This window comes from Streptomyces clavuligerus, from assembly GCF_005519465.1.
GTDB lineage: Bacteria > Actinomycetota > Actinomycetes > Streptomycetales > Streptomycetaceae > Streptomyces > Streptomyces clavuligerus.
The window spans coordinates 688,956-1,611,701 of sequence record NZ_CP027858.1 but is presented as its reverse complement, the minus strand read 5'-3'; the positions used below and the strand labels follow the sequence as shown (position 1 = coordinate 1,611,701).

The 922,746-nt window shown below is 72.9% G+C and carries 705 protein-coding genes, 7 tRNA genes, 3 rRNA genes, 12 pseudogenes and 1 riboswitch (2 of these 728 running past the window's edge); of the genes and pseudogenes, 450 read left to right on the top strand and 277 right to left on the bottom strand.

Features of this window, described 5'->3' with window-relative positions; genetic code table 11:
* Positions 1-54: the beginning of a PQQ-dependent sugar dehydrogenase gene (locus CRV15_RS06410; protein ID WP_003961943.1), read on the bottom strand. The gene continues 1,086 nt to the left of window position 1, outside the view; 54 of the gene's 1,140 nt are visible here — the first part of the coding sequence; the start codon lies at positions 52-54; the stop codon falls past the left edge of the window.
* Positions 55-302: 248 nt separating this feature from the next.
* The gene (locus CRV15_RS06405; protein ID WP_003961944.1) at positions 303-1,400 is read right to left on the bottom strand and encodes an aldo/keto reductase; all 1,098 of its coding nucleotides are present in this window, start codon (positions 1,398-1,400) and stop codon (positions 303-305) included.
* A gap of 124 nt (positions 1,401-1,524) precedes the next feature.
* On the opposite strand from CRV15_RS06405, the gene CRV15_RS06400 reads away from it, so the two are divergent.
* The 6 genes and pseudogenes from CRV15_RS06400 to serA all read left to right on the top strand — a co-directional run bounded on the left by CRV15_RS06400 (position 1,525) and on the right by serA (position 11,686).
* The gene (locus CRV15_RS06400; RefSeq protein WP_003957833.1) at positions 1,525-2,475 is read left to right on the top strand and encodes a 2-hydroxyacid dehydrogenase; all 951 of its coding nucleotides are present in this window, start codon (positions 1,525-1,527) and stop codon (positions 2,473-2,475) included.
* 544 nt (positions 2,476-3,019) lie between these two features.
* Positions 3,020-5,825, top strand: a pseudogene (locus tag CRV15_RS06395) (putative bifunctional diguanylate cyclase/phosphodiesterase).
* A gap of 343 nt (positions 5,826-6,168) precedes the next feature.
* On the top strand, positions 6,169-8,031 hold the full coding sequence (locus CRV15_RS06390; protein ID WP_003961947.1) for an acetolactate synthase large subunit: 1,863 nt from the start codon (positions 6,169-6,171) through the stop codon (positions 8,029-8,031).
* Between the two features lie 34 nt (positions 8,032-8,065).
* Positions 8,066-8,593, top strand: a complete 528-nt coding sequence (ilvN, locus tag CRV15_RS06385; protein WP_003957828.1) for an acetolactate synthase small subunit — start codon at positions 8,066-8,068, stop codon at positions 8,591-8,593.
* Positions 8,594-8,711: 118 nt separating this feature from the next.
* Positions 8,712-9,713 carry a ketol-acid reductoisomerase gene (ilvC, locus tag CRV15_RS06380; RefSeq protein WP_003957827.1) on the top strand — a complete coding sequence of 334 codons (1,002 nt, stop codon included), beginning with the start codon at positions 8,712-8,714 and terminating at the stop codon, positions 9,711-9,713.
* A 374-nt stretch (positions 9,714-10,087) separates the two neighbouring features.
* A complete protein-coding gene (gene serA, locus CRV15_RS06375) occupies positions 10,088-11,686 on the top strand; it encodes a phosphoglycerate dehydrogenase (protein ID WP_003957826.1) in 1,599 nt (532 codons plus the stop codon).
* Between the two features lie 146 nt (positions 11,687-11,832).
* On the opposite strand, the gene CRV15_RS06370 is transcribed toward serA, so the two are convergent.
* A complete protein-coding gene (locus CRV15_RS06370; protein ID WP_003961951.1) occupies positions 11,833-13,131 on the bottom strand; it encodes a PucR family transcriptional regulator in 1,299 nt (432 codons plus the stop codon).
* Positions 13,132-13,320: 189 nt separating this feature from the next.
* On the opposite strand from CRV15_RS06370, the gene CRV15_RS06365 reads away from it, so the two are divergent.
* A complete protein-coding gene (locus CRV15_RS06365) occupies positions 13,321-14,247 on the top strand; it encodes a proline dehydrogenase family protein (protein WP_003957823.1) in 927 nt (308 codons plus the stop codon).
* A 20-nt stretch (positions 14,248-14,267) separates the two neighbouring features.
* Positions 14,268-15,908: an L-glutamate gamma-semialdehyde dehydrogenase gene (gene pruA / locus CRV15_RS06360; RefSeq protein ID WP_003957822.1), complete on the top strand. Its 1,641-nt coding sequence runs from the start codon at positions 14,268-14,270 to the stop codon at positions 15,906-15,908.
* Between the two features lie 93 nt (positions 15,909-16,001).
* Here pruA and CRV15_RS06355 read toward each other — a convergent pair whose 3' ends face one another.
* Both CRV15_RS06355 and CRV15_RS06350 read right to left on the bottom strand, forming a co-directional pair.
* Positions 16,002-16,352, bottom strand: coding sequence for an ArsR/SmtB family transcription factor (locus CRV15_RS06355; RefSeq protein WP_003957821.1), 351 nt, complete (start codon positions 16,350-16,352; stop codon positions 16,002-16,004).
* A complete protein-coding gene (locus CRV15_RS06350) occupies positions 16,349-16,807 on the bottom strand; it encodes an SRPBCC family protein (protein ID WP_003957820.1) in 459 nt (152 codons plus the stop codon). The genes CRV15_RS06355 and CRV15_RS06350 overlap by 4 nt, the downstream gene beginning before the upstream one ends.
* Before the next feature lie 251 nt (positions 16,808-17,058).
* Between CRV15_RS06350 and CRV15_RS06345 the strand changes: the two genes are divergently transcribed.
* Together CRV15_RS06345 and CRV15_RS06340 are read left to right on the top strand one after the other, a co-directional pair.
* Positions 17,059-17,880 (top strand): helix-turn-helix domain-containing protein, encoded by an 822-nt coding sequence (locus CRV15_RS06345; RefSeq protein ID WP_009997631.1) that lies wholly within the window; start codon positions 17,059-17,061, stop codon positions 17,878-17,880.
* The gene (locus CRV15_RS06340; protein ID WP_003957818.1) at positions 17,877-18,095 is read left to right on the top strand and encodes a DUF397 domain-containing protein; all 219 of its coding nucleotides are present in this window, start codon (positions 17,877-17,879) and stop codon (positions 18,093-18,095) included. The genes CRV15_RS06345 and CRV15_RS06340 overlap by 4 nt, the downstream gene beginning before the upstream one ends.
* Before the next feature lie 48 nt (positions 18,096-18,143).
* On the opposite strand, the gene CRV15_RS06335 is transcribed toward CRV15_RS06340, so the two are convergent.
* From CRV15_RS06335 to CRV15_RS06315, 5 genes are all read right to left on the bottom strand, one after another.
* Positions 18,144-18,620 carry a hypothetical protein gene (locus CRV15_RS06335; RefSeq protein ID WP_003957817.1) on the bottom strand — a complete coding sequence of 159 codons (477 nt, stop codon included), beginning with the start codon at positions 18,618-18,620 and terminating at the stop codon, positions 18,144-18,146.
* Positions 18,621-18,630: 10 nt separating this feature from the next.
* Positions 18,631-18,855 (bottom strand): DUF397 domain-containing protein, encoded by a 225-nt coding sequence (locus CRV15_RS06330; protein WP_003957815.1) that lies wholly within the window; start codon positions 18,853-18,855, stop codon positions 18,631-18,633.
* A gap of 89 nt (positions 18,856-18,944) precedes the next feature.
* Positions 18,945-19,775, bottom strand: coding sequence for a helix-turn-helix domain-containing protein (locus tag CRV15_RS06325; RefSeq protein WP_003957814.1), 831 nt, complete (start codon positions 19,773-19,775; stop codon positions 18,945-18,947).
* Positions 19,772-20,299: a DUF6879 family protein gene (locus tag CRV15_RS06320; protein WP_003957812.1), complete on the bottom strand. Its 528-nt coding sequence runs from the start codon at positions 20,297-20,299 to the stop codon at positions 19,772-19,774. Before CRV15_RS06320 ends, CRV15_RS06325 begins: the two co-directional genes overlap by 4 nt.
* Positions 20,283-20,474: a hypothetical protein gene (locus tag CRV15_RS06315; protein WP_003957810.1), complete on the bottom strand. Its 192-nt coding sequence runs from the start codon at positions 20,472-20,474 to the stop codon at positions 20,283-20,285. The genes CRV15_RS06320 and CRV15_RS06315 overlap by 17 nt, the downstream gene beginning before the upstream one ends.
* 212 nt (positions 20,475-20,686) lie before the next feature.
* Between CRV15_RS06315 and CRV15_RS06310 the strand changes: the two genes are divergently transcribed.
* The 3 genes and pseudogenes from CRV15_RS06310 to CRV15_RS06295 all read left to right on the top strand — a co-directional run bounded on the left by CRV15_RS06310 (position 20,687) and on the right by CRV15_RS06295 (position 24,234).
* A complete protein-coding gene (locus CRV15_RS06310; protein WP_044955856.1) occupies positions 20,687-21,292 on the top strand; it encodes a beta-lactamase inhibitory protein BLIP in 606 nt (201 codons plus the stop codon).
* A 67-nt stretch (positions 21,293-21,359) separates the two neighbouring features.
* Positions 21,360-21,949 (top strand): annotated as a pseudogene (locus CRV15_RS06305) (ABC transporter ATP-binding protein).
* A complete protein-coding gene (locus CRV15_RS06295; RefSeq protein ID WP_003957807.1) occupies positions 21,946-24,234 on the top strand; it encodes an FtsX-like permease family protein in 2,289 nt (762 codons plus the stop codon). The pseudogene CRV15_RS06305 and the gene CRV15_RS06295 overlap by 4 nt, the downstream one beginning before the upstream one ends.
* A 61-nt stretch (positions 24,235-24,295) precedes the next feature.
* Here the strand turns inward: CRV15_RS06295 and CRV15_RS06290 are convergent, their stop codons facing one another.
* On the bottom strand, positions 24,296-26,194 hold the full coding sequence (locus tag CRV15_RS06290) for a glycoside hydrolase family 97 protein (RefSeq protein ID WP_009997638.1): 1,899 nt from the start codon (positions 26,192-26,194) through the stop codon (positions 24,296-24,298).
* A 220-nt stretch (positions 26,195-26,414) separates the two neighbouring features.
* On the opposite strand from CRV15_RS06290, the gene CRV15_RS06285 reads away from it, so the two are divergent.
* The 5 genes from CRV15_RS06285 (at position 26,415) to CRV15_RS06270 (ending at position 31,164) form a co-directional block, all read left to right on the top strand.
* Positions 26,415-26,948: a GNAT family N-acetyltransferase gene (locus CRV15_RS06285; protein WP_003961955.1), complete on the top strand. Its 534-nt coding sequence runs from the start codon at positions 26,415-26,417 to the stop codon at positions 26,946-26,948.
* A gap of 470 nt (positions 26,949-27,418) precedes the next feature.
* Positions 27,419-27,556 (top strand): hypothetical protein, encoded by a 138-nt coding sequence (locus CRV15_RS35845; protein ID WP_162925183.1) that lies wholly within the window; start codon positions 27,419-27,421, stop codon positions 27,554-27,556.
* Positions 27,557-27,691: 135 nt separating this feature from the next.
* A complete protein-coding gene (locus CRV15_RS06280) occupies positions 27,692-28,732 on the top strand; it encodes a 3-isopropylmalate dehydrogenase (RefSeq protein ID WP_003957803.1) in 1,041 nt (346 codons plus the stop codon).
* A gap of 237 nt (positions 28,733-28,969) precedes the next feature.
* Entirely contained in the window at positions 28,970-30,058 is a 1,089-nt protein-coding gene (locus CRV15_RS06275) for a branched-chain amino acid aminotransferase (RefSeq protein WP_003957802.1), read from the top strand.
* Between the two features lie 320 nt (positions 30,059-30,378).
* Entirely contained in the window at positions 30,379-31,164 is a 786-nt protein-coding gene (locus CRV15_RS06270) for a helix-turn-helix transcriptional regulator (protein WP_003957801.1), read from the top strand.
* A 66-nt stretch (positions 31,165-31,230) separates the two neighbouring features.
* On the opposite strand, the gene CRV15_RS06265 is transcribed toward CRV15_RS06270, so the two are convergent.
* Positions 31,231-32,808, bottom strand: coding sequence for a cytochrome P450 (locus tag CRV15_RS06265; protein ID WP_003961957.1), 1,578 nt, complete (start codon positions 32,806-32,808; stop codon positions 31,231-31,233).
* A 103-nt stretch (positions 32,809-32,911) separates the two neighbouring features.
* Between CRV15_RS06265 and CRV15_RS36265 the strand changes: the two genes are divergently transcribed.
* From CRV15_RS36265 to cimA, 14 genes are all read left to right on the top strand, one after another.
* Complete coding sequence (locus CRV15_RS36265) at positions 32,912-48,076, top strand: hybrid non-ribosomal peptide synthetase/type I polyketide synthase (protein ID WP_003961958.1); 15,165 nt, start codon at positions 32,912-32,914, stop codon at positions 48,074-48,076.
* Positions 48,073-49,677 (top strand): phthiocerol/phthiodiolone dimycocerosyl transferase family protein, encoded by a 1,605-nt coding sequence (locus CRV15_RS06245; protein WP_003961959.1) that lies wholly within the window; start codon positions 48,073-48,075, stop codon positions 49,675-49,677. Before CRV15_RS36265 ends, CRV15_RS06245 begins: the two co-directional genes overlap by 4 nt.
* A gap of 2 nt (positions 49,678-49,679) precedes the next feature.
* The gene (locus CRV15_RS06240) at positions 49,680-50,609 is read left to right on the top strand and encodes an SDR family oxidoreductase (RefSeq protein ID WP_003961960.1); all 930 of its coding nucleotides are present in this window, start codon (positions 49,680-49,682) and stop codon (positions 50,607-50,609) included.
* Positions 50,606-51,799 (top strand): FAD-dependent monooxygenase, encoded by a 1,194-nt coding sequence (locus CRV15_RS06235; protein ID WP_003961961.1) that lies wholly within the window; start codon positions 50,606-50,608, stop codon positions 51,797-51,799. Before CRV15_RS06240 ends, CRV15_RS06235 begins: the two co-directional genes overlap by 4 nt.
* A 105-nt stretch (positions 51,800-51,904) precedes the next feature.
* Positions 51,905-52,816, top strand: a complete 912-nt coding sequence (locus CRV15_RS06230) for an esterase/lipase family protein (RefSeq protein WP_003961962.1) — start codon at positions 51,905-51,907, stop codon at positions 52,814-52,816.
* A gap of 126 nt (positions 52,817-52,942) precedes the next feature.
* A complete protein-coding gene (locus tag CRV15_RS06225; protein ID WP_003961963.1) occupies positions 52,943-53,950 on the top strand; it encodes a hypothetical protein in 1,008 nt (335 codons plus the stop codon).
* Positions 53,951-53,966: 16 nt separating this feature from the next.
* A complete protein-coding gene (locus CRV15_RS06220; RefSeq protein WP_003961964.1) occupies positions 53,967-55,400 on the top strand; it encodes an amidase in 1,434 nt (477 codons plus the stop codon).
* A 338-nt stretch (positions 55,401-55,738) separates the two neighbouring features.
* Positions 55,739-56,422 (top strand): urease subunit gamma, encoded by a 684-nt coding sequence (ureA, locus tag CRV15_RS06215; protein ID WP_003961965.1) that lies wholly within the window; start codon positions 55,739-55,741, stop codon positions 56,420-56,422.
* The gene (locus CRV15_RS06210) at positions 56,419-56,781 is read left to right on the top strand and encodes a hypothetical protein (protein ID WP_009997642.1); all 363 of its coding nucleotides are present in this window, start codon (positions 56,419-56,421) and stop codon (positions 56,779-56,781) included. Before ureA ends, CRV15_RS06210 begins: the two co-directional genes overlap by 4 nt.
* A complete protein-coding gene (locus CRV15_RS06205) occupies positions 56,778-58,469 on the top strand; it encodes an urease subunit alpha (protein WP_003961966.1) in 1,692 nt (563 codons plus the stop codon). The genes CRV15_RS06210 and CRV15_RS06205 overlap by 4 nt, the downstream gene beginning before the upstream one ends.
* A 29-nt stretch (positions 58,470-58,498) precedes the next feature.
* Positions 58,499-59,500 (top strand): agmatine deiminase family protein, encoded by a 1,002-nt coding sequence (locus CRV15_RS06200; RefSeq protein WP_003961967.1) that lies wholly within the window; start codon positions 58,499-58,501, stop codon positions 59,498-59,500.
* 124 nt (positions 59,501-59,624) lie between these two features.
* Complete coding sequence (locus CRV15_RS06195) at positions 59,625-60,236, top strand: TetR/AcrR family transcriptional regulator (RefSeq protein WP_003958900.1); 612 nt, start codon at positions 59,625-59,627, stop codon at positions 60,234-60,236.
* A 197-nt stretch (positions 60,237-60,433) separates the two neighbouring features.
* Positions 60,434-61,747 (top strand): MFS transporter, encoded by a 1,314-nt coding sequence (locus tag CRV15_RS06190; RefSeq protein ID WP_003958901.1) that lies wholly within the window; start codon positions 60,434-60,436, stop codon positions 61,745-61,747.
* Between the two features lie 546 nt (positions 61,748-62,293).
* Complete coding sequence (gene cimA, locus CRV15_RS06185) at positions 62,294-63,913, top strand: citramalate synthase (protein ID WP_003958902.1); 1,620 nt, start codon at positions 62,294-62,296, stop codon at positions 63,911-63,913.
* Positions 63,914-64,100: 187 nt separating this feature from the next.
* Here cimA and CRV15_RS06180 read toward each other — a convergent pair whose 3' ends face one another.
* Positions 64,101-64,724, bottom strand: coding sequence for a YceI family protein (locus tag CRV15_RS06180; protein ID WP_003958904.1), 624 nt, complete (start codon positions 64,722-64,724; stop codon positions 64,101-64,103).
* Positions 64,725-64,978: 254 nt separating this feature from the next.
* On the opposite strand from CRV15_RS06180, the gene CRV15_RS06175 reads away from it, so the two are divergent.
* From CRV15_RS06175 to CRV15_RS06150, 6 genes are all read left to right on the top strand, one after another.
* Positions 64,979-66,214, top strand: a complete 1,236-nt coding sequence (locus CRV15_RS06175; protein WP_003961968.1) for a threonine synthase — start codon at positions 64,979-64,981, stop codon at positions 66,212-66,214.
* A complete protein-coding gene (locus tag CRV15_RS06170) occupies positions 66,211-66,891 on the top strand; it encodes a helix-turn-helix transcriptional regulator (RefSeq protein ID WP_003961969.1) in 681 nt (226 codons plus the stop codon). The genes CRV15_RS06175 and CRV15_RS06170 overlap by 4 nt, the downstream gene beginning before the upstream one ends.
* 154 nt (positions 66,892-67,045) lie before the next feature.
* A complete protein-coding gene (locus tag CRV15_RS06165) occupies positions 67,046-67,603 on the top strand; it encodes an EF-hand domain-containing protein (protein ID WP_003961970.1) in 558 nt (185 codons plus the stop codon).
* 747 nt (positions 67,604-68,350) lie between these two features.
* Positions 68,351-70,714: a polysaccharide lyase 8 family protein gene (locus CRV15_RS06160; protein WP_003961971.1), complete on the top strand. Its 2,364-nt coding sequence runs from the start codon at positions 68,351-68,353 to the stop codon at positions 70,712-70,714.
* Between the two features lie 154 nt (positions 70,715-70,868).
* Entirely contained in the window at positions 70,869-72,452 is a 1,584-nt protein-coding gene (locus tag CRV15_RS06155; RefSeq protein ID WP_003961972.1) for an acyl-CoA carboxylase subunit beta, read from the top strand.
* A 96-nt stretch (positions 72,453-72,548) separates the two neighbouring features.
* Positions 72,549-72,755: an acyl-CoA carboxylase subunit epsilon gene (locus CRV15_RS06150; RefSeq protein ID WP_003961973.1), complete on the top strand. Its 207-nt coding sequence runs from the start codon at positions 72,549-72,551 to the stop codon at positions 72,753-72,755.
* Between the two features lie 208 nt (positions 72,756-72,963).
* Here the strand turns inward: CRV15_RS06150 and CRV15_RS06145 are convergent, their stop codons facing one another.
* From CRV15_RS06145 to CRV15_RS06110, 8 genes are all read right to left on the bottom strand, one after another.
* Positions 72,964-73,545, bottom strand: a complete 582-nt coding sequence (locus CRV15_RS06145; RefSeq protein ID WP_029183061.1) for a GTP-binding protein — start codon at positions 73,543-73,545, stop codon at positions 72,964-72,966.
* Positions 73,526-74,170, bottom strand: coding sequence for a DUF742 domain-containing protein (locus CRV15_RS06140; RefSeq protein WP_174391390.1), 645 nt, complete (start codon positions 74,168-74,170; stop codon positions 73,526-73,528). The genes CRV15_RS06145 and CRV15_RS06140 overlap by 20 nt, the downstream gene beginning before the upstream one ends.
* A gap of 96 nt (positions 74,171-74,266) precedes the next feature.
* Positions 74,267-74,680 (bottom strand): roadblock/LC7 domain-containing protein, encoded by a 414-nt coding sequence (locus CRV15_RS06135; protein WP_009997645.1) that lies wholly within the window; start codon positions 74,678-74,680, stop codon positions 74,267-74,269.
* A 10-nt stretch (positions 74,681-74,690) separates the two neighbouring features.
* A complete protein-coding gene (locus CRV15_RS06130) occupies positions 74,691-78,110 on the bottom strand; it encodes a sensor histidine kinase (RefSeq protein WP_009997646.1) in 3,420 nt (1,139 codons plus the stop codon).
* A gap of 350 nt (positions 78,111-78,460) precedes the next feature.
* Complete coding sequence (locus tag CRV15_RS06125; protein WP_029183063.1) at positions 78,461-79,051, bottom strand: GTP-binding protein; 591 nt, start codon at positions 79,049-79,051, stop codon at positions 78,461-78,463.
* Complete coding sequence (locus CRV15_RS06120) at positions 79,032-79,433, bottom strand: DUF742 domain-containing protein (RefSeq protein ID WP_003961979.1); 402 nt, start codon at positions 79,431-79,433, stop codon at positions 79,032-79,034. Before CRV15_RS06120 ends, CRV15_RS06125 begins: the two co-directional genes overlap by 20 nt.
* A gap of 130 nt (positions 79,434-79,563) precedes the next feature.
* Positions 79,564-79,977: a roadblock/LC7 domain-containing protein gene (locus CRV15_RS06115; protein ID WP_003957641.1), complete on the bottom strand. Its 414-nt coding sequence runs from the start codon at positions 79,975-79,977 to the stop codon at positions 79,564-79,566.
* A gap of 9 nt (positions 79,978-79,986) precedes the next feature.
* Positions 79,987-84,051, bottom strand: a complete 4,065-nt coding sequence (locus CRV15_RS06110; protein WP_079133004.1) for a nitrate- and nitrite sensing domain-containing protein — start codon at positions 84,049-84,051, stop codon at positions 79,987-79,989.
* A 591-nt stretch (positions 84,052-84,642) separates the two neighbouring features.
* Here CRV15_RS06110 and CRV15_RS35840 point away from each other — a divergent pair.
* From CRV15_RS35840 to CRV15_RS06070, 9 genes are all read left to right on the top strand, one after another.
* On the top strand, positions 84,643-84,807 hold the full coding sequence (locus tag CRV15_RS35840; protein WP_009997650.1) for a hypothetical protein: 165 nt from the start codon (positions 84,643-84,645) through the stop codon (positions 84,805-84,807).
* A gap of 97 nt (positions 84,808-84,904) precedes the next feature.
* On the top strand, positions 84,905-85,681 hold the full coding sequence (locus CRV15_RS06105; RefSeq protein WP_003957637.1) for a fumarylacetoacetate hydrolase family protein: 777 nt from the start codon (positions 84,905-84,907) through the stop codon (positions 85,679-85,681).
* Positions 85,674-87,149, top strand: coding sequence for a glutamate--tRNA ligase (gene gltX, locus CRV15_RS06100; RefSeq protein ID WP_003957636.1), 1,476 nt, complete (start codon positions 85,674-85,676; stop codon positions 87,147-87,149). Before CRV15_RS06105 ends, gltX begins: the two co-directional genes overlap by 8 nt.
* Positions 87,150-87,255: 106 nt before the next feature.
* Positions 87,256-87,972, top strand: coding sequence for an HAD family hydrolase (locus CRV15_RS06095; RefSeq protein ID WP_009997651.1), 717 nt, complete (start codon positions 87,256-87,258; stop codon positions 87,970-87,972).
* 87 nt (positions 87,973-88,059) lie between these two features.
* Positions 88,060-88,131: transfer RNA gene (locus tag CRV15_RS06090), tRNA-Gln, on the top strand.
* Positions 88,132-88,152: 21 nt separating this feature from the next.
* Positions 88,153-88,225, top strand: a tRNA-Glu gene (locus CRV15_RS06085).
* An 85-nt stretch (positions 88,226-88,310) separates the two neighbouring features.
* A tRNA-Glu gene (locus CRV15_RS06080) sits at positions 88,311-88,383 on the top strand.
* Positions 88,384-88,398: 15 nt separating this feature from the next.
* Positions 88,399-88,470: transfer RNA gene (locus tag CRV15_RS06075), tRNA-Gln, on the top strand.
* A 24-nt stretch (positions 88,471-88,494) separates the two neighbouring features.
* Positions 88,495-88,567: transfer RNA gene (locus CRV15_RS06070), tRNA-Glu, on the top strand.
* A 168-nt stretch (positions 88,568-88,735) separates the two neighbouring features.
* Here the strand turns inward: CRV15_RS06070 and ndgR are convergent.
* Positions 88,736-89,455, bottom strand: coding sequence for an IclR family transcriptional regulator NdgR (gene ndgR / locus CRV15_RS06065; protein WP_003961984.1), 720 nt, complete (start codon positions 89,453-89,455; stop codon positions 88,736-88,738).
* Between the two features lie 142 nt (positions 89,456-89,597).
* Between ndgR and leuC the strand changes: the two genes are divergently transcribed.
* The 4 genes from leuC to CRV15_RS06045 all read left to right on the top strand — a co-directional run bounded on the left by leuC (position 89,598) and on the right by CRV15_RS06045 (position 92,780).
* A complete protein-coding gene (gene leuC, locus CRV15_RS06060) occupies positions 89,598-91,025 on the top strand; it encodes a 3-isopropylmalate dehydratase large subunit (protein WP_003957632.1) in 1,428 nt (475 codons plus the stop codon).
* 6 nt (positions 91,026-91,031) lie between these two features.
* The gene (gene leuD, locus CRV15_RS06055; RefSeq protein WP_003957631.1) at positions 91,032-91,625 is read left to right on the top strand and encodes a 3-isopropylmalate dehydratase small subunit; all 594 of its coding nucleotides are present in this window, start codon (positions 91,032-91,034) and stop codon (positions 91,623-91,625) included.
* Between the two features lie 104 nt (positions 91,626-91,729).
* On the top strand, positions 91,730-91,957 hold the full coding sequence (locus CRV15_RS06050; protein ID WP_003957629.1) for an SCO5555 family protein: 228 nt from the start codon (positions 91,730-91,732) through the stop codon (positions 91,955-91,957).
* Positions 91,958-92,111: 154 nt separating this feature from the next.
* Positions 92,112-92,780, top strand: coding sequence for an HU family DNA-binding protein (locus CRV15_RS06045; RefSeq protein WP_003957628.1), 669 nt, complete (start codon positions 92,112-92,114; stop codon positions 92,778-92,780).
* A gap of 209 nt (positions 92,781-92,989) precedes the next feature.
* Here CRV15_RS06045 and CRV15_RS06040 read toward each other — a convergent pair whose 3' ends face one another.
* A complete protein-coding gene (locus CRV15_RS06040) occupies positions 92,990-93,193 on the bottom strand; it encodes a hypothetical protein (protein WP_009997653.1) in 204 nt (67 codons plus the stop codon).
* A gap of 190 nt (positions 93,194-93,383) precedes the next feature.
* Positions 93,384-94,085, bottom strand: a complete 702-nt coding sequence (gene cofC / locus CRV15_RS06035) for a 2-phospho-L-lactate guanylyltransferase (protein WP_003961987.1) — start codon at positions 94,083-94,085, stop codon at positions 93,384-93,386.
* A 151-nt stretch (positions 94,086-94,236) separates the two neighbouring features.
* Between cofC and CRV15_RS06030 the strand changes: the two genes are divergently transcribed.
* From CRV15_RS06030 to CRV15_RS06020, 3 genes are all read left to right on the top strand, one after another.
* Positions 94,237-94,989 (top strand): lysophospholipid acyltransferase family protein, encoded by a 753-nt coding sequence (locus tag CRV15_RS06030; protein WP_003957625.1) that lies wholly within the window; start codon positions 94,237-94,239, stop codon positions 94,987-94,989.
* The gene (locus tag CRV15_RS06025; protein WP_003961989.1) at positions 94,986-95,996 is read left to right on the top strand and encodes an NAD(P)H-dependent glycerol-3-phosphate dehydrogenase; all 1,011 of its coding nucleotides are present in this window, start codon (positions 94,986-94,988) and stop codon (positions 95,994-95,996) included. Before CRV15_RS06030 ends, CRV15_RS06025 begins: the two co-directional genes overlap by 4 nt.
* 206 nt (positions 95,997-96,202) lie before the next feature.
* Entirely contained in the window at positions 96,203-97,375 is a 1,173-nt protein-coding gene (locus CRV15_RS06020; protein ID WP_003957621.1) for a D-alanine--D-alanine ligase family protein, read from the top strand.
* Between the two features lie 196 nt (positions 97,376-97,571).
* On the opposite strand, the gene CRV15_RS06015 is transcribed toward CRV15_RS06020, so the two are convergent.
* The gene (locus CRV15_RS06015; RefSeq protein WP_003957620.1) at positions 97,572-97,805 is read right to left on the bottom strand and encodes an Lrp/AsnC family transcriptional regulator; all 234 of its coding nucleotides are present in this window, start codon (positions 97,803-97,805) and stop codon (positions 97,572-97,574) included.
* 310 nt (positions 97,806-98,115) lie between these two features.
* Here CRV15_RS06015 and CRV15_RS06010 point away from each other — a divergent pair, with 310 nt between their 5' ends.
* Both CRV15_RS06010 and thiD read left to right on the top strand, forming a co-directional pair.
* Complete coding sequence (locus tag CRV15_RS06010; protein ID WP_003961990.1) at positions 98,116-99,084, top strand: thiamine-phosphate kinase; 969 nt, start codon at positions 98,116-98,118, stop codon at positions 99,082-99,084.
* Positions 99,081-99,878 carry a bifunctional hydroxymethylpyrimidine kinase/phosphomethylpyrimidine kinase gene (gene thiD / locus CRV15_RS06005; protein ID WP_003957618.1) on the top strand — a complete coding sequence of 266 codons (798 nt, stop codon included), beginning with the start codon at positions 99,081-99,083 and terminating at the stop codon, positions 99,876-99,878. Before CRV15_RS06010 ends, thiD begins: the two co-directional genes overlap by 4 nt.
* A gap of 199 nt (positions 99,879-100,077) precedes the next feature.
* Here thiD and rpmB read toward each other — a convergent pair whose 3' ends face one another.
* The gene (gene rpmB / locus CRV15_RS06000; RefSeq protein WP_003957616.1) at positions 100,078-100,263 is read right to left on the bottom strand and encodes a 50S ribosomal protein L28; all 186 of its coding nucleotides are present in this window, start codon (positions 100,261-100,263) and stop codon (positions 100,078-100,080) included.
* A gap of 255 nt (positions 100,264-100,518) precedes the next feature.
* On the opposite strand from rpmB, the gene CRV15_RS05995 reads away from it, so the two are divergent.
* The 9 genes from CRV15_RS05995 to mutM all read left to right on the top strand — a co-directional run bounded on the left by CRV15_RS05995 (position 100,519) and on the right by mutM (position 110,184).
* Positions 100,519-102,165: a DAK2 domain-containing protein gene (locus CRV15_RS05995; RefSeq protein ID WP_003961992.1), complete on the top strand. Its 1,647-nt coding sequence runs from the start codon at positions 100,519-100,521 to the stop codon at positions 102,163-102,165.
* Between the two features lie 71 nt (positions 102,166-102,236).
* Positions 102,237-104,591: an ATP-dependent DNA helicase RecG gene (gene recG, locus CRV15_RS05990; protein WP_003961993.1), complete on the top strand. Its 2,355-nt coding sequence runs from the start codon at positions 102,237-102,239 to the stop codon at positions 104,589-104,591.
* 86 nt (positions 104,592-104,677) lie between these two features.
* The gene (gene rsmD, locus CRV15_RS05985; RefSeq protein ID WP_003961994.1) at positions 104,678-105,280 is read left to right on the top strand and encodes a 16S rRNA (guanine(966)-N(2))-methyltransferase RsmD; all 603 of its coding nucleotides are present in this window, start codon (positions 104,678-104,680) and stop codon (positions 105,278-105,280) included.
* A gap of 26 nt (positions 105,281-105,306) precedes the next feature.
* Positions 105,307-105,789, top strand: coding sequence for a pantetheine-phosphate adenylyltransferase (gene coaD, locus CRV15_RS05980; protein ID WP_009997656.1), 483 nt, complete (start codon positions 105,307-105,309; stop codon positions 105,787-105,789).
* Positions 105,790-105,928: 139 nt separating this feature from the next.
* Entirely contained in the window at positions 105,929-107,176 is a 1,248-nt protein-coding gene (locus tag CRV15_RS05975) for an ATP synthase F0 subunit B (protein ID WP_003961995.1), read from the top strand.
* Between the two features lie 213 nt (positions 107,177-107,389).
* Complete coding sequence (locus CRV15_RS05970; RefSeq protein ID WP_003961996.1) at positions 107,390-107,989, top strand: YceD family protein; 600 nt, start codon at positions 107,390-107,392, stop codon at positions 107,987-107,989.
* 2 nt (positions 107,990-107,991) lie between these two features.
* Complete coding sequence (gene rpmF / locus CRV15_RS05965; protein WP_003957604.1) at positions 107,992-108,165, top strand: 50S ribosomal protein L32; 174 nt, start codon at positions 107,992-107,994, stop codon at positions 108,163-108,165.
* A gap of 19 nt (positions 108,166-108,184) precedes the next feature.
* On the top strand, positions 108,185-109,096 hold the full coding sequence (rnc, locus tag CRV15_RS05960) for a ribonuclease III (RefSeq protein ID WP_003961997.1): 912 nt from the start codon (positions 108,185-108,187) through the stop codon (positions 109,094-109,096).
* Between the two features lie 218 nt (positions 109,097-109,314).
* The gene (gene mutM, locus CRV15_RS05955) at positions 109,315-110,184 is read left to right on the top strand and encodes a bifunctional DNA-formamidopyrimidine glycosylase/DNA-(apurinic or apyrimidinic site) lyase (protein WP_003961998.1); all 870 of its coding nucleotides are present in this window, start codon (positions 109,315-109,317) and stop codon (positions 110,182-110,184) included.
* Between the two features lie 40 nt (positions 110,185-110,224).
* On the opposite strand, the gene CRV15_RS05950 is transcribed toward mutM, so the two are convergent.
* A complete protein-coding gene (locus CRV15_RS05950) occupies positions 110,225-111,148 on the bottom strand; it encodes a CAP domain-containing protein (RefSeq protein ID WP_029183066.1) in 924 nt (307 codons plus the stop codon).
* 192 nt (positions 111,149-111,340) lie between these two features.
* Here CRV15_RS05950 and CRV15_RS05945 point away from each other — a divergent pair, with 192 nt between their 5' ends.
* The 5 genes from CRV15_RS05945 to CRV15_RS05925 all read left to right on the top strand — a co-directional run bounded on the left by CRV15_RS05945 (position 111,341) and on the right by CRV15_RS05925 (position 118,200).
* Positions 111,341-111,622 carry an acylphosphatase gene (locus tag CRV15_RS05945; protein ID WP_003957597.1) on the top strand — a complete coding sequence of 94 codons (282 nt, stop codon included), beginning with the start codon at positions 111,341-111,343 and terminating at the stop codon, positions 111,620-111,622.
* Between the two features lie 77 nt (positions 111,623-111,699).
* The gene (locus CRV15_RS05940) at positions 111,700-111,900 is read left to right on the top strand and encodes a hypothetical protein (protein ID WP_003957594.1); all 201 of its coding nucleotides are present in this window, start codon (positions 111,700-111,702) and stop codon (positions 111,898-111,900) included.
* Between the two features lie 114 nt (positions 111,901-112,014).
* A complete protein-coding gene (locus CRV15_RS05935) occupies positions 112,015-112,233 on the top strand; it encodes a hypothetical protein (RefSeq protein ID WP_003957593.1) in 219 nt (72 codons plus the stop codon).
* A 247-nt stretch (positions 112,234-112,480) separates the two neighbouring features.
* On the top strand, positions 112,481-116,611 hold the full coding sequence (locus CRV15_RS05930; RefSeq protein WP_009997662.1) for an AAA family ATPase: 4,131 nt from the start codon (positions 112,481-112,483) through the stop codon (positions 116,609-116,611).
* A gap of 161 nt (positions 116,612-116,772) precedes the next feature.
* Positions 116,773-118,200, top strand: coding sequence for a sugar porter family MFS transporter (locus CRV15_RS05925; RefSeq protein WP_003962003.1), 1,428 nt, complete (start codon positions 116,773-116,775; stop codon positions 118,198-118,200).
* Between the two features lie 55 nt (positions 118,201-118,255).
* Here CRV15_RS05925 and CRV15_RS05920 read toward each other — a convergent pair whose 3' ends face one another.
* Positions 118,256-119,500: a GNAT family N-acetyltransferase gene (locus tag CRV15_RS05920; protein ID WP_003962004.1), complete on the bottom strand. Its 1,245-nt coding sequence runs from the start codon at positions 119,498-119,500 to the stop codon at positions 118,256-118,258.
* Between the two features lie 231 nt (positions 119,501-119,731).
* On the opposite strand from CRV15_RS05920, the gene ftsY reads away from it, so the two are divergent.
* Complete coding sequence (gene ftsY, locus CRV15_RS05915; protein WP_003962005.1) at positions 119,732-120,961, top strand: signal recognition particle-docking protein FtsY; 1,230 nt, start codon at positions 119,732-119,734, stop codon at positions 120,959-120,961.
* Positions 120,962-121,165: 204 nt separating this feature from the next.
* Here ftsY and CRV15_RS05910 read toward each other — a convergent pair whose 3' ends face one another.
* Entirely contained in the window at positions 121,166-121,828 is a 663-nt protein-coding gene (locus CRV15_RS05910; protein ID WP_003962006.1) for a bifunctional DNA primase/polymerase, read from the bottom strand.
* Between the two features lie 643 nt (positions 121,829-122,471).
* Between CRV15_RS05910 and nsdA the strand changes: the two genes are divergently transcribed.
* The 22 genes and pseudogenes from nsdA (at position 122,472) to CRV15_RS05790 (ending at position 146,730) form a co-directional block, all read left to right on the top strand.
* Positions 122,472-123,953 carry a transcriptional repressor NsdA gene (nsdA, locus tag CRV15_RS05905; protein WP_009997664.1) on the top strand — a complete coding sequence of 494 codons (1,482 nt, stop codon included), beginning with the start codon at positions 122,472-122,474 and terminating at the stop codon, positions 123,951-123,953.
* A gap of 368 nt (positions 123,954-124,321) precedes the next feature.
* Entirely contained in the window at positions 124,322-125,761 is a 1,440-nt protein-coding gene (locus CRV15_RS05900) for an ammonium transporter (RefSeq protein ID WP_003962008.1), read from the top strand.
* A complete protein-coding gene (locus CRV15_RS05895; protein WP_003962009.1) occupies positions 125,758-126,096 on the top strand; it encodes a P-II family nitrogen regulator in 339 nt (112 codons plus the stop codon). The genes CRV15_RS05900 and CRV15_RS05895 overlap by 4 nt, the downstream gene beginning before the upstream one ends.
* A 26-nt stretch (positions 126,097-126,122) precedes the next feature.
* Positions 126,123-129,170: a [protein-PII] uridylyltransferase gene (locus CRV15_RS05890; protein ID WP_003962010.1), complete on the top strand. Its 3,048-nt coding sequence runs from the start codon at positions 126,123-126,125 to the stop codon at positions 129,168-129,170.
* Positions 129,171-129,370: 200 nt separating this feature from the next.
* Positions 129,371-130,921, top strand: coding sequence for a signal recognition particle protein (ffh, locus tag CRV15_RS05885; RefSeq protein WP_003962011.1), 1,551 nt, complete (start codon positions 129,371-129,373; stop codon positions 130,919-130,921).
* Between the two features lie 336 nt (positions 130,922-131,257).
* Positions 131,258-133,090, top strand: a complete 1,833-nt coding sequence (gene ftsH / locus CRV15_RS05880) for an ATP-dependent zinc metalloprotease FtsH (protein ID WP_197357340.1) — start codon at positions 131,258-131,260, stop codon at positions 133,088-133,090.
* A 489-nt stretch (positions 133,091-133,579) separates the two neighbouring features.
* A complete protein-coding gene (locus tag CRV15_RS05870) occupies positions 133,580-134,173 on the top strand; it encodes a hypothetical protein (RefSeq protein ID WP_003958960.1) in 594 nt (197 codons plus the stop codon).
* 215 nt (positions 134,174-134,388) lie between these two features.
* The gene (gene rpsP / locus CRV15_RS05865; protein WP_003958959.1) at positions 134,389-134,826 is read left to right on the top strand and encodes a 30S ribosomal protein S16; all 438 of its coding nucleotides are present in this window, start codon (positions 134,389-134,391) and stop codon (positions 134,824-134,826) included.
* Between the two features lie 2 nt (positions 134,827-134,828).
* Complete coding sequence (locus tag CRV15_RS05860; RefSeq protein ID WP_003958958.1) at positions 134,829-135,068, top strand: RNA-binding protein; 240 nt, start codon at positions 134,829-134,831, stop codon at positions 135,066-135,068.
* A 169-nt stretch (positions 135,069-135,237) separates the two neighbouring features.
* Positions 135,238-135,897 carry a ribosome maturation factor RimM gene (gene rimM, locus CRV15_RS05855; protein ID WP_003958957.1) on the top strand — a complete coding sequence of 220 codons (660 nt, stop codon included), beginning with the start codon at positions 135,238-135,240 and terminating at the stop codon, positions 135,895-135,897.
* Positions 135,897-136,718, top strand: a complete 822-nt coding sequence (gene trmD / locus CRV15_RS05850; protein WP_003962015.1) for a tRNA (guanosine(37)-N1)-methyltransferase TrmD — start codon at positions 135,897-135,899, stop codon at positions 136,716-136,718. Before rimM ends, trmD begins: the two co-directional genes overlap by 1 nt.
* A 130-nt stretch (positions 136,719-136,848) precedes the next feature.
* The gene (rplS, locus tag CRV15_RS05845; RefSeq protein WP_003958955.1) at positions 136,849-137,199 is read left to right on the top strand and encodes a 50S ribosomal protein L19; all 351 of its coding nucleotides are present in this window, start codon (positions 136,849-136,851) and stop codon (positions 137,197-137,199) included.
* A gap of 261 nt (positions 137,200-137,460) precedes the next feature.
* Positions 137,461-138,333 carry a signal peptidase I gene (lepB, locus tag CRV15_RS05840; protein WP_044972247.1) on the top strand — a complete coding sequence of 291 codons (873 nt, stop codon included), beginning with the start codon at positions 137,461-137,463 and terminating at the stop codon, positions 138,331-138,333.
* Positions 138,326-139,412: pseudogene (gene lepB, locus CRV15_RS05835) on the top strand (signal peptidase I). Before lepB (CRV15_RS05840) ends, lepB (CRV15_RS05835) begins: the two are co-directional and overlap by 8 nt.
* Positions 139,321-140,271, top strand: a complete 951-nt coding sequence (gene lepB / locus CRV15_RS05830) for a signal peptidase I (protein WP_003962018.1) — start codon at positions 139,321-139,323, stop codon at positions 140,269-140,271. The pseudogene lepB (CRV15_RS05835) and the gene lepB (CRV15_RS05830) overlap by 92 nt, the downstream one beginning before the upstream one ends.
* Before the next feature lie 82 nt (positions 140,272-140,353).
* Positions 140,354-141,103 carry a signal peptidase I gene (lepB, locus tag CRV15_RS05825; RefSeq protein WP_003962019.1) on the top strand — a complete coding sequence of 250 codons (750 nt, stop codon included), beginning with the start codon at positions 140,354-140,356 and terminating at the stop codon, positions 141,101-141,103.
* A gap of 210 nt (positions 141,104-141,313) precedes the next feature.
* Positions 141,314-141,622, top strand: a complete 309-nt coding sequence (locus tag CRV15_RS05815; RefSeq protein ID WP_003962020.1) for a DUF2469 domain-containing protein — start codon at positions 141,314-141,316, stop codon at positions 141,620-141,622.
* Between the two features lie 94 nt (positions 141,623-141,716).
* Positions 141,717-142,079 (top strand): YraN family protein, encoded by a 363-nt coding sequence (locus CRV15_RS05810; protein WP_003962021.1) that lies wholly within the window; start codon positions 141,717-141,719, stop codon positions 142,077-142,079.
* Positions 142,079-143,692 carry a YifB family Mg chelatase-like AAA ATPase gene (locus CRV15_RS05805; protein WP_003962022.1) on the top strand — a complete coding sequence of 538 codons (1,614 nt, stop codon included), beginning with the start codon at positions 142,079-142,081 and terminating at the stop codon, positions 143,690-143,692. The genes CRV15_RS05810 and CRV15_RS05805 overlap by 1 nt, the downstream gene beginning before the upstream one ends.
* 170 nt (positions 143,693-143,862) lie before the next feature.
* On the top strand, positions 143,863-145,017 hold the full coding sequence (gene dprA / locus CRV15_RS05800; protein ID WP_003962023.1) for a DNA-processing protein DprA: 1,155 nt from the start codon (positions 143,863-143,865) through the stop codon (positions 145,015-145,017).
* 254 nt (positions 145,018-145,271) lie between these two features.
* The gene (whiG, locus tag CRV15_RS05795; RefSeq protein ID WP_003962024.1) at positions 145,272-146,108 is read left to right on the top strand and encodes an RNA polymerase sigma factor WhiG; all 837 of its coding nucleotides are present in this window, start codon (positions 145,272-145,274) and stop codon (positions 146,106-146,108) included.
* Positions 146,109-146,178: 70 nt separating this feature from the next.
* The gene (locus CRV15_RS05790; RefSeq protein WP_009997674.1) at positions 146,179-146,730 is read left to right on the top strand and encodes a TetR/AcrR family transcriptional regulator; all 552 of its coding nucleotides are present in this window, start codon (positions 146,179-146,181) and stop codon (positions 146,728-146,730) included.
* A gap of 474 nt (positions 146,731-147,204) precedes the next feature.
* Here the strand turns inward: CRV15_RS05790 and CRV15_RS05785 are convergent, their stop codons facing one another.
* A complete protein-coding gene (locus tag CRV15_RS05785; RefSeq protein WP_003962026.1) occupies positions 147,205-147,927 on the bottom strand; it encodes a M23 family metallopeptidase in 723 nt (240 codons plus the stop codon).
* Between the two features lie 261 nt (positions 147,928-148,188).
* Between CRV15_RS05785 and rpsB the strand changes: the two genes are divergently transcribed.
* From rpsB to CRV15_RS05740, 9 genes are all read left to right on the top strand, one after another.
* Complete coding sequence (gene rpsB, locus CRV15_RS05780; RefSeq protein WP_003957191.1) at positions 148,189-149,097, top strand: 30S ribosomal protein S2; 909 nt, start codon at positions 148,189-148,191, stop codon at positions 149,095-149,097.
* Positions 149,098-149,266: 169 nt separating this feature from the next.
* Positions 149,267-150,112 carry a translation elongation factor Ts gene (gene tsf, locus CRV15_RS05775; protein WP_003957192.1) on the top strand — a complete coding sequence of 282 codons (846 nt, stop codon included), beginning with the start codon at positions 149,267-149,269 and terminating at the stop codon, positions 150,110-150,112.
* A 194-nt stretch (positions 150,113-150,306) separates the two neighbouring features.
* Positions 150,307-151,101 carry a UMP kinase gene (pyrH, locus tag CRV15_RS05770; RefSeq protein WP_003957193.1) on the top strand — a complete coding sequence of 265 codons (795 nt, stop codon included), beginning with the start codon at positions 150,307-150,309 and terminating at the stop codon, positions 151,099-151,101.
* Positions 151,102-151,273: 172 nt separating this feature from the next.
* Positions 151,274-151,831 (top strand): ribosome recycling factor, encoded by a 558-nt coding sequence (gene frr / locus CRV15_RS05765; protein WP_003957194.1) that lies wholly within the window; start codon positions 151,274-151,276, stop codon positions 151,829-151,831.
* Positions 151,831-153,015: a phosphatidate cytidylyltransferase gene (locus CRV15_RS05760; RefSeq protein WP_003957195.1), complete on the top strand. Its 1,185-nt coding sequence runs from the start codon at positions 151,831-151,833 to the stop codon at positions 153,013-153,015. Before frr ends, CRV15_RS05760 begins: the two co-directional genes overlap by 1 nt.
* A 242-nt stretch (positions 153,016-153,257) precedes the next feature.
* Entirely contained in the window at positions 153,258-154,364 is a 1,107-nt protein-coding gene (gene rlmN, locus CRV15_RS05755; RefSeq protein ID WP_003957196.1) for a dual-specificity RNA methyltransferase RlmN, read from the top strand.
* Positions 154,365-154,667: 303 nt separating this feature from the next.
* Positions 154,668-155,780, top strand: coding sequence for a thiamine ABC transporter substrate-binding protein (locus tag CRV15_RS05750; protein WP_003957197.1), 1,113 nt, complete (start codon positions 154,668-154,670; stop codon positions 155,778-155,780).
* 107 nt (positions 155,781-155,887) lie between these two features.
* Positions 155,888-157,549: an ABC transporter permease gene (locus CRV15_RS05745; protein WP_003957198.1), complete on the top strand. Its 1,662-nt coding sequence runs from the start codon at positions 155,888-155,890 to the stop codon at positions 157,547-157,549.
* Positions 157,549-158,571 (top strand): ABC transporter ATP-binding protein, encoded by a 1,023-nt coding sequence (locus CRV15_RS05740; RefSeq protein WP_003957199.1) that lies wholly within the window; start codon positions 157,549-157,551, stop codon positions 158,569-158,571. The genes CRV15_RS05745 and CRV15_RS05740 overlap by 1 nt, the downstream gene beginning before the upstream one ends.
* 122 nt (positions 158,572-158,693) lie before the next feature.
* On the opposite strand, the gene CRV15_RS05735 is transcribed toward CRV15_RS05740, so the two are convergent.
* The 5 genes from CRV15_RS05735 to CRV15_RS05715 form a co-directional block, all read right to left on the bottom strand.
* Positions 158,694-159,149, bottom strand: coding sequence for a nuclear transport factor 2 family protein (locus CRV15_RS05735; protein ID WP_003962029.1), 456 nt, complete (start codon positions 159,147-159,149; stop codon positions 158,694-158,696).
* A 104-nt stretch (positions 159,150-159,253) separates the two neighbouring features.
* On the bottom strand, positions 159,254-160,408 hold the full coding sequence (locus tag CRV15_RS05730) for a hypothetical protein (protein WP_009997679.1): 1,155 nt from the start codon (positions 160,406-160,408) through the stop codon (positions 159,254-159,256).
* Positions 160,390-161,118 (bottom strand): ABC transporter ATP-binding protein, encoded by a 729-nt coding sequence (locus CRV15_RS05725; protein WP_003962031.1) that lies wholly within the window; start codon positions 161,116-161,118, stop codon positions 160,390-160,392. The genes CRV15_RS05730 and CRV15_RS05725 overlap by 19 nt, the downstream gene beginning before the upstream one ends.
* Before the next feature lie 270 nt (positions 161,119-161,388).
* The gene (locus CRV15_RS05720; RefSeq protein ID WP_003957205.1) at positions 161,389-162,768 is read right to left on the bottom strand and encodes an aspartate aminotransferase family protein; all 1,380 of its coding nucleotides are present in this window, start codon (positions 162,766-162,768) and stop codon (positions 161,389-161,391) included.
* A complete protein-coding gene (locus CRV15_RS05715; RefSeq protein WP_003957206.1) occupies positions 162,753-163,268 on the bottom strand; it encodes an Lrp/AsnC family transcriptional regulator in 516 nt (171 codons plus the stop codon). Before CRV15_RS05715 ends, CRV15_RS05720 begins: the two co-directional genes overlap by 16 nt.
* A 179-nt stretch (positions 163,269-163,447) precedes the next feature.
* On the opposite strand from CRV15_RS05715, the gene CRV15_RS05710 reads away from it, so the two are divergent.
* Positions 163,448-164,887 (top strand): gamma-aminobutyraldehyde dehydrogenase, encoded by a 1,440-nt coding sequence (locus CRV15_RS05710; RefSeq protein ID WP_003957207.1) that lies wholly within the window; start codon positions 163,448-163,450, stop codon positions 164,885-164,887.
* Positions 164,888-165,011: 124 nt separating this feature from the next.
* Here CRV15_RS05710 and CRV15_RS05705 read toward each other — a convergent pair whose 3' ends face one another.
* The 3 genes from CRV15_RS05705 to CRV15_RS05695 all read right to left on the bottom strand — a co-directional run bounded on the left by CRV15_RS05705 (position 165,012) and on the right by CRV15_RS05695 (position 167,813).
* Complete coding sequence (locus CRV15_RS05705) at positions 165,012-165,797, bottom strand: SAM-dependent methyltransferase (RefSeq protein WP_009997684.1); 786 nt, start codon at positions 165,795-165,797, stop codon at positions 165,012-165,014.
* 108 nt (positions 165,798-165,905) lie between these two features.
* On the bottom strand, positions 165,906-166,667 hold the full coding sequence (locus tag CRV15_RS05700) for a glycerophosphodiester phosphodiesterase (RefSeq protein ID WP_003957209.1): 762 nt from the start codon (positions 166,665-166,667) through the stop codon (positions 165,906-165,908).
* Between the two features lie 114 nt (positions 166,668-166,781).
* Positions 166,782-167,813, bottom strand: a complete 1,032-nt coding sequence (locus CRV15_RS05695; protein WP_009997685.1) for an adenosine deaminase — start codon at positions 167,811-167,813, stop codon at positions 166,782-166,784.
* 522 nt (positions 167,814-168,335) lie between these two features.
* Between CRV15_RS05695 and CRV15_RS05690 the strand changes: the two genes are divergently transcribed.
* Entirely contained in the window at positions 168,336-168,758 is a 423-nt protein-coding gene (locus CRV15_RS05690) for a hypothetical protein (protein WP_003957211.1), read from the top strand.
* Here the strand turns inward: CRV15_RS05690 and ybiA are convergent.
* Positions 168,694-169,269, bottom strand: coding sequence for a riboflavin biosynthesis intermediates N-glycosidase (ybiA, locus tag CRV15_RS05685; protein WP_003962034.1), 576 nt, complete (start codon positions 169,267-169,269; stop codon positions 168,694-168,696). The two genes, CRV15_RS05690 and ybiA, sit on opposite strands and share 65 nt — an antisense overlap.
* A 295-nt stretch (positions 169,270-169,564) precedes the next feature.
* On the opposite strand from ybiA, the gene CRV15_RS05680 reads away from it, so the two are divergent.
* From CRV15_RS05680 to CRV15_RS05645, 8 genes are all read left to right on the top strand, one after another.
* A complete protein-coding gene (locus CRV15_RS05680) occupies positions 169,565-171,076 on the top strand; it encodes a gamma-aminobutyraldehyde dehydrogenase (protein ID WP_003957213.1) in 1,512 nt (503 codons plus the stop codon).
* 261 nt (positions 171,077-171,337) lie between these two features.
* Entirely contained in the window at positions 171,338-172,597 is a 1,260-nt protein-coding gene (locus CRV15_RS05675; protein ID WP_003962035.1) for a polyamine ABC transporter substrate-binding protein, read from the top strand.
* A 196-nt stretch (positions 172,598-172,793) separates the two neighbouring features.
* On the top strand, positions 172,794-174,014 hold the full coding sequence (locus CRV15_RS05670) for an ABC transporter ATP-binding protein (protein ID WP_003962036.1): 1,221 nt from the start codon (positions 172,794-172,796) through the stop codon (positions 174,012-174,014).
* Entirely contained in the window at positions 174,011-174,946 is a 936-nt protein-coding gene (locus CRV15_RS05665; RefSeq protein WP_003957217.1) for an ABC transporter permease, read from the top strand. The genes CRV15_RS05670 and CRV15_RS05665 overlap by 4 nt, the downstream gene beginning before the upstream one ends.
* Entirely contained in the window at positions 174,946-175,761 is an 816-nt protein-coding gene (locus CRV15_RS05660) for an ABC transporter permease (protein ID WP_003957218.1), read from the top strand. The genes CRV15_RS05665 and CRV15_RS05660 overlap by 1 nt, the downstream gene beginning before the upstream one ends.
* A gap of 49 nt (positions 175,762-175,810) precedes the next feature.
* On the top strand, positions 175,811-177,226 hold the full coding sequence (locus CRV15_RS05655; protein ID WP_003962037.1) for an NAD(P)/FAD-dependent oxidoreductase: 1,416 nt from the start codon (positions 175,811-175,813) through the stop codon (positions 177,224-177,226).
* A gap of 164 nt (positions 177,227-177,390) precedes the next feature.
* Entirely contained in the window at positions 177,391-177,891 is a 501-nt protein-coding gene (locus tag CRV15_RS05650; protein ID WP_003957220.1) for a hypothetical protein, read from the top strand.
* 591 nt (positions 177,892-178,482) lie between these two features.
* Positions 178,483-180,327: a chitinase gene (locus tag CRV15_RS05645; RefSeq protein ID WP_003962038.1), complete on the top strand. Its 1,845-nt coding sequence runs from the start codon at positions 178,483-178,485 to the stop codon at positions 180,325-180,327.
* Here CRV15_RS05645 and CRV15_RS05640 read toward each other — a convergent pair.
* Both CRV15_RS05640 and gabT read right to left on the bottom strand, forming a co-directional pair.
* The gene (locus CRV15_RS05640) at positions 180,278-181,123 is read right to left on the bottom strand and encodes a phosphatase PAP2 family protein (protein WP_078564570.1); all 846 of its coding nucleotides are present in this window, start codon (positions 181,121-181,123) and stop codon (positions 180,278-180,280) included. The genes CRV15_RS05645 and CRV15_RS05640 overlap by 50 nt on opposite strands.
* Before the next feature lie 328 nt (positions 181,124-181,451).
* Positions 181,452-182,786: a 4-aminobutyrate--2-oxoglutarate transaminase gene (gabT, locus tag CRV15_RS05635; RefSeq protein ID WP_003962040.1), complete on the bottom strand. Its 1,335-nt coding sequence runs from the start codon at positions 182,784-182,786 to the stop codon at positions 181,452-181,454.
* A 381-nt stretch (positions 182,787-183,167) separates the two neighbouring features.
* On the opposite strand from gabT, the gene CRV15_RS05630 reads away from it, so the two are divergent.
* From CRV15_RS05630 to CRV15_RS05585, 10 genes are all read left to right on the top strand, one after another.
* Entirely contained in the window at positions 183,168-185,408 is a 2,241-nt protein-coding gene (locus CRV15_RS05630; RefSeq protein ID WP_009997691.1) for a type IV secretory system conjugative DNA transfer family protein, read from the top strand.
* Positions 185,409-186,395: 987 nt separating this feature from the next.
* Entirely contained in the window at positions 186,396-187,985 is a 1,590-nt protein-coding gene (locus CRV15_RS05625; RefSeq protein ID WP_009997693.1) for a PucR family transcriptional regulator, read from the top strand.
* Between the two features lie 113 nt (positions 187,986-188,098).
* Positions 188,099-189,544: an aldehyde dehydrogenase family protein gene (locus CRV15_RS05620; RefSeq protein ID WP_003957224.1), complete on the top strand. Its 1,446-nt coding sequence runs from the start codon at positions 188,099-188,101 to the stop codon at positions 189,542-189,544.
* A gap of 282 nt (positions 189,545-189,826) precedes the next feature.
* Positions 189,827-191,782, top strand: a complete 1,956-nt coding sequence (locus CRV15_RS05615; protein ID WP_009997695.1) for an acyl-CoA dehydrogenase family protein — start codon at positions 189,827-189,829, stop codon at positions 191,780-191,782.
* A 193-nt stretch (positions 191,783-191,975) separates the two neighbouring features.
* Positions 191,976-193,226, top strand: coding sequence for a 1-deoxy-D-xylulose-5-phosphate reductoisomerase (dxr, locus tag CRV15_RS05610; protein WP_003962044.1), 1,251 nt, complete (start codon positions 191,976-191,978; stop codon positions 193,224-193,226).
* Positions 193,223-194,524 carry a M50 family metallopeptidase gene (locus CRV15_RS05605; protein ID WP_003962045.1) on the top strand — a complete coding sequence of 434 codons (1,302 nt, stop codon included), beginning with the start codon at positions 193,223-193,225 and terminating at the stop codon, positions 194,522-194,524. The genes dxr and CRV15_RS05605 overlap by 4 nt, the downstream gene beginning before the upstream one ends.
* A gap of 165 nt (positions 194,525-194,689) precedes the next feature.
* Complete coding sequence (gene ispG / locus CRV15_RS05600; protein ID WP_003957229.1) at positions 194,690-195,844, top strand: flavodoxin-dependent (E)-4-hydroxy-3-methylbut-2-enyl-diphosphate synthase; 1,155 nt, start codon at positions 194,690-194,692, stop codon at positions 195,842-195,844.
* A 197-nt stretch (positions 195,845-196,041) separates the two neighbouring features.
* Positions 196,042-196,887: a GNAT family N-acetyltransferase gene (locus CRV15_RS05595; RefSeq protein ID WP_003957230.1), complete on the top strand. Its 846-nt coding sequence runs from the start codon at positions 196,042-196,044 to the stop codon at positions 196,885-196,887.
* A gap of 128 nt (positions 196,888-197,015) precedes the next feature.
* Positions 197,016-197,564 (top strand): GNAT family N-acetyltransferase, encoded by a 549-nt coding sequence (locus CRV15_RS05590; protein WP_003957231.1) that lies wholly within the window; start codon positions 197,016-197,018, stop codon positions 197,562-197,564.
* A 68-nt stretch (positions 197,565-197,632) separates the two neighbouring features.
* Complete coding sequence (locus CRV15_RS05585; protein WP_003957232.1) at positions 197,633-199,333, top strand: proline--tRNA ligase; 1,701 nt, start codon at positions 197,633-197,635, stop codon at positions 199,331-199,333.
* Between the two features lie 999 nt (positions 199,334-200,332).
* Here the strand turns inward: CRV15_RS05585 and CRV15_RS05580 are convergent.
* From CRV15_RS05580 to CRV15_RS05570, 3 genes are all read right to left on the bottom strand, one after another.
* Complete coding sequence (locus CRV15_RS05580) at positions 200,333-201,229, bottom strand: aminoglycoside phosphotransferase family protein (RefSeq protein WP_003962046.1); 897 nt, start codon at positions 201,227-201,229, stop codon at positions 200,333-200,335.
* A gap of 250 nt (positions 201,230-201,479) precedes the next feature.
* Positions 201,480-201,899 carry a ferritin-like domain-containing protein gene (locus CRV15_RS05575; RefSeq protein ID WP_009997698.1) on the bottom strand — a complete coding sequence of 140 codons (420 nt, stop codon included), beginning with the start codon at positions 201,897-201,899 and terminating at the stop codon, positions 201,480-201,482.
* Between the two features lie 86 nt (positions 201,900-201,985).
* The gene (locus CRV15_RS05570; RefSeq protein WP_009997699.1) at positions 201,986-202,516 is read right to left on the bottom strand and encodes a hypothetical protein; all 531 of its coding nucleotides are present in this window, start codon (positions 202,514-202,516) and stop codon (positions 201,986-201,988) included.
* 153 nt (positions 202,517-202,669) lie between these two features.
* On the opposite strand from CRV15_RS05570, the gene rimP reads away from it, so the two are divergent.
* The 8 genes from rimP to CRV15_RS05530 all read left to right on the top strand — a co-directional run bounded on the left by rimP (position 202,670) and on the right by CRV15_RS05530 (position 212,168).
* Positions 202,670-203,167, top strand: a complete 498-nt coding sequence (gene rimP, locus CRV15_RS05565; RefSeq protein WP_003962048.1) for a ribosome maturation factor RimP — start codon at positions 202,670-202,672, stop codon at positions 203,165-203,167.
* 2 nt (positions 203,168-203,169) lie between these two features.
* Entirely contained in the window at positions 203,170-204,177 is a 1,008-nt protein-coding gene (gene nusA, locus CRV15_RS05560) for a transcription termination factor NusA (RefSeq protein WP_003962049.1), read from the top strand.
* 314 nt (positions 204,178-204,491) lie between these two features.
* Positions 204,492-204,776 (top strand): YlxR family protein, encoded by a 285-nt coding sequence (locus CRV15_RS05555; protein WP_003962050.1) that lies wholly within the window; start codon positions 204,492-204,494, stop codon positions 204,774-204,776.
* 146 nt (positions 204,777-204,922) lie between these two features.
* Positions 204,923-208,018, top strand: coding sequence for a translation initiation factor IF-2 (gene infB, locus CRV15_RS05550; RefSeq protein WP_078566370.1), 3,096 nt, complete (start codon positions 204,923-204,925; stop codon positions 208,016-208,018).
* 194 nt (positions 208,019-208,212) lie between these two features.
* Positions 208,213-208,506, top strand: a complete 294-nt coding sequence (locus CRV15_RS05545; RefSeq protein WP_003962053.1) for a DUF503 domain-containing protein — start codon at positions 208,213-208,215, stop codon at positions 208,504-208,506.
* A gap of 37 nt (positions 208,507-208,543) precedes the next feature.
* On the top strand, positions 208,544-208,987 hold the full coding sequence (rbfA, locus tag CRV15_RS05540; protein WP_003962054.1) for a 30S ribosome-binding factor RbfA: 444 nt from the start codon (positions 208,544-208,546) through the stop codon (positions 208,985-208,987).
* Positions 208,984-209,883: a tRNA pseudouridine(55) synthase TruB gene (truB, locus tag CRV15_RS05535; protein WP_003962055.1), complete on the top strand. Its 900-nt coding sequence runs from the start codon at positions 208,984-208,986 to the stop codon at positions 209,881-209,883. The genes rbfA and truB overlap by 4 nt, the downstream gene beginning before the upstream one ends.
* Before the next feature lie 1,340 nt (positions 209,884-211,223).
* Complete coding sequence (locus tag CRV15_RS05530) at positions 211,224-212,168, top strand: bifunctional riboflavin kinase/FAD synthetase (RefSeq protein WP_009997702.1); 945 nt, start codon at positions 211,224-211,226, stop codon at positions 212,166-212,168.
* Between the two features lie 315 nt (positions 212,169-212,483).
* Here CRV15_RS05530 and CRV15_RS05525 read toward each other — a convergent pair whose 3' ends face one another.
* From CRV15_RS05525 to eccE, 9 genes and pseudogenes are all read right to left on the bottom strand, one after another.
* Positions 212,484-213,464, bottom strand: a complete 981-nt coding sequence (locus CRV15_RS05525; protein ID WP_003962057.1) for an ABC transporter ATP-binding protein — start codon at positions 213,462-213,464, stop codon at positions 212,484-212,486.
* A 416-nt stretch (positions 213,465-213,880) separates the two neighbouring features.
* Positions 213,881-214,828 (bottom strand): annotated as a pseudogene (locus CRV15_RS05520) (ABC transporter ATP-binding protein); the annotation flags it as partial.
* Entirely contained in the window at positions 214,825-215,712 is an 888-nt protein-coding gene (locus CRV15_RS05515) for an ABC transporter permease (RefSeq protein ID WP_003962059.1), read from the bottom strand. The pseudogene CRV15_RS05520 and the gene CRV15_RS05515, both read right to left, overlap by 4 nt.
* A complete protein-coding gene (locus CRV15_RS05510) occupies positions 215,709-216,695 on the bottom strand; it encodes an ABC transporter permease (RefSeq protein ID WP_003962060.1) in 987 nt (328 codons plus the stop codon). Before CRV15_RS05510 ends, CRV15_RS05515 begins: the two co-directional genes overlap by 4 nt.
* A 171-nt stretch (positions 216,696-216,866) precedes the next feature.
* Positions 216,867-218,684, bottom strand: a complete 1,818-nt coding sequence (locus tag CRV15_RS05500; protein WP_003962061.1) for an ABC transporter substrate-binding protein — start codon at positions 218,682-218,684, stop codon at positions 216,867-216,869.
* Positions 218,685-218,892: 208 nt separating this feature from the next.
* Complete coding sequence (locus tag CRV15_RS05495) at positions 218,893-221,457, bottom strand: SCO5717 family growth-regulating ATPase (RefSeq protein WP_009997705.1); 2,565 nt, start codon at positions 221,455-221,457, stop codon at positions 218,893-218,895.
* Positions 221,458-221,841: 384 nt separating this feature from the next.
* Positions 221,842-222,075 carry a DUF397 domain-containing protein gene (locus CRV15_RS05490; protein WP_009997707.1) on the bottom strand — a complete coding sequence of 78 codons (234 nt, stop codon included), beginning with the start codon at positions 222,073-222,075 and terminating at the stop codon, positions 221,842-221,844.
* Positions 222,076-222,333: 258 nt separating this feature from the next.
* Entirely contained in the window at positions 222,334-223,014 is a 681-nt protein-coding gene (locus CRV15_RS05485; protein WP_009997708.1) for a hypothetical protein, read from the bottom strand.
* Positions 223,015-223,031: 17 nt separating this feature from the next.
* Positions 223,032-224,417, bottom strand: a complete 1,386-nt coding sequence (gene eccE / locus CRV15_RS05480; protein WP_003962065.1) for a type VII secretion protein EccE — start codon at positions 224,415-224,417, stop codon at positions 223,032-223,034.
* Positions 224,418-224,586: 169 nt separating this feature from the next.
* Between eccE and CRV15_RS05475 the strand changes: the two genes are divergently transcribed.
* From CRV15_RS05475 to CRV15_RS05445, 7 genes are all read left to right on the top strand, one after another.
* Complete coding sequence (locus CRV15_RS05475; RefSeq protein ID WP_029183073.1) at positions 224,587-225,801, top strand: type VII secretion protein EccB; 1,215 nt, start codon at positions 224,587-224,589, stop codon at positions 225,799-225,801.
* Complete coding sequence (gene mycP, locus CRV15_RS05470; RefSeq protein ID WP_003958238.1) at positions 225,798-227,066, top strand: type VII secretion-associated serine protease mycosin; 1,269 nt, start codon at positions 225,798-225,800, stop codon at positions 227,064-227,066. Before CRV15_RS05475 ends, mycP begins: the two co-directional genes overlap by 4 nt.
* A 59-nt stretch (positions 227,067-227,125) precedes the next feature.
* Positions 227,126-227,653: a DUF2563 family protein gene (locus CRV15_RS05465; RefSeq protein ID WP_003958237.1), complete on the top strand. Its 528-nt coding sequence runs from the start codon at positions 227,126-227,128 to the stop codon at positions 227,651-227,653.
* Positions 227,654-227,658: 5 nt separating this feature from the next.
* Positions 227,659-229,227 carry a WXG100 family type VII secretion target gene (locus CRV15_RS05460; RefSeq protein ID WP_003958236.1) on the top strand — a complete coding sequence of 523 codons (1,569 nt, stop codon included), beginning with the start codon at positions 227,659-227,661 and terminating at the stop codon, positions 229,225-229,227.
* A 26-nt stretch (positions 229,228-229,253) separates the two neighbouring features.
* Positions 229,254-230,516, top strand: coding sequence for a S8 family serine peptidase (locus tag CRV15_RS05455; RefSeq protein ID WP_003962066.1), 1,263 nt, complete (start codon positions 229,254-229,256; stop codon positions 230,514-230,516).
* A gap of 73 nt (positions 230,517-230,589) precedes the next feature.
* Positions 230,590-230,952 (top strand): WXG100 family type VII secretion target, encoded by a 363-nt coding sequence (locus tag CRV15_RS05450; protein ID WP_003962067.1) that lies wholly within the window; start codon positions 230,590-230,592, stop codon positions 230,950-230,952.
* A gap of 96 nt (positions 230,953-231,048) precedes the next feature.
* On the top strand, positions 231,049-231,345 hold the full coding sequence (locus CRV15_RS05445) for a WXG100 family type VII secretion target (RefSeq protein WP_003958233.1): 297 nt from the start codon (positions 231,049-231,051) through the stop codon (positions 231,343-231,345).
* A gap of 91 nt (positions 231,346-231,436) precedes the next feature.
* On the opposite strand, the gene CRV15_RS05440 is transcribed toward CRV15_RS05445, so the two are convergent.
* Positions 231,437-235,414: a type VII secretion protein EccC gene (locus tag CRV15_RS05440; protein ID WP_003958232.1), complete on the bottom strand. Its 3,978-nt coding sequence runs from the start codon at positions 235,412-235,414 to the stop codon at positions 231,437-231,439.
* Positions 235,415-236,078: 664 nt separating this feature from the next.
* Here CRV15_RS05440 and eccD point away from each other — a divergent pair.
* From eccD to CRV15_RS05410, 6 genes are all read left to right on the top strand, one after another.
* Positions 236,079-237,551, top strand: coding sequence for a type VII secretion integral membrane protein EccD (gene eccD, locus CRV15_RS05435; protein WP_003962068.1), 1,473 nt, complete (start codon positions 236,079-236,081; stop codon positions 237,549-237,551).
* A gap of 236 nt (positions 237,552-237,787) precedes the next feature.
* The gene (gene rpsO / locus CRV15_RS05430; RefSeq protein ID WP_003958228.1) at positions 237,788-238,078 is read left to right on the top strand and encodes a 30S ribosomal protein S15; all 291 of its coding nucleotides are present in this window, start codon (positions 237,788-237,790) and stop codon (positions 238,076-238,078) included.
* A 365-nt stretch (positions 238,079-238,443) separates the two neighbouring features.
* The gene (locus CRV15_RS05425) at positions 238,444-240,663 is read left to right on the top strand and encodes a polyribonucleotide nucleotidyltransferase (RefSeq protein WP_003958227.1); all 2,220 of its coding nucleotides are present in this window, start codon (positions 238,444-238,446) and stop codon (positions 240,661-240,663) included.
* Positions 240,660-242,039, top strand: coding sequence for a M16 family metallopeptidase (locus CRV15_RS05420; protein WP_003958226.1), 1,380 nt, complete (start codon positions 240,660-240,662; stop codon positions 242,037-242,039). The genes CRV15_RS05425 and CRV15_RS05420 overlap by 4 nt, the downstream gene beginning before the upstream one ends.
* Positions 242,040-242,131: 92 nt before the next feature.
* Entirely contained in the window at positions 242,132-242,884 is a 753-nt protein-coding gene (gene dapB / locus CRV15_RS05415) for a 4-hydroxy-tetrahydrodipicolinate reductase (protein ID WP_003958225.1), read from the top strand.
* 4 nt (positions 242,885-242,888) lie between these two features.
* Positions 242,889-243,332 (top strand): tetratricopeptide repeat protein, encoded by a 444-nt coding sequence (locus CRV15_RS05410; protein WP_003958224.1) that lies wholly within the window; start codon positions 242,889-242,891, stop codon positions 243,330-243,332.
* Between the two features lie 91 nt (positions 243,333-243,423).
* Here CRV15_RS05410 and CRV15_RS05405 read toward each other — a convergent pair whose 3' ends face one another.
* Positions 243,424-243,993, bottom strand: a complete 570-nt coding sequence (locus CRV15_RS05405) for a hypothetical protein (RefSeq protein ID WP_003962072.1) — start codon at positions 243,991-243,993, stop codon at positions 243,424-243,426.
* 98 nt (positions 243,994-244,091) lie between these two features.
* Positions 244,092-244,337, bottom strand: coding sequence for a hypothetical protein (locus tag CRV15_RS05400; protein WP_003958222.1), 246 nt, complete (start codon positions 244,335-244,337; stop codon positions 244,092-244,094).
* 197 nt (positions 244,338-244,534) lie between these two features.
* On the opposite strand from CRV15_RS05400, the gene thyX reads away from it, so the two are divergent.
* The 7 genes from thyX (at position 244,535) to CRV15_RS05365 (ending at position 254,279) form a co-directional block, all read left to right on the top strand.
* Entirely contained in the window at positions 244,535-245,275 is a 741-nt protein-coding gene (thyX, locus tag CRV15_RS05395) for an FAD-dependent thymidylate synthase (RefSeq protein ID WP_003958221.1), read from the top strand.
* A 216-nt stretch (positions 245,276-245,491) separates the two neighbouring features.
* Positions 245,492-246,391 (top strand): 4-hydroxy-tetrahydrodipicolinate synthase, encoded by a 900-nt coding sequence (dapA, locus tag CRV15_RS05390; RefSeq protein WP_003958220.1) that lies wholly within the window; start codon positions 245,492-245,494, stop codon positions 246,389-246,391.
* A 175-nt stretch (positions 246,392-246,566) separates the two neighbouring features.
* A complete protein-coding gene (locus tag CRV15_RS05385) occupies positions 246,567-248,252 on the top strand; it encodes a ribonuclease J (RefSeq protein ID WP_003958219.1) in 1,686 nt (561 codons plus the stop codon).
* A 577-nt stretch (positions 248,253-248,829) separates the two neighbouring features.
* Positions 248,830-250,357 (top strand): 16S ribosomal RNA (locus CRV15_RS05380).
* Positions 250,358-250,643: 286 nt separating this feature from the next.
* A 23S ribosomal RNA gene (locus CRV15_RS05375) occupies positions 250,644-253,769 on the top strand.
* A 75-nt stretch (positions 253,770-253,844) separates the two neighbouring features.
* Positions 253,845-253,961: ribosomal RNA gene (gene rrf, locus CRV15_RS05370) — 5S ribosomal RNA — on the top strand.
* The 16S, 23S and 5S rRNA genes sit together here with 1 tRNA gene alongside, the layout of an rRNA operon.
* 245 nt (positions 253,962-254,206) lie before the next feature.
* A tRNA-Thr gene (locus CRV15_RS05365) sits at positions 254,207-254,279 on the top strand.
* A 48-nt stretch (positions 254,280-254,327) separates the two neighbouring features.
* On the opposite strand, the gene CRV15_RS05360 is transcribed toward CRV15_RS05365, so the two are convergent.
* Positions 254,328-256,988, bottom strand: a complete 2,661-nt coding sequence (locus CRV15_RS05360) for a SpoIIE family protein phosphatase (protein ID WP_003962075.1) — start codon at positions 256,986-256,988, stop codon at positions 254,328-254,330.
* Positions 256,989-257,258: 270 nt separating this feature from the next.
* Between CRV15_RS05360 and CRV15_RS05355 the strand changes: the two genes are divergently transcribed.
* The 9 genes from CRV15_RS05355 (at position 257,259) to CRV15_RS05315 (ending at position 272,026) form a co-directional block, all read left to right on the top strand.
* Positions 257,259-262,673 carry a HAMP domain-containing protein gene (locus CRV15_RS05355; protein ID WP_003956948.1) on the top strand — a complete coding sequence of 1,805 codons (5,415 nt, stop codon included), beginning with the start codon at positions 257,259-257,261 and terminating at the stop codon, positions 262,671-262,673.
* A 264-nt stretch (positions 262,674-262,937) separates the two neighbouring features.
* Positions 262,938-263,621: a response regulator gene (locus CRV15_RS05350; protein WP_003956947.1), complete on the top strand. Its 684-nt coding sequence runs from the start codon at positions 262,938-262,940 to the stop codon at positions 263,619-263,621.
* A 262-nt stretch (positions 263,622-263,883) separates the two neighbouring features.
* A complete protein-coding gene (locus CRV15_RS05345; RefSeq protein WP_003956946.1) occupies positions 263,884-266,733 on the top strand; it encodes a DNA translocase FtsK in 2,850 nt (949 codons plus the stop codon).
* Between the two features lie 241 nt (positions 266,734-266,974).
* Positions 266,975-267,799 (top strand): helix-turn-helix domain-containing protein, encoded by an 825-nt coding sequence (locus tag CRV15_RS05340; RefSeq protein ID WP_009997722.1) that lies wholly within the window; start codon positions 266,975-266,977, stop codon positions 267,797-267,799.
* A gap of 158 nt (positions 267,800-267,957) precedes the next feature.
* Positions 267,958-269,457 carry a 30S ribosomal protein S12 methylthiotransferase RimO gene (gene rimO, locus CRV15_RS05335; RefSeq protein ID WP_003956940.1) on the top strand — a complete coding sequence of 500 codons (1,500 nt, stop codon included), beginning with the start codon at positions 267,958-267,960 and terminating at the stop codon, positions 269,455-269,457.
* A complete protein-coding gene (gene pgsA / locus CRV15_RS05330; RefSeq protein ID WP_003962078.1) occupies positions 269,454-270,119 on the top strand; it encodes a CDP-diacylglycerol--glycerol-3-phosphate 3-phosphatidyltransferase in 666 nt (221 codons plus the stop codon). The genes rimO and pgsA overlap by 4 nt, the downstream gene beginning before the upstream one ends.
* Positions 270,116-270,625 (top strand): CinA family protein, encoded by a 510-nt coding sequence (locus CRV15_RS05325; RefSeq protein WP_003956937.1) that lies wholly within the window; start codon positions 270,116-270,118, stop codon positions 270,623-270,625. Before pgsA ends, CRV15_RS05325 begins: the two co-directional genes overlap by 4 nt.
* A 109-nt stretch (positions 270,626-270,734) precedes the next feature.
* Complete coding sequence (locus CRV15_RS05320; RefSeq protein ID WP_003962079.1) at positions 270,735-271,118, top strand: helix-turn-helix domain-containing protein; 384 nt, start codon at positions 270,735-270,737, stop codon at positions 271,116-271,118.
* A gap of 437 nt (positions 271,119-271,555) precedes the next feature.
* The gene (locus tag CRV15_RS05315) at positions 271,556-272,026 is read left to right on the top strand and encodes a Dps family protein (protein WP_003956935.1); all 471 of its coding nucleotides are present in this window, start codon (positions 271,556-271,558) and stop codon (positions 272,024-272,026) included.
* 599 nt (positions 272,027-272,625) lie between these two features.
* On the opposite strand, the gene CRV15_RS05305 is transcribed toward CRV15_RS05315, so the two are convergent.
* The 3 genes from CRV15_RS05305 to CRV15_RS05295 all read right to left on the bottom strand — a co-directional run bounded on the left by CRV15_RS05305 (position 272,626) and on the right by CRV15_RS05295 (position 279,369).
* On the bottom strand, positions 272,626-273,420 hold the full coding sequence (locus tag CRV15_RS05305; RefSeq protein ID WP_003956933.1) for an SDR family NAD(P)-dependent oxidoreductase: 795 nt from the start codon (positions 273,418-273,420) through the stop codon (positions 272,626-272,628).
* Between the two features lie 32 nt (positions 273,421-273,452).
* Positions 273,453-274,256, bottom strand: coding sequence for an Fpg/Nei family DNA glycosylase (locus CRV15_RS05300; protein ID WP_003962081.1), 804 nt, complete (start codon positions 274,254-274,256; stop codon positions 273,453-273,455).
* A 436-nt stretch (positions 274,257-274,692) separates the two neighbouring features.
* A complete protein-coding gene (locus CRV15_RS05295) occupies positions 274,693-279,369 on the bottom strand; it encodes an ATP-dependent helicase (RefSeq protein ID WP_029183077.1) in 4,677 nt (1,558 codons plus the stop codon).
* A 222-nt stretch (positions 279,370-279,591) separates the two neighbouring features.
* Here CRV15_RS05295 and CRV15_RS05290 point away from each other — a divergent pair, with 222 nt between their 5' ends.
* The 3 genes from CRV15_RS05290 (at position 279,592) to CRV15_RS05280 (ending at position 282,345) form a co-directional block, all read left to right on the top strand.
* Entirely contained in the window at positions 279,592-280,548 is a 957-nt protein-coding gene (locus tag CRV15_RS05290; RefSeq protein WP_003962083.1) for a helix-turn-helix transcriptional regulator, read from the top strand.
* Positions 280,549-281,173: 625 nt separating this feature from the next.
* The gene (locus tag CRV15_RS05285; protein ID WP_372461400.1) at positions 281,174-282,040 is read left to right on the top strand and encodes an AzlC family ABC transporter permease; all 867 of its coding nucleotides are present in this window, start codon (positions 281,174-281,176) and stop codon (positions 282,038-282,040) included.
* Entirely contained in the window at positions 282,037-282,345 is a 309-nt protein-coding gene (locus CRV15_RS05280) for an AzlD domain-containing protein (protein ID WP_003956926.1), read from the top strand. Before CRV15_RS05285 ends, CRV15_RS05280 begins: the two co-directional genes overlap by 4 nt.
* Before the next feature lie 46 nt (positions 282,346-282,391).
* Here the strand turns inward: CRV15_RS05280 and CRV15_RS05275 are convergent, their stop codons facing one another.
* Entirely contained in the window at positions 282,392-283,342 is a 951-nt protein-coding gene (locus CRV15_RS05275) for a hypothetical protein (RefSeq protein ID WP_003956925.1), read from the bottom strand.
* 78 nt (positions 283,343-283,420) lie between these two features.
* Here CRV15_RS05275 and CRV15_RS05270 point away from each other — a divergent pair, with 78 nt between their 5' ends.
* The 4 genes from CRV15_RS05270 (at position 283,421) to recX (ending at position 287,076) form a co-directional block, all read left to right on the top strand.
* Positions 283,421-283,615, top strand: coding sequence for a DUF3046 domain-containing protein (locus CRV15_RS05270; RefSeq protein WP_003956924.1), 195 nt, complete (start codon positions 283,421-283,423; stop codon positions 283,613-283,615).
* Between the two features lie 333 nt (positions 283,616-283,948).
* Positions 283,949-285,118 (top strand): AI-2E family transporter, encoded by a 1,170-nt coding sequence (locus CRV15_RS05265; RefSeq protein ID WP_231629326.1) that lies wholly within the window; start codon positions 283,949-283,951, stop codon positions 285,116-285,118.
* Positions 285,119-285,357: 239 nt separating this feature from the next.
* The gene (gene recA, locus CRV15_RS05260; RefSeq protein WP_009997732.1) at positions 285,358-286,482 is read left to right on the top strand and encodes a recombinase RecA; all 1,125 of its coding nucleotides are present in this window, start codon (positions 285,358-285,360) and stop codon (positions 286,480-286,482) included.
* A gap of 6 nt (positions 286,483-286,488) precedes the next feature.
* Positions 286,489-287,076 (top strand): recombination regulator RecX, encoded by a 588-nt coding sequence (gene recX / locus CRV15_RS05255; RefSeq protein ID WP_003956922.1) that lies wholly within the window; start codon positions 286,489-286,491, stop codon positions 287,074-287,076.
* A gap of 187 nt (positions 287,077-287,263) precedes the next feature.
* On the opposite strand, the gene CRV15_RS05250 is transcribed toward recX, so the two are convergent.
* From CRV15_RS05250 to CRV15_RS05220, 8 genes are all read right to left on the bottom strand, one after another.
* Positions 287,264-287,713, bottom strand: a complete 450-nt coding sequence (locus CRV15_RS05250; RefSeq protein ID WP_003956921.1) for a rhodanese-like domain-containing protein — start codon at positions 287,711-287,713, stop codon at positions 287,264-287,266.
* Positions 287,710-288,348 carry a cupin domain-containing protein gene (locus CRV15_RS05245; RefSeq protein WP_003962086.1) on the bottom strand — a complete coding sequence of 213 codons (639 nt, stop codon included), beginning with the start codon at positions 288,346-288,348 and terminating at the stop codon, positions 287,710-287,712. The genes CRV15_RS05250 and CRV15_RS05245 overlap by 4 nt, the downstream gene beginning before the upstream one ends.
* A 77-nt stretch (positions 288,349-288,425) precedes the next feature.
* Positions 288,426-288,473, bottom strand: a complete 48-nt coding sequence (locus CRV15_RS37845; RefSeq protein WP_311314449.1) for a hypothetical protein — start codon at positions 288,471-288,473, stop codon at positions 288,426-288,428.
* Positions 288,474-288,543: 70 nt separating this feature from the next.
* The gene (locus CRV15_RS05240; RefSeq protein WP_003956919.1) at positions 288,544-290,196 is read right to left on the bottom strand and encodes an FAD-dependent monooxygenase; all 1,653 of its coding nucleotides are present in this window, start codon (positions 290,194-290,196) and stop codon (positions 288,544-288,546) included.
* A 270-nt stretch (positions 290,197-290,466) separates the two neighbouring features.
* Positions 290,467-291,345 carry an amino acid ABC transporter permease gene (locus tag CRV15_RS05235; protein ID WP_003962088.1) on the bottom strand — a complete coding sequence of 293 codons (879 nt, stop codon included), beginning with the start codon at positions 291,343-291,345 and terminating at the stop codon, positions 290,467-290,469.
* On the bottom strand, positions 291,342-292,016 hold the full coding sequence (locus tag CRV15_RS05230; RefSeq protein WP_003956917.1) for an amino acid ABC transporter permease: 675 nt from the start codon (positions 292,014-292,016) through the stop codon (positions 291,342-291,344). Before CRV15_RS05230 ends, CRV15_RS05235 begins: the two co-directional genes overlap by 4 nt.
* 75 nt (positions 292,017-292,091) lie before the next feature.
* Entirely contained in the window at positions 292,092-292,913 is an 822-nt protein-coding gene (locus CRV15_RS05225) for a glutamate ABC transporter substrate-binding protein (protein ID WP_029183078.1), read from the bottom strand.
* Positions 292,914-292,947: 34 nt separating this feature from the next.
* Positions 292,948-293,733, bottom strand: a complete 786-nt coding sequence (locus CRV15_RS05220; RefSeq protein ID WP_009997733.1) for an amino acid ABC transporter ATP-binding protein — start codon at positions 293,731-293,733, stop codon at positions 292,948-292,950.
* A 443-nt stretch (positions 293,734-294,176) separates the two neighbouring features.
* Here CRV15_RS05220 and CRV15_RS05215 point away from each other — a divergent pair, with 443 nt between their 5' ends.
* Together CRV15_RS05215 and CRV15_RS05210 are read left to right on the top strand one after the other, a co-directional pair.
* Positions 294,177-294,878 (top strand): response regulator transcription factor, encoded by a 702-nt coding sequence (locus CRV15_RS05215; RefSeq protein ID WP_003956914.1) that lies wholly within the window; start codon positions 294,177-294,179, stop codon positions 294,876-294,878.
* Positions 294,879-294,884: 6 nt separating this feature from the next.
* A complete protein-coding gene (locus CRV15_RS05210) occupies positions 294,885-296,291 on the top strand; it encodes a sensor histidine kinase (RefSeq protein WP_003956913.1) in 1,407 nt (468 codons plus the stop codon).
* A 10-nt stretch (positions 296,292-296,301) separates the two neighbouring features.
* Here CRV15_RS05210 and CRV15_RS05205 read toward each other — a convergent pair whose 3' ends face one another.
* Positions 296,302-297,312 (bottom strand): TAXI family TRAP transporter solute-binding subunit, encoded by a 1,011-nt coding sequence (locus CRV15_RS05205; RefSeq protein WP_003956912.1) that lies wholly within the window; start codon positions 297,310-297,312, stop codon positions 296,302-296,304.
* Between the two features lie 160 nt (positions 297,313-297,472).
* Between CRV15_RS05205 and miaB the strand changes: the two genes are divergently transcribed.
* Positions 297,473-298,993, top strand: a complete 1,521-nt coding sequence (gene miaB / locus CRV15_RS05200; RefSeq protein WP_003956911.1) for a tRNA (N6-isopentenyl adenosine(37)-C2)-methylthiotransferase MiaB — start codon at positions 297,473-297,475, stop codon at positions 298,991-298,993.
* A 226-nt stretch (positions 298,994-299,219) separates the two neighbouring features.
* Positions 299,220-299,957 (top strand): class III extradiol dioxygenase subunit B-like domain-containing protein, encoded by a 738-nt coding sequence (locus tag CRV15_RS05195; RefSeq protein WP_009997737.1) that lies wholly within the window; start codon positions 299,220-299,222, stop codon positions 299,955-299,957.
* A 251-nt stretch (positions 299,958-300,208) separates the two neighbouring features.
* On the opposite strand, the gene CRV15_RS05190 is transcribed toward CRV15_RS05195, so the two are convergent.
* Positions 300,209-300,460 (bottom strand): antitoxin, encoded by a 252-nt coding sequence (locus CRV15_RS05190; RefSeq protein ID WP_003956909.1) that lies wholly within the window; start codon positions 300,458-300,460, stop codon positions 300,209-300,211.
* Positions 300,461-300,481: 21 nt separating this feature from the next.
* Positions 300,482-300,775, bottom strand: a complete 294-nt coding sequence (locus tag CRV15_RS05185) for a hypothetical protein (protein ID WP_009997738.1) — start codon at positions 300,773-300,775, stop codon at positions 300,482-300,484.
* Between the two features lie 176 nt (positions 300,776-300,951).
* On the opposite strand from CRV15_RS05185, the gene miaA reads away from it, so the two are divergent.
* From miaA to hflX, 6 genes are all read left to right on the top strand, one after another.
* Positions 300,952-301,890, top strand: coding sequence for a tRNA (adenosine(37)-N6)-dimethylallyltransferase MiaA (gene miaA, locus CRV15_RS05180; RefSeq protein WP_003962092.1), 939 nt, complete (start codon positions 300,952-300,954; stop codon positions 301,888-301,890).
* A 133-nt stretch (positions 301,891-302,023) separates the two neighbouring features.
* Complete coding sequence (locus tag CRV15_RS05175; protein WP_009997739.1) at positions 302,024-302,479, top strand: hypothetical protein; 456 nt, start codon at positions 302,024-302,026, stop codon at positions 302,477-302,479.
* Between the two features lie 166 nt (positions 302,480-302,645).
* Positions 302,646-303,611 (top strand): diaminopimelate epimerase, encoded by a 966-nt coding sequence (gene dapF / locus CRV15_RS05170; RefSeq protein WP_003962094.1) that lies wholly within the window; start codon positions 302,646-302,648, stop codon positions 303,609-303,611.
* A gap of 143 nt (positions 303,612-303,754) precedes the next feature.
* Complete coding sequence (locus tag CRV15_RS05160) at positions 303,755-305,971, top strand: RelA/SpoT family protein (RefSeq protein ID WP_009997741.1); 2,217 nt, start codon at positions 303,755-303,757, stop codon at positions 305,969-305,971.
* A 65-nt stretch (positions 305,972-306,036) separates the two neighbouring features.
* A complete protein-coding gene (locus CRV15_RS05155; protein WP_003962096.1) occupies positions 306,037-307,671 on the top strand; it encodes a M1 family metallopeptidase in 1,635 nt (544 codons plus the stop codon).
* 283 nt (positions 307,672-307,954) lie between these two features.
* Positions 307,955-309,445, top strand: a complete 1,491-nt coding sequence (gene hflX / locus CRV15_RS05150) for a GTPase HflX (protein ID WP_003962097.1) — start codon at positions 307,955-307,957, stop codon at positions 309,443-309,445.
* Positions 309,446-309,709: 264 nt separating this feature from the next.
* On the opposite strand, the gene CRV15_RS05145 is transcribed toward hflX, so the two are convergent.
* Positions 309,710-310,885 carry a trypsin-like serine peptidase gene (locus CRV15_RS05145; RefSeq protein WP_003962098.1) on the bottom strand — a complete coding sequence of 392 codons (1,176 nt, stop codon included), beginning with the start codon at positions 310,883-310,885 and terminating at the stop codon, positions 309,710-309,712.
* Positions 310,886-311,621: 736 nt separating this feature from the next.
* On the opposite strand from CRV15_RS05145, the gene CRV15_RS05140 reads away from it, so the two are divergent.
* The 4 genes from CRV15_RS05140 to CRV15_RS05125 all read left to right on the top strand — a co-directional run bounded on the left by CRV15_RS05140 (position 311,622) and on the right by CRV15_RS05125 (position 318,471).
* Positions 311,622-313,088: a diaminobutyrate--2-oxoglutarate transaminase family protein gene (locus tag CRV15_RS05140; protein WP_003962099.1), complete on the top strand. Its 1,467-nt coding sequence runs from the start codon at positions 311,622-311,624 to the stop codon at positions 313,086-313,088.
* A 430-nt stretch (positions 313,089-313,518) separates the two neighbouring features.
* A complete protein-coding gene (locus tag CRV15_RS05135) occupies positions 313,519-315,570 on the top strand; it encodes an IucA/IucC family protein (protein WP_003962100.1) in 2,052 nt (683 codons plus the stop codon).
* Between the two features lie 29 nt (positions 315,571-315,599).
* Positions 315,600-316,415, top strand: coding sequence for a GNAT family N-acetyltransferase (locus CRV15_RS05130; protein ID WP_003956099.1), 816 nt, complete (start codon positions 315,600-315,602; stop codon positions 316,413-316,415).
* Between the two features lie 85 nt (positions 316,416-316,500).
* Positions 316,501-318,471, top strand: coding sequence for an ATP-dependent DNA helicase (locus CRV15_RS05125; protein ID WP_003956100.1), 1,971 nt, complete (start codon positions 316,501-316,503; stop codon positions 318,469-318,471).
* Positions 318,472-318,609: 138 nt separating this feature from the next.
* On the opposite strand, the gene lexA is transcribed toward CRV15_RS05125, so the two are convergent.
* A complete protein-coding gene (lexA, locus tag CRV15_RS05120; RefSeq protein ID WP_003962101.1) occupies positions 318,610-319,404 on the bottom strand; it encodes a transcriptional repressor LexA in 795 nt (264 codons plus the stop codon).
* Positions 319,405-320,231: 827 nt separating this feature from the next.
* Between lexA and nrdR the strand changes: the two genes are divergently transcribed.
* Positions 320,232-320,750: a transcriptional regulator NrdR gene (nrdR, locus tag CRV15_RS05115; RefSeq protein ID WP_003956102.1), complete on the top strand. Its 519-nt coding sequence runs from the start codon at positions 320,232-320,234 to the stop codon at positions 320,748-320,750.
* A 222-nt stretch (positions 320,751-320,972) separates the two neighbouring features.
* The gene (locus CRV15_RS05110) at positions 320,973-323,858 is read left to right on the top strand and encodes a vitamin B12-dependent ribonucleotide reductase (RefSeq protein ID WP_003962102.1); all 2,886 of its coding nucleotides are present in this window, start codon (positions 320,973-320,975) and stop codon (positions 323,856-323,858) included.
* Positions 323,859-323,985: 127 nt separating this feature from the next.
* On the opposite strand, the gene CRV15_RS05105 is transcribed toward CRV15_RS05110, so the two are convergent.
* Positions 323,986-324,513 carry a TerD family protein gene (locus CRV15_RS05105; RefSeq protein WP_009997743.1) on the bottom strand — a complete coding sequence of 176 codons (528 nt, stop codon included), beginning with the start codon at positions 324,511-324,513 and terminating at the stop codon, positions 323,986-323,988.
* Between the two features lie 226 nt (positions 324,514-324,739).
* Here CRV15_RS05105 and CRV15_RS05100 point away from each other — a divergent pair, with 226 nt between their 5' ends.
* From CRV15_RS05100 to CRV15_RS05080, 5 genes are all read left to right on the top strand, one after another.
* Positions 324,740-325,345, top strand: a complete 606-nt coding sequence (locus CRV15_RS05100; RefSeq protein ID WP_003956105.1) for a YdbC family protein — start codon at positions 324,740-324,742, stop codon at positions 325,343-325,345.
* Positions 325,346-325,483: 138 nt separating this feature from the next.
* On the top strand, positions 325,484-326,143 hold the full coding sequence (locus CRV15_RS05095; RefSeq protein WP_003956106.1) for a histidine phosphatase family protein: 660 nt from the start codon (positions 325,484-325,486) through the stop codon (positions 326,141-326,143).
* A 13-nt stretch (positions 326,144-326,156) separates the two neighbouring features.
* Positions 326,157-327,074, top strand: a complete 918-nt coding sequence (locus CRV15_RS05090; RefSeq protein WP_003962104.1) for an ADP-ribosylglycohydrolase family protein — start codon at positions 326,157-326,159, stop codon at positions 327,072-327,074.
* Between the two features lie 686 nt (positions 327,075-327,760).
* Positions 327,761-328,468 carry a ribonuclease HII gene (locus tag CRV15_RS05085; RefSeq protein ID WP_003956108.1) on the top strand — a complete coding sequence of 236 codons (708 nt, stop codon included), beginning with the start codon at positions 327,761-327,763 and terminating at the stop codon, positions 328,466-328,468.
* Positions 328,469-328,559: 91 nt separating this feature from the next.
* Complete coding sequence (locus CRV15_RS05080) at positions 328,560-329,174, top strand: hypothetical protein (RefSeq protein WP_003956110.1); 615 nt, start codon at positions 328,560-328,562, stop codon at positions 329,172-329,174.
* Positions 329,175-329,505: 331 nt separating this feature from the next.
* Here CRV15_RS05080 and CRV15_RS05075 read toward each other — a convergent pair whose 3' ends face one another.
* Positions 329,506-330,129 carry a hypothetical protein gene (locus CRV15_RS05075; RefSeq protein ID WP_003956111.1) on the bottom strand — a complete coding sequence of 208 codons (624 nt, stop codon included), beginning with the start codon at positions 330,127-330,129 and terminating at the stop codon, positions 329,506-329,508.
* 234 nt (positions 330,130-330,363) lie between these two features.
* Positions 330,364-332,580: a RecQ family ATP-dependent DNA helicase gene (locus CRV15_RS05070; protein ID WP_003962106.1), complete on the bottom strand. Its 2,217-nt coding sequence runs from the start codon at positions 332,578-332,580 to the stop codon at positions 330,364-330,366.
* A 152-nt stretch (positions 332,581-332,732) separates the two neighbouring features.
* Here CRV15_RS05070 and CRV15_RS05065 point away from each other — a divergent pair, with 152 nt between their 5' ends.
* From CRV15_RS05065 to CRV15_RS05040, 6 genes are all read left to right on the top strand, one after another.
* Positions 332,733-334,079 carry a DUF4192 domain-containing protein gene (locus CRV15_RS05065; protein WP_003962107.1) on the top strand — a complete coding sequence of 449 codons (1,347 nt, stop codon included), beginning with the start codon at positions 332,733-332,735 and terminating at the stop codon, positions 334,077-334,079.
* A gap of 41 nt (positions 334,080-334,120) precedes the next feature.
* Complete coding sequence (locus tag CRV15_RS05060; RefSeq protein ID WP_029183079.1) at positions 334,121-334,885, top strand: NUDIX hydrolase; 765 nt, start codon at positions 334,121-334,123, stop codon at positions 334,883-334,885.
* 217 nt (positions 334,886-335,102) lie between these two features.
* Positions 335,103-337,274 carry an ATP-binding cassette domain-containing protein gene (locus tag CRV15_RS05055; protein ID WP_003962108.1) on the top strand — a complete coding sequence of 724 codons (2,172 nt, stop codon included), beginning with the start codon at positions 335,103-335,105 and terminating at the stop codon, positions 337,272-337,274.
* Positions 337,275-337,427: 153 nt separating this feature from the next.
* Positions 337,428-338,315, top strand: a complete 888-nt coding sequence (locus CRV15_RS05050; RefSeq protein ID WP_003956116.1) for a FadR/GntR family transcriptional regulator — start codon at positions 337,428-337,430, stop codon at positions 338,313-338,315.
* 362 nt (positions 338,316-338,677) lie between these two features.
* Positions 338,678-340,222, top strand: a complete 1,545-nt coding sequence (locus CRV15_RS05045) for an RNA polymerase sigma factor (RefSeq protein ID WP_003956117.1) — start codon at positions 338,678-338,680, stop codon at positions 340,220-340,222.
* 159 nt (positions 340,223-340,381) lie between these two features.
* Complete coding sequence (locus CRV15_RS05040) at positions 340,382-341,236, top strand: S1 family serine peptidase (protein WP_003962111.1); 855 nt, start codon at positions 340,382-340,384, stop codon at positions 341,234-341,236.
* Between the two features lie 226 nt (positions 341,237-341,462).
* On the opposite strand, the gene CRV15_RS05035 is transcribed toward CRV15_RS05040, so the two are convergent.
* Entirely contained in the window at positions 341,463-341,693 is a 231-nt protein-coding gene (locus CRV15_RS05035) for a DUF7455 domain-containing protein (RefSeq protein ID WP_003956119.1), read from the bottom strand.
* A 437-nt stretch (positions 341,694-342,130) separates the two neighbouring features.
* Here CRV15_RS05035 and CRV15_RS05030 point away from each other — a divergent pair, with 437 nt between their 5' ends.
* On the top strand, positions 342,131-344,248 hold the full coding sequence (locus CRV15_RS05030; RefSeq protein ID WP_003956120.1) for a DNA gyrase/topoisomerase IV subunit B: 2,118 nt from the start codon (positions 342,131-342,133) through the stop codon (positions 344,246-344,248).
* Between the two features lie 85 nt (positions 344,249-344,333).
* On the opposite strand, the gene CRV15_RS05025 is transcribed toward CRV15_RS05030, so the two are convergent.
* From CRV15_RS05025 to CRV15_RS05015, 3 genes are all read right to left on the bottom strand, one after another.
* Complete coding sequence (locus CRV15_RS05025) at positions 344,334-345,014, bottom strand: DUF7342 family protein (RefSeq protein WP_003956121.1); 681 nt, start codon at positions 345,012-345,014, stop codon at positions 344,334-344,336.
* A gap of 95 nt (positions 345,015-345,109) precedes the next feature.
* A complete protein-coding gene (locus CRV15_RS05020; RefSeq protein WP_003962114.1) occupies positions 345,110-346,825 on the bottom strand; it encodes a sensor histidine kinase in 1,716 nt (571 codons plus the stop codon).
* A 607-nt stretch (positions 346,826-347,432) separates the two neighbouring features.
* Positions 347,433-348,731 (bottom strand): citrate synthase, encoded by a 1,299-nt coding sequence (locus CRV15_RS05015; RefSeq protein ID WP_029183080.1) that lies wholly within the window; start codon positions 348,729-348,731, stop codon positions 347,433-347,435.
* Between the two features lie 103 nt (positions 348,732-348,834).
* Here CRV15_RS05015 and CRV15_RS05010 point away from each other — a divergent pair, with 103 nt between their 5' ends.
* Both CRV15_RS05010 and CRV15_RS05005 read left to right on the top strand, forming a co-directional pair.
* Positions 348,835-350,043 carry a citrate synthase/methylcitrate synthase gene (locus CRV15_RS05010; protein WP_003956124.1) on the top strand — a complete coding sequence of 403 codons (1,209 nt, stop codon included), beginning with the start codon at positions 348,835-348,837 and terminating at the stop codon, positions 350,041-350,043.
* A gap of 12 nt (positions 350,044-350,055) precedes the next feature.
* The gene (locus tag CRV15_RS05005; protein ID WP_003956125.1) at positions 350,056-351,276 is read left to right on the top strand and encodes a CobW family GTP-binding protein; all 1,221 of its coding nucleotides are present in this window, start codon (positions 350,056-350,058) and stop codon (positions 351,274-351,276) included.
* 118 nt (positions 351,277-351,394) lie between these two features.
* On the opposite strand, the gene CRV15_RS05000 is transcribed toward CRV15_RS05005, so the two are convergent.
* Entirely contained in the window at positions 351,395-353,842 is a 2,448-nt protein-coding gene (locus CRV15_RS05000; protein WP_009997751.1) for a DNA gyrase/topoisomerase IV subunit A, read from the bottom strand.
* A 302-nt stretch (positions 353,843-354,144) separates the two neighbouring features.
* Between CRV15_RS05000 and CRV15_RS04995 the strand changes: the two genes are divergently transcribed.
* The 4 genes from CRV15_RS04995 (at position 354,145) to CRV15_RS04980 (ending at position 359,163) form a co-directional block, all read left to right on the top strand.
* Positions 354,145-355,500, top strand: coding sequence for a M16 family metallopeptidase (locus tag CRV15_RS04995; RefSeq protein WP_003962117.1), 1,356 nt, complete (start codon positions 354,145-354,147; stop codon positions 355,498-355,500).
* 23 nt (positions 355,501-355,523) lie between these two features.
* Positions 355,524-356,891, top strand: a complete 1,368-nt coding sequence (locus CRV15_RS04990) for a M16 family metallopeptidase (RefSeq protein ID WP_003962118.1) — start codon at positions 355,524-355,526, stop codon at positions 356,889-356,891.
* Positions 356,892-357,221: 330 nt separating this feature from the next.
* Positions 357,222-357,382, top strand: a riboswitch (cyclic di-AMP (ydaO/yuaA leader).
* A 13-nt stretch (positions 357,383-357,395) separates the two neighbouring features.
* Positions 357,396-358,175 (top strand): M23 family metallopeptidase, encoded by a 780-nt coding sequence (locus tag CRV15_RS04985; protein WP_003962119.1) that lies wholly within the window; start codon positions 357,396-357,398, stop codon positions 358,173-358,175.
* A gap of 316 nt (positions 358,176-358,491) precedes the next feature.
* Positions 358,492-359,163 (top strand): GntR family transcriptional regulator, encoded by a 672-nt coding sequence (locus CRV15_RS04980; RefSeq protein WP_003962120.1) that lies wholly within the window; start codon positions 358,492-358,494, stop codon positions 359,161-359,163.
* Between the two features lie 239 nt (positions 359,164-359,402).
* Here the strand turns inward: CRV15_RS04980 and CRV15_RS04975 are convergent, their stop codons facing one another.
* A complete protein-coding gene (locus CRV15_RS04975) occupies positions 359,403-359,684 on the bottom strand; it encodes an HPr family phosphocarrier protein (RefSeq protein ID WP_003956131.1) in 282 nt (93 codons plus the stop codon).
* 208 nt (positions 359,685-359,892) lie between these two features.
* Here CRV15_RS04975 and CRV15_RS04970 point away from each other — a divergent pair, with 208 nt between their 5' ends.
* The 4 genes from CRV15_RS04970 (at position 359,893) to CRV15_RS04955 (ending at position 366,236) form a co-directional block, all read left to right on the top strand.
* Positions 359,893-363,504 (top strand): bifunctional GNAT family N-acetyltransferase/acetate--CoA ligase family protein, encoded by a 3,612-nt coding sequence (locus CRV15_RS04970; protein ID WP_003962121.1) that lies wholly within the window; start codon positions 359,893-359,895, stop codon positions 363,502-363,504.
* Between the two features lie 47 nt (positions 363,505-363,551).
* Positions 363,552-364,166, top strand: a complete 615-nt coding sequence (locus tag CRV15_RS04965) for a DUF5998 family protein (RefSeq protein ID WP_003962122.1) — start codon at positions 363,552-363,554, stop codon at positions 364,164-364,166.
* Entirely contained in the window at positions 364,166-365,371 is a 1,206-nt protein-coding gene (locus tag CRV15_RS04960) for an alkaline phosphatase family protein (RefSeq protein ID WP_003962123.1), read from the top strand. The genes CRV15_RS04965 and CRV15_RS04960 overlap by 1 nt, the downstream gene beginning before the upstream one ends.
* A gap of 124 nt (positions 365,372-365,495) precedes the next feature.
* A complete protein-coding gene (locus tag CRV15_RS04955; protein ID WP_003962124.1) occupies positions 365,496-366,236 on the top strand; it encodes a thymidine kinase in 741 nt (246 codons plus the stop codon).
* Here CRV15_RS04955 and CRV15_RS04950 read toward each other — a convergent pair.
* Positions 366,211-366,990 carry a VOC family protein gene (locus CRV15_RS04950; protein ID WP_003962125.1) on the bottom strand — a complete coding sequence of 260 codons (780 nt, stop codon included), beginning with the start codon at positions 366,988-366,990 and terminating at the stop codon, positions 366,211-366,213. The two genes, CRV15_RS04955 and CRV15_RS04950, sit on opposite strands and share 26 nt — an antisense overlap.
* A 359-nt stretch (positions 366,991-367,349) precedes the next feature.
* Between CRV15_RS04950 and CRV15_RS04945 the strand changes: the two genes are divergently transcribed.
* A complete protein-coding gene (locus CRV15_RS04945; protein WP_003962126.1) occupies positions 367,350-368,186 on the top strand; it encodes a sulfurtransferase in 837 nt (278 codons plus the stop codon).
* A 485-nt stretch (positions 368,187-368,671) separates the two neighbouring features.
* On the top strand, positions 368,672-370,195 hold the full coding sequence (locus CRV15_RS04940) for an SDR family oxidoreductase (protein ID WP_003956137.1): 1,524 nt from the start codon (positions 368,672-368,674) through the stop codon (positions 370,193-370,195).
* Between the two features lie 40 nt (positions 370,196-370,235).
* Here the strand turns inward: CRV15_RS04940 and CRV15_RS04935 are convergent, their stop codons facing one another.
* From CRV15_RS04935 to CRV15_RS04925, 3 genes are all read right to left on the bottom strand, one after another.
* Complete coding sequence (locus CRV15_RS04935) at positions 370,236-370,691, bottom strand: ATP-binding protein (RefSeq protein WP_003962127.1); 456 nt, start codon at positions 370,689-370,691, stop codon at positions 370,236-370,238.
* A gap of 203 nt (positions 370,692-370,894) precedes the next feature.
* Entirely contained in the window at positions 370,895-371,434 is a 540-nt protein-coding gene (locus tag CRV15_RS04930) for an RNA methyltransferase (RefSeq protein ID WP_003962128.1), read from the bottom strand.
* Positions 371,435-371,439: 5 nt separating this feature from the next.
* On the bottom strand, positions 371,440-372,069 hold the full coding sequence (locus tag CRV15_RS04925) for a class I SAM-dependent methyltransferase (RefSeq protein ID WP_003956140.1): 630 nt from the start codon (positions 372,067-372,069) through the stop codon (positions 371,440-371,442).
* A 346-nt stretch (positions 372,070-372,415) separates the two neighbouring features.
* Here CRV15_RS04925 and CRV15_RS04920 point away from each other — a divergent pair, with 346 nt between their 5' ends.
* The 5 genes from CRV15_RS04920 (at position 372,416) to CRV15_RS04900 (ending at position 377,404) form a co-directional block, all read left to right on the top strand.
* Positions 372,416-372,994, top strand: a complete 579-nt coding sequence (locus CRV15_RS04920) for a BLIP family protein (RefSeq protein ID WP_003962129.1) — start codon at positions 372,416-372,418, stop codon at positions 372,992-372,994.
* 212 nt (positions 372,995-373,206) lie between these two features.
* Positions 373,207-374,289, top strand: a complete 1,083-nt coding sequence (locus tag CRV15_RS04915) for a pyridoxal-phosphate dependent enzyme (RefSeq protein ID WP_003956143.1) — start codon at positions 373,207-373,209, stop codon at positions 374,287-374,289.
* 12 nt (positions 374,290-374,301) lie between these two features.
* Positions 374,302-375,492: a FecCD family ABC transporter permease gene (locus CRV15_RS04910; protein ID WP_003956144.1), complete on the top strand. Its 1,191-nt coding sequence runs from the start codon at positions 374,302-374,304 to the stop codon at positions 375,490-375,492.
* Between the two features lies 1 nt (position 375,493).
* Positions 375,494-376,330: an ABC transporter ATP-binding protein gene (locus CRV15_RS04905; RefSeq protein WP_003962131.1), complete on the top strand. Its 837-nt coding sequence runs from the start codon at positions 375,494-375,496 to the stop codon at positions 376,328-376,330.
* 33 nt (positions 376,331-376,363) lie between these two features.
* A complete protein-coding gene (locus CRV15_RS04900) occupies positions 376,364-377,404 on the top strand; it encodes an ABC transporter substrate-binding protein (RefSeq protein WP_003956146.1) in 1,041 nt (346 codons plus the stop codon).
* A 429-nt stretch (positions 377,405-377,833) separates the two neighbouring features.
* Here CRV15_RS04900 and CRV15_RS35835 read toward each other — a convergent pair whose 3' ends face one another.
* The 3 genes from CRV15_RS35835 to CRV15_RS04890 all read right to left on the bottom strand — a co-directional run bounded on the left by CRV15_RS35835 (position 377,834) and on the right by CRV15_RS04890 (position 379,390).
* The gene (locus tag CRV15_RS35835) at positions 377,834-378,007 is read right to left on the bottom strand and encodes a hypothetical protein (protein WP_009997757.1); all 174 of its coding nucleotides are present in this window, start codon (positions 378,005-378,007) and stop codon (positions 377,834-377,836) included.
* A 171-nt stretch (positions 378,008-378,178) separates the two neighbouring features.
* Positions 378,179-378,418 carry a hypothetical protein gene (locus CRV15_RS04895; protein ID WP_003956148.1) on the bottom strand — a complete coding sequence of 80 codons (240 nt, stop codon included), beginning with the start codon at positions 378,416-378,418 and terminating at the stop codon, positions 378,179-378,181.
* Between the two features lie 561 nt (positions 378,419-378,979).
* Positions 378,980-379,390: a hypothetical protein gene (locus CRV15_RS04890; RefSeq protein ID WP_003956150.1), complete on the bottom strand. Its 411-nt coding sequence runs from the start codon at positions 379,388-379,390 to the stop codon at positions 378,980-378,982.
* 104 nt (positions 379,391-379,494) lie between these two features.
* Here CRV15_RS04890 and CRV15_RS04885 point away from each other — a divergent pair, with 104 nt between their 5' ends.
* Together CRV15_RS04885 and CRV15_RS04880 are read left to right on the top strand one after the other, a co-directional pair.
* A complete protein-coding gene (locus tag CRV15_RS04885; protein WP_003962132.1) occupies positions 379,495-380,325 on the top strand; it encodes a helix-turn-helix domain-containing protein in 831 nt (276 codons plus the stop codon).
* Entirely contained in the window at positions 380,322-380,528 is a 207-nt protein-coding gene (locus tag CRV15_RS04880) for a DUF397 domain-containing protein (RefSeq protein WP_003956152.1), read from the top strand. Before CRV15_RS04885 ends, CRV15_RS04880 begins: the two co-directional genes overlap by 4 nt.
* A 59-nt stretch (positions 380,529-380,587) precedes the next feature.
* Here the strand turns inward: CRV15_RS04880 and CRV15_RS04875 are convergent, their stop codons facing one another.
* Both CRV15_RS04875 and CRV15_RS37840 read right to left on the bottom strand, forming a co-directional pair.
* Positions 380,588-380,932: a hypothetical protein gene (locus CRV15_RS04875; RefSeq protein WP_003956153.1), complete on the bottom strand. Its 345-nt coding sequence runs from the start codon at positions 380,930-380,932 to the stop codon at positions 380,588-380,590.
* Positions 380,898-381,179: a hypothetical protein gene (locus CRV15_RS37840; RefSeq protein WP_003956154.1), complete on the bottom strand. Its 282-nt coding sequence runs from the start codon at positions 381,177-381,179 to the stop codon at positions 380,898-380,900. The genes CRV15_RS04875 and CRV15_RS37840 overlap by 35 nt, the downstream gene beginning before the upstream one ends.
* Positions 381,180-381,264: 85 nt before the next feature.
* Between CRV15_RS37840 and CRV15_RS36590 the strand changes: the two genes are divergently transcribed.
* The gene (locus tag CRV15_RS36590) at positions 381,265-381,417 is read left to right on the top strand and encodes a DUF397 domain-containing protein (RefSeq protein ID WP_063646047.1); all 153 of its coding nucleotides are present in this window, start codon (positions 381,265-381,267) and stop codon (positions 381,415-381,417) included.
* Between the two features lie 58 nt (positions 381,418-381,475).
* On the opposite strand, the gene CRV15_RS36260 is transcribed toward CRV15_RS36590, so the two are convergent.
* The 5 genes from CRV15_RS36260 to CRV15_RS04840 all read right to left on the bottom strand — a co-directional run bounded on the left by CRV15_RS36260 (position 381,476) and on the right by CRV15_RS04840 (position 384,796).
* Positions 381,476-381,820 (bottom strand): hypothetical protein, encoded by a 345-nt coding sequence (locus tag CRV15_RS36260; protein WP_003962134.1) that lies wholly within the window; start codon positions 381,818-381,820, stop codon positions 381,476-381,478.
* Positions 381,786-382,067, bottom strand: a complete 282-nt coding sequence (locus CRV15_RS36585; protein ID WP_003956157.1) for a hypothetical protein — start codon at positions 382,065-382,067, stop codon at positions 381,786-381,788. The genes CRV15_RS36260 and CRV15_RS36585 overlap by 35 nt, the downstream gene beginning before the upstream one ends.
* A 133-nt stretch (positions 382,068-382,200) precedes the next feature.
* Positions 382,201-383,190, bottom strand: coding sequence for a GHMP family kinase ATP-binding protein (locus CRV15_RS04850; protein ID WP_003962135.1), 990 nt, complete (start codon positions 383,188-383,190; stop codon positions 382,201-382,203).
* Positions 383,187-384,062, bottom strand: coding sequence for a Rossmann-like domain-containing protein (locus tag CRV15_RS04845; protein ID WP_003956159.1), 876 nt, complete (start codon positions 384,060-384,062; stop codon positions 383,187-383,189). The genes CRV15_RS04850 and CRV15_RS04845 overlap by 4 nt, the downstream gene beginning before the upstream one ends.
* Complete coding sequence (locus CRV15_RS04840; RefSeq protein WP_003956160.1) at positions 384,059-384,796, bottom strand: methyltransferase; 738 nt, start codon at positions 384,794-384,796, stop codon at positions 384,059-384,061. The genes CRV15_RS04845 and CRV15_RS04840 overlap by 4 nt, the downstream gene beginning before the upstream one ends.
* Positions 384,797-385,289: 493 nt before the next feature.
* Here CRV15_RS04840 and CRV15_RS04835 point away from each other — a divergent pair, with 493 nt between their 5' ends.
* Complete coding sequence (locus tag CRV15_RS04835) at positions 385,290-386,591, top strand: MFS transporter (protein WP_003956161.1); 1,302 nt, start codon at positions 385,290-385,292, stop codon at positions 386,589-386,591.
* 43 nt (positions 386,592-386,634) lie between these two features.
* Here CRV15_RS04835 and CRV15_RS04830 read toward each other — a convergent pair whose 3' ends face one another.
* From CRV15_RS04830 to CRV15_RS04760, 14 genes are all read right to left on the bottom strand, one after another.
* Positions 386,635-388,470 carry an AfsR/SARP family transcriptional regulator gene (locus CRV15_RS04830; protein ID WP_003962136.1) on the bottom strand — a complete coding sequence of 612 codons (1,836 nt, stop codon included), beginning with the start codon at positions 388,468-388,470 and terminating at the stop codon, positions 386,635-386,637.
* Positions 388,471-389,151: 681 nt separating this feature from the next.
* Positions 389,152-395,181, bottom strand: coding sequence for a non-ribosomal peptide synthetase (locus tag CRV15_RS04820; protein WP_003962137.1), 6,030 nt, complete (start codon positions 395,179-395,181; stop codon positions 389,152-389,154).
* Positions 395,182-395,218: 37 nt separating this feature from the next.
* Complete coding sequence (locus CRV15_RS04815; RefSeq protein ID WP_003962138.1) at positions 395,219-396,001, bottom strand: thioesterase II family protein; 783 nt, start codon at positions 395,999-396,001, stop codon at positions 395,219-395,221.
* 213 nt (positions 396,002-396,214) lie between these two features.
* Positions 396,215-396,946, bottom strand: a complete 732-nt coding sequence (locus tag CRV15_RS04810) for a DUF4097 family beta strand repeat-containing protein (RefSeq protein WP_003962139.1) — start codon at positions 396,944-396,946, stop codon at positions 396,215-396,217.
* Positions 396,947-396,977: 31 nt separating this feature from the next.
* The gene (locus tag CRV15_RS04805) at positions 396,978-399,278 is read right to left on the bottom strand and encodes an MMPL family transporter (RefSeq protein ID WP_003962140.1); all 2,301 of its coding nucleotides are present in this window, start codon (positions 399,276-399,278) and stop codon (positions 396,978-396,980) included.
* A 359-nt stretch (positions 399,279-399,637) separates the two neighbouring features.
* A complete protein-coding gene (locus tag CRV15_RS04800) occupies positions 399,638-399,925 on the bottom strand; it encodes a hypothetical protein (protein ID WP_003962141.1) in 288 nt (95 codons plus the stop codon).
* A complete protein-coding gene (locus tag CRV15_RS04795; RefSeq protein WP_372461399.1) occupies positions 399,922-400,383 on the bottom strand; it encodes an ArsR/SmtB family transcription factor in 462 nt (153 codons plus the stop codon). Before CRV15_RS04795 ends, CRV15_RS04800 begins: the two co-directional genes overlap by 4 nt.
* 80 nt (positions 400,384-400,463) lie before the next feature.
* Positions 400,464-401,702, bottom strand: coding sequence for an MFS transporter (locus CRV15_RS04790; protein ID WP_009997768.1), 1,239 nt, complete (start codon positions 401,700-401,702; stop codon positions 400,464-400,466).
* Positions 401,703-401,925: 223 nt separating this feature from the next.
* On the bottom strand, positions 401,926-422,454 hold the full coding sequence (locus CRV15_RS04785) for a non-ribosomal peptide synthetase (RefSeq protein ID WP_003962144.1): 20,529 nt from the start codon (positions 422,452-422,454) through the stop codon (positions 401,926-401,928).
* Positions 422,451-427,910 (bottom strand): non-ribosomal peptide synthetase, encoded by a 5,460-nt coding sequence (locus tag CRV15_RS04780; RefSeq protein ID WP_003962145.1) that lies wholly within the window; start codon positions 427,908-427,910, stop codon positions 422,451-422,453. The genes CRV15_RS04785 and CRV15_RS04780 overlap by 4 nt, the downstream gene beginning before the upstream one ends.
* Positions 427,911-427,957: 47 nt before the next feature.
* Positions 427,958-428,185 carry an MbtH family protein gene (locus CRV15_RS04775; RefSeq protein ID WP_044955797.1) on the bottom strand — a complete coding sequence of 76 codons (228 nt, stop codon included), beginning with the start codon at positions 428,183-428,185 and terminating at the stop codon, positions 427,958-427,960.
* Between the two features lie 417 nt (positions 428,186-428,602).
* Complete coding sequence (locus CRV15_RS04770) at positions 428,603-429,547, bottom strand: TauD/TfdA family dioxygenase (protein ID WP_003962147.1); 945 nt, start codon at positions 429,545-429,547, stop codon at positions 428,603-428,605.
* Positions 429,548-429,667: 120 nt separating this feature from the next.
* A complete protein-coding gene (locus CRV15_RS04765; RefSeq protein WP_009997773.1) occupies positions 429,668-430,603 on the bottom strand; it encodes a TauD/TfdA family dioxygenase in 936 nt (311 codons plus the stop codon).
* Between the two features lie 162 nt (positions 430,604-430,765).
* On the bottom strand, positions 430,766-431,803 hold the full coding sequence (locus CRV15_RS04760) for an AraC family transcriptional regulator (RefSeq protein WP_003962148.1): 1,038 nt from the start codon (positions 431,801-431,803) through the stop codon (positions 430,766-430,768).
* A gap of 313 nt (positions 431,804-432,116) precedes the next feature.
* Between CRV15_RS04760 and CRV15_RS04755 the strand changes: the two genes are divergently transcribed.
* The 3 genes from CRV15_RS04755 to CRV15_RS04745 all read left to right on the top strand — a co-directional run bounded on the left by CRV15_RS04755 (position 432,117) and on the right by CRV15_RS04745 (position 435,098).
* Entirely contained in the window at positions 432,117-432,464 is a 348-nt protein-coding gene (locus CRV15_RS04755) for a hypothetical protein (protein ID WP_003957327.1), read from the top strand.
* Between the two features lie 5 nt (positions 432,465-432,469).
* On the top strand, positions 432,470-433,789 hold the full coding sequence (locus CRV15_RS04750) for a polyprenyl synthetase family protein (protein ID WP_003957329.1): 1,320 nt from the start codon (positions 432,470-432,472) through the stop codon (positions 433,787-433,789).
* Between the two features lie 94 nt (positions 433,790-433,883).
* Complete coding sequence (locus tag CRV15_RS04745) at positions 433,884-435,098, top strand: oxygenase MpaB family protein (RefSeq protein ID WP_003957330.1); 1,215 nt, start codon at positions 433,884-433,886, stop codon at positions 435,096-435,098.
* Positions 435,099-435,244: 146 nt separating this feature from the next.
* On the opposite strand, the gene CRV15_RS04740 is transcribed toward CRV15_RS04745, so the two are convergent.
* Both CRV15_RS04740 and CRV15_RS04735 read right to left on the bottom strand, forming a co-directional pair.
* Positions 435,245-439,102, bottom strand: coding sequence for a caspase, EACC1-associated type (locus CRV15_RS04740; RefSeq protein ID WP_009997774.1), 3,858 nt, complete (start codon positions 439,100-439,102; stop codon positions 435,245-435,247).
* Complete coding sequence (locus CRV15_RS04735; RefSeq protein ID WP_003962152.1) at positions 439,099-439,524, bottom strand: effector-associated constant component EACC1; 426 nt, start codon at positions 439,522-439,524, stop codon at positions 439,099-439,101. The genes CRV15_RS04740 and CRV15_RS04735 overlap by 4 nt, the downstream gene beginning before the upstream one ends.
* A 562-nt stretch (positions 439,525-440,086) precedes the next feature.
* Here CRV15_RS04735 and CRV15_RS04730 point away from each other — a divergent pair.
* From CRV15_RS04730 to CRV15_RS36580, 9 genes and pseudogenes are all read left to right on the top strand, one after another.
* A complete protein-coding gene (locus CRV15_RS04730) occupies positions 440,087-440,287 on the top strand; it encodes a hypothetical protein (RefSeq protein ID WP_230864174.1) in 201 nt (66 codons plus the stop codon).
* A gap of 26 nt (positions 440,288-440,313) precedes the next feature.
* A complete protein-coding gene (locus tag CRV15_RS04725) occupies positions 440,314-441,165 on the top strand; it encodes an SAM-dependent methyltransferase (RefSeq protein ID WP_003957335.1) in 852 nt (283 codons plus the stop codon).
* Between the two features lie 586 nt (positions 441,166-441,751).
* Positions 441,752-442,234, top strand: coding sequence for an NUDIX hydrolase (locus CRV15_RS04720; protein ID WP_003957336.1), 483 nt, complete (start codon positions 441,752-441,754; stop codon positions 442,232-442,234).
* A gap of 93 nt (positions 442,235-442,327) precedes the next feature.
* On the top strand, positions 442,328-443,350 hold the full coding sequence (locus tag CRV15_RS04715) for a Gfo/Idh/MocA family protein (protein WP_003962153.1): 1,023 nt from the start codon (positions 442,328-442,330) through the stop codon (positions 443,348-443,350).
* Between the two features lie 35 nt (positions 443,351-443,385).
* Entirely contained in the window at positions 443,386-444,693 is a 1,308-nt protein-coding gene (locus tag CRV15_RS04710) for a DegT/DnrJ/EryC1/StrS aminotransferase family protein (RefSeq protein ID WP_003957338.1), read from the top strand.
* Positions 444,694-444,719: 26 nt separating this feature from the next.
* Entirely contained in the window at positions 444,720-445,409 is a 690-nt protein-coding gene (locus CRV15_RS04705) for a methyltransferase (RefSeq protein ID WP_003957340.1), read from the top strand.
* An 83-nt stretch (positions 445,410-445,492) separates the two neighbouring features.
* A complete protein-coding gene (gene hisN, locus CRV15_RS04700) occupies positions 445,493-446,323 on the top strand; it encodes a histidinol-phosphatase (protein ID WP_003957341.1) in 831 nt (276 codons plus the stop codon).
* A 52-nt stretch (positions 446,324-446,375) separates the two neighbouring features.
* Positions 446,376-447,941: a carbamoyltransferase C-terminal domain-containing protein gene (locus CRV15_RS04695; RefSeq protein ID WP_003957342.1), complete on the top strand. Its 1,566-nt coding sequence runs from the start codon at positions 446,376-446,378 to the stop codon at positions 447,939-447,941.
* A gap of 23 nt (positions 447,942-447,964) precedes the next feature.
* Positions 447,965-448,202: pseudogene (locus tag CRV15_RS36580) on the top strand (helix-turn-helix domain-containing protein); the annotation flags it as partial.
* A gap of 28 nt (positions 448,203-448,230) precedes the next feature.
* Here CRV15_RS36580 and CRV15_RS04685 read toward each other — a convergent pair.
* Together CRV15_RS04685 and CRV15_RS04680 are read right to left on the bottom strand one after the other, a co-directional pair.
* Positions 448,231-449,577: a class I SAM-dependent RNA methyltransferase gene (locus tag CRV15_RS04685; RefSeq protein ID WP_003957345.1), complete on the bottom strand. Its 1,347-nt coding sequence runs from the start codon at positions 449,575-449,577 to the stop codon at positions 448,231-448,233.
* 159 nt (positions 449,578-449,736) lie between these two features.
* Positions 449,737-451,788: an APC family permease gene (locus CRV15_RS04680; protein WP_003957346.1), complete on the bottom strand. Its 2,052-nt coding sequence runs from the start codon at positions 451,786-451,788 to the stop codon at positions 449,737-449,739.
* A 201-nt stretch (positions 451,789-451,989) separates the two neighbouring features.
* On the opposite strand from CRV15_RS04680, the gene CRV15_RS04675 reads away from it, so the two are divergent.
* Positions 451,990-452,658, top strand: a complete 669-nt coding sequence (locus tag CRV15_RS04675; RefSeq protein ID WP_003957347.1) for a potassium channel family protein — start codon at positions 451,990-451,992, stop codon at positions 452,656-452,658.
* Complete coding sequence (locus CRV15_RS04670) at positions 452,658-453,323, top strand: potassium channel family protein (RefSeq protein ID WP_003962158.1); 666 nt, start codon at positions 452,658-452,660, stop codon at positions 453,321-453,323. The genes CRV15_RS04675 and CRV15_RS04670 overlap by 1 nt, the downstream gene beginning before the upstream one ends.
* Before the next feature lie 170 nt (positions 453,324-453,493).
* On the opposite strand, the gene CRV15_RS04665 is transcribed toward CRV15_RS04670, so the two are convergent.
* The 11 genes from CRV15_RS04665 to CRV15_RS04615 form a co-directional block, all read right to left on the bottom strand.
* Complete coding sequence (locus tag CRV15_RS04665; protein ID WP_003957351.1) at positions 453,494-454,477, bottom strand: ATP-binding cassette domain-containing protein; 984 nt, start codon at positions 454,475-454,477, stop codon at positions 453,494-453,496.
* Positions 454,474-457,188, bottom strand: coding sequence for an FtsX-like permease family protein (locus CRV15_RS04660; protein WP_009997778.1), 2,715 nt, complete (start codon positions 457,186-457,188; stop codon positions 454,474-454,476). The genes CRV15_RS04665 and CRV15_RS04660 overlap by 4 nt, the downstream gene beginning before the upstream one ends.
* A gap of 966 nt (positions 457,189-458,154) precedes the next feature.
* The gene (locus CRV15_RS04655; protein ID WP_003962161.1) at positions 458,155-461,487 is read right to left on the bottom strand and encodes an FtsX-like permease family protein; all 3,333 of its coding nucleotides are present in this window, start codon (positions 461,485-461,487) and stop codon (positions 458,155-458,157) included.
* A 433-nt stretch (positions 461,488-461,920) separates the two neighbouring features.
* Positions 461,921-462,694 carry a DUF3159 domain-containing protein gene (locus CRV15_RS04650; RefSeq protein ID WP_003955548.1) on the bottom strand — a complete coding sequence of 258 codons (774 nt, stop codon included), beginning with the start codon at positions 462,692-462,694 and terminating at the stop codon, positions 461,921-461,923.
* Positions 462,695-462,697: 3 nt separating this feature from the next.
* The gene (locus tag CRV15_RS04645; protein ID WP_003955549.1) at positions 462,698-463,126 is read right to left on the bottom strand and encodes an OB-fold nucleic acid binding domain-containing protein; all 429 of its coding nucleotides are present in this window, start codon (positions 463,124-463,126) and stop codon (positions 462,698-462,700) included.
* Positions 463,127-463,214: 88 nt separating this feature from the next.
* Positions 463,215-463,904 carry a response regulator gene (locus CRV15_RS04640; protein ID WP_009997782.1) on the bottom strand — a complete coding sequence of 230 codons (690 nt, stop codon included), beginning with the start codon at positions 463,902-463,904 and terminating at the stop codon, positions 463,215-463,217.
* Positions 463,905-464,043: 139 nt separating this feature from the next.
* The gene (locus CRV15_RS04635; RefSeq protein ID WP_003955552.1) at positions 464,044-466,587 is read right to left on the bottom strand and encodes a sensor histidine kinase; all 2,544 of its coding nucleotides are present in this window, start codon (positions 466,585-466,587) and stop codon (positions 464,044-464,046) included.
* Positions 466,588-466,805: 218 nt separating this feature from the next.
* Complete coding sequence (locus CRV15_RS04630) at positions 466,806-467,537, bottom strand: ABC transporter ATP-binding protein (RefSeq protein ID WP_009997783.1); 732 nt, start codon at positions 467,535-467,537, stop codon at positions 466,806-466,808.
* Positions 467,538-467,749: 212 nt separating this feature from the next.
* A complete protein-coding gene (locus tag CRV15_RS04625) occupies positions 467,750-468,541 on the bottom strand; it encodes a DUF3710 domain-containing protein (RefSeq protein WP_003955554.1) in 792 nt (263 codons plus the stop codon).
* A 1-nt stretch (position 468,542) separates the two neighbouring features.
* The gene (gene dut, locus CRV15_RS04620; protein WP_003962164.1) at positions 468,543-469,064 is read right to left on the bottom strand and encodes a dUTP diphosphatase; all 522 of its coding nucleotides are present in this window, start codon (positions 469,062-469,064) and stop codon (positions 468,543-468,545) included.
* Positions 469,064-469,675 (bottom strand): PaaI family thioesterase, encoded by a 612-nt coding sequence (locus CRV15_RS04615; RefSeq protein WP_009997785.1) that lies wholly within the window; start codon positions 469,673-469,675, stop codon positions 469,064-469,066. The genes dut and CRV15_RS04615 overlap by 1 nt, the downstream gene beginning before the upstream one ends.
* A gap of 146 nt (positions 469,676-469,821) precedes the next feature.
* Between CRV15_RS04615 and CRV15_RS04610 the strand changes: the two genes are divergently transcribed.
* Positions 469,822-470,268, top strand: a complete 447-nt coding sequence (locus CRV15_RS04610; RefSeq protein WP_003962166.1) for a DUF3093 domain-containing protein — start codon at positions 469,822-469,824, stop codon at positions 470,266-470,268.
* A gap of 93 nt (positions 470,269-470,361) precedes the next feature.
* Here CRV15_RS04610 and CRV15_RS04605 read toward each other — a convergent pair whose 3' ends face one another.
* The 4 genes from CRV15_RS04605 to CRV15_RS04590 all read right to left on the bottom strand — a co-directional run bounded on the left by CRV15_RS04605 (position 470,362) and on the right by CRV15_RS04590 (position 474,018).
* Positions 470,362-471,408 carry a hypothetical protein gene (locus tag CRV15_RS04605; RefSeq protein WP_003955559.1) on the bottom strand — a complete coding sequence of 349 codons (1,047 nt, stop codon included), beginning with the start codon at positions 471,406-471,408 and terminating at the stop codon, positions 470,362-470,364.
* A gap of 12 nt (positions 471,409-471,420) precedes the next feature.
* Positions 471,421-471,717: a DUF4193 domain-containing protein gene (locus CRV15_RS04600; protein WP_003955561.1), complete on the bottom strand. Its 297-nt coding sequence runs from the start codon at positions 471,715-471,717 to the stop codon at positions 471,421-471,423.
* Between the two features lie 397 nt (positions 471,718-472,114).
* Positions 472,115-473,359: a sensor histidine kinase gene (locus CRV15_RS04595; RefSeq protein ID WP_003955562.1), complete on the bottom strand. Its 1,245-nt coding sequence runs from the start codon at positions 473,357-473,359 to the stop codon at positions 472,115-472,117.
* A gap of 5 nt (positions 473,360-473,364) precedes the next feature.
* The gene (locus CRV15_RS04590) at positions 473,365-474,018 is read right to left on the bottom strand and encodes a response regulator transcription factor (protein WP_003955563.1); all 654 of its coding nucleotides are present in this window, start codon (positions 474,016-474,018) and stop codon (positions 473,365-473,367) included.
* Between the two features lie 343 nt (positions 474,019-474,361).
* Between CRV15_RS04590 and CRV15_RS35830 the strand changes: the two genes are divergently transcribed.
* The gene (locus CRV15_RS35830) at positions 474,362-474,523 is read left to right on the top strand and encodes a hypothetical protein (protein ID WP_009997787.1); all 162 of its coding nucleotides are present in this window, start codon (positions 474,362-474,364) and stop codon (positions 474,521-474,523) included.
* A 130-nt stretch (positions 474,524-474,653) separates the two neighbouring features.
* Here CRV15_RS35830 and CRV15_RS04585 read toward each other — a convergent pair whose 3' ends face one another.
* Positions 474,654-475,475, bottom strand: a complete 822-nt coding sequence (locus CRV15_RS04585) for an inositol monophosphatase family protein (protein WP_003962168.1) — start codon at positions 475,473-475,475, stop codon at positions 474,654-474,656.
* Positions 475,476-475,567: 92 nt separating this feature from the next.
* Positions 475,568-476,695 (bottom strand): ferrochelatase, encoded by a 1,128-nt coding sequence (locus CRV15_RS04580; protein WP_003955566.1) that lies wholly within the window; start codon positions 476,693-476,695, stop codon positions 475,568-475,570.
* Positions 476,696-476,869: 174 nt separating this feature from the next.
* Between CRV15_RS04580 and CRV15_RS04575 the strand changes: the two genes are divergently transcribed.
* From CRV15_RS04575 to sepH, 3 genes are all read left to right on the top strand, one after another.
* A complete protein-coding gene (locus tag CRV15_RS04575; protein WP_003955567.1) occupies positions 476,870-478,126 on the top strand; it encodes an MFS transporter in 1,257 nt (418 codons plus the stop codon).
* Positions 478,080-479,405 carry a D-arabinono-1,4-lactone oxidase gene (locus CRV15_RS04570; RefSeq protein WP_003955568.1) on the top strand — a complete coding sequence of 442 codons (1,326 nt, stop codon included), beginning with the start codon at positions 478,080-478,082 and terminating at the stop codon, positions 479,403-479,405. The genes CRV15_RS04575 and CRV15_RS04570 overlap by 47 nt, the downstream gene beginning before the upstream one ends.
* 480 nt (positions 479,406-479,885) lie before the next feature.
* The gene (sepH, locus tag CRV15_RS04565) at positions 479,886-480,923 is read left to right on the top strand and encodes a septation protein SepH (RefSeq protein WP_003955569.1); all 1,038 of its coding nucleotides are present in this window, start codon (positions 479,886-479,888) and stop codon (positions 480,921-480,923) included.
* 87 nt (positions 480,924-481,010) lie between these two features.
* Here sepH and CRV15_RS04560 read toward each other — a convergent pair whose 3' ends face one another.
* Together CRV15_RS04560 and CRV15_RS04555 are read right to left on the bottom strand one after the other, a co-directional pair.
* On the bottom strand, positions 481,011-482,375 hold the full coding sequence (locus tag CRV15_RS04560; protein WP_003955570.1) for a pyridoxal phosphate-dependent decarboxylase family protein: 1,365 nt from the start codon (positions 482,373-482,375) through the stop codon (positions 481,011-481,013).
* 63 nt (positions 482,376-482,438) lie between these two features.
* Positions 482,439-483,821: a glutamine synthetase family protein gene (locus CRV15_RS04555; RefSeq protein ID WP_003962170.1), complete on the bottom strand. Its 1,383-nt coding sequence runs from the start codon at positions 483,819-483,821 to the stop codon at positions 482,439-482,441.
* Between the two features lie 391 nt (positions 483,822-484,212).
* On the opposite strand from CRV15_RS04555, the gene CRV15_RS04550 reads away from it, so the two are divergent.
* From CRV15_RS04550 to CRV15_RS04535, 4 genes are all read left to right on the top strand, one after another.
* Positions 484,213-485,022, top strand: coding sequence for an acetoacetate decarboxylase family protein (locus CRV15_RS04550; RefSeq protein ID WP_003955573.1), 810 nt, complete (start codon positions 484,213-484,215; stop codon positions 485,020-485,022).
* A 163-nt stretch (positions 485,023-485,185) separates the two neighbouring features.
* A complete protein-coding gene (locus CRV15_RS04545) occupies positions 485,186-486,658 on the top strand; it encodes an aldehyde dehydrogenase family protein (protein WP_003955574.1) in 1,473 nt (490 codons plus the stop codon).
* Positions 486,651-487,652, top strand: a complete 1,002-nt coding sequence (locus CRV15_RS04540; RefSeq protein WP_003955575.1) for a DODA-type extradiol aromatic ring-opening family dioxygenase — start codon at positions 486,651-486,653, stop codon at positions 487,650-487,652. The genes CRV15_RS04545 and CRV15_RS04540 overlap by 8 nt, the downstream gene beginning before the upstream one ends.
* A gap of 1 nt (position 487,653) precedes the next feature.
* A complete protein-coding gene (locus tag CRV15_RS04535) occupies positions 487,654-488,478 on the top strand; it encodes a fumarylacetoacetate hydrolase family protein (RefSeq protein ID WP_003955576.1) in 825 nt (274 codons plus the stop codon).
* 36 nt (positions 488,479-488,514) lie between these two features.
* On the opposite strand, the gene CRV15_RS04530 is transcribed toward CRV15_RS04535, so the two are convergent.
* From CRV15_RS04530 to CRV15_RS04520, 3 genes are all read right to left on the bottom strand, one after another.
* Positions 488,515-489,225: a gamma-glutamyl-gamma-aminobutyrate hydrolase family protein gene (locus CRV15_RS04530; RefSeq protein WP_003955577.1), complete on the bottom strand. Its 711-nt coding sequence runs from the start codon at positions 489,223-489,225 to the stop codon at positions 488,515-488,517.
* Positions 489,226-489,320: 95 nt separating this feature from the next.
* Complete coding sequence (locus CRV15_RS04525) at positions 489,321-489,902, bottom strand: MarR family winged helix-turn-helix transcriptional regulator (RefSeq protein WP_003955578.1); 582 nt, start codon at positions 489,900-489,902, stop codon at positions 489,321-489,323.
* Positions 489,903-490,109: 207 nt separating this feature from the next.
* Positions 490,110-490,970, bottom strand: a complete 861-nt coding sequence (locus CRV15_RS04520) for a ParB/RepB/Spo0J family partition protein (protein WP_230864175.1) — start codon at positions 490,968-490,970, stop codon at positions 490,110-490,112.
* Between the two features lie 162 nt (positions 490,971-491,132).
* Here CRV15_RS04520 and CRV15_RS04515 point away from each other — a divergent pair, with 162 nt between their 5' ends.
* The 6 genes and pseudogenes from CRV15_RS04515 (at position 491,133) to mmuM (ending at position 498,605) form a co-directional block, all read left to right on the top strand.
* Positions 491,133-494,636: an AfsR/SARP family transcriptional regulator gene (locus tag CRV15_RS04515; RefSeq protein ID WP_003962173.1), complete on the top strand. Its 3,504-nt coding sequence runs from the start codon at positions 491,133-491,135 to the stop codon at positions 494,634-494,636.
* Positions 494,637-494,713: 77 nt separating this feature from the next.
* Positions 494,714-495,130: a cell division protein SepF gene (locus CRV15_RS04510; protein WP_003955583.1), complete on the top strand. Its 417-nt coding sequence runs from the start codon at positions 494,714-494,716 to the stop codon at positions 495,128-495,130.
* Between the two features lie 284 nt (positions 495,131-495,414).
* Positions 495,415-495,741: a nucleotide pyrophosphohydrolase gene (locus CRV15_RS04505; protein ID WP_003955584.1), complete on the top strand. Its 327-nt coding sequence runs from the start codon at positions 495,415-495,417 to the stop codon at positions 495,739-495,741.
* A gap of 195 nt (positions 495,742-495,936) precedes the next feature.
* Positions 495,937-496,440: pseudogene (locus CRV15_RS04500) on the top strand (DUF6099 family protein); the annotation flags it as partial.
* Between the two features lie 315 nt (positions 496,441-496,755).
* Positions 496,756-497,679: an LLM class F420-dependent oxidoreductase gene (locus CRV15_RS04495; RefSeq protein WP_003955586.1), complete on the top strand. Its 924-nt coding sequence runs from the start codon at positions 496,756-496,758 to the stop codon at positions 497,677-497,679.
* A gap of 5 nt (positions 497,680-497,684) precedes the next feature.
* Positions 497,685-498,605 (top strand): homocysteine S-methyltransferase, encoded by a 921-nt coding sequence (gene mmuM / locus CRV15_RS04490; RefSeq protein WP_003955587.1) that lies wholly within the window; start codon positions 497,685-497,687, stop codon positions 498,603-498,605.
* Positions 498,606-498,985: 380 nt separating this feature from the next.
* On the opposite strand, the gene CRV15_RS04485 is transcribed toward mmuM, so the two are convergent.
* Together CRV15_RS04485 and CRV15_RS04480 are read right to left on the bottom strand one after the other, a co-directional pair.
* Positions 498,986-499,336 carry a hypothetical protein gene (locus tag CRV15_RS04485; RefSeq protein WP_003962177.1) on the bottom strand — a complete coding sequence of 117 codons (351 nt, stop codon included), beginning with the start codon at positions 499,334-499,336 and terminating at the stop codon, positions 498,986-498,988.
* Between the two features lie 44 nt (positions 499,337-499,380).
* Entirely contained in the window at positions 499,381-499,665 is a 285-nt protein-coding gene (locus CRV15_RS04480; RefSeq protein ID WP_003955589.1) for a hypothetical protein, read from the bottom strand.
* A 120-nt stretch (positions 499,666-499,785) separates the two neighbouring features.
* Between CRV15_RS04480 and CRV15_RS04475 the strand changes: the two genes are divergently transcribed.
* The 6 genes from CRV15_RS04475 to CRV15_RS04450 all read left to right on the top strand — a co-directional run bounded on the left by CRV15_RS04475 (position 499,786) and on the right by CRV15_RS04450 (position 509,910).
* Positions 499,786-501,351 carry a 3' terminal RNA ribose 2'-O-methyltransferase Hen1 gene (locus CRV15_RS04475; protein WP_003955590.1) on the top strand — a complete coding sequence of 522 codons (1,566 nt, stop codon included), beginning with the start codon at positions 499,786-499,788 and terminating at the stop codon, positions 501,349-501,351.
* On the top strand, positions 501,348-503,930 hold the full coding sequence (locus tag CRV15_RS04470; RefSeq protein ID WP_003962179.1) for a polynucleotide kinase-phosphatase: 2,583 nt from the start codon (positions 501,348-501,350) through the stop codon (positions 503,928-503,930). The genes CRV15_RS04475 and CRV15_RS04470 overlap by 4 nt, the downstream gene beginning before the upstream one ends.
* 210 nt (positions 503,931-504,140) lie before the next feature.
* The gene (locus CRV15_RS04465) at positions 504,141-505,373 is read left to right on the top strand and encodes an arginine deiminase (protein WP_003962180.1); all 1,233 of its coding nucleotides are present in this window, start codon (positions 504,141-504,143) and stop codon (positions 505,371-505,373) included.
* Between the two features lie 218 nt (positions 505,374-505,591).
* On the top strand, positions 505,592-506,641 hold the full coding sequence (argF, locus tag CRV15_RS04460) for an ornithine carbamoyltransferase (RefSeq protein ID WP_003962181.1): 1,050 nt from the start codon (positions 505,592-505,594) through the stop codon (positions 506,639-506,641).
* 141 nt (positions 506,642-506,782) lie between these two features.
* Complete coding sequence (locus tag CRV15_RS04455) at positions 506,783-507,610, top strand: enoyl-CoA hydratase family protein (RefSeq protein ID WP_003962182.1); 828 nt, start codon at positions 506,783-506,785, stop codon at positions 507,608-507,610.
* Entirely contained in the window at positions 507,607-509,910 is a 2,304-nt protein-coding gene (locus CRV15_RS04450) for a bifunctional salicylyl-CoA 5-hydroxylase/oxidoreductase (RefSeq protein WP_003955595.1), read from the top strand. Before CRV15_RS04455 ends, CRV15_RS04450 begins: the two co-directional genes overlap by 4 nt.
* A 324-nt stretch (positions 509,911-510,234) precedes the next feature.
* Here the strand turns inward: CRV15_RS04450 and CRV15_RS04445 are convergent, their stop codons facing one another.
* Together CRV15_RS04445 and CRV15_RS04440 are read right to left on the bottom strand one after the other, a co-directional pair.
* Positions 510,235-511,098, bottom strand: a complete 864-nt coding sequence (locus CRV15_RS04445) for a PaaX family transcriptional regulator (RefSeq protein WP_003962183.1) — start codon at positions 511,096-511,098, stop codon at positions 510,235-510,237.
* Positions 511,099-511,221: 123 nt separating this feature from the next.
* On the bottom strand, positions 511,222-512,829 hold the full coding sequence (locus CRV15_RS04440) for an AMP-binding protein (protein ID WP_003955597.1): 1,608 nt from the start codon (positions 512,827-512,829) through the stop codon (positions 511,222-511,224).
* A gap of 154 nt (positions 512,830-512,983) precedes the next feature.
* Here CRV15_RS04440 and CRV15_RS04435 point away from each other — a divergent pair, with 154 nt between their 5' ends.
* Positions 512,984-514,156: an acyl-CoA dehydrogenase family protein gene (locus tag CRV15_RS04435; RefSeq protein ID WP_003955598.1), complete on the top strand. Its 1,173-nt coding sequence runs from the start codon at positions 512,984-512,986 to the stop codon at positions 514,154-514,156.
* 416 nt (positions 514,157-514,572) lie between these two features.
* Positions 514,573-514,959 (top strand): annotated as a pseudogene (locus tag CRV15_RS36575) (RidA family protein); the annotation flags it as partial.
* Positions 514,960-515,156: 197 nt separating this feature from the next.
* Here the strand turns inward: CRV15_RS36575 and CRV15_RS04425 are convergent.
* On the bottom strand, positions 515,157-516,344 hold the full coding sequence (locus CRV15_RS04425; protein WP_003955600.1) for a serine hydrolase domain-containing protein: 1,188 nt from the start codon (positions 516,342-516,344) through the stop codon (positions 515,157-515,159).
* A gap of 337 nt (positions 516,345-516,681) precedes the next feature.
* Between CRV15_RS04425 and CRV15_RS04420 the strand changes: the two genes are divergently transcribed.
* Together CRV15_RS04420 and CRV15_RS04415 are read left to right on the top strand one after the other, a co-directional pair.
* Positions 516,682-518,223 (top strand): MFS transporter, encoded by a 1,542-nt coding sequence (locus CRV15_RS04420; RefSeq protein WP_003955601.1) that lies wholly within the window; start codon positions 516,682-516,684, stop codon positions 518,221-518,223.
* A gap of 110 nt (positions 518,224-518,333) precedes the next feature.
* A complete protein-coding gene (locus CRV15_RS04415; RefSeq protein ID WP_009997794.1) occupies positions 518,334-519,857 on the top strand; it encodes a PP2C family protein-serine/threonine phosphatase in 1,524 nt (507 codons plus the stop codon).
* A gap of 13 nt (positions 519,858-519,870) precedes the next feature.
* On the opposite strand, the gene CRV15_RS04410 is transcribed toward CRV15_RS04415, so the two are convergent.
* Together CRV15_RS04410 and CRV15_RS04405 are read right to left on the bottom strand one after the other, a co-directional pair.
* Entirely contained in the window at positions 519,871-521,400 is a 1,530-nt protein-coding gene (locus CRV15_RS04410; RefSeq protein ID WP_003955603.1) for a helix-turn-helix domain-containing protein, read from the bottom strand.
* Positions 521,401-521,675: 275 nt separating this feature from the next.
* Complete coding sequence (locus CRV15_RS04405) at positions 521,676-521,948, bottom strand: hypothetical protein (protein WP_230864176.1); 273 nt, start codon at positions 521,946-521,948, stop codon at positions 521,676-521,678.
* Positions 521,949-522,237: 289 nt separating this feature from the next.
* Between CRV15_RS04405 and CRV15_RS37365 the strand changes: the two genes are divergently transcribed.
* Complete coding sequence (locus tag CRV15_RS37365) at positions 522,238-523,977, top strand: protein kinase domain-containing protein (protein ID WP_009997798.1); 1,740 nt, start codon at positions 522,238-522,240, stop codon at positions 523,975-523,977.
* 22 nt (positions 523,978-523,999) lie between these two features.
* Here the strand turns inward: CRV15_RS37365 and CRV15_RS04395 are convergent, their stop codons facing one another.
* Entirely contained in the window at positions 524,000-524,479 is a 480-nt protein-coding gene (locus CRV15_RS04395; protein ID WP_009997800.1) for a rhodanese-like domain-containing protein, read from the bottom strand.
* Between the two features lie 214 nt (positions 524,480-524,693).
* Between CRV15_RS04395 and CRV15_RS04390 the strand changes: the two genes are divergently transcribed.
* Both CRV15_RS04390 and acnA read left to right on the top strand, forming a co-directional pair.
* Positions 524,694-525,140 carry an Lrp/AsnC family transcriptional regulator gene (locus CRV15_RS04390; protein WP_003955608.1) on the top strand — a complete coding sequence of 149 codons (447 nt, stop codon included), beginning with the start codon at positions 524,694-524,696 and terminating at the stop codon, positions 525,138-525,140.
* 208 nt (positions 525,141-525,348) lie between these two features.
* Positions 525,349-528,075 (top strand): aconitate hydratase AcnA, encoded by a 2,727-nt coding sequence (gene acnA / locus CRV15_RS04385; protein WP_003955609.1) that lies wholly within the window; start codon positions 525,349-525,351, stop codon positions 528,073-528,075.
* 158 nt (positions 528,076-528,233) lie between these two features.
* On the opposite strand, the gene CRV15_RS04380 is transcribed toward acnA, so the two are convergent.
* Positions 528,234-532,100: a GH92 family glycosyl hydrolase gene (locus CRV15_RS04380; RefSeq protein ID WP_003962189.1), complete on the bottom strand. Its 3,867-nt coding sequence runs from the start codon at positions 532,098-532,100 to the stop codon at positions 528,234-528,236.
* Between the two features lie 498 nt (positions 532,101-532,598).
* Between CRV15_RS04380 and ngcE the strand changes: the two genes are divergently transcribed.
* From ngcE to CRV15_RS04325, 9 genes are all read left to right on the top strand, one after another.
* Positions 532,599-534,047 (top strand): N-acetylglucosamine/diacetylchitobiose ABC transporter substrate-binding protein, encoded by a 1,449-nt coding sequence (ngcE, locus tag CRV15_RS04370; RefSeq protein WP_003955612.1) that lies wholly within the window; start codon positions 532,599-532,601, stop codon positions 534,045-534,047.
* 67 nt (positions 534,048-534,114) lie between these two features.
* Positions 534,115-535,038 carry a carbohydrate ABC transporter permease gene (locus CRV15_RS04365; protein ID WP_003955613.1) on the top strand — a complete coding sequence of 308 codons (924 nt, stop codon included), beginning with the start codon at positions 534,115-534,117 and terminating at the stop codon, positions 535,036-535,038.
* 11 nt (positions 535,039-535,049) lie between these two features.
* Positions 535,050-535,973 carry a carbohydrate ABC transporter permease gene (locus CRV15_RS04360; RefSeq protein WP_003962190.1) on the top strand — a complete coding sequence of 308 codons (924 nt, stop codon included), beginning with the start codon at positions 535,050-535,052 and terminating at the stop codon, positions 535,971-535,973.
* A gap of 291 nt (positions 535,974-536,264) precedes the next feature.
* The gene (locus tag CRV15_RS04350; RefSeq protein WP_003955615.1) at positions 536,265-537,569 is read left to right on the top strand and encodes an ROK family transcriptional regulator; all 1,305 of its coding nucleotides are present in this window, start codon (positions 536,265-536,267) and stop codon (positions 537,567-537,569) included.
* A 92-nt stretch (positions 537,570-537,661) separates the two neighbouring features.
* Complete coding sequence (locus CRV15_RS04345) at positions 537,662-538,777, top strand: substrate-binding domain-containing protein (protein ID WP_003962191.1); 1,116 nt, start codon at positions 537,662-537,664, stop codon at positions 538,775-538,777.
* Positions 538,778-538,940: 163 nt separating this feature from the next.
* Positions 538,941-539,720, top strand: coding sequence for an ATP-binding cassette domain-containing protein (locus CRV15_RS04340; protein ID WP_003955618.1), 780 nt, complete (start codon positions 538,941-538,943; stop codon positions 539,718-539,720).
* Positions 539,717-541,009 (top strand): sugar ABC transporter permease, encoded by a 1,293-nt coding sequence (locus tag CRV15_RS04335; protein ID WP_003955619.1) that lies wholly within the window; start codon positions 539,717-539,719, stop codon positions 541,007-541,009. Before CRV15_RS04340 ends, CRV15_RS04335 begins: the two co-directional genes overlap by 4 nt.
* 231 nt (positions 541,010-541,240) lie before the next feature.
* Positions 541,241-543,220: a 1-deoxy-D-xylulose-5-phosphate synthase gene (gene dxs / locus CRV15_RS04330; protein WP_086012155.1), complete on the top strand. Its 1,980-nt coding sequence runs from the start codon at positions 541,241-541,243 to the stop codon at positions 543,218-543,220.
* A gap of 652 nt (positions 543,221-543,872) precedes the next feature.
* Positions 543,873-545,393 carry an amino acid permease gene (locus tag CRV15_RS04325; RefSeq protein ID WP_009997803.1) on the top strand — a complete coding sequence of 507 codons (1,521 nt, stop codon included), beginning with the start codon at positions 543,873-543,875 and terminating at the stop codon, positions 545,391-545,393.
* Positions 545,394-545,408: 15 nt separating this feature from the next.
* On the opposite strand, the gene CRV15_RS04320 is transcribed toward CRV15_RS04325, so the two are convergent.
* The 6 genes from CRV15_RS04320 to CRV15_RS04295 all read right to left on the bottom strand — a co-directional run bounded on the left by CRV15_RS04320 (position 545,409) and on the right by CRV15_RS04295 (position 552,686).
* Positions 545,409-545,804, bottom strand: a complete 396-nt coding sequence (locus tag CRV15_RS04320; RefSeq protein ID WP_003962194.1) for a PIN domain-containing protein — start codon at positions 545,802-545,804, stop codon at positions 545,409-545,411.
* A 110-nt stretch (positions 545,805-545,914) separates the two neighbouring features.
* The gene (locus CRV15_RS04315) at positions 545,915-548,044 is read right to left on the bottom strand and encodes a 3-hydroxyacyl-CoA dehydrogenase NAD-binding domain-containing protein (RefSeq protein WP_003962195.1); all 2,130 of its coding nucleotides are present in this window, start codon (positions 548,042-548,044) and stop codon (positions 545,915-545,917) included.
* Positions 548,041-549,261: a thiolase family protein gene (locus tag CRV15_RS04310; protein ID WP_003962196.1), complete on the bottom strand. Its 1,221-nt coding sequence runs from the start codon at positions 549,259-549,261 to the stop codon at positions 548,041-548,043. Before CRV15_RS04310 ends, CRV15_RS04315 begins: the two co-directional genes overlap by 4 nt.
* Before the next feature lie 279 nt (positions 549,262-549,540).
* Positions 549,541-550,827, bottom strand: a complete 1,287-nt coding sequence (locus tag CRV15_RS04305; protein WP_003962197.1) for an HRDC domain-containing protein — start codon at positions 550,825-550,827, stop codon at positions 549,541-549,543.
* 77 nt (positions 550,828-550,904) lie between these two features.
* A complete protein-coding gene (locus CRV15_RS04300) occupies positions 550,905-551,567 on the bottom strand; it encodes a helix-turn-helix transcriptional regulator (RefSeq protein ID WP_029183089.1) in 663 nt (220 codons plus the stop codon).
* Between the two features lie 417 nt (positions 551,568-551,984).
* Positions 551,985-552,686 carry a DUF3000 domain-containing protein gene (locus CRV15_RS04295; RefSeq protein ID WP_003962199.1) on the bottom strand — a complete coding sequence of 234 codons (702 nt, stop codon included), beginning with the start codon at positions 552,684-552,686 and terminating at the stop codon, positions 551,985-551,987.
* 91 nt (positions 552,687-552,777) lie between these two features.
* Between CRV15_RS04295 and hemE the strand changes: the two genes are divergently transcribed.
* Positions 552,778-553,893, top strand: coding sequence for a uroporphyrinogen decarboxylase (gene hemE / locus CRV15_RS04290; protein ID WP_009997805.1), 1,116 nt, complete (start codon positions 552,778-552,780; stop codon positions 553,891-553,893).
* Between the two features lie 681 nt (positions 553,894-554,574).
* Here hemE and CRV15_RS04285 read toward each other — a convergent pair.
* Together CRV15_RS04285 and CRV15_RS04280 are read right to left on the bottom strand one after the other, a co-directional pair.
* A complete protein-coding gene (locus tag CRV15_RS04285) occupies positions 554,575-555,951 on the bottom strand; it encodes an FAD-dependent oxidoreductase (protein ID WP_003962201.1) in 1,377 nt (458 codons plus the stop codon).
* Between the two features lie 52 nt (positions 555,952-556,003).
* Complete coding sequence (locus CRV15_RS04280) at positions 556,004-556,960, bottom strand: DUF4349 domain-containing protein (protein WP_003962202.1); 957 nt, start codon at positions 556,958-556,960, stop codon at positions 556,004-556,006.
* 132 nt (positions 556,961-557,092) lie between these two features.
* Here CRV15_RS04280 and hemG point away from each other — a divergent pair, with 132 nt between their 5' ends.
* Positions 557,093-558,607, top strand: a complete 1,515-nt coding sequence (gene hemG / locus CRV15_RS04275; protein ID WP_003962203.1) for a protoporphyrinogen oxidase — start codon at positions 557,093-557,095, stop codon at positions 558,605-558,607.
* A 4-nt stretch (positions 558,608-558,611) separates the two neighbouring features.
* The gene (gene hemQ, locus CRV15_RS04270) at positions 558,612-559,325 is read left to right on the top strand and encodes a hydrogen peroxide-dependent heme synthase (protein WP_003962204.1); all 714 of its coding nucleotides are present in this window, start codon (positions 558,612-558,614) and stop codon (positions 559,323-559,325) included.
* A gap of 241 nt (positions 559,326-559,566) precedes the next feature.
* On the opposite strand, the gene CRV15_RS04265 is transcribed toward hemQ, so the two are convergent.
* From CRV15_RS04265 to CRV15_RS04245, 5 genes are all read right to left on the bottom strand, one after another.
* A complete protein-coding gene (locus CRV15_RS04265) occupies positions 559,567-560,958 on the bottom strand; it encodes an alpha/beta hydrolase (RefSeq protein ID WP_009997806.1) in 1,392 nt (463 codons plus the stop codon).
* Positions 560,959-561,490: 532 nt separating this feature from the next.
* Positions 561,491-563,023: a phytoene desaturase family protein gene (locus tag CRV15_RS04260; RefSeq protein ID WP_003958299.1), complete on the bottom strand. Its 1,533-nt coding sequence runs from the start codon at positions 563,021-563,023 to the stop codon at positions 561,491-561,493.
* A gap of 68 nt (positions 563,024-563,091) precedes the next feature.
* Positions 563,092-564,060: a TIGR04222 domain-containing membrane protein gene (locus CRV15_RS04255; RefSeq protein ID WP_003962206.1), complete on the bottom strand. Its 969-nt coding sequence runs from the start codon at positions 564,058-564,060 to the stop codon at positions 563,092-563,094.
* A 5-nt stretch (positions 564,061-564,065) separates the two neighbouring features.
* Positions 564,066-565,439, bottom strand: a complete 1,374-nt coding sequence (locus CRV15_RS04250) for an MbnB/TglH/ChrH family RiPP precursor modification enzyme (protein ID WP_003958301.1) — start codon at positions 565,437-565,439, stop codon at positions 564,066-564,068.
* 227 nt (positions 565,440-565,666) lie between these two features.
* Positions 565,667-566,434 (bottom strand): aminoacyl-tRNA hydrolase, encoded by a 768-nt coding sequence (locus CRV15_RS04245; RefSeq protein WP_003962207.1) that lies wholly within the window; start codon positions 566,432-566,434, stop codon positions 565,667-565,669.
* A 49-nt stretch (positions 566,435-566,483) separates the two neighbouring features.
* On the opposite strand from CRV15_RS04245, the gene CRV15_RS04240 reads away from it, so the two are divergent.
* Positions 566,484-567,158 carry an AIM24 family protein gene (locus CRV15_RS04240; protein ID WP_003958303.1) on the top strand — a complete coding sequence of 225 codons (675 nt, stop codon included), beginning with the start codon at positions 566,484-566,486 and terminating at the stop codon, positions 567,156-567,158.
* Positions 567,159-567,239: 81 nt separating this feature from the next.
* Here CRV15_RS04240 and CRV15_RS04235 read toward each other — a convergent pair whose 3' ends face one another.
* Together CRV15_RS04235 and CRV15_RS04230 are read right to left on the bottom strand one after the other, a co-directional pair.
* Positions 567,240-568,121 (bottom strand): polysaccharide deacetylase family protein, encoded by an 882-nt coding sequence (locus CRV15_RS04235; RefSeq protein ID WP_003962209.1) that lies wholly within the window; start codon positions 568,119-568,121, stop codon positions 567,240-567,242.
* 156 nt (positions 568,122-568,277) lie between these two features.
* Entirely contained in the window at positions 568,278-568,724 is a 447-nt protein-coding gene (locus CRV15_RS04230) for a MarR family winged helix-turn-helix transcriptional regulator (protein WP_009997810.1), read from the bottom strand.
* A 140-nt stretch (positions 568,725-568,864) separates the two neighbouring features.
* Here CRV15_RS04230 and CRV15_RS04225 point away from each other — a divergent pair, with 140 nt between their 5' ends.
* Positions 568,865-569,281, top strand: a complete 417-nt coding sequence (locus CRV15_RS04225; RefSeq protein WP_003958307.1) for an organic hydroperoxide resistance protein — start codon at positions 568,865-568,867, stop codon at positions 569,279-569,281.
* Positions 569,282-569,380: 99 nt separating this feature from the next.
* Here CRV15_RS04225 and CRV15_RS04220 read toward each other — a convergent pair whose 3' ends face one another.
* Positions 569,381-569,806: an OsmC family protein gene (locus CRV15_RS04220; RefSeq protein ID WP_003958308.1), complete on the bottom strand. Its 426-nt coding sequence runs from the start codon at positions 569,804-569,806 to the stop codon at positions 569,381-569,383.
* 75 nt (positions 569,807-569,881) lie between these two features.
* Positions 569,882-571,093: a cell division protein ZapE gene (gene zapE / locus CRV15_RS04215; RefSeq protein WP_003962211.1), complete on the bottom strand. Its 1,212-nt coding sequence runs from the start codon at positions 571,091-571,093 to the stop codon at positions 569,882-569,884.
* Positions 571,094-571,172: 79 nt separating this feature from the next.
* On the opposite strand from zapE, the gene CRV15_RS04210 reads away from it, so the two are divergent.
* From CRV15_RS04210 to CRV15_RS04180, 7 genes are all read left to right on the top strand, one after another.
* The gene (locus CRV15_RS04210; protein ID WP_003962212.1) at positions 571,173-572,018 is read left to right on the top strand and encodes a pyrimidine reductase family protein; all 846 of its coding nucleotides are present in this window, start codon (positions 571,173-571,175) and stop codon (positions 572,016-572,018) included.
* 106 nt (positions 572,019-572,124) lie between these two features.
* Positions 572,125-572,595, top strand: a complete 471-nt coding sequence (locus CRV15_RS04205; protein ID WP_003958311.1) for a hypothetical protein — start codon at positions 572,125-572,127, stop codon at positions 572,593-572,595.
* 178 nt (positions 572,596-572,773) lie between these two features.
* Positions 572,774-574,186: a UDP-N-acetylmuramate--L-alanine ligase gene (murC, locus tag CRV15_RS04200; RefSeq protein WP_003958312.1), complete on the top strand. Its 1,413-nt coding sequence runs from the start codon at positions 572,774-572,776 to the stop codon at positions 574,184-574,186.
* Between the two features lie 13 nt (positions 574,187-574,199).
* Complete coding sequence (gene msrB / locus CRV15_RS04195; RefSeq protein ID WP_003958313.1) at positions 574,200-574,604, top strand: peptide-methionine (R)-S-oxide reductase MsrB; 405 nt, start codon at positions 574,200-574,202, stop codon at positions 574,602-574,604.
* 67 nt (positions 574,605-574,671) lie between these two features.
* The gene (locus tag CRV15_RS04190) at positions 574,672-575,427 is read left to right on the top strand and encodes a nucleoside/nucleotide kinase family protein (protein WP_003962215.1); all 756 of its coding nucleotides are present in this window, start codon (positions 574,672-574,674) and stop codon (positions 575,425-575,427) included.
* A 69-nt stretch (positions 575,428-575,496) separates the two neighbouring features.
* Positions 575,497-576,444 carry a DUF1444 domain-containing protein gene (locus CRV15_RS04185; protein ID WP_029183092.1) on the top strand — a complete coding sequence of 316 codons (948 nt, stop codon included), beginning with the start codon at positions 575,497-575,499 and terminating at the stop codon, positions 576,442-576,444.
* Between the two features lie 105 nt (positions 576,445-576,549).
* A complete protein-coding gene (locus CRV15_RS04180) occupies positions 576,550-577,680 on the top strand; it encodes an aminopeptidase P family protein (protein ID WP_003962217.1) in 1,131 nt (376 codons plus the stop codon).
* Positions 577,681-577,777: 97 nt separating this feature from the next.
* On the opposite strand, the gene treZ is transcribed toward CRV15_RS04180, so the two are convergent.
* On the bottom strand, positions 577,778-579,535 hold the full coding sequence (treZ, locus tag CRV15_RS04175; protein WP_009997815.1) for a malto-oligosyltrehalose trehalohydrolase: 1,758 nt from the start codon (positions 579,533-579,535) through the stop codon (positions 577,778-577,780).
* Between the two features lie 161 nt (positions 579,536-579,696).
* Here treZ and CRV15_RS04170 point away from each other — a divergent pair, with 161 nt between their 5' ends.
* A complete protein-coding gene (locus tag CRV15_RS04170; RefSeq protein WP_003962219.1) occupies positions 579,697-581,115 on the top strand; it encodes a glycoside hydrolase family 1 protein in 1,419 nt (472 codons plus the stop codon).
* A 125-nt stretch (positions 581,116-581,240) separates the two neighbouring features.
* Positions 581,241-581,393 (top strand): DUF2191 domain-containing protein, encoded by a 153-nt coding sequence (locus tag CRV15_RS04165; RefSeq protein WP_162925205.1) that lies wholly within the window; start codon positions 581,241-581,243, stop codon positions 581,391-581,393.
* 108 nt (positions 581,394-581,501) lie between these two features.
* On the opposite strand, the gene CRV15_RS04160 is transcribed toward CRV15_RS04165, so the two are convergent.
* Both CRV15_RS04160 and CRV15_RS04155 read right to left on the bottom strand, forming a co-directional pair.
* Positions 581,502-582,743 carry an MFS transporter gene (locus tag CRV15_RS04160; protein ID WP_009997816.1) on the bottom strand — a complete coding sequence of 414 codons (1,242 nt, stop codon included), beginning with the start codon at positions 582,741-582,743 and terminating at the stop codon, positions 581,502-581,504.
* A gap of 163 nt (positions 582,744-582,906) precedes the next feature.
* Positions 582,907-583,815 (bottom strand): GNAT family N-acetyltransferase, encoded by a 909-nt coding sequence (locus tag CRV15_RS04155; protein ID WP_003962222.1) that lies wholly within the window; start codon positions 583,813-583,815, stop codon positions 582,907-582,909.
* Between the two features lie 296 nt (positions 583,816-584,111).
* Between CRV15_RS04155 and CRV15_RS04150 the strand changes: the two genes are divergently transcribed.
* Positions 584,112-584,672, top strand: a complete 561-nt coding sequence (locus CRV15_RS04150; RefSeq protein WP_009997818.1) for an FHA domain-containing protein — start codon at positions 584,112-584,114, stop codon at positions 584,670-584,672.
* Positions 584,673-584,719: 47 nt separating this feature from the next.
* Here the strand turns inward: CRV15_RS04150 and treY are convergent, their stop codons facing one another.
* On the bottom strand, positions 584,720-587,062 hold the full coding sequence (gene treY, locus CRV15_RS04145) for a malto-oligosyltrehalose synthase (protein ID WP_003962224.1): 2,343 nt from the start codon (positions 587,060-587,062) through the stop codon (positions 584,720-584,722).
* Between the two features lie 114 nt (positions 587,063-587,176).
* On the bottom strand, positions 587,177-589,537 hold the full coding sequence (gene glgX / locus CRV15_RS04140) for a glycogen debranching protein GlgX (protein WP_029183093.1): 2,361 nt from the start codon (positions 589,535-589,537) through the stop codon (positions 587,177-587,179).
* 312 nt (positions 589,538-589,849) lie between these two features.
* Between glgX and CRV15_RS04135 the strand changes: the two genes are divergently transcribed.
* Together CRV15_RS04135 and CRV15_RS04130 are read left to right on the top strand one after the other, a co-directional pair.
* Entirely contained in the window at positions 589,850-591,076 is a 1,227-nt protein-coding gene (locus CRV15_RS04135; protein ID WP_003958137.1) for a DUF5919 domain-containing protein, read from the top strand.
* Positions 591,077-591,183: 107 nt separating this feature from the next.
* The gene (locus tag CRV15_RS04130) at positions 591,184-591,906 is read left to right on the top strand and encodes a 3'-5' exonuclease (protein WP_003958139.1); all 723 of its coding nucleotides are present in this window, start codon (positions 591,184-591,186) and stop codon (positions 591,904-591,906) included.
* Positions 591,907-592,750: 844 nt separating this feature from the next.
* Here the strand turns inward: CRV15_RS04130 and CRV15_RS04125 are convergent.
* Complete coding sequence (locus tag CRV15_RS04125; RefSeq protein ID WP_009997821.1) at positions 592,751-593,602, bottom strand: phosphotransferase enzyme family protein; 852 nt, start codon at positions 593,600-593,602, stop codon at positions 592,751-592,753.
* A 381-nt stretch (positions 593,603-593,983) separates the two neighbouring features.
* On the opposite strand from CRV15_RS04125, the gene CRV15_RS04120 reads away from it, so the two are divergent.
* The 5 genes and pseudogenes from CRV15_RS04120 (at position 593,984) to CRV15_RS04100 (ending at position 599,282) form a co-directional block, all read left to right on the top strand.
* Positions 593,984-594,949: a carbohydrate ABC transporter permease gene (locus CRV15_RS04120; protein WP_003958141.1), complete on the top strand. Its 966-nt coding sequence runs from the start codon at positions 593,984-593,986 to the stop codon at positions 594,947-594,949.
* The gene (locus tag CRV15_RS04115; protein WP_003958142.1) at positions 594,949-595,782 is read left to right on the top strand and encodes a carbohydrate ABC transporter permease; all 834 of its coding nucleotides are present in this window, start codon (positions 594,949-594,951) and stop codon (positions 595,780-595,782) included. Before CRV15_RS04120 ends, CRV15_RS04115 begins: the two co-directional genes overlap by 1 nt.
* The gene (locus CRV15_RS04110) at positions 595,782-597,083 is read left to right on the top strand and encodes an ABC transporter substrate-binding protein (RefSeq protein WP_003962228.1); all 1,302 of its coding nucleotides are present in this window, start codon (positions 595,782-595,784) and stop codon (positions 597,081-597,083) included. The genes CRV15_RS04115 and CRV15_RS04110 overlap by 1 nt, the downstream gene beginning before the upstream one ends.
* A 101-nt stretch (positions 597,084-597,184) precedes the next feature.
* A pseudogene (gene mgt, locus CRV15_RS04105) lies at positions 597,185-598,430 on the top strand (macrolide-inactivating glycosyltransferase).
* 303 nt (positions 598,431-598,733) lie between these two features.
* On the top strand, positions 598,734-599,282 hold the full coding sequence (locus CRV15_RS04100) for a DUF1697 domain-containing protein (RefSeq protein WP_003958146.1): 549 nt from the start codon (positions 598,734-598,736) through the stop codon (positions 599,280-599,282).
* Between the two features lie 55 nt (positions 599,283-599,337).
* Here CRV15_RS04100 and CRV15_RS04095 read toward each other — a convergent pair whose 3' ends face one another.
* The 15 genes from CRV15_RS04095 to CRV15_RS04030 form a co-directional block, all read right to left on the bottom strand.
* Entirely contained in the window at positions 599,338-599,532 is a 195-nt protein-coding gene (locus CRV15_RS04095) for a DUF4236 domain-containing protein (RefSeq protein ID WP_003958147.1), read from the bottom strand.
* A 177-nt stretch (positions 599,533-599,709) separates the two neighbouring features.
* The gene (locus CRV15_RS04090) at positions 599,710-600,465 is read right to left on the bottom strand and encodes a sirohydrochlorin chelatase (protein ID WP_003958149.1); all 756 of its coding nucleotides are present in this window, start codon (positions 600,463-600,465) and stop codon (positions 599,710-599,712) included.
* Positions 600,466-600,630: 165 nt separating this feature from the next.
* Positions 600,631-601,539 (bottom strand): ABC transporter permease, encoded by a 909-nt coding sequence (locus tag CRV15_RS04085; RefSeq protein WP_003958150.1) that lies wholly within the window; start codon positions 601,537-601,539, stop codon positions 600,631-600,633.
* Positions 601,526-602,314, bottom strand: a complete 789-nt coding sequence (locus CRV15_RS04080; protein ID WP_003962230.1) for an ABC transporter ATP-binding protein — start codon at positions 602,312-602,314, stop codon at positions 601,526-601,528. The genes CRV15_RS04085 and CRV15_RS04080 overlap by 14 nt, the downstream gene beginning before the upstream one ends.
* 126 nt (positions 602,315-602,440) lie before the next feature.
* The gene (locus tag CRV15_RS04075) at positions 602,441-603,547 is read right to left on the bottom strand and encodes an aliphatic sulfonate ABC transporter substrate-binding protein (RefSeq protein ID WP_003958152.1); all 1,107 of its coding nucleotides are present in this window, start codon (positions 603,545-603,547) and stop codon (positions 602,441-602,443) included.
* A 207-nt stretch (positions 603,548-603,754) separates the two neighbouring features.
* The gene (locus tag CRV15_RS04070; protein WP_003958154.1) at positions 603,755-605,089 is read right to left on the bottom strand and encodes a sulfate adenylyltransferase subunit 1; all 1,335 of its coding nucleotides are present in this window, start codon (positions 605,087-605,089) and stop codon (positions 603,755-603,757) included.
* A gap of 2 nt (positions 605,090-605,091) precedes the next feature.
* On the bottom strand, positions 605,092-606,045 hold the full coding sequence (cysD, locus tag CRV15_RS04065; RefSeq protein WP_003958155.1) for a sulfate adenylyltransferase subunit CysD: 954 nt from the start codon (positions 606,043-606,045) through the stop codon (positions 605,092-605,094).
* Between the two features lie 26 nt (positions 606,046-606,071).
* The gene (gene cysC, locus CRV15_RS04060; RefSeq protein WP_003962233.1) at positions 606,072-606,650 is read right to left on the bottom strand and encodes an adenylyl-sulfate kinase; all 579 of its coding nucleotides are present in this window, start codon (positions 606,648-606,650) and stop codon (positions 606,072-606,074) included.
* Complete coding sequence (locus CRV15_RS04055; protein ID WP_003958158.1) at positions 606,647-607,345, bottom strand: phosphoadenylyl-sulfate reductase; 699 nt, start codon at positions 607,343-607,345, stop codon at positions 606,647-606,649. Before CRV15_RS04055 ends, cysC begins: the two co-directional genes overlap by 4 nt.
* Complete coding sequence (locus tag CRV15_RS04050; RefSeq protein ID WP_003958159.1) at positions 607,342-607,521, bottom strand: hypothetical protein; 180 nt, start codon at positions 607,519-607,521, stop codon at positions 607,342-607,344. The genes CRV15_RS04055 and CRV15_RS04050 overlap by 4 nt, the downstream gene beginning before the upstream one ends.
* Before the next feature lie 169 nt (positions 607,522-607,690).
* Positions 607,691-609,388 carry a nitrite/sulfite reductase gene (locus CRV15_RS04045; protein WP_003958161.1) on the bottom strand — a complete coding sequence of 566 codons (1,698 nt, stop codon included), beginning with the start codon at positions 609,386-609,388 and terminating at the stop codon, positions 607,691-607,693.
* A 191-nt stretch (positions 609,389-609,579) separates the two neighbouring features.
* Entirely contained in the window at positions 609,580-609,663 is an 84-nt protein-coding gene (locus CRV15_RS37670) for a putative leader peptide (RefSeq protein WP_321167512.1), read from the bottom strand.
* 224 nt (positions 609,664-609,887) lie between these two features.
* On the bottom strand, positions 609,888-610,469 hold the full coding sequence (locus CRV15_RS04040) for a GNAT family N-acetyltransferase (RefSeq protein WP_003962235.1): 582 nt from the start codon (positions 610,467-610,469) through the stop codon (positions 609,888-609,890).
* A 5-nt stretch (positions 610,470-610,474) separates the two neighbouring features.
* On the bottom strand, positions 610,475-611,872 hold the full coding sequence (locus tag CRV15_RS04035) for a GAF domain-containing protein (protein ID WP_003962236.1): 1,398 nt from the start codon (positions 611,870-611,872) through the stop codon (positions 610,475-610,477).
* Positions 611,873-613,056: 1,184 nt separating this feature from the next.
* The gene (locus tag CRV15_RS04030) at positions 613,057-614,691 is read right to left on the bottom strand and encodes an acyl-CoA dehydrogenase family protein (RefSeq protein ID WP_003962237.1); all 1,635 of its coding nucleotides are present in this window, start codon (positions 614,689-614,691) and stop codon (positions 613,057-613,059) included.
* Positions 614,692-614,709: 18 nt separating this feature from the next.
* Between CRV15_RS04030 and CRV15_RS04025 the strand changes: the two genes are divergently transcribed.
* On the top strand, positions 614,710-615,927 hold the full coding sequence (locus CRV15_RS04025; RefSeq protein WP_193789241.1) for a YihY/virulence factor BrkB family protein: 1,218 nt from the start codon (positions 614,710-614,712) through the stop codon (positions 615,925-615,927).
* Positions 615,928-616,057: 130 nt separating this feature from the next.
* A complete protein-coding gene (locus CRV15_RS04020; RefSeq protein WP_003962239.1) occupies positions 616,058-616,756 on the top strand; it encodes a helix-turn-helix domain-containing protein in 699 nt (232 codons plus the stop codon).
* 523 nt (positions 616,757-617,279) lie between these two features.
* Here CRV15_RS04020 and CRV15_RS04015 read toward each other — a convergent pair.
* The 3 genes from CRV15_RS04015 to CRV15_RS04005 form a co-directional block, all read right to left on the bottom strand.
* On the bottom strand, positions 617,280-617,675 hold the full coding sequence (locus tag CRV15_RS04015; RefSeq protein WP_003962240.1) for a VOC family protein: 396 nt from the start codon (positions 617,673-617,675) through the stop codon (positions 617,280-617,282).
* Positions 617,676-617,805: 130 nt separating this feature from the next.
* The gene (locus CRV15_RS04010) at positions 617,806-618,573 is read right to left on the bottom strand and encodes a CbtA family protein (protein ID WP_003962241.1); all 768 of its coding nucleotides are present in this window, start codon (positions 618,571-618,573) and stop codon (positions 617,806-617,808) included.
* Between the two features lie 21 nt (positions 618,574-618,594).
* Complete coding sequence (locus CRV15_RS04005) at positions 618,595-618,813, bottom strand: CbtB domain-containing protein (RefSeq protein WP_003962242.1); 219 nt, start codon at positions 618,811-618,813, stop codon at positions 618,595-618,597.
* Between the two features lie 238 nt (positions 618,814-619,051).
* Between CRV15_RS04005 and CRV15_RS04000 the strand changes: the two genes are divergently transcribed.
* Positions 619,052-619,642 (top strand): histidine phosphatase family protein, encoded by a 591-nt coding sequence (locus CRV15_RS04000; protein ID WP_003962243.1) that lies wholly within the window; start codon positions 619,052-619,054, stop codon positions 619,640-619,642.
* Positions 619,643-619,660: 18 nt separating this feature from the next.
* Here the strand turns inward: CRV15_RS04000 and CRV15_RS03995 are convergent, their stop codons facing one another.
* The 3 genes from CRV15_RS03995 to CRV15_RS03985 all read right to left on the bottom strand — a co-directional run bounded on the left by CRV15_RS03995 (position 619,661) and on the right by CRV15_RS03985 (position 625,238).
* Positions 619,661-620,674, bottom strand: a complete 1,014-nt coding sequence (locus tag CRV15_RS03995; RefSeq protein ID WP_230864177.1) for a hypothetical protein — start codon at positions 620,672-620,674, stop codon at positions 619,661-619,663.
* Positions 620,675-620,714: 40 nt separating this feature from the next.
* Positions 620,715-623,441, bottom strand: coding sequence for a SpoIIE family protein phosphatase (locus CRV15_RS03990; protein ID WP_003962245.1), 2,727 nt, complete (start codon positions 623,439-623,441; stop codon positions 620,715-620,717).
* A 141-nt stretch (positions 623,442-623,582) separates the two neighbouring features.
* Positions 623,583-625,238, bottom strand: a complete 1,656-nt coding sequence (locus tag CRV15_RS03985; protein ID WP_009997832.1) for an FAD-dependent oxidoreductase — start codon at positions 625,236-625,238, stop codon at positions 623,583-623,585.
* A gap of 237 nt (positions 625,239-625,475) precedes the next feature.
* On the opposite strand from CRV15_RS03985, the gene CRV15_RS03980 reads away from it, so the two are divergent.
* Genes CRV15_RS03980 through CRV15_RS03950 form a run of 7 tightly spaced genes read left to right on the top strand, consistent with a single transcriptional unit; the run spans position 625,476 to position 630,808 of the window.
* On the top strand, positions 625,476-626,618 hold the full coding sequence (locus CRV15_RS03980; protein WP_003962247.1) for a SchA/CurD-like domain-containing protein: 1,143 nt from the start codon (positions 625,476-625,478) through the stop codon (positions 626,616-626,618).
* A 37-nt stretch (positions 626,619-626,655) separates the two neighbouring features.
* The gene (locus CRV15_RS03975; RefSeq protein ID WP_003962248.1) at positions 626,656-627,135 is read left to right on the top strand and encodes a cupin domain-containing protein; all 480 of its coding nucleotides are present in this window, start codon (positions 626,656-626,658) and stop codon (positions 627,133-627,135) included.
* Positions 627,132-628,400 (top strand): beta-ketoacyl-[acyl-carrier-protein] synthase family protein, encoded by a 1,269-nt coding sequence (locus tag CRV15_RS03970; RefSeq protein WP_003962249.1) that lies wholly within the window; start codon positions 627,132-627,134, stop codon positions 628,398-628,400. The genes CRV15_RS03975 and CRV15_RS03970 overlap by 4 nt, the downstream gene beginning before the upstream one ends.
* Positions 628,397-629,698: a beta-ketoacyl synthase N-terminal-like domain-containing protein gene (locus tag CRV15_RS03965; RefSeq protein ID WP_003962250.1), complete on the top strand. Its 1,302-nt coding sequence runs from the start codon at positions 628,397-628,399 to the stop codon at positions 629,696-629,698. The genes CRV15_RS03970 and CRV15_RS03965 overlap by 4 nt, the downstream gene beginning before the upstream one ends.
* 4 nt (positions 629,699-629,702) lie before the next feature.
* On the top strand, positions 629,703-629,963 hold the full coding sequence (locus CRV15_RS03960; protein ID WP_003962251.1) for an acyl carrier protein: 261 nt from the start codon (positions 629,703-629,705) through the stop codon (positions 629,961-629,963).
* A gap of 1 nt (position 629,964) precedes the next feature.
* A complete protein-coding gene (locus CRV15_RS03955) occupies positions 629,965-630,450 on the top strand; it encodes an SRPBCC family protein (protein WP_003962252.1) in 486 nt (161 codons plus the stop codon).
* Positions 630,451-630,463: 13 nt separating this feature from the next.
* Complete coding sequence (locus CRV15_RS03950) at positions 630,464-630,808, top strand: TcmI family type II polyketide cyclase (RefSeq protein WP_003962253.1); 345 nt, start codon at positions 630,464-630,466, stop codon at positions 630,806-630,808.
* A 65-nt stretch (positions 630,809-630,873) separates the two neighbouring features.
* Here the strand turns inward: CRV15_RS03950 and CRV15_RS03945 are convergent, their stop codons facing one another.
* The gene (locus CRV15_RS03945; RefSeq protein ID WP_003962254.1) at positions 630,874-631,965 is read right to left on the bottom strand and encodes a methyltransferase; all 1,092 of its coding nucleotides are present in this window, start codon (positions 631,963-631,965) and stop codon (positions 630,874-630,876) included.
* Between the two features lie 73 nt (positions 631,966-632,038).
* Positions 632,039-633,124, bottom strand: coding sequence for a right-handed parallel beta-helix repeat-containing protein (locus CRV15_RS03940; RefSeq protein WP_003962255.1), 1,086 nt, complete (start codon positions 633,122-633,124; stop codon positions 632,039-632,041).
* Positions 633,125-633,502: 378 nt separating this feature from the next.
* On the opposite strand from CRV15_RS03940, the gene rsgA reads away from it, so the two are divergent.
* Both rsgA and CRV15_RS03930 read left to right on the top strand, forming a co-directional pair.
* Positions 633,503-634,627, top strand: a complete 1,125-nt coding sequence (rsgA, locus tag CRV15_RS03935) for a ribosome small subunit-dependent GTPase A (RefSeq protein ID WP_029183096.1) — start codon at positions 633,503-633,505, stop codon at positions 634,625-634,627.
* Positions 634,628-634,811: 184 nt separating this feature from the next.
* Complete coding sequence (locus CRV15_RS03930) at positions 634,812-636,110, top strand: SGNH/GDSL hydrolase family protein (protein WP_003958750.1); 1,299 nt, start codon at positions 634,812-634,814, stop codon at positions 636,108-636,110.
* Between the two features lie 164 nt (positions 636,111-636,274).
* On the opposite strand, the gene CRV15_RS03925 is transcribed toward CRV15_RS03930, so the two are convergent.
* The 3 genes from CRV15_RS03925 to CRV15_RS03915 form a co-directional block, all read right to left on the bottom strand.
* Positions 636,275-638,683 carry a glycosyl hydrolase family 95 catalytic domain-containing protein gene (locus tag CRV15_RS03925; protein ID WP_003962257.1) on the bottom strand — a complete coding sequence of 803 codons (2,409 nt, stop codon included), beginning with the start codon at positions 638,681-638,683 and terminating at the stop codon, positions 636,275-636,277.
* A gap of 254 nt (positions 638,684-638,937) precedes the next feature.
* Complete coding sequence (locus tag CRV15_RS03920) at positions 638,938-639,420, bottom strand: DUF456 domain-containing protein (protein ID WP_003958753.1); 483 nt, start codon at positions 639,418-639,420, stop codon at positions 638,938-638,940.
* Between the two features lie 141 nt (positions 639,421-639,561).
* The gene (locus CRV15_RS03915) at positions 639,562-640,563 is read right to left on the bottom strand and encodes a helix-turn-helix domain-containing protein (protein ID WP_003958754.1); all 1,002 of its coding nucleotides are present in this window, start codon (positions 640,561-640,563) and stop codon (positions 639,562-639,564) included.
* Between the two features lie 394 nt (positions 640,564-640,957).
* On the opposite strand from CRV15_RS03915, the gene CRV15_RS03910 reads away from it, so the two are divergent.
* The 3 genes from CRV15_RS03910 to CRV15_RS36565 all read left to right on the top strand — a co-directional run bounded on the left by CRV15_RS03910 (position 640,958) and on the right by CRV15_RS36565 (position 645,725).
* A complete protein-coding gene (locus CRV15_RS03910) occupies positions 640,958-642,805 on the top strand; it encodes a protein phosphatase 2C domain-containing protein (RefSeq protein WP_009997842.1) in 1,848 nt (615 codons plus the stop codon).
* 134 nt (positions 642,806-642,939) lie between these two features.
* Entirely contained in the window at positions 642,940-644,682 is a 1,743-nt protein-coding gene (locus CRV15_RS03905) for a pyruvate dehydrogenase (RefSeq protein WP_003958758.1), read from the top strand.
* Between the two features lie 413 nt (positions 644,683-645,095).
* Complete coding sequence (locus CRV15_RS36565) at positions 645,096-645,725, top strand: ATP-binding protein (RefSeq protein WP_372461398.1); 630 nt, start codon at positions 645,096-645,098, stop codon at positions 645,723-645,725.
* Between the two features lie 103 nt (positions 645,726-645,828).
* Here the strand turns inward: CRV15_RS36565 and CRV15_RS03895 are convergent, their stop codons facing one another.
* The gene (locus CRV15_RS03895; RefSeq protein WP_003958761.1) at positions 645,829-646,947 is read right to left on the bottom strand and encodes a DUF2637 domain-containing protein; all 1,119 of its coding nucleotides are present in this window, start codon (positions 646,945-646,947) and stop codon (positions 645,829-645,831) included.
* A 234-nt stretch (positions 646,948-647,181) separates the two neighbouring features.
* Positions 647,182-648,027, bottom strand: a complete 846-nt coding sequence (locus CRV15_RS03890) for a (2Fe-2S)-binding protein (RefSeq protein WP_003962262.1) — start codon at positions 648,025-648,027, stop codon at positions 647,182-647,184.
* A gap of 170 nt (positions 648,028-648,197) precedes the next feature.
* Here CRV15_RS03890 and CRV15_RS03885 point away from each other — a divergent pair, with 170 nt between their 5' ends.
* Positions 648,198-649,031 (top strand): GntR family transcriptional regulator, encoded by an 834-nt coding sequence (locus tag CRV15_RS03885; protein WP_009997844.1) that lies wholly within the window; start codon positions 648,198-648,200, stop codon positions 649,029-649,031.
* 693 nt (positions 649,032-649,724) lie between these two features.
* On the opposite strand, the gene CRV15_RS03880 is transcribed toward CRV15_RS03885, so the two are convergent.
* The 6 genes from CRV15_RS03880 to CRV15_RS03860 all read right to left on the bottom strand — a co-directional run bounded on the left by CRV15_RS03880 (position 649,725) and on the right by CRV15_RS03860 (position 656,872).
* Positions 649,725-650,501 (bottom strand): hypothetical protein, encoded by a 777-nt coding sequence (locus CRV15_RS03880; RefSeq protein WP_044972471.1) that lies wholly within the window; start codon positions 650,499-650,501, stop codon positions 649,725-649,727.
* A 315-nt stretch (positions 650,502-650,816) separates the two neighbouring features.
* On the bottom strand, positions 650,817-650,957 hold the full coding sequence (locus CRV15_RS35825) for an HGGxSTG domain-containing protein (protein ID WP_162925180.1): 141 nt from the start codon (positions 650,955-650,957) through the stop codon (positions 650,817-650,819).
* A gap of 172 nt (positions 650,958-651,129) precedes the next feature.
* Positions 651,130-652,236, bottom strand: coding sequence for an ABC transporter ATP-binding protein (locus CRV15_RS03875; RefSeq protein ID WP_003962265.1), 1,107 nt, complete (start codon positions 652,234-652,236; stop codon positions 651,130-651,132).
* A complete protein-coding gene (locus CRV15_RS03870) occupies positions 652,233-653,795 on the bottom strand; it encodes an ABC transporter permease (RefSeq protein WP_003962266.1) in 1,563 nt (520 codons plus the stop codon). Before CRV15_RS03870 ends, CRV15_RS03875 begins: the two co-directional genes overlap by 4 nt.
* Positions 653,796-653,815: 20 nt before the next feature.
* The gene (locus tag CRV15_RS03865) at positions 653,816-654,874 is read right to left on the bottom strand and encodes an iron ABC transporter substrate-binding protein (RefSeq protein ID WP_009997848.1); all 1,059 of its coding nucleotides are present in this window, start codon (positions 654,872-654,874) and stop codon (positions 653,816-653,818) included.
* A 240-nt stretch (positions 654,875-655,114) separates the two neighbouring features.
* Entirely contained in the window at positions 655,115-656,872 is a 1,758-nt protein-coding gene (locus CRV15_RS03860) for a PucR family transcriptional regulator (protein ID WP_003962268.1), read from the bottom strand.
* A gap of 407 nt (positions 656,873-657,279) precedes the next feature.
* Here CRV15_RS03860 and CRV15_RS03855 point away from each other — a divergent pair, with 407 nt between their 5' ends.
* From CRV15_RS03855 to CRV15_RS03805, 11 genes and pseudogenes are all read left to right on the top strand, one after another.
* On the top strand, positions 657,280-658,164 hold the full coding sequence (locus CRV15_RS03855; protein WP_003962270.1) for an FAD binding domain-containing protein: 885 nt from the start codon (positions 657,280-657,282) through the stop codon (positions 658,162-658,164).
* Complete coding sequence (locus tag CRV15_RS03850) at positions 658,155-658,727, top strand: (2Fe-2S)-binding protein (protein ID WP_009997850.1); 573 nt, start codon at positions 658,155-658,157, stop codon at positions 658,725-658,727. The genes CRV15_RS03855 and CRV15_RS03850 overlap by 10 nt, the downstream gene beginning before the upstream one ends.
* Entirely contained in the window at positions 658,724-661,120 is a 2,397-nt protein-coding gene (locus tag CRV15_RS03845; RefSeq protein ID WP_003962272.1) for a xanthine dehydrogenase family protein molybdopterin-binding subunit, read from the top strand. Before CRV15_RS03850 ends, CRV15_RS03845 begins: the two co-directional genes overlap by 4 nt.
* 45 nt (positions 661,121-661,165) lie before the next feature.
* A pseudogene (locus CRV15_RS36560) lies at positions 661,166-661,384 on the top strand (XdhC family protein); the annotation flags it as partial.
* 441 nt (positions 661,385-661,825) lie between these two features.
* A pseudogene (locus tag CRV15_RS36555) lies at positions 661,826-662,905 on the top strand (XdhC family protein); the annotation flags it as partial.
* A 327-nt stretch (positions 662,906-663,232) separates the two neighbouring features.
* Positions 663,233-663,607 carry an RNHCP domain-containing protein gene (locus CRV15_RS03835; RefSeq protein ID WP_003962274.1) on the top strand — a complete coding sequence of 125 codons (375 nt, stop codon included), beginning with the start codon at positions 663,233-663,235 and terminating at the stop codon, positions 663,605-663,607.
* 1,204 nt (positions 663,608-664,811) lie between these two features.
* On the top strand, positions 664,812-665,510 hold the full coding sequence (locus CRV15_RS03830; RefSeq protein WP_003962275.1) for a hypothetical protein: 699 nt from the start codon (positions 664,812-664,814) through the stop codon (positions 665,508-665,510).
* 106 nt (positions 665,511-665,616) lie between these two features.
* Positions 665,617-666,858: a hypothetical protein gene (locus CRV15_RS03825; RefSeq protein WP_003962276.1), complete on the top strand. Its 1,242-nt coding sequence runs from the start codon at positions 665,617-665,619 to the stop codon at positions 666,856-666,858.
* A 143-nt stretch (positions 666,859-667,001) separates the two neighbouring features.
* Positions 667,002-668,561 (top strand): vWA domain-containing protein, encoded by a 1,560-nt coding sequence (locus CRV15_RS36250; RefSeq protein ID WP_009997854.1) that lies wholly within the window; start codon positions 667,002-667,004, stop codon positions 668,559-668,561.
* Positions 668,545-669,321, top strand: coding sequence for a hypothetical protein (locus CRV15_RS03810; protein WP_029183097.1), 777 nt, complete (start codon positions 668,545-668,547; stop codon positions 669,319-669,321). The genes CRV15_RS36250 and CRV15_RS03810 overlap by 17 nt, the downstream gene beginning before the upstream one ends.
* A 317-nt stretch (positions 669,322-669,638) precedes the next feature.
* Positions 669,639-670,166, top strand: coding sequence for a GNAT family N-acetyltransferase (locus CRV15_RS03805; protein ID WP_003962280.1), 528 nt, complete (start codon positions 669,639-669,641; stop codon positions 670,164-670,166).
* A gap of 105 nt (positions 670,167-670,271) precedes the next feature.
* Here the strand turns inward: CRV15_RS03805 and CRV15_RS03800 are convergent, their stop codons facing one another.
* Entirely contained in the window at positions 670,272-671,339 is a 1,068-nt protein-coding gene (locus tag CRV15_RS03800) for a LacI family DNA-binding transcriptional regulator (protein WP_009997857.1), read from the bottom strand.
* A gap of 420 nt (positions 671,340-671,759) precedes the next feature.
* On the opposite strand from CRV15_RS03800, the gene CRV15_RS03795 reads away from it, so the two are divergent.
* From CRV15_RS03795 to CRV15_RS03775, 5 genes are all read left to right on the top strand, one after another.
* Positions 671,760-672,626, top strand: coding sequence for a type 1 glutamine amidotransferase (locus tag CRV15_RS03795; RefSeq protein WP_003962283.1), 867 nt, complete (start codon positions 671,760-671,762; stop codon positions 672,624-672,626).
* Positions 672,627-672,869: 243 nt separating this feature from the next.
* Positions 672,870-675,656: a class III lanthionine synthetase LanKC gene (gene lanKC / locus CRV15_RS03790; RefSeq protein WP_003962284.1), complete on the top strand. Its 2,787-nt coding sequence runs from the start codon at positions 672,870-672,872 to the stop codon at positions 675,654-675,656.
* Positions 675,643-675,774, top strand: coding sequence for a SapB/AmfS family lanthipeptide (locus tag CRV15_RS03785; protein ID WP_009997859.1), 132 nt, complete (start codon positions 675,643-675,645; stop codon positions 675,772-675,774). The genes lanKC and CRV15_RS03785 overlap by 14 nt, the downstream gene beginning before the upstream one ends.
* Positions 675,775-675,898: 124 nt before the next feature.
* Positions 675,899-678,556 carry an ABC transporter ATP-binding protein gene (locus CRV15_RS37665; protein ID WP_003962285.1) on the top strand — a complete coding sequence of 886 codons (2,658 nt, stop codon included), beginning with the start codon at positions 675,899-675,901 and terminating at the stop codon, positions 678,554-678,556.
* On the top strand, positions 678,553-680,310 hold the full coding sequence (locus tag CRV15_RS03775) for an ATP-binding cassette domain-containing protein (RefSeq protein ID WP_003962286.1): 1,758 nt from the start codon (positions 678,553-678,555) through the stop codon (positions 680,308-680,310). Before CRV15_RS37665 ends, CRV15_RS03775 begins: the two co-directional genes overlap by 4 nt.
* A gap of 59 nt (positions 680,311-680,369) precedes the next feature.
* On the opposite strand, the gene CRV15_RS03770 is transcribed toward CRV15_RS03775, so the two are convergent.
* Positions 680,370-680,975 (bottom strand): response regulator transcription factor, encoded by a 606-nt coding sequence (locus CRV15_RS03770; protein WP_009997861.1) that lies wholly within the window; start codon positions 680,973-680,975, stop codon positions 680,370-680,372.
* Positions 680,976-681,722: 747 nt separating this feature from the next.
* Positions 681,723-683,132 (bottom strand): NsdA family TPR-like regulatory protein, encoded by a 1,410-nt coding sequence (locus tag CRV15_RS03765; RefSeq protein ID WP_003962290.1) that lies wholly within the window; start codon positions 683,130-683,132, stop codon positions 681,723-681,725.
* A 352-nt stretch (positions 683,133-683,484) separates the two neighbouring features.
* On the opposite strand from CRV15_RS03765, the gene CRV15_RS36245 reads away from it, so the two are divergent.
* The 15 genes from CRV15_RS36245 to CRV15_RS03690 all read left to right on the top strand — a co-directional run bounded on the left by CRV15_RS36245 (position 683,485) and on the right by CRV15_RS03690 (position 703,850).
* Positions 683,485-685,224, top strand: coding sequence for a phosphotransferase (locus CRV15_RS36245; protein WP_009997862.1), 1,740 nt, complete (start codon positions 683,485-683,487; stop codon positions 685,222-685,224).
* A gap of 205 nt (positions 685,225-685,429) precedes the next feature.
* Positions 685,430-686,761 (top strand): aminotransferase family protein, encoded by a 1,332-nt coding sequence (locus CRV15_RS03755; protein WP_003962292.1) that lies wholly within the window; start codon positions 685,430-685,432, stop codon positions 686,759-686,761.
* On the top strand, positions 686,758-688,704 hold the full coding sequence (locus CRV15_RS03750) for a 1-deoxy-D-xylulose-5-phosphate synthase N-terminal domain-containing protein (RefSeq protein WP_003962293.1): 1,947 nt from the start codon (positions 686,758-686,760) through the stop codon (positions 688,702-688,704). Before CRV15_RS03755 ends, CRV15_RS03750 begins: the two co-directional genes overlap by 4 nt.
* A gap of 130 nt (positions 688,705-688,834) precedes the next feature.
* Complete coding sequence (locus CRV15_RS03745) at positions 688,835-690,181, top strand: glycosyltransferase (RefSeq protein WP_230864178.1); 1,347 nt, start codon at positions 688,835-688,837, stop codon at positions 690,179-690,181.
* Between the two features lie 28 nt (positions 690,182-690,209).
* Positions 690,210-691,148 carry an SDR family NAD(P)-dependent oxidoreductase gene (locus CRV15_RS03740; RefSeq protein WP_230864179.1) on the top strand — a complete coding sequence of 313 codons (939 nt, stop codon included), beginning with the start codon at positions 690,210-690,212 and terminating at the stop codon, positions 691,146-691,148.
* A 232-nt stretch (positions 691,149-691,380) separates the two neighbouring features.
* Positions 691,381-692,376, top strand: a complete 996-nt coding sequence (locus CRV15_RS03735) for a methyltransferase (protein ID WP_009997868.1) — start codon at positions 691,381-691,383, stop codon at positions 692,374-692,376.
* Complete coding sequence (locus tag CRV15_RS03730) at positions 692,373-693,419, top strand: endonuclease/exonuclease/phosphatase family protein (RefSeq protein ID WP_003954424.1); 1,047 nt, start codon at positions 692,373-692,375, stop codon at positions 693,417-693,419. The genes CRV15_RS03735 and CRV15_RS03730 overlap by 4 nt, the downstream gene beginning before the upstream one ends.
* Positions 693,416-694,045 (top strand): sugar O-acetyltransferase, encoded by a 630-nt coding sequence (locus CRV15_RS03725; protein ID WP_003962295.1) that lies wholly within the window; start codon positions 693,416-693,418, stop codon positions 694,043-694,045. Before CRV15_RS03730 ends, CRV15_RS03725 begins: the two co-directional genes overlap by 4 nt.
* Before the next feature lie 34 nt (positions 694,046-694,079).
* Entirely contained in the window at positions 694,080-694,757 is a 678-nt protein-coding gene (locus CRV15_RS03720) for an HAD family hydrolase (RefSeq protein WP_003954427.1), read from the top strand.
* An 84-nt stretch (positions 694,758-694,841) separates the two neighbouring features.
* Positions 694,842-695,744, top strand: coding sequence for a DUF4231 domain-containing protein (locus CRV15_RS03715; RefSeq protein WP_009997870.1), 903 nt, complete (start codon positions 694,842-694,844; stop codon positions 695,742-695,744).
* Positions 695,717-697,633 (top strand): NACHT domain-containing protein, encoded by a 1,917-nt coding sequence (locus CRV15_RS03710; RefSeq protein ID WP_009997871.1) that lies wholly within the window; start codon positions 695,717-695,719, stop codon positions 697,631-697,633. Before CRV15_RS03715 ends, CRV15_RS03710 begins: the two co-directional genes overlap by 28 nt.
* 70 nt (positions 697,634-697,703) lie before the next feature.
* On the top strand, positions 697,704-698,588 hold the full coding sequence (locus CRV15_RS03705; protein WP_003954431.1) for an AAA family ATPase: 885 nt from the start codon (positions 697,704-697,706) through the stop codon (positions 698,586-698,588).
* Positions 698,585-699,646: a hypothetical protein gene (locus CRV15_RS03700; RefSeq protein ID WP_003962299.1), complete on the top strand. Its 1,062-nt coding sequence runs from the start codon at positions 698,585-698,587 to the stop codon at positions 699,644-699,646. Before CRV15_RS03705 ends, CRV15_RS03700 begins: the two co-directional genes overlap by 4 nt.
* Entirely contained in the window at positions 699,643-702,606 is a 2,964-nt protein-coding gene (locus CRV15_RS03695; RefSeq protein ID WP_003962300.1) for a DUF3459 domain-containing protein, read from the top strand. The genes CRV15_RS03700 and CRV15_RS03695 overlap by 4 nt, the downstream gene beginning before the upstream one ends.
* On the top strand, positions 702,603-703,850 hold the full coding sequence (locus tag CRV15_RS03690) for a toll/interleukin-1 receptor domain-containing protein (RefSeq protein WP_003954434.1): 1,248 nt from the start codon (positions 702,603-702,605) through the stop codon (positions 703,848-703,850). The genes CRV15_RS03695 and CRV15_RS03690 overlap by 4 nt, the downstream gene beginning before the upstream one ends.
* A 13-nt stretch (positions 703,851-703,863) precedes the next feature.
* Here the strand turns inward: CRV15_RS03690 and CRV15_RS03685 are convergent, their stop codons facing one another.
* Both CRV15_RS03685 and CRV15_RS03680 read right to left on the bottom strand, forming a co-directional pair.
* Positions 703,864-706,362: a molybdopterin-containing oxidoreductase family protein gene (locus CRV15_RS03685; RefSeq protein ID WP_003954435.1), complete on the bottom strand. Its 2,499-nt coding sequence runs from the start codon at positions 706,360-706,362 to the stop codon at positions 703,864-703,866.
* Between the two features lie 3 nt (positions 706,363-706,365).
* Positions 706,366-707,037, bottom strand: a complete 672-nt coding sequence (locus CRV15_RS03680) for a hypothetical protein (RefSeq protein WP_003954436.1) — start codon at positions 707,035-707,037, stop codon at positions 706,366-706,368.
* Between the two features lie 372 nt (positions 707,038-707,409).
* Between CRV15_RS03680 and CRV15_RS03675 the strand changes: the two genes are divergently transcribed.
* Both CRV15_RS03675 and CRV15_RS03670 read left to right on the top strand, forming a co-directional pair.
* Positions 707,410-709,266 carry a serine/threonine-protein kinase gene (locus CRV15_RS03675; protein ID WP_029183098.1) on the top strand — a complete coding sequence of 619 codons (1,857 nt, stop codon included), beginning with the start codon at positions 707,410-707,412 and terminating at the stop codon, positions 709,264-709,266.
* Between the two features lie 460 nt (positions 709,267-709,726).
* Entirely contained in the window at positions 709,727-712,981 is a 3,255-nt protein-coding gene (locus tag CRV15_RS03670) for a S8 family peptidase (protein WP_078564574.1), read from the top strand.
* A gap of 118 nt (positions 712,982-713,099) precedes the next feature.
* Here CRV15_RS03670 and CRV15_RS03665 read toward each other — a convergent pair whose 3' ends face one another.
* From CRV15_RS03665 to CRV15_RS03635, 7 genes are all read right to left on the bottom strand, one after another.
* Entirely contained in the window at positions 713,100-713,540 is a 441-nt protein-coding gene (locus CRV15_RS03665; RefSeq protein ID WP_003954441.1) for an MmpS family transport accessory protein, read from the bottom strand.
* A gap of 128 nt (positions 713,541-713,668) precedes the next feature.
* A complete protein-coding gene (locus CRV15_RS03660) occupies positions 713,669-714,439 on the bottom strand; it encodes a hypothetical protein (protein WP_003962303.1) in 771 nt (256 codons plus the stop codon).
* Positions 714,436-714,912 (bottom strand): hypothetical protein, encoded by a 477-nt coding sequence (locus tag CRV15_RS03655; protein WP_003954443.1) that lies wholly within the window; start codon positions 714,910-714,912, stop codon positions 714,436-714,438. The genes CRV15_RS03660 and CRV15_RS03655 overlap by 4 nt, the downstream gene beginning before the upstream one ends.
* A gap of 5 nt (positions 714,913-714,917) precedes the next feature.
* Entirely contained in the window at positions 714,918-717,170 is a 2,253-nt protein-coding gene (locus CRV15_RS03650) for a glycoside hydrolase domain-containing protein (protein WP_003954444.1), read from the bottom strand.
* A gap of 704 nt (positions 717,171-717,874) precedes the next feature.
* Entirely contained in the window at positions 717,875-719,215 is a 1,341-nt protein-coding gene (gene lysA / locus CRV15_RS03645; RefSeq protein WP_003954446.1) for a diaminopimelate decarboxylase, read from the bottom strand.
* Positions 719,216-719,335: 120 nt separating this feature from the next.
* Positions 719,336-719,755: an SAV_915 family protein gene (locus CRV15_RS03640; protein ID WP_009997876.1), complete on the bottom strand. Its 420-nt coding sequence runs from the start codon at positions 719,753-719,755 to the stop codon at positions 719,336-719,338.
* Positions 719,756-720,655: 900 nt separating this feature from the next.
* Positions 720,656-721,504: a helix-turn-helix domain-containing protein gene (locus CRV15_RS03635; RefSeq protein ID WP_009997879.1), complete on the bottom strand. Its 849-nt coding sequence runs from the start codon at positions 721,502-721,504 to the stop codon at positions 720,656-720,658.
* Positions 721,505-721,628: 124 nt separating this feature from the next.
* Here CRV15_RS03635 and CRV15_RS03630 point away from each other — a divergent pair, with 124 nt between their 5' ends.
* Together CRV15_RS03630 and CRV15_RS03625 are read left to right on the top strand one after the other, a co-directional pair.
* Complete coding sequence (locus CRV15_RS03630; protein WP_003954449.1) at positions 721,629-723,326, top strand: AMP-binding protein; 1,698 nt, start codon at positions 721,629-721,631, stop codon at positions 723,324-723,326.
* Positions 723,323-725,014: an AMP-binding protein gene (locus CRV15_RS03625; RefSeq protein ID WP_003954450.1), complete on the top strand. Its 1,692-nt coding sequence runs from the start codon at positions 723,323-723,325 to the stop codon at positions 725,012-725,014. Before CRV15_RS03630 ends, CRV15_RS03625 begins: the two co-directional genes overlap by 4 nt.
* Before the next feature lie 48 nt (positions 725,015-725,062).
* Here the strand turns inward: CRV15_RS03625 and CRV15_RS03620 are convergent, their stop codons facing one another.
* Together CRV15_RS03620 and CRV15_RS03615 are read right to left on the bottom strand one after the other, a co-directional pair.
* A complete protein-coding gene (locus tag CRV15_RS03620; protein ID WP_003954451.1) occupies positions 725,063-725,569 on the bottom strand; it encodes a GNAT family N-acetyltransferase in 507 nt (168 codons plus the stop codon).
* Positions 725,570-725,670: 101 nt separating this feature from the next.
* Positions 725,671-726,540 carry a hypothetical protein gene (locus CRV15_RS03615; protein WP_003954452.1) on the bottom strand — a complete coding sequence of 290 codons (870 nt, stop codon included), beginning with the start codon at positions 726,538-726,540 and terminating at the stop codon, positions 725,671-725,673.
* A 256-nt stretch (positions 726,541-726,796) separates the two neighbouring features.
* On the opposite strand from CRV15_RS03615, the gene CRV15_RS03610 reads away from it, so the two are divergent.
* The 6 genes from CRV15_RS03610 (at position 726,797) to CRV15_RS03585 (ending at position 732,587) form a co-directional block, all read left to right on the top strand.
* Positions 726,797-727,048 (top strand): hypothetical protein, encoded by a 252-nt coding sequence (locus CRV15_RS03610; RefSeq protein ID WP_003954453.1) that lies wholly within the window; start codon positions 726,797-726,799, stop codon positions 727,046-727,048.
* A complete protein-coding gene (locus CRV15_RS03605; RefSeq protein WP_003954454.1) occupies positions 727,045-727,413 on the top strand; it encodes a helix-turn-helix domain-containing protein in 369 nt (122 codons plus the stop codon). Before CRV15_RS03610 ends, CRV15_RS03605 begins: the two co-directional genes overlap by 4 nt.
* A 282-nt stretch (positions 727,414-727,695) precedes the next feature.
* A complete protein-coding gene (gene uraD / locus CRV15_RS03600) occupies positions 727,696-728,586 on the top strand; it encodes a 2-oxo-4-hydroxy-4-carboxy-5-ureidoimidazoline decarboxylase (RefSeq protein ID WP_003962307.1) in 891 nt (296 codons plus the stop codon).
* A gap of 9 nt (positions 728,587-728,595) precedes the next feature.
* Positions 728,596-729,501 carry a factor-independent urate hydroxylase gene (pucL, locus tag CRV15_RS03595; protein WP_003954456.1) on the top strand — a complete coding sequence of 302 codons (906 nt, stop codon included), beginning with the start codon at positions 728,596-728,598 and terminating at the stop codon, positions 729,499-729,501.
* Between the two features lie 91 nt (positions 729,502-729,592).
* Positions 729,593-730,969 (top strand): 8-oxoguanine deaminase, encoded by a 1,377-nt coding sequence (locus tag CRV15_RS03590; RefSeq protein ID WP_003962308.1) that lies wholly within the window; start codon positions 729,593-729,595, stop codon positions 730,967-730,969.
* A 142-nt stretch (positions 730,970-731,111) separates the two neighbouring features.
* Entirely contained in the window at positions 731,112-732,587 is a 1,476-nt protein-coding gene (locus CRV15_RS03585; RefSeq protein WP_003954458.1) for a nucleobase:cation symporter-2 family protein, read from the top strand.
* A 62-nt stretch (positions 732,588-732,649) separates the two neighbouring features.
* Here the strand turns inward: CRV15_RS03585 and CRV15_RS03580 are convergent, their stop codons facing one another.
* Together CRV15_RS03580 and CRV15_RS03575 are read right to left on the bottom strand one after the other, a co-directional pair.
* Positions 732,650-733,537, bottom strand: a complete 888-nt coding sequence (locus tag CRV15_RS03580; RefSeq protein ID WP_009997884.1) for a chitosanase — start codon at positions 733,535-733,537, stop codon at positions 732,650-732,652.
* A 143-nt stretch (positions 733,538-733,680) separates the two neighbouring features.
* Entirely contained in the window at positions 733,681-734,169 is a 489-nt protein-coding gene (locus CRV15_RS03575) for a beta-class carbonic anhydrase (protein ID WP_003954460.1), read from the bottom strand.
* 226 nt (positions 734,170-734,395) lie between these two features.
* Between CRV15_RS03575 and CRV15_RS03570 the strand changes: the two genes are divergently transcribed.
* Positions 734,396-735,931, top strand: a complete 1,536-nt coding sequence (locus tag CRV15_RS03570; protein ID WP_078504768.1) for a YfcC family protein — start codon at positions 734,396-734,398, stop codon at positions 735,929-735,931.
* 167 nt (positions 735,932-736,098) lie between these two features.
* Complete coding sequence (locus tag CRV15_RS03565; RefSeq protein WP_009997886.1) at positions 736,099-737,070, top strand: fibronectin type III domain-containing protein; 972 nt, start codon at positions 736,099-736,101, stop codon at positions 737,068-737,070.
* A 122-nt stretch (positions 737,071-737,192) separates the two neighbouring features.
* On the opposite strand, the gene CRV15_RS03560 is transcribed toward CRV15_RS03565, so the two are convergent.
* From CRV15_RS03560 to CRV15_RS03545, 4 genes are all read right to left on the bottom strand, one after another.
* Positions 737,193-738,392 carry a Rossmann-fold NAD(P)-binding domain-containing protein gene (locus CRV15_RS03560; protein WP_003954463.1) on the bottom strand — a complete coding sequence of 400 codons (1,200 nt, stop codon included), beginning with the start codon at positions 738,390-738,392 and terminating at the stop codon, positions 737,193-737,195.
* A gap of 56 nt (positions 738,393-738,448) precedes the next feature.
* The gene (gene aceB / locus CRV15_RS03555) at positions 738,449-740,074 is read right to left on the bottom strand and encodes a malate synthase A (RefSeq protein WP_003954464.1); all 1,626 of its coding nucleotides are present in this window, start codon (positions 740,072-740,074) and stop codon (positions 738,449-738,451) included.
* Positions 740,075-740,361: 287 nt separating this feature from the next.
* The gene (locus CRV15_RS03550) at positions 740,362-742,083 is read right to left on the bottom strand and encodes an FAD-binding oxidoreductase (protein WP_003962313.1); all 1,722 of its coding nucleotides are present in this window, start codon (positions 742,081-742,083) and stop codon (positions 740,362-740,364) included.
* A gap of 471 nt (positions 742,084-742,554) precedes the next feature.
* Entirely contained in the window at positions 742,555-743,127 is a 573-nt protein-coding gene (locus CRV15_RS03545) for a nucleotidyltransferase family protein (protein WP_044972476.1), read from the bottom strand.
* A gap of 761 nt (positions 743,128-743,888) precedes the next feature.
* On the opposite strand from CRV15_RS03545, the gene CRV15_RS03540 reads away from it, so the two are divergent.
* Positions 743,889-744,227, top strand: a complete 339-nt coding sequence (locus tag CRV15_RS03540) for a DUF5955 family protein (protein WP_003954468.1) — start codon at positions 743,889-743,891, stop codon at positions 744,225-744,227.
* Between the two features lie 107 nt (positions 744,228-744,334).
* Positions 744,335-745,021, top strand: coding sequence for an alpha/beta hydrolase (locus CRV15_RS03535; RefSeq protein WP_003954469.1), 687 nt, complete (start codon positions 744,335-744,337; stop codon positions 745,019-745,021).
* A gap of 84 nt (positions 745,022-745,105) precedes the next feature.
* Here CRV15_RS03535 and CRV15_RS03530 read toward each other — a convergent pair whose 3' ends face one another.
* The gene (locus tag CRV15_RS03530; RefSeq protein ID WP_003954470.1) at positions 745,106-745,909 is read right to left on the bottom strand and encodes an IclR family transcriptional regulator; all 804 of its coding nucleotides are present in this window, start codon (positions 745,907-745,909) and stop codon (positions 745,106-745,108) included.
* A gap of 206 nt (positions 745,910-746,115) precedes the next feature.
* On the opposite strand from CRV15_RS03530, the gene allB reads away from it, so the two are divergent.
* The 3 genes from allB to CRV15_RS03515 all read left to right on the top strand — a co-directional run bounded on the left by allB (position 746,116) and on the right by CRV15_RS03515 (position 749,406).
* Positions 746,116-747,453 (top strand): allantoinase AllB, encoded by a 1,338-nt coding sequence (gene allB / locus CRV15_RS03525; protein ID WP_003954471.1) that lies wholly within the window; start codon positions 746,116-746,118, stop codon positions 747,451-747,453.
* Positions 747,454-747,455: 2 nt separating this feature from the next.
* Positions 747,456-748,634: an allantoicase gene (gene alc / locus CRV15_RS03520; protein WP_003954472.1), complete on the top strand. Its 1,179-nt coding sequence runs from the start codon at positions 747,456-747,458 to the stop codon at positions 748,632-748,634.
* Between the two features lie 154 nt (positions 748,635-748,788).
* Positions 748,789-749,406, top strand: a complete 618-nt coding sequence (locus CRV15_RS03515) for a dihydrofolate reductase family protein (protein WP_003962318.1) — start codon at positions 748,789-748,791, stop codon at positions 749,404-749,406.
* 39 nt (positions 749,407-749,445) lie between these two features.
* Here CRV15_RS03515 and CRV15_RS03510 read toward each other — a convergent pair whose 3' ends face one another.
* Positions 749,446-749,661, bottom strand: coding sequence for a hypothetical protein (locus CRV15_RS03510; protein WP_003962319.1), 216 nt, complete (start codon positions 749,659-749,661; stop codon positions 749,446-749,448).
* 156 nt (positions 749,662-749,817) lie between these two features.
* On the opposite strand from CRV15_RS03510, the gene CRV15_RS03505 reads away from it, so the two are divergent.
* The 3 genes from CRV15_RS03505 to CRV15_RS03495 are packed head-to-tail and all read left to right on the top strand — an operon-like array spanning position 749,818 to position 752,915.
* On the top strand, positions 749,818-751,059 hold the full coding sequence (locus CRV15_RS03505) for a sensor histidine kinase (protein ID WP_003962320.1): 1,242 nt from the start codon (positions 749,818-749,820) through the stop codon (positions 751,057-751,059).
* Positions 751,056-751,733 (top strand): response regulator transcription factor, encoded by a 678-nt coding sequence (locus CRV15_RS03500; protein WP_003962321.1) that lies wholly within the window; start codon positions 751,056-751,058, stop codon positions 751,731-751,733. The genes CRV15_RS03505 and CRV15_RS03500 overlap by 4 nt, the downstream gene beginning before the upstream one ends.
* A 9-nt stretch (positions 751,734-751,742) precedes the next feature.
* The gene (locus CRV15_RS03495) at positions 751,743-752,915 is read left to right on the top strand and encodes a cytochrome P450 family protein (RefSeq protein WP_003954476.1); all 1,173 of its coding nucleotides are present in this window, start codon (positions 751,743-751,745) and stop codon (positions 752,913-752,915) included.
* A gap of 48 nt (positions 752,916-752,963) precedes the next feature.
* Here CRV15_RS03495 and CRV15_RS03490 read toward each other — a convergent pair whose 3' ends face one another.
* On the bottom strand, positions 752,964-753,983 hold the full coding sequence (locus tag CRV15_RS03490; RefSeq protein WP_003962323.1) for a Gfo/Idh/MocA family protein: 1,020 nt from the start codon (positions 753,981-753,983) through the stop codon (positions 752,964-752,966).
* Positions 753,984-754,084: 101 nt separating this feature from the next.
* On the opposite strand from CRV15_RS03490, the gene CRV15_RS03485 reads away from it, so the two are divergent.
* The 14 genes from CRV15_RS03485 to CRV15_RS03420 all read left to right on the top strand — a co-directional run bounded on the left by CRV15_RS03485 (position 754,085) and on the right by CRV15_RS03420 (position 767,376).
* On the top strand, positions 754,085-754,858 hold the full coding sequence (locus tag CRV15_RS03485) for a GntR family transcriptional regulator (protein WP_003962324.1): 774 nt from the start codon (positions 754,085-754,087) through the stop codon (positions 754,856-754,858).
* Between the two features lie 528 nt (positions 754,859-755,386).
* Entirely contained in the window at positions 755,387-756,400 is a 1,014-nt protein-coding gene (locus CRV15_RS03480) for a sugar ABC transporter substrate-binding protein (RefSeq protein WP_003954479.1), read from the top strand.
* Positions 756,397-757,461, top strand: a complete 1,065-nt coding sequence (locus CRV15_RS03475; protein ID WP_003954480.1) for an ABC transporter permease — start codon at positions 756,397-756,399, stop codon at positions 757,459-757,461. Before CRV15_RS03480 ends, CRV15_RS03475 begins: the two co-directional genes overlap by 4 nt.
* A complete protein-coding gene (locus tag CRV15_RS03470; protein WP_003954481.1) occupies positions 757,458-758,261 on the top strand; it encodes an ATP-binding cassette domain-containing protein in 804 nt (267 codons plus the stop codon). Before CRV15_RS03475 ends, CRV15_RS03470 begins: the two co-directional genes overlap by 4 nt.
* A 285-nt stretch (positions 758,262-758,546) precedes the next feature.
* The gene (locus CRV15_RS03465; RefSeq protein ID WP_003954482.1) at positions 758,547-759,707 is read left to right on the top strand and encodes an ROK family glucokinase; all 1,161 of its coding nucleotides are present in this window, start codon (positions 758,547-758,549) and stop codon (positions 759,705-759,707) included.
* Between the two features lie 404 nt (positions 759,708-760,111).
* A complete protein-coding gene (locus tag CRV15_RS03460) occupies positions 760,112-760,687 on the top strand; it encodes a hypothetical protein (protein WP_003954483.1) in 576 nt (191 codons plus the stop codon).
* A 60-nt stretch (positions 760,688-760,747) separates the two neighbouring features.
* A complete protein-coding gene (gene pcaDC, locus CRV15_RS03455; RefSeq protein ID WP_003962326.1) occupies positions 760,748-762,052 on the top strand; it encodes a bifunctional 3-oxoadipate enol-lactonase/4-carboxymuconolactone decarboxylase PcaDC in 1,305 nt (434 codons plus the stop codon).
* A gap of 12 nt (positions 762,053-762,064) precedes the next feature.
* Positions 762,065-762,691: an MBL fold metallo-hydrolase gene (locus CRV15_RS03450; protein ID WP_003954485.1), complete on the top strand. Its 627-nt coding sequence runs from the start codon at positions 762,065-762,067 to the stop codon at positions 762,689-762,691.
* A gap of 29 nt (positions 762,692-762,720) precedes the next feature.
* Positions 762,721-763,500, top strand: coding sequence for an exodeoxyribonuclease III (locus tag CRV15_RS03445; RefSeq protein ID WP_003954486.1), 780 nt, complete (start codon positions 762,721-762,723; stop codon positions 763,498-763,500).
* A gap of 100 nt (positions 763,501-763,600) precedes the next feature.
* On the top strand, positions 763,601-764,053 hold the full coding sequence (locus CRV15_RS03440; protein WP_003962328.1) for a DUF6278 family protein: 453 nt from the start codon (positions 763,601-763,603) through the stop codon (positions 764,051-764,053).
* 131 nt (positions 764,054-764,184) lie between these two features.
* Positions 764,185-764,931, top strand: coding sequence for an amino acid ABC transporter ATP-binding protein (locus tag CRV15_RS03435; protein ID WP_003954488.1), 747 nt, complete (start codon positions 764,185-764,187; stop codon positions 764,929-764,931).
* Positions 764,932-764,945: 14 nt separating this feature from the next.
* Positions 764,946-765,851 (top strand): glutamate ABC transporter substrate-binding protein, encoded by a 906-nt coding sequence (locus CRV15_RS03430; RefSeq protein ID WP_003954489.1) that lies wholly within the window; start codon positions 764,946-764,948, stop codon positions 765,849-765,851.
* A gap of 8 nt (positions 765,852-765,859) precedes the next feature.
* Complete coding sequence (locus CRV15_RS03425) at positions 765,860-766,504, top strand: amino acid ABC transporter permease (protein ID WP_003954490.1); 645 nt, start codon at positions 765,860-765,862, stop codon at positions 766,502-766,504.
* Positions 766,501-767,376 carry an amino acid ABC transporter permease gene (locus tag CRV15_RS03420; protein WP_003954491.1) on the top strand — a complete coding sequence of 292 codons (876 nt, stop codon included), beginning with the start codon at positions 766,501-766,503 and terminating at the stop codon, positions 767,374-767,376. The genes CRV15_RS03425 and CRV15_RS03420 overlap by 4 nt, the downstream gene beginning before the upstream one ends.
* Positions 767,377-767,430: 54 nt before the next feature.
* On the opposite strand, the gene CRV15_RS03415 is transcribed toward CRV15_RS03420, so the two are convergent.
* Complete coding sequence (locus CRV15_RS03415) at positions 767,431-769,014, bottom strand: alpha/beta fold hydrolase (RefSeq protein ID WP_003954492.1); 1,584 nt, start codon at positions 769,012-769,014, stop codon at positions 767,431-767,433.
* Between the two features lie 931 nt (positions 769,015-769,945).
* Between CRV15_RS03415 and ggt the strand changes: the two genes are divergently transcribed.
* Positions 769,946-771,769 carry a gamma-glutamyltransferase gene (ggt, locus tag CRV15_RS03410; RefSeq protein WP_003962329.1) on the top strand — a complete coding sequence of 608 codons (1,824 nt, stop codon included), beginning with the start codon at positions 769,946-769,948 and terminating at the stop codon, positions 771,767-771,769.
* A 186-nt stretch (positions 771,770-771,955) separates the two neighbouring features.
* Positions 771,956-772,702: a glycoside hydrolase family 75 protein gene (locus CRV15_RS03405; RefSeq protein ID WP_009997905.1), complete on the top strand. Its 747-nt coding sequence runs from the start codon at positions 771,956-771,958 to the stop codon at positions 772,700-772,702.
* Positions 772,703-772,817: 115 nt separating this feature from the next.
* Here CRV15_RS03405 and map read toward each other — a convergent pair whose 3' ends face one another.
* Entirely contained in the window at positions 772,818-773,585 is a 768-nt protein-coding gene (map, locus tag CRV15_RS03400; RefSeq protein ID WP_003954496.1) for a type I methionyl aminopeptidase, read from the bottom strand.
* A 32-nt stretch (positions 773,586-773,617) separates the two neighbouring features.
* Here map and CRV15_RS03395 point away from each other — a divergent pair, with 32 nt between their 5' ends.
* The 6 genes from CRV15_RS03395 to CRV15_RS03370 all read left to right on the top strand — a co-directional run bounded on the left by CRV15_RS03395 (position 773,618) and on the right by CRV15_RS03370 (position 779,321).
* The gene (locus CRV15_RS03395; RefSeq protein WP_003954497.1) at positions 773,618-773,872 is read left to right on the top strand and encodes a helix-turn-helix domain-containing protein; all 255 of its coding nucleotides are present in this window, start codon (positions 773,618-773,620) and stop codon (positions 773,870-773,872) included.
* A gap of 127 nt (positions 773,873-773,999) precedes the next feature.
* On the top strand, positions 774,000-774,392 hold the full coding sequence (locus CRV15_RS03390) for a PPOX class F420-dependent oxidoreductase (protein ID WP_003954498.1): 393 nt from the start codon (positions 774,000-774,002) through the stop codon (positions 774,390-774,392).
* 217 nt (positions 774,393-774,609) lie between these two features.
* Positions 774,610-775,452 carry a nitrilase-related carbon-nitrogen hydrolase gene (locus CRV15_RS03385; protein WP_003954499.1) on the top strand — a complete coding sequence of 281 codons (843 nt, stop codon included), beginning with the start codon at positions 774,610-774,612 and terminating at the stop codon, positions 775,450-775,452.
* A complete protein-coding gene (locus tag CRV15_RS03380) occupies positions 775,449-776,726 on the top strand; it encodes an aspartate aminotransferase family protein (protein ID WP_003954500.1) in 1,278 nt (425 codons plus the stop codon). Before CRV15_RS03385 ends, CRV15_RS03380 begins: the two co-directional genes overlap by 4 nt.
* A gap of 81 nt (positions 776,727-776,807) precedes the next feature.
* Positions 776,808-778,199, top strand: a complete 1,392-nt coding sequence (hydA, locus tag CRV15_RS03375; RefSeq protein WP_003954501.1) for a dihydropyrimidinase — start codon at positions 776,808-776,810, stop codon at positions 778,197-778,199.
* A 120-nt stretch (positions 778,200-778,319) separates the two neighbouring features.
* Complete coding sequence (locus tag CRV15_RS03370; RefSeq protein ID WP_003954502.1) at positions 778,320-779,321, top strand: TIGR03842 family LLM class F420-dependent oxidoreductase; 1,002 nt, start codon at positions 778,320-778,322, stop codon at positions 779,319-779,321.
* Positions 779,322-779,429: 108 nt separating this feature from the next.
* Here the strand turns inward: CRV15_RS03370 and lplAB are convergent, their stop codons facing one another.
* Positions 779,430-780,488, bottom strand: coding sequence for a lipoate-protein ligase LplAB (gene lplAB, locus CRV15_RS03365; protein WP_009997908.1), 1,059 nt, complete (start codon positions 780,486-780,488; stop codon positions 779,430-779,432).
* A gap of 184 nt (positions 780,489-780,672) precedes the next feature.
* Between lplAB and CRV15_RS03360 the strand changes: the two genes are divergently transcribed.
* A complete protein-coding gene (locus CRV15_RS03360) occupies positions 780,673-781,497 on the top strand; it encodes an inositol monophosphatase family protein (RefSeq protein WP_003954504.1) in 825 nt (274 codons plus the stop codon).
* A 51-nt stretch (positions 781,498-781,548) separates the two neighbouring features.
* On the opposite strand, the gene CRV15_RS03355 is transcribed toward CRV15_RS03360, so the two are convergent.
* Positions 781,549-782,370 carry a nucleotidyltransferase domain-containing protein gene (locus CRV15_RS03355; RefSeq protein WP_003962333.1) on the bottom strand — a complete coding sequence of 274 codons (822 nt, stop codon included), beginning with the start codon at positions 782,368-782,370 and terminating at the stop codon, positions 781,549-781,551.
* A 107-nt stretch (positions 782,371-782,477) separates the two neighbouring features.
* Between CRV15_RS03355 and CRV15_RS03350 the strand changes: the two genes are divergently transcribed.
* The 4 genes from CRV15_RS03350 (at position 782,478) to CRV15_RS03335 (ending at position 786,603) form a co-directional block, all read left to right on the top strand.
* Positions 782,478-783,893: a phytoene desaturase family protein gene (locus CRV15_RS03350; protein ID WP_003954506.1), complete on the top strand. Its 1,416-nt coding sequence runs from the start codon at positions 782,478-782,480 to the stop codon at positions 783,891-783,893.
* 109 nt (positions 783,894-784,002) lie between these two features.
* Positions 784,003-784,518: an O-acetyl-ADP-ribose deacetylase gene (locus tag CRV15_RS03345; protein WP_003954507.1), complete on the top strand. Its 516-nt coding sequence runs from the start codon at positions 784,003-784,005 to the stop codon at positions 784,516-784,518.
* A 93-nt stretch (positions 784,519-784,611) separates the two neighbouring features.
* Positions 784,612-786,087: a DNA-3-methyladenine glycosylase 2 family protein gene (locus CRV15_RS03340; protein ID WP_003954508.1), complete on the top strand. Its 1,476-nt coding sequence runs from the start codon at positions 784,612-784,614 to the stop codon at positions 786,085-786,087.
* Positions 786,088-786,099: 12 nt separating this feature from the next.
* Positions 786,100-786,603, top strand: a complete 504-nt coding sequence (locus tag CRV15_RS03335; RefSeq protein WP_003954509.1) for a methylated-DNA--[protein]-cysteine S-methyltransferase — start codon at positions 786,100-786,102, stop codon at positions 786,601-786,603.
* A gap of 118 nt (positions 786,604-786,721) precedes the next feature.
* Here the strand turns inward: CRV15_RS03335 and CRV15_RS03330 are convergent, their stop codons facing one another.
* The 3 genes from CRV15_RS03330 to CRV15_RS03320 all read right to left on the bottom strand — a co-directional run bounded on the left by CRV15_RS03330 (position 786,722) and on the right by CRV15_RS03320 (position 789,393).
* A complete protein-coding gene (locus CRV15_RS03330; RefSeq protein ID WP_003954510.1) occupies positions 786,722-787,444 on the bottom strand; it encodes an SIR2 family NAD-dependent protein deacylase in 723 nt (240 codons plus the stop codon).
* Between the two features lie 286 nt (positions 787,445-787,730).
* Complete coding sequence (locus CRV15_RS03325; RefSeq protein WP_003954511.1) at positions 787,731-788,237, bottom strand: NUDIX domain-containing protein; 507 nt, start codon at positions 788,235-788,237, stop codon at positions 787,731-787,733.
* A gap of 28 nt (positions 788,238-788,265) precedes the next feature.
* The gene (locus tag CRV15_RS03320) at positions 788,266-789,393 is read right to left on the bottom strand and encodes an ADP-ribosylglycohydrolase family protein (RefSeq protein ID WP_003954512.1); all 1,128 of its coding nucleotides are present in this window, start codon (positions 789,391-789,393) and stop codon (positions 788,266-788,268) included.
* Between the two features lie 92 nt (positions 789,394-789,485).
* Between CRV15_RS03320 and CRV15_RS03315 the strand changes: the two genes are divergently transcribed.
* A complete protein-coding gene (locus tag CRV15_RS03315; RefSeq protein WP_003962334.1) occupies positions 789,486-790,640 on the top strand; it encodes a glycerate kinase in 1,155 nt (384 codons plus the stop codon).
* Between the two features lie 236 nt (positions 790,641-790,876).
* Here CRV15_RS03315 and pssA read toward each other — a convergent pair whose 3' ends face one another.
* The 10 genes from pssA to CRV15_RS03265 form a co-directional block, all read right to left on the bottom strand.
* A complete protein-coding gene (pssA, locus tag CRV15_RS03310) occupies positions 790,877-791,737 on the bottom strand; it encodes a CDP-diacylglycerol--serine O-phosphatidyltransferase (protein ID WP_174391391.1) in 861 nt (286 codons plus the stop codon).
* Positions 791,724-792,380 carry a phosphatidylserine decarboxylase gene (locus tag CRV15_RS03305; RefSeq protein WP_003954516.1) on the bottom strand — a complete coding sequence of 219 codons (657 nt, stop codon included), beginning with the start codon at positions 792,378-792,380 and terminating at the stop codon, positions 791,724-791,726. The genes pssA and CRV15_RS03305 overlap by 14 nt, the downstream gene beginning before the upstream one ends.
* Positions 792,381-792,548: 168 nt before the next feature.
* Positions 792,549-793,754 carry an acyl-CoA dehydrogenase family protein gene (locus CRV15_RS03300; protein WP_003954517.1) on the bottom strand — a complete coding sequence of 402 codons (1,206 nt, stop codon included), beginning with the start codon at positions 793,752-793,754 and terminating at the stop codon, positions 792,549-792,551.
* Between the two features lie 2 nt (positions 793,755-793,756).
* Complete coding sequence (locus CRV15_RS03295) at positions 793,757-794,338, bottom strand: MaoC family dehydratase (RefSeq protein ID WP_003954518.1); 582 nt, start codon at positions 794,336-794,338, stop codon at positions 793,757-793,759.
* 5 nt (positions 794,339-794,343) lie between these two features.
* On the bottom strand, positions 794,344-795,312 hold the full coding sequence (locus CRV15_RS03290) for an HpcH/HpaI aldolase/citrate lyase family protein (protein WP_003954519.1): 969 nt from the start codon (positions 795,310-795,312) through the stop codon (positions 794,344-794,346).
* On the bottom strand, positions 795,309-797,360 hold the full coding sequence (locus CRV15_RS03285) for a protein meaA (protein WP_003954520.1): 2,052 nt from the start codon (positions 797,358-797,360) through the stop codon (positions 795,309-795,311). Before CRV15_RS03285 ends, CRV15_RS03290 begins: the two co-directional genes overlap by 4 nt.
* A gap of 11 nt (positions 797,361-797,371) precedes the next feature.
* A complete protein-coding gene (gene ccrA / locus CRV15_RS03280; protein ID WP_003954521.1) occupies positions 797,372-798,709 on the bottom strand; it encodes a crotonyl-CoA carboxylase/reductase in 1,338 nt (445 codons plus the stop codon).
* 520 nt (positions 798,710-799,229) lie between these two features.
* Positions 799,230-802,064 (bottom strand): glycosyl hydrolase family 95 catalytic domain-containing protein, encoded by a 2,835-nt coding sequence (locus tag CRV15_RS03275; protein WP_003962338.1) that lies wholly within the window; start codon positions 802,062-802,064, stop codon positions 799,230-799,232.
* A gap of 439 nt (positions 802,065-802,503) precedes the next feature.
* Positions 802,504-803,388: a TetR family transcriptional regulator gene (locus CRV15_RS03270; RefSeq protein WP_003962339.1), complete on the bottom strand. Its 885-nt coding sequence runs from the start codon at positions 803,386-803,388 to the stop codon at positions 802,504-802,506.
* 268 nt (positions 803,389-803,656) lie between these two features.
* Entirely contained in the window at positions 803,657-805,438 is a 1,782-nt protein-coding gene (locus tag CRV15_RS03265; RefSeq protein WP_003962340.1) for a 3-hydroxyacyl-CoA dehydrogenase family protein, read from the bottom strand.
* Between the two features lie 455 nt (positions 805,439-805,893).
* On the opposite strand from CRV15_RS03265, the gene CRV15_RS03260 reads away from it, so the two are divergent.
* Positions 805,894-806,460, top strand: coding sequence for a HEAT repeat domain-containing protein (locus CRV15_RS03260; protein ID WP_029183104.1), 567 nt, complete (start codon positions 805,894-805,896; stop codon positions 806,458-806,460).
* A gap of 50 nt (positions 806,461-806,510) precedes the next feature.
* Here CRV15_RS03260 and CRV15_RS03255 read toward each other — a convergent pair whose 3' ends face one another.
* Positions 806,511-807,119, bottom strand: a complete 609-nt coding sequence (locus tag CRV15_RS03255; RefSeq protein ID WP_003962342.1) for a hypothetical protein — start codon at positions 807,117-807,119, stop codon at positions 806,511-806,513.
* 180 nt (positions 807,120-807,299) lie between these two features.
* Here CRV15_RS03255 and CRV15_RS37360 point away from each other — a divergent pair, with 180 nt between their 5' ends.
* Positions 807,300-808,943 (top strand): transcriptional regulator, encoded by a 1,644-nt coding sequence (locus CRV15_RS37360; RefSeq protein ID WP_049887392.1) that lies wholly within the window; start codon positions 807,300-807,302, stop codon positions 808,941-808,943.
* 30 nt (positions 808,944-808,973) lie between these two features.
* Here CRV15_RS37360 and CRV15_RS03245 read toward each other — a convergent pair whose 3' ends face one another.
* On the bottom strand, positions 808,974-810,020 hold the full coding sequence (locus tag CRV15_RS03245) for an Rv2578c family radical SAM protein (RefSeq protein WP_009997917.1): 1,047 nt from the start codon (positions 810,018-810,020) through the stop codon (positions 808,974-808,976).
* A 169-nt stretch (positions 810,021-810,189) separates the two neighbouring features.
* Between CRV15_RS03245 and CRV15_RS03240 the strand changes: the two genes are divergently transcribed.
* The 7 genes from CRV15_RS03240 to CRV15_RS03210 all read left to right on the top strand — a co-directional run bounded on the left by CRV15_RS03240 (position 810,190) and on the right by CRV15_RS03210 (position 818,828).
* Positions 810,190-810,645 (top strand): SRPBCC family protein, encoded by a 456-nt coding sequence (locus CRV15_RS03240; protein ID WP_003962346.1) that lies wholly within the window; start codon positions 810,190-810,192, stop codon positions 810,643-810,645.
* A gap of 641 nt (positions 810,646-811,286) precedes the next feature.
* Positions 811,287-812,021: a class I SAM-dependent methyltransferase gene (locus tag CRV15_RS03235; protein WP_003962347.1), complete on the top strand. Its 735-nt coding sequence runs from the start codon at positions 811,287-811,289 to the stop codon at positions 812,019-812,021.
* A gap of 470 nt (positions 812,022-812,491) precedes the next feature.
* Entirely contained in the window at positions 812,492-813,598 is a 1,107-nt protein-coding gene (locus CRV15_RS03230) for a response regulator (RefSeq protein ID WP_003962349.1), read from the top strand.
* Between the two features lie 75 nt (positions 813,599-813,673).
* Positions 813,674-814,507: a M55 family metallopeptidase gene (locus CRV15_RS03225; protein WP_003962350.1), complete on the top strand. Its 834-nt coding sequence runs from the start codon at positions 813,674-813,676 to the stop codon at positions 814,505-814,507.
* A complete protein-coding gene (locus tag CRV15_RS03220) occupies positions 814,500-815,849 on the top strand; it encodes a M20/M25/M40 family metallo-hydrolase (RefSeq protein ID WP_003962351.1) in 1,350 nt (449 codons plus the stop codon). The genes CRV15_RS03225 and CRV15_RS03220 overlap by 8 nt, the downstream gene beginning before the upstream one ends.
* 13 nt (positions 815,850-815,862) lie before the next feature.
* Positions 815,863-817,896 (top strand): S9 family peptidase, encoded by a 2,034-nt coding sequence (locus tag CRV15_RS03215; RefSeq protein ID WP_003962352.1) that lies wholly within the window; start codon positions 815,863-815,865, stop codon positions 817,894-817,896.
* The gene (locus CRV15_RS03210) at positions 817,893-818,828 is read left to right on the top strand and encodes a S66 peptidase family protein (RefSeq protein ID WP_003962353.1); all 936 of its coding nucleotides are present in this window, start codon (positions 817,893-817,895) and stop codon (positions 818,826-818,828) included. Before CRV15_RS03215 ends, CRV15_RS03210 begins: the two co-directional genes overlap by 4 nt.
* Before the next feature lie 183 nt (positions 818,829-819,011).
* On the opposite strand, the gene CRV15_RS03205 is transcribed toward CRV15_RS03210, so the two are convergent.
* Entirely contained in the window at positions 819,012-820,082 is a 1,071-nt protein-coding gene (locus CRV15_RS03205) for an adenosine deaminase (protein WP_003962354.1), read from the bottom strand.
* Between the two features lie 125 nt (positions 820,083-820,207).
* Positions 820,208-820,954, bottom strand: coding sequence for a GntR family transcriptional regulator (locus tag CRV15_RS03200; RefSeq protein ID WP_009997920.1), 747 nt, complete (start codon positions 820,952-820,954; stop codon positions 820,208-820,210).
* Between the two features lie 199 nt (positions 820,955-821,153).
* On the opposite strand from CRV15_RS03200, the gene CRV15_RS03195 reads away from it, so the two are divergent.
* The 3 genes and pseudogenes from CRV15_RS03195 (at position 821,154) to CRV15_RS03185 (ending at position 824,455) form a co-directional block, all read left to right on the top strand.
* Positions 821,154-821,411, top strand: coding sequence for a LapA family protein (locus CRV15_RS03195; protein ID WP_003962356.1), 258 nt, complete (start codon positions 821,154-821,156; stop codon positions 821,409-821,411).
* Positions 821,412-821,563: 152 nt separating this feature from the next.
* Positions 821,564-822,154: pseudogene (locus tag CRV15_RS03190) on the top strand (GNAT family N-acetyltransferase); the annotation flags it as partial.
* Between the two features lie 264 nt (positions 822,155-822,418).
* The gene (locus tag CRV15_RS03185) at positions 822,419-824,455 is read left to right on the top strand and encodes a DUF5107 domain-containing protein (protein WP_003962359.1); all 2,037 of its coding nucleotides are present in this window, start codon (positions 822,419-822,421) and stop codon (positions 824,453-824,455) included.
* Here the strand turns inward: CRV15_RS03185 and CRV15_RS03180 are convergent.
* The 4 genes from CRV15_RS03180 to CRV15_RS35815 all read right to left on the bottom strand — a co-directional run bounded on the left by CRV15_RS03180 (position 824,419) and on the right by CRV15_RS35815 (position 828,845).
* On the bottom strand, positions 824,419-824,805 hold the full coding sequence (locus CRV15_RS03180; protein ID WP_003962360.1) for a VOC family protein: 387 nt from the start codon (positions 824,803-824,805) through the stop codon (positions 824,419-824,421). The genes CRV15_RS03185 and CRV15_RS03180 overlap by 37 nt on opposite strands.
* Before the next feature lie 192 nt (positions 824,806-824,997).
* On the bottom strand, positions 824,998-825,816 hold the full coding sequence (locus CRV15_RS03175) for a methyltransferase domain-containing protein (protein WP_009997923.1): 819 nt from the start codon (positions 825,814-825,816) through the stop codon (positions 824,998-825,000).
* Between the two features lie 93 nt (positions 825,817-825,909).
* On the bottom strand, positions 825,910-827,421 hold the full coding sequence (locus CRV15_RS03170) for a bifunctional phosphatase PAP2/diacylglycerol kinase family protein (RefSeq protein ID WP_003962362.1): 1,512 nt from the start codon (positions 827,419-827,421) through the stop codon (positions 825,910-825,912).
* A gap of 1,250 nt (positions 827,422-828,671) precedes the next feature.
* Positions 828,672-828,845, bottom strand: coding sequence for a hypothetical protein (locus CRV15_RS35815; RefSeq protein WP_157849184.1), 174 nt, complete (start codon positions 828,843-828,845; stop codon positions 828,672-828,674).
* Between CRV15_RS35815 and CRV15_RS03165 the strand changes: the two genes are divergently transcribed.
* Complete coding sequence (locus tag CRV15_RS03165; protein ID WP_003962363.1) at positions 828,844-830,040, top strand: sulfite oxidase; 1,197 nt, start codon at positions 828,844-828,846, stop codon at positions 830,038-830,040. The genes CRV15_RS35815 and CRV15_RS03165 overlap by 2 nt on opposite strands.
* 123 nt (positions 830,041-830,163) lie before the next feature.
* Here CRV15_RS03165 and CRV15_RS03160 read toward each other — a convergent pair whose 3' ends face one another.
* Both CRV15_RS03160 and CRV15_RS03155 read right to left on the bottom strand, forming a co-directional pair.
* Entirely contained in the window at positions 830,164-830,874 is a 711-nt protein-coding gene (locus CRV15_RS03160; protein WP_003962364.1) for a DedA family protein, read from the bottom strand.
* Positions 830,871-831,641: an MBL fold metallo-hydrolase gene (locus CRV15_RS03155; protein WP_009997925.1), complete on the bottom strand. Its 771-nt coding sequence runs from the start codon at positions 831,639-831,641 to the stop codon at positions 830,871-830,873. The genes CRV15_RS03160 and CRV15_RS03155 overlap by 4 nt, the downstream gene beginning before the upstream one ends.
* Before the next feature lie 201 nt (positions 831,642-831,842).
* Between CRV15_RS03155 and CRV15_RS03150 the strand changes: the two genes are divergently transcribed.
* The 6 genes from CRV15_RS03150 to CRV15_RS03130 all read left to right on the top strand — a co-directional run bounded on the left by CRV15_RS03150 (position 831,843) and on the right by CRV15_RS03130 (position 837,147).
* A complete protein-coding gene (locus CRV15_RS03150) occupies positions 831,843-832,247 on the top strand; it encodes a recombinase family protein (protein WP_003962366.1) in 405 nt (134 codons plus the stop codon).
* A gap of 134 nt (positions 832,248-832,381) precedes the next feature.
* On the top strand, positions 832,382-834,559 hold the full coding sequence (locus CRV15_RS03145; protein WP_003962367.1) for a phage holin family protein: 2,178 nt from the start codon (positions 832,382-832,384) through the stop codon (positions 834,557-834,559).
* Between the two features lie 216 nt (positions 834,560-834,775).
* Complete coding sequence (locus CRV15_RS03140; RefSeq protein WP_003962368.1) at positions 834,776-835,816, top strand: zinc-dependent alcohol dehydrogenase family protein; 1,041 nt, start codon at positions 834,776-834,778, stop codon at positions 835,814-835,816.
* A 154-nt stretch (positions 835,817-835,970) separates the two neighbouring features.
* On the top strand, positions 835,971-836,321 hold the full coding sequence (locus CRV15_RS03135; RefSeq protein WP_009997928.1) for a hypothetical protein: 351 nt from the start codon (positions 835,971-835,973) through the stop codon (positions 836,319-836,321).
* Between the two features lie 54 nt (positions 836,322-836,375).
* Positions 836,376-836,534, top strand: a complete 159-nt coding sequence (locus CRV15_RS35810; protein ID WP_009997929.1) for a hypothetical protein — start codon at positions 836,376-836,378, stop codon at positions 836,532-836,534.
* 196 nt (positions 836,535-836,730) lie between these two features.
* Positions 836,731-837,147 carry a hypothetical protein gene (locus CRV15_RS03130; protein WP_003962370.1) on the top strand — a complete coding sequence of 139 codons (417 nt, stop codon included), beginning with the start codon at positions 836,731-836,733 and terminating at the stop codon, positions 837,145-837,147.
* 55 nt (positions 837,148-837,202) lie between these two features.
* On the opposite strand, the gene CRV15_RS03125 is transcribed toward CRV15_RS03130, so the two are convergent.
* The 6 genes from CRV15_RS03125 to CRV15_RS03100 form a co-directional block, all read right to left on the bottom strand.
* On the bottom strand, positions 837,203-838,027 hold the full coding sequence (locus tag CRV15_RS03125; protein ID WP_003962371.1) for a helix-turn-helix domain-containing protein: 825 nt from the start codon (positions 838,025-838,027) through the stop codon (positions 837,203-837,205).
* Positions 838,028-838,053: 26 nt separating this feature from the next.
* Positions 838,054-838,485 carry an SsgA family sporulation/cell division regulator gene (locus tag CRV15_RS03120; RefSeq protein WP_009997930.1) on the bottom strand — a complete coding sequence of 144 codons (432 nt, stop codon included), beginning with the start codon at positions 838,483-838,485 and terminating at the stop codon, positions 838,054-838,056.
* A gap of 112 nt (positions 838,486-838,597) precedes the next feature.
* Entirely contained in the window at positions 838,598-840,028 is a 1,431-nt protein-coding gene (locus tag CRV15_RS03115) for an FAD-dependent oxidoreductase (protein WP_003962373.1), read from the bottom strand.
* A 40-nt stretch (positions 840,029-840,068) separates the two neighbouring features.
* Positions 840,069-841,403 (bottom strand): MAB_1171c family putative transporter, encoded by a 1,335-nt coding sequence (locus CRV15_RS03110; protein ID WP_003962374.1) that lies wholly within the window; start codon positions 841,401-841,403, stop codon positions 840,069-840,071.
* Between the two features lie 6 nt (positions 841,404-841,409).
* Complete coding sequence (locus CRV15_RS03105; RefSeq protein WP_009997933.1) at positions 841,410-842,018, bottom strand: hypothetical protein; 609 nt, start codon at positions 842,016-842,018, stop codon at positions 841,410-841,412.
* A 347-nt stretch (positions 842,019-842,365) separates the two neighbouring features.
* A complete protein-coding gene (locus CRV15_RS03100; protein WP_003962376.1) occupies positions 842,366-843,538 on the bottom strand; it encodes a DUF6545 domain-containing protein in 1,173 nt (390 codons plus the stop codon).
* 643 nt (positions 843,539-844,181) lie between these two features.
* Here CRV15_RS03100 and CRV15_RS03095 point away from each other — a divergent pair.
* Positions 844,182-845,726 carry an ATP-dependent DNA ligase gene (locus tag CRV15_RS03095; RefSeq protein ID WP_029183106.1) on the top strand — a complete coding sequence of 515 codons (1,545 nt, stop codon included), beginning with the start codon at positions 844,182-844,184 and terminating at the stop codon, positions 845,724-845,726.
* Between the two features lie 49 nt (positions 845,727-845,775).
* Here the strand turns inward: CRV15_RS03095 and CRV15_RS03090 are convergent, their stop codons facing one another.
* Positions 845,776-846,231 carry an RICIN domain-containing protein gene (locus CRV15_RS03090; RefSeq protein WP_003962378.1) on the bottom strand — a complete coding sequence of 152 codons (456 nt, stop codon included), beginning with the start codon at positions 846,229-846,231 and terminating at the stop codon, positions 845,776-845,778.
* 106 nt (positions 846,232-846,337) lie between these two features.
* Positions 846,338-847,174, bottom strand: a complete 837-nt coding sequence (locus CRV15_RS03085) for an aldo/keto reductase (RefSeq protein WP_003962379.1) — start codon at positions 847,172-847,174, stop codon at positions 846,338-846,340.
* Positions 847,175-847,714: 540 nt separating this feature from the next.
* Between CRV15_RS03085 and pqqA the strand changes: the two genes are divergently transcribed.
* The 11 genes from pqqA (at position 847,715) to CRV15_RS03030 (ending at position 858,705) form a co-directional block, all read left to right on the top strand.
* Positions 847,715-847,816 carry a pyrroloquinoline quinone precursor peptide PqqA gene (pqqA, locus tag CRV15_RS03080; RefSeq protein ID WP_009997934.1) on the top strand — a complete coding sequence of 34 codons (102 nt, stop codon included), beginning with the start codon at positions 847,715-847,717 and terminating at the stop codon, positions 847,814-847,816.
* Between the two features lie 10 nt (positions 847,817-847,826).
* Positions 847,827-848,732 carry a pyrroloquinoline quinone biosynthesis protein PqqB gene (pqqB, locus tag CRV15_RS03075; RefSeq protein ID WP_003962380.1) on the top strand — a complete coding sequence of 302 codons (906 nt, stop codon included), beginning with the start codon at positions 847,827-847,829 and terminating at the stop codon, positions 848,730-848,732.
* The gene (pqqC, locus tag CRV15_RS03070) at positions 848,729-849,490 is read left to right on the top strand and encodes a pyrroloquinoline-quinone synthase PqqC (RefSeq protein WP_003962381.1); all 762 of its coding nucleotides are present in this window, start codon (positions 848,729-848,731) and stop codon (positions 849,488-849,490) included. The genes pqqB and pqqC overlap by 4 nt, the downstream gene beginning before the upstream one ends.
* Entirely contained in the window at positions 849,487-849,801 is a 315-nt protein-coding gene (pqqD, locus tag CRV15_RS03065) for a pyrroloquinoline quinone biosynthesis peptide chaperone PqqD (protein ID WP_003962382.1), read from the top strand. The genes pqqC and pqqD overlap by 4 nt, the downstream gene beginning before the upstream one ends.
* Positions 849,798-851,099 (top strand): pyrroloquinoline quinone biosynthesis protein PqqE, encoded by a 1,302-nt coding sequence (gene pqqE / locus CRV15_RS03060; protein WP_003962383.1) that lies wholly within the window; start codon positions 849,798-849,800, stop codon positions 851,097-851,099. Before pqqD ends, pqqE begins: the two co-directional genes overlap by 4 nt.
* On the top strand, positions 851,096-852,700 hold the full coding sequence (locus CRV15_RS03055; protein ID WP_003962384.1) for a glycoside hydrolase family 88 protein: 1,605 nt from the start codon (positions 851,096-851,098) through the stop codon (positions 852,698-852,700). Before pqqE ends, CRV15_RS03055 begins: the two co-directional genes overlap by 4 nt.
* A gap of 6 nt (positions 852,701-852,706) precedes the next feature.
* Positions 852,707-853,504 carry a hypothetical protein gene (locus tag CRV15_RS03050; RefSeq protein ID WP_003962385.1) on the top strand — a complete coding sequence of 266 codons (798 nt, stop codon included), beginning with the start codon at positions 852,707-852,709 and terminating at the stop codon, positions 853,502-853,504.
* 10 nt (positions 853,505-853,514) lie between these two features.
* Positions 853,515-855,641, top strand: a complete 2,127-nt coding sequence (locus CRV15_RS03045; RefSeq protein WP_003962386.1) for a glycosyl hydrolase family 28 protein — start codon at positions 853,515-853,517, stop codon at positions 855,639-855,641.
* Positions 855,642-855,673: 32 nt separating this feature from the next.
* Positions 855,674-856,789, top strand: a complete 1,116-nt coding sequence (locus tag CRV15_RS03040; protein WP_003962387.1) for a PQQ-dependent sugar dehydrogenase — start codon at positions 855,674-855,676, stop codon at positions 856,787-856,789.
* Positions 856,790-856,946: 157 nt separating this feature from the next.
* Entirely contained in the window at positions 856,947-857,483 is a 537-nt protein-coding gene (locus CRV15_RS03035; protein WP_003962388.1) for an RNA polymerase sigma factor, read from the top strand.
* Between the two features lie 7 nt (positions 857,484-857,490).
* Entirely contained in the window at positions 857,491-858,705 is a 1,215-nt protein-coding gene (locus CRV15_RS03030; RefSeq protein ID WP_003962389.1) for a CU044_5270 family protein, read from the top strand.
* A gap of 128 nt (positions 858,706-858,833) precedes the next feature.
* Here the strand turns inward: CRV15_RS03030 and CRV15_RS03025 are convergent, their stop codons facing one another.
* Entirely contained in the window at positions 858,834-860,657 is a 1,824-nt protein-coding gene (locus CRV15_RS03025; RefSeq protein WP_044972261.1) for an AMP-dependent synthetase/ligase, read from the bottom strand.
* Between the two features lie 301 nt (positions 860,658-860,958).
* Here CRV15_RS03025 and CRV15_RS03020 point away from each other — a divergent pair, with 301 nt between their 5' ends.
* Entirely contained in the window at positions 860,959-861,354 is a 396-nt protein-coding gene (locus CRV15_RS03020) for a (2Fe-2S) ferredoxin domain-containing protein (RefSeq protein ID WP_003962391.1), read from the top strand.
* A 47-nt stretch (positions 861,355-861,401) separates the two neighbouring features.
* On the opposite strand, the gene fdhD is transcribed toward CRV15_RS03020, so the two are convergent.
* Positions 861,402-862,238: a formate dehydrogenase accessory sulfurtransferase FdhD gene (gene fdhD / locus CRV15_RS03015; RefSeq protein ID WP_009997939.1), complete on the bottom strand. Its 837-nt coding sequence runs from the start codon at positions 862,236-862,238 to the stop codon at positions 861,402-861,404.
* A 326-nt stretch (positions 862,239-862,564) separates the two neighbouring features.
* On the opposite strand from fdhD, the gene CRV15_RS03010 reads away from it, so the two are divergent.
* The 18 genes from CRV15_RS03010 (at position 862,565) to CRV15_RS02925 (ending at position 885,374) form a co-directional block, all read left to right on the top strand.
* Positions 862,565-863,512, top strand: a complete 948-nt coding sequence (locus CRV15_RS03010) for a beta-ketoacyl-ACP synthase III (protein WP_003962393.1) — start codon at positions 862,565-862,567, stop codon at positions 863,510-863,512.
* A gap of 90 nt (positions 863,513-863,602) precedes the next feature.
* Entirely contained in the window at positions 863,603-864,112 is a 510-nt protein-coding gene (locus CRV15_RS03005; RefSeq protein WP_003962394.1) for an NUDIX hydrolase, read from the top strand.
* A gap of 278 nt (positions 864,113-864,390) precedes the next feature.
* Positions 864,391-865,572, top strand: a complete 1,182-nt coding sequence (locus CRV15_RS03000) for an ROK family transcriptional regulator (protein ID WP_009997941.1) — start codon at positions 864,391-864,393, stop codon at positions 865,570-865,572.
* Positions 865,573-865,896: 324 nt separating this feature from the next.
* The gene (locus CRV15_RS02995; RefSeq protein WP_003962396.1) at positions 865,897-867,426 is read left to right on the top strand and encodes a sugar ABC transporter ATP-binding protein; all 1,530 of its coding nucleotides are present in this window, start codon (positions 865,897-865,899) and stop codon (positions 867,424-867,426) included.
* Positions 867,423-868,466 carry an ABC transporter permease gene (locus tag CRV15_RS02990; RefSeq protein ID WP_003962398.1) on the top strand — a complete coding sequence of 348 codons (1,044 nt, stop codon included), beginning with the start codon at positions 867,423-867,425 and terminating at the stop codon, positions 868,464-868,466. Before CRV15_RS02995 ends, CRV15_RS02990 begins: the two co-directional genes overlap by 4 nt.
* A gap of 148 nt (positions 868,467-868,614) precedes the next feature.
* Positions 868,615-869,667 (top strand): substrate-binding domain-containing protein, encoded by a 1,053-nt coding sequence (locus CRV15_RS02985; protein ID WP_003962399.1) that lies wholly within the window; start codon positions 868,615-868,617, stop codon positions 869,665-869,667.
* A 137-nt stretch (positions 869,668-869,804) separates the two neighbouring features.
* Positions 869,805-871,043, top strand: coding sequence for a Gfo/Idh/MocA family protein (locus tag CRV15_RS02980; RefSeq protein ID WP_003962400.1), 1,239 nt, complete (start codon positions 869,805-869,807; stop codon positions 871,041-871,043).
* A 101-nt stretch (positions 871,044-871,144) separates the two neighbouring features.
* Positions 871,145-872,158 carry a sugar phosphate isomerase/epimerase family protein gene (locus CRV15_RS02975; RefSeq protein WP_009997943.1) on the top strand — a complete coding sequence of 338 codons (1,014 nt, stop codon included), beginning with the start codon at positions 871,145-871,147 and terminating at the stop codon, positions 872,156-872,158.
* 362 nt (positions 872,159-872,520) lie between these two features.
* The gene (locus CRV15_RS02970) at positions 872,521-876,231 is read left to right on the top strand and encodes a ThuA domain-containing protein (protein WP_174391444.1); all 3,711 of its coding nucleotides are present in this window, start codon (positions 872,521-872,523) and stop codon (positions 876,229-876,231) included.
* A gap of 192 nt (positions 876,232-876,423) precedes the next feature.
* Positions 876,424-877,635 carry an inositol-3-phosphate synthase gene (locus CRV15_RS02965; protein ID WP_003962403.1) on the top strand — a complete coding sequence of 404 codons (1,212 nt, stop codon included), beginning with the start codon at positions 876,424-876,426 and terminating at the stop codon, positions 877,633-877,635.
* Positions 877,636-877,952: 317 nt separating this feature from the next.
* Complete coding sequence (locus CRV15_RS02960) at positions 877,953-878,951, top strand: SCO3242 family prenyltransferase (protein WP_003962404.1); 999 nt, start codon at positions 877,953-877,955, stop codon at positions 878,949-878,951.
* A complete protein-coding gene (locus tag CRV15_RS02955) occupies positions 878,948-879,868 on the top strand; it encodes a sugar phosphate isomerase/epimerase family protein (RefSeq protein ID WP_003962405.1) in 921 nt (306 codons plus the stop codon). The genes CRV15_RS02960 and CRV15_RS02955 overlap by 4 nt, the downstream gene beginning before the upstream one ends.
* Entirely contained in the window at positions 879,865-880,485 is a 621-nt protein-coding gene (locus CRV15_RS02950) for an EboA domain-containing protein (protein WP_003962406.1), read from the top strand. Before CRV15_RS02955 ends, CRV15_RS02950 begins: the two co-directional genes overlap by 4 nt.
* Entirely contained in the window at positions 880,485-881,345 is an 861-nt protein-coding gene (locus CRV15_RS02945; RefSeq protein ID WP_003962407.1) for a TatD family hydrolase, read from the top strand. The genes CRV15_RS02950 and CRV15_RS02945 overlap by 1 nt, the downstream gene beginning before the upstream one ends.
* Before the next feature lie 11 nt (positions 881,346-881,356).
* The gene (gene eboE / locus CRV15_RS02940) at positions 881,357-882,526 is read left to right on the top strand and encodes a metabolite traffic protein EboE (RefSeq protein ID WP_009997946.1); all 1,170 of its coding nucleotides are present in this window, start codon (positions 881,357-881,359) and stop codon (positions 882,524-882,526) included.
* The gene (locus tag CRV15_RS02935; RefSeq protein WP_003962409.1) at positions 882,523-883,956 is read left to right on the top strand and encodes an alkaline phosphatase family protein; all 1,434 of its coding nucleotides are present in this window, start codon (positions 882,523-882,525) and stop codon (positions 883,954-883,956) included. Before eboE ends, CRV15_RS02935 begins: the two co-directional genes overlap by 4 nt.
* Before the next feature lie 34 nt (positions 883,957-883,990).
* Positions 883,991-885,109 (top strand): sugar phosphate isomerase/epimerase family protein, encoded by a 1,119-nt coding sequence (locus tag CRV15_RS02930; RefSeq protein ID WP_003962410.1) that lies wholly within the window; start codon positions 883,991-883,993, stop codon positions 885,107-885,109.
* 177 nt (positions 885,110-885,286) lie between these two features.
* Positions 885,287-885,374 (top strand) — tRNA-Leu (locus CRV15_RS02925).
* Between the two features lie 270 nt (positions 885,375-885,644).
* Here the strand turns inward: CRV15_RS02925 and CRV15_RS02920 are convergent.
* Together CRV15_RS02920 and CRV15_RS02915 are read right to left on the bottom strand one after the other, a co-directional pair.
* On the bottom strand, positions 885,645-887,384 hold the full coding sequence (locus CRV15_RS02920) for a hypothetical protein (RefSeq protein WP_009997950.1): 1,740 nt from the start codon (positions 887,382-887,384) through the stop codon (positions 885,645-885,647).
* A gap of 20 nt (positions 887,385-887,404) precedes the next feature.
* Positions 887,405-888,373, bottom strand: a complete 969-nt coding sequence (locus CRV15_RS02915; protein ID WP_003962412.1) for a hypothetical protein — start codon at positions 888,371-888,373, stop codon at positions 887,405-887,407.
* A 116-nt stretch (positions 888,374-888,489) separates the two neighbouring features.
* On the opposite strand from CRV15_RS02915, the gene CRV15_RS02910 reads away from it, so the two are divergent.
* Entirely contained in the window at positions 888,490-888,810 is a 321-nt protein-coding gene (locus tag CRV15_RS02910) for a transcriptional regulator (protein ID WP_230864182.1), read from the top strand.
* A 197-nt stretch (positions 888,811-889,007) separates the two neighbouring features.
* Here CRV15_RS02910 and CRV15_RS02905 read toward each other — a convergent pair whose 3' ends face one another.
* The 3 genes from CRV15_RS02905 to CRV15_RS02895 all read right to left on the bottom strand — a co-directional run bounded on the left by CRV15_RS02905 (position 889,008) and on the right by CRV15_RS02895 (position 892,504).
* Complete coding sequence (locus CRV15_RS02905; RefSeq protein ID WP_009997952.1) at positions 889,008-889,496, bottom strand: hypothetical protein; 489 nt, start codon at positions 889,494-889,496, stop codon at positions 889,008-889,010.
* Positions 889,497-890,056: 560 nt separating this feature from the next.
* Positions 890,057-891,385: a hypothetical protein gene (locus CRV15_RS02900; protein ID WP_003962415.1), complete on the bottom strand. Its 1,329-nt coding sequence runs from the start codon at positions 891,383-891,385 to the stop codon at positions 890,057-890,059.
* Positions 891,386-891,478: 93 nt separating this feature from the next.
* A complete protein-coding gene (locus CRV15_RS02895) occupies positions 891,479-892,504 on the bottom strand; it encodes a helix-turn-helix transcriptional regulator (RefSeq protein ID WP_230864183.1) in 1,026 nt (341 codons plus the stop codon).
* A gap of 439 nt (positions 892,505-892,943) precedes the next feature.
* Here CRV15_RS02895 and CRV15_RS37355 point away from each other — a divergent pair.
* From CRV15_RS37355 to CRV15_RS02885, 3 genes and pseudogenes are all read left to right on the top strand, one after another.
* Positions 892,944-893,300 (top strand): annotated as a pseudogene (locus CRV15_RS37355) (radical SAM protein); the annotation flags it as partial.
* Between the two features lie 24 nt (positions 893,301-893,324).
* Entirely contained in the window at positions 893,325-893,777 is a 453-nt protein-coding gene (locus CRV15_RS37350; protein WP_257785509.1) for a radical SAM/SPASM domain-containing protein, read from the top strand.
* 26 nt (positions 893,778-893,803) lie between these two features.
* Positions 893,804-894,145: a hypothetical protein gene (locus tag CRV15_RS02885; RefSeq protein ID WP_003958838.1), complete on the top strand. Its 342-nt coding sequence runs from the start codon at positions 893,804-893,806 to the stop codon at positions 894,143-894,145.
* Positions 894,146-894,993: 848 nt separating this feature from the next.
* Here CRV15_RS02885 and CRV15_RS02880 read toward each other — a convergent pair.
* Positions 894,994-896,922 carry an APC family permease gene (locus CRV15_RS02880; protein ID WP_003958841.1) on the bottom strand — a complete coding sequence of 643 codons (1,929 nt, stop codon included), beginning with the start codon at positions 896,920-896,922 and terminating at the stop codon, positions 894,994-894,996.
* A gap of 209 nt (positions 896,923-897,131) precedes the next feature.
* Here CRV15_RS02880 and CRV15_RS02875 point away from each other — a divergent pair, with 209 nt between their 5' ends.
* The 7 genes from CRV15_RS02875 (at position 897,132) to CRV15_RS02845 (ending at position 907,491) form a co-directional block, all read left to right on the top strand.
* Positions 897,132-897,431, top strand: a complete 300-nt coding sequence (locus tag CRV15_RS02875) for a hypothetical protein (RefSeq protein WP_003958843.1) — start codon at positions 897,132-897,134, stop codon at positions 897,429-897,431.
* A complete protein-coding gene (gene kdpF / locus CRV15_RS02870; RefSeq protein ID WP_044956010.1) occupies positions 897,428-897,517 on the top strand; it encodes a K(+)-transporting ATPase subunit F in 90 nt (29 codons plus the stop codon). Before CRV15_RS02875 ends, kdpF begins: the two co-directional genes overlap by 4 nt.
* A gap of 5 nt (positions 897,518-897,522) precedes the next feature.
* Positions 897,523-899,187 (top strand): potassium-transporting ATPase subunit KdpA, encoded by a 1,665-nt coding sequence (gene kdpA, locus CRV15_RS02865; protein WP_003958844.1) that lies wholly within the window; start codon positions 897,523-897,525, stop codon positions 899,185-899,187.
* The gene (gene kdpB / locus CRV15_RS02860) at positions 899,184-901,289 is read left to right on the top strand and encodes a potassium-transporting ATPase subunit KdpB (RefSeq protein WP_003962417.1); all 2,106 of its coding nucleotides are present in this window, start codon (positions 899,184-899,186) and stop codon (positions 901,287-901,289) included. The genes kdpA and kdpB overlap by 4 nt, the downstream gene beginning before the upstream one ends.
* Positions 901,290-901,294: 5 nt before the next feature.
* Positions 901,295-901,975: a potassium-transporting ATPase subunit C gene (locus CRV15_RS02855; protein WP_003958846.1), complete on the top strand. Its 681-nt coding sequence runs from the start codon at positions 901,295-901,297 to the stop codon at positions 901,973-901,975.
* Between the two features lie 420 nt (positions 901,976-902,395).
* The gene (locus tag CRV15_RS02850; protein WP_009997957.1) at positions 902,396-904,153 is read left to right on the top strand and encodes an AMP-binding protein; all 1,758 of its coding nucleotides are present in this window, start codon (positions 902,396-902,398) and stop codon (positions 904,151-904,153) included.
* Positions 904,150-907,491 carry an AMP-binding protein gene (locus CRV15_RS02845; RefSeq protein WP_065757076.1) on the top strand — a complete coding sequence of 1,114 codons (3,342 nt, stop codon included), beginning with the start codon at positions 904,150-904,152 and terminating at the stop codon, positions 907,489-907,491. Before CRV15_RS02850 ends, CRV15_RS02845 begins: the two co-directional genes overlap by 4 nt.
* Positions 907,492-908,330: 839 nt before the next feature.
* On the opposite strand, the gene CRV15_RS02840 is transcribed toward CRV15_RS02845, so the two are convergent.
* From CRV15_RS02840 to CRV15_RS02820, 5 genes are all read right to left on the bottom strand, one after another.
* A complete protein-coding gene (locus CRV15_RS02840) occupies positions 908,331-909,635 on the bottom strand; it encodes a cation:proton antiporter (protein ID WP_003962421.1) in 1,305 nt (434 codons plus the stop codon).
* A gap of 1 nt (position 909,636) precedes the next feature.
* A complete protein-coding gene (locus CRV15_RS02835) occupies positions 909,637-910,107 on the bottom strand; it encodes a cation:proton antiporter regulatory subunit (protein ID WP_003962422.1) in 471 nt (156 codons plus the stop codon).
* Positions 910,108-910,449: 342 nt separating this feature from the next.
* The gene (locus tag CRV15_RS02830; RefSeq protein WP_003962423.1) at positions 910,450-911,739 is read right to left on the bottom strand and encodes an ROK family transcriptional regulator; all 1,290 of its coding nucleotides are present in this window, start codon (positions 911,737-911,739) and stop codon (positions 910,450-910,452) included.
* Between the two features lie 4 nt (positions 911,740-911,743).
* Positions 911,744-912,274, bottom strand: a complete 531-nt coding sequence (locus tag CRV15_RS02825) for a hypothetical protein (protein WP_003962424.1) — start codon at positions 912,272-912,274, stop codon at positions 911,744-911,746.
* Between the two features lie 94 nt (positions 912,275-912,368).
* The gene (locus CRV15_RS02820; RefSeq protein WP_009997963.1) at positions 912,369-913,037 is read right to left on the bottom strand and encodes a helix-turn-helix domain-containing protein; all 669 of its coding nucleotides are present in this window, start codon (positions 913,035-913,037) and stop codon (positions 912,369-912,371) included.
* A gap of 375 nt (positions 913,038-913,412) precedes the next feature.
* Between CRV15_RS02820 and CRV15_RS02815 the strand changes: the two genes are divergently transcribed.
* On the top strand, positions 913,413-914,345 hold the full coding sequence (locus tag CRV15_RS02815; RefSeq protein WP_009997964.1) for an MmyB family transcriptional regulator: 933 nt from the start codon (positions 913,413-913,415) through the stop codon (positions 914,343-914,345).
* Positions 914,346-915,331: 986 nt separating this feature from the next.
* On the opposite strand, the gene CRV15_RS02810 is transcribed toward CRV15_RS02815, so the two are convergent.
* A complete protein-coding gene (locus CRV15_RS02810) occupies positions 915,332-915,751 on the bottom strand; it encodes a hypothetical protein (RefSeq protein WP_003962427.1) in 420 nt (139 codons plus the stop codon).
* An 8-nt stretch (positions 915,752-915,759) separates the two neighbouring features.
* The gene (locus CRV15_RS02805; RefSeq protein WP_009997965.1) at positions 915,760-916,335 is read right to left on the bottom strand and encodes an ATP-binding protein; all 576 of its coding nucleotides are present in this window, start codon (positions 916,333-916,335) and stop codon (positions 915,760-915,762) included.
* Positions 916,336-916,461: 126 nt separating this feature from the next.
* Here CRV15_RS02805 and CRV15_RS02800 point away from each other — a divergent pair, with 126 nt between their 5' ends.
* Positions 916,462-917,322 (top strand): helix-turn-helix domain-containing protein, encoded by an 861-nt coding sequence (locus tag CRV15_RS02800; RefSeq protein WP_009997966.1) that lies wholly within the window; start codon positions 916,462-916,464, stop codon positions 917,320-917,322.
* A complete protein-coding gene (locus tag CRV15_RS02795; RefSeq protein ID WP_003962430.1) occupies positions 917,323-917,559 on the top strand; it encodes a DUF397 domain-containing protein in 237 nt (78 codons plus the stop codon).
* Between the two features lie 105 nt (positions 917,560-917,664).
* Here CRV15_RS02795 and CRV15_RS02790 read toward each other — a convergent pair whose 3' ends face one another.
* On the bottom strand, positions 917,665-919,581 hold the full coding sequence (locus CRV15_RS02790; protein ID WP_009997968.1) for a M64 family metallopeptidase: 1,917 nt from the start codon (positions 919,579-919,581) through the stop codon (positions 917,665-917,667).
* A gap of 175 nt (positions 919,582-919,756) precedes the next feature.
* Here CRV15_RS02790 and CRV15_RS02785 point away from each other — a divergent pair, with 175 nt between their 5' ends.
* From CRV15_RS02785 to CRV15_RS02775, 3 genes are all read left to right on the top strand, one after another.
* On the top strand, positions 919,757-920,419 hold the full coding sequence (locus CRV15_RS02785; protein WP_009997969.1) for an isochorismatase family protein: 663 nt from the start codon (positions 919,757-919,759) through the stop codon (positions 920,417-920,419).
* Positions 920,420-920,830: 411 nt separating this feature from the next.
* On the top strand, positions 920,831-921,400 hold the full coding sequence (locus CRV15_RS02780; protein ID WP_003962433.1) for a hypothetical protein: 570 nt from the start codon (positions 920,831-920,833) through the stop codon (positions 921,398-921,400).
* A gap of 203 nt (positions 921,401-921,603) precedes the next feature.
* A protein-coding gene (locus CRV15_RS02775; RefSeq protein WP_003957686.1) for a GDSL-type esterase/lipase family protein crosses the window boundary here: on the top strand, positions 921,604-922,746 show its 5' end (the start). 2,889 nt of this gene lie beyond the right edge of the window; the window shows 1,143 of its 4,032 coding nt (coding positions 1-1,143); its start codon is at positions 921,604-921,606; its stop codon lies beyond the right edge, outside the window.

Here is a 922,746-nt window from a genome sequence, read left to right as displayed (position 1 = left end):
GGCCAGCAGCGTCACCAGCGCGGCCAGTGCGGCCGTCCCGCCAAGTCGTCGCATCGTCCCGGTCCTTTCCCGGCCGTCGCCGGTGGTCGGTCGTCGTTCCCGGCCCGCAGCCCGCAGCCCGCAGCCCGCAGCCCGCAGCCCGCAGCCCGTGGCCCGCAGCCCGTGGCCCGTGGCCTGCGGCCCGTGGCGCTCGGCCCGTGGGCCGCCGGGGCGGTCCCCGTTCGCGCTACTCCTCCTACTCCGCGCGACCCTCTGAGGTTCCCGTTTCCCCTGGGGTTCCTGTTCCCGTGGCTCCGGCGCCCTCAGTCCCAGGAGCCCCGGGCCTCCGGCAGCCCCTCGATCTCCCACACATCACGCGGTGAGAGCCCCAGCCGCGCCGCCGCCGCGTTCTCCACCGCCCACTCCACCCGTTTGGCCCCCGGCACCGCGACCACGTTCCGGCCGCGCCCCAGCACCCACGCGAGCGCCACCTGCGCCGGGGTCCACTGCGGGCCGTGCCGCCCGGCGATCCGCCGCAACCCCGCCACCAGCGGCTGGTTCGCCGCCATCATCTCGGCGGTGAACCGGGGGTGCCGCGCCCGGATGTCGTCCGGTTCGAAACCCTGCCCCGGGGTCAGCGTCCCCGTGAGGAACCCGCTGCCCAGCGGCATCCCCGCCAGAAATCCCACGCCGCGCGCCTCGCACCACGGCAGCAGCCGCTCCAGCGCCCGCGCGGACCACACCGACAGCTCCGCCTGCACCGCGCTCACGGGGAACACCTGCTGGAGCCGGTCCAGTTGCCGGATCGTTCCCTCGTACAGATCAACGGTTTCACCCGGACGGCCGCCGCCGCCCGCCCGGAGGCGCCGTGGCGTCCACGTCCCGTCCTGCCGCGCCGCCCGTACGCCGCTCCGGCGCGCGCCTCCCGAGCGCGCCCCCGCCGGGCGCGCGCCCATCGCGCACACCCCGAGCGCCCGTACCTTCCCGGCGCCCACCAGCTCCGCCATGGCGCCCCAGGTCTCCTCCACCGGTACCTCGGGGTCGGCGCGGTGCAGTTGATAGAGGTCGATCACATCGGTCTGGAGCCGCCGCAGCGAGGCGTCGCACGCCCGGCGGACATAGCCGGGGCGGCCGTTGGCGACCACATGCCCGTCGCCGACGAGCAGCCCGACCTTGGTCGACACGAACGCGTCGCGCCGCCGCTCCCGCAGCACCCGCCCGATGAGCAGTTCATTGGTGAACGGCCCGTACATGTCGGCGGTGTCCAGCAGGGTGGTGCCCGCGTCCAGCGCCGCGTGAACCGTGCGCACCGAGCGTTCCCCGCGTTGCTGGGAGCCGGTGTACGCCCAGCTCATCGGCATACAGCCGAGCCCGACCGCGCCCACCTCCAGAGCCGACGCACCGAGTGTCCTGCGCTCCAACTGCCCGTACCCCTCCCTTGGCCGCCCACCAAACTAACCAATGCGGAGCACCCCTCTCCGCACGGCCCGGCCCTGGACGCCCGCCTCCGCCGCGGCTTCGACCGCAGGCCCTAGCCTCGTGGTCATGACGACAGACATATGGCTCCCGTTCCCGGCCGACGAGATCCCGGGGCTGCCCTCGCCCGCCGATTCCGGCTTCACCTACCGGCTCTGGGACGGCGAGCCGGAGTACCCGGCCGATCCCGAGGACTGTGTCTTCTACACCGTCCCGTACCTCGAAAGGGTGGAGACGGTGATCCGTCCGCTCTCCCGGATGCGCTCCCTGCGGGTGGTACAGACACTCTCCGCAGGCACGGACAGTGTCGAAGCGGCGATCGGAGGGCTGCACTCCGGCGTACGCCTCTGCAACGCCCGAGGGGTGCATGAGGCTTCGACGGCCGAACTGGCGATCGCGCTCGTCCTCGCCTCCCTGCGCGGGCTGCCGCGCTTCGTCCGGGGCCAGGACGCGGAGGAGTGGCACGCAGGTTTCTACCCCGCGCTCGCCGACAAGTCGGTGCTGATCGTGGGGTACGGGGCGATCGGCGGGGCCATCGCGGAACGACTGGCTCCGTTCGAGTGTGCGCGGGTTGTGCGCGTCGCGCGCTCCGCCCGCACCACGGCGCACGGGGAGGTGCGCGCGCTGAGTGAAATGCCCTCTCTGCTCCCGGAAGCCGACATCGTGATCCTTTCGACCCCGCTGACCGACGGGACGAGGGGGCTGGTCGACGCCGGATTCCTGGCCCGGATGAAGGACGGGGCCCTTCTGGTCAATGTGGCACGGGGTGCCGTGGTGGACACCGCCGCGCTGCTCGCCGAGGTGAACCGTGGCCGGATCACTGCGGCGCTCGATGTCACCGACCCCGAACCGCTGCCTTCCGGTCACCCGCTGTGGCACGCCCCTGGAGTGCTGATCAGTCCCCATGTCGGCGGCTCCACTTCGGCGTTCCTCCCGAGGGCCAAGAGACTCCTGGCGGCCCAGTTGCAGCGGCTCGCGGCGGGCGATTCACCCGACCATGTCGTACTCACCACCGAATGACTCCAGCCTCCGGGACCCCGGGGGACCCAGACGCCATGACGGTGGCACATGAGCGGCACCTCGCCCCAATGTCGTCACATCCGAAAACTCTGCGAAGTCATCCGATCGCTCCGTGTGCCGTCGCGGCACAGGGCAGTCACTGAGAGTAGAGGAGCTATGTCCCTGAGTGACGGTCCTGGTGTATCGTCCCGACCTGGGGGCCGCGCCGGGGTTTGAGGCGGCGCGGAACACGACCTGACTGCCGATCAGATTTTCGAGGGGGGCGACGGGTGATGTACGGCCGAGGGACCAAAGATCCGACCTGGTGGGGATGTCGGCGACGACCGTCGGCCCCCGGGGCCACGGCGGATCGGCCAAGCGCCACACCGGCATATGCGGCGGTGACCCGCGCCGCGCACACGACCACGGCACACGCGACCACGGCCCGCCCGGCCGGTGCCGACCCGGCGGCCGACGCCCGCACGGCCGCGGTCCGCACGGCCGGGTGCGCCGGCGAGCGTCCGCGCGCCACGGCGGAGCCCCCGCGTCCGTGGGGAGCGGGGCGGTGAGCGCGCCCGGGGCGCTGCTGGCCCGGGGACCGGTCCCCAGCGCCACCGGACTCCTCGCCCAACTGGTGCTCGCCCTGATCTGCTCGGCCTACGCGGTCGGCGCGGCCGTCGGCTGGGGCTCCCGCGAACTCGCCGTGATCATGGGAGACTTCGGCCTCAGCATCGGTGCGCTGGTCGCCTCGATCTCCTGTTTCCTCTACGCCCGTAGCAGCCCGCCCCGCCACCGGCCCGCCTGGCTGCTCTTCGCGCTCTCCTCGGCCATGGCCAGCGCGGGGAACGCCGTCTGGGGCTGGTACGAGGTCGTCCTCGACCGCAGGGTGCCGGGGCTGTCCCTCGCGGATCTCTTCTTCCTCTGCTTCGCCCCGCCCGCGATCATCGGGCTGCTCGTCCTCGCCAAGCGCCCCGTGACCCGGGCCGGCTGGGTCTGCCTCGCCCTGGACGCCTGGCTGATCGGCGGCTCGCTGCTGACCCTCTCCTGGAGCCTCGCGCTCGCCCACACCACCCGTGTCCAGGGGGAGAGCGTGGCTCCCGCCGCCCTCTCACTTGCCTATCCGCTGCTGGACATCGTGCTGGTCAGCATGGTCCTGGCACTGCACTTCCGGCGCTCCGCCGCCAATCGCTCCGCCGTCAACACGGCCATCGGCGCGCTCGCGCTGACCGTGCTGTGCGACGCGCTCTTCACCTCGCCGCTGCTGCGGGAGAGCTACCGCTCGGGGCAGCTCCTGGACGCGGGCTGGTTCGCCGGGTCGCTGCTGCTGGCGTACGCGCCGTGGGGCGCGCGCCGCTCCGCCGAGCTCGCCGGGCCGGTGCGCGGGGCCCGCCCCACCCGCCCGGTCGGGGGCTCACTGGCCGCGCTCACCCCGTACCTCGCCGCGGCGGTCTGCACGCTCGGGATTCTCTACAACGTCGTCCAGGGCCGCGCCGTCGACCGGGTCGTCGTCCTCACCGGCTGCGGGGTCGTGCTCGCCCTCGTCGTCCGCCAGGGGATCATGCTCCTGGACAACATCGCGCTCACCCAGGAGCTGGCCCAGAAGGAGAACCACTTCCGCTCCCTGGTGCAGGGCTCCAGCGATGTGATCATGATCGCCGCGCCCGGCGGGACGCTGCGCTATGTGAGCCCGGCCGCCAGCGGGGTCTACGGCCGGGACGCCGAGGACATGATCGGCACCCCGCTCTCCTCCCTGATCCACCCCGACGACCTCGGCCGGGTCCTGCACGAGGTCCGCAGATTCCTGGCCTCGTCCTCCTCGTCCGAGCCCACCGCCCGGGTCGAGTGCCGCTTCCGGTCGGGGCGGGGCGACTGGCTCAATGTGGAGTCCACCGTCAACCGCCACCAGGGCGGGCTGATCTTCAACAGCCGCGATGTCACCGAGCGGGTCCGGCTCCAGGCCCAGCTCCAGCACAGCGCCGAGCACGACCCGCTCACGGATCTGCCCAACCGCGCGCTGTTCACCGAGCGGGTCGGCCAGGCCCTCACCGGCCGCCGGGCGGGGGACCCGGGCACCGCCGTGCTCTTCATCGACCTCGACGGCTTCAAGGGCGTCAACGACCGCCTGGGCCACCAGGCCGGGGACGAGCTGCTGATCCAGGCCGCCCAGCGGCTCGGCGACTCGGTGCGCTCCGGCGACACCGCCGCCCGGCTCGGCGGGGACGAGTTCGCCGCCCTCATCCTCGGCGACGGCATCCGCGACCAGGCGTCCCGGGAGAGCCAGGTGGTGGAGATCGCCGAGCGGCTGCGGCTCACCCTCTCCCAGCCGTACCGCATCGACGGCCAGGACGTCCGGGTCGCCGCCTCCATCGGGGTCGCCTTCGCCGAGAAGGGCATCGCCCCCAGCGTCCTCATGCGCAACGCCGATCTGGCGATGTACCGCGCCAAGGCGGGCGGCAAGGACCGGGTGGAGCTGTACGCGCCCCAGATGCAGGCCGAGGTGGTCCGCCGCACCGAGCTGGCGGCCCGGCTGCGCAGCGCCCTGCACGAGGGCGAGTTCGCGCTGCTGCACCAGCCCGTGGTCAGTCTCACCACCGGCCGGATCGAGGCGATCACCGCCCAGGCGCGCTGGCGCTCGGCCCAGGGCATCCTCTTCACCCCGGCCGAGTTCCTGCGGGTCTCCGGCGACACCGACCGCACCGCCGAGCTGGGCCGCTGGCTGCTGGAGGAGGCCGTGGAACAGGCGGCCGAGCGGGACCGGCTCGGCCATCGCGTCCCCGTCTCCGTCCGTATCCCCGCCCGCCGTCTCCTCGACCGCTCCATGCCGCTCACCACGGTGGAGGCGCTGCTCAACCGGTACGGGCTGGCCTCCGGCGCGCTGATCGTCGAGCTGTCCGAGTACGACCCGCGCATCCCGTTCGACGAGCTGGAACAGCGGCTGGTGGGGCTGCGCAGGCTCGGGGTCCGGGTCGCCCTCGACGGCTTCGGCAGCGGCCACGCCGCCTTCACCGCGCTGCGCCGGCTCCCGGTGGACATGCTGAAGCTCGACCGTGAGCTGGTCGAGGGGATCGTCGAGTCGGCCCGGCTGCACAAGATCACCAGCGGGCTGCTCAGGATCGCCTGTGATCTCGGTCTCCAGTCCGTCGCCGACGGGGTGGACGCCCCGGAGCAGATCATCGCGCTGCGCGCCATGGGCTGCACCCATGGCCAGGGCATGGCCTTCGCCGGGCTCCTGGACGAGTACCGACTCCGCCGGGCCCTGGTCCGGGACGACTTCGCGGTGCCCGGCGGACTCGCCGTCCCGATCGCCCACCGCTGGCGGGTCGAGCACCCCCAGTGGACCAAATAGTGAGACCCGTATCCCACCCACTTGACAGGGACCTTGCGTCAGGGGGAGGGTCGGAGCCATGCGCACCGGAATTCTCGTACTTGGCAAGCGCGTCGGCTGAGCGGGGACCTGATCCAGGCCCCCGCTGTCCCACTCCGACGCGCTCCCCTCGCTTGCCTCACGGCACGGGGGGTTTTTTGTTGCACCGGCACCCCCGGGCAAGCGCCGACACGTGCGAGAAATCCGGTGAAAAGACCCAGTAAGCACCATCAGTACCCCCGCAGCACCACCGGCACCACCACAGACGTCAGTACCCACAGCACCCCACAGCACCCCACAGCACAGCCACCAGCTTCACCCTCAGCTTCAGCCCTCAGTGTGAGAAGAGAATGCCGATGACCGAGCAGGCCACCGGGGCCCACCATCCGCAGCCGCGGGCCCGTACCGGAGGACACCCCACCGTTCCCGCCGTCGAGCACGTCACGGGCGCGCAGTCGCTCATCCGTTCTCTTGAGGAAGTGGGCGCCGACACGGTCTTCGGCATCCCCGGCGGCGCGATCCTCCCGGCCTACGACCCGATGATGGACTCCACCCGGGTGCGCCACATCCTGGTCCGGCACGAGCAGGGCGCGGGCCACGCGGCCACCGGCTACGCCCAGGCCACCGGGAAGGTCGGCGTCTGCATGGCCACCTCGGGCCCCGGCGCGACCAACCTGGTCACACCGATCGCCGACGCCCACATGGACTCGGTCCCGATCGTCGCGATCACCGGCCAGGTCGCCTCCAAGGCGATCGGCACGGACGCCTTCCAGGAGGCGGACATCGTCGGCATCACCATGCCGATCACCAAGCACAACTTCCTGGTCACCAAGGCCGAGGACATCCCCAGGACCATCGCCGAGGCGTTCCACATCGCCGCCACCGGCCGCCCGGGCCCGGTCCTCGTCGACATCGCGAAGGACGCGCTCCAGGCGCGGACCACCTTCAGCTGGCCGCCCGTCCTCGACCTGCCCGGCTACCGCCCCGTCACCAAGCCGCACGCCAAGCAGATCCGCGAGGCCGCGAAGCTGATCGTCCAGGCCAAGCGCCCCGTCCTCTATGTCGGCGGCGGCGTCATCAAGGCCCGTGCCACCGCCGAGCTGAAGGTGCTCGCGGAGCTGACCGGAGCCCCGGTCACCACCACCCTGATGGCCCTGGGCGCCTTCCCCGACAGCCACCCGCAGCATGTCGGCATGCCCGGTATGCACGGCTCCGTCACCGCCGTCACCGCGCTCCAGAAGGCCGATCTGATCGTCGCCCTCGGCGCCCGCTTCGACGACCGCGTCACCGGCAAGCTGGACAGCTTCGCCCCCCACGCCAAGATCGTCCACGCCGACATCGACCCGGCCGAGATCGGCAAGAACCGCGCCGCCGACGTCCCCATCGTCGGGGACGCCCGCGAGGTCATCGCCGACCTGGTCCAGGCCGTCCAGGCCGAGCACAGCGAGGGCCGCATCGGGGACTACGGCCTGTGGTGGACCGACCTCAACCGCTGGCGCGAGACCTACCCCCTCGGCTACGAGCAGCCGGAGAACGGCACGCTCTCCCCGCAGCAGGTCATCCAGCGGATCGGCCGGCTCGCCCCCGAGGGCACCATCTACTCCGCCGGAGTGGGCCAGCACCAGATGTGGGCCGCCCACTTCATCGAGTACGAGACCCCCGCCACCTGGCTGAACTCCGGCGGCGCCGGGACCATGGGGTACGCGGTCCCCGCCGCCATGGGCGCCAAGGCCGGAGCCCCCGACCGCACCGTCTGGGCCATCGACGGCGACGGCTGCTTCCAGATGACCAATCAGGAACTGACCACCTGCGCCCTCAACAACATCCCGATCAAGGTCGCCATCATCAACAACGGCGCCCTGGGTATGGTCCGGCAGTGGCAGACCCTCTTCTACAACCAGCGGTACTCCAACACCGTGCTGCACTCCGGCCCCGGCGACGCGGGCAAGGGCCCCGGCTCCGGCACCCGCGTCCCCGACTTCGTCAAGCTGTCGGAGGCCATGGGCTGCTACGCGCTGCGCTGTGAGTCCCCGGAGGACCTGGACAAGGTCATCGCCGAGGCCAACGCGATCAACGACCGTCCCGTCGTGATCGACTTCATCGTCCACGAGGACGCCATGGTCTGGCCGATGGTCGCCGCCGGAACCTCCAACGACGAGGTCATGGCCGCCCGGGGCGTCCGCCCCGACTTCGGCGACAGCGAAGACGACTGAGCCCCGCGAGAGCAGCAGAAAGAGGTACGACCGCATGTCCACCAAGCACACGCTCTCCGTCCTGGTCGAGAACACGCCCGGCATCCTGGCCCGGATCGCCGCCCTGTTCTCCCGGCGGGGCTTCAACATCGACTCGCTCGCCGTCGGCGTGACCGAGCACCCCGACATCTCCCGTATCACCATCGTGGTCAATGTCGCCGACCTGCCACTGGAGCAGGTCACCAAGCAGCTCAACAAGCTGGTCAATGTGCTGAAGATCGTCGAGCTGGAACCCAGCGCCGCGATCCAGCGCGAACTCGTCCTGGTGAAGGTCCGTGCCGACAACGAGACCCGCTCCCAGATCGTGGAGATCGTTCAGCTCTTCCGGGCCAAGACGGTCGACGTCTCACCCGACGCGGTCACCATCGAGGCCACCGGCTCCAGCGACAAGCTGGAGGCGATGCTCAAGATGCTGGAGCAGTTCGGTATCAAGGAGCTGGTCCAGTCCGGCACCATCGCCATAGGGCGGGGGGCCCGCTCCATCACCGACCGGTCGCTGCGCGCACTCGACCGCAGCGCCTGATCCGCGCGGCACCGTCCCGGTGAGCGGACCGAGCAGGCCGGGACAGAGCCCGAAGAACGTCCTCAACCAGCCCCGCCGTACGGTGGGACGCACACCTGTACACCAAGGAGACAAACCAGTGGCCGAGCTGTTCTACGACGCCGACGCCGACCTGTCCATCATCCAGAACCGCAAGGTCGCGGTCATCGGCTACGGCAGTCAGGGCCACGCCCACGCGCTGTCGCTGCGGGACTCGGGCGTCGATGTCCGCGTCGGTCTGCACGAGGGCTCGAAGTCCAAGACCAAGGCCGAGGAGCAGGGCCTTCGGGTCGTCACCCCCGCCGAGGCCGCCGCCGAGGCCGACGTCATCATGATCCTCGTCCCGGACCCGATCCAGGCCCAGGTCTACGAGGAGTCCATCGCCCCCCATCTGAAGGACGGCGACGCGCTGTTCTTCGGCCACGGCCTGAACATCCGCTTCGGCTTCATCAAGCCCCCGGCGGGTGTCGACGTCGCCATGGTCGCCCCCAAGGGCCCGGGCCACCTGGTCCGCCGTCAGTACGAGGAGGGCCGCGGCGTTCCCTGCATCGCCGCCGTCGAGCAGGACGCCACGGGCAAGGCGTTCGAGCTGGCGCTGTCGTACGCCAAGGGCATCGGCGGCACCCGCGCCGGCGTCATCAAGACCACGTTCACCGAGGAGACCGAGACCGACCTCTTCGGCGAGCAGGCCGTGCTCTGCGGCGGTACCGCCGCCCTGGTCAAGGCCGGTTTCGAGACCCTGGTCGAGGCGGGCTACCAGCCGGAGATCGCGTACTTCGAGTGCCTCCACGAGCTGAAGCTGATCGTGGACCTGATGTACGAGGGCGGCCTGGAGAAGATGCGCTGGTCGGTCTCCGAGACCGCTGAGTGGGGCGACTACGTCACCGGTCCGCGCATCATCACCGACCAGACCAAGGCCGAGATGAAGAAGGTCCTCGCCGAGATCCAGGACGGCACCTTCGCCCGGACCTGGATGGACGAGTACCACGGCGGTCTGAAGAAGTACAACGAGTACAAGACGCAGGACGAGAACCACCTGCTGGAGAGCACGGGCAAGGAGCTGCGCAAGCTCATGAGCTGGGTCGACGACACCGACCAGTAAGCGGTGAACGGCGGAGGGCCGGGGCGGACACGCCCCGGCCCTCCGCCGTCGCGCCCGCCCGCCCGGGGCCTCCTGCCGCCCCTTCGCCGCCCCTTCCCTGCCTTCCTTTTCCCCCTCTTCCCGCCCCTCCTCTTCTCCGTCCGGTCTTCGTCCAGTTCGTCCAGCCACGGACGGGTGATCCTGCCGCACCGGCGCAAGACCCGACCCCGATCACCACTACACTGCTCAACAACACGCGTCAGGCCCACAGTGTCGTGCGTCTTCCACGCGGCTTGCCCCTCCACCGCCTGCGGCCGTCGGGACGGCCGTGCCTCCCCCCGTGACTGCGGGAGCACGGGCGGGGCCCCCATGGACATGTGAGGACTCACGTGAGCTTGAACCCCAGCCAGAAGCCAGTGGTACTCATCGCGGAAGAGCTGTCGCCCGCCACGGTGGACGCGCTCGGCCCGGACTTCGAGATCCGTCACTGCAACGGCGCCGACCGTGCCGAGCTGATCCCGGCCATCGCCGACGTGGACGCGATCCTGGTGCGCTCCGCCACCAAGGTGGACGCCGAGGCCGTCGCCGCGGCCCGCCGGCTGAGGGTGGTCGCCCGCGCCGGAGTCGGCCTGGACAACGTGGACGTCTCCGCCGCCACCAAGGCCGGTGTGATGGTCGTGAACGCCCCGACCTCCAACATCGTCACCGCCGCCGAGCTGGCCTGCGGCCTCCTGGTCGCCACCGCGCGCAATATCCCGCAGGCCAACACCGCGCTGAAGAACGGCGAGTGGAAGCGGTCCAAGTACACGGGTGTCGAGCTGAGCGAGAAGGTCCTCGGCGTCGTCGGGCTCGGCCGTATCGGGGTGCTGGTGGCCCAGCGGATGTCCGCGTTCGGCATGAAGATCGTGGCGTACGACCCCTATGTACAGCCCGCGCGCGCCGCGCAGATGGGCGTCAAGCTGGTCACGCTGGACGAGCTGCTCGCCGCGTCCGACTTCATCACCGTCCACCTCCCGAAGACCCCCGAGACGCTGGGGCTCATCGGCGACGAGGCGCTGCACAAGGTCAAGCCGACCGTCCGGATCGTGAACGCCGCGCGCGGCGGGATCGTCGACGAGGACGCGCTGTACTCCGCGCTCAAGGAGGGCCGGGTCGCCGGGGCGGGCCTCGACGTGTACGCCAAGGAGCCGTGCACCGACTCCCCGCTCTTCCAGTTCGACCAGGTCGTCTGCACCCCGCACCTGGGTGCCTCCACCGACGAGGCCCAGGAGAAGGCCGGTATCGCGGTCGCCCGCTCGGTGCGTCTCGCCCTCGCCGGCGAGCTGGTGCCGGACGCGGTCAACGTCCAGGGCGGTGTGATCGCCGAGGACGTCAAGCCGGGGCTGCCGCTCGCCGAGCGCCTGGGCCGGATCTTCACCGCGCTCGCGGGCGAGGTCGCCGTCCGGCTCGATGTCGAGGTGTACGGGGAGATCACCCAGCACGATGTCAAGGTGCTGGAACTCTCCGCGCTGAAGGGCGTGTTCGAGGATGTCGTCGACGAGACCGTGTCCTATGTGAACGCCCCGCTCTTCGCCCAGGAGCGCGGTGTCGAGGTACGGCTGACGACCAGCTCGGAGTCCCCGGACTACCGCAATGTCGTCACCGTGCGCGGCACCCTCTCCGGCGGCGAGGAGGTCTCGGTCTCCGGCACCCTGGCCGGTCCCAAGAACGTTCAGAAGATCGTCGCCATCGGTGACCACGATGTGGATCTGGCCCTCGCCGACCACATGCTGGTGCTCCGTTACGAGGACCGCCCCGGTGTCGTCGGCACCGTCGGCCGCATCCTGGGCGAGGCCGGGCTGAACATCGCCGGGATGCAGGTCTCCCGCCACGAGGAGGGCGGCGAGGCGCTCGTCGTCCTGACCGTGGACGACACGGTGCCCGTGCCGGTGATCGCCGAGATCTCCGCCGAGATCGGCGCGGCCTCGGCCCGCTCGGTGAACCTCGTCGACTGAGCGTCCGCCCGGTCCACAGCGACAGGAAGGGGCCCCGCCGCGCACACACCGTGCGCGGCGGGGCCCCTTTCCTTCGTGGGACGGGTCGTCCCCGGCGGTGCGCCGCCGGGCTTCAGCGCCGGGCGGCCTTCAGCGCCGGGTCGCCTTCAGAGCCGGGCGGCCTTCAGCGCCATATGGAGGAGGAGCCGGTCTTCGCCCTCGCTCAGCGTCAGACCGGTGAGCTGTTCCACCCGCGAGAGCCGGTAGTAGAGGGTCTGCCGGTGGATGCCGAGCGCCGCCGCCGTCCGCCCCGCCTGCCCCGCGCAGTCCAGGAAGACCTCGGCCGTCCGCGCCAGCTCCGTATGGGCGGGGTCGAGCAGGGTCCGCACGGCGGGGTCCTGCGCCCGCTCCGGGGGCAGCGCGGCCAGCATCCGGTACGGCCCGATCTCCGCCCAGCGCGCCACCGGCTCCGCGCCCGGCCGCGCCCGGGCCGCCCGCGCGGCGGCGGACGCCTCCCGCCAGGCCGTGTTCAGCCCGGTCAGCCCCTGCCGGGGGGCGCCGACGCCCACCGTGACCCCGGTGCCCGCCGCGGTGCGCAGCCGCTCGGCGACCGCGAGGGCGGGTGTCTGGGTGTCGGCCGCCCGCAGCCGCACCAGGACCGCGAGGGCCCGCGGGCCGTCCGCCTCCCGGTCCGGCCCGGTCCGCCGCTCGCGTCCCCCCGCCGCCGCCGATGGGGGTGCCCCACTGCCGGAACGGGCCCCTCCGGGGCCACCGCCCCCGCCTTCGCCGCCGTCCCCATTTCCGTTTCCGTTCCCCCGTCCGGGCGACCAGGGCGAGGACATCGTGCAGACGGCCGCGACCCCGGGCAGCGACCGGGCCGACGGCGGATCGGCGGGGGACCAGGGGACGACACAGAGGACGGCGTGCGGCCCGGCCGGTGCCCGCCCGTCCCCGCCCAGCGCGGTCCGCAGGGCCGCCACGGCCATGTCGTACTGCCAGCCGCGCTCCGCCGTCAGGACCGCCCGCAGCTCCCGGGAGAGGTCCGCGCCCGCCCGTTCCTCGTCCGCGAGCAGCGCCCCGATCCGGCCCGCCACCTCCATCGCGGCGTCGAGCTGGGCCCGGGTGGGACCCGGGGTGGAGTCCAGCAGCCAGACATAGCCGAGGACGACCCCCCGATGGCGTACGGGCAGACAGATCCGGTCACGGACGACGCCCGCCTCCGGGGCGGCGGGGATGCGCACCGGACCGGTCGCGCGGGCGATCCCGAACCCCTCGAACAGGGCCCGGACCGCCGGGGCGGAGGTTCTGGTGAGGATCGAACGGGTGCGGACCGGGTCCATCGCGCTGTCGTCGTCGCTGTCGTGCGCGCCGAAGGCGATCAGCCCGAAATCGCGGTTCTCCAGCGTGGCCGGGGCCGCCAGCAGCGTCGAGATCTCATCGACCAGATCCTGGTAATCACCCTTCATCAGGACATTCTGCCACGCCTTTCAGACAACTGTCTGAGATCCCGAACACGAATGCGTGACAGCTGTCGATGGCTGAGGATCGTAGGCGTTCCTTAGGTTTCACGGTGGTTCTCCGTGCCGTGACCGAAAGTGTTCCTTCCGGTCCTGCGCACCCGTCTCGTTCCTGAGTTCTTTCCGTGGAGGTGCCCAGTGCTGGGTCCCGTGATCCTCGCCGCGTCGCGCAGCGACAAGATGCGCAAAATCGTCTCCGCCGCGCCGGTGACCAAGCCTGTGGTGAATCGATTCATCCCCGGTGAGACCGTCGACCAGGTCGTCCCGATCGTCCGTGAGCTGGCGGACAAGGGCCTGGAGATCACCCTCGATGTGGTGGGCGAGGACATCACCGAGGTGGAGCAGTCCTACGCGGCCCGTGACGCCTACCTCGAACTGATCGGACGGCTGAAGGAGCTGAAGCTCGGCGAGCGCGCCGAGATGTCCGTCAAGCTGTCGATGTTCGGCCAGGCGCTGGAGAACGGCCATGAGCTGGCCCTCGCCAACGTCCGTCCGGTCGTCGAGGCCGCCGCCGCCATCGGCACCACGGTTACCCTGGACGCCGAGGACCACACCACCCTCGACTCGATGTTCGCCATCCACGAGGAGCTGCGGAAGGACTTTCCGCAGACCGGATGCGTCATCCAGGCGTACCTCTTCCGCACCGAGGACGACGCCCGCCGCCTGGCCGCCAATGGCAGCCGGGTCCGGATCGTGAAGGGCGCGTACAAGGAGCCGGCCGAGGTCGCCTACCAGAACAAGGCGGAGATCGACCAGGCGTATGTCCGGATTCTGAAGATCCTGATGGAGGGCTCGGGGTACCCGATGATCGGGTCCCACGACCCGCGCCTGATCGCCATCACCCAGGAGCTGGCCCGCCGCGCCGGGCGCAAGCTGGACGAGTACGAGTTCCAGATGCTCTACGGCATCCGCAGCGAGGAGCACGTCCGGCTGGCCGCCGAGGGCCACCGGATGCGCGTCTACACGGCGTACGGCACCGACTGGTACGGCTACTTCATGCGCCGTCTCGCGGAGAAGCCGGCGAACCTGCTCTTCTTCGTCCGCTCGATGATCACCAAGAACTAGGCCAAGGAGTTACCAGACCCATGGACGCAGTGACCACGGTTCCCGCGCCGGTCAACGAGCCGGTGCACGGCTACGCCCCGGGCAGCCCGGAGCGCGCCCGTCTGGAGGCGAAGCTCAAGGAACTGGCCGAGAACCCGATCGAGCTGCCGATGACCATCGGCGGCGTGCGGCGCATGGGCGGCGGCGAGCGCGTCGACGTCGTGCAGCCGCACAACCACAAGGCCGTCATCGGCACCTTCGCGGGCGCCACCCAGCAGGACGCCCAGGACGCGATCGACGCCGCCCTGGCCGCCGCCCCCGCCTGGCGCGCGATGTCCTTCGACGACCGCGCCGCGATCATCCTGCGCGCCGCCGAGCTGCTGGCGGGCCCCTGGCGCGAGACGCTGGCCGCCTCCACCATGCTGGGCCAGTCCAAGACCGCGCAGCAGGCCGAGATCGACACGCCCTGCGAGCTGGTCGACTTCTGGCGCTTCAATGTCGCCTACGCCCGCCAGATCCTCGCCGAGCAGCCCCCGGCGAACGCCCCGGGCGTGTGGAACCGGATGGACCACCGTCCGCTGGAGGGCTTCGTCTACGCGATCACGCCCTTCAACTTCACCGCGATCGCGGGCAACCTGCCGACCGCCCCGGCCCTCATGGGCAATGTGGTCGTGTGGAAGCCGTCCCCGACCCAGACCCACTCCGCGGTGCTGCTGATGCAGCTCCTGGAGGAGGCCGGTCTCCCCAAGGGTGTCATCAACCTGGTGACCGGTGACGGCATCGCCGTCTCCGAGGTGGCCCTGAACCACCGGGACCTGGCCGGTATCCACTTCACCGGTTCCACCCGCACCTTCCAGCACCTGTGGAAGACGGTCGGCACCAACATCGAGAAGTACCGCTCGTACCCGCGGATCGTCGGCGAGACCGGCGGCAAGGACTTCGTCGTCGCGCACCCGAGCGCCGACCGCGCCGTCCTGAAGACCGCGCTGACCCGCGGCTCCTTCGAGTTCCAGGGCCAGAAGTGCTCGGCCTCCTCCCGCGCGTACATCCCGGCGTCCATCTGGAACGACGGGTTCAAGGAGGAGTTCGCGGCCGAGGTCGACGGCATCACCATGGGTGACGTCACCGATCTGTCGAACTTCATCGGCGCCGTGATCGACGAGCGTTCCTTCGCGAAGAACAAGGCGGCGATCGACCGCGCCGCCGCCGACCCGAGCTGCACGATCGTCGCGGGCGGCACGTACGACGACTCGGTGGGCTACTTCGTCCGCCCGACGGTCATCGCGTGCACGGACCCGGAGAACGAGGTCTTCAAGGCCGAGTACTTCGGTCCGATCCTCGCGGTGTACGTGTACGAGGACGAGTCGGCCGACGGGTACGACGCGATGCTGACCCAGATGGAGTCGGTGTCGGACTACGCGCTGACGGGCGCGGTCATCTCGAACGACCGCGCCGCCGCCGCGTACACGATGGAGAAGCTGCGGTTCGCCGCGGGCAACTTCTACATCAACGACAAGTCGACCGGTGCGGTCGTCGGCCAGCAGCCGTTCGGCGGCGGCCGTGCCTCCGGCACCAACGACAAGGCGGGCGCGCCGCAGAACCTGATGCGCTGGACGCTGACCCGCGCGATCAAGGAGACGCTGGTCCCGCCGACGGACTACGCGTACCCGCACATGGGCTGATCACAGCCTGCCCGGGCCGATCCCGGCCCCACGAACCCGCCCCCGCTCCGGCCCCCACGCCGGAGACGGGGGCGGCTCCATCTCTCTTGATGGTCATCGACCATGATCGGTTGCCTGCCGTTCGGCGGCTTCCGAGATTTTTCTGATCGCCGCGAGCCGGGAGCCCCACACGGCGGCGGTCCGCTCCATCCACGCGGCGGTCGCGTCCATGGTCCCCGGCACCACCCGGTACCGGGCCTCCCGCCCCTGCCGCCACACCTCCACCAGCCCGGCGCGGTCCAGCACCCCGAGGTGTTTGACGATCGCCTGCCGGGTGACGGGCAGCTCCTGCGCCAGCACCGTGGCCGTGGAACTGCCCTGCCGTACGAGCGCGTCGAGTATCCGCCGCCGGGTGGGGTCCGCGAGCGCGGACAGCACCCGGGACACCGTCTCGTCGTCCGTCATCCGGAGAGTTTCTCGGTGTAGTCGCGAATATTCTCGACCTGCCCGGCCCAGCCGCCGTCATGACTCTCGTACGAGGCGGTCTCCCGCCGTTCCTCGGGAATCTCCAGCGCGGTGAATCCGGATTCCGTGACCCGTAGCCGGGTTCCTTCGCCTTCGGGGGTGAGGGTGAATTCCACAAGGGTGGAATTCCCGGGCACGGCTTGTTCACCGGGGTGGGCGGAGGCCCAGCGGTAGGAGAACCGATGCGGTGGTTCGACCTCCACGACAGTGGTGGGGAACTGCCCGTACTCCCCGTGATCGAGGAGCATCGTCCCCCCGGCCCGCAGCTCGACGGGGGTCGGCTCCCCCTGCCCGAACCACGCCCCGACATGCTCGGGCTCGGTGAGCACGGCCCACACCCGCTCGGGGGGTGCGGCGATGACGATCTCCTTCTCGATTCTGTCCGGAGTACTCATGGCGGTGCCTCCTTCTTCGGCTTCGGTGTGCTGTATCCATGTGCTATTTCACGGTTGCACGGCATGGTGAATACCGAAACTGGGAGGTTGCGGTGTGGGTGGGGTTAATTTGTTCGGGCGGGTCGTTCGCGGGTGTTCTTTTCTCCGATTCGGCTTGTGATCCAGACTTGGTCCCCTAGAGTCTCCACCAGTCCGTTGGACAGTCAGAGATATTCCAGTCCCAGGATGGATTTTGGGAGGGGTGGTTGAAAGTGGGGCGACCGAAGAAGGCTGCGCCCAGTGCCCGACAGCTGTTCGGTACGAAGCTCCGGCGCTACCGCGAGGACGCTGGGCTGACACAGGAAGCCCTGGGCTTGAAGGTGCAGATCAGCAAGAGTCATCTGTCGCGGATCGAGAACGCGGAGTACATGCCGCCGCCGGAGCTGCCGAAGGCTCTGGACGACTACTTCCAGACCGGGGGCATTTTCGCCGAGCTGTACGAGGTGTGCGTACTGGAGGTGTACCCGAATCAGTTCCGGCGCTCACTGGAGTTGGAGTCCCGAGCCCTTGTGATCAAGCAGTACTGCGGCCAACTGATCCCGGGGCTGCTCCAGACCGAGGCATACGCGCGGGCGCTCTTCGACGAGTTCAACCCTTACTTGAGCCCTGAAGAGATCGACGAATATGCGTCGGGCCGCATGGCACGGCAGGCTCGGCTGCGCGGCAAGGACGCCCCGGATTGCTCCTTCATCGTGGACGAGGCGGCCCTGATGCGCCGGGTCGGCGGTCCGGATGTCTGGCGGGAGCAGCTTGTCCGGCTGGCCGAGGAGACCGAAACCAAGGGCAGGATCGTGCAGATACTTCCGCTCGCGGCGGGCTGCCATGGGCTCATGGGCGGTTCGCTGGTGCTCATGGCTCTGGAGGAGGGCGTATGGACGGCTTACGAGGAATCCATTTCCACGGGGACGGTCCTGGAGGAGTACCGTGCCGTCTTGCGACGTGAGCAAGCCTACGGCCGGTTGATGGCCCGTGCGTGGTCGCCGGCGAGGACAGCGGAGCACATCCGGTCCCTTATCGAGGAGCATGCGACATGAGCCGTATCTCTGTCTCGTCCACCGAGCACACATGGGTCAAGTCCAGTTACTCCGGTGCGGGTGGCCACGACTGCGTGGAGTGGGCTCCGTCCATGGCCGCGATATCGGGCCGCGTCCCGGTCCGCGACAGCAAGTCCCCGCACCGTCCGGCGCTGGTCTTTCCGGCCGCCGGGTGGTCCTGTTTCGTGGACTTCGCCAAGGGGCGGTCCGTCTGACGCCGATGGCCCTCCGCCCGTGGGGAAGGAGGGCCGTCGGCGTTTTTGTCAGGCGCGGGACCGGGCCACCGGGCAGGAGAGCCCAGGGGCGGCCCGGTTCGGGGAGCATGTCACGAGGGCGACCGCGTGGAAGGCCGTCCCGTTCAGATAGTGGCCGAGGGAGACGTCCCCGCCCCAGGTGAGCCGTCCGACCACGGCTCGCTCCAGGAGGGCGAGCCGGTCGGGCTCCCGCTCGTCCGCCGAGGCGAACCGGGAAGCGAATCCGGCGAGCTGGAGCCGCAGCCAGGCACCGGCTTCCTTGGGCTCCTCCCAGGTGCCCCGGATGATCGACGGCGGCTTCAGGAGCCAGTGCGCCGTCTGGATCGGGGGAACCCCGGACACGGGGAACTCGGCCACGGCCTCCCGGTAGCGGTCGAAGACCTCCTTCTCACTGTTCGCGGTCGGGGCCTCGCCGGGCGGCCTGCGGATGCTCTCGCGGTCGAAGGTCTTCTTCTCGCCGACCCAGGTGTATCCGTGGTGGTGCACGGCGGGCGGGTCAGGCGGAGAGACCGAAGCGGCCCGGGTCGATGCCCGCCGCGTCCAGCTCCGCCGTGGTGAAGCGCAGCGGCTCGGCGCCGGGGCGCTTGGTGTCTCCCAGGGCCCAGGCGTCCGGTCCGATCCGCGCGAGGGTCACGCATGCCTCGCCGTCGGGGTGGGTGTTGCCGCCGCAGGCTTTCGAGAACACCACTGTGGCGAGGGAGAGTTCGTACAGCTCGGTCATGACCGTACCTTCCTGGTGTCCGACGGCTGTTGAACGCTGCCGTCATTCCGTGATGGAAGGCCCATGGTGTGTCCGCTCGGGTGGCCGGGCTAGCCGGTTTCCTGTTCGCGCAAGAAATCGTCCCGGATGGTCTCGACCAGGGACCGCATGGCGTCACCCGAAAGGGCGGATTCGCTGAAGCGCTCGAATTTATGCGCGTAGAGAGCGACGTCCTTGGGGTCGGTCACCATTATTTCTGCGTGAGCGGTTTCGATGGCCACTATGCGGTCATCCGTGATGCAGAACGAGTGGCTGGGAAAGTCGGTCTGCTGTGTGGCCAGTGCCACAACCCGGATGTCCACACCGGGCAATCGGGATGCCGAGATCAGCCGATCCAGTTGGCTTGCCATCATCAAGGGTGGAAGGACACGCCACCGGAGGACCGACTCCGTGATGACAAAACGAAACGTCTTCTCCCTTGAGTACAGCACTCGCTGGCGTGCGAGCCTCGCGCCGATGGTGCGTTCCAGTTCCACTTCCCCGAGGCTCTCGCGGGTGAAGACCGCCCTTACATACTCAGGTGTCTGAAGCAGACCGGGAATGAGTGCGGGCTGGAACAGGCGCAGCAGGGCGGTCTGCGCTTCGAGGGCCTGTACCTGCTGCTGTTTGCGGCTGTAGCCGAGGCGCCGCACGAGCCGCCATGCTGTGACCTCCGTGGCGGCTTCCCTCGCGACGGCCATGAACTCGGCCTTGGCCTCGTTGGACACCCCTATGGCCGTGAGGATGCAGTCGACGTCGGTGACGCTGGGGGCTGTGTTCCCGTTTTCGATCTTGGACAGCTTGGAAGAGGACATGGCAGCGCCGCGGGCGACTGCCTTGGCCTCCAGTCCGGAGGACTTCCGCAGCTCCCGCAGCGCTGAACCGAGGGTGGATCTGTTCACTCGCCGTGCTGCGCCCACCATTCGGGGAACGGCACCGCATGGGCCAGGGCGGTGTCCCGGTACGCCAGGAACCGGGCCAACTGGTCCTCGCCGAGGAAGTCGGAGCCCAGATACTTGCCGTTGCCGTCGTAGCTCATGGCGCTGATGACACTCTCGTCGAAGAGCCAGAAGTCCGGGGCTTCCGGGATCGGGTTCTCCCGGTTCGTGGTGTCCAGGATGAAGAACTCTTCCCCTGCCGTCATGTTGCGGTGGTAGCCCCAGGAGAGTTCGAACCGCAGATAGTCGGTGAGCGGCCGGGACAGGATATGTACCCGGTACATGCGCCTGCCCGACCCGGTGGCGTTTCCGACCGTCGTCACCCAGTCGTCCGTCGCGTACCCCTCGGGCTGAGGCTTACCAGCGATGAAAGCCTGGTACGCGGCGACGCCGCCCGACTTGCTGTAGTCGTCCAGGGTCTCCAGCCGGAAGGCTTCCCGCTCGAAGTCGGTGAACCAGTCTCCCAGCGTCCTAGATGAGGTTGTCACGAATGGCCTTTCGGATGATGTCGATGGGGACCTCCACCAGGGCTTCGTGGGGAGGAATCTTCAACCCGTGATCGGTCAGGATGTTCCCCTGGAAGGCGAGCGTTGCCCGGTCCGTGGCGTAGATCGCCGGACACTCGCCGTCTTCGCACTCTCCCACCAGCCGTGTCAGTGCCACAACGTGCCCCCTCAGTGTCGGGTTTCAGGTCTGATGTTCGTGGCTTCAGCCGTGCGGAAACAAGAGGTTCGGGTTTCCGTTACTGGAAATCGTTTGCAGGAACGATTGCCCGGGCGTCCGCCGTGATGAGGAGTGCGCGGAGATCCATCGATGCCAGGGTTGAGCAGGCCCTCAGCGAGGGCGGAGGCTTGGTCGACGGAAGGGGACGGGCGATGAGGACAGTGGGGATCGGCGCGGGGGTTCGGAGGCTGGGGCGGGCCGTGGTCATGGCGGCGGCCGTGGGTGGGCTGGTGCTCGGGTCGGCGGGGGCTTCGAACGCGGCGGGGGTGATGACCGGGGCGAAGTTCACGCAGATCCAGTTCGGGATGACACGTCAGCAGGTCCTCGACATAGCCGGTGCGGAGAACTGTGAGACCGGCGGGTCGTTCGGGGACAGCATCCACTGCCGGGGGCACGCGGCAGGGGACTACTACGCCTACGCCACCTTCGGCTTCACCAGCGCCGCCGCCGACGCGAAGGTGGACTCGAAGAGCCAGGAGAAGCTGCTGGCCCCGAGCGCCCCGACGCTCACCCTCGCCAAGTTCAACCAGGTCACCGTGGGGATGACCAGGGCCCAGGTACTGGCGACCGTCGGGCAGGGGTCCTGCACCACCTGGAGTGAGTACTACCCGGCCTATCCGTCGACGGCCGGGGTGACCCTCAGCCTGTCCTGCTTCGATGTGGACGGTTACTCGTCGACGGGGTTCTACCGAGGCTCGGCGCACCTCTGGTTCACGGACGGGGTGCTTCAGGGCAAGCGGCAGTGGGACCTTGTATAAGGACGCGGTTTCACTGTGCGGGGCGGATCACCCGGTGATCCGCCCCGCACGGCCATGAACCAGGGGGATGGGAAACATCAGTACGTCAGAAATTCTCGTCGCCGAAGGAGTCGACCTCTCCTACGGCGATCAGCCCGCCGTGCGGGATGCCCGGATCTCGGTGGTACCGGGGGAGGTCGTCGCGATCACCGGGCAGAGCGGGTCCGGGAAGTCGTCGCTCCTCTACTGCCTGGCGGGGGTGGTGCCCGTCAGCCGGGGGCGGGTGCGGTTCGAGGGGCGCGTCATCGGGGGGATGTCCGACGACGAGGTCAGCGCGCTGCGGCGGGAACGGTTCGGATTTGTCTTCCAGTACGGGGAGTTGCTTCCCGAGCTGACCATCGAGGAGAACACCGCGCTGCCGCTGCGCCTGGCGGGCAGAGTCAGCGGGTCGCGGTGGCGCGGGCGCTGGTGCACCGGCCCGCCGTGGTCTTCGCCGACGAGCCGACCGGCTCACTGGACAGCGCCAACGCCACCGCCGTGCTGAAGGAGTTCCTCGGGCTGGCCCGTTCGCAGCGCACGGCGGTGATCCTGGTGACCCACGACGGCGCGGTGGCGGAGCAGGCGGACACCCGTTACACGATGACCGACGGCGTCCTCTCCCCCTGGGGGGAGCGGTGACCGAGTTCCTGCTCGGACTGCGGCTGCTCGCCGGTTCGGGGCGGGGCAACCGCGTCCGCTTCCTGCTGATGGCGGTCGGCGGGTCGGTCGGGGTCTGCTGCCTGGCCCTCGTCCTCACCCTTCCCGCGATCCTCGACGCGCACAACGGACGGGCCGCGGCCCGGCAGCCGGTGACCGCGGCGAAGGGACCGGCGGACGGCACCCTCGTGCTCCCGCGTTCGGACGCGTACGGCTCCCACTCGTTCACCCGGGTCTTCGTGGCCCGAGGCCCGGGGCAGGACACCCCCGCCCCGCCCGGTCTGCGGGAACTGCCCCGCCCCGGAGAGGTGTTCGTCTCCCCGCGCGTCCGTGAGCTGCTACGGGAGGCGCCCGCCGTCAAGGGACTGCTTCCCGGTGATGAGAAGGGGACGATCGGCCCCGGCGGTCTGGCCCACCCCGACGAGCTGTACGCGTACATCGGCACCACCCGCGACCGGCTGGACGGCGAAGGACGGCACCTCAAGGGCTTCGGCTACCGCTACGCCCCGAACCCGGTGGTCGACCCGTCCACCCTGACGGACGTACGGTTCGCGCTGGCGACCCTGGTCCTGCTGCCGCTGGGCATCTTCCTCTCCGTCTGCGCCCGGCTGTCCGCGGCCAGCCGCACCCGCAGACTGGCCTCGCTGCGGCTGCTGGGCCTGAGCAAGAAGGGCACCCAGCGGGTGAACGCCGCCGAGACCACCGCCGCCGCGCTGACCGGGGCGGCCCTCGGCCTGGGCGAGTACACGCTGCTCAACCAGGTGATGTCCCGGACCGGGCTGCCCTCCCTGCGGTGGTACCCCGAGGACGGCGCGCTCTCCGCGACCACCGTCGCCGTCTGTCTGATCGGCTGCCCGGCCCTCGCCTGGCTCGTCGGCCGCCGCAGCGCGCGGGACGCCACCGCCGACCCGCTGGCCGTCCGGCGCACCGCCGTCGCGCGCCCGCCGACCAAGTGGTTCGGCCTGCTGCTGCTCGCGGGCCTGGGAATCGTCTGCGGCTACTGCCTCACGGGCCTGCTGGGACGTCCCGCGTCCAGCGTCGGGGTGAACGCGCTCCTCGTGGTCGCGGGTGTGCTGCTCACCGGGGTCGGGCTGGTGCTCACCCTGCCCTATCTGTCGTACGCGCTCGCCCGCGCGCTCGCGGGGTCGACCCGTTCCCTCACCCTCAATCTGGCCATGCGGCGCAACGAGGCCGAGCCCGGCAGCACCCTGCGGGTGGTCACGGGGCTGGTCCTGCTGGTGTACGCCGCGTCCCTCGCTCAGGGGGTGCTCATCCAGCTCGACCAGGTCAGCCGGCCCTCCGGCCCCGTTCAGGACTACTCCCTGGCCCTGCACGAGCTGACCGAGCGGCAGCGGCAGGAGCTGGGCGGACTGGACGGGGTCCGCACCCGGGCCGTGATGATGAACTCCTGGGTGGATCTGCGGGCGGAGAGCCCCGACGCGGCGTTCGCCTCGTCGGCGACCGCCCTGGTCGCCACCTGCGATGAGCTGGAACGGATGGTCCGTACCGCAGAGGGGTGTGTGGACGGCAGGGTGATGCGGCTCGACGACCCCAACTCCAGCCTGGGGAGCCGGATCGCCACCGGCACGGTCTTCCGTTTCCGCCACACCGGGGGGAAGGACGGGAAGCTGGACATCGCCTACCCGGCCGAACGCGTCGTCTACAGCGGATACGGAACCTCCTCCGTCGGCAACGCGCTGCTGCTCGTCCCGCCCTCCGCGCTGCCCGGCGGGGTGAGCCCCCGGGACGCGCAGTACGTGCTCACCAGCGGGTCGGCGCCGGACCAGGTCCGCGCGGTGCTCGACGGTATCGGGGCGGTGGCCCCGATCGCCGAGGTCGAGCTGGTGGGGCTGAACATCCAGGGGCTGGAACAGATATCGGTGGTCGAGACCCTGCTCGCACTCGGTATGGCCATGGGCCTGCTGATCGGGGTGGCCGCCTTCCTGGTCTCCGCGACCGACCGGGCGGTGGAGCGCAGATCGCAGATCACGGCCGTCACCCTGATCGGGGCACGGGCGCGGACCCTGCGCACGGTGCAGTGTCTTCAGGTGGTGCTGCCCCTCGGGCTGGGGCTGGTCCTCGCGGTGATCACCGGCAAGCTCGCCGAGTCGAGCTATCTGATCACCGGTGGCTCCGCGGTGAGCTGGGACGTCGAGGGGCTGCCGCCGCTGCTCCTCGCCGCGGCCGGTGTGGTCCTGGTGGCCGCGGCCGGGTCGTTGCCGCTGGTGGGCCGCCGGATCGACCCGGAGCTGATCCGCCGCGACTGAGGGCTGAAGGACCGAAGGACCGGTACGACGGGAGGCGGGTTCACGGCGGTGTCCCCGGCGCTCAGCAGCTCGTACGGCCCGGGTGCCAGCGGCACGCCGTCGCCGCGAAGCCGCCGTCGGCGACCACCGGGAGGGTGAGGGTGGCGCCGCCGTGCGCGGGGCGGGTCTCGCGGCGGAGGCCGGACGGGCCGTCCGTCACCGTCTCGACCAGCCAGCGGCCCCGGCCGATCCGCAGCGGGACCTCCACCGTCCGCGCCGGGCCCGCCTGGATGGCGCCGAGGAACCAGCGCGGTCCGGCGCGGCGGGCGAGCACCGCGAGGGTGCCGGGAGCGCCTGTCAGCAGCCGGGTCTCGTCCCAGGCCGCGGGGAGGCGCTCCAGGAAGCGCCGGGCCTCGGGGCGGGCGTCGTACGACTCGGGGGTGCCGGAGAGGTTCTGGACGCCGGACTCGTACAGCACCGCGAGCCCCAGTTCACCGGCGTCGGAGGCGGCGTTGGGGCGGGCGGGGCGGTGGAAGGAGCCCGGGGTGAAGTCCATCGAGCCGATGACGTTCCGGGTGAAGGGCAGGATGGTCAGGTGCTCGGCGGTGTTGACGCGCTTCTCCTCGCCGTTGACGCCCTCCAGGGTCATGACATGCGGCCAGGTGCGCTGCATGCCCTTGGGGATCGTGGAGCCGTGGAAGTTGACCAGGAGCCGGTGCTCCGCCGTGGCCGGGAGGATCTCGTCGTACCAGCGCAGCCGGTCCTGTGACTCCGAGTCCATGAAGTCGATCTTCACGCCCTTGACGCCCCAGCGGTGGAGCACCGGCAGCCAGCGCTCCCGCTCCTGCGCGGTGTCCAGATCGCGGTAGTGAATCCATACATGGACGCCGACCCCGCGCGCCGCGCCGTACCGCACCAACTCCGGTATCCAGCTGTTCCGTTCCCACTCCGGGTCGGTGACGTCCCACTGCCGGGGGTCGAAGTACCAGCCCGCGTCGACGACGGTGTACGGCCAGCCGCGCGCCGCCGCGTAGTCGGCGTACGCCTTCTGCATCGGCAGGCTCTGGCCCGCGGGACGGCCCCCGGCGAGCCAGGTCCACAGGGCGGGTCCTGGGCGGACCCAGGAGGTGTCGCGGACCCGGGAGGCTGGGGCGAGGTCGTCGATGAGGGTGGAGCGGGTGATCCGGGCCGGGTCGCCGGTGATCACGGCGCGCCAGGGGGTGTCGAGGCGTCCGCCGTCGACGGCGATCCGCGCGTCCCAGAGCCGGACCCCGTACACCGGCGATCCGGCGGTATGCGTGAGCCGGGCACCCGCGTAGGCGCCGGTGAGGCCGGACTCGGCGATCAGGGCGTGGCCGCCGGGGGTGCGGAAGAGCGACTGCATCATGTACTCGCCCGTGGGCGCCGCTGCGGCGGGGTACGCGGTGAACAGGTTCTCGTTGTCGGCGCGGTAGCGCCCCAGCCAGGAGTCCGAGCCCGCCGGGAGGACGAAGGCGGAGGACTCGCCCGTGACCGTGCCGGTCGCGCCGGTGTCGGGGAGGGTGTAGCGGTAGGCCACGCCGTCGGGGGCGACCCGGACCGTCAGATCCAGCCGGGTGCCGTCGGCGGTACGGAAGCCCCAGCGGGTCTCGGCCAGCCGCGTTCGGCGGTCGCGGCTCTTGCCTGTGGTGGTGCGATAGCGCTCCACCACGGTCCGGCTGCTCCGGCTCACCGGCCGTAAACCACGGGAGAGATCGGCTCTTTCGGTGAGAAGCCCCAGGGGTGAAGGCTCCAGGACGGTGCGTCCGTGTCGTTCGACGGCCAGAGTGAGGGAGCCGGGACCCGGTGCCAGGGCGACCCGCGCGACCAGCCCGTCCGTCCCATGTATCCGCCAGACCTGCTCGTCGGGGAGGGAGTGGGCCGGGGGAGCGAGCAGCAGGGCGGTGGTGAGCGCGCCGCAGAGCGGCAGGACGAGCGTGCGGAGCGGGCGTCGTAACGGCATGGGACCTCCCGGGCCGGTCATCCGATGACTCGGAGGATGGAGGCAGGGGAGACGGCCGTCAAGGGCGTGGCCCCGGCGACCCGGGTGCCGTGCCGGTGCCCTTCCGTTCCGCCGGGCCCGGCGTCGCGGACGCGGCCCTGCGGCACCCGGGCGGGGGCGGGGGCGCGGCGGGGCCGGTAAATCGGTGCGTGCGCGGCGGGGGGCCTGGAAGGCTCGGTCCATGACCGACGCGCTGCGCACCCTCCACACCAGTTCCCTCACCCCCGCCGAACTCACCGATATCCGCGCCCTCCTGGACGGCTGCTTCCGGGGCGATCTCGACGACGACGACTTCGATCACCTGCTCGGCGGGATGCACACTCTGGTGCGGGACGCCGAGGGCCGGATGGTCGCCCACGGCAGTGTGATCATGCGCCGGGTGCGGCACGGCGACCGGTTCCACCGGGTCGGCTATGTGGAGGCGATGGCCGTCCGCGAGGACCGGCGCCGCGAGGGGCTCGGCTCCCGGGTGATGGACGAGCTGGAGGGGATCATCGACCGTGCCTACGACTTCGGCGCGCTGTCCGCGTCCGCCCTGGGCGAGCTGCTCTACCGTTCGCGCGGCTGGTGGGCCTGGCCGGGGCGGATCGAGGGGATCGGGCCGCAGGGGCTGGTGCACCTCCCGGACGAGGAGGGCACCGTTCTCGTCCGTGGCGCGGTGCCCGGGGACAGGGGCGCGCTGGCCTTCGACTGGCGCGACGGCGATGTGCTCTGACATGTCGGCGGGCTCCGGCGTACCGGCGGGGGCTCCGGCATGCCGGCGTGCCCCGATATGCCGGTGTGCTCCGGCATACCGGCCTGCCGTGAGTCCGGGCGGGCTGTGAATCCTGGCCTGGGGTGAGTCCGGGCGGGCCGTGAGTCCGGGCCTGCGGTGAGTCCGGGCGGGGCCGTGCACCCGGGCGGGGGGCCGCGTATCCGGGCGGGGGCCGCGAATCCACCGCTCCCACCAGCGGCTTCCATGATTTCCGTCTCAGATAGTAGGAAGTCCGACTAGTTGTGGAGACAGCGGCGCCCGGCTGGCTTAGCGTGGAAACCAGCCGAACGTCTCGCTCGATCCAGCGAAGGGCGATGTCGGCCGTGCGCCACGCAGGTCACCCCTGCCGCACGGCCCCCGCCCCCTCCGGCGCCTTCGAAATCCCGTGATCGTGTGATTTCCGTCGTGTGATCTTCAAGGAGTCGATCCTCATGCCTGCCGAGACCGTCCGCCGCGCCCGCCGCTCCGCCGCCCGTGCCGTCCGCACCACCGAGTCCGACCGCAGGAACGCCGCGGCGGCCCTCCAGCGCGCACTCGACCGCCGGGACAACGGGGGCGCCGCCGGATGAACAGGCCCCGTTGGGACCGCGGTCGGGCCCTGACCAGGGTCTGACCAGGCCCTGGGGCACTTCGTCCAGACCGGGCTTCGTCCATATGGTGGACGACGTCTGCTCATGGTCTGGGACGGGGAGTAGGGTGCGGGCATGTCTCGCAGCCTCAACATCGCAGTGATCCCCGGTGACGGCATCGGCCAGGAGGTCGTGGCCCAGGGCCTGAAGGTCCTCTCGGCCGTCCTTCCGCAGGATGTGAAGGTGGAGACCACCCCCTACGACCTCGGCGCCCAGCGCTGGCACCGCACGGGGGAGACCCTTCCCGACGCGGACCTCGACGCCCTGAAGGGCCACGACGCCATCCTCCTCGGCGCCATCGGCGACCCGTCGGTGCCCTCCGGAGTGCTGGAGCGCGGGCTGCTGCTCAAGCTCCGCTTCGCCTTCGACCACTACATCAACCTGCGGCCCTCGAAGCTCTTCCCGAACACCGCGACCCCGCTGGCGGGACAGCCCGAGATCGACTTCGTCGTCGTCCGCGAGGGCACCGAGGGCCCCTACACGGGCAACGGCGGCTCGCTGCGCACCGGTACCCCCGCCGAGGTGGCCACCGAGGTCAGCGTGAACACCGCGTACGGCGTGGAGCGCGTGGTCCGGGACGCCTTCGAGCGGGCCGCGGCCCGGCCCCGCAAGAAGCTGACGCTGGTCCACAAGAACAATGTGCTCGTGTACGCGGGCCATCTGTGGAAGAACACCTTCGACCGGGTTGCCGCCGAGTACCCCCAGGTCACCACCGACTATCTGCATGTCGACGCGGCGACGATCTTCTTCGTCACCCAGCCCGAGCGCTTCGACGTCATCGTCACCGACAACCTCTTCGGCGACATCCTGACCGACCTCGCCGCCGCCGTGACCGGCGGTATCGGCCTGGCGGCCTCCGGCAACATCAACCCGACGGGCGCCTTCCCGTCGATGTTCGAGCCGGTGCACGGCTCCGCGCCCGACATCGCGGGCACCGGCAAGGCCGACCCCACCGCCACGATCCTCTCCGTCGCCCTCCTCCTGCGGCACCTCGGCTTCGAGGCCGAGGCCGCCCGGATCGAGGAGGCCGTCTCCGCCGACCTCGCGGAACGGGACGGCACGTTCCGCACCACGGACGAGATCGGCGACGCGCTCGCGGTACGCGTAGCGAGCTGACCCGACGATTCCTCGAAGCCGCCGGGTCGCCAAGCGCCCGGCGGCTTCGCTCTGCGCGGCCCCGGGTGCCACCATCCAACCGGGACCGCTTTCACCCCTTCCACCCTGTTTCTTGCGCCGAGGCATTCGAGCGATAATCGAACCGGGCCGTGGCATGCGGGAATGTCCGGACGTCCGAGATTCAGTAGCGGCGTGAGCGCGGTCCGTCACAACCAACGGTGAAGGACAGAAGCACTCATGACGACGCCCACGATCGAGCTGAAGCCCTCCTCGCACCCGCTCTCCGACGCGGAGCGGGAGGCGATCCTGGCCAACCCCGGGTTCGGCCGCCACTTCACCGATCACATGGTGACCATCAAGTGGACGGAGGGTCTGGGCTGGCACGACGCCCAGCTCACGCCGTACGCCCCGCTCTCGCTCGACCCCGCGAACATGACCCTGCACTACGCGCAGGAGATCTTCGAGGGGCTGAAGGCCTACCGCCGCCCCGACGGCTCCGTCGCCACCTTCCGCCCCGAGGCCAACGCCGAGCGCTTCCGCCGCTCCGCCCGCCGGCTTGCCATGGCCGAGCTGCCCGTGGACCTCTTCATCGCCGCCTGCGACGCGCTGGTCCGCCAGGACAAGGCATGGGTCCCCGCCCACGGTGGCGAGTCCTCGCTCTATCTGCGTCCCTTCATGATCGCGACCGAGGTCGGCCTCGGGGTGCGCCCCGCGAACGAGTACCTGTTCATCGTGATCGCCTCCCCGGCCGCCGCGTACTTCCCCGGCGGCGTCGAGCCGGTCTCCGTCTGGCTCTCCGAGAACTATGTCCGCGCCGTCCCCGGCGGCATGGGCTTCGCCAAGACCGGCGGCAACTACGCCGCCTCGCTGCTGGCCCAGGCCGAGGCCGCCGAGAAGGGCTGCGACCAGGTCGTCTGGCTGGACGCGGTGGAGCACCGCTGGGTCGAGGAGATGGGCGGGATGAACCTGTACTTCGTGTACGGGGACCGCATCGTCACCCCCGAGCTGACGGGCTCCCTGCTCGCCGGTGTCACCCGTGACTCGCTGCTCACGGTCGCCCGGGACCTCGGCTACACGGCCGAGGAGGGCCGGATCTCCACCGACCAGTGGCGGCGCGACACCGAGAACGGCACCCTCACCGAGGTGTTCGCCTGCGGCACCGCGGCCGTGATCACCCCGGTCGGCTCGGTGAAGTCGGCGGGCGGCGAGTGGACCCAGGGCGACGGACGGCCCGGCGAGGTGACGATGAAGCTGCGCGAGGCGCTGCTGAACATCCAGACCGGTGTCGCCGCCGACCGGCACGACTGGATGCACGACCTGGGCTGACGCCCCCGCCCCGCCCCGACCCGCCACCGCGCCGCCCGGACCCGTTCGGACCGCGGCGCCCGGGCCGGACCCGACGAACCCGGTGAGGACAAGCCCCGGATGGCCGTTTCAGGCCGTCCGGGGCTTTGCTGTCCGGATGTCGGACCTCTTCCTTGCCCAGGAGGAAACCCGTCCACCCAGGTCAGCGCGGATCCACCGGGGCGGAATCCCCCTTCGTAATGTTCACGGCAAGAAAGTCAAGAGAACGCTGAGACGAGCGATGGGGAGATCTCAGGGGGTATTCGCAGACCGAGGGGGAGGCGAAGAGATGAGGAGAGACTGTGGCTCCTGTTCGACTGACGACCGGACTGATGGCGAAGGCCGGGTCGTCCGGCGACCGCCAGGGGGGTGCGGGCGCGGGTTCGCGCCGCCCGCGCGGCGGGGGCGGCGGCGCGGCGCGCACGGCGGAGGAGGGCCGGACGGTCCTCGTCGACGTGCTGGTCGGTTCCCCGGTCTATTTGAGCGGTCTGGCACAGGTGCTCGGCGACGCCGCCGGGATCAGGGTGGTGGGGACCCGGACCTCCCCCGGAGAGCCCCCGTCGCCACTCGCCGATGTCCTGCTGACCGACGCGGACGCGCTGCCCGTGCCGGACGGGCCCGCCCGGGTCGGTGACATGGCCGAGCACACCCCCGTTCTCGTGGTCAACGTCGAGACGGCGTCGGCCGCGAGCCCCTGGCTGTGGGCGGGCGCGTCGGCGGTGCTGTGCCGACGGGAGCCCGGCGCCTGCATCGTCAGCGCGCTCCGGGCGGTCGCGACGGGGACCGGGGTGCAGCCGTGCGAGTGCGCGATGGCGTCGCCCGGCGTCCCGGCACAGCTCTCGGCGCCGACCCTGTCGCTGCGGGAGAGCCAGGTGCTGGGGCAGATATCCCAGGGGCTGACCCATGGGCAGATCGCCACCCGGCTGGGCATCAGCAGGCACACCGTCGACACCTATGTGAAGCGCATCCGCACCAAGTTCGGGGTGGGCAACAAGGCCGAACTCACCCGGGTGGCCTTACAGATGTGCAGACTCGGCGGCCCGGCGGGACCGGTGGCGCAGGACGCCGCGCCGTCCGTCCCGCTGTAGGCGCGGCGGGCCGCCGTACGGGCCGGAGCCCCCGGCCCGTACGGCGCGGCCCGGGGGCTCCTTCGGTCAGGGAGTGCGCGGGGTGAGGACCACCGGCATGCCGTCGGACGGCGCGGGCAGGGAGCTGAACCGCCACGCCGCCTCGTACCCGGCGGGGAACTCCCAGTGGAACCGGCGCACCATCGCGTCCAGCGTCGCCTTCACCTTCAACATGCCGACGTGCAGACCGATGCACTTGTGCGCGCCGGAGCCGAAGGGCGCCCAGGCCAGCCGGTGGACGCGGTCCTCGTTCCGGTCCGGGGCGAAGCGGTCCGGGTCGAAGCGCTGCGGCTCGTGCCACAGCTCCGGCATGAGCTGGTTCACGCCCGTGCACACCGAGACGAGCTGACCGGCGGGGATGAAGTGGCCCAGCACCTCGGTGTCCTTGACCGCGACCCGCATGTTGATGGGGGACGGCGACACCAGCCGCATGCTCTCCTTGACCACCCGTTCCAGGACGTCCAGGCCGCCCAGCGCCTCGACGGTCGGCGGTCCCCCGGGGCGCGCCAGCGACTGGGCGCGGGCCCTGGCCTGCCACTCGGGGTTGCGGCCGAGGAAGTAGAAGGAGGCGAGTGTCGCCACCACCGTCGTGTCGTGCGAGGCGATGAGCGTGAACAGCGCGTGCTCGGCGAGCTGCCGGGTGCTGAACCTGTCCCCGTCCGGCCCGCCGATCCGGGACAGGACGGAGAGGAAGTCGTCCCCCGCGCGCTCGCGTGCCGCGGGCACGGCCCGGGTGAGTCCGGCGAGGAGCAGTCGGCGGGCCCGGTGCGCCCGGTACCAGCTCGTACCGGGAATCCGCAGCCGTACCGCGGCGGTCTCCGCGTGGATGCACTCCTCGACGGCGCGCATGATCCGCCGCCCCGCGGGCTCGTACGCCACTCCGAGGATCGCCCTCGGGGTGACCTCGGAGGACAGCTCCCTGATCGCGGGCACGGCGGTGAAGGCGCGGCCCAGCGGCCAGCGGGCCAGGGCCGCTTCGGCGTCCTCGGCCATCCGCAGGACGTAGCCCGCGATGGCCTCCTCGCCGTACGCGGTCTGCATGACCCTGCGGTCGGCGAGATGGGCGGGCGCGTCCATCGCGAGCAGACCGCCGTCGAACCAGGGGCCGATGACGGCGGGCCACCCCGTCGCGAACGCCTTGTCCTTGTTGACGAGGACCGCCTGCACGGCGTCGGGCCCGGACACGGCCACGATCCGGCGGCCGAACGCCTGCCACCAGGACACCGGACCGTGCCGGCGCAGCAGCTGGAGCTGGAAGGCGGGGCCATAGCGCAGAGTGTGGACGCCGAGGCCGAGGAAGGGCAGGCCCTTGTCCCCGGGGACCGGTTCGAGGCCGCTGCCCGGGGGCGGCGGTGCGAGCGGGCCCGTCCTCAGGGGTACGCGCTGGAGTGCCGCGTCGAGCCAGTGCGTGGTGTCCACATCGACGAGTCCGGGGTTCTCGGCGAGCCCCGGACTCCCGGCGGGTCCCGGATTCCCGGCGGAACCGGGGTTCTTGGCGGGACCGGGGTTCTTGTCGGGGCCCGCGCCATTGGAGCCTCTGGAGTGTCCCGTGTTGTCAACGGGGCCCGTGTTCTCGGCGAGTGGGCCGTGTGCTCCTGCCGTCATATGAGCGACCTCCCGGCAGCCGTTCTACCCCGAATCCGCCGTCGCCGCTGTCCCGCCTTCTAGGGACATCACGGGCCTGATCTCCGTGGTTACTGTCGGTGCCATGTCGACACGTCGTTCGTCACTGCCGCACCACCGGAAGCCGACTGCGTCGTCCAGCCTTCCCGAGCTGCCGTGGGCACGTGGCGCGTCGGAGCAGTCGACGCCGGGCACGCCGGGGAGTTCCGGCACCGGGGACCCCATCGCGATCGTCGGCATGGGCTGCCGCTTCCCCTCCGCCTCCTCCCCCGGTGAGCTGTGGGACTTCACCGCGCGCGGCGGGAACGCCGCCGCCCCCGGCTTCCCCGCCGACCGGGGCTGGGACCTGGCCGCGCTCACCGACCCGGACCCCGAGGCCGCGGGCTCGACCTATGTCCAGGGCGGCTCCTTCATCGACGGCGTCGGCGACTTCGACGCGTCCTTCTTCGGCATCAGCCCCCGTGAGGCCCTGGCCATGGACCCCCAGCAGCGCCTGCTGCTGGAGGTCTCCTGGGAGGCCCTGGAACACGCCGGGATCGACCCGACGCGGCTCGCGGACACCCCCGCCGGGGTCTACTTCGGTGTCGTCGCGCAGGAGTACGGCCCCCGGGTGTACGCGGGGGACAAGGAGCACGCCGGACATCTGACGACGGGGACGACCCCGAGTGTGGCCTCCGGCCGGGTCTCCTACGTCCTGGGGCTCGAAGGCCCCGCCGTCACCGTGGACACCGCCTGCTCGTCCTCCCTCGCCGCCGTCCACATCGCCGCCCGCGCGCTGCGGGCGGGCGACTGCTCCCTCGCGCTCGCGGGCGGCGCCAACGTGGTCTGCGCGCCGAGCATCTTCGTCGGCTTCGGGCATCTCGGCGCGCTCGCGCCGAACGGTATGAGCAAACCTTTCTCCGCCGACGCCGACGGCTTCGGGGTCTCGGAGGGCGCCGGAGTCCTCGTGCTGGAACGGCTCTCCGACGCACGCCGCAACGGCCACACCGTTCTCGCGCTGCTGCGCGGCACCGCGATCGCGCAGGACGGCGCGTCCGAGGGGCTCTCCGCGCCCAGCGAGGACGGTCAGCGGCGGGTCATCGGGGAAGCGCTCGCGGACGCCGGGCTGACCGCCGCCGATGTCGACGTCGTCGAGGCCCACGGCACGGGCACCCGGGTCGGCGACCCGATCGAGGCCCGCGCCCTCATCGCGACCTACGGGGCCGCGCACCGCCCGGACGACCCGCTGCTCGTGGGGTCGGTCAAGTCGAACATCGGACACGCCCAGGCCGCGTCCGGCGTCGCCGGGATCATCAAGATGGTGGAGGCGATCCGCCACGGCGAGGTGCCCGGCACCCTCCATCTGACGCGGCAGACCGACGCCGTCGACTGGTCGGCGGGCACCGTCCGCGTGGTGGGGGAGACCCGCCCCTGGCCGACCCGCCCGGCCGGGGTGCCGCGCCGGGCGGCCGTGTCGTCCTTCGGCATCAGCGGGACGAACGCGCATGTGATCGTGGAGCAGGCGCCGACGGCGGGTGCCGTGGGGTCTGTGGTGGACGTGCCGTCCATGGCCGCGGTGCCTGCTGGGGCTGATGGGGATGGCGGGCAGCCCCTGGCCTTTGTGGTCCCGGATTCTGCTGCCGCTGGTGTGCTGTCCGTGTCTGCCGGGGGCGGGACGCGGCACGAGGCCGCTGCGTCCGCTGTGACCCCGGTCGTTTCTGATCCCGCCGCCGAGCGGTCTGCGGCTGTCGTGGCTGCCACGACCTCCGAGTCCGTGGCCGCTGGTGGGCTGTCCGCGTCTGCTGGGGCCGGTGTGTCTGCCATGGCCGCTGCGCCGTCGGTGGCCGCTGTCTCCTCAGCGCTGCCCGTGGGCGCTGAGTACGCCGCCTCCGGTGAGCCGTCCATGGCCGCTGCTGTCCCCGCTGCGGCTGCCGTGCTGTCCGTATCCGCCACGACCCCTGGGGCCGTGGCACCCGGTGGGCTGTCCGCGCCTGCCGCGCCCGGTGTGGCCGCCGCGCAGGACGAGGGGGCCGTGTCCGCTGTGACTCCGGTCTCCTCTGACCCCGCCGCCTCCGGTGGGCCGTCCGTGGCCGCGGTGTCCGCCACGGTGTCGGTGAGTGCCGCTTCTGCCGCGTCCACCGAGCAGCCTGAGGCCACCGCGTCCACCGGGGCCGCCGGTTCTGCTGGGCCTGCCGGGTCCGCTGTGCACTCCGGGGCTGCCGGTCCCGCCGGTCCCGTCGGGGCCGCCCTGTCCGGCCGGCCGGCTGTGGCTGCCGTGGCCTTGGGGCCGGGCGGGAGTCCCGCCGTCCCCGGTCCCGCCGCCCCCGGTCCCGCCCGGCCCGGGGGCGGTGACGCGACGGCGCGCCCCGTGCCGCTGGTGCTCTCCGCGAAGTCCGAGGCCGCCCTCCGCGAGCAGGCGGCCCGGCTGTCGGCGTGGCTCGGTGAGCGGGCCGGGCTGCCGCTGCCGGATGTCGCCCACACCCTGGCCACGGGCCGCGCCCGGTTCGACCACCGGGCCGTGGTGGTCGCGGACGGCCACCCGGAGGCCGTCGCCGCCCTCGCCGCCCTCGCCGGGGACCGGCCGCACGACGCCGTCGTCACCGGCCGGGCCGCCCTCGCGAGCGGCCCCGTCCTCGTCTTCCCCGGCCAGGGCTCGCAGTGGGCGGACATGGCCGTCGAACTCCTCGACACCCACCCCGTCTTCGCCGCCGCGATCGAGGACTGCCACCGCGCCTTCGCCGAGTTCACCGACTGGTCGCTCCTGGACGTGCTCCGCTCCCGGCCCGGCGCGCCGGGACTGGACCGCGTGGACGTGGTCCAGCCCGCGCTGTTCGCCGTCATGGTCTCCCTCGCGCGCTGCTGGCAGGCGTACGGGGTCACCCCCGCCGCCGTCATCGGCCACTCCCAGGGCGAGATCGCCGCCGCGCACATCGCCGGGGCGCTCTCGCTGCGGGACGCCGCCAAGGTCGTCACCCTGCGCAGCAAGGCCATCACCGCCCTCGCGGGCACCGGCGGCATGGCCTCGCTCGCGCTGCCCGCCGCCGACGTGGAACGGCTGCTCGCCCCCCGGCCGGGCCGGATCGGGATCGCCGCCGTCAACGGACCCCGTTCGACCGTGGTCTCCGGCGACGCCGCCGCCCTCGACGCACTCGAACGGGACTGCGCGGAGCAGGACATCCGCATCCGCCGCATCCCCGTGGACTACGCCTCCCACTCCGCCCATGTCGAGGAGCTGGACGAGACCCTGCACCGGGTGCTCGACGGCATCGCGCCGATGGACACCGCCACCGGGTTCATCTCCACCGTCACCGGGGAGCCCGTCGCGACGACCGGTCTCGGCACCGGGTACTGGTACCGCAACCTCCGCCGCACGGTCCGCTTCGAGCAGGCCGTGCGGACCGCGTACGAGCGGGGGCACCGGATCTTCATCGAGGTCAGCCCGCATCCCGTGCTCACGGCCGGGATCGAGGACACCCTCCAGGAGACGGCGGGCGCCACCGACGAGCCGTATCTCGTCACCGGCACTCTGCGGCGCGAGGAGGGCGGTCCGCGGCGGCTGCTGACCTCGGTCGCCGAGGTGCACACGGCGGGCGGGGCGGCGGATCTCGTACCGCACCCGGACGCGGACTGCCCCGGGCCGGTGGACCTGCCGACCTATGCCTTCCAGCGCAGAAACTTCTGGCTGGCGCCCGACACGGGGGCGCGGAACGCCGCGGCGGCCGGGGCCGGGGGCGGCGGGCTCGACCACCCCTTCCTCGCCGCCGCGCACGACCACCCCGAGAACGACGAGTTCCAGTTCACCGGGCGGCTCTCGCTCGCCACCCACCCCTGGCTCGCCGACCACGCCGTCAACGGCGTCGTCCTGCTGCCCGGTACCGCCCTGACCGAACTGGCGCTCACCGCGGGACAGCACAGCGGCTGCCCCGCCCTCACGGAGCTGGTGCTCCACGAACCGCTCGTCATCACCGAGCACACCGCCGTCGACCTCCGGGTCACGGTCGGAGCCCCGGGCGAGGACGGCGCCGACGGCGCGGACGGCGGTGACGGACGCGGGGTGCGGATCTACTCCCGCCCGGCGTCCGCGCAGCCGCCCGGCCCCGGGGCCTTCGGGGCGTCCGGCGCCCCCTGGACCAAGCACGCCGAGGGCGCCCTCGCCCCGGCGCCCGCCGCCACCGACGAGCCCGCCGCCGGTGCCGCCTGGCCGCCGCCGGGCGCCGAGCCCGTCGACATCTCCGACAGCTACGAGCGGCTGGCCGCCCGCGGCTACGAGTACGGGCCCGCCTTCCGGGGGCTGCGCGCGCTCTGGCGCCGGGACGGCGAGGTCCACGCCGAGATCGCGCTGCCCGACGGGGTCGCCGCCGGGCAGTTCGGCGTCCACCCCGCCCTCCTCGACGCCGCCCTGCACACACTGGAGTACGTCGACTCCGGGCGCGAGGACGACCCGGAGCGGGTGTGGCTGCCGTTCGCGCTCGCCGGGGTGCGCCTGCACGCCGTCGGCGCCTCCACCCTGCGGGTACGGATCGCCGCGCTCACCCCCGACACCTGCACGCTCACGCTCACCGACCCCGACGGACAGCCCGTGTGCACCGTCGGCACGGTGACGCTGCGGCCCATCGCCCGCGACCGCATCCGCACCGTCGGACAGGGCACGCGCGACTCCCTCTTCGGCCTCGACTGGCCGGTGGTGCCGCAGCCCGCCGCGGTGCCGGTGGAGTGGGCCGAGTGGGCCCGGGTCGCGGAGGGGGGCACCGCGGGCGCCGCCGTCCTGCGCTGTGTCACCGACAGCGGACCCGCCGGAACGGACGCGTCCCCCGGGTCCCTTCCGCGGCGGGCCCGGCAGGCGCTGGCCACCGTGCTGGACGCCGCCCGGCGCTGGCTGACCGACCCCGCGTTCGACCGGGCCACGACCCTCGTCGTCGTCACCCGGGGCGCCGTGTCCACCGGCCCAGGGGAGGACGTCACCGACCTGGCACACGCCCCCGTGTGGGGGCTGCTGCGCACCGCGCAGACCGAGCACCCCGGCCGGATCGTCCTCGTCGACGTCGACGACTGGACCGGCTGGCACGAACGGATACCCCAGGTCCTGGCCACCGGTGAACCCCAGCTCGCCGTCCGCGGGGGCGTGGCCCACGCGCCCCGGGTCTCCCGGGTCACCGGCACCCCGATCGGCGGGCTCGAACGGCTCCCGGAGCCGGACTGGCAGCTCCGCACCCTCGGCGGCGGCACGCTCGACGCGGGCAACATGGCGCTCAAGCCCTGGCCCGAGGCCACCCGGCCGCTCGCGCCCGGCGAGGTCCGGGTCGCGGTCCGCGCCCACGGGCTCAACTTCCGCGATGTCATGATCGCGTACGGGCTCTACCCGGACCCCGGCGTCGACCTCGGCAACGAGGGCGCGGGCGTGGTCGTGGAGACCGCCGCCGATGTCACGGCGCTGCGGCCCGGCGACCGCGTGATGGGCATGTTCTACGGCGTCGGCCCGCGGGTCGTCCGCGACCACCGCTACTTCGCCCGCTTCCCCGCCGGATGGTCCTTCGAACAGGCCGCGTCCACCCCGGCGGTCTTCCTCACCGCCTACTGCTCGCTGCGCACCCTGGCCCCGGTCGCCCCCGGGCAGCGGGTCCTCGTGCACGCCGCGACCGGCGGTGTGGGCATGGCGGCGATCCAGCTCGCACGCCACTGGGGCGCCGAGGTCTTCGCCACCGCGAGCCGCCCCAAGTGGGGCACCCTGCGGGCGCTGGGCGTCGACGAGGCGCACACCGCCGACTCGCGCGCCCTGGACTTCGCCGAGGAGTTCCTGCGGGCGACCGGGGGCGCCGGGGTCGACATCGTCCTCAACTCGCTCGCGGGCGAGTTCGTCGACGCCGGGCTGCGGCTGCTGCCGCGCGGCGGGCACTTCGTCGAACTGGGCAAGACCGACATCCGCGCGGCCGAGGGGATCACCCGGGACCACCCGGGCGTGCGCTACCAGCACTTCGACCTCACCAAGGTGGGACCCGCCGAGACCGGGGAGATGCTGTCCGCGCTCGGCGCGCTGTTCGAACGGGGGGTGCTGCGTCCGCTGCCAGTGTCCGTGCGCGATGTGCGGCACCTGCCGCAGGCGCTGACGCTCCTCGGCAAGGCCCGGCACACGGGGAAGCTCGCCGTCACCCTGCCGAGGGCCCTCGACCCCGGGGGCACCGTGCTCATCACCGGCGGTACGGGGGTGCTCGGCGGTCTGTTCGCCCGCCATCTGGTGACCCGCCACGGCGTACGGCACCTGCTGCTGCTCAGCCGCGGCGGACCGGACACGCCCGCGGCGCGGGAACTCGGCGCGGAGCTGCGCGCGCTCGGCGCGGAGGTGCGGATCGCCGCCTGCGACACCGCCGAGCGGCCCGCCCTCGACGCCGTCCTCGCGGACGTGGCGCCCGCCCATCCGCTGACGGCGGTCGTGCACGCGGCCGGTGTGCTGGACGACGGCGTGTTCAGCGCGATGACCGCGGACCAGGTCGACCGGGTGCTCCGGCCGAAGCTGGATGCCGCGTGGCATCTGCACGAGGCGACACGGGACGCGGATCTCGCCGCGTTCGTGCTCTTCTCCTCGGCGGCGGGCATCCTCGGCTCCGCCGGACAGGCCAACTACGCCGCCGCGAACACGTTCCTCGACGCGCTCGCCGAGCACCGGCGGCAGCGCGGACTGGCGGCGACGTCCCTGGCGTGGGGCGTGTGGGCGCAGGAGACCGGGATGACCGGCCACCTCGACGAACGCGACCACGCCCGGTTGCGGCGCCTGGGCTTCCTGCCGATCTCCTCGGACGAGGGGCTCGCCCTCTTCGACGCGGCGCTCGACACCGGGCGTTCACTGCTCGTCCCGGCCCGGCTGACCCCGCCGACGACCGGGCGCGCCGAACTGCCCGCCGTCCTCAGCGGATTCGCCCGCCCCGGACTCCGCACGGCGAGCACCGGACGGGCCGCGGACACGGGCCCGGCGGCCACGCTCGGCGACGACCTGGCGCGGATGTCCGACGACGAACGGCGCACGGCGCTGCTCGCGGCGGTCCGCACGGTCGCGGCGGCGGTACTCGGCCACGAGACGGCCGAAGCCGTCGGCCACGACGTCCACTTCAAGGACCTCGGCTTCGACTCGCTGGGGGCGGTGGCCTTCCGCAACCGGCTGAAGAAGGCGGTGGGCCTCCCCGTCTCGACGAACGCGGTCTTCGACTTCAAGACCCCGACGGCCCTGGTGGGCCACCTCCTCACCCTCCTCCCCGCCCCCGCCGGACCCGCCACGGCCCACCCCCTGCCCCCGGCCGCTCCGGCGGACTCACGGGCCACGGCCTCCGCACCCCTGCCCGTGCCTAGGCCCTCGACCTCGGCCGGGACGGAGAGCGCGGCTGTGTCTCCGCAGCCCGTGCCGGTGGGCCCGGCCCTGGACGGTGCTGGTGCGTGGGCGGGTGCTGCCCAGCCGCAGGGCCCGGCTGCGGCCGTATCTGCGGCCCCCGCTTCCGCGTCCGCGCCGCCTGCTGTGGCTCAGCCGCAGGCTCCGTCCGCGTCCGCCCTGCCCGCAGGTGCCGTCGCCGGGCCGGAGAGTACGGCTGTGCCTCTCTCGTCCGTGCCGGACGGCTCGGCCCCGGTGGTGCCCGGTGATGCGCGGGCTCCGGGCTCGGGCGCTGCTGCCCTGTCCGTGCCGGGGGCTCCGGCCTCCGCCGCGCAGGCCGTTCCGGGTGCCCAGGCCCCGGCCTCGCCGCAGGGCCCGGCCCCGGGCGCTGTCGCCGGGTCGGAGGGCACGGCCGTGGCCTCCCCGCCCCCGCAGGCGGAACCGGGCCCGCGCGGCAGCGCGCCGTTGAGCCAGTACCAGCAGGACGTCGTGACCGTCGCGCTGACCTACCGGGATCGGGCCGTCGCGCAGCCCAGCGGCTATCTCCGGCTCACGGGGGCCCACGACGTCGAGCGGATGAGGGCGGCGATCCGGCGGGTCGCGCTCCGGCACGACGCCATGCGGCTGCGGCTGGTGGCGGACGGTGAGACCTGGCGGCAGTGGGTGCCGGACGCGTACCCGGACGTCGAGGTCGTGTCGTTCCTGGACGCGGCCGATCCGCGGGCGGCGTGCCAGGAGTGGATCGCGCGGACGACCGGGGCGGTGATCCCGCTCGACGGGCCGCTCGCACAGGCGACGATCCTCGTCGACGACGCGGACTCGCTGATCGTGTACTGCCGTTTCCACCATGTCGCGGCCGACGCCTGGGGCATCAACCTCATGCTGCGGGAGGTCTGTGGCCACTACGAGTCCCCGCTGCCCGGCCAGGGCCCCGCCGAACCCGCGCCGAGCTGCCTCGACACCGTCGCCGCCGACGAGGCGTACCGCGCCTCGGCGGACTGGGCGGCCGACCGGGACGCCCTGGCCGCCACCGTCAGCGGGCTGGACCCCGCCCTGTTCGCGCGGACCGCGACCGTCGCGGGCCACCGCAGACTCCGGCGGTCCGTCCATGTCGACGCCCCCACCGCCGACCGGATCAGGGCCACCGGGCGCTCCGTGTTCTCGGTCACGGCCGCCGCGCTCGCGGCCTGTCTGCGCCGGGTGCACCGCGACGGCGACATCGTCCTCGGCATCCCGCTGCTCAACCGGCGGACCCCCGAGGAACTGACGACGATGTCGAACGTCGCGAACATCCTGCCCCTGCACATCCCCGTCGGCGAACAGGACACCCTGCTCGACCTGGCCGACCGCGTGCGCTCCGGCGTCTGGGACCTCACGGCCCACCAGCGGCTCCCGCTGAGCGATCTGCTCGCCGCGCTGCGGGCGGAGTCGGGCCGCCGCACCCCGGCCCTGTTCGACGTCACGTACTCGTACATCACCGTCCCCGACAACCCGTTCGACCGCCGGTCCGACGTCGATCTGACCGTGCTCTCCTCCGGCTACTCGCTCGACGCGGTCAACGTCGTCGTCCGGGAGCACGAGAGCGACGGCTCGCTCGACGTGGACGTCTTCTACGCGGACGACGTCTTCGACGCGTCGTTCTCCCTCGACGCGGCCATGGGGCACCTCGTCCGGCTGCTCGACGGGGGGCTGCGCGACCCCGCCGCGCCGCTGCTCGCGCTGGAGCTGCTCGACGCCGCCGAGACGGCCCGCGTCCAGGGCTTCGAACGTCCGCACACGGCCCCGCTCGACGAGACCGCCACCCTGGACCGCCTCTTCCTGGAGCAGGCGGCGCGGACCCCGGACCGCACGGCCGTCGTCGCCTGCGACACCGAGGGACGGCGGCACCGGCTGACGTACGAGGAGTTCCACGGCCGTGTCGCCGCCCTGGCGCGGCGGCTGCGGGAGGCCGGAATCCGGCCGGAGGAGTGCGTACCGGTGCTGCTGCCGCGCTCCGTGGACTTCCTGGTCGCGGTGCACGCCGTGCACGCGGCGGGCGGCGCCTACGTCCCCGTCGACCCGGGGCACCCGCGCGAGCGCGTCCGCACCCTGCTGACGGACTGCGGGGCGCGCCTCGCGATCCGCGCGCCACAGGCGGACGGGCTGCTCGACGGGCTGCTCGACGGGCTGGGCATCCGGGCGCTGGACCCGGCCGCACCGGGCGGCGCCACCGCCCCGGCGGACCCGCCGCCCGCCACCACCCGGCCCACGGACCTGGCGTACGTCATCTACACCTCGGGCTCCACCGGCACCCCCAAGGGGGTGATGATCGAGCACCGTTCCGTCGTCAACCGTCTCGCGTGGATGCAGCGGCAGTACCCGCTGCGCGACGACGACGTCATCCTGCACAAGACCCCGACCACGTTCGACGTGTCGGTGTGGGAGCTGATGTGGTGGGCGCAGACCGGGGCCAGGGTCGCCGTCGCGCCCTCGGGGGCGGAGCGCGACCCGAGGGAGCTGGCGGCGGCCGTCGCCCGCCACGGGGTGACGGTGCTGCACTTCGTCCCGTCGATGCTCGGCCCGTTCCTCGACCATCTGGAGCAGCGGCCGGAGGCGGCCGAGCAGATCCGCACCATCCGCCGGGTCTTCGCCAGCGGCGAGGCCCTTCCGCCCGCGCTCGCGGAACGTTTCCGCACGGTGTTCGCGGCGGCCGGGAACACCGGTGCCCGGCTGGTCAACCTCTACGGCCCCACGGAGGCGGCCGTCGACGTCTCGTTCCACGAGATACCGGCCGACGGCCCGCTCGACCGGGTGCCCATCGGCCGCCCCATCGACAACATCGCCCTGATGGTCCTCGACGGGTCGGGCCGCCGCTGCCCGGTCGGGGTGGCCGGCGAGCTGAACATCGCGGGCGTCGGCGTGGGCCGCGGCTATCTCGGCCGCCCCGATCTGACCGACGAGGTCTTCGTCCGTGACGCCGCGCTGCCCGAGCGCCGCCGCTACCGCACCGGGGACCTCGCCCGCTGGCTCGCGGACGGCTCCCTCGACTACCTCGGCCGCGTCGACGACCAGGTCAAGGTGCGCGGCAACCGGGTCACCCTGGGCGAGATCGAGAACGCGCTGACGCGCTGCCCGGGGGTCGCGGCGGCGGCGGTCGCCGACGAGCGGACGGGGGACGGGACCCGGCTCCTCGCCTTCCTCGTCCCCGGCGAACCGCGGGACGCGGCCCAGGCCACCGCTCCGGGCACGACCCCGGGCACAGCCCCGGGCACAGCCCCGGGCACGACCCCGGGCTCCGCACGCACCGCCGCCCTCGTCGACGCCCTCGCCGCGCTGCTGCCCCCGTACATGATCCCGGCCGAGTTCGTCTGGCTGGACCGGCTGCCGCTGACCCGCAGCGGCAAGACGGACCGGCGGGCGCTGCTCGCGCGGGAACGCCCCGGGCGCGCCGGGGAGCCGGAGGGCGCCGGGACCCCCGCCGAGCGGGAGCTGACCGAGATCTGGCGGAGCGTCCTCGGAACCCGCGCCTTCGGTGTCCACGACGACTTCTTCACCGTCGGCGGGGACTCGATCCTGGCGCTGCGGCTGCGGACCGAGGCCGAGAAACGCGGATTCCGCTTCGACCTCGACCAGTTCTACGCCCGGCCCACCGTCGCGGGCCTCGCCGCCCGGGTGGAGTCCGCGGCGGAGTCCATGGCGGAGTCCGCGCGGTCCGGCGGCCCGGCGGCACCCGGAACCGGCCGGGGCCCGGACCCCGCGGTCACCGCCCCGTTCGACCTCGTCCCGCTCATCGACCGGGCCTCGCTGCACGGCGTGGAGGACGCCTTCCCCGCCTCCCAGCTCCAGCTCGGCATGGTCTACCACAGCCTGGAGAGCGCCGAGTCCCCGCTGTACAAGGACGTGTTCCGGTACCGGCTGCGGATGCCGTGGGACGAGGACGCCTTCCGCCGTGCCTACCGGCGGATGGTGCGGCGGCAGCCCGCGCTGCGCTCCGGCTTCGATGTGACGGGCCGGTCCACACCGCTCCAGATCGTCTTCCCGGACATGCCGGACACATCAGATGTGCCGGACGGGCCGGACACGGCGCACGCAGGGGATGCGCCGGACGCACCCGGCGCACCGGACGCGCTGGAGATCACGGCGCCGGAGGCCACCGGCCCCGGTGAGCCCGCCGCGTACGCCCACCGGATGCACCGGGCCGCGTATCCGCTGCTCGACGCGGCGGCGCAGCGGGTGACACCGCTGTACCGCATGCGGGTGTTCGTCCGGCCGGACGGCGCCGACCTGGTGTTCAGCTTCCACCACGCGCTGCTGGACGGCTGGAGCGTGGCCCAGCTCATGAGCGGACTCCTCCGCGACTACCTCGCGTACGCCGACGGCCGCGACCCGGCGGACGACCCGGCGGCCGGGTCCGTACCGCTGACGTATCTGCTCGCCGAGCACGCCCGCGCCGAACGGGCCGCGCGCGGCGACGCCCAGGCACGGCGGTTCTGGGAGCGGGTGCTCGACGGCTCCACCGCCACCACTGTCGAGTCGCAGCGCGCCCATGTCGTGCGGACCGCCGCCGACGGGGCGCCGGACGGCCCGTCCGCCGCCGACGGACGGCTGCGTCCGCTGCCCGCGTGGCTGGACCGGGCCGTCAGGGACTTCGCGCGGCGCGGCGGCCTGCCGGTCAAGTCCGTGCTGCTGGCGGCGCACTGCCTGGCGCTGGGCGCGATGACGGCGACGGACGACGTCACCACCGGGTGCGTCACCCACACCCGGCCCGAGCGGCCCGGCGCCGAGGAGGTCGCCGGACTCTTCCTCAACACCGTCCCGGTCCGGCTCGACAGCCACGGGCGCACCTGGCGCGAGGCCGTCGAGCACGTGGCCCGCTGGGAGCGGGACGCCTTCCCGTACCGGCGGCTCCCCGTCGGCACGCTCATCGCGGAGCGCGGCGGGCCCGTCTTCGACACCGCGTTCAACTTCGTCAACTACCACGGGCTGAACGAACTCCTCGGCGACGGACGGATCGCGCTCACGGATGTCGAGGTGCTGGAGCGAACCAACTTCGGACTGCTGACGACCGCGCTGGTCGACCCGCGCGACGGGCGGCTCGCGCTGCGCGTCAGTACCGGGGAGGACGGGCTCACCCCGGCCCAGTGCGCGGAGTTCGCCCGGCTCCTCACCGCCGTCCTCGCCGAGCTGGTGCGCGGACCCGACGAAGCCGTGGACCCGGCGGTGCTGCGGCACCGTGAGGTGACGGAGCTGTTCGCCGGGACCGCCATGGAGCACCCGGCGCACACCGCCGTCGTCGGCGGCGGCCCGGACCGGGCCGAGCGCTGGACGTACCGCGAACTCACCGACACCGCCGACACGGTGGCCCAGGCCCTGCTGGCCCGGGGCCTGCCGCACGGGGCCCGGGTCGCGGTCCGGATGCGGCGCTCGGTCGAACTGCTCGCGGTGGTGCTCGGCGTGCTGCGCGCCGGGGCGGCCGTCGTCCCGCTCGACCCGGACTACCCGGACGCCCGTATCCGCGCCATGCTGGCCGTCGCCGAGCCGTGGCTCACCGTCGCGGAGAGCGGCCCCGGCGGTCCGGTCCCCGGGACGGACGGGGTGTGCGCCCCGGAGGAACTGCTCGGCGCGCCCGACGGGACCACCGACGGCGCCGGGGGCGCGCCCCCGCTGCCCCGGCCGGCCCCCGAGGACGCCGCCTATGTGCTCTTCACCTCGGGCTCCACCGGTGAACCCAAGGGCGTCGTGATGCCGCACCGCGCGCTCACCAACCTGATCGACTGGCAGAACCGGCGCGCCACCGGCGGGGTGGGCGTCACCACCCTCCAGTTCGCCCCGCTCAGCTTCGACGTCTTCTTCCAGGAGGTCTTCTCCACGCTCTGCGGCGGCGGCACCCTGCATCTGCTCACCGAGGGCACCCGGCACGACATGGCCGCCGTGCTCAAGACCATCGCCGACGGCGGCGTCCAGCGGGTCTTCCTGCCGTATGTCGCCCTCCAGGCGCTGGCCGAGGTGGCGGAGGCCACCGGCACCTATCCGCCCTCGCTGCGGGTGATCGCGTCCTCGGGCGAACAGCTCCGGATCACCCCCGAGATCCGCGCGCTGTGCGCCGCCCTCCCGGAGCTGGTCCTGGAGAACCAGTACGGGCCGACCGAGACCCATGTCGTCCTCGCGCACCGGCTCCTGGGCGCCCCCGGCGACCTGCCCGCGCTGCCGCCCGTGGGGACGCCCGTGACCGGAGCGGTCGTCACCCTGCTCGACGCGCGGAAGCGCCCCGTCCCGCAGGGGACCCCGGGCGAGATCCACGTCGAGGGCCCGTGCGTCGCCCTCGGGTACGAGAAGCGGCCGGAGCTGACCTCCGAGAGGTTCGACACCGGCCCCACGGGGCAGACCCGTTACCGCACCGGGGACATCGGGATCGCCCTCGCGGACGGGGACATCGTCTGCCTGGGCCGGGCGGACGGGCAGGTCAAGGTGCGGGGCTATCGCGTCGAGTGCGCCGAGGTCGAACTGGCCGTCCTCGACCACGCGGCCAACCGCCCGGGCATCGGCCAGGTGGCCGTCGTCCCGCGCTCCCTCGGCGGCTCCGACGCCGTGCTCCAGGCGTTCCTGACCGGGGACCCCGGACAGGCCGACACCGAGGCGCTGCGCACCGCCCTCCGCTCCGCCCTGCCGTCGCACATGGTGCCCGCGCAGTACCGGTGGATCGACGCCATGCCGCTCACACCGAGCGGCAAGCGCGACGACGCGGCGCTGCGGGCCCTGGCCGCGTCCGGGACCTCCGCCGCCGACGCGGTCGGCGGCGGACGGCCCGGGGAACCGGGGGACGACCTGGAGAGCGACCTCGCGGCCGTGCTCGCGGAGTTCGCCGGGGTCGACCGGCTCGGCCCGGACCGGAGCTTCTTCGACGCGGGCGGCACCTCCATCGGGGCGGTGCGGGTGTCGATGACGATCGCCCGGCGCTGGGGCGTCGAACTGCCGCTCCCCGCCTTCCTGGCGGCGCCGACGGCGCGGGACCTCGCCGCCGTCGTCCGCTCCCAGGACACGCGCTCCGTGTTCGACCCGGTGGTGCCGCTGCGCACGGAGGGCGACGGCGAGCCGCTGTTCCTCGTCCACCCGATCGGCGGCAGCGTCCTGTGCTACCACGACCTGGTCCGGCACCTGCCGCCCGGCAGACCCGTGTACGGGCTCCAGGCGGCGGGCGCCGAGCCCGGACACCAGCCGCTGCGCTCGATGGAGGCGCTGGCCGCCGCGTACATCGAGGCGATACGGCGGGTGCGGCCGAGCGGCCCCGTCCACCTCGCGGGCTGGTCCTTCGGCGGCTATGTGGCCGTCGAGATGGCCCGCCGCCTCGGCGAGGACGCGGTGCCGACGCTGACGCTGCTCGACACCATGGCGCTCGGTGAGGGGCCCCGGCGGGGCTTCGGCGAGGAGGAGCTGATCGTCATGTTCTTCCGGGAGCTGCTGTGGTACGCGGTCGGGGAGACCGACTCCGACGACGGCCTGGAGACCGCCGGACGCGGTCCGGACGAACTCTTCGACGCGGTCTTCCGGCGGACGGTACGGCTGGGCATCCTGCCCGAGGACGGCTCACCGCGGCTGCTGCGCAGGCTGTACGAGGTGTTCCGGGCGAACTACCGGGCGACGATGGAGTACCGGGTCGCGCCGATCCGGCGACCGCTGCTGGTGCTGCGGGCCGCCGACGCCCTGCCGAACGCGTTCGAGGTCGCCCACCGGACCCTCGGCAGCATGGTCGGCAGCCCCGACAACGGATGGGGGCACTGGGCGCCGGGCGCGGTCGAGACGGTGACCGTGCCGGGCAACCATCTGACGATGATGGCCGATCCGCAGGTGGCCGCGGTCGCCGCCCGGCTCGGCGCGGCGCTGGCGGCCCCGCGCGACGGCCGCACGGGCGGTACCGGCCGGACGGAGGAGGGCCGGTGAACGCGGCCGCGGACACCCCGACCGCCGGTGAGATCAGGCGGCCCCTGAGCCCCATGGAGCGGTGGTACTGGATCTGCGACCAGATCTCGCCGCTCAACGTCGTCGCCCGGGTACGGGTCCAGGGCACCGTGCCCGAGGGGGCCCTCGCCCGGGCGGGCGAACGCCTCGTCGCGGAGCACCCGCTGCTGCGGGTCGCCGTCACCGCCGGGCCGGACGGCGGCGATCCGCGCTTCGTCGGGGCGCGCGACCCCCGGCTGCCGGTGCGCACCGTCCGCTGCGGGGAATCCGCGCCACGGCGGTGGGAGGAGGAGGTCGACGCGATCGAACTGGCGACCCCGGTCGACTGGCGCACCGGCCCGCTCGCCCGCCTCACCGACATCGCCCAGGGCACCCCCGGCTCCCCCGACGCCTGCCACGACCTGGTCCTGACGGTCTCCCACGTCATCGCCGACGGCACCACCGCCCTCGAACTCCTCCGCCGCGTGGTCGACCTGGCGGCCGCCGAAGCGGGCCCCCGGGCCCCCGGCCCCGCCGAGCCCTCGGCCGTACCACCGGGGACCGCCGCACCCGCGCAGGGCGCCGAGGGCTCGGCCCCCGCGGTCTCCGCCGCTGCGCCACCGGGGACCGCTGCACCCGTCGGCGGAACCCCGGACGCGGGTGAGGGAGCGGGCCCCGGCCCCGGGCGGCCGCGGCCGGTGCTGCCCGCGCCCGAGGAGATGCTGCCGCGGCGGGTCGCCGGGCTGCCGAGGGTGCTGCACTGCGCCGCCTGGACCGTCGCGGATCAGTTCGCGGCGGTGCGGGCCAGGCCCCGGCGGCTGCGGCCGAGCACCCCCGTACCGCCGGAGCTGCGCCGGACCCGGCTCATCCGGCGCGAGCTGTCCGGGGAACAGCTCGACCTGCTGGTGCGCCGGTGCCGGGAGGAGGGCGTGACCGTGCACAGCGCCCTCGCCGCCGCGATGGCGCTCGCGGTGGCCGACGCCGAGGCGGAGGCGGACGGGTCGCGCCGACGCGCGGCGAGCGTCACCGTCGGGTCGCCCGTGGACTTCCGCGGGGCGCTCACACCCCGCGTCGAGAAGGAGGACGCGGGCGCCTACGTCGCCACCGTCCCCTCCCACGTCCCCGTCGGCCCCGGCGCCGACCTGTGGAGCGCCGCCCGCGGCGCCCTCCGGTCCCTGCGCCGCAGCAGACGCTTCCAGCACGCCCTCGCCCTGGTCTCCCTGTTGCGCGCCATCTGCCCGCGCTCGGTCGCGGACAGCGCCCGCACCATCGCCATGATCGACGGCTCCGGCCCCGGCAATGTCTGCCTCTCCAACATCGGGCGGTACGACTTCCCCGCCCGCGCGGGCTCCTGGCGGCTGAGCGGCGCCCAGTTCATCGCCGGGATCTCGGTCAGCGGCTGTCTCGTCGCCGCGGTCAACACCACCCACGGCACGCTCCACTGGAACGTCACCCATATCGACGGCGCCCTGCCCCGGGACCGGGCCGAGCGGATCACGGACCAGGCGGTCCATCTCCTCCTCCAGGGCATCCGCCCCGGCGGGCAGCCGGAAACCGCCCCCGGCCGCGCCTTCGCGCCGGGCACCACGAGAACGAAAGGTTGATCATGGCGAACAGTCGAGGCGCGGTCCTCGTCACCGGTGCGTCGTCGGGGCTCGGCCACGCGACCGCGCGGGCCCTCGCCGACACCGGATTCACGGTGTACGCCGGGGTCCGGTCCACGCAGACCGCGGAGCGGCTCACCCGTGAGATCCCGGGGGTCCGCCCGCTGATCCTGGACGTCACCTCGTCCGACGCGGTCTCCGTCGCCTGCAAGGAGGTACGCGAGCAGACCGGCCCGGCGGGCCTGCACGGCCTGGTGAACAACGCCGGGATCTGTGTCTCGGCGCCGCTGGAGTGCGTGTCGCCCGACGCGCTGCGGGCGGAGCTGGAGGTCAACCTCGTCGGCACCGTCGCCGTGATCCAGGCGTTCCTGCCGCTGCTGCGGCTCCGCTCCGCCGGGACGCCCTCCGCGGTCCCCGCGGGCCGGATCGTCAACGTCAGCTCCGGCATCGGCCGGGTCGCGGCCCCCTTCCTCGGCCCGTACGCCGCCTCCCAGTTCGCCAAGGAGGGCATATCGGACGCCCTGCGCCGGGAGCTGGACCCGCGGTCGGTGAGTGTCTCCGTCGTCGAGCCCGGCGCCGTCATGACCCCGATCTGGTCCAAGGTCTCGGACGGCGCCCGCCGGGTCCTCGAAGCCGCCCCGGCCGACATCGCCGAGGTCTACCGGGCCCGTTTCGAGGACTTCGTCCGCCAGAATGAGGAGCGCGCCCGCACCAGCAGGACCCGCCCCGAGCAGGTCGCCGCCGCGATCACGCACGCCATGACGGCCCAGCGGCCCCGCACCCGCTACCGCGTCGGCCCCGACGCCTGGGTGGCCTCGGTCGCGGCCCGGCTGCTGCCGGACCGGGCGCTGGACTCGGTGATCCGCAGCCAGTTCCGCACCGCGGACACCGCCGCGCCCTCCCGGAGCGCGGCCCGGGAGGAGAGCCGATGAAGGTCCTCGTGGCCGGTTCGGGCGTGGGCGGGCTGACGACCGCCGTGGCCCTGCGCTCACGGGGCATCGAGGCCGAGATCTTCGAGGCCGCCCCGGGGCCCGTGGTCTCCGGCGGCGGCCTCGGCATCACCAGCAACGCCACCCGGGTCCTCGGTGAACTCGGCCTCGGCCTGCCCGAGGCCGGTGTGGGACGGGTCTGCGAGCATTTCCGCGTCTGCGCCGCCGACGGCACCCTGATGCGGGAGATCCCCATCCGGTCGATCTCCGAGGAACTGGGCTCCCCGGTCGTCAACGTCCGCCGCAGCGAACTGGCCGCCCTGCTCCGGGACGGCCTCGGGGACACCCCCGTCCACTACGGTTTCGAGCTGACGGACTACCACAACACCGACAACACCGACAACACCGGCGGCACCGGCACCGGCACCGGCACCGGCGTCACGATCCGCGCCGCCGACGGCCGGACCGCCACCGGTGACGTCCTCGTCGGCGCGGACGGCATCCGCTCCGCCGTCCGCGCCCGGATGACCGGGCCCGGCCCCGAGCCGATCCACGAGCACGGCTATGTCTGCTGGATCGCGACCGTGCCCTTCGCCCACCCCCGGCTGCCGCGCGGCGCCGCGGCCCACTTCTGGGGCCGGGGACAGCGGTTCGGGCTGATGGACATCGGCGACGGCCGCGCCTACTGGTGGGGGACGAAGAACACCCCCGGCCGCCGCAGACTGCGCTGGGCCGGTACCAAGGAGGACATCCTCCGCTGCTTCGACGGCTGGGCCGAGGAGGTCCGGGCGGCCATCGCGGCGACCCCCGGATCCGACATCGTCTGTGTGCCCGCCCAGGACCGCACCTTCCTGACCACCTGGGGCACCGGCCCCGTCACCCTCGTCGGGGACGCGGCCCACCCCATGCTCACCAGCCTCAGCCAGGGCGCCGGTACGGCGATCGAGGACGGCCACGCCCTCGCCCGCCACCTCGCGACCGCGCCCCACCCCGTCACGGCCCTGCGCCAGTACGAGGCGGAGCGCCGTGAGCGCACCCGCTGGCTCGTCTCCGCCTCACGGCGGCTGAGCCATCTGGAACAGCTCCAGAACCCGATCGCCGTCCTCCTGCGCGACCTGGTCATCAGATACGCGCCCGACGAGGCGGTCCGCAGCCGGAACATCGAGCCCATGCGGCACGGCCTGACGGCGTGACCCGGGCCGCGCCCGGGACATCCGCCCCGCACCACCCGCACCACCCGCACCACCCGCACGCCCCTGTTGCCACGAACACCACGAACGCCACGAGGAGGCCCCACCATGCCCGCAGGAACGGACACCGAGCCCGTACCCGCCGAGGTCCCCGAGGACGGCCCGCTGCCCGTGCCGTGGGACATGCGCGCCGGAGTACGCGCCTATCTCACCCCCGACGTGCCTCCGCCGGGCGCCAACGACCCCGACTTCCGGCCCACGGAGGAGCACCCGCGGCCGGTGCTGCTGCTGCACGCCTTCATGTCGAACCAGTCGTTCAACTTCCAGGCCGGCGCCCCGTTCCTGCGCAACCACGGCTACTGCGTGTACACCATGAACTGGGGCAAGCCGAAGTGGGCGGAGAAGTTCAACGTCCCGTTCCACGGCTGTTCGGATCTGCGTGTCGCGGGCCGGGAGCTGGCGGCCGAGGTCGAGCGGATCAAGGAGCTGACCGGGGTTCCCAAGATCGACCTGGTGGGCCACTCCGGCGGCGGCGGTCTGCTGATGCAGTACTACCTGAACGTCCTGGAGGGCTACCCGAATGTCGAGAAGGCGGTGTCCATAGCCCCGTCCAACCACGGCGTCTCGTTCAGCACCCTCACCTATGTCATGCGGAACGCCACCCCCCGGATGTATGACCTGATGGCCCGCAAGGTCTTCCCGCTCTGCGACCAGGGCGCCCCGGACTCCGACATGGTCGAGCTGATCTACGGCAAGGGCGACACCCGGCCCGGACCGCAGTACACCGTGATCATGACCGAGCACGACCAGATCGTGACGCCCTACCGCAAGGCGTTCCTGGACGGTGACAACGTCACCAACATCCTGCTCCAGGACGGCTGCCCGGAGGACCTGTGCGAGCACGCCGGGATCATCTACAACAAGCGTGCCTGGCTGCACGTCCTCAACGCGCTCGACCCGGAGAACGCCAAGCCGGTGCCCGCCTTCCGGGTGGACCCCTACTTCCCCGGCTGGAAGTGACCGATGACGGCGGACACCGGGACCACCGGGCCCGGTCCGGCGTAGGAGCGGAATGAACCACACGCACTCGGCAGGACCCCCCGAGGGCGGCGCCCCGCGCCGGGCGCCCCGGCGGAGAGGGCGGCCATGATCCCGTCCGACCGCCGGGCCGCCCTCGTGGGCCCGCTGTTCGTCCTCGGCTACTGCGTCATCAACTCGCTGAAGTCGGTGCTCGAAGGGTCCCTGGTCCAGAGCCTGTCCCCGGAGTTCATCGTGGTGAACTCCTTCGCGCTCGCCCAGGCGTTCTATCTGCTGACCCTGCCGGACAAACGGGGGCTCCTCGCCGATGTGCGGCGGTGCCTGTCCGACGTCGTGATGCTCAACATCTCCACCGCCGTCTGCTGGCTGGCCTTCCTGTACGCGTTCACGGTGCTGGAGCCCGCCGTGGTCAACGCGCTGATCAACGGGCTGGTCCCGGCGATCACCATCCTGCTGGGCTTCCGGCTGCGGCCCGGCGTCAAGGCGCTGCCGCTGGAGATCGCCGCGGCCGCGGGGATGCTGGCGGCCATGGGCTTCCTGCTGCTCGCGGCCTTCCGGGGCTCCTCCGCCATCGGCGAGATCTCCGGCGGTGCGCTGGTCTTCGGCGTCGTGGTGTGCGTGTTCGCGTCCACCTCGCTCTCCGGGATCACGTACTACACGAAGCGTCTGGGCGAGGCGGGCATGACCGTACGGCAGATCCTGGCCACCCGCTTCGTCCTGCTGCTCGTCTCGACGCCCGTCCTGCTGGTCGCCCGGGAGGGGTACGAGACCTACACCCCGAGGAACGTCCTGGCGATCCTCGCGATCAGCCTCGTCGGTGTGATCGTCTCGATCTACCTCCTCCAGCAGGGGATCATGCGGACCGAGCCGATCACCGTCTCGATGCTCTTCGGGACCAATCTGCTGATCACCTATATCGCCCAGTTCCTCGATCCGCGGCTGCACCAGTCGGGGGAGACCCTGGTGGGTGTCCTGGTGCTGTCCGCCGCGATGTGTCTGGGCACCTGGGGCCGCTGGCGTGCCGGAGCCGCCGGACCCGCGGCCCCCGCGACCACCCCACCACCCCCCACGGAACCCCTGCCGGAGCGGGACGCGCCTGCCAGGACCGATCCGTGACCGACCAGGGAGGACCATGGCCGAGCTGCATGATCTGACAGCCCTCGAACAGGCGGGCGCGATCCGGAGCGGAACCGTCTCGCCCGTCGAGCTGACCGAGCACTATCTGACCCGCATCGACCGGTTGAACGACACCGTCGGCGCGTATCTCACCTGCACTCCCGAACTCGCCCGGGAACAGGCCAAGGAGGCCGAGGGCGAGGCCCTGTCCGCACGGCGGGAGGGGCGGGAACTGGGCCCGCTGCACGGGGTCCCGGTCCCGGTGAAGGACCTCAACCAGGTGGCCGGGGTGCGCTGCACCCTGGGCTCCGCCGTGTACGCGGGCCATGTGTCGGAGCGGGACGACCATGTGGTCACCCGGCTGCGCGCGGCCGGGACGGTGCTGCTGGGCAAGACCAACATCCCCGAGTTCTGTCTGCCGAACCACACCGAGAACCGGCTGGCGCCGCCCGCGCGCACCCCCTGGGACCTGGAGCGTTCGGCCGGCGGGTCGAGCGGGGGAGCGGGGACAGCGGTGGCCGCGGGACTCGCCCCGGTCGCCCAGGCCACGGACGGCGGGGGCTCCATCCGCATCCCCGCGTCGGTCTGCGGTCTCTTCGGCATCAAGCCGAGCCGGGGCCGGGTCAGCGGCGGTCCGCTCCTGCACGACGTGAGCGGGCTCGCCACCCACGGCCCCCTCGCCCGGACGGTGGGGGACGCCGCAGCCCTGCTCGACATCCTGTCCGGGCTGATGCCGGGCGCCCCGTACGACGCGCCCGCGCTGCCGCCGGGGGAGACCTTCTCCGCGTACGCGCGGCGGGACCCGGGCACCCTGCGGGTGGCCGTGCTGGTGGAGCCGCCCATACCGGGGGTGCCGGTGCACGCCGACTGCCGGGCCGCCTGCGAGGACGCGGCGGAACTGCTGCGCGGGCTGGGACACCGGGTGGAGGAGCTGGAACTCCCCGCCGACGAGGCGCTGCTGGACTCCTTCGTCGCGGTGTGGGAGGTGATGGCCGCGACCTTCCCCGTGCCGCCCGGGCAGGAGGAGGAGCTGATGCCGCTCACCCGCCATCTGCGCGAGCGCGGCGCGCGGGTGCCGGGCCTGCGGTACGTGACCGCCATGGCGCACTTCCGCGCGGTGGGGCAGTTCCTCGCGGACCAGGTCTTCTCCTCGTACGACGTGATCCTCTCGCCGACCCTGGCCCAGCCGCCCGCGCCGGTCGGAGGGTTGCGGAACGACGAGGACCCGGAGGCCGAGTTCGCGGCGGTGATGGCGTTCAGCCCGTACACCTCGCTCCAGAACGCCACCGGCCAGCCGTCGGTGGGGGTGCCGCTGCACCATACGGAGGAGGGGCTGCCGATCGGCGTGATGCTGAGCGGGCGCTACGGCGACGACGCGCTGCTCGTCTCCCTCTCGGCCCAGTTGGAGGCCGCCCGGCCGTGGCACACCCGGCACCCCGCGATCTGGTGACCCGCCGGCCCGCTGTGCGGTGACCCGCCGCCGTCCCCCGCCCGGGGTACGGCGGCGGTCGCGTCGGTACGGGCCCCTGCCCCGCGCGGGCTCTCCGCACGCGTCCTTGCCCCGCAGGCGGTCCCTCCGTACGGGCCCCTGCCCCGTGCGCGGTCCTTCCGGTATGGGCCCCAGCCCCCGCGCTCTGCCCCGCGCCGCGGCCCTGACCGGCACCGTTTTCGAGCAGCGTTCCATATTTCGGCGCAAAACCTTCCCCTCCCCTTGCCTCCCCGTTAGAGTGCTGCTCTAAATGCGGCACCGCTCCTGCGGACGGCCGCCCGGGAAGGAGGTGCGGTGGGATGCGACTGACCCCCACCGAACGGGACCGGCTGCTGCTCTTCGGCGCCGCCGAGCTGGCACGGGCCCGCCGGGCCCGGGGGCTGAGACTCAATGTCCCGGAGGCGACCGCGCTGATCGCCGACACCGTCTGCGAGGCGGCCCGTGACGGGCTGCGGCTCGCCGACGCCATCGCGGCGGGGCGCTCCGTGCTCGGCCCGGACGACGTCCTGCCCGGCGTCGCCGACGTGGTCACCGAGGTCCAGGTGGAGGCGGTCTTCGACGACGGGACCCGGCTCGCCGTCGTCCCCGACCCCATCGGCGGGGGCGGCCTCGGCGACACGGCCCCCGGCGCCGTCCTGCCCGGCCCGGCCGGACCCGCGTCCGTACCCGTCCTCAGCCTGACCGTGCGCAACACCGCGTCCGTCCCGGTGAGTGTCACCTCCCACTTCCACTTCTTCGAGGCCAACCCCCGGCTGGACTTCGACCGCTCCGCCGCCTACGGCATGCGGCTGTGCGTCCCCGCGGGCTCCTCCGTCCGCTTCGACCCCGGTGCCGTGACCGAGGTCGGCCTCGTCCCCGTCGGCGGCGCCCGGGTCATGATCGGCTTCGCCGGTCTGGTGGACGGCCCGCTGGACGCCCCCGGGGCGAAGGAGGAGGCCCTGCGCCGCGCCGCGGCCTGCGGCTATCTGGGGGCGGACCGATGATCGGGGTGATCGCCGTCGTCGCCGTCACCACCCGCCCCCAGGTCGGCGACCGGCCCGCGCAGCAGCAGTCCCTGCCCGTGCTCTCGCTGCTGGTGATCGTGCTCGTGGTGGCCGCGGCGACCGCCGCCACCGGACTGCTCTCCCGCCGCGCCGGGACCCAGGCCCGCAGACCCACCCCGTTCCGCCCAGAGGCCCGCGCGGGCACATCGCCGGGCCGGGGAAGCCGGACCGGCACCCCGCCCCGTCCGGAGGACCGCGCCGAGGACCGCGCAGGGAACCCCGCCGGGAACCCCGCCCGGCCCGTCCGCGCCGAGGACCCCGCACCCGCCCCCGCCCCCGCCCCCCGGAGCCCCCGATGACCGCGATCGACCCCCGCGAGTACGCCGCCGTCCACGGCCCCCGGGCCGGTGACCGGGTCGTCCTCGGCGACACCGGACTCGTCGTCCGGGTCGAGTCCGACGCCCAGCTCCCCGGGGACGAATTCCTCGCGGGCTTCGGCAAGACCGCCCGCGACGGACTCCACCTCAAGGCCGCCGCCGTCCGCGACACCTGCGACGTCGTCATCAGCAACGTCCTCGTCATCGACGCCGTCCAGGGCATCCGCAAGGTCTCCATCGGCATCCGCGAGGGCCGGATCGCGGGCATCGGCCGGGCGGGCAACCCCGACACCCTCGACGGCGTGGACGTCGTCACCGGCACCGGCACCACCATCGTCTCCGGCGAGGGCCTGATCGCCACCGCGGGCGCCGTCGACACCCATGTCCATCTGCTCTCGCCCCGGGTCCTGGAGGCGTCCCTCGCCTCCGGGGTCACCACCGTCATCGGCCAGGAGTTCGGCCCGGTCTGGGGCGTGGGCGTCAACTCCCCCTGGGCGCTGCGCCACGCCTTCAGCGCCTTCGACGCCTGGCCCGTGAACATCGGCTTCCTCGCCCGGGGCTCCTCGTCCGACCCGGCCCCGCTGATCGAGGCGCTGGCCGAGGGCGGGGCGAGCGGCTTCAAGGTGCACGAGGACATGGGCGCCCACACCCGGGCCCTGGACACCGCGCTCCGGGTCGCCGAGGAGCACGATGTCCAGGTCGCCCTGCACAGCGACGGACTGAACGAGTGCCTGTCGGTCGAGGACACCCTGAGCGTCCTGGACGGCCGGACCATCCACGCCTTCCACATCGAGGGCTGCGGCGGCGGCCATGTCCCCAACGTCCTCAAGATGGCCGGGGTCCCCAACGTCATCGGGTCCTCCACCAACCCCACGCTCCCCTTCGGCCGGGACGCCGTCGCCGAGCACTACGGGATGATCGTCGCCGTCCACGACCTGAAGACCGATCTGCCCGGCGAGGCCGCCATGGCCCGGGACCGCATCCGCGCCGGGACGATGGGCGCCGAGGACGTCCTGCACGACCTGGGCGCGATCGGCATCACCTCGTCCGACGCCCAGGGCATGGGCCGGGCGGGCGAGACCGTGCGCCGCACCTTCGCCATGGCCGGGAAGATGAAGGCCGAGCTGGGCCCGCTGCCGGGCGACGGCCCGCACGACGACAACGCCCGGGTGCTGCGCTACATCGCCAAGCTGACGGTCAACCCCGCCGTCGCCCATGGCCTCGCCCATGAGGTCGGCTCCATCGAGCCCGGCAAACTGGCCGACATCGTGCTCTGGCACCCGGCCTGGTTCGGCGCCAAACCGCAGCTCGTCCTGAAGGCGGGCTTCCCCGCCTACGGAGTCACCGGCGACCCCAACGCGAGCACCGACACCAGCCAGCCGCTGGTGCTCGGGCCGCAGTTCGGCGCGCACGGCGCCACCCCCGCCGAGATCTCCGTCGCCTTCGTCGCCGGGGCGGCCCTCGCCGGCGGCGCCGACCGGATGCCCACCCGCCGCCGCCGGGTCGCCGTCCGCGGCACCCGCGGCATCGGCCCCGCCGACCTGCTGCTCAACTCCCGTGTCGGCGCCGTGGGCGTGGACCCCCGGACCGGTCTGGTCACCCTCGACGGCGACCCGATCCGCTCCGGGCCCGCCGACTCGATCTCCCTCAACCGCCTCTACTTCCTCTAGGACCTCAGGAGTTGCCGACCGTGTTCCGTATGCCGCCCGAGTGGGCCCCGCACGAGCGCACCTGGATGGCCTGGCCGCGCCCCAACACCACGTTCACCCCCGGCTTCCTGCCCGTCGCCCGCCGGGCCTGGGCGGACGTGGCCCGCGCGGTCCGCCGTTTCGAGCCGGTCACCGTGGTGGTGCCGCCGGGCGGCGCCGAGGAGGCCCGGGAACTGCTCGGACCGGGGATCGACCTCGTCGAACGGGAGCTGGACGACGCCTGGATGCGCGACACCGGCCCCACCTTCGTCAGCGACGGCGCCCGGCTCGCCGCCGTGGACTGGGTCTTCAACGGCTGGGGCGGACAGGAGTGGGCCCGCTGGGAGCACGACTCCGCCCTCGCCCGCGAGATCGCCGCCCTCGCCAAGGTCCCCGTCCACCCCTCCCCGCTCACCAACGAGGGCGGCGGCATCCATGTCGACGGCGAGGGCACCGTCCTCCTCACCGAGACCGTGCAGCTCGGCCCCGAGCGCAACCCCGGCTGGACCCGGCAGGAGGTCGAGACCGAGATCCACGCCCGGCTCGGCACCACCAAGGCCATCTGGCTGAAGCGCGGACTGACCGCCGACTACGACGGCTACGGCACCCTCGGCCATGTCGACATCGTCGCCGCCTTCGCGGGCCCGGGTGTGATCGTGGCCCACACCCAGCCCGACCCCGACCACCCCGACCACGCGCTGTGCGCGGAGAACGTGGCGTTCCTGCGCGGCCAGACCGACGCCCGGGGCCGCGCCGTCGAGGTCGTCGAGATCCCCGCGCCCACCGCCGTCCGCGACGAGGAGGGCGGCTGGGCCGACTACTCGTACATCAACCACTACGTGTGCAACGGGGGAGTGGTCCTCTGCGCCTTCGACGACCCCCGGGACGCCGACGCCGCGAAGATCCTGGGCGGCCTCTACCCGGACCGCGAGGTCGTCCTCGTCGACGCCCGGCCCGTCTTCGCGGGCGGCGGCGGCGTCCACTGCATCACCCAGCAGCAGCCCCGCGTCTGAGAGCGCGGCCCCGCGAACGGCCCCAGGGGCGGAAACCGGCCTCCGGCGGGCCGGGGATCAGGTAGAACTGACGGATGATCGAGCTGACGGGCGCGGCCCGGAGCACCAGCGAGGAGAGCGCCGGATGACCCCGCCCGCCCGCCGCCGCAATGTCGCCCCGCCCCGCGAGTCCGTGCTCGCCGCCGCCATGGCCACGATCGCCGAACGCGGACTCGACGGGCTGACCATGGCCGGGCTCGGCCGCGAGGTCGGCATGAGCAGCGGCCACCTCCTCTACTACTTCCGCACCAAGGACGAGCTGCTGCTGCGCACCCTGGAGTGGAGCGAGGGCCGCCTCGGCGCCGAGCGCGCCGCCCTGCTCTCCGGCCCCGAGCCCGCGGCCGAACGGCTCACCGCCTATGTGGAGCTGTATCTCCCGCGCGGCCCCCGGGACCCCCACTGGACGCTCTGGCTCGAAGTGTGGAACCGCTCCCAGAACGCCGGGGACGAGGCCCGCGTCCGCCAGGCGGCCATCGAGGGCGCCTGGCACCGGGATCTGGCCGCGCTGCTCGCCGAGGGCGTCTCCCGGGGCGAGTTCCGCTCCGTGGACCCCGACCGGTACGCCACCCGGCTGCGCGCCCTCCTCGACGGCTTCAGCGTCCATGTGGCGGTGGGACTGCCCGGCGCCGGACGGGAACGGGCCCTCGCCCACGTGGCCGAATTCCTCGTCACCACCCTGCTCGAACAGGACATCTGAACGCGCCCCACCGCCGGCCGGACCCCGCCCCCGACCGCGTCGACTCCCTTGCCGCACACGGTAGTTGACGCCCGACGGCCCAGGTGGAGGCCGTGCGCACACCCGCGCGCGGACGGCGAACAGAAGGCACGCAAGTACTCCTGATCGTTGCCGGTGCACTCCTTGTCGGCCCCCGACCCCTCCGGCACCGTTCCCCCATGGGACGAGAGCACTGGAAAAAGATCTGGGTCGGCTCGGCCGGCAACATGGTCGAGTGGTTCGACTGGTTCGTCTACGCGAGCTTCGCGACCTACTTCGCGGGCGCGTTCTTCCCCGAGGGCAACGACACCGCCAAGCTCATGAACACGGCCGGTATCTTCGCCGTCGGCTTCTTCATGCGTCCCGTCGGCGGCTGGCTGCTGGGCCGGGTCGGCGACCGCAAGGGCCGCAAGGCGGCGCTGACCCTCACCGTCACCCTGATGTCCGCGTCCGCCGTCCTCATCGCCGTCGCGCCGACCTACGAGGTCGCGGGCTACGGCGGCGCCGCCGTGCTGCTCGTCGCCCGGCTGCTCCAGGGCCTCTCCGTCGGCGGCGAGTACGCCGCCAGCGCCACCTACCTCACCGAGGCGTCCCACCCCCGGCACCGGGGCTTCGCCTCCAGCTTCCAGTACGTCTCGATGACCGCGGGCCAGATCCTCGGCCTCGGCCTGCTGATCGTGCTCCAGCGCACCCTGTCCGACGCGGCCCTGCACGACTGGGGCTGGCGCATCCCCTTCGTCGTCGGCGCCCTCGGCGCGGCCGTCGTCTTCTATCTGCGCCGCAACATGCTGGAGACGGAGGTGTACGAGGAGTCCGGCGACGACACCCCCGAGGGCGACAAGGGCACCATCAGGGCGCTGCTCGCCCACAAGCGCGAGGCGGTCCTCGTCATCGCGCTCACCATGGGCGGGACCGTGGCGTACTACACGTACACCACCTATCTGACGAAGTACCTCTCCAACACCGCCGGACTGCCCAAGGAGACGGCGACGCTCGTCTCCTTCTGCGCGCTGATCGTCTTCGCCTGCCTCCAGCCGTTCGCCGGGGCCCTCTCCGACCGCATCGGCCGCCGCCCGCTGCTCATCACCTTCGCCCTGGGGTCGACCTTCCTGACCGTGCCGATCATGACCCTGCTCCAGCACGCGGGCTCGTTCTGGCCCGCCTTCGGCCTCTCACTGCTCGCCCTGGTGGTGATCACCGGCTACACCTCCATCAACGCCTGTGTGAAGGCGGAACTGTTCCCGACCGGCGTACGGGCCCTGGGCGTCGCCCTCCCGTACGCGATCGCCAACGCCCTCTTCGGCGGCACGGCGGAGTACGTCGCCCTGTGGTTCAAGGACGCGGGGATCGAGTCCGGCTTCTACTGGTACGTCGCGGGCTGCGCCGCCGTCTCGCTGATCGTCTATCTCACGATGCGGGAGACCAGGGACATCGACCTCAACCGCGTCGGGTCTTCTTCTTCGAAGCTCGGTTCGCCTTCGCCCCGTGCGTGAGCGGATGATCCCCTTGGCCCTGCGGCGGGTGAGCCGCAGGGCCGCCGCGGGTGCCGGGAGCGGGGAGCGGGCCCCTGTGTCTCGGGCCGGGCGTTTGCCTTCGCCCTGCGGCGAGTGAGCTGAAGGGGTGCCGCGGGTGCCGAAAGTGGAGAGCGCGCGCAGGCCGTGAGGAACGAGCGGCCGAGCACGGTCGACCGTCGGCGCACGCTTCAGCACCCCGGAGGCGAACCGAGCCACAAAAAAAGGGGGGGTATCCGCATCGTGAGACCCCCGTCCCGTTTCTTTCGGATGTGTGGAACACTGCGACCGTGCCCGCGTTCGTCATGATTATCGACAGCAGGCGCGCCGGTCCGCAGTGACCGCCCCGTACGACCCCGTACGCCGCGGCCACCGTGCCCCAGACCCGCGCGCAGACCTCTCGCACCCGCGAGGGGTTTTTTCGTTTTCCCGGCCCGACCCCGGCCGGTGCAGGGCGGCACGCGAAGATGGGGGCAAGTGGAACCAGATATTCCGGGAGCCACTCACCCGACAGGAGTCAACAGAGTCATGACCAGACAGCCCACGGACCAGGGCCCGGCGACCGACGACGGTTTCCATGTCTTCGATACGACCCTCCGTGACGGCGCCCAGCGCGAGGGCATCAACCTCACCGTCGCGGACAAGCTGACCATCGCCCGTCACCTCGACGACTTCGGGGTCTCCTTCATCGAGGGCGGCTGGCCGGGTGCCAACCCCCGGGACACGGAGTTCTTCGCCCGCGCCCGCGAGGAGATCACCTTCCGCAACGCCCAGCTCGTCGCCTTCGGCGCCACCCGCCGCGCGGGCGCGAAGGCTGCTGAGGACCCGCAGGTCAGGGCGCTGCTCGACTCCGGAGCCCCGGTCATCACGCTGGTCGCCAAGGCCCATGACCGCCATGTGGAACTGGCCCTGCGCACCACCCTGGACGAAAACCTGGAGATGGTCCGCGACACCGTCTCCCATCTGCGCGAGCAGGGCCGCCGGGTCTTCGTCGACTGCGAGCACTTCTTCGACGGCTACCGCGCCAACCCCGCCTACGCCAAGGCCGTCGTCCGCGCCGCCGCCGAGGCGGGCGCCGACGTCGTCGTCCTGTGCGACACCAACGGGGGGATGCTCCCGGCCCAGATCCAGGCCGTCGTCTCCACCGTCCTCGCCGAGACCGGGGCCCGGCTCGGCATCCACGCTCAGGACGACACCGGCTGCGCCGTCGCCAACACCCTCGCCGCCGTCGACGCGGGCGCCACCCATGTCCAGTGCACCGCCAACGGCTACGGCGAGCGGGTGGGCAACGCCAACCTCTTCCCGGTGGTCGCCGCACTGGAGCTGAAGTACGACAAGCGGGTGCTGCCCGTCGGCGCGCTCGCCGAGATGACCCGGATCTCGCACGCCATCGCCGAGGTCGTCAATCTGACGCCCTCCACCCACCAGCCCTATGTGGGTGTCTCCGCCTTCGCCCACAAGGCGGGCCTCCACGCCTCCGCGATCAAGGTCGACCCCGACCTCTACCAGCACATCGACCCCGAGTCGGTCGGCAACACCATGCGGATGCTCGTCTCCGACATGGCCGGGCGCGCCTCCGTGGAGCTGAAGGGCAAGGAGCTGGGGATCGACCTCGGCGGCGACCGCGAGCTGATCGGCCGGGTGGTCGACCGGGTCAAGGAACGCGAGCTGAAGGGCTACTCGTACGAGGCCGCCGACGCCTCCTTCGAACTGCTGCTGCGCGCCGAGGTCCAGGGCCGGGTACCGGGCTACTTCCGCACCGAGTCCTGGCGGGCGATCGTCGAGGACCGCCCCGACGGCAGCCACGCCAACGAGGCCACCGTGAAGCTCTGGGTCAAGGGGGAGCGGATCGTCGCCACCGCCGAGGGCAACGGCCCCGTCAACGCCCTGGACCGGGCGATGCGGGTGGCGCTCGAACGCTTCTACCCGGCGCTCGCCAAACTGGAGCTGGTGGACTACAAGGTCCGCATCCTGGAAGGCCGGCACGGCACCGAGTCCACCACCCGGGTACTGATCACCACGGGCGACGGCCGGGGCGAGTGGTCGACGGTGGGGGTCGCCGACAACGTCATCGCGGCCTCCTGGCAGGCGCTGGAGGACGCGTACACCTACGGGCTGATCCGCGCCGGGGTCGAGCCCACGGAGTGAGAGCCGGGGCGCACCCGCGGCCGGTCGGCGGGTGCTCGAAACGGCCGAGCGCCCGCCCCCGCCGTCGAGGGACGGCGGGGCGGGCGCGCTCGGGGCCGGGTCCCCGGGGCGGCCGGGTCGCGGCCGGTCGCCGCGGTTCAGCCGGATGCCGCCGACTCGGGCGGGCTCGGCGGACCGGCGGTCGGCCTCAGGCGGACTCACCGGCCGGGGCGGACTTGATCGCGGAGATGTCGAAGACCAGCTTGACCTTGTCGCTGACCATGACGCCGCCGGCCTCCAGCGCCGCGTTCCAGGTCAGACCCCAGTCGGAGCGCAGGATCTCGGCCGTGCCCTCGAAGCCGACCCGCTCGTTCCCGAAGGCGTCGGTGGCCGCGCCGTTGAACTCCAGGTCGATCGAGAGCGGACGGGTGACGTCCTTGATGGTGAGGTCGCCGGTGACCCGGTAGGTGTCGCCGCCCCGCTGCTCGGTGCCGGTGGAGCGGAAGGTCATCAGCGGGAACTGCGCGGTGTCGAAGAAGTCGCCGCCGCGCAGATGGGTGTCGCGGTCCGCGATCCCGGTGTCGATGGACGCGATCGTCACATCGATGGTCGCCGTGGACGCCGACGGGTCCGCGCCGTTGAGGTTCAGGGTGCCCTCGTGCTCGGTGAAGCTGCCCCGCACATTGGTGACCATGGCGTGACGGACCGTGAAGCCGATGTTGCTGTGGGCCGCGTCGATGGCGTATTCGCCGGTCAGCGCCGCGAGCGCCGGGTCGACCGAGGTCGGGGCGGCGGCGTCGGCGGTGCTGGCCTTGCGGTTGAAGAGACCCATGGTGACGTACTCCTTGCGGGCGGGGCTGCCGCCCGTTGTAGTTGAAGATTCAACGAGATCCAACGGAGAAGACCGTAGACCTATTCCGTCCAATTTTCAACCTCTTCGGAGAAGTGTCCATCCCCCCGATGGGTCATCGGGGGATCATTTAGGGGACCAGGACATTGACAGGCCGTCCAGAGTTGGAAATTTTGACTAGGTACAGACTCCGGGCGGACGACCGAGATCCGGGGCCGACGGCAGGGGGGACACGCATGGCGGAGCCCAGCGGCGACGCACGGGACGCGGGCGCACGGGACACGAGCGACACGAGCGACGCAAGGGGGGTGCGGGACGGCGGGCCCCGGTATCTCGACGAGCGCACCGGCACCGGCTACCCGATCGGCGCCGATCTGCGCTGGCGCGCCGAGAGCGGCGCGCCCCTGTCGGTGAGCCCGCTGCCCGGTATCACCCGCGCCGACGTGGACACCGCCCGGCGCTCCCTCTGGCGCTACCGCGCCGCCCTCCCCGTCGACCTCCCCCGCCCCGTGTCGCTCGGCGAGGGCTGCACCCCGCTGGTCGACGGGGAGTGGGACGGCGTCCCCGTCTCGTTCAAGCTGGAGTGGTTCAGCCCCACCGGCAGCTTCAAGGACCGGGGCACCAGCGTGATGATCTCCTTCCTCGCCGCCCACGGGGCCACCGAGGTCATCGAGGACAGCTCCGGCAACGGCGGGGCGTCCGTCGCCGCCTACTGCGCCGCGGCCGGTATCCGCGCCCGGATCCTCGTCCCCGCCGCGACCTCGCCCGCCAAGGTGCTCCAGGCCCGCGCCTACGGGGCCGAGGTCCAGCTCGTCCCCGGCGATCGCGAGGCCACCGCGGCCGAGGCCCTGCGGCAGTCCGCCACCACCCCCTACGCGGGCCACAACTGGCATCCGTTCTTCCTCCAGGGCGTCAAGACACTCGCGTACGAGATCTGGGAGGACCTGGGCTTCACCGCCCCGGACACCGTCGTCACCGTCGCGGGCGCGGGCAGCACCGTCCTCGGTCTCCACCTCGGCTTCACCGAGCTGCTGACCGCCGGTCAGATCGACCGGCTGCCCCGGCTGCTGGTCGCCCAGCCCGCCCACTGCGCCCCGCTGTACGCGAGTTTCCGCGCCGGGACCGCGGCGCCCGTCCCCTTCACCTGCGCGCCCACCGTCGCCGAGGGCGCCGCCATCCAGCGGCCCGTCCGGCTGCCCGAGGTGCTGCGGGCCGTACGCCGCTCCGGCGGCGACATGGCGGCCGTCCCCGAGGACGCGATCGAGGACGCCGTGCGCGCGCTCGCCGCCCGGGGGCTGTACGCCGAACCGACCAGCGCCACCGCCGCGGCGGCCGTCGGGCTCTTCGCCGCGCGCGGCGCCCTCGTACCGGGGGAGCGCACCGTGGTCGTCCTCACCGGCTCCGGCCTCAAGGCGGCCGGGGCGATGGGACGCGTCGTGAACGGCGCCGACGACCGCGGGAGCGATCGATGAGCGACGGCGGTACGGAGGCGGCCGGGACGCCGTCCGAGGACGAGACGCTGCTGCGGGAGGCCGAGAAGATCGCCCAGGCCGTCGGACGGATGTTCCCCGGGCTCTGCGAGGTCGTCCTGCACGATCTGCGCGACCCCGGGCACGCCGTCCGGGCCATCGAGAACAACCTCTCCGGCCGACGGGGCGGCGAGCCCGCGACCGAGCTGGGTCTGGCCCGGATCGCGGACCCCGACTACCCGGGCGTGGTCCAGAACTACCCGGGGCGGCTGCCCGACGGCCGCCCCGTGAAGAGCACCTCCATCGGCATCAGGAACAGCCGGGGCGTCTACGTCGGCGCGCTCTGCCTCAACCTCGACACGGCCCCGCTGACGTCCCTCGCCGACGGCATCGCCCGGCTCGTCCGCACCGACGAGCACGAGAGCCCGCCCGTCGAGACCTTGCGCGCCCGCACCGTGGACACCCTGCGGGAGGCCGTCCGCGCCTACGCGGCGGAGCGCGGCCGAGGCCCGCGCGAACTGCGCCCGGCCGAGCGCCGGGAACTGCTCCGCGCCCTTCAGGACCAGGGACATCTGGAGGTCCGGCACGCGGTACGGGTGCTCACCGCGCTGCTCGGCGTCTCCCGGGCCACCGTCTACAACCACCTCCGCCCGCAGGGCCACGACCCGGGCGCACCCTGAGCGGCCCGGCCGCCCGAAGCGCGCGGATCACGCCGATCGTGTCGTCCCCGCGCCCCGTGGCCCCCGAACGGGTGACGCCCATAGTGGCGTTCACCGCCCCAAACCAGCCCATGATGCGATATCCCTGTACAGGGTTCCGGGTATCTTCCCGGCCATGAGTGAACGTGAACGCACCGTTCTGGACGAGAAGTTGGACCGTTCCTTCGGGATGCTCGACACCGACGGCGACGGCCGCATCCGCGAGCGGGACCTCGTCTGTCTGGCGGAGAAGCTGAACGCGGCCTTCTCCGGCGGGGCACCCGAGGCCGTCGCCCGGCTGGAGCGGGCGTTCACGGTGCTGTGGACCACCGATCTGCGGCCCATGGACGCCGACGGCGACGAGGCCATCGACCGCGCGGAGTGGTCCATGGGCGTGCGCCGGGCCGTGGCGGACGACCGGGCGGGCTTTCTGCGCCGGATGGGCACCGTGCTCCAGGCGTGGCTGGCCCTCTGCGACCGCGACGCCGACGGCCGCATCGACCGGCGGGCCTTCACCACCATGTACGGCCGCACCCTCGGAGTGCCCGACGCGGCGCTGACGGAGGCGTTCACCACGCTCGACATCGACGGGGACGGATACGTCGGCCACGACGAGGTCCGCGCCGCCGCCGAGGAGTACTGCACCAGCGAGAGCAGGGACACCCCGGGCAACTGGCTGCTGGGCCCACTGTGACCGCCGGGGCAGCCCCGCCGCCCGCGCCCGTCTTCTCCCGGCGGGCCCGGCCCGGGACGGGCCCGCCGATGAGCCCGGCCCCTTGAGGGAGCGCGGCCCCGTTCGTGTCCGGCGTGTCGGCGGTTTCCGTCCCCCGGCCCTCCGGGTGGCGTGTCCGGGGCGGCGGGCCCGGCCCCTCGGCCCTGCCCGTGAGTCCGGTCCCGCCGTCCCCCGCCCCTTGAGGAAGCGCGGACCCCGTGGGCCGGGAGCACCGGAGCCGCCCGTATCCGGTGTAACGGGTGTCTCCGTGGCCCGTGGCCCGTGGCCCGTGGCCCGGCCGTCCGCCGGGTCCCGCCGTGCGGGGCTGCCCGGGGCGGCGGACCCGGTCGCTTGAGTCCCGGCCCCTTGAGGAAGCGTGGACCCCGTGGCGGGCAGGAGCAGCAGTACGGGTCCCGTTCGTGTCCGGGGCGGTTGGGCCCGGTCCCGTTGTCCCGGCCCCCTGAGGGAGCGCGGGCCCTGCGGTGGGCCGGGAGCACCGGCGCCACCCGTGTCCGGCGTACGGTCTTTCCCGGGATCCGGCCGTCCGCCGGGTCCCGGGACGCGGGGCTGTCCGGGCGGCGGGCCCGGCTCCTCGGCCTCCGGCCCGTGAGCCCGGTCCCTTGGGTGCAGTCCCTTGAGGAAGCTGAGTACAGCCCCTTAAGGAAGCGCGGACCCCGTGGTAGACCAGGGTCACCGGCCCCGCCCGTATCCGCCGTATCGGAGGATTCCGTGCCCCAGCCGTCCGCCTGGTCCCGACGTGCCTTCCTCGCCGGCCTCACCGCCACCGGTGCCACCACGGCCGCCGCCCCGCCCGCGGCCGCGGACACCCGCCCGCCCGGCGCGTCGGGCGGGTCCGAACCCGGCGACCCCTACGAGGGTCTGCGCCGCCGCTGGCTGGAAATCGCCCTCGGCGGCGGCTACGACCCCGCCGCCGAGCCCTACGCCTCCCGTATCGCCCGCACCGTCCGGCTCGCGGCGGACCACCTCGCCGCCATGGCGCCCACCCCCACCTCGCTCTGGCCCGGCCACCCCTACGACCCGCCCGCCGGGATCACCCGCAGCTGCGCCCGGCTGTGGACCATGGCCCAGGGCTGGCACCACACCGGCGACCCCGCGCTGCTCGCGGGCGTCGTCCGCGGCCTCGACCATCTGGCCGCCACCGTCTACCACCCCGGCACCACCCGTTACGGCAACTGGTGGGAGTGGCAGATCGGCAGCCCCCGGCTGCTGCTCGACACCGTCGCGGCCCTGGGCGACCGGCTCACCCCCGACCGGCGCGAGGCCGTCTGCGCCGCCGTGGACCACTTCATCCCCGACGCCCTCCTCGGCAGCTACACCGGCACCTCCACCGGGGCCAACCGGGTGGACCTCGCCCGCTCCGTCGCCCTGCGCGGCATCCTCGGCCGCCGCCCCGCGAAGATCGCCCTCGCCCGGGACGCCCTGACACCCGTCTTCCCCCATGTGACGGCGGGCGACGGCCTCTACGCCGACGGCTCCTTCGTCCAGCACACCTGGGTGGCCTACTCCGGCACCTACGGACAGGTGCTCCTCGACGGCCTCGCCCGCCTCCTCGCCCTGCTCACCGGCTCGCCCTGGGCGGTCACCGACCCCCGCCGCCAGCTCGTCCTCGACAGCGTCGAACACGCCTTCGCGCCCCTGATCCACAACGGTCTGATGATGGACGTCGTCAACGGCCGGGCCGTCAGCCGGGGACGGCTCGCCGGTGACGAGGGGACCGTCCCGCGCGGCGACCACTTCCACGGCCACGCCATGATCGCCGCCATCGCGCTGCTCGCCGAGAGCGCGAGCCCCGCCGAGCGGGACCGCTGGCACGCCCGGATCCGCGGCTGGACGTACCGCGACACCACGGAACCGGTCCTGACCTCGCCCCAGTTCGGCGTCGCCGCCCTCGCCCGGCTGCACACGATCGCGGCGGCCCCAGGACCCGTCGCCCCCGAACCCACCGGCCACCGCCTCTTCGCCGCCATGGACCGGGCCGTGCACCGCCGCCCCGGCTGGGCCGCCGCCGTCGCGATGGCCTCCGAACGGATCGCGCACTACGAGTGCGGCAACGGCGAGCACCCGCGCGGCTGGCACACCGGCGCGGGCATGGTGCTGTGGTGGCCCGCCGACACCCAGGGCGGCCAGTACACCGACGCTTTCTGGCCGACCGTCGACCCCTACCGCATGCCCGGCACCACCGTGTCCACCCGGCGGCTGCCCGACCGGGCTGGAGGCGAGTGGGGAGAGCCCAGGCCCCCCGTCCGCTGGGTCGGCGGCGCCACCGACGGGGAGTACGCGGCCGTCGGCCAGCAGCTCGCCGGGCTGGGCTCCACGCTCACCGCCCGCAAGTCCTGGATCTGCGCCGACGACGCGATCATCTGCCTGGGCTCTGCGATCGGCTGCCGGGACGGCGTCCCCGTCGAGACCGTGATCGACAACCGCAACCTCGGCGCCCCCGGCTCCCCGGCCGCGTCCCCCGCCCTCGCCACCGGCCCCGGCTGGGCCCACCTCCCCGGCCACGGCGGCTGGGTCGTCCCCGGCGGACAGCGGCTGCGCACCCTGCGCGAGGACCGCACCGGGGCCTGGCGCGACATCAACAGCGGCGGTTCACCCGAACGGATCACCCGCCGCTATCAGACACTCTGGCTGGATCATGGCAGTGACCCGACGGCCGCCGCCTACCGCTATCTCCTGATGCCGGGCGCGAACCGGCGCGCCGTCGCCGCACGCGCCCAGGACCCGGGCTGGCTGACCGTGCACGCCCTGGACGCCGCCCGCCACGCCGTGTCGGTACGCTCCCTCGGGCTGCTCGCCGCGAACTTCTGGGAACCCGGCCGGGCGGGCCCGCTGACGGCGAGCGCGCCCGTGAGCGTGCTCGTCCGCCGCCGCCCGGGGCGCCGCGCCGCCCTGTGGCTGGCCGAGCCGCCCCGGACCGGCGCCCCGGTGGAGATCGTCTGGCACCGGCCGGTCCGCCGGGTCACCGCCCACGACCCCGGGATCGAGGTACGGTCCACCGGCCGGGCGCTGCGGCTGCGGCTGAACGGTGCGACGGCGTGCGCGAGCCATGGCTGTGAGGTCGCTCTTGACTGAGCGGGTTGTGAGGTTTCCATAAACAACACCCGCTCCCGGCTGGTGGGTGGGCCTCTCCGTGGTTCAGTTCTGTCAAGGGCCGACAGGAGATCGGCCGGGAGACTGTACGGTGTCGACGGGACGATTTTCTTGGAACGATCCGTAGGGTCGTTACATGACCGTTGTGGACGAGACCCCCAGCGAGCCGACGGACGCGCGCGGCCGTGTGGCGGAGCTGCGTGAGCTGCGTGAGCGGGCGGTACGCGGCCCGAGCGACCGAGCGACCGAGGCGCAGCACGCCAAGGGGAAGCTGACCGCGCGCGAGCGGATCGACCTGCTGGTGGACGCGGGCTCCTTCCGCGAGGTGGAGCAGTTGCGGCGGCACCGGGCCACGGGGTTCGGCCTGGAGGCCAGAAAGCCCTACACGGACGGTGTGATCACCGGCTGGGGGACGGTCGAGGGCCGGACGGTCTTCGTGTACGCCCATGACTTCCGGATCTTCGGCGGCGCGCTGGGCGAGGCCCACGCCACCAAGATCCACAAGATCATGGACATGGCCATCGCGGCCGGCGCCCCCCTGGTCTCGCTGAACGACGGCGCGGGCGCCCGTATCCAGGAGGGCGTCTCGGCGCTCGCCGGATACGGCGGGATCTTCCAGCGCAACACCCGTGCCTCCGGGGTGATCCCGCAGATCTCGGTGATGCTCGGCCCGTGCGCGGGCGGCGCGGCCTACAGCCCCGCCCTCACCGACTTCGTCTTCATGGTCCGCGAGACCTCGCAGATGTTCATCACGGGCCCGGACGTGGTCAAGGCCGTGACCGGCGAGGAGATCACCCAGAACGGCCTCGGCGGTGCGGATGTGCACGCCGAGACCTCCGGCGTGGCGCACTTCGCCTACGACGACGAGGAGACCTGCATCGCGGAGGTGCGCTACCTCCTGTCGATGCTGCCGCAGAACAACCGTGAGAATCCGCCCACCGTCGCCACCGACGACCCGGCGGACCGCCGCTCCGACGTCCTGCTCGACCTGGTGCCCGCCGACGGCAACCGGCCGTACGACATGCACCAGGTGATCGAGGAGCTGGTGGACGAGGGCGACTATCTGGAGGTCCACGAGCGCTGGGCGCGGAACATCATCTGCGCCCTGGCCCGGCTGGACGGCCGGGTGGTCGGCATCGTGGCCAACCAGCCGCAGACCCTCGCCGGGGTCCTCGATATCGAGGCTTCGGAAAAGGGTGCGCGCTTTGTCCAGATGTGCGACGCTTTCAATATTCCGATCATCACGTTTCTGGATGTCCCCGGCTTCCTTCCGGGTGTCGACCAGGAGCACGGTGGGATCATCCGGCACGGCGCGAAGCTGCTCTACGCGTACTGCAACGCGACGGTGCCGCGGATCTCGCTGATCCTGCGCAAGGCGTACGGCGGCGCGTACATCGTGATGGACTCCCAGTCCATCGGCGCCGACCTGACCTACGCCTGGCCGACCAACGAGATCGCGGTCATGGGCGCCGAGGGTGCCGCCAATGTGATCTTCCGTCGGCAGATCGCCGAGGCGGAGGACCCCGAGGTCATGCGGACCCGCATGGTCAAGGAGTACAAGTCCGAGCTGATGCACCCGTACTACGCCGCGGAGCGGGGGCTCGTGGACGACGTCATCGACCCCTCGGAGACCCGCGAGGTGCTGATCGCCGCGCTCGCCATGCTCCGCACCAAACACGCCGACCTGCCGTCCCGCAAGCACGGCAACCCGCCGCAGTAGGACCGCACCGGGTCCGGCGGCGGACCGCTTCAGCACCCGTAGTGAGCAGCAGTGCCGCAGTAGCCCAGTAGCCCTGTGGAGAACGGAGCCCGACCGATGAGCACACCCACCACCGAGTCCTCCCTGCTGCGTGTGGAGAAGGGCGCGTGCGAGCCCGAGGAACTGGCGGCGATCACCGCGGTCCTGCTGGCCCGCGCCGCGGCCAAGCCCGGCGAGCCGGACCAGGTCACCCCCTCCGCCGCCGGCTGGCGCCGGCTGGAGCGGCAGCGCGGCTTCCAGCCCTCCCACAGCTGGCAGGGCTGACCCGCCGCGCACCGAGCGTGCGCCGAAGGGCCCGTGGCACCCACCGTGCCACGGGCCCTTCGGCGTCCTGGGACCACCGCGGCCGACGGCCCGATCCGGCCACCGCCCGTACGAGCCGCCGCACACGGAAGGCCCCCCGCGCCCGTACGGCTCGGGGGGCCTTCTCGCCGGTGTGTTCTCGCCGGTCTGTGCCGATGTACCGATTCGGCTAGCGCAGCCGGGCCATGAGGGCGTGTTCGACGAGGGTGATGAGGGCGCTTTTGGCGTCGGCGCGGTGGCGTGCGTCGGTGGTGATGATGGGGGTGTCGGGGCCGATCTGGAGGGCTTCGCGGACTTCTTCGGGGCTGTAGGGCTGGTGTCCGTCGAAGCCGTTGAGGGCGATGACGAAGGGGAGGCCGCTGTTTTCGAAGTAGTCGACGGCGGGGAAGCAGTCGGCGAGGCGGCGGGTGTCGACGAGGACGACGGCGCCGATGGCGCCGCGGACGAGGTCGTCCCACATGAACCAGAAGCGGTCCTGTCCGGGGGTGCCGAAGAGGTAGAGGATGAGGTCCTGGTCGAGGGTGATGCGTCCGAAGTCCATGGCCACGGTGGTGGTGGTCTTGTCTCCGGTGTGGGTGAGGTCGTCGATGCCGGCGGAGGCCGATGTCATGACGGCCTCGGTGCGCAGCGGGTTGATCTCCGAGACGGCGCCGACGAACGTGGTCTTGCCCACGCCGAAGCCGCCCGCCACCACGATTTTCGCGCTGGTGGTTGAGCGGGCAGCACCGCCGCTAGAGCTTGCGAAGTCCACTGAGCACCCTTTCGAGCAGTGTCACATCTGGCTGACCACCGGCGGCCTCGTCGCCGCCCGGCTGGTGGATGGCGACGAGGCCCGCCTCCGCCAGGTCGGCGACGAGGATTCGGGCCACGCCGAGGGGGATATGGAGCAGCGCCGAGATCTCGGCGACCGACTTGATTTCGATGCACAGCCGGCAGATCCGCTGGTGCTCGGGCAGTTGCCCGTGCAGGCTCGACGGATCGGCCGTGGTGCTGACCAGCGCCTCGATGGCGAGCTGGTAGCGGGGCCGGGTCCGGCCGCCGGTCATGGCGTACGGACGCACCAGCGGATTGTGTGTGTTCTGCGGCGGCGGCTCCGGGGCTGCCCGCTGCTGCCGCTGCTGGTAGGGCCGTTCATAGGGCCGTTGCTCATACGGTGAGGCATACGGCTGGTGCGGCTGCCCGGGGTACGGGGGAAGGCCGCCGCCCTGGGGCTGCCCCTGGCCGTGGCCCGGGAACTGCCCCTGACCCTGGCCGTGGCCCGGTCCCATGCCCTGTCCCTCCGGTGCCGGAGTGAATCCGTAGCGGTGGCGGGATCGCTCCTCGGCCGTCCGGTGAGCATCGCCGTCGTAGGGGCGTCCGCCCGGGGGTGTTGCCACGTTTCCTCCTCCGATCGCGAGTAGCCGGTTCCCGTACCTGTGGAGCCGCGCCACCGCACCCTATGGTGCGGTGGCGTGAAACGCACTGTCTGCCGGTTAGTTGAGAAGACTCCCCTGAAGTTCCGCGCGGAGGTCGGGAGTCAGGACATTTCCGGCACGGTCCACCAGGAGGGCCATCTCATAGCCGACCAGGCCGATGTCGGCCTCCGGGTGGGCGAGGACGGCCAGTGAGGACCCGTCCGAGATGGACATGATGAAGAGGAAGCCGCGCTCCATCTCCACGACCGTCTGGTTGACGGCCCCGCCCTCGAAGATGCGGGAGGCCCCCGCGGTCAGCGAGGTCAGTCCGGAGGCGACGGCCGCGAGCTGGTCGGCACGGTCGCGCGGGAATCCTTCGGACATCGCCAGCAGGAGTCCGTCGGCGGAGACCACCACCGTGTGGGACACCCCGGGGGTGTTGTCCACGAAGTTGGTGATCAACCAGTTCAGATTCTGCGCTGCCTGGCTCATCGGGCTCACACTAACGCTCCTGGTTGTAGGTGCTACCCGGGTCGAAACCCGGTCCGTTCGTGTCCACTCCCGCACTGCGTCCCCGCTGGACGCCGCGGCGGAGATTGCTCAGTCTGCCGCGTACGTCCTCCGGAGCGCGGGAGACCTGAGGGCCCCGCTGCGCGGTCTGCTCCGCGGCGCCCTCGATGAGGTTGGCCTTGGGCACCCGCCGCGGCAGCCCGGACGAGGTCACCCCGCCTGCCTTCGGCTCACGGAGCTTCTCCGCCCGCTGCCAGCGCTCGTCGTTGGCAGCGCGCTCGGCCGAGGACTCGGCGGAGCTCCGCGTGTCGCCCAGCGCCTCGGACCGATCGCTCCGCGGGGCTTCCTCCACGGGCTGCCGCCACTGCTCCCGGGGCTGCTGCGGCGCCTTGGGGGAGCCACGGCGCGGCAGACCGGCCCCGGTCAGCTCGTGACCGCTGCCCGGGGACTGACCCGGACGGTCGAAGCCTACGCGCTCGGGACCGTTCCCGGGACCGTCCAGGTGGGTAGGAGCGGCCTCCGGTTCTGGCTGGAAAATCGGCTCAAACGCACTGGGATAGGAGGTCTGCTCCGTCCAGTCCCCCTGGTGGGGCTGGTGGACATAGGCATCCCCATAGGGCGATCCGCCCGGCTGCACGGCCTGGAACGAATCCTCCGTATAGCCGTCCGTACCGGGCAGCCCCACAGCGGCGGACGGGCCCGCGGGCAGGACACCGGCACCGGCAGGACCGAACGGCGCCCGGCCCTCGGGACCCGTCGGATACCCCGTGTACCCGTCGGCCGCCGTGTGCGCGGTGTACGCGTCGGCACCGGGGTGCGCCGGGCCCTGCGCGTACCCGCCCTGAGGGCCGGGGTACGGCTGCTGCCCACTCGGGCCGGGGAAGCCCTGCCCGGCGGGGAACTGCTCGCCGAACGGGGCGCCCTGACCGGGCTGCCCGTATCCCGGGGCACCCGGGCCGCTCTGGACACTCTGACCACTCGGGACACCCTGGCCGCTCCCGACGCTCGGGAAGCCCTGGGTGTCCTGCCCGCCGGGGCCGCCCTGCCCGCCCTGGCCCGCGGGGCCCTGCGGGGCGGGCCCGGGGCGCGCGCCGTGGTGCGTCTGCGCCTCCAGTGCCGCACGTCGCTCACCGCGCTTCAACGAGCGGTTGACGGCGCCGGGCCGGGGTGATCCCTGATGGGCCTCGTAGCGGGAGTCGTCGAAGCCCAGTTCGGCGGCGGTCCGTACCGGACCCGCGCTGAAGGACTCCTGCTCCGGGATGATCTGCGACACGGTGAAGTCGCTGAGGCCGCCGTCGGCCTGCCCCTCGCCGCCGCCCCCGCGGGTGATCGGCTCGGGGAGCATGACCAGCGAGGTCGTGCCCGCCTGCTCGCCCGAGGGGCGGAGCTGGACCCGGATCCCGTGCCGGTCGGCCAGCCGGCCGACCACGAAGAGCCCCATGCGCTGGGAGACGGCCGCGTCCACCACCGGCGGGTTGGCCAGCTTGTGGTTGATGTCGGCGAAGTCCTCGGGGGTCAGACCGATGCCCTTGTCATGGATCTCGACCATCACCCGGCCGTCGGGCAGCCGGGTGGCCGTCACCCGCACCTTGGTCTGCGGCGAGGAGAACGTGGTGGCGTTCTCCAGCAGCTCCGCCAGCAGATGGACGAGGTCGGTGACCGCGCGGCCGTGGATATCGGTCTCGGGGACGCCGGACAGCTCGATCCGCTCGTACGACTCCACCTCGGAGGAGGCCGCGCGGAGCACGTCCACCAGCGGGATGGGCTGGTCCCAGCGGCTGCCGGGGTCCTCACCCGCGAGGATGAGCAGGTTCTCGCCGTTGCGGCGCATCCGGGTGGCGAGGTGGTCCAGCCGGAAGAGGGAGGCGAGCTGGTCCGGGTCGGCCTCGCTGTTCTCCAGCTCGGTGATCAGCGTGAGCTGGCCCTCGATCAGCGACTGGTTGCGCCGGGAGAGATTGGTGAAGATCGCGTTGACGTTGCCCCGCAGCATCGCCTGCTCGGCGGCGAGCCGGACGGCCTCCCGGTGGACCTGGTCGAAGGCGCGGGCGACCTCGCCGATCTCGTCCCGGCTGTCGATCGGGATCGGTTCCACCCGGGTGTCGACCCGGCCGGGCTCGGTCCGGGAGAGCTGGTCGACCAGCATCGGCAGCCGCTGCTCGGCGACACCGAAGGCGGCGGTGCGCAGCCGCTGCATCGAGCGGCTCATCTGACGGGCCGCGGCCCCGCCCAGAACAAAGGCCACCAGCAGGGCGACCACGGTGATCGCGCCGTTGACGAAGGCGTCCCGGCGGGCGTCGGACGCGATGGCGGACGCCTCCCGCACGGCCCCGTCCATCAGCTCCTGCTCGACCTGCCGGTACCCCTCGAACCTGTTGGTGGCCACCGCCATCCAGGTCTCGGGGGTGATGTCCTGCTTGGCCAGGTCCTTCGGCGCGGTGCCGGTGCCGATGCGGCGGGCCATGCCGGTGAAGACGGACTCGTTCTCCTTGGGCGGGTTCGCCCCGGTCTCCTGGAGCTTCTTCTCGTCCTCGGCGGCCCGCACGTTCATGACCGACTGGAGCCGGTCCACATCCGCCTGGGTGCCGCCGGAGGCGAACTCGGCGATCGCGATCTGTTCCAGGTAGTTGTAGGAATTGAAGGCGATGGTCTGCTTCTGGAAGACGTCCGGCTTGTCACTCGGACGCACCAGCAGGTGCATACCAATGGAACGCTGAAGGGATTCGGCGGCCTTGGCGAGCTGAATGGCGTAGACCATGCGCCCGTAACTCGTCACATTTCCGGTGCCGAGCCCCAGCTCGTTCCCGAACTCCATGAGGGAGTGCTGCACCTGGACATAGCCCTCTTCGGTGCGGACCGGGTCGAGGCTGGTGGTGTAGGCGGCCTCGCGCAGCTCCTTGAGCCGCGGCTCCTCACTGCGGAAAAGCGTCAGCCGCCGCTCGAGCCCCTGTCCGGACGGCATGTCCTTGACGGTCCTGTCGAACGCGGCTTTCGCGGCGTCCGTCGCCGCGTAGGCCCGCTTCACCTCGTCCGAGCGGCGTTCCTCGGGTGTGGTGGCGGTGAGGAGCGGTCGCGCGGTGAGGTCGCGCTCGTTGAGGAGGGCGGCGCCGTACTGGGCGGCGGCGCGCACCACGCGCGCGGTCCGCTCGGCGTCCTGGGCCTCGCCCCAGGTGTCGATGGACGACTTCACCTGGAGCCCGCCCATCACCAGTCCGACCAGGACGGGGAGGAGGAGGATCGCGTTCAGCCGGGTGGGCACCCGCCAGTTGCGCGGGGCGAGCCGGGCGGCGAGGCCGCCGGAGGCGGCGGGAGGATCGGCCGCGGGCACGTCGACGGGCTCAGCGACCGCGCGCTGGGGCGGGGTGAAGTTGCCCCGCGCCTGTTGCTCCGCGGAGCTGTTCTTGCTTCGCCTCACTCGACCAAAACCTCTCGGCGCCGGCACCGGGTTGATGTGCCGTTGTTCTGTTCAGAGCCGTACTACTCAGAAGTCCGTCGAATTTCAGCATGTGGAGCGGGTGGGCTCCAAACAGTTGGAACCAGCCATTCCGAGTGATCACGCCGCCAGATAAAACGGGCATAAAGAGCGAGATGCTTCAAAAGGCAAGGGGTATGTGAGCACAGCGGCACCGAGTGGATGCGCCGGGTGGTCGATCCCGGGTAATTCTCTGTCGAAATGTTATGAACACGGGGGCGGACCGTGTCAAAGGACACAGTCCGCCCATCGGTGGCTTCTGGGCCACTACGACAACTTCCGTATACCCATGTCTACTTGAGCCGGGCCATGAGGGCGTGTTCGACGAGGGTGATGAGGGCGCTTTTGGCGTCGGCGCGGTGGCGTGCGTCGGTGGTGATGATGGGGGTGTCGGGGCCGATCTGGAGGGCTTCGCGGACTTCTTCGGGGCTGTAGGGCTGGTGTCCGTCGAAGCCGTTGAGGGCGATGACGAAGGGGAGGCCGCTGTTTTCGAAGTAGTCGACGGCGGGGAAGCAGTCGGCGAGGCGGCGGGTGTCGACGAGGACGACGGCGCCGATGGCGCCGCGGACGAGGTCGTCCCACATGAACCAGAAGCGGTCCTGTCCGGGGGTGCCGAAGAGGTAGAGGATGAGGTCCTGGTCGAGGGTGATGCGTCCGAAGTCCATGGCCACGGTGGTGGTGGTCTTGTCTCCGGTGTGGGTGAGGTCGTCGATGCCGGCGGAGGCCGATGTCATGACGGCCTCGGTGCGCAGCGGGTTGATCTCCGAGACGGCGCCGACGAACGTGGTCTTGCCCACGCCGAAGCCGCCCGCCACCACGATTTTCGCGCTGGTCGTCGACCGGCTCTGCCCTCCGGCGTCGCCGCTAGAGCTTCCGAAGTCCACTGAGCACCCTTTCGAGCAGTGTCACATCCGGCGTGCCGCCGGCATCTCCGTTGCCCGGCTGGTGGATCGCCACCATGCCCGCCTCCGCCAGGTCGGCGACGAGGATGCGGGCCACGCCGAGCGGCATCGACAGCAGCGCCGACACCTCCGCCACCGACTTGACCTCACGGCACAGATGGCAGATCCGCTGGTGCTCGGGGAGCAGCCCGGCGAGCAGCGCGGGGTCGGCCGTGGTGCTGACCAGCGCCTCGATGGCGAGCTGGTAGCGGGGCCGGGTCCGGCCGCCGGTCATGGCGTACGGACGCACCAGCGGCTGGTCACCCTCGAAGCCGTAGTCGCTTTGAGCACCGTACGGATCGTGAGAGGCGGTTGGCGGGGTCATGAGTCCTCCGGGCGGGACAGCAGGTGGTCGACGTGCCGTCGGAACGGGCCGGTGGGGGCCGATCGGGCGACCTGACGGTGACGGCGCGAGGCGCGCTATCTGGATGAATGGGCGGTATCGGGTGCGGCGGTCAATGCAGCAGACTTCCCTGAAGCTCGGCGCGGAGGTCGGGGGTGAGCACCCCGCCCGTGCGGTCGACCAGAAGAGCCATCTCGTAGCCCACGAGGCCGATGTCGCACTCGGGGTGGGCGAGGACGGCCAGCGAGGACCCGTCCGAGATGGACATCAGGAAGAGGAAGCCGCGCTCCATCTCCACGACCGTCTGGCTCACCGGGCCGCCCTCGAAGATGCGGGAGGCCCCCGCGGTCAGCGAGGTCAGTCCGGAGGCGACGGCCGCGAGCTGGTCGGCACGGTCGCGCGGGAATCCTTCGGACATCGCCAGCAGGAGTCCGTCGGCGGAGACCACCACCGTGTGGGACACCCCGGGGGTGTTGTCCACGAAGTTGGTGATCAACCAGTTCAGATTCTGCGCCGCCTGGCTCATCGGGCTCAACTAACGCTCCTGCGGGTGTGTGGGGCCGAGGTTGAAGCTGTCGGTCGTCGAGCTGTTCTGCTGACGGCCCTGCTGAATGCCACGGCGGAGGTTGGTGAGCCGGCCGCGCACGTCGTCCGGCGCTCGCGAGACCTGGGGGCCGCTGTGAGCGCTCTGCTCCTGAGCCGTGCCCGCGACCAGGTTGGCGCGCGGTACCCGGCGAGGAAGACCTGAGGTGGTGACGCCGCCGGAGGAGGGCTTGCGGGCACGTTCCGCCTGCCGTCCCAGCTCGTCGTTGGGGGAGTCGTGCCAGCCGGCCTCCGGCTGGTCCTGCTGGACGGGCCGCTCGGCGTGGACGTCCTGGCCGGAGGCGCCGGAGCCCTGCTCCTGCGAGCGGAACCAGTCCGTCTCCAGGGTGTCGTACAGCGGGGTACGGCCGTCGACCGGGCCGGGGGGCGCGGGCGGCAGCGCTTCGGGCTGCGGCCGGTCCGGCAGCGCGGCCGGCCGGTGGCCGTCCAGGGCGTTCCCCGGCTGCTCGAAGCCGCGCGGAGCGGGCGCCTGGCCCGGCGCGGGCGGCTGCGGGGCCCCGAGGTCGGGGCGCGGGAACTGTCCGGTGTCCGTCTGGCCGGGGTAGCCGGGGAGGCTGTTCTGTCCGGTGTCCTGCCCCGGGTAGCCGGGCCGGGTGTAGGAGCCGGTGGTGGCCGGGTCCTGGTAGCCGGGCTGGGGGAGCTGTCCGGAGTTCTGGTCCTGGTAGCCGGGGCGGGGGAGGTTGCCGGACGCCGGGTCCTGGAAGTCGGGGCGCGGGAACTGTCCGGTGTCCGTCTGGCCGGGGTAGCCGGGGAGGCTGTTCTGTCCGGTGTCCTGCCCCGGGAAGTCGGGCCGGGTGTAGGAGCCGGTGGTGGCCGGGTCCTGGTAGCCGGGCTGGGGGAGCTGTCCGGAGTTCTGGTCCTGGTAGCCGGGGCGGGGGAGGTTGCCGGACGCCGGGTCCTGGAAGTCGGCGCGCGGGAACTGCCCGGTGGCCGCCGGGTCCTGGCCCATGCCCGCGGGGCGCGGCGCCCCGGGGTCGATCCGGGGCATCGGGGCGGTCGCGGTCGGGTCCTGCTCCGCACCGGGGTTCCGGGACGCGAAGGGGCCACCGGGTGGGTTGCCGCCCGCCCGACCGCCGACCGGGCCCTGCTGCGGGGAGCCGAAGACATCGGGACGGACGAACGGACCGCCGGGCCCGCCCTGCTGCGGGGAGCCGCCGGGGCCGCGCAGGCCGCCGTTCTCCTCATGGCCGCGCGGCGCGTCGGCCGCCGGGCCGCCGAACGGGCCGGGGGCCTGGTTCGGTCCGCGCTGCGGAGCACCGGGGCCGCCGGGCAGCTCGGGGCGCGGCCCGCCCGCCGCGGGGGTGGGGAGCTGCCGTCCGCGGTCGCCCGCGTTCGGGCCGCCGGGGCCGCCCTGCTGCGGACCGGTGCCCCGGCCGGAGCCGTTCTTCGGGGGACGGTTGCCGAAGGCGCCGGCGAGGCCGGTGCCCTGACGGCCCTGGCCGGGACCGCCGTCCCGGCTCGGCAGCGCGGTGCGCCCGCCCGGTCCGCCCGGTCCGGCGCCGACCTGGCCGCGCTGCGGACCGCCCGCGACGGGCGCGCCGGGACCACCGGGGCCGCCGGGTCCACCACCGAGACCGCCGGGACCGCCGAGACCGCCGCCGGGTCCGCCCGGGGGCATCCCGCCGGGCACACCGGCGCCGGGGGCGCCGGGCGCCTTCCGGCCGCCCTGTGCCAGGTCGACGGGGAGCATGACCAGCGCGGTCGTACCGCCCGAGTCGGAGGGACGGAGCTGAATCCGGATGCCGTGACGCAGCGACAGCCGACCGACCACGAAGAGGCCCATGCGGCGGGAGACGGAGACGTCCACGGTGGGCGGCGAGGCCAGCCGCTCGTTGATCGCGGCGAGGTCCTCGGGGGAGAGGCCGATACCGGTGTCGTGGATCTCGACCAGCACCCGCCCGTCGGGGAGGGCGTGACCGGTGACCTTGACCTTGGTCTGGGGGGAGGAGAACGAGGTGGCGTTCTCCAGCAGCTCGGCGAGGAGGTGCACGAGGTCGTTGACCACGCGCCCGGCGACCTGGGTCGCGGGGACGGCGGCCAGTTCGATCCGCTCGTACTGCTCCACCTCGGACGCGGCGGCGCGGAGCACGTCGACCAGCGGGACCGGGCGGGTCCAGCGGCGGCCGGGCTCCTCGCCCGCGAGGACGAGGAGGTTCTCACCGTTACGGCGCATACGGGTCGCGAGGTGGTCCAGCTTGAAGAGCGAGGAGAGCTGGTCCGGGTCGGCCTCGCGGGACTCCAGCTCGGAGATGAGCGAGAGCTGGCGCTGGATGAGGCCCTGGGAGCGCCGGGAGAGGTTGGTGAACATCGCGTTGACGTTGCCCCGCAGCAGCGCCTGCTCGGCGGCGAGGCGGACCGCCTCGCGGTGCACGTCGTCGAAGGCCGCGGCCACCTTGCCGATCTCGTCGCGGGAGTGGACGCCGACGGACTCGACGGAGGTGTCCACGTCCTGCGGGTCGGACTCGGAGAGCTGCTTGACCAGCTCGGGCAGCCGCTCCTGGGCGACCTTCGTGGCCGTGTCCTGGAGCCGCCGCAGCGAGCGGATCATGGAGCGGGCCACGACGAAGGCGCCGACGAGCGAGACACCGAGGACGACGACGATCAGCGCGCCGTTGATGATGGCCTCGCGCTGGGACTCCTCGCGGAGCTGGCGCGCCTTGGTCTCCATCTCGCCGAGAAGCGTGGTCTCGATCTGCTTCATGGCCTCGATGCGGACGCCGTAGTCGTCGATCCAGTCGAGGTACGAGCGCTGCTGCCGGTCCTCCAGCGCGTCGGCCCGGCTCAGCACCCGCTGGGCGTACTCCTGGGCCTCGCCGATGATCGGGTTGCCGTTGTCGAGCTGCTCGGTCAGATCCTGCGGGTCCCCGCCGGAGGCGGCGTAGATCTGCTCGAACTGCTCCAGCTCGTCCTCGCCGTTCTGGAGGGCGGCCTCGCCGTACTCGCGGTCGGTGTCGCTGAGACCGGGGCCCTCGGCGCCCGCGCCGCCGGGCAGCGCGGCGGCGATGATCCCGCGCTGCATGGACGCGTACTCCTTGGCGGAGGAGAACGCCGCCAGCGCCCGGGTGCGCTTGATCATCTCCGGGTTGGAGGTGGCCTGCGCCATGTCCTGGGAGAGGCCGAGCAGCGACTGGATGAGCCGGTGGTACTTCTCGACCGTGAGCGACTTCGGCAGATTGTCCGCGTAGGCGTTCTTCCGCAGCGTGTTCAGCTCGGCGAGCTGGCGGGCGATCTGGTTGGCGTTGGCCCGGATGCTCTCCAGCGCGTCGTTGTCCCCGGTGTTGGGGATGTCGCGGGTGGTCTCCAGGAAGCTCTTGCGGGCGCGGTCGGTGGACTCGCGCGGCTCGGTGATCTTGAAGTCGGTCTTCTTGACCTTGTTGGAGAGCGGACCGGCCGTCTCGTCGCGCTCCTCCTGGAGGGCGACGGCGAGCTTGGTCGCCTCCTGGGTCATGTCGGTGAGCAGCTGCATGTGGTCGAGCTGCTCCATGCGCTCCATGGACTCGTTGATCCGCAGCCCGCCCAGGGCGGTCGCCGCGACAACGGGGAGGGTCAGCAGGGAGATGAGACGGGTACTGATGCGCCAGTTGCGCAGGGCGAGCCGGGAACCGGTGTCGACCGGGCCCGTGCCCTTGGGAGCGCTGGGGGAGTTGTCGCCCGCCGGGACGGGTCCGCCGCCGGGTCCGCCGGGGCCACCCGCGCCGCCGGGTCCGCCCGGTCCACCGGGCACCCCCGGTCCGGGCGGCGGTCCGGCCATCCCGGGCACCGTGACACCCGCGCGCGCGGCTGCGGAGCGGGGGCCTCCGGGAAGCGGGGCGGGCCCGGAACGGGCGCCGCGGTCACCGCCGTCGGCGCCCGGCCCGGCCGGTCCCTGGTTCCGGGTGTGCTGGGGAGAGGGGCCGCGGTCGGTCCCGCCGCGCGGCTCCTGTCCCGCTACAGCTTCCCCTCGGCTCTGGCGGGTCGGGGGAGATCCCGCGCCATCCCTCTTGAAACGTCCCTGCACTAGCGTCGCAACCTCTTGACCAGGCGTCCCACCGCGATCCGCGGCAGAACTGTTGTCGGCGTCGGTGAGGCGCGGCAAGCGCCCCGGTGGTGGTCGTGAGTGACCGGCGCTCTCCCCCTTTCCCGCCGCCGCTCGGCGCTGCGTTGCGCCTTCCTGCGCGCCGGCCTTGATAACCGCGGCGGTGCGGGAATTCCAGCACAGCCCCGGATCTCCAACAAGAGCGGCGGGGGCCGTCCCCCATTCCATGACGCAAAGTGATGCACATGTCACAGTTCGTAGAGGAAGTGGGGGGATGAAAGGGGCATTTCCCTGCGATTTCGTGAGGCGTGAAGGGTGCCCCAGTCGCCATGATCGGGAGCGGAATGGCAGCTTCAGCTACCAATGTCCGTTTCTGACCCTCTCGCATCCGGTCTGAAATGACCGAATTGCCGGGCAAGTGGTGAGCAAACTCACATGGATCTCACCGTCTCTCCCCACATTCGCGGGGAATCCGATGTTTAGCCTGGCGCTTTACATGTACGACTTTCTGTCGATCGCCGTTCACCGAACGGCCCCACACCAAGGGTCGGAAAGCAGCCGATGAAGTCAACGATGACGCTCCGCAACATAGCGAATCCCCGGCGCACCACGCTCGCCCATCTGGCGAAGGGCGAGTCGTTCCCGGCGCCGGAGCGCCCCGAGCACGCGGCCGAGCTGCCGACGCAGACCGCCAACCCCCGCCGCACCGTGCTGATGGTCGCCCCCGTCCAGGGCTGAGGCGCTGCGGCGCGCACGGGAGGGCGGGCCCGGCCGCGTTAGCCTGGAGCGTCAGACTCCAGCAGCGTCAGCAGTAGTAGAGGGGCATCCGCATCCCGTGCGCATCGCCAGGTTCTCCATCGACGGCAATGTCGCCTTCGGCGCGGTCGAGGGCGAGGGCCCGGACGGGCTCGTCCTCGACATCATCAAGGGCATTCCGTTCGCGGACTTCGAACTCTCCGGTACGAAGGTTCCGCTGAGCAAGGTCAGGCTGCTGCCTCCCGTGCTCCCGAACAAGGTCGTCGCGTTCGGCCGGAATTACGCGGAGCACGCGGCGGAGCTGGGCCACGAGGTCCCCGACGCCCCCTTCGCCTTCTTCAAGCCGTCCACGTCGGTCATCGGCCCCGGCGACGCCATCGCCTACCCCTCCTTCTCCCAGGAGCTGCACCACGAGGCCGAGCTGGCCGTGGTCATCGGCCGGATGTGCCGGGAGGTCCCGCGCGAGCGCGTCAAGGACGTCATCCTCGGCTACACCTGCGCCAACGACGTGACCGCCCGCGATGTGCAGCGCCGCGAGAAGCAGTGGGCCCGGGCCAAGGGCTTCGACACCTCCTGCCCGCTGGGTCCCTGGGTGGAGACGGACCTCGATCCGTCCGACCTCGCCATCCAGTGCACGGTCAACGGCGAGCAGCGACAGCTCGGCCGGACCAGCGAGATGATCCACTCCATCGAGGAGCTGATCGTCAACATCTCCGAGGCGATGACCCTGCTCCCGGGCGACGTGATCCTCACGGGCACCCCCGCCGGAGTCGGTCCCCTCTCCGTCGGCGACGAGGTCGCCGTCACCGTCCAAGGCATCGGCACTCTCACCAACAAGGTGATCAAGCGTGGCTAACGCGACCGTCCGCGTACGTTTCTGTCCCTCGCCGACCGGCAACCCCCATGTGGGTCTGGTCCGCACCGCCCTGTTCAACTGGGCCTTCGCCCGGCACCACGGCGGCACCATGGTCTTCCGCATCGAGGACACCGACGCGGCGCGCGACTCCGAGGAGTCGTACCAGCAGCTCCTGGACTCGATGCGCTGGCTCGGCCTGGACTGGGACGAGGGCCCCGAGATCGGCGGCCCCCACGCCCCCTACCGGCAGTCGCAGCGCATGGACCTCTACGCGGACATCGCGAAGAGGCTGCTGGAGGGCGGCTACGCCTACCCCTGCTACTGCACCGCGGAGGAGCTGGACGAGCGCCGCGAGCTGGCCCGCCGCGAGGGCCGCCCGTCCGGCTACGACGGACACTGCCGGGACCTGACCGAGACGGAGAAGGCCGCCTACGAGGCCGAGGGCCGGGTGTCGATCGTCCGCTTCCGGATGCCCGACGAGCCGATCACCTTCACCGACCTGGTCCGCGGCGAGCTGACCTTCACCCCGGAGAACGTGCCGGACTACGGCATCGTCCGCGCCAACGGCGCCCCGCTCTACACCCTGGTGAACCCGGTCGACGACGCGCTCATGGAGATCACCCATGTGCTGCGCGGCGAGGACCTGCTCTCCTCCACCCCCCGGCAGATCGCGCTCTACAAGGCGCTGATCGAGCTGGGCGTGGCCCAGGAGATCCCCGCCTTCGGCCATCTGCCGTACGTCATGGGCGAGGGGAACAAGAAGCTCTCCAAGCGCGACCCGCAGGCTTCGCTCAACCTCTACCGCGAGCGCGGCTTCCTCCCCGAGGGCCTGCTCAACTACCTCTCCCTCCTCGGCTGGTCCTTCTCCGCCGACCAGGACGTGTTCTCGGTCGCCGAGTTGGTCGAGAAGTTCGACATCGCGGACGTCAACGCCAACCCGGCCCGCTTCGACCTCAAGAAGGCCGAGGCGATCAACGCCGACCACATCCGCCGGCTGGACGTGAAGGCGTTCGCCGCCGCCTGCGAGCCCTGGCTCACCGCCCCGTTCGCCACCTGGGAGCCCGCGGACTTCGACCGGGCCGCCTGGGAGGCCATCGCCCCCTACGCCCAGACCCGGCTCACGGTGCTCTCCGACATCACGGCCAACGTCGACTTCCTCTTCCGTGAGACGCCCGTCGAGGACGAGGCGTCCTGGGCGAAGGCGATGAAGGAGGGTTCGGACGCCCTGCTGGTCACCGCCCGGGAGAAGCTGGCGGCGGCGGACTGGAGCTCCGCGGACTCCCTCAAGGAGGCCGTCCTCGCGGCGGGCGAGGCCCATGGCCTCAAGCTGGGCAAGGCCCAGGCCCCGGTGCGGGTCGCGGTCACCGGCCGCACGGTGGGCCTGCCGCTCTTCGAGTCGCTGGAGATCCTGGGCCGGGAGCGGACCCTCGCCCGGATCGACGCCGCGCTCGCGAAGCTCGCCGTCTGACCCGGCGCGGACCGAGCCGCACCCCGGCCCGTCCCGGTCCCGAACGCCCCGATCCGGGCGGCCGGGACCGGGACGGGCCGCGCCGTTCCCGGTTACTGTGAGGATCATGACGATCCGCGCGGTCCTCTGGGACATCGACGACACGATCTTCGACTACGGACGCGCCGACCATCTGGGCATGGAACGGCATCTGCGCACCGAGGGCCTGGCCGGCGGATTCACCTCCGTCGCCCAGGCCCTCGCCCGTTGGAAGGAGCTGACCGCGATCCACTGGGCCCGGCTCTCCGCCGGGGAGGTGGACTTCCCGGGACAGCGCCGCGACCGGGTACGGGCGTTCACCGGCACGGCCCTGAGCGACCCGGAGGCGGACGACTGGTTCGCCCGCTACCTCGTCCACTTCAGGACCGCCTGGAGCCTCTTCCCGGACGTCGTACCGGCCCTGGACGCCCTCGGGGGATACCGGCACGCCGTGCTCTCCAACTCCACCCTGGAGGTCCAGCGGCCGAGGCTGGCCGCCCTCGGGGTGGCCGACCGCTTCGAGACCGTCGTCTGCGCCGTGGAGCTGGGCAGCTCCAAGCCGGACCCGGAGGCGTTCCACGCCGCCTGCCGCTCGCTGGGACTCCCGCCGGAGCAGGTGGCGTACGTCGGCGACGAGCCCGACATCGACGCCCGGGGGGCCGGTGAAGCGGGGCTCCTGGGCATCTGGCTCGACCGCCCGGGCCGGGGCGGCCGACCCGAACTGACCCGGATCACGGGCCTCGACCAGCTCCCCGCGCTGCTGCGGGGGGATACCCGTTTTGGAGCGCCGGACACCTTCGGGTAATGTTCTTTCTGCGCCGCCCGGGAAGGCAAAAAGCCGGAACGGACAGCGTAAACCGAGCAAGGCCCCCGTAAGGGGGTTGCGCCTTGGTGGCCTATGGTGTAATTGGCAGCACGACTGATTCTGGTTCAGTTAGTCTTGGTTCGAGTCCAGGTAGGCCAGCTCGCAGAGCTCATCTGCAAAGCCCCCGTTGTGTAGCGGCCTAGCACGCTGCCCTCTCAAGGCAGTAGCGCCGGTTCGAATCCGGTCGGGGGTACAGATCCATCCCGTTGATCATCAGGTCGCTCCTGGTGACCGCACGGTGACAGTGACCCGGATCACACCGGGTCGGGATCGCTAGGGCCCCCGTTGTGTAGCGGCCTAGCACGCCGCCCTCTCAAGGCGGTAGCGCCGGTTCGAATCCGGTCGGGGGTACGGTCTGAACCACCATGGCCTATGGTGTAATTGGCAGCACGACTGATTCTGGTTCAGTTAGTCTTGGTTCGAGTCCAGGTAGGCCAGCAGATCCTTGGATCTCATAGACTTGCCCCCGTTGTGTAGCGGCCTAGCACGCCGCCCTCTCAAGGCGGTAGCGCCGGTTCGAATCCGGTCGGGGGTACAGAGGGAAAGCCCCTTCGCGATCATCGCGGAGGGGCTTTCCGTTGTCTGCGGCCAGGGGCCGCGAAAGCCGGGGATCTCGGGTCGGCGCCGTCCCGTCTCCGCAGCTCAGCGAGGGTGGGACGGCGCCTGACGGTGATGCGCGGGGCGGCCGTCGGGGCCGGGAGGCTCAGCCGCCGCTGCGGCGCAGCGCCTCCGACAGCCGGGCGGCCGAGTCGATGACCGCCTGGGCGTGCATCCGGCCCGGGTGGCGGGTCAGCCGCTCGATCGGCCCGGAGACCGACACGGCAGCCACCACGCGGTTGGAGGGCCCCCGTACGGGAGCGGAGACCGAGGCCACGCCCGGCTCGCGCTCGCCGATCGACTGGGCCCAGCCGCGCCGCCGTACGCCCGACAGCGCCGTCGCCGTGAAACGCGCCCCCTGGAGCCCCCGGTGCAGCCGCTCGGGCTCCTCCCAGGCCATCAGGATCTGCGCGGAGGAGCCCGCCTTCATCGTGAGCGTGGAGCCCACCGGGACGGTGTCCCGCAGTCCGGACAGCCGTTCCGCCGCCGCGACACAGATCCGCATGTCCCCCTGGCGGCGATAGAGCTGCGCGCTCTCGCCCGTCACGTCCCGCAGATGGGTGAGGACCGGTCCGGCGGTGGCCAGCAGCCGGTCCTCACCGGCCGCCGCGGCCAGCTCGGACAGCCGGGGACCGAGGATGAACCGGCCCTGCATGTCCCTCGCCACCATCCGGTGGTGTTCCAGTGCCACGGCCAGCCGATGGGCCGTGGGGCGGGCGAGCCCGGTGGCCGCGACCAGCCCGGCGAGGGTGGCCGGACCGGACTCCAGTGCGCTCAGAACCAGAGCCGCCTTGTCGAGTACGCCGACGCCGCTAGAGTTGTCCATGCAACGATACTTGCGTCTCACAGTGTGAAACGCAAGTTCAAAGTTCCGGAGAACCCGCCAGTCTGTAATGGCGGCGCCGTTGCACCAGGGCCCGCACAGGTCTCTACATGTGCCGGCAGTGCGGCCGGCCGGAGGGAAAGCGATGGGTAGGACACTCGCGGAGAAGGTCTGGGACGACCATGTCGTCCGGCGCGCCGAAGGCGAGCCCGACCTCCTCTACATCGATCTGCACCTGCTGCACGAGGTGACCAGCCCCCAGGCGTTCGACGGCCTGCGGATGAGCGGTCGTACCGTGCGGCGGCTCGACCTGACCATCGCCACCGAGGACCACAACACCCCCACCCTCGACATCGACAAGCCGATCGCGGACCCGGTCTCCCGCGCCCAGTTGGAGACCCTGCGCAAGAACTGCGCCGAGTTCGGCGTCCGGCTGCACCCGCTGGGCGATGTCGAGCAGGGGGTCGTCCATGTCGTGGGCCCCCAGCTCGGACTGACCCAGCCCGGCACCACCGTGGTCTGCGGCGACTCGCACACCTCCACCCACGGCGCCTTCGGCGCGCTGGCCTTCGGCATCGGCACCTCCCAGGTGGAGCATGTGCTGGCCACCCAGACGCTGCCGCTGGCCCGGCCCAGGACCATGGCGATCACCGTCGAGGGCGAGCTGCCCGACGGGGTCACCGCCAAGGACCTCATCCTGGCGATCATCGCGAGGATCGGCACCGGCGGCGGCCAGGGCTACATCCTGGAGTACCGCGGCCCGGCCATCGAGAAGCTCTCGATGGAGTCCCGGATGACCATCTGCAACATGTCCATCGAGGCCGGTGCACGCGCGGGCATGATCGCCCCCGACGAGACCACCTTCGCCTACCTCAAGGACCGCGACCACGCCCCCCGGGACGAGGAGTGGGACGCCGCCGTCGCGTACTGGAAGACCCTGCGCAGCGACGACGACGCCGTCTTCGACGCCGAGGTGGTCATCGACGCCGCCGCGCTCTCCCCGTTCGTCACCTGGGGCACCAACCCGGGCCAGGGCGCCCCGCTCTCCGCGAGCGTCCCCGATCCGGCTTCGTACGAGGACGCTTCGGAGCGCCTGGCCGCCGAAAAGGCCCTGGAGTACATGGGGTTGGCCGCGGGGCAGCCGCTGCGGGACATCACCGTGGACACCGTCTTCGTAGGCTCGTGCACCAACGGCCGGATCGAGGACCTGCGCTCGGCCGCCACCGTGCTGGAGGGCCGCAAAGTCGCCGACGGCGTACGGATGCTGGTCGTCCCCGGCTCCGTCCGGGTCTCCCTCCAGGCCGTCGCCGAGGGCCTGGACAAGGTGTTCACCGCCGCCGGCGCCGAATGGCGGCACGCGGGCTGCTCGATGTGTCTGGGCATGAACCCCGACCAACTCGCTCCCGGCGAGCGTTCCGCGTCCACCTCCAACCGCAACTTCGAGGGCCGCCAGGGCAAGGGCGGACGCACCCACCTGGTCTCGCCCCCGGTCGCCGCCGCCACCGCCGTCCTCGGACATCTGGCCTCCCCGGCCGACCTCGCCGACGCCGCCCGTACGCCCGCTGGAGTCTGATCAGCCATGGAAGCTTTCACCGCACACACCGGCCGGGCCGTCCCGCTGCGCCGCAGCAACGTCGACACCGACCAGATCATCCCCGCCCACTGGCTGAAGAAGGTCACCCGCGACGGCTTCGAGGACGGGCTCTTCGAGGCATGGCGCAAGGACCCCGGCTTCGTGTTCAACCGGCCGGAGCGACAGGGCGCGACGGTGCTGGTCGCGGGCCCCGACTTCGGTACGGGCTCCTCCCGGGAGCACGCCGTCTGGGCGCTTCAGAACTATGGCTTCAAGACCGTGATCTCGGCCCGGTTCGCCGATATCTTCCGGGGCAACTCGCTCAAGAACGGTCTGCTGACCGTCGTTCTGCCGCAGGAGACCGTGGACCGGCTCTGGGAGCTGACCGAGGCCGACCCCACCGCCGAGATCACCGTCGACCTGGAGGCCCGCGAGGTCCGGGCCGAGGGGATCACGGCCCCCTTCGAGCTGGACGAGAACGCCCGCTGGCGGCTGCTGAACGGGCTGGACGACATCTCCCTCACCCTCCAGCACGAATCGGACATCGCGGCTTACGAAGGGGCCCGCCCGGCCCACAAACCGCGCACACTTCAGGTCTGATCAGCGGCTTTCCCCGACTGTGCCCTCCACCGTCCGGTGGGGGGCGCAGTCGTCTGTTGAGACCCCGCCGGGCGACAACTCGCCCCAGATGGCACAATCGGTGCATGGAACGCGACAGTCAACTCAAGCTCTATGCGACTGTCGCCACCCGATTGAAGGAAGCGCACCGCCTGGTGCGCGAACTGCAAGTCCCGGAGGGCGTAAGGAAGGCGCTCGCCCGGAAGCTGCTGGTCATCACGGCTGCGGCGAAGCACGATCTCCCGGATGCCGCACGGCGTCTGGACCGCTTGATGAAGGACCTCTCCGAAGGTCGATTCCCTGAAGGCGACTGACACCTGAACTCCCGCGAAGACGACTTCGGTAGTCGACTTCGTTGCGGCACTAGGGTGATTAGACCGTTTCGTGTTTGATTTGCGGTATATATCTGCCTAACGTGCGAAAAAGCCTGGACGGTTTCGTTCAGGCAATGTCTCCGAAGGGGAAGACGTGAACAAGGCGCAGCTAGTAGAAGCGATTGCCGACAAGCTCGGCGGCCGACAGCAGGCCGCGGACGCCGTCGACTCGGTGCTGGACGCGATCGTCCGCGCGGTGGTCGCCGGGGACCGGGTCTCGGTCACCGGATTCGGCTCGTTCGAGAAGGTCGAGCGTCCCGCCCGTTACGCCCGCAACCCGCAGACGGGTGAGCGGGTGCGGGTCAAGAAGACCTCCGTGCCCCGCTTCCGCGCGGGCCAGGGCTTCAAGGACCTGGTCAGCGGTGCGAAGAAGCTCCCGCGCGGCGGTGAGGTCTCGGTGAAGAAGGCGCCCAAGGGCAGCCTGACCGGCGGCGCTTCGGCGACCGTGAAGAAGGCCGCGGCCAAGAAGGCCACCACCGCCAAGAAGGCCACGACGGCGAAGAAGGCCGTGGCGAAGAAGGCGACGACCGCCAAGAAGGCGGCTCCCGCGAAGAAGGCCACCACCGCCAAGAAGGCGACCACGGCCAAGAAGGCCACCACCGCCAAGAAGGCGGCACCGGCGAAGAAGGCCACGACGGCGAAGAAGACCGTGGCGAAGAAGACCGCCCCGGCGAAGAAGGCCACCGCCAAGAAGGCCCCGGCCAAGAAGACGACGGCGCGCAAGACCGCCGCCAAGAAGACGGCGACTGCCAGGAAGAGGTAGGCGGACCCACCACCGGGCCGCTCATGCGCCGGGCCGGGCTCCTTCCGGGGAGCCCGGCCCGCGGTGTTCCCCGCGCCCGCCCCCGTTCTCCCGTTCCTTGTCCGGCCTCGCTGACCTGTGGGGACGCGGGAGGCGCCGGGGATGCGGCACAGCCGTCGAGAGGTCCGGAACGGCCGTGGCGGGGCCGTGCCCGGGGCCGCGCGGGCCCGTCAGAAGGTCTGGAGGGTCACCAGGGTGATCCGCAGCTCCGCGCCCGCGCCCTCCGTCTCGATCCGCACCCGCTGCCCGGGACGGAGCAGCCGCAGCCCCCCGGCGTCGAAGGCCGCCGTGCCGAACTCCACGGGGGTCCCGTCGTCGAGCAGCACGCTCCCGCTGCGGGTCTCGGGGTCGTAGGTGTACGAGGTCGCCTGCATGCCCGCCAGCTTAGGGCTTCCCGCCCTGCCGGGCGCGCCCGTCCGGTCCGTGGGAGCCGCAGGTCCGGGTCCGAGAGAGGGCCGGGCCGATGGGAGCCGCGGGCCCGCGGGGGTCCCGATCCGCAGGGGTCCCGATCCGCAGGAGTCCCGGTCCGTGGAAGCCCGGGACATTCCGCCGGAATCCGGTGTCTCAGTGGTCCCCGACGGGGATTCCCGGCTCCAGCCGGGCCGCCGTGCACGGCCCCACCCCCAGGGCCAGAGCCGCCGCCAGGTCGATTCCGGTGTCCACGTCCTGGCGCACCGAATCCACCCCGTCAAGCGGAATTTCCACCGCACCGGAAGCCGAATGCCTGCTCCGCGAGGAGCCGCCGAAACCCGGGCGCAATTCCACTCCACCGGCCGCGGAGAGCAAAGTCGTCCCGATACCGGCCGCATCGGCGAGAAAAGCTCGTGGAAATCCGCCCGCATAGGCGAGTACCCGGGCCAATTCCAGGGGCCGCAGCGCGGGCAGATCCGCGTTGAGCGCGGCGACCGCCGCGCCGGGCCGGCCCTGGCGGACCGCCAGCACGCCGTGGGACAGCGCCGCGTTGAGCCCCCCGCCCGGGACGTCCGGCACGATCCGTGCCCCGAGCGCCGCGAGCGCCCCGCCCGCCGTGTGATCGTCCGTGACGACCGCCACATCCCGAACGGCGGGGCAGGCCAGCGCCGCGGCCACGGTGTCCTGCGCAAACGCCAGCGCCAGCCGGGGTCTCAAGGAGTCCCCCGCCGTGGGCGCGAGCCTGCTCTTCGCCAGGACGAGGGGTTTCAGGGGGATCACCAGGGACCAGCCCGCCAGGGGCGTGGCGCGGCTCCCGGTGCCGGTCGGGGTGTCCAGCTCTCCGTCCATGTGCATCGGGCCCCATTGTGGCCCGGCGCCGGACCGGACGGCGGGCCGGGCCCGTGCGCGGAGCGTACGGTGTCCTCGACAGACCAGGTGCCTGGGGCGACACTTGACCCCCGGCCACCGGGCAAAGGCCCGGTCGTCCACGAGGAAGGGTATCCGAGTGTTCCGCCGTAAAATCGGCTTCTGGTACCGCCTGGCAGCGGCCATCGCCAAACCTCCGCTGCTGGTTCTGTTCAAACGGGACTGGCGGGGAATGGAACACATTCCGGCCGAGGGCGGATTCATCACGGCGGTGAACCACAACTCGTATCTGGACCCCCTGTCCTACGCCCACTACCAGTACAACACCGGACGGGTGCCGCGCTTTCTGGCGAAGGCGGGCCTCTTCAGCGCCCCGTTCGTGGGCGTGGTGTTCCGGCGGACCGGGCAGATCCCCGTCTACCGCGAGAGCACCGACGCGATGGACGCCTTCCGGACCGCCGTCGACGCCATCGAGCACGGTGAGTGCGTGGTCTTCTACCCCGAGGGCACCATCACCCGCGACCCGGAGATGTGGCCCATGGCGGGCAAGACCGGAGCGGCCCGGATCGCCCTGCGCACCCGTGCCCCCGTCATCCCCGTCGCCCAGTGGGGCGCCAACCTCGCGATGCCTCCGTACGCCAGGGTCAACCGGTTCCGGCTCTTCCCCCGGAAGACCCTGATCGTGCAGGCCGGGCCGCCCGTCGACCTCAGCCGGTTCTACGATCGGGAGCCGACCCCGGAGCTCCTGCGCGAGGCGACCGAGGCCATCATGGCCGAGATCACCGCGCTGCTGGAGGACGTACGCGGGGAGAAAGCACCGCCCGAGCCGTACGACAACCGCTCGGCGAGGGCAGAACAGCGGCGCAAGGCCGCAGGGGAAGGAATGCTGTGACACACCCCGCCAGGGCGGCCGTCTTCGGGACCGGCTCATGGGGAACGGCCTTCGGGACGGTGCTCGCCGACGCGGGCTGCGAGGTGACCCTCTGGGGCCGCCGCGCCGAACTCGCCGAGGCCGTCAACACCACCCGGACCAATCCCGACTATCTCCCGGGGATCGAGCTGCCCGAGGGCGTGCGGGCCACCACCGACCCGGCCGAGGCGCTGGACGGCGCCGACTTCACCGTGCTCGCCGTCCCCTCCCAGACCCTGCGCGCCAACCTCGCCGCCTGGGCCCCCCTGCTGCCGCCGGACACCCTGCTCGTCTCGTTGATGAAGGGCGTCGAACTCGGCACCGCCAAGCGGATGAGCGAGGTGATCGAGGAGGTCGCCGGGGTGCCCGCCGAGCGGGTCGCCGTCGTCACCGGGCCCAACCTCGCCCGGGAGATCGCCCAGCGGCGGCCCGCCGCCGCCGTGGTCGCCTGCCGGGACGAGTCCGCCGCCCAGCGGCTCCAGTCCCACTGCCACACTCCGTACTTCCGCCCGTACACCAACACCGATGTGGTCGGCTGCGAACTCGGCGGCGCGGTCAAGAACGTCATCGGGCTGGCGGTCGGCATCGCCGACGGCATGGGCCTCGGCGACAACGCCAAGGGCTCGCTGATCACCCGGGGACTGGCCGAGACCACCCGGCTCGGGCTCGCCATGGGCGCCGACCCGCTGACCTTCTCCGGTCTCGCGGGCCTCGGCGACCTGGTGGCCACCTGCTCCTCGCCGCTCTCCCGGAACCACACCTTCGGCACCAACCTCGGCAAGGGCATGACCCTCCAGGAGACCATCGCCGTCACCCGGCAGACCGCCGAGGGCGTCAAGTCCTGTGAGTCGGTGCTCGATCTGGCCCGCCGCCACGGCGTCGACATGCCGATCACCGAGACCGTCGTCGGCATCGTCCACGACGGCAAGCCGCCCGCCGTCGCGCTCAAGGAGCTGATGGGGCGCAGCGCCAAGCCCGAGCGCCGCTGAGCCGCGAGGCCCCCCGGGCCGCCCGCCGGTCCGCCGGTCCGTGCGGCTTCCCGCCACCCGTCCCCGCCGGCGGCCCTGTTCGAGTCCGGCGGGGACGCCGGCCCCGCCCGCGACCAGGCCCCGGTGTCCCGCGCGGCCCCGGGACACCCGTCTGGCCTGTGCCAACCCTGCTGTACGTGGCAGGTGCACGGTAGTCTCATGGCGATATGAGCACCGAGAATCTCCCCCAGAGTCCCGAACAGCCGGGTTTCGAGCAGCCGATCCGCAAGCCGCGTGTGGCCGTCGTCTTCGGCGGGCGCAGCTCCGAGCACGAGATCTCCGTGGTCACCGCCGGTGCCGTGCTGCGCGCCATCGACCGGTCCGTGTACGACGTGCTGCCCATCGGCATCACGGTGGACGGCCGCTGGGCGCTGACCGCCGACGAGCCCGACCGGATGGCCATCACCGACCGGCGGCTGCCCAGCGTCGACCAGCTCGCGGAGTCCACGGAGGGCGATGTCGTGCTCTCCGTCCACCCGGGCAGCCGTGAGGTCGTCTACACCGAGCCCGGCTCCGTGCCGAAGGCGCTCGGCGAGGTCGACGTGGTCTTCCCGGTGCTCCACGGCCCCTACGGCGAGGACGGCACCCTCCAGGGGCTGCTGGAGCTGGCCGGGGTGCCCTATGTCGGCGCCGGTGTGCTCTCCTCGGCCGTGGGCCAGGACAAGGAGTACATGAAGCGGGTCTTCACCTCCTTCGGGCTGCCCGTCGGCCCGTATACGGTGATCCGCCCGCGCGAGTGGGAGCAGGACGCCTCCGCCGCCCGCAAGAAGATCGTGGACTTCACCGGTGACCACGGCTGGCCGGTCTTCGTGAAGCCCGCGCGCGCCGGTTCCTCCATCGGCATCACCAAGGTCGACGACCTCTCCGGTCTGGACGAGGCCATCGAGGAGGCGCGGCGCCACGACCCGAAGATCCTGGTGGAGGCGCTGCTCCGGGGCCGGGAGATCGAGTGCGGGGTGCTGGAGTTCGAGGACGGGCCGCGCGCGAGCGTCCCGGCCGAGATCCCGCCGGTGCAGTCGCACGACTTCTACGACTTCGAGGCCAAGTACATCGACTCGGCGTCCGGGATCGTGCCCGCCCCGCTGACCGAGGAGCAGACCGCCGAGGTGCGGCGGCTCGCGGTCGCCGCCTTCGACGCCGCGTCCTGCGAGGGGCTCGTCCGCGCGGACTTCTTCCTCACCGAGGACGGCGAGTTCGTCATCAACGAGATCAACACCATGCCGGGCTTCACCCCGATCTCCATGTACCCGCGGATGTGGCAGGAGACCGGTGTGGGCTACGCCGAGCTGGTGGACCGGCTGATCCAGGCGGCGCTGCGGCGGAGCACCGGGCTGCGCTGACCCCGGGGGAAGGACCGGCCCCCGTACGGCACAGTACGATCACGGCGTCACCCGGGCCGCCCGCCGCCGGGCGGCCCCGGCCCCGCGCCGTCCGCACCCCCGTGCGGCCACGCGGCGCGCCGACGGACGCGGCGACAGGGCCGAGGACGGTGGGCGGAGCGGTCGGCGGGCGGCGCCGGCCCGGCGCGGACGGGGGCTACAGATGCACGACCGGGCAGGTCAGTGTGCGTGTGATTCCCTCCACCTGCTGCACCTTGGCGACCACCAGACGGCCCAGGGCGTCGACCGTGTCGGCCTGGGCGCGGACGATCACGTCATAGGGGCCGGTCACGTCCTCGGCCTGCATCACTCCCGGAATCTTCCCGATGATGTCGGCGACGGTCGACGCCTTGCCCACCTCGGTCTGAATCAGGATGTACGCCTGTACCACGGAACCTCCAGGGCGACCCGAGGAAGATGTCCCCTACCGTCGGTGGACAGACCCCGGGGGAGAGAAAGGGACGCCACGGTATCGCGTCGCCCGTCGCCACGGGGAGACCCGCGCGCCGGGCGGGGTACCGGGTGTGGCGCACGGAGGACACGGCGGGCGCCGGGGGCCCCGTACGGCGCATACGGAACGCAGGCAACAGGGACGACGGGCCGGTGCCACCGGACCCCGCAGGACAAGGGTTGCCGCCGGACCCCCGGCGGTACGAGGGTTGCGCCGGACGGTCGGCGGGCGATGGAGAGGTGGGACTTCGGTGAAGGGCACTGTGGGCGAGCTGGGGGAGTTCGGGCTCATCAGAGAGCTGACCTCCCGGCTCACCGCCACCCCCGCGGTCCGGATCGGACCCGGTGACGACGCCGCCGTCGTGGCCGCGCCCGACCGCAGGGTCGTGGCGAGCACGGACATCCTCCTGGAGGGCCGCCACTTCAGACGGGACTGGTCCACGGCGTACGACGTGGGCCGCAAGGCCGCCGCCCAGAACCTCGCCGACATCGCCGCCATGGGCGCCGTCCCCACCTCGCTCCTGCTCGGGCTGGTCGTCCCGGCCGAGCTGCCCGTCACCTGGGCCACCGAGCTGATGGACGGCATCCGCGACGAATGCCAGGTCGCGGGCGCCGCCGTGGTCGGCGGCGATGTCGTCCGCGGCGAACTGATCACCCTCGCCATCACCGCGCTCGGGGATCTGCGCAGCCAGGAGCCGGTCACCCGGGCGGGCGCCCAGCCCGGCGACGTGGTCGCGTACACCGGCTGGCTCGGCTGGTCCGCCGCCGGGCACGCGGTGCTCTCCCGGGGCTTCCGCTCCCCGCGCGCCTTCGTCGAGGCGCACCGCCGCCCCGAGCCCCCGTACCACGCGGGCCCCGCGGCGGCCGGTCTCGGCGCGACCGCCATGTGCGACGTCAGCGACGGACTCATCGCCGACCTGGGACACATCGCCGAATCGAGCAAGGTCCGCATCGATCTGCGCTCGGCGGCCATCGACGTCCCCACCCAGATGAACGACATCGGCCAGGCCGTCGGTGTCGACCCGCTCCAGTGGGTGCTCACCGGAGGAGAGGACCACGCCATCGTGGCCACCTTCCCCCGTGACACCAAGCTGCCCGCCCGCTGGAAGGTCATCGGAGAGGTGCTGCACCCCTCCGCGCTGCCACAGGTCACCGTGGACGGTGCGCCCTGGCACAGCAAGGGCGGCTGGGACCACTTCGGAACCTCGGAGGGATCGTGAGACTGCCCCTCGTCCTGACCGTCGCCGGATCGGACTCCGGCGGCGGGGCCGGCATCCAGGCCGACCTCAAGACCATGCTGGCGCTCGGCACCCACGGCATGAGCGTGATCGCCGCCGTCACCGCCCAGAACTCCCGAGGGGTCCAGGGCTACTGGGAGCTGCCGCCCGAGGCGGTCCGCGCCCAGTACCGCAGCGTCGTCGACGACATCGGCGTCCAGGCGGTGAAGACCGGGATGCTGGCGTCCGCCTCGCTCGTCGAGACCGTCGCCGAACTGATCGCCGGTACGGACGCGCCCGTCGTGGTCGACCCCGTCGGCGTCTCCAAACACGGCGATCCGCTGCTCGCCCGCTCCGCGCTGGACTCGGTCCGCGGGCTGCTGCTGCCCGCCGCCACCCTGGCCACCCCGAACCTGGACGAGGTGACCCAGCTCACGGGCGTCGAGGTCGTCGACGAGCGGGGCCTGCGCGAGGCGGCCCACGCGATCCTGGCCCTGGGGCCGCGCTGGGTGCTGATCAAGGGCGGACATCTGCCCGGGGACGCCGTCGACCTGCTCACCGACGGAACGGACGAGCACTGGCTGCGGGCCCCCCGGCTCGACAACCGGCACACCCACGGCACCGGCTGCACCCTGGCCTCCGCGATCGCCGCCGGGCTCGCCAAGGGGCTCACCGTGCCCGAGGCGGTCCGGGCGGCGAAGGAGTACATCACCGGAGCCATCGCGGCCGGGTTCCCGCTCGGCGGGGGCATCGGCCCGGTCGACCACGGCTGGCGCTTCCGGCAGCCGCTCTCCTGAGCCGTTTCCCGCCCGTGCGCGAAGGCCCGTCCCCCGATCCTCAGGACCGGGGGACGGGCCTTGTCGCGTTCAGCGGGCCCGGGGGCTGCATCGCGGCCGTCCGGATACGGAAAAAAAGCATGGCAAAAAGCCGGTTCACCGAGGTGAACCGGCTTTTCAAGGCAACCGCAGGGGCTGCGCTACGACGTCGAGGTCGGTATTAGCGCGAGACCTTGCCGGCCTTGATGCACGAGGTGCAGACGTTGAGCCGCTTCGGCGTCCGACCGACCACGGCACGCACACGCTGGATGTTCGGGTTCCAGCGACGAGACGTACGGCGGTGCGAGTGCGAAATGTTGTTGCCGAAGCCCGGCCCCTTGCCGCAGACGTCGCAGTTGGCAGCCACGGGACACTCCAAAGACTTCAGATGCACTTACAGTGAAATCCGGCGTGCCGGAAATCAGTGGGCTGAAATCGGTGGCCTGCCGGGGGACGGCCCGATTTTCATCGGGCAACCGGAGCAGCATACAACGCCTGCATCCGCAGTACGAAACTACCACGGCCGGGCCCCACCCCCACCCGGCCGTCCACCGCCGGACGGGGTCTACCCTGCGGTGCGACCCGCCGCCACGCCCGCCCGGCCGCTCAAGGAGGACCCCAGGTGCCGCAGACGCCGCAGAATCTCGACGCCGCAGCGGTACGGACCTGGTGCGCGAAGGCGCTCGCGACGCTGGGCCGGGAACGGGCGGACATCGACGCGATCAACGTCTACCCGGTCGCGGACGGTGACACCGGCACCAACCTCTATCTGACCGTCGAGTCCGCCGCCCAGGCCGTGGAGGCGGTCTTCGCCGCCCACGGCACCCGGGCGCACGAGCCCGGTACCGCCGCGTACGAGCCGGATGTGGCCGACACCGTACGGGCCATGGCCCACGGGGCCCTCATCGGCGCCCGCGGCAACTCCGGCACGATCCTCGCGCAACTGCTGCGGGGCGTGGCCGAGCGCGTCGGCGCGGGGGACCATCTGCCGGGCGCGCTGCGCCGGGCCGCGGTCCTCGCCCGGGACGCCGTCGCGCACCCCGTCGAGGGCACCATCCTCACCGTGGCGGGCGCCGCGGCGGACGCCGCCGGGGCCGTGGAGCCGCCCGAGGACACCGTGCGGGCCGCCCGCGCCGCCTACGAGGGGGCGAGGGCCGCGCTCGACGCCACCCCCGGCCAGCTCGCCGTCCTCGGCCGGGCGGGCGTCGTGGACGCGGGCGGCCGGGGTCTGCTCGCGGTGCTCGGCGCGCTGGTCGCGGCCGTCTCGGGCCAGGAGCCCGCGCCCGGCCCCGTCCGCCACACCGGCGTCCCGGTGCCCCGCGCCGCCTGCGCCGACGGCGGCCCCGCGTTCGAGGTGATCTACCTCCTGGAGGCGGACGACACCGCCGTCGCCCGGCTGCGCTCCCGGCTCGACGCCCTCGGGGACTCCCTGGTCGTGGTCGGCGGCGACGGACTCTGGAACGTGCACGTCCATGTCGACGACGCGGGCGCGGCGATCGAGGCGGGCGTCGAGGCGGGCCGTCCCCACCGCATCCGTGTCACCCACTTCGGAACGGGGGGCGCACCGGCCCCCGACCCGCTCCCGCGGCCCCGGGAGGAGGGGCGGCGGGCCGTCGTCGTGGTCGTCCCCGGCGAGGGTCTCGCGGAGCTGTGCGCCGGGGCGGGGGCCCGGGCCGTGGTCGCCCGCCCCGGGGAGCCGCCCGCCAGCGGGGAGCTGGCCGACGCGATCCGCCGCGCCCACGCCCCCGAGGTGGTCCTGCTGCCGAACGCGGCCGAGCTGCGGCACACCGCGTCCGCCGCCGCCGACCAGGCGCGCGCCGAGGGGATCAGGGTCGCCATCGTCCCCACCCGCGCCGCCGTGCAGGGCCTCGCGGCGCTCGCCGTCCACGAACCGGACCGCCGCTTCGACGAGGACGTGGTTGCCATGACCGCCGCCGCCGGGGCGACCCGCTGTGCCGAGCTGACCGTCGCCGAGCGCCAGTCGTGGACCTCGGCGGGCGTCTGCCAGGCGGGGGACGTCCTCGGTCTCATAGACGGCGACGTCGCCGTGATCGGCGGCGATCCCACCGAGGTCGCCCTCGCCGTGCTCGACCGCATGCTCGCCGCCGGGGGCGAACTCGTCACCCTCGTCCTCGGGGACGCCGCCCCGGCTCCCGCGCCCGCCCCCGAACGGCTGGAGCGCCATGTCCGCGACACCCATCTCGCCGTCGACACCGTCACCTACCACGCGGGCCGGGGCTCCCCGCTGCTGCTCATCGGGGTGGAGTAACCCGTTCCGGGGGCTCGCGGACCCGGGCGCGGGGCCGGGCCGGGCGCCCATTGTCGGTGCCGTGGTGTGCAATGGACCGTGTGTCCGCGTCTGACGAGATCCAGAAGAAGCCCCGGAGCGGGAACCGGCCCGCCGGGCCCGCGGCGGCCGGTCCCCCGGAGCCGGTGGCCGAGCCCCTGACCGCCCGCCGGTCCGATCCGCTGGACGAGCCGCTCACCAGGACCCTCGGCCCCGCGTCCGCCAAGGTGCTCGGCGAACAGCTCGGGCTGCGCACCGTCGGCGACCTGCTCCACCACTACCCGCGCCGCTACGAGGAGCGCGGGCGGCTCACCCGCCTCGCCGAGCTGCCCCTCGACGAGGAGGTGACGGTGGTCGCCCAGGTCGCCGACGCCCGGGTGCACACGTTCAACGGCGGCCGGGGCAAGCGGCTGGAGGTGACGATCACCGACGGCAGCGGCCGGCTCCAGCTCGTCTTCTTCGGCCGGGGGGTCCACAAGCCGCACCAGGAGCTGCTGCCCGGCACCCGGGCGATGTTCGCGGGCCGGGTCTCCGTCTTCAACCGCAAGCTCCAGCTCGCCCACCCCTCGTACGCCAAGCTCGGCACCGGCGACGGCGCGGACGGCGGCGGAGGCCATGACGACGGAACGGCCGTGGACTCCTGGGCGGGCGCGCTGATCCCGATCTACCCCGCCTGCAAGGGGATGGAGTCCTGGAAGATCGCCAAGGCGGTGGACGCGGTGCTTCCGCGCCGGACGGAGGCGACGGACCCGCTGCCGCCCGCGCTGCGCGAGGGCCGGGGCTTCGTCCCCCTGCCCGAGGCCCTGCTCAAGGTGCACCGGCCGCGCACCAAGGCGGACATCGAGGCCGCCCGGCAGCGGCTGAAGTGGGACGAGGCGTTCGTCCTCCAGGTGGCGCTGGCCCGGCGGCGCTTCGCCGACACCCAGCTCCCCGCCGTCGCCCGCCGCCCCGCCCCCGGCGGGATTCTCGACGCCTTCGACGCCCGTCTCCCGTTCACCCTCACCGAGGGCCAGCGGAAGGTCACCGGGGAGATCTTCGGCGATCTCGCCACCGAGCACCCGATGCACCGGCTGCTCCAGGGCGAGGTGGGCTCCGGCAAGACCCTGGTGGCGCTGCGCGCGATGCTCGCCGTCGTGGACGCCGGGGGCCAGGCCGCGATGCTCGCCCCCACCGAGGTGCTGGCACAGCAGCACCACCGGTCCGTCGTGGAGATGATGGGCGACCTCGCCGACGGCGGGACGCTGGGCGCCCCGGACGGGGCCACCAAGGTGGTGGTGCTGACCGGCTCCATGGGGGCCGCCGCCCGCCGCGCCGCCCTGCTGGACCTGGTGACGGGCGAGGCGGGCATCGTCATCGGCACCCACGCCCTGATCGAGGACAAGGTGCAGTTCCACGACCTGGGCCTGGTGGTGGTGGACGAGCAGCACCGCTTCGGCGTGGAGCAGCGCGACGCCCTGCGCTCCAAGGGCAAGCAGCCGCCGCATCTGCTGGTGATGACCGCCACCCCGATCCCGCGCACGGTCGCGATGACCGTCTTCGGCGATCTGGAGACCTCCGTCCTGGACCAGCTCCCGGCGGGCCGCTCCCCGATCGCCAGCCATGTGGTCCCGGCCCGCGACAAACCGCACTTCCTGGCGCGGGCCTGGGAGCGGGTGCGCGAGGAGGTCGGCAAGGGGCACCAGGCGTATGTGGTCTGCCCCCGGATCGGGGACGAGGAGGAGGGCACGGGGGCGGCCGCGAAGTCCGGGAGGAAGGCGGCCGACGAGGAGGCACAGGCCGCCGACGCCGAGAAGCGTCCGCCGCTCGCCGTGCTGGAGATCGCCGAGGAGCTGGAACGGGGGCCGCTGGCCGGGCTGCGGATCGGTGTGCTGCACGGCCGGATGCCCCCCGAGGACAAGGACGCCGTGATGCGCCGCTTCACCGCGGGCGAGGTGGACGTGCTGGTCGCCACCACCGTCATCGAGGTCGGGGTGAACGTCCCCAACGCCACCGCGATGGTGATCATGGACGCGGACCGCTTCGGCGTCTCCCAGCTCCACCAGCTCCGCGGCCGGGTCGGGCGGGGCTCCGCCCCCGGGCTCTGTCTGCTCGTCACCGAGATGCCCGCGGCGAGCCCCGCCCGGGCCCGGCTCGGCGCGGTCGCGGCGACCCTCGACGGCTTCGAGCTGTCCCGGATCGACCTGGAGCAGCGCCGCGAGGGCGATGTCCTCGGCCAGGCCCAGTCCGGCGCGCGCTCCTCGCTGCGGATGCTCGCCGTCATCGAGGACGAGGAGGTCATCGCCGCGGCCCGGGAGGAGGCGGTGCGGACCGTCCGGGCCGATCCGGAGCTGGAGCACACCCCCGGACTGCGGCTGGCGCTGGACGCCCTGCTGGACAAGGAGCGCGAGCAGTACCTCGACAAGGGCTGAGACACTGGCGGTGAGCGGGGGTTCTCCGCCGTGGGGCCCCCGCGGCGCACCCGCACACCCGACGAAGACACCGCGATAGGACCGAGATGACCCGCGTGATCGCCGGCACGGCCGGTGGCCGCCGCCTGGCCGTGCCCCCCGGCACCGGTACCCGCCCCACGTCGGACCGGGCCCGCGAGGGCCTGTTCTCCAGTTGGGAGGCGCTCCTCGGAGGACTGGAGGGGCTGCGGATCGCCGATCTGTACGCGGGTTCCGGCGCCGTGGGTCTGGAGGCGCTCTCCCGCGGCGCGGCCCACGCCCTGCTGGTGGAGGCCGACGCCCGGGCCGCCCGCACCGTCCGGGAGAACGTCCGCTCCCTGGGGCTGCCGGGTGCCGAGGTACGGACCGGCCGGGCCGAGCAGATCGTCTCGGGACCGGCCCCCGCCGACCCCTATGACGTGGTCTTCCTCGATCCCCCCTACGCCGTCACGGACGACGATCTTCGGGAGATCCTGCTCACACTCCGGTCCGGGGGCTGGATCGCACGGGACGCCGTGGCGACCGTGGAGCGCAGTACCAGGGGCGGCACCTTCGACTGGCCCGCGGGTTTCGAACCGCTGCGGGCCCGGCGCTACGGCGAGGGAACGCTTTGGTACGGTCGCGCAGCCTCGGTCTCCGCCGAGGCTTCGACGTGCGAAGACATCCCATGACCGGACCGGAGAGCGAGGGACTTCCAGTGCGCCGCGCAGTCTGTCCGGGGTCGTTCGACCCCATCACCAACGGACACCTCGACATCATCGCCCGCGCCTCCAGGCTGTACGACGAGGTGTACGTCGCGGTGATGATCAACCAGTCGAAGAAAGGTCTGTTCACCGTCGACGAGCGGATGGACCTCATCCGCCGGGTGACCACCGAGTACGGGAACGTCACCGTGGAGTCGCACCACGGGCTGCTGGTCGACTTCTGCAAGGCGCGCGGGATCCCGGCCATCGTCAAGGGGCTGCGCGCGGTCAGCGACTTCGACTACGAACTCCAGATGGCCCAGATGAACAACGGCCTCTCCGGGGTCGAGACCCTGTTCGTCCCCACCAACCCCACCTACAGCTTTCTCTCGTCGAGCCTGGTCAAGGAGGTGGCCGCCTGGGGCGGTGATGTCTCCCACCTGCTCCCCGACGCCGTCCACCGGGCCCTGGTCGAACGGCTGCGCGGCGAGGTCTGACCCCCGTACGGCCCCGCGCCGGGACCGATGGCCCGTCAAGCGGTGTCGGGCGGGGTCCCACTGCCCGTACAGTCGGTCCTCCCGTCCGCCCCGCGGCGGAGCGGCCCCCGACGGACCATGCGGAGAGTGGCGGACCACCGTGGACGTGCAGAAGAAGCTCGATGAGATCGTCCGGGCGATCGGGGGCGCCCGGTCCATGCCGATGTCGGCGTCCTGCGTGGTCAACCGCGCCGAGCTGCTGGCCATGCTCGAAGAGGTACGGGCCGCGCTGCCCGGCTCGCTCGCCCAGGCGCGGGAGGTGATCGGCGACCGGGAGCAGTTGGTCGCCGAGGCCCACCAGGAGGCCCGGCGGATCATCGACGGCGCCCACGCCGAGCGCGGCACCCTGGTCTCCAGCAGCCAGGTGGCCCGCCAGTCCCAGGACGCCGCCGACCGGATTCTGGCCGAGGCCCGCCGGGAGGCGGAGGAGATCCGTGCCGAGGCGGACGACTACGTGGACTCCAAGCTGGCCAACTTCGAGGTCGTCCTCACCAAGACCATCGGGTCCGTGGACCGGGGCCGGGAGAAGCTGCTCGGCCGGGGACCGGGGGCCGGTCCTGACGGCCGGGCGGACGCCGACGCCCCCGAGTACAGCTCCGACCCGCAGACCCTGATCCAGCGGGGCGACGCCTATGTGGACGCCAAGCTGGGTGCCTTCGAGGCCGTGCTCAGCAAGACCCTGGAGGCGGTCGGCCGGGGGCGGCTCAAGCTCCAGGGGCACACCCCGGACGCGCTCGGCGAGCATCTGGCGGCCCAGGACGCGGCAGGCGCGTCGGGCGCGGCCCGGCTGCACACCAGTGACGCGGAGTATCTGGCCGGTCTCGCCGAGCTGGCCGACCCGGAGCCGGGCCGCCCGGAGCCCGGCCGCCGGGCGGACCGCGCCCTGGCCGACCGTGCCGACCGGTCCGCTCCCGGGGCACGGGACGCCGCCCCCGTCCCCCCGCAGCCCGTGTACGACCCGGGGTACGGGGTGGCACCCGCCGCCGCGGCGCAGCAGCCGTACGGGCAGCAGCCCGGATACGGACACCCGGAGCCCGTGGCACAGGGCTTCGCGCCCGGGTACGAGCAGCAGTCCTGGCCCGGCTATCCGCAGGACCCCTACGCCGGATATCCCCAGCAGGGCTACGAGCAGCCGCACGAGCAGGGCCATGAGCAGCCGCACGCCCCCGGGCCGCACGCGGGGGGCGCGTCCGGATACCCGTACCCGGACGCCTCCGGGGCGCAGCTCCCGTCCCAGCCGGACCGGCAGCACCAGCGGCAGCAGGGCCCGGCACTGGACGAGACGAGTTTCTTCGACACCGGCATGATCGACCTGGACCAGCTCCGCCGCTATGAGCAGGGACGCTGAGCCGATCGCGGTACCGGCCCGGATTGGGTCCTGGGCGGCCCGTCCAGTATCCTGGCTCTTCGGTCGCGCGTAGTCACGCGATCCGGGCTGCCGCCTTTCCCCGGGTTCCTCCCGGGAGCGAGGGGCCGCGGCCCCTCTCCCCAGCACCACGAGCAGCACGATCCGAAAGCAGGAAGAGCCCTGAACGCCCGCCTCGACCACCGCAACCCCCTCGTGTTCGACACGCACGAGCTGGGCCGGCGTCCCGGTGCGCTCCAGCGGCTCTCCCGCTCGGTGCCCGCCCCCGTGGACCTCGGCGTCGAGGGGGTCATCGGCGTGCCGGAGGGCGCGCCCGTGGAGCTGGAGCTCCGCCTTGAGTCGGTCATGGAAGGGGTGCTTGTCACAGGCACCGCCCGTGCGTCGGCCGAGGGGGAGTGCGTAAGGTGTCTGGAGCCGGTGCGCCTCGATGTCGCAGCGGAGTTCCAGGAGATGTTCACGTACCCCGACGCCGATGACCGGGACCGCTCAGCGGAGCCCGGCGACGACGCCGAGGGCGAGGACGTCCTCTTCCTCAAGGACGGCTTGTTCGACCTTGAGCCCGTGCTGCGTGACGCGGTGGTGCTCGCACTGCCGATGCAGCCGGTGTGCCGGGAGCAGTGTGCCGGTCTGTGTGCCGAGTGCGGCATCAGGCTGGACGACGACCCGGACCACCACCACGACGCCGTCGACATCCGTTGGGCGGCACTGCAAGGACTCGTCGAAACCGTCAAGGACGGCGAGAAGGACAACATGAGCGGCGCCGAAGCGGGCGTCGACGAGAAGCAGGAGAAGTAGCCGTGGCTGTTCCGAAGCGGAAGATGTCGCGCAGCAACACGCGCCACCGCCGGTCGCAGTGGAAGGCTGCGGTCCCCACCCTGGTTTCGTGCGAGCGTTGCCAGGAGCCCAAGCAGCAGCACATCGCGTGCCCGAGCTGCGGCACCTACAACAAGCGCCAGGTCCTCGCGGTCTGAGCGGCTGGTGAGAGGCCCGATGTCTGAGCTGTCCAATGCCAAGAAGCAGGAAGACACCGACAAGACAGTCAACGCAGCCTCGTCCCACACGCTTCTGGAAGGGCGGCTCGGCTATCGGCTGGAGTCCGCCCTTCTGGTACGTGCGCTGACCCATCGTTCCTACGCGTACGAGAACGGCGGCCTGCCGACCAATGAGCGCCTGGAGTTCCTCGGGGACTCCGTGCTCGGTCTCGTGGTCACCGACACCCTCTACCGCACCCACCCCGACCTGCCGGAAGGCCAGCTGGCCAAGTTGCGGGCCGCGGTGGTCAACTCGCGTGCCCTCGCAGAGGTCGGCCGCGGGCTGGAACTGGGCGCCTTCATCCGCCTCGGCCGGGGCGAGGAAGGCACGGGCGGACGGGACAAGGCGTCCATCCTCGCCGACACCCTCGAAGCGGTGATCGGCGCGGTCTATCTCGACCAGGGTCTCGACGCGGCCTCGGAGCTGGTGCACCGGCTCTTCGACCCGCTGATCGAGAAGTCCTCGAACCTCGGTGCCGGGCTCGACTGGAAGACGTCTCTCCAGGAGCTGACCGCGTCCGAGGGCCTGGGTGTGCCGGAGTACCTGGTCACCGAGACCGGTCCGGACCACGAGAAGACCTTCACTGCTGCCGCCCGCGTCGGTGGTGTCTCGTACGGCACCGGCACCGGCCGCAGCAAGAAGGAGGCCGAGCAGCAGGCCGCGGAGTCGGCGTGGCGGGAGATCCGCGCCGCCGCCGACCGCCGGGCCAAGGAGGCACAGCAGGCCGAGGCGGCCACCGACGGGACTCCCGCCGGTGTGTCCACCGCCCCGGACGCCTCCGCGCCCGAAGCCTCCACCGTGCGGCAGGCCGCGACCGGGACGCCGTCCGTGGCGGACGAGCCCCCGGGGACGGAGCGGGCCACGGCCTGATCCGTCCGCGCGGCAGCGGCACGACCGCAGTACCACCGGGCCCCCCGCCCCTCGGAATCCCTTCGGGAGCACCGCGGAGCGGGGGGTTCCGTGCGTGCCCGCCGCTCCGTCCGGTACCGCCCCGGCCTCTGCCCGCGCGGGCTCCGCCCCCCGGTCGGCGGCCGGGCGGAGGGCGGTACGCTGCGGGCATCACCCCGAGCGTCCCCCAAGGAGCCCCCGTGCCCGAGCTGCCCGAGGTCGAGGTCGTACGCCGCGGACTCCAGCGCTGGGTCAGCGGCCGGACCATCGCCGAGGTGCGGGTGCTGCACCCGCGCGCCGTGCGCCGCCATATCGCGGGCGCCGGTGACTTCGCCGCCCGGCTCAAGGGCCACAGCGTGGGCATCGCCCGCCGCCGGGGCAAGTATCTGTGGCTGCCGCTCGCCGACACCGACTCCTCGGTCCTCGGCCATCTCGGTATGAGCGGACAGCTCCTGGTGCAGCCCGAGGACGCCGCCGACGAGAAGCACCTCAGAATCCGGATCAGCTTCGACGACTCCCTCGGCACCGAGCTGCGCTTCGTCGACCAGCGCACCTTCGGCGGGCTCTCGCTGCACGACAACACCCCCGACGGGCTGCCCGACGTGATCGCGCACATCGCCCGCGACCCGCTCGACCCGGCCTTCGACGACGACGCCTTCCACGCGGCGCTGCGGGCGAAGCGCACCACCGTCAAACGGGCGCTGCTCGACCAGTCGCTGATCAGCGGGGTCGGCAATATCTACGCGGACGAGGCGCTGTGGCGGGCCCGGCTGCACTACGAGCGTCCGACGGCGAGCCTGACCCGGCCCCGCTCGGCCGAACTGCTGGGACATATCCGGGACGTCATGAACGCGGCGCTGGCGGCGGGCGGCACCAGTTTCGACAGTCTGTATGTGAATGTGAACGGTGAATCGGGGTATTTCGATCGTTCGCTGGACGCCTACGGGCGGGAGGGCGAGCCCTGCCGCCGCTGTGGGACGCCGATGCGCCGCCGCCCGTGGATGAACCGGTCCAGCTACTTCTGTCCGCGCTGCCAGCGCCCGTCGCGGGCTCAGCGCGCCGGAGGCTGACGCCCCGGGCCGCCGGGCCCGGGGCGCGGTCGCGGACCGTTCAGAAGCCGAAGTTCTGGGTCCACCACGGGCCGCCGGAACCCGTCTGGACACCCACGCCGAGCCGGGTGTAGTCGCAGTTGAGAATGTTGGCCCGGTGGCCGTCGCTGTTCATCCACGCGTCCATCACGGCGGCGGCGTCCGCCTGGCCCCGGGCGATGTTCTCGCCGCCGAGGTTCTGCACGCCCGCCTGCCGGGCGCGGTCCCAGGGGGTGTCGCCGTCGGGGTCGGTGTGCGAGAAGAAGCCGCGGGTCGCCATGTCCGCGCTGAAGTCGCCGGCCAGCTTCGCGAGCGAGGCGTCGAAGCGCACGGGGGAGCAGCCCACCTTGGCGCGCTCCTCGTTGACCAGGGCGAGCACCTCGTTCTCCAGTGCCGTCGGACCGGACGACGAGGGAGCGGAGGGGCGGGGCGCCGGGGCCGAGGGGCGGGCGGGCGGCTTCACGGTGGATGTCTTCGCCGGTGCGGGCGCGGCGGCGGGCGCTGAGGCGGAACGTTCCGCCTTGCGCTCCGGCGCGGGGGAGGCGGAACGTTCCGGGGCGGGGGCGCCGGTCTTCCGCTCGGGCGCCGTCGTCGTCCCGGCGGGGGCCGGGGCCGTGCGGGAGGGCTCGGCCGAGCGCTGGGCGTCCGTGGCCGGAGCGGGGGAGGTCGAGGGCGCGTGCGCGGGTTTTCCGCTCTCCGCCGCGGTGCCGCCGTCGCCCCGGGCGGCCTCCCCGCTCTGCTCGCCCTGGGTGTTGAGGGTGGCCGAGCCATCGGTACGGACCGTTCCGCCGGGGTTGCGCTCCCCGCTCACGGTGAAGCTGTCACCGCCCGGCAGCAGTCCGGAGGCTGCGGCGACGGCGCCCACCGCCATGGCCGCGGAAGCGCCGAGCAGTCCCGTGCGAACGGGTCGTGGCGTACGCCCGGTGGAGCGCCGGTGCCGTCCCATCTGCTGTGCCTTCCTGTACGCGGCGGCGAACAGCGCCCGTATGGGTGACGCGCCCCGGCCCCCGCCGACGGTGTGGGGGTGAACCTCGTCCGAACGGGCGACGTTCATTGCGACGGGACTGTACGCCATACGGGTGACGGTGAACGGGCCCACCGGGCGTTTCCCGGGACCGCGGACGGCTACGGTGCCCCTATGGACGACATTGCGCGGCTGACCGCCTGGGTACGCGGTCGAGTACAGGGAGTGGGCTTTCGCTGGTTCACCAGGGCAAACGCTTTGGAGATCGGCGGGCTCACCGGATTCGCCCTCAACCTTGACGACGGCCGTGTGCAGGTTGTGGCGGAAGGGTCACGTGAGAATTGCCACCGTCTGCTGGAGTGGCTCCGCTCGGGCGACACACCCGGTCGTGTGGACGGGGTGACCGAGATATGGGGCACACCCCGGGGCGGCTACGAGGACTTCGCGATCCGCTGATCCCGCCGTCGGCAGGGGGGTCGCCGCGCCTGGTCCACCCCCCTGCCCCGGGTCCGTGCCGTCGGCAGAAACAGCAGGTGGTTGCCAAGATCGGCCGTTCGTGCGACGCTGCGGCAGAAGAAATGATCACCACACCCCAGGGCCCCGGGCCCGAGGCCGCTTCCATGATCACGGAGGCCGCGCCCGCCCGGGTTCGCCCCTTCATCCGGGGTGTGATCGTGTTGACCGTCAAACTTTTTGGTGAGACTCTGGAAGCCCCGCGCACCTTAACTGTTTGACAGTAAGAACCGCAGCGATTGAGCAGTACCCCAGCACTGTCGAGCACCGCGGGTGCGAATCCCTCACGACCCACACCGCATCGGTCGGTCACTCAGTGTGGAGGACCATCCATCATGGCAAAGGCGCTTCTCGGTTACGTCGGCGGTTCCGATCCGCGACTCCTCGCCGAGATGCGACGGCTGCAGCAGCGCGTCCAGGACCTCGAATCCGAGCTGGTACGGATTCAGTCCGAGAACGACGCGCTGAACGCCGCCATCGCACAGCACCCCGGAGAGTCGCTGCTGGACGGCATCGACATCGACGTATCCAAGGCGGAGCCCGCGCTCACCTGAGCGTGGATGCATCCATCGCGCAAGATATGCAAGGGACGCCCCCGGCGTCCCTTCTTTCTTTTGCCCGTGCGGCCCCGGGCCCCGCGTTCCGCCGCTTTCCGCCTGTCCCCCCGCTCCGCCTCGATCCGCCCCGGTCACCGTCCCCCGGCCCCCGTGACCCGCCTTCACGACCCCGGCCGGGGTTTACGTCTTCTGTGCCCTGCGCCTTCATGGGTGAAACCGCCCGCTGAAGGTAGAGTCCGGCTGCGTGCACCTCAAGGCCATGACCCTGCGCGGTTTCAAATCCTTCGCGTCCGCCACCACTCTCCGGTTCGAGCCGGGCATCACCTGTGTCGTGGGCCCCAACGGCTCCGGAAAGTCCAATGTGGTCGACGCGCTCTCCTGGGTCATGGGGGAGCAGGGGGCGAAATCGCTGCGCGGCGGGAAGATGGAGGATGTCATCTTCGCCGGGACCACCGGACGGCCCCCGCTGGGCCGGGCCGAGGTCTCCCTCACCATCGACAACTCCGACGGTGCGCTGCCCATTGAGTACGCCGAGGTCACCATTACGCGGATCATGTTCCGCAACGGCGGCAGTGAATATCAGATCAACGGCGACACCTGCCGTCTTCTCGATATCCAGGAACTCCTCTCCGACTCCGGTATCGGCCGCGAAATGCATGTCATCGTCGGGCAGGGGCAGCTCGACTCGGTCCTGCACGCCGATCCGATGGGCCGCCGGGCCTTCATCGAGGAGGCCGCGGGGGTGCTCAAGCACCGCAAGCGCAAGGAGAAGGCGCTGCGGAAACTGGAGTCGATGAAGGCCAATCTGGCCCGGGTCCAGGACCTCACCGATGAGCTGCGTCGGCAACTCAAGCCGCTCGGACGGCAGGCCGCGGTGGCCCGGCGGGCCGCCGTCATCCAGGCGGACCTGCGCGACGCCCGGCTCCGCCTGCTCGCCGACGACCTCGTCCGCCTCCAGCGGGCCCTGCGCGCGGAGATCGCCGACGAGGCCGCGCTCAAGGCGCGCAAGGAGGCGGCCGAGGCCCGGCTGAAGGCCGCGCTCGCCCGCGAGGCCGAACTGGAGGGCGAGGTACGCGCCCTCGTGCCCCGGCTCCAGCGGGCCCAGCAGACCTGGTACGAGCTGTCCCAGCTCGCCGAGCGGACCCGGGGCACCGTCTCGCTCGCCGAGGCCCGGGTGAAGAGCGCGACCGAACACCCCGCCGAGGAGCGGCGCGGCCGGGACCCCGAGGAGCTGGAGCGCGAGGCGGCCCGGGTCAGAGAACAGGAAGCGGAACTGGAAGCCGCGCTGGAGGCGGCCCAGCGCGCCCTGGAGGACACCGTTGAGCACCGGGCCGAACTGGAACGCGCCCTCGCCGTCGAGGACCGCCGTCTCAAGGACGCCGCCCGCGCCATCGCCGACCGGCGCGAAGGGCTCGCCCGGCTCGGCGGACAGGTCACCGCCGCCCGTGGCCGGGCCGCCTCCGCCCAGGCCGAGATCGACCGGCTCAGCACCGCCCACGACGAGGCCCGCGAACGGGCCGCCGCCGCACGGGAGGAGTATGAGCTGCTGCGCGCCGACGTGGACGGCCTGGAGGCCGACGACGAACGGCTCGGCGCCGAACACGAGGCCGCCCGGCGTGAACTCGCCGCGGCGGAGACGGCGCTGACCGCCGCGCGCGAGGCGCTGACCACGGCGGAACGCGAACGGGCCGCCGTGGCCGCCCGCCGGGACGCGCTCGCGCCCGGACTGCGCCGCAAGGACGGCACCGGGGCGCTGCTGGCGGCCAGGGACACCCTCGGCGGGATCGTCGGACCCGCGTCCGAACTGCTGACCGTGGTGCCAGGACAGGAGATCCCCGTCGCCGCCGCACTCGGGGCGGCGGCCGACGCGATCGCCGTCAACAGCCCCGCCACGGCAGCCGACGCGCTCCGCCTCCTCCGCAAGTCCGACGCGGGCCGCGCCTCGATGCTCCTCTCCGGCGCCCCCGAACCGCCGCCGGACCCGCTGACCGACCCCGCGGACGCGTGCGGCGACCGTCGTGCCGGGGCCGTCCGCGCCGACGCCCCGGACGGCACGGGCGACCCGGAACCGCCGCCGTCCGACCGCGCCCCGGAGGGCGCTCGGGGCGCCCGCGCGGCAGCGGCGCGCGCCACGGACACGGCCCCCGGCGGGCTTCGGGGCCCGTACGCGGCCGGGATTCCCGGTACCGCGGGGGACGGGGCCGGGCACGCGACCCCGCCTGAGGGGCACGTCGGGACGGCCACGCATGGACGGAGCGCTTCCGGTACGGGGGACGCCTGGTCCGTGGCCGCCGCGCCGGGCGGCTCCCGGGGCCCGTACCCGGCCGGGGCGGTGCGTCCGGTCGCGACGGCCGCGAGCGGACGAGGTGCTTCCGCCACAGACGGCGCGCGCCACGCCGAGGCGGGCGGAGCGGCCTCCGGGCCGTCGGCGGCGTACGGAGAGGGTGCCTGCGCCACCGACGGGGGAGAAGGCGCGCCCGGTCCGGCGGGCGCGGACGCAGATGCCCCCGTGCACGGGGTGCGGAGCCCGTACGCCGGCGCCGGGCATGCGGAACGGGCCCCGCACGGGCGGTACGGGACGCCCGCGGTCGCGCTGGTGCGCGGGCCCGCGGAGCTGATGCCCGCGGTACGCCGGCTGCTGCGCGGCTTCGTGGTCGTGGCCACCCTGGACCGGGCCGAGGAGCTGGTCCGGGCCCGGCCCTGGCTCACCGCCGTCACGGCGGAGGGTGATGTCCTCGGCGCCCACTGGGCCCAGGGCGGCTCCGCGGGCGCGCCGAGCCTGCTCGAAGTGCGGGCCTCCGTCGACGAGGCCGAGGCCGAACTCGCCGAGCTGTCCGTACGGTGCGAGGAGTTCACCGGGGAGCAGCGGCGGAGCACCGAACGGCGGGCCCGGTGCGCCGCCCGCGTCGAGGAGCTGGACCGCCGCCGCCGCGCCGCCGACCGGGAGAAGTCCGAGGTCTCCGGCCGCCTCGGCAGACTCTCCGGCCAGGCGCGGGCCGCCGAGGGCGAGTCGGAGCGCACCGCCGCCGCCGTCAGCCGCGCGCAGGAGGCGCTGGAGCGCGCCCGCCAGGAGGCGGAGGAGCTGGCGGAACGGCTCGCCGTCGCCCAAGAGGCGCCCGTCGACGCGGAGCCCGACACCCAGGTCCGCGACCGTCTCGCGGCCGACGGCGCCAACGCCCGCCAGACCGAGATGGAGGCCCGGCTCCAGCTCCGTACCCACGAGGAGCGGGTCAAGGGGCTCGCGGGCCGGGCCGACTCCCTCGACCGCGCCGCCCGTGCCGAGCGCGAGGCCCGTGCCCGCGCCGAACAGCGGCGCGCCCGGCTGCGCCACGAGGCGGCCGTCGCCGGTGCCGTCCGCGCCGGGGCGCGCCTCCTCCTCGCGCACATCGAGGTCTCCCTCGTCCGCGCCGACAGCGGGCGGACCGCCGCCGAGGCCGCCAAGGCGGAGCGCGAGACGGAGCTGGCCGCGGCCCGCGCCGAGGGCCGCGACCTCAAGTCCGAACTCGACAAGCTCACCGACTCGGTGCACCGGGGCGAGGTCCTGGGCGCCGAGAAGCGGCTGCGGATCGAACAACTGGAGGCCAAGGCCCTGGAGGAGCTGGGCGTCGAACCGGCCGCGCTCGTCGCCGAGTACGGCCCGGACCAGCCCGTCCCCCCGTCCCCGCCCGCCGAGGGCGAGACCCTGCCCGAGGACCCCGGCCACCCCCGCAACCGTCCGGCGCCCTTCGACCGCGCCGCGCAGGAGAAGCGGCTCAAGGCGGCCGAGCGGGCCTATCAGCAGCTCGGCAAGGTCAACCCGCTCGCCCTTGAGGAGTTCGCGGCCCTGGAGGAGCGCCATCGCTTCCTCTCCGAGCAACTGGAGGACCTGAAGAAGACCCGTGCCGATCTGCTCCAGGTGGTCAAGGAGGTCGACGAGCGCGTCGAACAGGTCTTCACCGAGGCGTACCACGACACCGCCCGCGAGTTCGAAGGGGTCTTCTCCCGGCTCTTCCCCGGCGGCGACGGCCGGCTGATCCTCACCGACCCCGACAACATGCTCACCACCGGCGTGGACGTCGAGGCCCGCCCGCCCGGCAAGAAGGTCAAGCGGCTCTCGCTGCTCTCCGGCGGCGAGCGCTCGCTGACCGCCGTGGCGCTGCTCGTCTCGATCTTCAAGGCCCGGCCGAGCCCGTTCTATGTGATGGACGAGGTGGAGGCCGCGCTCGACGACACCAACCTCCAGCGGCTGATCCGGATCATGCAGGAGCTCCAGGAGTCCTCCCAGCTGATCGTGATCACCCACCAGAAGCGGACCATGGAGGTCGCCGACGCGCTCTACGGGGTCTCCATGCAGGGCGACGGGGTCTCCAAGGTGATCGGTCAGCGGCTGCGCTGAGCCCGCCCCGGACGGACCCGGGGTCAGGCCGACGGCCCAGCCCCGGTGGTGGGCCGGGCCCGGCCGTGCGCCACTGGAGGGACCCGCTCCGCCCGGCGCCCGGGCCCCCGTGGGCGGGTGCGCCGCGGACGGAGCTCCGGGCGCCGGCCCCAGGAGTTGATGTGAGCAGCAGGACTCCCCCGTCACCACCGCCCCCGGGGGTCCCCGCGGCGGCCCATCCCGAGCACCTCGGCCATGTCGTCTTCATCACGGCGTCGGCCGCGATGGGCGGCTTTCTCTTCGGCTACGACAGCTCCGTCATCAACGGCGCCGTCGAGGCCATCCGGGACCGCTACGCCATCGGCTCGGCCGAGCTGGCCCAGGTCATCGCGATCGCCCTGATCGGCTGTGCCATCGGCGCGGCGACCGCGGGCCGGATCGCCGACCGGATCGGCCGGATCGCCTGTATGCGGATCGCTGCCCTCCTCTTCGCCGCCAGCGCCGTGGGCTCGGCCCTCCCCTTCGCCCTGTGGGACCTGGCGATGTGGCGCGTCATCGGCGGCTTCGCGATCGGGATGGCCTCGGTCATCGGCCCCGCGTACATCGCCGAGGTCTCCCCGCCCGCCTACCGGGGACGGCTGGCCTCCTTCCAGCAGGCGGCCATCGTCATCGGCATCGCCGTCTCCCAGCTCGTCAACTTCGGCATCCTCTCGCTCGCCGACGGCGAGCAGCGCGGCAAGCTGGGCGGACTGGAGGCATGGCAGTGGATGCTCGGGGTGATGGTGGTCCCGGCGCTCCTCTACGGGCTGCTCTCCTTCGCCATCCCCGAGTCGCCCCGCTATCTGATCTCGGCGGGCCGGATCGACCGGGCCAGGAAGGTGCTCGTCGAGGTCGAGGGGGAACACGTCGACCTCGACGCCCGGGTGGCCGAGATCGACCGGGCGATGCGCAGCGAGCACCGGTCGACGTTCCGGGATCTGCTCGGCGGGCGGTTCGGCTTTCTGCCGATCGTCTGGATCGGTATCGGCCTCTCCGTCTTCCAGCAGCTCGTCGGCATCAATGTGGTCTTCTACTACTCGTCCACGCTCTGGCAGTCCGTGGGCATCGACCCGACCAGCTCGTTCTTCTACTCGTTCACCTCGTCCATCGTGAACATCATCGGTACGGTCATCGCGATGGTGCTGGTGGACCGGATCGGCCGCCGGCCGCTGGCGCTCATCGGCTCCGCCGGGATGGCGATCTCCCTGGCGCTGGAGGCATGGGCCTTCTCCGCTCCGCTGGTGAACGGGAAGCTCCCCGGCACCCAGGGGACGGTGGCGCTGATCGCGGCCCATGTGTTCGTGCTCTTCTTCGCCCTCTCCTGGGGCGTGGTGGTCTGGGTGCTCCTCGGGGAGATGTTCCCCAACCGCATCCGCGCCGCCGCCCTCGGGGTCGCCGCCTCCGCGCAGTGGCTCGCCAACTGGCTGATCACGGCGACCTTCCCCAGCCTCTCCGACTGGAATCTGTCGGCGACGTACATCATCTACGCCTCGTTCGCGGTGCTTTCGATCCCGTTCGTCCACTTCTTCGTCAAGGAGACCAAGGGCAAGCCGCTGGAGGAGATGGGCTGAGCCCCGGCCCACCTCCCCGGCCCGCCTCCGGGCCCCGTCCATCGGCGCGGACGCGTCAGAACTCGTCCGTGGTGTGCGGCAGCAGTTCCGTGCGCGCGGCCCGCTCGAAGCGCTCCGCCGCGCCCGGGGTGTGCTCGGTCACCAGACCGGCCCGGACCAGCTCGCGCACGCCGATGTCGCCGAGATAGCCCGCCGCCAGCTCCCGGACGTCGAGGGTCAGATCGGGCGCGTCGTCCGAGGGGACGACCTCGGCCGGGTGTCCGCCACCGCCGTGACCGCCGGGCCCGACGGTGAGCCGGTACCGCCCGGCGTTCGCGGGCAGCCGGTCGTCGGTCACCTCCAGCACCAGGTCCACCGGCTCCGACCAGAGCCGTCCCGCCAGCGCGGCGGGCACGTCGACCAGCCGCAGCCACAGCGCGGGGAACTCCTGGACGATCTCCACCTGGTCCCGGTCGGCCGCGAACCGCAGCAGCGGATCGTCCAGCGGGCGCCCCCACGCCCGTACCTTCCGCGCCAGGTCGATCGAGGCCAGATAGCGCCAGAGGGCGGCGGCCACGGCCGGGGACTCGGCCTCCAGCTCCCCGACGTGGACGACGCTCCCGTCCTCGCCGCCCCCGGTGCGGTAGCAGACATAGCCCGCGGGCTCCGCCCCCCGCTCGCCGAGGGTCACCACCCGGACCGGGGTGAGGTCGTCGTCCCCGTCGTCCTCCTCCCGCAGGATGTGGGTGCGCCACCAGAAGTCGTCCCGGGCGACCCGGCCGCCGCGCCCGGCCCGCGCCGCCGCGTGCCGGGCCCCGATCAGCGCGGGCGCGTCCGCCGGGGGAACGAGCCGCAGCGGACGCTCGTCGGGATCGATCCGCAGCCGCAGCGGCTGCTCGGCGTCGATCTCCACGGTGTAGGAGCGGGTCGCGGGCTCGAAGCCGAACCGGCCGTAGATCCCCGCCTCCGAGACCCAGAGCGCCGCGAGCGGCTGTCCGGCTCCGGCGCAGCGCCGGTACAGCTCCGCGATCATGCCGCTGAGCACCCCCCGGCGGCGGTGGGTCGGCGCCACCGAGACGAACGTCACCCCGGCGCAGGGCAGCTCGCCGCCGGGCACCGACAGCGAGAGCGGATGCGCGGCCAGCAGCCCGACGAGATCGTCCCCCTCATAGGCCCCGATCCGGTCGCAGTGCTCCAGGATCTCCCGGTGCAGCTTGCGGGTGTCCCCGTCCGGCTCCTTGTCGAGGAAGACGAGATAGTGCAGGTCCAGCGCGCGTTCCAGCTCGGTGTCCGGAATGCTCCGGTAGTCCAGGGCGGTCATGGTCCGGGACGCTAACCCGCCCGCGTTCAGTAGTCACCGGGTTTTTGTGCCTGTACCGCGTCCCCGCTGCGCCCTCCTGGCTGGAATTGATCATTCCGATTGGGGGCGGGTCCGGCGCGGGTCCCGGCCGGTGCCGCGCCCCGCCCCGGCCCGGCGGCGCCCCGTACCCGGCCGGAAACCCCGGGTGTGGCCGCCCGGCTCCATGCCGGTGTGTCCGATACTGGGTCCGTTATGGAATTCGTCATTCTTGCTGTCGTCATCGCCCTGGTCGCCGTCGGCGCGATCAGCGGGCTCGTGATCAGCAGCCGCAAGAAGAAGCAGCTGCCGCCCGCGGCCCCGCCGTCCGCGCCGACCATCACCGCTCCGCCCGCCGAGCCGCATGTCGGCGACGAGGCGGAGACCCCGCGGGAGGAACCCCGCCGCACCATCGAGGAGGTCGGCCTCCCGTCCGCCGAGGAGGCGGATTCCCCGGTCGCCGTCGAGGACCCGGTGGCCGCGGAGGCCGAGGCCCCGGCCGCCCCCGAGATCGAGACCCCCGAGCCCGCCGCCGGCCGTCTGGTGCGGCTGCGCGCCCGGCTCGCTCGCTCCCAGAACTCCCTCGGCAAGGGTCTGCTGACCCTGCTCTCCCGCGAGCACCTCGACGAGGACACCTGGGAGGAGATCGAGGAGACCCTGCTCACCGCCGATGTCGGTGTCGCGCCCACCCAGGAGCTGGTGGAGCGGCTGCGCGAGCGGGTGAAGGTGCTCGGCACCCGGACCCCCGACGAACTGCGCACCCTGCTCCGCGAGGAGCTGCTGACCCTGGTCGGCACCGACCTGGACCGCGCGGTGAAGACCGAGAGCGGCCTGGACACCCCGGGTGTCGTGATGGTCGTCGGCGTCAACGGCACCGGCAAGACCACCACCACCGGCAAGCTGGCCCGGGTCCTGGTCGCGGACGGCCGCTCGGTCGTCCTGGGCGCCGCGGACACCTTCCGTGCCGCCGCCGCCGACCAGCTCCAGACCTGGGGCGAGCGGGTGGGTGCCCGTACGGTGCGCGGCCCCGAGGGCGGCGACCCGGCGTCCATCGCCTTCGACGCGGTCAAGGAGGGCATCGCCGAGGGCGCCGACGTGGTGCTGATCGACACGGCGGGCCGGCTGCACACCAAGACCGGTCTGATGGACGAGCTGGGCAAGGTCAAGCGGGTCGTCGAGAAGCACGGCCCGCTGGACGAGATCCTGCTGGTCCTGGACGCCACCACCGGCCAGAACGGACTGGTCCAGGCCCGGGTCTTCGCCGAGGTCGTGGACATCACCGGCATCGTCCTGACCAAGCTGGACGGGACGGCCAAGGGCGGCATCGTGGTCGCGGTCCAGCGGGAGCTGGGCGTCCCGGTGAAACTGGTCGGCCTGGGCGAGGGCCCGGACGACCTGGCGCCGTTCGAGCCGGAGGCGTTCGTCGACGCGCTGATCGGCGACTGACACCGGTCCGGTTCCGCCCCGGCTCCGGCCCGGTTCCGTCCGGCCCCGGGCGGAACCGGGACAAAGCACCAGGAGTGCCCGGCGCGCGCCCGCGTGCCGGGCACTCGGCCGTCCGGGGCCGTCGGCCCGGGGCGCCGCCGTCCGGAAGCCGTGGCCCGGGGGTCGGCGGGCCGGGTCACGGCTTCCGGGGTCACGGCACCCGGGTCACATCGCCGAGCGGTGGCAGATGTACGCCAGCGTCCCCAGCAGCAGCCGGGCCTCGGGCGGCGCGACGGCCGTGTCCAGGGCGGGCGGGCGCAGCCAGATCACCGGACCGAGCCCGCCGCGGTCCGACGGCGGGGCGGTGATGTGGTCCCCGGGGCCGAGCGCGTGCAGATCCAGATCCGCGTCGTCCCAGCCCATCCGGTACAGCAGCGCGGGCAGGTCCACCGCCGCCCCCGGGGCGACGAAGAACTGGCACCGCCCGTCGGGTGTCGCCGTCACGGGACCCAGCGGCAGCCCCATCCGCTCCAGGCGGAGCAGCGCCCTCCGTCCGGCCGGGGCGGCCACGTCGAGGACGTCGAAGGCGCGGCCGACCGGCAGCAGCAGCGCCGCGTCCGCCCTGCGCGCCCAGGCGCCGGTCACCTCGTCCAGGGTGGCCCCGGCGGGGATCTCGTCCGCGCCGGGGAGCGGATGGGCCCCCGGGCGCGGGCAGCCCCGTTCGCCGCAGGAGCAGCCGCCGGGCACGGCCCGCGCCCCCGGTGTCACCGCCCAGCCCCACAGTCCGGTGTACTCCGCCACCACGGTGCACTCCGCGGTACCGCCCCGGCGTCGTGAGCCGGCCCGGATGTCCCTGATGCTCCGGCTGCTGCCGATCGTGAAGCCCATGCCCCCTCCAACGGGTCGTCCTCGCCGGTGGTTACGACCCGAAGTCTCCTCGTAACGCAGCGTCGCAGCCGGTGGAGTGCGGGCGGCGCGTAGTGGCGCGGGGGAGAGTGCGGGTCGCGGGACGCGCCCTTGAATGCGTCTTTCCGCCGTCTGCTGATCGGCGTGTGTCAAGTGAATCGCGCCCGAAGGCGGGGGAGTTCATTCAAAGGGGTGGCGAATGGTGGCGTTTCCAGGACGGCGGTCGCGAGGCGGGTGATCGTAGGATTACTTTTGGCGAACGGGCCCCGGTGCGTCGCCGTGCGCTTCTGGGTATGAGGGAGTCGGCGGAGTCGTTGGTGGGATGTCGCAGATCGTCCGGGTCGCTCGGGTCGCTCGCTTCGTGGTCGGATCGTCGGTGGTCGCGGCCGTTCTCCAGCCGGCCGGGCCGACGGGGACACCACTCTCCGGTCTTGTGTGGATTCTGTGAAGTCATGGTGCGGATTCCCTGCGGTATTCCTCCTGCTGTTCTACGGGTTCCGTTCGGATCCCGTTCGGGTTTCGCCAGGTTTTTTCAACAGTGGCCGCACCCCGGGGGCGGCCGGTCCCGACTCACGGCATTCTGATCGGGGTTCGGGCTTCAGGACTCATGGATGGGGGCGTTTCCGTGGACGGCAGCGAGGCCGGTACACACACCGGAAAGCGTCCGAACGACCGGCTGGGCTCGTGGTTTCTGCGCAGCGGCTGGTCCAAGGGCGAGCTGGCGCGGCAGGTCAACCGCCGGGCCCGGCGGCTGGGCGCGCACCACATCAGCACCGACACCTCACGGGTGCGGCGCTGGCTCGACGGCGAACAGCCGCGCGAGCCGATTCCGCGCATCCTCTCCGAGCTGTTCTCGGAGCGGTTCGGCACGGTCGTGGCCATCGAGGACCTGGGGCTGCGCACGGCGCACCAGTCCCCGTCGGTCTCCGGGGTCGACCTGCCCTGGGCGGGCCCCCAGACCGTCTCCCTGCTCAACGAGTTCTCCCGCAGCGATCTGATGCTCGCCCGGCGCGGCTTCCTCGGCGCCTCGCTGGTACTGGCGGCCGGGCCCTCGCTGATCGAGCCCATGCAGCGCTGGCTGGTGCCCACCCCCGGCACCCCCGGTGACCCCCCGCCCGAGACGGTCCCCGTCGCCTCCTCCCGGCCGGTCCGGCTCTCCGCGGGCGAGCTGGAGCAGTTGGAGGCCGCCACGATGATGTTCCGGAAGTGGGACGCCCAGTGCGGCGGCGGACTGCGCCGCAAGGCGGTCGTGGGACAGCTCCACGAGGTCACCGATCTGCTCCAGGAGTCCCACCCCGAACAGACCCGCAAGCGGCTCTTCGTCTGCGCCGCCGAACTGGCCGAGCTGGCGGGCTGGATGAGCTACGACGTCGGCCTCCAGCCCACCGCGCAGAAGTACTTCGTCCTCGCGCTGCACGCCGCCAAGGAGGCCGGGGACAAGTCGCTGGGATCGTTCGTCCTCTCCTCCATGAGTCGTCAGATGATCCATCTCGGCCGCCCCGACGACGCCCTGGAACTCGTCCATCTGGCGCAGTACGGCAGCCGTGACTGCGCCACCCCGCGCATCCAGTCGATGCTGTATGCGATGGAGGCCCGCGCCTACGCCAACATGGGCCAGCCCAGCAAGTGCAAGCGGGCCGTCCGGATGGCCGAGGACACCTACGCCGACATCGGCCTCGACGGCCCGCAGCCCGAGCCCGACTGGATCGGCTTCTTCTCCGAGGGCGAGCTGAACGCGGAGAACGCCCACTCCTACCGCGACCTCGCCTATGTGTCCGGCCGCAGCCCGACCTACGCCTCCCTCGCCGAACCCGCCATGGAGCGGGCCGTGCGCCTCTTCGAACAGGACGACGTGCACCAGCGGGCGTACGCCCTCAACCTGATCGGCATGGCCAGCATCCATCTGCTCAAGCGCGAACCCGAGCACGCGACCGAGCTGGCCTCGCGGGCGCTGAAGGTCGCCCGGCGGGTGCGTTCCGAACGGGTCAACACCCGGCTGCGCCAGACCGTCGACACCGCCGCCAGGGACTTCGGCGATGTGGCCGAGGTCGTCCACTTCACCGATCTGCTCACCGCCCAGCTCCCGGAGGCGGCGGAAGCGGTCTGACGCGCCGACCGGCGGAAGCGGTCGGAGCGCCGGCCGGGCCGCCGGTCGGTGCTCCGAGCCCGACGGGTGGCCCGCTGGGAGGAGCCGCCGCCGACGCGGCCGTGACGAGGCGGTATGCGCGGGAGACCCAAGATCGGGGCCTTCCGTGCATACCGCCTCGTCCGGTTTCCCCCGGCGGCCCGGTTCATGGCGGCGTAACACGGCGGATCCCTTCGTCACCCCCGTGAAACATCGCACGGCATCGGCTGAAACCGCGCTCCGCCACCCTCATGGCGCATAACCGGCCCGCCGCCCGATCCGCTCAGGCTCCCGCCCGATCCGCTCAGGCTCCACCCGTACGTGGCCGCACCGACGACGAGGAGTCGCCCATGCTCCCAGGCATCTCGACGCTGGCCGCCCCGGCCCCGGACCTGTCCGCGGCCAACACCGGCTTCATGCTCATCTGCTCCGCCCTCGTGATGCTGATGACCCCCGCCCTCGCCTTCTTCTACGGCGGCATGGTGCGGGTCAAGTCCACCCTCAACATGCTCATGATGAGTTTCATCAGCCTCGGCATCGTCACCGTGCTGTGGGTGCTCTACGGATTCAGCGTCGCCTTCGGCACCGACATCGGATCGGTCGTCGGCTGGTCGGGTGAGTATGTGGGGCTCAGCGGTATCGGACTGACCGAACTGTGGGACGGCTACACCATCCCCGTCTATGTCTTCGCCGTCTTCCAGCTCATGTTCGCGATCATCACTCCGGCCCTGATCAGCGGCGCCCTCGCCGACCGGGTCAAGTTCTCCGCCTGGGCGCTCTTCGTCGCGCTCTGGGCCACCGTGGTCTACTTCCCGGTCGCCCACTGGGTGTGGGGAGCGGGCGGCTGGCTCTTCGAGATGGGCGTCATCGACTTCGCGGGCGGCACCGCCGTCCATGTCAACGCGGGCGCGGCGGCGCTCGGCGTCCTCTGGGTCATCGGCCGCCGCGTCGGCTTCGGCAAGGACCCGATGCGCCCGCACAGCCTCCCCCTGGTGATGCTGGGCGCCGGGCTGCTCTGGTTTGGCTGGTTCGGCTTCAACGCGGGTTCCTGGCTCGGCAACGACGACGGCGTCGGCGCGGTGATGTTCGTCAACACCCAGGTCGCCACCGCCGCCGCGATGCTCGCCTGGCTCGCGTACGAGAAGATCCGCCACGGTGCCTTCACCACCCTCGGCGCCGCGTCCGGCGCGGTCGCCGGACTGGTCGCCATCACCCCGGCGGGCGGCTCCTGCTCCCCGCTCGGCGCCATCGCCATCGGGGCCATCGCGGGTGTGCTCTGCGCCATGGCCGTGGGCCTGAAGTTCCGCTTCGGCTACGACGACTCCCTCGACGTCATCGGCGTCCACCTCGTCGGCGGTGTCGCGGGCTCCCTCCTCGTCGGCCTCTTCGCCACCGGAGGGGTGCAGTCCGACGCCAAGGGCCTCTTCTACGGCGGCGGCCTCGAACAACTCGGCAAGCAGGCCGTGGGAGTCTTCTCCGTCCTGGCCTACTCGCTGGTGGTCTCCGCGCTGCTCGCCCTCGTCCTCGACCGGGTGATGGGTATGCGGGTGGACGAGGAGACCGAGGTGTCCGGCATCGACCAGGCCGAACACGCCGAGACGGCGTACGACTTCAGCGGCGCGGGCGGCGGCGCCGCCGCCCGCAGGGGCGTGCCCGCGCCCGACGCCCCGGCGGCATCCGTACCGCACAAGGCCGCGCCGGGCACCGGGCGGAGTACCGCCCAGGACCCCGCGGCCCAGGACACCGCCGTTCAGGACACCGCGGCGCAGAACAAGAAGGTGGACGCATGAAGCTCATCACCGCCGTCGTCAAACCCCACCGGCTCGACGAGATCAAGGAGGCGCTCCAGTCCTTCGGGGTCCAGGGGCTGACCGTCACCGAGGCCAGCGGATACGGCCGTCAGCGCGGCCACACCGAGGTCTACCGGGGCGCCGAGTACACCGTCGATCTCGTCCCCAAGGTCCGGATCGAGGTGCTGGCGGAGGACGACGACACCGAGCAGCTCATCGAGGTGATCATCAAGGCCGCCCGCACCGGGAAGATCGGCGACGGCAAGGTCTGGAGCGTCCCGGTGGACACGGCGGTCCGGGTGCGGACCGGGGAGCGCGGCCCGGACGCGCTCTAGGACTCCGGGGCGCGTGCGCCCGGGGCATGGGCAGAGGCGAGGCGAACGGAAGCGAGGCCGGTCGGGTGTCAGGTCAGAAGCGGATCACCGGGGCGGACGCCCAGGGCCCCCCGGGGGCGCCGCACGGGCCGGGGCGGTCCACACCCCCCGGGCCGGTGGACGAGGACGCAGGGACACCCCCCGGGCCGGTGGACGAGGACGCAGGGACACCTCCCGGGCCGGTGGACGAGGACGCAGGGACACCTCCCGGGCCGGTGGACGAGGACGCCGGGACACCTCCCGGGCCGGTGGACGAGGACGCCGGGACACCTCCCGGGCCGGTGGACGAGGACGCCGGGACACCTCCCGGGCCGGTGGACGAGGACGCCGGGGGAGGGGACGGACGCCCCGGCCGGGCGGACCCCGGCCCCGGCACCGCCGACGGCACCCCCGGCCCCGGCTCCGCGGGCCGGGCCCCCGCCCCCGTCGGCGGGACCCCCGTCCGGCTCCCCGGCGGCCCGGCCGTCCACACCCCCGGACCTCCCGGGTCTCCCGGCCCGGACGCCGACGTCCCCGGCGCCGACGGCTACGCCGAGGCCCGGCTGCTCCTCCTCACCGGGAAGGAGCAGCCCGGTCCGCCCCGCCGCTCCGCGCTCGCGGGCCTCACCGACCGCTGGCTCGCCGCCCTCTTCGCCGCCGCCTGCCGTGCCACCCGGGTGCACGGCGCCGCCCTGGTCGCCGTCGGCGGCTACGGCCGGAGCGAGCTGTCCCCCCGCAGCGACCTCGATCTGCTGCTCCTCCACGACGGCTCCGCCGACCCCCGGGCCCTCGCCACCCTCGCCGACCGCATCTGGTACCCCGTCTGGGACCTCGGGCTCTCCCTCGACCACTCCGTCCGCACCCCCGCCGAGGCCCGCCGCACCGCGGGCGGCGATCTCCGCGCCCACCTCGGACTCCTCGACGCCCGCCCGGTCGCCGGGGACCTCGCCCAGGTGGCCGGGTTGCGCACGGCCGTGCTCGCCGACTGGCGCGACCAGGCCCAGCGGCGCCTGCCCGAACTCCACGACCTCTGCCGCGAGCGCGCCGAACGCCAGGGCGAGCTGCGCTTCCTGCTCGAACCCGACCTCAAGGAGGCACGCGGCGGGCTGCGGGACACCACCGCGCTGCGGGCCGTGGCCGCCTCCTGGCTCGCCGACGCCCCCCGGGAAGGGCTCGCCGAGGCCCGCCGCACCCTGCTCGACACCCGGGACGCCCTCCATCTGACCACCGGCCGCGCCACCGACCGGCTCGCCCTCCAGGAACAGGACCAGGTCGCCGCCGAACTCGGCCTCCTCGACGGAGACGCCCTGCTGCGCCAGGTGTACGAGGCCGCGCGGACCGTCGCGTACGCCACCGACGTCACCTGGCGCGAGGTGCACCGGGTGCTCCGGGCGCGCTCGGCCCGGCCCCGGCTGCGCGCCGTCCTCGGCGGCCGGCGGAGCGACCCCGGGCGGGTCCCGCTCGCCGACGGCGTCGTCGAACAGGACGGCGAGGCCGTACTGGCCCGTACCGCCCGGCCGGACCGGGACCCCGTGCTGCCGCTGCGCGCCGCGGCCGCGGCGGCCCAGGCCGGGCTGCCGCTCTCCCGTCACGCCGTGCGGCGGCTCGCCGACGCCGCCCCGCCGCTGCCGGTGCCCTGGCCCGCGGAGGCTCGGCAGGAGTTCGTGATACTGCTCGGCGCGGGCGCCCCCGCCGTCGCCGTCTGGGAGGCCCTGGAGGCCGGGGGTCTGATCGACCGGCTGCTGCCGGACTGGGAACGGGTGCGCTGCCGCCCCCAGCGCAACGCCGTCCACACCTGGACCGTCGACCGCCACCTCGTGGAGACCGCCGTCCGGGCCGCCGCGCTGGCCCGCCGGGTCGACCGCCCCGATCTGCTGCTGACGGCCGCCCTCCTCCACGACATCGGGAAGGGCTGGCCCGGGGACCACTGCGCCGTGGGCGGCACCATCGCCCGGGACATGGCCGTCCGGATCGGCTTCGACGCCGACGACGCGGCCGTGGTGACCACCCTCGTCCGCCACCATCTGCTGCTGATCGAGACCGCCACCCGGCGCGACCTGGACGATCCGCAGACCGTCCGGGCCGTCGCCGACGCGGTCGGCTCGCGGCGGGCGCTGGAGCTGCTGCACGTCCTCACCGAGGCGGACGCCCTGGCCACCGGGCCCGCGGCCTGGTCGTCCTGGCGGGCGTCCCTCGTCGCGGAGCTGGTGCGCCGGGTCGGGGCCCATCTCGCCGGGGACGCGGACCGGACCGAAGACATCGACCAGCGCAAGCACGGGAACGAGCACGGGCACGGGCACGGGATCGGGAGCGGGAACGAGGACGAGAGCCAGGACGAGACCGGGAGCGGGGATCGCGGCGGTCCGGCCGCGGAGTACGAACGCCTCGCGGCCGAGGCGCTGCGCACCGGCGGCCCCGTCCTCTCGCTGAGCACCCCCGGCACCGCGGCGCAGGAGCCCCCCGGGTCATCCGAGGCGCCGGAACCCGTCGGCGTGGAACTGCTGATCGTGGTGCCGGAGCGGCCCGGAGTGCTGCCCGCCGCCGCCGGGGTCCTCGCCCTGCACCGGCTCACCGTCCGCTCCGCCGAACTGTCCGTCGTCGTACCCGAGGACGCGGCGGCGCTGCCCTGGTCGGTCCTCGTCCTGAACTGGCGGGTCGCCGCCGCCTACGGTTCGCTGCCGCAGGCCGCCCGGCTCCGCGCCGATCTGGTGCGCGCCCTCGACGGGACGCTGGACATCCCCGCCCGCCTCGCCGAGCGGGAGGCCGCCCGGCCGCGCCGCCGCGGGGCCGCGCCCGCCCCGCCCCGGGTCACCGTCGACCCCGCCGCCTCCCGGGACGCCACCGTGATCGAGGTCCGCGCCCAGGACGCCCCCGGTCTGCTGCACCGCATCGGGCAGGCGCTGGAGACGGCGGGGGTACGGGTGCGCAGCGCGCATGTGTCGACCCTGGGCGCGCACGCGGTGGACGCCTTCTATGTCACCGGCGCCGACGGGCTCAGACTGCCGGAGGACACCGCCCGGGAGCTGGCCGACCGGCTGGAGCGGACGCTGGGCTGACCCGGGCCCGTACCGCCGCGCCGCCCGCCCGCGCCGCCCGCCGCCCCGGTCCGCCGCCGCCCCGTCCCGGGCGCGCCGTACCCGCCGAACCCGAGGGGGACGGCGGGTAATCGCGCAGGGGACGGCGGGCACCGTGAACGGCCGGATACCCTGGAGGGCGATTACTGCCTGCCCCCGACCCCTGAGGACCGACGAGCGCCGTGTTCGACACTCTCTCCGACCGCTTGGCGAATACCTTCAAGACCCTGCGCGGAAAAGGACGGCTCTCCGAGGCGGACATCGACGCCACGGCGCGCGAGATCCGGATCGCGCTGCTGGAGGCGGATGTCGCCCTTCCGGTCGTCCGGGCGTTCATCGCCAAGGTCAAGGAGCGGGCGCGCGGTGCCGAGGTCTCCAAGGCGCTGAACCCGGCCCAGCAGGTCATCAAGATCGTCAACGAGGAGCTGGTGGCGATCCTCGGCGGGGAGACCCGCCGGCTGCGCTTCGCCAAGCAGCCCCCCACCGTGATCATGCTCGCCGGTCTCCAGGGTGCCGGTAAGACCACCCTCGCCGGAAAGCTCGGCCACTGGCTGAAGAGCCAGGGTCACTCCCCGCTGCTCGTCGCCTGCGACCTCCAGCGCCCCAACGCCGTCAACCAGCTCTCCGTGGTCGCCGAGCGCGCCGGGGTCGCGGTGTACGCCCCGCAGCCCGGCAACGGCGTGGGCGACCCGGTCCAGGTGGCCAAGGACTCCATCGAGTTCGCCCGGACCAAGGTCCACGACGTGGTCGTCGTCGACACCGCCGGACGCCTCGGCATCGACGAGGAGCTGATGCGGCAGGCGGCGGACATCCGGGACGCGGTCTCGCCCGACGAGATCCTCTTCGTCGTCGACGCCATGATCGGCCAGGACGCGGTCAACACCGCCGAGGCGTTCCGCGACGGCGTCGGCTTCGACGGCGTGGTCCTCTCCAAGCTGGACGGCGACGCGCGCGGCGGTGCCGCGCTCTCCATCGCGCATGTCACCGGCCGCCAGATCATGTTCGCCTCCAACGGCGAGAAGCTGGACGACTTCGACGCCTTCCACCCGGACCGCATGGCGTCGCGCATTCTGGGCATGGGCGACGTCCTGAGCCTGATCGAGAAGGCCGAGCAGACCTTCAGCCAGGAAGAGGCCGCCAAGATGGCCTCCAAGCTGGCGAGCAGCAAGGGCAAGGAGTTCACGCTCGACGACTTCCTGGCCCAGATGGAGCAGGTCCGCAAGATGGGCTCCATCTCCAAGCTGCTCGGCATGCTGCCCGGCATGGCCCAGATGAAGGACCAGATCAACAGCATCGACGAGCGCGACGTGGACCGCACCGCCGCGATCATCAAGTCGATGACCCCGGCCGAGCGCCAGGACCCGACGATCATCAACGGCTCGCGCCGCGCCCGTATCGCCAAGGGCTCGGGTGTCGAGGTCAGCGCGGTCAAGAGCCTGGTGGAGCGGTTCTTCGAGGCCCGCAAGATGATGTCCCGGATGGCGCAGGGCGGCGGGCTCCCCGGCATGCCGGGCATCCCGGGCATGGGCGGCGGCCCCGGCCGGCAGAAGAAGCAGCAGAAGCAGGCCAAGGGCAAGCGCCGCAGCGGCAACCCGATGAAGCGCAAGGCGGAGGAGGAGGCCGCGGCGGTCCGCCGTGAGCAGGGCGGCCAGGGCGGCGCCTTCGGCCTTCCGGCGGGCGCCCCGGGCAAGGACTTCGAGCTTCCCGACGAGTTCAAGAAGTTCATGGGCTGACGAGATGTCCCTGGGCCGGTCGGCGCCGCCGCCACCGGCCCCGGTGGCGCCCGGTGACGTCTGCCGTACGCCGTACGACGGTGTCGGCACCCCGCGCGGGGTGCCGACACCGTCGTTCTGTCTTAACGTCCCGGTATGAGCAACGCCGCGCCGGGACCCCCGCCGGACGGCCGGGCCCGCGCCCGCGGTACCCCCGGCCGGACCCCGGCCCGCGGCTTCCCGGGGTGGCGCGCCCCCGACAACCGCACCCCGGACAACGGCGCCCCCGACAACCGCACCCCGGACAAGCCCTGGCGCTCGGAGGGCGCACCGCCCCCGTCGCAGCCGAAGCGGCGGATGCCCGGCGGCTGGGCCGGGCTGGTCCTCGCCGCGCTCGCGGTCTACCTGGTCACCAATCTGGTGCTGACGTACATCAACGAGAGCAACGAGCCGACGGTTTCGTACACCGAGTTCAGCAAACAGGTCACCGCGGGCAATGTCTCGAAGATCTACTCCAAGGGCGACGCGATCCAGGGCCAGCTCAAACAGAAGGCGCCCCTTCCCGGGGAGAAGGGCGACTACACCAAGTTCACCACCCAGCGCCCCGCCTTCGCGGACGACAACCTCTGGGGCGAGCTGACCGCCCAGAAGGTCACCGTGACGGCCGAGCCCGTCGTCCAGCAGCGCAGCTTCCTCACCAATCTGCTGATCGCCCTCGCGCCGATGCTGCTGCTCGTCCTGTTGTGGGTGTTCATCGCCCGCCGGATGGGCGCCGCGCTCGGCGGCGGCGCCTTCAGCCGCAAACCCCCGCCCAAACCCGTCGAGGTGGCGGAGGGCAGACGGACCACCTTCGCCGACGTCGCCGGGATCGACGAGGTCGAGGGCGAACTCGACGATGTCGTGGACTTCCTGAAGAACCCGCGGCCCTATCGGCGCATGGGCGCCCGCATGCCCGGCGGGGTGCTGCTCGCGGGCCCGCCCGGCACCGGGAAGACCCTGCTCGCCCGCGCCGTCGCGGGGGAGGCCGGGGTTCCGTTCTTCTCCGCGTCCGCGTCCGAGTTCATCGAGATGATCGTGGGTGTGGGCGCCGGACGGGTGCGGGAGCTGTTCGCGGAGGCCCGCAAGGTCGCCCCCGCCATCGTCTTCATCGACGAGATCGACACCATCGGCCGGGCCCGGGGCGCCGCCGGGGGACTCGGCGGACACGACGAACGCGAGCAGACCCTCAACCAGATCCTCACCGAGATGGACGGCTTCACCGGCTCCGAGGGCGTCATCGTGCTCGCCGCCACCAACCGCGCCGACGTCCTCGACCCCGCCCTGACCCGGCCCGGACGCTTCGACCGGATCGTCCATGTATCGCCCCCCGACCGGGCCGGTCGCGAGGCCATCCTCCAGATCCACACCCGGGAGATCCCCCTCGCCGACGACGTGGACCTGGCCCGGATCGCCCGCGCCACCCCCGGGATGACCGGGGCGGAACTGGCCAACCTCACCAACGAGGCCGCGCTGCTCGCGGTCAAGCGCAAACAGTCGGCGGTCCGCCAGGGCGATCTCTCCAGCGCCCTGGAGAAGGTCCAGCTCGGGGCGGAACGCCCGCTGGTCATGGCGGCGGACGAGCGCCGCCGCACCGCCTACCACGAGAGTGGCCACGCCCTGCTGGGCATGGTCCAGCCGGGCGCCGACCCCGTCCGCAAGGTCACCATCGTCCCGCGCGGCCGGGCGCTCGGGGTCACCCTCTCCACCCCGGACGCGGACAAGTACGCCTATACCGAGGAGTATCTGCGCGGACGGATCATCGGGGCCCTCGGCGGGATGGCCGCCGAGTCGGTCGTCTTCGGGGTGATCACCACCGGTTCCGAGAGCGACCTCGAACAGGTGACCGCGATCGCCCGCGGCATGGCGGGCCGCTGGGGGATGAGCGCCCGCGTCGGACGGCTCACCGCGATCCCCGGCGACACCCAGGCGGCGTACGGGCTGGCCGCCGCCCCCGCCACCCTGGACACCGTCGACGGCGAGATGCGGCGGATCGTGGACGAGTGCTACGAGCAGGCGTGCCGGCTGCTGCGGGAGAACCGGGAGCGGCTGGACTCCCTGGCCGCCGCGCTGCTGGAGCACGAGACCCTGGACGAGGACGCCGCCTACCGCGCGGCCGGTGTCCCCCGGCTGTCGAAGGACGACTCCGCGTGACGGACCGCCCCATGGCCGCCGCCGCGCCGGGAGGGCGGTGGTGCGGTTCCTGGCCGGGGCGGCGCGGGGTGGGTCCGGGCGGCGCGGAGGGCCCCGGCAGCGGCCCCTCGGGGCGGTACTCGGCCAGGAAGGCGGGCCGACCCCGGTGGAACAAGCCGTTTCTGTGCGCTGACCGGTGGCCGGGGGCCGCTCCGTCCCCACGGCGGACGGCCCGCCCGGTAATGTCGCGGTGGTCGCCCGCCCCCGCAGAACCCGCCCGGGTGCGTCCCGCCCGTTCCGTACCGCCGGTACGGAGCCCCGCGGACGGACGTCTCCGGCGGCCCCGGAACGCTTGGTGCGTGCCGGGCTTGGTGGGAGGTGCGCGGCTTCTCCGCAGATCCGCGTACCCGCCCTTCTCGGTGCGCTGATCACGCCAACTGACGGGTACGTGCAAAATATTTGGGATGGCCCGGAATGGAACCCGGTGACGGTCCGGCTCGTTATCACGACGTGAGCACGACACCACCTGTTCTCGCCGCAGAGCTGGCACAGGCCTGGGCCGATATTCAGCGGCACCACCCTGAGCTGCCAGACCTGGCCGCGCCCGAGTCCCTGATCGGAGAGTCGTCGTCCGCCTGCGGCGCCGAGCTCTCCTTCGAGCGACTGCTCCATGAGGCAGTCCACGGCATCGCCGCCGCGCGAGGTGTCCGGGACACCTCGCGCGCCGGCCGCTACCACAACCGCAGATTCCTGGCGATCGCCGAGGAAATGGGTCTCGACCATGCCGAGGAGCCGCATCCCAGCAGCGGGTTCTCGCTGGTCGTGCTCAGCCCCGAGGCCAAGCGCCGCTACCGCCCGACGATCGACCGGCTCCAGCGCGCCCTCAAGGCGCACACGGTCGCCACGGCATCGGACACCAAGCGATCCTTCCGCGGACCCGCCGCCCGGCACGGTTCGTCCGGCGGGGGCGTGCGGGTCAAGGCCGTCTGCGACTGCGGTCGCAATGTCCGGGTGGTGCCCTCCGTCCTCGCCCAGGCGCCCATCGTCTGCGGCGGCTGCGGCAAGCCCTTCCGTATCCCCGAGCCGGTCGCCGCGGCGAGCTGACCCCCGGACCGGCCGCCGGACGGGGGCGGCGCGGGACCGGGGGACAGCACGTCATCGGCGTCTGGCGCCGTGTGGCACAATGAGTAGCTGTACTCGACGGCCGTACAGGACCCCTCTCTCCTCCGGCTGGCGCGTCCATCGGGCACCCGAGTACCGCAACCCCACGTGGCATCTCGTTGTGCCCAACCACGTCAAGACCAGGAGACACCACTTCCGTGGCAGTCAAGATCAAGCTGAAGCGTCTGGGCAAGATCCGTTCGCCTCACTACCGCATCATCGTCGCCGACTCCCGTACCCGCCGTGACGGCCGGGCCATCGAGGAGATTGGCCTGTACCACCCGGTGCAGAACCCCTCGCGCATCGAGGTCGACTCGGAGCGCGCGCAGTACTGGCTCTCCGTCGGCGCCCAGCCGACCGAGCCGGTTCTCGCCATCCTGAAGCTGACCGGCGACTGGCAGAAGCACAAGGGCCTGCCGGCCCCGGCGCCGCTGCTCGTGGCCGAGCCGAAGGTCGACAAGCGCGCCGCGTTCGACGAGTTCGCCAAGGCCCTTGAGGGCGGCGAGCCGAAGGGTGAGGCCATCACCCCGAAGGCGAAGAAGGCCGACAAGAAGGCGGACGACGCGGCTGACGCTGCCGAGTCGACCGAGGCCTGAGCATGCTCGAAGAGGCGCTGGAGCACCTCGTGAAGGGCATTGTCGACAACCCGGACGACGTACAGGTCGCCTCGCGCAACCTGCGGCGCGGGCGGGTGCTGGAGGTCCGGGTCCACCCCGACGACCTCGGTAAGGTGATCGGCCGCAACGGCCGCACCGCACGTGCCCTGCGCACCGTCGTGGGCGCCATCGGCGGCCGTGGCATCCGTGTCGACCTCGTCGACGTGGATCAGGTCAGCTGAAGCAGTTGAACACCGGCTCGGGCCGGGGAGGGGCATTTTCTGCCCTCCCCGGCCCGTAGTCGTAGGGCCCGGAGCAGGCCCGAGGGTCCCCCGGGTGACGCGGCGGCCCGCTCCGTCACCCGGGTGGACCGGGCCGCACCGTCGCAGTGACGACAGAAGAGAGAGCACCGTGCAGTTGGTAGTCGGCCGGATCGGCCGGGCCCATGGCGTCAAGGGCGAGGTCAGCGTGGAGGTCCGCACGGACGAGCCGGAGCTGCGGCTCGGCCCCGGCGCCGTCCTCCTCACCGACCCGCCCGCCAGGGGGCCGCTGACGATCGAGACCGGCCGGGTGCACAGCGGCAGACTGCTGCTGCGCTTCGCGGGCGTCCGGGACCGCAACGGCGCCGAGGCGCTGCGCGAGACCCTGCTCATCGCCGACGTGGACCCCGAGGCGTCGCCCGAGGGCGACGACGAGTACTACGACCACCAGCTCATCGACCTCGACGTGGTCACCGTCGACGGGACCGAGGTGGGCCGGATCACCGAGATCAGCCATCTGCCCTCGCAGGATCTGTTCATCGTGGAGCGGCCGGACGGCACCGAGGTCATGATCCCGTTCGTGACGGAGATCGTCACCTCCATCGACCTGGAGGAGCAGCGGGCCGTGATCGACCCGCCGCCCGGACTGATCGACGACCGTGCCGAGATCGCGTCCGCGCGCGAGGCCGCCGCCGAGGCCGAGGCCGAAGCGGGCCAGGGCGCCGAAGCGGGCAAGAGCGCTGAGTCCCCTGCGTCCTCTGCGTCGGCTGCGTCCGCTGCGTTTCCTGAGTCCACCGAGGACGACGCCTGATGCGGCTCGACGTCGTCACGATCTTCCCCGAGTATCTGGAACCCCTGAACGTCTCGCTCGTCGGTAAGGCGAGCGCCCGGGGCGTGCTCGATGTCCACATCCACGACCTGCGGGAATGGACCTACGACCGGCACAGCACCGTCGATGACACCCCCTATGGCGGCGGCCCCGGCATGGTCATGAAGACCGAGCCCTGGGGGGAGGCCCTGGACGCCGTCCTGGCCGACGGCTATGAGGCGGGCGCCCGGGAACCGGTCCTGGTGGTGCCCACCCCCAGTGGCCGCCCCTTCACCCAGGACCTCGCCGTGGAACTGTCGGCCCGGCCCTGGCTGATCTTCACCCCGGCCCGGTACGAGGGCATCGACCGCCGAGTCATGGACGAGTACGCCACCCGGATGCCGGTGTACGAGGTCTCCATCGGTGACTATGTACTGGCGGGCGGTGAGGCCGCCGTCCTGGTGATCACCGAGGCGGTGGCGCGGCTGCTCCCGGGTGTGCTGGGCAACGCCGAGTCCCACCAGGACGACTCGTTCGCCCCCGGTCCCATGGCCAATCTGCTCGAAGGGCCCGTCTACACCAAGCCGCCCGTCTGGCGGGACCGCTCCATCCCTCCCGTCCTGACCAGCGGACACCATGGGAAGATCGCCCGCTGGCGGCGGGACGAGGCATTCCGCCGCACGGCGGAGAACCGGCCCGACCTGATCGAGCGCTGCGACCCCTCGGCCTTCGACAAGAAGGACCGGGAGACCCTGTCCATCCTGGGCTGGGCCCCCGAGCCCGACGGCCGATTTTGGCGCAGGCCCCCCGCCGTGGAAGAATAGGCCGCTGCCGTACGTCCGGCGTGCGCCCCTGCCACAGGGGGACACGACGCCCGCCCCGAGGTACCGGCCCCTGAATCTCATCCTCTCTCCCGCTGATGACCTGTGGCATCGGTGAAGAAAGCAGACGAACATGTCGCACGTGCTCGACGCCGTCAACTCCGCCTCGCTGCGGACCGACGTCCCGGCCTTCCGTCCCGGTGACACCGTGAACGTCCACGTTCGCGTCATCGAGGGCAACCGCTCCCGTATCCAGCAGTTCAAGGGTGTCGTCATCCGCCGCCAGGGCGCGGGCGTCAGCGAGACCTTCACGGTCCGCAAGGTCTCCTTCTCCGTCGGTGTCGAGCGGACCTTCCCGGTGCACAGCCCGATCTTCGAGAAGATCGAGCTGGTCACCCGTGGTGACGTCCGCCGCGCCAAGCTGTACTACCTCCGTGAGCTGCGCGGCAAGGCCGCGAAGATCAAGGAGAAGCGCGACAACTGAGGTTGTCCCGGGCGCACCGCGCCTTCGGCTTCGATGAGCCGCCGCTCCCCGAGCGGCGGCTCGTTCCCGTTTCCCCGCCCGCCCGCCTGCCCGCTCCGGACTCCGGTCCCGGACTCCGCCGCGCACCGGCGGCCGGTGGGACCCGTCCGGGTGCCGCGTCCACCCGGCGACGACCGTTTCACACCGCCTTTTCGGGGTACAGGGTGACCTGCCCGGGATGTCATCGGGGGCACAGCGGGGGCCGCTAGGCTTCGCCCTCGTATGGACACCACAGCGATGAACACTGAGCGTGACCGTGCTCCCGGCGCGGACGCGGCGGAACCCTCCCCTCCTGCGTCCCGCGAGCCGGAGGCCGGCGCGCCCGCCCGGTATGCCCGGCTGCGACGGCCGCTCCGGCGCTCCGGCGGTGGCGTCTCCTGGCGGGGGCTGCTGATCCAGGCCGTGGCGGTGGCCGCCGCCGTGCTGCTGTTCAGCCGTTTTGTGGTGCAGCCCTTCCAGATCCCCAGCGGCTCCATGGAGCCCCTGCTCCGCAGCGGCGACCGGGTGCTGGTGAACAAGCTGGCGTACGGCGACGACTCCCCGCCCCGGCGCGGGGACGTGGTGGTCTTCGACGGCGTGGACTCCTTCGTCCCCGGTGGCGCGGTCGAGGAGAACCCCGTGAGCGGGGCCGTCAGGGGCGCGCTGGCCACACTCGGACTGATGGACTCCGGGGAGACCGAGTTCGTGAAACGGGTGGTGGGCGTCGGGGGCGACCGGGTCGTCTGCTGCGACCGGGACGGCCGTCTGCGGGTCAACGGGACACCGGTCGGCGAGGGGGCGTATCTGTACCCCGGCGACGTCCCCTCCGAGGTCCCGTTCGACATCGTCGTCCCCCCGGGGCGGCTGTGGGTGATGGGCGACCACCGCTCCGACTCCCGCGACTCCCGTGATCTCCTGGGCGCGCCGGGCGGCGGCATGGTCCCGGTGGAGCGTGTCATCGGGCGGGTGGACTGGATCGGCTGGCCGGTGGGTCGGTGGACCTCGGTGGAGCGCTCGGAGGCGTTCGCCCGGGTCCCGGACGCGCCCGCCGGGGGCCACCCCACCGGCCCCGGGCACGGTGTTCCGGGGGCGGACCCGGGCGGTTCCCGTGGGTAGGCGGGGACGCCCCGCCGCCCATCGGGCCGGTCCCCGGCCGCGTACGGCGGCGACCGGCCCCGTCGGCACCGGCCGTCCCCCCGGGCGCGCGGAGCGCCGCAGACGGGCGCGGCGGGTCGAACGCCGCCGTCGCAGGACCGCCCTGCGCGAGATCCCCCTGATGGTCGGAGTGGCCCTCGCGATCACGCTGGTCCTCAAGACCTTCCTGGTCCAGGCGTTCGTCATCCCGTCCGGCTCGATGGAGCAGACCATCCGCGTCGACGACCGGGTGGTGGTGGACAAGCTGACCCCGTGGTTCGGGGCGCGGCCGGACCGTGGGGACGTGGTGGTCTTCAAGGACCCCGGCGGCTGGCTCCGGGCGGAGAGCGGCCCGGCCCCGGCCGCTGACCCCGTGGGCGTCCGGCAGATCAGACAGGGGCTCACCTTCATCGGACTGCTGCCCTCCGGCGGTCGGCAGGATCTGATCAAACGGGTGATCGCGGTCGGCGGCGACACCGTGCGCTGCTGCACGGCGGACGGTCGGGTCAGCGTCAACGGCGTCTCTCTCGACGAGCCCTATCTGATGCCGGGCGACGCGCCCTCGGCCGTCGGTTTCGAGGTGCGGGTGCCCCCGGGGCGGCTGTTCGTCATGGGCGACCACCGGGCCAACTCCGCCGACTCCCGCTTTCACCTGGGGGAGGGCGACCGGGGGACGGTCCCGGAGGAGCGGGTCGTCGGCCGGGCCTTCGCCGTCGCCTGGCCCCTCGGCCACTGGCGCCGTCTGGAGGAACCCGCGACATACGCCGCCGTTCCGGACGTCTCACCTCCGGACGCGGGCGCGGGTGCCACCGCCGCGCCGCCTGTGTCGCATAGGCTGTTCTCCCAGGATCGCAACGGAATGGTCCTGCTCCCGAGCCTTGCGGAACTCCCGCTCGTTATGGGAGTAGTGGGCCTGCTTCTTCTTCGGGGCAGGCGGTTCGCACGGAGTGAGGAGTGGATGTGGGGGACGTGGCGGTCGGCACACGGTCCGGACACGATCAGCCGGAGGACAGGCCGGGAGAGCAGCCCGTCGATCCCTCCCTGCCCGTGGCGGGCGATGATCCGTCCAGGGTCCCCCCGGCGGGTGGGAATCCCGCTGACGACGGGATCGCCGGGGACGACGGGGACGACGACGGGGGCGACCGGCGGAAGGCGCAGCGGTCCTTCTGGAAGGAACTGCCGCTGCTGATCGGTATCGCGCTGGTGCTGGCGCTGCTGATCAAGACCTTCCTGGTCCAGGCGTTCTCGATCCCCTCGGACTCCATGCAGAACACGCTCCAGCGCGGGGACCGGGTGCTCGTCGACAAGCTGACGCCGTGGTTCGGCTCCGAGGCGGAGCGCGGCGAGGTCGTCGTCTTCCACGACCCGGGCGGCTGGCTGGAGGGGGAGCCCACCCCCGCGCCCAACGCGTTGCAGAAGTTTCTGAGCTTTATCGGCCTGATGCCGTCGGCCGAGGAGAAGGACCTGATCAAGCGGGTGATCGCGGTCGAGGGCGACACCGTGGAGTGCCGCAAGGGCGGCCCGGTCAAGGTCAATGGGAAGGTGCTCGACGAGCCCTATGTCTTCCCCGGCAACTCGGCCTGCGACGACCAGCCCTTCGGCCCCTTCAAGGTGCCCAAGGACCGGCTCTGGGTGATGGGCGACCACCGGCAGAACTCCCGGGACTCCCGCTACCACATGGAGGACGTGAACGGCGGGTTCGTCCCGGTCGACAAGGTCGTCGGCCGTGCCGTCGTCGTCGCCTGGCCGGTCAGCCGCTGGTCGACGCTCTCCGTCCCGGACACCTACGACCAGCCCGGACTGAACGCGGCGGCGTCCGTCGCGGTCTCGTCCGCCCCGCTGGCCATGGGCACCCTGGGCGCCCTGCCCCTCGTCCTGTGGCGGCGAAAGCGGCTGACCGGCGCCGATACCGCCCGGTAGGGTGCCGTCCCAGATCGGGCTCACCGGGCCTCCGTGAGGGGAGCGCCCCGGAGCCGCGTCTCCGAGGGGTGGGGAGCACGGGATGGGACCAGTTCAAGCGGGCGACGGCCACGGCCGGCTCGGCAGCGTGCTGTCGGGTCTGGCCGTGGCCGTCGGCTGTCTGCTCTTTCTGGGGGGCTTCGGCTGGGGCGCGCTGGTCTATCAGCCGTACACCGTGCCGACCGGTTCCATGTCCCCGACGGTCGAGCCGGGCGACCGGGTGCTCGCGGAGCGCGTCGAGGGCGACGCGGCCCGGCGCGGGGACATCGTGGTCTTCCAGGACGCCCAGTGGGGCGGGGAGCCGATGCTCAAGCGGGTGGTGGGCGTCGGCGGCGACACGGTCGCCTGCTGCGGTGACGGCGGCGCCCTGACCGTGAACGGCCGGGAGATCGACGAACCCTATCTCTCGGCCGCCTCGTCGCAGGGGCCGCCGGACACCTTCTCGGCGGAGGTCCCCGACGGCCATCTCTTCCTCCTCGGCGACGAGCGCATGGGGTCGCTGGACTCGCGCTCCCACCTCCAGGACGCGGGCGGCGGCTCGGTGTCCCGGTCGGCGGTCGTCGGCCGCCTCGACGCCATCGCCTGGCCGCTGACGGGCGGGGTGATCGAGCGGCCCGAGGGCTTCGCGGCACTGCCCGGCGGTGTCTCCGAGCCGGGGCCGATCCGGCTGATCGCGGTATCCGTCGTGGTGGGAGCGGCGCTGATCGTCGGTGGCGCCGTGTACGGGCCCCTCGCGCGCCGCCGCACCGGCGCGACCGGGCGCGGGAGGGCGGTCAGCGGTGCGGGGCGCTGAGACCCCACCGGCCCCGGGGCCGAGGTGGTGGACTTCCGCCGAACTGCCGTCCGCGCGTGAGACGGTGTACCCGACCAAACTCGCCGGGCCGCTGCGCACTGCCCGGCGGGGGCCCTCCGCACACGCCGGTGACTCCGGCCCCGGAACGACCGGGGCCCGGGGGCACAGGCGCACCATGAGGGGGGACGCACGGCTGAAGGGGAACATGCCATGAGCGCCGAGGACCTCGAAAAGTACGAGACCGAGATGGAGCTGAAGCTCTACCGGGAGTATCGAGACGTCGTCGGACTGTTCAAGTACGTGATCGAGACCGAGCGTCGCTTCTATCTCACCAACGACTACGAGATGCAGGTCCACTCGGTCCAAGGCGAGGTCTTCTTCGAGGTGACGATGGCGGACGCCTGGGTCTGGGACATGTACAGACCAGCGAGGTTCGTCAAACAGGTCCGGGTGCTCACTTTCAAGGACGTGAACATTGAGGAGCTGAGCAAGAGCGATCTCGAACTTCCGGGTGGCTGAGTTATCCACAGTCGACGGGTTGTCCACCGGTTTCCCCCAAGATCCACGGCGCCGGGCGTGATGCCTCATCGTCGGTGCCGGAGGTGGTGCCGGGATGAACGCGACGGGGGCACTGGGACGGTACGGCGAGGACCTGGCGGCACGGCTGCTGACCGGGGCCGGGATGACGGTTCTGACGAGGAACTGGCGGTGCGGCCGGACGGGCGAGGTCGACATCGTCGCCCGGGAGGGCGACACCGTCGTCCTCTGTGAGGTCAAGACCCGCAGAGCGAGCCGGTTCGAACATCCGATGGCGGCGGTCACCCCCGCCAAGGCGGAGCGGCTGCGGCTGCTCGCCGCCTGCTGGCTGGAGCGGCACGGCGCCGCCCCACCGGGCGGAATCCGGATCGACCTGGTGGCAGTGGTGCTGCCCCGGCGGGGAGCGCCCCGGGCCGAGCATGTCCGCGGGGTGGCCTGATGGGGTTCGCACGGACGTGCTCGGTGGCGCTGGTCGGCGTCGAGGGCGTGGTGGTCGAGGTCCAGGCCGGTCTGGAGCGCGGCGTGGCCGCGTTCACCCTGGTCGGACTGCCGGACAAAAGCCTGGTGGAGAGCCGCGACCGGGTCCGGGCCGCGGTCGTCAACTCCGGGGAGGAATGGCCGCAGAGGAAGCTCACCGTGGGGCTCAGCCCGGCCTCGGTGCCCAAGGGGGGCAGTGGCTTCGACCTCGCGGTCGCCGGCGCGGTGCTCGCCGCCGCCGGGCGGGTCGACCCGGCGGCGATCGCCGATCTGGTGCTCATCGGAGAACTGAGCCTGGACGGCCGGGTACGGCCGGTGCGCGGAGTGCTCCCCGCCGTGATCGCGGCGGCCGAGGCCGGATACCGGCAGGTGGTGGTCCCGGAGCCGACGGCGGGCGAGGCCGCGCTGGTCCCCGGGGTCTCGGTGCTCGGCGTGCGGAGCCTGCGGCAGCTCATCGCCGTACTGGGCGACGAGCCGGTCCCCGAGGAGGAACCCCTGCCGGAGGGCAGTCCCGATCCCGCGCTGGCCGGTCTCACGGTGCCGGGCGCCGGAGCGGGCACCGGGCTGGCCTCCGCCCCCGTCTCCCCGGGCGGCCCCGACCTCGCCGATGTCGCGGGCCAGCGGACCGCCCGCAGAGCCCTGGAGATCGCGGCGGCCGGGGCACACCACCTGCTGCTCCACGGCCCGCCGGGAGCGGGCAAGACACTCCTCGCGGAGCGGCTGCCGGGGGTGCTGCCGCCCCTGACCCGGCAGGAGGCCCTGGAGGTCACAGCGGTTCACTCGGTCGCGGGCATCCTGCCGCCCGGCCAGCCCCTGGTGAACACCCCGCCGTACTGCGCCCCGCACCACTCGGCCACCATGCCCTCCCTGGTCGGCGGGGGAAACGGGCTGCCCCGTCCGGGTGCGGTGTCCCTCGCCCACCGCGGTGTGCTCTTTTTGGATGAAACTCCTGAATTCGCCACAAAGGTGCTGGATGCCTTGCGGCAGCCCCTGGAGTCGGGGCATGTCGTGGTCGCCCGCAGCGGGGGAGTGGTGCGGCTCCCGGCGCGCTTTCTGCTGGTCCTCGCGGCGAACCCCTGCCCCTGCGGCCGCCACACCCTGAACGGCGGGGGCTGCGAGTGCCCGCCGTCCGCCATCCGCCGGTACCAGGCCCGGCTCTCCGGCCCGCTGCTCGACCGGGTGGACCTCAGGGTCCGGGTCGACCCCGTCCACCGGGACGACCTGCTCGGACCGAGCGGGCGGGGCGAATCCACGACCGTGGTCGCCGCCCGGGTCCGCGCCGCCCGCGAACGCGCCGCCGAGCGGCTGCGGGACACCCCGTGGACCGTCAACAGCGAAGTGCCCGGCCATGAGCTGCGCACCCGCTGGCCGCTCGCCCCGGGGGCGCTCGCGGCGGCCGAGCGCGATCTGGAACGGGGCCTGCTCACGGCCCGCGGCCTGGACCGGGTGCTCCGGGTCGCCTGGACCGTCGCCGACCTCGCGGGCCGCGACCGCCCCGGCGACGAGGACATCGCCCTCGCCCTCGAACTCCGCACCGGCGTCGCCCGGGGAGTCCCGCTTCCCACGAGGGGGTGAACCGCCCCCGCCGGACCTCACCGACAGGCCGTCCCGCCCCGGGGCAGGGCGGGCCCGAAGGAGCCGCCCGAACGGCAGCGGCGGATTACAGGCGCACACGGGCGCAACGGACATCACCTGCCCGGACGCGACCGGACAGCCGAAGAACAGCGAGAGGAGAGGGGACAGGCGTGGACGAGGAGGAGCGGTGGGCGCGGGCCGCGCTCACCCGGGTCGTCGAACCGGGGGACGAGCACGGCGGGCGCCTGCTGCGGCACCTGGGCGCGAGCGGGCTGCTGGCCCGGCTCACCGCGACGGAGGACATCACCCCGGCGCCACCCGGCGTCGGAGCGCGCCGCCTCGCCCGCTGGCGCGCCCGCGCGCGGACCGCCGAACCGCATCGCGACCTCGACAGCGTCACCGCGTTGGGTGGCCGGTTCATCTGTCCGGGCGACATGGAATGGCCCACCCAACTCGACGACCTCGGCGACACCGCCCCCATCGGCCTCTGGCTCCGGGGCCGCCCCGATCTGCGCACCTGGGCCCTGCGCTCCGTCGCCGTCGTCGGCGCCCGCGCCTGCACGCCCTACGGCGCCCACATGGCGGGCGCACTCGGCTCCGGACTGGCCGAACGCGGCTGGATCGTGGTCTCCGGCGGCGCCTTCGGCATCGACGGCGCCGCGCACCGGGGCGCACTCTCGGCAGGCGGCGCGACCGTCGCGGTCCTCGCCTGCGGTGTGGACATGGTCTACCCCCGCGGACACACGGAACTCCTCGGGCGCATCGCCGAACAGGGACTGCTGATCGCCGAGTTACCGCCCGGCGACCACCCCACCGCGGCCCGGTTCGTCCTCCGCAACCGGGTGATCGCCGCGCTCACCCGGGGCACCGTGGTCGTCGAAGCCGCCCACCGCAGCGGCGCCCTGGTCACCGCGCGCTGCGCCCAGCGGCTCACCCGTCACACGATGGGTGTACCGGGGCCCGCGACGAGCGGACTCTCCGCCGGGGTCCACGAACTGCTCCGCGAGAACGCCGTACTGGTCACCGACGTCGACGACATCGTCGAACTCGTCGGAGGGATGGGGCAGCTCGCCCCGCCCCGCCGGGGCCCCGTACTCCCCCGTGACCTCCTGGACCCCGCCGCCGCCCGGCTTCTGGAGGTCTTCCCGTCCCGGGGCGCGGTCCCCGTCGCGCGACTCGCCCGGGAGACGGGGGAGAGTCCGGACACCGCACTCGGCAAGCTGTACGAACTGCACGCGCTGGGGTTCGTCGAACGGCACGGCGACAACTGGAAGTTGACTCCCGAGGCGAAGCAGCGCCACCGGCCCCCACGAGACACCCCGTGACCTGCGGCATCCGGGTGACGGGCGGGCGTTGCGGCCCGGTGCGCCGCCACCGGCCCGACCCCGGTGACCCGCGTGCGGCGCGCCCGCCCCGGTGCGGGGGTGCGCCCCGCGGTGATATCCCCGTACCGGGGTGTTCGCCGACTCTTCGCCCACAGCGACCGCATAGTCACGCTACGCTCACCATCCCATGGCCCAGACGTCTGTCCGCTCACCTCCCCGACTTCCCTCACGGTTAGAACGGCTCAAGGCAACGCATGCCCCAGCACACCTCCGGGTCTGATCGCGCGGCAGCGCCCCCCGCTGCCCCTGGCGCCGTGCGTCCTCCCGCCCCCACCTCGCTCGACGAGCTGTGGCGGTCGTACAAGGTCACCGGGGACGAGCGGCTGCGCGAACAACTGATCCTGCACTACTCACCACTGGTGAAGTACGTGGCGGGCCGGGTGAGCGTCGGACTGCCGTCCAATGTGGAACAGGCGGACTTCGTCTCCTCCGGGGTCTTCGGACTGATCGACGCGATCGAGAAGTTCGACATCGAACGGTCCATCAAGTTCGAGACCTACGCGATCACCCGGATCAGGGGCGCGATGATCGACGAACTGCGCGCGCTGGACTGGATTCCCCGCTCCGTCCGGCAGAAGGCCAGGGCCGTCGAGCGCGCCTACGCGACCCTGGAGGCCCAGCTCCGCAGAACCCCGTCGGAGGGCGAGGTGGCGGAGGAGATGGGCATCGCGGTGGAGGAACTGCACGCCGTCTTCAGCCAGTTGTCCCTCGCCAACGTGGTCGCCCTGGAAGAGCTGCTGCACGTCGGCGGCGAGGGCGGCGACCGGCTCAGCCTCATGGACACCCTGGAGGACACCGCCGCCGACGACCCCGTGGAGGTCGCCGAGGGCCGGGAGCTGCGCAGACTGCTCGCCCGCGCCATCAACACCCTCCCCGACCGCGAGAAGACCGTCGTCACCCTCTACTACTACGAGGGGCTGACCCTCGCCGAGATCGGCAATGTCCTCGGGGTCACCGAGAGCCGGGTGAGCCAGATCCACACCAAGTCGGTGCTCCAGCTGCGGGCGAAACTCGCCGACGTCGGACGATGACACCGAACCATGGCCGGGCCCGGGGCCTCATCCGTAAAGTGGAGGGGTGCCCAGGATTCGAGCGGCCTCCGTGGCCGAGCACCGGACCATGCAGCGCGACGCCCTGCTCGACGCCGCGCGCTCCCTGCTGTCCGAAGGCGGCACGGAGGCGCTGACCTTCCCCGCCCTCGCCGAGCGCACCGGCCTCGCCCGGTCGTCGGTGTACGAGTACTTCCGCTCCCGGGCGGCGGTGGTCGAGGAGCTGTGCGCCGTCGACTTCCCCGTCTGGGCCGCGGAGGTCCAGACCGCCATGGAGCGGGCGGACAGCGCCGACGCCACCGTCGAGGCGTATGTGCGCCGTCAGCTTGAGCTGGTGGGGGACCGGCGGCACCGGGCGGTCGTCGCCATATCGGCGAGCGAGCTGGACGCCGGGGCCCGGGAGAAGATCCGCGCCGCCCACGGCGGCCTGATCGCCATGATCGTCGAGGCACTGGCCGAGCTGGGCCACGAGCAGCCCCGCCTCACGGCGATGCTGCTCCAGGGCGTGGTGGACGCCGCCGTCCGCCGCATCGAGCTGGGCGCCGCCGAGGACCCCGGGACCATCGCCGACGCGGCCGTCTCCCTGGCCCTGCGCGGCGTCTGAATTCTTTTGTGGCTCGGTTCGCCTCCGGAGCGCTGAAGCGTCTGCCGACGGACGCCCCTTTTTGTGGCTCGGTTCGCCTCCGGAGCGCTGAAGCGTCTGCCGACGGTCGACCGTGCTCGCCCGCTCGTTCCTCACGGGCTCCGCGCGCTCTCCACTTTCGGCAGCCACGCGCCCCTTCGGCTCACTCGCCGCAGGGCGGAGGCAAACGCCCGGCCCAAGGGGCGGAGGCGCGCTCTCCGCTTTCGGCGCCCGCGGCGCCCCTTCGGCTCACCCGCCCCGGGCCGGAGGCAAACGCCCGGCCCAAGAGATCAGGGGCGCACTCTCCACCTTCGGCAGCCCGCGCCGACACCGCCCGCGCGGCCGAGGCCGCGGCCGAGGAGCGCCCTCCCCGCTTTCGGCGGCCACGCACCCCCACGGCCCACTCACCCGCGGGGGAACCGTCCCGGCTGAGAGGCGGAGGCGCGCCCCTGCGGCTCACTCGCCGCAGGGCCGAGGCGGACGTATACGCCGGGACGGGGCAGGGGCAGAGGGCGAGGGCTCACCCGCCCCGGGGGCAGGGTGATCGTCCGAGCCGCGAAAGACAGAGGGCAGCAGCCGGGAGGGGGCACGTCGGAGCAGGTGGGGCGGGAGCAGGGACAGGGGGTCCAGGTAGTCCCGTCCGTGCCGCAGCCCCCAGTGGAGACAGCCTCCGGCGCAGTGGGAGGGGCCCGGTGCCACCCGGGCCACTGTCCGGCCCGCGCGGACCCGGGTGCCCGCGGGGAGCAGCGCCCGTACCGGTTCGTAGGTGATCCGTAAGCCGTCCGGGGCCGGTCCGGGGCCGTCCAGGGCGATGGCGAGCACCCCGCGACCGCCGACGGGGCCCGCGAAAGCGATGCGCCCGTCCGCCGCCGCGTGGACGGGTGTCCCCGGGGGCGCGGCGAGATCCACTCCGCGGTGTCCGCGCCCGTACGGCGTCGGTGGCGGCTCCCAGCCCCGTATCACCCGGGGGCGGGGCGGTCCCACGGGCCAGGCCGCGGCGGCCCGTGCCGTGGGACCGGCCGCGGCGGCGCGGGCCCAGGTGTGTCCCGCCCCCGGCGCGGGGCCCGGGGCCGGGACGGCGAGCAGCGGCAGCACGAGGGCCAGGGCCAGCGCCAGGGCCTGGGAGATCAGCAGTGACGGCAGGGTCGGCGGCGGTCGCCACCGAGATGTGCGAAACATAGAAGGCACCGTGCACCCCCGGTCCCCGAGCGAGGGGATCTTGCTCCCGTTCTGTGGAGTACCGGTCGGTTGTGGACACTGCCGTCACCCACAGCCGTGACGGTCCCGTACACTTCTTCTGGCGGCCCGGGTCACCGGGTCGACTTCGCACGCCCCGCCACCGCTCGCCGTTTCCGGCGTGGTGGCCGCGCTCCTCGGTCCTCTGTGGCACGGCGCGTCAGGGGCGTCAGGACACAACCGAGAACCCAAGGAGATACGGCCATGGCCGTCGTCACGATGCGGGAGCTGCTGGAGAGCGGCGTCCACTTCGGTCACCAGACCCGTCGCTGGAACCCGAAGATGAAGCGCTTCATCTTCACCGAGCGCAACGGCATCTACATCATCGACCTGCTCCAGTCGCTGTCGTACATCGACCGCGCCTACGAGTTCGTCAAGGAGACCGTCGCCCACGGCGGCTCCATCATGTTCGTCGGCACCAAGAAGCAGGCCCAGGAGGCCATCGCCGAGCAGGCCACCCGCGTGGGCATGCCCTACGTGAACCAGCGCTGGCTCGGCGGCATGCTGACCAACTTCTCCACGGTCTACAAGCGCCTCCAGCGCCTCAAGGAGCTGGAGCAGATCGACTTCGAGGACGTGGCCGCCTCCGGCCTCACCAAGAAGGAGCTCCTGGTCCTCTCCCGCGAGAAGGCCAAGCTGGAGAAGACCCTCGGTGGTATCCGCGAGATGCAGAAGGTGCCGAGCGCCGTCTGGATCGTCGACACCAAGAAGGAGCACATCGCCGTCGGTGAGGCGCGCAAGCTCCACATCCCGGTCGTCGCGATCCTCGACACCAACTGCGACCCCGACGAGGTCGACTACAAGATCCCGGGCAACGACGACGCGATCCGCTCCGTCACCCTGCTCACCCGTGTGATCGCCGACGCCGTCGCCGAGGGCCTCATCGCCCGTTCCGGCGTCGCCACCGGTGACAGCAAGCCGGGCGACAAGGCCGCCGGCGAGCCCCTCGCCGAGTGGGAGCGCGACCTGCTCGAAGGCGACAAGAAGGCCGACGAGAAGCCGGCCGAGGCGCCCGCCGCCGAGGCCGTCGTCGAGGCCGAGGCCGCCGCCGAGGCCGAGACGGCCCCCGCCGCCGAGGCCGAGAAGCCCGCCGCGGACGCCGAGCAGGCCTGACGCCCGTACAGCTTCGGTAGGTGAACGGCGGGGGACGGTGACACGCGCACCGGCCCCCGCCGTACACCCGTGGATCTGCGTCACACTGTCCTGAGACGGCCCGCCGGCCTCTCTGCGCACCCGGCGACAGATCTTCGACTTTCGACTTTTCGAGAAGAGACTCAAGGACATGGCGAACTACACCGCCGCTGACGTCAAGAAGCTCCGCGAGCTGACCGGCGCCGGCATGATGGACTGCAAGAAGGCGCTGGTCGAGGCCGAGGGCGACGTCGAGAAGGCCGTCGAGCTGCTGCGCGTCAAGGGCCAGAAGGGCGTCGCCAAGCGCGAGGGCCGTTCCGCCACCAACGGTGCCGTCGTCGCCCTCATCTCCGAGGACCAGACCTCCGGTGTGCTGCTGGAGCTGAAGTGCGAGACGGACTTCGTCGCCAAGGGTGACAAGTTCCTCGCCACCGCCAACACGCTGGCCGCGCACGTCGCCGCGTCCTCCCCGGCCGACCTGGAGGCGCTGCTCGCCTCCGAGATCGAGCCGGGCAAGACCGTCCAGGCCTTCGTGGACGAGGCGAACGCCAACCTCGGCGAGAAGATCGTCCTGGACCGCTTCGCGCAGTTCTCCGGCGGCTACGTGGGCGTCTACCTGCACCGCACCATGCCTGACCTGCCCCCGCAGGTCGGCGTCCTGGTCGAGCTGGACAAGGGCGGCGACGCCGCCGCTGTCGTCGCCAAGGACGTGGCCCAGCACGTCGCCGCCTTCGCGCCGACCTACCTCACCCGTGAGGACGTCCCGGCCGAGGTCGTCGAGAACGAGCGTCGCGTGGCCGAGGCCACCTCGCGTGAGGAGGGCAAGCCCGAGGCCGCCCTGCCCAAGATCGTCGAGGGTCGGGTCAACGGCTTCTTCAAGGAGGTCACCCTTCTTGACCAGCCGTTCGCCAAGGACAACAAGAAGTCCGTCAAGAAGATTCTTGACGAGGCCGGTGTCGAGCTGAAGCGTTTCGCGCGCATCCGCGTCGGCGCCTGAGCGAGTACGGCGAGTACGCGATCGATCCGGGAGCCCGCTAGGGTTTCTCACGCTGTCGACGGCCGCGTGTGCCCCTCGGCACAGCGACGTCAAGGCGCCGGACGACCGCAGATCTGACGAGGAGGCCATTGCCGACAGGGACACCAGCACCCGAGCGGCAATGGCCTTCTTCGTATGTGCACGAGGAGATCTCCATGAACAAGGGCGCGGACGCCACCAAGGCAACCGGCGACAACAGCGACCACGACGGGAAGCATGACGTGAAGAAGGCCGGGCGCTTCATGCTGAAGCTCTCCGGTGAGGCGTTCTCCGGCGGCGGAGGACTCGGCGTCGATCCCGACGTGGTGCACGCCATCGCCCGCGAGATTGCCGCGGTGGTCCGGGACGGCGCAGAGGTCGCCGTGGTCATCGGCGGCGGCAACTTCTTCCGCGGCGCCGAGCTCCAGGTGCGCGGCATGGACCGGGCCCGCTCCGACTACATGGGCATGCTCGGCACCGTGATGAACTGCCTCGCCCTCCAGGACTTCCTGGAGAAGGAGGGCATCGACTCCCGGGTCCAGACCGCCATCACCATGGCGCAGGTCGCCGAGCCCTATATCCCGCTGCGCGCGGTGCGCCACCTGGAGAAGGGCCGTGTGGTGATCTTCGGCGCGGGTATGGGCATGCCCTACTTCTCCACCGACACCACCGCCGCACAGCGCGCCCTGGAGATCCAGGCCGAGGCCCTGCTGATGGGCAAGAACGGTGTCGACGGTGTCTACGACTCCGACCCCAAGGCCAACCCCGACGCGGTGAAGTTCGACGCGCTGGAGTACGGCGAGGTGCTCGCCCGCGACCTCAAGGTCGCCGACGCCACCGCCATCACCCTGTGCCGGGACAACGCCCTGCCGATCCTGGTCTTCGAACTTCTCGCCGAGGGCAATATCGCGCGGGCCGTCAAGGGTGAGAAGATCGGCACACTGGTGAGCGACGAGGGCACCCGGGCCTGATTCCGGGACGTCCGGGACGGCCGCCGCGGCGGCCGTCCGGGGCATGGACAAAGCCCTGCCGGTCGGACACCGTGCAGGGAAGACGCGACAGACGTTCCGCCCGGCCCGGGCATTCCCCCGTGGCCCACGGCCCGGGGGACCGCAGCCTACTCAAGACACGCAGGAGCAAGTGGTGATCGAAGAGACCCTCCTCGAAGCCGAGGAGAAAATGGAGAAGGCCGTCGTGGTCGCCAAGGAGGACTTCGCCGCGATCCGCACCGGGCGTGCGCACCCGGCGATGTTCAACAAGATCGTCGCCGACTACTACGGCGCGCTGACCCCGATCAACCAGCTGGCGTCGTTCTCGGTGCCGGAGCCGCGGATGGCCGTGGTGACCCCCTTCGACAAGACCGCCCTGCGCAACATCGAGCAGGCGATCCGCGACTCGGACCTCGGGGTCAACCCGAGCAACGACGGCAACATCATCCGAGTGGTGTTCCCCGAGCTGACCGAGGAGCGCCGCCGCGACTACATCAAGGTCGCCAAGGGCAAGGCCGAGGACTCGAAGATCTCGATCCGCTCCGTCCGCCGCAAGGCCAAGGAGGCCATCGACAAGCTGGTCAAGGACGGCGAGGTCGGCGAGGACGAGGGCCGCCGCGGGGAGAAGGAGCTCGACGACACCACCGCGAAGTACGTGGCGCAGGTGGACGAGCTGCTGAAGCACAAGGAAGCCGAGCTGCTCGAAGTCTGATGAACGACTCTTCCTGGGGGGCCCCGCCGAGGGCCGACGTGGTCGGAGGCAGGCGACCGTCCGACCTGGGGTCCGCATCGGCGGGTCCCACGTACGAGGAGCATGCCGCACAGCAGACTCGGCCCATGCCCATCGTGCCGGACTTTCCCGACGCAGGTAGAGACGCCGAAGACAGCGGCCGCCACGGCCGTGAGCAGCGCGAGAGGGGGGCCGCCCCGCGAAGCGGCCCCCCGCTTCACGACCAGCGCCCCGACGGCCCCGTGCCCGGCTCCGTACCGCCCCATCCGGCCGCCGCCCAGCCGCGTCCCGGAGACCGGGCCGGACGGCCCGGCCGGGCGGTACCGGAGAAGAAGGCAGTGCGCGAGAAGAAGAACGCGGGCCGCGATCTGAGGGCGGCGATAGGAGTCGGCGTCGGGCTCGGTGCCGTGATCGGCGCCTCGCTCTTCGTCGTCAAGGCCGTCTTCGTCGGCGTCGTCGTGGTCGCCGTCGTCGTCGGGCTCTGGGAGCTGACCAGCAGGCTCCAGGAACGCAAGCAGATCAAGGCGCCGCTGGTGCCGCTCGCCGTGGGCGGTGCGGCGATGGTCGTGGCGGGGTACGCGCGCGGCGCGGAGGGCGCCTGGGTCGCGACGGCCCTGACCGCCCTCGCCGTTCTGGTGTGGCGGATGACGGACCCCCCCGAGGGGTATCTGCGGGATGTCACCGCCGGGGTCTTCGCCGTCTTCTACGTGCCCTTCCTCGCGACCTTCGTGGCGCTGATGCTCACGGCGGACGACGGCCCCTGGCGGGTCCTCGTCTTCCTCGCGCTCACCGTCATCAGCGACACCGGCGCGTACGCGGTCGGCTGGCGCTTCGGCAGGCGCAAACTGGCGCCCCGGATCAGCCCCGGCAAGACCTGGGAAGGGCTCCTGGGCGCGATCGGCTTCGCGATGGCCGCGGGCGCGCTCTTCATGGAGTTCCTGATCGACGGCGGGAGCTGGTGGCAGGGGCTGCTGCTCGGGCTCGCGGTCGCGGTCAGCGCCACCCTGGGCGACCTGGGTGAATCCATGATCAAGCGGGATCTGGGCATCAAGGACATGGGCGCGCTGCTCCCGGGCCACGGGGGCATCATGGACCGGCTGGACTCGCTGCTGCCGACCGCTCCGGTGGTCTGGCTGCTGCTGGTGCTCTTCGTCGGCTCGGGCTGAGGCTCCGGCCGCCCGGCTCCGGCCCCCCGGCCGCCCGGCTCCGGCCCCCCGGCCCCCGGCTCCGGCCGCCGGGCCCCCGGCTCCGGCCGCCGGGCCCCCGGCTCCGACCGGCCACCGGCCTTGGGCCCACCGGGGCGACCCCATCCAGCCGCACGGCTCTGACCTGCTTGTTCTTCGATCGAGGGCTCGTTGTCCACAGGGTGGCGAGCCCTTTGTCGTATCTCTGCGACACTGGTAGGACCATGCCCAAGCCCGGAGAACTGACCTTTGTCGCGCCGCGCGGAGCCAAGAAGCCGCCGCGGCACCTCGCCGACCTCACCCCCGCAGAGCGCAAGGAAGCCGTCGCCGCGATCGGCGAGAAGCCGTTCCGTGCCAAGCAGCTCTCGCAGCACTACTTCGCGCGGTACGCCCACGACCCGGCCGCGTGGACGGACATCCCCGCCGCGGCGCGGGAGCGGCTCGCCTCCGAGCTGCTGCCCGATCTGATGTCCGTCGTCCGGCATGTGTCGTGCGACAACGACACCACCCGCAAGACCCTGTGGCGGCTGCACGACGGCACCCTGGTCGAGTCCGTGCTGATGCGCTACCCGGACCGGGTGACGATGTGCATCTCCTCCCAGGCGGGCTGCGGGATGAACTGCCCGTTCTGCGCCACCGGGCAGGCCGGGCTCGACCGCAATCTCTCCACCGCCGAGATCGTCCACCAGATCGTCGACGGCATGCGCGCCCTGCGCGACGGAGAGGTCCCCGGCGGCCCCGCCCGGCTGTCGAACATCGTCTTCATGGGCATGGGCGAGCCCCTGGCCAACTACAAGCGGGTCGTCGGTGCCATCCGCAGGCTCACCGACCCGGAGCCCGACGGGCTCGGCCTCTCGCAGCGCGGGATCACCGTCTCCACGGTCGGTCTGGTGCCCGCGATGCTGCGCTTCGCCGACGAGGGCTTCAAGTGCCGGCTCGCGGTCTCGCTGCACGCCCCGGACGACGAGCTGCGCGACACACTGGTCCCGGTCAACACCCGGTGGAAGGTGCGGGAGGTGCTGGACGCCGCCTGGGAGTACGCGGAGAAGTCGGGCCGCCGGGTCTCCATCGAGTACGCCCTGATCCGCGACATCAACGACCACGCCTGGCGGGGCGACCTGCTGGGACGGCTGCTCAAGGGCAAGCGGGTCCATGTCAATCTGATCCCGCTCAACCCCACCCCGGGCTCCAAGTGGACCGCGTCCCGGCCCGAGGACGAGAAGGCGTTCGTCGAGGCGATCGCCGCGCACGGGGTTCCCGTGACCGTGCGGGACACCCGGGGCCAGGAGATCGACGGCGCCTGCGGACAGCTCGCCGCCGCCGAGCGCTGACCCCGACGCGGTGCGGCGGCCCCGGTGGGGGCTGCCGCCGCCCGGGGGTGACCTTGTACGCTGTGCCAGGTCATCGCCGTGATGACCATCCACTGACATCTGTATACCCATCCGACAGGGGAGCGCCACAGCGCTGAGAGTGCGGCAGCCGACGGCCGCAGACCCTCTGAACCTCGCCCGGGTCATTCCGGGTAGGAAGTTCGGTCACCACCTCAAGCTGTTGCGCCCCGCCGGGCCCTCCTTTCCGGGGACCGGGCGGGGCCGCGTCTCTTCCTGGCCACTCCGGTCCCAGGAGGAATCTCAGTGAACACCAAGAAGACGGTGGCCACCGCGCTGGCGGCGGCCCTGGGCGTCAGCGCGCTCGCGGCCTGCGGCGGGGGCTCGGACTCCGAGGGCTCAGGGGGCTCGAAAGGCTCCGGGTCGGGCGGCTCCTCGTCCACGACCGTCACCCTGGTCACCCATGAGTCGTTCGCCGTCTCCGAGAAGGTGCTGAAGGAGTTCACCAGGAGCACCGGCTACACCGTCAAGGTGCTCAAGAGCGGAGACGCCGGTGAGGCGCTGAACAAGGAGATCCTGACCAAGGGCTCCCCGCAGGGCGATGTGTTCTTCGGCGTCGACAACACCCTGCTGTCGCGCGCACTCGACAACGGGATCTTCACCTCCTACGAGGCCAAGGGCCTGGACCAGGTCGGCGACGCGGTCGAGCTGGACCGCGGGCGTCACCGTGTCACCCCCGTCGACACCGGCGACATCTGCGTCAACTACGACAAGAAGTACTTCGCGGACAAGAAGCTGGCCCCGCCGCGGACCTTCGACGACCTGATCAAGCCCGAGTACAAGAACCTGCTGGTGGTGGAGAACGCGGCCACCTCCTCCCCGGGTCTCGGCTTCCTCCTGGGCACGGTCGCCCGCTATGGGGAGAAGGGCTGGCAGGAGTACTGGAAGGACCTCAAGGAGAACGGGGTCAAGGTCGTCGACGGCTGGTCCGAGGCGTACAACGAGGAGTTCTCGGGCTCGGCGGGCGGCCGGAAGGCCAAGGGCGAGAGGCCGCTGGTCGTCTCGTACGCCTCCAGCCCGCCGGTCGAGGTGCTGTACGCCGATCCGCAGCCCGCCGAGGCCCCCACCGGGGTGGCGGACGGCACCTGCTTCCGGCAGATCGAGTTCGCGGGCCTGCTGAACGGGGCGAAGAACGAGGCGGGCGGCAAGGCGCTGCTGGACTTCATGGTCTCGAAGACCTTCCAGGAGGACCTGCCGCTGAAGATGTTCGTGAACCCGGTGCTCGACGGGGCGAAGCTGCCCGAGATCTTCACCGCGCACGGCACGAGGATCGAGCAGCCGCCGACGGTCGACCCCGGCACCATCGCCGACAACCGTGAGCAGTGGATTCAGACATGGTCCTCGACCGTCCTGAGGTGACCGTTCCCACGGGAACCGGAACCGGAACCGGAACCGCCCCGGCCCGCCCCGGCCCGGCCGGGCGCGCCGGTGCGGCACTGCGGCGGAACGCGGGGCGGCTCGGTCTGATGGCCGTGCCCCTCGCGTTCTTCGCGGTCTTCTTCGCCCACCCCGTCGCCGCGATCGTCGGCCGGGGACTGCGGATCGACGGGGTCTGGCAGTTCGGCCGGATCGGCGAGGTACTCGGGCGCGACGACCTCCAGCGGGTGCTCTGGTTCACCACCTGGCAGGCCGTCGTCTCCACCGTGCTCACCCTGCTGATCGCGCTGCCCGGCGCCTATGTCCTGGCCCGCTTCTCCTTCCCCGGCAAGAAGCTGCTGCGCGCCGTGGTCACGGTGCCCTTCGTGCTGCCGACGGTGGTCGTCGGCAGCGCCTTCCTCGCACTGGTGGGACGGGGCGGAGTCCTCGACGAACTGTGGGGCGTCCGGCTCGACGGCACGGTGTGGGCCATTCTGCTGGCCCATGTCTTCTTCAACTACGCCGTCGTGGTCCGCACCGTGGGCGGGCTCTGGGGCCAGCTCGACCCCCGGCAGGAGGAGGCCGCCCGGGTGCTCGGCGCCGGACGGTTCACCGCCTGGCGCCGGGTGACGCTGCCCGTGCTCACGCCCGCGGTGGCCGCCGCCGCGCTGATGGTCTTCCTCTTCACCTTCACCTCCTTCGGCATCGTCCAGATCCTCGGCGGCCCCACCACCGCGACGCTGGAGGTGGAGATCTACCGGCAGACCGCCCAACTGCTCGATCTGCGCACCGCCGCCGTGCTGACGCTGGTGCAGTTCGCGGTGGTCGGCACCGTGCTCGCGGTGCACGCCCGGGCCGTGCGGCGGCGCGAGGGCGCGCTGCGGCTGGTGGACCCGGAGCGCGCCGCGCGCCCCGTGCGCGGCGCCGGTCAGCGGGCACTGCTCGCCGGGGTGCTGCTCACCGTGGCCGTTCTGCTGCTGACCCCGCTGGCGGTGCTGGTGGAACGGTCGTTCGACACGTCCGGCGGCTACGGCCTCGACCACTACCGCTCGCTGGGCACGCTGGACGAGGCGGGCGGGGCGTTTCTCGTCCCGCCGATCGAGGCGGTGGGGAACTCGCTGGAGTACGCGCTCGCGGCGACCGCCGTCGCGGTGCTGGTCGGCTCGCTGGCCGCCGCCGCGCTCACCCGGCGGGCGGGACGGCTGACCCGCGGTTTCGACGCGCTGCTGATGCTGCCGCTCGGAGTGTCCGCGGTGACCGTCGGCTTCGGTTTTCTGATCGCCCTGGACGAGCCGCCGCTCGATCTGCGCTCCTCCTGGATTCTGGTCCCGCTCGCCCAGGCGCTGGTGGGCACCCCGTTCGTGGTGCGGACCATGCTGCCGGTGCTGCGCGCGGTGGACGGGCGGCTGCGGGAGGCGGCGGCGGTGCTGGGCGCCTCGCCGCTGCGGGTCTGGCGCGAGGTGGACTTCCCCCTGGTGAGCCGGGCACTGCTGATCTCCGCGGGGTTCGCCTTCGCGGTCTCGCTGGGCGAGTTCGGGGCGACGGTCTTCCTGGCCCGGCCCGATCAGCCGACACTGCCGGTCGCGGTGGCCCGGCTGCTGAGCCGCCCCGGTGAACTCAACTACGGACAGGCGATGGCCCTGAGCACGATTCTGATGGTGGTGTGCGCGGTGGCGCTCTTCCTGCTGGAGCGGATTCGCGTCCGTCCTTCTTCGTCGGCGTCTCCGTCGGCGTCTTCTTCGGCGTCGTCCGCCACGGCGGCGGCGTTCTGATGGCCCTGCTGACACTGGACGGGGTGACCGTACGGTTCGGGGCGCGCGATGTGCTCGACGCGGTCTCCCTCACGGTCGCCGCGCACGAGACCGTGTGTGTGCTCGGGCCGAGCGGCAGCGGGAAGTCCACGCTGCTCCGGGTGGTCGCGGGGCTTCAGCCGCCGACGGCGGGACGGGTGCTGCTGGCCGGTGCCGACCAGGCGGGTGTCCCCGTGCACCGCCGCAACCTGGGCCTGATGTTCCAGGACCACCAGCTCTTCCCGCAACGGGACACCGGCGGCAATGTGGGCTTCGGACTGCGGATGCGCGGGGTCGGCGGTGCCGAGCGGCAGCGGCGGGTGGCCGCGCTGCTGGAGCTGGTGGGGCTCCCGGGGGCCGAGCGGCGCTCCGTCGCCTCGCTCTCCGGCGGTGAGCAGCAGCGGGTGGCGCTCGCGCGGGCGCTCGCGCCCGAGCCCCGGCTGCTGATGCTGGACGAGCCGCTGGGGCAGCTCGACCGGGTGCTGCGGGAGCGGCTGGTGGTGGAGTTGCGCGAGCTGTTCGCCCGGCTGGGCACCACGGTGCTCGCCGTCACCCATGACCAGGGCGAGGCGTTCACCCTCGCGGACCGGGTGGTGATCATGCGGGACGGGCGGATCGCGCAGACCGGTACCCCGCGCGAGGTGTGGCAGCGGCCCGCCGACGCGTTCGTGGCCCGTTTCCTCGGCTTCGACAACGTGGTGCCGGGGACGGTGTCCGGTGCGGCGGCACAGACCGCGTGGGGCCCGGTCCCGGTTCCCGCCGGTTCCCCGGACGGCGCCCATGACCTGCTGATACGGCCCACCGGGGTACGGGTCGGGCCGGTGGCGGACGGGCTGCGCTGCACCGTCGGGTCCACCGTCTTCCGGGGGGAACGGGTGGCGGTACGGCTCCGTCCCCCGGCCGGTCCTGAGCTGTCGGCGGAGCTGCCCTCCGCCGCGGCGCCCCGGCAGGGGGATCAGGTGGGCGTGGTCTTCACCGCCGACGATGTGGTGGTGCTGGGCTGACGACCGGAGAACGGCCCACGGGCGAAACGGTGGCACAGCGACGATCGGCGTCCGGCGGAACGACGACGCACGGTGCACGATGCACGACACAGGGCGGACGGAGGCTGGAGGCCGGGCCCGGGTCAGACACCCGGGGCGCAGGCCGCCGCGATCGCCAGGCTGTCCTCGTACACCCGGAAGCGGACGATCAGTCCGTCCACCACGCTCAGCCGGATCGCGAACGGTGAGCTGAAGTACCGGCCCGTGGAGCGGACCCGGCCCGCGAGGACGCCGCTGAACAGGGCTTCCGTGCCATCGGTCAGCAGCGCTTCGATCGCGGTGCCCGCCGGGTCGCCCTGCTGGCCCTCGGCCAGCTCGCGGAAGTGGTCCGCGACGTCGGCGCGGGTGCGGCGGGGGCGTATCCAGGGGACGGCGGGGTTCTCGGCGATCAGCCAGTCGACCCGTTCGGCGAAGAGCGCGGCGATCCGCTCCGGGTCGCCCTCCTGGAGCCGCCCGAGGAACTCCTCGGCGGTCGCCCGTGTCACCTCCGTGGCGAGGTGGTGCTCCTGCTCCGTGCCCAGTACCGCGTGCGTGTCCATCCGGCCCTCCTCGGGTGACGTCCGTTGGGACGATCATGGAGCAGGGGCGGTCGCACGGTCGATGACCCCCGAGGTAAGGGAGGCGGCGGGCGGGACGGAACGGGTCAGCGCCCGGCCGGCAGGGTCGCGAGCATTCCCACCGCCCCGACCACCGGGACGAAGACCAGCAGCAGGGCCCCGACCCGCAGCAGGGCCGCGAGCCGCAGCGGCGCGGCGGGCGCGCCCAGGCCGCGCAACTGCCCGATCAGCTCGGCCCGGTCCTGGCGGGCCTCGACGGCCGAGATCACCAGCGCGGCGGTGGTGCAGGCGAGCACCAGCCCCGCGCCCAGCCCGGTCAGCGGTCCGAACAGCCGCGGCCCCGTCCCGTTCAGCGCCCAGGCGGTGACCGTCGCGGCGGCGACGGCGCTGAGCACCCCGAGGGGCCGTCCGATCCGGTGGGACTCCGCCATCAGGACCCGGCCCGCGAGCAGCCGGACCGCCCCGGGGCGCACCGCCTGGAGCAGCCGTCCGCAGAACCGGGTGAGGGAGGGACCGGCACAGGCCAGCCCGAGGGCGGTGAGCGTCCAGCCGACCAGCACCCACGCCCGGTCCGGGGCGACCGCGACCACGGCCGTGCCGGTGCCCGTGCCCGCCTGCCGGACCGCGGCCCCCTCCCCGGCCGACGCCGAGAAGGCGCCGACGGCCAGGCCCGCCGTCACCAGGGCGCAGCCCCAGGGCAGCCCGCCCGGTGGCGCGGCGGCGGGCCCTGGATGGGGACCGGTGCGGCGGGGGCGCAGGGCGAGGCCCGTCGCCACCGCGGTGACCAGCGGCGCGAGGGCCAGCAGTACCAGCACCGCACCCGCGGGGAGCGCGGCGGCGGCCCCGGTGGCGACCCCGGCCGCGGGGAGCGCACCCGGATTCCCGCGCAGCCGGACGAAGAGCAGCAGGGCGACCACGCTGCCGAGGGCACCGGTCAGCGCCGTGGAGACGACGGCCAGCAGGGTGAGCCGGGCGGGGCCGAGTCCGAACGCGTCGAAGCCGCCGCGCGGGCGGGTGCCGGGGTCGGTGCGCGCCACCGTGACCGCGAAGTACGCGGCGGCGGCGAGCGGGGCGGCGCACCAGGCCAGCCGGAGGGCAGCGGCCGGGTCGCCGGGGTGGGCCAGCGCGAATCCGAGCGAGGACAGCAGCAGGACGCCGACCCCCGCCGACGCGGCGGTCACCAGCAGTCGGCGCAGCAGCGGCAGCGGCCCCGCGCCCAGGGTCAGACGGAGAGCGAGCACGCTGCCAGACCTTCCGCTTCGGCCGCGGCCGGGGCGTCGGTGCGGCGGCCGTCGACGAGGGCGACGGTGCGGTTCGCACGGGCGGCTACCCCGGGGTCGCAGGTGGCGAGCACGGTGGTGATGCCGTGGCTGCGGACGGCGGCGAGCACGGTCCGCAGCATCAGGGCCCCTTCCGCGCGGTGCAGACAGGCGGTCGGGTCGTCGGCGAAGAGCACGTCCGGTGGTCCCGCGAGCGCCCGCGCCAGCGCGGTCCGCTGCTGTTCGGACCGGCTGAGGGAGGCGGGGCGGCGCCCGGCGAGCGCGTCCATGTCCAGCCGTTCCAGCCACTCCATGGCCCCGGCGCGGGCCCGGTGGGCGGGGGTGCCGCGCAGCATCAGCGGCAGTGCGGCGTTCTCCCACACGGTCAGCTCGGGGACGAGGGCGGGCTCGGGGCCGATCCAGCCGGTCCGTTCGCGCCGCAGCCGCTCCCGCCGGGACGCGGTGAGCAGATGTACGGGGGTGCCCTGGAGGTGGACCTCGCCCCCGTCGGCGAGGCGCTGTCCGCTCAGACACTGGAGCAGGGTGGTCTTTCCGCTGCCCCGGGGGCCGAGGACGGCCACCACCTCGCCGGTGCGCACCGCGAGGGAGACATCGGTGAGGACGGGCGCGCCGGAGCGGGAACAGTGCAGGGACCGGGCCCAGAGCGCGTCGTCGTCCGGCGGAGCGGCCATGGCGTACACCTCGGTTCTGGGCTGTCCGGTCTGCTGTCTCCTGTTCCCGCGCGGGGAACGCGGTCCGGTCTGCGCTCTGCACGCGGGGGACGCGGTCCGGCCGCACCGGTCACTGGCACGCTAGGCATCCGGCCGCGGGGTCCGGGGAAACACACGGCCCGGGCACGCGCCATCCACTCGGATGGGCGTACCCGGGCCGGGGTACGGGGCAGGCGGGTCCGTGCGGCGGGCCGTGCCGCCCGGCACGGTCCACCGGGCAGGCCCGAGGGGTCAGAGCTTGGTCCACGCCTCCGTCAGCACGGTCCGCAGCACCTGCTCGATCTCGTCGAACGTCGACTGGTCGGCGATCAGCGGCGGCGCGAGCTGCACGACCGGGTCGCCCCGGTCGTCGGCGCGGCAGTACAGACCGTTCTCGAAGAGGGCCTTCGAGAGGAAGCCGTAGAGGACCCGCTCGGTCTCCTCCGCGTCGAACGACTCCCTGGTCGCCTTGTCCTTCACCAGCTCGATGCCGTAGAAGTAGCCGTTGCCCCGGACGTCGCCGACGATCGGTAGGTCGTAGAGCTTCTCCAGCGTGGCCTTGAAGGCCGCCTCGTTGTCGAGGACATGCTGGTTGAGGCCCTCGCGGGCGAAGATGTCGAGGTTGGCGAGGCCGACCGCCGCGGAGACCGGGTGGCCGCCGAAGGTGTAGCCGTGCAGGAAGGTGTTGTCGCCCTTGTAGAACGGCTCGGCGATGCGGTCGGAGACGACGCAGGCGCCGATCGGGGAGTAGCCCGAGGTCATGCCCTTGGCGCAGGTGATCATGTCGGGGACGTAGCCGAACTTGTCACAGGCGAAGGTGGTGCCGAGCCGGCCGAAGGCGCAGATGACCTCGTCGGAGACGAGCAGTACGTCGTACTGGTCGCAGATCTCGCGGACCCGCTGGAAGTAGCCGGGCGGCGGCGGGAAGCAGCCGCCGGCGTTCTGCACCGGCTCCAGGAAGACCGCGGCGACGGTGTCCGGGCCCTCGAAGAGGATCTGCTGCTCGATCTGGTCGGCGGCCCAGCGGCCGAACGCCTCCGGGTCGTCGCCGTGCAGCGGCGCGCGGTAGATGTTGGTGTTCGGGACCTTGTGGGCGCCCGGGACCAGCGGCTCGAAGGGGGCCTTCAGCGCGGGCAGACCGGTGATGGACAGGGCGCCCTGCGGGGTGCCGTGGTAGGCGACCGCGCGGGATATGACCTTGTACTTGGTCGGCTTGCCGGTGAGCTTGAAGTACTGCTTGGCCAGCTTCCAGGCGGTCTCGACCGCCTCGCCGCCGCCGGTGGTGAAGAAGACCTTGTTGAGGTCGCCCGGGGCCTCGTGGGCCAGCCGCTCGGCCAGCTCGACGGCCTTGGGGTGGGCGTAGGACCACACCGGGAAGAAGGCCAGCTCCTGGGCCTGCTTGAAGGCGGTCTCGGCCAGCTCGACCCGGCCGTGACCGGCGTTCACCACGAAGAGGCCGGCGAGGCCGTCGATGTAGCGCTTGCCCTTGTCGTCCCAGATGTAGGTGCCCTCACCGCGGACGATGGTGGGCACGGGCGCGTTCTCGTACGACGACATCCGGGTGAAGTGCATCCACAGGTGGTCGTAGGCGGTTTTCGAGAGATCCTGGCTCACGGTTATCGGGTTCCCCACATATAGGTCTGCTTCTTGAGCTTGAGATAGACGAAGCTCTCGGTGGACCGCACACCGGGGAGCGCGCGAATCCGCTTGTTGATCACTTCGAGCAGGTGGTCGTCGTCCTCACAGACGATCTCCACCATCAGGTCGAAGGAGCCCGCGGTCATGACCACGTACTCGCATTCGGCCATGGCGGTCAGCGCGTCCGCCACCGGGTCGAGGTCGCCCTCGACCCGGACGCCGACCATCGCCTGACGCCGCAGGCCCACGGTGAGGGGGTCGGTGACGGCGACGATCTGCATCACGCCCTGATCGAGCAGTTTCTGGACGCGCTGCCGTACGGCCGCCTCCGACAGGCCCACGGCCTTGCCGATGGCGGCGTAGGGACGGCGCCCGTCCTCCTGGAGCTGCTCGATGATCGCGAGGGACACGGCGTCGATCGCCGGGGACTGTGCTTTCCCGGCGGACCCGTTCCTGGAGTCTGCGCTTCGACTGGCCACGCCCTCACCATGCACCCGGATCGTCGGTCCCGCAAGCCCCAAACGATGAAATTCGTTGTTGATCAAGCTCTGAATAACTGAATCCGAAGTTGGGGTGGGTCGGCCCTGTCGAAAGCGTCGCTCCTGGCACTAGGGTGGGGGAGGGTGTCTCACCCATTGGACCCATCGGAGTTTCAGACAGGAGGGTGGCCACAGTGACCACCGAGCTGCGTCGTCTGCGCAACTACATCAACGGGGAGTTCCGGGACGCCGCCGACGGACGGACGATCGACGTCATCAACCCGGCTACCGGCGAGGTCTACGCGGTTTCCCCGCTCTCCGGTCAGGCCGACGTCGACGCCGCGATGGACGCCGCTGCGGCCGCCTTCCCCGCCTGGCGCGACGCCACTCCGGCCGAGCGCCAGCGCGTGCTGCTGAAGATCGCCGACGCGTTCGAGGAGCGCGCCGAGGACCTGATCGCGTGCGAGTCGGAGAACACCGGCAAGCCGCTGGAGCTGGTCCGTACCGAGGAAATCCCGCCGATGGTGGACCAGATCCGCTTCTTCGCGGGCGCCGCGCGGATGCTGGAGGGCCGCTCCGCCGGTGAGTACATGGAGGGCCACACCTCCATCGTCCGGCGTGAGCCGGTGGGCGTCTGCGCCCAGGTCGCGCCGTGGAACTACCCGATGATGATGGCCGTGTGGAAGTTCGCCCCGGCGCTCGCCGCGGGCAACACGGTCGTGCTGAAGCCCTCGGACACCACCCCCGCCTCCACCGTGCTGATCGCCGAGATCATCGGTTCGATCGTGCCCAAGGGCGTCTTCAACGTGCTGTGCGGCGACCGCGAGACCGGCCGGGCGATGGTCGAGCACCGGACCCCGGCGATGGCCTCCATCACCGGCTCCGTGCGCGCGGGCATCCAGGTCGCGGCCTCCGCGTCCAAGGACGTCAAGCGGGTCCACCTGGAGCTGGGCGGCAAGGCGCCGGTCGTGGTCTTCGAGGACACCGACATCGCCAAGGCCGTCGAGGGCATCTCCGTCGCGGGCTACTTCAACGCCGGTCAGGACTGCACGGCCGCCACCCGGGTGCTGGTGCACGAGTCCATCCACGACCAGTTCGTGACGGCCCTGGCCCAGGCCGCCGCCGAGACCAGGACCGGCGCCCCGGACGACGCGGACGTGCTGTACGGCCCGCTCAACAACGCCAACCAGCTCGCCCAGGTCTCCGGCTTCATCGACCGCCTCCCGGCGCACGCCAAGGTGGAGGCCGGTGGCCACCGCGTCGGCGACAAGGGGTACTTCTACGCCCCGACCGTGGTCTCCGGCCTCAAGCAGGACGACGAGATCGTCCAGCAGGAGGTCTTCGGCCCGGTCATCACCGTCCAGTCCTTCGCGGACGAGGCCCAGGCGGTCGAGTGGGCGAACGACGTCGAGTACGCGCTGGCCTCCTCGGTCTGGACCAAGGACCACGCGCGCGCGATGCGGATGTCCAAGGCGCTGGACTTCGGCTGCGTCTGGATCAACACCCACATCCCGCTGGTGGCCGAGATGCCGCACGGCGGCTTCAAGAAGTCCGGCTACGGCAAGGACCTGTCGGCCTACGGCTTCGACGACTACACCCGGATCAAGCACGTCATGACCGCGCTCGACGGCTGATCGGGGACACCCCCGGCGGACGGTCGAGGGGCGCGGGGACGGTTCCCCGCGCCCCTCGACGCGCTTTCCGCGCCCCTCGACCGACGCGCTTCCGCGTCCCTCGACGCGTACGGACGGGAACGGCCTAGGGTTTGACGCCCACCGCGCCGTACTGCGCCACCGGGGCCGGTTCGCCGTCGGCGGGGTCCGGGCGCCAGCGCGCGCAGGAGACGACGCCCGGCTCCAGGATCTCCAGACCGTCCAGGAACGAGGTGATCTCGGCGCCGGTACGGGCCCTGATCGGCGGGGTGGCGTTCTCGTTCCAGAAGGCCATGGCCTCCTTGTTGCCCTCGCCGCCCAGCTCCAGGGTGGGGTGGGTGACGACGAGGGCGCTGCCCGGGGGGACCGCGTCCATCAGGGTCCGGACGATCGAACGGGCCTCGTCGGTGTCCAGCACGAAGTTGAGGATGCCGAGCATGATCACCGCGACCGGACGGCCGAGGTCGAGCGTCGGCCGCACCGCGCGCAGAATGCCCCGCGGGTCGTGGGCGTCCGCGTCCAGATACTCGGTCCGCCCCTCGGGCGAGCTGGTGAGCAGGGCGCGCGCGTGCGCCAGCACGATCGGGTCGTTGTCGACGTAGACGACCCGGGAGTCCGGCGCCAGGCGCTGGGCCACCTCATGGGTGTTCTCGGCCGTGGGCAGGCCGGTACCGATGTCGAGGAACTGCCGGATGCCCCGCTCGGCGGCGAGCAGGGTCACCACCCGCCCCAGGAAGGCCCGGTCGGCGCGGGCGACCTCGCCGATGCTCGGGTACAGCCCGGTGATGTGGTCACCGACCCGGCGGTCGACGGGGTAGTTGTCCTTGCCGTGCAGCCAGTGGTTCCAGACCCTGGCGTTGTGGGCGACGTCGGTACGGATTCTGTCGTTCATCTGCGCTCCTCGGCCGTGGTGCGGGGCCCGGTGGCCCATCATGCCGCAGCGGCCACGGCAGACGCGGCGGTCACGGCAGCCGGGTGCCGGTCACGGCGGTCACCGCGATCACGATGCCGGGGCGCCGGGGGAGCCGGGGACCGCCGCGGGGGAGCCCGGCAGCGGCCGTCCGGCGCCGGGTGTCGCGTCGAGCACGGAACGGAGGGTGCCGACCCGGTTGGTGGTGATCGAGTCGACGCCCGCGGCGACCAGGGCGCGCATGGAGCGCCGGGTGTCGGCCGTCCAGGCGGAGACGAGCATGCCCGCCGCGTGCACCCGCTCCGTCAGCTCCCCGCTGACCAGGCCGAAGCGGTAGTTCAGCGTGCGCGGACGGAGCGCGTCCAGCAGCACCGGACGCGGCGGCGCGAGCGAGGTCCAGGTCAGGGCGGTCTCGGCGGACGGGTCGGCCGCGCGCACCGCGAGCATGGTCCGGGGCCCGGCGCAGTAGTACGCGCGCTCCCGCGCCCCGGCCTCCCCGACGGCCCCGACCACGGTCCGCACCGTCCGCTCGTCCGCGCCCGGGAGGTCGATCATCACCCGGTGGCCGCCCAGCGCCGCCAGGACGGCCAGCGCCTCGGCGAGGGTCGGCACCCCGCCCCCGGTCACCTCCGTCACCTCGGCGGCCGTCAGCCGGTCCAGCCGCCGGCCATGGCCCCAGAGCCGTTTCAGACCGGCGTCGTGGAGCAGGACCGGCACCCCGTCGCGGGTGAGCCGGACATCGATCTCGACCGCGTCCGCGCCGTGGCCGACGGCCGAGCGCAGTGAGGGGAGCGTGTTCTCCCGGACGCGATACGGATCTCCCCGGTGGCCCACGGCCGTGACGGTACGCATGGGGCCATTGTCCCCCGTGGCACCGGAGGACGGGGAGCCGCGGGGGACACGGGGGCGTGCGGGTGCCGGGGCGGGCCGCTCACACCGGGCGGTGCGCCGGGCCGCCCCGGCCTCTCAGCGGGTGCCCGCCTGCCACCGCGCGGTGTACGCGTCGATCTCGGCGTTGATCCGGGCCTTGCCCGCCGGGTCCAGGAAGGAGACGTCCACCGCGTTCTTCGCGAGGTCGGCGATGCCCCGCTCGTCGAGGTCGAGCAGGCGCGCGGCCACCCCGTACTCGGTGTTGAGGTCGGTGCCGAACATCGGCGGGTCGTCGCTGTTGATCGTCACGAGCACCCCGGCGGCCACCATCTCCTTGATCGGGTGCCGGTCGAGGTCGGTGACGGCGCGGGTGGCGATGTTCGAGGTGGGGCAGACCTCCAGCGGGATGCGCCGCTCGGCGAGGTGGGCCAGGAGCGCCGGGTCCTGGGTGGCGCTGGTGCCGTGCCCGATGCGCTCGGCCCGCAGCTCGGTGAGCGCGTCCCAGATGGTCTGCGGCCCGGTGGTCTCACCGGCGTGCGGCACCGAGTGCAGACCGGCCGCGATGGCCCGGTCGAAGTACGGCTTGAACTGCGGCCGGGGCACCCCGATCTCCGGGCCGCCGAGCCCGAAGGAGACCAGGCCCTCGGGGCGCAGGTCCAGCGCGAGCCGGGTGGTCTCCTCGGCCGACTCCAGCCCCGCCTCGCCGGGGATGTCGAAGCACCAGCGCAGCACGACGCCCAACTCGGCCTCGGCCGCCTTGCGGGCGTCCTCGATCGCGTCCATGAAGGCCCGCTCGTCGATCCCGCGCCGGGTGGAGCTGAAGGGGGTGACGGTCAGCTCCGCGTAACGGATGTTCTGCCGGGCCATGTCCCGCGCCACCTCGAAGGTGAGCAGCCGGACGTCCTCCGGGGTGCGGATCAGGTCCATCACCGAGAGGAAGACCTTGATGAAGTGGGCGAAGTCGGTGAAGGTGAAGTAGTCCGCCAGGGCCTCGGGGTCGGTGGGGACCTGGGAGCCGGGGTGACGGGCGGCCAGCTCGGAGACGATGCGGGGGGAGGCCGAGCCGACGTGGTGCACATGGAGCTCGGCCTTCGGCAGGCCCTCGATGAAAGTCTGCAGGTCGGACATCGGTCCTCCGGAACGGTATAAGTGGGTCACGGCGTCGGCGACGCGGGAGCCATCGTAGGCGGCGGTCCTCCGGCGGGGGACGGCCCGGGGCGCGCGACCGGACGGACCCCAGGGGTCGGCAGGGGGAGAGCGATGACAGCGGAGCACGAGCCGGGGCCGGGGCCCGGCGGGACGCCCGGACCGAAGGACCACGACCCCTGGGCCCCGCCGCCGCGCAGCCCGCACCGCCCGGCGCCCGGCGCCGCGCCCCTTCCCCTCCCTGACTCCGGTGCCCCGCCCTCTCCCCTCCCTGACTCCGGCGCCGCCCCTGCCCCTGTGCCTGGCTCCGGTATCGCGCCTGCACCCGGCCCTGCCTCAGGCCCGGCCTCCGGTGCCGTGCCCACCCCGGCCCCCGGCGCACCCGTGCCCCCGCCGCCGACCGCCCCGGGCGGTGACGGGCGTCCCGTGCCGCCCCCGCCGCCTCCGCCCGCCGCGCCGGGCGGGTTCGGACCGCCGACCGCGTACCCCGGGTACTCCGGGCCGGTGCCCCCTTCCCCGTACCCCGGGGCCCCGGGCGGGCCCCCGCCCGGGTGGCAGCCGCCCGCCTCCCCGTCCAACGGCATGGCGATCACCGCGCTGGTGCTGGGCGCCGTCGCCGTCTGCCTCTTCTGGGCCGTCGGGCTCGGGGTCGTCCTCGGGGTGCTCGCCGTGATCTTCGGCGGCATCGGGGCGAGCCGCGCGAGGACCACCGGCTCGGGCCGGGGCCTCGCCGTCTCCGGGCTGGTCCTCGGGGCCGTCGGCATCGTCGGCTCCGCGCTCTTCCTCTGGTATGTGATCCAGCTCGGGATCGAGGAGGACCGGCGGCAGCGGGACGAGCGCCGGGACGCGGGGACTCACTCCCTCAGCGCCGCCCGGGGGCCCGCAGCTCCTCCCGTGCCGCCATCAGCGCGAACCCCAGCAGATTGAGCCCCCGCCAGCGCGCCGGGTCCTCGGCCCGCTCGTCATCGGCGGTCAGGCCGATGCCCCACACCCGGTCGCGGGGGCTGGCCTCCACCAGCACCCGGTCCCCGGTCGCCAGCAGGAAATCACCCAGCTCGGCGTGGTGGGAGAACTTGTGCACGCTGCCCTCCCGGACGATGCCGAACCGCTCGCGCTCCCATATCGCCTCGTCGAAGCCGCGCACCAGCCGCCCCGCGTTCTTCGCCCCGGCCGGACTCCGCGCCGCGAGGACGCTCCGCTCCGCCTCGGGGTCGTCGAACAGCCGTGCCTTGGCCGCCATCATCCAGTGCTCCGCCGTGGCATAGCCCACCCCGTCGACCGTGAAGGGCGACGGCCACCACTGGCTCAGACAGCTCGCCCCGATCCGTCCGTCCCGGCGCGGCGCATGGCCCCAGAAGGGCAGGTACTTCACCCGCTCTCCCGAGGCGACCCGCTGAAGCAGCCCGTCCAGGTCCCGCGCACCGCGCACACCGCTCATGCCGTTCACACCACTCACACCGCTCGCCCCCGTGCACACCGCTCGTTCCGTCGCGCCGCTCGCCCGTACACCGGCGCCGATGGGGAAAAGTCTGACAGGCACCACTGACACTCCGTATGGTCCGGCGCCCGCCCACACGACAGAAGGTCGACCGATTCCGTCGGGTGACCAAAAGGAAACTTCGGAATCCCTTGTTGCCCATCGGACGCTCTGCCAGGATCGGCACTCAATTCGCGCTGGGACGACACCTCGGCACCCCGGCCGGAGTGCCGGGGCCGGGAGTACGGAGAGCGTCATGGACAACCGTTACCGTGTGCTGGACCGCTTGGCGGAGGGCGCGCAGTACATCGGCGGGCGGCTGCGGCCCGGCAGCTCGGGGCGGACCCAGGACCTCGTGGACCCGGCCACCGGGGAGACGGTCCACACCTACGCCGCGGCGGGCGCCGCCGATGTGGACGCGGCCGTCGCCGCCGCCCGCGCCGCCTTCCCCGGCTGGGCGGGCGCCACCCCCGGGGAGCGCTCGGACGCCCTGCACCGCCTCGCCTCCGTCCTCGGGGAGCAGGCGGACGCCCTCGCCCGCGCGGAGACCGTGCAGTGCGGCAAGCCGATCAAGCTGAGCAGCGAGTTCGACGTCCCCGGCACCATCGACAACACCGCCTTCTTCGCGGGTGCGGCCCGGGTGCTCCAGGGCCGGGCGGCGGGGGAGTACAGCGGCGACCACACCTCGTACGTCCGCCGGGAGCCGATCGGGGTCATCGGTTCCGTCGCCCCCTGGAACTACCCCCTCCAGATGGCGGCCTGGAAGATCCTCCCGGCGGTCGCCGCGGGCAACACCGTCGTCCTCAAGCCCGCCGAGATCACCCCGCTCACCTCGCTGATGTTCGCTCAGGCGGCCCGGGAGGCGGGCATCCCCGACGGAGTGATCAACATCGTCTCCGGCACCGGGCGGGACGCGGGCGAACACCTGGTCCGCCACCCCGACGTGGCGATGGTCTCGTTCACCGGCTCCACCGCCGTCGGCAGGAGGGTCGCCGAGCTGGCCACCGCGTCGGTGAAGCGCCTCCATCTGGAACTCGGCGGGAAGGCCCCCTTCGTGGTCTTCGACGACGCCGACCCCGTCGCCGCCGTGCAGGGCGCGGTCGCCGCCTCCCTCATCAACTCCGGCCAGGACTGCACCGCCGCCACCCGCGTCTATGTCCAGCGCCCGCTCCACGAGGAGCTGGTCGCGGGCGTCGCCGACGTCATGGCCGCGGTCCGCCTCGGCGACCCCCTCGACCCGGCGACGGACCTCGGACCGCTGGTCTCGCACGCCCAGCGCGAGCGGGTCGCCGCCGTCGTGGAGCGGGCCCGAGGCTATGCCACCGTCCGCACCCCCGGCCGTACGCCCGGCGGCGCCGGCGCCTGGTGGCCGCCCACCCTGATCACCGGGGCACCCCAGGACAGCGAGGCCGTGCAGCACGAGATCTTCGGCCCGGTGCTGGTCGTCCTGCCCTTCGACACCGACGACGAGGGGCTCGCGCTGGCCAACGACACCCCCTACGGACTGGCCGCCTCCGCCTGGACCCGGGATGTCTTCCGCGCCCATCGCGCCACCCGCGAACTCCGGGCCGGATGCGTCTGGATCAACGACCACATCCCCATCGTCAGTGAGATGCCCCACGGAGGCTTCGGGGCCTCCGGCTGCGGCAAGGACATGTCGATGTACTCCTTCGAGGAGTACACGCAGGTCAAGCACGTAATGTTCGACAATACGGCGGTGGCCCGCAAGGACTGGCACCGTACTGTCTTCGGTGACCGGAACGGCTGACCCCACGACCGGCGCCACCGCGGTACGGCTCGCCCGCCCCGGACGCGCCCACCGCGGGGGTGCCCGTCCCCGGGCGCGTCCGTCCGGGCCCGCCCACCGCCGGTGCGGCCCCTCGTCCGTACCGGCCCGGTCCGAGCGGCCCGCGCGGTGCGCCCCGGTCGGACCGCACCCCGGACCGGGCACCCCCCGGACCGGCACCCCGGCCCCGGCCACCCCTGATCCGTACCGTCCCGCGAGGGCCTCTCCCGAAAGGGCACAGCGATGCACCCCACCGATCCCGACGGCCTGTCCGCGGCCGGGCCGGCGGCGATACGGCGCGGCCCCGCCGCCGCGGGCCGGGGCGCCCGGAGCGCCCTCACCCGGCGGTCGCTGCTGCGCGCGGCGGGCGCCGGAGCGCTGGGCCTCGGTGCCCTTCCCGCCCTCGCCGCCTGCGGCATCCCGCCCGCCAAGCGGGAGGGCGGCGGGGAGATGTCCGACGACCACTCCGCGAAGGAGCGGACCGTCGTCTTCTCCAACTGGACGGAGTACATGGACGTGGGCGAGGACAAGACGTCCCGCCCCACCCTGGACGCCTTCACCCGGCGCACCGGCATCACGGTCCGGTACACCGAGGACATCAACGACAATGTCGAGTTCTTCGGCAAGATCCAGCCCCAGCTCGCCGCGGGCCAGGCCATCGGCCGCGATCTGATCTGCGTCACCGACTGGCTCGCCGCCCGGATGATCCGCCTGGGCTGGGCGCAGAAGCTCGACCCCGCGCTGCTGCCCCACGCGTACAGCCGTCTCTCGGCGCAGTTCCGCGCCCCGGACTGGGACCCCGGCCGGGCCTACTCCTACCCGTGGACCGCCATCTCCACCGTCATCGCCTACAACATCAAGGCGACCGGCGGGAAGACGGTCGACTCCGTGAGCCAGCTCCTCGACGACCGTTCGCTCAAGGGCCGGGTCGGGCTGCTCCAGGAGATGCGCGACACCGTCGGCATGACCCTGCTCGACCTCGGCAAGAACCCGGAGCGCTTCACCGACGAGGACTTCGACGAGGCGATGGAACGGCTCGGCGGCGCCGTCGACGGCAAGCAGATCCGCCGTTTCACCGGCAACGACTACACCTCCGACCTCGATCGGGGCGATCTCGCCGCCTGTCTGGCCTGGGCCGGGGACGTGATCCAGCTCCAGGCCGGGAACCCCGACATCCGCTTCGCCGTCCCCGCCGCCGGATACCTCACCTCGACCGACAATCTGCTGGTCCCGGCCGGGGCCCGGCACCGCGCCAACGCGACCCGGCTGATCGACTACTACTACGAGCCCCCGGTCGCGGCCCGGCTCGCCGCGTACATCAACTATGTGTGCCCCGTGGACGGGGTCGCCCCCGAGCTGGCGAGGATCGACCCCGCGCTCGCCCGGAACACCCTGATCGTCCCGGACAGGGCCATGGCGGCCCGCTCGCGCGCCTTCCGCTCGCTCACCAGCGAGGAGGAGAAGGCGTACGAGGAGAGGTTCGCCGAACTCATCGGCGCCTGAGCCCGCCCGCGCGGGCCCCCGCCCGCACCGCCACCGGCCCCGCACCGGCCCCGCACCGTCACTGGCCCTCGTACTGCCACCGGGCCCTCGTACCGCCACCCGGCGCGAGCCCCGCCACCGGCACCCGGGCCCCGCACCGCCCATCGGCGCCCGGCGCCCGCCCCCCGTTCAACCGCGACCCCTGGGACCACGACCCATGACCGACATACCAGCGGGCGGCGATGTCCGCCTCGTGGGGATCAGCAAGACCTACGGCAACTCCTTCACCGCTGTGCACCCCCTGGACCTGACCGTCCCCCAGGGCACCTTCTTCGCCCTCCTCGGAGCCTCCGGCTGCGGCAAGACCACCACCCTGCGCATGATCGCCGGGCTGGAGGACCCGACCACCGGCGCCGTCCTCCTCGGCGACCGCGACGTCACCCGGGTCCCGCCGCACAAGCGCCCCGTCAACACCGTCTTCCAGAGCTACGCCCTCTTCCCGCATCTGACGATCCACGAGAACGTCGCCTTCGGGCTGCGCAGGCGCGGCATCCGCTCCGTCCGCAAGCAGGTCGCGGAGATGCTGGACCTCGTCCAGCTCGGCGATCTCGCGGGCCGCAGACCCCATCAGCTCTCCGGCGGCCAGCAGCAGCGGGTGGCCGTCGCCCGCGCCCTGATCAACCACCCCCAGGTGCTGCTGCTCGACGAACCGCTCGGCGCGCTCGACCTCAAGCTCCGCCGTCGGATGCAGCTCGAACTCAAGCGCATCCAGACCGAGGTCGGCATCACCTTCATCCATGTCACCCACGACCAGGAGGAGGCCCTGACCATGGCCGACACGGTCGCGGTCATGAACGGCGGCCGGGTGGAGCAGCTCGGCGCGCCCGCCGAGCTGTACGAGACGCCGCGCACACCGTTCGTCGCCCGCTTCCTCGGCACCTCGAACCTCATCGGGGCGACGGCCGTCTCCACCGCCGGGGGCGAGATCGCCGCCACCGCCGGTGACACCACCCTCCGGCTGCCCGCCGACCGCTGCGCACGGCTCCCCCGCGCCGGTGAGCGGCTGCTCGTCGGCGTCCGCCCGGAGAAGATCACGCTGGTCCGCGCCGAGGACGCGGACACCGTCCCCGCCGGGCGGAACCGGCTCTCCGGGACCGTCGCCGCCGCCGGCTTCCTCGGGGTCTCCACGCAGTATCTCGTCGAGAGCCCCGTCTGCCCGCCCGGTGAACGGCTGGAGGTGTACGCGCAGAACATCGAGCGCGACACCCGCCTGGTCCCCGGCGCCCCCGTCGTCCTGCACTGGAACCCCGTCCACACCTTCGGACTCGACGCTGAGCCCGGCACCGGACCGGAGTCCGAGCCCGGCACCGGACCGGAGGCTGAGCCCGCCGCGGACACCGGGGCCGGAGCCACGGCGGGCGCGGGGGAGCGCGCATGACCGGCACCACCACTCCCACCGCCGCCGGGACAGCGGGGTCGCCCCCGCCCGCTGTCCACCGACCGCCGCTGCGCCGCGCCCTCGTCCCCTACTGGCTGCTGCTCCCCGGCGTCCTGTGGCTCGTCGTCTTCTTCCTGCTGCCGCTCGTCTACCAGGCGTCGACCTCGGTCCAGACCGGTTCCCTGGAAGAGGGCTTCCGGGTCACCTGGCACTTCCCGACGTACTGGGACGCCCTGACCGATTACGGGCCCCACTTCGTCCGCTCGGTCCTGTACGCGGGCACCGCCACGGCGCTCTGTCTGCTGCTCGGCTATCCGCTGGCCCACCTCATCGCCTTCCGGGCCGGACGCTGGCGGAATCTGCTGCTCGTCCTGGTCATCGCGCCCTTCTTCACCAGCTTCCTCATCCGGACGCTGGCCTGGAAGACGATCCTCGCCGACAGCGGTCCCGTGGTGGAGTTCCTGGGCACCACCGGCTTCCTCGACCTCACGGCCTTCCTCGGCATGACCGAGGGGGACCGGGTCCTGGCCACCCCGCTGGCCGTGGTCACCGGGCTGACCTACAACTTCCTCCCCTTCATGGTCCTGCCGCTGTACACGGCGCTGGAACGGATCGACCCGCGCCTGCACGAGGCGGCGGCCGATCTCTACGCCTCCCCGGTGACCGTCTTCCGCACGGTGACCTTTCCGCTCTCCCTGCCCGGGGTCGTCTCCGGCACCCTGCTGACCTTCATTCCGGCCAGCGGCGACTACATCAATGCCGAACTTCTCGGCTCGACGGACACCAAAATGGTGGGCAACGTCATCCAGTCGCAGTTCCTGCGGGTGCTCGACTATCCGACCGCGGCTGCCCTGTCCTTCCTCCTGATGGCCGTCGTCCTGCTGATCGTCACCTTCTACATCCGCCGCGCGGGAACGGAGGACCTGGTCTGATGGCATCACTTCTGGCCTGGTTGCGGCGCCATGTAGCCGTTGTCGCGGGGCTGTTCACCCTGGCCTATCTGATCCTGCCGAACATCGTGGTCATGGTGTTCTCCTTCAATCGGCCGGCCGGGAAATTCAATTACTCCTGGCAGGAGTTCTCCACCGAAGCCTGGCGGAATCCGTGCGGGGTCCCCGACCTCTGCGGCTCGCTCACCCTCTCGCTCCGGCTCGCCCTCTGGGCGACGCTCGGGGCCACCGTGCTCGGCACGATGATCGCCTTCGCGCTGGCCCGTTACCGCTTCCGGGCGCGGGGCGCCGTCAACGCGCTGATCTTCCTGCCCATGGCCATGCCCGAGGTGGTCATGGCCGCCTCCCTGCTCACGCTCTTCCTCAACCTGGGCGCGGAACTCGGCCCGCTGACCGTGCTCATCGCCCACACCATGTTCTGCCTCAGCTTTGTCGTGGTGGCGGTCAAGGCGCGGGTGCTCACCATGGACCCCCGGCTCGAAGAAGCCGCCCGCGATCTCTACGCGGGCCCCGTCCAGACGTTTCTGCGGGTGACCCTGCCGATCGCCGCACCCGGTATCGCGGCGGGCGCGCTGCTCGCTTTCGCGCTCTCGTTCGACGATTTCATCATCACGAATTTCACCTCGGGCTCCACCGTCACCTTTCCCATGTTTGTCTGGGGTTCCGCCCAGCGCGGCACCCCCGTACAGATCAATGTCATCGGTACGGCCATGTTCGTCATCGCCGTACTGACCGTGGTCGCCGGGCAGCTCCTGGCCGACCGCCGAAAAAAGAACAGCGCACCCAGCGCCCGCTAGCAGCCGGAGCAAGGGCCCGGCCGCAGCGGACACCGAAGGAGTGGAAACCATGGCACCGAACGCCATGACCTTTGCCCCATCCCTTGCCGATGCCACACCGACCCCCTACTGGCTGGACGACCCCGCCCGGCCGGAACCCCTGCCCGCGCTCACCGGCGACGAGCAGTGCGATCTGCTCGTCGTCGGGGGCGGCTACAGCGGACTGTGGACCGCGCTGCTCGCCAAGGAGCGCGACCCGGACCGCGATGTCGTCCTCATCGAGGGACGCGAGGTGGGCTGGGCCGCCTCCGGCCGCAACGGCGGCTTCTGCGCCGCCTCCCTCACCCATGGCCTCGGCAACGGCCTGGCCCGCTGGCCCGGTGAGATCGCCGCCCTGGAACGCCTGGGCGAGGAGAACCTCGACGCCATCGAACGGGCGGTGGCCGACCACTCCATCGACTGCGACTTCGAACGTACCGGCTCCATCGACGTCGCCACCCGTCCGCACCATCTGACCGAGCTGGCGGAGCTGTACGGGCAGGCCGGGCGGCTCGGCCTCGGCGACGGGCTGGAACTCCTCGACCGGGACGCCATGCGGGCCCAGGTGGACTCCCCGACCTTCCTCGGCGGCCTGTGGGACCGCCGGGGCACCGCGATGCTCCACCCGGCCAAGCTCGCCTGGGGCCTCAAGCGCGCCTGCCTCGCCCTGGGTGTGCGGATCTATGAGAACACCCGCGGGCTGCGGCTCGCCGCGGCGGGCGCGGGCATGGCGGTGCGCACCCCGTACGGCAGGGTCATCGGCCGCCGGGTCGCCCTCGGCACCAATGTCTTCCCCTCGCTGCTGCGCCGGGTGCGGCCGTACACCGTCCCGGTCTACGACTACGCCCTGATGACCGAGGTGCTGAGCCCCGAACGGCTCGCGGGGATCGGCTGGCGGGGGCGGCAGGGCCTCGGGGACGCGGCCAACCAGTTCCACTACTTCCGGCTCACCGCCGACCACCGGATCCTGTGGGGCGGCTACGACGCCGTCTACCCCTTCGGCGGCCGGCTCAACGCCGAACTGGACCAGCGGCCCGAGACCTATCTCACCCTCGCCGGGCACTTCTTCCGCTGCTTCCCCCAACTGGAGGGGGTGCGGTTCACCCACGCCTGGGGCGGGGCCATCGACACCTGCTCCCGCTTCTCGGCGTTCTTCGGCACCGGGCACCGGGGCCGGGTCGCCTACGCGGCGGGCTACACCGGGCTCGGCGTGGGCGCGAGCCGCTTCGGCGCCGAGGTGATGCTCGATCTGCTGGCGGGGGAGCGCACCGAGCGCACCGCGCTGGAGATGACCCGCACCAAGCCGCTGCCGTTCCCGCCGGAACCGGCCGCCTGGGCCGGGATCGGACTGACCAAGTGGTCCCTGGCCAGGGCCGACGCCCATGGCGGACGGCGCAATGCCTGGCTGCGGACGCTGGACCGGCTGGGGCTCGGCTTCGACAGCTGACGCCCGGTCACCGCGCCGCCCGGCCCCGGCGTACGCCCCGCCCCGGGCCCGGTGACGCACTTCACTGAAGCCGGTGCCCCAACCCGCGTCATACCCGCGGCCCGCGCCCCTCTCACCCCGGTGAAGGCGCTCACGCGCACGGGACGAAGGACGGAGGCCGGACGATGGCCGGCTCGGGGCTCAAGACGGCGGTGGAGTGGCTGGTATCGGTGGCGCCCGACCCGGACGCCTGCCGACGGGAGTGGGAACGCGGTCCCCTGGGGATCACCCTGCTGCCCGCCGGTGACCGCTGGGACGTACTGATCCTCCCGGGGGAGCTGGGGCACGGCACCCTCGGGGTGTTCCAGCGGCTGGTGCGCAGGCCCGGCCCGGTGCTCGCCGACTTCGGCGACACCCGGCTGGGCTTCTTCGTACCGCCCGGTACGGCCGCGCGGTGGGTCGGCACCGGTGTCCGCGGCGCCGGGGCGGGGGCCTGGATCGTCGTCCCCCACCCGGGCCGGGCCACCGGCGGCGGCATCCGCTGGGTGGTCCCGCCGGACGGCTCCGGCACCCTCAGCGACCCGGCGGTGCTGGAGCTGGCGATGCACGAGGCGACGGCCCTGCGCGCCGAGGAACGGGACGAGGACCCGTGGTACGGGGGCGGTGACGGGCCCTGGAGCGGATGACCTGCGCGGGGCCCGCGCCGCGCCGGCTGCGGCGCGGGCCTCCCGGCCTCCCGGCCTCCCGGCCTCCCGGCCTCCCGGCCTCCCGGCCTCCCGGCCTCCCGGCCTCCCGGCCTCCCGGCCTCCCGGCCTCCCGGCCTCCCGGCCTCCCGGCCTCCCGGCCTCCCGGCCTCCCGGCCTCCCGGCCTCCCGGCCTCCCGGCCTCCCGGCCTCCCGGCCTCCCGGGCCCTTCGGTCGGGGTCCGGCCGGGCGGATCGTCCACGGAACTCCGCCCGGTGGCCCACGGAACTCCGCCGGTGGTTCGCGCCCCCGCCGACAACTGTCCGCGGGAGTCGCCGACAGCCGCTCCGCCGACGGCTCGCGAGCCCCGCCACGGCCGCTCCGCCGACCGTCCGCGAGCCCCCGTCGGCATCCGGCCCCCTCCGGCCCCTTCCCCCGCCGTCCGCCGCCGGTGCGTGGGAGGGAGGCGCGCGGACGGGGCGGCGCAGCAAGGGGCCGGGGCGGCGAAAGGCTGCACGAGGTCTTGACAAGCCCATTGGTCTGGACCAAATTGACGGCGCTCCCACTTCCATCCCCCCACGCTCGGAGGCAGTTGTGGAACGCACCAGACACCGGACCGCGGGCGCCGCCCCCCGCCGGGCCCGGGCCCGCGAGCGGCTGACCGCCGTCCTCGCCGCCGTCGTCCTCGCCGCGGGCGGCGCCCTCGTGTCGGCCGCCCCTGCGACGGCGGCCGACACCGAACTCGCCGTCAACGGAGGCTTCGAGGCCGGACTCACCGGCTGGAGTTGCAGCGGGGGGACCGGGGCCGCCGTCACCACCCCTGTCCACAGCGGACTCTCGGCGCTGAAGGCCACCCCCACCGGCGGGGACAACGCCCGCTGCACCCAGACCGTCGCCGTGCAGCCCAACTCCGCGTACACGCTCAGCGGCTGGGTCCAGGGCGGCTACGCCTATCTCGGGGTCACCGGCACCGGCACCGCCGACGCCTACGCCTGGACCCCCTCCGCCCCCGCCTGGCAGAAGCTCACCACCACCTTCCGCACCGGCCCGGGAACCACCTCCGTCTCCCTCTACACCCACGGCTGGTACGGCACCGCCGCCTACCACGCCGACGACATCTCCCTCTTCGGCCCGGGCGGCGAACCGGTCCGGGTGCCCGACGCCCCCACCGGGCTCGCCGCCGGATCGCCGGGTTCCACCTCCGTACCGCTGAGCTGGACCCCCGCGGCCCGCACCACCGAGTACCACGTCTACCGGGGCGCCACCCGGGTCGCCTCCGTGAGCGGGACCTCGACGACGGTCACCGGACTGGCCCCCTCCACCGCGTACACCTTCCAGGTCAGCGCCGCCAACACCGCGGGCGAGTCGGCGCGGTCGGCCGCCGTGACCGCGACCACCACCAGCGGCGGCACCGGCGGCGGACTGCCGCCGCACGCCCTCGTCGGCTATCTCCACGCCAGCTTCGCCAACGGCTCCGGCTACACCCGGCTCGCGGACGTCCCCGACTCCTGGGACGTCATCAACCTCGCCTTCGGCGAACCCACCTCCGTCACCTCCGGCGACATCCGCTTCTCGCTCTGCCCGGCCACCGAGTGCCCGAACGTCGAGTCCGTCGCCGAGTTCAAGGCGGCGATCAAGGCGAAGCAGGCGGCGGGCAAGAAGGTGCTGATCTCCATCGGCGGCCAGAACGGCCAGGTGCAGCTCGCCTCCACCGCCGCCCGGGACGCGTTCGTCACCTCGGTCTCACGGATCATCGACGAGTACGGGCTCGACGGGCTCGACATCGACTTCGAGGGCCACTCCCTCTCCCTCAACACCGGTGACACCGACTTCCGCGCCCCGACCACCCCCGTCGTCGTCAACCTGATCGCGGCGGTCAAGACCCTCAAGGCGAAGTACGGCCGGGACTTCGTGCTCACCATGGCGCCGGAGACGTTCTTCGTCCAGCTCGGCTACCAGTTCTACGGCTCGGGCCCGTTCGGCGGCCAGGACCCGCGCGCCGGTTCGTACCTCCCGGTCATCCACGCGCTGCGGGACGATCTGACCCTGCTCCATGTCCAGCACTACAACTCCGGACCGATCATGGGCCTGGACAACCAGTACCACTCGATGGGCGCCGCGAACTTCCATGTCGCCCTGACCGACATGCTGCTCACCGGCTTCCCGGTGGCGGGCAACCCGTCCCGGGTCTTCCCGCCGCTCCGCCCGGAACAGGTCGCCATCGGCCTCCCGGCCGCCACCCACGCGGCGAACGGCCACACCGCGCCCGCCGAGGTGAACCGGACGCTGAACTGTCTGACGAAGGGCACCGACTGCGGCAGCTACCGGCCGCGCTCCACCTATCCCGCGCTGCGCGGACTGATGACGTGGTCCATCAACTGGGACCGCTTCAACCAGTGGCAGTTCTCGCGGAACTTCGACGCCTACCCCTGGAGCTGACCGCCGTCCGCACGGCGAGCAGCAGGGCCGTGCACAGCAGTACGGCGCCCACCACGTCCAGCGGCCAGTGGTAGCCGCGCAGCACCAGACCGACGCCCGTCGCCAGGGTCAGCGCCCCGGCGGCGGGCACCGTCCTGCCGGGCCCGCCCGCGTACGGGGCGAGCAGCAGGGCCGCCCCCGCGTAGGCGACGAGGGCGGTCGCCGTGTGCCCGGAGGGGTAGTGGCCGGTGGCGTCCGTCAGCGGTCCCGGGCGGGCGGTCAGCGCCTTCAGCGGGACGACGAGGGCGGGTACGGCGGCCATCGCGACGGCGGCGCCGACCACCTCGTCCAGCCGCTGTCCTCGCTCCCGCCACAGTGTGTATCCGGCGGCCAGCGCGAGGACCGGCAGGGCGACGGCGAGGGAGCCGAGGTCGGCGAGGAGTTCGGTGAGCCCTTCGGGGCCGCGGCCGAACAGCGCGCGCCCGGCGCGTTCGTCCAGTCGGCGCAGCGGCCCGTCCACGACCACCTGCCAGGTGACCAGCGCGAAGAGCAGCGCGCACAGGGCGGCCCACAGCGGGCGGGAGCGGAGGACACGAAAGACCGGCCGCTCCGGAACAGGGGGGACGGTTCCGGAGCGGCCGGTGGGACCGGGCCGCCGCACGCCCCGGGGGGTGTGGGACGAGCGGCCATCCGATCGGTGAGGAGTCCCGGAGCCCGAAGCTCCGGCGGTGTGCGCGAGGGCACGTGCGGAACGGGGCTGGGGAGGCTCCGTCCCGGCGTCGCCCGCAGTCTCCTGCGAGCGGGGTGTTTCTCTCATCTGCAGAAACCGTACGGCAGGCAGCGGGGGAACCGACAGGCGGATCTCCATCCCGCCATCGCCCCCCCACACCTTCTTCACAGGTACCTTCCGTTCCGCCGGAGCGGACGGTACCGGTCCGCTCCAGCGGATGGCCGCGAGGCGCGCCGCAGCGCCCGTTCCCCGGCCCCTGCCCAGGTCAGAGCGAGGGCCGGAGCGGGGGCCGGAGCCACCGGGCGGACGAACGCGGAGCGCGGGACCCCGGAAGCGGGTGGCCCGGCGCAGGGCTCAGCACATGACTCGGCGCGCGCGACGGCTCGGAGCTCCGGCGCGGGGCCCCGGCGCGGGCTCAGAGCGCGGCGAACGCCCGCTCGATGATGTCCAGGCCCTCGTTGAGCAGGTCCTCGCCGATCACCAGCGGCGGCAGGAAGCGCAGCACATTGCCGTAGGTGCCGCAGGTCAGTACCAGCAGCCCCGCGGCGTGGCAGAACTTCGCCAGCGCGGCGGCCGAGGCGGCGTCCGGCGCCTTCGTGGCGCGGTCCTGCACCAGCTCGATCGCGATCATCGCACCGCGGCCCCGGACCTCGCCGATCACCGGGAACTTCTCCTGCATCGCCGCGAGGCGGGCCTTCATGACCTCCTCGATGCGGCGGGCCCTCCCGTTGAGGTCCAGCTCCTTCATCGTCTCGATGGCGCCGAGCGCACCGGCGCAGGCCACCGGGTTGCCGCCGTAGGTGCCGCCCAGGCCGCCCGCGTGCGCGGCGTCCATGATCTCGGCGCGGCCGGTGACGGCCGCGAGCGGAAGGCCGCCCGCGATGCCCTTGGCGGTCGTGATCAGGTCCGGGACGATCCCCTCGTCCTCACAGGCGAACCACTGGCCGGTGCGGCAGAAGCCGGACTGGATCTCGTCCGCGACAAAGACGATGCCGTTCTCCTTCGCGAACTGCGCGATCGCGGGCAGGAAGCCCTTGGCGGGCTCGATGAAGCCGCCCTCGCCGAGCACCGGCTCGATGATGATCGCGGCCACGTTCTCCGCGCCGATCTGCTTGCTGATCTGGTCGATCGCCATGGCGGACGCCTCGGCGCCCGCGTTCTCGGCACCCGTGGGCCAGCGGTAGCCGTACGCCACCGGCACCCGGTAGACCTCCGGCGCGAACGGGCCGAAGCCCTGCTTGTACGGCATGTTCTTCGCCGTCAGCGCCATCGTCAGATTGGTCCGGCCGTGGTAGCCGTGGTCGAAGACGACGACCGCCTGGCGCTTGGTGTACGAACGGGCGATCTTGACCGCGTTCTCCACGGCCTCGGCGCCGGAGTTGAAGAGGGCCGACTTCTTGGCGTGGTCGCCCGGGGTCAGCTCGGCCAGCGCCTCGGCGACCTCCACATAGCCCTCGTACGGCGTGACCATGAAGCAGGTGTGGGTGAAGTCCGCGAGCTGCGCGGAGGCCCGGCGCACCACCGCTTCGGCGCTCGCACCCACGCTGGTGACGGCGATGCCCGAGCCGAAGTCGATCAGCCGGTTCCCGTCGACGTCCTCGATGATCCCGCCCCCGGCGCGCGCCGTGAACACGGGCAGCACCGACCCCACGCCGCCCGCGACGACGGCGGTACGGCGGGCCTGCAACTCGATCGACTTCGGTCCGGGGATCGCGGTGACGACGCGGCGCTCCTGCGGGACGGCGCTCATGGGGGCTCCTGGGTGGTTCGGGATCTGGCGGAGATCCGGGGGTCGTGGACGCACTCGATGTCGTTATGCGCAGGCTAGGGCGGCGGGGGAGCGGTGGGCATGCTCCGTTCAGGAGTGTTGGGGCCCGTCGCCTTGTCCGCACCGGACATAGGCGCGGCCGGGGCACTAGATTGACCGTGCACAGAGGCGGGCCTGGCTGGTCAGGGGGCAGCGGTTCAGATGAACAGGGATTCTGCGGGCACGGATGCTGCGGGCGCGTACGAGGGGCGGGGCACTCCGCCTCCCTCGGTGCCCCCCCAGGCGGCGCCCCCCCACGTACCGGCACCGCCAGGACACGCCCCACCGCCGCCCGGTGAGCCGCGCGGTGAGCCGCGCGCCGGTGTGCCCGCCCCGCCCGCGCACCCGCCCGTCACCCGCCCCGCCGTCGTCGACTGGCTCCGCACCCCGCGTCCGGCCGCGGCGCCCGGCGTCTGGCGGCCGGGCCATGTGCCCCGCCCCGACGAGGAACCCGACCTGGTCCCCGGACGGCAGCTCGCCGCCGGGGCGCTCATCGCGTTCCTCGTCGGGTGGCTGCTCTGGTCCCTGCTCTGGAACGGCTATCTCGACGGATGGTGGATCTTCATCGACAGCTGGTGGACGCTGCCGCTGGCCTGGCTGACCCCCGCCGCGTGGACGGCCCCCGAGCACGCCCGTTTCGATCTGTACGCCGTCCTCTCCTACCTCTACTACGGACTGGTCGTGGGCCTGCTCGCGGTCGGGATGGGACGCGTCGGGAACTGGGCCGAGGTCTGGCGCCGCTACGGCGTCCCGCTGTGGCCGCTCTTCTTCGTGTTGCCCGGCTTCTGGCGCGAGATGCCCCGGGAGACCACCGGACTCCTCTGGCTGTCGAACCTCTACTACGTCCTGCTCGGGGTCGCCCTCGTCGCCGTCGTCGGCCGGGCGGGACGCTGGCCCGCCGTACGCCGCGGACCCGGCGGACACCCGGACGGAACGGTGAACGGGAAGGGGGGACGGGCCGCCGCGCCGGAGCCCCCCGCCGACCCCGCCGACTGGCCCGAGCTGCGGGCCGCCGGGCTCACCGAGGCCGCCGACCGGCTGACCGCCGAGACCCACGGGGGCGCCCTCGGGGACGTCGACTACGCACGGATCCGGCACGCCTGGCAGAGCGTCCAGGCCCAGCCCGGACTGCTGCCGACGTTCACCGACTCCGTGCGCGGCCGGGGCGCCGCCGCCTGCGCCCACCCCTCCGGGCTGCGCGACCTCCCCGTCCGCGCCGCGCTGCACGACCTCGCCACCGGACAGGTCCGCATCGGCACCGCAGCCGACGACCCGCGCAACCCCTACAACCGCCGTACCACCGGGGTCGCCCTCGACCCCGCGCTGCTCGGCACCTCCCTGCTCGCGGTCGGCCCCTCCGGCGCGGGCAAGAGCGTCCGGCTGGTGCGGCCCGTCGTGGAGTCGCTGTGTCTGCTGGCGCTCGCCAACCGCGCCGCCGTCGTGGTGGTCACCGCCCAGGGCTCCGCGCTCGCCCCCGACGAAGCCTTCGACCTCGTCCTCGCCGTCGGCCGCCCCGACGCCCCCCACGAGCTGGACCTCTACGGCGGCACCGACGACCCCGACGAGGCCGCCCGGACCCTCGCCGAGGCGCTGATCGGCGATCTCGCCACCGGTCGGCCCGGCGCGGAGCACGGACGCGCGGCCACCGCGCTCGCCCAGCTCATCGGCCCCTACCGGGCCGTCCGCGGCCACTTCCCCTCCGTGCCCGAGCTGCGGGAACTGCTCGGAGGGGCGCCCGACGGCCTCGCCGCGCTGCGGGACGCGCTGCTCCGGCGGAGCGGCCCCGAGGCCGCGGCCCATCTGCGGGAGCTGGATGCCAGGGCGCGGCTCGCGGCCCGCGCCGACGACATCGCGATCCTGCTGGCCGAACGGATCGCCCTGCTCGACCGGCCCGCCTTCGCGCGCACCTTCCGCACCGACGGCGGGGGCCGCCCGTTCTCGCCGCGCGCCATCGGCCATCCGCTGCGGGTCCGGATCGACCTTCCCGAACGGGGCCACGCCGAAGCCTCCCGGATCGTCGCCCGGCTGGTCCTCGCGCAGTTCACGGAGGCCGCGCTCGCCCGCACCGACCGCTCCCTGTTCGCCGCGCTCGTCCTCGACGACGCGCTGTCCACGGTCACCGCCGACTCGGTGCGCGCCGTCCAGCGGCTGCGCTCCGCGAACGCCGGGGTCCTGTTCGCCCTGCGCACCCTGGAGGACGTCCCGGAGCCCCTGCGCGGACCGCTGCTCGGGGCGGTCGGCTGCCGGATGGCCTTCGCGGGGCTCCCCCCCGGGGACGGCAACCGCTTCGCCGACGCGTGGGGCACCGAGCTGGTGCAGACCCGCGATGTCACCAACCGCCAGATCATCACCGACGAGCCCCTCACCAAGGCGCTGCATCTGATGCGCCGACTGGTCACGGGGAAGGCGACCACCGCCGAGGCGATCACCGTCCGGGAGGTCGAGCGCGCCCGCTGGTCGCCCTCCGACCTCGCCCACAAGGTGCCCGCCGGGCACGCGGTGCTCTCGCTGACCGATGTACGGGGCAACAGCGCGCCACCCCTGCTGGTGGACCTCAGAACCTGAACCCCGCTCCTCGCGGCCGCCACCCGGCCCACCGGGGCGCGTCCTCCCGGCTCGCGGTCCACGGCGCCGCGCCCGCACGCCCGGCCCTGGTGCCGTGCCCACGTCGGTGGCGGGCTCCTCCGTGCGAGGGACCCCTCATGAGTGCCCGTGCCCTGGCCGGTCCGGCTCCTCGGGTCGGCGGGCGCCGCCGGCGTGTCCGCGTCCTCGGCCCGTGATCCGTGACGTTCGGCCCGCGCGCGGTGCCCTGACGCCGCGTCCTCCCCGGGCCCGGCGGCGGGTCGCCGGGCCCACGTCGGCGGCGGGCTCGCCCGCCCGTCGGCGGCTCCCGCCCCCCCTCGGACCCGGCGGTCCGGGCGGGGCGCCCCGGTGGAGCGTTCCCGCCACGTGGGGCCCCGGGCGCGGCTTCGCCCGTGAGCGGGTCGTCCACGGACCGGTCGGTCCGGCACCTCCGGGTCGCGATCCGTGACGCTCCGTCCGCGCGCGGTGCCCCTGGTGCCGCGTCCTCCCCGGCCCCGGCGGCAGGCGGCCGGGCGCGTCGTGGACGGCCGTCCCTTCCGTCGGCGGCTCCCGCACCCACCGGGCGCGTCGGGTGGAGGGCTCCGCCGTGTGGGGACGTCCCTGTGCGGTTCCTCGTGCGGTTCCTCCCGTGAGGGGGTCGCCCGCCGATCGGCCGGTCCGGCTCCTCGGGTCGGCGGGTGCCGCTGTCGTGCCGGCGCCTCCGGGCCGCGGTCCGTGACGTCGCGCCCGCGCGCGGTGCCCTGGCGTCGCGCCCCCCGGCGCCGGGGCGGGCCACCCGGGCGCCCCGCCGGGCCCGGCGGCGGACGACCTCCCGCACCGCTACGAGCTGGCAGAATCGACTCATGCCGTTCATACGGAACGGATGAAAAGTCACCGCAGACCCACCCGACCCGAATCGGCCGGTGCGGCGGCCGGCTCCGCGGGATGCCGTGGAGCCCCCGCCCCGGCCCGGCGCCCCCTGAAGGTCCCATGCCGCCCACCCTCGCCTCCCTCGTCCAGCACTCGGCGCTCCGGCTGACCGTCCGCGCCGGTCAAGGACGGCTGGCGACCCCCGTGCGCTGGGCGCACGTCAGCGAGCTGGCCGACCCCGTCCCCTATCTGGAGGGCGGCGAGCTGCTGCTCGTCACCGCGGCCACCCTGGAGGCCCGGGACCCCGGGGCCATGCGCCGCTATGTGCGCCGCCTCGCCGACGCGGGCGTCGTCGGCCTCGGCTTCGCGATCGGCGTCCACTACGACGACATCCCCGACGCGCTCGTCACCGCCGCCACGGAGGCCGACTTCCCGCTGCTCGCGGTGCCCCGCAGAACCCCGTTCCTGGCCATCAGCAAGGCCGTGTCGGCGGCCATCGCGGCCGACCAGTACCGCGCCGTCACCGCCGGTTTCGAGGCGCAGCGGGAACTGACCCGGGCGGCGCTGGCGGGTGGCCCCGCGGCGGTCGTCGCCCGTCTCGCCGCCCATGTCGACGGCTGGGCGGCGGTGTACGACGGCTCCGGCGCCGTCACCGCCGCCGCGCCCGAGTGGGCGGCCCGCCGCGCGGCCCGGCTCACCGCCGAGGTGAAACGGCTGCGGGAGCGCCCGGCCCCGATGAGCGCCGTGGTCGCGGAGACCGGGGACGACCGCGTCGAACTCCAGTCGCTGGGCAGCGGACGCCAGGTGCGCGGCGTGCTCGCGGTCGGCACCGCGGCACCGCTCGGCACGGCGGAGCGGTACGCCGTGCACTCCGCCGTCGCCCTGCTCACCCTGACCGGTGAGCGCTCCCGCTCCCTCCACGACGCCGAGCGGCGGCTCGGCGCTGCCGTGCTCGGCATGCTGCTCTCCGGGGAGCCCGACCACGCCCGCACCGCGGCGGGGGACCTGTGGGGCAGCCTGCTCGACGCGCCGTTCCGGCTGTTGATCGCCGAAGCGGCGGGCCCCGCGGGCGCCGACCCCACCGCGCCCCGCCCACTGCGGGAACTCGCCGACGCGCTGGAGGCCGCGGCCGACCGCGCGGGCGAACCCCTGCTCACCGTGGCGGAGGGCGGGGACCGGCTCGTGGTGCTCGCCGTCGACGGGGGAGCGGTGCTCACCGAGCGGCTCGCCGCCGTCCGGGGGGCCGACGAGCCGGGCACGGTGCTCGGACTCTCCGCCCCCGCCGGGCCGAGCGGCGCGGCCGGCGCCTACCAGCAGGCCGAACAGGCCCTGTCCGTGGCCCGCCGCCGGGGTACCGCCCTGGTCGAGCACCAGGAGCTGGCCACCGGCTCGATCCTGCCGCTGCTCGCCGACGACGCCGTCCGCGCCTTCGCGCAGGGGATGCTCAGGGATCTGTACGAGCACGACGCGACCGGCCGCGGCGATCTCGTGGCCTCCCTGCGCGCCTGGCTCTCCCGCCACGGCCAGTGGGACGCGGCGGCGGCCGACCTCGGGGTCCACCGGCACACCCTGCGCTACCGCATGCGCCGGGTGGAGGAGATCCTCGGCCGCTCCCTCGACGACCCGGACGTCCGGATGGAGCTGTGGCTCGCCCTCAAGACCACCCCGGCCCCGGCACCGTCGCGACGGGTCCCCCCTGCCAATCCGTAGGAGAAGCCCGGCCGACCACTCCACCCTGGACAGACACCGTTCCGCCCTCCCGGTCCTACCGTGGTCGCACGCACCCCCATACCCGTTACTCCACCCCTCGGAAGGGCCGGGACATGACTTCCACCCACGCCTTCTGGCTGGCCGGCCGCCAGGCCACCGGCGAGACCTCCTTCGACGTCACCAACTCGTGGGACGGGCGTCTCGTCGGCACGGTCTCCGTCCCGACCCCCGAGCAGGTCGAGGAGGCCGTCGCCGCCGCCCACGCGGTACGGGACGAGTTCGCGGCGACGCCCGCGCACATCCGCGCCGCCGCCCTCGACCATGTCTCCCGGCGGCTCGCCGAGCGCACCGAGGAGATCGCCGCGCTGATCTCCGCCGAGAACGGCAAGCCCATCAAGTGGGCCCGGGGCGAGGTCGGCCGCGCCGTGTCCGTCTTCCGGTTCGCCGCGGAGGAGGCCCGCCGCTTCAACGGCGGCGAGGCCCAGCGCCTGGACACCGACGCGGGCGGCACCGGACGGCTCGCGCTGACCCGCCGCATCCCCCGGGGCACGGTCCTCGGCATCGCGCCGTTCAACTTCCCGCTGAACCTCAGCGCCCACAAGGTCGCCCCCGCCATCGCCGTGGGCGCCCCGATCATCCTCAAGCCCGCCCCGGCCACCCCGATCTCCTCGCTGATCCTCGGCGAGCTGCTGGCCGAGACGGACCTCCCGGCCGGTTCCTGGTCGGTGCTGACCGTCCCCAACGACCGGATGCCCGCCCTGGTCCAGGACGAGCGGCTGCCGGTGATCTCCTTCACCGGCTCGGGCCCCGTCGGTTACGCGATCATGGACTCGGTGCCGCGCAAGCACTGCACCCTGGAGCTGGGCGGCAACGGCGCGGCCGTCGTCCTCGGCGACTGGAACAGCGAGCAGGACCTGGACTGGGCGGCGAGCCGCATCGCCACCTTCTCCAACTACCAGGGCGGCCAGTCCTGCATCTCGGTCCAGCGGGTCATCGCCGACACCTCGGTGTACGACCGGCTGCTGCCGAAGATCGTCGCCGCCGTCGAGGCCCAGGTCACCGGCGACCCCTCGGACGCCGCGACCGACGTCGGCCCGCTGGTCAGCGAGGACGCCGCCCGGCGCGTCGAGTCCTGGGTGGACGAGGCCGTCGCCGCCGGTGCCGCGCTGCTCACCGGCGGGGTGCGCGAGGGCGCCACCTACGCCCCGACCGTCCTCACCGACCTCCCCGCCGGGACCACCCTCGCCTGCGAGGAGGTCTTCGGCCCCGTCCTCACCGTCAGCCGGGTGGACGGCGAGGCCGAGGCGTTCGCGGCGGTCAACGACTCCGTGTACGGACTCCAGGCCGGTGTCTTCACCCACGACGTCCGGACCGCGTTCCGGGCCCACCGCGCCCTGGAGGTCGGCGGCGTGATCATCGGCGACGTCCCCTCGTACCGCGCCGACCAGATGCCGTACGGCGGGGCCAAGCAGTCCGGCACGGGCCGCGAGGGTGTCGCGTACGCGATGGACGACTACACCTACGAGCGGGTGCTGGTGCTCACCGGCCTCGCCCTGTGACCGGAGGCGTGCCCGCGGCCCGCTGAGGGACCACGGCCGGAGCCCGACTGTGCGGGGGCTCCGGCCGTTCTCCGTCTCCCGTCGGGAGCTGCCCGCCCCAGGGAACCGGACGGTCACCCTCCGGCGTCGCCCGACTGCGCCAGGGCCACTGGTGGAGCCCGCCGGAATCAGGTACTACGGATGAGTGGTACCAGCCGGTACAGGGCTCGGCCCGAGCCCCGGCCCGCCCGGGAGCGCGCGGGACCGGACCCCGGCTCCCCGACGCGCGGCGAGGTGGACCCCATGACCGCACCACTGGAGAAGGAACCCCGTCCCAAGGTCGGCGAACGTGAGTCCCGGCAGGTCGCCGAGGCCGCGCGGGAGCGGGACTGGCGCAAGCCCAGCTTCGCCAAGGAGCTGTTCCTCGGGCGCTTCCGGCTCGATCTCATCCACCCCCACCCGCTGCCCGCCGTCGACGACAGGCGCCGGGGCGAGGAGTTCCTCACCCGGCTGCGCGCGTTCTGCGAGACCCGGATCGACGGCGCCCGCGTCGAACGCGAGGCGAAGATCCCCGACGAGGTGATCGAGGGACTGCGGGAGCTGGGCGCCTTCGGCATGAAGACCGATGTCGCGTACGGCGGACTCGGCCTCACCCAGGTGTACTACAACAAGGCGCTGGCCCTGGTGGGCTCCGCGAGCCCGGCGATCGGCGCGCTGCTCTCCGCGCACCAGTCGATCGGGGTGCCGCAGCCGCTGAAGCTGTTCGGCACCCAGGAGCAGAAGGACACCTTTCTGCCCCGGCTCGCCCGGGGCGACATCTCCGCGTTCCTCCTCACCGAGCCCGACGTCGGCTCCGACCCGGCCCGGCTGGCCACCACCGCCGTCCCCGACGGGGACGACTACCTCCTCGACGGCGTCAAGCTGTGGACGACCAACGGCGTCGTCGCCGATCTGCTGGTCGTGATGGCCCGCGTGCCCCGCTCCGAGGGCCACCGGGGCGGTATCACCGCCTTTGTGGTGGAGGCCGCGAGCGAGGGCGTCACCGTCGAGCACCGCAACGCCTTCATGGGCCTGCGCGGCCTGGAGAACGGCGTCACCCGCTTCCACCGGGTCCGGGTCCCGGCCGCCCACCGCATCGGCCCCGAGGGCGCCGGTCTGAAGATCGCCCTGACCACCCTCAACACCGGCCGGCTCTCGCTGCCCGCGATGTGCGTCGGCGCGGGCAAGTGGTGTCTGAAGATCGCCCGCGAGTGGACCGCCGTCCGTGAGCAGTGGGGCAAGCCCGTCGCCCGCCACGAGGCCGTCGGTACGAAGATCTCCTTCATCGCCGCCACCACCTTCGCCCTGGAGGCCGTCCTCGACCTCTGCTCCCAGATGGCGGACGAGGACCGCAACGACATCCGGATCGAGGCGGCCATCGCCAAGCTCTACGGCTCCGAGATGGCCTGGCGGATGGCCGACGAGCTGGTGCAGATCCGCGGCGGCCGGGGGTACGAGACGGCCGACTCGCTGGCGGCGCGGGGCGAGCGCGCCGTACCGGCCGAGCAGATGCTGCGGGACCTGCGCATCAACCGCATCTTCGAGGGCTCCACCGAGATCATGCATCTGCTGATCGCCCGGGAGGCCGTCGACGCCCATCTCACCGTCGCGGGCGATCTGATCGACCCCGACAAGAACCTCGGGGACAAGGCGCGCGCGGGCGCGGCGGCCGGCGCCTACTACGCCCGGTGGCTCCCCAAGCTGGTCACCGGAGCGGGCCGGGTCCCCGGCGCGTACGGGGAGTTCCACCCCTCGGGCCACGCCGACCTCTCCGTCCATCTGCGCTACGTCGAACGCGCCTCCCGCAAACTCGCCCGTTCCACCTTCTACGCCATGTCCCGCTGGCAGGGCCGGATGGAGGGGAAACAGGCGTTTCTCGGCCGGATCGTCGACATCGGCGCGGAGCTGTTCGCGATGAGCGCCGCCTGTGTCCGCGCGGAGCTGCTGCGCGGCGGCGGGGGCCGCGGCCGGGAGGCGTACCAGCTCGCCGATGTCTTCTGCCGCCAGGCCAGGCTGCGGGCCGACGAGCTGTTCGACCGGCTCTGGTCCAACACCGACGACATCGACCGCAGGGTGGTGGACGGGGTGCTCGCGGGCCGGTACACCTGGCTGGAGGAGGGGATCGTCGACCCCAGCGGGGACGGCCCCTGGATCGCGGAGACCGAACCGGGCCCCTCCGTCCTCCCGAACGTCCACCGCCCCGTCCACCCGGACCGCTGAGGGTGACGGCGCGGCACCCCGGCCCCGCGGCCCCGGAGCCCGGATGACCTCCGGGGCCACGGCGGCGGACCCGGGGCGCGTGCGGGCCCGCCGTCCCCCGGCGGCGCACCGGCGCGTCCGGATTGCGCCCCCCGCCCGCGCCGGTACGGGACGCGCTGTCCAACCGGGCACGGCTTGCGGCCACAATGGGGGGATGAGCGACAGCCCATCCCCCCTCGCCGACCCGCATATCGCCTTCGACCCGACCGGAGGGCGCCGGGACATCGTCGTCCTCGGCGCCACCGGGTCGATCGGCACCCAGGCCATCGACCTCGTCCTGCGCAACCCCGACCGCTTCCGGGTCACCGCGCTCTCCGCCGCGGGCGGCCGGGTGGAGCTCCTGGCCGAGCAGGCCCGGCGGCTGCGGGTGCGGACGGTCGCCGTGGCCCGTGCGGACGCCGTACCGGCGCTGCGGGAGGCGCTGTCCGCGCAGTACGGGAGCGAGCCGCTGCCCGAGATCCTCGCGGGCCCGGACGCCGCCGCCGAGCTGGCCGCCTCCGAGTGCCACACCGTGCTCAACGGCATCACCGGCTCCATCGGTCTGCGGCCCACCCTCGCGGCGCTCGCGGCGGGCCGCACCCTCGCCCTCGCCAACAAGGAGTCGCTCATCGTCGGCGGTCCGCTGGTGAAGGAGGTGGCCCGGCCCGGTCAGATCATCCCGGTGGACTCCGAGCACACCGCCATCTTCCAGGCGCTGGCCGCCGGGGTCCGGGCCGATGTGCGCAAGCTGGTCGTCACCGCGTCCGGCGGGCCGTTCCGCGGCCGGAGCAGGGCCGAGCTGGCCGGTGTCACCCCCGCCGACGCCCTCGCCCACCCCACCTGGGCCATGGGCCCGGTGATCACGGTCAACAGCGCCACCCTGGTCAACAAGGGCCTGGAGGTCATCGAGGCGCACCTCCTCTACGACGTGCCCTTCGACCGGATCGAGGTCGTGGTGCACCCGCAGTCCTATGTCCACTCCATGGTGGAGTTCCTGGACGGCTCCACCCTCGCCCAGGCCACCCCGCCGGACATGACGGGCTCCATCGCGGTCGGCATCGGCTGGCCCGAGCGGGTGCCGGACGCCGCCCCGGCCTTCGACTGGACCAAGGCGTCCACCTGGGAGTTCCTGCCCCTCGACAGCGAGGCGTTCCCCTCCGTCGGGCTCGCCCGGCAGGTCGGCGCGGCGGGCGGCACGGCCCCGGCGGTGTTCAACGCCGCCAACGAGGAGTGCGTCGACGCGTTCCTCGCCGGACGGCTGCCGTTCAACGGGATCATGGACACGGTCACCGAGGTGGTCGCCGAGCACGGCACGCCCGCCCGCGGAACCGGCCTCTCGGTGGCCGACGTCCTGGAGGCGGAGAGCTGGGCCCGTACCCGGGCCCGGGAACTGGCGGCGAAGGCCACAGCGGAGGCGCGCGCATGACGATGTTGTTGACGGTTCTCGGCATCGTGCTGTTCGCCGTCGGCCTGCTGTTCTCCATCGCCTGGCACGAGCTGGGGCATCTGTCGACCGCCAAGCTCTTCGGCATCCGGGTGCCCCAGTACATGGTCGGCTTCGGCCCGACCCTGTGGTCCCGGCGCAGGGGCGAGACCGAGTACGGCATCAAGGCCATCCCCATGGGTGGCTACATCCGCATGATCGGGATGTTCCCGCCCGGCCAGGACGGACGGATAGAGGCCCGCTCCACCTCGCCCTGGCGCGGGATGATCGAGGACGCCCGCACCGCCGCCTACGAGGAGCTCCAGCCCGGGGACGAGAAGCGGCTCTTCTACACCCGCGCGCCCTGGAAGCGCGTGATCGTGATGTTCGCCGGGCCGTTCATGAATCTGGTCCTCGCCGTCGCGCTTTTCCTCGGCATCGCGATGACCTTCGGCTTCGCCACCCAGACCACCACGGTCGCGGGCGTGCCCAAGTGCACCATCGACCAGCGCGAACAGCGCGACACCTGCGCGAAGACCGACCCGGTCTCCCCCGCCCACGCCGCCGGGCTCCGGGCCGGCGACCGGATTGTCGCGTTCAACGGGGAGAAGATCTCCGGCTGGCCGGAACTGTCCGAACGAATCCGCGAAACCATCGGTCCCGCGACCCTCACGATCGAACGCGGCGGCACCGAACGCGACCTTCGCGCCACTCTTGTGGAGAACGAGGTCGTCAAGAAGGACGCCGACGGCGAGGTCGTCCCCGGTGAGTACGTACCGGCCGGATATCTCGGCTTCGTCGCCAGGACGGAGATTCTTCCGCTCTCCTTCACGGACTCCGTCGACCGTATGGGCGGCATGATCGAGAACGGTGTGGAGTCGATCATCGCGCTCCCCGCCAAGGTTCCCGACCTGTGGGACGCGGCCTTCGGCGACGGGGAGCGCAAGGAGGACTCGCCCGTGGGCGTCGTCGGCGCCGCCCGTATCAGCGGCGAGGTCATGAACCTCGACATGCCCACGCAGAACATCGTCGCCAGCTTCCTCATGCTCCTCGCGGGCTTCAATCTCTCCCTCTTCCTCTTCAATATGCTGCCGTTGCTCCCCCTGGACGGCGGGCATATCGCGGGCGCGCTGTGGGAGTCCGTACGCCGCAGGACGGCCCGGCTGCTGAAGCGGCCCGACCCCGGTCCGTTCGACGTGGCGAAGCTGATGCCCGTCGCCTATGTCGTGGCCGGAATCTTTATCTGCTTTACCCTGCTGGTGCTGGTTGCGGACATTGTGAATCCAGTCAAGATCAGCTGACCGCCACGGCGGCCTCCGGCGGCCGGGTGTACTTTGTGCCCGGCCGCCGTGTCGTACGGCGGGTCTTCCGAGACGATGTGCTGACGACAAGCGCGGTGCCGTAATCTCGACAGTTGAGCCCGGCGATGCCGGGAACTCGATCCACACCTTGGGGTTGCACAGCTGATGACCGCGATTTCTCTCGGTATGCCTTCCGTTCCGACCAAGCTCGCCGACCGGCGGGTCAGCCGGAAGATCCAGGTAGGGTCGGTGGCGGTGGGAGGTGACGCGCCCGTATCCGTCCAGTCGATGACCACGACCAGGACGTCCGACATCGGCGCGACCCTCCAGCAGATCGCCGAGCTGACCGCGTCCGGCTGCCAGATCGTCCGGGTCGCCTGCCCCACCCAGGACGACGCGGACGCGCTCGCCACCATCGCGCGCAAGTCGCAGATCCCGGTGATCGCGGACATCCACTTCCAGCCCAAGTACGTCTTCGCCGCCATCGACGCGGGCTGCGCGGCCGTCCGGGTCAACCCGGGCAACATCAAGCAGTTCGACGACAAGGTCAAGGAGATCGCGAAGGCGGCCTCCGCCTCCGGCACCCCCATCCGGATCGGCGTCAACGCCGGATCGCTCGACGCGCGGCTGCTGAAGAAGTACGGCAAGGCCACCCCCGAGGCCCTGGTCGAGTCCGCCCTGTGGGAGGCGTCCCTCTTCGAGGAGCACGGCTTCCAGGACATCAAGATCTCGGTCAAGCACAACGACCCCGTCGTGATGGTCAACGCCTACCGGCAGCTCGCCGCGCAGTGCGACTACCCCCTCCACCTCGGCGTCACCGAGGCCGGGCCCGCCTTCCAGGGCACCATCAAGTCCGCCGTCGCCTTCGGCGCGCTGCTGAGCGAGGGCATCGGCGACACCATCCGGGTCTCCCTCTCCGCCCCGCCCGCCGAAGAGGTCAAGGTCGGCATCCAGATCCTGGAGTCCCTGAACCTGCGCCAGCGGCGTCTGGAGATCGTCTCCTGCCCGTCCTGCGGCCGGGCCCAGGTCGACGTCTACAAGCTCGCCGACGAGGTCACCGCCGGTCTGGAGGGCATGGAGGTCCCGCTCCGGGTCGCCGTCATGGGCTGTGTCGTCAACGGCCCCGGCGAGGCCCGCGAGGCCGACCTCGGCGTCGCCTCCGGCAACGGCAAGGGCCAGATCTTCGTCAAGGGCGAGGTCATCAAGACCGTCCCCGAGGCGAAGATCGTGGAGACCCTGATCGAAGAGGCGATGAAGATCGCCGAAGAGATGGAGAAGGCCGGAGTGATGTCCGGTGAGCCCCAGGTCAGCATCGGCTGACCGGGCCCGCGCCCGTCGCCGCCCCTTCCCGGGCAGCCGGGAGGACCCCGCACCCACCGAGGGAGAGATCCCCGCAGAGCAGGTGAAATCGGCCCCGCCACGCCCCCCGCGTGCGCGGGGCCGATCGCTGCACTCGGCACCGGACCCACCCGCCGGGTACAGTGCGGAAATCAGCAGATGGTAGGTGAGGCCCCCTCGTGTTGACGCAGACCACCACCCGGGTCCTCGAACCCGGCGACCTCGGCGCGGCGCTCGCCGTCCTGGAGAGCGACCCGGTCACGAACGCCTTTGTCACGGCCAGGGTCCGGGTCGCCGGACTCGACCCCTGGCGGCTCGGCGGCGAGATGTGGGGCTGGTACACCGAGGGCCGGCTGCGGTCCCTGTGCTACTCCGGCGCCAACCTCGTCCCCATCTGCGCCACGCCCGAGGCCGTCCGCTCCTTCGCCGACCGCGCCCGCAGAGCGGGCCGCCGCTGCTCCTCGATCGTCGGCCCCGCCGAACCCACCGCCCGGCTGTGGCGGCTGCTCGAACCGAGCTGGGGCCCCGCCCGGGACATCCGCCCCCGGCAGCCGCTGATGGTCGCCGACCGGCTCCCCGACGGCATCGAACCCGACCCCTACGTCCGCCGGATCCGCAAGGACGAGATGGACGTGATCATGCCCGCCTGCGTGGCCATGTTCACCGAGGAGGTCGGCGTCTCGCCCATGGCCGGGGACGGCGGACTGCTCTACCAGGCCAGGATCGCCGAACTGGTCGGCGCGGGCCGCTCCTTCGCCCGGATCGACAACGGACGGGTGATCTTCAAGGCCGAGATCGGCGCCGCCACCGACCAGGCATGCCAGATCCAGGGCGTCTGGGTCGACCCCGCCCACCGGGGCCAGGGCCTCTCCGTCTCCGGAATGGCCGCCGTGCTGCGCTACGCCCTCGCCGACGTCGCCCCCGTGGCCAGCCTCTACGTCAACGACTACAACACCGCGGCGCGCGCCACCTACCGGCGGGTCGGCTTCCAGGAGGTCGGCGCGTTCATGAGCGTGCTCTTCTGAAGCGTGCTCTTCTGAGCGGCGGGCCGCGACGGTGGCCGGAGCCGTCGCTTCCGCCGGGCCCGCGACCCGGTGCCGCCGGAACCCGATGTACGGTTCTGGTCACAGCCGGTGCCGAGTAGGGTTCCCGCATGGCAGCACTCCCCGCAGTCGTGATCGAGCCCGTCGATCTCGCCACCCGGCTCGACGAGGCCCTGACCGTGCAGGCCCTGGCCTTCGGCCTGTCCGCCGACGAGGTCGAGGTGCGCCGCCCCATCGTCCACCGGCACCTCCTCCAGCCCGGTGCCCGCGCCCTCGGCGCACTGGCCCCGCCCGGCAACCTCGTCGGTTTCGTCTACGGCATGCCCAACGACCGGCGGCACTGGTGGTCCACCGTGGTCGAGTCCCCGCTGCGGCGCGGCGGCAACGACGGCTGGCTCGACGACGCCTTCGTCATCACCGAACTCCATGTCCACCCCGCCTTCCAGGCCCGGGGCATCGGCCGGAGCCTGATCACCGCCATCACCGACACCGCCGACGAGCCCCGTTCCATCCTCTCCGCCGTCGACACCGAGTCCCCCGCCCGCAGGCTCTACCGCTCCCTCGGCTACCAGGACCTCGCCCGCCGGGTGCTCTTCCCGAGCACGATCAGTCCCTACGCCGTGATGGGCGCCCCACTGCCGCTCCGGCGCGGCAACTGATTTCCACCCGGGAGCGCCCCCGGCTAACCTCCTGACACATCACCTTTTCTTGACGCAGGAGAAACCCCATGGCAGCCCAGGTCCAGCGCATGTCCCGCCTCATGGTCAAGACCTTGCGCGACGACCCCGCGGACGCCGAGACGCTGAGCCACAAGCTGCTGGTCCGCGCCGGATATGTGCGGCGCAACGCGGCCGGTATCTGGTCCTGGCTGCCGCTCGGCAAGAAGGTGCTGGAGAACGTCACCCGTGTGGTCCGCGAGGAGATGGACGCGATCGGCGCGCAGGAGGTCCTGCTCCCGGCCCTCCTCCCCAAGGAGCCGTACGAGATCACCGGCCGCTGGGACGAGTACGGCGCCGAACTGTTCCGGCTCAAGGACCGCAAGGGGGCCGAATACCTGCTCGGCCCCACCCACGAGGAGATCTTCACCCAGCTGGTGAAGGACCAGTGCTCGTCCTACAAGGACCTGCCGGTGATCCTCTACCAGATCCAGACGAAGTACCGCGACGAGGCGCGCCCCCGCTCGGGCATCCTGCGCGGCCGTGAGTTCCAGATGAAGGACTCCTACTCCTTCGACACCACGGACGAGGGACTGGCCGAGTCCTACGCGCTGCACCGCGAGGCATACATCCGGATCTTCCGGCGGCTCGGCCTCGACCACCGGATCGTCTCGGCGGTCTCCGGCGCGATGGGCGGCTCGGCCTCCGAGGAGTTCCTCGCCCCCGCCGCCGCCGGTGAGGACACCTTCGTCCACTGCCCGTCCTGCGACTACGCGGCCAACACGGAGGCCGTGACCTACGTCGCCGCCGCCCCCGAGGCCGTGGACCACCCCGCCGTGGAACTGCTGGACACCCCGGACACGCCCACCATCGAGACCCTCGCCGAGCACCTGGGCGTCCCCGCGTCCGCCACCCTCAAGAACCTTCTGGTGAAGGTCGACGGGGAGATCGTCGCCGTGGGTGTGCCGGGCGACCGCGAGGTGGACCTCGGCAAGCTGGCCGACCATCTGGCCCCCGCCCAGGTGGAACTGGTCACCGCCGAGGACTTCACCGGCCGCCCCGACCTGGTCCGCGGCTATGTCGGCCCGCAGGGCCTGGACAAGGTCCGCTACCTCGCCGACCCCCGGATCGCCGCCGGAACCTCCTGGATCACCGGCGCCAACGAGGAGGGCAAGCACGCCCGCCATGTCGTCGCGGGCCGTGACTTCGAGATCGACGCATACGTGGACGTCGTGGTCGTCGAGGACGGCGACCCCTGCCCGAAGTGCGGTACCGGCCTCAAGCTGGACCGCGCCATCGAGATCGGCCACATCTTCCAGCTCGGCCGGAAGTACGCGGACGCCTTCCAGCTCGACGTCCTCGGCCAGAACGGCAAGCCCACCCGGGTGACGATGGGCTCGTACGGCATCGGTGTCTCCCGTGCCGTGGCCGCCCTCGCCGAGCAGACCGCCGACGAGAAGGGGCTGTGCTGGCCCGCCGAGATCGCCCCCGCCGACGTCCATGTCGTCGCCGCGGGCAAGGCCGTCCAGATCGAACTCGCGCTGGAGGTCGCCGACCAACTCGCCGCCGCCGGACTGCGGGTCCTGGTCGACGAGCGCCCCGGCGTCTCGCCCGGCGTCAAGTTCACCGACGCCGAGCTGATCGGCGTGCCGACGATCCTCGTGGCCGGACGGCGCTCCGCCGAGGGCGTCGTCGAACTGAAGGACCGCCGCACCGGAGAGCGCGAGGAACTGCCCGTCGCCGAGGCGGTCGCCCGGCTGCGCGGCGTCTGAATTCTTCTGTGGCTCCCCCTTTTTTGTGGCTCGGTTCGCCTCCGGGGTGCTGAAGCGTGCGCCGACGGTCGACCGTGCTCGGCCGCTCGTTCCTCACGGCCTGCGCGCGCTCTCCACTTTCGGCACCCGCGGCACCCCTTCGGCTCACCCGCCGCAGGGCCGAGGCAAACGCCCGGCCCAAGGGACAGGGGCCCGCTCTCCGTTCCCGGCGGCCGCGCGCCCCTGCGGCTCACCCGCTGCGGGGCGGAGGCAGACGTCCACCCCAAGGGGCGGGGGCGCGCTCTCCGCTTTCGGCAGCCACGTGCCCCTTCGGCTCACTCGCCGCAGGGTCAAGGCAAACGCCCGGCCCAAGGGGCGAAGGCAAACGCCTGTGCAGGGACGGGGGGCGTGTGCTCCGCTTTCGGTAGCCGCGCGCCCTTCGGCCCACCCGCCCCGGGGCGGAGGCAGACGTCCAGCCCAGGAGACGGGGGCCCGCTCTCCGCTTTCGGCACCCGCGGCGCCCCTGCGGCTCACTCGCCGCGGGGTCGAGGTAAACGCCTGGCCAAGGAGACAGGGGCCCGCTCTCCGCTCCCGGCGGCCACGCACCCCCACGGCCCACGCGCCGCAGGGCTGAGGTAAACGCCCGTGCGGGGACGGGGGCGCGTGATCCGCTTTCGGCGGCCGCGTGCCCCTTCGGCCCACCCGCCCCGGGGGAACCGTCCCGGGGCGGGGTGATCGTCCACGCGCGCACGGGGTGCGGGGCCATCGTCCAGCCCCGCGGAGAGGCGGAGGTGCGCCCCTTCGGCTCACTCGCCCGCAGGGCGGAGGCACGGGGCGGGGGCTCACCCGCCCGGGGGTGAGGGCGATGGCTCAGCCCCGGCGACGCACACAGAGCGCCCCCGCCCCCGGCGAACGAGCCGGGGGCGGGGGCGCTCCTCGTGGGGGCGCTCGCCGGGTGCTGCCCCGGGGCGCTCAGGCGCACTCGGTGGCGCCCGGAAGTGTTCGGGAGCGCTCGGCCGCTCAGAGCCAGGAGGCGAACTCCAGCGAGGACTCCGCCTCCCGGACGCGGCCCGCGGCGAGGGCCCGCGTGCCCGACTCGACCGCCCGGAACAGCGCCCAGCCGCGCAGCCGGGCCGGGTCGATCTCCAAGGAGTCCGCGAGCCTGTTCACCCGGCGACGGGCCGCCGAGGGCCCCGACGAGGCGGCCACCAGATCCTCCGCGCGGTCGCGGACCAGCCGGGCGAGGTCGTAGGCGCGCTCGCCGACGACGGGCCGGGGACCGACCGTGAGCCAGGGGACCCGGTCGGCGGCCAGCACCTTGCCCTGGCGGAAGGAACCGTGGAGCAGCAGAGCCTCGGGGGCGTCCTCGGTCAGCCGCGCCCGGGCGTCGAGGGCTGCCGTCGCCAGCGGGTCGTCCAGGGCGCGCAGCGCGAGGGCCTGCCGGGCGGTCCGGTCCGCGACGGTCTCGAAGGGATGCCCGGCCGGGGGCGGCACCCACAGCCGCCGTACGGTCGCCGCCGCCTCCAGAAGGGCCTTCGCCTCGGGCAGCGAACGCAGGGAGACCTCCGGGTGCAGCCGCTCCAGGAGCAGCGCGTCCCCGGCGGCGGGCGCCTCGGGCGCGTCGAGCAGGCGTACCGCGAAGCGGCCGTCCCAGTGGGCCAGTGCCGCCCGCTCCTGCGCGGCGGCGCCGCCCGGCGGGATCAGCTTCAGCGCCGCCGGGGTGCCGTCGCCGAGCCGGACCAGGACGATCAGACTGCCGCGTCCGCCGGGGGCCACCACCCGTTCGGCGTCGAGACCGAGCCGGGCCACCGTCTCCTCGGCGATGGCGGGCAGCCGGTCGAGCCAGTCGCGCAGACCCTCCCGGCCGCCGTCCTCACCGAGCGCCCGCACCAGACGCCGGGGCGCTTCAAAACCCATGCGCGAACAGCCACCCTCTCCGATGTCTTCCTGTGTGCTCCGTGTCGTCCACGGTGTCCGTGCCCGCCCCGGCGCCCACCCTCTCCAGGCGTCCGCGCCGGAACCACGGAACCCGCTGAAATTACTCGAATTCCCAGGAATATCGAAATGCCGGATATCGCGTGATGGCCGGGTCGGTACGGGTCAGTATCGGCCGGTGCTGCTCACCGCTGGTGCGCGCCCTGCCGTTCCCCGGACATCCGGCCGGATGTCATCGGTCGCCCGTGCGTTCGGCGAGTCCGGGAAAGGCTACGCCGCTGCCGCGCCAGCGCGCCGACCGCACCGCCGCCTCCCGCAGCGCCGCCGCGGCCTCCCGCCGCAGCGGGCCCTCGGCGGCGCGGACCAGATCGGAGTAGACGCCCGCCACCCGGTCCTCCAGGAGGGCCGCCAGCCGCACCGCCGCCGCCGGGTCCTCCGTGGCGAAGGGCAGCTCGTAGCCGGGCGCCGCCGCCACCGGATCGGCGCCCAGCCCGCGCACCGTCCGCGCCAGCGCGTCCCGGCGGGCGCGGTGGGCCTCGTACGCGGCCCGCGCGTCGGCCCGGCGCTCCTGCCCGGCCCGGGCGCCGACGACCCCGTACCCGTAGACCGCGGCGTGTTCGGCCGCGAGCGCGGCGTGGACGGCCGTGATCACCGCGTCGTCGGCCCGCGTGCTCCGGCCGCTTTGCCCCGTGGCCGGAACCCGGCCCGTCGTTCCTGTCGTTCCCGCCGTGGTCGTCGTCACCGGCCGCCCTCCGTCAGCAGATACGCGTGGGCCGCGCCCGCCGCCGCGAGCGACGCCAGCAGCCGGGCCAGCTCGGGTTCCGCCGTCAGCAGCGCGGCCGTGCGCGCGTCGGCGGTGGTGCGTTCGGCGGCGGCGAGCGCGTCCAGGGCGCCCGCCGGGTCCTCCGGCACCGCCATCGGGGCGGGGGAACGATCACCGTCCGCCCCGGCGTGCGCGCCGCCGCGCCCCGCGTCCGCCGGGGCACCCGCGCGCTCCGGCGCGGGTGCCAGCGCCGTGACATGGGCGGCGACCGAGGCCCGCAGTGGACTCAGCCGTTCGCCGAGCCCCGGATGGCGGTCGAGTGTCGCGTCGTACCGGTCGCGCAGCTCCCGGCTCGCCGCGGCCTGCCGCCGCCGCAGCCGGGCCCCGGCCCGTTCCCGTTCCGCCGCCTCCTCCGCGCTCCCGGGGGAGCATCCGGCCACGGCGCCCGCCGCCAGCGCACCCGTCGCCGCGAGCACACCTCTGCGTGTCGTCCCGGTGCGCCCCACGCGTGTCTCCCTCGGCCGTCGGTGATCATCGCCGCAGGCGAGCGTACCCGCGGGCACGGCCCGGGTGGACGGCAACACCCTGTGGGACCGGATACCCTTTGAGGCGACGCACGACGATCCCACAACAGCACACGCGGCCGAGGAGTCACCCGGATGAGCACCACCCAGAGCGAGAGGCTGCGCGAGCTCCTTGAACCGCTCGTCACCGCCGCCGGCCTGGATCTGGAAGAGATCGAGCTCGCCCGCGCGGGCCGCCGCCGCCAGCTGAGGATCGTCGTGGACTCCGAGGACGGAGCCACCCTGGACGCCTGTGCCGAGCTGAGCCGCGCGATCTCCCAGAAGCTGGACGAGAGCGACGCGATGGGAGAGGACGAGTACGTCCTCGAAGTCAGCTCCCCCGGTGCCGACCGCCCCCTGACCGAGCACCGCCACTACGTCCGTGCCACCGGCCGGCTGGTGAAGCTCCACCTCGCCGACGGCGGCGAGCTGGTGGCCCGTGTCCTGACCGTGGACGACGAGGGGCTCGATCTGGAGGTTCCCGGGGTCAAGGGCCGCAAGCCCACGGCCCGGCGGGTCACCTTCGCGGACATCGCGAAGGCCCGGGTGGAGATCGAGTTCAACCGCAAGGACACGAAGGAAGAGGAGGCGTAGCCATGGATATCGACGTGAAGCTCCTGAAGGGCTTGGCACAGGAGAAGGAGATCCCCTTCGACCTGCTGGTCGAGGCGATCGAGTCGGCCCTCCTCATCGCGTACCACCGCACCGAGGGCAGCCGCCGCCACGCGCGCGCGGAGCTGAGCCGCCAGACCGGGCATGTGACGGTGTGGGCCGAGGAGGACCCGGCCGACCTGGAGGAGGGGCAGGAGCCCAAGGAGTTCGACGACACCCCGTCGGACTTCGGCCGGATCGCCGCCACCACCGCCCGCCAGGTCATCCAGCAGCGGCTGCGGGACGCCGAGAACGACGTCACCTTCGGCGAGTACGCCCGCCGTGAGGGCGATGTGGTCTCCGGCCAGGTGCAGCAGGGCAAGGACCCCAAGAACGTCCTCGTCAAGCTGGACGACAAGCTGGAGGCGATCCTGCCGGTGCAGGAGCAGGTCCCCGGCGAGGAGTACCCCCACGGGCTGCGGCTGCGGACGTATGTCGTACGGGTCGCCAAGGGCGTGCGCGGACCGTCCGTGACCCTCTCGCGCACCCACCCCAACCTGGTGAAGAAGCTCTTCGCGCTGGAGGTCCCCGAGATCGCGGACGGCAGCGTGGAGATCGCGGCGATCGCCCGTGAGGCCGGTCACCGCACCAAGATCGCCGTGCGCTCCACCCGTTCCGGACTGAACGCCAAGGGCGCGTGCATCGGCCCCATGGGCGGCCGGGTCCGCAATGTGATGGCCGAGCTGCACGGCGAGAAGATCGACATCGTGGACTGGTCGGACGACCCGGCCGAGATGGTCGCGAACGCGCTCTCCCCGGCCCGGGTCAGCAAGGTCGAGGTCGTGGACCTCGGCGCCCGCTCCGCCCGGGTGACCGTCCCCGACTACCAGCTCTCGCTCGCCATCGGCAAGGAGGGGCAGAACGCGCGGCTCGCCGCCCGGCTCACCGGCTGGCGCATCGACATCCGCCCCGACACCGAGCCGGGCACGGACACCGAGCCCCGGCAGGACTGAGCCCGGGGACCCGGCCCAGGACCGGGCCCGGGGGTTCCGCGGCCCGGTGTGTCCCGGGCCGGGGAGTGACCGGTGCCCGGACCGGGAAAACCGGTGGAAGAAAACGGCCGCGTGCGGTGTTCTGGCATGGACGACGTGTCATCGGGGCCGACCGAGACCGATGATCTCCGGGCGTCCAGGGACACACCGGGCGCGACGGGGATCACCGCCGGAGCAGGCCGGGCCCCCATCGGGGGCCGCAGCCGGATTCGGACAACGAGTGTTCGATTCTTGCCCCGTAGGGGTGAGGTCGGCGCGGGGAGGTAGACTTAATCGTGTCTGGCCGGACGCATGCCTGCGCACGCCCTGAGCGCACCTGTGTGGGATGCCGGGAGCGGGCGGCCAAAGCGGATTTGCTGCGCATCGTGGCGGTCGGGGGTGACTGTGTCCCCGACGATCGCGGTACGCTGCCCGGCCGGGGTGCCTATGTGCACCCCGTCGAGGTCTGTCTCGATCTGGCAGTACGACGCCGTGCGTTTCCCCGCGCCCTCAGGGCCGAGGGGCCACTCGACACGGCCGCAGTGCGCCGGGTTCTTCAGACCCCGCAGATCCCGCAGTGAAGAAGTACGGCACGGAACCCCGTGCGGTCAGGTACCTCGCGAGTTGGAAGTAGGTCGAGATTGCGATGAGCACTCGATGAGTACGCGATGAGTACGCCCATGAAGTAGCGACGGTCCGGCGGTAACCCGGACCTCAAAGGAGCGAAGTGGCTAAGGTCCGGGTATACGAACTCGCCAAGGAGTTCGGTGTGGAGAGCAAGGTCGTCATGGCCAAGCTCCAGGAACTCGGTGAATTCGTCCGTTCGGCTTCCTCGACGATCGAGGCGCCGGTGGTACGCAAGTTGACTGACGCGTTGCAGGGGTCCGGCTCCGCCGGAAAGCCCGCAGCGAAGCCCGGTGCGCCCCGCAAGGCGGCGCCCACCCCCGCCGCCCCCCGTCCGGGCGGCCCTGTCCCCGGCGCGCCCTCCCCGGCCGCGCCCAAGCCCGGTGCGCCCAAGCCCGGTGCACCGGCCCCCCGGCCGGCCGCCCCGAGCGCCCCGGTCGGCGGTGCGCCCGCGAGCGCGCCCTCCCCGGGCCCGCGTCCGGGTCCCAAGCCCGCCCCCGCGCGTCCCGCGGCCCCGGTGCCTCCGGCGGAGTTCTCCGCTCCGGCGGCTGCCCAGCCCGCGGCCCCGCAGGCCCCGCGCCCCGCCGCCCCCGGTCCGCGCCCCGGCGCCCGTCCGGGTGCCCCCGGCGGCCAGCGTGACGGCGGTCAGCGTGACGGCGGTCAGCGCCCCGGCGGCGACCGTCCGGCGCGTCCGGCCCAGGGCGGTCAGCGCCCCGGCGGCAACCGCCCGGCGGGTCCCCGCCCGGGCAACAACCCCTTCACCTCCGGTGGCTCCACCGGCATGGCGCGCCCGCAGTCCCCGCGTCCGGGCGCTCCGCGTCCCGGCGGTGCCCCCGGCGCCCCGCGTCCCCAGGCCGGTCCCGGCGGCGCTCCGCGTCCCCAGGCCCCGCAGGGCGGCGCTCCCCGTCCCACCCCCGGCTCGATGCCGCGTCCGCAGGCCCCCCGCCCCGGCGGCGGCCCCGCGGGCAACCGCCCGAACCCGGGCATGATGCCGCAGCGTCCCGCTGCCGGACCGCGTCCCGGTCCCGGTGCGGGCGGGCGTCCCGGCGGCGGCCCCGGCGGCCGTCCGGGCGGCGGCGGTGGCGGCGGCGGTCGTCCCGGCTTCGCCGGTCGTCCCGGCGGTCCCGGTGGCGGCGGTGGCGGTCGTCCCGGCGGTGGCGGCGGCGGCTTCGCCGGTCGTCCCGGCGGCGGTGGCCCCGGTGGCGGCGGCGGTGGCTTCGGCGGCCGTCCCGGCTTCGGTGGCCGTCCCGGCGGCCCCGGTGGCCGCGGTGGCACACAGGGCGCCTTCGGCCGTCCCGGCGGCCCGGCCCGTCGTGGCCGCAAGTCGAAGCGGCAGCGGCGCCAGGAGTACGAGGCCATGCAGGCCCCGTCGGTCGGCGGCGTGATGCTGCCCCGCGGCAACGGCGACACCATTCGCCTGTCGCGCGGTGCCTCGCTCACCGACTTCGCGGAGAAGATCGGCGCCAACCCGGCGTCGCTCGTCGCGGTCATGATGAACCTCGGCGAGATGGTCACGGCCACGCAGTCCGTCTCCGACGAGACGCTCCAGCTCCTCGGCGACGAGATGAACTACACGGTTCAGATCGTCAGCCCGGAGGAGGAGGACCGCGAGCTGCTGGAGTCCTTCGACATCGAGTTCGGCGAGGACGAGGGCGGCGACGAGGCCCTGGTCTCCCGTCCGCCGGTCGTCACCGTCATGGGTCACGTCGACCACGGAAAGACCCGACTGCTCGACGCGATCCGCAAGACGAACGTCGTCGCGGGCGAGGCCGGTGGCATCACCCAGCACATCGGTGCCTACCAGGTCGCGACCGAGGTCAACGGCGAGGACCGCCGGATCACCTTCATCGACACCCCGGGTCACGAGGCGTTCACCGCCATGCGTGCCCGCGGTGCCAAGTCGACCGACATCGCGATCCTCGTAGTGGCGGCCAACGACGGTGTGATGCCCCAGACGATCGAGGCGCTGAACCACGCCAAGGCGGCCGAGGTGCCGATCGTGGTCGCGGTCAACAAGATCGACGTCGAGGGTGCCGACCCGACCAAGGTCCGCGGTCAGCTCACCGAGTTCGGCCTGGTGGCCGAGGAGTACGGCGGCGACACCATGTTCGTCGACATCTCCGCCAAGCAGGGTCTGCACATCCAGGACCTGCTGGAGGCCGTCGTCCTCACCGCCGACGCCTCGCTCGACCTGCGGGCCAACCCGGAGCAGGACGCGCAGGGCATCGCGATCGAGTCCCACCTCGACCGCGGTCGCGGCGCCGTCTCGACCGTCCTGGTCCAGCGCGGAACGCTGCGCATCGGTGACACGATGGTCGTCGGCGACGCCTACGGCCGTGTCCGCGCCATGCTCGACGACAAGGGCGAGAACGTGGAAGAGGCGGGTCCGTCGACCCCGGTCCTCGTCCTCGGTCTGACCAACGTCCCCGGCGCCGGTGACAACTTCCTCGTCGTCGACGAGGACCGCACCGCCCGCCAGATCGCCGAGAAGCGCGCCGCCCGTGAGCGCAACGCCGCGTTCGCCAAGCGCACCCGCCGGGTCTCCATCGAGGACCTGGACAAGGTGCTCAAGGCGGGCGAGGTCCAGCAGCTCAACCTCATCATCAAGGGCGACGCGTCCGGTTCGGTCGAGGCCCTGGAGTCCTCGCTGCTCCAGCTCAACGTGGGCGAGGAGGTCGACATCCGGGTCCTGCACCGCGGCGTCGGCGAGGTCACCGAGTCCGACATCAACCTGGCCATGGGCTCCGACGCCATCGTCATCGGCTTCAACGTCCGCGCGGCCGGCCGTGCCTCGCAGATGGCGGAGCGCGAGGGTGTCGAGGTCCGGTACTACTCGGTGATCTACCAGGCCATCGAGGAGATCGAGGCGGCCCTCAAGGGCATGCTCAAGCCCGAGTACGAAGAGGTCGAGCTGGGTACGGCGGAGATCCGCGAGGTCTTCCGCTCCTCCAAGCTGGGCAACATCGCCGGTGTGCTCATCCGCTCCGGCGAGGTCAAGCGGAACACCAAGGCCCGTCTCATCCGCGACGGCAAGGTGGTCGCCGAGAACCTCAACATCGAGGGCCTGCGCCGCTTCAAGGACGACGTCACCGAGATTCGCGAAGGCTTCGAGGGCGGTATCAACCTCGGAAACTACAACGACATCAAGATCGACGACGTCATCGCGACCTACGAGATGCGCGAGAAGCCGCGCGGCTGATCACGCACCGTACCGGCCGCAGGGAACCGCACACCGCGTGCGGTTCCCCGCGGCCCGCGAAGGACAGCGCCCGGGGCCGGTCGGCGGGGATATTTCCGTCGAACGGCCCCGGCCCTGCGTGTACGGTTCAGATGTTCCTGCCAAGCGCTGGCAGGCGTCATGAACCCGAACCGGCGGGACATCCGGGTACACCTATGTATGTGGGGACGCTCTCCTTCGATCTGCTTCTCGGCGACGTACGGTCGCTCAAGGAGAAGCGCTCCGTGGTCCGTCCGATCATCGCCGAGCTGCACCGCAAATACGCGGTCAGCGTCGCGGAGACCGGGGACCAGAACCTCCACCGCAGGGCCGAGATCGGCCTCGCGGTGGTCTCGGGTGACACAGGGCACCTCACAGAAGTGCTGGACCGGTGCGAGCGCCTTGTCGCCGGCCGACCCGAGGTGGAACTGCTGTCGGTTCGACGCAGGCTCCACAGCGACGAAGACTGATGGCAAGGCAAGCAGCAGGAAATAAGGAGAAGGACCAGTGGCCGACAACGCGCGGGCGAAGAAACTGGCGGACCTCATCAGGGAGGTGGTCGCCGAGAAGCTACAGCGCGGCATCAAGGACCCGCGGCTCGGCACCCATGTGACCATCACGGACACCCGGGTCACCGGCGATCTGCGGGAGGCCACGGTCTTCTACACGGTCTACGGTGACGACGAGGCCCGGGCCAGCGCCGCCGCCGGGCTCCAGAGCGCCAAGGGCGTGCTGCGCTCCGCGGTCGGGGCCGCCGCCGGGACCAAGTTCACCCCGACGCTCACGTTCGTGGCGGACGCCCTCCCGGAGAACGCCCGGAACATCGAGGACCTCCTCGACCAGGCACGGGCCTCCGACGCCCGGGTGCGCGAGGTCTCCTCGGGCGCCGCGTACGCGGGGGAGGCGGACCCGTACCGCAAGCCCGAGGACGAGGACGAAGCCTCCGAATGACACAGCGGCCCACCCCGCCCGACGGCCTCGTCATCGTCGACAAGCCGTCGGGCTTCACCTCGCACGACGTCGTCGCCAAGATGCGCGGCATCGCCAGGACGCGCCGCGTCGGCCATGCGGGGACACTCGACCCCATGGCCACCGGTGTGCTGGTGCTCGGCGTCGAGCGTGCGACCAAGCTCCTCGGGCACCTCGCCCTCACGGAGAAGGAGTACCTCGGCACCATCCGGCTCGGTCAGACGACCGTCACCGATGACGCCGAGGGCGAGATCACCGCGTCCGCCGACGCCTCCGCGGTCACCCGCCAGGCCGTCGACACGGGCGTGGCCGCCCTCACCGGCGCGATCATGCAGGTCCCGTCCAAGGTCAGCGCCATCAAGATCGACGGCAAGCGGTCCTACGCCCGGGTCCGCGGCGGCGAGGAGTTCGAGATCCCGGCCCGCCCGGTCACCGTCTCCTCCTTCCGCGTCTACGACATGCGCGAGGACCGCGCCGAGGACGGCACCCCGGTCATGGACCTGGTGGTCTCCGTCGTCTGCTCCTCCGGCACATACATCCGTGCCCTCGCCCGTGACCTCGGCGCCGCGCTGGGCGTCGGCGGGCATCTCACGGCGCTGCGCCGCACCCGGGTCGGCCCGTACGGCCTGGACGCGGCCAGGACGCTCGACCAGCTCCAGGAGGAGCTGGCCGTGATGCCGATCGCCGAGGCCGCAGCGGCGGCGTTCCCCCGCTGGGACGTGGACGAGCGGCGCGCCCGGCTGCTGGTGAACGGTGTACGGCTGGACATGCCCGCGTACGAGGCCGAACCGGTCGCCGTCTTCGGGCCGGAGGAGCGATTCCTCGCCCTGGTGAAGGAGGAGCGCGGCAAGGCCAAGAGCCTCGCCGTGTTCGTCTGACGTACGCCCGGGGCGGGGCGGTCGATCGGCTCGACGACCGCCCCGCGCCCGTGTTCGCCCTCGCCGGTGCCCCGGCACGCGTGTCCCCGGCACCGGTCCCGGCCCCGGTGGGACCGCGCGCGATCCGCGGACTCCGGACGGGGCGCATGACACGTGACGCACCGGCTCTTGGAGCGAACCGAGGCGCACCCGGAGGCGCTTTCCCCGGGCCGTCTTCAGCGGTCGGTCAGCGCCGCCCCGCCGCCGTGGACAGAGGACGCCCGTACCCCTCTGCGGTCCCACCGGGACCGGATGCGTCGCCGATCGGCCGGGGACGGTCGTCACCGGTCACGGGAGTGCCGACGGGCTGATCCGGGTGGTGCCGCACGCGCCGGGAGAACGGGTCTGCCGTGCCGCGGCCGACGCCATCGTGCCGCTGTCCCGCTCCGGCCTCGCCCTCGCCTCGTGGGCACCCAGGGCCTCGCGGTACCGCCCGTCCCGTCAGCGCCCGGCGGCGCATCGTGCCCGGCACCCGGCTGCGGCTGTCCCCGCGCGGCTGGAGCGAGGCCCGCGCGCTCGGCTCCGCCCTGGCCACCCACCCCGAGCCCGTACGCGTCGCCCTCCGGCCCCGGATCGCCGAGGACGCGGGTGCCGGGGACGTGCCGCGCGCCCCCGCCGGGGTCACCGTGCCCGCGCCCGTCTGCCGGGCCGCCGTGCTCGTCGCCGAGTACGTGCGGCGGCACCCGGAGGGCGCACCGCCCGCCGCCGTCTTCGCCGATCGCCGCCAGAGCGGTTCTGTTCCCGCTGGTCAGCGGTCTGCTCCGGGAGGTCCCCCGGGGTGTGCCCGGCCTTCGCCGCCGCTGTGGCCACGCCGGTCAGCGCCCCCTCCCGGCCGCTGCGGGCCGAACGGCTCACCGCCCTCGTCGATGTGTGCGGACGGCACCTCGCCTCCCCCCTGGACAGCCCGGCCACCCCGGGTGGCGGGAGGCGTACCTTCTGCGGGCCGCCGCCCTCGGCCACGGGGCCGCCCGCCCGACGAGCCCCGCGCACCGTTGCGCCGTACCGCGCGGGTCCTCACCCGTACCCGTGACGCACCGCCCGCCTCCGGCGGCGGCTGCTCGCGCTCGCGGGGGAGTGCCCCGGCTTCGGCGAACTCGCCGCCGACCGGCCGCCCGAGGATTCGGGCGGGGAACCCGCGCCGCCCGCCGCCATGGCCGCCCGGGCGCCCGGCCCCCGGGGGGCCGATGCCGATGCCGACCGACGGCCCGGGGCATGGCAGTCTTAGACCTGCACAGTCGGCAGTTCGCCGACAGCCGCCACAGCGGCATTCGGTACACGGGTTCGGGCGAGGAGCGGTCACAGTGCAGCGCTGGCGTGGCTTGGAGGACATCCCCCAGGACTGGGGACGCAGCGTCGTCACCATCGGCTCCTACGACGGGGTGCACCGCGGGCACCAGCTCATCATCGGGCGGGCGGTGGAGCGCGCCCGTGAGCTGTCGGTGCCGTCCGTCGTCGTCACCTTCGACCCGCACCCCAGCGAGGTCGTGCGCCCCGGCAGCCACCCGCCGCTGCTGGCGCCGCACCACCGCCGCGCCGAGCTGATGGCCGAGCTGGGGGTGGACGCGGTACTGATCCTCCCGTTCACCGCCGGGTTCTCGCAGCTTTCGCCCGCGGACTTCATCGTCAAGGTCCTCGTCGACAAGCTGCACGCGTGCCTCGTCGTCGAGGGCCCCAACTTCCGCTTCGGCCACCGCGCCGCGGGCACCGTGGACTTCCTCGCCGAGCTGGGCACGTCCTACGACTACGCGGTGGAGGTCGTCGACCTCTATGTCTCCGGCGCCGCGGGCGGCGGACAGCCGTTCTCGTCCACCCTGACCCGCCGCCTGGTCGCCCAGGGCGATGTCGCGGGCGCGGCCGAGATCCTGGGCCGTCCGCACCGTGTCGAGGGCATCGTCGTCCGGGGCGCGCAGCGCGGCCGTGAACTGGGTTACCCGACGGCGAACGTCGAAACCCTTCCGCACACGGCGATTCCGGCGGACGGCGTCTACGCGGGCTGGCTGACGGCCGACGGCGAGCGCATGCCCGCGGCGATCTCGGTCGGTACCAACCCGCAGTTCGACGGCACCGAGCGGACGGTGGAGGCGTACGCCATCGACCGGGTCGGGCTGGATCTGTACGGGCTGCACGTGGCCGTGGACTTCCTCGCCTATGTCCGGGGGCAGCAGAAGTTCGCCTCCGTGGACGAGCTGCTCGTCGCGATGGCCGACGACGTCAAACAGTGCCGTGAGCTGACCGCGGGCCACTGACGGCCCCCTGTCCCGGGCCTTGGTCCCGCCGCGCCCGCCCCGGCCGCCGCGCCGCTGACGCGTCCGCCGGCGCGCCCGCTGCGGCTCCGTACGGCCAGGGAGCGGCGTCACAGCGGCGTCTGTCCGCCCGGAGGCGGGGTCCGGCTGGGGCGGTATCTCCGCCCGCGGTGGAGCGGCGCAGGCGCAGGCGGAGGAGGGGAGTCCCCGTGGTGGAGCACGTCCCCTCGCTGTGCCGGGACCGCCCCCACCCGTGCCGCCAGGCCCAGGGGGAGTGCCGCGCCGGGGCACGCCGGACGGACGGTCGTGGCGACCGGCCTAGGCGGTCTGGGCGCCAATCCCGGCCCAGTGGCACGCCACCCCCGCGCCCGGCAGCACCGTCAGCGCCTCCGTACGGCAGCGGTCCGCGACCCCCGCCCGTTCCGCCTCGCCCGAGGCCAGCACCTGGCAACGGGCGTGGAAGCGGCAGCCGCCGGGAATCCGGGCCGGGTCCGGCGGCTCTCCCGTCAGCACCACCGGTGCCTCCCGTGACTCCGGCAGCACCGACAGCAGGGCCCTGGTGTACGGGTGCCGGGGCGCCGTGAGCACGTCCTCCACCGTGCCGCACTCCACGATCCGGCCCAGGTACATCACGGCCACCCGGTCCGCCATGTTCCACGCCAGCCCCAGATCGTGGGTGACGACCAGCGCGGACAGGCCGAGTTCGTCCCGCAGCCGCAGCAGCAGCGCCAGGATCTCCCCGCGCACCGAGGCGTCGAGCGAGGCCACCGGCTCGTCCGCGACGATCAGCCGGGGGCCGAGGGCCAGCGCCCCGGCGATCACGACGCGCTGGAGCTGTCCGCCCGACAGCTCGTGCGGACAGCGCAGCAGAAACCGCTCGGGCGGCCGGAGCCCCGCCTGGGACAGAGCCTCGGCCACCGCGGCGCGCTCGTCCCCGCCGACCCGGTGGATCCGCAGCCCCTCGGCGACGGCGTCGTACACCGTGTGCCGGGGGTTGAGCGCCCCGCGCGGGTCCTGGAGCACGAGCTGCACCTGCCGCCGGTACGCCTTGAGGCCGCGCGCGGTGCGGTCGAGCGGGGCGCCGTCGAAGGCCACCTCGCCCCGCTCCGCGGGCACCAGCCCGAGCAGCGCCCGCGCCAGCGTGGTCTTGCCGCAGCCGGACTCGCCCACCAGCGCGACGATCTCGCCCCGCCCGATCTCCAGGTCGACCCCGTCGACAGCGTGCGCGGGCGGTCCGCCCCGCCGCCCGGGGAACGACACCCGGAGCCCGGCGGCCGTCAGCAGCGGACCCTCGCTCATCCGACCCCTCCTTCGCCACTGCCCTCGCCTCGGTCTCCGTCGCACGCTCCGGGGGGCGCGACCCGCACACACGCCACCCGATGCGCCGCGCGGTCCGCGGACACACCGTCCGCGGATGTGCCGTCCCCGGGACCGCCGTCGTCACCGCCCCCGGACGCCGGGACCGTGCCAGGGGCGTCCGGTGGGCCGCCGTCCCGGCCGTCTCCCGTGCGGACGCGGGTGCCGACACCGCCGGAACGGGTCTCCTCGCCGGGAGCGTCCGGCGGGATGGGCGGTCCCTCGGCGTCCGTCCCGGGCACCGGCCGGAGCGCCGGTCCCGGCTCGCCGCCCCCGGGGGGAGCGTCCGCGACCGGGAGGTCCCCGGCCGGGGCGCCCGGCCCCGGTACGGCCCGGTCGTCGTCGGCCGCGGCGCGCGGCCGGACCACGGCCTCCGTGTCGCCCGCCCCGAACACCGTGAGCCGCTGCTCCTCCCGCGCGCACCGCTCCACCGCCACCGCGCACCGGGGGTGGAACGCGCACCCCGGGGGCAGCGCCGCCGGGTCGGGCGGGTCGCCGGGGAGCCCGCGCGGGGCGCGGCGGGAGGCCGGGTCGCCGATGCGCGGGAAGGCGGCGGCCAGGGCCTGCCCGTACGGGTGGAGCGCGGCCGAGTACACGGTGCGCGCCGGTCCCTCCTCGACCACCTGCCCCGCGTACATCACCGCCAGCCGGTCGCAGACGTCCGCGAGCACCGCCAGATCGTGGCTGATCATCAGCAGCGCGATGTCCTGTTCGGCGACCAGCCGTCCGATCAGCCCCAGGATCTGCGCCTGGATCATCACGTCCAGCGCGGTCGTGGGCTCGTCCGCGACGATCAGCCGGGGGTCGCAGGCGAGCGCCATCGCGATCATCACCCGCTGGCGCTGCCCCCCGGACAGCTCGTGCGGATACGCCGCCGCCCGCGCGGCGGGCAGCCCCACCTGCGTCAGCAGCTCACCCACCCGGGCGCGCGCCGCCGCCGGGGTCGCCCCGCGGTGCAGCAGGATCGGCTCGGCGATCTGGTCGCCGATCCGCTGGACGGGGTTCAGCGCGTGCATCGCCCCCTGGAAGACGATGGACGCCCCCGCCCACCGCACCGCCCGCAGCCTGCCCCAGTTCATGGTGAGGACGTCCTCGCCGTCCAGCAGGACGCGCCCGCTCAGCCGCGCCGACGCGGGCAGCAGCCGCAGCACGGCCATCGCCAGCGTGGTCTTGCCGCACCCCGACTCCCCGGCGATCCCCAGTTTCCGGCCCGCCGCCAGCGTCAGGTCCACCCCGCGCACGGCGGGTACGGCGGTGGCGCCGGTGCCATAGGTCACCCGCAGACCGCCGATCTCCAGCAGGGTCACCGGCCCACTCCCAGCTTGGGGTCGAGCACCCGCTCGACCGCCCGTCCGCACAGGGTGAACGCCAGCGCGACCAGCGCGATCGCCAGCCCCGGCGGGGCCAGGTACCACCAGTGCCCGGCGGAGACCGCGCCGGTGGCGCGGGCCTCCTGGAGCATCCCGCCCCAGGAGACCACCGTGGGGTCGCCGAGCCCGAGGAAGGCCAGCGTCGCCTCGGTGAGGATCGCCGCCGAGATCCCCAGCGTGGTCTGCGCCAGTACCAGCGGCAGCACATTCGGCAGCACATGACGGGCCATGATGTGCCCGTGCCCGCCGCCCAGCACCCGCGCGCGCTCGATGTACGGACGGGCCTCCACGGCGATCGTCTGCGCCCGCACCAGCCGTGCCGTCGTCGGCCAGCTCGTCACCCCGATGGCGACGACCACCGTCCACAGGCTCCGGGACATCACGGTCGCCAGGACGATCGCGAGCACCAGCGCGGGCATCACGAGGAACCAGTCCGTGACCCGCATCAGCAGGGTGGAGAACCAGCCGCCGTAGTGCCCGGCGACGATCCCGACGACCGTGCCGATCGCGACCGACAGCGCCGCCGCCAGCAGCCCCACCGTCAGCGAGATCCGCGCCCCCAGGGCCAGCAGCTCCAACAGGGACCGCCCGAACTGGTCGGTGCCCAGCCAGAACCGCCCGCTCGGCGGCTCCAGGGGCGCGCCGGGCGCACCGGTGATCTCCCTGATGTCCTCGTCGACGAGGAGCGGCGCGGCCAGCGCCACCAGGGCCAGCAGCGCCAGCGCCACGAGCCCGAGGAGACCGGCCCGCTGGGCGCGGTACGCGTGCCACAGCCGGGCCGTGCCCGCCCGGCGCCGGGCCCACACCAGTGATCCGCTCATCGTGCCACCCGGGGGTCGAGGAGGGGGTAGAGCAGGTCGGCGAGGAGGTTCATCAGGATCATGGCTCCGGCGAACATCATGAACAGCCCCTGCACCAGCGGCAGGTCCGGCACCCGCAGCGCCTGGTAGAACAGCCCGCCCAGGCCCGGCCAGGAGAACACCGTCTCCACCAGGATCGAACCGGCCGCCACATGCCCCAGATTGATGAAGATCATCGTGACGGTCGGCAGCAGCGCGTTCGGGACCGCGTGCCGCCGTCGTACGGAGGCGTCCCGCAGCCCCTTGGCCCGCGCGGTCGTCAGATAGTCGCCGCCCATCTCGTCCAGCACGGACGCGCGCATCACCAGCAGGGTCTGCGCGTATCCCACAGCCACCAGGGTGAGTACCGGGAGCACCATGTGGTGGGCGACGTCGACGGCGCGCGCGAGCCCGCCGGTGTCGCCGGACTCCATCCCTCCGGTGGGGAAGAGCCCGGGTACGGGGCCGACGCCCACCGAGAGGGTGACGATCAGCAGCAGTCCCAGCCAGAAGGACGGCACCGACCACAGGGTGAGGGCCACGCCGGTGTGCAGCCGGTCACCGGCGCCGCCGTGCCGCCACGCCGTACGGGTGCCCAGCCAGAGCCCGATCGCCGAGTACAGCACCACGGCCACCCCGGTCAGCAGGAGCGTCGCGGGCAGCTTCTGCACGATCAGCTCCCCGACCGGCGCGCGGAACTGGTACGACATCCCGAGGTCGCCGGTGAGCGCGTTGCCGCAGTACTCGGTGAACTGCCGCCACAGCGGCAGGTCGAGGCCGAACTGGCGGCGCAGCGCGGCCAGCTCCTCGGCCGTGGTCGGGGTGCCGTGGGTGAGCACCTTCACCGGGTCCCCGGGGATGATCCGGAACAGGAAGAACCCGGTGACGAGGACGGCGAGCAGGGAGACGGCCGCGCCGCCCAGCTTTCCGCCGCAGTGGCGCAGATAGGCGCGGACGCCGCTCACCGGGGTCTCTCCACCGGGCCGCCCGCGGAGCCGCGGCCGTCGCCGGAGCCGTGCCCACCTGCGGAGCCGTGCCCACCTGCGGAGCCGTACCCATCTGCGGGGCCGTGACCACCCGTGGGGCCGTGGCCGCCCGAGCCGCGGGCCGCGGGGGCGGCTCCCGGGCCGCCGGGGCTACTCACGTGTGTCGGCCGTGGCCCGGCGGCGCAGCGCCACCACGAGCCCCACCGCGACGGCGAGCGCCACGAACGCCCCGATGCCCACCACGACCTCCGTCGCCGAGTTCCCGTCCCCGCCCTCGCCGTGCCCCTCGGCGGGCTCGGCCGACCACCAGCTCCAGTAGCCGTCCTGGCCCCAGAGATTCCCGGCCGCGGCCGGCATCGTGGTCATCGAGGCGATGTGGTCGGTGCGGTACGCCTCCACCGCGTTCGGATACAGCAGCACATTCATCAGTCCGGTGTCGTAGAGCCGTGACTGCATCCGCTTCACCAGTTCGATGCGTTTCACCGGGTCGTATTCGGCGATCTGCCGTTCGTACAGCTCGTCGTACTCCCGGTCGCAGATGAAATTGTCCGTCGACCCGGTGTCCTTCGGCGTCGCGGGAAGCGCGTCACAGGTGTGGATGGAGAGGACGAAGTCGGGGTCGGGGTTGACGGACCAGCCGTCGAAGGCGATGTCGTAGTCGCCCTTGAGCCAGGGGTCGGAGACATTGTCCAGACACTCAAGACGGGTGTCGATGCCGAGCTTTCCCCAGACGCTGTCGAGGTACTTCCCCATATGGGTCTCGTTGGGGTCGGTGGCATGGCAGAGAATGCGGAAGGTCAGCGGTTTCCCGTCCTTGCCGAGCCGCCGTCCGTCGCCGTTCCTCCGATAACCGGCCCCGTCGAGCAGCGACGCGGCCACATCCGGCGCGTACACCCGTTTCTGCCGGGCGTCGGGCCGCCAGTGGTAGGCGCCGAACCGGGGCGGGACATATCCTTCGCCCTCCACCGCGTGGCCCTGATAGACGGTGTCGACGAGCTCCCGCCGGTCGATCGCGTGGAAGAGCGCCGCACGCACCGCCGGGTCCCGGAGGGCGGTGTGCCCCGTGCCGAAGGTCCGCCCGTCCCGGGACCGCGCGCCCGGATTCACGGCGAGCGCGAGAAAGCGCCGCCCGGGCGCGTCGTTGACCTCGATGTCCTCGGTCTTCCTCAACGCCGCCGCCTGCGCCGGGCTCAGTCCGTGCACGAAGGAGACCTCGCCCTTGCGCAGCGCCGCCACCGCCGCGTCGCTCTCCTTGTAGAACTTCAGCATCAACTCGTCGAACTTCGGAGCACCCCGCCAGAAGGTCTTGTTGGGCTTCAGCCGGATGAAGCCGTCCACCTTGAACTCCGTGATGACGAACGGCCCGTTGCCGACGATCGGGAACGTCTTGTCGTTGTTGAACGAGCCGAAGTCGCCCACTTTCTCCCAGATGTGGCGCGGGACTATCGGGATGTCCAGCGCCGTCATGGTCGCCTGGGCCCGCTTCAGCTCGATGACGAGCGTGGTGGGGTCGGGCGCGGTGACCCTGCGGAAATTGGCGGTGAAATTGCCGTTGGCCGTCGCCGCCTTCTCGTCCTTCATCATCGTGTTGAACGTCCACGCCACATCGTCGGCCGTGACCGGTTTCCCGTCCGACCAGGTGGAGTTCTTACGGATGGTGTAGGTCCAGATGAGCTTGGACGGCGAGGACTTCCAGCCGGTGGCGAGCCCGGGAATCGTCCGCCCGTCCGCCGCGTCGTAGTTCGTCAGATTCTCATAGACCAGCCGGTGCACGGTGGTGGAGACCAGCCGCTGCGCCAGAAAGGGGCTGAGCGAGTCCACGCTCTGCGACAGCGCGATGGTCAGGACCTTCTTGCCGTCGTCCGGGTCCGCCGCCGCCGGGCTCTGGAGCGCGGAGACGGACAGCAGCGCGGCAGCGGTGCATAAAGCGGGCAGAGCGCGGGTGCGGAACGAGACCTCTATGACCATGACGGTGACCTCGCGTCGTCCTCCACGGAATGGTGAGAGGGAGATCTACCAGGGCGGTCCGGCCCCGTCAACGGATTGCGGGATACGGCGTGTACGGAGCGTACGGCGTTGACCAGGGGAGACGAGGGAGGACAGAGGGGCGGGAGAGAGCAGCATGGCCCGTACGGCGCACCGGTGTGCGCGATACGGGCCACAGGGGCCGCACTCCCTAGACGGCGGGCGGCTGCGGCTCCGGTCCGTCCTCCTGCTGCGGCTGTGTCGACGGCTGCTGCGGGGCGGACGCCGGGGGCTGGAGCGGATACGACCCCTGCTGCCCCGGCCACCCGGCGGGCTGCGGCGGCAGCGGCGGGACCTCCCCGGGCGCGGGCGCACCCGGAAGGGGCGTCCCCGGAGCGGCGGGCGGCAGCGGCGGGAAGTGCTGCGCCGAGGGCTCGGACGGCCCGCCCTGCGGCTGTGCGGGCATCCCGTACGGCGACGGCTGCGGCGGATACGGCTGTCCGGGCCCCGGCTGCTGCGGCGGCACCGGCGGCGGCCCGTACGGACCCGCTCCCTGCGGCGCACCGGGCTGCGGATACCCCGGCATCGGCGGCGCCATCGTCGGCGGCGGATTGCCGTCGGCGGTCCACAGCCCCTGCTGCTGCTGGGCGCGGATGAAGTCCTCGGCGATCAGGGCCGACAGATGGAAGTACGCCTCCCGGGTCCTCGGCCGCAGCATGTCCAGATCGACCTCGGCGCCCGCCGCCAGATGCTCGTCGAACGGCACCACGACCACCCCGCGGCAACGGGTCCGGAAGTGCGCCACGATGTCCTCGATCTTGATCATCTTGCCGGTCTCGCGCACCCCCGAGACCACGGTGACCGAGCGCTGCACCAGCTCCGCGTACCCGTGCGCGGAGAGCCAGTCCAGCGTGGTCGACGCGCTGCTGGCCCCGTCCACCGAGGGGGTGGAGACGATGATCAGCTGATCGGCCAGGTCGAGCACCCCGCGCATCGCGCTGTAGAGCAGCCCGGTACCGGAGTCGGTGAGGATGATCGGGTACTGGCGGCCCAGGACCTCGATCGCCCGCCGGTAGTCCGTGTCGTTGAAGGTCGTCGAGACCGCCGGGTCGACGTCATTGGCGATGATCTCCAGACCGGAGGGCGCCTGCGAGGTGAACCGGCGGATGTCCATGTACGAGTGGAGATACGGAATCGCCTGCACCAGGTCGCGGATGGTGGCACCGGTCTCCCGGCGCACCCGGCGGCCGAGGGTCCCCGCGTCCGGGTTGGCGTCGATCGCCAGGATCTTGTCCTGCCGCTCCGTGGCCAGTGTGGAACCGAGCGCCGTCGTCGTGGTGGTCTTGCCGACGCCGCCCTTGAGGCTGATGACGGCGATCCGGTAGCAGGAGAGCACCGGCGTACGGATCAGCTCCAGCTTCCGCAGCCGCTCGGCCTCCTCCTTCTTGCCGCCCAGCCGGAAGCGGGACGCCCCGGAGGGGTTCCTGCTGGAACGGGCCTTCTGCCGGGTGTTCCGCAGCAGCCGGTCCGAGGACAGCTCCACGGCGGCGGTGTAGCCGAGCGGGGCGCCCGGCACCGCGCGCTCCCGCTGGTCGTGGGTGACGGGGGTGGGCCAGGGGGCGCCGGTCTGCGGGTCGAACTGCTGCCCCGGGAACGGGCCCTGGTGCCCCTGCCCCGGTGGCTGCTGCTGCGGGAACTGCGGCGGATACGGCTGCTGCTGCGGCGGCAGGGGGGCGGCGCCCTCGGGAGCCGGTGGCTGCGGATAGCCGTAACCGTCCTGCGGCGGCGGAGCCCCGAACGGCGGGGCTGCGGCCTCCTGCGGGGCCGTCGGCCGCTGCGGCGGAGGGGACTGCGGCGCAGCGGGGGACGACGGGTCCAGTGGCGGGAACCCGTACCCGGGCTGCTGCGGCGGGAACCCGTACCCCGGCTGCGGGGGACCGAAGGCGGCGGGCGGTCCGGGCGGCTGCGGCACCGGGGTTCCCGGGGGCACGGACCCCGGCCCGGCGGGCTGCTGCGGGCCCGGCCACCCCGGGGCGGCGGACGCGGGAGCGGCGGGCTGGAACGCGGGCGGCAGCGGCGGCACTCCGGACTCCGGCGCGGGCGGCGGCGCCCACCACGGGGCGGACCCAGGGAGGCCGTCGCCCTGGGGCACGGGAGCCTGCGGACCCTGTGCGGCGGTGGGAACGGCAGCGGGGTGCGCCGGGTCCGGGGGCTCCGGGGCGGGGTGCTGCGGCGGGCCGCTCACGGGGCCGGCGCCGCCGGTGTCCGCGGCGGTGTCCGGCAAGCCGCTCCCGGCCCCTGTACCCGGCGCCGCGCCCATGGCGCGGTCCGCGGGTCCGCCGGGCTCTCCGCCGCCGTCCGCCGCCGCCTTCGCCGCCTCCCGCTCCGCCATGGCCTTCTTCGCGGCGTCCAGGGCGGCGAACTCGTGCTTCGGCGCGGAGGGGGAGAAGCGTGTCGTGTCGCCGGGCTCCCCGCCGTCCCCGCCGAACGGCTGCCCGGAGCCGAGCACCTCACCCGGCTGGACCGGCTGTCCCGTCGGCGCGGCAGGCACGGTCGGCGGAGTCGGGGCGGCGTCCGGCACGACCGGCGCGACCGGCGCGACCGACGGAATACCAGGGGAGACCGGCGCGTCCGGCGCGGACGGGACGTTCTGCGTGTACCAGGCGGGCGGGGTGTAGTCGATGGTGAACTCACCCGTCAGCTCGGCGGGCTCCGCGTCGGACTCGTCGACGGGAAGGTCCCACTCCCCCCGCATCTCGTCCCGATCGCTGTTCACTGTGCCTCCTGGAATGGTCGAGCACCCTGGTGCCGTCGCGGGTGGGCGTTCGCGCTCTTTCCGTCCGCCCTGCCCTCCGCCCGGGTATGCGGTGGGCCGTCCCGCAGGTTCTTCCCTGCCGCTGTCCGTACCAGCCTAGTCGTCGGGCAGGTCCACGGGGCAGGCCGACGGGTGGCCGCCGCCGTCGCGCGCGAGGGGGCGGCCGGCAGGGGCCGGACAGCGCGTCAGCCGCGCCCGGCCCCTTCGTACCCCGTCATCAACCGTTCAATCGGCTGCTTTTGCCATGCTCCGGATTGTTCTGGATGGTTTCCGCGGCTGTGCTGTGGGGGGTGTCCCCGGAACCGCCGTGGACCACGACAGTTCCTGACTCTCTGTCAGGTCGGTTCATTGCAGATCGAACTCTCCGTCGCGTGCCCCGAGGACGAACGCCTCCCACTCCGCCGCCGTGTACCGCAGCACCGTGTCATGGTCCAGGGAGGACCGCATCGCGACACCCCCGCCCGGCAGATAGGCGATCTCGACCCGCTCCTCGTGCTCCTCCGTGCCGGGGGCACTGATCCACTCGACGCCCGAGATGTCGAGGGCGTACAGCTCGTCCCTCTCCTGCGCGCTGCCCATCGTCCTGCTCCCTTTCGGTAGACGGCCGACCCGCCACCCCGCCCGGCGCCCGCTCGCACCCTGCCCGGCGGCGGACCGCATCACGGGGAAATCCTATGCCGCTCACCCCCGGTGACCGAGGGCGATGCAGCCGTACGAACGGACCTATGGACAACCGTACGAACAGACCCGGACGGACGGAACGGAATACCTCCGGGAACCCGCCCGCGACACCCGCCCCGGGACAACACCCCTGCCGCGCCACTCGGTCCGCGCCGCTCAGTCCATCCGCCGGGCCGGGCCCAGCAGCGCGGTCTCCGGCTCCGTCGCGACGGTCCGCACCCAGTGCCGCTCCCGCCCCGAGCACCAGAGGGTGACCCCCTCCGACAGCGTCGGCAGCGTCTCCACCTCCGCCCGGGACAGCCCCAGAATCCGGCCGATCGGCCCGGCTTCCTCCGGCGACACCTGCTGCACCCCCACCAGAGCGGAGTCCCGCAGCAACCGCGGTGCCACCGGGCTCAGATACGGCAGCAGCGTCACCACCGACTGCCACGGCGACGACACCACCCGGCCGCGCGGCGGACGCGTACCGCAGTCCCGTACCACCACCACCGGCCCCGACACCGCCGCCCCCAGCGGGGGAACCCGCCCCACCGCGTGCAGCGTCATACAGTCGACGCCCGCGCCCGCCGCCCGCGCCAGCGCCGTCCACGCCTGCGCGCGCCCCGTCTCCACCGCCACCCGCGCACCCGTACCGGCCGCCCGCAGCGCCAGCACCTGAGCCGTCCACAGACCGCCGATCAGCAGCACGTCGTACCGCGTCGACCGGTGCAGCCCCAGCACCAGCGCACGGCAATCCGCGTCCTCACCGACCACCACACCGTCGTCACCGACCGGCAGCGACAGCGCACCCAGATCCCCGGCGGGCAGGGTGTGCCCCGGATGCCGGACACCCGGCAACCCGCGCGCCGCCCGCCTCACCGCGCACCCCCCAGCGGCAGCGTCGCCAGCGCACCCGGCACCTGCTCGCGGTCGAGCCGCACCAGCCCCACCCGGGCCACCCGCGCCGCCTGCTCCAGCGTCCTGCGCGCCGCCGTCAACTCGCTGTCGGAACCGCCCGTCACCCGCACATGACCGGACAGGTCCGTACTCCCCTGGTGCGCCCCCCGCCGCAGCGCGAGACTGAACGTCGTCGCGTACGCGGGAACCGACATCAACAGCGACACCGGCTTCGGCAGCGGAGCCGCGCCGCGCCCCAGCTCCGGCCAGCGGTCCACCGCGTACGTCGTGTGCAGGCGGTCGTCGCACCGCCACACCCGCGAGGTCTCGGCGGTCCGCCGCCGCCCACCCGGCTCCGGCGCCCCCGCCCGCGCGGCCGGCCGCGGACTCGCGCACGCCGCCGTCGCCACCGCCGCGTTCAGCTCGTCCTGATCCAGTACCACCGCCTGGAAACCGGCCCCGGTCACCCGGCTCGCCACATGGTCGGCCACCCGCACCAGAGCGCGCTGCGCCCCCTCCGGTCCGCCGCCGCGCGCCCGGATCGCGTCCCGGCACAGCTCCGGGTCCAGCTTCACGGCCACCCAGGTCAGCCGGAGCGCCGGAGCACCCGTCCGCTCCTGCAACGGCGCGTACGACAGCCGGGCCGGAGCCTGCCGCGGCAGATGCGGAGCGGGCGCCGGGCGCACCTGCTGCACCCACTGCACCGACTCCACGGCGATGTCGTCGACGAGGAGCGCACCCGCCAGCACGGCCAGCGGGAACGCCCGTGCCCCGAACGCCGGGCGCAGCCCGTCACCGTTCGCCTCGACCCGTACCACCGCCGTCAGGAACGTCCCGTCCCCCACCATCCCGACCGTACGGCGCTCCCGGTCCACATACGGATACGGTCCGAAGCCCGGTACCCACTCGGCGACCGGAGCGAGCGACGGATCGCACTCCGCGGCGGCGGGGCGCGCCGCCCGGACCCGCGTCCGCAGCGCCAGGGCGGCGGCGGGCCGGTCCTGGAGCGCCTGGCCGCGCCACCGGGCGAACGCGAACAGCAGCAGCACACCGCCGACCGCCGCGGCAGGGACCGTCCACAGGCCGCCCGCCGCCACCCCGACCGCCGCCAGGGCGAGCGCGATCTCCGCCAGGGCGAGCTGACGCAGGGGCAGCGGGCCGATCCGGCGGGTACGGGAGAGCGGCCGCGGTGTCACGGCGGAGGGAGGCGCCGCGGCCGGGTCCCGCGGCCCCCGTGACCGCGACGACGGGCCGCGGGAGCGGCGCAGGAACCCGGAGCGCCGGTCGGAACGGAGCGCGTGGCGGGACGTTCCACGGCGCCGATCGGAAATCCGCCCATCGCGCGCACGTGTCCCCGTTCCCATCCCCCCGCTGCCCCCTCTGTCCGTCATTCTGTCCGCCATCGCCAATTCCCTCATGGGCGCCGACCGGGCGATCACCCTACCTGGGCGGTAAGCCGTCATGGTCAACAGGCATAGTAGGGGCCGCGATACGGGGGCGAGCCCGCCCAACGGGGAGAGGGGCAGCAGGCACATGGCATCACGCCGGGATGAACTCAACGCATACACCTTTGCCAAGCGAAGGCTCATCGCACAGTTTCTTCAGCCCAGTACGACCGGTTCGGAAGAGGGCGCTCCTCGTCCGCTTCGCGCCGTCGTTCCCGGGGCCATCGCCGGTGTCGTCGTTCTCGCCGGATTCGCGGCCTGGGGAATGTTCCGTCCCGTGGCTCCCAGGAACTGGGACACGCCCGGCGAGAATGTGATCATCGCCAGTAGATCCACCACCCGTTATGTCGTTCTGGAGACCGACGGGGAGAAACAGCTCCACCCGGTGCTGAACATGTCCTCCGCGAAACTGCTTCTCGACCCCGACAAGGGGAAAGTCATCAAGGTGGCCGAATCCGTACTCGACAAGGGAGACATTCCACGCGGAGCGACACTCGGCATTCCCTACGCCCCCGATCGGCTGCCCTCCGCGAAAGAGGCGGGATCGCCCAAGCGCTGGGCGGTCTGCGAACGTCCCGGTGACGGCGGACGCACCATCCAGAAGGCGGCCTTCCTCCTCGCCCCGCGGGAACAGGACAGAACCGAAGGCCCCGACCGCCTCCGCGGCGGGGAACTCCTCCATGTCGAGGGCCCCGACAGAACCCGCTACATCGTCGACGCCTCCGGGACCGCCTACCCCCTCGCCACCGGGGAACACCTCCTCCGCCAGCTCGTCGGACAGGGCCGCGCCCCCCAACGGGTCTCCCGCGCCTGGCTCGACACCCTCCACCGGGGCGACCGCGTCGACTTCCCCGAGGTCCCCGCCCCCGGCACGGACGCCGGAATCCCCCCGTCCGAGCTGCCGTCCGCACTGAACGAGGTCGGCACGGTCCTCGAAGCCAGCGACGGAGCCCGGAAACAGAAGTACGTCGTCCTGCCCGGCCGGGTCGCCCCCGTCTCCGACTTCACTGCCGAACTGCTGCTCAACAGCAAGGCCCTCGTCCACCTCGGCCAGGGCGGCCGGGCCGAACGCCTCAGCAGTGGCGCCTTCACCCCCGGCAGGGCCTTCCACCAGGAGAAGAAGTGGCCCCAGCGACTCCCGGAGGCCGTCGACTCCGCGAGCACCGGCCAGGGCGGCCGCAACACCGTCTGCCTCGGCTACGGCGGCGTCGAACCGGGTCCGGTGCCCGCCGCGTGGTCCGCGTTCCTGCCGACGGGTCCGCGGCTGTCCACCGGCTCCGCGCGTCAGCCGCAGGGCTCATGAGGCGGCGGACGGCCCTGCGCGCCCCGCTGCCCGCCTTCCGCGGCCTCGTGGTTCTGGCGGCGGCCGCCGTTCCGACCTGCGTCGGCCTGCCGCTGCCCGTCGCCGTCGCCGACACCCCGGGTCGGTGCGCCTACCCCGGGGAGGTCTACCGGGGCCGCCCCTGGGCGCTCCAGCGGGTCCTGCTGGACGAGCTGTGGAAGCAGTCCACGGGTACCGGTGTACGGGTCGCGGTGATCGACACCGGAGTCGACGTCCGGCACCCCCAGCTACGGGCGGCCGTCGACGTCGACAGCGGCGTCAATCTGATGCCGCGTGGCCTCAAGGACGCGCACGGCGACGAGATCGAGCGCGGCAAGGAGGACGGCACCACCGACACCGTCGGCCACGGCACCAAGGTCGCGGGCATCATCGCCGCCCGCCCGCGCGGGGGCACCGGCTTCTCGGGGCTCGCGCCCGGTGCCACGATCATCCCCGTCCAGCAGAACGACGCCGAGGGCAACGGGACGGCCGAAACCCTGGTCGAGGCCATCGACCACGCGATCGAGCAGCGGGCCGACATCATCAACATCTCCCAGGACACCGCGGAGGCGGTGGAACCCACCCCCCTGCTGCGGCGGGCCGTGGAACGGGCCGTCGACCGGGGCGTGGTGGTCGTCGCGTCTGCGGGCAACGACGGGGCGGACGGCAACGTCAAGAAGACCTACCCCGCCTCGTACGAGGGGGTGCTGGCGGTGGCCTCGTCCGACCGTGACAACGAGCGCGCCGCCTTCTCCCAGTCGGGCGACTTCGTCGGCGTCGCCGCGCCCGGCGTCGACATCGTCACCACGGTCCCGGGCGGCGGCCACTGCGCCGACAACGGCACCAGTTTCTCCGCGCCCTATGTGTCCGCCGTGGCGGCGCTGCTCAAGAGCAAGCACCCGGACTGGGAGCCCCGCCATATCGTGGCCCGGATCCAGCAGACCGCCGAGCGGGCGACCCCGGGCTACGACCGTCTGGTCGGCTGGGGTGTCGTCGACCCCGTCCGCGCCCTCACCGGGGACGGTCGGCGCATCGAACGCCCATCCGCCCGCGAGGGCCCGACCCGGGCGGAGGCCCCCACCCCCGCCGAGGTCCACCTCGGCGAGTCCGCGGCCGAACGCGACGCCCGCCTCGCCACCTACGCCGTCGTCGGCACCGGGGTCCTGGTCGCCGCCATCGGCGGCGGAGCCGTGGCCCTCCGCGACGCCCGCCGCCGAAAGGCGCGCATCACCGGAGATTTCCGATAAACGCACTGCGGGGCAAGTCACTTGGGACTGTCATAGGCAGTGGATAGAGTGGTCGCACGATGATCGGCACAGATGATTTGTCCGATCATCGGCGGGACGGTGGTGCACAACGGGGGAGGGACGGCATCGTGCTCGATACGGAGAGCGGCGGAGTCGGAGGCGGCGGGGGCCCGGGTGACCTGGAGCGCGAGATCGGCGCTCTGAAGGATTTCCACCGGCAGGTCACCGCACTCCTGGCGGATTTCGAGAACGGGGCGGGCGGCAGTGCCAGAGTCGCCGAACAGCGGGTTTCCCGCACCTCGTTCAGTGGCGCGAATCTGCCTTTCGCCGAGGCGGACGGATTCTTTCGGCAGTACGAGCGGGTGCACACCGAACTCGTCTCGCTCTCCCGGTCCCTCGGCCGCCAGATCGAAGCGCTGACCATCGGTGTTCACGCGGCCGACATCGGCTACAACAATGTGGAGGACGAAGTGAGGCAGCGCTTCCACACCATCCAGGGCGGACTCGGACGGGAGCGGGACAAGGCGCTCGCCGCCGAACAGCCGAAGCTCACCGAGGAGTCCCGCGTTCCGAAGGATCTGGGTTAATCCTTATGGGTGAAAACGCGCGACGGAATCTGACGCCCGAGCAGCGGCAGACGGCCGACACCACCCGGATCGAGACCCAGTACGCCGCCGTCGACGTGGTCGAGGAGGTCACGTCCGCCCTCGGCCGGATCGGCTTCGCCGACCGCAGCCCCGGCGGCTTCTTCGGCCGGACCGACTTCGAGAACGCCCGGCTGAACGACATGCTCGACCTGGTCGAGACCGCCGACCCCGCGGACCTGGAGAGCGCGGGTGACGCCCTGGAACGGGCCACCCGGGCACTCAACAGGGCCGCCGAGAGCCTGAAGGGACACGTCGACGCCACCGAGTGGAAGGGCGTCGGAGCCACGGAGTTCCAGCGCTACGGGAGGGACCTGGTCCGGTACGCGTCGGACCTCGCCACCTACGCCAACGCCGTCGGCAGCCAGATGAAGGTCGCCTCCGAGGGCCTGACCTCCGTCCGCAACTCCAAGCCCCCGCGCGACGGCCGCGCCGACCCGCGCAGGGCGGAGGACTTCCCGCCGGACGAGCGCACACAGGACAACCCGGAGTACACGGCCGCGGTGAAGGCGGAGAAGCACCGCCAGGAGGCGATCAACCAGCTCAATCGGCTGGCGTCGTACTACGCGGTGTCGGCGCAGTCGCTGGCGGCGCAGGAGCCGCCGAGGATGCCCAGGGCTTTGGCCGCGGATGTGCCGCGACCACGCCGTACCAGTCAGGAGCCCGGGGGCTCCGAGCAAGGGGCGGGGCGAGCTGGTCCGGTCGATACGTCCTTACAGCCTCGGCACGGCGACAGGCCGGAGGCGGTGGGTACTCGGCAGGCGGGCTCCGTCGACACCACGACCCCGTCTGTGGTCTTGCCCTCCTCGCCCTCCACCCCGTCACCGGGAAGTGCGATGAAGCTCGACAACGCCACGGCTCCACCATTGCTCCCGAGCGTGCCGTCGACACCTCCCGTCACCTCGCCGGGCGGACCGTCGGCCACCTCCGTCACGCCGGTGCTGCCCGTCGTGCCTGGGCTCGCGCCCAACAAGGCGGTTCCGGGCAAGGCTGTACCCGGCGTATCGGCCGGGCCGAAGACCGTCGGAGGAGGACCGGCCACACCGGCGGCGGGCCGCCCCGGAACCGAGGGCGCGGGAAAACCTGTTGCCCGACGTAACGAGGCGGCGGAACGGGCGGGCGTGGTGGGTGGAACCAGTGCGTTCGGGCGTGGGGGATCGGTAGGCCCGGTGACCTCCATGGGACAGCAGGGCCCGGTGGCGGGGCGGGCCGCCGGTCGGGCCGATGGCATTGTCGGAGGAACGCCGCAGCGCGCCGCCAGTGGCGCTCCGGGCGCCTTCCGGGGCGTCCCCGCCAGCAATGGAATCGTCGGAACTCCGCGCGGCGACAGCGCCGCTTCCCGGTCGCGGACGAGCGGGCCCTCGACCGGAGGGGTCGGCCCGGTCGGAGGTCGCCCCGGGCACCGGCAGCCCATGCGGGAGGAAGAGGGAAACACCTCCACGCGTCCGGACTATCTGACGGAAGACGAAGACACATGGGCGGTCCGGCGGCGGGTCGTTCCACCGGTGATCGAGTAACGGCAGCGGAAGGTTCGGAAGCCAGGATGTCGTCATGGATGAGCCATGGTCGAAGGCGCAGTGCGCCGTGTGCCGTGAGGCGAGGTCTGGTCTGCGCTGTGGCCATGGTCGGGGCTTGGACAACCGGTGTTGTCGCCGCCGCGCCTGAGGCAGCCGCTGTGGAAGACATGCGATCACAGCAGTGGTACCTGGACGCGATGAAGGTGGAGAAGGTCTGGAGTGTCGCACAAGGTGAGGGGGTCAAGGTCGCTGTCATCGACACAGGCGTGAATCCTTCGACACGCTCGTTGAAGGGCCAGGTCCTCAAGGGGTTGGACCTCACAGGGGCGCCCGGGGACGAGACCGACGACTACGAGGGTCACGGCACGACCATGGCCGAGCTGATCGCGGGTACGGGCGCAGGTGGCGGGCTGCAGGGGCTGGCGCCGAAGGCCAAGATCATTCCGTATCGGATCGCTCTCGACGAGTTCCAGGAGGAGCACAAGACGGGCGCCTTCGACGGAGCCGACGCCATCCGGGCCGCTGCGGACGGCGATGCACAGATCATCAGCATGTCCTTTGGCAGCGAGTTTCCCGAGACCAAAGAGCAACAAGCGATCGAATACGCGGCGCGCAAGGGTAAATTGCTCTTCGCCGCAGTCGGCAACACCGGCGACGAGGACAACGAGCCGGAGTATCCCGCCCTGTACCCCGAGGTCGTCGGTGTCTCCGCGTCCTCCCCCGAAGGCAGGATCGACGACTACTCCCAGCACGGCCAGGTCGTCGACCTCGCCGCTCCCGGCAGCGACATCCCGGGCTGGTGCGACACCACGTTCACCCGCTACTGCGATTCCGACGGCACCAGCGCCGCCACCGCCGTCGCCTCCGCCACCGCCGCGCTGATCTGGTCGGCGAACCCGGACTGGACGGCGAATCAGGTGCTGAGAGTCATGTTCGAGAGCGCGGCCAAGGGCAAGGACGGCAAGGCCACGGGGATGAGCCGTTACTCGGGCTACGGAGTCGTCCGGCCGGGGGCGCATCTCAACCGGGGGATCGGGAAGCCCGGTGATCCGGACATCAGCCCACTGACCGGCCAACGGACGAGCGGTCCGTCCGGCGCGCCGAAGGGCACGGCCTCACCGCGGCCCAAGGGCACGGCCGGTGCGCAGGCGGGGGAGAAGACCGAGGCCACCGCGGACGCGGGGGACGGCGGCGGCAGCCGGACGGGGCTGATCGCCGGTGGTGTGGCCGCCGTGCTCGCCGTCGCCGCCGTGGCCGTCCTCGCCGTACGCCGCCGTCGCTCCGCCTGACGGCGCTCGGCCCGCCATCCACGCGAACCACCACCCAGCACCCACCACCCAACACCGAGAGGGGACGCCCGGCATGGCAGTGCAGAAGGTCACGGACGAGTACCTGGGCACATTCCAGAACGAGATCACCGTGCAGTTCGAGAGCGTCAAGGGGCAGCTCCAGCAGCTCCAGGGCGTCATCGACGGCCTGGAGGGCAACTGGAAGGGCATCGGCCACGGCGCCTTCGACGTGAAGCAGGCCGAGATCAACCAGGGCATGGTGCGGATCGCCAGGATGCTGCTCCACTTCCAGGAGGCCATCGAGGTCACCCGGGTCACCGCGGGCAACACCGACGACGAGGTCCGCGCCGCCCTCCAGGGTGTCGATGTCACGCCGGGGTACTCCGGTGACGCGGGGGCGACCCGTTCGGCGACGTCGAACCTCAGCAGCTACTGATCCACCACGCGGCACCACGCGGCACATCGCACATCAGACATCGCACTTCACTGAGCACTGAGCACTCAGCACTGAGCACGGCAGCCGGAGGGATTCATGTCGGACAACGCGGGACAGCTCGTCGTCACCTACGCGTCGCTGGACCAGGCGGCGACCACGATCGAGCAGCAGGCCAAGAAGCTGGACGACGGGCTGGTCGCCCTTCAGACCAAGCTGCGCAGCATCTCGGACGGCTTCCAGGGCGAGGCGGCCACCGCCGCGGACGCCTACCACAAGCAGTGGGACAAGGAGACCCGGATGATCCACGAGGCGCTGCGCGGTATCGCCCGTGCCGTGCGGGAGGCGTCCCCGGCCTACCAGGCGGGCGACCGCAAGGCGGCGGGCTACTTCTAGCCGTCGGCCCCGGGAACGGCCGGCGGGGTGGACATGCACGGGAGATGCCCACCCCGCCCCGTTCACCGGTGCCCCGCTCCCGGGGCCGGGGTCATTCCACGGCCGGCAGCAACCCCGTCTGCACCAGCGGATTGCCGCGCTGCCGGGAGACGAAGATCCCCCGGCCCGCGGGCATCGGCCGCATCCGCACACCGCCCAGCACATCGCCCTCCTGCGGATCGCCGGAGAGCAGCACCCCCTGCGCGCCCAGCTCCGTCATCCGCTGGAAGAACGACTCGTACACCGCCCTGCTCGCCCCCGCCGCGCCACGCGCGACGATGAAGCGCACCCCCACGTCCCGGGCGAACGGCAGCAGCTCCGTGAGCCGCGCCAGCGGGTTCCCGCTCGATGTCGACACCAGGTCGTAGTCGTCGACCACCACGAACACCGTGGGCCCGCGCCACCAGCTCCGGTCCCTCATCTGCCGCGCCGTCACCTCGGCCGACGGAGCCCGGCGCCGCATCAGATCCGCGAGCGCGTCCACATGGTGTTCCATGGCGTTCGACATCGGCACGTACTCGGCGAGGTGCGAGGCCGGGGTGGCGTCCAGCAGCGCCCGCCGGTTGTCGATGACGAAGAACTTGCAGACGCCCCCGTCGTACCGCTCGCTGAGCTGCTTGATCAGCAGCCGCAGCAGATTCGACTTGCCCGACTCGCTGTCGCCGAGCACCAGGAAGAACGGATTCCGCTCGAAGTCGAACCAGACCGGCTCCAGGCTGTTCTCGTCGATCGCGAACGCCACGCCGCGCTCGGGCGCCGCCGCGCCGGACGGAAGGCGGTCCGCGGGAAGCTCACGCGGCAGCAGCCGAACCTCCGGGGCGCCGGGCGCCTGCCAGTGCCGGGCCACCTCCCGGTTCATCGCCGCGGTCGCCTCCGACAGCTCACTGTCGGAGCCGATCCCGTCGATCCTCGGCACCGCCGCCATGAAGTGCAGCTTCTCCGGCGTCAGCCCGCGCCCGGGGACACCGGCCGGTACGTTGACGGCCGCCTTGCGGTCCAGTTCGGAGTCCATCGTGTCCCCGAGCCGCAGCTCCAGCCGGTTCATCAGATGGTCCTTCAGATGGGCGCGGACCTCCATCGAACGTGAGGCCGTGAGCACCAGATGGACGCCGTGGCCGAGCCCGCGCGCGGCGATGTCCAGGATCAGCGGCTCCAGCCCTTCGTGGTCCGTGCGGAAGCTGCCCCACCCGTCGATCAGCAGGAACACATCGCCGAACGGCTGCTCCACGGGGGAGATACCGCCGCTCGCCCGCATCCCGCGGTACGTGGCGATCGAGTCGATGCCCGCGGCGCGGAAGTACTCCTCGCGCTGCGAGAGGACCCCGTACACCTCGGCGACCGTCCGCCGTACCCGCTCAGGGTCCAGCCGGGACGCCACCCCGCCGACATGCGGCAGACCGGCCACCGCCGACAGACCGCCGCCGCCGAAGTCCAGGCCGTAGAACTGCACCTCCTGCGGGGTGTGGGTGAGGGCGAACCCCGCGACCAGGGTCCGCAGCAGGGTCGACTTCCCCGACTGGGGCCCGCCGACGATCTGCATATGTCCCGCCGCGCCCGAGAAATCCCGGTACAGCGTGTCCCGCCGCTGCTCGAACGGCTTGTCGACCACCCCCAGCGGAACGACGAGCCGCCCCGCCCCCTCGTACCCCGGCCCGGTCAGCCCCCGGCCGTCCACGGGGGCCGGCCCCGGCAGCAGCTCGTCCAGCGCGGGCGGACTGTCCAGCGGCGGCAGCCAGACCTGATGGGCCTCCGCCCCACGCCCCTCCAGCCGCCGGACGACGACGTCCAGGACGGAGTCCGCGAGCGCGTCGTCCCCGCCGGAACGCGCCTCCGGCACGAGGGGACCCGCCGCGGGCCGCGCGTACACCACCGGAACCGGTGCCGCCGTGAACTCCACCGGCCTGCGGTCCACCGGCAGCGGCCCGTCCGGAACCGCCCGGTGCGCCTCGGAACGGTACGCGCCGGAGACATACGCGGCCTTGAAGCGGACCATCTCGTCGGTGCCGTACGCGAGATAGCCCGAACCCGGCACATTCGGCAGGGCGTACGCGTCGGGCACCCCCAGCGCGGCACGCGACTCGGCCGCCGAGAAGGTGCGCAGCCCCACCCGGTAGGACAGATAGGTCTCAAGACCGCGCAGCCTGCCCTCCTCCAGACGCTGCGACGCCAGCAGCAGATGCACCCCGAGCGAGCGGCCGATCCGCCCGATCTGCACGAACATCTCGATGAAGTCGGGCTTCGCGGTCAGCAGCTCGCTGAACTCGTCGATGACCAGCACCAGTGAGGGAATCGGCTGCAAGGGGGCGCCCGCGGCGCGCGCCTTCTCGTAGTCGTGGACATTGGCGTGGTTGCCCGCGTCCCGCAGCAGCTCCTGGCGCCGGTTCAGCTCGCCCCGGATGGAGTCGCCCATCCGGTCCACCAGCGTCAGATCGTCCGCCAGGTTGGTGATGACCGCCGCCACATGCGGCATCCGGGACATCCCGGCGAAGGTCGCACCGCCCTTGAAGTCCGCGAGGACGAAGTTCAAGGTCTCGGAGGAGTGGGTGACCGCCAGCCCCAGGACCAGCGTCCGCAGCAGCTCCGACTTGCCGGAGCCGGTCGCGCCCACGCACAGCCCGTGCGGGCCCATGCCGTCCTGTGCCGCCTCCTTGAGGTCCAGCATCACCGGAGTGCCGTCCTCACCCACCCCGATCGGCACCCGCAGCCGCTCCGAACGCGACCGGTCCCGCCAGGTGCGGCCCACGTCGACCGAGGCCGCGTCACCCAGATTCAGCAGATCCGTGAAGTCCAGATTCGCCAGCAGCGGCTGGCCGTCGTCCCCGCCGGTGCCCATGCGCAGCGGGGCGAGCTGCCGGGCCAGCGCCTCCGCCGCCGCCGGTTCCAGCCGGTCCGGCACCCCGTCGTACACCAGCCCGTGCCCCGACTCTAGCCGCAGCGCGCCGGGGGTGACGGTGACCGACAGACCGCCGGGCGCACCGACGGCGGCCCCGGACGACCCCGGCACCACCTCCACGACCGTGACGCCCTGGAGCCCCTCCGCCGCCGCCAGCGCTGATGCGCCCGGCACCGGCGGGCCGTCCAGGACGACCACCACATGCGGCCGGTCGAGCAGCGGCTGACCGCCGCCCTGGAACCGGGGCCGCCCCTCCCACTGGGCCGCCAGCAGCTCGTCCAGCTCCCGGGCCCCGGTGGTGATGAGCCTGCGGCTGCCCGCGCCGTCGCCCGGGCCCGGCGCCTGCGTGTGCGGCAGCCACTTCGCCCACTCCCAGTGCTCAGCGGTCTCCGGCCGCACGGCCACCGCGATCACCAGATCCTCGGGGGAGTGCAGCGCGGCGAGCGAACCCAGCAGCGAACGGGCCGTGGAGCGCGCCGACTCCGCGTCACCGCTCACCGTCAGGTGGTAGAAGGACCGCAGCGAGACCGCGAGCGGCAGCCCGTCCACCGTCCCGTGGGTCGCCAGGAACTGCCGCATCGCGCCCGCCGTCAGCGGCTCCAGCTCGTCCACCGGCGCGGTCTCGGGCGCGATCAGCTCGGTCGCCAGCCGCTGGCTGCCCAGGCCGATCCGCACCTGGGCGAAGTCCGGGTCGCCGACGCGCCGCTCCCACAGCCGGCCGCCCTCCGCGACCAGTGCCCACAACTGCTCGGGCGACGGGTGCAGATAGAACGCGGAGTCCCGCTGGCGCCGCGCGGTCCGCAGCACTCCCTTGCGGGTCTGGGTCAGGTACTTCAGATAGTCCCGGCGCAGATCGGCTAATTCGCCCTGGGTGCCCCGGCGGTGGCGGACCAGCATCGCGATGGCCATCGCGACCGTCGACGCGATCATGATCATGCCCATGATGCGCATCACGGGGTTCGGGGTGAGGAAGAAGAAGACCACCGAGCCGCCCATGCCCAGCATCGGCAGCAACTGCATCAGCGCGCCCTCCTGCTGCCCGCGCGGCAGTTCGGGTGGCGGCTGCAACCGTAACTGCTCACCGGGCACCTCGGCGGGCAGGGCCCGCGGCGGGCGCTTGACGACGATCTGACTCATCGGCTCACCCATCTCGCCGGACGGATGAATCCCCTTCGGCGCCCCCGTGGCGACGGATTCCGTCCGCGGGGACGGATATTACTTGCGCGACGGCGCCGGTACGGACGGTAGGGTGACGCGATGTCCGCCGGGCGCGCACACGGACAGGCCCGGTCCGGTCCGCCCCGTTCGCGCCCCGGTCGACGCGGGTGGACGACCGGCTGCCGGACGCACCACGGACACCACGGGCACCACGGACAGCGCGCGAACGCCGTACCCGGCACCCGGTACCGGCCGAGCGGCACCCCGTACCGGTGGACCACCGGCCGGAATACCGTACGGACGCCGGACATCTGATGGATGCACGTATATATCGCGCATATATACGGGCGGGCGACGGGACGGACGCAGGCACGGGCGGACGACAGCCGGACGCCGCAACGGACCGACGCGGGAACGGGCGAACGAGAGCGAACGAGGGCGAACGAGGGGGGAACGGACCGACGGCCGCGGGCGACATCGGCGGGGTGGACGAAACCCCCGATCCCCCCGGACCGGGACCGGCCACCGCACCGCCCCACGCCGCAGGACGATCACCACGATCACCAGGGGGAAGCAGCAGGTGAGCAGGTTGGCCTCAGAGACAGCGCGAGGAACGGCCGGCGGCCCCGGCCGCACGGCCCCGATGTCCGCGTCCACCCCCGTGGGACCCATGGGCTCCACCGGCTTCTGCCGGGTCACCGTCGTCGCACCCGACGGCCGCGTCGACGTCGCCCTCCCCGACGACCTGGCCGTCGCCGACCTCTACCCGGAGATCCTGCGGCTGTCCGGACAGAGCCCCGCCCCCGGGGCCCCCGTCGGCTACCACCTGGTCCGCCGCGACGGCACCGTCCTCGACGGCGCCCGCTCCCTCGGCGCCCAGCGCATCCTCGACGGCGAACTCCTTTCCCTGCGCCCCTTCGCCGAATCCCTCCCGCCCGCCGTCTTCGACGACGTCACCGACGCCGTCGCCACCGCCGTCGTCCGCGACCGCGGCCTGTGGAACGAGGACCTCACCCGCGGGGCGGCGCTCTTCGGCGGCTCCGTCCTCCTGCTCCTCCTCGCCTTCGTCCTGTGGTCCTCCGCGCCCCGCCACGACACCCACGGCCTCCCCGGCGTCCTCGCCGCCGTCGCCGCCGTACTCCTGCTCGCGGTCGCCTGTGTCCGCGCCCGCGTCTACGACGACCGGGGCTCCGCCGTCGCCCTCGGGACCGGAGCCCTGGCCAACGCCGCCGTCGCGGGCTCCGGACTGCTGCCGCCCGCCGACGGCCAGGGCGCCGGACGCCTCCACTTCCTCCTCGCCTGCGCCGCCGTCCTGGTGGCCGCGGTGATCCTCACCCTGGTCTCGCCCGGCGGCGACAGCCCCTTCGTCGCCTTCGTCCTCGCCTCCGCCGTCGGCGCGTCGGCCGCCTTCGCCGCACTCCTGTACGGGCTGGCCCCCGTCGAGACCGCCGCCCTCTGCGCCCCCCTCGCCGTGGGCGCACTCGCCTTCCTCCCCGGGCTCGCCACCCGCGTCGCCCGGCTCCCCATCGGCTTCGACCCGCCCCGCACCGCCCTCGTCAGCGGCCACGACGGCGACACCGGGCCGCAGGGCCCCGTCGACGCCGTACGGATCGCCGCCCGGGCCCGCCGCGGCCATGAACTGCTCATCGGCCTGGTCGGCGGCTGCGCCCTGCTCGCCGTCGGCTCCGCCGCCGTCCTCGGCTTCTCGGACAACGGCTGGGCCCGGCTCCTCGCCCTCGCCACCGGCGTCGCCATGCTCATGCGGGCCCATCTCTTCCGCTACACCGCCCAGGTCGCCTGCGCCCTCGCCGCGGGCCTCGCCTCCCTGGTCCTGCTCGGCCTCGGCGTCGGCACGGAACCGCCCGCCGCACTGCTGCGCGAGGCCCTGCGGGGCGACGGCACCGCCCTCGACCTGCGGACGGTCTGGCTCGCCGCCGCCGTCGCCGGGGTCGCCGCGCTGATCACCGCCATCGGGCTGATCGTCCCGCGCACCGGCGTCACCCCGTTCTGGGGCCGCTTCCTGGAGATCGCCGAGACCTGTGTCCTGCTCACCCTGATCCCGCTCGCCCTCGCCGTCTTCGACGTCTACCACGCCATCCGCGCCACCACCTCCTGACCGGGGCCAGGCCCCGCGACACACCGTGCGTGCCCCGCGGCGCTCCGTGCCCGGCGCCCGGCCCGCGACCGGACACGGCGACCGGGGCTGGTACGCTGTGTGACGGCCGTTTGTGTACGCGCTCCCGGATGCCTGGGAGCTGCGCCCATCGGACCTTCGCCTCCGAGTCACGGAAGCCACCTGAGACCAAGACCAGGGGCACTCGCAGGCGCTTCGAACACTCAAGAGGAGTACCCGTGTCTCTCGACGCCGCCACCAAGAAGCAGATCATGGCCGAGTTCGGCACCAAGGAGGGCGACACCGGCTCCCCCGAGGTCCAGGTCGCGATGCTCTCCCGCCGCATCTCGGACCTGACCGAGCACCTCAAGACCCACAAGCACGACCACCACTCCCGCCGTGGTCTGCTGATCCTGGTCGGCCAGCGCCGCCGCCTGCTGCAGTACCTGGCCAAGAAGGACATCCAGCGCTTCCGTGCGCTGGTCGACCGCCTCGGCATCCGCCGCGGTGCGGCCGGCGGCGCCAAGTAAGACGCCGTGAAGGGAGCGGTTCCCACCCCCGGGGACCGCTCCTTTGCTGTTGCCGCCACTGCGGGGCGGCAACCGGGTGACGGGCCGGTGGGACGCCCGTCAGGACGTACCCGCTGTACGCGCCTGACCCGCTGTACGTGCGCGGGCGGCCGGACGCCATTTAGTCTGGTCGCACAACGCACCACCGCAAAACGACAGACCTGACCCGAGAAGCCGACTCACCGCCGGTCCTCGGTAGTGGCCCCCGGAGTGCACAGCCCCGGGTGCTTCGATCGAAGACCGGCCCAGTTCGAGAGCTTCTCCGCCGGTCCCCCGCCACACGGGCGCCGGGGACATAAAGACGCAACGTAACGGAGAAAACGCTAGTGGAGAACGAGACCCACTACGCCGAGGCCGTCATTGACAACGGCTCCTTCGGCACCCGCACCATCCGCTTCGAGACGGGCCGCCTCGCCAAGCAGGCCGCCGGTTCCGCCGTGGCCTACCTGGACGACGACACCATGGTGCTGTCGGCCACCACCGCCTCCAAGAAGCCCAAGGACCAGCTGGACTTCTTCCCCCTCACGGTCGACGTCGAGGAGCGGATGTACGCCGCCGGGAAGATCCCCGGCTCCTTCTTCCGCCGTGAGGGCCGTCCCTCCGAGGACGCCATCCTCACCTGCCGGCTGATCGACCGGCCGCTGCGCCCCTCGTTCAAGAAGGGCCTGCGCAACGAGATCCAGATCGTCGAGACGATCATGGCGCTCAACCCCGACCACCTGTACGACGTGGTCGCCATCAACGCCGCCTCCTGCTCCACCCAGCTCGCGGGCCTGCCCTTCTCCGGCCCGATCGGCGGCACCCGGGTGGCCCTGATCAAGGGCCAGTGGGTCGCCTTCCCGACCCACACCGAGCTGGAGGACGCCGTCTTCGACATGGTCGTCGCCGGCCGTGTCCTGGAGGACGGCGACGTCGCGATCATGATGGTCGAGGCGGAGGCCACCGAGAAGACCGTCCAGCTGGTCAAGGACGGCGCCGAGGCCCCCACCGAGGAGGTCGTCGCCGCCGGTCTGGAAGCCGCGAAGCCCTTCATCAAGGTGCTCTGCAAGGCCCAGTCCGACCTCGCCGCCAAGGCCGCCAAGCCCGAGGGCGAGTTCCCGGTCTTCCTGGAGTACCAGGACGACGTGTACGAGGCCCTGACCGCCGCCGTCAAGGGCGAGCTGGCGCAGGCCCTCACCATCGCGGGCAAGCAGGACCGCGAGACCGAGCTGGACCGCGTCAAGGAGCTGGCCGCCGAGAAGCTGCTCCCGGCCTTCGAGGGCCGCGAGAAGGAGATCTCCGCCGCCTACCGCTCGCTGACCAAGGCCCTGGTGCGCGAGCGCGTCATCAAGGACAAGGTCCGCATCGACGGCCGCGGCGTCACGGACATCCGTACGCTGGCCGCCGAGGTCGAGGCGATCCCGCGGGTGCACGGCTCCGCGCTGTTCGAGCGTGGCGAGACCCAGATCCTGGGCGTCACCACCCTCAACATGCTCCGCATGGAGCAGCAGCTCGACACCCTCTCCCCGGTGACGCGCAAGCGCTACATGCACAACTACAACTTCCCGCCGTACTCCGTCGGTGAGACGGGCCGCGTCGGCTCCCCCAAGCGCCGTGAGATCGGCCACGGCGCCCTCGCCGAGCGCGCCATCGTGCCGGTGCTGCCGTCGCGCGAGGAGTTCCCCTACGCGATCCGCCAGGTCTCCGAGGCGCTGGGCTCCAACGGCTCCACCTCCATGGGCTCGGTCTGCGCCTCCACCATGTCGCTGCTGAACGCCGGTGTGCCGCTGAAGGCCCCCGTCGCCGGTATCGCCATGGGGCTGATCTCCCAGGAGATCGACGGCAAGACGCACTACGTCGCCCTCACCGACATCCTCGGTGCGGAGGACGCCTTCGGCGACATGGACTTCAAGGTCGCCGGTACCAAGGAGTTCGTGACCGCCCTCCAGCTCGACACCAAGCTGGACGGCATCCCGGCCTCCGTCCTGGCCGCGGCCCTCAAGCAGGCCCGCGACGCCCGCCTCCACATCCTCGACGTGATGATGGAAGCGATCGATACGCCGGACGAGATGTCCCCGAACGCCCCGCGGATCATCACCGTCAAGATCCCCGTGGACAAGATCGGTGAGGTCATCGGCCCCAAGGGCAAGATGATCAACCAGATCCAGGAGGACACCGGCGCCGAGATCACGATCGAGGACGACGGCACGATCTACATCGGTGCCGCCGACGGACCGGCCGCCGAGGCCGCCCGCGCCACGATCAACGGCATCGCCAACCCGACGATGCCGGAGGTCGGCGAGCGCTACCTGGGCACGGTCGTCAAGACCACCACGTTCGGCGCGTTCGTCTCCCTGCTCCCGGGCAAGGACGGTCTGCTGCACATCTCGCAGATCCGCAAGCTGGCCGGTGGCAAGCGGGTGGAGAACGTCGAGGACGTGCTCGGTGTGGGCGCCAAGGTCCAGGTCGAGATCGCCGAGATCGACTCCCGCGGCAAGCTCTCCCTGATCCCCGTGGTCGAGGGCGAGGACGCCGATGCCGACAAGAAGGACGACACCGACAAGTGACGTCGCGTAGTTCCCGTGCGACGGCCCGCGCCTCTTCCCAGGCGCGGGCCGTCGCCCGTACCCAAACCCTTCTCAAGGGCGAGGACGGCATCGGTACCGTCCGCCGCACCACCCTCCCCGGTGGGCTGCGGGTGGTCACCGAGACCCTGCCGTCCGTACGCTCCGCCACCTTCGGCATCTGGGCCCACGTCGGCTCCCGGGACGAGACGCCGTCCCTCAACGGCGCCACGCACTATCTGGAGCACCTCCTCTTCAAGGGCACCGAGCGCCGCTCGGCCCTCGACATCTCCTCCGCGATCGACGCGGTCGGCGGGGAGATGAACGCCTTCACGGCGAAGGAGTACACGTGCTACTACGCCCGGGTGCTCGACACCGATCTGCCGCTGGCGATCGACGTGGTCTGCGACATGCTCACCGGTTCGCTGATCCTCCAGGAGGACGTGGACGCCGAGCGCGGGGTGATCCTCGAAGAGATCGCCATGACCGAGGACGACCCCGGTGACTGTGTGCACGACCTGTTCGCGCACACCATGTTCGGCGACACCCCGCTGGGCCGGCCGGTCCTCGGCACCGTCGACACGGTCAACGCCCTCACCGCCGATCGCGTCCGCCGCTTCTACCGCAAGCACTACGACCCGACCCATCTGGTCGTGGCCGCGGCGGGCAACGTGGACCACGCGACCGTCGTCCGCCAGGTCCGCCGCGCCTTCGAGCGGGCCGGTGCCCTCGACCGCGTCGACGCCGTCCCGCTGGCGCCCCGCGACGGGCAGCGCGCCGTGCGCACCGCGGGCCGGGTCGAGCTGATCGACCGCAGGACCGAGCAGGCCCATGTGGTCCTCGGCATGCCGGGCCTCGCCCGCACCGACGACCGCCGCTGGGCGCTCGGCGTGCTGAACACCGCGCTCGGCGGGGGCATGTCCTCCCGGCTCTTCCAGGAGGTCCGCGAGAAGCGCGGGCTGGCCTACAGCGTGTACTCGTACACCTCGGGCTTCGCCGACTGCGGACTCTTCGGCGTCTACGCGGGCTGCCGTCCCAGCCAGGTCCACGATGTGCTCAAGATCTGCCGGGACGAACTGGACCGCGTCGCCTCCCACGGTCTCGACGACGACGAGATCGGCCGCGCCATCGGACAGCTCTCGGGCTCCACGGTGCTCGGCCTGGAGGACACCGGCGCGCTGATGAACCGTATCGGCAAGAGCGAGCTGTGCTGGGGCGCGCAGATGTCCGTGGACGACATGCTGACCCGGATAGCGGCCGTCACCCCCGACGAGGTACGGGAGGTCGCGGCGGAAGTCCTCGGCCGCCGACCCTCGCTCGCGGTGATCGGCCCGCTCAAGGACCGCCAGGCGGAACGGCTGCACGAGACGGTCTCCTGACGTCCCGGGCGTCCCTCCTGAGAGTTCCCGACAGGCACTGAGCACCGTGAGTGCGTACAGAGCGCAGAGCACCGAGGACTGAGGAAGAACTGATGAGCAAGTTGCGCGTGGCGGTCATCGGCGCCAAGGGCCGTATCGGCTCCGAGGCGGTACGGGCCGTCTCGGCCGCGGACGACCTGGAACTGGTCGCCGCCCTCGGCCGGGGCGACCGGCTGGAGACGCTGGCCGAGTCCGGGGCCCAGGTCGTCGTGGAGCTGACCCACCCCGACTCGGTCATGGCCAACCTGGAGTACTGCGTGGGCCAGGGAATCCACGCCGTCGTCGGCACCACCGGCTGGACCGACGACCGCCTCGCGCGGCTGGGGACCGCACTGGACGCCGCCCCGGGCACCGGTGTGCTCATCGCTCCGAACTTCTCCATCGGCGCCGTCCTGACCATGGCCTTCGCCCAGCAGGCGGCCCGCTGGTTCGAGTCGGTCGAGGTGGTGGAGCTGCACCACCCGAACAAGGCCGACGCGCCCAGCGGCACGGCGACCCGTACCGCCCAGCTCATCGCCGCAGCCCGGGCCGCGGCGGGCAGCCCGCCCCAGCCCGACGCCACGGTCACCGCCCTGGACGGTGCCCGTGGCGCGGACGTCGACGGGGTGCCGGTGCACTCGGTACGGCTGCGCGGCCTCCTCGCCCATCAGGAGGTCCTGCTCGGCGGTGAGGGCGAGACCCTCACCATCCGCCACGACTCCCTGCACCACAGCAGCTTCATGCCCGGCGTGCTGCTGGGCGTCCGCCGTGTGGTGCACACCCCGGGCCTCACCTTCGGCCTGGAACACTTCCTCGACCTGGGCTGATCGCATGCGCGCGAAAATCACCTATCTGATCACGGCCGCCGTCCTCGTCGTCTACTTCGTCCTGGTCGGCAGCCGTGGTGTGATGCTCCTCCAGCAGGCCACCCCGCTCACGGTCACCTTCGGTGTCGCGGTGCTGATCCTGCCGGTCATCGGTATCTGGTTCCTCTGGAAGAACACCCAGTTCGTCACCAGGGCCAACCGGCTCGCCGCCGAGCTGGAGGCCGAGGGCGGGCTGCCGGTCGACGATCTCGCCCGCACCCCCGGCGGACGGATCGACCGGGACGCCGCCGACCGGGTCTTCGCCCTGCGGCGCGCCGAGACCGAGCGGTCGCCGGACGACTGGCGCTGCTGGTTCCGGCTGGCGGTCGCCTACCACGACGCCCGCGACACCCCCAGGGCCCGCAAGGCGATGCAGCGCGCGATCACTCTCCGCGAGAGCGCCCGCTGACGACGACGCCCCCGGTCCCGGGCCCGTACACGAGGTACGAAGGCCCGGGACCGGGGGTGTCGCCGCGGGCGGCCGGTCCGGCCGGGAAGGGTCAGGGGGTCCGGTACTCCGAGGCCCATGCCTCCAGGGTGTCCGTGGCCCGGTCGAAGGCTTCCACCCGGCCCAGGAAGTCCCCGTTGTGGTCGGTCAGCAGCGGCAGCGGCTCGCTCTTGCCCTGCCGTACGAGCAGCAGCGCCTGGCCCTGCACCGTACGCGGCAGCCCCAGCCACCGCACCGGCTGCTGAGCGGTCCGCACGGCGGAGATCCGGCCCCAGGGCACCGTCGACGTGGAGAGCAGCGCGACCCGGCGCAGACCGTGGCGGCTCACCCAGACGCCCGCCCGCAGCAGCCGCAGGGCGAGGGCGATCAGGGTCAGGGCGAAGACCGCGCAGACCACGGCCCCCGAGAACGCCCCGGCGACAGCGGTGATCACCGCGGCGAGCAGGACGAACGAGGCGAGCAGCAGCAGGACCGCGCTCGCCCCCACCCGCCAGGGACCCGGGCGGTACGGACGGCGCCACTGGTCGTGGTCGTCGAAGGGCAGGGCGACGCCGTCTGTGTTCGTGTCGTTCGCGTCGTCCGCGTCAAACGTACGGTCGGCCGTCAGAAAGGGCAGGGGCACGACTGATCCTCACTCACCAGCACACTCGATCGGTTGCTGTGACGGGTGAGGCTACCGATGCATATATCGGGCGACCACCCCAGGGGGGCCGTACGAGTTCAGCGACGCTCGGTCGCCTCGGACTGGCCACCCCGGTCCGGCGCCTGGCCGGACTCCATGGCGGGCAGCCCGAACAGCAGCGCCCCGACCAGCCCCGCGGTGACGGTGAGGCCGACCAGCGTACGGGCGGCGAGCTGGGACGGCGTCGCCCGCACCCGTGGCGGCGGGGCGACATTGCTGTCGAAGCTGTCGGCCTCCGCGTGAGCGACGAACGCGAACGGAACGGCTTCTCGCCGGCGGGACATCGGGGCACTCTCCTTCGGATGCGGGACTTCGTTACTCGTACAGACGCACGGAAGGCTGTTTTGGTGCCGCATTCCGTGGAACCAGTCGAAACAGGACAGAAATGGCCGAGAGGGGAGGGTCAGGGAGGAAGGGGAGCAGACCTGAGGGGTGGACTAGAGTGGTCCGCGCCCGCTCAGCCGTTGGAAGGACCCACCCGGTGACCGACACCCCCGCCCAGACCGTGACGCCCAGTTTCCGCAGCGATGTCACCGTCGAGCTGGTGAAGCACACCGCGGCGGACAGCGACGTGCTGTGGGCGGCCCGGGTCTCCACCGCGGGTGAGCAGTCCCTCGAAGAGCTCCAGAAGGACCCCGAGCGCTCCAAGGGCCTGATCAACTATCTGATGCGGGACCGCCACGGCAGCCCCTTCGAGCACAACTCGATGACGTTCTTCATCAGCGCCCCGATCCTTGTCTTCCGTGAGTTCATGCGGCACCGCGTGGGCTGGTCCTACAACGAGGAGTCGGGCCGCTACCGGGAGCTCGAACCGGTGTTCTACGTTCCCGGCCAGGACCGCAAGCTGGTCCAGGAGGGCCGCCCCGGCAAGTACGTCTTCGTCGACGGCAGCCCGGAGCAGCACAAGGTCGTCTCCGACGCCATGATCGACTCCTATCGGCGCTCGTACGAGACCTACCAGGAGATGCTGGCCGCGGGCATCGCCCGCGAGGTGGCCCGCTCGGTCCTTCCCGTCGGACTCTTCTCCTCCATGTACGCGACCTGCAACGCCCGCTCGCTGATGCACTTCCTCGGCCTGCGCACCCAGCACGAGCAGGCCAAGGTGCCGTCCTTCCCGCAGCGGGAGATCGAGATGGTCGGGGAGAAGATGGAGCGGGAGTGGGCCCGGCTCATGCCGCTCACCTACGCCGCGTTCAACGCGAACGGCCGTATCGCCCCCTGACGCTGCCCGGCGGCCTTCTCGTAGCAAAGGGTGGAATTGCACGATAAGTGTCCGCATTGCGGTATTTCATGAAGTTCATCTAGGCTGATCAGACGGACCCGGCACTGCTTGAACCCCCGAGCAGGCAGTGCCGGGCTCCGCATCCCGCTCATCCCACGACGTACGTCACGTCCGGGAGGGGGCACAGCGTGCTGAGCAACGAGTAGCGTGTAACCCATGGCTCCGATCTCCACCCCGCAGACCCCGTTCGGGCGGCTTCTCACCGCGATGGTCACCCCCTTCACGGCGGACGGCGCGCTTGATCTCGACGGCGCGCAGCGCCTCGCCACCCACCTCGTCGACGCCGGAAACGACGGCCTGATCGTCAACGGCACCACCGGCGAGTCCCCGACCACCAGCGACGCGGAGAAAGACCGGCTCGTCCGGGCCGTCCTGGAGGCCGTCGGAGACCGGGCCCATATCGTCGCCGGCGTCGGGACCAACGACACCCGCCACAGCATCGAGCTGGCCCGCGCCGCCGAACGCGCTGGCGCGCACGGCCTGCTCGTCGTCACCCCGTACTACAACAAGCCCCCGCAAGAGGGCCTGCGCCGCCACTTCACGGCCGTCGCCGACGCCACCGGGCTGCCCGTGATGCTCTACGACATCCCCGGCCGCAGCGGTGTCCCCATCGACACCGAAACCCTCGTCCGCCTCGCCGAGCACCCCCGCATCGTCGCCAACAAGGACGCCAAGGGCGACCTCGGCCGGGCCGGCTGGGCCATCGCCCGCAGCGGCCTCGCCTGGTACTCCGGCGACGACATGCTCAACCTCCCGCTGCTCTCCATCGGCGCCGTCGGCTTCGTCTCCGTCGTCGGCCATGTCGCCTCCCCGGAGCTGCGCGCCCTGCTCGACGCCCACCTCGGCGGCGACGTCCGCAAGGCCACGGAGATCCACCAGCGGCTGCTGCCCGTCTACACCGGGATGTTCCGCACCCAGGGCGTCATGACGACCAAGGCCGCCCTCGCCCTCCAGGGCCTGCCGTCCGGTCCCGTCCGGCTGCCCCTGACCGAGCTGTCCCCCGAGGAGACGGACCGGCTCCGCGCCGACCTCGCCGCAGGCGGAGTGCAGCTCTGACCACAGACTTCACAACTGAATAGACAATTGAAAGTCGATCGGAAGTTCGGCGAACTGAATACCTGACCCTGTCCACCGGAGGACGGCCGGACAGGGAACCCCCCCAGCAAGTGCACGAATGTCACGTACGCCACGTGCCCCAGCGGCACGTGGCGTACGTGGTGAGGAGAGTCTTTTGAGTCATCCGCATCCAGAACTCGGCGCCCCGCCGAAGCTGCGCAAGGGCGGCCTGCGCGTCACCCCGCTCGGCGGTCTCGGAGAGATCGGCCGAAACATGACGGTCTTCGAATACGACGGCCGTCTGCTCATCGTCGACTGCGGAGTCCTCTTCCCCGAGGACGAGCAGCCCGGAATCGACCTGATCCTTCCGGACTTCACCACCATCCGGGACCGGCTGGACGATGTCGAAGGCATCGTCCTCACCCACGGTCACGAGGACCACATCGGCGGTGTCCCCTATCTGCTCCGGCTGAAGCCCGACATCCCGCTGATCGGCTCCAAGCTGACGCTCGCCCTCATCGAGGCGAAGCTCCAGGAGCACCGCATCCGCCCGTACACCCTGGAGGTCGCGGAGGGGAACCGTGAGCGGATCGGCCCCTTCGACTGCGAGTTCATCGCGGTCAACCACTCCATCCCGGACGCCCTGGCCGTCGCCATCCGCACCCCCGCGGGCATGGCGGTCCACACCGGCGACTTCAAGATGGACCAGCTCCCGCTCGACGGCCGGCTGACCGACCTCCACGCCTTCGCCCGCCTCAGCGAGGAGGGCATCGACCTGCTGCTCTCCGACTCGACCAATGCCGAGGTCCCCGGCTTCGTCCCGCCGGAGCGCGATATCTCGAACGTGCTCCGCCAGGTCTTCGCGAACGCCCAGAAGCGGATCATCGTGGCGAGCTTCGCGAGCCATGTCCACCGCATCCAGCAGATCCTCGACGCCGCTCATGAGTACGGACGCCGGGTGGCCTTCGTCGGCCGTTCCATGGTCCGCAACATGGGCATCGCCCGCGACCTCGGCTACCTCCGGGTCCCCGCCGGGCTCGTCGTGGACGTCAAGACCCTCGACGACCTGCCGGACCACGAAGTGGTGCTCGTCTGCACGGGGTCCCAGGGCGAGCCGATGGCCGCGCTCTCCCGGATGGCCAACCGCGACCACCAGATCCGCATCGTCCCGGGTGACACGGTCATCCTGGCCTCGTCCCTCATCCCAGGGAACGAGAACGCGGTCTACCGGGTGATCAACGGGCTGACCCGCTGGGGCGCCAACGTGGTGCACAAGGGCAACGCCAAGGTCCATGTCTCGGGCCACGCCTCGGCCGGCGAGCTGCTGTACTTCTACAACATCTGCAAGCCGAAGAACCTGATGCCGGTGCACGGCGAATGGCGCCATCTGCGCGCGAACGCCGAGCTGGGAGCGTTGACAGGGGTCCCGAAGGACCACATCGTCATCGCCGAGGACGGTGTCGTGGTCGATCTGGTGGACGGCAGGGCCCGTATCGTCGGCAAGGTCCAGGCGGGCTATGTCTACGTCGACGGCCTCTCGGTCGGCGATGTCACCGAGGCATCCCTCAAGGACCGGCGCATCCTCGGCGACGAGGGCATCATCTCGATCTTCGTCGTGGTCGACTCCACCACGGGCAAGATCGTCGGCGGTCCCCATCTCCAGGCCCGGGGCTCCGGTATCGACGACTCCAACTTCGGCGGGGTGCTGCCCAAGGTCGAGGAAGCCCTCGCCAAGTCGGCGGCAGACGGGGTCGCGGAGCCCCACCAGCTCCAGCAGCTCATCCGCCGCACGGTGGGCAAGTGGGTGTCCGACACCTATCGCCGCCGCCCCATGATCCTTCCGGTCGTGGTCGAGGTCTGACCTCGCCGCAACCGGTCTGACGTGGTCCTTCTCTGTGCCGAGCGCCTCGATTTGCATCCGGGCGCTCGGCGCAGTAGGTTTACGGCTCCGCCCAGGGGGAACCCCACACATTCATGTGTCGGATCACGGTGAACCAAACGGGCGGGAAATTCCGACTCAGAATCTCTGATAAGGTCGGAGCAGCCGAAAGGCGAAAGGCCGGTCCAACTGGCCGCTGGATCTGAAGGTCCGAATCCCGGGAGACCGGGGGGCGGGAAAAGGATCTGGTAGAGTTGGAAACGCCGAAAGGCAAGAAAGACCGAAGGGAAACTGCCCGGAGGGCCTGGTGAAAAGGGCCTGAAGGAAGCGTCCGTTCCTTGAGAACTCAACAGCGTGCCAAAAGTCAACGCCAGATATGTTGATACCCCGTCCGGGAGCTTCTGCTCCGGGATGAGGTTCCTTTGAAAAAGTCCTCCGTTTCATCCCCATTGCGTGGGGTGGCGGGGGCGCACACAGCGAGGACGCTGTGGACCGGGAGTGATTATTCCTTGCTCCTGGTTCCGCTCCCGTGTGTGTCGACCAGGATTACCTGGAAGCATTCACGGAGAGTTTGATCCTGGCTCAGGACGAACGCTGGCGGCGTGCTTAACACATGCAAGTCGAACGATGAACCCGCTTCGGTGGGGGATTAGTGGCGAACGGGTGAGTAACACGTGGGCAATCTGCCCTGCACTCTGGGACAAGCCCTGGAAACGGGGTCTAATACCGGATACCACCCGGGGGCGCATGCCTCTGGGTTGAAAGCTCCGGCGGTGCAGGATGAGCCCGCGGCCTATCAGCTTGTTGGTGGGGTGATGGCCTACCAAGGCGACGACGGGTAGCCGGCCTGAGAGGGCGACCGGCCACACTGGGACTGAGACACGGCCCAGACTCCTACGGGAGGCAGCAGTGGGGAATATTGCACAATGGGCGAAAGCCTGATGCAGCGACGCCGCGTGAGGGATGACGGCCTTCGGGTTGTAAACCTCTTTCAGCAGGGAAGAAGCGAGAGTGACGGTACCTGCAGAAGAAGCGCCGGCTAACTACGTGCCAGCAGCCGCGGTAATACGTAGGGCGCAAGCGTTGTCCGGAATTATTGGGCGTAAAGAGCTCGTAGGCGGCTTGTCACGTCGGGTGTGAAAGCCCGGGGCTTAACCCCGGGTCTGCATTCGATACGGGCAGGCTAGAGTGTGGTAGGGGAGATCGGAATTCCTGGTGTAGCGGTGAAATGCGCAGATATCAGGAGGAACACCGGTGGCGAAGGCGGATCTCTGGGCCATTACTGACGCTGAGGAGCGAAAGCGTGGGGAGCGAACAGGATTAGATACCCTGGTAGTCCACGCCGTAAACGTTGGGAACTAGGTGTTGGCGACATTCCACGTCGTCGGTGCCGCAGCTAACGCATTAAGTTCCCCGCCTGGGGAGTACGGCCGCAAGGCTAAAACTCAAAGGAATTGACGGGGGCCCGCACAAGCAGCGGAGCATGTGGCTTAATTCGACGCAACGCGAAGAACCTTACCAAGGCTTGACATACACCGGAAAGCATTAGAGATAGTGCCCCCCTTGTGGTCGGTGTACAGGTGGTGCATGGCTGTCGTCAGCTCGTGTCGTGAGATGTTGGGTTAAGTCCCGCAACGAGCGCAACCCTTGTCCTGTGTTGCCAGCATGCCCTTCGGGGTGATGGGGACTCACAGGAGACCGCCGGGGTCAACTCGGAGGAAGGTGGGGACGACGTCAAGTCATCATGCCCCTTATGTCTTGGGCTGCACACGTGCTACAATGGCCGGTACAAAGAGCTGCGAAACCGTGAGGTGGAGCGAATCTCAAAAAGCCGGTCTCAGTTCGGATTGGGGTCTGCAACTCGACCCCATGAAGTCGGAGTTGCTAGTAATCGCAGATCAGCATTGCTGCGGTGAATACGTTCCCGGGCCTTGTACACACCGCCCGTCACGTCACGAAAGTCGGTAACACCCGAAGCCGGTGGCCCAACCCCTTGTGGGAGGGAGCTGTCGAAGGTGGGACTGGCGATTGGGACGAAGTCGTAACAAGGTAGCCGTACCGGAAGGTGCGGCTGGATCACCTCCTTTCTAAGGAGCACATGGCCGGATGCGAGCGAATGTCTCGCACGGTTGCTCATGGGTGGAACGTTGACTATTCGGCACAGTAGGGTCTGCTTCTTTCACTAGTACTGCTTCGGCGTGGAACGTGGATGGGGTGGGGTCTGCTGGGCCGGGCGCGCTGTTGGGTGTCTGAGGGCACGGGCTTCTGCCAGTGTCTTCGGTTGCCGGCCCCGGTGAACTCACCATGTCGTGTGGTGGGGTGGCGGGTGGTTGGTCGTTGTTTGAGAACTGCACAGTGGACGCGAGCATCTGTGGCCAAGTTTTTAAGGGCGCACGGTGGATGCCTTGGCACCAGGAACCGATGAAGGACGTGGGAGGCCACGATAGTCCCCGGGGAGTCGTCAACCAGGCTTTGATCCGGGGGTTTCCGAATGGGGAAACCCGGCAGTCGTCATGGGCTGTCACCTACTGCTGAACACATAGGCAGTGTGGAGGGAACGAGGGGAAGTGAAACATCTCAGTACCCTCAGGAAGAGAAAACAACCGTGATTCCGGGAGTAGTGGCGAGCGAAACCGGATGAGGCCAAACCGTATGTGTGTGATACCCGGCAGGGGTTGCGCATGCGGGGTTGTGGGATCTCTCTTTCACAGTCTGCCGACTGTGAGACAAGTAAGAAACCGTCATGATAGGCGAAGGGCATGCGAAAGGCCCGGCGTAGAGGGTAAGACCCCCGTAGCTGAAATTGTGGCGGCTTGTTTGAGAGACACCCAAGTAGCACGGGGCCCGAGAAATCCCGTGTGAATCTGGCGGGACCACCCGTTAAGCCTAAATATTCCCTGGTGACCGATAGCGGATAGTACCGTGAGGGAATGGTGAAAAGTACCGCGGGAGCGGAGTGAAATAGTACCTGAAACCGTGTGCCTACAAGCCGTGGGAGCGTCGGGATGCGAGTTTACTCGTATCCTCGTGACTGCGTGCCTTTTGAAGAATGAGCCTGCGAGTTTGCGGTGTGTTGCGAGGTTAACCCGTGTGGGGAAGCCGTAGCGAAAGCGAGTCCGAACAGGGCGATTCAGTAGCGCGCTCAAGACCCGAAGCGGAGTGATCTAGCCATGGGCAGGTTGAAGCGGCTGTAAGAGGTCGTGGAGGACCGAACCCACCAGGGTTGAAAACCTGGGGGATGACCTGTGGTTAGGGGTGAAAGGCCAATCAAACTCCGTGATAGCTGGTTCTCCCCGAAATGCATTTAGGTGCAGCGTCGTGTGTTTCTTGCCGGAGGTAGAGCACTGGATAGGCGATGGGCCCTACCGGGTTACTGACCTTAGCCAAACTCCGAATGCCGGTAAGTGAGAGCGCGGCAGTGAGACTGTGGGGGATAAGCTCCATGGTCGAGAGGGAAACAGCCCAGAGCATCGACTAAGGCCCCTAAGCGTACGCTAAGTGGGAAAGGATGTGGAGTCGCAGAGACAACCAGGAGGTTGGCTTAGAAGCAGCCACCCTTGAAAGAGTGCGTAATAGCTCACTGGTCAAGTGATTCCGCGCCGACAATGTAGCGGGGCTCAAGCGTACCGCCGAAGTCGTGTCAATCCAGCAGATAGCCCCAACGGGTGCTGGGTTGGGTAGGGGAGCGTCGTGTGCCGGGTGAAGCCGCGCCGGAAGGCAGTGGTGGACGGTTCACGAGTGAGAATGCAGGCATGAGTAGCGATACACACGTGGGAAACGTGTGCGCCGATTGACTAAGGGTTCCTGGGTCAAGCTGATCTGCCCAGGGTAAGTCGGGACCTAAGGCGAGGCCGACAGGCGTAGTCGATGGACAACCGGTTGATATTCCGGTACCCGCTTTGAAACGCCCAATATCGAATCCTCTGATGCTAAGTCCGTGAAGCCGCCCTTGATCTCTTCGGAGTGAGGGGGAGTGGTGGAGCCGACGACCCGAGGTGGTAGTAGGTAAGCGATGGGGTGACGCAGGAAGGTAGTCCAGCCCGGGCGGTGGTTGTCCCGGGGTAAGGGTGTAGGCCGTGTGATAGGCAAATCCGTCACACATTAAGGCTGAGACCTGATGCCGAGCCGATTGTGGTGAAGTGGATGATCCTATGCTGTCGAGAAAAGCCTCTAGCGAGTTTCATGGCGGCCCGTACCCTAAACCGACTCAGGTGGTCAGGTAGAGAATACCGAGGCGTTCGGGTGAACTATGGTTAAGGAACTCGGCAAAATGCCCCCGTAACTTCGGGAGAAGGGGGGCCATGTCTGGTGATCCAACATGCTTGGTGAGCTGGGTGTGGCCGCAGAGACCAGCGAGAAGCGACTGTTTACTAAAAACACAGGTCCGTGCGAAGCCGTAAGGCGATGTATACGGACTGACGCCTGCCCGGTGCTGGAACGTTAAGGGGACCGGTTAGCCAGGATTCGTTCTGGCGAAGCTGAGAACTTAAGCGCCAGTAAACGGCGGTGGTAACTATAACCATCCTAAGGTAGCGAAATTCCTTGTCGGGTAAGTTCCGACCTGCACGAATGGCGTAACGACTTCTCGACTGTCTCAACCATAGGCCCGGTGAAATTGCACTACGAGTAAAGATGCTCGTTTCGCGCAGCAGGACGGAAAGACCCCGGGACCTTTACTACAGTTTGATATTGGTGTTCGGTTCGGCTTGTGTAGGATAGGTGGGAGACTGTGATACGGGCACGCCAGTGTTCGTGGAGTCGCTGTTGAAATACCACTCTGGTCGTGCTGGATGTCTAACCTGGGTCCGTGATCCGGATCAGGGACAGTGTCTGATGGGTAGTTTAACTGGGGCGGTTGCCTCCTAAAGAGTAACGGAGGCGCCCAAAGGTTCCCTCAGCCTGGTTGGCAATCAGGTGTTGAGTGTAAGTGCACAAGGGAGCTTGACTGTGAGACCGACGGGTCGAGCAGGGACGAAAGTCGGGACTAGTGATCCGGCGGTGGCTTGTGGAAGCGCCGTCGCTCAACGGATAAAAGGTACCCCGGGGATAACAGGCTGATCTTCCCCAAGAGTCCATATCGACGGGATGGTTTGGCACCTCGATGTCGGCTCGTCGCATCCTGGGGCTGGAGTCGGTCCCAAGGGTTGGGCTGTTCGCCCATTAAAGCGGTACGCGAGCTGGGTTTAGAACGTCGTGAGACAGTTCGGTCCCTATCCGCTGTGCGCGTAGGAGTCTTGAGAAGGGCTGTCCCTAGTACGAGAGGACCGGGACGGACGAACCTCTGGTGTGCCAGTTGTCCTGCCAAGGGCATGGCTGGTTGGCTACGTTCGGGAGGGATAACCGCTGAAAGCATCTAAGCGGGAAGCCTGCTTCGAGATGAGGACTCCCACCCACTTGATGGGGTAAGGCTCCCAGTAGACGACTGGGTTGATAGGCCAGATATGGAAGCCGGGTGACCGGTGGAGTTGACTGGTACTAATAGGCCGAGGGCTTGTCCTCAGTTGCTCGCGTCCACTGTGTTGGTTCTGAAACCACGAACAACCCATTGCTGGTTTGTTGATTGTTTCATAGTGTTTCGGTGGTTATAGCGTTAGGGAAACGCCCGGTTACATTCCGAACCCGGAAGCTAAGCCTTTCAGCGCCGATGGTACTGCAGGGGGGACCCTGTGGGAGAGTAGGACGCCGCCGAACAATTTTTGGGGAAGGCCCCGCACCGTATGGTGCGGGGCCTTTCGCGTTTCCGGACCCTTTTTCCGGCCCTTTCCCAGGCCATGCCAGGCCCTGCCAACCCTCCCCGGAACCCCTTCCGAGCCGCCCGGCCCCTGCGTGGCCGGCCTTGTGGCGCCGAGGGAGGGCCGCCCTCGGGCGTGGGTCGAGCCACTGTCAGAACCGTGTATGATTAACCTCGTTGAACGGCGCAAGCGCCAGACAACAAGGCCCCAATAGCTCAGTCGGTAGAGCGTCTCCATGGTAAGGAGAAGGTCTACGGTTCGATTCCGTATTGGGGCTCAGTAAAAAGAAAGGCCCCCGCCACTCGGCGGGGGCCTTTCTCTTTGTCTAGAGCGGGAACGGACCCGGGACACGCATGGCGAGGATGGCCATGTCATCGGACGCGGGCTCCGCGGCGAAGCGCTCGACCGCTCTGAGGACCCGCGCGGCGACCGCGCCGGCCGTCAGACCCTTGCAGCCCGCGAGGACTTCGGCGAGGCCCTCGTCGCCCAGCATGCGGCTGCCTTCACGGCGCTCGGTGACCCCGTCGGTGACGCACAGCAGGACATCGCCCGGGTCGAGGGTGACCTCCTGCTCGAACAGCTCCAGTTCGTCCATGACACCCAGCAGCGGCTGAGGTTCCGCGGCGGGCTCCACCGTGCCGTCGCGGTGCAGCCGGAGCGGCAGGGGATGGCCCGCGCAGACGACCTTCAGCAGGGCTCCGCCGTTCTCCTGGGGCCACAGCTCGCCATAGAGCAGGGTGAGGAAGCGGCTGCGGGCCCCCTCGTCGAGGATCGCCGCGTTCAGCCGCTCCAGGACCGCCGGGCCGCCGAAGCCCTCACGGGCCAGCAGCCGCAGGGCGTGCCGGGCCAGACCGGTGACGGCCGCCGCTTGCGGGCCCGTACCACAGACATCGCCGATGGCGAAGCCGTAGGCGCCGTCGCGGATGGGGAACAGGTCGTAGAAGTCGCCGCCGACCTCGTTGCCCTCGCCCGCCGCGCGATAGATGACCTCGACCTCGACACCCGGGACCTCGGGCAACTCCGGCGGGAGCAGACTGCGCTGGAGGGCCTGGCTGTTGGCCACGCGCTCCGAGTACAGGCGGGCGTTGTCCAGGGCGAGCGCGGCCCGGCGGGACAGATCCTCGGCCAGCTCCAGGATCTCCTGACGGAAGTGGTCGTCGGAGGGCTTGCCGAGCGTCAGCATCCCGATGACGCGGTTGCGGGCGACCAGGGGCAGGACCACCGTCTCACCGCCGACGGCCGCGGCGGTCGCGAGCGTGGTGTCGATGCCGGAGGAGACCGGCTGCGAGGAGCCGAGACCCAGTTCGCGCCGGGAGGTGAGCAGGGCCGCCTGCTGCGCGGCACGGCCGGGAGCGGCCCAGACCCGGGCCCCGGGGGTCAGCACCGGGTCCGGCGGGGGAACCTTGGACAGCAGCGCCTTCAGCCCGTCGATGCGTTCCTCGTCCTCGTGCAGTACATAGCTGAGATAGGGGTCGGAGGACTGGTCGGCGATGGTGTAGACGGCACACCAGGTGGCCAGCGTCGGGACCGTCATCTGCGCCATCAGCGCGAGTGTCTGGTCCCGGTCGAGAGTCCCGGCGAGCAGGTCGGACGCCTCGACGAGGAAGGAGAGCGAGCCGCGCCGCAGCCGTTCCAGCTCGCCGAGGCGGGCGGACTCGACGGCGAGGGCGATACGGTCGGCGGCGAACTGGAGCCGCAGGGCCTCCTCGTTGGAGTACCGTCCGGCGGACTCGGCGGCGACCCCCAGCGAGCCGGTGAGCCGCCCCTCGACCTTGAGCGGGACGGTGACGACGGAGCGCATCCCGGTGGAGTTGAGCAGGGGCACCGCACCGGGGACCGAGGCGAGGTCGTCGTGGACGGCGGGCATCCGCGCGGAGCCGTACCGTCCGGTGCCTGCCTCGACCGGGACGCGGGCGAACCGCTGGCGCGCCGAGGGGAGCCCGGTGGTGGCGCGGACCTCCAGTTCGGTCTCGTCGTCGGTGGCGAGCAGCAGGAACGCGGCGTCGCCGTCGAGCATGTCGCGGGCGCGTTCGACGGTCCGCTGGAGGAGTCCGTCGAGGTCGTCGGGGGCGGGGGAGCCGATGAAGACTTCGAAGGGGTCCGCGCCGGTGCCGTCGGTGCCTGTGGCGGGGTCGGGTACGGGGCCGCGCTGCGGGGTCTGGAGGATGGCGCGTTCGTCGTCCCGTACCAGCAGACAGACCGTGGACGGCTCGCCCTGGGAGTCGCGGACCCGCAGATGGGAGGCGTAGACGGGGATGACCCGGCCGTCGGTGCCGCGGATGCCGTAGCTGCCCTCCCAGCGGGAGAGCTGAAGGGCCTCCGCGATGCCGGTACCGGTGCCGGGGGTGTGGGGCCAGGCGGCGAGGTCGGCGAGGGGTTTGCCGACGACCTGTTCGGCGGTGTAGCCGAAGATCTTCTCGGCGTCCCCGTTCCAGGCGGAGAGGGCGCCGCAGCGGTCGATCTGGACGACGGCGACGCGCACCCGTTCGTCGGCGGCGGGGAGCAGGGCGGTCGGCAGGACAGGGCCCGCGGAGCGGGTGCCGACGGGGCGGCGGGGCAGGTCGAGCTGGAACCAGACGTGCTTCCGGGCGGGGCTGTACTCGACGCCCCAGCGTGAGGCGAGCGCGGAGCACAGCATCAGACCGCGGCCGTTCTCGCTGTCGAGCGAGGCGAAGGCGTGGCCCGCGCCCTGCATCGGGACCTCGCGTTCGGGGTAGCGGTCGCCGACCTCGACGCGGACGCTGTCCTCCTTGCGCAGACAGAGCACATCGGCGGCGGTGCCGGCGTGGACGATCGCGTTGGTGACGAGTTCGCTGGTGAGGACGACCGCGTCGTCCACGACATCGGAGTACCCCCACCCCTGGAGGGTGTCGCGGACAAAGGCGCGGGCGGTCGCGACGGACCGCCCGACAGGGTCAAAGCTGGCAGCCGCCCGCGCGGTGATCACAGAACTCCTCGTACGTGTGTCGACGCCCGGCTCCGCCATGATCGGCCTGCCCCTCCAGGTGCCCGGTGGTGGTTCTCGTGCCCGTGCCACCCCGGCCGGGCGGACCGGGGCGGTTGGACAGCCGGAAGCCAGGTTACTTACCTTCGCTGTCCGCGCGGATGCCGGTTGCCGCTGTTTCCGTCCCGCAGGGGATGGCTTCGGCGGGCGTTGCTGCCGAACTGTTATGGCCTGGTTCCGCGTGGGTGAAACACTGGGCAGGCCGCCTGTTACGGCTCAGGCGGCTCGGTCGACCCCTGCGGGAGGGACACGGTGGAGTCTGGCGCGTCGGCGCGTGGCACTAGCACGCGCGCGAAAGGCGGACGATCCCGGAGCAATGCGACGACAGAGGTCGATACGGCTGCTCTGCACAAGCTGCTGGCCGCTCTGGTGTCGATGCGGGACGGGAACTTCCGCAGGCGTCTGACGGTGTCCGGCGACGATGTGATGGCCGAGATCGCGGCCGTCTACAACGAGGTCGCCGACCGGAATCTGCACCTCACCGGGGAGATGGCGCGGGTGCGCCGGGTCGTGGGGCGGGAGGGCAAGCTCACCGAGCGGCTGGAGACGGGTGCCTGCGAGGGCTCCTGGGCCGCCGCGATCGAGGCGACGAACGACCTCGTGGACGATCTGTCGCGGCCGGTCTCCGAGGTGGGCCGGGTGCTGTCGGCGGTCGCCGACGGTGAGCTGGACCAGCGGATGGAGCTGCGCTCGCACGGGGCCGACGGCGCCGTACGGCCGCTGCGCGGTGAGTTCCTGAAGGTGGCGCGGACGGTCAACGGCCTGGTGGACCAGTTGTCCTCGTTCACCGACGAGGTGACCCGGGTGGCGCTGGAGGTCGGGACCGAGGGCAAGCTCGGGGGGCAGGCGCAGTCCCGCGGCATGTCCGGTTCCTGGAAGGATCTGACCGAGTCGGTCAACTTCATGGCACAGCGGCTGACCGCTCAGGTGCGGGACATCGCCCGGGTGACCAAGGCCGTCGCGATGGGCGATCTGTCGCAGAAGGTCACCGTCCATGTCGACGGGGAGATGCTGGAGCTGAAGAACACCGTCAACACGATGGTGGACCAGCTCTCCGACTTCGCCGACGAGGTGACACGTGTGGCCCGCGAGGTCGGCACGGAAGGCGAGCTGGGCGGCCAGGCCGAGGTGCCCGGGGTCGCCGGTGTGTGGAAGGACCTGACCGACTCGGTCAACACCATGGCGGGCAATCTGACCTCGCAGGTGCGCGGGATCGCCGAGGTCACCACGGCGGTCGCCAACGGCGATCTGTCGCAGAAGGTGACCGTCAGCGCGCGCGGCGAGGTCGCCCAGCTCGCCGACACCATCAATCAGATGACCGAGACGCTGCGGACATTCGCGGACGAGGTCACCCGGGTCGCGAGCGAGGTCGGCGCGGAGGGGCTGCTCGGCGGCCAGGCGCAGGTGCCGGGTGCGGCGGGGACCTGGAAGGACCTCACGGACTCCGTGAACACGGTCTTCCGCAATCTGACCACCCAGGTGCGGGACATCGCGCAGGTGACGACGGCGGTCGCCAACGGCGACCTGTCGCAGAAGGTCACGGTGGATGTGGCCGGGGAGATGCTGGAGCTGAAGAACACCGTCAACACGATGGTGGACCAGCTCCAGTCCTTCGGCTCGGAGGTCACCCGGGTGGCCCGCGAGGTCGGTGTCGAGGGCCGGCTGGGCGGTCAGGCCCGGGTCCCGGGTGCGGCGGGGACCTGGAAGGACCTCACGGACTCCGTGAACAACGCCTTCCACAACCTCACCGGCCAGGTGCGGGACATCGCGCAGGTGACGACGGCGGTCGCGCGCGGCGATCTGTCGCAGAAGGTCACGGTGGATGTGGCCGGGGAGATGCTGGAGCTGAAGAACACCGTCAACACGATGGTGGCGCAGCTCTCCTCGTTCGCCGACCAGGTCACCCGGATGGCCCGGGACGTGGGGACGGAGGGCAGGCTCGGAGGTCAGGCCCGGGTCGACGGGGTCTCCGGCACCTGGCGTGAGCTGACCGACTCGGTGAACTTCATGGCGGGCAATCTCACCGCCCAGGTGCGCAACATCGCCCAGGTGGCGACCGCCGTGGCGCGCGGTGACCTGTCGCAGAAGATCGATGTGGACGCCCGGGGCGAGATCCTGGAGCTGAAGAACACCATCAACACGATGGTCGACCAGCTCTCCGCCTTCGCGGAGCAGGTGACGCGGGTGGCGCGGGAGGTGGGCACCGACGGTCGGCTGGGCGGTCAGGCCCAGGTGCCCGGGGTCGCCGGTGTCTGGCGCGACCTCACCGACTCGGTGAACGGCATGGCCGGCAATCTCACCTCGCAGGTCCGGCAGATCGCGCAGGTGACGACGGCGGTCGCGCGCGGCGATCTGTCGCAGAAGATCGATGTGGACGCCCGCGGGGAGATCCTGGAGCTGAAGAACACCATCAACACGATGGTCGATCAGCTGTCCAACTTCGCGGAGCAGGTGACGCGGGTCGCCCGGGAGGTCGGCACCGAGGGCATCCTCGGCGGCCAGGCCGAGGTGCAGGGGGTCTCCGGCACCTGGAAGGACCTCACGCAGTCGGTCAACTTCATGGCGAACAACCTGACCAGTCAGGTGCGGAACATCGCCGAGGTGACCACCGCGGTGGCGAAGGGCGATCTGACCAAGAAGATCACCGTGGAGGCGAAGGGCGAGATCCTGGAGCTGGTGACCACGGTGAACACCATGGTCGACCAGTTGTCCGACTTCGCCGACGAGGTGACCCGGGTGGCCCGGGAGGTCGGTACCGAAGGGGTGCTCGGCGGCCAGGCCCGGGTCCGGGGCGTCACCGGCATCTGGAAGGACCTCAGCGACAACGTCAATCTGATGGCGAACAACCTCACCAGTCAGGTGCGGAACATCGCCCGGGTCTCCGCGGCGGTCGCCGGGGGCGACCTCACCAAGAAGGTGACCGTCGAGGCCCGCGGCGAGGTCGCCGAGCTGGCCGACACCGTCAACACCATGGTGACGACGCTGTCCTCGTTCGCCGACGAGGTGACGCGGGTGGCGCGGGAGGTGGGCACCGACGGCCGGCTGGGCGGCCAGGCCCAGGTGCCCGGCGTCTCGGGCACCTGGAAGGACCTCACCGAGTCCGTGAACTCGATGGCGTCCAATCTGACCGGTCAGGTGCGGCAGATCGCGACCGTCACCACCGCCATCGCGAAGGGCGATCTGACCCGGAAGATCGACATCGATGCCCGGGGGGAGATCCTGGAGCTGAAGAACACCATCAACACGATGGTCGACCAGCTCTCCTCGTTCGCCGAGGAGGTCACCCGGGTGGCCCGGGAGGTGGGCACCGACGGGCAGCTCGGCGGCCAGGCCCGGGTGCGGGCCGTGGACGGCACCTGGCGCGACCTCACCGAGTCGGTGAACGAGATGGCGGGCAACCTCACCCGGCAGGTGCGGGCGATCGCGGCGGTGGCCACCGCCGTGACCCGGGGCGATCTCAATCTCAAGATCGACGTGGATGCCGCCGGCGAGATCCAGGTCCTCCAGGACAACATCAACACGATGATCGCGAACCTCCGCGACACCACGCTCGCCAATGAGGAACAGGACTGGCTCAAGGGCAACCTGGCCCGGATCTCGGCCCTGATGCAGGGGCGGCGCGACCTCGACGACGTCGCCTCGCTGATCATGAGCGAGCTGACCCCGGTCGTCTCCGCCCAGCACGGCGCCTTCTTCCTGGCCCTGCGTCCCGGCAGCCAGGACCTGGTGGGCACCGGCAGCGGGGACGGCTCCTACGAGCTGGTCATGCGGGCCAGCTACGGCTACTCCGCCGGGTCGATGCCCACCACCTTCCGGCCCGGCGAGACCCTGATCGGGACGGCGGCCGAGGAGAACCGGACCATCCAGGTCGACGTCCCCCCGGGGTATCTCAAGATCTCCTCCGGGCTCGGCGAGGCATCGCCCGCACATGTGATCGTGCTGCCGGTGCGGTTCGAGGGCACCGTGCTCGGGGTCGTCGAGCTGGCCTCGTTCCAGCCGTTCACCCAGATCCAGCGGGACTTCCTCAACCAGATCGCCGAGATGATCGGCACCAGCGTCAACACCATCAGCGTCAACACCAAGACCGAGGTGCTGCTGAAACAGTCGCAGGAGCTGACCGAGCAGCTGCGGGAACGCTCCGCCGAGCTGGAGAACCGGCAGAGCGCGCTCCAGGCGTCCAACGCCGAACTGGAGGACAAGGCCGAGCTGCTGGCCCAGCAGAACCGCGACATCGAGGTCAAGAACACCGAGATCGAGGAGGCCCGGCAGGTCCTGGAGGAACGCGCCGAGCAACTGGCGGTCTCCATGCGGTACAAGAGCGAGTTCCTGGCGAACATGTCGCACGAGCTGCGGACCCCGCTGAACTCGCTGCTGATCCTCGCCAAGCTGCTCGCCGACAACCCGGAGACCAACCTCTCACCGAAGCAGGTGGAGTTCGCCGAGACCATCCACGGGGCGGGCTCCGATCTGCTCCAGTTGATCAACGACATCCTCGATCTGTCGAAGGTCGAGGCGGGCAAGATGGACGTCAGCCCCACCCGGATCGCGCTGGTGCAGCTCGTCGACTATGTGGAGGCGACGTTCCGGCCGCTCACCGCGGAGAAGGGGCTCGACTTCTCGGTACGGGTCTCGCCGGAGCTGCCCGCGACCCTGCACACCGATGAGCAGCGGCTGCTCCAGGTGCTGCGGAATCTGCTGTCGAACGCGGTGAAGTTCACCGACAGCGGATCGGTGGAACTGGTGATCCGCCCCTCCGGCGCCGATGTCCCGCAGTCGATCAGGGAACAGCTCCTGGAGGTCGGCTCGCTGCGCGACCCGGACGGCGCGCTGATCGCGTTCTCGGTCACGGACACCGGCATCGGGATCGCGGCGGGCAAGATGCGGGTCATCTTCGAGGCGTTCAAGCAGGCGGACGGCACCACGAGCCGCAAGTACGGGGGCACGGGGCTGGGCCTGTCGATCAGCCGGGAGATCGCACGGCTGCTCGGCGGGGAGATCCACGCGGCGAGCGAACCGGGGCGCGGTTCGACGTTCACCCTGTATCTGCCGCTCCGCCCGATCGAGCTGCCGTCGTCGAACGGTCAGGGCCCGGGCGCCGAGTCCCCGGCGCCCGAGGAGGCGGCACCGGCGCGGCAGGTCGGGCACTCCTCGTCGGCGACGCTCTTCCGGCGGCGGCGCAAGGCGCGCGAGAGCGCGGAGGGCGCCGCGGCGCTGCCCGCGTCCGGCGTGGGGGCGGCCGTCGGCACACCGGTCACCGCGGAGCCGGTGGAGCCGCGGCGCACCTACTCCTTCGACAACGAGAAGGTGCTGATCGTCGACGACGACATCCGCAATGTCTTCGCGCTCACCAGCGTGCTGGAGCAGCAGGGCCTGACGGTGCTGTACGCGGAGAACGGCCGGGAGGGGATCGAGGTCCTGGAGCAGCACGACGATGTCCAGGTCGTCCTGATGGACATTATGATGCCGGAGATGGACGGGTACGCGACGACGACCGCGATCCGCAGGATGCCGCAGTTCGCCGGGTTGCCGATCGTGGCGCTGACGGCGAAGGCGATGAAGGGCGACCGGGAGAAGGCGATCGAGTCGGGGGCTTCCGACTATGTCACCAAACCGGTCGACCCGGATCATCTGCTCACGGTGATGGAGCAGTGGGTGCGCGCTCGGTGACCGGATGCCCCGTCTGTTGCTGACTGACCGTGGCGGAGGATGTGTGCGTCGTCGTCGTGCGGGGAACCTTTCGGACTCCCGTTACGTTTCTTCTCCGTGCACAGTGACATCGTGGTGACAGGGTGTGGCGACAGGCGGGGTGCGGCTACCATGACCGGCACAACATTGGGCGACGCAAGGGAGTCGTCCCCTGGGGCGGCGCCGGTGGTGCCTCCCGGCTCGTGGAGCCGGGGAGACCCCAGGGCGGGGCGAGGAGGACGGGGCATGGTGCAGAAGGCCAAGATCCTCCTGGTCGATGACCGGCCGGAGAATCTGCTGGCGCTGGAGGCCATTCTTTCCGCGCTCGATCAGACGCTGGTACGGGCATCGTCAGGGGAGGAAGCGCTCAAGGCACTGCTGACGGATGATTTCGCCGTCATTCTGCTGGACGTTCAGATGCCCGGCATGGACGGGTTCGAGACGGCCGCGCACATCAAGCGGCGGGAGCGGACCAGGGACATCCCGATCATCTTTCTCACCGCGATCAACCACGGGCCGCACCACACCTTCCGCGGCTACGCGGCGGGCGCGGTCGACTACATCTCCAAGCCCTTCGATCCGTGGGTGCTGCGGGCGAAGGTCTCGGTGTTCGTCGATCTCTACATGAAGAACTGCCAACTGCGGGAGCAGGCGGCACTGCTGAGGCTCCAGCTCGAAGGCGGTGCCCGCGCCGGCGGCGGCGCGGACGGCAAGGAGCCGGTGGGTCTGCTCGCCGAGCTGTCCGCGCGGCTCGCGGCGGTCGAGGAGCAGGCGGAGGCCCTGTCGAAGCAGCTCGACGACGAGTCCGCGGATGTGGCCGCCGTCGCCACCGCCGCCCATCTGGAACGCAAACTGACCGGCCTGCGGCGGGCGCTGGACGCGCTGGAGCCGGGCACGGGCGGTCCGAACGCCCTGCCGACCCAGAACTGACCACCCGCCGATGACCGACTGACCCACTGACACCCCCTGCTGATTCCCTGCTGCCCCAGCGCTGCTCCCCGGGCGCGACCGGCCCGGGTCCGCGTGCCCGACGGCCCGTCCGGACCCGGTGCTCCGCCGTGTCGGGGCGGTGCGCCGGTCCGCCGGGGGCCGCTGAGGGAGTGTCACGTCAAGGCGGGCACCCGGGCGACACCAACGGGTGAGGGCGTGGGCACACGTGTCCGCCGCGTCCCGCACCGGTAATCTCACCACCATGGCTTCACGTACGTCCGGCAAGGGCCCCCAGGAACCGGCGGCCTCCGCCAAGCCGCGCACCGGCCGTACGAGCGGTGCCACGGCCGCGGCGAAGAAGAAGGCCGCGGCCGGGAAACCGGGCGCGCCCGCCGCCAAGGGCCCGGCGGGGGGGAAAACCTCCGCCAAGCCCCCCGCGAAGAAGGCCACCGGCCGGAAGGCACCGGCGGCAGCGGCCCGGAAGGCACCCGCGAAGAGGACCGCCGCCCAGAAGGCCGCCCCCCGGCCCGCGCCCTCCCCGACCGGGGGGCTCTACCGCCTGGTGCGTGCCCTCTGGCTCGGTCTCGCGCGCACGGTGGGCGCCCTCGTCCGGGGCATAGGGCGGGGTGCGAAAGGGCTCGACCAAGCCCACCGCAAGGACGGGCTCGCGCTGCTGCTGCTCGGGCTCGCGCTGATCGTCGCGGCGGGCACCTGGTCGCATCTGCGCGGCCCGGTCGGCGATCTGGTGGAGATGCTGGTGACCGGCGCGTTCGGCCGGCTCGATCTCCTCGTCCCGATACTCCTCGGGGTGATCGCGGTCCGGCTGATCCGCCATCCGGAGCGGCCCGAGGCCAACGGCAGGATCGTCATCGGACTCTCCGCCCTGGTCATCGGGGTACTCGGACAGGTCCATATCGCCTGCGGGTCCCCGGACCGCGTCGACACGGAAGCGGTGCAGGACGCGGGCGGCCTGATCGGCTGGGCCGCCGCCGAGCCGCTGATCTTCATGATGACGGCCGCGCTCGCCGTGCCGCTGCTGGCGCTGCTCACCTTCTTCGGCCTGCTGGTGGTCACCGCGACCCCGCTCACCGCGATCCCGCGACGGGTCCGGCAGCTCCTCGTCTGGCTGCGGCTCGTCCATCCGGCTGACGACGGGTACGACGGGCCCGACGGGTACGAGGAGAGCGAGGACGACCGGCGGTACGAGGCGCGGTGGCGCGAGGGGGTGTCCGGGGGCCCGGGCCGTCGGGGCGGCCGCCCCGGCCCCGACGGTCCCGGCGCGGCCGAGGAGGCGGCGCTGTCCCGGCGACGCGGTGCGCCGGACGCCTTCCCGCCGGGCCGCCCGCTGGACGCGGTGGACGTGGCCGCTGCGGCGGCAGCCGCCCTCGACGGCGCCGTCCACAACGGGCTGCCGCCCTCGCCGCTGGTCGCCGACCTCACCAGGGATCTGTCGGCGGACCGGGAGCAGGCCCTCGGCGGGCCGGTGCCGCCCGCGCGGGGCCCGCGCACCCCGGCGGCCGGTTCCGGCGGCGCGACCCCGGGCGGTGCCCCGTTCTCCGTACCGGATCTCACCAAGCCGTCGCCCGAGGAGAGCCGTCCCCTGCCACCGCGGGCCGAACAGCTTCAGCTCTCCGGGGACATCACCTATGCCCTGCCGACGCTGGACCTGCTGGAGCGCGGCGGCCCCGGCAAGACGCGCAGTGCCGCCAACGACTCGGTCGTCTCCGCGCTGACCACGGTGTTCACGGAGTTCAAGGTCGACGCGGCGGTCACCGGCTTCACCCGGGGGCCGACGGTGACCCGCTACGAGGTGGAGCTGGGACCGGCTGTGAAGGTCGAGCGGATCACGGCCCTGACCAAGAACATCGCGTACGCCGTCGCCAGCCCCGATGTGCGGATCATCTCGCCGATCCCGGGCAAGTCCGCGGTCGGTATCGAGATCCCCAACACCGACCGGGAGATGGTCAAGGTCGGCGATGTGCTGCGGCTCGCGGACGCGGCGGAGGACGACCATCCCATGCTGGTCGCGCTCGGCAAGGACGTCGAGGGCGGCTATGTGATGGCCAACCTCGCCAAGATGCCGCACATCCTGGTCGCGGGCGCCACCGGCTCCGGCAAGTCGTCCTGCATCAACTGCCTGATCACCTCGGTGATGATAAGGGCGACCCCGGAGGACGTCCGGATGGTGCTCGTCGACCCCAAGCGGGTGGAACTCACCGCCTACGAGGGCATCCCGCATCTGATCACCCCGATCATCACCAACCCCAAGCGGGCGGCGGAGGCACTCCAGTGGGTGGTCCGCGAGATGGATCTGCGCTACGACGATCTCGCGGCCTTCGGGTTCCGGCACATCGACGACTTCAACCGGGCCGTGCGCGCGGGGAAGGTGAAGCCGCCCGAGGGCAGCGGGCGGGAGTTGCAGCCGTATCCGTATCTGCTGGTCATCGTGGACGAGCTGGCCGATCTGATGATGGTGGCCCCGCGGGACGTGGAGGACTCCGTCGTCAGGATCACCCAGCTCGCGCGGGCCGCGGGCATCCATCTGGTGCTGGCGACCCAGCGGCCGTCCGTCGATGTCGTCACCGGTCTGATCAAGGCGAACGTGCCCTCGCGGCTCGCCTTCGCGACCTCCTCGCTGGCCGACTCCCGGGTCATCCTCGACCAGCCGGGCGCGGAGAAGCTGATCGGCAAGGGCGACGGGCTGTTCCTGCCGATGGGCGCCAACAAACCCGTCCGGATGCAGGGCGCCTTCGTCACCGAGGACGAGGTCGCGGCGGTGGTACAGCACTGCAAGGACCAGATGACGCCCGTCTTCCGGGAGGACGTCGTCGTCGGCTCCCAGCAGAAACGGGAGGTCGACGAGGAGATCGGCGACGATCTCGACCTGCTCTGCCAGGCCGCCGAGCTGGTGGTGTCCACGCAGTTCGGCTCGACCTCCATGCTCCAGCGCAAGCTGCGGGTCGGCTTCGCCAAGGCGGGGCGGCTGATGGACCTCATGGAGTCGCGTTCGATCGTCGGACCCAGCGAGGGGTCCAAGGCCCGTGATGTCCTCGTCAAACCGGAGGAACTCGATGGCGTGCTCGCCCTGATCCGGGGGGAGCCTCACCCATAAGGGTTCGGCTCGCCCGGCGTTGGGCGGGCAACCGTTTCCCCGGCCCGTTCGTCAAGTTGGAGGGAGGGGCGGAAAAACCGTTCCCGCCGTTTCGCCACCCACCCCGTCGCTCTTCCGGCCGAGCCGCGGCCATCGGCCATTCGGATGGCGTACAAACCCCGGCCGCCCGGTTGCCCCACCCTTTCGTACCAGCCATACACTGAACCTCCAGCAGGTGGTTACACGCTCGAAAGGCACGCCTGTGACCCTCGGCAACTCCCCTGAAGACGACCGTCCTTCCATCGAGGAGGACCGGCCCTCCATCGGCCGCGTGCTGAAGCAGGCCCGGCTCTCCGCGGGCCTGACCGTCGACGAGGTCAGTGCCTCCACCCGGGTGCGGGTCCCGATCGTTCTCGCGATCGAGCAGGACGACTTCGCCCGCAGCGGCGGCGATGTGTACGCGCGGGGCCATATCCGGATGATCGCGCGGCGGGTCGGGCTCGATCCCGCCCCGCTGATCGAGCGGTACGACGCCGAACGCGGCGGGCGGCCCGCGCCCACCCCCGCGGCACCCCTGTTCGAGGCCGAACGGATTCGGCCCGACGCGCGCCGCCCCAACTGGACGGCGGCCATGGTGGCCGCGATCGTCGCCGTGATCGGCTTCGTCGGCTTCACCCTCGTCAGCGGCGGCGACGAGCGGTCCTCCCGGGACCGTACGGTCGCCGAGGGGCAGGCGCCCGAGGCCCGGCCGTCGAAGCGGCCGAGCGGCAGGCCCGCCGACCCCAAGCCCGTCCCCTCGGACAGCGCCATCGCCGCCGCCCCCGCCGACCGGGTCACCGTCCGGCTCTCCGTCATCGACGACAGGAGCTGGATCTCGGCCAAGGCCCGCAGCGGCAAACTGATCTTCGACGGCACCCTCGCGAAGGGGGATTCCCGGACATTCCAGGACGCCGAGGGGATCGATCTCACGCTCGGTAACGCCGGGGCGATCGAGCTGTTCGTCAACGGCAAGAAGATCGACGGCGGTTTCCGGCCGGGCCAGGTGGAGCGGCTCTCGTACACCAAGGGCGACCCCCAGGTCGGCTGAGACCGGCCCGGAGGAGGCCCGGAGCGGGGACGGGACGGGACGGAACGGACCCGCTCCGGACACGGCCACCGGGACGGACCGGAGCGCGGCGGTGGCCCCGTACGGCGGAGGAGCCCTCGGGGCAGGGGCGCGGGCCAGGACAAAGTAGTCTTGAGCCCATGCCCGAACGCCGTACCGTCGCCCTTGTCACTCTTGGCTGCGCCCGTAACGAGGTGGACTCGGAGGAGCTGGCAGGCCGCTTGGCAGCGGACGGCTGGCAGCTCGTCGAGGACGCCGCCGACGCGGATGTCGCCGTCGTCAACACCTGTGGTTTCGTCGAGGCCGCGAAGAAGGATTCCGTCGACGCCCTGCTGGAGGCCAACGACCTCAAGGACCACGGCAGGACCCAGGCCGTGGTCGCGGTCGGCTGCATGGCCGAGCGCTACGGCAAGGAACTCGCCGAGGCCCTGCCCGAGGCCGACGGAGTCCTCGGCTTTGACGACTACGCCGATATCTCCGACCGGCTCCAGACCATCCTCAGCGGTGGCATCCACGCCTCTCACACCCCCCGTGACCGGCGCAAACTGCTTCCGCTGAGCCCTGCCGAGCGCCAGTCCGCCACCGGGGTCGCCCTGCCGGGCCACGGGGACGCCGCCCCCGCCCCGATCGTCGATCTGCCCGAGGGCGTCGCCCCGGAGTCCGGGCCGCGCGCCCCGCTCCGCCGCAGGCTCGGCAGCAGCCCCGTGGCCTCCGTGAAGCTGGCGTCCGGCTGCGACCGGCGCTGCTCCTTCTGCGCCATCCCGTCCTTCCGCGGCTCGTTCATCTCCCGGCGCCCCTCCGATGTCCTCGGGGAGACCCGCTGGCTGGCCGAGCAGGGCGTGAAGGAGGTCATGCTGGTCTCGGAGAACAACACCTCCTACGGCAAGGACCTCGGCGACATCCGCCTCCTGGAGACCCTGCTGCCGGAGCTGGCGGCCGTCGACGGCATCGAGCGGGTGCGGGTGAGCTACCTCCAGCCCGCCGAGATGCGCCCCGGCCTCATCGACGTGCTGACCTCCACACCGAAGATCGCCCCCTACTTCGACCTCTCCTTCCAGCACTCCGCGCCGGACGTGCTGCGCTCGATGCGGCGCTTCGGGGACACCGAACGCTTCCTGGAGCTGCTGGAGACCATCCGTTCCAAGGCCCCGCAGGCCGGAGTGCGCTCCAACTTCATCGTCGGCTTCCCCGGCGAGAGCGAGGCGGACTTCGCCGAACTGGAGCGCTTCCTCACCCATGCCCGGCTCGACGCCATCGGGGTGTTCGGCTACTCCGACGAGGACGGCACCGAGGCCGCCGGGTACGGGAACAAGCTGGACGAGGACGTCGTCGCCGAGCGGCTGGCCCATCTGTCCCGGCTCGCCGAGGAGCTGACCGCCCAGCGTGCCGAGGAGCGGGTGGGCGAGACGCTGGAGGTCCTGGTCGAGTCGGTCGACGCGGAGGACGGCGCGGTGGGCCGCGCGGCGCACCAGGCGCCGGAGACCGACGGACAGATCCTGTTCACCGCGAGCGAGGGTCTGGTGCCCGGCCGTATGGTCGTGGCCAAGGCCGTCGGCGCGGAGGGCGTCGATCTGCTGGCCGACCACTGCGAGGACGTGCGGACCGGCGGCGGGACCCCGGGCGAGGAGGCGGGCAGATGACCGGAGCGCCGGCATCCGCGGGGGGCGGCTCCGGCAGGCCCGCCCCCGGTGGCAAGCTGGGCGCTGCGGCCGTCAACCAGGCCAGCCTCTGGAACATCGCCAATGTCCTCACCATGCTCCGTCTGGTGCTGGTGCCCGGCTTTGTCCTGCTGATGCTCCAGGGCGGTGGATACGACCCCGTCTGGCGCGCCTGGGCGTGGGCGGCGTTCGCCGTCGCGATGATCACGGACATCTTCGACGGGCATCTGGCACGGACCTACAACCTGGTCACCGACTTCGGGAAGATCGCCGACCCGATCGCCGACAAGGCGATCATGGCCGCCGGTCTGATCTGTCTGTCGGCGCTCGGGGATCTCCCCTGGTGGGTCACCGCGGTGATTCTCTTCCGGGAGCTGGGCGTCACCCTGATGCGGTTCTGGGTGATCCGCCATGGAGTGATTCCGGCCAGTCGGGGCGGCAAGATCAAGACCCTGGCCCAGGGTACGGCGGTCGGGATGTATGTCCTGGTGCTGACCGGACCGCTGGCCACCCTCCGCTTCTGGGTGATGGGCGTCGCCGTGGTGCTGACGGTCGTCACCGGGCTCGACTATGTGCGACAGGCGGTCACGCTGAGACGGCGGGGACTGGCCAAGGCGCGCGGCACGGCGGGAACCGGACGGTGACCGAGGCGGCCCGGGTCCTGGCCCTGCTCGCGGAGCGTGGTGAGACGCTGGCCGCCGCCGAGTCCCTGACGGGTGGCCTGCTGGCCGCAGAGCTGACGGCGGTGCCGGGGGCGTCGGCGGTCTTCCGCGGTTCCGTCACGGCCTACGCCACCGATCTGAAACGGGATCTCCTGGGGGTCGACGGGACCCTGCTGAAGACCCGCGGAGCGGTGGACGCCGAGGTCGCGCGGCAGATGGCGGCCGGTGTGCGCCGGGCGCTCGGGGCCGGCTGGGGCATGGCCACCACCGGCGTCGCGGGACCCGCCCCGCAGGACGGCAGCCCCGTCGGCACCGTCCATGTGGCGATCGCGGGACCCTCCGGGGCGGGGAAAACCGCCGCACTGCGATTGAACGGCAGCCGTGCGGAAATCCGTAAGGAAAGTGTACGGAGCGTACTCGCGCTGCTGCTGGACGAACTGCTGGGGACGGCGCGGGCACAGGATACGGAACAGAACGGGGGGAATTGATGTTTGCAGCCCTGAGTGAACACGACATCGCTCCCCGCACGGCCGCAGCACAAGGCGGTACGGTGGGGCGTGAAGGATGCGGTAACACGGTCCGAGGAGGGAGCCACCGATGATTCTGCTCCGTCGCCTGCTGGGTGACGTGCTGCGTCGGCAGCGCCAGCGCCAGGGCCGTACTCTGCGCGAAGTCTCCTCGTCCGCCCGAGTCTCGCTCGGCTATCTCTCCGAGGTGGAGCGGGGGCAGAAGGAGGCTTCCTCCGAGCTGCTCTCCGCGATCTGCGACGCGTTGGACGTACGGATGTCCGAGCTCATGAGGGAGGTCAGCGACGAGCTGTCGCTGGCTGAGCTGGCTGCTTCGGCCGCGGCCACCGAGCCGGTGCCCACACCGGTTCGTACGATGCTGAACTCCGTCTCCGTCACATCGGTCACCGGTGTGCCGACGGAGCGAGTGACGATCAAGGCGCCGACGGAGGCCGTCGACGTCGTCGCGGCGTAGTGCGCAGGGCGTCGAACCGTTCCGCCGTGCCGTTTGGTACGGCGTTTTGCGGCCCTCGGCGACACCGCACCGGAAGGAGACGTTCCGGATGGTGCGGATACGGTGTGGTGCGATGCGAACCCCGGTCGCTGCCCTCTGGGGCGGTGGGCCGGGGTTCTTGCGTGGGACCGTCGGTCTCCTGGGCGGGACCGTCGATTTCTTGGGTGCGGCTTCAGCGGGGCTGAAGTCCCGCTGAAGCCGTGGTACCCGCATCACGTGATGGCGGAGGCGGTCAGCCGCCGGAAGGGCGGGACGAGCGCCCCGGAGGCCGCCCCGATCGGTCGCGGACAGTGACCGCCGCGGGGCATGGGCGGCGGGCGGAGAGAGATCCGTCCGCAGGTCCGTTCCGTGGGGCTGTGTCATGGTGGAAAACGCCGACAACCGACTGGAGGCCCCGTATGTCTGTCGTGAAGAGTCCTCTGTCCGACGCGGATCTCAAAACCGTCGGGGAGGCGCTGCGGGGCGCGCTCGTGGATCTGGTGGATCTCTCCCTCGTGGCCAAGCAGGTCCACTGGAACGTCGTCGGGCCCCGCTTCCGGTCCGTCCATCTCCAACTGGACGAGGTGGTGGACACCGCCCGGCTGCACTCGGACACGGTGGCCGAGCGGTGCGCGGCGATCGGGGTCACCCCCGACGGACGGGCGGCCACGGTGGCGGCCCAGAGCGCGATCGGCACCGTACCGGAGGGATGGATCAAGGACGGCGACGCCATCCAGGTGCTCGTACGGGCCCTGGACGCGGTGATCGTACGGATGCGGGAGCGCATCGCGACGACCGGCGACCCCGACCCGGTGAGCCAGGACATCCTGATCGGCCTCACCGGCGATCTCGAAAAGCACTCGTGGATGTTCCAGGCGGAGAGTGTGTGAGACGGTCCCGGTGCCCTGGTCCGGCCCCGGGCGGTCCTTCGGGTGCCGGGGCCGGACGGGGCGGAGCCGATGTGACCGGCAGGTGTGCCCGGGCGGGTGTGCCCGGGCGGGTGTGACCGGGGAAGCGTGATCGGGGACGCGCGTGTTTCCGGGACGTGTGCGCCCGGACCCGACCCCGGTGCGCCCTCCCTGTGGGTGATCTCCCAGGTCTAGCGTGGTTCCGAGGGAGGCAGCAGCCATGGAGTGTCGCGGAGGCGCCCTCGGGGCCGGGGCCGTGCTCTCGGTGCTTGTCGCGCTCGCGGCGGGCGGGGTCTGGTGGTGGGCGCTGATACGGCTCGTCACGGCGCCGGAGCGGGCCGGTCTGACCGAGGGGATGGTGGTGGCGGGCGGCTGGGGCCTGAGTCTGCTGCCGGTGCATGTGACCGCTCCCCGGCGGCGGCGCGGGGGCCTTCGGCCGCGTGCGCTGTGCTGGAGGGGGCCGCGCCGCCGGGGAGCGGAGGGTCCGGGGATGCCGGGGGACGGTGGCGGTCCGGGTCCGGCCGGTGGCGGCGGTGGCCGCGGCGGGTCGGGCGGCGGTGGCGGTCCCGGCGGGGACACGGTCACCAGGGCATCGTCAGCCCGCCGTTCGGACGGATGATCTGGCCGGTGAGGTAGGCGGACGCGTCGGACGCCAGGAAGAGGACCGAGTGCGCCACGTCCTCCGGTTCACCGACCCGGCCCAGCGGGGCGCGTTCGGCGATCTGCTCGGGGGTCGCCAGCCGGGCCGCCGTCTCCGGATGCCCCGGCGCTGGCCCCGGCGCCATCATCGGGGTGCGTATCCAGCCGGGTGCGACGCTGTTCACCCGGATGCGGTGCGGGCCCAGCTCCGTGGCGAAGGTCCGGGTCAACTGGACCACGGCGGCCTTGGACACGCTGTACGGGAGGAGCCCCGGGTATCCCACGTCCACCGAGCCCGAGGACATCGTGATGATCGAGCCCGGCGCGCCGTCCGCGATCATCGCCCGGGCCGCCTCCTGGCAGAGGTACAGCACACCCTTGAGATTGACCGCGAGCACCCGTTCCAGATCCTCGTCCGTGGTCTCCAGGGCCGGGCCGGTGTGCACGATGCCCGCTATGGCGGCGGCGATGTCCAGCCGCCCTTCCCCGGCGGCGACGCTTCCGACCAGTGCGGCCACGGCGGCCCGGTCGGTGACGTCCAGGGTGTGGGCCGCTCCCCGCCCCGGGGCCTTCGCGATCAGATCGAGGGTCCCGGCCAACCCCTCGGTGTCGATGTCGGCGCAGTGGACGTCCGCTCCCGCCTGTGCCAGCAGGACCGCCGAAGCCCGGCCGATGCCGCTCGCCGCCCCGGTGACCAACGCCGTTCTTCCGCTGAGGTCGTACGCCGTGAGCGCCATGCGGGGACCGTACGACCGTATCTGACGGGCTGTCAATCAAGCGGTCCGGACTGGCAGCCGGGGCACCAGTAGCTGATCCGTTCGTCCCCGGCGCGGCCCGGACCGCTGCGGCGGACGGGGGTGCCGCAGCGGGGGCAGGGGCGGCCCGCACGGCCGTGGACATGGAGCCGGGACCCCGCCCGGGAACCGGCGGCCGTGGTCCGGCGCTCGACCGCGTCCCTGTTCTCCTCCAGCAGCCGGTGGGCGGTCGCGAGCAGTCGCTCCAGAACCCCTTCGGGCAGCTCGCCCACCGGGAGCCAGGGCGTCACCCCGGCGAGAAAGGCCAGCTCGCACTTGTAGACATTGCCGATTCCGGCGAGGTTGCGCTGGTCGAGCAGGGCCTCGCCCAGCGGCCGGGACGGATCGGCGAGCAGCCGTTCGCGTGCGGCGGCGGGGTCCCAGTCCGGGCCGAGGAGATCCGGGCCGAGATGGCCCACCACCTTCTGTTCGTCGGTGGTGCGCAGCAGTTCCAGGACCGGCAGCCGATAGCCGACGGCGGTGTGGGACGAGGTGCCGAGGACGGCCCGGATCTGGTGCTCCGGCCCTCCGCGCGGGCGTTCGCCCGCCGGGAAGACCCGCCACGCCCCGTCCATCCGCAGATGCGAGTGCAGGGTGAGCCCGCCCTCGAACCGGGCCAGCAGATGCTTGCCGCGCGGTACCACTTCCAGCACCCGCCGCCCGGTGAGGTCGGCCGTCGCGTACCGGGGCACCCGCAGCTCGGACCGGGTCAGCTCCCGCCCCGCCAGAGCGGTGTCCAGACGCTTCGCGGTCCGCCAGACGGTGTCACCTTCGGGCATGCCTCCATGATGCGCGATGCGGGGCGGGGGTCGGCCGCGGGCCGGTGGTGGGGGAGGTGCGGGCTCCCTGGGTGGCGCGGGTGTCGGCGGCGCGGTGGACCTCGCCGCCGTCGGAGGCGAGCGTGACCCCGCTCGGATCGGTCCGGCGGGGGCGGCACCGTCACCGGGGCGGCTCCACAGTGGCGCCGGGCGCACGGTGCGGGGACAGCAGCCGGTGGGTCAGCCCGAGCCGGGAGGGCACGGACTGCCGACGACCCGCTGTCCGAGCGCGCGCCCGGCGCCCTCCGCCGCGGCACCGGGGCGGCTCCACGGGCGGCGCGAGCGGTGCGGGGGTGGCCGGTGGCCGTGGCGGCTGGGCCGGATCACCGGCGCGGGCCGGGACCGGACCGCGCGGGGGTGGCTCCGGTGCGGGCGCGGCTCCGGGTGCGGCGTGCGGTCAGGGGCGTATGCGCAGGCCCTTCGGGGTGGCGTGGAAGCCCGCCGTCTCCAGGGCGGGGGCCAGCGGGGAGGTCAGGGCGGGGGCGCCGTTGGCCCGCTCCACCGTCACCGGCCCCAGCGTCCCCGCGCGGGCGGCGTCGGCGAGCGCCGCCACGGCGGTGCGCAGTGCGGGGTCCTCGGGGGACGCCGACCAGGCGAGCAGAGTCCTGCCGCCGCGCTCCACGTACAGGGTCAGCCCGCCGTCCACCAGGACCACCAGGGAGCCCGCCTTCCGCCCCGGCTTGTGGGTCGCGCCCGGCGGGGGCTCGGGCCAGGGCAGGGCCGCGCCATAGGCGTTCGCCGGGTCCGCCGCCGCCAGTACCAGCGCGGACGGGTCCCGGTGCCCCTCGGCGCGCTCCCCGGCGGTTACGGCGGCCCGCAGCCGGTCCACCGCGCCGTCCATGGCGAACTGGGCCGCGCCCAGCCCCTCCACCACATAGCCGCGGCGGGCCTGCCCACTGTCCTCGAACGCCGACAGCACCCGGTACACCGCGGCGAAGCCGCCCTCGACGCCTTCCGCCGCGACGGCTCCCCGGGTGACCACGCCATGGCGGTCCAGCAGGGTGCGGGCCCGGGCGTGGGCCCGGTGGGTGGGATCGGGCTCGGGCGCGGGCAGCAGCGCCCAGCGCCCGCTCACCGTCGGCGGTCCGCCCCGGCTCGCGGGCCGTGCCGCGGCTGTGAGCCCGCCGTACCGGCCCCGGGGCACGGTCCGCCGGGCCCGGTGGGCGGTGGAGCCCGCGGTGCGCCCCGAGCCGAGGAGGGAGCGCAGCGGGGCGAGCGAGTCATTGGTGAGGCGGCCGGACCAGACCAGCTCCCAGAGGGCGTCGGCGAGCTGCGGATCGGTGGCGTCCGGGTGGGTGGTGGCCCGGACCCGGTCGGCGATCTGGCGGAAGAACAGACCGTACCCGGGGGCGAGGGCGGCGAGGACCGACTCCTGGAGCGCGGTCGGCTCCAGCGGGCGCGGCGGGGGCAGCAGCAGCGGGGCGGTGTCGGCGGGGCAGAGGGCGACCCAGCCGTCCTTGCCGGGCAGGGCGCCCGCCCCGGCCCAGACGACCTCGCCGGTCGTGGTCAGCTCGTCCAGCATCGCCGGGCCGTAGTCCCGTACCCGGGCGGGGAGGATCAGCTTCTCCAGCGCGGAGGCGGGGACCGCCACGCCCTGGAGCTGTTCGACGGCGCGTGCGAGCCCGTCGATCCCCCGCAGTCCGCCGCCCAGATGCTGCCACTGCGGCAGGAAGACGGCCAGCGCCGCCGGGGGAGCGGGCTCCAACTCCTGGCGCAGGGCCGCCAGCGAGCGCCGCCGCAACCGCCGCAGCACGGTGGCGTCGCACCACTCCTGGCCGATGCCCGAGGGGTGGAACTCCCCCTGGACGATCCGCCCGCCCGCGGCCAGCCGCTGGAGCCCGCCCTCCGTGACGGCCGTGCCCAGCCCGAAGCGGGCCGCGGCCTGCGCGGAGGTGAACGGGCCGCGGGTCCGGGCGAACCGGGCGAGCAGATCGCCCAGCGGATCCCCGACCGGCTCGGTGAACGCCTCTGGGACCCCCACCGGCAGCGCGGTGCCCAGGGCGTCCCGCAGCCGCCCCGCGTCCTCGATCGCCGCCCAGTGGTCCGTGCCCGCGATCCTGACACGGATGGCGCGCCGCGCCGCGGACAGTGTCTGCGGCCAGGAGGGCTCGGCGCCCCGCTCGGCCAGCTCGGCGTCGGTCAGCGGCCCCAGCACCCGCAGCAGATCGGCGACCCCCTCCACATCCTTGGCCCGGCGGTCCCCGGTGCGCCACTGGAGCTCCCGTTCCAGCTCGGTGAGGACGTCGGCGTCGAGCAGCTCGCGCAGCTCCGCCTGGCCCAGCAGCTCCGCGAGGAGCCGGGAGTCCAGCGAGAGCGCGGCGGCCCGGCGCTCGGCGAGCGGGGAGTCGCCCTCGTAGAGGAACTGGGCGACGTAGCCGAAGAGCAGGGAGCGGGCGAAGGGCGAGGGCTCGGGGGTGGTCACCTCGACCATGCGGACCCGGCGGGAGGCGATGTCGCCCATCAGCTCGGTGAGGCCGGGGACGTCGAACACGTCCTGGAGGCACTCGCGGACCGCTTCCAGGACGATCGGGAAGGAGCCGAACTCGCTCGCCACCTGGAGCAGTTGGGCCGCCCGCTGGCGCTGCTGCCACAGCGGGGTGCGCCGGCCGGGCCGACGGCGCGGCAGCAGCAGCGCACGGGCCGCGCACTCGCGGAACCGGGAGGCGAACAGGGCCGAGCCGCCGACCTGGTCGGTGACGATCCCCCCGATCTCGCCCTGGTCGAAGACGGCGTCGGCCGCGCCGACCGGGGCCTGGGCGGCGTCGTGGTCGGTGCCGCTGTCGGCGGGGTCCTGGTCGAGCAGGTCCAGACCGAGCAGATCGGCGTCGGGCAGCCGCAGCACGATGCCGTCGTCGGCGTGCATGACCTGGGCGTCCAGGCCGTACCGCTCGGTGAGCCGGGCGCCGAGCGCCAGCGCCCACGGGGCGTGCACCTGGGCGCCGAACGGGGAGTGGATCACCACCCGCCAGTCGCCCAGCTCGTCCCGGAACCGCTCCACGACGATCGTGCGGTCGTCGGGCACATGGCCGCAGGCCCGGCGCTGCTCGTCGAGATAGGCGAGGACGTTGTCCGCGGCCCAGGCGTCCAGGCCCGCCGCCAGCAGCCGCAGCCGGGCGTCCTCGTCGGTGAGGCCGCCGACCTCCCGCAGAAAGGCGCCGACCGCGCGCCCCAGCTCCAGCGGGCGGCCGAGCTGGTCGCCCTTCCAGAACGGCAGTCTGCCCGGGACGCCGGGGGCGGGGGAGACCAGGACCCGGTCCCGGGTGATGTCCTCGATCCGCCAGGAGGTGGTGCCCAGGGTGAAGACATCGCCCACCCGGGACTCGTACACCATCTCCTCGTCCAGCTCGCCGACCCGGCCGCCGCCCTTCTTGGGGTCGGCGCCCGCGAGGAAGACCCCGAAGAGCCCCCGGTCCGGGATGGTCCCGCCGGAGGTGACGGCGAGCCGCTGCGCCCCGGGCCGTCCGGTGACGGTGCCCGCTACCCGGTCCCAGACCACGCGGGGGCGCAGCTCGGCGAAGGCGTCGGAGGGGTACCGCCCGGCGAGCATGTCGAGCACCGCGTCGAACGCGGACTCCGGCAGTGAGGCGAAGGGCGCGGCGCGGCGGACGAGCGCCAGCAGCTCGTCGGTGGGCCAGGTGTCGAGCGCGGTCATGGCGACGAGCTGCTGCGCCAGCACGTCCAGCGGATTGGCGGGGACGCGCAGCGACTCGATCGCGCCCTCGCGCATCCGTTCGGTGACGACGGCGGCCTGCACCAGGTCGCCCCGGTACTTGGGGAAGACGACGCCGGTGGAGACCGCGCCCACCTGGTGGCCCGCGCGGCCGACCCGCTGGAGGCCGGAGGCGACGGACGGCGGCGACTCGACCTGGACGACCAGGTCGACCGCGCCCATGTCGATGCCCAGCTCCAGACTGGACGTCGCCACCACGGCGGGGAGCCTGCCCGCCTTGAGGTCCTCCTCCACCTGGGCCCGCTGCTCCTTGGAGACGGAGCCGTGGTGGGCGCGGGCGAGCAGCGGCGGGGCGCCGAGCGCGGCCCCGGACTGGGCCATGATCTCAGCAGGGGAGCCCTGCGGCGGCGGTGTCGCCGCGGGGCCGCCGGTGGGGCCCGGGGGCCGGGGGGCGTCGAAGGCGGTGCCGGTGGCCCGTTCGTACGCGATCTCGTTGAGCCGGTTGCACAGCCGCTCGGCGAGGCGGCGGGAGTTGGCGAAGACGATGGTGGAGCGGTGGGCCTGGACGAGGTCCGCGATCCGCTCCTCGACATGCGGCCAGATCGAGGGCCGGTCCCCGTCGCCCCGGTCCCCGGAGGCGTCGGCCGCGGGCGCGCCGCCCAGCTCGCCCAGGTCCTCGACGGGGACGACCACCGAGAGGTCGAACTCCTTCGCGGACGGCGGCTGGACGATCTCCACCTTGCGCTGCGGGGAGAGATAGCGGGCGACCTCGTCCACCGGGCGGACGGTGGCGGAGAGGCCGATCCGGCGGGCGGGGCGGGGCAGCAGCTCGTCCAGCCGCTCCAGCGACAGGGCGAGGTGGGCGCCCCGCTTGGTCCCGGCGACCGCGTGCACCTCGTCGAGGATCACGGTCTCGACGCCCGTCAGCGCCTCCCGGGCCGAGGAGGTGAGCATGAGGAAGAGCGACTCGGGGGTGGTGATGAGGATGTCCGGCGGGCGGGTGGCCAGCGAGCGGCGCTCGGCGGCGGGGGTGTCGCCCGAGCGGATGCCGACCCGGACCTCGGGCTCGGGCAGCCCCAGCCGCACCGCCTCCTGCCGGATGCCGGTCAGGGGGCTGCGGAGATTGCGCTCCACATCCACCGCGAGCGCTTTCAGCGGGGAGATGTAGAGCACCCGGCAGCGCGCCCGGGCGTCGGCGGGCGGCGGCGTGGACACCAGCCGGTCCAGCGCGGCGAGAAAGGCGGCCAGGGTCTTGCCGGACCCCGTCGGCGCCACGACCAGGACGTCCGAGCCCTCGCCGATCGCCCGCCAGGCGCCCGACTGGGCGGCTGTGGGCGCGGCGAACGCTCCCGTGAACCAGCTCCGGGTCGCGGGGGAGAAGGAGTCGAGCGCGTTCCTGGCCATGAACCCCATCGTGCACCCCGCCACTGACAATCGGCCGTGCCCGGCCGGGCGGCTGCCCCGCCGCGGAGCCGGAACGCCACCGTCCGTGACGGTGACCAGGCGGGATGTCTCCCGTCCTGGCCGCTGCCCAGGCAGTGGCGCGGGCGCCGTGCCCCCGCACCGGCAGTGGCACGGGCCGTGCCCCCGCACCGCGCACAATGGTTGACCGCGCACAATGGTTGTATGGGGCAATTGAGGCGGGGGGACCACGGTGAGTGGGCGAGGCACTGGCAGTACGAGGAGTTGCCGGGCCTCGATCTGCTGCGGGCCCACTACGTCCGGCACACCTTCCGCCGCCACAGCCACGAGGGCTTCACCCTCGCCGCGGTCAGCGGCGGCATCGAGGAGATGAGCCTGCCGGAGGGGGTGGTCCGGGCCGGTCCCGGCAGCGTGATCATGATCAATCCGGAGGTGCCGCACACCGCCCGCGCCGGTGTCCCCGACGGCTGGACGTACGCCACCCTCTACCCCTCCGTCGAGCTGGTCTCCCGTATCGCCGAGGAGAGCGGCGCCCCGCCCGGCACCCCCGGGTTCGGCGAGACGGCCGTCGGGGACCCGCACGGCGCCGAACTGATCCGGGGTGTGCACCGGGCCGCCGAGGCGGGCAACGCGCTCGCCGCCGACAGCCTGCTCCGGGTCACGATCGCCCGCCTGCTCGCCCGCCACGGCGGACAGCTCCCCTCCCGCGCGCCCCAGGACGCCGGAGCCCGCGCCGCCGCCCGCGCCCGGGCCCTGCTGGAGGCCCGCATGGCCGACCCGCCGTCCCTGGAACGGCTGGCCCAGGAGGTGGGCACCAGCCCCTTCGCACTGCTGCGCGCGTTCCGCGCCGCGTACGGCATGCCCCCGCACACCTGGCTCACCGACGCCCGCGTCCGCCGCGCCCGCAGGCTGCTGGAGGGCGGCGGCACCCCCGCCGAGACGGCGATCGCCGTCGGCTTCACCGATCAGCCGCATCTCAACCGTCACTTCACCCGGATCGTGGGAGTGCCGCCCGGCGCGTACCGCAGGGAACGCGCCGGGCGGCCCCCGGCACGGCAGCCGGACGACGGCCCCGCGGGCCCGGTGGACGGCCGTCGTGCGGACGGGCCGCCGGGGAGCGCCACCGGGCGCACCGGGACCGGGGACGTACCCACGGAGTGAACCCGGCCGCTGGGCCGCGCCGTCGGCGCCCCGTCGGTCCGGCACGCCGCGGCGCGGCGCTCCCCGTGGGCCCGGCAGCCCGGGTGGTGTGCCCACGCGGGGTGCCCCGGTGGCCGCCGATGGGCCCCCTGCGCCCTATGGCGCGGGAGGTACCCCCACCCTGCGCCCTGCGGCGCGGGAGGTACCCCCATCCCTGCGCCCTGCGGCGTGGGAGGTACCCCCACCCGTGTGCGGCTTGTGGTAACAGGAGGCGGCCCACGGCCTGCGCCCTGGCGGCAGGGGAGGCGCACCGCACGGCGCCCTGCGGCTGCGGGCGGGGACTCGCAACGCGGTGAGGACGCGGTGAGGGGGAGCGCCGCCACCGCGGAGCGTTCCTCCGCCGCCTTGCGGCGCGTCCCCGCGGGCGGGAGGCACCCGGCCGGACCCGCCGGACCCGCCGGACCCGGGCTCCGCGCGGATGACGCCCTTCCGGCGACGCACTCGGGCCGCGCACTCGGGCCGCCGTCCTCATCCGCCCCCGGCTCCGCTCACCGTGCCGGCCTGCCGCCCCCGGGGCCGCAGCACCCGGCCGGGAGCGCAAGAACGTACAAGACCCCAGGTGGAAGCCGCGAGTAAGGTCCCCGACGTGCCGGAACAGACAACCTCCCCAGCAAGCTCCCCACCGCCCCGCACCGAGACGACCCCGATATCCGGGACAGCCGCGATATCCGGCGCCGCCGGAGCGGGCCCCGCGGCCGACCGTGAGCACTCCGCCAAGCCCGACGCGGCCGTGGTCCGCGACGCCCTCGGCGTCGGCGTGGCCGTCGGCCTGTCCGGATTCGCCTTCGGTGTCACCGCCGCGGGCTCCGGGTTCAGCGTGCTCCAGACCTGTCTCCTGAGCCTGCTGGTCTTCACCGGAGCCTCGCAGTTCGCCCTCGTCGGCGCGCTCGCCGCGGGCGGCAACCCGTTCACCGCCGCCGCCGGGGCCTTCTTCCTGGGCACCCGCAACGCGTTCTACGGACTGCGGCTCTCCCAACTGCTCGCCCTGCCCCGCCCGGTACGCCCCCTCGCCGCCCACTGGGTGATCGACGAGACCACGGCCGTCGCCCTCGCACAGCCCACCCGCCGCGCCGCCCGCATCGGCTTCACCGTGACCGGGGTGACGCTGTACCTGTTGTGGAACCTGACCACCCTCGCCGGTGCCCTCGGGGCCGAGGCCCTCGGGGACACCCGCGCCTGGGGCCTGGACGCCGCGGGGCCCGCCGTCGTCCTGGCCCTCCTCGCGCCCATGCTGCGCACCGCGACCGAACGCGCCACCGCCGCGCTCGCGATCGTCCTCGCACTGGCCGCCCTGCCCCTGCTGCCCGCCGGAGTGCCGGTGCTCGTGGCGGCACTCGCCGCCCCTGCCGTGCTCTGGCTCAAGGGCCGCGACGGGACACGGCAGCGCGCCGGGGACCCGCACGCCGCAGGCCCGCACACCACCGCCGCCCCGGGGAAGGAAGAGGACCGATGAGCATCTGGATCGCGATCGCGGCGACCGCCCTCGGCTGCTACCTCCTCAAGCTGGCCGGTCTGCTCGTACCGGCCGACACTCTCGAACGCCCCGTGGTCCAGCGGCTGGCCGCACTGGTCCCGGTCGCCCTGCTGGCGGCACTCACCGCGCAGCAGACCTTCGCCGACGGCAGCACCCTGGTGCTCGACGCCCGCGCCGCCGGGGTCGCCGCCGCCGCGATCGCCCTGGTGCTGCGCGCGCCCTTCCTGGTCGTGGTCGCGGCGGCCGTCGCGGTGACGGCGGGCGTACGCGCCCTCGGCGGCTGACGGCGGGGCGGGCGTCCCCGCGCGGGCACGCACGGGCGGACGGTGGTCAGCCCACCAGCCGTCCGTACGCCCGCAGCGTCCGCAGCGCCTCGATGGTCACGATCGGCCGGGCCTCCAGGGCCGTCCCCGGAGCCCACTGCCGCCAGTTGACCGGCCAGCCGCCGTCCTCCTGCTGCTCCGCCGCGAGATGGTCGAGGGAGTGCGTGATCTCCTCCTCGGTGAACCAGCGCCGAGCCAGGGAGGTCGGCGTCCGCGCGTAGTCGTACGGGAAGTGGTGCTCACCCGGTGCGTAGCCCTCGGCGACGGGATACTCCGCGCGCCGCTCCGGGTCGAGCACCGCGAGCCGGCGCTCGCGCACCAGCCTGCCCAGCCGGTCCGCCGCCGCCTCCGCCCGCACCCGGTCGGGCACCCCGTCCAGGAAGGCGACCGCCGCCTCGATCTCGTACGGATGGGAATCGGTCAGCGCGTCCACAGCAGCCCAGCAGAAGTCCGTGGCCCGGAAGAGCCAGGCGTGCCACACCTGATTGCGGTGGAGCAGCCCGACCACCGGACCGGTCGACAGGAGTGCGCCCGGCGGATCGTTCACCACAGGGACGAACGGCGCGGCCGGAAAGCCCCGCTGTGAGGGGTGGATCGCGGGCAGCGCGCCCTCGCGGGTGGACACATCGGTGAAGTAGCGGCACATCCGCTCCACCCGCAGCCCGCCGCAGCGGCCGATCGAGTCCAGCACGCGCAGCGCGTGGCCGGTGTGCAGCGGCTGACTGACCGGACCTCGAAGATCCGGTTCCAGCGCGTAGCCGTACCCGCCGTCGCCGCCGAGATACGCGGTCAGGGCGGCCTCGACGGCGTCGGCCTCCCCGCCCAGGAAGTGGTACGCGAAACGCCGCTGCTCCAGCACCCGTGCGGTGAGCCAGACAAACCGCTCGGCACGGTCGAGCGGGGACGGGGACGACGGCGACGAGGACGACGGCACGGGGCCTGCTCCGGTTCCAGCCATGCCCCGACCGTAGGGCGGAAAGTGCGCCCGGCATACGGAACCGGCAGTACCGCTACCCGGGGGCGGGATACTGAGGGCATGCGGTTGACGATTTTCTGGGAACGGATGGCGGAGCACTTCGGACCCGCGTACGCCGATTCCTTCGCCCGGGATCACGTGATGTCCGAACTGGGTGGCCGAACGGTGTACGAGGCGCTGGACGCCGGCTGGGAGACCAAGGACGTCTGGCGGGCGGTCTGCGCCGCGGCCGGGATTCCGGCGGAGCGGCGGTGACCGGGGGCGGTCCGCTCCCGACCGCTCCCGACCAGCGGCTTCCGGGGCGGTTTTCCCGCCGGGGCCGCCGTACGCCAGACTGACCCCGTGGCTCCGAAGACCGACGCAAACGACCCTGGCGGCACCGAAAGCACTCAAAGCGCTGAAAGCGTCGGAAGTGCCGAGGGCGCAGGCACCACGGACGGCACGGACAGAGAGGGGCGTACCGGCAGGGCCGGCAAGGCCGACAGGAGCGGAGTACCGCACCAGGGCGGAACGGGCGGACCCGCGGTCGGCACGGTCCCGCCGGACGCGCCCCCGCCCGGGGCGGTGACCGGCACCGGCCCTGTGCGCATGCCCCGCTGGCTGCCGCGCGCCATGCTGCTCGCGCTCGCCCTCTACGCCTGCTTCCAGCTCGGCAGCTGGGGCTTCCACCAGCTCCTCGGGCTGCTCATCAATATCCTGATCGCGTTCTTCATCGCCCTGGCGATCGAGCCCGCCGTCGCCCGGATGGCCGCCCGGGGAGTCCGCCGGGGCCTGGCCACCTTCCTGGTCTTCTTCGGGTTGCTGTCCGCCGCCGTCGGCTTCGTCGTCATGCTCGGCTCGATGCTGGCCGACCAGATCGTGACCATGGTCGAGGACTTCCCCCAGTACCTCGACTCGGTGATCAGCTGGATCAACCAGACCTTCGAGACCGAGCTGTCCCGGGTCGAGGTCCAGGACAGCGTGCTGCGCTCCGACTGGCTCCAGAGCTATGTCGAGGACAGCGCCACCGGTGTGCTCGATGTCTCGGCCACCGTGCTCGGCGGGCTCTTCCGGCTGCTGACGATCTTCCTCTTCTCGTTCTACTTCGCGGCCGACGGGCCCCGGCTGCGCCGCACGATCTGCTCCGTGCTGCCCCCCGCCAAACAGGCCGAGGTGCTGCGCGCCTGGGAGATCGCCGTCGACAAGACCGGCGGCTACATCTACTCGCGCGGTCTGATGGCGCTGATCTCCGGGGGCGCCCACTACGTCCTGCTGGAGGTCCTCGGGGTGCCCTACGCCCCGGCGCTCGCGGTCTGGGTGGGGCTGGTCTCCCAGTTCATCCCGACGATCGGCACCTATCTGGCGGGCGCGCTGCCGATGCTGATCGCCTTCACCGTGAACCCCTGGTACGCGGTGTGGGTCCTCGGCTTCGTGGTGGTCTACCAGCAGTTCGAGAACTATGTGCTCCAGCCCAAGCTGACCGCCAGGACCGTCGACATCCACCCCGCCGTCGCCTTCGGTTCGGTCATCGCGGGTACTGCCCTGATGGGAGCGGTCGGCGCGCTGATCGCGATCCCCGCCGTCGCCACCCTCCAGGCGTTCCTGGGCGCCTATGTGCGGCGGTACGACGTGACGGACGACCCCCGGGTGCACGGCCACCGGCGGCGTGAGCGCGGCCGGCTGGCGGCGCGGGCGGGTGCCACCCTGACCAAGGGGCGCGCCGCGCTCACCCGGGTGCGCTCCGGGCGCCGGACCGCCGGTCCCGCGGACCCGGCCTGAGGCCGGAGAAGGTCCCTGCCGCACGACGAAGCCCCCGCCACGGTGGATGTGGACGGGGGCTTCGCGCGGTCCCGTGGCGCGCTTGACAGCAAAATCGAACATCTATTCTCATGGGTGTTCCGGCCCCTGCTGTCGCGGGAGTTTTCCACAGGCCGGAGGGGACGTCGGGCCCATTGTCAGTGGCAGGGGTTAGCGTCTTTGACGTGAAGCGATCGACACAAGCAAACCGGGTGGAACCCATGGCAGGAACCGACCGCGAGAAGGCCCTCGACGCCGCGCTCGCACAGATCGAACGGCAATTCGGCAAGGGCGCAGTGATGCGCATGGGTGACCGGACCCAGGAGCCCATCGAGATCATCCCGACCGGCTCGACCGCGCTCGACGTGGCGCTCGGCGTCGGCGGACTGCCGCGCGGCCGAGTGGTCGAGATCTACGGTCCCGAGTCCTCCGGCAAGACGACCCTGACCCTGCACGCCGTGGCCAATGCCCAGCGCGCGGGCGGCCAGGTGGCCTTCGTGGACGCCGAGCACGCCCTCGACCCCGAGTACGCGCGCAAGCTGGGCGTCGACATCGACAATCTGATCCTGTCCCAGCCGGACAACGGCGAGCAGGCGCTGGAGATCGTCGACATGCTCGTCCGCTCCGGCGCCCTCGACCTCATCGTCATCGACTCCGTCGCCGCGCTGGTGCCGCGTGCGGAGATCGAGGGTGAGATGGGCGACTCCCACGTGGGTCTCCAGGCGCGGCTGATGAGCCAGGCCCTTCGGAAGATCACCAGCGCTCTGAACCAGTCCAAGACGACCGCGATCTTCATCAACCAGCTCCGCGAGAAGATCGGTGTGATGTTCGGCTCGCCGGAGACCACGACCGGTGGCCGCGCGCTCAAGTTCTACGCCTCCGTGCGGATCGACATCCGCCGGATCGAGACCCTGAAGGACGGCACCGAGGCAGTGGGCAACCGCACCCGCTGCAAGGTCGTGAAGAACAAGGTCGCGCCTCCCTTCAAGCAGGCCGAGTTCGACATCCTGTACGGCCAGGGGATCAGCCGTGAGGGCGGGCTGATCGACATGGGCGTGGAGCACGGCTTCGTCCGCAAGGCCGGTGCCTGGTACACCTACGAGAGCGGTCAGCTCGGCCAGGGCAAGGAGAACGCCCGTAACTTCCTGAAGGACAACCCCGATCTCGCCGATGAGATCGAGAAGAAGATCAAGGACAAGCTGGGCGTCGGGGTCCGCACCGAGGCCCCCGGGGCCGAGCCCGGTCCGGACGCCGCGGGTGCCGCGCCCGGGGACGAGCCCGCCAAGGCCGTGCCCGCGCCCGCCACGAAGTCCAAGGCGACCAGGTCGACGGCGGCCAAGAGCTAGCGCGCCGTGTCGTTCTCGGAGAGGGCACCGGAGAGACCGGGCGATGGACAGGGCGGCGGCTTCCCCTCGTCGAGGGCCGAGCGGGAGCCGTCGCCCCAGGACCCGGCGGAGCGGGCGCGGGCGATCTGCCTGCGCCTGCTCACCGGGGCCCCGCGCACCCGGCGGCAGCTCGCGGAGGCACTCCACCGGCGGGGCATCCCCGAGGAGGTCGCCGATGAGGTGCTCGGGCGCTTCCAGGACGCGGGGCTGATCGACGACGCCGCCTTCGCCGGGGCATGGGTGGAGTCACGGCACCACGGCCGGGGCCTCGCCGGCCGGGCGCTGGCCCGGGAGCTGCGGACCAAGGGGGTCGACACGGCCCTGATCGACGAGGCGGTGGGGCGGCTCGACCCCGAGCAGGAGGAGGAGACCGCCCGCGAGCTGGTGGCCCGCAGGCTCCGCGCCACCCGGGGGCTCGACCGGGACCGCCGGATACGCCGCCTGGCCGGGATGCTGGCCCGCAAGGGATATGGGGAGGGCATGGCCCTGCGGGTGGTGCGCCGTGCGCTGGAGGAGGAGGGCGAGGACCCGGAGGGCCTGGAGGAGGGGTACTGAGCGGGGAGCGGGCCTGCTCTCCGCTCACCCCGCCCACTGCTCCTCAGGACCTCCGGTCCGCCGCTCCGGACCTCTGGTCCATGCGGCCCGCCAGGGCGGCCGAAGATGTGCCCGGCCGCCCGGCCGCCCGGCCGCACCCCCGCGCCCGGACCGGGTGCGGGACAGGGGGGCGGACCCACCGGAGGGGTCAACCGTCCGCGGTCACGGGCAGTCCCGCCGCCTTCCACGCCTGAAAGCCGCCGATCAGATCCGTCGCCCGGCGCAGCCCGAGCCGACGCAGGGACTCCGCCGCCAGGGAGGAGGCATAGCCCTCGTTGCAGACCACCACGACCCGTAGGCCGTGGCCGACCGCCTGCGGCGCGCGATGGCTGCCCAGTGGGTCGAGCCGCCACTCCAGCTCATTGCGTTCCACGACCAGCGCGCCGGGGATCAGCCCGTCCCGGTCGCGCAGCGCGGCATAGCGGATGTCCACCAGCAGGGCGCCCGCCGCCGCCTCGTGGAACGCCTGCTCCGGGCCCACCCGGTCCAGACCGCTGCGGACCCGTTCCAGGAGGTCGTCGATGCCGATCCGTTCGCCGCCGCCACCGATGCCGTCGTCGCTGTCGGCCTGCGGGGAGAGGGGTTCGTTCCTTGTCACTGCCAGTCCTCCGGGCGCTCGACCTGCTCCAGCCGCAGCACCGCGCCGGTCCGGCTGAAGCGGCGGATCAGCGGCAGCGGCGGATAGTAGGCGTGGACGGAGACCGCGTGCTCCGCCGTCGAACCGTTCCGTACCTCGTGCACATGATGGGTGCCGAACGCCCGGCCCCGGCCCCTGGCCAGTCGGCGTTCCCGGTCCACCCCCTCATGCAGCTCCAGTGACCGCCAGCCGCTCGCCGGGAGGCGTACGGCGAGGGAGCGTTCGGTCAGCTCGCCGCTCGCCGTGGCGAACGCGCCCCGCGACTCGGCGTGGTCGTGCCAGCCGGTGCCCGCTCCGGGCGGCCAGCCGATGAGCCATGCCTCGCTGCCGCCGGGCCCGTCCAGACGGACCCAGGTACGGCCCTGGGGATCGAGGGGGAGCGAGGCGATCAGCTCCTGGTCGGCGGCGGCGCGCCGGACGAAGTCGAGCAGGTCCGCCGCGGAGGGCCCGCGGTCTCCGGCGGGCCCGGACCGGGCACCGGACACCGGCGTGCCGAAGGACGCGGAGGAGCCGGAAGAGCCCGAGAAAGCAGGGGGAGCGGGGGAGCCGGGGGGCCGGGGAGGCGTCAGGGCAGAGTGGGAGAAGGTCTGGGGCATGGTGGTGGGAACCGTCCTGAGAGTTCGCTGAGGACGCGCGGGGGCACGGCGGCCCGCGGCGCGGAGGAAGGGCGAATTCAGCAGGAGGGGCGACACACACAGCCCGCGTAACGGAGCAGATCCATATGGACCCTCCGCCACAGGCGCACATCGGTGTCGGTCATACGGCGAGTATGGCCATACCGCTCTGGAGGGTCAATTGACGTCGGCTGTACGGTCACTGGGGTCGGCGACCGCGGCGGGGGAGGGCTCGCCGCCCCGGGCCGAGTCGGCCGCCGCGTACAGCCCGTCGGGCCTGACACCGGCGAAGGAGGCGACCAGATGTCCGTCGGGGCGCACCAGCAGTACGGTGTGGGCCGCCGCGCCCGGATAGCTCTCCGCCACCAGCAGCTCGGCCCGTGCCGGGAGGGCTGCCACCGCCTCCGCCAGCCGGGGCATCAGCCCCGCGCTCTGCCAGTGGCGGCGGTCCCAGACCCCGGTGCCGGGGGCGATCAGCACCACCAGCAGATGTCCCCGGTCCAGCCGGTCCCACAGCCGTGCGGTCGTCCCGTCCGGTACGGAGACCGGTACATCGATGACCAGCGCCCCGGGGACCGTGCCGACGACGGCCTCGTCGGGGGCGCCCGGGTGGGCGAGGGGGGAGTGGAGATGGGCCGCAGGCGCGCCGAGGCGGCCGAGTCCCAGGTGCCCGTCGGCGAGCAGGGCGTCCTGTCCGCGCCCCGTGCCGGGCAGCCGGACGCGCAGGGCGCCGCCGCGCCGTGCCGACAGCGCCTGGTCGGCGGCGCGCAGCCGGGCGGCGACGGCGGTGCGGCGCTCCGACTCATAGCTGTCCAGGAGCTGTTCGGAGGCGCCGTGATGCCAGTCGTACGCCAGTTTCCACGCCAGGTTCTGGGCGTCCCGCAGCCCCTCGTCGAGTTCCTGGGTACCGAGGGCGCCCAGCAGATGGGCGGCGTCGCCCGCGAGGAAGGCGCGCCCGACCCGCCAGTTCCGGGCGAGCCGGTGGTGGACGGTGTGGACGCCGGTGTCGATGAGTTCGTACGGGGGTGTCTCGCCGCACCAGCCGGCGAGCGTGTCCCGGACCCGGGCGACCAGGGTGTCGGGGGTGACCAGTTCGCCCTGCGGCGGCAGCAGCCAGTCGAGCCGCCAGGCGCCGTCCGGGAGCGGCCGGGCGGTGATCTCCTCGCCGCCCGAGCGCCAGGGGGGCCTGCGGTGCAGCACGGCCTCGTCGGGCCAGGGCAGTTCGGCGCGGAGGGTGGCGACCGCGTGCCGCTCCACGGCGGTGCGGCCGGGGAAGCGGATGCCGAGGAGCTTGCGCACGGTGGAGCGCGATCCGTCGCAGCCCACCACATGGCTGCCGCGCCACCAGGTGGGGTGCGGGCCCCGGGTGTGCACGGTGACGCCCGCGCCGTCCTGCTCCAGGGAGTCCACATGGCTCTCGGTGACCAGCTTGATCAGATGGCGGCCGGTGACGGCGTCCCGCAGGCCGCGAGCCAGAGCGTGCTGGGGGATGTGCAGGGGCGCGGGGACGGTGCCGGTGGCGGCCGGGTCCGTGTCGCGCGGCGGGGTCCCGTCGTCGGGACGGTCCGTCAGCTCCAGCCGCCGGAGCTGCTGTTTGCGTCGGAGCGAGCGCCAGGCGGTCCAGAGGCTGCCCTCGTCACGGAGCGTGGCGCAGCCGAGCCGTCCGGCGAAGTGGGCGGTATCGGGGCGGAGTACCACCGTACGGGCGGGGCGGGCCTCCTCCTGACCGCTGGTCTCGTCGAGCAGCACGGAGGGGACGCCCTGCCGGGCGAGGGCGAGGGAGAGCGCCAGTCCCACCGGGCCGGCGCCGACGACGATCACCGGGTCCACAGCGGAACCCCCCGGCCTCGCAGGGGCACGGGGGGCAGGCCGGAAGGCATGGTGGTAGCCCGGTGTGTGATCACAGAACGTATGCAACCGACTGGGGGTGCCTGCGTCAAGTGACGGAAGGGTGGCATGGCGTGCACACGACCAACCGCTCCGTGCCCCCATCGTGCCCGCCGTCCCGCGCGGGGCAAGCCGGGCCGTCCCGCGCGGGGCAGGCAGAGAGGGTCGGTGACACCGCCGCGTCACCGACCCTCCCTGGTCTTGGGGCCCCGGTCAGGGGGCGCCGGCCGCTCCGGCTTCGACGGCCTTGGTGTCGACCACCGTGCCGGTGCCCTTCTTGCCCCGCCGGATACGGCCTTCGAGCCAGCTCGCGAACGAGGTGAGGGCGAAGTTCACCAGGATGAAGATCAGCGCTATCACGGTGAGCGCGGCGATGGTGTTGGCGCCGTAGTTCGCGGTGATGGCACGGTTCTGGTAGAGCAGCTCGCTGAAGCCGAGGAGCGCGCCGCCCAGCGCGGTGTCCTTGACGATGACCACGAGCTGGCTGACGAGCGCGGGCAGCATCGCGGTCACGGCCTGCGGCAGCAGCACATGCGCCATGGCCTGGCCCTTGCGCATGCCGATCGCCTTGGCGGCGTCCGTCTGCCCGTTCGGGAGCGAGAGGATGCCCGCCCGGACGATCTCGGCGATCACGGAGGCGTTGTAGAGGACCAGACCGGTGATCACCGCGTACATCGGCCGGAAGTCCGACTCGATGGTGGTGAACTGCACGAACGCCTGGTAGGCGAAGACCATCAGCAGCAGCACCGGGATGGCGCGGAAGAACTCCACCACCGCGCCGACGGGTATCCGGACCCAGGCGTGGTCGGAGAGCCGGCCGATGCCCAGGGCGGCGCCGAGCGGCAGCGCGATGAGCATGGAGATGCCCGCCGCCTTCAGGGTCTCCCCGAGGCCCGGAAGGAGGAAGGTGGTCCACACCTTGGCATCGGTGACGAACGGGCTCCACTTCTCGGACGCCAGTTGGTCCCGCTCGGCCATGACGCCCAGCACCCACCAGGCCACCACGGCCAGGACGGCCAGGAAGCCCACGGTGTAGAGGATGTTGCGCCGCTTCGCCCGGGGGCCCGGGGCGTCGTAGAGCACGGAGGTCATCGCTTCACCGCCACACGCTTGGAGACCCAGCCGAGCAGCAGACCCGTCGGCAGGGTGAGGACTATGAAGCCGAAGGCGAAGACGGCGAAGACGGCGAAGAGCGCGTCGGCCTCGTTCTCGACCATCTCCGACATCAGCAGCGCGGCCTCGGTGACCCCGATCGCCGCCGCCACCGTGGTGTTCTTGGTGAGCGCGATCAGGACGTTCGCCAGCGGGGCGACCACCGAGCGGAACGCCTGCGGCAGGATGATGAGGGTGAGCACCTGGAGGAAGCTCAGCCCGAGTGCGCGGGCCGCCTCGGCCTGTCCCACGGGGACCGTGTTGATCCCGGAGCGCAGCGCCTCGCAGACGAAGGTACCGGTGTAGGCGACCAGCCCGAGGACGGCCATCCGGAAGCCGATGTCCTCGAAATTGTCGGCCCCGAGCGAGAAGCGCAGGGTCTGGTTGAGGCCGAGTGAGCAGGCCACGACCACCACGGTCAGCGGGGTGTTGCGCACCACGTTGACATAGCCGGTGGCGAAGGCCCGCATCACCGGGACGGGACCGACCCGCATGGCGACCAGCACCGTGCCCCAGACGAGGGAGCCGATGGCCGAGTAGACGGCGAGCTGCGTCGTCGTCCAGAACGCGCCGAGCAGGTCGTACTGCCCGGAATCAAGAAAGTCGAACACGATGACCCGCGCTCTCTCCTGGTGGGATCGTGGCGCGTGCCACCGGCCGGGGCCGGTGGCACGTCACCGCTGGCCTCAGCTGGTCTCGGTGATCTTCGGGGCCGGCTCGCTCTGGTACTGGGACGGACCGAGGTTCTTCTGGACGAACTTGTTCCAGGAGTCGTCCTTCTGCATCTTCTCCAGAGCCTTGTTGATCTTGTCCCGCAGCTCCTTGTCGCCCTTCTTCAGGCCGATGCCGTAGGGCTCCTCGCTCAGCTTGAGGCCGAGGAGCTTGAACTTGCCCTGGTGCTCCTTCTGCGAGGCGTAGCCCGCGAGGATGGCGTCGTCGGTGGTGAGGGCGTCGACGGCCTTGTTCTCCAGGCCGGTCAGGCACTCGGAGTAGCCGCCGTACTGCTGGAGGTCGGCCCCGGGGACCCGCTTGTCCTTGACGTTCTGCGCCGAGGTGGAGCCCCTGACGGAGCAGAGCTTCTTCTTGTTCAGGTCCTCGACCTTGGTGATCGAGTTGTCGTCGGCGCGGACCAGCAGGTCCTGGTGGGCCAGGAAGTACGGGCCCGCGAAGTCGACCTCGGCCTTGCGCTTGTCGTTGATCGTGTAGCTGGCGGCGACGAACTTGACGTCACCGTTGCGGATCAGCGTCTCGCGGTCGGCGCTCGGCGCCTGCTTCCACTCGATGTCCTTGGCCTCGTAGCCGAGTTCCTTGGCGACATAGGTGGCCACATCGACGTCAAGGCCGGTGAAGTTGCCTTCCGGGGTCTTCAGACCGATGCCCGGCTGGTCGAACTTGATACCGATGACGATCTTGCTGTCGTCGCTGCCCGCGCCGCCGCCGCAGGCGGTGAGCGTCAGGGAGAGGGCCAGCCCGGTGGCGATCGCCAGCGATGCCTTGCGCAGCTTCATGGAGAACATCCCTTGAGTCGTGATTCGTGGGTCGTCAGTGGTGCAGGATCTTCGAGAGGAAGTCCTTCGCCCGGTCGCTGCGCGGGTTGTTGAAGAACTCCTCGGGCGTGGCCTCTTCGACGATCCTGCCGTCGGCCATGAAGACCACCCGGTTGGCCGCGGAACGGGCGAAGCCCATCTCGTGGGTGACGACGACCATCGTCATCCCCTCGCGCGCCAGTTGCTGCATGACTTCCAGCACCTCGTTGATCATCTCCGGGTCGAGCGCCGAGGTGGGCTCGTCGAAGAGGATGACCTTCGGGTCCATGGCCAGCGCGCGGGCGATGGCCACCCGCTGCTGCTGGCCACCGGAGAGCTGGGCCGGGTACTTGTCGCACTGGGTGCCGACGCCGACGCGGTCCAGCAGCTTGCGTGCCTGCTGCTCGGCCGCGGCCTTGTCCTTGCGCCGGACCTTGATCTGGCCCAGCATCACGTTCTCCAGCACGGTCTTGTGCGCGAAGAGGTTGAACGACTGGAAGACCATGCCGACGTCGGCGCGGAGCCGGGCCAGCTCCTTGCCCTCCTGCGGCAGCGGCTTCCCGTCGATCGAGATCTCGCCGGAGTCGATCGTCTCCAGCCGGTTGATGGTGCGGCACAGGGTGGACTTACCGGACCCCGAAGGTCCGATGACGACCACGACCTCGCCCCGGGCGATGGTCAGATCGATGTCCTGGAGCACATGCAACGCGCCGAAGTGCTTGTTCACCCCGCTCAGCACGACCAGGTCCCCCGCCGCCCGGACACCGCCCTCGGGGCCCTTGGTCTTGGCCAGTCCGCTCATCGGCTTCTCGCTCCGTCCTCCTCGGTTGGGAGGACAGTAGTGACGCCGGTCGCCGAGCGTCATTACATCTGAGCGGAAATTGAGCATAACGATATGACTTCGGACGACAACTTTGTGTGACGAGGGTGACGAATGGCGTACCGGGTGGATAACGGAAGCCGAGGAGCGGGCGACATCCACTTGACTCCGGGGGTGGGAATCAGCCTTGATTCCGTGGGCATGTGTGGGAGCACGCGGACCGCACACCGGAGTGGGGCCCGTACGCGTACCGCATCCGTCGCACCGCCCCGGGGCCGCCGACGCCCCGGCGCCGCGGCGGCACAGGCCCGGAGCCGGACCACGGCCGGGCCAACGACGACCACGGCCGACCGACCCGGCCGACGACCACGACCGCACGACCGAACCGCCGGACGACGATCCGTTCCGCACGCCCGAGGGGGGCCATGAGACTGCTGCTCGTCGAGGACGACGACCATGTCGCCGCCGCCCTGTCGGCGGTGCTGGGCCGGCACGGCTTCCAGGTGGTGCACGCCCGCAACGGCGAAGAGGCGCTGCGCGCGGTCCTGCCCGCCGCGCACCCCGGCAGGCCGCCCTTCGGGGTGATCCTGCTCGACCTGGGCCTGCCCGACCAGGACGGCTACCAGGTCTGCGGAAAGCTCCGCAAGATCACCTCAACCCCGGTGATCATGGTGACCGCGCGTTCCGATGTGCGCTCCCGGATCCACGGGCTCAACCTGGGCGCCGACGACTATGTCGTCAAGCCCTACGACACCGGCGAACTGCTCGCCCGGATCCACGCCGTGAGTCGGCGGGGCGGCCCCGGCGACGACGCTCCCGCCCCGGCCGGCCAGGCCCTGCGGCTCGGTCCCATGACCATCGAACTGTCCACCCGCAGGGTGAGCGTCGACGGCACCGAGGTACAGCTCACCCGCAAGGAGTTCGACCTGCTCGCCCTGCTCGCCCAGCGGCCGGGGGTCGTCTTCCGCCGGGAACAGATCATCAGCGAGGTCTGGCGCACCAGTTGGGAGGGCACCGGCCGCACCCTGGAGGTCCATGTGGCCTCGCTGCGCGCCAAACTCCGGATGCCCGCCCTGGTCGAGACCGTTCGCGGCGTCGGCTACCGGCTCGTCGCACCGGCCGACTGACCCCGCGTGCGCACCCGGCTCCTTCCCCTGCTGATCGTCCTGCTCGCGGGCGTCCTGCTCGCGCTCGGCTTCCCGCTCGCCGTCAGCCTCGCCGCCGCCCAGCAGCAACGGGTCGTCGTGGACCGGATCGACGACACCGTGCGCTTCGCCGCGCTCGCGCAGTTCGTCGTCGACTCCGGCGATCTGAGCGAACGCCGCCCCGTGCTCCAGTTGCAGCTCAACCGCTACTGGTCCACCTACGGGATCCGGGCCGCCGTCCTCAACCGCGACGGCTCCATGGTCACCGGCGCGCCCGACGGCTGGTCGCTGCCGAAGCAGGGCGAGGGCGCCGAGGCCTTCAAGGAGGCCCTGACGGGGCGGCGCAGCCAGGACCCGCCGCAGGTCTGGCCCTGGCAGCGCGGCAGCCGCCTCGTCGTCGCCTCCCCCGTCGTCCGGGACGGAGACGTCGTCGCCGTCGTCTACACCGACTCGCCCACCGGGCGGCTGCGCTCCCACATCCTCGAAGGCTGGCTGCTCATCGCCGCCGGAGAGGCGGCGGCGATGCTGCTCGCCGTCGGCGCGGCCTTCCGCCTCACCGGCTGGGTGCTGCGGCCCGTACGCGTCCTCGACGCCGCCACCCACGACATCGCGACCGGACGGCTCAACTCCCGTGTCGCCGCCGCCGGAGGACCGCCCGAGCTGCGCCGGCTGGCCCGCTCCTTCAACGAGATGGCGGACAACGTCGAACAGGTGCTGGAGCAGCAGCGGGCCTTCGTCGCCGACGCCTCCCACCAACTGCGCAACCCGCTCGCCGCGCTGCTGCTGCGCATCGAACTGCTCGCGCTCGAACTCCCCGAGGGCAACGAGGAGATCGCGTCCGTGCGCACCGAGGGCAAACGCCTCACCCGGGTCCTCGACGACCTCCTCGATCTGGCCCTCGCCGAGCACGCCTCCGTCACCCTCCAGCTCATCGATGTCGGAGCGCTGGCCGCCGAACGCGTGGACGCCTGGCGTCCGGTCGCCGACGGGAAGGGGATACGGCTGAGCGGACCGGCCACGGCGGTCACCGCCTGGTGCGACCCCATCGGTCTCTCCAGCGCCCTGGACGCCGTGATCGACAACGCGCTGAAGTTCACCCCCGGCGGCGAGAAGGTCACGGTGACCGCGTCCGCCCGGGGCCATGTCTCCACCATCGTGATCGCGGACCGGGGGCCGGGACTCACGGACGAGGAGCTGTCCCGCGTCGGCGACCGCTTCTGGCGCAGCGGGCGGCACCAGAACGTCAAGGGCTCGGGTCTCGGTCTGTCCATCTCCCGGGCGCTGCTCTCGGCGGGCGGTGGCACCATCGCCTATGCCCACCACCGGCCCCGGGGGCTCAAGGTGACCGTCACCGTCCCCCGGGCGCCCTCCCCGACGGCGGGCGGACCGTCCTGAACCCCCGCCCTCAGGGCTTCTCGGACTGGTAGTAGCGCTGCGCGCCCGTGTGCAGCGCCAGGGGCTCCGTGTAGATCGCCGTCCGCAGATCGACGAGCTGCGCCGGGTGGACCCGGGTGCCGATGCTGTCCCGGCTCCTGATCACCGTCCGGGTGAGCCCCGCGACCAGGTCCTCGTCCATCCGGTCGGTGGTGACGAGCAGATTCGCCACGGCCATCGTCGGCACCGAGTACCCGCCCGGGATCTTCCGGTAGGCGTCCGGCGGCATCACCGCCTGGCGGTAGTGGCCCGCCGGGCCGTTCGGCGGGGCACTGGTGTCGTGGACCGTGTCCACGAGCTCCGGCGGCAGCGGCACCAGCCGGATCGGGACCCGCTGGGACAGCCGCTCGATCGCACCGGTCGGCAGCCCGCCGGACCAGAAGAACGCGTCGACCTCCCGCCGCTCCAGCGCGCCCGGGAGCGTGTCGATCCCCCGGTGCACGGGGTCGATGCCGTCGGCGGGGTCGATGCCCGCCGCCTTCAGCAGCCGGTCGGCGATCAGCCGCACCCCGGAGCCCGGCTGGCCCACGCCCACCTTCCGGCCGCGCAGCTCGCCCAGTTCCCCGACCTTCGCATCGGCACGCACCACGAGCTGCACATAGTCGTCGTACAGCCGGGCACAGCCGCGCAGCCGGTCCGCGTCGGGCCCGTTCTGCCGCTGGTACTGGGCCACCGCGTCGGCGGTGGCGATGGTGAAGTCCGCCTCACCCCGTGCCACCCGGGCGATGTTCTGCTGCGAGCCCTCGCTGTTGCGCAGCACGACCCGCACCTGGGGCAGGTCGTCGCGGAGCGCGTCCCGCAGCAGGTCCCCGTACCGCTCGTAGACACCGTTCTTCAGACCGGTGCTGAACGTGACGGTGCCCCGGGGACCGGAGTCCTCCAGGGGGAACAGCCACCACAGCAGCAGCCCGGACACGATCAGCAGCGCCGTCGCGGCCTGCGCGGCGCGGCGGCGTCCGATACGGGTCATGGCCGGGAACATACGGGAATCCTGCCAGGTGACGCGCTGTGATGACCAGGGTCCGCCGGTGGAGCGGGCGGCCCGGGTCCTCCCCGGTGAGGAAGCGTGCGGCTGCCCCGGTGAGCAGGGCGCGGGCGGGCGCGCGGCGGGAGCTGTCCGCGGCACCGCCTACCCTTGTCCCATGACCAGCAGCGACCGGAGCCAGGCAGTGGACGTTCAGCGCAGTTACGAGATCCGCACCTATGGGTGCCAGATGAACGTCCACGATTCCGAGCGGCTGTCCGGGCTGCTGGAGGAAGCGGGCTACGTCCGCGCCGCCGAGGGCTCCGACGGCGACGCCGACGTCGTCGTCTTCAACACCTGTGCCGTCCGGGAGAACGCGGACAACAAGCTCTACGGAAACCTCGGCCGCCTCGCCCCGATGAAGACCCGGCGCCCCGGGATGCAGATCGCCGTCGGCGGCTGTCTGGCGCAGAAGGACCGGGACACCATCGTCAGCCGCGCCCCCTGGGTCGACGTCGTCTTCGGTACGCACAACATCGGCAAGCTGCCCGTGCTGCTGGAGCGCGCCCGCGTCCAGGAGGAGGCCCAGGTCGAGATCGCCGAGTCGCTGGAGGCGTTCCCGTCCACGCTGCCGACCCGGCGCGAGTCCGCCTACGCCGCCTGGGTGTCGATCTCCGTGGGCTGCAACAACACCTGCACCTTCTGCATCGTGCCCGCCCTGCGCGGCAAGGAGAAGGACCGCCGTCCCGGCGACATCCTCGCGGAGATCGAGGCCCTCGTCGCCGAGGGCGTCTCCGAGATCACCCTCCTCGGCCAGAACGTCAACGCCTACGGCTCCGACATCGGCGACCGCGAGGCGTTCAGCAAGCTGCTGCGCGCCTGCGGGCGGATCGAGGGCCTTGAGCGGGTCCGTTTCACCTCGCCGCACCCGAGGGACTTCACGGACGACGTGATCGCGGCCATGGCCGAGACGCCGAATGTGATGCCCCAGCTCCACATGCCCCTCCAGTCGGGCTCCGACGCGGTGCTCAGGGCGATGCGCCGGTCCTACCGGCAGGAGCGCTTCCTCGGGATCATCGACAAGGTGCGCGAGGCGATCCCGCACGCCGCCATCTCCACCGACATCATCGTGGGCTTCCCCGGCGAGACCGAGGAGGACTTCGAGCAGACGCTGCACACGGTGCGCGAGGCACGGTTCGCCAACGCGTTCACCTTCCAGTACTCGAAGCGCCCCGGGACCCCCGCCGCCACCATGGAGGGCCAGCTCCCCAAGGAGGTCGTCCAGGCCCGGTACGAGCGGCTGGTGGTCCTCCAGGAGGAGATCTCCTGGGCGGAGAACAAGAAGCAGGTCGGCCGGGTGCTGGAGGTCATGGTCGCCGAGGGCGAGGGCCGCAAGGACGGCGCCACCCAGCGGCTGTCGGGCCGGGCACCGGACAACCGCCTCGTCCACTTCACCAAGCCGGAGGAGGAGGTGCGCCCCGGCGACGTGGTGACCGTGGAGATCACCTACGCCGCCCCGCACCATCTTCTCGCCGAGGGGCCGGTGGCGGCCGTGCGGCGCACGCGCGCAGGTGACGCCTGGCAGAAGCGCCAGGCCGGAGCGGCGGCGAAGCCCGCGGGTGTGCTCCTCGGCCTGCCGAAGATCGGTGTTCCGGAGCCGCTTCCCGCGGCGCAGACCCCGGCCTGCGGACTGGGCTGACCGGACGGCGCCGACCGGACGGGGACGGCCTCCGCCGCGTCGACGGGCCACCGCCCGCCGCCACGGCCGTCCCGTAGGTCCGCCGGCGGCCCTCCCCTCGCCCGGGACCGGGCCCGGCCGGAGGGCTCTTCCCGCACGGCGACGCACTGCCCGCCCGGAGGCACCCGTCCGAGGGGGTCCGGCCGGGAGGGCCCCTTCCGCGCGGCGACGCACTAGGCTGCCGATCATGCTTGTCGCCGCCGCCGTCTGCCCCTGCCCGCCGCTGCTCGTGCCCGAGGTCGCCGCCGGTGCCGCACCCGAACTGGCCGGGACGCGGGACGCCTGCGCCGCCGCCGTCGGGGTGCTCGCCGCGTCCCGGCCCGATCTGCTCGTGGTGGTCGGGCCCGCGGACCCCGGGGCCGAGGGGCCGTACCCTGCGGGCACACCGGGCTCGTTCCGCGGTTTCGGCGTGGATCTCGCCGTACGGCTGGGCTCCGGTCCGGGCGCGGCAGCGGGACAGGACGCGGAACGGGACACCGGTCGGGAGCTTCCGTACGCGCTGGCCGTGGGCGCCTGGCTGCTCGGCGGGGCCCGCTGGGACGCCTGCGCGGTGGCGGGCCTCGGGGTCACCGAGGAGCTGACGGCGGCGGACGCCGTGGAACTCGGCCGGACCACCGGCGTCCGGGCCGACCGGGTCGCCCTGCTGGTGATGGGCGACGGCAGCGCCTGCCGCACCCTGAAGGCCCCCGGCTATCTCGACGAGCGGGCCGAGGGCTTCGACGCGCTCGTGTCGCGGGCCCTCGGCGGCGCCGACACCGGGGCGCTGAAGGCGCTGGACGCGGGGCTGGCGCGGGAACTGAAGGCGGCGGGCCGGGCGCCCTGGCAGGTGCTGGCGGGCGCGGCGGAGGGCAGGGGCCTGGCCGGGCGGCTGCTCCACGACGAAGCGCCCTACGGCGTCGCGTATCCGGTGGCGGCCTGGACCTGAGCCCGCCCGGGACGGCCTGAGGGCCAGGCCGGGGGCCAGGGCCGCCCGGGGCGAGCCGGAGCCGTGGCCGCCGAACGGTCCGCGGCAGGCCGGGGGCGGCCCTCAAGGCCGGCCCGAGCACGCCCCCCGGGGGCTCCCCGGCCCGCGCGGTGAGGCGGGGCGCGCCCGGCGACCCGCCGCCGTCCGTACAAACGGCGGACGGCCGCGGAGCGCTGTGCTCCACGGCCGTCCGCCGATGATCCGAGGCTGCCTCAGGACGCCGGAGGCGCGGGCGGCGGCGGGGTGCCGCCGTCGTCCTTGTGCGCGAGGCGGTCCAGGGCCTCCTTGGCCTTGTCCGTGCCCGTGTGGATCTTGTCGCTGTACTTGCCCTTGGTCCGGGCGTCGACCGCGTGGGCGGCCTTCTCCAGCCCTTGCTCGATCTTGCCCCCGTGCTGCTGGGCCAGGTCGGAGACCTTCTCCTTGGCCGGGGCGAGCTTGGCCTTCAGTGTGTCCATGAGACCCATGGGGCACCTTTCCTCGTGGGACTACTGGCGGGCGCCCTCGCCGGCCTCGCGGTCCGCCGCGTCGCCGGACGACTGCTGGCGCGGGATCTCCACGCCCTCGGGGGCCGCGGCCTGCGCTCCCTCGGCCTGCTCGGCCTCGGGGGCGCCCTCCGCCGCCCCGGACGGCTTCTCGGCCGCCCCGTCCTTCGGCGCCTCGGTCTCACCGGTGCTTCCGGCTGCGGGCTCCACCTCCAGAGTATCGGCGGTCTTCTCCTCGGCGGGCGCCCCGGTCCGCGCCGCGGTGGTGGGGGCGTCGCCCTTGGTTCGACCGAACAAACGTGCAAAAACACCCATGTCTACTCCAAAGCGTTATGTGCGTGAGGGGATTCCGCGCCGGGGCCCGGCCGTCCGGGAAACCGGCGTTCGGGGCCTCCCAACAGGCAACGACCCCCCAGCCGTGACGTCACCTCGCTCGTTCGGGGACATCGCCCGGGGTTTGCGAGACTGGTGCGGTGAGAAGCACCCCTCCCGCACCGCGGGTCATCGCCGTCGTCGGCCCCACCGCAGCCGGAAAGTCCGATCTGGGCGTCTTCCTCGCCCAGCGGCTGGGCGGGGAAGTCGTCAACGCCGACTCCATGCAGCTGTACCGGGGGATGGACATCGGCACCGCCAAACTGACGGTCGCCGAGCGTGACGGCGTCCCGCACCACCTCCTCGACATCTGGGACGTGACCGAGGCGGCGAGCGTCGCCGAGTACCAGCGGCTCGCCCGGGCGGAGATCGACCGGCTGCTGGCCGCCGGGCGCACCCCCGTCCTGGTGGGCGGCTCCGGGCTCTATGTGCGCGGCGCGGTCGACGCCCTGGAGTTCCCCGGCACGGACCCCGCCGTCCGGGCCCGCCTCGAAGCGGAGCTGGCCGAGCGGGGGCCCGGAGTACTGCACTCCCGGCTCGCCGCCGCCGACCCCGAGGCCGCCCGCGCGATCCTCCCCGGCAACGGCCGCCGGATCGTCCGCGCCCTGGAAGTGATCGAGATCACCGGAAAGCCGTTCACGGCCAATCTCCCCGGCCACGAGAGCGTCTACGACACGGTCCAGATCGGCGTCGACGTCGCCCGTCCCGAGCTGGACGAGCGCATCGCACTGCGGGTCGACCGCATGTGGGAGGCCGGTTTCGTGGACGAGGTGCGGAGCCTGGAGGCGCACGGCCTGCGCGAGGGGCTCACGGCCTCCCGGGCCCTCGGCTATCAGCAGATCCTCCGGGCACTGGCCGGTGAGTGCACCGAGCAGGAGGCGCGCGACGAGACCGTGCGCGCCACCAAACGCTTCGCGCGCCGTCAGGATTCATGGTTCAGAAGGGACCCCCGGGTGCATTGGCTGAGTGGCGCCGAGGCCGACCGGGGGGAACTTCCCGGACAGGCGCTGGCGTTGATCGAACGGGCCGTCGCCGCCTGATCCTCGAACGGGCGGTTACAGCCTGATCACGTGATGGCATCGGGAAGCCCAGCCCGTCATGGGGGCGCCCCGGACCGTGCCATCATCGAGCGACGATCGACTGTGGAGTCCTGAGTGGGGAGGGCGCGTGGCGATGGAGGCCGGCCCTCACGACACCGACCAGCAGCGGCGGGACGCCGTGGCCGGGGCCCCCGGCCTGAGCCCCGATGGACCCGACGCGTCCGACGAGCCGGATGTGCTGGCGGGCGGGGCCGAGGTCGAGGTGGAGCTGCGCCCGGCACGCAGGATAAGGATCTGGCAGCTCGCTCCCATCGTGATCCTGGCTGTGACCGGCTCCCTGATGTTCGGCTTCCCGCTCGCCTTCGGCACGGGGGGCTCCGGGCCCGTCGTCGCCATGCTCGGTCTGCTGATCGGCTGCTGCGCGGCGGGCTGGGGCGTCATGGCGGCCCGCAGGGTCGGCCACACCTGGCCCGGGCTGCCGCCGAGGGGCTCGGGGGAGCGGCCCGACTGGCGCGTCCTGCTGCTGTACGCGGGGATGGGCGCCGCCCTTGTCGCGCTCGCCGTCTGGCGGGTGGCCCGGCTCCGCTGACCACCCCCGGCGGTGGACGCTGAGCACCCCGGCGGTGGACGCGGGCCCCGCCCCTTCGCCGCCCGCTCGGCCCGGATGCCGGACGGGGCCCTCGCGGGGTCGCCCACTGCGGGGTTTTCCCCGGCCCGGGGCGCCCGCCGACGCGCTTTCCCCGGCCGCTCGTACGATGGACGGCGTGAGCACCCCATCGGCCGCGCCGCCCGCCCCGACCCCGTCCGTGCCCTTCCTGAAGGGCCACGGCACCGAGAACGACTTCGTGATCATCCCCGACCCGGAGAACGCGCTCGACCTGCCCGCGTCCACCGTGGCCCGCCTCTGCGACCGCCGCGCCGGGATCGGCGGCGACGGGGTGCTCCACGTCGTCCGGTCGGCGGCCCACCCCGAGGCCCGCGCCATGGCGGACGAGGCCGAGTGGTTCATGGACTACCGCAACGCCGACGGGTCCATCGCCGAGATGTGCGGTAACGGCGTCCGGGTCTTCGCCCGCTACCTCCAGTACGCCGGTCACACGGACGCCGGTGATCTGGCCGTCGCCACCCGCGGCGGTGTCAAGCGGGTGCACATCGACAAGGCCGTCCCCGGGGCCGACGGCACCACCGCCAGGAGCGCGCCCGGGGCGATCACCGTGAGCATGGGCCGCGCGGTCCTCCCCGCCGAGACCGTCACGGTCGGCGTCGGCGCCCGCCAGTGGCCCACCACTCATGTGAGCATGGGCAACCCCCACGCCGTCGCCTTCGTCGACGACCTTGATCACGCGGGGAACCTCCACGAGGAGCCGACCCGCACCCCGTCGCACGTCTACCCGGACGGGGTGAACGTGGAGTTCGTCGCCGACCGGGGCGAGCGCCATGTCGCCATGCGGGTCCATGAGCGCGGCTCCGGCGAGACTCGCTCCTGCGGCACCGGCGCCTGCGCCGTCGCGGTCGCCGCCGCCCGCAGGGACGGCCTGGACCCCGCCGTCACCGGGTCCCCCGTCAGCTACACCGTGGACCTCCCCGGCGGACGCCTCGTCATCACCGAACGGCCCGACGGCGAGGTCGAGATGACCGGCCCCGCTGTGATCGTCGCCGAGGGAACCATCGCCCCCGATCTGCTCGTACCGACCGCATCACCGCAAACCGCCGGGTCATAGAGCTTCGCTCGAATGGGTGATCCGTTTCACGCTCGGCGAGAGGCGGACTGCTCCACGTGGTGGGCTCGATAGCATCAAGGACCGGCCCGGAGGGCACGCCTGCCTTTCCCTCGCCGGTCGATTGCCGCCCGGAGGTGCCCCCCATGAGTGCAGAGGCCGCGAACCCTGGTGCCCACAGCCGCAGACGCGGCCGTCCCCGCATCGACCTCCGCAGGCTGGGCCGCGCCGCGTTGCTCGGCGCGCCCGGCCGGGACCGGCTGCCGGACGCCATCGCGCACATGGCCGAAGCCCATCGCGGCCACCACCCCGACGCCGACCTCGCCACCCTCCGCGAGGCGTATCTCCTCGCGGAGTCCTCGCACCGGGGCCAGTTCCGCAAGAGCGGGGAGCCCTACATCACCCATCCGCTCGCCGTCACCCTGATCCTCGCCGAACTCGGCGCGGAGACCACGACCCTGACGGCGTCCCTGCTCCACGACACCGTCGAGGACACCGATGTGACCCTCGATCAGGTCACCCGCGCGTTCGGCGACGAGGTCGCCTACCTCGTCGACGGCGTCACCAAACTGGAGAAAGTGGAGTACGGGGCCGCGGCCGAGTCCGAGACCTTCCGCAAGATGCTCGTCGCCACCGGCAACGACGTCCGGGTGATGTCGATCAAACTCGCCGACCGGCTGCACAACATGCGCACCCTCGGGGTGATGCGCCCCGAGAAACAGGCGCGCATCGCCCGCGTCACCCGGGACGTCCTGATCCCGCTCGCCGAGCGGCTGGGCGTCCAGGCCATCAAGACCGAGCTGGAGGACCTCGCCTTCTCGATCCTCCACCCCGCCGAGTACGAGACCACCCGCCGCCTGATCGCCGAGAACGTCTCCGCGGGCGCGGCCCTCGACGAGATCGCCGAGCGGGTACGGGCGGTGCTGCGGGACGCGGGGATCGCCGCGGAAGTCCTCATCAGGCCACGCCACTTTGTCTCCGTGCACCGCGTCAGCATCAAACGCGGCGAACTGCGGGGCACCGATTTCGGCCGGCTGCTGGTGCTCGTCGGCGAGGACGCCGACTGCTACGGCGTCCTCGGGGAGCTGCACACCTGCTTCACCCCGGTCATCTCCGAATTCAAGGACTTCATCGCCGCCCCCAAGTTCAACCTGTACCAGTCGCTGCACACCGCGGTCGCGGGCCCGGAGGGGTCCGTCGCCGAAGTCCTCATCCGCACCCATCGGATGCACCGGGTCGCGGAGGCCGGAGTGATCGCCCTCGGCGACCCCCATGTCTTCCCGGAGAGCGCCGAATCCGCCGACGGGGACCGGGCGGACGGTGAGCGGGCGGACGGCGAGCGCGTCGACCCGACCCGCCCCGGCTGGCTCTCCCGGCTCCTCGCCTGGCAGGAGTCCACCCCCGACTCCGACGCCTTCTGGACCTCGCTCCGCGCCGACCTCGCCCAGGACCGGGAGATCACCGTCTTCGGCGCCGACGGCCGGGTCCTCGGGCTGCCCGCAGGCGCGAGCTGTGTCGACGCCGCCTACGCGCAGTACGGGGAGCGCGCCCACGCCTGCATCGGGGCCAGGGTCAACGGTCGGCTGGCGACCCTGAGCACGGTCCTGAGCGATGGCGACACCGTCCATCTGCTGTTCGCCGGGGAGGCACCGGACGCCTCCCGGGCCCCGCTCTCCGGGAAACCCGCCGCGCCGGACGCGCCCGGCGCCCCGCGCACCTCCGAGGACCGGGGCGCCGCCCCCGAGGACGCCGACGGGGGACCCTCGCCGGACTGGCTGGAACACGCCCGTACCCCCGCCGCCCGCATCGCCATCACGAGCTGGCTGGAAACCCATCCCCACGGCACCGAGGCCCCGGCGACCGCGCCCCGCCGCTCCGCTCCCGTCAGCACCGAGACCGACCGGCCCGCCGTCGCCGATGCCGTCGTCGACCTCCCCGACGCCACCGTCCGCCTCGCCGGGTGCTGTACGCCGGTCCCCCCCGACCCCGTCATCGGCTTCGCCGTACGCGGGGGAGTGGTCACCGTCCACCGCGAGGAGTGCTCCGCCGTCGCCCGGATGGCCGGGCCGCACCGGGAGCCGATCGCCGCCCGCTGGGGCGAGGCCCCCGGCTGCCGGGTCACCCTGGTCGCCGAATCCTTCGGCCGCCCCCGGCTGCTCGCCGACCTCACCGAGGTCATCGCCGTCGCGGGCGCCGCCATCGTCTCCGCGACCGTCGAGCCGCCGAGCGAGCAGCGGGTCCGGCACACCTACACCCTCGCCCTGCCCGACGCCGCCGGACTCCCCGCCCTGATGCGTGCCATGCGCCAGGTCCCCGGGGTGTACGACGTGAGCCGGAGCCAGCATCCGGCGGCCACCGGCTGACCTCGTTCGGGTGGTTGGACGCGTGCCGCCGACGGCTGGGGTGCCGTCCCTGGTAGCGGTTGTGCATGCTGTCCAACTCCCCGCCCGCCGCCCCACGGCGGCCCCGGTTCTCCCGCGCCGGGCGCCGGGTGCGCGCGCTGCTGCTGGCCGGAGCCTCGGCGGCGCTGGTGGCCGCGGTGCTGCCGCCGCCACCGCCCACCGCGCTCGGTATCGGCGACCCGCTCTTCCCCCGGCTCGGCAACCCCGGCTACGACGTCCTCTCCTACGACCTCGCCCTCACCCACCACGGCGGCAACACCACCCCCCTGGACGCGGTCACCCGGATCGAGGCCCGGACGACCGAGCGACTGGAGCGCGTCAACCTGGACTTCGCCGGGGGCAGGGTCGACTCGGTGGCGGTCAACGGCCTCCCCGCCGAGTTCACGACCGTCGACGAGGATCTCGTCATCCAGCCCGTACTGCCGCTGGAGGCGGGCTCCCGGGTGCGGATCACGGTGGCGCACACCAGTGACCCCCGGAACGCCGACGGCGGCTGGGTGCGCACCCGGGACGGCCTGGTGACGGCCGCTCAGGCCGACGTCGCGCACACCGTCTTCCCCTGCAACGACCACCCCGCCGACAAGGCGTACTTCACCGTCCGGGTCACGACGCCCGCCGAACTCACGGCGGTGGCCAACGGCGTACGGGTGGGACACCGGGCGAACGGCGCCACCGCCACCTGGGCGTACCGCACCCTCCACCCCATGGCCACCGAGCTGGTGCAGATCGCGATCGGCTCCTCGGCCGTCCCCACCCGCGAGGGGCCGCGCGGGCTCCCCGTCCGCGATGTGGTCCCCGCGAAGGACCGTGCCGCGCTGGAGCCCTGGCTCGCGAAGACCCCCGGACAGATCGAGTGGCTGGAGGGAAAGGTGGGCCGCTACCCGTTCGAGAACTACGGGGTGCTGATCGCCGACGCGTCCACCGGCTTCGAGCTGGAGACCCAGACCCTGTCGCTGTTCGAACGCAGGATCTTCCTCGGGAGCCCCTTCCCCGAGTGGTACGTCGACTCGATCATGGTCCATGAGCTGGCCCACCAGTGGTTCGGCGACAGCGTGGCCCCCCGCCGCTGGTCCGACCTGTGGCTGAACGAGGGGCACGCCACCTGGTACGAGGCCCTGTACGCCGAGGAGAAGTCCGGGCACACGATGGCGGCGAGGCTCCGCGAGGCGTACCGGCACTCCGACCAGTGGCGCGCGGACGGCGGCCCTCCGGCGGCGCCCCGGCCGCCCAGCCCCGGGCAGAAGATCAGCCTGTTCCGGCCGGTGGTGTACGACGGCAGCGCGCTGGTCCTGTACGCGCTGCGGCAGACCGTCGGGGAGGAGGCGTTCGAACGGCTGGAGCGCGCCTGGGTGAGCCGTTTCCGTGACGCCAGCGTGGGCACGGCGGACTTCACCGGGCTCGCCGAGGAGATCACGGGGCGCGATCTGACGGAGTTCTTCCAGGAGTGGCTGTACGGGGAGCGCACCCCGCCGATGCCCGGTCACCCGGAGTGGACGACTCTCGCGCCGGTCACCGGGCCCGCCGCCGCGCCCCCGTCGGCTCCCGCCCCCGAGGAGGCGCTCACCGGCGGCGGGGCCGGGCGGCCCGCCGGGGGCCGCCTCCCCGCGCCCGGCACACCAGGGGGGAAGGACACCGCCCACGCCCCCCTGGTGCTGCGCTGACCGGGCCCGCCCGCCCCCCGGCCCCGGCCCGGCGGCGGACGGTGCTCCCCGGCGCGGAGCGGCCCGGGACACCCCGGGGAAACCGGGGTGACGGCGCCAGTGGCAGCGTGCGACCATCAACGGGTCGGCGACGCCGCCGAGGCCGGTTCCCCCGGGATCGCCCGAGGGGAATCTTCCGGCCCCGTCACGCGTTGTGACTGATGTACGCCGTGCCGGACCGGCCCGACCGGGCTCGGCGCGCAGCGCACCGTTCAGCGATCCACCCCATCGACGTAAGGACCCAATGACCTCCTCTTCATCCCCTTCCCAGGACGAGCAGAGCTTCGAGCGGACGCGCACCGAGAGCCTTCGGGCCGATGCCCTGATGGAAGAGGACGTCGCCTGGAGCCACGAGATCGACGGAGAGCGGGACGGCGCCCAGTACGACCGTGCCGAGCGCGCCGCCCTGCGACGGGTGGCCGGTCTCTCCACCGAGCTGGAAGACGTCACCGAGGTCGAGTACCGGCAGCTCCGTCTGGAGCGCGTGGTACTGGTCGGTGTGTGGACCTCGGGCACGGTGCAGGACGCGGACAACTCCCTCGCCGAGCTGGCGGCCCTCGCCGAGACCGCGGGCGCGATGGTCCTCGACGGTGTCATCCAGCGGCGCGACAAGCCGGACCCGGCCACGTACATCGGCTCCGGCAAGGCCCAGGAGCTGCGGGACATCGTCCTGGAGTCCGGCGCCGACACGGTGGTGTGCGACGGTGAGCTGAGCCCCGGCCAGCTCATCCACCTGGAGGATGTCGTCAAGGTCAAGGTGGTCGACCGCACCGCCCTGATCCTGGACATCTTCGCCCAGCACGCCAAGTCCCGTGAGGGCAAGGCCCAGGTGGCGCTGGCGCAGATGCAGTACATGCTGCCGCGGCTGCGCGGCTGGGGCCAGTCGCTCTCCCGGCAGATGGGTGGCGGCGGCGGTGGCGGCATGGCCACCCGAGGCCCCGGTGAGACCAAGATCGAGACGGACCGGCGGCGGATTCGCGAGAAGATGGCGAAGATGCGCCGGGAGATCGCGGAGATGAAGACCGGCCGGGATCTCAAGCGGCAGGAGCGCAGGCGCCACAAGGTGCCGTCGGTGGCGATCGCCGGTTACACCAACGCCGGGAAGTCCTCGCTGCTGAACCGGCTCACCGGCGCCGGAGTCCTGGTGGAGAACGCCCTGTTCGCCACCCTGGACCCCACGGTGCGCCGGGCCGAGACGCCCAGCGGTCGGCTCTACACCCTCGCCGACACCGTCGGATTCGTCCGGCATCTGCCGCACCACCTGGTCGAGGCGTTCCGCTCCACCATGGAGGAGGTCGGGGAGTCCGATCTGATCCTGCATGTGGTGGACGGCTCGCACCCCGCCCCGGAGGAGCAGCTCGCCGCCGTACGCGAGGTGATCCGCGATGTGGGCGCGGTGGACGTGCCCGAGATCGTCGTGGTCAACAAGGCGGACGCGGCCGATCCGCTGGTCCTCCAGCGGCTGATGCGGGTCGAGCGCCACTCCATCGCGGTGTCCGCCCGTACCGGCGAGGGCATCGAGGAGCTGCTGCGGCTCATCGACGACGAGCTGCCCCGGCCCTCGGTCGAGATCGAGGTGCTGGTGCCGTACACCCAGGGCGGCCTGGTCGCCCGGGTGCACGCCGAGGGCGAGGTGGTCTCCGAGGAGCACGGCGCCGAGGGCACCCTGCTCAAGGCGCGGGTCCACGAGGAGCTGGCGGCGGTGCTCGCACCGTACGCGCCGGTGGCGCCCTGACCCGGGCTTCGACCCTCTGACGCACGGGCGCGGCCTCGGGGCCGGGCCCACGCGTCCACCGCTCGCACACCGGGGTGGTGCCCGTACCGGACGCCGGTACGGGCACCACCCCGTGGTCGTTCCAGCGGCCGGGCGCGGAGACGCACCCGTGGGGCCCGTCGTCGGTGGCCGTCCGGAGGCCCGCCGACGACGGGAGCCGGAGCGGGAGCCGGTCGGGCCGTCCCCCGCCCGGTCGGCCATCCGGCCGGAGCCGTGGAACCGGTGCTACCGGCCCGCGAACTTCTCACTCACGGAGTCGAAGACGGCCTTCGCCTCGGAGCCGAGCCGCGGCCCGGCCAGCCAACCGGCGGGCACCGGGCCGATCGAGGTGTTCGAGACCAGCGCGGGCCGCCCGTCGCGGCCCGCGGCCACCCAGCCGCCGCCGGAGGAGCCCCCGGTCATGGTGCAGCCGACGCGGTACATCGTGGGCTGGTCCTCCCGGACCGAAAGACGCCCCGGGTCGTCCGCGCACTGGAACATCCGCTCGCCGTCGAAGGGCGCCCCGGCCGGATATCCCGTCGCCGTCACCGCGTCCATCTCCTGCGCCGACAGGGCGTCGAAGTCCACCGGCAGCGCCGAACCGACGGTCTCCTCCAGCGACCTGCCCGTTCCGCCCTTCTCGGGCGTGACATGGATGACGGCGTAGTCGTAGGGCGCGCCCCGGCCGCCGTTCTTCGACCCCTCGCCGATCCACTGCTCGGAGGTCTTCGCCCAGTCGCCCCACCACACCCCGCGCGGCGCGACCTCGTCCTGCGGAGCGCTCTCCAGCTCCGCGCCGGGCCGCGCGCTGTCGTTGTACGAGGGCACGAAGGCGATATTGCGGTACCAGCCGCCGTCCTTCCCGGCGTGGACACAGTGCCCGGCGGTCCAGACGAGATTGGACTTCCCCGGGTTGGCGGGGTCCGCCACCACCGTCGCGGAGCAGACCATGGAACCCTCGGGGCCGTCGAAGAAGACCTTCCCGGCCTCGGGCGCCTCCGTGCGGTACGGGGCCTGCACCGGCCGTGCCGGGACGGGGACGGGTGTCGCGTCGGTGACCCCGGCGTCGTCCGGGATGCCCTGGCCGACGGGCCGGTCCGGCGGGGTCTCGGCCCCGCGCATCCGGTCCGGGTTCCACAGATCCTCGATGATCGGGTTGACGAAGTCCTGGGCCTCGCGGAGCCACTTGTCCCGGTTCCAGTCGCGCCAGGCTCCGTCGCGCCACTTGTCCAGATCGATCCCGTGCTCCTTGAGCCGCCTGTCCAGTTCCTCCGGGATCGTGATCCGGTCCAGCAGATTCTCGTCGGAGGACTGCGCCTGCTCCTCCTTGCCGCCGCTGTCGTCGGCGCCGCAGGCCGTGGCGGTCAGCGCGAGCGCGGCGGCTATGGAGAGGGCCGTGAGGGCCGGACGGACGGTTCGCATGTGGTGATCCCCCTGGGGCTTCGTCGTTCCGCGCCGGCGCACCGTGAGGGCGGGGCGTCCGCCCGGGGCCGCGGACGTCCGCGGCCCCGGACGTACGGCCCCGGCGCTCGCGCCGGGTGCCGCCGCCCCCGGGCGGCCGGTCCTCGGCCCCGGGGCGGTTTCCCGGAGCCGCCGCGAACCCTACAAGGCCGCGCACGGGCGGGAACGCGGCCCCGGACCGCCGGTGCCGATGGGGACGGCGCACGGCGGCCGGACGGTTCCGCCACCGCGCGGATCTTCGCGGATCTTCCCCACCGCAAGGATCTGGGGAGCGGCCGTGATCCCCGGCCCGCGCCGTCGTTGGTACACACGGGGATACGGAAGGGGGACCGCGAGCGTTCAGCCGGTCCGGCCGGGCGGGAGCCCGTACCGGCCCGGGTGCGCGGGCCGCGACCTCCCGGGCCGGCCGACCGGGACCGTACCGGCCGCCGGGGGACCCGGCCCCGTACCCCGCACGCCCTTTCCGCACGATCCGCACCACCGGTACCGCCAGTACCACCGGTACGAGCCGCACGGCTCGTACCGCCCGGACGCCTCCGTACCTCCGTACGACCGCCCCGGACCGGCCGGGACGTGCCACCGCAGGACGGCAACGCACCACCCCGGTACGGAAAACGCACCATCGCAGTACGGAAAACGCACCACCGGAAGACGCACCGCCGAAGACGAGACACCGACCCGTGGAGGACCGACAGCCGTGGCCGTGACCCAACCCGCTTCCGTGGCCCCGGCCGCGCACGAAGGGATTCTGCGCCGACAGGCACTGCGCGAGTCCGCGGCCCGCACCTACGCCCGTTCGCTCCCCGTCGTCCCCGTCCGGGCCCGGGGGCTGACCATCGAGGGCGCGGACGGCCGCCGCTATCTCGACTGCCTCTCCGGCGCGGGGACGCTGGCGCTCGGCCACAACCACCCGGTGGTCCTCGAAGCCATCAAGAAGGTCATCGACTCCGGCGCGCCCCTGCACATCCTCGATCTGGCCACGCCCGTGAAGGACGCGTTCGTCACCGAGCTGTACGCCACGCTGCCCCCCGCGCTCGCGGCGGACGCGCGCATCCAGTTCTGCGGCCCGGCGGGCACCGACGCGGTGGAGGCGGCGATCAAACTCGTCCGCACGGCGACGGGACGCACCGGGCTGCTCGCCTTCACCGGCGCGTACCACGGGATGACCGCCGGGGCCCTGGCCGCCTCCGGCGGCGCTCCCGAGGTCAGCGTCGCCCGGTTGCCCTTCCCGCAGGAGTACCGCTGCCCGTTCGGCGTCGGCGGTGCCCACGGCGCCGAACTGGGCGCGCGCTGGACCGAGAACCTGCTCGACGACCCGAGAAGCGGAGTGCCCGCCCCCGCCGGGATGCTCCTCGAACCCGTGCAGGGCGAGGGCGGGGTGCTGCCCGCCCCCGACGCCTGGATGCGGCGGATGCGCGCGATCACCCGGGACCGTTCGATTCCGCTGATCGCCGACGAGATCCAGACGGGTGTCGGCCGCACGGGCGCGTTCTGGGCCGTGGAGCACAGCGGCATCGTGCCCGATGTGATGGTCCTGTCGAAGGCGATCGGCGGCTCGCTGCCGCTCGCCGTGATCGTCTACCGCTCCGGTCTGGACTCCTGGCGGCCCGGGGCGCACGCCGGGACCTTCCGCGGCAACCAGCTCGCCATGGCCGCGGGGGCCGCCACCCTCGCCCATGTCCGCGAGCACCGGCTCGCCGACCGCGCCGCCGTGCTGGGCGCCCGGATGCGGGAGAGCCTGCGGGGCCTGGCCGCCGCGCACCCGTGCGTCGGGGATGTCCGGGGCCGGGGCCTCATGATCGGTGTGGAGCTGGTCGACCCCGAGGGGATGGGCACGGCCGGTGGCCGCGCGGTGCCCGGCTCGGCGTCCGGAACGGTCCCCGGACCGCGGACGGAGACGGTGGCCGGGGCGGCGGGGGACGACGGCGGTGTGCGGCGGCCTCCGCCGTGGCCGGGGCTCGCCGCCGCCGTCCGCCGGGAGTGCCTGGACCGCGGTCTGATCATCGAACTCGGCGGGCGGCACTCCGCCGTCGTCCGGCTGCTGCCCCCGCTGACCCTGACGGACGAGCAGGCCGTCGCCGTACTCGACCGCTTCGCGGACGGCCTCGCGGCGGCGGAGCGCTCGGTGCGCCAGGGGATGTCCGGGAGAGATCCGGGCCGCTGACCCGCGCCGTCCGCCGCCGGGCGGCGGGCCGCGGTGGCTCAAGGTCCCGGCGGGCCAAGGGCCCGAGGGCTCAAGGCCCCGCGGCCCAGGGGCCCGGCCGATCGAGGCCCCGCCGCCGTCCGGTCCGCCGCGTGGGGTGTTCGGCCGGGTCCCGCCGGTCCCGGCTCTCCTCGGGCGGCCCGACGGCCTTCGGGGCCGGGCGAGGCCGAAAGGCTCCCAGCAGATCCAGCAGACTCAGCAGACCCGATAGCCCTGGCCGCCCCGGCAGCCTCGACGGCCCTGACAGGACCACGCACCTCGGCTGCCCCTCCCGTCCCTCCTCCCGTCCCCGTCCCGTCCCGGATACCTCGCCCCGCCCCCGCCGACCGGCCCTCTCGGCCTCCCCCGACCCTCAGACCCCAGGAACCCCGGAACTCCCAAGGACCTCGTCGTGAACGCCACCCCCGCTTCCTCCGGACCTGTTCCGCCGACCTCCCCCGCCGCCGAGGGCCCCGCCCCCTCCGGCGGCGCCCACCCGGCCGGGCCGACGGTCCCCCGCCAGGCAGCCGGACCCACCGGAGAAGGGCGGCCGGAGCCCGCGCCCGGACACCCGGGGGAGCGGTCCCCGGACGCCCCTCCTCCGGCGTTCACCCGGACGGGTGTCTCCGCGTCGGGCCCTCCGGCCGGGGAGCCGTCCCCGCCGGACCGCCCCCGCCCCACCCCGCCGCCCTCGTTCCCCTCCGGGAACCCGCGCACGGGCACCGCCGCGTCCGCCGACCCTCTCGACGACCCCGACCCCCGGCGGGCCGCCGACGCCGCGGCCGTCGAGAACCTGCTCCGCTGCTGGGCACGGGAACACGACCTCACCGACCCCGGCGGCCCGGTCCTGCGCATCCCGCTCCCCGCCAGCGGCACCGCCCTGCTCGTACCCGTCCGCTACTGGTCCCCGACCGGTACGCACCGCTTCGCCGCCCCGGCCCTCGACGGAGCGGCGGCCACCGCGCCCCCGGCGGACGCCGTCACCGTCGCCGCGCTCCTCGCCCGGGAGACGGGCGCCGGGCCGGGCAGCGACCTCGTGGGCCGGGTCGCCGACTCGGTGCACCGGACCGCCGAGTGCATCGCCCACCGCCGCGACCACCCCGCCCCGCCCGGAGCCGACGCCTTCCTCACCGCCGAACAGGCCCTCGTCCTCGGCCACCCCCTGCACCCCACCCCCAAGAGCCGTACCGGACTCTCCGACTCCGAGCACCGTCACTACGCGCCCGAGCTGCACGGGGCCTTCCCGCTGCACTGGCTGGCGGTCGACCGGTCCGTCCTCGCCACCGACTCCGCCTGGACCGAACGGGGCCGTCCGCTGCCCGCCGCCGCCCTGAGCGCCCGGCTGGCCGGGGACCTCGCCCTCCCCGACGGCACGGTCGCCCTGCCCCTCCACCCCTGGCAGGCGGACGAGGTCCGCCGCCGCCCCGCCGTCGCCGCCCTCCTCGGCGCCGGGCTGCTGCGCGACCTCGGCCCCCACGGGGAGCACTGGCACCCCACCTCCTCGGTACGGACCGTGTACCGGCCCGGCTGCCCCGTCATGCTCAAACTCTCCCTCGCCCTGTCGATCACCAACTCCCGCAGGGAGAACCTCCGCAAGGAGCTGCACCGGGGCGTCGAGGTCCACCGGCTGCTCCGCACCGGGCTCGCCGAGCGCTGGCGCGCCGCCCACCCCGGGTTCGGCATCGTGCGCGACCCCGCCTGGCTCGCCGTCGACACCGCCGCCGCCGACCCCGTCCACGGGGGGCCGGTGCCCGGACTCGACGTCGTGCTCCGCCACAACCCCTTCGGACCCGGCGACGACGCCGTCTGTGTCGCCGGGCTCACCGCACCGCGGCCCTGGCCCGGCCGGGCCGGGCTGCGCTCCCGGCTCGCCGAGACCGTCGCCCGGCTGGCCCGCCGCACCGGCCGGACCGTCGGCGGCGTCGCCACCGAGTGGTTCCGGCGCTATCTCGACCAGGTGGTGCGCCCCGTGCTCTGGCTGGACGCCACCGCGGGCATCGCCCTGGAGGCGCACCAGCAGAACACCCTCGTCCTCCTGGACCGCGACGGCTGGCCCGCCGGTGGCCGCTACCGCGACAACCAGGGGTACTACTTCCGCGCCTCGCACCGCGAACGCCTCGACGGGCTGCTGCCCGGCGTCGGCCGGGCCGGTGACACCTTCGTACCGGACGAGGTCGTCGACGAGCGCTTCGTCTACTACCTCGGCGTCAACAACCTCCTCGGACTGATCGGGGCGTTCGGGGCGCAGCGCCTGGCGGACGAGCGGGCCCTGCTCGACGTGCTGCGGGTGTTCCTCTCCTCGGTCACGGGTCTCGGCTCCCCCCTCCCCGCCCTGCTGCTCGACGCCCCCACCCTGCGGACGAAGGCCAATCTGCTCACCCGGCTGCACGGGCTCGACGAGCTGGCGGGGCCGGTCGAGGCCCAGTCCGTGTATGTCACCGTCGCCAACCCCCTGCACTGCTGAACCGACCGACACGAGAGGAGAGCGCCGCTGTGCCTCCCACCGATACGGGCCCCGGCCCGGCCGCCGGGCTCGCGGGGTCCGCGTCGGCCCCCCTGGACGACTCCTGCCCCCTGGACGCCGTGGACACGGTGGAGCTGCTGCTCTCCGACGACATCCGCAGCTTCTTCCCCGAGGGCGCGGGCCTCGACCTCTTCGCGGACGTCCGCGAGGTCCCCGGCGGCACCGGCGACCCGGGTGCCCCGGGCGGGGACCGGCGCGACGGGCGCGACGGCCCCGATCTGCTGGACGACGTGGCCGACTGGGGCGCGGTCGTGACCCCGGTGGGCACCTTCCGGCTGGCCCCGGTCCGTATCGACCGCGATCTGGGACTGATCAGCCACTGGATGAACGATCCCGCCGTGGCGGCCTTCTGGGACCTGGCGGGCCCCGAGGACGTCACCGCCGACCATCTGCGGGCCCGGCTGCCCGCCGACGGCCGCAGCCTCCCCTGCCTCGGCGTCCTCGACTCCGTCCCCATGAGCTACTTCGAGATCTACCGCGCCGATCTCGACCCGCTGGCCCGCCACTATCCGGCCCGGCCCCATGACACGGGTGTCCACGTCCTGATCGGAGGGGTCGCCCACCGGGGCCGGGGCATCGGCTCGGCCCTGCTGCGGGCCGTGTCCGATCTGGTGCTGGACCACCGCGCCCGCTGCTCCCGCGTCGTCGCCGAGCCCGATCTGCGCAACACCCCGTCCGTCGCCGCGTTCCTCAACGGCGGGTTCCGTTTCGCCGCCGAGTGCGACCTCCCCGGCAAACGGGCCGCTCTCATGATCCGTGAACGGGCCCTCCGGGAGCTGCTGTGACCGGTGCCGCACCGGGGGCCGCAGCGGTTTGGCCATGGCGGGATCGCGACGGCCTGTCGGTGCCGCACCGTAGGGTGGTCGGCCTATGACAAAGCCATCCCTCCCCGAACTCCTCCATGCCGCCGTCGACGCCGTCGGCGGGGTGGAGCGGCCTGGCCAGGTCGCCATGGCCGAGGCCGTCGCCGAAGCCGTCGACGACGGGTCCCATCTGCTCGTCCAGGCCGGTACCGGCACCGGAAAGTCGCTCGGCTACCTGGTGCCGTCGGTGGCGCACGGCGAGCGGGTCGTGATCGCGACGGCGACGCTGGCGCTCCAGCGCCAGCTCGTCGAGCGCGATCTGCCCCGGACGGTGGAGGCGCTGCATCCGCTGCTGCGCCGCCGGCCCGAGTTCGCGATGCTCAAGGGACGGTCGAACTATCTCTGTCTGCACCGGCTCCACGAGGGGGTGCCGCAGGAAGAGGAGGAGGGCCTTTTCGACCCCTTCGAGGCCGCCGCCCCCACCAGCAGGCTGGGGCAGGATCTGCTGCGGATGCGGGACTGGGCGGACGAGACGGAGACGGGCGACCGGGACGCGCTGACGCCCGGTGTCTCCGACCGGGCCTGGGCCCAGGTCTCGGTCTCGTCCCGGGAGTGCCTGGGGGCGAGCAAGTGCGCCTACGGCGCCGACTGCTTCGCCGAGCAGGCCAGGGAGCGGGCGAAGCTGGCCGATGTGGTCGTCACCAATCACGCGCTGCTCGCGATCGACGCGATCGAGGGCGCGCCGGTGCTGCCGCCGCATGAGGTCCTGGTGGTCGACGAGGCGCATGAGCTGGTCTCCCGGGTGACGGGCGCGGCCACCGGCGAGCTGACCCCGGGGCAGGTGAACCGGGCGGTGCGCCGTTCGGCGAAGCTGGTGAACGAGAAGGCGGCGGACGCCCTGCTGTCGGCGGCCGAGGGCTTCGAGCGGCTGATGGAGCTGGCGCTGCCCGGCAGGCTGGAGGAGCTTCCCGAGGATCTCGGCCATGCCCTGCTGCTGCTGCGGGACGCCGCGCGGACGGTGATCTCGGCCCTGGGGTCGACCCGTGACTCCTCGGTCCAGGACGAGGACGCCGTGCGCAAGCAGGCCCTCGCCTCGGTGGAGAACGTCCACGACGTGGCGGAGCGCATTCTTCAGGGCTCCGAGTACGACGTGGTCTGGTACGAGCGCCACGACCGCTTCGGCGCCTCGCTGCGGGTCGCGCCGATGAATGTGTCGGGGCTGCTGCGGGAGAAGCTGTTCGCGGAGCGTTCGGTGGTGCTGACGTCGGCGACGCTGAAGCTCGGCGGGGACTTCAACGGGGTGGGGGCCTCGCTCGGTCTCGCTCCGGAGGGGACCGGGGGTGATGACGTCCCGCAGTGGAAGGGCCTCGATGTCGGGTCCCCGTTCGACTATCCGAAGCAGGGCATCCTCTATGTCGCCCGGCAGCTCGCCACTCCGGGCCGGGAGGGTTCCCGGGGCGACATGATGGACGAGCTGGCGGAGCTGGTGCAGGCGGCGGGCGGGCGCACGCTGGGCCTGTTCTCCTCGATGCGGGCGGCGCAGGCGGCGGCGGAGGAGCTGCGGTCCCGTCTCGATCAGCCGATCCTGCTCCAGGGCGAGGAGACGCTGGGCGAGCTGATCAAGGCGTTCGCGGCCGATCCGGCGACCTGTCTGTTCGGCACGCTCTCCCTGTGGCAGGGCGTGGATGTGCCGGGGCCGAGCTGCCAGCTCGTGGTCATGGACCGGATTCCGTTCCCCCGGCCGGACGATCCGCTGATGAGCGCCCGGCAGAAGGCGGTGGAGGAGGCCGGGGGCAATGGCTTCATGGCGGTCGCGGCGACGCACGCGGCGCTGCTGATGGCGCAGGGCGCGGGCCGTCTGGTGCGGGCCACGGGGGACCGCGGGGTGGTGGCGGTGCTCGATCCCCGGCTGGCCACGGCGCGCTACGGCAGTTTTCTGAAGGCGTCGCTGCCGGACTTCTGGTACACGACGGACCGCAATCAGGTGCGGCGTTCGCTGGCCGCCATCGACGCGGCCGCGCGGGCGGACGGCCGCTGACGCGGGGGCCGTCGGGGTACGGTGCCCGGCCGCCGGAGGGGTCGCGGTCTTTGGCGGCCGGGGTGGGCGGCGGACACAGCGGGACCCCGGGACCGGCGCAGTGGGGTCCCGGGGCCCGGTCGGAGGGCGCCGATGGTCTCAGACCCGGCGCAGCACGGCGACGACCTTGCCGAGGATGGTCGCGTCGTCGCCGGGGATGGGCTGGTAGGCGGCGTTGTGCGGGAGGAGCCAGACATGGCCGTTCTCCCGTTTGAAGCGCTTGACGGTGGCTTCGCCGTCGAGCATGGCGGCGACGATGTCGCCGTTCTCCGCGACGGGCTGGCGGCGGACGGTGACCCAGTCGCCGTCGCAGATGGCGGCTTCGATCATGGAGTCGCCGACGACCTTGAGGACGAAGAGTTCGCCGTCGCCGACGAGCTGGCGGGGGAGGGGGAAGACGTCCTCGACGGATTCCTCGGCGAGGATGGGGCCGCCGGCCGCGATCCGGCCGACCAGGGGGACATAGGAGGCGGCGGGTTTGCCGCTGGTGTCGGCGGGCTGTGCGCTGGGCTGGTCGGAGCCGCGCACCTCGTAGGCGCGGGGGCGGTGGGGGTCGCGGCGGAGGAAGCCCTTGCGCTCCAGGGCCATGAGCTGGTGGGCCACCGAGGAGGTGCTGGAGAGTCCCACCGCCTGGCCGATCTCGCGCATCGACGGGGGGTATCCCCGGCGCTGCACGGAGTCGCGGATGACTTCGATGACGCGCCGCTGCCGGTCGGTGAGCCCGGAGCTGTCCGCACGGATTCCGGGGGGGCGGCCGGGGAGGGAGCGTGCGGCCCTGGAGGGGTCCGCTCCTTCGGGGCCTGTGGCTGCTTCGGTCATGGAATGCACCGGCTCGAATCGGTTCTGGGCGCGGTCCTGGGCAGTGATGGTGGCACTGTCGGCGGTGGTGGTCACGTCGGCCCCTCTCGAATGGTCTCCCTAGCTGGACAACGGTAGTTGGTTTCGAAAGGTTGCGCCAAACACACGTTCGAGTGAAAATTCGCGGATTGCCTTACGCGGGCACGCGATTAGGTGTATTGGTGAGCGACCTTGCCTTGTTGTTGCGGTACGGCGTTGTTGCGGTACGGCGCGGCGACTCGCCGGTCGCTGTGCGGCGATGCGAGCCCTTACGGTAACGTTCCCCGCTGTGCCGAACCGGCGGATGTCCTCAGTTTTGCATCCCCCGGCAGGGATTCGCGGCATACCCGCTCGGGAAAGCCCGCGCCGGGCCTTTCCCGTACCCTCATGGCCGATCCCCGGGCGTCCGTGCGGCGCAATCGCGGCGGTCGGCGCATCCGCCCGTCCGCGCCATGCCGACGCGCTCGCGCCCGTCCCGTTCGACGCGACTCTCCGTGACCGGTGGGTCGTCGGAGCGGGCGGAACCGGAACGGCCTCCGCAGTGGTGGCGGCGACCGTGCCGAACGGCCGGGCGCGCCCCGGCCGGGGATGCCGCCGGTGGCTCTCCGCGACCCCGTGGCCACCCCTCGCGCAGGGCGCCCGGTGCCGCCGCGTCACCGCGTGTACGCCCTGTGCGATCATCGCCGCTCACACGACACGCTCTAGGGCCCCAAGCGCCGTCGAACCCCAGATGTAGTGGTTGGATTGTGGGCGTCGCCCAGTAGTTGTGGTCCCCCGTCCCGAGCGGTTCCGGCCATCGCCTATGCTGGGGACTGCTCCGAAGGGCTTGAAGGCCCCGGCGGAGCGAAGCGCATCAGTCGTGCCACGAAGGAGGGTTCGGGACCGTGCACTGCCCCTTCTGTAGGCACCCCGACAGTCGGGTCGTCGACAGCCGCACCACCGATGACGGGACGTCGATCCGACGCCGTCGGCAGTGCCCCGACTGCTCCCGCCGGTTCACGACGGTGGAGACCGCGTCGCTGATGGTGATCAAGCGCAGCGGGGTCACCGAGCCGTTCAGCCGGACCAAGGTCATCTCCGGGGTGCGCAAGGCGTGCCAGGGGAGACCGGTCACCGAGGACGCTCTCGCCCAGCTCGGCCAGCGGGTCGAGGAGGCGGTGCGGGCCACCGGCAGTGCCGAGCTGACCACCCATGACGTGGGACTGGCCATACTCGGCCCGCTGCAGGAGCTGGACCTGGTCGCCTATCTGCGCTTCGCCTCCGTGTACCGGGCCTTCGACTCGCTGGAGGACTTCGAGGCGGCCATCGCGGAGCTTCGTGAACACCGGCTGCCCGCGGAGCGGAGCGGCGGCGGAACGTGCGGGACCGGTACGGTCCCCGTTCCCGCCGGCACCGCCGACTGAGCGCGTTCCGCCGACGGGCTTCCGTCCGCCCCCCTGGGAGGACGGGCCGCCCCGGCGGACTGCTCGGCCGGACGGACGAGCGCCGCGGCCCGACGGCCGGACGGCGTACATACACAGAGATCGTTCATGGACGCTCGGGGGCGTCCGTGACACCACAGACAGACCGTGCCCTGGGAAGATCTGGGCACTTCAGGGCGTTTTTGCCCGTATATGGGAGGCGGCATGACAGAGACGACGAGCGGTCCGGCACGAGGATCCCGCACCAAGGGAACCAAGGCCACCAAGGGCCTGCGTATCGAGCGCGTCCACACCACTCCCGGCGTGCACCCGTACGACGAGGTGGTCTGGGAGCGCCGTGACGTCGTCATGACCAACTGGCGCGACGGCTCGGTCAACTTCGAGCAGCGCGGCGTCGAGTTCCCCGACTTCTGGTCGGTCAACGCGGTCAACATCGTCACCAGTAAGTACTTCCGCGGTGCCGTCGGCACTCCGCAGCGCGAGACCGGTCTGAAGCAGCTCATCGACCGGATCGTGAAGACGTACCGGAAGGCCGGCGAGGAGTACAAGTACTTCGCCTCCCCCGCCGACGCCGAGATCTTTGAGCACGAGCTGGCCTACGCCCTGCTCCACCAGATCTTCAGCTTCAACTCGCCGGTGTGGTTCAACGTCGGTACGCCCCAGCCGCAGCAGGTCTCCGCCTGCTTCATCCTCTCCGTCGACGACTCCATGGAGTCGATTCTCGACTGGTACAAGGAAGAGGGCATGATCTTCAAGGGAGGTTCCGGCGCCGGTCTGAACCTTTCCCGTATCCGTTCCTCCAAGGAACTGCTCTCCTCCGGCGGCAATGCCTCCGGCCCCGTTTCCTTTATGCGCGGAGCCGACGCCTCCGCCGGAACGATCAAGTCGGGCGGTGCCACCCGCCGCGCCGCCAAGATGGTCATTCTCGATGTCGACCACCCCGATATCGAGGGCTTCATCGAGACCAAGGTCAAGGAAGAGGAGAAGATCCGCGCCCTGCGCGACGCGGGCTTCGACATGGACCTCGGCGGCGACGACATCACGTCCGTCCAGTACCAGAACGCCAATAACAGCGTCCGGGTGAACGACGAGTTCATGCGCGCCGTCGAATCCGGCTCCGCCTTCGGGCTGCGCGCCCGGATGACCGGCGAGATCATCGAGCAGGTCGACGCCAAGGCGCTCTTCCGCAAGATGGCCCAGGCGGCGTGGGCCTGTGCCGACCCGGGCATCCAGTACGACGACACGATCAACCGCTGGCACACCTGCCCCGAGTCCGGCCGGATCAACGGCTCGAACCCGTGCAGCGAGTACATGCACCTGGACAACACGTCCTGCAACCTCGCCTCGCTCAACCTGATGAAGTTCCTCACGGACGACGGTGAGGGCAACCAGTCCTTCGACGTCGAGCGCTTCGCGAAGGTCGTCGAGCTGGTCATCACCGCGATGGACATCTCCATCTGCTTCGCCGACTTCCCCACCCAGAAGATCGGCGAGAACACCCGCGCCTTCCGCCAGCTCGGCATCGGCTACGCCAACCTCGGCGCGCTGCTCATGGCCACCGGCCACGCCTACGACAGCGACGGCGGCCGGGCCATCGCGGGCGCCATCAGCTCGCTGATGACCGGTACCTCCTACCGGCGCTCCGCCGAGCTGGCCGCCGTGGTCGGCCCGTACGACGGCTACGCCCGCAACGCGGCCCCCCACAACCAGGTCATGCGGCAGCACGCCGACGCCAACGACACGGCCGTCCGCATGGACGACCTGGACACCCCGATCTGGGCCGCCGCCACGGAGACCTGGCAGGACGTGCTCCGCCTCGGTGAGAAGAACGGTTTCCGCAACGCCCAGGCGTCGGTCATCGCCCCCACCGGCACCATCGGTCTCGCGATGTCCTGCGACACCACCGGCCTGGAGCCCGACCTCGCGCTGGTCAAGTTCAAGAAGCTGGTCGGCGGCGGCTCGATGCAGATCGTCAACGGCACGGTGCCGCAGGCCCTGCGCCGTCTCGGCTACCAGGCCGAGCAGATCGAGGCGATCGTCGAGCACATCGCCGAGCACGGCAATGTGCTCGACGCCCCCGGCCTCAAGACCGAGCACTACGAGGTGTTCGACTGCGCCATGGGCGAGCGCTCCATCTCCGCGATGGGCCACGTCCGCATGATGGCCGCGATCCAGCCGTGGATCTCCGGCGCCCTCTCCAAGACGGTCAACATGCCGGAGTCGGCGACCGTCGAGGAGGTCGAGGAGATCTACTTCGAGGCGTGGAAGATGGGCGTCAAGGCGCTCGCCATCTACCGCGACAACTGCAAGGTCGGCCAGCCCCTCTCCGCCAAGACCAAGGAGAAGGAGCAGGACGGGATCGCCGAGAAGACCGAGGACACCATCCGTGCCGCGGTCGAGAAGGTGATCGAGTACCGCCCGGTCCGCAAGCGCCTCCCCAAGGGCCGTCCCGGCATCACCACCTCGTTCACCGTCGGTGGCGCCGAGGGCTACATGACCGCCAACTCCTACCCGGACGACGGTCTCGGCGAGGTCTTCCTCAAGATGTCCAAGCAGGGTTCCACCCTCGCGGGCATGATGGACGCCTTCTCGATCGCCGTCTCGGTCGGCCTCCAGTACGGCGTGCCGCTGGAGACCTATGTCTCCAAGTTCACCAACATGCGTTTCGAGCCGGCCGGTATGACGGACGACCCGGATGTGCGGATGGCGCAGTCGATCGTCGACTACATCTTCCGCAGGCTGGCGCTGGACTTCCTGCCCTTCGAGACCCGCTCGGCGCTCGGCATCCACTCCGCCGAGGAGCGTCAGCGCCACCTGGACACCGGCTCGTACGAGCAGGTCATCGAGGAGGACGAGCTCGACGTCGAGGGGCTGGCCCAGTCCGCGCCGCGGCAGCAGATCCCGGCGGTCCCGGCCGCCCCGGCCGAGATCCCGGCCCCGAAGCAGGCGCACACCTCGGCCGAGCTGGTCGAGATGCAGCTCGGCATCAGCGCCGACGCCCCGCTCTGCTTCTCCTGCGGCACCAAGATGCAGCGCGCCGGGTCCTGCTACATCTGCGAGGGCTGCGGCTCCACCAGCGGCTGTAGCTGATTGGACACCGCCGCGGCCCCGCCGTGGCGACAGCGCGGGGCGCCGACCTCAGGGTCGGCGCCCCGCGCCGTGTCCGGCGCCGGTGTCCGGCGTTCCGTGCCTCAGCCCGAAGGGCCCATCAAGGGCCTCAGCCGGAGCGGCCCATCAGGGCAGGAAAGCTCTGCGGATCGGTGTCGAAACCGCGCAGCAGCGGCCGGTGCTCCCACACCCCCGGCGCGGTGCGGACGAACTCCGCGAGCACCGCGGCCGTGGACCCGGCGACCGACGCCAGATCGTCCTTCCACAGCTCGGCCACGCCCTCACCGACCCGGACCAGGGTCTTCGCCACCTCGCCGAAGGTCCGCCTGCCGTGGTTCTGCTGGATCACCACACCCACCACGACCCGGCCGTAGCGGGGCGCCAGCCGGGACAGCTCCAGCGTCATCACCTCGTCGAAACCGAAGCCCTGACCGGTTCTGCTGTCCCGTGTCAGCGCGATCGTCCCGTCGGGGGAGCGGCTGTCGAAGTGCACGACATACGCCGGTTCGCCCTGCGGTGCCTCCGCCGGGTAGGTCGCCGCGACGAGGTCGAGATCGTGCGGATCGGACCCCATCGGGCTCGGGTCCCACCGCAGCGCCACCTCGACCCTGCCGACCCCCTTGCTCAGGCTGCTCACCCGACACCCCTTCCCCGTGATCGCCGGAACTTCTCCCTGATCCGACCGTATCGGCTCGGCCCGGCCCACGGCGAGGAGTTGGCGGACGCACTCCAGTTCCGGTCTTCTCAAGCACCATGGGTCACCTGGGCATCCCCCGCCACAGGGTCTCCAGGTGCGTGCCGACGGCGGAAGGCGCCGCCGTCGGGAGTGACGTCCGGCCGGAGGAGGGCCGTACGATGGCGCGGTGCTGGTCAAGTGGACGCGTTGCACCGTCGTGGACCGTCGTGGTTTTGAACGGGGGCAGCGGAAATGGGCGGGGCTGCCGGGTGAACCGGGATTCCGGGGACAGGGCGGTGGGTGGAGCAGAGCGCTCCCCCATGTCGCCCATGTCTTCGCGTTCTGGGAGAGCCGGGCGTTCTACGACTCCTTCATGGCCCGCTCCCACGACCGGCTGGCCTCCGGGCAGGCGGGGACGTACCGCGACGCCCAGGTCCGGCTGTTCGACCACCGCTTCGATGTGAAGACGGGCTTCGAGCCCCGCTTCACCGGCGCCGACGTGGTGCGCGTCGCCCACTGCACGGTCCGCGAGGAGCGCGTCGAGCACTACACCCGGATGCAGGAGAAGGTGTGGAACCCCGCGATGGCGGGGTCGCCCGGGATGGTGCGCGGGCTCTTCGGCGCGGCTCCCGAGAACGAGTTCCTGGTGATGTCCATGTGGCAGTCCGAGGCCGAGCACGGGAAGTACCGCAGGGAGCGGGTGGAACGGCTGCTGCTGCGCACCCAGACCGAGGCGGATGTCGCCGCGCTCGCCGGGGATGTGGTGGTGCTCGAACCGTCCTGGACGGTGTGACCCACCCTGACTCCGGGGCTCCAGGACTCCGGGTGGCCTGGTGACATCGGCGGCGGGGCGTCCGGTGCCGACGTCCGATACGCCGGATGGAGCCGACCCGACCGCCCCGGCCCGCCGCCCCCGATCTAGGGTCGGGTCATGGGAAGACCGCGGCGTATCGTCCTCGTCCGGCACGGCGAGTCGGAGGGGAACGCCGATGACACGGTGTACGAACGGGAGCCCGACCACGCGCTGCGGCTGACGGGGCGGGGGCTGTCCCAGGCGGAGGAGACCGGGGCCCGGCTGCGCGAGCTGTTCGGCCGGGAGTCCGTGAGCGTCTATGTGTCGCCCTACCGGCGCACCCATCAGACCTTCCGCGCCTTCGGCCTCGACCCCGCCCGGGTCCGGGTGCGCGAGGAACCCCGGCTGCGGGAACAGGACTGGGGGAACTGGCAGGACCGCGAGGACGTACGGTTGCAGAAGGCGTACCGCGACGCCTACGGCCACTTCTTCTACCGCTTCGCCCAGGGCGAGTCCGGAGCGGATGTCTACGACCGGGTGGGCGCCTTCCTGGAGAGCCTGCACCGCAGCTTCGAATCCCCCGACCACCCGCCGAACGTCCTGCTCGTGACCCATGGACTGACGATGCGGCTGTTCTGCATGCGCTGGTTCCACTGGACGGTCGCCGAGTTCGAGTCGCTGTCGAACCCGGGCAACGGCGAGACGCGGGTACTGACCCTCGGCGACGACGGCCGCTACACCCTCGACCGGCCCTTCGAGCGGTGGCGTACCCCCGAACCGTATGGGGCCACCGGATAGAGTGGGCAGGGAGATGACCCCCGACACCACCTCCGCCTCCGGCGACGCGAGGCGCTTCGCACGTGCTCTCGACAGCCTGCGCGGGCTGTCCGTGGGAGACGCCCTCGGCTCCCAGTTCTTCGTGCCCGCCCACCACCCCCTGCTGAAGCGGCGCGAGCTGCCGCCCGGGATCTGGCAGTGGACCGACGACACCGAGATGGCCTGCTCGGTGCTGGCCGTGCTCGCGGACCACGGCCGGATCGACCAGGACGCCCTGGCCCGCTCCTTCGCCGAGCGCCACGACTTCGACCGGGGCTACGGTCCCGCCGTGAACCGTATGCTCCGGCTGATCAGGGAGGGCGGGGACTGGCGAGAACTCGCCGCCGCCCTCTTCAACGGCCAGGGGTCCTGGGGCAACGGGTCCGCGATGCGGATCGCCCCGCTCGGCGCCTGGTACGCGGACGACCCCGAGCAGGCCACCCATCAGGCCGAGATCTCCTCGTACACCACCCACCAGCACCGGGAGGCCGTCGTCGGCGCGATGGCCGTGGCCGCCGCCGCGGCCATCGCCGCCGACCCCTCGGGGACCCCGCGGCCCGGGGAACTGCTGGACGGTGTCATCGCGCTGGTGCCGCGCAGCGCCGTGGGGGCCGGGCTGCGGCGGGCCCGGGACATGCTGGACTACGACGACGCCACCACCGTCGCCGCCGTCCTCGGCAGCGGGCGGCGGACGAGCGCCCATGACACGGTGCCCTTCGCACTGTGGTCCGCGGCGCGTTCGCTGGACGACTTCGCGCGGGCCTTCTGGACGACCGCGCAGGTGGGCGGTGACGTGGACACCACCTGTGCGATCGCCTGCGGGGTGGTCGCGGCGGGAGCGGCGGGCAGGCCGCCCGCGGACTGGCTCGGCTCCGCCGAGGAGCTGCCGGAGTGGCTGCCCCGGGCCGTCTAGCCGGAGCCCCGGTCTCCTGCCCGGACGGCTTGCCCGGACCGCCCGGGTCGCGCTGTCGGAATCCCGCCATCGCGGCGGGTGTGCCGTTGCGGGGCGGGACCCGCACGCCTCGCGCGCGGACCGTGGGCACAGTTTGTTCACAAGGTCGACATAGGGCGTTCACAGATTCGCGGGTGTGATGCCGGGCTCCGGCGGCCGTGCGGAGCCGGAGGGCCGATCTGCGCGGGCTCCCTGGGGCCGGTCGATGGTCCCGTGCGGTACGGGGCGCCGTACGGGCCGCTCCGTCGGGAGCTGGTGCACGGGAACGGGGCCGGGGCGGGGGTGCTGTGGTGCGAGGCCCGGCGGCCCGGCCGTGGTTCGGTGGGGGCTCGGGCGACGGTCCCGCGGTGGCCCGGTGGGGGTTCCCGGCGGCTCCGGGCTCTCCCGGGCTCTCCGGGCCCTCCGGTGGGGAGGGCCCGGATACCCCGCCCAGGTGTGCGGAAGCGAATCGGCCGGGCGCGTGGACTGGGCCGGGGCGGCGCTCCGGTGCCCGCCCGGACCGCCCCGAACCGGCCCCGGGAAACCGGACGGAGACCGTCCGCGGCGCTCGCGGCGGACCGTCCGGACCGCTGTCGGAATCCGCCGGGAACCATGAGGGGAATCCGGTTGTCGCCCAGGGGGTCGGGCGGCGTACGCTTGCTGGCGCCATGCCCTACGAACCACCCACCCACACAGTCGAGCGCTCGATCCGGGCCCGCACCGGCGCCAGGATCATCGCCGGGGTCGACGAGGTCGGCCGCGGGGCGTGGGCCGGTCCCGTCACGGTGTGCGCCGCGATCACCGGTCTGCGCCGCCCGCCCGAAGGACTCACCGACTCCAAGCTCATCAGCCCCAGACGCCGGGACGAACTCGCCGCCGAACTGGAGCGCTGGGTCACCGCGCACGCGCTGGGACACGCCTCCCCCCAGGAGATCGACGACCTGGGCATGACGGCCGCGCTGCGGCTCGCCGCCTGTCGCGCGCTCGACGGACTGCCCGTGCGCCCGGAGGCCGTCATCCTCGACGGCAAGCACGACTACCTCGGCGCGCCCTGGACCGTGCGTACGGTGATCAAGGGCGACCGGAGCTGTGTCGCGGTCGCCGCCGCCTCGGTCATCGCCAAGGTGCGCCGGGACGCGCTCATGGCCGAACTGCCGCAGGAGTTCGCCGACTTCGCCTTCGCCGACAACGCGGGCTACCCCTCGCCCGTCCACAAGGCGGTTCTGGAGGAGCGGGGCCCCACTCCCTACCACCGGCTGTCCTGGGCGTATCTTGACGCTCTGCCCCGGTGGCGGCACCTCAAGAGGACGCGGGTGCCCGTCTCGGCCGAAGCGGCGGCGCTGGAGAGCGGGGGCCAGCTCGGCTTCGACTTCTGATTCTCGCGGCACCGCTCCGCCCACCGGGCGATCGTACGAAAGTGCCCACCCGCCTATGCCGTTCGAACCTGTATTTGATAGACATCCACTCATGCCTCTCCTTCCCGAGGAGCCTCAGATTCACGAGAGTGCCCAGGGTCCCCGCGTCGCTCCGGCCGCCGGCCGACCCGTGCCGACCCCCCGCCCCGTACCCGGTCCGCGTTCCGTGGCCGTGCCGCGTCCCGGAAACCCGGGCCCCGGACCGGCCAGGCCCGCGCCTCCGCAGCCCCGGAGCGCCGCAGCCCCGGCGCGCGAGACGGCCACGGAAGATCGTTCCCGGCCGCAGATCCAGCTCATCCCCGCCCCGGTGGACGGCGCGCTCGACGCCGCCGAGGAAGCGGTGGACCTGCTGCTCGACAGCGGACGCACCCCGAGCGACGTACTCGTCCTGACCACCGGTGAGCAGCACCCGTGGGCCGCGCACGAGCTGTCCTTCGGCGAGGCCGCCTACTGGGCCCAGCACGACGCGCGGGACGACGTCTTCTACGCCGACGCCGCCGTGCTGTCCCGGGCCGCGTCCCGGCCGGTGGTCGTGGTCGCGCTCAACGGCGGCAGCGACGGGGCCGCGGGCAGCCGCCTTCCCCAGGCGCTGGAGAAGGCCGAAGCGCTGCTGATCGTCTGCGGCGACCCGCAGCGGATCACCGCCGCCCTCGGCGTCAGCGCCTGAGCCGCTTCCGCCACCGGGGCCGTGCCCCGGTGGGCCCGCGCCCACGGACGCTCCGGTCCGGTCTCCCGTAGCCCCGGCCGGCCGGACCGCCTCCGTATGTCCGCGTACGGTCCGCGCCGTCCGGAGGGCGGGCCGGTACGGGGTCTGTCCACGGGCCCGGGCGCTGTCTTTCGGGTCCGTCGGCGTCCGGGTCCGTCGGCGTCCGGGCAAAGGGTGGCTCGACGGCTCCCGGCCGCGCCGAGGGTCCGCCGCCCGGCGCGGGGCCGGGCGCTCGGTGGTCCGGCCCCCGGACCGGGAGCCCTCGGGAGCCGTCCCGCCGCGGTGCGCGGTGTCAGCGGGCCGCGGTACGGCGCAGGGCCTCCGGAGCGCCACTGGCGGTTCGCAGCTCCCTGGGCTGCATCACGGTCGCCATGTCGGCGAGATCGCCGGGGGACGAGGTGAGATTGGGTCTGCGCCCGCCCCGGCCCTCGCCCAGCACCTGCCAGCCGCCGCGGGTCAGCGTGATGTACGCGCCGCAGCGCAGCCCGTGCAGGGTGCACGCGTCCCGCAGCCCCCACATCCAGGCGCCGTCCTCCTCCGTCCACCGTTCGTCGCCGTCGCGGCAGTAGAGAAGGATGGCGGTGCGCACGGGAGTGCGGCGGCGCAGATCGTGCGGGATCACCCGGCGCAGATGCGCCAGCAGCGCGTTGCGGAAGTCCCAACCGTCCACGGGGGCCGAGCGCCGGGCGAACGAGGCGCTGGCCGTCAGCCGTTCCTCGGGATCGAGCACCGCGACGACCGCTGTCGTCGGAGTGGGTCGATGGCGGGCGTGCAGCCCGCTGACCACCTCTCGGGGATTGCGCAGCAGGGGTATTCCTGCCGTGGCCCACTCGGCGGGCTCCAGCGTCCTGAGGCGGCCGGCGGAGTTGGCCGCTTGGCCCATCGAGGCTGCGGACGAAGCGAATCCGAAGGTCACAGTCCTCCCTTCGCATACGCGCCCACAGTGCGGGCAGGGTCGGGTGAGGGGGCGCACCGCGACACAGCCCTTCCGTACCGCCGACGGGCCGTGTGGGGAGCGTTCCAATTCTTGCTGTCCCACCGGCGTGCGGCAACGAGCAATTTGACGCCACCGGCAGGAATCGGTGGGTATGGGGCTCTTTTCCCTTCCCGTGGATGTCTTCGGCACCCGGCAGAACCGGTCTCCCCGAGGTCACGCCTGCACCGCGAGAACCAGGGGGTAGACCCCCCGGGCCCCCGCTCTGCGCAGCAGCCGCGCCGCGACCGCCAGAGTCCAGCCACTGTCCGACAGGTCGTCGACGAGCAGCACCGGGCCGCCCGCCTCCGTGAGCGCCGCGGACAGATCGGCCGGGACGGTCAGCGCGGTGTGCAACGACCGTACCCGCTGGGCGCTGTTGGTCCGGGAGAAGCCCGCCTCCAGTGCCTCGGGGACGTATTCCACCGAGCCGAGCAGCGGCATCCGGCCCACCTCGGCGATCCGTGCCCCGAGGGACCCCGTCAGCAGGGGGCGGCGCCGGGAGGCCACGGTGACCACGCCGACCGGCCGGGCCGGGGCGTCCGCCGTTCCCGAGGCCCAGCCGCCGGGCCCCTTCGCCCAGTCGGCGAGCACATGCACCACGGCGTCCACCACATCGTCGGGAACGGGACCGTCCGGCGCCTGCGCCGCCAGCATCGGGCGCAGCCGATTGCCCCAGCCGATGTCGGAGAGCCGCCCCAGCGCCCGCCCGGTGAACGCCTGCTCCCCCTCGGGGATGCGGCCCTTGAGCGCCACCCCGACCGCCGCGAGCCCCGTCGGCCACATCCTGCGCGGCTCGACCTCCACCCCCGGGCGGCTCAGCTCCCCGCGCGCGGCGGCCAGCGCCGCTTCGGAGACGGCCGTGGTGAACCGGCCTCCCGCGCAGTTGTCACAGCGCCCGCAGGGCGCCGCCGCCTCGTCGTCGAGCTGCCGCCGCAGAAACTCCATCCGGCAGCCCGTCAGTGCGACGTACTCCCGCATGGCCTGCTGCTCCGCCTCCCGCTGCCGCGCCACCCACGCGTACCGCTCGGTGTCGTACTCCCACGGCATGCCGGTCGCGGTCCAGCCGCCCTTGACCCGGCGCACCGCCCCGTCCACGTCGAGGACCTTGAGCATGGTCTCCAGCCGGGTGCGGCGCAGCTCCACCAGGGGTTCGAGCGCGGGCAGCGACAGCGGGCGCTCCGACCGGGCCAGCACATCGAGCGTGCGCCGCACCAGATCCTCCGGGGGGAAGGCCGCCGAGGCGAAGTACTTCCAGATCGCCTCGTCCTCCGGGCCCGGCAGCAGCAGCACCTCGGCGTGGCGCACCCCGCGGCCCGCGCGGCCGACCTGCTGGTAGTAGGCGATGGGGGAGGAGGGGCAGCCCAGATGGACCACGAAGCCGAGATCCGGCTTGTCGAAACCCATGCCCAGCGCGGACGTGGCGACCAGCGCCTTGACCCGGTTGCCGAGCAGATCCTCCTCGGCCTGCCGCCGGTCCGCGTCCTCCGTGCGCCCCGTGTAGGAGGCGACGGCGTGCCCGCGCTGCCGCAGATGGGCGGCGACCTCCTCGGCGGCGGCCACGGTGAGGGTGTAGATGATCCCCGACCCGGGCAGCTCGTCCAGGTGGTCGGCGAGCCAGGCCAGCCGGGTGGCCGCGTCGGGCAGCCGGATCACCCCGAGGCCCAGGCTCTCCCGGTCCAGCGGGCCGCGCAGCACCAGCGCGTCGCCGTCCGTCCCCGTGCCGAGCTGCTCGGCGACATCGGCCGTCACCCGCGCGTTCGCCGTCGCCGTGGTCGCCAGCACCGGGACGTCCGGGGACAGCTCCGCCAGCATCGTGCGCAGCCTGCGGTAGTCCGGGCGGAAGTCATGGCCCCAGTCGGAGATGCAGTGCGCCTCGTCGACCACGAGCAGTCCGGTCGCGGCGGCCAGCCGGGGCAGGACATGATCGCGGAAGTCCGGATTGTTCAACCGCTCCGGGCTGACGAGCAGCACATCCACGGTCCCGGCGGCGACCTCGGCCTGGATCGTCTCCCACTCCTCGGGGTTGGCCGAGTTGATCGTGCGGGCGTGGATACCGGCCCGGGCCGCCGCCTCGACCTGATTGCGCATCAGCGCGAGCAGCGGGGAGACGATCACCGTGGGGCCGCTGCCCCGCTGCCGCAACAGCGCGGTGGCCACGAAGTACACCGCTGACTTGCCCCAACCGGTCCGCTGGACCACCAGCGCCCGTCGGTGCTCCGCGACCAGTGCCTCGATCGCCCGCCACTGGTCCTCCCGGAGCCGGGCCGGGGCGCCGCCCGAGGGGACGAGACGGGCGAGCACCGCGTCGGCGTCGGCGCGCAGCGCGGCCCGATCACGGGGATCGGCCGCGGCCGGGGCGGGAGCGGAGTCCGGAAGATCTGCGTTGGTCATGCCCCCATGCAACCCGATGCCACCGACACCGCGCGAATGAGGCGCCGCTCCTGTGGACAACCGGCGGCGCGCCGCCCCTGTGGACAACTCCGTCACCCGGGCGTTGTCCACAGGGGTCGCGCTCCCGGGCCGGACCCGGGACCGTCGAGGCCATGAGCGAACACCACGAACACACCGGCGCCACCGACCGGACCCAGGTGACCCTGCGGGGCCCCGCCGAGCTGGCCGACGCCCTGCCCTATGTGCTGGGCTACCACCCCACCGACTCGGTCGTCCTGGTCGCCCTCCACGGCAGTCGCGGTGCCTTCGGCGGCCGGGTCCGGCTGGGCATCCCGCGCTCGCCCGCCGAGTGGCGGCCCGTCGCCCGACAGCTCGCGGAGTGCCTGATCGAGGGCAGCAGGGCGCGCGGCGACCAGCCCGACGGCGTGGCTCTCTTCCTCTGCCAGGACCCCGGATCCGAGGAGTCCGGCAGAGCCGTCATGGAGCGGTTGAGGCCCCTGTCCCACTGGTTGCGCACCGCGTGCGGCGCGCTCGACGTGCCCGTGTACGAGGCGCTGTGCATCTCCGGCGGCCGCTTCTGGTCCTACTGCTGCCCGGACCCGCGCTGCTGCCCGCCCGAGGGGCATCGGCTCGCCGCGTCCGGGACCTCCGTGATGGCCGCCGCCGCGGCGTACGCGGGGGTCCAGGTCCGCGGCTCGCTCCGTGACATGGAGGTCCGGCTGGCGCCCTGGACGGGGACCCGCGCGGCCGAGCAGGAACGGGCCCTGGACCGGGCCGCCGCCGCCCTCGTCCCCCGGATTCTGGACCGCGAGGGGCGCGTCCGGGTCACCGAGGAGACCATCGCGCTCGCGCGGGCCCTGCTGGAGCGGCTGGCCGCCGCGGTCCGCCCGCCCCGGGGCCTGGTCGGCCCGGACGCCGCCGACGACGCCCTGGTCGGCCAGGACGAGGCCGCCGCTCTGATCCTCGGCCTCCAGGACCGGGTGACCAGGGACCGGGCCGCCGAATGGATGGAAGGGTCCGAGGGGGAGCCCGCGCTCAGGCTCTGGCGGGTCCTGTCCCGCCGCTGCGTCGGCCCCTACGCGGAGCACGCGGCGGCGCCCCTGACGCTCGCGGGCTGGGTCTCCTGGTCCCTCGGCGACCAGCCCGCGGCCCGGGTGGCGCTGGGGCTCGCCCTGAGCAGGGACCCGGAGTACGTCTTCGCCCTGCTGCTGCACCAGGCGTGCAACGCGGGCCTGGAGCCCGAGGCCGTGCGCGGTGTGCTCCGTGAGGAACGGGCGGCCCGGGAGACGGCGGTGCACCGCCCCGGCGGCCCGCCGGACCGTCCGGCCCCGCGGGCGCGTGCCCCGCTCCGGCCCGTCGCACGCACCGGGCGCGGGGCGGCCCGCCCGCCGCGCTCCGGCCCGGCTCCCGGCACCCCCGGCCGGAGCGCGGGAGCCCGGCGCCGGGGAGCGGACCGGGCCGGGACGGGCGAGGGGGGAGGGAGCGGTGCGCCTGGGTGAAAGGCGTGTTTATCGTCAGGCAGACGACTATGATCACCGTCATGTCTCCCTACGACCCGTCGGCCTTCCCTCCCTTCGCCGTCACCGTCGATCTGGTCGTGCTCACCGTGCGGCGGCATGCGCTGTGCGCGCTCGTCGTCCGCCGTGGGGAGCCGCCCTTCCAGGGCCGGTGGGCGCTGCCCGGGGGTTTCGTCCGAACCGACGAGGATCTGGCCGAGGCGGCGGCCAGGGAGCTGGTCGAGGAGACCGGCCTGTGCGCCCATGACCCGGCGGCGCCTCAGCTCGCCGGGGCGGCGCACCTCGAACAGCTCGCCACATACGGCGATCCGCGGCGGGACCCCCGGATGCGGGTGGTCAGCGTGGCTCATCTGGTGCTGGCCCCCGACCTTCCGGCGCCCCGGGCGGGAGGCGACGCGAACAGCGTGCGATGGGCGACCGTGGAGGATCTGCTCGCCCAGGAGGGAGGGGCCGCCCGCGAGGACGGCCTCGCGGACCCGCTCGCCTTCGACCACGCCCGGATTCTCGCGGACGGGGTGGAGCGGGCCCGCTCCAAGATCGAGTACTCCTCGCTGGCCACCGCGTTCTGCCCGCCGGAGTTCACCGTCGGCGAGCTGCGCCGGGTGTACGAGGCGGTGTGGGGGGTCGCCCTCGATCCGCGGAACTTCCACCGGAAGGTCACCGGCACCCCCGGCTTCCTGGTGCCGTCCGGGGGGACGACGACGCGTCAGGGCGGCCGTCCCGCACAGCTCTTCCGGGCGGGTGGCGCGACGGTGCTCAACCCGCCGATGCTGCGCCCCGAGGTCTGACGGGACGCCCGGGACCACCGGGGAGCCGGACGGGTCCGCCCCCGGGCGGGCCGGATGACGGTGGTCGCCGCCGCACGCCGTCCGGCCGGGACGGGGTATCGGCGGGGTGACACCCGGACCCTGTCCGATATGCGGGGAAAGTTCGGAAGATCGGGTTATCGTGCTGCTGCCCGCCCGCCGCCGGGGGGCCTCCCGTCCGCGCTCGGGGAGAGATGCGATGCTCCAGGCCATCGGGTTGTCCAGCCGCCCCCGGCACGGCCGCCCGCCCGCCGTCCGTGAACTGTCCTTCGAGGCACGGCCGGGCCAGGTCACCGCTCTCCTCGGCCCCGGGGGCGCGGGCAAGTCCACCGTGCTGCGCCTGCTGCTGGGGCTCGAACCGGGCCGGGGCGTCACCTGTTTCCAGGGCGGCCCCCTCGACCGCGCGGCCCTCCCCGCCCGCGAAGTGGGGGCGCTCCTCGGCGATGTGCCCGGCCACCCCGCCCGGACGGTGCGCGGACAGCTCCGGATGCTCGGCGCCGCTGTCGGGGCGCCGCCGGGCCGCGCCGACGAGGTGCTCCGCGCCGTCGGCCTCGCCGCCCTCGCCGACCGGCGGCTCGACGCCCTCTCCCTCGGCATGGACCGCAGACTCGGCATCGGCTGCGCACTGCTCGCGGACCCCCGGACGCTCCTCCTGGACGAGCCCTTCCGCGGCCTTCCCCCCGGGGAGCGCGCCTGGTGGTACGGACTGCTGCGGGCACACGCCGGGCGCGGGGGAACGGTGCTGTGCACCACCGCCGAGCCGAAGGAGGCGGCCCGGTTCGCCGACCGGGTGCTCGCCATCGACGCGGGCCGCCTCGTCGCCGACCAGGACGCCGCCGTGTTCTCCCGCGCCAGACTGCGCCCCCGGGTCGCCGTCCGCACCCCGCACGCCGCCCGGCTCGCCGAACTGATCCACCGCGAGGCGCGCGCCGGGCGGCGCGGGGTGGAGGCCGTCGCCGAGGGGGGCGGGCTGCTCTCCGTCTACGGAAGCAGTTGTGCCGAGGTCGGGGAGACGGCGTTCCGGCACCGCGTGCTGCTCCACCGCCTCGCCGAGGAGACCGGGGACGCCCCACCGGCGTGCGCCGCCCCAGCCGCGGCCCCCCTCCCGCCCCGGGCGCCGGAGACCCCCCGGCCCGCGCCCGCGTCGGCCGACGGCCGGGCCCCGGCCCCCTCCGTGGCCGCGCCGTCCGCTGCCGCCGACGCTTCCCCCGCACCGGCCGACGGCCCGGACCCCTCCGCGCCCGCTGCCGCCGCTGGGCCCGCGGCGGCGACAGCGGGCCTGAGCCCCGCCCTCGACGCTCCCGCCGCACCGGCCGAGGGCCCGGACCCATTCGCCCCCGTCCTCGACGCCCCTCCCGCGCGGGTCGCCGCCGACAGCGCCCGTACCGGGGGACCCGGTGACGGTGGCGGCCCGCCCGGCCCACCCCGGCGGAGTGCCCCGGGGAGCGCCGTGCCGAGCACCCGGCGCGGCCTCCGGTGGGCCGCCCGCCGGAGCGGCCGCCCAGGCGCCCGGACCGCCCGTCCGGCAGGACGGGGGCCGGGGCCGCTGGTGCACGGCCCGGTACGCCCCGTGCGGTACGAGGTGCTGAGGATGTTCGGGGTGCGGACGGTGCCCCTGGTGATGGCAGGCGGTGTACTCGCCTCGCTGCTGCTGTGCGTCCTGCTGGGCCGGTCCCGGGCCACACCCCCGGCCCTGGCACTCGCCGGGTGGCCCGCCACCCTGCCGCTGCCGCCCGCCGTCCTCGCCGCCGGGCTGATCGGAGCGCTCTCCTTCGGCGACGAGCACCGCTTCCCCGCGCTGGCGCCCCTGCGCGGCCCGCTCTCCCGGCGGCTCGCACTCCTCGCCGCCAAGCTGCTCGTGACCGGGGGCGCCGCCGTCCTGACCGCGCTGCTCGCCCTCGCCGCCGCCATTCCCGCGCTGGCGCTGGTCTACGGCGTCGGCACAGAGGTGCTTCCGGCGCCGGGGGACCGGGCCGCCCTCCTCGTCGGCTGGTGCGCCCTGGCCGTCGGCAGCGCCTGGGCCGGGCTGCTCGGGGCGGGGATCGGCCGGGTCACGGCGGCCGGGTTCGCGGCCGTGCTCGCCGTCCCGGTGGTCGTCGTCCCCCTGGTCCGGGACCTGGTCGATGTCCCCGGCGGCTCCGGAGCCCCCGGAGCCCCCGGGGACGCCGGGCCGCGCTCGGCGGCGGGCCTGCCCGGCAGGCTCCATGACCTGTCCCGCACGGCGCTCCCGGAACGGGCGGACGACTGGCTGACGTCCGGAACACGTCTGTTCGCCCAACCCGTGGGCGTCGCACTGATGTTGTCGCTCGCCGTTCTGATCTGCGCTTATATGGTCAGCGACGGCCGCCGTGAGGCCCCTCGGCGCCCCTGAGCGGGCCGGGTGCGCCGATCTGGTCATCACGCGGTGGAGACTGCCCGATTCTTTGCGATAAGTCGTCAATTGTGGGGGAAGCGCCGATCACCCTTTCGTGTGCTTTTCACCAAAGACCTCAAGGGCCGTGTGAGCCGGGCCGACAAAGGATGCGTGAGTACCCTTGCGCACACCATGATGACCGCCGCCCGCCCCACCGATTCCGGCCTCGCCGGTCCGGGCGAACTCGATCGATACCCCTACCCGGAGTCGCCCGGAGGCGACCGGGTGGGACCTCCCGCGTGGGAGGGGTCCGATACGGAGCTGGGCCGGGTCGGCCGCCGCGCCGCGGGCAGCCGGGGCCGCGGCCTCCACGGCCAACTGGTCCAGCAGCTCGGCCAGATGATCGTCTCGGGCGATCTCGGCGCCGACCGGCCACTCGTTCCCGAGGAGATCGGCCAGCGCTTCGAGGTCTCCCGCACCGTCGTGCGTGAATCCCTGCGTGTACTGGAGGCCAAGGGCCTGGTCAGCGCCCGCCCCAACGTCGGCACCCGGGTCCGTCCGGTGAGCGACTGGAATCTGCTGGACCCCGACATCATCGAATGGCGGGCCTTCGGTCCGCAGCGCGACGACCAGCGGCGCGAGCTGTGCGAGCTGCGCTGGACGATCGAACCGCTCGCCGCCCGGCTCGCCGCCGGGCACGGCCGCGAGGACATCCAGCAGCGGCTCGGCGACATGGTCGAGATCATGGGCCACTCCCTGGCCCAGGGCGACGGGATCACCTTCTCGCGCGCCGACGCCGAGTTCCACACCCTGCTGATCCAGCTCGCGGGCAACCGGATGCTGGAGCACCTGTCCGGCATCGTCTCCGCCGCCCTCCAGGTCTCCGGCGGGCCGGTCACCGGATGCGAACGCCCCCACGAGACCTCCCTGGCCCATCACGCGCGGATCGTCGACGCCCTCGCCGCGGGCGACGCGCACGCGGCCGAGTCCGCCATGCGACAGCTCCTGACCGTGCACCCGGAGGTGGAGCGGGTCGTCCCCGCGCCCCGCGAGCACTGAGTCCCGGGCCCCGGCGCGCGGCCGGGGGCGTCGAGGCGCGCACGCCGAGTGTCGCCGGGCACCCTGGGGGTCCGGCGGCACGGATGGGTGCGACATTTGGGTGTGGAATATCCACTCTGTCCGATTAGTGCCCGATGGGGTGTGACTCGGGCCACGTGGATTGGGCGTAACACTCCTCGAAACAGTGCGATGACCTAAGAGGTGACAGCCGAGGAGGGAATACGGCAGCCGTTTTCGGCGCTGTTCATGTTCCAGCCACGGTTCCGCCCCGCGCCACCGGCATCCGAAGCCCGGTGGTCGTCGGCTCCGGCCCGATCATGGGCGGAGCCGGAAGCCGTTTCCATCGTTCCGAGAGGTTGTTCGTGTCGGCCAGCACATCCCGTACGCTCCCGCCGGAGATCGCCGAGTCCGAGTCTGTGATGGCGCTCATCGAGCGGGGAAAGGCTGATGGGCAGATCGCCGGCGATGACGTGCGTCGCGCCTTCGAGGCCGACCAGATTCCGCCAACCCAGTGGAAGAATGTTCTGCGCAGCCTCAACCAGATCCTTGAGGAAGAGGGGGTGACGCTGATGGTCAGTGCCGCAGAGTCCCCCAAGCGGACCCGAAAGAGCGTCGCCGCGAAGAGCACGGCCAAGCGCACCACTACCAGGACCGTCGCCGCCAGGACGACGACCACCACGAAGACGGTCGCGGCCAGCACCGCCCCGGCCGCCGACGCCGCCGCGGGCGAGGACGGCACCGCGCCCGCCAAGAAGGCCGCCGCGAAGAAGACGGCCGCCAAGAAGACCGCGGTGAAGAAGACCGTCGCCAAGAAGGCGACGGCCAAGAAGACCGCGTCCAAGAAGGACCTCGACGAGCCCATCGAGGGCGAGGAACTGCTCGACGACGTCCAGCCCGGTGGCAAGGACGAGGACGAGGCCGAGGGCGAGAGCAAGGGTTTCGTCCTGTCCGACGAGGACGAGGACGACGCCCCCGCGCAGCAGGTCGCGGTGGCCGGTGCCACGGCCGACCCGGTCAAGGACTATCTGAAGCAGATCGGCAAGGTCCCCCTCCTCAACGCCGAGCAGGAGGTCGAACTCGCCAAGCGCATCGAGGCCGGTCTCTTCGCCGAGGACAAGCTCGCCAACGCGGACAAGCTGGCGCCGAAGCTCAAGCGCGAGCTGGAGATCATCGCCGAGGACGGCCGCCGCGCCAAGAACCACCTGCTGGAGGCCAACCTCCGACTGGTGGTCTCGCTGGCCAAGCGGTACACCGGCCGCGGCATGCTCTTCCTGGACCTGATCCAGGAGGGCAACCTCGGTCTGATCCGCGCCGTCGAGAAGTTCGACTACACCAAGGGCTACAAGTTCTCCACGTACGCCACCTGGTGGATTCGCCAGGCCATCACCCGCGCGATGGCCGACCAGGCCCGCACCATCCGTATCCCGGTGCACATGGTCGAGGTCATCAACAAGCTCGCCCGGGTGCAGCGCCAGATGCTCCAGGACCTGGGCCGCGAGCCCACCCCGGAGGAGCTGGCCAAGGAACTCGACATGACCCCGGAGAAGGTCATCGAGGTCCAGAAGTACGGCCGTGAGCCGATCTCGCTGCACACCCCGCTCGGCGAGGACGGCGACAGCGAGTTCGGTGACCTGATCGAGGACTCCGAGGCGGTCGTCCCCGCGGACGCCGTGAGCTTCACCCTCCTCCAGGAGCAGCTCCACTCGGTGCTCGACACCCTGTCCGAGCGTGAGGCGGGCGTGGTCTCCATGCGCTTCGGCCTCACCGACGGCCAGCCGAAGACCCTGGACGAGATCGGCAAGGTGTACGGGGTCACCCGTGAGCGCATCCGCCAGATCGAGTCCAAGACCATGTCCAAGCTGCGCCACCCGTCCCGTTCCCAGGTGCTGCGGGACTACCTCGACTAAAGGACCGCCCCTCGTGTCGTGCGTGCGACGCGTGTCGAAGGCGTGACGAAGGCCCGGATCGCGTGAGGAATCCGGGCCTTCGTCGTGTCCGGGGGTGCGGATGACGCTGTACTGAATGACTCTGAGTGCACTTGTCATTGCCAAGAGTCAGGAGAACTGATGCGCCGTCCTCTCGTCCGAGCCCTGGCCGGGGCGCTGGCCCTGCTGCCCGCGGGCCTGGTGGCCCCGCTGGCCGTGCCCGCCCCCGCGGCGGCCGACAGCGTCGTCGTGGGCGGCCGGCCGGTACGGACCGCGGAGAGCCCCTGGGTGGTCGCCCTGTCCAGCCGTGACCGGTTCGGGGGAACCCGCGGGGGCCAGTTCTGCGGCGGGGTCGTGGTGGCGCCGGACCGGGTGATGACGGCCGCCCACTGTCTGAGCCGGGCGGTGCTGGGCGAGGAGGTGCGGGACGTGCCGGATCTGCGGATCATCTCCGGCCGTACGGAGCTGACGGGCTCCGGCGGGGTGGAGGTCGCGGTCACGGACACCTGGGTCTCACCGCAGTACGACCCCGTCACCAACAGTGCCGACCTGGCGCTGCTGACCCTGGCGGACCCGCTGCCCGCGTCCAGGGTCATCACCGTGGCGCCGGTCGGTGACCCCGCGTACACCCCCGGTACGACGGCGTCCGTATACGGCTGGGGCGATACGACGGGGGAGGGGGCGTACGCGACCTCACTGCGGGCGGCCCAGGTGAGCGTGTTGTCGGACACCACCTGTCACCGGGCCTATCCCGGTGGGCTCGACGGCCGTTACATCGCCGCGACGATGCTCTGCGCGGGAGACTCCCGGGGCGGGCGGGACGCGTGCCAGGGGGACAGCGGCGGTCCCCTGGTGGCGAAGGGCAGGCTCATCGGCCTGGTCTCCTGGGGCAGCGGCTGCGGCCTCGCGCAGAGCCCCGGGGTCTATACGCGGGTCTCGGCGGTGGAGCTGCCCCACGGGGCCGTCAGGGGCGCTCAGGAGGCCACGAGGGTCTGACTCCCCGCTCCCGGGGTGCCCGCCCTCGCCGGAGCGCTCTCCACGGCCCTGGAGGGGGTGTGCGGCCCGGACGGCGGTGACCCGGCCCCCAGGGCTCCGGGACCTACCGCGCGGGCCCTGACGCCCGGCGTGGGGCGTTCCGGGACACGAGCGGGCGACCGCCTCGGGAGACGGTCGCCCGTGTGCCGGTCCTCGACCGGCCATCGCTCGTCGTGGATGCGAGGCGTCAGTGGTCCTCGTGACCGGCTCCGGCCGGGACGGCCGTCAGTCGGTCGGTCTCATCCTGTATTTCCGCGGCGATCTTCTTGAGTTCCGGCTCGAACTTGCGCCCGTGGTGGGCACAGAAGAGCAGCTCACCGCCGCTGGTCAGGACGACGCGCAGATACGCCTGGGCGCCGCAGCGGTCGCACCTGTCAGCGGCCGTCAGCGGGCTCGCGGGGGTCAGAACAGTAGTCACGTCGCCTCTTCTCTAGCTCGACGAGCTGTCGTACCAGGGTCAACATCCAACCAGTCCCAAATCGTTCCCGCTCGGGACTTATTCCTTGAAGATTTCTCCCCAAGGGGGCCGGCTGCTTCCGGGTGGCGGCGAATGGGCCGTATTGCTGGGCTTTACGGGTTTCGCGTTGCTTGTCTTGTTGGGGCCCTCCCGGCTGGCTTGCCGGTTGTTCTTGAGGACGTGCCCGGAGCCTAAATGGTTCATGCGCCGAAGGGAACGTGATGTTCGCGTCACTCCATCGAGGTATCGAACAAGCATGCGACGCTGGACTAGCATGGAGAATCAACCAGGGTGGCGTGACAACGGCTCTACCAGGGCTCGGTACCCTCTCACCGGGCGACCGACGCCGGGCCCTACCCCACCGGGCCACATCTGAAATTCAGCGAGGAGCGAACCGCGTGACCGCCGAAACGTCTGTGCCGTCGACAACACTGCTGACCGCAGAGCGTGACGGTTCCAACTACACCGCGCGGCACCTGCTCGTCCTTGAGGGCCTGGAAGCGGTCCGCAAGCGCCCCGGTATGTACATCGGATCGACCGACAGCCGCGGTCTGATGCACTGCCTCTGGGAAATCATCGACAACTCCGTCGACGAGGCGCTGGGCGGCTACTGCGACCACATCGAGGTGATCCTGCACGACGACGGCTCCGTCGAGGTGCGGGACAACGGCCGCGGCATCCCGGTGGACGTGGAGCCCAAGACGGGTCTCTCCGGCGTCGAGGTCGTGATGACCAAGCTGCACGCCGGAGGAAAGTTCGGCGGCGGCTCCTACGCCGCGTCCGGCGGTCTCCACGGCGTCGGCGCCTCCGTGGTCAACGCCCTCTCCGCCCGCCTCGACGTCGAGGTCGACCGGAACGGCTCCACGCACGCGATCAGCTTCCGCCGCGGTGTCCCCGGCATCTTCACCGAGCAGGGCCCCGACGCCCCGTTCGACCCGGCGAACGGACTGCGCAAGGGCAAGCGGGTGCCCAAGACGCGCACCGGCACCCGCGTGCGGTACTGGACGGACCGGCAGATCTTCCTCAAGGAGGCCAGGCTCGCCCTGGAGACCCTGCACCAGCGGGCCCGGCAGACCGCGTTCCTGGTGCCCGGTCTCACCATCGTGGTACGGGATGAGCGCGACCTCGCGGGCGAGGGCAAGAGCCAGGAGATCTTCCGCTTCGACGGCGGCATCAGCGAGTTCTGCGAGTACCTGGCGCAGGACAAGGCCGTCTGCGACGTGCTGCGGCTGACCGGCCAGGGCACCTTCAAGGAGACCGTCCCCGTCCTGGACGACCGCGGCCATATGACCCCGACCGAGGTCACCCGGGAGCTGGGCGTCGACATCGCCCTGCGCTGGGGCACCGGCTACGACACCGCCGTCCGGTCCTTCGTCAACATCATCGCCACCCCCAAGGGGGGCACCCACGTCACCGGCTTCGAGCGCTCCGTCACCAAGACGGTCAACGAGGTACTGCGCTCGGCCAAGCTGCTGCGGGTCGCCGAGGACGACATCGTCAAGGACGACGCCCTGGAGGGGCTGACCGCCGTCGTCACCGTACGGCTCGCGGAGCCGCAGTTCGAGGGGCAGACCAAGGAGGTGCTGGGCACGTCGGCGGCCAACCGGATCGTGTCCAACGTCGTCGCCCGCGAGCTGAAGGCGTTCCTCACCTCCACCAAGCGCGACGCGAAGGCCCAGGCCCGCGCCGTGCTGGAGAAGGCCGTCGCCGCCGCGCGCACCCGGATCGCCGCCCGTCAGCACAAGGAGGCGCAGCGCCGCAAGACGGCCCTGGAGACCTCGTCCCTCCCCGCCAAGCTGGCCGACTGCCGCAGCGACGACGTCGAGCGCAGCGAGCTGTTCATCGTCGAGGGGGACTCCGCGCTCGGCACCGCCAAGCTCGCGCGCAACAGCGAGTTCCAGGCGCTACTGCCGATCCGCGGCAAGATCCTGAACGTTCAGAAGTCGTCCGTGTCCGACATGCTGAAGAACGCCGAGTGCGGAGCGATCATCCAGGTCATAGGTGCCGGGTCCGGCCGGACCTTCGACCTCGACGCCGCGCGCTACGGCAAGATCGTGCTGCTGGTCGACGCCGATGTCGACGGCGCACACATCCGCTGTCTGCTGCTCACCCTCTTCCAGCGCTACATGCGCCCGATGGTGGAGGCGGGCCGGGTCTTCGCGGCCGTGCCGCCGCTGCACCGGATCGAGCTGGTCCAGCCCAAGAAGGGCCAGGACAAGTACGTCTACACCTACTCGGACAACGAACTCCGCCAGACCCTGCTGGAGTTCCAGCGCAAGGGTGTGCGGTACAAGGACTCCATCCAGCGCTACAAGGGTCTCGGTGAGATGGACGCCGACCAGCTCGCGGAGACGACGATGGACCCCCGCCACCGCACCCTGCGCCGGATCAACATCGGTGATCTGGACGCCGCCGAGCAGGTCTTCGATCTGCTGATGGGCAACGAGGTGGCGCCCCGCAAGGAGTTCATCACCAGCTCGGCCGCCACGCTGGACCGCTCCCGTATCGACGCCTGACGGGCCCGGCCGCGGCCTCCCGCCTTCCGGTCCACGGGCCGGGGCGGGAGGGCTCAGGCCACCGGCCGCGGGCGGTGGGCGGGGCTCAGGGCCGGGCCGACCAGAGGTAGCGGTGCTCGGGGCGGCCCGTCTCGCCGTACTTGAGGCTGAGCCGCACCCGGCCCGTCCGTTCCAGCAGCTTGAGATAGCGCTGCGCGGTCTGCCGGCTGACCCCCGCGCGCTCCGCGATGAGCTGTGTGGAGAGCGGGCCCTCGGCCGTCAGCAGCACCTGGCGGACCACTTCGGCGGTGGTCGGGGAGTGGCCCTTGGGCAGGTCCGGGGCGGCGGCCCCGGCCGAGAGGGCCCCGAAGATCCGGTCCACCTCGGCCTGTTCGGCCTCGCCCCCGCCGCCGAGGGTGCGGCGCAGCCCCGCGTACGCCTCCAGCTTGGTCCGCAGTCCGGCGAAGTTGAACGGCTTCACCAGGTACTGGAGGGCGCCGTGGCGCATGGCCGCCTGCACGGTGGCCACGTCACGGGCGGCCGTCACCATGATCACGTCGGTCTGGTGGCCGAGTCTGCGCAGCTCGCGGACGACCGCCAGGCCGTTGCCGTCCGGCAGATAGTGGTCCATGAGGACGAGGTCGGCGGGGGAGTCGGCGATCCGGGCCAGTGCCTCGGCGGCCGAGTGGGCCTCGGCGCTGACCCGGAAGCCGGGCACCTTGGCGACATAGGCGGCGTTGATCCCCGCGACCCTGATGTCGTCGTCGACCACCAGGACGTCGATCATGCCCTCCGGCGCCGGACGCCCCGGCGGTCCGCCCGCGCCGGTGGGGTCCGTGGCGGGGGTGCCGACCCTGCCGTTGCCGACCGTGCTGCCGTTCGTCATCGTGCCTCCGCCGCGGTCGCGGTCTTCGGCTCATGGGCCGTCGTGCCGTCCGGGGAGCCCTCGTGGCCCTCGTCCGTCGGTGTCCCGTCCGTCAGCGCCTCGGGTGCCAGGGCCTCGGGCAGGACCACGACGAACTCGGCGCCGCCGCCCTCGGCCTCGCGCACCAGGGCGCTGCCGCCCTGCCGCTCGGCGAGTCTGCGCACCAGGGCGAGGCCCAGCCCGCGCTTGCCGTGCGCGGGCAGCTCCTTGGTGGTCCAGCCCTCGGTGAAGATCTGCTCGCGCTGCTCCGGCGGGACCCCGGGGCCGGTGTCGGCGACCCGCAGTACCGCCGTGCGGCCCTCGGACGACAGCTCGACCTCGATCCCCGGCTCCGCCGATCCGGCCGCCGCGTCCATCGCGTTGTCGACGAGGTTGCCCAGGACCGTGACCAGCCCGCGCGGGTCCACGACCCGGTCGGGGAGCAGGGTGCCCGGCGCGATCCGCAGTGAGACACCGCGCTCGGCGGCCACCGTCGCCTTGCCGACGAGCAGGGAGGCCAGCAGCGGGTCGTGGATCTTCTCGGTGACCTGTTCGGCGGTGGCCCGGTGCACCCCGACCACCTCGGTGACGAAGGAGACCGCCTCGTCGTGCATCTCCAGCTCCAGCAGGCCGAGCAGGGTGTGCATCCGGTTGGCGTGCTCGTGGTCCTGGGCGCGCAGGGCGTCGATGAGCCCGCGGGTGGAGTCCAGCTCCCGGCCGAGCCGTTCCAGTTCGGTGCGGTCGCGCAGGGTGGCGACGGCGCCGCCGTCGTCGGTCGGCATCCGGTTGGTGATCAGCACCCGGTGGCCGCGCACGGCGAGCAGGTCCTCGCCGGTGACCCGGCCCGCCAGGACATCGGCGGTGCGGCCCGCGCCCAGCACCTCGTCGAGGGGCAGTCCGCGGCCGTCGGACTCCAGTCCCAGGAGGCGCTGGGCCTCGTCGTTCATCAGCCGGATCCGGCCGGTCGCGTCGAGCGCCACGACACCTTCACGGATGCCGTGCAGCATGGCCTCGCGCTCCGCCAGCAGGGCGGAGATATCGGAGAAGGCCAGGTCATGGGTTTGGCGCTGGAGCCGGCGGGAGATCAGATAGGCGGCGATCGCCCCGGCGGCCAGCGCGCCGCCCGCGTACAGGAGCATCCCGGGGATGGCGGAGAACAGACGGTCCCGGACGCTGTCGTACTCGATGCCGACGGAGACCGCGCCGATGATCCGTCCCGCGTCGTCCCGGAGCGGGACCTTGCCCCGGGCGGAGCGGCCCAGGGTGCCGTCGTCGATCTCCATGACCTCCCGGCCCGCGAGGGCGGCGCTGGGGTCGGTGGAGACCAGCCGTCCGATCTGCTCGGGGGAGGTGTGGGACCAGCGCACCCCGGTCATGTCCATGATCACGACATATTCGGCGCCGGTGGTCCGGCGAATCCGCTCGGCCTCCGTCTGGACCGGGCCGGTGGCGGTGGGCCGGGTGGTGGCGAGCCCGTCGGCGACCTGGGGGGAGGCGGCGGTCTGGGCGATGGCCAGGGCCCTGCGCATGGCCTGGTCGTCGAGTTGCGCGGAGAGCGGCGCCAGGAAGAAGCCGGTGGCCAGCACGGTCACACCGGTGGCGATGGCGAGCTGCATCAGCAGGACCTGGGAGAAGACCCGCTGGGGCCAGCCGATCCGCCGACGGCGGGGCGGTGCGGTCGGTTCCGGGCTCATGTCTATGAACGGTAAACGGACAGGGGTGCTTTCCGAAATCCGCCCCTGTGCCGGGCCCGGGGCGGAGCGGGCGGCCCCGCGACGCCGGTGATCTGCCCGGATGCCGGCCCGGGCCCGGTGGCTCCGGAGGCCGGGCCCGCGTGCCGGACGGGTCCGCCGCCGTACAGCCGCCCCGCCCGGGGTGGCTGTACGGAACGGTCCGGTCCGGGTGTGCCGTCCCGGTGGCCCCCACCGGCTCTGGCCGGGGAGCGCCGTCGGGACGGCGTCGGCGTCGTCCGCCCGGTGCGGGCGATCGCGGGGCGGAGAGGGCCCTGCGGTGGAGCGCTCCCCTCGCGCCGCACCGGGGATCGGGGGCACCTCCCTGTGCCCGCCAGGCCGGGGGAGGGGAGCGCGCAGGGCGCCGCCGACCGGACGGGACGGTGACGGCGCGGCCTGGAGCGGGCGGGCTCCCCAGCCCGTCGGCGGTGCCCGTGGGACCTGTGTGACCTTGCCCGGATGCCGCCGGGCCCCGGGTTCGCGCCCCGAGTCGGGTGTGACGGGTCCCTCCGGCGTGTTCCCGCCGTACGGGTATGCCGGGCTCAGGCCCGCCGCAGGGATACGCCGGGCCTCAGTGCTCCGGCTCGGGCAGCGGGCGCGGTGGGCGGGGCCCCGTGTACTGCCCGCTGGGGCGCAGCCGCAGGGGGCGTTCCTCGTACTCCTCCAGGGCGTGGGCGATCCACCCCGCCGTGCGCGCCACCGCGAACACGGTCTCACCGGCCTCGGCTGGCATGCCGAAGGAGACCGAGAGCACGCCCAGCGCCAGGTCGACATTGGCGTTCAGCGCCATCTGCCGGGCGGTGACGGCCTCCACCTCGCGGGCCGCCTCCAGTGCCGCGCGGGCCTCGGGAAGGGGCTCCAGGGCGGCGAGGAGCGCCTCGGCGCGGGGGTCGCGGCCCGGGTAGAGCCGGTGTCCGAGGCCGGGCACCCGGCGGCCCGCCCGCAGATGGTCGGCGACGACCGCCGCCGCGCTGCCGCGTTCCAGCACCTCGGTGAGCATCCGGTGGGTGAGGCCGCTGGCGGCGCCGTGCAGCGGCCCGTCCAGGGCGCCGAGCCCGGCCGAGACGACGGCGTAGGGATGGGCACGGGCCGAGGCCGCGACCCGGACGGCGAGCGTCGACGCGGCCAGGTCGTGGTCGGCGAGGAGCGCCAGCGCCAGGTCCAGTACCCGGACCGCCGCCGGACCGGGCTCCGCGGCGGTCAGCCGGGGCCACAGCCGCCGGGCGATCGGTACGGCCCCGTCCGAGGGCCCGCCGGTCTCCGGACCGGCCGCCTCCGCGGCCGTACCCGCCCGTGCCGCGGCCCCGGTCGGCGGCAGGGCCTCCACGAGGGTGGGGATCAGCATCCGGGCGCTGCCGAGGACCGCGTCCCGCCCGAGGTCGAAGCGGACCGGGTCGGTGACGGCGGCGGCGATGGCCGCGACCCGCAGCCGGTCCGTGGAGCCGCTGTTCGCGGGGAGCGCCGCGACCGCGCGCCGGGCCGCCGCGAGCGCGTCGGGCGGGGCGGTGAAACGGACCGAGGGCCGCAGGGTCCCCGTCCAGAGCCACTCCGCGACCGTCTCGTACGGGTACCGGCGGGCCAGCTCGACGGCGTCGACGCCGCGGAACCAGTAGCGGTCCGCGTCGATCAGCGTGAGGCCGGTGCGGATGCGCTGGGTCGGCTCGCCGCCGGACGCGGCCTCCCGGCGGTTGCGGCGCACCAGCGCGTCGACCTCCTGGGGATCGAAGGTGCTGCCCCGGCCGCCGGGGCCGCGGCGGCTGGTGAGCAGTCCCCGGCTGACATACGCGTACAGCGTCGCGGGCTTCACCCCCAGCCGCTCGGCCGCCTCACGGGTGGTCAGCCGCTCCGCCTCGGCCGCGTGATCCGTCATGAGGACACCGTACACACCCCCCATGCATATTGATTCAATCAACATTGACACCTGGAGATTCAAGCATGGACAGTCAAATCAATCTTTGATGGAGGAGGCCGCCATGCAGAGCGCCGAAGGAACGCCGACCACAGGGACGACACCGACCACAGAAGCAACACCGGCCGCCGGAGGTGTCAGGGCCGTGCCGCGCGGGCTCGCGGGTGTCGTCGTCACCGACACCGGGCTGGGGGACGTCCGGGGCCGCGAGGGCTTCTACCACTACCGCCAGTACTCGGCCGTCGAACTGGCCGAGAGCCGGACGTTCGAGGACGTCTGGCACCTGATGTTCCACGGCCGGCTCCCGGACGCCGCCGAAGGGGCCGCCTTCCTCGCGCACACCGCCCGGCTGCGCCGTCTGCCCGACGCGGTACGGGCCGCGCTCCCCGCGATCGCGCACGCCGGGCCGGCCTCCGGGCCCCTCGCCGGGCTGCGCACCGCGCTCTCCCTGCTCGGCGCGGCCACCGGTATGCGCCCCGTGTACGACCTGGACCCGGACGCCCGCCGCGCCGACGCGCTCACCGCCTGCGCCGCCGTCCCCACCCTGCTCACCGCGCTCCACCGGCTGTCCCGCGGCCTGGAGCCGGTCGAGCCGCGCACCGACCTGCCGTACGCCGCCAACTATCTGTACATGCTCAGCGGCACCGAGCCGGAGCCCGCCCGGGCACGGGCGGTCGAGCGCTATCTCGTCTCCACGGTGGACCACGGGTTCAACGCCTCCACCTTCACCGGCCGGGTGATCGCGTCCACCGGCGCCGATGTCGTGGCCGGTCTGACCGGTGCGATCGGCGCGCTCTCGGGACCCCTCCACGGCGGCGCCCCCAGCCGTGCCCTCGACACCCTCGACGCCATCGGCACCCCCGACCGGATTCGCCCCTGGATCACCGAACGGGTCCTCGCGGGAAGCCGCATCATGGGCTTCGGCCACCCCGTCTACCGCACCGAGGACCCCCGCTCCCGGATGCTGCGCTCCGTCGCGGAGGGCTTCGGCGGACCGCTGGTGGAGTTCGCCGTCCAGGTGGAGAAGGAGGTCGTCGCGATCCTCGCCGAGCTGAAGCCGGGGCGCGAGCTGCACACCAACGTGGAGTTCTACGCCGGTGTGGTCATGGAGCTGTGCGGGCTGCCCCGGGAGATGTTCACCCCCACCTTCTGCGCGGCCCGGGTGGTCGGCTGGAGCGCCAATATCCTGGAGCAGGCGGCGGACTCGAAGATCATCCGCCCGGCGGCCCGCTATGTCGGCCCGCCCCCGCCGCAGCCCGTGCCCGCCGTCTGAGAGAGGCCCCAGGTGAGTCCCGTCCCCCCGCCGAGCAAGCAGATCCCCGTCATCGTCCTCGCGGGCTTCCTCGGCTCGGGCAAGACCACCCTGCTCAACCATCTGCTGCGGGCCTGCCGGGGCACCCGCATCGGCGCGATCGTCAACGACTTCGGCTCCATCGAGATCGACGCCATGACGGTCGCGGGCCAGCTCGGCGACTCCACGGTCTCCCTCGGCAACGGCTGTCTGTGCTGCGCCGTCGACGCCTCCGAGCTGGATGTCTTCCTGGAGAAGCTGGCCCGGCCCGCCGCCCGTCTCGATGTGATCGTGATCGAGGCGAGCGGTCTGGCCGAGCCGCGGGAACTGGTGCGGATGGTGCTCGCCGCCGCGAACGAACGGGTGGTGTACGGAGGACTCGTCGAGGTCGTCGACGCGGCCGAGTTCGACGCCACCCGGGAGCGGCACCCCGAGATCGACCGCCATCTGGCCATCGCCGACCTGGTGGTCCTCAACAAGACCGACCGCGTGGACGGGGCCGCGCGGGCCCGGCTGCGCTCCGCGCTGGCCGCGCTCGCCCCCGGGGCCGCGGCCGTGGAGTCGGTGTACGGGAGGGTCGACCCGGAGCTGTTCTTCGACCGCCGACCCGCCGGGGAACGGGTGGGACAGCTCGCCTTCGACGATCTGCTGACGGCGGACGACGCCCATCCCGGAGCCGGGACCTGCGACGGGAGCTGTACGGGGAGCTGCGACGCGGGAGCGGGCCATCCGCACGCGTCCTACGACAGCGTCGCCTTCACCGCCGGGCGGCCCCTGCACCCCCGGCGGCTGCTGGACTTCCTCGACTCCCGGCCCGAGGGGCTCTACCGGATCAAGGGCTTCGTCGACTTCGGCGCGGCCGACCCCCGCAACCGGTACGCCGTCCACGCCGTCGGCCGCTTTCTGCGCTTCCTCCCCGAGCCGTGGCCCGCCGGTGCCGAGCGCCGCACCGACCTCGTCCTCATCGGCTCCGGCATCGACGCCCCCGCCCTGCGGACCGCGCTCGACCGCACCCCGGTCACCGACGACCCCGCGGACCTCCCCGACGAGCGGAGCATGTGGGGCGTCCTGCGCTATGTCGCCGATGTTCCCGATGTTCCCGATGTTCCCGACGCCTCCGGAGCCCCCGGCCCGGCGGCGGCGGAACCGGCCATGGCGGAACCGGCCGCGGAATGGACCGGGGAGTGGACCGGGGAGACCGTGCCCGGCGGCTGACCCCCCGCCCGCCCCGCCCGCGGAAACCGTGGGCGCGGAAACCGCCGGGGCGGGCCCGCGCCGGGGACGGACCCCGACACCGGCCCGCCCCGATGGACGACGTGCGCGGACGAGCGGCTCAGCGCGGCGGGCCCGCCAGGACCGCGACCGCGGAGACCGGCGGCGTACCCGAGCCGTCCCGCCGGGGGTCCTGCTCCGGCAGCTCCGCCGGGACGCCATTGGCCTGCGCCGCCCTGGCCGGGGCCTCGCCCGCCCAGGCGAGGAGCAGCACGTCCTCCCCCTTGAGGAAGCGCTGACAGCGCACCCCGCCGGTGGCCCGCCCCTTGCGCGGGTACTGGTCGAACGGGGTGAGCTTCACCGTCGTGACCGAGTCGTCCAGCGCGCCCGTGGAGCCCGCCGCCGTGAACACCACCGCTTCCGCCGCCGGGTCGACCGCCGTGAACGACAGCACCCGGGCGCCGTCCGCCAGCTTGACGCCCGCCATACCGCCCGCCGCCCGGCCCTGCGGCCGGACCTGGGCCGCCGGGTAGCGCAGGAGCTGTGCGTCGGAGGTGATGAAGACCAGATCCTCCTCGCCGGTGCGCAGCTCGGCCCCGCCGACGATCCGGTCGCCCTCCTTCAGCGAGAAGACCTCCAGCTCGTCCTTGTTGGCCGGATAGTCCGGCACCACCCGCTTGACGACGCCCTGGAGCGTGCCCAGCGCCAGCCCCTGCGAGGACTCGTCCAGCGTGGTGAGGCAGATCACCGTCTCGTCCGCCTCCAGCGACAGGAACTCCGACAGCGGCGCGCCGCCGGACAGCGTCGGCGCGGTGGCCGTCTGCGGGAGCTGCGGCAGATCGATCACCGCGACCCGCAGCAGCCGTCCCGCCGAGGTCACGGCGCCGATGTCGCCGCGTGCGGTGGCCGTGACCGAGGACACGACCAGATCGTGCCGCGCCCGCTTGGGGCCCGGCTCCGGCAGCGGGTCCCCGGTGACCGTCCGCGCCAGCAGCCCGGTGGAGGACAGCAGCACCCGGCAGGGGTCGTCCGCGACCTCCAGGGCGACCGCGGGGGCCGGGACCGCCCCCGACTCCAGCAGGACCGTGCGCCGCTCGGTGCCGAACTTCTTCGCCACCGACGCCAGTTCGCCGGAGACCAGCTTGCGCAGCTCCGCGTCGGACTCCAGGATGCGCGTCAGCGCCGCGATCTCGTCCATGAGCCGGTCGCGCTCGCTCTCCAGCTCGATCCGGTCGAACTTGGTGAGCCGGCGCAGCGGGGTGTCCAGGATGTACTGCGTCTGCACCTCGGAGAGGCCGAAGCGCTCGATCAGCCGCTGCTTCGCCTGCGCCGAGTTCTCGCTGGAGCGGATCAGACGGATCACCTCGTCGATGTCGACGAGCGCGACGAGCAGCCCCTCCACGAGGTGCAGCCGGTCCCTGCGCCTGCCGCGCCGGAACTCGCTGCGGCGGCGGACCACGGTGAAGCGGTGGTCGAGGTAGACCTCCAGCAGCTCCTTCAGCCCCAGCGTGAGCGGCTGGCCGTCCACCAGCGCCACATTGTTGATCCCGAAGGACTCCTCCATGGGGGTCAGCTTGTAGAGCTGCTCCAGGACGGCCTCGGGGACGAAACCGTTCTTGATCTCGATGACCAGCCGCAGTCCGTGGGCACGGTCCGTGAGGTCCTTGACATCGGCGATGCCCTGGAGCTTCTTCGACCCGACCAGATCCTTGATCTTGGAGATCACCTTCTCCGGGCCCACCGAGAACGGCAGCTCCGTGACGACGATCCCCTTGCGGCGGGCCGTCACGTCCTCCACCGACGTGGTGGCGCGGATCTTGAAGGTGCCCCGGCCCGTCTCATAGGCGTCCCTGATGCCCGAGAGGCCCACGACCCTGCCGCCCGTGGGCAGATCGGGACCCGGGACGAAGCGCATCAGCGCCTCCAGGTCCGCGCCCGGGTACCGGATCAGATGCCGCGCGGCGGCGATGACCTCGCCCAGATTGTGCGGCGGCATATTGGTCGCCATGCCGACCGCGATGCCGGACGAGCCATTGACCAGAAGGTTCGGATAGGCCGCCGGGAGGGCCACCGGCTCCTGCTCCTGGCCGTCGTAGTTGGGGGCGAAGTCGACCGTGTCCTCGTCGATGGACTCCGTCATCAGCGAGGTGGCGTCCGCCATCCGGCACTCGGTGTACCGCATCGCCGCGGGCGGGTCGTCATTGCCCAGCGAACCGAAATTCCCGTGCCCGTCGACGAGCGGGACCCGCATCGAGAACGGCTGCGCCATCCGCACCAGGGCGTCGTAGATCGACGCGTCGCCGTGCGGGTGCAGCTTGCCCATGACCTCGCCCACGACCCGGGCGCACTTCACATAGCCGCGGTCGGGGCGCAGGCCCATCTCGTTCATCTGATAGACGATGCGGCGCTGGACCGGCTTCATCCCGTCCCGCGCGTCCGGCAGGGCGCGCGAGTAGATGACGGAGTAGGCGTATTCGAGGAAGGAGCCCTGCATCTCGTCGACGACGTCGATGTCGAGGATCTTCTCCTCGAAATCGGGCTGCGGGGTTTTCGTGCTGCGGCGGGCCATCGAGGCTGCTGCTCCTTCACGACCGGATCGGGAACTGACGCCGACCATTGTGGCCCGTCGCACTGACAACACCGACCGCGACCCGGTGAACGACTTCGGGTGACCCCCCGGGGAGCCCCCGCGGGGCGCGGACCGGCGCGGTGTCCGCCCCGGCGGAGACCGCGCACGGGTGCCGTGCCACGGAAGGACACGGAAGGACACCGGAGGACGCGTAAGGACTTCGCCAGCGGTCGTCCCGCTTGCATACAGTGGCGGTGCTGGGAAAACAACACCCCTTAAGCATCGCGATCGAAGGGACGTACATGCCCATGGGTCACACGGCCACAGCGCGGGCCGGTTCGGGCGGTCTGACAGCGACGGAGCACCGGCTGGCCAATGGCCTGCGCGTGGTGCTCTCCGAGGACCATCTGGCTCCGGTCGCCGCGGTCTGCCTCTGGTACGACGTGGGATCGCGCCACGAGGTCAAGGGCCGTACCGGGCTCGCCCACCTCTTCGAGCACCTCATGTTCCAGGGCTCCAAGCAGGTCCACGGCAACGGCCACTTCGAACTGGTGCAGGGCGCGGGCGGCTCGCTGAACGGCACGACCAGCTTCGAGCGCACGAACTACTTCGAGACCATGCCCGCCCACCAGCTTGAGCTGGCGCTCTGGCTGGAGGCCGACCGCATGGGCTCCCTGCTGGCCGCCCTCGACGACGAGTCGATGGAGAACCAGCGCGACGTGGTCAAGAACGAGCGCCGCCAGCGCTACGACAACGTGCCCTACGGCACCGCGTTCGAGAAGCTGACCGCCCTCGCCTACCCCGAGGGCCACCCGTACCACCACACGCCCATCGGCTCCATGGCCGACCTGGACGCCGCCACGCTGGAGGACGCCCGCGCGTTCTTCCGTACGTACTACGCGCCGAACAACGCGGTGCTCTCGGTCGTCGGCGACATCGACCCGGAGCAGACCCTCGCCTGGGTGGAGAAGTACTTCGGCTCCATCCCCGGCCACGACGGCAAGCCCGCGCCGCGCGACGGCTCCCTCCCGGACGTCATCGGGGAGCAGCTCCGCGAGGTCGTCGAGGAGGACGTGCCCGCGCGCGCCCTGATGGCCGCCTACCGGCTGCCGCACGACGGCACCCGTGAGTGCGACGCCGTCGACCTGGCGCTCACCGTCCTCGGCGGCGGCGAGTCCTCCCGGCTGCACAACCGGCTGGTGCGCCGCGACCGGACGGCCGTGGGGGCCGGCTTCGGCCTGCTGCGGCTGGCCGGGGCGCCCTCCCTGGGCTGGCTGGACGTGAAGATCTCCGGCGGGGTCGAGGTCGGGACGATCGAGGTCGCCGTCGACGAGGAGCTGGCCCGGTTCGCCGCGGACGGCCCCACCCCCGAGGAGATGGAGCGGGCCCAGGCCCAGCTGGAGCGCGAATGGCTGGACCGGCTCTCCACCGTCGCCGGCCGCGCCGACGAACTCTGCCGGTACGCGGTGCTCTTCGGTGACCCGCAGCTCGCGCTCACCGCCGTCGAGCGCATCCTCACGGTCACCGCCGACGAGGTGCGCGAGGCCGCCGCGGCCCGGCTGCGGCCGGACAACCGCGCGGTGCTGGTGTACGAGCCGCTCGCCGCCGAGGCGGCCGGGCAGAGTGACGAGACCGACGAAGAAGGGGCGGGCCAGTGACCGACGCCGAGCCGCTGACCACCATGGAGTTCCACCCCCAGCCGCAGGCGGGCCGGGCCAGGCCGTGGGCCTTCCCCGCGCCCGAGCGCGGCGCGCTGGACAACGGGCTGACGGTGCTGCACTGCCACCGCCCCGGCCAGCAGGTCGTGGCCGTGGAGATCCTGCTCGACGCCCCGCTCGACGCGGAGCCCGAAGGACTCGACGGCATCGCCACGATCATGGCCCGTGCGCTGTCCGAGGGCACCGACAAGCGCTCCGCCGAGGAGTTCGCCGCCGAGCTGGAGCGCTGCGGGGCCACCCTCGACGCGCACGCCGACCACTCCGGTGTACGGATCTCGCTGGAGGTCCCCGCCTCCCGGCTGCCCAAGGGCCTCGGGCTGCTCGCCGAGGCCCTGCGCGCGCCCGCGTTCCTCGACACCGAGATCGAGCGGCTGGTGCGCAACCGGCTGGACGAGATCCCCCACGAGACGGCCAACCCGTCCCGGCGCGCCGCCAAGGAGCTGTACAAGCAGCTCTTCCCGGCCTCGCTGCGGATGTCCCGGCCGCGCCAGGGCAGCGAGGAGACCGTCGCCCGGATCGACTCCACGGCCGTGCGGGCGTTCTTCGAGACCCATGTCCGCCCGGCGACCGCGACCCTGGTCGTCGTCGGCGACTTCACCGGGATCGACCTGGACGCGGTGCTCGCCGACACCCTCGGGGAGTGGACGGGCGAGGCGGGCGCGCTCCGTCCCGTGCCGGCGGTCTCCGCGGACGACGCCGGACGGGTGATCGTCGTGGACCGCCCCGGCGCGGTGCAGACCCAGCTCCTCATCGGCCGGGTGGGCCCGGACCGCCACGACCGTGTCTGGGCGGCCCAGGTGCTCGGCGCGTACTGCCTCGGCGGCACCCTCACCTCACGGCTCGACCGGGTGCTGCGCGAGGAGAAGGGCTACACCTACGGCGTCCGCGCCTTCGGGCAGGTGCTGCGGTCCGCGCCCGACGGCTCGGGCGCCTCGCTGCTCGCCATCAGCGGCTCGGTGGACACCCCCAACACGGGCCCGGCGCTGGAGGACCTGTGGCAGGTGCTGCGGGTGCTGGCCGCCGAGGGGCTGACCGACGCCGAGCGGGACGCCGCCGTGCAGAACCTGGTGGGTGTCGCACCGCTGCGCTACGAGACGGCCGCCTCCGTCGCGGGCACGCTGGCCGACCAGGTCGAGCAGTATCTGCCCGACGACTACCAGGCGCGGCTGTACGCGCGGCTGGCGGAGACGGGGACCGTGGAGGCGACGGCGGCCGTCGTCAGCGCCTTCCCGGTGGACCGGCTGGTCACGGTGCTCGTCGGGGACGCCGCGCAGATCGCGGCGCCCGTGGAGGCGCTGGGCATCGGCAAGGTCACGGTCGTCACGGGCTGACCTCCCGGGCGGCCGGACCCCGTGACCGGCCGTGCGGCGTACGGACGTACGGCGGCCGGACCCCGTGACCGGCCGGACTCCCGTGACCGGCCGTGCGCCCGGCTGTGCGACCGGCTCCGCGACGCGTGGACGGAACCCCGGCGGTGCTCTGACCGCCGGGGTTCCGCTGTACTTGCTCTACATTTGCCCGGTTTTGAGGAAATGTCATGGGGCTTCTCCTGTCTGGGCTGTGGCATAGCCAACAAAATCCGTCGTCTGTTTGGCGAACCGGAGGTGACGCCCGTAGCGTCGACGCGGCTGTTCGCCCGCTCCACGCCGCGTCCGCGGCACGGACAGCCATCGCCGAGTCCCCACCGGGTGCGAGCCCAGGGGAGCCGGGGACCCACCGTCCCCAGGGGTGAATCGGGCGCCTTCGCACCGCGGAGGGGTCCGTAGGAGACCTTCCTGCTCCGAACCCGTCAGCTAACCCGGTAGGCGAGAAGGAAGGAAAGGATCAGCCTCTTCATGGCGTTGACCCGCTCCACCGGGAAGCACCGCGCCCCGAGCCGTGCGACCCTCCGAGGCGCCAACATCGCCCGCGCGGCCACGCTCGCCACCACGGGCGTCTGCGGCTCCCTCGCCACCCCGGCCCTGGCCGCGGAGAGCACGGCACCGGCCGCGTCCTCCGAGGACACCGGCACCTTCATGATCCTCGCCGCGGACGCCGAGGCCGACTCGCTCGCCGACGAGGTCGCCGACCAGGCCGTCACCCAGAAGCGCGAGGCCATCGCCCGCGAGGAGGCCGCCGAGGAGGCCCGCCGCAAGGCCGAGGCCCGTGAGCGGGAGGCCCAGGAGGCCCGGGAGCGCGCCGCCCGCGAGGCCGAGCGCGAGCGTCTGATGAACACGTATCAGGCGCCCGTCAGCGGCGGGGTCTCCACCGCGTACCAGACCGGCGGCGCCTACTGGTCCTCCGGCAGCCACTCCGGCATCGACTTCCACGCCTCCTACGGAACCTCCGTGGTCTCCGTGGGCGCGGGCACCGTCGTCGAGGCCGGCTGGGGCGGTGCCTACGGCAACAACGTCGTGATCCGGATGAACGACGGCTCGTACACCCAGTACGGCCATCTGGCGGCGGTCCATGTCGCCGCCGGGCAGAGCGTGCTGCCGGGCCAGCAGATCGGTCTCGCCGGGTCCACCGGCAACTCCACCGGCGCGCACCTCCACTTCGAGGCCCGCACCGGCGCCGAGTACGGGTCCGACGTCGACCCGGTCGCGTATCTCCGTTCCCACGGCGTGCACGTCTGACATCTCTCCGCGCGCCGTGCGGCGCGCGCCCGGGGCCCCGTCGCGTATCCACGCGGCGGGGCCCCGGCCGTCCTCCGGCCGCCGTCGCGCGGGCCCGTGCGGCGCTCCTGGCCCCGGGTGCCGCCGGACCCGGTGGCATCCGGCCGCTGGCACGTGTCCCGGGCACTGGCCGGAAGCGAGCGACGCCGCACGCCGTCCCACGGGGAAAGGGGCTCCGCTGCAATAGAGTCGCCGGACGCGCGGCACAGGCGCCGTGCGGCCCCCGGCAGCCGTCCGGCCCGGGGCGCGAGCGGCGGATCACAGCGGAGGTTCGGTCATGCGCGTCCCCGCGCACTCGGTCTGCACGGCGATCCGCGACGACATCGTCTCCGGGGTCTTCCCGCGCGGCGCCAAACTCACCGAGGAGCAGCTCGCCCGCCGCTACGGCGTCTCCCGTATCCCCGTGCGCGAGGCCCTGCGGACCCTGGAGGCCGAGGGGTTCGTGGTGACGCAGCGGCACGCCGGTGCGCATGTCGCGGAGCTGAGCGAGCAGGAGGCCGCGGATCTGCTGGAGGTGCGGATGCTGCTGGAGCCCCTGGGCGCGGCCCGCGCGGCCCGGCGGCGCACCGAGGCCCATCTGCGGGTGCTGCGTGGCCTGGTGCGGCTCGGGCAGGAGCGGGCCCGCCGGGGCCAGGCGGAGGATCTGCGGGCGCTGGGCGGCTGGTTCCACGAGACCCTGGCGCAGGCGTCCGTCAGCCCGGGGCTGATCGCCCTGCTCACCCAGTTGCGGCACAAGATCGCGTGGATGTACGCGGTGGAGCAGCCCGCCGAGCCCGTCGCGTACTGGGCGGAGCACGGCGCGATCCTGGACGCGGTGGCCCGGGGGGACGCGGAGCGGGCGCGGGCCCTGACCGCGCTGCACGCCGAGCGGAACGCCGGGGCGCACCGGCTGCGGACCTCCCACCCGGTCCGCCCGCCCCGCCGCGGGCTGGCGCCCGCCCGCCCCTGAGGCGGGGAGAGGGGAACGGGGAAACGGTGGCGCGGGCGGGTCGCGGCGGCATGGAACCGCGCCGCGAAGGGGTGGGCCGAGGCGCGGAAGGCGGGCGGCGGAGGCGCGAGAGGCCGCGGAACCTCGCCGCCTGCCGCCCCGGGCCCGCGCACGGATCGTCGCGGAGACACGAAAAGGCCGCGGACCCCGGTGTCGTGTCGTCACGGGAAGTCCGCGGCCCCTGAGCGGTGCCGGACGGGTCAGACCGTCTCCGGCAGCTCCTCCAGGCCCTCGGCCACCAGCTTGGCCAGGCGGTCGAGCGCGGCGTCCGCGCCCTCGGCCTCGGAGGCCAGCACGATCTCCTCGCCACCCCGGGCGCCCAGGCCGAGCACCGCCAGCATGGAGGCGGCGTTGACGGGGTTGCCGTCGGCCTTGGCGATGGTCACCGGCACGCCGGACGCGGCGGCGGCGCGGACGAACAGGGAAGCGGGTCGGGCGTGCAGGCCCTCGGCCCAGCCGACGTTGACACGGCGCTCAGCCATGGTGGTGCCCTTCGGGGGGAAATGGGTTGTCTAGACCAGTGTGCCATGGTACGGGCCCCGCCCCGTGCCGTCCGGGGGCGAACCAGCCGCGCCGACGGGGCCCCCAGGGAGCCCCGGATGGCCCCCGCCACCCCGGCCGGCCGTTCCGACCTCGCCTTTCTCCTCCCGCAGAGCTTCGTGACCGCTCCGACCGCCGTACGCTTTCGCCATGCGCACCCGGCCGGAACAGACCTATCCCGACCACTGGGAGGCCGATGTGGTGCTGCGCGACGGCAGCACCGCGCGTATCCGGCCGATCACGCCCGATGACGCCGGGCGGCTGGTCAGCTTCTATGAACAGGTCTCGGACGAGTCCAAGTACTACCGGTTCTTCGCGCCCTACCCCCGGCTGACCGACAGGGACGTCCACCGCTTCACCCACCACGACTACGTGGACCGCGTGGGACTCGCCGTCACCGTCGGCGGGGAGATCATCGCCACCGTCCGCTACGACCGGATCGACGGCCTCGGACGCCCCGCTTCCGCCCCCGCCGAAGAGGCCGAGGTCGCCTTCCTCGTCCAGGACGCGCACCAGGGGCGCGGGGTCGCGTCGGCGCTGCTCGAACACATCGCGGCGGTGGCACGGGAGCGGGGGGTGCGGCGGTTCGTGGCGGAGGTGCTGCCCGCCAACACCAAGATGATCAAGGTGTTCCGGGACGCCGGGTACACCCAGCGGCGCAGCTTCGAGGACGGCTCCGTCCATCTGACGCTCGATCTGGAGCCCACCGAGAAGTCGCTCGCCGTCCAGCGGGGCCGGGAGCAGCGCGCCGAGGCCCGCTCCGTGCAGCGGCTGCTCGCACCCGGCTCGGTGGCGGTCATCGGCACCGGCCGCGCCTCCGGCGGCATGGGCCGCACCGTCCTGCGCAACATCCTGGACTCCGGCTACAGAGGCCGTCTCTACGCGGTGAACCGCGCCTTCGGCGGCGGCCGGACCGAGGTGGAGGGCGTGCCCGCGTTCCGTTCCGTCGCGGAGATCGCCGCCGCGACGGGGGAGGCCGTCGACCTCGCCGTGGTCGCCGTACCGGTGGAGCGGGTGCCCGAGGCCGTCGCGGACTGCGGTGAGCACGGGGTGCGCGGACTGGTGGTGCTCACCGCCGGGTACGCCGAGAGCGGCGCGGAGGGACGGCGGCGGCAGCGGGAACTCGTCCGCCGCGCCCGCTCGTACGGGATGCGGATCATCGGCCCCAACTCGCTCGGCATCATCAGCACCGCCGACGCGGTACGGCTGAACGCCTCGCTCGCCCCCGGGTCGCCCGCGCCGGGGCGGATCGGGCTCTTCACCCAGTCCGGTGCGATCGGGATCGCGCTCCTGTCGGAGCTGCACCGCCGGGGCGCCGGGCTCTCGACGTTCATCTCGTCGGGGAACCGCGCCGACGTCTCCGGCAACGACTTCCTCCAGTACTGGTACGACGACCCCGACACCGATGTGGTCCTGATGTACCTGGAGTCGATCGGCAACCCGCGCAAGTTCACCCGGCTCGCCCGGCGTACGGCGGCGGTCAAGCCGCTCGTGGTCGTCAAGGGCGCCCGGCACAGCGGCAGCGAGCCGCCCGGGCACGCCGTCCCGGCCACCCGGATCCCGGACGCGGCGGTCGGGGCGCTGCTGCGGCAGGCCGGGGTGATCCGTGTGGACACGGTCACGGAACTCATCGACGTGGGACTGCTGCTCGCCGGTCAGCCGCTGCCGGCCGGGCCGAGGGTGGCGATCCTCGGGAACTCCGAGTCGCTGGGGCTGCTCACCTATGACGCCTGTCTGACGGAAGGACTGCGTCCGCAGCCGCCGCTCGACCTGACCACGGACGCCACCCCGGCGGACTTCCGGGCGGCGCTCGCCCGGGCCCTCGCCGACGACGGCTGCGACGCGGTCGTGGTGACCGCGATCCCCTGGGTGGGCGAGCACGGGGCGACGGAGTCGGGCGACGGCGAAGTGCTGGCGCGGGCGCTGCGGGCCGCGGTCGCGGAGTCGGGCCGGACGAAGCCGGTCGCGGTGGTCCACGTGGAACTCCGCGGCCTCGCCGAAGCCCTGGCGGCCGTCCGCGGCTCCACCGACGACGCGCCCGCCCCGCCCGGTGACGGCGGCTTGGTGGGGGAGGTGCGGCGGTCGGGTGCCCCCGGTGCTTCGGTATCCGCCCCGGAGGCCCGTGGCTCCGGCCTGCCGTCGGCCGCGGGACGGGCTCCCGCTCCCGGTGGCCCGGTGCCGTCCGCTCCCGGTGCCCGGCCGTCCGTGCCGCCCGGTGGCGGTCCCGCTCCGTCGTCGGACGGGTCCGTGCCCGGAGCGGACGCCCGGTCGGGCGGGGCGGCCGCGCCGGTGTCCTCGGCGCGCGGTGACGGCGGCCCGGTGCGGGAGGTCCGGTCGTCCGGTGGCGGTCCCGGTCCGTTGTCGGGCGGGTCTCCGCGGGGCGGCGGGGAAGGCGTCCCGGTGTCCGGGGTCCCCGGGGAGCCGGTGCACGGGGCGGACACCCCGTCGGGTGGCGCGGCGGTGTCCGTTCCCGGCGGTGGGCCGGTGCCGACCGGTCCGGAGGTTCCGGTGTCCGCCGCGCCGGGCGCTCCGGCATCCGCCCCGGAGGCTCGCGGCTCCGGTCTGCCGTCGTCCGCTCCCGGTGCCGGGCCGTCCGTGCCGCCCGGTGATGGTTCCGGTCCGCTGTCGGGCGGGTCTCCGCGGGGCGGCGGAGAAGGCGTCCCGGTGTCCGGTTCCTCCGAGGGGTCGGTGCACGGGGCGGATGCCCGGTCGACGGGGGATGGCGGGGCGGTGTCCGTTCCCGGCGGCGGCCCTGTGCCGCCCGGTGCGTCCGCCGCGCGCGGTGACGGCGGCCCGGTGCGGGAGGTCCGGTCGTCCGCCCCGTCCGGTGGCGGTTCCGGTCTGTCGTCGGGCGGGTCCGTGCCGGAGGCCGGCGCCGGGCCGGGCGAGTGGGACGGCGGCGGGCGGATTCCCGGGTATCCGGCGGCCGAGCGGGCCGTCCGGGCGCTGTCCGAGGCGGTGCGGTACGCCCGCTGGCGGCGGCAGGCGGCCGAGCCGGGGCGGGTGCCCGAGTTCGAGGACATCGACGAGGTGGGCGCGGCGGCGCTCATCGAGCGGCTGCTCGACGAGGACGGCAGCGGCACCCTCCCCGCGGCGGACGCCCACGCCCTCCTCGGCCGGTACGGCATCCGCGTCCGCGCCGCCCTGCCCGCCCCCGGCCCCGACGACGCCGCCGGGGCGGCGGCCCGGCTCGGCTACCCCGTCGCGCTCAAGACCACCGCGCCCCAGCTCCGCCACCGCCCCGACCTCGGCGGCGTCCGCCTCGACCTCGCCGACGAGGCACAGCTCCGCCTCGCCTACCGCGAGCTGACCGAACAGCTCGGCCCGCCCGACGCGCTGCGCCCCGTGGTCCAGTCCATGGCCCCCCGGGGCGTCGACACCGTGGTCCGCGCGGCCGTCGATCCCGCCGTGGGCGCCGTCCTCTCCTTCGGTCTCGCGGGAGCCGCGTCCGAGCTGCTGGGGGACACCTCCCACCGGCTCGTCCCCGCCACCGTCCGGGACGCCGCCGAACTCGTCCGGGGCATCCGGACGGCTCCCCTCCTCTTCGGCTGGCGCGGCTCCGCCCCCGTCGACACCCCCGCGCTCGAAGAGCTGCTGTTGCGGGTATCACGACTGGTGGACGGCCACCCGGAAGTGGTCTCGATCAGTCTTGAACCCGTCGTCGTGGCGCAACGCGGACTCTCCGTGCTCGGTGCCTCCGTCCGGCTGGCCCCCGCCGCCACCTTCACTGACCTGGGGCCGCGCCGTCTCCCGAGCTACTGAGCACTCCTGGGCGATGTGAGCGCCCGGCGCCCCCGGGGCCCCGTAGGATGGACCGCATGGCGAAGACCGGTACGACGACCCAGGGGCTGCGCGCGGCGATCGAGCGCAGCGGCTACTACCCGGCTCTGGTGGCCGAGGCGGTGGAGGCCGCTGTCGGCGGAGAGCAGATCGGGTCGTACCTGGTGCACCAGGAGACCACCTTCGACGCCAACGAGGTACGCCGCCATGTGACCGTCCTCGTCCTCACCGGCAACCGCTTCATCGTCAGCCACACCGATGAGCAGGCCGCCGACTCCAGCTCCCCGACCCCGTACGCCACCACCTCCACCGAATCGGTGAAGCTGGACCGGATCTCCTCCGTCGTCGTCAGCAGAGTCGTGGCCAACCCCGAGGCGTACACACCCGGCACCCTGCCCCGTGAGGTCGTGCTCACCATCGGCTGGGGCGCGGTCTCCCGGCTCGACCTGGAGCCCGCCGCCTGCGGCGACCCGAACTGCGAGGCCGACCACGGCTACACCGGCAGCTCCACCGCCGACGATCTGAGCCTGCGGGTCAGCGAGGCCGGCGACGGCCCCGACACCGTCCGGCAGACCCTCGCCTTCGCCCAGGCGCTCTCCGAAGCCACGGCGGCCACGGCGACCCCGTCCGGCGCCACCCGCTGATGGTCCAGCCCGCCACCCCCGCCGCCGTCTGGCCGGACGAGCCCGAACCGCTCGCCGTCGGCAGCGCCCCCGTACCCGCGTACGGACGGGGCTCGCTCGCCGATCTGCTGCCGACCCTCGCGGCCGGACTCGGCGTCCCCGGCCTGGAGCCGCTCATCGGCGAGCTGACCCCCGCCGACCGCAACTGCGTCTTCCTGATCGACGGCCTCGGCTGGGAGCAGATCAGGAACCACCCCGCCGACGCGCCCTATCTCACCTCGCTGCTGCCCACCTCGTGCGGCGGCACCGGGCGGCCGATCACCGCCGGGTTCCCCGCCACCACGGCCACCTCGCTCGCCTCCGTCGGCACGGGGCAGCACCCCGGCGCCCACGGTCTCGCCGGGTACACCGTCCGCGACCCGGCCACCGGGGAGCTGATGAACCAGCTCCGCTGGCGGCCGTGGACCGATCCGCACACCTGGCAGCCGTACCCGACCGTCTTCCGGCTCGCCCACGCGGCCGGGGTGCACACCGCGCAGGTCTCGTCCCCGATCTTCGAGGACACCCCGCTCACCCAGATCGCCCTCAGTGGCGGAACGTTTCTCGGGCGCCTCGGCGGCGAGGAACGCATGGACCTCGCCGCCGAGCAACTGGCCGCGGGGGATCGTTCCCTCGTCTATACGTACTACAGCGAGGTCGACGGCAAGGGGCACCGGTTCGGTGTCGACTCGGACGCCTGGCGGGGCCAGCTCGCGTATGTCGACCGGCTGGTGCAGCGGCTCGCCGAGCAGTTGCCGCCCCGTTCCGCGCTCTATGTCACCGCCGACCACGGCATGGTCGACGTCCCCTTCGACGAGGAGTCGCGGATCGACTTCGACGAGGACTGGGAGCTGCGGGCGGGCGTCGCCCTCCTCGGCGGTGAGGGCCGGGCCCGGCATGTGTACGCGGTCCCCGGCGCCGAGTCCGATGTGCTGGCGGTCTGGCGGGAGGTCCTGGGCGACCGCTTCTGGGTCGCGAGCCGGGCGGAGGCCATCGCCGCGGGCTGGTTCGGGCCCTCCGTGGACGAGCGGGTCCACGGCCGGATCGGCGATGTGATCGCCGCCGCCCGGGACGACGTGGCGATCACCGCCTCCGTCTCCGAGCGCCATGAGTCCGCGATGGTCGGGCTGCACGGCTCCATGACCCCGGCCGAGCAGTTGGTGCCGCTGCTTGAGGTCCGCGCTTAGGTGTCCACCGTCCGTTCCTAGGCCCGCACCGCGCCGCCCGCTGTCCGTCGCCCGCTGTCGTCCGCCCGCCGTTCCGTGCTGTCCGTCCGCACCGCCCCCTGACCCCGAAAGGTCTCAACCCCCCATGTCCGAGCTGGTGTTCTTCTCCGGAACGATGGACTGCGGAAAGAGCACCCTCGCTCTTCAGATCGAGCACAACCGCTCCGCCCGGGGCCTCCAGGGAGTGATCTTCACCCGGGACGACCGCGCGGGCGAGGGCAAGCTGTCCTCCCGGCTCGGCCTGGTCACCGACGCCGTCGAGGCCGGGGAGAGCTTCGACGTGTACGCCCATCTCGTGGACCGGCTCTCCCAGGGCGGGCGCTGCGACTACGTCATCGCCGACGAGGCCCAGTTCTTCGCGCCCGAGCAGATAGACCAGCTCGCGCGGGTCGTCGACGATCTCGGTCTGGACGTCTTCGCCTTCGGTATCACCACCGACTTCCGCTCCAAGCTCTTCCCCGGGTCGCAGCGGCTGGTGGAGCTGGCCGACCGGATCGAGGTGCTCCAGGTGGAGGCGCTGTGCTGGTGCGGGGCGCGCGCCACCCACAACGCCCGTACCGTCGGCGGGATGATGGTCGTCGAAGGGGCCCAGGTCGTGATCGGCGACGTCGACGCCATTGACGAGGTGGGGTACGAGGTGCTGTGCCGGCGTCACCACCGCCGGAGGATGACCGCCGCGAGCGCGCGTGCGGCGGCCCTCTCGCCCGATGTGCTCCCGGTCGACGCCCCGGCCCCGGTCGCCGCCGCGTCCGGTGCGGTCCGGTCCGTCGCCGCCACCTCCGGCGGCCCCGTCGGCTCCGTCAGCCGCCCGACCGTACGATCCTGAACATCGCGCCCTCCCGGTCGGCCACCGTCGCCGTCCGCCCGCGCGGCCCGTCCTCCGGCGCGTCGACCACCCGTCCCCCCAGCTCGGTCACCCGGCGCGCGGCCCGGTCGGCGTCGTCGACCTCGAACGAGATCATCCAGTGGCTGCCCCGCCCCTGGGGCAGCCGCCCGAGCCCGTGCACCACCGCCACCGGACGCCCGTCGATCCGCAGCGTCACCCGGTCCGCGCCCGAACCGCCCCCGGGGGAACGGGCCTCCTCCACCTCGTAGCCGAACGCCGTCTCATAGAACTTGCGCACCGCGGCGGACTCCACCGTCAGCAACTCGTGCCAGACCGGGGTGCCATGGGCGCCGCGCACCGCCGTGCCCGGGAGCGCCCCCTGCTGCCACATCCCGAAGATCGCGCCCACCGGGTCGGCGACGATCGCCAGCCGGCCCGCGTCCCCCGCGTCCAGCGGACCGACCGCGACGGTGGCACCGCTGCACCGGGCCGTCTCCGCGCAGGAGTCCGTGGAGTCGGTGGCCAGATACGGGGTCCAGGACATCGGGGCCTGCCGCCCCCGGGGAAGCTGCCCGAGACCGGCGACGTCCTTGCCGTCGAGCCGGGCGCGCACATAGGGGCCGAGCGGTTGGGGACCGGGGCTGAAATCCCAGCCGAACAGCTCGTGGTAGAAGGACTGGGTAGCTTCCAGGCGGTGCACCATCAGGCTCGCCCAGCAAGGCGTGCCGGGGGTGTGCCGAGTCGCCTCGGTCATCGTCACTCTCTCCTCGGACCATCGTGGTGGCCGTGCGGGGGGACGGGGTGCGCGTGCCGTCGTGCGGGCCGTGCGCCCCCGAGCCGCATGCTTCCATGCCGCCGACGTCCGGCGCGCCCCGGCCGCGCCGTTTTTGGCGGGTTCCCGTTGAGCGGTGCGGGTCTCACGGCGGCACAGGCGGGAGATTCAGGGGAACGGGCCGGCTCAGGGCGGGCGGCGGACCCCGCGGACCCCGTGGTCACGGCGGTGCACCGGCCGCACGGCGGCACTCCCGCGAGGGGTGGCCCGGGGCGGGCACGGACGGACGAGAACCGGTCGCCCGGGTCCCCGGCCGGGGCGGCGTGGGCGAGGATGGGGCCATGAACGCCATCAGCCCGATCATCTCCGCCGACGAACTCGCCGACGCGCTCGCGGGGCCCCGGCCACCGGTCCTCCTCGACGTCCGCTACCGGCTCGGCGGGCCGAACGGCCGCCCCGAGTACGAGGCCGGGCACATCCCCGGCGCGGTCTTCGTCGACCTGGACAAGGAACTGGCCGCACCGCCCGGCGCGGGCGGCCGGCACCCCCTGCCGGACCCGGAGGTGTTCGGGGCCGCGATGCGCCGGGCCGGGGTCCGCGCCGACTCGCCCGTGGTCGTCCACGACGCGGACAAGGGGTGGGGCGCGGCCCGTGCCTGGTGGCTGCTGCGCTGGGCGGGACACCGGGACGTCCGGGTCCTGGACGGCGGCCTCGGCGCCTGGACCGGACCGCTGGAGACCGGGACGGGACGACGGTCCGACGAGGGCGACTTCACCCCCGCGCCGGGCGCGCTGCCGCTGCTCACCGCGGACACCGCCGCCGCGTGGGCGCGCGAGGGGCTGCTCCTCGACGCGCGGGCGGGCGAACGCTACCGGGGCGAGGTCGAGCCGATCGACGCGGTGGCCGGTCACATCCCCGGCTCCGTGTCGGCGCCGACCGACGGGAACCTGGACGAGCACGGACGGTTCCTGCCTCCCGCGACCCTGCGCGAGCGGTTCACGGCGCTGGGCGCCGAGAGCGACGAGGTGGCCGTCTACTGCGGCTCGGGCGTATCGGCCGCCCAGCAGGCCATCGCCCTGGAACTGGCGGGCTTCGTCCCCGCGCTCTACGCGGGCTCCTGGTCCGAGTGGTCCCGCGACCCCGCCCGCCCGGTGGCGACGGGTCCCCTGCCGGGCTGATCCGGCCGCGCGTCCGCCGTGCTGCGGCCGGTTCCGGGCCGGACGCGCGGCACGGGTGGTGCCGTCGTCCGTGCGCCGGGCCCGGCAGCCGGGCCTGCCCGGCCCGGTGCCCCGGGGCCGTGTGCGCACGGACGTCCCGGTCCGGCATCCCGGCCCGTCGTCCGGCCGCCCCGCCTGCGTGTCCCGGCCCGGTCCTGTGCCGCCGGGTGGGAGGGGGTGACGACATGTCGAGCCCTCCCACCCGGCGCGGTCACCGCTCCCGCCGGCGGGCGATGATCCGTACCCCTCCCGGATCGTCCGGCCGCCGTCCGGCCGCCGGTTCCCCGTGCCCCCCGGCGGCCCGCGGACAGGTCCGTACGGCCGGCACACGGACCGCGGGCCGCCGCCGGTTCACCCTCCCGTCGCCGGGCCCGCCGCGCCGCGGCCCCGGTGATCGCGGAGGATGGGGACCACACGGACCGACGGAGAGGAAGGCGGAGACGACGATGACGGCGGACACCCCCGTCGCCGGGCGGCCCCCCGGACAGCGGCCGCGCTGCCTCGTCACCGGAGCGACCGGCTACATCGGCGGCCGACTGGTGCCGGAACTGCTCGCCGCGGGCCACCGGGTGCGCACCCTCGCCCGCAGCCCCGAGAAACTGCGGGACCACCCCTGGGCCGCGGACGTGGAGAGCGTCCGCGGCGACGTCCTCGACGCCCGTTCCGTCCGCACCGCCCTCACCGGTGTCGACGTCGCCTACTACCTCGTCCACTCCCTCAACACCGGCCGGGACTTCGAGCGCACCGACCGCGAGGCCGCGCGGATCTTCGCGGCGGAGGCCCGCGCCGCCGGGGTGCGGCGCATCGTCTACCTCGGCGGACTCACCCCCGCGGGGGTGCCCGAGCACCGGCTCTCCCCGCATCTGCGCTCCCGCGCCGAGGTCGGCAGGATCTTCCTCGACGGGGAGGTCCCCACCGCGGTGCTGCGCGCCGCCGTCATCATCGGCTCCGGCTCCGCCTCCTTCGAGATGCTGCGCTACCTCACCGAACGGCTGCCGGTCATGGTCACCCCGAGCTGGGTGCGCACCCGCGTCCAGCCCATCGGCGTCCGCGACGTGCTGCGCTACCTCCTCGTCTGCGCCACGCTCCCCGACGACGTGCACCGCGCCTTCGACATCGGCGGCGCCGACGTCCTCACCTACCGGGAGATGATGCGCGGCTACGCGGCCGTCGCCGGGCTGCCCCGCAGGCTGATCGTGCCGGTCCCGGTGCTCACCCCCCGGCTGTCCAGCCACTGGGTGGGCCTCGTCACCCCCGTCCCGCACTCCGTGGCCCGCCCGCTCACCGAGTCACTGCGGTACGAGGTGGTCTGCCGCGAGCACGACATCGCCCGCTGGGCCCCCGACGGCCCGGGGCGTCCGCTCGGCTTCCGGGGCGCGCTCACCCTGGCGGTCCAACGGGTCCGGGAGGCGAACGTCGTCACCCGCTGGTCCTCCGCCGCCGTGCCCGGCGCGCCCAGCGACCCCCTGCCCACCGACCCCGACTGGGCGGGCGGCAGCCTCTACACCGACCGCAGGGAACTGCCCGTCGACGCCTCGCCGCAGGCGCTCTGGCGGGTCATCGAGGGCATCGGCGGCGACAACGGCTGGTACTCCTTCCCGCTCGCCTGGGCCGTGCGCGGCTGGCTGGACCGCTTCGCGGGCGGGGTCGGGCTGCGGCGCGGACGGCGGGACGCCCAGCGGCTGCGGGTCGGCGACTCGCTCGACTTCTGGCGGGTGGAGGAGATCGAACCGGGCCGGCTGCTGCGGCTGCGCGCCGAGATGCGGCTGCCCGGCCTGGCCTGGCTGGAGCTGTACGCCGACCGGGACGCCGAGGGCCGCACCCGCTACCGGCAGCGCGCGCTCTTCCACCCCCGGGGGCTGCTGGGGCACGCCTACTGGTGGAGCGTGGCCCCGTTCCACTCGGTCGTCTTCGGCGGGATGGCCCGCAACATCGCCCGCGCGGCCGTCAGACGCGGGGAGGGAGCCTGACACCGCTGACCGGCGGCTGACCGGCGGCCGTCCGGCGGTGTCAGGCGCGCAGCGCGAGCCGCGCCAGGACCCGCTTGCCCACCGGTTCGCGCCGTGCCTCGAAACTCTCGCTGAGCGCCAGCACGATCTCCAGACCGTGCCGCCCGATCCGCTCGGGGCCGCCCGCGGCACCGACCACCGGCAGCGCGGGACTGGCGTCCCGCACGGTGATCTCCAGCACCCCGCGGCTCACCTCCAGCTCCAGCAGACAGGGGCCGGGCGCGTACTTGCAGGCGTTGGTGACCAGTTCGCTCACCACGAGCTGCGCGGTCCGCACCGCGTCCGCGGGCACGGCCACGCCCGGCCGGGCCCGTGTCCGCCGCAGGAAGTCCCCGGTGAACCGGCGCGCGTCGGCGATGCTCGACGGCGCTCCCTCGTAGCAGACGGCGGCCCAGGGCACGGTGTGCCACCCCTGTGCGCCGCCGTGCCGGTCGATCAGTCCGGTCCGATGATCCATCCGTTCCACACCCCGTTGTCGATCCCGCCGCACGCGTTCCGCCGTACGACGGGGCTCGCCTACCCCGGTCCGGGGCGCCCACTCCTGCGCGGGGCGGACGGGACCGACGGGGACGACCCGAGGAGATGGGGAAGGGACGGACGGGGCGGGGCCTCAGGCGCGGGAACGTTCCCACGCGCCGAGGAGGCCGGGCCGCGCCGGGCTCAGGCGTCGGCCGGGAGCCCCGCCCAGTCCTGGCGGCGGACCTCGTAGCAGGCGACGGCGAGCGCGGTGGCCACGTTCAGCGAACCGACCCGGCCGAGCTGCGGGATGAAGGCCACCGCGTCGCACATCCCCAGGGCCTGGGGCGAGATGCCGTGGTCCTCGTTCCCGACGGCGATGCACGTGGCCCCGGAGAGGTCCGCCTCGTGCAGCGGCACGGCCTCGTCGGCCAGTTCGAGGCCCACGAGCCGATAGCCGTCGGCCCGGACCCGCTCCACCGCCTCGGGCAGGGTCTCGAAGGTCTGGACGTCCAGATAACGGTCCGTGCCCATGCAGATCTTCTGGGCCTTGGCGTTGCGGGGGGAGGCGGTGTTCCCGGCGAGGTAGAGCCGTCCGACGCCCAGCGCGGCGGCGGTGCGCACGATCGAGCCCACGTTGAACGGCGACTGGACGTTCTCCAGCAGCAGCGCGACCTCCGCCGAGCTCTGCCGCTTCCAGGACCGGTGCAGTCGCTTGAGTTCGGTTCCCCTGAGCTGGTGCATGTCTCTCAATCCTGTGAGGAGCGGTCGGATGACTTCTGGACCTCAAGCAGCCGGTAACCGCGGTGGGACAGCAGCCGGGCCGCCGGGAGGCCCTGCGCGTCCAGCCACTTCGCCAGGGAGTCGGAGCCGAGGTGCTTCTGCACCACCAGATAGGCGGTGCCGCCGTCCTGGAGCAGCGGGAGCCAGCGCAGCAGCATGGCGTGCATCTCGGCCTTGCCGATGCGGATCGGCGGGTTCGAGTAGATCGTTCCGAAACGGACGTCCTCGGGCACCTCGTCCGGCAGGCAGGCCGTCACATTGCCGAGCCGCGCCGTCTCCGCGTTCTCCCGCACCAGGCCGAGCGCGCGCTCGTTCACGTCGACGGCCCACACCCGCAGCCGCTTGCGCCGGGTGGCGAAGGTCAGTGCGATGGGGCCGTAGCCGCAGCCCAGATCGAGGATGTCGCCGCGGTTCCTCGGCAGCGGGGCGTTCTCCAGCAGCACCTTGGTGCCGGGGTCGAGCCGGGAGTGGGAGAAGACGCCGGAGTCCGTCCGCAGATCGAGCTGCACGTCCTCCAGCTCCACCCGGACCTGTCCGGGCCGTGAGGCCACCCCGGGATCTGCCGAGAAATAGTGCTGTCGGCCCTGCTCGGCCACCTCGATCAACTCCTCTCCGGTTACGCACAGTGATCGAGGGAGGGAGTCGCTGTGCCGCGTCAGTTTACCGCTTCACCGCACGCCCCTTTGCGCCCCGTACGCCCCCGGACCTCGGGGGAGGTGGCCTCCCGGGCCGTCACCGACCGCCAAGGGGGCTACGGGCCGTGCGGGTCGTGTGTCCGGGCGCGCGGGTCCGCCTCCCGCGGTGCTCTCCGTGCGCTCTTCGCCGGGGCGATCACCGAGTGTTCTCCTTGACCTCCGGTCGGCGGCCTTCCCATACTCGGGCGGGTTTGGCGGTCGGCCGAGGTGAGGCGACCGCCGGTCATTCGGGGAAAGGCGGAGTGGTATGGGCAGGCGTTGGGGAATCGGGGCGGCGTGCGCCGCGGCGATCGTCATGGCGGCGCCGAGCGCGGTCGCGGCCGGGCAGGCGGGGGTCATGGCGCCTCCCGGGACGATGACGGCGGAGAAGTTCGGCGCGGCGCAGTTCGGTATGACGAGCGCGCAGGTGATCAATGCCATCGGCGCGGAGTCCTGTGAGGGGTGGCCGACGGGGCCCGCGATGAAGACCGCCACGTGCTGGAGCTCCAAGAGGTGGTGGGACGGGTACGCCTACGCCCATCTGACCTTCACGAACGACAGGCTCACCCACAAGGGCCAGGACGGCCTCATCGTCCCGGCCGCCCCGTCCATGACGCTGGCCAAGTACAACCGGGTCACCACAGGGATGACGGTGGATCAGGTCATGGCCGTCGTGGACCGGAAGTCCTGTGCGAAGAAGCGGGAGGCGTACCCCGCGTACCCCTCGCAGGCGGGCCGTGAGGAGTCCTATACGTGCGACTCCGCCCGCTCGTACCTCGCCTACGCCTATTTCCTCTTCACCGACGGGGCTCTCGTCTCCAAGGGGAAGACCGACCTGCTGACGTAGGTCCGGCCCGCCGCCCGGTCCGGGTGTCCGTCCCGAAGGCCCCTCCTGGTGAGGGGCCTTCGTGTTGCCCACGTCACGTCCGCGTCCGGGACCTCGGACTGGCTAAATGAAAATGATTATCGTTAGATGGTGGCCGTCCCATCCACCCTGGGGCGTTCGACGGCAGCGGGGGCCGATCCCCCCTGCCCGCGCCCGGACAAGGAGACGTGCCCGTGGACCCGCACATATCCGAGGCGATCGGCCGACCGGACCTGATCCGCCTCGACGACGGCGTGGTCTGTCTGCGCTTCGAGACGATGAAGGTGGTCTCCGCCCTCGCGGCGGTCAGACATCTGCTGTCCACCGGGGCCGTCCGCCCCGGGGACACCCTCCTCGACAGCAGCAGCGGCATCTACGCCCACGCCCTCGCGCTCGCCTGCCACCGCTACGGCCTGCGCTGCCACATCGTCGGCTCCACCACGGTCGACCGGACCCTCCGCGCCCAACTGCGCATCCTCGGCGCCCGGCTGGAACAGATGGAGCCCACCCCCGATCTCAAGCTGGACCAGCGGCGGCGGGTCGCCCGGATCCGGGAGATCCTGGCCGAGCACCCCGAGTACCACTGGATGCGCCAGTACCACGACGACATCCACTGCCTCGGCTACCGGGCCGTCGCCGACCGCGTCCACGAGAGCTGCGGCGGGCGCCCCCTCACCCTTGTCGGGGGCGTCGGCTCGGGGGCGTCCACCGCCGGGCTCGCCCGGCGGCTGCGCGAGCGGACGTCCGGGGTGCGGCTGGTCGGCGTCCAGCCGTTCGGGAGCGTGACCTTCGGCGCCGAGCAGGTGCCCGACCCGGAGATCATCATCGCCGGGATCGGCAGCTCCATCCCCTTCGGGAACGTCGACCACACCCTCTACGACACCGTCCACTGGGTCGGATTCACCGCCGCCCGCGCGGGCAGCGTGGCCCTCCTGCGCGACCACGCCGTCTTCGCCGGACTCTCCACCGGCGCCGCCCATCTCGCCGCCCGCTGGGAACGCGGCCTCGCCCCGGACCGCACCGTGGTGTTCATCGCCCCCGACACCGGACACCGCTATGTCGACGCCGTCTTCGCCGACGCGCCCATCGGCGACCCGTCCTTCGCCGACGCCGACGCCGACCCCGTGCCCCCACCGGCGTACGCCCCCCATGAGGCCGCGGGCCCCGACGACCTCGTCATGCCCTGGACCCGCCTGGAGTGGAACCGCGCCTGCGCCCCGCCGGAGGGCGACGGCACCGCGGAACGCCACCTCGCCACGGCCTCCCGGCCCCTCTGAGCCGCCGGCCCCATGCCCCAGCGGACCCGAAAGACCCACCGGATTCAGCAGACCCAGCAGATTCAGCAGATTCAGCAGACTCATCAGGCCCAGCAGGCTCAGGACTCCCGGACGAACGACGCACCGCCGGAACGGGGAACCGCGCCGCACGCCTCCCGGATCGCGGCGGGCCCGGCGGCGGTCACCGTCCTCGCCGCCGGACTCTGCGCCGCCCTCGCCCTCTCCGTCCTCCTCGCCATCGGCCTCGGCCCCGCCGCCATCGGCCCCGGTGACACCGCCCGCCATCTGTGGGCCGCCCTCACCGGAGGCGTCGTCCCCGCCGCCGATGTGCCGGAGTACCAGATCATCTGGGAGATCCGCACCCCGCGCGTGCTGCTCGCCGCCCTCGTCGGCGCCGGTCTCAGCGCCGTGGGCGTCGCCGTGCAGGCCCTGGTGCGCAACGCCCTCGCCGACCCCTTCGTCCTGGGCATCTCCTCCGGGGCCTCCGTCGGCGCGGTGAGCGTCACCGTCACCGGAGGGCTCGCCGGGCTCGGCCTCCACGCCATGTCCGCGGGCGCCTTCGCCGGGGCGCTGCTCTCCGCCGTCCTCGTCCATCTCGCGGCGGTCCGCGGCGGCGGCCTCTCCCCGCTGCGGCTGGTCCTCACCGGGGTCACGGTCTCCTTCGGCCTCCAGGCCGTCATGAGCCTCATCGTGTATCTCGCGCCCGACAGCGAATCCACCAGCACGGTGCTGTACTGGACGATGGGCGGCTTCGGCGCCGCGAGCTGGAGCGCCCTCCCCGTCGTCGCGGTGGTCGTGGCGGCGGGAGTCGCCGTCCTCCACCGCATGGGCCAGGGCCTGGACGTCCTGGCCCTCGGGGACGAGACCGCCGCCAGCCTCGGCGTCGCCCCGGACGCCTACCGCCGCCGACTGCTCCTCCTCGCCTCCCTGATCACCGGGGTGACGGTCGCCGCCAGCGGGGCCATCAGCTTCGTCGGCCTGGTGGTGCCGCATGTGACCCGGCTGCTCGTCGGCGCCGTGCACGCCCGGGTGCTGCTGATCGCGCCCCTGGCCGGGGCCCTCTTCATGGTCTGGGCCGATCTGCTGGCCCGCACCCTGGCGGCCCCGCGCGAACTGCCCCTCGGTGTCATCACCGCCCTGATCGGCGTGCCCGTCTTCATCGCCCTCATGCGCCGCGGGACCTATGCGTTCGGAGGACACTGACATGACGCCCGAAGACCCGGTATCCGAAGACCTCGTGACCGAAGACCCCCCACCGGGTGCGGAGCTGACACTCGACCGCCTCGGTGTCACCGTCCGGGGCCGCGCCCTCGTCCGCGAGCTGTCGCTGCGGGCGGGGGCCGGAGAGGTCGTCGGCCTGGTCGGCCCCAACGGCAGCGGCAAGTCCACCGCCCTCCGCTGTGTCTACCGGGCGCTGCGGCCCACCACCGGGGCCGTCCGCGTCGACGGCACCGACCTGCTCGCGCTGCCACCGCGGCGGAGCGCCCGGACGGTCGCCGCGCTCACCCAGGACCCCGCCGTCGACCTGGACTTCACCGTCGAGGAGCTGATCGCGCTCGGCCGCGCCCCGCACCGGCGGGCCCACCGGTCCCGGGGCCCCGCCGCCGAACAGGATCTCCTGGAGCGGGTGATGGACCTGCTGGACGTGCGCCATCTCGCCGGACGGGGCGTGCTCGGCCTCTCCGGCGGCGAGCGGCAGCGCGTCCTCATCGCCCGGGCCCTGGCCCAGGAGCCCCGGGTGCTCGTCCTCGACGAGCCGACCAACCACCTGGACATCCGGCATCAGATCAGGTTGCTGAGGCTGCTGCGCGAACAGTCCTTTCTGACGGTTCTCGTCGTCCTCCACGACCTCAATCTGGCCGCCGCCGTGTGCGACCGGCTGGCCGTCCTCAGCGAGGGACGGCTCGTCGCCCAGGGCACGCCGTCCGACGTCCTCACCCCCGGTCTCCTGTGGGACGTCTTCGGGGTGACGGCCACCGTCGTACGCCACCCCGCCACCGGAGCACCCCAGTTGCTCCATGATCTCGGCCCCCGGTCCTGAACCACCGCACCACCCTGTGAGGAGAGTCCGAACGTGTCCCCGACCGCCCCGGCCCCACGCCGTCCCCGCCCCGGCCTCCACCGCCGCTCCCGTACCCTCACCGCTCTCACCGCCCTCGCCGCCACCCTCGCGGTCGCCGGCTGCGGCGCCGATGTCACCTCCGGCGCGGAGGAGGAGAAGCGGGTCACCGTCAAGCGCTGCGGCGAGCCCGTCCCGTACACCGTTCCGCGGCGCGCCGTCGCGTACGAGGGCGGCAGCGCGGACAAGCTCTTCAGCCTCGGCCTCACCGACCACGTCCTGGGGTATGTCATGCCCCCGGCGAACCCATCGGTGCGGACGTCGCCCTGGGCGAAGGAGTACGCGAAGGTCCGCAAGCTCAGCGACGATCTGCTGAACAAGGAGGTCGTCGTCTCGCACCGGGCGGACCTCGTGGTCGCGGGCTGGAACTCGGGCTTCAGCGACCAGCGCGGCATCACGCCCGCGATCCTGGACAAGCTCGGCATCCAGAGCTTCCTGCACACGGAGAGCTGCTTCAACTACCCGGGCCACCCGGAGCGGGCCACCCCGTTCAAGGCCCTCTACACCGATCTGGAACGGCTGGGGCGGATCTTCCGCGTCGAGAAGCGGGCGGACGAGGTCGTCGCCGGGCTCAAGCGGCGGGTCGCCGCCGTCGAACGGGAGACCGCGCGCGCCGGAGGCGAGCCGCTGCCCGTGTTCCTCTACGACTCGGGCACCGACCAGCCGTTCACGGCGGGCAACCAGGTCCCGCCGCACGACATCATCAGGTCGGCGGGCGGCCGGAACGTCTTCGCGGACCTCGACGCCCGCTGGACCCAGGTGGGCTGGGAGGCCGTCACCCGCTCCGCACCCGAGGTGATCATCATCCTGGACTACGGCGACCAGCCCGCCTCGGAGAAGATCGAGTTCCTGAGGACCTCGCCCCGGACCCGGGCGCTGCCCGCCGTGCGGAAGAACCAGTTCTTCGTCCTCCACTACAACGAGGGCATCAGCGGTCCCCGCAATGTCGACGGCCTGGAGAAGTTCGCCGCGTACCTGACGTCACTGCGTCGCTGACAACTCCGCTGCGGCACGGTGCTTCCGCGCCGTGTCGCCGGAGCCCCGCTTGCCCGGTGGGCCCGCGCGGGGGTTCGTCGGCTTGCGCGTGAGGTTTTCCGTTGGGTGCGGGGTCCGTCCTCAAACGCCGGACGGGCTTGTTTTGCTCGGGTCACCCGTCGGGTGCGGGGGTGGGGGCCTCCGGGCTCGACTCCTCAGGGCCGGCAGACCGGACGTCCGATGTCTGGACGCGGGTGATTCTCCGCCGGTCCCTTCCGGGGACGACCCTGCACCCCCCACCACGGGGAGACGGCCCACCCCGGTGCGGGGGGCTTCTGTCAGGTGGGGAGGTGGAGTGTTTTGAGGTCGCTGGCGACTCCTGAGGCGATTATCCCCACGGATATGGCCCACAGCGACAGAATCATGATGGATCCCAGCAGGGAGGCTTTCCTACTGCGGCGGTGCATCGGGTTCCTCCGGCTGGGCGGTGGCCGCAGGGGTCTTCTCCCGCAGGGCGGTGAGTACGGGAGCCTTTTTCTTGAGCTTGCAGTCGGGGCGGGGGCAGGCGCAGGGTCCGAAGTCGAGCGGATTGAACTCCGGACCTCGGTCATACGGCCGACTCATGGTCAACCTCCGTGGACGTGCTGGCGGAACGACGGTCAGGTCCCCCGGGAGCAGCTTCCGTGCCGGTCGGCGAACGGTGGTTTCGACCGACGTCCGCCGGAACGGGGGAGTCCCGCCCGCCATGGTCTGGGCCATGGCGGGCGGAGGGACGGCGGTGGCGTTTGCCTGCGGCTAAAGGTTGCCGGGGTCGGACCCCGACTCGCGGAACCAGTTCACCAGCTCCGTCGCGTCGGCCATCTCCTCGTCGGATGCCATGAGGTGGTCCATTTTTCCGGCGCGCAGAGTGTTCGCGAAGACGGTGAAGGCGACCCGGGCGACGACGATGACGCGCTCGGGGACCACGCAGTCGTAGATCCGGATCATGCGCAGTTCGCAGGGTCCTTCAGGGGCTTCTTCGGCGTGGAGCGACATGGGTGTTCCTTTCGGAAACGGCGGGGCCGCCCTTGTCAGGTGGGGACACAGAGGTTTTCGAGTTCCTGCGCAATCACGGCGACGAGTATCCCCACGGCGAGATATCCCAGAGACAGGATCACCAGGGCAATTGCTATGGAAAGCTTGGACTTTCGGGGTCGCACGGAAAGCCTTTCGATTCCAGTGAGTGTGGAAGGGGCCCCGGCCGTTCCTACGGGGGCTGAGGACGACCGGGGCCAGGGAGCACGGCAGGCGGGTTGCGCGCTCCCTCTTCCCTCTGCCCGGTGAGACGGGCCAGAGGGGCTTGATGGGGTCCGGTCGGCGTTTCGAGGGGATACCGCGCGGCCGGACCCCTGCCACCACCCATGGGCGATGAACCCGGTGGTGGGGCCTCTCAGCGCTGCGGAGTGGTCACACGGGGAGGGTGATCTCCGCGCCGCTGAGAGGAGTCTCAGATGGGCCCCTGCCCGGCGTCGGCGATAACCAGCAGAGCCAGCAGGACCCCGCAAGAAATCCAGCTACCGCCGAAGATGCGGGAGACGCCTATCGATCGGAGAAATCTCATGACTGCATGCTCCGAAAAGGGTCTTGGTTCCTTTCGGCCACCTTGTCGGACAGGGTGGCCCGGGTGACGTCGTCGGGTTGTGCGGTCCAGGTGCGGCCCCCGCGGGAGGGCTGGAGGATGAAGCGACCGTCATCGGTGTCGCCGACGACGAACCCCAGTCGTCCCGTGGCGGTGTCCCGGGCCAGTGCGCCGCCCCACCTCAGGTCGCGGTAGTCGGCCAGCAGCTCCGGCAGGAGTGCGATGGTGTCGGCCGACGGGCGCCGGAACGGGCCGCGTGCCACGCCCTCCGGCAACACGATCTCGGGCGGGACGGACCACTCCTCCGGGAGCTGGACAGCCCCGTCGACGCGGGCGGGACAACGGGGCTGCTGTGGCAGGCAACTTGAGGGATCTTGTGCAGCACGCACGGTCGCTCCTCTCCGTAGCGGAATCGCTACCAAGGGGATTCAGGGTGACCTAGAGTTGGCACGTCTTCAACTTGTCCCAAGATCATGAGGACTTAAGAGGGAGCATGTATCGACGAGAAGTAGATCCGAAGTCGTCACCCTTGGCCGCCTTTGCTGTGCAACTCCGCAGCTCACGTGAGGCGCGAGGGTGGATTCAGGATGAATTGGGCGAACGTATGGGCTACTCGGGAACACACATCTCCGCCGTAGAAACGTGCCGCAGATCCCCATCCCGTGACTTCGCTCAGGCGGCTGACGCTGCCCTTGGCACAGGTGCGACGTTCGACGTCATGTGGCAAGCGATCCAAGACACAGTGCTGTTGGAGGGGTTCCCGGAGTACCTACAGCACGAGATGAAAGCCGTACGTCTACGGACGTTTGAGCTTGGCGTGATTCCGGGCGTGTTTCAGACACCCGGGTACGCCGGAGCATTGGCACGGGCAGATGTCGAGCGGGGCAGCATCACGCCAGAGCTAGCCACTGAGCGAGTCGCGCTCTTGGCGAAGCGCCAGAAGCGGCTTCTCCGGCACCGTGACGCCCCACTCGTGTACGCGGTACTAGACGAAAGCTGCGTCCGCCGCGTGGTCGGTGGGCGCGACGTGATGGCCAACCAACTGGATCATCTGGTCAGCGTCTCAACCCTGCCGTCCGTGACGCTTCAACTTGTCCCGTACGCCCTTGGGCACCTTCGTCCCCTGCTGCTCCCTGCGGTGCTGCTAACCATGCAGGATCGAACGCTCGTTGGTTACACGGAGTCCGCAAGTCGCGGGTACCTAGAACGGGATGACGGTCTCCTTGACCGGTGGGAGAGGGCCTACGATCAGTTGCAGGCGGGCGCGCTGTCCCCGGCGTCCTCCCGTGACCTGATCAGTGATGTTCGAAGGGAATTCCAATGAGCGTTGACCCGACCCCGGCCCAGTGGGTCAAGTCGTCCTACAGCCAGCAGGGGGGCAACTGTGTTGAGTGGGCGCCTGCCGCCGTCTCGACTTTGGGTGTCGTCCCGGTCCGGGACAGCAAGCGTGCCGACGGGCCCGTCCTCACAGTGACCCCGCAGGCGTTCACCGGACTCGTTGCGCTCGCCCTCGCCGCCGACCTGTAGGCAGACACAGAGCAGCCCCGCTTCCTCCGACCGAGAGGGGGCGGGGCTGTCTGCTGCTGTCAGGCCGTCGGGTCCGCTTCCAGCGGTGGCGGTGGGGGGACGACGGCGAGGGTCCACATGCCGTTGTGGTCGAGGGAGTACTCACTCAGCTCCACGCTTCGAATCAGCACCCCCGGGAAGTACTCGAAGCGGGCAAGTGCGTCCGCGATGGCGCCGGTGAGCGTCGGCGCGTCCACATAGCAGGTGAAGAGCGAGCAGCCCGGGCCTTGCTCAAGGCCGAGGTCCCCGTCCGCGAACTGGTCGAGTCCGGCCAGGACATCGACCTGGTCCGGGGTGAGTGGATCTTGCGTATGCAGGATGAAATGCCAGCTACGCACAGTTCCGGTGCCTGTCGGTGAACTCATCGATCCTCTTCGCCATGGTTCCGTTGTCTCTCGGGGTGCCGTGCACTGTCACGCTTCGGTTGCACGGACAGCACAGCACGTAGCCCCAGTGATGGCGGTTCTTGTCGTGCGTCACCTTGAGTCCGGCCTTCTCCGCCCGTTTCAGCGCAGCTTCGACATCCTTCTTCTGGTGCTTGTCTCCCAGTGGCATGGTCGTACGTCTACTGCCCCCTCGGGGGCCCGAACGGTTCTTCAGCGCCTGGTCCACCCGAACGAGCGAGACAGGGGCCCGTGAATGCAGAAAGCCCCACCAGCCTCTCCGGACAGAGGGAGCTGGTGGGCAGAATCGGTCCCTGGTGGCCTGGGTGGAGTGGGCACCCTCGTACGCTTCGGCGACCGGCACCGTTCCCGTCCGGGACAGCAAGCGGACGGACGGCCCGGTTCTCATGGTCTCCACAGGCGCGTTCGCCGGTTTGGTGGCCGTGGCCCGCGCCGCCGACCTGTAGGCAGACACACAGCAGCCCCGTTCCCTTGGACCGAGGGGAACGGGGCCGTCTGCTGTCGTCAGGCCGCCGGTTCGTCCTCCAGCGGTGGCGGCGCCGGGACGACGGCAGGGGTCGCCATGCCGTTCTCGTCGAGTGCGACGTGGTCCAGCTCGACACTGCGGACGAGAACGCCGGGGAAGTCCTCGAACAGGGAAAGAGCTTCCGCGATGGCGCCGGTCAGGGTCTCGGCATCGAACGAGCAGATGAACCGGCTGTAGCCCGGTCGTTCCGCCAGGCAGATCCGTCCGTCATTGAAGCGGTCAAGCCCCGCCAGCGTGTCGGACTGTTCCTCGGTGAGGGGGGCGTCCAGTACAAGGTTGAAGTACCACTCACGCGTGGCCACGGTGGTTGTTGGTGAAGCCATCGATCTTCTTCGCCTCTCGACCTGGGTTCTGCGGGGTGCAGTGGACGGTGAAGCTGTCATTGCACGGACAGCAGAGAACGGCGCCCCAGTTGTGTCGGTTCTGCTTCCGCGTCACTTTGAGTCCGGCTTTCTCCGCCCGTTTCAGCGCTGTTTCGACGTCCTTCTTCGGGTGCTTGTCGCCAAGTGGCATGGTCGTACGTCTGCTGCCCTCTCGGGGGGCCGAACGGTTCTTCAGCGCCGGGGCCACCCGATCGGGCGACGCAGGGGCCCGTGAACGCAGAAAGCCCCACCGGCCTCCCCGGACAGGGGAAGCCGGTGGGGCTTGTTGGGGATCAGCCGGCGGCGTGCGTACGGCGGGGGAGCCCCGTGCGCGGGAGGCGCTACGCCCGCGGCGCGGCCCGGTGCGGCTGCCCGCGCGGGGCCGTGGTGAAGACCCGGGTGACCGGGATGCCCTCGCTCTCCAGCGCTGCGGCACAGCGCCGCAGTGTGTTGCTGTCCGCCGCGACCGCCGGGTCGAAGAGGAGTCCGGCCACATTGCCGCTGTGGGCCACCTGGACCCCGACGGCACCCGTCCGCGCGGCCACCGCCTCCAGAACGGGCAGTTCCGGGTGGCACACGGTCCGCTGGGCGCGGCGCGCGCTCCCGGTGCAGACCTGGCCGAGCAGCGCGGTGTCCGCCGTCCGCACGGCCCGGCGCAGCAGTCCGCGCAGTTCCTCGTAGGCGGCGACCTCCGCCGCGCACTCCGCGGGCGCGGACAGCGCGAGGGTGTCCACGGGGGCGCCGCCGCCCAGCAGGCAGCCGACCACGACGACGGGCGGGAGGGCCGGGCCGAGTACTTCCAGCACTCGGCCCTCCCGCTGCGCGAACAGCAGCGGACGCCCGTCGAGCATCAGCGGATCGGAGGCCCGTTCCGCGCCGACGGCGAGACGGGCGACGGCACTCGGCGGCAGCCGCAGCCCATAGGAGTCGGCGACGGCCCGGACGGCGGCGATGACATCGCTCGTCGACGAGCCCATGCCCAGGCCGACGGGGATGTCACCGCGCAGCCGCAGGGTCCCGCCGCAGGGCCGCTCGCCGCGCCGCAGCGCGCACTCGCGCAGGGTGAGGGCGGCGGCCCGCAGTGCCTTCGTCCGGTCCGGCGGGACGACCGACAGTTCCTCGGGCGGGCTGCCGGGCCGCCGGACGAACCGGGCCCGGGTGCCGGGCCCGTCCAGCGGCAGGGTGACGAGGGCGTGCCGTGCGCGTCCCGTACCGTCCCGGAAGACGCCTTGCAGGATCTCGCCGTGGTGGCAGGGCGCCTGCCCGGTGCCCACAGCACCCCGCTCCGCGCGGACACTGGTCCGGGTCCAGCGGGCGGCCGACGCGCTCACGATCGGCTCGCGGCGCGGTCACGGTCGCGGTAGCGGTAGAGCGCCGTCGGCCCGCCGCTGAACTGGGAGAAGGGAAACGGTTCCGCGGACAGGGCGGTGACCCCCGAGCCGAGGAACTCCCGGGCGATCGCGCTGCCGGTCTGCGCGTACACCACGAGCGGCAGCGCCCGGTCCCGGCAGTGTCCGATGAGGGTGTCGAAGGTGCCGTTGCCGATCGTCATCCCGGTGGCGACCACGGCGTCCGCGCGGTCGAGCACCTCGTGCATGTCCCGGCTGACGGGGTCGCCCCACGCGGTGGTCCGCAGGGTGAAGTCGCAGGGCAGCGGGGTCCCGCCGCGCGCCCGGACGGCCGCCATCAGCGGGTTGACCACCCCGATCACCGCGACCCGCGGCCCACCGGCCGGACCGCTGGTATCGGCCGGACCCGAGAGACCCGTGGGGCCGGGGCTGCCGGGCAGGTCCAGCAGTCCGGCGACGGCCGCGTCCCGGGCCGCCGCCCGTTCCTCGGGGCTGCCCGCCGGGAGAGTGACCGCCTCGGCGTCCGGCGCCTCCCGGTGCGGACGGCCCTCGGCGAGGAAGGCGTCGAGGGCCGCGATCCGCAGCGGGCGCGGCGCCTCCCGCAGCAGGGTGTCGAGGGGGCTGCCGGACGCGTCCCGGCAGACGGCGGAGTCCAGTTCGCCGGGTTCGAAGGCGCACGCGCCGAACGATCCGCCGAGCCGCACCAGGACGTACTGGTTGAGATAGGTGACATCGCCCCCGGCCAGCCGGGTGCCGTGGTGCACCCAGAACACGCTGGTGGCCGTGGAACCGGCGGGGTCGGGGCCCCGCTCCCCGGCGAGGACGGCGGACATCAGCTCGTCGACGGTCTTCACGCCCGTCCCTCCCGGGTGAACCGGAAGAGATAGGTCAGCACGCCGTCCCGCCAGTCGTGCAGATGCGCGACCTCCGGGGTGAAGCCCGCCGTCAGCGCGTCCTCGACGATGGTGCGCAGATCGGCCGTGTTGGACGCGACGACGAACACCTCGCCGTCCGGGGCCAGCAGCTCCCGCTCGGCGAGCTGGGCGAAGAACCGGGCCAGCAGGGGCGCTCCGGCGCAGACGTTGCGTATGACGTCGGGGTCCTCGCTGACGCGGCGGCTGACGGCGGGCGGGTTGAAGGTGACGACGTCCAGCGGGGTGCCGTCGGGCACGGCGGCGAAGAGGTCGCCCGTCCCCGGGACGACCCGGCTCGCGGCCTGGTCACCGGCGATGCGCCGGACATGCCGGACCGCCGATTCCACGCTGGCGGGGTGCACGTCGAGGGCGTGGATCCGCCGCGCCCCGCGCACGGCGGCGGCCACCGCCTCGACACCGAGCCCGACGCCCATCGCGGCGTAACGGCGGTCCCGCACGGCGATGCGCCCGTCGAGAATCCGCTCATGGATCATGCGGCTGGTCCCGCCCGGCAGAAAGACGCCGGGCGGCGCCTCGAACGTCCAGTCGTTCCAGGTGTAGCGGCGGGTGGTGTGCAGATCGCCCCGGGGGCGGTTGAGATCGATGATCCGGTCGGCGGGCAGGGGCGGGGGCAGTTGGTCGAGCAGGGCGGGTCGGGTCGCCGGTCGGGGCATGGGGGAGTACTCCTGTCATGGGTCATGGGTCACATGTGCCATGGGGGTCATGGGCCCTGGGCCATGGCGATCCGCCGGATCACGGGCGAGTGGTACGCGCGGCGTTGGGCGTAAACCGTTGAAATCCGGCATAAGGGATGCGGGGTATGGGGTCTCGCTCCCGTGTGGCGGGAGCCCCGGCGCGGCCGGGTCGTCGACACTCTAACGAAAATGATTATCATTACGCCAGGGTGTTCGGGTGCCGCGCGCCACACTCGCCCGGGCGGACTCCGGATCAGCTTCAAGCGGCTTCGATCGCATGTGGTCGACTTCGGTCGGACCGGATCGAGTTCGGACGACGCCGGAGGCTCCGGGCGGCCGTGCCCGGATCTGCGGCCCGTACCCGGCCCTCCCGCGGAAACCCGTGCAGAACGCCCCTGGAAAACCCCGTACAGAACCCCGGACCGGTGGCCGCCGCGGCACCCCGGACCGACGAGCGACAGGAGCCCCCTCCGTGCCGACCACCCCCGTCCCGCCATCCGTCGCCGAGCGGGAGCGGCCCCGTCCCCTCCTGCGCGACCTCGCCTTTCTGCGGCTCTGGACCGGCGCGACCGCCTCCGGACTCGCCACCTGGGCCCTGCCGTTCGTCCTCGGCCTGGCCGTCCTCGACCGCACGCTGACCGCCGCCGCGCTGGGACTGCTGCTCGCCGCCCGTACGGTCGGCTTCCTCGCGGCGGTCCCGCTCGGCGGTGTCCTGGCCGACCGCCACTCCCGCCGGGGCGTCGTCCTGTGGGCCGGGCTCGCCGCCGCGGCCTCGTCCCCGCTGCTCGCCGCCGGACTGGACGGTTCCCTGCTCCTCATGACGATCGCCGCCGCCCTCGCGGGCGCCGGACAGGGCGCCTGCCGCCCCGCCTACCAGGCCCTGACCGCCGAGGTCGTCGACCCCGACCGCAGGCAGGGCGCGAACGCCGCCCTGACCCTGGCGACCCGTGTCACCACCCTGGTCGCGCCCTCGCTGACCGCCCTGCTGGCCCTGCTCGTCGACACCTGGGCGCTGCTGCTCGGGATCGGGGTGCTCTGGCTCGCCGCCGCGCTCGTCCCCGGCCCCGGCACCCGGGGCACGGCCGGGGACGAGCCGGAAGCCGGTGCCGCAGGACCGGGCCGGACCACGCTGGTGGGCGAGTTCGCCGAGGGGATACGGGAGGCGCGCCGCCACCCCTGGTTCATCGCGGGCCTGCTCTCCCTGACCGCCGTGATCGCCACCGGCTACTCGGCCACGGGCGTCGCCCTCCCCCTGGTCAGCCGGGACACCGACAACGGTGGACTGGTGCTCGCCGGGGCCCTGACCGCCTACACCGCGGGTGCGCTCGCGGGCGCCCTGCTCATGGCCCGCTGGCGGCCCCGCTCCCCGGGCCGGACCGCCCTCGCCGGGCTCGCCGCCTACGGCTTCGCGCCCCTCGCGCTGCTGCTGCCCGTCCACCCGGCCGTGGTGATGGCCGCGTACGCCGTCGCCGGGATCGGCATCGAACTCTTCAACGTGCCCTGGTTCACCTCCGTGCAGCGGGAGGTCGCACCCGACAAGCTGGCCCGGGTCTCCTCACTGGACTTCCTGCTCTCCTACGGCCTCGCCCCCGCCGGACTCGCGCTCTTCGCCCCCGCCGTCGACGCCCTCGGCCTGCGGACGGTCCTCGCCGTCTGCGCGCTGACCTGCTTCGTCGCCCCGGCAGCCGCCGCCCTGGTCGCGGGCACCCGCCACTTCCGCCGGGGCACGGCGGCGGCGCTCGGCGGCGCCACCCGGGGCCGGGCCTCCGTCTGACCCGCCCCCGCCCCGGCGCCCGTCCCGCACGGGCGTCGGAGGCTCACGCGTGGCAGGGCCGCATCGGCCGCCCGTCGTGGGACAGCGCCTCCGCGAACAGCAGGACCAGCGGATGGAACTGGTACGTCAACTGCGCCTGGGCGGTACGGGTGATTCCCATCAGGGAGGCGTCGACGAGATCCTCCAGGACGGATTCCGCCCGGTGCGCCGACATGCCCAGCGCACCCCCGGCCGCCGCCGCCGTGAACGGCTGCTCGCCCAGCATCGACAGCCAGGGCAGCGTCTTGCGGGTGCGCGGGCGCAGCCGTCCGAACGAGGACCGGAAGCCGTCGCTGACCCCGAGGTCCCCGAAGCGCAGCTCTTCGAGACGGCGGCTCGGATCGGCGAGCCGCCCCGCGAGTTCGGACAGCGGCCACTGCGGCCGGGAGGCCAGCCGGGTCCCCGCGATCCGGACGGCCAGCGGAAGCCCCGCGCACTGGCGCACCAGGGTCCGGGCCACCTCGGGCTGGTCCGCCATCCGCTGCGCCCCCATCGTCGCGCCGAGGAGCTGGAGCGCCTCCTCCTCGCCCATCGGGTCGAGGACGACGGTGTGGGCCATGGGGACGGAGGTGAGATGGGTGCGGCTGGTGACGACCACCGCGGTGCCCGTGCCCGCGGGCAGCAGCGGGTCGATCTGCGCGTCGCCGGTCGCGTCGTCCAGCAGGAGCAGCAGCCGGCGGCCCGCGGTGCGGGTCCGGTACAGCCGCACCAGTTCCTCGACGTCCCCGGTGAGCGCCGGGAAGCCGCTGTGGTCCGCCGAGGCCCGCGGCTCCCCGAGGGCGCGCAGCAGCCGGACGAGGACCTCTCCGGGTGTCTTCGGGCGGCCGTCGGCGTGGCACAGCTCGGCGTGGAGCTGTCCGTCCGGGTAGTGGTGGGCCGCGCCGTGCGCCGCGACGGCCGCCAGGCCGGACTTCCCGATGCCCGCGATGCCGGTGATCAGGGCGCGGACAGGCTGCTCGGCCCGGTGTGCCCGCCGCGGGACGAGGATCGCCCCGAGCAGGTCCAGCGCACGGGAGCGCCCGACGAAGGGCACCGGGACCGGCGGCAGCGTGGTGGGCACCACGGCGGGCGCGGCGGCCGTCCCGTGCATCTCGCCGCGGAGCATCGACTCATACGCGGCGCGGAGTTCGGGCCCGGGGTCGACGCCCATCTGCTCGGCGAGCACCGTGCGCCCCTTGTGGTAGACGTGGACCGCCTCCGCCTGCCGCCCGCACCGGTACAGGGCGGTGATGAGCTGGGCGCGCAGCCTCTCGTTCAACGGGAAGCCGGCCACCAGGCCGGTCAGCTCGGCGGAGATCTGGTGGTGCCGCCCCAGGGCGAGGTCGGCCTCGACGCGGTGCTCCAGCGCGGTGAGCCGCGCGGCCAGCAGCCGGGGGACCTCGACCTCCTGGAGGTGCTCGGTGGCGTTCTCCAGCGGTTCGCCCTGCCACAGCTCGATGCCCTCGCCGAAGTAGCGGCTGGCGGCGGTGTAGTCGCACTGGCCGAGGGCGCGCTGACCCAGCGCCGTGAGCCGCTCGAACTCGAAGACGTCCACTTCGCTGTGGGGCGCGTCGAGGACGTAACCGGGCCCCTGGCGCGCGATGCTCACCGCGGCCCCGAGCTGTTTGCGCAGCCGGGAGACGTAGGTGTAGATCTGCGCGCTGGACGTGGAGGGCGGATGGTGTCCCCACAGCGCGGTGCTCAGACTGGTGTCGGAGACCGTGCGGCCCCCGGCGAGCAGGAGTTTGGCGAGCACGGTCTGGATCTTGGTGCCGGAGAGCGGTACCTCCGACTGCGCCCGGCTCGCCGTGACGGGGCCGAGCAGACGGAACTGGATCGGACTGACGGATTCAGCAATCATGTGAATGTTGATGCGCACACAAATGACTCGCCCGTGCCGGTGGCCGGAGAACGCCCGGAGGACACGCCGAAAGAGTGGATACCGACCACTGGAACGAGTTATTTCTGTCGCCAGGTCGTAGCGCCGATCCGCTGGACCGGTGCTGAGTCGATAGAGAGAAACATTCCGCGCTGTCCGGCACGGAACGGAGAACCCGAACCGGCGTTTCTTTACCTGCGGCCCGCCCATGAGGCGGGCAGAAAACACTCGACTGCTGTCGGTGGTGTGGCCGTCGATCCGTCCCGCATGAATTCCCCCCGATGCTGAGCCATCGATCCGGGCACCGGCCCTCCGTTTTGACCTCCCCAGGTCAACGGAGTCAAGCGGGGCTTCCGAGCGGATGGAAAACGCCCTTGGCCAGGCCCGTCATTCGCCCCACCCTAGCATTGGGCGGCAAAAACTGGCCACCTGCTGACGCGATCCGGCAGGGTGCTGTGATTTTCACCCGGTGATAGGTCGTACAGGGCTTCCAAAAAATATCTGCAAGGTCATCGCAAAGGACGTCCCGGCGTTCTTTGCGCAAGATGAATGCTACATGAAATCATCATTGCCGACCGGGACGTCCTCCCTGTTTCCGAACGGCCCAGTGAGGCCGTTCGGACGGTGGTTGAACCAAGGGGACGATGGGAAAGCGACAGGGGATCAGTAACCGCCCCACTGGGTCAGCAGCGCAGTCTTCTCCTCCTGGTCCATCAGATCAACGCTCCGCACCGGCGTGTCGAGATCACCGGTCAGGGCCCGCAGCGCCAGCAGAGCGCGGTCGAGATACCGCTGCCCCTGCTCCCGGGTGAGGACATCCGGCCGGTACCCGAGCCGGAGCCCCAGTGAGCCGTCGGTCCCGGGCACGGCGACCAGCCGCAGCGGATAGTGCGTGGCGTCGAGGACGTCGATCCCCGTCAGCCGCGCACCGGGCACGGCCGCGGACAGCGCCCGCCGGTCCAGCGGATAGTTCACCAGCATCGTCGTGGTGTCGAAGAGCTGCCGCACACCGACGAGACGCTGGATGCGCCCGAGCCCCAGATGCTGATGGTCCAGCAGGGCGGACTGCGCGTCCTGGAGCGTCCGCAGCACATCGAGCACCGAACGGTCCCCGGGCAGCCGCACCCGGACCGGGACTGTGTTGGTGAACAGCCCCACCATGCGCTCCACCCCCGGCAGCTCGGCCGGCCGGCCGGAGACACTGGCCCCGAAGACGATGTCGTCCCGGCCCGTCGCCCGGCCGACCACCAGCCCCCAGGCGAACGCCACCGCCGTGTTCAGGGTGATCCCGTGCGGCCGGACGCGCTCCTGGAGCGCGCGGAGCTCCGGCGCCGACAGCTCACCGGGGATGCGCTCGTGCAGCACCGCGGGCAGCCTGCCGGCCTCCGGTGCCACCAGCAGCGGCCCTTCGAGCCCGGCCAGCTCCCGCGACCAGGCGTCCTCGGCGGCCGTCGCGTCATAGCGGGCCAGCCACTCCAGATGGCTCCGGTGCGCCACCGGCGCGGGCAGACCGCCGCCCGACGCGTCCGCCCACAGGGCGAACAACTCACCCACCAGCACCGGCGTGGACCAGCCGTCCCAGATGATGTGATGCGCCGTCACCAGCAGCCGGTGCCGCTCGGGCCCCATCCGCAGCAGCACCATCCGCAGCAGCGGCGGCCTGCTCAGATCGAACCGCCGCACCCGCTCCCGTTCCGCGATCTCCCGCGCCCGCGCCTGTGCCTCCTCCCGGGGCAGCGTGGAGAGATCCACCACGGAGAACGGCAGTTCCGCCGAGCCCCGCACGATCTGCACCGCCCGCCCGCCGTCCAGATGGAACCCCGTCCGCAGCCCCGTGTGCCGGGCGAGCAGCAGCCCGCCCGCGCGGCGCAGCGCGTCCTCGTCCAGCAAACCATCAAAATCCATCGGGATCTGACAGGTGTACACATCCACCCCGTCCTCGCCCGCCTCCAGGGCGTGGAAGAGGAACCCCTCCTGGAGCGAGGTGACCGGAAGGACGTCCACCAGATCGGGGACCCGCTCCTCCAGCCGCTCGATCTCCGGCTGCCCGAGCGCGACCAGGGGCAGGTCCGACGGCGTCCGCCCGCCCGCGCCGGGCCGCCCCGCCAGCTCCGCGACGGCCCGCAGCTCCGCCAGCCACCCCTCGGTGACCTCGGCCACCCCGGCCTCGTCGAGCACACCCGGCGGCGTGGTCCACAGCGCGTGCAGCTCCGCCCCGTTCGCGGTGCGCCGCTGCTCGGCGTTGACCTCCAGGACATGGGTCAGGGGCATCCCCGGGTCGGCGCCGTGCGGCAGCGCCGAGGTGGCCGGGGCCAGCGGCCACCCGTCCCCGCCGGTGACCAGGCCGAGATAGTTGAACAGCACCTGCGGGGCGGGCAGCCCGGCGAGCCGGGGCGCGGCCTCCGGGTCGAGACGGCGCAGCAGCCCATGGCCGATCCCGTCGTGGGGCGCCTGCCGCGCCTCCTCCTTGATCCGCTTGATCGCGGCGGGCAGCGGCAGATCCGCGCCGCTCAGCCGCACCGGGCGGATCGCCGTGAACCAGCCGACGGTACGCGACAGATCGTGGCCCGACGGCGTGTTCCTGCCATGGCCCTCCACGTCCACCAGCACGGGCCCCGACGGCTGCCCCCGCCGGGCCCGCCACCCCGCGACGGCCCGGACCAGCGCCGTCAGCAGCAGATCGTCCACCCCGGTGTGGAAGGCCGACGCGACCTCCAGCAGCCGCCGGGTGTCCGCGCCTGGCACCACCACCGAGGTGTGCCGGGCGTCCCGGTAGAGATCCCGCCCCCCGTCCAGGGGCCGCGACCCCAGCGATGGTTCGACGGTGTCCAGCACCGCCGTCCAGTGGTCCAGCTCCGCCCGGTGCGCGCCCGCGGCGGCCCGCCGCTCCTCCGCGCGCGCCCAGGTCCGGTACGAGACCGGCACCGGCGCGGGTTCGGGGTCGCGGCCCTCGGCGAGAGCGCGCACGGCCTCCGCGAGATCCGGCAGGATCACCCGCCAGGACACCCCGTCGACCACCAGATGGTGCACGCACAGCAGCAGCCGGTCGCCCCGCCCGGCGGGCCCGGTGATCCGGACCGCCTGGAGATTGACGCCCCGCCAGGGGTCGAGCCGGGCCGCCGCCGCATGGCAGACCGCGGCCAGAGCGGCCCGTTCACCACCGCCGTCCCCGGCCTGTCCACGGTCCTGTGCCGTTCGTGCGCCGCCGTCCCCGGCTCGGGCACCGCCCCGCTCCGCTCCTCCACCGGCGTCCTCGGCCGGGACCGCGACGGCCCGGCCCAGCAGCGGACCGGCGGCGACCGCCCCCGGCGGCGGAATGTCGAAGCACGGCGTGCCCCCGCCGTCCCGCACCAGCCGGGCCCGCAGCAGATCGTGCCGGTCGACGACGGCCTGGAGCGCCGCCCGCAGCACGTCGTCGTCGGCCCCGTCGGGCAGTTCGGCGAGGACCGCCTGGTGGAAGCGGCCCACCGTGTCACCGGCGCGCTCCAGCAGACCGAGGGCCACCGGGGTCAGCGGGGCGATCCCGAGCGCGTCGGCCCGGTCCTCCACCCCCTCCCCGGTGCCCTCGCCGAGCGGCCGGGCCACCAGCGCGAGCCCCTCCGGCGTACGGCGCCGGAAGACCTCCTGGGTACTGACCGACCAGCCCGCCTCCCGGGCCAGCGACACCACCCGCATCGCGAGGATGCTGTCCCCGCCCAGATCGAAGAAGTTCTCGTCCGCGCCCACCCGGTCCAGACCCAGGACCCGCGCGAACACGGAGACGAACACCTCCTCCCGCGCGGACCCGGCCGCCCGGCCGCCGCCGGACGCCTCGGGCTCCGGCAGCGCCCGCCGGTCCACCTTGCCGTTCGGCGTCAGCGGCACCGCGGCGAGCGGCACGATCACCCGCGGAACCATGTACTCCGGAATCCCGCGCGCCATCTCCTCCCGCACCGCCGCAGGATCGGGCACCGCACCGGGCTCCGGCACCACATACCCCACCAGCCTGCGCACCCCGGGACGGTCCTCCCGCACGGCGGCCACCGCGCGCGCCACCCCCGCGCAGGCGGCCATCGCCGCCTCCACCTCGCCCAGCTCGATCCGGAACCCCCGGACCTTCACCTGGTCGTCGCCGCGCCCCAGGTATTCGAGGACCCCGTCGGCGCGCCAGCGCACCAGGTCCCCGGTCCGGTACATCCGCTCACCCGGCCAGAACGGGCAGGGCAGGAACCGCTCGGCCGTCAGACCGCCCCGGCCCAGATAGCCGCGGGCCACCCCCGCACCGGCCACATACAGCTCGCCCTCGGTCCCCACCGGCACCGGCCGCAGCCGCGCGTCCAGCACAAAGACCCGCGAGCCGTCCAGCGGAGTGCCGATCGGCGCCACGTCGGCGATCTCCCCGAAGGAGTGCAGCGCCGCGAACGTGGTGGTCTCCGTCGGCCCGTAGCCGTTGATCAGCTTCAGCCCGGGGCACGCCTCGCGCACCCGGCGGAGCACCGGCGGGGACAGCGCCTCGCCCCCCGCGATGACCGCCCGCATGCCCCGGTAGGCCCCGGGGTCCTCGGCGGCGATCAGCGCGAACAGCGCGGCCGTCAGGAAGGTGCTCGTGACACCGTGGCGCTCGACCGCCTCCCGCAGCACGGCGGCGTCCACCGGCCCCGGCGGCGCGACCACCACCGTGCCGCCGGACAGCAGCGGCACCCACATCTCGTACGTCGACGCGTCGAAGGCGTGCGGGGACTGCATCAGCAGCCGCTCATGCGCACCGTCCCGCCAGCGCCGCTCCGCCGCGAAGGCGGCCACCTCGCGCTGCGCCACCGCGACCCCCTTGGGGACACCCGTGGAACCGGAGGTGTAGATCACATACGCGAGCTGCCCGCCCAGGGCGGGGCGCGCCGGATTCCCGGCGTCCGCCTCCGCGGGCCCCTCCGGCACCCGGACCACCCGCTGATCGGCGGCGAAGCCCAGCTCCGCGTCGGGGCGGTCGGTGATGAGGACCGGGGCACCCGAGTCCTTGAGGACCCACGCCATCCGCTCGGGCGGATAGCCGGGGTGCAGCGGTACATAGTGACCGCCCGCCTTGAGCACGGCGAGCGTGGCGACCAGCACGGCGCCGGACCGCTCCAGCAGCACGCCGACGGGGGTCTCGCACCCCACACCCCGCTCGATCAGCAGCCGCGCCAGCCGGTTCGCCTCCGCGTTGAGCCGCCGGTAGGTCAACTCCCCGTCGGGCGCCACCACGGCCACCGCGTCCGGGTCGGCCGCCACCCGCGCCTCGAAGAGGGCGGCCAGGGTGTCCGGCCCGCCCTCGGCCGCCGGGTCCCGGTCCCCGGCCCCGTTCCACTCGACGAGCATCCGGCGCAGCTCGGCGTCCGGGACGAACGGCGTCTCGTCGAGCGCCCGCTCCGGCCGCTCGATCACCGCGTGCAGAAAGCGCTCGAACCGTTCCTGGAACCGGCTCAGATCCGAGCCGCGGTAGTGGTCCGGATTGCCGTCCAGGTCGAAGTGGAGCCCGGAGCCGTCCTGCCGGTCGTACACCGCGAAGGACAGGTCCTCCGTCGGACCGAGCGTCAGATTGTGCGGCACGGCCGGACTGTCGCCGAAGCTCAGCCGGTAGTCGAAGTCCATGATGTTGACCACGGGCCGGCGCAGCCCGGTGTCCTCGCCCGCCCCGCCGCCGTCGCGCCGGATGTCCTCGTACCGGTACCGCTGGTGCCGCAGCGCCCCCTTGATCCGGGCGGAGACCCGGGGCATCAGCTCGGCGAGGGTATCCCCGGGCGATACCTCGATCCGCAGCGGGACGACATTGGCGAACATCGCGGGGGTCGCGCGCTGCGCCGCGCCCACCCGGCCGGTGACGGGAAGCCCCAGCACCACCTCGCGGGCCCCGGTCTCCCGGTGCAGATAGGCGGTGACGACGGCGATCAGCAGCAGCGGCCAGCGGGTCCGGTGCACGCGCGCCAGCTCCGCGAGCCGGCCGGTGACCTCGTCCCGCCAGTGGCTGGACCGCCGCACGAAGGACCGGCCCGGGTCGGCGGGCACGGGCCCGCCGGTGGCGGTCCGCTGGTGCAGCAGGACCGGATCGGGGGCGTCCGCCAGCAGCGGGGCCCAGTACGCGCGGTCACCGGCGGCCTGCTCGCCCTCCCGGTAGGCGGTGTCCTCGGCCACCAGCTCTTCGAGACGGGCGAGCGGGGCGGGCCGCTCGCCGCCGTGGACCAGCGCGGTGTACTCGGCCGCGAGCCTGCGGGTGAAGAGGGCCGCCCCGTACCCGTCGACGAGGATGTGGTGCGCCCGCTCGTAGTAGACGTGCCGGTCGTCCGCGACGCGGAAGAGCGCCCAGCTCGTCAGGGCGCCGCCCCGGGCGAGGTCCACGGGGCGTTCGAGATCCCGCCGGATGTACGCCTGGACCTCGCCGTCCGGGTCCGGGGACGCGGACATGTCCAGGAAGCGCAGCTCGTTCTCGGGGCCGTCGGCGAGCAGTTGCCGCAGCGCGCCGTCGGGGCCCTCCTCGAAGCGCCGGACCCGCAGGCAGTCGCTCGCGGCGATGGACCTCAGCCAGGCCGTGCGGAAGACCTCGGGGTCCAGCGGACCTCGGATCTCCACATAGTCGGAGATGTTGTACGCGTGGGCGGTGGGGTCCAACTGGTGTGCGAACCAGATGCCCCGCTGGGCGGCGGTCAGTGGCAGCCACCGCCCGTTCACAGCTTCGGCCATGAGTGCTCCCCCGGTGCTCGGTGGATGGGACGGGCGGTCAGTGGGCGACGGCGAGGCCGGGAAGGTCGGCCGTCAGCCGCCGGGTGAGGAGATTGGCCAGCTCGGCCCCGGCCGTCTCCAGATAGAAGTGGCCGCCGGGCAGGGTCTCGACACCCAGCCCCGCGACGGTGTGACGGCCCCACTCCCGGGCGTCCTCCAGGGTGCACGACGGGTCGTCCGCACCGCGGATCACCGTGATGGGGCAGGTGAGCGGGGGGCCGTCGGGGCAGCGGTAGTCCGCGAGGAGCCGCAGGTCGGCACGGAGGATATGGGCCGCCATGGCCCGCAGCTCCGGATCGGCGAGCAGCGGGGCCCCCTGCCCGCCGAGGGAGCGGATATAGGCCACGGCCTGCTCGTCGTCGTCGAAGACCACCGGGGTCCGCAGGGGTGTGTGCGGTGCCCTGCGGGCCGAGGCGAACAGCCGCACCGGGAAGCCGGGGTGGGTGCGGCGCAGCTTCCGCGCGACCTCGAACGCGACGGTGGCGCCCATGCTGTGGCCGAACAGGGCGGTGGGCCGGTCCAGTCCCGCCACGACCGCCTCGGCGAGCGCGGTCGTCAGCTCGTCCATGGACCTGGGCATCGGCTCGCTGAAACGATCCTGCCGTCCCGGGTACTGCACCGCCGTTACCTCCAGCGACTGCGGTGCCCGCCCGGCCAGTTCGCGGAAGGCGGAGGCGCCCCCGCCCGCGTGCGGAAAGCAGATGAGCCGGCCGTGGGCGGCCGGCCGGGGACTGTAGGCCCGAAACCACTCACTGGGGGCGACGGTTCTGGTGGCAGTCATGGGTGCGGCAACTCTCCGTGTGGGAACGACGCGCGGGAGTTCCAGGCACCAGAACTCCAGGTGAGCGCACCGTGCCGCACCTTCCTATACTTTCTCCACACACGACGGTCCGGCATGCGGGCCAGGAGCGGCCCCGGTGTATGCGAGGCGTATGCGAAGGGACCGCCGGGCGGATCGCCCGACGGTCCCGCTCCCCGCTCCCGGGGCCTTCGCTCAGCCGGTACGGATCGTCAGATCGCCGCCCTCGGTGTCGGCCTGGATGTGCTCGGCCGCGCCGTGGTCCTGACCGACCTCGATCTTCTTGTCGCCGCCCGAGGTGTCGGCCCGTACCGCGTACGAGCCCTCCGGCACGGTCATGGTCACGTCCCCGCCGTCGGTGGCGGCGGTCACCTTGGTCGGCTTGGTGCGGAAGGCCAGCTTCAGCGCGCCTCCCGCGGTACGGGCGGTCACCTTGAAGGCCGCCAGCTCCGACAGATCGCCCCGGCCGCCCTCGGTGGCGACGGAGAGATCGCCCTTCGTCCCCCGGACCTCCACATCGCCGCCGTCGCTGCTGATGTCGAGCGCGAGCGCCGCGGGCAGCTCGATCGTGTAGTCGACCCCGCAGTTGCCCTTGGAGCAGGCGCCGCTGTCGAGGGTGATCGCCCCGTCCGCGACCGCGTGCGTGGGTTCGGGCGCGTCGTCCGAGTAGTGGATCTTCTCGGTGACCTTCACATCCGTACGGTCGGACGCGGTGATCGTGACATCGCCGCCCCGGGTGGCCAGCTTCAGCCCGGTGGCCTTCTCGGTGATCGTGTAGCTCTGGCGCTCGCTCTTGCGGTCGTCGCTGGAGGGCGGGTCGCAGGCGCTCAGCGCGAGCGCCGCGGCGGCGACCAGGGAGGCGCAGGCGAGCTGCCTCCGCGCCCGGGTCTTCGGGGTACCGGTGTCCGCTTGCGTGGTCAGTGCCATGATTCAGTGCTTCCTTGTGAGGAGCCGGTCGTCAGGAGCTGTGGGCGTCGGACGGGGTCCGCGCCGGGGGGACCGCGTCGCTCTGCGGTGCGGGCTGTGCGGCGGGCCGCTCGGGGCGCCTGCCCCAGGCCCGGTCGCCGAGCAGGGCGAGGGCGGCGGGCAGCAGGACCCCGCGCACCAGCGTCGCGTCGATGAGGACGGCGACCGCCATGCCGACACCGAGCATCTTGTACTCGACGAGGCTGAGCGTGGAGAACAGCGCGAACACCGCGATCATCACCACGGCCGCACTGGTGATGACGCCCGCGCTGCCGGAGACACCGCGGGTCACGGCGGTCAGGGCGTCCTCGCCGCGCTGCCAGCGCTCATGAATCCGGCTGAGGATGAACACGTGGTAATCCATGCTCAGGCCGAACAGGATCGCGAACATGAACAGGGGCAGCCAGTTGACCACTCCGCCGCTCGACTGGAAGTCCAGCAGGCCGGAGAGATGGCCGTCCTGGAAACCGAGGACGACCACGCCGTAGGCGGCGCCGATGGAGAGCAGGTTGAGCAGGACCGACACCAGGGCCACCAGCGGCGCGCGGAACACCCGGACGAGGATCACGAGCGCCATGGCGAGCACGAAGGCGATGACCCAGAGCTGACGCTCCGCCAGCAGATCCGCGAGATCCTGCTTCCCCGCGACCTCGCCGGTGACGGCGTACTCCAGCCCGCCGACCCCTTCGAACGCCTCCGGCAGAACCTCCTGCCGCAGCTCCTTCAGCGCCTTCACGGAGGTCGCGTCGGTGCCCTTCCCGGCCAGCGGGACCTGCACGCTCAGCACCTCGTCCACCTTCTCCGCGATGATCGGCTCACCGATCAGCTCGCTCTCGGCGGCCTTCCGGTGCAGCACCTCGATCGCGGCGTCGGCCCGGCCCGCCGTCGCGCCCTCGCCCCAGACCACGACCTGGGCCGGGGAGGCACCGCCGGGGAACGCCTCCTGGAGACGGACACCGGCGTCGACGACATCGATACTGCGGGGCAGCGAGCTGAGCGAACCGGGCTCGCTCAGCTTCATGCTGAGCGCCGGTACGGCGAGCGCGCCCAGGGCGAGCAGTGCCAGGGAGCCCGTCAGCAGCGGCTTGCGGACCACGACCCGGGCGATCGCCGCCCAGCTCCTGGACTCCGTCGCCTCGGTGCGGCGGCGGCCCAGCAGGGGCAGGCGCAGCGCGTCGACCTTGCGGCCCAGCAGCGCCAGCACCGCGGGCAGCACGGTCACGGAGCCCAGGACGGCCATGCCGACGACGACGATGGTGCCGACGGCCATGCCGTTGAAGACATCCGCTCCCACGATGAGCAGACCGGACATGGAGATCATCACGGTGAGGCCGGAGACCACGACCGCGTGCCCCGAGGTACGGGCGCTGATGCGCAGCGCCTCCTTGGGGAGCCGGCCCGCCGCCCGCTCCTCGCGCTCACGGCGCAGATAGAAGAGGGAGTAGTCCACGCCCACGGCCATGCCGATCAGCAGCACCACCGAGGAGACCGTGCTGTTCGCGGGGATGACCGTGCCGATCACCCCGACGAGCCCGAGGGCCGCCGCGACCGCGGTCACCGCGAGGAGCACGGGCACACCGGCGGCGACCAGGGCACCGAAGACGACCAGCAGGATGACCAGGGTCAGGGGCAGCGACAGCAGCTCGGCCCGGGCCAGGTCCTTGTCGGCCGCCTCGCCCAGCGCGATGTCCAGCGAGAGGCCGCCCGCCATGGCGATCCGGGCGTCCGGGTGGGCCTTCCGCAGCTCCTTGACGGCGTCCTGGAGCGCGAACAGCCGCTTGTCGGCCGCGGGTCCTGCGGGACCCTCGATGGTCGCGGTGACCAGCCCGCTCCTCCCGTCCGCCGAGATGAGCTGCCGGGCCGCCGCGGCGCCGTCACCGGGGGCGGCGACCTCCTTGACGATGTCCTCGCGGGCCCGGAGCCGCTTGGCGACATCGGCGGCCACGGCCTCCAGTTCGGCGTTGCCGCGGAACTTCTCCGTGCGGGTCCTGTCCTCGATGAGGATGTTCTCGCGGAAGTTGGTGGCCTTGCGGTCCTGCTCCCGCAGAATGCGCTGGCCCTGCCCGGCCTCGCCGGGGTCGGAGGTCTTGGCGCCGCTGCCGACGCTGCTGCCCGCGACCACACAGACGACGACCAGCAGGAACCAGCCGGCGATGGCCTTGCGCGCGTTCCGTGCCGACCAGCCCGCGATGCGTTCGACCAGCGTGGTGCGGACCGTGGACCCCTCGGCCGGGGAGGGCTCCTGCGGAGCCGCCCCGGAGGGGGAGTGCCCAGCGGGCGGTGCACTTGACATCGGCTATACTCCAAGGCTGGAAGCGTATTTCGGAAATCCGGAACCCGGAGGCGCGGGCCTGGGATCACGGCCCGGAAAACCGGGATTCAGATCCGGGACATCGCGGGGCGCCATGCGGCCCGAGCCCTTTCCCGAGGGCATGCGAAGTCACCGGAGAGAGATCCGCGTCCGGCACGATGTGGTGTGCGAAGCCGAGTGCCGGGCCCGGAACGGAATCCACCCGATGAGGTGGGACCACCGATGAGGTGGGAATGGAATCCACCTGATGCGGTGGTGAACAGCGCTTTCGTCGAGTACCGCGCCGAATGCCCATCGAATCGAGCGGCGCGGTCTCGTACGGTCCGGCGCGGGACGCGGTCCTACTCGATCTCGCGCATCATCCGCTCCATCGACATCACCGACTGCTGGGTGCTCGCCAGATCCTCGGCCATACGGCGCTGGAGTTCGACATTGTCCTCCAGCAGATTCGCGTACTTCTCGGCCAGCGCCCTGTACTGCTCCTCACGGGCGGCCAGCATCCGGGCCCGCCAGGTCACGGCGACCTGCCAGACGACCACGATGCACAGCAGGAAGAGACCGCCTGCCCCGACCATCCCCGTGAGCTCCCCGTCGTCCATGGCGAGCGTCACGACTCCCTCCCCCTTCATCGGTTCTCCTCCTCCTTGGCCTCGACCGCGGCCCCGTTCGTGAACCCGGAGGCGTCGAACAGGCCGCGGTGGGCCTGCTTCCCGCCTCCGTCGGTCAGCTCGCGCCCGCCGCCGTCACCGGCGGGGGCGCGCCCCTCGTCACCTTCGTCGGTCAAGGTCCGTACCGCCTCCGCCACCAGCTCCGGAGTCAGTTCGTAGACAAAGGGCACGACCTCGAAGTAGCGCATGGCCTTGCCGCCGCGGGAGACCTCCAGCGAGCCGGTGATCAGTCCCGAGGACTCCAGCCGCTTGAGGTGCATGTGCAGCAGCGGCCGGCTCATGCCGATGTCGCGAGCCAGTTGGCTGACATAGTTCCGCCCGTGGGACAGCGACGCGATGATCCGCATCCGGTGCGGATTCCCCAACGCCGCCATGACCTGCAAAAAGGCGTCCCCGGTGAGAGGTGGGCCGTTCGTCACAGCTTTCCCTTTCATGTGTAAGGAAAGACTGACACACCCCCGAGGACCTGTCAAACATCCCTGACACATGTCCAGTTGGCCTAATCGGCCGCCCGGCGGACGGTGGGCGCCGCCAGCGCGAGCAGGGTGACGACGGCCATGCAGACGGCCACGCCCGCCATCGTCCGGGCCCCGCCGTACCAGGTGAGCAGCACACCGCCGAGCAGCGCGCCGAGGGAGTTGAGCCCCGAGGTCACCAGGGCGAACACACTGCTCACCCGGCCCTGGAGCGCGTCCGGGGTCACCTTCACCTGGTGCACCCCGGCGGCGACGTTGAGCAGGGCGCCGACCCAGGTGGTGCCGGCGCTCACCAGACCGAGGGCCACCGGGTGCGCGACGAACGCCAGCGAGGCCATCAGCGCCGTCCAGACGGCCAGCGCCAGCAGAAGCAGCGGCCCCAGCCGTATCCGCCGCATCACCCACGCGGCGGTCATCGCGCCGGTGATGCCCCCGGCCCCGCCCAGCAGACCCACCAGGCCCACCATGTAGGCCGGGTGGCCCCCTTCCTTGACGAGCACCACCAGGGCGAGCGCCATCACCTGGAACGCGATATTGCTGATGCTGATGACCAGCAGCGCCGCCCGCAGGAACCGCTGCCGCCACACCCAGGCGATTCCCTCGGCGATCTCGGTGCGCAGGGCCCGCCGTGTCCCGGTCCTGCTCTCCACCGGCTGGTGACGCATCATCAGCAGGGTCACCAGGGCGACGGTATGGGTGACCGCAGCGGCCAGGAAGGGCGCCCAGCGGGCGAGGGAGAACAGCCCCGCGCCCAGGGGCTGCCCCAGCACCCCGGCCGCGTGGCCGCGCGCCTGGTGCTGGGAGAACGCCTCCGAGAGCTGGCCGGTGGGCACGGCGCCGCGGATCACGGCCCGTTCGGCGATCCGGTAGAAGATGACGGCCCCGCCCTCCAGGAACGCCACCAGCATCACCTGGCCGACGTACAGCTTGCCCAGGAGCAGCGCCACGACCAGGGAGGCCATACCGGCCAGCCCGACGGCGTCGCACACCATCAGGGTCCGGCGCCGGTCCCAGCGGTCCACGAGCGCGCCCGCGGGCAGGACGAGCAGGAGCTGGGGCAGCAGCGCGGCGAACGCCACCAGACCGGCGTGCGCGGCCGATCCGGTGCTCCAGAGCATCAGCAGCGGGTACGCGGAGACCGCCGTCCGTACGCCGAGCACGGAGCTGCCGCCCCCGATCCAGAGCATCCGGAAGTTGTGGTTCCGGCGGAGGGGGACGGGCGGCGGGCTCTCCGCCGGTGTCTCCGACGCCGCCTCGGGCACCTCGGGCGCCTCAGGTATCCCGGGCGTCTCGGACGTCTCGGGTGTCCCGGGTTTCCCCGGTGACGAGGACCCCGGGGCGGACCGGTTCGGTGGAGTGGACAACAGACGCGCTCCTCGATGACAGGGAAGAGGGAAGGAGGAGGCGGCCCGGCCCCGGGAACCCGCCCGGGGCCGGGCCGCCTCGATCGGAGCGGACCGCCCGATCGGCCGGCCGCTCCGTGGATCAGACCGCTCCGCGGAACTCCGTGAGTGCCTTCACCACCCGCGCACCGGAGTCCCCGTTGGTCAGGGCGACGAAGCCGGTCCGCGCGCGCAGCCGCGCCGCCGACAGCCCGTGGAACCCGACCGGGGTCCCGGCATGGCCGAACTCGGTTTCTGTCTCCGTGACATCGACGACCGTGCCGAGGCCGTAGAGGCTCAGCGGCGACGGGGTCAGCATCGCCCCGGCCGTGGCCCGCTCCAGCAGCGCGCCCGGACGGCCCAGCGCCGAACGGCGCACCTCCAGTGCCGCCTTCGCCAGGTCCACCGCCGTCGACCACAGCCCGGCCGCCGCGGCGTCCGGCCGGACCCGCCGGCCCAGGGGCCCGCCGTCGGCGTCGTGCCCGACGGCCACCGTTCCGCTCAGCCGCTCGGGATACGCCTGGTCGAAGCTACTGTCCCGCATGCCCAGGGGGTCGAGCACCAGCGAGCGCATCAGCTCGGCGAAGGGTTCACCCGTCACGTCCTCCAGAATCCGCTGGAGGACGACGTAGTGGACGTTCGCCTTCCGGAACTGCGTACCGGGCACGCCCTCGCGGGTGACCTCGGGCACCTCGGGCACGGCGCGACCCGTCAGCAGATCCAGGGTGGACGGCACCTTCGGCCCCGGCGGGAAGCCCAGACCGGGCGTCGCCGACAGACCGGACTGGTGTCCGAGCAGATGCCGCACGGTCACCGGGGGCAGTCCGGGCCCGCCCGGAATCCGCCAGTCCGTCAGATAGCTGTCGGCGTCCGCGTCCAGGTCGAGCACCCCCCGGTCCACCAGGCGCAGCACGCCCAGCGCGGTGATGTGCTTGCTCAGGGAGCCCACATGGAACGGGGTGCCGGCGCGGACCGGCCGTGTCCCGTCGGCCGTGCCGTAGCCCTCGGCGGCCACCAGCTCACCGTCGTGGATCACAGCCAGGGCGATCCCGGGGACGCGGTGCTCGGCCAGCAGATCGCGCACCCGATCGGCCTCGGGCAGTCGGCCCGCGGTCCACCAGGAGAGGGCGGACACCGGCCGCTCACCTCCCCGCGGGTCCCGCGCGTTCCGTGTCTCCTGCCCGTTCCCTGCCTCCGCTGCCGGGGCGGCCTCGGCCAGGGCCGTGTCCACCGCCGCGGCCACCCGCTCCAGCGTCTCGTACTGATAGAGCTGGAACAGCGTCATCGGCAGCTGCTCCCGCTGCGCGGCGGCGACCGCCCGGATCACCAGGAGGGAGTGCCCGCCCCGCGCGGAGAAGCCGTCCCCGCGGCCGATCCGTTCCACTCCGAGGACCTCGGCCCAGATCCGGGCGAGTCGCTGCTCGGTCCCGGTGACGGGCGGCTCGAAGTGCTCGGCGCCCGTGTCCCACTCGGGGACGGGCAGGGCCTTGCGGTCCACCTTCCCGTTCGCGTTCAGCGGCAGGGCGTCCAGCACGGTGAAACCGGCGGGGACCATGTACTCCGGCAGCAGCTCCGCGCAGTGGGCCCCCAGCTCCGCCGCCGTGGGCGGCCCGGCCGGGTCGGCGGGCACCAGATAGGCGGCCAGCCGGACATCGCCCGGGGCGTGCTCATGCCCGATCACGAACGCCTCGCGGACCTGGTCGTGCTCCAGCAGGACCGAGCTGACCTCTCCTGTTTCGATGCGGTGGCCGCGGATTTTGATTTGGTGGTCGGTGCGGCCGAGGAATTCGATGGTGCCGCCTGGGAGGTGTCGGGCGAGGTCGCCGGTGCGGTAGAGGCGGGTGCCGGGTTGGCCGTGGGGGTTGGGGAGGAAGGTGTGGGCGGTGTGGGCGGGTTGGTTGTGGTAGCCGTGTGCGGTTCCGGTTCCGGTGATGAAGAGTTCGCCGGTGGTTCCGGTGGGGACGGGGTTGAGGTGGGTGTCGAGGATGTGGGTTTGGGTGCCGGGGAGGGGGGTTCCGATGGGGGTGGTGGGTCGGGTGTTGGGGTGGGTGGGGATGGTGTGGGTGGTGGTGCCGATGCTGGTTTCGGTGGGTCCGTATTCGTTGATGAGGCGGTTGGGTCCGAGGAGTTGGGTCCAGTGGTGGGCGAGTGTGGGGGGGAGGGGTTCGCCTGCGGTGACGATGGTGCCGGCGAGGTGGGTGGCTTGGGTGGGGGTGAGTTGTTGGGTGAGGATTTCGAGGTGGGCGGGGGTGAGTTTGAGGTAGGCGTAGGGGGCGTGTTGGTTGAGGTGGTGGGCGAGTTGGGAGAGGTCGAGGTGTTGGGGGAGCATGACGACGCGTTGGCCGGTGAGGAGGGGTGCCCAGATGTTGGGGATGACGAGGTCGAAGGCGAGGGAGGTGAAGACGGCGGTGCCGGTGGGGTTGTGGGTGGGGTGGTTGGTGGTGCCTTGGTTGACGAGGTCGCGGGTGGCCCAGGTGAGGTGGTTGGCGAGTCCTTGGTGGGGGATGGTGACGCCTTTGGGGCGGCCGGTGGAGCCTGAGGTGTAGATGAGGTAGGCGGGTGTTTGTGGGTGGATGGTGGTGGTGGGGGGTGTGGTGGGTTGGGTGGTGAGGGTGGTTTGGGTGTGGGGGTTGTCGAGGTGGATGAGGTGGGGGATGTGGTTGTAGGCGGTGGTGTTGTGGGTGTGGGTGGTTTGGGTGATGAGGGTGTGGGCGCCTGCGTCGTTGAGGGTGGTGGTGGTGCGGTTGGGGGGGTTGGTGGGGTCGAGGGGGAGGTAGGCGGCTCCGGTTTTCCAGATGGCGAGGAGGGTGGTGTGGATGTGGGGTCCTCGGTCGAGGAGGACTCCGATGATGTGGCCGGGTCCGGCGCCGGTGGTGGTGGTGAGGTGGTGGGCGAGTTGGTTGGCGCGGGTTTCGATGTCGTGGAAGGTGAGGGTGAAGTCGTGGCCTTCGACGGCGGTGGCGTGGGGGGTGCGGGCGGCGATCCGGGACCAGGTCACCGGTACCGGAACCACCGACAACGCCCCTTCGACGGCGTCGGCCCAGCGGTCCAGCGTCGCCTGCTCCTCGGCGGGCAGCGTGTAGAAGCGCGGATCGCCCTCGGGGTCCTCGGCCATGGCCTCCAGCACCGAGCGGTACAGAGCGGCCAGCCGCCGCGCTGAGGACTCCCCGAGGCTCCGGCTTCCGCAGCGGAGCTGAAGCCGCCCCGGAGCCGACGCCACGGAGAACCCGAACTCGTTGTGGCCCGCCCCGGCACCCGCCGCCGCGTCCACCTCGACACCGGTGCGCTGACCCAGCTCCTCGGCGGAGCCGAAGTCCTGGTGGCTGAAGTAGACCTCCAGCAGCCGTTCACCGTTCCCGAACTCCTGCTGGATCGCAGGCATCGGGAAGTGCCGGTGCCCCCATACCTCCCGTTCCCGGGCGAAGACCCCGGCGACCAGCTCCGTGTGGCTCCGGGCGCCCCGGCGGAACGGGAACGGCAGCACATTCAGGAACATGCCGTGGATACGGTCCGCGTCCGCCGACTCCGGGCGCACATGGTGGGTGAGGCCGGAGAGGAAATCGTCCTCGGGTGTCAGTCTGCTGAGCACCGTGAGATGGGCGGCGAACAGCACACTCTTCAACGGTGCCTGCGCGCGGGCCGCGAGCCTGCGCAGACCGTCCTCGATGTCCGCGAAGGGCACGGACAGCACCCGCGGACCGTCGTCCTCCACCCGCTGTCCCTGTTCCGTCCGGTCCTCGGCGGCCTCGCCCGCCGCGCTCCAGTCCGCGGGCAGCCGGACCGGCGACCGCCCGGCCACCAGCCCGCGCCAGAAGTCACGGGTCCCGGCCGACTCCAGCGCGGCCAGCTCGGCGGCCACCGTGTCCGCGAACCGCACGGCGGTCGGCGCCGACGGCGGAACCTGTCCGTCCAGCAGCCCGTGATACAGCCCCATCAACTCGCTGAGCAGCCGCTGAAGGCTCCACCCGTCCAGGATCACATGGGCGTACGCGACCGTGAGCTGCCAGCTTCCGTCGCCGCACAGCCGCACGTCCAGCCGCAGCAGCGGGCACGCGTCCCGGTCCAGCGCCCTACGGGCGAGACCGTCCACATGGTCCCGGACGAGCCGGTCGGCCTCCTCGGCGGTGACCCCCCGGAGGTCGGTGACCTCCACGGTCAGCGCCACGGACGAACGCACCAACTGGAGCGGACGCTCATACGTCCCCAGATCGACGCCGGTGCGCAAGACGTCGTGCGCCGCGACCAGCAGGTCCACGGCCCGCTGGAACACATCCGGGGCAAAGGGACGCTCGTCCCGCACCCGCATGCTCTTCACCAGGTGGTACGCCGGGCGCTCCGCACCGGCCAGCATCTCCAGATGCATACCGAGCTGGCTGCGGGTGAGCGGGTAGGCGTCGTCCAGGCCGTCCGGCAGCAGGGCCCGCTCCGCCGCGCTGATCAGCGAGAACGGCTCGGTGGAAGCGACCGCGGCCTGCCCCGGGTCCGGCTCCGGGAGGCTTCCGTCGTCTGTCAGCAGCCCGGCGCAGAAGTCCTGGAACACCGGGCGCTCCAGCACATCGCGGACCTCCGCCCGGATTCCGGCGTCCCGCAGGGTGCCGACGAGCAGCACACTGCGGATCGAGTCGCCGCCCAGCTCGAAGAAGCTGTCCTGCATACCGACGCGGGCCTCCCCCAGAACCTGCTGCCAGATCTCCGCGATCCGGACCTCCAGCGCGGTACCCGGAGCGATGAACTCCGTGGCATTGCCCAGTGACCGTCCCTCGGGTGCGGGGAGGTTGCGTTTGTCGAGCTTGCCGTTGGGGGTGAGGGGGATGGTGTCGAGGGGGACGTAGGCCGCTGGGACCATGTAGTCGGGGAGGGTGGTGGCGAGTTCGGTGCGGAGGGTTTTGGCGTCGGGGGTGTGTCCGGGTTCGGGGACGAGGTAGGCGACGAGTCGTTTGTCGCCGGGGGTGTCCTCGCGGACGATGGTGACGGCCTGGCGGATGTCGGGGTGGTTGGTGAGGGCGGCGGTGATCTCGCCGAGTTCGATGCGGAAGCCGCGGATCTTGACCTGGTCGTCGATACGGCCGGAGAAGTCGAGGGTTCCGTCGGGGTTGCGCAGGGCGATGTCGCCACTGCGGTACATCCTGCTGCCGGGCGGCCCGTAGGGGTCGGGGAGGAACCGTTCGGCGGTCAGGGACGGACGGTTGAGGTAGCCGCGTGCCACACCCGGGCCGGAGACATGGATCTCCCCGGGAACACCGTCCGGCACCGGGCGCCCGTCAGCGTTCAGCAGATGAACGGCCAGGTCCGACAGCGGACGTCCGATCGGGTTGCCGTCCGCCTCGAAGTCCTTCTTCGTGAGCCGGTGGTAGGTCGTGTGGACGGTGGTCTCCGTGATCCCGTACATGTTGACGAGGGAGATCCGTCCGAGGCCCATGCGGTCGACCCACGGACGCAGCCCGCTGATCTCCAGTTTTTCTCCGGCGAAGATGACGGCGCGGAGGTGGAGGCGCTTGATGCGGGGGTCGTTGGCGGCGGCGAGGGCGGTGAGGGAGCTGAAGGCGGTCGGTGTCTGGGACAGGACGGTGACCTGGTGTTCGGTGAGGAGGTCGGCGAACTCCTCGGGTGAACGGGTCACTGCACGGGGGACGATGATGAGCTGTCCGCCGTGGGCGAGGGCTCCCCACATCTCGAAGACGGAGACGTCGAAGGCGTAGGAGTGGGCCATCGACCAGACGTCGGTGTGGTCGAAGGCGAAATGCTCCTGCGCCGTGGTGAGCAGGCGTGCGACGTTGACATGCGTCAGCACCACACCCTTGGGGCGGCCGGTGGAGCCGGAGGTGTAGATCGTGTAGATCGCGTTCTCGGCCGAGGACACGACCGCAGGGTTCTCGGTGGAGAAATCCGTCAGGTCGGTGGTGTCGAGGACGACGAGCTGTCCGTCGTAGACGGTGGTGAGGCTGGGTGCGAGGTCGCTGGTGGTGATGACCAGGCGGGCCTGCGCGTCGGAGACGATGTAGCCGAGCCGGTCGACGGGGTTGACCGGGTCCAGCGGCAGATAGCCCGCCCCCGACTTGAGAACGCCGAGGAGAGCCGGGATGAGATCCGGACCGCGTTCCAGGTGGACACCGATGGCGTCCTCGGGACGTGCGCCGAGAGAGCGGAGCAGGTGGGCGATACGGTTCGCCCGCTCGTTCACCTCCGCATACGTGTACTGCGTACCGTCGGCGACGACGGCGACCGCGTCCGGACGCTCCGCCACCATCGACTCGAACAGACCGTGCATCAGCGGACCCTCGGCATGGGCCCCGGCGGAAACCCCGGCAGCGGAAGTCTCACCGACCGTGGGGTAGACCGCGCCCACCTCGCCGTCCAGGCCCTCCGCCATCGACTCCAGCACCGACCGGTACATGCCGCCCAACCGTTCCGCGTGCTCATGGCCGACCAGCGAGGTGCTGCCCCGCAGGGAGATCCTGCGGTCGCCGTGCGCGTGCACGCTGAGGCCGAACTCATTCGGGGCTTCGCTGATCCCCGTGCTCTTGTCCACGATGTCGCCGTCGATCTCGTAGAAGTCGATGAAGTTGAAGAACACATCGGCGAGCCGCTGCCCGCCGCCGAACTCCCGCTGGATGCTCGGCAGCGGGAAGTGCCGGTGCGTCCATACCTCGGTCTCGTGCGCCAGCACGGCCGGGAGCAGATCGCGCCAGGTCCGGGCCCCGCGCTCGTACGGGAACGGCAGCGTGTTGAGATGCATGCCGATCACCTGCTCGGCGCCTGTCGTCTCCGGCCGGACATGGAAGACCACGCCGGTGTGGAACCGGGGCTCGTCGTTGAGCTGGCTCATCACCTTCAGATGCGCCGCCAGCATCAGTGTCTTGAACGGAACGTCCGCCTCGGCGGCACGCTCCCGCAGCCGCCCGGCCAGATCGGCCACCGGGACATCCACGGACAGTTGCTCCGCCGCTCCCGGGCCGGCCCAGCTCGCGGGCGGGACCGCCTTGACATGCTCGGTCACCACAGAACGCCAGTAGGCACGGCTCTCGTCCCGGCCCAGCGCGGCCAGCTCGGCGGCGATCACATCGGCGTACCGCACGGGAAGCGGCTGACGGGCGGGGGCGGCACCCTGGTCGCGGACAGCGCGATAGGTGGTGAGGAGGTCCATCTCCAGGTTCTGCGTGCTCCAGCCGTCCATGACCACATGGGACGTGGTCAGCACCAGCCACCAGGCGTCGTCGCTCTCCAGCAGCGCGGAGACCCGGACGAACGGTGCCTGCTTGAGGTCGAACAGCCGGGCCCGCTCGGCGGCCACATGGGCGCGCAGCTCCCGCAGGCCGTGCTCCTGGTCGAGCCCCCGGAAGTCGGAGATCCGGACCGGGACATCGGCGCTCTCGTGCACCAGTTGCAGGGGAGTGGACCAGCCGGTGAGCCGCACCGATGTGCGCAGGGAGTCGTGGCGTGCGGTCACGGCGCGGACGGCGGTGCGCAGGGCGGACTCGTCGAAGGCGCGGTCGTCGGTGATCCGCTTGGCGATGACGGTGTGGTAGTTGTTCCGCCCGTCCCCGCCTCCGCCGCCGATCAGTTCGGCGATCATGCCGAGCTGCATCTGACCCAGCGGATAGGCGTCCACCACTCCGTCCGGCAGGGTCGCGCGGTCCGCCTCCGGGATGAGGGCGAACGGTGCCGTTCCGGTGCTCGGCCGTCCGATCCGGGGGCGGCTGTCGATGACCGACGCGAGCCGGTCGGCGGTGCGCTGTTCGAACACATCCCGTACGGAGACCTCGTAGCCGCGGCCCCGCAGGGCGCCCACGACGCCGACCGCGCGGATGGAGTCGCCACCGCGGTCGAAGAAGCGGTCCGTCACGCTGACCCGGTCGGCCCGCAGCACCTGCTGCCAGATCTCGACGACATCGCTCTCGGCGGCCGTTCTCGGCGCGACGATCTCCGACTCGTCCCGGGCCCCGGTGTCCGGGGTGGGCAGGGCCTTGCGGTCGAGCTTCCCGTTCGCGTTCAGCGGCAGGGCGTCCAGGAACATGAACGTGGACGGGACCATGTATTCGGGGAGCTGTTCGGCGCAGTGCTCCCTGAGCCACTCCGACTCTCCGGTGGCGCCGTTCGTCTGCTCCGCTCCCTGCTCCGGGCGGCCCATCAGATAGGCGATCAGCCGCTTGGCGCCCGACGCGTCCTCGTACACCAGGACCCTGGCCTGCTGCACCGCGGGATGCCGCTGGAGATGTGCCTCGATCTCTCCTGTTTCGATGCGGTGGCCGCGGATTTTGATTTGGTGGTCGGTGCGGCCGAGGAATTCGATGGTGCCGCCTGGGAGGTGTCGGGCGAGGTCGCCGGTGCGGTAGAGGCGGGTGCCGGGTTGGCCGTGGGGGTTGGGGAGGAAGGTGTGGGCGGTGTGGGCGGGTTGGTTGTGGTAGCCGTGTGCGGTTCCGGTTCCGGTGATGAAGAGTTCGCCGGTGGTTCCGGTGGGGACGGGGTTGAGGTGGGTGTCGAGGATGTGGGTTTGGGTGCCGGGGAGGGGGGTTCCGATGGGGGTGGTGGGTCGGGTGTTGGGGTGGGTGGGGATGGTGTGGGTGGTGGTGCCGATGCTGGTTTCGGTGGGTCCGTATTCGTTGATGAGGCGGTTGGGTCCGAGGAGTTGGGTCCAGTGGTGGGCGAGTGTGGGGGGGAGGGGTTCGCCTGCGGTGACGATGGTGCCGGCGAGGTGGGTGGCTTGGGTGGGGGTGAGTTGTTGGGTGAGGATTTCGAGGTGGGCGGGGGTGAGTTTGAGGTAGGCGTAGGGGGCGTGTTGGTTGAGGTGGTGGGCGAGTTGGGAGAGGTCGAGGTGTTGGGGGAGCATGACGACGCGTTGGCCGGTGAGGAGGGGTGCCCAGATGTTGGGGATGACGAGGTCGAAGGCGAGGGAGGTGAAGACGGCGGTGCCGGTGGGGTTGTGGGTGGGGTGGTTGGTGGTGCCTTGGTTGACGAGGTCGCGGGTGGCCCAGGTGAGGTGGTTGGCGAGTCCTTGGTGGGGGATGGTGACGCCTTTGGGGCGGCCGGTGGAGCCTGAGGTGTAGATGAGGTAGGCGGGTGTTTGTGGGTGGATGGTGGTGGTGGGGGGTGTGGTGGGTTGGGTGGTGAGGGTGGTTTGGGTGTGGGGGTTGTCGAGGTGGATGAGGTGGGGGATGTGGTTGTAGGCGGTGGTGTTGTGGGTGTGGGTGGTTTGGGTGATGAGGGTGTGGGCGCCTGCGTCGTTGAGGGTGGTGGTGGTGCGGTTGGGGGGGTTGGTGGGGTCGAGGGGGAGGTAGGCGGCTCCGGTTTTCCAGATGGCGAGGAGGGTGGTGTGGATGTGGGGTCCTCGGTCGAGGAGGACTCCGATGATGTGGCCGGGTCCGGCGCCGGTGGTGGTGGTGAGGTGGTGGGCGAGTTGGTTGGCGCGGGTTTCGATGTCGTGGAAGGTGAGGGTGAAGTCGTGGCCTTCGACGGCGGTGGCGTGGGGGGTGCGGGCGGCGATCCGGGACCAGGTCACCGGCACCGGAACCACCGACAACGCCCCTTCATCGGAACTCCAGGAAAGCTGGCGCTCCGCCTCTCCCCGGGGCAGGTGGACCGTGCGCGCGTCACCGTCGGCACCCCGCGCCATCGACTCCAGGACCAGCCGGTACATCTCGGCCAGCCGTGCGGTGGCCTCACGGGCCAGTACACCCGTGTGCGTCTTGAGGACCAGACCAGCGCCGCCGGTTCCCACCGTCAGCGCGAACTCGGTGCCGCCTGAGCCGAACCCGGCACCCAGGTCCAGCTTCTCCGCGTCCAGATTGTGGAAGTCGCGGTAGTTGAAGATCACATCGATCAGGCGCTGCGAGGCGCCACCGGCGAGCCGCTGCATCTCGGGCAGCGGATAGCGGCGGTGCGGCCACAGCTCGACCTCGGTGTCGAAGACCTGGCGCACCAGCTCGCCCCAGGTCCGCGCGGCCCGCCGGAAGGGGAAGGGCAGCGTATTCAGGAACATGCCGTGGACGCGGTCCGAGCCCCGTACCTCCGGCCGGACATCCGCGACCAGCCCGGTGTGGAAACGCTCCACATGGGTGAGCTGGCTCATCACCTTCAGATGCGCCGCCAGCAGCACACTCTTCACCGACACCCTGGCCTCGGTGGCCAGGGCGCGGAGCTGCGGCTCCAGATCCGCGAGCGGCACGGTGACGGAGTACGCCTCGGGCGCCGCGTCGCCGTCGCCGGCCCAGTCCTGGGGCAGCGTCAGCGGAGTGTGGTCCTCCACGAGCTGCTGCCAGTAGGCACGCTCCTCCGCCGACTCAAGGGCGGCCAGCTCGGCGGCCACGGTGTCCGCGAACCGCACCTCGGGGGTTCCTTCGGAGGTTCCTTCGGAGGTTCCTTCGGAGGCGAGGGAACGGCCCTCGACCAGCGCCCGGTAACCGTCGACCAACTCCATGATCATGGAGTGCTGGCTCCAGCCCTCGGTGACCATGTGCGAACGGGTCAGGCTCAGCCACCAGCCGTCGTCCCCGAGATGCACGGCCATCCGCAGTTGCGGAGCCCGGGCCGGGTCCAGTGGACGTTCCCCTTCCGCGGCCACGTGCAGATCGAGCGCCTCCTGGACCGCCCGCGGCTCCAGCCCGCGCAGATCGTGCACGGCGAGCGGGGCCTCCACCCGGCTGTGGACCAGTTGCAGCGGCGTCGACGCGATGGACAGGTCGAACGACGTCCGCAGGGCCTCGTGCCGGGAGACCACGTGATCCAGAGCCGCTCGCATCGCTGCCGCGTCGAAGGGCCGCTCGTCCCGGACCTTGTAACCGGCGGTGCTGTGGTAGTGCGCCCCGGTGCCTGCCTGCTGCTCGTACAACATGCCCGTCTGCACCTGCGTGAGCGGGTAGGCGTCGTCCAGGCCGTCCGGCAGCAGGGCCCGGTCCGCCGCGCTGATCAGCTCGAACGGGGCCACCGCACGGTGCCCGGCAGCCGAAGTGCCCCGCGTACCGACCAGGGCCGCGAGCCCGGCGATCGTGCGCTGTTCGAAGACCTCGGCGACGCTGACGTCGTATCCGGCGGCACGGACGGCACCGACGAGGGCGACGGCACGGATGGAGTCACCGCCGACATCGAAGAAGGAGTCCTCCACACCGACCGTTTCCAGCCCCAGCACATCCGCCCAGATCACGGCGATGTGCTGTTCGAGGGGGGTGCGGGGGGCGGTGTAGGTGTCGGCTGTGCCCAGTGACCGTCCCTCGGGTGCGGGGAGGTTGCGTTTGTCGAGCTTGCCGTTGGGGGTGAGGGGGATGGTGTCGAGGGGGACGTAGGCGGTGGGGACCATGTAGTCGGGGAGGGTGGTGGCGAGTTCGGTGCGGAGGGTTTTGGCGTCGGGGGTGTGTCCGGGTTCGGGGACGAGGTAGGCGACGAGTCGTTTGTCGCCGGGGGTGTCCTCGCGGACGATGGTGACGGCCTGGCGGATGTCGGGGTGGTTGGTGAGGGCGGCGGTGATCTCGCCGAGTTCGATGCGGAAGCCGCGGATCTTGACCTGGTCGTCGATACGGCCGATGACTTCGAGGCTTCCGTCGGGTCGGCGCAGGGCGATGTCGCCACTGCGGTACATCCTGCTGCCGGGCGGCCCGTAGGGGTCGGGGAGGAAGCGTTCGGCGGTGAGGGCGGGGCGGTTGAGGTAGCCGCGTGCGACGCCGGGGCCGGAGACATGGATCTCTCCCGGGACGCCGAGGGGTACGGGGTGTCCGTCCGTGTTCAGCAGATGAACGGCCAGGTCGGAGAGGGGGTGGCCGACGCGGCTCTGGGCGGGGTTGGCGAGATCGGTGTCGTCGAGTGCGTGGTAGGTGGTGTGGACGGTGGTCTCCGTGATCCCGTACATGTTGACGAGGGAGATCCGTCCGAGGCCCATGCGGTCGATCCAGGGGCGCAGCCCGCTGATCTCCAGTTTTTCTCCGGCGAAGATGACGGCGCGGAGGTGGAGTTGGCTGATGCGGGGGTCGTTGGCGGCGGCGAGGGCGGTGAGGGAGCTGAACGCGGTGGGGGTCTGGGACAGGACGGTGACGCGGTGGTGGGTAAGGAGGTCGGCGAACTCCTCGGGTGAACGGGTGACCGCACGGGGGACGACGATGAGCTGTCCGCCGTGGGCGAGGGCTCCCCACATCTCGAAGACGGAGACGTCGAAGGCGTAGGAGTGGGCCATGGACCAGACGTCGGTGTGGTCGAAGGCGAAGTGCTCCTGCGCCGTGGTGAGCAGGCGGGCCACGTTGGTGTGGGTGAGGACGACGCCCTTGGGGCGGCCGGTGGAGCCGGAGGTGTAGATCGTGTAGATCGCGTTCTCGGCCGAGGAGACCACCGCAGGGTTCTCCGTGGAGAAGCCCGAGACGTCCGTCGTGTCGAGGACGATGAGCTGTCCGTCGTAGACGGTGGTGAGGCTGGGTGCGAGGTCGCTGGTGGTGATGACCAGGCGGGCCTGTGCGTCGGAGACGATGTATCCGAGTCGGTCCACGGGGTTGACCGGGTCCAGCGGCAGATACCCCGCACCCGACTTGAGAACGCCGAGGAGAGCCGGGATGAGATCCGGGCCGCGTTCCAGGTGGACACCGATGGCGTCCTCGGGGCGTGCGCCGAGAGAGCGGAGCAGGTGGGCGATACGGTTCGCCCGCTCGTTCACCTCCGCATACGTGTACTGCGTGCCGTCGGCGACGACGGCGACCGCGTCCGGACGCTCCGCCACCATGGCCTCGAACAGACCGTGCATCAGCGGATAGCCATCGACGGACGGAGCGCTGACGGGCCCGGTGGTGACCAGGGTGTGTTCGTGGTCGGGGAGTCGGGTCACGCGGGCGTCGCCGCTGATGCCCTCGGCCGCCATGGCCTCCAGCACCGCCCCGTACATCCCCACCAAACGCTCCACATGGGCCTGGGACAGGACATGGCTGTTGCTGCGCAGACCGATCTGCCCGGCGACAGTGGTCACCGCCAGACCGAACTCGGTCTCCGTCTGGTTGATGCCATTGCCCTCGTCCACGATCTCCTCGTCACCGAGGTTGTGGAAGTCCAGGTAGATGAAGAACACGTCGAGCAGTCGCCGACCGTCGTTCCGGATGGCCTGGAGCGGGAAGGAGCGGTGCGGCCAAGCGGCGACCTCGGCATCGAAGACCTGCCGCGCCAGCTCGCCCCAGGTGGCGGCCGTACGGGTGTGAGGGTGCGGCAGCGTCGTGATGTACATGCCGATGAGACGGTCGGCGCCCTCCACCTCGGGACGGGTGTGGCCGACCAGGCCGGTGAAGAAGTGCTCCTCGCTGGTGAGCTGGCTCATCACCTTCAGATGGGCGGCGTGCAGCACCGCCTTGACCGGCACGCCGGCCGCCGCCGCGACCGCGCGCAGCTGGGGCTCCAGATGCCGGTACGAGTAGCCGGCGCCGACCCGCTGAGCGGGAGCGTCCAGGTCGCCGTGCCAGCCGTCGGGCAGGGTGAAGCGCGTGTGGTTGTCGACGACATCCCGCCAGAACTGCCGCTGTTCGTCGGAGGCGAGGGCGTCCAGCTCCGCCGCGACGGTGTCGGCGAAACGGATGCGGGGTGCCTCGTAGTCGACGTCATGACCCGCGCTGAGCCGGTCGTACACCTCGACGATGTCCTTCAGCAGGGCGTGATAGCTCCAGCCCTCCAGCACCGCGTGGTTCTTGGTGAACGAGCACCGCCAGGCGTTCGGGCCCTGGACATGGAAGAAGATCCGCAGCAGCGGCGCCGAGCTGTCCAGGTCGAACGGGGCGGCCCGCTCGGCGGTGACGAAGGCGCGCAGCTCGGCCTGCTGCTCGTCGGGGTTGAGGTCGCTGATGTCCCGCCAGCCGAGCGGGATGGCGACGTCCCGGTGCACGAGCTGCATCGGCACGCTGTAGCCGGTCAGTGAGGCGGAGGTGCGGAGGATGTCGTGCTGCTCGGCGACCGTGCGCACGGCGGCGGTCAGCTTCTCGAAGTCGAAGGGCTTCTCGTCGCGGACCAGGAAGGAGATCAGGTCGTGGTAGTTGGCCCGCTCGCCCGAGGCCAGCGTCTCGACCAGCATGCCGGTCTGGTTCTGGGACAGCGGGTAGGCGTCGTCCAGGCCGTCCGGCAACAGGGCCCGGTCCGCCGCGCTGATCAGCTCGAACGGCTGGACAGGCGCGGCCGGGGCCTGCGGGACGGACTGACCGGTGACCGCCTCGCACAGATCGGCGATGGTGGTGTGCCGGAAGACGTCTCGGACGCTGACGTCGAACCCGGCGGTCCGGAGCGCTCCGACCAGGGTGACCGCGCGCAGCGAGTCCCCGCCCAGCTCGAAGAAGTCGTCGTGCACACCGACGCGGTCGACGCCCACGGCCTGCGCCCAGATGGCGGCCATCCGCTCCTCGTCGGGCCTGCGGGGGGCGACATAGCGGTTCCGGGCGAGCTGCTCGATGTCAGGCGTCGGCAGGTTGCGTTTGTCGAGCTTGCCGTTGGGGGTGAGGGGGATGGTGTCGAGGGGGACGTAGGCGGTGGGGACCATGTAGTCGGGGAGTGTGGTGGCGAGTTCGGTGCGGAGGGTTTTGGCGTCGGGGGTGTGTCCGGGTTCGGGGACGAGGTAGGCGACGAGTCGTTTGTCGCCGGGGGTGTCCTCGCGGACGATGGTGATGGCCTGGCGGATGTCGGGGTGGTTGGTGAGGGCGGCGGTGATCTCGCCGAGTTCGATGCGGAAGCCGCGGATCTTGACCTGGTCGTCGATACGGCCGGAGAAGTCGAGGGTTGCGTCGGGGTTGCGCAGGGCGATGTCGCCGCTGCGGTACATCCTGCTGCCGGGGGGCCCGTAGGGGTCGGGCAGGAAGCGTTCGGCGGTCAGGGACGGACGGTTGAGGTAACCGCGTGCCACACCGGGGCCGGAGACATGGATCTCCCCGGGGACGCCGAGAGGGACGGGGCGTCCGTCCGTGTTCAGCAGATGAACGGCCAGGTCCGACAGCGGACGTCCGATCGGGTTGCCGTCCGCCTCCAAGTCCTGCTCTGTAAGCGCGTGGTAGGTGGTGTGGACGGTGGTCTCCGTGATCCCGTACATGTTGACCAGGACCGGAGCGGTGAGGCCCTTGCGGTCGACCCAGGGGCGCAGCCCGCTGATCTCCAGTTTTTCTCCGGCGAAGATGACGGCGCGGAGGTGGAGTTGGTTGATGCGGGGGTCGTTGGCGGCGGCGAGGGCGGTGAGGGAGCTGAACGCGGTGGGGGTCTGGGACAGGACGGTGACCTGGTGTTCGGTGAGGAGGTCGGCGAACTCCTCGGGTGAACGGGTGACCGCACGGGGGACGATGATGAGCTGTCCGCCGTGGGCGAGGGCTCCCCACATCTCGAAGACGGAGACGTCGAAGGCGTAGGAGTGGGCCATGGACCAGACGTCGGTGTGGTCGAAGGCGAAGTGCTCCTGCGCCGTGGTGAGCAGGCGTGCGACGTTGACATGTGTCAGCACCACGCCCTTGGGGCGGCCGGTGGAGCCGGAGGTGTAGATCGTGTAGATCGCGTTCTCGGCGGAAGAGACGACCGCAGGGTTCTCCGTGGGGAGGTCCGTCAGGTCGGTGGTGTCGAGGACGATGAGCTGTCCGTCGTAGACGGTGGTGAGGGTGGGTGCGAGGTCGCTGGTGGTGATGACCAGGCGGGCCTGTGCGTCGGAGACGATGTATCCGAGTCGGTCGACGGGGTTGACCGGGTCCAGCGGCAGATACCCCGCACCCGACTTGAGAACGCCGAGGAGAGCCGGGATGAGATCCGGGCCGCGTTCCAGGTGGACACCGATGGCGTCCTCGGGACGTGCGCCGAGGGAGCGGAGCAGGTGGGCGATACGGTTCGCCCGCTCGTTCACCTCCGCATACGTGTACTGCGTACCGTCGGCGACGACGGCGACCGCGTCCGGACGCTCCGCCACCATGGCCTCGAACAGGCCGTGCATGAGCGGGTAGCCGTCAATGGACGGAGCGCTGACGGGCCCGGTGGTGACCAGGGTGTGTTCGTGGTCGGGGAGTCGGGTCACGCGGGCGTCGCCGCTGATGCCCTCGGCCGCCATGGCCTCCAGCACCGCCCCGTACATCCCCACCAAACGCTCCACATTGATCTCGTCGATGTGGCGCCGGTTGGCCGTCAGGATGATGTGCCCGGACCGGGAGGAGACGGTGAGCGGGAATTCGGTGGGGCTGTCGTCGTTGCCCGCCATGATGTCGATCAGCTCGGTGTCGACCTGACGGAAGTCGTGGTAGTTGAAGTAGACGTCCATCATGCGGCCGGTGCCGCCCCACGCCCGCTGAACCGTCGGCATGGGGTAGCGGCGGTGCGGCCACAGCCCCACCTCGGTGTCGAAGACCTGGCGCACCAGCTCGCCCCAGGTCCGCGCGGTCCGCCGGAAGGGGAAGGGCAGCGTATTGAGGTACATACCGGCGACGCGGTCGGCGCCGACCATCTCCGGGCGCATGTCGCAGACCAGCCCGGTGTGGAAGTCCTGCTCACCGGTGAGCTGGCTCATCACCTTCAGATGCGCTGCCACCATGACGGCCTTCAGCGAGGTCTCGGTGGCGGTCGCGAGCGCCCGCAACTGGGGCTCGATGTGCTGGAAGGGGAACGCGCCCTTGTGGGCGTCGAACGCACCGGCCTCGGGCGTACCCCAGTTCTCGGGCAGCCGCAGCGGTGCGTGGTCCTGGACGACCCCGTTCCAGTAGGCGCGGTCCTCCGTGGACTCCAGCGCGGCGAGTTCCGCCGCGATGGCGTCCGCGAACCGTACGTCCGGAGTGCCCTCGTACGCGGGCTCCTGCCCGTCCCGCAGGGCGAAGTAGGTGGTCAGCAGCTCCATGATCAGGGAGTGGTAGCTCCACCCCTCCATGATCGGGTGGCACTCGGTGATGGAGAGCCACCATCCGTCGTCGCTGGTCGTGTGCGCGTGATAGCGCATCAGTCCGGGGACGGACATGTCGAAGGCGTCGGCGCGCTCGGCCGTGGCGAATCGCCGCACCTCCGCCCAGACGCTGTCCTTGTCCTGACCGGTCAGGTCGATCGTCCGCGTCACCATCTCCGCGTGCTGGTGCACGAGCTGGAGCGGGCGGGAGTAGCCGGAGAGCTGGATCGACGTGCGCAGCGCCTCGTGCCGCTCCACCAGGACCCGGCCGGCGGCGGCGAAGGCGGCGGCGGAGAAGGGGACCGCGTCACGTATCCAGTACGACGACACATTGTGGTAGTTGTTCTGCGCGTCATCGGTGAGCATTTCGACGACCATGCCGAGCTGGTTCTGCGACAGCGGATAGGCGTCGGCGACGTCCTCGGGCAGCAGGGCCCGGTCCTCCGCGCTGATCAGCTCGAACGGCTGGACAAGCCGCTGGACGACGCTGTGCCCCTGTGCCTCTCCTGTCAGCTCGCCCAGTCGGGCGACCGTCCGGGCGTCGAAGATGTCCCGGACGCTGACCTCGTACCCGGCGGTCCGGAGCGCTCCGACGAGGGTGACCGCGCGCAGCGAGTCCCCGCCCAGCTCGAAGAAGCTGTCGTGCACACCGACACGGTCGACGCCGAGGACGTCCCTCCACACCTCTGCGATGTGCTGTTCGAGGGGGGTGCGGGGGGCGGTGTAGGTGTCGGCTGTGCGCAGGGTCGCGCTGTCGGGCGCGGGCAGGTTGCGCTTGTCGAGCTTGCCATTGGCGGTGAGCGGGATGGCGTCGAGCGGGATATAGGCGGTCGGGACCATGTAGTCCGGGAGACTCTGGGTGAGGTCCTGGCGGATGGCGGGTGTGTTGAGAAGGTGTCCGGGTTCGGGGACGAGGTAGGCGACGAGTCGTTTGTCGCCGGGGGTGTCCTCGCGGACGATGGTGATGGCTTGGCGGATGTCGGGGTGGTTGGTGAGGGCGGCGGTGATTTCGCCGAGTTCGATGCGGAAGCCGCGGATCTTGACCTGGTCGTCGATGCGGCCGATGACTTCGAGGCTTCCGTCGGGTCGGCGCAGTGCGATGTCTCCGCTGCGGTAGAGGCGGCTGCCGGGGGCCCCGTAGGGGTCGGGGAGGAAGCGTTCGGCGGTGAGGGCGGGGCGGTTGAGGTAACCGCGTGCCACACCGGGGCCGGAGACGTGGATCTCCCCCGGGACGCCGAGGGGGACGGGGCGCCCTTCGGGGTCGTGGAGGTGGACGGCCAGGTCGGAGAGGGGGTGGCCGACGCGGCTCTGGGCGGGGTTGGCGAGGTCGGTGTCGTCGAGTGCGTGGTAGGTGGTGTGGACGGTGGTCTCGGTGATCCCGTACATGTTGACCAGGACCGGAGCGGTGAGTCCCTTGTGCTTGACCCAGGGGGTCAGTTCGCGTGTCTCCAGTTTTTCTCCGGCGAAGATGACGGCGCGGAGGTGGAGTTGGTTGATGCGGGGGTCGTTGGCGGCGGCGAGGGCGGTGAGGGAGCTGAACGCGGTCGGTGTCTGGGACAGGACGGTGACCTGGTGTTGGGTGAGGAGGTCGGCGAATTCCTCGGGTGAACGGGTGACCGCACGGGGGATGACGATGAGTTGTCCGCCGTGGGCGAGGGCTCCCCACATCTCGAAGACGGAGACGTCGAAGGCGTAGGAGTGGGCCATCGACCAGACGTCGGTGTGGTCGAAGGCGAAATGCTCCTGCGCCGTGGTCAGCAGCCGTGCGACGTTGACATGCGTGAGGACGACGCCCTTGGGGCGGCCGGTGGAGCCGGAGGTGTAGATCGTGTAGATCGCGTTCTCGGCCGAGGACACGACCGCAGGGTTCTCCGTGGGGAGGTCCGTCAGGTCGGTGGTGTCGAGGACGATGAGCTGTCCGTCGTAGACGGTGGTGAGGCTGGGTGCGAGGTCGCTGGTGGTGATGACCAGGCGGGCCTGCGCGTCGGAGACGATGTAGCCGAGGCGGTCGACGGGGTTGACCGGGTCCAGCGGCAGGTATCCGGCGCCTGACTTGAGAACGCCGAGGAGAGCCGGGATGAGATCCGGGCCGCGTTCCAGGTGGACACCTACAGCGTCTTCGGGGCGTGCGCCGAGGGAGCGGAGCAGGTGGGCGATTCGGTTCGCCCGCTCATTCACCTCCGCATACGTGTACTGCGTGCCGTCGGCGACGACGGCGACCGCGTCCGGACGCTCCGCCACCATCGACTCGAACAGGCCATGCATCAACGGATAGCCGTCAACAGACGGACCGTTGACAGGACCCGCTGTCATCAGGGCCCGTTCAGCCGCTCCGAGGATGTCGATCCGCGCCAGGACGGCGTCCGGGTCCCTCAGGGCATGGTCGAGCAGAGCCCGGAAGTGGCCGACGAAGCGTTCGACGGTCTCCTCGTCGAACAGCGATGTCGCGTACACCATGCGCCCCTGGAAGGCGCCGTCCGGGTGCTCTTGGACCTGGAGGGTCAGATCGCACTTCGCGATGCCGTCCTCGTGGAGGAACGGCTCGACCGACAGACCGGGCAGGGCGAACGAGTCGAGCCGCCACTCGTGCATCGTGAAGGCGACCTGGTAGAGCGGCGTCCGGGACTGGTCGCGCTCCGGCTGGAGCTCGTCCACGAGGTGCGCGAACGGCACCGACTGGTGGTCGAAGGCGTCCATCACATCGCGTCGGTTGGCACTCACCAGCCGACCGAAGGTGGTGGCGGGGTCGTCCCACCGGGCGCGCATGGTCAGCGAGTTGATCCCGTAGCCGAACATGCCCTGGAGCTCAGGGCGGGCCCGGCCCGACACGACGGTGCCGACGGGGACGTCCGTCCGTCCCGTGTAACGGGAGATCAGCGCCTGGAAGGCCGTGAGCAGCACCGTGAACGCGGTGGTCTCGTAGCGCTTGGCCACGTCACGCAGATGCTCGGACAGTTCGGGAGACAGCTCGAAGGCGACCGAGGCACCCGAGGGGTCCCGCCGTTCGGGGCGGGCGCGGTCGACGGGCAGATCGGTGGGGACGACATCCGCGAGCCGCTCGCGCCAGTAGGCCAGGGCGGGTTCCGCGCCGGTCCCGGCCAGCTCCTGGCGCTCCCAGGCCGCGTAGTCGGCGTACTGGAGCGAGACGGGAGGCAGCACCGCGCTCCCGCCGTCCCCGGTCCCGGTGCCTCCGTTGTGGAGCGCGGCGGCGTAGCAGGCGCTCAGCTCCTGGCCGAAGAGCCGGGTGGACCAGGCGTCGCAGGCGATGTGGTGGAAGACCACGGCGAGTACATGGTCGTCCTGGTCCAGCCGCAGCAGCCTGCCCCGTACCGGCCATTCGGTGGCGAGGTCGAAGGGGGTGGCCATCTCCTGGTCGAGCGCGGAGCGGGCGTGCTGCTCGCGCTCGCTCCCGGGGTGCCCGGAGAGGTCGGTCAGCGGCAGCCCGAGGGTACCGGCGGGGTCGATGACCTGGACCGGGTCCCCGTTGAGCAGCTCGTACCGCGTACGCAGGATCTCGTGCCGGGCGCAGACCTGTTCCCACGCGCTGTTCAGCGCTTCGGGGTCGAGGGTGCCGCGCATCCGGAGGACGAGGGGCACCAGATACTCGGTGCTGTCCGGCTCAAGACGGCTGAGGAACCACATCTGCTGCTGGCCGTGGCTCAGGGGGAGGGGTGCGTTCCGGTCGGCCTGGGGGATGCCGGTGGGACGGGCGGAGGCGCTTCGGCCCCGGCGTCCGGCGAGCCGCTTCCGCAGCAGCTCCTCGCGCAGGGCTTCGGCAGACTGCTTCTGGTGGCTCATGCGTTCGGCTCCTTCGCCTGCGCGGCGGCGTATGCGCTGTCCGTGCTGGTGCTCGTGCTGGGTGCTGTGCTGGTGTTCGTCGTCTGTGCGCCCGCGGCTGCCGACGCGTCCGAGCCTGTGCCCGTGTCCGAGTCCGCGTCCGAGCCCGTGTCCGTGTCAGTGCCCGTGTCCGGAACCGCGTCCGAGCCCGTGTCCGTGTCCGTGTCCGTGTTCGCCACGATGTCGCTGTCGGACATCTCCTCGATCTCCGCGCGGATGCGGTTCTCGATGGTCCGGGCGATGCCCGCGATGGTCGGGGCCTCGAAGACGGCGCGGACCGGGAGCGTCACGTCGAACTCGGTCCGGATCTCGGCGATCATCCGGATGGCGAGGATCGAATTGCCGCCACGGCCGAAGAAGTCGTCGTGTGCTCCGGCCTCGACCCCGCAGACCTCGCGCCAGATGTGCTGGACGATTTCCTCGACGGGGCCGAGCGGTGTGTCGTCGGCCGCCGGGTCCGGTCCGGCCGGCTCGGGCAGCGCGGCCCGGTCGACCTTGCCGTTGCGGTTGAGCGGGATGGCGTCCAGCCGTACGAAGGCGGACGGAACCATGTAGTCGGGGAGCTGCCGGGCACAGTGGGCGGCCAGCTCGGCATCGGCGGCGGACTGCGTACCGTCACCGGCGCCACCGGCCCGCTCCGCCCCGTCCTCCGGCCTCCTCCCGTCCCGCGCCGTCCAGTACGCGACGATGCGTGCCTGCCCGCCCTCGCCCCGGGGCAGGACGACGGCGTCCGCGACGGCCGGGTGACCGAGCAGCACGGTGCGGATCTCGCCGGTCTCCACGCGGTAGCCGCGAATCTTGATCTGGTCGTCGCCGCGGCCGAGGAACTCCACGACACCGCCGTCCCGCAGGCGCACCAGGTCCCCGGAGCGGTACATCCGGCTGCCGGGCGGCCCGTACGGGTCGGGCAGGAACCTCTCGGCGGTGAGTCCGGCGCGTCCCAGATAGCCCCGGGCCACACCGGTGCCGCCGACGTACAGCTCGCCCACGGCGCCGACGGGAACGGGAGCCAGCGAGGCGTCGAGGACCCGCATGGTCATGCCGGGCAGGGGGCGGCCGATGGGCACGGTGCCCGGACCGGGTTCGCGGGGCACCGGCAGGATGCTGGTCCCGACGGACGCCTCGGTCGGCCCGTACTCGTTGATCAGACGGCCCTCGCCGAGCAGCCCGGTCCAGTGCGCGGCCGACGCGCCCGGCAGGGCCTCGCCCGCGACGACGACCGTGGCCGCCAGTGCCTCCGCCTCGGCCGTGCCGAGCTGCTGGGAGAGGATGTCCAGATGGCCCGGGGTGAGCTTGAGGAAGCTGAAGGGGCCCGACTTCACCAGCCGGGTGCCCAGCTCGGACAGGTCGAGGTCCTGCGGCAGCAGCACCACGCGCTGCCCGGCCAGCAGCGGGGCCCACAGATTGGGCACGACCAGGTCGAAGGCGACGGAGGAGAAGACCGCTCCGCCGCCGGTGCCCGCGTCGACCAGGGTCTCCCGGGCCCACAGCAGATGGTTGGTGAGTCCCCGGTGGTGGACGGCCACGCCCTTCGGACGCCCGGTGGAGCCGGAGGTGTAGATGACGTAGGCGAGGGCGTCGAGGTCGGCCGTCGCACGGGCTCGCGCGGCGAGCTCCTCCAGGGACCGGACCGGCAGGGCGTCCAGCGCACCGGTCCCGGCACCCCCGTCTCCGTCCCTGTCTCCGTCCCCGGCCCTGTCCCCGTGGCTGTCGGCGTGAACGCCGCCGTCGCCGTGACCGTCGCCGTGACCGTGACCGTGACCGTCGCCGTCGCCGTGGCCTCCGCCGACGGTGACGATCCGCCCCGCGAACGTGTCGGCGAGCCCCGCTGCCCCGCGCTCGTCGGTGAGCAGGACCCGGACCCCGGCGTCGGCCAGCATCCCGGCCACCCGCTCGGCGGGGAACTCCGGGTCGATCGGCACATACGCGGCACCGGCCCACCAGGCCCCCAGCAGCGCCGGATGCAGATCGAGCCCACGGTCGAGCAGGACGCCGACCGGCGTGTCGGGCCGTACGCCCAGGGCGCGCAGCCGGTCGCCGACCTGCCCCGCCCGCTGTGCGAGCTGCCGGTAGGTCAGCTCTCCGTCATCCGCCCGGACGGCGATGGCGTCCGGCGTGCGCAGCGCCTGCTCGGCGATGAGGACATGCGCCGGGTGCTCCGGCTGCCGCGCCGGGCTGCCGCTCCAGCGGTCGAGACGACGGGTCTCGTCGGAGCCCAGGAGAGCGAGCCGGTCCAGACGCCCGCGCGGCTCGGCGGCGGCGCTCTCCAGCACCTGGCCGAGCGCCGCGACCAGCGCGGTGGCGGTGCTGTGCTCGTACAGGCTCGTCGCGTACTCCAGACCGCCGACGAGGGAGCCGTCCGGCTGCGGGCGCAGCAGCAGGGTGAGGTCGGTGTGGGCGAGGTGCCACATCCGGTGGAGGATCTCCAGATCCTCGTCGTCCGGCGCGTTGAAGTCCTCTCCGTGCAGGTCGAACGCGACCTGGTAGAGCGGGGTGCGGGACAGGTCGCGCTTGGGGGCCAGCTCGTCGACGAGCAGGTCGAACGGCAGCTCCTGATGGGCCAGGGCGTCCTTCGTGACCTCGGCGGTGCGGCGGACGGCCTCCGTGAAGCCGAGTTCCGGCTCCAGCCGGCAGCGCATGACGACGGTGTTGAGGAAGAACCCGACCACGCCGTCCAGCTCGGGGCGGCCCCGCCCCGCGACCGGGGCGCCGACGGGCACGTCCCACTGGCCGGTGTACCGGGCCAGGACCGTGGCGAGCGCGGTCAGGACGACGGCGAAGCGGGTGGTGCCCAGCTCCTGGGCGACGGAGTCCAGCGCGCGGACCGTCGCGGCGGGGACCTGGAGGGGGGCGATGGAGCCCCGGCCGTCCCGCATGGGGGGCCGGGGGTGGTCGGTGGGCGGCGAGAGCGGCTCCACACCCGCCAGCACCCCGCGCCAGTGCGCCACCTCCCGCTCCACCGTCCCGGAGGTCAGCCGCTCCTGCTGCCAGGCCGCGTAGTCGGCGTACTGGACGGGAAGCTCGGGAAGTTCGGGCCGCTCGCCCCGGAGCAGCGCGTCGACCGTCCGGTGGAAGTCGTCCTCCAGGATGCGCGAGGACCAGCCGTCGGTGGTGATGTGATGCATGGCGAGCACGAGCAGCCGTGGCCCGCCGTCCACCCGGTACACGGTGCCACGCAGCAGCGGTCCCTCGCCGTCCAGCGGGAAACCGGTGCCCATGAGGGTCTTCAGCTCGGCGGGAAGCTCCGCGCGCGTGCAATTCACCGTGGTGAGCGGGGTCTCGACGGACGCCCGGACGAACTGGGCGGGCTCGCCGCCGACCTCGGTGTAGCGGGTGCGCAGCGCCTCATGACGGTCCGTCAGAATGCCCAGTGCCTCACGCACCACCGGCAGATCGGCGCCTTCCGGCAGCCTCAGCAGCAGTCCCGCGACCCACTCGGGGCTACCCGGGTTCAACCGGTCCAGGAACCACATACGGCGCTGACCGGGGGAGAGGGGTACGCCCTTCGCCCGGGTCTCGGGTGCGAGCCGGGGGATGTCCGTGCCGGGCGCGGGCGCCTCGGGAGCCAGGTCCAGCAGGGCCGCCTGCGCCGCCAGGGTGGGGTTGCTCAGCAGGTCGTACAGGGTGATGTCCTGACCGGCCGCGCGCAGCCGGGTCGCCAGCAGGGCGATCTGGAGCGAGGTGCCGCCCAGCCGGAAGAAGTCGTCACCGGGGGCCGCCTCGGTCACACCGAGCACATCGCGCCAGATGTCGGCCACCAGGGCCAGGGCCTCGCCGCTCCCCGCAGGCCCGGAAGCGGAGGCGCCCGCGGAATCCGCCGCGGGGCCGGTCACCGTCGCGTCCGCGCCGGTCGCCGCGGAGTCCGCCGCCGGGTCGGGCAGCGCCTTGCGGTCCACCTTGCCGGTGGGGCCGATCGGGAGCCGGTCCAGGAAGAGGAACCGGGAGGGCAGATGGCTGGCCGGAAGCCGCTCCAGCAGATAGCGGCGGAGCGTCTGCTCGATCTGCTCCGGGGCGTCGTCCGACGCGGGCACCACATAGGCGGCGAGCCGCTTGCCGCCGTCGTCCACCCGGTACGGCAGGACCGTGCCCATCACCACCTGGGGGTGGTCGAGGAGATGGCTCTCGATCTCGCCCGGCTCGATCCGCACACCGTTGACCTTGATCTGGTCGTCGGTGCGCCCCAGGTACTCCAGCACACCGTCGGGGGTCCACCGCACCCGGTCACCTGTGCGGTACAGCCGGGAGGCGTCCTTCGCGTAGGGGTCGGGGACGAACCGGTCCGCCGTCTGGCCCGGCCGCCCCAGATAGCCGCGTGCCAGACCGGCGCCGCCGATCAGCAGCTCGCCCGGGACACCGATGCCCACGGGCGTTCCGGTGGCGTCCACCACCAGTACCCGGGTGCCGGGGATGGGCCGGCCGATCGGCACCGGGCCCTCGGACTGCGCGGGGTCGAAGCGGTGCGCGGTCGCGTTGACGGAGCACTCGGTGGGGCCGTAGGTGTTCCACACGTCGACGTCCACGAGCGCCCGCAGCCGCTGCGCCAGCTCCGCGTGCAACTGCTCACCGCCGGAGAGGACCTGGCGCAGCGCGTGGCAGCGGTCCCAGCCGTCCTCGGCGACCATCAGCCGCAGAATGGACGGCACCACCTGGAGGGTGGTGACACCGTGCTCGGCCACCGCGCGCACCAGGGCGGCCGGGTCCCGCTCGGCACCGGCGTCGGCGAGGACGAGGGTCCCCCCGGCGGCCAGCGGCGCGAAGACCTCCCACACATGGGCGTCGAAGATCAGCGGGGTGCGGTGGAGCACCCGGGTACCGGGGCCGAAGCCGAAGTGGTCCACCATCCAGCGGATCAGGTTGCCCGCGCCCTCGTGGCTGACCATGACACCCTTGGGCTCGCCGGTGGAGCCCGAGGTGTGCAGGACGTACGCGGTGTTGTGCCGGTGGAGGGACGGCGCGGGCGGGAGATCGGCCCGCTGCCCCGGTCCCCGGGACGGATCGTCGACGAGGTGCGCCGGGACGACGGCCCGGGCACCCGCGGCGGTCACCGCGTCGGCCTGATCGGCCTCGCAGAGCACCAGACGCGTTCCCGAACGGTCGATCAGGGCCCGCAGCCGGGCCTGCGGCGCCTCCGGGTCCAGGGGGAGATAGGCGGAGCCCGCCCGCCAGATGGCGAGCAGGCCGACGACGAGATCGAAACCGCGGCCGTGCCGGACACCCACGGGCGTGTCCGGCCCCGCGCCGAGCTGTCTCAGCCGGTGGGCTGCCAGCTCGGCACGGCGGTGCAGCTCTCCGTAGGTCAGGCGCTCGCGACCGGCCACCACCGCGACGGCGTCCGGGTCGAGCGCCGCCTGCCGGGCGATGAGCTCAGGGATGAGCGGGCTCTCCGCCTGGGAGTCGTTGCCCTGCGCCGAATTCATGTGCGCTCCTCTTGGTGGCTGGTCGTGAACGGATGAGAAGAGGGAGGTCAGGCGGCTGCCTGCTCCTCCATGCGACGGCGCAGGCTGGCCGGGCGCATATCGGTCCACACCTGGTCGATGTGGGCCAGGCACTCCTCGCGGGTGCCCGAGGTGCCCTCCTCGCGCCATCCGGCGGGGAGGTCGCGGTCGGTCCACCAGATCGAGTACTGCTCCTCGTCGTTGAGGACGACGCGGTAGGTCTCGACGGGCTGCTGCTCGCTCACTGCGTTCTCCATGGGTGGGTGCGCCGCCCGGTCGGGCGACGGCGACGGGTGATGGGTGATGAGTGATGGGTGACGAGGGTGGTGACGGGCGGGCGGTGCCGACGGCGGGTGCCGCGCGTCCGGCCGGTCCGCCCGTGACCTGACCACGGGCGGAACGGGTGGGACGGTCCGGTCCGGTCCGGGACGGGCGCGCGACCGTGTGCGCGTCAGCCTGTGCCCTCCGGCCATCAGGGAGCTATGAGCGGCCTATACGCCGCTGAACGGCCTCGGCCGCGCGGTACTCCGCGCACCGGCCCGGCTGCCGGGCCGGTGCCTTCGCGGAGCGGCATACCGCAACGCGGTGCACTGGAACGCGGAGTACGGGATCGCGACGTACCGGAATGCGGCGTACGGGATCGCGGCGTACCGGAACGTGGGGACAGCCGGTGCTCAGTCGGTCATGGCCACGAGCACCCGCCGTGAGCCGGTGAAGGCCCGGCGGCCGTGCGCGACCAGGATGTTGTCGATGAGCAGGAGATCGCCCACGCGCCAGTCGACGTCCACCGCGTTCTCCAGACCCCGGTCGCGCACCTGGACCACATACGCGTCCGGGATGGGCGATCCATCGGCGAACGTGACCGACTGCGGCAGCTCCTCCGGCGGCATGATCTGCGCCAGCGCCTTCGCGGTCTCGTCCCCGAGGGCCGCCGGGTGCCACTGGTCGGACTGGTTGAACCAGACCTCCGTACCGGTGTCCGGGTGCCGCAGGGTGGCGGGCCGTACCGTGCTGACGCGGAGCGTGCCGTCGGGGAACCAGGTCCACTCGGCCCCGGACCCGCCGAGGTAGGCGTTGACCTCCTCGCGGTCCTCGGTCTCGAACGTGGCCTGCCAGCTCTTGCCCAGCCCCCTGCCGCCGTGCAGATTCTGGGTGTAGCGGACGCCCCCCGCGAAGGCGTCCCGCACCTCGTCGTCGAGGGACTCCAGCCAGAGCGCGCTGTCCACCAGCGGAGTGGCGCCGCCCGTCTCGGCCGCGATCTCACAGAAGAACGCGAGCCGGGTGGGCCACTTCGCCGCGTAGGAAAGCTCGTTGTGCATCGAGATGACGTACTCGGCGGGGTACTCGGTGGAGGTGTAGACGTTGGAGCCGACCTTGGTCCGCGGAGAGTTGCCGTTGACGTAGGCGAGCCGACGCGGAAGCAGCCGGTCGAGCACCGGGTCCAGCCCGGCGCCCTCCAGGCCGAAACCCCGGAACACCAGGGCCTTCTTCCGGGTGAGCAGCTCCCTGAGGTCGCTGTCCGGCCGGTCGAGATGGCGGAGGAGCCCCTCGGCGCCGGCATCGACTCCCACGTCCCCCGGTGTGATCTCCCACGGGGTCCATGACCTGTGATCGGTCATCGGTGAAGTTCCCTTTCCAATCGGTACATCGGCTTCGCGCGACCCGGGAACGGGCAGGCGCGGCGGGGCGGACGGAGCGGGCGGAGCGGGCGGAGCGGGCGGAGCGGGGCGGCCATACCGTCAGGCCGTGCGCGCGCCCATGCCCACGACCACCCGTCGGGGGCCGGTGAACGGGTCCCTGGCATGCGACATCAGGGCGTTGTCGATGATCATCACATCGCCGGTGCCCCAGGGGTGCCGGTAGGCGACCTCCTCGTACGCGGCGCGCAGGGCGGCGATGTCCTCCGGGCCGATCTCCGAGCCGTCCGCGAAGAAGGTGTCGTTGGGACGCAGCTCCGGCTCGACGGCGAGCAGCGCCTCGTGCACCTCCGCGGGCTCGGTGCCCCGCACATTCAGATTCAGCGCGCTGTTGCACCACGTCCGCTCGCCCGACACCGGGTGGGTCCGCACGGCGGGCGCGTCCTGCCAGGTGTGCAGCCCCTTGTCGCTCCAGCGGGCACCGACACCGTTCGCCGCGCAGTACGCGTCCACCTCGGCACGGGAATCCGTACCGAACGCGCTCGGCCAGGGGACCCCCAGGCCGCAGAAGTTGCGCACATAGCGCACTCCGCCCGCGAACCGGTCCACGACCTCGTCCGGAAGGGCCCGCAGCATGGCCCGGCCGTCGGCGATGGGGGTGCTGCCCCCCGTCTCCGGCGCGTTCAGACAGGCGAACACCAGGCACTCCGGCATCGCGCGGCGGTAGGAGAACTCATTGTGGAACTGGATCGGGAACGGTGCCGGATACTCCGTCGAGGTGAACACCTTCGCGCTCAGCGCGGTCCGGGGCGAGGACTCCTCCCCGAACTCCGTGTCCGGACGGACCAGGAGGGACACCGCGTGGTCGAAGTCCCCGACGCTCCCCACCCCGGCGTTCCGGAAGATCACCGCCCCGTGCTCGACCAGGGAGTCGACCCAGCCGGGCGCGGCGGCCACCCAGGCGTCCAGGCTGCCCGCGCCGTCCAAGTCGATGACCATGGGCATGGTGGAAGTGCGCTCGTCGCGCTCGTTCGTCATTCGTGATTCCCCTGACCGGCTGGGTCGTGTCCTGAGCGGACCGCCCGGTCCGGAGCACACAGGCCCGGACCGTCGGCGACGCACCGCCATGCTCCAGCCGCGCCTTATGCCTCCTCTATATTTCCCGGCCGGGCCCCTGGGGACGGGGCTGGTCCGGACCGCTCACCGCCCGCCCGGCGGCGTCCGCTCCCCGGTCGGCCCCGGCTCGTCCGTCCCGTTCCCCGGTCGGCCCGGCTCGCCCGTCCCGTCCCTCCCGTTCCGCCACTCCCGGGGAGTCACCCCGTACGCGGCGCGGAATCTGCGGCTGAAATGGCTGGGGCTGAGGAAACCGCAGCGGGCGGCGACCGACGCGATGGGCAGATGGCGGTGGACGTCGGAGACGAGCATCCGCCGGGCGAGGGAGAGCCGTTCGGTGATGATCCACTGTTCGAGGCCGATGCCCGCGCGGCCGAGGACCCCGTACAGATGGCGCAGCGACACGGCGTGCTCGGCCGCGATCCGCGCCGGGGTCAGCGCGGGATCGGTGAGACGGGTCCGCACGGCGGACATCACCCGGGTGACCAGGGTGTCGTCCATCACGGCCCGGACCGGAGGCGTCCGTTCGTCGTGGACGGCGGACAGCAGCAGGGAGCGGACCAGCTCCGTGGTGGCGTTCGCGAGGGCGGCGGCGCCGGGGTCCTCTTCGAGCGGTCCGGGGTCCCGGAAGAGGTCGCGCAGATGGCGCAGGACCAGATCGTGCAACGGGCTGGCGCGCAGCCGGAGCGACGCCTTCAGCACCGCCTCGACCGGCAGGCCGAGCCGGTCCACGTCGAAGAGGACCGCCTGACTGGCGCCCGTGCCGGACCATCCATACACCCGGGGGGTCAACTCGTGGAACACACACAGGTCGTCCGGGCCGAGCAGCCACCGTTCACCGCCGGCCTCGGCCCGGCCGACACCGGCGGTCTGCATCGACACGGAGACCACCGGCTGGCTCCGGTGCCGGCGCACATGCTCGGCGGTGCGGTGCACGGCGAATCCGGAGTTGTGGGTGGAGAAGCAGGTCACCGTGCCGATCCGCCAGCTCTCCATACGGGCGCGGAGGTCCGGCCCCGATCCCTCGTGGACGATGTCGTTGGGGACCGACTCATGGGTCAGCGCGTGTCGGAAGGCCGCTGCCCGCTCACGCGGATCGACGGCGTCAAGGTCCAGCAATAACACGGACTTCCCTTCTTCGGGTTCTCCGGTTTCCTTCGGTTTCCCCGGTTTCCTTCGTTTTCCCCGTTTTCCCCGGGTTCTGCCGGTTTCCCCGGTTCTTCCGGGCGGGAGTCCAGTGTGTCCCAGCGGTGGCCTCCGGGGGTGAGGTCCGGGGTCCGCGCGGCGGGGGAGCGCAGGCCACATCCTCTAGCAGAGGGCTCGGCGAACCGGTGGGCGGAGTGCGGTAGGAACATTCGATCGGATGACTTTCCGCATGGCGTCGCGACCATGGGGGCAGGCCCGACCAGGAATACAACCGACCCTGGATCGGGGAGAGATGGCACAGGGACATGAGGCCGGACCGGATGCGAACCGGCGTTCGGACGAGGCGGTCCTGCTGGTGGCGGGGGCCGTGGACATGGCGCTGGAGCAGGCCGAGGGGGCGCTGCGCCGGGTCCGCGCCCTGTTGAGCCGGTCCGACCTGGGGGATCTGGCGGCCGACGTACGGCGGGACCTCGTGGCCCGGGGCCGTAACAGCGGTCTGCAACCGGCGCGTGTCGCCTCGTCGGAACCGCATATGGAGCTGGTGGCGCGGCGGGTCCGGGAACGGGAACAGGAACGCGCCCGTGCCCGGCAGGGCGGCGCCGGGACGCCGGTCACCGAGCCCGGGCAGCCGGACCGATGACAGCGATGACGGCGGAGCCGGGTACTCCGCTTTCCGCGGCCGGGCCCGGTACGGCGCCCGCGCCGGACACTCCGCCCGCGGCGGCCGGGCCCGGTACGGCGAAGACACCGCGCGCGGCGGCGACCGGGCCCTTCACCCCCGCGAGACCGGGGCCGGGGCCGGGTCCGGGGCCCGGACGGCGGACGCCGCCGCCCGGTCACGGCCCCGCCACCGCCGCCCCCTCGGCCCTCGACACGCTCAAGGTCCGGGTGGACCGCGCGCTGGCGACCTTCGCCCGCGACGAGACCGCGCTGCTGGAGGCGGTGGACCCCGAGCTGGGGCCCGTCGGCGAACAGCTCCGGGCGGTCGTCGCCCGGGGCAAGAGACTGCGGGCGGCCTTCTGCTACTGGGGCTGGCGCGCGGCGGGACGGGACGACACCGACGACATCGTCCGGGCCGCCGCCGCCATGGAGCTGGTGCACGCCGCCGCGGTCGTCCACGACGACCTCATCGACCACAGCGCGGTGCGCCACGGCTCGCCCACCGCCCACCGGGCCCTCGTACCGCCCGGCCGGGCGGTAGGTGACGACGCCGCACGGAGCGCCGCCGGACGGGCCCTGGCCCTGCTCGCCGGGGATCTGCTGATCTCCTGGTCGGGACAGCTCTTCACCGAGTGCGGGCTGCCGGGCGCGTATCTCAACCGGGCCCGCCCCCTGTGGGCCACACTCGCCCGGGAGCTGATCGCGGGGGAGTGCCTGGAGGTCCTGCGCACCGGCCCGAGCGTGCTGGACGGCCCGGAAGGCCCGGACGGACGGACCCCGGTGGGTGCCGACAGCTCCCTCCAGATCGTCCGGTACAAGACGGCGAAGTACACCGTGGAGCACCCGCTGCACATCGGCGCCCTGCTGGGCGGCGCGCCGCCCGCGCTGCTCGACACGTTCACCGCCTACGGAGTTCCGCTCGGCGAGGCGTTCCAGCTCCGGGACGATCTGCTGGGCGTCTTCGGGGAGCCGGACACCACCGGCAAGTCCAACCTCGACGACATCACCGGGGCCAAGCCGACCGTCCTGCTGGCGCTGATGCGGCAGCGGGCGAGCGACGCCGAACGGCAGGAGCTGCGCGCCCTGCTGGACCCGCGACCGGACGCCGTGCCCGGGCGGCTCGCCCGGTTCCGCGAGATCGCCGTGCGGACCGGCGCCCGGGAGGAGGTCGAACGGCTGATCGCCACCCGCGCGGAGACGGCGGCCCGGGCGGTGGACACGGCACACCGGACGGGCCTGCTGCCGGCGCACGCCGCCGAGGCCCTGCACACACTCGCCCGCCGCTCCCTGGCCCGTTCCCACTGACCCCGTCCGAGCCCTCGCGTCCCCTCCCGTCCCCTCCCGTTCCGTCGCATCCCGTCCCGTCCCGCCCTGTCCCGTCCGAGAGGAAGCACAGCCCATGACCACCACCGGAGCCGACCCGACGGCCGGGCCCGCGCCCGCCGCCCCCGTCTACACGGAGGAAACCCTCGACTCCCTGCGGGAGGTCGGCGACGAACTGGCGGACGCCACGGTCGCGGAGCTGTTCGCCCGCGGGGAGATGGGGAAGTTCAACACCCTGATGCGGTGGTTCTCGACCGCCGGACAGGACCTCCCCGACGGGCTGCCGGACGTCGCCCGTGAATACCTCGAAGCCACGTCGATGCCGCCGTCCTGGGTGGACTGGGGCGAGATGGAGCGGGCCCGGCTCTTCTTCATCGACAACAATGTGCACATCTCGACCGCGCTGTCCTTCGCCTCCATGCCCGCCTGCTATGTCATTCCGCATGTCGCGAAGCTGCTCGCCGCGACCCACGCGCTGGACTACCCCTCCCGGCGGATGGCGGAGACCGGCCAGTTCACCGTCTACCTCATGCGCCCGGACGCCTTCGAGACGGGAAGCCGCTTCATCCCCGCCGCCCAGAAGGTACGGCTGCTGCACGCCTCGATCCGCCACCATCTGCGGCAGGAGAACCGCTGGGACGTCGCGAACCTGGGCACGCCGATCTGCCAGGAAGACATGATCGGCGGGCAGGTGGCGTTCTCCCTCATGGTCCTCGACGCGATGCACCGCCTCGGCATCCATATGTCCAACGAGGGCGCCGACGCCTTCTACTACGCCTGGCGGGTCGTCGGCGCGATGCTCGGCTGCTCCCTCGACCACATGCCCAAGGACCTGGAGGAGGCCCGGCTCTTCTCCGACCTCTACCTCAGCCGCCACATGGGCCCCTCCGAGGAGGGCGTCCGCCTCACCCGCCAGCTCATCGACCTGTACGAGGAGGTCGTCCCCGGCACCGTCTTCGACCCGGTCGTCCCGGCGATGATCCGCTACCTCATCGGCGACACCGCGGCCGACTGGCTCGACGTCCCCCGCTCCCCCCTCTGGGACTCCGCCATCCGCACCGCCCCAGCCTTCCTCGGCGTCCTGGAGACCCTGGAGGACAACTCCCCCTTCGCCGCCTGGGCCCTCGACCGCCTCGGCCACTTCACCAGCGTCTTCGAACTCAGCGCGCTGACCCGTGGCCGCGTCATGCAGTACGCCATCCCGGAACAGCTCAAGAACGAGTACGGCGTCACCTCCGCCAAACCCCGCCTCGACCGCTGGGCTCCTCCGCCGCTGACCCCGACCCTCTGACGCTGCCTCTCTGACCTGCCTCTCCGGCCTTCCGACCTCTCTGACAGCGACCCGCTGACGGCCGGACGGGGCCCCGGACTCTCCGGGGCCCCGTCCCTATCGTCTGGAACGTCGTCTTCCGGGCCGACGGCACCGTCCGCCGCGCATCAGCCGAACAGCGGCTCCACCATCGCGTCACCGCCCAGAATCCGCCAGGCCGGCACCCGGACGACCCGTTCCACCGGCCCCGCCTTCGCCCCGGAGCCCCCGGAGGGCAGCCCGGTCAGCAGGTCGCAGCGCGCGTGCGTCAGCCGCAGATGACGGGCCGGGTCCTGGCGGTACGCGGGCCCGGTGTCGATGAGGACCGCCGTGTTCACCCCGTCCCGAGTGAAGAGCAGATCCACGGTGTGCCCGCCGACCACGGCCGCACGCTCAAGATCGGCGATGCCGCGGCGGCCGAGGTACTCCTGGAGCCGGTCGCCGAGTTCCTCGCGGAAGCGGGTCGGCGACCACCCGCGCGACGAGCCGTGATCGGCAGGAGCCCCCGCGCCCAGCACGGCGGACCGCTCCGCGAGCAGCGCCGGCAGGCCCGCCTGGCCCTGCCAGAAAGCATGGCTCCCCACGGTGATCAACTGCGACCTGGCCCGGGTGACGGCCACGTTCCACAGATTGACCTGGCTCGCCACCCAGTGCGTCGTACGGGGCGGGGTGTTCTCCGTGGCCACCGGGCTCAGCACCATCACATCGCGCTGCCCGCCCTGGAACGCGTGCACGGTGCCGACCCGTACCCGGCTGTCGTCGGCCCATACGCGGGCCAGCTCCTGCTTCTGGCCGCGGAACGGTGTGACCACCCCGACGGTCGCCTGCTCGGGCAGCCGCGCGAGCAGCTCGTCCACGGTGGCCCGCACCCGCCGGGCCTCCTCCGCGTTGCGCCAGGACCGGCCGTCGGAGCCCGGCACGGACTCGCCGTGCGGTACGTCCACCCACCCCAGCACCGGGGCCGGGTCCATCGCTCCCGCCGGATCGACGGCCGGGGCCTGCCTGCGGACATCGGTCAGTACCTGCAACTGGCCCGCGTAGCAGTAGCCGTTGACCACATCCGCGATCGCCGGATGGCACCGGTAGTGCTCATCGAGCAGCAGCGCCGCTTCACCGTGCTGTGCGGCAGCCTGATAGGAGGAGTGCACATGGTAGGCGAGCCGGTGATCCTCCAGCAGCGCCGCGCTCAGTCCCGACTGCTCACGTGCCTGCCGCTCCTGCTGTGCGGTGATCCCCGGAATGTGTCCGAGCTGCATGGGATCACCGATGATCAGAGCCCGCTCCGCCCGGAACAGCAGGGGCAGCACCGAGGGAATGGAGCACTGGCTCGCCTCGTCGATCACGACCAGGTCGAAGAGTTTCGGGGCCAGTTCGAGCTGACGCACCGAGTGGGTGCTGATGGCCCACCCCTTCACGTGCGCCATCAGATTCCGCTGGCTCTTCTGAACACCGAAGCGCTGCCGCAGCGTCTGGAGCCGCTGGTTCATCAGCGAACGGCCGCGCACCATGGCCTCGGCGGCCACCGCCCTGGACAGCTCACCGGATGCCCCCGACAGCCCGGCGGCACTCTCCAGACGCGCCCGCCTCAGCCCCTCCTCGTCCCGGTCGAGGCACTCCGGTACGAGTTCCCGTACGGACCGCTCCACCGCCACGGCCTCCGCCAGGGCGAGCAGCAGCTCGGACGGGGCGGGCCGCTGTGCCGCCCAGGCGGGCCAGGGGGCCGCCGGGGTGCCCGCCGTGGACGCGACGAGGGCCGACAGCGCCCGCTCCCTGCGCCACCTGCCGAAGGCGAACCGGCCGGCACCGGCGGCCCTCCGGGCCCGCTCCTCCCACCGGGCGAGGGCTGTGACCGCGCCGTCGGCCCAGACCTCCGCGAGGAGGCCGGCCGGCAGCCCGAGCTCCTTTGACCGCCGGTCCCTCTCCCGCAGCAGCTCCAGAAGCCGTGTCTCCTCCTCGACCAGGTGTGCCGCTGTCGCGCGCAGCGCCTCGGCCCGGGTGCGCAGGGCGCGCACCTCACCGGCGACGGTCTCCGAACTGCGGCCGGGCGCCTCGGCTGGCCGGGTCAGCAGCCCCTCCAGCTTCGCGGCCTCACGCTCCCGCGCGGCGGCGTTGCCCGTCCGCATGAGCAGCCCCGGTGAGATCGCGTCGCAGCGCTCGGCCACCACATCCACGGCCTCGTTGTTCGTCGACGCGACGAGCACCGACTGCCCGGCGGCGACCGCCGTGGTGACCACCGCGGTCACCACCTCGCTCTTCCCGGTGCCGGGTGGTCCCGTCGAGACCGTGAGCGGCCGGGTCATCGCCGAGACGACCACCTGTTCCTGGCTCTCGTTGCAGGGCCCCGGAGCCACCACCACCGGCGGCGGGTCCGCCTGATCGCCGCCGTCGCCGGTCAGGAGCGCGTGCAGTGCCGTACCGGGGATCTGCCCGGTGCGTGCGGACATCTGGAGCAGATTGTCCACGAGCGCTTCGGTCGCGTGCCGTTCCAGGCCCGAGGGCGTCAGCAGGACGGCGGCGTTGTGCGCTCCGGACCGCAGCGAGTCCATCGCGGACCGCTCGTTCAGCGCGGACAGGTCGAGCGGCTCCAGCTCCGACAGCCCCAGCCGCGTCAACAGCTCCCGTACGGCCTTGACCATCTGGGCCCCGTTGCCCTCCTGCCAGGTCGGCTGCCAGTCGGCGAGCAGTTCGGCGGCGGCGTCGTCCGCGAGCAGTTCCGTCACCACACCCGTGTGCAGGGCCGGGACCCCACTGGACCGCAGCCTGCCGCGGCCGTTCTCATCAGGGATGAGTTCCATCGGCTGGATCAGCAGCGGCGCGATGCGCACCGCGGCCCGTCGGCGGCCGTTCCCGCCGCGCTCGGGCAGTGTCACGGCCGGATATCCGTACCAGTACTCCTGGAGGCCCGGCCGGTCCGGCTGCTCCGCGGTGTTCTCCGGCGCGCGCAGTCGCCCGGGCGCGGGCAGCCCGGGGCCGAGGCCGGACTGCACGGTCTCCGCCCCCTGGCCCAGCAGGAAGTACGCGGAGTCGCGGCCGTTGTCCCGGTCGGGCAGCATGCCGGACATCGCCTGGGCGCCCAGACAGCGGGCGTAGTACCGCAGGAGCCGCTGCGGGTCGACGCCGTCGCGGGCGTCCTGCTCGGCCAGCAGACGGGCGCTGAGCAGGGCGGCGGGGCGGGCGGTCCCGGCCTCTTCGTGCGGCGGGTCGGGCAGATGCACGGACCGGGCCACGGAGCGTGCCAGGGGCAGGGAGTGCGTCGCCCGGATCGTGGACTTGGTCGGCCGCTGCTCCTGCGGCACCCCCTTGCGCACCATCTGGGCGGTCAGATACTCGAAGAGGTCGTCCGGGGTGATCCATCCGCTGTCCTTGATCCGCCCGTTCCGCAGCCCCTCCACGATCTCCCCCGTGAAACGGGAGGTGCCGAGGGTCGATCCCGCGGGCGCCATCGCCGAGGCCGCCTGGAGCGCGTCGGACGCGGTGATGAAGTACACGCCGGTGGGCCTCAGCAGGGTGCTGGGCGCGGACCGCTCGCCCGGGTCCGTGCCGCCCTTGGCGGTCCAGCCCTGGACGACGGAGCCGCTGGAACAGCAGTCCAGCAGGACGACCTTGGAGGAGGCCCGGCAGGACTGGAGCATCCGCTCCAGGAACTCGGCGGGCACGGCGGTGCCCGGCAGGTCCTCCGGGTCGGCGTCCCGGGTGAGGAAGTACAACTGACCGTCGGCCTCGCAGAACTCCCCGTGCCCGCTGAAGTAGAGCAGGGCGGTCTCACTGGGCTGCCGTGCCTCCAGGAACTCCTCGATGGCGTGCAGCATCTCGGCCCGGGTCGGCTCGGGCACCATCGCGCACTCGTTGTACATCCCGATCTCGGTGCTCTCCAGCACCGCCTGCATGTAGTGCAGGTCGGCCCGTACGGGCGGGAGGTCGTGATAGTGGTCGCTGTCGTACGTGGAGACGCCGACGAGCATGGCGTACCGGTCGTTCTCGCTCACGCCGCGTCCGGTCCGTTCGTGTCCGGCCCGTCCGGCCCGTCCGTGTCGGCCGGGTCGGGGGCGCCCCGGAGGAAGCGTTCGATCCGTTCCTCGTCGGCACGGGCCTCCCTGCCCGTGATGCGCAGCGTCGCCCCGTCGGACCGGGTCACGACGACCGTCCGCTGCGGTACCCGGGCCAGCCAGATCTGGACACCCGCGGCAGCGAGGGCCCCTCCGCTGAACACCACTCCGATCAGATCCGTGACTGACCCGCCCTTGTCGCCGCCGCTTCCCGCGGTCCGGCCGGGCAGGACGAGCGCCGCCCGCGGCTCCGCGGGGGCGAGCGCCGCGAGCAGCTCGCGCGCTTCCTTCCGGGCCCGCAGCGGGTCCTCGTCCACGATGGAAACGCGGTGGCCGACCGGGCCCGCGTCGATGGTGCTCATGTCCCCTGACCCCCTTCTCACCGGTGTGCGGACGCACACCGACTGTCAGGTTATCGACGGCTGCGGACACGGGTGCCGAGCGGCTCCAGAAGGGCGACCCGCGCCGCCCGGGCGGGCCTTCTCTCCTCGCGGGGACGCCGCCGAGCCGCCCACCGGCGACGACCGGTAGGGCGTCCCGCTCGCCCGCCGTCCACTACGGACGCTGTCCGGCCGCCCGTCGACGGCCGCCCGTCCACGGGCTGCGTCTGGAGCCGCCCGGCGACCGGCCGGTGTTCCGGGCCGCTCGGCCGAGGACGAGCGCCACGCCCCGACCGCCGGGGTCCGCCGGACGGCACGGGGGGCCCCGCGGCACACCCCCGTTCCGACCGGCTCCCCCTCGGGGCACCCTGGACGGAGCCCATGTCCTCCAGGACAATGGTCGCTCGATGTCCACCGTCACCGTCCGACACCGCCCGGAGAGGCCCCACGGCAGACGCCTCCAGGGCATTCCGCCCGGCCCCGGCAGGGCGGTGGACCGCTCGGCGGAGCCCTCATCGGAACGGCGAGGATGACCGCCGGGGGCATGCGCACCGTCGCCGACTCCCACCGGAGCCCCCTGCGGCGGACGGCGGACGCACGGTGCCCCTCCGCCCAGCCGCACGCCCCCGTGCCCACGGTCGTCCACCCGGACCAGGACGACGCGTCCGTCCGGGAAGCCCCTGACCGCTCACTCGGCACCATGCGGCAGCCGGGTCCCTCCGCCGCCGCACGCGTCACCCGCTGACACACCCTCACGCCCGGGAGACCTCGATGACCAACGACCCGTCCGCGCACCGCACCGCCCCGTCGTCACCGGACGCCGACCGGCTCCATGACGAACACACCGAGACCGTGGACGGCGCCGTCGGCGCCGACGTCGACGGGAACATCCACGTCGGCTACTGGGACAGCGCCGCGGACGACCGCTCGCTCAACCAGGCCACCGACCGGCTCACCGACCTGGTGGCGGAGCGGCTGGCCGCCGCGCCCGGTCACCGTCTGCTGGACGTCGGCTGCGGAACCGGGCGGCCCGCCCTGCGGATCGCCCGGGCCACCGGCGCCCAGGTGTCGGGTGTCTCGGTGAGCGACCAGGACATCGAACTCGCCCGCACCCGGGCGGAAGCCGCCGCGCTCGCCGACCGGGTGGACTTCCGGTACGCGGACGCCCGCGCGCTGCCCTTCGCGGCGGAATCCTTCGACGGTGCCTGGGCGATCGAGTCCATGATGCACATCGGCGACCGGACCGCCGCCCTCACCGAGATCGCCCGGACCCTGCGCCCCGGCAGCCCGCTGGTCATCACCGATGTGCTGGTCCGGTCGCCGGTGACCGGGGAGGCCGCGGAGATCGTCCGCCGGACGAGCCGGGCGTTCCAGTCCCCCGCGCTGCCCGAACCGGAGGAGTTGCGCACCGCCCTCGACCGCGCCGGTCTGGAGGTGGTGGAGTTCACCGACATCGGGGAGCACGTCCGGCGCACCTATCAGGCGTTCGCCGATGCCTTCGCCGATGTCGCCCCCTCCGCCGACGACCCCCACTACGAGTTCTTCAACTCCACCCGCTCCCTGCCCCTGTTCGGCGCGCTCCCGCAGGTCGGCTATGTCTTCCTGGTCGCCCGCCGCCCGTGAACGGAGGGCCCGTCCCCGGGCCGCCGCCGGGAGGAGCGCGGGCCAGTCAGTCACCGAGCGACACCATTGAGCCATGATGGGGCGGCCAATCTGGCCAACATATTCCCTCGCGAAACGATCGGCCGTGGCGGAAAGTGGTCGCTCAGGGGCAGGGCGACGAGAAGTCCCGTCGTCCGTGAAACGGGCAGGGCGAGCCGTCGGCGCGCATGGATCGGCGCAGGTCGCCCGGGTGTTCGTGCCCGATCGGACACCCGGCACCTGTCGTGGCATATGCGTCAGCATGTGATGTGGCTTTCTGTCAAGGATGAGTTGAGGCGTCCGAAGCCCTGGTGCGAACTCCTGTTCATCCGGGGCTGCCCAGGTAATGTTCAGGGTGGAAACGTAGGCCCGACAATCATCGCGATCCGATGGGAATCCGGACCGCGTCGACGTTGCTGTTCATGCTGTTCGACTCTGCGCGAATTTTGCCCGATGCATCATGCATGCGAGTTCTGTGTGCCGGTGAAATGAGGGAAGAATGGTCGGCTGGTTCCGTGAAAGAAGACATACGGCTTCAGGCGTGGTCGGCATCCGGTGAACGGCTGACGTGGCCGGGGCGACCGAGGTGCCCGAACCCCGGCAGGTGGTGGGCGCGCTGATCCGCGACCCGCACGACCGGATCTTCGTCCAGCGGCGCTCGGCCGACAGGCGTCTCTTCCCCGAGTGCTGGGACGTCGTCGGCGGAGCCGTGGAAGAGGGGGAATCCCCCCAGGAGGCACTCCGCCGGGAAATAGCGGAGGAGACCGGGTGGCGGCTGCGCCGCGTTCTCGCCCGGGTGGCGCACGAGGAGTGGACGGCGGACGGACTCCGGCACATCGAGTCGGACTATGTCGTCGAGGTGGACGGCGACCTCTCGTCGCCGGAACTCGAACGGGACAAGCACACCGAGTTCGCCTGGATAGCGGCCGACGGACTCTCGTTGCTCGACGAGAACGCGCAGCGCAGCGGAAGCACCTTCATCAAGGACGTCGTGACCGCGGCACACAGCTGGCTCGCCGATGCCGCAGGGAAGAGAAACAGAACTCCCTGAGCCGTCCGCGCCAAGAGCCCGATCCGGATCTCGACGAACTTTCCCGGCCGCCCGCGCCATCCTCAAACAATCCTGCGCGAGAGGATATTTCGCATGCCCAGTGACGGGTTGAAGAACGCGCGTCCGCGACCGCGAGTACTGATGGTCGGATTCGCCGGGCACCAAGGAAAAGAGTATCTGCCGATCGTGCGGGAGACCGCGGATGTCGTCGCCGGTGTCGACCCCGCCCCCGCGGCAACGTCACTCGCCGACGAGTGGGGATTCCCCCATTACGATGTCCTCGGTGAAGCACTCGCGAAAGTCGACTTCGACGCCGCGGTGGTCACCGTCCCGCACAACGAGCACTTCCCGGTCTGCTCACAACTCCTGGCACACGGCAGCCATGTCGTCAAGGAGAAGCCGTTCGCCGTCACCGAGCACGAAGCCCGGCAACTGATACACCAGGCACAACGCGCCGACCGCGGCGTCCTCACCCTGCTGCAACGGAACTTCAACCCCGTGTTCCGGTTCGCCCGGGAGAACCTCGCGCGGATCGGGGATCCCTACTGGTTCTCCTACGACTACCACTTCAACCTGGCCCATCCGACGACGGGGTGGCGCGCCTCCCGGGAGCAGGCGATGGGCGGGGTGCTCCTCGACATGGGCTACCACCTCATCGACGTACTCAGCGGAATGTTCCCCGAACCCGAACCCTTACGGGTGCACTCCGCCTTCGTGCACCAATACCGGGAGACGCGGGATCGCCGACTGGAGGATCTCGTCGGCCTCATGTGCAGCTATCCCTCAACGGGTCTGGTGGGCTCCCTGCGGATATCGCGCCACCACCACGAGAAGACCGAACACCTCTGCGTGCTCGGCACCGAAGGCGCGTTGAACGTCACCCCCGGGGCCGCCACCCTGCACTCCGTCGGCGGGCTGCCGCTGGAGCGCTATGTCTGGGAAGGCCCCAAGACCGACGCCGTGCGGTCGATGATCGCCCACCATCTGGGGCATCTGGACGACCGCTCCTACCGGCAGGAGCACTTCCGGCGCCAACTCGCCGCCGTCCGCACGATCGACGGGATCTACCGGGACCGGTCACCGGAGCGGAACGCGCTCGCCGACCGGTGTGCCTGACCCCGCGGCCCCACCGCCCCATACCGGAAGGACACATGACCACCGCCGAACGCCTCGCCCTCCTCGGAGGAGCACCCGCCATCGAACAGCCCCTGCCACACGAGGTCTGGCCGCCCCCCGCCGACCGGGCGGAGCTGTCCGAACTGGCCGAGCAGCGGAACACCGACATCTCCATCAAGGGCAACAGCGGTCCCATCGGCCGGCTTGAGGCCGACTTCCTCGCCTTCCTCGACGGCGGAGCCCGCTTCGCGGTCACCTTCAACTCCGGCACCAGCGCCCTCCTCGCCGCCTACTTCGCCCTCGGGGTGCGGGACGGCGTGGACGTCGTGGGACCGGCGCTCACCTACCACGCGGCGCTGAGCCCCGTCTTCGCGCTCCGCGGCGATGTGGTCCTCGCCGACATCGACCCCGACACCCGCGGCCTGGACCCCAAGGCGCTCCAAGCCGCGATCACCGAGCACACCAAGGTCGTCACCGTCGTCCACCAGTGGGGCCACCCCTGCGACATGGACGAGATCCTGCGGATCGCCGAGCGGCACGGGCTGCGCGTCCTGGAGGACTGCTCCCACGCCCATGGCAGCCGGTACAAGGGCAGGCCCGTCGGCACCTTCGGCGACGCCGCGGTCTTCTCCCTCCAGGCCAACAAGGCCGTCTACGCGGGGGAGGGCGGCATCCTCGTCACCAGCGACCCCCAGGTCCACGACCGCGCCACACTCCTTGGGCACTACCGGGACCGCTCCCGGGACAGCGTCCTCGACGAGGACCTGCGGGCCCACTGGGTCACCGGCTTCGGGCTCAAGCTGCGCATGTCCCCGTTCAACGCCATCGTCGCCCGGCACGCGCTCGCGGCGTTCCCGGCCCGCAAGGAGGCCCGGCACCGCTGTCTGCGCCACCTCGGCGAACACCTCGCCGACGTGGACTATCTGGAGCCGGTGCACATCGCCGACCACGTCGACATGGGCGCCTGGTACGGCTACAAACCGCTCTACCGGCCCGAGGCGCTGGGCGGCGTCCCGCGCTCCGTGCTCATCGAGGCACTGCGCGCCGAAGGCATGGAGGTGGGCGCCCCCTCCGGCCCCCGGCTGTCGACCCTGCCGCTCTACGCCCGCCCGGAGAACCCCCTCTTCCCCGGAACACCGAAGAAAGGCGTCGCGCCCCAGGCCGGATCGCACGCCGAGCACGTCGAACGGCACGCGCTGTCCCTGCCCACCTTCACCGACTGGCCCGGGGACAGAACACTCATCGACCAGTACGCCGAAGCCTTCCGCAAGATCGGCCGTCACCGCGGAGCGCTCGCGCGGTACGCGGCCGACCCGTCCCACCCGTTTGACCCGTCCCGATGACCGACCCCACCGAAGAGGACGTGACCATGACGTTCAAGGAAGACCCCGAGACCGTGGCCCGGACCCTCCGGCACGCCCTCGTCGGTGACGACCTGCCGGACTCCTTCACCCTGCTGGGACGGGAGTGGAGCCTGCACCGGGGTGTCTGGCCCAGCACCCTGAGCGCCGCCACCGAGGTGCTGGCCTCGATGGTGCCCTACCCCGAGGGCGGCTCGTTCCTGGAGGTCGGCTGCGGTACGGGCGTCATCGCCGTGACGGCCGCGCTCAGCGGCTGCACCTCCGTCACCGCGCTCGACATCAACGAGAAGGCCATTGCCAACACGGTCGCCAACGCCGAGCGGCACGGTGTGAGCGACCGGGTACGCGCCCTCCACAGCGACATGTACACGGCGCTTGCGCCCACGGACCGCTTCGACACGATCTTCTGGAACGTGCCCTGGACCTATGTGGAGGACGGCTACGCGCTCTCCACCGATCTGCACACCGCCGTCTTCGACCCGGGCTACCGGGGCCAGGCCCGGTATCTCGCCGGAGCCCATGAGCATCTGGCCGACGGCGGCAGACTGCTGCTGGGCACGGCCGACCTCGGGGACCGCGAACGCCTCGACGCCGTCGCCGAGCAAACGGGCCTGCGGGTCGAACTGCTGCGCAGCGTACGCCGGATCGAGGAAGTACGTGTCATGGAGTACTACATGCTCGAACTGCACCCGAAGTGATCCGGCGGCCCCCGGCGCTCCGCCCGGACCGCCGGGGCCCCGCCCCCACCCCCGAACCCACCCTGTGTGCAGTGAGGCGCCCCATGTCACAACAGTCCGATCTCGAACTGGCCCTGCGACTCGCCGATATCGCCGACGGCATCACCAGCCGCCGCTTCCGCGCCCGCGATCTGCGCGTCGAGGAGAAGCCGGACCGTACGCCCGTGACCGACGCGGACACCGCCGTCGAAGCGGCCGTACGCGAGGCACTGGGATCAGCCCGCCCGGACGACGCCTTCGCCGGGGAGGAGACCGGCGGCTCCGCCACGGCCGGGCGCACCTGGATGGTCGACCCCATCGACGGCACCAAGAACTTTCTGCGCGGGGTACCGGTCTGGGCCACCCTGATCGCCCTGCTGGAGGGCGGCCGTCCCACCGTCGGTGTGATCAGCGCCCCCGCCCTGCACAGCCGCTGGTGGGCGGCGGCCGAACGGGGCGCCTGGCTGCGGCGCGGGTCGCCCGACCGCGACCCCGTGCCCCTGCGGGTCTCCGGCACCACCCGCCTCGCCCATGCCTATCTGTCCACCACCAGTACCCGCACCTGGGACGTCTTCCACTCACGGGAGGCGTATCTGCGCCTGGCCGAAGCGTGCTGGGAGGACCGCGCCTTCGGGGACTTCCTCCAGCACTGCATGGTCGCCGAGGGAACGCTCGACATCGCGGCCGAACCGGTCGTGAACCCCTGGGACATCACCGCGGTGCAGATCCTCGTGGAGGAGGCCGGGGGTGTCTGTACCGACCTCCTGGGCGCCTCGCCCCAGGGCGGCACCGGCGCCCTCTGCGCCAACCCGCGGTTGCACCGGCTCGCCGTGGAAGCCCTCTCCGCCCCGTCCGGCGCCGCCCTCGACCCGGACCCCGCCCCCGACCCCGTCTGACTCCGGCGTCCATCCGTCCGCGGGTCGGAAACCCCCAGAGAAACGGACCACCATGCTGATTCTTTCCCTCAAGGAAGGCCATGACGGGGCGATCGCGGCCGTCGAGGACGGCAAGCTGCTCTTCTCCCTGGAGGCCGAGAAGGACTCGTTCCTCCGCTACAGCGGCCTGACCGCCGAGGTGTTCGCCGTGGCGGCGGACCGGCTCGGAAAACAGCCGGACGTCGTCGCCATGAGCGGCTGGATCAAAGGGACCCAGGCCACCGACCAGCCCTCGCGCGCCGGGTACTACGGAGTGGGCGAGTCCGCGATATCGGACGAGGCGGGCCGGTTCTTCGGGAAGGCCGTGCGCGCCTTCTCCTCCACCCATGAGCGATCCCACATCATGACCTCCTACGGGATGTCGGCGCTCCGCCGCGACCAGCCCTTCTACAGCCTGGTGTGGGAGGGGAACATCGGCTCGTTCTACCGCATCGACGAGCACGGCAGGGTGACCCATCTCAAAGAGGTGCTCAACTACCCGGGCAACAAGTACTCCTACGGCTTCGCGCTCGCGGACCCGAAGTTCAGCGCGCAACAGGAATTCGTCCGCTTCCAGGACGCGGGCAAGCAGATGGCCCTGGCCGGATTCGCCGAGGACCGGCCGGCGACTCCGGTGGAACAGGAGGCCATCGACATCATCCTCGGTCAGAAGGAGGTCATCACCGGCAGCCTGAAGGACCGGATGACCGACTCCCCCTTCTACAACATCGGCGTGGAGTCATCCGCGTACAAGAGCCTCGCCGCCCGCCTGTCGGACGCCATCTTCGAACGGTTCCACTCCTACGCCCGGGAGCATCTGACGGAGGGCCTCCCGCTGCTCATCTCCGGCGGCTGCGGCCTCAACTGCGAGTGGAACCGCCGCTGGCGCGAGTGCGGGCTCTTCCCCGCGGTCTTCGTCCCGCCGTGCCCCAACGACAGCGGCTCCGCGATCGGGACCGCCATCGACGCCCAGCACTTCTACACCGGCTCGGCCGATCTGGACTGGGACGTCTACGCGGGCGGCGAATTCGTCGAGGACATGGAGTTCGACCCGCAGCGCTACGACATCCGCCCGGTGCGCTACGACGAGGTCGCCCGCTATCTCCGCGACGGAAACATCATCGGCTGGGCACAGGGCCGCTGGGAGGTCGGCCCCCGCGCACTCGGCAACCGTTCGATCCTGGCCGCCCCCTTCACCGTGGAGACAACCGTCAGGCTCAACAAGATCAAGCAACGCGAGAGCTACCGCCCCATCGCCCCGATCTGCCTGGAACAGGACGCGGGCCGCTGGTTCGGCGGCGGGGTCCCCGATCCCTACATGCTCTACTTCAGCCAGGTCGGGACGAGCGAACTGCGAGCGGTGACACACATCGACGGAACGGCCCGCACCCAGACCGTCGACCCGAAGGCGAACCCGGACATGGCCAAGCTGCTGACCGCCTTCGGTGAACTGACCGGATTCAGCGTCCTCTGCAATACCTCGCTCAATTATTCGGGACGCGGATTCATCAACCGCAGCAGCGAACTGATGGCGTACGGCGAACTCCACGGGCTGGACGGATACGTCGTGAACGGTACCTTCATCACTCCGCGGCGGTAGGGCACCGGCCGCCGCGCGGGGGCGCCCGTCTCCTCCACGCCCACCCGGCACACCTCGTCCGCGCCTTCAGCGCCGCACCCCACCAGCACGTGACATCCCGCCGCGTCGGCCCGGCCCGCCGCCCTGCTCCCCGACGGACAGCCGCCGCCAGAGGCAGCGACCTCCGCGGGCCTCGACGACCGGTCGCACCTCGCCCGCCACGTCAAGCGGATCGTGGGCACCACCCCGGGCCGGCCCGCCCGTACCGGGGCGGCCGGCTGAGCACGGGCCGGGCCTGTGGCGGTACCGGTCAGGCGTCCGTCTTCTCCGGCTTCACCGGCTCCAGGATCGCCACGCACTCCACGTGGTGCGTCATCGGGAAGAGGTCGAACGCCCGCAGCGTCCGCGGCCGGTATCCCGCCTCGCGGAAGTAGCCCAGGTCGCGGGCGAGGGCGGCGGGGTCGCAGGCGACGTAGGCGATGCGGCGGGCGGCGAGGGAGGCGAGGTGGGTGACGGTGCGCTTGCCGGCGCCGGCGCGCGGGGGGTCGAGGACGATCAGGTCGGTGGAGGTGATCCGGGTGCGGGGGAGCACCTGTTCGACCTTGCCCTGTTCGATGCGGACGCGCTCCAGGTCGCGGAGGTTGTGGCGGGCGTCCTCGACGGCGCGCTTGGAGGACTCGATGCCGAGGACGGCGCCCTCGTCGCCGACGCGTTCGGCGATGGCGCCCGCGAAGAGGCCGACGCCGCAGTAGAGGTCGAGGGCGGTCTCGCCCTTGCGGGGCATCAGGCCCTGCATCACAGCCTTCACCAGGGTGTCCGCGGCCTGCGGGTGGACCTGCCAGAAGCCGCCTGCGCCGACGCGGTAGGTACGGCCGTCCGCGCGCTCCCGGACGAAGCCGCGGCCGTGGACGCGGTGCACCGAGTCGTCGCGCTCGTCGACGCGGAGGACCGAGACCGGCTTGTCCAGCTCGACCAGGGGGAGCCGGCCGCCGGGAACGGGGGTGAGGACGACCTGGCGGTCGCCGGAGCCGGTGGCCGCGATCGCCTCGACGCTCGCGAGCTGCGGCCAGGTCCGCCGCTCGACGCCCAGCTCGCTGACGCCGGGCGCCGCGATCATGCAGTGGTCGACGGGCTCCACCTCGTGCGAACGGTGCTTGCGCAGCCCCGCGCGGCCCTCCGCGTCGATCGCGTACTGCACCCGGGTGCGCCACGCGGGCACCTCACCGGCGGGCAGCTTGTCCCCGGGGGCGGGGACGACGGTCCCGTCCCACCCGGCCTCCTCGGGGGTGAGCCCGGCCAGCCGCCGGAGCTGCTCGGCGATCACCTCGCCCTTGAAACGGCGCTGGACGCCCGGCTTCACATGCTGCCAGTCGCAGCCGCCGCACCGGCCGGGGCCGGAGAAGGGGCAGGGGGCCTCGATCCGGTCCTTCGCGGCCTCGACGATCCGCACCGCGTCGGCCCGCAGGAAACGGGAGTCGTCGTCGCCCTCGGTGATCCGGGCGATCACCCGCTCCCCGGGCAGGGTGTGCCGGACGAAGAGCACCCGGCCCTCCTCGGTCCGGGCGATGCAGTGCCCGCCGTGGGCGACGGGGCCCACCGTCACCTCGTACTCCTGCCCGATCAGGGAGACCGGGGCGGAAGCGGACGCGTTCTGCATGGTGGGGTGACTCCGTACGTCGGGGTGGGGCCGCTGCTGGGACCAGCAAGGGGATCAGCCCACCAGTCTACGTTCCCCGCCGGGCCCCCACTCCCCGGCGGCTCCGGCCCCTGGCGGGGCGGGACCCGGGCTGCTTCCGGGCGGGGCGGGACCCGGCCCTCACTCCCCGGCGGGCTCCCGGTCCCGGGGACGCTCGTCCACCAGACCCCGCCGCACCGACCCCGGCGCCACCCAGTTCTGGCGCTTGCGGGCCCGCTTGCGGGCCTTCTCGGAGGAGACGAGCTGATAGGGGACGGAGGTCACCATCACCCCGGGGGTGAACAGCAGCCGCCCCTTGAGCCGCAGCGCGCTCTGGTTGTGCAGCAGATGCTCGTACCAGTGCCCCACCACGTACTCCGGGATCACCACGCTCACCACGTCGCGCGGACTCTCCCGGCGCAGCCCCTTCACATAGTCGACCACCGGCCGGGTGATCTCCCGGTAGGGCGAGTCCAGGATCTTCAGCGGCACATTGATCCCGCGCCGCTCCCACTCCGCCCGCAGCGCCTTGGTCTCCGACGGGTCGACATTGATGGAGAGCGCCTCCAGCTTGTCCACCCGCATCAGCTTGGCGTACGCCAGTGCCCGCAGGGTCGGCCGGTGGACCTTGGAGACCAGCACGATCGCGTGCACCCGGGAGGGCCGGACGCTGTCGTCGCTCGGCTCGTCGGGGGCGGAGATCTCCTCGGCCACCCGGTCGTAGTGGCGGCGGATCGCGCTCATCACCGCGTAGAAGATCACCATGCCCAGCAGGGCCACCCACGCCCCATGGGTGAACTTGGTGGCGAGAACGACCACCAGGACCAGTCCGGTGAAGAAGGCGCCGAACGCGTTGATCGCGCGGGAACGGATCATATGGCGCCGCTTGGCGGGATTCTTCTCGGTCCGCAGATGGCGGTTCCAGTGCCGCACCATGCCGGTCTGGCTCAGGGTGAAGGAGACGAAGACACCGACGATGTAGAGCTGGATCAGTTTGGTGGAATCCGCGCCGTAGACCCATACCAGCAGCGCCGCGGCGCCCGACAGCACCACAATGCCGTTGGAGAACGCGAGCCGGTCGCCCCGGGTGTGGAGCTGGCGCGGCAGATAACGGTCCTGCGCCAGTATCGAGCCGAGCAGCGGAAATCCGTTGTACGCGGTGTTCGCGGCCAGAAAGAGCACGAGCGCGGTGGCCGCGGCCAGCAGCACGAAGAAGAAGGTGCCGTCACCGAAGACGGCGGCGGCGACCTGCGAGATCACCGGGTTCTGCACATAGCCGTCGCCGACCGGGACCCCGTTCTTGAGCAGCTCGTGCGCCGGGTCCTCGGCCATCTTCACATCGGTGGCCAGTGCCAGTCCGATGATCCCGCAGAACATCGTCACCGCGAGCAGCCCCATGAGCGCCAGCGTGCTCGCCGCGTTCTTCGACTTCGGCTTGCGGAACGCGGGAACGCCATTGCTGATCGCCTCGACACCGGTGAGCGCGGCACATCCCGAGGAGAAGGCGCGCAGCAGCAGAAAGACCAGCGCGAATCCCGCGAGCCCCGCCTCCTCCGCCTTGATGTCGAAATCGGCGGTCGGCGCCTTCATCGTGGTGTCCAGTACCAGTCCCTGGTAGGCACCCCAGAGGATCATGGCGAAGACACTCGCGACAAAGACATAGGTCGGAATCGCGAAGAGCTTGCCCGATTCCCTGACTCCGCGCAGATTCATCAGCGTCAGCAGCACAATGATCGCCACCGCGCACAGCACCTTGTTCTCGACCACGAACGGCACCGCGGAGCCCAGGTTCTCGACTCCGGAGGAGATCGAGACGGCCACGGTCAGTACATAGTCGACGAGCAGGGCGCTGGCCACGGTGAGACCCGCCTTCGGCCCCAGATTGGTGTTCGCGACCTCGTAGTCGCCGCCACCGCTCGGATAGGCGTGCACGTTCTGGCGGTACGAGGCGACCACCGTGAACATCAGCACCACCACGGCCAGGGCGATCCACGGGCTGTACTGGTATGCCGCCGCGCCCGCGATCGAGAGCACCAGAAGTACTTCACCGGGCGCGTACGCCACAGAGGACAGCGGGTCGGAGGCGAAGACGGGCAGGGCGATGCGCTTCGGAAGCAGCGTTTCACCCAGCCGGTCACTGCGCAGCGCCCTGCCGATCAGAATCCGTTTGGGCAGGTCGGTCAGTTTGGACACGCAGAGGATCGTAAGGGTTCGTTTAGGGGCGCGCCCACCCACCACCCCCGCGCTCCGGCGGAATCTCGGGCTCCCCCTGATACCCGCTGTCCCAGGCGTACCAAGCATGTGTAGCTTGGGCCGAGGTCTGAGACCCTTTAAGCCAGAGCACCGTTAAATACTGTGCAAAGAATTGCCTGAGTGGCAGCCGGAAGGACGGTCGTGCACATCGTCATCATGGGATGCGGGCGAGTGGGAGCCGCTCTCGCGCAGACCCTGGAACAACAGGGGCACACGGTCGCCGTGATCGACCAGGACCCCACGGCCTTCCGCCGACTGGGGTCCTCGTTCGGCGGACGCCGGGTCACCGGAGTCGGCTTCGACCAGGACACCCTGAGGGAAGCGGGCATCGAGGAGGCGGGGGCCTTCGCCGCCGTCAGCAGCGGGGACAACTCCAACATCATCGCCGCCCGGGTGGCCCGCGAGATGTTCAACATCGAGAATGTGGCCGCCCGGATCTACGACCCCCGGCGCGCCGAGGTCTACCAGCGGCTCGGCATCCCGACCGTCGCCACCGTCCGCTGGACCGCCGACCAGATGCTGCGCCGGCTGCTGCCGTCCGGCGCCGAGCCCCTGTGGCGCGACCCCAGCGGCGCGGTGCAGCTCGCCGAGGTGCACACCTCGCCCGCCTGGATCGGCCAGAAGGTCAGCAGGCTCCAGGACGAGACCGGGGTGCGCGTCGCCTTCCTCACCCGGCTCGGCGAGGCGGTCCTGCCCACCTCGCAGACCGTGCTCCAGGAAGGCGACCTGGTCCACGTGATGATGCGGACCGACGAGATCGAGAAGGTCGAGGCGGCCTTCGCGGAAGGCCCCGAGGAGGGTGGTCACTGATGCGGGTCGCTATCGCGGGCGCCGGCGCGGTGGGCCGTTCCATCGCCGGGGAGCTGCTGGAGAACGGGCACGAGGTCCTGCTGGTCGACAAGGCGCCGACGGCGATCTCGGTGGAGCGGGTGCCCCGGGCGGAGTGGCTGCTCGCCGACGCCTGCGAGATCACCTCGCTGGACGAGGCCGCGCTCCAGCGCTGCCATGTGGTCATCGCCGCCACCGGCGACGACAAGGTCAACCTGGTGGTCTCCCTGCTCGCCAAGACCGAGTACGGGGTGCCCCGGGTGGTCGCCCGGGTCAACAACCCCAAGAACGAGTGGCTCTTCAACGAGGCGTGGGGCGTCGATGTCGCCGTCTCCACCCCCCGGTTGATGTCGGCGCTGGTGGAGGAGGCGGTGAGCGTCGGCGACCTGGTCCGGCTGCTGCGCTTCAGCCACGGCGACGCCAACCTCGTCGAGCTGACCCTGCCGCCGGAGTCCGGCCTCGGGGGCACGCAGGTCGGGGATGTCGCCTGGCCGCCGGACACCACCCTGGTCACGATCATCCGGGGGTCCCGGGTGCTCACGCCCAGCCCCGAGGAGACCCTGGAGGCCGGTGACGAGCTGCTCTTCGTGGCCGCGCAGGCCATGGAGGAGCGGCTGGAGGAGCTGCTCTCGGTCCGCCGCCCCTGAACCCCCTGGGTGACCCCTCGGGCGCGTCCCTGAGCGCCACCGGCGCCGGTCCCTGACGTCGTCCCCGGGGCCGTCCTCGGGGCCGTGAACGCCTTCCGGTCCGCGCGTGCGGTCCGGGGGCCCCGGTGCGGGCGGGCCGCACACACCGCCGCCCGCGCCGCGCCACCGGATCACTCCCCGGCCGCCTCCCCGGCGGGCGCCGCCGCCCTGTCGTCCGGCCGGATCTCGATATGGTCCGGCTCCAGCTCCAGCAGCACCCGGTCCCGCATCCCCAGCGCCTCGGTGTACTCCGCGGGGAGCTGGAGCCGCCCGGCCCGGTCCAGCATCGCGTACTCGCGCGCCACCAGGGACTCCTGCCCCGTCGTCGAGTCCACCTCCGTGCGCCGCAGGATCTCCGTGGACGTGCGGCCGTCCCGGATCGCCACCGTGCGCCGCACCTCGGACGCCACCGCCTGGTCATGGGTGACGATCACGATCGTCGTGCCCAGCTCCTCATTGGCGGTACGGAACGCCGCGAAGATCTGCTCCGCCGTGTGCGAGTCCAGTTCACCCGTGGGCTCGTCCGCCAGCAGCACCGACGGCTCGTTCGCCAGCGCCACCGCGATCGCCACCCGCTGCTGCTGCCCCCCGGACATCTGCGCCGGACGGCGGTCCCGGCACTCCGCGACCTCCAGCATCCGCAACAGCGACTCGACCCGCTCGGTCCGGGCCCGGCGCCCGCCGCCCGCCCGGCCGCGCAACTGCATCGGCAGCGCCACGTTCTGTGCCGCCGTCAGATACGGCAGCAGATTGCGGGCCGTCTGCTGCCAGACAAAACCCACGATCTCCCGCCGGTAGCGCAGCCGCTCCTTCGCGCCCATCGCCAGCAGATCGCACCCGGCCACCCGGGCCGCGCCCGCCGTCGGCTCGTCGAGACCCGCGAGGATGTTCATCAACGTGGACTTCCCGCTGCCGGACGCGCCCACCAGGGCCAGCAGCTCGCCCCCGCGCACCAGCAGATCCAGACCCTGGAGGGCCTGCACCTCCACCCCGTCCGTGGTGAAGATGCGCACCAGCCGGTCACAGCTGATCAACGCGTCGTGGCCGTACCCCGGGCGCTCCCGCCCGGCCACCGCCCGCCGCTCCAGCTCCCGCAGGTCCAGTGGCTCGGTCATCGCGTGTCTCCCACCCTCAGCTCGGTCGTTGTCGTACGCCGGGTGACCGCCCAGGACTGGAGCACCGCCACCCCCGCCGCGATCACCACCACGGCCAGCGCGGGCAGCAGCAGACTCCAGAGGTCGGGCCGCAGCTCCACCCGGCCCAGCGCGTCCGGGACCGTCCGCCCGGCCAGGGCCAGACCGGTCAGATCGATGCCCGGGGCGAGCAGCGTGATCGCCGCCCAGCCCACCAGGGCGCCACCCACCCCGGCGGGCAGGGTCTGCGGCAGATTCTCCAGAACCAGCAGCCCGCGGCCCTGGCGCCGGGTCAGCCCCATGGTGCGCAGCCGCGCCAGCAGCGCGGTGCGCTCGGGGGCCACCCGCAGCAGCGAGAGCAGCACGGCGATCACGGCGTAGCCCGCGCCCGTCGCCGCCGCGGCGACATAGATCCGCTCCGCCCCGCCGTGCACGGGCGCGTCGGTGAACGCGGCCCGCTCGGTGCTCCGCAGCTCCACCAGCGCCGCGCCGCCCGCCGCCGCCCGCAGCTCGGACCGCGTCGGACCCTCGCCGGTGACCAGCAGCGTGGTGGGGCCCAGCGGCCAGTTCAGACTCTTGGCGTCGACGACGACGAACGTGCCGCCCGCCAGGCCGGGCAGGGACTCGCGCACCCCCAGCACCTGCACCACGAACTGCCCGTCGGGCGTGTTGACCCGCGCCGGGGCGCGGCCCAGCCGCTCGGCCACATCGGGCGAGACCAGCGCGGGCAGCGCACCGGAGTCCGTGACGAGGTCGTCCGGGTCGAACGGGCCCTGCCCGACGGCACGGGCGAGCCGCGCGTACGCCTGCGAGTCCACCGCGAACAGGGTCACGACCGTTCCGCCGCCGTCCCGCAGATCGAGGTCGAACTCCCGGCGCACGGCGACCACGTCCCGTACCCCGTCCAGGGCGCGCACCTTCCGCGCCGCGTCCTCGGGCAACTCCTCGCCCCCCGCGTCGATCTGGGCGTCTGCGCCCACCGCGAGCAGCGCCGCACGGTCCCGGGCCGCGTCCACACCGGACAGCACCGAGCCGCCGAACGCGGCGGTCGTCAGCGCCACCAGCAGCGCCAGCAGCGGCAGCGCCGTGGTGGCGGGGGAGCGGCCCGCCCGGGCCAGCGCCAGAAAGCCGAGCAGGCCGCGGGCGCGGGCCAGGGGCAGCGCGAGCAGCCGCAGCGGCAGCGGGTACAGCCGGACGAGCAGCAGCGCCGCCGCCGTGCTCACCAGCACCGGAGCCGCGCTGATCAACTGGTCGACACCGCCGTCCACCCCGGTGCCGCGCTGCCGCAGCGCGAACGCGGAGGCCACCGCCAGGACCAGGACGGTCAGTTCGACGACCGTACGGCGCCGGGTGGGGCGGGCACGGACGACATCGTCCCGTTCGCCGTGCAGGCGGGCCCGGCGGTGCAGCGCGACGGCGCGCAGCGGCAGCGCGGCACACCCGGTCAGCGCGACCGCGCCCGCCGCGAGCAGCGCGGGCAGCGCCCGGCCCTCGGGGACGAGCAGCCAGGCCAGGGCCGCGCCCGCCGCCGCGGCGGGCAACGCCGGAACGGCGACCTCCGCGAGCAGCCGTCCCGCGATCCCGGTGAGCGAACCGCCCCGGGACCGCAGCAGCGTCAGCTCGCTGTGCCGCCGGGCCGCCGCCAGCCCCCCGGCCATCAGCAGCACCACGGCCATGACCGTCGCGGCGCCGAACGCGGCGACCGCGACCACCGGACCGATCGCCTTCAGGGCGTCGTCGTAGCGGATCAGCACCCCGTCCAGGCCGGACTGGGCGGCGAGTTCCGGATCGACGGTGTCGCGCAGCGCGCTGAGCGCGGGGCCGCTCTCCACCGACGCCACGGCGGAGCGCAGCGCGGAACGGTCCCCGGCGGTGAGCCCGCCGGGGTCGGTACCGATCCGCCAGTACGCCTCCGAGTCCGGGCCGAGGCCCAGCAGCGCGGGTGCGGCCTGCGGGGGCAGCAGCAGCGCGCCGTGCCAGTACGGAAGCGGCGGGACGCCGGAGGTGCGGAGCTGGACCGGGGCGCGCAGCACTGGCTCGTACGCCCAGTAGCCCGAGTCCGGCCGCAGCGGCTCCACCACACCGGTCACCCGGACCGCGAGCGGTGCCCCGTTCCCCTTCCGTTCCAGGTGGACCGTCGAACCGGCCTCGATCTTCAAGATTTTGGCCGTCGCCGAGGTCACGACGGCCTCGACGGAACGGGCGGCCGGTCCGGTCTGCGTCGGCGCGGGCAGCCGCCCCGAGCGGAGCTTCGCGTTCCGGGCGAGGTCCGCCTGCGCGGACGCGGTGAAGACCGTCGCGCCGCCGTCCAGCCGCGGAATCCAGTCGTCCAGCGCCGGGTGGGGCTTGACGGTGCGCGCGCCGTACGACGACTGCTCCCGGTCGGGCCGCAGCGGCTGCGGCATGCCCTGGAGGACGGTGCGGTACCGCTGGGCCAGCCGCTCGGCGGACAGGCCCTCGACCCGTTCGGCCGGGGTGCCCTCGGTGGGGGTGCCGACCGTCAGCCCGACGGTCCGGGCGTCGGCCTCCGCCGTACGGATCTCCCGCCGCAGACCCTCGCCCTCGTATGTGTCCATCGCCCGGGGGAACGCCGTGGCCAGGAACGCGGTGACGAGGACCAGGAGGCCCGTCGCCGCGGTGGGGCCGGGCGCAGCGCGCAGCCGGGTGCGGACCCAGGGAGCGACCGCCTTCACGCCGCGTGCCTCCTCGTTCTCACGAAACCACCCGGCGGACCGTCCGCCGGAATCGAAACCGTTGTGACGCCCAGGTCACGGCCCGCTGCCCGGTGGTGGGGGGTGCGGGGCGGCCCCCACCACCGGCCCCGGCCCCGCACCGTGCGATCGGTTGACGCGGGAGCCGACGGCCTGCGGAATTCCGCACGGTGTGGGCTGCGGCCGGGGGCCGGCCCCCGGGCCCCCGCGCCTCGCTCTCCCCCGGAGGGGGAACTCCCACGGGGCTGGGTCTTGGGCTCGTCCGCGCAGGTCGGGCGGGGCTGGGGTGTGCGGTCGGACCCGCAGGTCCAGCCCGTCCGGGGTTTGGGGACGGGCGATCCCGCACGGTGCGATCGGTTGGCGAGTGGGCCGACGGTGCGGGGGATTCCGCACGGTGCGGGCTGCGGCCGGGGGCCGGCCCCCGGGCCCCCGCGCCTCGCTCTTCCCCAGCGGGGGCACCCCCACGGGGCCGGGGTGTGGGGTCGGACCCGCGTATTCAGCCCGTCCGGTGTGTGGGGACGGACCCCGCACCGTGTGATGGGCTGATGCGCGGACCGGCGGTGCGCGGGAGTGCGGGTGGTGGTCGGGGGTCGGTGCCCGCGCCTCAGCCTCCCCCGGAGGGGGTACCCCCATGGGGCTGGGGTGTGGGGTCGGACCCGCGTATTCAGCCCGTCCGGTGTGTGGGGACGGACCCCGCACCGTGCGATGGGCTGATGCGCGGGCCGACGGTGCGCGGGAGTGCGGGTGGTGGTCGGGGGTCGGTGCCCGCGCCTTGGCCTCCCCCAGTGGGGGTACCCCCATGGGGCTGGGGTGTGCGGTCGGACCCGCGCATTCAGCCCGTCCGGTGTGTGAGGACGGACCCCGCACCGTGCGATCGGCTGACGCGGGAGCCGACGGCGCGCGGGCGGCGCCCACCCGGCGGGGGACTCGGACGGCCTCCGGCGCATCTCACTCACCCCCCGGCACCCGCAGGGCCCCCGCCTCGTTCCCCCGGCGCAGGGCTAGCGCCCCCACGATGAGGACGGGGACGGCGGCGACGGCGGTGAGGAGGGTGGCGACACGGTCGAGGGGGAGGTGGACCAGGACACCGGGGATCGGCTGGGTGGCCTGGCCGGTCAGGACGATCAGGGGGACGACGGCACGGGTGAGGACGGTGCCGACACCGACACCGATCAGCAGGCCCAGCACGATCAGCAGGGACTGCTCCGCGGCCACCAGCCGGGCGAGCTGCCGCCGCGGCGCGCCCAGCGCCCGCAGCACCGCGAACTCCGCCGCCCGCTCCCGCAGCGCCCCCGCCGTGGCGACGGCGAACCCGACCGCCGCCAGCAGGGCCGCGGCGACTGCGGCGGCGAGCAGCGCGGTCTGCGGCCCCGCGCCCAGCGGGTCCTCGTGGAGCGCCCGCGCGACCTCGTCGCGGACCTGGACCTGGCCCGGGTCCATCGACGGCCGCGCCCGCACCGCCGCCGCCACCTCGGCGGCCTTGCCCGCCTCGGGGTAGAGCCACCACTCGGACACCGGCAGCCCGCCGTCCGGCCGGGCCGCGAGCGCCTGGTTGACGGCGTGCAGATCGAGGAGGACCGCCCCGCCGTCGAGCCGGGCGGCCTCCGGACCGGCGGCGGCGCCGGGCCCGAGCGTGGGCAGCTGGCGTGCCACGGCGGCGATCCGCACCTTCACATCGCCGCCCGGCAGCGGCACGGAGAGCGTCGAACCGGCCTTCGCGCCGGTGGACTTCGCGAACTCCTCGGTCACCAGCGCGGCGGGCACGGGGGGAGCGGCGCGCGGCGGCACCGCGATCCGTACCGACACCGAGGGCTCGGCGGTCCAGCCGTCCCAGGACGAGACCCCCGCGTGGTACTCGACCTCCAGCGGGGTGCGGGCCCCGGCCCGCACCGAGGTCACGGCGGGCTCGTTCCGCTGCGCGTCCGCGCTGCCGGTGCTCGCCGTGCCCCGCCAGGCGAGTGCGGGCGGGGCCACCGGCCGCTCGGTGCCGTCGCGGCCGACGGCCCGCAGCCGCTCGACCGTGAAGCGCTTGCGCGTGATCTTCTCCGAGGCGCCGACCTCGTGGAACTCGACGGCGGTCAGGGTCAGCGGCCCCGCCGCCCGGCCCGCCGGGGCCCCGGCCGCCGCGTCCAGGTCGAGCCGGAGGGTGTGCCGCCGCCCGTCCTGCGGGAGATCGCCGAGCTGCATCCGGTAGCGCACCCCGTAGCGGTCCTCGACCACGACGCCGACGCTGTTCGCGCGCGGCTCGCCGCTCTCCGGGTCCACGGCACCGCCGCCGGGGACCCGCAGCCGCAGATCGAACACGAGCCGTGCCGTGTCCTTCGGCAGCACGATCCCCGCGGGGGCCGTCCGCTGCGGCCGGAGCGCCGTCAGCAGCCGGGCGGGGTCGCCGTCCACGAGGTCCCGGCGCGGCCGGAACCCCCCGTCGGCGCGGGCGGTGTCCAGCGCCAGGACGGTCGCCTGCCGCCCGCCCGCCAGCGACATCCCGGTACGGGCCGCGGCGACCGAGGACCGGACGCCCGGCATGCCGTCGTACACCCCGGACTGGCCGAACTGCGGAAGCGTTCCCCCGTTCAGCACCCGTACCGGCGCACCGGACGCGAAGTCGGCCTGATCGTCCTGGGAACGGTCCCAGGAGGCCCCCTGACCGATCGCCAGCATCCCCATCGCCACCGCGAGCACCAGCAGCAGCACGGGCCCCGTGCCCCGCCTCGGCCTCCGGCTGAACTGCCAGCCCGCCAGCGGGACGATCAGCCCCCGGGCCCGCCGCGCGCTCCGCTCCGCGAGCCGCGCGGCGGGCGGCAGCAGCCGCAGGGTGAGCACCGTCGCGGCGAGCAGCGCCAGCGCGGGCGCCACCACCAGCAGCGGATCGACACCGAGCCGCCCGGCCCGGTCGCCGCTGAGCGTGCCGGTGCCCGAACCGCGCCGCTCCAACTGCCAGTACGCCACCCCGGCGACCGCGAGCAGCGCCAGATCGGCTCCGGCCCGCAGCGGCCCCGGCAGCTCCCGGGGCGCGCCCCGCCCGGCCCGGGCCGCCGCCAGCGCGGGGGCGACCACGGCCAGCGCGCACAGCAGCGCCACGCCGCCGCCGACCAGCCACAGGGCGGGTGTCGGACCGGTCTCGATCCGCAGCCCGATCCGGGCCAGGGCCCCCCGCTCCGTGAGCAGTCCGGTCAGCGGCCCCGCGAGCAGCGGCGCGGCCACCGCGGCGGGCAGCGCGAGCAGCAGCGCCTCCAGCGCGGAGAGCCAGGCGATCCGGGTCCGGGACGCGCCCCGGGCCAGCAGCGCACGGGTCTCGCCCGCGCGTTCGGTGCTGAGCAGCCGGGCCACCAGCAGCAGGGCGTACCCCGCGAGCAGCACGAGCTGCAAGGAGACGATCAGCAGGGTGGCCCGCGCGACCAACAGCGCCCGTTCCAGCCGGTCCAGCGTCTCGGGCAGCGCGGTGCGGGCCACCACCCCGGCGTCCTTCAGCGCGGGCCGCGCCGACAGATGGGCCTGGCTGTCGCGCGCGGCCGTGCGCAGCGCGCCGATCCGGTCCGCGCCCAGCGCCGAGAAGTCGGCGGTGGCGAGCCAGCCCGGCTTCCCCCGGCTGATCCGGTCCGAGCGGAGGACGTCGGGGTGGGTCAGCAGCGGACCGTAGGTGGTGAACTCGCTGTCCTCGCGCACACCGCGCCCGGCGAGGTCGTCCAGCCTCCAGTACGGGTCCCGGATGTCGGCGGGCCGGTAGGTGCCGGTGATCCTGATCCGTACGGGGGCGCCGCCCATCCGGTCGGTGAGCTTCAGCACCCGGGGGCCGGGGGAGAGCCGCAGCCGCTCGGCCGCGGTCTCCGCCAGCGCCACCTGCACCACGTCACCGGGGGCGGCCGTGGGCCAGGTGCCCGCCGACAGCCGGGTCCGGGAGCGGTCCAGGTCGGCGAAGGCCGTGAGGTCGGGCTCGCCGCCGCGCTCCGCCCGGGGCCGCAGCGAGCCCGGCAGGGCGTACGTGCCGGAGCGGTCGAACGGGCTCAGCGTCACCGGCAGTCCGTCGAAGGCGAGCGCCGCCCCGCGCGCCGCGTCGCGTGCCGTGGCCGCGCGGTCCTCGCCGGGGTTCTCGACGGTCACGAAGAGCGCGGCGGACGCGGCGTCACGGGTGGTGAGCGCCTTCTTCAGGCCCGCGTCCCCGACGGCGCCCGCGAAACCGGCGAGTGTGGCGAGGACGGCGGTGGTCAGCGCGATCGCGAGCAGCGCTGCCGTCAGCAGCAGCCGGTGCCCCCGTGCGCGGAGAAAGACGAACCCCACCACCGTGCGCCCCCTGATTCCCCGTGTCCCCCGGGATTCCCCCGAAAGCCCTTTCGGGCATGTGTTCGCAGATTTTTGCAGAGCTTCGCAGAGCGACGGGCCGAAGAGAACGTCTGCCCGGAGGACTTGATGGGATCGTGATCACCGCGATTCCCGCAGGTCGGCGCCGACCCGGGCGGTACGCCGGGGAACGGGCGGCGGCCGGGCCCGAGCGATTCCCGTCCGGCCCGGTCCGCCCCGTCCGGGCCGCGCCCGGTCGGGCCCCCGGGCGGCAGCACGCCGTGACCACCGGGAGGGCACCGTGACCACGGGGGGCACCGCGATCACCGGGCAGCCGCCGCGAAACGGCCCCGGAAGCCCCGGGCAGCGCGAAGGCCGCCGCCCACCGAGTGGACGACGGCCCGTGCCACGGCCCCGGGACCCCGGGGCCGAAGCGCTACTCGCCCGTCTGCGCGGCGGCGCCGCGCTCGCGCTCCTGCTCCGCGCGCTCCTTGGCCTCCAGCTCCGCGAAGACATCGATCGGCGGCGGCGCCTTCGCCAGGAACACCCAGGTCAGATAGACGGCCAGCAGGAAGGGCGGAATCTTCAGCGCCACCAGCACCCAGCCCAACTGGGTGGTGTCCGCCCACCAGTACAGCGGGAAGAGGATCGCCGACTTCCCGAGCAGGATCAGCCCCCAGGCGTAGCTCGCCTTGGTGTACGCCTTCTTGCGCCCGGGGTTGCGGGTGCGCCAGGACAGGTTCTCCTTGAAGACCGGGCCCAGCATCAGCCCGATCAGCGGGACACCGGCGACGGCGGTGACGATGTACGCCAGCGCCAGGCCCAGGGTGTAGAGCATCCCCGGGAGATAGAAGTCCTTGGCGTTGCCCGTCATCATCGCGAAGACGACACCGAAGGCCACACCGAAGATCCCGCTGAAGGCGTGCTTCGCGGTGTCCTTGCGCAGCAGCCGGACCGCCACCAGGACCAGCGAGACCGCGAGCGCGGCGATGGCCGAGGAGTGGAGATCCTTGTTGACGGTGTAGATCGTGACGAAGAGCAGGCCGGGCACGACCGTCTCCACCATGCCCCGCACCCCGCCGAACGCCTCGAACAGCGCCGCCTCGGTGACGGCCGCGGAGTCGGCGGGCCCCCCGGGGCCCGGCGCGGTGGGGCCGGGGTCGGCCGTGGGGTCGTTCGTCGTGGTGGTCGGCTTGTCGGAAGACGTCACCGGCTACTCCTGTCCGAGCGGTCGGAGTTCGTATGTGGGGTTGAACAGCACACGGCGGCCGTGGCTCATGGAGATGCGGCCGGAGACGATGAGCCTGCGGCCCGGCTCTATGCCCGTGATCGAACGGCGGCCCAGCCAGACGACGTCCAGGGGGGCCGTGCCGTCGAACAGCTCCGCCTCCAGCGCGGGCACCCCGGCCCGGGGGCGCAGGGTGACCGTGCGCAGCGTACCGGTCACCCGGACGATCTCGCGGTCGCCGCACTCGGCGATCCGGGTGCACCCCGACGCCTGGGCGGCCTCCTGGAGTTCCTCGGACTCCAGATCCTGCTGGGAGCTGGAGAGCCGGTCGAACATGCGCCGGAAGCGGCCGGCGGGCTTCGCCGCCTTGCCGCCCGGCCCCAGGCCGCTGCCGCCGGGAGGTGGTGCACTCATGCAGCAAGCGTACCGGCCGCCGCCGACAGCGACCGGCCCCGCCGCCGACACCCCCGGCACGGACCCGGCCGCGGCCCGCGGCGGGCCCTCAGGCGCGCTCGAAGCGGTACCCCATGCCGGGCTCGGTGATGAAGTGCCGCGGATGCGAGGGGTCGGCCTCCAGCTTCCGCCGGAGCTGCGCCATATAGACCCGCAGATAGTTGGTCTCCGTCCCGTACGAAGGCCCCCACACCTCCTGGAGCAACTGCTTCTGGCTGACCAGCCGCCCCGTGTTGCGCACCAGGACCTCCAGCAGATGCCACTCGGTCGGGGTGAGCCGGACATCGCGCCCGTCGCGGTTGACCTTCTTCGCCGCCAGGTCGACGGTGAAGCTCTCCGTCTCCACGATCACCACGTCGTCGTCCCCGCCGCCCACCGGCTCCGCCCGGCGCACCGCCGCCCGCAGCCGCGCCAGCAGCTCGTCCATCCCGAACGGCTTGGTGACGTAGTCGTCCGCGCCCGCGTCCAGCGCCTCGACCTTCTCGTCGGAGGTGTGGCGCGCCGAGAGGACGAGGATCGGGACCCGGGTCCAGCCGCGCAGCCCCTTGATCACCTCGACCCCGTCCATGTCCGGCAGGCCGAGGTCGAGCACCACGACATCGGGGTGGCGGGCCGCCGCGAGCTGGAGCGCGGTCGCGCCGTCGGGGGCCGCGTCCACCTCGTACTTGCGCGCCTTCAGATTGATCACAAGGGCACGTACGATCTGCGGCTCGTCATCGACCACCAGCACCCTCGTCATCGTGGGCCTGCCTTTCTGTCCTTCTCGGAGCGCGACCGGCGTCCCGGTCGGCATGGGGGGAGTGGAGCTAGGGATAGATCATGGGAGCCGCGGCGGCCGGACGGAACCGCGCGGGAGGAACCGGCCACCGGGTGGTCCGTCACGAGGTGATCCGGGCCGGGAGATCGGCGCTGACGGGCTCGACGCCCGGCGCCGCCTTCAGGGTGAGGACCATGGTCATGCCCCCGCCGGGGGTGTCCTCCGCGCTGAGGGTGCCGCCCATGGCCTCCGTGAAGCCCCTGGCCACCGCCAGCCCGAGCCCCACCCCGGCGCCGCGCGGCGCGTCCCCGTACCGCTGGAACGGCTCGAAGATCCGTTCCTTCTCGTCGTCGGGGACCCCCGGTCCGCGGTCCGCGACCCGGACCTCCACCCGGTCGCCCAGCGCGCTCGCGGACACCGACACCGGCGTCCCCGCGGGGCTGTACTTGACGGCGTTCTCCACGATGTTCGCGACCGCGCGCTCCAGCAGCCCCCGGTCGACGGCGACCATCGGCAGCGACTCGGGGATGTCCAGCTCCACGCTCTCGTCCGGTACCGAGACCAGCGCCATCGGCACCACCTCGTCCAGGTCCGTCACCCGGATCAGCGGGGTCACCGTCCCCGTCTGGAGCCGGGACATGTCCAGCAGATTGCCGACCAGGTGGTCCAGCCGGTCGGCTCCGGCCTCGATCCCTTCGAGGAGTTCGGCCTCGTCCTCCTCGGACCAGGCGACGTCGTCGGAGCGCAGCGAGGAGACGGCGGCCTTGATCGCGGCGAGCGGGGTCCGCAGATCGTGGCTGACGGCGGCCAGCAGCGCGGTGCGGATGCGGTTGCCCTCCGCCAGGGTGCGGGCCTCCTCCGCCTGGCCGACCAGCCGCTGGCGGTCGAGCACCACCGCGGCCTGGGCCGCGAAGGCGGCCAGCACCCGCCGGTCCTCCGCGGGCAGCACCCGCCCGGAGAGCGCGAGCGCCATGTGGTCGCCCACCGGCATGTCCACATCGGCGTCCTCGGGCCGGACCACCGACCGCGGACCCACACTGCCCGCCGTGGTCCACGGGTCGACGTCGCTCCTGCGCTCCAGCAGCGCCACCGACTCCATGCCGAACGTCTCCCGCACCCGCTGCAACAGGGCGTCCAGAGTGGTCTCGCCGCGCAGCACACTGCCCGCGAGGAAGGACAGGATCTCCGACTCGGCCCGCAGCCGGGCCGCCTGGTGGGTGCGGCGGGCCGCGAGGTCGACCACCGACGCCACCGCGACCGCCACCGCGAAGAAGATCACGATCGCGACGATGTTCTTCGGGTCGTACACCGTGAGCGTCCGCACCGGCGGGGTGAAGTAGAAGTTCAGCAGCAAGGAGCCCACCGCGGCCGAGGCGAGCGCGGGCAGCAGCCCGCCGAGCAGCGCCGCCAGCACGGTGAGGAAGAGGAAGAGCAGCACGTCGTTGGCGAGTCCCAGCGAGTCGTCCAACCCGGTGAGCAGCAGCGACAGCAGCACCGGAGCGGCCACACCGACCAGCCAGCCCGCGATGATCCGGGAGCGGCCCAGCCGGGCGCCGCGCGCCACCGGCAGCCCGCGCCCCTTGCCCGCCTCGTCATGGGTGACGATGTGGACATCGAGGTCGGGGCCCGAGTCCCGGGCGACGGTCGCGCCGACCCCGGGTCCGAAGATGTACTGCCAGGCTTTCCTGCGGCTGGAGCCGAGGACGATCTGGGTGCCGTTGACGCCCCGGGCGAACTCCAGCAGCGAGGCCGGGATGTCGTCGCCTATGACATGGTGGAAGGTGCCGCCCAGATCCTCCACCAGGGTCCGCTGAAGGTTCAGCTCCTTGGGGGAGGCCGAGGTCAGCCCGTCGCTGCGGGCGATGTAGACCGCGAGGATCTCGCTGCCGGAGCCCTTCGCGGCCATCCGCGCGGCCCGGCGGATCAGGGTGCGTCCCTCGGGGCCGCCGGTGAGGCCGACCACGATCCGCTCCCGGGCCTGCCAGGTGGAACGGATGTTGTGCTCGCCCCGGTACTGCTGGAGGTACTCGTCCACCCGGTCGGCGACCCAGAGCAGGGCCAGCTCGCGCAGCGCGGTGAGGTTCCCCGGGCGGAAGTAGTTGGACAGGGCCGCGTCGACCTTGTCCGACTTGTAGATGTTGCCGTGGGCCATCCGGCGCCGCAGCGCCTGCGGGGTCATGTCGACCAGCTCGATCTGGTCGGCCCGGCGGACCACCTCGTCGGGCACGGTCTCCCGCTGCCGCACCCCGGTGATCGACTCCACCACGTCGCCCAGCGACTCGAAGTGCTGGATGTTGACGGTCGATATGACGTCGATGCCCGCCGCGAGCAGTTCCTCGACGTCCTGCCAGCGCTTGGCGTTGCGGGAGCCGGGGACGTTGGTGTGCGCCAGCTCGTCCACGAGGGCGACGGCGGGACGGCGCTCTAGGACGGCGTCGACGTCCATCTCGGTGAAGACGGCGTCCCGGTACTCCAGCTCCCGGCGGTGGATCTGCTCCAGCCCGTGGAGCATCACCTCGGTACGGGGGCGGTCGTGGTGCTCCACGAAGGCCACCACACAGTCCGTGCCGCGCTCCACCCGGCGGTGCGCCTCGGAGAGCATGGCGTACGTCTTGCCCACGCCCGGTGCCGCGCCCAGGTAGATCCTCAGCTTGCCGCGTGCCATGGCCTCATTGTCTTTCCGGTTCAGCTGGTGTGCTCACAGCTGGTGTGCTGCGACGACCTTACGGCGAATGAATCGGGCAAAGCGGACGGGTCGGTGCCGGTGGTCCCTCTTTGACGGGATTCTGATGCGCAGGGTACTGGCCTGGGAACGGTACGCGGCGGGGCCCTGGGCCCCGCGTCCGCGCACCGGAGACCGGAGGGCGGGCCCAGCGGGCGGGCTCAGTGGGCGACGAGTCCGCCGTCGTTCAGTTCGAGCACCCGGTCGGCGAGGCCGAGAAGCTGGGAGTCGTGCGTGGCGACCAGCGCCGTCACCCCCTCCGTGCGCACCACCGCGCGCAGCAGCTCCATCACGGCGAGTCCCGTCTCGGCGTCGAGCTGCCCCGTCGGCTCGTCGGCGATCAGCAGCGCGGGGCGGTTGGCGAGCGCCCGCGCGATGGCGACCCGCTGCTGCTGGCCGCCGGACAGCTCGCCGGGCCGCTGGGCCGCCTGCTCGGCCAGCCCCACCAGCGACAGCAGCAGCCGCACCCGCTCCTCGCGCTCCCGGGCGGGGGTACGGGCGAGCCGCAGCGGCACCCCGACGTTCTCGGCGGCGCTCAGAATGGGGATCAGCCCGAAGGACTGGAAGACGAAGCCGATCCGGTCCCGGCGCAGCCCCAGTAGCCCGTTCTCGGCAAGACCGCCCAGCTCCACCCCGTCGACGGCGATCCGCCCCGCGTCGGGGGTGTCGAGCCCGCCGACCAGGTTGAGCAGGGTGGTCTTGCCGGAGCCGGAGCGGCCCTTGAGCGCGACCAGCTCACCGCGCGGGATCTCGAAGGAGACGCCGCGCAGCGCGTGCACGGCCGTCGCGCCGGAGCCGTAGGAGCGGTGCAGCCCCTCCACCCGGACCATGGGCCCCGCCGCCCGGTCCTCCGCGAGCGCCGTCCCGGCGCCGGACTGCTCGGTCTCGGCCACTGTGTCCCCCTCGTCCGTCCGACCGGGCCCGGATGTCCCGGCCGTCCGACCACTGATTCCGACCACTGATATGGATCTTCGGCACAGTACGGGGAAAAGGCGCCGGGCCGCACCCCCCGAGGGGGTACGGCCCGGAAACGTCCTGTGGTGCGCACCGCCACCGCCCGGCGACGGGCGCCTTCCGGTGGCGGCGGCGCGGAGAGCGGCCGGGGTCAGCGGACCTCGGTGATCTCCGGACCCCGCTGGAGCTGGCCCACGCTGCCGGAGAACCGGGAGCCCTCCTGCTCCTCCTGCTGCACGCCCTCGGGCACCATCTGGGCGTCCTCGGGCAGCTTCAGCACGATCGGGTCGCGCGGGGCCATCGGGCCCTCGCCGCGCACGACGACCGTGTCCCGGAAGATCTGCTCCAGCAGTCCGGCGGCCTCGGGCTGCACCGCGCCCTGCCCGGAGATCACTCCGCGCAGGAACCAGCGGGGGCCGTCGACACCGACGAACCGCACGAGCTGCACCCCGCCGGTGCCGTCCGGGAGCTGTACGGGGACCTGCGCCCGCAGCTCCCAGCCCAGCGGGCCCTCGACCTCGTCGATGACCCCGCCCTGCTGGGTGATACCGGCGGCGATCTCCTCGCGCACCTCGCCCCAGATGCCCTCCCGCTTGGGCGCGGCGAACGCCTGGAGCTGCACGGCGCTGTCCCGCAGCACGACCGTCGCCGCGACGATCGCGTCACCGGCGACCTCGACCCGCAGCTCCATGCCCTCGACCCCGGGGACGAAGAGACCGCCCAGGTCGACGCGGCCCTCGCCGGGCCTGCCCACCTCGGAGACGTCCCAGGGGCCGTCCGGCCTCGGCGCCGGCGGAAGGTTCACCCGGTCAGGGGCCGTGCCGTCGGCGTCCCCGGAGTCCTCGCCGGTCGCCTCGGTGTCGCGCTCGTCGACGACCTGCTCGGCCTCGCCCGCTGCGTCCGCGGCCTCCGCGGAACCACTCTTCTTGCGACGTCCGAACACGTCACTGTCCTTCCCGCTCGGATACGACGGAAGCGTATCGATTCCCACCCGTTGAGCCGCCCACCGCGGCGTGACCACCGGTGGACCCGAAGCCCCCCGCGGCCCGCGCCGAGCCGGGAAGCTCCGCCACCTCGTGGAAGCGCACCTTCTCGACCTGCTGGACGACCAGTTGCGCAATCCGGTCGAATCGCTCGAACCGCACCGTCTCGCGCGGGTCGAGATTGACCACGATCACCTTGATCTCCCCACGGTACCCGGCATCGATGGTCCCTGGGGCATTGACGAGGGCAACTCCGCAGCGGGCGGCGAGCCCGGAGCGGGGGTGCACAAAGGCCGCGTACCCGTCGGGGAGCGCGATGGAGACCCCCGTGGGCAGCACCGCGCGCTCACCCGGGGCCAGCTCGGCGGTCTCACAGGTGACCAGGTCGGCGCCCGCGTCGCCCGGCTGCGCGTACGTCGGCAGCGGCACCTCGGGGTCGACCCGGCGGATCAGTACGTCGACGGGGCTCGGGAACTGCGGCATCAGGGGTTCACCTCGAAGGCGCGCGCACGGCGGATCTGGTCGGGGTCGGCCATCGCGGCGCGGATCTCCTCGGGGCGGCCGTTGTCGGTGAAGTGCTCCACCTTGACCTCGATGAAGAGGGCCTGCGCACGGACGGCCACCGGGCCCTCGGGGCCGCCGATGCGGCCGACCGCGCGGGAGTAGATCTTGCGCCCGGCCACCGCGACGATCTCGGCCTGGAGGAAGAGCACGGTGCCCACGGGCACGGGGCGGACGAAGTCGGTCTCCAGCCTGCCGGTGACCGCGATCACCCGCAGCAGCCAGTTGAGCGAGCCCAGCGTCTCGTCGAGGGCGGTGGCCAGCACCCCGCCGTGCGCCAGACCGGGGGCGCCCTGGTGGGCGGCCTGCACCGTGAATTCGGCGGTGATCGTCACGCCGTCCCCGGCCCGCGCCTCCAGATGCAGACCGTGGGCCTGGGCCCCGCCGCAGCCGAAGCAGTCGTCGTAGTGGGAGCCGAGCAGTTCACCGGGGGCGGGCGCGTCGGGGTGCCGGACCGGCGGCAGGGCGTTCGGCGGCGGGGTCAGGGCCGGGGGCGCGGAGTGCGCGTCCCGGTGATGGTTCTCAGTGCTCACAGGCGCAGACCTTACCCGCGGTCGCCCCGGCCGGACCACGTGAGCCGCTCCGCCGTCCGGGCCGCCGGTCCCGCCGGGGCGGGGCCCGTCCGGGGTGCCCCGGGCCGCCCGAGGCCCCGCCGGGGCGGCATGCCAAGCTGGACGCCATGCAGCCATCCGCCCCGCGCTACGACGAACGCCTGACCGTCCCCCGCTCCTGGTGGGCCCTGCCCGCGCTGGCGGGTTTCTCCGGGGCCCTGGTCGCCACGCCGATCGGCCCCGCGTGGATGATCGGCGCCCTGGTGCTGTCCGTGGTCCTCGCCGCGGTCCTGGTCAGCTCCTACGGCTCGGCCCGCATCCGGGTGGTGGCGGACTCCCTCGTCGCGGGCGACGCGCGGATTCCGCTGACGGCCCTCGGCGACGCCGAGGTGCTGGAGCCGGAGGAGGCGCGCGCCTGGCGGTCCTACAAGGCCGACCCCCGGGCCTTCATGCTGCTGCGCAGCTATGTCCCGACGGCGCTGCGGGTCAAGGTCACCGACCCGGCCGACCCGACGCCCTATCTGTATCTGTCCACCCGGGACCCGAAGGCCCTGGCCGCCGCGCTGACGCCCTGACCGGACCGGGGTGGCCCACCGGGCCCCGCACCGGCTCCCTCCGGTCCCGTACCGCCCTGTGGAGGCCCTGCGGGGTCCTTTGGGCGGTGCGGGTCAGCGTTCCAGCTCACGCGGGGGCTGAAGGCCCTCCAGCGGGTACTCGGGCTGCTCCAGCGGGGGCAGCCCCGGCAGCGCGTTCCACGGGACCTGCCGCTCCCGCAGATCCTTGCGGACGCGCTCCGCGAGCTGGCGGGTGTCCCGGCGGTTCATGACCGCGCCCACCGCCGCACCGATCATGAACGGCATCAGATTCGGCAGGTTGCGGATCATGCGTTTCATGATCTGCTGGCGCAGCTCGCGCTTGAGACCGCCGCTGAGCGCGACGTTCTTGTACGTCATGGGGTTCGCGGGGTCGATGCCGCGCTCCTCGGACCAGGCGGCCAGGTAGGCCGTGGTCCGTTCCTTGAGCGTGCCCTCGGGCCGCAGTCCGTAGACCTCGTGCAGCTCGGCGATGAGCTTCAGCTCGATCGCCGCGACCCCGGTGATCTCGGCGGCCAGCTCCGCGGGCATCGCGGGCGGCACGGGCAGCATCGCCGCGGCCCCCACACCCGCGCCGACCGTGGCGGTGGCGGTGGACGCGCCCGCGATCAGCTTGTCGGCGAGTTGCTCGGGGGTGAGCCCGGGGAACTGGGCGCGCAGGGTCGCGAGGTCGCGCACCGGCACCCGGGGCGCGTTCTCGATGATCCGGTCGGCGACGAAGCCGACGGCCGCCCTGGCGCCCTCGCCGCCGCGGCGGACGCCTTGGCGCATCGAGGCCAGCCGGGGGAACCGGGGCCCGCTCCCCGCCGCGGCGGGGAGGACGGCGTCCGGCTCCCGGGGCAGCGCCCCGGAGGGAACGTCCGGGGAACCCGGCGCGGGGACCGCGGGCGCGGTCCCGGGACGGTACTGGTCGGAAGCGGCCGGGGCGGGGAGCCCGCCCGCCGGGACCGGACGGCCCCGCTCATCCGCACCCTCGCCCTGGGGCGCGAGGGCGGACGAGCGGGCCCCGTCGTCGGTCGGGCGCACGCCGGCGCCGTCCGACGGGCCGCTGCCGCCCTGCTGTCCCTCCGTGGGCTTCCAGCGCGGGAAGCGCCGCTTCCTGGACGGTGTATCGCCTGTCACGACCGACGGACCTCAGTCGCAGTCGCGGCAGATCGGCTGGCCGTTCTTCTCCCGTGCGAGCTGGCTGCGGTGGTGCACCAGGAAGCAGCTCATGCAGGTGAACTCGTCCGCCTGCTTGGGCAGCACCCGGACGGCCAGCTCTTCGTTGGACAGGTCGGCGCCGGGCAGCTCAAGGCCCTCGGCCGCTTCAAACTCGTCGACGTCGACAGTCGAGGTCGACTTGTCGTTCCGCCTGGCCTTCAGCTCTTCCAGGCTGTCCGAATCGACGTCGTCGTCGGTCTTGCGTGGGGTGTCGTAATCCGTTGCCATGTGTCGCTCTCCCCCTCTGGGTGGTTGCGGTGTCTCCAGCGCAGGTAACGCGTGAGAGGTCGGACTTTGTGCCCGACCTGAGGCGGAGATTTTGCCTCACATCAAGGTCTGTTACTCAATCGACACCCAACCGGATCTCTCAAGAGTGATCGTGTTGGATGGCGATGGGGACCGTACACGATCCCAATCCCGCAGCTCACGGGCGCCACCCCGTGTAGTTCCCGCCTGGCCCGCCCCCGGAAACCAGGACTTTTCCCAGCTTTCCGGAAAGGGTGGCCGTGACGGAGCGGAGATGGCCTGAACGTCATCTCTGTGATTGATCACACATCGCACCTCCGGGGCAGATCCCGAAAATTCCGCGTAAAGCGAACGGGTCGGGGGTGCGGTCGGCGGTCTCTCAGAGCGGAAGAGTGACGCGCATCACGAGCCCTCCCCCTTCCCGGGGCTCCGCGATGATACGGCCCCCGTGAGCGCGTGCCACCGAACGGGCGATCGAAAGGCCGAGACCGACCCCCTTGTCGCTGCCGGTCCGGTCCTGGCGCAGCCGGCGGAACGGCTCCCAGATGTTGTCGATCTCGTACGCGGGAACCACCGGTCCGGTGTTCGACACGACCAGAACCGCCTGCCCGTGCCCGGCCTCGGTGGCCACCTCCACCCAGCCGTCCTCCGGGACGTTGTAGCGCACGGCGTTCTGCACCAGATTGAGCGCGATGCGCTCCAGCAGCACCCCATTGCCCTGGACGACCGCCGGCGCACGCTCCCCGCGGATCTCCACGCCCTTCGCCTCCGCCTCCGCGCGGGACTGGTCGATCGCCCGGGAGGCGACCTCCGCCAGATCCACCGGTTTGCGCTCGAAGGTCTGGTTGTCGCTGCGGGCGAGCAGCAGCAGCCCCTCCACGAGCTGCTCACTGCGCTCATTGGTGGCCAGCAGGGTCCGCCCGAGCTGCTGGAGCTCGACCGGCGCCCCCGGGTCGGAGAGATGGACCTCCAGCAGGGTGCGGTTGATCGCCAGCGGGGTGCGCAGCTCGTGCGAGGCGTTGGCCACGAACCGCTGCTGCGCGGTGAACGCCCGGTCCAGCCGGTCCAGCATCTCGTCGAAGGTGTCCGCCAGCTCCTTCAGCTCGTCGTCCGGGCCGTCCAGCTCGATCCGCCGGGAGAGGTCGGTCCCGGCCACCCGGCGGGCGGTGCGGGTGATCTGCCCCAGCGGGGAGAGCACCCGGCCCGCCATGGCGTAGCCGAAGGCGAAGGCGATGACGCTCAGCCCGAGCAGGGCGAAGAGCGAACGCTGGAGCAGATCGTCCAGCGCCACCTCGCGCTCATGGGCGAAACAGGCGCTCAGGACGGAGTTGGCCTGCTCGGCGGAGAGTCCGGGCATCAGCGCCGGACAGGAGTCGTTGGTCCGCTGGATACGGCTCTCCGGCAGCAGCTTGAACGGCAGCGAACTGCCCGAGGTCAGCGCCTGCGCGGCCAGCAGATAGATGATCGACAGCAGCAGCACACCGGCGATCAGGAACATCCCGCCGTACAGCAGCGTCAGCCGTATCCGGATCGTCGGGCGCAGCAGCGGACGGACGGGGGAGCGCGGGTCCCAGGTCGGCTTGGGCGGCGCGGCCGGGGGCAGCGGGGCGGGGGTGGCGGCCATCCCGGTCAGATCCGGTATCCGGAACCGGGCACGGTGACGATCACCGGGGGCTCCCCGAGCTTGCGGCGCAGGGTCATCACGGTCACCCGCACCACATTGGTGAACGGGTCGGTGTTCTCGTCCCACGCCTTCTCCAGGAGCTGCTCGGCCGAGACCACCGCGCCCTCGCTGCGCATGAGCACCTCCAGGACGGCGAACTCCTTGGGCGCGAGCTGGATCTCCCGGCCGTCCCGGAAGATCTCCCGGCGGTTCGGGTCCAGCTTGATCCCGGCCCGCTCCAGGACGGGCGGCAGCGGGACCGTCGTCCGGCGGCCGAGCGCGCGCACCCGGGCGGTCAGCTCGGTGAACGCGAACGGCTTGGGCAGATAGTCGTCCGCCCCCAGCTCCAGACCCTCGACCCGGTCGCTGACGTCACCGGACGCGGTGAGCATCAGCACCCGGGTCGGCACGCCCAGCTCCACGACCCTGCGGCAGACGTCGTCACCGTGGACCAGGGGGAGGTCGCGGTCGAGGACGACCACGTCGTAGTCGTTCACCCCGATGCGCTCCAGGGCCGCGGCGCCGTCGTACACGACATCGACGGCCATGGCCTCCCGGCGCAGTCCGGTGGCCACCGCATCGGCGAGCAGCTGCTCGTCCTCGACGACGAGTACCCGCACGTCTTGTTTCCTTCCTCAGGGCCCGTCACAGGGTGATCAGGGCGGTTCCCGCACGGCTTGTGCGCCTCCCATCCTGCCTGTTACGCGGGTAAACCGGCTGTAAGGCGGAGCGTCACCGGGACGGGCGCCCGTCCGATCGGGGAATCGTGGGGATTCCCGGGCTGTTCGAGGTTTCCCCGGCGGACGGCCGGGGGAGGACGAGAAGACACCCGCGATCACACCCCGTAACGGCACAAGCGCGCGCGACCCCGTGCCACCTGGTGATCACCCCGCCCTGCCATGCCGCAGGGAACCCCGAACCGAGGCACACCCCGTGCCACCTACCCACGACGAGGGGGCGCACATGGACGCATTCACCGCAGGACTCCTCCAGCGGATAAAGGCCGCGGAGTCCGACCTCACGCTGGCCCGCGAATCGGGCGACGACTTCCTCGCGGACGTCGAGCAGGCGGAGCTGGACGACCTCCGCCGACTGGCCGCGGAGCACGGAGTGCGGGTCGGCTGACGGCCTCCCTGCCGTCGACGGGCCCCGGCCGCGCACTGCGCGCGGTCGGGGCCCGTCGACGTTCACCCGCCGTTCACCCCGGACGGCCCGTGCGTTTCCGCGGGGCGGGCCGGGGCGGTGTCGCACGGGGTCAGTCGTGCCAGGCGCCCAGCTCGTCGAGGAGCCCCTGCAAGGGGCCGAAGAGCGTCGGCGAGGCGGCCACGGTCAGGTCGTGCGCGGGCGGTGAGCCGGGACGCCCGCCGGTCAGGGCACCCGCCTCGCGGGCGATCAGGTCCCCGGCGGCCAGGTCCCACGGGTGCAGCCCCCGCTCGTAGTAGCCGTCGAGCCGGCCCGCCGCCACATCGCACAGGTCCACCGCGGCCGATCCGCCGCGCCGCAGGTCCCGCACCCTGGGGAGCAGCCGCCGGGCCACCTCCGCCTGGTGCTCCCGGACGGTCTGGACGTAGTTGAACCCGGTGGCCACCAGCGACTGGTCCATCGGGGCCGGGGGACGGCAGCGCAGCGGACGGTCCCCGCAGTACGCGCCGCCGCCCGCCACCGCCCGGAAGGTCTCCCCGCGCATCGGCACCTCCACCACCCCGGCCACGGTCGCGCCGCGGTACTCGGCGGCGATGGAGACCGCCCAGGTCGGCAGCCCGTAGAGGTAGTTCACCGTGCCGTCCAGCGGGTCGATGACCCAGCGCACCCCGGTGGTGCCCGCCGTGGCCGAGCCCTCCTCGCCCAGCAGCCCGTCCTCGGGGCGGTGCTCCGCCAGCAGCGAGGTGATCAGCTTCTCCGCCGCGATGTCCATCTCGGTGACCACGTCGATCGGGCTGGACTTGGTCGCGGCGACCCCGAGATCGTCGGGGCGCCCGTCGCGCAGCAGCTCCCCGGCCCGCCGCGCCGCCTCCAGCGCCAGGGCCAGCAGCTCGGACCGGAGCGCGTCGTCGATGTCGTCGGTGGTGCGGGGCATGGCTCTCTCCTCGGTGCTGGGACCCGGGCCCGGGGTCCACGGGCTCACGCGGGCACATCCGGGCCGGGGGCGGCAGGCACCCCGGCCCGGTCTCAGGCGTAGGGGCTGTCGGCGCCCGCGGCGGCGGGCCGGGGCGCGCGCGCCGGGCAGCAGCCGATGGGGCAGAGGTCGTGCGAGGGGCCGAGCGGGCCCAGCGCGCAGGGCCGCACCGGCTCGCCGCGCTCGGCCGCCGCCCGCTCCAGCACCAGCTCGCGCACGGCCGCGGCGAACCGGGGGTCCGCGCCGACCGTCGCCGAGCGGCGCACCGGCAGCCCCAGCTCCGCCGCCCTGGCGACCGCCTCGGTATCCAGGTCGTACAGCACCTCCATATGGTCCGAGACAAAGCCGATCGGCACCAGCACGGCGGCCGGGGCCCCCTCGGCGTGCAGCTCCTCCAGGTGCTCGCAGATGTCCGGCTCCAGCCAGGGGATGTGCGGGGCGCCGCTGCGCGACTGGTAGACCAGCCGCCACGGGTGGTCCACGCCGGTCTCCTCCCGGACGGCGTCCACGATCAGCCGGGCCACGTCCAGGTGCTGGCGCACATACGCCCCGCCGTCGCCGTGCCCCTCCACCGGGCCCGAGGTGTCCGCCGCCGCGGTGGGGATGGAGTGGGTGGTGAACGCCAGCCGCGCGCCGTCCCGCACCCCGGGGGGCAGCTCCGCGAGCGACGCGAGCACCCCGTCGACCATCGGCCGGACGAATCCGGGGTGGTTGAAGTAGTGCCGCAGCTTGTCGACGCGGGGCCGGGCGATGCCCTCCGCCTCCAGGGCCGCCAGCGCGTCCGCCAGGTTCTCCCGGTACTGACGGCACCCCGAGTAGGAGGCGTACGCGCTGGTCGCGAGGACGGCGATGCGCCGGTGGCCCGCCAGGGCCAGCTCCCGCAGGGTGTCGGTCAGATACGGCGCCCAGTTGCGGTTGCCCCAGTGGACGGGGAGGTCCAGACCGTGGTCCGCGAAGTCCTTCCGCAGCGCCGCCAGCAGGGTGCGGTTCTGCTCGTTGATGGGGCTGACCCCGCCGAAGCGGAAGTAGTGCTGCCCCACCTCCTTCAGCCGCTCCTTGGGGATGCCCCGGCCACGTGTCACGTTCTCCAGGAACGGGACGACGTCGTCCGGGCCCTCGGGGCCGCCGAACGAGAGCAGCAGCAGGGCGTCGTAAGGGGCGGGATCGCGCTCATCGGACATGGCTCCGATCCTGCCACCCGCCACTGACAGCGGGGCCACCCACCCGCCGCGCCCCGGGCCGATCCGGCCAGGAACGGAACCGGGCACCGGCTGCCGAGGGGTAACCCCCGTGCGCGACGTCACCCGGAGGGCGTAATCTGCACAGGCCGCCCATATGCCTTACCGGAGAGCCCGTTGCCCAGCAGCTATCGCGCCATTTTCACCGCACCCGGCACCAAGCGGTTCTCCGCTGCGGGCCTGTTCGGCCGGATGCCCCTCGCCATGATGGGCATCGGCATCGTCACCATGGTGTCCCAGATCACCGGCCGCTACGGGATCGCCGGGGCGCTCTCGGCGACCGCGGCCCTCTCCATGGCGGTGCTCGGCCCCCAGATATCCCGGCTCGTCGACCGCTACGGACAGGCGAGAGTGCTGCGGCCCGCCGCGCTCGCCTCGACGGCGGCGGTCGCCGGGCTGCTCGTGTGCGCCGTCCAGGAGGCGCCGACCTGGACCCTCTTCGTCTTCACCGCGGTGACCGGCTGTGTGCCCAGCGTGGGTGCCATGATCCGGGCCCGCTGGACCGAGATCTACCGCGACCGGCCGCGCGAGCTGCACACCGCGTACTCGTGGGAGTCCCTGATCGACGAGTTGTGCTTCGTCTGCGGACCGATCGTCGCCATCGCCCTGTCGACGAGCGTCTTCCCCGCCGCCGGACCGCTGGCCGCCGCCGTGCTGCTGCTGATCGGCGTCTTCTGGCTGAGCGCGCAGCGCGACACCGAGCCGCCCGTCCACCCCCGGGAGGGGGACCGGAAGAGCGACAGCGCGATCCGGCTGCCCGGGCTCCAGGTCCTGGTGGTCACCTTCGTCGCCGTCGGCGCCGCCTTCGGCGCGGTGGACGTCGTCAGCGTGGCCTTCGCGGAGGAGCAGGGGAACAAGGCCGCCGCGGGCATCGTCCTCGGTCTGTACGCGCTGGGCTCCGCCGTCGCCGCCGTGGTCTTCGGGATGCTCGACCTCAAGGGACCGGCGCCCCGGCGGTGGCTGATCGGGGTCACCGCGATGGCCGTGAGTATTATCCCCCTCCAACTGGCCGGGGATCTGGTGTTCCTGGCCGTGGCGCTCTTTGTCGCGGGCATGGCCATCGCACCCACGATGGTGACCACGATGGCCCTGGTCGGACACCATGTGCCGCGTTCCAGCCTGACCGAGGGCATGACCTGGGTCAGCACCGGTCTCGCGATCGGAGTGGCCCTCGGCTTCTCGGCCGGGGGCTGGGCGGTCGACGAGGCGGGCGCGGAGGCGGGGTTCCTGGTGCCCGCGATCGCCGGAGCCGCCGCGGTCCTGTCCGCCCTCCTCGGCTACCGCCGGCTGAAGCGGCCGGTGCCGACGGCGGAGGGACAGCAGGTCGATGACCACGGTCAGCGCGAGCGGCACAGCGACACGAGCATGGCGTAACTGGGCGGGCACCGTCACCGCCCGCCCCGCCCGTGAGGTCTCACCCGCCTCGGTGGACGAGGTGGCCGACGCGGTGCGCCGGGCGGCCGAGGACGGGCTGCGGGTCAAGACGGTCGGCAGCGGCCACTCGTTCACCGCCATAGCCGCCACCGACGGGGTGCTGATCCGGCCGGATCTGCTCACCGGCATCCGCCGGATCGACCGCGCGGCGATGACCGTGACGGTCGAGTCCGGCACCCCGCTGCGGCGGCTGAACGCCGCGCTCGCCCGGGAGGGACTCTCCCTGACCAACATGGGCGACATCATGGAGCAGACGGTCGCCGGGGCCGTCAGCACCGGCACCCACGGCACCGGCCGGGACTCCGGCTCGCTCTCCGCCCAGATCACCGCCCTGGAGCTGGTCACCGCCGACGGCACCGTGCTCACCTGCTCCCGCGCGGAACGCCCCGAGGTCTTCGCGGCGGCCCGGGTCGGCCTGGGCGCGCTCGGAGTGCTCACGGCGGTCACCCTCGCCGTGGAGCCGCTGTTCCTGCTGCGGGCCCGTGAGGAGCCCATGTCCCTCGACCGGGTCACCGCGGAGTTCGACGCCCTGCACGCCGAGAACGAGCACTTCGAGTTCTACTGGTTCCCGCACACCGACAACTGCAACACCAAGCGCAACAACCGCAGCGCCGGTCCCGCCGACCCGCCCGGGGCGTTCAGCGGCTGGGTGGAGGACGAACTCCTCTCCAACGGCCTGTTCCAGGTCGCCAACACGCTGGGACGGGCCGTCCCGAGGGCCATACCGGCGGTCGCCCGTGTCGCCAGCCGGGCGCTTTCCGCCCGTTCGTACACCGACATCCCGTACAAGGTCTTCACCTCGCCGCGCCGGGTGCGGTTCGTGGAGATGGAGTACGCGCTGCCGCGCGAGGCGGCGATGGCGGCGCTGCACGAGGTGCGGGCGATGATCGGGCGTTCACCGCTGAAGGTCAGCTTCCCGGTGGAGGTGCGGACGGCCCCGGCGGACGACATCGCCCTCTCCACGGCCTCGGGGCGCGAGACCGCGTACATCGCCGTGCATCTGTACCGGGGGACGCCGCACCGGGCGTACTTCACGGCCGTGGAACGGATCATGACCGCGCACGGCGGCCGTCCGCACTGGGGCAAGCTGCACACCCGGGACGCGGAGCGGCTGGCCGAGGTGTACCCCCGGTTCGGCGAGTTCACGGCCCTCCGGGACCGGTTGGACCCGGAGCGGCGGTTCGCGAACGACCATCTCCGCCGGGTGCTGGGGTCCTGACGCGGGGACAGCGGGGCCAGCGCGGCACAGCGTCGGGTGGCGGCGTCGGGGGTGGCTTCCGGCCCCGCCCGACGGGGTGCCATATGTGAAGGAAATCATTCCATTTGGGAAGATTCTGTGAATCCGTGGAGCCTTGGTGCGAGTGCGGGCAGTGGGGCGGAGTGCGCGGGGAGAAGTTCGGCGGCGCGTCAGTCCACCCGGATGGCCCGAATGGAGTACTGTGGCGAACCCTGGGCCCTGGCCCCCTCAGGGGGGTCCGGACCTGGGAAGGGGGCCGAAAGCGGCGCTCGAACCGGCGGCGTCTGGTATCGCTGGGTTGCCTGTGCGCAGAGTGACAATGGTTACTCTGAGTGTAAATGGGCAACCTTGCCATAGCGGCGTTCCAGGGCCAGTGCCCGACACGCCGGGCAACTCGGCAAGGTTGTGGCAGGCTGCACCCGGGCAGGCCACACTCGACTAGCGGAAGCAGCGACGCAAAAGGTGACGTCGGCAGGCACCACCCGGGAGGTCCCCATGCCCGAACTGCGTGTCGTGGCCGTCTCCAACGACGGCACACGACTCGTGCTCAAGGCTGCCGACAGTACGGAGTACACCCTCCCCATCGACGAGCGGCTGCGGGCCGCCGTCCGCAACGACCGCGCTCGCCTCGGGCAGATCGAGATCGAGGTCGAGAGCCACCTCCGCCCCCGGGACATCCAGGCCCGTATAAGGGCGGGCGCGTCCGCCGAGGAGGTCGCCCAGCTCGCCGGGATTCCCGTGGAGCGGGTGCGCCGCTTCGAGGGGCCGGTGCTCGCGGAGCGCGCGTTCATGGCGGAGCGGGCCCGCAAGACCTCCGTCCGCAGGCCAGGCGAGAACAGCGGGCCGCAGCTCGGCGAGGCGGTGCAGGAGCGGCTGACGCTGCGCGGCGCCGACAAGGACACCGTGCTGTGGGACTCCTGGCGGCGCGACGACGGCACCTGGGAGGTGCTGCTCGTCTACCGGGTCGCGGGCGAACCGCACTCCGCGAGCTGGACCTACGACCCGCCCCGGCGGCTCGTCCAGGCCGTGGACGACGAGGCGCGCGCCCTCATCGGCGAGACCGACGACACCCTCGGCTCGCAGGAGCCCAGCTTCCCGTTCGTCCCGAGGATCGCCCGGCTGCCCCGGGACCGGACGCCCGAGCGCGCGCTGCCCCCGGCGGCGGACGACACCGAGGACCGGGACTCCCTGACGAGCCTCCTGGAGGCCGTACCGAGCTTCCGGGGCGACCTGGTCGTCCCCGAGCGGACGCCGGAACCCCCGGCGGTCGCCGACGAGGAGACGGAGAGCGAGGAGTCGGTGGCCCCGGCCGCGTCGGCGGGCGCCGGATCGGCGTACGCCGACGTCCTCATGCCGCGCACGGTGGCGGGCCACCGGGACCGGCTGATCGGGACCACGGACCGGCAGGCCGAGGCCGACGGCGTCCGCCCCGGCCGCCGGGCCGCCGTACCGAGCTGGGACGAGATCGTCTTCGGCACCCGCCGCAAGAAGCAGGACTGACGCGGACGGAGAAGCGGGACCGACGCACACGGTGGGCGGGCCGCACCCCTCGGGGCGGCCCGCCCACCGTTGCCGCGCCCCGCGCCGTCAGCCCGCGGTGGCCAGCCGCTCCAGCCGGTCGTGCAGCTCGTCCACCCGGTGCTCCGACTCCGGCTTCATCAGCACGCTGCGCAGCACCCGGGCCCCGTCCTTGTCCGCCGCGACCCCGGGGTGGCGGGCGGAGAACGCGTCGGCCGAGGCCCGCAGGGTGCTGATGAAGACGGGGTCGTCCTCCGTCATGCCCCGGTGCAGCATCCGTTCCGCCGCCGCGTCGACCGCCGAGAAGGCGAGCGGGTCGGTCCGCGGGAAGTAGCTGACGATGTCCAGCTCCGGCGGCTGGTACACCTCCAGCACCTCGGACGCTTCGAGCAGCGCCGACCAGCGCAGCGCGGCCCGGCGGCCCGCGCCCAGCACCCGGCCGAGGCCGTCGGGCGTGGGCGGCAGCAGCCGGAAGGTCAGCCAGAGCGCGGCGGCGGCGGCCCCGGCGCGGGAGCACTCCAGACTGATCTCGCCGAGGTGCAGCTCGGCCGAGGTGAAATAGGTGTACGGCGAGTCGTGCAGATAGAACCGGCCCACCTCGGGGTCGGCGAAGAGCACCGCTCCGCAGCCGTAGGGCTGAAGCCCGTGCTTGTGCGGGTCGATGACCACCGAGTCGCAGCCCGCCACGGCCCACCAGGGCCCGGCGGGCAGCCCCGCCTCGCCCTCCGCCCCGGCCAGCAGGGTGAAGAACCCGCCGTAGGCGGCGTCGACGTGGACCCGCACCCCGTACCGTTCGCGCAGCGGCAGCACCCGGTCGACCGGGTCGATCGCGCCGAGTCCCGTGGTGCCCGCCGTGAGGACGACGGTGCCGATCCGGCCCGTGCGGAGCAGCTCCTCCAGGGCGTCCACGTCCATCCGTCCCCGGTCGTCGACGGGGACCGTATGGCCCTCGATACCCAGGACCCGGCACATCCGGCCATGGGTGTAGTGGGCCTCCTCGCTGTAGGCGACCCCGAGGTCGGGGTGGAGCTCCCGGGCGACGAACAGCGCCTCCAGATTGGCGATCGTGCCGCTGGTGGTGAGATGGCCGAGATGGGTGGCGAAGCCGAACATCGCCGCGAGCTGGGCCACCACCTCCCGCTCCATCGCGGCGGTCGCCGGACCCCCGTCCAGCGCGTGGTTGTTGGGGTTGATCAGCATTGCGGCCGTATAGCCGACCACGGCCGCCGGGTGCGGCGGCTTGAGCATCTGACCGGCGTACCGGGGGTGGAAGAAGGGGTAGTTGTCCTTGAGGCGCTCGGTGAACTCCCCGAACGCCTCGGCGAACCGCCCGTCGTCCACCGCCAGCGAGGGGTGCGGCTCGTACGGCCCGTATCCCGCCGCCCACTCCTGGTGCGACCGCGCGGCCTCGCGCAGCCAGTGCTGAAGATCCATGGGTGTCTCGTGTTTCCCTTCGTACGGTGGTACCGGCGGCGGGCCCCGGGCGTCGGGCGGGGCTCAGAGCATCCCGGTGTACTCGCGGAACTCCCAGTCCGTGACCGCGCGTTCGAAGCGGGCCAGCTCGGCGCGTTTCATGGCGGTGAAGACCTCGGTGAAGCGGGGGCCGAGAAGCCGGGCGAGCGCGCTCGACGCGGCCAGGGCGTCGAGCGCCTCCCGGAAGGTCGCGGGCAGCGGGGGGCCGCCGCCGGTGCTGCCGGGGGCGAGCGGAGGCGGCGGCCGAAGGCCCCGTTCGACGCCGTCGAGTCCGGCGGCGAGCAGCGCCCCGATGACGAGATACGGGTTCGCGGCGCCGTCCGCCACCCGGATCTCCAGCCGGGTGCCGTCGCCGCGCTCCGGCGGGATGCGGACGTAAGCCGTCCGGTTGTCCCACCCCCAGTCGGCGGTGGTGGGGGCGAGGGAGCCGGGTGCCGCGAGCCGCTTGTAGGCGTTGACGGTGGGGTTGAGCACGGCGGTGAGCGCGGGGGCGTGCTCCAGCACCCCCGCGAGGAAGGACCGGCCGAGCGCGGAGAGGCCGCCGTCGTCGGCGGGGTCGGCGAAGACGTTCGTCCCCCCGTCGTCCACGAGCGAGAGGTGGACATGGTGTCCGCTGCCCGCGGCCTCGCCGAAGGGCTTGCCCAGGAAGGTGGCGCGCAGCCCGTGGACGGCGGCGATCTCCTTGACGGCGTACTTGAAGAGGAAGGCGCGGTCGGCTGCCGCCAGCGCGGGGCCGTGGGTGTGGTTGATCTCGAACTGGCCGCCGCTGAACTCCTGGTTGCCGCCCTGGACGCCGAGCCCGAGCGCACGGCACGAGCGCAGCAGCAGGGGCAGCATCCGGTCCGGGTCGTGGCTCGCCCCGACGGTGTACCCGGCGGTGTCGAACGTGGTGTAGCGCCGCCAGCCCAGCGGCGCGGACGGGTCCGGGGCGAGGAGATAGAACTCCAGCTCGGGGGCGGCGACGGCGCGCAGTCCGCGTGCGGCGAGCCGTTCCGTCTGCCGTCGCAGCAGCCCGCGCGGGTCCAGGGCCAGCGGCGGGTGGCCGGGGGCCGCCTCCAGGACATCGGCGAGGACGAAGGCGGTGCCGGGTGCCCAGCCGGGGAGGGTCAGGGTGCCGGCGTCGATCCGGGCGTGGGCGTCGGGCCAGCCGCCGCCGGAACTCTCCGGCAGCTCCAGGGGGTTTCCGGCGAGGTCGGTCACCATGACGGCCTGGCAGAAGGAGAGTCCGGGGTCCTCGAACCGGTGCAGTTCGTCGAGGTGGATCTCCTTGCCGCGGGCGACGCCGTGGAGGTCGCTCCACAGCACCCGGACGAGGTCGACGCCCTCGTCCGTCAGCCCGGCCCGGAGCGCGTCGAGCCGGGCGGGCGGCGGTGGGTCTGGGGCCGGGGGAGAGGGGCGATGGGACACGGTGTGCTCCCTTCCGGTGGTCCGGACGGCCGGGCGCCGACCGATGCTGAGCGAGCGGGCCGGGCGGTGGAGGCGGTGACCGGTGGCCGGGGCCGTGCGGATGCCCGTACGGAGATCCGTGCGACGGCGCCGGTGCCGGAGGTCCGTCCCCGCGGGCCCGGCAGATGATGTTTGGGATCAAACGGGTTGACCGCCCAAGGTAGGGCCCGCCGGGGCGGCCTGGCAAGCCTCTCGTACGCCCGGCCGGGGCCCGGGGCCGGGGTGTCCGGGGTGCGGGGGCTCGGTCCGGCCGCCGGGGCCGGGGTCTTGACGGCTGTCGGGCCGCTATGAATATTTGAACCCAAACAAATTGCCTCCGAGGCGAGGAGACGCCGTGCCGCGAGGAGACACCGTGCCGCAGCCCCGTGGTTGGTTCCATCCCAGGACGGCGACCGGACGCGCGTCGCTGATCCCCGCGCCGCCCTGGCACTACTCGGGGGACCTGCTCACCGTCGAGTACCGCACCGACCCGGAGCGGGTGCGCGAACTCCTGCCCGCGCCGCTGGAGCCGGTGGCCGACGACCCCGGCGCGGTCGCCGTGATCTGGGCGGACTGGCAGTCCTGCGGCGACTCCCGGGAGGAGCTGCTCGACCCCGTGCGCTCCCAGTACCGGGAGACCTTCGTCGTCGTGCGCTGCTCCTACCGGGGCCGGATCTACTCCCGCTGTGTCTATATCTGGGTGGACAAGGACTTCGCGATCGCCCGCGGGCTCCACCAGGGCTACCCCAAGAAGTTCGGCTCGATCCATCTGACCCGGCCGCACCCGTACGGGCCCGCCCCCCGGCCCGGGGCGGGCGCGCGCTTCGGGGCGACCCTGGCCGCCGCCGACCGCAGACTGGCGCAGGCGGTGGTGACCCTGCGGGAGCCCTCGGAGAGCGGGGGCTTCGTCAACGCCCATCCGATGGCGCACCACCGTCGGCTCCCCGCGATCGAGAAGGGGGGCGGACTCGCGCTCGACGAGCTGATCGCGTCCGGCGCCGCGTCGTTCGAGGCGGGCCCGGCCTGGCGGGGGGAGGCGGAACTCGACCTGTTCGACGCGCCGACGGAGGAACTGGCGCGGCTGGAGGTCCGCGAGCCGATCGCCGCCTACTGGCGGCAGGTGGGGGTGGTCTGGGACGGCGGCACCCTGCTGGAGTCCGGCACCTCCGGCACGTCGGTGTGACCGCTCCACCCGGGCGGGCCGGGGCCGCCCGTGACGGTCGCTCAGGGGGGAGCGCCCGCCCCGCCCCCGCCGTGCCGTTGCCCCCGCCCCCGTACCGGACCCGACCGGGGCGCCTGGGCGCGGGCGCCGTCCCATCCGACCCCCCTCCGCTGGAGCCGCCGCCATGACAGCCCGTACGACCACCGTCGCCGACGTCCCCGTGGACACCCGCCACTGGATCGGCGGGCGGCGTATCGCCTCCGCCGAGACCTTCACCACCGTCTCGCCCGTCACCGGCGCCCCGCTCGCCGAGATCTCCCGGGGCACCGCCGCCGACGCGGACGCCGCCGTCGCCGCCGCACGCGACGCCTTCCCCGGCTGGGCCGCCACCGACCGCGCCGAGCGCGCCCGGCTGCTGCACGCCGTCGCCGACGGGGTCGAGGAGCGCATCGACGCACTCGCCGCCGTCGAGACCCTCGACAACGGGGCCCTGCTCCGCTCCCACCGGCGCGGGGTGATGCCCCGTGTCGCGCACAACTTCCGCTTCTTCGCCGACTGGCTCATCGGCCTCGGCCACGACGACTTCGACACCAGGGGCCACACCAACCACATCTCCTGGGACCCGGCGGGCCCCTGCGCGCTGATCACCCCCTGGAACGCGCCCCTGATGCTCGCCACCTGGAAGGTCGCCCCCGCGCTCGCCGCCGGGAACACCGTGGTCCTCAAACCCGCCGAGTGGTCCCCGCTCACCGCCTCCCTCCTCGCCGACATCACCGCCGCCGCCGGGCTGCCGCCCGGGGTCCTCAACGTCCTCCAGGGGTACGGGGCGGAAGCGGGACACGCCCTCGTCTCCCACCCCGGGGTCCGCCGGATCAGCTTCACCGGCTCCGTGCCCACCGCCCGCCGGATCACCGCCGCGGCGGCGGAGCACCTGACCCCCGTCAGCCTCGAACTCGGCGGCAAATCACCCCTCCTGGTCTTCGCCGACGCCGATCTCGACCTCGCCGCCGATCTCGCCGTCGAGCAGTACGACAACGCTGGACAGGTCTGCCTCGCCGCCACCCGCCTCCTCGTCGAGGAGGGCGTCGCCGAGGAGTTCACCCGCCGGCTCACCGAACGCATCGGGCGGCTGCGGCAGGGCGACCCCCGGGACGGGGCCACCGACATCGGCCCGAACATCCACCCCCGTCAACTGGAACGGATCGACGGCTTCGTCCGGCGGGCCGTCGCCACCGGGGCGCGCGTCCTCGCGGGCGGCGGCCCCCACACCGGTCTCGGCGGGCTCCACTACCGGCCCACACTGCTCACGGACGTCGCCCAGGACAGCGAGATCGTGCAGGAGGAGGTCTTCGGTCCGGTGCTGACCCTCCAGACCTTCACCGGGGAGGACGAGGCCGTCCGCCTCGCCGACGACACCCGGTTCGGGCTCGCGGCCACCCTCGTCACCGGTGACCCCGAACGGGCCGCCCGGGTCTCCTCGCGTCTGGTCGCCGGGACGGTCTGGGTCAACTGCTTCTTCGTCCGCGACCTCCGGGCGCCCTTCGGCGGCTCCCGCGCGTCCGGCGTGGGCCGGGAGGGCGGCACCTGGTCCTTCGACTTCTACTGCGACCTCAAGAACACCGTCACGGCACCGAAGGGCTGGCACGACCATGGGTGAGATCGTCGGCGCGGGGCTGCTCTCGCACGTCCCCACCATCGTCCTCCCGGAGAGCAGCCGCAGAGCGCTGAACGAGGGCCGGGAGATCACCCTGGTCACCGGGTTGCGTCGGCTGCGCGAGGAGGTCTTCGCGGGTGACGGCTACGACACCGTCGTGGTCCTGGACTCGCACTGGGCCACCACCGTGGAGTTCGTCGTCACCGCCCAGAAGCGCCGCGCCGGGCTCTTCACATCGGACGAGCTGCCGCGCGGCATGTGCCGGGTGCCGTACGACTTCCCGGGCGACCCCGAACTCGCGCACGCCGTCGCGGGCTTCGCCGGGCGGCACCACACCTGGATCACCGCCATCGACGACCCGTACCTCCCCATCCACTACGCGACCCTCAACCTCTGGCGCTATCTCGGCGAGGGGCTGCCCGGCAAGCGCTGGATCACCGTCGGGGTCTGCCAGACCGGCGACATGGAGGACCATCTGCGGCTCGGCCGGGCCCTCGCCGACGGGATCGCGGCCACCCCCGGCCGCCGGGTGCTCCTGATCGCCTCCGGCGCGCTCTCCCACACCTTCTGGCCGCTGCGGGAGCTGCGCCACCACGAGTCCAGCGACCCCGCGCACCTCTTCTCCGCCGAGGCCCGCGCCGCCGATCTGGAACGGATCGCCTGGTTCAGGGAGGGCCGCCACGACCGGGTGCTGCGGACCATGCGGGACTTCTGGAGGGTCCGGCCCGAGGCGAAGTTCTTCCACTATCTGATGATGATCGGCGCACTCGGCGAGGAGGCGTGCGCGGCGGGTGCCCGGCAGTACGGCGAGTACGAGAACTCCATCGGCACCGGACAGGCGCATCTGTGGTTCGACCGCCCGGCGGGCGGCTGGACCGTGACGGCGGCCGACACCGGGAACGGGAGCGGGGACGCGCCCGGGACCGGGACCGGAAACGGAAGCAGAAACGGAAACGGGAAGCGGCCGAGCGCGGCCCAGGACGAGCAGGAGAGCTGAGATGCCCGAGTACCGCCGTATCCTCCTCGAAGGCGCCGCGGTCGAGACCGTGCGCGACGGTGACGAACTGGTGGCGCCGGACGGCCGCCGGGTCAGGACGGAGCACGCCCGGCATCTGCCGCCGGTGCTGCCGTCGAAGATCGTCGCCGTGCATCTGAACCACCTCAGCCGGGTGAAGGAGTTCGGCGCCCGGCTGCCCGCCGCGCCCACGTACTTCCACAAGCCCACCACCACGCTCAACGCCCACCGGGGCGCCGTGGTCCGGCCCGAGGGCTGCCACTGGCTCAACTACGAGGGCGAGGTGGCGATCGTCATCGGGCGGAGCTGCCGCAACATCGCCCCGGACGAGGCAGCGGAGTACATCGCGGGCTACACCGTCGCCAACGACTTCGGCCTCCACGACTTCCGCGACACCGACGCGGGCTCCATGCTCCGGGTGAAGGGCTCCGACACCCTCTGCCCGCTCGGTCCCGGCCTCGTCACCGACTGGGACTTCCGGGGCAAGTCGCTGCGCACCTACGTCAACGGCACCCTGGCCCAGGACGGCAGCACCGACGAGATGCAGTGGGACATGCACTACCTGGTCGCCGACATCGCCCGCACGATCACCCTGCTCCCCGGCGACGTCCTGCTCTCGGGCACCCCCGCGAACTCCCGCCCGGTGCTCCCCGGCGATGTCGTCGAGGTGGAGGTGGAAGGACTCGGCAGTCTCACCAACCACATCGTCACCGGCCCGACCCCGATCCGCACGGACGTCGGGGCCCAGCCGACGGAATCCGACGAGGTCCTCTCCACCGCCCTGGGCGGTGACTGGGAGCACCGGTGATGTCCGAAGAGCGCATCACACACACGCCAGAGCACATCACGCACACGCCTCGATGAGCGTGTCGAAAAGGCGTTGCTGGGACGGGTCCTGCGGAGCTGTGTCCTCCGGGTGCCACTGGACCGCCATCATCCAGCCCCTGGAGCCGTCCAGCTGCATCGCCTCCGGTGTGCCGTCACCGGCGCGGGCGGTGATGCGCAGGCCCTCGCCCGGCCGGTCCACCCGCTGGTGGTGGTAGCAGGAGACCCGGGCCTGCCGGGTCCCGAGCACCCGGGCCACCGCCGAGCCCGGCTCCAGCCGGACCGGGTGCACCAGGTGGCGGTGGTCCCGTTCGGTGCCCATGTCCTGCTGAAGGGTCCCGCCCAGCACGGTGTTGACGAGCTGGAGCCCCCGGCAGATCGCGAGCAGCGGCAGCCCCGTCCGCAGCGCCTGTGCGGCGATCTCCAGGTCGAAGCCGTCCTGTTCCTCGTTCATGTCGTACAGCCGCTCGTGCCGGGTCCCGTCGCCGTAGCGGCTCGGGTCGAGGTCCCCGCCGCCCGGCAGCACCACCCCGTCGAAGCGGGCGAGCCGGGCGGCCACGTCCGCGGGGCGGGCCAGGCCCCCGGGCGCGTACGGATGGATCGTCACGGGCTCGCCGCCCGCGCGCCACACCGACTCGACGAGGGCGCGGGCGCTCACCTCGGCGGCGTACCGCAGCGCGGACGCGGAGGAGGCGAAGCGGGCCGGGATCGCGATCAGGGGTCGGGGCACGGTGCGCTCCCTCGATACTGTTTGAGGTCAAACGACACCGGGATGGTAGGCCCCGCCCGGCGCCCGGGCAAGGGGTCTGCCACCGGGACCGGGTGTTACGGCGCCGTCGGCCTCGGACGCCGTCCGCTGCGGCGCCGCACGGGCGGCTCCCCGCCCAGCAGTTCCGCCCGGCGCGCCTCGCCGTGCGTCTCGATCTGGACCACGACCGTCCGCAGCGCGTCGGCCGTCCGCCGGCACTCCTCGTCGCTGAGCTGCCCGGCGACGAACACCTCTTCGTCGTTGAACTCCGGGAACAGACTCCGCATCAGCTCCTCGCCCTTCTCGGTGAGGGCCAGCAGCACCCGGCGGCCGTCCGAGGGGTGATCGGTGCGGCGGACCAGACCGCGGGACTCCAGGGTGCGGGCGACCCCGGTCAGGGTGCCCTTGGAGATCCCCGCCTCCATGGCCACGAGCCGGGTCTCCATCTCGCCCCAGATCCAGACCACCCAGAGGACCACGAAGCCGGTCCAGGTCAGATCGGAGCCGCGCAGAACGGAGTTCTCCACATGCTGGCGGACCGCGGCGGCGGCCCGGTGGATATTGCCCACCATGGCCATCTGGTCATGCCGGATCGGTGTGTCGCCCAGCTTGGCGCGGATCATCCGCTCGGTCTCGGCGATGGGGCGCTGACCGGGCACGAACCCTCCTTGGATCGGACCCCGACGCCGTGTCCGGAGTCGTACGGGAGCACAGTGTAGGTCCGGGCCCGGCCGCGTCCCGGCGGCGGGGCGGGGAGATCCGCGACCGCGCCGCCGCCGGGCACGGGAAAACCCCGGCCGGTGCGGTCCGGCCGGGGTCGGTACCCGGTGCGCGGGGCGGCTGTACCCCAGAGCCGCCCCGGTGGCTCAGGCGCGGCGCGGGGCCACCAGCCGGGCGGCCCGCGCCTCCTTCTCCGCCTCCTGCCACAGCCTGCGGAGCATCCGGGCCCGCTCGGCCGGACGCATCCGGGAGATCGCGATCTCCGCGCAGGCGACGCCGTCCGCCCAGGGCATGGTGAGCATGGTCCGCTGCCGGGGGATGGCCGCCAGCGGATTGGCCCCGGCCGCGTGGTGCCGCTCCGCCGCGCGCGACTCGGTGGCCGCGGCGCGCGCGTCGGCCCGCTGCTTCTGCTGCTGCGGGCTGAGCCGGGACAGATTGCGCACATGGACCACCTTGCGGCGGCCCGCGAGCAGATCGGCCTGCAACTCGGGCCCCAGCTCCAGCACGGAGAGCTTGGAGGAGATCGTCGACTGGGCGATCCCGAGCCGCTTGGCGGCCTTGTTCTGGGAGCCGTAGAACTCCACCAGCTTCTTCAGCGCGTACGCCTGCTCCAGCGGGTTCATGTCGTCGCGGTGCACATTGGCGACGAAGGCGGCTTCGAGCAGCGAACGGTCGGTGGACACCAGCGCGTCGTCCACGCTGACCCGGACCCGGGCCAGCCCGGCACGGCGGGCGGCCTCCAGCCGACGGTGGCCGTCGACCACGATGTACCGCGCGCCCTGGGCAATCTCGGTCGCCCGCGAGGGCCGTTCGTTCACATAGGCGTCGACGGAGGCCACGGTAATGGCGTTGACGAGGCCGATCTCCCGGATGCTGGTCGTCAGCGGCTCCAGGTCGCGCAGTGCTTCCCGTGGATTGTCAGGGTTCTGACCGATCCAGCTCAGTGGCAACTCCGACGGCTGTTTGAGAGAGGCGTCGGAGCGGGTCTGTCCATGCTTGGTGGACATCTCTGAGGACATACTGATGGAACCCTTCCTCTTGCCTGCCGCCCGGTTTCCCCGCTTTCCAGCCGGGCAGAATGGCAGACTCGCAGGGTCCACCGGCCACAGCCTGGCCATGACCTTGCCAATCGCTTGCCACAGGGCAAGGGATTGCAGAGGATTGCAGGTATGACCGATGGGGGAATGAGGTTTCGCGTCCTGGGGGGCCTGGAGTGGCACCACCGGGGAGTCCCGCTCCGGATCGGCCGCCGACGGGAGAGACTGCTGCTCGGTCTGTTGCTCCTGGACATCAACAGGGTCGTGCCGGGGCACCGGCTGATCGATCTGCTCTGGGACGACGGTGAGCCCCCGTCGAGCGCCCGCGGCAGCCTTCAGGTCCATGTCTCCCGTCTCCGCGGTCGCTTCCACGAGACACAGGCCCCCGAGCACGGCTTCGTCCTCGCCAGGGCCAGCGACGGCTATCTGCTGGAGGGCGATCCGCTCGCCGTCGACCTCCACCGCTTCCGGGCGCAGGTCCAGCGGGCGGAGCGGACGGACGACCCCGTCGAGCGGCTGCGGGTCATCGAGGGGGCGCTCGCCGACTGGGGCGGCCCCGTCCTCGCGGGCACCGCGTCCGACACGCTGGTCCGCAGGCTCGGCACCGGCTTCGACGAGCTGCACCTGTCCGCGATCACCCAGCGCGCCGAGGCCCGGCTCGCGCTCGGCCAGCGCGGACTCGTCCTGGAGGAGCTGGCCCGCGCGACGGCCGAACACCCGCACCACGAACGCCTCGCCATGCTCCGCATGATCGCGCTCTACCGCGCCGACCACCGGGGCGAGGCGCTGGAGGTCTACCACGAGATCCGCACCCGGCTCGCCGAGGATCTGGGCCTCGACCCCGGCACCGATCTGCGCCGGGTCCATGAACTCGTGCTGCGCGCCGCCCCGGAGCTGCTGATCTCCTCCGTGCTGCCAGGCCAGGACCGCGGCGCCCCGGTCGACACCGGCCGGGGCGGCGGCGACCCCCTCGCCCGCCCCCGGCAGCCCGTCCGCCAGGCGCACCCCGCCCGGCCCCCCGGCGGCGACGGCCGCACCCCCGCGGGGGAGGGCGCCCGCGCCGATCTGGCACCCCCGGCCACCCCCTCCGGCTGGAGCGGCCCCGGGCCGCAGCCCACGCCGGAGGGACCCTTCGGCACCGAGGCCGAGACCCTGCACCGCACCTCCAGGACGGGCGCGTTCATCGGCCGCGCCCAGGAGCTGGAGGAGCTGACCATGCTCGCCGCGGGCGCCCGCGGCGGCTCCGGCGTCGTGATGATCGTGGGACCGGCGGGCAGCGGCAAGACCGCGCTCGCCCTGAGGTGGTGCCGCACCGCCCGCGAGGCGTTCCCCGACGGGCAGCTCTTCCTCGATCTGCGCGGCCACAGCGACGAACGCCCCATGGGCGCCCGGGAGGCCCTGTCCGGGCTGCTGCGCGGCCTGGGCATCCCCTACCAGGACATTCCGTTCAACCCCATGCAGATGGCCGAGCTGTACCAGCGCACGCTCGCGTCCCGCCGGGTCCTCATCGTCCTCGACAACGCGGAGTCCGCCGACCAGGTCCGGCAGTTACTGCCGTACGAGGCGGGCTGCCTCGCCCTGGTCACCAGCCGCAACCGGCTCGGCGCGCTCATCGTCAGCCATGGCGCGGCGATGCTGCCGCTGCGGCCCCTCGCGTCCGACGAGGCGGCCGAACTGGTCCGCTCGGTGGTCGGCAGGGCGCGCACCGAGGCGGAGCCCGAGGCCCTCGCGGATCTCGTCACCATCTGCGGCCGGTCGCCGCTGGCCCTGCGGATCGCGGCGGCCAACCTCGCGCTGCGCCGCGACTTCCGGATCGCCGACCACGTCAGGGATCTGCGCTCCGGCAACCCCCTGGAGAGCCTGGCCGTCGCGGGCGACCCCGACTCGGCCGTCCGCCGCGCCTTCGAACTCTCCTACTGCCGGCTCGACCCGGCGGCGGCGGAGGGCTTCCGGCTGCTCGGACTGCTCCCGGGCCCCGCGACGACGGTCGCCGCCGTCGCCGCCCTGTGGGGCCGCGCGGTCCCCCCCACCGATCAGCTCCTGGACCGACTCTTCGCCGAGCACCTGGTGGAGCGCACCGGACAGGAGCGGCTGCGGCTGCACGATCTGATCTGGTGGTACGCCCGTCTCCTCGCCGACGCCGAGAAGACCGGGGCCGAGCGGCGCGAGGCCCGCCACCGGCTGCTGCGCTGGTACGCGGCCTCGGCGGACGCCGCCGCCCGCAGCCTCTATCCGCAGATACTGCGTCTGGACGTCGAGCCGCTGGACGAGCAGGCGCGGCCGGAGACCTTCGAGGGGCCGCAGCAGGCCGCCGAGTGGTTCGACGCCGAACATCTCGACCTGGTGAAGCTGATCGAGAAGGAGGCCGCCGGGAGCGAGCCCTGCCCGGTGGTGTGGATACTCGCCGACACCCTCCGCGGCTACTTCTGGCTCCGCCGCCACGCCGACACCTGGGTCGGGGTGGCCGGTGCCGCCCTGCGCGCCGCCCGGGAGGCGGGGGACGTCCGGGGACAGGCCGCCGCCCACCAGAGCCTCGGGCTCGCCACGTTCACCCGGGGCGACCTGGAGCTGAGCCGCGGCCACTTCGAGCGCGCCATCGAACTGGCCCGCCGGATCGGCTGGGGCGTCTGCGAGTCGGTCGCGCTCTCCAACCTGGCCGGGGTCTCCGCCGACCTCGGACTGCTGAGCCAGGCCGCCGAGTACTACGACCAGTCCATCACCCTCGACCGCAGCCTCCAGCGCACCCCGCACCAGCCGCTCCAGGGGCTGAGCGAGGTGCTGTACGGGATGGGACGGCTGCGCGAGGCGGAGCGGCTGTGCCGCAGGGCACTCGCCCTCTCCCGGAAGATCTCCGCCCCCGACAGCATCGCCCGGATCGGCACCACGCTGGCGCTGATCTCCGTGGACCTCGGGGAGCTGGAGACCGCCCACGACCTGGCGACCGCCTCCCGCAAGGGCTTCCAGGACATCGGCAATCTCGCGGGCGAGGCCGAGGCGGTCTGCGCGCTCGCGATGATCGCCGCCGAGGGGGGCAACGGACTGGCGGCGCTCCGCTCCGGGCTGCTGGCCTGCCGGTTGAGCCGCAAGGCCAACCGGCCGCGGCTCAAACTGGACGCCATGCTGGTCATGGGGCACGCCCGCTATCAGCTCGCCCAGTACGAGCGGGCCTACGAGCACTTCCGGATCGCCCGCAGGACCGCCGAGGAGATCGGCTATCTCAAGGGCCGCACCATGGCGCTGCTGGGACTCGGGGTCTGCGCGGCCCGGTTCGGCCGTCCGCTGGAGGCGCTGTGCCACGCGGGTGCGGCGCTCGCCCTCGCCCAGGAGTCCCAGCTCCGGCTGTTGGAGGGGCAGGCCCAGTCGGTCATCGCGCTGGCCCACGCCTCCCGGGGCGACCTCGCGGGCGCGGGGCGGGCGGGGCGCCAGGCCGAGGCCATCCACCGGGCGACCGGCTACCGTCCGGTGCACTCGCCGTACGCGGGTCCCGTCGGCGGCGGTCTCGACGCGGCCGAGCGGTCCGAGGTGTTCCGCACCTGGCAGGCGACCGCCGACCTGGACGCGGATCTGGACGCGGACCTGGACGCCGGGCTGGACGCCGACGCGGAGGCGGAGCCCGAGCGGCAGCCGCTGGCCTGAGACGGCCCGCGCGGAACGGCCCGTTCCGGACCGTGTCGGTGTTGGGCCGAACGGGTGAGGGGCGCGAAGATAGGTGTATGAGTAGGTACGAGAGGTACGACGTCACCGACGAGCAGTGGGAGGGCCTGGCCCAGGTCGTTCCGCTGCGCGGGCGCAACGAGTGGCCGTCGAGGGTCGATCACCGCGCCGTCGCTCCCCAGGAGCCGGTGGTGGAACAGCGCCGGATGGTGGTGCTCCGGGTACAGGTCTTCTCCGACGCGCGCGAGGTGGCCGAGTATCTGATCGGGCAGGTGCCGGTGCTGCTGGACCTCACCGCCGCCGACGCCGATGTCGCCAAGCGCATCCTGGACTTCAGCAGCGGGGTCGTCTTCGGTCTGGGCAGCGGGATGCACCGGGTGGACCGCAATGTGTTCCTGCTCGCCCCCGCGGGCATGGAGGTCGACGGGGTCACCGGGGACACGAACACCCTCACCCGGGCGCTCCGCGGCTCCTGAGCCCCCGCCGGGTCCGTTTCCCCGGCCGTCGGTCCACTCTCCCGGGCCGCCCCGGATTGTTCTCCTGAGTCGCCCCGGTCCCGGTCCCGGTCCCGGTCCCGTCCTGCCGCCCGTCCGCCCGGCCGCCCGTCCACTCGTTTCCCGGCCGCCCGGTTCCCGGCCGCCCGGTTCCCGGCCGCCCGGTTCCCGGCCGCCCGGTTCCCGGCCGCCGGGAGACGGCAGGACGGGCGGAACGGGTGGACGGGGCGCAGGGGTTGTCGGTGCCCGGTGATAGACCTGATGCTGTGACAGAGACACCTGATCTGGCGGAGCTCCAGCACCGGCTCGCCGCCTTCGCGGCCGTACGCGGCTGGGGCCCCTACCACACCCCCAAGAACCTGGTGACGGCGCTCGGCGTCGAGGCGGCCGAACTCGCCGAGATCTTCCAGTGGCTGACGCCCGAGCAGTCGGCGCGGGTGATGGACGACGGGACGACCGCGCACCGGGTCCGGGACGAGGTCGCCGATGTGCTCGCGTACCTCCTCCAGTTCTGCGAGGTGCTCGGTGTGGACCCGCTCACCGCGCTCTCCGAGAAGATCGACCGGAACGAGAAACGCTTCCCGGTGACGTGAGTTCGAGGTGGGAACAGGGTGATTTCGGACTCCGCGCCCTCGACGATCAAGAGATTGTCACTCTTCGGAGTCAAAAGATGATCAACTAACGACTTCCTGACCACAAATTTCCGAATTCCTCTGGCGTTTGGGCTCAATAGGCCTCACTCTGGGTAATGAATGAGTGGGCAGTAAGTCGTACGAACGGGGGCGGCGATGGACGCGGAGCGACTCATCCTCGCAAGCCGGCACGCACTGGCGCAGAGCCGGGCGGTGCCGGAGATCGTGGCGGAGGCATGGCAGGCCCAGGCACTCGCCCAGACGATCGGCGGCCGGCTCGCCGTGTACGGCCCGCTGGAGCTGAGGAGCGAGGCCCGGGGCCTCGCCGAGACCGGCGCGCGCGGCGTCGGCGCGCTGGACCGTCCGGGGCTGCGCAGCGGCGGTATCAGGGCCGCGCGGCTCTCGGGTGTCGCCGACGCCCGCGCGGCCCTGATGAGCCTCGGCGCCCTCCTGGTCGACGTCGGCATGGCTCTGGTCTCGGTCGCCTGCGGCACCGACGACGAAGGGCTGTACTGGCAGTGCGTGGAGGCGATCGACGCGGCCGACGAGTCCACCGACCGGGTCCGCGGCATGTTGCGCAAGCTCGCCGCCCGGGAGGCCGGGCGACCGCCCGACAGCAGCCGGGGGAGAGCGGGACCGGCCGCCGCCGCGCCCCGTCCGGCCCGGCCCGCGGCACCGACGGGCTCCCGGGGCGCGCCCAGGCCGCCGGACCCCCGGGGCGAGGCCCCGGGCCCGGCCCCCGCGTCCGGACCGCCCGGCGCCCGCAGCGCCGTGGGAGCCTGCGCCGCTCCCGGCGCCGCCGCCCGCGCCGCCGGTGCGGCGACGGGAGTCGGCGCGCCCGCGCTCGGCGTACCCGACGCGATGCGGCCCGCGCGCCCGTCCTGCCCGCCCTGACCGCCGCGCGCGGGACGCGTCCCGGCCGCCCCCGGCGGGGGTGGGGCGCGGGGCCCCGGCGGACGGTGCAGGATGGACCCCATGGATCTGCGTATCTTCACCGAGCCCCAGCAGGGGGCGAGCTACGACACACTGCTCACCGTCGCCAAGGCCACCGAGGACCTCGGCTTCGACGCCTTCTTCCGTTCCGACCACTATCTGGCCATGGGCTCCGCCGACGGTCTGCCCGGCCCCACCGACGCCTGGATCACCCTCGCCGGTCTGGCCCGTGAGACCCGGAGCATCCGCCTCGGCACCCTGATGACCGCGGGCACCTTCCGGCTCCCCGGCGTGCTCGCCATCCAGGTCGCCCAGGTCGACCGGATGTCCGGCGGACGGATCGAGCTGGGCCTCGGCGCGGGCTGGTTCGAGGAGGAGCACACCGCCTACGGCATCCCCTTCCCCAAGGAGAAGTTCGCCAGGCTGGAGGAGCAGCTCGCGATCGTCACCGGGCTGTGGGAGACGCCCCTCGGCCAGACCTTCTCGTACGAGGGCACCCACTACACGCTCACCGACTCGCCCGCGCTGCCCAAGCCCGCGCAGGACCGGGTGCCGGTGCTCATCGGCGGCCACGGAGCCACCCGCACCCCCCGGCTCGCCGCCCGCTACGCCAGTGAGTTCAACATCCCCTTCGCCTCCATCGAGGACACCGAGCGGCAGTTCGGCCGGGTCCGCGCCGCCGCCGACGCCATCGGGCGCGGCGCCGACGACCTGGTGTACTCCAACGCGCTCGTGGCCTGCGTCGGCAAGGACGACGCCGAGGTCGCCCGCCGGGCCGCCGCGATCGGCCGCGAGGTCGACGAGCTGCGGACCAACGGGCTCGCGGGCTCGCCCGCCGAGGTCGTCGACAAGATCGGCCGCTACGCCGCCACCGGCTCCTCCCGGATCTACCTCCAGATCCTCGACCTGGACGACCTGGACCACCTGGAGCTGATCTCCGCCCAGGTCCAGTCCCAGCTGGGCTGAGCCCGATGCGGCCCCGCCGCACCCTCGCCGAGGCGCTGGGCGCGGGTCCGCTCGTCCTGGACGGCGGGCTCTCCAACCAGCTCGCCGCCCAGGGCTGCGACCTCTCCGACCCGCTGTGGACGGCCCGGCTGCTGAAGGACGGGCCCGAGCAGCTCGCCGCCGCCCACACCGCCTACGCCGACGCGGGCGCCCAGGTCCTCATCTCCGCCTCGTACCAGGCGAGTCACGAGGGCTTCCGCCGGGCCGGGCTCGGCGGCGCGGAGAGCTCCGCGCTGCTCGCCCGCAGCGTGGAACTGGCCCGCGCGGCAGCCGACGCCGCCCCCGCCGAAGTGTGGGTGGCGGCGTCGGTCGGACCGTACGGGGCGGTGCTCGCCGACGGCAGCGAGTACCGGGGGCGCTACGGACTCACCGTGCGCGAGCTGGAACGTTTCCACCGCCCCCGGATCGAGGCGCTCGCGGCGGCCGGGCCCGATGTCCTCGCCCTGGAGACAGTGCCCGACACGGACGAGGCGAAGGCCCTGCTGGCGGCGGCGGCCGACTGCGGCGTCCCGGTCTGGCTCTCGTACACCGCCGACGGCGACCGCACCCGCGCCGGGCAGCCGCTGGCGGACGCCTTCGCCCTGGCGGCGGAGCACGAGCAGGTGATCGCGACGGGCGTGAACTGCTGCGCCCCCCGGGACGCGGCCCCCGCCGTGGCCCGCGCGGCCTCGGTCACCGGCAGACCCGTGGTGGTCTACCCCAACAGCGGCGAGGACTGGGACCCCGCCGCCCACACCTGGCGCGGCCCCGTGCGCTACGACCCCGCTCAGGCCCCCGCCTGGGTGACGGCGGGCGCCCGCCTCATCGGCGGCTGCTGCCGGGTGGGGCCCGCCACGATCGCCGAACTCGCCTCTTTTTTGTGGCTCGGTTCGCCTCCGGGGTGCTGAAGCGTGCGCCGACGGTCGACCGTGCTCGGTTCCTCGTTCCTCGGAACCTCCGTGCGCTCTCCACTTTCGGCACCCGCGGCACCCCTGCGGATCACTCACCGCAGGCCAAGGTAAACGCCCGGCCCAGAGGCGGGGCGTGGGCGCATCGCGTCGGCTTGCTCGCCCCGGGGCCGAGGTCATCGCCCAGGCCGGGGACGGGGCGCGGGCGGAGGTGTGCTGATTCCTCCAGGCGGCTCCGGTCGCCGTCCACGCCCCTCGCCGGACAAGGCCGCAGATCACGCCCGGTGGGCCGGTCCCCCTGGGGCACCATCGGCTGGAAGCGCCGGTGAGCTGTGACAGGGCGGCAGCGTTCGGATCGCCTCCGGCCTCGCGCGTGCGTCTCACACGGCGACGAGCCGGACCCGGTCGCCACAGAGCTTGGCCATGTCGTCGGTGTCGGACGTCAGCATGACCACGGGACGCTGTTGTCGCAGGGCGGCCTCGGCCACAGCCGCGTCGATGGCGTACGTGTGGCCATGCAGGCCGACGCCCATCAACAGGGCCGAGGCCGCCTTCGCCTCCTCATCCCCCACCGGGATCACACGAAGGCCGGACAGCAGCCGGCGCAACCGCGCCTTGTCCGTGCGGGCGTGCACGGCCTCGATGGTGGTGAGCGCGCAGATCACCACGTCCATGCCGCGCGAGCGCGCCTCCGCGACCAGGGCCACCACGGTCTCGTCGTCAGCGAGCAACCGGGAGAACCCCTCGCTGTCCAGGACCAGCGTCCCCTCAGGAGTCAGCTTGCGGCGGGCCGCTGGTCTTCCTCGTCGAACACCTCGTCGAACACCTGCCGTGCCCTCTGTCGCGCCTGCTCGGACACCGGCCCCTCGCGGCTCTCGTAGTCGGCCGGGTACTCATCCAGTACCCGCCCCCTCAGCTCCCGCTCGACGGCCGCGGCGATGAACGCGGAGAACTCCCGCTTGCCGACCCGGGCCTGGATCGCTTCCGCGGTTCCCCCGGGCAGGGACAGGCTGACCCGAGTCGCCGGCCCCTCGCCGATGCTGTACGCCATCTCAGACATGGGGCCATTCCATCAAATGGGCAGGAAACCGGAGGCGCCCTCGCTCCCCAGGGCCGAGGCGGCCGAGGCCCCCGGGAAATGCGTGGTCAGCGCGGGAGCGAGACGCCCATAATCGGACACGTGTTTCTGACGATCAGTACGACCGGTACCCCCGAAGCGCCCGCGACCGACCTGGGTCATCTGCTGCACAAGCATCCGGACAACCCCCAGCGGCGCTCCACCGCCCATGGCATCGCGCATGTCTTCTACCCCGAGGCCACCCCCGAGCGCTGTACGGCCGCGCTCCTCCTGGAGGTGGACCCCGTGGCGCTGGTGCGGCGGGGCAAGGGCAAGGGCCGGGGCGGGGCGCCCGACGCGGCGCTCGCGCAGTATGTCAACGATCGTCCCTACGCCGCCTCCTCGCTGCTCGCGGTCGCGCTCAGCACCGTCTTCAGGAGCGCCCTGCGCGGTGTGTGCGAGTCCCGTCCCGAACGGGCCGCCGAGCCGCTGCCGCTGCGGATCGAGCTGCCCGCCGTGCCCGCGCGCGGCGGCGCCGAACTCGTCCGCGGGATCTTCGGCCCGCTGGGCTGGACCTCGGTGGACGTGCGGCCGATCGCCCTGGACGAACGGTTCCCCGACTGGGGCGAATCCAGATATGTCCGGCTGGTGCTGGAGGGTGAGCTGCGGCTCGCCGACGCGCTGAACCAGCTCTATGTGCTGCTGCCGGTGCTGGACGACGCCAAGCACTACTGGGTCTCCCCCGACGAGGTGGACAAGCTGCTGCGCGCGGGGGAGGGCTGGCTCGCCGACCACCCCGAGCAGAAGCTCATCACCAGCCGCTATCTCTCCCGCCGCTGGGGGCTGACCCGGCAGGCGATGGAGCGGCTGGAGATGGTCCGGCTGGCCGAGGCCGAGGGGCTCGCGATCGAGGACCTCGACAACGCGGTCGACGAGAGCACCGACACCGAGGAGAAGCCGGTGCCGCTGGCCGAGCAGCGGCGCGAGGCGATCCTCGCCGCGCTGCGCGAGGCCGGGGCGGGCCGGGTGCTCGACCTCGGCTGCGGCCAGGGCCAGTTGGTGCAGGCGCTGCTGAAGGACGTGCGCTTCACCGAGATCGTCGGTGTCGACGTCTCCGTCCGCGCGCTCACCATCGCCGGGCGCAGGCTGAGACTGGACCGGATGGGGGAGCGGCAGGCGGCGCGCGTCCGGCTGATCCAGGGCTCGCTCACCTACACCGACAAGCGGCTCGGCGGCTATGACGCGGCCGTGCTCAGCGAGGTGATCGAGCATCTGGACCTGCCCAGGCTGCCCGCCCTGGAGTACGCGGTGTTCCGCTCGGCCCGGCCCCGGACCGTGGTCGTGACCACGCCGAACGTGGAGTACAACGTCCGCTGGGAGACCCTGCCCGCCGGGCATGTCCGCCATGGCGACCACCGTTTCGAGTGGACCCGCGAGGAGTTCCGCCGCTGGGCGGAGACGGTGGCGGAACGCGAGGGCTACCGCGTGGCCCTCGTCCCGGTGGGCCCGGACGACCCCGAGGTCGGACCGCCGACGCAGATGGCCGTCTTCACCCGCGAGGGAGACGAGCGGACGGACCCGGGCACCCCCGCCGGGACCAAGACCGAGACTGGCACCGACACCAAGAGCGACACCGGGACCGGCACCGAGCTGAAGGAGACCGGGACGAAGGAGACGAAGAGCGCATGACCACCACCGACCCGACCGGTTCGGCCACCACCGTGCCGAAGCGCCTCCTCCCCGTCACCGACCTCTCCCTCGTCGTGCTCATCGGCGCGAGCGGCTCCGGCAAGTCCACCTTCGCCCGGCGCCACTTCAAGCCCACCGAGGTCATCTCCTCGGACTTCTGCCGGGGCCTCGTCGCCGACGACGAGAACGACCAGTCCGCCTCCCGCGACGCCTTCGACGTCCTCCACTACATCGCGGGCAAGCGGCTCGCGGCCGGGCGGCTCACCGTTGTCGACGCCACCCATGTGCAGGCCGAGAGCCGCCGTCAGCTCATCCGGCTGGCCCGTGAGCACGACGTGCTGCCCATCGCCGTCGTGCTCGACCTGCCGGAGGACGTCTGCGTCGAGCGCAACGCCCGGCGCCCCGACCGCGCCGGCATGCCCGCCCGGGTGGTCCAGCGCCACCGCCGCGAACTGCGCCGCTCCCTGCGCGGACTGGAGCGCGAGGGCTTCCGCAAGGTGCATGTCCTGCGCGGCCAGGAGGAGGTGGACGCCGCCGAGGTCGTCCTGGAGCGCCGCTTCAACGACCTCCGCCACCTCAGTGGCCCCTTCGACATCGTCGGCGACATCCACGGGTGCAGCTCCGAGCTGGAGACCCTGCTCGACAGGCTCGGCTACCGGGACGGCGTCCACCCCGGGGGCCGCACGGCCGTCTTCGTCGGCGACCTCGTGGACCGCGGCCCCGACAGCCCGGGTGTGCTCCGCCGGGTGATGTCGATGGTCGCCTCCGGCAACGCGCTCTGCGTCCCCGGCAACCACGAGAACAAGCTCGGCCGGTATCTCAAGGGCCGCAAGGTCCAGCACACCCACGGCCTCGCGGAGACGGTCGAGCAACTGGAGAAGGAGGACGGGACCTTCCGGCAGCAGGTGCTGGAGTTCATCGACGGACTCGTCAGCCACTATGTCCTGGACGGCGGCGACCTCGTCGTCTGTCACGCCGGACTGCCCGAGAAGTACCACGGCCGCACCTCCGGCCGGGTCCGCTCGCACGCGCTGTACGGGGACACCACCGGCGAGACCGACGAGTTCGGCCTGCCGGTGCGCTACCCCTGGGCCGAGGAGTACCGGGGCCGCGCCGCCGTCGTCTACGGCCACACCCCCGTCCCCCGTACCTCCTGGATCAACAACACCATCTGCCTGGACACCGGAGTCGTCTTCGGCGGCCGGATGACCGCGCTGCGCTGGCCGGAGCGCGAACTCGTCGACGTCCCCGCCGAGAAGATCTGGTACGAACCGGTCAGACCGCTCGTCGCCGACGCCCCCGGCAGCCGGGAGGGCCGTCCGCTGGACCTCGCCGATGTGCACGGACGCCGGATCGTCGAGACCCGTGAACTGGCCCGGATCTCCGTACGCGAGGAGAACGCGGCGGCGGCCCTCGAAGTCATGAGCCGTTTCGCGGTCGACCCCCGGCTGCTGCCGTATCTGCCCCCGACGATGGCCCCCACCGCGACCTCGCGGCAGGACGGCTTCCTGGAGCACCCGGCGGAGGCGTTCGCCCAGTACCGCGCCGACGGTGTGGAGCGGGTGGTGTGCGAGGAGAAGCACATGGGCTCGCGCGCGGTGGTCCTGGTCTGCCGGGACGCGGCGACGGCCCGGGAGCGGTTCGGTGTCGACGGGCCGACCGGCGCGCTCTACACCCGGACCGGCCGCCCCTTCTTCGACGACGAGACCGTCACCGAGGAGATCCTCGACCGGCTGCGCCGGGCCGTCACCGGGGCCGGGCTCTGGGAGGAACTGGCCGCCCCCGGCGCCGACGGCGAGGGGTGGCTGCTGCTGGACGCCGAGCTGATGCCGTGGTCGCTCAAGGCGCGAGGGCTGCTGCGCAACCAGTACGCGGCCGTCGGCGCGGCGTCGGGCGCGGTCTTCCCCGGCGCCCTCGCGGCCCTGGAGTCGGCGGCGGCGCGCGGTTCGGACGTGGACGGGCTGCTCCGTGCCCAGCGGGAGCGCGCCGCCGACGCCGCCGCCTTCACCGAGGCGTACCGGCGCTACTGCTGGACCACCGAGGGTCTCGACGGGGTGCGGCTGGCCCCGTTCCAGATCCTCGCCGCGCCGGGCCGCTCGCTCGCGGGCGTCCCCCACGACCAGCAGCTCGCCTGGCTGGACCGGCTGGTGGAGCACGACCCCACGGGGCTGCTGCGCACCACGGGGCGGCTGGTGGTCGACACCACCGACGAGGCGTCCGTGGCCGCCGGTACCGACTGGTGGCTGGAGCTGACCGGGCGCGGCGGTGAGGGCATGGTCGTCAAGCCGCTCCAGCCGCTCACCCGGGACGGCAAGGACCGGCCGGTCCAGCCGGGGGTCAAGGTCCGCGGCCGGGAGTATCTGCGGATCGTCTACGGCCCGGAGTACACCCGTCCGGAGAACCTGGAGCGGCTGCGCGACCGGTTCCTCGGCCACAAGCGCTCGCTGGCGCTGCGGGAGTACGCCCTCGGCCTGGAGGCGCTGGAGCGGCTGGCCGCCGGGGAACCGCTGTGGCGGATACACGAAGCGGTCTTCGCCGTGCTGGCCCTGGAGTCGGAGCCGGTCGACCCCCGGCTCTGACCACGTCCGGCCGTCCGTCCGCCGCCCGTCCGCCGTCCGCCGCCCGTCGGCCGTCGGCCGTTCCCGGGGCCTTGGGCCCCGGCCCCGGGCCCGTACCCACGCGGTACGGGCCCGGCCGGGCGGTACGGGCCAGCGGTCGGGGGCGGCCCCGTACCGCCGTCTCGCGCCGTTCTCCGGGTGAAACGCGCCCGGCGCGGTGAGGATGGGTGCATGGGATTCCATGTCGACTCCGAGACCGGGCGGCTGCGCCGGGTCATTCTGCACCGGCCCGATCTGGAGCTGAAACGGCTCACCCCGAGCAACAAGGACACCCTTCTCTTCGACGATGTGCTCTGGGTGCGCCGGGCGCGCCAGGAGCACGACGGCTTCGCGGACGTCCTGCGCGACCGGGGCGTCCAGGTCCATCTCTTCGGCGATCTGCTGCGTGAGGCGCTGGAGGTGCCGGAGGCCAGGAAACTCGTCCTGGACCGGGTCTTCGACGAGAAGGAGTACGGGCCGCTCGCCACCGACCACCTGCGCGCCGCCTTCGACGAGCTGCCCACGTCCGCGCTGGTGGGCGCGCTCGTCGGCGGGATGACCAAACGGGAGTTCCTGGCCGGGCACCCCGAGCCCGCCTCGGTCCGGTTCCATGTCATGGACCTGGACGACTTCCTGCTCGATCCGCTCCCCAACCATCTCTTCACCCGGGACACCTCGGCGTGGATCTACGACGGCGTCTCCATCAACGCCATGCGCTGGCCCGCCCGGCAGCGCGAGACGGTGCACTTCGAGGCGATCTACAAGCACCATCCGCTGTTCACCGGGCCGCTCGCGGGGGACTTCCACCACTGGTCCGAGGGGCAGGACGACTATCCGTCCACCATCGAGGGCGGCGACGTCCTGGTGATCGGCCGGGGCGCGGTGCTGATCGGGATGAGCGAGCGCACCACCCCGCAGGCGGTGGAGATGCTGGCCCGGGGGATGTTCGCCGCCGGGTCGGCCCGGACGATCGTGGCGCTCGACATGCCGAAGCGGCGCGCGTTCATGCATCTCGACACGGTGATGACCATGGTCGACGCCGATACGTTCACCCAGTACGCGGGCCTCGGGATGCTCCGCTCGTACACCATCGAGCCCGCCGACGGGGGGCTCGGGCTGCGGGTGACCGACCATCCGCCGGAGCAGATGCACACGGCGATCGCCGCCGCGCTGGGGATGCAGGACATCCGGGTGCTCACAGCCACCCAGGATGTGCACTCCGCGGAGCGGGAGCAGTGGGACGACGGCTGCAACGTACTGGCGGTGGAACCCGGAGTTGTGGTGGCATATGAGCGTAATGTCACGACGAACACATACTTGCGCAAGCGGGGGATCGAGGTGATCGAGATCCCGGGGAGCGAGCTGGGCCGGGGCCGGGGCGGGCCGCGCTGTATGAGCTGCCCGGTGGAGCGGGACGCGGCCTAGCCCGCTCCCCCGGGGTGTCCCGGGGGAGCGGGTCCCCCTCCGGGCGCCCGCTTCCGTAGGGTGTCCGTCCGTATAGCAATACAGGTGATCGTATACACTTCCATGGTCACCCGTTGACGCTCACCCTTTCCGGATACTCGGATGCAGGTCCGGCCCCGGGTCCGACAGGCCGGGCCGGAGCCGGACCGGTCACCGCCGTCGCGAGCAGGAGCAGCCATATGGCCATAGATCTCGAAGGCCGCCACTTCCTCAAGGAGCTGGACTTCACGCCCGAGGAGTTCCGCGCCCTGATCGTCCTCGCGGCCCGGCTCAAGGCCGAGAAGCGCGCCGGTACCGAGCGCCGCCGGCTCACGGGGAAGAACATCGCGCTGATCTTCGAGAAGGCGTCCACCCGGACGCGGTGCGCCTTCGAGGTCGCGGCGGCCGACCAGGGCGCCTTCACGACCTACATCGACCCGGCCGGCTCGCACATCGGCCGCAAGGAGTCCGCGAAGGACACCGCGCGGGTGCTCGGGCGGATGTTCGACGCGATCCAGTTCCGCGGGGACGCCCAGGCCACGGTCGAACAGCTCGCCGAGTACGCGGGCGTCCCCGTCTACAACGGGCTCACCGACGAGTGGCACCCCACGCAGATGCTCGCCGACGTGCTCACCATGACCGAGCACTGCGACAAACCCCTGGAGGAGATGGCCCTCGCCTACCTCGGGGACGCCCGCTTCAACATGGGCAACTCCTATCTGATCACCGGCGCGCTGCTCGGCCTGGACATCCGGATCGTCGCCCCGCGCGCCTACTGGCCCGCCGAGGAGTTCATCGGGCGCGCCCGGGAGCTGGCCCGGAGCACCGGGGCGCGGATCACCCTCACCGAGGAGGTGCCGGAGGGCGTGCGGGGCGCGGACTTCGTCGCGACCGACGTCTGGGTCTCGATGGGTGAGCCCCAGGAGGTGTGGGACGAGCGGATCAAGGCGCTCTCGCCGTACACGGTGACCATGGACGTGCTGCGGGCGACGGGCAATCCGCAGGTGCGGTTCCTGCACTGCCTGCCCGCCTTCCACGACCTCGACACCAGCGTGGCGCGGGGTATCCACGGCCGGTACGGGCTGACCGAGCTGGAGGTCACGGACGAGGTCTTCGAGTCGGAGCACTCGGTCGTCTTCGACGAGGCCGAGAACCGGATGCACACGATCAAGGCCGTGATGGTCGCGACGCTGGCACGGGACCCGGCCCCGGAGCCCGTCGCCCCGGCCCTGGCCCCGGCGGCGGGGTGAGCCACGCCGTCCCGCCCCCGCGCGGGGCGGGACGGCACCCCGGGGCCGTATCGCGGAGTCGTGACGACGGTCACATTCGGGTGATAACTTCAGAGGGCAGGCAAGCGGTGTCCAGGAGGTCCGCCGGCCGAGGGAGGCCCGATGAGCCCCTTTCCCAGCTCCGCGACGCGCACCGAGCGGTGGAGACATCTGCGGCTCGATCAGTGTGACGGCGTCGCGACGGTGACGCTCGCCTGCCCGGAACGGCTCAACGCGCTCACCTTCGGGGCCTACGCGGATCTGCGGGACCTCCTCGCCGAGCTGGCGCGCGAGCGGGCCGTACGGGCGCTCGTCCTCGGCGGCGAGGGACGCGGCTTCTGCTCGGGCGGGGACGTCGACGACATCATCGGCGCCACGCTCACCATGGACACGGCCCAGCTCCTCGACTTCAACCGGATGACCGGTCAGGTCGTCCGGGCGATCCGCGAGAGTCCGTTCCCGGTGATCGCCGCGGTGCACGGGGTCGCGGCGGGCGCGGGGGCGGTGCTGGCGCTGGCCGCCGACTTCCGGATCGCCGACCCGTCCGCCCGTTTTGTCTTCCTCTTCACCAAGGTGGGGCTCTCCGGCGGGGACATGGGCGCGGCCTATCTGCTGCCGAGGGTCGTCGGGCTCGGGCACGCCACCCGGCTGCTGATGCTCGGGGAGGCCGTCCGCGCGCCCGAGGCGGAGCGGATCGGGCTGCTGAGCGAAGTGACCGAGGAGGGCCGCGCCCCCGCCCGCGCCGCCGAACTGGCCCGCACCCTCGCCGAGGGCCCCGCCCTCGCCCACGCCCAGACCAAGGCCCTGCTCACGGCGGAGCTGGACATGCCGCTCGCGGCGTCGGTCGAGCTGGACGCCGCCACCCAGGCGCTGCTGATGACGAGCGAGGACTACGCCGAGTTCCACGCCGCCTTCACCGCCAAGCGGCCCCCGCGCTGGCGGGGCCGATGACCCCGGCCCCCGCGCCGCCGCCGCTGCGGGTCGCCGTGATCGGCGGCGGCCCCGGCGGCCTGTACGCGGCGGTGCTGCTCAAACGGCTCGATCCACGGCGGGAGATCACCGTCTGGGAGCGCAACGCGCCCGACGACACCTTCGGCTTCGGGGTGGTGCTCTCCGACGAGACCCTCGGCGGCATCGCGAGCGCCGACCCCGCCGTCCACCGCGCCCTGCGGCGGGAGTTCGTCCGCTGGGACGACATCACGGTCACCCACCGCGGCCACCGCCTCACCTCCGGCGGCCACGGCTTCGCCGCGCTGGGGCGCCGCCGCCTCCTGGAGATCCTGCACCACCGCTGCGCCACCCTCGGGATACGGCTCCGTTTCCGCACCCCGGCACCCCCCGCCGCCGACCTCGCCCGCACCCATGACCTCGTCGTCGCCGCCGACGGAGTCCACAGCACCACCCGCGAGACCCACGCCGGCGTCTTCCGCCCCCGGCTCGCCACCCACCGCTGCCGCTATGTCTGGCTCGCCGCCGACCTCGCCCTCGACGCCTTCCGGTTCGACATCGCCGAGACCCCGCACGGGGTGATGCAGCTCCACGGCTATCCCTACGCCCCTGGTGCGAGCACCGTGATCATCGAGATGCGGGAGGAGGTCTGGCGGGCCGCCGGGCTCGACGCCCCCGGACCCGGCGGACTCGCCCGCTCCCTGGAGCACTGCGCCGCCGTCTTCGCCGACACCCTGGACGGACGGCCGCTGCGCTCCCACCGTTCCTCCTGGACCGCTTTCCGCACCGTCGTCAACGAGCACTGGTCCAGCGGCCGGACGGTCCTGCTCGGCGACGCCGCCCACACCGCCCACTTCTCCATCGGCTCCGGCACCAAACTCGCCGTCGAGGACGCCCTCGCCCTCGCCGCCTGTCTGCGGGAACGCCCCACGGTCGCCGAGGCGCTGGCGGCGTACGAGGCCGAGAGGCGGCCCGTCGTCGAGTCCACCCAGCGCGCCGCGACCGCGAGTCTGCGCTGGTTCGAGGAGCTGGCGGACCGCCTCGAACAGCCGCCCCGGCAGTTCGCGTTCAACCTCCTCACCCGCAGCCGCCGGGTCACCCACGGCAATCTGCGGCTGCGCGACCCCGCCTTCACCGACGCCGTCGAACGGGACTTCGGCTGTCCGCCCGGCACCCCGCCGATGTTCACCCCCTTCCGGCTGGGCCCCCTGGAGCTGCGCAACCGGATCGTGGTCTCCCCGATGGACATGTACTCGGCGGTCGACGGCGTCCCCGGCGAGTTCCACCTCGTCCACCTCGGCGCCCGGGCCCTCGGCGGCGCCGGGCTGGTGATGACCGAGATGGTCTGCGTCAGCGCCGAGGGCCGGATCACCCCCGGCTGCACCGGGCTGTGGACGGGGGAGCAGGCCGCCGCCTGGCGCCGGATCACCCGCTTCGTCCACGACCAGGCCCCCGGCACCGCGATCGGGGTCCAGCTCGGCCACGCGGGCCGCAAGGGCTCCACCCGGCTGATGTGGGAGGGGATGGACGACCCCCTGCCGGAGCGGAACTGGCCCCTCTCGGCCGCCTCGCCCCTCCCGTACCGGCCCGGGGTCAGCCAGGTGCCCCACGCCCTGGACCGGGCCGGGCTCACCGCCGTGCGCGAGGAGTTCGCCGCCGCGGCCCGCCGCGCCGCCGACAGCGGATTCGACCTCCTCGAACTCCACTGCGCCCATGGCTATCTGCTCTCCGGCTTCCTCTCCCCGCTCACCAACCGCCGCACCGACGCCTACGGCGGCCCGCTGGAGCACCGGCTCCGCTATCCGCTGGAGGTCTTCGACGCGGTCCGCGCCGTCTGGCCCGACGACCGGCCGATGACCGTCCGGATCTCCGCCACCGACTGGGCCGACGGCGGCACCACCGCCGAGGACTCCGTCGCCATCGCGCGGGCCTTCGCCGCGCACGGCGCCGCCGCGATCGACGTCTCCACCGGACAGGTCGTCCCCGGCGAACGGCCCGAGTTCGGCCGCTCGTACCAGACCCCGTACGCCGACCGCATCCGGGGAGCGCTGGGTGTCCCCGTCATCGCCGTCGGGGCCATCTCCTCCTGGGACGACGTCAACTCCCTGCTGCTCGCGGGCCGCGCCGATCTGTGCGCGCTCGGCCGCCCCCATCTGCACGACCCGCACTGGACCCTGCGCGCGGCGGCCGAGCAGGGTTACACCGGGCCCGGGGCACCCTGGCCGCCGCCGTACCGCGCGGGCAGCCGCCGCCCGCCCACCGGCCGGACCGACGCGCCGAAACCGCGGCTCACCCTGGAGTGACCGGCGCGCGGGGACGGTGGCCCGCTCCGGGCCGACGGGTCCTTCGGAGCCCCGGGCCCGGCCGGTGCGCCGAAGCCGTGGCCCGCCCTGGGCCGACCGGTACACCGGGACGGTGGCCCACCCCGGACAGGCCGGGGCCCACCCCGGACAGGCCGGGGACCACCCCGGACAGGCTGGGGCGCGGAGGCCGTGGCCCGCCCTGGGCCGACCGGCCCTCCGAGCCCGGCTCACTCCGGCCCGGCCGGTACGCCGGGACGGTGGACCCCGGGCCCACCGGCCCTCCGGAGCCCCGGCCGACCGCGGCCCACCGCGGTCGGCCCCGGCTCACCCCGGGCCCACCGGCGCGGCCCCGGGGGGACCGTCCGGCAAAGGGGCGGCCTCCGGGCCGTGGACGAAGCGCGCCCCCACATCCCGCAGCAGCGCGTGCAGCTCCCCGAAGACCTGCGCGGAGCGCTCCCCCGGCCACTGCGGGGGCAGCAGCTCCAACGGCAGCCCCGGGTCCAGGTACGGCAGCCGCCGCCAGGAGTCCAGCGCGGGCAGATAGTCCCGGTACGCCCCCTCCGGCGATGGCTCCCGCCCGTCCCACCAGGCCCTCAGCACCGGTTCCTGCTCACCCAGGAACTCCTCGTGCCGCTTGGCGATCGCCCCCAGGTCCCACCAGCGCGCCACTGCCTCAGCCGTCGCGGCGAAGCCCAGATGCTCCCCCCGGAACAGCTCCACATAGGGGTCGAGCCGCAGCCTGCGCAGGGTGTGCCGGGTCTCCTCGTACAGCCGCGCGGGGGCGATCCACACCCCGGGCGCCGCCGTGCCGAAGCCCAGCCGCCCCAGCCGGGAGCGGAGCAGATGGCGCTTGCTCCGCTCCGACTCCGGCACCGAGAACACCGCGAGCACCCAGCCGTCGGAGAGCAGCGGGGGACGGCGGCCGTAGATACGCAGGTCGCCGTCGTCGAGGAGCTGGCGCGCGTCCGCGGAGAGGGCGTACCCCGCCGCGCCGTCCGCGGTCCGGCCCGGCAGCAGCAGCCCCCGGCGTTTGAGCCGGGAGACCGCCGAGCGCACCGACGGCGGGTCGACGCCCACGGCGCCCAGCAGCCGGATCAGCTCGGCCACCGGCAGGGGCTCGGGGGCCTCGCGTCCGTAGGCGCCGTAGAGCGTGACGATCAGGGAACGGGGTGTGTGCTGCTCGGCCACGCGATCACTCTAGGTCGTGCCGACGCGCTCCCGTCCGCGCCGCGACGCCTCGCGCGCACATCCGCCGCGCCGCCGTCACGCCGCGCCGCCGTCACGCCGCGCCGCCGTCACGCCGGGTGGCCGTCACGCCGGGCGGCCCGTCCGCAGCCGGAAGCGCTGGAGCTTTCCGGTGGGTGTCCGGGGCAGCTCCCGGGTGAAGACGATCTCCCGGGGGCATTTGTACGGGCTCAGCCGCCGCCGCACCGCCACCATCAGGGCCTCCGCCGTCGCCTCCCCGGCGGGCACCCCCTCGCGCAGCACCACGTGCGCCACCACGATCTGGCCGCGCAGCGGGTCGGGACGGCCCACCACCGCCGCCTCCACCACGTCCGGGTCGCAGAGCAGGGCCTCCTCCACCTCCGGTCCCGCGATGTTGTACCCGGCCGAGACGATCATGTCGTCGGCGCGGGCGACATAGCGGAAGTAGCCGTCGGACTCCCGGACATAGGTGTCGCCCGTGATGTTCCAGCCGTCCCGTACGTACTCCCGCTGCCGGGGGTCGTCCAGATAGCGGCAGCCCACCGGGCCGCGCACCGCGAGCAGCCCCGGCATCCCGTCCGGCAGCGGCCGTCCCTGCCCGTCGACGATCCGGGCCTGCCAGCCCGGCACCGGCACCCCCGTCGTCCCCGGGCGGATGGCGTCGTCCGCCGCGGAGATGAAGATGTGCAGCAGCTCCGTCGCCCCGATGCCGTTGATGATCCTGATCCCGGTCCGCTCCCGCCAGCCGTGCCAGGTGTCCGCGGGCAGGTTCTCCCCGGCGGAGACACAGCGCCGCAGCGGGCCGAGACCGCCGTCGTCCGGCCCCGACAGCATCACCCGGTACGCGGTCGGCGCGGTGAGCAGCACCGACACCCGGTGGGCGGCGATCGCGGGCAGGAGCTGCCGGGGACCGGCCCGTTCGAGCAGCAGCGCCGCCGCGCCCACCCGCAGCGGGAAGACCACGAGCCCGCCGAGGCCGAAGGTGAAGCCCAGCGGCGCGCTCCCCGCGAAGAGGTCGTCCGGCTCCGGCCGCAGCACCTGGGCGGCGAAGGTGTCCGCGACGGCGAGCACATCGCGGTGGAAGTGCAGACAGCCCTTGGGCCTGCCGGTGGTGCCGGAGGTGAAGGCGATGAGCGCCACGTCGTCGGCCGCCGTGTCGACGGCGGGATAGACCGTCGGCCGCCCCCGGGTCAGCCGCAGCAGATCGCGGGGGGTGTCCCCGCCGTACGGGGTGATCCGCAGCCCCGGTACCCCGGCGGCCTCCAGGTCGGCGAGCGAACGCGCGTCGCACAGGGCGTGCCGCACGGCGGCGATCTCGCAGATGGCGGCCAGCTCCGGGGGCCGGTGCCGGTCCAGGACGGTCACCGCCACGGCGCCCGCCTTCATCACGGCGAGCCAACAGGCCGCGAGCCCGGGGGAGGTGGGGCCGCGCAGCAGCACCCGCTCGCCGGGCGTGACCCCCAGCGGGCCGCTGAGGACATGGGCGGTCCGGTCCACCCGTTCGCGCAGCTCGTCGTAGCTCCAGACGGTGCCGTCGGCGGCGCGCAGGGCGGGCCGGTCCCCGCCGAGGCGGGCGATGGTCCCGTCCAGGAGTTCGACCCCGCAGTTGATCCGGTCCGGTCCGGGCAGCGGGGTGATCAGCGGCCACTGGTCCGGGGGCGGGAGATGGTCCCGCGTGAAAGTGTCGAGGTGGGCCGAGGGAGTCAGCTCCATGGTGCGCCCCTTCTCGTAGGGGGTCGTAAAGGGAGCGTATCGTTACGGTGACGACAGTCAACGGTCCGCGATAGATGCCGTGCGGGCGGTCCCGGAGGCGCTCGTGGAAGCCTCCCGGGAGCCCGGGGCGGCGCCCGGAGCCCTGGGGGCACGAATGACCGTATTCTCACTCGATCCCGATCGAATCGTTTGGTGTGCCGCGCTGCGCGCCCTGGCCGCCGACACCCTCCGCCCGCTCGCGGAACGCGGTGCCCCCGGCCGGGTGAACCGTCCGCTGCTGGCCGCGCTGGGCGAGCACGGGCTGCTGCGGCGGATGTTCGCCTCGGGGGCGCTGGATCTGTGTCTGCTGCGGGAGTCGCTGGCGGAGCGGTGCACGGAGGCCGAGACCGCGCTGGCCCTCCAGGGGCTCGGCACCTTCCCCGTCCTTCAGGCGGGCACCTCCGAACAGCGCGAACGCTGGCTGCCCGGGGTGACGGACGGTACGGCCGTGGCCGCGTTCGCGCTGAGCGAGCCGGACGCCGGGTCGGACGCGGCGGCACTCGCGCTGCGGGCCGAGCCGGACCCGTCCGGGGGATGGCGGCTGTACGGCGGGAAGCGCTGGATCTCGAACGCCCCCGAGGCCGACTTCTACACCGTCTTCGCCCGCACCACCGAGGGGGCCGGGGCCCGGGGCGTGACCGCCTTCCTGGTCCCCGGCGACCGGCCCGGTCTGACGGGCGTACCGCTGGACATGCTCGCGCCGCACGCCATCGGGGCCCTGACGTTCGACGGGACGCCGGTCGGCGGGGCCGATGTCCTCGGCGCCGTGGACGGCGGGTTCGCGGTGGCGATGCGCACCCTGGACCTCTTCCGGCCGAGCGTCGGCGCCTTCGCCGTCGGTATGGCGCAGACGGCGCTGGACGCGACCCTGGAGCACACGGCCCGCCGCCGGGCGTTCGGCGGGCCGCTCGCCGAACTCCAGGCCGTGGCCCACCGGGTGGCCGAGATGGCGACCCGTACCGAGGCGGCCCGGCTGCTCGTGTACGCCGCAGCGGCGGCGTACGACGCGGGCGCCGCCGAGGTGCCCCGCCGGTCCGCGATGGCGAAGCTGTACGCGACCGAAGCGGCCCAGTACGTCGTCGACTCCGCCGTCCAACTGCACGGCGCGTGCGCGCTCCAGCGGGGCCATCCGCTGGAGCGTCTGTACCGCGAGGTGCGCGCGCCCAGGATCTACGAGGGCGCGAGCGAGGTCCAGCGCTCGATCATCGCCAGGGCGCTCTACCGGGAACGGCCGTCCGGGGCGGGTGCCCGGGGGGAGACCGCCGATCCGCAGGGGAGGGCAGGATGAGTCCGAAGCGGCGGCCGGAGCGGCCCGACCCGGGACCGGAGCGCGAGTACCGACCGGGATCGGAACGGGAGCCACGGCCTCGGTCCGCAGCGGAGCCGGAGCCGGAGCGTCAGCCGGATCAACGGCCGGAGCCCGGGCCGGAGCGTCGGCTGGCGCCGGAGCGGGAACGCCGGCCGGAGCCCGAGCCGCAACAGGAGTCGGAGTCGCGGCCGGAGCCCGGGCCGGAGCCGGAGCGTCAGCCGGATCAACGGCCGGAGCCCGGGCCGGAGCCGGAGCGGGAACGTCGGCCGGATCAACGGCCCGAGCCCGAGCCGGAGCGTCGGGCAGAGCCGGAGCGGGAGTGCCGGCCGGAGCGCCGGCCCGAGCCCGAGCCGCAGCAGGAACCGGAGGGCGAGGCGCGGCACCGCCGCCCGCAGCGCCACAACCCCGCCTCGCTCCCGCCCCCCACCGGCTTCTCGCACGCCGTCACCGCCACCGGCTCCCGGCTGGTCTTCCTCGCCGGGCAGACCGCGCTCGACCCGGCCGGGGCCGTGGTGGGGGAGAGCCTGCCGGAGCAGTTCGAGACCGCGCTGACCAACCTCCTCACCGCCCTCGCCGCGGCCGGGGGGACCCCGCGCGACCTGGCCCGGGTCACCGTCTGGACCACCGATGTCGAGGAGTACCGCGCGCACTCGGCCGAACTGGGCCGGATCTGGCGGCGGCTGGTCGGCCGGGAGTACCCCGCCATGGCGGTCATCGGGATCTCACGGCTGTGGGACCGTCAGGCGCTGGTGGAGCTGGACGGGACGGCCGTCCTGCCCTGAGCGGTCCCGGTACGAGCCGTTCCGCCCCGAGCCCCGTGTGCCCCGCGAGCCGTACGCCCCTCCCAAGCCCCAAGCCCCAAGCCCCAAGCCCTGTGATCCGTCCGCCGCGATCCGTTCCGGCACGAGCCCTGTGATCCGTTCCGCCGCGAACTCCGCGATCCGCCCCGGCCGGGTCCGGAACGGATCACGGCCGGGCCTCAGCGCTTCTTCGTCCCGCAGTACTCGGCGTCCACCACGGGCTCAAAGCCGTCCGCCCCGCCGTTGGCACTGGCCGCGAGGGTGTGCCGGCCGTCCTCGGTGGTGACGGCGTCCGCGCCCCACCCCATGATCCCGCCCGCGTGGCCCCAGAGCTTGGTGCCGCACTTCGTGGTGGTCGTGTAGAGGCCGAGGCCATAGCCCTCGATGAAGCCGTTCGGGTCGGGCAGGGTGGTCTTCATGGCGTTGAGCTGCTTCTTCGGCAGCACCTTGCCACCGAGCAGCGCACCGAAGAACCGGTTGAGATCGGCGGTCGTGGAGATCATGTCCCCGGCCGACCAGGCGACGGTCGGGGACAGCTCGGTGAGGTCGTGCAGGGTGCCGTCCGGGCCGACGCCGTACCCCCGGGCGCTCGGGCGCGGTATCCCGGTGGCGGTGCCGGGGGAGCCGGTGCCCCGCAGCTTCAGCGGCTCGGCGATCCGCTCGCGGATCTCGTCCTCGTAGCGGTTGCCGGTCACCTTCTCGACGATCATCCCGGCCACGATGTAGCCGGTGTTGGAGTACGAGAAGCGCGTCCCGGGCGCGAAGTCCTGGCCCAGTGCCATTCCGGTGCGGACGAGGTCCGCGGGGGAGTGCTGCGTGTACCGGTTCTCCAGGAAGCCGGGGAGGTTGATGTACCTGTCGTAGAAGGTCTGGTTCCGCAGGTACTCCGGCAGTCCGCTGCTGTGGTTGAGCAACTGCCGGACGGTGATCTTCCGGCCGTCGTTGCCCCCGTCCCGGATCAGCCCCGGCAGATGGCGCTCGACCGTGTCGTCCAGGCTGAGTCGGCCCTCGGCCTCCAGTTGGAGCAGCACGGTCGCCACAAAGGTCTTGGTGATACTGCCGATCCGGAAGTGTTCGTTCGCCTTCCGCGGTTTCCCAGTGGTGCGATCGGCGACGCCCGCGGTCCCCTTCCAGACCGCGCCCTGCTTCTCCGAGCGGGCCACGACCCCGACGGCCCCGGCGCGGACCAGCTCGTCCAGCGCCTGCTGGGTGTGGCTCCGCTTCCCGCTCCCCTGCTCCTGGGCCTGCCCCTGCGCCCGGCCCTGCCCCTGGCCGGGCCCCTGGTCCAGCGCCTGGGCCGGACCGGTGAGCACGGTAAACGCCACCGCAGCCGCCGTGAATCCGACCATACCTGTGCGTACCCGCATGGAACGCTCCTTTCCCTCTGGCCGGGAAGACCACGGGGCGGGGTGCGCAGTTGATCGGACCGATGCCTTCCGCCGCTTCTTGACCGGAATTCATCTCTTGGCGGGATCTGGGCGGCCCCTGGATCGACGGCCCCTGGATCGCCGGACTCGCGATCGGCGGACCCGATCGACATCGACCCCGGACATCGCCGGACTCGCGATCGACGGAACCTAGATCGACTGGTGCCACCCGAACGGCGGGTTTACGGTCGGACCGTGGGCCGACGGACCGAGGCTCCGACATGTCCCCGCGCAGGAGCGCGCGGACGAGGCCCCCGCGCACGAGGCACGATCCGCCATGTCGACCCCCCACCCCCGAGCCGCGTACACCGCGTCGGCCGCCACCCCGGCCCACCGCGGTGGCAAGGGCATCGCGCTGCTGGTCATCGCGTCCGCACAGCTCATGGTGGTCCTCGACATCACCATCGTGAACATCGCGCTCCCGCACATCCAGACGGCGCTCTCCTTCTCCACCGAGAATCTCTCCTGGGTCGTCAGCGCCTACACCCTCGCCTTCGGCGGGCTGCTCCTCCTCGGCGGGCGCGCCGGGGACATCCTCGGCCGCCGCCGGGTCTTCCTGGCCGGTGTCGGTCTCTTCGCCCTCGCCTCCCTCCTCGGCGGGCTGTCGCAGAACGGCGGTCAGCTCCTCGCGGCCCGCGCGCTCCAGGGCGCGGGCGCTGCGGTGGCCTCCCCGACCGCCCTCGCGCTGATCAGCACCATCTTCCGGGAGGGTCCCGAACGCAACCGCGCCTTCGGGGCCTTCGCGGCGGTCTCCGGCGGCGGGGGCGCCATCGGCCTGCTCGCGGGCGGCATGCTCGTCCAATGGCTGGACTGGCGCTGGGTGTTCTTCGTCAACGTCCCCATCGCGGTGCTGATCGTCGTGGCGACCCCGCGGTACATCCGGGAGACCGCACGGCACCCCGGGCACTTCGACCTGATCGGCGCGGTGACCGCCACCCTCGGCATGGTCGCCCTGGTGTACGGCTTCATCCGCGCCGCCCACGACGGCTGGCGGGACCCCGTCACCCTGGGGTCGTTCGCCGCGGCGGCCGTGCTGCTCACCGTCTTCGTCCTGGTGGAACGGCACTCCCGGCAGCCGATCACCCCGCTGCGGATGTTCGCCGACCGCAACCGGGTGGGGGCCTACGGCATCATGCTGAACCTCGCGGCGGCGATCTTCGGCATGTTCTTCTTCCTCACCCTCTTCGTCCAGGATGTGCTGCACTTCTCCCCGCTCCGGGCCGGTCTGGCCTTTCTGCCGGTCAGCGTCATCATCGTGCTGGGCGCCCAGGTGACCTCCCGGCTGGTGCCGCGCTTCGGCCCCAAGCCCTTCATGGTCTCGGGGGCGCTCTGCGCGGCGGCCGGACTGGCCTGGCTGACCCGTATCGACGCGCGCTCGACCTATACGGGCTCCGTACTCGGCCCCATGCTGGTCTTCAGCCTCGGCATGGGCATGCAGTTCATCTCCATCACCCTGACCGCGCTCTCCGGGGTGCGCGGCGAGGAGTCGGGCGCCGCCTCCGGGCTGCTCAACACCGCACAGCAGGTCGGCGGCTCGCTCGGGCTCGCCATCCTGGTGACCGTCTTCTCCACCGCGAGTGCCGGTGAGGCCCACCGCCAGCTCCTCGGCTTCCTGGTACGGGCCACCCCGGAGCAGAAGCTCGCCTTCCGGCGGACCGGGATGATGCCCCCGCCCTGGGGCGACCGGGTCCTCACCGCCGGGATCTCGGCCGCGTTCGTCGCCGCCGCCGTCTTCGCGGCGGTCGCGGCCGTGATCGCTCTGCTGGTGATCCGTGTCCGCCCCGCCGACCTGGAACGTTTCCGGGGCGGACACCGGTAGTACCGGTCATGGGGAGAAACGGGTGACAACAGAGGTCTGAGTGACCCATTCCGGTGTGCGGGGTGCGGAAGGGGCTGAGAACATCACCTGTGAGCGAGGGAGGTGTGCGCGTGTCCGCCGATGCGCCCGTGGGGGTGGGGACCCTTCCGGTGACCGGTCTGGCGATCCTCGACGCGGAGCTGGCCTATCTCTTCGCGGACGAGGTCTGGTGCCGGATCTCCGGCGAGCCGGCGAAGGGCCTGCCGGGGCGCGCCGTCGGCCCCCGCGCCCACTCGGTCGTGGGCCCGGCCGGGCTGCTGGCGGCGGTGCTCGCCGACGGACACCCCCGCACCCATGAGGCGGCGGGCAGCCGTTGCACCTGGCAGCGGCTGACCATCGGGGGGTACGGGGCGGGGCTCGCCGGACTGCTCGTCGCGACCACCCGGCCCACCGGGGGAGAGCCCGGCGCCACCGGCACCTCCGGGCGGTCCGGAACGTTCCCGTCCACGGTGGACGAGGGCCACCACTCCCGGATAGCGGAGACCGCCGACCGGATAGGGACCACCCTGGACGAGCGCACGACCTGCGAGGAACTGGTGGGCTTCCTCGCCGTCGCCGGTCCGGACGGCCACGCTCCCGCCGCCGTCGCGGTCGATCTGATCACCGACGACCCGAGGGAGCCGGGCGCCCCCCGGGTACGGCGCGCGGCCGTCACCGGCGACGGGGAACTGCTGCCCGCCCGGCCGCCCGCCGAGGTCCTGCGCGGTGAGGCCGGTGCCGACGGGCCGCGTCTCGCCCTCCCCCTGATCCACCGGGGACAGGTGCTGGGCGCGGTGCTCGTCGTCCACACCCAGGGCGCCTTCACCGCACATGAACTGCTGCTCGCGCGGTCGGCGGCCCGCCGGGCCGCCGTCGCCATCGACCACTCCCGGCTCTTCGGCCGTTCCCAGCGCACCGCGGGCGAACTCCAGCGCGCCCTGCTCACCGACCCGGGGCAGCCCCACCCCAACCTCCGGGTCGCCACCCGCTATCTGCCCTCCGGCGCCGGAACCCTCGTGGGCGGCGACTGGTTCGAGGCCGTACGGCTGCACTTCGGCCGCACCCTGCTGGTCATGGGCGATGTGATGGGCCATGGCGTGGAGGCGGCCGTCGACATGAACAGCTACCGCCGGGCCCTGCGCGACGCCGCGGCGGCCGATCTGCCGCCCCACCGCATACTGCGCCGACTCGACCAGGAGATAGCGGGTCACGCCGCCCGGCGCCCCGCGGCCTGTCTGCTCGCCCAGATGGACCCGGTCCGGGGCCTGGTCTCCCTCTCCAGCGCGGGCCATCTGCCGCCGGTGACGCTCTCCGCCTCGGGCACGGTCGAACTGGTCGACGTCCCCGTCGGACCCCCGCTCGGCACCGGCGTCGGCGGTTACGACCGTGCCCAGCGCCCGCTGGGCCCCGACGACACCCTGCTGATGTTCACCGACGGCCTGGTCGAACGCCGCGGCGAGGACATCGACGTCTCCCTCGCCCGCCTCGCCCGCCTCCGCCCGGACCCCCGCGCCCCGCTCGACACCCTGGTCGACGAGATCCTGGCCCGACTGGACGCCGCGCACGCGGAGGACGACGTCGCCGTCCTGGCCGCCAGGATCTCGTTCCCCGTCTAGCCCGCTCCGGGTCTCAGATGTCCCGGAAGATCTCGATCTGGGCACCCACCGAGTTCAGCCGCTCCGCCAGCTCCTCGTAGCCGCGGTTGATGACATACACATTGCGCAGGACCGAGGTCCCCTCCGCCGCCATCATCGCGAGCAGGACGACCACCGCGGGGCGCAGCGCGGGCGGGCACATCATCTCGGCGGCGCGCCAGCGGGTGGGGCCCTCGACCAGTACGCGGTGCGGGTCGAGGAGCTGGAGCCGGCCGCCGAGGCGGTTGAGGTCGGTGAGGTAGATGGCGCGGTTGTCGTAGACCCAGTCATGGATCAGGGTCTGGCCCTGCGCCACCGCCGCGATCGCCGCGAAGAAGGGGACGTTGTCGATGTTCAGCCCCGGGAACGGCATGGGGTGGATCTTGTCGATCGGCGCCTCCAGCTTGGAGGGGCGCACGGTCAGGTCCACCAGCCGGGTGCGGCCGTTGTCGGCGGTGTACTCGCTGGAGCGGTCGTGGTCGAGGCCCATCTCCTCCAGGACCGCCAGCTCGATCTCCAGGAACTCGATCGGGACCCGGCGGATCGTCAGCTCCGACTCGGTCACGACGGCGGCGGCCAGCAGGCTCATCGCCTCGACCGGGTCCTCGGAGGGGGAGTAGTCGACGTCGACGTCGATGTCCGGCACACCGTGCACGGTCAGTGTCGTGGTGCCGACGCCCTCGACCCGGACGCCCAGCGCCTCCAGGAAGAAGCAGAGGTCCTGGACCATGTAGTTGGACGAGGCGTTGCGGATGACGGTCACACCGTCGTGCCGGGCGGCCGCGAGCAGCGCGTTCTCGGTGACGGTGTCCCCGCGCTCGGTCAGGACGATCGGGCGGCCGGGGGCCGTCGACCGCTCCACCCGCGCGTGGTACAGGCCCTCCGTGGCGGTGATGTCCAGGCCGAAGCGGCGCAGCGCGATCATGTGCGGTTCGATCGTGCGGGTGCCGAGGTCGCAGCCGCCCGCGTAGGGCAGCTTGAACGAGTCCATCCGGTGCAGCAGCGGGCCGAGGAACATGATGATCGACCGGGTGCGGCGGGCCGCGTCCGCGTCGATGGCGTCCATGTCCAGCCGGGCGGGCGGCACGATCTCCAGGTCCACGCCCTCGTTGATCCAGCGGGTGCGGACGCCGATGGAGTTCAGCACCTCCAGGAGCCGGAAGACCTCCTCGATCCGGGCCACCCGGCGCAGCACCGTGCGCCCCTTGTTCAGCAGCGACCCGCAGAGCAGCGCCACACAGGCGTTCTTGCTCGTCTTGACGTCGATGGCGCCGGAGAGGCGACGGCCGCCGACCACCCGCAGATGCATCGGTCCGGCATAGCCGAGGGAGACGATCTCGCTGTCCAGCGCCTCACCAATGCGGGCGATCATCTCAAGGCTGATGTTCTGGTTGCCGCGCTCAATGCGGTTGACCGCGCTCTGGCTGGTGCCGAGAGCCTCCGCGAGCTGCGTTTGTGTCCAGCCACGATGCTGACGTGCATCCCTGATGAGCTTGCCGATACGTACGAGGTAGTCGTCTGCCATGGGCTTGAGGCTATCTCAGATATGAGATGAAGTGCGCGCCGGGGGTGGCGGATGGGTGAGAGTCCCCCGGTCGGGCCCGGCGGGAGGCCGCCCCTTGACGATCCGTCGGCGGATGGCGGCCGTCAAATGAAAATAGGCCAAATGATTCAAATGGACTGAATAGGTCAAACGGGGAAAGCAGGTCATGTGGGCCGGTCGAGGCCCGGCCGGACCGGCGCTCTGCGGGCGGCGGTCGGCGGCCGGGCGGGTGACCGGCTCCGGAGAGCCGTGCGACGTCAGCGGCGGAAGAGCTTCCCGTCGAACTTCGCCCAGTCGTACATCTGGTGCACGGCCTGGCCCAGGATCGGGATGCTGATGTGCTCGAACACATCCTCCAGCAGGTCGATGTCACCGGTGTTGTAGATCAGCGGTCCGGTGATGTTGATCAGGCCGATGGACGGGCGCGGGGCCGGCTGCTGCTCCTGGGCCTGCGCGACGCCGCTGGACATCACCAGCGCCGCACCCAGCATCGCCACCGTCACACCCGCACTGCGCATACGACGCTTCACGTGAACTCTCCGTTTTTTGTGGGGGGTCATCAAGGGAATTTCGGGCGCACGCCAACCACCGGCAGGAACAAGGGAAATGAGGGTGATGGTCGCCGTGGCGCCGAAGTGACCGTCAGCTTGCCACTAGGCAAAGGGCAAGTAAATAGGCTGGTCACCACTTTGTTGATCTTCCTTCTGGCCGATATGGGGGAGGTGTGTTCATCCCGTGAAGGCGGTCTGTCTCGTTGACCCCGCCACCACCCCCGGGCAAGCTGAACTGCCCCGTAGGGCAAGCGGGTTGGGGGAATGGGTGAACAGTGCGGCGCACCGTATCGGGCCGGATTCGGCTCCGGACCGCTACCGGCTGCTCCGGTCCATCGGACGCGGGGGCGAGGCCGTGCTCTATCTGGCGGAGATCGAGCTGGCCGGTGCGGTCGAACCCGTGGTGGTCAAGGTGCTCGACTCCCGTACGGCGCTCACGGCCGAGGAGTTCGACCGGCTCAGCCGGAGCTGGAGCGAACAGGCCGAACTGCTGAGATTCGTCCACCGGCCCGGAGTCGTCGGGGTGCGGGAGCACTTCCAGGGGCCGCCGATCCATCCACCGGGCGGCTCCGGTGATCTCCCCGGCCGGGCCCTGGCCCTGGTGATGAACCGGGTCGACGGCCTCGACCTGGCCGACTGGCGGGCCGGACGCACCCTCGCCGACCCGGCCGGACGGCGCGAACTCCTGCGCACCCTGGAGCAGTTGGCCGATGTGCTGGACTGGCTGCACTCCGGCCGCGCCACCCCGTCCGGCCGGGCCGTCGTCCACGGCGACCTCTCCCCGGGCAATGTGATGGTGGACGAGGACGGACAGGCCACCCTGGTCGACTTCGGGCTGAGCAAACTGACGGCCGACCACCGCACCGCCGAGATCTGGTTCACCCCCGGCTACGCCGCGCCGGAGGTCTTCGAGGGCCTGCGCACCCCGGCCACGGACCGCTACGCCTTCGGGGCGATCGCCTACTTCCTGCTCACCGGCGGGGCGCCGCCGCCGTCCCCCGGACAGCTCGCCGGAGGGCTGGCCGCGCTGCCGCGGATCGCCGGGCTCGCCCCGGCGCGCCGGGAACGCGTGGTCGCGATCGCCTCGGCCGACCCGGACCGGCGGCCCGCGAGCCTGTCGGCGTGGGTGGCGGATCTGCGGCACGGGGTGACGCCGGGCCCGGCCGCCCCCCATCCCCCGACCGTGCAGGACGCGCCGCCCCCGCCTCTGCCTCCGCCCCCGGCCCCGCCGCGCCCGGTGGCCGCCCCGCCGCCGGTCGTCCCGCCGTCACCACCGCCGCCACCGGAGCCCCGGCCCGCCGCAAAGATCCCGCCGCGCCGCCCGCCGCTGCCCCGGCCTGCCCCGCCGCCCCCGCGCCGCCGTCGCCGGGGCCCCGTCCTGGCGGCCGCGGCCGGACTGGTGCTGCTCACCGTCCTGGCCGCCGTCGGGGTCCGCTCCCTGCTCGGCGGCGGCGACGGCGGCGGGGACGACCGCGCCGCCGCGCCGTCGTCCCCCTCCCTCTCCGCGACCCTGGAGGCCCAGCTCCCCTCCCCGCGGGAATCGGTGCCCGTCCCGGACCCCGCGGTGCCCCCCGAGCAGAGGGCCGCCGACCCGCGGCCCGAACCGGACAGCGCCCCGCTCACCACGTTCAGGGTCCTCGACTCGGGCGGCGGCTCCCTGAGGGCCGGTATCGGCGCGCTCGACGCCAAGCGGTACGAGACCGCCCTGGTCTCGGGGCCCCACTACTGCTCGGGCTTCGCCGAGTACAACCTCAACAAGGAGTGGGCCGGGCTCACCCTCACGGCGGGCATCGACGACGAGTCGCCCGACCGGGCGGCCCGGCTCGTCATCACCCTGGACGAGGACAACGTCCTCCACACCGGCGAGCTGCGCCTCGGCCATCCGGAGCCCCTCGTTCTCGATGTGCGCGGAGGGCTCCGGCTGAGGATCGACTACGCGGAGACCCGCCAGGGGTACTGCTACCGGGGCGATGTGGTCCTCGGCGACCCCACCCTCACCCGCCGGTGAGCCGTTCCGCACCCCGGCCGGCTCAGCAGCCGCAGACGCCCGCCACCGGGGCGGTCAGCGGGTCGGCGGCGCGGCGCGCGGGCCCCTGTCCGGTCTCGTACCCGAAGCCCTCGCGCACCCAGTACTCGAATCCGCCGAGCATCTCCTTGACCCGGTAGCCGAGTCCGGCGAGGGCGAGCGCGGCACGGGTGGCACCGTTGCAGCCCGGCCCCCAGCAGTAGGTGACGACGGGCACCGACGGATCGAGCAGCTCCCCGGCGCGTTCGGGGATGAGCGCGGTGGGCAGGTGGACCGCGCCGGGGATGTGCCCCTGCTCCCAGGAGTCGGGGGAGCGGGAGTCGAGGAGCACGAACCCGGCGCCGCCACCGTCCCCGGCGGCGAGGGCGGTCGCGACGTCGGACACATCGGCGTGGAAGCGGAGCGAGGCGCGGAAGTGGGCGGCTGCCTCGGCGGGCGTCGCGAGGCCGCCGCGCAGCACGGGGTTCGGGGCGGTCGTGGTCACGGGGTGCCTTTCCGGAAGGCCGGGTCTCGCGGCCCGGCCGCTGGACGTCCGGGGCGGGGCTCCGCCGCCCGGCCGGCGGACCTTCCGGGACCCGGCCCTGCGGCCCGCCCGGTTGCTGTCGGGACCCGAATCTACGGTCCGGGACCGGCGCACTGAAGGCATCATCCACGGCATCTGACTGCCTTCGCCGGGGAATCCGTGCTACTTCTCGGGAATGACCACGATTTCCCTGGACGCCATCGACTGGCGCATCCTCGACGTCCTCCAGGCCGACGGCCGGGCCAGCTTCGCCGACCTCGCGCGCGCCGTCGCCATGTCGGCCAGCGCGGTCACCGAGCGGGTGCGCCGACTGGAGGAGGCCGGGGTCATCAGCGGCTACGCGGCGGTCGTGGACCCGGACAAGGTGGGGCTGACGATCCTGGCGTTCGTCCGGCTGCGCTACCCGAACGGCAACTACAGGCCCTTCCACGACCTGGTCGCGGCGATGCCGGAGATCCTGGAGGCCCACCATGTGACGGGCGACGACTGCTTCGTCATCAAGGTCGCGGCGCGTTCCATGCGCCATCTGGAGGAGGTCTCCGGCCGGATCGGAGCCCTGGGTTCCGTGACGACCAGCGTCGTGTACTCGTCCCCGCTGCCCCGGCGCGCGGTCGGCCGCTGAGCCGCCCGGCCATGCCGGAGGGCGGCCCCGCGCATGACCGGACCGCACCGATGTACTAGAGTTATCTCGACATCGAGATATCTGCCGAAGACGTGCCGCAGCCGCCCTCGGGTAAGGGTTACCTAACTAAGTCCTACCTTAGCGGATCGGCCGGGAGCCGTGGCGGCAGCATGGACGTAGTACGCGCACATTGATGAAGGAGACTGTCGTGTCGGCGAACAGCTTCGACGCCCGCAGCACGCTGCGCGTGGGCGACGAGTCTTACGAGATCTTCAAGCTGGACAAGGTCGAGGGCTCCGCACGCCTCCCGTACAGCCTGAAGGTGCTCCTGGAGAACCTGCTCCGCACCGAGGACGGCGCGAACATCACCGCCGACCACATCCGGGCGCTCGGCGGCTGGGACTCCCAGGCGCAGCCCAGCCAGGAGATCCAGTTCACGCCGGCCCGCGTGATCATGCAGGACTTCACCGGTGTCCCCTGTGTCGTGGACCTCGCGACCATGCGTGAGGCCGTGAAGGAGCTGGGCGGCGACCCGGCGAAGATCAACCCGCTGGCCCCGGCCGAGCTGGTCATCGACCACTCCGTCATCGCCGACAAGTTCGGCACGAAGGACGCCTTCGGCCAGAACGTCGAGCTGGAGTACGGCCGCAACAAGGAGCGCTACCAGTTCCTGCGCTGGGGCCAGACCGCGTTCGACGAGTTCAAGGTCGTCCCGCCCGGCACCGGCATCGTCCACCAGGTCAACATCGAGCACCTGGCCCGCACGGTCATGGTCCGGAACGGCCAGGCGTACCCGGACACCCTCGTCGGCACCGACTCGCACACCACCATGGTCAACGGCCTCGGTGTGCTCGGCTGGGGCGTCGGCGGCATCGAGGCCGAGGCCGCGATGCTCGGCCAGCCGGTCTCCATGCTCATCCCGCGTGTCGTCGGCTTCAAGCTGACCGGTGAGCTGACCCCCGGCACCACCGCCACCGACCTGGTGCTCACCATCACCGAGATGCTGCGCAAGCACGGCGTCGTCGGCAAGTTCGTCGAGTTCTACGGTGAGGGCGTGGCCGCCACCTCGCTCGCCAACCGCGCCACCATCGGCAATATGTCGCCCGAGTTCGGCTCCACCGCCGCGATCTTCCCGATCGACGGCGAGACCCTGAACTACCTGCGTCTGACGGGCCGCTCCCAGCAGCAGGTCGCGCTGGTCGAGGCGTACGCCAAGGAGCAGGGCCTCTGGCTGGACCCGACCGCCGAGCCCGACTTCTCCGAGAAGCTGGAGCTGGACCTCTCCACGGTCGTCCCCTCCATCGCCGGTCCCAAGCGCCCGCAGGACCGCATCGTCCTCGCGAACGCCGCCGAGCAGTTCGCCCTGGACGTCCGCAACTACGTCGCGGACGACGAGGAGGCGGGCAAGGAGTCCTTCCCGGCCTCGGACGCCCCGGCGAGCAGCGACGGCGTGCCCACCAAGCCGACCCTGGTGACCGCCCCCGACGGCTCCACCTACGAGATCGACCACGGCGCCGTCACCGTCGCCGCGATCACCTCCTGCACCAACACCTCCAACCCGTATGTCATGGTCGCCGCCGCCCTGGTGGCCAAGAAGGCGGTGGAGAAGGGCCTCACCCGCAAGCCGTGGGTGAAGACCACGCTCGCCCCGGGCTCCAAGGTCGTCACCGACTACTTCGACAAGGCGGGGCTCACCCCCTACCTGGACAAGGTCGGCTTCAACCTGGTCGGCTACGGCTGCACCACCTGCATCGGCAACTCCGGCCCGCTGCCGGAGGAGGTCTCCAAGGCGGTCAACGAGGCCGACCTCGCCGTGACCTCGGTGCTCTCCGGCAACCGCAACTTCGAGGGCCGGATCAACCCCGACGTCAAGATGAACTACCTGGCCTCCCCGCCGCTGGTCGTCGCCTACGCCCTCGCGGGCTCCATGAAGGTGGACATCACCCGCGAGGCGCTGGGCATCGACACCGAGGGCAACCCGGTCTACCTCAAGGACATCTGGCCCACCGAGGCCGAGGTCAACGACGTCGTGGCCAACGCCATCGGCGAGGACATGTTCGCCAAGTCCTACCAGGACGTGTTCGCCGGTGACGCCCAGTGGCAGGCGCTGCCGATCCCGACCGGCAACACCTTCGAGTGGGACACCGAGTCCACCTACGTCCGCAAGCCCCCGTACTTCGAGGGCATGGAGATGGAGCCGGCGCCGGTCCAGGACATCGCGGGCGCCCGCGTCCTGGCCAAGCTGGGCGACTCGGTCACCACCGACCACATCTCCCCGGCCGGTGCGATCAAGGCCGACACCCCGGCGGGCCAGTACCTCACGGAGCACGGCGTGGAGCGCCGCGACTTCAACTCCTACGGCTCCCGCCGAGGCAACCACGAGGTCATGATCCGCGGTACGTTCGCCAACATCCGGCTGCGGAACCAGATCGCCCCGGGCACCGAGGGCGGCTTCACCCGCGACTTCACCCAGGCCGCAACTGCTGACGCGGCTCCGGTGTCGTTCATCTACGACGCCTCCCGCAACTACATCGAGCAGGGCATCCCGCTGGTGATCCTCGCGGGCAAGGAGTACGGCTCCGGCTCCTCCCGCGACTGGGCCGCCAAGGGCACCGCGCTGCTCGGTGTGAAGGCCGTCATCGCCGAGTCCTACGAGCGCATCCACCGCTCCAACCTCATCGGCATGGGTGTGCTGCCGCTCCAGTTCCCGGAGGGCGCCTCCGCCCAGTCCCTGGGGCTGACCGGCGAGGAGACCTTCTCCTTCACCGGTGTCACCGAGCTGAACGAGGGCACCACGCCGCGCACGGTCAAGGTCACCACCGACACCGGTGTGGAGTTCGACGCGGTCGTCCGCATCGACACCCCCGGTGAGGCGGACTACTACCGCAACGGCGGCATCATGCAGTACGTCCTGCGGAACCTGATCCGCGGCTGACGCACGGCGCGCGCCGACGCACAGCACAGGGCCGCGCCTCCCGCCGTCGGGCGGGGGGCGCGGCCCTTCGCGCGTGCTCACGGACCCTGTACTCAGGACGCGCCGTGTGCTCGGCGCACCGCGTGCTCAGGGAGCGGTGTTCCGCCCCGGCCGGCGGCTCACGCGAGCAGTTCGATCTCGGCCAGCCGTGCCCCGCCGCCGCCCTCGGGCACCAGCCGGTACCGCGGATACGTCCCCGGCCGCGGCACCGAGAAGACCCGCGTCTGCCGGTCCCAGGTGAAGCGCTCCTGCGACCGCCGGTCGAGGTCCCGCCACACCGTGCCGTCCTGTGAGCCCTGGAGCACCCAGCCGGTGGGCGCGCTCGCCCGGTCCGCCGAGGTGAGGGTGTACTGGACCGCGCGCGTCCCGGCGGGCACCGGCAGCTCCACGGCCCCGGCGGTCAGCTCACCGGAGGTGGCCGAGGAGTCGTCGAACAGCTCGCCCGCGCCCGTGACGGCGTCCCGCCGGGGCTCGGGCACCCGGTCGTCCCGGGTGAGGGAGACCGGCGCCGCGCCCTTCCCCGTCCCCCAGGCGGACGGCTCGGGCCCCATCGCGAACTCCAGTGTGCCGCCGCGCGCGACGACGCCGTGCGGCAGGGCGGTGGAGTGCCATGGCTTGCCGTTCACCTTCAGCCCCTGGACATAGATGTTCCGCGCGCTGTTGCGCGGGGCCTTCACGACCAGCTCACGGCCCCCGTCCAGCTTCACCGTCACCTTCCGGAAGAGCGGCGAGCCGATCGCGTACTCCCCGCTGCCCATGACCAGGGGGTAGAAGCCCAGCGCGGAGAAGAGGTACCACGCCGACTGCTCGCCGTTGTCCTCGTCGCCGTGGTAGCCCTGCCCGATCTCGCTGCCGGTGTAGAGCCGGGACAGCACCTCGCGCACCTTCTCCTGGGTCTTCCAGGGCTGCGAGGCCGCGTTGTACATATAGGTGACGTGGTGGGCGACCTGGTTGGAGTGCCCGTACATGCCCATCCGCACATCCCGGGCCTCCGTCATCTCATGGATGACCCCGCTGTAGGAGCCCTTGAACTCCGGGGACGCGGTCTCCGGTGTGGCGAAGTAGGTGTCCAGCTTCCGGCCGAGCTCCGCCCGGCCGCCGTAGAGGTTGGCCAGGCCCCGGCTGTCCTGGGGCGCGGTGAAGGCGTACCCCCAGCCGTTGGTCTCGGTGTAGTCGTACCCCCAGATCCGCGGGTCGTACGACGCGCTCGGGACCCGCCACTGGCCCTTCGGGTCGCGGCCCTGGAAGAACCCGGCCTGCCGGTCGAAGAGGGTGACGTAGTTCCGGGCGCGCTCGGCGAAGTACTCGGCCTCCTCGCGGTAGCGCTTCTCGCCGGTCCGCTCGTACAGCGCCCGCGCCATCCGGGAGATGCCGTAGTCGTTGAGATGGCCCTCCAGGGACCAGGACAGGCCCTCATGGGTCGCGGTGGAGGCGTAGCCCGTGAACGGGGAGGTCGTCATGCCCTTGCGGCCCACGCCCGGCGCGGGCGGGACGACGGTGGCGTTCTTCAGGGCCGCTTCGTATGCCGCTTTCGCGTCAAAGCCGCGCACCCCCTTGACATAGGCGTCCGCGAACGCCACGTCCGAGCTGGTACCGGTCATCAGATCCGCGTAGCCGGGGGAGGACCAGCGGGAGATCCAGCCGCCGTCCCGGTACTGCTGGACGAAGCCCTCGATCAGCTCGCCCGCCTTCCTCGGGGTGAGGAAGGAGTACGCGGGCCAGGTGGTGCGGTAGGTGTCCCAGAAGCCGTTGTTGACGTAGACCGTGCCGTCGACGATCTTCGCACCGGTATGGGTGGGAGTGTCGGGGCCGGTCATCGGGGAGAACGGGCTCGCGTACCGGTAGCGCGGACGCTCCTTCGTCCCGGTGTTCTCGAAGCCGGAGTTCGGATAGAGGTAGAGCCGGTAGAGGCTGGAGTACAGCGTCACCCGCTGGTCCTCGGTGGCGCCCTCGACCTCGACCCGGCCGAGCAGCGCGTCCCAGGCGTCCTGGGCCCGCTCCTTGACCTCCTCGAAGGGGGTGCCCGGCGGGATCTCGTCGGCCAGGTTCTTCCGCGCCTGGTCGACGCTGATCAGGGAGGTGGCGATGCGCAGCACGACGGTGCGGTCCGCGCCCGCGTCGAAGCGGAAGTGGCCGCGCACGCCCTCGGAAGCGGAGCCGGTGACGGGGGCGTCGAAGACCCCGTGGACGAAGAGCCGGGTGGCGCCCGTGGACAGCCCGCTCCTGACGTCCGAGAAGCCGCTGAACGAGGCGCTCGCCGCGTCGAGGGTGAGTCCGCCCTGCTGGGTGACGTTGTCGAACACGACGCTCGCGTCGTCCCCGGGGTAGGTGAACCGCATCGTCGCCGCGTGGTCGGTCGGGGCCAGCTCGGCCCGCAGCCCGTTCTCGAAGGTGACGTCGTAGTAGTGCGGACGCGCGGTCTCGTTCTCGTGCCGGAACGCCAGTGCCCGCCGCTCCCGGTCGGTCTCCGGGGTGCCGGGCGCCGCCGACGGCATGAGCTGGAAGGTCTGCCGGTCGCCCATCCAGGGGCTCGGCTCATGGCTGGCGCTGAACGCCTTGACGGTGGGCAGATTGGCCGCGTTGTTGCCGCGCTGGTACTCGTAGAGCCAGTCCGTCGAGTCGGCGCGGGTGACCGGGGTCCAGAAGTTGAAGCCGTGGGGGACGGCCGTCGCGGGGAAGGTGTTGCCGCGGGAGAACCAGAACGCGGAGTTGGTGCCCCGGGTGGTGGACGCGTAGTCGGAGAGCCGCTCCGGGCGCCGCTCGGGCGGCTTCGGCCGCAGGGTGATGTCGTCGATCCAGCCCTGGAACCGCGCCGGGCCGCGCGCCGAGTCGTAGGCCACCAGAATCCGGTCCACGGTGCGGCCCGCCGCGACCTCGCCCACGAGGGAGCGGACCTGGTTCCACTGGTTGACGTAGAGCCGCTTGGCCTCGCCCTGCCCCTGGGGGCTCAGCCGCCCGCCGTGGGAGTCCCGTGCCGCCAGTTCGCTCAGCAGGGTGCCGTCGGTGAAGGCGAGATCCACCGCGACCTGGGTGGCCGCGTAGTCCCTCACGCCCTCGGCCATGGCCGGATACACCCGGTAGGACAGCTCGGTGTCCCGGCCCACCGGGAGATCGACGTCGAAGACGCGGTTGTACGAGTAACCGCGGCCCTCGGCCCGGTGGGTACCGGCGTAGCGCAGCGCCCGCAGCCCGGTGAAGCCCGCCTTCGGCTTGGCCGTGGGGGAGCCGGTGGGGCCCCGGTCCACCAGGGAGCGCATGTCGTCGGGGACGGGCGCCGAGGTGTCGCCGTTCGAGAACTGCACATCGGCGAGCTGGGTCAGGGGCGCCCCGTTGTTGCGGGTGATCTCCAGCCGGTAGTGCGCGTACGCGGGCACCTGCCCCGGCTCGCCGACGGTGAAGGTCCGGGTCTGGTGGCGCTGCTCGAACCGCTCCTCGGCGCGGGTGTCCAGAACGGTCCACTCCCGGCCGTCGGCCGAGCCCTTGAGGGTCCAGTCCCGGGGGTCCCGCTTCTCCTCGTCGTTGGCGGAGGTCAGGGCGTACGCGGAGACTCGTACCGGGGCGTCGGTGTCGAACTCGATCCAGGATGTGGCGGCGAATTCCAGCCATTTCGTGGTCGGTTCGAGGTCGACGAGATTCTCCTTCGTCTCCCCGGCGCCCTCGTGTTCCCCGCTGGCGCGGACCTCTTTCACGCGGTCGGTGACATTGCCCGGAATTCCGGTGGAGAAGCCGCCATGGACGCCGGAAGACCTTTTCTGTCCATCTGATGCGAGGTCCACGGAATTGCGCCAGTCGGGCTGTCGCTCAGTCGTTTCGAAAGAAGTGTTGAATTCCCCCGCGCGGGAGGGGAGTTCGGCGGGGCTTTCGGGAAGGGCGACGGCGGCCGACGGTGCCGTCACCGTGAGGAGCACCGCCGCCAGTGCGGCGGCCGTGCGGGCGGCGCTCCCGGTTCGTCCGGGAATCCACCGGTGTCTGAGCCTGGCCTTCACGGGGCTGTCCTCCAGGGGAAGCCGTGCCGGACAACGTTGTCAAAGTGGTGCGCAAGCTCCAGTAGGGAGGGCGGTTGCTGGAGATGTCAAGGGTTCTGACGCTGTGTCAAGGCTGGAAGGCGGCGTTCCGTTAACGCCTGCGTGCTCGAATGGGTGCGGACAGTGCTCAGATATCCAAGAGGTCTCAACTCGGGAAAGACTGCCGCTCGACCGTGCTTTCGATCTTGCTCCTTTGAGGCTCAGTGGACTATACCTGTCGGCACCCCAAGGGCCGTTCCCCGGCTCGGGGCCGAGCGGGGACGGGGGTTGGGCGGAGCTGTCTGTCGGAGACGTCCGTCCGTCGGCCGAACTCCCCGCCGTCAGAAGGAACCTGGATTCACTTTTTCCCCTCCGGGAAAGCACAGCAACTGACCGCGGTGGCGGTGCCCTTCGCCTGCGAGCGATGTGTACGGGCGACTTGTTCACCGCCTGAGTCCTGATGAAGGCGAGGACTTGAGCATGGGATCGACCTCCGCCCACACCAATGAGGGCCTTGGCCGCCGTGATCTGGTCAAGCGCTCCGCCGCGCTCGGCCTGGTCACCGTGCCCGCGATGGGCTTTCTCTCCGCCTGCGCCACCGGTGGTGGTGGCGGCGACGACAAGAAGAGCGCCGCACCCACCGGTGAGGTCACGGAGAAGAATCCGCTCGGCGTGAAGGAGGGCGCCGCGCTGGAGGCGTTCATCTTCAAGGGCGGCCTGGGCGACCAGTACGCCAAGGACGCCGAGGCCGACTACAAGGCCACCTACAAGGCCGACGTCAAGCACACCGGCACCCAGGAGATCGGCCCGAAGCTCACGCCGCGCTTCGCGGGCGGCACCCCGCCGGACGTCATCGACAACTCCGGCGCCAACCACCTGGACATGAACCGGCTCTCCAGCCAGGGCCAGCTCCAGGACCTCGCCGCGCTGCTCGACGCCGCCTCGCTGGACGACCCGGCCAAGAAGATCCGGGACGTCATCCACCCGAGCACCCTGGAGAAGGGCAAGCACGGCGACACGTTCGACGTCCTCTACTACGCCTTCACCATCTACGGCACCTGGTACTCGCAGAAGCTCCTCGACGACAAGGGCTGGGCCTACCCCAAGTCCTTCGACGAGATGCTCAAGCTCTGCGCGGAGATCAAGAAGGACGGCATCGCGCCCTGGACGTACCCGGGCAAGTATCCCTACTACGTTCACTTCAACCTCTTCGCCCAGATCGCCAAGATCGGCGGCATGCCGGCCTGGATCGAGATCGACAACCTGGAACCCAACGCGTGGACCAAGAGCGACGCGGTCCGCCAGGTCGTCGAGTTCTACGAGGAGCTGGCCGCCAAGAAGTACTTCCTGGAGGGCAGCCAGGGGCTCACCCACATCCAGTCCCAGACCGCCTGGACGAAGAACCGGGCCGCCTTCATCCCCAACGGGTCCTGGCTGGAGAACGAGGCCGCCCCCACCACGCCGAAGGACTTCGGGATGGCCGTCGGCGCCCTCTTCGACGGCTCCGGGGACAAGATGCCCAACGGCTCCCTGCGCGGCGAGCCCAGCGAGCCCTACATCGTCGCCGCCAAGGGCAAGAACCCGCGCGGCGGCATGGAGCTGCTGCGCATCATGCTCTCCAAGAAGCACGCGCAGAACTTCGCCACCAAGGTCAAGTCGCTGACCTGCGTCATGGACGCCACCACGGGGATGAGCCTCTCCCCGGGCCTGGCCTCCGCGAGTGAGAAGTTCAAGGCCGCGGGGAACAACCTCATCACCATCCAGCTCCAGGAGTGGTACCCCGCGCTCACCGACGACAAGATCGGCGGACTCACCGGCCAGCTCCTCACCGGTGATCTGAAGGCCGCCGACTGGATCAAGAAGACCCAGGCGGAGGCGGACAAGGTGGCCAAGGACAGCGCGGTCACCAAGTTCAAGCGCACCGCCTGACGCTGACGCTCCATCAGTCAGGTCTCGAAGAAGTCGCAGTCTGAAGAAGGGGAAGGCCGGGAAGCGCATGCAACACGGCAAATACCGATTCATCGTGGGCTTCCTGGCCCTACCGCTGATCCTCTACGGCATGTTCCTCATATCGCCGTTCATCCAGGCGTTCCAGATCTCGATGACCGACTGGTCGGGTCTGTCGGGCACCGCGAACTTCGTGGGCCTCGACAACTTCGAACGGCTCTGGGAGAGCGACGACTTCTGGAACGCCCTGCGCAACAACGTCTATATGCTGGTGGTGGTCCCGGTCGTCACCCTGGGACTGGGGCTCTTCTTCGCCTTCATGCTCAACGTGGGCGGAAAGCGGCGCAAGAACGAGGTCGTCACCGGCGTCTCCGGGTCGAAGGTCTACAAGTTCGTCTTCTTCTTCCCGCAGGTCATCTCGGTCACCATCGTCGCGGTCATCTGGTTCAACATCTACAACCCCGACCCGAACGACGGCATGCTCAACGCCCTGCTGGGGGCGGTGGGCCTGGACTCCCTCCAGAACGCCTGGCTGGGGGAGAAGTCGGTCGCCCTGTGGTGCATCAGCGCCGTCATGGTCTGGGGCCACGTCGGCTTCTATGTGGTGCTGTTCTCGGCGGCCATGGCCTCCATCCCCCGGGACATCTACGAGGCCGCGCTGCTCGACGGCGCCAACCGCTTCCACACCTTCTTCCGGATCACCCTCCCGCTGCTGTGGGACTCGGTGCAGACCGGCTGGGTCTATATGGGCATCATCGCGCTCGACGCCTTCGCCCTGGTCCAGATCATGTCGGTGGGCCCGGGCGGACCGGACGGCGCAACCGATGTCATGCCGCTGCGCCTGTACCAGACCGCTTTCCGGGACAGCCAGTTCGGCTACGCCTCCGCGATGGGTATCGCGATGCTGGTGGTCACGATGACGTTCGCCCTGCTCACCATGCGCTTCGCGCGGCGTGAGCGGATCGAGTTCTAGGGGTAGCGCTGATGACGACCGAACAGATCAACACGGCGCGGAAGCAGGACGGCCCCGCCCCGGCGGGCTCCCCGGCCCCGGCCCGGAAGCGGACCGGTGGCGAGGGCACGGTACTGAACGTCTTCTCCCACGGCATTCTCGTGCTCTGGGCGCTGATGGTCGGCGTGCCGCTGCTGTGGGTGCTGTGGAGCGCCTTCAAGGACAGCAACGGCATCCTGTCCGACCCCTGGGGGCTGCCCACCAGCCTCCGCTGGGAGAACTGGTCCAACGCCTGGAACGAGGCGAACATGGGCCAGTACTTCCTGAACACGGTCATCGTGGTGGGCGGCTCCGTGGTCGGCACCATGGTGCTGGGCTCCATGGCCGCCTATGTGCTGGCGCGGTTCACCTTCCCCGGCAACAGGTTTATCTACTACCTGTTCGTGGCGGGCATGTCCTTCCCGGTCTTCATGCTGGTGATTCCGCTCTTCTTCGTCCTGCGGGACTTCCCGGGCACCTCGCTGCTCGCCACCTACCACGGCCTGATCCTCGTCTACATCGCCTACTCGCTGCCGTTCACCGTCTTCTTCATGACCTCGTTCTTCCGCACCCTGCCGGTCTCGGTGGCGGAGGCGGCGATGATCGACGGGGCCTCGCACACCCGGACCTTCTTCCAGGTGATGCTGCCCATGGCGAAGCCCGGACTGATCAGCATCGGGATCTTCAACTTCCTGGGCCAGTGGAATCAGTATCTGCTGCCGATGGTCCTCAACCAGGAGGAGGACAAGTACGTCCTCACCCAGGGGCTGGCCATGATCGCGCTGCAACAGGGCTATGAGAACGACTGGGGCGCGCTGATGGCGGGCATGATGATCGCGATGCTGCCGGTCCTCGTGGTCTATGCGATCTTCCAGCGCCAGGTCCAGTCGGGTCTGACGGCGGGCGCCCTGAAGTAGCACCCGGCGCACCGCTCGGACGCGCTCCGGGCGGAACGGTACGGCACGGCCCCCGGCGGACCCCTCCGCCGGGGGCCCTCGTGCTCCGGCCGGGGCGCGACGGCCCCGCCGGGGCGGGAGAGAGCGGTGCTCCCCCGGTCAAGCTCTTGACGCCATGACCGGCACGATGGCCAACTTGGGCTTCAGAAGTTGGAGGAATGCCGGGGTGCCCCGGACGGAGGCGCTCCGGGCGGAGCCGTCCGGCCGGGAACCGGTCGGCGCACCGCCCCGGGAGCAGGAGTGGATGGTCCGATGGAGACTCCGGGTTCGCAGACATCGCTGCACCGGGCCAATCTGGAGCGCGTGGTACGGGCCGTGCGCATGGCCGGCTCACTGACCCAGGCCGAGATCGCGCGGACCACCGGACTGTCGGCGGCCACGGTCTCCAATATCGTCCGGGAGCTGAAAGAGCGCGGGACCGTCGAGGTCACGCCCACGTCGGCGGGCGGGCGCCGGGCCCGTTCCATCTCGCTCAGCGCGGACGCGGGCGTGGTGATCGGCGTCGACTTCGGCCACAGCCATCTGCGGGTCGCGATCGCCGACCTGGCCCACCGGGTGCTCGCCGAGGAGTGCGAGCCGCTGGACGTGGACGCCTCCGCCGAGCAGGGCTTCGACCGGGCCGAGACCCTGGTGAAACGGCTGGTCGCCGGGAGCGTCGGCGAGCCGGGGAAGGTGATCGGCGCGGGCCTCGGCCTCCCCGGCCCCATCGACGCCGCGTCCGGCGTCCTCGGCCCCGCGGCGATGCTGCCCGGGTGGACGGGGACCAACCCCGGCGAGGAGATGGCCCGGCGGCTCGGGGTCCCGGTCCGGGTGGACAACGACGCCAACCTCGGCGCCCTCGGCGAGCTGGTCTGGGGCGGCGGCCGGGGCGTCGCCGACCTCGCCTATGTGAAGGTCGCCGCCGGGGTCGGCGCCGGTCTGGTGATCGGCGGCCGGGTCTTCCGCGGCCCCGGCGGCACCGCGGGCGAGCTGGGCCATGTCGTCCTCGACCCCGCGGGCCCCGTCTGCCGCTGCGGCAACCGGGGCTGTCTGGAGACCTTCGCCGCCGCCCGCTACGTCCTGCCGCTGCTGCGCACCAGCCACGGCCCCGGTCTCACCCTGGGCGACATGGTGCGCCTGGCCCGCGAGGGCGACGCGGGCTGCCGCCGGGTCGTCGCCGACACCGGCCGCCACCTCGGCACCGCCGTGGCCGCGCTCGCCAATCTGCTCAACCCCAGCCGGGTGCTGCTCGGCGGCGATCTCGCCGGGGCGGGGGAGCTGGTGCTCGGCCCGCTGCGCGACACCCTGGCCCGCTACGCCATCCCGAGCGCCGCCGCCCGGCTCACCGTGGCCGCGGGCACGCTCGGCCCCCGCGCCGAGGTGCTGGGCGCGATCGCCCTGGTGCTCAGCGAGATGGGCGACACGGGCCTCCTCCGGCACGGCACCGGCTCCCTCCAGGGCCTCGCTCCGCTCCCCGGCGGCGGCCTCCTCCCCGGCGCCCCCCGGTCCCGTACCCGCCCCGCCCCGGACGATCCGTCTTCACCTACAGAACGCATGGCACCGTTGTCATCTCGTTAAGGATTTACTCCTTGACCCCCCTGGGTACAGCCGAGTTGACTGCCGGTCACCTCGGCCGCACCGGCGCGGCCTCGTCAGGGGAGGTTCCACGGATGAACGCACATCTGCGTCGTGCGGCCGTCGTCACCGCCGCCACCGCCATGGCCGTCACGCTCGCGGCCTGCGGCAGCGCCAAGGAGGCCGGGGACAAGGCGAAGGAGTCCACCGGACCGAAGAAGGGCGACGCCATCACGGTCGGTCTGCTCCTCCCGGAGAACCAGACGGCCCGCTACGAGAAGTTCGACAAACCCCTCATCGAGAAGAAGATCGCCGAACTGACCGGCGGCAGGGGCGAGGTCGTCTACGACAACGCCAAACAGGACGCCACGCTCCAGAGCCAGCAGATCGACGCCATGATCACCAACAAGGTGGACGTCCTGATCCTCGACGCCGTCGACTCCAAGGCGGCGGCCCAGGGGGTGCGGAAGGCCAAGGACGCGGGCATCCCGGTGGTCGCCTTCGACCGGCTCGCCGAGGGGCCCATCGACGCCTACACCTCGTTCGACAACGAGGAGGTCGGCCGGGTCCAGGGCCGGGCCCTGCTCGAAGCGCTCGGCGACCGGGCGGGGAGCGGGAAGATCGTCATGATGAACGGCTCCATCACCGACCCCAACGCCGCGCTGTACAAGAGCGGTTCGCACGAGATCCTCGACGGCAGGGTGGCCGTCGGCAAGGAGTACGACACCAAGGAGTGGAAGCCGGAGAACGCCAACGCCAACATGGAGGCGGCGATCTCCGCGCTCGGCAAGGAGAACATCGTCGGGGTCTACTCCGCCAACGACGGGATGGCGGGCGGCGTCATCACCGCGCTCAAGGCGGCGGGCCTGGACAAGCTGCCGCCCGTCACCGGCCAGGACGCCGAACTCGCCGCCGTCCAGCGGATCGTGGCGGGGGAGCAGTACGCCAGCGTCTACAAGCCGTACGCCGGTGAGGCCCACGCGGCGGCGCGGATGGCCGTCGCGCTGGCCCGGGGCGAGAAGGTGACCGGCGTCGCGAAGGACACCGTCGACAGCCCCACCACCCGGGGTGTGCCCTCGATCCTGGTGCCCGTGGTGTCGCTGACCCGGGACAACATCGCCGACACCGTCGTCAAGGACGGGGTCTGGACCGTCCAGGAGATCTGCACGGCCAAGTACCGGCCGGCCTGCGACCGGCTCGGCCTGAAGTAGCCGCGTCCCCCCCGGGGGGCCGGTCCCATGGCCGGAAGGGACCGGCGCGCCGCCCCGAGCCCGCGCGTCGCCCCGCCCCCGGCCCGGCGCCGCGCCCGCGCACCACCGGCACCGCCCGCACCCGGTTCCGCCCGCGTACCACCCGTACGGTGAAGGAGTTCGTGTGTCCCCCCTGCCCGTGCTGGCCCTGCGAGGGGTCTCCAAACGGTTCGGCGCCGTCCAGGCGCTGACCGATGTCGCGCTGGAGGTCCACCCGGGCGAAGTCGTCGCCCTGGTCGGCGACAACGGCGCCGGAAAGTCCACCCTGGTCAAGGTGATCGCCGGGGTGCACCCCATCGACGAGGGCGTCATCGAGTGGGACGGCGCGCCCGTGACCGTCGCCCGCCCGCACGACGCCCAGCACCTCGGCATCGCCACCGTCTACCAGGACCTCGCGCTCTGCGACAACATCGACGTCGTCGGCAATCTCTTCCTCGGACGCGAGCTGCGCCGCCGCGGGGTCCTCGACGAGGTCGAGATGGAGCGCCGCGCCCGGGAACTGCTCGACACCCTCTCGATCCGCATCCCCAGCGTCCGCATCCCCGTCGCCTCGCTCTCCGGCGGCCAGCGCCAGACCGTGGCCATCGCCCGCTCCCTGCTCGGCGAGCCCCGGCTCGTCATCCTGGACGAGCCCACGGCCGCGCTCGGCGTCGAGCAGACCGCGCAAGTCCTCGACCTGGTCGAACGGCTCCGCCAGCGCGGCCACGCGCTCATTCTCATCAGCCACAACATGGCGGACGTCAAGGTCGTCGCCGACCGGGTCGCGGTCCTGCGCCTCGGCCGCAACAACGGCGTCTTCGACGTCGGCACCACCTCGCAGGAGGAGATCGTCTCCGCCATCACCGGAGCCACGGACAACGCCGTGACCCGCCGGGCGGCACGCATCGGGGAGGGCCGCTCATGACGGACCGCGCAGACCTGGCCAAGGACCGGGGACAGGGCCAGGACACACCGCCGGAGCCGCCCCCGGCCGTGCCCGCCGTCGACCCGCGGCTGTTGGTGCGGGAGCAGGGCCTCGCGGGCTATCTCACGGCCTTCCGCCGCACCGTCTCCGCCGGTGAGCTGGGCTCCCTCCCCGTCGTCCTCGGCCTCGTCGCCATCGCCGCGGTCTTCCAGAGCCTGAACGAGAACTTCCTCTCCGCCCAGAACCTCAGCAATATCGCCGTCGCCATGGTCGGCACCGGGATGATGTCCGTCGGCATCATCTTCGTCCTCCTCCTCGGCGAGATCGATCTGTCGGTGGGCGCGGTGAGCGGGGTCTCCGGCGCGATCGTCGCCGTGCTCAGCGTCACCCACGGGGTGAACGAGTGGCTCGCGGTCCTCGCCGCCGTCGCGGGCGGCGCGGCCATCGGCGCCCTGCACGGCTTCTTCTTCGCCGTCATCGGGGCGCCCGCCTTCGCGGTCACCCTCGCCGGGCTGCTCTTCTGGCAGGGCTTCATGCTCCAGCTCCTGGGCTCCAGCGGCACCCTCAACCTGGACCCCGACGGAGTGGTCGGCCAGCTCAACACCTACTACTTCAGCGATGTGGCCGCCGCCTACGGCCTCGCCGCCCTGGCCGTCGCCGTGTTCTTTCTCACGGCCCTCGCGGACCTCCGCCGCCGGGCCGCCGCGGGGGTCCCTTCCCGGCCGTTCACCGACATCGCGCTGCGCACGGCCGGGCTCGCCGCCGTGGCCTTCGCGGCGGCCTATGTCCTCAACCAGTACAAGGGGCTGCCGCTGGCCCTCGTCCTCTTTCTGGCCGCCCTGGTGACCACCGACTTCGTCCTGCGCCGCACGGCCTACGGGCGCACGGTCCTCGCCCTCGGCGGCAGCGTGGAGGCCGCCCGCCGGGCGGGTATCCCCGTCCATCTCGTCCGGATCTCCGTCTTCGCCGTCGCGGGCACCTTCGCCGCGATCGGCGGGCTCTTCATGGCGTCCAAGATCGCTGCCGCCAATCAGAGCGCGGGCGGCGGTGAGCTGCTGATGAACGTGATCGCGGCGGCCGTGATCGGCGGTACGAGCCTCTTCGGCGGGCGCGGCCGGACCTGGAACGCCCTCCTCGGCGTGATGGTCATCGTCTCCATCCAGTACGGCCTGGCGCTGGAGGGGATCAAGTCCCCGGTCCAGTTCATGATCACCGGCGGGGTGCTGCTCGCCACCGTCGTCATCGATTCGGTCACCCGCCGTACCCAGCGCACGGCAGGGCGCGCCTAGCGCCCCTCCAGCACCACCGTTCCCACCGGCGGACGCGATGCCCGGCCCCCGCTCCAGGGGGCCGGGCATTCTTCCGTATCACGGGTCTCTTTCGCAGGCTATCGGCCAATGGTGTGAGCCATAGGGCACCGCCCGAGGACCATGGCCCCGGACGGAACATTAGACTCAACCAAATCGGCAAAGGCTCGGCCCAGCTCCATAGACGCCCAGCTCACTACGCAAGGAGGCAGAGTGAAGGATTCGCGCGAAGCGCGTCGTTCGAGGGTCGTGGTGGGCGACGCCGAAGGACTGCTCGCGGGCGTCACGGGCCCGCGCGACCTGGACCGGCTCACCCCGGAGCAGTTGGACGAGCTGGCGGCGGAGATCCGCGCCTTCCTCGTGGACGCCGTCTCCAAGACCGGCGGCCACCTCGGCCCCAACCTCGGTGTGGTCGAGCTGACGATCGCGCTGCACCGGGTCTTCGACTCCCCCCGGGACCGGGTGCTGTGGGACACCGGCCACCAGAGCTATGTGCACAAGCTGCTCACCGGCCGCCAGGACTTCGCCCGGCTGAAGATGAAGGGCGGGCTCTCCGGCTATCCGGCCCGTGCCGAGTCCGACCACGACATCATCGAGAACTCGCACGCCTCGACCGTGCTCGGCTGGGCCGACGGCCTCGCCAAGGCCAATGAGCTGCTCGGCAAGGACGACCATGTGGTCGCCGTCATCGGTGACGGGGCGCTCACGGGCGGTATGGCCTGGGAGGCGCTGAACAACATCGCCGCGGCCAAGGACCGCCCGCTGGTGATCGTCGTCAACGACAACGAGCGCTCGTACGCGCCGACGATCGGCGGGCTCGCCAACCATCTGGCGACCCTGCGCACCACCGACGGCTACGAGCGCTTCCTCGCCCGCGGCAAGGACCTGCTCGGGCGCACCCCCGTCGTGGGCAAGCCGCTCTACGAGACCCTGCACGGCGCCAAGAAGGGCCTCAAGGACGTCATCGCCCCCCAGGGCATGTTCGAGGACCTGGGCCTGAAGTACCTCGGCCCCATCGACGGCCACGACATGGAGGCCCTGGAGTCCGCGCTCTCCCGCGCGAAGCGCTTCGGCGGCCCCGTGATCGTCCACTGCCTCACCGAGAAGGGCCGCGGCTATCAGCCCGCCCTCCAGGACGAGGCCGACCGCTTCCACGCCGTCGGCAAGATCCACCCCGACACCGGGCTGCCGATCGCCAGCTCGGGCCTGGACTGGACCTCCGTCTTCGGTGAGGAGATGGTCCGGCTCGGCGAGGAGCGCCCGGACATCGTGGCGATCACCGCGGCCATGCTCCACCCCGTCGGCCTGGACAGGTTCGCCAAGGCGTTCCCGCACCGGGTCTACGACGTGGGCATCGCCGAGCAGCACGGCGCGGTCTCCGCCGCGGGGCTCGCCACCGGCGGGCTGCACCCCGTCTTCGCGGTGTACGCGACCTTCCTCAACCGCGCCTTCGACCAGGTCCTGATGGACGTCGCCCTGCACAAGTGCGGTGTGACCTTCGTCCTCGACCGCGCCGGGGTCACCGGCACCGACGGCGCCTCCCACAACGGCATGTGGGACCTGTCGATCCTCCAGGTCGTCCCCGGGCTGCGGATCTCCGCCCCGCGCGACGCCGACCAGGTCCGGGCCCAGCTCCGGGAGGCCGTCGCGGTCGAGGACGCCCCGACCGTGGTGCGCTTCTCCAAGGGCGCCGTGGGCCCGGCGGTCCAGGCCGTGGGCCGGGTCGGCGGGATGGACGTCCTGCGGGAGGCCGGGGCCGAGCGCCCCGATGTGCTGCTGGTCTCCGTCGGCGCGCTCGCCCCGATGTGTCTGGAGATCGCCGACCTGCTGGACAAGCAGGGCATCTCCACCACCGTGGTCGACCCGCGCTGGGTCAAGCCGGTGGACGAGGCCCTGGCCCCGCTCGCCGAGCGGCACCGGGTCGTCGTCACGGTCGAGGACAACATCCGGGTCGGCGGTGTCGGCTCGGCCGTGGCCCAGGCCCTGCGCGACGCGGGTGTCGACGTCCCGCTGCGGGACTTCGGCATCCCGCCGCGCTTCCTGGACCACGCCTCGCGCGCCGAGGTGCTGACCGAGATCGGACTGACGGCCCCGGACATCGCCCGGCAGGTCACCGGCCTCGTCGCCCGGCTGGACGGACGCTACGACACCACCGCCGGGGCAGCGGAGGCGGCGGAGCCCGTCCGCGACTGATTCACCCTCTTCTGTGGCTCGGTTCGCCCCGGGCGTGCGTGGACGATGGCCCCGCACCCCGTCCTGGCGGGGGCGATCACCCCACCCCGGGGCGGTTCCCCCGGGGCGAGTGGGCCCTCGCCCTCTGCCCCGCCCGGGCGTTGGCCCCGGCCCTGCGGCGAGTGGGCCGTGGGGGCGCGTGGCCGCCGGGAGCGGGAGCGCGCGCCCGTCTCTTGGGCTGGACGTCTGCCTTGGCCCTGCGGGCGAGTGAGCCGTAGAGGTGCCGCGGGTGCCGAAAGCGGGGAGCGCGCCCCCGCCTTCTGGGCCGGGCGTTTGCCCCCGCCCCGGGGCGAGTGAACCGAAGGGGCGCGTGGCTGCCGAAAGCGGAGAGCGCGCCCCCGCCCCTTGGGCTGGACGTTTGCCTCGGCCCTGCGGCGAGTGAGCCGAAGGGGTGCCGCGGGTGCCGAAAGTGGAGATCGCGCGCAGGCCGTGAGGAACGAGCGGCCGAGCACGGTCGACCGTCGGCGCACGCTCTGGCACCCCGGAGGCGAACCGAGCCACAAATGCGGATGGGTGGTCCTTCCGGCTCATTCGCGTGAAACCCATCCGTACGGTCGCTCCTGCCACCGCCGCCGTCCCGATCATTTGGGGACGACAAGCGTGGAGGTGCACGGTGACCACAGACACCGACCCCGAGGGCCGTACGGGGATCTTCCGGACCAAGAGCGTCGAGCAGTCCATCCGTGACACCGAGGAGCCCGAGCACGGGCTCAAACGCTCCCTCAGCGCCCTTGACCTCACGGTCTTCGGGGTCGGTGTCATCATCGGCACGGGGATCTTCGTCCTCACCGGCGCGGTGGCCAAGGAGACGGCCGGGCCCGCCACCGCGCTGGCCTTCGTGGTCGCCGCGATCGTCTGCGGGCTCGCGGCCCTGTGCTACGCCGAGTTCGCGTCCACCGTCCCGGTCGCCGGGTCGGCGTACACCTTCGCCTACGCTTCCCTCGGTGAGCTGCCCGCCTGGATCATCGGCTGGGACCTCGTCCTGGAGTTCGCGGTCGGCACGGCGGTCGTCGCCGTCGGCTGGTCGGGCTATCTGCGCTCGCTCATGGACAACGTGGGCTGGCATCTGCCGCAGGCGCTCTCCGGCACCACGCCCGAGCACGGCTTCGCCTTCGATCTGCTCGCCTTTCTGCTGGTGCTGCTCCTCACGGCGATCCTCGTCCTCGGGATGAAGCTTTCCGCCCGGGTCACCACGGCCGTCGTCGCGATCAAGGTGGCTGTCGTCCTCATCGTCATCGTCGCCGGGTCCTTCTTCATCAAGGCGTCGAACTACGACCCCTTCATCCCCCCGGCGGTGCGGGAACCCGGTGAGTCGGGGCTTCAGCAGCCCCTGGTCCAGCTCATGTTCGGCTACGCGCCCACCAGCTTCGGTGTCATGGGCATCTTCACCGCCGCCTCCATCGTCTTCTTCGCGTTCATCGGCTTCGACGTCGTCGCCACCGCCGCCGAGGAGACCAGGAACCCGCAGCGGGACATGCCCCGGGGCATCCTCGGCTCGCTGTTCATCTGCACCGTGCTGTATGTCGCGGTCTCGATCGTCGTCACCGGGATGCAGCACTACACCAGACTGACGGTCGACGCCCCGCTGGCCGACGCCTTCAAGTCCATCGGTCATCCCTGGTACGCGGGCGTCATCAGCTTCGGCGCGGTGATCGGCCTCACCTCGGTCTGTCTGATCCTGCTGCTGGGGCAGACCCGGGTGTTCTTCGCGATGAGCCGGGACGGGCTGCTGCCGCGCTTCTTCTCCGTGACCCATCCGCGCTACCGCACGCCCTACCGGGCCACTGTCCTGCTCGGTGTCGTCATCGCGATCGTCGCGGGCTGCACCAATATCGAGGAACTGGCGGCGCTGGTGAACATCGGCACCCTCTTCGCCTTTGTCGTGGTGGCCCTCGGCGTGATCATCCTCCGCCGGACCCGCCCCGATCTGCCGCGCGCCTTCCGCACCCCGTTCGTGCCCTGGCTGCCCGCCCTCTCGGTGGCCGCCTCGCTCTGGCTGATGCTCAACCTGCCCAGCGAGACCTGGCTGCGGTTCGGGCTGTGGATGCTGCTCGGGGTCGTCGTGTACTGGCTCTACGGCCGCCGCCACAGCCGGCTGGAGCCAGGCGCCCCGGTGCCGCACCGGAGCCACTGAGGACGGCCGCCGGGCTCAGGGGCGGTGCACGGTCCGGGGGCCCGCCACCCGGGCGCCCTCGGCCAGGACCCGGCGGCGCAGCTCCCGGTCGGCGGTGACGACCACGCACGGCCGGTGGGCCGCCGCCCGGGCCAGCTCCGCGATCAGGTCGTCCCCGCTACCCGGCGCGTCGGCGACGCGGACCCCGGGCACCGAGCCGGTGCCGCGCGCCGCGCCCTCCACCACGAGCACGATCTCCAGCGGGCCCGGTACGCCCTCGACGCCGGGCTCCGCGTACTGCGCGAGCCGGTCCCGCAGCCGCAGGGCCGCGCCCCGCCGGTCGCGCCACCAGCCGTCGGGTACGGAGCCGACGACATTGGCGCCGTCGACGATCAGCAGGGTGGGGGCCACGGGCCCGGTCTCCTCGGTCATCGGCCGTGAGCCTACCCGGGGCGCCCGCCCGCCCGTGGCCGGTGGCGGCACGGCGAAGGGCCGTACGGCATCCCGTACGGCCCCTCGTTCCCGCGCGGTGCGCGTCCCCGTTACGCCGGGACGCTCGCCGTGCCGGGGGCGAGGAACGGCTTGCCGTTCACCCGCTGGGAGACGCCCTCACGGTCCAGGTACGGGGTGATGCCGCCCAGGTGGAAGGGCCACCCGGCGCCCGTGATCAGGCAGAGGTCGATGTCCTGGGCCTCGGCGACGACGCCCTCGTCCAGCATGAGGCCGATCTCCTGCGCCACCGCGTCCAGCACCCGGGCCCTGACCTGCTCCCCGGTGAGGACCGTGTCGCCCTGCCGCAGCAGCGCGGCGACCTCGGGGTCCAGCTCCGGACGGCCGGAGTCGTAGCGGTAGAAGCCGCGCTTGCCCGCCGCGACGACCGCCTGGAGGTTGGGGGAGACGGTGAAGCGGTCCGGGAAGGCCCGGTTCAGGGTCTCCGAGACATGCAGCCCGATCGCCGGGCCCACCAGCTCCAGCAGGACCAGCGGGGACATCGGCAGCCCCAGCGGCGCGACGGCCCGCTCCGCCACCTCGACGGAGGTGCCCTCGTCGATCACGTTCTGGATCTCGCCCATGAAGCGGGTGAGGATCCGGTTGACGACGAACGCGGGCGCGTCCTTCACCAGGACGGCGGTCTTCCGCAGCTTCTTCGCCACGGCGAACGCGGTGGCCAGCGACGCGTCGTCGGTCTGCTCGCCGCGGACGATCTCCAGCAGCGGCAGCACCGCGACCGGGTTGAAGAAGTGGAAGCCGACGACCCGCTCGGGGTGCTTCAGCTCGGCGGCCATCTCGCTGACGGAGAGCGAGGAGGTGTTGGTGGCGAGGATCGCGTGCGCCGGGGCGACGGCCTCGACCTCCGCGAACACCTGCCGCTTGACACCCATCTCCTCGAAGACGGCCTCGATGACGAAGTCCGCGTCGGCGAAGCCCTCCGCCTTGTCCAGCACACCGGTGACCAGGCCCTTGAGCCGGTTCGCCCGGTCCTGGTCGATCCGGCCCTTGCCGAGCAGCTTGTCGATCTCGGAGTGGACATAGCCCACGCCCTTGTCGATCCGCTCCTGGTCGATGTCGGTCAGGACGACCGGCACCTCAAGACGGCGGACGAAGAGCAGGGCGAGCTGGGAGGCCATCAGACCGGCGCCCACGACACCGACCTTGGTCACCGGGCGGGCCAGGCTCTTGTCCGGGGCCCCGGCCGGGCGCTTGCCGCGCTTCTGCACCAGGTTGAAGGCGTAGATGCCGCTGCGCAGCTCGCCACCCATGATCAGGTCGGCCAGCGCCTCGTCCTCGGCGTCGAACCCGGCCTGGAGGTCGCCGTCCTTGGCGGCGGCGATGATGTCCAGGGCGCGGTAGGCGGCCGGGGCCGCGCCGTGCACCTTGCCGTCGGCGACGGCCCGGCCGCGGGCCACGGCCGCGTCCCAGCCCTCGCCCCGGTCGATCTCCGCGCGCTCCACGGCGACCGTGCCGTTCAGCACCCCGGCGGTCCACACGAGCGACTGCTCCAGGAAGTCGGCGCCGTCGAAGATCGCGTCCGCGATGCCCAGCTCGGCCACCTGACCGCCCTTGAGCTGGCGGTTCTGGCTCAGCGAGTTCTCGATGATCACGGTGACCGCGCGGTCCGCGCCGATCAGGTTCGGCAGCAGGGCGCAGCCGCCCCAGCCGGGGACCAGCCCGAGGAAGACCTCGGGCAGCGAGAACGCCGGGATGGCCCGGGAGACGGTGCGGTACGAGCAGTGCAGCCCGACCTCGACGCCGCCGCCCATCGCCGCGCCGTTGTAGTACGCGAACGTCGGTACCGCGAGCGAGGAGAGCCGCTTGAAGACCTCGTGCCCGCTCCTGCCGATGGCCAGGGCCTCGTCCCGGGCGCGCAGCAGCTCCACGCCCTTGAGGTCGGCGCCGACGGCGAAGATGAACGGCTTGCCGGTGAGGCCCACGCCCACGACGGAGCCCTCGGCGGCCTCCCGTTCGACCTGGTCGATCGCGGCGTCGAGGTGGGCCAGCGACTGCGGGCCGAAGGTGGTCGGCTTGGTGTGGTCCAGGCCGTTGTCCAGGGTGATCAGCGCGAAGCGCCCGGCCCCGGCGGGGAGGTCGAGATGGCGGACGTGCGCCTGGGTGACGACCTCGTCCGGGAACAGCTCGGCCGCGCCCTTGAGGAGTTCGGCGGTGTTGCTCACTTGGTGCCTCCGTCGAAGTGCGGGTTCTCCCAGATGACCGTGGCGCCCATGCCGAAGCCGACGCACATGGTGGTCAGGCCGTAGCGGACCTGGGGCTGGTCCTCGAACTGGCGGGCGAGCTGGGTCATCAGCCGGACGCCGGAGGAGGCCAGCGGGTGGCCGAAGGCGATGGCCCCGCCGTACTGGTTGACGCGCGGGTCGTCGTCGGCGATGCCGTAGTGCTCCAGGAAGGCGAGCACCTGCACGGCGAACGCCTCGTTGACCTCGAAGAGGCCGATGTCCTCGATCGACAGGCCCGCCTGCGCGAGCGCCTTCTCGGTGGCGGGGATCGGGCCGTACCCCATGACCTCGGGCTCGACGCCCGCGAAGGAGTACGCGACCAGCCGCATCCGCACCGGGAGGCCCTGCTCCCGGGCGAAGTCCTCGGAGGCGACGATGGCCGCGGTGGCGCCGTCGTTGAGCCCGGCGGCGTTGCCGGCCGTGACCCGGCCGTGGGCGCGGAACGGGGTCTTCAGACCCGCCAGGTTCTCCAGCGTGGTGCCGGGCCGCATGGGCTCGTCCTGGGTGGCGAGCCCCCAGCCGGTCTCGCCGCCCTCGGGGGAGGTGCGGCGCACGGAGATCGGCACCAGATCCTGCTGGATCTTTCCGTCGGCGTACGCCTTGGCGGCCTTCTCCTGGGAGCGGACGGCGTACTCGTCGGCCCGCTGCTTGGTGATCGACGGGTAGCGGTCGTGCAGGTTCTCCGCCGTCATGCCCATGAACAGGGCGGACTCGTCGACGAGCTTCTCGCTGACGAAACGGGGGTTGGGGTCGACGCCCTCGCCCATCGGGTGGCGGCCCATGTGCTCGACACCACCGGCGATGACGACGTCGTACGCGCCGAAGGCGATGGAGCCCGCGGTGGTGGTGACGGCGGTCAGGGCGCCCGCGCACATGCGGTCGATCGAGTAGCCGGGCACGGACTGCGGGAGCCCCGCGAGGATGCCCGCGGTGCGGCCCAGGGTCAGCCCCTGGTCGCCGATCTGGGTGGTCGCGGCGATGGCGACCTCGTCGATGCGGGCGGGGTCGAGACCGGGGTTGCGCCGCAGCAGCTCGCGGATGGACTTGACGACCAGGTCGTCGGCCCGGGTCTCGTGGTAGATGCCCTTCGGGCCCGCCTTGCCGAACGGGGTCCGGACGCCGTCCACGAAGACGACGTCCCTGAGGGTACGAGGCACGATGGCTCTCCTCCAGGGTGCGAGGTTGCACTGCTGCGGGGCGCGCCGCGGGACGAGCCCTAAGCGCGCGCTTGCTCACCCTCATGCTACTTGTGGGTAACCAGCCTGCACAGTCCCGCGCCCGGACGCGGCGAACGTCACACGCCGCAGGGGTGGCCGTCCGGCCGGAACGGGGGGACGGAGCCCGCGGCGGGTACCCGGCGGGAAGGCGCGAACGCCCCCGCGGGCAGGCCGCGGGGGCGGTTCGGACGGGTGCGCGGCCGGGCGGCCGGGCGGCGGTCAGGCCCCGGTGGCGAGGGCCTGGGCGAGCAGCGGGGCGACCAGCTCGATCTGCCAGGGGCGGGCGCCGAACCCGGCGAGCGCGGCGGCCACCGCCGCCTCGGAGCGCTCGGCCGGGGGCTCCCAGCAGACCCGGCGGACCGTGTCCGGGGTGATCAGGTTCTCCTGCGGCAGATTCAGCCGCTCGGCCAGCTCGGACACCGCCGTACGGGCCGCCGAGAGACGCGCCGCGGCCACCGGGTCCTTGTCCGCCCATGCCCGGGGCGGCGGCGGGCCGTTCAGCGGCTGTCCCGGCTGCGGCAGCTCCGACTCGGACAGTGCCTTCGCCCGGTCCACGGCCGACTGCCATTGCTCCAACTGGCGGCGGCCCATCCGATGGCCGAAGCCCGGCAGCGCGGTCAGCGCCTGCACCGTCGGGGGCACCGCGAGCGCCGCCTCGATGATGGCGCTGTCGCTCAGCACCTTCCCGGGCGAGACATCGCGCCGCTGCGCCACCGCGTCACGGGCGGTCCACAGCTCCCGGACGACCGCCATCTGACGGCGGCGGCGCACCTTGTGCATACCGGAGGTCCGCCGCCAGGGGTCCTTGCGGGGCGCGGGGGGCGGCGCGGCGGCGATCGCGGCGAACTCCTGCCGCGCCCACTCCAGCTTCCCCTGCTCCGCCAGCTCTTCCTCCAGGGCGTCCCGCAGGTCGATCAGCAGCTCCACGTCCAGCGCGGCGTAGCGCAGCCAGGGCTCGGGCAGCGGGCGGGTGGACCAGTCGACGGCGGAGTGCCCCTTCTCCAGGGCGTATCCGAGGACCGACTCGACCATGGCGCCGAGGCCGACCCGGGGGAATCCGGCCAGCCGTCCGGCCAGCTCGGTGTCGAAGAGGAGGGCGGGGGCCATGCCTATGTCCCGCAGGCACGGCAGGTCCTGGGTGGCGGCGTGCAGGATCCACTCGGCGCCGTCGAGCGCCTCGCCGAGGGGTGAGAGGTCGGGGCAGGCCACCGGGTCGATCAGGGCGCTGCCCGCGCCCGCGCGGCGGAGCTGCACCAGATAGGCGCGCTGGCCGTAGCGGTAGCCGGAGGCCCTCTCGGCGTCCACGGCGACGGGTCCGCTGCCCGCCCCGAACGCCGCCGTCACCGCCGCGAGCGCGTCGGCGTCGGCGACCACCGCCGGAATCCCCTCCCGGGGTTCCAGCAGCGGGGTGGGAGGTGCCTCTTCGGCTGCGACGCCGTCGTCCGGGGGGGCGCCCCCGGCGGTTCGCAGTGCGGTCTCTGCTGCGGTCTCTTGGGCGTCGGTCACGTGTCAAGGGTATCCGTGAACGGAGCGCGCCTGACGACGGAACGTTCCGTCCGCGGGCGCGCTCCGTCCGGGGACGCTCAGTGGATGATGCCGGTACGCAGAGCCACCGCCACCATCCCGGCGCGGTCACCGGTGCCCAGCTTGCGGGCGATGCGGGCGAGGTGGCTCTTGACGGTGAGGGCCGAGAGTCCCATCGAGACTCCGATGGCCTTGTTGGACTGGCCCTCGGCCACCAGCCGCAGCACCTCGACCTCCCGCCCGGACAGCTCGCGGTAGCCGCCCGGGTGGCTCGGGGCACCCGGGGGGCGGCGGTGGCCGAGGCGGGCCCCGGCGCCCATGGGGGCGGCGCCGGGTCGGGTCGGGTGGCCGATGTTGGTGCGGGTGCCGGTGACGACATAGCCCTTGACTCCGCCCGCGAGCGCGTTGCGCACGGCGCCGATGTCATCGGCGGCGGAGAGGGCGAGTCCGTTGGGCCAGCCCGCGGCGCGGGTCTCGGACAGCAGGGTCAGCCCTGATCCGTCGGGCAGATGGACGTCGGCCACGCAGATGTCGCGGGGGTTGCCGACGCGGGGGCGGGCCTCCGCGATGGACGACGCCTCGATGACATCACGTACTCCGAGCGCCCACAGATGGCGGGTGACGGTGGAGCGGACACGCGGGTCGGCCACGACGACCATGGCGGTCGGCTTGTTCGGGCGGTAGGCGACCAGGCTTGCGGGCTGCTCAAGGAGAACGGACACCATACCTCCTGGGGAAGGTTCGGGACGGGGCGGCTCGGGGATGAAGCCGGGGCGAACCGATCAAATTCGGGTCACTGACCTCTTCGGCACCAAACCTGATCTGCTTTAGGGAAAGATCACGATTTAGTGAGTGATAAAGCGGGCAATTCGGACGGATGATCGATCATCCTACGAACGAATTGACGGAACGCCCCGCCGTGACGCCCCTGGACGCCCCTGAAGGGAGCCGCACCCGCCGCCGCCTCGGGGCCGCGCCGCACCGTCCGGGAGTGCCCGGGACCGGGGCCGAAACTCCCGTACGTGTACGTCTACGCGGCACCGCGACGGGACCGTGGCGCCGCGGTCGCCTCCCAGGGCGGGGCGCCGGAACGGGTCAGGGGCCGGGGGCCAGTCTCCACCGGACGGGCCCCGCCGTTCTCACCGCTGCCGGGGCCCCCGCCGCTGCGGCAGGCTCACCACACCGGCCCCCGCCTCCGTGCCACCCGTCGGCGACGGCGGCAGTCCCGCGATCTGACTGAGCAGATCGCACCAGGCCACCAGGTGCGCACCCATGTCCGGTACCCCGTCGGGGCCCTCCTCGGGCGACCACGAGGCACGGATCTCGATCTGGGTCGCGGGCCGTCGGGCGGCCAGTCCACCGAAATAGTGAGACCCCGCGCGGGTGACGGTCCCGCTCGGCTCCCCGTACCCGAGACCCCGCGTCTCCAGCGCCCCCGTCAGCCAGGACCAGGACACCTCCGGCAGCAGCGGATCGGCCGCCATCTCCGGCTCCAGCTCCGCCCGCACCAGGGTCACCAGCCGGAACCTCCCCTGCCACGCCTCGTGACCCTCCGGCGCGTACAGCAGCACCAGCCGCCCGTCGGCCAGCACCTCTTCCTCACCGTCCGGGTCGTCCGCGACCGTCGCCTCCAGGGCGTACGCGTACGGGGCGAGCCGCTGGGGCGGACGGGCGGGCTCCAGTCCGATCTCGGGGCGCGGCGCAGCGCCCCGCAGCGCTTCGACGGCGAGCCGGAAGGCCCGCGGGGTCGTGTCGCCCCCCGAGCCGTCCCGGTCGCCGGTGCCGTTCGCATGATCGGAGTGATCGGAATGATCGGAGAAATGTCCCTGAGCCGCAGCCATGCGGGGAAGACTAGGCGGAACGGCGCCCGGGCGCTCGGGAGACACCCGGGGCGGGGCGGCCGTTTCCCCGGGCCGTGCGAAGATTTGGGGCGTGACCGCCTACGACCGCACCCAGAGCCGCACCCCGGACCCCTCCCAGGACAGCGCGCAGGACCGCTCCGGCGGGCCGCGGCAGCCGCAGACGTACGACTCCGCCTTCCTCCGGGCGTGCAGGCGGGAACCGGTGCCGCACACACCGGTCTGGTTCATGCGGCAGGCGGGCCGCTCCCTGCCCGAGTACCTCAAGGTGCGCGAGGGCATCGCCATGCTCGACTCCTGCATGCGCCCCGAGCTGGTCAAGGAGATCACCCTCCAGCCGGTGCGGCGCCACGGCGTCGACGCGGCCATCTACTTCAGCGACATCGTCGTCCCGCTCAAGGCCATCGGGATCGACCTCGACATCAAGCCCGGCGTCGGCCCGGTCGTCGCCGAGCCCTTCCGCAGCCGCGCCGACCTCGCCCGGCTGCGCGACCTGACGCCCGAGGACGTCTGGTACGTCACCGAGGCCATCGGGCTGCTCACCGCCGAGCTGGGCGGCACGCCGCTGATCGGCTTCGCGGGGGCGCCGTTCACGCTCGCCAGCTATCTCGTCGAGGGCGGGCCCTCCCGCAACCACGAGCACACCAAGGCGCTGCTGCACAGCGACCCGGAGCTGTGGGCCGACCTCCTCGACCGGCTCGCGGAGATCACCTCCGCCTTCCTCAAGGTCCAGATCGAGGCCGGGGCGAGCGCGGTCCAGCTCTTCGACTCCTGGGTGGGCGCGCTGGCCCCCGTGGACTACCGGCGCTCGGTCATGCCCGCGTCCGTGAAGGTCTTCGACGCGGTGGCCGGGTACGGGGTGCCCCGTATCCACTTCGGTGTGGGCACGGGTGAACTGCTCGGCCTCATGGGCGAGGCCGGTGCCGACGTCGTCGGCGTCGACTGGCGCGTCCCCCTCGACGAGGCCGCCCGCCGGGTGGGCCCCGGCAAGGCGCTCCAGGGCAACCTGGACCCCGCGGTGCTCTTCGCCGGGACGCGTGCGGTTGAGGCCATGACGGACGAGGTGTTGCGTGCCGCGGCCGGTCTGGAGGGCCATGTCTTCAATCTGGGCCATGGGGTCCTCCCCACCACCGACCCCGACGCGCTGACCCGTCTGGTCTCGTACGTGCACGAGAACACCGCGCGCTGACGTCTTTCGCGCGGTGGTGCCCGCGCCATTCGTTGGCCCTGGCCGACGGATGCGCCCGTTGTTTGGGTGCGGGGCCGTCCTTGAGCTCTTCCAGAGGGGGCGCTCCCGACCGGCTTGATGTTGCGCGGTTTGCCCGATGCTCCCGAGCGAGGCGAAAATCCAGCCCCTCCGGGGGAGCTTGAGGCACGGGGCCCAAAATCCAGCTTCTTGGGGCGGCCCGCGCATCATCAAGCCTCGCCGGCGTTTGAGGCGCGGGGGTTCGGGGGCTGGCCCCCGACGACGGGGCCGCGCGAGGGTTCGTCGGCTTGCGCGTGAGGTTTTCCGTTGGGTGCGGGGTCCGTCCTCAAGCGCCGGACGGGCTTGTTGTGTGCGGGTCCGCCTGTGCCCGGGGGTTGGGGGTGCGGGCGGTCCCACCGTGCGGGATGTGGGGGCCTCCGGGCTCGACTCCTCAGGGCCGGCAGACCGGACGTCCGATGTCTGGACGCGGGTGATTCTCCGCCGGTCCCTTCCGGGGACGACCCTGCACCCCCCACCACGGGCAGACGGCCCACTCGGCGCGGGGAGTGGGCATAGTTCCGCCCGGTGGGAGAGGGACGGCCCCGGGGCCCGCCAGGGGAGACGGCCACTCGGTGCGGGGAGTGGGCACAGTCCAGCCCGGTGGGCCCCGTCGCGGGGGCGGACTCACCCCGTGGCGCGGACCGCCGCCACCGCCTTGCGGGCCGCGATCAGGACCGGGTCCCAGACCGGCGAGAACGGCGGGGCGTACCCGAGGTCGAGCGCGGTCATCGCCTCCACCGTCATCCCCGCCGTCAACGCCACCGCCGCCACATCCACCCGCTTCGCCGCGCCCTCCCGTCCCACGATCTGCACCCCGAGCAACCGCCCCGTACGCCGCTCCGCCAGCATCTTCACCGTCATCGGCCGCGCCCCCGGGTAGTACCCCGCCCGGCCCGTCGACTCGACGGTCACCGGGACGAACTGGAGCCCCACCCGCGCGGCGTCCTTCTCCCGCAGCCCGGTGCGGGCGATCTCCAGATCGCAGACCTTGCTGACGGCCGTGCCCACGACCCCCGGGAACGTGCCGTAGCCGCCGCCCACATTCGCACCGATGACCTGCCCGTGCTTGTTCGCGTGCGTGCCGAGCGGCACATACCGCTCCCGGCCCGAGACCAGGTCCAGGACCTCCACGCAGTCCCCGCCCGCCCAGATCTCCTCCCGGCCGCGGACCCGCATCGACAGATCCGTGAGCAGCCCCCCGGACGACCCCAGCGGCAGCCCCGCGGCCCGCGCCAGCTCCGTCCCGGGCGCCACGCCGAGGCCGAGGACCACCACGTCCGCCGGGAATTCCCGGTCCCCGGCCAGCACCGCGCGGGCCCGGCCGTCCGCGCCGGTCAGCACGGCGGTGACCTCGGTCCCGTTCACGGTCGTGATGCCGAGGCCGTCCATCGCCGCGCCCACCAGCGCGCCCATGTCCGGGTCGAGCGTGGCCATCGGCTGGGCGCCCCGGTTGACGACGGTGACCTCGAAGCCCCGGTTCAGCAGCGCTTCCGCCATCTCCACGCCGATGTACCCCGCGCCGACCACCACCGCGCGCCGCCCCGGCGCCGCCGACAGGGCGTCGAGCAGCGCCTGTCCGTCGTCCAGGGTCTGCACCCCGAACACGCCCGGCGCGTCGATCCCGGGCAGCGGCGGACGGACCGGCCGCGCCCCCGTCGCGATCACCAGCTTGTCGTAGCCGGTCCACTCCTGACGGCCGCTCTCCAGCTCCCGGGAGCGCACCCGGCCTCCCGCGAGGTCGATCTCCGTCACCTCGGTGCGCATCCGCAGATCGATGTCCCGCGCGCGGTGCTCGGCGGGGGTACGGGCGATCAGCTCGTCCCGTTCGGCCACCTGCCCGCCCACCCAGTACGGAATCCCGCACGCCGAGAACGAGCTGAAGTGACCGCGTTCGAAGGCCACGATCTCCAGCTCCCCGGGGCCCTTGAGCCTGCGTGCCTGCGACGCGGCGGACATGCCCGCCGCGTCGCCCCCGATGACCACCAGTCGCTCCGCTGTCATGGGGCCCACCGTACGGGCGGGGCGCCGGGCCCGGGGCGCCGAGTGGCCGTGATCACTCCGGGGCGGAGCCGCGCCGTTCCCCGGCGGACACAGCGTCCGCCGCCCGCCGGGCCCGGGAGCGCAGCACGGGCCGCAGCGCCCACCGCCACACCGCGAAGGCCGCCCCCAGCACCGCCGCGAACGGGAGCGCCGCGCCGATCCCCGCCCCCGTCCAGCGCGACGACGTGACCAGCGCGTCCCAGCCGCCGCCGAGGGCGTCCAGGAAGCCCGGCCCGTCCCCGTCCCCTGTCCCGTCCTTCTCCGCCTCCTCCTGGAGCGAGAGGGTGATCGTCGCCAGCGTGGTGCGGTCCTTCAGCGACTTCTCCTTCGCGAGCAGCGCCTCCAGATCCGCCTGCCGCTTGCCGAGCTGCTCCTCCAGCGCCACCACGTCGGTCAGCTTCCCGGCCCGGTCCATCAGCTTCCGTACCCGCTCCACGCTGGCCCGCTGGGTCGCGAGGCGGCTGCGGACGTCCACGACCTCCTCGGTGACGTCCTCGGCCCGCGCCGAACGGTTGAGCAGCTTCCCGGCCCCGGCGAGCCGCGTGAGCACCGCGTCGTACCGGTCCTCGGGCACCCGCAGCACCAGCGAGGAGTACATCCCGCCGGGCTCCTCCTCGCCGGTGGTGGACTCCTCGGAGACATCGCCCCCGGCCTCCTCGGCCGCGGCCCGGGCCGCCTTCAGCGCGCGGGGCACGCTCGGGACCCGGATCTCCAGCTCGGCGGTGCGGACGATGTGCTCCCCCTGGGCCGGGGCCGCCTCGTCCGCCGCCTCCGACGCTGTGTCCTCGGTGTCCGCCGCGCCCTCCGCCTCCGGGGCGGCCCGCTGCGCCTCGACGGCCGCCCGGCTCCCCTCGCTCCGCGCGACACCCGGGTCCGCCCCGTCCACCTGCTTCTCCGACCCGCCGGCACACCCCGTCACCGCCATCGCGACGACCAGCGTCAGCGCGGCGGCACCGCGTCGTGCGTCCATATCGGCCCCCAGTTCCTTCTCGTTCCGTTTCCATCCGCACCCTCGACGGAGCGGGCGGCCCGCGCGTTCGCCCCCGCCGGTGGCGAAGAGGTCACGGTCGGGACACGGAACGGGGTTTGAGAGAGTGGGGGCATGCAGTCTTCCCAGCACGCGGAGAGCACAGCGGCGGACACCGGCGACCCCGGGGCCACCGGCCGTACGGGCAGCGGGACCGGCGGGGCCCCGGGCGGCGCGCCGCCCGCGCATGTGGTGGTCGTCGGGGGCGGGATCTCCGGCCTCGCCGCCGCCCACCGGCTGGTGACCGCCGGGGTCCGGGTCACCCTCGTCGAGGCGTCCGAGCGCGTCGGCGGCAAACTGCACACCGGCGAGATCGCCGGGGTCCCCGTCGACCTGGGCGCCGAGTCCATGCTCGCCCGCCGCCCCGAGGGCATCGACCTCGCCCGCGCCGCCGGGCTCGGCGACCGGCTCCGGCCGCCCGCCACCGCCACCGCCTCCATCTGGACCCGCGGCGCCCTGCGCCCCATGCCCCAGGGCCATGTCATGGGGGTCCCCGCCACCCCCGACTCCCTCGCCGGGCTGCTCAGTCCCGAGGGCGTCGAGCGCATCGGCCGCGAGCGCGACCTGCCGCCCGCCGCCGTCGGCGACGATGTCGCGGTCGGCACGTATGTGGCCGAACGCCTCGGCCGCGAGGTCGTCGACCGGCTCGTCGAACCCCTGCTCGGCGGGGTCTACGCGGGCGACGCGTACCGGATCTCGCTCGCCGCCGCCGTGCCCCAGCTCTTCGCCGCCGCCCGCGGCCACGGCCATCTCCTCGATGCCGTCGACGCGGTCCGCCGGGAGACGGCCGCCCGCCAGGCCGACGGCCCCGTCTTCCTCGGCATCGACGGCGGTGTCGGCACCCTGCCCCTGGCCGTCGCCGCCGCCGTGCGCGCCCACGGCGGCACCCTCCTCACCAGCACCCGCGCCCTCGGGCTCGCCCGCGTCCCCGGCGGCTGGCGGGTCCGCACCGAGCACGGCGTCCTCGAAGCCGACGGCGTCGTCCTCGCCGCCCCCGCCTGGACCACCGCCGAACTCCTCGCCGCCGAGTCGCCCGTCGCGTCCGCCGAGATCGGCCGGATCGAGTACGCCTCCATGGCCCTCGTCACCCTGGCCTTCCGCCGCTCCGACACCACCGGGCTCCCCGAGGGCAGCGGCTTCCTCGTCCCCCCGGTCGACGGCCGCACGATCAAGGCGTCCACCTTCTCCAGCCGCAAGTGGTCCTGGGTGGACAAGGGCGCGCCCGACCTCGTCCTGCTGCGCGCCTCCATCGGCCGCTACGGCGAGGAGGAACAGCTCGAACGGGACGACGCCGACCTCGTCCGGGCCGCCCTCACCGACCTCGGCGCCGCCACCGGCCTCGCCGCCCGGCCCCTCGCCACCGAGGTCACCCGCTGGATCGGCGGGCTGCCCCAGTACCCCGTGGGCCACCGCGCCCGTGTCGCCCGGGTCCGCGCCGAGGTCGCGAAACTCCCCGGGCTCACCGTCTGCGGAGCCGCCTACGACGGCGTCGGCATCCCCGCCTGCGTCGCCGACGGACGGCGCGCGGCGGAGGAGATTCTCGCCACGCCGACCCTGGCGCGGGGCACTGATCACGGCGCGGGACAATAGGCACATGAGTGCGCCCGAAAAGATCCCGAACGCAGGCAAGAAGGCCAAGGACCTCAACGAGGTCATCCGGTACACGCTGTGGTCCGTCTTCAAGCTGCGCGATGTACTGCCCGAGGACCGCTCCGGCTGGGCCGAGGAGGTCGACACCCTCTTCGAGCGGCTGGCCGCCGAGGACGTCAAGGTGCGCGGCACCTACGACCTCTCCGGGCTGCGTGCCGACGCCGATGTCATGATCTGGTGGCACGCCGAGACCGCGGACGAGCTCCAGGAGGCGTACAACCTCTTCCGCCGCACCCGCCTCGGCCGTGCCCTCGAACCGGTCTGGTCGAACATGGCGCTGCACCGCCCCGCCGAGTTCAACAAGTCGCACATCCCGGCGTTCCTCGCCGACGAGACCCCGCGCGACTACGTCAGCGTCTACCCGTTCGTCCGCTCGTACGACTGGTATCTGCTGCCCGACGAGGACCGCCGCCGGATGCTCGCCGACCACGGCAAGATGGCCCGCGGCTACCCCGATGTCCGCGCCAACACGGTGGCCTCGTTCTCGCTCGGCGACTACGAGTGGATTCTCGCGTTCGAGGCGAACGACCTCTACCGCATCGTGGACCTGATGCGCCATCTGCGCGCCTCCGAGGCGCGGATGCACGTCCGCGAGGAGGTCCCCTTCTACACCGGCCGCCGCAAGTCCCTCACCGACCTGGTGGCGGGGCTCGCGTAACGCCCACCGGGCGATGCCCGCCGGGCCCGGGACACCCCTCCCGGGCCCTGTAGCAGGTCCGTTCGGGCCCGGTACCGGCAGGCGGTTGCCGGGCCGCGGACCGACCTCGCGTAACATCCCTTCGCCGGGCCCATGACGGGTCCGTGCGACGCCCGTACCGGAGCCCAGCCAGGGTCGGGACGGCGCGGAAGCGAAGGCCGGGGCCGCACACCAGCGGTCAGGGCCTCGTCGACCCGGAAGATCAGACGGCGTGCCGGAGCACAGGCTCCGCCCCGCGCCGCTCCAGCGACACCGGGTCCGGCTCCGGGTGCGGCGCGCACGACGCGCGCCGCACCGGCGTCACTCCCCGCAGCAGATACTCCTCCAGATGGCCGTTGACGCAGTCGTTGGCGCCGCCGCCGATGCCATGGGTCCCGGCGTCCTCCTCCGTGACGAGCACTGCGCCCTTGAGCCGCCGGGCCAGCTCCCGCGCCCCCTCGTACGGGGTCGCCGCGTCCCGCTCGGCCGCCAGGATCAGCACCGGCGGCAGCTCCCCGCGCCGGGTCCGCACCTCCAGCGGCTGCTGCCGGGGCGCGGGCCAGAAGGCGCACGGCAGATTCATCCAGACGTTGTCCCAGGTCTCGAACGGGGCCCTGCGGGCCAGCGCGGTGTTGTCCCGGTCCCACACCGCGAACTCCCGCGGCCAGGGCGCGTCGTTGCACTCGATCGCCGTGTACACGGCGGCGGCGTTCTCCGCGCCGCGCGCCAGCTCCGCCCGGGGCGCGGCCTGGGCCACGAGCGGTTCCTCGTCCCCGCGCAGATACGCGGCGAGCGCCCGGGCGCGCGGCTCCCAGAAGTCGTCGTGGTAGACGGCGGCCAGCATCGCCGACTGGAGCTGCCCGGGACCCACCCGGCCACCCGCGGGCCGCACCGCGAGCCGCGCCCGCACCTCCTCGTAGTGGTGCCCCACCGCCTCGGGGCTCGTCCCCAGACCGAAGACGTCGTGGTGCCGGGCCACCCAGGCGCGGAAGTCGGCCCAGCGGCCCTCGAACGCCAGCGACTGCTCCAGGTTGCTGCGGTACCAGATCTTCTCCCGGGCCGGGTCCACCGGCGCGTCGAGGACCATACGGCGCACACGGGACGGGAACAGGTCCGCGTACAGCGCGCCGAAGTACGTCCCGTACGACGCGCCCATGAAGGTCAGCCGCTCCTCGCCGAGCGCCGCCCGCAGCACATCGAGATCGCGCGCGTTGTTGAGCGAGGTGTAGTGCCGCAGCGCCGCACCCGCGTGCCGGGCACAGCCCGCCGCGTACCGCCGCGCCTCGGCGACCCGTTCCCTCTTGTACGCGGGTGAGGGGTGCGTGGGGGAGAGGGTCGGCGCCCTGACCGCCTCCCGGGGGTCCTGACAGCTCAGCGGCGCGGAGCGGTCGACGCCGCGCGGCGCGTAGCCGACGAAGTCGTAGGCGCGGGCGATCCGCTCCCACTCCGGGACCCCCGCGAGCAGCGGGAACCACATTCCGGAGGCGCCGGGTCCGCCAGGGTTGAACACCAGCGCGCCCTGCTGCTCCCCGGTGGGACCGGTGGCCCGGCCCCGGCTCACCGTCAGCTCGATCCGCCGGCCGTCCGGTTCCGCGTAGTCGAGCGGAACCTCCACGGTGCCGCAGCGGACCTCGTCCGGCAGGGACTCCGCGGCGGGGCAGCGCCCGAACGGGATCCCCTCGGCGGCGGCCCGTTCGGCGGCGATCCGTACACCGCGGGCCTCGGCCTCCGCGGAGGTGACGTCCTCGGCGGGGGCGGCCGGGACAGCGGCCCCGGCGGCGCCGTTCGCGGGGCCACGGCCAGCGTTCCGGCGACGAGTGCGCCAAGGCCCGCCAGCAGTCCGGACTTCGCAACGGCTCTCATCGGATTCCCCTTCGCGCGGCGGCAGACGACGGCATTCGGGGAATCCTTCGCCCGGCGGTACCGGGTGTAAAGCACCACCGGACGGTGTCGCCGCCGATGCCTTCCGTACGCCCCCGGCGTGCGCCTCGGCGCCCGTGCCCGTGCCCGAGCGCCTGCCGCAGCCGGGGCCGCCGACCGCGGGCGGCCCCGACGCCGGGAGTCCGTCACGGGGGCGGGGCGGCCCCCGTTCCCCGCCCCGACGGTGTCGGGCCCACGCGGGCCTCGGGACGGGCCCGGGGCGCGGCTCAGTGCCCCAGAACGGACATCGCGGCGTTGTGGCCCGGGATGCCGCTGACGCCGCCGCCGCGTACCGCGCCCGCGCCGCAGAGCAGCACGGACGGGTGGCGGGTCGCCACGCCCCAGCGGCCGGTGGCCTCGTCCGCGTACGGGAAGGCGAGGTCGCGGTGGAAGATGTGCCCGCCGGGCAGGCGCAGTTCGCGGTCCAGGTCGAGCGGGGTCCTGGCCTCGACGCACGGCTCGCCCCGGGCGTCGGTCGCCAGACAGTCCGCGAGCGGCTCCGCGAGATGGCGGTCGAGTTCGGCGAGGGTGGCCGCGAGGAGTTCGTCCCGGGTCCGTTCGGGGTCGTCGGCGAAGAGCCGGGCGGGCGTGTGCAGCCCGAAGAGGGTGAGGGTCTGGTACCCCTCGGCGGCGAGGTCCGGCCCCAGGATCGACGGGTCGGTGAGCGTATGGCAGTAGATCTCCGACGGGGGCGCGGACGGCAGCGACCCGGCGGCGGCCTCGCGGTACGCGGCCGCGAGCTGCCCGTACCCCTCGGAGACATGGAACGTGCCGGAGAACGCGGCGCGCGGGTCGACCGAGCCGTCCCGCAGCCGGGGCAGCCGCCGCAGCACCATGTTCACCTTGAACTGCGACCCCTCGGCGGCGGGCGGCGGCTCCTCGCCCAGCAGGGCCGCCAGTTCCCTCGGTGCGGCGTTGACGAGCACATGCCGGGCGGCCACCGTCCCCTCGCCGTCCTCGGTACGGTAGCCGACCTCCGCGCCCGGCCCCTCCGGGTGGACATGGGTGACCTCGTGCCGGGTCAGGATCTCGGCCCCGGCGCGCCGCGCCGCCGTCGCGAGCGCGTCCGTCAGCGCGCCCATGCCCCCGACCGGCACGTTCCACTCGCCCGTGCCCCCGCCGACGACGTGGTAGAGGAAGCACCGGTTCTGCGCCAGACCCGGGTCGTGTGCGTCGGCGAAGGTGCCGATCAGGGCGTCCGTGAGCACCACCCCCCGGACCACGTCGTGGGAGAACCACTCCTCGACCGCCACCCCGACGGGCTCCTCGAACAGCGCCCGCCACGCCCGCTCGTCGTCGACGAGGGCCCGCAGCTCCGCCCGCCGGGGCAACGGCTCCGTCAGCGTCGGGAAGACCCGCGCGGCCAGCCGCCCCGTCATCGCGTGGAACTCCCGCCACGCCGTGTACTCCCGGTCGCCCCCGGTGAGCGCGGCGAAGGACTCCCGGGTGCGCCCGCCGCCGATCAGCAGCCCGCCGTCCCCGACCGGGGTGTACGAGGAGACCGTCCGGCGGCGGACGGCGAAGTCGAGCCCCAGATCGCGCACGATCCGGTCGGGCAGCAGCGACACCAGGTACGAGTAGCGCGACAGCCGCGCGTCGACCCCGGCGAAGGGCCGCGCGGAGACGGCCGCCCCGCCGGTGGCCGGGGAACGCTCCAGGACCAGCACCGAGCGCCCGGCCCGGGCCAGATACGCGGCGGCGACCAGACCGTTGTGGCCACCGCCCACCACCACCGCGTCGTACGAGGTCCGCATGGGCATGACCGCACCCTAGGCGCCCGCCGCCGCCCTGCCAATGAGCCCCGTCCGGGCAGGGGCCCGCCCGGCGGTCAGCCGCAGCCGCAGCCGCCGCACCCCCCGCAGCCTCCCCCGTCCCCGTCCCCGCCGCCGCCGTCCCCGCCGCCGCCGTCCCCGCCGCCGCCGTCCCCGCCGCCGTCTCCTCCGCCCGCGCCGCTCCCCCCGTCGCCGTAGCCGTCGGAGGAGCCGCACCACGGGGCGGCCACGGCCATGCCGTCGCTCCGCGTCGAGTCCAGCAGGACGACCGTGGTGAGGGCGGCGGCGACCAGCACGGTCTGCGCCGCGGACTTCGGCAGGGCCCGCGGCCCCTTGGTCGCGACCAGGGTGGCCGGGTCCTCGGTCTCCGCGTGCTGCTTGCGGTATCCGGCCAGGGCCTGCCTGCCCTGCTTGCTGACGCGGGCGCGGCACCGGGAGACGACGAGAAGACCGGTGATCAGCCCCGTGAGGGTCGCGGGCAGCGTCAGCAGCGCGAAGGGAACGGGAGGCCGGTCCCAGTCCAGGTCGTAGCTGAGGATCGTGGCCACGATCACCACGAGGGTCGCCAGGGCCGAGACCACGGCCAGCACACAGCCCAGGAAGTCCACGAACCCCCGTCTCGGGCCGCGCGGCAGCAGCAGCCCGCGCCGGGCGAGCCCGTCCCCGATCCCCTGGACGGTGTGGTGCCGCATGGCCCGGGCCCGCAGATGGACCACGGAGCCGTTCGGCGCGTTGTCGAGCGTGTCGTACACCGCCTGCTGGACCGGGTGGCGGACGACCCGGTCCGCGACGGAGACGATGCCCGGCTCGCCGATCAGCAGCCGTCCGTCGCCGTTCATCGCCGCGAGCGCGGTGTCCACGACCCGTGGCGGTCCGCCGCTCAGAAAGGCGGCCTCATGGACGTCGTGGAGGACGGCGACCCCGTCGAAACGGGGGGTGCCGCGCCGGGTCCGCGACTCCAGGACGAGGAGACCGGAGCAGGCTCCCGCGAACGCGAGCAGGATGATGACTGCGGCTGTGCCCATGGCTCTTACCTCCGTATGAGGACGGCGCGGGCGGCACGGACCATCCGGGTCGTGCGCCGCGGCGGCTGAGGTGTGACGCGCTCCTCCCACCAGTGGGTGAGCCGGCGTCGGGCCCGGTCGTCGACCGGCGTTCCCGCGATGAGCAGATGCTCGGCGAAGTCCAGGGCGTCCCTGCGGTACCCGTGGTGCATCGGCCGGTTCCGGGCGTACGAGAGGAACGCGGCGCGGTAGCCGTCACCGAGGATGTCGCGCAGCTCGGGCGCGACCTTCGCGACGACCGACGCGCGCTTGGCGGCCAGGGCGCGGCGCTGGGTCCGCAGCCGCCGGGCGTCGAAGCCCTCGGGGGCGGGGGTGCCCGCGACCAGGGCGGAGAGCAGCGCGACCTGGCCGAGGGCGAGCCGTTCGCGTACGGCGCCCTCGACGGCTTCGCCGTCGGCGGGCAGGGCGGGCTCGGTGTTCTCGGCGGCTTCGGCGGGCTCGGCGGGCTCTGTGTTCTTGGCGGGCTCGGCGGGTCGGGTCGGCGCGCGCCGGGGCGCGGGGACCGCGGCGGTCCGCGGCGCGGCGCTCCGCAGCGTGGCCCGGACGGTGTCCAGCTCGCGGGCCAGCTCCTCGCCGGGCGGGAAGTCGTCGTCGCGCTCCAGCAGCACCCCGGGGGGCCGGACCCGGGCCCGCAGCTCCCGCAGCACGTCGAGGACCGGCTCGGGCACCGGGTGGGCGTGGGTGTCGTGCCAGACGCCGTCCCGCTCGACGCCGCCCGCGACATGGACGTACGCGATCGCCTCGACGGGCAGCTCGTCCAGGGCCTTCGCGGGGTCCTCGCCGCGGTTGACCCGGTTGGTGTGGAGATTGGCCACGTCGACGAGCAGCCGCACCCCGGTGCGTTCGACCAGCTCGGCCAGGAACTGCCCCTCGGTCAGCTCCTCGTGGGGCCAGGAGAACAGCGCGGCGATGTTCTCCACGGCGAGCGGTACGGGAAGCGAGTCCTGCGCGATCCGCACGTTCTCGCACAGCACCCGCAGAGCGTCACGGGTGCGCGGCACCGGCAGCAGATGGCCCGCCTCCAGGGTCCGCGACGCGGTCAGCGGCCCCCCGGCGCGGACGAACGCGATGTGCTCCGTGACCAGCGGCGACCCGAGGGCCTCGGCCCGGCGCGCCAGCGCGGCGAGCTTCCCCGCGTCCGGCCGGTCCGCCCCGCCGAGCCCCAGCGAGACCCCGTGCGGCACGACCCGCACCCCACGCGAACGCAACCGCTCCAGCGCCTCGGGAACATGCCCGGGGCATATGTTCTCGGCCACCACCTCGACCCAGTCGACCCCCGGCAGCTCCGCCACCACCTCCGCGATCTCCGGCCGCCACCCGATCCCGATCCCCAGCTCCATGTCCCCGCCCCCCTCCTCGGCCCCGTCAGGGACCGGGGACCGATTCTCGCCATGGTCATGCTGTAACCATGACCCACGGTACTGAACCCTGGGCAGGAGACGTTCAGAGCTTCCTCAGAGGTTCCACGGTTCCACGGGGCGGAGCGATTTCACGCGGGAACAGGGGGCACCGGGAAGACGGGGCCGGGGGAGGGGAAGCCCCGCCGAGGCCGGACCCCGCGCCGGGGTCAGAGCAGCGCCCGGTGGTCCGCCACCACCGTGCATGTGTTCGGTGCGATCTCCGTGAAACCGGCGTCACGCACCACCGGGAGGCCCGCCCCGGTCAGGTCGGACCACCGGGACGGGGACGGGGTGCGCACGGAGAGGGGGAAGCCCCCGGCGGCCCACGCCGTGCGGGCCGGGGCGGGCAGGTCCCACCAGGCGAGTTGGGCGGCGTGGCCCGCCTGGGCCATGGCCTTGCCCGCCGACATCGGGACGCCCGGGTTCAGCCAGAGCACCGGGGCGTCCGGCAGCGCGGCGGGCGGTGCCGCCGGGTCGTCCAGTTCGGTGCCGGAGACCTGGAGCTTGGCCAGTTCCTTGGGCCAGCCGTCCAGCGGCACCGGCGGGAAGACCCGGACCTCCGCGTGTTCACCGGTCACGGTGATCCCCGGCAGCCCCGACGCCTTGCGCCACTCCGCGCCCCGCGCCCGCCGCACCACCTTGCGGATACGGGCGTCCTCCCAGTCGCGTACGGCCTTCTCCCAGACGCCGCCGTCCCGGCTCCGCTCGTCGGCGAGGAGGGTCAGCACCGCGCGGGCGGCGGTCTCCAGCGCGTCGGTGCGCGCCGGGGGCCCGGCCTTCTCGATGCGGACGACGAGCGGAAGGACGTACTGCGGGGCCTCGTCGCGCTCCGCGCTCTCGGCGCTCTCGGCGTGCTGGGGGTCTTCGCTGCTCACCCGGGCCAGTCTGCCAGGCCGGTGGCGGCCCGCCGCCGCCGCACCCCGCCGCCGCGCCATCACCGGACGATGTTGTGCGCGTGAATCCCTCCTGGTAAGGATGCACCGTATGAAAAGCGACCTCTTCGCCTCCGAGAACATGGCCCAGCCCGCCACCGTCCCGGGGATGTCCCTCCAGAACGCCAAGTCGGTCAAGTACGTCGTCAACGGTGAGATGCACGCCCGCCAGGGCTCGATGATCGCCTTCCGCGGCAATCTCCAGTTCGAGCGGAAGGGCCAGGGCATCGGCGGCATGCTCAAGCGCGCCGTGACCGGTGAGGGACTGGCGCTGATGGCCGTGCGCGGGCAGGGGGAGGCGTGGTTCGCCCACGAGGCCAACAACTGCTTCATCGTGGAGATAGAGCAGGGCGACTCGCTGACCGTCAACGGCCGCAACGTGCTCTGTTTCGACTCCACCCTGTCGTACGAGATCAAGACGGTGAAGGGCGTCGGCGCCGCCGGTGGCGGGCTCTTCAACAGCGTCTTCAGCGGCTCCGGCAAGCTCGCCGTCATCTGCGAGGGCACGCCCGTCGTGATCCCGGTGACGCCTCAGCAGCCGGTCTGCGTGGACACCAACGCGGTCGTGGGCTGGAGCGCCCGTCTGGAGACCTCGATCAACCGCTCGCAGTCCTTCGGCTCGATGGTGCGCGGCGGCTCCGGCGAGGCCGTGCAGCTCATGCTCTCGGGCGAGGGCTTCGTGGTGGTCCGGCCCAGTGAGCTGCTGCCGCAGAAGACCTCGAACTGACCGGCCGGGCCGGGTACGGGAAGCCCGCGGGGGTCTCCCCGTACCCGGCCGCCGGGGCGCGGGTGCGCGCCCCGCCCGGTCTCACTCCGCCAGCTTCGGCTTCCGCTCCCGCTGCTTCATCAGCTCCGAGACCTTGACCAGCTTGAAGCCGCGGTCGCGCAGCTCCGGCACGATCTGCTCGATCGCCGCCTCCGTGACGGGGGCCGCGCTCCGGGTCAGGTGCAGTACCACCACGGACCCGGGGGTCACGTCGTTGAGCACCTGTTCCACCACGGCGTCCGCGTAGTTGGCGAACGCGTCCCCGCTGACGACGTCCCACTGCACGGCTGTCTTCCCCGCCGGGGCGATGGCCCGCAGCGACTCCTTGTCGAAGCAGCCGCCGGGGAAGCGGAAGTAGGGGACGAGGTGCCGCGCCCCGGTCCGGCGGATCGCGGTGTCGGCCCGTTTCACGTCCGTCAGCATCCGCGCCCTGCTGATCCGGGGGAGTTCGTGGCACTCGCCCGTGTTGGTGAAGGCGTAGTGGCTGTACGAGTGGTTCCCGATCTCGAACAGCGGGTCGTTCCCGATCTCCTTGGCCTGGTCGGGGTACTCCTCGGCCCAGCGTCCGGTCATGAAGATCGTGGCGGGGACCTTCAGGGTGCGCAGGGTGTCGACCAGGTCGGGGTTGTCGAAGCGCTCTCCCCGTACCGCCCTGCTGCCCTGATCGGCGGTCATGTCGGCGTCAAAGGTGAGCGCGACGGTCGGTTCGGCCTCCTCCTCGCCTTCCTCGGTCTCCTCGGTGACGGGGGCCCGCCGGAAGACCGGCGTCACGGCGGGCGCTTTGACGGCCTCGGGGCCATTGGCCGCAGCCGGGCCCGAAGGGGCGCGGTGGGGCTTGTCCGGTGCGTTCTGCTGGCTGCCGCAGCCGACGAGCACGGCACCCAGGGCGGTCAGTGCCGCCAGTTTCCGCAGAGATGTAATCACATTATGCAAATATATGATTACTCACTGGAAAAACGTGTAAATCGGACTTTGTGTCGGAAGGGTCGGACGGGCGGACCGGACGGGCCCGCTGGAAGGGCGCGCTGGAAGGGTGGGCCCGACGGGCGGACCGGGAGGGCGGACCGGGTCGGCCGTCGCTCAGGGGGTCGCCGCGTCGAGCGCCCGGGTCAGTGCCGCCAGCTCCTCCCGCAGGCCGTTGATGTCCTCCACGCGCAGCCCTGTGGAACGGGCGATGCGGCGCGGCACATCGCGGGCGCGCTCCCGCAGCTCGGTGCCCGCCCCGGTGGGGCGGACGGTCACGGAGCGCTCGTCCTCGGGTGAGCGGCGCCGTTCCACCAGGCCCGCCGACTCCAGCCGCTTCAGCAGGGGCGACAGCGTGCCGGAGTCCAGCCGCAGCAGCTCGCCGATCCGCTTCACCGGCAGCTCGCCGTGCTCCCAGAGCACCAGCATCGCCAGGTACTGCGGATAGGTCAGCCCCAGGTCCTTCAGCACCGCGCGGTAGACGCCGTTGAACGCGCGGGACGCCGCGTGCAACGAGAAGCAGATCTGCTGGTCCAGGCGGAGGAAGTCGTCCTGAGTGCTCATGGCCCCAGTGTATCCGCGCACCTGTCGCGCGCCACTGAGTTGTACACAACTGAATTGTGTGCTGTAGTTCTGGGTGTCGGGACGCACCGCGGCCCCGAGCAGCAGAACCACCGGAGAGACCCCGCTGAGAGGGAGTAGTCATGGACGCGCTCTACACCGCCGTCGCCACCGCCACCGGCCGCGACGGCCGCGCCGTCAGCTCGGACGGCACGCTGGATCTGCCGCTCGCCCTGCCGCAGGTCCTGGGCGGCAGCGGCCGGGGGACCAACCCCGAGCAGCTCTTCGCCGCCGGTTACGCGGCCTGTTTCGCGAGCGCCATGGCGACGGTCGCCCGCCAGGAGAAGATCGACGTCAGCGAGGTCGCGGTGACCGCCGAGGTGGGCATCGGCAAGGACGCGGAGGACGGCGGCTTCGCCCTCTCCGTGGTGATCCGGGCCGAACTGCCCGACCACCTCCAGGGCGGGCCCGGCCGTGCGCTGCTGGAGAAGACGCACGCCTTCTGCCCCTACTCCAAGGCCACCCGGGGCAACATCCCCGTCGAGCTGGTCATCGAGTAGTCACCCGCGGCGGATACCCCCGGTGCGCCCGGAGCCCCGTGGCCCCCGTGGCGCGGACGCCCTGACCCGCTCCGCCCCCGGAGCGGGTCAGGGCGGGTATCAGGCCAGCTCGGCCGAGAGCGTGATGGTGGTGCCGGTCAGCGCCTGGCTCACCGGGCAGTTCTTCTTGGCGTTCTCGGCGGCGGCCACGAACGTCTCCTCGTCCACACCGGGCACCTCGCCGCGCACGGAGAGATGGATACCGGTGATGCCCTCACCGGGCTGGAAGGTGACGTCGGCCTTGGTCTCCAGCCGGGTGGGCGGGGTCCCGGCGCCGGTCAGGCCGTGCGAGAGGGCCATCGAGAAGCAGCTGGAGTGCGCGGCGGCGATCAGCTCCTCCGGGCTGGTCCTGCCGTTGGCCTGCTCGGCGCGGGACGGCCAGGAGACCGGCTGCGAGCCGATGCCGGAGGAGTCGAACGTGACGGTGCCCGAGCCCTTGAGCAGTTCGCCTTCCCAGACCGTGTGCGCCGTGCGGGTGGTGGCCATGGTGAGAATCCCTTCTGGATGGCAGACAAGGAGAGTTGTGCGGACAGGAGAGGTGTCAGAACAACACGCCAGACGCTACTGCCCCACGGGTTCCTTCGCGTCACGGGCCAGGGCCGTCAGCCGGGAGATCGCGCGGAAGTACTTCTTCCGGTAGCCGCCGTTGAGCATCTCCTCACTGAAGAGACGGTCGAACGGGAGTCCGGAGGCGAGCACCGGCACCTCGCGGTCGTACAGCCGGTCGGCGAGCACCACCAGCCGCAGCGCCGTGGACTGGTCCGGCACCGGCCGCACATCGGTGAGACAGACCGTGCTCACCCCATCGATCAGCGCCCCGTACCGGCTCGGGTGCACCTTCGCCAGATGGGTCAGCAGTTCGGGGAAGGAGTCGAGGGAGGCGCCCGCGACGGTGCGGGCGGTCTTCACGACCACCTCGTCGGCGTACGGGGGAGGGGCCTCGGGCAGCCCCCGGTGGCGGTAGTCCTCGCCGTCGACCCGCAGCGGGCGGAAGTGCGCGGAGAGCCCCTGGATCTCCCGCAGGAAGTCGGCGGCGGCGAACCGGCCCTCGCCCAGCTTCCCGGGGAGGGTGTTGGACGTGGCCGCCAGCGCGACCCCCGCCTCCACCAGCTTGCGCAGCAGGCTGGAGACGAGCACGGTGTCGCCCGGGTCGTCCAGCTCGAACTCGTCGATGCAGAGCAGCCGGTGGTCGCTGAGGGTCCGCACCGTCTGCTGGAAGCCGAGCGCGCCGACCAGATGGGTCAGCTCCACGAAGGTGCCGAACGCCTTGAGCGAGGGCTCGGCCGGGGTGGCGTGCCAGAGAGAGGCGAGGAGATGGGTCTTCCCGACGCCGTAGCCGCCGTCGAGGTAGACGCCGCGCGGCCCGGCGGGGGCGGGCGCCGGGCGCCTGCCGATGCCGAACCAGCGGAGCAGCCCGCCGCCCGCGCCGCCGCCGCTCGCGGGGGCGGCGCCGAGACCGGCCGCGAACGCGCTCAGCGCGGTGACCGCCTCCCGCTGGCTGGGCTGCCGCTCGTCCGGGACATAGGTCTCGAAGCGGACGGAGTCGAAGCGCGGCGGCGGCACCATCGCCGCGACCAGCCGGTCCGCGGGGACATGGGGCTCACGGGCGCACAGCGACAGCGGCGCGGTGCCTCCGGCGGCGTTCCCGGCGGCATCTGCGGCATCTGCGGCGGACGCGGCGGCGTCCGGCCCGCCCGCCACATCGAACAAAGGCTCGGTCGCCGACGCGGACGACGGCCCGGCGGACGGCTCGGATGGCAGGTCGGAAGGCATATCGGCAGCGTCCGATGAGGCAGGAGTGACAGGGGTCGGCACAGTTCCCCACTGTACGGGGCATGCCACACTGCACCCCATGCGAAGCCTGCTCCCTGTGACCGACCAGACACCCGCCGAACGAACAGGCCCGCCCACCGGTGCGCGGACCCCGGCGGACCCCGGGGCCCGGACGGCCGGAACGCGGGCCTCCGGCACCGGGCGGGCCTGGTCGCTCGACGAGCTGGCCGACGCCTACGCCTACCCCGCGCTCCCGGCGGACGGCGCCTGGCTGCGGGCGAACATGGTCTCCTCGCTGGACGGGGCCGCCCAGCACGAGGGGCGCTCCCAGCCCCTGTCGTCCGACGCCGACATGCGGATCTTCGGCACCCTGCGGGCGCTCGCGGACGCGGTCGTCGTGGGCGCCGAAACGGTCCGCCGCGAGGGGTACCGCCCCGCCCGGGCCCGGGAGGCCTTCGCCGCCCGCCGCCGGGCTGCGGGGCAGGGCCCCGCCCCCGCGATCGCGGTGGTCAGCGCCTCCCTCGCGCTCGACTTCTCGCTGCCGCTCTTCACCGAGCCGCTGGTGCCGACCCTGGTCCTGACCGGGGCCGCCGCGCCGCCGGAGCGGCTGCGGGAGGCCGAGCGGGCGGGTGTGAGGGTGCTGATCGCGGGGGAGGGGCGGGGTGTGGAACCGGCCACCGCCGTACGGGTACTCGCGGAGCAGGGGCTGCGACGGCTGCTCACCGAGGGGGGCCCGAGGCTGCTGGGGCACTTCATGGCCGCCGGGGTCCTGGACGAGCTGTGCCTGACGCTCTCGCCCACCGTGACGGCGGGGGACTCCCAGCGGATCGCCCACGGCCCCGCGATGGCCGTTCCGGCGAGGTTCACCCTGGCGGGTGTACTGGAGGAGGACGGGTTTCTCTTCACCCGCTACCAGCGCGTCTGACAATCGTCGGAATTTGTCGTTCCGGTTACCTGCGGATGGGCACACTTACTCTCGCAGGCCCCGTGCGGGCACGGGGAAGGATGGTTTCCGCAGAAGGGCTCCTGACGTGTTCACAAGCGTACTGATGATCGAGAAGCCCCTGACCACCGCGGACGTGGAGTTCGTCACCACCCTGCACGGGGAAGAGGCGATCTCGTTCTTCGTGCTGTTGCAGCCGCGCGGGGATCAGGCCGATCTCCTGCTGCGCGCGATCGACGACGTGGCGATGGGTGAGCTGAAGGAGGCCGTCCACGAGAGCGAGGAACCCGAGGGGGAGGACGCCAAGGCCCCCGCCGAACGCGGCCTCGCCCTCTCGCTCGCCGCCCTGCACGCCGCGGGCTGCGCGGCCGAGGGGCAGGTGGTGGAGAAGCACCCGCTCGACAAACTCCGGGAGGTCGTGGAGGCGTCGGGCGCCGACGAGGTCATCGTGCTGACCGCGCCGCACTACGTGGAGGAGTTCTTCCACCGCGACTGGGCCTCCAGGGCCCGGCACAAAGTGGGCGTCCCGGTGCTCAAACTCTTCGCGCACAGCGAATAGGGTGGACCGGGCACCCCGCCCGTCCGCCGGGCGGGGCCCCGCCCGCGGCACCGGCCGCGACAACCGAACACCGCAGCGCACGACCCACCGCGACGACCCGCCCACCGGCCGGCGCGCCGCCGGGGCCGGTCGGCCGTCGCACCCCCTCGTCACCTCGTACACCTGGAGACAGACACCTATGGCACCCGCCGTCCCCACCGCCATGGAACGCCCGCACTTCATCGGCATCGGCGGCGCCGGGATGTCGGGCATCGCGAAGATCCTCGCCCGGCGCGGCGCGGCCGTCGCCGGGAGCGACGCCAAGGAGTCCCCGGTCGCCGGGGCCCTGCGCGAGCTGGGCGCCACCGTCCACATCGGACACGCCGCCGGGCACCTCGCCGACGACGCGAGCTGTGTCGTCGTCTCCAGCGCCATCCGCGCCGACAACCCCGAGCTGGTGCGCGCCGCCGAGCTGTCCGTCCCCGTGGTGCACCGCTCCGACGCGCTGGCCTCGCTGATGACCGGACTGCGCGCCATCGCCGTGGCCGGTACCCACGGCAAGACCACCACCACGTCCATGCTCGCCGTCGCCCTCGGCGCGCTGGGCCTCGACCCCTCGTACGCCATCGGCGGCGATCTGGCGGGCCCCGGCTCCAACGCCCACCACGGCGACGGCGACATCTTCGTCGCCGAGGCGGACGAGAGCGACCGCAGCTTCCAGAAGTACGCCCCCGAGGTCGCGATCGTCCTCAATGTCGAGCTGGACCACCACGCCAACTACGCCTCGATGGACGAGATCTACGAGTCCTTCGAGATCTTCGCCGGACGGATCGTCCCCGGCGGCACCCTGGTGATCGCCGCCGACCAGCCCGGCGCGGTGGAGCTGACCTCCCGGCTGCGCGAGCGCACCGAGCTGAGGATCGTCACCTACGGCGAGTCCGAGGGCGCCGACGTCCGGGTGCAGAGGGTCACCCCCAACGGCCTGACCAGCGAGGTCGCGGTGGTGCTCGACGGCAGGCCGCTGACCTTCACCGTCTCCGTCCCCGGCCGCCACTATGCCCACAACGCGGTGGCCGCGCTGGCCGCCGGAGCCGCCCTCGGCATCCCGGTGGACGAGCTGGCGACCGCCCTCGGCGCCTACACCGGCGTGGGCCGCAGGCTCCAGCTCAAGGGCGAGGCCGGTGGCGTCCAGGTGATCGACTCCTACGCCCACCACCCCACCGAGATGACCGCCGACCTGGAGGCCATGCGCGCCGCCGCGGCGGACTCCCGGCTGCTGGTGGTCTTCCAGCCGCACCTCTTCTCCCGCACCCAGGAGCTGGGCACGGAGATGGGGCAGGCCCTGGCCCTGGCCGACGCCTCGCTCGTCCTGGACATCTACCCGGCGCGGGAGGACCCCGTCCCCGGCGTCACCAGCGAGCTGATCATCACCGCCGCGCGCGCCGCGGGCGCCGACGTCACCCCCGCGCACGCGATGCGGGAGGTCCCGGAGACGGTCGCGGGAATGGCGAAGCCCGGCGATCTCGTTCTCACCATGGGTGCGGGTGATGTGACGGACCTCGGTCCCCTGATCCTGGACCGGCTGTCGGACCCGGCCCGCCCGTCGAGCTGAGGAAGCGGTTTTCATGGCGTACGACATCGAGAAGCCGGACGAGCAGTGGCGCGCGGAGCTGACCCCGGCGGAGTACCAGGTGCTGCGGCAGGCGGGCACCGAGCCCGCCTTCCGGGGTGAGTACACGGACACCACGACCGAGGGCGTCTACTCCTGCCGTGCCTGCGGCTCGGAGCTGTTCCGCTCGGACACCAAGTTCTCCTCGCACTGCGGCTGGCCCTCCTTCTACGACCCGAAGGACAGCGACGCGGTGGAACTGGTCGAGGACCGCTCGCACGGAATGGCGCGGACGGAGGTGCGCTGCGCCCGCTGCGGCTCGCACCTCGGGCACGTCTTCTCCGGCGAGGGCTATCCGACCCCGACCGACCAGCGCTACTGCATCAACTCGATCTCGCTGCGGCTGGCCCCCGACGCCTGACGACCGGGGCCGGGGCACCGGCGGGCGGCGGGAGGCCCCGGCGGGCGGCGGCTGGGACCATGGGAGGGTGCGGACACCCCCGGGCCGTGTACCGGCCCCCCTCCCGGACCCTCTTCCGGCGCCCCTCCTGGAACGGGCCCTGGCCCTCGCGGGCCGGGGCCGCCGCGCGGTCCTCGGTATCGCAGGGCCACCCGGCGCCGGGAAGTCCACCCTCGCCGAACGGCTGGTCACGGCCCTCGGCGGGCGGGCCGTGCTGGTCCCCATGGACGGCTTCCACCTGGCGGGACGCGTCCTCGCCCGGCTCGGCCGGGCGGACCGCAAGGGCGCGCCCGACACCTTCGACGCCGACGGATACGCGGCGCTGCTGACCCGGCTGCGCGCCCCCGCCCCCGGGGCCACCGTCTACGCCCCCGCCTTCGACCGCTCCCTGGAGGAGCCGATCGCGGGCGCCATCGCGGTGGACTCCTCCGTTCCGCTCGTCGTCACCGAGGGGAACTACCTGCTGCACGACGAGGGGCCCTGGGCCCGGATCGGACCCCTGCTGGACGAGGTCTGGTTCCTGGACACGGCCCCCGGGGTCCGGGTGGACCGGCTCGTCGACCGCCATGTCCGGTACGGGAAGGACCGGGCCCGCGCCGAACGCTGGGTGCGCGAGTCCGACGAGGCCAACGCCCGGCTGATCGCCCCCGGCAGGGAACGGGCCGATCTGGTGGTGACCCTGCCGGACGCGGGCCGGGCACCGCGCGCACCGTACGCACCGCGGGTACCGGGCGCACCAAAAGCGCCGGGCATGGAAGAAACGTCCCCACCCCCGCCCGGATGAGCCGTGGGCACCTGGGTACCCTCACAGCGCGGAAGACGGCCGGTGCGCAGCCGACGAAAGGGCGATGACGTGGGGTTGTTCCGGCGGAGGCCGAAGCGGGACGGGCAAGACGCCCCGCGTGACCCCGAGTTCCCCTATCTCTCGGCGGACGAGGGCGCGCGCTTCCGCTCCCTGGTCCGCGAGGCGTTCGCCGAACAGGGCCTCGAAGTGACCGTCTACGCCGATGTCGTGGCCGACAGCGCGGGCCGCCGCTTCGGGCTGACCAATCTCGCCACCCTCCTCCACCACGACGACCGGGGCTCGCGCTGCTGGCCCGAGCTGGTGCGCCACCACGTGGGCACGGTGCTGCGGACGATGGCCGAGCCGTCCGCCCTCGACACCCTCTCGGTCGAGCAGATCCGCTCCCAGCTCTACCCCCGGGTCGTCGGCGAGGACGGGTTCGACCCCGGGAAGTTCGGCTACGCCCGCCCCGTCGCCCCCGGCCTGCACGAGATCCTCGCCCTCGATCTGCCCGAGAGCGTCATGATGCTCACCGACGACGCCCTCCAGCCCCTCGGCGATCTGCGGTACCTGCGCGAACAGGCGCTCTACAATCTGCGGGGACTGCCCATCGAGGGCCATGAGACGGTCAGGGGCGACGGCGGGACACGCTTCGACGTGGTCCTCGGGGAGTCCTTCTACACCGCCAGCCGGGTGCTCACCCTGGGGAGCGTGGTCCGGGAGACCACCGGCGCCGAGCTGACGCCGGACGGCGCGCTGGTCGCGGTGCCCTTCCGGCATCAGCTCGCCTTCCACGCCATCCGGGACGCCACGGTGGTCCCCGCCCTCAACGCGATGGCCGCCTTCGCCGCCGCCGGGTACACGGACGCGCCCGGCGCCATCAGCCCCTGTGTCTACTGGTGGCGCGAGGGGCGGATGACCCGGCTCAGCGACCGCGACGAAGCGGGGCAGGGGCTGCGGATCACCGTCGACGAGGAGTTCCAGGCGGTGCTCGAACGGCTGGTGGGCGACGTCTGACACCGGTGCGCGCACGGCGGGACGGAACACACGCGGGGCCGCCCGGCCCGTCGCCCGCGCGGGCACGCGCTCGCGGAGCGGCCGGGCCCCGGGCACGATGGGCCCATGCCGACGACCACACCCCCGCCCTTCACCGCCGACGACTACCGCGAGCGCATGGCCCGCGCCGTCCGGTCCGCCGCCGACGCCGGGCTCGCGGGCGTCCTGATCGCCCCCGGCCCCGACCTGGTCCACCTCACCGGCTACCGGCTGCCCGCCGAAACCGAACGCCTCACCCTGCTCGTCCTCGCGCCCGGCCGCGACCCGGTGCTCGTCGTGCCCACCCTGGAGGCGGGGGACGCCGCCCGGTCCATCGGCGCGCCCGCGCTGACCCTGCGCGACTGGACCGACGGCAAGGACGACCCCTACGCCGTGGCCGCGCCGCTGCTCGCCGCGGGCGGCCGGTACGCGGTCAGCGACAACACCTGGGCGCTCCATCTGCTCGGCCTCACCCGGGCGTGCCCCGAGGCGCGGTACACCGCCCTGGGCGACGCGCTGCCGATGCTGCGGGCCGTCAAGGACGCCCGGGAGCTGGAACGGCTCGCCGCCGCGGGCGCGGCGGCCGACGCGGCCTACGAGGAGGTGCTGCGGCTGCGCTTCGCCGGGCGGACCGAGCGGGACGTGGCCCACGACCTCGCCGCGCTGCTGCGGCGGTTCGGCCATGAGCAGGTGGACTTCACCATCGTCGGCTCCGGACCGAACGGCGCCGACCCGCACCACGAGGCGGGCGAACGGACCATCGCCGAGGGCGACATGGTCGTCATGGACTTCGGCGGCCTCAAGGACGGCTATGGCTCCGACACCACCCGTACGGTCCACGTCGGCGGGCCCACCCCCGCCGAGCAGCACGTCCACGACGTGGTCCGGGAGGCCCAGCAGGCCGGTGTGGACGCCGTGCGCCCCGGGGCCACCTGCGAGGACGTGGACCGCGCGGCCCGCGAGATCATCGAGTCGGCCGGGTACGGGGACCTCTTCATCCACCGCACCGGCCACGGCATCGGGGTGACGACGCACGAGCCGCCGTACATCGTCGCGGGCGAGCGGCAGCCGCTGGTGGAGGGGATGTGCTTCTCGGTGGAGCCGGGGATCTATCTGCCGGGCCGGTTCGGGGTGCGGATCGAGGACATCGTGGCGGTGACGGCCGACGGCGGGCGGCGGCTGAACACCACGGACCGGGCCCTGGCCGTGGTGGAGTGACACCGACGCAGGCATGGACGCGCGCACCGGCGCGGACGCGCACCGGCGCAGGCACAGCACCGCTGCCGCGCCCCGGCCCGCCGGGCGCGGCTGCGGCTCACTCCACCGCCAGCACCGCGCAGCACTCGCCCGGCAGCCGCAGCACCCCCGCCGCGTCCGGCGGCCCCACCGGCTCCCACGCCGCCAGCACCCGGGCCCGGCCGCCGCCCGCCCCGCCGTCCAGCCGGAGCGCGGCCGGTTCCGGCGCCGGGTTGACCGCGATCCGCAGCGCGCCCCGCCGGACCACCAGCCGCCGGGTGTCCTCGTCGTACGCCACCCGCACGGCCCCCAGATCGGGATCGGTGAGATCGGGCCACGCGCGCCGCAGCGCGATCAGCTCCCGGTGCCACGCGAGCAGCCGGGCGTGCGGCTCCCGTTCCCGTTCCGAGCGGTCCAGACAGGAGCGGTCCCGGGTCGCGGGGTCCTGCGGGTCCGGGACCTCCTCCGCGGGTCGGCCCTGCGCGGCGAACTCCCGCCGTCTGCCCTCCCGTACGGCCGCCGCGAGCGCCGGATCGGTGTGGTCGGTGAAGTACTGCCAGGGGGTGCGCGCGCCCCACTCCTCGCCCATGAAGAGCATCGGGGTGAACGGGCCCGTCAGCACCAGCGCCGCCGCGCAGGCCAGCAGCCCGGGGGAGAGGGACGCGGCGAGCCGGTCGCCGGCCGCCCGGTTGCCGATCTGGTCGTGGTTCTGGGCGAAGCCGACGAAACGGTGGGCCGGTGTCGTCGCCACGTCCACCGGGCGGCCGTGTGTCCGGCCCCGGAACGAGGAGTATGTCCCGTCGTGGAAGAACCCCCTGGTCACCGTCTTCGCCAGGGCCGCCAGCGGGGCCTTGGCGAAGTCGGCGTAGTAGCCCTGCGCCTCGCCCGTCAGCGCGGTGTGCAGCCCATGATGGAAGTCGTCGTTCCACTGGGTGTGCAGCCCCAGCCCGCCCGACCGCCGGGGCGCCGTGGTCCGGGGGTCGCACCGGTCCGACTCCGCGATCAGCAGCAGCGGACGCCCCAGCTCCGCCGCGAGCGCGTCCACCGCCCCCGACAGCTCCTCCAGGAAGGTCAGCGCCCGGCCGTCGGCGAGCGCGTGCACCGCGTCGAGGCGCAGCCCGTCCAGGCCGTGGTCCCGCAGCCAGGCCAGCGCGCTGCCCAGCAGATACGCCCGGACCTCGTCCGAGCCGGGCCCGTCCAGATTGACGGCCGCGCCCCAGGGGGTGCGGTGCGCCTCGGTGAAGTACGGCCCGAAGGCGGGCAGATGGTTCCCCGAGGGGCCCAGATGGTTGTGCACGACGTCCAGGACCACCCCGAGCCCCAGCCCGTGGGCGGTGTCGGTGAAGCGCCGCAGCGCCGCCGGGCCGCCGTAGGGCTCGTGCACCGCCCAGGGCGCGACGCCGTCGTAGCCCCAGCCGTGCCGCCCGGGGAAGGGGCAGAGCGGCATCAGCTCCACATGGGTGATCCCCAGCGCGGCGAGTTCGCCGAGGTGCCGGGCCGCCGCGTCCAGGGTGCCCGCCGCGGTGAAGGTGCCGATGTGCAGCTCGTACAGGACCGCCCCCGCCGGGCCGGGGAGCGCCGCCGGGGCGGGCGCGGGGGCGGCGAGGACGACCACGGCGCTCGGGCCGTCCGGTCCCTCGGGCTGCCGCCGGGAGCGCGGGTCGGGCAGCACCGGGCCGCCGTCGAGGACGAAGCCGTAGCGGTCCCCGTCCCCGGCCCGTGCCCGCACCCCCCACCAGCCGTCCCGTCCGGCCAGCCGCTCCATGGGCAGCTCCGTGCCCTCCAGCCACAGCGCGACCCGTTCCCGCGCGTACGGCGCCCACACCTCGAACCGCACCGGTGGTCCCTTCGTCCCGTCCGCCGTCCTGTCCGCCGGGCTCGCCGTCCTCGGTGTCCGGCCTTTCCGGCGCCAGCGCGTCCCTGGTGAAAGCGCTGCGGCCCATCCTGGCGAATCCGGGGCCTGGAAGAGGGCCGCTTCCCCCATTAGGGTCACGGGCCATGCCGACACCGCCGGTCCCACCCGGAGCACTGCCCGCCTTCCCGCCCGGCTTCCTCTGGGGAGCCGCCGCCTCCGCCTTCCAGACCGAGGGGGCCGCCCGCACCGGGGGCAAGGGCCCCTCCGGCTGGGACGACTTCGCCGATCAGGGGCGCATCAAGGACGGTGCCGACGCCTCGCGCGGCACCGGCTTCCACGACCGCTACCGGGAGGACGTGGCCCTGCTCGCCGGGCTCGGCGCGGACGCCTTCCGCTTCTCGGTGAGCTGGCCCCGGGTCGTCCCCGGCGGCAGCGGGCCGGTCAACCCCGCCGGTCTCGACTTCTACGAGCGGCTGGTGGACGAACTCCTCGGCCGGGGCATCACCCCGGCACCCACCCTCTACCACTGGGACACGCCGCTTCCGCTGGACCGGGCGGGCGGCTGGCTGGAACGGGACACCGCGGCCCGGTTCGCCGAGTACGCGTCGGCCGTCGCCGAACGCCTCGCCGACCGCGTCCCCATGTGGATCACCATCAACGAGCCCGCCGAGGTCACCCTGCTGGGCTACGCCATCGGTGAGCACGCCCCCGGCCACCGCCTCCTCTTCGGCGCCCTGCCCGCCGCCCACCACCAGCTCCTCGCCCACGGCCTGGCCGTGCAGGCGCTGCGGGCGGCGGGCGCCCGGAACATCGGGATCGCCTGCTCCCACTCGCCGGTGCGCCCCGCGGGCGACAGCGAGGCGGACCGGACGGCCGCCGCGGTCTACGACACCCTCGTCAACTGGACGTTCGCGGACCCGGTCCTCACCGGCCGCTACCCGGACGAGGAGCTGGCCGCGCTGCTGCCAGGACCCGTCGCCGAGGACCTGTCCGTGATCGCCGCCCCGCTGGACTGGTACGGCGTCAACTACTACGCCCCCATGGCGGTGGGCGCCCCCGAGCCCGGGCCCGCGGCAGACGGCGCGGGCGGTGGCACGGAGGGCGCGGGCGGGGCCTTCGGGGGCATCACGCTGCCTCCGGACCTCCCGTTCGCCCTGCGGGAGACCGAGAGCGAGGAGCGCACCGACTTCGGCTGGCCGGTGGTCCCCGAGGGGCTGTACGACCTCCTCACCGGGCTCCGGGACCGCTACGGCCGGGCGCTGCCGCCGCTGTACATCACCGAGAACGGCTGCTCGTACGGAGGGCTGGACGACGGGCGGCGGATCGCGTACCTCGACTCCCATCTGCGGGCGCTGCACCGGGCCGTCACGGACGGCGTCGACGTACGCGGCTACTTCACCTGGTCGCTGACCGACAACATCGAGTGGGTGGAGGGCGCGTCCCAGCGGTTCGGGCTCGTCCATGTGGACTACGCGACCCTGGAACGGACCCCGAAGGCGTCGTACGCCTGGTACCGCGACACGATCGCGGCGCAGCACGCCACGCGCGGCACATCCGGGTAAGCGCCGACGCGGGCCGACCGCCGGGGACCGGGGCCGGCGGTCGGCACCCGATCAGACAGCGGGAGGAGGGGTTCCGGACGGCCGGGGTGAGCATCAGTCCCGACGCGGAGCCGGTGGTGGAGGTGATGGTGCTCGCGGGGGTGGGCTCGCCGCGGGACGCCGTGGAGGCGGTGGTGCGCGACTGCATCGCGCGCGGCCACCGCACCGAGGAGCGCACCGGGTCGAAGGAGCACACCGCCCGCCCCGTGCCGGAGGCGTCGCAGGTCCAGGAGGGGTGAGCCCGCGGGGGCGGTCGGCGGGCGGTCAGGCGCTGGGCGTGCCGTTGTGGTGGGTGAGTCCGGGGGGGACGGACGGCGGGCCCGTCCGCCCCCCCGCGGCCCGTCCGGTCAGCGCACGGAGCGGATGCGCCACACCAGGGCCGCGCCGAGCGCGCCGGTCCCCGCCGAGATCAGATAGAGCGCGGTGTAGCCGTCGGCCCCGGTCACCACGAACGCGCCCAGGACGGGGCTGAGGACCTGGGGGATGGTGTTGGCCGCGTTGAGGAGGCCGAGATCCTTGCCCCGGTCGGCCGATTGGGGCAGCACCTCGGTGAGCAGGGCCTGCTCGGTGGCGATATAGATGCCGAGCCCCATGCCGACCAGCGTCGCCGCGCCCATCGCCGTGGTCCAGGTGTGGGTGGAGGCCATCAGCAGTGCCGAGAGGGACATCATCAGGGCCCCGGCCGCCACCAGCGGCCGGCGTCGGCCCAGCCGGTCCGAGACCACGCCCGCCGCGAAGGAGGTCGCCGCCAGTCCGGCCGTGTAGAGCCCGGTGAGGATGAGCACACCGCGTTCCGGATCGGTGTGGCCCACCGCGTCCTTGAGGTAGTACAGCAGATAGAGGGTGCCCAGGCTGTTCCCCACGTTCACCAGGAACCGGGTGGCCCAGGCCCAGCCGTAGTCCGGGTGGGCCCGGGGGCTCACCCAGAAGTCCCGCAGCCGCGGCCGGGCCCGTACGACCGGCCGGGACGGGGGCTCGGGGAGCAGCAGAAAGGGCAGGGCGCACACCATGGCGAGCCCGCCCAGCAGCAGATAGCCGCCCGCGGTCCCGGTCACCACCGTGGTGATGAGGGCGGCGCCGATCACCAGCCCCAGGGCCTGCGGTATCGCGACCGAGCCGCTGACCGAGGCCCGCTGCCGTACCGGGACCCGGTCGGGGACGGCGGCGACGGCGGCGGCGAGCTGCGCGTTCAGGCCCACTTGGGCCAGGCACCAGCCGACCGTCACCCCGGTGACCGTCGACTGCGCCGCGGTGAGGGCGAGGCCCAGGGCGCCGACGGCCGCCCCGCCCGCGATCCAGGGTCTGCGCCGCCCGATCCGGGTGGTGGTCCGGTCCGAGAGGGCGCCCGCCACCGGGTTCGTGACCACGGCGACGAGCGCCCCGAAGCCGGTGGCCCAGCCCAGGGCGGCCTCCTTGCTCACCGGGGCGACCTCGGCCATGTGCTCGGCGAGCAGGATCTGCGCCGACGGCAGCAGGGCCAGATAGAGGCCGAAGTGGAGCAGCATCAGCCGGGCGGTCCAGCCCCGCCCCACGGCTTCGGACGGCTCGTCGGCGGTGCTGTCTCGGACGTGCGGCTGCTCGGTCCTCATGGGCGGCTCGCGATTCGGCTCGGTCGACAGGGGCCGTGCGCCCGCCGCCCGGGGACGTCCGGATTCTATGGACGCCCCCGGGCGGCGGCCATCCGCCGGTATACGGAACTTCCGTCGCCCGGAGTACCGTTTCACTGCCCGCGGTGGCCTTTTGCCGCTTCTGTCAGGGGCGCGGTTCCGCGTCCCCCTCGTACACCAGATGGATCCGCTCGTCGACGATGGGGTGCCCGGCCTTGGCGAAGTTCGCCGCCATCGGGAAGTTGCCCTGGTCGGTGGCGCCCGCGATGAACTCCGCGCCCTCGGCGGCGAGATGGTGGGTGCACTCGGCGAGCAGGTCGTACGCGTAGCCGTGGCCGCGCTGCTCCGGGACCACCCCGATGAAGCCGACGCACGGCCCGGAGGGGTTGTGCGCGGGGATGTGCAGCCCGACCAACTCCCCGCCGGGGGTGTGCGCGAGCTGCCACCACTCGCGCGGCGAGGGGCACCAGTGGAAGTAGTCCAGCTCGGCGCGGGCGGCCCGGTCGAGGCCGCCCTCGGCGATGTCGAGCAGGGCGTGCGCGTCGAGTGTGGCCGAGTGCACCCGGCGCAGGACGTCCAGGATGACCTCGTCGTCGGGCTCGGGCCGGAACACCAGCCGTCCCGGCCGCTCGGGCAGCCCGCACGCGGGGGTCCAGCGGTACTGGTACCGCTCGACGAGGACCCGCATCCCGGCGGACCTGGCGGCCCGCAGCCGGGCCTCGCCCGCGGCCCGGGTCACCGGGTCCTCGCGCCAGCCCCGGGGGAGGATGAGCTGGTACTCGACGCGATGGGGGGCGGTGCGCAGCAGTTCGGCACCGGCCTCCTCCTCGCCCTCGGCCACATCCAGCCAGTTGAGCAGGACGGGGGCGGTGTCGTCGGGGCCGCCCCACCAGGCGCCCCGGGCCACGACGGCGCCGTCGCGCAGGGCGACCCGCTTCCACTCGGGGCGGTGGGTGGCCCGCGCCAGCGCGCGGCCGACGCCGAGCGGGTCGGGCAGGGAGTCAAAGAGATGGGCGTCGCTCTCGCTGAGCGTACGGATGACCGGACCGGTCATGGAGAAGCCTCCGGAAGAGATGCTGTCGAAGCGCTCCCGGTCAGGCTGTGAACGCCGGGCGGACAGGGCGGGAGCGCGGGGTACTGGTGGTGAACACGGCACTCGCCTCCTCTCCGTCGTCCTCGGGCGTCATGATCACGCTAACCGGTGCCGGGCCGTGCCGTCCACTCCGTTTTCCGGGGCCCGCGCCCGCGCCGCTCCCCGGCCCGCTCCGGCGCCCCGGTGGTGTGCGGGCGCCGTTGTTCCGGTTTTCCCGTTTCTGGACACCGGGAGCGCACCGGACCGACAATTGCCGGGTGACGTCGTCCTTCGAGTTCCCCATCCATGCCGTTCCGGCCCGGCTCTCGGACGCCGACCGGGACCGGGCCGTCGGTGTGCTCAGCGAGGGCGTGGCGCAGGGCAGGCTCTCGCACGACACCTTTCTGCGCCGGATGGAACTGGCGCTCGCCGCCCGCAGCGCGGACGAGTTGGCGGCGCTCACCGCCGACCTCGGCGCCGAGCGCCGCCCGGGGGTCGGCGGGCGGCTGGTCGGCGCGGTGGGGGAGGCGTCGGCCTTCGTCGAACGGCTGCGGCGGGCCTGGCACACCCAGAAGCTGCCGCCGCTGATGCTGCCCGAGCCGGGCCCCGCGCCGCTGCGGATAGGGCGGGAACCGGGGAACGGGCTGCGGCTGAGCCATGACACCGTCTCCCGCTGGCACGCCGAGCTGACCGCCCGTCACGGGGTGTGGCTGCTGCGGGATCTCGGTTCCACGAACGGGACCACGGTCAACGGTCGCAGGGTGATGGGAACCGCCGTGGTCCGGGCGGGCGACATGGTGGGTTTCGGCCGGATGAGCTTCCGCCTCACCACCCGCTGACGACGTGTCGGCCGTTCCTTCCCGGCCCGGGTGTCCCCGCCCGCCGTTCACACCCGGGCCAGCAGCGCCACCGGGCGCCGGGCGAACAGCTCCCGCAGCGGCACCGGCTCACCGCCGCCGTCCCAGTGCCGCCGCTCCCGCCCCGGCAGCCGCTCCGCCCACCGCCCGGCGGGGAGGGCCAGCTCCGTGTCGCCCCAGCCGCCCGCCCGCTCCAGCCGCAGCGACAGCCGGGTGACCGCCGTGACCACCTCTCCCGTGCGGCAGAAGGCGACGCAGTGCCCGGCGGCCGGTCCGTCCGCCCGCAGCGGCACATAGGTCCCCACGGGGCCGAAGACCTCCGGCCGCTCCCGCCGCAGCGCCAGCGCCGCCCGGACGAGCGCCGTCTTCTCGTCCGGCTCGGGCTCCCGGAACGGCCCCCGGTTGTCCGGGTCGACCAGCGCCGCGTACTCCCGTTCGCTGCCCTGGTAGAGATCCGGCACCCCCACCGTCGTGAGCTGGAGCAGGGTCGCGCCGAGCGCGTTGGCCCGTGCGTAGGGGGCCAGTTCGCGGGTGAGGGACCGCAGGGTGTGCAGGGAGGGACCCAGCGGCCCGGCGGCCACGAAGCGGGCCACGGCACTCTCGTACACGGGGTCGGGCTCGCTCCAGCCGGTGTGCAGCGCGGCCTCCCGCACCCCCTTGAGCAGGGCGTCCCGCAGCCGCTCGCCGTCCGGGACGCCGAAGCCGAAGGCGGTCTGCCAGGCCGTCCACGCCAGATGGGGGTCCGGGGCCCGGCCGCCCGGTACCCGGGCCGACTCCTCGGTGACCTGCTCCAGGAACGCGCCCCACCGCTCCGGGCACTCGGACAGCACCGCGATCCGCGCCCGGACGTCCGCACTCCGTTTGGTGTCGTGGGTGGTGAGCACGGTCCCGGTGGCGGGCCAGTCGCGGGCGAGCCGCTCGCTGTGCGCGTGGAAGTCGTCCGGGCAGACCGCGGGCGCCCCCGGGTCCCCGCCGACCTCGTTGGCCGAGAGCAGCGGCACATAGCGGTAGTACGCGGTGTCCTCGACGGACTTGGCCCGCAGCGCGGCGGCCGTCTGGGCGAACCGGGCGCGGAAGGCGTCCCGGGACGGGCTCCCGCCCAGCCGCCCCAGGGCCAGATCCCGGACGACGTCCACCGCCGCCGCCTCCTCGGGCACGGAGAACGCCGCCTTGGCGCCCGCCGCGGCCGTCACGGTGAGCACGTCCTCCCCGCCGATGGGGTACGGGCGGTAGACCGGAACGCGTACCAGCAGTTCCTGGACCGCGGTCCGCAGCGCCCAGGGGGCGTGGTCGCGCAGGGCGAGATCCCCGGCGCAGACGCGGGTCGCGAGCCGGGTCAGCGCGTTCACCTCGGCGGCCAGCTCATGCCCGGTGAAGCGGTACGCGGCCCGGCGCACCGTCGCCTCCCAGAGGCCGCCCCGGTCCCCGGCGACCCCCGTGAACTCCCGGTAGCGCCCCGTCAGCCCGGCCAGCCCGGCCGGGTCGGTGAAGAGCCCGTCGACGCGCCGGAGCTGGTCGTAGCCGGTGGTGCCCGCCACCGGCCAGCCGGGGGGCAGCCGTTCCTCGCCGGTGAGGATCTTCTCGACCACGGTCCAGCAGCCGCCGCCCACCGCGTCGTCGAGCCGCCGCAGATACGCCTCGGGGTCCGCGAGCCCGTCGGGGTGGTCGACCCGCAGGCCCTCCACCACCCCGTCCCGGACCAGTTCGATCACCTTGGCGTGGGTGGCGTCGAAGACCTCCGGGTCCTCCACCCGTACCCCGATGAGCTGGAGGACGGTGAAGAACCGCCGGTAGGTCAGCTCGGTGCGGCCGAGCCGCCACCAGCCCAGCCGGTACCACTGGGCGTCGAGCAGCTCCGGCAGCGGCAGGGACTCGGTCGAATCGCGCAGCGGGAGCCGCTGCCCGGCGCAGTGCAGTACGGAGCCCTCGACCCGCATCCCGCGCAGCTCGTCCGGCCCGATGGGCCGCTCCAGCAGGGGCAGCAGCACCCGCCCGCCGCCCGCCTCCCAGTCGATGTCGAACCAGCGGGCGAACGGCGACGCGGGCCCCGAGCGCAGGACGTCCCAGAGCGCGGCGTTCTCCTGCGGCCCGGCGTACATGTGGTTCGGCACGATGTCGAGCACCAGTCCGAGGCCGTGGGCGCGCGCGGTCCCGGCGAGGGCCCGCAGCCCCTGCTCGCCGCCCAGTTCCCGCCGTACCCGGGTGGGGTCGGTGACGTCGTATCCGTGGGTCGAGCCCGGCCGCGCCTCCATGACCGGCGACAGATGCAGATGGGACACGCCCAGGGAGGCGATGTAGGGCACGGCGGCCTGGGCGGCGGCGAAGGGGAAGCCGGGCTGGAGCTGGAGCCGATAGGTCGCGGTGGGGTTCATGCAGGCGTACGTACCCCGTGGACGCCGCTCTGTGTCGGTCCGGAACGGAACGATGTCCTCCGATCGGCTGCGGACGGGGCGGGTCCCCGGCGGCCCGGTCCCCGGCGGGCGGCCTCACAGGCGGCGCAGCACCACCAGGCTCCGGCCGGTCAGCGGCACCTTCTCCCCGGCCGTCAGCTCGGGGCCGCCGCCCGGGGGCACGCCCACCCGGCGGGCCGTGTCCACCACCGTCAGCCAGCGCGTGCCCGGCTCCTGCGGCACCACGAAGTCCAGCTCCTCCGCGCCCGCGTTGACGAGCAGCAGGAACGAGTCGTCCGTGATCCGCTCACCGCGCGGCCCCGGCTCCGAGATGGCGCTCCCGTTGAGGAAGACCGACAGCGCCCCGGCGCGCGCGGCCTGCCAGTCCCGCTGGGTCATCTCGGTCCCCTGCGGGGTGAACCAGGCGATGTCGGCCAGCGGGCCGCGGCTCCGGTCGGACGCCGCCCGGGGGCCGTCGCAGCACCCGGGGACCGCGCAGCCCGCCGGGCCCCCGCCGGTCCCCGGCTCCCGGCCGCCGCCCTGCCCGCCCGGCACTCCCTCCCGCCCCCCGTCCTGCGGTCCGTCCTGGGCCGTGGCCCGGCCGCCGTGCACCGGGCCGCCGTGGAAGAAGCGCCGCCGCCGGAAGACCGGGTGGTCGCGCCGCAGCCAGACCATCGCGCGCACGAACGCGAGCAGCGAGTCCTCGCCGCGTTCACCGGGCTCCCCGGGCTCCCGGTGCTCTCCGCGCTGCTGGTGCTCGCCGTGTTCTCCGCGTTCTCCGTGTTCTCTGGGCTCCCTGTGCCTCGCGGGTTCGGGCCAGCGGACCCAGGACACCTCGTTGTCCTGGCAGTACGCGTTGTTGTTGCCGCCCTGGGTGCGCCCGAACTCGTCGCCGTGGCTGAGCATCGGCACCCCCTGGGACAGCATCAGCGTGGCGATGAGGTTGCGCGTCTGACGGGCGCGCAGCTCCAGCACCTCGGGGTCGTCGCTCTCGCCCTCGGCCCCGCAGTTCCAGGAGCGGTTGTGGTCCTCGCCGTCCCGTCCGCCCTCCCCGTTCGCGGCGTTGTGCTTCTCGTCGTACGAGACCAGGTCGCGCAGGGTGAATCCGTCGTGGCAGGTGACGAAGTTGATGGAGGCGAGCGGACGGCGGCCGTCGTCCTGGTAGAGGTCGGACGAGCCGGTCAGCCGGGACGCGAACTCGGCGAGCGTCCGCGGCACCCCGCGCCACAGATCCCGCACGGTGTCCCGGTACTTGCCGTTCCACTCCGTCCACAGCGGGGGGAAGTTGCCGACCTGATAGCCGCCCTCGCCGAGGTCCCAGGGTTCCGCGATCAGCTTCACCTGGCTGACCACCGGGTCCTGCTGCACCAGGTCGAAGAAGGAGGAGAGCCGGTCCACCTCGTGGAACTGCCGGGCCAGGGTCGCCGCCAGATCGAAGCGGAAGCCGTCCACATGCATCTCGGACACCCAGTAGCGCAGCGAGTCCATGATCAGTTGAAGCACATGCGGATTGCTCATCCGCAGGGAGTTCCCGGTTCCGGTGGTGTCCGTGTAGTGCCGGCGATTCTCGGCCAGCCGGTAGTACGAGGCGTTGTCCAGCCCCCGGAAGGAGAGGGTGGGGCCGAGATGGCTGCCCTCGGCGGTGTGGTTGTAGACCACGTCCAGGATGACCTCGATACCCGCCTGGTGCAGCGCCCGGACCGCGTGCTTGAACTCCAGTACCTGGCCGCCCCGGTCGCCCCAGGAGGCGTAGGCGTTGTGCGGGGCGAAGAATCCGATGGTGTTGTAACCCCAGTAGTTGGAGAGGCCCCCGTCCACCAGCCGGTGGTCGTGCACGAACTGATGCACCGGCATCAGCTCCAGCGTGGTGACCCCCAGCTCGGTCAGATGGGAGATCACCGCCGGGTGGGCGAGCCCGGCGTAGGTGCCGCGCAGCTCCGGGGGCAGCTCCGGATGGAGCATCGTCAGCCCCTTCACATGCGCCTCGTAGATCACCGTACGGTGGTACTCCGTCCGGGGGGAGCGGTCGTCGCCCCAGTCGAAGTACGGATTGACGACGACGGACGCCATGGTGTGCGGGGCGGAGTCCAGGTCGTTGCGCTCGTCCGGACGGCCGAAGTGATAGCCGTACACCGACTCGTCCCAGCGAATGTGTCCGCTCATCGCACGGGCGTACGGGTCAAGGAGGAGTTTGGCGGGATTGCAGCGCTGCCCCTTCTCCGGGGCGTACGGGCCGCGCACCCGGAAGCCGTATCGCTGACCCGGCATCACCCCCGGTACATAGGCGTGCCGGACGAAGGCGTCGGTCTCCCGCAGCTCCGTCCGGGTCTCGGAGCCGTCGTCGTGCAGCAGACAGAGGTCGATCCGCCGCGCCGCCTCCGAGAACACCGCGAAGTTGGTGCCGGCGCCGTCGAAGGTGGCCCCGAGGGGATATGCCTGTCCCGGCCAGACCTGCATCGAGGACATCATCCCTTCCCATCTTGATACATGGCATATAGGTATAAAGAGTGTCGATCGCGACGAAACTATATCGACCCGGCATTTCTCGGCGGTGGCGACGCGGTCAACCCGGTGCGCGTTCCGTCCCACTCCGGCGCCCGGCGGACCCCCTGGCTATGAATCAGCTCACTCCCCGCGACCCCGCCAGCCGGAACGCGGGCTTCCAGGGGCAGAGTTGAGAAGGGAGCCTGTCGATCCGGCTGCGTCCGCTCCCGCTCCCGGAGTAGTCTTCCTTGATCGTTGGGTGGGGGACGGGAAGGCGGTGCGCGGGTGAGCGGAGGGCTGGAGCTGCCCCCCGGTGACACGGGTCGCGACGGGGACTCCCCCGACGTTCCGCCCGGGGCGGTCTCCCTCGCCAGGCCGATGGAGATCGGCGCGGAGCTGGACTGGGACGCGGACGCCTGGGGCGAGGTCCGTACCCGCGCCCAGCGCGCGGGCCGGGCCTATGTCTGGCTCAACCTGGTCGAACAGCGGCTGCGCGCCGTGGTGGCCGCGGTGCTGCGCCCCATCTACGAGCCCGTCCACCACGACGACTGGGTGGTCGCCGCGGCCGGTCCCGCGGGCCAGGAGTGGGTGCAGCGCGCCGTCGCCGTGCGGGAGGTCTCCCGGCGCAAGGGGTATCTGCTGGACCCCGCCGACGACAACGTCCTGTCCTTTCTGACGCTGCCCCAGCTCCGTGAGCTGATGGTCCAGCACTGGCCCTGCTTCGAGCCGTACTTCGACGACCGGCGCGATGTCGAGCTGGCCCTCGACGAACTGGAGGTCGCCCGCAATGTGGTCTCCCGCAACCGGGCGCTGAACGAGGCGGTCCTCGCCCAGGCGGAACGGGCGTCGGCCCGGCTGCTCGCGATCCTCGGCGGCGGGACCGGGGTGCCCTCGGCCGACCGGCTGCCCGTCGACGCGGTGGAGGACCTGGTCGGGGACCGGTACGCGGACGTGGTCTCGGTCCACCCCGACCGGGTGCGGCTCCAGCGGCAGCTTCCCGCGGAGGACCTGTTCGGCGGGGCGCGGCGGCTGGACGCCGTCGGCATAGGTCTCAATCTGCTGGTGCAGAACTTCTCCGGGCGCCGCCTCGTCCACCTCGCCGAGTCGGGCTGCCGGGCGCGGCTGCTCTTCCTCAACCCGGCGAGCAGCGCGGTCAAGCGCCGGGAGCGGGAGCTGGGGATCAGGAAGGGCGAGCTGAGCCGCACGGTGGAGATGAACATCCTCCATATGCGGCGGGTGCGGTCCCGGCTGCGGGACCCCGGGGCCTTCGAGATCCATGTCTTCGACGAGACCCCCCGCTTCACGGCCTATCTCGTCGACGGCGACGGGCCGGACGGGCTCGCGGTCGTCCAGACCTATCTGCGCCGGGCGCGCGGGATGGAAGCGCCGGTGCTGGTGCTGCGGGGCGGGCGCCAGGTGGTGCGCGCGGGCGGCGACGCCGAGCACGGGCTGTTCCAGACCTACCGCGAGGAGTTCGAGTCGGAGTGGGCCGACTCCCGGCCGGTCTCCTGAAACGGCCCCTCAAGGCTCCCGGGGCGGTCGGCTCCGGCGGGGTTGTCAGTGGCACGTGGCAGGGTGAGTACCCGATGGGGGAACGCACCACGAAGGAGGGCTCCACGATGGCTTGGCACGGGGAACCGCTGGTCGGCTTCGACCTGGAGACGACGGGCACCGATCCACGGGAGGCGCGGATCGTGACCGCCGCCGTGGTCGAGGCACGGGCGGGGGAGCCGGTGCGCCGGCGGACCTGGCTCGCCGACCCCGGCGTCCGCATCCCCGCGCAGGCGTCGGCGATCCACGGCATCACCAGCGAGCGGGCCGCGGCCGAGGGCCGCCCGGCGCGGGAGGTCGCCGACGAGGTCGCCGCCGAGCTGTGCGGGTACTGGGCCCGGGGGGTCCCCGTGGTGGCGTACAACGCCGCGTTCGACCTGTCGCTGCTCGCGGCGGAGATACGGCGGTACGGACTGCCCTCGCTGAGCGACCGTCTGGGGGGCCGTCCGACCGGGCCCGTGATCGACCCCTACACCATCGACCGGGCCGTCGACCGCTACCGCAAGGGCAAGCGGACCCTGGAGGCGGTCAGCGCGGAGTACGGGGTGCCGCTGGAGGACGCCCACGACGCCACGGCGGACGCCCTCGCCGCGGTCCGGGTGGCGGGGGCCCTCGCCCTGCGCCACCCATCGGTCGCGGCACTGGACCCCGCCCGGCTGCACGAACGCCAGATCGTCTGGTACGCCGAGTGGGCGGCGGACTTCCAGGCGTTCCTGCGCCGCAAGGGCGAGGCGGACGCGGTGGTGGACCCGCACTGGCCACTGCGCGAGCCCGCCCCCCTCACCGTCTGACCGAACCGGCCCGCGACCGCCACGGGTCGCGCCCGGCGCGGGCGGCGGCCCTGTCCGCCGACCGAACCGGCCCGCGATCGTCCACCACCGCCTCGGGCCGGTCCGGAGTGGGTGGCGGCCCTGTCCGCTCGGTGTCCGGCCTGGTGCCGTCGCGTCCGGCTGGGCAGCGGGGCCGCTCGGTTCACGCTGTGTGGGTGGTGGTGGCCTGTGGTGCTGCTCCGTGCGGATGCCGACGGCTTGCGCGGCGCGGGTGGCCGCCCTGTCCGTCCGGCGTCCGGTGCGGCGGAGGGCTCCGGCCCGCCTCTCCGTGCGGTATCGACCTGGCCGGCCTGGGCGGCTGCCTTTGACGGCGGGTCCGGCAGCCGTCCGGTGTCCGGCGTGGCGGAGGGCGGCAGGGGTGTCCGTGCCCGGCCCGCTCGCTCGCCCCCGTGCGTGCGGCGGCGTGCGGTGCTGCTCTGCGCGGGCGGTGGTGGCTTGCCCGGTGGGCCGGTCCGGAGTGGGCGGCGGCCCTGCCTGTCCGGTGTCCGGACAGGTGGAAGGGTTCGGCCCGCACGGCCGGAGCGGCTGCCTCTGGTGGTGGGTCCGGTCGGCGGCGGGTGTCCGACCAGGCGGAGGAGCCCGGCCCGGGGCTCGCGCCGGTGGCGGCTCGGTCCGTTCGGTGTCCGGCGTGGCGGAGGGCGGCAGGGGTGTCCGTGCCCGGCCCGCTCGCTCGCCCCCGTGCGCGCGGCGGCGTGCGGTGCCGGTCGGTCCGTCCGGTGTCCGGCGTTGCGGGGGCAGGTGGGACGCCGGACTCCGTGGGTCTCCGTCGACCGCACGGCCGTCGGCGCCCGGGAGGCCGCCGGGGTCAGAAGGGGTACCAGCGGACCTCGGGGCGGTTGTCGCGGAGGGAGGCCACCCGGCGGGCGAACTCCTCGCGGGCGCGGGGGTTGGCCGGGGCGTGCTGGGCGACCCACGCACAGCTCGCGGTCTCCCGCGCCCCGCGCAGCACCGCGCAGCCGTCCCACTCGCGCACGTCCCACCCGTACACCCGGGTGAACTCGTCGTACGCCTCGGGCGCGAGCCCGTACCGGTCCCGGGCGAGCGCCATCACCACCAGATCGTGCTCGCGCAGATCCGAGGAGAAGGTCTCCAGGTCCACCAGGGCCGGGCCCTGCGGGCCGACATGGACATTGCGCAGCAGCGCGTCGCCGTGGACGGGGCCCGGTGCCAGCCGCGGGGTCAGGGCCGCGGCGGCCCCGGCGAAGCCGTCCCGCCGTTCGCGCAGATAGGCGGCGTCGGCCGGGTCCACGGCGTCCCCGGCCAGCCGGAGCCAGCGCTCCACCCCGCCCAGCAGCTCACGCGGGGGCAGCTCCACGGGCGGCGCGGGCAGCGCGTGCACCAGCCGCAGCAGCTCGGCCAGATCACCGGCGCGGGCCGGGCGGACCGCGTCCGGCAGCCGGTGCCAGCGGGTCACCGGATGGCCGTCGACGAGCCGGGCCACCGGGTCCGCGGGCCGCACCGCCGGGACCCCGGCCCCGGCCAGCCACAGCCCCACGGCGATCTCCCGCTCGGCCCGCGCCAGCAGCTCGGGGGAGCGTCCGACCTTCACGACCGTGTCGCCGATGGCGAAAACCGCGTTCTCCCCGAGCGCCAGCAGCGGGGCGCCGTCCGGCTCACCCGCCGCTGCCAGCACCTCCCGCGCGCGTGCCTCGTCCATCGCCGTCCCCACTTCCCACATCCCGCCGGGGCTTCCCCGCCGACCGGTCCGAACACGCCAAAGTGTGCCATCCGGGCGAACCCGCCTTGACGCCCCGACCCCCCGTCAGCACGATGACCGTGCTCCGCGTCGTGTCACGCGCCACCGTCCCGTCCGCCGCACCCCGGCGCCGCCCTTCCCGGCCCGCCGGGGTGTCCATGTACAGCAGCGTCGCCGATGGCCCCGGGACGTGTCCCCGCCAGACCCGCCGGGCCCGCCGGACCCGGCCCGCCGGACTCCGCCGGGCCCGTTCTCCGGGCGGGCGGACGGACGGCGCCCCCGCGACGACGCCCCTCACGGCCCTGCCGGACCGGCGGAAACCCGCCCCAAGGAGTCGGCACGATGACCTCCACCACCTCCGCACCCCCGCCCCCGACCCGCCGAAGACCGGCCGCACGGCCGGTCACGCGCTCCCGGCGCGGCGGTGGCCCGGCCCGGCCGCTCGACCACGGCGCCTGGTTCCTCGTCCTCCCCGCCCTGATCCCGATCCTGCTGCTCAGCGTCGGCCCCCTGCTCTACGGGGTCGCGCTCGCCTTCACGGACGCCCAGGCCGGGCGGACCGCCCCCACCCGGTGGATCGGCACGCTCAACTTCTCCGACCTCACCCGGGACACCCTCTTCCAGGAGTCCTTCGGCATCGGCCTGCTGTGGGCGGTCGGGGTCACGGTGCCGCAGTTCGCGCTCGCGCTCGGCCTCGCGCTCCTGCTCGATCAGGAGCTGCGGCTGCGCTGGCTCGCCCGTGCCCTGGTGATCATTCCCTGGGCCATGCCCGAGGTGGTCGTGGGCATCATGTGGCGGCTGGTCTACCACCCCGACGCGGGCGTCCTCAACGAGACCCTGCGCGATCTCGGCCTCGGCACGGGGCGCGACTGGCTGACCGGGCTCGGTACCGCGCTGCCTGCCGTCGTCCTCGTCGGAGTGTGGGCGGGGCTCCCGCAGACCACCGTCGCCCTGCTCGCCGGCCTCCAGAACACCCCCCGCGAGCTGCACGAGGCGGCGGCCCTCGACGGCGCCGGTGCCTGGCGCCGCTTCCGCGCCGTCACCTGGCCCGCGCTGCGGCCCGTCGCCCTCGCCATCACCGCGCTCAACCTCATCTGGAACCTCAACGCCTTCGCCCTCGTATACGTGCTCACCGGCGGCGGCCCCGGCGGACGCACCCGCCTCCCGGCGCTCTTCGTCTACGAGGAGGCGTTCCGCTACGGCCAGTTCGGCTACGCCGCCGCGATGGGCTGTGTCCTGGTGGCCGTGGTGTCGGTACTGCTCGCCGTGTTTCTCGTGGGACGGCTCACAGGGGGCGACGACCGATGATCCGCACCGGCCGGGCCGCGCGGGCCGGACAGTACCTCGCGCTCACCGGCTATCTCGTCTTCCTCACCGTCCCCTTCCTCTGGCTGCTCTCCCTCTCCTTCAAGCCCGTCCGGGAGCTGGCCTCGCTCCACCCCACCTGGCTGCCCCGCGACCCCACCCTGGCCAACTTCCGGCAGGCGTTCGAGGAACAGCCCCTGCTGCGGGCGGCGGGCAACAGCCTGGTCGCCGCCGTGTCGACCGCCCTGATCTGTGTGCTGATCGCCACCCCGATGGCCTATGTCCTGGCCCGTCGGCGCACCCCGCTCACCACCGCCGCCACCGGCTGGGTCGTGGTCAGCCAGGCGTTCCCCTTCGCGCTGGTGATCATCCCGCTCTTTCTGCTGCTGCGGAATCTGCGGCTCGTCGACTCCGTCCCCGGGCTGATCCTGGTCTATGTGGTCTGGGCGCTCCCCTTCGCCCTGTGGATGCTCGTCGGCCATGTCCGCGCGATCCCCCCGGAGCTGGAGGAGGCGGCGGCCGTCGACGGCGCGGGCCGGGTCCGGGTCCTGGTCTCGGTCGTCGCGCCGCTGCTCGCCCCCGGTCTGGCCGCCACCGCGCTGTTCGCGTTCATCACCGCCTGGAACGAGTTCTTCTTCGCGCTGGTCCTGCTCAAGACCCCGGAGAGCCGGACCCTGCCGGTGGTGCTCACCCACTTCATCGGCGCGGAGGGCGTCGCGGACCTCGGCCCGCTGGCCGCCGCCGCGCTGGTGGCCACGGTTCCCTCGCTGGTCGTCTTCGCCGTGATCCAGCGGCGGATCACCAGCGGGATCGCGGCGGGGGCGGTGCGGGCCTGATGCGGACGGCACGGACGGTCATCGGGTCGGCCCTCGCCCTCGCCCTGCTGCTCACCGGCTGCGCGGACGAGGACTCCCGCCGCCGGGCCGACGGGACGATCGAGCTGCGCTTCCACTCCCTCGCCTGGCAACGGGAGTCCGTCGCGGCCACCAAGGCACTGGTCCGGGAGTGGAACGAACGGAACCCTGCCGTCCAGATCCGCTATGTCCAGGGGAGCTGGGACAGCGTCCACGACCAGTTGCTGACCTCCTTCGAGGGCGGCGAGGCCCCCGACATCGTCCATGACGCCGCCGACGACCTCGCCGACTTCGCCTACGGAGGCCACCTCGCGGAGCTGCGCGGGCTGCTGCCCGAGCAGCTCACCGCCGACATCCCGGCCGCCGCCTGGGAGACGACCACCTTCGGCGGCGGGATCTACGGCGTCCCCTTCCTCCAGGAGCCCCGGGTGATCATCGCCAACCGGAAGCTGCTGGAGGGGTCGGGGGTGCGCGTCCCCACCGTGCGCAGGCCCTGGAGCTGGCCGGAGTTCCGGGAGGTCGCCAGGACCGTCACCGACCACCTGGGCGAAGGGCGGTACGCGGTCGCGTGGCCGCTCAGGGAACCGGTGTCCGCCACCCTCAACCTCGGCCTGTCGGCGGGCGGACGGCTCTTCCACCGCGACGGCGGCGGAAAGGTGCAGATCCGTTTCACCGACGGGGACGCCCTGGTGCCCGGCATCATCCACGACCAGGTCAACACCGACCGCACCGCCTCCCGCACCACCCTGGGCGTCGGGGGCTCGGACACCCTTCCCGGCTTCTTCGGCGGCCGGTACGCGATGGTGCCGCTGGGCTTCTCGTACCGCCAGCAGATCGCGCGGCAGGCGCCCGAGGGCTTCGCGTGGACGGTGCTGCCCGCGCCCTCCGGGCCCGGCGGACCGGTACAGGGGGTCAGCCCGCAGACGCTGTCGATCGCCGAGGACACCCCGTACAAGAAGGAGGCCGCGCGGTTCATCGCCTTCCTGCTGCGGCCCGCGAACATGGTGCGCCTCGCCCGGGGCGACTGGATGCTGCCGACCGGGACCCGGGCCCTGGCCCATCCCGCGCTGCGCACACCCGAGGACGGCTGGGCCGTCGGCGCCGCGCTCGCCCGCCATCTGCGGTCCGCGCCCGCGCAGGCGGTCCGGGGCTACCCGGAGTGGAAGGACAAGGTGGCGACCCCCGCGTACCAGGAGTACTACAGCGGTGCGATCGACCGCGACGAGCTGAGGAAACGGCTGGAGGAGGACGGGAATCTGGTGCTCGCCCGCTATCAGCGCTGAGCGCCGCGCCCCGTGGCCGGGTCTGCCCCTCCCGGGCCGGACCGGGGCCGTCCCCTCCGGCCCGGACCGGGCCACGAAGATCCACAGTTCGGCGAAATCAATTGCACGATACGTATCGTCTCGTTTAACCTCGGACTCATGAACGAACGACAGCCCGCCCATATCGCCATGTTCTCCATCGCCGCCCCGGGGCATGTGAACCCGAGCCTGGAGGTCGTGCGCGAGCTGGTCGCGCGTGGGCACCGGGTCAGCTACGCCATCCCCGCCTCCTTCGCCGACCGGGTCGCCGCCACCGGGGCACGGCCGGTCGTCTACACGTCCACGCTCCCGACCGAGGACGACCCGGACGCCTGGGGGACCGAGCTGATCGACAACATCGAGCCGTTCCTCCATGACGCGGAGCAGGTGCTGCCGCAGCTCGCCGACGCCTTCCAGGGGGACGAGCCCGACCTGGTCATCCATGACATCACCGCGTACCCCGCCCCGGTCCTCGCCCACCGCTGGGGTGTGCCGTCGGTCTCCCTGTGGCCCAATCTCGTTCCCTGGGAGGGGTACGAGGAGGAAGTCGCCGCCCCGATGTTCGCGGAGCTGAAGGAGTCCGAGCGGGGCAGGGCGTACTACGCCCGCTTCCGGGCCTGGCTCGCCGGGAACGGCCTGCCCGGCACCGACCCGGACCATCTGGTGGGCCGGCCGAGGCGCGGGATCGTCCTGATCCCCCGGGTGCTCCAGCCGTACGCGGACCGGGTGGACGAGTCGGTCTTCACCTTTGTCGGAGCCTGTCAGGGCCCGCGGTCCGAGCAGCCGGAGTGGGAGCGTCCGCCCGGTGCGGAGAAGGTGCTCCTGGTCTCGCTGGGCTCGTCGTTCACCAAGGTGCCCGAGTTCTACCGGCAGTGTCTGAAGGCGTTCGGCGAGCTGCCGGGCTGGCATCTGGTGCTCCAGATCGGCAAGCATGTCGACCCGGAGGAGCTGGGGGAGATCCCGGCCGACGCCGAGGTCCACCGCTGGGTCTCCCAGCTCTCGATCCTGCGGCAGGCGGACGCCTTCATCACCCACGCGGGCGCGGGCGGCAGTCAGGAGGGCCTGGCCACGGCGACGCCGATGGTCGCGGTCCCGCAGGCGGTCGACCAGTTCGGCAACGCCGACATGCTGGTGGGGCTGGGGGTGGCCCGGCGGCTCGACTCCGCCACCGCGACCGCCGCCGAGCTGCGGGACGCGGTGCTGGGCCTGGTCGGCGACCCCGCCGTCGCCCGGGAGCTGGCCCGGATCGGCGGGGAGATGGCCCGGGAGGGCGGCACCCGGCAGGCGGCCGATCTGATCGAGGCCGAGCTGCCGCCGCGGACGGGCTGAAGCCCCTGTGCGTCGGCCGGGTGCCGCCACCGCCTCGAAACCCCGGGTTCATCTCCCGGCCATGCGCCTGAAATCCCTTGTGCGGCAGGGTGGTTGAGCGCGTGGGTCCGTTCTGATCGACCATGGTCGATTTTTCATTACTTAACCTTGTTGCAAAAATCACACCTGGTCGGAGCGCTTGAACTGCACGCGTCAGATGGGTGAGGGTCATCTCGGTCCCCCGGTACTCCCCCCTCCCGGGGGGCCACCCGGCGGCTCCGTGCTCTTCCCCCACGGGGCACGGGGCCGCCTACACTGATCACCATGGCGACCCTGAGGTACGCGGCCCTGCTGCGCGGCATCAACGTCGGCGGCCATCGCAGGGTCCCCATGGCCGCGTTGCGCGACGTGCTCACCGGCCTGGGGCACACCGCCGTCGTCACCCATCTCCAGAGCGGCAACGCCGCCTTCACCGCGGCGGCGGGCGGCGAACGGGAAATCACCGCCGCCCTGGAGGACGCCATCGAGCGGCGGTTCGGCTTCCGTGTCGACTGCCTGGTGCGCGACGGGGAGTATCTGCGGGCCGTCGCCGAGGCCTGCCCCTTCGACGCCGACGGCCTCGCGCCCAAGCAGCTCCACATCACCTACTTCTCCGCGCCCGTCACCCCGGAGCGCTTCGCCGCCGTCGACCCGGCCGCCTTCGCCCCCGAGGAGTTCCGCCTCGGGGACCGCGCGCTCTATCTGCACACGCCGGACGGGATGGGCCGCAGCAGGCTCGCGGACGTCCTCGCCCGGCCCGCGCTGCTCACCGGGCTCGTCGCCACCTCCCGTAATTGGAACACCGTCCGCAAGCTGGTCGAGCTGACCCGCTAGCGCGAGCGCCCGGCGAGCCGTCGCACGGGGACACCGCCCGGTGGGCCGTCGTCCCTCAGCGCCGCCGCCGGACGCGTCGGCGCCAGACGAAACCGCCGGGCAGCCGGACCGCCATACCGTGCCGTCCGTGGCTGTCCCGGGTCAGATGCGCCCGTCGCCCCCCGAGCGTCAGCGACCAGCCGTGCGGGCCGACGTTCAGATGCAGCAGCTTGGGGACCAGGGTGATCCGCTTGTGGAAGTGAAAGGGCATACCGGCCTCCTTTCCTCGATGGTGCGCCCCACGCGCGCCGTCCCTGTCACCGTACGGCCACGGACCTGTCACTGCCGGGACCGGTCAGCACAGGTCAGGGGGGCGGGACCGGTCGGCCGGGCCGAGGCCCCGGCCACGGCTCCGCGGGAGGGGATGTGAGGGAGAGGGCGGGAGGGGTCAGGCCGGGATCGCCAGCGGCCCATGGCCGACGGCGGCGCGGGCCTCGTCGTACCGCGCCAGCAGCAGCCGCGCCAGCTCGGGAGCCGGGCCGAGGACCCCGGCCAGGACATCGGCCTCCCGGGCTCCCTCGGCGATCCGGTCCGGCAGCCGGCCGGGGGCGATGACCAGAGGGGCCACCGCCACCCGGGGGCAGCCGTCCCCGCGCAGAGCGCGCACCGCGACGTCGGTGCGTGGCGGGGACGCGGAGGCGAACGCGGGCCGCACGGCGCACCATCCGGTGCGCCTCAGCTCCCGCGCCATGTCAGCGATCACCGCGATCGCCTCCGGGTCGGTGGAGCCCGCCGAGGCCAGGACCAGGCCCGTCGAGCGCCGGTCGCGGGGGCGCAGCCCCGCTTCCCACAGCCGCCGTTCCAGGGCGGCCGTCAACAGCGGCGAGGGGCCGAGCACCCCCGCCTGCCGGATGCTCAGCCGGGGCAGCCGGGCCCCGGCCTCCCGCAGTACCGCCGGAAGGTCCGCCTTCGCGTGGAACGCCCGCGTCAGCAGCAGCGGCACCGCCACGACCTCCTCGGCCCCGGCCGCCGCCAGCCGCTCCAGGACCCGGGGCACCGAAGCCGTGTCGAAGTCCAGGAACGCCGTCTCCATCCGCTGCCCCGGCCGCAGCGCGCGGGCCCGGCGCAGCAGGGCGTGGACGGTGGCCGCGTGCCGGGGGTCGCGGCTGCCGTGGGCGACGGCCAGAAGGACGGGAGGGCGCATGATGCGGCTCAGCTCTGTTCGTGGTCGGGACGGTTCGTGGTCGGGACGGGGAGGAACGGAAAGGAACGGAAAGGAACGGAAAGGAGCGGCGAGAGGCCGGGCGGGTGGTGGGTCAGTGGAGCGGGGGCCCCGTGCGGGACCCCCGTTCCCGGCCTGCCGCGGTGGTCACGACGAGGCGAGCAGGCCCCGGCCGCGCAGCACCGCGCGCTCCAGCGGACTGAAGATCAGCAGATCGATGGCGATGCCGACCACCAGGATCAGCAGGATCGCCAGGAACACCCCCGGCATGTCGGAGTTGTTCCGCCCGTTCTCCAGCAACTGCCCCAGCCCCAGCCCCAGATCGGGCGAGGAGGCGATGATCTCGGCGGCCATGAGGGAGCGCCAGGAGAACGCCCAGCCCTGCTTGAGCCCCGCCACATAGCCGGGCAGCGCCGCGGGCATCACGATGTGCCAGGTTCCCCTGAGCCCGGTCGCCCCCAGGGTGCGGCCCGCCCGCAGAAAGAGCGGCGGCACCTGGTCGACGCCCGAGACCAGCCCGTTCGCGATGGACGGCACCGCGCCCAGCAGGATCACCGCGTACATCATCTGGTTGTTCAGCCCCAGCCAGATCACCGCGGGCGGCACCCAGGCCACCGACGGCAGCGACTGGAGACCGGAGAGGATCGGGCCGAGCGCCGACCGGACGAACGTCACCCGGGCGACCAGCAGCCCCAGCGGGGTCCCGATGGCGAGCGCCAGCAGGAAGCCCAGCAGACCGCGGGAGACGCTGGTCCAGACGATCTCGAACAGGGAGCCCTGGAGCCACAGGTTCTGGACGCTGTCCCAGACCGCGCCGGGCGCGGGCAGGCTGCCCTCGTCGGCGACCTCGGCCCAGACCAGGAACTGCCAGACGACGAGCACCAGCGCCACCGCCGTCAGCGGCGGCAGCACCTTCTGGACGAGTACCTGCCGCAGCGGGGCGCGCTGCGCGGGCACGGTCTCCAGCGCGTCGAGCCCGGCCTCCAGACCGGCGAGGTCGTGGTGCGACGCCTTCCCCGTTGCGACCGGGTCGTCGGTGGTCTCAGTTCTGGCCATGGCGGCGGATCTCCCCCCGGAGTTCTTCGGTGATCTCGATGGACAGTTCGGCGACGGCCGCGTCCTCGATACGGCGCGGCTGTTCGATGCCGACGGTCCACTCACGGGCGATCCGGCCCGGCCGGGAGGACAGCAGCACCACCCGCTCGGCCAGCCGTACCGCCTCGCGGACGTTGTGGGTGACGAAGAGGACGGAGAGCCGGGTCTCGCGCCAGATCCGGGTCAGCTCCTCGTGCAGGACGTCCCGGGTGATGGCGTCCAGGGCCGCGAACGGCTCGTCCATCAGCAGGAGTTGGCTGTCCTGCGCCAGCGCGCGGGCGAGCGCGACCCGCTGGCGCATACCGCCCGACAGCTCGTGCACCCGCTTGCGGTGGGCGCCGCCGAGCCGCACGAGTTCGAGCAGCCGCTCGGCCTCCGGGCGCCGCTCCGCCTTGGGCACGCCGCGCAGCCGCAGCGCCAGCTCGATGTTCTTGCCCGCCGTCAGCCAGGGGAAGAGCGCGTGCTCCTGGAACATCAGGGCGGGTCTGCCCTGGGTGGTGATGGCCCCGGAGGTGGGGGCGTCGAGCCCCGCCACCAGGTTGAGCAGGGTGGACTTGCCGCAGCCCGACGCCCCCAGCAGGGTGACGAACTCGCCCGGGGCGACATCGAGGCTGATGTCGTCGAGGACGAGCTGCCGTCCCGCCGGGGTCGCGAAGGACTTCGAGACATGCTCGATCCGGGCGGCGGGTGAGGCCGTCGTACGCTCCTCGGCCTGGTCCTTCGTGGCAGTGGCCATGGTCGTCACCTCCTGGGACGTGCTGTGGGTGCTGCGGGGCTCTCGGCGCCGCCGGACAGGGGACCGGCGAACGCCGTGCGCGGAAGAGGGAACACGGAAGACGGTGAACGGGACACGGGCGCGGGCTCAGCGGATGCCGAGACCGGCGTCGGACACCTCGGGCCTGCCCGCCGCCTTCAGCACCTTGTTGAGGATCGTCAGGTCGTAGATCCCGGCCAGTTCGGGCTGCTTCAGCAGACCGGCCTGGACCGCGTGGTCGGCCTGGGTCTTGAGCGTCGCGGCCAGCGGGTCGTCGGTGAACCGGATGGACGGCCACGCCGGGTCGATGATCTCGGCGGGCAGCGGCTTGCCGGTGAGCGCCTTCAGCCGGGCGTTCGCCGACTTCTTCGCCCGGTCCGGGTTGGCCCCGATCCAGGCGTTGGTCTCCACCGTGCCGCGCACCACGGCCTCGACCACGTCCGGGTGCTCCTTGAGGAACTTCTGCGCCACGATGAGATGGGTGATCACGAACTGCTTGCCCGGCCACAGCTCCGTCTCGTCGAGCAGGACCTTCGCCCCCTGGCTGACCAGCTTGGACGCGGTCGGCTCCGGCACCCAGGCCCCGTCGATCGAACCGGAGGAGTAGGCATCCGGGGTGATCTTGTTGTCGGTACGGACGACGAGGACATCGCCCTTGCCGCTCTGGGCGTCGGTCTTCCAGCCCTTCTCCGCGATCCAGTTGAGGAACGCGACGTCCTGGGTGTTGCCGAGCTGGGGGGTGGCGATCCGCTTGCCCCGAAGATCCTCCAGCGTCTTGATCTTCTTCGGGTTCACGACCAGCTTCACCCCGCCGGACGCGGAGCCCGCGACGATCCGCAGATTCTTCCCCTTCGACTTGGCGAAGCCGTTGATCGAGGGGGAGGGGCCGATGAAGCCGATGTCGATCGAGCCCGCGTTCAGCGCCTCGATCGCGGACGGCCCCGCGTTGAAGGTGGTGGACTTCAGCAGGGTGCCGCCCAGCTTCTTCTGGAGAATGCCCTCCTGCTCACCGACGAGGGCGGTGGCGTGGGTCAGATTGGGGAAGTAGCCGAGCCGCACGGCGTCGGCGGAGAGCTTCTTCCCGGTGGCCGCGGGGGCGGTGGAGTCGTCGTCCTTCTCGGAACCGTAGCCGCAGGAGGCGAGCGCCCCGATCAGCAGGGGCAGTACGGCGGCGGAGACGGCACCGCGGCGCAGGGTGGTACGGATGGCAGGCACGGAGGGCGTTCCTCTCGTAAACCCCGGCGGGTACGTCGCTCGGACGCGGCCGGGGAGCAGTCGGCGTGGGCGGGTTTTCGTCGCTGACGGGGGTGGTTCGTACGGGCTATCGCGCACATCGCACGACACCCCCCGAACCCGCGCCGAGGGTGCCGCTGCCCACCCGTCCGCCTTCCTTCGCGAAGGTCGCGAAGACATCGGTCGTCATCAGAAGTCCCACTCCGCGTCGTCGTCGGCCGGGGTGGTGGGCGCGGTGACGTCGGTGAACGCCTCGCCCGCCATGCCCGCCGTCAGCGTGGTGCCGTCGGCGGGGTCGATCAGCAGGAACGATCCGGTACGCCGGGACTGCGCGTACGGGTCGAGGGCCAGCGGCTCGGCGGTGCGTACGGTGACCCGGCCGATGTCGTTGGCGAGGAGCTGCCCGGGGTCCGGGTGCTGGGACAGGTCGTCCAGGGTGAGCCGGGAGGGGATCGCCTTGACGATCGCCTTCACGGTGCGGGTGGTGTGCTTGAGCAGCACCCGCTGGCCCACGGTCAGCGGCCGGTCGGCCACATGGCAGACGGTGGCCTCGATGTCCTGGCTGGTCGGCGGGGCGTCGTCGCTCGGGACGAGCAGATCCCCGCGCGAGATGTCGATGTCGTCCGCGAGCAGCAGGGTGGCCGACTGGGGCGCCCACGCGGTGTCGACGGGGCGGCCGAGCAGATCGATGCCGGTGATCGTGGACCGGCGCCCCGAGGGCAGAACGGTCACCTGCTCGCCGACCCGGAAGGTACCGGCGGCGATCTGACCGGCGTAGCCGCGGTAGTCGGGGTGCTCGGCGGTCTGCGGGCGGATCACGTACTGCACCGGGAAACGGGCGTGGCAGCCGGTCAGATCATGGCTGACGGGGACCGTTTCGAGGTGTTCGAGGACGGTGGGGCCGCCGTACCAGTCCATGTTGGCGGAGGGGTCGACGACATTGTCCCCGGCCAGCGCCGAGATCGGGATGGCCGTGATCTCCGGGACCCCCAGGGCGGAGGCGTACCCGGTGAACTCGTTCGCGATCGCCGCGAAGACGGTCTCGTCGTAGTCGACCAGGTCCATCTTGTTGACCGCGAGGACCACGTGCGGCACCCGCAGGAGCGCGGCGACGGCGGCATGGCGGCGGGTCTGCTCGACGACGCCGTTGCGCGCGTCCACCAGAACCACGGCCAGCTCGGCGGTGGAGGCCCCGGTGACCATGTTGCGGGTGTACTGCACATGCCCGGGGGTGTCGGCGAGGATGAAGCGGCGGCGGGCGGTGGCGAAGTAGCGGTACGCCACGTCGATCGTGATGCCCTGCTCCCGCTCGGCCCGCAGGCCGTCGGTGAGAAGGGCGAGGTCGGGTGCCTCCTGGCCACGGGAGCGGGAGGCGTGTTCCACCGCCTCCAACTGGTCGGTCAGGACCGATTTGGAGTCATGGAGAAGGCGTCCGACGAGGGTGGACTTTCCGTCGTCCACGGAACCGGCGGTCGCGAAACGCAGCAGGGTGGTGGCCGAGAGCTGTTCGGTCGCGGAGGTCATGGCTAGAAATACCCTTCGCGCTTGCGGTCTTCCATCGCCGCTTCGGAGAGCTTGTCGTCGGCGCGGGTGGCGCCGCGTTCGGTGAGCCGGGAGGCGGCGATCTCGGCGATCACCGCGTCGAGTGTGGTGGCGTCGGAGTCGACGGCACCGGTGCACGACATGTCGCCGACCGTGCGGTAGCGGACGGTGCGGGTCTGCACCGGCTCGGACTCCCGGGGGCCGCCCCAGTCACCGGCGGTCAGCCACATCCCGCTGCGGGAGAACACCTCGCGCTCGTGCGCGAAGTAGATCTCCGGCAGCTCGATCGACTCACGCGCGATGTACTGCCACACATCCAGCTCGGTCCAGTTGGAGAGCGGGAAGACGCGGACATGCTCGCCGGGCGCGTGGCGCCCGTTGTAGAGCTGCCACAGCTCGGGCCGCTGACGGCGCGGGTCCCACTGGGAGAACTCGTCCCGCAGGGAGAACACCCGCTCCTTGGCGCGCGCCTTCTCCTCGTCACGGCGCCCGCCGCCGAAGACCGCGTCGAAGCGGTGCTCCTGGATCGCGTCCGTCAGCGGCACCGTCTGGAGCGGATTGCGGGTGCCGTCGGGGCGCTCCCGCAGCGTGCCCGCGTCGATGTACTCCTGCACGGAGGCGATGCGCAGCCGCAGCCCGTGCCGGGCGACCGTACGGTCCCGGTACTCCAGGACCTCGGGGAAGTTGTGCCCCGTGTCCACATGCAGCAGCGAGAACGGGATCGCGGCGGGCGCGAACGCCTTGAGCGCGAGATGCAGCATGACGATGGAGTCCTTGCCGCCGGAGAAGAGGATCACCGGCCGCTCGAACTCGCCCGCCACCTCGCGGAAGATGTGCACCGCCTCCGATTCGAGCGCGTCCAGGTGCGAGAGCGCGAACGGGGAGTCCGCCTCCGGCTGCTGGGCCCCCGCTCCCGCCGCGCCCTGGCCTCCCGCCACGGCCGTGGTGCTGTGCCGGTCCTCGCTCACAGAACGCCCCTCTCGGCGAGGAGCGCGTACAGCGCCCCGGCGGACTCCTCGACACTCTGGTCCTGGGACTCGATCCGCAGATCCGGCGAGACGGGCGCCTCATACGGGTCGTCCACCCCGGTCAGCCCGCTGATCTCACCGGCGGCCTGCCGGGCGTAGAGCCCCTTCACATCCCGCTCGGAGCACACCTCGACCGGGGTCGCCACATGCACCTCGACATACGGGGTGCCCTCGGCGGCGTGCCGCTCGCGCACGGACTCCCGGCTGTCGGCGTACGGAGCGATCACCGGGACGAGGACGAGGACCCCGTGGGACGCCAGCAGCTCGGCCACAAAACCGATCCGCTGGACATTGGTGTCCCGGTCCCGGCGGTCGAAGCCGAGCCCCGCGGAGAGGAATTCCCGGATCTCGTCGCCGTCCAGCACCTCGGTCCTGCGGCCCTCGGCCGCCAGCCGCTCCGCCAGCGCCCGGGCGATCGTCGTCTTCCCTGCGCTCGGCAGTCCGGTGAGCCAGATGGTGGCACCGGTCACGTGGGTCTCCCGCTCCTTCGCGCGCTCGCGCGCCTGTGTGGTCATCCGTGCAGTCCGCATTCCGTCTTGCCGCGCCCGGCCCAGCGCCCGGCCCGCGCGTCCTCGCCCGCCAGCACCTGACGGGTGCAGGGGGCGCAGCCCACGGAGGTGTAGCCGTCCATGAGCAGGGGATTGGTGAGGACGCCGTGCTCGGCGACATAGGCGTCCACGTCGTCCTGGGTCCAGCGCGCGATGGGGGAGACCTTCACCTTGCCCCGGCGCTCGTCCCAGCCGACGACCGGGGTGTTCGCCCGGGTCGGGGACTCGTCCCTGCGCAGCCCGGTCGCCCAGGCGTCATAGCCGGTGAGCCCCTCCTCCAGCGGCTTGACCTTGCGCAGCGCGCAGCACAGGTCGGGGTCCCGGTCGTGGAGCCGCGGCCCGTGCTCGGCGTCCTGCTCGGCGACGGACCGACGGGGGGTCAGTGTGATCACCCGGACGTCCATCACGGCCTCGACCGCGTCCCGGGTGCCGATGGTCTCGGGGAAGTGGTAGCCCGTGTCGAGGAAGACGACATCGACGCCCGGGAAGGCCCGGGAGGCGAGATGGGCGACCACCGCGTCCTCCATGGAGGAGGTGACACAGAACCGGGGGCCGAAGGTCTTCGCGGCCCACGAGAGGATCTCCAGGGCGGGGGCGTCCTCCAGCTCCCGCCCGGCGCGCTCGGCGAGAGCGCGGTGCTGCTCGGGCGACACGACCGTCATATCCCCTCCTCCGTGACCTCGGCGCGGGCGACCCCCCGGGCCAGCAGCCCGAGGAACTTCAGCCGGAACGCCCGATTGCAGGCGGCGCACTCCCAGGCGCCGTGGCCCTCCTCACTGGGGCGCAGATCCTCGTCGCCGCAGTAGGGGCAGTAGAACGGGGCGGCTCGCTCACTCATGGCCGCGCCACCTCTGCTCCATACGCCTCGCCGCCCACGGCCTTCGTCGTCCGCGGCGCGGTGGCCGTGTGTGCGGCGCTCGCGGTCGCTCTGTTCGCTTCTCCGGCCACGCGGCGCGGAGGTGCGGCTTCCGTCGTTGTCCGCGGCTTGCTGGCCGCGTGTGCGACGCTCACGAGAGCGCCTCCTCGGAGGCGCGCGCCGCCCACACCGCGAAACGCTCGCCGTCCTCGCGCTCGGCCTCGAAGCGGCGCACCACCCGCTCGACATAGTCGGGCAGTTCGTCGGAGGTGACCTTCAGACCGCGCACCTTGCGGCCGAAGCCCGGCTCCAGACCGAGCGCGCCGCCCAGATGGACCTGGTAGCCCTCGACCTGCCGGCCCTCGTCGTCCAGGACGAGCTGCCCCTTGAGACCGATGTCCGCCACCTGGATACGGGCGCAGGCGTTGGGGCAGCCGTTGATGTTGATGGTGAGCGGTTCGTCGAAGTCCGGGAGACGGCGCTCCAGCTCGTCGATGAGCGAGGCCCCCCGGCCCTTGGTCTCGACGATCGCCAGCTTGCAGAACTCGATACCGGTGCAGGCCATCGTGCCGCGCCGGAAGGGGGAGGGGGTGACCCGCAGATCCAGCGCCTCAAGCCCGGCGACCAGCGGCTCGACCTGGGACTCCTCGATGTCGAGAACGAGCATCTTCTGCTCGGCCGTGGTGCGCAGACGGCCCGAGCCATGGGCCTCGGCCAGCTCCGCGATCTTGCTGAGCGTGGCTCCGTCGACCCGTCCGACGCGCGGGGCGAAGCCGACGTAGTAGCGGCCGTCCCGCTGCCGGTGCACCCCGACATGGTCGCGCCAGCGCTGGACGGGCTGCTCGGGCGCGGGCCCGTCGGCCAGCTTCCGCAGCAGGTACTGCTCTTCGAGCACCTGGCGGAACTTCTCCGCCCCCCAGTCGGCGACGAGGAACTTGAGCCGGGCGCGGTTGCGCAGCCGCCGGTAGCCGTAGTCGCGGAAGACCGAGATGACACCCTCGTAGACATCGGGGACGTCCTCCAGCGCGACCCAGGCCCCCAGCCGCACCCCGATCTTGGGGTTGGTGGAGAGCCCGCCGCCGACCCAGACATCGAAGCCCGGCCCGTGCTCGGGGTGGTTCACCCCGACGAAGGCGATGTCGTTGATCTCGTGCGCCACATCGAGCAGCGGCGAGCCGGAGATTGCGGACTTGAACTTGCGGGGCAGGTTGGAGAAGTCCTTGTTGCCGACGATCCGGCGGTAGATCTCGTCGATCGCGGGGGTGCCGTCGATGATCTCGTCCTCGGCGATGCCCGCGACGGGGGAGCCGAGGATCACCCGGGGCGTGTCGCCGCACGCCTCGGTGGTGGAGAGTCCCACGGCCTCCAGCCGCCGCCAGATCTCGGGGACGTCCTCGATACGAATCCAGTGGTACTGGACGTTCTGCCGGTCGGTGATGTCGGCGGTGCCGCGCGCGAACTCCTGGGAGATCTCACCGATCACCCGGAGCTGCTGGGTCGTCAGCCGGCCGCCGTCGATCCGGACCCGGAGCATGAAGTACTCGTCGTCCAGCTCCTCCGGCTCCAGGATCGCGGTCTTGCCGCCGTCGATCCCGGGCTTGCGCTGGGTGTACAGACCCCACCAGCGCATGCGTCCGCGCAGATCGGCTCCGTCGATGGAGTCGAAGCCGCGCTTGGCGTAGATCGTCTCAATACGTGTCCGTACATTGAGACCGTCGTCGTCCTTCTTGGTCTGCTCGTTGGCGTTGAGGGGCGTCATATGGCCAACGGCCCACTGTCCCTCGCCGCGGTGTCGTCCGGTTCTGCGGCGGGACGCGGCGGGGGCGGGCTTGTCGGGGGTGGCGGCCATGGTGATGTGTCCTTCGAGACGGGCAGGAGGGCGGCTCTGAGCTGCGCACACGTGGAAAGAGCGCGACGGTGCGCCGGGCAGGTGTCCAAATGGACGCGAAACGGCTCGTACGGGAACGCAGTTGGGCGACGCTGCGGAGAACTGCGGAAGAGCGGGAGCCGGGAGGCTGAGGGCGCGGCGGTGCTGAGCTGTCAGCAGGCGGGACAGATGGCGCTGGACACGCGGACGAGATCGACGTGCCGCCGACTCACCAAGGCAATTCCAGCTTCAGACATGACGGAAGCCTGTCATGGGGATCGGACACCAGTCCACCGTTATCCATATCTCGGACAGTGTTGGCTCGCATCGTGAGATGGTGATGGGGAGGTCCCACGGTCCGACCGGCCGCCCGTGCCGCTCTGACCGGCGGCTCGACAGCCGAACGGGCCGGAATCCGGCGGCCGGGTGCGAGGAAGGCCGGGGCGGGAACGCGCCGCCGCCCCGGCCTTTGTACCGTCGATTACCGGCCAGGGGCCGCCGGGTGCGCGCCGCGCCAGGGGCCGGGGGTCTCCCGGACCGGCTCATCGGCCACCGAGGTGTCGAAGAGGGCGAAGCCGCGCCGCTCGTAGTTGGCCATCGCGTGCGGACCGTCGAGCGAGCAGGTGTGCACCCACACCCGCTTGGTGGACGGCAGATCGGGCCACCGCTCGGCGAGGTCCCAGGCCCTGGCCGTCGCGTACGAGAGCAGATGGCCGCCGATCCGGCGACCGCGGAAGGCGGGCATGAGCCCGAAGTAGACGATCTCCACCACGCCCTCGTCCTGCGCCTGGAGCTCCGCGTACCCCGCCGGGGTCCCGCGGTCGTACGCCACCCAGGTCTCGGTGCCCGGCCGGCCCAGCGTCTCCTCCCACTGCGCGTAGGTCATCCCCAGCCGGTCCGTCCAGCGGACATCCCCGCCGACCGCGCGATACAGGAAACGGCTGAACTCCGGCGAAGGCACCTCGGAGCGGACGATCCGGATATCGCCCTCGGGCACGGCGGCGGGCCGCAGATCGGCGGGGGACGTCTGCTCCAGGGACCACGTGGTCACAGCGATGCTCATACAGGTCAGGGAAGCACGCCCGGCTGCTCGCCCCCAAGCCGGGCCGGTGCCGGGGGCACCTCAGGGCCCGTCTCCACGGCGGCCCGCACTCCCCGGCACCCCCCGGCCGCCTCGGACCCGGTCTCCACCGCGCCCGGGCACACCCCGGGCCCGGCAGCCGTCGGAGCCCCCGGGAAGGCACCCGGCGCCGGAGGGATCACCTCCACCTCCACCCCGTCCGCGAACCGGTACGGGCGGCTCGCCAGCACCGGCGCCAGATGCCGCCGCAGCCGGGAGAACTCCGCCCGGACCGTCACCGTACGGCTCGGGTCGGCGAAGAGATCCGCCGCCAGCTCGGCCGCGCTCCGGCCCCCCGGATGCCGGGCCAGCGCGCACAACAGCTCGGCATGGCGGGGGCTCGGCTCGTACGTCCAGCTCCCCTCCTCCCCGCGCACCGTCACCGAGGGCCGGTGCGCCCGGCTGAGGTCCAGCAGCACCCGGGGGGCGCACCCCCCGGGGTCCGCCGCCTCCTCCGGCCGCAGCAGCCAGCCCCCGGGCAGCGGCTCCATCGCGCACATGCCGAGCGCGGGCAGCCACACCCGGCCGTCCGGAGGCGGCTTCGGCAGGGCCAGCCGGTCCGGCGGCGGCATCCCGATCACCGCCGCCGTCCAGCCGTCGCCGTCCACCGCGAGCGCCCGGCCGCCCATCCGCCCCAGCAGCGGCGCCGCGCTGGACCGCAGCCGCTCCAGCGCGGCGAAATGGTGCCGGCGCAGCTCCGCCTCGGCCAGCCGGGCCACCGACGTGACCAGCGCCAGCATCGTCGGATGCACGGTGGCCAGCGGCCCGCTGACATTGACCACCCCCAGCGGGCGGCCGTCCCGGGGATCGACCACCGGCGCGCCCGCGCAGGTCCAGGTGCGATGGGCGGCCAGGAAGTGCTCGGTCGCGTGCACATGGATCGGCCGCCCGGTGATCAGCGCGGTGCCCACCCCATTGGTGCCGATCCACTCCTCGTTGAGGTCCGCGCCCGGGACGAAGCCATGGGCGTCGGCCTTGCGCCGGACGGTCGCCTCACCCTCGCGCCACAGCATCCGGCCCTCGGCGTCCGCGACCACCATGATCAGTCGTGCGGCGTCGGACGCCGACACCAGACCCGCCCGCAGGACATCCAGCACCTCCCCCAGCGGCGAGTCCTGCCGCCGCCGCTCCAACTCGTCCCGCGACAGCAGCCCCGCCCGCGGCTCACGGCCCGGGTCCAGACCGTGGCGCAGCAGCCGCCGCCAGGACTCCGCGATCTCCGCCCGCGGACCGGCGGCCGGCCGCCCGTCGCCCGGCGGCTGCGCCCCCACCCGCGTCAGCAGACGGTCGGTCTCCGCCGGGTCCAGGGGGACGGCGTCCGGCGGATCGAGGGGTGTGGTCGGCACGCGGGGTTCCTCCTGCGCGGTCGTGCGGCACCAGGGCACCGGGGGCAACCCGACCGGCCCCCGCCGGTCGCTGCAACCCCCTGCAACCCTCGCGCGGGGTCTGCTTCCGTACGAGAGTGAACAGCGCGAGGGGTGGTGCCGTGTCGGCGCGGCACCACCCCTGGCCCTGACCGCCGCACCGGCGACGCGGGCCCGCCCCGTCCGCCACGATCATGCCTCTTTTTTTGTGGCTCGGTTCGCCTCCGGGGTGCTGAAGCGTGCGCCGACGGTCGACCGTGCTCGGCCGCTCGTTCCTCACGGCCTGCGCGCGCTCTCCACTTTCGGCACCCGCGGCACCCCTTCGGCTCACTCGCCCCGGGGTGGAGGCAACGCCCGGCCCAGGAGGCGGCCAGGCGTCCTCCACTTCCGGCACCCGCGGCACCCCTTCGGCTCACCCGCCGCGGGGTCGAGGCAAACGCCCGGCCCAAGGGGCGGGGGCACGCTCTTCGCTTTCGGCGGCCACGCGCCCCGATGGCCCACTCGCCCCGGGGCGAGGGCAATCACCCGGTCCAACAGACGGGCGGGCGCTCTCCGCTTTCGGCACCTGCGGCACCCCTTCGGCTCACCCGCCGCAAGGTCGAGGCAATCGCCCGGCCCAAGGGCCGGGGGCGCTCTCCGCCCCCGGCAGCCACGCGTCCCCACGGCTCACTCCCCCCGGGGCGGGGCAAAGGGTCGTCTCAGGGGTCTGCGCGTGCTCTTCGCTCTCGGCGCCTGCGGCACCCCTGCGGCTCACTCGCCGCAGGGCCAAGGCGGACGTCCAGCCCAACAGACGGGCGTGTGCTCTCCGCTTTCGGCGGCCACGCGCCCCGATGGCCCACTCGCCGCAGGGCCGGCGCCAACGCCCGCACAGGGACGGGGCAGGGGCAGAGGGCGAGAGTCCACTCGTCCTGGGGGAACCGCCCCGGGACGGAGGCGATCGCCCGGCCCGGGGGCGGGTATGGGCTCGCTCGGCCCGGGGCGGAGGCAGTCCGTCCACGCGGGGATCGGGGTGCGGGAGGACGTCCACGCAGGGGCGGGGTACCCCCTTCGGCCCGGGAGGGGCCGGGCGGTCGTCCACTCGCCCCAGGGGCCCGGGTGGCACCCCTTCGGCCCGCTCGCCCCACGGCCGGAGCACGCCCGGCCCCGGGGCGTCGTCCGGGTGCCGCTCAGTGCACGGGCCGGGCCCGTTCCACCACCGCTCGGAGGGCCAGGGTGTGCGGCAGGGTGCCGAAGGCGGCGCCCCGGTCGCCGCCCAGCCGGGAGGCGCAGAACGCGTCCGCGACCTCCGGCGGGGCGTACCGGACGAGCAGGGAGCCCTGGAGCACCAGCGCCATCCGCTCCACCAGCCGCCGTGCCCGTGCCTCGATCCCGTCCAGGTCGGCCAGCTCCGTCAGCAGCCCCTTGATGGCGCCGTCCAGCCGGTGGTCGGCGCCCCGTGCCAGCCCCACCTCCTGGAGGAACGCGTTCAGCGCCGCGGGCTCCCGCTGGAGCGCCCGCAGCACGTCGAGGGCCTGGACATTGCCCGAGCCCTCCCAGATCGAGTTGAGCGGCGCCTCGCGCAGCAGCCGGGGCATGCCCGACTCCTCGACATAGCCGTTGCCGCCCAGGCACTCCAGCGCCTCGGCCGCGGTCGGGGCGCACCGCTTGGTCACCCAGTACTTGGCGGCGGGCACCGCGATCCGGGCGAACGCCCGCTCGGCCTCCGTCCCGGCGTCGTACGCGGCGGCCAGCCGGATACCGAGGGCGGTCGCCGCCTCCGACTCCAGCGCCAGATCCGCCAGGACGTTGCGCATCAGCGGCTTGTCGATCAGGAGCCCGCCGAAGGCGCCGCGGTGGGCGGTGTGGTGGATCGCCCGCGCGACCGCCTGCCGCATCAGCGCGGCGGAGCCGATCACACAGTCCAGCCGGGTCGCCGCCACCATCTCGATGATGGTCCGCACCCCCCGGCCCTCCTCGCCGACCCGGCGGGCCCAGGTGCCCTCGAACTCCACCTCGGCGGAGGCGTTGGAGCGGTTGCCCAGCTTGTCCTTGAGCCGCTGGAGCCGGAAGACGTTCCGGCCGCCGTCGGGGAGCACCCGGGGCACCAGGAAACAGGTCAGCCCGCCGGGGGCCTGGGCGAGCACCAGGAAGCCGTCGGACATGGGCGCCGAGCAGAACCACTTGTGCCCCGTGAGGACGTACTCCCCGGCCGCCGCCAGCGGGGTCGCGGCCGTGGTGTTGGCCCGTACATCGCTGCCGCCCTGCTTCTCGGTCATGCCCATGCCGAAGAGATTGCCCGGCTTCGACGCGGGGACGGCGAGGGTGCCGTCGTACGTGTGCGCGGTCAGCCGGGGCTCCCACTCGGCCGCCAGCTCCGGGTCCGTCCGCAGCGCCGGTACGGCGGCGTGGGTCATCGACAGCGGACAGCCGTGCCCGGCCTCCGCCTGGGTCCACACCAGGAACCCGGCGGCCCGCCGGACATGCCCGGACGGCCTGCCCCAGGCGTCGGTCAGCCCGGCCCGGACCGCGTGGCCGAGCAGCCGGTGCCACGCCGGGTGGAACTCGACCTCGTCGATCCGGTTGCCGTACCGGTCGTGCGTCCGCAGCCGCGGGGGGTACTCGTTCGCGAGCGCGCCCCACTCCTGCGCCTCGGCGGAACCGGCCGTCCGGCCCAGGGCCGACAGCTCCGCCGCGGCGACCGCGGCCGACTCCGCCGGAACATGCCGCTCCACGGCCTCGGCCAGAGCCCGGTCGGCGGTGAAGACGTCGTATCCCACCAGGGGCGGAGCCTGGTTGGTCACTGTGTGAGTGCTTGCTGCCATGCCCGATACGGTATGGAGGTGCAGGCAGCAAATGAAACACCTGAGCGGCCATCGGGCCGACTCCACCGGGCCAGGGTCCTCTACCGGAACGTCTCCAAACGGAAGATGACCTGGTTGCTGCTCAAGGACACGGTCAACTCGTGCATCGAGTACCGCATCCTGGGGCTGGCGGCCGAGGCGGCGTTCTTCACCCTGCTGTCCCTGCCGCCTCTGATGCTCGGTCTGCTCGGGCTCCTCGGCTACATAGACGACTGGACCAACACCACCACCGTCGCCTCCATCGAGCAGAACATCCTCAACGCGGCCGGTACGGTGCTCTCCGAACGCGGCGTCAACGACGTCGCCCGCCCGCTGCTGGAGGACGTCACCCATGGCGGACGGCCGGATCTGATCTCCATCGGCTTCGCCATCGCCCTCTGGTCGGGCTCGCGCGCGGTGAACGTCTTCATCGACACCATCACCGTCATGTACGGGCTCGACGGGCGGCGGGGGATCGTGGCCACCCGGCTGCTGGCCTTTCTGCTCTATCTGATCGCCCTGGTGATCGGGGCGGTGGTGCTGCCGCTCGCGGTGGTCGGGCCCGACCGGGTGGTGGAGTGGGTCCCCTGGGGCACGACGCTGGTCACGGTCCTGTACTGGCCGGTGGTGATCCTGCTCTCGGTCGCCTTCCTGACCACGCTCTACCACGTCTCCGTGCCGGTGCGCTCCCCGTGGATCGAGGACGTGCCCGGGGCGCTGGTGGCGCTCGGGATGTGGGTCCTCGGCAGCTTCCTGCTGCGGATCTACCTCGTCAGCACCGTGGAGGGGCCCACCATCTACGGCTCCCTGGCGGCACCGATCGCGGTGCTGCTGTGGATCGGGATCTCGGCCTTCGCGATCCTCGTCGGAGCGGCCGTGAACGCGGCGATCGACCGCGTCTGGCCCTCCGTGGCCACCGCGGCGGCCCGTGCCGAGGGGGATCGCCGCAGGGCCGCCGAGGCGGCGGAGGTGCTGGCGCGGGCGCGCGCCGCGCGGATCTTCGAGGAGATGGAGGGCAGTCCGGACGAGGAAGGGGACGACTGGGACGAGGACGACAGCGTGGGCGGGGACGGGGAGATGCCGTCCGAGTTCCCGGAGCGCTGGTCCCGCTTCCTGCCGCCGGAGGACATCAGGTCCCGCCTCCACACCCACCGGGCCCACCACCCGAAGACCCCGCCCAACGGCCACCAGGGCCCGCCGGGCCCGCCGGGGGACTGACCCCGTTCCGCCCCCGTGCGCTTCCGCCGCCGGGGGCGGTGGTGTGTACGGCCGAACGGGTGGTCCTCGGCGGAATCACCCGACCGGCCCCCGCGCGGGCGCGGGCGCGCCACCCGGATAGCCTCACCGCGTGTACAGGGAACGGGTGTCGCGGCTGCCGGGGGCGGTGGTCTGGGAAGTGGTCCGGAGCGACGGCGGTCCGGTGCTGCCCGACGGGTGCGTGGACATCCTCTGGACCCCCGGTGAGCTGCTGGTCGCCGGGCCGGACACGCGGGCGCAGCACGGGGACGGGCGACCGCCCGGCATCCGCTGGGCGGGGGTGCGGTTCGCGCCCGGGACCGCGCCCGCCGTGCTCGGCGTCCCGGCCCACGAGCTGCGGGACCGGCGGGTGCCCTGGGCGGCCCTTTGGGGGGACGCGGCGGCCCGCGCCCTCGTCGCCCGGCTCGACGCCGCCTTCGACCCCGTCGCCGAGCTGGAACGGATCGCCCTGCGCGCGGCGGCCGACGCGCCGCGTCCGCCCGACCCGCTGACGGCCGAGGTGGTACGGGCCCTCGCGGCGGGCTCCACCGTCGCCGCCGTCGCCGAGAGCACCGGACTCGGCGCCCGACGCCTGCACCGCCGCTCACTGCACGCCTTCGGCTACGGGCCCAAGACCCTGGCCCGTGTCCTGCGCCTCCAACGGGCCCTCACCCTGATCCACCGGGGCGCCCCGTACGCCACCGCCGCGGCCACGGCGGGCTGTGCCGACCAGGCCCATCTCGCCCGGGAGATGCGGGCGCTCGGCGGCATGACCCTCTCGGAGTGGTCCCGCCACCGCGGCCTTGCCTGACCCGTGAACGGGGCCCGGCCGGGGGCACTTTGCCCGCGCGCCCCGGGTGCGGGGCACTTCTCTCGCGTTCCGCCGGGGGTGACTTCCAGATGTGCCCCGGGCGGGGGTTCGCCGGGCGCTTGAGCGAGGGCCGGGGCACCTTCCGCTCGCGGGGGAGTGCCGACGGGCGAGTGCGAGTGCGAGTGCCTGTGTGCCGGGGCCCTCCCTCGCGTGGGGGCGATTCTCCGCACCCCCTGGGCGCGGGAGGCGGCATCCTCCGCACGCCGCTGGGTGTGTGGTGCCGGTATCCGCTGTGCCCCGGGCGGGGAGGGAGTCCGTGCGCGGAGGTCTCCCCACCTGCTCCGCCGGGGGCGATTCCCCTGCCTCCCCGCGCGTGGCCGGTGCCATCGCCTGCTCGCGGGGGCGCCTTCGTATGCTCCTGGTACAGCCCGTTCGCGGGAGCGGGAGCGGGAGCCCGCCGCCCGTGCCCCGGGCCCAAGGGCCAGAGGCGCACCCGATCCCGGTGGGGCGGCGGGCGCACGGGCTACGCCTCGGTGTTCGCGAAGAGCTGGACGCCCAGGCCGTCCGGGTCCAGGACGACCGCGTAGCGCTGTCCCCACGCGGCGTCCCACGGGGCCAGATGGCCCCGGTGACCGGCGGCGGTCAGGCCGGCGTAGACCGCGTCCACCTCGGCGGGGTCCGCGCAGCGGAAGGCGAGGGCGGTGCGGTCGCCGCCCTCGGGGCGGGTCCAGGACGGGTCGAAGGAGCGGACGGTCTCCTCCGTGTCCCACAGGACCCGTGTCCCGCCCGGCAGGGTCACCTCGACATGCGGGGCGGACTCCGCCCCGGCCGGGATGTCCAGGCCGAGACGGCGGTAGAAGGCGAGCGATGCGGGCAGATCGGAGGTGACGATGCCGATGGCGTCGAGCTGTGGAGTCATGGGCCCAACCTAGGCCGGGCCCGCGCCGGGGGTCTTGAAGGAAACGGACGCCCGCCCCGCCCGGAAACCATGGGCCCCGGGCGGGGCGGGCGTACCCGGCACACCGGGTCGACGTCGGGTCGGCGTCGGGTCAGCGTCGGGCGGCGGGTGTCCGCGCGCCGCCGCGGCCGGACGCGGAAGCCGCCGTGCCCGGGGTGAGCAGCCGCTCCGCCAGCAGGCCGAAGACCAGCCCGTACACCGCCCACAGCGTGGTGTGGACGGCGAGCGTCGCCAGCCGGAACTCCCAGACCACCGTGGCCGGGAACCCCTTCGGCACCTCGTCGAAGGAGGGCAGGAACGCGAACGCCAGCCCCACCGCCACGACGAAGGCGGCCACTGCCGCCACCGCCGCGTTCCCGTTCCCGAGGCCCGGCGCCAGCCGCTGCCCCAGCAGCACCGCCGCGACCGCGAGCAGCACACTGAGCACGACCATCAGGAAGTAGAGCGCGGTGCGTTGGCCGATGGTGCCCGGGTCGCCGACGGCCGGCGGGTTCGGCGGGTACTTCAGATACGGCACCACGTACACCGTGACCAGCGCGCCCAGCGCCACCAGCGCGGCCGTGGCACGCGGCCCGAAGCGGCCGATCCGGCCGAGGGCGACGCAGTGGGCGAGGGCCGCGATGCCGCCGATCGCGACACCGAAGACCAGGACCCCGGTCGCGAGCCCCGCCGTGGCCTGCACGGCCCGGCTGACCGGCGCGTCGCCGCCGTGCTCATGGCTGTTCGCCTCCTCGAAGGCGATCGCCGCGTCCACCGGGCCCTCGCCGAGGAAGTACGCCACCAGCAGGGCGGCGGCTCCCGCGACCAGCCCGGCGAGCATGCCGCGCACCAGCAGGGCCCGGACAGATGTGGAGTTCATGAAGGTGTGGTTCCCCCGGGTTCAGTGGCAGGGGAAGCCGAGCAGGTGGCGTCCGTCGTGGACCCACTCATGGACGGTATCGCCCGCGAACACGGCGGTGGCGCCCTGCTCCGCGCCGACGAAGTAGAGCAGGATCAGCATCAGTACGCCGAAGAAGGCGGCCCAGGGGGCGATCTCCCTGAGCGATATGGGGGTGATGGCCGGTGCCGCGGCAGGGGCCGGAGCGGTGGTCTGGGCCATGGTGGAACCTCCTGGGGAACACGCGTCCCGATCGTGGTGCCTGGTGCGGTGCGCTGGGACGAGACACCGGGTCTGACTCCCCCGCCCCGCGTACGGGGTGGACACAGTGGCGCGACCGTGCCGGATTCCCACCGGACTTCCGTCATCTCGTCATGTACACGTGACCGTATCGTGTGCGGGCGGGCGCCGCCACGGTGCGCCGTGGCCGAAAACACTACGTACGGCGGGGGAAACGGCGATGACGGCGAAGGCGGCGGGAACTCTACGACTGGCGTTGATCACCCCGGCGGTGAACGCGGCACTGCGGGAGGCCCGGTTCGCGGCGGACGTCCCGCTGGACCCGGCGGGTTCGGCCGCCGCCCGGGCGGCGGCCGGTGCCCTGCCGCCCGCCGGACGGGCCCTCGCCGGGCCCTCCCTGCGGTGCCGGGAGACCGCCGAGGCGCTGGGGCTCGCGGCGGAGCCGGTGCCCGCGCTCGCGGACTGGGGGATGGGCCGCTGGCAGGGCCGGACCCTCGCGGAGGTGAGCGCGGCCGAACCCGAGGGCGTGGCCCGCTGGTTGAGCGACCCGTCGGCCGCCCCGCACGGCGGCGACCCCCTCACCGCCCTGATCGCCCGTGCCGGGACCTGGCTGGACGCGCTGCCCCCCGGCGGCGGACGCCTCCTCGCGGTGGTCGACCCCGCCGTCGTCCGCGCCCTCCTCGTCCACGCCCTGGACCTGCCCGCCGCCGTCTTCTGGCGCCTGGACCCGGCCCCGCTGACCCTCACCGGCCTGACCTCCCGCGCGGGCCGCTGGAACCTCCACTGCGGCACCCGGCTGCTCGCCCCCTGACCGGCGGGTGCGCCGTCGTCACCGCTGCGGTGCGCGGTGGCCCGGGGCCAGCGCCGGGCCGGTGCCGTAGGCGCGGACGGACAGGGGGACGTCCGCCGCGCAGGCCGGGGCGCCGCACTCGCAGGCGAAGCCGAGCACCGTCGCCGTCGCGTCGCCCGGCGCCCACGGCCGGGCGGCGAAGGCGCGGTACTGCTCCGCGAGGGCGCCGTTCGCGTACCGCAGCAGCGCCCCGCGCTCCTCGGCGGAGGCGGCGCCCGCCGCCAGGGCGTCGCCGAAGTGGCGCTCGACCTCGGCCAGGGTCTCCTCGACACTGCGGCGGCCGTCGACCCGCAGCACCGCGCCCCCGTACCGTTCCACCTCGTCCTCGATGGTGTCGACGAGTTGCGCGTACAGGGCCAGCGGCCCCGGGTCCAGGCCCCGTTCGGCCAGCCGTTCCCGCTGGACCCGGCGGGTCGGCAGCAGCCAGAGCGCGTGTCGGCCGACCCCCGCGACCGACGGCGTGACGGGGGTGCCCTCGACCACCGCGGGCGGCGCGGCCGGCAGCGCCCGGACGTCGTCGGCGACCATCGGGCCGCGCTCGTGGTGCAGCGACATGGCCAGCAGCTCGGCGGGCGGCGCGGCCCACCGCTCGGCCCGGGGCAGCGCCTCCCAGCGCACGGCGGCCGGATGTCCCGCCGCGAGGGCCCGGTCCCGGTGGCTCCAGGTGTGCGCGTCCGCGCTGTACCGGCGCAGCCCGCGGCGGCGCGCCAGCAGCCTCGCCACCGTGGTCTTGCCCGCCGCGGGCGGCCCGCCGATCCACAGGGCCCGCACCCCGCCGCCCCCGCCGCCCGCACTGCCTGTGCTGTTCGCACGGCCGTCCGCGCGGGCCGTACCGCTCGTACCGCCTGCGCCGCCCGCACCGGCATCCGCGCGGGCCCCGCCGCCATCCGGGCGGCTCGCGCCCACCGCACCGTCCGCACCGCCCGCGCCGCTCACACTGCCGTCCGCGCGGGCCGTAGCGCCCGCACCGCCCGCGCCATCCGTGCCGTTCACGCCGCCCCCGTCCCTCACGCCGCCCCGCCGTCCGCGCCGCTCAGACCCCCGCGCCCGGCTGCGCGCCGGACTCCGGCCCCGCCTCCGCGTCCGGTCCCGAGAGCGGCTGCTCCGTCCAGATCACCTTGCCGTCCACGGTGTAACGGGTCCCCCAGCGGTCCGCGAACTGGGCCACGAGGAAGAGCCCCCGGCCCCCCTCGTCGGTGCTCGCCGCCTGCCGCAGATGCGGCGACGTACTGCTGTGGTCCGACACCTCGCAGATCAGCGTACGGTCCCGGATCAGCCGCACCCGGATCGGGCCCGCGGCGTAGCGGATCGCGTTGGTCACCAGCTCACTGAGGATCAGCTCGGTCGTGAACGCCTCCTCCCCCATGCCCCAGTCGGTCAGCCGCCGGGTCACCGCCGACCGCACCTCGCCCACCGCCGACGGGTCCGACGGGACGTCCCACTCGGCCACCCGGTCGGACTCCAGCCTGCGGGCCCGGCCCACCAGCAGGGCGACGTCGTCCCGGGGGCGCTGTGGCAGCAGCGCGCCGAGCACCGCGTCGCAGATCTCGTCCGGGGTGCGCTCCGGATGCCCCCCGACGGTCCGCCGCAGCAGGTCGAGCCCCTCGTCCATGTCCCGTTCGCGGTCCTCGACCAAGCCGTCCGTGTACAGCACCAGCGAACTGCCCTCGGGCAGGTCCACGTCCAGGGTCTCGTACGGCATCCCGCCGAGCCCCAGCGGCGGCCCGCCCGGCACCTCCGCGAAGAAGGCGGAGCCGTCGGGGCGCAGCACCAGCGGCTGGAGATGGCCCGCGCGCGCCACCGTGCACCGGCCGGACGAGGGGTCGTAGATGGCGTAGAGACAGGTCGCGCCGGTGACCCCCGCCTCGGCCCCGTTCCCCGTCTCGTCCTGGTCGAGACGGGCCACCAGCTCGTCCAGGTGCCACAGCAGCTCGTCCGGCGGCAGGTCCAGCGTGGAGAAGTTGTGCACCGCCGTCCGCAGCCGCCCCATGGTGGCCGCCGCGTGCAGCCCGTGGCCCACCACGTCGCCCACCACGAGCGCCACCCGTGCCCCCGGCAGCGGGATGATGTCGAACCAGTCGCCGCCGACGCCGCCGAGCCCCCCGGCGCCCGCCTGGGCGGGGCGGTAGCGGGAGGCGATGTCGAGGGCGCTCTGCTCGGGCAGCGTCCGGGGCAGCAGACTGCGCTGGAGCGCCACCGCCATCGTGTGCTCGCGGCTGTAGCGGCGGGCGTTGTCGACGCTGACCGCGGCGCGGGCCACCAGCTCCTCGGCGAGGGAGCGGTCCTCCTCCTCGAAGGGTTCGGGTGTCTGCGAACGCCAGAACATCGCCACGCCGAGGATCGCCCCGCGCGCCCGCAGCGGTACCGCGATCATCGAGTGGAAGCCCGCCGCCACCAGCCGGGCGGCGCGTTCGGGGGACTGCTGCTGCCAGCCGTCGTACGCGGGCAGCTCCCGTTCCAGGATGCCCTCGCCCTGGTTGAGCCCGGCGCCCATGCGGGTCGTCGTCAGATAGCGGATGGTGGTGCCGAGGGCGAAGTGGGCGGTCTCGTCGCCGAGCCCGCCCACCGCGACCCGCCGCATCTCCTCGCCCGCCCCGGTCGCCCGCGGCTCCTCGCCCCGCAGCACCGCGTCCACCAGGTCGACGGTGGCGAAGTCGGCGAACCGGCCCACGGTGAAGCCCGCCAGCTCCTCGCAGGTGCGCTGCACATCGAGGGTGGTGCCGATCTCGGCCCCCGCGTCGTACAGCAGTTTGAGCCGGGCCCTGGCCACGTCCGCCCGGCCGGTGAGCGCCCGCAGCTCGGTGGTGTCCCGGAGGGTGGCCACACTGCCGGGCGGGCCGCCGTCGCGGTCGGTGGGACGCTGGTTGACGGCGAGCAGCCGGTCCCCGACCTGGTGCACCTCGTCGGTGACGACCCGGCCGGACGCCAGCAGCCGCGCGGTCGACGGGTCGAGGCCGAGATCGGCGACGCGGCGGCCCTCGACGGCCGCGGGCAGCCCGAGGAGCCGCCGGGCCTCGTCGTTGACGAGCAGCAGCCGCCCCCCGTCGCCCACGATGAGCACCCCTTCGCGCACCGCGTGCAGCACGGCGTCGTGGTGCTCGTACATCCGGGTCATCTCCTCCGGCCCCAGACCGTGGGTCTGCCGCCGCAGCCGCCGGGTGACCAGCGCGGTGCCGCCGGTGGTCAGCAGCAGGACCACCGCGCTCACCCCGAACAGCAGCGGGAACTGGTCCTCCACGACCGTGTTGACCTTGGAGATCGTCACCCCGGCGGCGACCAGGCCGACCACCTTCCGGTCCGGTCCCCAGACGGGGACCACCGCCTGGACGATCTCCCCGATGGAGCCCGTGAGCTGCTGGGTGACCACTTCGCCGTGGAGCGCCGGGGTGAAGTCGCCGATGAACTTCTTGCCGATCCCGTCCGGCGCGGGGTGGGTGTAGCGGATGCCCTCGGTGCTCAGTACCGAGATGAAGTCGACCTCGGAGCGCCGCCTGGCCTCCTCGGCGCTGGGCTGGAGCAGCGCCGTCGGGTCCGGGCTCCGCAGCGCGGCGGCGACCCCCGGTGCGCTGGCGAAGGTCGAGGCCACGGACTCGGAGCGGTGGACGGCCTCCCGTTCGCTGTCCGCGTGCGCCTGGAGCACCAGCGCGACGATGCCCGCCGCGACGAGCAGCAGCACGATCACCACTTGGAGGAGGAAGACCTGCCCGGCCACGGTCCGCATCCGCAGAACCGAGCGTGGGCGACCGTAACGTGCGGCCATGTCCTCTTTCTACACCTCCCGCAACCGGTGGGCCATCCGCGCACGGTAGAACGCGAAGGTCACCCGCGTGACCCCTTTGGGTAAATCTCGTCACGCGTGTGACCTCCGCCCCCACCGTGCGCCCCCACCCCCCGGCACTCCCTAGCGCAGTCTGAGGATGTCGGCCAGCGCCTCCTCGACCGCCTTCTCCGGGTCCAGCGCGCCGCCCGGCGAGCGCCAGGCGACAAAGCCGTCCGGGCGGACCAGCAGCGCGCCCTCCGCCGTCGTCCCATGGGTGGCCGTCCAGTCGCACCCCTCCTCCGGCACCAGATCGGCGAGCGGCCCGTCGCCGACGGCGTACACGTCCAGCGGCACGGAGAGCCGGGCCGCCGCCTTGTGCGCGGCATCGCGCCACACCGCCCCCTCACCGCACAGCAGCACCATCGAGCGTTCGTACAGATCGAGCGTCGACAGCCGCTCGCCGTCCCGGCGCACCCACAGATGCGGGGCGCGCGTCCCGGGCTCCCCGGTCAGCGCGAGCCGGTCCGGGACCACCGGGCGGGCCGGGTCCACCCCGATGACGGCGCCCGCCGGATAGCCGTAGCCCATCGCGACGGTCAGCACCCCGCCGCGCGGGCCGCCGGGCAGCACCGGGGCCGCGTACCCGGGGTGGCTGTGCTCGGCCGAGCGCGCCGAGGCCCGTTCGCCGGTCGCCCGCGCCACCGGCAGCCGCTCCTGTCCATAGGTGTCGATCAGGCCCTGCCCGGCCCAGCCCTTCAGGACCGCCGCCAGCTTCCAGGCCAGGTTGTGGGCGTCCTGGATGCCGGTGTTGGAGCCGAAGGCGCCCGTCGGGGACATCTCGTGCGCCGCGTCCCCGGCCAGCAGCACCCGGCCCGCGCCATAGCGCCGGGCCACCCGTTCGGCGGCGTGCCACGGGGCCTTCCCGGTGATCTCCACATCCAGGTCCGGTGCCCCGACCGCGCGCCGGATGTGCTGCCGGCAGCGCTCGTCGGTGAACTCCTCCAGCGTCTCCCCGCGCTCCGGGTGCCAGGGCGCGTGGAACACCCACCGCTCGGCGTTGTCCACGGGCAGCAGCGCCCCGTCCGCGCCCGGCGCCGTCAGATAGCAGACGATGAAACGCCGGTCGCCGACGATGTCGATGAGCCCGCGCGAGGTGAACGTCAGGCTCACATTGTGGAACAGCTCGCCGGACCCGCTCTGGCCGATGCGCAGGGCCTCCCGCACGGGGCTGCGCGGACCGTCGGCCGCGACCAGGTAGTCCGCCCGTACGGTGGTCCGCTCCCCGGTCGCCCGGTCCGCCACCAGGGCGCTCACCCCCGTCGGGTCCTGGGTGAAGGAGAGCAGCCCGGTACCGAACCGGAGCTGGGCACCCGCCTCGGCGGAACGTTTCGCCAGTACCGGTTCGATGTCGTTCTGGCTGCACAGACACCAGCTCGCGGGGCTGATCCGGGACAGCCCGCCACCCGGGTCGATCTCCTTGAACAGCCACGACTGGTCGTCGCCGGTCAGCGAGGCGGCCTGGAGGATGCCGTGGTTCGGCGCCAGCACGGCCGCCGCCGCGCGGATGTCCCGCTCCACCCCCGCCCGGCGGAACAGCTCCATCGAGCGGACGTTGATGCCCCGCCCGCGCGGATGCGTGGAGGTCCCCGCGTGCTTCTCCACCAGCAGATGCCCCACACCGTGACGGCTCAGGAACATCGAGGCGGACAGGCCCACCAGGGACCCGCCCACGATCAGGATCGGCACCCTCAGGTCGGCGGTCTCGGATTTCTTGGCGTTCTCAGCGGTCCCTTGCATGGAATCTGTGTGCCCGTCATGGGCCCGCTTGCCCCGCCCATTCACTCGTACGGTGCCCATCTCTCGCGCCACACGTGGTGCCGCATCACGATCGGTTCACGGGAGCGCCCCGGGACCCCGGGCGGCTCACCCGCAGCCGCCGCGCCGGCCGACCACCGCGCACGGCGGCGCTTCCACCGATGACCGGCGACGGGCCCTTTCCGAGGCGGCGCCGCGGTCGCGAAGGAGTGAAGAGGAATGACGACGTTGTCCGAACGTATAGCGCAGTCCGCCTTCGACGGCTCCCGGCTCCGGGTCGTCCTGCTGCTGGATCTCTACGACGGATGCCAGAAGCAGTTCCTCGACGCCTACGAGCACATGCGCAACCATGTGGCGTCGGTGCCGGGCCACATCAGCGACCAGCTCTGCCAGTCCATCGAGAACCCCTCCCAGTGGCTGATCACCAGCGAATGGGAGAGCGCGCCCCCCTTCCTCGCCTGGGTCAACAGCGAGGAACACGTCAGAACGGTCATGCCCCTGCACAGCTGTGTCCGGGACACCCGCTCGCTGCGGTTCAGCGTGCTGCGGGAGACCGGCCAGGCGTTCGAGACCGGTCCGGAGCCCGGCGGCGGGCGGCAGCGGCAGCCCAGAGGCGGCCTCCAGCCCTTCCCCCGGGTCGGTGACGGAGTCGTCCGCCACGCGCTGACCTTCACCGTCAAGCCCGGCAGCGAGCAGGCCGTGGCGAAGATCCTCGCCGGGTACAGCTCGCCGTCCGCCCGGGTGGACGACCAGACCCGGCTCCGCCGCACCTCCCTCTTCATGCACGGCAACCGGGTGGTCCGCGCCATCGAGGTCCAGGGCGATCTGATGGCCGCCCTGCGCCATGTCGCCCGGCAGCCCGAGGTACGGGCCGTCGAGGAGGCCATCAACCCCTATCTGGAGCAGGACCGGGACCTCGACGACGGCAACTCGGCCCGGCTCTTCTTCACCCGCGCCGCGCTCCCCGCCGTCCACCACGTCAGCGCCGACGGACGCGGACCCGACGAGGTCAACCGGCACGCCCTCCTCTACCGCGCCAAGAAGGACTGCGGCCTCGCCGTGGCCCGGCTGCTCTCCCGGCAGGACGAGCTGGCGGCCGACGACCCGGCGGGCCCCGTGGCCGGCAGCACCGTCTTCCACCGCGACGACATCGTCGTCCGGCTCATCGACGTCGAAGGGCCGCTGGAGGACCACCCCGAGCTGGCCCTCGGGGTCCAGGGCCCCCGCAAGGCGGCCGTCCTCGGCCGGCTCCTCGCCGACGGGGCGGCCCTCGGCCGCGGCGGCCGACGGGACCTCGCCCGCTTCGTCACCGGCTCCGACATGCAACTGATCACCGACCGGCTCGCCGCCCCCGAGTCCTGACGCGCCGCCCCGGCACCGCCACTGGAGGAAGAACACCATGACCACGACCGGCCCCCGCATCGTCGACCTGAGCGAGTCCCGGCCCAACACCCGGCGCGGCGGCGATCTGCGTGCCCTGCTCACCCCCACCGCCGTGGGCTCGACCAGCGGATTCATGGGACTGGCGATCATGCAGCCCGGGGAGCGCATCGGCGAGCACTACCACCCGTACTCCGAGGAGTTCGTCTATGTGGTCCAGGGGCTCCTCGAAGTGGACCTGGACGGGGTCACCCATCCGATGCGCCCCGACCAGGGGCTGATGATCCCGCTGAACGTGCGCCACCGCTTCCGCAACGTCGGCGACCACGAGGCCCGGATGGTCTTCCACCTCGGCCCGCTGGCGCCCCGGCCGGAGCTGGGCCATGTGGACACCGAGAACACCGAGAACACCGAGAACGCCGAGAACACCGAGGACACGGCGGAACCGGCCGGGGGCGCCGCGGACAGCCCCCCGCAGCGCTCGGGGGTGGTGTCGTGAGACGCCGGGTCGCGGTCACCGGGGTCGGCGTCGTCGCCCCCGGCGGCGTCGGCACCCCGGCCTTCTGGGAACTGCTCGCCGCGGGCCGCACGGCCACGCGCGGCATCACCCTCTTCGACCCGACGGGGTTCCGCTCCCGGATCGCCGCCGAGGTCGACTTCGACCCGGCCGCGCACGGACTCGGGCCCGAGGACACCGCCCGCGCGGACCGCTACATCCAGTTCGCGCTGGTCGCCGCCCGGGAGGCGATACGGGACGCCGGGCTCGACCCCGGCACCGAGGACCCCTGGCGGATCGCGGTCTCCCTCGGCACCGCCGTCGGCGGCACCACCCGGCTGGAACACGACTATGTCGCCGTCTCCCGGCGGGGCGCCCGCTGGGACGTCGACCCCACGGCGGCCGACCCCCATCTGCACCGCGCGTTCTCCCCCTCCACCCTCGCCTCGGCCGTGGCCGAACAGATCGGTGCCCGGGGACCGGTGCAGACCGTCTCCACCGGCTGCACCTCCGGCCTGGACGCCGTCGGCTACGCCTTCCAGGCCATCGAGGAGGGCCGCGCCGACATCTGCGTCACCGGCGCCACCGACTCGCCCATATCCCCGATCACCGTGGCCTGCTTCGACGCCATCAAGGCCACCTCGCCCAACAACGACGACCCGGAGCACGCCTCCCGGCCGTTCGACGCCCACCGCGACGGCTTCGTCATGGGCGAGGGCGGAGCCGTCCTCGTCCTGGAGGAGCTGGAACACGCCCGCGCCCGCGGCGCCACCGTCCACTGCGAGATCGGCGGCTACGCCACCTTCGGCAACGCGTACCACATGACCGGCCTCACCCGGGAGGGCCTGGAGATGGCCCGCGCCATCGGCCTCGCCCTGGACCACGCCCGCGTCGACCGCACCGACATCGACTACGTCAACGCCCACGGCTCCGGCACCCAGCAGAACGACCGCCATGAGACCGCCGCGGTCAAACGCTCCCTCGGCGCGCACGCCCACCGCACCCCCATGAGCTCCATCAAGTCCATGGTGGGCCACTCCCTCGGCGCCATCGGCGCGATCGAACTCGTCGCCTGCGTCCTCGCCATGGACCACCAGGTGGTGCCGCCGACCGCCAACTACCAGACCCCCGACCCCGAGTGCGACCTGGACTACGTGCCACGCACCGCCCGCCCCCGCAGACTGCGCCATGTGCTCTCCGTGGGCAGCGGGTTCGGCGGGTTCCAGTCCGCGGTCGTGCTGACCCGACCCAGTGGGAGGGCGCCATGACCGACCCGTCGAACCGGAGGCCCGCTCCGATGCCCCGGGGACCCGGCCGCCGCACCGTCGTCACCGGCATCGGCGTCGTCGCCCCCAACGGCATCGGCGCCGACGTGTTCTGGAAGGCGACCCGGGAAGGACTCTGCCTGCTCGACCGGATCACCCGCGAGGGCTGCGGGGACCTGCCCCTGCGGGTCGGCGGCGAGGTGCGCGACCTGGAGCCCGCGAGCCTGGTCGAGGAGCGCTTCCTGGTGCAGACCGACCGCTTCACCCACTTCGCCATGGCCGCCGCCGACCTCGCCCTCGCCGACGCCCGGCTGGGGCGCGCCGACTACCAGGACGACCCCTACGGCATCGGCGTGGTCACCGCCTCCGGCTCCGGCGGCGGCGCGTTCGGGCAGCGGGAACTCCAGAACCTCTGGGGCCGGGGCTCCCGCTTCGTCGGCCCCTACCAGTCCATCGCCTGGTTCTACGCCGCCAGCACCGGCCAGGTCTCCATCCGGGGCGGCTTCAAGGGCCCCTGCGCCGTGGTGTGCAGCGACGAGGCCGGGGGGCTCGACGCCATCGCCCACGCCGCCGGGTCCATCGCCCGCGGCACGGCGGCCGTCGTCGTCGGCTCCGCGGAGGCCCCGCTCGCGCCCTACTCGATGGTCTGCCAGCTCGGCTACGCGGACCTGAGCACCTGCGAGGACCCGGCCCGCGCCTACCGGCCCTTCACCTCCGAGGCATGCGGCTTCGTCCCCGCCGAGGGCGGGGCGATGCTCGTCGTCGAGGAGGAGGGCGCGGCCCTCGCGCGCGGCGCCGTGCCCCGCGCCGTCGTCGCCGGTCACGCGGCCACCTTCACCGGCGCGGGCCGCTGGGAGGACTCCCGCGAAGGGCTGGCCCGCGCCGTCGAGGGCGCCCTGCGGCAGGCCGGATGCGCCCCCGAGGAGGTCGACGTCGTCTTCGCCGACGCCCTCGGTGTCCCCGCGGCCGACCGCGCCGAGGCCCTGGCCCTCACCGACGCGCTCGGCGCGCACGGCCGCCGGGTGCCGGTCACCGCCCCCAAGACCGGTATCGGACGGGCGTACTGCGGCGGCCCCGTGCTCGACGCCGCCGCCGCGGTCCTCGCCCTGGAACACGGCGCCGTCCCCCCGACCCCCAACGTGTTCGACGTCTGTCACGACCTCGACATCGTCACCGGCAAGGCCCGCCCGGCGCCGCTGCGCACCGCGCTGGTCCTCAGCCGGGGGCTGATGGGGTCGAACGCGGCCCTGGTGCTGCGCGCCGCCGACCGCGCCCCCGCACCCCCACCCGAGAAGGAGTGAACGCATGACTGAGCCCATCACCCCGGAGGAACTGGCCGGCCTGATGCGGCAGAACGCCGGCATACAGGTCGAGCCGACCGACCTCGCGGACCGGCCCGACACCTCGTTCGAGGAGTACGGCCTGGACTCGCTGGGCCTGCTCGGCATCGTCGCCGCGCTGGAGAACCGGCACGGCATCACCATGCCCGTGGACGCCGAGAAGTGCCCCACCCCCGGGGCCTTCCTCGACCTCGTGAACTCATCACTGACCAAGAGCGGAGCCTGAGGTGCCCGGACACACCGAGAACGAGATCACCGTCAACGCCCCCCTGGACGTCGTCTGGGAGATCACCAACGATCTGGCGAACTGGCCCCGGCTGTTCAGCGAGTACGCCTCCGTGGAGGTGCTGGACCGCACGGGCGACACGACCACCTTCCGGCTGACCATGCACCCCGACGAGAACGGCAAGATCTGGAGCTGGGTCTCCGAGCGCACCCCCGACCGGGCGAGCCGCACGGTCCGCGCCCGCCGGGTGGAGACCGGCCCGTTCCAGCACATGGACATCCACTGGGAGTACAGCGAGGTGCCCGGCGGCACCCGGATGCACTGGCGGCAGGACTTCGCGATGAAGCCGGAGGCCCCCGTCGACGACGCCTGGATGACCGAGAACATCAACCGCAACTCCAAGATCCAGATGGCGCTGATCCGGGACCGGATCGAGGCGCGGCACCAGCGGCGGGACGAGCCGCGCAGCCCGTCCCCGGCCAACTGACGGGAGCGCGACCATGACCACAGCCCCCGTACACCAGGCCCTCGTGGTGGCCCGGATGGCACCGGGCTCGGCCGAGGGCATCGCCCGGCTCTTCGCGGACTCCGACGGCGGTGAACTGCCGCGTCTCGTCGGGGTCCGCCGCCGCAGCCTCTTCCAGTTCGGCGATGTCTACATGCACCTCATCGAGGCGGACCGGCCGCCGGGGCCGGCCATCGCCGGGGTGGGCGACCACCCGGAGTTCCGCGGTCTGTGCGAGCGGCTGACCGAGTTCGTCAGCCCCTACGACCCACAGACCTGGCGCGGCCCCCGGGACGCGATGGCCCACCGCTTCTACACCTGGGAGCGCGGCCCCGCCTGAGCCCCGCGCACCACCGCCCCCGGACTCTTCCCAGAGGCCGGGGGCGGTGGCACGGCGGTCGGCGTTCAGGGCCCGGCGGCCTCCTCAAGGGCCCCGGCGCCGGTGGGGACGACGGCCTCGAACGCGTGCAGATAGGCGTTGACGGGGCGGATGACCTCCGGGGCGAGCCCCGCCGCCGTCATCCGCTCCACCATGCTCCCCCGGGTGTGCTTGGCACCGCCGACGTTGAGCAGGAGCAGCAGGTCCATGGCGGTCGTGAACCGCATCGACGGGGTGTCGTCCACCAGGTTCTCGATCACCACCACCCGGGCGCCGGGCCGGGCCGCGGCCACCACGTTGCGCAGCGTGGCCCGGGTGCTGTCGTCGTCCCACTCCAGGATGTTCTTGATGATGTAGAGGTCGGCCTCGACGGGGATGTCCCGGCGGCAGTCGCCGGGGAGCACCGTGATCCGGTCCGCCAGCTCGCCGCCCTCCCGCAGCCTCGGGTCGGCGCCCGCCACCACGTCGGGCAGGTCCAGCAGGGTGCCCCGCAGCTCCGGGTGGCGCTCCAGCAGGCTGACGAGGACATGGCCCTGGCCGCCGCCGATGTCGGCGACCGAGCGCACCCCGGTGAGGTCGAGGAGTTCGGCGACATCCTCGGCGGACTGCCGGCTGGAGACCGTCATCGCCTGGTTGAAGACGGCGGCGGACTCCGGGGCGTCCTGGTGGAGATGGTCGAAGAAGCCCTTGCCGAACAGCTCCTGGAAGACGCCGCCGCCCGAGCGCGCCGCCTCGTCCAGCCGGGGCCACACGGCCCAGGTCCAGGGTTCGGTGCACCACAGCACGATGGCCCGCAGACTGTGCGGGTCGTCCTCGCGCAGCATCCGGGACATCTCGGTGTGGCAGAAGGTGCCGTCCGGCCGTTCGTCGAAGACACCCTGGCAGACGAGGGCCCGCAGCAGCCGCAGCAGCGGCCGGGGTTCGGCGCCGACGGCCTCGGCCAGCTTCTCGGGGGTCGCCGGGATGTCGCCGAGCGCGTCGGCCAGCCGCAGCCGGGCGGCGGCGCGCAGGGCGGCGGCCCCGGCGGCCCCGAAGGCGAGTTCGCGCAGCCGCATCCCCGGGGGCGGGGCGGAGTCGAGGGAGACGGTCTGGACGGGTCGGGTGCTCAGGGTGGTCATGCGGCCTTCACTCTCCTCGCGGTGGGCGCGGGTCCGGGGCGCGGTGGGCCCGCTGGCCCGGTGGGCGCGGTGTTCAGCACATCCCGCCGGGCCGGGACGTGGCGCAGACGTTGTCGGCGAACCGGTTGCCCGTACCGCCGCCGCCGTCGATCAGATCGGCCGCCGAGTTGCCGGTGACGTCGTTGCGCTCGATGACGTTGTCGGTGTTGGCCGCGCCGACGAAGCTCTTGAACAGGACGATCCCGCCGGACATGGGCCAGGTGCCCACGTTGTCGCGGACCCGGTTGTCCCGGACGACGGTGGCCTCGGAGCCGGTGAGGACGATCCCGGAGCCCTGGAGGGCGGGCAGCCGCTCGGTCGCCGGGCAGAAGAGGTTGTTCCGTTCGACGGTGTTGGAACGGACGGTCATCGCGCCCGCCGCGGGCCGTGACTCGTCGCCGACGATGAACATCCCCGCGCAGTTCCCGGTGACGGTGTTGTTCCGTACGGACAGATTCCGCACCCGCCGGACGGTGACGCCGATCCGGTTGCCGGCCGCCCGGTTCTCCGCGATCTCGGTACCGCCGGTGTCGGTCGCCCCGCCCTCGGCGTCGATCGCGTTGGCGACGAAGATGCCCGCGTCGCCGTTCTCCAGGACGGTGTTGCCCTTCAGTACCGAGCGGACGGACCGGTGCTGGGCGATGCCCCAGACGCCGTTGGCCTCGGACGTCACCCGGCGGACGGAGAGCCGGTCGGTGCGGGAGGCCCACAGCCCCGTCCTGCGGTAGCCGCGCAGCGTGAGCGAGCGGACAGAGACCCCGGCGAGCTCGCGCTCCGCGGTGCCGGTGACACAGATGCCGTTCCCCTCCTCGGCACAGCCCTTCGCCGCCCGGGTCCGGGCCGTGCCGGGGGTGAGCACCGTGCCGGGCCCCGAGCCCCGCAGGGTCAGCGCCTTGGTGATCCGCACACTCTCCCGGTAGAGCCCCGGGGCGATCACCACCGTGTCCCCGGGCCGGGCCGCGTCGACCGCCTCCTGGATCGACCCGCCGGGCCCGACGGCGTGGGAACGCGGAGCGGCGGAGGCGGACACGGGCCCGCCGACGAGCCCGGCGACCAGGGCGGCGGCCACCGCGGCACTCCATCCGATATATACGGCATGGGTTTTTTGTCGTGGTGTCATGAGGCGACGTTAGGAGCGAACGGAGGGGCCCGCCACACGGGCCGGTCCGGACGGGAGGGCCGACGCTGGAGCGAGCGCCGGACCGGTACCGGGCGAGCGCCGGACCGGTGCGGAAAAAACCCTTTGGCGTCCCGCCCCGCCCGGAGTTAAAGTCCTGCTGTTCCCGCGCGGCGACCGCCGCGCGCGGCCGGCCGAGTGCGATCAGGGAGGTGTTGACCGATGACTGTCACGGTGACGAGCGCTGCCCGCGTTCAGACGATCATCCACTCCACCCCCGTGGTCTCCGGCTGATACCTCTCCACTTCCGCGCGCCGAGCGCGCCCGCCGGGGCCACCCTTCACCCTTCGTAAGGGGTCCCTCATCGTGTCCAGCACTCCGCTGAACCCGTCCTCTTCTCCCTCTTCTCCCTCCTCCGCTTCCTTTGACGTCCGGTCCGCTCTCGCCCCCTACGGCTGGGACGACGACTGGGCCGCCGCCTTCGCCCCGTACGCCGCCCAGGGCCTGGTGCCCGGGCGGGTGGTCCGGGTCGATCGCGGTCACTGCGATCTGGTCGCCCCCGAGGGCACCGTGCGCGCCGACACCGAGTTCGTGGTGCCCCATGACCCGATGAAGGTCGTGTGCACCGGGGACTGGGCCGCGGTCGACCCCGTCGGCGGCGACCCCCGGTATGTGCGGACGCTGCTGCCGCGCCGCACCGCGTTCGTCCGCTCGACGTCCTCCAGGCGCTCCGAGGCGCAGATCCTCGCCGCCAATGTCGACCACGCGATCGTCGCGGTCTCGCTCGCCGTCGAGCCGGACCTCGGGCGGATCGAGCGCTTCCTCGCCCTGGCCTGGGAGAGCGGCGCCCGGCCCGTGGTGGTGCTCACCAAGGCGGACCTGGTGCCCGACGCCGCCCAGCTCGCCCAGCTCGTCCAGGACGTGGAGACCGTCGCGCCCGGCGCCGCGGTGCTGCCCGTCAGCTCACTGACCGGTGACGGCGTGGCGGCCGTCCGGGCCGTGATCGGCGACGGGACGGCGGTCCTGCTCGGGGTCTCCGGCGCGGGCAAGTCCACGCTCGCCAACGCCCTCGTGGGGGCGGAGGCGATGACGGTCGGCGCCGCCCGCGAGGTCGACGGCAAGGGGCGGCACACCACCACGACCCGCAATCTGCTCCCCCTGCCGGACGGGGGAGTCCTCATCGACACCCCCGGGCTGCGCGGCGTCGGGCTCTTCGACGCCGGGACGGGCGTGGGCCAGACCTTCGCCGAGATCGAGGAACTGGCGCGGGAGTGCCGCTTCCACGACTGCGGGCACCACACCGAGCCGGGGTGCGCGGTCGCCGCCGCCGTCGAGGACGGTTCGCTGCCCGTCCGCCGTCTGGAGAGCTACCGCAAACTGCTGCGGGAGAACCAGTACATGGTGGCCAAGACCGATGCCCGGGTACGGTCCGAGCTGCGGAGGGAATGGCGGCGCAAGGGCGAGCAGGGCCGGGCCGCGGCGGCCCTCAAGCGCGGCCGGTTCTGAGTCCGGCGGGCGGGCCGGGCCGGGCTCTGACCCCGGCCCGGCCCGCTTCCCCGCGGGGGTCGGTACTCGGCCGTCCGTGCGAGGGATGTCTGTACATCTCATGGGCAGGAGATCCGATCTCTGCCACAGTGCCTGCACGTTCCCGGCCGCCGTCGCGCGGCCCCGACCGAACAGGCGGACACGCATGACCGGACCCCGTCGATTACTCACCGCCCTGGTGGCGTCGGTGAGTCTCACCCTGCTCGGCACCGCGGGCACCCCGCCCGCGGGAGCGGCGGCCCACGACCCCGCGCCCGCGGCACCCGGGTCCGCGGGCCCCGCGCCCGGGACCCCCCTGCCGCACCGGGGCGGCGCCGGTGGCTGGACCGGTACCTGGGCCACCGCGCCCTCGCACGCCGTGGACCCGCTGCCGGGCACGTCGATCCGGAATGTCGTGCACACCAGCATCGGCGGCGCGGCCATCCGGATCAGGGTCAGCAACCGCCTCGGCACCACCCCGCTGCGGATCGGCGCGGCCACCGCCGGACTCCAGACCGCGGGTGCGCCCAGGAGCCCCCGCGCGGTGCCCGGCACCCTGCGGTCGGCGACCTTCCGGGGCGGGCGGGCGGTCACCGTACCGCCGGGGCGGGACCTGTTCTCGGACCCGATACCGCTGCGCGTACCCGCCGCCGCCAATCTGCTGATCACGCTCTACACACCCGATGAATCCGGCCAGGCGACCCAGCACCGCACCGCGCTCCAGACCAACTTCCTCGCCCCGGGCGGCGACCACACCGCCGACGAGAGCGGCACCCCCTACACCGCCACCTCGGGCTCCTGGCACTACCTCAGCGGCGTCGACGTCCTCGGCTCCCGCGCCGCGGGCAGCGTCGTCGCCGTCGGCGACTCGCTCACCGACGGCTCCGGCTCCACCGGCAACGCCAACCGCCGCTGGCCCGACCGGCTCGCCGCCCGGCTGCGGGCGCTGCCCCCGCACCGCCGGCTCGGCGTCCTCAACGCCGGGATCGCCGGGAACCGGCTGCTCCGCGACGACGTCGGCCCCAGCGTCCTCACCCGCTTCGACGCCGACGCGCTCTCCCGCGCCGGGGTGCGCGCGGTGATCCTCCTGATCGGTGTCAACGACATCAAGGGCACCCCGGAACAGCTCGACCCACAGGCCCTCGTGGGGGGCTACCGCGAGCTGGTCCGCCGTGCGCACGCCCGGGGGCTGAAGGTCATCGGCGGCACCGTCACGCCCTACAAGGGCTTCCCCGGCCACACCGAGGCCCGTGAGGCGACCCGGCAGGCCGTGAACCGGCTGCTGCGGACCACACCGGTCTTCGACGCGGTCGTCGACTTCGACGCCGCCGTCCGCGACCCCGCGGATCCGGCCCGGATCCTGCCCGCCTACGACTCGGGCGACCACATCCACTTCAACGACACCGGACAGCAGGTGCTGGCCGACACCGTCGACCTCGACGAGCTGCGCTTCCGCACCCGGTGAGCCGGGCGGGCGCCGCGCCCCTCGCCCGTCCGCCCCACACCCGTGCACCCCTCGCCCGTCCGCTTCTCATCCGTCCGCCGCGCTGACCCGCCCCGGGCCGGTACCGCGCACCGGGCCCGTACCGCGTCCGGTACGGGCCCGGCGGCATCCCGGGCGGCGGCGGCTCAGCCGGGCAGACCCCAGGGCGCGGCGGGCCCGTTCGGCGTCACCGGTTCGATCCGCAGCGGGGGCCGGTCGCCCCGCCGGGTGATGAGCGCCGAGCCGCCCCGCTCCAGCGGTATCCGGATCGCACCGTCCCCGGTACCGGCGTCCTCGTACCGCAGCGGACGGCCCCGCCGGTCCCGCACCTCCACCGGACCCTCGATCCCGTGCCGCACCACACAGGGCGCCCCCGCCTCGCTGCGCAGCCCCACCCAGCGGGTGCGCCCCTCCTCCCGCACCGCGCTGAGCAGAAACGCGCCCTGGGTACGGAAGTCGTGCACCACCAACGCGCGCCAGGCGGCGGGCAGCGCGGGGAAGACCCGGATGACACCGCCCCAGGACTGACAGACCATGTCGTGCAGCGACTGCGACGCCGACAGCGGTGTCTCGATCACCGGGCCCGACTCCTTGTACAGGGTGTTGGCCTGGATGAACCGGCTCATGAGCTGCTCCAGATAGCGCAGCGCGTCCTCGCCCTCGCCGAGCAGCGCCGAGATCGACGCCGCCCCGGTGAAGGTGTAGCCCTGGAGCGCCCCCTCGAAGCCGACCCAGTGCTTCAACGAGCGTTCGATCAGGGCGCGTTCCCCAGGGGTGCGGCCGGTGATCTCGTACAGCGGATAGACCGCCAGCAGATGGGAGTAGTGCCGGTGGGACTTGGCGAAGGGCACCCCCGCGCCGATCATGAAGCCGTTGGCGTCGACCGGGTAGGGCGTCAGCCGGGCCAGCACCTCCCGCCAGCGGTCCGCCAGCGGGTCCGGGACGCCCAGCTCCTCGGCGCTCTCCAGCAGGGTGCGGCAGCCCCAGCGCAGCAGCATCAGGTCGTAGTTGCAGTCCGGGGCGTCGACGCCGTACTCCGGTGAGAACGTCTTCGGCAGATGCAGCCGCCCGTCCGGACCCGGCGCGAGGAAGTGCAGATAGTAGCTGACGGCGCGGCGCAGCAGCGGGAAGAGCGTGTCCCGCAGGATCGACACGTCCATGGTGTGGCGGTACGAGAGCCAGACGTTGTGCAGTGCCCAGACAAGATTGCCGACCTCGGGGGTCGGAGGGTTCTGTCCGGGTACGCCCACGCCGTAACCCTGGCCGGAAGGTGTGGCTCCGCCGTTGACCAGCCGGGTGTCCGTGGTACGGGGAATTCCCGCCGAGTCCGCCCGGTACGGAGGGGCCACCTCGGCCGTGAGCCGGTCGCGGAACTCGCTCAACGCCCGGGTGACCGCGTCCAGCTCCAGATGGTTGGAGCCGTGGATGAGCCAGTACTCCAACTGGACGTTGAGGTTCCACCAGGTGTTGGGCCAGGGCGTGGGCTCCAGCCAGGGGCCGCAGGTCGCCATGACGGGCGCGTCGCGCCGGGCCGCCGACGCCGCCTTGTAGAGCTGAATCCAGTGGAAGCGCTGGAGCCGGGCGTCGGGCAGCGACAGAAAGCTCTTGCGGTAGTAGCGGTCCCACCAGACCCGGTGGGGGACCACCAGCACGTCGTAGGGGGCCGTCGAAGCGCGGCGCACCGCCCGCAGCGCGCGGGCGAGGGGTGCGGCCGTCGTCCCGGGGAACGCGTGCGCCACCGCCGCGTACAGGGTGCGCCGGCCCGAGCGGGTGGTGCGTTCCCGCCACGCGGTGACATGCCCGCCCCCGGCGAGCAGCGGCTGTACGGCCGCGGTCACCTCGCCGTGGCGCTCCACCACCGCCGGGGGGTTGGCCCGGTACCCCTCCGGCAGCGGACGGAAGGCCGCCCGCGGGCTGATGGCCTCGGCGGGGTGGAAGACCCAGCGGAAGTCCCGTTCCCCGTCGCTCGGGGCGATGTCCACCGCCAGCACGGACGCGGTGCTGTGGACGAACGCGCGCAGCCGCAGCGTGCCCGCCGTGGTGGTGAGTGTGCCGGTCAGCTCGGCGCCGTGCAGCCGCAGCCGCCAGTCGACGGCGGTGACGGTGCCGACCGGTTCCAGGGTGAAGTGGCCGATGGGCAGCCGCGCCAGACCGAAGAGCGAGCCGAACTCCGGCCGGTGGTCCTGCACCTCGGAGTGCTGGACATTGAAGCGGATCGCGTTGCTCCCGCCGGGCTCCGCGTAGATGCCCGAACCGAGGTGGCCGTTGCCGAGGAAAGGACCCTCGAACCAGGTCCGGGGCGCCCGGCGCCAGACGAGGTCGGCGTCGTCGAGCACGGCGCGCCAGCTCTCCCCGTACGCGGTGATCTCCGTGCCCCCGGAGCGGGGCGCCGGGCCCGGCACCGGACCGGCGGCCGGGGGCGCGGTGGCGGTGGCGGCGTGCGCCGGTGCCTGGGCACCCAGCGCGATGGCCCCGCCGAGCGCCGTGCCGAGCGCCGTGCCGGAGGCGAGCACTCTTCTCCTGGACGGCTCCGGTGGGGACGGTACTGCTGCCATGGCGCCTCCCGGTCGGCTACGTGGACGGAACGGTCGATTCATCCGAGCTGTCGCCTGACGGAAGGTAGGCAGGCGGTCATCGTCCGTCAAGAGCCACCTCTCAGGTAGGGAGAGGGGAGGGGAGAGGGAGGGAGAGATCCGAGGTATATCTGCGGATATGAATCCCATTCAGCGGGAGGTGCCGCTTTCGGTACCGGCACCGGTGCCGGTACCGATGGCGGACGCGGTGCCGGGCGCATCGGCGGGGGCCTGGCTCAGCCCCAGACGACGGCGCCCAGCCAGGCCCCCGCCACCAGCAGACAGGCCAGCAGCTCCACCAGCGCACCCGTCCCCGCGCCCCGCATCACCGCCCGCGTCGACGCCACGGCCTCGCCATGGCCGCCGAGCCGACGGCGCTCCGCGAGATAGATCCCCCCGAGGAAGCCCGGTACCGCACCCACCACGGGCAGCAGCAGAAAACCGGCCACGGACCCGAGCCCCGCCCACAGCGCGATCCGGCGGCTCATCCCCGTGCCCCGGGCCCTGCGGGACGGCAGCAGCCACACCACCACCTGGTCCACGAGCAGCAGCGCGGTCGCGGCCACCAGCAGCACCCAGGCCAGGCCGGTGCGCTCGTGCAACGACCACCACAGCAGCGCCGCCCAGACCAGCCACCGCCCCGGCACACCGGGGAGCAGCGCCCCGACGACGCCCAGCACCATCACCAGGCCGACCAGCAGGAGCTGCCACACGCCCATCTGCCAAGGGTGCCGGATCACGCCGCCCCGCGCAGGTCCGGCACTCCGGCGCTCCGGCACGGGGCCGCCGCGCCCCGCCGTGCACCCGATGCCCCCGCCGACCGCCCGGCGCTCCGGCGGGGACAGGCGCGTGACCGGCGCTCAGCCGAGCGGTTCGCGGGCCACCCAGCCCTTCGCGTACGCGTGCCAGCCGAGCTGGAGCCGGGTCGTCACCCCCGCCAGCTCCATCAGCCCCTTCACCCGTCGCTGCACTGTCCGCAGCCCCAGATCCAGCCGCTTCGCCACCCGGGCGTCGGTCATCCCGGCCAGCAGCAGCGACAGGATCTCCAGATCCGTGGCGTCCGGGCCGGTCGTCACCTCCTCGTAGCCGCCGCCCGCGGCACCGGCCGCACCCGGCGTACCGGCCGGGCCCGGCGCACCGCCCCCGGCCAGCCGCAGCGGCAGCGCCTCCCGCCACACCGCCTCGAACAGCCCGAGCAAGGAGTCCAGCAGACCGCAGCCGTGCACGACGAGCGCGGCGGGCTCACTGCCCCGGGCCGTCAGCGGGACGATCCCCAGCCGCCGGTCGGCGACGAGCAGCCCGCCCGGCACCCGGTCCGCGACCCGGAGCTGCGCGCCGCGCGGCGGTGCGGCCGCGGACGGGGACGCGGCCAGCGTCTCCCGTTCGATGACGACCCGGTGCGCCACCCCCGGCCGGGGCTGCACCGCTTCGCCCTGCGACACCTCCGTGAGCAGGGCACACACCTCGACGACCGCGCCCAGCCGCACCTGCGCGAACCGATGGGCCACCGCGCTCGCCCCGGTGACCACCTCCACCAGGTCGTGCACGGCGGGCCCCTCCGCCTCCGCCCGGTACTCCTGCGCCAGGGAGGCGGCGGCCAGTTCGGCCCGTTCGAGCTGTCGGCGCTGCTGGGTCAGCAGCGCGCCCAGCGCGACCCCGGGCGGGGCCGCCACCCACCGGCCCTTCCACGCCGAGGAACGCGAGGCCAGACCCTGCTGCTCAAGCCGCCGCAGGGCGCGTTCCGTGTCGGTCTCCGGCAGCGCCAGCCGATGCGCGAGATCGGCGACCTCCGCCGCTCCGAGCGCGACCAGCGCGCGGTACGCGGACTCCTGCCCCGCGTCGAGACCAATCGCTCCCAGCACCCCAAGACCCTCCCATTCACGCCTCGCACATCATCCCCCGCTCCGGCCGGTGCTCCCCGCCGGGGGGACGGCCCGCACCGGTCACGCACCCCGCCGTCACGGTGGCCACCCGTCCGGCACGGTGACTCTTTCGGGTAACGATGCATCGGTCCGGGCGGATTCGCCGTTCCCCTGCGGATGTGCGCCGGAGCGTGAATCCTTACGGGGAGCGCACGCCGGTGATACATCCTCGGAGCCCTTTTCCTGCCGGGCCGACGGCCGATTCCGGCCTTCTTTCCGGTCCGTTCCGGTGCGTTTCGACGGGTGGATCCCATCCGATGAGCGCACCACCGGGAGCGGGCCGCTTTTCGGCGCGATCTGTTTGCGGCGGCGGACCGCGGTGGACAATACGCGCATGAGTCAGCAGGCCGAGGACGACTGGTGGAAACGGCTGTACGAGGAGTCCGGGCCGGGGGCGGTCCCGGCCCGGACGGCGGGCAGCACCCTGGACACCCACTTCGACTCGGCCGTCCACGCGCTGGCCCCTCCCGCACCCCCGCCGCCCCGCGCCCCGGCGCCACCGGAGCCGTCCTCGACCCGCGCCGTACCCGCGGCGTGGGACCTTCCCCTGCTGCGGGAGGACGACGACTCCGGACCGCCACGACCGTCCGGGGGCCGGGCGGTTCCCCGGAAGGCGGGGGCCAGCCCGGGGCCTGTGCCGGTCGTGCCGGAGGCGGACCGGGGCGTGCCGGTCGCCGTGTCGCCCCCCGGGCGGGGGGAGTGCGGGCCGCCGCCGTTCGACGGTCCGGGTCCAGGGCCTGTGCCGACCGTGCCGGAGGCGGGCCCGGTGGCGCAGGTCGCCGTGCCGGCCGTACCCCTGTCGGTGTCCGTTCCCGGGCGGGAGGTCGTCGGAGCGGGAGCGTCCGGCGGTCGGGGTCCGGGGCCTGTTTCCTCCGGGCCGGAGGTGGACCCGGGCGTGCCGGTCGCCGTGTCGCCCCCCGGGCGGGGGGAGTGCGGGCCGCCGCCGTTCGACGGTCCGGGTCCAGGGCCTGTGCCGACCGTGCCGGAGGCGGGCCCGGTACCGCCGGTCGCCGCACGGGCCGTGTCCCCGGCCGTCCCCGTACCGGATGCCGTTCCCGGGCCCGGTGCCGCGCTCGCGGAGGTGCCCACCGCCCTGGCGGACGGGCCCGTGCCCGCGCCGCGTGGCCCGGGCGGTGGACAGCGGGACGGCGGCGGAGCGCCGCCGTTGATGCCGCTGGCGCGGGCTCCGTGGGAGCCGCCCGACGACCCGCCCCTGCGCCACGCGCCGGAGCGGCCCGCCGTCCCCCTGGGCCCGGCCGCGCCGCGCACCGGGCCCGACAGCCCCGCGCCCGCGCGGGCGGCGGCGCACCCCGGGCATGTCGGCGACGGACCGCCGACCTACGAGCCGGAGCCCACCGCGCTGCCCGCCGCGACCGCCGAGAACCTGGCCCGGATCACCCCGGACACGGCTCTCGACGGAGCCCGCTGCGGCTCCGGGGTGCTGCGCGCCGCGTCCATCCGGGGGGACTCCGCCCGCTACCGGGGCGAACCCCGACGGGACGCGCTGCTCACCGTCCGCTTCGGCCGGGGCCCCACCGCCCTCGTCCTGGTCGCGACGGCCAGCGGCGCGCGCGCAGCCGAGGGGTCCCATCTCGCCGCCGCGGATCTCTGCCGGTGGATCGGCGGCGCCGTGGGCCGCAGCCACGCACGGCTCGCCGAGGACATCCGGGCGGACCGCAGGGGCGACCTCAGGGCCGGGCTGCACCGGCTCACCGACCGGGGCTTCGGCAGACTGCGGAGCACCGCCGCCGAGTCGGGCGCCGAGTCGGGCGAACATCCGGCGGGGCTGCGCTGTCTGCTGATCCCCGCCGACCCGGAGTGCCGCACCCGGGTGTTCTTCGGCGCGGGCCCCGGAGGTCTCTTCCGGCTCCGCGACGGCGCCTGGCAGGACCTGGAACCCCCGCACCCGGCGGCGGGGGAGCCCGCGGGGGAGCAGCCCGAGCCGCCCGGACCGCCCTTCCGCTTCCTGGCCCCCGTCGCCCGTTCCGGTGACACCCTGCTCCTGTGCGGCCCCGGCTTCGCCGACCCGCTGCGCGGCGAGCCCGCGCTCGCGGCGGAACTCGCCGCCCGGTGGGCGACACCCGCCGGACCACCCGGCCTCGCCGCCTTCCTGACCGATGTGGGACTGCGGGTGAAGGGGTACGCGGACGACCGCACCGCCGCCGCCCTCTGGGAATCCTGACCGCCGCGTCCGGCGCACCCGTCACCCACCGGTGCGCCGGACGCGGCCCACCGGCGCACCCGGGAGGCGGAACGGCGCTCCCCGTGGGTTGATGGACGCACGGTCCGTCACCCAGCGGAAGGGGCGCCCCTCCCATGGCCAAACAGAACGTCGCCGAGCAGTTCGTCGACCTTCTCGTCCGTGCCGGTGTGCGGCGTCTGTACGGGGTCGTGGGCGACAGCCTCAACCCGGTCGTGGACGCGATCCGGCGGAACTCCGGCATCGACTGGATCCAGGTCCGCCACGAGGAGACCGCCGCCTTCGCCGCCGGTGCGGAAGCCCAGGTCACCGGGGAACTCGCGGCGTGCGCCGGCTCCTGCGGCCCGGGGAACCTCCATCTGATCAACGGCCTGTACGACGCCCACCGCTCCATGGCCCCGGTGCTCGCCCTCGCCTCCCACATCCCCTCCAGCGAGATCGGCCTCGGCTACTTCCAGGAGACCCACCCCGACCAGCTCTTCCGGGAGTGCTCCCACTACAGCGAGCTGATCTCCAACCCCCGGCAGATGCCCCGGCTGCTCCAGACCGCCATCCAGCACGCCATCGGCCTCGGCGGCGTCAGCGTGGTCGCGCTCCCCGGCGACATCGCCGACCAGCCCGCGCCCGCGCGGACGGCCGAGCACGCGCTCGTCACCACCCGGCCCTCGGTGCGCCCCGGGGACGGCGAGATCGACCGTTTCATCCGGATGATCGACGAGGCCGAACGGGTCACCCTCTTCTGCGGCAGCGGCACCGCCGGAGCCCATGCCGAGGTCATGGAGTTCGCCGAACGGCTCAAGGCCCCGGTGGGCCACGCGCTGCGCGGCAAGGAGTGGATTCAGTACGACAATCCTTTTGATGTCGGCATGAGCGGACTGCTCGGCTACGGCGCCGCCTATGAGGCCACCCATGAATGCGATCTGCTGATCCTGCTGGGCACGGATTTCCCCTACAACGCCTTTCTGCCGGACGATGTGAAAATCGCCCAGGTGGACATCCGGCCGGAGCGCCTGGGCCGCCGTTCCCGGCTCGACCTCGCGGTCTGGGGCGATGTCCGGGAGACGCTGCGCTGTGTCACCCCCCGGGTGCGGGCCAAGAGCGACCGGAAATTCCTCGACCGGATGCTGAAGAAACACGCCGACGCCCTGGAAGGGGTCATCAAGGCGTACACCCGCAAAGTGGACAAGCATGTCCCGATCCACCCCGAGTATGTGGCCTCGGTCCTGGACGAACTCGCGGCGGACGATGCGATTTTCACCATTGATACTGGTATGTGCAATGTCTGGGCGGCGCGCTATCTCTCGCCCAACGGCCGCCGCCGGATCATCGGCTCCTTCAGCCATGGCTCGATGGCGAACGCGCTGCCGCAGGCGATCGGCGCCCAGTTCACCGACCGGAACCGGCAGACCGTCGCGATGTGCGGGGACGGCGGCTTCACGATGACGATGGGGGACTTCCTCACCCTGGTCCAGCACGATCTGCCGGTGAAGGTGGTGCTCTTCAACAACTCGGCGCTGAGCATGGTCGAACTGGAGATGCTGGTCGCCGGGATTCCCTCGTACGGGACGACCAACGTCAACCCGGACTTCGCGGCGGTCGCCCGCGCCGCCGGGGCCTTCGGGGTCCGGGTCGAGAAGCCCCGGCAGCTCGCGGGCGCGCTCAAGGACGCCTTCCGGCACCGGGGCCCCGCACTGGTCGACGTGGTCACCGACCCCAACGCGCTCTCCATCCCGCCGCGGATCAGCGCGGAGATGGTGACGGGTTTCGCCCTCTCGGCCAGCAAGATCGTGCTGAATGGAGGGGTGGGGCGCATGGTGCAGATGGCGCGTTCCAATCTCCGCAATGTGCCCAGGCCCTGAGACGCGTCTCCTGTCCGATGCGGGGATCGTCTGCGGCGAACGGCGTAGTCGGCATCCCTGTCCGGTACCAAAGCAACCGATTTCCCCGCCACTTGACGAAGAGGCAGGTATGCGCCCCGAACCAGAGGGGCAATGCTGTCCGTGGAAGCATTGAGCACACAGAGTCAAGCAGAGTCCATCGCAGCACACGCAATCGGGCGGACCGGATGGACCGGACGGCTCGACCGGACCGGGCGCACACGCCGGACCGGGCGGACTGAACGGTCTGACAGAGTCGATCGGGCGTACGAGCCCGCGTACGGGTGAGGATGATGACTGGGCGTCAGGGAGGGGCCGGCAGTGGGGGTCACGGGGGCCACCATGGCGGATACGGCAAGGTGGCCGGGCATACGTCGGCACATCGGGAACGACGGGTGTGCGTGGAGGCCGCGGGCGAGTCCGTTCCGGCCAGGGTGCCGTCGAGGGTGGCGGGCCCGGCGGCGGGGTGCCGGAGGTTCCACCGCCGATTAGGCCGGACGGATCTCCACGCCGTCCCCGAAATACGGCGGGAACTGCGGAAGTTGCTGCGGCAGTGGGGCGGCTGCGACCGCACGGACGTGGCGCAGCTCCTGGCGAGCGAGCTGGTCACCAACGCGCTGCTCCACACGGAGCAGGGCGCGGTGGTCACCGCGACCGTCGCCTCGTCGACCCTGCGGGTGGAGGTGCGGGACTTCATCACGGGGCTGCCGGTGCCGGACACCCCCTCCGGGCGGCGGTTCGACTCCCTCGACACCAACGGCAGGGGGCTGTTCCTGGTGCAGAGCCTCGCCGACTCCTGGGGGGTGCGGGCCCAGGGCATGGGCAAGGTGGTCTGGTTCGAGATCCACCGGCCGTCCGAGGAGGGACCGGAACACGGAGCCGCCGGGACCGCCCGCGCGGCCCAGGGCACCGCCGCCGGGAGCGACGACGGCACCGGCGGTGACGGTGACATCGGCGATGACGGCGACATCGGAAGCCCTGGAGGCGCGGAGCCGTCGCGACGGCAGCACGAAAGGCCGGTCTGAGCTTTTCGGACCGGCCTTTTCGCTGATGTCATCGGGGTGGCGACCACTCGGGACAGCCGCCCGGGGAGCGACCGCCCAGGCGCGACGGCCGCTCGGGGAGCGGTCAGCCGAACTGCCTCTCCAGATCCTTCAGTTTGCGCTCCAGCGAGTCCAGTCGCGGCAGCGTCTGGGTGTCGTCCTCGGCGGTGAGATCGACCATGATCGGCTCATTTTCCGGTGCCGCGGTCGAGCCGGTGGACAGGAGCGAGGTCCGGGACGGAAGAGGCGGCTGATCCGTTCCTGTGGTGGGTCCTATGGCAGGCTCCACGACGGAACCCGAACCCTCGGGCAGCGCCTGGGCGGGGCTTCCGCCCGAGCCGCCGCCCGGCGCGGCCCCGGCGTTCGCGACGGCGAGCGTGGGCAGATTCGGGTCGCGCAGCACCCGCCCCCGGCCCCAGGCGCGGTGCTGCCGGTTGAGGGCCTTGATCCGTGCCCGCTCCAGCTTCGCCTGCTCCCGGGAGCGGAGCTGGGCCTCCTTCTTCGCCTGCCGGTCCTCACGGACCTCCTCGACCGCCTCGTCCAGGGTGCGGACGCCCTCAAGGAGCATCAGCGACCAGGCGTTGAAGGTCTCGCGCGGAGCGCGCAGCCAGCGCACGACGCGGATCTGCGGCAGCGGGCGCGGCACCAGACCCTGCTCGCGCAGGGCGGCCCTGCGGGTCTGCTTCAGGGCCCGGTCGAAGAGGACGGCGGCCGACAGCGACATGCCCGCGAAGAAGTGCGGGGCGCCCGCGTGGTCGACGCCGCGCGGGGCGTGCACCCAGTTGAACCACGCGGCGGCACCGGCGAACGTCCAGACCAGGAGCCGCGAGCCGAGCGCCGCGTCCCCGTGGCTGGCCTCACGCACGGCGAGCACCGAACAGAACATGGCGGCGCCGTCGAGACCGAACGGCACCAGATACTCCCAGCCGCCGGTGAGTCCGAGATTCTGCCGGCCGAAGCCGACGAGACCGTGGAACGAGAGGGCCGCGGCGACCGCGGCGCAGCAGAACAGCAGGACGTAGGAGGCCGTACCGTATATGGCTTCCTTGCGCCTGCGCCGTTCCTCGTTGCGTTCCCAGGAGTCCTCCGGCTTGGCTGCTGCCGCGGCGGCCTTCTTGCCGCGTGCGAGGACCACGACCGCCACCAGAATCCCCACAACCATGACGCCGCCGGGAAGCAGCCAGCTCAGCGATATGTCTCTCATCTTGGTGTCCCTTGCGTCTGCACCGCGGTAAGGCGTTTCGGCCGCCATAGTGACCGAAGTCCGGTCGGTCCCAGGGGGTTTTGTGGCAAGAGAACGCCAATGGGGCCATACGGCATACCGATAGGTGGGTTTCACTCGGACTGCCGTACGGGCAGCGGGAGTTGCGTACGATTTATATCACTCGGACGCGGGGCGTGACATCCGGAGCGGGGCGATCGTCCGCGGCCCCTCGCCTCAGCTTTCGGGAAGCAGTCGTGCGACCCGGACGGGGTCGGCGGTGCGGGGGCAGGTGACGCAGGTGTCGTCGGGCCGCAGGGTGTAGAAGAAGCAGCAGGTCGCGCGATCGCGGGTGGGCAGGCACTGGCCCTGAGGGCCCGTCAGTTCGCGGAAACCGGGTTTCCCCACAAAGGGTTTGACCGTTCCCGGAAGCAACCGCTCCAGCTCCTCGATGGCCCGTGCCTCCTCGCCGAGGAGGGTCCCGATGTACCACAGGCCCTCGATGAGGTCGTCGGTGGCCATGCCCCACAGGGCCCGGCGTCCGCGCCGCATCCGGGAGCCGAATCCGTCGAGCAGCGGCTCGACGTGGGCGGCGACGGCGGAGCGCAGCTCCGCGCGCAGGGCCTCCTCGCCGTCGACGGTCCGGGCGCCCGGGAGGTGGGCCGCGGGGTCCCCGGGCAGACAGGCGAACTCCTGCACACGGACGGCCATCCGGCCCAGCTCCCGCTGGAAGGCCACCTGCGCCGGCGCGATCCGGGGGACCCGCCGGGTCAGGAACCAGGGCACGGTGAACAGCAGCGTGGCGGGCCAGACATAGCGGTGCAGCCCGAAGCCGGTGACCACGTCGGGCCGGGCCTCCTGGCCGTAGTCGCGCAGCACCTGGGCGCGGTCCCAGTCGAGAAAGGCGTCGAGCGCGGGCCCGCCCGCGGCCAGTTCGTCGGCGGGCACCCAGCCGGGGTCCGTGGGTCCCTGCTCGCCGGGGCCGAGTATCCGTACGCCCAGACTGGGGAACGCCTCGGTCAGGCGGGCATACGTGTCCCCGAACGGGCACGTGGGAGCGGACAACAGCGTGGGAAAGGGCATGCCGGACCACCGAATCGCGATCGTTAGCAGGTTAGCCTAACCTTACCCGACATGTTCGGTGTTTGACCTCGGATGCCCGGTGTTTGACCTTCGCCCCGCTCCGCCTATCGTGCAGTCAGGGGGCCCGGGGGATGGCGGGGGCTCCGGCATCCGGCCCGAGGAGGACCCGAGTGGAGCAGGCCCGAACGCGTGCGGCGCTGCCGTCGGACCGGTCGTACCGCTGTCCGGACGCGCTCCCTCCCGCTTCGTCGCCCCCCTCCGCCGCCTCCGTCCCGGGCGGGCTGCCCGGCTCCGCCGCCCCGCTGCTGAGTCTGCCGGGCCAGGGCCGCGGCGGGCAGAGATACGCGCACGGCTGCGACGAGCCTCCCGGCCCCGGTCCGCGTGCGGTGCGACGGCACTCCGTCCGGGGCCAGGTGCTCCAGGCCCTGCGCGCCGCACTGGCGGACGGCGGGCTGACGCCCGGTGAGATCTACTCCGCGCCCGCGCTGGGCGAACGGTTCGGTGTCTCCGCCACCCCCGTGCGCGAGGCGATGCAGCAACTCGCCGCGGAGGGCGCGGTCGAGACCGTCCCCAACCGCGGTTTCCGGGTCGTCGCCCGCGGGGCCCGGGAACGCGCCGAACTCGCGGAGGTGCGCGCCCTGGTCGAGATCCCGGTCGTGCTCCGGCTCGCCCGTACCGTCCCCGCCGGGGAGTGGCACGGGCTGCGGCCCCTCGCCGAGGCGACCGTCGCCGCCGCGGCCGACGGCGACCGGGCCCGCTACGCCGAGACGGACCGGGCCTTCCACCGGGCCCTGCTCTCCCTGGGCGGCAACGCGCAACTGGTCGCCGTCGCCGACGACCTCCACCGCCGCGCCCAGGGGCCCCGCACCCCACGCGCCGCCCTCACCGCCGACGCGGCCCAGCACCTCGCCCTCCTCGACGCACTCGCCTCCGAGGACCACCTCGCGCTGCCCGTTCTGCTCCAGGCCCATTTCGCCCCGGAGGACCCGCCCGAGGAGCTGTGACGCGGCACGGCAGGCGCCTGCCACCCGGATCGCGCCGTGCTCGCGTGCCTGTGGCACGTCTCCCCCGGGGGGCGGGGACTCTGGCGTGCGATGCCCCCCCCGCAGGCGAGAAGCGCCCCGGCCGGGCCCCGTCCCTGATCCGGTCCGGACGTTCGGCCTCCGGTGGATCGCGCCGGGCCCGGCGCGTACTCCCCCCGGTGACCCGGCGGCCTGGGCGGGGACGCCGGGGAGCAGCGAGGGGGAGCGTTCCTGCCGCAGGGCTGCGTCCCCGGGGTGTGATGCTCATCCGCAGGCGGGAAGCGCCCCGGCCGGGCCTCGTTCCCGATCCGTTTCCGGACGAGCGGCCTCCGGGCCTGTCCGGTGGGGTCGCGCCGAGCTCGCGCGGGCTGGCGCCGTACTTCCCTGGGGCCCGGCGGCCCGGGCCGGCCCCCGGGGCAGTGAGAGGGAGCGTGCCCACGCGGCGTTGCCGCCGGCCCGGGCGGGGGAGGCACCGGCGTGGGGCGCCTCGCAGGCGGGAAGCATCCCGGCCGGCCTCCGGGCCTGTCCGGTGGGTCGCGCCGGGTCCGGCGTGTCCCCCCGGTGGCCCGGCCGGGACCCGGAGCGGGGGGGGGGCACCCACGCGGTGGTGCGGGCGCCCCGGCCGGATCCCGCTGCCCGTTCCCGGTCCGACCGGTCCGGGTCGGGGAACGGAACCTAGACGTCCGGCTCCGGGTGCGCGGGCACCGCGGCGAGGGTGGGGGCGAGCCAGACGGGGATGCCGCCGAGGAGGCGGAAGAGACGGGCGGCCTCGGCGCGCAGCCGGGCCGCCGCAGGCTCGGGTTCGCACTCGGCGAGCCCCGCGAGGACCGGCGCCACGCCGATCAGATGCCCCAGTTCCATCCGGATGCGCAGTGCCTCGGTGAACCCCTGCCGCGCGTCCGTCAGCTCCCCGTCGAGGAGCGACAGCCGGGCCTGATGGTGCCGGACGCAGGAGAGCAGCAGGGCGTCCCGCTGCTCCTCGGCGCCCTGCTGGGCCCGGCGGAAGGCGGCGCGGGCCGCCTGGGGGGCCTCCCCGATGTGCTCGGCGACGAGCCCGCGGCGGAAGTCGAGCAGCGGCCTGCCCGGTGAGGTGGGGGAGAGGAGCGCCGCCGCCCGGCCGAGGGCCGAACGGGCCTCGTCGGCACGGTCGCGCACCCCGAGCCGGGTCGCCGCGTACGCGAGCCGTCCGCGTTCGCAGGCGGCGGCTCCGCGCTCCTCGTCGTCCCCGGCCAGCGCCTCCGCCGTGCGCAGGGCGTCCTCGGCGTCCGCCCATCCCTCGCCGCTGAAGAGAGATCGTTCGACCAGCAGCGCGGCCCGCTCCAGAGCGGTCCGCGCGTCCCCCGCGCCGGTGTCCAGGAGTGCCGCTGCGTCGGCCCAGCAGCCGCGTGAACGCAGCCGCCGCACCGCGCTCCGGAGGGGGTCGTCGGCTGCTGTGGTTCCGGAACCAGACATGGCGGTACGCGCCACTACGCCCTCCCCGAGCACGCCACTGGGCTGTTGAGTCGAGGGGAATCTCAGCATGGAACCGGGCGCCCGGCCAAGGGGTTTGGTGAATTGCTTCACAATCTTTCGCCGACCCGTGGCACACCGCGGGGCCGCGGCGTTCTGCCCGGTCCCCGCGGAACGGCCGGGTTCACGCGGCGCCGCACCACCCGCCGCCGCACCACCGGAGACATGGATTCCGCGTCAACGGCGGGACGCGCGCGCCCCCGCACGGGGGAGAGCCGCCGCGCCCCCGGACCGCCGTACCCGGACCGGCGGCACGGCTCAGCGCCGCTTGGTCCGCCGCCGCTGCGGAGGGGTCCACCCGCCCCGGTGCAGCTGACAGCGCGAGTACCCGATCATGGCCGGATTGCGGCAGCGCTTACCCGTCTTGGTCAGCGCGCCGCACAGATTCTGCTTGCCCATGGTGCCTCCCCTGCCGGACCCGGAAGTGTCCTTCGGACGTCCTCGCCGGAAGCATCGGCCGCCCGGCGCCCTGTCATCCGCCGGGGTCCGGCACTCGGCCGGTTCCGCATCCCGGACGGCGGGAACCGGCCGTTCGCCGGGTGGCGGCACCCGGCGGACGGAGCGGGCACCGTCAGCCGTCGGTGCCGTCGGTGCCGTCGGTGCCGTCGGTGCGGTCGGTGCTGTCGCGGTGGAAGCCCGCCCCGCCCGTGACCAGCAGGCCCGTGGTGTCTCCCGGACGGACGGCGAGGGGCCCGGCGGTGCGGACCGTGACGGGCTGGTCGAGCCCCGGCAGCCCGACCAGGACCAGCGCGTCGTGGCCGTGGTACCGCACCTCGGTGACCTGCCCGGACGCGGAGGCGGCGGCATCCGACGGATCGGTGAGCCGGAGCTGTTCGGGCCGCAGGACGACCGTGCCGTCCGCCCCGCCGCCGCTGTCGGCCCGCCGGGCGAGCGGTATCCGCCCCAGGGCCGTCGTCGCGTGCGCGGCACCCGGTCCGGCAACCGCCGGGAGCAGTACCGCCGCGCCGACGAAGGAGGCGACCCAGGGGTCGGCGGGACGCTCGTACAGCTCCTGCGGGGTGCCGGACTGCACCACCCGTCCCGCCCGGATGACGGCGACCCGGTCGGCGGCGGACAGCGCCTCCTCCTGGTCGTGGGTGACGAGCAGGGCCGTGGCGCCCGCCGCCCGCAGCGCGGAGCGGACGTCGGAGCGCAGCCCCGAGCGCAGCCCGCTGTCGAGGGCGTTGAACGGCTCGTCGAGGAGGACGAGGGCGGGGCGGGGGGCGAGCGCCCGGGCGAGCGCCACCCGCTGTTGCTGGCCGCCGGACAGCTCGTGCGGCATCCGGTCGCCGTAGCCGCCGAGCCCCACCAGCTCCAGCATCTCGTCCGCGCGCGCCCGGCGCTCGCCCCGGTCGAGCGGGCGTAGCCCGAAGGCGACGTTGCGGACCACGCTGAGATGGGGGAAGAGCGCGCCCTCCTGCGCCATGATGCCGATGCCCCGCCGCTCCGGCGGAAGCTGGACACCGGGGCCGCAGACGGTGCGCCCGCCGATCGAGATCTCCCCCGCGTCGGGGCGGACGAAGCCCGCGATCACCCGCAGCAGGGTGGTCTTGCCGCAGCCGGAGGGGCCGAGCACGGCGGCGAGTTCGCCCTCGGGGACGGTGAGGCCGAGGTCGTCCAGGACCCGTCCCCCGCGCCCGTACGAGGTCGTCAGCGAGGTCACCCGCAGTCCGGTCATGAGCGCCTTCCGAGCAGATAGGAGGGGATCGCGGCGAGCAGCACGATGACCGCCGCGTAGGGGGCGGCGCCCGCGAACGCGCCCGCCCCGGTCTCGGTCCACAGCCGGGTGGCCAGGGTGTCCGTGCCGGTGGGGCGGAGCAGCAGGGTCGCGGGCAGCTCCTTCATGATCACCACAAAGGTGAGCGCGGCGCCCGCCCCGATGCCGGGGGCGGCCAGTGGCACGGTGATCTCCCGCAGCACCCGCAGCGGGGAGCGGCCCAGCGAGCGGGCGACCTCCTCCAGGACCGGCGGCGACTGGAGCACGGCCGCGCGGGCGGAGCCGACGGCGACCGGCAGGAAGAGCACCGCGTAGGCCGCGATCAGCAGCGGGAGTTCCTGGTAGAGCGGGTAGGCGTAGCGCACCGAGAAGAAGACGAGGGCGAGGCCGACGGTGATCCCGGGCACGGCGTGCCCCGCGTACACGGACTGTTCGAGGAAGCGGCCCAGCCTGCCCTGGTGGCGTGCGGAGAGGACGCCGACCGGCAGCGCCAGCAGGGTGGTGACGGCGGCTCCGGCGGCGGCCACGGTGAGGGTGGTGACGGTGGCGTCCCACAGCCGGTCCGGGTCCCAGCCGGAGTTGCCGACGGTGAGCCAGTAGCCGAGCGTGGCCAGCGGGAAGGCGACGGCGGCGCCCGCGACCGCGGCGCACCAGGCCAGCGCGGGGCCGGTCCACCGGCCGAGCCGCAGCGGCACCGGCGGACGGGCGCTGCCCCGGCCGGTCCTGGCGTGTCCGGCGCGGCCCCGGGTGCGGTTCTCCGCCAGCACCAGCAGCACCGTCATGACCACGAGGACACAGCCGAGCACGGCGGCCGGGGTGCGGTCGAAGCTCGCCTGGTACGAGGTGTGGATGGCCCGGGTGAAGGTGTCGTACCGGGTGATGGAGACCGAGCCGAAGTCGGAGAGGACATAGAGCGCGACGAGGATCGCGCCGCCCGCCGCGGCCGGGCGGAGCTGCGGCAGCGTGACCCGGAGGAAGGTGTGCCAGGCGCCGCCGCCCAGGGAGCGGGCCGCCTCCTCCTGCGCGGGGTCGATGCCGCGCAGCGCCGCCGCCACCGGCAGGAAGACATAGGGGAAGCAGGCGAACGTGAGGGTGATCGCCGCGCCGGACAGCCCGGCCAGCGAGGGCCGGGCCGAGATCCAGGTGAACGCGGCCACATAGCTCGGCACCGCCAGCGGCAGGGTGGCGAGCACGGCCCAGATCCGCCGTCCGGGCAGTGCGGTGCGCACGGTCAGCCAGGCCAGGGAGATCCCCAGGACCAGCGAGCAGACCACGACGATCGCGGTCAGCTTCAGACTGTTGACGAGGAGTTCGAGGGTGCGCGGCTCGGTGGCGATGTCGAACGCGTACCCCCAGCCGTGCTCCAGCGCGCGCACCCCGATATAGCCGAGCGGCAGCAGCGCGAGAAGCGCCGCCGCCGTGGCGGGGAGCAGCAGGACCAGCGGGGCCCGGCGCCGGCCGGCCGCCGCGCGTCGCGCGGCGGCCGGGGTGCGCACGGTCGGTGAACGGTGCGTGCTCATGGCTTGTCGACGGGGGAGGGTCAGACCATCCCGGCCTTCTTGAGCAGCTCCAGGGTCTGCTGGAGCGACTCCAGCTTGCCCAGGTCGATCTTGGGGGCGTCCAGCGAGTCGAGCGCGGGGAGGCCCTTGACGGTGCTGGTGACGCCGGAGGCGAGCGGGTACTCCTTGGTCTCCTCGGCGAAGTAGGTCTGCGCCTCCTTCGACAGCAGGTAGTCCACGGCCTTCTCGGCCGCGGCGCCCTGGCCGCCGTTCTTGAGGACGCCGACGCCCGCGGCGTTGATCAGCGCGCCGGAGTCGCCGCCCGGCAGGAAGTGGATCTTGGCGTTGACCTTGTCCTCGCCCAGCTCGGCGACCTTCTCGTACCAGTAGTAGTGGTTGATCAGGCCGAGGGAGACCTCGCCGGAGTCCACCGCATCGAGGACCGCGCCGTTCTTGGCGTAGGTCTTGCCGTTGGCCTTGAGGCCCTTGAGCCACTTCAGGGTGGCGTCCTCGCCCTCCAGGACGCGCATACCGGTGACGAACGCCTGGAAGGAGGCGTTGGTGGGCGCGTAGCCGACCTTGCCCTTCCACTTCGGGGCGGTCAGGTCGTGGATGCTGTCCGGGACCTTCCCGGCGGACTTCGGGTTGTACGCGATGACCCGGGAGCGGCCGGAGACGCCGACCCAGTCCTGCTCGCCGCCGCGGAACGCCGCGTCCACCTTGTCCAGGGACTTCTGCGGCAGCTTCGCGAGCTGTCCGGCCTGGGAGAGCGCGCCGAGGGCACCGGCGTCCTGGGAGAAGAAGAGCCCGGCCTTGGTGCGGTCGCCCTCCTCCAGGATCTGCGCGGCCAGCTCGGCGCTGTCGCCGTAGCGGACCTCGACATCGGTGCCGGTGGCCTTCTCCAGCTTGCCGATGATCGGGGAGATCAGCTCCTCGTTGCGGCCCGAGTAGATGACGAGCTTCTCGGCGCCCTTCTGCTCACCGGCCTCGGTCTCCTTGCCGTTCTTCTCGCTGTCCGAGCCACCGCAGGCGGCGAGGACGGGCAGCAGCAGAGCGGAGAGGGCGAGCGCGGTACCCCGGCGGACGGACGGGCGTGGCATGGGAGCCTCCTGGACGGCCCGCTGGTCGCACGGAACGCGCAAGGCGCCCGGCGGTGCGGGGACGATGATGACCCCCAATGAATATGGTGAGCCTTCCCTAACTGTCAATTTAGGTCGGTGACCATTACCGGTCGCTGAGTGAGTGGAACGGGCCCGACCTCCCCTTTCGCGGAGAGGTCGAGCGTTCAACTGCCTTTTCAGGGACGCTTTCAGGACAGCTCCCCAGGGAAGAGGGAAAGATCAACTCATCCGCAGGGCGAGGAAGAAATCGAGCTTGTCCTCCAGCCGGGACAGATCCCGGCCCGTGAGCTGTTCGATCCGCCCGATCCGGTACCGCAGCGTGTTCACATGCAGATGCAGCCGCTGCGCGCACCGCGTCCAGGAGCCGTCGCTCTCCAGGAACGCGTCCAGCGTCGGAATCAGTTCCGCCCGGTGCCGCCCGTCGTACTCCCGCAGCGGATCGAGCAGCCGCGCCGTGAACGCCCGTCGCACATCGTCCGGGACGAACGGCAGCAACAGCACATGGGAGGCCAGCTCGTGGTGGCCCGCCGCGCACACCCGGCCCGGGCGGGCCGCGGCGACCCGGCGGGCGTGCCGGGCCTCCTCCAGCGCGCCGCGCAGCCCCTCGGCGGAGCTGACCGCCGCGCTCACCCCGACCGTGAGCCGTCCGTCCTCGCCGAGCCCGGCCGCGAGCGGATCGCCGACCGCGCCCAGCAGCGTCTGCGCGTGCAGCCCCTCGTCGCCGGCCGCGCCCCGGGAGCCGCCCGGCCCGGCCGGTGCCGCGGCTCCCGCGCCCGCCGCCGGGGCGGCCGGGAGCGGCACCAGGGCGACCGCCTCGTCCCCGAGGTGCGCGACGGCGATCCGGTCACCGGCGTCGGCGCCCGGGGCCGAGGGCTCCGCGAGGATCTCCTCCAGCAGCGACTGGGCGACCCGGCCCGCCGGTCCGCCCTCCGCAGCCTCCTGGCCCGCCGGGGACGGCCCGGCGTCCTGGCCCCACTCCACCCGGGCGACGACCATCTGCCAGCGCGGCGTGGCCCCGACCCCCGGCAGCAGCACCGGCGCCGCGACCCGCAGCCGGGCCGCGATCTCCGCCGGGGCGGCGCCCGACTGCACCAGCTCCAGCACCTCCTGGGCCAGCCTGCGGCGGACCGAGCGCGCCGCCTCCCGCCGCTCCCGCTCCACCGTGATGAGCTGGGTGACGCCCTGGAGCAGATCGAGCCGCTCGGCGGGCCAGTCGCCCGCGTCCGCCTCGACCGCCAGCAGCCAGTCGGAGAGCACGTCAGGCCGCACCCCGCCGGGCCCGTCCGCCGGGCCGCGGTCCGTGCCGCCGCCCGGGGCGCCCACGGGGAAGAGCGAGTACGTCGTCCCGCCCGCCGCCGCCCGGTACGGGGCCCGCCGCCCGGCCCGGACCGCCGTCAGATGCTCCCGGGCCAGCTCCGCGCCCGCGCCCGGCGGCAGCGCCCCGGCCGCGCCCGCGATCAGCCGCCCGGTGGGCGAGAGCACCCAGGCCCGCAGATCGAGGTCGGAGCTGAGCAGATCGAGCACCGCGTCCGGGCCGCCGCCCGCCGGACCCGAGGTCATCAGCCGCCGGTGCCGGTCCACGACCGCCGCCAGATCGCCCGCCCGCTCACCGGAGACCTGGCGCACCACGTACTCGGTGACGGTGGCGAACGCCACGGACTCGTGCACCGCGAACAGCGGCATCCGATGCCGGGCGCACGCCTCCACCAGGTCGTCCGGAACGGCTCCCAGCTCCGCCTCGCCCGCCGCCAGGGCGGCCACCCGGGCCGCCGCCAGGATGCGGACGAACGGCTCCGAATCCTCGGGCGAACGCCGCCAGGCCAGCCCGGTGAGCACCAGCTCCCCGCCCGACAGATAGCGGCTGGGGTCGCGCAGATCGGTGGTCATCACCCCGTGGACGCCGCGGTCCAGCTCTTCCTCGCCACCGAGCAGCCGCAGCCCCAGCGCGTCGTTCTCCAGCAGTGCGCGCAGCCGCATCTCGTCCTCGCCGATCCGTTTCGTCGTTACCGATGGCCCCGGGCCACGGTGTCCTGGGCGAACGGTGCCATGACCGCGACCCGCTTTTCGTCTGAATCTACAAGATGACGGAGGAGACCAGCCAACTCTTTCATGTCATCAGTGACTCCAAAGCGGTCGGCGTCCGCTTGTGTACTGGGCCGGGAACCCCCAGGCGGGTATGCGTCCGGAATGTGGCGGAAAAGCCTAGCGTGGACGTATGCCCTCATCGGGGGCGCAGCCGTACCGGGACGGAGCCCGCGCGACCGGCCCCCGCCCCCGCGCGGCACGCCGTCGGCCGAGCCATCGGCCATGTCACCAGCTCAGTCAGCAGCCCCAGTCAGCAGCAGGGCCCCGGAGCCCGCTCACGAAGCCGGAGGAGAGCGCCCATGGACTTCCTACGGCCCGCGAGCTGGGAAGAGGCGCTGGCCGCCAAGGCGGCGCACCCCGGCGCCGTCCCCCTCGCGGGCGGCACCGATGTCATGGTCGAGATCAACTTCGACCGGCGCCGCCCCGACCACCTCATCGACCTGGGCCGGATCGCCGAACTGAGCCGGTGGGAGCGGGAGGGCGACACCGTACGGCTCGGCGCCTCGGTCCCCTACACCCGGATCATCGAGGAACTCTCCGGGGACCTTCCCGGACTCGCCGTCGCCGCACGCACCGTCGCCTCCCCCCAGATCCGCAACCGGGCCGGAGTCGGCGGCAACCTCGGCACCGCGTCCCCCGCCGGGGACTGCCACCCCGCGCTGCTCGCCGCCGGGGCCGAGATCGAGGCCGAGTCCGTGCGCGGGGCCCGCCGCATCCCCGTCGACGCCTTCTACACCGGCGTCAAACGCAACGCCCTCGCCCCCGACGAGCTGATCCGGGCGATCCGCATCCCCCGCGCCGACGGCCCCCAGCAGTACGCCAAGGTCGGCACCCGCAACGCCATGGTGATCGCGGTCTGCGCCTTCGGGATCGCCCTCCACCCCCGCTCCCGGGCCGTCCGCACCGGCATCGGCTCCGCCGCGCCCACCCCCGTACGGGCCGCCGTCGCCGAGGAGTTCCTGAACGCGGCCCTGGCACAGGACGGGCTCTGGGAGAGCCGGGCCGCGCTCGCCCCCTCGGCCGTCGCCGAGTTCGCCCGGCTCGCCGCCGCCGGATGCAGCCCCATCGACGACGTCCGGGGCACCGCCGCCTACCGCCGTCACGCCGTCGGTGTCCTGGCCCGCCGCACGCTGCTGTGGACCTGGGAGTCGTACCGTGAGGAGAGGAGTGTCCCGTGCGCGTGAACGTCACGGTCAACGGCCGCCGACACCAGGCCGACGATGTGTGGGAAGGCGAGAGCCTGCTGTGGGTGCTGCGCGAGCGCCTGGGGCTCCCCGGCTCGAAGAACGCCTGCGAACAGGGTGAGTGCGGCTCCTGCACGGTCCGGCTCGACGGTGTCCTGGTCTGCTCCTGCCTGGTCGCAGCGGGCCAGGCCGAGGGCCGGGAGGTCGTCACCGTCGAGGGGCTGGCCGATCACGCACGGCAGCGGGACGGCGCCGGGGACGGCCCGGCGGAGACCGCCGCGGCGGCCGGGGCCGGGACCCCGCCGCACACCCCCGGGCTCGCCCCCGTCCAGCAGGCGTTCATCGACGCCGGAGCCGTCCAGTGCGGCTTCTGCACCCCCGGACTCCTCGTCGCCGCCGACGACCTCGTCGCCCGCGTCCCCGACCCCGCCGACGCCGACATCCGCGAAGCGCTCGCGGGCAACCTCTGCCGCTGCACGGGGTACGAGAAGATCCTCGACGCGGTCCGGCTGGCCGCCGCCCGCCGGGCCGCGGCGGCGGAGCACGGAGGCGATGCGCGATGACCGTCCCCGGCGCCGTCCCCGGCGACCTCACCCGCACCGACCGCGTCCACGGCGGCGTCGGCACGTCGGCCCCCCGCCCCGACGGCATCCTCAAGGTCACCGGAGAGTTCGCCTACGCGTCCGACATGTGGCACGAGGACATGATCTGGGGCCACACCCTGCGCTCCACCACCGCCCACGCCGCCATCCACTCCATCGACATCTCCGCCGCGCTCGCCGTCCCCGGCGTACGGGCCGTCCTCACCTACGAGGACCTGCCCGCCCGCGAGACCCACTACGGCCTGGAGCTGAAGGACACCCCCGCCCTCGCCCACCGCCGGGTCCGCCACCACGGGGAACCCGTCGCCCTGGTCGCCGCCGACCACCCCGAGACCGCCCGCCGCGCCGCCGCCCGCATCCGCGTCGACTACGGGGAGCTGCCGCTCGTCACCGACGAGGCGTCCGCCACCGCCCCCGGCGCGCCCCTGCTGCACGAGCACCGCACCGACCACTACGCCCCCCGGGTACCGCACCCCAACATCGTCCACCGCCAGCCCATCGTCCGCGGCGACGCCCGGGCGGCCGCCGCCCGCGCCGATGTGATCGTCCGCGGCGACTATGTCTTCGGCATGCAGGACCAGGCGTTCCTCGGGCCCGAGTCCGGGCTCGCCGTCCCCGCCGAGGACGGCGGCGTCGACCTCTACGTCGCCACCCAGTGGCTCCACTCCGACCTCCGGCAGATCGCCCCCGTCCTCGGACTGCCCGAGGACAAGGTACGGATGACCCTCTCCGGCGTCGGCGGGGCCTTCGGCGGCCGGGAGGACCTGTCCATGCAGATCCACGCCGGTCTGCTCGCCCTGCGCACCGGACGGCCCGTCAAGATGGTCTACAACCGCTTCGAGTCCTTCTTCGGCCATGTCCACCGCCACCCGGCCCGGCTCCACTACGAGCACGGCGCCACCCGCGACGGCCGCCTCACCCATGTCCGCTGCCGGATCGTGCTCGACGGCGGCGCCTACGCCTCCTCCTCCCCGGCGGTCGTCGGCAACGCCGCCTCCCTCTCCATCGGCCCCTACGCCGTCGACAACGTCGACATCGAGGCCCTCGCCCTCTACACCAACAACCCGCCCTGCGGCGCGATGCGCGGATTCGGCGCCGTGCAGGCGTGCTTCGCGTACGAGGCACAGATGGACAAGGTCGCCGCCCGGCTCGGCCTCCACCCGGTGGAGTTCCGCCGCCGGAACGCCATGGAACAGGGCACCGTCATGCCCACAGGACAGCCCGTCGACTCCCCCGCGCCCGTCGCGGAACTGCTGCGCCGCGTCAAGGCCAGGCCACTGCCGCCCGAACGCCAGTGGGAGAGCGCCGACGGCACCGTCGATCCGCGCGCCCTGCCCGGCGGGGTCGCCAACACCACCCACGGCGAAGGGGTCGTCCGGGGCGTCGGCTACGCCGTCGGCATCAAGAACGTCGGCTTCTCCGAGGGCTTCGACGACTACTCCACGGCCCGGGTACGGCTGGAGAACGTCGGCGGCACCCCCGCCGCCACCGTCTACACGGCGATGGCCGAGGTCGGCCAGGGCGGGATCACCGTCCACGCCCAGATCGCCCGGACCGAACTCGGCGTCACCCGGGTCACCGTCCGGCCCGCCGACACCGGCATCGGCTCGGCGGGCAGCACCTCCGCGTCCCGGCAGACCTATGTCACCGGAGGCGCGGTCAAACACGCCTGCGAGACGGTCCGGGAAACCGTCCTGGCGCTGGGCCGCCGCCACCTCGGCACCCGCCACCCGGCCTGGGCCACCGCCGAACTGCTGCTGGAGGACGGGCGGGTGGTCACCGACGACGGCGAGCCGCTGGCCGACCTCGCGGAGATCCTGCGGCAGGCCCCCGGCGGGGCGGTGGAGGCGGAGGTGGAGTGGCGGCACCGGCCCACCCAGCCGCTGGACCCGGTCACCGGGCAGGGCGACGGCCATGTGCAGTACTCCTTCGCCGCCCACCGCGCCGTCGTCGAGGTCGACACCGAACTCGGCCTGGTGAAGGTCGTCGAGCTGGCCTGCGCCCAGGACGTGGGCAAGGCGATCAACCCGCTCGCGGTCGAGGGCCAGATCCAGGGCGGGACCACCCAGGGGCTCGGGATCGCGGTCATGGAGGAGATCGTCGTCGACCCGGCGACGGCGAGGGTCCGCAACCCGTCGTTCACGGACTATCTGATCCCCACCCTCCTCGACACACCCCCCATCCCGGTCGATGTGCTGGAACTCGCCGACGACCACGCCCCGTACGGGCTCCGGGGCGTCGGCGAGGCGCCCACCCTGTCCGCGACCCCGGCCGTCCTCGCCGCGATCCGGGACGCCACCGGACGGGGCCTCACCCGGGTGCCCGTCCGCCCGGAACACCTCACCGGCGGGTGACGTCCGACCCCGTGACCGTCCCGTCCCCTCAGGGAGGAGAACCCGATGCTGGAGCTGGCGACCGAGCTGCGCCCCTGGATACGGGCCGGGCGTGCCTGCGCCGTCGCCACCGTGGTCTCCGTGACCGGCAGCGCCCCCCGGCAGCCGGGCGCCGCGCTGGCGGTGGCGGAGGACGGCACCGCCGTCGGCTCCGTCTCCGGCGGCTGTGTCGAGGGCACGCTGTACGAACTGTGCCTGCGCGCCCTGGCCGACGGGCGGACCCTGCGGGAACGGTTCCACCCGAGTGACGAGGACGCCTTCGCGGCGGGGCTGACCTGCGGCGGCACGATGGAGGTCCTGATCACGCCGATCGACCCGGCGGGCCCGGCCGTACGGCCCTCGGCCGGGGTCGTGGGCGGCGCGGCCGGCCTCCCGGCGCCGAGCGCCGCCGATGACGGCCCGCCATCGGCCCGACCGCCTGTCGCGGCCCCCGCCGACGCCCCCTCCGGCGAAGGCGCGGCCCCCGGCCCGGCGGGCCTCCCGGACCAACGCGGTCCCGCCCCGGCCGCCACCGGAGCCCCGTCCCCGTCGGCGCCCGCGCGGGGGGACGGGACCGGCGGGGGGCCATCGGACCGGCCTGGTTCCGCCGGGGCGCGCAGCGCCGGTGCCGGGGTTCCGTCCGCGCCCGCGCCCGGGGCCTGGACCGGCGCGGGCTCGCCGAAGGGGCGCGGTTCCGCCGGGGCGGATGTCACGGATACCGGTGCGGGGGCCACGACCGGACGGGAGGACGGCGCGGGCCCACCGGGTCGGCTCGGGCCCGTCGCGGCGGATGCCACCGGCGCTGGGGTCCCGTCCGTGCCCGGGGCCGGTTCCAGGGGGTCGGCGGACCGGTGCGGTTCCGCAGGGGCGGACAGCGTCGGCGCCGGGGTCCCGTCCGTGCCCGGGGCCGGTGGGGCGGGTTCCGGGGGGTCGGACGGCACCCCGGTCGCCGTGTACGCGGAAGCCCTGGACACCGCCGCGGCCGGCGGTGCCGCCGCGCTGGTCAGGGTCGTCGACGGGCCCGCGGAGCTGCTCGGCGCGGCCCTGCTCGTGCACGCGGACGGCCGCGGCCGCGGCACACTCGGCGGGCCGCCCGCCCTCGACCGCACGGCCGCGGCCGAGGCGCGGGCCCTGCTCGACGCGGGCCGCACCGCCACCGTCACCGTCGGCGCGGACGGCTCCCTCTGCGGCGCGCCGGTGACCCTGTTCGTCGAGACCAGCCTCCCCGCCCCCCGGATGATCGTCTTCGGCGCGGTCGACTTCGCCGCCGCGCTGGTGACGGTGGGCAAGTTCCTCGGCTACCACGTCACCGTCTGCGACGCCCGCCCCGTCTTCACCACCGCAGCCCGCTTCCCCGACGCCGACGAGGTCGTGGTGGCCTGGCCACACCGCTATCTCGCCGCCACCCGCACCGACGCCCGTACGGTGCTCTGCGTCCTCACCCACGACGCCAAGTTCGACATCCCCCTGCTGACCCACGCCCTGACGCTGCCCGTCGCCTACGTCGGCGCCATGGGCTCCCGCCGTACCCACCTCGACCGGATACGGCGGCTGCGCGCGGCGGGCGTCGGCGAGGGGGCGATCGACCGGCTGCGCAGCCCCATCGGGCTCGACCTCGGGGCCCGTACCCCGCAGGAGACGGCGCTGTCCATCGCCGCCGAGATCGTCGCCGAACGGCGCGGCGGCAGCGGAGCCGCACTCACCGGCGCGCGCGTCCCCATCCACCACGACGAGCCCCTGACCGGGCGCCTCGGACCGGTGGCCTGAGCCCGCGGTGCGATCCGCCCGCCCGCCCGTCCCTGTTCCACGGTGAAACGGTCCTCCGCCGGGAAACGGTCCTCCGCCCGAAAACCGGTTGCCCCCGGTGCGGCCGGGGCGCTGTGATGGAGGCGGCCACCGGACACCTTCCGGCCGGTCGTCGACCGTGCGCGTGAGCAGCGCCGAGCAGCAGGAAGTGGTGTGTGTATGCCCCGGGCCACGTGGAGCCGTCCTCACCGAGGAAGGACCTCCGCACCAGCGGAATAGCTCCTCCGGTGTGGGGCGGCGCCGTCCTCAGACGCCCAGTCCACACCTCTCTCCAGGAGTTCACTCCCCATGTCACGCAACCGGTCCCGGCGCGCCCGCACCGAAGCGCGCGCCGAGTCCTTCCGCTGTCTCCACTGCGGCCTCGACGTCTCCATGACCGCCGCCGGAACGGGGCACCGCAACCACTGCCCCAACTGTCTGTGGAGCCGGCACCTCGACGACACCCCCGGTGACCGGGCCGCCGACTGCGGCGCCCGGATGGAACCGCTCGCCATCTCCGTGCGCGGCGACGGCGAGTGGGTGCTCGTCCACCGCTGCACGGGCTGCGGCGTCCTCCACACCAACCGCACGGCGGGGGACGACAACGCCCTCCAGCTCACCCGGGTGGCCGTACGCCCCCTGGCCCGGCCGCCGTTCCCGCTGGAGCGCCTGACCGCGATCTGAGCCTCGGGCGCCCTCCGCCCCGGGCCCCGTCCGCCGCGACGGGGCCCGGGGCGTCCGGCTGCCGAATACATGGACCGTTCGCCGCAGGGAAACGCACGGAAATCGGCGCGCCACGCGCGGAACGCGGCGACTGTCTGGAGTACTACTGGAGTGGTATATCCATTCCCGGCCGTACCCGTGGCGACGGATCGACCGCCCCGTAAGGTGGTCGTACGAGCTGCTTTACCCGGCCGAACCCGGCGATACGGGAGGGGCCGGGGCGGCGGACGGGGCGATAGGGCCCGGCGGTGCCGGGCGCGAAGCCCGAGTGCGCCGGAGCCGCCCCCCCCGGGTCGCACGGCCGTACACCGGGCGACGGGCCGTCCGGACCCCGGGGCCGTATCGGGCCGCTCGCGGTCGGAACCGGGGCCGCCCGGCCTCGGAACGGGCCGGGGCCGGGCGTCATATCCGGTACGACGGAGTTCCGGGGGGTGGTGACGGAAGGGGCGATGATCGCACCGGCACAGCTTTGCCGTACGGCCTGAGCCAGCCCCCGGCGGAACGGTCCGCCACCGGGGCCGTAACGGGTCTGCGCCCGGTCTGCCTGGGGAACGGCCCGTCACCGGCCCTTCCGGGTCGGACTTCCTTCACATGAACCACACCGTTTGTTTGCTCACCCCGACCATCAAAGGGGCGAGTTCCAGCCAGAAACACTGCGAAGTCTCGGTAAACGATAAGCAAATGCGAACATCGAGTCGGGCCCTGGGGCTACGTTCACCCCCATGACTCCGACAGAGGTTCCACCCTCCGGCGCGGCCCGGAGCGGCCGTGGTCCGGCCGCGCCCCGCCCGCCGGGCGGACGGGCACCGGCGCTCCGCCCCCCGGCGGACGGTCCGGGCCCCGTACCCCGCCGTACCCCGAGGGGGCGCACGTTCGCCTGACACGCACGCCCCCTCCCCGGCGGACGGTCCGGGAATTCCCTATCCCTTGCCCAAGGGAGAACTGACGCCTTCGGTGAAGCGCATACCTTTCCAGAGGACAGAATCAAGTCAACTCCGTTCACCCGCAGACGGGTTGGACACCTCTTACCGGCGGACGCCTGCGTCCCGCGACCCCGGTACCCCCACCGGGTGCGGCATTGGCGCCGCCGCTCGGTCGGGCCTTATGGTTCGGTAGCGCTGAAAAGTTCGGTCAGCAACACGTAGCGTTGACAGCAGGGGCAGAAATGACCAACGAGCCGGCAATTCCAGTACAGCTGGGCAGGCCCGAGCGCATGTGGGAGCGCGCCGTCGTCCTCGTATTGATCGCCGTCACCAAAATGGCGAGGCCCGGATTCCGGTTAAACGACTGCGAGCTGTCCTGCTCCCATTCCAACGGCGGGTGGACCCTCGTCCTCAGGCCGGAGGGAAAAGCGATCTTCTATGGCCAGGACGCCGATTGCAGCGACACCACCTTCCAGGGCGACAAGCCCGTGGATCTGCTGGTCAACGCCCCCGAATGGCTGCCGCACGACCGGCTCAGGGAAATGAACGACAGCTATGAACTGGGCTATCTGTACTGGTGGGAAGAGGGCCGCTGGTGGCGTGCCCCGTACCCCGACTGGGTCGGCGACGACGGTCTCGCCGCCTCCTGCGACGGCTATGCGGGGATCTTCGACGACCGGTCGCTCGCGGACTGCTTCGCCGACGCCGGATACCGGGACCGCGCCGCGGCCGAACGGTTCGTCGCCCGGGTCGCGGAGGGCACCGTCAACGAGTCCGTGATCATGGATCTGATGGACTCCGCCACCAGTCCGGCCCCGGTGCCCCGCGAGTCCCGGCTCCCCGCCGCCCTGGAGTGGGCCGTCCGGCTCGGAGTCGCCGAACGACCGCCTGCCGGAGGGGCGTTGGTGCCGTACCGTGGCACCCCCGTGGCCGTTCGGTAACACCGCGGGGGTCCGATGGCAGTGACACCGGAGGGACGCCGGTGGCCGGACCGCGAGGCGCGCGGACGGGGCATCCGCCCGCGCCGGGGGACTCGGGGAGGACAGCGTGAGCGATGGAGACAGACCCGCCGTGGAGGAACCCCGGCTGGCGATCCGCCGCCAGGTGTCGTCCCCCTGGTCGCGGCGGGGGCTGCTGGTCGTCTTCCTGCCGCTGCTGGCGGCGGTACTGACGGGTGTCACCGTGCTCGGCACCTCGGGCAACGCCCTGCTGCCTTTCGAGCGCGTCACCACCCTGGAGGGCCGGATGGCCTCCAAACGCGATTTCTTCGAGGACGAGAAGGTCCGGCGCATTCTGCTCAAGCACCACATCCGGATACATGTCACCAGTGTGGGATCGCGCGAGTTCGCGATCCGCGATCTCTCCCCGTACGACTTCGTCTTCCCCTCCGGACAGCCCGCCGGTGATCTGATCACCCACCAGCGCTCCCGGTCCGGTGAGTTCGCCACCGTCCACCGGCCGTTCGTCAGCCCGCTCGTGCTCGCCACCTACCGCGCGTACGCCGAAGCCCTCCGGAGCGTGGGCATCGTCACCGCACAGCGCGCGTCCGACGGCGGGAAACCCCTCTACTACCGGCTCAACACCCGTAAATTCCTGGAATTCGTGCACGCCGGACGCCAGTGGAACGACATCGGCGTCCAGAAGTACGGAATCACCAACACCAATCGCATGCTCGCCCAGAGTTCCGACGTCTGCACGGCGAACTCGGCCGGCACCTATCTCGCCCTGGTCGCCTTCACCTGGCGCGGACGCGGAGGCGACGGCGACCGCGAGGTCCCGCGCACCGACCAAGAGGCGGACGCCCGGGCCCGCGCCATCAAACCACTGATGGAACAGGGGCTTCCGCACGCGGACGTCTTCAGGACCTACATCTCCCCGGAGGGCAAGGGGGTCGCCCCCGTGATCGTCACCTACGAGCACCAGTACCTCAGCTACCAGGATCAATTCCTGGCCAAATCCGGGAAGCTGGACGACGACCGGGTGCTGCTCTACCCGGACAGCCAGCATGTCACCCAGCCGCAGTTCATCGCCCTCAACAAGGAGGGAGACCGGCTCGGTGAACTCGTCACCCGGGACCCCGAACTGCGCCGCCGCGCCATGGAGCTGGGCTTCCGCATCCTCGACCCGAGCGGCGAGGTCGCGGGGGACCAGCTCGCCGCCTATCTGGAGGGCCAGCGGATTCCCGTCCCCGAGGTGGCCGGGGGGACCCGGGCCGCGATGCCCCGGCTGCGGCTGCTGGAGCGCATGATCTCCATCGTCGGCGACTGCCCGCCGCAGGAGGCGGGGTGAGCACCCCGGCGGGCCCCCGGCCCTCCCGGCTCCCCGGGCCGTCGGGGCTTGCGCGGCTCTCCCGGCTCCCCGGGGCCTTCCGGCGCGCGCGGCCCTCCCGGCCCCGGCGGGGACCGCGGCCCCGGTGGAGCCCCCGGCGCCTGGTGCCCGCCCTCGCCGTGCTGCTGCTCGCCCCCGGCACCGCCTGCACCTCCGACAGCCCCCGGCCCGTCACCCTGCGCGTCCTGGCGGGCACCGAACTCGCCGACATGGCGCCCCTCCTCGACGAACTGCGCCACCAGACCGGCATCCGGCTGGAGATGGAGTACCGCGGCACCGTCGACGCCAGCCGGGAACTCACCCCCGGCTCCTACCGGCACGACCTCGCCTGGCTCGCCTCCGACCGCTATGTCGAACTCCGGCACAAGGCCGCGGGCGGCGCCGCCGAACGACCCCTCGCCACCACCATCATGCGGTCCCCCGTCGTCATCGGCATGAAGCCCCGGACCGCCCAGCGGCTCCGCGCCCGCACCCCCGACCGGCAGATCTCCTGGGCCGATGTCGCGGACGCGGCGGCCGACGGCAGTCTCACCTTCGCCATGGCCGACCCCCGCCACACCAACAGCGGGCTCGCCGCACTCGTCGGGGTCGCCACCGCCGCGGCGGGCACCGGGGGAGTGCTCCGCCCCGCCGACGTCTCCTGCGACCGGCTGCGCGGCTTCTTCAGCGGACACACCCTCACCGAAGGGTCGTCGGAACGGCTCGGCGAGTCCTTCGTCCGCCGCCAGGGCGAGCTGGACGCCCTGATCACCTATGAGTCCGAGCTGCTGACCCTGAAGCGCGCGGGCGTGCTGCGGACCCCGCTGGAGATCGTCTACCCCCAGGACGGCATGCTGCTCTCCGACTATCCGCTGCTCCTGCTCGACCCCGGCAAACGGGCCGCGTACGACCGGCTCGTGGAGTGGCTGCGGAGCCGCCCCGTCCAGGAACGGATCATGGAGCGGACCCAGCGGCGGCCCATCGACCCCGCGGTGCCCCGCAGCCCCGCCCTCCGCGAACCCATCGGCAACGCCCTCTACTTCCCCGGCCGGCAGGAGGTGGTGGACCGGCTGGTGGCCTCCTACGACACCGCCCGGCGCGCCGGCCCGGCCCGGGTGCTGTTCCTGCTGGACTTCTCCGGCTCGATGCGGGGGGCCGGGATCAGGGCGCTGCGCACCACGTTCGACGGGCTCAGCGGCGCCGACGACTCCCGGACGGGGAAGTTCGCCCGGTTCCACCGGGGCGAGACCCTGACCGTCCTGCGCTTCGGCGGGAAGGTGCTGGAGCGGCGGACCGTGACCTACCGCGGCGAACGGGACCTGGAGCGGCTGCGTTCCCTCGTGGCGTCCGAAGGGTTCGACACCACCACCGCCATCTGGTCCGGTCTGGACGCCGCCTACCGCACGGCCGCCGGAATGCTCCGCGAGGACCCCGCCCGGCCGCTGTCCATCGTGCTGATGACCGACGGCCGGAACAACGCGGGCATGAGCCTGGACGCGTTCCTGCGCGCCCAGCGCGCGCGCACCGGCCCGGTGGCGTCGGTGCGCACCTACGCCGTCCGCTACGGCGAGGCCGACGCGGACGAGCTGGGACGGGCCGCCCGCGCCACCGGCGGACGGCTGCTCGACGCCACCGAACGGCCCCTGCTCGACGCCTTCAAGGAGATGCGTGGCTGTGTTCAGTGAGGAGTGGTGGGCGGTCTGGTGGCCCTGGATGCTGCTGTGGCTGTGCACGGCCGCGGGCGCGGTGGCCCTGGTGGTCCTGGCCGGGGTGCTGCTGCTCCCCCGGGGACGGCACAGCCGCGACCGCAATCTGACGTACAGCATCTGCTTCTACCTCCACGACCGCTCGGTCATGGACCACTACCAGATGCGCAACTACACCGCCGCCCTCCGCAAGGAGGTCGAGCAGCGCACGAGCGACAGCTCCGACGGCACCATCCGGGCCACGGTCTTCGGCGTGGGCGCGGGCGGCGGCAGGCGGGACAACCAGGAGATCGTCAGCAAGTACATGGAGGTCGCCGAGCCCATCTCGGTGATCGGCGTGATCATGGACGTCCTCGAAGCGCGGAACGTCATCGTCCATGTGGATCTCGTCAACGAGACCGTGCGGCGCGGCGCCGCCCTCACCGGTGCCCTGGCGGCGGCGGGGCCCGTGCCCCGGGCGCGGGGGACCGTACGGCTGCGGGACATCGAGGACTTCGTCCTGATCCGGGGGCGCTTCCGCAAGATCAGCGAGACCGACGAGTCCACCGTCCTCCTCGCCCCCTACGGGGACCCCGAGGACGCGTCCAGAGGGCCGCGGGTCCGGGTCACCTGTGCCACGGAGGGGCTGCGGAACGAGGTGCCCCAGGGCACGTTCTCCGCCCGCTGTCTGGGCAAGGTGCAGGACTGGAACGCGACGGACGCGGTACTGGAGGTCCAGGCCATGGCGATCTTCCGCTGACGTCAGGCGTCATACGTCATACGTCATACGTCAGGCGTCCCCGGGACCGTCCGTCCGGGGCCGGAGGTCCGGGACCGGCCGTTCGGGACCGTCCGTCCGGGGGCAGACCTCCGGGCCGACGTCCGGGACGGCGCCCGGCGGCGGCGCTCGCGCCACCGGCCGCACGGTCGCCCGTCCGTCGTGCCCACGGCCGGTGAGCACCCTGCCGGAACGGTGGCTTCCGCACGGGCGGTCAACCGGACGGCAAGGCCCCGCCCACCCCCGTCGGTACGATCATCGAACCGTGTTCCCCCGGGGGACCGAAGAGAGGGGAACCCGTGACCCTGACCGGGACCGAAGCCGTCACGACACGGCCCGCCGCACCGGTGGCGGCCGTCTTCGTACGACGCGCGTGCGCCCAGGACGCCGCGGCCCTGCACACCCTGTCGGCCCCCTTCGCCCGTTCGGGGGCGCTGCGCGAGAGACCCCCGGAGCTGTACGCCGCCGACGCCGACGACTTCCTCGTCGTCGAACTCTCCGACGGCGCCCTCGCGGGCTGCCTCGCCCTGCGGGACCACCCCCGGGCGCCGCTGGGCCCCAGCGGGGTCCTCTACAACTTCTGCGTCGCCGGACACAGTCAGGGGCGCGGTGTCGGCTCCGCGCTGCTGTGGTCCGCGCTGCGCACCGCCGAGACCCGGGCGCTGCGCGCGGTCTTCACCGCGACCGGCGGGGGCGGCGGGCTGTTCCTGAAGTACGGCTTCGCCCCGTTCCCCGCGCGGTTCGCGCCCCCCGTGTGGGCGAACGCGCTGGACCCCCGGCGCGGCTCCCGGGTGCTCGCCCGCGCGGTCCCGCCGGGCCTTGACTGACCCGCCGCCGGGCCGCCGTACCGCGTTCGGGCGGACCATCCTCCCGGGCGCCCCGACGCCCTCTGCACGCCGTCCGGTCGGAAACCCCTGCATTCCGGCCAGTCGTCACGCTGTCCGCGGAGCAGGGACCGGCCGCGCGTGCCCTCGTTCGCCGCCGACGGCGGTCGAGGCGCCCGGGAGCAGGGCGCACGGCACCGGGCGCGGCTCCGGTCTGCCGCCGTGCAGGACGTCGATCAGAAGCGTGACGCAGAGTGCGCCCGTGGCACGGGGGGAGCGGGACAGGAGGGTCAGCTCCGGGTGCGGGGCGCCGTCGCCCATCGCGGTCACCAGCAGATCGCCGGGGACGGCGAGACCCCGCTCGGCCGCCGCCGTCAGCACCGCCTCGCCGTAGCTCTCGTGGAGCGCGTGCACCGCGTCGGGGCGCCGCTCCGACGCCAGCAGCCGACGGGCCGCGTCCAGCGGCGGTTCGCCGCCGCCCGCCCGTTCCACCGTGGCGGGCCACGCCCTTCCCGCGCACCAGCGGACATACGCGTGCTCGCTGTCGCGCGTGTACGCGTCGGACGACGGTCCGGTCAGCAGCCCGACCCGGCGTGCCCCGCGCTCGGCCAGATGCTCCATCACCAGCCGTACGCCCTGCTCCATGTCGCTGTGCGCGTACGGGACGCGGGAGTGCTCCGGGGCCGGGGGACGGCCGTCCGTGACGACGGCGAGTCCGCGCCGCCGCGCCTCGGTGACGGCGGGGTCGCCCATCACCGGGGCCACCACGATCAGACCGTCCACCGGGACCCCCGTCCACCGGTCGTCACCGGGCCCGCCGGGCATCACGACCAGGGCGTGGCCCCGGTCGACGGCCTCCGCCACGGCCCCCGCGGCGAGCGCGCCGCCGTAGCCCCGGCCGACCGGGCCCGCCGGGTCCCCGCCGCCGGGGCCGACGACGAGCCCCAGGACGCCGGTGCGCCCGCCGCGCCGGACCCGGGAGGGCTCGGCGGGGCGATAGCCCAGCGCGTCCGCTATCCCGCGCACCCGCGCCCGGGTGTCGGCGCTGACCTTCCCCTTGCCGCTGAGGGCGTGCGAGACGGTGGTGGCGGACAGCCCCGCCGCCCGGGCCACGTCCTTGATGCCGACCGGCCGCACCGCTTCGGGGTACGGCGGCGGTGCGCTCGTTCCGGTCATCGCCTGGGGTCTCCTCCGTATCCGCTGTCCACCGGCTGCCGCCGTACGGGCCGTACCGCTGGACCGGCCTCCGTGGAGCCGACCGTATCTCCACCCAGGGAACGGCTTTTGGCCAGGGCCCCGGGCCGGGCCGGCGCCGTCCCGCGCGCGTCGTGACGTCCGGTCGACCCCCCTCCCCGGCCGGGTGAACCCCCGTGGCGGGCCGGCCCGTCCGCCCGGGATTCCGCCGTCCGCCCACCGCACGCGGCCTGTTCGCACGACTCTTTCGTACGACCATGTTTGCGGCGGGACGGAAGAGAGAGGGGCCGGACGGAAAAGAGAGCGGCGGGAGGGAGGAGAAGGCCACCCGCACCGCCCGCACCGCATGGCACGGCACGGCAACGGCACCCACCGGACGACGACAGAGGAGCCACGACACCCATGACGACCTCAGCGCACCACTCCACGGCACCGGCACCGGTCCCGGCACCGGCACCGGCCCCGGCCATGACAGAGACCGCGGCGGCCCCCGAGGAGCGCCCCCGGGTCCTGGTGATCCAGCACGAGGACGGCGTCGGCCCCGGGATGCTCGGCGCCGAACTCGCCGCCGCCGGGCTCGAACTGCGGCTGGTGCACCCCTGGGCGGGCGACGAGGTGCCCGGCACGCTCGCCGGCCATGGCGCCCTGCTCGTCCTCGGCGGCTCCATCGGCCACGGCGACGACGGCGTCGCGCCCTGGCTGCCCGCCGTGCGCGCCCTGATACGGGAGGCCGCCGCCGACGGCGTACCGCTGCTGGGCATCTGCCTGGGCGCCCAGCTCACGGCCTGCGCCCTCGGCGGTGCGACCGCCGCCCGGGCGCGGGGCCCCGAGGTGGGCGCCGTGCCGCTGCGGCGGCTGCCCGCGGCCGACGACGACCCGCTGTTCGCGGCGGTGCCCGACGGGGTCCCCGCCGCCCAGTGGCACTGGGACGAGATCACCGAACTGCCCCCGGGCGCGGTCCCGCTGATCTCCGGCGACGACTGCCCGCACCAGGCGTTCCGGGTGGGGGAGCGGGCCTGGGGCGTGCAGTTCCACCCCGAGGTGCTGGGCGAGGACGTCGCCCGGTGGGCCGTGCTGAACGGCGCCGCCGTCGCCCGCGCCGGGGGCGATCCGGACGCGGCGGTCGCCTCGGTCGGCGCCGCCGAACCGGTCCTCCGTGAGGTGTGGGGCCGGGCGGCACGGGCCTGGGCACGCGTTGTGCACACCCACCACACCCGCCCCGGTCCCCTGGGCACTGCTCCGCCGCCCCGGAGCACCCTGCTCTCTTGACAACCGTTCATCGCATCGGAGTTCGAGGTCGGACGGGCCGCAGGGGCGCCTTCTCGGTCGGGGCACCCCTGCGGAACCCATGCTTCCTGCACAGCGGAACACAGCATTCCGGCGTGTGCGGTGCATGAGATCCGCATACGCGGACGCACAGCGGAGTGATGACAGGGACGACTGTCTCGCCGCCGGGCCGGTGTGAAAGTTTTCCTCTCGCCGCCACACCACCGACCGAGCGAGGGAGCGCGGATGAACCCCGAGTACGCCGCGTACTGCCACGCGGATCGCGACTTCTACGACACGCCGCACCGCTCCTCGCAGGGCACTTCCGACAGCGCCGGCCCCGCCACTGAGTACGGCCCCGCCCGTACCCCCCTCCCCGAGGGCTGGCAGACGGCCCGCAGCGGCGACTGGTTCGCGTGCCACCCCACCGGCCTCACCCTGCCGCCCCAGGGCTGGAAGATCCATGTCGCCGCCGCGCTCGACAACGCGGAATCGATTCTCCAGCGGGTGGCGGAGTACTGTCTGCCGCGCCGGATCAGCTTCAAGTTCATCCCCTCCCGGCAGCTCCTCCTCCAGCGCAACGGCAAGTACGCCGACCGCGGCGGCAGCGGCAAGTTCATCACCGTCTACCCGCCCTCCGAGGACGCCTTCCCGGGGATCACCGCGGACCTGATGGCCCTGCTGGACGGCGAGCACGGCCCGTACATCCTCAGCGATCTGCGCTGCGGCGACGGCCCGGTGCACGTCCGCTACGGAGCCTTCACCGGACGCCGGTGCGTCGGCCCCGAAGGGCGGCTGGTCCCGGCCATCAGCGACCCCTCCGGCACGCTCGTCCCCGACCCGCGCGGACCGGTCCTGCGGATTCCCGAGTGGGTCACCCCGCCCGCGTTCCTCACCCCCCACCTCGACGCGCGCAACGCCGTCGGCACCGGCGAACTGCCCTACGAGATCAAGAGCGCGCTCCACTTCTCCAACGGCGGCGGCGTCTACAAGGCCCTCTCCACCCGCACCGGCGAGACCGTCGTCCTCAAGGAGGGCCGGCCCCACGCCGGACTCGCCATGGACGGAGCCGACGCCGTCACCCGGCTGGAACGGGAACGGACCGCGCTGGAACGGCTCGCGGGGCTCGACTGCGTCCCCCGCGTCCTCGGCGCGCACACCGTCGGAGACCACCGCTTCCTGGCGCTGGAGCACATCTCCGGCACCCCGCTGAACACCCTCCTCGCCCGCCGCTTCCCGCTCGGCTCGGCCGACGTGGACCCCGAGGCGATCACCGAGCACACCGCCTGGTCCCACCGGATACACGGCCTCGTCGAGAGTGCCGTGGCCCAGGTCCACGCCCGGGGGCTGGTCTTCGGCGACCTCCATATGGCCAACATCATGGTCGACGAGGACGAGACCCGGGTGGTCCTGCTCGACTTCGAGGCCGCCTGCCCGGCGGAGGAACGGCGACCGCAGGTCGTCGCCAACCCCGCGTTCATCGCCCCGCGCGGCCGGACCGGCACGGACGTCGACCGCTACGCCCTCGCCTGTCTGCGGCTCGCGCTCTTCCTGCCGCTCACCACGCTCTTCATGATCGACCGCACCCTCGTCGAGCGCATGGCCGAGGACATCACCCGGATCTTCCCCGTGACCCTGGACGAACTCCGCCCCGCCGTCGAGGAGATCCTGCGCGACCCGGAGGACACGACTCCGCACGACGCGGAGCACCCGGTCGCGCACGGCGCGAAGGAGCCGGTCCCGGCCGACCCGGAGCACACGCTCCAGGACGCCGCCGACGAGGAGCCCTCCGCCCGCCGGGCCGGGCCCCCGACCCGCTCCCGGCCCCGCACCCCCGCCGCCGCGCCGCCCGACCCCGGACAGTGGCCGCAGAGCCGCGACTCCATGGCCCGCGCCATCGCCGCGTCCTTCACCCCCGACCGCGACGACCGCTGCTTCCCCGGCGACATCGCCCAGTTCGCCTCCCCGGCGGGCGGCCACTCCTTCGGCAACGGCGCCGCCGGAGTCCTCTACGCCCTGCACGAGACCGGCGCCCCGCCGGTCCCCGGCGCCGTCGAATGGCTGCTCGCCCGGACCAAGGAACCCGTACCCGGCACCGCCCTCGGCCTCTACGACGGCCTCGCGGGCACCGCCTGGACCCTGGACCGCCTCGGCCACCCCGAACAGGCCACCGAACTCGCCCAGACACTGATCCGGGAACGCCTCGACGGCCTCCCCGCCGACCTCCACGGCGGACACGCCGGAGTCGCCCTCGTCCTCGACGACCTCGCCCGGCGCAGGTCCGGAGCGGACGCCGACGCGCTCCGACAGGCGGCCGACCACTGCGCCGACCTCGCCGCCCGGAGCCTCACCGCCGCGCCGCCCTCCCCGCGCACCGGCCTGCTGCACGGAGCGACAGGGCTCGCCCTGCTCTTCGTCCGCCGCTACGAGACCACGGGCGACCCCGCCCTGCTCGACCTGGCCGCCACCGCCCTCCGCAGGGACCTCGACCGCTGCCGGACCCGCCCCGACGGCTCGCTCCAGGTCCTCGACGGCCGCCGGACCATGCCCTACGTCGGCGCCGGGAGCGTCGGCATCGCCCTGGTCCTGGACGACTATCTGCACCACCGGCACGACGAAGGACTCGCCGCCCGGCGGCAGTCCATCGAGCCCGCGGCGCGCTCCAGCTTCTACATCCAGCCCGGCCTCTTCCGAGGCGTCGCCGGATTCGTCCTCCATCTGGCGCGCACCCCGCACGGCGATCCCGCCGAACGCGCCCGCGCCATCCGTGACCACTGCGCACTCCTCGCGAGTGAGGCCACCCCCTACCGGGGCGAACTCGCCTTCCCCGGTGATCAGCTGATGCGCCGGTCCATGGACCTGGCCACCGGCACAGCGGGCGTCCTCCTCGCCCTCGGCAGCGCCTACCACGACACACCCGTGGCACTGCCGTTCCTCCCGCCGCATCCGCGGCCCACGATCCGGCCCCAGCCAGGGGCCGAGCACCACCATTACCCCGTCCCCATGGAAGGAAACCATCATGGCGCTTCTTGACCTGCAGACCCTGGAGATCCCGGCTGAGGAGAACCTCGGCGAGCTGGAGACCGGTAGCTCCCAGAGCCTGCTCGTCTGTGGCCCCCACAGCTCCCAGAGCCTGCTGCTCTGCAACTGACCCACAGGGTCAGCGGCCCGCCGGTGAGACACCCGGCGGGCCCCGCCCACACGGCCGGTCCCGGGTCACGCGCCCGGGGCCGGCCGCCCTGCTCCGCCCGGACCCGGATCGGGAAGGAACCCGCGTGACGCACAGTCCGCCGACGGCGACGTCCTCCCCGCCGTCGCAGACCGCCGTCCCGCGCGCCGGGCGGCTCCGCCTCACGCTGCTCGCCCTCTGCTCCACCGGCGGCGCCCTCGCCGCGGTCGTTCTGCCCGCCGTCCTCGGGAACACCGTGGACGAGCTGCTGGCCCGGGGCGAACCCGTATGGTCCGCGCTGCTCCTGTGCACCGCGCTGACCGCGGCCGAAGCGCTCTTCGACGCGGTCGTCGCCGTCGTCGGCGGCACCACCACCGCGGAGCTGACCGCCCGGCTGCGCGTCGCCGTCGTCCAGCGGGTCACCGGCTGCGAACCCCGGCACGGCCAGAGCGTCACGGCGGGCGACCTCACCACCCGGCTCACCGCCAACGCCGCGGAGGCCGCCGGGGTCCCCGTCATCACCGCCACCGCCGTCGCCTCCGTGCTGATGCCGCTCGGCGGGGTCGCCGGACTCCTGCTCGTCGACGCGTGGACGGCGCTCGCGCTGTTCGTCGCGGCCCCCGCCCTCGTCGTGCTGCTGCGGACCCTCGTCCGCGACACGGCCCAGGTGTCCGCCGACTACCAGAGCGAACAGGCCCGGATCGCCGGACGGCTCACCGAGGTGCTCGACGGCATCGCGACCGTCCGCGCCGCCCACACCGCCACCCGCGAACAGGCCAGGATCACCGGACCGCTCACCGAACTGGACGCCCACGGACGGCGGACCTGGCAGATCCAGGGCCGCGCGGCGGCGGGCGCGGCGGCGCTGCTGCCGGTGCTCACCGCCGTGGTCCTCGCCGTCGCCGGGATACGGACCGCCGCCGGGGCGCTCAGCGTCGGCGCGCTGCTGGCGGTCTCCCAGTACGCCGTCCTCGCCGTCGGGTTCGGCTCGCTGACCGGGTCGCTGAGCGCGATCTCCCGGGGCCGCGCCGCCGCCCGGCGCCTGGAGCCGCTGCTCGCGCTGCCGCCCGTGCCGCACCGCTCGCTCACCCTGCCGCCCGGCGGCCCCGGGACGCTGGAGCTGCGCGGCGTCGACGTCGTCCGGGACGGCGAGCGACTGCTGAACGGGGTGGACCTCACCGTCCCCGGGGGAACGGCCACCGCCGTCGTCGGGCGCTCCGGCTCGGGGAAGTCCCTGCTCGCCGCGGTGGCGGGGCGGCTCACCGACCCCGACGCCGGGAGCGTCACCCTCGACGGGGTGCCGCTGGACGGCATCGACCCCGACGAACTGCGGGACCAGGTCGCCCATGCCTTCGCCCGGCCCGTACTGCTGGGGACGACGGTCGAGGACGCCGTCGGCTACGGCGACCCCCGGCCCTCCGGCGACCGGGTCCGCGACGCCCTCCGGGACGCGTCCGCCGAACCCTTCGTCGCCCTGCTGCCGCTCGGGGCGCGCACCCCGCTGGAGCAGGCCCCGCTCTCCGGCGGCGAGTGCCAGCGCCTCGGCCTGGCCCGGGCCTTCGCCCGCCCGGCCCGGCTGCTGATCCTCGACGACGCGACCTCCAGCCTGGACACCGTGACGGAGAGCCAGGTGCAGGCGGCCCTCGCCCGGCGCGCCGGTACGGTGACCCGGCTGATCGTCGCCCACCGCGTCTCCACCGCCGCGTCGGCCGACCAGGTCGTCTGGCTGGACCGCGGCGAGGTCCGCGCCATCGCCCCCCACGCGACCCTCTGGCACCACCCGGACTACCGGGCCCTCTTCCACCAGAACCCCCGTCCCGCGCCGCCACAGGGCGGCTCAGGGCCCACGGCGCCCGTGCCGGAGGCCGGTACCCGGGGCCCGGCCGTCCGCGTTCCGCGTCCCTACGGGGAACCGCCCCGCCCGGCGCCGGGCGGTCCCGGGAACTCCGCCGCCCCGGCGCGCCCCGGGGCGGACGGGGAGGGCCCGTCCCCCGCCGGGCCCGAGCGTGCGGCTGCGGGCGGCCCGGGCCAGGGGCCCGGTGCGCCGGGTGTAGCCGGGGGCTTCCTCGGGGTGTCCGCGGGTGCGGGTGCCGCCTCTGGGGCCGCTGTGCCGGACGGTGTTCCTCCGGGCGTGGCCGGTCATCGGTCCGGGGCTGTGGGGGACGGTTCGTTGTCCGGTGTGCCGGGGCGGGTTGTCGTGGGTGGTGGTCCGGGTCGTGGGTTCCGGGTCGGTGTGCCGGACGGTGTTCCTCCGGGCGTGGCCGGTCATCGGTCGGGGGGCGTGGGGGACGGTTCGTTGTCCGGTGTGCCGGGGCGGGTTGTCGCGGGTGGTGGTCCGGGTCGTGGGTTCCGGGCCGCTGTGCCGGACGGTGCTCCTCCGGGTGCGGCCGGGCATCCGTCCGGGCCGGGTGGGGACGGTTCGTCGTCCGGTGTACCGGAACGGGCTGCTCCGGGCGGCTCGGGCCAGGGATCCCGGGCCGGTGGGGGTGGGCCGGGGGAGGTCCTTCCGGATACGGCCGGTCAGCCCTCAGGGGCCGATGGGGAGCACCCCTCCGGGGCCGGGCCGGGGAACGCGGCCGCGGAGAGCTCCGGCCGGGGGCCCCGCGCCCGCGGGAATGGGTCCACGGCGGCCCCGGACCCGTCCATGGACTCCGCGGACGGGCGCGTCCGCACCGGACCGCCGGACGGCGGCGAGGTCCCCGGCGCCGGGGACAGGGCTCCTTCCGCGGCGGTCGGGGCACTCGGTGAGGGAGCGGGCGGATGAGCGGGAAAAGCGGGAAAGCGGCGGCGGGGACCGCGCTGGGCCGGGTGGCGCGGGAGGCGCGGCCGTTCCTGAGGGCGCGGACCCGCGCCCTCGTCCGGCTCGGCGGCTGGTCGACGCTGGAGTTCGCGCAGACCTTCCTCACCGGCCTCGCCGTGGCCCGCGCCCTCGACGACGGCTTCCTCGACGGAAGGACCGGCACCGGCCTCGCCTGGCTGGCCCTCGCCGCCCTCGCGGCCGTCCCCGCCGCGCTCGCCACCCGGGGCGTCTTCGCCCGCCTCGCCGACCTGGTGGAGCCGCTGCGGGACGGACTGGTGCGCCGCGCGTCCGCCCAGGCCCTGCACACCGCCCTCACCGCCACCGGCCCCACGACCGCGGGCCCGGTCTCCCGGATCACCCATCAGAGCGAGATCGCCCGCGACGGCTGGGCCGGACTGGTGCTCGCCCTGCGGTCGTTCGTCTTCACCACCGCGGGCGCCCTCGCCGGACTCGCCGCCCTCTCCCCGCGGCTGCTGCTCGTGGTGCTGCCCCCGCTGCTGCTCGGCATCGCGCTGTTCCTGGCCACGCTGCCCCCGATGGCCGCGCGCCAGCGCGAGTACCTCGGCGCGGACGAGGACTTCGCCGCCCACGCGGGCCGGGCCGCCGCCGCGCTGCGGGACATCGCCGCGACCGGGGGCGCCGCCCGCACCGTCGCCGAAGCCGAACGGAACGTCCGCGTCCAGGCCACGGCGGCCCGTGCCCTGGCCCGCTGGGCGGGGGTCCGCGTGCTCGCGCTGGCCATCTGCGGGCGGCTGCCCGTACTGCTGCTGCTGTTCGCCATCCCCTGGCTGACGCGGCACGGCCTCACGGGCGGCGCGCTGGTGGGCGCGTTCACCTATCTCACCTTCTCCCTCGGACCCGCCGTGTACGCGCTGCTGTCCCTGATCGGCACCGCCGGGGGACGGCTCGTGGTGGTGCTGGACCGGTTCACCGGACCGGTACGGCTGCCCGCCCCGCCCACCGCCTCCGCACCCGCACCCGCCGCCCGGGCGACGGCCGCCCCGGTCCCCGCGGTCGCCGAGCTGCGTTCCGTCGATTTCGCCTACGGACCCGCCGCCCGCCCCGTGCTCGACCGGCTCGACCTCACCCTCCGGCCCGGTGACCGGCTCGCCGTCGTCGGCCCCAGCGGCAGCGGCAAGTCGACGCTCGCGTCCGTGCTCGCCGGGGTCGCGGCCCCCACCGGGGGCGAGGTGCGCTGGCTGGGCCGCCCCGCCGGGGAACTGGACCCCACCGCCGTCCGTACGCTCCTGCCGCAGCAGCCGTACGTCTTCAGCGGAACGCTGCGCGACAACCTCCGCTATCTGCGCCCCAAGGCCCGTGACCGCGAACTCTCGGCCACCGTCGCGGCGATCGGGCTCGACGCCCTGGTGGAGCGGCTCGGCGGGCTCGACACACCGCTCGACCCCCGGCGGCTCTCCCCCGGGGAGCGCCAGCTCGTCGCCCTGGGCCGGGCCCATCTCACCACGGCCCCGCTGCTGATCCTGGACGAGGCGACGAGCGAGCTGGACCCGGAGGCGGAGGCGCGGGCCGAGGGCGCGCTCGCCGAACGTGCGGGTGCGGTGCTCACCATCGCCCACCGGATCGGGTCGGCGTACCGGGCCGGCCGGGTGCTGGTCATGGACGGCACCCGCACGGTCGAAGGGACCCCGGCCGAACTCCTCGACCGCTCGGCGCTCTTCCGCGATCTCGCCGGCCGCTGGTCCCACATCCCCGGCTGATGCCGGCCCCGCCGGGCGTCCCCGGGGCCGTCACCCGTCCGTGGTCCTGCTCGTACCCCCTACAGCCAGCCGAACTCCCGGGAGAGTCTGATCGCGTCCAGCCGATTCCTGGCGCCTGTCTTGCGTATCGCCGCCGCGAGATAGTTGCGTACCGTGCCGCTGGCCAGATGCAGCGCGTTCGCTATCGACGACACCGACTCCCCCTCGGCCGCCAGCGCGAGCACCCGCAATTCCCGTGCGGACAAAGGAACCTCACTGGCCTGGAGCAGCCCGAAGGCCAGGGACTGATCGATATGGCGGCCTCCCGCCGCGACCTTCCGCACCACCTCGCAGAGATTGTCCACCGGCCCGAACTTGTCTATGTAGCCACGCGCTCCGGCGTCCGAAGCTCTGCGCAGATCACCTGCCCGGTCCCCCCGGGCGAGGACCACCAGCGCGGTGCCGTGGTCGGCGGGGTGCCTTAAAGACTCGGCATAGGTGAGGACTTCCAGGGAATCGGGACAGTCGAGATCGGTGACGAGTATGTCGGCGGGACACTCCGCCATCGCCGGGCGCACGCCGCCCTTGTCGGTGGTCCGCACGGTCAGATCTCTGTCCTTGCTCATCAGGCAGGCCAATGAGGCCCGCCATAGGGACACCTCGTGCACCAAGAGAACCGACGTCATGGCTGCTCCTTCTTGCTCTCCGCGACATGCTGGCTCATCGAGCCTCTTCACTGGGTGTACACAGGCCATACGTATCCGTGTGCAACAGGCACCAGTTCACCTCAGCCGGGACGGGTATCACTGACGATCTGCCTAATACCCGCGGACAGGCCGTCGCGAGAGGGGCGTGCGAGCGCACACAACGTGCGCCTATGCGCCCCCTCTTGGCCAACTTCCGTTGTATGCATCGGGTTTAAAAGCGAAACAGAAGGCCAAGGAGGGTCGCCTCGTCTCCCCTCGGGGCGGCCGGGAACTCTTCTTCCCCCGGTACCGAAGGTCTAGTCCGGCGAAGGCCATGAGCGCTCCAGGCCCGTCCGCGCGCGCCGGGCGGGGGAGGGCGCGCCGGATGCCGTACGAGGGGCGCCGGTCCCGCCGCGTCGGCAACGTCCGTACGCTGTCCACCTGTTCGTATGAATTCCGGCTCACGTACCCGTGCCGCCCCGGCTCCGCCGTCTGTCGCACGGCATGCTGCCGACCATGCAAGATCCGTTCGCGTACGCCCTTGTCTTCGGATCGCTCCGGTCCCCCTACGGCCCGGGGGTGCCGTCGCCCCGCTGCCGCCGCCCGTCCGGACCGGTCCGCCCGGCGGGCTCCGTCCCCGCGGCCGAGCCGTCCCGGTCGGCTGAATCCCTCTGTCCGTTCGGGGCCGTGCGGGCGGTCGAACCCATCCGCCGGGCCGGGTTCCCGCCGCTGGTGGAGCCTCCGTGGTCAGTCGAGCCCGTCCGCCCGGGCCAGGAGTCCGGCGGCGGGGGGGTATCGGCGGTGGGGCCGTAACTGCCGGCGCATGGCGCCGAGCCGGCGGGCGGCCCGCACCGAGTCCAGTGACGGATAGGCGTCCAGAAAGGCCCCCCAGTGCGGAAGTGCCGCGTCCAGATGGCCGAGACCCAACTGCGCCTCGGCCAGCCGGGCGTGGGTGAGCACCCGGGCGTGCCGCTCCCCGGGGGTACGGGCCCGCAGTGAGGCCGTCAGCGCCCGTACCGTCCCGGGCCGGTCGCCGAGCGCGCAGAGCGTCTGCGCCCGCTGATAGTGCAGGGCGCCGAGGGAGTACGCGGTGAACGGTCCGGGGGCGCTCCCGCCGTCGAGGTGCAGCCGCTCCGCCCGCTCCAGCGAGCACAGCGCCGCCCGCCGGTCGTCCCGGGCCTGGAGCACCGCCAGATGGGCCTGGGCATACGCCTGGACGACGGGCGGCGCGTGCCGGGCGTGGTCGCAGGCGCGTTCGGCGAGGTGGAGAACGGCCGGGCCGCTGTGGCCGAGATCGTGCGCATGGGTGGCCATCGTGCGCAGCGCGATCGCGAGGGTCGCGTGGTCCCGCGCGTCAGCGGCGAGCCGGGCGGCGACGAGCTGGTAGTGCTGGGCCACCGCGTCGTCCCCGCCGTCCGCGCAGATCCGGCCCAGCAGCAGGGTGAGCTGTGCCGCCTTGGAGAGCAGCCGCCGATGGGTGGTCTGCGGCGACGGCGCGTGCAGCCGGGCGGTGACGTCATGGGCGAGATACGCGGCCAGCGGGGCGCGCACGGGACCGCCGCCGAGGCGTTCGGCGGCGGTGGCGAAGATCTCGGCCATGGCGTCCATCCGGGCCGCGTCGGCCGCCCCGGCCCGGGAGGCGCCCTCCGCCCGACCCGCCGGACCCGTCGGACTCGCCGGGCTCACCGCACCGACCGCACCCGCGGGGCCCGGTGGGGCGGCCGGGGCTGTGTCCCGGGCCGCGGACCTGCGGGGCGGCAGCAGTTCCGGCACCGCGAAGGCGAGCGGGCTGAAGAGCGCGGAGGCGAGCAGCGTCCGCCGGGCCGGGTCGAGTTCGGCCTGGGTGAGCTGGGTGAGCGTACGGAGCGGCGCGGTGTCCCAGGAGAGCGGCGGCATCCGGTCGGGGGCCCGGGTCAGCCCGGCCTGTTCGGCCGATACGGGCCGGTCCAACCGCCGGGACAGGGCCTCCAGCAGATACGCGGGCGCGGGCGGCCGGGGCCGGACCCCCGCCAGCCAGCGGGAGACCGACGAGCGGTCGCAGGCCATCGGGCTGCCGTGCTCGGCCGCGACCTGCCGGACGGCGCGGGCGAGTTGCGCCGCGCTCCAGTCGGCGGTCTCCAGCAGCAGTCGCAGCCGTGCGTTGGGGGTAGGGGGCACAGGCCCCTCCTTCGGGGATGTCGGACCGGCCGCTGACACTTGGTGAGTGGTTTCACAACCGGGCAAAGTCGCACGGGGTGCCCCGCTGCGGCGATCCCCGGCGCCTTGTGCGGACCGGGGACCGGGCGGTCCAATGTGATTACCCGGCAGTCGCCCCGGTGCAACAGATGTGTGTCGGGCAAAGTCCTCGCGGATATGCGCGCAGAGCACGCTTGAAGAGCAGCAGCGCCCGCACCCCCGTGCCGTCACCGGCCCGGGGCCGCGGATGGTGCCGGTCCCGCCGAGCCGTGTCCGCGTCGCAGAGGCGCGGAGGGGCGACCGCGCCGGGTGCGGCCCGGATGCAGGGGGAGCGATGCAGCAGCACACGGAGCGCGCACGCCACGGCGACAGCCCGCGGAACGGGGGCGCCGAGCCCCGGTGCGGCACCGGCCCGGAGCGGGGACCCGCCGTCGGCCTGCCCCGGACGACGCACCCCGCCGACGGCCCCGTCGGTACGGCCGACGGCCCCGGCCGCCGTACCGGTACGGCCGACGGCCCTGTCCGTACCGCCGACGGCCCCGCCTGTGCCGTCGGCGGTACCGTGCGCCCCGCCCCCGCCCCCGCCCCCGCCCCGTCCGCGGCGGCGGGGCGCACACCGTCCGTGGCGCGCCCGGGAGATCCGCCGTCCGGCGGCCGTTTCCGCGCCGCCCCCACCGGGCCCGGGGAGCACCACGCCGCCGACGACACCGACACCGACACCGACATCGGGTCCGGGTCCGGCCCGGCCGTCCCGCCCTCCGTCCCGCCGTGCGCTCCGGCCTCCGCTTCCGCTTCCGCTTCCGTTTCCCCGTCGGGTCCGGTGCCCGCCCCGCCGCCCGGAGCCCTGTTCGCAGCCGCGCCGGGCCCCCTGTCCGGACCTCTGCCCGGCACGGTGGCGCGCCCGCTCCGGAGCGCCGGCCCCCCTGTCCGGCCCGGGACCGGGGCGTGGGTGCGGGCACTGCTCGCCCGGCACTGGGGCCTCGACCCCGGACGCACCGCCGTACGGCCCCTGCTGGTCGACGGGGCCGCCCCGCTCAGTCACACCGCCGGACTCTGGGAGGCCGACACCCGCGGGGTCCGCCGAGTGCTCAAGGTGCGGCTGAATCCCGACGCCCTGCGCCCGTCCGCCCTCTACGAGCTGAAGGAGGCGATCGGCGACCACTGCCGCCGAGCGGGTGTCCCCGTCGGGGAAGCGGTCCCCGCGCTCGACGGCCGGGCCGGGGTGTGGTGCGACGGCACCGTCAGCGAACTCGCCCCCCGGTACGGGGGAGCGCTCGCCGACCCCGCCGACCCCACGCAGGCCGCCGCCGTCGTCCGCTGCGGGCTGCGGCTGCGCCGCGCCCTGGACACCGTTCCCGGTCCGCTGCGCGACGAACTCGCCGGTCTGCCGCTGCCGTCGCTGGTCGAGGTGGAGGACTGGCGGGCGGCGCTCGCCGACGCCGCACGGCTGCTCACCACGGCCGAGCGGCGCACCGACCGCTGGTCCCGGCTGGCGGCGGACGCCCTGCGCCCCGCCGTGGCCTCGGGCCCGCTGCTGGACGAACGGCTCACCGCCCCCGGCGGCCGCCCGCGCCCGCCCGCGGTGATCCACAGCGATCTCCACCCGCACCACTTCGTCCTCGTGCCCTCCGCCGAAGGCCCGCCGCCCCCTGCCGAAGGCCCGCTGCCCTCCGCCGAGGACCCGCCGCACCCCGCCGGGGGCCCGCCGCCCGGGGCGGACCGTGCCGTCCGTGCCGTGCTGGACTTCGACAACCTCCAGACCGGCGATCCGCTGCTCGACCTGGCGTGGCTCGCCGAGGCCGCCGGGCGGGTCGCCGGCGCGGTCGCCCGACGGCGGGCGCTGACCGCGTTCCTCGGGGACGCCAGGCGGCTCGGGCTGCTCGGGCCCGGCGAGGAGACGCTGCTCATGCCCCTGTTGATGGCGCACTCGCTGCCCGTCGTCGTCGACATCGCCAAGGACATCCTGGAGCGCGGTGATCTCAGCCCCCAGTGGCCCGGCTACTTCGCCCTGCTCTCCCCGGAACGGAGACTCGGCGTCCACCGCTGCCTCGTCGCGGCGGGACGGGCCCTGTGACCCGGACACGCCCTGCGGTCCGCCCCGTGCCCCGGCCACGTCCTGTACCGCGCTGAGGCGGCCCCGCGCGGCTCACCGTGCCCTTCCGCCGCCGTGCTCCGCCGCCCCCTCGCCCCGCCCCGTCCCCTCTCGTCCCCCTGCTTCCGTCCCCTGACATCCCTCCGCCACCGGAAAACCCGGACACTCCCCTGGAGGCGACTCCGCCATGCTGCCCCACGAGACGGCCGCTGTCTCACCCTGGCCCGCCGACCTGTCCGCGTACTGCTTCGAGGTCCCCTACACCGAGTCCTCCGTCCTCTTCGAATCGGGCAAGGGCGTACGGCTCTCGGACCGGGCGGGCCGCTCCTATCTCGACGGACTGTCGGGGGTGTTCGTCACCTGCTTCGGCTACGACTGCGCCCCGATCGTCAGCGCCGTGACCGCGCAGCTCCGAACGCTGCCCTTCCATCCGCCGCTGCACGGCACCAACACCCCGGCGCTGGAGCTGTCCCGGGAACTCGTCGCCCTGGCGCCCGCGCCCCTGACCACGGCCAAGCTGGTCAACGGCGGCTCCGAGGCGGTCGAGGCCGCGTTCCGGCTGGCCCGGCTCTACCACCACGCCCAGGGCGAACCCGGCCGGCTGAAGATCCTCAGCCACTACCACGGCTACCACGGAGCCACCTACGGCTCGCTCTCGCTGACCGGCAGGCCCGATGTGGAACGCTTCGGACCGGGAGTGCCCGGGGTGGTCCACGTCTGGCCGCCGGACTGTCTGGAGAGTTTCCTCGGGATACCGGCGGAGGAGTCCGGGGACCGGGCGGCGGCGCTCGTCGAACGGACCCTGGAGGCGGAGGGCCCCGAGTCCGTCGCCGCCGTCGTCGTCGAACCGGTGATCCATCTGCGCGGCATGGCGATCCCGCCACCCGGTTATCTGCGCAGGCTGCGCTCCCTCTGCGACCGCCACGGAGTGCTCCTGATCTTCGACGAGATCGTCACCGGCTTCGGCCGCACCGGAGCGCCCTTCGCCGCGCAGAGCTTCGGTGTGATCCCCGATCTGATGTGCGTGGGCAAGGGCATCTCCGGCGGCTACGCCCCGCTCGCCGCCGTCCTGATGAGCGACCGGATCGCGGCGGCGCTCGGCGGCCCCGGCGGCCCCTACGCCTTCGCCCCGAGCCACACCTACGCCGCCAACCCGCTGGCGGCCGCCGCCGGACTGGCGGCGTTACGGCTGTTCGCGGAGGGCGGCTTCCCCGCCCGGATCAAGGAGCTGTCCGCCTTCCTGGAGCCCGGGCTCAGGGCGGCGCTGGGGGAGCGCGGCACCCTGCGGGCCCGTGGGCTGTTGTACGGGCTGAAGCTGACGGGCGCGGCACCGGACGCGGGCGAGCGCCTGGCCCGGGCCTGTCTGCGGCGCGGACTGATCATCCGGGGCCAGGACGACTGGGCGGTGCTCGCCCCCGCGTACATCACCACCCGGGCCGAGGCCGATGAGCTGACGGGGATCCTGGCCGAGGCCCTGGACGAACTGGAACGGTCCGGCACCTTCAGGGCGACGCTGTGAACCAAGCCTTCCGCAGGGCTGCCCTGGCGGCCCTCGACCGGCTGACCCCGGCCGAGGCGGCGGTGGTCCGGCGGGAGCTGGCCGAACTGGAACGGGGCGGCTACGAGGGCCCGTTGCCCGACCAGTGGCGCAGGCTCGCCGCCGCCGTGCCGGAGCGGCTCTACCACGACAGCGCGCGGCTGCTGCTGCGGATGCACCAGCTCGCCGGGTCGGGGAACCTCTCCAGCAATCTGTCCTCGCTGGCCATCGTCCGGGCCTGCTTCGATCTCGGACTCGTCCCGCCGCCGGGGGAGGCGGCGCCGGACGGGAACGGGGGCGCCCCGGCCGAACTGGTCGTGGGCCGCGGCCATATCGCCCCCGTCTTCCACGCCGAGCACTACGTCCGCGGACACCTCCCCTTCCTCCCGCTCACCACCCTCCACCGCGGCGGGCTCAGCGGGGTCGTCAGCCGTACCACCGGGTTCGCCAACACCATGCGCTACAGCCTCGGTGTGGGTGTCGCCCAGGCCACCAGCCTGGCCTGGGACCTGGCCCGGCGCGGAAGCGACCGCAAGGTGGTCTGTCTCGCGGGCGACGGCGAACTCCAGGAGGGCGTGGTCTTCGAGTGTCTGCGCTTCGCCCATGAGCACGACCTCGACCGGCTGATCCTCGTCGTCGACGCCAACGGCAAGGGCATCGAGCCGCTGCCCAAACCGCTGAGCGCCGGGTATCTCGCGGCCTTTCTCGGACGGGTCCGCACCGTCGACGGCGGCGACAGCGACGCCGTCGCGCGGTCCCTGCGCTCCCTGCTCGACACACCCGGCCGGGGCGCGCTGGTCTGCCGTACCCGGAAGGGGGAGCACAGCTACCGGCCCCCGCGCCCGCCGGAGGCGCCTCCCGTGCCGCCGTCCTTCGCCGCGGGCGCGGGCCGGATGCTCGCCGGGCACCGGCGGCGCACCGGGCGGGAACTCGCCGTGTTCACCGCCGACATGGCGGGCCGCTTCGGGCTTCCGGGCCGGGTCCCGTACACCAATACGGGGCTCGCCGAGAGTCTCGCCGTCGGCCTCACCCTCTCCCTGCCCGACCCGGTGGTGAAGGTGGTCGCCACCGACGCGATGTACTACATGGACTCCCTCAGCATGCTCACCGAGGCCACCACCGGGGTGCGGAACCTGGTCGTCCTCGCGGGCCGTAGCTGGGGCGCCTGGGGCGGGGCGCACAACGCCACCAATCTGCTCGGGGGGCTGCTGCACACACGGGTGTACGAGCCGGTCACCGAGGCGGAGTTCGCCGCCTGTCTGGACCGGGCGGCGGAGCACCCGGCCGTCACCCATGTACTGAGCATGGTCGACGCCCGTTTCGAGCCACCGGCGGCGGACTGCTCGGCCGACCCCGACGGCGCCGTCTGGATCACCCCGCCGCCGTTCGCTCAGCCGGTCACCCCGCCGGTCACTCAGCCGGCCGCCGCGCCGGTCGTCCCGTCGCCGGTGCGGCGGCCCGGTGCGGCGGCGGTCGTGTCCTTCGGCTACGCGAGCACCCTGGTGGCCGAGGCCAACCGGGGGCTGGGCATCCCCCATCTGCACTGCGCCGCCCTCGTGCCCGAGCTGCCCGCCGCGGTCCTCGCCGTGCTCGCGGGGTGCGACCGGCTGCTGACCGTCGAGTACAACGGGGCGGACGGCGGCTTCGGGGAGGGGCTGCGCCGCCGCCATCTGCTGCCCGCGACCGTGCACGCCGTACGCCAGGACATCGCCAACTGCGTCCACGGCGAGCAGTTGCGGCGGCACGGAATGACCCCGCCCCAGCTACGGGAGCTGCTGCTGCGGACCACCGCCGGGGACGGGACCGGGAGCGGGGACGGGACCGGGGACGGGACGGGGGGCGACACGGGGCGCCGGGCGGGGAACACGGTCGCGGGCACCGCGGTGAACGGGACGGAGGTGGGCCGTGCGGGTGCATGCGCATGACTACCGGCCCCCCGCTCGGACCGGAGTGGCCGCCACCGGCCCCGCGTCCGACCCCGCTCCTGCCTCCGCTTCCGCCTCCGTTTCGGCTGTCGATTCCGGCTCCGGCTCGGTCTCCGGCTCCGGTGCCGCCGTGAGCGGTCCGGGCGGCACCGACGGCGCCGTGCTGATGCACCGCGAGGCCGCCGCCCTGCTCGCGGCGTCCGGGCACGACCTCCAGTGGCACGACCTCACCCGGGGGTCGGCCGCGCTCGCCCGCGCCGGGGACCGGGACGTCGTGTACGCGGGCTGCGGCCCGTACGCCTTCCTCCACCACGCCTGGCGCGAACGCTCCGGCGGCGGCTACCGGATCGTCCGCGAGGTGCACACCGCCCTGTGGTCCGGGTACTGGACCCAGGAGGAGCTGTGCGCGCCCCTGGTGCGCCCCGGAGATCTGGCGCTCTTCCCCACCGAGTACACCCGGAGCCTGTACCGGCGGCACTTCCCCTCCGTGCGCGACGACACCTCCGCCGTGCTCTACCCCCTGCTCGACCATCTCCCCGCGCCCGCGCCGCCCCGCCCCGTGCCCCCGCCGGGCCGTCCGCTGCGCGTCGGACTCCTCGGCGCCCTCTCGCTCGCCAAGAACGTCGACCAGGTGCTCGCCGTCCTCGCCCGGCTGCGCGACGAGGACATCACCCTGGTGTACGCGGGGAAGCCCAACCACCCCCGCTGGCGCCCGGCGGCCGTCGCCGCCGAGCTGGCCCGGCTCGGCGCCCGGCCCGGGGCCGCCCGCTGGGCGGGGATACTGGGCCGTCCGCAGCTCGGCGCCTTCTTCGCCGGGATCGACGTCCTGCTCTTCCCCAGCACCGCCGCGCGGGAGACCCTGGGCCGGGTGGTCCTGGAGGCGCTGGCCCATGGCGTCCCCGTGCTCGCGGCCCGGCTCGGCCCGGCGCCCGAACTGCTGCCCGCCCGCAATCTCGTCCCCGTCCGTCTCGACACCGGGGACGGCCTCTCCATGGACCGGGTCGGGCCGCTCGGCCGCGTCGACGAGGACGCGCTGGCGCGGAAGCTGATCGCGCGGGACTTCGCGCCCGCCGCGTTCCCCGCCCCGGAGCCGTACTCCACCGGGGCGTTCCTGCGGGCGCTCGCGGGCGAACTCCCGGCGGGGCCGCCCGGTGGCCACGACCGCACCGTCGAGGAGCGGCTGAGCGTTGCCCCCCGGACCGCCGCCGAGCTGGACTGGGCCCTGGACCGGGCCGTGTGCGCCTTCGCCGCGTACTTCACCCGGCGCGACGACCGACGACTGCGGTCCGACCTCGCCGACAGGGTCCCCGAGGGTCCCGCGCGGACGGCGCTCGACATCATCGTCCGCGCCCCGGAACGTCTGCTCGCCGACTACCGCTCCTTCCCCCGGCTGCTGGACGCCCTCGTCCTGCGGCCCCTGAGCTACCGCTTCCGCCCCGCTCCGGAGCCCTCGGGCACCGGCGGGCCAGGAGAGTGAGGAGAGCGCCATGACTCCCATGAGCCCTATGAGCCCTATGAACGACATGAGCCCCACAGGCCCCCAAGAACCCACAGGCCCTCAAGGTCCCACGGGTGCCGTACACCCCACGGCACTCACAGGCGCCACCGGCGGTACCCCGCGCGGCCCCGGCGAACTCAGTGGCCGCACGGCCCTGGTGATCGGCGGCGGACGCGGTATCGGCGCCGCCGTCGCCAGGACCCTGGCCGAGCGGGGCGCGTCGGTGGTGATCGCCGACACCGACCGGCTGCCCTCCGCCTACAACCACTACCGCTCCACCCGCGTCAGCGGATACACGGAGGCCGCCGAGGCCGCCCGGGCCCTGACCGCCGAGGGCCGCACCGCCGTCGCCCGCTCCGCCGACGCGACCGACGAGACGGCCGTCGGCGCGCTGTTCGCCTTTGTCGCCGACCGCTTCGGACGGCTGGACGTGCTGGTGAACGCGTTCGGAGTCACCCATGTGGGCCGGGTCGAGCAGATGGAGCTGGCCGAGTTCCAGCAGGTGGTGCGGGGCAACCTCGACGGGGTCTTCCTCGCCGCCAAGCACGCCGTCCCGCTGATGCGGCGCTCCGGCGGCGGCTCCATCGTCAACTTCTCCTCGGTGTCGGGACGTTCCGGATTCCCCCGGATCGCCCACTACTGCGCCGCCAAGTTCGGTGTCATCGGTTTCACGGCGGCCCTCGCCCAGGAGGTGGCCCGGGACCGCATCCGGGTCAACGCGGTCTGCCCCGGGATGGTCCGTTCCCAGATGTGGGGCTATCTGCTCACCGAGTTCCTGCGGCCGGGGGAGAGCGAGGAGGACTGCTGGGAACGGATGCGCGCCATGATCCCCCAGCGGGAGTTCCAGACCCCGCAGGACATCGCCGACCTCGTCGTCTACCTCGTCACGGCGCCCCGGGTCACCGGACAGGCGATCAGCGTGGACGGCGGTATGTCCGCGCCCTGACGGCCGCTTCGGGGGCCTGCGGGGCGCGGTGGCGTCTCCAGGAGGCGCGGGCGGTCCGGCAGGTCACGGACCGGAGGTCACCACGGAAACCTCCCGAAAGTGGGATTTACCCATGAAGTGACCATGGGTCCCTCTTTCAGGTTGTGTGCTCCTATGTGGCCTGAGTGGGCCGGGATTGCCCGATACGGTACCCGGGTCCCCGCCGACCCGCACCACCTGGAGCCCTCCGGGCATGATCTCACCGCGCCCCGTCACCGATCTGATCTGGGCCCACTGGCGGACCAGGGTCCTGCTCAGCGCCATCGACCTCGGTGTCTTCGCCGCCCTCTCCGCAGGCCCGCTCACCGCCGACGCGCTCCGCGCCCGCCTCGGCGTCCACCCCCGCCCCGCCGCCGACTTCTTCGACGCGCTCGTCGCCCTCGGCCTCCTCGAACGCCACGCGGACCACTACGCCAACGCCCCCGCGAGCGCCGAATACCTCGACCCCGCCCTCCCGCACACCTGCATCGGTCCGAGTCTCAGCGCCCAGTGCCCCGGGATGGCCGACGAACTGACCCGCCTCCTGCGCACCGGCGAGGCCCTGCGCCGGGCCCGGGACGGACGCGACTTCTACGCAGCCGTCTGCGCCGACGACCGCTCCGTACGCGCCTTCCAGCGCGACATGACCGCGCTGAGCATCGGCTCCGCGCGCGCCATCGCCGAGAAGTTCCCCTGGGCCGGATACCGCACCCTCGCCGACATCGGCTGCGCCGAAGGCGCGCTGCCCGCGCAGATCCTGCTCGCCCACCCCCATCTGAGCGCGACCGGCTTCGACCTGCCCGCCGCCCGCACCGGCTTCGAGCAGTACACGGCCCGGCTCGGGCTCGCCGACCGGGTGACCTTCACCGCCGGGGACTTCTTCCACGACGACCTCCCCGCCGCCGATGTCCTCGTCTTCGGCCACGTCCTGCACAACTGGCCCCCCGAGGACCGGCTGCGGCTGCTGCGCCGTGCCCACCGGGCCCTCCCCGAGGGCGGAGCCGTCCTGATCTACGAGACCCTCATCGACGACGAACGCCGGGACAACGCCATCGGACTGCTGCTCAGCCTCGTCATGCAACTGGAGGTGCCCGGCGGCTCCGACTACACCGGCGCCGAGTGCCACCGCTGGCTCACCGCGGCGGGCTTCACCGACCCGCGCACCGAGCACCTGGACGGCCCCGAATCCATGGTGGTGGCGGTCAAGTGAGCGAGCGCACCGATCTGTTCATGTTCTGGAACCTCTACGAGGCGGCCGTCGACCGGCTCGGCGGCGACGACGCCCGCTGGGAGGCGCAGCGGGAGCTGATCCTCGATCTGCGGCCCCGGGTCCTGCTCACCACCGAGGGCTGGGGGTGGAGCCGCGACGGGCACAAGCTCTTCGAGGACACCAGGGCGGCGCTGGCGATGGACGGCGCCCTCTTCCCGGCCCGGACCGGCTGCGACAAGGCCGTCTTCTGGCAGCCGGACATCACGGCGCTGGAGACGGAGAACGAGGCGGAGAGGGCACCGCACGACGAGTCGCACGACGGGCCGGGCACCGAGTCGCACGACGAGTCCGGCAACGAGCCGGGCACCGGGCCGGGCAGCGAGCCGGGAGGCGGGACCGCCGCCGGAGCCGCCCCGCCCGCTGGAGCCGCCCCGCCCGCCGGCGGCGCGCCCGCCCCCGCGTACGACACCGGGCCCGGCCGCGGCGCCGGATACCGCGAACCCGCCGCCTGGCACGGCCACGGCGCGGCCACCCTGCTGCTGCCGGGCTGGAGCCACCCCCTGCGCTGCGTCGTCGCCCACCTCGACCCGTACAGCCCCACCGGCCGCCTCGTCGAGTCCGACCGGCTGCGGCAGTACGCCGACCCGGCGGGACCGCCCACCCTCATCGCCCTGGACGCCAACACCGTCCCGCCGGGCGACCCCGAACCCGACTGGAGCCGCGTGCCCCGCCACCGCCGCGACGACCACCTCGCCCCCGGCGCCGACACCGCCGACCGCACCCCCCTGCACCGGCTCACCGGCCCCGTGCACGACCCCCTCTTCACCGACGCCGGAGCCCACGCCGGGGACCGCGCCCCCACCTTCGGCTTCCACCCGCCGGGCGAGGCCCCCCGCCGGATCGACCTCTTCCTCCTCGGCCCCGGGCTCGCCGCCCGCCTCGCCCGCTACCGGGCCGTCGACCACCCCCGGCTCACCGCGGGCCCCGACCGCCCCGCCGCGTCCGACCACCGCCCCGTCACCGTCGAACTGCGCCGCCGATGACCGTCGCGGGCCCCGCCGCCGGGGACGGACTGGAACAGCTCAAGAAGCGCATGGCCGCAGGCGAGACCTATGCCGCGTCCGACCCCCTGCTCCAGCCCCACCGGCTGCGCTGTATGGACCTGCTGGACACCGTCAACCGCACCGCGCTGCGCGACCACGCCACCCGTGAGACCGTGCTGCGGCAGCTCTTCGCGCGCCTCGGCCCCGACGGCTGGGTCATGCCCCGCTTCCTGTGCGAGTTCGGCTTCTTCATCGAGCTGGGCCCCCGGGTCCGGATCAACTTCGACGCCCTGCTGCTGGACTGCGCGCCCATCACCATCGGCGCCGACACCTGGCTCGGCCCCCGCTGCCAGCTCTACACCGCCAACCACCCCTTCGAACCCGAGCGCCGCGCCGCCCTGTGCGAACAGGCCAACCCGATCACCATCGGCGCCGACGTCTGGATCGGCGGTGGGAGCATCGTCCTGCCCGGAGTCACCGTCGGAGCCGGTTCCATCGTGGGCGCGGGCAGTGTCGTGACCAAGGACCTGCCGCCGGGCGTTCTCGCGGCGGGCAACCCCGCCCGGGTCCTCCGCGCCCTGCCCGAGGGCCACCGGCCCGGCCCCGGGGCCACCGCACCGCCGTGAGACCCCGCCCGAACCCTCAGCGAAAGGCCCCGCCGTGGACCCCGCCGCCCAGGCCGCCGCCGTCGTCTTCGACCACGACGGAACGCTCGTCGACACCGTGGGACCCGACTTCGACGCCTGCGCCGCGTTCTGCGCCGAGTTCGGCCTCCCGCTGTCCCAACGCCTCTGGGCCGACGAGATCTGCGGCCACCCCGACGGCCTCGGCAGACTCTTCGGGACACTGCGCTCCTCGGGCCGCACCCACGAGGACGACACCGCGCTGCGCAAGCGGCTCGAAGCCCAGTGGCGGCGCGCCTTCGCCCCCGGCCGGGTCCACCTCCTGCCCGGGGTCACGGAACTCCTCGACACGCTCCTCTCCCACGGTGTCCGGCTCGCCGTCGCCTCGGCCGCCGACCGCCACTGGGTGCTGCGCTGGCTCCGCCACTTCGAGATCGCCGACCGTTTCGAGACCGTCGTGAGCGGCGACGACGTACCGCACCGCAAACCCCACCCCGCGGTCTATCTGGAGGCAGCCGCCCGCCTCGGCGTCCCGGCGGGGCGGTGCGTGGCCGTCGAGGACTCCCGCATCGGAGTGGAGGCCGCGCGCGCCGCCGGGATGACCGTGGTCGCCGTCCCTACTGCCGCCACCCGGCACAGCGACTACAGCGGGGCCCACCATGTGCTCCCCGGCGGCCTGCCCACCCTCGGCTGGCCGCTCCCCGCCACCGGGTGAGGCCCGTTCACCCACCACCGCCCCGGCGCGCGGGCACCCCGCCGCCCTTTGCGTCCGGGGACGGGTCCCGGCCAAAATCCCCCTGTGACAGTGACCCCGCGGAACGCGGCCATAGCCAAGGTCTGGGACCAGCAGAGCATCTGGTCCCAGAGCGCCGACCGGCTCAAGTCCTCCGTCGAGGGCGCCCGCACCGCCGCCCTCGCGCTCGCCCTCGTGGCCGCCGCGCTCGGCACCGCCGCCTCCCAGAGCATGGACCTCACCTCCTGGCTCGGCCCCCTCCTCGCCTTCGCCGCCGCCGCGGCGGCGGGCGCCGCCCCCTTCGTCGCCCAGCGCGGCGGCCCCGCCCGGCTCAGCGACTGGATCCGCGCCCGCGCCGTGTCCGAGGCCCTCAAGGCCGAGGTCTACATCTGCCTCGCCGGAGCAGGCCCCTACCAGGACCGGGAACACGCGCCCACGCTGCTCGCCGAACGCGCGCACGGCTTCCGTACTGACGCCACCGACCTCATCCGCCACACGGCGGGCCGCACCCCCAGGAACCGGCCGCTGCCGCCCGTCACCGACACCGACTCCTATGTCGAACACCGGCTGCGCCGCCAGATCGACACCTACTACCGCCCCAAGGCCGATGTCATGCACGCCCGGGTCGAACGGGTCTCCCGCGTGGAACTCGTCTTCGGCCTCCTCGGCGCCGCCCTCGCCGCAGCCGCCGGAGCCCTCGCCGCCGACCGCCTCGCCGCCTGGGTCGCCGTCGTCGCCTCCCTCTCCATCGGCGTCACCGCCCACGGCATCGCCCAGCGCTACGCCTACCAGCACCTGGAGTTCCTGCGCACGGCGGAGCAGTTGGAACGCCTCCTGGCCGAGTGGGCGGCCGACGGGGCCGCCACCGGGGCGCCGACCGCCGAGGCGGCGACGGCCCTGGTGACCGAGTGCGAACACGCGATCTCCATCCAGAACGAGGCATGGATGATCCGCTGGACCGTGAGCTGATGGACACCACCGTGGAACTCTCCGAGTGGGAACGGGAGTTCGAACGCCGTTATCGGGCGGAGTGCCTGGAGCGGTACAGCGACCCGCAGGCCCTGGGGTCCTTCCCGTTCGCCCTGCGGATCGCTCCCCGGGACAGCGGTGAGCCGGAGGGCACCGCCGCGCACGGGTTTCCGGCGGCCCGGCGGGTCCTGCTGCGCGGCTGGGACGGGGACGACATGGGCGAGGTGCTCCGGCAGGAGGCCGTACGGAGCGCGGAGGACCCGGAGGGTCCGGTGCCCTTCCTGCTCCCGGAACACGCCCTGGCAGACATCTCCGGGCTGTCCGCCCCCGACTCCCTCCTGGCGGCGTGCGGCTCGCCGCTCGCCATGGAGGAGCCGCCCGGCTGGGTGGAGCGGATTCTTCTGACGGGCCGTGCCCTGCTGCTCATCGACGGTGTGGAAGGGTTCGCCCCACCGGTCCTGGAGGAGGCGCGGACGGTGCTGGCCGGGCTGCTGGAGCGCTACCCTGCCGTCTCGGTGACGGTGACGGCCCGGCTCGACGCCGTCCCCGGGTCCTGGCTGGCCGCCGAGGGCTTCACCGAGTACCGGCTGTGCCCCCTGGCCCCGGACGAGATCAGCGCGTTCATCGACTCCTGGGACTTCGCGAGCGGGAGCGAGGACACCGCGCGCGACACCCTGCTCCGGCTGCTGGCGGACAGCCCTCTCCTGGCGGATCTCGCAACGCACGCCCCGGTGCTCCGCATGTTCTGCTCCCTGCCGTGGGCCGACGGCCGGCGCACTCAGCCCTGGCGGACTCTTCTTCCCCGGCTGGGCGTTTCCCTGCTGGCCGGGCTGCGGTATGGGGGCACCCCCGGTGCACTGTCCAACATTTTGGCCGCCTTGCAGGGCCTCGCCCTCTGGCTCCAGCGCAACGGCCTCCCCGGCACCACCCAGGAACAGGCCGTCCGCCAGATCGAACGCTCCCTTCCCGCCGAGCCCGAGGAAGTACCCGGAACGGACGCGACCGCGGCGGAACTCCTCTCTCTGCTCCTCGACGACGGCGTGCTGCTGACCGAGCCCGCCCCCGGCCGGGTCGTCTTCACCCACCCCGTCCACCAGGTGTACGCGGCGGCCCGGGAAGCGGTGGAGACCGACGCGCTGGGCGAGGTGGTCCGGCACGCCCACGACCCCCACTGGCGGGACGTGGCGCTCTGCGCCGCCCGGCATGTCCTGCTGGACGAGGACCGCGCCTCCTTCGTCGCGGCCCTCCGGGACCGCGCCGACCGGGACCCCGTCCACGCCGAACGCCTCGCCCTGCTGGCCGACGAGGCCCTGCGCGAGCTGCCCGCGCCCCTCCCCGCACCACGGCGGCGGGTGCCGGAACGCCCCGCCGCGAGCGCCCCGCCACCGTTGCTCACCGGCTCCGTCGTGGAGGTCCGGCACCGGCCGTCCGCCGCCACCGGCCCGGAGTCCGAGCGCCCCGTCACCGTCACCCTGTCCGGTGAGGTACGCCCCGCCGAGCTGACCGCGCTGGCGGCCTCCGCCCGCCGCGCGGAGTGCTACGGCCTCGTCGATCTCACCCTGCTGCGGCTGCTGCCCCGGCTGCACACCGTGGTGATCGCGGGCCACCCCCGGCTGACCCGGCTCGACGACCTCGTCCCGTTGCCCCTGCTGCGCTCCCTCGTCCTCGTCGACTGCCCCCGGCTGCGCGATCTGACCGCGCTGACCGGCACCGGAGTGATGTTCCTCGAACTCGCGCCCCTCCCCGAGGAGTCCGTCATCGCCCCGCTCGCCGCCGCGCCCAGGCTGCGCGTCCTGTATCTGCCCACGCCCGGGGAGCGGTCCACCGACGGGCTCGCACGGCGGCTGCGCGGCGTCTCCCTGCTGCCCGGACTCTCGCTCGATGCCTGAGGGGCGTCTCGGGGAGGCCGCCGGGCACGGTGCACAATGGGCCGGGTCAGCGCACAGACGAGGGAGGGCCGTGGTGCTGGAGTACACCAAGGAGTTCGACCCGGCCACGGCCGCACCCGGGGACGGGGCGCGGGACTCCGGATACGCCACCGACGACGAGGTGTACGTCTTCGACGACGAGAGCGTGGTCCTCGCGGTCAACGTCGCCCTGAAGACGGGACGTCCGCTGCTGCTCTTCGGACCGCCCGGGTCCGGGAAGTCCTCACTGGCCCCCAACGTGGCCCGGATCCTCGGCTGGGACTACTCCGCGCACGTCGTGACCGCCCGCACCGAACCCGAGGACCTCCTCTGGCGTTTCGACGCGCTCAAACGCCTCAACGACGCCCAGGCCAACCGGCTCGACGACGACATCGAGCGCTACTACACCAAGGGCCCGCTGTGGCGGGCCTTCGCCGCCGCGTCGGGGAAGCGTTCCGTCGTCCTCATCGACGAGATCGACAAGGCGGACCCGGACCTCCCCAACAGCCTGCTGGGCCCGCTCGGCTCCCTCTCCTTCCCCGTCCCGTGGAACGACCGCGACACCGTCGCCGCCCACCCGGAGAAGGCCCCGTTCGTCGTCATCACCACCAACGACGAACGCGAACTGCCCCGGCCGTTCGTCCGCCGCTGCGTCGTCCACGAACTCTCCCCGCCCACCCGGAGCCATCTGCTGCGGGTCGCCGGGACCCACCTCCGCGACGAGTATGACGAGCACCTCGCCGGACAGGTCGCCGACCACATCCTCGCGGTCCGGGAGGAGATGACCGACCCGTCGGGCGGGCCCAGCACCGCCGAGTACCTGGACGCGCTCAAGGCGTGCCGCCAACTGGGCGTCGCCCCCGGCACGGAGGCATGGCGGCGGCTGGAGGCCATCACCCTGCGCAAGCGACGCGAAGGGCTGGAGCCCGCCCGGTGAGCGGACGGGGCGAGGTGTCGCTCGGAGACCTGGTCCGGTCCTTCGCCGGGCTGCGGCCCGCGGACACCGCGACCGCCGCCGCCGTCGCGCGGCTGCTGGGCCAGGAGACGCGGACCCCCGCCGACGCACCGGGCCCACGGGCCCCGGAGCCCTCCGAGGAGGCGCCGGAGCCGCCGCACGGCGAAACGCCGCCCGCACCCCACCTCCACGACGCGTACGACGGGGCAGCGGACCCGATCCCCCCGCCGCAGCCCCCCGCGCCCTCCGCCGACCGGCCGGACGCCGTCCGGCTCACCGAACGCGCCCTGGACTTCTCCCTCACCGCGCTCCACGGCCTGCGCGAGCGCGGCACGGAGCCACCCCTCCCCGACGACACCACCGGCACCCCGGCCGAACCCCTGGCGCGCTCCACCGCGACCGCCGCCCTTCCCCATGAGACGCCGTGGAAACAGGGATGGGCCCGGGGCATCATGGCCGCCGCCGTCGCCACCCCGGTGGAGAGCCGGGAGTTGGACGAGCGCGCCCTGCTGCGGCACGTCGCCCGTCAGGACGCCCTGCGTTCCGTACCGTTGCGCACCCGCCTCACCACCCGCCGGGGCGCCCAACTCCTCCTCGACCACGGGCCCGCGATGGTGCCGTTCCAGGACGACCGCGCCTGGCTGGCGGAGCTGACCGCACGGGTCGCCGGACGGGACCGGGTCGAGGTGCTGCGCTTCCGGACCACCCCCGCCGCGGGAGTGGTCCGGCGCGACCCGCTCACCCGCGAGCCCTACCGGCCGCCGCAGCCCGGCACCCCCGTCGTCCTCTTCTCCGACCTCGGCCTGCTGCGCCCGCCGTTCGCCGGGGGCGCGGGCGCGGGCCCGGACGACTGGGCGGCCTTCCTGGGCGCGCTGACGCACGCGGGCTGCCCCGTCGTCTGCGTCACCCCGTACCGGGCCGCCGACCACCCGGCCGCGCTGCGCCGCACGGTGGCGTTCGTCCCTCTCGACCGCGCGATCTCGCTGCGGCACGCGCGCGACGCCACCGCGCGGGTGCGGCGGGCGCTGGAGCGGACATGAGCGCCACCGGGGGAGAGCGGCGGGTACCGGAGGGATCGGTACCGGAGGGATCGGTACCGGACGGGCGGATACCGGCGGGGCCGGTGCTGGACGGGCCGGTACCGGACGGTTCCGTACCGGACGCGCGTGCCGCGTACGCCGCATACCTCGACGAACTGGCCGGGACCCACCCCGACCTGCTGGCCCTCGCCGAGTCCCTGTGCCTGGCCGCCGGGGTGGAACGGACCTTCCTGCGCCGGGCCCGGCTGCGCTTCCTGCCCCGCACCACGGCCGGTCTGGAGGCCGAGCTGTGGTTCTCGCCGCTGGTGGAGGCCACGGGCGAACACACCCTGCTGCTCGCCCCCAGGGCCGCCGAAGCCCTGCGCGAGCGCCTGGCACACGGCCCCCGGGAACGCGCCGACGCGGTACACGCCTTCACCGAGGAGACCCACCGGGAGGCCGCGCCGCTCGTCCGCTGGTTCGAGGGGCTGCTGTGGGCGGGCCTCTTCCCGGGGCCCGGCACCGACCGGCTGCTCACCCGCGAGCTGCGCCGGGTGCTCACCGCCGTGACCGCCGACGGCGCGGACGCCGACGACCTCGGGCGCTGGGCGCTGCACTATCTGCCCCGGCTGCCCGACGCCGTGCTCCGCCACGACGACGCCTGGCGCATCCGGGTCGTCTCCTCGGAACGGCTCGGTCTCGATCTGCCGCCCGACGCCTCCCTTTGGCACGGGCGCACCACCGCCCGGGCCCGCGCCCTCGGCCGGCGCGAGCTGCCGATCGGGGTCGAGGCCCGCTCCGGAGGAGTGGTCCTGAGCCGCCCGCCCGCCGCCGGGACACGTCCGCTGCGCGCCCCGGGTCTGCGCACGGTCCGGCTGGCGGCGGTGAGCGCCCTGACCCCGCCGCCGGTGGCCGCCGCCCCGGTCCGGCTGGAGCTGACGGACGACCGGAGCCTCTCCCTCCCGTTCACCGTCCTCCAGCGGCTCGACCCCGGGGGCACTCCCGTGCTGAGCCTCGCCCACTCCGGTGGCGCGGAGGAGATCGCGGTCGCGGCGGGGGACGTCGTGGACGGGCAGGGTGTCCAGTACGCCTTTCTCGCCCGCGACGGCGCGATCGTCCGGCACACCGCCGACGGCCGGCTCCTCGGTGTCCTGCCCGCGCCCGCCTCCGGCGCGCTCCGCCGCTCCCTGGGCGTGTCGCCGGACGGCGGCCGTCTGGTGTGGATCGAGGCCGACGAGATCCACGAGCACACGGAGGCGGAGGGTCGGACGAGCACCCTGCCGCTGCCGGAGGGGGCCCGGCCGCACCGCGTGTGCTTCCCGGACTCCGGGGCGGACGCGGAGACGGCGTACGGGACGGAACAGGGCATGACACTGCGCCGACGGGGCCGGATGGACCTCGTCCTCCCCGGTGTGGTCGCTCCCCGGGAGCTGTCGCGGCTTCCGGGCGGGCGGGGCCGGGCCGTCGTCGTCGGCCGCTCCGGGGACCTGACGCTGCGCTGGAACCGTGATGCCCGGGGCCGTTTCCTCACCTTGGGCGTGACGGCCCTCGCCGACCACGCGGAACGGCGGATCGGCAGTGCGGCGCTCGCCGACGGGACCGTGCTGGCCTGGGCCGGTTCCCCCGACGACCGGGTGCCGCTCGGACAGGCCCCCTGGCAGATCACCGCTCTCGCGGTCAGCGCCGACGGCCGCAGGCTCGCCGCCGTCGGCGGGGACTCCCGGATGCTGGTCTGGGGACTCGGCCGCTCGGCCCCGTACGAGGAAGTCCCTCTCGCCTTCTGCGCCGACCACGTCTTCGCCCACCCCGACGGCGGCTGGGTGGTCTCCGGCACCGGCGGCCCCGTCGAACTCACCACGGAGGACGGCCGCCGCCACCGGATCACCCCCGTACCCGACGACACCCCCGAGGACGGACCGCCCGCGTGGCTGCGCGATGCCGTCCTCGCCGAGGCGGACCGCTCCGGGATCGCCTCCCTCCTGGCCGAGCCCTCGGCACTCGCCCGACTCGCGGCCACCGGGGTCGGTGCCCTCGTCGTCGGCCCGTACACCCCGCCCCCGCCGGGGAGGACCGGCCCCATGGACGAGATCGCCGCCCTGCGGGCCGAGACCCGCCGGCACGGGCTCCGGATCGTCGTGGATCTCCATCCGCCCCGGGGCCCCCAGGACGACGTCCTGCTGCTGGACTGCGTACGCCGCTGGCTCGACCAGGACATCGACGGCGTCCGGATCAGCGCGGGACCGGAGATCGGCGCCCGGCACCTCGACGATCTGCGCCATCTCCTCGACGGCTACGAGGACCGGGTGCTCATCCGCAGCGGCCCCCCGACGGCCGCCGGGTTCCGCTCCGAACAGGGGGACCTGGGCGCGGAGTCGGACGCCTGCGACCTGCTCCAGCCCGGCTCGCTGACCATCGCGTTCGTGCAGGGCTTCGGCAACGGCAACCTGTATACCCACGCGCATCGGCTGAGGCTCGCCCTGGAGGTCCTCCGGTCCTCGGGGCTGCGCGCCGGGTGGGCCCACACCCTGCCCGACGCGATCCGCCCGGCGCAGCGCCGCAGCGCCGCCGCCGTCCTGCTCGGGCTGCCCGGCGTCCCCCTGCTCCCGCCGGATCTGCTGGGCGATCCGGCCATCGCCACGCTGCTGGAGCTGCGCCGGGCCCATCCCGCGCTGTCCCGGGGCGCGTTCGACGTCCGCCCCTACACCGGGCTCGGACTGCTCGCCGTCGTCCGGACCCACGGCGGCGAGACCGTTCTGTGCCTGACGAACTCCGGTGCGGAGCCCGCCACCGTCGACCTCACCCCCGGGTACCTCGGCGTCCCGGGCCCGCTGAGCCTGCTCGATCTGCTCGACGGCGGTACGGCCGACTGCGCCGGCACGGCCCCCGCCCGGACCGTCGTCGACGGCGGCGGTGTCCGCTGGTTCCTGCTGCTGCCCGCGCCCGGCCGCGCGTACCCCGGCACCGGGCCGGTGGCGCGGTGATACGTCCGAGGATCTTCCTCAGCCACAGCTCCTCGCAGTGCTCCCGGGACGGATGCGGCTGCCGGGAGTATCTGCTCGCGCTGGAGGACCACCTCCGGGCCCAGGGGTGCGAACCCGTCGTCGACCGGCATGTCCTCGGCGGCGGGGACGAGTGGAACCCCAAGCTCCTCACCGAGATCAAGAAGAGCCATGGGCTGATCCTGCTGCTGTCGCCGCACGCGCTCGACTCGTTCTACGTCCTCCAGGAGGCGGGTGCCGCGGCCTACGAGCACGCGGCGAACCCGCGCTTCCTGCTGCTGCCCGTCCTGCTCCCCGGGGTCCGGCGGCGACAGCTCCGGGGCAGCCGGCTGGAGCAGCTGAACCTGGGCCGGTTCGACATGGTCGACTGGTCGGCGGAGGCCGGGCCCGGGGAGCCGCCCGCCAAGATCGCCGATACGCTGCGCCCCCTCGCCGAATGCCTCGGCGCGGAACCCCACCCCGAGGTCACGGACTTCCTCGCCGGACGGCTGCGGGAGGTCTCCGACACCGCCCTCGAACGCACGGCGGGCATTCTCGGCCTCGCCACCCTCGCCTACAACACCGGCCACACCCGCCGGATCGTCGCCCAGGGCCTGCTCACCGAACGCCCGGTGGACGGGCCCGGCGACCCGTGTGCCCTGCGGACCGCCCTCACGGTCTTCCTGCCCCAGGTGGGGCACTCCGAGCACCGGGCGGACATCGTCGACCTCGTCGTCCCCTACGCCCGGGTCCCCCAGGGCGACGCCGATCTGCTGCGGCGGCTCGTCCGGGGCGGCGGCGAACGGGTGACCCTGCTCCGGGCGTCGATGAGCCAGACCCCGGGCCTGTACGTCCGCCGCGCGAGCGAGGGCCCCAAGCCCTGGGCGATGCGCACGGCGGTGCCCCGCCACGACGGGACGGGCTTCGCGGAGGGCGTCGTCGCCGAGGTCCGGGACCTGCTGCGGCAGGAGATCGCCTGGGGGGAGCAGTACGACGACGACACCCTGCGCAAGCTGCTCGTCCGCCATGAGGACGAGTCCGGCGGCCCCTTCACCGTGGCCCTCCACCAACCCCCCGACCCGTCGCTGGTCCGGCTGCTGCCGGCGGAGTTCCCCCGGCTGCTCTTCCTCTTCGTGCACCGGCACGGCGCCCCCGGGCCGGGGCCCGTGCCCTGGCCCCTGCTCCAGGGGATGAGCGCGGCCCAGGAACAGGACATGGTCCACACCCACCGGCAGTTCCGCTCCTGAGCCCGGGCCGCCCTCAGTACCGCAGCGGAACGCCCCCGGTCCCGCCCCCGGCCCCGGTCGCGGGCTCCGGGTCCGGCACCACCCGGCAGGCGAAGCACTTGTACGCCTGCTGCCCGGAGAGGTTGTCGTGGTGGACATCGTCCACGAGGACGTTGACGGGTTCGTAGCGCGGCACCCCGACGGCGTCCCCCATCCGCTGGGCGGGCCCGAAGGTGTTGGGGACGAAGACGGTGTCCTCGCGGATGCCCTCCCACAGCCGCGCCGTTCCCGTCACCGCGCCCCGGGCACTCTCCACCCGCACGGGGGCGCCGTCGTCGATGCCCAGGTCCCGCGCCGTCCGGGGGTGGATCTGGACCTGCCGGACCCCGTCCCGCTCCTTGCCGGTACGGGTCCAGTGGGTCACCCCGGCGAAGTGGACGACACCGGGGCGCCCCGTGATGCCCATCAGGGGGTACGCGTCGTGCGGCGCGGGACCGGGCCGGGGGCCGATGGTCACCGGGCGGGTCAGCGCCCCGGGGTTGACCGGGTTCGGGACGAAGGAGGAGCCGTAGCGCAGCACCGGGTGGTCCCCGGTGACATCGGGGTGGGTGTAGAAGACGGGGAGCGCGCCGTGCCCGGTGGGGGCCAGTTCCGCCGCGAGGCGCGGGGTGAGGATCTCGACCTTCCCGGACGGGGTGGGGAACCGCTGCCCCCGGTGCTCGGGGCCGAGGGAGGCGACGGCCTCGTACCAGGAGGGATGGTCGAGATAGAGGGTGCTCACCCCCGGGTGGTCGGGTGTGGGGCAGGGCCACCGCAGCGGTTCGGCGCGTGCGCGCAGCCGTTCCTCGGTCATGCCCGCCATGCCCGGGGTGTGGGCGGTGAAGTCGGCCCACAGCTCCCGGTAGTCGAGCCAGCGCGCGGGGAACGCCTGCCGCCACTCGGCCGCCGGCCGCCGGGTGTCCAGCCGGGCCAGGGCGTGGGCGAGTCCGATCCACAGCTCCGGGTCGGTACGGCAGTCGCCAGCGGGTGGCACGGCCCGCTCCTGCCAGCGGACGGCCCGGTCGTCGCGCCGCATATAGACGCCCTCGGTCTCCAGCCCGGCCGTCACCGGCAGCACGATGTCCGCGTAGAAGGCGGCCTCCTCCAGGAAGAGACCGGTGTAGACGAAGAAGTCCAGCCGCTCGAAGGCGGCGCGGACCCGTCCGGTGCGGGCGGAGGAGACCAGCGGATTGCCCTGGGCCACGATGGCCCGCAGCCGGTAGGGGCTGCCGGTGAGGACGGACTCGGCGAAGACGTCGGGGCCGACGGGCAGCGCCTGCCGGGCGGGTGCGGGGACCGGTGCCCCGAGCGGCGGCAGCCGCAGCTCGCCCGGCCACGTGTTGTGCATGAAGTTGCAGCCGCCGCCGGGGACCCCGACATTGCCGGTGACCGCGGCGAGGAAGCTCAGGGCGCGGTAGGTGTCGAAGGCGCCGGTCTGGTGGGAGATCCCCGCGTTGCAGAAGAGGGCGGCGGGCCTGGCCGTCGCGTACTCCTCGGCGATCTCGGTGATCACCCGCTCGGGCACCCCGGTCACCCCCGCCGCCCAGGACGCCGAGCAGCCCTCGCGGAGCAGATGGGCGCGCAGCTCGGGGAAGCCCAGGACCCAGCGGTCGACGAAGGCGTCGTCCTGGAGCCCGGCGGTGACGATGTGGTGCAGCATGCCCAGGACCAGGGCGAGGTCCGTGTGGGGCTTGGGGGCGACCCAGCGGTCGGCGACGGCGCCGGTGGGGGTGAGCCGGGGGTCCACGACGGTGATCCGCGCTCCCGTGCGCTCCCGTTCCCGCAGCAGATGGTCGAAGGTCACCGGGTGGGTCTCGGCCTGGTTCGTACCGAAGAGCAGCAGCGAGCGGGCCGAGCCCAGGTCCTCCCGCCCGGTGGCGGGGTCGACCCCGTAGCCGTTGGTGAAGTAGCCGAGGCCGAAGGTGGCGGCCAGCGCGTTGCCGCCCGCGTCGTTGCAGACCGGGCCGACATCGGTGGCGTTGGGGCTGCCCAGCATCGCGAAGAGACGGGAGACGAGGGAACCGGTGCCGCGCAGCATCCGGCCGGTGGTGCGGTTGGCGATGGTGTGGGCCTCGCCCGCGTCCCGCATGGCGAGGAATCGGCGGGCGACCGTCTCCAGGGCCTCGTCCCAGCCGATCGGTTCGAAGCGGGTGAGGGGGGAGCCCTTGGCGCCGGAGACCCGGCGCAGGGGGGTGGTCAGCCGCTCCTCGTGGCCGATCAGCTCGGCCATCATGCCCGCCTTCACACAGACCCCGCCCGCCTGGACGGGGTCGCGGGTCTCGCCCCGCACCCCGGTGATCCGGTCGCCCCGGAGATCGACCAGCAGCCGGCAGTTGGCGTTGCAGAACTGGCAGGCGGTGGCGACCGTGCGGCTGCGGCCGGACCCGTGCTCCGGTCCGTGCTCGGGTCCGTGCTCGGGTCTGGGCTCCGCTCCGCGCTCGGGCCTGTGTTCCGGCCGCTGCTCCGGCTGGTGCCCCGGTCCGGTGGCGGTCACCCCTCAGCCCGCTTCCGGCGCGCCGCCGCAGCAGGCGGTGCCCGGCGCCGGGGCCAGGGGATGGCCCGGGTCGATGGGCCGCAGATCGCAGCCCATGGCCTTCTCGAACACACTGAGCTGCCCGAAGGCGAACTCGATGGGGCGCCGCCCGCCCGGCCACTCCTCGGGCGGATAGACCCAGTGCTTGCCCTGGACCTCGGTGTGGCAGCAGTGGACGGGGCCCTCCTGGGTGACCTCCCGCCAGCCGAGTTCGGCGGCCCGGCCGACGACCCCGTCGAAGACGGCCCGGGTGGCGTCCGACTCGTCCCGCAGATCGATGCCGAGGTGGTCCAGGAAGGGCTTGGCGAGCGTCACCGCGCCGGGAATCCCGTCGTCCTGGGCGACGGGGATGGACGAGAAGATGAAGTGGACGCCCGCGCCGGTGGCGTACTTGATGTAGCCGGGTTCGGCGTTCTCCGGGCGGTGGCCGAGTCCCACGAGCGCGTCATGGGGCAGGGCGTCCACGTCGTCGACCTTGATATGGGCGTGCACCGATGCGGTGCGGTCCACGGCGGCGGCGAAGGGGAAGTCCTCGGCCAGCACTCCCAGGATCTCGGCGTGCTCGGCGGAGTCGATCAGCCCCAGCGCCGCGATCCCGGTGAGGACCCGGTCGGCGTCGGTACGGGAACAGTCCATGGTGTGCCTCCGTGGCGTCCTGAAGTGCCTGGGGGTGCCGGAGTCCCGGGTGGCTACGGGGAACGACGCGACGCACGCGGTGTCCGGGGCGCGCTCCGGCCGGGCGCGCGGGGTGCCCGGGGAGTGCCGGGGTGATCTCAGAGTAGGGGCCGCCCGCCCGTCGTCTCCATCCTCTGACGCGGGGAGATCGTTATGGCTCCGGTGTCTGGGCCGGATACGTCGTCGATGCCCGCGCGGCTCGTCGGCACCGGGCTCCGGACGGTGCCCCCGGACGGGCCGGGACCGCCGGCGGACCGGGCGTGCACGGCGCCCGCGCGGCGCATGGACCTGGCGGCGCGCCGGGTGTCGGCGCCGTCTCGTAAGCTCCCGGCCATGAGCGGCGGGGAGAACGGACAACAACGGGTCATCGACGGACGGTTCGCGCTGGAGGCGCGGCTCGGCGGCGGAGGCATGGGGACGGTGTGGCGCGCCCGGGATCTGGTCCTGGACCGGGCGGTGGCGCTGAAGGAGGTGCGGCCCCCCGACCCGGCGCTCGTCGAGTACGACCCCGAGGGGGCGCGCACCCTCCGGGCCCGGGTGCTGCGCGAGGCCCGGGCCCTGGCCCGGGTCGACCATCCCAACGTGGTGACGATCCACCATGTCGTGGACAGCGGCGAGGACGGATACCCCTGGCTGGTGATGGAGCTGGTGACCGGAGGGTCGCTCCAGGACCGGCTGGCCCGGGGCCCGATGGAGCCCGCCGAGGTGGCCGCTCTCGGCCGGGAGGTCCTGGCGGCGCTGCGGGCCGCGCACGCGGCGGGCATTCAGCACCGCGATGTGAAGCCCGCGAATGTGCTGCTGCGGCCCGACGGGCGGCCGGTCCTCACCGACTTCGGGATCGCCGCCATCCGGGAGTCGACCGCGCTGACCACCACTGGTTCGCTCATCGGGACCCCCGACTACATGGCGCCCGAGCGGATCATGGGGGAGGACGGCGGGCCCGGGGCCGATCTGTGGTCGCTGGCGATGATGCTGTACGTCGCGGTGGAGGGCAGGCATCCGCTGCGCAGGGCCACCACCATGGCCACGCTCGCCGCCGTGCTCAGCGAGGAGGTGCCGCCGCCGCACCGGGCCGGGCCGTTGACCGGGCTGCTCAACGCGCTGCTGGTGAAGGACCCGGGGGCGCGGCCGGGACCGGAGCACGTGGACGGGATGCTGGCCGCCGTGCTGCGGGCCGCGGGCCGGGCCGACCCGGCCCCGCCGGGTGCGGTGGCCGGGCCCGGCTTCGGCCCCGCGACCGACCCCGCGACCGGGTCCGGGGCCGCGACCAGGCCCGTGTCCGGGTCCGGCGCGTGGGACGGCGCCACGGCCGGGGCGGCGGGGGAGCCGGAGGTCACCTCGTACCGGCTCACGCCGCCGGTGTCGGCCGGGGCGCGGGACCTGCCGGGCACCGGACCCGGGACCGCCGCCCCCCGACCCGGAGCGTCCCCGGGACGGGCCCGGCGGAGCCGTAACGCCCGGATGGCGGCCATCGGTATGTCCGCCGTCGGGACCGTGCTGACCGGTGTGCTCGTATGGTCGATGCTGCCCGACGACGGGACGAGGAAGGCGTCCGGCACTCCGCTGGGAGCGGGCAAAGGACCTTCCGCCGCGTCCGCCCCGCCCTCCACACCGCCCCTGCCTGCCTCCTCGTCCTCTTCTTCGTCGCCTTCGTCCTCGTCGTCGGCGGGCTCCGGGGCGGCCACGTCACGCACCACGTCCTCGGGCGCTCCCGCCGACCGGGACCGGCGGGGACGGAAAGATCTGCTCGACCCGGACGCGATCCGGCGGGGGATCGCCGAGCTGACCGCCGAGATGGGCACCGACCGGGTGGCGGGCTTCTCCGTCTACCCGGACTACATCTCCGTCCGCCCGATGGTCGAGGGCAGCGACACCAAGTACAACAGCTATATGTACCGGCCGGGTGAGGAGATCGTCCGTACGCCCATCAGATCGACGCTGACGACGACACAACGGCCGGTACGGCTCTCGGAGTTCGACTGGGACGCCGTGCCGGAGCTGCTGGCGCGGGCCGACCGCGATCTGAACGTCGAGAAGCCGACCCTGCGGTACATCACGGTCAGGCTGCCGCAGACCGTGTTCCAGCTCGGCCCGGCGATGCTCGTCTATCTGACGGACGACTACGGGGGCGGCTATCTGGAGGCCGACGCCCGGGGCCGGGTGAGCAAGCTGTACCCCGCGTCCGGCTGAGCCGCCGGTCCCCGGCGGACGCACGGCACGGTCCGGAAGCGGCGCCACCGTCCCGGAATCTGTGACTCCGCGTTGATCGCGCGCCGAGGGGGTCGACGGGGTGTCAACGGAGTGTCGACGGGGTGCCGGCACACCGCCGGAGGGCCGGTGGCGCACCCGGCCGGGCCGCCCGCGGACGGCGGGGCGGGACGTCGGCGGACGGCGGCCGAGACGCCGGGCACCTGCGCCCCACTCGCCCGCCGGCTCCGGAAACGCCTGCCTCCCGGCTCCGTTGACACCGGGTTGACCTGGTGTTGAACGCCTTCCTCCACGATGGGTCCCGTCCCGCCCCGAAGCCATGGAGCACGGCCCGGGGCGGGCCCCGGATGCCCTTTCACTCCCAGGGGGAGATGTGCACCAACACCGGAAGGCATATACAGCCACCGTGGTCGCGGCAGCGGCCGTGGCCCTGACGGCGGGCATGACCGGCCCGGCGACAGCGGTGGCCGAGAACAGAGACGGAGACCGGCCGGGCACGGCCAGGACGGAGCCCTCCCGCCAGCACCGGATCACCCTCATCACCGGCGACGGTGTTTTTGTCGACACGCGGGGCCGGGTCACCGGATACGACCGGCCCGAGGAGCGCCGGTCGATCCCCATCCGCACCAGCACCCACCAGGGTCACACCTATGTCATCCCGCTCGACGCCCAGCGGCTGATCTCGGCGGGCCGGCTCGACCGGCGGCTGTTCGACATCACCGAGCTGAGCACGCCACAGGCCCGATCCGGGTACGCGAAGGGCGTCAAGGCGATCGTCGCCTACCGCGGCTCCGCGGCGAAGTCGGCCCGTACCCAGGTCCGTTCGGCCGCGGCCGGGGCGGAGCGCGGCACCCTCACCACCCTCGGCGCCGACGCCGTCACCGTGGCACCGGGGAACGGGGCGGAGCTGTGGCGGGCGCTCACCCGCCCCGGGCGCGGCGGCGCGGCGGCCACCGAGCCGGGCGTGGACCGGATCTGGCTCGACGGCCTGGTCCGGGCGAGCCTGGACACCAGCGTCGGGAAGATCGGCGCGCCCGCCGCCTGGCAGGCGGGCCAGGACGGCACCGGCGTCACCATAGCCGTGCTGGACACCGGCATCGACGCCGCCCACCCCGACCTCGCGGGCCGGGTGGTCGCGGAACGGAACTTCACCACCGACCCCGACGCCCGGGACGGGAACGGCCACGGCACCCATGTCGCGTCCACCGCCGCCGGTACGGGGGCGAAGTCCGGCGGGAAGTTCAAGGGGGTCGCCCCCGGGGCGAAGCTCCTCAACGGCAAGGTGCTCGACGCCACCGGCTCGGGCTTCTTCTCCGACATCATGCTGGGGATCGACTGGGCCGTGGCCCAGGGCGCCGACATCGTCAATCTGAGCCTCGGCGGCCCGGACGCCCCCGGGATCGAACCGATGGAGGCCCAGATCAACACGTTGTCGGCGGAGAAGGGCGTGCTCTTCGCCGTCGCCGCGGGCAACGACGGCCACGCGGGCGCGGGCACCATCGGCATGCCCGGCAGCGCCGACGCCGCCCTCACCGTCGGGGCGGTGGACGACCAGGACCGGCTCGCCGGGTTCTCCTCCCGGGGGCCGCGCGTCGGTGACAGCGGACTCAAGCCCGATGTCACCGCCCCCGGTGTCGACATCACGGCCGCCGCCCCCACCGCCATGCCCGGCCAGGACCCGGCGGGCTACACCACGATGTCCGGTACCTCGATGGCGGCTCCGCATGTGGCGGGCGCGGCGGCGCTGCTCAAGCAGAAGCACCCCGGCTGGAGCGGGTCCCGGATCAAGTCGGCCCTGGTCGGGTCGGCGGTCTCCGGGAACCACACGCCCTACGAGGAGGGCACGGGCCGTATCGCGGTGGACCGGGCCATCGGCCAGAGCGTGGTCGCGGAGCCCGCCTCGCTGGACTTCGGCCGCCAGCAGTGGCCGCACCACGACGACAAGCCGGAGACCAAGCAGCTCACCTACCGCAACCTGGGCACCGCGCCCGTCACCCTCGACCTGGCCGTCGACGCGAGCGGTCCGGCCGGAGCCCCCGTACCGGCCGGGCTCTTCGCCCTGGAGACGAACCGGGTCACCGTCCCGGCGGGCGGCACCGCGTCCGTGGGCTTCACGGCGGACACCCGGATCGGCGGCAGCGCCGACGGCCTCTACACGGCGGCCGTCACCGCGACCGGCGGCGGCCGGACCGTCCGTACCGCCGTCGCCGTCGACCGTGAGATCGAGTCCTACAATCTGACGCTCACGCACATCAAGCGGCCCCGGATGGCGAGCTGGGGTACCGAGCTGACGGGCCACTCGGGGCTCGCCAAGGACCGGCGCATCGAGCCGGACCTGACCTCCGGGGCCGTCACCATCCGGGTCCCCAGGGGCGACTACACCCTGGAGCAGATCGACTCCACCGACTTCCAGGACCCCAACCCCGAGGTCGACCGGATCGTCCAGCCGAAGCTGAGCGTCACCCAGGACACCGCGGTGACCCTGGACGCCCGGACCACCCGGCCGGTCACCATCAAGGTGCCCGACGCGCAGGCGACCCGGCTCGACCTGGAGATGGGGTACCAGTTGGGCGGGGACGGCGGTGTGGGCAGCCGTCTCAGCGTCGGAGGCGCACTGCGGAGCGCGCACCTCGGCCCGGAGATCACCGACGGTTCGCTCCTCCAGACCTGGTCCGGACAGTGGAACCGGGGCACCACCGACTACGGGGTCACCTCCGGCGACACGGTACGCAAGCTCGCCACGGGCTACACCAAGCAGTACACCGTCAGCGACATGGCCAAGGTCGAGGTCGGCCTCGGGGCCTCCGCGACGGGCAAGGAGAGCTCGCTGTCGGTACGGGGCGACTACCCCGGCAGGGGCGGCTGGTCGTGGATTCCCGTCAACTCGCAGGCGGCGCCCGGGGTCCGGACGGTGTACGTGTCCACGGGCGACAAGGTGACCTGGGAGCTGGAGGACTACATCTCCCACAGCAACCCGCAGGGGGAACCGGAGTTCGAGGGCAGCCATGTCCTCGCGGACCGCAGGGCCTACCAGCCGGGGAAGACCTACCGCGAGGAGTTCCACTCCGGGGTGCACGGCCCGCTGCTGGGCAAGGGCTTCGGGGTCTTCCGGGACGGTGACACCCTCCAGGGCGCGCTGCCGGTGTTCGCCGACGGCCAGGGCAACCCCGGGTACTGGCGGTACTCGTCGGTGGAGACCACCCTCCACCGGGGGACCACGGAGATCGCCAGGAACCAGGACCCGCTGGACGGCCGGGGCACCTTCACGGTCCCGGCGGGCCCGGGCGACTACACCCTGGCCACCTCCATCCGCCGTGACCCGGCGGTCTCCCGGACCGCCGACCGGATCGACGCCTCCTGGCGCTTCTCCTCCGACACGACGGCCTCCCGGACCGCGCTGCCGCTCTCCACGGTCCGCTTCGGCGCCTGGACCGGCCTCGACGGCACCGTCCCGGCGGGCCGTGTCCAGGATGTGCCCGTGATCGTCCAGGGCCCGGCGGCCACAGCGAAGTCCGTCTCGCTGACGGTGCGGGCCTCGTACGACGGCGGCAGGACCTGGAAGGAACTGCCTGTGCGCGACGGCAGGGTCTCCGTCGCCAACCCGGCCGCGGGGACGTCGGTCTCACTCGGGGCGACGGTCACCGACCGCCACGGCACGGGATCGGTCACCGTCCACAACGCCTACTTCGGCAGGTGACCTGATGCCGGTCCGGCACCGCTGACGACCGGACCGGCCACAGCACGAAAGGCGCCGGGTGGTTCTCCCTTGTGACGGGAGAACCACCCGGCGCCGCGTTTCCGTGCCCGGTGCCGGATCAGCCGATCGGCGAGACCGCGACACAGCCGCCCGCGGCGGCCAGGCCCTCGCCCGTCTCCTCCTTGAGGGTCTTGCCCTTGTGGACGATCTTGCAGCTCACCTTGGCGCCCGTCGCGTCCAGGGCGACCGGCAGCACGCTCGGAGGCGTGATCCCGCGCAGCTTCACCGTCTTCGTCCACGGCAGCGCCGGCTTCTCGACGGTCTCCATCTTCGGCTCCATCGCCGAGCCGCCGCTGACCGTGTACTGGATGGAGTCCACACCCGAGCCCGTCACCTCATAGGTGACCTCGTACTCCTCGTTCACGGCCTTGTCGACCTGGTCGACGGCTTCCTTCTCGACCTTCTCCTTGGCCTTCTCGGCCTCGCTGCACGCGGAGAGACCGAAGATCAGACCGGCGGCGGTGAACGCCACGGCGCAGGTACGAAGGGAACGGCGCATGTTGCAACCCCTGAGATCTTGATAAATTTCCCTCGCACATAACCGTAAAAAGTGAGTAAAAGTCAAACCGTTTCATGGGAGCGCCGGGCGGTGCGCGCCTCCGGGACGAGGTTCCTTCAGGGGCCGGGTCAGCCGCCGGAGCGGCGCTGACGGGACTCCAGCGCGCGCGCCGCCCTGAGGCGTTCGGGGGCGTAGATGTCGACCACGGTCCCGGCTCCGCGGCCCGGGGTGGCGCGCCAGGCCCGGATCCTGTCGGCCACCGCGGTGAGCGACGGATCGCCGGGGCCGGCCGCGAGGGAGAACAGGGACTCGTCCGGAGTGCGGTCGTCGCCGCCCCAGCGCGCGACCCCTTCCAGCTCGGCCAGGATGTCGCGAACGACCGCGACCTGCTGGGGGAAGAGACCGCCCCGCACACCGACGGGGTACGAGGCGGGGCGGATTCGGACCGCCGTTCCGGAGGCCAGATTGGACTCCGGGCGGTTCCTGCGTACCCGGTGCGGGGCATGCCAGCCGATGACATCGCCCGTGCGTAGCTCGTCGATCTCGTAGTGGAAGCGTTGGATGATGTGCGTCAACACCTCCTCGGGGTCTCCGAGGCGGATCTGGACACCGGCGAGGGGGACTCCGGGAACGGGACGGGTGAAGATGGTCCCGTCCTGGTCGGCGACTCTCTCCACGTCCCATCCGTTACGGGATGTCGCTCCGACGAGGACGCGCTTGTTCCGTGCCTTGGCTCTGCCGACCGCGCGGCGGATCTCTTCGGTGAAGAGATCCTGGTTCGCCGCGTGGGCGGAGCCGGAGACCAATTGGGTGCCGGGCAGTGACGCGGCGGCAGTGGCCGCCGCGATGACCGCGGCCCTGGACAGGACCGTACGACGGGATGGGGGAGAGGTGGTCACAGCTTTTTCTCCTTGGCGGGTTCATGTCTACCCTGCTGCTTGGTCTCCAGCACGGAGACGATGAGCAGAGAGGCGGCGATGAGGCCCAGCGCGATCATCGCCGGTGTGACGTAGCCGGGTACCGCCGCTTCGTACGAGGCGCCCCCCGGGACATGGCAGTGGAGTGCCGGCGGGACATACGAAACGCTGTACCGGTTGACCGAGGCGAATTGTTCCGGAGCGGCGCTGCGACAGGCTTCCGCCGTCCCGCTCTCGTCCAGGAACAGGTGCACCGCTCCCCATGCGTACACGGCGAGACAGGCCGCGACACTCAGTGCCGCACCACTTCTGGCGACAACGGACACGCCTTTTGCCCGGTGACCTTCCGTCACAGCCCGGAAACCGTATCCGGAGAAGCCGAAGGCGCCGAGGGCGGCGACGAGAAAACAGAGCGCCAGCGGTATGGCCGAGGGGTACTGCGATGCTGTGTACACCAGGGTTATCCTGCCAGTTGCCTCATGATGCTGTTGTACTTCTCAAAGATCTGGTACAGCGCCATCCGCTTCTGGGCATCGGCCTCGGCTTCATCACCGAACCCCTGATACCGGCGAATGAGCTGGAAGATCTCGCGCTCGGTGTAATCGAGGCGCATCGAGCGCAGAGTCGTCTCCCCGCCCGGCGGGTTCACTCCTCCCGGCTTTCCGTCGACGCCCCACAGGTGGATGAGGGGGACGGTCCTCATGCTCCAGCCGTTGTCCTTGTTGACTTTCTGCCACGCGGTCCAGATATCTGCATCCGTGGTGGGGTTCAGGATCTGCCCCGTGACGAGCCCCTTGTTGATGCAGTGATTCCAGGCGCGTATGGACACCTCTCCGCTGATCTGGGCGATCCCGGTCGAGGAGTCCCGCTTGGTGCCCACGCCCTGGAGGTGGTAGGCGGCCACGGCGTGGTCGACAGCCTGGTCGATGAGGTCGTAGTGCCGCATCTCCCAGTAGGCGGATGTCTGGATCAGCGCCTTGCGCATGTTGTACTGGTTCGACAGCTGGGTCGTCTGCTGGTCGAAGGACATGATGGTCTCGAAGCACTGCGTGTGTGTGAACAGGCGCGCATCGGTGCCGGTTCCGCCGTCGTCGGCGTACCCGATGGAGCGCATGTACTTGCTGAGATCGCTGTGCAGGGCGTTGAGGAAGTTGAAGTCGTAGCGGACGTCGGGGCCCGCGGGGCGGGGCGGATTGAAGGACGCCTGTCCGATGTCCCGCCCGGACGCGATGTTCACATCGATTTCGATGGCCCCGCTGCCCGATCCGACCGTACGGGTCACGATCTGGTCGTAGGCCCAGTCGTTGGGCAGCGGGTACCCGAAGTTCCCGGAGAACCCGGAGGACATGTCCGAGACGAAGGACGCCGTGGAGTGACCGGCGGCCGAGACGCGGGTACAGACGTTCCGCGGGCCGTAGACACCGATCTGGAACGTGCCGCCGTCGTCGGTCACCGCGTCCTGGATGCCCCGGAAATGCGGCAGGACATTGTTGGTCACCTGATGGTCCAGAGCGTCGAAGTCGACGGCGAAGAAAATACGGGTTCCGGGCTTGAAGCCGTGTTCCAGGGCCGCGTTGATCGCCGCCATACCGGCGGCGCGGCCGGCGGGGTAGTTGAACTGGGCGGCTTCGCGGCCGAATGTCTGATAGATCGGGAAGCAGCGCAGCCCGTTGTCGGCGATGGTCTTCAGCTCACCCGGCTGGATCGCCTTCTCGGGCAGGACGGTGTCGTTCGGGATGGGGTTGGTGAGATAGCGGCCCACATAGGTGATGCCTTCGGCCTTCAAGGTGTTGGCCCGGGCGGTGGTGATCTTTGTGACCCCGTCGCAAGCCTGTCCCTTGCGGTCCTGGTCGCCGTAGGAGACCAGCAGCGAGGCCCAGGTGGAGAAGTCGCCCTGGCCGGTCACGGGGAGCTTGACGAAGGACTGGAAGGCGCTGGTGGCGTTGGCGAGTGCGGAGTCGAAGCTGCTGGTGAAGGAGACCGACCGCTGGTTGAGGAGCATTCCGCCGGAAAAGAGCTGCACCCAGACACCGGTGGACCCGGTCGAAACGGTGCGGCCCTTGAGGCCGGACCTGGTGCCCGGGCCGAATACGCCGTTGGCGACACCGTCGGCCATGCCCAGTTCGTACTGGACCGCGTAGAGCATCGATTTGGCCACATCACGCGAGTGATGGCCGTCGCAGGGAATGATGTAGAAGTCCTTGCGGAGGATGTACTTTCCGTTGAGCCACTGCTGGACCGACCGGATGCCGTTGGAGCCTCCGTTGACCGTGACATAGGCGTCCATGTTGAACAGCCCCTTGGTGGTCTTCGGCCACAGGGAGCTTCCCGGGTAAGTCGTGCCTACACCCATGTCCCCGTGCAGCTTCTGCACCGCGGCTTTCACCCGGGCGTTGTACTTTCCGTCGATCTCGCCGCCGTCGTAGCCCTTGCAGTAGAGAGCCGACTGGATGATGCGGCAGAAGTTGGCGGAAGGGATGGTCGTGTCGTCCAGCTTTCCGTACTTCTCGCCGATGGCGGCGAGAGTGGCCGGGCCGAAGCTGTCGGAGAGCGAGGAAATCCCCATCTCGTACTGGAGCGCCCGAGTGAGGGCATACATGACGGTCCAGCTCGTCTGGCCGTTCTCGTCCAGCTTGGATATCCCGAGTGTCGCACCATTCCCATAGGTGGTGTTGATGAATCTCTGGGCTCGCACGACCATCTGGTCGGCCATGGACGTTCCTCTCGTCGGAAGCGGCGCAAACAGGGGCGACGGGGCGGGTGGTCGGAATCAACGGAGGGGTTCGACGGTCAGGCGTCGTGATGCGCCGGGAATTGTGTGTGAGCGCATCGGCAATCAACCTACGACAGGCGCTGAGGCAGGGGAAGCGATCACTCCGATCACCGGGGTGATGGGGGCCCGAGACCCGAAGGCCCCGCCCGTAGTCCGCAGCCCGTAGTCCGTAGCCGGTCGCGGAGTTCGACGCACGCGGCCACTCGCGGACAGAAACTGTCCGCGAGCCCGGTGGCGCGATGCCCATGACCACCCCGAACCACCCGTGCTCACCGCCCGCGCCGATGGCCTCCCGTGAGGTCGCGCGGACGGTCACCCCGCGGTCCGCGATCCGCCCCCGCACCGCCGCCGACCGTCCCGCGCCGCGGCCCCTGGTCCGGGATCCGGCGGCGCACCGAGGACGCGCGCACCGGGAGCGCCACCCTCACCGCGCGGCACGGCGCGCCGCCCGCGCGGGCACGGCGCGAACTGCTCGCCGCCGCGGCCGGGCGCACCCTGCGGACTCCGGCACCGGCCCGGACGCACGAGGTCCGGTGCGGGGACGTGTCCGGCTGAACGGGGCCCGAACGGGACAAGGGCGCACCCGGAGCCGTCGTCCCCGCACCGGCCCGCCGCCACCGGCACGGACGCGCGGCCCCGCGCCCTCACAGACCGATGTCCCGGCTGCGGTGGTCCTCGAAGGTCTCCCGCCGCAGCAGCACCCGCGACCGCCCCTCGGCCACCGCCACCACCGGCGGCCTGCCCGTCATGTTGTAGCCCGACGCCATCGACACGTGGTACGCGCCCGCTCCCGGAACCGCCAGCACATCACCGGGCCGCAGATCCTCCGGCAGCTCCACCGACTCGGCGAGCACATCTCCCGCCTCGCAGTGCCGCCCCACCACCGTCGTCGCCCGCATCGGCGCCGCCGACACCCGCCCCACCCTGCGGACGGTGTACCGCGCGCCGTAGAGCGCGGGCCGCGGGTTGTCGCTCATCCCGCCGTCGACGGCGGCGAACACCCGGCCGCCCGAACGTTTCACCGCGAGGACCCGGTAGAGCGCCACCCCCGCCGGGGCCATGATCGAGCGGCCCGGCTCCACCGTCAGCCGGGGCGCCGGGTAGTCGGACTCGGCACAGCTGCGGATCAGTTCGTCCTGGATGCGACGGCCGTACGCCGCCGGAGCGGGCGCCGGATCCCCGGGCAGATAGGCCACGGCGAAACCGCCGCCGAGGTCCAGCTCCGGCAGGGTGATGCCGTGGCGGTCGCGGAGCCGGGCCAGCAGGGCCACCAGCCGCCGCACCGCACGGGCGTACGGCTCCGGTGAGGCGATCTGCGACCCCAGATGGCAGTGGAGACCGACGAGTTCCAGACCGGGCTGCCCCAGCACCCGGGCGACGGCCTCCTCGGCGTCCCCGTTCGCGAGCGAGAGTCCGAACTTCTGTCCCTCGCCGCCGGTACGGATCTTCCGATGGCCGCCCGCCTCGATCCCGGGCAGCACGCGCACCATGACCTGCTGCGGTTCGGGGCCCTGGACCTGTGCGGCCAGCCGGGCGATCTCCCCCTCGGAGTCGATGACGATCCGGCCCACGCCCAGCCGCAGCGCGGTCCGCAGGTCCTGCGGGGACTTGGCGTTTCCGTGCAGCACGATCCGTTCCGCCGGGAAGCCCCGGCTCGCCGCCAGCTCCAGCTCTCCGGCCGAGCAGACGTCGAGGCCCAGGCCCTCCTGCTCCATCCAGTCCACGACGGCCCGGGACAGGAACGCCTTCGCCGCGTACACCACGTCGGCGTCCGGCAGTGCCCGCCGCCAGGCCCGGGCCCGGGCGCGCACCTCGGCCTCGTCGAGGACGTAGACCGGGGTGCCGTACCGTTCGGCCAGCTCCAGCAGGGGGACACCGCCCACCGCCACATCGCCGCCGGGCGCGAGCACCGCGCCGGCGGGCCACACGGAGGGGCCCGCGAGCTGTTCCGGCAGGGACGTGGGGAGCGTGGGGACGACGGTCATCCGTACACCTCTGTTCATGGTCATGGGCCGGGTCGGTCCACCGGTTGGGTTCCGCCGGGCCGGTTCGGCCGGGACCCAGCGGCAGGGCCGGGACACGCCGCTCCGGCCGGGATCGGCGGCTCAGTCGGGATACGGCAGGCCCGCGGTGGCCGGGGCGGCGGCGGACCGGAGGAGTCCGCCGGGACCGCCCGCGCGGCGGGCACAGGGGGCGGCCGGCGCGTCGTGCCGCGCCCGCCGGGCGACCGGGGCGCCGAGCCGGGGGTCCACCGTCACCGTGGTCACCCCGAGCGGCTCCGCGAGGGCGCGCAGCGCGGGCTCGGCGAGCCTGATCCACCGCTGACGGGCGCCGAGCGCCGCCGTCAGCCGCTCCGGGCTGGTGAACCCGACCGCGGTGCGCACCCCCAGGGATGTCCGCAGGAAACGCAGTTGACGACCGCCGGCGGAGCCGAGCCGGACCGGAACGTACAGGGGCCCCGCCGGCCGGGGTTCGTCGGGGTCGGCGGTCTCCGCGCCCGCGCCCTCACGGGTGAGCGTGTCCATGGTTCCTCCACAGCTGCTGTCCGGTCGCCGCCCCGCCGACGGGTCCCGTACGTCCTGCCGCTCCGGTCGACTCCCGGTGAACGCGGTGGACGGCGCGGACCCGGTCGGCGGACCGGCGCTGAGGCCGACGGGGAACCGCTGGGGAGAGCCTCGTCCCCGCCGACTCCTCGACGCTATGCCCGTCCACCTGTTCCCCGGTGCCTCCATGACGCACCACTGACCGTCCGGCCCCGGTCCTTGACGCGCTCCTAGCACCGGGGGGCGCGCGCTCCCGCGCGGATCGGTGACGGCCGTCCCGGCGGCTCCGTGTGCGGGACTGCTCCGGCCCCGGTCCGGCCCCGATGCCGGGCCCCGGCGCGCTCCGGACACCCGAGGGCGGAATGTCCCCGGCCGGGGACACCACAGGCCCCCGCGCGGGAGCGTCGTCCCCCTGGTGCCGTCCGCCCCGGGGGCGGGCGTCGCGGCGCACGGTGCGTGCGGACGCGGGGCGGACGGTGGGGACGCCGCCCGTGCCCCGGGCCCGGAGACGGGGGTCCCTCCCGGGCCGCCGGTCCCCGGGGCGGGGTCCCTGTGGCGAGGGCACTCCGCCTCGCTCCGCCGGGGCGCACCCCCTCCTGTGCCCTCAGGGCCCCAGGACGGAGGCCCTTCCCGTGCCCGCCGGGCCCAGGGGCGGGGGCCCCGCGATGGGGGTACTCCCCTTCGTTCCGCCGGGGCGCCCCTCCCGTGCCAGCAGAGCACAGGGCGGGGGTCCCGCCCCTGCCCCCAGGCCCAGGGACGGGGGCATCTCCCGGACCGCCGGGCCCAGAGGCCCCACCGGCGACCGGCGACCGGCGACCGGCGGCAGCACGGCAGGTCTGCGTGCGGGACATCGCGGCGCCGACGGGATCTCGACGGCACGACCTACGGCAGCAGCCCCGCGCGGCGGGCCGCGACCACCGCCTCCAGACGGGTGTGCGCGCCCAGTTTCCGCATGGCCGCGCGGAGGTAGCCCTTCACCGTCTCCGGGCGCAGCCCCAGCCGATCCGCCGCCGCCGCGTTCGTCGAGCCCGCCGCGACACAGGCGAGGACGTCGACCTCGCGGGGCGCGAGCGCGATCGTCGTCCGGGTGCCGTCCGCCGCGGCCGGACCCCGCGAGGGCGTGCCCGCGGCGGCCAGTCGGCCGCAGACCGCGAGAAGCTGCCCGCGCAGCACCGGATCGGCCACCCGGGGGGCCAGGGCCCGCAGCTCGCCGTGGACCTCGCGGACCTCCTCCCAGGCCGCGGGCCCCATCCGCGGCTCCCGGGCGATCGTCAGCAGCCCCTGCACCTCCTCGCGCACGACCAGCGCCTGTTCCACGTCCCGCGCCGCCGCCACCGCCTCGTCGAAGGTCCGGTCGCCCAGCGGCACCGCGCGCCGCAGCGCCCCGTACAGGACCCCGCGCACCTTGCGCCGCACCACCACCGGCACCGCGAGGACCGAGCGCAGCCCCTCCGCCAGCACCGGGCCGTCGTACTCATGGCTGATGTGCCGGGCCTCGTGGTAGTCGGTCACCGCGCACGGCCGTCCCAGGGCCATCGCCTTTCCGCCGAGGCCGTTGCCCACACAGACCGCCAGCCCCTGGAGCGCACTGGTCTGCGCCCCGCTGAGCTGGGCGATCCGCAGCCGATGGGGATCGAGCAGCACCCCCCCGAACGCGATCGGGATTCCGCTCGCCCGGCGCAGCCGCAGCAGCGCCGCCCGCAACTCCACCGCGTCGGCAGGCTCGGACACGCTCCACTCCCTCCGCTCTCCCGCTGCGGAGGTGCCGCGGGGGGCCACCCCCCGATCGGGGGTGGTGAGACGTACGTCACTGATTACACGATGCTACTGAGTGCCGAGGCAATGAGGAGGGCGCATGACGGCTGGCAGCGCGACCGACGAGTTCCGGTCCGCCCGGGACTTCCTGCTGCGGCACCGGGAGGAGTACCGGCGCGCGTACGAGGGGTTCGCCTGGCCCCGGCCCGCGCGTTTCAACTGGGCTCTGGACTGGTTCGACGTCATCGCCGCCGGCAACGACCGCACCGCGCTGCACATCGTCGACGAGCCGGAGGGGCCCGGGGCGGCCGGGAGCGAGGTCCGGCTCTCCTTCGCGGAGCTGGCCGAGCGCTCCGACCGGGTCGCGAACTGGCTCGGCTCCCGGGGCGTCCGGGCAGGTGACCGCATGATCGTCATGCTCGGCAACCAGTACGAGCTGTGGGAGACCGCGCTCGCCGCGATGAAGCTGCGCGCCGTCGTCATCCCCGCCACCCCGCTGCTCGGCCCGCCGGACCTGCGGGACCGCGTGGAGCGCGGCCGGGCCTCGCACGTCCTCGCCCGCGCCGCCGACGCCGGGAAGTTCGCCGATGTGCCCGGCGACTACACCCGGATCTCGGTCGGCCCCGGCGCCCCCGCCGGATGGATTCCGTACGAGGAGAGCGCCACCGCCGACGCCGGTTTCCGCCCGGACGGGATCACCCGATCCGATGACCCGCTGATGCTGTACTTCACCTCCGGGACCACCGCCCGCCCCAAGCTCGTGGAGCACACCCACACCTCGTACCCCATCGGCCATCTCGCCACGATGTACTGGATCGGGCTGCGGCCCGGCGATGTGCACCTCAACATCTCCTCGCCGGGCTGGGCCAAGCACGCCTGGTCCAACCTCTTCGCCCCCTGGAACGCGGAGGCGACCGTCTTTGTCCACAACTACCGGCGCTTCGACCCGGCCCGGCTGCTGGCGGAGATGGAGCGGGCCGGTGTCACCAGCTTCTGCGCCCCGCCGACGGTGTGGCGGATGCTGATCCAGGCCGACCTGGGACGGCTCAGCACCCCGCCGCGCGAGGTGGTGGCGGCGGGGGAGCCGCTGAACCCCGAGGTCATCGAGACGGTCCGGCGCGAGTGGGGTGTCACGGTCCGGGACGGCTTCGGCCAGACGGAGACCGCCGTGCAGGTCGCCAACAGCCCCGGCCAGCTCCTGAAGGCCGGGTCCATGGGCCGCCCCAGCCCCGGCTACCGGGTGGAGCTGCTGGACCCGGTCACCGGCGCCCCCGGGGCGGCCGAGGGGGAGATCGCGCTCGATCTGTCCGCCCGGCCCGCCGGACTGATGGCGGGCTACCACGGCGACCCCGGGCGCACGGCGGAGGCCATGGCGGACGGCTACTACCGGACCGGGGACATCGGCTCCCGCGACGCCGACGGCTACATCACCTACATCGGACGCGCCGACGACGTCTTCAAGGCGTCCGACTACAAGATCTCCCCGTTCGAGCTGGAGAGCGCGCTCCTGGAGCACGAGGCGGTGGCCGAGGCGGCGGTGGTGCCCGCGCCCGACCCCCTGCGGCTCGCCGTCCCCAAGGCGTACATCGTGCTCACGGCGGGCTGGGAGCCGGGACCGGAGACCGCCAGGGTGCTCTTCGCCCACTCCCGCGCGGTCCTCGCCCCCTACAAGCGGGTCCGCCGGATCGAGTTCGGCGAGCTGCCCAAGACCGTCTCCGGGAAGATCCGGAGAATCGAGCTGCGGGAGCGCACGGCCCGGGGCTCGACGGCCGAGTACGACGAGGGAGACCTGTCATGACGACCGGAGCGACTGCGGACGGCCCCGGCGCCGCGCTCTCGTACACCCATGGCACCGGCACCACACCGCTGCTGGGCGAGACCATCGGACACAACCTCGACCGGGCCGTGGCCGCCCACCCCGGGCGGGAGGCGCTGGTGGTCGCGGGCGGCGGCCCCCGCTGGACCTACGCCGAGTTCGGCGCGGCCGTCGCCGAGCTGGCCCGCGCGTTCCTGGGCATCGGTGTCGCCAAGGGCGACCGGGTCGGCATCTGGGCCGTCAACTGCCCCGAGTGGGTGCTGACGCAGTACGCCACCGCCAGGATCGGCGCCATCCTGGTCAACATCAACCCCGCCTACCGCTCGCACGAGCTGGCCTATGTGCTGAACCAGTCGGGCGTCTCGGTGCTCTGCGCCTCGACCGCCCACCGGACCAGCGACTACCGCGCCATGGTGGAGGAGGTCCGCGCCGACTGCCCGCGGCTGCGCGCCGTCCACTACATCGGGCGAACGGGGGAGCAGGGGGCGGCGGACGGCCTCGGGGCCACCGGCTGGGACACCCTGCTGGCCGCCGCCGCTGCCGTGAGCCCCGGCGACCTCGCCGCCCGCGAGGCCACGCTCTCCTGCGACGACCCCGTCAACATCCAGTACACCTCCGGCACCACCGGCTTCCCCAAGGGCGCCACCCTCTCCCACCACAACATCCTCAACAACGGCTACTTCGTGGGGGAGACACTCGGCTACACCGAACGGGACCGCATATGCATACCGGTGCCCTTCTACCACTGCTTCGGCATGGTCATGGGCAATCTCGCGGCCACCTCGCACGGCGCCTGCATGGTGATCCCCGCGCCCTCCTTCGACCCGGCGGCCACCCTGCGCGCGGTCGCCGACGAGCGCTGCACCTCGCTCTACGGGGTGCCGACCATGTTCATCGCCGAGCTGGCCCTGCCCGACTTCGCCGCGTACGACCTCGGTTCGCTGCGCACCGGCATCATGGCGGGTTCGCCCTGCCCGGTGGAGGTGATGAAACGGGTCGTCACCGAGATGCACATGGCCGAGGTGTCCATCTGCTACGGCATGACGGAGACCTCCCCGGTCTCCACCCAGACCCGCCGCGAGGACGATCTGGAGCGCCGCACCGGCACGGTCGGCCGGGTGCTGCCGCATGTCGAGGTCAAGGTGATCGACCCCGACACGGGGACCGTCCTGCCCCGGGGCCGGGCCGGTGAGCTGTGCACCCGGGGCTACGGGGTGATGATCGGCTACTGGGGCGAGCCGGAGCGGAGCGCCGAGGCCGTCGACACCGGGCGGTGGATGCACACCGGCGATCTGGCGGTGATGCGCCCCGACGGCTATGTCCAGATCGTCGGCCGGATCAAGGACATGATCATCCGGGGCGGCGAGAACATCTATCCGCGGGAGATCGAGGAGTTCCTCCACGCCCACCCCAAGATCTCCGATGTGCAGGTGGTCGGCGTCCCCGACGAGCGGTACGGGGAGGAGATCCTGGCCTGTGTCATCCCCCGCGACCCCGCCGATCCGCCGACCCAGGACGAGGTGACCGCCTTCTGCCGGGACCGGCTCGCCCACTTCAAGATCCCGCGCAGGGTGGAGATCCTGGACGCCTTCCCGATGACCGTGAGCGGGAAGGTGCGCAAGGTGGAGCTGAGGGAACGGTATGCGGCGGGGCCGGAGGGAACCGGCTGACGGGCGCGCGGCACCGGTCCGGGTCCCCGGGCCGGTGCCGCGCCGCCGTCACAGCTCCCGGCGCATGCAGACCCGGGGCCAGCGGTCGAGCCCGATCTCCTGCTCCGTGTGCCGGATCGCCCGCAGCCCCTCGGTCAGCTCGGCCTCCGCCAGCACCCGGAACCCCAGCCGGGTGTAGTACGGGGCGTTCCACGGGACCTCGGCGAACGTGGTCAGTGTGAGGGCGGTCAGACCCCCGGCCGCCGCGCGCCCGGCGAGATGGTCGATCAGTCCGCTGCCGAGCCGCCGGTGCGCGGCGGCCGGATCGACCGAGACCTGCTCGACATGGGCGGCGCCGTCGACGTCCTCGTGGATCAGATAGGCGAGCGGCCGGTTCCCGCCGTCCACCGAGACCCAGGCGCGCCCGGCGGCGCGGAACTCCTCCAACAGGTCGAGCGAGGGGGGTTCGTCGTCGGCGACGGCCGCCATGCCGAGGGCCCGGAAGGGTTCTCCGGCCACTCGTTCGATCTCCTGGAGCCGGGGCAGTTCGGCCGCGGTGGCCGCTCGAATGGGCATACGGGAAGTATCCCCCGTGCCCGGCGCCCCGGACCCGGCGGGGAGGCGCCCGGTACCGGGAACCTCCGGTCCGGGCCCGGGTCCCGGTGGGGAGGCGGTGCTCAGGCCCCGGTGGAGATCAGCTCCGCCGCCGGTCCGTTCACGGGCCGGGGGGCGCCCGCCCGGTCGAGGGCGAAGAGGGGGACGCGCAGCTCGTCGGCGCGCGAGCGGGCCTCGTCGGCGTACCCGCCGAGCGAGAAGAAGGCCATGGCCGTGGACGACACCAGTCCGCTCAGCCACAGACACTCGACGGCCCGGACGCCGACGGGCCGGAGCGAGGGGTCGACCCGGGCGGTCACCCCGGGACCGGTGAGGACGAACGGCTCCCCGTCGCCCGTCGCCCCGTCGTCCGCCGCCCGGTCGCCTGTCGCCCGGTCGTCCGGCCCGCTGCCGTCGATCCCCCCGCCTCCCGTCCCCCTGGTGTCCGCCACGCCCCGGCCCGGCGGCTCGTCCACCGTCCCGTACGCCGGGGTCCCCCGTTCCACACCGGCGAAGCCCAGCCAGCGGACGTACGACTCGGCCACGGCGACGGCGTCGAGCGCGCTGCGGATGGCGACCGGGCGGAACGAGGGGCGGGGCGGCCGGGCCGTCCGGGGCAGCGGTATGTGCGAGGGCGGGGCGAGCGGCGCGGACCCCGGCCCCGCCGCCCGGTGGAGCACCGAGGGCGGCTCCACCGGGCGGACCGCGACCCGCAGCACCGCGCCGCAGCCGCAGCCGAGTTCCGGCTGCGGCCAGTGGTCCTGCCGTCCGCAGCCCGCGCAGCGCACCAGCACCCACTCCTCGTCCCAGGTACGGCTGAACACCTGCTCCGGCCGGACCCCGGGCAGCAGCGGCGGAGCCACCGGCTCCCCGCAGACACAGGGGTAGGCGGACGCGGTGAACAGGTGCTCGTGCAGACAGGACGGACAGCGCACCGGGACGGTCTCGGACATCTCTCCCCAACCCCTGCGTCGCGATGTACGCGTCCATCGTCCACCAACCGCGCCACCGGAGCGAGCGACTTGAACCGGTGTGTGAGGCGATGAGGACCCTACTTCGCCCGCCCGCCCCCCTCATATCGCATGATGGAATATCTGTTTCGCCATAGGAAAGCATGGGTCGGGGTGGAGCGGCACGGCGCCGCGCGAAGAGGCGCAGCGGAACGGCGGGGCGGGTACGGCGGCCCCGGCCGCGCGTTAGGTTGTGCCCGTGCGATTGAGAGTGGAGTTCACGACCGAGCCCTTCGATCTCGACGAACCGCCCGCCCACGCGCTGGCCGCCCGCGAGGTCATACAGACGGGCGGACTCGACGCGGTGGACGTGGGGCCGTTCGGCAACACGGTGGAGGGCGGCGCCACGGCGGTGCTCGCCGCCGTCGACACCCTGCTGTGCCGCACTCTGGCGGCGGGGGCCACCCGGGTCTCGCTTCAGGTCAACGTGGTGGGGGAGACGGGCCGATGACCGAACCGGGAGAACATCCGCTGGCGCATGCCGTCAGACCGCTGGCGGACGCGCTCGGCGCGGAGCTGCTCACCCCCGACCGGGCCGGACCGGACGACGTGGTCCTCGCCTGGGAGGGGGAGAGCGTGGTGGCCGTGCGGCTGCCCCAGCTCTCCGAATCCCTCGACCGTCTGCTGGCCGCCCTGGAGCGGCGGCACGGTATGCCCCTGTCCGAACTCGACCGCAGGACCAAGCAGACCGTCGTCCGGAGTCTGGAGGCCCGGGGCGCCTTCGCCGTCCGCCATGGCGTGGAGACCGTCGCCGGTGCGCTCGGCGTCAGCCGTTTCACCGTCTACAACTACCTCAACCGCGCCAAAACGCCCTGAGCGGACGGAAGGCGGTCCCCCGGTGGGGGTGGCCGGGAGAGATCGGCCCCGCCTCCCATTTTTCAACAAACCGTTGACGACGGTGTGGTGAGGGCGTTAGCTGTGCGCAGCCCGTCCGATCCACCGTGTCCCACGGCAGCGGACGGACGGCGCACCGTACCGCCCGCACCGCAGCACAGCGCGGGCCGCGGCGCGGAGCCGCACGACAGACGCGGCGCAGGGCCGCAGTACCGAACGCACAGCGCACCGCAGCCGAAGCCGCAGCCACGGAGGTCTCCCGTGATGACGGGTCCGCCGCGTCCACCCGCCCCGCCCGACGGCCCCGCCCCGGGGCTCGCCCGGCTCAACGCCGCGTCCGACGCCGACGCCCTCGCCGCCCTCGGCGAGATCTGCGCCAGCCGCGCCTGGGCCCGACTCCTGCTCGCCCGTCGCCCCTACCCCGACACGGAGGCGCTGCTCGCCGCCGCCGACGCCGCGCTCGCGGAGCTGACGCCGGACGATCTCGCCGAGGCGCTGGCGGGCCACGCCCCGATCGGCGCCCCCCGCCCCGGCGACCCGGTGTCCGCCCGGGAGCAGCACGGCATGACCGGCGCCGACGCCGCGCTCCGGGACGAGATGCGTACCCTCAACGAGGAGTACCGCCGCCGTTTCGGCCAGGTCTTCCTCATCCGGGCCATCGGGCTGACCGGCGAGGAGATGCGGGACGCGCTCCGTGCGCGGCTCGGCCATCCGCCGGAGCGCGAACGGGAGGCCGTCCGGGCCGAGCTGGGCGGCATCAACCGGGCCCGGCTCACCCGGCTGGCGCGACCGCCCACGGCGTCCGTGTCCACCCATGTCCTCGACACCAGCGCGGGCCGCCCCGCCCCCGGTGTCCCCGTCACCCTCTCCGTCCGCCGGGGGGACGACGGCCCCTGGACCCCGCTCGGCACCTCCGCCACCGACGCCGACGGCCGCTGCCGGGATCTGCCCCATCCGCCCGGGGACACCACGCAGATCCGGCTCGACTTCCGCACCGCGGACCATCTCGCGGCCCGCGCCGGGGAAGCCGCCCTTGGGGCCGCCCGCGCCTTCTTCCCCGAGGTCTCCGTCGTCTGCGCCGTCGAACCCGGCGAGCACTACCACGTACCGCTGCTGCTCAACCCGTTCGGCTACTGCGTCTACCGAGGGAGCTGAGGCACATCCATGGCCACGACGCTGGGACAGAACCAGTACGGCAAGGCGGAGAGCCGCGTCGTCAGGATCGTCCGGGACGGCCCCACCCACCACATCAAGGACCTCAGCGTCTCCATCGCCCTCTCCGGTGACATGGACGACGTCCATTACTCCGGCTCCAACGCCCATGTCCTGCCGACCGACACCGCCAAGAACACCGTGTACGCCTTCGCCCGGGAACACGGCATCGCCTCCGCCGAACACTTCGGCATCCGTCTCGCCCGGCACTTCGTCACCTCCCAGCGGACCGTGCACCGGGCGCGCGTCCGGATCGAGGAGTACGCCTGGGAGCGCATCGCGGCCCCCGGTTCGCCCACCGGGCGCGCGCACTCCTTCGTCCGCGCGGGGCAGGAGACCAGGGTCTGCCAGATCACCTTCGACGGCGGGCGCTGGGAGATCGTCTCCGGGCTCAAGGGACTCACCGTGCTGAACTCCACGGACTCCGAGTTCCAGGGGTATGTCAGGGACCGCTACACCACCCTCCAGGAGGCGTACGACCGCGTCCTGGCCACCGATGTCTCCGCCCGCTGGCGCTACCGCTGGACCTCGGACGCGGAGCCGGAGCCCGACTGGGACGGCGAGTACGCGCGGTCCCGGGAGGGGATGCTCCAGGCGTTCGCGGGAACGTACTCGCTCTCGCTCCAGCAGACCCTCTACCGGATGGGCGCCGAGGTGGTCGAGAGCGGCGACACCATAGACGAGATCCGGCTCTCGCTCCCCAACCACCATCACTTCCTGGTGGATCTGGCGCCCTTCGGCCTCACCAACGAGCACCACGTCTACTTCGCCGCCGACCGCCCCTACGGCCTGATCGAGGCGACCGTGCTCCGGGACGGCGCCGAAGCCCTGATCCCGGCCGATCTCACCCTGGTCTGAGCCGGACACCGAGGACAGGCCAACGAGGACCGGCCACCCAGGATCGAGAAACCGAGCACCGAGAAACCGAGCACCGAGGACCGTGACCTTCATGGCGGAATCCCGCATCGTCATCGAGAACTGCGCCGTCGCGACCGTCGACGCCCACGACACCGAGCACCCCCACGGCCATGTCGTGGTCGCGGGCCGCGTGATCGAGTCCGTCGGAGCGGGCCCCGCGCCCACCGGCCTGGCGGGGGTCGTCCGGCGGATCGACGGCACCGGGCATCTGGTGACGCCCGGCCTCGTCAACACCCACCACCACTTCTACCAGTGGCTCACCCGCGGCCTCGCCACCGACCACCACCTCTTCGACTGGCTCGTCGCCCTCTACCCCACCTGGGCCAGGATCGACGAACCGATGGTCCGCGCCGCCGCCGAGGGCTCCCTCGCCATGATGGCCCGCGGTGGCGTCACCACCGCGGCCGACCACCACTACATCCATCCGCGCGGCTCCGGCGACCTGACCGGAGCGATCGTCGGCGCCGCCCGCGACCTGGGCGTCCGGCTCACCCTCGCCCGCGGCTCCATGGACCGGGGCGAGTCCGACGGCGGACTGCCGCCCGACTTCGCCGTCGAGACCCTGGACGCCGCCCTCACCGCGACCGAGGAGGCCGTCCGCCGCCACCACGACCCCTCGTTCGCGGCGATGACGCAGATCGCCGTCGCCCCCTGCTCCCCGTTCTCCGTCAGCACCGAGCTGATGCGCGAGTCGGCCGCGCTCGCCCGCCGCACCGGGGTCCGGCTGCACACCCACGGCTCGGAGACCGTGGAGGAGGAGCGCTACTGCCGGGAGCTGTTCGGCATGGGGCCCACCGACTACTTCGCCGCCACCGACTGGCTCGGCCCCGACGTCTGGATGGCCCACTGCATCCACATGGGCGAAGCGGACATCGCCGCCTTCGCCCGCACCGGCACCGGCGTCGCCCACTGCCCCTCGTCCAACGCCCGGATCGCCGCGGGCATCGCCCCCGTCACCGAGCTGCTGGCGGCGGGCGTCCCCGTCGGCCTCGGTGTCGACGGAACGGCCTCCAACGAGGCGGGCGAACTCCGTACCGAACTGCGCAACGCCCTGCTGGTCAACCGGCTCGGCCCGCACCGCGAGGCCGCCCTGACCGTCCGCCGGGCGCTGCGCCTCGGCACCCGCGGCGGGGCCCGGGTCCTCGGGCGCGCCGACGCGATCGGCTCGCTGGAGCCCGGGAAACTCGCCGACCTCGTCCTCTGGCGGCTGGACACCCTCGCCCACGCCTCCATCGCCGACCCGGTGGCGGCGCTGGTCCTCGGCGCGCCCGCCCCCGTCACCCTCTCCCTCGTCGACGGGCGTCCCGTGGTGGAGGACGGGCGGCTCGTCACCGTGGACGAGGACGCCATCGCCCGGACCACCCGCGCCGAGGCCCGCCGTCTCGCCGCGCTCGCGGGACGGGACTGACCGGCCGTACCCGCCCGGCCGTACCCGCCCGGCCGTACCCGCCCGGCCGTACCCGCCCGGCCGTACCCGCCCGGCCGTACCGACTCCGCCGGACGAGCCCCCACCGAGAAATCCGAGGACCCGAGGAACCGGAGGAACCGCCGTGGCCCGAGTACCCAGGTCCCGCCCGGACCGCGACCGTCCGGCCGCCGGGGAGGACGCCCCGACGGGCCCCGCGCCTTTCGGTCCTCCGTCTCCCGGTCCTCCGTCTCCCGCCGTTCCGGACCCCGGTCCTCCGCCTCCCGGTGCTCCGCACCCCGTCGACGGGACGCTCCCTCCCCTCAGACTCCTCGGCAGCGGACTCCAGCATGTCGCCGCGATGTACGCGGGAGTCGTCGCCCCGCCCATGATCGTGGGGCCCGCCGTCGGCCTCGACGCCCGGGACACCGCCTTCCTGATGGGCGCGAGCCTCTTCACCGCGGGCCTCGCCACCCTCCTCCAGACCCTGGGCCTGTGGCGGATCGGCGCCCGGCTCCCCTTCGTCAACGGGGTCTCCTTCGCCGGGGTGACGCCGATGATCGCCATCGGGGAGGGCCGCGGCCACGAGGGCATCGCCGTCATCTTCGGCGCGATCGTCGTCGCCGGGCTGCTCGGCTTCCTGCTCACCCCGTACTTCTCCCGGCTCGTCCGCTTCTTCCCACCGGTGGTCACCGGCTCCGTGATCACCCTGATCGGGCTGTCGCTGCTGCCCGTCGCCTTCACCTGGTCCCAGGGCGGTGACCCCGCCGCCGCCGACCACGGCTCGACCGGGAACATCGGCATGGCGGCGCTCACCCTGGTCCTCGTGCTCACCCTGCGGCGGGTGCTCAGGGGCTTTCTGCGGCAGATCGCCGTGCTGCTCGGACTGGTCGCGGGGACGCTCGTCGCGCTGCCGCTCGGGATGACGGACCCGGGCGCCCTCCGGGAGGCCGACGTGGTCGGCTTCCCCACCCCGTTCCACTTCGGCGCACCCCAGTTCGAGATCGCCGCGATCGTCTCCCTCTGCGTGGTGATGCTGGTCTGCATGACCGAGTCCACCGCCGACATGCTCGCCCTCGGCCGGATCGTCGAACGGCCCGCCGACGCGGGCACGATCGAGGGCGGGCTGCGCGCCGACACGCTCGGCAGCGCGCTGAGTCCGCTGTTCAACGGGTTCATGTGCAGTGCCTTCGCCCAGAACGTGGGACTGGTGGCGATGACCGGAATCCGCAGCCGGTTCGTGGTCGCGACAGCGGGCGGGATGCTGCTGCTCCTGGGGGTGTTCCCGGTGGCCGCGTCGGTGATCGCGCTGGTTCCGCTGCCGGTGCTCGGCGGCGCGGGCATCGTCCTCTTCGGGACGGTGGCCGCGAGCGGAATCCAGACCCTGGCCGCCGCCTCCCTGGAGAAGGGGGAGAACGCCCTGATCGTGGCGGTGTCGCTCGGCATCGGGCTGGTACCGCTCGCGGCACCGGACTTCTACCGCGCCCTCCCCGAGGACGCGCTGGTCGTCCTGGACTCCGGGATCTCCACCGGCTGTGTCGTGGCCGTCGTGCTCAACCTCGTCTTCCACCATCTCGGGGGAGGGCGGACGCGGACGGGGAAGGGGGACCGGCGGCGCTGACGCCCCTCCGGTCCCCCCGTTCGCCCGCCGGTCCCCGTCGCGGCGTCCCGGCGGGCCCGGTCTCAGTCGAGGTGATAGGAGTCCCCGTAGACCTTCCAGCTCAGCGGCGTGTTCAGGGCGAAGTTCCCCTGCCGGACGAACACCCGCTGGGCCGTGTCCACCCGGCTGGTGTCCTCGTGCGCCGCCTCCTGCTTCATCGCCCACACCCGGGAGTCCAGGAAGGCGTTGAGGTACGTCTTCTCACTGCCGCCCTGCGCCGGGGATTTCGCCTTGGCGAGCGCCTTGCGGCGCATACTGCTGAAGGAGGCGGAGTCGTCGCCGTCCCCGTGCATCACGAGGGCGTCGAAGTAGATGAACTGGCCGAGCACGCCGAGGCCGTCGCTCTTGCCGCGCTGGACGGCGGGGTTGAAGTAGACCCGGTCCCGCTCGTCGTTCTGCGCCTCGCGGAACTCCTCGTCCCCGGCGGCCTTCCGCCAGTCGCGGGGGTAGTTGGGGTCGAGGCCCCGGTGCGAGTCGGAGCCGTCGACCTTGCGCAGCGCGGGCAGATAGCGGGCGAGCGCGTTGCCCGGCTTGCGCTCCGTGTACAGCTCGACCAGGTCGAGCATGTCGCCGGTGCCGGAGCAGAAGCCCGCGACGCCCGCGGTGTAGCCACGGCCGTCGCCGATGTCCTCGATGTACGAGTACTGGGCCTCCCAGTCCAGCGAGGAGTTCTCCGCGCTGGACACGAGCCGCATGGCGATGTCCTTCTTGACGGGGTTGTCGAGCCCCGGGCCGGAGGCCCGTCCGGCGGGGGCCGCGGGGGCGGCGCGGTAGCCGTCGTCCTCCTGCGAGCAGGAGACGGTGACGGCGGAGATCAGGAGCACGGGGGTGGCGAGCAGCGCCACCTTGAGCGTCAGACGGGACAGGGGGGTCTGCGGACGCCGGGGACGGCGCCGGTGGGGGATGGACACCCTTACCTCCAGAAAGAGTTCGTCGGTGGGGCGCACTGAAAGGATGTCAGGGATGGGCGGCACACATACTGGACCCCCTCTGGAGGTCGGGGGAAGCCCGCCCGGGCCGGGCGCCCGGAGGCGGGAGCCCGGCCCGGGCGCGCTCACTTCACCTCGGTCAGCCGTCCCGTCGCCACGTCGAAGACAAAGCCGCGGACATCGGCGGTGCAGGGCAGGAAGGGGTTGACCTCGATCCGCCGGATCGACTGGCGGACATCGTCCTCCAGGTCGGGGAAGGACTCGGGGGCCCACCACGGCCGGAGCCCGGTCTCCTCCTCGATCTCCCGCTTGAAGACGTCGTCGGTGAAGGTGAGCATGCCGCAGTCGGTGTGGTGGATCACCATGATCTGCCGGGTGCCCAGCAGCCGCTGGCTGATGGCGAGCGAACGGATGGTGTCGTCGGTGACCACCCCGCCCGCGTTCCGGATGACATGGGCGTCCCCCTCGTGCAGCCCCAGGATCGCGAAGATGTTCATCCGGGCGTCCATGCAGGTGACCACCGCCATATGGCGGGCAGGCGCCAGGGACAGCGGTCCCGTGAAGGAGCCGGCGAAGCCCTCGTTGTTGTTCAGGTACTCATCGGTGACGGACATGGGTCTCCCAGGCGCTGGACCATCCGGATGACCGGAGGGAAAAGAGGGAAAAGGAGTGAACCGGGGAAACGTAGCGATCCGGGACGCGGGCGTGGGGGAAACCATCCGATGTGCGCCGTGGTGCCGACAGGAACGCGGGAAATGGATCAGTACTGCCGCATTCCCGTACGAGACCCGCCCCTGTGCGCCCCCGGCACCCCGCCGCCCCGGAGAGGAGGAGAGCCCCCTGGAGGAGGAGAGCCCCCTGAGGGAACCGGCGGACGAGCGCACCGGGCGGCGGTTCGTCTTCCCCAGCGCGCTGACGGTGCTGGCCCTGGTCACCGTCGCCGTCTGGGCCCTCGCCTTCCTCGTTCCGCCGGGGGAGTACGACCGGGACCCCGACGGCCGCCCCGTCGACGGCACCTACCACCGGGTCGAGACCGGACAGAGCTTCGCCGACCGGCTGAACGACCTCTTCCTCTCCCCGGTGAACGGCCTCTACGGCATCCAGGACCAGCGGACCGGGCTCGTCGGCCCCGATCTCACCGGCGAGCTGTACGGCAGCGCGGGCGTCTTCCTCTTCGTCCTCGCCATCGGCGCCTTCATCACGGTCGTCTTCGCCACCGGTGCCCTGGACGCGGGGATCGCCCGGCTCGCCCACCGGCTGCGCACCCGGGGCGCCCTGCTGATCGCCGGGGTGATGCTGGTCTTCTCCCTGCTCGGCACGGTCGAGGGCTTCGCCGAGGAGACCCTGGGCTTCTACGGGCTGATCGTGCCGCTGATGCTCGCGCTCGGCTACGACCGGATGACCGCCACCGGGACCATCATCCTGGGCGCGGGCATCGGGGTGCTCTGCTCCACCGTCAACCCCTTCGCCACCGGAGTGGCCTCCTCCGCCGCCGATGTGTCGCTGGGCGACGGCATCGTCCTGCGGGCCGCGATGTGGGTCGTGCTGACCGCCGTGACCATCGGTTATGTGGTCCGGTACGCGGGACGGGTGCGCGCGGACCCGGCGCGCTCGCTCTCCGGCTTCCGCCCCGGCGACCGGGAGCGCGCGGCGGCCGGTCCCGGCCGGTCCCAGGAGCCGCCCGCGCTGACGGGTCTCCAGCGGGCGGTGCTGGTGCTCGTGGTGCTGGTCTTCGCCTTCATGATCTTCTCGGTCGTCCCCTGGTCCAGCGCGCTGACCGGTGACGCGGCGGCCCCTGCGTACGGCTTCGAGCTGGGCTGGTCCTTCCCCGAGCTGGCGGCGCTCTTCCTGGTGGCGTCGGTGCTGGTGGGGGTGGTCGCCCGGTTCGGCGAGCAGCGGCTGAGCGCGGCCGTCGTCCAGGGGGCGGCGGACTTCATCGCCCCGGCGCTGGTGATCGTGCTGGCCCGGGGGGTCACCGTCATCATGAACAACGCGCGGGTCACCGACACCGTGCTGCACGCCGTGGAGGGGGTCGTCCGGGGCACCTCGTCGGGGGTCTTCGCGGTCCTGGTCTTCGTGGTCAATCTGCCGCTGGCCTTTCTGATCCCGTCCACCTCCGGCCACGCGACCCTGGCGATGCCGATCCTGGCCCCGCTCGCGGACTTCGCCGGGGTCTCCCGGGCGCTGGTGGTGACGGCCTGGCAGTCGGCGAGCGGCTGGATGAACCTCTGGGTCCCCACCACGGCCGTCACCATCGGCGGGGTCACCCTGGCGAAGGTGGGCTATGACCGCTATCTCCGCTTCGTCTGGCCGCTGCTGGCCCTGCTCGCGGTGCTGATCTGCGGCTTTCTGCTGCTCGGCGCGGCCGTGGGCTGAACGGCCGGACCGGGCGCGCGCCGACTCGGCGGGCGGCTCCGCCGAGCCGGTCGAATCCGTACGCAAGGGGCGAACGGATCGTCAATCCCCGGTGAGGGCTTGCCGTGTCCGCACACCTGTGTCATATAGGTCTGGACCATTCCAGTTCCCGGTCGGAGGTCCCACCCGTGCAGCGTCCCCCCACACTTCCCGCGCTGGTCTGTCTGGGCGCACTCGCCCTCTCCGCCTGCTCCGACGGCGGCGGCGGCGCGAACGGCTCCGGAAAGGACGGCAAGGCCCCCACCACGCCGTCCGGAGTCACCGCGCAGGCAGGCAGCGCCACCTCGGTCCATGTGATGTGGCGGCCGTCGGCCGACGACAAGGCCGTCACCGGCTACGAGGTCTTCCAGAAGGGCGAGAAGGTCAGCACGCTGCCCGGCGCGAAGACCATGGTCGACATCGACGGCCTCAAGCCCAGGACCGCGTACAGCTTCACCGTCCGCGCCCGCGACGCCGCCGGCAATCTGTCCGGGCCCAGCGCGGCGGTCTCCGTCACCACGCCCGCGCCCACCCCCGAGGACCACCGGCCGCCCACCGTCCCGGGGAAGCCCACGGGGCGGCTCGACAGCGCCCGCGCCGCCACCCTGAGCTGGCGGCCCGCCACCGACAACACCAAGGTGACCTCCTACGACATCTACCAGGAGGGCTCCCGCATCCACAGCGTCGCGGGCACCGACACCACCGCCCAGGTCACCGGGTTGCGCCCGGGGACCGTCTACAGCTTCACCGTCCGCGCCCGCGACGCCGCCGAGAACTCCTCGGCGGACAGCACCGCCGTGGAGCTGACCACGCCGTCCTCCTCCGGCAAGGGCCCGAGCACCGCGCCCACCGGACTCATGGCCGTCGCCCGCAAGGGCAGCATCGAACTGAGCTGGAAGCCGCCGCAGGCCGACGGCGCCATCGAGTCCCATGAGCTGTACCTCGACGGCAGGCCCACGACCACCATCGTCTGGGGCGCGATGCCCACCGGAGACCGGGCCGTCTACACCCTGACCGTCACCGATCCGCCCGGCACCCGCTACCGCGTCAAACTCCGCGCCAAGCTCCCCGACGGCAAGTGGGGCGACTTCTCGGCCGAGCGGACGGTCGTCGTCCGCTGAAGCACTGAAGCACTGAAGCACTGAAGCGCTGGAGTGGCTGGAGTCCCGGCGTACGGGAGCACTGACCCGCTGAGCCCTCGGGACCGGCACCGGCACCGGTCCCGGGGGCGACGGAACGGGCGTCAGACCGGCTCGCCCCCGAACAGCCCCGCCGCGTCGGCCCGTTCCCAGACCGCCGCAAGACCGGCGCCGTCCATCGCGGCCCACTCCTGGGGGCTCTCCACCAGGGCCCGGCCCAGCCGGCGCCCGAGGCCGACCAGCGCCCGGCCCCGGGCGGTGCGCACCGCGTCGTACTCCCGCAGGGCGGCGGCCGGTGTGTCCGCCCCGCGCAGCGCCGACTCCAGGGCGAGCCCGTCCTGGAGGGCCTTGACCGCGCCCGCGCTGGTGTGCGGACGGGCCACCGTCGCGGCATCCCCCACCAGGGCGATCCGCTCGGTCACCCCCGGCTCCGCGGTGATGTCGTACAGCGGCTGGACCATCAGCTCCGCCTCGGTGGTCGCGCCGACCAGCGAGGCCCAGAACGGCGGCAGCCGCTCGGCCGCGAGCCCGGTGACATGGGCGTGCAGCGCCGCGCCCGCCACCCCGGGCGGCAGACTGCCCGGCTCCCCGCCCAGCGGGTCGACCCCGGGCGGCGGAGCCGCGTACAGCACCCAGTTGACCCGCTCGCCGCCCCCGCCGTCCGGAATCCGGTAGACCACCAGATGGCCGCCGTCGAAGACGACGTACACCCCCGTGCTCCGCCCCCACCGCCCCGCGTCGGGCAGCCGCTCCTCCGGGTAGGCGCCGCGCCAGGCCCAGTACCCCGCGGGCGCGGGCCGCAGCCCGGGGGCCACGGCCTCGCGGACCACGGAACGGTAGCCGTCCGCGCCGATGACCAGGCCGTGGCGGTCGGTCCCCGCCCCGGTGCACACCTCGACCCCCTCGCCGCTCCCGGCGACGGAGTCCACCGAGGTCCCGGAGCGGAACTCCGCCCGGCCGTCGAGCGCGGTACGGAGCCCCTGCCACAGCGAGCCCCAGCCATAGGTGCGGAAACCGAAGCCGTGCTCGGTGTGGATCACCCGTCCCAGCGGATCGTCCCCGCCGCGGACGAACCACTGACGGCGGGTCAGCGGGGTGCACGGAACACCCGGGTCCAGATACCCGGCCGCCTCCAGCTCCGCGCACCGGTCCTCACGTATGGCGACGCCCACCCCGCGCTCGGCGAGATCGCCGGAGGTCCGTTCGTACACCGTGATGTCCCCGTACCCCGCCCGGTGGAGGGCGAGCGCCGCGGCGAGTCCTCCGATGCTGCCGCCGACGACGGCGGTCCGCAGTGCCTTCATGGGCGCATCCTCGCAGCTCCCCGCGGGCCCGGGGCGGATATCGGCCGGTCGGTGGCTCAGCCGGTCAGCCGCTCGTACGCGGGCAGGGTGAGGAAGTCCGCGTACTCCTCGTCGAGCGCCACCCTCAGCAGCAGATCGTGGGCCTCCTGCCAGCGGCCCGCCGCGTACTCCTCCCCGCCCAGCGTCTCGCGGAGCGCGCCCAGCTCCCCGGCGGCCAGTGTCCGCACCAGCGCGGGCGTGACCCGTTCCCCGTTCTCCAGGACGACTCCGGCGTTGATCCACTGCCAGATCTGCGAGCGGGAGATCTCCGCCGTGGCGGCGTCCTCCATGAGGTGGAAGATGGCGACGGCGCCGGTTCCGCGCAGCCATGCCTCGATATAGCGGATGCCGACCCGGACGGCGTTGAGCAGCCCTGCGGCGGTCGGCCGGGCGGCCGGTGAGCCGACGGCGATCAGTTCGGCTGCGGTGACGGAGACCTCCTCGCGGAGCCGGTCCTTCTGGTGCGGACGGTCGCCGAGGACGGCGTCGAAGGAGGCGAGGGCGACGGGCACCAGATCGGGGTGCGCGACCCAGGAGCCGTCGAAGCCGTCGGCGGCCTCGCGGTCCTTGTCGGCGCGGACCTTCTCGAACGCGGCCCGGTTGATCTCCGGGTCCCGGCGGGAGGGGATGAACGCGGCCATGCCGCCGATGGCGTGCGCGCCGCGCCGGTGGCAGGTGCGGACGAGCAGTTCGGTGTAGGCGCGCATGAACGGCGCGGTCATGGTGATCGCGTTGCGGTCGGGGAGGACGAAACCCGGCCCGGCGTCACGGAAGTTCTTGATGATCGAGAAGAGATAGTCCCAGCGGCCCGCGTTCAGCCCGGAGGCGTGCTCGCGCAGCTCGTACAGGATCTCCTCCATCTCGTACGCGGCGGTGATCGTCTCGATCAGCACGGTCGCGCGGATCGTGCCCCGGGGGATGCCCAACTGCTCCTGGGCGAAGAGGAAGATATCGTTCCAGAGCCGTGCCTCCTGGTGCGACTCCAGTTTGGGCAGATAGAAGTAGGGCCCCTTGCCGAGGTCGAGCAGACGGCGCGCGGTGTGGAAGAAGCAGAGGCCGAAGTCGACCAGGGCGCCCGGGAGGACCCCGCCGTCCGGTCCGGTGAGATGGCGTTCCGGCAGATGCCAGCCCCGGGGCCGCATCACCACCGTGGCCAGCTCGGCATCGGGCCTCAGGGCGTAGGACTTGCCGGAGCGCTCGTCGGTGAAGTCGATCCGCCGGTGGTACGCGTCGCTCAGCGCGAGCTGCCCGGAGATCACGTTCTCCCAGGTGGGCGCGGAGGAGTCCTCGAAGTCGGCGAGCCAGACACGGGCGCCCGAGTTCAGGGCGTTGACCGTCATCCTGCGGTCGGCCGGGCCGGTGATCTCGACCCGGCGGTCCTGGAGGGCCGGGGGAGCGGGGGCCACCCGCCAGGAGTCGTCCGCGCGGACATGGGCCGTCTCCGGCAGGAAGTCGAGCGTGCCGGTACGGGAGATCTCCGCCCGGCGCCGCGCGCGCCGGGCGAGGAGTTCGTCGCGGCGCGGGGTGAACCTCCGGTGCAGCTCGGCCAGGAAGACCAGGGCGGCTTCGGTGAGGACCTCGTCCTGACGGGGCACCGCGGGGGCGGTGACGACGGCCGGCCGGGACGGGGCTGATGCGGACATGGGCGGTCACTTCCTTCGGCTGGTGGGGAGCCTCAGGGAGCCCCTGCGGTCGCCGAGGGGCCGAGGGCTTTTGGTTGGTGGATAGTAATTTCCTCATGGTGGAATAACAAGGACGCGTCGCTCCCGCCGACGGGTTCCGGACGCGCGCTGTCCTTCCGGGTGTGCCGTGCCTATCCGTGGGTGCGGTGGGTTTCCGTGGCGGTGTCCTTCCCCGTGGGCGGTGCCCTCCGGGTGACGGCGGCCGACACGGCCGTCACCCGGAGGGGTTCTCGCTGCCCGCCGCGCCGTTATGCCTTGCCGGTGATCGACTGGGCGTGCCGGAAGTGGTTGTTCGGGTCCCAGAGGGCCTTCGCGAGCTGGAGCCGACGGTAGTTGTTCTTGTAGTAGAGGGTCTGCCAGGTGGTCGTCGAGGTGTTCCGGGCGGGGTCGCCGAGGTCGACGTCGGGGTAGTTGACGTAGCAGCCGTCGTTGAACTCGTTCGGCACCGGGACGCCGCCGGTCTGGGCGTACACGGCCTCGTAGAAGTCGCGTATCCACTTCACATGCCTGGCCTCTTCGCCGGGCTGGAGCCAGTACGTCTGGAACTGGGACTTCAGCACCGAGGAGCGCTGCGGCACCGCGGTGGCGTCGGCGGCGACATCGTTGATCCTGCCGCCGTACGAGTCGATCTGGAGCAGGGCGTCGCCGTTGTCGTAGCCATTGGTCAGATGCGTGTACATCGCCCTGATCTGGAACTCGGAGAAACCTTTCGGCGAGTACGAGGACTTGTACTTGCCGTACTTGCCCGCGGTGCCGCCGCTGAGCGCGTCGGTGGCGTGGAACCAGGGCAGCCGCCGCGGCTCCTTGAACCCGGGCAGGGCGGCGTGCTCACCCATGGGCAGCGTCATCGCCGTGGGGGCCACGCCGATGCCCTTGCTCATCTCCGCCTGGTAGGCGGCCAGCAGCTCCCGGGCGTTGGGCTCGTCGGCGCTCATCTGGGTGAGCAGACCGATCTCGCCGTGGGCCCGGTTGTTCAGCTTCAGCAGCCCGCACAGGGAGTTGTACGGGGAGTTCGACGCGGAGTTCTTCTCGTGCCAGGTGCCGAAGTTCGCCACGAGCTGGACGAAGTCCGTCTGGGTGATCTTGTCCCACTTCCAGGCCAGGGCCTGGACGAAGACCTCGGACGGCGGCTTGGGCAGCAGATTCGCGGGGCCGCCGGTGGCGTCGGGTATCCGCAGCCAGTAGCGGGTGAGCAGACCGAAGTTGCCGCCGCCGCCACCGGTGTGCGCCCAGTAGAGATGCCCCAGCTTGGGGTCGGGCGTGGGGTCGCCCGGCTTGGGGAAGGCGTCGCTGCGGCGGGCGATGCGCGCGGTGGCGTTGCCGTTCGTGTCCACGGTGACGACCTCGACGGCGTGCAGATAGTCGACCGTCAGTCCGTGCAGCCGGGAGAGCAGACCGTAGCCGCCGCCCATGATGTGGCCGCCCGCGCCGACGGTGCCGCAGGTCCCGGCGGGGATGCTGACCCCGTACAGCTTGTAAAGGGTCTCGTAGACATCGAAGTTGGAGGCTCCGGCCTGGACCTCGAAGGCGTCCATGGCCGGGTCGAACCCGACCTTGTTCATGTTCGACAGGTCGATGACGACCTGGACGTCCTTGCTGTAGACGAAGTCCTCGTAACAGTGGCCGCCGCTGCGGACCGTGAACCGCTTTCCGGCCGAGACCGTTTCCTGGACGACCCGGGCGGCCTGGTGCGGGTTGGTGACCAGGACGACCCGGTCGGGGTTGGCGACCCAGCGCTGGTTGTTGCCCCGCACCAGGTCGGGGAAGCGGCGGTCGCCGCGGTCGACGTTGATCACATCGGGCACCGTGATGGCCCGGGTACCGGCGGTGGCCGCCGCGGCCTTCGGGGCGGCCTGGGCGGCGCCCGCCGGGAGGGCCGTGGACAGGGCCGCTCCACCGGCCACGGCGGCGGCGCCGGTCAGTACGGAACGTCGGCCGACATCGCCGCGGTGAGGGTTCTTCTCGCTCATGGACACACTCCCCCAAGGAGTCTGGTGAGTAAGGAAGTTGGACGATCGATGATTGATGATCGATCGTCAGCTTTAACCAATGTGACTGGAGTTTCTGAAGGGATGCAATACCTAATCGAGAAAAATGCTCGAACTATTGAGTTTTCTCGGCTTGGTTGCAATATGTGCAATTCGTCCGGCTGTAATGCGGCAGGCGAAAGCCGGTGCCGGGGAACATCTCCGGACCGGTGCCGGGCGAGTCGCTGCCGGCCGGGTCGGGAAGGTCGCTTCCCCCGGGCTGTCCTCCGTCCGTCGTGCGGACGGGGGACGGGAACGGTCGAACGATCCGTCGGCTGATCGTTCGCAGGGGAAGAGGGGAGATCCGCGTCAGGGGTTGCCCCTGGTGATCGGAAATTCCTTGCACCATAAGGAAGTTGGCCACGGTTGAGTCTTTTTCGGCCGTGGAGAGAATGATGTCGGGCGGGGTGCGGCTCAGGGGGCGAGACGGCCGAGGTCGCCGGGCAGGTCGATGTCGAAGGGGTCGGCGATGTCCCCGCACTCGACCAGCAGCACCGAGGCGGCGTGCTCCCGCAGATGGTCCCGGGCCCCGCGGTCGCCCCGCGCCCCCTCCGCGACCGCCCGCCAGTGGTCCGCCCCGATGAGCACCGGATGGCCGCGTCCGCCCCCGTACCCGGCCGCCGCCAGGCCGGCGCGCGAGCGGTACGCGGAACGGACCCGCGCGACCGCCTCCGCGCCCACCCCCGGCTGGTCCACCAGAGCCACCAGCGCCGCGTCGGCGTCCGTGCCGATCAGCGCCTCAAGACCGGTGCGCAGCGATGTGCCCATGCCCTCGGACCACGCCGGATTCTCCAGCAGGACACAGCCGGGCAGCTCGGCGGCCGTCCGCACCCGGTCGGCCGCCGCCCCCAGGACGACGTACACCGGGGCGCAGCCGCCCTGCCGCAGGGCCCGCGCGGCGTGTTCGACCAGCGGACGGCCGTGGTGGGGGAGGAGGGCCTTGGGCCGGCCGCCGAGCCTGCGTCCGCCCCCGGCGGCGAGCAGCAGCCCCGCGACGACGGGAGCCCGCCCGCCGTTCCCCGTCCGCTCGCCGTTCCCCGTCCGCTCGCCGTTCCCCGTCCGCTCGCCGTCCCCCGCCTGCCCGCCGTTCCCCGTCCGCTCGCCGTCCCGCGTCGTCCGCTCGCCGTCCCCCGCCTGCCCGCCGTTCCCCGTCCGCTCGCCGTCCCGCGTCGTCCGCCCGGCCATCCGTCCTCCTGTCTGTCCGCTGTGCTTCTTCTCGGCGTGCTTCCCGGGCCGCGGGCCGCACCGCCCCGGCGGCGGTGCGGCCGTCGGCAGGTGCGGCGCATGCTGACTCTCGGTCACGGCTCTGTCGAACCGGTGGGACCCGTTCACCCCAGGAACCCCATCCTGGCGGAGCGCCCGGGCAGAAACGGGACGGCGCCACAACGGCGGATTCCGCCGTCCGATGGCCGGATCAGCGCCTTTGCCCCCGTTCCCGTACGCCCCATCGGCACCGGAGGCCCCAGCGGGCGGGCGGGTCCGGCGGCCCCTCGGGGCCTCGGTCCGGCCGTTTGTCCGGAGCCGGGCACGTGAGCGGTGTGGTCGGCCGCAGGGCGGCACAGGGACCGGGCGCGAACGCATCGCGCGCACGCCGGGATGACCGTTTGGCGCAATGCGACCGAACCCGTACAGCCGTAGGCCAGAATTCATTCCTCGGAGTGGCGCGTACCGCACCTCATGCCGTTAACTTGCCCGCAACTCTGGGTGGTTGACCGTCGACTGACGGTCGTGCGGACCGTTCCGGAGGTGTGCGAGGGGGAGAGCTTTTGTTGCGCAGCGTGGGGCAGACGCCGGTGACGGAAAGCGGTACGGAGACACGGGACTCACAGGTGACGGCATTGGGGGCCGCTGTGCGGCGGCTCCGCCGCGAGCTGGCCGGGCACCCCGGCCGCTTCCCCGACCGGGAGATCGCCGACCGGGAGCTGGCGGCCCTCGCCGTGCTGGCGGCGGCCGGACCGACGGAGCTCCAGCGGATGCGCCGCTCCCTGCTCCTGGTGGCGGGGGCGATCGGCTCGGTGAGCGCGCTGGGACCGGCGCTGATGCAGGTGCGGAGCGCGGTCGACGGGTTCGGCGATCCGGGCCCGTGACCGGGGCCCGGCAGGGGGCGGGCGGCAGCGGTGGCAAGGTTCCCGGAGCCGTCCTAGCGTGAGGACGAAAGTGTGACATCACCCACTGACGTCCAGAGGAAGCTGATATGGCCGACAAGCCCGCAATCGTCCTGGTGCATGGATTCTGGGGAGGCGCGGCGCACTGGAGCAAGGAGATCCTGGAGCTGCGCAGCCGCGGCTACACCGACCTCCACGCCGTGGAGAACCCGCTCACCTCGTTGGCCGAGGACGCCGAGCGGACCCGGAAGATGGTCAAGCAGGTGGACGGGCCCGTGATCCTCGTGGGCCACTCCTACGGCGGCGCCGTCATCACCGAGGCCGGTGACCTGCCCAACGTCATCGGGCTCGTCTATGTCGCGGCGTTCGCACCCGACCGGGGCGAGAGCCCGGGGCAGATCAGCCAGGAGCACCCGCCCGAGGCGTTCGAGAACATCGTGCCGGACTCCGACGGCTATCTCTGGGTCGCGCAGGACAAGTACCACTGGAGCTTCTGCGCGGACCTGTCCGAGGAGGAGGCGTATGTCATGGCGGTGACGCAGAAGGCGCCGCTCGCCTCGACCTTCGGGGACGCCATCGGCGACCCGGCCTGGCGGAAGAAGCCCGTCTGGTACCAGGTGTCGACCCGTGACCGGATGATCGACCCGGGCAATGAGCGCCGGATGGCGGAGCGGATGTCCCCGCGCAAGATCATCGAACTGGACGCGAGCCATGCCTCGCTGGCCTCGCACCCCAAGGACATCGCCGATCTGATCGACGACGCGGCCCAGGGCTGAGCGGGCCCTGACGGTCCCGAAGGACCCCGGAGCCCGCCGGGGTCCTTCGCGCGCCCCCGCCCGCGCTCCCGTTCCCGCGGGGTCTCAGAACCCCGTCGCGCCGGTGCTGTTCAGCTCGTCCGACAGGGCCCGCGCCACCTCCTGGAGCAGGGGCACGATCGAGCCGGTGGCGGCCTCGGTGACCCGGCCCGCCGGGCCCGAGATCGAGACGGCGGCGAGGGTGGGGGAGCCGGGGACCGGAACGGCGAGACAGCGCACGCCGATCTCCTGCTCGTTGTCGTCGACCGCGTACCCCTGGCGGCGCACCTCCGCCAGCGCCCGCAGGAACTCCTCCGGCGCGGTGATGGTCCGCTCGGTGGCGGCGGGCATCCCGGTCCTGGCCAGGAGCGCGCGCACCTCCTCGGGCGGGACGCCCGCGAGCAGCGCCTTGCCGACGCCGGTGGAGTGGGGGAGCACCCGGCGGCCGACCTCGGTGAACATCCGCATGGAGTGTTTGGACGGCACCTGGGCGACGTAGACGACCTCGTCGCCGTCGAGCAGCGCCATGTTCGCCGTCTCGCCGGTCTCCTCGACCAGCCGGGCCAGATGGGGGCGGGCCCAGGTCCCGAGCAGCCGGGACGCCGACTCGCCCAGCCGGATCAGCCGGGGGCCGAGCGCGTAGCGGCGGTTGGGCTGCTGCCGGACACAGCCGCAGGCCACCAGGGTGCGCATCAGCCGGTGGATGGTGGGCAGCGGAAGTCCGCTGCTGACGGAGAGTTCGCTCAGCCCCACCTCGCCACCCGCGTCGGCCATCCGTTCGAGCAGATCGAAGGCGCGCTCCAGGGACTGCACCCCGCCGCTGGTCGCGGACTTGGTGGCGGCGGAGGCGCGGGCGCTGGACGTCGGCACGGGCGGCGGTCCTTTCGGGCGGACGGGCGAGTGAGCAGCCTACCGGCCCGCATCCGCCGGGGCCGAGCCCTGCTTCCGCCCCGTGGAAGGCCCGTTCCCGCCGGTGGCGGACGTCCGGTTCCGGATGCTTGACGGGCCCCGGTGGGCGGGTGAAGACTCCTTCAACAGTTCGTTGAATTTCGCATGGGCATGTGGAAGGAGAACGAGTGGACGAGAGCGGTGCGCGTCTGGTGCTGCGGTCCCGACGGGTGATCACACCGGACGGGGAGCGGCCCGCCGCGATCGCCGTCAGCGGCGGCACGATCACCGCCGTCCTCCCGTACGACGCCCCCGTACCCGCCGGTGCCCGGCTCGTGGACACCGGGGCCGACGCCGTCCTCCCCGGCCTGGTCGACACCCATGTGCATATCAACGACCCCGGGCGCACGGAGTGGGAGGGGTTCGCCAGCGCCACCCGCGCGGCGGTCGCGGGAGGCGTCACCACCCTGGTCGACATGCCGCTCAACTCGATCCCCCCGACGACCACGGTCGGCCATCTGCGGACCAAACAGGCCACGGCACGGCCCCGGGTCCACACCGACACGGGGTTCTGGGGCGGGGCGGTCCCGGACAACACCGCCGAGCTGCGCCCCCTGCACGACGCGGGGGTCCTCGGCTTCAAGTGCTTCCTCTCGCCGTCCGGTGTCGAGGAGTTCCCGGAGCTGGACCCCGCGGCCCTGGAGCGCGCGACGGCCGCGATCGCCTCGTTCGACGGGCTGCTGATCGTGCACGCCGAGGACCCCGCCCACCTCACCGGCCAGCGGCCGGGACCCCGTTACCCGGACTTCCTCGCCTCCCGTCCCCCCGCGGCCGAACACAGCGCCGTCGCCCGGCTGATCGGCACCGCCCGGCGGCTGGACGCCCGGGTGCACATCCTGCATCTGTCGTCCGCTTCCGCGCTGCCCCTGATCGCCCGCGCGCGGGCGGAGGGCGTACGGATCACCGCCGAGACCTGCCCGCACTTCCTGGCCCTGACCGCCGAGGAAGTCCCCGACGGGGCGACCGAGTTCAAGTGCTGTCCGCCCATCCGCGAGGCCGCCAACCGGGACGCGCTCTGGACGGGGCTCGCCGACGGCACCCTGGACGCCGTCGTCTCGGACCACTCGCCCTGCGCCACCGCGCTGAAGACCGGCGACTTCGCCTCCGCGTGGGGCGGGATCTCCTCGCTCCAGCTCGGGCTGCCCGTCGTCTGGACCGAGGCCCGGCGGCGCGGCCACACCCTGGCGGACGTCGCCCGCTGGATGGCGCACGGCCCGGCGCGGCTGGCGGGCCTCGACCGCAAGGGCGCCATAGCGCCCGGTCACGACGCCGACTTCGCCGTCCTCGCGCCCGACGCGACCTTCACCGTCGACCCCGTGCGGCTGCACCACCGCAACCGGATCACCGCGTACACGGGGAGAACCCTCCACGGAGTCGTCCGTTCCACCTGGTTGCGCGGTGAACGCGCGGCGGTGGACGGCGTCCCGGCCGGGCCCACCGGCCGGCTCATCGAAAGGAGCGCCTGACCGTGCCGCCCCTCCCGGCCGACCACCCGCCGTCCGCCCCCGACCCGTGCCCCTCCTTCACCGGGGCCGCCGCTCCCTACGGCGGCGGCGACCCCTACGCCGACTACCGGACCCCGGGACCCGCCGGATTCCCCTTCGCCCGCCGCACCGGCCGCAGCGATCCCGTCGACCTCGCCGACCGGCGGCTCGGCGCGGCCGTCGTCGCCGCCAACGACGAGTTCTTCGCGGACCGGGAGAACCTGCTCACCCCCGGCCCCGCCGTCTTCGACCCCGAACGCTTCGGCCACAAGGGCAAGATCATGGACGGTTGGGAGACCCGCCGCCGCCGGGGCACGGGCGCGGACCGGCCCCACCCGCGGGACGGCGACCACGACTGGGCGCTGGTACGGCTCGGAGCGCCCGGCGTGGTCCGGGGCGTCGTCGTCGACACCGCGCACTTCCGGGGCAACCACCCGCAGGCGGTGTCCGTCGAGGCGGCCCTCGTCCCCGGTACACCCTCCCCCGAGGAACTGCTCGCCCCGGGCACGGCCTGGACGGCCCTCGTCCCCCGCACCCCGGTCGGCGGCCACGCCGCGAACGGCTTCACCGTCGCCGTCGAGCGCCGCTTCACCCATCTGCGGCTGCGGCAGTTCCCCGACGGCGGTGTCGCCCGGCTGCGGGTGTACGGGGAGGTCGTCCCCGACCCCGGCTGGCTCGCCGCGCTCGGCTCGTTCGACCTGGTGGCCCTGGAGAACGGGGGACAGGTCGAGGACGCGTCCGACCGTTTCTACTCCCCGGCGGCCCACACCATCCTGCCGGGGCGCTCCCGCAGGATGGACGAGGGCTGGGAGACCCGGCGGCGGCGGGACGGCGGCCACGACTGGATTCGCTACCGGCTGGTGGAGCGCGGGGAGATCCGCGCCGTGGAGATCGACACGGCGTATCTCAAGGGGAACAGCGCCGGCTGGGCCTCGCTGTGGCTCCAGGACGGGACGGACGGCGAGTGGACCGAGATCCTGCCGCCGACACGGTTGCAGCCCGACAGCGGCCACCGCTTCGTCCTGGAACGCCCCGTCACCGGGGACCGGCTGCGGCTCGACATCCACCCGGACGGCGGCATCTCCCGCCTCCGCGTCCATGGAACCCTCACCCCCGACGCCACCACCCGCCTCCACGCCCGCCACCGCTCCCTGACGGCCTGACCGCCGCCCCGTTCCGGGGCCGATCCCGCCCGCCGCGCCGTCCGGGGAAGCCGCCCCGCCCGACTGGCGCAGGCGGGGAGCGGACCTGAAGATCGACGAGGAGGGGGCCGCCGGACCCGGACCCGGAACCGCACCCGTGGAGGCAGGCACCGTCATGGCTCAGCTCACCCTCACCACCTTCGTCACCCTCGACGGCGTCATGCAGGCACCCGGCGCGCCCGACGAGGACCCCAGCGGCGGCTTCGGCCACGGCGGCTGGTCCGTTCCCTACGGCGACGAGGAATTTGGCCGCTTCATCGTGGACGTCATGGAGCGGGCCGGGGCGTTTCTGCTCGGGCGGCGGACCTACGACATCTTCGCCGGGCACTGGCCGCAGCGGACCGACCCCGCCGACCCGATCGCCTCCCGGCTCAACGCCCTGCCCAAGTACGTCGCCTCCACCACGCTGACCGACCCCGCCTGGGCGGGCACCACGGTGATCGGCCGGAGCGACCTGGCCGCGGACGTCCGGGCGGTCAAGGACCGCACCGAGGGCGAACTCCAGGTGCACGGCAGCGGGCAGCTCGCCCCGTTCCTGCTCGCCCACGACCTCGTCGACGTCCTGCGGCTGCTGGTCTTCCCCGTGGTCCTCGGCGAGGGCCTGCGCCTCTTCCCCGAGGGCGCCAGGCCCACCGCCTTCCGGCACACCGGGACCCGTATCACCGCCTCGGGCGTCACCCTCAACGCCTACGCGTTCGACGGCCGCCCCCGGTACGGGAGTTACGCGGACTGACCCGGCGGCGGGAACGCGGCACCCCGGCATCCCGGAGGCTCACCGTCGCAACCGTTCCCCCGTCATCACCAGCGCGAAGCCCAGCACCGCGATCACGACATTCGTGAAGACGGCCCGCTCCCCGAAGAACTCCACGTTCTCCGTCAGGAAGCGGGTCGCCCCCATGACCGGGAACCATCCCGTCAGCTCGCGGATCACCCCGCACACCCCCAGGACCAGCAGTGCTCCGCCGACCCACTCCAGCGCTTTGCTCATGCCCCCAGCCTCGGCCCCCGCCCGCCCCCTGGGTATCCGCCCTCGGCATGCCCTCCGCCCGTCCTCCGCCGTCGAAAGTCTCGTCCCCCGCGACTTTGGTAGCGCCCTGAGTCCTCGGGACGCGACCGGAGCGGAGGGATGCGTAGGTTGTCCCCCATGACGCGTACGGAGTATCCCTGGCTGCTGCCCTCGGCCATGGCGGGCTCGCCCGGCACCGGGCCCGGAGGCACGGGCCGGGCCCCGGGACCCGGCGGCAGGCCCCGGCGGACCGTGCGCGACTGGGTCGTGGACACCGTCCTCTTCCTCGGCGCCTCCCTGCTGGGCCTCACCGCCCTGGACACCAGCACACAGCTCAACGAGGGCTCGGCGATCGTCCTCCTCGACCAGCTCCTCGGCGCCGCCGCCTGCTGCGCCCTGTGGCCCCGGCGGCGCTGGCCGGTGCAGCTCGTCCTGGCCCTCGCGGTGGTGAGCATCGTCACCCCGGCCGCCGGAGGGGCGTATCTGGTCGCCCTGTTCAGCGTGGCCGTGCACCGCCCCTTCCGGCCGGTCGCCCTCGTCGGGGGCGTGGCGGTGCTGTCCGCCGCCCTCCAGCCGGCGGTCCGCCCCGACCCCTCCCTCGGCTACCTCGGCTCGGTCGTCACCGGGCTGCTCCTGGTGCTGCTGATGGTCGGCTGGGGCATGCTCGTCCGCTCCAGCCGACAGCTCGTCGTCGTCCTGCGGGAACGGGCCGAACGGGCCGAGGAGGAGGCCGTGCTCCGTGCCGAGCAGGCGCAGCGGCTCGCCCGTGAGGCCATCGCCCGGGAGATGCACGACGTCCTCGCGCACCGGCTCACCCTGCTGAGCGTCCACGCCGGTGCGCTGGAGTTCCGTCCGGACGCGCCGCCCGCGGAGGTCGCGCGCGCCGCCGGGGTGATCCGGGACAGCGCGCACGAGGCCCTCCAGGACCTCCGACAGATCATCGGGGTGCTGCGCGCCCCCGGCGAGGGCGACTCCGCGGACCGCCCGCAGCCGACCCTCGCCACCCTGGACACCCTGGTCGCCGAGGGCCGCGCCGCCGGGGCGAGCGTCGTCCTCGACAACCGGATCGCCGACCCGGCGGCCGTGCCCGCCGCCACCGGCCGCACCGTCTACCGCATCGCCCAGGAGGGCCTGACCAACGCCCGCAAGCACGCCCCCGGCGCGGAGGTCACCGTCGTCGTGCGGGGCGGTCCGGGCGAGGGCGTCACCGTGCTCGTCGACAATCCCGCGCCGCCCGGCGAGGTCCCGGCGGTGCCCGGCTCCGGGCAGGGGCTGATCGGGCTCACCGAACGCGCCACCCTGGCCGGGGGCACCCTCCGGCACGGCAGGACCGGAGACGGCGGATTCCATGTCCAAGCCTGGCTACCGTGGTCCGCATGACGGTCCGATTGCTTGTCGTCGACGACGATCCCCTGGTGCGCGCCGGTCTCGCCCTGATGCTCGGCGGGGCCGAGGACCTGGAGATCGTGGGGGAGGGCGCCGACGGCGCCGAGGTGCAGGAGCTGGTCGACCGGCTGGCGCCCGACGTGGTCCTGATGGACATCAGGATGCCCGCCGTGGACGGCCTCACCGCCACCGAGCGGCTGCGCGCCCGCCCGGGCGCCCCCGAGGTCGTGGTGCTCACCACCTTCCACGCCGATGAACAGGTGCTGCGCGCGCTGCGGGCCGGGGCGGCGGGCTTCGTCCTGAAGGACACCCCGCCCGCCGAGATCGTCGACGCCGTGCGCCGGGTCGCGGCGGGCGACCCCGTGCTCTCCCCGGCGGTGACCCGCCAGCTCATGTCCCATGTCGTCGGCACGGCACGGGACGCCGCGGGCGATCCGCGCCGCCGCTCGGCCCTCGCCCGGCTGGAGACGCTGGCCGGCCGGGAGCGCGAGGTGGCGCTCGCCGTCGGCCGGGGACAGTCCAACGCGGAGATCTCCGCGAGCCTCTATATAAGCGTGCCGACGGTCAAGACCCATGTCTCCCGCGTCCTCGCCAAGCTCGGTCTCAACAACCGGGTCCAGATCGCCCTGCTGGTGCACGACGCGGAGCTGCTTGACGACGGTGCGTAAGGTGGGCCAATGGAGACCATCGACATCGCCGAGCTCCACGGTTTTGACGCCAACCCCTACGCGTACTTCGCCCGTTGGCGGGAACAGGGCCCCGTCCACCGGCTGCGCGACCCCTTCGGCACCGAATTCTGGCTGGTCCTCGGGTACGAGGACGCACGGGCCGCGCTCACCGACCCCCGGCTGGCCAAGTCGCCCGAGGCCCTGCCCGACCCGCCCTACGAGATCCACTCCATCGGGCCCAGCCTGCTGGAGAGCGACCCGCCCGACCACACCCGGCTGCGCAGACTCATCGCGCGGGAGTTCACCGCGCGCCGGGTGGAGCAGCTGGCGCCGCGCATCGAACGGATCACCGCGGAGCTGCTGGACGCGCTGCCGCCCACCGGGCGGGGCGATCTGATCGAGAGCCTGGCGTTTCCGCTGCCGATCACCGTCATCTGCGAACTGCTCGGGGTGCCGACGAAGGATCGCGAGGTCTTCCGGAGCTGGTCCTCCGAGCTGATCACGCCCACCTCGGAGGAGGCGGGGCGGCTGGCGCTGGACGCGCTGACCCCGTACCTCGACACCCTTGTCGAGGCCAAGCGCCGGGACCCCTCGGACGACCTGCTCTCCGCGCTGGTCGCCACCCATGACGAGGACGGCGACCGGCTGTCGGTGCCCGAGCTGCGGGGCCTCGCCTATCTGCTGCTGGTCGCGGGGCACGAGACCACCGTCCAGCTCATCGCCGGAGCGGTCCGGGCCCTGCTCGTGGACCCCGTGCGGCTGACCGCCGTACGGGCGGACCCCTCGCTGCTGGACGCGGTGATCGAGGAGACCCTGCGGCACGAGGGGCCGATCCTGACGTCGGCGGGCCGGTTCACCGTCGCCCCGGTGGAGATCGGGGGAGTCACCGTCCCCGCCGGGGAGATCGTGGTCGTGGGGCTCGGCGCGGCGAGCCGGGACCCGGCGCGCTTCCCCGACCCGGACACCTTCGACCCCGCCCGGGACACCCGGGGGCATCTGGCCTTCGGCCACGGCATCCACTTCTGCATCGGCGCCGGGCTGGCCCGGCTGGAGGCCAGGATCGCCCTGGAGGCGCTGCTGAACCGATTACCCGCGCTGGCCGCGGACCCGGAAGGCGGACCGCCGGAGTGGCTGCCGGGGCTGCTGCTGCGGGGCACCCGCCGCCTGCCCGTGCGCTGGTAGCGACCCGCCGGGGCGCGGCCGGGACGGACCCGGCCGCGCCCCGGCGGCTCAGCCGGAGGGCTCCGTGTCCACCGGGATCTCCTCGATCCGCACCGGCCGCCGCTCCCGCCGGGAGCGCTCGCACGCCTCCGCGATCCGCAGCGCCGCCAGCGCCTCCCGCCCGTCGCACGGGTTCTCGGCCTCGCCCCGGGCCACCCGGACGAAGGCCGCCAGCTCGGCCTCGTACGCGGGGGCGAACCGCTCCAGGAAGCCCGGCCACGGCTTGTCCGGCGCGCCCGGCCCCCGGGGTTCGGCCGAGGTGATCGGCGTCCGGCCGTCCAGTCCCACGGCGATCTGGTCGAGGTCGCCCGCCAGCTCCATCCGTACGTCGTAGCCCGCGCCGTTGCACCGGGTCGCGGTCGCCGTCGCCAGGGTGCCGTCGTCCAGGGTGAGCGCCACCGCCGCCGTGTCGACGTCACCGGCCTCCCGGAACATCGCCCCAGCCGCGTCCGAGCCCGTCGCGTACACCTCCACGACCTCCCGCCCGGTGACCCAGCGCAGTATGTCGAAGTCGTGCACCAGACAGTCCCGGTACAGACCGCCGGAGAGCGGCAGATACCCGGCGGGCGGCGGCGCGGGGTCCGAGGAGATCGCCCGTACGGTGTGGAGCCGTCCGAGCCGTCCCGAGCGCAGCGCCCGGCGGGCGGCCGTGTAGCCCGCGTCGAAGCGGCGCATGAAACCGATCTGGAGCACGGTGCCCGCCGACTCCACCGCGCGCAGCGCGGCCAGGGTGCCCGGCAGGTCCACGGCGATCGGCTTCTCGCAGAAGGCGGGGAGCCCGGCCCCGGCGGCGCGGGCGATCAGCCCGGCGTGGGACGCGGTCGCCGAGGCGATCACCACCGCGTCCGGGCCGGAGGCGAACAGCTCGTCCGTACCGGCGACCGCGGTGGCCCCCGTGCGCGCGGCGATCTCCGCCGCCCGGGCCGGTTCCGCGTCCGTCACGACCAGTGAGCCGATCTCCCGCCGACGGCTGAGCGCCGCCGTGTGGAAGGCCCCGATACGTCCCGTCCCGATGACTCCGATGCGCATGCGCCAAAAATGGAGCCGGGCCGGTCACTGTGTCAAGACTTTGTCCTGACATCAGTACTTCCGGACTTCCCGTCAACATCGGCGGCGACTACGCTCGCACCGTGCCCAAGCAGCCCAGACCCGCATCGGAACCGTCCCTGCCCCTTCAGCTCGTCGTGGACCGCACCAGTCCGGTCCCGCTGTACTACCAGCTCTCCCAGCAGCTGGAGTCCGCCATCGAGCGCGGGGTGCTGACCCCCGGCAGCCTGCTCGGCAACGAGATCGAGCTGGCCGGACGGCTCGGTCTGTCCCGGCCGACCGTGCGCCAGGCCATCCAGTCCCTCGTGGACAAGGGCCTCCTGGTGCGCCGTCGCGGTGTGGGCACCCAGGTGGTGCACAGCCAGGTCCGCCGCCCGCTGGAGCTGAGCAGCCTCTACGACGACCTGGAGGCGGCGGGGCAGCGGCCCGCCACCGTGGTGCTGCGCAACACCACCGCCGCCGCGGACGTCGCGGTCGCCGCCGCCCTCGGGGTCGCCGAGGGCAGCGAGGTCCTGCTGGTCGAGCGGCTGCGGTACGCCCATGGCGAGCCGATGGCCCTGCTGACGAACCACCTGCCCACCGGGCTCTTCGACTGCGACAGCGAAGCCCTGGAGGCGACCGGGCTCTACCGGCTGATGCGGGCCGCCGGGGTCACCCTGCACAGCGCCCGGCAGTCGGTCGGCGCGCGGGCCGCCGCCCCCGAGGAGGCCGGACGCCTCGGCGAGGAGCCGGGCGCGCCGCTGCTCACCATGGAGCGCACCACCTTCGACGACACCGGACGGGCGGTGGAGTACGGCTCCCATCTCTACCGGGCCTCCCGCTACTCCTTCGAGTTCCAGTTGCTCGTCCGGTCCTGACATCCGGTTCCGGCATCCGTCCTGACACCGGGCCGTGTGCCGCGCGGCCCGCCGTATCCCCGCCGCGGCCCGTCGTATCCCTGCCGCGGTCCGTCGCGGTCCGTCGAAGTCCGTCGCGGAGAGCGCCCTCTGTCGGTCCGTAAGAATGTTCGGACAAAGTCTTGACGGGGTCATCCGGTCGCCGTAAAACGTCACCCAGCCGCAACCGGGCGGCCGGGAGAGAAGGCGGACCGACCCATGCGTACCCTCCGCACGGCACCCCTGCGTATCCTCCGCGCGGGAACGGCCCTGCTCGCCGCGCGCACCGCGCAACCGGCCCGCGCGGCCCGCGCGACCGGCGGGAGCCCCGTTCCCCGCCCCGTTCCCGACACCCTCCCGGGGTACCCGGACCCCCTGTCCGGAAGCCGTCGGACGCACCCGATGCCCACCCTCCGACCTGGCGTGACCCATACTTGGGCGGTTGGGGTACGACACAACGGGCCCCCCGGGTCGGACCGGCAGACAGTACGGCAAGAAGGGCACGGCGTCGTGGCAAGGGCAAGGACAGGGGTACGCGCACTCGGCGCGGTGCTGGCGGCGGTGCTCGTAGCCTCCCTGGCGGGATGCAGCAGTACGGGCGGCAAGCGCGCCGAGGACGCCCGCAAGGCCCAGGCCGCGGCCGGGAAGGCGGCCGTCTCCACCCCCCGCTGGACCTTCTCGATGGTCACCCACTCGGGCGACGGCGACACCTTCTGGGACATCGTCCAGCGCGGCGCCGAGGAGGCCGCCGCCAAGGACAACATCAACTTCCTCTACTCCAAGAGCGACGAGGGACAGCAGCAGGCCCAGCTCGTCCAGACCGCGATCGACAAGAAGGTCGACGGCCTGATCGTCACCCTCGCCAAGCCCGACGCGATGAAGGACGTCGTCAAGAAGGCCGTGGCCGCCGGTATCCCCGTGATCACGGTGAACTCCGGCTCCGAGGAGTCCAAGGCGTTCGGCGCGCTCACCCACATCGGCCAGAACGAGACCGTCGCGGGCGAGGCCGTCGGCGACGAGCTGAACCAGCGCGACCGGAAGAAGGCCGTCTGCGTCCTGCACGAGCAGGGCAATGTCGGCCATGAGCAGCGCTGCGCCGGAGTGAAGAAGACCTTCGACGGCGAGGTGGAGAACCTGTATGTCGAGGGCACCAACATGCCCGACGTCCAGGCGTCCATCGAGGCCAAGCTCCAGACGGACCGCTCCATCGACGCCGTCGTCACCCTCGGCGCCCCCTTCGCCGACACCGCCGTCAAGGCCAAGCGGTCCGCGGGCAGCAAGGCCGAGGTCGTGACCTTCGACCTCAACGCCAAGGTCGCCGCCGCCGTCAAGGACGGCACCCTGGGCTTCGCCGTCGACCAGCAGCCCTATCTCCAGGGGTACGAGGCCGTCGACCTGCTCTGGCTCTACCGCTACAACGCCGATGTCCTCGGCGGCGGTCTGCCCGTGCTGACCGGTCCGCAGATCATCACCCAGGCGGACGCCGGGGCCCTGGAGGACTACACCAAGCGGGGGACCCGATGACCGCCGGCGCACCACCGGCCGGGACCGGCCAGGCCCCGGCCGCCGACGAACGGCTGCTGCACACCTCGTTCCTCCGCAAGCTGCTGGGCCGGCCCGAGCTGGGGTCCGTGGTCGGCGCCGCCGCCGTCTTCCTCTTCTTCGCCCTCGTCGCGGACTCCTTCCTCCAGGCGAGCAGCTTCTCCACGGTGCTCTACGCGTCCTCCACCATCGGGATCATGGCGGTGCCCGTCGCCCTGCTGATGATCGGCGGCGAGTTCGACCTCTCGGCGGGGGTCCTGGTCACCAGCTCCGCCCTGGTCTCCTCGATGGTCAGCTACCAGATGACGGCGAACGTCTGGGTCGGCGTCCTGGTCTCGCTGCTGGTCACCCTGGCGATCGGCGTCTTCAACGGCGTTCTGCTCACCCGGACCGAGCTGCCGAGCTTCATCATCACGCTCGGCACCTTCCTGATGCTGACCGGTCTCAACCTCGGCTTCACCAAGCTGATCAGCGGCACGGTCTCCACCAAGTCCACCGCCGACATGGAGGGCTTCTCCTCGGCGAAGGCGCTCTTCGCCTCCGAGTTCACCCTCGGCGAGGTCACCGTCAAGGTCACCATCCTGTGGTGGATCGGCCTGGTCGCGCTCGCCACCTGGATTCTGCTGCGGACCCGCTTCGGCAACTGGATCTACGCCGTCGGCGGCGGGGCGGACGCCGCGCGCGCGGTCGGTGTCCCGGTCGCCCGCACCAAGATCCTCCTCTATACGGGCGTGGCGTTCGCCGCCTGGATCTCCGGGCAGCACCTGCTCTTCTCCTTCGACGTGGTCCAGTCCGGCGAGGGCGTCGGCAATGAGCTGATCTACATCATCGCGGCCGTCATCGGCGGCTGTCTGATCACCGGCGGCTACGGCTCCGCGATCGGCTCGGCGGTGGGCGCGTTCATCTTCGGCATGACGAGCAAGGGCATCGTCTACGCGGAGTGGAACCCGGACTGGTTCAAGTTCTTCCTCGGCGCGATGCTGCTGCTGGCCACCCTGCTGAACGCATGGGTCCGAAAGAGGGCGGAGGCGACGACACGATGACGACGGGTACCGCTCTGGTCGAGCTGGACGACGTCAGCAAGTACTACGGGAACATCCGGGCCCTGGAGGGGGTCTCGCTGGTCGTCCACGCCGGGGAGATCACCTGTGTCCTCGGGGACAACGGCGCGGGCAAGTCCACCCTGATCAAGATCATCGCGGGGCTGCACCGGCACGACGCGGGCACCTTCTCCATCGAGGGGGAGGAGACCCGGCTCGCCAGCCCCCGGGAGGCCCTGGACCGGGGTATCGCCACCGTCTACCAGGACCTCGCGGTCGTTCCGCTGATGCCGGTGTGGCGGAACTTCTTCCTCGGCTCCGAGCCGGTGAAGGGCAAGGGCCCCTTCAAGCGCCTCGATGTGCAGACGATGCGCGAGACCACCCGCACGGCGCTGCTGCGCATGGGCATCGACCTGCGCGACGTCGACCAGCCGATCGGCACGCTCTCCGGCGGTGAGCGCCAGTGCGTGGCCATCGCCCGCGCCGTCCACTTCGGCGCCAAGGTGCTCGTCCTCGACGAGCCCACCGCGGCGCTCGGCGTCAAGCAGTCCGGCGTGGTGCTGAAGTACGTCGCCGCCGCCCGGGACGCGGGTCTCGGGGTGGTGCTGATCACCCACAACCCGCACCACGCCTACCTCGTCGGCGACCGCTTCGTCCTGCTCAAGCGGGGCAGCATGACCGCGAGCCACGCCAAGGACGCGGTCTCCCTCGACGAGCTGACCCGCCAGATGGCGGGCGGCAGCGAGCTGGACGATCTCCGCCACGAGCTGGAGCGGGCCACCCCGCCGACGGCCGGGGAGTAGCCCTCCGCCGACGGCCGGAAGCAGCCCCGCCGATGTCCCGGCCAGGGCCGTGACCGGCCGCCGGGCCCCGGCCGGGGACCCCGCCGGGCGGGCGCCGGGAGACCCCGCCGCCCACGCCCACCAGCGGCGGGGGTGGCAGAATCGTCGGCGGCGGGCGCCGCCCGCCGCCGACCCCCGTGCGGACGAGTCCGCCGCACGGCCCCCGGCCCCGACGACACCAGGGACGACGCGACCTGTGCGAACAGCACCCGCCCCCCGCACCTCCGACGCCGGGGAGCACGCCCGGTGAGCGGCTACCGCGACTTCACCCACCGCACCGCCGCGCGCGGCACCGTCCTGCGGACCTCCGGCACCCGTGAGCGGCGCTCCCACCTCACCGCGCCCCGGGTCCCCACGGTGGGCATCGACATCGGCGGCACCAAGGTGATGGCGGGCGTCGTCGACGCCGACGGGGTCATCCTGGAGAAGGTCCGCACCGAGACCCCCGACAAGTCCAAGAGCCCCAAGGTGGTCGAGGACACCATCTGTGAGCTGGTGCTCGACCTGTCCGACCGGCACGATGTGCACGCCGTCGGCATCGGCGCGGCCGGCTGGGTCGACGCCGACCGCTCGAAGGTGCTCTTCGCCCCCCATCTGGCCTGGCGCAACGAGCCCCTGCGGGACGCGCTCTCCGCCCGGCTCGCCGTCCCGGTCCTCGTCGACAACGACGCCAACACCGCCGCCTGGGCGGAGTGGCGCTTCGGCGCGGGCCGGGGCGAGGACCATCTGGTGATGATCACGCTGGGGACCGGCATCGGCGGCGCCATCCTGGAGGACGGCCGGGTCAAGCGGGGCAAGTTCGGCGTGGCCGGGGAGTTCGGCCATATGCAGGTCGTCCCCGGCGGCCATCGCTGCCCCTGCGGCAACCGGGGCTGCTGGGAGCAGTACAGCTCCGGCAACGCCCTGGTCCGTGAGGCGCGGGAGCTGGCCGCCGCGGACTCGCCGGTCGCCCACACCCTCATCGACCGCGTCGGCGGCAGTGTCCCGGACATCACCGGACCGCTGATCACCGAGCTGGCCCGCGAGGGCGACCCGATGTGCGTGGAGCTGTTCCAGGACATCGGACAGTGGCTCGGTATCGGCATCGCCAACCTCGCCGCCGCGCTCGACCCCTCCTGCTTCGTCATCGGCGGCGGGGTCAGCGCCGCCGACGACCTTCTGATCGGGCCCGCGCGGGACGCCTTCCGCCGCCATCTCACCGGCCGCGGCTACCGCCCCGAGGCGAAGATCACCCGTGCCGAGCTGGGCCCGGAGGCGGGCATGGTCGGCGCCGCCGACCTCGCCCGGCTGGTCGCCCGCCGCTTCCGCCGCGCCAACCGCCGCCGGGTCGAGCGCCATGAGCGGTACGAGCGGTACGCGCAGGCCCTGCGCAACTCGACGTCGGTCCGTCCGCCCCAGGAGTCGTAGCCGCGCCGGACGGATCGGGGACCGGCCGGATCCCGACGCGCCGGACGGGCTCCGGACGGGCTCCGGGCTCCGGGCGGGCCGCACACGGTCCCGGACGGGTGCCGGACGGCCCGCGTACGGCCGGTCGGGCGTGGGACGGGCTTCGCGTGGATGATGTACGGATCTCGCGTGGACGGTGTGGCGGTCCGCTGCCGCGGTGTGGGGGTCCTGTGCCGAATCCGGACGGCCGGCCGATGGACCCCTCCCGGATCGCCCCGGATGTCCGGCCCGGGACCGGCTCGGACCTGCCCCGTCCTGTCCCCTCCGCCGGATTCCTCCCCCGGTGACCGGGACCCGTAGACTTCACTGCCCGTACCCGACGCCCCCAGGAACCTCCGCATCATCTCCCCAGGAACCCCCGCGCCATGACCGTGCCCCGCCAGCCCGCCTCCCCGGACGAGAGCTTCCGTCCCCCCGAGGGACGTCGGCAGATGATCCTCCGCCGCTGGCTGACGGCGGTCGTCATCGTGCTGCTCATCGGCATCCCCGCCGGATATCTGGTCATCTCCGCCCAGCAGAGCCGCGAGAGCGGCCGGGACAAGGCCGCCGAGTCCTCCTCCAGCGGGCTGCGCGAGAGCTGGCCCTCCCAGATGAAGCGGCGGATCTTCGAGGTGCCCATCCCGATGAAATCCACCCAGGTCGCGTACTTCGAGACCAGCAACTGGCGGACCAGTCGGCTGTATGTGCAGTTCACCACCACCTCCGCCGGACTCGACCGCTTCCTCGACGAGGTCGGCGCCCCCCGCGCGACCCTGCGCGAGGGCGACATCACCATCGGCGAGCGCGACGCGGACACCGTGGGCTGGGACTTCGACACGGACCGTGACTGGTGGGGCACCCGTCACGACGGGACGAAGCCCCGGCCCGACCGGGACTTCGTCGTGGACCTGAGCGATTCCGCCCGGCCCACGGTGTATGTCGTCTCCACCGCCACGCCCTGAGAACACCTGAAGGTGTGAGCGGAGGGGGCAGCGCCGCCTCCGCACCCGGGAGTCACTACCGTGGAGCGGGTGAGTGAGACGCAGACGCCCCCCACCGAGACGCCGACGCCCCCCACGACGCTCCAGTACCGGATCGACGGCCCCGACGACGCGCCGGTACTCGTCCTCGGCCCCTCCCTCGGCACCACCTGGCACATGTGGGACCGGCAGATCGCCGAGCTGGCCCGGGAGTGGCGGGTCATCCGCTTCGACCTGCCAGGACACGGCGGCGCCCCCGCCCGCCCCGCCTCATCCGTCGGTGAACTCTCCGACCGGCTGCTGGCCACCCTCGACGAGCTGGGCATCCAGCGCTTCGGCTACGCGGGCTGCTCGATAGCGGGCGCCATGGGCATCGACCTCGCGCTGCGCCGTCCACAGCGCGTCGCCTCGCTGGCCCTGGTCGCCGCGTCGCCCCGGTTCGGCACCGCCGACGAGTTCCGCCGCCGCGGGGTGGTCGTCCGGAGCAACGGCCTCGACCCGATGGCCCGCACCGCCCCCGAGAGCTGGTTCACCCGGACCTTCGCCGCCGCCCAGCCCGCGATCGTGGAGTGGGCGGTGACGATGGTGCGCACCACCGACCCCGGCTGCTACATCGCCGCCTGCGAGGCGCTCGCCGCGTTCGACGCCCGGTCCGAACTCGGCCGGATCGGGGTCCCCACCCTGGTCCTGGTGGGCTCGGAGGACCAGGTCACCGGCCCCGCCGAGGCCCGTACCCTGGTCGCCGGGATACCGGACGCCCGGCTCGCGCTGGTGCCCGGGGCCTCCCATCTCGCGCCGGTCGAGCAGCCCGCCGCCGTCACCGATCTGCTGGTCGGCCATTTCGCCGGAGTCGCCCAGGACACCCTGACCACGATCCCGGCGCCGCCCGTGCCGCCCGTCTCCGCGCCCGTCACCCCCGTCGCCGAGCTGGCCCCCGCGGACCGGCAGCCGAAGGCCGAGGGGCGCGCCGACACCCATGAGCCGGGGATGAAGATCCGCCGGGAGGTGCTGGGCGACGCCCATGTCGACGCGGCCACCGCCGGAGCCGACGGCTTCACGGCCGACTTCCAGGACCTCCTCACCCGCTGGGCCTGGGGCGAGATCTGGTCCCGGGAGGGCCTGGACCGGCGCACCCGCAGCGCGATCACCCTCACCGCCCTGATCGCGGGCGGCCACCGGGAACAGCTCGCCGTCCATGTCCGGGCCGCGCTGCGCAACGGGCTCACCCCCGACGAGATCCGCGAGATCCTGCTGCACACCGCCGTGTACTGCGGCCTCCCCGCCGCGGACGCCGCCTTCGCGGTGGCGGCCGAGGTCATCCGGGAGGAGACCGCGCCCAGCGCGTAGCAGGATGGGGGCATGAGGCTCACCAAGAAGACCCACTCCTGTGTCCGGCTGGAGAAGGACGGGGCGACCCTCGTCATCGACCCCGGGGCGTTCGGTGAGCCGGACGCCGCGGCCGGGGCGGACGCCGTCCTGATCACGCACGAGCACCCCGACCACTTCGACGAGGGACGGGTGCGCGCGGCCCTCGCGGCCGGGGCCGAGGTGTGGACCCTCGGGAGTGTCGCCGGGGCGATCTCGGCGGCCTTCCCGGGACGGGTGCGGACCGTGGGCCACGGGGACACGTTCACCGCCGCCGGGTTCGAGGTCCAGGTCCACGGCGAGCTGCACGCGGTGATCCACCCGGATCTGCCCCGGATCACCAATGTCGGCTTCCTGGTGGACGGCTCGGTCTTCCACCCCGGGGACGCCCTCACCGTGCCCGGGGCCCCCGTCGATGTGCTGATGCTCCCCGTCCACGCCCCCTGGAACAAGATCTCCGAAGTGATCGACTACGTCCGCGAGGTGCGGCCCCGGCGGGCCGTCGACATCCACGACGCCCTGCTGACGGAGCTCGCCCGGCCGATCTACGACACCCACATCGGCAATCTCGGCGGCGCGGAGCACACCCGGCTCGCCCCCGGGGAGCGCCTGGATCTGTGATGTCGTACCCCGGCAGTAGGCTTTCGTCCATGCGTATCGCCACCTGGAACGTCAACTCGGTCACCGCCCGGCTGCCCCGGCTGCTCGCCTGGCTGGAGAGCAGCGGCACGGATGTCCTGTGCATACAGGAGACCAAGTGCGCCGAGGAGCAGTTCCCCGCCGAGGAGCTGCGGGAGATCGGCTACGAGTCCGCCATCCACGCCGACGGCCGGTGGAACGGGGTGGCGCTGGTCTCCCGGGTGGGTCTGGACGAGGTGGTCAAGGGCCTGCCCGGCGGCCCCGCGTACGACGGGGCGCAGGAGCCGCGGGCGATCTCCGCGACCTGCGGCCCGGTGCGGCTGTGGTCGGTCTATGTGCCCAACGGCCGGGAGGTCACCCATGACCACTACGCCTACAAGCTGGAGTGGCTGGCCGCGCTGAAGGAGGCCGTGGCCGCCGACGCGGCGGGCCCCCGCCCCTTCGCCGTGCTCGGCGACTACAACATCGCCCCGGCCGACGAGGACGTCTGGGACCGCGCCGCCTTCGAGGGCAGCACCCATGTCACGGAGCCGGAGCGGGCGGCGCTGGCGGCCCTGCGGGAGACCGGGCTCAGCGATGTGGTGCCCCGCCCGCTCAAGTACGACCACCCCTTCACCTACTGGGACTACCGCCAGCTCTGCTTCCCCAAGAACCGCGGCATGCGCATCGATCTCGTCTACGGCAACGGCCCGTTCGCGGGCGCCGTCAAGGACAGCTATGTCGACCGGGAGGAGCGCAAGGGCAAGGGGGCGTCCGACCACGCCCCCGTCGTGGTCGACCTGGACGTCTGACCCGTCGTCCCGCCGGGTCGCGCGGAGCGCGTCCGCCGGGCCCGGCCGTGCCGCGCGCGCCTGTGGTGCGTGCGGCGCGCGGGATGCGACGCTGAGTGGTATGAACATCCCTTTCTTGGACGGCTGGCTCAAGAAGCAGGGCGAGGGACGGACGCGGGGGGAGCGCGGCGACCCCGGCGAGGGCGAGACGGAGCGCGCGGCGGGCATCGCCGAGCTGCTGTCGGAGTGCGAGCTGCTGCGGGTCCGGGCGGAGGGGCTGGGACTGGCGCTGGACGACTCCCCGGCCTCCCTCGCGGCCCTGGACCAGCTCCCGCCGCGCTGGCGGGACGACCCGGAGGAGCTTCCCTGGGTGGGCAACGACGCCGGGCTCTATCTCGGCACGGTCATCGTCCGTACCGTCCCGGGCGCGCGCTGGCACATCTGGCCGGGCGGCCACCCCGTGGTGCGGCTCGCCTCCGGCCGGGAGATCGGGGTGGTGGAGGCCGGGCTCGACTGGGCCGTCTCCGGGGCGCCGCAGCTCGCCCAGGTCTATGCGGAGGCCGCCGAGGGCTGACGCCCCGCGGTGCGATCACCTCAGCGGTAAATACGGCTTATGTCCTCATCGTGCGTGTCGGGCGCGAACTCCCCGACCCGGCTGGATAGTTTGCGCTGACCCGGCAAACAATCAGTGGGGCAGGGCAGCGTATGGCCGTCGTCGATCCGTTGATCGAACTGCGGGACGTCAACAAGCACTACGGGCAGTTGCATGTCCTCCAGGGCATCGATCTCGCCGTCGGGCGCGGGGAGGTGGTGGTGGTCATCGGCCCGTCCGGCTCGGGCAAGTCGACCCTCTGCCGGACGATGAACCGGCTGGAGACCGTCGAATCGGGCACCATCACCATCGACGGGCAGCCCCTCCCCGAGGAGGGCAAGGGCCTGGCCTCGCTCCGCGCCGAGGTGGGCATGGTCTTCCAGTCCTTCAACCTCTTCGCCCACCGCACCGTCCTGGCCAATGTCTCCCTCGCCCCCATCAAGGTCAGACGCCGCAAGAAGGAGGACGCGGACCGCCGCTCCCGCGAACTCCTGGAACGGGTCGGGCTCGCGGCCCACGCCGACAAGTACCCGGCCCAGCTCTCCGGCGGCCAGCAGCAGCGCGTGGCCATCGCCCGCGCGCTGGCCATGGACCCCAAGGTCATGCTCTTCGACGAGCCCACCTCGGCACTCGACCCGGAGATGATCAACGAGGTGCTGGAGGTCATGCAGCAGCTCGCCCGGGACGGGATGACGATGGTCGTCGTCACCCATGAGATGGGCTTCGCCCGCTCCGCGGCCAACCGGGTGGTCTTCATGGCCGACGGCAGGATCGTCGAGGACCGCTCCCCGGAGGACTTCTTCACCCACCCGGAGAGCGACCGGGCCCGGGACTTCCTCTCCAAGATCCTCAAGCACTGACCGGGGGCGCATCGATGGCACGTACCCGACGCGCCCTGGCGGCGCTCCTCCTTCTGCTCACGGCCGCCGCCTGCGGCAAGGAGGGCAGCCCACCGGTCAAGGGCCCCCGGCCCGAGGCGCTGCCGCACTACCCGGTGAACACCTCCTTCCGGCTGGACTCCTCCCCGACCTGGCGCAAGGCCGAGGCCCGCGGCCACTTCGTCGTCGGGGCCAAGGAGGACCAGCCCTACCTCGGCGAGAAGGACCCCGCGACCGGCCTCTACTCCGGCTTCGACATCGAGATCGCCCGGATGGTCTCCGCCTCCCTGGGGCTGGACCCCGCCCGGATCTCCTTCGTCACCATCGCCTCCGCCAACCGGGAGACCGCCCTCCAGAACGGCCAGATCGACTACTACGTCGGCACCTACACCATCAACGACAACCGCAAGAAGCTCGTCGGCTTCGCCGGGCCCTACTACATGGCGGGCCAGGACCTGCTCGTCCGCAAGGACGAGACGGACATCAAGGGACCCGAGGACCTCGCCGGGAAACGGGTCTGCTCGGCCACCGGCTCCACGCCCTACCAGCGGATCAAGCAGGACTACCCCCAGGCCGTCCTGGTCTCCTACGACACCTACTCCATCTGTGTCGACAACCTGCTGACCTACCAGGTCGACGCCGTCACCACCGACGACGCCATCCTCACCGGCTACGCAGCCAAGGCGCCCGACGAACTCAAGGTCGTCGGCAAGCCCTTCTCGCAGGAGCCCTACGGCATCGGCGTCCCCCGCTCCGACAACGCCCTGCGCTTCGCCATCGACGACGCCCTCGCCGAGAACGAGAAGAACGGCAACTGGAAGAAGGCCTACGACGCCACCCTCGGACTGTCCGGAGTCCCGGCGCCGCAGCCGCCCCCGATCGACCGCTACCCGGCGGGCTGAGGTGACGCATGGACGTACTGACCGACAACTTCTCCACCTACGCCGAGGGCTTCCTCGGCACCGTCGAGCTGACCTTCTTCTCCTCGTTGCTCGCCCTCGCCCTCGGCTTCCTGATGGCGGGCTTCCGGGTCGCCCCCGTCGGCGCGCTGCGCGCCATCGGCACCGTGTGGGTGACGGTGCTCCGGAACACCCCGCTCACGCTGCTCTTCTTCGCCGTTCTGCTGGGGCTGCCGCGCTTCGGACTGGTGCTCCCGTTCACGGTCTTCGCGGTGCTCGCGCTCGGCTGCTACACCTCCGCGTTCATCTGCGAGGCCCTGCGGTCCGGGATCAACACCGTCCCCCGCGGCCAGGGGGAGGCGGCCCGCAGCCTCGGGATGTCCTTCGGCCAGACGCTGACCGTCGTGATCCTGCCCCAGGCGTTCCGCACCGTCATCCCCCCGGTCGGCTCCACGCTCATCGCGCTCGCCAAGAACTCCGCGATCGCTGGGGCGTTCAGCGTCACCGAACTGCTCAGCACCTACAAGACCCTCAGTGAGCTGGGCTACAACATCGTCTGGACCTTCGTCTGGATCGCCGTCGGCTATCTGATCATCACCCTCACCATCAGTGCGCTGTTCAACGTGCTGGAGAAGCGCTATGGGGTCGCACGATGACCGATTCCACCGCCCTCTACGACATCCCCGGGCCCCGCACCCGCAGACGTCACCGCCTCTACGGGGCCGTCGCGACGCTGGCCATCCTGGCGCTGCTCGGCTGGATCGTCCATCTGCTCTTCGAAACGGGGCAGTTCACCGCCGCCAAGTGGACCCCCTTCGAGTACAAGGGGATTCAGGAACTGCTGCTGAGGGGACTCGGCAACACCCTCAAGGCATTCGCCTACGCCTCGGTGCTCTCGCTGCTGCTCGGCGGTCTCCTCGCCTGCGGCCGGCTCTCCGACCACGCCCCCGTGCGCTGGGTCTCCACCCTGCTCGTGGAGTTCTTCCGGGCCATGCCGGTACTGGTGATGATCTTCTTCATCTTTGTGGCGCTGAAGGTCCAGCCGCTGCCCGCGCTGGTCGCCGGGCTCACCCTCTACAACGGTTCGGTCCTCGCGGAGGTCTTCCGCGCGGGTGTCCACTCCGTGGACCGGGGACAGCGCGAGGCAGCATACGCACTGGGCCTGCGCAAGACCCAGGTCATGACCTATGTCCTGGTGCCCCAGGCGGTGCGGGCGATGCTGCCCGCCATCATCAGCCAGTTGGTGGTGGCCCTGAAGGACACCTCGCTCGGCTATCTGATCACCTATGAGGAATTCCTGCACGCGGGCAAGCTCATCGCGTCCAACCTCGACTACGACCTGCCGTTCATCCCCGTGGTGATGGTGATCTCGCCGATCTACATCGGGCTGTGCATGCTGCTCTCCTGGTTCGCCACCTGGGTGGCCCGGCGGCAGCGCCGCAGCCCGAAGACCGAGGCCGTGGAAGTCGCCCCGGCCGAACCAGGGACGCTGCTGCCCGGCGATCCCGCGGCGACCGGGAGGATGTAGCCGCCGGGCAGCAGTTCAGGGGCATCAACCGGGACCGTCGGCGGCAGCCGGTGATCACTCCTCGCGCAGCGGTACCGACAGCTGGGACGGGTCGTCGGCGGGCGAGGAGAAGGTCAGCTGTGCCCCGGCCGGGTTGTGCTCGATGTACAGCGGGTCGACGGTGTCGACGACCACGGCGAGACGGTGGCCTGCCGGGACGTCATAGGCGGTGGAGAACAGCTCCAGGTCGACGGCGAACGGTGTGCCGGGTGTCCGGCCGTGGAAGGTGTACGGGGCACTGGTGACCAGCTTGCCGAGGCCGAGCGGGCCCACGTCGTAGAGGTAGGCGACGAGGGTCCCGCTCGCCCCGGTGCCGGTGACGGTGGTGTGCAGTCTGCTCGTCCCCCGAATCCGCTGCGGGGCGTCGTACCGCTCGGACTGCCAGACGGCCGCGAAGGCCCGGGGCAGCAGGGGGACGGCCGCGATCGGAGGCACCCGGGTGAACTGGTCCAGCGCTCCCGAGAGCAGGACCAGCCCGCCGTTCGCGCCGGAGTCCACTCCGGTGAGCACGCGCTGCGTCCCCCCGAGGGGCAGCCTGCGCTCGGCGGAGCCCACCGACCGCCAGTCGCGATACCCCTCGTACTCCCCGTCGGAACGGGACTTGAGCCGAACGGGCGGCTCCCGGTCGACGCCGTTGTCCACGCCCCTGAGATGGTGGTCGAACCAGCGGCGGGTGCTCGTCCAGGTGTCGTTGGGGAGTCCGAAGAGCCCGGTCCCCTCGGCGGTGGCATGGTCGCCCGGCCGGAACTCCAGCCGCTTGGGACCCGTCAGCCGCTCGAAGAACTCCGCGTACTGGTTGGGCGGGAAGATCGAGTCGCCCCAGGCGTTGCCGAGCATCACCGCCGTGCCCCGGGCGTTGAGGCCCGCGATCCGCCGGTCGACGGAGCGGCGGGCCGCCCAATCGAGGATGCGCTGCTCCTGATCGAGCCTGGAACTGAGGAAGTCGGCCATGATGCCGCGCAGTTCGGCGCTGGGACGGCCGGTGAGGAAGCCGAGCCCGGTGAGGACCGCCGCCGCCTGCGCGTGCTGGGTCCGTCCGCTGTAGATCGAGCCCGCGAGATCGGCCCAGCCGCTCAGCGCGGCCACGGCCTTGATCCGGGGGTCCTCGGCGGCGGCGAGCAGACTGATCCCCGCGCCGTAGGAGACCCCCGCCATGCCGACGCGCGCCGGGTCGGCGGGGGTGTGGGCCAGCGCCCAGTCGATCACCCGGGAGGCGTCCGCGACATCGGGTGGCCCGGCGACCTCGATCTCACCGCCGGACTGCCAGAAGCCGCGCGAGTTGTAGCTCACCACGACATAGCCCGCGGCGGCGAACTGCCCGGCCTGCGCGAGGTATTCGAGCTGCGGCATGGCCCAGCTCGTGGGCAGGACGACGAGCGGATACGAACGCCCGGGCCCGGCGTCGGCGGGGGCGACCACATTGGCCTTGAGCACGGTGCCGCCGTCGCCCTCGACATCGACGAACCGCACGACCGGCGCGCCCGCCCGGCCACCGGTCCCGGCCACCGACCCGGCACCACTGGCCGGCCCGGCGGCGAGCAACACGGAACACAGAGCGCCCGTCAGGGCGGTGCGCAGAGCTTTGCGGGGGAGTCCCACGGGTCCCTCCTCACAACCGTCATGGGGGGATGTGACCTGGGGTCACATGAAGGTGTCCGTAAGGTAACGGGAATCCCTTACCTGCGGTAACTCCCCGGTGGTTAACGCACCGGTAACGATTGCTCTCCCTTTTTTGTGGCTCGGTTCGCCTCCGGGGTGCTGGAGCGTGCGCCGACGGTCGACCGTGCTCGGTTCCTCGTTCCTCGGAACCTCCGCGCGCTCTCCACTTTCGGCACCCGCGGCACCCCTTCGGCTCACTCGCCGCGGGGTCGAGGCAAACGCCCGGCCCAAAGAGGCGGGGGCGCACCCCTGCGGCTCACTCGCCGCAGGGCGGAGGGAAACGCCCGGCCCAGGAGACGGGGGCGAGCTCTCGGCTTTCGGCGCCTGCGGCACCCCTGCGGCTCACTCGCCCCGGGGCGGAGGCAGACGTCCAGCCCAAGGGGCAGGGGCCCGCTCTCCGCTCCCGGCAGCCGGGCGCCCCCACGGCCCACTCGCCCCGGGGCGGGCGCGCGCTCTCCGCTTTCGGCGGCCACGCGCCCCGATGGCCCACTCGCCGCAGGATGGGGGTCATCGCCCGGCCCAAGTGGCAGGGACGCGCCCTCCGTTCTCGGCGGTCACGCGTCCCGGGACGGGGTGACCGTCCACGCACGCGCGGGGTGCGGGCGGCACCTCTTCGGCTCACTCGCCGCAGGGGGCAAGGCCATCGGCCGGCCCAGGGACGGGGCGAAGGCGGTATGCCTTCGGCTCACTTGCCCGCGGGGGCGAGGGGATCGTCCACTCGTCGACGGGGTGCGGGTGCGGGGCAAGGGCTCGTTCGTCACGGGGAAGACGGTCGCGCGCCCAAGCCGCGCGGGAAAGGCGGACTTCGGGGTGGGTCGAGTCCGCACCAGGGGAGCTACAGTTCGGGCAGTCTGTCGATCGGAGGGTGGGGATGACTCGTTCAGTCGGGCGGAACACTTCGGTTCTGGCCGTCGCGGCGGCCCTGATCGTCTCGCTCGGTGCGGCGGCACCCGGCGCCGCCGCACCGGCGCGGGAGCGGGCCGCGCCCGGTGGGCCGCCGGTGAAGACGCCGGTCGCCGTCGGGTACGGCGGGGCCGTGGCCAGTGTCGACGCCGACGCGTCCGCCGCCGGGATCGAAGTGCTGCGGCGCGGCGGCAACGCGGTCGACGCGGCGGTCGCGACCGCCGCGGCGCTCGGGGTGACCGAGCCGTACTCCTCGGGCATCGGCGGCGGTGGCTACTTCGTCCACTACGAGGCGGCGACGGGCAAGGTCCGCACCATCGACGGCCGGGAGACCGCCCCGCGCTCCGCCGACGCCTCGCTCTTCCTGGCGGACGGCAAGCCGATCCCGTTCGAGGAGGGACAGACCAGCGGCCTCGGCGTCGGGGTCCCGGGGACCCCGGCCACCTGGGACGCGGCGCTGGCGTCCTGGGGCACGCGCCCCCTCGCCGAGCTGCTGGGACCGGCGGAGCGACTGGCGCGCGACGGATTCACCGTCGACGGCACCTTCCGTGCGCAGACCCAGGCCAACCAGGCCCGGTTCGCCGACTTCCCCGACACCGCGAAGCTGTTCCTGCCCGGCGGCGGGCTCCCGGTCGTCGGCTCGGTCTTCAAGAACCCCGACCTGGCCCGGACCTACCGCCGGCTCGCCCGCGAGGGCACCCGCGCCCTCTACCGGGGGGACATCGCCCGGGACATCGTCCGTACCGTGCGTACGCCTCCCGTCGCCCCGGGGGCCACGCGCACCGTCCGCCCCGGTGATCTGACCCTCCGGGACCTGCGCGCGTACGAGACGGTCCGGCGGACGCCCACCCGGGTGTCCTACCGGGGGCTCGACGTCTACGGCATGGCGCCCTCGTCCTCGGGCGGCATCGCGGTCGGCGAGGGGCTGAACATCCTGGAGCGCACCGATCTGTCGAAGGCGACAGCCGCGCGCCATCTGCACCGTTTCATCGAGGCCAGCCGGGTGGCGTTCGCGGACCGGGGACGCTGGGTGGGTGACCCGGCGTTCGAGGACGTGCCCGTGCGGGGGCTGCTGTCCCAGCGGTTCGCCGACGCCCGCGCCTGCCTGATCAAGGACAACGCGGTGCTGACGAGCCCGCTGGCGCCCGGTGACCCGGAGAACCCCGTTCCGTGCGGCGCCTCGGGCCCGCCCGTTCCCGCCACCTACGAGAGCGACAACACCACCCATCTGACCGTGGCCGACCGCTGGGGCAACGTCGTCGCGTACACCTTGACGATCGAGTCCACGGGCGGCAGCGGCATCACCGTGCCGGGCCGGGGCTTCCTGCTCAACAACGAGCTGACGGACTTCTCGTTCGCCCCGGCGAACCCCGCCGTGCACGACCCGAACCTGCCCGGCCCGGGCAAGCGTCCGCGGTCCTCGATCTCCCCGACGATCGTCGTCGACGACGGCCGGGTGCGGCTCGCGCTGGGCTCGCCGGGCGGGGCGACCATCATCACCACGGTCCTCCAGACCCTGACGAACCGTCTGGACCGGGGGATGCCGCTGGTCGAGGCGATCGCCGCGCCCCGGGCGAGCCAGCGCAACCAGACCACCACCGAGGTCGAGCCCGCGCTCTGGAACAGCCCGCTCCGCGCCCAGCTCGAGGCCATCGGGCACCGTTTCCGGCAGAACCCGGAGATCGGGGCGGCGACCGGGGTCGAGCGGCTGCCCGACGGACGGTGGCTCGCCGCCGCCGAGAAGGTGCGCCGGGGCGGCGGCTCCGCGATGGTCGTCCGTCCGGGGAGCTGACCTCACCCGGGGCCGCGGGTGATCGCGGCCCCGGGGCGCGCCGCCCGTCCGGGAGCCGCTCCCGGACGGGCGGCGCGCCGTGCGGCCCGCACGCCCGCCGACCGGCCGCACCCGATGATGGGTTTCCCGAAAGGTGGGGTAAAGGACGCTTTTCCGTGCAAACCGTACAGAAAGGCCCTTTGGCTCATGCTCGCTCGTACGCTCGCCCTCTCCACCGCGCTCGGCGTCGCCCTCCTCCCCGCCGTCGCGCAGCCCGCGCCCGCGGCCAGTGTCCAGCGGATCGCCGCGCCGGGGCCGCAGGGCGGCGGGGAGAGCGGGGAGGAGGGCGGTGCCCGGGGCGGCGGCGGGCGGAGCGCCGTCACGGCGGCGGAGCTGCTGGCCCGGGTCGACGGCTGTACGCGGATCTCGCAGGGGCTGTACCGGACGGACCTTCGGACCGCCGCGACCGTTCCGGTCTGCGACGCGGGCGGGGCGGTGTTCTGGCGGGCGGACCTCGACGTCAACTGCGACGGCCAGGCCACGCCCCGCTGCAACACCGGTGCCGACCCCTACTTCCTGGAGCAGACCGCGTTTCGCCAGTCCGACGGCAGACCGCTCAACGCCGAGACCCTGCCCTTTGTGGTGGTCCCCGCCCCCAGCGGGCTCTGGCGGTATCCGGACTGGGGCATCCGGGGCGGTTCGGTGGTGGCCGTCGTCCACGGCGGCACCGTGCGCTACGGGGTCGTCGGCGACACCGGCCCCGCCGGGATCATCGGCGAGGCGTCCCACGCCATGGCCGCGGCGCTCGGCATCGACCCCGACCCCCGGAGCGGAGGAGTCGGCTCTGGGGTGACCTACATCCTGTTCAAGGGCTCGCGGGTGGCCCCGATCGAGGACCACGCCGCCGCCGTGACCCAGGGGGACGCGCTGGCCCGTGCCTTTCTCCAGGGCTGAGCGGGGCGCGGCTCTCCAGGGCTGAGCGGGGCGCGCCGGACGCCCCAGGAGCGCGCCGGACGTCCCAGGGGTGCCGCCGGACGCCCGGGAGGCGCGGCGGCCGGGTCGTGGCCGGTCAGGGCGCGGTGAGCACCCGGGGGCCGTCCCGGGTGATCGCCACCGTGTGCTCCGCGTGGGCGGCGCGGCTGCCGTCGAGCGTCCGCATGGTCCAGCCGTCCCGCGCGGTGAAGTGGCCGTCCGCGCCCCCGGCGATGACCATCGGTTCGATGGCCAGGGTCATCCCGTGCCGCAGCGGCACCCCCCGGCCGCGGCGGCCCTCGTTCGGGACGCCGGGGTCCTCGTGCATGGTGCGCCCGATGCCGTGGCCGCCGAAGCCGTCGGGGATGCCCGCCCCCGCCGCGCGGCAGACCCGTCCGACGGCGTGGGCGATGTCGCCGACACGGTTCCCGACCACGGCGGCCTCGATGCCCGCGCGCAGCGCCTCCTCGGCGACGGCGATCAGCCGGGTGTCCTCGGGGCGGGCCCGGCCCACCGTGAAGCTGACGGCCGAGTCGCCCGTCCATCCGTCGAGGGCCGCCCCGCAGTCGATGCTCACCAGATCGCCGTCGCGCAGCCGGTACCCGTCCGGGATGCCGTGCACGATCGCGTCGTTCACGGAGACGCACAGGACGGCGGGGAACGGCACGGGCGCCCAGGAGGGGCGGTAGCCGAGGAAGGGCGAGGAGGCCCCGGCGGCCGTCAGCACCGCGCGGGCGGCCCGGTCCAGCTCCCGCAGCGGGACCCCCACGGCGGCGGCCTCCCGGGCGGCGGCGAGCGCCTGGGCGACGACCCGCCCGGCGGCCCGCATCGCGTCGATCGACGCGTCGGTCTTCAGCTCAATCATGCCAATTACTATACCGGCATTAGAATACCGGCATGGTACGTACTCCTCTCACCCCCGAAGAACGCGAGCGCGGCGAACGGCTCGGCGGACTGCTGCGGGCCGCACGCGGCGAACGCAGCATGGTGGAGGTCGCGGCGGTGGCCGGGATCTCCGCCGAGACCCTGCGCAAGATCGAGACGGGCCGCGCGCCGACCCCGGCGTTCTTCACCGTCGCCGCCCTCGCCACCGCGCTCGGCCTCTCCATGGACGAGCTGGCCACCCGCTGCGCCCTCACCCCGACGGCCTGACCCCGGGCCGCGCCGGGAGCCGCGTGTCCGCCCCGGCGCTCCCGGCCCGGGCGGGCGGCCCCGTGCGCTCCCGGCCCGGCCCGGCGGCGGAGTCGCCCCGTCCGGCGGCCCGGCGTACCCTCTCCGCGTGACCGCAGACGACCTCGCCACCGCCCGTTACATCAGCCTGACCACCTACCGAAGGAACGGGACCGGGGTCGCCACACCGGTCTGGTTCGCGCGCGACGGAGGAAAGCTCTACGTCTGGACCAACAGCGACTCCTGGAAGGTCAAGCGGCTCCGGCGCGACCCCCGGGTGACCGTCTCCGTCTGCGACATGCGCGGCCGGATCGCCGAGGGCACGCCCCACCACCCCGGCACCGCCGAACTGCTGGCCGACACCGCCGCCGCGCGCTCGCTGATCGCCCGCAAGTACACCTGGCAGTTCTGGCTGCTCGATGTGCCCACTGCCCTGGTGCGCCGGGGCCGGCGCCCCCATACCGCCCTCGCGATCACCCTGGACCCCGCGGGGCCTGTCTGACGGACCGTGCCGGGCGCGCGCACCGGAGCGGCCGGGCCCACCGCGAGGCGGCACCGCCCCCGCCGGGCACGGCTCGACCGGCCGGGTGAATCGGGATCGGCGGTGCCCGGCGGCGGCGATGGTCTTGCACCGGTCTGTGACGGGGCTTACGTTCTCCATCTACGTACCGCGTCTACGTGCGTAGAGGCTCTCTGACGCCCCGTCGAAGGAGCAGCTCATGACTTCTGTCGTACGCGCCGCACTGGTCCAGGCGACCTGGACGGGCGACACCGAGTCGATGATCGCCAAGCATGAGGAACACGCCCGCGAGGCGGCCCGTCAGGGTGCCCGGGTCATCGGCTTCCAAGAGGTTTTCAACGCCCCCTACTTCTGTCAGGTGCAGGACCCCGAGCACTACCGCTGGGCCGAGCCGGTGCCCGAAGGACCCACCGTGACCCGGATGCGGGAGCTGGCCCGCGAGACCGGCATGGTGATCGTGGCCCCCGTCTTCGAGATCGAGGGCTCCGGCTTCTACTACAACACCGCCGCCGTGATCGACGCGGACGGCAGCTATCTCGGGAAATACCGCAAGCACCACATTCCCCAGGTCGAAGGGTTCTGGGAGAAGTACTACTTCCGGCCCGGCAACGCGGGCTGGCCGGTCTTCGAGACCGCCGTCGGCCGGATCGGCGTCTACATCTGCTACGACCGCCACTTCCCCGAGGGCTGGCGCCAGTTGGGCCTCGCGGGCGCCCAGCTCGTCTACAACCCCTCCGCCACCTCCCGCGGCCTCTCCGCCTACCTCTGGCAGCTCGAACAGCCCGCCGCCGCCGTCGCGAACGAGTACTTCGTCGCCGCGATCAACCGGGTGGGACAGGAGGAGTACGGCGACAACGACTTCTACGGGACGAGCTACTTCGTGGACCCGCGCGGCCGGCTGGTCGGCGGGGCCGCGAGCGACAAGGACGAGGAACTCCTCGTCCGCGACCTGGACTTCGGCCTGATCGACACCGTCCGGCAGCAGTGGGCCTTCTACCGCGACCGGCGGCCCGACGCCTATGAGGGGCTGGTGCGGCCATGAGCCTGCTCGACCGGCACCGCGCCGTCGTCCCCGACTGGGTGGCGCTCTACTACCGGGACCCGATCGAACTGGTCCGCGGCGAGGGCCGCCATGTCTGGGACGCCGACGGCAGGAAGTATCTCGACTTCTTCGGCGGCATCCTCACCACCATGACCGCCCATGCCCTCCCGGAGGTCACCAAGGCGGTGAGCGAGCAGGCCGGACGGATGATCCACTCGTCCACGCTCTATCTCAACCGTCCCATGGTGGAACTGGCCGAGCGGGTCGCCGCCCTCTCCGGCATCCCCGACGCCCGGGTCTTCTTCACCACCTCGGGCACCGAGGCCAACGACACCGCACTGCTGCTGGCGACCGCGTACCGCCGCTCCAACCAGGTCCTCGCGCTGCGCAACAGCTACCACGGCCGCTCCTTCTCGGCGGTCTCCATCACCGGCAACCGGAGCTGGTCGCCCACCTCGCTCTCCCCGCTCCAGACGCTGTACGTGCACGGCGGCGTCCGCACCCGGGGCCCGTACGCGCACCTTTCGGACGGGGAGTTCATCGCGGCGTGCGTCGCCGACCTGGAGGACCTGCTCGGCCACACCCGCGAGGTCGCCGCCCTGATCGCCGAGCCCGTCCAGGGCGTCGGCGGGTTCACCTCAGGACCGGACGGGCTGCTCGCCGCCTTCCGGGAGGTGCTGGACCGCCATGGCATCCTGTGGATCTCCGACGAGGTGCAGACCGGCTGGGGCCGCACCGGCGACCACTTCTGGGGCTGGCAGGCCCACGGCGCCGCGGGACCGCCCGATCTGCTCACCTTCGCCAAGGGCATCGGCAACGGGATGTCCATCGGCGGTGTCGTCGCCTCCGCCGAGGTCATGAACGCCCTGGACGCCAACTCCATCTCGACCTTCGGCGGTTCCCCCGTCACCATGGCCGCGGGCCTCGCCAACCTCTCCTATCTGCTGGAGAACGACCTCCAGGGCAACGCCCGCCGGGTCGGCGGCCTGCTGCTCGAACGGCTGCGGGCGATCGGGATGACGGTCCCGGCGGTCCGGGAGGTACGCGGCCGGGGGCTGATGATCGGCGTCGAACTGGTCCGGCCCGGCACCGAGGACGCCGACCCCGAAGCGGCGTCGGCGGTGCTCGAAGCGGCCCGCGCGGGCGGACTCCTCATCGGCAAGGGCGGCGGCCACAGCACCAGCGTGCTGCGGATCGCCCCGCCCCTGACCCTCACCGTCGCCGAGGCGGAGGAGGGCGCCGCCGTCCTCGAACAGGCCCTGCGGAGCCTGTAGTCCGGACGCCGGGCCCCGCGCCGGGGCCCGGCACCCGTCCGGACATCCGCACCCCGTATCCGACGCGGAGGGAGCAGCACCGTGGCACGCACGCTCATCACCGGCGGTCTCGTCATCACCGCCGCCGACGAACTCCATGCCGATGTACTCGTCGACGGTGGCCGTGTCGTGGCCCTCGCCACCCACGGCAGCCATGGGTGGACCGCCGACCGTGTCATCGACGCCGCGCAGAAGTACGTGGTGCCCGGCGGCGTCGACGCGCACACCCATATGGAGATGCCGTTCGGCGGCACCTTCGCGTCCGACACCTTCGAGACCGGGACCCGGGCGGCGGCCTGGGGCGGCACCACCACGATCGTCGATTTCGCGATCCAGTCCAAGGGCGGCTCCCTCGGCGAAGGGCTGGACGCCTGGCACGAGAAGGCCGACGGCCGGTGCGCGGTCGACTACGCGTTCCATATGATCATGTCCGATGTGCACGAGTCCTCACTCCGGGAGATGGACAGCCTCGTCTCCGCGGGTGTGAGTTCGTTCAAGCTGTTCACCGCCTATCCGGGGGTGTTCTTCTCCGACGACGGGCAGATCCTCCGGGCCATGCAGCGCGCCGCGTCGAACGGCGGGCTGGTGATGGCCCACGCGGAGAACGGCCTCGCCATCGATGTCCTGGTCGAACAGGCACTGGCCCGGGGCGAGCGGGACCCGCGCCACCACGGCGAGGTCCGCAAGGCGCTCCTCGAAGCGGAGGCGACCCACCGGGTGATCAAACTGAGCCAGGTGGCGGGCGCCCCGCTCTATGTGGTGCATGTGTCCGCCCGGGAGGCCGTCGCCGAACTGGCGCGGGCCCGGCACGAGGGCCTGCCCGTCTTCGGCGAGACCTGCCCGCAGTACCTCTTCCTGTCCACCGAGAACCTGGCCGAACCCGGCTTCGAGGGCGCGAAGTACGTCTGCAGCACCCCGCTGCGCCCCAAGGAGCACCAGGAGGCCCTGTGGCGCGGACTGCGGACGAACGAGCTCCAGGTGGTCTCCACGGACCACTGCCCGTTCTGCTTCAAGGGCCAGAAGGAGCTGGGACGGGCCGACTTCTCCAAGATCCCGAACGGGCTGCCGGGGGTCGAGACCCGTATGGACCTGCTGCACCAGGCCGTCGTGGAGGGCCGCATCAGCCGCCGCCGCTGGATCGAGATCGCCTGCGCGACCCCGGCCCGGATGTTCGGCCTGTACCCCAAGAAGGGCACGATCGCCCCGGGCGCCGACGCCGACATCGTCATCTACGACCCGCACGCCGAGCAGACCCTGTCCGCCGCGACGCACCACATGAACGTCGACTACTCCCCCTACGAGGGCAGACAGATCACCGGACGGGTGGAGACGGTGCTGCTGCGCGGCGCCCCGGTGATCGACGGCCGGGTGTATGTGGGGAACGCGGGGGACGGGGCCTATGTGCCCCGGGGGATCTGCCAGTACCTGGACTGAGTGTCCCCGGGCCCCGTGTGGAAGGATTCTCTGACAGCAGGTCACTCAGGGGCGTTTTCCCCGGGCCTCGCCCGTGCGCGCCTGGGTGTCCGAGGACCGGAGCGAGGAGCGAGCGACAGCATGGACTTCGGACTTGTTCTCCAGACGGACCCGCCCGCCTCCGCCGTCGTCGATCTGATGCGGCGGGCGGAGCGCAACGGCTTCCGCTATGGCTGGACCTTCGATTCGGCGGTGCTCTGGCAGGAGCCCTTCGTCATCTACAGCCGGATTCTCGCCGAGACCCAGCGGATGACGGTGGGCCCCATGGTGACCAACCCGTCCACCCGGACCTGGGAGGTCACCGCCTCCACCTTCGCCACACTCAACGACATGTACGGCGACCGCACCGTCTGCGGCATCGGCCGGGGCGACTCGGCGATGCGGGTCGCGGGCCGTCGGCCCACCACCATCGCCCTGCTCGGCGAGGCCATCGACGCCATCCGTGATCTGGCCGAGGGCCGGGAGGCGGTGGTCGACGGGACACCGATGCGGCTGGAGTGGGTGCGGGAGGGACGGCTGCCGGTGTGGATGGCCGCGTACGGGCCCCGGGCGCTCAAGCTCACCGGACAGAAGGCCGACGGTTTCATTCTCCAGCTCGCCGACCCCTATCTCACCGAGGCCATGGTCACGGCGGTGCGCACCGCCGCGTCGGACGCCGGGCGCGACCCCGCGTCGGTCACCATCTGTGTCGCCGCCCCCGCCTATGTCAGCGACGACCTCGACCACGCGCGGGAGCAGTGCCGCTGGTTCGGCGGCATGGTCGGCAACCATGTCGCCGATCTCGTGGCCCGCTACGGGGAGCACTCGTCCCTTGTCCCCGAGGAGCTGACCTCGTACATCGCGGCACGTGAGGGCTACGACTACAGCCACCACGGCCGGGCGGGCAACCCCTCGGCGGACTTCGTCCCGGACGATGTCGTGGACCGCTTCTGCGTCCTCGGCCCCGCCGAGGCGCACATCGAGAAACTGCGGGCCCTGCGGGACCTGGGGGTCGACCAGTTCGCCGTGTACACCATGCACGACGCGAGGGAGGAGATGATCGATGTCTACGGGTCCACGGTCATCCCGGCGCTGACGGACTGACGGACTGACGGACTGACGGACTGACGGACTGACGGGCCGACCGGCCGGCCCGGCCGCGACCGGCCCCGGCCGCCCGGACCGGTGGACGGACGAGGGCCCGGCGCCGTCTCACGGGACCCGGGCGGTCCACTCCGGGGTGGCGAACTTGGTCCGCGCCAGTTCCTCGGCGCGGGCCAGCTCCTCGCCGGTCACCGTGGCGTCGGTCAGCCCGTACCGTCCCCGGAAGGACTCGATCATCCGCTCGATCACGGCCTCGCGGGGCAGCCCCGTCTGGCGGCGCAGCGGGTCGACGCGCTTCTTGGCGCTCCGGGTGCCCTTGTCGGACAGCTTCTCCCGGCCGATGCGCAGCACATCGAGCATCTTGTCGGCGTCGATGTCGTACGCCATGGTCACATGGTGCAGCACCGCCCCCCGGCCGCCGCCCGCGAGCCGCTTCTGCGCCGCGCCCGCGATCTTCCCGGCCTCCGTCGCGATGTCGTTGAGGGGCTGGTACCACGCCTTGACCCCCATGTCGCCGAGGGCGCCGAGGACCCAGTCGTCGAGATAGGCGTAGCTGTCGGCGAAGGAGAGGCCGGAGACCAGGGACTCGGGCACCGAGAGGGAGTAGGTGATGGTGTTGCCCGGCTCGATGAACATCGCGCCGCCGCCGCTGATCCGGCGGACCACCTGGATGCCGTGGCGTCCGGCGGCCTCCGCGTCCACCTCGTTGCGCAGGGACTGGAAGCTCCCGATGACCACGGCGGGCGCCCCCCACTCCCACACCCGCAGCGTCGGGGGCCGCCGCCCGGCGGCGACCTCGGCCGTGATCACCTCGTCCAGCGCCATGTGCAGGGCGGGGGACTGCGGGCCCTCGTGGATGAGCTGCCAGTCGTAGTCCGTCCAGTCGGTGGCGTGCGCGAGGGCGCGGCGCACGGCCACCCCGACGCCCTCGGAGGTCAGACCGAACATCTGCGTCCCCGGCGGCAGCGCCGCGTCGATCCGCGCGGCGAGACCGGACGCGTCCGTGTCGACGGGGGCGCCCTCCAGGGCGCGGTCGATGGCGAGGATCGCCTCGTCGGGCTCCAGGAAGAAGTCCCCCGCGACCCGCACATCGCGCAGCACGCCGTCCTGTGCCTCCAGGTCGACGACCACGAGCTTGCCGCCCGGGACCTTGTACTCGCCGTGCATGCCGGAGCCTTTCGGTTCTGTCGGCCCGGACTCCCCGGGTCCCCGCCCGTACACCGTCGTGAACAGCAGCAGCGTACTCCCGGCGCCGAACGGGGACCGCTGTCGCCCCAGGCCGTGAGGGGTTCCGGGCGGCCGGGACCGGGCCGGGCTCCGGCACCGGGCCGGGCCGTGTTTAGCTGGACGGATGATCGATGAATTTCTTGCCGGGGACCTGTCCGCTGTCGAGGAGGCGATCCACAAGGCCGCCGCCGCCGAGATCCTGCCGCGCCACCGCCGGCTGGCCGAGGACGAGATCACGGCCAAGAGCGGCCCGCACGACCTGGTGACCACCGCCGACCGGCTCGCCGAGGAACACCTCACCGCCTCCCTGACCGCGCTGCTGCCCGGCTCGGTCGTCGTCGGCGAGGAAGCGGTGGACCACGACCCCGCCGTGTACGAGGCCCTGCACGGCGACGCGCCCGTCTGGATCGTCGACCCCGTGGACGGCACCCGCCAGTTCGTCCGCGGCGAGGACGGCTTCTGCACCCTCGTCGCCCTCGCCGTCCGGGGCGAGACCCTGGCCTCCTGGACCTACGCCCCCGCCCTCGGGCAGATGGCGACGGCGATACGCGGCGCGGGCGCCTGGCTGGACGGGGTGCGGCTGAGCTCAGGCGAGCCCGCGCCCGGAGCGGAGATCGAGGTGGCGACGTCCCACCCCGACTACACCACCGACGCCCAGAAGCGGGCGCTGCTCGGGCTGCGGGTGCCGGGGGTGCGTCCGCGCCCCTGCGGCTCGGCCGGGCTGGAGTATCTGGCCGTCGCCCGGGGCGCGCTCGACGCGGTCGCCTTCAGCTGGGAGTACGCCTGGGACCACGCCGCCGGACTGCTGCTCGTGAGCGAGGCGGGCGGGGAGCACCTGACGGTCTCGGGGGAGCGGTTCCGGCTCGGCGGCGGCAACGCGCTGCCGTTCACCGCCGCCCGCTCGGCCCGCACCGCCGAACGGGTCCGCGCGCTGCTCACCGCCCAGTAACCGCCGGGACCGACCGCGCGGGCCGCCGGGACGCCCGGCCGCCCGCGCGGTTCAGGTCCACAGCGCGCGGACCTCGCGCACCACCGCGTCCGCGAGCCGTACCGCGTCCCGGTCCAGGCCCGTCAGCGCCCGCGTCACCCGCCCGGCGAAGTCCGCCGGGGTGTCCGGCAGGGCCGCCGCCCCCGCGAGCGCGCCCTTCTCGTTGAGGCACCACACGCCGTGATGCGCGTACAGGGACTGCGTCAGCACCCCGAACGCGCGGGCGAGGCAGAGCGCCCCGTGGAGCGTGTCCCCGGAGCCCACCGACCTGTCCGCCGCGGCCACCGAGAACTCCGCCTCCCAGGACGCGGCGGTCAGCGCCGCGCGCAGCGCGGGCGGATAGCGCCCGGCCGCCTCCTTCAGCGCCGTGAGCGCCCCCGACGGGTCGGACAGGACCCGGCCGAGTGCCACCTCGCCCGGGTAGGCGGGCGACCAGAAGCCCAGCGGGTGCCCGGCCTGGACCCCCACCTCGTAGCGGCCCTCCCGGCACCCCTCCCAGACCCGTTCCACCCGGTCCAGATCGCGCAGAATCCAGTCCACGGGCACCCCGCCCACCCGCAGCCACGCCCCGCCGTTCACCCAGGGGCCCCAGCCGCCCGGACCCGCGACCGCCACCGGCCCGCCGGTCAGCTCCGCCGCGAGCGCCGTCAGCGCCCCGACGTCGACCGCGCCCCGGTAGTAGACGCCCAGATCCCAGTCGGAGTCCGGCCGGTGCGCGCCCCGGGCCCGGCTGCCGCCCAGGGCCACGGCGACCACGCCGTCCACCTCCGACAGCCGCCCCACCATGGCCCGTACGGCCCTGTCTCCCGCTGCTTCGTCGTACACAGTGCTCATCGCGGTGGACCGTACCCGGGTCCGTACCGCCGGTGCGCGGGAATATCCTGGGGACCTGTCCATCGGATGACGACATCGGATGACGAAGGAGTCCGCGCGTGACACCGATGCTCGACGCCGTCGTGGTGGGTGCGGGCCCCAACGGGCTGACGGCCGCCGTCGAACTGGCCCGCAGGGGACTGGCCGTCGCCGTCTTCGAGGCGAAGGGGACGGTCGGCGGCGGCGCGCGCACCGAGGAGCTGACCCTGCCGGGCTTCCGGCACGACCCCTGCTCGGCCGTGCATCCGCTGGGCATCGGGTCGCCCGCGTTCGCCCGGATGCCGCTTCGGCGCTACGGGCTGGAGTGGCTCCACCCCGAGCTGCCGATGGCCCACCCCTTCGACGACGGCACCGCCGCCGTGCTCTCCCGTTCCGTCGCCGAGACCGCCGCGTCCTTCGGGGCGCGGGACGCCGGTACCTACCGGCGGCTGATCAGCCCCTTCCTCGGCCGCTGGGACGTCCTCGTCCGCGACTTCATGTCCCTGCCGCTGACCGCCCTGCCCCGGGACCCGCTGGGGCTCGCCCGCTTCGGGAGCGTGGGACTCCTGCCGTACGGCTGGCTGATGCGCCGCTTCCACGAGGACCGGGCCCGGGCGCTGCTCGCCGGGCTGGTCGCCCATGTCATCGCCCCGCTGAACGGCGTGGCGACCAGCGGGGTCGGGCTGCTCTTCGCGCTCGCCGCGCACGAGAAGGGCTGGCCGCTGCCCCGGGGCGGCTCGCAGGCGATCGCCGACGCCCTCACCGCCTATCTGCGGGACCTCGGGGGCGAGGTCACCACCGGTTTCGAGGTGAAGCGGCTGGACGACCTGCCGCCCGCGCGCGCCTATCTCTTCGACACCTCGCCGACCGCGCTCGCCCGGATCGCGGGGCTCGGCCACGCCTACGCGCGCTACCGGTACGGAGCCGCCGCCTTCAAGATCGACTACGCGCTCGACGGGCCCGTGCCCTGGACCGCGCGGGAGCCCCGGGTGGCGGGCACCGTCCAGATCGGTCCGGGCAGCCGGGACATCGACACCGCGCTGAAGGCCGCCACCGGGGGCAGCGCGCCCGAGCGGCCCTTCCTGATCACCGCCCAGCCCAGCCTGGTGGACCCCTCCCGGGCGCCCGAGGGCCGCCAGGTCTTCTGGGCGTACGGCCATGTCCCGCACGGCTGGCGCGGCGACCTGACCGACGCCGTCGAGCGGCAGATCGAACGCTTCGCCCCCGGGTTCCGCGACCGGGTCCTGGCCCGTGCCACGGCGGGCCCGCCGGTGCTGGCCGAGCGCAACGCCAACTACGTCGGCGGCGACATCGCCTGCGGCGCCGCGAGCGGCCTCCAACTGCTGCTGCGCCCTGGGCCCACGCTGTTCCCGTACACGACCCGGCACCCGTCGGTGTTCCTCTGCTCGTCCGCGGCCTGGCCGGGCCCCGGGGTGCACGGCATGTCCGGGCACAACGCGGCGAAGGCGGTCTGGCGGGCGCTGCGGAAGGCGGACGCGCGGTGACGGGGCGACGCGCCGGGGTGGAGGGCGGACGGGTGATGACGGAGCGACGTGCAAGGGCGGAAGGCGGACGTGCGATGACGAGGGACGTACGGTGACGGAGGGACGGGTGATGACGGAGATCAGGCTTGTCCGGGGCGACATCACGGAGATGTCCGTCGACGCGATCGTCAACGCCGCGAACTCCTCCCTCCTCGGCGGGGGCGGCGTCGACGGCGCGATCCACCGCAGGGGCGGCCCGGAGATCCTGGCGGAGTGCCGGGCGCTGCGCGCGTCGCACTGGGGACGGGGCCTGGCCACGGGGGAGGCTGTCGCCACGACGGCGGGGCGGCTCGCCGCCCGCCATGTGATCCACACGGTGGGCCCCGTCTGGTCCGCCGACGAGGACCGCGGCGGGCTGCTCGCGCAGTGTTATCGCAGCTCGCTGCGGGTGGCGGCGGAGCTGGGCGCGGAGACGGTCGCGTTCCCGGCGATCTCCACGGGGGTCTACCGCTGGCCCCTGGACGACGCGGCCCGCATCGCGCTCGGCACCGTCGCCGAGAGCGCCGCCCCGCCGGTCCGGACGGTCTGGTTCGTCCTCTTCGACGCCCCCGCGTACGCGGCCTTCGCGGCGGTACACACCCGCTGACCCACTGAGAGAGCGGCGGCCAGTACCTGGCAGCGGCAGGGTGATGTCGTTTTTCCGCCAGCATCAGCGTCCTCCGGGGCGGATTCTTGAGGCATGCACACCGACACCGAGCGCTGTGTCCGCGCCGTCCAGTCGAAGGACTCCCGTTTCGACGGGTGGTTCTTCACCGCCGTGCTGACCACCGGGATCTACTGCCGGCCGAGCTGCCCGGTGGTGCCCCCGAAACCCGAGAACATGACCTTCTACCCCAGCGCCGCCGCCTGCCAGCAGGCCGGATTCCGGGCCTGCAAACGGTGCAGGCCCGACACCAGCCCCGGGTCCCCGGAGTGGAACGCGCGCGCCGACACCGTGGCCCGGGCCATGCGGCTGATCGGCGACGGGGTCGTGGACCGCGAGGGCGTACCGGGGCTCGCCGCACGGCTCGGGTACTCCACCCGGCAGATCGAGCGGCAGATCGGCGCCGAGCTGGGCGCGGGCCCGCTCGCCCTGGCGCGCGCCCAGCGGGCCCAGACCGCGCGGCTGCTCATCGAGACCACGGCGCTCCCGCTCGCCGAGGTCGCCTTCGCGGCGGGCTTCTCCTCCGTCCGCACCTTCAACGAGACCGTCCGCGAGGTCTTCGCCCTCGCCCCGGGCGAGCTGCGGGCCCGCGCCGCGCGGTCCGCCGCCGCGCCCGTGCCCGCGCCCGGTGTGATCACCCTCCGGCTGCCCTACCGCGAACCCCTCGACCCCAGCAATCTCTTCGGCCATCTCGCCGCGACGGCCGTCCCCGGTGTCGAGGAGTGGCGCGACGGCGCCTACCGGCGCACCCTGCGCCTCCCGCACGGGCACGCCACCGTCGCCCTCGCCCCGCGCCCCGGGCACATCGCCTGCCGGCTCGCCCTGACCGATCCGCGCGACCTCACCATCGCGATCAACCGCTGCCGTCGGCTGCTCGACCTCGACGCCGACCCCGTCGCCGTGGACGAACGGCTCCGCGCCGACCCGGTGCTGCGGCCCCTCGTCGACGCGGCCCCCGGCCGCCGGGTGCCGGGCACCGTCGACGCGGCCGAGTTCGCCGTCCGGGCGGTCCTCGGGCAGCAGGTCTCCACGGCCGCCGCCCGGACCCACGCCGCCCGTCTGGTCCGGGCCCACGGTGAGAGCATCATGGACCCGGAGGGAGGGCTCACCCATCTCTTCCCCCCGCCCGCCGCGCTCGCCGGTCTCGACCCCGAGGCCCTGGCGCTGCCCCGCAGCCGCCGCACCACCCTCACCACCCTGGTGACGGCCCTGGCCGACGGCTCGCTCGGGCTCGGCGTCGACAGCGACTGGGAGGAGGCCCGCGCCGTTCTGCACGCCCTGCCGGGCTTCGGCCCCTGGACCGTCGAGGTGATCGCCATGCGCGCCCTCGGCGACCCGGACGCCTTCCTCCCCGGCGACCTCGGTGTCCGCCGCGCCGCCCACGCCCTCGGCCTGCCCGCCACCCCCGCCGCGCTGACCGCGCACGCGGCCGGCTGGCGGCCCTGGCGCGCCTACGCGGTCCAGTACCTCTGGGCCACCGACGACCACCCCGTCAACCATCTCCCCAGCTAAGGAAAGACCGCCATGACCAGGCAGCACACGGTTGCCGACAGCCCCTGCGGGGAGCTGACCCTCGTCGCGACCGACGGGGTCCTCAGCGGCATCTACATGACCGACCAGCGCCACCGCCCCGACCGGTCCGCCTTCGGCGAGCCCGACGCCCGTCCCTTCACGGAGGCCGTCCGCCAGCTCCAGGCGTACTTCGACCGCGAACTGACCGTCTTCGAGCTGCCGCTGCGCCTGGAGGGCACCGACTTCCAGCGCAGGGTCTGGGACCGGCTGCTCACGATCCCCTACGGGGAGACCCGCACCTACGGCGAACTCGCCGAGGAGCTCGGCAACCCCCGGGCATCCCGCGCCGTCGGCCTCGCGAACGGCAAGAACCCGGTGTCCATCGTCGTCCCCTGCCACCGGGTCATCGGCTCCACCGGCAAACTCGTCGGCTACGGCGGCGGGATCGACCGCAAGCGGGGCCTGCTCGCCTTCGAGGCCGGGCGGGACACCGCCCACGAAGAGGCGCTCTTCTGAGACCCGGGCCGAGATCCGGGCCGAGATCCGGGCCGAGACCCGGGCCGAGACCCGGGCTGAGATCCGGGCCGAGACCCGGGCTGAGATCCGGGCCGGGGGGGCGACCCCGGGCCGGGTCTCAGGGCTCCAGCGCCGCCAGCAGCCGGGGCAGCGCCGTACCGATCGGATCGCGGACGATCTCGTCCGCGATCCCGTCGTACGGCGTGGGCTCCGCGTTGACGATCGACAGCCGGGCGCCGTGTTCCGCCGCGATCCCCACCAGGGAGGCCGCGGGCTGCACCTGAAGACTCGTCCCCACCGCCATGAACACATCGGCGGCCCGCGCGATCGCCACCGCCCGCGCCAGCACCTCCGGGTCGAGCGGCTGCCCGAACATCACCGTCGCCGACTTCAGGACGGAGCCGCACACCCGGCACGGCGGATCGTCCTCGCCCGCCGCCACCCGGGCGAGCGCTTCCGCCATCGAGGAGCGCGCCCCGCAGCCGGTGCACACCACCGACCGCATCGTGCCGTGCAGCTCCAGCACCTTGCGCTCCGCGATCCCCGCGCGCTGATGCAGCCCGTCCACATTCTGCGTGATCACTCGCACGGCGAATCCGGGCCGTCGCTCCAGCGCGGCGATCGCCCGGTGCGCGGCGTTGGGCTCGGCGCCCCACGCGGGACTGGTGCTCCGCATCAGCCAGGACCGGCGGCGGATCTCCGGGTCGGACAGGTAGCAGTCGTACGTGACCAGCTTCTCGGCCTCGGGGTCACGCCGCCACAGCCCGTTCGGGCCCCGGTAGTCGGGGATACCGGAGTCGGTGGAGACACCCGCCCCGGTCAGGATCGCGACAAGACTCATACGACGACCCTAGGTCGTGCCGTCGGCATCCCGTCTGCGGTGCGACGCCTTGCACGCACATCTGCTGCGTTGTCGTCAGTCGCCGATGGCCCCCTGGGCCCGGCGGCCCGGGAGGGACCCCCACCGCATGGACTCCCTCCTCCGCCTTGCATCTGCACGCATCATGCGCCGAACCGCCCGTTTTCCGGACGGACGGCGCTATGGTGACGACACTCCCCTAGGCCGTGCTGTCGGCATCCCGTCCGCCCGGTGCGCGCCGACCCGGTACTTCCCGAGGCCGCGGTCCTCACCCGGGCGAACGCCCGGTGTCCACCGGCAGGCCGTCCACCAGTTCCACCGGGCCCCGGCCCGCGCGCAGCCCGTCGAGGGCGGCGGCCACCCGGGAGGCGAGCGCCCCGGGGAGGTGGCGCGGCAGTTCGGCCGGGGGTACCAGGCGCCAGGAGAGCAGTTCCGCCTCCTGGAGCCGGATCGTCTCCAGCCGGTCGTGGGGGAGGACGCCGCCGTCGTACACATACGCCGCGATCGGCGGGCGGTTCGGGGCCCGTACCCAGTCGACGGCGAGCAGCGGGCCCGGGGGGACGGCGAGGCCGATCTCCTCCAGGGTCTCCCGGTGGGCCGCCTCCCGGGGGGTCTCGCCCGCGTCGGACTCGACCGTTCCGCCCGGCAGGGTCCAGCCGTCCCGGTAGTTCGGCTCCACGATCAGACAGCGGCCCTCCGGGTCGCGGATGAGCAGGGCCGCCCCGGCGAGCACCCGGGGCAGCGAGGCGATGTACGCGGCGTAGTCCATGGTCATGCCCGCAGCCTAGGCCGCCCGTACCTCGTCACCCGGGTCCGTCGGCCCCGCCGCGGACGGCCTCGGGCGGCGTACTCCCCGCCGGTACGGTCGCCGCCAGCCGTGCCGTGCGGTCCGCCAGGTCGCTGATGCGCGCCCCGTCGAAGCCGATGACGGCGCTGCGCACCCGGTCCCGCAGCGGCTCGGTCCACTGGCGCGGAATGCCGTCCGCGCCGCACAGCACCCCCGCGACGGAGCCCGCGGTGGCCCCGTTCGAATCGGTGTCCAGACCGCCGCGCACGGTCAGGGCGACGGTGGCGGTGAAGTCGCCCTCGCCGTAGAGCAGCCCGGCGGTGATGACGGCGGCGTTGGGCACGGTGTGGATCCAGTGCAGCCCCCGGGTGCGCTCCTCCAGCTCGGTGAGGGTGTCGGACCAGGTCGCCCCCGCCGTGTGCAGCGCCGCGGCCTCCCGGACCGTACGGGCCAGTCTGCCGTCCGGCGGGATCTGCTCCAGGGAGGCCGCGACCGCCTCGCGCGGCCCGTCCGCCGTGAACGCGGCGGCGATCAGCGCGGCGGCCCACATCGCGCCCTGGACCCCGGTGCCCCGGTGCGACAGGACGGCGTCCCTGCGGGCGAGCGCGGCGGCCCGCGCGGGGTCGCCGGGGGAGGTCCAGCCGTACACGTCCGCCCGGATCAGCGCCCCGATCCACTCCTGGTACGGGTTCTCGTGCGTGGCCGTGCGCGGCGGCGTCAGCCCGTTCACCAGATTCCGGTACGCGACCCGTTCGGCGGTGAACGTCTGGAGGTACGGCAGCCTCCGCAGCCACATGTCGCCCACCTGCTCGGTCGTGAAGCCGAAGCCGTGGGCCTCCAGCAGGTGCAGCCCCAGGACCGTGTAGTCGATGTCGTCGTCCCGGCAGCTCCCGTGGACACGGCCCCGTACGCACTGCGGCCACTCGGGGCGCAGATCGAACTCGCCTTCTCCCGCGTCCGCCGGGGGAGGGGGCAGATAGTCGGTGAGCGGCAGCGCGCCCGTGCGCCGCAGATAGCGGTCGATGCGCTCCCGGGTCCAGTACCCGCCGCGCTCCACGGGTTTGCCGAGCATGTTCCCGGCGATCCGGCCCAGCCAGCCGCCGTGAATCCGGTCGGCCGTCTCCGAGTGGTGCTCCAGTCGCATGTCTCCGGTTGTACCCCGTCCGCCGCTGGCAGGTGCGGCGACCCGGCGGATAGGGTCGGCGCGGCGCGACGGCCGGGCGAAGGGAACACGGTGTGACGGACCTCGGGCACGGCGGACGGGACGGACGGGACCGCTCCGGTACGCGGGTTCTGGTCGCGCCCGACAAGTTCAAGGGCTCGTTGACCGCCCTCCAGGTCGCCGAGCGGGTGACGGCGGGGCTGCGGCGGGCCCGGCCCGGGCTCCGGGTCACCGCGCTGCCCGTCGCCGACGGCGGGGACGGCACGGTCGCGGCGGCGCTGGCGGCGGGGTTCACCGGCCGTACGGCCAGGGTCACCGGACCGCTGGGCGAGCCCGTGACGGCCCGCTGGGCGCTGCGCGGGGACACCGCCGTCGTCGAGCTGGCGGAGGCGTCCGGTCTGCGGCTGCTGCCGCCCGGGGTCCTCGCCCCGCTGACGGCCACCAGCCGGGGCACCGGCGAACTGCTGCGCCGCGCGCTCGACGCGGGGGCACGGAAGATCGTCTTCGGTGTCGGCGGCAGCGCCACCACCGACGGGGGCGCGGGCGTGCTCACCGCGCTCGGAGCGCGGCTGCTGAACGGGTCGGGGGCCCCCGTCGGACCGGGCGGCGCCGGACTCGCCGCGCTGGCCTCGGTGGATCTGCGCGGACTCGACCCCCGGCTCTCCACGACCGAGATCGTCCTCGCCTGCGACGTGTCCAACCCGCTGACCGGGCCGACGGGCGCCGCCGCCGTCTACGGCCCGCAGAAGGGCGCCGACGCGGACGGGGTGGCCCTCCTCGACGCGGCCCTCGTCCACTGGGCCTCGCTGCTCGGACCCGCGCTCGCGGGCGCCCCGGGCGCGGGCGCGGCGGGCGGGGTCGGCTACGCGGCGCTGGCCGCCCTCGGGGCCCGGATGCGGCCGGGGATCGAGGTGCTGCTCGACGTCCTCGGGTTCGCCGCCGCGCTCGACGGTGTGGCCCTCGTGGTCACCGGGGAGGGCTCGCTCGACCGGCAGACCCTGCACGGCAAGGCCCCCGCGGGGGTGGCCGCCGCGGCCCGCGCCCGGGGGATCGAGGTGGCCGCCGTCTGCGGCCGGCTCGCCCTCACCCCCGGGGAGCTGGAGCGGCTGGGCATCCGCCGGGCCTATCCGCTGCTGGAGCTGGAACCCGACCCGGCGCACTCCCTGGCCGGGGCGGGCGCCCTGCTGGAACGGGTGGCCGAACGGATCGCCGCCGACTTCGCCCTCTGAGCCCCGGATGCCCCTGAAGCCCGTGAAGCCCCATGGGGCCCCTCACACCCTGCGAGCCTCCTCACGCCCCACGCACCCCTCACGGCCCTGCGGGCCTCCCCACACCCGCGAGGCCCCTCACCCCGGCGAGGACACCGGCGGCCTCCCGCGGCCCGCGGCGGCCGGACGGGCCCGGACATGCCGGAGGCCCGGGTGCCTCAGGCACCCGGGCCTCCGGTCGTGGGAGCGGAGCGGCGTCAGGAGTGCTGCGCCGCCCGCGCCTCCCGCCGGTTGTACCGGAAGGTGTTCACCCTGCGCGCCGTGGCGAAGAGCGGGATCACCGCGCCCAGCACCACCTGGAGCGCGCAGCCGGTCTGGAGCAGCAGATGCCCGCCCGGCGCGTCGAACGCCCAGGCCGCGAGCAGCCCCATCGCGGAGACGATCCAGCCGAGCATCGCCACCGCCAGGATGCCCCGCGGCTTCGGGTACTCGACCCGGCTCACCATCAGCCACGCCGTACCGATGATCGCCAGCAGGGTCGGGATGAACGGCAGCTCCAGCAGGACGATGGAGACCACCGTGAGCGCGCCGAAGGGGCTCGGCATGCCCTGGAACATCCCGTCCTTCATGGTGACGCACGAGAATCTGGCCAGGCGTAGCACCACCGCGAGCAGGACGACGATCGCCGCCACCGCCGACACCTTCTGATGGGCGTCGTCGGCGACCATCCCCCAGACCAGGACGAAGTAGGCCGGTGCGAGTCCGAAGCTGATCAGGTCGGAGAGGTTGTCCAGCTCCGCGCCCATCGGCGAGCTGCGCAGCTTGCGCGCCACCAGCCCGTCGAACAGGTCGAAGATCGCGGCAGCGAGCATCAGGATCACGGCGGTGGCGGCGCTGTGCCGCGCCATGCCGGACTCCTGGCTGCCGTTGACCACAGGGATGAGGATTCCGGTGGTGGTGAAGTACACCGCCATGAATCCACAGGTCGCGTTACCGAGCGTGAGGGCGTCCGCTATCGAGAGCCGCAGCGAGAGGGGCATCTCCTCCGCTTCGTCCTCGGCGTCCGCCTCCGCCTCGGCGACCCATCCGGCCTGTGTGTCAGGATCAATCACGGTCAATGCGAGTCACCCCCGCGGTCGTGGTCTGACCGACCTCGACCGCGACCTCGACACCCTCGGGAAGATAGATGTCGACGCGCGAGCCGAAGCGGATCAGACCGATGCGATCGCCCTGCTCGACCTTCGTGCCCTGCGGCACGTACGGCACGATGCGCCGGGCGACCGCGCCGGCGATCTGCACCATCTCGATGTCGCCCAGCTCGGTGTCGAAGTGCCAGACAACGCGCTCGTTGTTCTCGCTCTCCTTGTTGAACGCCGGAACGAAGCCACCGGGCACATGCTCGACCGAGGTCACCGTGCCCGCCAGGGGTGCGCGATTCACATGAACGTTCAGCGGGCTCATGAAGATCGCGACACGGGTGCGGCCGTCCTTCCACGGCATGATGCTCTGCACCACGCCGTCGGCGGGCGAGATGACCCTGCCCTGAGCGATCTCACGCTCGGGGTCGCGGAAGAACCACAGCATGCCCGCCGCGAGCGCGGTGGCGGGTACGGCGACGGCCGCGGCACGCCGGGAGCGGCGCGCGCGGACAAGGCTGACTGCGGCGGTGGCGACGGTCGGCAGGAGCCACGGCGATGCTCCGCGTGCGATGCGTACGCCGGAAAGGCTGTCGCGGGGTGCAGAGGTTTGGCTGTGGGGCATGGATGACCTTCGTTGCGGACGATGCCGCGCTGCTGACGAGGACGGCGGCTTTCCATCGATGCTATCGGGTGCAAGCGGTAACTGGGAAAGCCAGAAGCCGAGTCGACGGCCGGAAGCCGATGACTCGGTGTGATCTTCTTCTCTGGCAAAATACAGTAAAAGTGACATTCATCCCTGGATTCGATACTCCTCCAGGAGCCTGCGACCGATGATCATTTTCTGGATCTCGGCGGTTCCCTCGCCGATCAGCAGCATCGGGGCCTCCCGGTAGAGCCGCTCGATCTCGTACTCCTTCGAGAAGCCGTAGCCGCCGTGGATGCGGAAGGAGTCCTCGACGACCTCTTTGCAGTACTCGGCGGCCAGGTACTTCGCCATCCCGGCCTCCAGGTCGTTTCGTTCCCCGGAGTCCTTTTTGCGGGCCGCATTGACCATCATCGCATGCGCCGCCTCCACCTTGGTGGCCATCTCGGCCAGGCGGAACTGGACGGCCTGGTGCTCCGCGATCGGCCGGCCGAAGGTGTGCCGCTGCTGGGCGTAGGAGACGCCCAGCTCGAAGGCGCGCCGGGCCACCCCGCAGCCGCGGGCGGCCACATTGACCCGGCCGACCTCCACTCCGTCCATCATCTGGTAAAAACCCCGGCCGGTGGCCCCGCCGAGCACCCGGTCGTCCGGTATCCGCAGCCCGTCCATGATCAGCTCGGTGGTGTCGACCCCCTTGTACCCCATCTTCTCGATCTTCCCCGGGATGGTGAGACCGGGCCTGACCTCGCCGAAGCCGGGTTCCTTCTCCACCAGGAAGGTCGTCATGGACCGGTGCGGGGGCGTGCCCTCGGGGTGTCCTTCGTCACTGCGGACGAGGACGGCCACCAGGGTGGAGGTCCCCCCGTTGGTCAGCCACATCTTCTGGCCGGTCAGCAGGTGGTCCCCGCCGTCGCGGACCGCCCGGGAGGTGATCGCCGACACATCCGAGCCGAGGCCCGGCTCCGACATCGAGAACGCCCCGCGCACCTCGCCCAGGGCCATCCGGGGCAGAAAGGTCTCCCGCTGCTCCCGGGTGCCGTGCTGCTTGATCATGTAGGCGACGATGAAGTGTGTGTTGATGATCCCCGAGACGGACATCCAGCCCCGGGACAGCTCCTCCACACACAGGGCGTAGGTGAGCAGTGACTCGCCGAGACCGCCGTACTCCTCCGGGATCATCAGACCGAAGAGCCCCAGCTCCTTGAGCCCCTCCACGATCCGGGTGGGGTACTCGTCCCGGTGCTCCAGCTCGGTGGCGACCGGCAGGATCTCCTTGTCGACGAAGTCCCGGACCGTGGCCAGGATCTCCTGCTGGACCTCGGTCAGCCCGTGGGTCTGGGCGAGTCGCGCCATGATCAGCTCTCCGTGCTCGTCGGGTTCGGGACGGGTGCGGCGGGGGCCGGTGCCCCCGGCGCGGCCGTGGCGGCCCGCGGGGGCGCGGCCGGGACGGGGCGCCCCGGCTGCTCCCCGCCGCGCGCCGCGATGTACTCCTGGGTCGGGACCATCACCGTGCGCCGGAAGACGCACACGAGGGTGCCGTCCTGCTTGTACCCCCGGGTCTCCACCTGCACGACACCCCGGTCCGTCTTCGACCGGGACGGTGTCTTGCCGAGCACCGTGGTCTCGCCGTAGACGGTGTCGCCGTGGAAGGTCGGCGCCACATGCCGCAGCGACTCGATCTCCAGATTGGCGATCGCCTTCCCCGACACGTCCGGGACCGACATCCCCAGCAGCAGCGAGTAGACGTAGTTGCCCACCACCACGTTCCGGCCGAAGTCGGTCGAGTGCTCGGCGTAGTGCGCGTCCAGATGGAGCGGGTGGTGGTTCATCGTCAGCAGACAGAAGAGGTGGTCGTCGTACTCGGTGATCGTCTTGCCCGGCCAGTGCCGGTACACGTCCCCGACGGTGAACTCCTCGTAGGTACGGCCGAACCGCATCGGGCTCACACCTCCGGGGGCAGGAAGACGGAGGTACGGGTCATACCGGCGGCGCGGCCCTTCCCGGAGACGACCAGCGCCATCTTCCGGCTGGCCTCGTCGATCATCTCGTCGCCGAGCATCGCGGAGCCCTTCTTCCCGCCCGCCTCGGAGGTGTAGTAGTCGTACGCGTCCAGGATCAGCTCGGCGCGGTCGTAGTCCTCCTGCGCGGGGGAGAAGACCTCGTTGGCGGCCTCCACCTGGCCCGGGTGCAGCACCCACTTGCCGTCGAAGCCGAGCGCGGCGGCCCGCCCCGCGACCTCGCGGAAGCCGTCCACGTTCCGGATCTGGAGATAGGGGCCGTCGATCGCCTGGAGGTTGTGCATCCGGGCGGCCATCAGGATGCGCATCAGGATGTAGTGGTAGGCGTCCGCCGGGTAGCCGGGCGGCTGCTCGCCCACGACGAGGGTCTTCATATTGATGGACGCCATGAAGTCGGCCGGGCCGAAGATGATGGTCTCGGTCCGCGGCGAGGCGGCGGCGATGGCGTCCACGTTGACCAGACCGGCGGCGTTCTCGATCTGGGCCTCGATGCCGATCCGCCCCACTTCAAGACCCATCGTCTTCTCGATCTGGGTGAGCAGCAGGTCCAGCGCCACGATCTGCTGGGCGTCCTGCACCTTGGGCAGCATGACGCAGTCCAGGTTCTGGCCTGCGCCCTCCACGACGGTGACCACGTCGCGGTAGGTCCACTCGGTGGTCCAGTCGTTCACCCGGACCACCCGGGTCTTGCCGCTCCAGTCGCCCTCGTTGAGGAACTTCACGATCGTGTGCCGGGCCTCCGGCTTGGCGAGCGGGGCGCAGGCGTCCTCCAGATCCAGGAAGACCTGGTCGGCGGGGAGCGCCTGGGCCTTCTCCAGGAAGCGCGGATTGGAGCCGGGGACCGCGAGACAGGAGCGGCGCGGACGCAGTCGGTTCACGGCCGGACTGCTCATGGGGAGACCTCCAGGGGGTCGAGCTGGTTCGCTGTTCGGATCTCGTCGACGATACGGCTGATGATCTCCGTGATGCCGAAGTCCTTCGGGGTGAAGACGGCCGCCACCCCCGCGGCCCGCAGCGCCTCCGCGTCGGCGCCCGGGATGATCCCGCCGACGACCACCGGCAGCTCCGCCGCGCCCGCGGCGCGCAGCCGCTCCAGTACGTCGGGGACGAGCGCGCCGTGGGAGCCGGAGAGGATGGAGAGTCCCACGCAGTGCACGTCCTCGGCGAGGGCGGCGGAGACGATCTGCTCGGGGGTGAGCCGGATGCCCTGGTAGACCACCTCGAACCCGGCGTCGCGGGCCCGGACGGCGATCTGCTCGGCGCCGTTGGAGTGGCCGTCCAGGCCGGGTTTGCCGACCAGCAGCCGCAGTCGGCCGACGCCCAGGTCGGTGGCGGTCCTGGCGGTCTTCGCGCGGACGGCGGCGAGCGGGGTGCCGGGCGCGGCGGCGACCGCGACCGGGGCGGACGAGACCCCGGTGGGGGCGCGGAACTCCCCGAAGACCTCGCGCAGGGCGCCCGCCCACTCGCCGGTGGTGACACCCGCGCGGACGCACTCCAGGGTGGCGTCCATCAGGTTCTCCTCGCCCGCTGCGGCGTCCTTCAGCCGCTCCAGCGCCTGCCGGACGGTGGGGAAGACGAACGGGTCGCCGCCGCCCTGCCGGTCCGCGGACTCCTGCCGCTCGGCCCGCCAGCGGGTGACCGCCTCGACCACCCCGGCCTCCACCCGGCCGTCCACCGTCATGATCGCGGCGTCCAGGTCGGCGGTGAGCGGGTTGGGCTCGGTGCTCTCGAAGATGTTGACGCCGACGATCTTCTCCTCGCCCGCCTCGATCCGGGCCCGCCGCTCGGCGTGCGAGGAGACCAGCCGCGCCTTGAGATAGCCGGACTCGACGGCGGCCAGGGCCCCGCCCATCTCCTCGATCCGCTCGATCTCGTCCAGGCACCGGGTGACGAGGGAGCCCACCTCGGCCTCGACGACGTGCGAGCCCGCGAAGATGTCGTCGTACTCCAGCAGATCGCTCTCGTGCGCGAGCACCTGCTGGATGCGCAGGGACCACTGCTGGTCCCAGGGGCGGGGCAGGCCCAGGGCCTCGTTCCAGGCGGGGAGCTGCACCGCGCGGGCGCGGGCGTCCTTGGAGAGGGTGACGGCCAGCATCTCCAGCACGATCCGCTGGACGTTGTTCTCCGGCTGGGCCTCGGTCAGCCCCAGGGAGTTGACCTGGACGCCGTAGCGGAACCGGCGCTGCCGGGGGTCCTCGATCCCGTACCGCTCCCGGGTGATCCGGTCCCAGATACGGCCGAAGGCGCGCATCTTGCACATCTCCTCGATGAAGCGGACGCCCGCGTTCACGAAGAAGGAGATCCGGGCGACCACCTCGCCGAACCGCTCCTTGGGCACCTGGCCCGAGTCCCGCACCGCGTCGAGCACGGCGATCGCGGTGCACATCGCGTAGCTGATCTCCTGGACCGGGGTGGCCCCGGCCTCCTGGAGGTGGTAGCTACAGATGTTGATCGGGTTCCACTTGGGGATGTGCCGGACCGTGTACGCGATCATGTCCGTGGTCAGCCGCAGGCTCGGGCCCGGCGGGAAGACATGCGTGCCCCGGGACAGGTACTCCTTGACGATGTCGTTCTGGGTGGTGCCCTGGAGCAGCGCGATGTCGGCGCCCTGCTCCTCGGCGACCACCTGGTAGAGCGCCAGCAGCCACATCGCGGTGGCGTTGATCGTCATCGAGGTGTTCATCCGCTCCAGGGGGATGTCCTGGAACAGCCTGCGCATGTCGCCGAGATGGGCGACGGGGACGCCGACCCGGCCCACCTCGCCGCGGGCGAGGACGTGGTCGGGGTCGTACCCGGTCTGCGTCGGCAGGTCGAAGGCGACCGACAGACCGGTCTGGCCCTTCGCGAGATTGCGCCGGTACAGCTCGTTGGACGCCTCGGCGGTGGAGTGGCCCGCGTAGGTCCGCATGAGCCACGGCCGGTCCTTGGGACGGTGGGACATCGGCGGCGGCCTCAGTGGCTGCGGAAGCGGTTGATGGCGTCGAGATGCCGGGCGCGCATCCCGGGGTCGCGCACGCCGAGCCCTTCGGCCGGGGCGAGCGCGAGCACCCCCACCTTGCCCTGGTGGAGGTTGCGGTGGACGTCGTACACGGCCTGCCCCGTCCGCTCCAGCGGATAGACCGTGGAGAGGGTGGGGTGGATCTTCCCCCGGGCGATGAGCCGGTTGGCCTCCCACGCCTCACGGTAGTTGGCGAAGTGGGAGCCGATGATCCGCTTGAGCGACATCCACAGATAGCGGTTGTCGTACTCATGGGTGTAGCCGGTGGTGGAGGCACAGGTGACGATGGTGCCGCCCTTGCGGGTGACATACACACTGGCGCCGAAGGTCTCCCGGCCGGGGTGCTCGAAGACGATATCGACGTCCTCGCCGCCGGTCAGCTCGCGGATGCGGCGGCCGAACCGCTTCCACTCGCGCGGGTCCTGCCGCCCGTCCCCGGTCCAGAAGCGGTAGTCCTCGGCACCGCGGTCGATGACGGCCTCCGCGCCCATGGCCCGGCACAGCTCCGCCTTGCGCGCGCTGGAGACCACACAGATCGGGTTCGCCCCGCCCGCCAGCGCGAACTGGGTGGCGTACGAGCCGAGTCCACCGCTCGCGCCCCAGATCAGCACGTTGTCGCCCTGCTTCATCCCGGCGCCGTTGCGGGAGACGAGCTGCCGGTAGGCGGTGGAGTTCACCAGCCCGGGGGACGCCGCCTCCTCCCAGGTCAGATGGGCGGGCTTCGGCATGAGCTGATTGGACTTGACGAGGGCCAGCTCGGCGAGTCCGCCGAAGTTGGTCTCGAAGCCCCAGATCCGCTGCTCCGGGTCGAGCATCGTGTCGTTGTGGCCGTCGGAGGACTCCATTTCCACCGAGAGGCAGTGGGCGACCACCTCGTCCCCCGGCCGCCAGGCGGTGACGCCGGGACCGGTCCGCAGCACCACCCCCGCCAGGTCGGAGCCGATCACGTGGTACGGCAGGTCGTGCCGCCGCGCCAGCGGGGAGAGTCTGCCGTAGCGCTCCAGGAAGCCGAAGGTCGGCAGCGGTTCGAAGAGGGAGGTCCAGACCGAGTTGTAATTCACCGACGAGGCCATGACGGCCACCAGCGCCTCACCGGGGCCGAGTTCCGGCACGGCCACGTCCTCCACATGGAGGGAGCTGCGGGGGTCCTTCTCCTGGGTCGGGAGCCCTTCAAACATTCCGGTCTCGTCCTTGTGCACCGTCACGGCGCGGTAGGACTCGGGGACCGGCAGCCCGGCGAAGTCGTCGGGTGTGCTGTCCGCCGACTGGATCGCGTCCAGGATTTCCTTCACGGTGGTGCCTCCGGCGAAGCGCGTCGGGGGAGCCCGGGGGGCTCCCGCGAGGAGTGGGGGTCGATACGTGCTGCTGCTGTGGAGGTGTGCCGTCGGTTCGGCGCGGTGCTGCTGAACGCGCTGGTGGCGCGGGATGCGAAGCCTGTGACGCAGGCGTCCGGGCGCATGGGCGCGATGGCCCGCGGGGACAGCCGGCGGACGCGGAGTCCGCAGCCCGCCGGCCGCCCGGACAGGCTCAACGTATGGCACTGCGTGTCAGCTTGCAAGACACTGCGTGCCAAGAATCTCCCTCATCCGGCCCGAAGGCGCCACAGATGAGCGCGAGAGGGGCGCGGGGATGCGGGGGGCCGAGCGGGAGGAGGGTGCGGGGGAAGGCTGAGCGGCTGAGCGCGAGGAAGGCGCGGGGAACGGCCGAGCACGGGAAGGGCGCGGGGGGAACGGCGGCGCGGCCCGCCCCGGGACCGGGACGGGCCGCGCCACCGCACCGCCGTGGGACACCGCCGGACGGCGGCACGGCCGATCAGCCGGTGGCCGCCTCCAGGGAGAGGGCGAACACATGCGCCCGCGCCGTCCCCGAGGGGCGGCCCAGCGTCACCGAGACCAGCCGGCGCCCCGGGTCCACCGGCACCCGCTGATGGAAGATCGCCGACTTGGTGCCCACCGGCCCGCCCCGGGTGTGGATCTGGCTGGTCCGCACGGCCTCCGTCTCCCCGTACGCCGGACCCGACAGCCAGCCGGTCAGCCGCACCGGCACCGTCGCCGCCGTCCCGTCCGCGTACGAGAGCACCGCCGGGACCGTCACATTCCCGGTGTCGCCCGAACCCAGCACATGCAGCCGGGCATACGACCCCGGCTCCACGGCGACCCGCTGCCCCGCCGCGACCACGTTGTTCTTCGAGCCCTCACTACCGTTCGCGAACGAGAAGGTGATCTGGTCGTCCGTGGTCCGGCCGGTCTGCGGGAGCTGCGCCATCGGATAGGTGCGCCCGGTGCCGTCGAAGTCGCCGTCCCCGAAGAACATCTCGGTGGTGATGGCGTCGTTGTCGAAGTGGGCCGCCAGATCCACCGGGGTCACCCCGCCCGTCGGGCCGAGCGGAGGCAGCCCCCAGGGCTCGGCGGGCCTGGTGATCCGCACCGGCTCCACGGTGAGGTCGGGCCGGGTGCCCGCCGGATGGATCACGGCCTGGGCCCGGCGGCCCAGCTCCAGTTCCACCTCGCCGCCGCCCAGCTCGCGCCAGACCGGGGCCGGTCCCCCGACCCCCGAGACCGTCACCGGGCCCGCGATGGAGTGCCGCACCCGGCAGTGCTCCCGCTCCCCGGCGATCCGTCCCGGCGGCGCGCCCGCCTCACGGACGCGCACCCAGCGGGTCGCACCGCCCCGGCGCACCGCGCTGACCAGGAACGCCCCCTCGGTCCTGAAGTCGTGGAGCGTCACGTCCGCCCACTCGGCCGGCACCCCGGGGAAGATCCGCACCGTTCCGCCCCAGCTCTGGCAGACCATGTCGTGCAGGGTCATCGCCCCCGACAGCGGGGTCTCGATCACCGGCCCGGCCTCGTAGTACATGGTGTTCGGCTGGATGAACCGGGCCACCAGCTCCCGCAGATGGCGCAGGGCCTCGTCGCCCCGGCCCATCTGGGCGGCGATGGACGCGGCGCCGGTGAAGCTGTAGCCGCGCAGCGCGCCCTCGAAGCCGATCCAGTGCTGGAGCGAACGGGCGATCAGATCGCGGTGCTCCGGCTGGTCCCAGTTGATCAGATGGAGCGGGTAGACGGCGAGCAGGTGCGAGTAGTGCCGGTGCGACTTGGCGAAGGGCACCCCCGCCCCGACCATGAACCCCTTCTCGTCCACCGGGTGGTCGGTCAGCTTCTCCAGCACCTCGCGCCAGCGCGACTCCAGCGGATCGGACCGCTTCAGCAGCCGCACCGTCTCCAGCAGGGTGGCGCAGCTCCAGCGGATCAGCGCCAGGTCGTAGTTGCAGTCGGGCGCGCTGCCGTACTCGGGCGAGAAGGTCTTCGGCAGATGGAGCCGGCCGTCCGCCCCGGTGGTGAGGAAGTGCAGATAGTAGTTGGTGGAACGGCGCAGCAGCGGGTAGAGGACGTCCTCCAGCACCCGCCGGTCCAGGGTGTGGCGGTAGGTCAGCCAGACATTGTGCAGCGCCCAGGGGAGATCGCCCACCTCCGGGTCGCCGACCCCGGGCACCCCCACGAACCCCGCGTCGTCGCACTGGGCGTCGGTGGAGCGCCGCAGCCCCGCCGAGTCGTGCCGATAGGGCTCGCGGAGCGCGCCGATCAGGATGTCGGTGTTCTCGGCGAGGGTGCGCGGGATCGCGTCCAGCTCCAGATGGTTGGAGCCGTAGACGGGCCAGTACTCCAGCTGGGCGTTGAGGTTCCACCACACGCTCGGCCAGGGGGTCGGCTCCAGCCAGGGGCCGGTGGTCGCCATCACCGGCGCGGAGGCGCGGGCCGCGCTGCCCAGCTTGTAGAGCTGAATCCAGTAGAAGCTCTGGAGCAGTTGATCGGGTACGGACAGGAAGCTCTTCCGGTAGAACCGGTGCCACCAGTCGCGGTGGGTGCGCCGCAGCGCGGTCGCGGGCAGCGCGGCGGCCCTGCGGACGGCCGCCGTCACCCGCTGCTCCGCGTCCGTGGCCGGATGGGAGTGGGCCACGCCGAGCAGGAAGGTGCGCTCACGGCCCCGGCGGCGCTCGCGGTGGGCGGTGGCCGTCTGCCCGCCCGCGTACAGGGCCTGGGTGACGACGGTGAGGCCGTCCTCCTGCCGGGTGACGGGCGGCGGGTTGGGCGGGAAGGTCTTCGGCGGGTCCTCGCGCACGATCCGGGGGCTGATCGCGGGGGACGGGCGGAACTCCCAGCGAAAGCCCTCCTCGCCCTTGCTCGGGCGGACGGTCACCACCAGCAGCGTCCGGTCGTTGTGGACGAGGGCACGCAGCCGCAGGGTGCCGCGATCGGTGGTGATCATGCCGCTGATCTCGGCGTTCCAGAGGTCGAGCCGGAGGTCGGCGCCGGTGATGGTCCCCACCGGGGTGAGCACCAGATTGCCGACGGGCAGCCGGGCCACGCCCCACTCGTTGCCGAACTGCGGCCGGTGGTCCTGGACTTCGCTGTGGTGGACGGTGAAACGGAGGGCGTTCTCCCCCGGTTCGGCGTAGGCGATCGAGCCCAGCAGCCCGTTGCCGAGGAAGGGCCCCTCGTACCAGGTGCGGGGGAGCCGCTTCCAGATCAGGTCCTGACCGGCGAGGAAGTACTCCCACTCCTGGTCGGTCCGCATCCCGCGCACGGGGCCCGCGCGCTGCTCCGTGGCGGGTGCGGCCAGGGCGGGCGACGCGGTGCCCACCGCCATCCCGCCGACCGCGACCCCGCCGGCCGTACCGCATGCCGCCCCGGCGGCCACCTGTCCCAGAAATCCACGCCTGCTCACGGACACGGCTGATCAACTCCGTCCAAGGACGTGCACAGTGATCCGATGACTGAACGGTGTGGAGCGTAAGAAGCGGCCCATGGTGCGTCAAGTGGAAGTAAACATCGGGGGATTGGAGCCTATGTTTATGGGCCATCGTGTTGATCACGGTGGCTGGCGGGCCGATCGGACGGAGCGTGTGCCGCCCATCGGCGGCACCGATCGCCCCGGACGGGTCGAATGAGCTGAATGGGCTGTATGCGAGGAACGGGGGAGGGCGCGGGTCCCCGGACGCATGGCTTCCGGTCCTGGTGGAGGGGGTGCCCCGTCCGGACCCGCCCGCTTTGGGCGGATACCGGTCCCGGCCGGGGCGGGACGCCGGTCAGGCGCGGTGTGCCTGGAGGGCGCGCTCGATCGTCCGCATCACATCGTCCAGCGGCGCGTCCGTGCGGGCCACCGCGACGAGGACCTCGTCCGGCCCCGCCGGGACCGCGGTGAACGCCACCGGTTCGGGGGCCGCGGCGGCGGTCGTGGTGGCGGCGGGCGCCGTGGTCTCCTCCTCGCCCCGGGGACGGCCCGCGCCGATCCCCCGGCCGAAGGTCTCCCGGACGATCGCGAACGCGTGGTCGAGCTGCGTCTCCACATCGCCCTCGCCGCCCGCCCGCAGCCAGCGCCGCAGCACATGGTTGTGCGCGGTGACCACCGCGGACGCCGCCACCTCGGCCAGCAGCGGATCGTCGTTGCCGTCGTGGTGGTCGCGCTCGTCGAAGTGCCCCAGCAGATAGCGGGTGAACAGCCGCTCGTACCGGGCCACGGAGGCGATCTCGCGCTCCCTCAGCGTGGGCACCTCACGGGTGAGCCGGTACCGCTCCACGGAGACCGCGGGGGACGACGCGTACATCCGCATCACTTCCTTGATGCCCCGGCACACGGTGTCCAGCGGCTGCTCATGGGCGGGCGCCGCGTTGAGTACCGCCTCGGCCCGGACGAGGGTGTCGTCGTGGTCCGGGAAGATGGCCTCTTCCTTGGAGCGGAAGTGGCGGAAGAAGGTGCGCCGGGCCACCCCGGCGGCCGCCGCGATCTCGTCGACGGTCGTCGCCTCGTACCCCTTGGTCGCGAACAGCTCCATCGCCGCCGCCGCCAGTTCGCGGCGCATCTTCAGCCGCTGGGCGGCGGCGCGGGTGCCCGCGGCGCTCTCGGGAACGTCGGCGGTGGTCTTCGGGCGGGGGGCCTTGGCGGGCTGGGGCATGACCCGAACGTACTGCATCGGCGCAGGAGAGCGCGCCTGCGGGTGGTCCCCGTACCGGTCCGTGGCAGGCCGTTCACCGGCACTCGCGGGCCCCGGGCCGCGGCGCCCGGTCGGGTGAACCCCGCCGGGCCCGTCGGACGGCCGCGCCCGGGGGTCCTTTCCCCGGCCCGAACCGGAACCCGGCATGGGGGTGGGTCCGGTGGCGGGTGTGCGGTCGGTCCCGGGGCCCGGCGGGTGCCCGGGCTCCGGAGCGGAATCCGCCCCGGAGCCGGGTGCCGGGGGCCGGTCAGCGCCCGGCATGTTCGCGGAAGCCGCGCCCGGTCTTGCGGCCCAGACAGCCGGCGGCCACCAGCCGCTCCAGCAGCGGGGCCGGAGCCAGACCCGGCTCGCGGAACTCCTGGTGCAGCACCTTCTCGATCGTCAGCGACACATCGAGCCCCACCGTGTCCAGCAGCTCGAACGGCCCCATCGGATAGCCGCCGCCCAGCCGCATCGCCGCGTCGACCTCGTCCGGCGAGGCGTAGTGGTTCTCGACCAGCTTCACCGCGTTGTTGAGATACGGGAACAGCAGCGCGTTGACGATGAATCCGGCCCGGTCGCCGCAGTCCACCGGATGCTTCTTGAGGGTGGCCGTCACCGCGCGCGCGGTGGCGTGCGCCTCGTCCGCCGTCAGCACCGTCCGGACGATCTCCACCAGCTTCATCACCGGGGCCGGGTTGAAGAAGTGCATCCCGACGACGTCCTCGGGGCGGGAGGTGGCCCGCGCGCAGACCACCACCGGAAGCGAGGACGTGGTGGTCGCGAGGACCGCGCCGGGGCGGCACACCGCGTCCAGCTCGGCGAAGAGCCCCCGCTTGACCTCCAGGTCCTCGACCACCGCCTCCAGCGCGAGATCCACGTCGGCGAACGCGTCGAGCGCGCCCGCGGGGTCGATCCGCTCCAGCGTCCCCTCCGCCGCCTCCGCCGTGGTGCGGCCCTTCGCCACCGAACGGGCCAGGGACCGCGCGACGCGGTCCCTGGCGTCCCGGGCCCGGGCCGGGGAACGGGCCGCGAGGACCACCCGGTAGCCGGACCGGGCGAACACCTCGGCGATGCCGCTCGCCATCGTGCCCGAGCCCGCGATCCCCACCGTCCGCACCTCACGGCCCGTCGCGAGCCGGTGCGACGGCCGGGGGGTGAGCCGGTCGGGCACCGTCCCGCCGCTGCCGGGACCGGTGTAGGTGTAGAAGCCGCGCCCCGCCTTGCGCCCGGTCAGACCGGCGTCGCTGAGCTGCCGGAGCACCGGGGCCGGGGCGTGCAGCCGGTCCCCGGACTCCGCGTACAGCGCCTCCAGGACGGTCCGGGCGGTGTCGAGGCCGATCAGGTCGAGCAGGGTCAGCGGGCCCATCGGCAGCCCGCACCCCAGCCGCATCGCCGCGTCGATGTCCTCCCGGGAGGCGTACGCCGACTCGTACATGGCCGCCGCCTGGTTGAGATAGCCGAAGAGCAGGCCGTCCGCGACGAATCCGGGCCGGTCCCCGGCCGCGACCGGCTCCTTGCCCAGCGCGCGGGCGAGCGCGGTGACGGCCTCGACGACGGCGGGGGCGGTCAGCACCGAGGAGACGATCTCCACGAGCCGCATCGCCGGGGCCGGGTTGAAGAAGTGCATGCCCACCACCCGCTCGGGGTGCGCGGATTCGGCGGCCAGCCGGGTCACCGACAGGGCGTTGGTGCCGGTCGCCACGATCGCGCCGGGCCGCAGCACGGCGTCCAGCTCCCGCACCACCGCCCGCTTGACCGCGTACGACTCGCTGACCACCTCGATCACCAGATCGGCGGCCGCCGCGGCCCGCAGGTCGCGGTGGGTGCGGAAGCGGGCGAGGACGGCGGTGCGCTCCTCCTCGCCGATCCGGCCCCGGTCGACGGAGCGCGCGGTGGCGGCGTCGAGCGCGGCGGCGGCCCGCTGGGCGGCGGCGCCGCTGATGTCGATACCGATGACCGTGCGCCCCGAACGGGCGAGGACTTCGGCGATCCCGGTACCCATGGTGCCGAGGCCGACGACGGCGACGGTGGAAAGAGGAGTGTCCATCGGGGGACTCCAGGGTGAGTGACGACTGATGAGACGGGAACGGGCCGGGCCCGCGCCGGGCACGGAGCGGGGCGGCGCGGTGCCCGCGGGCCGTGTCGGGGCGTACGCGCGCACCGCGGACCCACGTGTGTGCGGGGCGCGGACGTGCTGGGGCGCGGTGGGCGCGGGTGCGGGCGGTCGGACGTACGGAAGGGCGTGCGGAGGTGCGGACGTACGGGAGGCGGACCCTGTCCCGGGGTCACGCCGGGGACCGGCACACGGAGGGCCTGTGCGCCGGGTACTGCGAACCGAACCGACGGCGCTCGCGGTGGCTGCGTCACCAGGCCACCGGAGCGATGCGGGGGGTAACCCGCTCACTTGAGCTTAACTGGCCAGTAACGAGCGCGCCATACCCGTACGGGTGTGATCTGGGTCGCCGTCTGGCCCTCGGCGCCCGCGTGACTAGGCTGATCGTCATGGACGAGGAATTACGCTCCCTGGCCCAGCGGTTGCGGGCCGAGTCCGGCGGCACGGAGGCGTACGAACGGCTGCTGGTGACGGGCGATCACGAGGAGCTGGCGGCCGTCCTCACCGCACCGGAACGCCCCCTGTGGGCACGGGAGACGGCGGCGTTCCGGCTGGGCTGCGCGGGGGACCCCAGGGCCTTCGAGTCGCTGGTGCTGCTGCTCAACCACCGCGACCCCGAACGCTGTGTCTCCGCCGCCCACGCCCTCTACGAACTCGCCGACCCCAGGACCGCGCGCGCCGCCGCCGCGCTCGCCACCAACGAACTCCGGGTCGCCTACGCCCTGGTGCCCGTCCGGCTGCTCACCCGGCTGCGCGCCCCCGAGTCCGTCCCCACGCTGACGACCGTGCTCCGCCGCAGGCTGACCCCCGGGGACCCCTATGGCAGGGTCGCGCTGGCCTGCGTGGAGGGGCTGGGAGCCCTCGGCGACCGCCGGGCGGTGGACGTACTGACCCTGGCCCGCACGCACACCCGGCTGATGGCCGCCGCGGAGGCGGCGCTCGCCCGGATCGGCTGACGTCCCCGGGAGCGCCACCGTCCGGTGGCGCTCCCGGCCGCCGCGCGGGCTCAGTGGAGCTTGGCGACCGAGGTACGGGCGGTCCGCCGGAACTCCTCCAGCGGCGCGTCCGGGAAGTCGCCCATCCGACCCCAGCCGACGACGGTGACCGTGCGGCCGTCCCGGCCGACGGAGTACAGCGCGATGTCGGTCGCCCCCTCCGGGTGCCAGGTGTCCAGGCTGTAGACGTACGCGCCCTCCTCGACGTCGATCCTGCCGTGCCGGCGCTCCTCGCCCCGCATGGTCGGGTACTTCCTCTTCAGCCGCTCCAGGCAGTCGTCGAGCCGGGAGCGGACCGAGGAGACGAGCCTCTCCGCCGCCGCGGCGGACGGGGCGACGACGACCGTCTGTTCGGCCGAGGTGTCCAGCTCGGTGCGGAACGCCCGGTGGGAGCTGCCGCCCGCGGGCAGGGCGGAGCCGTAGCAGAAGTCCTCCGAGGTGCCCGGCCGCACGGCCCCCGCCGTCCAGGGCGTGTGCGACACCGGCAGCTCCTCCGCCGTGAGGAACGCGGGCTTCGGCGCGGGTGCCGCCTGGACGGGGGCGGCGGTGGCCATCGCGAGGGAGGCGGCGGCGAGCGCGGCGGCCACGGCGGACGCGGTGGCGGTACGGAGTGTGTTCATGGTCGTGCTTCCCCTCGTTCGGGTCGGTCGAATGGAACGGACACCAGCATTCGGACCCCGCCGGGGGTGGGACAAGCACCGCGGCCACCCGCGGCACGGTGGAACCGTCCCACCCTTTCTGACGTGGGGTTGTCCAAAGGGGTGGAACGGTGCCCCGGCACGGCGGAAAGGCTGGAACGGGTGGCTGCGCACGCACAGGGGACGGGGACACGGGCGTTCGCGCTGCGGCTCCGGGAACTGCGGGAGGCATCGGGGCGCAGCTATGGCGCGCTCGCCCGCCGGGTGGGGGTCAGCGCGTCGACCCTCCACCGGTACTGCTCCGGGCACACGGTGCCGATGGAGTTCGCCCCGGTGGAGCGCTTCGCCCGGCTCTGCGGCTGCCAGGGGGACGACCTGGTCGCGCTCCACCGGCTCTGGATGCTGGCGGACGCGGAACGCACCCTCCGGCAGGAGGCGGCGGGCACACTGCCCAGGGGCGGCGGAGCGCGCCCCCCGACGACGGAGGCCCCGGGCCCGGCCGGTCCTTCCGGGCTTCCGGCGCCGGGAACGGCCGTACGGCCGCCGGGGGGTGCGGCCGGGCGTTCGGCTCCGGCGGTGGAGGCTTCGGCCGGTCCCTCCGGGCTCCGGGCCCCGGTGGCGGGGGCTCCGGCGGCGGACGGCGGCTCGTCGACTGCGGACGCGGGGTCGTCCGGGGCCTCAGCTCCGGCGGCCGGGCCCCCGGCCGCCGGAGCGGCGGACGCGCCCGGTGTGTCCGTGCCCCCGGACGGGTCCGGGCGGGAGAGCGGCGAGACCGCGATCGTCCTCGGGGAGGCGCCCCGTACCGCCGCCGCCCCCTACCGCCGCCCCACCGTCGTGGCCGCCTCGGCGGCCGTCGGAGCCGTCGGTGTCCTGCTCGCCGTCCTGCTGGCTTTCGACGGCTTCCCTTCCGGCGGACTCCGGGCCGCCGCCGGGCGCCCGGGCGCCACCGCGACCGTGCTGCCCGACGGCGGGGAGACGACCCCCTCCGGGGCGCCCACGGCTTCCCGCCCGGCGGGCCCCGCGCCCTCCGCCACCGTCCCGGCCGGGCGCCCGGGAGCCCCGCCCCCCTCCGGCGGGACGGTCCCCGGTGACGGAACGGGACCGTCCGGGCCGAACACCGGCGGCGCGGCGCCGTTCACGCTGAGCGTCGACCAGCACGCCTGGCAGGCGGGGTGCGACCACACCTATCTCGTCGACCGGGCCCCCGGCTCGGTACCCCCGCCCCCGGCGGAGGCGGACGCGCGCCCCTGGGCGGACTCCCTGGGCGCGGTGCACGGAGGGGAGACCCTGGTGCGCTTCACCGTGCAGGGCCGGAGCGAACGGGCCGTCGTCCTCCAGGCCCTGCGGGTCCGGGTCGTCGCCTGGCGCGCCCCGCTGTCGCACAACGCCTTCCGGATGGACCGGGGCTGCGGCGGCTCGCTGACCGAGCGGACGTTCGCCGTCGACCTGGACCGGCCCCGGCCCGTCGCCCGGCCGGTCGCGGGCGCCGACATGGAGCGGGAGATCCCGGCGGCCTCCTTCCCCTACCGGGTCTCGTCGGACGACCCGGAGGTGCTGCTCGCCACCGCGCGCACGGAGGACTGCGACTGCGACTGGTATCTGGAGCTGGAGTGGAGCAGCGGCGACCGCTCGGGCACGACCCGGATCGACGACGGCGGGCGCCCGTTCCGCACCAGCGGTTCCCGGGGCGGGGCGGGCTTCGTCTACGGGACGGGCGAGCGCCGCTGGATCTCGCTCGACGAAAGGGAGGGCTCCGCCGTCGAACCGGGCACGGAGCGGCGGGGCGGGGGCGCCCCCGCCGGGTGACCGCGCGCCGGGGCCGGGCGGTCGCCGCCGTCAGAGCAGGGTGAGCTGGGTGGGCCCTCGTTCGGGGTCGGGCGCGTCCCCGGGCGCCTCCGGCCGCCGGGCCGCCCGCCGCGGCAGCCCCGGCCCGGCGGGGCCGATGCCGAACTCGGCCGCCAGCTCGTGCACCTGCCGGGTGATCCGGCGCTGGTACCACACGGGGGCGTACGCCCCGTCCGCGTACAGCCGCTCGTAGCGCCGGACGAGCTGCGGATGGCGCTGCTGGAGCCAGGACATGAACCACTCCCGCGCGCCGGGGCGCAGATGGAGGGCGAGCGGGGTCACCGAGGTCGCCCCGGCGGCGGCGATCGCGCCGACCGTCGCCCGGAGCTGGTCCGGGTGGTCCCCGAGGAAGGGGATCACCGGCGCCATCAGCACCCCGCAGCCGATGCCCCGGTCGCCCAGCGCGCGCACGATGTCGAGACGGCGGGCGGGGGAGGGGGTGCCGGGCTCGACGGTGCGCCACAGTGTGTCGTCGACGAAGCCGACGGAGACCGAGACCCCGACCTCCGTCACCTCGGCCGCCTGGGACAGCAGCTCCAGATCGCGCAGGATCAGGGTGCCCTTGGTGAGGATCGAGAAGGGGTTGGCGCGGTCGCGCAGCGCCTGGAGGATTCCGGGCATCAGCCGGTACCGGCCCTCTCCCCGCTGGTAGCAGTCCACATTGGTGCCCATCGCCACATGCGCGCCCTGCCAGCCCGGGGCGGCGAGCTGGCGGCGCAGCAGCTCCGGCGCGTTGATCTTGACGACGATCTGGGAGTCGAAGCCGTGCCCGGTGTCGAGGTCCAGATAGCCGTGCGTCCTGCGGGCGAAGCAGTAGACACAGGCGTGGGTGCAGCCCCGGTAAGGATTCACCGTCCAGGTGAACGGCGTCCGGGAGCCCTGCGGTACCCGGTTCAGGATCGAACGGGCCCGTACCTCGTGGAAGGTGATGCCCCGGAACTCCGGGGTGTCGAACGTCCGGGTGGTCACCGCGGAGGTGCCGAAGAGGGCGGACTCCTTGGCTCCGGTGGGGTTCTCGGCCAGATGGTCCCAGCGCATGGTCGCTCCTCGGTCGTACGGGCTTCCCGAGAATAGAACAAGTGTTCCCATGATCGCAGCGCGGCGGTGCGCCGGTGCCCCGGATTTGGGCGGCCGGGGCCGAGATGGTTGGGTAAGCGGAGCCGACACGGCATCCCCCACCCACAAGTCGACTGCTGGAGGAAGAGTCATGGCGCAGGTCGAGGCCACGACGGAGCGGATCATCGCGGCGGACGCGGAGACCGTGATCGACACACTGGCCGACTACACGAACACGCGCGGGACCCTCCTGCCGGAGCAGTTCAGCGAGTACGAGGTGCGCGAGGGCGGCGACGGCGAGGGCACCCTCGTCCACTGGAAGCTCCAGGCCACCAAGAAGCGGGTGCGGGACTGTCTGCTGGAGGTCACCGAGCCGACCGACGGCCAGCTCGTCGAGAAGGACCGCAACTCCTCCATGGTGACCACCTGGACCGTCACTCCGGCGGGGGAGAAGCGCAGCAAGGTGGTGGTCACTTCCGTGTGGAACGGGGCGACCGGCATCGGCGGCTTCTTCGAGCGCACGTTCGCGCCCAAGGGGCTCGCCCGGATCTACGATCTGGTACTCGACCGGCTCGCGGACGAGGTCACCCGGGCGGCGGGCGAGTAACGGGGCGGCGCACACCGCCCCGCGCCGTCCGCGCGGGGCGTTCCACCCCTTCGGCCGTTGCCGCGCACGCCCCGTGCGCGGCCCCGTACGGTGCTCCCCGGCGCAGGGGATGGGCCCCACAGCGTGGCGGACCGGGTCCCTCTCGTCGTGGACGGCGGGGGCGTCCTGCTGGTCGCCGGGGCGCGGACGCTGTTCGGCACCGCCCCCGGATCCGCCGTCGGCGCACCGCCCCCGGATCCGCTGCCGGTCGTCGGCGCCCTCGCGCCCGAGGGCATGTACACGGCCTGCGACGGCTCCGGTCCGGGACCGGGGGACGGGTCCGGCGGCGGCGCCCCCGCGGGCCGTCCCCGGCCGTTGTGGTCCGGTGGGTGTATCCCTGGTCGGACCGGCCGGGCGAAGGCTTCCGGCGCTCGCGGTGGGTGTCCCCGGGGCCGAACGGATCGTCCCGCGGGCGCTCGGCCCCGGCTGTCCCGTCGTGGGGCTGAGCCGGTACGACCGGGATTCCCGTCACTCCCGGGGGTGGCACCTGTGGGCGCCCTTCGCCCGCGAATGCCGTCTGAAGTCCGTCATGGGCGCTTGTGATGAGAACCGTCACGCGATAGACCGCTCTTGACGCGAAGTCAAACATTCGGGAGCCGGTCATGAGTGTCAGGGACGGATATATGGGTTCTTGGGAGGGATTCTGGAGCGAGATGTCCGGGGCCCGTGGTGAGGCCCTCTGGGACACCGAACCCGAGCTGACCGTGGCCCTGCATCTCGCCGTCTTCGAGCCGCACGTGGAGGACCACCGGCTCACCCTGGTCGACATCGGCTGCGGCAACGGCACCCAGACCCTCTTCCTCGCCGACCGCTTCCCCGCGGTCCTCGGCGTCGACCTGTCGGCCGCCGCGATCGGGCTGGCCCGGCGGCGGGAGAGCCCCGCACCCCTGGGGACGATCGAGTTCCGGCAGCTCGACGCCGCCGACACGGACGGGATCGCCCGGCTGCGCGAGGAGACGGGCGACTGCAACGTCTATGTCCGCGGTGTGCTGCACCAGTCCGAGCAGCGGGACCGGCAGGCCGTCGCCGACGCCGTCACGCTCCTGACCGGCGCCCGGGGACGCGCCTTCGTCGTGGAGCCCGTGGAGGCGGCGGGGCGGCGCCTGACCGAACTGGCCACGTCCCCCGAGGGGCCGCCGCCCAAGCTCCAGTCGATGCTGCGGCACGGGGTCGCCCCCTGCACCCTGCCCGACAGCGAGCTGACCGCGCTCTTCGACACCACCGGGCTCCCCGTGCTGGCCGAGGGCGAACTGCCCCTGACGACCACCGAGTACGAGCAGGACGGCTCCCGGATCGCCCTGCCGTCGAGGTGGCTCGTCCTGGGCCGGAAGGACTGACGGCCCGCCCGGACACCACGCCCGGCAGCCGGGTTCAGCCCGCCCCGCCCGGTCGCGCGCCCGCGCTCGCCGGGCCGGGTGCCGCCGAGCGGTCCCGTGCGCACCGCGCCGCCCCGACGCTCCGCGGGGCCGTGCCCGTCCCGTGCGCGGGCGCGTCCCGCCGGGTGCCGAGCACGCTGGTGCCGCGCCGCCAACGCCTGCCAACGTTGCCGTCGTACCGGTTGTCCGGTGCAACACCCGCCCCGCCCTCCATGCTGGGGCACACCCGCCGGGACCGACCGGAGGGGTGGGGCGCGGCCCGTCGGGGCCGGGCGAGGAGAAGAGGCGTGACGGCGTGAGAGAACCCGGACAGGCACCGCGGCGCGAACGACCGGCCCCGCCACCGACACCGGCCCCGCCACCGATACCGGATTCGGCACCCGCCCCGATACCGGCACCCGCCCCGGCCCGGCGGCCTTCGGGAGGCCGCCATGGCTGAGCTGCGCCCCCTCGCCGAGGACCTCAGCGGCCCGTCCCGGGCCCTGGCCCAGGCGCTGCGGGAGCTGTTCACCGGACTCGGCGTCTCGGTGCGCCGGTACGCCGCCCGGCGCACCCGGGACGCGGGCACCCTCTCCCGCTACCTCAGCGGCACCCGCGTCCCGCCCTGGGAGGTGGTGATGGACCTCTTCACCGACCTCGCCGAACACCGGGGCACCGCCGCCACCCCCGAGGCCATCGAGCTGATACGCGGCCTGCACCGCGCCGCCGTCGAGGCCGGGACCTCCCCGCAGCACGCCGTCGAGGTGCTGGAGCAGCAGCTCGCCGACGCCGACCGGGACTCCCGCCGATCCACCGTGCGCGAGGACGTCCTCGGCGAGGCGCTGCTCGACCGCCGGCACCAGATCGCCGACCTGGAGGTACGGCTCAGCCAGCTCGAAGCCGAGTGGCACGCCGAACGGGAGCGCGCCGACCGGCTCGCCGACGCCTCCCCCGACCTCACCGCCCTGCTGCACGAACGCGACACCCTCCGCGACGAGGTCACCCGGCTCACCGCCGACCTCGACGCCACCCGGCGCCGCAGGGACCAGGCCGAGGAGCGCTGCACCCTCCTCGAACGCCAGCTGGAATCCGTCGAACGGGCCCGCCGGGGCGTGGGGCTGCCCGCCGTCGCCCCCTGCCCAGGGCACGGCGCGCACACCCTGCCCAAGGTGCTGATCGTGGACGACCAGCCGGACAACCTGCTGGCCATGACGGCCGTCCTCGCCGGACTCGGGCAGGAGCTGATGGCCGTCTCCTCGGGCCGTGAGGCGCTGCGGGCGCTCCTCGACCACGACGACTTCGCGGTCATCCTCATGGACGTCCAGATGCCGCAGATGGACGGTTACGAGACCGCCGCCCACATCAAACGCCGCCACCGCAACCGGGATGTGCCGATCATCTTCCTGACGGCGATGGGCGACGACCCCGAGCACTCCGCGCGCGGCTACGCCGCCGGGGCCGTCGACTACATCGGCAAACCGTTCGACCCCTGGGTGCTGCGCGCCAAGGTCGCGGTGTTCACCGGAATCCATCTGGAGCGCCGCCTGGCGGCCCGCTGAGAGCGGCCGGGGGCGGCCGTGGGAGGTTGTCCACAGGCCCTCGGCCACCGGGGGCGGGAGGGTTACAGTGAGCCGATGAAGATCCTGATCAGCGCCGACATGGAAGGCGCCACCGGCGTCACCTGGCCGGCCGACGTGCTCCCGGGCACTCCCCAGTGGGAGCGCTGCCGGTCGATGTTCACTTCCGATGTGAACGCGGCGGCGCTCGGTTTCTTCGACGGGGGCGCCGACGCCGTCCTGGTCAACGAGGCCCACTGGAGCATGCGGAATCTGCTGCTCGAGGAGTTGGACGAGCGGATCGAGATGCTGACGGGCCGGCACAAGTCGCTCTCCATGGTCGAGGGCGTGCAGCACGGCGACGTGGACGGCATCGCCTTCGTCGGCTACCACACGGGCGCGGGCGCGGAGGGTGTGCTCGCCCACACCTATCTCGCCAACCAGCTCACCGGCGTCTGGCTGAACGGCGTCCGCGCCAGCGAGGGCCTGCTGAACGCCCAGGTGGTCGCCGAGTACGGCGTCCCCGTCGTCCTCGTCACCGGGGACGATCTGACCTGCGTGGACGCCCAGGGGTACGCGCCCGCCGCCCGTACGGTGGCCGTCAAGGACCATGTCTCGCGGTACGCGGCCGTCTGCCGCACCCCCGCCCGTACGGCGGCCGACATCCGCGCCGCCGCCCGGGAGGCCGCCGCCCTCGCCGTGCGCCACGAGCCGGTGCGGGGCGGCCCCTTCACGATGGAGCTGGAGTACGACGCGGAGCACCTGGCCGCCGCCGCGACCGTGGTACCGGGCGTGGCGCGCGCCGGTGAGCGCCGGACCTCGTACACCAGCCCGACCATGTACGAGGCGATCCGCACCTTCAAGGCCGTGACCACGATCGTCTCCGCCGCCGTGGAGGAGCAGTATGGCTGAGCAGCAGTTCTCCGAGGGGCACAGCCCCGTCGACCGGACCGCCCTGGACGAGGTGGTGACGTTCACCTCCGAGCTGATCCGCATCGACACCACCAACCGCGGCGGCGGGGACTGCCGGGAGCGGCCCGCCGCCGAGTACACGGCCGAACGGCTCGCCGCCGCCGGGCTCGACCCCGTCCTGCTGGAGCGCACCCCCGGACGGACCAATGTGGTCGCCCGGATCGAGGGCACCGACCCCTCGGCCGACGCCCTGCTCGTCCACGGGCATCTGGACGTGGTCCCGGCCGAGCCCGCCGACTGGTCCGTACACCCCTTCTCCGGGGAGGTCAGAGACGGCGTCGTCTGGGGCCGCGGCGCCGTGGACATGAAGAACATGGACGCGATGGTCCTGTCCGTGGTCCGCGCCTGGGCCCGTGCGGGCGTCCGCCCCCGCCGGGACATCGTCATCGCGTACACCGCCGACGAGGAGGCCAGCGCCGAGGACGGCTCGGGCTTCCTCGCCGACCACCACCCGGAGCTGTTCGAGGGCTGCACCGAGGGCATCAGCGAGTCCGGCGCGTACTCGTTCCACGCCGGGGGCGGGATGACGATCTACCCGATCGCCGCCGGGGAGCGCGGCACCGCCTGGCTGCGGCTCACCGCCGAAGGCCGGGCGGGCCACGGCTCCCGGGTCAACCGGGAGAACGCGGTGAGCAGGCTCGCCGCCGCCGTCGCCCGCATCGGCGAGCACGAGTGGCCGGTGCGGCTCAGCCCCACGGTCCGCGCCGCCCTGCGGGAGCTGGCCGCCCTCCACGACATCGATGTGGACGTCGACGCCGCGGACTTCGACCCGGACGCGCTCGTCGCCAAGCTGGGCCCGGCCGCGGCCCTCGTCGAGGCCACCGTGCGCAACAGCGCCAACCCGACGATGCTGGCGGCCGGATACAAGGTCAATGTGATCCCGGGTCAGGCCACCGCCTGTATCGACGGCCGGATGCTGCCCGGGACCGAGGAGGAGTTCGCGAGCACCCTGGACCTGCTCACCGGGCCCGGGGTCGACTGGGAGTTCCTGCACCGGGAGGTGCCCCTCCAGGCACCCGTCGACTCCCCGACCTTCGCCAAGCTCCGCGCCGCCGTCGAACGCTTCGACCCGGACGGCCATGTCATCCCGTTCTCCATGGCGGGCGGCACCGACGCGAAGCAGTTCTCCCGGCTCGGCATCACCGGCTACGGCTTCACCCCGCTGCGGCTGCCCGTCGGCTACGACTACTCCGCGATGTTCCACGGCGTCGACGAACGCGTACCCGTCGACGCTCTGCACTTCGGTGTGCACGTCCTGGACCACTATCTGCGCTCTGCCTGAGGGGGACACGTACATGGTGAACGACACGCTCACGACGGCGGCCCACGGCACCTGGCCGTCGCCCATCGACGCGGCGCTGGCCGCGTCCCACGACGGACGCCCCGAATCCCTCGGCGCGGTCGGCGAGGAGGTCTGGTGGACCGCCCCGCGCCCCGCCGAGGACGGACGGCGGACGCTGGTCCGCCACCGGGCCGACGGCACCGAGGAGAGTGTGCTGCCCGCGCCGTGGAACGTGCGCAGCCGGGTCATCGAATACGGCGGCCACCCCTGGGCCGGGGCCGCGCGGGCCGACGGCACCCCGCTCGTGGTCTTCGTCCACTTCCCCGACCAGCGGCTGTACGCGTACGAACCCGACACCCCCGGGGCCGCCCCCCGCCCCCTCACCCCGGTGTCCGGCATCGGCGAGGGGCTGCGCTGGGCCGATCTGACGCTCCACCTGGAGCGGGGCGAGGTCTGGGGGGTGCTGGAGGAGTTCACCGGACCCGCGCCCACCGACGTCCACCGGGTGATCGCCGCCGTGCCGCTGGACGGCTCCGCCACCGCGGACCGGTCCGCGGTCCGCGAGCTGTCCCCCCGGGAGGCCGACGGAGGCCACCGCTTCATCACCGGGCCCCGGCTCTCCCCGGACGGACGGCGTGTCGCCTGGATCGGCTGGGACCACCCCCGGATGCCCTGGGACGGCACCGAGGTGGTCCTCGCCGCGGTGCCGGAGGGCCCCGGCCCCTTCACCGGCGCGCGCACCGTCCTCGGCGGGCCCGAGGAGTCGATCTGCCAGGTCGGCTGGGCGCCCGACGGCTCCCTGCTGCACGTCGGCGACGCCACCGGCTGGTGGACGCCGTACCGCACCCGGCCGGACGAGCTGGACCGCGCCCGCCCCGAGCCCGGCGCCCCGCTCTGCCCCGGACGGGAGGAGGAGTTCGGCGGACCGCTGTGGCGCATCGGCCTCCAGTGGTTCCACCCGCTGGACAACGGCCTGCTGGCGGTCGTCCACGGCAAGGGCTCCACCCGGCTGGGCATCCTCGACCCCGAGACCGGGGAGCTGGTCGACACCACCGGGCCGTGGACCGAGTGGGCGTCCACCCTCGCCGTCCAGGGCGACCGGGTCATCGGTGTCGCCGCGTCCCCCCGCACCGGCTACGAGGTGGTGGAGCTGGACACCCGCACCGGACACACCCGGGTCATCGGCGCGCACCACCACGACTCCGTCGACCCCGCCTTCCTCCCCGACCCCCATGAGCGGGTCTTCACCGGGCCCGGCGGGCGGGAGATCCACGCCCATGTCTATCCCCCGCACAGCCCCACCCACCGGGCGCCCGACGGCACCCCCGCGCCCTACGCGATCTGGGCGCACGGCGGCCCCACCGGGCAGGTCCCGCTGGTCCTGGACATGGAGATCGCCTACTTCACCTCCCGGGGCATCGGCGTCGTCGAGGTCAACTACGGCGGGTCCACCGGCTACGGCCGCGCGTACCGCAACCGGCTGCGCGAACAGTGGGGCGTGGTCGACGTCGAGGACTGCGCGGCCGTCGCCCGCGCCCTCGCCGAGGAGGGCACCGCCGACCCCGGGCGGCTGGCCGTCCGGGGCGGCAGCGCGGGCGGCTGGACCACCGCGGCCTCCCTCACCACCACCGACGTCTACGCCTGCGGCACCATCATCTACCCGGTGCTCGACCTGCTGGGCTGGGCCACCGGCGAGACCCACGATTTTGAATCGAGGTATCTGGAGTCGCTGGTGGGGCAGTTGGCGAAGGTGCCGGAGCGGTACCGGGAGCGCTCGCCGCTCTCGCACACCGAACGGATCACCGTGCCGTTCCTGCTGCTCCAGGGACTGGACGACGCCATCTGTCCCCCGGTGCAGAGCGACCGGCTCCTCGCCGCGGCGGCCGAGCACGGCATTCCGCACGCCTATATCGCCTTCGAGGGCGAGGGCCACGGCTTCCGCAGGGCCGACACCATGATCCGGGCCCTGGAGGCGGAGCTGGCGCTCTACGCCCGCACCTTCGGCATCGAGCGGACCGACCTCGCGCCCCTGGAGCTGAGGACGTGACCCTGACCCCGCTCACCCGCCCCCGGCGGCTGCGCCCCGGGGCCCGGGTCGCCGTCGTCGCCCCCTGCGGGCCGGTCCCCGAGGACCGGCTGGAGGAGGGGCTCGCGGTCCTGCGCTCCTGGGACCTCGACCCCGTCGTCTCGCCGCATGTCCGCGACGGCCACCGCCAGTTCGGCTATCTCTCCGCCTACGACGGCGACCGCGCCCGGGACCTCACCGAGGCGTGGTGCGACCCCTCGGTCGACGCCGTGCTCTGCGCCCGCGGCGGCTACGGCGCCCAGCGCATGGTGGACCGGCTGGACTGGGGCTCCATCCGGGCCGCGGGCCCGAAGGTCTTCGTCGGCTTCAGCGATGTCACCGTGCTCCACGAGGCGTTCGCCGCCCGGATGGGGCTCGCCACCCTGCACGGTCCGATGATCGGCACCCTCGGCTTCCTCAAGGACGAGACCACCCGCGAGCATCTGCGGGCCACCCTCTTCGAACCGGAGTCGGTGCGGGTCATCGCGTCGGACACGGCCCGGCCGCTGATACCGGGCCGGGCCCGGGGGATCACCTTCGGCGGCTGCGCCAGTCTGCTCGCCGCCGAGCTGGGCACGGAGAAGGCCCGCTCGTCGGCCGCGGGCGGGCTGCTCTTCCTGGAGGACGTGGGGGAGGAGGACTACCGGCTGGACCGTATCCTCACCCAGCTCCTCCGGGGCGGTCTGCTCGACGGGGTGACCGGCGTGGCCCTCGGCTCCTGGGCGGAGTGCGGCCCCTACGAGGACGGCATCCGGGAGGTGCTGCGGGACCGGCTCGGCGGGCTGGGCGTGCCGGTCGTGGAGGAGCTGGGCTTCGGCCACGGCGAGGTCAATCTGACGGTGCCGCTGGGCGCCCCGGCCGTGCTGGACGCGGACGCGGGCACCGTGACGCTGGAGCGGCCCGCGCTGCTGTGACCCCGGCGTCCGCGCCGCTGCGACCCGGGCGCCCGTGAGGCGGTGGCTCAGGTGCCCCTGCCCCTGCCCCTGCGGCGGTGGTGCCCATGAGGCAGCGACCCGGTGCCCGCAGCGCCGGTGTTCGCCGGGTGTGCGGACGGCCCGCCCCCCCCCGTGGCGGGGGAGCGGGCCGGCCGCGCGGGCTCAGCCCCGGCGCAGGGCCGCGTACCCGGGGCGGATCACCTCGTCGATCAGCCGCCGCCGCTCCGGCAGCGGCAGGAAGGCCGACTCGACCGCCGCGACCGTGAACTCCTCGAAGACCTCGGCGCCATAGCCGAACGCCTCCACCATGTGCGCGAACTCACGGCTCATCGTGGTGCCCGACACCAGCCGGTTGTCCGTGTTGAGCGTGATCCGGAAACCGAGGCGGCGCAGCAGGTCGATCGGGTGCGTCGCGTAGTCCTTCGCGGCGCCGGTCTGGAGGTTGGAGGTCGGGCAGACCTCCAGGGGGATGCCGTTGTCCCGGACATAGGCCGCGAGGTGGCCCAGGGTCGCGGTGCCGTCCTCGTGCACGGTGATGTCGTCCGTGATCCGCACGCCGTGCCCGATCCGTTCGGCGCCGCAGACCTGCACCGCCTCGTGGACCGACTCGGCGCCCACGGCCTCGCCCGCGTGAATGGTGAAGTGGCAGTTGTGCCGCTTCAGATGCTGGAAGGCCGCCAGATGGCGGGCGGGCGGGTTGCCGATCTCGCCGCCCGCGATGTCGAAGCCCGCGACCCCGCGGTCGCGGTGGGCCACGGTCAGTTCGGCTATCTCGGCGGAGCGGTCGGTGTGGCGCATCCCGGTGAGCAGCGTGCGGACCGTGATCCGGCCCCCGGCCCGGCGCTCGCCCTCGCGGAAGCCCGCGTTCACGGCCTCGACGACCTCGTCCAGGGTGAGCCCGCGCTCCTGGTGCTGCTCGGGGGCGTAGCGGACCTCGGCGTAGACGACACCGTCCTCGGCCAGGTCCTCGGCGCACTCGGCGGCCACCCGCTCCAGCGCCTCACGGGTCTGCATCACCGCGCAGGTGTGGGCGAAGGTCTCCAGATAGCGTTCCAGGGAACCCGAGTCGGCCGCCTCCCGGAACCAGACGCCGAGCGCGGCGGGGTCCTCGGTGGGCAGCTTGTCGTAGCCGTGCTCCCGGGCCAGTTCGATGATGGTGGCGGGGCGCAGTCCCCCGTCGAGGTGGTCGTGAAGAACGGCCTTGGGTGCGCGGAGGATGTCAGACAAGTGCATGCCCCGGGAGTGTACGGCACACCCGGGGCATGCACCGACCGGCCCCGCCGCGCCGGGCGGGCGCCGGTCCCGCCCGGGCCCGGCGGACCCGGGCGAAGGGGTGCGGAACGGGCACCCGCCGCAGATCAGCCCGACTGGAGCACGGGCAGCGCGGGGGCGCCCGTCGGCAGCATGTGCTTGGCGGCGAGCACCGGGGTGCCGCCCGCCCGCACCACCTGGGTGACCAGCACGGCGGGTGTGTCGGGCGCCCGGTCGAGCTGACGGCCGCGCCGCCGCCCCAGCAGGGTCGCGCTCACCTGGCTGTGCGCGGTGAGGTCCACCTCCCGGGCGGTCCCGGCCAGGACCGCCAGCATCGAGCCCGCTCCGGCGCCGGGGGAGCCGAGCGCCTCGGCGAAGGCCGGGTGCGCCGCCCGCAGCACCTCGGCGGGGGCCGCCCACTCCTGGCTCAGCACCGCCGCCGCGCCCTGCGCGGTGAGCACCGACTCCCAGAAGGCCAGCTCGGCCCCGGCGGGGGCGTGCAGATGCTGGGTGGTGAAGTCGGTGGGCTCCTCGACCGCCCGCAGCAGCGCGCGCACCGCGACGGTGCCGCCGCCGGCCAGCAGTTCCTCCAGCGGCCTCAGCCGCTCGTAGCCGCGCCGGGGCGGACTCGGGCTGACGGTCCTGCCCACTCCCCGCCGCACCGTGACCAGCCCGTCCTCCTGGAGCAGCAGCAGCGCCTCGCGCAGCGCGGGTCTGCTCACCCCCAGTTCGGCGGCGAGCCGGGGCTCGGACGGCAGGGTCGACCCGGGTGGGTAGGTGCCGTCGTGGACGGCGTCGGCGATCCGCTCGTACAGGGCGACGACCGGTCTGCGCCGCGGTCGGCTGGCTGCCACGGGTTCTCCTCCTGTGGATGCGCTGTCTGACTCCGAGGACGCGGTCCCGGGCCCGGCGGGTGGAGTCGACGGCGGGCCTGACTCCACGCCAGCTTGTCAGACAAGCAAGGAGGGGACGGCCGGGAAACGGCGTTCAGCGCCTCACCCGTACGGCCCGTTCCACCGCACCCCCGGCGGGACCGCGGCCCATTCTGGTCCCATGAGTGCCAAGGACACGCCGAGGGGTGCACGAAGGGCGCGGACGAGCGGTGGGGCCAGGGACTGGTTCACGCCCGGCCGGATCGCCGTCACCGTGCTCGCCGCCCTGGCGATCGTCTTCATCTTCGAGAACACCCGGGAGGTCCGTATCCGGGTGCTCATCCCGGTCGTGACCATGCCGCTCTATCTCGCCCTGCTCGCGATGTTCGTCATCGGCGCGCTCTGCGGCGGCTATGTCTTCCGCCGCCGCGACCGCTGAGGAGGACCGCTGACGGAGACCCGCTGACGGAGACCTTGCTGCCGGAGGCCGCCGACGGGGACCTGGCCACGGGCGGGGCGGTCCTCCCCGGGACCCGGCCCCGCGGACCGGCCCTCCGCCCCCGGTGGGGAGCGATGACCTAGCCTGGGCCGATGCCCGAGCACCCCGTCCCGTGTGTCTCATCCGCCTCGTACGACTCGGCCGCCGCCCCGGGTGCTCCGTCCCGGCCCGCCGTGGGGCCCCGGGTCGCGCTGTGCCCGTTCACCCTCGCCGACGGGGACGAATTCACGGCGGCGGCCCGGGCGAGCACCACGCTCCACCGGCCCTGGCTCTTCCCGCCGCTCACCGAGGACGCGTACACCGCCTACGCGGGGCGGCTGATCGAGGACCCCGCGAGGGCCGGATTCCTGCTCCGCGAGCGGACGTCGGGCCGGATCGCGGGCTTTGTCAACATCAACAACATCGTCCACGGCGCCTTCCGCTGCGGTGCGCTCGGCTATGGGATCTTCGCCCACGCGGCCGGGCGCGGGCTGATGCGCGAGGGCCTGGGGCTGGTGCTGCGACACGCCTTCGGACCGCTGGGGCTGCACCGCCTCGAAGCCAATGTCCAGCCGGGCAACGCCGCGTCGATCGCGCTGGTGCGCGGGGCGGGCTTCCGGCTCGAAGGCTTCTCGCCCGCCTTCCTCCACATCGACGGGGCCTGGCGGGACCACGAGCGCTGGGCGATCACCACCGAACTGATGACCGGCCCCGGCCTTGACCCCGGCCCCGGCCCCGGCGTCGGTCCGGGCCCCGCCGTCGGTCCGGTCCCGGTCGCCGCGCCCGGCTCGCGCTCCGGCTCCCGCTCGCGCTCTGGTTCCGGTTCCGGCTCTGGTCCTGGTTCCGGTTCCGGCGACTTTGCCGAACGGTGACACGCCGGGCCCCTGTGCGCCATGGCATCGAGCCTGTTCCATGGGCCCCGGGCCGCCCACCCGGGCCGCGGCCCCGGAGAGTGAAGCGAGGCCGCCTTGGTCACGACCGTGCGCCGCACCGTGCTGACCCTGCCCACCGCCCCGCTGGGCGCCGCCAATCCGCTGCCCGCGCTGGGGCCCGTCCGCACCCTCCACCACGTCGACGAACGCACCAGGAGGGAGCTGCCGCGCGAGATGGCCCGGCAGCTCGGGCACGAGCCGCCGCGCACCGTGCTGCCGGTCCGCCTCCTCGACGGCTACGGGCGGGAACGCGTCCCCGCCCGCCATGACGCGATCGTCATCGAGAACCCCCACCTCCGCGTCACCGTGCTGCCCGGCCTCGGCGGCCGGGTCCACTCCCTCCACCACAAGCCCACCGGACGGGAACTCGTCTACCGCAACCCCGTCGTCCAGCCCGCCGCCTTCGCCCTCAACGGCGCCTGGTGCTCCGGCGGCATCGAGTGGAACATCGGCACCACCGGCCACACCACCCTGACGATGGCACCGCTGCACGCGGCCGTCGTCCCCGCCCCCGACGGCGGCGAGATGGTGCGGCTGTGGGAGTGGGAGCGGCTGCGCGACCTGCCGTTCCAGGTCGACCTGTGGCTGCCCGCCGACTCGGCCTTCCTCCATGTCGGCGTCCGGGTGCGCAACCCGCACGAGCGGGCCGTCCCCCTCTACTGGTGGTCGAACACCGCTGTCGAGGAACACCCCTCCACCCGTGTCCTGGCCCCCGCCGACGACGCCTGGCACTTCGGCTACGACCGCACCCTGCGCCGGGTTCCGGTACCGGACTACCGGGGCGAGGACCGCACCTATCCGCGGCGCGGCGCGAACCCCGCCGACTACTTCTACGAGATCCCGGCGGCCGGGCGGAAGTGGATCGCCGCCCTCGACGGCTCCGGTCGCGGACTCGTCCAGACCTCCACCGACACCCTGCGCGGACGCAAGCTCTTCCTCTGGGGCTCCGGCCGCGGCGGCAGGCGCTGGCAGAGCTGGCTGACCGAGCCCGGCACCACCGGATACGCCGAGATCCAGGCCGGGCTCGCCCGTACCCAGCTCGAACACCTCAGGCTCGCGGAGGGCGCCGAACTGAGCTGGCTGGAGTGCTACGGACCGCTCACCGCGGACTCCGGCACCGTGCACGGCGACAACTGGCCCGCCGCCTGCGCCGAGGTCGAGTCGCGGCTCGCCGCCGCACTGCCGCGGGCGGCCGTGGACGCCGCCCACCGGACCTGGCTCGCCACCGCCGACCGCGCGCCGGTCCGCACGCTGGCCACCGGCTCCGGCTGGGGCGCGCTCGAACAGCTCCGCTCCGGCGTGGAGCTGCCGGGCACCCCGTTCGACCCCTCCACGCTCGGCGCGGAGCAGGCCGCCTGGCACACCCTGCTGACCACCGGAGCCCTGCCCGCCTCCGACGGCGAGCCGGGCCCGCCGGGTCCCTCCCTGGTCGCGCCGCACTGGCGCGACATGCTGGAGACCGCGCCCGCCGACGCCCTCACCGAGTACCACCTCGGCGTCGCGCAGTGGCACGCGGGGGACCGCGCCCAGGCGGTCCGGAGCTGGGAGCGCGGACTTGTGCTCGCGCGCTCCCGGTGGCCGCTACTGCGCGCCCTCGCCTTCGCGGACGAGGAGGGCGGCCACCCCCGGCGGGCGGCCGACCGCTGGCTGGAGTCCTTCGACGACCTCTGCCGCGAACGCCGTGAACGCCGCGAACACCGGGGGCGGGGGGAACACGCCGACGGGGACGGGGGCGGGGACGGGGCCTGGGCTGCGGTCACGACCGCCCTCGGCCGGGAGGCGGCCGAGAGCCTGCTGCGCACCGGGCGCCCCGCCGACGCCCGCGCGGTGTGGGACCGGCTGCCCCCGGAGGTCCAGCGGCGCGGGCGGTTCCGGCTGCTCCACGCCCGGCTGCTGCTGGCCGAGGGGAAGCGCGGGGCGGCCAGGGCCGTCTTCGACGAGGGGTTCGAGGTCGCGGACCTCCGGGAGGGCTCACGGGAGCTGGAGACGGTGTGGGCGGCGGTGACGGATGACGAGCCGCTGCCGGACGGGTACGACTACCGGATGCGGCCCGCGGCGGCGGACGGGGGCTGAACGGCCGGTTTGCGGTCGACGTACTCGAAGATCGAGCCGTCGGGGTGCACCGCGATCAGATTGCGCCCCGCCGGGGTCGGCACCGGGCCCGCGATGATCCGCGCCCCGACCGCGCCGAGGGTCTCGCACGCCTCGTCCACATCGGCGACCGCGATCGTCGCGGTCACCTTGCGCAGCACCTCGATCTCCGCCTCGTCCCCGCTCATCAGCAGAAAACAGCCGACGGCGGCGACCTGGACCCCGCCGCGCTCATAGCGCTGCGGGGTCCTTCCGGTGATCCGCTCGTAGACCGCGGCGGCGGCGTCCAGGTCGTCGACACAGATACGCAAGGTGGTTCCGAGGATCTCCATGGGGCGAGCCTAGTTCGCACCGGCGCCCACGGTCACCCGAAGTGCTGTGACCCTGGCGGGGAGTGACGATTCGTCAATGCGCCCGTCCCGGGCGGCTGAACGGCGGTGGGCGGTCCCCCGGCGGCCGGACGGTGTTCGGCCGACGAGGGCCGACGAGGGCCGACGGGGGACGGGCGGGCGGTCCGGGCCGGATCAGACCCGGCAGAGGAGTTCGCCGTGGGGCACCAGGAACCAGGCGTCGTCCTGTGCGCTCCACTCCCGCCAGCCGTCCGCGAGGGCGGCGAGCCCGTCCGCCGTGGTGTGCCCGCCCGCGACCGCGACCGTGGCGTACTGGGACGACACGGTGCGCTCCGCCCACAGCCCGCTCCACCACGCGCGGTCGTCCGGCGTCGCGAAACACCAGGTGGCGGCGGTGGCGGTGATATCGGTGAAGCCCGCGGCGCGCGCCCAGGACAGCAGTCGGCGGCCCGCGTCGGGCTCCCCGCCGTTCGCCCGTGCCACCCGCCGGTACAGCGCGAGCCAGGTGTCGAGGGCCGGGACCTCGGGGAACCAGGCGAACGCGCCGTAGTCCGCGTCCCGTACGGCGACGACGCCGCCGGGGCGGCACACCCGGCGCATCTCGCGCAGGGCGTGCACCGGGTCGGCCAGGTGCTGGAGCACCTGATGGGCGTGGACGACGTCGAAGGAGCCGTCCGGGTGGTCCAGCGCGTTGACGTCGGCCACGGCGAAGTCGGCGTTGGCCAGCCCGCGTCCGGCGGCGTGCGCCCGGGCCCGTTCCACCACCCCGGGGTCCCGGTCGACCCCCGTGACCCGGCCGTGGGGCACCAGCGCGGCCAGATCGGCGGTGATGGTCCCGGGGCCGCACCCGATGTCCAGGACCCGTGCGTCGGGGGGCAGTTCACTCAGCTCGCCGAGGAGGTAGGCGGCGGAGTTGGCCGCTGTGCGCCAGGTGTGGGAGCGGAGCACCGACGGGTGGTGGCCATGGGTGTAGACGGCGGTTTCCTGGCGCATGACGGCTCTGCCTCTCGTCCGGGAGCACGGAGGTTCATTCATATAGTGAGACCATCTGTCTTGTCATGTGGATACCACTCCGTGGACAGCGACTCAGCGCAGAGTCCTCGGGCGGTAGACCGTCAGCGCCTCCCGCGCCTTGTCCAGCGTCAGCCGGGGCGGGGCGGGGACCACCTCCCCGTCGTACGCCAGCGGGGTGCCCGGCGCCAGACCGTCGATGCGCACGGTGCGCAGCCGCTCGGCGGCGTGGACGGGGGACCGGCTCAGCGGACCGGCGAGCGCCGCCGCGAGGAGCCGCAGTCCGGGCAGCCGGCCCCCGTGCACCACCCGTACGTCGAGGAGCCCGTCGGCGAGGTCGTCCCGGTGCCCCGGGGTCGGGCCCACCGGCCGGTAGATCCCGTTCCCGGCGAACAGCAGCCACAGGGGCCGCGACCGGCCCTGGACCACGGCCCGGAGGGGGCGGCCGTGGCGCAGCACCCGGAGCGCCGCCAGCACCCCGGCGGGCCAGCCGCCGACCCGGGGGGACCAGTGCTCGCGGATGTGCACCAGTTCGGGGTACACGCCCAGGCTGAAGGTGTTGAGGAAGTACCCGGGCGGACCGTCCTCGTCGGCATCCGGGCCCGGGCCCGGGGTGAAGCGGCCCAGGTCGACCCGGACGGCACAGCCGTCGGCCACCGCCCGGCAGGTGTCCGCCACCGTCTCCACCCCCAGGTCGTACGCGAAGTGGTTGAAGGTCCCGCCCGGGAACACCGCCAGCGGAAGGTCCCGTTCGACGGCGGTCGCGGCGGCGAGGTTGATGGTGCCGTCGCCGCCGAGGACCCCGAGGGCCCGCGCCCGCGGGGCCGCCCGTTCCAACTCCGCCCGCAGGGTGTCCGGGCCGCACTCGACCACCTCGGCGAGCGGCAGCGCCTCCCGCACCGCGGCGACCGAATCCGCCGATCCGGCCCGCCGGTTGACCACGACCACCAGACCCTCGCCCCGGGGCAGCGCGGGCGCCGCCGACACCGGTCGGCCGGGCGGCGGGAGCCGGTCGCGGGTCGGCACCAGCTCCCGCAGCACGAAGGCCGCGCCCACCCCCAGGGCCGCGCCCACCAGCACATCGCTCGGATAGTGCACCCCTGTGTAGACACGGGAGAAGGCCACCGACGCCGCCACCGGGGCGACCAGCGCCCCCCAGCTCCGTGACTCCAGGGCGACACCCGCCGTGAACGCGGCGGCCGAGGCCGCGTGCCCGGAGGGGAACGACGTGGTGAACGGCTGCCGCTTCAGCCGCCGGATCACCGGGACCGTGTCGAGCAGCGGCCGGTCCCGGCGCACCGACCGCTTGCCGACGGTGTTGATGACGGCGGACGCGAGCGCCAGCGACGCCCCGCCGCGCACGGCGGCGCGCCGCGCGCGGACCCCCTGCCCCAGCACCGCTATCCCGGCCGCCGCGCCGAACCAGAGCAGCCCGTGATCGGCGGCCCGGCTCAACCGCGGCAGCACCGGCTCGGCGCCGGGCCAGCGCCGGGTCGCGACCGTGTGGAAGACCTTCCGGTCCCAGCGGCTGAGCGCCCCGCGCCGGGGCGGGGCGGACGGGAGACACCAGGCGAATCGAGACGACATGGCACGCGGGTACCCCGTCCCGCGACCCCCCACGCCGCGTGCCCCCCATTCGCCACTCCGGGAACCCGGCCCCGCCGAGTGCCCGCCGCGCCGCGTCGGCCGCGGATTCCGGCTCCCTGTCCGGTCGGTTCCCGCAGGTGGGGCACGGTGCACGGTGGCCGCCGCCGTCCGCCCCGGCCTCTGGTGCCGCGTTGCCCACGGCGGGTGTCGACTGATGCCGGATATCCGTCGTGCCATCCGGCGGACCGGCCCCGCCGAGTGCCTGCCGCGCCGTGTCGGCCGCGGATTCCGGCCCCGGACCGACTCGTTCCCGCGCGCCGGGACACGGTGGGCGACGAGCGGCAGGCCGGGCCTGCCCCCTGGTCCCGCGCCGCCTGTGGCGGGGTGTCCACCGACGCCGGACACCCCGGCCGTGCCACCTGGTGGACCGGCCCCGCCGAGTGCCCGCCGCGCCGCGCCGGCCCCGGATTCCGGCGCGAGCCGGTCCGTTCCCGCGCGCCGGGCACGTGCACGGCGACCGCCGCCGTCCACCCGGCCCGGCCACCGCCGCGCCCGAACGGGGTCCGGAGCGCCATCCGCTCGTCCCGCCGAGGCGCCCCGGTTCACCGCGCCGCCCGGCCCCGGCCCACGGCTGACGCCGCCTGTCTGCCGGGGCTCGGCCGGGTACTCCGGCCGTGGGCTGCCCGGTCGGCGGACGGTGTCCGGACGGGGTGGGGGTGGCGCGTGGTGTTGCCGTCCGGCGGTGTCTGCCCATGGACCGTCCGGTCGCGGGCGGGTGTCCAAAGGTGTGTCCGGGCGGGTGGGCGCGGGGGGCGTGGTGTGCCGTCGGCGGTCCGTGGGAAGCGGCCCCGGTCCGGGCCGATCGCCAGGTGCCTGGGCGGTGCTCCGCCGGAGGGGCCGCCCGGTCGGCGGCCGGGTGCCCCAAGGCGGTGCCGACGCGGGTGGTGGTGGGAGCGTGGTGCGCCGTCGGCGGTGTCTGTCCGTCGGGAGCGGCCGGGCGGCGTGCCGGTCCGTCGGGTGTCCGGAGGCGGTGCCCGGGCGCTTGAGCGCGGGGAGCGTGGTGGGCCGTCCGCAGGGAGCGGCCGTGGTCCGGGCCGGCCGCCGCCGGGGGCCCGGGCGCTGCTCCGGCCGTGGGCTGCCCGGTCGGCGGACGGTGCCCGCACGGGTGGGGGTGGCGCGCGGCGCGCCGTCGGGGACGGTCGGCGGGCGGCGGCCCGGCGGTGGCCTCCGTGCGCGCGGGTGGGCGGTGCCTACCCGGTGGGACGGCGCGGGCCTAGGATCGCGCGCATGGTCGTCGACACCGCGGTCCTCCGCAGCCGCGCGTTCCCCTGTTGCCGCTGACGTTTCCGTACGTCCGCCCGTCCCGCCGGGGCGGCGACCCGTTCCGCTTCCGCGCCCTTTCCGTCGTTCAGGAGGCTTCCCATGTCCTCAGCATCCGGCCGTCGTGATCTGCTCCGGTGGCTCGCCGCCGCTCCGCTGGCCGCGTCCGTCCTCGGGGCGGGGCCGCCCGCGTGGGGCCGGGCCCGTGGCGGGCGGCTTCCCGGGGTCGAGAAGCCGCTGCCGGACGACGCGTTCACCGTCCGGGGGACCAACGCGGAGACACGGTTCCCGGCGTTCCGGGGCACCGGAGCGCTCACACCCCGGTCGCTGTTCTTCGTCCGCAACCACACCCGTACCCCGGTCCTGGACGAGCGCGACTGGCGGCTGACGCTCTGGGGCAGCGGACTGCGCGGCCGGCACCCGGTGCACATCGGCTATGGACAGTTGCGGTCGATGCCCTCCGTCACGCTCACCGCCGTCATCGAGTGCGCGGGCAACGGCCGCAGCCTCTTCACCACCCAGCAGGGCGAGCAGGTCAGCGGCACCCCCTGGACCATGGGCGCGATCGGCGCGGCCCGCTGGCGGGGGGTGCGGCTGCGCGATGTGCTGTACCGGGCGGGGCTCGCCGGGTCCGCCGTCGACGTGATGCCGCGCGGGCTGGACGACGAGTTCACCGCCGACGGGGTGTCGCTCGGGCGGGTCCGCAGGCCCCTGCCCGTCGCCAAGGCACTGGACGACGTGATCCTCGCGTACGAGATGAACGGGGAGCCGCTGCCGTACGACCACGGCTTCCCGGTGCGGGTGGTCGTCCCCTCCTGGATAGGGATCGCCTCCGTCAAGTGGGTGGGCGACATCGAGGTCAGCGACGCCCCGCTGGCCTCCCCCTGGAACACCCGGTTCTACCGGCTCTTCGGCCCGGACCACCCGCCCGGCGGCAGCGCCCCGCTGACCCGGCAGACCATCAAGAGCGCGCTGGAGCTGCCCTGGGACGCGACTCTGGCGGCGGGGGAGCGGACCCGGCTCACCGGCCGCGCCTGGTCCGCGGCGGCGCCCGTGCGCGGGGTCGAGGTCAGCACCGACGGCGGTACGCGCTGGCGCCCGGCCCGGCTCCACGACGTACCGCGCCGCCACGGCTGGGTGCGCTGGAGCGCCGACTGGGTCCCGCCCCGCCCCGGGCCGGTCACGCTGCTCAGCCGCGCCACCGACCGGCACGGGAACGTCCAGCCCGCGCGGGCCGCCCACAACACCCAGGGGTATCTCTTCGACGCGGTGGTCCGGCACCCGGTCACGGTCGTCTGAGACGCGGCCGTCCGGGACACGGCCGTCCGGGACACGGGCGTCCGAACGCCGCGGACGCACGGGACACACAGGGGACGCGCAGGGGAGACGCACGGAACGGACACCCCGGCGGCAACGGGCGCGTCAGACCGCGCTGCTGCCGGGGGAGTCCGGGAAGTCCGGGCGGTGCCGCCGCAGCCGCCGCCAGAGCGCCGGAACCGCGCTGACGGCCACCGCGATCCCCACCGCGAGCGCCACGCCCTTCCACGCCTCGTCGAAGAGCGAGCCGCCCAGCACCCCGATGATCAGGTAGGTCGCCGCCCAGGCCAGACACGCGGGCAGCGCGCCCCGGGCGAACGCCGCCAGCGGCATCCGGGCCAGCAGACAGGCCAGCATCACCGGAATCCGCCCCGCCGGGATCAGCCGGGAGAGCACCAGCACCGCCGTGCCGTGGTCCGCGAGCCGGGCCTGCGCCTGCGCCAGCCGGTCCGGGTCGGCGCGCCCGCGCAGCTCCTCCAGCCAGCGGGAGCCGTTCCGGGAGCGGAACCCCCGCTGACCCAGCCAGTACAGCGTCATGTCCCCGAGGAAGGCGGCGGCGGACGCCACCACGAAGACCGCCGCCAGTGCGAGCGGCGCGGTCTGGTGCAGAGCCACCACCGCCGCCGAGCTGACCACCGCGCCCGTCGGCACCACCGGCACCAGTGCCCCCACGGCCACCAGCAGAAACAGTGAGGGATAGCCCACCGCCTGCTGGGTGGACTCCGGAGGCAGCCCCGCCACGACCTCCGAGAGCCCGCCGAGCGCGTCGGAGAGCAGGGACGCCGGTACCGGCGCGTCCGCCGTCAGGAGGCTCATCGCGCCGCCCCCGGCCGGAACCGCTCCCCGTGCCCCAGGCGGCGCACCGACACACCGGGCGCCGTCCGGGCCGCCTTGCGGACGAACTCGTCCCCCGGCGAGTGGAACTCGTGCGGCCGGATGCCGTCCATCCCGATCGGCCAGTAGGTCCCGTAGTGCACCGGGACCGCCGAACGCGGCGCCAGCGCGGCCAGCGCCTCGGCCGCCCGGCCCGGGTCGAGGTGGCCGTGGCCCAGGAAGGGACCCCAGCCGCCGACGGGCAGCAGCGCCACGTCCACCTCCCCGACCTCGTCGGCCATCGCGTCGAAGAGCCCCGTGTCCCCGGCGAAGTACGTCCGTTCCTCCCCGCTGATCACAAAGCCCAGCGCGGGCGAGCGGCGCGGCCCCAGCGGCAGCCGCCGCCCGTCGTGGAGCGCCGGAACGGCCCGTACCGTCAGCGGCCCCACCGTCACCTCGTCACCGGGGGCCACTTCCGTCACCCGCAGTCCCAGCCGGGCCAGCCCGGGCACCGAGCGCACGGCCCCGCGCGGCACGACCACCCGGGTCCCGGGCGCCAGCCGGGCCAGCGAGGGCAGATGCAGATGGTCGGAGTGGAGATGCGACACCAGCACCGCGTCCGCGACCGCCGCCTCGGGCGGCGGCAGCTCCCCGCGCCGCCGTCGCAAATGAGCCAGACGGCGCGCGAACAGCGGATCGGTCAGCACCCGCGTGCCGGAGTCCTCGACCGTGCAGGTGGCATGACCCCACCAGGTGACCTCCACCGGCACGCGACCACTCCTTCCCAGTGACCTCGGGGCGAGGGGCACGGCGCGCCCCGGGGGCCCGGACCCCGCCCGGACCCGTCGGCGGCGGCACCCCGACCCGCCGTGACCGGCCACCGGCGCCGTCGCGCCCGTGCCATGCGTACGAGCCTAAAGCCTGAGCGGAGTAGGGTCGGCGGCGAACGATCGAGAGCAGGGTGAACGACCATGAACGGCTTACGTGTGGCGGCGATCGCCAGCCTGACCCCCCTGGAGGAACTGGACCGGGAACCCTTCCTGGTCGACACCCGGGGACAGCAGGACATGTGCGCGCGCTGGGCAGCGGCCCGGGGACACACCGTCACCAGGGAGCTGCTGGTGTACGGGCTGCGCCCCGACCACCGCGGGCTCTGGGCCGATGTCGACGAGGGACAGGTGGACCTCTTCGTCGTCCCCAACGAACGGGTACTGGCGCGGGCGCTGGCCTCGGTGGCGGATTTCGCCGCCGAGTGCAGGCGCCGGGGCGTACCGCTGGAGACAGCGGGGCTCGACGAGCCCGTCTACGACGCCGCCATGAAGGCGGAGGTCCACCGCAGGCTCTCCCTGCCCACGGCGGGTTTCGGCCACCGCTGACGGCCACCGCCGACGGCCGCCCCGGCCCCGTCCGGTCCCCGCCCCGATCCTCTCCGGCCGCGTCCGGCCCTCCTGCCCCGGGGGACGCCCGGCCGGGGCCGGTCCCGCGTTGTGCCAGGCTGGATGTCCGATCCATGGACGAGGTGAGGGACCGCGTGCACAACGGCCGATGGCGCAGGGCGGGCAGCGCCCTGCTGCGGGTGATCGTGGTCTGGGCGGTCTCCACCCTGACGATGCTGATCCTCGCCGCGCTCCTGCCCGACTTCCGGCTCCAGTCCCAGGACGGGGACAGCATCACGCGGATCGCGCTGACGGCGGCCTGGGGCGCGGGCGCCTTCGGCCTGCTCACCGCGCTGGTGTGGCCGCTGGTGGTCCGGGCGCTGCTGCTGGTGCCCGCGCTCGTCCTCGGGCTGCTGGTGTTCTTCCTCAACGGCTCGCTGCTGCTGCTCGCGCTGCGGCTGATCCCCGACGGCCGCGGCGGCGCGAACCCCGAGACCGCCGTCGTCGTGGCCGCGGTGATGTCCGCCGTCGCCTCCGCCACCTCCACCGCCCTCGCCGTCCGCGACGACGACGCCTACCGGCGCAGGCTCTCCCGGCTCGCCACCCGCCGCCGACGCCGCTCCGGCGCGGACACCACCGGCCCCGAGGGCCCCGGAACGGTCTTCCTCCAGCTCGACGGAGTGGGCCACGAGGTGCTGCTGCGGGCGGCGAAGGACGGTCTGATGCCGACCGTCGCGGGCTGGCTGGATCACACCCACCGGCTCACCCCCTGGCGCACCGACTGGTCCAGCCAGACCGGCTCCAGCCAACTCGGCATCCTGCACGGCTCCAACCACGACGTCCCCGCCTTCCGCTGGTACGAGAAGGACACCGGCCGGCTCATGGTCAGCAACCGGCCCGCGAGCGCGGTGGAGCTCCAGCGCCGCGCCGTCGAACGCACCGGCGACGGCGGGCTGCTCACCGACGGCGGGGCCAGCCGGGGCAATCTCTTCAGCGGCGGGGCCGACCAGGTCGCGCTGGTGCTCAGCGTCTCCACCCGGCGCGGCCGGGCCAACCGCTCCCGGGCGGGCTACTTCGCGTACTTCTCCGACCCCGCGAACGCGGTCCGCACCGCCGTCTCCTTCGCCGCCGAGGTCTGCCGGGAGATCCGCCAGTCGGCGCGGGCCCGGCTGCGCGGGGTGGAACCCCGGGTGCCCCGGGGCGGGCTCTACCCCCTCATCAGGGCCTTCGCCACCGTCGTCTCCCGGGACGTGGTCGTCGCGGCGGTCCTCGGCGACATGCTCGCCGGGCGCCGCGCCGTCTACGCCGACCTCGTCGCCTACGACGAGGTGGCCCACCACTCCGGCCCGCACGGCCAGGACGCCGCGCGGGTGCTGCACTCCCTGGACCGGGCGCTGGCGCTGATCGGGCAGGTCGCCGAACACGCCCCCCGCCCCTATCGGATCGTCCTCCTCTCCGACCACGGGCAGAGCCCGGGGGAGACCTTCGAGGGCGCGTACGGGCTCGACATCAAGGACCTGGTACGGGCGGGCAGCGGGCTGCCCGTCTCCCGGAAGGCCGAGCGCACCCGGTGCGGGGCCGAGGCGCGGGCCGCCGCCGGGGAGGCGCTGCGCGGGGCGCTGCACCGCAGGGAGGCGTCCGGCGGGGAGCCGGGGGAGCCGCTGCCCGGCGCGCGCCCCGGCTCCGGGCCGGGCTCCGGCTCCGGCGGTGCCGATTCCGGCGCTGCCGCCGAGCCGGTCGTCCTCGCCTCCGGCAATCTCGCGCTCGTCTCGTTCCCCGATGTGCCGCACCGCCTCAGCAAGGAGCAGATCGACGCCCGCCACCCGGCGCTGCTGGCCACCCTCGCCGGTCACCCCGGCATCGGCTTCCTGCTGGTGCGCAGCGAGAAGCACGGCTCCGTCGTGCTCGGCCCCGGCGGCGCCGAGGTACCGATCGCCGAACTGGCGGACGAGGGGCCGCTCGCCGTCTTCGGCAAGGGCGCGGCCGACGCCGTGCGCCGCACTGACACCTTCCCGCATGTCGCCGACATCATGATCAACTCGATGTACGACCCGGAGACCGGGCAGGTGCACGCCTTTGAACGGCAGATCGGCTCGCACGGCGGCCTCGGCGGGGAGCAGTCCCAGCCGTTTCTGCTGGCCCCGGCCGAGTTGTCGCCGCCGGTCGCCGACGGCGGCGAACTGGTCGGCGCGGAGCAGGTGCACCGGGTGCTGCGCCGCTGGCTGAACGAAGGCGGCCGTCCGGCGCGCCCGGAAGGCCCGGAAGATGAGAAAGCACCTCCGGCCGGGGCCGGTGGGACGCCCGGGGCCTGAAGATAACGTGACCCCTGTCCGACGCCACCCGCCGCGCCCCGGGGTGCGCCGCACGGGACGTACGGCGATGTACAGGGACGTACGGGGATGTACGGGGACGTATGGGGACGGACGGCACGTGCACGGCGTACGACGAGGTACGACGGCGTACGACAAGGCGCGACACAAGGCACGACACTAGGCACGATCAGCGACGACACAGCCCGAGGGGGGCCCATGCGCGCCGTGGTGTTCGAGGAGTTCGGCGGTCCGCTCACCGTACGGGAGGTGCCCGATCCCGCACCCGCCCGCGACGGCGCGGTGATCCGCGTCGAGTCCACCGGGCTGTGCCGCAGCGACTGGCACGGCTGGATGGGCCACGACCCCACGATCGCGCTGCCGCACGTCCCCGGGCACGAACTGGCCGGGGTGGTCGAGGCGGTCGGCGCCGACGTCGTCCGGCTGCGGCCGGGCGACCGGGTCACGGTGCCGTTCATCTGCGCCTGCGGCCGGTGCGCGGCCTGCGGGCGCGGTGCCCAGCAGGTGTGCGAACGGCAGGAGCAGCCGGGGTTCACCCACTGGGGCTCGTTCGCCGAGTACGTCCCGCTGCGGCACGCCGACATCAACCCGGTCGCCCTCCCCCCGGAGCTGTCCTTCGCCGCCGCCGCGAGCCTCGGCTGCCGCTTCGCCACCGCGTTCCGGGCCGTCGTGGGGCAGGGCAGGGTCCGGCCGGGGGAGTGGACGGCGGTGCACGGCTGCGGCGGGGTCGGACTCTCCGCCGTGATGATCGCGGCGGCGGCCGGGGCCCGGGTGATCGCGGTGGACGTCGCTCCCGGCGCGCTGGAACTGGCCCGCCGCTTCGGGGCGGAGGTGTGCGTGGATGCGTCGGCCGCCGGTGACGCCGTGGCCGAAGCGGTCCGCGAGGCGTCCGGGGGCGGCGCCCATCTCTCCCTCGACGCCCTCGGCTCCGCCACGACCTGCGCCGCCTCCGTACGCGGTCTGCGCAGCCACGGCCGCCATGTCCAGGTCGGACTGCTGCCGTCCGGGGCGCATGTCCCCATGGACCGGGTGGTCGCCCTGGAACTGGAGATCCTGGGCAGCCACGGCATGGCGGCGCACGACTACCCGGCTCTGATGTCCCTGGTCGCCTCGGGCGCCCTCCGCCCCGATCTGCTCGTCACCCGTGAACTGCCCCTCACGGCCGCGCCGGACGCCCTCACCGCCCTGGGCGCCGCCACCGCCCCCGGCGTCACGGTGATCGCTCCGCACCTGGGCTGACGGCGTCCGGGCCGACCGCGTCCGGGCCCTTCGCCGCCCGCCGCACGGGGCCGTTCGGCGCAGGGGATGTCCCCCGGCGGAGCGGAAGCCGGTGTGACGGGAGGCGCCGGGGGACGGCATGGGGGAGGGTGGCAGGACCTGGAGGTCCGACACCATGCACCTGCTCCCGGCCACCGCGCTCCGCCCCCTCGTGGGGCACGGGGCTCCCTTGGTGCTGGTGGTGCTGCTGGCCCTGCTCGGACTGGCGCAGGGAGCCGGAGCGTCCGGCGCGGCGGAGGGGCGGCAGCCCGCCCCCGTGACCGTGCCGTTCGACGCGCCGGGACAGCCCGAGGAGAACGACACCACCACCGCGGCCTCGGGCCGCGCCCGCGCCTCCGCCAGGGAACCGGGCCCGGCCGCCGGAACACCGGCCCCGGCCGCCCCGGCCGGTGCCCCCGTGGCCCGCCGCGGCCGCGCCCCGGCCCCGCCGCCCCCCGCCTCGCGCCGCACGGTGCTGCGCTGCTGACCGTCCCCGGTCCCGCCCGCAGTGACAGCCCCCCTACGCACGAGGTGCACAGCCATGCCCATCGACCCCTTCGCCGCGCTCAACGCCCTGATCCGGGCCGAGGTGGCGCGCTCCGCCCGGCCCGTCGACGACCGCCCGCCCGCCGAGGACCGCGAACCTCCGGGCGCCGAACCGGAACCGGCCGTCCCGGACCCTGACCGCCGCACTCCCTGACCCCCGCCCACCGGCCCCGCGTGCCCCCGCCGGACCGCCCTCCCGGCCCCGGGGCATGACGTCGGAGGTAATCGACCGGACCCCGGTCCCGGCCGCAGTCTGGAACCACCGGAACCCGGGCGGCGCACTCCGTCCGGGCTCCGGACCCCGACCCGGTCCGTACCCCCGGTCCACCACTCCGAAGGAGGCCGATCCCATGTCCGCCACCCTGCTCACCGGCATCGCCCGCACCACCGAGCCCCGGACGGTGCTGCGCCGGTTCCTGGCCCTGGACGCTGTGGTGACCGGGGCCAACGGCCTGGCCTACGCGGCGGTCTCCGGCCCCCTCGGCCGACTGCTCGGCGTCGACGGCGGCTTCCTCCTCGGCCTCGGGCTCGCCCTGCTGGTGTACGGGGCGGCCGTCGGCGCGCTCGCCGCCCGCCGCGACCCCGCCCCGGCGGCGGTGACCGCCGTCGTCGACGCCAATCTGGTGTACGCGGTCGTCAGCGCCGCGTCCCTCGCGCTGTGGCTCGACCCCACCACCGCCGGAGCGGTCTGGATCCCGCTCCAGGGCGCGGTGGTCGCGCTCTTCGCCGTCCTCCAGTACGCGGCGCTCCGCGCGACCCGGCGCTGAGGGACCCGCCCGGCCGGTCCGGGCACCACCGGCCCGGGGCGCCCGCCGCGAACGCCTACCCGGCCGGGGCCCGTTCGCCGCTCAGGGCGCGCAGCGCCGCCGCGGTCTCCTCGTCGGCGGGCAGGAAGGTCTCGATGGCCAGTTCCGCGACGGTCACGTCCATCGGGGTGTTGAACGTCGAGATGGACGAGACGAACGACAGGGTCAGCCCCTCGTGCTCGATCACCATCGGCAGGGCGAAGTACGGGTGGGGCTCCAGGTCCGTCCGGTCCCCGCCGCCGCCCGCCCCCACCACGGGGTAGGCGGCGACCTCCTCGTACAGGGCCCGCAGGGCGTCCGAGCGGGCCAGGGCGATCTGCCGTTCCATCTGGTGCAGCAGATGCCCCCGCCATGCGCGCAGATTGCGGATCTTCGGGGCGAGGCCCTCGGGGTGGAGGGTGATCCGCATCGCGTTCAGCGGCGGGGTCAGCAGCTTCGGCGCCAGCCCCGCCAGCAGCATGGTGATCCCGCGGTTCGCGGCGACCACGGTGTACAGACCGTCCACGACGAGCGCCGGGTACGGCTCGTAGCCGCGCAGCAGCCGTTCCACCCCGTCCCGCAGCGCCCCCATCGACGGGTCGTCCAGCGGGGTCTCGGAGTACCGGGGGGCGTAACCGGCGGCCAGCAGCAGCGCGTTGCGCTCCCGTACCGGTACGTCCAGGTGTTCGGCGAGCCGGAGCACCATCGCCTCGCTGGGCCGGGAGCGGCCGGTCTCGACGAAGCTGATGTGGCGCGCGGAGGAGTCGGCGCGCAGGGCGAGTTCGAGCTGGCTCACCCGGCGCCGCTCCCGCCAGCCGCGCAGCAGGGGGCCCACACCCGTCTCGGTGGCAACAGTGGTCATGCCCCGACCGTAACGGACGCCGTCCCTCAGTCCTGTCCTCCGTCCCGGGCCCCGCCCAGCAGGGCCGCCAGTCCCGCGTCGAGGTCGAGGGCGCAGGTCTCCAGCTCGGCGGGGACGGTCGTGTAGGCGTGCAGCAGGAAGTGGCGCAGCCGTCCGGTGGCGAACCGCAGCAGCGCGACCCCCTCCGCCGACCGCAGCTCCACCAGCGTCCGCGAGCGGTCGCACGGCCGAATCCGCACATCGCCGCCGCCCGCCGCCGTCCGCAGCCCCTCGTCCAGCAGGGAACGGGCGAAGGTCCAGGTCACCTCGGCGCCGCTGAGGGAGACCTCGGGCGGGAAGACCATGCGTACCGCGAACGGGTCGTCGGCGCTGTAGAGCAGGCACACCGTCACCGGCGTGGGCCGGGGAGCCCCGCTGATGAGGTGGGCCGGGATCGACTGTTCGACGGTGCGGAACATCGCCGCTCCTTCGCTGCTGAATCGAGGCTGCGTACCGTGAGCCGTACGTCTGCTACGACGCACGCCACCTCCGGAGCACTGCGTCATGGACGATCGAGGTTTGTGATCTGCGTCACACGTCTGCCCGCCCGCCGCCCGTCGCGATCTTCAGCTCGTCCGCCGTCAGCGGAGGCCCGTCCAGCCGCCGCCGTCCGGGCCCGCGCAGCGCCCCCACCACGATGTCCGGGTGCAGCCAGGAGGCGGAGGGCCGGGACATCGTGATCACGTCGATGAACGCGCGGGTGATCCGCGCCCGCCCGGTGGCGGCGTGCGCCAGCCGGTCGACATAGCGGTACGCCAGCCCCGTGCAGGGGTGCGGCTGCCGCCCGACGGCCCCCGGATAGAGGATGTCCTGACTGGTCGCCAGGGACCAGGCCGTGGCCACCGGGCGGGCGATGACCTGCTGCACCCGCCGCGCGAGCCCCGGCTCGTCCAGCCGGGAGCGGCCCACCGCCCCGCGCAGCGCGGCGAGCCCCTGCGCGGCCACGCTCATGCCCTGCCCGTAGACCGGGTTGTACGTGGCCACCGAGTCGCCGGCGGCGACGAAGCCGTCGGGCCACCGCTCGGCCCGCTCGTACAGATAGCGGCGGTTGACGGTGGAACGGGAGAGCACGATCCCGCCCGGGAGCGGCTCGACCCCGGAGATCAGCTCACCGACCACCGGATGCCGGGTCGCGGTCCGGGCGAACGCCTCGAAGCCCTCCGGGTCCGCCGGGGGCTCGCCGCCCCGGGTGCCCGAGAGCGTCACCATCCACCGGCCGCCCTCGACCGGGGCGAGCGTCGCCGTCCGGCCCGGCACCGGTCTTCCCGGGTCCGACTGCACATTGACGACGGGAAAGCCCTCGCTCCCGGCGGGGGCCCGGTACAGCCGGGTCGCGTACACCAGCCCCGAGTCGACCCGCTCCTCCTCGATGTCGCCGATCCCGAGGTCCCGCAGCCAGACGGGGGCCCGGGAACCCCGGCCGCAGGCGTCCACCACCAGATCGGCCCCGAGCGTCAGTTCCTGGCCGTCGGGACCGCCCACCCGGACCCCGCGCACCCGTTCGGCCGTGCCCACGAGGCCCCGGGCCGTGTGCGCCTGGAGAACCGTTACGGCGGGCTGCTCCAGCACCCGTTCCCGGACCACCCAGTCCAGCAGGTCCCGGCTGCACACGATCATGTACTGCATCTCGGGCCAGCGCCGGACCCAGCCCTGCGGCCACAGACTCACCAGCCCCGTGGGCAGCGGGACGCGCCGGGCCCCCGCCGCCAGCCAGTGCCCGGTGATCCCCGGCAGCAGCTCCTCGAACGCCCGGACCCCGCCCGACCAGAGCAGATGGGTGTGACGGGCCTGCGGCAGCCCCTTGCGCGGCGCGGGGCCCGCGGGCAGCGCATCGCGCTCCACGACGGTGATCTCGTCGGCGAGGCCGTCGAGAGCCGCTGCCGCGAGCATGCCCGCGAGCCCGCCGCCGATGACGACGGCCCGGCGGGGCGGGAGGGAAGCCGTGCGAGAAGGAGGCGTCATCGCGCTCTGGTCTCCGCGTTCTGTGAGGGGACGGGACGTCTCACCGGTGCGGCGCGTGCGCCGCCGTTCCGGCCGCAGGGGATTCTGCGGGACGATCCCCTCCGGTGGAAGAGCGACGGAGCCGTCCACCGGACGGGCCACCGGCCCGCCCGCCGGACGGACGCCGTGCCGGCCACCGCCTCGCCGTACCCTCCACGGCCTCCCGGGAGCCGTCCGCCACGGGGAACGGCGAGCTGAGCGCCCCCGAGAGCCGTACCAGCCGCCGCCGTCCCGCGCCCAGGGCCGCCGTCAGCGCCTCCGCGCCCGCGTGCGCGTGGTCCTCGTCCGGCGCCGGGGGAGTCCCGGCGCGCCGCGCCTCCACGGCGGCGACCACCATCGCCGCCACCCCCGCCGTCCGCGCCCGCCACTCCGTCGCGCCGATCCCGAGCGCCGCCTCGTACGACCGCCGCCGCACCCGGTCGTCCAGATGGGGCCGAAGCCGCAGCAACTCGTCGTGGATCAGCGTCTCGCGCACGGTCAGCCGCAGTTCGGCCGGGGCCCACCAGGGGATGCGCGGCACGGGCGGACGGTCCTCGCCGGGGTCCGGGCGCAACTGCCGCCACAAGGCGCCCAGCAGGGCGTAGGTCCGCCAGGTGTGCCGCAGCGCCTCCAGCCGGGGCCCCACCAGCGGCAGCAGGAAACCGACGGTGAGGGTCAGCCCGCCGACCGCCGCGATCGGCGGGGCCACCGCGGTGCTCAGGACGTCGTACTCCGCGCCCGTCCACCGTGCCACCACCGCCGTCAGCTTGGTGAGCCCGAAGGCGAGGTTGAACGCGAGCCCCAGCACCAGGACGAGCAGCCCCCGCCGCAACCACTGGCCCACCGCCCGCGCCCACCGCAGACACAGCACCGTCGTCACCACCGCGGTGACGATGTGCGCCACGAGATAGGTGACGACCATCTCCCGGATGAACGGGGTGCGCGCGTAGTAGGTGTCGAAGTCCCGCAGCCGCTCCTGGGGCGTGTCGCCGAGGACGAACAGCAGCGGCAGCGCCACGATCACCGCCCCGTACGCCGTGATCCAGGCGCGGCAGGCGCGCCGGACCCGCTCCCGGGGGCCGCCGCGCCAGTTGACGATGAGCACCATGCAGGCGCAGCTGAAGGCCGACATGATGGAGTAGACCAGCGGGGCGGAGAGATTGGGCACCCCGGTGATCCGGTTGACCAGCACGATGGTTGGCGGCGCGGCGAAGAGGAAGCACACGGCGGCCGTGAAGAGCAGGGACACCACGGACCGCACCAGGGGGTCCCGCCAGTCGCGGCGCAGCGCGGGGAGTTTGGCGGCGAAGGCGATCCCGAGGGCGAGGGCGGGAACGTAATAGTCGCTGTTGCGCATGGAGCTTCAGTCCCGGCGGTGTCCGAGCAGCCGCTGGATGCGCTGGGCCTCCGGGCTCCTGGGCGCGGCCGTCCGGGGCGGGGGTTCCAGCCAGTGGCGCAGATGCGCGCCCAGCTCCAGACCGAACGCCTCCGCCTCGTTCTCCTGGGCCTGCCGGAAGTCGGTACGGGCGGCGAGGTGCTGCACGGCGGTGTCCGGTACCGGGAAGGGGCCGCGCTCCGGGGCCGTGCCGCCCGTGCCGCTCATGCCGTCGGTGCCGTCCGTGTCCCCGGCCGGCCCCGGTCCCGGCGCGCCGCCGGTGACCAGCCCCGCCGCCTGCGCCGGGCCCGCGTCATGGGGCCCGGCGTGCCCGGCGACCATGTGCCACACCTCATGGCCGAAGATGATCAGCTGGTGGAGCGGCGGGGTGCCCGTCTGCACACAGATGACGTCCCGGTCGGCCAGATTGAGATAGAGCCCGCTCGCGGTCTGCGGGGGGAAGTCCACCATCCGCAGCACCACGGGACGTCCGCGCCGCTCGCCGAGGTGGGTGCAGAGCGCCGCGAACACCTCCTGGGGCTCGGTCGGCCGGGCCTGTTCGAGGGCGCGCGCGAGCTCGTCGCGCAGTCGGCGCATGGCGCTCCTGGTGCCCAATGCACACTCTCCCCCGGGTCGGTCAGCGGCCTCAGCCTGGCACCACACCGTACAGAGCGATCGGCACGGCTTGGCGGGCCGCTGGCCCCGTTGCGAGTTTTCCGGACAGGCCCACAGCGTGTCAGCCATGCGACCCGCCCCCGCGAAGTGGCTGCCCAGCCCGTGATATCGCAGGTGAGAGCGGTATTACCGCGATCGTCCGGGCTCGTTCCCGGCGCGCGGGCGGCGCGCCCGGGCCCCGGGGGACACGCGGGACGTTTGGCGGAATTCTGTTGGGTGGCCTCTTCCGGCCGCCCCGCCGGTGCCCGGGGGCGGGCTCCGGGCCGGGTTCAGGCTTCCGTCAGGGCCCGGCGACGGGCCTCGTGGACCAGGGGGGAGCCGCGCAGGGCGAGGGAGATGAGGACCAGGTCGTCGGGGCCGGTGGCGGGCTGGACGGGGGACCGGCCGCAGACGATCACCGTCCGGCCCGGCTCCGCCGCCTGCACCCGGCCCGCCGCGGCGATCATCGCGGCGTCGGCGACGACGCTCGCCCGCTCGGGCGGCTGCCCCTCGGCCAGGGCCCGTGCGAAGACCTCCTCGTACACCGTTCCGTCGTAGTACGGCCGCAGTCCGATGATCCCGTCGTGGATCGCGGCCTCCCGCCGGATCAGCCGCAGCTCCAGGGAGGCGAGGGGGCCGATCGCCACATGCGCGGAGCCCGGGGGCACCGTGCGCCGCAGCAGCCGGGCCAGCGGGCCCAGCCGGAGGTAGCGGACCGCGGCGCGCCCGAGGTCGCCGAGGCTCCGGGTGAGCAGCGGCAGGACGAAGCCGCCGCCGATCAGCGGCGCGGCCAGCGCGGCCAGCGGCGGGGCCAGTTCGGTGCCGAGCCGGTCCCAGTCCCGGCCCGCCCAGCGGGCGGCGACCGCGGTGAGCTTGCTGATGTCGTAGCCGAGGTTGAGCAGATAGCCGCAGCCGATGAGGACCAGACCGGAGCGCGGCACACCGGTGACCCGCCGGGACCACCGCCAGCAGAACACCGCGGTCACCACCGAGGCGACCGTGTGCGCCAGCAGATAGAGGACGATCATCTCCCGGATGAACGGGGTGGTCGCGTAGTGGGTGTCGAAGTCGCGCAGCCGCTCGACAGGGGCCTCGCCCAGGACGAACAGCACATTGATGGCGACGGCGACCGCCGCGTATCCGAGGACGCACCGCCGGGCCACCGACCGGGTCCGGGGGGTGATCCCCCCGCGCCAGATGGTGAGCAGCACCAGACAGGCACAGCTCACCGCGGTCAGCGTGGTGTAGAAGAGGGGCGCGGCCAGGTTGGGCACCCCGGAGACGTCGTTGATGGCGTCGAGCGTCGGCACGGCGGCGAGCGAGAAGACCAGACCGGCCATGAGCAGCAGTCCGCAGACGGAGCCGAGCAGGATGTCGTGCGGACGGCGGATCAGCGCGGGCAGCTTGATGAAGAACGCTCCGAACAGCAGGGACGCCGGGACGAGCATACTGATCCCGGTCATGCGCGACCGGCTTTCCGCCGCTCCCCGCCCCGGCCCGGGAGCCGGCTCCGGCCCCGGTCCGGGACCTGCTCCCGTGCCGGGGGCGGGAGCGGGCGGGGCCCGGGCCCCGCCCCTCTTCGAAACGTCCGTTCCACTCCACCGCGCACCGTCGTACCCCACCCCGTCCGAGCCGCGTCCCCGTCCTGGCGCCGACCGCGCTGGCACGGCGCCAATCGGCCGTCCGCCGCGCTCGGCGCGAGCGATCCGACCTTCCCCTGCGTAACCGTACTGTGTGCGTGCGTGTTCGGGGACGACGGTCTCCCAACTCATGGGGTCCGGACAGCCCCGTGACGCCTCAGGCTCCGGCGGTGTCAGAAGCCTGAGGGGGGTACGGACAGGGTGAAGGGGTCGATAAGGCGGCAATCAGGTGCTGGTGAACCGGTGAAACAGGGCGAAAAATGTGACGGAGCGTAAGGAGAATGGGGCGGTCCACCGATCGGATCACGCCAATCACCGCCCCGGGCGGGAACGACACGCCCGGGGCGGGCGGCCCGCCCGGCGGCGCGCCCGCGTCCGGCGCCCGCCCGCGGGTGCGCCCGGCGCCCGCCCGGGGCACCATGGCGGCATGGCGTCCGGCACCCCGTCGTCCGGTCCGGGGGAGGGGCTGACGCTGGCCCGGCTCGCCGCCGTCTCCCGGGAGGTGGCCGCCGCCTCCGCCCGCTCCCGCAAGACGGAACTGCTGGCACGGATGTTCGACCAGGCCCGCCCCGAGGAGGCCGCCCTGGTCGTCTCCTATCTCTCCGGACGGCTCCCCCAGGGCAGGATCGGTGTCGGCTGGAGCACCCTGAGGGACCCGCCGCCCCCGGCGCCCGCGCCCCGGCTCACGCTCGCCGCCACCGACGCGGCGCTCGACACGATCGCCGCCCTGAAGGGCCCCGGCTCCCGGACGGCGCGCCGGGCCCGCGTCCATGAGCTGCTGGCGGCGGCGACCGACGGGGAACAGCGCTTCCTGACCCGGCTGCTGCTGGGCGAGGTGCGCCAGGGAGCCCTCGACGCCGTCGCGCTCGAAGCGCTGGCCCGGGCCGCGGGCGCGCCCGCCGACGCCGTGCGCCGCGCCGTCATGCTGGACGGCTCCCTGCCCCGGGTCGCGCGTGCCCTGCTCGCCGAGGGCCCCGCCGCCCTCGGCCGCTTCCGGTTCACGGTCGGCACGCCCGTCCTGCCGATGCTCGCCCACACGGCGGCGTCGGTCACGGAGGCGGTGCGGACCCTGGGCGCGCCCTGCGCCGTGGAGGAGAAGCTCGACGGCATCCGGGTCCAGGTGCACCGCACCGGGGACACCGTCCGCGTCCACACCCGTTCCCTCGACGACATCACGGAACGGCTCCCCGAGGTGACCGAGGCGGCGCTGCGCACACCGGGCGCGCCGTTCATCCTGGACGGCGAGGTCGTCGCCGTGGACCGGGACGGGCGGCCGGTGCCCTTCCAGGAGATCGCCGCCCGAGTCGGCTCCCGGACGGACATCGCGTCGGCGCGCGCCGCGCTGCCCGTGGCGCCGGTCTTCTTCGACGTCCTCGCCGCCGACGGGGCGCCCACCGTCGACCTGCCCGCGCGGGAGCGGCACGCGGTGCTCGCCCGGCTGCTGCCCCCGGAGCTGAGGGTCGGCCGTACGGTCGTGACGGACCCCGGGGACGGGGCGCAGCTCGCCGCCGCCGAGGCGTTCCTCGCCCGCGCCCTGGCGCGGGGTCAGGAGGGTGTGCTCGTGAAGGCGCTGGACGCCCCCTACGCCGCGGGCCGCCGGGGGCGCTCCTGGCTGAAGGTCAAACCCGTGCACACCCTCGATCTGGTCGTCCTCGCGGCCGAGTGGGGCCACGGCCGCCGCACCGGCCTCCTCTCCAACCTCCATCTGGGCGCCCGCGCCGGCGACGGCGGCTTCGTCATGCTCGGCAAGACGTTCAAGGGGCTCACCGACGAGATGCTGGCGTGGCAGACCCGGCGGCTGGGCGAACTCGCCGTCGCGGACGACGGATTCACCGTACGGGTCCGCCCCGAGCTGGTGGTGGAGATCGCGTATGACGGGGTGCAGCGCTCCCCGCGCTATCCCGCCGGTGTCACGCTGCGGTTCGCCCGGGTGGTCCGGCACCGCCCGGACAAGCGGGCCGCCGAAGCGGACCCCGTCGAGCGGGTCCTGCGCCGCGAAGCCCCGGGCTGACCGCCCCGGCTGCCCGGGCCGGCCGCTCCGGCCGCTTTGGCCCCGGGCCTCAGTCGCAGGGTTCGAGCCGCCACTGCTGTCCGGGGGCGTCGGTGTCCTCCCACTGCTGCACCCGGGCACCGTCCGCCGCGCTGCCGTCGGCGACCTCCAGCAGCAGCCCGCTGACGAAGCTGACGATGGAGACGGTGCCCGGTGCCTCCAGCCGGTGCTCGATGATCCACTCCTGGGCGCCGAAGTTGTTCGGCCGCCACTGCTGGATGCGGGCGCCGTTCTCTGTCGAGGCGTCCGCGACGTCGAGCCGTTTGCCGCTGGCCGCGCTGACGAAGTGGTAGAGCCCGCTGCCGCCCGGGACCGGGTCGATCCGCCACTCCTGGGCGGCGGCGCCGCTGTCCCTTCCCTGCTGGACGACGGCTCCGCTGCCCTTGACCCCTCCGTACACCTCCAGCAGCAGTCCGCTGCCGATATTGCGCACCCGGTAGCGGCCCGGTCGGAATGCCCCGCTCACACCCGTACTCTCCTCGTACTCCTGGCCCGGTGGCGCTTGTCCGCCGCGGTCCGGGCCCGTTCGCGCTATTCAAACAAGTGTACGAGAAGGGCGGGGCCGGGGGAGGTCAGATCGTGCCGCCGAAGGTCGACGGGTCGAAGCCCAGCCGCCGGCCCTCGTCCAGCGCCGCGAAGGCCGCCAGGTCCTCGGTGTCCAGCTCGAAGCCGAACACCTCCAGGTTCTCCCGGATACGGGACGGGTTCGCGGACTTCGGGATCGTCACCAGGCCGAGCTGGAGGTGCCAGCGCAGCACCACCTGGGCGGGGGTGCGCCCGTGCTTGCGGGCGACGGCCACCACCGCAGGGACCTCCAGCAGCCCCCGGCCCTGGCCCAGCGGCGACCAGGACTCGGTGACGATCGAGTGCCGCTCGTGGAGCGCGCGCAGCTCGGCCTGCTGGAACTGCGGGTGCAGCTCGATCTGGTTGACCGCGGGGACGACGTCCGTCTCCGCGAGCAGCCGTTCCAGGTCCTGGGGGCGGAAGTTGCACACCCCGATCGCGCGGGAGCGGCCGTCCGCGAGGATCTTCTCCAGCGCCCGCCAGGTGTCGATGTAGCGGTCGTGGGACGGCATCGGCCAGTGGATGAGGTAGAGATCCACGTGCTCCAGGCCCAGCCGGTCCAGCGAGGCGTCGAAGGCGCGCAGCGTCGCGTCGTACCCCTGGTCGCTGTTCCACACCTTGGTGGTGACGAACAGCTCCTCGCGGGGGACGCCGGACCGGGCGATGCCGCGGCCCGTCCCCTTCTCGTTGCCGTAGACGGCGGCCGTGTCCACGCTGCGGTAGCCCGCCTCCAGCGCGGTCGCCACGGTGGACGCGGTCTCGTCGTCGGGGATCTGCCACACGCCGTAGCCGAGCTGCGGCATGGCGACACCGTTGTTGAGAGTGATCGAAGGGACCTGGCTCACGAGCGATTGATCCTTACCTCGTCGGAATGCGTCGGAACGCACGGTCGGAATAGCAGTCGGAATGGCTGTCGGAACGCATATCGGCGGAAGGCTTATCAGAAGGCATATCGGAAGGCATATCGGGAGGCGGAGGGACGTCCCGTCGACAGCTCCGGGGTGTCACGGTGGTGAACGGCGGAGTGCCGCGCGACCGAGCCGGGCACCGGGGAGACATGGCGCGAACGGGCGGACGGCGCACGGCTCTTCGGGCACGACCCGTACCCGGCCGCACCCGAAAGGGCGTCACCGCCCCGCCGAGGCCCGCCCGGACCGGTGGACCGGGCAGGATGGCGGGATTCGGACCGGCCCCTTCGGTTCGGACCATTGACCGGTTCCCCGCGAGACGCGACCCTATGACACACATGGCTGAACTCCGGTCGCCCTTGTGAACGGACTTCAGTGGCACCTCCCCCGGCGCCCCCGCGCGCCACCCGTGTCATCGCACGACCATCCTGCACCACTCCTCACCCCCACGCACCCCAGGAAGGCGGGACATCGCCGATGAACACCGAGACCCCTCAGGTAGCCGCAGGCTGGGAGACCCCCGAATACGAGATCGTGGAGACCGCGCTCGAAGTGACCGCCTACTTCCTCACCGACTGAGCCCAGCCGCATGCTGCTCCAGGTGCTCGGCACCGCGGCGGGCGGCGGACTGCCCCAGTGGAACTGCGCGTGCCCCGGCTGCACCGGGGCACGTACCCATCCGCACCGCCGGCGCCGGCACGCCTCCCTCGCCGTGCAGGCCGGAGCGGGCCGATGGTTTCTGGTCAACGCCACCCCCGACATCGGCGACCAGATCGAGGACAGCCACGCACTGCGCCCCGGTCCGGGACCCCGGCAGACCCCCGTGGCCGGAGTCCTGCTCACCGACGCGGAACTGGACCACACCCTGGGCATCGCCCGGCTGCGGGAGGCCGCGGGCTTCGACGTCCTCGCCACCCGGCCGGTCCGCCACGCGCTGCTGGAGCGGCTGCGGCTCGGCGCCACCCTCGCCCCCTACACCCGGGTCCGCTGGAACGAACTGGGCGCCGCGCCCCAACCGCTCGCCCCGGACGGCACGGTGACGGCCACCGCCCTCCCCGTCTCGGCCAAACGCCCCCGCTACGCGGTCGACCTGCCACCCGACGCACCCGGCGCCGACGACTGGGTCGTCGCCCTGAGCCTGCGTGACACCACCACCGGACGCACGCTGCTCTACGCCCCCGCGCTCGCCCGCTGGACCGACACCTTCCAGCAGGCGGTCGAAGCGGCCGACTGCGTTATCGTCGACGGCACCTTCTGGGACGACGACGAACCCGTCCGCACCGGGATCTCCACCCGTACCGCCACCGGCATGGGCCATCTGCCCATCGCCGGGGAGAACGGCACCGCGCGCCGCCTGAGCCGGGTGCGGGCCCGCTGCCTCTACACCCACCTCAACAACACCAACCCCCTCGGGGACCCGGACGCCCCCCAGCACAGGATGCTGCGCGACTGGGGACTCGACATCGCCGCCGACCGAATGGTGATCGACCTGTGAGCACCCTCGCTGTGCCCCACGCGGGCACCGGTGAGCTGTGGGGCCCGGAGGAGTTCACGGCACGGCTGCGCGCCGTGCCCGCCGGGCGCTACCACGACCGCCACCCCTTCAACGTACGGATGCACCAAGGCGCCCTGACCCCCGCCGAACTGCGCCGGTGGATCATCAACCGCTTCCACTACCAGCGCAACATCCCGGTCAAGGACGCCCTGATCCTCGCCAAGTTCGACGACAGCTCCCTGCGCCGCGCCTGGCTGCGCCGGATCCAGGACCACGACGGCGTCGCCGACGGCGAGGGCGGCATCGAACGCTGGCTGCGCCTCGGCGAGGCCGCCGGGATCAGCCGCGCCCGGCTGGCCTCGGGGGACGAGGTGCTGCCCGGGGTACGGCTCGCCGTCGACGGCTATGTCAACTTCTGCCGTCTCCGCCCGGTGCTCGAAGCCGTCGCCGCCTCGCTGACCGAGCTGGCCGCGCCCACCATCATGCGCACCCGGATCGACGCCTTCGAACGGCACTACGGCTGGATCGAGGCCGACGGCCTCGCGTACTTCCGCACCCGCATCGGACAGGGGCGGCGCGACAGCAAGGAGGCGCTGCCGCTGGTGCTCGCGTGGGCACGCACCCGCCAGGAGCAGGAGGCCGCCGTGGCCGCGCTCCGCTTCAAGTGCGAGGTCCTGTGGTCGCTGCTGGACGCCGTCGAAGCGGCGGGCCAGGAGGACCGGGGCGGGCCCCAGGGCCCGGCCGGGGAGCAGGCGTGACCGGCCGCCCGGCGGCACGGCCCGCCCATCCGGCGCCCGGGCCCGACCCGTCCGGCGAGCCCTGGCGGCCCGCTCTCGCCCGGTCCGTCGTCCTCCGCCACGACCGGGTCCGCGGCACGGATCTGCTGCTGCTGCCCGAACGCGCCGTCGTCCTCAAAGGGGCGGCCGGGCCGATCCTGCGGCTCTGCGACGGCACCCGCGACCTGGCCGCCCTCGTCGCCGAACTGGGCGCGCGCCACCCGGGCGCCCCCGTGGCCGACGAGGTCCCGCGCTTTCTGGCCCGGGTGCGCGAGGAGGGCTGGATCGTATGAACGGGACCCCGGAGGGAACGGTGGACGGGACCCCGGAGGGAACGGTGGACGGGACCCCGGAGGGAACGGTGGACGGAACCGCGGACGGAACGGCGGAAGGAACGGTGGACGAAGCCACGCACCGCACCGCGGACGAAGCCACGCACCGCACCGCGGACGAGGCCGCGTACGGCATCGCGCACCGCGCGGAGGAGGCCGCCCCGCCGGTCGACCCCGCCCCGCCCTGGGCGCTGCTCGCCGAGCTGAGCCATGGCTGCCCGCTGCGGTGCGCCTATTGCTCGAACCCCGTCGAACTGATTGGTCGGTCAGATGAACTGACCGCCGAACACTGGTCCGACATCTTTCGGCAAGCCGCCGACCTGGGCGTTGTCCAGACCCATCTCTCCGGTGGCGAGCCCCTGCTCCGCCGTGACCTGCCCGCGGTCGTCGCCGCCGCCGACGCCGCCGCTGTCCACACCCAACTGGTCACCAGCGGCGTCGGCCTGAACGAACGCCGTCTCGCCGCCCTCACCGCCGCCGGGCTGCGCAGCGTCCAGCTCTCCGTCCAGCACGCCGACCCCGCCGCCTCCGAACACATCGCCGGGGCCCGCTCCTTCGCCGCGAAGGAACGCGCCGCCCACCTGGTCACCGCCGCCGGGCTGCCGCTCGGGCTCAACGTGGTCCTGCACCGCGCCAACCTCGACGCCCTCGACGCGATCGTGGAACTCGGCCTCGCCTGGGGCGCGTCCCGGATCGAGCTGGCGAACACCCAGTTCTACGGCTGGGCGCTGCGCAACCGGGACGCGCTGCTCCCCTCGCGCGCGCAGATCGCCGCCGCCCGGGCCCGGCTGGAGCACTGGCGGCCCCTGCTCGCCGGGCGCCTCGAACTGGTCTGGGTGGTACCGGACTACGTCGACGGTGTCGCCAAACCCTGCATGGGCGGCTGGGGCGCCCTCTCGCTCACCGTCGCGCCCGACGGCCGCGTCTACCCCTGCCCGGCCGCCGCCGCGCTGCCCGGCCTGGACGCGCCGAACGTCCGGGACCACTCCCTGGAGTGGATCTGGCGGGAGTCACCCGCCTTCACGCTCTACCGCGGCGAATCCTGGATGCGGGAGCCCTGCCGGAGCTGCGAGCTGCGCGGCCGTGACTTCGGCGGCTGCCGCTGCCAGGCGTACGCCCTGACCGGCGACGCCGCCCGCACCGACCCGGTGTGCTCGCGCTCACCGGACCACGCCCTGGTCCGCGCGCTCGTGGACCGGGCGGCGGAACGGGAGGCCGTGTCCGCCGCACCGCAGTACGCCTATCGGGAGGGACCATGAAGCGCTGGACCACCGCTCTGCTCGCCACCGCCCTCGCGGGCACCGCGCTGACCGCGCCCGCACGCGCCGAACCGGCCCCCGCGCGCACCGGGGCCGTGGCCCGTTCCGCCGGTGACACGGCGGCGGGCCCCGGGCGGACGGAGCGGGCCCCCGTACGGTACGAGGCCGAGGACGCCGCCATCAGCCGGGGGGTCGTCCAGAGCGACCACCCCGGGTTCACCGGCCGGGGCTTCGTCGACTACGAGAACGCCCCCGGCGGCCATGTCGAGTTCACCGTGGGGCGGGAGACCGCAGGAACGGTTCCTCTCGTCCTGCGCTACGCCAACGGCACCGGGTCCGACCGGCCGCTCGACCTCGCGGTCAACGGCCGCACCGTCACCGCCGGGATGCCCTTCGGCCCCACCGGCTCCTGGACCGACTGGCGGACGGCCACCGTCTCCGTACCCCTGGGCCGCGGCACCAGCACCGTACGGCTCACCGCTCGGGGCACGGGCGGCGGCCCCAACCTGGACTCCCTCACCACCGGCGGCGGCCCCGGCGCCACCGACTGGTCCGTCGCGCTCGTCGAGTCCACGACGGCCCGCTACACCCCCACGTCGATCGGTGGCTGGTCCTACCCGGTCGGGCTCTACCTCTACGGCCAGTACCTCGTCTACCAGCGCACCCGCGAGCCCCGCTATCTCGCGTACATCAAAAGTTATGCCGACCGGTTCGTGGACCCCTCCGGGAACATCGCGCAGAGCTTCGACACCCTCGACAGCATGCAGGCGGGACGGCTGCTGACGGTCCTCCACCGGGAGACCGGGCAGGCGCGCTACCAGAAGGCGGCGAAGAAGATCCGGGACCGGCTCGCCACCTACCCCCGCACCACCGAGGGCGGCTTCTGGCACGCCACCGCCGCCGCCCGCCACCACCAGCTCTGGGCAGACGGCGTCTACATGGTCAACCCCTTCCTCGTCGAGTACGGGAAGGAGTTCGGCGACCTCGCGTACGCCGCCGACGAGGCCACCCGGCAGCTCGCCGTCTACGGCACCCGGCTCCAGACCGGCAACGGACTGCTGCGGCACGCCTTTGACGAGGCCAGGGCGCAGGCGTGGGCCGACCCCGCCACCGGGCTCGCCCCCGAGTACTGGTGCCGCGCCGTCGGCTGGTACTCCATGGCGGTCGTCGACGTGCTCGACGCGGTGCCCGCGAACCACCCCCGCCGGGATGTGCTGCTGACCGTGCTGCGGCGGCTCGCCGCGGGCATCGAGCGCTATCAGGACCCGGCGACCGGACGCTGGTTCCAGGTCGTCGACCAGGGCGCCCGGAGCGACAACTGGACCGAGACCTCCTGCTCCAGCATGTTCACCTTCGCGCTCTCCCGGGCCGTGCGGCAGGGCTATGTCGACGCCCGCTACGACGCCGTTGCCCGGCGCGGGTACCAGGGCGTGCTGGCGAAGATCTCCTTCGGCCCGGACGGCCGGACGAACCTCTCCGACATCTCCGTCGGCACCAATGTCGGCGGCTACCGCTACTACGTCCAGCGCGAACGCCGGACCGACGACTTCCACGGCCTCGGCGCGTTCCTGATCATGAACGAACAACTCACAGCGAGGTGAGTACTCATGAACACATCACGCAGAGCCCTTCTGAACGCGGCCGTCGGCGGCGTGGCGGCGGCGGGCCTCCCGGCGCTGTCCGCGCTCCCCGCGTCCGCGGCACCCGCCCGCGCCGCCGACTGGCAGCTCAAGTGGTCGCCGTCGGCGAGCCGTGACGGACTGCGTGCCTTCGAGACCCTGGAGGACGACCGGGCCGACTCCCACACCTCCTACGGCCCCCACATCACCACCGAGGGGGACAACTTCCGCTTCACCATGCACACCCGCGACCGGGACGGCTCCGACCGCCAGCGCCAGGAGGTCACCGGCTGCCGCTCCGGCAACTCCTTCCTGCGCTGGCGCCAGGGCGAGACCTGGCGGGTCAGCTACGCGATGTACATCCCCTCCTCCCTCAAGGCCACCACCACGTTCACCCACATCATGCAGATGAAGCAGCCGGGCGCGGGCTCCGCGCCCATCGTGGTCCAGTCGCTGCGGCGCGACGGCGGGGAGCAGACCATCGAACTGAAGATCTTCGAGCCCAATATCCTCGTCGGCCGGACCGCCCTGGCCCCGCTCCACAACAACTGGGTCGATGTGGACTTCGAGATCACGATCGGCAACGGCAGCGCCGGGGCGGTGCGCTGGGCGATCCGCAAGGGCGGCACCACACTGATCGACAAGACCCGCAAGGGGGTCGACACCTTCCTCGCCGACCGGGTCCGCCCCAAGTGGGGCATCTACCGCTCGCTCGGCGACAGCTCCGGTTCCCTCCAGGACTGCTATCTGCTCCTCTCCCGCATGCGTGGCTACCAGCTCGTCTGAGGAGGACGGCATGAAGAGCCTTCGCACGGCCGCCGCGACCGCGGTGCTCGGAGTGGCGATGGCGGTGGGCGCCCTCCAGCCCCCGGCCACCGCGGCCCCGCCGGATGCTGCGGTCACCCCCGCCACCGTCGCCACCATGGTCCCCACTGTGTCTCCCGCGTCCCCTGCCTCCTCCGCTTCTTCCGTTCCTTCCGCTTCTTCCGCCGCTCCGCCGGGGGACGGGCGGACCGTCACCCCCCTGGCCCCCCTGCGCGGCGGCGACCAGGTCACCGTGCCCCCGCCCCGCGCGGCCGAGTTCGACGTCCGTGCCTACGGCGCCGTCGGCAACGGCTCCACCAACGACACCCCCGCCATCAACCGGGCCATCACCGCCGCCAACAGCGCGGGCGGCGGCACCGTCCGCTTCACCTCCGGCACCTACGAGTCCAAGAACACCATCCGGATGAGGAGCCGGGTCACGCTCCAGCTGGACGCGGGCGCCACCATCAGCGGCAACGCCGCCGACACCTACGACCCGCCCGAGCCCAACCCCTGGGACGACTACCAGGACTACGGCCACAGCCACTTCCACAACGCCATGATCCACGGCGACAACCTCACCGACATCGGCTTCACCGGCTCCGGTGTCATCGACGGCGACGGCGCCCTCATCACCGGCGACCCCAGGTCCGGCGAGGCCGACAAGATCATCTCCTTGACGCGCTGCACCAACCTCACTCTGAGCGGTATCACTCTGCGCGAGGGCGGCCACTTCGCGGCCCTCATCAACGACTGCGACAACGTCGTCTCCGAACGGCTCGTCATCGACACCGCCATGGACCGCGACGGCTGGAACGTCATCAACACCACCGACGTGCGCATCACCGGCGCCCACTTCGAGGCCAACGACGACGCCCTCGCCTTCAAGAGCGACTACGCCCTCGGCGCCAAACTCACCAACGGCCATGTCACCGTCAGCGACTCCTACCTCTCCGCGGGCTGCTGCAACGCCCTGATGTTCGGCTCCGAGACCTGCGGCGACTTCACCGACTACCGCTTCGAGCGGATCACGATCAAGGGCTCCGACAAATCCGGCCTCGGCATGGTCTCCATGGACGGCTCCAAGATCTCCGATGTCCACTACCGGGACATCACCATGACCGGGGTCCGCTCACCGATCATGCAGAAGGTCGGCACCCGCAAACGCTGCGGCAACAACCCCGGCACCGGCTCCATCAGCGACATCACCTACACCAACATCAGGGCCAACGGGAAGAACGCCGCGTACGCGCCGACCCTGTGGGGCGAGTCCGGCGGCGGCCGGATCAGGAACGTCACCTTCGACAACGTGGACATCACCGTCCCCGGCGGCAGCGGCACCATGGCGACCACCCCGCCCGGCAACCAGCCCACCGACTACAACCCCAACTCGATCGGCACCCGCCCCGCCTACGGCTGGTACATCCGGAACGCCGACGGACTCCGCTTCACCGACAGCGAGGTCCGCTTCGCGGCCGACGACGGCCGCCCCGCCGTCATCGCCCACGGCAGCAGCGATGTCCGCTTCGACCGGTTCACCGCCCAGCGCGGCAGCAACAGCCCCTCCGACCTGCTCTTCCAGTCGGTCACCGGCTACTGCGTCACCGGCGGCGCCAACACCTCCGGCGGCGCCCTGCGGATCGGCCGCACCGGCTCCAGCGAGAACTGCGGGCCCACCGGCCCCGGCCCCCGCCGCTACGAGGCCGAGAACGCCGGGTACACCCCCGGTTCCACCGTCGACACCAACCACACCGGCTACAGCGGCAGCGGCTTCGTCAACACCCCCAACGCCGTCGGCGCCCATGTCGAATGGACCGTGACCGCCACCGCGGCCGGCCCCGCGACCCTCACCATCGGCTACGCCAACGGCACCACCACCGACCGGCCCCTGGACATCACGGTCAACGGGACCACCGTCGCCACCGGGGTCCCCTTCGCCGGGACCGGGGCCTGGACCGCCTGGCGCACCGTCGTTGTCCCCGCCGCCCTCCGGGCGGGCGCCAACACCGTCCGCGCCACCGCCACCACCGCGAACGGGGCCGCCAACCTCGACTACCTGGACGGCCCCGCCACCACCGCGCACGGCGCACCCGACCCCGACCGTCCCGAACAGGGTTAGCCCCGCCCTCATCCCCCACGGAGGCCACACCGATGCAGCACCGCACCCCCTTCCCGAAGACCGTCCTCGGCGCCCTCGCGCTGACCGGCGCGGCGGCCCTCATCGGCGGGCTCGTCCCCGCCGCGGGCGCCGCCGGGGCCCCCTCCGCCGGCCCCGTCGGCACCCTGGGCGACCCCACCGGGGTCACCACCGTCTCCAGCGGCTGGAGCATCCCCTGGGGCACCGCCTGGCTGCCCGACGGATCGGCGGCCCTGGTGACCGAGCGGAACTCGTTCAAGGTCTTCGCCGTGACCCCGTCCGGGACCAAACGGGAAGTGGGCTCCGTCCCCGAGTCCCAGACCACCGACGGCGAGGGCGGACTGATGGGCGTCGCCGTCGACCCCCAGTGGTCCGCCAACCGCGCCGTCTACTTCCTCCACACCTCGTCCGACGGCAACCGCGTCGCCCGGATGACCTACAACGGCAGCTCACTGAGCGGCTACCGCACCCTCCTCGGCGGCATCAAGAAGGCCAAGTACCACAACGGCGGCGCCCTCGCCTTCGGCCCCGACGGCCATCTCTACGCCGCCACCGGCGACGCGCAGACCCCCGCCCTCGCCCAGGACCGCGCCTCCCTCAACGGCAAGATCCTCCGCCTCACCCGGGACGGGAAGGCCGCGCCCGGCAACCCCTTCGGCAACGAGGTCTTCAGCCTGGGCCACCGCAACCCCCAGGGCCTCGCCTTCGACTCCCGGGGCCGCCTCTGGTCCGCCGAACTCGGCGCGTCCAGCAGGGACGAACTCAACCTCGTCGCCTCCGGCAGGAACTACGGCTGGCCCACCTGCGAAGGCACCTGCGGTGTCGCCGGAATGACCGACCCCAGGCGCACCTGGGCCGTCGCCGAGGCATCGCCCAGCGGCATCGCCGTCGTCGACAACGCCGTCTACATGGCCTCGCTGCGCGGCAAACGCCTCTGGCAGATCCCCATCGACCCGAACTCCGAGAACACCGGAACCCCCAAGGCGTACTACACCAACACCTACGGACGGCTGCGCGGCGTCACCAAGGTGCCCGGACAGAACCAGTTCTGGCTCGCCACCACCAACGCCGACGGCAACGGCGGACAGCCCGCCGGCTCCGACCGCATCCTGCGGGTGACCGTCGGCTGACCCCCCAGCACACCCACGGGCCCGCCGCACCCGCGACGGGCCCGTGGCTTTCCCCGGTAACGATCGCCGCCGCCGGACCACTTCCCGGTGAACGAGGAAGAATCCCGGAGGACGGAGGTGCGGGGCGGTGGCAGACGAAGCGGAAGGCTTCACCACGATGTACGACGCCTGCCGTGGGCGTGTGTGGGCCTACGTGGTCAGCAGAGCGGGCCGGCAGGTCGCCGACGAGGTGGTGAGCGAGACCTTCGCCATCGCCTGGCGGCGCAGGGCGGACCTGCCGGCCACCCCCCTGCCCTGGCTGCTCGGTGTGGCCCGCAACGTACTGCGGGACACCGTGCGCGCACAGGCGCGGCGGGAGTCCCTGGCGGCCGAGTTCCACGACTGGACCGAACGGTCCGCACCCGGCGGCACCGGGGACATCGCCGACGACGTGGCCGACCGCAGCGCCCTGCTGACGGCGCTGACCACGCTCGCCGACGAGGACCGGGAAGTGCTCGTCCTCACCGCCTGGCACGGGCTGCGGCCCGCCGAGGCGGCCCGGGTCGTGGGCTGCTCGGCGGCCACGTTGCGGGTACGGCTGCACCGGGCCCGCAAACGGCTGCTCCGGGCCGTCGACGACGACGCCGCCACCGCCACCGCCCCCGCCGCCTCCGGCCGACCGACGCGCGCCCAGCGCGTACGAGAGGAAGTGTGACCACACCGTGGAACGCGAACGTGACATCCTGCGGCGGCTCGCCGCCGCCCGGCCCGCGCATCTCGACGGGGACGCACCCGTCGACCCCGCCGTCCGGACCTGTGAGCTGACCGCCGCGATGAACTCGGCACCTGCGGCACACGAGCGGGCCCGCACCGGGCCCGTCCGGCCCAGGACCCCGCAGTGGCTGCGGCCCCGCTGGGGCGTGGGCCTGGTCTCCGCCGCTGCCGCCACCGCCGTCGCGGTGACCCTCGTCCCCTCCGGCGACGGCGCGGGAACCCCCGGCGACACCCCCACCGCCCGGGAGTTCCTGCTCGCGGCGGCGGCGAAGGTGGAGAAGGAAGGAGAGAGGAAGAAGGACGGGGCCTACTGGTACCAGAAGGAGCGCATGGGCTCGATCGACCGGGTCCCCGGCCGGAACGGCAGGCCCGGCTACGCGATCGACAGCCGCAGCGACCACCTGTCCTGGCTGGCCCGGGACTCCCACAAGCGGTGGTCCCAGACCACCGACACCGGCACCCGGCCCTCGACGAAGAAGGACGAAAGCGCCTGGCGCGCGGCCGGAGCGCCCAGGAGCTGGCCCAAGCTCGGCCGTGAGTGGGACGGCAAGGGCCTCGTCCACCGGGACGCGCCCGGTGGCCCCGGCCACGTGGTCCCCATGGGCAATATGAAGATCGAGGAGATGCGCAAGCTGCCCACCGGCGCGAAGGCCCTGCGCGCCCGGCTGCGGCAGTTGGTGGAGAAGGAGTACAACGCCCCCGACTGGGTTCTCCGGGACGAGGTCGTGCGCAAGGCCGTCGAGCTGGCCGTCGGCATGCCCGCGGGGCCCGAGCTGCGGGCAGCCGCGTACCGTGTGCTCGCGGAGGAACCCGGGGTCCGGGCCCTCGGCACCATCAGGGACCAGTCCGGCCGAGAGGGATACGGGGTCGCGATCCCCAGCCCCGGCCCCCTGAGCGGCGACGAGCTGAGGCTCGTCCTCGACCGGAGGACCGGGGCCGCGCTCGGCACCCTGCGGGTCGCCACCGACAACGAGTACGGGCGGCGCAAGGGCGAGGTGACCACATACACCACCGTCCTCGACACCGCCTGGACCAACATTTCGCCCCCGTTCGACCGGGACTACATCCGTCACCAGGACGGGAGGACCGGCCCGGAGACCCCTCCCGCGCCGGCCGCGCCGGAGCCGGGGAACGACGCGAAGGCGGCGGAACCGGCGGGATGACCCACCGCTGACACGGGGGAAGGGCGTGTCCGCCGGGGCCGGGGGGCTCCGGGGGCACGCCCTGTCCCGCACGTCCCGTCACGGACAGCCCCCGTCGCGGGTGGCCGTTCGTCAGGGACGGCCCGCCGTCACGGGTACAGCGCCGCCACCTCCCGCGCGTACACCTCCTCGATCTCCTTCCGCCGCAGCTTCAGCGACGGAGTGAGCAGCCCCTGCTCCTCCGTGAACGGGCGCGCCAGGATACGGAACGTACGGATCGACTCCGGCTGCGACACCCGTGTGTTCGCCGAGACGACCGCCCGCCGGATCTCCGCCTCCAGCTCCGGGTCCCGCACCAGCCGCACCGGGGGCAGCGGCGACCGGCCCTGGATCGTCAGCCAGTGGTCCACGGCCTCCGGGTCCAGTGTGACCAGCGCCGCCACATACGGCCGGTCGTCCCCCACCACCAGGCACTGAGCCACCAGCGGATGGGTGCGCACCGCCTCCTCCAGCGGGAGCGGCGAGACACTCCTGCCGCCGGAGGTCACCAGGACCTCCTTCTTGCGCCCGGTGATCGTCAGATAGCCGTCCTCGTCCAGCACCCCCAGATCGCCGGTCGCCAGCCAGCCGTCGCGTAACACCTCGTCCGTCGCCTCCCGGTCGCCCAGATACCCGGAGAAGATGTGCCCGCCCCGCAGCCACACCTCGCCGTCGGCGGCCACATGCACGGAGGTGCCCGGAAGGGGACGGCCCACCGTGCCGAACCGGGGGCGGTCCGGCGGGTTCGCCGTCGCCGCCGCCGTGGACTCGGTGAGCCCGTACCCCTCGAAGACCGTCATCCCCGCGCCCGCGAAGAACAGCCCCAGCCGCCGCCCCAGGCCCGAGCCGCCCGACATCGCGTGCCGCACCCGGCCGCCCATCGTCTGCCGCAGCCTGCCGTAGACGGACCGTTCGAAGAGCCGGTGCCGGGCCCGCAGCGCCGCCGAAGGGCCGGGACCGAGGCCGAACGCCTGCTGCTCGCGGGCCTCCGCGTAGCGCACCGCCACATCCACGGCCTTCTCGAACGACTCGCCCCTGCCCTCCCGTTCGGCCCACCGCCGGGACGCGTGGAAGACCCCCTCGAAGACATACGGGACCCCCAGGAAGAACGTCGGCCGGAACGCCGCCAGATCCGGCATCAGCACGGCGCTGCGCAGTACCGGCTGATGGCCGAATTTCACCCCGCCGCGGACCGCTGCCACCTCCACCACCCGGCCGAAGACATGGGCCAGCGGAAGGAAGAGCAGCGTCGCGGGCTCCTCCGCGGGCCGGGAGCGGAACAGCGACTGCCACCGCGCCACCAGGGTGTCGGTCTCGAAGATCAGATTGGCGTGGCTGATCACACACCCCCGGGGGCGGCCGGTGGTCCCCGAGGTGTAGATCACCGTCGCGGTCGACTCCGGGGTCACCGCCCTGCGGTGCCGGTGCACCACCTCGTCGTCGATGTCCCGGCCGGACTCCGTCAGTTCCGCCACCGCGCCCGCGTCGAGCTGCCACAGCCGCTTCAGCAGGGGCAGCCGGTCGACCACCGAGCCCACCGTCATGGCGTGGTCCTCGTGCTCCACCAGACAGGCGTAGACCTCCGCGTCGTACAGCATCCACAGCACCTGCTCGGCCGACGCGGTGGGGTACACCGGGACCGACTGGGCGCCCACCGTCCAGATCGCGAAGTCGAAGAGGGTCCACTCGTAGCGGGTGCGGCTCATCAGCGCCACCCGGTCGCCGAAGCGCACCCCGGCCGCCAGCAGCCCCTTGGCGAGGCCCAGCACCTCGTCCCGGAAGACCGCCGCGGTCACGTCGCGCCAGCGGCCCGCCGTGTCCTTGCGCCCCATGACGGCCCGGCCGGGGTCGAGTTCGGCGCGCTCGAAGACCGCGTCGGCCACTCCGCCGATCGGGGGCCGTGTCTGTAGGGGACGGACTGTGAACTCGCGCAAGGCTTGCTCCTCGTGGTGCTCCGCACAGCGCCGCGACGGTACCCCAGGACACCCGGCGCCGGGCGGCACTTGGCGAAGTGCGGACGAAAGGTGCCGGTACATGGCGGGCGGAGGAACCCGCTCACGCCGGGAAGCGTGGGCGGACTCCCGGCGGCGGAGTGAGGGGACGGGAGAATCTCCACGAAATCCTCGGGAAATCCCCCTACGGGTGGCGCCCCCCGGTGCCCGGCGGGCGGGCGGGTGCGGGCCGGTGGCGCACGGCCCCTGCCGGGCCCCCGGGGCGGCCTGAGAAGATCACCGGGTGACGACCTCCGGCATACGCCCCTTCCGCGCCACCCGCCCCTGCACCCTCGTCGTCTGCCGGGGCTGCTGCTGCGGTGACGCCCGCAAGCACCCCGGCACCGACCACGAGGGGCAGCTCCGCAGGCTCCGCGAGGCCGCCGCCGCGTCCGGGGGCCGGATCGAGGTACGGACCACGGACTGCCTCGGGCCCTGCGGCCAGGCCAATGTGATCGTGGTCCAGCCGTCCACAGAGGCCCGCCGCCGGGGCGCCCGCGCCACCTGGATCGGCTGGGCCCTCGACGACGACGCCCTCGACGACATCCTGGAGTGGGCGCACGCCGGGGGACCGGGCCGGGCCGAGCCGCCCGCGACCCTCGCCCTCCAGACCATCCCCGCGCCCACCGGCCGCCGCTGACCCGGCCCCTCGTCCTGTCGGCCCGGCGGCGGGGTCCCGGCGGCGGGTCAGGACTCCGGCAGGACGACGCGCTCCGCCCCGGCGTACACGTTCATCTGCGTCCCGCGCAGAAAGCCGACCAGCGTCAGACCGCTCTCGGCGGCCAGGTCCACCGCGAGCGAGGACGGCGCGGAGACGGCGGCGAGCACCGGCACCCCGGCCATCACCGCCTTCTGCGCCAGTTCGAACGAGGCCCGCCCCGACACCAGCAGGATCGCCCGGGACAGCGGCAGCCCGCCCTCCCGCACCGCCCGGCCCACCAGTTTGTCGACCGCGTTGTGCCGGCCGACGTCCTCCCGCACGTCCAGCAGCTCGCCCGTCCTGGAGAAGAGCGCCGCCGCGTGCAGCCCGCCCGTCCGGTCGAACACCCGCTGCGCCGCGCGCAGCCGGTCCGGCAGCTCCGCGAGCAGCGCGGGCGTCACCCGCAGCGGGGGAGTGTCCGCGACCGGGAAGCGGGTGGCCGTCCGGACCGCGTCCAGGCTGGCCTTGCCGCACAGCCCGCACGACGACGTCGTGTAGACGTGCCGCTCCAGCTCCGGTCCCGGCGCCGGGACACCCGGCGCCAGCCGGACGTTCACCACGTTGTACGTGTTGACCCCGTCCTCCGTCGCCCCCTCGCAGTAGGTGATCGCCCGCACCTCGTCCGCCGCCCCGATCACCCCTTCGCTCACCAGGAAGCCGGTCGCGAGCGCGAAGTCGTCGCCCGGGGTGCGCATGGTGATCGCGAGCGGCCGCCCATTCACGCGGATCTCCAGCGGCTCTTCGGCCACCAGGGTGTCGGGGCGGGCCGACGCCCTGCCGTCCTTGATCCGGATGATGCGCCGACGCTCGGTGACCCGTCCCATGAGTATCGATTCCGCTTCGTGTCGGGTGGCAGGCTGGACCGTCCCATTCTCCCGCATGGGCCCATGAGTCCAGCGGCTGGTCCGGTCGCTGTTGGCTACCCTGCGCACCGCTCCGGTTCCGCTCCGTGCCCGCCGTGGCGCCGGGGCCGGGGGAGGCGGGTCCGGCCGGGCCGACGGGCGGTGCGGGATGAGGTTTCCGGGACTTCGGCACACCCCGGGAAGCTCCAAATTACCGCGTCGGAACCTGTGGGATCGCGTGCCGTCGTACCCGGCGGTAGCAACGAAGACTGGGGATTTCACCTGCCCGCACGGAGGGGACTCGCAACATGACCGGCTCACGCATCGCCGCACTCGGGCACTATCAGCCCGCCGGGGTGATCACCAATCACGACCTGGCGGCGCTGGTCGACACCAGCGACGAGTGGATTCGCTCCCGGGTCGGCATCACCACCCGGCACAAGGCGGAGGAGGAGGAGCCCGTCGACGAGCTGGCGGCCCACGCCGCGGCCAAGGCGCTCGCCTCCGCCGGGCTGGCCGCCGGGGACATCGACCTCGTCCTCGTCGCCACATCCACCGCCATCGACCGCTCCCCGAACATGGCGGCCCGCGTCGCCGCCCGGCTCGGCATGGAATCGCCCGCCGTGATGGACGTGAACGTGGTCTGCGCGGGCTTCACCCACGCCCTGGCCACCGCCGACCACGCGGTACGGGCGGGAGCCGCCCGGCGCGCCCTGGTGATCGGCGCGGACAAGATGACCGCCGTGACCGACTGGAGCGACCGCACCACCTGCGTCCTGGTCGGGGACGGCGCCGGAGCGGCGGTGGTCGAGGCGGTGCGCGAGGGCGAGGAGCCCGGTATCGGCCCGGTGCTGTGGGGATCCGTGCCGTCGATGGGGCACGCCGTGCGGATCGAGGGCACCCCGCCCCGGTTCGCCCAGGAGGGCCAGTCCGTGTACCGCTGGGCCACCACCCAGCTTCCGCCCATCGCGCGCCAGGTGTGCGAGCGCGGCGGCGTACGGCCCGAGGAGCTGGCGGCGGTCGTCCTCCACCAGGCCAATCTGCGGATCATCGAGCCCGTCGCCCAGAAGATCGGCGCCGTGAACGCGGTCGTCGCCCGGGATGTCGTCGAGTCCGGCAACACCTCCGCCGCCTCCGTCCCGCTGGCGCTCGCCAAGCTGGTCGAGCGCGGCGAGATCCGCTCCGGGGACCCGGTCCTGCTCTTCGCCTTCGGCGGGAACCTGTCGTACGCGGGGCAGATCATCCGCTGCCCCTGACCCCCGCCCCCTCCGGCGGCCGATCGGCCCGGCGGCCCGTCCGGCGGTGTCCCGCTGCGCCCGGGGGCGCGCCGCGGGCAGACTGGGGGCATGGCGGAGGTGAGGAGAAGCGCGGGTCTGCTGCTGTTCCGGTCCCGGGGCGGCGGCACGGAACCCCTGGGGCCCGCGGCCGGGGACGTCGAGGTGCTGCTCGGGCACATGGGCGGGCCGTACTGGGAGGGCCGGGACGAGCGGGCCTGGTCCATCCCCAAGGGGGAGCACACCCCCGACGAGGAAGCGACGGCGGCGGCCCGCCGTGAGTTCGAGGAGGAGCTGGGGCTCGCGCCCCCGGCGGGGGAGTGGCTGCCGCTCGGCGAGGCCCGGCAGTCGAGCGGGAAGGTCGTCACCGTCTGGGCCCTCGCCGGTGAGCTGGACACCTCCCTCGTGAACCCCGGCACCTTCACCCTGGAGTGGCCCCCGCGCTCCGGCCGTACGGCGGAGTTCCCCGAGATCGACCGGGCCGAGTGGTTCGGGCTCGACGTGGCACGGGTGAAGCTGGTGAGCGGGCAGCGGGTCTTCCTGGACCGGCTGGCGGAGCTGCTCGCACACGGGCCCGGCTGACCGGCCGACCGGATGGACGGCCGGGATGGACGGCCGGGGTGGACGGTCGGCCTGGGCGAGCGCCCGATGCGTGTCGGGCCGCCGAGGACCCTCTCTCCCTGTGCCCCCTCCCGCCTCCATCTTTGTCCCGGGTGTGGAAGAAGTAGGTACTGAACTCCGCTCAAGTTCTTCCCAGTTCGGCAAAGCGCTGCTACGTTCCCCTCCAAAGCAGGATCGCCGTGAGTCGAATGGGGATCTCCCCGACACAGGACCGGGGGAGGGAGGGGCAGTTGAGACGGATGACCGCTCGACCCGCGAACGCGCACCAGGCGCGGCTGCTCGGACTGCTGCGCGACGGAGGGCCCAACTCCCGTGCCCAGCTCGGCGATCTGGTCGAGCTGTCCCGGTCCAAACTCGCCGTCGAGGTGGACCGGCTCCTGGAGACCGGGCTCATCGTCGCCGACGGGCTGGCCGCCTCCCGGGGCGGCCGGCGCTCGCACAATATCCGTCTCGCCCCCGAGCTGCGCTTCCTCGGCATCGACATCGGAGCCACCTCCGTCGACGTCGCCGTCACCAACGCGGAGCTGGAGGTCCTGGGCCACCTCAACCACCCCATGGACGTCCGCGAGGGCCCGGTGGCCGTCTTCGAACAGGCCCTGTCCATGGCGGCCAAGCTCAGGGCCGGCGGACTCGCCGAGGGCTTCGACGGCGCCGGGATCGGCGTACCCGGTCCGGTCCGCTTCCCCGAGGGCGTCCCGGTCGCACCCCCGATCATGCCCGGCTGGGACGGCTTCCCCGTCCGGGAGGCCCTGAGCCAGGAACTCGGCTGCCCCGTCCTCGTCGACAACGACGTGAATCTGATGGCCATGGGGGAGCAGCACGCCGGAGTCGCCCGTTCCGTGGGGGACTTCCTCTGCGTCAAGATCGGCACCGGTATCGGCTGCGGCATCGTCGTCGGCGGACAGGTCTACCGGGGCACCACCGGCAGCGCGGGCGACATCGGCCATATCCAGGTCGACCCCTCGGGCCGCTCCTGCCCCTGCGGCAACACGGGCTGTCTGGAGGCCCACTTCAGCGGCGCGGCCCTCGCCCGCGACGCCGAGGAGGCCGCCCGCTCCGGCCGCTCCCCCGAGCTGGCCGTACGGCTGGCCGCGGCCGGGGCGCTCGGCGCCGCCGACGTGGCCGCCGCGGCCTCCGCCGGTGACACCGCCTCACTCGAACTCATCCGGGAGGGCGGCAACCGTGTCGGCCAGGTCATCGCCGGACTCGTCAGCTTCTTCAACCCCGGTCTGGTGGTCATCGGCGGCGGGGTGACCGGCCTCGGCCACACCCTGCTCGCCAGCATCAGGACCCAGGTCTACCGGCAGTCCCTGCCGCTGGCCACCGGAAACCTTCCCATCGTGCTGGGGGAGCTGGGGCAGGTCGCCGGAGTCACCGGAGCCGCCCGGCTCATCAGCGACCACCTCTTCTCGCCCGCCTGACCCGAGCCTGCCTGACCTGAGCCCGTCCGACCCGAGCCTGCCTGACCTGAGCCTGCCTGATCCGAGCCCGCGGGGCCCTTGGCCGCGCCCGCACCCCGGCGTATCCGTCCCGCCCGCACCCGTCCCGCCCGTGCCCGGACCCCGGAGCCCTCGTCCCGCCCGTGCACCATCCACGTACACCGCGCATCACGCGCACCGCACAGCACCGACACCTCAAGCACCTCACACACCATCCCGTACCCCACTGGCACCCCCACCCCCGCACACCGCGCGCGCATCCACGCGACGCGACTCACCGGCCCTTCACCGCCGAGGGGATTGGTCATGGCACCGGAAACACCCCTGCTCACCATGGAAGGCATCACCAAGTCCTTCCCCGGAGTCCGCGCACTCGACGGCGTCGACCTGGAGGTCCTGCCCGGAGAGACCCACTGCCTGCTCGGCCAGAACGGCGCCGGGAAGTCCACCCTCATCAAGGTCCTCGCCGGAGCCCACCGGCCCGACAGCGGCACCGTCGTCTGGCGCGGAGAAGAGATCGCCCTCCGCTCGCCCAGCGCCGCCCTGCGCCAGGGCATCGCCACCATCCACCAGGAACTCGACCTCGTCGCGGGGCTCTCCGTCGCCGAGAACGTCCACCTCGGCCATGAACCCACCGCCGCCGGGTTCATCGTCCGACGCGCCACCGCGCACGACGCCACCGCCCGCCTCCTCGAACGCCTCGGCCACCCCGAGATCGACCCCGCGGCCCTCGTCGGCAGCCTCCCCACCGCCCAGCGGCAGATCGTCTCCATGGCCCGCGCCCTCTCCCACGACGCCCGGCTCATCGTCATGGACGAACCCTCCGCCGCACTCGACCCCGACGAGGTCGACAACCTCTTCCGGGTCGTCGACGGCCTCACCGCCGAAGGGGTCGCCGTCATCCACATCACCCACCGGCTGGAGGAGATCCGCCGCATCGGCGACCGGGTCACCGTGCTCAAGGACGGCCGGTCCGTCGCCACCGGACTCCCCGCCCGCACCACCCCCACCCACACGATCGTCGCCCTGATGACCGGCCGGAACGTCGAGTACGTCTTCCCGCCCCGCCCCGCGCCCGCCCCCACCGCCCCGCGCCCGGCACCCCCCGTCCTCACCGTCGAGGGACTGACCCGCACGGGCGAGTTCGCCCCCCTCGACCTCCGGCTGTGGCCCGGCGAGATCGTCGGACTCGCCGGACTCGTCGGCTCCGGACGCTCCGAGATCCTGGAGACCGTCTACGGCGCCCGCCGCCCCACCGCCGGACAGGTCCTCGTCGACGGGGAACCCCTGCGCCCCGGCAGCGTCCGTGCCGCCGTCCGCGCCGGACTGGGACTCGCCCCCGAGGAACGCAAGGCCCAGGGCCTCCTGCTGACCGAGAGCGTCACCCGCAATGTCTCCCTCGCCACCCTCGGCCGCTTCGCCCGCGGCGGCTGGATCGACCGGGCCGCCGAGCGCGCCGCCGCCCACCGGGCCACCCGGGAACTGTCGCTGCGCCCCGACGACCCCGACCGGCCGGTCCGCACCCTCTCCGGCGGCAACCAGCAGAAAGCCGTCCTCGCCCGCTGGCTGCTGCGCGGCTGCAAGGTCCTGCTGCTCGACGAACCCACCCGCGGCGTCGACGTCGGAGCCCGCGCCGAGCTGTACACGGTGATCAGACGCCTCGCCGACGAAGGGCTCGCCGTCCTCCTCGTCTCCAGCGAGGTGCCCGAGGTACTGGGCCTCGCCGACCGGGTGCTGGTCCTGCGCGAGGGCCGCGTCGTGCACACCGCCGACGCCCGCGACCTCGACGAACACCGCGTCCTCGACCTCGTGATGGAAGGGAGCCCGCCGGCATGACCCAGCCCGCGTCCGTGGACCCCGCCAGGACCCCTGCCGCCCCCGGTCCCGCGCCCGGCGCCGCGCCCGGCGGCCCCTCCCGCGCCCCGCGCGGGTTCCGCGCCGATGTCCGCACCCTCTCCCTGCTCGGCGTCCTCGCCGTGCTGATCGCCGTCGGCGGCATCACCGAACCCGACGCCTTCCTCGACACCGGGAACCTCCAGCTCGTCCTCACCCAGGCGTCGATCATCGGCGTCGTCACCGTCGGCATGACCTTCGTGATCACCAGCGGCGGCATCGATCTGTCCGTCGGCGCGATCGTCGCCCTCGCCTCCGTCTGGGCCACCACCGTCGCCACCCAGGAGTACGGCTTCACCGGCATCCTCTTCACGGCCGTCGCCGTCGGTCTCGGCTGCGGCCTGGTCAACGGGGTGCTGATCGCCTACGGCGGTCTGGTGCCCTTCATCGCCACCCTCGCCATGCTCGCCTCCGCCCGGGGCCTCGCCCTCCAGATCACCGACGGCAGGACCCAGATGGTCACCGTCGACTCCGTGCTCGAACTCGGCGTCAAGGACTCCTATGTCCTCGGTGTCCCCCCGCTGGTCCTGGTGTTCGCGGCGGTCGTCGCCATCGGCTGGCTGCTGCTCAACCGCACCACCTTCGGCCGCCGCACCCTCGCCGTCGGCGGCAACGCCGAAGCCGCCCGGCTCGCCGGGATCGACATCCGCCGCCACCGGCTGCTGCTCTACCTCCTCTCCGGGCTGTGCTGCGGCATCGCCGCGTTCCTGCTCGTCGTCCTCTCCGGCTCCGGCCAGAACACCAACGGCAATCTGTACGAACTCGACGCCATCGCCGCCGCCATCATCGGCGGCACCCTCCTCAGCGGCGGCCGGGGCACCGTCACGGGCTCCGTCCTCGGCGTCCTGATCTTCACCACGATCACCAACATCTTCGCTCTCAACAACCTGGAGAGCGCGGTCCAGCAGATCGCCAAGGGCGCGATCATCGTCGCCGCCGTCCTCGTACAGCACCGCACCCTGCGGGGCGGGGGCGACACCTGAACGACCCGACCCGACCCGACCCGACCCGGTCCGGTCCGATCCGGTCCGCCCTGATCAGCCGGATCGCCCTGATCGGCCGGACCCTCCGCTCCGGGGCGCCCGCCGCCCCCACCCTCACCCTCAAACCACCCGAAGGGGCTGGTCAGCCATGCCGGAACCCACCGTCCCCAGCCGCCGAGGAATACTCTTCGGCACCGCCGCCGTCTCCGCCGGAGCCCTTCTGACCGCCTGTACCAGCAATGACCCGAAGGAGGCGAAGGACGCCGCCGACGACCGGGCCGCGCCCGTCGCCGACGACACCCCCGGCAGACCCGTCACCATCGGCTTCGCCGGACCGCAGGCCGACCACGGCTGGCTCAACGCCATCAACGACAACGCCCGCTCCCGGGCGAAGAAGTACTCCGATGTCACCCTGGAGATCACCGAGGGCTCCAACGACACCGCCGCGCAGATCGGACAGGTCCAGACCCTCATCAACAAGAAGGTCGACGTCCTGGTGGTGCTGCCCGCCGACGGCAAGGCCCTCACCCAGGTCGGCCTCCAGGCCATGCGGGCGGGCATCCCCGTCGTCAACCTCGACCGGATCTTCGCCTCCCCCCAGGCGTACCGCTGCTGGATCGGCGGCGACAACTACGGCATGGGCCTCAACGCCGGCCGCTACATCGGCGAGAGACTCAAGGACACACCCGACGCCAAGGTCGTCGAACTCGCCGGAGTCGACAGCCTCGAACTCACCCGGCAGCGCACCCAGGGCTTCGACGACGCCCTCAAGAACTACCCCAACATCACCAAGGTCGCCCGCCAGGCCGCCGACTTCACCGTCGAGTCGGGACAGGCGAAGACGGCCCAGCTCCTCCAGGCCGAAAGCGACTTCCACGCCCTGTGGAACCACGACGACGACCAGGGCGTGGGCGCCCTGCGCGCCATCGCCCAGGCGGGGCGGAAGGACTTCCTCATGGTCGGCGGCGCCGGAGCCCGCTCCGCCATGGACGCCATCAAGGCCGACGACAGCGTCCTCAAGGCGACCGTGCTCTACCCGCCCACGATGGCGGCCTCCGCCATCGACATCGCCCGCGCCCTCGCCCAGGACAAGGGCATCGGCGGCCTCTCCGAACAGGAGATCCCCGCCTCCATCACCCTCTACTCCGCCGTCGTCACCAAGGACAACGTCGACCGGTACCTGCCCACCGGCTTCCGCTGACCCGCGCCCCCCGCCCCCGCCCGCTCTCCCCGCTCCCGCTCCCGCCCCTGCCACGCCCCGCCACCCGCCCCCGCGCCCCGCCGTGCCGCTTCCCCCGCCGAGCCGGGCCCGACGACCAACCACCCACGGAGGACCGTATGGACCGTACGGAACAGAGCGACACCCCGCCCGCCGCGCCCCCGCCGGGCCCGCCGGAACTGGGCGTCGGCATGGTCGGATACGCCTTCATGGGAGCCGCCCACTCCCAGGGCTGGCGCACCGTCTCCCACGTCTTCGACCTGCCGCTGCGCCCCGTGCTCGCCGCCGTCGCGGGCCGGGACCGCTCCGCCGTGCACACCGCGGCGGCCCGGCTCGGCTGGGCGGCGGCCGAGACCGACTGGCGTGCCCTCGTCACCCGCGACGATGTGCACCTGGTGGACATCTGCACCCCGGGCGACCTGCACGCGGAGATCGCCGTCGCGGCCCTGGACGCGGGCAAGCACGTCCTGTGCGAGAAGCCGCTCGCCAACTCCGTCGCCCAGGCCGAGGAGATGTGCGCCGCCGCCGCCCGCGCCCGGCGGCGGGGCACCGTCGCCATGGTCGGCTTCAACTATCGGCGTATCCCCGCGGTCGCCCACGCCCGCCGTCTGATCGCCGAGGGGCATGTCGGCACCCTGCGGCATCTGCGGTTCACCTATCTCCAGGACTGGCTGGTCGACCCCGGGGCCCCGCTGACCTGGCGGCTCCAGCGCGAACACGCGGGCTCCGGAGCCCTGGGCGACCTCGGCGCCCATATCGTCGACCTCGCCCAGTATCTGTCCGGGGAGCGGATCACCGAGGTCAGCGCCCTCACCGAGACCTTCGTCCGGGAACGCCCCCAGCTCGCGGTCGCGACCGGCGGCGGCCGGGGGATTCCCTCCGGCGGCCTCGGGCCCGTCACCGTCGACGACGCCACCCTCTTCAACGGGCGGCTGGCCTCGGGCGCGCTCGCCTCCTTCGAGGCCACCCGGATGGCCACCGGCCGCAAGAACGCCCTGCGGTTCGAGATCAACGGCGAACGGGGATCGCTCGCCTTCGACCTCGAACGCCTCAACGAACTCTCCTTCCACGACCACACCGATCCCTCGTCCCGCGCGGGCTTCCGGCGCGTCCTGGTCACGGAGCCCGATCACCCCTACCTTCGGGCGTGGTGGCCGCCCGGCCACGCGCTCGGCTATGAACACACCTTCACCCATCAGGCGCACGACCTGATCGAGGCCATCGCCCGGGGGACGGAGCCCGAGCCCTCCTTCGCGGACGGCCTCCAGGTGCAGCGGGTGCTCGCCGCGGTGGAGGAGAGCGCCCGTGAGAACGCCGCCCTCGTCCCCGTCCCCGCACCCGTGCCCGCGGTGGACTGACCCGTTCCGCACCGTCCCGTTCCCTGCCGTTCCCCCGGGTACCCGCCCCCTCCGGAACGGACTCCACCGTCATGGACCACCCACCCAGGGAGGCGACACCCATGCCCCGTCCGTACACCCTGTTCACCGGCCAGTGGGCCGATCTGCCGCTGGAGGAGGTCTGCCGGCTCGCCCGCGACTTCGGCTACGACGGACTCGAACTCGCCTGCTGGGGCGACCACTTCGAGGTCGACAAGGCCCTCGCCGACCCCGCCTATGTCACCGGCCGCAGGGCCCTCCTGGAGCGCTACGGCCTCGGCTGCTGGGCGATCTCCAACCATCTGGTCGGCCAGGCCGTCTGCGACCACCCCATCGACGAGCGCCACCAGGGCATCCTGCCCGCCCGCATCTGGGGCGACGGCGAGCCCGAAGGCGTCCGGCAGCGGGCCGCCGCCGAGCTCCGGGACACCGCACGGGCCGCCGCCGCCCTCGGCGTGAACACCGTCGTCGGCTTCACCGGATCGTCCATCTGGCACCTCGTCGCCCTGTTCCCGCCCGTGCCCGAAACGATGATCGAACGGGGCTACGAGGACTTCGCCGCCCGCTGGAACCCGATCCTCGACGTCTTCGACGCCGAAGGGGTCCGCTTCGCCCACGAAGTGCACCCCAGCGAGATCGCCTACGACTACTGGACCACCCGCCGCGCCCTGGACGCCGTCGGGAACCGGCCCGCCTTCGGCCTCAACTTCGACCCCAGCCACTTCGTCTGGCAGGACCTGGACCCGGTCGGCTTCCTCTACGACTTCCGGGACCGGATCTACCACGTCGACTGCAAGGAGGCCCGTAAACGGCTCGACGGCCGCAACGGGCGCCTCGGCTCCCATCTGCCCTGGGGCGACCCCCGGCGCGGCTGGGACTATGTCTCCGCCGGACACGGGGACGTCCCCTGGGAGGACGTCTTCCGGATGCTGCGCTCCATCGGCTACGACGGGCCCATCTCCGTCGAGTGGGAGGACGCCGGAATGGACCGGCTCGCGGGCGCGCCCGAGGCGCTGACCCATCTCAAACAGTACGACTTCGAACCGCCCGCGGCCTCCTTCGACGCCGCCTTCGGCAGCGGTGGCACCCCGGGGTGACCGGCCCCGCCGCACCCCTGGACACCTTTGTCCTGTACGGGACGGAAGTCCAAGTCGACTGAGGCACAAGGGCTTTTGGTTCCGGACGAACCCGTCTACCGTCCCAGATGTGTACAGCGTCTGAGTGGCTCCGGTGCGACGGCGCGCGCCGGTTCCCTGTCGTCAGGCCGTCCGTCCCTCCCGTCCGCGCCCCTCCCGTCCGTGCGAAGACATCCGGAAACCGGTGAAACGCAGGAGTCAGCAGGAGTCAGGAGTCAACTGTGCACCCACCCTTCCGAAAAACCCCCTTCGGAACAGCACCCCGCCGGAGAACCCCGTCCGGAACGGGACCGACCGGCGGGGCGCCGCTGAGCGGGGCCCCGCTGGAGAAGACCCCGTTCGGGAAGGCCCCGTTCGGGGGGACGCGCTTCCGTGCCGCGCTCGCCCTCGTCACCAGCGCCCTGCTCACGGCCGGAACCCTCACCCTCGCCCCCGCCGCCACTGCCGCCGTGCCCCCGCCCCCGGCGCCCTCGCAGGAGGACTTCCAGCAGGTCACCCTCGCCAAGGGCGAAGCCGAGACCGGCGAGCCCATGTCCCTGGCCGTCCTGCCCGACCGCAGCGTCCTGCACACCTCCCGCGACGGCGACCTGCGGATGACCGACAGCGCCGGTGACACCCGCGTCGTCGGCTCCCTCCCCGTCTACACCCACGACGAGGAAGGGCTCCAGGGCATAGGCGTCGACCCGGGCTTCGAACGGAACCGTTTCCTCTACCTCTACTACGCGCCACCGCTGGACACCCCGCCCGGCGACGCCCCCGACCAGGGCACCCCCGCCGACTTCGCCGCCTACGAAGGCGTCAACCGGCTCTCCCGCTTCGTCCTGCGCCCCGACGGCACCCTCGACAACGCCAGCGAGAAGAAGATCATCGACGTCCCCGCCACCCGGGGCATCTGCTGCCACGTCGGCGGCGACATCGACTTCGACGCGCAGGGCAACCTCTATCTGTCGACCGGCGACGACTCCAACCCCTTCGCCTCCGACGGCTACACCCCCATCGACGACCGCCCCGGCCGCAACCCCGCCTACGACGCCCGCCGCACCTCCGGCAACACGAACGACCTGCGCGGCAAAATCCTCAGGATCACCGTCGGCGCCGGCGGCGGCTACACCGTCCCCAGCGGGAACCTCTTCGCCCCCGGCACCCCCGACACTCGGCCCGAAATCTATGCCATGGGCCTGCGCAACCCCTTCCGCTTCAGCGTGGACCAGAAGACCGGACACCTCTACGCCGGTGAATACGGGCCCGACGCCGGAGCCCCCGACCCCCAGCGCGGCCCCTCCGGAAAGGTCGGCTTCCACAAGATCACCGGCCCCGGGAACTTCGGCTGGCCGTTCTGCGGCACCGCGGGCGAACCCTACGTCGACCACGACTTCGCCACCGGGACCTCCGGCGCGGCCTTCGACTGCGCCGCCCCGCGCAACGACTCCCGCCACAACACCGGACGCACCGAACTGCCCCCCACGCGCCAGGCGTGGATTCCGTACGACGGGAACTCCGTACCCGAGTTCGGCACCGGCTCCGAGTCCCCCATGGGCGGCCCCGTCTACCGCTACGACCCGGACAACCCGTCCCCGGTCAAATTCCCCGAGGCGTACGACGGTGACTTCTTCGCCGGAGAGTTCGGCCGTCGCTGGATACGGCGCGTCGAGCACAGTCCCGACGGATCGGCCGGAACCATCAACACCTTCCCCTGGACCGGCACCCAGGTCATGGACATGGCCTTCGGACCCGACGGCGCGCTCTACGTCCTCGACTACGGCACCGCCTGGTTCGGCGGCGACCACAACTCCGCCCTGTACCGCATCGAGAACGCCACCGGAGGACGCTCGCCCGTCGCCGAGGCATCCGCCCGCAGAACCTCCGGCACCGCACCCCTGAGAGTCGCCTTCTCCTCCGCCGGAACCACCGACGCCGACGGAGACCCCCTCACCTACCGCTGGACCTTCGGCGACGGCGCCACCTCCACCGCGCCCGACCCCACCCACGTCTACCGCACCAACGGCACCCACACCGCCACCCTCACCGTCACCGACCCCACCGGACGCACCGGCTCCGCCAGTCTCCGCATCGTCGTCGGCAACACCGCCCCCACCGTGACCCTCAAGAAGCCCGCCCTGGGAACCCTCTTCCGCTTCGGCGACGAGATCCCCTTCGAGGTCACCGTCACCGACCCCGAGGACGGGCCCGTCGACTGCGCCAAGGTCAAGGTCAGCTACATCCTCGGCCACGACAGCCACGGCCACCCCCTGACCACCGCACAGGGCTGCACCGGCACCATCAAGACCTCGTCCGACGGCGGCCACGACCCCAACGCCAACATCTTCGGCGTCCTCGACGCCGAGTACACCGACGGCGGAGGCGGCGGCCAGGCCCCCCTCACCACCCACGACCAGGCCCAGCTCCAGCCCCGCCACCGGCAGGCCGAACACCACGGCGCCGCCCACGGGATCACCGTCTACGACAAACCCACCGCCAACGGCGGAAAGACCGTCGGCGACATCCACGACGGCGACTGGATCTCCTTCACGCCCTACCGCCTCACCGGAGCCACCGAACTCACCGCCCGGATCTCCTCCGGCGGCTCCGGCGGCTTCCTCGAAGTCCGCACCGGAGCCCCGAACGGCAGAATCCTCGGCTCCACACCCGTCCCCGTCACCGGAGGCTGGGAGACCTTCCAGGACGTCGACATCCCCCTGCGCGCCGCCCCCGGCCGCACCACCGAACTCTTCCTCGTCTTCAAGGGAGGCGACGGAGCCCTCTTCGACCTCGACGACTTCGAGATCACCGACAGCCCGCCCGACCGCACCGCCAAACGCGTCCTCGTCTTCACCCGGACCGAGGGCTACCGCCACGACTCCATCCCCGCCGGCACCGCGGCCCTCAGAGAACTCGGCCGCAGCAGCAACATCACCGTCGACACCACCGAGACCGCCGCCCAGTTCACCACCGCCAACCTCGCCCGCTACGACGCCGTCGTCTTCCTCTCCACCACCGGCGACGTCCTCGACACCCCACAACAACACGCCCTGGAGCAGTACATCAGGACCGGCGGCGGCTTCGTCGGCATCCACGCCGCCGCCGACACCGAATACGACTGGCCCTTCTACGGCGGCCTCGTCGGCGCCCGCTTCTCCTCCCACCCCCACATCCAGGGCGCGACCGTACGCGTCGAGGACCGCGAACACCCCGCCACCCGGCACCTCGGACCCGCATGGCAGCGCACCGACGAGTGGTACAACTACACCGCCAACCCCCGCCCCCGGGTCCGCGTCCTCGCCACCCTCGACGAGGCCACCTACGAAGGCGGCGACATGAAGGGCGACCACCCCATCGCCTGGTGCCAGACCTACCAGGGCGGACGCTCCTTCTACACCGGCGGCGGCCACACCCCCGAGTCCTACGCCGAACCCGCCTTCCGGAACCACCTCCTCGGCGGACTGCGCTACGCCACCGGCCAAGCCAGGGCCGACTGCACCCCCCGGACCGGCGAACGCCCCCTCTTCAACGGGAAAACCCTCGACGGCTGGAAACAGGCGGGCCCCGGGAGATTCACCGTCACCGACGGAGAACTGCGCACCCACGGAGGCATGGGCCTGCTCTGGTACCAGGCCAAGGAGTTCACCTCCTACCGGCTGACCCTCGACTGGAAGGTCGACGGCGACGACAACTCCGGAATCTTCATCGGCTTCCCCGCCTCCGACGACCCCTGGTCCGCCGTCACCCGGGGCCATGAGATCCAGATCGACGCCTCCGACGCCCCCGACCGCACCACCGGCGCCATCTACGGCTTCCGCTCCGCCGACCTCACGGCCCGCGACCGGGTCCTGAGACCACCGGGCCAGTGGAACACCTACGAGATCACCGTCCGCGGCGAACGCGTCCAGGTCTTCCTCAACGGCACCAAGATCAACGACTACACCAACACCGACCCCGCCCGCAGCCTCCAGGACGGCCACATCGGCCTCCAGAACCACGGAGCCGCCGACCAGGTCTCCTTCCGCGACATCACCCTCAGGGAACTGCCCACCTGACCCCCGGGGGACAGCACCCTCCCTCTCGGAGAACCGCCTTCCGAGCCTCGGGGGACCGCCCTTCCACCCCTCCAGGGGGGACCGTCCTCCCGGCCGGACCCGTCGCACCGGCCCCGCACCAGCGGCGGGCGGGGAACACACCCCGCCCGCCGCCCGCCCCACCTCCGCGAACCCCAGGCCAGGGAGCAGCCCGTGCCGTACCGCCCCAGCCCGCCCACCACCGCGCCCCACCCCACCCCCGCCGCTCCCGCCGGCCACCCCCGCACGGACACCCCCACCCCACCCCCGGCCGCCGCACAGCGGCGCACCGGCGTCTGGCTCATCGGCGCCCGCGGCTCCGTCGCCACCACCACCATCGCCGGATGCGCCGCCCTCACCGCCGGACTCCACCCACCCACCGGCCTGCTCACCGAGACACCCCCCTTCACCGGCGCCGCACTCCCCGCCCTCACCTCCCTCGTCTTCGGCGGACACGACACCGCCCACTGCCCCCTCCCCAAACGCGCCGAAGAACTCACCGCCGCCGGAGTCCTCCCGCACGGACTCGCCGCCGCCATCCGCCCCGAACTCACCACCGCCGACCACGCCATCCGCCCCGGCGGCCCCCTCCCCGGCGACACCCGCGACGACGAACAACTCATCGACACCTTCGCCGCCGACATCGACGCCTTCCGCACCCACCACACCCTCGCCCGCGTCATCGTCATCAACGTCGCCACCACCGAAGCCCCACCCCCACCGGACACCCCCCGGCTCGCGCCCAGCTCCCTCTACGCCGCAGCCGCCCTCCGCTCCGGCAGCCCCTACATCAACTTCACCCCCTCCACCGGACTGCACACCCCCGCCCTCCACACCGCCGCCGCGCACTCCGGCCTCCCCCACGCCGGACGCGACGGCAAAACCGGCCAGACCCTGCTGCGCTCCGTCCTCGCCCCGATGTTCCTCCAGCGCGCCCTGACCGTACGGGCCTGGTCCGGCACCAACCTCCTGGGCGGAGGCGACGGAGCGGCCCTCGCCCACCCCGCGGCGGCCGCCGCCAAGAACGCGGGCAAGGAGCGCGTCCTCAGCGACACCCTCGGACACACCCCCGAAGGCACCGTCCACATCGACGACGTCCCCGCACTCGGCGACTGGAAGACCGCCTGGGACCACATCGCCTTCGACGGCTTCCTCGGCTCCCGCATGATCCTCCAGACCATCTGGCAGGGCTGCGACTCCGCCCTCGCCGCACCCCTCGTCCTCGACCTCGCCCGGCTCACCGCCCGCGCCCACGAAGCCGGACTCTCCGGCCCGCTGCCCGGACTCGGCTTCTACTTCAAGGACCCCGACAACGGACCCTCCTCCCTCTCCGAACAGTTCCACGCGCTGCTGCGCCTCGCCGAACACCTCGGGGAGCCCCGATGACCACGCTCTTCGGCCGGATCAGCCGACAGACCGGCACCCCCTCAGGACCCGTTGCCCGAGGACGGGGCCGCGCACCCGGGGGCCTCCTCCCGTGGTGGAGGGGACCCGTCCCCAGGAAGCCGGGCCGTGCACCGCGGGAGGACGGCGCCGGTCCCTGGGGAAAACGCCCCGGGCCGCGGGCGGAGGGCCCCCCTACCGGGGGAGAGAGCCCCGTCCGGCGGGGGAGCGGCCTCCTTGGACGCCCGCCCCTCCCGGCCCGGCCCCCGGCCCCCCGGCGCACTGCCCCCGACGGCGCCCGCACCGACGGGCGGGGCAGTGTGCGAGGCCCACTGCGGGACACTGCGCGGGCCTGGGCCGAACTCCTGCGGATCTCCGCCTGGCCCACCGTCCCCGGCGACGCCCTCACCGGCGCGGCCGTCCTCGCCCTCCGCCCCAACCGGGGCACCGCCCTCGCGCTCGGCACCTCCCTCTGCCTCTACACCGCCGGCATGGCCCTCAACGACTGGGCCGACCACGCCGAGGACGCCCAGGAACGCCCCGAACGCCCCCTCCCCTCCGGGCGCGTCACCCCCCGCGCGGCCCTCGCCGCCGCCACAGCCCTCACCGCGACCGGTCTCGCCCTCGCCGCCCGCGCCGGACGCCCCGCCCTCGCCCTCGCCACCGCCCTCGCCACCACCGTCTGGGCCTACGACCTCCGCCTCAAACACACCCCCGCGGGCCCCGCCGCCATGGCCGCCGCCCGAGCACTCGACCTCCTCCTCGGGGCCACCGCCACCCACCACCGCGCCCCGCGCCCCGGCCCCGTCACCCCACCCGCCCCCGCCGCCACGGCCCACCGGCCGCCCCACGCAGCAGCCCCGACCGCCGCCCCCACGGCTCCCGTCCGTCCGCCCGCCGCCCTGCCGCCCGCGCTCGCCCTCGCCGCCCACACCTACGGCGTCACCGCCGTCTCCCGGCACGAGACCCAGGGCGGCTCCACCCGCACCCCCCTCGCCGCCCTCGCCGCCACCCTCGCCCTCGCCGCCCGCACCGCCCAACCCCCGCCCCCCACCGCCCCCGCCCCCGTACACCTGCTGCGGTCACTCCTCGCCACCACCTACCTCCGCACCGCGGGCACCCCCCTGCTGCACGCCGCCCTCAACCCCTCCCCACCCTTCACCCAGCGGGCCGTCGGCGGCGGCATCCGCGCCCTCGTCCCCCTCCAAGCCGCCCTCGCCGCCCGGAACGGCACCCGCACCGGCACCGCCACCGCCCTCGCCGTCCTCGGACTCGCCCCCGCGGCCCGCGCCCTCGCCCGGAAGGTGAGCCCCACATGACCACCCCCGCCACCACCGGGACCCTCCGCCTCGGCTACGGCACCAACGGCCTCACCGACCTCCGCCTCGACGACGCCCTCACCCTCCTCGCCGACCTCGGCTACGACGGCGTCGGACTCACCCTCGACCACATGCACCTCGACCCCCTCGCCCCCGACCTCGCCCGGCGCACCCGGCACACCGCCACCCTCCTCGACCGGCTGGGACTCGACGTCACCATCGAGACCGGCGCCCGCTACATCCTCGACCCCCGGCACAAACACGGCCCCTCCCTGCTCGACCCCGACCCCGACGCCCGCGCCACCCGGGCCGCCCTCCTCACCACCGCCCTCCACATCGCCGCCGACCTCGGCGCCCACGCCGTCCACTGCTTCAGCGGCACCACCCCCCCGGGCACCGACCCCGACACCGCCTGGAAACGCCTCACCGACACCCTCACCCCCGTCCTGGGCACAGCCGAGACCACCGGCATCCCCCTCGCCGTCGAACCCGAACCCGGCCACCTCCTCGCCACCCTCGCCGACTTCCACCACCTCCGCGGCCTCCTCGGCGACCCCCCGCCCCTCGGCCTCACCCTCGACATCGGACACTGCCAGTGCCTGGAGGACCGGCCCCCCGCCGACTGCGTCCGCGAAGCCGCCCCCTGGCTGCGCCACGTCCAGATCGAGGACATGCGCCGGGGCATCCACGAACACCTCCCCCTCGGCGACGGGGAGATCGACTTCCCGCCCGTACTCACCGCCCTCGCCGACACCGGCTACCAGGGCCTCACCGTCGTCGAACTGCCCCGCCACTCCCACGCCGGACCCGAACTCGCCCGCACCTCCCTCCCCTTCCTCCGCGCCGCCGCCGCCTCCGCCGCCCGCCCTCCCGGCCCGACCGACCCCACCGGCCGCACCCCCGGAGCACCGGCATGACCCCCACCCGCCAAGAACTCCACGCCCTGCTCGACCCTCCCGCCCGCACCTGGCTCGACCACGCGCTCACCGAAGCCGCGGCAGCCGCAGCACCCCACGCCACCGGCGGCACCGACCCCTGGGAACTCCGCTTCGCCGCCGCCGGACGCCACTGCGGCCACCAGCACGCCGACGCCGTCCGCACCCTGCTCCTCACCGAGGCACGACCCGACGCCCCCACCCTCGGCCGCCTCTACCACCACGGCACCGCCGACGAACGCCGCGCCGTCCTCCTCGCCCTTCCCCACCTCGACCGCCTCACCCCGCCCGAAGCCGCCCTGCCACTCGTCGAAGACGCCCTGCGCAGCAACGACACCCGGCTCATCGCCGCCGCCGTCGGCCCCTACGCCGCACGCCACCTCGACGCCCACCCCTGGCGGCACGCCGTCCTCAAATGCCTCTTCACCGGCGTCCCCACCGACACCGTCGCCGGGCTCGGACACCGCGCCCGCGGCGACCGCGAACTCGCCCGGATGCTCACCGACTACGCCGACGAACGCACCGCCGCAGGCCGCCCCGTACCGCACGACCTCCTTCGCGTACTGACCCTGACAGACGAACCGTCCGAGGAGTCCTGATGCGCATCTTCGATCCCCACATCCATATGACCTCCCGCACCACCGACGACTACCAGGCCATGTACACCGCCGGGGTCCGCGCCCTCGTCGAACCCTCCTTCTGGCTCGGCCAACCCCGCACCTCGACCGGCAGCTTCCACGACTACTTCGACGCCCTCCTCGGCTGGGAACCCTTCCGCGCCGCCCAGTACGGCATCGCCCACCACTGCACCATCGCCCTCAACCCCAAAGAGGCCAACGACCCCCGCTGCGTCCCCGTCCTCGACGACCTGCCCCGCTACCTCGTCAAGGACTCCGTCGTCGCCGTCGGCGAGATCGGCTACGACTCCATGACCCCCGCCGAGGACACCGCCCTCGCCACCCAGCTCCAACTCGCCGCCGACCACGGACTCCCCGCCCTCGTCCACACCCCCCACCGCGACAAACTCGCCGGACTCCGCCGCACCCTCGACGTCGTCCGCGAATCCGCGCTCCCCCCGGAACGCATCCTCCTCGACCACCTCAACGAGACCACCGTAAAGGAGGCCACTGACAGCGGCTGCTGGCTCGGCTTCTCCATCTACCCCGACACCAAGATGGACGAGCACCGGATGGTCGCCCTCCTCCGTACCTGGGGCACCGGGAAGATCCTCGTCAACTCCGCCGCCGACTGGGGGAGGAGCGACCCCCTCAAGACCCGCGCCGTCGGCGACGCCATGCTCGCCGCCGGATTCACCGACGACGACATCGACCAGGTCCTGTGGCGCAACCCCGTCGCCTTCTACGGACTCAGCGGACGGCTGCACCTCGACACCCCGCCCCCCGACACCGCCACCGCGCCCCTCCACGAAGGCAACTCCATCCGGCGCGGCGGGGAATGAGGGGACGACGGATGCGCTTCCGCCACCCCGACGGCACCACGGTCCACCTCGCCTACTGCACCAACGTCCACCCCGCCGAAACCCTCGACGGTGTCCTCGCCCAATTGCGCGACCACTGCGAACCCGTCCGCAGACGCCTCGGCCGCGACCGGCTCGGCATCGGACTCTGGCTCGCCAAGGACGCCGCCCGCGCCCTCACCACCGACCCCGCCGCCCTGCGCGGCCTCCGCCGCGAACTCGACCGCAGAGGACTCGAAGTCGTCACCCTCAACGGCTTCCCCTACGAAGGATTCGGCGCCGATGAGGTCAAACACCGCGTCTACCGGCCCGACTGGAGCGAACCCGAACGCCTCGCCCACACCACCGCCCTCGCCCGCCTCCTCGCCGGACTCCTCCCCGACGACGTCACCGAAGGCACCATCTCCACCCTCCCCCTCGCCTGGCGCACCCGACACGGCCCCACCGCCGCCGCGACCGCCCACACCGCCCTCACCACCCTCGCCGAACGGCTCGCCGCCCTCGAACAGCTCACCGGGAAAACCATCCGCGTCGCCCTCGAACCCGAACCCGGCTGCGCCGTCGAAACCACCGCCGACGCCCTCGCCCCCCTCACCGCCCTCGCCTCCGACCGCATCGGCGTCTGCATCGACACCTGCCACCTCGCCACCTCCTTCGAAGACCCCGGACCCGCCCTCACCGCCCTCACCCAGGCCCGCGTCCCCATCCCCAAAGCACAGCTCTCCGCTGCCCTCCACGCCGAGGAACCCCACCTCCCCGACGTACGCGCCGCCCTCGCCGCCTTCGCCGAACCCCGCTTCCTCCACCAGACCCGCACCCGCACCGCCACCGGACTCCGCGGCACCGACGACCTCCCCGAAGCCCTCACCGGAACGGCACTCCCCGACAGCCGCCCCTGGCGCGCCCACTTCCACGTCCCCCTGCACACCCCGCCCGCCCCACCCCTCACCTCCACCCTCCCCGTCCTCCGGGAAACCCTCACCCACCTCGTCGGCGGCCCCGCACCCCTCACCCGCCACCTGGAGGTCGAGACCTACACCTGGCAGGCCCTCCCACCCGCACTGCGCCCCCGCAACCGCACCCAGCTCGCCGAGGGCATCGCCGCGGAACTGACGCTGGCGCGGGAACTGCTGACGGACCTCGGGCTGAAGGAGCTGCCATGACCGACCCCGCTCCCTCTCCGGGGCCCCCTCCCCCCTCCCCCCGCCCCGCCCCGCCCTCACCCACCCCTCTCCTCGTCCTCGACGTTGTCGGCCTCACCCCCCGTCTCCTCGGACACATGCCCCGTCTCCGGGCTCTGGCCGCGTCCGGCTCGCAGGCCCCGCTCGGGACCGTGCTGCCCGCCGTGACCTGCGCCGCGCAGTCCACCTTTCTCACCGGTGTGCTCCCCGCCGGGCACGGCGTCGTCGGCAATGGCTGGTACTTCCGCGAGCTGGGCGACGTCCTGCTGTGGCGGCAGCACAACGGCCTGGTCGCGGGCGACAAGCTGTGGGACGCGGCCCGGCGCGCCCACCCCGGGTACACGGTGGCGAACATCTGCTGGTGGTACGCGATGGGCGCGGACACCGACATCACCGTCACCCCCCGGCCGGTGTACTACGCGGACGGGCGCAAGGAACCCGACTGCTACACCCGCCCTCCCGCACTGCACGGCGAACTGACCCGGCGCTTCGGTACCTTCCCCCTCTTCCACTTCTGGGGACCGGGCGCGGACCTCGTCTCCAGCCGGTGGATCGTCGACGCGACCCGGCACATCCTGAGCGCGCACCGCCCCGATCTGGCCCTGTGCTACCTCCCTCATCTCGACTACGACCTCCAGCGCCACGGCCCCGACGACCCGCGCGCGCACCGCGCCGCCGCCGAACTGGACACAGCCATGGCCCCGCTGCTCGACGACGCCCGGCGCGAGGGCCGGACCGTCGTCGTCCTCTCCGAGTACGGCATCACCCGGGTCAGCCGCCCCGTCGACATCAACCGGGCCCTGCGCCGTGCCGGATTCCTTGAGGTGCACACCCAGGACGGCATGGAGTACCTGGACCCGATGGCCTCACGGGCCTTCGCCGTCGCCGATCACCAGATCGCCCATGTGTATGTCCGCCGCCCCGGGGATCTGCCCGCCGTCCGCGCGGCCCTGGCCGATCTGCCCGGCGTCGAACGGCTCCTGGACGACGCGGGCAAGAAGGCGGAGGGCCTGGACCACCCCCGCTCCGGCGAACTGGTCGCCGTCGCGGAACCCGATGCCTGGTTCACCTACTACTACTGGCTCGACGACGCACGGGCCCCCGACTTCGCCCGGCTGGTCGAGATCCACCGGAAACCCGGCTACGACCCCGTCGAGCTGTTCATGGACCCGCAGGACCCCTATGTGCGGCTCAGGGCGGCCACCGCGCTCGCCCGCAAGAAACTCGGCATGCGCTACCGGATGGCCGTGGTCCCCCTGGACCCGGCGCCTATTCGCGGCAGCCATGGCCGCCTGCCTCCGAGTGACGACGAAGGTCCGCTCATCCTCTGCTCCACCCCCCGCGCTGTGGACGGCCGTGTCGCGGCCACCGATGTGAAAGCTCTGCTGCTCCGGCTGGCAGGTCTCCACTGAATCACAGACCACCGACATCGAGGAGTTATCCACAATGAGCCTCTTCGGCAAGGAGACCGACCCGGAACTTGTCCACAGACTGAGCCGCCGGGGCATGCTCGGGGTCGCGGCGGGCGGTGCGGCGGCGGCGCTGCTCGGTGCGGCGGCCGGGCCCGCGCAGGCGGCCGGGCCCGCGGGACCGGCCCCGTCCCCCGGTGGTGTTCCCCGGCCGGCGCCCGGCGGCGGCCCGGCCCCGGCCCTGGCCCCGGAGTCCGGGCAGGGCGGGGGGAGCGGACGCCCCGTCCTCCCACCGGGCCGTCTCGGCATCCAGCTCTACTCCCTGCGTGACAAGGTCGTCACTCTCGGCTTCGCCCCGGTCTTCGCCGAGCTGGCGCGCCAGGGCTACGACGAGATCGAGTTCGCCGGCTACACGCAGGGCGGTGCCGGTGCGATCACCCTCAAGCAACTCCGCGGGCTCGCCCGCGACCACGGCCTCCACCCGATCGGCAGCCATGTCGGCTACTGGTCCACCGACCCGCATGCCTACACCTTCGCCCAGAACCTGGAACGGGTCCTCGACGACGCCCAGGAACTGGGCCTCAAGCACATCGGCACCCCGTCCCCGCCCTTCCGTTACGGCGCCACCGTCGACGCCTGGAAGCGCGCGGCCGAGGACTTCAACACCTACGGCGAGGCCGCCCGGCGCCGTGGCATGCGGTTCTACCAGCACAACCACGCCGAGGAGTTCTCCTTCGCCACGGACCGCCCCCGGGTGCGACTCTATGACGTCCTGCTCGCCGAGACCGACCCCGACCTGGTCTTCCTGGAGATGGACATCTACTGGGCCCAGGTGGGCCGGCACCGCTTCAGCAGGCGCCCCGACGGGACGCCCGCCCCCTTCGACCCCTTGCGCTATGTGCTCCGGCAGCCGGACCGCTATCCGCTCTTCCATGTGAAGGACGGCGCACGGGACGAGTCCGCCCGCGACGGCTACCGGATGACGGACGTCGGCGACGGTGACATCGACTACCGCCGTTTCCTCTCCGCCGTGGGCCGCACCCAGGGCGGGCGCCGCGATCACCACTGGCAGGTGGAGCACGACAACCCGGCCGAGTCGTTCACGTTCGCCCGTAAGTCCAGCGCTCATCTCCACGGGCTCCGCGAGGACTGCTGACACTCACCGGTCGCACGGCGGAGCACACCCGTGCTGCGGGCGCGGGGGCGGCCACCCGGTCGCCCCCGCGCCCACGGGCGGCACCCCCGCGCTGACCACGGCATATGTGGGTGAGAGGCACCTCGAACCCCTGGTATTGTTGTCCATGTCGCCGAGGGAAACCAAGGCGGTCACCTGGTCCGGGTGGCGGAATGGCAGACGCGCTAGCTTGAGGTGCTAGTGCCCTTTATCGGGCGTGGGGGTTCAAGTCCCCCCTCGGACACCAGGGGTATTTCACAGAAATGCCCAGGTCAGGTTCACATAACTCTCAGTACGGACTCGTCCGTGCTGAGAGTTTTTTGTGTTTTCGGGATCTTGTTCGGTGTGGGTGTGCGGGTGGGCCCGGTGGTCGGGCTTCCGTGTGTTGATTGCTTTGTCGCTGGTCTGATGACCGGGTTGCCTGGGGCTGCCGCGTGTTCGGCCGGGTGTGTGCGGGGGCGTGGCGGGGTCGTCGGTGGTGCCGGGGGTGTGTGGTGGTGCGGGCCTGGTGGGGGTGTCAGCCGGGTGGGTGGCCGGTGGTGAGGGCGGTGATGCTGGTTTTCCGGCGGCGGGCGCGTGTGCGCGGCCGGGGGGTGTTCGGTTGGGTGGGTTGTTCTGCGGCGTGGGTGGCCCAGGGGTCGGGCTGGTGGCGTTTGGTGTGCCAGGCGCGCAGGAGGGTGTGGTTGAGGCCGGCGAGGGCGAAGGTGATGAGGATGCTGTTCTTGGTGGTGCCCAGGACGCGGGTGTAGCCGCGGTCCATGTGGAGGCGGTGGGTTTTGATCTCGGCGTTGGAGGATTCGACGGCGGCGCGGCGTCCGTAGTCGGCGGCCCAGGCGGTGGTGCCCCAGAGGGTGCGCTGGCGGGCCTGGGCCATGTCGTCCGGCCGGAGGGTGACCGTCTTGCCGCAGGCGCAGTCGTCGCCGGGGTGGCAGGTGCTGGTGGGGCGGGTGTGGGGCAGCCGCAGGGACGGGGGGTGGTTGGGGCAGCGCAGGCGTCCGGCGAGGGCGGGGCCTTTGAAGCGCTGGTAGCCGTCGGTGTCGGGACGGGTGTGGGGGGTGAAGGCGTAGGGGATGCGTTGGTCGTAGCGGGCGCGCAGGGCTCGTTTGTCGGCGGTGCGCATGCCGAGGGGGAAGCCGGGGAGGTCCCGCAGCGGGTCGGGGAGGGCCTCGGTGAAGAGTGTGCCGTCGAGGACGAGGGTGCCGGTGAGGGGGCCGGGGCGGGTGCCGCGCTGGTTGGGGTGGAGGTCGTGGACGGGTTCGAGGCCGCGCCGGCGCAGGGGGTGGGCCCAGGTGGTGGGGGTGCAGTAGGAGTAGCCGCGGTCGGCGACGACCTCGCCGGTGTGGGGGTGGTGGGCGAGGTGCTGGTCGATCAGGGCGATGCCGGCCCTGCCCTTGTGGGATCCGGCGGGGGCGAGGTGTATGGCGGTGACGACGAAGGGGACTTCGCCGCCGCCCCGGGCGCGGGTCTGGACGGCGAGGTGGAGGTCGTGGCCGCAGAACACGTTGCCGGGGGCGCCGTTGGTGCCGGAGCGGTAGCCCTCGCGGGCGTCGGGGTCGATGGTGTGCTGCAGGCGCCCGTCGTGCCCGGTCCGGGGATAGCCGGGGTCGTCCGGCGGACACCTGCGACGCAGCTTGGGGGTGTCCTTGGTGACCGGTGGGTGGTCGGGGTCGACATCCGGTTCCCTGCCGGACCGGGCCCGGCGCCGGGCCCAGGTCTCGAAGTCGGTGGAGTCGACCGCCAGTGCCCCGGTGAGGGAGAACCCGTCCGGGAGGGAGGCGTTCAGGAGACGTCCGGTGAACGTGCTCACGGTGACCGGCTCGTACGGACACCCTGCCACCGGGCAGTGCCCCGGGCCGCCCGGCGCCGCACCGGCACCGGTTCCGGCCTGGTGTCCGGGGTGGTGGTGGGGGACGGCGAGCGTGCCGTTGTCGAGAGCGCGGACGAGGACGGTGTAGGCGTGCCACAGCATCCGGTAGGTGACCGGACCGCTCAGGCCGAGGTCACGGCGGGCGGACGGCGGCAGGTCGTCGAAAGTGGTGAGGATGCGGGTGAGGTGCATCTCCTCCAGCCGCAGCGCGTGCACCGCCAGCCCGGTCAGCAGGGCCCGGGCGGTGAACTTCCGCGGTGCGCCCACCTGGTGGTGCAGGGCGGCCTCGACGGCCGGGAGGAGACCGCTGCGTTCCACCAGCAGGCCGGCGCGGCGCAGGGCCCGGGGCAGGGTGAAGCGCCGTGCGAGCCCGGTCAGGTGCAGAGGCACCGTCGTGCCGGGCGGGCCGCTCACCGGCCGGCCCGGGGAGGCCGGGTCAGAGCGCGGGCGACGGTGCGGTGCGCCTGCTCCGGGGAGAGGCGGGGCAGGTGGGGGACGAGGTCGATCAGGGTGCCGGTGGAGGCGAGTCCCGCCGCGGCGAGGATCTCCGGCAGTGGCACACAGGCGGCGAGGAGGGTGAGGAGCCAGGTGGAGCGCAGTGCGGAGGCGGTCAGCGGCGGGAGCCGGGCGGGAATCTCGATCGGGGAGAGGAGCCGGTTGAGGCGGTTCCTGCCGGCGTCCAGGGTCGGGCCGATCAGGGGCTCGTCCGGGTACCGGGCGGCGAGGGAACACAGGAGCGGGGCGTAGGCGGCGAGGACGGGCACCGGGCGGGGTCTGGTGCCGGTCACGCTCACGACGGTGACACCGTCGGTGGTCGTGATCGAGCGGCCGGTGATGATGAGGTGTTCGCCGGGCATGAGTCCGGCGCCGAGCCCCGCTGCGAGCAGACCGAACGCGGCCCGGGTCCGCACGGGGGTGGCCTGCTGGCCCGCGGCCTCCAGGTATCCGGCGACCTGGAGGTGGGTGTAGGGGGTGGCGAGACGGTTGCGGGGCAGTGCGGTGGTGAGGGGCGGCCAGGGCGCGCGGCGGGTGACCGTCCGGCCGATCGCGGCCAGCTGGGAGCGGTGGGTGCGCCGCGAGGACGGTTGCAGATCCCGCATCCCGGTCAGTGCGTAGTGTTCGACGGTGTCGGGGGTGAAGAGGGCTTCACGGTCCAGGGGCAGGCACTCGTCCAGGGCCCATGCGCAGAACCGGGCGACGGTGGACATGCGGTCGGCGGCGGCCCAGGGGGAGACGGGGGCGGAGTCGGTGACGCAGGAGCGCACGAAGGATGCGGTGACCGTCCAGGTCGCGGGTGGCACCTTTTTCGGCGCGTACAGGGCGATCGCGGTGGGGACGTCGCTCACGGTGCGTCCGCCCATGACCAGCCGTCGCGGCATGACGGCCTCCCTCCCACCCCGGGTGGTCCTACAGGACCACTCTCGCAGGGCGGGACGGCCCGTGTCCGCGGCTTCGGGGAAGTGGTGCGGTTGACGTGCCCGGCTACGGTGGGGATGTGCCGCGCAGCCATGGAGACGACGCCCCCGCCGCCTACCTCGCCGAGGGGACCTGGCCCGACGGCCGGCTCCGGGACGACGCGCCCGTCAGCGCCGTCTACGCGCAGGCGTTCACCCGCCGGCTGCGCGACGCCATCGGAGAGATGGGGCTGAATCCGTTCGCCGTCGAACGCGTCACCGGGGTCGGCCGCCGTACCGTCGAGCGCACGCTGAAAGGACTGGTACTGCCCGACTTCGGCGCGATCGCACGACTGGAGACCGGACTCGGAGCCGACCTCTGGCCACGCCGCGAGCACAGCGGGAAACACACCGGGAAATGACCGCAACTTCCTTCAGCCGCCCCACACTCCACAAGGGAGCACACGATCGGGTGACGGATCACGGCGCACGGGAATTCAGCGCCGGGCAGGCTGTTAAGCTCCCCGACAGCGCGACGCGATCCGAAATTGGTTCTGGTGAGATGTCGTGTACTGCGGCACCTCCGGGCGGCAATCCCGGAGGTGCCTGCTCATAGGGCCTACCCGCTCATCACGTTCTCCTCCTGGGATGCCGGCGGGGCGGCGGGTGCGGGGCGGTAGGACGCGGGAAGGCCGGCGGATTCCTTCTTCCGCTGAAGATCGCCCCCTCGGGTCATCTCGCTGAGGACACCGCGGAGCTGACGGTGGTGGGACACACCGATCGCCTCACTCAGCTCCTGGGCGGGCCACCACCGGGACGGGTCCTGGGCCAGGAGGTCCAGGATCTGCACCCGCCGCGGCACCTGACCCCATCTGCCGTGCCCTCTGCCCTGTCCGGCAGCGGGGGAAGCGCTGTCGAGGCGCTGTCCGGCGCGGGAGGCCAAGTGCTCCGCCTCACCGCCGGCGGACCCGCCCGGTGATCGTCCCCCGCCTCCGCCCGCCCCCCGGGCTGCCGCGGGGCGCGGGCCGGGCACGGTCACCCTGCCCCACAGCTCGTCACTGGTGACGATGCCCTCCAGCGTGGCGATGATGTGGTCGAATGCACGCACGGTGTCCTGCGCGTCATTCCTTCTCTCCCGCATGAGAGCGAGGAGTTCACCCGGAGAATGGTGCTGGAGCGCATCGGTCAGTGAAGTCAGGGGAGCCACAAAGGCAGACAATAGAGGCCAGTGCCCGCACTCATCCAATGCGCAGAGGAATGACCACCCGCCCGGAGCAATCCCGGAATTCCTTGCCCGTGCCACGCCAAAGTACACCTGTCGGGCACTCCGGGGGCTGCTCTGCCCGTGCCGCATTCTGCCGTGCAGGGCACCAACAGAGGCACAGGACCCGGGGCACGGGCGTTCATCCCCCGGGCGGCACGGACACCATGCGGGTTCCCGCAGCGCGCAGGCGTTGGGCACCCCCACCGCTCCGCCGGACAACGGCCCCTCGAATCCGCCGCGCATCACACGGGCGGCCCCCCCCCGGCGCCGGTGCCGGCTCCTGCGGCGGACAGGCCGGCCGAAGACCGTCCGCCGAACCGGCCGGCGGTGTCCTGGCGGCGGCCAGGGTCCGCAGGGCACCCGGTGGCGCCGGCGCCCCGCCCCGCGGCCGGGTGGGGTGCCTGTCAGGGGCTGGTGTCGTAGACCAGGGTCTGATTGAGGTCGAAGGGCTGTCCCTGGTCGGGGTCGATGTAGGTGCCGTCGGCGCGGCGGGGGCAGATGCGGTGGGAGCCGGCCCACAGGGCCGCGGAGCTCTGCGCGGGAAGGGGCATGCCCTGGGTGAGGGTCTCGGTCACCATCACGCTCACCTGGGTGGTGGTGGCGTAGCCGAGCTGGGTGGAGAGGTTGAAGTGGATGGTGCTGAGTTCCGGTTTGAGCCCGATGCCGCGTTCGTAGCCGACTTCGAGACCGTAGGTCTGGGTGAAGGTGCTGGACTGGCTGTCGGAGATGCCGACGGACACCTGGCGGGTGTTGCCGGGATTGTCGGTGTTGCTGGTGTTGGTGCCGAAGTCGACCAGGTGGTAGCGGTTCTGGCGTTCGACGGTGTAGAAGGCGGAGCCGTCGGTTTTCTGGGTCAGGCTGAGTTCGGTGTCGGTGATGCCGGTGAAGGGGACGACGACGGAGTAGTCGACGGTGGCGGTGGTGTACTCGGCGGGCTGGGTCTGGCTGGTGAGCTGGGGCACGGCCGGGGTGTTTCCGGTGGAGGTGCCCTGGACGGGCAGGCTCAGGACGTAGGGGGTGGGGCTGGTGGGCGGGGTGGAGGGGTGGCTGGTGCGGGGGTCGGTGAGGAAGGTGTTGACGGCGAGGAGCATGCGCCGGCCCTCGTCGGAGAAGGTCGCCCCCTCGGGCAGGGCCGCGGAGACCTGCCAGCCGGTGAACGCGTAGTCGCCCTTGCTGTGGTCGTCGTTCCAGATCCAGGCCCCGTAGGAGCCGGCGTGGGCGTAGTCCTCGCGGACGCACATGAAATGGCTGAAGGGCCAGGTGGCGGGGTCGGGCACCCGGTGGGTCCCGTCGACGCCGTCGGTGAACGCGTCGCCGAGGGCGACGTATCCGGCGGGTGGCACGGGACGGTAGCAGGTCCCGGCCATATGGGCGTGGGCCCCTGAGTCGTCGTACATCCACGTCCAGCTGGCGGGGGCCTTCAGGATGGGCCCCTTGCCGTCCGGCGGGGCAGCCCCCGACGGTTTGACGAACGGCATGGCCTGCGTCCCGTCGTCCAGCGAGAGGGTCTGCAGGGTCAGGCCGCCCAGCCAGTACCAGTCCTCGTTCCGGTCCTTCATCCACTGCGGGTACTCCGGGTGATAGGCCGACCCCGCGACATGCGCGCCCGCCCCGTCGTTGTCGTAGTCCCGGGTGAAATCCGTCGTGAAGGCGACCGTCAGCTCGCCGTAGGTGTGCAGCCGGACCATCTCGTCCGGATCACCGGCACCGGCACCCGTTCGGCTCTCCGTCATCACTGCCCTCCCGCCCGGCGGAACGGCCCGCGTCCAGTACACGGGCGCACCATCCCCGGACAGCCGACCATTCTCGACCGCACCCCCGGCGGCTCACCAGACGCCCGGACGCCATCCCCCATGACACCCGATGTCCGACACGCCACGTATGCCATGCACACGTTCGACTCCCCCGAACCCCACACCACCCGGCATCCCCCGGCCCCCGGACACACCGCAGCCCACGGAACACCAGCACCACCCCACCCGACCCGACCAGCACAAAAGATGGCCCCGGACACACTCCAGGGACGCCCGGGACGGAACCGCCATCGCACAACCACGCCCCGCCCGCAGCAGGTCCGCTGCCCGCCACCGCACCAACAGCCTGCCCCACAGACACCGACACACCGTCCGACACCCTTCCTGACCACCCCACCCCGGGAACGAACCAACGGGACAAACACGTGTGCATGCACCTGCGCTTAGCCTGTGCAACCCCCCACCAGACAAGGTCATCAGCACAGGCCAGCCAGTTATGTCAAAAACCCACCAGCAGGGACCCCACTTCATGTGGGGTTTTTTGCTTTCCAGGGCTGTGGCGTGACCAACCACGTGACCAACAGCCTGGAGATTTCCCAGGTCAGACCAGGGATGACAGGCCGAGTCGGCCCGCACCGGAGGCGGCCAGCCAGCGCGCTCCGTCCTTACGGGAATGGCCGTAAGCATCGCCCGCCCGATCAGGTCCAGCCCGTAGACGACATCGTCGGCCCGGCGCAGCCCGTGGACTCTTTGATGCAGGTCACGTACGACTCCCTCTCCGATGCGACGCCCGTTCCGGGCACTGAGAGGGGCCAGCGGGTCACCTTCGGGCAGGTAGCCGGCCAGCGACAGCATCGCCGCTTCCGGGGGCACTGGAGGGCCTGTGAGCACTTCTACGGAAACCCCCAGGACGGCAGCGAGGAACGGAAGCCAGTCGCGGGGGGTGCGCCTGCCCGCCTCCCATCGGGTGATCTCCTGGGTGCTGACCGGCTCGCCCTGTACGCCCGCCGCGCGGCACAGCTCCCACGCCAAGCGCGCCTGAGTCCATCCACGCTGTTTCCGCCGATGCCTGATGTTGGCCCCGATCACCGTGGTCATCTGCCCAGTGTGGCCTCCACATTGGCCCATGTGAGGGCCCATGCCGGGCCAATGGATGCCGGCCCTTTGCAGACCGACCCTGAACGGTATGAAGCCCAGCACTGAGGCCCGACGATTCCTGTCCCGTCTCTCCGGAGCACACGGAGTGGCCGGGGTAATCCTGGTGCAGAAAGCCGACCCCGGCCCGGAAGGAGCAGACCACATTCCGGGGGATGCCCTGCGGTGGCCGAAGTGCCGGTGCGGATCGAAGCGGTGCCCGGGCTACCCGCCCCCGGTGGAGCAGACCGCGAGCGGCTTGCAGAGCAGCCTTGCGGAGGCCAACCGGAGAAGCCGCAGGGGCAAGCCGTGATCCGGACGCCGGTCGCCGAGCAGTGACACGGAACCGCACGGCGTTCCGCCCGGAGGTTATGGGCGGTCGTCAAGCGGTTCCTGTGATCACTGCTATGCCGACCCGTCCCCCAAGGGGACACACGGCACGATGACCGTGGCGGACTGGAAGAACACGATCGATCAGCTCTCGGCCATGGGCGGACGGGACGTTCAGTTCATCGGCGGGGAGCCGACGCTGTACCCGCACATCTGTGAGCTGATCGAGCACGCGCACGGAGCGGGACTGGGGATCGAGGTGTTCTCGAATCTGACCCACATCCGCGACGAGCTGTGGGAGACCTTCACGGCGTGCGACGTCAAGCTCGCAACCTCGTACTACTCCGACAGTGCGGAGGACCACGACACGGTGACCCGGCTCCGGGGCTCGCACAAGCGCACCCGGGCCAACATCCAAAAGGCACTCGGGCTGAACATCCCGCTGCGGGGCGGCGTGATCGCCGTCAACCAGGGGCAGCGTGTCCACGAAGCGGCGCGGGACCTGGCGACGCTCGGAGTCGAAGAGGTGGGCGGCGACCGTACCCGGGAGTTCGGACGGGCCAGTCAGGGAGCCACGCCGACCATCGGTGATCTGTGCGGGCACTGCGCCCACGAGAAGTGCGCCGTCGGCCCGACGGGGGACGTGTGGCCGTGCGTGCTCGGACGGTTCCTCACCATCGGCAACGTGCGGGAAACCCCGCTCGCCGACATCTGGGGCGGCGCGCGGATGGCCAGGGTGACCGCCGACATCACGGCCGTCCACGGAGACGGCGCGCAGTCGTGCACGCCCCCGCAGTTCCTCCCCATGTGCGGACCGTGCCAGCCCTGCGTTCCCTCGGTCGGGCACTGCGACCCAAAGGAGGCGGGCACGGGGGCTGAAACCGCTACGATCGGTGCACCCGCTTGACCCTCCGAGAACCCTGGGGTGCGCAGATGGACGACCACGGAGACGACTTCGGCCGGTGGGACGTGGAAGCCTCCCTTGGTGCCGTCCAGCGCAGCGACGAGGAGTGGGCCGTCATCGCCGGGTACATCCGGCACGCCGCCAACAAGATCGGCCCCACCCTTCCGCTGTGCCTCCCCGGGGAGCCCCAGGAGTGCGGGCGCACCGCGCAGCAACACGTGCTGGCGTGGTCGGCCCATCTCAAGGCCGTGGCCCACCACCTGATCGAGCAGTCGGCCCCGAGCCAGGCCCGTGCCGCTCACGTGGCCGGACCTCTGTATCAGCGGCAACTGACCGAGCTGCGTTCCCTCAACGCACCCCAGCACGTCTAGCCAGTCCACGACGCCCCGTCCGTGCGCCGCGCGCGTGGTCGTGCGGGCGGGGTGGGGTGGCCGGGTGCTTGGTCACGTGACCAACGCGCCAGCGAAAACCCCAGTTCACCTGGGGTTTTTTGCTTTTCCGGGGGCCGGTGCGGAAGAGGGCCGGGGCTGATCCGGTCATAGCCGGGTCCGATGAGTCATCCGATGGCAGGGGGGCGAACGGATGATCCTCTTCCATGCGGACGCGTTCCCGACCGGCTCCGGAAATGAGCGGAGGGTACGGGCCATGGCTCATCCGCTGCCGTTCGCCTTTCCCGTGCCCCCCGGGCGGCGGAACCGGTGGCGGAGGACGCCCGGGGGAGCGCTGGCGGTTCCCTTCCCCGGCGACAGTAAGAGATCGGATGAATCGCGAGGTGTCGGCCTCCTGGGTCGTGCGGGCCGCGGGGCCGTCCTCCCGCGGGGTGAGTGAATTCCCCGCAGGCGCGCGCCATCGGCTCCGGTGCGCTCCCCCTGGGTGGGCCATCGGTCGCTCCGTGCGGGAACACTCTCAGCAGCGCACGCCGATCAGGCCCCGCCCCAGCGTCGGGGAGGGCCGCCCCGGGCCGGGCCCCGGGGTCGCCCGGGGCTCTTCGGTGGTCCGGGGCGCGTTGGCGGACCGGGGCGCGGAGGAACACGCCAGAAGGGAAGCGGACATGACACCGTGGATTCTGAGGGAGTGCGATCACGCATGGGTGGGCTGGGGCGGCAAGCAGCGGTGCCGCAAGTGCGGTGTCACCCAGCAGTGATCCGGACATGACCCGCCGGCCGGTGGGGGGCACCCGCCCGGTGCCCCCGCCGGGGCCGCCCGCCGGGCCGGGTCCTCACCCCACATGGACCCTCGGACGCCGCTCCGGGTCGGGCTCCGCGCGGCGCAGCACCTCACGGGTGACCGGCGCGGTCTCGCCCTCGCCGAAGATCAGGAAACGCAGCAGATGACTCAGCGGGTGCCCCTCCGTCCAGGTGAAGTAGGCGTGGGGGACCGCCCCTGTACGGTCCCGGATGCTCATCAGGACGGCGGCGATCGTGTTCGGCACCGTCGCCCCCTCCACCCGCAGTCGCCGGACGCCGTACCGCTCGTCGCCCCGGACGGTCAGATCGGCCGTGAAGTCCGAGGAGTCACGGACGAACACCTCCAGGAAGAGCACGGGCCCACCGGCGGGGATATGGGTCTCCTGCCGCTGGCTGTACTCCTTCATCCGGTACTCGGCGGTCGAGTGCTCCGACGGCTCGTTCGCCACGATCCGCAACGGCCCCGCCGCCACCGCCTCGTCGACGAACCGGGCCGCCGCGTCGTCGAAGACCACGTCCGCCGCGCGCAGTTCGAAGGCGCGGTGCACCCGGGAGGCGAAGGAGGTCACCAGGATCGAGACGATGAACAGGCTGGCGATCTTGATGCCGTCCGGGCGTTCGATGACGTTGGCGACCAGGGTGTACGCGAAGACGACCGTGATCGCCGCGAAGCCCGCGACAGCCGGGGGGCGGCCCTTGCGGTGCATGGCGACCGTGGAGGCGAACGCGGCCGACAGCATCAGGACCAGCACGCCGGTGGCGTAGGCGCCGCTCTGCTTGTCCACGTTCGCATCGAAATAGAAGGTGATCCCGGTCGCGATCGCCGTGAACAGCAGCACCAGGGGCCGTACCGCCCGGGTCCACTCCGGCGCCATGCCGTAGCGCGGCAGGAACCGGGGGACGAGGTTGAGCAGTCCGGCCAGCGCCGACGCCCCGGCGAACCAGAGGATGCAGATGGTGGAGACGTCATAGACCGTTCCGAACTGCTCCCCCAGAAAGCGGTGCGCCAGATAGGCGAGGGCCCGCCCGTTCGCGGGGCCTCCGGCCTTGAAGTCCTCCTGGGGGATGAGCAGGGTGGTCGCCAGGCTCGACAGCAGCAGAAAGCAGCTCATGATCAGCGCGGCGGTGGTCAGGAGTCTGCGGGTGTCCCGGATGCGTCCCTCCGGGCGTTCGGGGGTGTCCGTCGGATCGCCCTTGATCTGCGGCATCACCGCGACCCCGGTCTCGAAGCCGGACATCCCGAGCGCCAGCTTGGGGAAGACCAGCAGGGCCACGCCGATCATCGCCCAGGGCGATGAGTGCTGGGCCGTCATCGCGTCCCACCAGTCGGGCACCACGACCGGGTGGCGCAGTACCTGCCAGGCCGCCGCCGCGAGCACCACCACATTGAGCGAAAGATAGACGGCGACCAGGGCCACGGCCACGCCGATCGCCTCCCGGAACCCCTTCAGGAAGACCGCGCCGAGCAGTCCGATGAGACCGAGGGTGATCCAGAGGTTGGTCCCGCTGAGCCAGACAGGGGCATAGGGGTTCTCCACCACATGGGCCGAGGCGTCCGCCGCCGACAGAGTGATGGTGATGATGAAATCGGTCGCGGCGAAGCCCAGCAGCACCAGGACGAGGATCTTCCCCGACCACCACGGGAGCAGCCGCTCCAGCATGGCGATGGAGCCCTCGCCGTGCGGTGACTCCCGGGCGACCCGGCGGTAGACCGGGAGGGCGCCGAGCAGGGTGAGGGCCAGCAGGCCCAGGGTGGCCAGCGGGGAGAGCAGCCCGGCGGCGAGCGCCGCGATACCGGGCTGGTAGCCGAGGGTGGAGAAGTAGTCGACACCGGTCAGGCACATCACCCGCCACCAGCGGTGGCCCCGGTGCTCGGCAGGAGGGGTGCCGTGCGGGCCGGGGTGGCGGGCCGAGGTCTCGCTCAGACCGTCCAGCAGCCAGGCCCGGCAGCGCCCCCGCACCCCCGCGGAGCCCTCCTGCCCCGGGCCCCGGGGACCTGCCCGGCCCGGCCCCGAGACGACCGGACCCGCCCCTTCCGGCCCCGGACCCGCCCCTTCCGGGTCTGGCCTCTCCGGGCCCGGGCGGCGCCCCTGCCCCGTTCCTCCCGTGCCCATGCCTCCTCCGCTCGAAGATTTCTCCGCATTTCTACCGCTGTGCTGGATTCTGTCCCATGGTCACCCGTGTGTCCGTCTCCGGCAGCCCGTCATGGTTCCGTCAAGAGCGTCGTCAGGGCCGTATGGGACGTGTCAACGAAACCGACGCAGTGGCTGAAAAAGGGTTTCCTCGAACCGTCCTGCTCCCAGCAGGTCCGCGTCCGTCCCGGCGGACGCGCAACCGGCGGGTCGCATCCGACGGTCCGAATCCCAATCCCAATCAGGAGCTCACGATGGCCGACGTGGCCTTCGTCGTCACCACGGTCGCGGTGTTCGCGCTGGTGGCACTTGTCGCCAAGGGGGTGGCGAAGCTGTGACTGCCGAGAATGTCGTCGGTCTGCTCGTCGCCGTCGCCCTGCTGGGCTATCTCGTCCTCGCCCTTCTGTACCCGGAGAGGTTCTAGCCCAGATGAGTCCCGTACTTGCCGGCGCGCTCCAGCTGCTGGCGCTGATGGCGGCGCTCGCCCTCGTCTACCGTCCGCTGGGCGACTACATGGCCCGTGTCTACTCCTCCGACAAGCACCTCCGGGTGGAGAAGTGGATCTACAAGGGCATCGGTGCCAACCCGAACACCGAGATGCGCTGGCCCGCCTATCTCCGCGGCGTCCTCGCCCTCTCCGCCATCGGCGTGCTCTTCCTCTATCTGCTCCAGCGGGTGCAGGGCTCGCTGCCCGGCTCGCTCGGATTCCAGTCGATAGACCCCGACCAGGCGTTCAACACCGCCGCGTCCTTCGTCGCGAACACCAACTGGCAGTCGTACTACGGCGAGCAGGCCATGGGCCATGTGGTGCAGACCGGTGGCCTCGCGGTGCAGAACTTCGTCTCCGCGGCCGTCGGGATCGCCGTCGCCGTGGCCCTGGTCCGCGGCTTCGCCCGCTCCCGCACCGGTGAGCTGGGCAACTTCTGGGCCGACCTGGTCCGCGGCGTCGTCCGTATCCTGCTGCCCATCTCCGTGATCGCCGCGCTGCTGCTGGTCGCCTGCGGAGCCATCCAGAACTTCTCCGGCATCCACGAGGTCGGCCAGTTCCAGGGCGGCGTCCAGCAGTGGAACGGCGGCGCCGTCGCCTCCCAGGAGGCCATCAAGGAGCTGGGCACCAACGGCGGCGGCTACTTCAACGCCAACTCCGCCCACCCCTTCGAGAACCCGAACGGCCTCTCCAACCTGCTGGAGATCTTCCTCATCCTGGTCATCCCCTTCGCGCTGACCCGCACCTTCGGCCGCATGGTGGGCAATGTCCGCCAGGGCTACGCGATCCTCGGCACGATGGCCCTGATCTGGGTCGGCTTCTCCGCGCTGATGATGTGGACCGAGTTCGCCCACCCGGGCGCGGCCTTCCAGGAGGCCGGCGGCGCGATGGAGGGCAAGGAGACCCGCTTCGGCATCGGCGGCTCCGCGATCTTCGCCGTGGCCACCACGCTCACCTCCACCGGAGCGGTCAACAGCTTCCACTCCTCGTACACCGGCTTCGGCGGCGGCATCACCATGCTCGGCATGCAGCTCGGCGAGATCGCGCCCGGCGGCGTGGGCTCCGGCCTCTACGGCATGCTGATCATGGCGATCATCGCGGTCTTCATCGCCGGTCTGATGGTCGGCCGCACCCCCGAGTACCTGGGCAAGAAGATCGGTACGCGGGAGATCAAGCTCGCCGCCTGCTACATCCTCGTCACCCCGGCACTGGTGCTCGGCTTCACCGCCGTCGCGCTCGCCCTGCCGACCCCGGCGAACTCGATGACCAACGCGGGCGCCCACGGCTTCTCCGAGATCCTGTACGCCTACACCTCGGGCGCCAACAACAACGGCTCCGCCTTCGCGGGCCTCAACGCCGACACCCAGTGGTTCAACACCACCATCGGTCTGGCGATGCTGCTGGGCCGCTTCCTGCCGATCGTCCTCGTCCTGGCCCTCGCGGGCTCCCTGGCCGAGCAGAAGCCCGTACCGGCCACCACCGGCACCCTGCGGACCGAGAAGCCCCTGTTCACCGGATTGCTCGTCGGGACGATCCTCATCATCACCGGTCTGACCTACTTCCCGGCGCTGGCGCTGGGTCCGCTCGCCGAAGGGCTCGCGTCATGAGCACGATAACCCCCACCCGGGCGCCGCACTCCGAGGCGGCGGCCGGGCCCGAGCCCCAGGCAGGGCGGGTCGGCGGAGGTCTCTTCGACCCCGCCCAGATGCTGAAGTCGTTCCCCGACGCCCTGCGCAAGCTGGACCCCCGGGTGATGGTCAAGTCCCCGGTGATGTTCGTCGTCCTCATCGGCTCGGTGGTCACCACCGTGCTGGCGATCGCCGACCCCACCGACGGATTCGGCTGGGCGATCACCGTCTGGCTCTGGCTCACCACGATCTTCGCCAACCTCGCCGAGGCCGTCGCCGAGGGCCGGGGCAAGGCGCAGGCCGACACCCTGCGCAAGGCCAAGACCGACACCGTGGCCCGCAGGCTCACCGCCACCACCGAGGAGCGGGTGCCCGGCACCGACCTCACCATCGGCGACCTGGTCGTCTGTGAGGCCGGGGACATCATCCCCGGTGACGGCGACGTCGTCGAAGGCGTGGCCTCCGTCGACGAGTCCGCCATCACCGGCGAGTCCGCCCCCGTCATCCGCGAGTCCGGCGGCGACCGCAGCGCCGTCACCGGCGGGACGAAGGTGCTGTCCGACCGGATCGTCGTCAAGATCACCACCAAGCCCGGTGAGACCTTCATCGACCGGATGATCAACCTGGTCGAGGGCGCCGCCCGGCAGAAGACACCCAACGAGATCGCACTCAACATCCTGCTGGCCTCGCTGACGGTCGTCTTCCTGCTGGCGGTGGTCACCCTCAAGCCGTTCGCCGTCTATGCGGGCGCCGACGACGAGACCTCGCTGATCGTCCTCACCGCCCTGCTGGTCTGTCTGATCCCCACCACCATCGGCGCGCTGCTCTCCGCGATCGGCATCGCGGGCATGGACCGGCTGGTCCAGCGCAATGTGCTGGCCATGTCCGGCCGCGCCGTCGAGGCCGCGGGCGATGTCTCCACCCTGCTGCTCGACAAGACCGGCACCATCACCCACGGCAACCGCCAGGCCGCCGAATTCGTCCCCGTCCCCGGGGTCGACCTCGCGGAACTCGCCGAGGCCGCCCAGCTCTCCTCGCTCGCGGACGAGACCCCCGAGGGCCGTTCCATCGTCGTCCTCGCCCAGGAGAAGTACGCCCTGCGCGAGCGCCGCCGCGGCGAGCTGAGCGACGCCGCATGGGTCGCCTTCACCGCGCAGACCCGGATGTCCGGCGTCGACGCCGACGGCCGCAAGGTCCGCAAGGGCGCCACCGGCTCCGTCGTCGCCTGGGTCGGGGAACAGGGCGGCGAGGTCCCGGCCGATGTCGACGCCCTCACCGACACCATTTCCGAAGCGGGCGGCACGCCCCTGCTCGTCGCCGTCGAGGACAGCGAAGGCGCCCGGGTCCTCGGCGTCATCCACCTCAAGGACGTGGTCAAGGAGGGGATGCGGGAGCGGTTCGAGGAGCTGCGCCGGATGGGTATCCGGACGGTGATGATCACGGGGGACAATCCGCTGACGGCGCGGGCGATCGCGCGGGAGGCGGGGGTGGACGACTTCCTGGCGGAGGCGACCCCCGAGGACAAGATGGCGCTGATCAAGCGGGAGCAGGCGGGCGGCAAGCTGGTCGCGATGACCGGCGACGGCACCAACGACGCCCCCGCCCTCGCCCAGGCCGACGTCGGCGTCGCCATGAACACCGGCACCTCCGCCGCCAAGGAGGCCGGGAACATGGTCGACCTCGACTCCGACCCCACCAAACTCATCGAGATCGTCGAGATCGGCAAACAACTCCTCATCACCCGCGGCGCCCTCACCACGTTCTCCATCGCCAACGACGTGGCCAAGTACTTCGCCATCATCCCGGCGCTGTTCGCTGCCGCCTACCCCGGCCTCGACAAGCTCAACATCATGCAGCTGTCCTCGCCGGACTCCGCGATCCTCTCCGCCGTGATCTTCAACGCGCTGATCATCGTGGCGCTGGTCCCGCTCGCCCTCAAGGGCGTCCGCTACCGGCCCACCAGCGCCGACAAGATGCTCCGGCGCAACCTCGGGGTCTACGGCCTCGGCGGACTGATCGCCCCGTTCATCGGCATCAAACTCATCGACCTGCTCATCTCCCTCATCCCTGGCATCGGGTGACGACCATGAACACCTCTGTACGCAACACGGGACGGCTGATCACGGCCGCGCTGCGCGCCCTCCTCGTCCTCACCGTGGTCTGCGGCGTCCTCTACCCGCTCGCCGTGACCGGGGTCGCCCAGACCCTGTTCTCCGGCAAGGCCAACGGATCGGAGATCAGCTCCGGCGGCAAGGTCGTCGGCTCCTCCCTCATCGGCCAGACCTACCACCTGCCGCTGAAGAACCCCGAAGACCCCGACGAGGCCCCCCGCCCCGACCTGCGCTGGTTCCAGCCCCGGCCCTCCAACGGGCTCGGCACCAACAGCGTCAACACGCAGTACTCCCTCATCCTCTCCGGGGCCACCAACCGCTCCGGGGACAACGAGGACCTGATCCAGTGGGTCAAGGACGCCAAGGCGGCCGTCGTCCGCGACAACTCCACCGCCGGGCACCGCGTCGACCCCGAGGACATCCCGGCCGACGCCGTCACCTCCTCCGGGTCCGGCCTCGACCCGCACATCTCGCCCGAGTACGCCCGGCTCCAGATCCACCGGGTCGCCGAACGGAACGAACTCCCGGCCGACCGGTTGGGCGCCCTGGTCGACGAGCACACCGACGGACGCGTCCTCGGCTTCATCGGGGAGCCCCGGGTCAACGTCCTCGAACTCAATGTCGCCCTCAGGGAGCTGACCGGCTCCGGTTCCTGACGGCACATCCGACAGCAGGGCCTCCGGCGGCCGCGCGCACGACGCGGCCGCCGGAGGCCGCTGTGCTGTACGGCGGCGCCGGGCCCGCACCGCCTCCGCGCCCGCACCGCCTCCGCGCCCACGCCCCTGCCCCTGCCCGCGTCCGTGCCCGCGCCGGAGAAGCTGAACAATGCGGCCCGACCGACCGTGCAGGGGGTGAATTCCCCTGGAGGAGCGCGGACGCGACCTCATCCCTGTACCGAAAGGTCCGGTGATGGCCCCGATATACAGGAACACTGCGGTACAGACAGACAGGTTCCGGTTTGTCCCGACGGCCGTGGGCATGCTGCGGGCCGCTTCCCCCACACCCGGGGCCACCGCCCACGGACCCGCCGACGACCGCGCCGCCGCCCGCGCCGCTTCGGTACGGAAGGACGCCCGGTGAACGGCCCGGTGCTCATCCACGACGCCGTGGCCCAGTGGGCGGAACACACCCCCGACGCCCCCGCGCTGATCACTCCGGAGCAGCGGATCAGCCACGCCCGGCTCGACCGGGCCGCCGCACTCTGCGCGGCGGCGCTCGGGGAGTACGGCGTGGGACCGGGCGATCTGCTGCCCGTGATCCTCCCGCGCTCGGCGGAACTGGTGCCGGTCCTGCTCGGCATCCTGCGCCGCGGCGCCGGGTACGCGGCACTCGACCCCCGCTGGCCCGCCGGGCGGATTCGGGACCTCCTGGAGGCCCTGAACCCACCGCTGTGCGTCACCCGGGGCATCGTGCCCGGCGGACCGGCACCCGGATGGGCCCCGCCCGAGGGGCTCTTCGCACCGCCGCCGCGGAAGCCGCCCGCCCCGCGACCGCCCGGCCCCGGAGCCGCTCGCACCGTCCCGGACGCCCCGGCCGTCCCTGTTGTTCCGACCGCCCCGGCCGTCCCCGCCGCCCCGGCCGTTCCGGGGCTCCGGCCGGCAGCCGGACCCGATTCCCCCGCCATCGTCTTCTTCACCACCGGAACCACCGGCACCCCCCGAGGGGTCATCTCCCCGCACCGGGCCACCACCCGGCTCGTCCGGGACGCCACCGCCTGGACCGGCCCCGGACGGATCATGGCCCAGACCGCGCCCGCCTCCGGGGACACCTACTCCCTGGAGGTCTGGGTGACCCTCGCCGCCGGAGGGGCCTGCGCGATCCCCGGGGACGGTGGCCACCCCACACCCGCGCGGCTGCGCTCCCTCGTCCGCGGCTGCTCCGTCGACACCGTCTTCCTGACCACCTCCCTCCTCAACCGCCTCATGGACGAGGACCCGGGCTGTCTGAGCGGGCTGCGGACCGTGCTCACCGGCGGCGAGCGCATGTCCGTCCACCATGTACGGCTCTGCCGGCTCACCCACCCGGGTCTGGAGATCGTCAACTGCTACGGACCGGCCGGGAACGGGGTCCTCGCCACCGTCCGCACCGTGCGCCCGCAGGACCTCGCCGCCGCCGGGGGAGTGCCCCTCGGCACGGCCGTCTCCGCCACCGGCCTCCACATCCTGAACGGGCAGGACCCGGCGCCGCCCGGTGGGACCGGCGAGATCTGTCTCTCCGGCGGCGGACTGGCACTGGGCTACCTCGGCGACCCCTGGCTCACCGCCGAGAGGTTCCCCACCGTGTCCCTCGGCGGCCCCGCCACCCGGATACACCGCACGGGCGACCGCGGCGCGCTCGGCGCGGACGGCGTCCTGCGCTTCCAGGGGCGCGACCGCCGCCAGGTCACCATCGGGGGACGGCGCATCGACCCCCAGGAGACCGAGGACGCGGCCCGCCGCCTCCCCGGGGTCACGGAGTGCGTCGTCCTGCCCGTGTACGGGGAGCGCGAGACCGATACCCGGCTGGCGCTGTTCTACACCGCGTCCGCCGCCCTGACCGCGGACACCGCCGCCGCCGACACGTGTGCGGCTGCCGACGCCGACGCCGCCGACCTCACCGCCGCCGACACGGGCACCGGGACCGGCGGCGGTCCCGATCTCTCCCCGGCCGGTGTGCGCCGGGCCCTCGCCGCCGTCCTGCCCGCCCCGCTCGTCCCCCGGCTGATCTCCCGGCGACCCTCCTTCCCCCTCGATCCGCACGGCAAGACCGACCGGAGCGCGCTGCTCGCGCTGCTCCTGGCCCCGGACCCCGGCCCGCCCCGGCCCGACGCCCCCCGGACAAGGAACCCGTCATGACGACCGGCCCCGCCCCCCGATCCCCGCTCCCCTCGTACCCGCTCTCCCCCGAGCAGGAGGCGATCTGGCGCGACGACACCCGGGGCGACGGCACCCCGCAGTACGTGGAGAACTGGGTGCACCGCCTCATGGGCCCCGTCGACCCCGGCGCGGTCGAAGCCGCGCTCACCGCCCTCGTCCAGCGGCACGAGGCACTGCGCAGCAGCGTGCGGCGGATCGGGCCGGAGCTGCGGCAGGAGGTGCTGCCGCCGATGCCGGTACCGCTGGCCCGGCGGCGGACCACCGCCGAGGACCTGCCCGCCGCCCTCCGTGAGGCCGTGTCCGTGCGGCTGCCGCTGGACCGGCCGCCCCTGCTGCGGGCGACCCTCCTGGAGACGACACAGACGACACAGACGACACAGACGACACAGACGGCACAGACGACGACGGAGGCGGATACGGCGGATACGGCGGAGGCGGAGACAGTGGCGGGCCGACGCGGCGCCGGGGCGGACGGCCGGACCGGTGACGCGGTACTCGCCGTCGCCGTCCACCGCGTCGCCGTCGACGCCCGGTCGCTGCATGTGTTCGACGAGGAGTTCAGCAGCCTCTACCGCGCCGCCCTGGGCCTGCCGGAACCCCCGCTCCCGCCGGTGCCGCTCCAGCCCGGCCCGCTCGCCCTGGCCCGCGGCGCCCGGCCCGCCCCGTGCGAGGCGTCCCTGGCCTACTGGAGGGGCGCCCTCGACGGGGCGCCCCCCGAGTCCTCCTTCCCGCTCGACCGCCCCCGCACCGACACCCCCGGCGGCCGGGGCGCCGTGGTCGACCTCGTCCTCGGCGCGGGGACCACCGCCCGGCTCTACGGACGGTGCCGGGAGCTGCGGGCGACCCCGTACGCCGTACTCGCCGCCGCCCTCGTCGCGCTGATCGCCCGGCACGGCGGACAGCGGGACCTCGTCATCGGCGTCCCGGTGCCCCGGCGCGACGCGGCCACCGCCGCGGCCGTGGTCGCCCGTCTCGGGGGCGCCCTGCCGCTGCGCGCCCGGCTGGCCCCGGACACCACCTTCGCGGAACTGGTCACGGCGGTCGCGGACACGCTCCGCTCCGTCCGCGCGCACGCGGACGTCCCCCTGACCCGGCTGCTGCGGGAGGCCGGGGCCGCCGGGCGGTGGGGAGCCGCCGGGGAGCAGCGCCCCGGCCGCCCCCCGGCCCCGCTGTTCCAGGTGGTGCTGGCCGTGGACGACGGGCCGCCCCCGGGTCTCGCGCTGCCGGGTGTACGGGCCGAACGGCTCCGTCCCCACAACGGCACCGCCGCGTTCGACGTCCTGCTCCACCTCGTCCCCGACCCCGGTGCCCGGACCATCTCCGGGCGGCTGGAGTACGCCGCCGGACTCCTCACCTCCGCGACCGCCCGGCGGCTCGCCGACCGCTTCCGCACCCTGCTGGACGACGCCCTGGCCCGCCCCGGCGCCGCGGTGGCCCGGCTGGCCGCGCTCACCCCGGACGACCACGAACGGGCCACGCTGACCTGGGCGCACGGCCCCGCCCCGGTGGCCGGCCCGGCCCTCGCCGCCGAGGCGTTCGCCCGGTCCGTCCGGCGCGCGCCCGCCGCCGTCGCCGTCGAGCACGGGACGGAACGGCTGACCTACGCCCGGCTCGACGCGGCGTCCGACGCGGTCGCCGCCCGGCTGACGGCGGCCGGACACGCCCGTGCCGCCGTCGGCGTGCTGCTGCACCCCTCCCCGTATCTGCCCGTCGCCCTCCTCGGGGTGCTCAAGGCAGGCTGCTGCTGTGTCCCGCTCGACCCCGCGCACCCGGCCGGGCGGCTCGCCTCCGTGCTGGACGACAGCCGGGTGACGGCCGTGCTGACGGACCGCCGCACCGCGCGCTCACCGGCCGTCGCACGGGCACGGGCCGAGGTCCTGCTCGTCGAGGAGTGCCGGGGCGGCGTCCGGCGCGGCCCCGCCGCCGTGCGCGTACGCCCCGAGGACCCGGCCTACCTCGTCCACCCGGCCGGCTCCACCGGCCGCCCCACGGGGGTGCTGATGCCGCACCGGGCCCTCGCCGCCGTCGTCGCCCGCCAGGTCCGCCGCTCCGGCCGGCTGCCGCTGAGGACCGCCCAGTTCGCCCCGTGGGGCCAGGACACGGTGTTCCAGGAGGCCCTGAGCACCTGGGCCGCCGGGGGCACCCTCGTCCTGGCCGACCGGGAAGCCCGTCGCGACCCGGTGCGGCTGCTCGCCCTGCTCGACGCCCACCGGGTGGAACGGCTCTTCCTGCCCGCTCCCGCCCTGCGACGGCTCGCCGAGTGCGCGACGGCCGCCGGGCGCCGCCCGGCGGCCCTGCGGGAGGTCGTCGTCGGCACGGGCGGGCGGCTGGAGATCACCCCCGCCGTACGGGCGTTCTTCGCCGGGCTGCCCGGCGGGGTCCTCGACCACCAGTACGGCCCGCCCGAGACGCATGTCGTGACCGCCGGACGTCTCACCGGGAACCCCGACCGCTGGCCGGAGCGGGTGGACATCGGGCGGCCGGTGCCCGGGGCCACCGTCCGCATCCTCGACGAGGGGCTGGCGCCCGTACCGCCGGGCGGGCTGGGGGAGCTGTGCGTCGGCGGCACGGGTGTCGCCCTCGGCTACCACCGGCGGCCGGACGCCACGGAGGAGAGGTTCGTCCCCGACCCGTTCACGGCCGGGCGGCTGCTCTTCCGGACCGGGGACCGGGGCCGTCATCTGCCCGACGGCAGGATCGATGTCGTCGGCCGGTACGGCGACCGGCCCGCCGCACCCGTGAACACGGCAAGGGCCACGGACGCGGCGCGGGGCACCAGGACCACGGGGCCGAACGGGGCCACCGGAACCGCGGGAAACACAGGAACCGCGGGAAGCACAGGAACCGGACAGGGCACGGCCCTCGGCCGCCGGGTGGAGCCCGGCGCGATCGGGACGGCGCTGAACGGCGTGCCGGGCGTCGCCGGGGCCGTCGTCACCGCCGCCGCGTTCCCCGTTCTCCCGGCCCTCCCGGCGGCCTCGGACGGCCCGGAGACCGGGGAACGCCGGGGCCGACCGGCGTCCCCCCGCGTCCCGGCGGGCGAGAGGCTGCCGGAGCCCGCCGAACTCCGCCGGACACCGCGCGAACGGCCCCCTCAGGCCCTGGCGTCGTCCCTCTGCGTCCCACCGGCCCGGCCGCCCCGCACCGAGGGCGGCACCGTGGACCGCACGGCCCCGCCCGCGCCGTGCGACCCCCGGCCCCACGCCGTGTCCCCGCCGCTCCCGCTCCGCGCGGCGCGTCCACCGGGCCCGGCGGGGTCCGCGGCGCCCGGGGACCGGCCGCCCCGCCCGCCGGGCCCCGGGGCCCGGCGGCCCTGAGCACCGGCCAGGGGCTCAGGGGGGCCCGAGCCCCTGGCCGGTCCGCTGTCCCGCGCGCACCCGTACCGGGGCGCTCCGTGGGGCGGCGGCGGCCCTCCGTCCCCCGCCGCGACGGCTCCGGAGGGACGGAGGGCCGGGTGTCCGAGGGAGGGGCACCCGGCCCGGGGGGCGTGAACAGGCGACGGCCCGCGCGCGTGGCCCGGAAGGCCAGTCCCTCGCGCTGCGGGCACTCCTCTTCCGACGGCCCGCGTGGCGCGTGGCCCGGACGCCCCGGACCGTCGCGGCGGAGGGCGGCGGAGCACTCCTCCCGGACGAGGAACTCCCGCGTGCCCGGGGCGACCGCGCCCCGCCCGCAGCGCTGCGCGGGACAGCGGCCGAGGAGGGGTCCGGCCCTCGTGGCGCGGATTCACGGGAGCCCGGCGACGGCCGCCGGGGCCGGGGCGGACCACGGCGGCAGGCCCGGTCCGGCGGCGGGCACCCGAACCGTGCTCGGGAGCACGGCACTGCCCACAGGCACCACGGATCTTCCTCGCGCCGGTCGCGCGCCGTCGGTTCCCCCGCGCCCGGCGCCCGGATCACCACGAAGACAGCCCGCGGTGGCAACCGCTCCCGGCCTCGTGGATCACGACGAAGACAGCCCGGAACGGGAATCGCCCGGCACCCCTGCCCCGTCCGCCCCATGGGGCGCGCGTCACCCCGTACCGTCCGCGGCCCGGAGGGCGGAACGCGCGCCGCCGTGGCGCTTTCCGCCCCCGTACCTCGTGGACACCCACGAACACGGCACGGGGCCCGCCCGTACCCGAGGGTGCGAGCGGGCCCCGTGCGCGGCTGCGGGAGCGTCAGGTGCCGTGGCCCGTGGGGGAGGGGGAGCCCTCGGGGTCCGCGGGCTCCGGGGCCTTCGGCCCGGCGGCCGGCGCGGCCTCCGGGGCGGCGGGCGCCGACGGCTCCGCCGTGCCCGAGGCTGTGCCCGAGGTCGTGCCCGCCCCCGCCGTGCGGCGTTCCAGCAGCGGCAGCACCAGCGGCTCGGTCCAGCGCGCCGCCAGCGGCCCCAGAACGACCAGGATCAGCACATACGCCGTCGCGATGGGACCGATCCGGGGCTCCGTCGCGACCGCGAGACCCGCGATGACGATGGAGAACTCGCCACGGGCCACCAGGGCGCCACCGGCCCGGAGCCTGCCCTTGGGCGCGATGCCCGCGCGCCGGGCCGCGTACCAGCCGGTGAAGACCTTGGTGACGGCGGTGACCACCGCGAGCAGCAGCGCGGGCAGCAGTACCGGAGGAATCTCGTTCGGGTCGGTCGACAGCCCGAAGAAGACGAAGAACACCGCCGCGAACAGATCCCGCAGAGGTGTCAGCAGCTTGCGCGCGCCCTCGGCGACCTCGCCCGACAGGGCGATGCCGACGAGGAACGCGCCCACGGCGGCGGACACCTGGAGTTCCTGGGCGATGCCCGCGACCAGCAGGGTCAGCCCCAGGACGACGAGGAGCAGCATCTCGGGATTGTCGGAGGAGACCGCGCGGCTGATCACCCGGCCGTGCCGGAGCGCGAGATAGAGCACGATGCCGACGGTGCCGAGCGCGATGAGCAGGGTGATGCTGCCGCCCGCGAGCCCCACGCCCGCCAGCAGCGCGGTGAGCAGCGGCAGATACACCGCCATCGCCAGGTCCTCCATCACCAGGATGCCGAGGACGACGGGGGTCTCCCGGTTGCCCAGCCGCCCCAGGTCGGTGAGGACCTTGGCGATCACGCCCGAGGACGAGATCCAGGTGACGCCCGCCAGCGCGACCGCCGCGACCGGCCCCCAGCCCAGCAGCAGCGCCGCAGCGGCCCCGGGCAGCGCGTTGAGGACGAAGTCGACCAGGCCGGAGGGGTACTGCGTCTTGAGGCTGCCGACGAGTTCGGACGCGCTGTACTCCAGGCCGAGCAGCAACAGCAGCAGGATGACGCCGATCTCGGCGCCGACGGCGATGAAGTCCTCGCTGGCGCTGAGCGGCAGCAGCCCACCGGTCCCGAAGGCCAGTCCGACCAGCAGATAGAGGGGGATGGGGGAGAGTCCGATCCGGCCCGCGAACCTGCCGATGAGCCCGAGGCCCATGATGATCGCGCCGAGTTCTATCAGCAGGGTGGTGGTCCCGTGCACCTCAGCCTCCGGCGATGATGTCGGCGAGGGCGTCCACGCCCTCACGGGTGCCGACGGCGACCAGGGTGTCCCCCGTGGTGAGCCGGAAGTCCGGCCCGGGGGACGGGTGGGCGCCGGTGCGGCGCAGCACGGCGACGATGGAGGCGCCCGTACGGGTGCGCGCCGCCGTCTCGCCGAGGAGCCGTCCCGAGTACGGGGAGCGCGCGCCGACCGGGATGTGCTCGGTGACGAGGTCGATCCCGTCGGTGCGGACGGCGTCGATGGGCGCCGGGTCGATGAGGTGGGCCAGCGCGGTGGCCTCGTCGGAGGAGAGCGGCACCTCCAACTGGCAGGCGTCGGGGTCCTCGGAGGCGTAGAAGCCGAGGAAGCGCCGGCCGTCGTGGTGGACGACGACGGAGATGTGCCGTCCTTCCTCGGTGATGAAGTCGTACTGTGTCCCGACTCCGGGCAATGAGGTGCGGCGGGTGCCCATGCTCGCCTCCCAAGACGTGGTTCACCCGCTCACCGTGAGCGGGTGAGCGGTGGGGTGGTTATGAGGTGTACGCAACAGTCTACGAAGAAGATCACCGCAGCTCGCGGCCGGGTAAGGGCACCCGGCGCGGTGGAGCACCGGACCACGGACGGTGCCCGGAGCCCGCAGCCCGGGACGGTGCGCGGGCCGAACCGGGCGTGGTACCGGTGCGATTCCGGAGCGATCCCCGGGCCGCCCGGTGCCCTGCCGGTGCGACGGCGGGTGCATCGGCGGGTGCGACGAGGAGCAACGCCGGTGCCGGTGCCGTGCCGGTGCGGTGCCGGTGCCGCGGCAGGGCGGCGGTCAGGGCACGGGAGCGCGTTCCGCGTGGGCCAGCGGGTCGGTGAGGACGTCCCGCACCACGAGGGCCGCCGCGCCCCGGGCCGCGTCCGCGGCGGCCGACGAGGGACGCAGCCGCGTTCCGGCGCGGGGCCAGAGCCCGGAGACGGCCCGGGCGGACAGCTCGCCCGCCGCCCGGGGCACCAGCCAGGGGGAGAGCGGACGATAGATCCCGCCGAGCACGACGGCGGCGGGGTCGAAGAGGTTCACCGCCCCGGCCAGCACCCGGCCCAGCATCAGCCCGGCCCGCTCCAGCGCGGCCACCGCGCGCTCGTCACCGCCGCGCGCCCGCCGTTCCAGCTCGGCCACCGAACCCGTGGTGTCCGGGTCGTCCTGCCCGCCGACGCCCGCGGCGCGCAGCAGCGCGAGCCGTCCCGCGTACTGCTCCAGACACCCGCGGGCACCGCAGCGGCACTCGGGCCCGTCCGGTGCCACCGGGGTGTGCCCGATCTCCCCGGCGAAGCCGTGCGCCCCGCGCAGCAGCTCGCCGCCGATGACGAGCGCTCCGCCGATGGCGGTCTCCCCGCCGAGGTAGAGAAAGGTGCGGACCGTTCCGAGGCCGCCGAACCACAGCTCCGCGAGGGCCGCGAGATTGGCCTCGTTCTCGGAGCGGACGGGCAGCGCGGGCCGCCGGGGCCGCAGCGCCGCCAGCGCGGCGGCGAAGGAGTCCTCGGCGGGCACCCGTGTCCACCCGAGGGCGGCGGCCTGCCGGACCGTGCCCGAGGCCACCAGGCCGGGCAGCGCCAGCGCGACGCCGACCGGCCGCAGCCGCTGCTCCTCCGCCGCGCCGAGCGCCCGGGCGGCGATCAGTGCCGCGCGCCGCAGCACCTGGGCGGGCGGCGCGCACCGGTTGTCCCGGTGCTCGACGAGACGGACCCGGTCGGTCCCGGCGAGGTCCACCACGCAGACGCTCACCGCGTGGCTGTCGATCTCCACGCCGATCCCGGCGACCCCGGTGCGCGCCACCGTGAGCACGGTGCCGGGCCGTCCGGCCTGTCCGCTGAAGGTCTTGCCCGACTCGGAGAGATACCCCAGCTCCAGCAGTTGTTCCACGAGGGAGGAGATCGCGGCGCGGGTCAGCCCCACCCGGGAGGCGACCCCGGCGCGGGTGATCTCGCCCGCGTCCCGCACCGCCCGCAGCACCAGGCTCAGATTGTGGCGCCGTACCGTGTCCCGTCCCGCCTTCGGCTCCAGCGGGTCCCGGCCCGGGGCGGGGAGGGAGGGCAGCCGGAGACGGAGGGGGCCTTCGACCACCGGGTCAGCCCTGGGGCCCGCGATATCCCAGGGATGCCTCGATCCGTCCGGCGAGCCCTTCCCGGCGGCGGTGGCCGCGTCCGGTGGAACCCGCCAGCCAGGACCGGCACTTGCTGCCGAGCAGCAGGCCGAAGCTCTCGGCCTCGTTCTCCTCGTCCTTGTCGAAACGGGTCCGCGCCACCACCTTCAGCACGGTGTCCTGGAGGTCCGCCTCGTCCGACAGCAGCCGGGCGGCGACGGCCGCGCCCTCGATGTGGTGGGAGCAGTGTCCGGCGTTCATGTGCCACAGCTCGTGGCCGAGGATGACGAGCTGGTGGTCGGGGGCGGTGCGCTCCTCGACGACGATGAGGTCCTGGTCGGTCATGTCGAGCCAGAGCCCGCTGGCGGTGCCCGGGGGGAAGGTGGCCATGCGGTAGCGGACGGGCCGGCCGCGGCGCGAACTCATCTGGGCGCAGAGGGAAGCGTAGAGATCGGCGGGCTCCGCCGGGGCGGCCAGATCGAGCCCGGCCACCAGCTCGCCGCAGAGCCGTCGCATCTCCTTGCCAATGCTCACCGTTCTCCTCTCCCCCGCAGTGGCCACGTGCGCGCGTGCGGCTCAACCCTGCACCCGGATCAGGGGTTTTCTGAAGTCATGTTTCCGTCGGCTTTGGGGAATCGGCCGGATTCACCGGCTTGACGCTCTCCAGGAGCATGTCGAGCCATTCGGTGACCTTGTCGCGGTGCTTGTCGGTGGGGAGCTGGGCGGCGCGCCAGGCGATGCCGCGGACGCCGTGGTCCTGGAGCAGCCGCTCCAGCGGGTCGGTGTCGGCGGCATGCTGGGCATGCTCCTGGAGCAGCCGCTGCTCGGTGCGGAGCAGGGCGCTGTTGAGGGCGTCGGCGTCGTCGGCGGTGAGGAAGCCCGCGTGCACCCCGAAGAAGCGCTGGATCGCGTCGCAGTGCTCCATGGTGGGGCGGCGGTCGCCGTTGATCAGCGCGCCCGCCTGCTGCCGGGACATCCCGGCGCCGTCGGCGATCTCCTGCTGGGTGTAGCGGCGGCCATTGGGTTTGAGACGAGTACGGCGCAGCAGACCGAGGCGCTGGAGGAACCGGGCCTGGAGGTCCGGTTCGCCCGCGGCGCGGCCCTCCAGCAGGGCGGCGACCACGTCGGCGGGTACTCCGGAGGCGTCCGAGAGCCCGTGCACCCCGAAGACCTCGCCGAGGTCCAGTCCGCGCCTGTTCGCCAGTTCGGTGACGCGGGCAACCGACGCCGCGAGGGCGCCTGCGGCTGCCGGGCCCGGAACCAAGAAGCCGTCTGTCACCAGTGGGTCTCCTAGATCACGCGAGATGGCTCCGCACACAGTTGGCTGCCCGGAGAGTAACCGTTCCTCGGGCGCACAGCCAGGTCTTGCCACAGCTGTGGCGCGTTCTGGACGTTCAGCGTCGCAGAATGCCACGATAGTTGACATGACCGCGCTTCCGGTAGCAGGATCGCGGAGCGGGGTGAAGATCCAAAGGGCGCTGCCGCAAGCGGGACTTCGAGAAGGGTGGCGTTCTCGATGACACATGACACGGGCTCCGGCCGGTCAGGTCTCCTCGGGCGTCGGACATGCACGACGGGGAACGGCCGGGGGACCCTCCGGTCGAGAAGGCTGTCGGACATCCTCCGCGGGCGCAGGGAGGAACTGGGCCTGACCGTGGCGGAGGTCGCGGCCCGGCTCGACATCAGCGTCGGCACCTACACCGACTGGGAGGCCACCCCCTCCGAGGAGTGGACCGAGGACAAGCTCTACGCGCTGGTCAAGGCGTTGGAGATGACCGACCAGCAGGGCGGCTGGCTGTTCCGGCTCGCCGTGGACCGCGAACCCACCCGGCCACTGGGCGCGCCCGCGGCCCCGACGGCCTCCTCGATGGGCCCCGCGCGCCCCTCCGGACCGGCCTTCCCCGCCGTGCGGGTCCGTCCGCACGCCCCCGTGGTGCCGCCGGTGCAGTCCCGGGCCGCCGCGAGCGGCACCGGGCCCCTCGCCGAGGACCCCGACACCCAGGAGTACCTGCGGGACTACGCCGCCATGATGGACGCCGTCCCGCTGCCGTCGGTCCTCTTCGACCGCCGCTGGGACGTGACCCACGTCAACCCCGCCTTCCAGGCCCTCTTCCGGGCCATGGGGCCCCACCCGACGGCCATGCCGGACCAGAACTTCCTGCGGTTCGTCCTCTTCCACCCCGACGCCGGAGCCGTCCTCGGCGACCGGGAGACGAGCTGGTGCCTGCCGCTGCTCGCCCAGCTCGAATCCGCCCTGGAGCGGTACGAGGACGACGGGGTGCTCCAGGCCATTCGCGGGGAGATCGCGGACGACCCCATCATGGACGCCGCCTACCGCTGCGGACTGCCGCACTGGATGCGGGTGGCGGGCGCGGCGGCCGTCCACCACGACGGGGCGGTCCGGCCGCTGCACCACCCGGACCCCCGGTGGGGGCGGTCCGAGTGCCGGATCGTGGACGAGACCCCCGCGAGCCTCCAGGACCGGGGCTACACGCGGATGACGCTGGTGCTGCGCGAGCACGAGGAGCACACCACCCCCACGGTCCGCCGGGGCAAGTCCCATCTGCGGGCGGTCTCCGGCGGCTGAGCCCCGAGCGGGGCCACCGGGAGACGGGTCCCGGTCCCACGGGGGAGGACCGGGGCCCGCGTCCGGCCCCGCGGGCGCCCGGCCCCTCCCGGACGGGCCGCCGAGCGCTGCCCGACGGCCGCGCCCGGCCCCGGGCCGTCTCACACTCTTGTCAGGTCTGCGCCGGAGCAGCAGGATGGCGGTCATGCCGCAGCCGTCCCCGGAAGACTTACCACCGCCCGGCTCCTCCCGGACGGGCCGCCGAGCGCTGTCCGCCGCCCCGACGGCCGGGCGCGCGGCCTCCCCCGCGGGGCGGGGCCTCGGGGCCACCGGTCGGTATCCCTCCCGGGAACGGCGGTCCCCGGCACCGGACCCGGCCCGGTGCGGACCGGCACCCGGACGGCCGGTGCGGCCACCGCACCGGTGCGGCGGCCGGGCCCGGGGTCCGGCCCCGCCGGGCACGGTGCGGTGCGGCGGACGGCAACCGCCCCCGAACGGAGCCGTCCCGAACGGAACCATCCGTCCCGAAGGGACGCGCCCGGCCGACAGCGAGGTGTTTTTCGAGGAGCGGACGGTGGGACGCGCGGTTCCGCGCGGCCCCGCCGCCTTCCCCGTACCCCGCTGACGGCCTCCCCGGGTGAGCGGCGCACCGGAGCCCCCACTCCGGCGCGCCGCCTTCACGGCCCGCACCGTCCGGCCACCTCCCCCATCGGGTGGCCGGCAGCGGGCCGGATTCCGAGACCAGGCCCCCGGCTTCCCCCGCGCGGGGGCCTGGTCTCTCCCCTTCCCCCTCGGTGGTCCGGCCTGTGCGATCGGGCTTCCCGCCTCCCGGGGGAGGTCCCCCGGAGCCTCGCGGCCCCCGGGGACGGGAGACGGATGTACTGCTGCCCTTCCCTCTACGCTGTCTGCGGTATCCACCGCCTCTGGCGTTGTGCGTGGTTCGTCCTGCGGGCCGCGTCCCACGGGGTGCGCGGGACGCCGTATCCGGTGCGGCACCGGGACGCCGGTCAGCCCGGGGCCGCCGCGGCGGCCCAGCGGGGCTCGACCCCCGTGAGCTGGCAGACGTTCAGATAGAGCGGGATGGGCGGGGTGTAGGGGCTGCCGTCCTCGGGCCAGCTGATCAGCCGGGGGCGGCAGCCCGGCACCCGGGCCCCCGGCGCGTAGTGCGCGGGCAGCGGCCAGGTCAGCTCCTCGTCGGAGCCGGTGGGCACGATCCACCACCACCAGTCGGCGTCGGCGTAGACACAGCCGCTGCGCGGCAGCCGCGCCAGCAGCCCCAGGCCGTGCCGGGCCGGGACCCCGACCGCGTCGCAGCCCAGCGTGGGCACGAGTGCCGGAGGCAGCTCCAGCCGGATCAGCGACCGCCCCTCGCCGGTGCACGCGGGGCCGCCGGTGCCCTGCTGCCCGCTCCAGCGGACGGCGGACATCCGGTGCCTCAGCACGCTCTCTCCGTCCCCCGCGCGGGTCCCCGGTGCAGCGAGCCCGGCCTGGTGGCCCGTACCGCGGGCGGCGGCCCCTGCTCCCCGGCGGCCCGGACGGGCCCCGGGAACTCCGCTCCGCGGGAAACCCGCAGATGCGCCACCTCCGCCCAGACGGTCCGCCCCGTCCCCTGGTGCGCCTCGTGCGCGCCCCAGGCGGTGGAGACCGCCTCGACCAGCAGCAGCCCCCGGCCGCGCTCCTCCGCCGACGGTGTGTGGCAGACCCGCGGCCCGGCGGGCCCGCAGCCCTGGTCCCGGACGCTGACCCGCAGCCGCTCCACCCCGTTCAGCAGCTCGCAGGCGATCAGATGGCTTCCGCTGTGCACGACGGCGTTGGTGACCAGCTCGGAGAGGACCAGCATCACCGTGTCGTGGACATCGCCGCCGATGCCCCAGTGCTCCAGTCGGGCGCGGGCCAGCCGACGGGCTCTGGAGACGTACTCGACACGCGCCGGCAGCTCGAAGCCGTACCTGTGGTGGTCGACCCCCGAGCACGGGTCCAGGAGTGGTGCGTGGAGCGCGTCACGATTCACCCGACCACTGTCGCCCTGAAATGGACAACTTGGCAAGGGCCACTCTGAATTTTTCAGAGTGGGCATATTCATCGATGCGGGCCCATGGCAGACTTCTCGGCAACAGCACGTGGGGAGGTCGGAGAAGTGAGTGAACCGCGGTCCGCCCCCACCGTGGGGCAGGTCGTCCTCGGCAAGCGCTTGCAGGATCTGCGGGAGCGGGCCGGGCTCAAGCGCGAGGAGGCCGCGAAGGTCCTTCGTGTCGCCGCGGGCACCATCCGCCGTATGGAGACCGCCGAGGTCGCCCTGAAGATCCCCTATGTCCAGCTGCTGCTGGGTGCCTACGGGATAGACGACGAAGAGGCGCGCGGCTTCATCGAGCTGGCCGAGGAGGCCAACAAGCCGGGCTGGTGGCAGCGGTTCCACGATGTGCTGCCCGGCTGGTTCAGCATGTACGTCAGCCTGGAGGGGGCGGCCAGCCTCATCCGCTCGTACGAGCCCCACTTCATCCCCGGTCTGCTTCAGACGGAGGGCTACGCCCGGGCGATCATGACCAGCGGGGCCGTGGGACAGACCGACCCCGAGGACATCGAGCGCCATGTGGCGCTGCGGATGCAGCGGCAGGCCCTGCTCACCCGGGAGGACGCCCCCCGGCTGTGGGTGATCATGGACGAGACGGTCCTGCGCAGGCCCGTCGGCGGTCCGGAGGTCATGAGAGGCCAGATCGACAAGCTGCTCGACGGCATGGAACTGCCCCATGTCACCCTGCAGATCGCGGAGTTCGCGACCGGACACCACCCCGGTACCTATGGACCGTTCGTCCTGTTCCGGTTCGCGGTGCCCGAGCTGCCGGACATGGTCTACAGCGAGTATCTGACCGGGGCCGTCTATCTCGACGCGCGTCCGGAGGTCGCCTCCCATCTGGAGGTTCTGGACCGCATGGCGGCTCAGGCCGCGACTGCACAACGCACGAAGGAGATCCTGAGGGGTCTTCGCAAGGAGCTGTGAATGGATCACGTATACAACGGCATGCCCGCCACCGACCTCGGCGAGGTCGGCTGGCACAAGCCGTGGAGCGGCGGCAACGGCGGAAACTGCTTCGAGACCATGAAGCTCGCCGACGGCCGGGTGGCCGTGCGCCAGTCGGCGGACCCGGAGAGTCCCGCGCTGATCTACACACCCGGTGAGATCGCGGCCTTCATCCAGGGGGCGAAGTCGGGCAAGGCGGACTTCCTGCTCACCTGAGCCGTTCTGTTCGGGGCGATGGAAATCCCCCACACACATCCATACGAAGCGCGATGGCGTGCGGGCCCGGCTGCCCGCCCGCCATCGCGGCGTTTCAGCAGCTCATCAGGGCGCGGCCCGCCGCGGAGGCAGCAGGGTGACCAGAAAGGGCCGCGCGGAAGAGATATTACCCGAAGCGTCGATCGTGCGGTACTCGATCGTATGCGTTCCGTAGTCGGGGGTCGCGTCCTCCCAGGGCACGCCCCGGTGGGTGCCCAGCTTGCCGTGGACCAGCCCGTCGATCTCCGTTCCGCCCGGGGTGAAGCGATAGGGCTCCCGGGCGTCCGTGGGCCAGCCGTAGTAGGTCTGCCAGCCGTCGCCGTCGACGCGGAACTGGGTCACCACCGCGCCGCCGCGGTCGTCCCGGCCCGTCAGCCGCATCGTGAACGGACCGTCGTAGACGTACTCCACCGGCCGTCCCGGCCGGTGCACGGTCCGCAGCGGCTCCGACAGCTCAGGGGCGGCGACGGCGGGGGTGGCGTCCACGGTCCAGCTCAGCCGGGCGTCCGTCCCGGCGATCGCGGCCGTGAGCCGGTGGGTGCCGGGTGGCAGCCGCAGCGCCCCCAGATCCAGGTCCCGGTCGTTGCCCGGGTTGGCCAGCGGACGCCCGTCGAGACTCCAGCGCACCGCCGGGGTGCCGTCGTCGGGGTGCGTGGTGTCCGCGTACACCACGCCCCGCGCCCCCACCGGGGAGTCCGTCGGGGTGTGCGCCGTGAACGCGACAGGCGTGCGGCGGAACGGGGTGGTCAGCCCCGGGTCCACCGTCCAGGTGACAGTGCGGGTCAGTGCGGACGAGCCCCGGATCGCGGGGTCGCGGACGAACGGCGTGGGGTCGGTGACGGTCGCCGTCACGGTGTGCCGGCCGGGCCCGAGCCCGAGGGGGCGCAGATCCAGCGTCCTGGCGTTGCCCGTGCCCCCCGCCTCGCGGCCGTCCACCCGCCACACCACGCGCAGCTCCCCGCCCACCGGGTGCAGGGTGTCGACCCACAGCACCCGGTCGGCGCCGACGGGCGCGCCCGTGGGGGTGTGGCCCTGCACCAGATCGACCAGCGCCGCGGTCCGCTGGACCAGGATCTCCCGGCTGACCTGGTCGAAGGCATAGCCCAGCGTCCGCATCATCGAGTGTCTGCTGGGCCGCCACACCCCCCGGGTGAGATAGAGGCCGCCCTCGTGGCGGCCGATGACCCCGCCCGACTCGCTGGGCTCGCCCAGCCAGCGCCACCACTTGGCGCGCCGCTCGCGCATCAGCGGCTCGCTGAGGACCGTGTGCTGGCGGGAGGCGGGCTCCGCGCCGGGGTGGGTGCCGCCGGGGACGCCCCGCGCGTAGTAGTCGTACTCGTCCTGGAGCCCGCCCAGGGTGTGGCCCAGCTCGTGCGGGGTGATGAGGGACGAGAGGGCGCTGCCGCCGGAGGCCGTGGCGTGGGCGCCGCCCGCGCCGCCGTACGTGGTGCTGTTGGCCAGCGCCACGATCTGGCGGTTGGCCGCGCCCGCTCCGGGGACGAGGGCGGCCAGCGCCTGCGCCGCCGTGCCGTCCACCGTCAGCAGCCGCTGGACCGACGCCGGGTCGCAGCCGCCCCAGAAGCCCATCCCGAGGGCGGTGTCCCGGCGCGGCGAGGACAGCCCGGGGTCGCAGTCCACACCGGACTCGGCCGACGCCGTCTCCACCGCCCACACATTCAGGTACGAGCGGTACGAGGCGAAGGGCTCCAGCGACCACAGCGTCTGGAGGTGCCGCTCCACGTCGGCCCGGAACCGGGGCAGTTCGGCAGCGGTGTAGCCGTCGCCCAGGAAGATCAGGTTGAAACGCTTCTCCGCCGGTCCCGTCGTCCGGACGGGGACCACGGCGGCGGTCTCGGTCAGCGGCGCCTCCCCGGCGCGCGCCTGTGCGGAGGGCGCGGCGTTCAGCAGGAGGGAGCCCAGCAGAGTCGCGCCCGCGACGAGCAGTGAGGTGCCGCGGGGGCGTCGTGCACCGGTCGGCGTCATGCCCCCGGAGGGTAGGGGCCGCCCCCGGGGCCGTAAAGGAGGCCGCCCCGGATTCGGCCGGGCCGGTCGGCAGGCTCCGCGATGCCGGGCGGCCCGGGGCCCGCCGTCGGTCGTGACGGTCCGTCACGACAGCCGGTTACGGTGGGGGGATCGTCGATCATATGAGGTGGGAAGCGTGCAGGAGACAGTCGGGACCGGGGAGCAGCGGGCCGCCGGGGCGGCCCCCGCCGACGGGGGCCGTGTCCACGAGGGGGTCTGGGTCTCGGCGCCGTACCGGGAGAGCGCGGCCGACGCGCAGGCGCTGATCCTCGTCGACGCGCAGAGCGCCTTTCTGACCGGGTCCCACGCCGTGCCGGACGCGGCCGGGCTGACGCTGCGGCTGGCGGCCCTGCTGGAGCGGGCCCGTGCGGCGGGCGCGGTCGTGGTGCATCTGCGCAACGACGGGGAGCCGGGCGCGGTGGACGAGCCCGGCTCCCCCGGCTGGGAGCTGCTGCTGCCGGTGCGGGAGTCGGACCGTGAGCATGTCGTGCGCAAGGACGAGGACGACGGCTTCGCGGGGACGGGCCTCGCGGAGCTGCTGCGCGGCCGGGGCGTCGGACGGGTGGTGATCGCCGGGGTGCTCTCCGAGATGTGTGTGAGCGCCACGGCGGCGGGCGCGGTCGAGCGGGGGTTCGCCGTGGTGCTGCCCCATGACACCCATGCCACCTACGGCCTGGACGACATCCCGGCCCCGGTGGTCTCCCGGGTGGCCGAACACGCCCTGGGCGACGATCCGGAGCTGGTGCGCTCGGCGGACCGGGTCGGCTTCACCGCGCCGTCGGGCGGTGTCCCTGGCTGAAACCCTATGGCCGCGGTACCGCCCGGACGGGTCGCTGTCCGATCCAACATCGGGATGTTCAAACATCCTTTGCGCAACATGGCTGATCCCGCACTGAATCTGGCTCAATTAACGAGGACGGAAAGAGGGTACATAGTCCGAAAGATGGCAGATGAATCCGTAAGAAGTCGCGTTTTACCGGAAGTTCGGTCGGGAGTTATCGCCGAGTGATGTCCGACCGGCGGACGGGACGGAAATCTGCGGTGGAGAGCGAGCGATCACGCCATTTTTTTGGGAATCAGGCTTGATAAGGCGGCGTGTTGGGGTGTCTACTCATGATCTCTTCATGATCAGCCGGTGACTTTCCGGAGCCACCGGCCGGTCATCAAGGGCATCCATCCGGCGAAGTGTGTCTTTTTCTCAGGAGATTCCGTGCGTCGTTGTGCGCCCAGAAGGACGACCGCCGTCATCGCCGCACTGGCGTTCCTGGGCGGTGGGGCGGCCCTCGCGGCTCCTGCCTCCGCCGCCCCCGCCGGACCGGCGGCCGGTACCGCGCTGCGCTGCGCGACCCCGGGCGACAGCCGCGATCTCGACCTGCCCGGAGACAAACCCGACACCCAGGTCCACGCGGAGAACTGCGTCCAGATCCAGTCCGGCGCCACCGGTCCGGTGACCGGACGCACCGTCCTCCACTGGGGCATCCTGGTGGACCAGGTCATCGACCGGAGCAAGCGTTTCACCTCGGTCAAGGTGACCACGCGGCTGGAGAGCCGCCCCACCGCCACCGGGTCCGACACCGTACGGTCCAGCCGGACCTGCGACGTCACCGCCGACCTCAACGCCGCCTGGGCCAACTCCACCGGCCTGAACTGCCATGCGGCACCGGTCGACTACGACGGTCAGTGGTGGTCCACCGACGCGACCGTCGTCTACGACCTCGAAGGCGACGGCAGGGGCCCCGTCACCTGGGAGCTGCTCGGCTCCCCCCAGACAAAGGTCTGAACCACTTTCGCAGCCGTGTTCCCCACCGGGGAGCACGGCTTCCCGCTGTCCGAAGTACGCCTGTCCGGTCTGTTTTTCATGGAATTTCCATGGAATTTCCCCGGACTCCGGGCGTCTGTCGGAGCGGACACCACCGTGCCCCCGCCGAATCGGCCGGGGCCATGCAGAACAAGCGGCACCATTCGGAAAGGAATCCCACCGCTTTGAGCAGATCCAAGCGCAGTTATGGGCTCAACGCCGCGCGCGTTCCCATAAGTTGTGCCATTGCCACGGCGATAGCCTTCGGCAGCGCGCTGTACGCCAACGCCGCCGAACCGACGCCTCCCGCCAACGCCGCCGAGGGCTGGTCCGAGGGCGCCGAGCCCGCCGCCCGCGCGGACAAGGAAGGCCACAAGGACCGGGTTCCGGCCAAGGACCGCACCAAGGTCCTCGGCTCCGGGTACACCACGTCCACCGACACCGCGTGGACCACGATCGGTGACGCCACCGGCTTCCATCTGCTGACCGCCGACGAGAAGGACGGTTACCGCTGGAAGACGGCCGCGACGCTGGCCGAGCCCGGCTTCGTCGACACCGACACCTGGATCGGCAACGCCTGCGTCACCGCCTCCGGTGACCGTGCCGTGGTCGCGTACGCGCCCCGCACCTTCACCAACAAGCTGGACCTGATGGCCCGTGGCGCGTTCACGGCCACCGTCGACCTGAACACGGGCGCGGTCGAGAAGCTCCCGTACCAGGCCAGCCTCGCCTACTTCTCGCCCGGCTGCGGCGACGGCGAGCAGGCGGTCCTGTCGCAGTTCACCGACGAGAAGACGTCGAAGAAGAACGAGACGCGGCTGATCACCGTCGACGCCCGCAACGGGAAGACGGCGAAGCCGATCACCGTCAAGGGCCAGGTGACCTCCGCGGTCCCGACCCGCGACGGCATCGTCGCCGCCCAGGGCAACGCGATCGTGCGGGTCGGCCAGGACGGCCGCTCCACGCTGGTCACCCGCACCGACAACGTGCCCTTCAGCCTGTCGGTGACCAAGGAGGGCGGCCTCGCCTTCGTCGACCGCAAGCACGACGCGAAGAAGGCCGGCAAGGCCCGTGCCGCCGGGGCCCGCTCCGACGAGCTGGCGTCCGCCGGCCAGACCTCCCGGGTCAAGTATCTGACCGGTGGTGAGGTCAAGGGCCGGGCCGCGAAGGCGCGCACCGTCGCCGAGGGCAATCTGACCTCGGTCGACCTCACCCGCTCCGCGGACGGCACCGCGGTCGTCACCGGCCACGCGAAGAACGTCGGCGCCCTCCCCGCGAGCGTGCGCAACCCCGGTGGCCTGGACAAGGACGCCGTCGTCTCCACCAAG

Excerpts from the sequence above, each read along its gene's own strand:
- CRV15_RS06400 (WP_003957833.1), top strand. The coding sequence starts at position 1,525 with ATGACGACAGACATATGGCTCCCGTTCCCGGCCGACGAGATCCCGGGG.
- CRV15_RS06390 (WP_003961947.1), top strand. The coding sequence starts at position 6,169 with ATGCCGATGACCGAGCAGGCCACCGGGGCCCACCATCCGCAGCCGCGG.
- ilvN (WP_003957828.1), top strand. The coding sequence starts at position 8,066 with ATGTCCACCAAGCACACGCTCTCCGTCCTGGTCGAGAACACGCCCGGC.
- CRV15_RS06370 (WP_003961951.1), bottom strand. The coding sequence starts at position 13,131 with ATGAAGGGTGATTACCAGGATCTGGTCGATGAGATCTCGACGCTGCTG.
- pruA (WP_003957822.1), top strand. The coding sequence starts at position 14,268 with ATGGACGCAGTGACCACGGTTCCCGCGCCGGTCAACGAGCCGGTGCAC.
- CRV15_RS06355 (WP_003957821.1), bottom strand. The coding sequence starts at position 16,352 with ATGACGGACGACGAGACGGTGTCCCGGGTGCTGTCCGCGCTCGCGGAC.
- CRV15_RS06350 (WP_003957820.1), bottom strand. The coding sequence starts at position 16,807 with ATGAGTACTCCGGACAGAATCGAGAAGGAGATCGTCATCGCCGCACCC.
- CRV15_RS06340 (WP_003957818.1), top strand. The coding sequence starts at position 17,877 with ATGAGCCGTATCTCTGTCTCGTCCACCGAGCACACATGGGTCAAGTCC.
- CRV15_RS06330 (WP_003957815.1), bottom strand. The coding sequence starts at position 18,855 with ATGACCGAGCTGTACGAACTCTCCCTCGCCACAGTGGTGTTCTCGAAA.
- CRV15_RS06310 (WP_044955856.1), top strand. The coding sequence starts at position 20,687 with ATGAGGACAGTGGGGATCGGCGCGGGGGTTCGGAGGCTGGGGCGGGCC.
- CRV15_RS06290 (WP_009997638.1), bottom strand. The coding sequence starts at position 26,194 with ATGCCGTTACGACGCCCGCTCCGCACGCTCGTCCTGCCGCTCTGCGGC.
- CRV15_RS06285 (WP_003961955.1), top strand. The coding sequence starts at position 26,415 with ATGACCGACGCGCTGCGCACCCTCCACACCAGTTCCCTCACCCCCGCC.
- CRV15_RS35845 (WP_162925183.1), top strand. The coding sequence starts at position 27,419 with ATGCCTGCCGAGACCGTCCGCCGCGCCCGCCGCTCCGCCGCCCGTGCC.
- CRV15_RS06280 (WP_003957803.1), top strand. The coding sequence starts at position 27,692 with ATGTCTCGCAGCCTCAACATCGCAGTGATCCCCGGTGACGGCATCGGC.
- CRV15_RS06275 (WP_003957802.1), top strand. The coding sequence starts at position 28,970 with ATGACGACGCCCACGATCGAGCTGAAGCCCTCCTCGCACCCGCTCTCC.
- CRV15_RS06265 (WP_003961957.1), bottom strand. The coding sequence starts at position 32,808 with ATGACGGCAGGAGCACACGGCCCACTCGCCGAGAACACGGGCCCCGTT.
- CRV15_RS36265 (WP_003961958.1), top strand. The coding sequence starts at position 32,912 with ATGTCGACACGTCGTTCGTCACTGCCGCACCACCGGAAGCCGACTGCG.
- CRV15_RS06240 (WP_003961960.1), top strand. The coding sequence starts at position 49,680 with ATGGCGAACAGTCGAGGCGCGGTCCTCGTCACCGGTGCGTCGTCGGGG.
- CRV15_RS06235 (WP_003961961.1), top strand. The coding sequence starts at position 50,606 with ATGAAGGTCCTCGTGGCCGGTTCGGGCGTGGGCGGGCTGACGACCGCC.
- CRV15_RS06230 (WP_003961962.1), top strand. The coding sequence starts at position 51,905 with ATGCCCGCAGGAACGGACACCGAGCCCGTACCCGCCGAGGTCCCCGAG.
- CRV15_RS06225 (WP_003961963.1), top strand. The coding sequence starts at position 52,943 with ATGATCCCGTCCGACCGCCGGGCCGCCCTCGTGGGCCCGCTGTTCGTC.
- CRV15_RS06220 (WP_003961964.1), top strand. The coding sequence starts at position 53,967 with ATGGCCGAGCTGCATGATCTGACAGCCCTCGAACAGGCGGGCGCGATC.
- ureA (WP_003961965.1), top strand. The coding sequence starts at position 55,739 with ATGCGACTGACCCCCACCGAACGGGACCGGCTGCTGCTCTTCGGCGCC.
- CRV15_RS06210 (WP_009997642.1), top strand. The coding sequence starts at position 56,419 with ATGATCGGGGTGATCGCCGTCGTCGCCGTCACCACCCGCCCCCAGGTC.
- CRV15_RS06205 (WP_003961966.1), top strand. The coding sequence starts at position 56,778 with ATGACCGCGATCGACCCCCGCGAGTACGCCGCCGTCCACGGCCCCCGG.
- CRV15_RS06200 (WP_003961967.1), top strand. The coding sequence starts at position 58,499 with ATGCCGCCCGAGTGGGCCCCGCACGAGCGCACCTGGATGGCCTGGCCG.
- CRV15_RS06195 (WP_003958900.1), top strand. The coding sequence starts at position 59,625 with ATGACCCCGCCCGCCCGCCGCCGCAATGTCGCCCCGCCCCGCGAGTCC.
- CRV15_RS06190 (WP_003958901.1), top strand. The coding sequence starts at position 60,434 with ATGGGACGAGAGCACTGGAAAAAGATCTGGGTCGGCTCGGCCGGCAAC.
- cimA (WP_003958902.1), top strand. The coding sequence starts at position 62,294 with ATGACCAGACAGCCCACGGACCAGGGCCCGGCGACCGACGACGGTTTC.
- CRV15_RS06180 (WP_003958904.1), bottom strand. The coding sequence starts at position 64,724 with ATGGGTCTCTTCAACCGCAAGGCCAGCACCGCCGACGCCGCCGCCCCG.
- CRV15_RS06175 (WP_003961968.1), top strand. The coding sequence starts at position 64,979 with ATGGCGGAGCCCAGCGGCGACGCACGGGACGCGGGCGCACGGGACACG.
- CRV15_RS06170 (WP_003961969.1), top strand. The coding sequence starts at position 66,211 with ATGAGCGACGGCGGTACGGAGGCGGCCGGGACGCCGTCCGAGGACGAG.
- CRV15_RS06165 (WP_003961970.1), top strand. The coding sequence starts at position 67,046 with ATGAGTGAACGTGAACGCACCGTTCTGGACGAGAAGTTGGACCGTTCC.
- CRV15_RS06155 (WP_003961972.1), top strand. The coding sequence starts at position 70,869 with ATGACCGTTGTGGACGAGACCCCCAGCGAGCCGACGGACGCGCGCGGC.
- CRV15_RS06150 (WP_003961973.1), top strand. The coding sequence starts at position 72,549 with ATGAGCACACCCACCACCGAGTCCTCCCTGCTGCGTGTGGAGAAGGGC.
- CRV15_RS06135 (WP_009997645.1), bottom strand. The coding sequence starts at position 74,680 with ATGAGCCAGGCAGCGCAGAATCTGAACTGGTTGATCACCAACTTCGTG.
- CRV15_RS06120 (WP_003961979.1), bottom strand. The coding sequence starts at position 79,433 with ATGACCCCGCCAACCGCCTCTCACGATCCGTACGGTGCTCAAAGCGAC.
- CRV15_RS06115 (WP_003957641.1), bottom strand. The coding sequence starts at position 79,977 with ATGAGCCAGGCGGCGCAGAATCTGAACTGGTTGATCACCAACTTCGTG.
- CRV15_RS35840 (WP_009997650.1), top strand. The coding sequence starts at position 84,643 with ATGACGCTCCGCAACATAGCGAATCCCCGGCGCACCACGCTCGCCCAT.
- CRV15_RS06095 (WP_009997651.1), top strand. The coding sequence starts at position 87,256 with ATGACGATCCGCGCGGTCCTCTGGGACATCGACGACACGATCTTCGAC.
- ndgR (WP_003961984.1), bottom strand. The coding sequence starts at position 89,455 with ATGGACAACTCTAGCGGCGTCGGCGTACTCGACAAGGCGGCTCTGGTT.
- leuC (WP_003957632.1), top strand. The coding sequence starts at position 89,598 with ATGGGTAGGACACTCGCGGAGAAGGTCTGGGACGACCATGTCGTCCGG.
- leuD (WP_003957631.1), top strand. The coding sequence starts at position 91,032 with ATGGAAGCTTTCACCGCACACACCGGCCGGGCCGTCCCGCTGCGCCGC.
- CRV15_RS06050 (WP_003957629.1), top strand. The coding sequence starts at position 91,730 with ATGGAACGCGACAGTCAACTCAAGCTCTATGCGACTGTCGCCACCCGA.
- CRV15_RS06040 (WP_009997653.1), bottom strand. The coding sequence starts at position 93,193 with ATGCAGGCGACCTCGTACACCTACGACCCCGAGACCCGCAGCGGGAGC.
- cofC (WP_003961987.1), bottom strand. The coding sequence starts at position 94,085 with ATGCACATGGACGGAGAGCTGGACACCCCGACCGGCACCGGGAGCCGC.
- CRV15_RS06020 (WP_003957621.1), top strand. The coding sequence starts at position 96,203 with ATGAGCACCGAGAATCTCCCCCAGAGTCCCGAACAGCCGGGTTTCGAG.
- recG (WP_003961993.1), top strand. The coding sequence starts at position 102,237 with ATGGACCGTGTGTCCGCGTCTGACGAGATCCAGAAGAAGCCCCGGAGC.
- rsmD (WP_003961994.1), top strand. The coding sequence starts at position 104,678 with ATGACCCGCGTGATCGCCGGCACGGCCGGTGGCCGCCGCCTGGCCGTG.
- rnc (WP_003961997.1), top strand. The coding sequence starts at position 108,185 with ATGTCTGAGCTGTCCAATGCCAAGAAGCAGGAAGACACCGACAAGACA.
- CRV15_RS05950 (WP_029183066.1), bottom strand. The coding sequence starts at position 111,148 with ATGGGACGGCACCGGCGCTCCACCGGGCGTACGCCACGACCCGTTCGC.
- CRV15_RS05945 (WP_003957597.1), top strand. The coding sequence starts at position 111,341 with ATGGACGACATTGCGCGGCTGACCGCCTGGGTACGCGGTCGAGTACAG.
- CRV15_RS05935 (WP_003957593.1), top strand. The coding sequence starts at position 112,015 with ATGGCAAAGGCGCTTCTCGGTTACGTCGGCGGTTCCGATCCGCGACTC.
- CRV15_RS05920 (WP_003962004.1), bottom strand. The coding sequence starts at position 119,500 with ATGACCGCCCTGGACTACCGGAGCATTCCGGACACCGAGCTGGAACGC.
- ftsY (WP_003962005.1), top strand. The coding sequence starts at position 119,732 with ATGGAATTCGTCATTCTTGCTGTCGTCATCGCCCTGGTCGCCGTCGGC.
- CRV15_RS05910 (WP_003962006.1), bottom strand. The coding sequence starts at position 121,828 with ATGGGCTTCACGATCGGCAGCAGCCGGAGCATCAGGGACATCCGGGCC.
- CRV15_RS05900 (WP_003962008.1), top strand. The coding sequence starts at position 124,322 with ATGCTCCCAGGCATCTCGACGCTGGCCGCCCCGGCCCCGGACCTGTCC.
- CRV15_RS05895 (WP_003962009.1), top strand. The coding sequence starts at position 125,758 with ATGAAGCTCATCACCGCCGTCGTCAAACCCCACCGGCTCGACGAGATC.
- CRV15_RS05890 (WP_003962010.1), top strand. The coding sequence starts at position 126,123 with ATGGGCAGAGGCGAGGCGAACGGAAGCGAGGCCGGTCGGGTGTCAGGT.
- ftsH (WP_197357340.1), top strand. The coding sequence starts at position 131,258 with ATGCCCGGCGGCTGGGCCGGGCTGGTCCTCGCCGCGCTCGCGGTCTAC.
- CRV15_RS05860 (WP_003958958.1), top strand. The coding sequence starts at position 134,829 with ATGCTCGAAGAGGCGCTGGAGCACCTCGTGAAGGGCATTGTCGACAAC.
- trmD (WP_003962015.1), top strand. The coding sequence starts at position 135,897 with ATGCGGCTCGACGTCGTCACGATCTTCCCCGAGTATCTGGAACCCCTG.
- rplS (WP_003958955.1), top strand. The coding sequence starts at position 136,849 with ATGTCGCACGTGCTCGACGCCGTCAACTCCGCCTCGCTGCGGACCGAC.
- lepB (WP_044972247.1), top strand. The coding sequence starts at position 137,461 with ATGGACACCACAGCGATGAACACTGAGCGTGACCGTGCTCCCGGCGCG.
- lepB (WP_003962019.1), top strand. The coding sequence starts at position 140,354 with ATGGGACCAGTTCAAGCGGGCGACGGCCACGGCCGGCTCGGCAGCGTG.
- CRV15_RS05815 (WP_003962020.1), top strand. The coding sequence starts at position 141,314 with ATGAGCGCCGAGGACCTCGAAAAGTACGAGACCGAGATGGAGCTGAAG.
- CRV15_RS05810 (WP_003962021.1), top strand. The coding sequence starts at position 141,717 with ATGAACGCGACGGGGGCACTGGGACGGTACGGCGAGGACCTGGCGGCA.
- CRV15_RS05805 (WP_003962022.1), top strand. The coding sequence starts at position 142,079 with ATGGGGTTCGCACGGACGTGCTCGGTGGCGCTGGTCGGCGTCGAGGGC.
- whiG (WP_003962024.1), top strand. The coding sequence starts at position 145,272 with ATGCCCCAGCACACCTCCGGGTCTGATCGCGCGGCAGCGCCCCCCGCT.
- CRV15_RS05785 (WP_003962026.1), bottom strand. The coding sequence starts at position 147,927 with ATGTTTCGCACATCTCGGTGGCGACCGCCGCCGACCCTGCCGTCACTG.
- rpsB (WP_003957191.1), top strand. The coding sequence starts at position 148,189 with ATGGCCGTCGTCACGATGCGGGAGCTGCTGGAGAGCGGCGTCCACTTC.
- tsf (WP_003957192.1), top strand. The coding sequence starts at position 149,267 with ATGGCGAACTACACCGCCGCTGACGTCAAGAAGCTCCGCGAGCTGACC.
- pyrH (WP_003957193.1), top strand. The coding sequence starts at position 150,307 with ATGAACAAGGGCGCGGACGCCACCAAGGCAACCGGCGACAACAGCGAC.
- CRV15_RS05760 (WP_003957195.1), top strand. The coding sequence starts at position 151,831 with ATGAACGACTCTTCCTGGGGGGCCCCGCCGAGGGCCGACGTGGTCGGA.
- rlmN (WP_003957196.1), top strand. The coding sequence starts at position 153,258 with ATGCCCAAGCCCGGAGAACTGACCTTTGTCGCGCCGCGCGGAGCCAAG.
- CRV15_RS05745 (WP_003957198.1), top strand. The coding sequence starts at position 155,888 with ATGGCCGTGCCCCTCGCGTTCTTCGCGGTCTTCTTCGCCCACCCCGTC.
- CRV15_RS05740 (WP_003957199.1), top strand. The coding sequence starts at position 157,549 with ATGGCCCTGCTGACACTGGACGGGGTGACCGTACGGTTCGGGGCGCGC.
- CRV15_RS05735 (WP_003962029.1), bottom strand. The coding sequence starts at position 159,149 with ATGGACACGCACGCGGTACTGGGCACGGAGCAGGAGCACCACCTCGCC.
- CRV15_RS05725 (WP_003962031.1), bottom strand. The coding sequence starts at position 161,118 with ATGGCCGCTCCGCCGGACGACGACGCGCTCTGGGCCCGGTCCCTGCAC.
- CRV15_RS05705 (WP_009997684.1), bottom strand. The coding sequence starts at position 165,797 with ATGAACGACAGAATCCGTACCGACGTCGCCCACAACGCCAGGGTCTGG.
- CRV15_RS05700 (WP_003957209.1), bottom strand. The coding sequence starts at position 166,667 with ATGCGTACCGTCACGGCCGTGGGCCACCGGGGAGATCCGTATCGCGTC.
- CRV15_RS05695 (WP_009997685.1), bottom strand. The coding sequence starts at position 167,813 with ATGTCCGACCTGCAGACTTTCATCGAGGGCCTGCCGAAGGCCGAGCTC.
- ybiA (WP_003962034.1), bottom strand. The coding sequence starts at position 169,269 with ATGAGCGGTGTGCGCGGTGCGCGGGACCTGGACGGGCTGCTTCAGCGG.
- CRV15_RS05680 (WP_003957213.1), top strand. The coding sequence starts at position 169,565 with ATGGACAACCGTTACCGTGTGCTGGACCGCTTGGCGGAGGGCGCGCAG.
- CRV15_RS05675 (WP_003962035.1), top strand. The coding sequence starts at position 171,338 with ATGCACCCCACCGATCCCGACGGCCTGTCCGCGGCCGGGCCGGCGGCG.
- CRV15_RS05670 (WP_003962036.1), top strand. The coding sequence starts at position 172,794 with ATGACCGACATACCAGCGGGCGGCGATGTCCGCCTCGTGGGGATCAGC.
- CRV15_RS05665 (WP_003957217.1), top strand. The coding sequence starts at position 174,011 with ATGACCGGCACCACCACTCCCACCGCCGCCGGGACAGCGGGGTCGCCC.
- CRV15_RS05660 (WP_003957218.1), top strand. The coding sequence starts at position 174,946 with ATGGCATCACTTCTGGCCTGGTTGCGGCGCCATGTAGCCGTTGTCGCG.
- CRV15_RS05655 (WP_003962037.1), top strand. The coding sequence starts at position 175,811 with ATGGCACCGAACGCCATGACCTTTGCCCCATCCCTTGCCGATGCCACA.
- CRV15_RS05650 (WP_003957220.1), top strand. The coding sequence starts at position 177,391 with ATGGCCGGCTCGGGGCTCAAGACGGCGGTGGAGTGGCTGGTATCGGTG.
- CRV15_RS05640 (WP_078564570.1), bottom strand. The coding sequence starts at position 181,123 with ATGAGAGAAACACCCCGCTCGCAGGAGACTGCGGGCGACGCCGGGACG.
- gabT (WP_003962040.1), bottom strand. The coding sequence starts at position 182,786 with ATGAGCGCCGTCCCGCAGGAGCGCCGCGTCGTCACCGCGATCCCCGGA.
- CRV15_RS05625 (WP_009997693.1), top strand. The coding sequence starts at position 186,396 with ATGCCGCCCACCCTCGCCTCCCTCGTCCAGCACTCGGCGCTCCGGCTG.
- CRV15_RS05620 (WP_003957224.1), top strand. The coding sequence starts at position 188,099 with ATGACTTCCACCCACGCCTTCTGGCTGGCCGGCCGCCAGGCCACCGGC.
- CRV15_RS05615 (WP_009997695.1), top strand. The coding sequence starts at position 189,827 with ATGACCGCACCACTGGAGAAGGAACCCCGTCCCAAGGTCGGCGAACGT.
- dxr (WP_003962044.1), top strand. The coding sequence starts at position 191,976 with ATGAGCGACAGCCCATCCCCCCTCGCCGACCCGCATATCGCCTTCGAC.
- CRV15_RS05605 (WP_003962045.1), top strand. The coding sequence starts at position 193,223 with ATGACGATGTTGTTGACGGTTCTCGGCATCGTGCTGTTCGCCGTCGGC.
- ispG (WP_003957229.1), top strand. The coding sequence starts at position 194,690 with ATGACCGCGATTTCTCTCGGTATGCCTTCCGTTCCGACCAAGCTCGCC.
- CRV15_RS05590 (WP_003957231.1), top strand. The coding sequence starts at position 197,016 with ATGGCAGCACTCCCCGCAGTCGTGATCGAGCCCGTCGATCTCGCCACC.
- CRV15_RS05585 (WP_003957232.1), top strand. The coding sequence starts at position 197,633 with ATGGCAGCCCAGGTCCAGCGCATGTCCCGCCTCATGGTCAAGACCTTG.
- CRV15_RS05580 (WP_003962046.1), bottom strand. The coding sequence starts at position 201,229 with ATGGGTTTTGAAGCGCCCCGGCGTCTGGTGCGGGCGCTCGGTGAGGAC.
- rimP (WP_003962048.1), top strand. The coding sequence starts at position 202,670 with ATGAGCACCACCCAGAGCGAGAGGCTGCGCGAGCTCCTTGAACCGCTC.
- nusA (WP_003962049.1), top strand. The coding sequence starts at position 203,170 with ATGGATATCGACGTGAAGCTCCTGAAGGGCTTGGCACAGGAGAAGGAG.
- CRV15_RS05545 (WP_003962053.1), top strand. The coding sequence starts at position 208,213 with ATGTATGTGGGGACGCTCTCCTTCGATCTGCTTCTCGGCGACGTACGG.
- truB (WP_003962055.1), top strand. The coding sequence starts at position 208,984 with ATGACACAGCGGCCCACCCCGCCCGACGGCCTCGTCATCGTCGACAAG.
- CRV15_RS05525 (WP_003962057.1), bottom strand. The coding sequence starts at position 213,464 with ATGAGCGAGGGTCCGCTGCTGACGGCCGCCGGGCTCCGGGTGTCGTTC.
- CRV15_RS05515 (WP_003962059.1), bottom strand. The coding sequence starts at position 215,712 with ATGAGCGGATCACTGGTGTGGGCCCGGCGCCGGGCGGGCACGGCCCGG.
- CRV15_RS05500 (WP_003962061.1), bottom strand. The coding sequence starts at position 218,684 with ATGGTCATAGAGGTCTCGTTCCGCACCCGCGCTCTGCCCGCTTTATGC.
- CRV15_RS05490 (WP_009997707.1), bottom strand. The coding sequence starts at position 222,075 with ATGGGCAGCGCGCAGGAGAGGGACGAGCTGTACGCCCTCGACATCTCG.
- eccE (WP_003962065.1), bottom strand. The coding sequence starts at position 224,417 with ATGGGAACGGGGACACGTGCGCGCGATGGGCGGATTTCCGATCGGCGC.
- CRV15_RS05475 (WP_029183073.1), top strand. The coding sequence starts at position 224,587 with ATGGCATCACGCCGGGATGAACTCAACGCATACACCTTTGCCAAGCGA.
- mycP (WP_003958238.1), top strand. The coding sequence starts at position 225,798 with ATGAGGCGGCGGACGGCCCTGCGCGCCCCGCTGCCCGCCTTCCGCGGC.
- CRV15_RS05465 (WP_003958237.1), top strand. The coding sequence starts at position 227,126 with ATGATCGGCACAGATGATTTGTCCGATCATCGGCGGGACGGTGGTGCA.
- CRV15_RS05460 (WP_003958236.1), top strand. The coding sequence starts at position 227,659 with ATGGGTGAAAACGCGCGACGGAATCTGACGCCCGAGCAGCGGCAGACG.
- CRV15_RS05455 (WP_003962066.1), top strand. The coding sequence starts at position 229,254 with ATGTCGTCATGGATGAGCCATGGTCGAAGGCGCAGTGCGCCGTGTGCC.
- CRV15_RS05450 (WP_003962067.1), top strand. The coding sequence starts at position 230,590 with ATGGCAGTGCAGAAGGTCACGGACGAGTACCTGGGCACATTCCAGAAC.
- CRV15_RS05445 (WP_003958233.1), top strand. The coding sequence starts at position 231,049 with ATGTCGGACAACGCGGGACAGCTCGTCGTCACCTACGCGTCGCTGGAC.
- CRV15_RS05440 (WP_003958232.1), bottom strand. The coding sequence starts at position 235,414 with ATGAGTCAGATCGTCGTCAAGCGCCCGCCGCGGGCCCTGCCCGCCGAG.
- eccD (WP_003962068.1), top strand. The coding sequence starts at position 236,079 with ATGTCCGCGTCCACCCCCGTGGGACCCATGGGCTCCACCGGCTTCTGC.
- dapB (WP_003958225.1), top strand. The coding sequence starts at position 242,132 with ATGAGCAAGTTGCGCGTGGCGGTCATCGGCGCCAAGGGCCGTATCGGC.
- CRV15_RS05410 (WP_003958224.1), top strand. The coding sequence starts at position 242,889 with ATGCGCGCGAAAATCACCTATCTGATCACGGCCGCCGTCCTCGTCGTC.
- CRV15_RS05400 (WP_003958222.1), bottom strand. The coding sequence starts at position 244,337 with ATGTCCCGCCGGCGAGAAGCCGTTCCGTTCGCGTTCGTCGCTCACGCG.
- dapA (WP_003958220.1), top strand. The coding sequence starts at position 245,492 with ATGGCTCCGATCTCCACCCCGCAGACCCCGTTCGGGCGGCTTCTCACC.
- CRV15_RS05360 (WP_003962075.1), bottom strand. The coding sequence starts at position 256,988 with ATGGCGGAGCCGGGCGTCGACACACGTACGAGGAGTTCTGTGATCACC.
- CRV15_RS05350 (WP_003956947.1), top strand. The coding sequence starts at position 262,938 with ATGGTGCAGAAGGCCAAGATCCTCCTGGTCGATGACCGGCCGGAGAAT.
- CRV15_RS05345 (WP_003956946.1), top strand. The coding sequence starts at position 263,884 with ATGGCTTCACGTACGTCCGGCAAGGGCCCCCAGGAACCGGCGGCCTCC.
- rimO (WP_003956940.1), top strand. The coding sequence starts at position 267,958 with ATGCCCGAACGCCGTACCGTCGCCCTTGTCACTCTTGGCTGCGCCCGT.
- pgsA (WP_003962078.1), top strand. The coding sequence starts at position 269,454 with ATGACCGGAGCGCCGGCATCCGCGGGGGGCGGCTCCGGCAGGCCCGCC.
- CRV15_RS05320 (WP_003962079.1), top strand. The coding sequence starts at position 270,735 with ATGATTCTGCTCCGTCGCCTGCTGGGTGACGTGCTGCGTCGGCAGCGC.
- CRV15_RS05315 (WP_003956935.1), top strand. The coding sequence starts at position 271,556 with ATGTCTGTCGTGAAGAGTCCTCTGTCCGACGCGGATCTCAAAACCGTC.
- CRV15_RS05305 (WP_003956933.1), bottom strand. The coding sequence starts at position 273,420 with ATGGCGCTCACGGCGTACGACCTCAGCGGAAGAACGGCGTTGGTCACC.
- CRV15_RS05300 (WP_003962081.1), bottom strand. The coding sequence starts at position 274,256 with ATGCCCGAAGGTGACACCGTCTGGCGGACCGCGAAGCGTCTGGACACC.
- CRV15_RS05295 (WP_029183077.1), bottom strand. The coding sequence starts at position 279,369 with ATGGCCAGGAACGCGCTCGACTCCTTCTCCCCCGCGACCCGGAGCTGG.
- CRV15_RS05290 (WP_003962083.1), top strand. The coding sequence starts at position 279,592 with ATGGGGCAATTGAGGCGGGGGGACCACGGTGAGTGGGCGAGGCACTGG.
- CRV15_RS05280 (WP_003956926.1), top strand. The coding sequence starts at position 282,037 with ATGAGCATCTGGATCGCGATCGCGGCGACCGCCCTCGGCTGCTACCTC.
- CRV15_RS05275 (WP_003956925.1), bottom strand. The coding sequence starts at position 283,342 with ATGGCTGGAACCGGAGCAGGCCCCGTGCCGTCGTCCTCGTCGCCGTCG.
- CRV15_RS05270 (WP_003956924.1), top strand. The coding sequence starts at position 283,421 with ATGCGGTTGACGATTTTCTGGGAACGGATGGCGGAGCACTTCGGACCC.
- CRV15_RS05265 (WP_231629326.1), top strand. The coding sequence starts at position 283,949 with ATGCCCCGCTGGCTGCCGCGCGCCATGCTGCTCGCGCTCGCCCTCTAC.
- recA (WP_009997732.1), top strand. The coding sequence starts at position 285,358 with ATGGCAGGAACCGACCGCGAGAAGGCCCTCGACGCCGCGCTCGCACAG.
- CRV15_RS05245 (WP_003962086.1), bottom strand. The coding sequence starts at position 288,348 with ATGCCCCAGACCTTCTCCCACTCTGCCCTGACGCCTCCCCGGCCCCCC.
- CRV15_RS05235 (WP_003962088.1), bottom strand. The coding sequence starts at position 291,345 with ATGACCTCCGTGCTCTACGACGCCCCGGGCCCCCGGGCGAAGCGGCGC.
- CRV15_RS05225 (WP_029183078.1), bottom strand. The coding sequence starts at position 292,913 with ATGAAGCTGCGCAAGGCATCGCTGGCGATCGCCACCGGGCTGGCCCTC.
- CRV15_RS05220 (WP_009997733.1), bottom strand. The coding sequence starts at position 293,733 with ATGAGCGGACTGGCCAAGACCAAGGGCCCCGAGGGCGGTGTCCGGGCG.
- CRV15_RS05215 (WP_003956914.1), top strand. The coding sequence starts at position 294,177 with ATGAGACTGCTGCTCGTCGAGGACGACGACCATGTCGCCGCCGCCCTG.
- CRV15_RS05205 (WP_003956912.1), bottom strand. The coding sequence starts at position 297,312 with ATGTTCCCGGCCATGACCCGTATCGGACGCCGCCGCGCCGCGCAGGCC.
- miaB (WP_003956911.1), top strand. The coding sequence starts at position 297,473 with ATGACCAGCAGCGACCGGAGCCAGGCAGTGGACGTTCAGCGCAGTTAC.
- CRV15_RS05195 (WP_009997737.1), top strand. The coding sequence starts at position 299,220 with ATGCTTGTCGCCGCCGCCGTCTGCCCCTGCCCGCCGCTGCTCGTGCCC.
- CRV15_RS05190 (WP_003956909.1), bottom strand. The coding sequence starts at position 300,460 with ATGGGTCTCATGGACACACTGAAGGCCAAGCTCGCCCCGGCCAAGGAG.
- CRV15_RS05175 (WP_009997739.1), top strand. The coding sequence starts at position 302,024 with ATGGAGGCCGGCCCTCACGACACCGACCAGCAGCGGCGGGACGCCGTG.
- dapF (WP_003962094.1), top strand. The coding sequence starts at position 302,646 with ATGGACGGCGTGAGCACCCCATCGGCCGCGCCGCCCGCCCCGACCCCG.
- CRV15_RS05160 (WP_009997741.1), top strand. The coding sequence starts at position 303,755 with ATGAGTGCAGAGGCCGCGAACCCTGGTGCCCACAGCCGCAGACGCGGC.
- CRV15_RS05155 (WP_003962096.1), top strand. The coding sequence starts at position 306,037 with ATGCTGTCCAACTCCCCGCCCGCCGCCCCACGGCGGCCCCGGTTCTCC.
- hflX (WP_003962097.1), top strand. The coding sequence starts at position 307,955 with ATGACCTCCTCTTCATCCCCTTCCCAGGACGAGCAGAGCTTCGAGCGG.
- CRV15_RS05145 (WP_003962098.1), bottom strand. The coding sequence starts at position 310,885 with ATGCGAACCGTCCGTCCGGCCCTCACGGCCCTCTCCATAGCCGCCGCG.
- CRV15_RS05125 (WP_003956100.1), top strand. The coding sequence starts at position 316,501 with ATGACAAAGCCATCCCTCCCCGAACTCCTCCATGCCGCCGTCGACGCC.
- CRV15_RS05110 (WP_003962102.1), top strand. The coding sequence starts at position 320,973 with ATGACAGAGACGACGAGCGGTCCGGCACGAGGATCCCGCACCAAGGGA.
- CRV15_RS05095 (WP_003956106.1), top strand. The coding sequence starts at position 325,484 with ATGGGAAGACCGCGGCGTATCGTCCTCGTCCGGCACGGCGAGTCGGAG.
- CRV15_RS05090 (WP_003962104.1), top strand. The coding sequence starts at position 326,157 with ATGACCCCCGACACCACCTCCGCCTCCGGCGACGCGAGGCGCTTCGCA.
- CRV15_RS05085 (WP_003956108.1), top strand. The coding sequence starts at position 327,761 with ATGCCCTACGAACCACCCACCCACACAGTCGAGCGCTCGATCCGGGCC.
- CRV15_RS05080 (WP_003956110.1), top strand. The coding sequence starts at position 328,560 with ATGCCTCTCCTTCCCGAGGAGCCTCAGATTCACGAGAGTGCCCAGGGT.
- CRV15_RS05070 (WP_003962106.1), bottom strand. The coding sequence starts at position 332,580 with ATGACCAACGCAGATCTTCCGGACTCCGCTCCCGCCCCGGCCGCGGCC.
- CRV15_RS05065 (WP_003962107.1), top strand. The coding sequence starts at position 332,733 with ATGAGCGAACACCACGAACACACCGGCGCCACCGACCGGACCCAGGTG.
- CRV15_RS05060 (WP_029183079.1), top strand. The coding sequence starts at position 334,121 with ATGTCTCCCTACGACCCGTCGGCCTTCCCTCCCTTCGCCGTCACCGTC.
- CRV15_RS05055 (WP_003962108.1), top strand. The coding sequence starts at position 335,103 with ATGCTCCAGGCCATCGGGTTGTCCAGCCGCCCCCGGCACGGCCGCCCG.
- CRV15_RS05040 (WP_003962111.1), top strand. The coding sequence starts at position 340,382 with ATGCGCCGTCCTCTCGTCCGAGCCCTGGCCGGGGCGCTGGCCCTGCTG.
- CRV15_RS05025 (WP_003956121.1), bottom strand. The coding sequence starts at position 345,014 with ATGATCGACGTCCTGGTGGTCGACGACGACATCAGGGTCGCGGGGATC.
- CRV15_RS05020 (WP_003962114.1), bottom strand. The coding sequence starts at position 346,825 with ATGAGCCCGGAACCGACCGCACCGCCCCGCCGTCGGCGGATCGGCTGG.
- CRV15_RS05015 (WP_029183080.1), bottom strand. The coding sequence starts at position 348,731 with ATGACGGATCACGCGGCCGAGGCGGAGCGGCTGACCACCCGTGAGGCG.
- CRV15_RS05010 (WP_003956124.1), top strand. The coding sequence starts at position 348,835 with ATGCAGAGCGCCGAAGGAACGCCGACCACAGGGACGACACCGACCACA.
- CRV15_RS05000 (WP_009997751.1), bottom strand. The coding sequence starts at position 353,842 with ATGGCCCGCCGCAGCACGAAAACCCCGCAGCCCGATTTCGAGGAGAAG.
- CRV15_RS04995 (WP_003962117.1), top strand. The coding sequence starts at position 354,145 with ATGCCCATGGGTCACACGGCCACAGCGCGGGCCGGTTCGGGCGGTCTG.
- CRV15_RS04990 (WP_003962118.1), top strand. The coding sequence starts at position 355,524 with ATGGAGTTCCACCCCCAGCCGCAGGCGGGCCGGGCCAGGCCGTGGGCC.
- CRV15_RS04985 (WP_003962119.1), top strand. The coding sequence starts at position 357,396 with ATGGCGTTGACCCGCTCCACCGGGAAGCACCGCGCCCCGAGCCGTGCG.
- CRV15_RS04980 (WP_003962120.1), top strand. The coding sequence starts at position 358,492 with ATGCGCGTCCCCGCGCACTCGGTCTGCACGGCGATCCGCGACGACATC.
- CRV15_RS04975 (WP_003956131.1), bottom strand. The coding sequence starts at position 359,684 with ATGGCTGAGCGCCGTGTCAACGTCGGCTGGGCCGAGGGCCTGCACGCC.
- CRV15_RS04970 (WP_003962121.1), top strand. The coding sequence starts at position 359,893 with ATGCGCACCCGGCCGGAACAGACCTATCCCGACCACTGGGAGGCCGAT.
- CRV15_RS04965 (WP_003962122.1), top strand. The coding sequence starts at position 363,552 with ATGGACCGCATGGCGAAGACCGGTACGACGACCCAGGGGCTGCGCGCG.
- CRV15_RS04960 (WP_003962123.1), top strand. The coding sequence starts at position 364,166 with ATGGTCCAGCCCGCCACCCCCGCCGCCGTCTGGCCGGACGAGCCCGAA.
- CRV15_RS04955 (WP_003962124.1), top strand. The coding sequence starts at position 365,496 with ATGTCCGAGCTGGTGTTCTTCTCCGGAACGATGGACTGCGGAAAGAGC.
- CRV15_RS04950 (WP_003962125.1), bottom strand. The coding sequence starts at position 366,990 with ATGACCGAGGCGACTCGGCACACCCCCGGCACGCCTTGCTGGGCGAGC.
- CRV15_RS04945 (WP_003962126.1), top strand. The coding sequence starts at position 367,350 with ATGAACGCCATCAGCCCGATCATCTCCGCCGACGAACTCGCCGACGCG.
- CRV15_RS04940 (WP_003956137.1), top strand. The coding sequence starts at position 368,672 with ATGACGGCGGACACCCCCGTCGCCGGGCGGCCCCCCGGACAGCGGCCG.
- CRV15_RS04935 (WP_003962127.1), bottom strand. The coding sequence starts at position 370,691 with ATGGATCATCGGACCGGACTGATCGACCGGCACGGCGGCGCACAGGGG.
- CRV15_RS04930 (WP_003962128.1), bottom strand. The coding sequence starts at position 371,434 with ATGCACCAGCTCAGGGGAACCGAACTCAAGCGACTGCACCGGTCCTGG.
- CRV15_RS04920 (WP_003962129.1), top strand. The coding sequence starts at position 372,416 with ATGGGCAGGCGTTGGGGAATCGGGGCGGCGTGCGCCGCGGCGATCGTC.
- CRV15_RS04910 (WP_003956144.1), top strand. The coding sequence starts at position 374,302 with ATGCCCCAGCGGACCCGAAAGACCCACCGGATTCAGCAGACCCAGCAG.
- CRV15_RS04905 (WP_003962131.1), top strand. The coding sequence starts at position 375,494 with ATGACGCCCGAAGACCCGGTATCCGAAGACCTCGTGACCGAAGACCCC.
- CRV15_RS35835 (WP_009997757.1), bottom strand. The coding sequence starts at position 378,007 with ATGAGTCGGCCGTATGACCGAGGTCCGGAGTTCAATCCGCTCGACTTC.
- CRV15_RS04895 (WP_003956148.1), bottom strand. The coding sequence starts at position 378,418 with ATGTCGCTCCACGCCGAAGAAGCCCCTGAAGGACCCTGCGAACTGCGC.
- CRV15_RS04885 (WP_003962132.1), top strand. The coding sequence starts at position 379,495 with ATGTATCGACGAGAAGTAGATCCGAAGTCGTCACCCTTGGCCGCCTTT.
- CRV15_RS04880 (WP_003956152.1), top strand. The coding sequence starts at position 380,322 with ATGAGCGTTGACCCGACCCCGGCCCAGTGGGTCAAGTCGTCCTACAGC.
- CRV15_RS04875 (WP_003956153.1), bottom strand. The coding sequence starts at position 380,932 with ATGAGTTCACCGACAGGCACCGGAACTGTGCGTAGCTGGCATTTCATC.
- CRV15_RS36260 (WP_003962134.1), bottom strand. The coding sequence starts at position 381,820 with ATGGCTTCACCAACAACCACCGTGGCCACGCGTGAGTGGTACTTCAAC.
- CRV15_RS04840 (WP_003956160.1), bottom strand. The coding sequence starts at position 384,796 with ATGCCCCGACCGGCGACCCGACCCGCCCTGCTCGACCAACTGCCCCCG.
- CRV15_RS04830 (WP_003962136.1), bottom strand. The coding sequence starts at position 388,470 with ATGATTGCTGAATCCGTCAGTCCGATCCAGTTCCGTCTGCTCGGCCCC.
- CRV15_RS04820 (WP_003962137.1), bottom strand. The coding sequence starts at position 395,181 with ATGGCCGAAGCTGTGAACGGGCGGTGGCTGCCACTGACCGCCGCCCAG.
- CRV15_RS04815 (WP_003962138.1), bottom strand. The coding sequence starts at position 396,001 with ATGACTGCCACCAGAACCGTCGCCCCCAGTGAGTGGTTTCGGGCCTAC.
- CRV15_RS04810 (WP_003962139.1), bottom strand. The coding sequence starts at position 396,946 with ATGGCACTGACCACGCAAGCGGACACCGGTACCCCGAAGACCCGGGCG.
- CRV15_RS04805 (WP_003962140.1), bottom strand. The coding sequence starts at position 399,278 with ATGTCAAGTGCACCGCCCGCTGGGCACTCCCCCTCCGGGGCGGCTCCG.
- CRV15_RS04800 (WP_003962141.1), bottom strand. The coding sequence starts at position 399,925 with ATGAAGGGGGAGGGAGTCGTGACGCTCGCCATGGACGACGGGGAGCTC.
- CRV15_RS04785 (WP_003962144.1), bottom strand. The coding sequence starts at position 422,454 with ATGAGCCACCAGAAGCAGTCTGCCGAAGCCCTGCGCGAGGAGCTGCTG.
- CRV15_RS04780 (WP_003962145.1), bottom strand. The coding sequence starts at position 427,910 with ATGAATTCGGCGCAGGGCAACGACTCCCAGGCGGAGAGCCCGCTCATC.
- CRV15_RS04775 (WP_044955797.1), bottom strand. The coding sequence starts at position 428,185 with ATGGAGAACGCAGTGAGCGAGCAGCAGCCCGTCGAGACCTACCGCGTC.
- CRV15_RS04770 (WP_003962147.1), bottom strand. The coding sequence starts at position 429,547 with ATGACCGATCACAGGTCATGGACCCCGTGGGAGATCACACCGGGGGAC.
- CRV15_RS04765 (WP_009997773.1), bottom strand. The coding sequence starts at position 430,603 with ATGACGAACGAGCGCGACGAGCGCACTTCCACCATGCCCATGGTCATC.
- CRV15_RS04755 (WP_003957327.1), top strand. The coding sequence starts at position 432,117 with ATGGCACAGGGACATGAGGCCGGACCGGATGCGAACCGGCGTTCGGAC.
- CRV15_RS04750 (WP_003957329.1), top strand. The coding sequence starts at position 432,470 with ATGACGGCGGAGCCGGGTACTCCGCTTTCCGCGGCCGGGCCCGGTACG.
- CRV15_RS04745 (WP_003957330.1), top strand. The coding sequence starts at position 433,884 with ATGACCACCACCGGAGCCGACCCGACGGCCGGGCCCGCGCCCGCCGCC.
- CRV15_RS04735 (WP_003962152.1), bottom strand. The coding sequence starts at position 439,524 with ATGAGCACCATCGACGCGGGCCCGGTCGGCCACCGCGTTTCCATCGTG.
- CRV15_RS04730 (WP_230864174.1), top strand. The coding sequence starts at position 440,087 with ATGCGCACCGTCGCCGACTCCCACCGGAGCCCCCTGCGGCGGACGGCG.
- CRV15_RS04725 (WP_003957335.1), top strand. The coding sequence starts at position 440,314 with ATGACCAACGACCCGTCCGCGCACCGCACCGCCCCGTCGTCACCGGAC.
- CRV15_RS04715 (WP_003962153.1), top strand. The coding sequence starts at position 442,328 with ATGCCCAGTGACGGGTTGAAGAACGCGCGTCCGCGACCGCGAGTACTG.
- CRV15_RS04710 (WP_003957338.1), top strand. The coding sequence starts at position 443,386 with ATGACCACCGCCGAACGCCTCGCCCTCCTCGGAGGAGCACCCGCCATC.
- CRV15_RS04705 (WP_003957340.1), top strand. The coding sequence starts at position 444,720 with ATGACGTTCAAGGAAGACCCCGAGACCGTGGCCCGGACCCTCCGGCAC.
- hisN (WP_003957341.1), top strand. The coding sequence starts at position 445,493 with ATGTCACAACAGTCCGATCTCGAACTGGCCCTGCGACTCGCCGATATC.
- CRV15_RS04695 (WP_003957342.1), top strand. The coding sequence starts at position 446,376 with ATGCTGATTCTTTCCCTCAAGGAAGGCCATGACGGGGCGATCGCGGCC.
- CRV15_RS04685 (WP_003957345.1), bottom strand. The coding sequence starts at position 449,577 with ATGCAGAACGCGTCCGCTTCCGCCCCGGTCTCCCTGATCGGGCAGGAG.
- CRV15_RS04670 (WP_003962158.1), top strand. The coding sequence starts at position 452,658 with ATGCGGGTCGCTATCGCGGGCGCCGGCGCGGTGGGCCGTTCCATCGCC.
- CRV15_RS04665 (WP_003957351.1), bottom strand. The coding sequence starts at position 454,477 with ATGACCGAGCCACTGGACCTGCGGGAGCTGGAGCGGCGGGCGGTGGCC.
- CRV15_RS04645 (WP_003955549.1), bottom strand. The coding sequence starts at position 463,126 with ATGAGTGCACCACCTCCCGGCGGCAGCGGCCTGGGGCCGGGCGGCAAG.
- CRV15_RS04640 (WP_009997782.1), bottom strand. The coding sequence starts at position 463,904 with ATGACGAGGGTGCTGGTGGTCGATGACGAGCCGCAGATCGTACGTGCC.
- CRV15_RS04635 (WP_003955552.1), bottom strand. The coding sequence starts at position 466,587 with ATGGCACGCGGCAAGCTGAGGATCTACCTGGGCGCGGCACCGGGCGTG.
- dut (WP_003962164.1), bottom strand. The coding sequence starts at position 469,064 with ATGCCGCAGTTCCCGAGCCCCGTCGACGTACTGATCCGCCGGGTCGAC.
- CRV15_RS04610 (WP_003962166.1), top strand. The coding sequence starts at position 469,822 with ATGCAGCCATCCGCCCCGCGCTACGACGAACGCCTGACCGTCCCCCGC.
- CRV15_RS04600 (WP_003955561.1), bottom strand. The coding sequence starts at position 471,717 with ATGGCAACGGATTACGACACCCCACGCAAGACCGACGACGACGTCGAT.
- CRV15_RS04595 (WP_003955562.1), bottom strand. The coding sequence starts at position 473,359 with ATGGCCGCCACCCCCGCCCCGCTGCCCCCGGCCGCGCCGCCCAAGCCG.
- CRV15_RS35830 (WP_009997787.1), top strand. The coding sequence starts at position 474,362 with ATGGACGCATTCACCGCAGGACTCCTCCAGCGGATAAAGGCCGCGGAG.
- CRV15_RS04585 (WP_003962168.1), bottom strand. The coding sequence starts at position 475,475 with ATGCCCCGCACCACCGACGACATCGACGACGCGCTCCGGTCCGAGCTG.
- CRV15_RS04580 (WP_003955566.1), bottom strand. The coding sequence starts at position 476,695 with ATGTCCGATGAGCGCGATCCCGCCCCTTACGACGCCCTGCTGCTGCTC.
- CRV15_RS04570 (WP_003955568.1), top strand. The coding sequence starts at position 478,080 with ATGACCACGGTCAGCGCGAGCGGCACAGCGACACGAGCATGGCGTAAC.
- CRV15_RS04560 (WP_003955570.1), bottom strand. The coding sequence starts at position 482,375 with ATGGATCTTCAGCACTGGCTGCGCGAGGCCGCGCGGTCGCACCAGGAG.
- CRV15_RS04545 (WP_003955574.1), top strand. The coding sequence starts at position 485,186 with ATGACAGCCCGTACGACCACCGTCGCCGACGTCCCCGTGGACACCCGC.
- CRV15_RS04540 (WP_003955575.1), top strand. The coding sequence starts at position 486,651 with ATGGGTGAGATCGTCGGCGCGGGGCTGCTCTCGCACGTCCCCACCATC.
- CRV15_RS04535 (WP_003955576.1), top strand. The coding sequence starts at position 487,654 with ATGCCCGAGTACCGCCGTATCCTCCTCGAAGGCGCCGCGGTCGAGACC.
- CRV15_RS04520 (WP_230864175.1), bottom strand. The coding sequence starts at position 490,970 with ATGTCCACCAAGCATGGACAGACCCGCTCCGACGCCTCTCTCAAACAG.
- CRV15_RS04515 (WP_003962173.1), top strand. The coding sequence starts at position 491,133 with ATGACCGATGGGGGAATGAGGTTTCGCGTCCTGGGGGGCCTGGAGTGG.
- CRV15_RS04510 (WP_003955583.1), top strand. The coding sequence starts at position 494,714 with ATGAGTAGGTACGAGAGGTACGACGTCACCGACGAGCAGTGGGAGGGC.
- CRV15_RS04495 (WP_003955586.1), top strand. The coding sequence starts at position 496,756 with ATGGATCTGCGTATCTTCACCGAGCCCCAGCAGGGGGCGAGCTACGAC.
- mmuM (WP_003955587.1), top strand. The coding sequence starts at position 497,685 with ATGCGGCCCCGCCGCACCCTCGCCGAGGCGCTGGGCGCGGGTCCGCTC.
- CRV15_RS04480 (WP_003955589.1), bottom strand. The coding sequence starts at position 499,665 with ATGTCTGAGATGGCGTACAGCATCGGCGAGGGGCCGGCGACTCGGGTC.
- CRV15_RS04470 (WP_003962179.1), top strand. The coding sequence starts at position 501,348 with ATGACCACCACCGACCCGACCGGTTCGGCCACCACCGTGCCGAAGCGC.
- CRV15_RS04465 (WP_003962180.1), top strand. The coding sequence starts at position 504,141 with ATGGGATTCCATGTCGACTCCGAGACCGGGCGGCTGCGCCGGGTCATT.
- argF (WP_003962181.1), top strand. The coding sequence starts at position 505,592 with ATGGCCATAGATCTCGAAGGCCGCCACTTCCTCAAGGAGCTGGACTTC.
- CRV15_RS04455 (WP_003962182.1), top strand. The coding sequence starts at position 506,783 with ATGAGCCCCTTTCCCAGCTCCGCGACGCGCACCGAGCGGTGGAGACAT.
- CRV15_RS04450 (WP_003955595.1), top strand. The coding sequence starts at position 507,607 with ATGACCCCGGCCCCCGCGCCGCCGCCGCTGCGGGTCGCCGTGATCGGC.
- CRV15_RS04440 (WP_003955597.1), bottom strand. The coding sequence starts at position 512,829 with ATGGAGCTGACTCCCTCGGCCCACCTCGACACTTTCACGCGGGACCAT.
- CRV15_RS04435 (WP_003955598.1), top strand. The coding sequence starts at position 512,984 with ATGACCGTATTCTCACTCGATCCCGATCGAATCGTTTGGTGTGCCGCG.
- CRV15_RS04425 (WP_003955600.1), bottom strand. The coding sequence starts at position 516,344 with ATGCGGGTACGCACAGGTATGGTCGGATTCACGGCGGCTGCGGTGGCG.
- CRV15_RS04420 (WP_003955601.1), top strand. The coding sequence starts at position 516,682 with ATGTCGACCCCCCACCCCCGAGCCGCGTACACCGCGTCGGCCGCCACC.
- CRV15_RS04410 (WP_003955603.1), bottom strand. The coding sequence starts at position 521,400 with ATGGCAGACGACTACCTCGTACGTATCGGCAAGCTCATCAGGGATGCA.
- CRV15_RS04390 (WP_003955608.1), top strand. The coding sequence starts at position 524,694 with ATGACCACGATTTCCCTGGACGCCATCGACTGGCGCATCCTCGACGTC.
- ngcE (WP_003955612.1), top strand. The coding sequence starts at position 532,599 with ATGGGATCGACCTCCGCCCACACCAATGAGGGCCTTGGCCGCCGTGAT.
- CRV15_RS04365 (WP_003955613.1), top strand. The coding sequence starts at position 534,115 with ATGCAACACGGCAAATACCGATTCATCGTGGGCTTCCTGGCCCTACCG.
- CRV15_RS04360 (WP_003962190.1), top strand. The coding sequence starts at position 535,050 with ATGACGACCGAACAGATCAACACGGCGCGGAAGCAGGACGGCCCCGCC.
- CRV15_RS04350 (WP_003955615.1), top strand. The coding sequence starts at position 536,265 with ATGGAGACTCCGGGTTCGCAGACATCGCTGCACCGGGCCAATCTGGAG.
- CRV15_RS04345 (WP_003962191.1), top strand. The coding sequence starts at position 537,662 with ATGAACGCACATCTGCGTCGTGCGGCCGTCGTCACCGCCGCCACCGCC.
- CRV15_RS04335 (WP_003955619.1), top strand. The coding sequence starts at position 539,717 with ATGACGGACCGCGCAGACCTGGCCAAGGACCGGGGACAGGGCCAGGAC.
- CRV15_RS04320 (WP_003962194.1), bottom strand. The coding sequence starts at position 545,804 with ATGACCGAGGAGACCGGGCCCGTGGCCCCCACCCTGCTGATCGTCGAC.
- CRV15_RS04295 (WP_003962199.1), bottom strand. The coding sequence starts at position 552,686 with ATGGCTGCGGCTCAGGGACATTTCTCCGATCATTCCGATCACTCCGAT.
- CRV15_RS04285 (WP_003962201.1), bottom strand. The coding sequence starts at position 555,951 with ATGACAGCGGAGCGACTGGTGGTCATCGGGGGCGACGCGGCGGGCATG.
- CRV15_RS04280 (WP_003962202.1), bottom strand. The coding sequence starts at position 556,960 with ATGGACGCACGACGCGGTGCCGCCGCGCTGACGCTGGTCGTCGCGATG.
- hemG (WP_003962203.1), top strand. The coding sequence starts at position 557,093 with ATGCAGTCTTCCCAGCACGCGGAGAGCACAGCGGCGGACACCGGCGAC.
- hemQ (WP_003962204.1), top strand. The coding sequence starts at position 558,612 with ATGAGTGCGCCCGAAAAGATCCCGAACGCAGGCAAGAAGGCCAAGGAC.
- CRV15_RS04260 (WP_003958299.1), bottom strand. The coding sequence starts at position 563,023 with ATGCCCATGCGGACCTCGTACGACGCGGTGGTGGTGGGCGGTGGCCAC.
- CRV15_RS04255 (WP_003962206.1), bottom strand. The coding sequence starts at position 564,060 with ATGGGCACAGCCGCAGTCATCATCCTGCTCGCGTTCGCGGGAGCCTGC.
- CRV15_RS04250 (WP_003958301.1), bottom strand. The coding sequence starts at position 565,439 with ATGGAGCTGGGGATCGGGATCGGGTGGCGGCCGGAGATCGCGGAGGTG.
- CRV15_RS04245 (WP_003962207.1), bottom strand. The coding sequence starts at position 566,434 with ATGGCGCGGCGGCGGGGTGCGGCGGCGGCGGGCCGCCACCGGCCTGGC.
- CRV15_RS04240 (WP_003958303.1), top strand. The coding sequence starts at position 566,484 with ATGAAAAGCGACCTCTTCGCCTCCGAGAACATGGCCCAGCCCGCCACC.
- CRV15_RS04230 (WP_009997810.1), bottom strand. The coding sequence starts at position 568,724 with ATGAGCACTCAGGACGACTTCCTCCGCCTGGACCAGCAGATCTGCTTC.
- CRV15_RS04225 (WP_003958307.1), top strand. The coding sequence starts at position 568,865 with ATGGACGCGCTCTACACCGCCGTCGCCACCGCCACCGGCCGCGACGGC.
- CRV15_RS04220 (WP_003958308.1), bottom strand. The coding sequence starts at position 569,806 with ATGGCCACCACCCGCACGGCGCACACGGTCTGGGAAGGCGAACTGCTC.
- zapE (WP_003962211.1), bottom strand. The coding sequence starts at position 571,093 with ATGCCTTCCGACCTGCCATCCGAGCCGTCCGCCGGGCCGTCGTCCGCG.
- CRV15_RS04210 (WP_003962212.1), top strand. The coding sequence starts at position 571,173 with ATGCGAAGCCTGCTCCCTGTGACCGACCAGACACCCGCCGAACGAACA.
- murC (WP_003958312.1), top strand. The coding sequence starts at position 572,774 with ATGGCACCCGCCGTCCCCACCGCCATGGAACGCCCGCACTTCATCGGC.
- msrB (WP_003958313.1), top strand. The coding sequence starts at position 574,200 with ATGGCGTACGACATCGAGAAGCCGGACGAGCAGTGGCGCGCGGAGCTG.
- CRV15_RS04180 (WP_003962217.1), top strand. The coding sequence starts at position 576,550 with ATGCCGACGACCACACCCCCGCCCTTCACCGCCGACGACTACCGCGAG.
- CRV15_RS04170 (WP_003962219.1), top strand. The coding sequence starts at position 579,697 with ATGCCGACACCGCCGGTCCCACCCGGAGCACTGCCCGCCTTCCCGCCC.
- CRV15_RS04165 (WP_162925205.1), top strand. The coding sequence starts at position 581,241 with ATGGTGCTCGCGGGGGTGGGCTCGCCGCGGGACGCCGTGGAGGCGGTG.
- CRV15_RS04160 (WP_009997816.1), bottom strand. The coding sequence starts at position 582,743 with ATGAGGACCGAGCAGCCGCACGTCCGAGACAGCACCGCCGACGAGCCG.
- CRV15_RS04155 (WP_003962222.1), bottom strand. The coding sequence starts at position 583,815 with ATGACCGGTCCGGTCATCCGTACGCTCAGCGAGAGCGACGCCCATCTC.
- treY (WP_003962224.1), bottom strand. The coding sequence starts at position 587,062 with ATGAACCCCACCGCGACCTATCGGCTCCAGCTCCAGCCCGGCTTCCCC.
- glgX (WP_029183093.1), bottom strand. The coding sequence starts at position 589,537 with ATGCAGGTCTGGCCGGGACAGGCATATCCCCTCGGGGCCACCTTCGAC.
- CRV15_RS04130 (WP_003958139.1), top strand. The coding sequence starts at position 591,184 with ATGGCTTGGCACGGGGAACCGCTGGTCGGCTTCGACCTGGAGACGACG.
- CRV15_RS04125 (WP_009997821.1), bottom strand. The coding sequence starts at position 593,602 with ATGGACGAGGCACGCGCGCGGGAGGTGCTGGCAGCGGCGGGTGAGCCG.
- CRV15_RS04120 (WP_003958141.1), top strand. The coding sequence starts at position 593,984 with ATGACCTCCACCACCTCCGCACCCCCGCCCCCGACCCGCCGAAGACCG.
- CRV15_RS04110 (WP_003962228.1), top strand. The coding sequence starts at position 595,782 with ATGCGGACGGCACGGACGGTCATCGGGTCGGCCCTCGCCCTCGCCCTG.
- CRV15_RS04100 (WP_003958146.1), top strand. The coding sequence starts at position 598,734 with ATGGCGACCCTGAGGTACGCGGCCCTGCTGCGCGGCATCAACGTCGGC.
- CRV15_RS04095 (WP_003958147.1), bottom strand. The coding sequence starts at position 599,532 with ATGCCCTTTCACTTCCACAAGCGGATCACCCTGGTCCCCAAGCTGCTG.
- CRV15_RS04090 (WP_003958149.1), bottom strand. The coding sequence starts at position 600,465 with ATGCGCCCTCCCGTCCTTCTGGCCGTCGCCCACGGCAGCCGCGACCCC.
- CRV15_RS04085 (WP_003958150.1), bottom strand. The coding sequence starts at position 601,539 with ATGGCCAGAACTGAGACCACCGACGACCCGGTCGCAACGGGGAAGGCG.
- CRV15_RS04080 (WP_003962230.1), bottom strand. The coding sequence starts at position 602,314 with ATGGCCACTGCCACGAAGGACCAGGCCGAGGAGCGTACGACGGCCTCA.
- CRV15_RS04070 (WP_003958154.1), bottom strand. The coding sequence starts at position 605,089 with ATGACCTCCGCGACCGAACAGCTCTCGGCCACCACCCTGCTGCGTTTC.
- cysC (WP_003962233.1), bottom strand. The coding sequence starts at position 606,650 with ATGACCACACAGGCGCGCGAGCGCGCGAAGGAGCGGGAGACCCACGTG.
- CRV15_RS04055 (WP_003958158.1), bottom strand. The coding sequence starts at position 607,345 with ATGACGGTCGTGTCGCCCGAGCAGCACCGCGCTCTCGCCGAGCGCGCC.
- CRV15_RS04050 (WP_003958159.1), bottom strand. The coding sequence starts at position 607,521 with ATGAGTGAGCGAGCCGCCCCGTTCTACTGCCCCTACTGCGGCGACGAG.
- CRV15_RS04045 (WP_003958161.1), bottom strand. The coding sequence starts at position 609,388 with ATGGCCGCCACCCCCGACAAGCCCGCCCCCGCCGCGTCCCGCCGCAGA.
- CRV15_RS37670 (WP_321167512.1), bottom strand. The coding sequence starts at position 609,663 with ATGTCTGAAGCTGGAATTGCCTTGGTGAGTCGGCGGCACGTCGATCTC.
- CRV15_RS04040 (WP_003962235.1), bottom strand. The coding sequence starts at position 610,469 with ATGAGCATCGCTGTGACCACGTGGTCCCTGGAGCAGACGTCCCCCGCC.
- CRV15_RS04030 (WP_003962237.1), bottom strand. The coding sequence starts at position 614,691 with ATGGCAGCAAGCACTCACACAGTGACCAACCAGGCTCCGCCCCTGGTG.
- CRV15_RS04015 (WP_003962240.1), bottom strand. The coding sequence starts at position 617,675 with ATGACTCCACAGCTCGACGCCATCGGCATCGTCACCTCCGATCTGCCC.
- CRV15_RS04010 (WP_003962241.1), bottom strand. The coding sequence starts at position 618,573 with ATGAACTCCACATCTGTCCGGGCCCTGCTGGTGCGCGGCATGCTCGCC.
- CRV15_RS04005 (WP_003962242.1), bottom strand. The coding sequence starts at position 618,813 with ATGGCCCAGACCACCGCTCCGGCCCCTGCCGCGGCACCGGCCATCACC.
- CRV15_RS04000 (WP_003962243.1), top strand. The coding sequence starts at position 619,052 with ATGACGGCGAAGGCGGCGGGAACTCTACGACTGGCGTTGATCACCCCG.
- CRV15_RS03990 (WP_003962245.1), bottom strand. The coding sequence starts at position 623,441 with ATGGCCGCACGTTACGGTCGCCCACGCTCGGTTCTGCGGATGCGGACC.
- CRV15_RS03985 (WP_009997832.1), bottom strand. The coding sequence starts at position 625,238 with ATGCAAGGGACCGCTGAGAACGCCAAGAAATCCGAGACCGCCGACCTG.
- CRV15_RS03980 (WP_003962247.1), top strand. The coding sequence starts at position 625,476 with ATGACGACGTTGTCCGAACGTATAGCGCAGTCCGCCTTCGACGGCTCC.
- CRV15_RS03975 (WP_003962248.1), top strand. The coding sequence starts at position 626,656 with ATGACCACGACCGGCCCCCGCATCGTCGACCTGAGCGAGTCCCGGCCC.
- CRV15_RS03965 (WP_003962250.1), top strand. The coding sequence starts at position 628,397 with ATGACCGACCCGTCGAACCGGAGGCCCGCTCCGATGCCCCGGGGACCC.
- CRV15_RS03960 (WP_003962251.1), top strand. The coding sequence starts at position 629,703 with ATGACTGAGCCCATCACCCCGGAGGAACTGGCCGGCCTGATGCGGCAG.
- CRV15_RS03950 (WP_003962253.1), top strand. The coding sequence starts at position 630,464 with ATGACCACAGCCCCCGTACACCAGGCCCTCGTGGTGGCCCGGATGGCA.
- CRV15_RS03945 (WP_003962254.1), bottom strand. The coding sequence starts at position 631,965 with ATGACCACCCTGAGCACCCGACCCGTCCAGACCGTCTCCCTCGACTCC.
- CRV15_RS03940 (WP_003962255.1), bottom strand. The coding sequence starts at position 633,124 with ATGACACCACGACAAAAAACCCATGCCGTATATATCGGATGGAGTGCC.
- CRV15_RS03930 (WP_003958750.1), top strand. The coding sequence starts at position 634,812 with ATGACCGGACCCCGTCGATTACTCACCGCCCTGGTGGCGTCGGTGAGT.
- CRV15_RS03925 (WP_003962257.1), bottom strand. The coding sequence starts at position 638,683 with ATGGCAGCAGTACCGTCCCCACCGGAGCCGTCCAGGAGAAGAGTGCTC.
- CRV15_RS03920 (WP_003958753.1), bottom strand. The coding sequence starts at position 639,420 with ATGGGCGTGTGGCAGCTCCTGCTGGTCGGCCTGGTGATGGTGCTGGGC.
- CRV15_RS03910 (WP_009997842.1), top strand. The coding sequence starts at position 640,958 with ATGAGTCAGCAGGCCGAGGACGACTGGTGGAAACGGCTGTACGAGGAG.
- CRV15_RS03905 (WP_003958758.1), top strand. The coding sequence starts at position 642,940 with ATGGCCAAACAGAACGTCGCCGAGCAGTTCGTCGACCTTCTCGTCCGT.
- CRV15_RS03895 (WP_003958761.1), bottom strand. The coding sequence starts at position 646,947 with ATGAGAGACATATCGCTGAGCTGGCTGCTTCCCGGCGGCGTCATGGTT.
- CRV15_RS03890 (WP_003962262.1), bottom strand. The coding sequence starts at position 648,027 with ATGCCCTTTCCCACGCTGTTGTCCGCTCCCACGTGCCCGTTCGGGGAC.
- CRV15_RS03880 (WP_044972471.1), bottom strand. The coding sequence starts at position 650,501 with ATGTCTGGTTCCGGAACCACAGCAGCCGACGACCCCCTCCGGAGCGCG.
- CRV15_RS35825 (WP_162925180.1), bottom strand. The coding sequence starts at position 650,957 with ATGGGCAAGCAGAATCTGTGCGGCGCGCTGACCAAGACGGGTAAGCGC.
- CRV15_RS03875 (WP_003962265.1), bottom strand. The coding sequence starts at position 652,236 with ATGACCGGACTGCGGGTGACCTCGCTGACGACCTCGTACGGGCGCGGG.
- CRV15_RS03870 (WP_003962266.1), bottom strand. The coding sequence starts at position 653,795 with ATGAGCACGCACCGTTCACCGACCGTGCGCACCCCGGCCGCCGCGCGA.
- CRV15_RS03865 (WP_009997848.1), bottom strand. The coding sequence starts at position 654,874 with ATGCCACGCCCGTCCGTCCGCCGGGGTACCGCGCTCGCCCTCTCCGCT.
- CRV15_RS03860 (WP_003962268.1), bottom strand. The coding sequence starts at position 656,872 with ATGCGGCTGCGCGCACTGCTGGAGAACGACGCGCTGGGGCTGCGGCTG.
- CRV15_RS03855 (WP_003962270.1), top strand. The coding sequence starts at position 657,280 with ATGGACTTCCTACGGCCCGCGAGCTGGGAAGAGGCGCTGGCCGCCAAG.
- CRV15_RS03845 (WP_003962272.1), top strand. The coding sequence starts at position 658,724 with ATGACCGTCCCCGGCGCCGTCCCCGGCGACCTCACCCGCACCGACCGC.
- CRV15_RS03835 (WP_003962274.1), top strand. The coding sequence starts at position 663,233 with ATGTCACGCAACCGGTCCCGGCGCGCCCGCACCGAAGCGCGCGCCGAG.
- CRV15_RS03830 (WP_003962275.1), top strand. The coding sequence starts at position 664,812 with ATGACCAACGAGCCGGCAATTCCAGTACAGCTGGGCAGGCCCGAGCGC.
- CRV15_RS03800 (WP_009997857.1), bottom strand. The coding sequence starts at position 671,339 with ATGACCGGAACGAGCGCACCGCCGCCGTACCCCGAAGCGGTGCGGCCG.
- CRV15_RS03795 (WP_003962283.1), top strand. The coding sequence starts at position 671,760 with ATGACGACCTCAGCGCACCACTCCACGGCACCGGCACCGGTCCCGGCA.
- lanKC (WP_003962284.1), top strand. The coding sequence starts at position 672,870 with ATGAACCCCGAGTACGCCGCGTACTGCCACGCGGATCGCGACTTCTAC.
- CRV15_RS03785 (WP_009997859.1), top strand. The coding sequence starts at position 675,643 with ATGGCGCTTCTTGACCTGCAGACCCTGGAGATCCCGGCTGAGGAGAAC.
- CRV15_RS03775 (WP_003962286.1), top strand. The coding sequence starts at position 678,553 with ATGAGCGGGAAAAGCGGGAAAGCGGCGGCGGGGACCGCGCTGGGCCGG.
- CRV15_RS03770 (WP_009997861.1), bottom strand. The coding sequence starts at position 680,975 with ATGACGTCGGTTCTCTTGGTGCACGAGGTGTCCCTATGGCGGGCCTCA.
- CRV15_RS36245 (WP_009997862.1), top strand. The coding sequence starts at position 683,485 with ATGCAGCAGCACACGGAGCGCGCACGCCACGGCGACAGCCCGCGGAAC.
- CRV15_RS03755 (WP_003962292.1), top strand. The coding sequence starts at position 685,430 with ATGCTGCCCCACGAGACGGCCGCTGTCTCACCCTGGCCCGCCGACCTG.
- CRV15_RS03740 (WP_230864179.1), top strand. The coding sequence starts at position 690,210 with ATGAGCCCTATGAACGACATGAGCCCCACAGGCCCCCAAGAACCCACA.
- CRV15_RS03735 (WP_009997868.1), top strand. The coding sequence starts at position 691,381 with ATGATCTCACCGCGCCCCGTCACCGATCTGATCTGGGCCCACTGGCGG.
- CRV15_RS03725 (WP_003962295.1), top strand. The coding sequence starts at position 693,416 with ATGACCGTCGCGGGCCCCGCCGCCGGGGACGGACTGGAACAGCTCAAG.
- CRV15_RS03710 (WP_009997871.1), top strand. The coding sequence starts at position 695,717 with ATGGATGATCCGCTGGACCGTGAGCTGATGGACACCACCGTGGAACTC.
- CRV15_RS03695 (WP_003962300.1), top strand. The coding sequence starts at position 699,643 with ATGAGCGCCACCGGGGGAGAGCGGCGGGTACCGGAGGGATCGGTACCG.
- CRV15_RS03680 (WP_003954436.1), bottom strand. The coding sequence starts at position 707,037 with ATGGACTGTTCCCGTACCGACGCCGACCGGGTCCTCACCGGGATCGCG.
- CRV15_RS03675 (WP_029183098.1), top strand. The coding sequence starts at position 707,410 with ATGAGCGGCGGGGAGAACGGACAACAACGGGTCATCGACGGACGGTTC.
- CRV15_RS03670 (WP_078564574.1), top strand. The coding sequence starts at position 709,727 with ATGACCGGCCCGGCGACAGCGGTGGCCGAGAACAGAGACGGAGACCGG.
- CRV15_RS03665 (WP_003954441.1), bottom strand. The coding sequence starts at position 713,540 with ATGCGCCGTTCCCTTCGTACCTGCGCCGTGGCGTTCACCGCCGCCGGT.
- CRV15_RS03650 (WP_003954444.1), bottom strand. The coding sequence starts at position 717,170 with ATGGCCGACCAGATGGTCGTGCGAGCCCAGAGATTCATCAACACCACC.
- lysA (WP_003954446.1), bottom strand. The coding sequence starts at position 719,215 with ATGACCGTCGTCCCCACGCTCCCCACGTCCCTGCCGGAACAGCTCGCG.
- CRV15_RS03640 (WP_009997876.1), bottom strand. The coding sequence starts at position 719,755 with ATGGACACGCTCACCCGTGAGGGCGCGGGCGCGGAGACCGCCGACCCC.
- CRV15_RS03630 (WP_003954449.1), top strand. The coding sequence starts at position 721,629 with ATGACGGCTGGCAGCGCGACCGACGAGTTCCGGTCCGCCCGGGACTTC.
- CRV15_RS03625 (WP_003954450.1), top strand. The coding sequence starts at position 723,323 with ATGACGACCGGAGCGACTGCGGACGGCCCCGGCGCCGCGCTCTCGTAC.
- CRV15_RS03620 (WP_003954451.1), bottom strand. The coding sequence starts at position 725,569 with ATGCCCATTCGAGCGGCCACCGCGGCCGAACTGCCCCGGCTCCAGGAG.
- CRV15_RS03615 (WP_003954452.1), bottom strand. The coding sequence starts at position 726,540 with ATGTCCGAGACCGTCCCGGTGCGCTGTCCGTCCTGTCTGCACGAGCAC.
- CRV15_RS03605 (WP_003954454.1), top strand. The coding sequence starts at position 727,045 with ATGACCGAACCGGGAGAACATCCGCTGGCGCATGCCGTCAGACCGCTG.
- uraD (WP_003962307.1), top strand. The coding sequence starts at position 727,696 with ATGACGGGTCCGCCGCGTCCACCCGCCCCGCCCGACGGCCCCGCCCCG.
- pucL (WP_003954456.1), top strand. The coding sequence starts at position 728,596 with ATGGCCACGACGCTGGGACAGAACCAGTACGGCAAGGCGGAGAGCCGC.
- CRV15_RS03590 (WP_003962308.1), top strand. The coding sequence starts at position 729,593 with ATGGCGGAATCCCGCATCGTCATCGAGAACTGCGCCGTCGCGACCGTC.
- CRV15_RS03575 (WP_003954460.1), bottom strand. The coding sequence starts at position 734,169 with ATGTCCGTCACCGATGAGTACCTGAACAACAACGAGGGCTTCGCCGGC.
- CRV15_RS03560 (WP_003954463.1), bottom strand. The coding sequence starts at position 738,392 with ATGAAGGCACTGCGGACCGCCGTCGTCGGCGGCAGCATCGGAGGACTC.
- aceB (WP_003954464.1), bottom strand. The coding sequence starts at position 740,074 with ATGTCCGCATCAGCCCCGTCCCGGCCGGCCGTCGTCACCGCCCCCGCG.
- CRV15_RS03550 (WP_003962313.1), bottom strand. The coding sequence starts at position 742,083 with ATGAGCGAGAAGAACCCTCACCGCGGCGATGTCGGCCGACGTTCCGTA.
- CRV15_RS03535 (WP_003954469.1), top strand. The coding sequence starts at position 744,335 with ATGGCCGACAAGCCCGCAATCGTCCTGGTGCATGGATTCTGGGGAGGC.
- CRV15_RS03515 (WP_003962318.1), top strand. The coding sequence starts at position 748,789 with ATGGCTCAGCTCACCCTCACCACCTTCGTCACCCTCGACGGCGTCATG.
- CRV15_RS03510 (WP_003962319.1), bottom strand. The coding sequence starts at position 749,661 with ATGAGCAAAGCGCTGGAGTGGGTCGGCGGAGCACTGCTGGTCCTGGGG.
- CRV15_RS03505 (WP_003962320.1), top strand. The coding sequence starts at position 749,818 with ATGACGCGTACGGAGTATCCCTGGCTGCTGCCCTCGGCCATGGCGGGC.
- CRV15_RS03500 (WP_003962321.1), top strand. The coding sequence starts at position 751,056 with ATGACGGTCCGATTGCTTGTCGTCGACGACGATCCCCTGGTGCGCGCC.
- CRV15_RS03495 (WP_003954476.1), top strand. The coding sequence starts at position 751,743 with ATGGAGACCATCGACATCGCCGAGCTCCACGGTTTTGACGCCAACCCC.
- CRV15_RS03490 (WP_003962323.1), bottom strand. The coding sequence starts at position 753,983 with ATGCGCATCGGAGTCATCGGGACGGGACGTATCGGGGCCTTCCACACG.
- CRV15_RS03475 (WP_003954480.1), top strand. The coding sequence starts at position 756,397 with ATGACCGCCGGCGCACCACCGGCCGGGACCGGCCAGGCCCCGGCCGCC.
- CRV15_RS03470 (WP_003954481.1), top strand. The coding sequence starts at position 757,458 with ATGACGACGGGTACCGCTCTGGTCGAGCTGGACGACGTCAGCAAGTAC.
- CRV15_RS03460 (WP_003954483.1), top strand. The coding sequence starts at position 760,112 with ATGACCGTGCCCCGCCAGCCCGCCTCCCCGGACGAGAGCTTCCGTCCC.
- CRV15_RS03450 (WP_003954485.1), top strand. The coding sequence starts at position 762,065 with ATGAGGCTCACCAAGAAGACCCACTCCTGTGTCCGGCTGGAGAAGGAC.
- CRV15_RS03445 (WP_003954486.1), top strand. The coding sequence starts at position 762,721 with ATGCGTATCGCCACCTGGAACGTCAACTCGGTCACCGCCCGGCTGCCC.
- CRV15_RS03440 (WP_003962328.1), top strand. The coding sequence starts at position 763,601 with ATGAACATCCCTTTCTTGGACGGCTGGCTCAAGAAGCAGGGCGAGGGA.
- CRV15_RS03435 (WP_003954488.1), top strand. The coding sequence starts at position 764,185 with ATGGCCGTCGTCGATCCGTTGATCGAACTGCGGGACGTCAACAAGCAC.
- CRV15_RS03430 (WP_003954489.1), top strand. The coding sequence starts at position 764,946 with ATGGCACGTACCCGACGCGCCCTGGCGGCGCTCCTCCTTCTGCTCACG.
- CRV15_RS03425 (WP_003954490.1), top strand. The coding sequence starts at position 765,860 with ATGGACGTACTGACCGACAACTTCTCCACCTACGCCGAGGGCTTCCTC.
- CRV15_RS03420 (WP_003954491.1), top strand. The coding sequence starts at position 766,501 with ATGACCGATTCCACCGCCCTCTACGACATCCCCGGGCCCCGCACCCGC.
- ggt (WP_003962329.1), top strand. The coding sequence starts at position 769,946 with ATGACTCGTTCAGTCGGGCGGAACACTTCGGTTCTGGCCGTCGCGGCG.
- CRV15_RS03405 (WP_009997905.1), top strand. The coding sequence starts at position 771,956 with ATGCTCGCTCGTACGCTCGCCCTCTCCACCGCGCTCGGCGTCGCCCTC.
- map (WP_003954496.1), bottom strand. The coding sequence starts at position 773,585 with ATGATTGAGCTGAAGACCGACGCGTCGATCGACGCGATGCGGGCCGCC.
- CRV15_RS03395 (WP_003954497.1), top strand. The coding sequence starts at position 773,618 with ATGGTACGTACTCCTCTCACCCCCGAAGAACGCGAGCGCGGCGAACGG.
- CRV15_RS03385 (WP_003954499.1), top strand. The coding sequence starts at position 774,610 with ATGACTTCTGTCGTACGCGCCGCACTGGTCCAGGCGACCTGGACGGGC.
- CRV15_RS03380 (WP_003954500.1), top strand. The coding sequence starts at position 775,449 with ATGAGCCTGCTCGACCGGCACCGCGCCGTCGTCCCCGACTGGGTGGCG.
- CRV15_RS03370 (WP_003954502.1), top strand. The coding sequence starts at position 778,320 with ATGGACTTCGGACTTGTTCTCCAGACGGACCCGCCCGCCTCCGCCGTC.
- lplAB (WP_009997908.1), bottom strand. The coding sequence starts at position 780,488 with ATGCACGGCGAGTACAAGGTCCCGGGCGGCAAGCTCGTGGTCGTCGAC.
- CRV15_RS03360 (WP_003954504.1), top strand. The coding sequence starts at position 780,673 with ATGATCGATGAATTTCTTGCCGGGGACCTGTCCGCTGTCGAGGAGGCG.
- CRV15_RS03355 (WP_003962333.1), bottom strand. The coding sequence starts at position 782,370 with ATGAGCACTGTGTACGACGAAGCAGCGGGAGACAGGGCCGTACGGGCC.
- CRV15_RS03350 (WP_003954506.1), top strand. The coding sequence starts at position 782,478 with ATGCTCGACGCCGTCGTGGTGGGTGCGGGCCCCAACGGGCTGACGGCC.
- CRV15_RS03345 (WP_003954507.1), top strand. The coding sequence starts at position 784,003 with ATGACGGAGATCAGGCTTGTCCGGGGCGACATCACGGAGATGTCCGTC.
- CRV15_RS03340 (WP_003954508.1), top strand. The coding sequence starts at position 784,612 with ATGCACACCGACACCGAGCGCTGTGTCCGCGCCGTCCAGTCGAAGGAC.
- CRV15_RS03335 (WP_003954509.1), top strand. The coding sequence starts at position 786,100 with ATGACCAGGCAGCACACGGTTGCCGACAGCCCCTGCGGGGAGCTGACC.
- CRV15_RS03330 (WP_003954510.1), bottom strand. The coding sequence starts at position 787,444 with ATGAGTCTTGTCGCGATCCTGACCGGGGCGGGTGTCTCCACCGACTCC.
- CRV15_RS03325 (WP_003954511.1), bottom strand. The coding sequence starts at position 788,237 with ATGACCATGGACTACGCCGCGTACATCGCCTCGCTGCCCCGGGTGCTC.
- CRV15_RS03320 (WP_003954512.1), bottom strand. The coding sequence starts at position 789,393 with ATGCGACTGGAGCACCACTCGGAGACGGCCGACCGGATTCACGGCGGC.
- CRV15_RS03305 (WP_003954516.1), bottom strand. The coding sequence starts at position 792,380 with ATGCCCCACAGCCAAACCTCTGCACCCCGCGACAGCCTTTCCGGCGTA.
- CRV15_RS03300 (WP_003954517.1), bottom strand. The coding sequence starts at position 793,754 with ATGGCGCGACTCGCCCAGACCCACGGGCTGACCGAGGTCCAGCAGGAG.
- CRV15_RS03295 (WP_003954518.1), bottom strand. The coding sequence starts at position 794,338 with ATGCGGTTCGGCCGTACCTACGAGGAGTTCACCGTCGGGGACGTGTAC.
- CRV15_RS03290 (WP_003954519.1), bottom strand. The coding sequence starts at position 795,312 with ATGAGCAGTCCGGCCGTGAACCGACTGCGTCCGCGCCGCTCCTGTCTC.
- CRV15_RS03285 (WP_003954520.1), bottom strand. The coding sequence starts at position 797,360 with ATGTCCCACCGTCCCAAGGACCGGCCGTGGCTCATGCGGACCTACGCG.
- CRV15_RS03275 (WP_003962338.1), bottom strand. The coding sequence starts at position 802,064 with ATGGCGGTGGGCACCGCGTCGCCCGCCCTGGCCGCACCCGCCACGGAG.
- CRV15_RS03270 (WP_003962339.1), bottom strand. The coding sequence starts at position 803,388 with ATGCAGTACGTTCGGGTCATGCCCCAGCCCGCCAAGGCCCCCCGCCCG.
- CRV15_RS03265 (WP_003962340.1), bottom strand. The coding sequence starts at position 805,438 with ATGGACACTCCTCTTTCCACCGTCGCCGTCGTCGGCCTCGGCACCATG.
- CRV15_RS03260 (WP_029183104.1), top strand. The coding sequence starts at position 805,894 with ATGGACGAGGAATTACGCTCCCTGGCCCAGCGGTTGCGGGCCGAGTCC.
- CRV15_RS03255 (WP_003962342.1), bottom strand. The coding sequence starts at position 807,119 with ATGAACACACTCCGTACCGCCACCGCGTCCGCCGTGGCCGCCGCGCTC.
- CRV15_RS03245 (WP_009997917.1), bottom strand. The coding sequence starts at position 810,020 with ATGCGCTGGGACCATCTGGCCGAGAACCCCACCGGAGCCAAGGAGTCC.
- CRV15_RS03240 (WP_003962346.1), top strand. The coding sequence starts at position 810,190 with ATGGCGCAGGTCGAGGCCACGACGGAGCGGATCATCGCGGCGGACGCG.
- CRV15_RS03235 (WP_003962347.1), top strand. The coding sequence starts at position 811,287 with ATGAGTGTCAGGGACGGATATATGGGTTCTTGGGAGGGATTCTGGAGC.
- CRV15_RS03230 (WP_003962349.1), top strand. The coding sequence starts at position 812,492 with ATGGCTGAGCTGCGCCCCCTCGCCGAGGACCTCAGCGGCCCGTCCCGG.
- CRV15_RS03225 (WP_003962350.1), top strand. The coding sequence starts at position 813,674 with ATGAAGATCCTGATCAGCGCCGACATGGAAGGCGCCACCGGCGTCACC.
- CRV15_RS03220 (WP_003962351.1), top strand. The coding sequence starts at position 814,500 with ATGGCTGAGCAGCAGTTCTCCGAGGGGCACAGCCCCGTCGACCGGACC.
- CRV15_RS03215 (WP_003962352.1), top strand. The coding sequence starts at position 815,863 with ATGGTGAACGACACGCTCACGACGGCGGCCCACGGCACCTGGCCGTCG.
- CRV15_RS03205 (WP_003962354.1), bottom strand. The coding sequence starts at position 820,082 with ATGCACTTGTCTGACATCCTCCGCGCACCCAAGGCCGTTCTTCACGAC.
- CRV15_RS03195 (WP_003962356.1), top strand. The coding sequence starts at position 821,154 with ATGAGTGCCAAGGACACGCCGAGGGGTGCACGAAGGGCGCGGACGAGC.
- CRV15_RS03180 (WP_003962360.1), bottom strand. The coding sequence starts at position 824,805 with ATGGAGATCCTCGGAACCACCTTGCGTATCTGTGTCGACGACCTGGAC.
- CRV15_RS03175 (WP_009997923.1), bottom strand. The coding sequence starts at position 825,816 with ATGCGCCAGGAAACCGCCGTCTACACCCATGGCCACCACCCGTCGGTG.
- CRV15_RS03170 (WP_003962362.1), bottom strand. The coding sequence starts at position 827,421 with ATGTCGTCTCGATTCGCCTGGTGTCTCCCGTCCGCCCCGCCCCGGCGC.
- CRV15_RS03165 (WP_003962363.1), top strand. The coding sequence starts at position 828,844 with ATGTCCTCAGCATCCGGCCGTCGTGATCTGCTCCGGTGGCTCGCCGCC.
- CRV15_RS35815 (WP_157849184.1), bottom strand. The coding sequence starts at position 828,845 with ATGGGAAGCCTCCTGAACGACGGAAAGGGCGCGGAAGCGGAACGGGTC.
- CRV15_RS03160 (WP_003962364.1), bottom strand. The coding sequence starts at position 830,874 with ATGAGCCTCCTGACGGCGGACGCGCCGGTACCGGCGTCCCTGCTCTCC.
- CRV15_RS03150 (WP_003962366.1), top strand. The coding sequence starts at position 831,843 with ATGAACGGCTTACGTGTGGCGGCGATCGCCAGCCTGACCCCCCTGGAG.
- CRV15_RS03145 (WP_003962367.1), top strand. The coding sequence starts at position 832,382 with ATGGACGAGGTGAGGGACCGCGTGCACAACGGCCGATGGCGCAGGGCG.
- CRV15_RS03140 (WP_003962368.1), top strand. The coding sequence starts at position 834,776 with ATGCGCGCCGTGGTGTTCGAGGAGTTCGGCGGTCCGCTCACCGTACGG.
- CRV15_RS03135 (WP_009997928.1), top strand. The coding sequence starts at position 835,971 with ATGCACCTGCTCCCGGCCACCGCGCTCCGCCCCCTCGTGGGGCACGGG.
- CRV15_RS35810 (WP_009997929.1), top strand. The coding sequence starts at position 836,376 with ATGCCCATCGACCCCTTCGCCGCGCTCAACGCCCTGATCCGGGCCGAG.
- CRV15_RS03130 (WP_003962370.1), top strand. The coding sequence starts at position 836,731 with ATGTCCGCCACCCTGCTCACCGGCATCGCCCGCACCACCGAGCCCCGG.
- CRV15_RS03125 (WP_003962371.1), bottom strand. The coding sequence starts at position 838,027 with ATGACCACTGTTGCCACCGAGACGGGTGTGGGCCCCCTGCTGCGCGGC.
- CRV15_RS03120 (WP_009997930.1), bottom strand. The coding sequence starts at position 838,485 with ATGTTCCGCACCGTCGAACAGTCGATCCCGGCCCACCTCATCAGCGGG.
- CRV15_RS03115 (WP_003962373.1), bottom strand. The coding sequence starts at position 840,028 with ATGACGCCTCCTTCTCGCACGGCTTCCCTCCCGCCCCGCCGGGCCGTC.
- CRV15_RS03110 (WP_003962374.1), bottom strand. The coding sequence starts at position 841,403 with ATGCGCAACAGCGACTATTACGTTCCCGCCCTCGCCCTCGGGATCGCC.
- CRV15_RS03105 (WP_009997933.1), bottom strand. The coding sequence starts at position 842,018 with ATGCGCCGACTGCGCGACGAGCTCGCGCGCGCCCTCGAACAGGCCCGG.
- CRV15_RS03100 (WP_003962376.1), bottom strand. The coding sequence starts at position 843,538 with ATGACCGGGATCAGTATGCTCGTCCCGGCGTCCCTGCTGTTCGGAGCG.
- pqqA (WP_009997934.1), top strand. The coding sequence starts at position 847,715 with ATGAACACCGAGACCCCTCAGGTAGCCGCAGGCTGGGAGACCCCCGAA.
- pqqB (WP_003962380.1), top strand. The coding sequence starts at position 847,827 with ATGCTGCTCCAGGTGCTCGGCACCGCGGCGGGCGGCGGACTGCCCCAG.
- pqqE (WP_003962383.1), top strand. The coding sequence starts at position 849,798 with ATGAACGGGACCCCGGAGGGAACGGTGGACGGGACCCCGGAGGGAACG.
- CRV15_RS03055 (WP_003962384.1), top strand. The coding sequence starts at position 851,096 with ATGAAGCGCTGGACCACCGCTCTGCTCGCCACCGCCCTCGCGGGCACC.
- CRV15_RS03050 (WP_003962385.1), top strand. The coding sequence starts at position 852,707 with ATGAACACATCACGCAGAGCCCTTCTGAACGCGGCCGTCGGCGGCGTG.
- CRV15_RS03045 (WP_003962386.1), top strand. The coding sequence starts at position 853,515 with ATGAAGAGCCTTCGCACGGCCGCCGCGACCGCGGTGCTCGGAGTGGCG.
- CRV15_RS03040 (WP_003962387.1), top strand. The coding sequence starts at position 855,674 with ATGCAGCACCGCACCCCCTTCCCGAAGACCGTCCTCGGCGCCCTCGCG.
- CRV15_RS03035 (WP_003962388.1), top strand. The coding sequence starts at position 856,947 with ATGTACGACGCCTGCCGTGGGCGTGTGTGGGCCTACGTGGTCAGCAGA.
- fdhD (WP_009997939.1), bottom strand. The coding sequence starts at position 862,238 with ATGGGACGGGTCACCGAGCGTCGGCGCATCATCCGGATCAAGGACGGC.
- CRV15_RS03010 (WP_003962393.1), top strand. The coding sequence starts at position 862,565 with ATGACCGGCTCACGCATCGCCGCACTCGGGCACTATCAGCCCGCCGGG.
- CRV15_RS03005 (WP_003962394.1), top strand. The coding sequence starts at position 863,603 with ATGGCGGAGGTGAGGAGAAGCGCGGGTCTGCTGCTGTTCCGGTCCCGG.
- CRV15_RS03000 (WP_009997941.1), top strand. The coding sequence starts at position 864,391 with ATGACCGCTCGACCCGCGAACGCGCACCAGGCGCGGCTGCTCGGACTG.
- CRV15_RS02995 (WP_003962396.1), top strand. The coding sequence starts at position 865,897 with ATGGCACCGGAAACACCCCTGCTCACCATGGAAGGCATCACCAAGTCC.
- CRV15_RS02990 (WP_003962398.1), top strand. The coding sequence starts at position 867,423 with ATGACCCAGCCCGCGTCCGTGGACCCCGCCAGGACCCCTGCCGCCCCC.
- CRV15_RS02985 (WP_003962399.1), top strand. The coding sequence starts at position 868,615 with ATGCCGGAACCCACCGTCCCCAGCCGCCGAGGAATACTCTTCGGCACC.
- CRV15_RS02980 (WP_003962400.1), top strand. The coding sequence starts at position 869,805 with ATGGACCGTACGGAACAGAGCGACACCCCGCCCGCCGCGCCCCCGCCG.
- CRV15_RS02975 (WP_009997943.1), top strand. The coding sequence starts at position 871,145 with ATGCCCCGTCCGTACACCCTGTTCACCGGCCAGTGGGCCGATCTGCCG.
- CRV15_RS02955 (WP_003962405.1), top strand. The coding sequence starts at position 878,948 with ATGACCACCCCCGCCACCACCGGGACCCTCCGCCTCGGCTACGGCACC.
- CRV15_RS02950 (WP_003962406.1), top strand. The coding sequence starts at position 879,865 with ATGACCCCCACCCGCCAAGAACTCCACGCCCTGCTCGACCCTCCCGCC.
- CRV15_RS02945 (WP_003962407.1), top strand. The coding sequence starts at position 880,485 with ATGCGCATCTTCGATCCCCACATCCATATGACCTCCCGCACCACCGAC.
- eboE (WP_009997946.1), top strand. The coding sequence starts at position 881,357 with ATGCGCTTCCGCCACCCCGACGGCACCACGGTCCACCTCGCCTACTGC.
- CRV15_RS02935 (WP_003962409.1), top strand. The coding sequence starts at position 882,523 with ATGACCGACCCCGCTCCCTCTCCGGGGCCCCCTCCCCCCTCCCCCCGC.
- CRV15_RS02930 (WP_003962410.1), top strand. The coding sequence starts at position 883,991 with ATGAGCCTCTTCGGCAAGGAGACCGACCCGGAACTTGTCCACAGACTG.
- CRV15_RS02915 (WP_003962412.1), bottom strand. The coding sequence starts at position 888,373 with ATGCCGCGACGGCTGGTCATGGGCGGACGCACCGTGAGCGACGTCCCC.
- CRV15_RS02900 (WP_003962415.1), bottom strand. The coding sequence starts at position 891,385 with ATGACGGAGAGCCGAACGGGTGCCGGTGCCGGTGATCCGGACGAGATG.
- CRV15_RS02895 (WP_230864183.1), bottom strand. The coding sequence starts at position 892,504 with ATGACCACGGTGATCGGGGCCAACATCAGGCATCGGCGGAAACAGCGT.
- CRV15_RS02885 (WP_003958838.1), top strand. The coding sequence starts at position 893,804 with ATGGACGACCACGGAGACGACTTCGGCCGGTGGGACGTGGAAGCCTCC.
- CRV15_RS02875 (WP_003958843.1), top strand. The coding sequence starts at position 897,132 with ATGGTCACCCGTGTGTCCGTCTCCGGCAGCCCGTCATGGTTCCGTCAA.
- kdpA (WP_003958844.1), top strand. The coding sequence starts at position 897,523 with ATGAGTCCCGTACTTGCCGGCGCGCTCCAGCTGCTGGCGCTGATGGCG.
- kdpB (WP_003962417.1), top strand. The coding sequence starts at position 899,184 with ATGAGCACGATAACCCCCACCCGGGCGCCGCACTCCGAGGCGGCGGCC.
- CRV15_RS02855 (WP_003958846.1), top strand. The coding sequence starts at position 901,295 with ATGAACACCTCTGTACGCAACACGGGACGGCTGATCACGGCCGCGCTG.
- CRV15_RS02845 (WP_065757076.1), top strand. The coding sequence starts at position 904,150 with ATGACGACCGGCCCCGCCCCCCGATCCCCGCTCCCCTCGTACCCGCTC.
- CRV15_RS02835 (WP_003962422.1), bottom strand. The coding sequence starts at position 910,107 with ATGGGCACCCGCCGCACCTCATTGCCCGGAGTCGGGACACAGTACGAC.
- CRV15_RS02825 (WP_003962424.1), bottom strand. The coding sequence starts at position 912,274 with ATGCGACGGCTCTGCGGCGAGCTGGTGGCCGGGCTCGATCTGGCCGCC.
- CRV15_RS02810 (WP_003962427.1), bottom strand. The coding sequence starts at position 915,751 with ATGTCCGCCGTCCGCTGGAGCGGGCAGCAGGGCACCGGCGGCCCCGCG.
- CRV15_RS02795 (WP_003962430.1), top strand. The coding sequence starts at position 917,323 with ATGGATCACGTATACAACGGCATGCCCGCCACCGACCTCGGCGAGGTC.
- CRV15_RS02790 (WP_009997968.1), bottom strand. The coding sequence starts at position 919,581 with ATGACGCCGACCGGTGCACGACGCCCCCGCGGCACCTCACTGCTCGTC.